The following is a 768,895-nucleotide window of genomic DNA, read 5'->3' on the forward strand; positions in this document are numbered from 1 at the left end:
TGCGCCGCGAAGACATGATCTCACATCTGTGTGAGAAAAATTGCGGGGCGCACAAGCTTTACGGCTTTTAAATTGCTTGTACAGCATAAGGTAAAACACAAAGGTGCGGTGCTCTCGCATCACTCAACGTCCGCACCCTCGTGTCCGGTGCGCCTTGCGGAGACAGATCGAAATCATCATGTTGATGAAGATTGCCAAAGATCGCGTTCGCAAGGGAATGTTCATCGAAAGCGTCGCCTGTCCCTCACAGGAATTCCCCAGACGCCGCTTCGTATTGAAAACCGATCGGGACATCACGGCGATCCTCGCCTCTTCGGCAACCGAGGTGCAAATCAATCTCAGCCTCGGTGTGGATCTGGACGGACGCAAACCCGCAGCCCTCCCTGCACCGCCGAAATCCGCCACAGGCGATCGCGCCCGGAAACTAGCCGTGCGCGGGACTGTCCTACAACAGGCAAAAGTGCTGCGCTCCAGTCTCTGCGATATCGTGTCCGGCCGCTCCCTCGACATGTCCGAGCTGTCACGCGCTGCCGATGACAATGGCGAACTCTGGTCAGACAGCACCGCAATCGCGCTGGAAGTAACCAGGCTCAAGAGCAAGGACGTGACCACCTACGTCCATTCGCTTGCCGTCAGCGGCTTGATGACGCTTCTGGCGCGCTCGCTGCAGATGGACGATGAAGAGGTGCGCATCTTGGGTGTCGCCGGCATGATGCACGATATCGGCAAGCTGCTGATCCCGAACGAAATCCTCAACAAGCCCGGCAATCTGACGGACCGCGAGCGCGTCGTCATCCGCAGCCACCCGGAGGCGGGCTACCAGCTGCTCAAGACCCATCCAGAGATACCGCAAGTGGTGCTCGACATCTGTCGCCTGCATCACGAGGTTCTCGATGGATCGGGCTACCCGCTCGGTCTGAAGCAGAAGGACTTGACCCTGCCCGTACAACTGAGTGCGGTCTGCGATGTCTTTGAGGCCCTGACATCCGTGCGTCCCTACAAACGGGCCTGGACGACAGCGCAGGCGCTGGACTGGATGTTCGCCCGTCCGCATCATTTCGATCGCAAGATGGTCATCCGGCTGGGTAGCGTTCTGAGCGACGAGTAGATCGGCTGAGATCCGTTCAGCGCCCGATGAACGGCAGGCATTCCGCATCGGCGAGAAACGCTTTGGCATCGGCCTCATAGCTTGCCTGCGGCGCCAGCACCCTCAGCACCACATAACCTTCCATGCCCGGATGTTCGACCAGGATCGTTTCGGCGAGTGCTGCGATCGGTGTCTTTCTGAGTTGCGCCACCTGGACCGGGGTTGCGACCAGGACGTCGAGATCGCCGGCGACCGAAGTGCGGTCGTTCATCGAAAAGATTTCGTTGGCATCCCGGTCGTAGATTGCGACCGACCAGAAATCGACACCGCCGCCAAGGGCAATGAGGGATAGCGGCTGCCGGGTAATGTCGAAATGACAGACCGCGACCCGCAGATCGGGGTCGAGGTTCGACAGGCCCGCAGCATCGGGCGCAGCCGACAGCGGGTGAAAGACGAAGGGGGCGCCCTCGGCGGTCACGCGCGTATAGGCATCGCGCCCGGTGAAATGCGGCACGCCGAGAATGATGATGATGTGCAGGAGCACCGCACCGAAGAAACCGGTTAGGATGGCATAGAGAAGCTTGCTCATTGGCCACATCCGATCTGCTCGATGACCGGCATGGCAAGACCGGAGAGGCCCGTCGAGGCCGCTGCCGGCGTGTCGAGCAGCGTCAGCACCAACTGGAAGGATCCCGTATCGGGGATGGCGAGCCAGTTGCCGGATTTTGCCGTGCGCGAGATCGTGATGTCGAATGTCCCGTCACTGCGCCTGAGAACCGTCTGGGAATTCTTCGATGTCGGAAGGTCGGCCCCCGCATCCAGGGGATTGCCGGCGGGATCGGCGACATAAAGCGTCCACAGCCGCGCCGTGGGCGTGCGACCGCTCATCCGGTAGGAACAGGTGCCCGTCAGCGTCAACCCGTCCTTGTCGCGAGAGGCGGTGAACTGCAGCCCTTCGGCAGATCCATAAAGCAGCCGCCCGCCCTTGGCCCGGTGCGCCTTGGCATAAGGATCGGCGGACGCCGTCTGCGCGGCGGGAAACGCCCGCCATCCCGCCACCTCGATTGCCCCGAACCCGACCGAGGCATTCAGCATCGAAAGCGCCGACAGGATCCCGCCTCCGAAGGCGATGATCAGCGCAATGGCGACGATGAGGGGAACACGAAACACGGGCGGGTCGAGACCTTCGGCAATGCAGGCGCATTCGCGCCGGGCGGCAGTGCCCGAGGGGTATCACTGATTCGGGGGTGAGGGAAGTTTGAGGGGGGGGATGGCGCGGCACAGATTCGCCCGCAGGCCTTATCCCATGCTGATGATTGACTGCAGTTAGCTAAAGCGGTGTATAGTCAGAAAGTGTTCCTTATGGTTGCTTTGTGTGGAAGACTTCCTCTTTCCATTCGACTTTTTCATTGCGGCCACTCCGGTCTCTCTCCAGGGGCGGGCGGGCTCGGTTGCTCGATGGAAGGCTGCCGTGGCGCAAGCCGCGCAGGCGAGGATATCTGAGCGCGATTTACAGACCTATCTTGTGTCATCACCGCTCGCGATCACAATCTATTACTTTCCGACCGCGCCCATGGTCGGTGATATCGACAACATCATAAAGCCGATCATGGACGCACTTATTGGAGTGGCCTACATTGACGATCAAATGGTTGAGATGGTGACGGTGCAGAAATTTGAACCCGAGGTCGGTTGGGAAATCACCAGTCGAAGTGAGCAACTGGTTTTGGCTTTGGATCGCATAAACGCTTCGGAAGCCCCTACGCCCGTGGTATATGTGCACATCGCCGACGATTTGAGTTGGAGAAGGCGTTGATGGCCGTAAACCTGCAGACAACAGTTGATGCCGATGAATTTCCAATGGGTCGGCTGCGCGAGCGCTATCAAGAGCAGGGGTTTGACTTCATTCCAAATCCCCGTCGCGAGGAATTGCCTGATTTTTTTGGTGCCTACCGTCCAGACGCTATTGCCCTTAAACCCGGCCTGAATGTTGCAATCCAGTTCTTGCGGCCCAGAATGGCGAGCCTAGCTCTTTCATTGGATGAGATTAGGCGGTTGTTTATAGATCACCCGGATTGGCAACTTGTTGTCAGCCACGGCGAGGTAGATCCTCTGATGTCCGATGTCCTGCCTGCGGCATCTGAGGCATCGATCCGAATTCAACTGAAAGAGATGGAGGACCTGGGACGTACAGGGCAAAGTCGAGCCGCATTCGTAATGGGTTGGTCATTGCTGGAGGCCGTGTTGCACCGTCTGGATGACGAAGGAAATCGCCGTCCGCGCAAACCAGGAACTGTTCTTGAGTCATTGGCTCGGTTGGGATACCTCTCCCCCGAACTTGAGGTGCGGCTAAGGCCTTTAGTGCTTCTGCGCAACAGGATCGTCCATGGTGACATCAGCGCCGAACCTTCTGCAGATGACCTTCAAGCCATCTTCAGCGCAATCGATGAGGCACTGGCTTAGTCGTAAAGAATTGCTCTTTCCGTTCATCGGCCTTCCCAAAGGGCAACTTGCCTTCCTTCACCGCAACACCCCCGCAGCCAATGCCCGCTGTATCCCCCTGACATCCGTGCCCTTCTTCAGCGTCTTCGTCACCGGCGTGTCGGCGCCCGACACCCAGATCTTCAGCTCGCTGTCGAGGTCGAAGGTGCCGGCGGTTTCGACGGAAAAGCGGGTGATCGCACGGTAGGGGACGGACATGTAATCGACCTTCGAGCCGGTAATGCCCTGCACGTCGATCAGGATCAGCCGCTTGTCGGTGAAGACGAAGACGTCGCGGATGACGCGGAAAGCGAGCGAAACCTGCTCGCCGTCGATCAATACGCCATCCAGCCGCTTGGCGAGATCGGAAGGATCGACGCTCGATCCGTGGCCCAGCAATCCGTCGAACAGTCCCATCGTGATCCTCCTGCGGTGTTCTAATGGGAGATGGGGAGGGTGCCGCAGAGCGTCAAGCGCTGCCTCCGCCTTTCGTGCGACTACCCAACCCGTTCGTAAAACGCCTCCAGCGTCGCCACCTCCACGCCAAGTTTGGTCAGCGAGGCATGCACGCTCATGTGGCGTTCGTCATGCAGGATGAACCAGTCGTCGAAACCGAACCGGGTCTTAGAACCATCGGCATCCGGCACGTCGCGGGCATATTGCCAGCGGAAGGCGCAGCCGGCTTGTTCGCCCGCTGCCGTGCCGTCGATCAGCGTTTCGCGGCCCTCATAGCGGTTTTCGCCACGCTTCAGGATCGTCCAGTTGAGCGTGTCGGAATGACCGTCGTCGAAGAAATAGTCTTCCGTCAGCGACAGCACATTGGCGCTTGCGTCGAAGCGTCCGCGGGCGTCGATCGTGAACCGGTTCTGGAAGCCGCCGAGGCGACCGATGGTCATTCCATAGCCGCGCAGCGTGCCGGAGAAAAACTCCTCCAGAATGAATCTGGGCTCTCTGTCTGCAAAATCCTCGAGTTTCAAGGCGTCTCTCCTGGTTTGCCGATTGGTCCGGTGAAACACGGGGGAGGCGGCTCCGGTTCCCTTGGGGTCCAAAGACGCGCTTTGGCCCCTTACGCTTTTGCCTCCGCCGCGCTATCTGGTCGTCAGACAACCCATTCTCGAGGAGGATCACCATGGGCAAGCGGATCGTATTCACCGGCGGCAGCGGCAAGGCGGGGCGCCATGTCGTGCCTTATCTCTTGGATAAGGGACACAAGGTGCTGAATGTCGACCGCGCCGTGCTCGACGTTCCAGGCGTGCACACCCTGTTGACCGACGTCACCGATGCCGGCGAGGTCTTCAACGCGCTCTCCTGCCATTTCGGCTATGAGGGCTATGAAGAAGCGGGCGGCCCCAAGCCTGCAGATGCGGTTGTGCATTTCGCAGCCGTTCCCCGCATCCTGATGCATCCTGACAACAAGACCTTCGCGGAAAACACCGTCTCGACCTACAACGTCATCGAGTCTGCCGCAAAGCTCGGCATCAAGAAGGTAATCATCGCCTCGTCCGAGACCACCTTTGGCGTCTGCTTTGCCGAAGGTGACAAGGATTACAAGGAGTTCCCGCTGACCGAAGAGTATGACGTCGATCCGATGGACTCTTACGGCCTCTCCAAGGTCGTCAACGAAAAGACCGCCCGCGCCTTTGCCATGCGGTTCGGCATCGACGTTTACGCGCTGCGCATCGGCAACGTGATTTCGCCAGAGGACTATGCAAACTTCCCTGGCTATCTCGCCGATCCGCCATGCCGCAAGCGCAATGCCTGGGCCTATATCGATGCCCGTGATCTCGGCCAGATCGTTGACCTCTGCGTGGCGAAGGATGGCCTCGGCTTTCAGGTTTTCAACGCCGTCAACGATACGATCACGGCGACGGTCCCGACCCGCGAATTCCTCGCCAAATGGGCGCCGAACACGCCGATCACGGGTGAGATTGACGGTTTCGATGCGCCGCTGTCGAACCGCAAGATCCGCGAACTCCTTGGGTTCAAGGAAGAGCACGACTGGCGCAAATACGTGAAGGTCTGAGACCGCGCATCAAATCTCGCTCACTCGAATGTCAGCCGCCCCGGTCGCCCGGGGTGGAACACCAGCCGATATCTGCCGTTCAACCCCTTGTAATTACAGCAAAGCACAAGGGAGACGGCTATGGCCCAGGCACGCAGAACGGAACTGAGACTGTTCGACGACAGCGAGAAGGAACTGGTGGAGGCCTCGCGCCACCCCTTGCTGGCCGAGCGCGGCGACGAGGAACTGGCAACCCTGCGCAAGACCCTGCGCGAAAGACGGGATCGGGCTCGTGACATCGCCAGCCGCCAGCGCCGGGAAATGCGCGGCAAGGCGGCACCGTCAGGGGCAAAGCCTGCGTCCGACAATGCCGGCAGCCGCGAGAAGTTCGCCGCCCTCTCCGCTGCCCTGCAGCGTGTCAACGGCGAGATCGCCCGGCGCAAGCGCTTCTCATCCCGGAAAGAACTGAAGCGCAATGCCGAAAAGGCGCTCGAGATGCGCCGCGCCGCGAGCCGTCCCAACCGCCCGACCTCGCGCCGTGCCAAGAAGGGCATGCGCTCGGTGCCCAATGAGCGCGGTCCGGACCTCGTCAATCCGATGGAAGTCGGGCGGGTGTCTCAGTTCGTCAAGAATGGCCAGGCACGCCGCGACAGCCGCTGACACCAGGACCCGTTCCCCCGTCGGCGCGTACGGTGGGGGAACTCTCATTGCCTGCAAATTTTTACGGGTAAAATCCTAAATTGGTGGATGAAACGCGCGGGTTTTTCACATATGAGGAATATAGGAAAACCCTTCATTTCTAGGGTTTATTGACGACCCGAAGAACAGTCATGCACGAAAAGCGCATGGAAATCGCCAATTGCGCGCAGATCGAAGTGCGCGGCCAGAGCTTCGTCACCTTCGATGTGGCGATGCAGGGGCATGTGATCTCGACGATTGATGCGCCGTTGCTGTCAGGGCGGATCCTCTGGTCCCACGCGGCGATCCATGGCTATTGCGATTTCGATCCGCGCGAACGCACCGAACTGGAAGCCGAGCTCGGCCGCATCTTGCTTGGCGACAATGCCGCAGACAACGGCGAGCGGGACGAGCGCCCCGGCAGCCGGCACTGATCGTCAACCCGGCGCAAACCAGCGCGGCAGTTGCAGCGCCACACCGATCGCGACGCCAAGAGCAGCCACGGTTGCGATGACAAAGGCGAGGAGGAAGAGCCCCGTCGCCTTGGCATTGCCGATCCCCAGATCACGCCGGAACCAGCGGATCTCCGCCTGCCCATACCAGACGACCGCACCGACAAAGACGGCCGCCGCATAGGCATCGGCTTGCCCCCCAGGTATGGCCAGAAAATCAACCGAAAGACCGATCAGGAAGACGAAGGGAGCGGCCACATAACACTGGCTGAAGAAGGGCGGCCGCAGCGTCGACCGCTTCAGGATCAACCCTTTGTACCGGATCAGCGTCACGGCCATGACCATCGGAAACATCCCGAAGACAACCCCGCGCACGATGAGCAGGTTGGAGAAGGAATGGGTGAGCGCCAGCGCGTCCGCCGAGGTTGCCACGCTCGGAAACGCCGTCGACAGAGCCTGCGAAAGCAATAGCGTGATCAAGAGAAACAACGGCGGGCTGATCGTATCGTCATACTGGTCTTCCGGCCGGTCCTCCAGCTCGTCATCGGCATAACGCATCATGCTGAGCGGACGGATGAAGGCGCGCCAGAAGGTCATCGGATAGAAGACCAGCCAGGAGACGAGCTCGTAGAGCAGCTCCTCGAGCGATTTCAACAGCCTCATGAAATCCATGCATAATCCTTAAGTGCCCTGTCGCGACCGAACGCCCTTGGCTGGCCGCACGCGACGATGCCAGCCGCAAAGAGCTGGCGCAAGACCGGCGCGACAAACCCGCCGTACCCGGTCCACCTGCAGCCCAGGCTCGAAGCTTGCGTTGCTAACCCCATTTCCACGCCCGCCCGCGATCAAGCCCTCATCCTGAGGCGGGAGCGTAGCGACCCTCGAAGGACGAGGGCGGGGGCAAAGCTGAGGCCTCGATCCCTCGGGGGCCCTCACCTTGCGAGGGAGCCTCAGGGTGAGGGGTGAGATCGCCGCGAAGCGGCGGGTGGAGGTGATCACGTCTCAGGCATGCTCAAGCGCCCACCCACCCCGGAACTTTGCTCCAGCGCTTCCCCGCAAGGGCAGGGTCCGCCCTTGAGAATCGCCCCACCACCTGCCAGTGTCGCGCGGTTCGAAACCTGCCGGAGACTGAATGCTCGCCCTTTTCCGCAAGACGCCGATCCTCGGCGCGCTTCTCGCCCAGGTCGTCGCCCTGCCGGTGGTGGCGGTCGTCACCGCGCCGCTATCGACCTCGGTCGAGCGCCTGCCGCTGATCATGATCGCGCTTGTCCTGCAGGGAGCGCTTGCGGCACTGATCTGTGCACTTCTGCGCCTTCCGCGCTGGTGGCTGTTGATCGCCTTCCTCTTTCCGCTCGCCATGGGCTCGGTCATGCTGCTCGGCAATCTGCCCGCCTGGCCCTTCGGCATCGCCTTCCTCATCCTGGCGCTCGTGTTTTCCAACACCACCCGCGGCCGCGTGCCGCTCTATCTCACCAACCCCGAAACGGCTTCGGTCTTGAAGGACATGATGCGCGATCGCAAGGCCGCGCGCATGCTCGACCTTGGCTGCGGCCTCGGCGGCGTTGTCCGCGCGCTCGACGGCGAGGGCAGGCGGGCGCGGGGCGTGGAGAATGCCCCCGCCGTCTATCTGGCAGCTCGCCTCATGTCGCTCATCTCGGGCAAGGGCGAGATCCGCCGCGGCGATCTCTGGAAGACGGATGTCGCGCAGGAAGACTTGGTCTACGCCTTCCTCTCGCCCGCCCCAATGGCCGCCCTCTGGCAGAAACTGTCGAGCGAAATGAAGCCCGGTAGCCTCTTCGTCTCCAACAGCTTTGCCGTGCCGGATGTCGATCCCGACGAGATCTGGGAGCTGTCGGACGCTCGCAAGACACGGCTCTTCCTCTATCCGATCGGCAAGGCGGAGGAGGGATGAGCTGAGCTCTTCTCCCCGAAGGCGGGGAGAAGCGGACCAAAGGCCGGATGAGGGGGCAGGGGACGCCAAGCTCGGCCTAATGCAGCACCGTTCGCGCCTCAGGTCTGAGGCCTCCGGCACCGCAGCGAGGATCAACTTGCCCCGAAGCCGGCCGCCTCCAGCATGGCGCGAAGCTCTGTGTCGCTGGCCTGTTCCAGGGTCAGCAGGCCGAGATAGGCATCGCCCTCCTGGCCCAGCGCCGACCAGAAGGCCGGTTCGGTCTTCAGGCCCTGTCGTCGCAGCGCCAGAATGGCGCGTTTGAACCCGTCACCGCCGAGCCCCAGCAAGCGCCGTTCCATCTCGAAATGGCGCCAGCCGAACTGCTCGGCCACAGGCAGGGGGCTGGCGAAGATTTCGAAATCCCACCCGCATGCCCGAAACGTCGCAATCACCGGCCGATCCTTCGACACCCACTGCCAGATGCGAAAGCCGCTCATCGCGCCATAGAACCGCTGCACATCGGCAACAAAGGCCTCCGCATCCGGCGCACAGCAGAGAATGTCGATATCGCTGGTCAGGGTGTCGACCCCGAGCGGCGGGGTGCCCGCGATATGCGGATCATAGGCCGCAAGCGCCTCCAGGATGCCGATTTGATCCACGGCAGTCTGATAGTCGGTCCGCGACACTGGCTCGCCCCGTGAGATGATTGGGTTGCGTACCTAACGCCCGAGGGGGAGCGCATCAAGGGGGGGTGGAGCGGGGAGATTGTAGCGATGCGCCGGGAGCGGTCATGAGTGGGGTGAAGCTAGGCCGCAATTCTAATTGAAGTTGCCGCCCCGCGAAGTGGCACCTATCCTCGGCAGTATGTGGACAGAATTCCTACTCACGACCATTTTGGCCATAGGGCTGTTAGTCCCGGAATTGCGACGACTTGCCAGCACTTACGGGTCCATTTTTGCTGTCGCGGCAGGAGGTGCGGCGGTGGTGGCCGTTGCTGTCTGGCTGCTCGTATTACTCTCAGTCGGTTCGCAACTCACAGGCGCATTCAAAACCTTTGATTTCTGGCACCTTCTCGCTACTTTCGTTCTTCCTCTATCCACGTTTCTGTACGCACGCCGCCGCTTCTCGGTTACTCCGAGCCTACTGCCGGCTGGGCTTGTGTTCGCGTTCGTGAGCTTTGTGTTTCTTAACATCGCAATCGGATTGGCTTACTCATCTTGAGTCGCAGCTAGTATTTGCCAAACACTTAGTGACCTGATGACCGCTTCGGGCCGGTTGCCGCCATGACACTGAAGCGCCAATAGCGGTCATACGCTACAGAGCATTCAACTTCAGGAATGTGTACCAGCAAGACCTGTTGACTTGGGCCTCGACTTCGATCTGCCCCAGTGGCTTAGCCTCGCTGGCGGCGTCTCCTTGACCACTTCGATATTGAGCTTTGTCTCTAGGTCGGCCTTGAATTTCGCTGTGTTGCGTGCGCCCCAGATACCAAAAAAGCACATCCCAGTTTCATCGTTCTTGTATATAGCCGCACCACCGAACGCATCCGAAAGTCCGCCTTCGCCAGTAAGGCCGCCGGAGCCGTAGACTGAAACGACTGCCTCCATTGGTGCTACAGCCACAACAGTGTCAGGCGACCGGGAGAATTCGTCGCTTCGGAACTGATAAACACGGATTATAGCTTTGGACATGATCGGACTATACTTGCGGCAACCGAGGCAGCAAGGTCGCTCTGGGCCGGTTGCCGCCACGGCGCGATAGCGCCATTTGCGGTCATGGCTGTCTTGTTATGAAGTCAATGGCCGGTCGTCGCCGGATACGCTCGCCTCAGCGCTCTTGATGACCGATCCGGGTCCCAAAATCCTGCCCAGAACATTGCCGCTCAGCACAAGATTTCCCTCGTTGTGAATGTTGCGGCCCACCTCACCGGATACAACTGCATTCGCGCCCGCTTCAATCTTGAGCCCGCCTGACAGCCCGCCCGAAGCTATAAGGTTTCCACCCGGTTTGACATGAGTAAGGCCAGTGACATGACGACTGACTATGGTCACGTCCGTTACGATCAGATCGCCAATATGCTGGTCCATTAAAATGGCTCCTTCATATGTTTGAGTTTGTACGCCATGAGATAGTAGCAAGCCAGCGTCTTCACGCAACCCTAGGCGGTCTCTATGGAGGCCGATTCTATGACCGGTTTGGGTCGTCCTCAGCCATGCCCGGCACGCGCCAACACCGCGCCTTGGCTCCGAATACCTGATTTTTCGCCGTCAGAAGTGGATCCCGCTCTTAACGGCATCAAAAGCTTTCTCCGCTATCGCAAAGTCTATGATTTCCAACGGTTTCTTTAAGGTCTTAGTGATATGTGTGCTTCTGGTAGTCGTGGCAAAATGGGGTGCCGACACCGCCTACGCGAGCGATTCCGCCGGCATTCGCCCATCCTGCTGGGCTGAAGCCACGCTTTCGGACGATCCCGTTGCGGTGGCGCGCGATGAACAAAGATGGTCCTGCTCCGCTGCGGGCCAGGATTTCTCGATCGCTGCCGAGCGCGTGCTGCTTCGCTTCGATATCAAACCCGATCAGACACCGCTGCGATATCTACTCTCGAGGCGAAGCGCGCTCGAAGCCGTGCATCTGCTGGCGATCGACAAGGATGGTGGAATTCGCCAGACGTCCTATCCTTCCGCCTCCTTGCGCAGCTCGATGGCTGGTGGCTACTTCAATGCAGCTCTGCCTGATGTCACCGAGATGACCCGGCACGTCGTCGCGGTCGTTGATCTGCCCTCCCACCAGATGACATTGGAGCAAGCCTATCTTTCACCTGCGGACGCAGGCGCTGGCCGTGACGATCTGCGGTTTCTGCTGTTGATGGCCGGGCTCGCTGGCATGCTCGTCATGCCCCTCATTTTCAATGCAGCATTCTACCGAGCCCTCCGGCAACCCTTCGTTCTCTGGCACTCGGCGCTGACATTGTCGCTGCTGATGACGCTTGTCGTCACATCAGGTCTGGCGGTCGTGTTCTTCGATCCCCCGGCCATGACGCTAAGCTGGATGACGACGCTGATCTTCGGTCTGACGATCGCTTCAGGCGCGATGTTCACCTACAGCTTTATCGAGCAAGGAATGCTGCATCCGCTCCTGCGGCGCATCCTTCCCTATTGTGCCGCATGGGCGATCTTCCTCAGTGTCTTCCACGCGAGCTTCCCCTTCGTGGCCCGTCCGGTGCAATCGACCGTCTACACGGCAGCATTTACCCCGGTTCTTGCCGTCTTTCTCTTCTCGATGATCGATTCATTGCGCCGCGGAAGCCGCGCCGCAAGGTTCCAGGCCATTGGCTACGCGCCGTTGATACTGGTCGGACTGATACGATTGGTAACGGGCATAACACCCGGGCTCCCCAGCCAGGATGCCATGCTGCTGTTCTATTTCGGCTGCATGTTTGAGGTCCTGCTCACCACGCTTGGCGTGGCGGATCGCTTTGTGCTCATCAGGCGAGAGCGAGATCGTGCGCTGAACGAGGCGGACCTGCTCGAGCGTCTGGCGGAAACCGATCCATTGACGGGTTTGCTCAACAGACGCGCGATCGAGCGCCACTTCGAGCAGCTACGCGCCGAGCGCTTTACAGCACTCGCCGTCATCGACGTCGATCATTTCAAGGCGATCAACGATGGCTACGGGCATGGCGTGGGCGACGAGGTGCTGAAGGCCGTCGCCGCCGCACTCAAGGCCGGGCCGGACGTCCGCGCTTATCGCCTGGGTGGCGAAGAGTTCCTTCTGGTGCTGCGCGGGCATGACGTCGATGGAGAGGCCGAGCTTCGCCGCCAGGCGATCCCGACCACCGTCGCCAGCGCCGTTCCTGCACTTGCCCGGGCCGTGACTGCGAGCATGGGCATCACCCTGATCTCCGGCGATGAAGGCTTTCCCGCTTTGTATGAACGGGCCGACAAGCTGCTTTACGAAGCCAAGAGGGCCGGACGCAACAGAACCCGCGGCGGCAACAGGGGAGAGGCAGTCGGCGAAAGCCCCGCACTCACGCTCACGCCACCACCCGTGCCTCGTCCTCATCGAGGCTGACGCGCCAGGTGTTGCGGCCGTCGGCCTTGGCGGCGTAGAGCGCGCGGTCGGCCATGTCGAGCAGGCGCTCGAAGTCGCCCTCGGACTGGATCGTCCCCGAGACCGCGCCGACGCTGATCGTCACATAGGTGTTCCGGTCGCCGGTAAAACCATGGGCGATGCCGAGCTGGCGCACGGCGCGGCGCAGGCTCTCGGCCAGCGTCGGTGCCATGTTTCTGTCGGCGTTGGAGAAGATGGCGAGGAATTCCTCGCCGCCATGGCGGGCGAGATGCGCCTCCATCGGCAGGGCCCGGCGCATGGCGCGGGCCACCCGCTTCAGACATTCATCGCCGGCGCCATGGCCATAGGCGTCGTTATAGGCCTTGAAGTGATCGACATCGGCAACCAGCAGCACCACGCGCCGCGCCTCGTCCGACACGTCCGTCGCAAGCCGCATCAGCTCCATCTCGGTGCCGCGGCGGTTGGCAAGCCTGGTCAGCGGGTCGGTGACGGAGAGCCGGGCGAGATCCTTGTTCTGCCGCGACAACTCCCGCTTCAGCGCTTCGTTTTCCTGCATCTGCAGATGGCTGGTGAGCGCCTCCACCTCGAGCTGATAGGAGACCAGCAGCGTCATCAGCACCGTCGGCATGTAGACCGCCAGATGCTGGATGACATAGGAGGGGCTCGCCCCCTCCAGGAACCAGATGACGGAATAGTTGAGGCAGAAGGTGAAGATGCTGGCGCGCAGCGCCGGACGGAACGGCGAAGCGGCGGCAATCGTGATGGCCATCTGGAAGGTCGCGGCCGCATAGAAATAAGTGAGCACGCCCGGGCTCGAACTGGAGACGAGGATCGCGCACCAGCAGACATTGGCGAGAAGTGCCACCAGGATCGCAGCGATCTCCTTCTTCTCGATCGGATGATTGCCCGCAATGTAGACGAGAAGGCCAATCGCGATCGGCAGCATCACGCCAAAGCGCAGAACCGCCGACAGCATGGTGACATCGCCGAGCAACCACAGATCGAAGAGAAAGCAGGCGAGATAGAAGATGAGAACGCAGACAACGGCCGCCTTCAGCATCCGGCTGCGCAAAGCTGCGCGATCTTCGAGGAATGCCGCATACTGCTCCACCGTCAATCGGGGCCTAGCGGGAAGTCCGAGCCATCTCATCATGGATGTCCAATCACCGATTGAAATATATGAACCGTCGAAACAGCGGAAATGTATGTTTGGCCCCCTTAATTTGGGGTGAAGGCGATGTGCCAATACGAGAAATCATGGATGAACACAAGCGGTATGGTTAACCGTTGGTGAACGCCGAAAGACCTGGAACGCCTAGGGAGTTGCAACCTGTTTCAATTCAGGATGGTAGGCGAGGGCAGGCGGAGACCTGTGCCTCTATGAGACGGAAAGGCGGTCGTGAGCCGCCACATCGCCGTCGCGATTCGCAGCCGCCATGCTTGAGACGAAGTAAACTTGTGATTGTCTTAACGGCTGGTCGAGCCGGTCGTTTCGGGCTCTATCGCAGCCTGTGCCGTACCCGCCGGTGCCGAAAGCGCGTCGGCGGATTTCAGGCGTGTTGCGAGCTCCCGGATCAGGCGGGTCGATTGCGATGACAGCGAGCGAGGACGCACCATCGGCGGCAGAGCATCCGGATTGGCGGCATCCGCCACCTGGGGCTTGGCTTCCTTCTCCGGCATCGGCTGGTCAACGCCGGGGATCGGCTTGATGTCGATGCCCTGATGGGCATAGTCCATCAGCTTCTTGAAGGTCATGGCCGGCAGCGAGCCGCCCGTCATATTGTTGGTCGAGGTGTAGTCGTCGTTTCCGAACCAGACGGCGGCGGTGTAATTGCCGGTATAACCGACGAACCACGCATCGCGGTAAGCCTGGGTCGTGCCGGTCTTGCCGGCCGTCAGGATCCCGTCGACGGCGGCGCGTCGGGCCGTACCGATATAGGGGATCTTGGTCATCATCTGGTTCATCGAGCGGGCGGCCTGTTCGGACAGGATGCGCTCGGGCGCGGGCGCGTCGCGCTCGAAATCGTAAAGCACCTCGCCGGCGTAATTGACGATCTGCGCAATGCCGTGACGGCGCGAAGCATAACCGTCGGCCGGCAGTACGGCATAGGCCGTCGCCTGGTCCATGACGGTGACTTCCGACGTGCCGAGTGGGATCGTCACATCCTTCTTGATCGGCGTCTCCACGCCCATCGCCTTGGTGGTCTGGATGATCGCGTCGATGCCGAATTTTTCCTTGGCGAGCCGGACCGGGATCGTGTTGATCGATTTCGCCAGCGCCGTTTCCATGGTCACCCGGCCGGCAAAGCTGCGACCGTAGTTCTGCGGGCTCCAGTTGCCCCAGGCGACCGGCGCATCGACCACCACCGTATCCGGCGTATAGCCGTTCTCCATGGCCAGCGCGTAAGTATACATCTTGAACGAGGAGCCCGGCTGGCGCAGCGCTCGCGTCGCGCGGTTGAACTGGCTCTCGCCATAGTCGCGTCCGCCGACCATGGCGCGCACCGCCCCGCCGTTCTCGACCATCACCAGAGCGCCCTGCTTGACGTTGTAGCTCTCGCCATACTCGCGCAGCGACGACGCGACTGCCTCGTCGGCTGCCTGCTGCAGCCCGAGATCGATCGTCGTGCGCACGACCAGCGTATGATCCTTGAAGCGGGCCGCGATCCGCTGCACCTCCTCGAAGGCCCAGTCGAGGAAGAAGTCGGGCGCTTCCTTTTCGTCGCGGTCGATGACGGAGGCCGGATTGCGCCTCGCTGCCACGACCTGGCCCTCGGTCATCAGTCCGCTCTGCACCATGTTGGTCAAAACATCGTTGGCGCGCGCACGCGCCGCTGGCAGGTTGACATGCGGCGCATATTTCGCCGGCGCCTTGAACAGGCCGGCCAGCATCGCCGCTTCCGCAAGTGTCACTTCGGTGATGTTCTTGCCGAAATAGAATTGCGAGGCGGCTGCCGCTCCGAAGGTGCCGCCGCCCATATATGCGCGGTCCAGATAGAGCGACAGGATTTCCGTCTTCGACAGGTTCGCCTCGAGCCAGAGCGCCAGATAGGCTTCCTTGATCTTGCGCTCGATCGACCGCTCATTGGTCAGGAACAGGTTCTTTGCCAGCTGCTGCGTCAGCGTCGAGCCGCCCTGGACCACTTCGCCGGCCTTGGCGTTTTCCGACATGGCGCGCGCAAGACCGATGAAGTCGATGCCGAAGTGATCGAAGAAGCGCCGGTCTTCCGTCGCCAGAACCGCCTTGACCAGATGGTCCGGCAATTCGTCGACCGGCACGGAATTTTCATGGATGATGCCGCGATGGCCGATTGTGTTGCCGTAGCGATCGAGGAAGGTGACGGCGAAATTGTCGTGGTTGCGCCAGTCTTTCTTGGTTTCCTCGAAGGCAGGCTGCGCAAGCGCGAGCAAGAGCACCATGCCGGCGGTGCCAAGCGTCATGGCTTCGCCGGCGATCTCGAAGCCGAGCTTCTTGAGGCCCCGCACACGGAAGCGGCGGAAGAAGATGGTGATTTCTTCCCAGGCCTCGGCGAGGTCATAGCCGGCATTCCACAGCGTCGAGTCGAGCCAGCTGTCGATCTTGAGAAAGATGTGGCGCTTCAGCTTCCGTGGTTTTTCGCTGCTTGTCGCGGCGGCGCCAGACGCTGGCCGATCGCCGCCATCGGCGCCGCCGAGGCGTTCCGCAGGCTGAAGATCGTCAGGCTTGTCGTTGTCGGCCACCGTGGCATTTTCCCGAAAACTTGTTGTCGGCTCCCTTGACGCGCCCGCCGATTGGGATCAGGACCCGAAGAGACTAAGTGCGGGTCGTCATTATGTGAGTGATGGTCGATTTGCCGAAAAAGAACAAGCGGTTTCGCTGGCCATGGTGAACCCGGCGCGGAACCGGACCCGCTTTTGGTGGCAGGCGTTGCACCCCGGCCACCGACTGGCACAGGATGGCGGCCCGCGCCGCAGCGAGTTGCCCCGCAGCCTGATGCCGCAGCAAGACCGAAAGATCACAGTCAGTTGAACGAGACGATGACCGAACAGCCCTTCTGGAAGACCAAGACGCTCGCCGAAATGAGCAACGCGGAATGGGAAAGCCTCTGCGATGGCTGTGGCCTCTGTTGTCTCAACAAGCTCGAGGATTGGGACACCGGCGAGGTGGTCTTCACCTCGGTTGCCTGCAAGCTGCTCGACGGCGACAGCTGTCGCTGCTCCGATTACGAGAACCGCCAGGAAACCGTGCCTGACTGCATCCAGCTGACACTCAAGGGCCTGCGCGAAATCCAGTGGCTGCCACCGACCTGCGGTTACCGCCTGATCGACGAGGGCCTCGACCTCTACTGGTGGCACCCGCTGGTCTCTGGCAGTTCGGAAACCGTGCACCAGGCCGGGATTTCCGCCCGCGGCCGGACGATCTCGGAGGAGGGGCTCGATGTCGAGGATCTCGAGGATTACGTGGTCGACTGGCCGATGCGAGTTGGCGCGGAGCGGGATTGAGGGGCTCGCGAGGCGGGGGGCCAGGCTTTATCATGCTGATGACGGAGACCATGGTCATGCTGGCTACTTCGCGGCCCGAAGACCTCCAAGCCTTTTAGCTCCACAATTCCGCGCGCATCCAGGCGTTCGGCAGCAGTAGCCGCCCGGCGAGATCGTCCTCGCCGCCATCAAGCCTCAGCCATTGCCAAGCCGCCATCCATTCGGCAAGCAGTGGATAAGGCGGCTTCACCCGGCTTGCCGGCCTGAAACCGGAAAGGCCGTAATAGGCGGGGTCCCCGAGCACCAGCACCTCAGTCACACCCTTGGCCTTGAGGCGGCTCAGACCGTCGGCGATCAAGGCCTTGCCGATCCCCTGGCGCTGGTGATCGGGATGAACGGCGAGCGGCCCGAGAAGGGCGACGGTCTCGGACCGGTTTTCGAGCTTTCCGTGGGTGAAAAGAACGTGCCCGATCAGCCTGTCGTCGAGATGGGCCGAGAGCGAGAGGACGGCCGGATCGGCGAGCAGGGCCTCGACCAGCGGCACAAGATCCTCCTGCGGAAAGGCGGCGGCATAGAGGGTGGGGATGGATGCCCTGTCCGCAGGCAGCGTTTCGCCCAGGGTGAAGCTCTGCGTCATGGGCTTTTCTCCGGTGAATGGTTCATGCCTCGGTCCTCAGACGCGTCGCGACAAGCCCATGGACTGACAAGGCGGATGGTGGTCTACGCACCTCCCCCTCAAGCGCAGGGTGGCTTAAGCTTCGATCGACCGGCTCGCCCTCAGGCCGCTTCGCCAATCTGAAGGTCGATGGAGAGGCCCGCCGCGACCGCCATGGTCACCAGCCCGTCGAGGGCAAAGAGGTCGATCTTGCCACGCTTCAGGTCCGAAATCCTCGGTTGGGTAACGCCCAGCTGGCGAGCGGCCTCGGCCTGTGTCCACCCCTTGGTGAGGATATGGCGTTCCAAAGCCATCATCAGCTTGGCCCGAAGCTTCATGTTCTGGGCTTCCGCAGGGCTGTCCTCGATGGCATCCCAAACGCTGGCGTAGCTTTCCTTGGTCATGCCTTGAGATCCTTCATCAATTGATCATATCGCTTCGAAGCGAGTTCGAGATCCAGTTTTGCTGTTTTCTGGCTCTTCTTCTGGAAGCAGTGCAGCACGTAGACAGCGTTGCCCAACTTCGCGACGTGAAGGACCCTGAATGCACCGCCGGTGTCCTTGATCCTGATTTCCTGCACACCGGCACCAACACTCGACATCGGCTTCCAGTCGCTTGGCTCGAAACCATGCTGTACCCTGTCGAGTTGATATCCCGCGTCGCGTTTTGCCCCCACGGGAAACCGCCTCAGGTCATTCAGCGCGCTGCCAATAAAGTACAGAGACTTCATGGCACAGAAGTATACAATATTTTGTATGGTCGGCAATCCTGCTTAGCAAAAGGCGAGATTCTTGTTGTGCCCCCTTGACCCTCCCATGATGGGAAGGTCCATCTATGGTGGCGGAGGTGACCGCTATGAACATGCAGTCCAGGCCACATCTGGCCAAGAACAAGAACGAAGCCATCCTTTTGCCTGTCGAGGGCATGACCTGCGCATCCTGTGTGCGGCGGGTGGAAAAGGCCGTGGCATCCGTGCCGGGGGTTGAGGCGAGCGCGGTGAATTTTGCGACCGAGACGTTGTCGGTGACTCCGGGAAAGGGCTTCTCGGCAGGCGCCCTGCTCGAAGCGATCGACAAGGCCGGCTATGAGGCCAAGGCCGAGACGCTGGTGCTGGAGGTCGAGGACATGACCTGCGCATCCTGCGTGTCGCGGGTCGAGAAGGCCTTGAAATCCGTGGCCGCTGTCGAGAGCGCAAGCGTCAATCTGGCGACCGGCGAGGCGGTGGTGAAGGTCCTGGGCGGGGCCGATGCCTTGCCGGCGCTCACCGCAGCCGTGGCCAAAGCGGGTTATGCGGTCAGGCTCGTCGGTTCTTCGACGGATGGAGCAGCGGCCGAAGAAGGGCAGGGGGGCGTTGGCCAGGCCACACCCGATGCGGTTCCGGGCTCGGCGCATCCGGGGGGCTCGGCAGGCCGGGCCGACGATAGTCGCGAGGCGCGCCGGGAGAAGGAGATATCGGGGCTGAAGCGCGATTTTCTGATCGCGTTTGTGCTTACACTGCCGCTCTTCGTCATGGAAATGGGCGCGCATCTCTATCCGCCGCTGCATCATGTGCTGATGCAGATTTTCCCCGGCAACACGCTGTATCTTCTGCAGTTTGCGCTTGCGACGGCGGTTCTCGCCGGTCCCGGGCGACGCTTCTATCTGAAGGGCATTCCGGCGCTCTTGCGGCTGGCGCCCGATATGAACGCACTCGTCGCGATCGGCACGGGGGCGGCCTATCTCTATTCCGTCGTGACCACCTTTGCGCCTGAAGCCCTGCCTGTCGATGCCCGGCATGTCTATTACGAAGCGGCGACCGTCATCGTCTCGCTGATCCTGCTCGGCCGGCTGTTGGAAGCGCGTGCCAAGGGTCGGACGGGGGCTGCGATCCGCAAGCTCGCGGGTCTGCAGGCAAAGACTGCGCGGGTCGAGCGTGAGGGTGAGACGCAGGATGTGTCGCTCTCCGAAGTCAGGCTCGGTGACACCGTCGTGGTCCGTCCGGGTGAGCGTATTCCGGTCGATGGCCGGGTGATCGACGGGGCAAGTGCCGTTGACGAGGCGATGATCTCGGGCGAGCCGATCCCGGTCGAAAAGGGGCCGGGCGCCACCGTCATCGGCGGTACGGTCAACGGTTCGGGGAGCTTCCGCTTCGAGGCGACAGGCATTGGCGCCGACATGATGCTGTCGCGCATCATCCGCATGGTCCAGGAAGCGCAAGGGGCGAAACTGCCGATCCAGAAACTGGTCGATGAGGTCACGGCCTGGTTCGTGCCCGCAGTCATCGGTATCGCGGTTGTGACTTTTTTCCTATGGCTGATCTTCGGGCCGGAGCCCGCCTATACGCACGGGCTCGTGGCGGCGGTGGCCGTGCTGATCATCGCCTGCCCCTGCGCCATGGGGCTTGCCACGCCCACCTCGATCATGGTCGGCACCGGCCGCGCGGCCGAACTCGGCGTGCTCTTCCGCAAGGGCGAGGCGCTGCAAAGTCTCTCCGCCATCGACTGGGTGGTGATGGACAAGACCGGCACGATCACGGCCGGAAAGCCCGAAGTGAGCGAGATCGTGACATCAGAGGGGTTCGACGAGGCCGAGGTGTTGCGCCTGACCGCAAGCCTCGAGGCGCGCTCCGAGCATCCCCTGGCGGATGCCATCGTGCGGGCGGCGGAGGCGCGGGGGATCGCCCTGTCTGCCGTGGAGAATATCGAGGCGGTGGCCGGGTTTGGCGTGACCGGGGTCGTTGACGGGCGGAAGATTGCAGCGGGGGCTGACCGGTTCATGGTGAAGCTCGGGGTGATGGCAGGGGGCGAGACATCGGATCTCACCGCCGCCGTCACTTGTCTTGCCGATGAAGGCGCAAGCCCGCTTTACGTTGCCATCGACGGCAAGCTGGCTGCGGCGATTGCGGTCGCCGATCCGATCAAGGAGACGAGTGCGCAGGCGATTGCAGCCCTGAAGGCCAGGGGTCTGAAGCTGATGATGGTGACCGGCGACAACAGGCGGACGGCAGAGGCCGTGGCGAGAAGGGCCGGCATCAATGCGGTGGTGGCGGAAGTGCTGCCGGAGGGAAAGGTGAGCGCGATCAAAGCGCTGCAGGCAAAAGGTGAGAAGGTCGCCTTTGTCGGCGATGGCATCAATGATGCGCCGGCGCTTGCCACCGCCGATGCCGGGATTGCCATCGGCACCGGCACCGACGTGGCGATCGAAAGCGCCGATGTCGTGCTGGTCGGCGGCGACCTGATGGGCGCGCTGCATGCGATCGAGCTCTCGGACAAGGTCATGGCCAATATCCGCCAGAACCTATTCTGGGCTTTCGGCTACAATGTCGCGCTGATCCCGGTCGCGGCGGGGCTGCTCTATCCGCTCTTCGGCGTGACCTTTTCGCCGATGCTGGGGGCGGCAGCCATGGGGTTGTCGAGCGTGTTCGTGCTGACCAATGCGTTGAGGTTGCGGACGGCGAGGGTGACGGCGGTCTTGACCTCCCCTTGAGGGGGAGGTCGCGCGGAACGCGCGGGTGGGGTGATGCTGGTGCGCGCCGCTTGTTCACCCCACCCCGGAGCTTCGCTCCGACCCTCCCCCTCAAGGGGAGGGTGGCGTGCGCGGGGGCCGGCAATTTCCGCCTCTCCCCCTGTGGGAGAGGAACTGAAGGAGAAACGACCATGACGATGAATATCGGCGAAGCCTCTCATGCCTCGGGCGTTTCGGCCAAGATGATCCGCTACTATGAGGAGATCGGGCTGGTTGCGCCGGCGGGGCGAACGGCCTCGAATTACCGGGTTTATGATGCCGACAGCGTCAACCGGCTGCGTTTCGTGCGGCGATCGCGCAATCTCGGCTTTTCGCTTGAAGAGACCGAGCGGCTGTTGAAGCTCTGGGACGACAAGGAACGGGCAAGTGCCGAGGTGAAGGCCTTGGCACTCGCCCATGTTGACGAACTGGAACAGAAGATCGCCGAAATGCAGGCGATGCGCGACACGCTGGCCCATCTCGCCGAGCGCTGCCTCGGCAATGACCGACCCAACTGCCCGATCCTCGCCGATCTCGAAGGCAAGCCGCTGCGGCAAAAGACCGCCGGAAAGGACAAGGCCGGGGACTGCTGCGGGGATTGACCTTGCCCCCATGGGAAGGTGCAGAAAGGGACTGGAAGCGACGGCTTGAAGCTGTCGGCAAATGGAAAGGACAAAACCATGATCGGACAGACGGTTTTCAAGATCGAGGACATGACCTGCGGGCATTGCGAGAAGACCGTGGTCAAGGCCTTGGCGGCGGTGTTGCCGGGAAGCGCGGTGACCATCGATCTCGCAGCCCGCAAGGCCTTCGTCGAGGGTGATGCGGTCCTTGCCGAACAGGCGATCCGTGAGGCGGGCTATACGCCGGTGCGGGAAGCGTGAGGGTGGAGGCAGTAGGGAGTAGCCAATAGCCAATAGGATGTAGGAGTTGGTCCGCAGCGAAGAGCGATGAATGCACAGGATTGCCACGCTGCTGGAGAACCAATCCAATCTCACTGCCTACTGCCTACTGCCTACTGCCTACTGCCTACTGCCCACCTCTCCCTTGCAATCTCCTCGAACCTAAATATATATGCATTATCGTATGTTTTTAGGGGACGCCGCCATGAGCAAGGACTACATCGCCATCACCCGGGATATCTCAAGTGGGATCAAGACCCTGCGCAAGGACATTCCCGATGTGATGCAGGGCTTTTCGGCCATGGCGGGCGCGGCGACCAAGGATGGCGCGCTGTCGAAAAAGGTGAAGGAATTGCCGGCGCTCGGCATTGCGATTTCCACCCGCTGCGACGGCTGCATCGGCTTTCACACCGAAGCGCTGATCAAGCTCGGCACCACCAAGGCGGAATTCGAGGAGGCGCTGGGGCTCGCGGTCTATATGGGTGGAGGTCCCTCGCTGATGTATGCCGGCGACGCCATGGCCGCCTGGGAGCAGTTCGGCGGGCCGGAGGCCTGAAGGCAGGCACAACCCGGTGCTAAGCCTGGTGCGACGCCGCCGGGTCGCGGCCCAAAAAAATGCCGGGCTTGCTTCATTTTGTGCGCTCTAAATTAGCGAAAAATTCGTAGCCCTGCGCCATGCTGATGGCCATCGCGGCGCCGCTCGAGCGCCGCCAGGGAGCAATGGCCAGGGCATGCAGACGGAGACGGGCGCAAGAGGGCGGTTGAACTGGCTGTTGCGCATGGCGCCCGAGGTGGAACGGGCCGAGGAACGGGATTTCGGCGCCGAACGCATCCGGCATCTGCGCCATGCGATCATCGTCGGCCTGATCGTCTACAACATCTACAATCTCACCAGCCTGCACCTGATGGCCGACATCCAGCCCTTCACGGTCGCCATGCGCCTGTTGGTGCTGGTACCGGGCTCGCTGGTGATCTTCTATCTCGTGCCCCGCGTGCCGCCGGCGATCCGCGAATTGCTCTTGCTCGGCGGCATGTTCGTCGCGAGCCTGCTGCCGCTCTATTTGCTCTACATCTCGCAATCGAGCTATGCGACCTACACGCTGGGCGAACTGCCGCTCGTGCTGCTCTTCGGCAACATGTTGCTGGTGCTGCGGTTTCGCCTCGCGCTGATCTTCACCGCCGTCACCTGCCTGGCGGCGCTTTTTGTCATCCACGCCAAGCCGGGGCTGGACGAGAACCTGATCTTTCCCCTGACCGTGCAGGTGGTGACCGGCCTGTTCTTCACGCTCTACGGCAACTGGCATGTCGAGAGACAGCGCTGTCTCACCTATCTCGCCCGCTACGATGCGCAGAACCGCGCAGACCTTGCGGAACGACGCGGTGATGAACTGCGCGACCTGACGCTGACCGACATGCTGACCGGCATCGCCAACCGAAGGCACCTCGACGAAACGCTCAGTGACTGGCTTGCGACACGCGGCGAGGTGCTGCTGCTGATGGTCGATGTCGACCACTTCAAGACCTTCAACGACCGCTTCGGCCATGTCGAGGGCGACGACTGCCTGCGCCGCATTGCCACGGCCCTCGCCACCTTCGCCGCCCGACATGACGGCTTTGCCGCCCGCTATGGCGGCGAGGAGTTCACCTTGCTGTTTGCCGTCGATGCCGAGACCGGTGGCACGTTTCTGGCCGACCGGCTGGTCCGCACGGTGCGCGAGCTTTCGATCCCGCATCCGGCCCGCGCCGACGGACTTACGACCGTCACCGTCTCCGTCGGTTACGCTGGCACGGGTGAGGGCGGCGTGCGGGAAGCGCGCGATCTCATCACCCGGGCGGATCTGGCGCTCTATGAGGCGAAGAGTGCTGGGCGCAACAGGTCGAAGGCGGGCTGAGGGGGGCGGTTAAGCAGATGCAACGGAATGCCCCTCTCCTGGAAAATCTGAAGTTTAGGCAGCTTGCGCTCGCCTAAGCCTTCGATTTTCCGTCCTCCCCCGCAAGGGGGGAGGTGGGCTGGGACCAAAATAGGAAAATAATCCTTGACACCGTGACGGTCGTCGGATAGGGTTTTGACATGATCGGAAAGCTGTGGCCTTGAGGGCCAAGGTGATCCGGAGAGGTTTGGAAAGGGTCCGCTTGGCGGGCCCTTCTTTCGTTTCGGAGGGGGCCATGCTGGGCGAGGATCGACGGGGGGATCTGGACGAGGCGTTGCCTGATGTCATCGAGGTGAAGGCGGCGGGCGCTGGCGACCTGGTGACCCTGCTCCAGGAATTCACCACCGAGATGCGTGCCCAGTTCGAGCTGTTTCGCCGTCTGCGGGCCGGGGCCGAGAGCCTGATCGACGGGGCCGACGAGGCGCTGGCGAAACTGGCGCGCGCCGACATCAAGGCAGCGACCGATGCGATTGCGCTGATCGTGCGCACCCTGGAGAAGATCGATGCGCTTTTGCGCCAGATGGAGCGCGACCGGCTGGATGCCGAGGAACGGCTGATCGAGGCGCGCGATCCGGAGGTTTTGCGCGGCGAGGTGGAGGCGCTGATTGCGGGACGGGTCGAGGCGGAGGTGGCTGCCCGGCTGGAGGCGGCGGTGGCGGTCCGGATGGCGGAGGGTTGTAGGATTGGCTGAGGGTAGGGGGCCGCCGTGAGGGGTGAATGAGCCAAGCTTTCGAGGTCTGATGCTGAAGAAGGCTTGCCAACTGAACCGGTCCCCTCACTTGCGAAATCTGAAGTTTAGGCGGCTTGCGCTCGCCTAAGCCTTCGATTTCGCTTTCTCCCCCACAAGGGGGGAGAGGGAGCGCGGGGCTGGCGGCACCGTCGCCTCTCCCCTTTGTGGGAGAGGTTACAAAATCGAGGGCTTAGCCCGATCAGGGCTAAACCTCAGATTTTGTTGGTGAGGGGATCGGTTACACAGGCACGGGATCAAACGGATGCTTCGTAACTAGCTGTTGCGAACACCTCGGCATGATGGGCGCCTGAGGGCTGACGCTGTTTTGCATAATCGCCCAAGGAGACTGCCGATGACGCCGAAATCCCTGGGGCGGCGGATGAGGGACCGGGGGGCGAAGAATGAGCGCGCCGCGTCTGTGGTGATCGGCAAAATGGCGGGGGACATTGAGGCGCTCGCCGTGAATGCTAGCAGGGTCAAGGCCGGCGCGGAGACGCTTTGCACGAAAATACAGCCCGAGACCTGGGCGGCGGCGGGGCTTGATGCTCCGGAGGCTGTGGCAAGGCTTCGGATGCGGGACGTGCGGGTGGCGGTAGGGGCGGTGAGGGATGGCGAAGGTGTCGCCATCCGTCCTGAGGGACCACTCAACCTCTCACAGCTCTCACCTTCCGATCTCGCCTTTCTCTCCCGTGATTGGCCACTTCTGGCCCGGCCCGAACAATTGCCGCCTGAGGGAGACTGGCGCAGCTGGCTGATTTTGGGCGGGCGAGGATCGGGCAAGACGCGGGCAGGTGCCGAATGGGTTCAGGCTGAGGTGCTGGCGGCGGGTAAGCGGACGGATTTGCGCATTGCGCTGGTGGCGGAAACGCTCGGCGATGCGCGTGAGGTGATGATCGATGGTGCCTCGGGGCTGGCAAGGATCGCAAGGCGGATGCGGCCGGAGGTGGAGATTTCGCGAAGACGGCTTGTCTGGCCGAACGGGGCGATCGCCCAGATCTTTTCATCCGAAGATCCCGAAAGCCTGCGCGGGCCGCAGTTTCACCTCGCCTGGTGCGACGAGCTCGCCAAATGGAAACATGCCGACGAGACCTTCGACATGCTGCAGTTTGCGCTCAGGTTGGGTGATGATCCGCGCCAGGTGGTGACGACGACGCCGAGGCCCGTGCCGCTGCTGAAGCGGCTGATGGCGGATGAGGCGACGGTTTTGACAAGGATGGCAACAGCGGCCAATGCGCGGCATCTGGCGCCGGGGTTCCTGAGCGCGCTCAGCGCCCGTTATGGCGGGACAAGGCTCGGGCGGCAGGAGCTCGATGGCGAGCTGATCGAGGACCGGGCGGACGGTTTGTGGAAGCGCGCGCGGCTCGACGAGATCGTGGTGAAGTTGGCTGAGCCCTTGCGCCGCATCGTGGTTGCAGTCGATCCACCGGCGGGCGGGGCGACGGCCTGCTGCGGCATTGTCGTCGCGGGTCTGAAGGAAAACGGCCAGGCGGTGGTGCTGTCCGATTGTTCTGTGGAGGGGCAGGGCCCGGCGGGCTGGGCGCGGGCGGTGGTCTCTGCCTACAGGCGCTTCGAGGCCGACCGGGTGGTGGCCGAGGTGAACCAGGGCGGCGACATGGTGCGTGCGGTGCTCGAGGGCATCGAGGCGCGGCTGCCGGTGGCGACGGTCCGGGCAACGCGCGGCAAGTTTCTCCGCGCAGAGCCAGTGGCGGCGCTCTATGAGCAGGGCCGGGTTCTGCATGCGGGGCGGTTTACCGAGCTCGAGGACCAGATGTGTGATTTCGGGCCGGAGGGACTGTCGAACGGACGCTCGCCTGACCGGCTGGATGCGCTGGTCTGGGCGCTGACGGCGCTGATGCTGGAGGGCGGTGGCGAGCCGCGGATCAGGGGGGTGTGAAGTCCCTCATGCTGAGGTTTTCTGCACGTAGTGCGGACCTCGAAGCATCCGGCCTGAGTGTGAATTGCTTCGACCCTTCGAGGCCCTCGCAGAGCGAGGGTACTTCAGGGTGAGGGGAGATGATGTGCGAGGCTCGTGGGTCCTATCTCCCCCCTTGCGGGGGAGAAAGCGAAATCGAGGAATTGGCCCGATCAGGGCCAAACCTCAGATTTCGCAAGAGGGGGGCTCGGTGTGGTTCTCGCCCAGGGAACTGAGCCCCTCTCTAGGAAAATCTGAAGTTTAGGCGGCTTGCGCTCGCCTAAGCCTTCGATTTTCCGTTCTCCCCCGCAAGGGGGGAGATATGAACGTCGAATGCCATCACCCCCAAACGAAAAAACCGGCACCCTTTTGGATGCCGGTTGATCAGGCAATGCGGTGGATCAGTTTACTTCGCAGCCGTTGCGGGGGCTGCCGGCTGGCGGACCTGGCGCCATTCGTTTTCGAGGCGCTGCAGGACATGGGCAGGGATCGTTGCCGGGGCGGCGGTCTTGGTCGAAGTGTTCGTTTGCATGTCTTCCCTCCTCGGGTTTGGAAGTCTGGCCTCCAAACGTGTCTGTGGGCTGAAAGTTCCACAGCGTTAAACCTTTGTAAATATGAACGGAACGAGCTCTAAACGATTGAAATTTCTTCAATCGTTTTAATTCCGAACTTTTTTCGCAGTGCCGCAGGGCCCGATACGGCGTAGCCGGCAGCTTTCTTCCCGACATCGAGGATTTCATCATGCGGATCGACCGGCGAATCGTCTTCGCGGGGCTGCGCAATGCCGTGTTCGGCGGGCGGCTTTCTCAAGGGCAGGTGGACGGCGTGGAGGCGGTGCTGACGCGGTTTTCAACGCGCGGCTGGGGCGATCCGCGCTGGCTCGCCTATATGCTGGCGACCGCGCATCACGAGACCGGCGGCACCATGCAGGCGGTGCGCGAGACCTTTGCGCCTGACGATGCGGAGGCGGTCAACCGGCTGGAACGGGCCTGGCGGGCGGGCAGGCTGCCGACGGTGGCGACACCCTATTGGCGCCGCGATGTGGCGGGGCGGAGCTATTATGGGCGGGGTCTTGTGCAGATCACCCATCGCGAGAACTATGCGAAGATGAGCCGGGTGACCGGGCTCGACCTCGTGGCCGAGCCGGATCTGGCGCTGAGGCTCGACGTGTCCGCCACCATCCTGGTGGTCGGCATGACCGAGGGGCTGTTTTCGGGGCTAAGGTTGTCCGACTTCTTCTCAGGCACCAAGGCCGACTGGACGGGGGCGCGAAAGATCGTCAACGGCACCGACCGGGCGAAGAAGATCGCGGTGACGGCGAGGATATTCGACGCGGCTGTCAGGGCGGGGCTCATGGTGTGAGGCGGCTAAGCGGCGCATTGAGCGGAGGCCCGCGCGATGCTATCGGCTTTTGCGCTGCAACAGCTCTTTGAGGTGCCTCATGATCCGCCACATCGTCTTCTTCACCGTCAGCCCCGAACATCTCGAGGCGGTGCGTGCGGGGTTGTCGATCCTGACGGAGATCCCGAGTGCAACTCGGCTGGAGATCGGCACGAATGTGAAGACCGACGGTTTTCACCGCAGCATCGATCTGGTCGTCTATGGCGAATTCGAGGATGAGGCGGCACTCGCTGCCTACAAGGCGCATCCGCTTTATGAGGAGAGCATTCGCCGGGTGAAGCCGCTGCGCGAGGAGCGTTATGCGGCGGACTATGTGGTGGAAGAGGCGGTGACGGCGCGGGTGTGAATTGGTTCACATCGGATATCCCGGACCGCAGGGCGCGCCAGCGCCCTGCGAGGGAGACCAAGTTACGCAGACTTGTGATTGACCCGCGCCAAATCGCCAGCGCCGGCGGCAAGGGCCGAAACGGCAGTCGGCCAACTCTCAGCGTCGATGTCGAGCGCAGTGCGGAGCCAGGCGAGCGTCAAGCGCTGGGTAACAGCGAGGCGATCAGGGTCTTCGTCGTCGGTTTCCTTGGCGTCGTAGCCGGCAATGCCGCCGAGGCCGTGTTTTCCGCCAAAGAGGGTGAGCAGCGCTTCCGCACCCGGGGCATGGCGATAGGGATCCACATGCCAGTCGGCGCCGCGCGGCGTTAGATGCGGATTGTCGTCGGCGTCACCCGCAACGACCAGGGTGCGGGTGGTGAGCGTCGAGAAATCCGGATTGAGCGTTGTGTAGTTCTGGCGAGCGTAGTCGCTGAGACTGTCGCCGCCGAGGCCGGGCGCGGCGAGCAGCACGCCGGCCTTGATGCGCGGCTCTGGACGGCGGACGCGGGTGATGGCCGGGTCGGCGGTGTCCGTGAGGCCGGCGCCGAGCAGCATGCCGACGGTCTGGCCGCCGAGCGAATGGCCGACGGCGGCGATCCGTGTGTGATCGAGGCGGCCTGATAGCAGCGGTACGGCCTGTTCGATGGTGGGGAGATTGTCGAGGATAAGGGTCATGTCGTCGAGGCGTGACTGCCAGAAGAAGGGATAGCCAGATGCATCAGGTCCAAGGCCTGCAACCTTGGAATTGGCATGGGTCGGCTGGATGACGACGAAACCATGGGCGGCGTAGAAATCGACGAGCGGGCCATAGCCGTCCTTGGAGGGGATATAGAGCGAGGGGCCGTGGCCATGGGAGAGAAGGATGATCGGCAGGCTGTCGCCGGAGAGCGGTGCGGTGATGCGCAGTTCGAGCGGACGGCCGCGACCGGGCGCCGGAAGGGTGACGGGATTGATGGTCAATGTGGCTTGCGGGGCCGGCGTCGAGATGGCGCGGGCTTTTGTGACGAGATCATTCATGGAAAGTAGCTCCGGGTTATGGAATTTGCGGGGTGAAGGGGTTAGGAACTAAACGGAACGGCGTTCCGAATGCCGACGTCATATACGGAACGATGTTCCGTTTAGCAAGGGCCGCGCGGGATTTCTCCGGGCTGCTGGAAACTGCGCATGGATAAAGAGGCCGAAATGGACGGGGATCACGGACAGGAAGCAGGCGGACCGCGGGTGCGCGCCGATGCGCGGCGCAACGAGGATGCGCTGCTGGAGGCGGCCAAGGCGATCTTTGCAGCAAGCGGTGTCGATGCACCGGCCCGCGAGATAGCGACCCGCGCCGGCGTGGGTGTGGGCACGCTCTACCGGCGTTTTCCGAGCCGCGCGGATCTGGTGATCGCAGTCTTCAAGCGCGAGGTGGACGCCTGTACGGCGGAGGCCGCAACGCTGGCCGCAAGCCACCCGCCGGCGGAAGCACTGGCGCTCTGGCTTCGCCGGTTCACGAAGTTCATTGCCGCCAAGCGTGGGCTGGCTCAGGCGCTGCATTCCGGCGATCCGGCCTTTCAGGCTCTGCCGGATTATTTTCGTGAGAATTTCGAGCCGGCTTTGGCCGGGCTCCTGGACGCAGCTGTCGATGTCGGGGCCGTTCGTTCAGGTATTGAGCCCTACGAACTGCTGCGCGCCATCGGCAATCTCGCGGCGATCAAGGGGGCTGAGCCGGAGGGCGAGACATCAGTGATGGTCGAACTGCTGATCGACGGACTGCGCTTTGGTGCGGGCAAGGCTGCACCTGGCTGAAGCGGCCAGATCAATCTGAGAGTGTGCGCAGACGAGGCCCGGGCCGACCGTTGATGGCCGCCCGATCCGTTTTCATTCCTGTCGAGGAACAGATCCCATGAAATTTCCCTTTCGTCTGCCCTGGGCTGAAGCCCGGGATCGAACCCCCTTGCGCGAAGAAAAGGCGCTGCATCCTCGGCCCGGAACGGCGCTGGCGCTGATTGCGGGCGAGGGCGAGGCGCGCTGGACGGGGCGGAATTATGCGGCCCTTTCGCGAGAAGGGTTCATGAAGAACCCGGTGGCGCATCGCTGCGTGCGGCTGGTGTCTGAGGCTGCGGCCAGTATCGGCTTTCTCGCCTATCAGGCGGCGGTCGAGCGAGAGGGGCATCCCGCACTTGCTCTGCTGTCTCGGCCGAACGGGGCGATGACGGGGGCGGATTTTCTCGAAACGCTCTATGGCCAGCTGCTGCTCTCGGGCAATGCCTATGTCGAGGCGGTGGCCACGGGCGTGCGCAGTGCGGAAAGGGCGGCTGAGCTGCACCTTTTGCGGCCCGATCGGGTGAGCGTGGTGACCGGGGCGGATGGCTGGCCGTCTGCCTATGATTATCGTGCCGGCACCAAGGCGAGGCGGATCACGCTCGATGGTCTCCTGCATCTGAAGCTGTTTCACCCGCTCGATGACCACGAGGGTTTTGCGCCGCTGGCGGCAGCGCAAGTGGCGCTTGATCTGCACAATGCGGCGGGGCGCTGGAACAAGGCGCTGCTCGACAATTCGGCCAGGCCCTCCGGCGCGCTGGTCTATCAGCCGAAGGAGGGTGGTAATCTCTCCGCCGACCAGTATCAGCGGCTGAAGGTGGAGCTCGATGAGGGTTATTCCGGCCCGATGCGTGCCGGGCGGCCGCTGCTGCTTGAGGGCGGGCTCGACTGGAAATCGATGGGGCTCTCGCCCAAGGACATGGATTTCGTCGAGGCGAAGAACGGGGCAGCGCGCGACATCGCGCTCGCCTTCGGCGTGCCGCCGATGCTGCTCGGCATTCCCGGCGACAACACCTATGCCAATTACCAGGAGGCGAACCGCGCCTTCTATCGGCTGACCGTTCTGCCGCTGGCGACGCGCACCGGGGCGTCGCTTTCGGTGTTTCTGGGCGAGTTGACGGGCGAGGCGGTTAGACTGGTGCCGGATCTCGACACGGTGGCGGGGCTTTCGGCCGAGCGCGATGCGCTTTGGGCGCGGGTCGGGGCTGCAGGGTTTTTGACGGATGAGGAGAAGCGCGAGGCGGTGGGGTATTGATTGGTGCCGACTGGACCGATCCCCTCACCAACAAAATCTGAGGTTTAGCCCTGATCGGGCTAAGTCCTCGATTTTGTAACCTCTCCCACAAGGGGAGAGGTGTAGATGCGGCTGGCGGCGCGTTCCCTCTCCCCCCTCTGTGGGGGAGAAAGCGAAATCGAAGGCTTAGGCAAGCGCAAGCCGCCTAAACTTCAGATTTCGCCAGTGACGGGATCAGTTCCACTGGCAATACCCCAGCATCATACGGATGCCGGCCACAAAAGACCGCGCTAGGATGCTCGCTCTACCGATACGGACACCCACCCATGGAGACCCAGCCCCACCTCCCACCCGGTGCCAGCCTCACCCCCGACTGGATCACCCCTCAGCAGGAAGTAGCGCTTGCCGCCTTCCTCGATGCGGGTGACTGGAGCGGCGGGCTGAAGCGGCGGGTGCGGCATTTCGGCTATCGTTATGACTACCGGGCGAGGAGCGCCACGGTGGAGAGCCGCATCGGTCCGCTGCCGGACATGCTCAAGGGGCTGGCGGAGCGGCTGGTGGCGGACGGGTTTTTCTCAGACGTGCCGGACCAGGTGATCGCCAACGAATATCTGCCCGGGCAGGGGATCAGTGCGCATGTCGATTGCGAGCCGTGTTTCGGCGAGGTGATTGCTTAGCTCAGTCTGCTGTCGGTCTGCGAGATGCGGTTTGCATCCCTTTCAAGCGGGGAGACACGGGCGGTCATCTTGCCGCCGCGTTCGCTGCTGGTGTTCAGTGGGCCGGCGCGGCGTGACTGGACGCATGCGATCGCGGCCCGGCGGTCTGATGTGATTGACGGTCTGCGGCTTGCTCGACAGCGGCGAGTGTCGCTGACCTTTCGGACGATGCGGTTTTGACCGCAGGCCGTGCACGAGGGTGCGGCGGCTTCAACCGTCGTCTCAACCACCGGAATCGATCCATGAGCTTTTGCAGCCAAGCGATTCCAGGGACTCGGCAAATCGCCTTCACTTCACCTGACGGATGAAGCGCTGGACGGCAGCGGACGGGGAAAGCGGCGCCGGCCGCAGCCTGTCGGCGGGATCGTTCCGGCCGGCGCTCATCGAAAAAGCTAACCGCGAAAGATGAACAAATGACTGACTTCGGCCATGATGGCGGGGTGACCTCCGCGCGTCTGATCGGTGCCGTCGCGGGCTCCGCGATCTCGCTCGTCTACCTGCTTCCCAAACATCGCCGCGAGGCGGCTGTGCGCTTCCTGACCGGGCTTGCCTGTGGGCTGATCTTCGGCGGGCCGACGGGGCTTTGGGGCGCCGGACAGCTGGGGCTTGAGGGCAGGTTGTCTCCCGCCGAGATCATGCTGGCAGGGGCGACGCTTGCCTCCTTCACCGCCTGGTGGGGGCTGGGTATGCTGGTGCGACTGACGGGGCGGGCGGGGGACAAGGTTGGCGGGTGAACTCCCTCATCCTGAGGCGCCCCTGCGCAAGCGGGGGCCTCGAAGGATCGCGCTTCGTTGTAATGGGTGGCCCTGACCCTTCGAGGCCCGCGCGGTGCGCGGGCACCTCAGGGTGAGGGGTTAAGGGCGGAGCGGCTATCCACCCACCCCTTGAGGGGGAGGGTCGGAGCGCAGCTCCGGGGTGGGGTGACGGGTTCGGCGCTTCACTCTGAGTTCAGCATTCCACTCGCGGCCAGGATCACCCCCACCCGCCGCGTTGCGGCGACCTCCCCCCTCAAGGGGGAGGTGGGTGCCAGCACAATCAACATCACGAGGAGACGAGCCATGCAGGCTTTGGAAACGGCGGGTGCGCCGCGGTTTTGGTATGCCGGGCTGACGCTGAAGGGCGTGGCCGGCGACGGGCGGTTTTCGGGTTATGCGAGCCTGTTCGGCGAGGTGGATCTCGGCCGCGACGCAATCGAGCCCGGCGCCTTTGCAGCCTCGCTGACAAAGCGCGGGGCGGGTGGCGTGCGCATGCTCTTTCAGCACGATCCGGCCGAGGTGATTGGCCGCTGGACAGAGATCCGCGAGGATGAGCGGGGGCTTTATGTCGAGGGCAGGCTCGCCACCGATGTGAGCCGTGCCCGCGAGGTGCATGCGCTGATGAAGGCGGGGGCTCTCGATGGTCTGTCGATCGGCTTTCGCGCGGTCAAGACGAGGGCGGACCGCAAGACGGGCGTGCGGCGCATTCTCGAGGCAGATCTCTGGGAGATCTCGGTGGTGACCTTTCCCATGCTGCCGACGGCGAGAGTGTCCAATGTCAAGCACAGGCGGTTCTACCGCGACAGGGAAACCGAGCTTGTCCGGCTGATGCGCCGGGCGGCTCGGTCGATGGCGAACAATCACTTCACGAAAGGATGAGCGACATGGAAGACGCGATGATGGCAGGTGAGAACAGGATGGTTGAGGCGGGGCTTGCAGCCTCCGCTGCAGGCGGGCGAGGCAGCAAGCGGGCCAAGGGGGCGCCCGCCAGGTTGGCACCGGAGGTGAAGGCGGCACCCGATACGGTGACCTCGGCCTTTGCTGAATTCATGAGTGCCTTCGAGGCCTTCAAGGAGGCGAATGACGAGCGGCTGGGCGAGATCGAGGAGAAGCTTTCGAGCGATGTCGTGACCCGCGACAAGGTCGAGCGGATCAACAAGGCGATCGACGAGCAGAGCCGGCTTTTGGACGAACTCGTGCTGAAGAAGCGCCGTCCGGCGCTCGACCGGCCCGGTCGTGAGGAGGCGGGGCTGGCCGAACACAAGGCGGCCTTCGAGGCCTATGTGCGGCGCGGCGACGACCAGGCGCTCCGCGATCTCGACCAGAAGGCGCTGTCGGCGGGTGTTTCCGGCGATGGCGGTTATCTCGTGCCGCCGCAGGTGGACGAGGAGATCGGCCGCAGGCTGAGGGTCATCTCGCCGATCCGGTCGCTGGCGACCGTGCGGCAGGTCTCGGGCGCGGTGTTGAAGAAGCCGTTTGCTGCCTCGGGTTTTGCCTCGGGCTGGGTGGCGGAGACGGCGGCGCGCACGCAAACCGGCACGCCGGAACTCTCCGAACTCGCCTTCCCGACCATGGAGCTCTATGCCATGCCGGCGGCAACCCAAGGTCTGCTCGACGATGCCGCCGTCGACATCGAGGCCTGGATTGCGGCCGAAGTCGACATCGCCTTTGCCGAACAGGAGGGCGAGGCGTTTGTGTCGGGCGATGGCGTGCTGAAGCCGAAGGGCTTTCTGAGCTATGATCAGGTGGCCGACGGCGCCTGGGAATGGGGCAAGATCGGCACGGTTGTCACCGGTGCGGCCGGGGCCTTTGCGGCAAGCGGGGCGTCGGACGTGCTGATCAACGTGGTCTATGCGCTGAAGGCGGGGCATCGCCAGAACGGCACCTTCGTGATGAGCCGTCGCAGCCAGGGCGCGGTGCGCAAGCTGAAGGATGCCGACGGCAACTATCTCTGGGCGCCGCCGGCGCGGGCGGGTGATCCCGCTTCGCTGATGGGCTTCCCGGTGGCCGAATCCGAGGACATGCCGGAGATTGCGGCCAATGCGACGGCAATCGCCTTCGGTGATTTCCGCGCGGGTTATCTCGTGGTGGATCGCGTCGGTGTGCGGGTGCTGCGCGATCCTTATTCGGCGAAACCCTATGTGCTGTTCTACACGACGAAGCGCGTCGGCGGCGGCGTGCAGGACTTCGAGGCGATCAAGCTGGTGAAGTTCGGGGCGTGACCCTCCCCCTCTCCCCTTTGTGGGAGAGGATACAAAATCGAGGGCTTAGCCCGATGAGGGCTAAACCTCAGATTTTGTTGGTGAGGGGATCGGTAATGGTAGCACTGAGAACGGACCCTTCGGTGGAGGGCCGCCAGGGGGCTGTTATCTCGTGCCAACGGAACCGATCCCCTCACCTGGAAAATCTGAAGTTTAGGCGGCTTGCGCTCGCCTAAGCCTTCGATTTTCCGCCCTCCCCACATGGGGGGAGGTGGCCCCCGCCAGCACTTCGGCTCCCTCATGCTGAGCTGCCCTCGTAAGGAAAGGGCCTCGAATCATCCACCTCTCAACTCTTCAGGGTGGCCTCGCCCTTCGAGGCCGGGCGTGGCCCGGCGCCTCAGGGTGAGGGGCTACCTACAATTCGTTTTCAAGGAACCTCCCATGACCATTATCGAACTCACTCCACCCGCTGTGGAGCCGCTGACGCCTGTCGAGATCAGGGCGCATCTGAGGCTCGATACGGAGGAGGAAGATGCGCTGCTTTCAGCGCTTGCCGTCGTCGCCCGCGAGCATCTGGAGCGGGAGACGGGGCTGGTGCTGGCGACCGGGGATTTCAGGTTTTGTCTCGACGACTGGCCGGCGGATGGGATTGTGACCATTCCGCGTGGGCCTATCAGGGTGGTGACGGCGGTGACCGTCTATGACGGCGATGGTGAACCGCAGGCTGTCGATCTCGAAGGGCATTTGCTCGACGGTCAGGCGCGTCCAGCGCGGCTCTGGCTGCGGGACGTGCCGCAGCCGGGGCGGGCGATGAACGGGATCGAGGTGGAGTTTTCCGCCGGCTTCGGCGAGAGCGGCGCGGATGTGCCGGAGACGCTGAAGCGGGCGATGCTTTTGCATGTGGCGGCGATGTTTGCCTGCCGGGGCGTGGTCGCGGTCGATGCCCAGCCGGCGGTGGTGCCGCCGGGATACGACCGGCTGATCGCACCCTTTTGCCGGCGGGGGCTCTGATCATGGCGATGATGGATATCGATGCCGGGCGGCTGACGGTGCGGTTGGTGCTGGAGCGGCCTGATATGGTCGACGATGATCAGGGCGGGGCGGTGACGGGGTTGGTGGAAGTCGCCCGCGTCTGGGCGCTGGTCGAGCCGCGCAGCTTTGCCGAAGAGGAAAAGGGGCCGGGGCTTGTGGCGACCGTCACGCATCATGTGACGGTTCGCGCGCGTGGCGATCTCGTGGCCGGGCAGCGCTTTCGCAAAGGCGCGCGGGTGTTCGAGATCCTGGCGGTGCGCGATCCCGACGAGACGGGCCGGTTTCAGCTGGCTCTGTGTCGCGAGGTGACGGGATGAGCGGCGGCGCCAGACAAGGGCGCGGATCCGGGCGGCGGGGCGTGGGTTTGGAGGAGACGGGCAGGCAGCTCGCCGTGATCTTGCGGCGGGCACTGGCGGTCCGTGTGGCGAAGCGCAGCGATCGGGCATCGAAAGACGGGGGCTCGATGGAGCCGGATGGGTCGGCGACCCAAGGACTGGGCGCCGACGGACGCGATAACCGGGTAACCGGTGAGGCGCAGACGGGCCGCTAGGCAAATGGAAGCTTCGCGGCCACCGGCTGCGCGCGAGGGTCACGAAAGAGCCGGCCGGTGTCGCACGGTAGAGCCACGGGAGAGTGGAATATGACGAATGCGGTCAATGCCTTGCTGGTGGGCCTTCAACAGGCGGTAAAGGCCAATGTGGACCTGATGGCGGTGCTCGGACCCCAGGGACTGTCCGACCGGACGATCCGGCCGCAACGCTTTCCGGCGCTTGTCGTCGGCGCGGTCGAAGCGCGGGATTTTTCGACAGGTGAGGCCGAGGGGGCTGAGATCCTGTTGACGCTCGAGGCCTGGAGTGCGGTCTCGCGACGCGAGGCCGAAGGGCTGGTGGCGGAGGTGAGGCGGCTGGCCGATGGCTTGCCGGAGATGCTGGGCGAGTTTCGGCTCGTCAACTTTCGGCACCGCCGGACGACAAGCCGGCGCGAGGTGAAGGCGGGGTTGTTCGTGGCCGAGGCGGGGTTTCGGGCGGTGGTGGAGTGAGGCAAGTTCATCTCCCCCCTTGCGGCGGAGAAAGCGAAATCGAGGAATTGGCCCGGTCAGGGCCATACCTCAGATTTTGCAAGTGGGGGGCTTCGTGAGGTTTTCGCCCCGGCAACCTAAGCCCCTCTCTTGGAAAATCTGAAGTTTAGGCGGCTTGCGCTCGCCTAATCCTTCGATTTTCCGTTCTCCCCCGCAAGGGGGGAGAGAGGACTACCAACCTGTCCCCGCTTCGCAATCACCGCCAGCGCCAGGATGGCCGCAAAACCCGTTGCGGCGAAGAGGGTGGCAAGTACGAGGCCGGCATCGATGCCGGCGCGGTCGATGACGGCTGTCATCAGGACGGGGGCGGTCGCATTGGCGAGGTTTTGCGGCAGAGCGAGGCGCGCCGACTGGCGGGCGAAGCGGCTGGCGGAGAAGAAGGCGAGCGGCAGGGTGGCGCGCGCAAGCGTCGTGACGCCGGAGCCGAAGCCGTAGAGCGCGGTGAACATCAGTAGGCTCGACGGCGTGCCGGATGAGAAGATCAAGAGCAGGGTGGAACCCGTGAGCATGGCCATGCCGGCAAGCCCGGTGGTCACAGGCGAGGAGCGCTTGCCGAGCACCAGATCGAAGGCGCGGGCGGCAATGCCGAAGACGGCGCGCAGCGAGCCGAGCTGCAGCGCCAGCGCCGGCGTGGCGCCGGAGAGTTCGAGGATATGCAGGAGCTGCGGCGACAACCCGAAGGTCATCAGGCTGGCGAGCGAGGTCGAGAGCGCAATCAGCAGGAAGGCGAGCGTCGCCATGCGGCGGCTCATCTCCAGGGGTTCCCGGGCGTCCGCGGCGAGGTCCTCGGCCGAGCGGGTGATCGCGATGCGGCCGAGCGACAGATGGATCGGCAGCGCCAGCACGAGCTGGGCGGCAGCGGCGGCGAAAAGCGCCCCGCGCCAGCCGAAGGCCTCACCGGCCAGCGTCAGAAGCGGCCAGCAGACCGCCGAGGAAAGCCCGGTGAAGATCATCAGGATACCAATGGCGCGGCGGGAATTGTGGCCCTCGCGCTCGACGACGGCAGCAAAGGCCGGGACCGTCAGGGCAAACGATCCGCCGGCGCCGAGGATCAGCCAGGCGATCGCATAGGTGACGATGCCCGAGGAGAGCGCCAGCATGGCAAGGCCTGTTGCCATCAGGACCGAGCCCATGGCGAGCACCTTCGAGGCACCGTGGCGGGCGATCATCCGGCCGGTCCAGGGACCGAGAAAGGCCATGACGAGCATCATCACGGTGAGCCCGGCAAAGGCGGTCTCGTTGGCAAGTCCGAGATCGGACGCAATGGCTCGGCCGAAGACGGCCGGCATTTCATAGGTCGTGCCCCAGCCGAGGATCTGCGAGACCGCAAGCGCGGCAACGAGGAGGGTGCGGGGCATGTTCATGCGAGACTCGGGGGATGATAGTTCGGGGCGGGGTCTTCTTCTAGGCCGGTTGTAGGGCGGGCGATAGGGTGAAATCTTGGGATGTGTGCGTGTTGGGGGATGCTACACCCTCCCCTTGAGGGGGAGGGTCGGACCGCAGGTCCGGGGTGGGGTGATCCAGTTTTCCGGGTGTGCCCTTTCTGAGGGTGGTCACCCCCACCCGCCGCTCTGCGGCGACCTCCCCCCTCAAGGGGGAGGTGTAAAGCGCCGCTTGTGGCCTCGGCCCTTCGAGGCTTGCCATTGCCGGGCACCTCAGGGTGAGAGGACGTTCGAGTGTGCCGTCTCCACCCTCCCCTTGAGGGGGAGGGTCGGACCGAAGGTCCGGGGTGGGGTGATGCCGATTCTGGCTGTGCCCTTTCTGGCGAAGATCACCCCCACCCGCCGCTTTGCGGCGACCTGCCCCCTCAAGGGGGAGGTGGGAGAGCCGTCGGCACCTCGCCCGAAAACAATCACAGACATCATCAAAGGAGAGACGCCATGGGCGCGCAGAAGGGCAAGGACCTGTTGCTGAAGGTCGAGGACGGGGCGGGGTTCGTGACGGTGGCGGGCTTGAGGGCCAGGCGTCTCGCCTTCAATGCGCAATCGGTCGACGTGACCGATAGTGAAAGCGCCGGGCGCTGGCGGGAGCTCCTGGAGGGGGCGGGGGTCAGGCGCGCGGGGTTGACGGGCTCCGGCCTGTTCAAGGATGCCGCTTCCGATGCGCTGATAAGGGCGGCCTTTTTTGCCGGCTCCATCCTGACCTATCAGGTGGTGATCCCGGATTTCGGCACGGTGACGGCGCCGTTTCAGGTGACGGCGCTGGATTATGCCGGCAATCACGACGGCGAGGTGACCTTCGAGATCGCGCTGGAATCGGCCGGTGCCGTTTCCTTCGCGGCGCTGTGAGGCGGTCATGCGGGGCTATGAACGAGACATGCGCGAACCGGTGACGGTCAACCGCGCCAACCGCCATCGCGGCGAGGTCGAAGGCATCATCGACGGCGAACGGCGTATTCTATGTCTGACGCTCGGCGCGCTTGCCGAGCTCGAGACCGCTTTCGGAGCTGATAGTCTTACGGATCTCGCGACACGCTTTGCCGGCGGACGGCTGAAGAGCGCCGATCTGACCCGTATCCTCGCCTGCGGATTGCGTGGCGGGGGCAACCGGGTTGCCGATACCGATGTCGCCGAGATGGCGGTCGAGGGCGGCGTGGCGGGTGCAGCGAAACTGGTGGGCGAGTTGCTGGCGGTGACCTTTGGGGCTGAACCAGACGCGCAGGATCTAAGATCACGCGAGGGCGGCAGCTCCCCTTGAGGGCCGCAGGCGGGCGAGAGGCGCGGCCGTTTCCCTGGGGATCGGTGATGACGCTCGGTCTCTCCCGCCTGCGGCTTTCTCCTGATGTGTTCTGGGGCCTGAGTCTGCCGGAGCTGGCGGCAATGGCAGGGGCTTTCGGTGAGCCCGCCGGGCTGTCGCGGGGCGAGGTGGAGGCCCTGATGCAGAGATTTCCGGATTGAGCGTCGGCGTGACCGCCTCTCACCTCGGGGAGGAGGTCGGGTGACGCTGGCGCCGAAGCCACCCTCCCCTTGAAGGGGAGGGTCGGACCGCAGGTCCGGGGTGGGGTGAAGGCCAGCAGGATTTGCTGCCGAGAGCAGGTTCACCCCTACCCGCCGCTTCGCGGCGACCTCCCCCCTCAAGGGTGAGGTGGGTGGCGAGCTACCGTGGCTTCATACTGAGGAACCCTGCGCGCCCCGGGGCCTCTAAAAATCCATTCAGCAACTGGATCGATGGCCTCGCCCTTCGAGGCCCTCGCAGGGCGAGGGCCTCGAAGGGCGAGGGGAAAGTGCTGCCAGGCATCACGGATGTCTCTTGCCTGTCCGTCAGACCCTTTCACGAAAGGACGTTTCCATGACCGATGACGACACACTGGCGGTCGCAGTCGACCTCGATGCGGCGGCAGCGCTCTCCGTGCTCGACGATCTCGAAAGCCGCTCGGCGAGTTTCGGCCGGGCGCTGACCTCGGCGCTGAAGGGCGCGACGACAGGCGGCAAGGGGCTGGAGGAAGTGTTGCGCGGGGTCGGATTGCGGCTCACCGATATCGCGCTCGCCTCGGGCCTGAAGCCGCTCGAGACAATGCTCGGCAATGCGGCGGGCAGCCTGATCGGCAGCCTCTCCGCCGGGCTTGGATCGGCGCTTTCCGGCGGGGTCACGGCCTTTGCCCAGGGCGGTGTCCCTGGACGGGTCACCCCTTTTGCCGAAGGTGGCGTCGTGGCGGCACCGACTTACTTTCCGATGGACGGTGGGACCGGGCTGATGGGCGAGGCCGGGGCGGAGGCGATTTTGCCACTGAAACGCGGTGCGGACGGCGCGCTCGGTGTGGCAGCCGAGGGCGGCGGGGCGACCACGGTCATTCATTTCCAGGTGACGGCAAGCGATGCGGCGAGTTTTGCCAAAAGTGAGGGGCAGATCACGGCCATGCTGGCGCGCTCCGTGGGGCGCGGACGGCGGGGGATGTGAGTCGGGTAGTGAGTAGGGAGTAGGGAATAGGGAATAGGGAATGGCTTGCCCCTTATCCGGCCCTGCGGGCCACCTTCTCCCCGCAGGCGGGGAGAAGGAAAGGGCGGCCGGCGCCCGGCCTGTGCTCAGGCAACGACCTCCAGATCCGTGGCGCGAAACTCGTCGGCGGTGGCAAGGATCGGGACGCCGTGGAATTTGGCGCAGGCATAATGCAGGCAGTCGCCGAGGTTCAGACCGTGGCGGCCCTGGCGGAAGCGATGGGCGGCCTCCGAGGAGAGCCGCACCGTCTCTGCAGCTGGCGGCAGATCGCGGATGTCGATGCCGCGGGCTTCGAGAAATTCCGTGACCAGGGCCTGAGCTGCAGGCACCGGAAGATCAAGCTTGTCCGGGCGGGCGAGACCGAGAACCGTTTCGAGGACCGCGACCGGGGAGGTGAACGGCCGCGTGGCGGATGCGAGCGCATCGGACACGCGCTGTGCTTCCGGCTCGTCCGAGAGAAGGGCGATGATCGCGCAGGCGTCGACGAACATCAGTTGTCGTCCCACAGGTCATTGAAGACCTCGCGGGGAAGGGGACTCCGGGCCCTTTCCGCCAGCACGACCTGGTGTTTTGTCCTGAGGCGCGCGGCCGTCTCAAGCGCTGTTTCTGCGCGGTTGCGCCGTTCGATCGCTTCCTTCATGGCAATCACGATCGCATCGGTGATGCCGACGCCCGCCATCTCGGCAAACTGCCGCGTCAGCGCATCGGCTTCCGGATTGTTGACGTTGATCGCCATGGCGGCTCCATGTAGATGTTTTCCGCTTTCAATGTAGATGATCGGGTCCGGTTTTCCAAGGGGCACCAGGCGCGCTGCCGTCCGGACTATCCGCATGCGCAGCCGCCAAAGACGGATGTCGCCAGCCCTGCAGATCACCGCTCAGGCGCCCGTCTGACATTTCTCTTACTTGCAGTTATATCGAACGGAGACCGTCATGGCCTTTCACGAACAGCGTTTTCCGCTGCGTCTGTCGCTGTCCACGAGCGGCGGGCCGGGGCGGCAGACGGATATCATTTCGCTCTCCAATGGTCGCGAGGCGCGCAATCGGCGCTGGCGGTTTTCCAGGCGCCGCTATGATGTCGGCACCGCAGTGCGCTCGGTCGCGGATCTCTATGCCGTGCTGGAGTTCTTCGAGGCGCGCGGCGGGCAGCTGCATGGCTTTCGCTTTCGCGATCCAGTCGATGGTTCGTCGGCCCGACCCGGGATGGCGGTGACGCCGCTCGACCAGTGGATCGGGGCAGGTGACGGCGAGACGGCGGCTTTCCAGCTGGTGAAGGCCTATGGCGATGGCGCGGCGGTGGAGCGGCGGCCGGTGGTGAAGCCCGTGGCGGGATCGGTTCGCGTCGCGCGTGACGGGGTGGAGCAGACGGGTGGGTTTTCCGTCGATGCGGCCACCGGGATCGTCACCTTTGCGCCCGGTCATGTGCCGGACGAGGGCACGGAGATCCGGGCGGGTTTCGACTATGACGTACCCGTGCGGTTCGACACCGACCGGATCGAGATCGATCTCGAAGCCTTTCGGGCCGGGCGCATTCCCTCCATTCCGCTGATCGAGGTGATCCCATGAAAAGGCTTCCTGAAGCGCTTGCCGCCCATATCGCGGCCGGCGAGACGACGCTCTGCCGCGCCTGGCGCGTCACCTGCCGGGACGGTTTTCGGCTCGGGTTCACCGAACACGACCAGCGGCTCGACTTCGCCGGCACGGTGTTCGAGCCGGGCACCGGCTTTGCAGCGACCGAGGCCAGTAGTGCCAGCAGCCTCGCGGCGCCGGGAGCTGAGGTGCGCGGCGGATTTTCGAGCGAGGCGATCACCGAAGCCGATCTCGCTGCCGGGCGTTTTGACGGGGCGCGGGTCGAGTGTTTTCTGATCAACTGGCAGGCGCCGGAAGAGCAGCACGCGCTTGTTACGGTGCAGGAAATCGGCGACGTCAGCCGCGCAGGTCCGGGGTTTTCGGCGGAGCTTCGCAGCTTTGCCCATCGTCTGCAGCAGGCGGAGGGGCGGATCTATAACAGGCGCTGCGATGCCGATCTCGGCGATAACAGATGCCGGGTGGATATGAGCCTGGCGAACCGCAGGGTCTCCGGCGTGATCGCAGATGTGCTCGCGGCCGACCGGCTGACGGTCTCAGGCCTGCCGGGTCTGGGCGAGGGGCATTTCCGGCTCGGGCATGTCAGGTTCGACGACGGCCCTCTTGCCGGCAAGCGGCTGGCGATCGAGGAGAGCAGTGCTGTGGTGGGTGGTCTGATGACGCTGAGGCTGTGGCTGCCGCTTGAGGCGCGGCCGGCCGAAGGGGATGCCGTGACGCTGACGGTCGGCTGTGACAAGAGTTTTGCAACCTGTCGAGCTGTCTTCGGCAACTCGCTGAATTTCCGCGGTTTTCCGCACGTGCCAGGCAGCGACTTCGCCTATTCCTACGTCACCGGAGACAGCACCCATGACGGCGGGGTGTTGTATCGGTGAGGGCTCAAAGACCCTCGCCTTGAAGGTGGGTGGCGGACCGAAGGTCCGGGGTGGGGTGAGCGCCACTTGCTCCCTAGGTCTCACCCCCACCCGCCGCTTTGCGGCGACTTCCCCCCTCAAGGGGGCGGTGGGTAGCCGCTGGGTGCCTGGCACAACATTCCCCCAAGCATGAAAGGACTGTCCCGATGAAGATCATTTGCCCCGACGGAAACGGTTATGCCTATTACGTTCAGGCGATCGACGAGAGCCGCTATACCAGGGCGAGAGGTGTGGAGACCTTCATCGTCAAGACCGGCGATTACTGGAACGGCCCCGAGGGCAGCGATGCCGAGAATTTCCGCGAGCGCTGCGAGGCGCGGGTGACGACGGAAGATGCGATCGGCTCCACCTGGCGTTACCAGTTTCACCTGCAGATCCCGCAGGACTATCCCGAATACAGCCCGAAGCAGACGCTTGGCCAATGGCATAACGGGTCCTATGACAGTGTCTTCAATCGCTATGAAGAGGGTGTCTTCACCATCTGCCTCAACAATAAGGAAGCTGGCAGTTTCGTCGAATATCAGACGCCGTTGAACAAGGGCGCATGGAATACCTTCGTCTACACCTTCACCTGGCATGCGAGCCGCGGTGCGATTGCGGCCTCGGTCAATGGCCGGACTGTGGTGAAGGAGACGGGCATCCCGCTCGTGCCGGCAGCCACTCAGTCGATGTACTTCAAGTATGGGCTTTATCGCAACATGCGTGAGGGCCTGGTCGGCCCGGTCCAGCAGGCGAGCTATCGGCTGGTCAGTCGGGCCGCGGGGTGAGGGCCAAGAGGCCGACGCTTGCGCCCCCTCTCCCCGCTTGCGGGGAGAGGGCACCTCAGGGTGAGGGGAAATGCTGGGGTATGCCGGACGATGAGCTTCCGCGCTTCAATCCTCGAAGTCCGCATCAAACGGCAGATCCGGCGGACGCATGCGTCCGTGACGGATCGTGACGATGACGATGCGGTCGGCTTCGATAACGTAGTCGAGCAGATAGTCGCCGATGACCAAGGTTCTACCGCCCGGAACGGGCAGGCTTCTGCCAACCGGGCCGGCTTCAGGATGCGCGCCAAGCACGAGCCTCGCGTCCGAGATCCGTGCGATGAAGGTTTTCGCCGCCGCCGGGCTTCTGTGCTGGAGGTACCGGATTTCCGTTCGAAGCCAGCTTGCTGCCGATTTCGAAAGGACGACGCGCATCAGGCGACCTTATCGGATGCGATGCGCTGGAGGTCTTCGAGGACCTGGTCGATGTCCTCAACTTGGCCGGCGGCCACCTCTTCGAGGCCCTGTCGATAAGCAAGGATCTCCGCCCCCTCCTGCTGGAGGTAGGTTCTGAGCGCACGCACGATGACCCAGCTGCGCGAGCGCTCGGTCGCCTCCGCGATCGTCTCGATATCGGCGAGGACATCCTCGGGGATCCGGAGCGTAATCGGATCGGAAAGAGGTGGTTTGGTCATCGTGATCCTCCAGTAAAAGCGTAATACCTTGTAATACGGATTTGGTGATGATTGAAGGGGCCTCTCGGGAGGAGGCGGGCCTTATCCTGAGGAGCCCCTGCAGAGCAGGGGCCTCGGAGGATCCTGCAGCAGATATGGCCTCGCCCTTCGAGACCCTCGCGGGGCGAGGGCACTTCAGGGTGAGGGGAAATGCTGTTGCTCGCTCTTCGCCTCCATGGCGTCGATGCCTTTCGCACGATCCCACCGCTTCCCAATCCAACCGCCCAAACGGAGCCTCCCCATGTCCGTCAATACATCCGTCCTGGCGATTGCCGGGACCTGGATCGGCACGCCCTATCGGCATCAGGGGTCGGTGAAGGGGGTGGGCTGCGACTGCCTGGGGCTTGTTCGCGGGATCTGGCGGGAACTCTACGGCAAAGAGCCCGAGGTGGTGCCGGCCTATGCGCCAGACTGGGCGGAACGGGCGGGCGAGGAGCGGTTGCTGGCGGCGGCCGGGCGGCATTTTCAAGCCGTGGCCTCCTTTGTAGAGAGCCGGCCGGGCGATCTCGTGCTGTTTCGCTTTCGGCCGCATCTGGCGGCGAAACATGCGGGCATTCTGGCCTGTATGGCTTCGCAAGGGGGCGGCTGTGAGATGGACGCCGACGGGGCGCGATTTTCGGCGGAATACGCTCTCAGTCAACCGCCGCCCGATGCTTTCATCCATGCCTATGAACAATCGGCGGTAACGCTGTCGGCGCTCGTGCCGGCCTGGCGGCGCAGGATTGCCGGCATCTACCGTTTCCCCGAAAGGATCTGAAGATGGCGACCATTCTTCTGCAGGCGGCGGGTGCTGCCCTCGGCTCCGTCTTCGGGCCAGTTGGAGCGGCGATCGGCCAAGCGGCCGGCGCGCTTGCCGGCAGCATGATCGATCGGAGCCTGCTGTCGGGCACCCGCGAAGTGAACGGAGCACGGCTGTCTTCGGCGCGCATTTCAGGCGCCAGCGAAGGCACAGTCATTCCGCGGCTTTATGGCACTGCGCGGCTGGGCGGCACGCTGATCTGGGCGACGCGCTTCGAAGAGGAGACGGTGACCGAGCGGACAGGGGGCAAGTCCTCCGGCGGCACGCGCACCACGACCTATCGCTACTATGCCAATCTGGCGCTTGGGCTTTGCGAGGGGCCGATAGCGGGCGTGCGCCGCGTCTGGGCGGACGGGCGCGAACTCGACACGACCGAAATTGAGATGCGCGTCTATCGCGGGACGGAAAGCCAGCCGGCCGATCCGCTGATTGCGGCCAAGCAAGGGGCGGACAATGCGCCGGCCTATCGGGGGCTAGCCTATGTCGTCTTCGAGCGGCTGCCGCTCGATGATTTCGGCAACCGCATTCCGCTGATCCAGTTCGAGGTGATCCGACCGGTCGGCGCGCTGGAGGAGAAGATCCGGGCGGTGACGATGATTCCGGGCGCGACCGAACACGGGTATGCGACGGTGAGGATCTCGGATGCGCCGAGCGAGGGCGCGAAACGCTGGCTGAACCGCAACACGCTTGTTGGCGCGACGGACTGGCAGGCCTCGCTCGACGAATTGCAGGCGCTTTGCCCTGATCTCGAAAGCGTGGCCCTGGTGGTGGCCTGGTTCGGCACGGATTTGCGCGCCGGTGATTGCCGGGTGCTGCCGGGGGTGGAGGTCGGCTACCGCAACGAGGAGAGCCGGCCCTGGAGTGTCGCCGGCCTGGCACGGGGCGATGCCTATGTGGTGTCGCGCCACAGCGGTGGTCCGGCCTATGGCGGCTCGCCGAGCGACGAAAGCGTGATTGAGGCGATCAGGGACATCAAGGCGCGCGGGCTGAAGGTGACGCTCTATCCCTTCGTGCTGATGGACATTCCCTCCGGTAACGGCCTGCCCGACCCCTATGGCGGGGCAGAGCAGGCGGCCTATCCCTGGCGTGGGCGGATCACGGCCTATCCTCCCGGAAGCGACAAGACGGCCTCGGCGCGGGCGCAGGTCTCCAGCTTCGTCTACCGCGGTGACGGTTATCGCCGTCTCGTCTTGCATTATGCGGCGCTTGCCGCCGCTGCCGGTGGTGTCGACGCCTTCCTGCTGGGCTCGGAACTGCGCGGGCTGACCGCCCTGCGCGACGCGGCGAACGCCTTTCCTTTCGTCGAGGCGCTGGTGGCGCTTGCCGGTGAGGTGCGGGGGCTGCTCGGCGGCGGGACGGCGATTTCCTATGGCGCCGACTGGACCGAGTATTTCGGCCATCAGCCGGCGGATGGCTCGGGCGACGTCTTCTTCCATCTCGATCCGCTGTGGGCGAGCCCTCACGTCACCGCCGTCGGCATCGACAACTATATGCCGCTCGCCGACTGGCGCGACGAGGATCTCGAGGCGGAAAGCCCGGATGGTTTCACCGGAGCCGACGATGCGGAGGGATTTGCGCGGACGCTGACATCGGGCGAGGGCTTCGACTGGTTTTATGCCAGCGAAGCGGACCGCCGCGCACGGGTCAGGACGCCGATCACCGATGGCGCCTATGGCAAGCCCTGGGTCTTCAGGTTCAAGGACCTGAAATCCTGGTGGGAGAACCCCCATTTCAACCGGATCGGCGGCGTCGAGCAGGCGAGCCCGACGGCCTGGGTACCCCGTATGAAGCCCTTCTGGATGACCGAAGTCGGTTGCGGCGCGGTCGACAAGGGGTCGAACCAGCCGAACATCTTCGTTGATGCCAAATCGGCCGAGAGCGGAAGGCCGTACTTCTCGGCGGGTGCGCGCAGCGACAGCCAGCAGCGTCGGTTTCTGGAGGCGCATCTCGACCACTGGGCTGGCAGTCTTCTGCCGCCTGATATGGTCGATCCATCGCATGTCTATGCCTGGACCTGGGACGCGCGGCCCTATCCGGCCTTTCCGCAGAATACGGCGCTCTGGGCAGACGGATCGAACTGGCGAACGGGACACTGGCTGAACGGCCGCCTGGGTACGGCGACACTGGCCGACACGATTGCGGCGATCCTCAGGGATCATGGCTTTTCCGATTTCGACGTGTCGGAAGTCGCGGGCGATCTCGGCGGCTATGTGAAGGGGGATCTGACCTCGGCGCGCGACCTGATCGAGCCCTTGCTCGACCTCTTCCAGATCGACGTGATCGAGGACGCCGGACGGTTGAAATTCCGCACCCGGCCGACGGCGAGCCTGGCTGCCCGCGAGATCATGGTTCTTGCCGACATCGCCGATCGTCCGCTGTGGAGCGAGACGCGCGGCCATGACAGCGATTTTGCCTCCGAGGCGCTGGTGACCTTTTACGATCCAGCGGCGGAGTATGTCGAGGCAAGCGTGCGCTCGCGCAAGGTGGAGGCCGCGACCGATCGGCAGCTGGCACGGGACTTGCCGGCGGCGATGCCGGAAGAGACTGCACTTGCGGCCGCCGAAGGCTGGCTGCGTGACAACCGGCTGGCGCGGCGCACGGTTCAGCTGGCGCTCGGGCCGCAGGAGATTGCGGTCGAGCCGGGTGACGTGCTGCGCTTTCCCGAAGGACCGGACGGGCGATTTCTGGTGCAGGGCATCGAGGAGGGCTTCGAGCGTCGCCTGACGCTGAGGGCCTTTGCCGGCAAGGTCTCCGCACCCGTTCCGGTGGTCGAACCCGGACGGGTGGTCGACGGTGGCGGTGCGGCCGGCTTTGCGCCGGTCGTGCAGTTTCTCGATCTGCCAAGGCTGGAGGGTGCAAGCCATGCCGGTGACGCGAGCGTTTCGGCATATGGCCGTCCCTGGCGGCGGCTTGCGGTGTCGAGCTCACCTGAAGTGGAGGGCTATCGGCTGCGGCTGACGCTGGATCGGCCAGCGACCCTGGGACGGCTTGTGGAGCCGCTTGCCCCGGGGCCTGTCGGACGCTTCGACTGGGCGAATGCCCTTGTGGTCGAGGTGCTCGCCGGGGCCTTTGCATCCGCGAGCCGCATGGCTGTTCTCTCCGGCGCAAACCGGCTCGCGGTCCGGGCAAATACAGGCGGCTGGGAGGTCATCGGCTTTGTCGAGGCCGAGGAGGTTGCGGTCGGACGCTTCCGGCTGACGGGCCTTTTGCGCGGGCTGGGGGGCACGGAGGACGCAGTCGTGGCCGGTGCCGCAGCCGGGGCCGAGGTAGTGGTTCTCGACGAAGCGGTCCGGTCGCTGGGGCTCGGAAATGCCGAACGCGGGGCCGCACAGAACTGGATCCTCGAGCCGATGGGGCTCGTGACGGAGCTTTCGGGGCCACATGTCTTTGCCGGCGGATTGCGGGCGGAGACGCCGCTCTCGCCAGTGCATGCGAAGGTGCTGCGGCAGGCCGCGGGCGATCTCGCGATCACCTGGATCCGGCGCAGCCGTATCGAGGCCGATGCCTGGACAGACGGGGAGGTGCCGCTCGACGAGGCGCAGGAGTGCTACCGGCTGGAGATCCTTGATGGCGGCATGGTGCTTCGAGTGGTCGAGGTGACCGAGCCCGCCTGGACCTATGCCGTCGCCGATGAACTGACAGATTTCGGCGCGCCGCAGACGGCGCTTGGCCTCCGCATCCGCCAACTCGGACGGCTGGCCGCCGGCCTGCCGCTGGAGGCTGTGGTTCCCGTCGATTGAAAACCATTCAACAGGAGGATGACATGCTGGAGATGAAACCCTGGTATCAGTCGAAGACCGTCTGGGGCGCCCTGATCGCGATCGCTGCCCCACTTCTCGGCAGGGCCGGACTGGAACTCGGCGGCAATGAGCAGGCTGAAATTGCCGAGGCATTGACGACGCTTGCCGGCACGGTCGGAGGATTGCTCGCCCTCTACGGTCGGCTGACGGCGACGAAGGGCGTGGGTGGGTGAGGGTATCCTGTGCCGATCTTTGCGAAGTAAGGAATTTACATTACTTTGTGACGGCAAATAGGGCCGGCACGATGAACAAGATTTTACGCAAGGTGAGCACGATCACCGACAAGGGACAGACCACCATCCCAAAGCCGATTCGAGAGGCGCTTGGGGTCGGTTACGGCGGACGCATCGCCTTCAGCCTGGACGAAAAGAACAGGGTCTATGTCGAGCGGGACGATGACGAGCAGGACGATCCGGCCTTGGAGGGTTTTCTTGATCTCCTTGTCCAGGACATGACCGCTCGTCCCCACGATGCTTTTGTCGAGCTTCCTGTCGGACTTCGCGATCGCATCGCGGCACTCACGCACGGCGCCGATGTCGACCTCGACGCTCCCATCGACGGCGATGTCGAGCTTTGAGACATGAACACGGTCAAGGGCTGGATCATTCGTGCACATCCCCTGTTTCTCGACCAGCTCGAACGACTGACCCTGGCTGTCGAGAAAGAGGCACTGAAGAAGCCTGATGCGTTCAAAAGTGGTGCCAATTTCAAGCTTTTGGCCGCGTTGGAAAAACTCGTATTCGAGAGCATTCCGGCTGATCCAACCTTGCCTGTCTTTCGGCAGGGCGGGACCCTGGGATCCAAGCGCAAACACTGGTTTCGAGCGAAATTTGGCAATGGGCGCTTTCGGTTGTTTTTTCGATACAATTCGACTGCGCGCGTTCTGGTATTTGCCTGGGTCAACGATGCAGACACGTTGCGCAGCGATGCATACGCAGTGTTTCGAGCGATGCTCGACGACGGCAATCCGCCTGACAGCTGGCAGCAACTTCTCGAAGCTGCGTCCAGTGCCACGGCTGAGAAGCGTCTGGGCGAACTGACGGGACGATCGCAGACACTGATACATGGGGAGAAATGACGGTAGATCGGGCATGATCTCTACCCTCTCGCCACGCATTCATTTGCCATTCAGACGCCTTGCGGTACATAATTTGTCAAAGTGGACGTCATCCAAGAAGAAGCAGCAATGGCATCTTTCATGAAATACGCGGGCCTGGCATTGGCCGTGACCGTGGCGGCTCTGCCGGCGACGGTGGGCGATGCCGTGGCGGCGGATTGCAGACAAGCCGCGGAACGCGTGGTCGCCGAAGTCGGCGGGCAGTTGCTTTCCGTGCACGAATCGGGCGGTGAATGCGTGATCGTCGTGCTTGTTCCGGGCAACGGCAACGAACGGCCGCGTAAGGTCACCATGCGGGTCGCCGAGTGACCGGCCTCCGGGATTGAAGAGCTTTCCGCACCGAGGGGTGAACGCATGCGCATTCTCGTCGTCGAAGACGATGTCAATCTGAACCGCCAGCTCGTCGAGGCCCTGCAGGAAGCGGGTTATGTCGTGGACAAGGCTTTCGACGGCGAGGAAGGTCATTTCCTCGGCGAAACCGAACCCTATGACGCCGTCATCCTCGACATCGGCCTTCCCGAGATGGACGGCATCACGGTGCTTGAGAAATGGCGCGCGGCAAGCCGGCTGATGCCGGTGCTGATCCTGACGGCGCGTGACCGCTGGTCGGACAAGGTGGCCGGCATCGACGCAGGCGCCGACGACTATGTCACCAAGCCTTTTCATGTCGAGGAAGTGCTCGCCCGTATTCGCGCCCTGATCCGCCGAGCGGCCGGGCATGCCTCGTCGGAGATCGTCTGTGGTCCTGTCAGGCTCGATACGAAGAGCTCCAAAGCGAGCGTCGACGGCGTGACGCTGAAGCTCACCTCGCATGAGTATCGTCTGCTGTCCTATCTGATGCACCACATGGGCGAGGTCGTGTCGCGCACGGAACTGGTCGAGCACCTCTACGACCAGGATTTCGACCGCGATTCCAACACGATCGAGGTCTTTGTCGGCCGTCTGCGCAAGAAGCTCGGCGTCGACATGATCGAGACCGTGCGCGGGCTTGGGTATCGTATCCAAGCGCCGGCGAAATGAAGATCCGCTCGCTCACCGCGCGCGTCCTGCTGCTCGCCACCCTCTGGTCGGCGCTCGGTCTGGTCACGATCGCGGTGGCCATTTCCACCCTATACCGCCAGGGTGTCGAACGCGGTTTCAACAACCTCCTGCGCGCCCAGCTCTACAATGTCGTCAATTCTGTCTCCATCGGCGATGGAGACAGCCTGACCGGTTCGCCGGCGCTGGGTGACCTCAGGTTCTCCCAGCCGTCGACCGGCTGGTACTGGCTGGTCGAGCCGCTCGGCAACTATGCTACGGCACCGCTCGCCTCCGCCTCGCTCGGGGTGGCGAACCTTGCCGTCCCCGACGTGGAAGTGACGCCCTTCGACCAGAATTACGAACGCTATTACGAAATGACGGATGATGTCGGCAACCAGATAAGGGTTGCTGAAACTGAAGTGGTGCTCGACGACCAGGGACGGGCGGCGCGCTTCCGCGTTTCGGGCAATCTTCAGGTGGTCGAGGACGAGATCGCCTTTTTCACAAGCCGTCTCTACGCCGCTCTCGCCGTGGTTGGCATTGGCGGGCTGATCGTCAACGGTCTTGCGATTCTCTATGGCCTGAAACCGCTCGACCGCGCGCGCCGGGCGCTGGAGCGCATCCGGCGCGGTGAGGCCGAGCGGATCGAGGGCGATTTCCCGAGCGAGGTCCAGCCGCTGGCCAACGAAATCAACGCGCTGATCGACAGCAACCGCCGCATTGTCGAGCGCGCCCGCATGCAGGTCGGCAATCTCGCCCATTCCCTGAAAACGCCGATCGCCGTTTTGCTGAACGAGGCGCGGACGCTGGAGAAGAACCCCGCCGACGTGATCGCGACCCAGGCCGAGGCCATGCAGGCGCAGGTAAGCTCCTATCTGAACAGGGCGCGGATCGCAGCCCAGCGCGACAGCGTGCTGGCCCGCACCGAGGCGCAGCCGGTGCTCGAGCGGCTGGTCCGCGTGATGCGCAAGCTGAACGCCGATATTCTCTTCGAACTCGATGTAGCACCAGACCTCACCTTTGCGATGGAGCAGCAGGATGTCGAGGAGGTTGTCGGCAACCTGCTCGAAAACGCCTCGCGCTTCGCCCGAACCAAGGTCGTCACCCGTGCCGTGATGACGGCCCGCGATGGTGAGCCGACCGACGGCCGGCGCGGCTGGATCGAGGTGGTGGTCGAGGATGACGGGCCGGGGCTCGCCCCCGACCAGATCGGCGAGGCGCTGAAGCGGGGCCGAAGGCTCGACGAGAGCAAGCCCGGCACGGGGCTCGGACTGTCCATCGTCAAGGAGATTTCGGGGGAATATCAGGGCTCTTTCGGCCTCTCGCGCGCCGGCATCGGTGGGCTTCGCGCACAGTTGATCCTACCAGCTGTGACCAAGGACACTGCGTGATTGATTTTCCTGTGAAATTACATAGGTGTATAAGATGGCCTTGAGCCGGTTGAAGGCCGTCATCCGCATCGCGCGAACCGGTTGGCCTCGACCACAGAAATCGACGGGACTTGGAACGGTCTGATGGGTGTGAAGCACTTCGGGATATTGGCAGCCACTGGCCTCGTGTCGCTCGCGCTTGCGAGCTGCACCACATCGAGCGGTGGACGCAGCGCAGCCGCAAATTCCGCCGTCTATATTGCGGCGCTTCAGGGCGGCATTGTCTCGCGCACGGGCGTCGAGCTGTCGCGCAGCCAGACGCAGCGGGCGCTCGAAGCCGAGTATCGCGCGCTGGAGGCGGCCCCCGGTGGTCAGCCTGTAGCCTGGGCAGGCGGCGAGGTGCGTGGGGAAGTCGTTGCAGCCGCCCCTTACCAGGTCGGACAGCAGAACTGCCGGCAGTTCGCCCACAAAGTGTTCAGCGACGGCCGTGAGCGTCAGGCCCGCGGGGCGGCCTGCCGCAACCCGAACGGCACCTGGACGCCGTTGAGCTGAGGTGAACCCGGGGCTGCTGATCCGAGGAATTCAATCATTTGAACGCGCCGCCCACTTGACTTGGGTCAAGGCTGGGCGGGTTATGGCGACTTAGAGAATTCTTGCGGCCAAACGCCTCAACTTTGCGTCAGGAGAGGTTTGGCTGTTGGAAAGCACCTGTCCTTGACGTAATTGAGTTTCATGTTGTTCTGGATCATCTCCGCGCTTCTGACGGTCCTTGTTGCCGTCGTCCTGTTGTCCCCCTTGCTGCGGGCCTCGGCCCGAGCGACGCGTTATGACGAAGGCGAGGCGGCGGTCTATCGCGATCAGCTGCGCGAGCTGGAGCGGGACAAGGCGCAAGGCCTGATCTCGGCAGACGATGCCGATTATGCCCGTGCCGAAATCGGCCGTCGTCTCCTGGCGATTGCCGCCCGCGAAAAGGCGGGCAAAGATGGCGAGCGAAGCGAACTGGCTGAGGTCGTGGCGAAGCCGTCCGCCCGCCGTCGCTACACCTGGTCGCAAGCCTTCATCCTGCTCTGTCTTCCCGTAATCGGGCTTGCGGGCTATCTGGAAATCGGCAGCCCCGGTACGCCCGATTCACCGCTCGCAGCACGCATGGAAAATCCCGGCGACGACGTCGATCTGCTCGTCGCCAAGGTCGAGCAGCATCTGGCGGGCAATCCTGCCGACGGCAATGGCTGGAACGTTCTGGCGCCCGTCTATTTTCGTATTGGCCGCTTTGACGACGCCGAGCTTGCCTATCGCAATGCGATCCGCATTCTCGGGCCCGATGCCGAGCGTATGAACGGGCTCGGCGAAACCGTTGTCATGCGCAGTGACGGGATCGTCACTGATGACGCCCAGATGGCCTTTCAGGCGGCGCTGAAGCTCGACCCCAACAATCCGCGTGCCGACTTCTATCTGGCGCTCGCGCTCGAGCAGTCCGGTCGCCGCGCAGAGGCGCTCACGGCCTTCCAGAATATCGCCAAGGCCTCGCCGCCGACGGCGCCCTGGATGCCGCTGGTCAACCAGCACATTGCAGCCAACAGTGCCGGCGTTCCGCTTGTCGATCCGCCGGCACAAACGGCGACGGAAGGCGGAGCACAGGCTCAGAACCCCGCAGCCCCGGGCAACCCGACGGCAGAAGACGTTGCCAATGCCGGAGCGATGTCGGAGGCTGATCGCGGCGAGATGATCCGCGGCATGGTGGCGAGCCTCGATGCACGGCTGAAGGAAGATCCCAACAATTTCGAAGGCTGGATGCGGCTCGTCCGCTCTTATGCGATGCTGAAAGACAAGGAACGGGCGGAAGCCGCGCTGGAGGAGGGCCTGAAGACCTTCCCGGCTGCAGGCGCCGAGGGCCAGCAGTTGCTCGCCATGGCGAGGGAACTTGGCCTGTCCGTTGAGGAGGTGAGCCAATGACCCGCAAACAGAAACGCCTGGCCGTGATTGGCGGTGGCATGGGGTTCATTCTGACCGCCGTGCTCTTGGTGATGTTCGCCTTTGGCCAGTCGATCGCCTATTTCTATGTGCCCAACGATCTTGCCGAATCCGATGTCCAGCCGGGCACGCGGATCCGTCTTGGTGGGCTTGTCGAGACGGGTTCGCTGGTGCGCGGAGAAGGCTCAACGGTAACCTTCACCGTGACCGACACGCTGAGCCAGCTGCCCGTGACCTATACCGGCATCCTCCCCGATCTCTTCCGCGAGGGGCAGGGGGTCGTCGCCGAAGGTCGCTTCGAGGGCATGGGCAAGGTCTTCGTCGCCGATACCGTTCTCGCCAAGCATGACGAGAACTATATGCCGAAGGACGTAGCGGACCGTCTGGAAGCGCAAGGGGTTGAACTGAGCGGCAAGGAAAAGATCCAATGATCATCGAGCTCGGCCATTATGCTCTCGTTCTGGCGCTCGCCACCTGTCTCGTCGTCTCCATCCTGCCGGTGATTGGCGCGCGCCGCGGCGATGCGGCGATGATGGCGGTGGCGACCACCGGCACCTATGCGCTCTTCCTGCTCGTGGGCTTTTCTTTTGCGGTGCTCACCTACGGCTACGTCGTGTCCGACTTCTCGGTGCAGAACGTCTACGAGAACTCCCATTCGCTGAAGCCGATGATCTACAAGATCTCCGGCGTCTGGGGGAACCACGAAGGCTCAATGCTGCTCTGGGTGCTGATTCTCGCCTTCTTTAGCACCATGGTCGCCTTTTTCGGCACCAACCTGCCGGACCGTCTAAGGGCGAATGTGCTGGCCGTGCAGGCCTGGATCACCGCGGCCTTCACGCTCTTCATCCTGTTGACCTCGAACCCCTTCATGCGCCTTTCGCCCATTCCGGCGGAGGGGCAGGACCTCAATCCGGTCCTGCAGGACATCGGTCTCGCGATCCATCCGCCGCTGCTCTATCTCGGCTATGTCGGCTTCTCGGTCTGTTTCTCTTTCGCGATCGCTGCGCTGATGGACGGTCGCATCGATGCCGCCTGGGCGCGCTGGGTGCGGCCCTGGACGCTGGCCGCCTGGGTCTTCCTGACCGCCGGCATCTCGATGGGCTCCTACTGGGCCTATTACGAACTTGGCTGGGGCGGCTGGTGGTTCTGGGATCCGGTTGAAAATGCCTCGTTGCTGCCTTGGCTTGCCGGCACGGCGCTCCTGCATTCGGCGCTTGTCATGGAAAAGCGTGACGCGTTGAAAATCTGGACGGTGCTGCTCGCCATCATCGCCTTCTCGCTGTCGCTGCTCGGCACCTTCCTGGTGCGCTCGGGCGTGCTGACCTCGGTGCATGCCTTTGCCACCGACCCGACGCGCGGCGTCTTCATTCTCGGCATTCTCGTCATCTTCATCGGCGGCGCCTTCACGCTCTTTGCGCTGCGTGCGCCGCTACTGAAGGCCGGCGGATTGTTCCAGCCGATTTCGCGTGAGGGCGCGCTTGTCCTCAACAACCTGATCCTGACGGTGTCCACCGCCTCGGTTCTGATCGGCACGCTCTATCCGCTGCTGCTCGAGACGCTGACGGGCGAGAAGATCTCGGTCGGTCCGCCCTTCTTCAACATTACCTTCGGGCTTCTGATGATCCCGCTTCTGCTGGCGGTGCCGTTCGGGCCGTTTCTGGCCTGGAAGCGTGGGGATCTGCTCGGCGCCTTGCAGCGTCTCTATGTGGCGGCGGCACTCTCGCTCGTTCTCGGCCTTGGCCTCTGGTACGCCCAGAATGGCGGGCCTGTGATGGCGGTGGGCGGTCTCGCACTTGCGTTCTTCGTCATGGGCGGTGCGGTCTCCGATCTCTGGTATCGCGCCGGTTTCGGAAAACACCCGATCGCCACGGCCTGGGCGCGGTTGAAGGGCCTGCCGCGCTCCGCCTTCGGCACGGCGCTCGGCCATTTCGGCGTCGGCGTCACAATGCTCGGCGTTGTGGCCGTGACCACGTTTGAAACGGAAGCGGTGGTCGAGATGAAGCCTGGCATGACAGTGGAAGCCGGTGGCTATGTCATCACCTTCGATGGCCTGCGCGCTGCCAACGGTCCGAACTACACCGAAGACCAGGGGCATTTCACCATCCGCGAGGGGGGTGTCGAAGTGGCCGATGTCTGGTCGGCGAAGCGGCTCTACACGGCCCGCCAGATGCCGACGACGGAAGCCGGCATCGTCACGTTCGGCTTCAGCCAACTTTATGTCTCGCTGGGTGACCCGATGGCCGATGGCGGCATTGTCGTGCGTGTCTGGTGGAAGCCCTGGATCCTCTGCATCTGGTACGGCACGATCGTCATGATGGTCGGTGGTGTCGTGTCGCTGTCCGACCGCAGACTGCGGGTCGGTGCGCCGAAACGGGCCAAGGTGGCTGCAAAGCCGGTGCTGGAGGCTGCGGAGTGAGTGCGGTGAACAACCCCTCCCCAACCCCTCCCCACAGGGGGGAGGGGCTTTTGCGCCGCGTGTTGCCTCTGACGACGAAGCAAGCAGCGTCCGCACGTATTCTCCCCCCTTGTGGGGGAGATGGCCGACAGGCCAGAGGGGGACTTCGGACCGCATTCCTGATGCTGGTCCTTCTGTTCACCCCCATGCACGCCTTGGCCGTTAACCCGGATGAAGTGCTCGCCGATCCTGCTCTTGAGCAGCGGGCTCGGGCGCTCTCTGCTGAGCTGCGCTGCATGGTTTGTCAGAACCAGTCGATCGATGATTCCAATGCCGAACTCGCACGGGACCTGCGCGTCGTGGTGCGTGAGCGGTTGGTGGGTGGCGATAGCGACGAGCAGGTGCTCGACTATGTCGTGTCGCGCTACGGGGAATTTGTACTGTTGAAGCCGCGGCTCAGCATCCGCACGATCGGGCTTTGGGGCGCACCGGCGGCACTCGCGATCATCGGGCTGATCGTGGCTGTGGTCTACACGCGCCGGCGCGCCGTGCAGCCGGTGGCAAAGCTTTCTCCGGAAGAGGAAGCGCGGCTGGGGAAGTTGCTGGATCGGGAGTGATCACGCAGTCGGCTGCGGGACGAAATGCCAAGGCTTGTGTGCTATAGAGGCACGATGAACGTATCCAGGCTCACAAGGAACTCGGCTTCGGCTTCGTCTCGCTGAATGACTTTCGTGATCTGCTCCGCGATTAATTCGTTCGCCTCTGCCGACGGAAGCACGATGTCGTGTCCATCGATGTTCAGGAACATGATGCCGGACAGCCATGCTGTTCGCTTGTTGCCCTGTATGAAAGCATGAGCAAGGCTGAGCGCTCACTTGGCCAAAAGATCCATCAGCCGCTTGTGACGTTCATGTTCGAGCCGCACGACATCGTCGGTATCCGGCCTTGGCTTCTCGCCGCGCTTAGCCCTTCGCGTCGGACGTTTTTCCGGCGCTGGCGTGACAGGTTCGATAGGCTTTTTGTCGACGCTGGCCTTATCCATCGGCTCACCTCGTCAGTAACATAACCTTGAGGCGGGCATTTTTCTATATTCGTTCGCAAATCACTGGAAACCCGAGAGCTTTTCGTGGTCTGTGAGGTTTGCGACGACCTTCGCTGCGCCGTGATGGGGCGACTATCCTGTTCTGCCCCAAAGATTACGAAGAATTCATCTGCCGTACAGTTCGCCGTAACGTGACGCCCCCTATATCTCACTTCATCCACCGCTTCCCACCGCCGGGTTGTCCGGCGGCTCCAGTCAGAAGAACAGATGAAGGTAGATCAAATGTCCGAGAACAAAGGTCGCTCCCTCAAGACGATCCTCAAGACCTCCACCGCCGCGAGCCTTGCCGCTATGATGCTGGCGACCGCTGCTCCCTTCGCCGCGGTTCCGGCGCTCGCCGCACCGGTCGAAGTGAACGCGCCGCAGGTCCCGAGCTTCGGCGATGTCGTGCAGGCCGTCTTGCCGGCCGTCGTCTCCGTCCGCGTCCAGTCGAACGTTCAGCCGGCATCATCAGACGAAAGCAACTTCTCCTTCAATTTCGGTGGCCGGAGCTTCGAAGATCTGCCGGATGATCACCCGCTGAAGCGCTTCTTCCGCGAATTCGGTGGCCCCGGCATGGAAGGTGGTCCGCGTGAGCGCGGCCCGCGTGCTGAGCGTGGCGAAGGCCGCCTGCGCCCGACCTCGCAGGGCTCCGGCTTCTTCATCTCCGAGGACGGCTATATCGTCACCAACAACCACGTCATCGACGATGGCGCCGCTTTCACCATCGTGATGAACGACGGCAAGGAATATGACGCCAAGCTCGTCGGCAAGGACAGCCGTACGGACCTTGCGCTGCTGAAGATCGACGCGCCGGACACCAAGTTCACCTACGTAAAGTTTGCCGACGACGAGAAGGTCCGCGTTGGTGACTGGGTCGTCGCTGTCGGCAACCCCTTCGGTCTCGGTGGCACGGTCACCGCCGGCATCATCTCCGCCCGTGGCCGCAACATCGGCTCAGGCCCCTATGACGACTACCTGCAGATCGACGCAGCGGTAAACCGCGGCAACTCGGGTGGTCCCGGCTTCAACCTGAACGGCGAAGTCGTCGGTATCAACACCGCGATCTTCTCGCCCTCGGGCGGCAATGTCGGTATCGCCTTCGCGATCCCGGCCTCGGTGGCAACCGATGTTATCGCCAAGCTGAAGGAGACCGGTACGGTGTCGCGCGGCTGGCTCGGCGTACAGATCCAACCGGTGACACAGGACATTGCTGACAGCCTCGGTCTTGCCGAAGACTCCGGCGCGCTCGTCGTGGCGCCGCAGGCAGGGTCTCCGGGCGAAGCAGCCGGTATCAAGCAGGGCGACGTCGTGACTGCCGTCAATGGCGACCCGGTCAAGGACCCGCGTGAACTTGCCCGCCGCATCGCAGCCTTTGCCCCAGATACCACAGTTGATGTGACGTTGTGGCGCGACGGCAAGGCGACCGAAGTCGAGGTCAAGCTCGGCGAGTTGCCGGCAGACCAGGCCGCGAGCGCAGGGACCGAAAATGACGCCGCACCCGCTCCGGACGTCGAGCAGGAACTGTCGGGCCTCGGCCTCTCAGTTCGCCCTGCCGACGGCGGCACGGGTCTCGCCATCATCGATGTCGATCCTTCGAGTGACGCCGCCGACAAGGGCCTGAAGGCCGGCGAGACGATTACCTCGGTGAACAACCAGGAGGTTTCTTCGGCAGCCGAGGTCCAGAAGGTTCTGGAGCAGGCGAAGAAGGACGGCCGGACCCGGGCGCTCTTCCAGGTCGAATCGGAAAGCGGCAGCCGCTTCGTGGCGCTCCCGATCAACCAGGGCTGATTGTAATGTGACGAAGGGCGCCGGCGGTCGAGGACCGGCGGCGCCCTTTGTCGTCTCCGGCGGTTGCGACCGTCGTGTGTCAGGAAAGGACAAAGCATGGGGATCGCGGAACAAGGACAGCCGAAGTCCGGCGAAACCGGCTATACGCTGGCGGATGCCGCGGCTAATGTCGTGCGCATGAAGATACTTGTCATCGAAGACGATCTGGAAGCTGCAGCCTATATGACCAAGGCCTTTCGCGAGGCAGGCATCGTCGCCGATCATGCGAGTGACGGCGAAAGCGGGCTCTTTATGGGCACCGAAAACGCCTATGACGTGATGGTGGTCGACCGCATGCTGCCGCGCCGTGATGGACTTTCCGTCATCAGCGAGTTGCGCAAACGCGGCATCGACACACCCGTCCTGATCCTCTCCGCACTCGGCCAGGTCGATGACCGGGTCACGGGCCTGCGCGCCGGTGGCGACGACTACCTGCCCAAGCCTTACGCATTTTCAGAGTTGCTCGCCCGCGTCGAGGTGCTTGGCCGCCGCAAGGGCAAGCCCGAGCAGGACATGGCCTACCGGGTGGGCGATCTCGAGCTCGATCGGCTCTCTCATGAGGTGAAGCGCGCCGGCAAGGAGATCCTGCTGCAGCCGCGCGAATTCCGCCTGCTGGAATATCTGATGAAGAATGCCGGCCAGGTGGTGACCCGCACCATGCTGCTCGAAAACGTCTGGGACTATCACTTCGACCCGCAGACCAATGTCATTGATGTGCATGTCTCGCGGCTGCGTTCGAAGATCGAGAAGGATTTCGACCGGCCACTCCTGAAAACCGTGCGCGGCGCAGGTTACATGATCAAGGACGAAGGCTGACATGCGGCTGAAGTCCCGTCTCGGGGTGCTGGTCAAGTCCACGGCAGTCCGCCTGTCTGCGCTCTACATCATACTCTTCGCGCTCTGCGCCGCTTTCCTCGTCTTTTACGTAACGGGGCTCGCCGAGCGCATCCTCAACAACCAGACCCGTGATGCGCTCCGCCAGGAAGTGACCGAAATCCAGGGCGCCTTTGAGCGCGGCGGCATCAACCAGCTCTTGCGCACCATGGAACGCCGCGCCCGCCAGCCGGGGGCGAACCTCTATGTGATCGCAAGCCCCAGCGGCGAGATCCTCGCCGGCAATGTCGCCTCGCTGCAGCCTGGTGTCTTCGACGAGGAGGGCTGGACCGATTTTCCCTTCCGCTACCAGCGATACACCGACAGCGGCGGGGTGAAACGCCACCTGGCGACGGGCCATGTCTTCATGCTCGACAATGGCATCCGGGTGCTTGTCGGTCGCGATCTCGGCGAACCCGGCAAGCTCAGACTTCTCGTGCGCCAGGCGCTGATGGTGGCGCTGTTGATCATGGGTATCGGCGCCGTCGTCATCTGGTTCGCCATCGGCCGCAATGCGCTGAAACGCATCGACCGTGTTTCGGAAGCGAGCCAGAAGATCATGGCCGGCGACCTGTCCCAGCGACTGCCCGTATCGGGCTCCGGCGACGAGTTCGATCGGTTGTCGTCGTCGCTGAACGGCATGCTCGGGCGTATCGAACAGCTGAACGAGGGGCTGAAGCAGGTTTCCGACAACATCGCCCACGACCTGAAGACGCCCCTGACGCGCCTGCGCAACAAGGCGGCCGATGCGCTGAACGAGGATGATGCGAATGCCCGAAGGGCAGCGCTCGAGACGATCATCGGCGAATCTGACCAACTCATCCGCACCTTCAACGCGCTGCTGATGATCTCGAGGGTGGAAGCAGGCTCGATTGCGGCCGAACTCTCCGACATCGACATCTCCGCGATTGCCGCCGACAGTGCCGAGCTCTACGAGCCGGTGGCGGAGGAGGCGGGGCAGACGATGATCTGCGAGATTTCGCCGGGCCTGTCCGTGCGCGGCAACCGCGAACTGGTGGGACAGGCGATCTCCAACCTGATCGACAATGCCATCAAATATGGCGGTCAGGGAGAGGCAGGCTCGGAAATCCGTGTGCGCGTTTCGCGGGGGGCGGATGGTGTCGAGATTTCCGTCTCCGACCAGGGGCCAGGGGTGCCGGCCGACAAACGTGCCGAGGTGGTGAAGCGTTTCGTTCGACTGGACAAGAGCCGGTCGAAGCCGGGGACAGGCCTCGGGCTGTCGCTCGTCGAGGCGATCATGGCGCTTCATGGCGGCCGGCTGCAGCTGACGGATACCCGCAGCCATGCCGATTATCCCGGCTTGACCGCGACCATGGTTTTTCCCGGGATGAGGTCGTAACCTTACCCGGCTGGAGATTCGCTAGAAATCTTGGCCGGGAGAGGAGACGCTGATGGGGAACGGCAGGACGAGCAGATTGTCCGATGTGGCAGAGGGCGTGATCCGTCCGCTGAACCAGACGGAGCTCAAGGCGGCCACCGGTTTGCTCAAGGATCTGACGAAACAGGAGCCGGCGCTCGCCGAGCATCTTGCGGCCGAAGGGCCGCTGCGCAGCTTCATCCTCGCGGCTTTCACACTGTCTCCCTACCTGCGCGATATCGCCAACCTGAAACCGTCTCTGCTGCTCGAAGCTGTCTCGGCGCCGATCGAGCCGCAAATCCTCGACGCGGTCGAAGAGGCGCGCTCTGCCTGGAGGCCTGATGCATCCGGTGCCGTGCCCGGCGAGCCGGAGGTCATGGCGGGGCTGCGGCGCGCCAAGCGCAAGGTGGCCTTTCTGACGGCGCTTGCCGATCTTGCCCGGGTCTTCACCGCCCGCGACACCACGGCCTGGCTGAGTGCCGTGGCAGACGCGGCTGTTGCCGCGACCATCGACCACCTGCTGTTGTTGGGCCATGAGGCCGGCAAGCTCACCCTCAAGAACCGCGATAACCCGGCTGAAGGCAGCGGGCTGATCGTGCTCGGCATGGGCAAGCACGGTGCCCGAGAGCTCAACTATTCCTCCGACATCGACCTAGTGATCTTCTACGACCCGGACGCCGGGATCCTGAAAGACCCTGACGATGCCATGGAGACCTATGGTCGGATGATGCGTCGTCTGGTGCGCATCCTGCAGGAACGCACGGCCGACGGTTACGTCTTCCGCACCGATCTTCGCCTCAGACCCGATCCGGGCTCGACGCCGCTTGCCGTGCCTGTCGAAGCGGCGCTCATCTATTACGAGGGCAGGGGACAGAACTGGGAGCGCGCCGCCTTCATCAAGGCGCGGCCGGTGGCCGGCGACCTGAAGGCAGGCGAGGGTTTCCTCAGGGAACTCGTGCCCTTCGTTTTCCGCAAATATCTCGACTACGCGGCCATCGCCGACATCCACTCGATCAAGCGCCAGATCCATGTGCATAAGGGCCACGGCGCAATCGCGGTCAAAGGCCACAACGTCAAGCTCGGCCGCGGCGGCATCCGCGAGATCGAGTTCTTCGCCCAGACGCAGCAGCTGATCGCCGGCGGCCGCATGCCGGATCTGCGCTGCCGCCCGACCGAAGAAGCGTTGAAGGCGCTGGCCTCGGCGCGATGGATCGATGAGCAGACGGCGGAAGAACTGACCGACTGCTACTGGTTCCTGCGCGATGTCGAGCACCGCATCCAGATGGTGCATGACGAGCAGATGCATGTCCTGCCGGAGACCGAGGCCGAACTGAAGCGCATTGCCTTCATGCTGGGCTTCATCGATACGACGGCATTCTCTCGGGCATTGGAAACGACGCTGAAGACCGTCGAGAAGCGTTACGCACGCCTGTTCGAAAAGGAAGAGGGCCTGTCGAGCGCGACCGGCAATCTCGTCTTCACCGGCCAGCAGGATGATCCGGACACGCTGAAGACGTTAAAGGGTCTCGGCTTTGAGAGGCCCGAAGCGATCTCCGGTGTGATCCGCACCTGGCACTATGGACGCTACCGGGCGACGCAATCGGTCGAGGCCCGTGAGCGGCTGACCGAGATGACGCCGGATCTTTTGAAGGCCTTCGGCGAGAGCCGGCGGGCAGACGAGGCACTTCTGCGCTTCGACAATTTCCTCTCAGGGCTCCCCGCCGGCATCCAGCTCTTCTCGCTGCTCGGCAACAATCCCGCCCTTCTCGACCTGATGGTCAACATCATGGCAGCCGCCCCCAGGCTTGCCGAGATCATCGCAGAGCGGCCCCATGTCTTCGACGGCATGCTGGATCCGGGGCTTCTGGTCGAGCTTCCCACCCGCGACTATCTCGGCAAACGGCTGAAGAGTTTCCTCTCCAGCGCGCGCCACTACGAGGAAATCCTCGACCGGCTGCGCATCTTTGCCGCCGAACAGCGCTTCCTGATCGGCATCCGTCTGCTCACTGGCTCGATCGGCGGGGCTCAGGCCGGCCACGCTTTCACCGACCTTGCTGACCTCGTCATCGACGAGGCGTTGAAGGCGGTCATTGCGGAGATGGAGGCGGCGCATGGCAAGATCCCCGGTGGCCGCGTGGCGCTGGCCGGCATGGGCAAGCTCGGCTCCTTCGAACTGACGGCAGGATCCGACGTCGATCTAATCCTGCTCTACGAGCATGACGACGATGCCTCGGAATCCGATGGTGCAAAGCCGCTCGATCCGGTGCGCTACTATACCCGGCTCACCCAGCGACTAATCGCAGCGCTCTCCGCCCCCACGGCAGAAGGCGTGCTCTACGAGGTCGACATGCGGCTTCGCCCCTCCGGCAACAAGGGCCCGGTGGCAACCAGGCTCCGCGCCTTTGCCCGCTACCAGCGCGAGGAGGCCTGGACGTGGGAGCACATGGCGCTTTCGCGCGCCCGGATGATGTCCGGCGACGCGGGACTGGTGGCGGAGGCAGAGCGCATCATCGAAGAGGTGTTGTCAGCCCCGCGCGATGGCGCAAAGACCGTCAAGGACGTCCTGGAAATGCGAGCCCTGATCGAACAGGAGAAGCCTGCCAAGGGCATCTGGGATCTGAAGCTCATTCCCGGTGGCCTTGTTGATATCGAATTCATCGCGCAATATCTGGCGCTGGTGGCTCCCTCCAAAGGCCACCGCGTGCGCACCAACGAATTGTCCACGGCGGACGCGCTGAAAGCACTCGGCACGCTCATTGACGCCAACGATCTCGATATCTGCCTTTCGGCGCTCAAGCTCTACACGGACCTGTCGCAGGTCATTCGCCTCTGCATCGACGGCCCCTTCGATCCCGCCAATGTCCCGGCCGGCCTGACCGACCGCGTGGCACGCGCGGCGGAAAGCCCCGACATGAAAACGGCCGAGGCGGAAGTGAAGCGGCTGTCCAAGTCGGTGAGGAAGGTGTTCTCGCGGGTGGTGGCGTAGCGATCAGGTTCGTGATCGCAAGGTCGCGCAAAACAGATCCGGCCCATACAAGGGCCGGAAACCAGGTCTCGTATTCAGTGTGTGCCGGCGTTCACGCGCGCCGCTTGAAGCTCTGGGCGATGCTTACATCCGGGATGCGCATCGAGACCACCGTACCCTGGCCCTCGCGGGAGCGGATCTTCAGCGAGCCGCCATGCAGGGCGACGAGCGAGCGGGAGATGGCAAGGCCGAGGCCCGAGCCGCCCTTCGACTTGGCATATTGGCTTTGCACCTGTTCGAAGGGATTGCCGATCTTGTCGAGTGCGCTCTTCGGGATGCCGATGCCGGTGTCGACGATCGAGACGAGCACGGCGCCTTCGACCTTGCGGGCACGAAGCGAGATCTTGCCACCTTCATCGGTGAATTTCACGGCGTTGGAGAGGATGTTGAGCAGGATCTGCTTGATGGCGCGTCGGTCGGCGACGAGCGAGAGGCTGGCTTCGACGCGCTGTTCGACGGTGATGTTCTTTTCTACCGCCGGGACGGCGGTGAGCCGCATGCTCTCTTCGATCAGCGGGCAAAGATCGATCGTCTCGCAACGGATCTTCATCTGGCCGGCCTCGATCTTCGACATGTCGAGAATGTCGTTGATGACGTTGAGGAGATGCTTGCCGCTTTCGTGGATGTCTTTCGCATATTCCTCGTATTTCGGCGAACCGACCGGACCGAACATGCGGGCCAGCAGGATTTCCGAGAAGCCGAGGATGGCGTTGAGCGGGGTCCTGAGCTCATGGCTCATATTGGCGAGGAATTCCGACTTTGCCTTGTTTGCGGCTTCCGCGCGCTGCTTTTCGGCGAGATATTTCTCGTTGGCGTCGGAGAGCTCGGTCTTCTGGCGCTCGAGGATCTTCTGCGAGGCGGAGAGGTCGCCGATGGTCGCCATCAGCCGGCGTTCCTGGTCGCGCAGGCGCTCCTGATGACGCTTCAGAAGCGTGATGTCGGTGCCGACGGAGACGAGGCCGCCGTCACGGGTGCGGCGTTCGTTGATCTGCAGCCAGCGTTCGTCGGCGAGCTGTACTTCCGAGGTCCGCGAATTGGTGCCGTCATCGGCGTCTGCAATGCGGCGCTGGATGATCGGCTTGCCGGCCGCAGCGAGCACCAGCGAACGCTCCTTGCCGGGGACCAGCACGTCGTCAGGCAGGCCGTAGACCTTCTGGAAATGGCCGTTCCAGGCAACCAGCTTGTCGTTCTTGTCCCAGAGCACGAAGGCTTCCGAGGTGCATTCGATGGCGTCTGCGAGGCGCTGGTCGGCTTCGGCGTAACGCTGGGCGAGGCGATGCTGCTCGGTCACGTCCATCGCAATGCCGATGACATGCAGATCGCCGGTGTTGGAGCAGATGATCTGGGCGCGGGCGCGCATCCAGACATAGTGGCCCTGGGCGTGGCGCATGCGGAAGATCTGGTCGATGTGACGCGAGCTGCCGCGGCCGACCGAGCGGGCGAGCGCATAGAGATTGCCATCGTCGGGATGCATCAGGCGGGCGGCATCGGCGAATGCCAGCGGCTGGGTCGAGGGCGTGAGGCCAAGCATGTCGTACATCGAGCGCGACCAGACCAGCTTGCGGCTTTCCAGATCGAAATCCCACAGGCCACAGCGACCGCGGGCGAGCGCCGTTTCCACCCGTAGGTTCGATTCGAGGAAGGTGTCATCCGCCTCGCGGGCCCGCTTCACCTGGTAGAAATAGGCATAGAGGATGACGAAGAGGATGACGGTGATGCAGGTGAACAGCGTGACGTTGAGCGACAGCTCGCGGCGCCAGAAGTCTTCGACCGCCTGCAGCGAATGAGCAGCGACGATCATCGCGCCATCGGTGCCAACAGGTGTGAAGATCGCGTGATGCGGCACGCCGTTGAGATCCGTTTCGATCGCGCCGGTGCGGCTGCCGGATTTGCGGATGGTCATCACTTCCGGCAGCAGGCTGACAAGCGTCGAGCCGACTTGGCCGACTGCTTCCGGTGACGCGCCGAAGACGCGGCCGGTGGGATCGACGAGCAGGACAAAGGCGCCGTTGGCAAAATGCTCGCGGTCGAGATAGGTGGCGAGGCGTTTCTCCGCCTCTGTGCGATTGCGGGTTTCGAACAGTGTCGGCTGCGCGCCGAGCGCGGCATTGACCGTGGCTGAGATCAGAGCTGTCGATTGCCGAGCGGCTGCGGTCATACGCTGGTGTTCGTTGACGATGCCAATGGTGCGGGCGAGCGCTACCACGGCCAAAAAGGCGAGAATGAGAATCGGGATTGCCCGGCGCAAGATCGTCTCGATCCGCCTTGAGCGGACGGATACCCTGTCCTGTTCCGCAACGGCCGAAGACGAACCGAAAGACCGTCGTGCGAGCCGCGCGAAGAATCCAACCATGTCCGAAAATTTGATGCGCAGCCGCTCATCGGCTGCGGTGACCCGCCGCGCGTCCAACATCGTCCCTGCCTCTGTCCCTCGTGTGATTCGAGCGCCGCTTGCTCGAATCTGACGCCAAGGAATCATGACCGATTCGCCTTGTCCAGAGCCGGTGCGTAAACAAAATATTAACCCATTGCTCCGACTCCGCTTTTTTATCAGCGGAAGTGCAAGAGGCTGAATCTGATGGAAAATTGGCCGCCGTTCGGCGGCCCGAAAACGCCCGGGGACGAAAAAAAGGCGCCGGTTTTCGCGGCGCCTTTTGCATCGGATCGGTTGTATCGATCAGCCCTTGAGGATGCGGTCGACGATGTCGCGCACGTCGGTCGAGAGCGTGGTCGAGCCTTCGATGCTCGCAAGCGCCGCACGGGCCTTGTCGCCACGGCCGGGTTCGAGCAGTCGCCAGGACCGCATGGCAGTCAGAAGGCGGGCCGCAAGCTGCGGATTGCGCGGGTCGATCGCGAGGATCTGCTCGGCGAAGAAAGCATAGGCTGCGCCGTCCGCACGGTTGAAGCCGGTCGCATTGCTGAAGGCGAAGGTGCCGATGAGCGATCGCACGCGGTTCGGATTGGTCGGCTGGAAATGCGGGCTGGCCATCAGCGCCTTCACCCGGTCGAGGCTGCCCGCACCCGGGATCGTCGCCTGGATGGTGAACCACTTGTCGAGCACGAGTGCGTTTGAGGCGAAGCGGGTCTCGAAAGCAGTGAGCGCCTGTTTCGTCTCCCCCGCATCCGGGAAGCGATGGGCGAGGATGGTGAGCGCCTGCGACAGGTCCGTCATGTTGTCGGCGCGCCCGAACGCTTCCGCCGCCAGTGCCGGGGAATTCTCGGCGAGCGTCAGGAAGGAGAGGGCGATGTTCTTCAACGCTCGTTTGCCTGCACCTGTAGCGTCCGGCGAGAAGGGCTCGGAGGCGGAGTGTGCGGCGTAGAGCGTGCGGAAGACGTCCGTACCAGACGTCGCGATCGCCAAAAGCACAGCCTGGCGGCCGGCATGGATGGCATCGGGATCATTGTTGCCGCCGATTTCGCGGGCGATGTCGGCTTCGCTCGGCAAGGTGAGGGCCTGGGCGCGGAAGGCTGGCTCCAGCGTTTCGTCCGCAGCAACGGCAAGCAGCACGCCGACGAAAGCGTCGCTGGTGGTCACAGAACCGCCGTCACGGGCCTTTTTCGCCGCATCCGTCAGAGCCGGCAGCGCAAGGTCGGTGATTGCCTGCCAACGGGCGAAGAGGTCACTGTCGTGGCGGGCGATATGGCCGCGATCTTCGGCGCTCTGCGAGAAGTGCAGGGTGACCGGGGCCGAGAAGCCACGGTTGAGCGAAACGACCGGGCGGCTGGTGATGCCGGAGAAGGTGAAGGTCTGGGCGCGCTCGGTCAGATGCAGCACGTCGCCCGTAACATCGCCACCGGCGATCGACGAAGCTGTGGCCTCCGAGCCGTTTTCCGCGATCAGCGCGAAGCGAAGCGGGATGTGCATCGGCTCCTTGCTGCTCTGGCCAGGCGTTGCCGGGATCATCTGCTCGAGCGACAGCGTAAGCGTCTTGGCACCGGCGTCATAGGCAGAGGAGACGGTGATCTGCGGCGTGCCGGCCTGGTGATACCAGAGCGAGAATTGTGTGAGGTCGCGGCCGCTCGCATCTTCGAAGCATTTGACGAAGTCTTCGACAGTCGCGGCATCGCCGTCATGACGCTCGAAGTAGAGGTCCATGCCCTTCTTGAAATCGTCGCGGCCGAGAATGGTCGCGATCATCCGGGTCACTTCGGAGCCCTTCTCATAGACCGTCGTTGTGTAGAAGTTGTTGATTTCGCGATATTTGGTCGGGCGCACCGGATGGGCGAGCGGACCGGCATCTTCCGGGAATTGCTCGGACCGCAGGTGGCGGACTTCGGCGATGCGCTTGACCGAACGTGAGCGCATGTCGGCCGAGAATTCGTGGTCGCGATAGACGGTGAGGCCTTCCTTCAGGCAGAGCTGGAACCAGTCGCGGCAGGTGATGCGGTTGCCGGTCCAGTTGTGGAAGTATTCATGCGCGATGATCGCCTCGATATTCGCGTAGTCCTGATCGGTCGCGGTCTCGGGGTCGGCGAGCACGTACTTGTCGTTGAAGATGTTGAGGCCCTTGTTCTCCATGGCCCCCATGTTGAAGTCGGAGACGGCAACGATCATGAAGATATCGAGATCGTATTCGCGGCCGAAGACCTCTTCGTCCCACTTCATCGAGCGCTTTAGCGCATCCATGGCATAGGCCGCGCGCGGCTCCTTGCCGTGCTCGACATAGATCTTCAGCGCGACTTCACGGCCGGACATGGTGGTGAACGTGTCTTCGACAATGCCGAGGTCGCCGGCGACCAGCGCGAAGAGATAGGACGGCTTCGGATGCGGATCGAACCAGGCGGCGAAATGCTTGTCCGGGCCGAAGCCGGCGCCGCCCAGGAAGTTGCCGTTCGACAGCAGGAGCGGGTTGGCTGCCTTATCGGCGATGATGTTGATCGTGTAGACGGCGAGCACATCCGGACGGTCAGGGAAATAGGTGATGCGGCGGAAGCCCTCGGCCTCGCACTGGGTGCAGTAGATGCCGTTCGACCGATAAAGGCCCATCAACTGGGTATTGGCCTCCGGATTGATCATCGTCACAACGGTGATCTCGAAGGGCGTGGATTCCGGCAGGTCGCGGATGGTGAGGCTCTCTGGCGTCGCCGTGTAGCGTGACGGGTCCATCTCGATCTGGTCGAAGAGCAGGCTCGTCATGGTGAGGTCGTTACCATCGAGCACCAGGGGGGCTGCCGCATCGACACCTTCGCGCCGATGGAAGATCAACCGGGCTTCCACCTTGGTTTCCGTCGGGTCCAGTTCGAAGGTCAGATCAACCCGTTCCAGAACGAAGTCGGTGGGGCGGTAGTCTGCCAGATGAACGATCCGGCCCGTGTCTGTGCGCATAATGTGTCCTGGTCGCTACGGGGTTCGCCACCAAGGCACGGCACGAGCGATTGGGCTCGCGACCGCCTGGGGTCGAGTTGTCGCGATGATTGCAGCAATTTCTGAACGATTGTTAAAACACGAGTTATTTTTACGATGCTCTTGATCGTGGAGCCGATTTTCTTGGGTTTCACGGCCGCAGTGGCGCTTCAAATCCAAGAATAGTCACCAGAATATCTTTGATAATACCGGCCGGAATACGGGCTCCATCATCGTAACCGGAGTTGCTGGCGCAGCGTTTCGTCGCCGTCCATCGTCTGGATAATGACACCGGACCAGCCGAGGCCGTCATAGTCCTCATAGCCGAGGGTCTTTGCGAAGGCGACGATGGCACCGCTCTGATCGTAATAGCTGCCTTTGGCGAGCTGTTCGGGATTGTTGAGCGCGAAATGAGTGTAGATCCGCTCTGGACGCGATGAGGCGATCACCATGTTGTTGCCGTCGAGCAGCAGGACCTCGGTCTTTTCGGCGACCTGCGGCGCCAGGTTCGCCTCCTTCTCGACGATGGCCTGGCCCTGGGCCTTCCAGTCGAAGAAGACGCCGAGCGTGCCGAGAAGTGCGCCATCGCTGCGGCCGCCTTCCCGGATGCCGGTTGCGTAGACGAGAACGTCGCGATTGTCGTGCACCAGGCTGCGCTTGACGGTGTCGACGATATAGTCGTCACCGTTCTGGCAGCTGCGGGCTGCCCGAAACCAGGCTTCGTTGGAGAGATCGCGGTCCTTGAGGCTGCGGTGATGCCGGGGATTGGCTGCGGCGATGACCTTGCCGGCGGCATCGGTCATGACGAGATCGAGATAGACCGTGTAGAACCGGTTGATGACGCCGAGCCGCGCGGCTGCATGCTGGGCTCGTTCGGGCGAGGGCTGTTCGACTGCTTCCCACAGGGCGCTGTCGGTTGCCCACCAGCGCACATCCGCCGTGCGCTCGAAGAGATTGCGAACGATGAACTGCACGAGCGTCTGGGCAAGGTCGATCAATCTCGCGCCTTCCATCTGGTCGACGAGATCATCCGCCATGGTCCGGCTTTGCCGGATGCGTCCAAGCACGTTCTCCTGGAAGCGCTCTGCGGTTTCTCCCGCACCCTGGGCGAGACGCTGAACCTCGTTGGCGACGACGGCGAAACCTTTGCCGGCCTCACCGGCACGCGCCGCCTCGATCAGGGCATTGATGGCAAGAAGGCGGATCTGGCGGACGATATGGGCGTTGTCGGCGCTGAACTGCTCGAGATCGGTGCCGATACTCTCGGTGACGAGGCGCATGGACCGGGGCGTGGCGCGGATCTCTGAAATGGAATTGGTCTGATATTCGGCCTGCGGCATGACGCCAAACCCCGGTTTGAAAAAAGCGACCAGAAAAGACGGCACGGCGCCGCAATAATATGACTTATTGACAGGAAAGATAATTTCCTCGTTTGAACGGTCGGTTAACGTTGGATGGCCAGAAACCCGGTGTTTCCAGGCCATATCTGGGTCTAACCTCCCGATATCTGCACCAGCGCCGCACTTGCGCGGAGCGGGCGGGCATGCATGCTAGACGGCAGCCCGAGTCCACGGCGACGTCGTCGCTTGCTCAAAATCCCTGTGCGATTGCGCATAGCCTGCCCGCAAGAATCTGATCGCCATGGCCTTCGCCGATCCCAATCCTCTCCGCGGCATCGTGCTGAAAGTCTGCTCGGTGACCGTCTTCGTCGCCATGCAGACCTGCATCAAGCTTGCAGGCAGCGGCATTCCACCGGGCCAGATCAGCTTTCACCGGTCGGCTTTCGCCATCGTGCCGATCCTCGTCTATCTCGCCTGGCGCGGCGAGTTGCGGCAGGCGTTCCAGACAGACAACCCGGTCGGCCATGTGAAGCGCGGTTTGCTCGGCGTTTGCGCCATGGGGGCAGGCTTCTATGGGCTCGTCCATCTTCCGCTGCCGGATGCGATCGCCATTGGCTATGCCATGCCGCTGATTGCCGTCGTCTTTGCAGCCATCTTCTTGAAGGAGACCGTTCGGCTTTATCGCTGGACGGCGGTCGTGATCGGGCTTGTCGGTGTCCTGATCATTTCCCTGCCGAAGCTTTCGCTGTTCGGCGAAGAGGGCTTTGGCTCCGAAGCCGCCGTGGGCGCGCTCGCCGTGCTGGTATCGGCCATCCTCGGGGCAGGGGCCATGCTGCAGGTCCGCCAGCTGGTCCGCGAGGAGAAGACCTCGACGATCGTTCTCTTCTTTTCGCTGACCGCAGCCCTTCTCTCGGCGATTACCTGGTTCTTCGGCTGGGCCGATCTCTCCTGGCAGGGGCTCGGTCTCCTTGCCCTTGCTGGCTTCTTCGGCGGGCTGGGGCAGATCTTCCTGACCGAGAGTTATCGTTTCGCCGATGTCTCGACGATCGCGCCCTTCGAATACTGTTCGATCATCCTCGGCTCGATTGCCGCCTATATGCTGTTTTCCGAAGTCCCGACGATGACCACTCTGATCGGCGCGACCATTGTCGTGGCGGCCGGTATCTTCATCATCTACCGCGAACACCAGCTCGGTCTTGAACGGCGGGCGGCCCGCAAGGCATCCACCCCGCAGGGTTGAGGATCAGGGCCCTGTCTCGGTGATCGGAGAGGCATTGTCGGCGCCCTGCATTGGCAGGATCGTCGCCTGGAAATCGGCCTTTTCTTCCGGCGTCACGTCGTCCGGGCGCCGGGTGATGCGGTAGGCCGCGTAGCCGGCATAAAGCGCAAAGGCCGTTCCGAGGAAGCCGATAAGCGCGGTCGGCCCCAACCATTGCATCAGTGTGCCCGCCATGATCGGACCGGTAACCGTACCCATGCCGTAGAGGATCATGATGGCGCTCGAGAGCGTTACGTATTCATCCGGCTCGGCAAGGTCGTTGGCATGGGCGACGTTGAGCGAATAGACCGGATAGAGCACCGTGCCGACGAAGAAGCCGGCGACATAGAGCGCGGTTGGGTCATCCGCGCCGAAAGCGATCATCATCCCGCAGGCGCCGACGCCGAACAATCCCGAGGCGATCATCACGAAGCGGCGATCCATGCGGTCCGATATGCGCCCGATCGGCACCTGCGAGATGGCGCCTCCGGCCAGGAAGGCAGCCAGCAGTGTGGCGCCTTGCGCCGTGGTCATGCCGATGGTCTGGGAATAGACGCCGCCGAGACTGCCCCAAGTGCCCGACAGTGCGCCTGAAAGCAGGGAGCCGAAGAATGCAATCGGCGACCGGCGGTATAGCCGCTTCAGATCGAAGCGCGCCTCGGCAATCGGGCTGGGGGATTTGGCTGTCGACAGGGCGACGGGAAACAGGGCCAGCGAGAAGATCAGCGCGCAGATGATGAAGAGGTTGGGCCCGTTCACATCGCCGAGCGGCACGATGTATTGGCCGCCGATCGAGCCGACGAGGCAGGTTACCATGTAGACGGAAAACAGGGCGCCGCGATTGTCGTTCGTCACCCGCTCATTGAGCCAGCTTTCGATCAGGAGATAGGCGCCAGCAATGGCAAAGCCGGAAAGACCGCGGAAGATCATCCAGGCCCACCATTCGACAACGAGCGCGCAAAGCAGGATGGAGACGGTCAGGAGCGTGATCAGAGCGCCGAAGACCCGCACATGCCCGACGCGGCGCACGAAGATCGGCGTGACGATGCAGGACACCGTGAAGCCGAAGGTGTAGCCGGTGGCGATCACGGAGATGATGAAGGTCGACCACCCTTCGTTGAGCGATCGGATCGGTAGCATGTAGCCCATCAATCCGAAGCCTGCCATCATCAGCAGCGTCGACAGCATCAGGGTGGCGATGGACGCGAGACTGGACAGCATTGGGCCTCCGTGGGGCGCATTCGGAACGGGAATACTGCCAGTATCGCCGGGCAAGTGAAATGACGAATACGACGCAAGGCGGCGCATTCGCGGACGCCATATCATTCTTCCCTCACGCTTTGGCAATAAGGGATTGAAACGTCGTCAGGAATTCGTTTACCTTCAATTTATCAGAGACAGAGAGACGTGGGACCCAGTGTCCACGTCCGCCAAAGGGATCGAATGGAGACGACGGCGGCGAAAAGAGGAATGGACCGGCACGCAATGCGGTGTCTGATTGCGTCGATTTCCTCCATTGCCGGACAGCTCGGATCGAGGAGGCCGACATGACGCTCTCCTCCAGCGACATCGCCAGTCATCCTCAATTTGCCCACGAATTGGGTGTCTATGCCGGAAAGTTGCGCGGCCAGTTCGATCAGAGCCCGCGGCTCTCGCGCATGCTGGCGTCGCATCAACGCTGGCTGCTCAGCCAGGCGGCCTTTGCGCTGCAGCTTGAATATGATCCCACCCAGCCCGGAAGCGGACTGACGACGACCAATCTCCGCGAAATCATCACCTCGAACAATGCAGCGAGCCGCAACACGGTTTTGAATTTCCTCGACCAGTTGTTGAGCTACAAGTTCGTCCGCATCGTCGGCGATCCGAACCGTCGGCCGAAGCGCTACGAGTCGACGGAATTGCCGACACGCGCGATGTATCAATGGCTGGTGACCAATCTCGAGCTCCTCGACCACCTCGATGGTGGCAATCGGGCCGCTACCCTTGCGGCCGAGCCTGATCTGTTCCGCCTGATCCAGCCCCAGATCGCCCGCCATGCCTGTCTCAATCCCAGTTGGCTGGAGCCTCCGCCGCGCGTGGCGCTGTTCCTGTGGACCGAGGCGGGCGGTCTCGTCATGGATGAGCTGGTGCGCCGCGCGATGGAGCATGCCCCCGGTGACGACGGGTACAATATCGGTCGGATCGATGCCCGTGTCATGGCCGAGCACTTCATGATCTCGCGCACGCATCTGCAGCGGCTTTTCCGCCGCGCGGTGGAAACGGGCTGCCTCTATTGGCCAGATGGCGATCGCAACCACTGCATCCTCAAGCGCGACTTCCTTGAGGAGTATTGCAGCTGGCAGGCGATCAAGTTTGCGATCGTCGACTTTGCATATGAGCGGATCTGCGGGCCTGTTCGCCTGGGAAAGCCTGATCCCCGCCTCGGGGCGGTCGGCGGCTTCTAGACATGGTTCCAGGCTCTGAGCGCAAAAAGGCCCGCGCAAGGCGGACCTGACTAAGCCGTATGTCGTGTAGACCGGATCAGAATCCGAGCGGCTGCAAGGCGCGCTCGATACCACGATCCTGGGCCTGTTGCCGCTTGCGCGCGGCGGTGGACAACTCTTCCGAAGCGCTGACCGCGTGGCCGATCGTGTGCATGGCCTGACGCAGACTGCGGACGGGGTGGAACGAGATGTTCATGGTCTTATCCTCTGCTCTACATGCATATCGATGTGTATGGGTATATCTGTTCATGAATGAACCGATGCCGCAATGCACAATGCGGAAGCTCTGATATGCGTTCCCCGCAAGCCGCCGACTTTTTGTCGATTCGGTTGCCGGGTGGTCAGGTCCGGAATTCGTAAAAGATGCTGGCGGGGCGCGCAATGCGACCGGCGTGACCGGTGAAGCGCGCGCTCAGCTGTTCTGCGGAAACCGCCGCGCTGCTGCGGTTGTAGGGGCTTGCGCTGCGGCCGTGTTCGCCGGCGAGACGTAAGGTCTCGAACTTGCAGTGAATGGGGCGGGTACGAAGGCTCACGATGGTCTTCCTTTAAAAGTGTCCCTCCCACTTTCAGACTCATATATCGCAATGCAGCATAGATTCGGCAACAAACATGGCTGCGATCCTGCCCTGCGCCAAATGCATGGCTGTCTTCATAATTTGTTCATGCTGATGAAAATTTAGCCGTTTTGGCTAGGATTCACGCGTTCGGAGAAGGCGAGCAGATCCACCCAGGCGAGAGACTTGCTGGCGGGGGCGGCGAGCAGTTCCTGCGGATGCAGCGTCGCCATGGCCTGGACGCTATGGCCCCCGGCGCCGATATCACGCCACTTGCCACGCAGGGCGTGGATCGTCCCGGTTTCGCCGAAGAAGAAGCGGGCGGCAAAATTGCCGAGCACAAGGACCAGGCGGGGTTCGGCAAGCGCGATCTGTCGTTCGATGAAGGGCCGGCAGATGGCGGTTTCCGGGCCGGAGGGCATGCGGTCGCCAGGCGGCCGCCAAGGGATGATGGTTGTGATGGTGGCGCTTTCGCGGCTCTGGCCGATGGCAGACAGCATGCGGTCGAGCAGCAGGCCTGCGCGCCCTGAAAAGGCCTGACCCTCGCGGTCGTCATCGGCATTCGGCATGGGGCCGATCACCATGATGCCGGCAGTGCCGGTACCTTCGGCCGTGATGGTCGAGCGCGCCGAGGTTTTCAGATTGCAACTGGTGAAGGCTTCGATGGCAGTTTTCAATTCGGCAAGCGACCGTGCGCTTTCGGCGGCAAAGCGCGCCTCGGCAATCGCATTCTCGTCCGGGATCGCCGGCAATGCAGATCCCTGGGCGGGTTGCGCCCGCGCCGGTTGGCGTTCGGAGGGGGGAGTTGCGCCACGTCCTGGCAGGCTGCGCGCCGGGGCATTAGTGGTTTGTGTGTCTGCGGCTGGGCGTGCCACCTGCCGCGCCGCCTTTTCGGCTGCAAAAGCCGCGATACGGTCGATCGGATCGTCTTCCACCAGCCACTCGACACCGGCCTCTGCATGAAATGCGAGAAGCGCAGCGAGCTCGGCGGAGGACATGTCGCGGGCCTGGATCATGAGGCTGTTCTAGTGCGTTTGGCCGGCGGAAGGCAAATGGAAAGCGTGGGACAAACTTTGGCGACGAGACCTCATCCTGAGGCGGGAGCGCATGCGACCCTCGAAGGACGAGGGCCGGTGATTTTCTGTATGGCCTTGATCCTTTGAGGCCTGCTTCGCAGGCTCCTCAGGATGAGGGAAGATCCAGCATGCGCCGGCAGGGGGGGCGAGCCAGACCGGTTCACGCCACCCACTGTTCGATATCGTCCCGCTCGCCGATTAGAGCCAAGCCATGGGCGATCGACACAAGTTCGCCGCCTGTTTCGATGCGGCTTGCGTCGAAGCGGCGGTGAAAAATGTCACGCACGGCGGGCACGAAGGATGTGCCGCCGGTTAGGAATATCTTGTCGATCGTGCCTGCCTCGGTGTTGCTCCTGGCCAGTACATCGTCGAGCGCCTCTTCCATGCGGACGAGGTCGTCTGCGATCCAGCTTTCGAAATCGCGGCGGGTCACGCGCTTCTCGCCGGCCTTGCCCAGCGGCGCGAAGCTGAAATCGGCTTCCTCCGCTGAAGACAGGGCCATCTTTGTGGCCGAGACGGCCTGATAGAGTGGATAGCCTTCGTCGTGATCGATCAGATCGATGAAAAGTTCGAGTTTCTCCGGCTCTTCCGCCTGACGCACCAGCGACTTGAGGTCGGTGAATTCCTTCAGGGTCTTGAAGACCGAGAGCTGGTTCCAGCGCGAAAAGGCGAGGTAGTAATTGCTGGGAACGTCAAGCAGCTTCCCGAAGCTCTTGAACTGGCTGCCCTTGCCGATTTCGGGCGCCACCAGCTGGTCGATAATGCGGGCATCGAACTGGTCGCCGGCAATGCCGACACCGGACTGGCCGATCGGCGTGGCGCTGAGTTTGCCCGCTTCGGTCGAGAAGCGGATCAGCGAAAAGTCGGTCGTGCCGCCGCCGAAGTCGGCGACCAGAACCGTCGCGTCACGCTTGAGCGTCCGGGCAAAGTAGAAGGCGGCAGCCACCGGCTCATAGACATAGTGGATCTCGGGAAAGCCGAGCCGCGTCAGCGCTTCGTTGTAGCGGGTGACGGCAAGCGCCGGATCGGGGCTGGCACCGGCGAAATGGACGGGACGACCGGCGACAAGACGCTTGGCCTCGCCCGGCCAGCCATCGCCCGCATAGGCCTGCAGGCGCTTCAGGAACACCTCCATCAGGTCTTCGAACTGGAAGCGCCTCGCATGCACCAGCGTACCCTGGAAGAGGGCGGACGCTGCAAATGTCTTGATCGACTGCAGGAAACGACAGTCGCCGGGATTGTCGATAAAGGCACGGATGGCGGCCTGGCCGGCCTCGACCTTCAGCGCGCCTGCTCCGAGCTGTCGATCCTTGAGGAAGGAGAGCGCAGTGCGCATGCTGTCGGATGTGCCGGCCGGCGAGGTGTAGGCGACCGAATGCGTCGCGTCGCTGCTTTCCGCAACGGCGATCACGGTATTGGTCGTGCCGAAATCGAGCCCAAGCGCTTCAGCCATGGCGATCGCTCCCTTGTTGCGTGTGTCGGATGTCTATGAGAGCCGGCGGGCCGACTGTGGTCGGCTATGCCGAGGCATGAAAGAGGGCGCCTGATGCCACATGGGGCGGGTAAGGGCAAGCGACCTTTTTGTGACGTCTGTGATCGGAGCGCAAGTGGCCGCCCAAGTGGGTGCGCTAACACGATCTATCGCATCGGCGGCCACGAATCGGATGGCTCTGGCCGTTGTTGGCGTCTGGGTCTATGGTTGGCGTCGTCCTGGAGATCGACAGATGTCACCCATGCGCATCGCCCTGCATTGCTTCGCTGCTCTCGCCATCCTGATAGGCTTCGTGTGGATCGGGCAGGGCTCGGGTCACTTTCCCTATCCGGCGTCGAGCTTCATGATCGATCAGAGCCCCTGGATCATGTACGGGGCCGTCCTCGCTCTTGCAGGCGTCGCAGGTCTGGTGATGTTGCGTCGGCGATGAAGCCCGCCAGAAACGGCAAGGGCCCACCGGCGGGTGGGCCCTTGAGATCTTCGTGTGGCCGCAGTCAGGCCTGTCGATAGGCCCGGATCGCTTCGGCGACGTCGACAGGCTGGCGCTCGGCACCTGCAGCAAGAGCAGAGGTCGCTGGCGGTTCCGAGGTCTCTGCACCCGAAAGCAGTCCGGCGATGATGCGGGCCTGCGAGACTTCCAGCGCCCGCTCGCGCGCCCTGTTCAGGTTCTGCTCGATCAGCGTGGTCAACTGCTGTGCGAAGTTGCTGCCTTCGGTTTCCCGGGCAACCTGCGGACCGCGATACTCAGCCAGTGCTGCGGCCTCGATCGCATCCTCTTCCGAGATGCGCTCGCTCGCCGGTGCCGTCGTGACCGGGCGGTCGCTTGCAACGGGAGAGGGCGTGGTGGCGGGAGCGCTTGCTTCGGGCGCGGTGTCTGCTTCAGGGCCTGCTTCTGCCTCGTTGGCCGGCGGTGCCGGATCGACAGCATCCGCGTCAGGTTCTTCGGAGCCAGCCGCTGCGTCTTCTGCGACTGTCGCCTCATCGGCAAGGGCCGCGTCGTTGGAAACGGGAGTGTCTTCAGGCGCAGCCTGCGGTTCTGTCTCGGAAGAGACCGGCTCTTCCGCAACCGGTGTGGCTTCCGTCTGAGCCGGTGGCGGCTCTGCGGTCACCTCTTCAGGAGCGCCGCTGTCGTCATCAGCCGCAGGTGATGGTTCTCCGGACGGAGCTGGTTGATAGGTGCCGTCGTCGACATCACCTGGCGCTGCCGCTTCCGGCTCCTGGTGGGACGGCTGAGTGGTTTCGGACGGCGGCGGCGAAGACGTCGAGCCCGTCGTCGTGCCAGACGATGGGCGGGTTGTGGTTCCGGATGAGCCAGAACCGAAAAGAATGGGGGCGAGCATGATGGTCCGCAAGGTTGGAGTGTATGGTCGGCACCCCTAATACAAGCAACGTCTTGAGCGACCGTCGCTTTCGTTCATGCAGTTTATGTCAAATGCCCTTGATAATCAGGGGCGTGTCAGACGTCCTGATAGAGACGTGCTGCCATCGGCGCGATCTCCAGGCCATCGAGCTCATCGTCGAAAATTTCAAGCTTGGTAAGGAAGTGGTCGATGATCCGGCCATAGCTGGCATTGCGAGAGCGCGGGACACGCGCGCGCTCTTCGACGGCTGGCTCGGGTTCGGTCACGAGTGCTGCCGGGTCGAGCGCCAGCAGCATCCGGTCTTCATGTCCGGCATCGGTCATCACGGGAACTCTCATCTCCCAGGTTTCTCACGTTTGAGTAAACCCAAGAGCTTTCCAACCCGTTCAGGCGATCGCTCTCATTTTAGCGAATGCGAATTTGATGCGGGTCGCGGGTCGCTCAGATCGATTTCGCCGCCCCGCCATCGACGCGCAGCATCGTGCCGGTGATGTAGCTCGCTGGACCAGAGCAGAGGAAGGCAGCGGCGGCGGCGAACTCTTCGACGCGGCCGAGCCTTTGGGCCGGGATCGACTTGACCGATGCCGCACGCACTTCGTCCAGCGACTTGCCCTGCTTCTTGGCGTTGGCGCCATCCAGCTCGTCGATGCGGTCCGTGTGGATGCGGCCGGGCAGGATCATGTTGGCCGTCACACCGTAAGAGGCGAGTTCCGCCGAGAGTGTCTTGTTCCAGCCAACCAGCGCACCGCGCAGCGTGTTGGAGAGGGCGAGGTTCGGGATCGGTTCGAAGACGCCGGACGAGGCGACGGTGAGGATGCGGCCGAAGCCTTGCGTCTTCATCAAGGGGGCCAGCGCATTGGTGAGCGTGATAACGCGGACCACCATGGACTGGAAGAAGTTGTAGAGCTTTTCCGCATCCATGTCCTCGACGGTGCCGGGCGTCGGCCCACCGGTATTGTTGACGAGGATGTCGATACCGCCGAGCGTGTGATGGACCGCGTGCAGCATCTGGTCGACGAAATGCGCATCGGCGAGGTCCGCGACCACATAGTCTGCCTTGCCGCCGTCAGCCCTGATGGCCTCGACATTGGCCTTGAGCTTGTCTTCCGTGCGCCCGCAGATGAGGACATGGCAACCCTCCGCCGCAAGCGCCTTGGCGATGCCGAGGCCAAGACCGCGCGAAGCGGCGAGCACGAGGGCGCGTTTGCCGGAAATGCCGAGATCCATGGATGTATCCTTCCCTGTAATGCGATGTGTTTTGCGGCAGTCTATCGGCCCGGGGTCGCGATCGAAACCCCGACGATCTGCGGATCAACCGGTTTCAGAACGGCACCTTGCCCGGGTTGAAAATGTTGCGCGGGTCGAGCATGGTCTTGATCTGGCGCGCAAGCGCCTGTTTCACCGGATCGACGTGGGCGAGATAGGCGGCACGCTTTTCGAGGCCAACACCGTGTTCTGCGGAGAAGCTGCCGCCCGAGGCGCGGATGCCATCATAGACCGCCGCCTCGACGGCCGCCTTCAGATCAAGGGGCAGGGGCCCGGCAGCCGCGATTGCGATATGCAGGTTGCCGTCGGCGATGTGCCCGTAAACATAGGCCTCGAAACCGTCGCCGATCCCTTTAAGACGCTCAGTCAGTCTGGCGACATAGTCGTCCAGGGCGGAAGGCGGCATCGAGACGTCGAAGGACGGCGCATTCGGGAATTCAGCGAAGTAGAAGCCCGAATCTTCGCGCAGGTCCCAGAAGCGGCGCGCCTGATCGGAGGACTGGGCGATGATCCCGCCCTGAAGCTCGGCCTCCTCCCAGATCTCGGCGAGTTCTGCCTCGAGAAGCGCTGTTGCGGCCTCTGCCGTCTCGCCGGAGACTTCCAGCAGCAGCATCGGCGCCTCGTTCTCCAGCCAGGACAGATCCAAGCGCTTCAGCGCTGCGTGATCGCGCACATAACGCGGCCACATCATCTCGGCGGCTTCCAGCTGGAGCGCCGGATGGCGCCGCAGACGCGCGGCGACCCGCAACCCGCGGCTTGCATCGGGCACGCCGAGGAGCGCCACGGCCCGATGCGGGCGGATTGTCTCGACTTTCAGCACGAGCCGCGTGACGAAACCGAAGGCACCTTCGCTGCCGATCAGCAACTGCTTGAGATCCGGCCCCGCCGAGACCTTTACCACCCGCGTCAGGTCTGAGAAGATCTCGCCCGAGGGCAGGACGGCTTCCAGGCCCAGGATTTGATGGCGCATCACGCCATTGCGGAAGGCGAGGATGCCGCCGGCATTGGTGGCAGCCATTCCTCCGATCGTCGCCGAACCACGCGAGCCGAGATCGATGCCTGTGGTCAGCCCATGCGGGTCCAGTGCCGTCTGCAGGGCCTCCAAGGTGACGCCTGCCTCCACTTCGACCGTTTCCTCGTCCGGATGAATTGCCAGCACCCGGTTAAGCCGGGCGCTGGACAGAATGATTTCACCCGCATGGGAAACGCCGCCGCCGACGAGCCCGCTGACCCCGCCTTGCGGCACGATGGCAACGCGGTTTGCCCTGCACCAGGATACCAGCGCCGCGACCGCTTCCGTCGATGCCGGCTGCGCCATCACGCCAGCATTTAGGTTCGCCTGGTCTTCTCCGGGATGGCGACCAGCAAGCGCCTCGGGACCGAGGATTCGGAGGTCCGGATGGAGGCCGTCAAGTGCCGAGGTGAGGTCGAGGGGCGAGAAGGTCGAATGCAAAGACATGGGGCAACCTGAACTGTTCGCGGCTTCTTCGCCTGAAAATCCGGTCGCCGCAAGGCGCACGATGGCTCTTTGCGCCCTCACCAGTCCCTTAGAGTTCTGCCGGAAATCCGGGTGCCCGCAGATCGGTGCCGGTTGCATCTTCGAGAAGTTTCACGACCTGCGACGACCATGCGTCGCCGCCATAGGTCGAGCGGGCTCGAATGAAGGTCTGCAGCGCATGGGAGGCAAGGTCGAGAGGCACGCCGAATTCGCGACCGAAGCCGAGCGCGAAGCCGAGATCCTTCACGGCGAGATCCATGGTGAAGTTGATGTTGTAGCTGCCGTTCAGGATAACCTGGCCCTCGGTCTCGTGCACGAAACTGTTGCCGGAGGAGGCCTTGATGATGTTGAAGGCGTCGGTGAGGTCGATGCCGCCCTTCTTCGCCAGCATCAGGGCTTCGCCTGTCGCGATCAGGTGGATGAAGGCGAGCATGTTGGTGATGACCTTGATCACGGCAGCCTTGCCGAGCGGGCCTGCGCGAAAAATCTGCTTTCCCATCGCCTGGAAGGCCGGCAGGTGCAGATCGTAGAGGTCGGCATCTCCGCCGATGATGACGGTGATTTCGCCCGAGGCTGCCAGATGCACGCCGCCGGTGACGGGCGCTTCGAGCATGCGCACGCCGGCATCGGCCGCGATCTTGCCGAGACGCAGGACCTCCTGTTCGTCGAGCGTACTCATTTCGATCCATGTAGCACCCGGCTTCAGGCCTTTCAGAATGCCGCGCTCGCCGGTCAGAACGCGTTCGCTGACCTTGGGCGAGGGCAGACACGTGATCACCGCATCGGCGACCTCGGCCACACTTTGAGGATCCGCGGCAAACTTGGCGCCGGCAGCCACCAGCTCCTTGGCATTGTCGGGATCGAGATCATTGACCACGACGGAAAAGCCCGCCCGGACCAGACTGCCGGCGAGATGGCGGCCAAGATGACCGAGCCCGATGAAACCATATGTGAGTGCCATGTCGTCGTTCCCCTGCTGGCGTTTTGGCAGAGACTGCGACAAAGCGGTAAAGGGTTCAAAGGTAGATTTAGGCCTGCGACAGGATTTGACGCAGGCGGAACAGGGCGCCGCACTTTTCGTCGGGAGGGAGAAGCAAAGTCCGGATGGCGGTGGATGCGCCACAGCAGCGAAATCGCCGCATTGACCCTTACGTACACGTAAGATATTCTCACGCTTCACACCGCCCTGCCGGAATTTGCGCCTTGGCGCGTCGCGCTTCGGCTCGACAATCCGGTTGGGTTTTGTCAAGGAGGAAGGCGGAAAGCACCGCCTGGCGAGGAATGACGAATGAGCACCGAGATGGAACTGCCTGAACGCGAAAGCATGGAATTCGACGTTGTGATCGTGGGCGCAGGCCCGGCTGGTCTCTCGGCTGCGATCCGGCTGAAGCAGGTCAATCCGGATCTGACCGTCGTCGTGCTGGAAAAGGGTGCGGAAGTCGGCGCGCATATTCTCTCGGGTGCCGTGGTCGATCCCATCGGCGTCGACAAGTTGATCCCCGGCTGGCGCGATGAAGCCGACCATCCGTTCAAGACGGAAGTCACAGACGACCAGTTCCTCTTCCTCGGTCCGGCCGGCTCAATTCGTCTTCCCAACATGCTGATGCCGCCGCTGATGAACAACCACGGCAATTACATCGTCTCGCTCGGCAATGTCTGTCGCTGGCTCGGCGCCCATGCGGAAGCGCTCGGCGTCGAGATCTATCCGGGCTTTGCAGCTTCCGAAGTGCTCTACAATGATCAGGGCGCGGTGATCGGCGTCGCTACCGGCGACATGGGCATCGAGAAGAACGGCGAGCCGGGGCCGGCCTATACGCGTGGCATGGAGCTGCTCGGCAAATATGTGCTGATTTCGGAAGGCGTGCGCGGCTCGCTCGCCAAGCAGCTGATCGCCAAGTTCGATCTCGCGCGCGAGAGCGATGTGCAGAAGTACGGTATCGGCCTCAAGGAACTCTGGCAGGTCAAGCCCGAGCACCACAAGCCGGGTCTGGTCCAGCATTCGTTCGGCTGGCCGCTCGGCATGAAGACCGGTGGCGGCTCCTTCCTCTACCACCTCGAAGACAACATGGTCGCCGTAGGCTTCGTCGTGCACCTGAACTACAAGAATCCCTATCTCTCGCCCTTCGAGGAATTCCAGCGTTTCAAGACGCATCCGGCGATCGCCAAGACCTTTGAAGGCGGCAAGCGCCTGTCCTACGGCGCCCGCGCCATTACCGAGGGCGGCTACCAGTCGGTGCCGAAGCTCTCCTTCCCCGGTGGCGCGCTGATCGGCTGTTCCGCTGGTCTCGTCAATGTGCCGCGCATCAAGGGCAGCCACAACGCCGTGCTGTCCGGCATGCTGGCGGCGGAGAAGATCGCGGACGCGATCGCCGCCGGTCGCGCCAATGACGAGCCGATCGAGATCGAGAACGAATGGCGTTCGACCGATATCGGCAAGGACTTGAAGCGCGTGCGCAACGTCAAGCCGCTCTGGTCAAAACTCGGCACGGCACTTGGCGTCGGCCTTGGTGGCATCGACATGTGGATGAACCAGCTTCTTGGTTTCTCCTTCTTCGGCACGCTGAAGCACGGCAAAACGGATGCGCAATCCCTGGAGCCTGCCGCCCAACACAAGCCGATCGCCTATCCGAAGCCGGATGGTGTCCTCACTTTTGACCGCCTCTCCTCGGTCTTCCTCTCCAACACCAACCACGAGGAAGACCAGCCGGTCCATCTCAAGGTCAAGGACATGGACCTGCAGAAGCGGTCCGAACTCGACGTCTATGCCGGTCCGTCGACCCGTTACTGTCCGGCGGGCGTCTATGAATGGGTGGAAAAGGAGGGCGAGCAGACCTTCGTCATCAACGCCCAGAACTGCGTCCACTGCAAGACTTGCGATATCAAGGACCCGAACCAGAATATCAACTGGGTGCCGCCGCAGGGCGGCGAGGGGCCTGTCTATCCGAACATGTGAGGTTTCTTCAAAGGGCGGTCGAGAGGCCGCCCTTTTTACATTGCGGAGCGGTCTCCCCACCAGCCGCCGCCCCATCTTCGCCATCGATCTTAACGAGCACCGTCAGATTTAACCCGTCATTAACCATAAATTCCTAGGCTTCTCGGCAACGAATCGTAATCCCGAGGACGCCTGAAACATGACCATTTCCCGCCGCGGTCTCCTGTTTGGCCTGCCGCTCTTTATCGCCGGCTGCCAGTCCGTACCCAACCAGCAGGCCTTGTATGGCGACGTGCCGGACGAGCCGTATCCGCTGAAGAAGGTGCCGATCGAGAAGATCAAGCCGGAACTGCGTCGTCAGGAAGTGGCATACGAGACGCCACACGCTCCGGGCACAATCGTGGTCAATACGCCAGAGCGCCGGCTCTACCACGTGATGGGCAACGGTCGGGCCATGCGCTACGGCATCGGCGTCGGGCGCGCGGGCCTTGCCCTTTCCGGCAACGCTTATGTCGGTCGCAAGGCTGAATGGCCGACCTGGACACCGACGCCAAACATGATCCGCCGTGATCCCGAGCGGAACCTGAAATATGCCGGCGGTGTGCCCGGCGGCCCGAACAATCCGCTCGGCGCCCGCGCCATGTATCTCTATCGTGGCGGCAACGACACCATGTTCCGCATTCATGGCACCAACCAGCCGTGGTCAATCGGCCAGGCCATGTCCTCGGGCTGCGTGCGCATGATGAACCACGACGTGATCGATCTCTATGCGCGCGTCGATGTCGGCAGCAAGGTCGTGGTGATTCAGGCCTGACCGGCACAGCGACTTTCCCGTCTTTATTGTGGCGCTGGTTCCCGGACCGGCGCCACTTTGCTGTGATCAATTGGCACTGTCTTGTCACACCCAGTCACGACTGTGCCATCACTCTTGCAGCTCCAAGCCTTTGCCCCAATCTCCCCGCAATGAAACTTTCTGGCGCTCTTATGCGTCCAATGTCTGGTTGACGCTGTGTTGACCAATTCCGATCGGCCGGAGGCTTTTTCTGCCGACCGATCGGGACTAAGTGGGAACAGATGCGCCGGTGACCGGCTGCGTCGAAGATTTGAGAAGGGATTTTGAATGGCTCGCGATACAAACGCCGGCTTGTCCGACCTCGGTGGTTGCCAGATCGAGGCGACCCTGCAGCTGCTCGACGGCAAATGGAAGGCCGTGATCCTCCACCATCTCCTCAAGGACGAAGTGCTGCGCTTCAACGAACTGGTGAAGCGCTTGCCATCGATTACCCATCGCATGTTGTCCAAGCAGTTGCGCGACATGGAGGTCGCAGGTCTCGTCGCCCGCACCGTCTATCCGGTCGTGCCGCCGCGCGTTGATTATTCGCTGACCCCGCTCGGTCGTAGCCTCGAGCCGGTGCTTCAGGCGATCGGCCGTTGGGGCCAGGAGAACCTCGTGGCGGTCGAGTATGCGGCACTAAAGCCGAGCGAGAGCCCGACCGGTAGTGCGGCGATCATGCGTTCAGCTGCGTGATGCCGGACGTCAGCCTGCGGGCGGACGCCGGGACAAAAGACCGGTCGACAAGAGGACGCCGAGCCCCGTGACAAGCGCAGCAACCATAACCGAGATGCCGAGCGGCTCCGCAAGCAGCACGGCACCGCCAATGGCGGCCGCCACGGGCGTGATCGCCGTATAGGCGGCAGCCTGTGTTCCGCCGAGCGCGCGAACGGCCGTCCCATAGAGCAAGGTCGCAACCAAGCCCGAAAGCAGGCCCTGCGTCACGGATTGCAGCGCGATTTCACTCAAAGGGGCCGTCAGGAACTGCGTGCCGACAAAGGGCAGGGCCGCAAGATTGAGGAGGGTCGACCAGACGCAGATCAAGGCCGCACCTTCGAAGGCATCGAGTCCGCTGCGGCGGAAGGCATGGGTATAGACGGCCCAGAGCGTCGCGCCGATTGGCAGGATGGTAAAGCTGATCCAGCCCAGCCCGTCGCTCCCCAGATTGCCCGCGAGCAGGATGCCGCCGCCTGCGAGGATCGCAACCATGCCTGCCTTGCGCCATCTGTCGGGTCGTTCGCCGAGGAATGCCATCCCGATGACTGCGACCGCCATCGGCATCAGCCCCGGCAGCAAGACGCCGGCCGCCGAGGCAGGTGTATGGCGCATGCCGAAGGCAACGATCTGAAAGAAGGGTGCGCCGGAGCCGAGAATCATCAGGCAGAGTGGTCCCATGGCGCCCTTGGGAAACAACCCGGTACGCCACCAGACCGGCGCCAGCACGAGCGCCGGAATACCGTAACGCAGAAGACTGAGGTCGAGGGGGCCAAGCCCCGCGCCGACACTATGACGTGTAGAAACCAGCCACGACGCCCAGATGAGCACGACGGACAGCGCCGACAATGCACCTAGCGCTGAGCGGCCGGAGCCGGGAAGGGGAGTGGTGCCGACGGCGGACATGTCTTTGCTCCGGATTGCCAAGGCTGCGCATTATTCTACGCATCCCGCCCCGACGTGTCCTTGCGAAATGCACTGGTGCTGAATAGATAATTGGCAGATCCTGCTTCTTATCGCGCCGGAGAACGAGATTTATGCCAAAACTCGATAAATTCGACCATGCGATCCTTGATCTGCTTCAAGCCGACGCCCGAACCACCAATGTCGAGATTGCCGAGAAGGTTGGGCTCTCGCAATCACCTTGCCTCAGACGTATCAGGCTGATGGAGGAAAGCGGCATCATCCGCGGCTATCGTGCCGATCTCGACCGTCGCATGCTGGGGCTCGAACTCACGGTCTTCGTGGCTTTCAAGGTGGCGCGCCACACGCGCGAGAACGCCGATGCGCTGCACGAGGCCTTGCTCGACATCCCCGAAGTGGTTGCCTGCTACATGATTTCGGGCGAGTCCGATTTCCTGGCAGAAGTCGTGGTCGAAAATCTCTCGGCTTACGAGACCTTGCTGACGGAAAAGCTGCTCGTCCTGCCCAACGTGACCGACATCCGGTCGAATTTTGCCATTAGGAGCGTCAAGACAGGCGCGCCGCTGAAGCTCCCGGTTCGCACCTGATCGCGGAAGAGGTGGCCGCCGCAGAGACGGCGGCCGATAAGAACTGGCTCAGGCCGGAAAACCTTCCAGCACGATCTTGCCGCGCGTGCGGTTGCTCTCGATCAGGCGATGCGCCTCGCGCAGGTTTTCTGCTGTGATCGGCCCGAGCACGGTATCGAGCGTCGTGCGCATTTTGCCCGCGTCGATGAGTTCGGCAACATGCGTCAAGAGCTTGTGCTGCTCGATCATGTCAGGCGTCTGGAAGACCGGCCGGGAGAACATGAACTCCCAGTGCAGCGACACGACCTTCTGCTTGAAGGCCAGGATGTCGAAGCCTTCGGGGAAATCGTCGATCAGGCAGATGCGGCCCATCGGTGCGATGATCTCGGCCATCGCCAGCCGATGCTGGCCGCTATGGGTCACCGAGAAGATGAAACCCGGCGGGTCGATGCCGAGCGCGGCAAATTCCTGGGCGAGCGGCTTGCTGTGGTCGATGACATGATCGGCACCGAGGGACCTCGCCCAGTCCGCCGTCTCCGGCCGAGAGGCAGTGGCGATGACGGTGAGGTCGGTCAACTCCTTGGCAAGCTGGATGGCAATCGAGCCGACGCCGCCGGCACCGCCTGTGATCAGGATCGACCGTCCGGCGCCGAGGACGGGCTCGCTCACCTTCAGTCTGTCGAACAGCGCCTCGTAAGCGGTGATGGCTGTCAGCGGCAGGGCGGCCGCTTGCGCGAAGGAGAGCGTCTTCGGCTTCAGGCCGACAATGCGTTCGTCGACGAGGTGATATTCGGCATTGGTGCCCGGACGATTGATCGCGCCGGCGTAGTAGACCTCATCTCCTGGCTTGAAGAGGCTGACATCCGGGCCGACCGCCTTGACCACACCCGCCGCATCATAGCCGAGGATCCGGGCTTCGCCGGCCGGCGGCGTCTGGTTGCGGCGAACCTTGGTATCGACGGGATTGACCGAGACGGCCTTGATTTCGACAAGGAGATCGTGGCCTGCCGCCTCCGGCACGGGCAGTTCAAGATCGACAAGTGCCGTTTCCGAGGTGATGGGCTGGGGCGTATGGAAGCCGATGGCGCGCATGGAAAACTCCTGTCTGGCGTTTGAACGCTACTCATTAAGGACATCGATTGGAGTTCTGCAAGCATGCACATTTTCTGTCTGTAGGCACAGACATGAACCTCGGTTCACTTGAGGATGCCGACCATGTCACGCACTCGCGAAAGGATGGCCAGCAATTTTCCTAGCTTTCCCCTCGAGTGGACCCTGCAGACCGCCTCAGCCGCGTGACGGCCTCTTTTCCAAAGCAATGGAGATCAGGAAAATGATCAGGCCGAACGCGGACAACACCGAGCCGACATAGCCGGTGGCGGCGTAGCCGTAGCCGGCGGCGATCACCATGCCACCGAGCCAGGCGCCGAGCGCATTGGCAATGTTGAAGGCGGAGTGATTGGTGGCGGCCGCGAGCGTCTGCGCGTCGGCTGCCACATCCATGAGACGGGTCTGCACGGCCGGGCAGGCGGCAAAGCCGCAGCCGGTGAGGAAGACGCAGATGCAGAGCATGATCGGATTGTGCGCGGTGAGCGAAAAGACCGCCATCAGCACGATATTGAAGGCGAGCATGCCACCGATCGTCCCCTTCAGCGAATAGTCGGCCATCCGGCTGCCGACCACATTGCCGACATTCATGCCGATACCGAAGAGGGCAAGCACAACCGCCACCATGCTGGCCGGGAGGCCGGCAGTGTCGGTCACGGTCTTCGCGATATAGCTGAAGATCGCAAACATGCCGCCGAAGCCGACGGCAGCGACACCGAAGGACAGCCAGACCTGCAGTCGCCCGAAGGCCGACAGCTCGCGGCGGATGCTGGCGCCCTCGGCCACTTCGTCCTTCGGCAGATAGAGCGCGATCAACACAACGGTGATGGCCGCGATCGCAGCCACCAGAAAGAAGGCGGCCCGCCAGCTCATCAACTGGCCGAGGAAGGTCGCGATCGGCGTGCCGATCAGAGTGGCGATCGTCAGCCCCAGCATCACGCGCCCCACAGCCCGCACCCTCCGGTTCGGCGGCGCCATGGAGGCGGCGACCAGGGCGGCCACGCCGAAATAGGCGCCATGCGGCAGACCGGTGACGAAGCGCAGCAGGGTGAAGGTGGAGAATTCAGTGGCGAGTGCACTGGCGAAGTTGCCGACGGCAAAAAGGCCCATGAGCAACAGGAGCAGCGTCTTGCGCGGAAGTTTCGCGGCAAGTGCTGCGATGATCGGCGCGCCGATGACCACCCCCAGCGCATAGGCGCTGATCACATGGCCTGCCTGCGGCACCGTTACCCCGTAGGTCTCTGCGACCTCCGGCAGCAGCCCCATGATAACGAATTCGCCGGTGCCGATCCCGAAGCCGCCGGCCGCGAGCGCCAGTTCAATCAGCAGGACGGTGGTTGGCGTCAGCGTTTGCGGCGCACGCCCATCTGAATCGAGCGGGCGGGCCAGGGTCGAACAATCGGTCATGCAAACACCTTGCGCGCCGGCGCGGGACACGTGGCGCAAAAGCTTCTTCAGGAAGCGGCGATGGAAGAAAGGCCCGGAGGCCAGCTGAAATGGGAATTGCTATTTATCATATCGGTGTGCGCTGCGGCAAAGGCTTTCCGCGCGGACCTTGAAAATGGCTCAAACGCTGTCGATCTGTGCTCCAAGGAAACTTTTCACAGGCCGGAGCGTTCTGAGCTTCGGCCCTTTCTAGGCCGCGAAAGGGCGAGATGAAGATCAAGGCAGTACTCAATCGCGACGGTGGTACGTTCAAGACCACCGACATGCAGACCTATTGCGAAAGCGCGAACCGCGCCTTTGCCGCAAGGGGCCATGAGCTGGACTGCACCATTGTCGGGGGCGATGAGATCGTCGAAGCGCTGGAAAAAGCCGCCGAAGCGCCGGGGATCGATGCAGTGATCGCCGGCGGCGGTGATGGTACCATCTCGACGGCAGCTGGCATCGCATGGAAGTCGGGGCTGCCGCTCGGCGTCATCCCGGCTGGCACGATGAACCTTTTCGCACGCTCGCTGAAACTGCCGCTCGACATCTGGAAGGTTCTGGATGTGCTCGCCAATGCCGAGATTGCCGATGTTGACATCGCAACTGCCAATGGCCGCCCCTTCGTCCACCAGTTTTCCGCAGGCCTGCACGCCCGCATGGTGCGCATGCGCAACCAGATGAACTTCGCCTCGCGCCTCGGCAAGATGCGGGCCAGCACCAGTGCTGCCTTCGGCGTCATGCTTGATCCGCCACGTTTCGATGTCGTCTTTGATATGAACGGCGATGGCAAGAGCGATGAGCGACCCGTCTCGGCGATCTCCGTCTCCAACAATCCGCTGGGCAACAATTCGCTGTTCTTTGCCGATCGGGTCGACACCGGCAAGCTGGGTGTCTATCTCGCAGCACCGCTCGAGCCGACCGGCGTCGGTCTTCTCGCCTTCGACATTATCAGGGGCAAGTTCAAGGACAACGAGGCGGTAACGGCGTCGACCGCCGACATGGTGCGGCTGCATTTCCCAAGGCATCGCAAGGGTGCGGCCTGCGTTCTGGACGGCGAACTGCTGCGCATGCCGGCCGACGTCGAAATCAAGATCCATGCCGGCGAGTTGAAGGTCCTCGTCCCCCAACCGCAGCCGGTAGCGTAAGGGAAGGGCGCCCGGAATAGCCCGGGCGCCGTCGTCTCAGTGGCTGAAGGCCGCCGCGATCAGGTCGCGGGTGTAGTCTTCCTGCGGATGATCGAAGATCGCCTCGGTCGCACCTTGTTCGACGATCTTGCCGTTCTTCATCACGATGACATGGTCCGACATCGCGCGGATGACCGAAAGGTCGTGGCTGATGAAGACGTAAGACAGGCCATGCTTGTCCTGCAGGTCGCGCAGCAGTTCGATCACCTGACGCTGGACCGAACGGTCGAGCGCAGAGGTCGGTTCGTCGAGGATGACGACCTTGGGCTTCAGGATCATCGAGCGGGCGATCGCGATACGCTGACGCTGGCCGCCCGAGAACTCGTGCGGATAGCGGTTGCGGGCTGCCGGATCGAGGCCGACTTCCTTCAGGGCCGCAATCGCCCGGGCATCCCGCTCGGCCCGGCTGAGCTGCGGCTCGTGCACGTAGAGACCTTCGGTGATGATCTCGCCGACCGTCTGGCGCGGCGATAGCGAGCCGTAGGGGTCCTGGAACACCAGCTGCAGCTGTTTGCGGAAAGGGCGCATGCCGGCCCGGTCGAGGTTCGAGATATCCGCCGTCTCGAAGCGGAACGCGCCGTCGGCTGCGAGCAGCTTCAGCAAAGCGCGGCCGAGCGTCGATTTGCCAGATCCCGACTCCCCGACGATGCCGATGGTCTGGCCCTGGCGGAGCCGGACGCTGACCTGATCGACTGCCCGGAAGGTGCGGTTCGGGCGCAGGAAGCCGCCGCTCCCGATGTCGAAATCGACGGTGACATTGCGGCCTTCCAGAACGACCGGGGCATCGTCAGCCGGCGGTGGCTTTGTGCCAGTTGGTTCGGCGGCGAGCAGCATCTTCGTGTAGTCGTGCTGCGCATTGCCGAAGATCGCGTCGCGGCTTCCCGTTTCGACGATCTCGCCCTTGCGCATGACAGCGACACGGTTGGCCACGTGCTTGACCACGCCGAGGTCGTGGGTGATCAGCACGATCGCCATGCCGAAGCGCTTCTGCAGGTCGGCGAGCAGATCGAGGATCTGCGCCTGGATCGTGACGTCGAGCGCGGTCGTCGGTTCATCCGCGATCAGCACGTCCGGCTCGTTGGCCAGGGCCATCGCGATCATCACGCGCTGGCGCTGGCCGCCGGACATTTCGTGCGGATAGCTGTCGATGCGCCGCTCCGGGTCGGGGATGCCGACGAGTTTCAAGAGTTCCAGCACGCGGGCGCGCGCTTCCGTCTTGCTTAATCCCCGGTGATGGATCAGCGGTTCGGCGATCTGCTTGCCGATCCGGTAGAGTGGGTCGAGCGAGGTCATCGGCTCCTGGAAGATCATGGTGATCTTCGCACCGCGCACCATGTTCAACTCGCTGATCGGCAGGCCGACGATGTTGCGTCCGCCATAGACGGCCTCTCCAGTGACATCGCCGTTCTTGGCGAGCAAGCCCATGATGCCCATCATGGTCTGGCTCTTGCCGGAGCCGCTTTCGCCGACGATGGCAAGCGTTTCGCCCTTCTTCACCGAAAAGCTGATGCCCTTGACCGCCTCGACCGTGCCGTCGGGTGTCGCGAACGTTACCTTTAGGTCGGAAACGTCGAGCACGGTTTCGTTGTTTGTCTTGTCGTCCATGCTCATCGGTCCTTCGGATCCAGCGCATCCCGCAGGCCGTCACCCACGAAATTCAGCGAAAACAGCGTCACCACGAAGAAGATCGCCGGGAAGATCAAAAGCCACGGCGCATTCTGCATGCTGGCGGCCCCTTCCGAGATCAGCGTGCCCCAGCTGGCAAGCGGTGCCTGAACGCCAAGGCCGAGGAACGAGAGGAAGCTCTCGAGCAAGATGACCTTCGGCACGATGACCGTGACGAAGACGATGACTGGGCCGATCGTGTTCGGGATGATGTGACGGCGGATGATCTGCCAGTCGGTCAGCCCCAGTGCTTCCGCAGCACCGACGAATTCGCGGCGCTTGAGCGACAGTGTCTGGCCGCGCACGATGCGGGCCATTTCCAGCCACTCCACCGCCCCGATCACCAGGAAGATCAGGATCACCGATCGCCCGAAGAAGACGACGAGCACGACAACAAGGAAGACAAAGGGCAGCGAGTAGAGGATCTCGACGATACGCATCATCACATTGTCGACGCGACCACCGAGATAGCCCGAGGTCGCGCCATAGACGACACCGATGCCGAGCGAGACGAGGCTGGCCGCGAGGCCCACGGCGAGCGAGATCTGCCCGCCGAGCATGACGCGGACGAGCAGATCACGGCCGTTGGAATCGGTGCCGAAGGGGAAGGTGATCTGGTCCACATTGCCGGATACGGTAAGGCTTCGACCGTCCGCTGCCTGTTCCACGACTTCCGAATTCTTGAATTCGTTGTTGCGATCGAAATAGCGGATCGTGCGGGGATCGATTTCCCCATCCGAGCTGATCACGGCAGTGAAGCGGTCATCCTCAACCGTAAAGCTGTCGAGTGTCACTCTTGCCCGCTGGGCCACGCTTTCGGCCACGTCCTGCAGCGTCTCGGGATCGGGCCGTGGTGTCAGGCTCGGTGGGACGTTGACGTAGGAGGAGAAGACCTGATCGTAGCTGTGCGGTACGAAAAGAGGCCCGGCGAAGGAGAACAGGGTCACGAAAGCCAAAAGCACGCAGCCCGAGATGGCGGCCTTGTTGCGCCGGAAGCGCATCATGGCGAGCTGGGCCAGGCTCCGTCCGGTGATCTCCGGCTGGGGGGAAGCGGTAATATCAGTCATTGCGAACCCTCGGATCGAGCAGGCCATAGGCGATGTCGACCAACAGGTTGAAGACGATCACGAACACGGCGACGAGGATGACGGTGCCCATGACGAGGGGATAGTCGCGGTTGAGCGCACCGAGCACGAAGTAGCGGCCGACACCGGGGATCGTGAAGATTGTCTCGACGACGGCGGAACCGGTCAAAAGTGCGGCGGCACAGGGTGCGAGATAGGAAACGATCGGCAGCATCGCGCCGCGCATCGCATGCGTGACGACGACCACACGCGAGGGCAGGCCGTAAGCTTTGGCCGTGCGGATATGGTCGGTATGCAGCGCCTCGATCATCGCACCACGAGTGAGGCGTGCAAAGACGGCAAGCTGCGGCAGGGCGAGCGCCGTGACCGGCAAGATCAGGTAACGCAGCGAGCCGTCGCCCCAGCTGCCGGCCGGTAGCCAGTTGAGGATGACGGCAAACAAGAGCGTCAGCACCGGACCGACGACGAAATTGGGAATCGTCACGCCGACAGTCGCAAAGGACATGACGGCAAAGTCCAGCGCGCTGTTTTGCCGAAGTGCGGCAACGGTCCCGAGTAGCACACCACCGATCAGGGCGACGAGGATCGCGATCCCACCGAGCTGGATCGAATAGGGCAGGGCCTTTCCGATCAGTTCGGAAACGGTGTTGTCCTTGTAGATGAAGCTCGGACCGAGATCGCCGGTGACGGCATTGCCGATATAGCTCAGATACTGGCTGATCAGCGGCTGGTCGAGTTTGTAGGTGGCCATGATATTGGCCATCGTCTGAGGCGGTAGCGGGCGCTCGAGATTGAAGGGGCCGCCGGGCGCAAACCGCATCAGAAAGAATGAAATAGTGACGACGATGAAGATCGTCGGAACGGCGCTCATGAGCCGCCGGAGAACGAAGGATGTCATGTCCTGCTCCTGAAAGGACGACGCGCGGCGGAGCCGTGCGTCGTCCGGTCACGTGACGAGATTATTCAGCGACGCGGAGGAAGCGGCTGAGATGCTCGTTGGCGGCGTTGTCCTGCCAGCCGCTGACGCGGTCGGAAACCAGCCACAGATTGGCCGTGCTCATCAGCGGAGCGATCGGCTGGTCGCGCATCAGGATGACTTCGGCATCATGCAGGATCTTCTTGCGGGCTTCGGCATCGCCTTCGGTGTAGGACTTGGCCATCAGCGCGTCGAACTCCGGGTTGTTGTACTTGCCGTAGTTGAACGAGGTGTTGGTGGAGACGTTGAGGCCGAGGAAGTTTTCCGCATCCGCATAGTCGGCGACCCAGCCGGCACGAGCCACGTTGAAGGCGCCGCCTTCCTGCAGGTAGGCATAGTGCGAGGCCACGTCGAGGTTGGTCATCGTCACCGTTGCGCCGAACGTGTTCTTCCACATGTCGGCGACAGCGGTTGCCACGCGCTCGTGGTTCGGGTTGGTGTTGTAGCGGATCTCGATGTTGAGCGGCTTGCCGCCTTCACCGTAGCCGGCTTCCTTCATCAGTTCGATCGCCTTGTCTTCGCGGTCGAGCTGCGACATTTCGGCGAAGTCGGCCTTGGCTGCCTCGTAACCGCCGAGACCGTCGGGAACCAACGAATAGGTCGGCAGCTGCGCGCCGGAATAGATTTCCTCGGCCAGGAAGTCGCGGTCGACGGCCATGGAGAGGGCCTGACGGACGCGCACGTCGCTATAGGGCTCCTGGCGGGTGTCGAAGACGTAGTAATAGGTCGAAGCCGACGGCGAAACGCGGACCTGCTCGCCATAGCTTTCCTTCAGGCGGTCGATCTGGTCGGCCGAGAAGTTGTAGACGAGGTCCATTTCCTTGGCTTCGAAACGACGGACCGAAGCGGCCTGGTCATCGATCGGGTAGAAGACGACCTTGTCGATCTGGGTATTGGCGGCATCCCAGTGGTTTTCGTTCTTCACGACCACGAGGTTGTCGTTCGGCACGTGGCTCTCAAGCTTGTAGGCACCGTTGGACACCATGACGCCCGGCTTGACGAAATCCTTGCCGTTCTTTTCGAGGCTTGCCTTGGAGACGGGCAGGGCTGTCTGGTGTGCCAGAAGTTCGAGGAAGAACGGCGTTGCGCGCTCGAGGGTCACTTCGAGGGTCTTTGCGTCGACGGCCTTGACGCCGATGTCTTCCAGCTTCGCTTCACCCTTGTTGGCCTTTTCGGCATTCTTGATCGGGTATAGGATGTTGGCGTATTTCGCAGCGGTTTCCGGGTTCTGGACGCGCTGGATCGAGTAGACGAAGTCTTCAGCCGTTACCGGCGAGCCATCAGACCACTTGGCGTTTTCGCGGATCTTGAAGGTGTAGACGGTGCCGTCATCGGAGATGGTCCAGCTTTCAGCGGCGCCAGGCACGATTTCACCCTTAGCGTCGTAGATCGTCAGTCCCTCATAGAGATCCTTCAAAATGAAGGCTTCGATGTCGATCGAGGTATTGGCCTGATCGAGCGTCTGCGGCTCGCCGGAATTGCCGCGATGAAGCACGACTTCGGCCAGCGCCTGGCTTGCGCCAAACATCAAGGAGGTGAGGAGAAGAGAGGTGCCGAGCAGCCGGCGCGTCTGGATAGACATCGTTTGGAACTCCCAGTTCACGTTAACGGAAAGGGAGAGAAGAATATTCGTGCGAAGGTGGCAAGCCGCATTTTTTGTGGCCACCCTAATTTTAGGGAGGAAATTGGAAGGCTGGCCTGTGACTTGGCACGAAGATTTCGTGTGACCGTTTTGTGGCGAAATAAAATTATAGCGCCAAATCCTGCCTGAAATGCGACAACGCGGCCCGAGGGCCGCGTCTGCAAGGTTTCCGGTGGCTGGGGAAGGAGTCAGATGCGCGGCAGATAGGTCTGGTAGTCGAAGCTCGACACGGTCCTGAGATATGCCATCGCTTCCTTGCGCTTGGTGTCGCCATAGATGCGCTGGTATTCGGCGCCGAAGATTTGCCTGATGAAGGCCGAGGCGCGAAAACGCTCGACGGCGGTCAGGAAATCATAGGTCAGCATATCAGGGTTTTCAGGCGCGCTGTCCGGCGTCGTCACCTGGCCGGGATCGAGATCCTCGTCGAGGCCGAGCAGGATGCCGCCGAGGATGGCGGCAAGAAGCAGATGCGGGTTGGCGTCCGCACCGGCGACACGGTGCTCGATGCGGGCGGCAGGGCCTTGGCTGTCCGGAATGCGGATCGCGGTGCCGCGATTGCCAAAACCCCAGTCGATCTTGTCTGGCGCAAACGAGCCCGGCTGGAAGCGGCGATAGGAATTGGCAAAGGGCGCGAAGATCAGCTGCGCATCCTGCATGCTCCTCAGCATGCCAGCGGTGATCGACTTCAACTTCAACGGATCGCCGCCCTTGGCATCGAGGACGTTTCGACCATCCTTGTCGATGATCGAGGCATGCACATGCAGGCCGGACCCCGCATGATCGCCATAGGGCTTCGCCATGCAGGTGGCCTTGAAGCCGTGGCGGCGGGCGGCGAAATCGACGACGCGCTTCAGGTAGATGCAGTCGTCGGCAGCGGCCATCGCATCCGGCTTGTGCAACAGGTTGACCTCGAACTGGCCGGGGCCGAATTCGGCCGTCGTCGCATCGGCCGGCAGGCCCATGTGGTCGCAATATTCGCGCACGGTCTCGAGGAAGTCTCCCATCGCAGCCGTCGCGCGCATGTCATAGAGCTGGTAGCCCTCGACCTCGCCGTTCATGACAAGCGCCTTCGGTGGCATTGGCACGCCGGTCTCGCGGAAATCCGGCTCCATAACGTAGAATTCGAGTTCGGTGGCAACAACAGGCGTCAGGCCCTTTTCCTCGAAGCGTTTCATCACATTGGCAAGGATCGCGCGCGGGCAGACGTAATGCGGCTCACCATCAAGCGTGTGCATGGTGGCGAGCACCTGCTTGGATCCGGCAGGCCCCCAGGGCAGCGTCGTCAGCGAATTCCGGTCTGGCGTACAGATGCCATCGGGATCGCCCAGCGTCAGCGAGATCTTCGTAATGTCGTCATTATCGTCACCCCAGATGTCGAGCGATTGCGTCGAGGCCGGCAGCCGCACGGTATTCTTCCAGACCTTGTCCTCGGCCTTCAGCGGAATCATCTTGCCGCGCAGGTCGCCATTCATGCCGACGAGCAGCACTTCGATGCGCGCGGAAGGGTCGGCTGCGGGGAAATCGGCGGCCTCGGTCGGTGCTGTCATGAGAAACTCTCGTTGGCTTTCGGGGCGGATTTGGCCGGAGGAACGCGGCAATCGGTGCCTTGCCAAACGCGTTTTGGACGGTCATGTTCGTAGCCGATAATGTTCCGCCTTTCAATGCGAGGCAAGGCAGCCGCACGGACCATGTTTGGCCGTGAAAGCAAGAGCTTCTGCCCCGATCGAGGATCCGACCGATGAACAAGCCAGTAACCGCCGTCTCCAACCTCGGTGCCATCGACGCTGCCCATCATCTTCATCCCTTCTCGGACATGAAGAAGCTGAATGCGGCCGGCACCAAGATCATCACCCGGGCGGAAGGCGTGCATATCTGGGATTCGACCGGCAAGCAGTATCTCGACGCCTTTGCCGGCCTCTGGTGCGTCAATGTCGGCTATGGCCGCAAGTCGATCGCCGATGTGGTCCACGCGCAGATGCTGGAACTGCCCTATTACAACACCTTCTTCGGCACCACGACGCCGCCGACCACGCTGCTCGCCCAGAAGATCGCCGAAAAGACCGGGCCGAAAATCAACCGGGTGTTCTTCTCCAATTCCGGCTCGGAAGCCTCCGATACCTGGTTCCGCATGGCGCGCGTCTACTGGAAGGCGCTCGGCCACGAGACCAAGACGCAGGTGATTGCCCGCAAGAACGCCTATCACGGCTCGACCGTCGCCGGCGCCTCGCTCGGCGGCATGAAGTGGATGCACGAGCAGGGCAACCTGCCGATCGAAGGCATTCACCACATCAACCAGCCCTACTGGTATGCCGAGGGCGGGGATCTGACACCTGAGGATTTCGGCCTGAAGGTCGCCCGCGAGCTGGAAGAGAAGATCATCGAACTCGGCGAGGAAAATGTCGCCGCCTTCGTTGCCGAACCGATCCAGGGGGCAGGTGGCGTCATCGTTCCGCCTTCGACCTACTGGCCGGAAATCAAGCGTATCTGCGCCAAGTATCAGATCCTGCTCGTGGCCGACGAAGTGATCTCCGGCTTTGGCCGCCTCGGCTCGTGGTTCGGACACCAGCATTATGACTTCGAGCCGGACCTCGCGCCGATCGCCAAGGGCCTATCCTCTGGCTACCTGCCGATTGGCGGCGTGCTCGTCTCCGACCGCGTGGCGGAGGTCATGGTCAACGAACTCGGCGATTTCTACCACGGCTACACCTATTCAGGTCACCCGGTGGCCGCTGCCGCAGCGCTCGAAAACATCCGCATCATCGAGGAAGAAGGCCTGGTCGATCGCGTCCGCGACGACACCGGGCCATATCTTGCTCAGGCATTGGCCTCGCTCACCGACCACGAACTCGTCGGCGAGGCCGTCAGTGTCGGCCTGATGGGCGCCGTCCAGATCGCCGCCGACAAGTCCACCCGTCGTCGCTTCAAGAAACCTGACGACACCGGCACCGCCGTCCGCAACCAATGTGTCAACGCCGGCGTCGTGCTGCGCGCCACCGGCGACCGCATGCTCTTCTCCCCGCCGCTGATCATCTCGCGTTCCGAGATCGACCAGGCAGTCGACACTCTGCGCAACGGTCTGGACTGGCTCAAGGACAATCGCGGCGAGGGGTAAGGGGCGCGGCGTCGCCACGTCAATGAGCGAGGAACTGCCCGATGGCGGAAGAGGCAACGAGGAAAAGAGCTACAACTTCTAAGCCAAAGCAGGAGGACGGCGGATCGACAAGGCTCCCGTCATCTAAGGTTGCCCCCGGCACGGTATTGCTTTCCGGCGGGAATCCACAGATCGCCAAGGGCTATGGAGACGCGCCTGTGCAGGCCTACATAGCCGCCATGCCGGGATGGAAAAGTGAACTCGGTCGTCGCCTGGATGCGCTTGTCGAACAGGCGGTTCCAAACGTCAGCAAGGCGGTGAAGTGGAACACGCCATTTTATGGGGTCGAAAGTGGCCGTTGGTTTCTCGCCTTTCACTGCTTTACGAAATACGTGAAGCTCACCTTCTTTGATGGTGCGTCTTTGGATCCTGTGCCGCCGGGAAAGTCCAAGCAGGAGAGAGTGCGCTATCTCGATATCCGCGAGGGTGATGCGCTCGACGAGCAGCAATTTCTCGATTGGGTGCAACAGGCCAGCCGTTTGCCGGGGGAACGCCTGTAGGGCTGCCGTTCGCTCGGTCGAGCACCAAGCCGTCACGGCATGAATTGCCCGCCATTCACGTCGATTGTCTGGCCGGTGATGTAGCCGGACAGCATCTCTGACGCCAGAAAGAGATAGGCGCCGACGCAGTCATCCGGTGTGCCGGTGCGCTTCAAGGGCACGCTGCCGGCCACCTGATCGAGCTGACCTGGCAGCGCGTATTTGTCCTGGAAGGGCGTGGTGATGACGCCCGGCGCCACTGCATTGACCCGCACATTATATTTGCCGAATTCCAGCGCCATGCCCTTGGTGACGGCCGCGACGAAGGCCTTCGACGAGCCATAGACGCCGGAGCCGGCCGTACCGCCGGTGCGGGCGGCGACTGATGTTGTGTTGATGACGAAGCCGCCCTGGACCTTCAAATGCGCGATGGCCGCTTGCGTAGTGGAGAGCACCGAGCGGGCGTTCACATCCATGACCTTGTCATATTGCGCGTCCGTCATCTCTTCATAAAGCACGCGGGCGATCATGCTGCCGGCATTGTTGATGACGCCATCGAGCCGACCGAAGGTCTTGGCGACGTGCGCGACGGCCTCCGCCATGGCTTCCGATGACGCCGCATCGGCTTTCACCAGTACGACGCTGCCACCCGCGGCTTCGATGTCGCGGGCGATGGCATGCGCCGCTTCCGCATTCGAATTGTAGTGCAGACCGACCAGTGCGCCTTGTGCGGCAAAAGCCCGGGCCAGGGCCTCACCGATGCCGCTGGATGCGCCGGTGATCAGTACGGCCTTGCCAGAAAGATCGGGAATGGTGAGTGCGGTCATGGGCGTGTCCTCCTGTTGTCAGACAAGCTTAGAGCGGCCCCGATGTGATTTGGCAAGGCCGCTCTTGTCCATCCAGTTGCAACATGACCTAGGGTATTTCAGGTGAACCCAGGCGTGCTCAGTGCTCTACCGTCCGCGGGTCACGCTGCAGGCTGGGCCGTCTGTTTGCGGACATACCTGGAATAGGCCCAGATGATCGCGACCACGCCCACGATCAGCCCGATCGACAGCAGCGGCCTGACGGCGAACCAGCCGATCGCAATGACCGTCACGCCGACCACAATCGCCAGGACGAACGAGATCAGACCGGTCCCGAAGCCGATCAGGGTGCCGACGAACGGAATGACGTCACCGATCACGCTGTAGATCCGCAGGATGAGGGCAAAGCCGAGGAACAAAGCCAGGATCCCCGCTGCGCGAATGACCCAGCTCAGAATGACGTTGCCGGTCTGGCTGTCGGCGAACATCTTGTCCGAAGTTTCGCGGCCAGCGGCGAGCAGGAAGAGCGTATAGCCGTTTTCCGTGGTATATTCGGCCAGGCGATCACCGCGCTGCATGGCCACGACGCTGACTTCGGGCAGCACGATCTTCTCGAAACGGATCCGGGTGTCCCCGACCTGCGGCGCCTTCTCATCGGCGCCGAAGTAAAGCGCCTGCGTGACGGCCCGGCCCTCGCCGGGATAGCCGAGCGCTTCGGAAGCCTCGGCTGCTGTTTCAGCGGTGATCGGCAAGGCTTGCCGCGTGCCAGCCGAGGCGATCTGCGAGCCCTCCACGCTGAAGGCTCCCAATTGCGCCGATTCCACAACAGTCTCCGAGGACGGCAGCCAGAATTCCGGGTTCTCGTGTCCTGTCGTTTCCTGGAACTCCGAGGAATCCTGGGCTTTTTCGCTCCATTCCTCGGAATAGGTGTAGGTAGTCACGGTTTCTTCGCCGCCGCCCAGCTTCTTCTCGGTCGTGCTGCTCTTTTCCTCGACCCACTGATACATTTCGACTTTGCGCGCCAGACCAATCACGCCGCTTGCGCTGATCCCCGTATCCGCATCGACGACGTCTGCCTGCGGAACCACGGCGCTTTCGATATGCACCAGCTTGCCATCGAGCGCAGGATCGATCCGCGATGCATCGGTGCTGACGACGATCGATTGGCCTTCCACCAGCGATTCATAAGTCGCGACCGATCGTCCTTCGTTCCAGAACAGCGCGACGATTGCCACGATGACGAGAATGAAGCCGAATATGGCCCCTGTCAGCGCCCCACCCAGACGAGAAAACCAAGATGTCGATGTCCTTGTTACCACAGTCACAGCAATCCCCCATTTGCCCAGCGCCCTTGCCGAGTTGCGAGTTTCTAGCAAGTTTCGTTGCTAGGGAAAGTTCTTATCTTGGGGGGATCGAAGGCGGGGCAGGCCGTATTGGCACATCCTCCGCCAGAGGGATCAGCCTCACTGAGGAGACTGATCCGAAAAGCAAGCTTTTCTGCTTGGCGGACCCGTGACGTCGGGAATGAGTTAAGCCGCTTTCCAGTCGAAGGGCAGGGGGGCCTCGCGGAAGGCGAAGCGGTCGAGGTGGCTGGCCACCACGCCCTGATAGGTTTCGAGCTTGTCGGGGTCATCCGTCTCGATCAAGACCGAGAGGCTCGACGCGTCAGACTGCATGGATGCTTTTGCTTCGGGAAACTTCACCACGGCCTTGTGGTTTTCCTCGTCGAGCTCGACGTCGAGCTTGTGCGCCCAGTGCTTGCAGAGTTGTTGCAGATACTTCCAGCCGTTTTCAGTCGGAACGGTTGTCGTGGATTGTGCCATAGTCAGAGCCTTTCGATCTTGCCGACCGCCTCGTCCAGTATGCGGGCGACTTCCAATTGCGTCTCGCGCGTGGTCGTCTCGCGCGACAGACAGTCGTGCAGGGCCTGCTTCAGGTTGTGCATGGCGCGACGCACCGGGGCTGCATCGGTTCTTTCGCTGACTTTTGCAAGGGCTGTCAGCCGCCCCATCGCGGTCGCGACCTCGTCGGCCCGCTCTGCGAGATGTGTTCGGCCGGCTTCGGTGATGGTCATCACCTTGCGTGGCCCGTCGCTCTCATGCTCTTCCGCGAGCCCCATGTCGAGAAGCAGCGTCATGGTCGGATAGACGACGCCGGGCGAGGGGGCATAAGCGCCGCCGGACAGGCTCTCTATTTCGCGGATCAGGTCATAGCCGTGACGAGGCTGGTCCTCGACCAGTTTCAAGAGGACGAGGCGCAGCTCGCCGCCGTCGAACATGCGGCGGCGTTCGCCACGCCCTCTGGGGCTGCCGAAAGGCCCGCCCTGGGGGCCGCCATGGCGCATGGCATGCATCGCCTGGCGAAAGGCGTGGAAGGGATTGCCGCATTCGCCGCGGCCGCTCTGGGAATGTCTCATAATTGTCTCTCGTTCTGTTTGAATTGCATCTAAGATATATCTTAGATCGGACGATGCAAGGCCCGGTCCTAAAAATCTCTCCGGGGTCATGCTGGTCCGGCTCGGGCGCGAGGACTAAGATCGAAGGACGAAACGCAGAGGAGAGCACCGATGAGCGAGAAGCGACACGAATACCAGGTGACCGTGACGTGGCAGGGCAATGCCGGTACAGGAACCTCCGGCTACCGCGACTATGGACGTGATCATCTGATCTCAGCCGCAGGCAAGCCGGATATTCTCGGCTCCGCTGATCCGGCCTTTCGCGGCGATCCCAAGCGCTGGAACCCGGAAGATCTCTTCCTCGCCTCGCTGTCGGCCTGTCACAAGCTTTGGTATCTGCACTTCTGCGCCGTCTCCGGCGTCATTGTCATTGCTTATGAAGACCATGCCGAAGGTGTCATGGAAATGGATGCCAATGGTACGGGGCGCTTTACCGATGTCGTGCTCCGCCCCACCGTTACCATCAAGCGTGGCACCTTTCCGGAGCTTGCGCTGGACCTTCATGGCGACGCTCACGAGAAGTGTTTCATTGCTAATTCGGTGAATTTCCCCGTGCGCTGCGAGGCGAAGATCGTCGAGGCGTGAAAGATGAGGGCGGGGCCGGTCGTGCTCGACGGAAGCTCTCCCTGCGAGGAGACCTGATGGTGCAATTGCAGACGGCGAACCTGACGCTCGCTCCTTGTCGCTCGAGTGACGCTGCCGATTTCATCGCGCTGGAACGCGACCCGGACGTGATGCGCTTTCTGAACGGCGGCGCGGTCGATCACCAGAAGATCGACCCGGAGCAAGCGCCGTTCCTGATGCCGAGAGGCACGGAACCCTATGTGTGGACTGCACGCAGGACGACCGATGGCGCGTTTGTCGGATGGTTCTGTCTGTTTCCGGAAACGGAGATGATCGCCGAGATCGGCTATCGCCTGCGCCGAGCGTGCTGGGGCCAGGGACTGGCGTCGGAAGGAGCCGCGGCGCTTGTCACATGGGGCTTCACCAGCGGTGGCTACGAAAGGATCGTGGCAACCACGATGGCCGTGAACCAGGGTTCGCGACGGGTGATGGAAAAAATCGGCATGAAAGACATGCGCACGGAGTTTGCCGATTTTCCTGATCCCATCCCGGGTTCCGAACACGGCGATGTCTGGTACGCGTTAACGCGCGGCGAATTCCTTGGGCGCTGAGTTTCAGGCTCCCATCAGTTAATTCCCGGCAGGAAGGAAATTCCTGCCGGACGCCATTCTGCCGTTTCTGCCGGCCGCTGCGCTTGCTGCCTTACTGGAATGCCGTCTCGAAGAAGCTTCTGAGCTTGCGCGAATGCAGTGCTTCGGTCGGCATGGCGCCGAGCTTTTCCAGTGCCCGGATGCCAATCTGCAGATGCTGGCTGACCTGCGTCTTGTAGAAGGCCGTTGCCATGCCCGGCAGCTTCAGTTCGCCATGCAGCGGCTTGTCGGAGACGCAGAGCAGCGTGCCGTAGGGCACGCGGAAGCGGAAGCCGTTGGCGGCGATTGTCGCCGATTCCATGTCGAGCGCAATGGCACGTGCCTGGGAAAGCCGCTTCACCGGGCCACGCTGGTCGCGCAGTTCCCAGTTGCGGTTGTCGATCGTGGCAACCGTGCCGGTGCGCATGATGCGCTTCAGCTCGAAGCCCTCATAGCCGGTGATCTCCTCGACCGCGTCTTCGAGCGCCAGCTGCACTTCCGACAGCGCCGGGATCGGTACCCAGACCGGGAGATCGTCGTCGAGAACGTGATCCTCGCGCATATAGGCATGGGCCAGAACATAATCGCCGAGGCGCTGGCTGTTGCGGAGCCCGGCGCAATGGCCGAGCATCAGCCAGGCATGCGGCCGGAGCACCGCGATATGGTCCGTGATCGTCTTGGCATTGGAAGGACCGACGCCGATGTTGACGACCGTGATGCCGCCGTGCCCCTTCTTTTTCAGATGATAGGCCGGCATCTGCGGCAGGCGTCCAAGTGCGACACCCTCGATCGGTTCGGAGTGGCCCGAAGGGGTGAGAATATTGCCGGGCTCGACGAAGGCCGTGTAGTCGCTGTTTCCGTCCGCCATTAGCTTGCGGGCATAGGCGCAGAACTCGTCCACATAGAACTGGTAGTTCGTGAACAGCACGAAGTTCTGGAAATGCGATGCACTCGTCGCGGTATAATGCGACAGGCGCGCCAGCGAATAATCGATGCGCTGTGCCGTAAACGGGGCCAGCGGATGCGGCTCGCCGGGCAAGGGCTCGTATTCGCCATTGGCGATCTCGTCATCTGTGACGGTGAGATCCGGCGTATCGAAGATGTCGCGCAGCTGCATGTCGACCAGGCCACCGGCTGACGCCTCGACATGGGCGCCTTCCGCGAAAGCGAAATGCAGCGGAATGGGGGTTGCCGATTCAGACACCGTAACCGGCACCTGATGATTGCGCATCAGAAGCGCCAGCTGCTCTTTCAGATAATGGCGGAAGAGCTGCGGCCGGGTGATCGTCGTCGTGTAGATGCCGGGCGAGGTCACATGGCCGTATGAGAGGCGGCTGTCGACATGGCCGAAGCTCGTCGTCTCGATGCTGACCTGAGGGTAGAAGGCGCGGTAGCGGCCTTCGATCGGCCCACCCTTGGCGAGCGCCGAAAAGGCGTCGATCAGGAAGGTGGTATTGCGTTCGTAAAGGACGGTCAGCGCATCCACGGCCGCCGTCGCATCTGTGAAGACCTGAGGCGCAAAGGGCTCAGGGCTGATGGAGTTCTGGGGTGCTGGGGACAGGATTCGTGTGTTCATGGCGCATTATAGGAGACGAAATCTGACAAGCAAACGACGTCATGAGGGATGCGTCAAGATTTCTTCGGAGCCGCTTGCGCGCCTGGCTTCGATCAGAAGGTCGGGCGGCAGCTGTTGAGGCCGGTCGGCGCGCAGCTTGCGACGAGACCCGAAGACAGATGCCGCACGGACGGCTGAGTGTTGACGACGAGCTGCGCGAACATGAAGGCGAAAAGCGCCATGCTCAAAGAGATGATGGTGAGACGCCGTGTCAGCTTGGCCATGTCCTTGCTCCTTTCCGATCTGTTGAGAACGGTATAGCGGAGCGGGTCTGAATGCTGGCTGAGATGCGGGTTCATCTGGCATTCAGAAGGGTTAATTGAAATGCGGGGCGTCTGGAAATACCTCTTCCCTCGGTCTGGCTTCCGGTCATAATGGAAACCGACGGGCACCGTCCCGTCCAGCTCTCCTTACCGAATGGCCTCGCCTTTGGTGCACCGTCACCATGCGCCCCGCCGTCCGGCAACAGGGTTTCACCCATGACTGAAAAACACGAAGTCACCCTCCGGTTCGGGCGCATTGCCGCGACCTTGCCCGTCAAAGACATGGAGCGGGCCCAAGCCTTCTATGTCGACCTGCTTGGATTTCAAAAGGTCTTCGAGAACGGTAGCCCCGTCGGCTTCATGATCCTGCAGCGCGACGACGCCGAACTGCATCTCACCCTTCAAAGGAACCACAAGGCTGCTGACTTCAACATCGCCCACATGATGGTCGAGAATATCGACCATCTGCACGACCTCGTGCAGCAACGAGGTCTAAGGGTGGTGAAGCGTCTTCAGGACAAGGATTACGGCCTGCGGGCCTTCGTCTTCGAAGATCCGGATGGCAATCGCATCGACGTGGGCCAGCCCCTGTGATCAATCCTTGAATGCCAAAGGGCGCCGGTTGTAGCCGGCGCCCCTTTGCGGTTTTCAAACGGCGATCGCCTCAGAGACGCGACCAGGTCTGCGTCTTGCAGAGCACGGCCATGACACAGCCCCGCATCTTCAGCGAATTGCCGGAGACGGAACCGGAGCCCGCATAGGTCTTGTCGGTTTCCGGATCGGTGATCTCGCCCTTGTAGCTGTCGCCGCTGCCGGACATCTTGCCGATCTGCTTGCCGTTGTGCTTGCCGCTCTTCAGCGTCACGCAATAGGCGCCGCCGCACGGTGCGATCTGGGCCGTGGCGCCGGATGCCGTTTTCCAGTTGCCTTCGATGGGCTCGGCGGCCTGGGCTGTGAAGGCCGAAAGCGCGAGGGCTGCCGCAATGATGATGGAACGCATGGTCTGATCTCTCCTCCCGAGATGATGGTCCTCTCCCGTGGTCGGAGACGGTCCTCTCCGCAGCCGTCCAACGGTTAAGAATTATCTTACGCACACGTAAAGGTAAAAGCAATCCGCCGCGAAAAGCGAGCGGTGGAAAGCCTCAGATCGCAGCAAATCCTGTACTTCTGCGAATTGCCTTCCGGAAACATGGTGAAAAATCGGTTGATTTGTCAGCGTGAAGCTTTCGTAAATTTTGAGCGGAAATCCTTGGGTTGCAGGGGAAGCGATGCTTAACGGAATCCGAAGTTTACGAAGCTTTTGTACTTTGTTTTCAGCAAATTAAGGATGCATTTTAAGCGAGTTTTGAAGACCGTTTGGCATAGTGGACCCATCAAACGAGCAGGGAAAAACCCCGCCAAACCCGACCAAAGCGAGAATGACCGGACAAAGATCCGGCGCCGTTTCGGAAGGGCCCGCAAGGGAAAACAGGGACGACCGAGAAACTAGGCAAACAGGGACAAAACCAATGGCACGCTTTGAAATGCACAATTCCGAAAATGCCACGATGGGTGGCGAAACCCGGGCTGATGTCTTCCGCGACATGGGTCTGATGTATGCAACCGGCCGCGGTTGCCCTGTTGATCTGGTGTCGGCACACAAGTGGCTGAACATTGCCGCGATCAAGGGCTGCGACCGCGCTGCAGAATTGCGCGCCGATCTCGCCCAGACCATGAGCAAGATCCAACTCGCCGAGGCGCTTCGTGCCGCCCGCGAATGGATGACCATGCACTGACGATTTCCGGCCGCGACCGCGGCAGGAGAATGACAAGAATAACCCTAAGTGGGGAACGTGGCGGGGACCTTTGGACGGGGCCAGGGCCAACACTTTTCAAAGACCGCGACCGGCAGGAACAAGGCCGGCGCGGTCTTTTTCATTGTGGCGAGGTCAGTTGAGCGCCTTCAAGACCTTTGGCAGTGCCGCTTCGAAAAGGTCGAGATCTTCAGGCAGGCCTGCCGAGACCCGGATGCAACGGTTGAGCGGAGCGACGCCGGGCATGCGGATGAAGACGCCGTGCTCCATCAGGCCGTCGACGATGGCCCGGGCATAGACCCCGTCGCGGCCGCAATCGATCGCCACGAAATTGGTGGCAGAGGGCAGGGGGCTGAGACCGTTCGCGCTCGCGATGCTGGCGATCCTGTCCCGTGCCGCCTTGATCCGCCCGACGACGTCGTCGAGATAGCCCTGGTCAGCGAGCGCCGCCAGAGCCGCCTCGGTCGACAGGCGCGGCATGCCGAAATGATTGCGGATCTTGTCGAAGGCCGAGACTGTGCCAGGCGTGCCGATGCCATAGCCGACACGGGCACCCGCCAGGCCATAGGCCTTGGAAAAGGTGCGGGTTCGGATCACGTTCGGCAGGTCGATCAGCGCATCTGCGGATGGGATCGACCCTTCGGGTGCCGTCTCGCTATAGGCTTCATCGAGGATGAGAAGCGTGGTCGAAGGCAGGGCACGGGCAAACGCGACAATGCTGTCTGAATCCCACCAACTGCCCATCGGATTGTCGGGGTTTGCGAAATAAACGAGCGGCGCATCTTCCGTTTTGACCAAGGCCAGGAGAGCGTCGAGATCTTCCCGGTCGTCCCGGTAGGGAGCCGTGACCAGGCGCCCGCCAAACCCGTTCACATGAAAATTGAAAGTCGGATAGGCACCGAGCGATGTGACGACAGGCATGCCGGGCTCGATCACCAGCCGCACGATCAGCCCGAGCAGGTCGTCGATGCCTTCGCCGATCACGAAGTTCTCAGGCTTCAGCCCGAGATGCGCGGCGAGCGCTACCTTGAGGGCATTGTTTTCCGGATCATTGTATTTCCAGATCTCGCCCGATTTCTCGGCGATCCTGGCAAGTACGGAAGGTGCCGGGCCGAAGCCGCTCTCGTTTGCGCCGATGCGGGCGCGAACCGCAAGGCCCCGTTGCCGTTCAATGGCTTCGGGACCGACAAAGGGCACGGTTGCGGGGAGCGAGGCGGAAAGGGGCGTGAAGCGTGAAAAGGCGGTCATTGCGAAGCGGCATCCGGAGGTCGAGAGCGATCCGCTCACCATAAGTGCCGCCGCAGCCGAAGCAAGCCGGATCCGCGGCGATCAGACCTCATCTGCCAGGAGAGATTTTCTCAGCGACCGAGGCGTGCGCCGTTGCCGTTCTGGAAAGGCTTGAGCGGCGTATTGACGGCGTCGCCAAGCATGAAGTCGGCGCGGACGATCCGGTGCAACATGTGCTCGGAGATCGGTGCGATGAACTTCACGCCGACCCTGTTGCCGTTGCGATAGGCCTCGGCGCATCCGATCCGGTCGGCAAGGCCGACGATCTGCAGATAATAATGAGAGGAGAGGCCAATCGCAGTCGTGAGTTCGATCGCTGCACCGCCTTGCGAAATGTCGACCACTTCGCAGCTGCGGATCGTGATACCAGTGAGGCCGGGGCGAACCGACATCACCTTGGCCGGCCGGCGAACATAAAAGCGCTCCCATTTGCGCTCGTACATTTCCGAGCGTACCCCAGCCAGATGCGTCGCATTTTCCATCGCCATGACCGGCTCCCCAAACTCTTCTGGCTCACACTGTGAGCACTAATATTTGCAGTAGCATCAATAAGATCGCTCAAATTTTACCAATGCTGAATATTCAGTTTCAACGGACGTCCCGGCAAGCGCAGGCCGCGCTGGCGCCCGCAAGAGGGCGCAAGCGGTGATCAGCCGGCGCGAGATCTCAGTGGCTTGTTTCGAAGGAAAGCCTGACGACACGGTGCAGGAATTCGGGGTCGATCAACATGTTGAAGCCGACCGTGAGCTTTTCGGCTTCGCGGCGGATCAGCGTGCAGCCGATGTCATCGTGAATGCCGAGGATCTCCAGAAAGAAGTTCGGCGGCACCTGGACATGCGGCGAGACGTCGAGATCGGCGCCATAAAGCGAAATCGTCCGGATGAGGCAGCGCTGCGACCGCGCCATGCTGAGATGGTGGCCGACAAACACGATCTTGCCGGGGCGATCGATCTTGAATTTCTCGAAGATCTGATCCCGAGGGATGTCCGATTTTGCGTCCGGTATCCTCTGCAAGGGCATGCTACCCTCCCACGGTGTCAAGTTAGAATGACATGCTAGCCCATGTCCGTTACCAGATCCTGCATGCAAACCGTAAAATCCAGACGAGCTCTCAAATTGGCAAGATTTGCCAGCGACTTCGTCGGTTGGCGGTCTGTGCCGTTTTTGGTCGGGGATGCCGTCGGTAGCAATCAGCGAGGATGTGCACGCCGTTTACAATGAACGGTTTCGACCGGCGAGCCCTAGGCCAACTTGACCGCAAACCGCCACAAAGCTAGGCCTTGCTGCATCGCGTCGTGGCCACTCTTCTGGCCGCGATTCTGATTTGGACGGCATACGGCAGGGAGTGCATCACGTGGCGGAGCGACTGGTGATTATCGGGGCAGGGCAGGCGGGTTTCGCTCTGGCCGCGAAACTGAGGGCGCTGAAGGACGAGCGGCCGATCACCATCGTCGGCAACGAGCCGGTCCTGCCCTATCAGCGGCCTCCACTTTCCAAAAAATATCTGCTCGGCGATATGGACTTCGATCGACTGCTGTTCCGGCCCGAAGCCTGGTATGGCGAGAACGGGGTCGAGATCTGCCTGTCGACGCCGGTCGAAGCGATCGATCGTGACAAGCGCGTGGTCAAGCTGTTTGACGGCAGCGAGATCCCTTACGAGACCCTCGCCATCGCCACCGGTGCGACGCCGCGCCGTCTGCCGGCCGCGATCGGCGGTGATCTCGAGGGCGTCTACACGATGCGCGACAAGGCCGATGCCGATCGTCTGGCCGATGAGATGAAACCGGGCCATCGACTTCTCATCATCGGCGGCGGTTATATCGGTCTTGAGGCCGCAGCCGTCGCCCGCAAACTGGGTCTCGACGTCACGCTGATCGAAATGGCCGACCGCATTCTTTCCCGTGTCGCCGCTTCGCAGACGGCGGATGCGATCAGGACGATCCACGAATCCGAGGGCGTGCACATCCACGAAAAGACGGGTCTGACCCGGTTGATCGGCGATGAGGGCAGGGTAAAGGCCGCCGAGCTCTCGGACGGGCGCGTCATCGACGTCGACCTTGTCATCGTCGGGATCGGTGTGACCCCAAACGATCGGCTTGCCGGTGATGCGGGGCTTGAGGTTCAAAACGGCATCGTCGTCGACAGCTTTGGTCGCACGAGCGACCCTGCCATCTTCGCCATGGGCGACTGCGCCGTCCAAGCGTGGAATGGCGAGCAGGTGCGGCTCGAATCCGTACAGAATGCGGTGGATCAGGCCGAAGCGGTTGCAGCCGTAGTCGCGGGGGGATCCGAGCCCTATCGCCCGAAGCCCTGGTTCTGGTCTGACCAGTATGATGTCAAACTGCAGATCGCTGGCTTCAATCTGGGCTATGATCAGACAGTGCTTCGCCCCGGTACCCGCGAGGGTAGCCTCTCGATCTGGTATTTCCGCAAGGGTGTCTTTATTGCCGTTGATGCGATCAACGATGCCAAGGCCTATGTGACCGGCAAGAAGCTCCTGGATCTCGGTCGGCCGGTCGATCCTGTCTCGATTGCCGATCCCGCGCTCGACCTGAAGAGCCTGATGGCCTGAGGCCATGAGCCCGCCTTTGGGGCAGGGCAGGGAATGACACACTATAAAGAGCAAGGGCCGGACAAAGCCGGCCCTTTTGCAATTTACATTACGATATGACTCACGACGCCGCCGCCCGCTCCAGGATCGGAACGCACATGTCCAGATCATGCGAAGCCAAGTGAGCATAGCGCATGGTCATGGTGAGCGTCTGGTGGCCGAGCCACATCTGCACACGACGGATATCGATCCCGCCCTGAACCAGGCGCGATGCGCAGGTATGGCGCAGCACGTGCGGCACCACGTCCTTGTCGTCAGCAAAGCCCACCGCATCCTTGGCGTTGTGCCACGCGATGCGGAAGCGCTGCTGATCGATCTCGGCAAACGGGCCCGAATATCGACGATCCGACGCTTCAATGGCAGCCAGCGCACGCTGGGTGAGTGGAACCGAGCGCGAGCGCCCCGATTTTGTCACCCAGAAGGTCACGCGGTCTTTATGTATGTCGCCCCAGCGCAGGTTCAGACCCTCGCTCAGGCGGGCGCCGGTATCGACCAGGAAGAGGCAGAACCGGTAATAGAGTTCGGAATGCGCCCGGATTTCGGAAAACAGCAGGTTTTCTTCATCTGTGTCGAGAAAACGAATGCGACCCGCTTTCTCTTTCTGGCGCTTGAATTCAGGCAGACTGTGAACGTCGCCCATCTTGTTCGCCTTTCGCAGCAGTTTGCTTAAGGCCGCCATCTTTCTGTTGATGGTGGCATTGCTATTACCGCGTTTGCGCAATTTGCCGATCAATTGGTCGAGCATCTCGTCCGAAAAAGCCGAAAAGCTCGGAAAATCAAGGAGATCGTGAAGCTCTCCGATAAAATTGGTTACGTTATATTTGTGGCTGCCATTCATCCACAACAGGTCGCCATATTTGCCGAACAGTTCGCGCAAATTGGTTTCGCGCACCTCGTGCAGGATCGTTCCCTGTCTGTATTGATAATGTACCGAATAATCGGGCACGCCCACGAAGACGTCAAAACCCTTGCCGGTTGGCATTTCCACCTGCATGTATCCCCCAAATTTCCCTTTGGCGAGCACGCGAACGGGCTCACCGCCCGTCCCCACGGGCGCAGATATCGTTATAACTTATAAAAAGTATAGTGCAAAACAGCACAAACTTTCGTGTTAAGCCCCTATAGGACTGCCATGGTGGATCGTTCGCGCTCCCTTCTGCTGTAACGCAATGCCAACTTGGACCAGCCCAAGCCTCTGGCAGAAAAAGTATTCAAGCCAATTCTGAAATGCGCGAAGGGTCCGGCTCATGATGAAGCCGGACCCAACGCTTTTTTTTCGCTAATCGCTGTGGATTAGAACGAGCGGGTCAGGCGAACGAAGCCGTTCCAGTTGTCGTCAACGCCGTCCTGGTCACGATAGCCGAGGTCAGCCGAAGCCTTCAGGCCCTGAGCGAGCTGGTATTCGACGTAGATGTCGGCAGCCCAGGCGTCAGCAGCGGTGAAGTCGACGGAGTCGTAGTACATGACCTGCGGGGTGATCGAGAGCTTCTCGGTCGCCTTGAAGGTGTATGCAGCGCCGACGGTCCACTCGGAAGCGAAGTCGTAACCAACCGACTGACCAGAAGCCCAGCCAGCAGCGATGCCGAGCGTGCCCGGGCCGATGTCTGCAGACAGAACGCCAGCGATACCGCCTTCTTCGCTGCCGAAGTCGTAGACAGCGTAGGCTGCGAGCGAAGCGGGGCCGAATGCTGCCGACAGTGTGCCCTGAACGCCAACTTCGTTGCCGACGAATTCGTCGGAAAGATCGTCAACGCCGAGACCAACGGTGAAAGCGTCAGACGTATAGGTGTAGGAAATCGTGTTGAAGTAGGCATTGCCGAAGAAGCCGTCCGATTCACCAGCCAGACCCCAGTCGTCAACCCAGGTCAGATCGCGACCAACGAGGAAGCCGCCGACAGTGATATAGGCCTGCTCTACTTCTACGCTATCGAGGTCATCGTTGATGTCAGCTTCAGCGCCCTGAACGGCCTGCAAGCGGATGTAGGAACCAACGGTGCCGAGTTCCGAGTCGTTCTTGGCTTCGAACGAAAGACGAGCACGGACATTGCTATCCCAGTCTTCAGCCGAAGACTCGTCGAAGCTTACAGTCGCACGAACTTCGCCGCCGATCTTGAGGCAGGTTTCGGTGCCGGGGATGTAGAAGTAGCCGGTGCCGAAGGCGTCGCAAACGCGAACGTATTCCATGGGCTCGGGCTCAGCAGCGACGATTGCGTCAGCAGCCTGGGCGCCGGAAACTACAGCGAGAGCTGCAGCGGAGCCGAGAAGAAGGCTCTTGATGTTCATTATTGACCTCCAGTCAAGTTTCGTATGGGTCTGGGTTATTTGGCTGAAGGACAGCGTTCCCTGCCCCATCCCCGTCGGTTTCAGAAGACGGACGATCCACCGCCTCGCTTCCGAGGTTGAAAATACAAAACCCCGTCGGTCATGCAATCACCAAAGAGTGGAATGGACAGAATGTGGCCACCCTTCCACCCGGCCTGTTGCTGAAAGGCCACAAAGTCCGCTGTACGGCCCCATATCCATTTAGGGTTTGTTAAGAAAATCCAAAAAAAACCGGCGCTTACACAGGCTCTTGGGTACGCGGTGCAGGTGTTCGCAGGCGGGTGTTCTTCTCATTTTGGCACAGGATTCCGCAAAAAGTTGCATTCAGAACCATATCGGCTCGCCTCGAAGCTGCATCTTCGACACTGGCAGTTTTCGAACTTAAGCCTGAAAATCGGCAGCAGATGGCCGGCCGAGTGACAGAATCATGTCGTGAGACGGGAACGATTCGGCTTTTCATAGGAGTGATGGGATCAACCCTGGCACTGGCGACCGCTCGCTAAAATGTTGAGAGCGGAGAAAAGGCCTTGCAATCACTGATTCAAGCAAATAATCAGGCGTCACCGGAGAGGTGGCCGAGTGGTCGAAGGCGCTCCCCTGCTAAGGGAGTATACGTCAAAAGCGTATCGAGGGTTCGAATCCCTTCCTCTCCGCCATTATTACCCCCTTCACATCACCATCACACTTGGCAAATCGCGCTCACGGTATGGAGCGTTTGCGCAAGTTCGTGCGCCTGGCATCTGCCACAGCTCCGTCAGAAATCATGGTTGCTGAGACGTGCAACGCGTCTCCGCGTTGCCGATCAGAGTCGCTCGAAATCTCTAAGTAATTGAAAATAATAATCAAAGACTGAAATCAACTGGTGCGACCTCTATAATTGACTGGAGGTCAATAATGAACATCAAGAGCCTTCTTCTCGGCTCCGCTGCAGCTCTCGCTGTAGTTTCCGGCGCCCAGGCTGCTGACGCAATCGTCGCTGCTGAGCCCGAGCCCATGGAATACGTTCGCGTTTGCGACGCCTTCGGCACCGGCTACTTCTACATCCCCGGCACCGAAACCTGCCTCAAGATCGGCGGCGAAATCCGCGCCGGCGTAAGCTTCGGCGAAGATCTGTCCGGCGGTTCGAGCTGGCAGTCGAACGTCCGTGCGCGTCTTGCTTTCGAAACCAAGAGCGACTCGGAAATCGGCACCATTGGCACCTACATCCGTATCCAGTCGACGAACACTGGTGAAGTTTCTGGTGACTCGACGGTTGGTCTCGATCAGGCCTACATCAGCGTCGGCGGCTTCCGCGTTGGTAAGATCACGACTTGGCTCGATGACGTAGGCACCGCTTCTGAAGGCGACGCATTCATCAACGACGCTAACTTCAACACTGTCACGTATGCCTACGCTTCTGACGCGTTCGCAATCGGCCTCGGCGTCGACGACCTGAGCGCTTACTACGTCGGTTCGAAGATCGGTGTTCAGGGCTACGCCTCTGCAACGCTCGGCGTTGCAACCATGACCCTCTGGGGCGCATATGACTTCGAAGGCGAAGAAGGCCTCGTCGTTGGCGAAATCGCAGCTGACCTGGGTCCGGGCGCTTTCGAACTCTACGGTGCATATTCGACCGGTGCTAACGCTTACGTAGCTTCTGCTCGTACGATCGGTGCAATCGAGTGGACCGTTGGTGCAGCTTACGCTCTGAAGGCAACTGAAAAGCTGACGATCACTCCTTCGGTTAACTACTGGGAAGGTCAGACTGGCATCGACGCTTGGGGCGCTGGCCTCCTCGCCGAATACCAGCTCGCTTCTGGTCTGAAGGCTTCGGCAACGGTTGACTACTACGATCCGGACACTGCAAACGACAGCTGGTCTGGCTTCGTTCGCCTGACACGTTCGTTCTAATTCGATCTCCAGATCGAATAAGGGAAGCCCGGCCTCGTGCCGGGCTTTTCGTTTGTGAAGAGACCTTTTGACGATCGATGCTGCGGCCTGCAGCAGAGGTCAACCGCCGAGAAACGCGCCGATCGCCTCCGCAAGGCCGTCAAGATGCAGCAGGGGCGCATGCCCCTGGCCTTTCGCTTCAACCATCGTGCATCCGGAATGTCGCCGCGCCATTTCATCCGTAGTCGCAGGTGACAAAAGCCTTGAGTGCTCACCCCGGATCACCATCACCTCCCTGTCTGCAAACAGCGCAAACTGCGCCCAAAGATCGGGGAAGGGCTGGCTCAGGTCTGCGGCGCGAAACTGTACTGCAATTTCAGGGTCAAAATCTGCGGTCAGTTTTCCATCGATCTCGCGGTAAAGCGCCTTAGCCATGCGGGCCCAATCGTCCGGCCTCAACGCCGGAAACTCTGCGCCATGGGTCGCCTTGAGGACATCAGCTGCTTCGGCATAACTTGCAGGCATCGGCCGATTGCCGAGATAGCCCTGGATCTGTCTTAGGCCCTCCGTTTCCAGCACCGGCCCGATATCGTTGAGCACCAGCCGCTCGATGCGATTGAGATGCGTCATGGCCAGCACATGCAGGATCAGGCCGCCGCGCGATGTGCCGATGAAGGCGGCGTCGTCGATGCCCAAGGCGTCGAGAACGCTGATCACGTCACCCGCTTCGACCGGGATCGTGTAGCGCTCCGGTTTCGGATCGCGATCGGACAGGCCACGGCCGCGCGAGGAGATCGCGAGGACGCGTCGGCCATAGGGCGGGCCTGAGAGCATCCGCGCAAGATCTTCGAAATCGAGCACATTGCGCGTCAGCCCAGGCAGGCAGACGACGGGCGTGCCGCCATTCTCTGCGCCATGAATACGCACATGCAGGTTCAGCCCATCGGGAACTTTGATGAAGCGGTCGTTGCTCTCGGCCATGCGCCTCTCCTTCGCTGTGTCGGAAGCGAGCCTAGCGGAGCCTTCGCCCACGGTCATCAGGCAAAGGATGGGGCAGGGCGCTTAGCGGCCGAAGCGCAGGTCGTGCACGATATCGGTCTTCTGCCCGAGCCGGCTCTTGTAGACCTGGTAATTCTCCATCACCCGCATGACGTAGTTGCGCGTCTCGGGGAAGGGGATGCGCTCGATCCAGTCGACGACTTCGTCGATCGACTTGCCGCGCGGATCGCCGTAGCGCTCGATCCATTCAGGGACTTTGCGCGGGCCGGCATTATAGGCGATGAAGGTCATGATATAGGAGCCGCCGAAGGCGTCGATCTGCTCGCCGAGATAATGGGCACCAAGGGTCGCGTTGAAACCTGGATCGCGCGTCAGCTTCTCCGGTTGATAGGCAATGCCGTGGCGCGCCGCGACCCCTCGGGCCGTCGAGGGTAGGAGCTGCAGGAGGCCGCGCGCATCCGCCGGCGAGATGGCGGCCGGGTTGAAGGCGCTTTCCTGCCGCGCGATCGCGTAAGCCAGCGCCTTGCCGGAGCCGGCGATATTTGCGCTTGCGGGAATGACACCGACGGGGAAGGCGAGCGCCGGCACGTCGATGCCGCGCGCGTACGCCGTCTTGCCGATCTGCAGCGACAATTGATGCCCGCCGGACGAGTTTTCTGCCCGCGCACTGAGCAGCGCCAGCTCACCCGGACTGTCGAGCTGGTCGGCCAGCGCCCGGTAAAGGCTCTGCGCCCGCCAGCCATGACCGGCCGCCTCGTAGCGGGCGATCGCCTGGACGGATTCGCGCTGGGTGAAGCGTGCCCGCTCATCTGCCGAGGGCTTCGGATAGGGAATCTGAATGCCCGGCCGATCGATGCGGGCGGCCGCAAGTTGCCCGTAAAAGGTACTGGAATGCTGGGCTGCACGGGCGAAGTGCTCGCGCGCCTTGCCGTCCTTGGATGCTTCCGAGGCGCGACCCAGCCAGTACCAGGCACGGCTTGCCGATAGCGGCCGGTTCGAGACCTCGAGAATGCGGGCGAAATGCCGGCCCGCAGTCTTCGGATCGTTGAGCGCGCGCAACGCATACCAGCCGGCATGGAACTCGGCGTCCGCGATATCCGTCGCTTCGGTTGCCACATGGCGGGAGACGATACGGTAGGCCTCGCGATACTGGCCGAGATCGGCAAGCCCGCGCGCAATGATCCGCTGCTCGTTCCACCAGGCGCGGCCACTGACCAGCTTGTCCCGCTCGCGCGGCATCTGTTCGAGAAGCTTTGCCGCTTCCTCGTAGCGCAGTTGCCGGCGCAGGTTTTCAATGCGGATATAGAGGAGGGCCGGGTCCTTGGCCCAGGATTTGTCGACGGCGGCAATCAGCGCATCGACATTTTTGGCGCGCGAATTCAGCCCCGCCCACGCGCGGTAGAGCGACTGCGCTTCACCCAGCGAGGCAAAACGCTTCGCCTGCGAGGCGCGGTCGCGATACATCAGATAGTCCATGCGCGCCCGGTGATCGGTGGGGCGCAGCAGGGCGGAAAACTCCTTGATGATCCGGTCTTCCGCCGCCTCGTCCAGCGCATCGGTGCGCCAGAGCGTGCGGATCAGGCTCGCGGCCTTGGCCGTGTCACCGGAGGCTAGATGGGCGCGTGCGAGCAGCATCGTGCCTTCGGTGGTCTCCGGGGCCGTATCGCCAAAGGCGGAGAGAACGGCGGATGGCGCCGGATTTTCGCGGAAGAGCGCCTTTTCCGAATTGGCGCGGAAGGATTTGAGCCCCGGCCAGCCGGTAAGCTGCCGCTGGGCAGCGGCAATTTCGGCCGCCGGCACGTCGCGCAAGCCGGACATGGCGATCGACCAGGTCAACATCTGCCGGTCGAGCCCGGCGGGCATGCGGTCGCGGATCGCGATCGCCTGGGCGCCCTTGCGATCAGACAGAGCATCGAGGCCGGATTTCAGCTGCGGATTGGCCGCGGCCAGACGGTCGCCGCGCGGAATGGCGCCGGTGGTCTCGAGCGAGGGCGGCAAAGCCTTGCTCGGCGCAAAGCCTAGTGGCTTCATCGCCGGCACGGGCACGTCAGAAAGCGCTTGCGCACTCGTCGACGACAAGACCAGCGCAAGACCGAGACCGAGGACAGAACGATAAGGCAAAGACATCTTCATCCACACACCAGAACCCATGGCATCACACGAGAGAGTAGGCCGAGCACGCGGTTAACAAAAGCCTAAAGCCAGCGATCACATTCTCTCGAACGAAGCCTCGGAAAACTGTCACAAATCTCCTGCAGATGCGCTTGTCGCACCTGATGGTGCGAAGTAATGTGCCCCCGATTTAATCTGAGAATGCGGCCGAAGCGTGGATGTCGGCCCCCGAGGAGTTCATTGCATGTATCAGGGATCCATTCCCGCGCTTGTCACGCCCTTCACCGATCAGGGCGCCGTCGATGAGCAAGCCTTTGCCGCCCATGTCGAATGGCAGATTTCCGAAGGCTCCTCCGGTCTCGTGCCTGTCGGCACCACGGGTGAATCTCCGACACTCTCCCATGCCGAACACAAGCGCGTCGTCGAGCTCTGCGTCGAAGTCGCCGCCAAGCGCGTGCCCGTGATCGCTGGTGCAGGCTCCAACAACACATTGGAAGCCATCGAGCTTGCCCAGCATGCCGAAGCCGTCGGCGCCGATGCGCTGCTCGTGGTCACCCCCTATTACAACAAGCCGACCCAGAAGGGCCTGATCGCCCATTACAAGGCGATCGCCGAGGCCGTGTCGCTGCCGATCATCATCTACAACATCCCCGGCCGCTCGGTGATCGACATGTCGCCGGAGACGATGGGCGCGCTTGCGAAAGCCCACAAGAACATCGTCGGCGTCAAGGATGCGACCGGCAAGATCGAGCGCGTCTCCGAACAGCGCATCACCTGCGGTCCAGATTTCGTCCAGCTCTCGGGTGAAGACGCAACGGCGCTCGGCTTCAACGCCCATGGCGGCGTGGGCTGCATTTCCGTCACCGCCAATGTCGCGCCGCGCCTCTGTGCCGAATTCCAGGCCGCGACCCTGGCCGGCGACTATGCCAAGGCGCTGGAATATCAGGACCGCCTGATGCCGCTGCACAAGGCGATCTTCCTGGAGCCCGGCCTCTGCGGCGCGAAATATGCGCTGAACCGCACCCGCGGCATGAACCGCACCGTCCGCCTGCCGCTCATGGCGACGCTGGAGGCTTCGACAGAATCCGCGATCGACGCGGCGTTGAAGCATGCGGGACTGGTGAATTGAGGGAATGACAAAGGCCGGCGGAAACGCCGGCTTTTTTGGTTGGGGTGCTTACGGCCCAGAGGGAGATGTTGAGCTTCTATGAGCCTTCGGTGGCATGGTTGCCGCATACAGCTCGCAATGCGGGGCCACGGTAAAAGCGTCTCGGGAAAATTATACGCAGATGGTAAGACACGATCATCAGCGCCTACCCGTGGCACCTAGTCGTAGAGCGGGGCTGTCGGACGACAATGCGGACCAGCGCCGATTTGCTATAGACGTTCGCTTATTCACACGAAATGTCTTTGCTGCCATTATCTCCCATTACGATGGGCTTATTCTAAAGCCGATGCGGTTAGGGAGTTGAGAAGCCGACTCGCCCGATGTAGGATGCTAGGATAAGGGGCAACCATGTCACGATCAGGATCAAAATCATCCGCGGAGTCAGAAAAGGCTTCTGCCCTTAAGCCGCTTTTGGGTTCCAAATCTCGTTTCACCAGCGGTGAAACCCTCCCTCGACAGGCGTTTTCGCCGACAGGAAATATCTCTGGGCGTGCAGCTGAGTTCGTGGAATTCGTCGATCCGCAGCGCGACGTTCGTGAATTGGTGCTCTCCACCGAGGTTTCGCGGACGCTTTACGATGTTGCAGATGAATATCGTCACAGCGATGCTATTCGAAGCCATGGCTTGCCATTGCGTTCGCGGTTGCTGTTTTGTGGTCCACCCGGCTGTGGCAAGTCGCTCACCGCCGAGGTGCTCGCCAAGGAACTCGAGCTTCCATTCATGGTAGCCAAGCTCGATGCATTGATTGGGTCAATGCTTGGGGAGACAGCATCGAACCTGCGCCGCCTGTTTGATGCCGCTGAACGTCAAACCTCTATTCTGTTCCTCGACGAATTTGACGCCTTGGCCAGAACCAGGTCCGATCCAACCGAGCATAATGAAATGCGTAGGGTCGTTAATAATCTCCTGCTGATGATCGAGCGATTTAAAGGCCGTGGCTTTATAGTTGCGGCAACCAACCTTGAGTCGACAATTGATCCCGCGATTATCCGTCGATTTGATGAAGTTGTTCTATTTGGGCGTCCGAGCGCGTCAGACATCCGCCGGCTGATCAAGTTCAAGACACGAAATTTTGGCCTAGAATTTGATATCGCTACTGATGCAAAGCAACTGGTCGGAAGAAGTCACTCCGATGTTGAGCGCATCTGCTATACCGCAATGCGTCACGCCATCATGCAGCGTCGCAAGAAGATATCGCGACTAGACTTCGATTACGCGATAAATTCCGATCGACGTCGGAAAGACATTCAGAGTAAGGTGAGCTCCTCTATTTGATAGGGGGTATTCTTGGTACGCCGACCTCACCTGACACTTCGCCGCCTTGAGGGCCAACTCGAACGACGCAAGAAACCTGGCTTCGGAAGCGCGCCACCAAGAAATCATGTGTTGCACGGTGGCCAACTGGGTCTTCAGCTCGCTCAGATCGTTCAGCGGAACGCTGCGCGCGATGCCGAGCGCGTCGATGAGCCCGTTTCCGATCCCACGGTCATTCTGAAAATTACTACGGCTGGTTATATCGGCGAAGATGCGCTGGCCGGGGTTGGGCTGCAAATCCTTGAGCAGCGCTCGGACGACGTCACCGTGGCTCTATCAGTCGATCCAAACCTCACGGTTCTACAGGAGAGATCACAGCAATATGCAGGCCCCATTCCCGTAACCCAGACCGGTGCTAGGCATGCTGGCCTCTTCGGCGTCATCGACAGCTTTGACGAGCTATCTGCTAACGACAAAATTGGCAGTGCACTGGCTAGGCATGGTTTTGCAACGACAGAGATGATTCCGGACGGTGATGTCGTTCTGATCGATGTCGAGCTTTGGGACGTAAACGAAGATCTGCTGCGTGAGCTTTATGTTAATCGCGTCGCCCGAAAGGCCGAGGAGTTTGGCGGCGAGCTCCTCAGCCGTTATCGTGGTGCAGGGCTCTTTGTCGCCCGTGTGCGAGTTCCCGGCGCCGGGTTGAAAGAACTACTGGCAATGGCTGAAGTTGCCTGGATCGACCTACCCCCAGTGCCAGACTTTGCCCCCGAACCGGCAGCAAATCTGACGGTGACTGAACTTCCACCGATAAACCCGCCATCAGCGAATGCTGTTTGTATTGGGATTGTCGATTCCGGAATTACAGCGGCCCATCCAATGCTCGACGGCGTCATCGCCGGGACATTTGGTGTCCCTAATCAGCTCGGGAGCGATGATGAAAAACGTCATGGCACCTCCGTTGCGGCTCTTGCGACCTACGGATCGATTGCCGAGCAGATTTCTCAGAATGTTTTGGCACCCCGGTTTCGAATTGCCAGCGCCAAGGTTGTAGATGCGAATGGCCATTTTGACGAAGAGCGTACAGTCGCCGACATTGTCGAGGAGGCAATTCGACGGCTCAACGCAGAATATGGTTGTCGGGTGATCAACATATCTCTCGCTGATCGCGAACACATCGTTGGAGGGCGCCCATCGAACTGGGCGATGATGCTTGATAATCTGGTCCGTGAGCTCGGCATCGTCGTTACCGTTTCAGCGGGCAATATCCTGGATATAAGCCAGCGCATCGAGGATCAGGGCGTCGGCATTTATCCTGAGTATTTGCTTGAAGACGAGCACAGGCTCTATGAACCGGCCAGTTCGATGAACTCGCTTGTTGTGGGATCACTAGCTCATTCCAATGGCCTCATGCCGGGAGAAGAGGGTGAAGCCGACATCGTGGCTTTGACAGCCACACATCATCCATCGCCCTTCAGCCGATGCGGACCTGGTTTTGCCAAGAGTATCAAACCCGACTTAGTCGAATATGGTGGTACTGCCGTGTGGCGGGGATTCTCATCCAGGCTGTCGGCTGATCGCGACAGCTGCGGCGTTCTAACGCTCAACCCGAATTATCTGCAAAGTCTAATGGTTTATCGTCATGGAACCTCTTTTGCGGCTCCCGTTGCCGCCTATAAGGCAGCTGCGCTCTTGGAGGAATTTCCTGATTCCAGCGCAAATTTTATCAGGGCCTTGATGGGGTTGAGTGCGGATCACCCAGCCGAATTGAAAGAACGGGTTACCTCTCATGGCGGCCGCGAGCATTTCAGATACGCGGGTTACGGCGTGGCAGATGTCAGTCTTGCCGAAGCTTCGGAAGACAATCGTGTGGTTATGGCCATCGAGGACAGCCTCCCGATCAATCGATTTGCTGTCTACGAAGTGCCTATTCCAACCGATTTCCAAACAGTCAACGGCGTTCGGCATATCAAGGTATCGCTAGCCTTTGACCCGCCGGTGCGGAACAGCCGGAAGGAATATTTGGGCGTCAAAATGGGTTATCACTTGGTGCGGGGGAAGTCGGCCGAAGAGGTTTTTGCCAGGTTCCGAAAATGGGAGGCTGAAGAAAAAGAAGAAAATGGCGGCGCCGCAGTTTTCGAAAACGGTTCAGCGATTTGCAAAATGAACCCTTTGGCCACCATGCAGGAGGCTGGAAGCCTTCAGGTTGGGACATTTGTCGCCAAGCGCAACATCTCAAGTTACGGTGACAGCTACTATCTTGTCGTCCGGTGTGAAGGAAAATGGGCTGCCAACCTATTAGAGGAGCAGACATTTTCTGTGGCTGTCGAGTTATGGCACGAGGCCGAGCTTGCGCTCTATCAGCAGGTCGCCGTCGTTCTAAGCGCGTAAGGATAGCGCCTTTATTCCTCCCCATCCTCTATTTCACACGCATGACAACCGCCACGCCCCGCCCGGGCGCAGGCGATCGACGCCAAAATCCCGGGCGAAACGGAAGATTTGACCATGGCCCCCAGAGGCTCGCATCTCACCCTCGTGCCCAAAAGATAACGGCAGGTCACCAAAGGTAACCTGCCGCTTCAAAACGCACTGGCGAGAAACCGCTCAGAACTCGAGCTCAAGACCGTTTTCACAGAAGTCGAACTGAGCAGGTTCCGATTCACTGCCGTCTGCATACGTGGCCTTGACCCACTGCGCGCAGCTTTCGCCATTTGTGCTCTGATCCCAGACGAGATCTGCAGTCGATCCCGGCTTGATGCCGCTTCCAACGTTGAAAGCACCCCAGGTGCTCTTGTCTTCGGACACCAGGATCCCGGTGATGGCCGAACTGGTCGTGTTCGTCGCCTTGAAAGAGAACTCATCCGCATGGGCAGCAACAACGGTCATCCCGCTTGCCGCCGCCCCAAGGGCGATTGCCAGTAGACCGTTTCGAACGTGTTGGAGATTCATGGTCTGTCCTCAGATCGGTGGGAATGTAACATCAGACTTTCTGGCACTGTCAGTCCTGAAAGTCGACGGAATAAACGCGGCTTTCAGGCGCCACCTGCCGGGCGGTTCATGTGCTCGATCCACCCCCACCTTTATTTCCCCCCCATCCTCCATTACATATCCCTGACAACAGCCACGCCCCGCCCGGGCGCAGGCGACACACGACAAAATCCCGGGCGAAACGGAAGATTTGACCATGGCCCCCAGAGGCTCGCAGCGCACCATCAACAAGATCGTCGCGGAAAACCGCAAGGCGCGCTTCAATTATGAGATCATCGACACCTACGAGGCCGGTCTGGTTTTGACCGGCACGGAGGTCAAGTCGCTGCGCGAGGGCAAGGCCAATATCGCCGAATCCTATGCCTCGGATGAGGGCGAGGAGATCTGGCTGATCAATTCGCATCTGCCGGAATATCTGCAGGCGAACCGCTTCAATCACGAGCCGCGCCGCCGTCGCAAGCTCTTGTTGTCCAAGCGCGAGATCAACCGCCTGCGCGTCTCGATCAATCGTGAGGGCATGACGCTGGTGCCCTTGAAGATCTATTTCAACGAGAAGGGCAGGGCGAAGCTGGAGCTGGCGCTCGCCAAGGGCAAGAAGCTGCATGACAAGCGCGAGACCGAGAAGGAACGCGACTGGAACCGCCAGAAGCAGCGCATTCTGAAGACGGGTTGATCATGGCGCTCTCACATCTGAAACTCACCGTCGGCCCCTTCGTCTTCGAGGCCCGTTTCGAGCGCGAAAAGGCGCCCGAGACCTGCCGCATTTTTGAGACCTTCCTGCCGTTCCGCAACCAGGCGATCCATTCACGCTGGTCGGGCGAGGCGGTCTGGGTGCCCTTGGGCGATTTCCAGTTCGGGGCAGGCTTTGAGAACCACACCGCGCATCCCTCGCGCGGCGACATCCTGCTGTATCCCGGCGGCTTCAGCGAGACGGAGCTGCTCTTCGCCTATGGCTCCTCGCAATTTGCCAGCAAGATGGGTGTTCTCGCCGGCAATCACTTCCTGACGGTGACGAAGGGGGCTGAGCAGCTTGAGGCCATAGGAAAAATGGTTCTCTGGCAGGGCGCGCAGGATATTGCCTTCGAGGCGATGTGAGGTAGAGAAGTCCCCTCCCAAACCCTCCCCACAAGGGGGAGGGCAAACCCTGCCGCGCGCTCCCCACCTCCCCCTTGAGGGGGGAGGTCGCCGCAAAGCGGCGGGTGGGGGTGAACCCTGCTTCGAGTTCGACGTTTTCACGATCTCTGTAAACTTCGGGCCGTCACCCCACCCAGGAGCTTCGCTCCGACCCTCCCCCTCAGGGGAGGGTGGGTCCGCGTCCCAGCCGCGAGTCCTTTCCCCTTGTCGGTGAGATGGCCGCCCTTCGACAAGCTCAACAGGCCAGAGGGGGTGTTTTTGGATTCGCAGCGGCTTTAGAGCATCAGGGGCAGGTGCCCCAGACCCCTTAGTGTTCGTCTTCGCTCGCCGTTGCCGGTTCCGGCGCGCGCGGGGTGCCGCGTTCGGACGGGTCGCGGCCGATTTCGGCCTTCAGCGTCATCAGGTCGATGAAGTGATCTGACTGGCGGCGCAGGTCGTCGGCGATCATCGGCGGCTGGGTCGCCATGGTCGAGACGACAGACACCTTGCGGCCCTTGCGCTGCAGCGCTTCGACCAGCGTGGTGAAATCGCCGTCGCCGGAGAAGAGCACGAGATGGTCGACCGTTTCGGACTGTTCCATCGCGTCGATGGCAAGCTCGATATCCATGTTGCCCTTGACCTTGCGGCGGCCCATGGAGTCGGTGAATTCCTTCGCCGGCTTGGTGATCACCTTGTAGCCGTTATAGTCCAGCCAGTCGATCAGCGGGCGGATCGAGGAATATTCCTGGTCCTCGATGAGGGCGGTGTAATAATAGGCGCGAAGGAGATAGCCGCGCTTCTGGAAAGCTTTCAAGAGCTTGCGGTAATCGATATCGAAGCCGAGGCTTTTGGACGCGGCATAAAGATTGGCGCCATCGATGAAGAGTGCAATTTTTTCGCGGGGGTCGAACATTTCGATATCCTTACGTCAAATATGAACAGTCTCGGCAATCGGCAATCAAAACAATACCTTGCCCCTCCAGTTATGATCATAGATTTACATTATGAAATGATCATATAAAAATCTATCTAGGGCATCGTCTGGTGCAATCCAAGCAGCCTGTGGTTGAATTGTGGTGTATTGAGGGCCTTTTCCGGCTTCCATTTTTGGGCTTGGAGGGGTGCCAGCACGAAAAACTTGAATTTGCCTGCCATTGCCTGTATCGCAGCCGTCAATCCCACGCATTCAAGATCGCAAAGGACAGGCAATGGCCCGTGTCACCGTTGAAGATTGCATCGACAAAGTCGAGAACCGCTTCGAGCTCGTTCTGCTCGCAAGCCACCGCGCCCGCCAGATCTCCCAGGGCGCACCGATCACCATCGATCGCGACAAGGACAAGAACCCGGTCGTCGCTCTGCGCGAAATCGCCGACGAGACGCTCTCGCCGGACGACCTGAAGGAAGATCTGATCCACTCGCTGCAGAAGCATGTCGAAGTCGACGAGCCGGAGCAGGAGCCGAGCTCGATGCTCGCCAACACCGGCACCGCCGGCAAGGGCGACGAAGAGGACGAACTGCCGGAAACGCTGACCTTCGACCAGATGTCGGAAGAAGATCTGCTGGCCGGTATCGAAGGTCTTGTTCCGCCGGAAAAGAGCGACGATTACTAATCGTCAACAGATCAGACTTAAGTCTTGATCTGACTGTAGGATGAATGTGCGCCAGTCGTCTCGACTGGCGCGCTTTTTCGTTTGTGGAGACGATCGGAATGATGCGGCAATACGAGCTCGTGGAGCGGGTGCAGAAATACAAGCCCGATGCCAATGAAGCTCTGCTGAACAAGGCCTACGTCTATGCCATGCAGAAGCATGGCAAGCAGACACGCGCCAGCGGCGACCCCTATATCTCCCACCCGCTCGAAGTCGCCGCCATCCTGACCGACATGCATCTGGACGAATCGACGATCGCGGTCGCCCTTCTTCACGACACGATCGAGGACACGTCCGCGACCCGTGCCGAGATCGACGAACTCTTCGGTGAGGATATCGGCCGCCTGGTCGAGGGCCTGACCAAGATCAAGAAGCTCGACCTCGTCACCAAGAAGGCCAAGCAGGCGGAAAACCTGCGCAAGCTCCTGCTCGCCATTTCCGACGATGTGCGCGTTCTCCTGGTCAAGCTCGCCGACCGCCTGCACAACATGCGTACGCTCGAGCACATGCGCGACGACAAGCGCGCCCGCATTTCCGAAGAGACGATGGAAATCTATGCGCCGCTCGCCGGCCGCATGGGTATGCAGGACATGCGCGACGAGCTGGAGGACCTGTCCTTCCGCTACATGAACCCGGAAGCCTATGAGACGGTCACCAATCGCCTGGCGGAGCTGTCGACCCGCAACGAAGGCCTGATCACCAAGATCGAGGACGAGCTTCGCGAACTCCTGGTGGCGAACGGCCTTTTGACCCCCTCGGTCAAGGGCCGGCAAAAGAAGCCTTACTCCGTGTTCCGCAAGATGCAGTCGAAATCGCTCTCCTTCGAGCAGCTCTCCGACGTCTATGGCTTCCGCATTCTCGTTGACGACATTCCAGGCTGCTACCGCGCGCTTGGCATCGTGCATACCCGCTGGCGTGTCGTGCCCGGCCGCTTCAAGGACTACATCTCGACGCCGAAGCAGAACGACTACCGCTCGATCCACACCACCATCGTCGGACCGTCGCGCCAGCGCATCGAGCTGCAGATCCGCACGCGGCGCATGCATGACATCGCCGAATACGGCATCGCCGCCCACAGCCTCTACAAGGATGGCGAGAACGGTGATCCGAGCGAGCCGCTGCAGCGCGAGAGCAATGCTTATTCCTGGCTCCGCCATACCATTGAGGCGCTGGCCGAAGGCGACAACCCGGAAGAGTTCCTCGAGCACACCAAGCTCGAACTCTTCCAGGACCAGGTCTTCTGCTTCACGCCTAAGGGCAAGCTGATCGCGCTGCCGCGTGGCGCGACCCCGATCGACTTTGCCTATGCCGTGCATACCAATGTCGGCGATACCTGTGTCGGCGCCAAGATCAACGGCTCGATCATGCCGCTGGTCACGCGCCTGTCGAATGGTGACGAGGTCGAGATCATCCGCTCCGGCGTGCAGGTGCCACCCGCCGCCTGGGAAGAGATCGTCGTCACCGGCAAGGCACGCGCCGCCATCCGCCGCGCCACCCGCATGGCGATTCGCAAGCAATATGCAGGCCTTGGCCAGCGCATTCTGGAGCGCACCTTCGAGCGCGCCGGCAAGGTTTTCTCCAAGGACACGCTGAGACCCGCGCTGCACCGCCTCGGCCAGCGCGACGTGGAAGACGCAATCGCCTCGGTCGGTCGCGGCGAGACCTCCTCGCTCGACGTTCTCCGGGCCGTCTTCCCCGACTACCAGGACGAACGTGTGACCGTGAGGCCCTCCTCGGACGAGGGCTGGTTCGCGATGAACAGCGCCAATGGCATGGTCTTCAAGATCCCCGGTCCCGCCCATCCGAAGGGTGATGTGCCGACAGCGGGCGATGGTCCGGATCCGCTGCCGATCCGCGGCCTTTCCGGCAATGCCGAGGTGCATTTTGCGCCTGCAGGTGCCGTGCCCGGAGACCGAATCGTCGGCATCATGGAAGACGGCAAGGGCATCACCATCTACCCGATCCAGGCTTCCGCCCTGCAGCGCTTCGAAAACGAGCCGGAGCGCTGGATCGATGTGCGCTGGGATCTCGACGAGGCGAACAAGTCGCGTTTCGTTGCACGCATTCTGATCAATGCGCTCAATGAGCCTGGGACGCTGGCGACCGTTGCGCAATGCGTTGCGCGTCTGGATATCAACATCCGGGTTCTCAACATGATCCGGATCGCCACCGATTTCACGGAAATGGGGATCGATCTCGAGGTCTGGGACCTTCGTCAGCTGAGCCAGCTGCTAGGCGAACTCAAGGAACTCGACTGTATCTCGACGGTGAAACGCGTTTACGACTGAGGCAATCTGCCGTCTCACAGACAGGACCGGTGCGGATAATGTCCGCCCGGTCGCCTCGCAGCCGCCCTCGCTGCCTCACTTTTCATCACAATCCTGCCTAATTCGTAAACCTCGACCCCCTTGCTATGCGCTTTGCGCATGGCTGACGTCAGTTCTTGTCTCTGGTTGATTGTGCGTCGCACCATTATATCTCGTTCAACAGATGAAGACGAAAAACCGAGGATAAAACGATGTTTACTCCGATCCGCAAATTCGCCCGCGCCCTTCGCGTCCCGACCGTTGCAGAGCGTGAAATGAACTACCTGAACGGCGCTCGCGACCTGGTTGACCTGGAATACCGCCAGCGCGAAATCGACCGTGGCATGTTCCGCCGCGCCTGATCCGTCGACAGACCATATCTGGTCCATGCTGTGACGCCGGTTCTTGCCGGCGTCTTTGCTTTTTTGGCCACCTTGATGGCCGCTTTTCCTTGCCCAACCCGTCCGGCATCCACTACATATCCCGCATGCTGTTTCGACGCAGGCAACCGATTTCCAGACTGACGAAGCTACGCGAGCTTTTTTGGCCGCGCCGGGGCTTCATTCGGTCGTTTCAATATCTGAGCAAACGAATCTTGCGCTTGTCGGCCACCCCGCACGCGATTGCCGCTGGCGTTGTAGCAGGTGTCGTCTCCTCCTGGACCCCATTCATCGGATTGCATTTTCTGCTCGCCTTCGCGATTGCCTATCTCATTGCCGGCAACATGGTTGCTGCGGCCATCGGAACAGCCTTTGGCAATCCTCTGACCTTTCCGCTCATCTGGGCCTCGACCTGGGAGGTCGGCCATCGTCTGATCGGCAAGGGGGTTCCGGTCACAGATAGCGTCGATCTCGAGAAGAAGTTTTCCCTTTCGGCTTTCGAAAGCATGTGGCATCCGATCTTGAAGCCGATGCTTGTTGGGGCTATCCCGCTCGCCGTCGTCAGTGGTGCAATCATCTATTGCACCATCTATTTCACCGTGGCGAAGTTCCAGGCCCGTCGCCGCGAACGGCTTGCCGAGCGCGCCCGTGCCCGCCTCGCCGAAGCTCTCCAGGGATCGAGCGTCTGACATGATCATCGGTATCGGCAGCGACTTGGTCGACATCAGAAGAATCGAGAAATCGATCACCCGTTTCGGCGAGAAATTCACCGTCCGCTGCTTCACGGACGAGGAGCAGGCGCGCTCGAATGGCCGCAAGGACAGCGCTGCCTCCTATGCCAAACGTTTCGCGGCCAAGGAGGCGATGGCGAAAGCGCTGGGGACCGGAATTGCCGAAGGTGTCTTCTGGAAGGAGATGGGCGTTGTGAACCTGCCGAACGGCAAGCCTGGACTTGAGCTGACCGGTGGTGCCGCCCGATGCCTGGAACGCCTCCTGCCGGCAGGCCATCGTCCTGTCATCCATCTCACCATCACCGACGAATTTCCCTATGCCCAGGCATTCGTCATCGTCGAGGCCCTGCCGGAAAGCAGCTGATACCAAGTGCCGATCCTGTGGGTTCCTATCATCGACACTTGGTATGAGTTGACTGGTCGCGCTGGTCGAAGCGCCTGTGCGGTTGCCGCGCGGACGCGAACCGACTAGAGAGAGCAGGATTTTCGCAAGAAGGAACCGATCCGCGTGAGCGAAGAAAAGAAGCAAAGTGCCCTCTGGGAAAACGTCAAGGTCATCATCCAGGCCCTGCTGTTGGCGATGGTGATCAGGACCGTCTTCTTTCAGCCCTTCACAATTCCGTCCGGCTCGATGATGCCGACGCTGCTGGTTGGCGACTACATCTTCGTCAACAAGTTCTCGTATGGCTATTCGAAGTACTCGTTGCCCTTCTCGCCGGATCTCTTCGAGGGCCGGATCTTCGAAAGCGAACCGGAGCGCGGCGACATCGCTGTCTTCCGCTTCCCGCCGAACCCGAGCATCGACTATATCAAGCGCATCGTTGGGCTGCCGGGTGACCGGATCCAGATGATCGGCGGCGTGCTGCAGGTCAACGGTCAGCCCGTGCCGAAGGTGCAGGACGGCGTCTTCACCTCCGATTACCGCATGGATCCGGGCACCGACGTTCCCGTCTTCCGCGAAACGCTCGACAACGGCGTAAGCTACAACACGCTCGACCAGGCGCAGGGCACCCGTGGCGACGACACTCGCGAATTCATCGTGCCGGAAGGCCATTACTTCGCGATGGGCGACAACCGCGACAACTCGCTCGACAGCCGCTTCGACGTCGGCTTCGTGCCGGCCGAGAACCTGATCGGCAAGGCCTCGCTGATCTTCTTCTCGCTTGGTAATGACACTTCCTTCCGCGAAGTCTGGAAGTGGCCGGCCAACATGCGCTGGGATCGCCTGTTCAAGGTGGTCGAATGACGAACAAGAGCGTGGTCGGCGAAAAGGATTGGGAGCAGCTTGAAGCTGCGATCGGCCACAAGTTCGCCGACCGCGACCGCCTGAAGCGGGCGCTGACGCATGCCAGCGCCCAGGTCTCACGGGGCAAGAAGGGCGACTACGAACGGCTGGAATTCCTCGGCGACCGCGTGCTTGGCCTCTGCGTCGCCGAAATGCTGTTCAAGACCTTCCGCGACGCAACCGAGGGCGAGCTCTCGGTTCGCTTCAATCAGCTGGTCAGCGCCGAGGCCTGTGCCTCCGTCGCCGACGAGATCGAGCTTTACCGCTTCATCCGTACGGGCGCGGACGTGAAGAAGATCACGGCGAAGAACATGCTGAACGTCCGCGCCGACGTCGTTGAAAGCCTGATCGCCGCCATTTATCTTGAGGCAGGATTGGAGGCTGCGCGCGGCTTCATCCTGAAATACTGGGAGGGTCGTGCTGCCCGCGCCGATGGCGCCCGCCGCGATGCCAAGACCGAATTGCAGGAATGGACGCATGCCAGATTTGGCAAGCCGCCCACATACAAGGTTGCCGATCGCTCCGGACCGGATCATGATCCCAGCTTCACGGTGATCGTAGAGATCCCGGGCTTAAAGCCGGAGATCGGCATCGAACGTTCCAAGCGTGCCGCCGAACAGGTGGCCGCGACCAAGATACTCGAACGCGAAGGCGTCTGGGCCAAGGCCTCCGACGCGAATTGAATGGATGATATGACCGATACCGAAATCCATGACGGCGGCGAAGCCACCGTCAACACCCCGACCCGATCCGGCTTCGTCGCCTTGATCGGCCCGACCAATGCCGGCAAGTCGACGCTGGTCAACCGCTTCGTCGGCGCCAAGGTGTCGATCGTCAGCCACAAGGTCCAGACGACCCGCGCCGTCATGCGCGGCATCGCGATTCACAAGAACGCCCAGATCGTCTTCATGGACACGCCCGGCATCTTCAAGCCGCGCCGCAAGCTCGACCGCGCGATGGTGACGTCCGCCTGGGGCGGCGCCAAGGATGCCGATATCATCCTGCTCCTGATCGACAGCGAACGGGGCCTGCGCGGCGATGCCGAGGCGATCCTGGAAGCTCTGAAGGATGTGCCGCAACCGAAGATCCTGGTCCTGAACAAGATCGACCGGGTCCGTCATGAGGACCTGTTCACGCTGGCCGAGAAGGCCAACGAGTTCGTCAAATTTGACCGCACCTTCATGATCTCGGCAACGACCGGCTCCGGCTGTGACGACATCATGGACTATCTGGCTGAGACTTTCCCGGAAGGTCCCTGGTATTATCCGGAAGACCAGATTTCGGACCTGCCGATGCGCCAGCTCGCAGCCGAAATCACCCGCGAGAAACTCTTCCTGCGCCTGCACCAGGAGCTTCCCTATTCCTCGCATGTAGAAACCGAGAGCTGGGAAGAGCGCAAGGACGGCTCGGTTCGTATCGAGCAGGTTATCTATGTCGAGCGCGACAGTCAGAAGAAGATCGTGCTGGGCAAGAACGGCGACGCGATCAAGGCGATCTCCACGGCTTCCCGCAAGGAGATGTCCGAGATCCTTGAACAGCCGGTCCACCTCTTCCTCTTTGTGAAGGTGCGCGAGAACTGGGGCAACGACCCCGAGCGCTTCCGCGAGATGGGCCTCGAATTCCCGCGCGACTGAACAGGACAAAGCGAAGGGCGCTCAGCCCTTCGCCACGCGCCTTGCCACGAAGTCTGAGATCGTCGGTCCGATCAGGATGATCAGGATTAGCCGCATGGTCTGCAGCGCCATGATGAAGGACATGTCGACCGGCGTGGTCGCGGCAATGATCGCGATCGAGTCGAGCCCGCCGGGGCTCGTCGCGAGATAGGCCGTCAGCGGGTCGATGCCATGCAGCGACCAGAGCAGGAAGGCAAGCCCGCCGCTGAACGCCATGAGCACGAGGATCGAGCCGACGATTTGGGGCAGGGCGCTTGCCGCATGCCTCAGGATCCGCCGCGTGAAGGACAGGCCGATCCGCCAACCGATCACGCCATAACCGAGCGCCAGCAGCCATTCGGGCAGTTGCAGGGTGATATAGCCCATGACATGCAGAACCGTCGTCGCAACCAGTGGCAGGAGCATGGTGCCCGCCGGTATCCTTAACCTTGCGCCGACCATCGCCGCCGCAAGGGCAGCAGCCAGCGTCAAGGACAGATCGAGCCAGTCCGTCTCCGGAAACCAGAGGACGGCCTGTGCAGCGCCGCCTTCGATGTTGAACACGAAGGCCGCCATCAACGAGGCCCCGGTCGCGACAAAGGCGACGCGCAGATACTGCATGAAGGCGACCAGCCTCGCATCCCCGCCATGCGCTTCGGCCATCAGCACCATGGCCGAGGCGGCTCCCGCAGATGTGCCCCAGATTGCCGTGGTGCCCGGAAGGATCTCGGCTTTTGCCATGAAATAGCCGAGCAGGCTGCTCGCCGCGATGATCGCAAGCACGATGGACAGAAAGACCGGCCAGTCGTCTGCCACCGTCGACAGCGTTCCCAGATCGATCGAGCGGGCAATGATGCAGCCGATCAGCGAGTGGGCGAAGATGTAGGGGTAGCGGTGAACGGAAAGCCGTGCGCCGTTGGTGGCCACCAGAATGGCCGCGACCATGGGCCCGAGCAGCAGCGCGCCCGGGATATGCGCGAGGAAAAGCCCGCCGGAGATCGCAACGGACAGGGCAAGCAGCATAAGCCAGCGAAGGACCACCGGAAGCGGTGTCAGCAGGCCGGGTTGGGCAGGCGTCCCATGCTCTTTATCCAAGGACATGACTGTCTCCGTCCTTCGTCTGAGACACCTTTGCCGGAAAGGGCTGGACGAAAGCGCGTTTTCATCAAATAAATGAGGTAGACCTCACAAACGAGTTTTATGAGCATGGCCTCGCAAAAGTCAAGTTCGGCCACGACGCCGCAGGCGACTCGCGCGCCGACCGCCAAGGAGCCCAAACGCAAGCGCGGCATTGCCCGGGTCGCAAAGCTTCTCGATGCCGGCGCCGCCGTCTTCGCCGAACAGGGCTACAGGGCCGCGACCATGACCGAGATCGCCGCCCGGGCCGAGGCACCGATCGGCTCACTCTACCAGTTCTTTCCCAACAAGGATGTGCTCGCCGACGCACTCGTTGCCCGCTATGCCGAGCATGTCGAGGCAGCACTCGACCGAATCAGGGCGCAGGTCGCAGACCTCGATGGTAGCCAGCTCGCCGACCGCCTGCTCGACGTGCTTGTCGCCCATGCTGCCGAGCGCAGCCTGGCGCTCAGCCTGCTCGATGCCCGCTGGGAGCAGCCGGGTGTGCGCCCGGGCGTGCTTCGCGAAAGCCTGCGCAAGCGCATCACCGAGATCCTCACGCTCTGGCGCCCGCAATTGCCCGAGGAACAGGCCGAGGTCATGTCGGTCGTGCTCTTCCAGGCGATGAAGTCGCTCGTGCAATTGCATGAAGAAAAACGCTATCCGGGAAAGGCCGAAGCGATCGCCCATTGGCGCGGCTGGGTCCAGCGCTATCTCGCGGACGCCTGACCGCGCGCGAAATTCCTCGCGCTTGCCCGACCTCTGCGGTAAAACCTGATCATGCAATGGACAGACGAGGCAATCCTTCTCGGGGTGCGGCGGCATGGCGAAACAAGCGTCATCGCCGAGGTGATGACGGCCAGCCGCGGCCGGCATCTGGGCATGGTGCGCTCCGGGCGCTCGCGCACGATGCAGCCGGTTCTGCAGCCTGGCAATCGTCTGGAAGTCACCTGGCGTGCCCGGCTCGACGAGCATCTGGGCGAGTTTCGCATAGAACCTGTGATGCTCCGTGCGGGTCGGCTGATGGAAACTGCAACCGCCGTCTACGGTGTGCAGGCGCTCGCGGCCCTGCTGCGGCTTTTGCCGGAGCGTGATCCCCATCCGCATCTCTTCCAGGCACTGGATGTCATTCTCGATCATCTGGAAGATCCTGCGACGGCAGGCGAACTCTTTGTCCGCTTCGAGCTTGGGCTGCTGAATGATCTCGGCTTCGGGCTGGATCTGAGCGAATGTGCCGCGACGGGCACGCACTATGATCTGGCTTATGTCTCGCCGAAGTCGGGCAGGGCGGTCAGCCGCGAGGCGGGCGCGCCCTGGGCGGACAAGATGCTGGCGCTGCCGGATTTCCTAACCCCCGGCACGAACCGGGCGGCTGATCCGGACAGCCTCGCTGCCGCCTTCCGGCTGACATCCTATTTTCTGGATCGGCATGTCTACGGGCCGCGGGGGCTGGAGCCCGGCGCGGCACGCGAGGGGTTCTGTCAGGCGGCGTTGAAAACCTTGCGTTCGCTGGAAGCGCCCGGCGCATTGGCAGCGCCCAGGAATACGGCCTGATCTTCCGGCGCCGATTTCGCCATGTGATCGTGAATGGCGGCCTGTAGTTCGCTGATGTTGCGATAGCTACCGCCGTCGAGGTCGATGACCGGATACTTGACGGCGATGAACTTGACCCTGTCGCCGTCGGGTATGGTGATGCCAACCGGGATTCCGGCATATTCGATAACTTGCTTCTTCATAACGAATGTCCTCGCTCGTGCACGCTGGCACGGCGCTGTTTCAATAGTCGTTTGTGGATGTCAGGCTTTGTGCTGCGTCACATTCGACAGGAGCAGGCGTAATGGCGTTTCACCATCACGAGGCGCAGGGTCGTTGGCCAGGATCGGATGACATCAAGAAATACAACTTGCATTTCGCTGACCTCCTTCTTTGGCTGCGGCCTCCAATAGCGAGGCCGTTCATGGTTCGTCGTCAGGATCCGAACCAGCTCGCAGAAGGTAGGTCTTGGGTCGGAATCCGTCAACGGGGGAGCTGAGAAAAATAAAATAATTTTCTGTGACAGCTCTCACCGGGCAAAAACATGGGAAATTTGATCCGGCATAGGTGAAATGCCGAAATATGATCTCACTTTTGGCAAAATCACGCTATGCCGATGGCAGGCCGCTCGACCGCTTTCTCGCTGATCGGCCAATGCACCACGGCCGCGAAGATCCCGAGCGCTACACCCAACCACCAGACCTGGTCATAGGTTCCGAACAGGTCGTAGAGATAGCCGCCCATCCACACGCCGAGGAAGGACCCGATCTGGTGGGAAAGGAAGACCAAGCCGCCGAGCAGGCCGAGATGGCGCGTGCCGAACATGATGGCCACAAGCCCGTTGGTCGGCGGCACGGTGGAGAGCCACAACAGGCCCATCACAGCGGCAAATACAACGACCGAGAATGGCGTCTGCGGTAGGAGCAGGAAGAGCGTCACCGTGATCGAACGACCAATATAGATGAAGGCGAGGAAGTAGGGCTTGGAATAGCGCTGCCCGATCCAGCCGGCGGCGAGTGAGCCGATGATGTTGAAGAAGCCTATCAGCGCCATCGCGATCACCGCATAGCTCGCCTCGATGCCGATATCGCCGAGATAGGCGGGGAAGTGCGCGGTGATGAAGGCCACCTGGAAACCGCAGACGAAGAAGCCGGTCGTCAGCAGAAGATAGCTCTTGTGCGCAAAAGCCTCTTTGAGCGCCTCGGCGATCGTCTGCTGATACTGGTTGCCGGACTGCGTGCCCGACTGCGCATTGCCGCGCAACGGAAAGGCAAGCAGCGGCACGACCAGCATCATGACAGCGATGATGACGAGACTGTCCGACCAGCCGAAGGCCGAGATGAAACCCTGGCTCAAGGGCGCGAACAGGAACATGCCGGCAGAACCGGCCGCCGTCCCGATGCCGAACGCCATCGACCGCTGTTCCGGCGTCACGTTGCGGGCAAAGGCCGAAAGGATAACGCTGAAAGAGCCGGCGCCGATCGCAAGCCCGATGAGCACGCCACCGCCCATATGCAGCCAGATGGGTGCCGAGGCATTGGCCATCATTACGAGGCCTGCGGCATAGAGCACACCCGACATGACGAGCACGCGACCCGTACCGTATTTGTCGGCGAGCGCCCCGAAGAACGGCTGGCTCAAGCCCCAGAACAGGTTCTGGAATGCCATGGCAAGCCCGAAGGTGGAGCGGTCCCAGCCCCGGTCAGCGAGCATCGGCAACTGGAAGAAGCCCATCGCCGAACGTGGCCCGAAGGTCATCACCGCAATCAGCGATCCCGCGAGAATAATGAGCCAGGGCATGGCGGGACGGCTGATCGTGTTCATCGCGGATTCTCCTCTGTCAATCACACACTAGTGCAGTCGATCGATGAGCAGAAACGCCTTTTGATGAACTGGCCATCAGGGGATTTGATGGATGTTAGATGGTGGGGGGATTTGACGGCGGGATCCTTCGAGGCCCCTGCTGCGCAGGGGCACCTCAGGACGAGGGCGGGTGGGGTGGCTACTCAAACGCTTGACCGGCCCCCGATGCGACAAATTAGGAAGGACCTCGTAGGCATAGGCGATCAGCGCCTCCTTCTTTTGCCGGTTCCATCCCTTGATCTGTCGCTCGCGGCCGATGGCGTCGATGATGCGATCATAGCTTTCGGTAAACACCAGTTCCACTGGCCGGCGTTTGGCTGTGTAGCCATCATAGGTGCCCGCATTGTGCTCCCAGAGCCGCGCCTCGATGTTCTGTTTCGTCAGTCCTGTGTAGTAGGAGCCATCGCTGCAGCGAAGGATGTAGACGGTGACCTCCATCTGCGTGACCTCCAAAAGCCAGGATTCATGGTCGCGCGACTTTGCCTTCTGCACAACTCCGCAATCTATGGGGTTCTTCCGTAGTCCGATGTCTTTATGTGCGAGTTTATGGCGAGGCGGTTGCAGATTTGTGCAGGATCCTTCGAGGCCCTTGCTAAAGCAAGGGCACCTCAGGATGAGGGGCGCCACTGGGTACCGTAACACCTCGAATGTCATCAGCACTCAGAAAAAACTTAGGCCAACGAGGCGCAAAACGATCAGCTCTCATCCTGAGGTGGGAGCGGAGCGACCCTCGAAGGACGAGGGCGGGTGGACTCCCAACCCAATCTCACCGCTGCTTGATCGCCCAACCCTCGCGACTGCCCAGCACCTTGACCTCGTCCCCGACCCGCACCAGACCCTCTCCCCGCGGCACCGCATTCCAGCCAAACAGCACGCCCGGCACGCGGCGGTCGGCAGACATGCGGATGCGGCCCATGGCCGGCATCGGGTTGGCGCCCTCGCGCGATCCGGTCTGCTGGTCCTGGGTGGTCATGATGCAGCGTGGGCAGGGTTTGACGAAATCGAAGCGGATGCCGCCGATCTCTAGGCCGGTCCAGGCGTCCTCGGCCCAGGGATCGTCACAATCGACGACGATGTTGGGGCGGAACCGATCCATACCAACTTCACCTTCGCCATGCCGCGCCATGTCTTCGTTCAGGGCGCGCAGCGAACCCGTCGTCGTGACCAGGATCTGGTAGCCGTCGGCAAAGCCCATGGGCGAATTCTCGCCGGCCCATTCCGCGCTCGCCTCGCGGCGGCTATCGCCATCGATGAAGACGAGCTTGACCGGCCGGCCGAACCACTCGGACAGCTTGTCGTTGATGCTGTCATGGGCGACGGCGGCGCTGACGATCGAGCGCCAGATCGCGACATCCATGCGATGGTCCGGCTGCGGTGGCGCGACCATCATCTCGCGCCCATCATCCAGCCGAAGCGTCAGATAGGCGGCCGCCGGCAGCGCTGTGAGGCGGGCGAGCTCCGGCAGTTCCCGCTGGGTGATGAAGTGGCCGGAGGGATCGACCAGCATCATCCGCCGGTCACCACCCAGGCCCATGGCATCGATCCGCGCCTGGGGTAGCGCAATGCCGCGTGCGCTTTTGAACGGATAGATGAAGAGATCAGTGATCTGCATGCCGCACCTTCAGATTTCGTCGCGGAAAAGGGAGAGGAAAAGTGTGAGCCGTTCGTGCCGTTCTTTTGCCAGCTTGGAACCCGTTTCGGTCTGGAAACCGTCGGAAAGTTTGAGCAGCTTGGCCGGAAAGTGGTCGATTGCATAGGACCGGTCGTCGAGCGGGCGATGCTCGGCGCCGGGATCACCCGGGTGATAGAGGCCGGAACCCATGCGGCCGGCGATGTAGAAGCAGCGGGCGACGCCGACCATGCCGATCGCATCGAGCCGGTCGGCATCCTGCAACATCTTTGCTTCGAGTGTCTCCGGAGGGATGTTGGCGGAAAAGCTGTGGGTCAGGATCGCATGGGCGACCGCCGCAATCTTCTGCTCAGGCCAGCCGAGCCCATCCAAGATGCCGCTAGCCTTTTCTGCTGCCAGCCGCGAGGCCTGCGACCGGAGCGGCGAGCTCTTCTCGACCGCGACGCAGTCATGCAGCAGGACGGCAGCCGCGAGGATTTGCGGATCGCCACCTTCGCCGGCCTGGATCTTCAACGCATTCTTGAAGACGCGGTGGATATGGGCAAGGTCGTGCGAGCCGTCGTCGCCCTCTGTCGCGTGATCGAGGAGATCGGCGGCGAGCGCATCGTGGGGGGCGAAGTCAGAGGCGGTGAGAAGGGCGGTCAAACGTTGGTTCCCCGTTTCGGCTGGCCGCATCTAGCCTTGCGAGCGCCCACTGTTCAACTGCCCTTGATCAGATCCCCGTCGGCGCCTCGTCCTCGTCCACGGCTGGTGATCGGCCGGACTTGCCGCTCAGGATCCTCTGATAGAAGAGGCCGATGCCGATCAGCACGAAGCCGAGGCCGATGAAGGACAGAGCACGCAGCACGCCTTCGAGATTGGCCATGTCGATCAGGAAGACCTTGGCGACCGTCAGCATCACGATGACGGCAGACGCGATGCGCAGGCTTCTCGCATCGAAGCGCGAACCGAGCGCTAAAAGCCCGACGCCGATTGCCAGCCAGGCCACCGAATAGCTGTAGGTCTCCGCCTGCTCGAAACCCTTCCAGTAGGCAATGAACTCGCCCTGCCAGAAGCGCCTGACGCTCAACGTTACCCAGGCAAAACCGAGCACGGCGCCGGAAAGCGCCAACAGAATGACATAGGGAAGGGGGCGCTTGTCGCGGGCGTAGAAGGCGAGACCCGCATAGGCGAGGCCAGGTAGCAGATAGCCGATCAGCAGCAGGTTGATCAGCGGCCAGGAGCCGGTGCTCTCGCCGGTGAAATAGGGATTAAGCGCGCCGAGATGCAAGCTGACGGTCTGCGCGATGGCAAGGCCGCCTGCTACCATCGAGCCGTAGCGGAAGACGGGGCTTGGCGACTTGAGATCGAGCGTCATCAGGATGCCGGAGAGACCGACCACCAGCAATGTATAGATCGACTGTTCACCGAGCGTCGGAGCGGACGCATCGAGCACACCACCAGTCATCGCGTGGCGCACCAGGATGGCGATGGCGAGAAGGCCGAGAAGGCTGGCCAGGCCCTGAAGCGCGTTGCGAACCCTGAGACCTGGCCAGTTCCGCATCTCGAAGGCCGAGAGCAGGGCCAGCAGCGCGGGAATGCCATAGCCGGGAAGCAATTGGTTGAAGAGCGGCGTGCGCGACAGGTCATCAGGACCAACCAGCGTCGGATCCCAGGCGATGCGGAAGAGCACGCCGACCAGTGCGATGACCATCATCCAGGGCAGACCGCTCCAGGCCCGCATGCGGGTCGCCATCAGATAGGCAAAGCCGAGAAGGGCGAGCAGGATGGTCGTGACAATGCCGTCAGTCAGGGTATGCAGCGCCAGCGCGAAGGTAGCGAAACTGCCGGCGAGCAGTGTGTCGATGCCGCGCCGGAAGCCGGGAAGCGCGCCTCTGCGATCGAGGAATTCGCAAGCCGCGAGCAACACGGCACCAAGACCGATGGCGAAGAGACCATGCGTCCAGTCGCGAGCGTAGACACCGTAGAAGACGAAGCTGATCGTGGCGAGCAGCACAGGAAGCACGGCTGCAATCGCGGCCCATATGGTCGAGAACAGTGGATCGGCTTCAAAGCGGCGCCGGATGTGAGCGAGCCCGAGCAGTACGAATACCGCGGCAAGGCCAAGGAAGATGAAGATCACGGGGCCGCCGAGGCTGAATATGGCGTCCTCGTCCCAGCCAAAGCCCAGCAGTGCGACCTGGGCTTGGGCAAGCAGCCCAGTCTTCACCACGGCGCCCAGCAGGGCGGCAACGCCAGCGATCGCGGTCGGCCAGAAGGCACCACTCCGGGCGCTGCCGGCCGCCGCGAGCGCCGCGATCAAAGCGGCGAAGGCAAAGAGCGGAAACTGGTCCGTCGGCCCGCGATCGACCAGCACGAGCGCCGGCAGGACGACAGCGAGCGACAGCGTGATGTCCAGGCCGAGCGGACCGGACGCCATGCGCCGGCCGAGTGCTTCCAGGGAAAATGGCGCTCCGTGTTCTTCGCCGTGGTCATTCGTCGTGCCGGGCCAGATCAGCATCCACGCCGCGATCATGGCGATCAGGGAGAGAGCGATTGGGGTCATGTCAGCCGAATCGATGAGGGCCACGAGCGCCCATAGCCCGAGAAGCACCTGGGCAATCGCCGGCACGATCAGCCAGCCTTTAAGCCGCGAAGCGAGCGACGTCGCAACCTGGGCGACCGTCAGGTAGATAAAAAGGGTCCACAAACTCGGCGCCGTGGTCGAGATCAGAAGCGGCGTCAGCATCGAGCCGACAAGCCCGAGCCCGGCCAGAGCCTGGCCATGCAGCAGCGAAAGGCCGAGCACACCGAAGGCAGTCAGCCCGAGGAGCAGGAAGGCGAGCGTGGGGCCGATGAATTCATAGATGCCGTGGGCGGCATAGATCGCCCCGAACAGCGAGACTGCGCCCGCTGCCGTCAGGATGCCGGGCACCATGGCATTGGCATAGAGGGCTTCGGCCTTCGGCAGTGCTTTGCGGCGGACCAGTTCGCCGGCGGCGATCAGGAGGAGGCCGAACAGGGCGGCAAGCGTCAGTCGCACGCCAGGGCCGAGAAGGCCGCTTTCGATCGAATAACGGACGAGGAAGACACCGCCGAGCGCCAGAGCCAGTCCGCCGGCCCAGACGGCCCAGCGCGCGCCGAGCAGATTCTCCAGGCTTTCGGCGGGTGCGGCGGTGGCTCTGCTGCTGGCCGCCGTGGTGAGGGCGGCAGCGTTTTCTTCCGGCAACGAGGCTGGTGCGCTTTGATACGGCGCTCCATCGAGCGGTGCCTCCTCCGCAACCAAGGTCTCTGCGGACGTTTCCCGAAGGACAGTCTCAACCGGCTCTTCCTGGCCCGCGGGCATGGCAGAAGGCGTTGCTGTCGCTCCGCTCACCATGAGCAGCCGCTCGCGGACCTCTCCGAGTTCCTTCTCGAGGCGGTCGATACGCTTGGCGGCACCCCGGTTGATGACAAAGAGAACGCCGATCAGGATCAGCGGCAACAGTTCAAACATTTGGCCTCGCAGAGCCTTGTCTCAAGGAGCCGCCAAACTAACGGTTTTATCGATCGGGGAAAGCGCTTCTCATCACGCGACGGTCATTGCCGATCTCACGGCGCGCGAAGACAGGGTTAAAACCTCCCTTGCAATCGAGGGCGAAACTTTCTACATCCGCACTACCGGCGATCGCCGGTTTTCTTTGGCGCTTATTATGCTCAGATTGAGCATAAATAATGGAGGAGATGGCCATGGAAGCGCAGCACCCGGTGCAAACGACCCGCACGTCCCGCACGGCAGCCGAACGTTTCGGCGTCTGGGAACGCCCGGATCTCACCTATACGCCCGCCTTAGCCAGGGAGACCGAGCACCTCTATGAGCGTGTCCGCGATTTCATCCCTGCGATCGAGTGGCCAATTTTTGCGCCTTACATCCATGCGATCAACCGGCTGAAAAAGGAACGTGGCGCGGTCATCCTGGCGCACAACTACCAGACGCCGGAGATCTTCCACTGCGTCGCCGACATCAAGGGCGATTCGCTACAACTCGCCCGCGATGCCGTCAGCGTCGATGCCGAGATCATCGTCCAGTGCGGCGTGCATTTTATGGCCGAGACCTCCAAGCTGCTCAACCCGCAGAAGACGGTGCTGATCCCCGACGGCCGCGCCGGTTGCTCGCTGTCCGAATCGATCACCGGTGCCGATGTCCGCCTGCTGCGTGAGCGCTATCCCGGCGTGCCCGTCGTCACCTATGTGAACACCTCCGCCGACGTGAAGGCCGAGACGGACATCTGCTGCACCTCGGCCAATGCCGTCGACGTGGTCAACAGCTTCGACAGCGACACCGTGCTCTGCATCCCCGACGAATATCTGGCGATGAATGTCGCCAACCAGACGAGCAAGAAGATCCTCACCTGGAAGGGCCACTGCGAGGTGCATGAGCGCTTCACGGCCGACGAACTCCTGGAATACAAGAAGGCCGATCCGCGCATCGAGATCGTCGCCCATCCGGAATGCCACCCGAGCGTGCTGGCCGTCTCGGACTATGCCGGCTCGACCAAGGGCATGATCGACTATGTCAAGACAAAGCGCCCCGCCCGTGTTCTCCTGGTCACCGAATGCTCGATGGCCTCGAACATTCAGGTCGAGGTGCCCGAAGTCGACTTCGTCAAACCCTGCAACCTCTGTCCGCACATGAAGCGCATCACCCTGCCGAAGATCCTCGACAGCCTGCTTTTCATGACCGAGGAAGTGACGGTTGATCCGGCGATTGCCGGCCGCGCAAGGCTTGCGGTCGAGCGGATGATCAATCTGAAGAATTGAATACCGGCCGGCCGGGGAGGGCTGAATGGCGACCAATCTTGAATCCATGCGGCCGCAATCCTGGCAGGGCATCGACGACATCGTCATCGTCGGTGGCGGTCTCGCCGGCCTTTTCTGCGCGCTGAAACTCGCACCGCGTCCCGTCACGGTGCTGGCCGCTGCCCCAATCGGACAGGGCGCGTCCTCGGCCTGGGCGCAAGGCGGTATCGCAGCGGCCATGAGCCCCGGCGACAGTTTCGACAAGCATCTCGCCGATACGGTCTCAGCCGGTGCCGGTCTGGTCGAGGAGAAGATGGCGCGGCTGATGATCTCGGAGGGGCCGGACCGCGTGCATGACCTGCTTGCCTATGGCGTGCCCTTCGACCGCGATCTGGAAGGCCATCTTCTTCTATCCCGGGAAGCAGCCCATTCCGAGCGACGCATCGTCCGCGTGGCCGGTGACAGGGCGGGTGGCGCGATCATGGAGGCGCTGATCTCGGCCGTTCGCCGCACGCCGTCGATCCGCGTGATGGAAGGTTATGTGGTCGAGGAACTGATTGCCGAAGGCCGCTTCGTCTCCGGCGTCATCGCAAGGCCTGATGCCGGCCAGTCCAAGACGCGCGTCGCCTTTCCGGCGCGTGCGGTGGTGCTCTGCTCCGGTGGTGTCGGTCATCTCTATTCTGTGACCACCAACCCGGCCGAAGCGCGCGGCACGGGCGTCGGCATGGCGGCGAAGGCTGGCGCCATGATCGCCGATCCGGAATTTGTCCAGTTCCACCCGACGGCCATCGATATCGGCCAGGACCCGGCGCCGCTAGCGACCGAAGCCCTGCGCGGCGATGGCGCTGTGCTCGTTAATGCGGCCGGCCACCGTTTCATGGCCGATCTGCATGCGGATGCGGAGCTTGCACCGCGTGACATCGTGGCCCGCGGCGTCTTTGCCGAGGTGGCGGCCGGCCGAGGCGCCTTTCTCGATTGCACTCAGGCGATCGGCAAGGATTTTGCCAAACGCTTTCCGACCGTCTACTCGTCCTGCATCGCCGCCGGCATCGATCCGGTGAGCCAGCCCATTCCGGTGGTCCCGGCCGTGCATTACCACATGGGTGGCGTGCTCGTGGATGCCGATGGCCGCACCTCGCTGGATGGCCTCTGGGCAGCGGGAGAGGTGACCTCCAGTGGCGTGCATGGCGCCAACCGTCTCGCCTCCAATTCGCTTCTCGAAGCCGTCGTCTTTGCCGGGCGAATCGCCGACTCGATCAAGGGCATGCTGCCGGAATCGGCCCTTTATGAATGGGGCACGAGCGCCGGCGAAAACGACGACCTCGTCACGGTCGAGGACAGTCCCGAGCTCAAGGAACTGCGCGGTCTGATGAGCCGCCATGTGGGCGTCATCAGAGACGAGGCGGGGCTGAAGGTGCTGATCCGTGAACTGGTGCACTTGGAGCGAAAGCGCCCGCGCGTGCGCTTCTCCAACATCACGGCGACCGCCAAGCTGATTGCCGTTGGCGCCTATCTGCGCCAGGAAAGCCGCGGCGCCCATATGCGCGCCGACCATCCCAATCCACAGGAAGCGCTGCGCCACCGCACCTATCTGACGCTGAAAGATGCCGACCGCATTGCCGCCGAACTGGCCGGCTGAGGAGACCACGCTGATGACCACGAGCCTTCGCCCGCAGCTTTCGCCCCTGATGATCGAGGACCTCGTCCGCAACGCACTCCTCGAAGATCTGGGCCGTGCCGGGGATATCACTACCTATGCGACGATCGGGCCGGAGAAGACGGCGGTCGCCGATCTGAACAGTCGCGAAGACGGCGTCGTCGCCGGACTGCCCCTGGCCGACTCGGCATTTCGTCTGATCGACCCGTCCTTGCGCTTCGAAGCCTTCGTTGCCGATGGTGACACGGTAGCGCCGGGGCAGGCGATCGCCCGCGTGTCCGGCAATGCCCGGTCGGTCCTGTCGGCCGAGCGCGTCGCGCTGAACTTCCTCATGCATCTCTCGGGGGTGGCCAGCTACACGGCACGCTTTGCAGCCGAGATCTCCCATACCAAGGCGCGGGTGACCTGCACGCGCAAGACACTGCCGGGGCTAAGGGCTGTGGAGAAGTACGCAGTGCGGCTGGGTGGCGGATCGAACCACCGCTTCGGCCTCGACGATGCGATCCTGATCAAGGACAACCACATTGCTGTCGCCGGTGGCGTCGCCTCCGCGATCCATGCCGCGCGCGCCTATGCCGGCCACCTCGTGAAGATCGAGGTTGAGGTTGATGGTCTGGACCAGATGCGCGAAGCGCTTGGCGCACGGCCGGATGTGATCCTGCTCGACAATATGGGGCCGGATCTGTTGCGAGAGGCTGTGACGGTCAATCGCGAGCATCATGGCCTGAGCCCTGCCGACTACGCCTCGGATGTCCGGCGTGTCGTCCTCGAAGCCTCGGGGAACGTCAACCTGCAGACAATTCGCGCGATCGGCGAGACGGGTGTCGACTATATCTCGACCTCGAAGATCACCATGGCAGCCCCGACACTCGACATCGGCCTCGACATCTCGCTCCGCTGAACTCACGACAAAGTTTGCGGATTGTTTTGCGGTGCAACATGCACGGGCATCCGGCGCGCATCGGAAAACCCATGTGTGCCAAGGCCTTGCTGGTATATCAGCATTTGCTTCGCTAGTTATTACCCGTGATTCCTGGTTTTTGACCGGCAAAACCGAATCCCCTAGCCCTTTGTCATGCATACAGTTTGTATCGCATCGGGGTAATGCAGACGGAACGACGACTGTGTAAGGGGCAAGTATGACGACGACACTTTTGAAGCCGGACAGTGCACCCCAGGGCAGGGATGCCCGCCATGATGCTTCGATACCTGCATCTTTTACTAAAAATGATCTCGCAATCGCTTGTGACGAACGTCACTCCGACACGACATCTGCTTGCGACGACATTTCAGCTGTGCGGTCAACGCTTACGACGCAAAAGTCCGCGTCCGGCTCGGAACAGGTGCAGGCGGACCGTGAAGCCGAGACCACTGCGTGCATGACCGAGGACGACAATGTCAGCGTGCTGGAAGTGCTCGCCGAAATGCAGCGCATCATCGACAGGCACCTCGAAAAGACTGCAGGGCAGCAGAGCGAAAGCTGACCCCCGCTGCCTCTCATTTCAAAACCTGGGTTGCACCTGTGGCGGCAGGTGAAGCTCAGGCTTCCTTCGCCCGAGCGTCGACGAAGCGTTCGGGTAGGGCGACCATTTGCGGCGAGCCGTGATAGGTCACCTGCGGGAACGGGATGGAAATCCCGTTCTCGTCGAAGGACTTCTTCACCTTCTTGATCATCTCGCGTGAGGTCGGCCAGAAGTTGGAAGCCGCCGTCCAGTACCACAGCGTAATGACCACCGCGCTGTCGCCCAGCTGGTCGACATGGGTGGAGATTGCCGGATCCTTCAGCACCCGTGCATCGGCCTCCGCGTGATCGCGCAGGATCTTTTCGGCCAGATCGATGTCGTCATTGTAATCGATGCCCACCTTCAGTTCGAAACGGCGGGTTGGAAGGCGGCTGAAATTGGTGATCGGCACATTCCACAGCGTCGAATTGGGAGCGAGCCGGTACAGGCCATCAGGCGTCTTCAGCTCCGTGGCGAACAGTCCGATCTCCACGATGGTCCCAGATATTGAGCCCGTGTCGATGTATTCGCCGACGCGAAACGGGCGCAGCACCAAAAGCATGATGCCGGCGGCAATGTTCTGCAGCGTGCCCTGCAACGCCAGACCGATCGCGAGGCCCGCTGCACCGAGCGCTGCGATGATCGAGGCGGTCTGAACGCCGAACTGGCCGAGCACGGTGACGAAGACGAGAATGAGGGCGCCGTAGCGTACGACATTGGCAAAGAAGCGCGCCAGCGTCTCGTCGATGCCGCGCACACGCATGAGACCGGCATGGGTCCAGCGGCTGAGAAGGGCCGCAAGCCACCAGCCGATGCAGAGGAGAAGAAGCGCTCCGACGATAGAGAAGGAATACTGGACGGCAAGCTGGCTTGCCTGTGCCAGTGCTGCTTGTGTCGCGAGGATCGCTTCGTTCGTGTCCAAATCCATGCCGTTCTGCTCCTTGGGCTATTGGTGTCCAAGGCCTAGATGGGGCAGGGGGAGGCGAGGTCAACCGCTGGTCCGGCCTCCGACCTTGAGGCCCGGAGCCGGCCGCTCTTCAAGCACCTGGCGACGGAAGCGGAAGAGTGCCGCCGGTCGGCCACCTGTGGCGGCCTGTGTCGACCCCGTCGCTTCGACCAGTTCGGCGCCTTCGACCAGGCGCCGGAAATTCTGCTTGTGCACGTGGTGCCCGGCAATCGCCTCGACCGTACCTTGCAGCTCGGTAAGGGTAAACTCCGGCGGCATCAGTTCGAAGATGACGGGCCGATACTTGATCTTGCTGCGCAACCGGGCAAGTGCCGTCGCTGCAATGCGCCGGTGGTCATGGCGCATCGGCCGCCCCAGGGTGACGCCTGTGCGGCATCGCTCGACCCGCCCGTCCTGTACGGCTTCCTCGACCAGCCCTGCCTCGTAGAGAAGCTCGTAGCGCTCAAGCACATGTTCTTCGTCGAAGGGGAAGTCATCGAGACCAAAAGCGAGTCGCAGCCGTGAGCGGCGCGAGGCGGCCGACGTCTCTTCTGCCCATGCAATCAGCGCCGGCAGGATGACACGGTCCAACAGAGCCGGGCGGCCCTGCCGCCAGTCCTCCCAGGGAAGATATCCGTACCAGTCACGCCACCGGGCCCCGGACAGTTCGAGCCGTGCATCGCCGTCGGTGTCGAGCCTCGTTAGCGCGAGATAGCCGACGGAGACGACATGGGGTCCCTGGTCGCCGGGCATCTTGTGGCGGCCGCGATCCCCGAAGGTATAGAGCTGCTCGATGTAACCCAGTTCGAGTGCCGTTTGCGCCTCGACGGTATGCCGAAGCGACATCTCCATCGTCCGGTGCCGGTTTGGATCGAAGGGTCCGAAGGGCAGCGCATCGAGTGCGTTGCCGTCCTCTCCGACCACGAGCAGGCGTGGGGTGCGGGCGTTGATGGCGACGATCGCGGCATTGAGCCCGATCTCGATCTCCGCCGGTGCCATCATGACTTGACAGGTTCACGCGCGGGAAGCGGCAAGACGAATGGCGTGTTGCCGTCGGCATCGGCGCCCCGCCCGAGCGCCTTCACCGCCTTCGCGAAGCGTCCGCCGCGACCGAGCATCTCGTCGCCAATTTCCACCAGCCGCATGTTCGGCGTTGCAAAGGGCGAGGCATCGCGCAAACGCTTCGCCAGCGCGTCGTCGTCATCGTCGGGAGCAACCGCAAGGCTTGCGATCATCGCAGCCGCCGGAGATCGCGAAACGCCCATCCAGCAGTGGACGACAAGCGGCTGAGCCTGATCCCAGGCCTTTGCAAAGCCGATGATCTCGGCGACATGTGCCTCCTGCGGCGCGATCAGATCGCCGGTTCCGGCAAAGCTGATGTCGTTCATCGAAAGCTTCAAATGCCGCTCGGCCTGGATGACCGCCGGCCGGTGAAAATCCTGATTGGCAGCGAGCAGGCTGATCATTTCCCGCGCCTTGTGACGCACAGCCATCTCGGCAATTCGGGCGAGCGGTGAAACGACGATGACGCTCATGCGCTGGCCCAGGTCGTTGACTGCCTGTCCGCCTCGATCTCCTCGAAGCGTTCGAGGAATTTTGCCTGTGCCTGATAGGCGGGCAGCGGTTCGATCAGGATCGTGTCGCGGGTGAAGCCCTTGGGCTGGCCGAACAGCTTGCGGGCTTCCGCCTCGGCGAAGCCGGCAAGCACGGTTGCCTCGAAATAGGCAGAGATCATGTCGGCCTTCTTGATCAGGTCCTTCAATGCCGCTTTCGGATGGGCGGGCAGGCCGAAGCGCAAATGAATGGCCGCCTCCAGTCGCTTTTCCACGACCTTGTAGCCGCCACCGACGACGGCCTTGAACGGAGAGATCATGTCGCCGATGACATATTCCGGCCCGTCATGCAGCAGCGCCACCATCAACTCGTCGGCCGTGGCCTTGGGATTGGAGCGGCGGAAGATGTCCTCGACGATCAGGCTGTGCTGGGCGACGGAGAAGGCATGATCGCCGGAGGTTTGCCCGTTCCAACGTGCGACGCGGGCAAGCCCATGGGCGATATCGGTGATTTCGACATCGAGCGGCGAGGGGTCGAGCAGGTCGAGACGCCGACCGGAGAGCATGCGTTGCCAGGCGCGGGCGGAGGGCAGAGCGGCAGCCGAACCCATGTCAGGTCTCCTCGGCCGCTGTGGGGAACGTCAGTCCCGTCCAGCCGGGAAGGGCAACCGATACCGGCACGTCACCGGCAAGGATGGGCTCGCCGGCCGCCATGGCTTCGCCGGCCTTGTCGATGCGGACAATCGCAAGCGCGCGCTCGCCTGCGACCGTGCCGAGCGCGCCGATCGTCTTGCCGCCGATGGTGATCTCCGAGCCGGACGCTGGAAGCGGCGCTTCGCTAGAGACGATTACCACGCGGCGCCGTGCGGTCGAGCGATGCTGCATGCGCGACACCACTTCCTGACCGACATAACACCCCTTGCGGAAGGAGACGCCGCCCGACTTGTCGAAGAGGATATCGTGAGGAAAGGCATCCTGAAGAGCGTAGTCCTGCCCCGATTCCGGCACGCCGTGGAGAATGCGAAGCGCATCGTAAGCGCCCCGGTCGCCAGCACCATCGATCCGGCCAGGTTGGCGGCGAACCTCGGTTCCGGCGAGCGCGAATCGATGGTCGGCGGCGCCGCCGCTGGCCTCGCCCCAGATGACCGTCGCACCCGTTTCCGGCAGCGTCTCGATCGCCACGGCAGCGCGCAGCTTGTACATCGTCATGCGCTTGACGAAGGCTTCCAGCTGATCGGCGCGGATATCGATCAGGAAGCCGTCATCGCTGCGGGAGATCAGGAAATCATAGAAGATCTTGCCCTGTGGCGTCAGAAGCGCCCCCGGACGCAACTCATCGACCGCAAGTGCCCCGAGATCGGTGGTAATCAAATTCTGCAGAAAGTGCTCGGCATCCGCACCCGTTATTCGGACAAAGGCGCGATCGGGCAGGAAGGCTGAGGGCATGGGGTCCACCGGGCTGTTTTGATGCCGACTGAGTTAGGCGCTGCCAGTCTAGACGACAAGCAGTTCCGATCACAGCCCACAGATTGACCCACAAACTGGATCGTGGTCAGTCGCCGACGGAGAGGAACTTCCAGCGGCCGTCGGGTGTGATGCCGATGCGGAAGAAGTTGTAATTGCCGTATTCCTGCATCTCGGCGACGTCACCGGCGGTCACGATGCGCAGCAGTTCCACCTTCTCCTGCGGTGTCAGCAGGCCAAGCGATTTTCCGACGAAATAGGGCCAGACATAGGCCTCGTCCGCCGTGCCCTTGTCGAGCTGCACGAATCCGGTGGAGAAAATGTCGAGCAGGATCGCCAGGATCTCGACGCCGTCGCTATCGCCGGAGATCGCCTTCAGCGCCTCGATCGGGTCCTGGTCCGGCGCTTGAAGCGGCACCACAGTCTGGTCCGGGCCGGGGTTCATCAGCGGCTTCAGCTTTGAGATGTCGCCGGTCTTTGCGGCCTCAATGATCAGCTCGCGCATCCGTCGCACGGGTTCCGGCGCTTTCTCGATGTCATAGATGACTTCGGCCGGCGGACCGGCGGGCTCGATGTTTTCGACATCGCCGGCCTCTTCCGGCTCAGGCGAACGGATCAGCGGATCCGGATCGGGGATTACCGGGATCGAATCCTCGATGACATCAGGTTCCTCGTTCGACGGCGGCTCTGACGATTCGGCGGCAGGCGGCGTGATATCCTTGATGTCGGAGAGGGCGAAGGCAGGGAAAGCCATCACCGTGGAGGCAAGCATGAGCGTCAGCGCGCTCGTCAAGCGGAGGAGCCTGACCCGCGACGAGATCATCATTGTGTCCCTCGATTGCTGTCTTACTGAAGCTGGCGTTCGGGCGAGAATTCGCCGGCGAGCAGCCGGGCCTTGAGCGCGTCGAGAACAGCCTCGGCGCCATGTTCGCCATGAATGCGGATGGTCTCGCGCATCGCGAGCGCAAAGGACGCCTCGGCGATGATCTCGGGCTCGATCCCATCGGCCATGCCGTCGGCCCAGGCTTCGTTCTGGTATTCCAGCGCAGCCTGCATCTTCTCGTGAACGATCATCTCGTCGATTTCGTTGCGGCGCGGTTCCATGGGCATTCCTCGAAGCACTTACTCAGTCCTTAACGACCCTATCAGCCTTTTGCCAAAACGACACGGGGGCAGACCAAAAGAGGTGAATTAATCGTTAATTTCCGAAACGTGCGGTAATTTCTGTGGCAAGTGTTGCCCCTTCGATACGGTAATTCTGCTCTGCACGAACTGCGGCCGGCGTGCAAGAGGTATAGACGGAGGCGAAAGAACGGTAGCCTCGGTTGTAGGCAGCCGTCATCCGTGCACGGCGCTTCGGCTCGGTGCGGGTCTCGGCGTCCAGCAGTCCCTGCAACGACTGCCGCCATTCCGGTTCTCCATCCGCCTTGCACAGATTGCGCAGGTAGTGAACGGCTCCGATGATCTCCGAAAGCCGCGTGAGGCGGTCATCATAGGGCGTCGGCTTCTCGGTGTCTGCCACGGGCGGAACGATAGCCTCATTGCTGCCCTGCGCGGCCACCGGGCCGGTGATTGCGAGAAGAACCGCTGTGAGCAGGAGGGGCTTTGTGATTTTACTCATGCTGCACCCTCGCGCGGGGTCGCTGACGATAGGCGCAGGATGCAGTCGCGCACGCTTTCGGGGATGGGAAGCTCAAGCACTTCCTCGGGAAGAAACCATCCTGCCTCGAGCGCGTCGCTTCTAGCTATCGCTTCGCCAGTCGCGTCGGCTTCCACCTGGAACACAGAGAGCAGAAAATGGCTGCCCGCGACGCCAACCTCGGGCAGAAGCTCGACCGTCTCAAACAGGCGCGGATCGCGCCCGACGATCCCGGTTTCTTCGAACAGCTCCCTGAGCGCTGTTTCTTCCGGCATCTCGCCTGGCTCGGCGCGCCCCCCGGGAAAGGCAAAGAGGTCCGCCGCCGGCGGATTGCCGCGCCGGACGAGGAGATAACGCCCGGCCCGCTCGACGATGGCGGAAGAGGCGAGGCGTGGCATGCTCATGAACTGGAAACTCCGGTCGAAAGATCGCGCCGCGGCGACGAAGCAGTATGCTCCGATTATCGCGGGCTTTGCCGCCCCCTGCAAGCATCGCGTCACGCCTTGACCCTGCCGGACTGGACTGCCATCTACCATGCATGTGTGGACGTTTTGCCCTGACAGCCAGCCCGGAAGAAGTGGCGGAGATCCTCGGCGTGATGGAGCTTGAGGGCTTTCCGCCGCGTTACAACATCGCGCCAACGCAGCCGATCCTGGTCGCCGTGGCGTCGCCGCCCGCCGAGCCAGGCTCGAACAGGCCGGATCGCATGGCGGTGCTGGTGCGCTGGGGCCTCATCCCGTCCTGGGTCAAGGACCCCAAGGAATTCACGCTGCTGATCAATGCCCGTTCCGAAACGGCAAACGAGAAGGCGTCGTTTCGCGCGGCGATGCGGCACCGTCGCATTCTGGTTCCAGCCTCCGGCTTCTACGAATGGCACCGGCCGCCAAAGGAGAGCGGCGAAAAGCTGCAGGCCTACTGGATCCGCCCGAGGAACGGCGGGATCGTCTGCTTCGGAGGGCTGATGGAAACCTATATGTCGAAGGACGGCTCCGAGCTCGATACGGGCTGTATCCTGACGGTCGGGGCAAACAAGGCCATCGGCGAGATTCATGACCGTATGCCTGTGGTAATCCAGCCGCAGGATTTCAGCCGCTGGCTCGATTGCCGCCATGGCGAGCCGCGCGATGTGGCCGATCTTCTGCAGCCCGCAGCGGAGGACTATTTCGAGGCGATCCCAGTGTCCGACCTCGTCAACAAGGTCGCCAATGTCGGTCCGGAACTCCAGACCCCAGTTGCGCTCCAGCCGAAAAAACAAAAGCCCACCGCGGACAAGTCCGGCGACGGGCAGATGAGCCTGTTCTAGGCAATTCCCGGAACGGGAAGCGAGCTTCCCATGCACAGAATTGCGGTCTTCCTGAAAGCCTTCAGGCGATCTTCGGTGCCACCTTGGGCTTCAGCATGAGAGCTGCGGCGAGAACGGCCTTGAGGCCGACGGGGCGGTACTTCGAGGCGAGATTCTCGTTTGCCGGCTTCTGCTGCTCGGCTTGATTCTCAGTCGTCATCATCATGTTCCTTGGAGTGTTTCCTGACCGGTGTTTTTTGTTTGCGGCTCTCTCTGCGGAGATCATGACAAAAGCGTGGCCGTTGCTGTGACACAAATCAAATTTGAAGAAAAAGAGTAGATAAGGAGAGCCCCGCGCAAGCTTTTCGGCTTGGCGGGGCTCAAAAATACTTCAAGCTTGAACGAAAATGCCGGTCAGACGCCCCGATCGATCTCCGAAAGCCCCTTTTCCGCTGATTCTTCGCCGATGGTCAGCGTGCCGTAGCGGCGATGCCAGTTTCGGGCGCCGAACGGCAGCGAGCAGAGATAGAGAAGCACGCTGACAACCAGCACCTCCCAGGTGAAGCTCATCAGAAGCGCCACATAGAGCACGACGCCGAGAATCATCGGCAGGACGAGGTCGCGGCGGATGTGGCTCGTCTCCGACTTGCCCGACCAGACCGGCAGGCGGCTGACGAGGAGATAGCCGATCACGACGGTATAGGCCGTACTGGCATAGGCGAAGACGCCAACCGGCGCCACGCCGAGAAAGCCGAGATAGATCGGTAGCATGACAAGTGCCGCACCTGCGGGTGCCGGCACGCCAACGAAGAACTCCGACTGCCAGGGTGCCTTGGTCTCGCGCTCGTCCATCACGTTGAACCGAGCGAGACGCAGGCCGGCGGCGATCGCGTATATCAGAGCGGCGATCCAGCCGAGCGAACGGGCTTGGTCGAGAACGAAGACATAGAGAACGAGAGCAGGCGCCACGCCGAAATTGATGATGTCGGCGAGCGAATCCATCTGTGCGCCGAATTTCGACGTCGCCTTCATCATCCGCGCGACGCGGCCGTCGATGCCGTCGAGAAAGGCGGCGGCCAGAACCATGGCGACCGCCAACTCATAGCGGTTTTCGAAGGCAAGCCGGATCCCAGTCAGACCCGCGCAGATCGCGAGCACCGTGATCAGGTTGGGAATGATCAGCCGGAGAGGAATTTCGCGGAGCCTCGGGCCGCGCGCACCCCTGTCACCTTGGGTGTTGCCGCGTAGTTCGGTCGAGGGTGTCTGATCGTCCATCTAAGTCTCCTCAGCTGCGGCGGCTGATGACCGGCCCCTTGGCCGAGCCGAACTCGGCAATCACGGTCTCGCCGGCAATCGCGGTCTGGCCGAGCGAAACGCGTGGCTCGGCACCCGCCGGCAGGAAAACATCGAGGCGTGATCCGAAGCGGATGAGGCCGAAGCGTTCACCGGCATCCAGCGGCTCGTTCATGTTCGTCCAGCAGACGATCCGGCGGGCAACGAGGCCCGCGATCTGAACGACGCCGATTGCGCCATGCTTGCTGTCGATGACGAGGCCGTTGCGCTCGTTGTCGATGGAAGCCTTGTCCAGTTCGGCATTCAGAAACTGGCCTTCCTTATAGGCGATTGTCGTCACCCGCCCGCGCATCGGGGCCCGGTTCACATGGCAATTGAACACATTCATGAACACCGTGATGCGCAGCATCGGCTCGGTGCCGAGATTGAGTTCCTGCGGCGGAACGACCATCTGGACCGAGGAAACGCGGCCGTCGGCCGGGCTGATGACCAGATCATCGTCCTGCGGTGTGACACGCTCGGGATCGCGGAAGAAATAGGCACACCAAAGGGTAAGGATCAGGCCGACCCAGAAAAGCGGATCCCAGATCCAGCCGAGCACCAGCGATGCAACGAAGAAGGCAGCGACGAAAGGATAGCCTTCCTTGTGCACGGGCACGATCGTCTTGCGGATGGTTTCGAACAGATCCATGTGGGTCCTCGGTCTTTGAATTGTGTCGCCCGTGACTACTCTGAAAGCCGCACATGGGCAATGCCGCCAGTCAAATCAAGGCGCGCTAAAGCACATGTGACAATCCACACCTGGCCCAAAAAAAGATCAATTGCTCATGAGCCTGGCGAGACTTTGTAAATAACTGCACCCTAAAAAAGGGGTGTTGGATTTAAGCAGGATCCGGAATGCGGTGCCATATTCGGAGCCGTCCGGGCAAGGGATGACTGTTGCAGCTCGCCAGGCAAATTGAACCGGATACGGACACGGTAACGCTCGCCACGATATCCTGGCATTCCTCTCGTGGACTGCCGCCGCCAGCGTGGATCGCGTCGCTGTCGCCGTCTCGAATCTCGGCTCCGGAGGCACTGCGAGCCTCGTCGCTTTGCTTCCTTGATTGCGCTGACAAAACCCCAATCGCCCAGGTTGTTCGGCTTCGTGCGATCTGCGGCGATGGACTTTATCTGGTCGCGGTGACGGGACCCGCGACATCGGAATTTCAGGCTGAACTCTTCGATGCCGGGGTGGACGACCTTCTGATGGAGGAGGGCACCCCACAACTGCTGCGCTGCCTTTTGCGCGCCAAGCGTCACCTCACCCTTCTGCAGACGCATGAAAAGACGCTCGCCGCGCTGCAGGACAAGCTCGATGCCTGGCAGGACGGCTTGGACCATCTGCCGACACCGATCTACCTGAAAGACGTCGGCGGCCACTATCTTGGCTGCAACACGGCATTCAGCCATTTCGTCGGCACGGAAAGCAACCGCGTTATCGGCCAGACGCTCGCCGATTTTCTCCCGCCGGATGTTGCCGAGGCGCATCGGGAATCGGATCTCGAAGTGATGCGCAGCGGTGGCGTCATCAGGGTGGAGACAGATGTCTGCGTTCCCGACACGGGCGTGCGTCACATCATGCTGCACAAGGCCTGTGTCGCCTCGCCCGAAGGCGGCCTGCGCGGCATTGCAGGTGTGCTGATCGACATCACTGAACGCAAGGAACTGGAAGCGCGCCTGACCGCAGCTGCCGAGCGCGATCCGCTGACCAATGCCTACAACCGTCGCAAATTCTTCCAAGTGGCGGGTTCTGCAATTGAGACGGCGAATGAAGGTGAGCGGAGCTTCGCCGTGGCCGTCATCGACATCGACCACTTCAAGTCGATCAACGACGAGCTGGGGCACGGCGAGGGAGACGTAACCCTCTGTTCGATTGTCGACACCCTGCGGGCCCATGAGGAGGAGGGGGTTTTGATCGCACGTGCCGGAGGGGAAGAGTTCTTTGCCTTCTTCACTGGCGACAATGCGTCTCAGGCCGCGGCCATCCTCGAGCGGATGCGGGCCGATATCGCTCGCTACTGCGCGGTCGTGACCGGCATCGGCACGGTCGGCACCATCAGCATCGGCCTTGCCGATTTCGATCCGCTGCAGGAGACGATCGACCACGCGCTGCGGCGGGCCGATCTCGCCCTGTACCGAGCCAAACGCGACGGGCGCAATCGGCTATGCCGGGCGGACTGATCGTCCTCTGTCGCTGACCAGCCGCGTCAGACGGCTGGCGGGCGCCGGACAACGATGCCCAGTTCGTCGCTTTCACGCACCTGCCGCAGCATTTCTTCGGCCTGAGTCGCCTCCCGCTGACGGTTCCACATCGAGGCATATAGACCGTTCTGCTCGAGGAGGTCAGAATGGCTGCCTCGCTCCGCGATCTCCCCGCCCTTGAGAACGATGATCTCGTCTGCTGCAACGACCGTCGACAGGCGGTGAGCGATGACCAGCGTCGTGCGGTTCTTCGAGACAATGTCGAGGGCAGACTGGATCTCGTGCTCGGTGGTTGTGTCGAGCGCCGAGGTCGCCTCATCGAGGATCAGGATCGGCGGCGCCTTGAGCACGGTGCGGGCAATTGCAACGCGCTGTTTCTCGCCGCCCGACAGCTTCAGACCACGTTCACCGACCTTGGTGTCGAAGCCATCGGGCAGATCTTTGATGAAGTGCGAGATCTGCGCGATTTCCGCCGCCTGGACGATGTCATCTTCCGCAGCGCCGGGTCGGCCATAGCGGATGTTGTAGGCGATGGTATCGTTGAACAGCACGGTATCCTGCGGGACCATGCCGATGGCCGCGCGCAGCGATTTCTGCGTGATGTCCCTCACGTCCTGTCCATCGATGGTGATCGAGCCCTGCTGCACATCGTAGAAGCGATACAGCAGGCGGGAGATGGTGGACTTCCCGGCACCCGACGGCCCGACCACGGCCACCGTCTTGCCGGCTGGCACTTCGAAGGAGACGCCCTTCAGGATCGGACGCTCAGGGTCGTAGTGGAAATGCACGTCCTTGAAGGCGATGGCGCCCTGCGCAATGACCAGTGGCTTGGCAGCGGGGCTGTCCACCACTTCGGCCTGGACCTCAAGGAGATCGAACATCTGTTCGATATCGGTCAGGCCCTGGCGGATTTCGCGATAGACGAAGCCGATGAAGTTGAGCGGGATCGACAGCTGCATCAGCATGGCGTTGACGAAGACGAAGTCGCCGATCGTCTGTTCGCCGCGCTGTACCGCGAGCGCCGACATCACCATGATGATCGCGGTGCCCACACCGAAGATCAGGCCCTGGCCGAAGTTCAGCCAGCCGAGCGAGGTCCAGACCTGTGTCGCCGACTTCTCGTATTTCGCCATCGAGGCATCGAAGCGCTTGGCCTCCATCTCCTCGTTGCCGAAATACTTGACCGTCTCGAAATTCAGAAGCGAGTCGATCGCCTTGGTATTAGCGTCGGTGTCGCTGTCGTTCATTGCGCGGCGAATGCCAATGCGCCAGTCGGAGGCACGGATGGTGAACCAGATATAGGCCCAGACCGTGAAGGCGGTGACGCCAAGATAGGAGAAGCCGTAGGTCCACCAGAAGATGGCGGCCGTCAGGATGAATTCGATCAGCGTCGGGATCGAATTGAGGATCGTGAAGCGGACGATCGTCTCGATGCCCTTCGTGCCGCGCTCGATGATGCGCGAAAGCCCGCCCGTCTTGCGCTCAAGGTGGAAGCGCAGCGACAGCTGATGCATATGCACGAAAGTCTTGTAGGCGAGTTGGCGCACCGCATGCTGACCGACGCTGGCAAACAGCGCGTCGCGCAGCTGGTTGAGGCCGACCTGCAGGATCCGGGTGAGATTGTAGAAGATGACGAGCGCGACGGCCCCGAGAAGGAAAGTCGGGAGCAATCCCGCCATGTCCAGCCGCCCGTCGAGCGCATCGGTTGCCCATTTGAAGAAATAGGGGACGAGGATCAGGACGAATTTCGAGATGATCAGGAAAACGGTTGCCCATACGACCCGCATCTTGAGGTCGAGGCGGTCGGCCGGCCACATATAGGGCCAGAGGTTGACGAGGGTCTGCATCGGGTTGCCGTCGTCGGCCGATACCGTCTTCTTCTTCGTCTCAGCCATCCCCGGACCCTCTCACATGCATCTAGATCAAAAAGCGGCGATCCCTTTCGAGGATCGCCGCCTGCACTCATTTATGTTTTCGGCTTGGCGAATACAACAACGGAACTGTGAAAGCTCAGTTCACCGCCTCGCCGCGCAGACGTTTGCGATGAATTTCTTCCGCATTGGGAAGCGCATCGCGCGGCACCATGAAGATCTGGCCGGGCTCGATCAGGTCCGGATTGTTGATCTGGTTCTCATTGGCGAGATAGATGGTGGTGTAGCGGACACCCTGACCGTAGACCCGTCGCGAAATCTGCCAGAGCGTGTCGCCGCGGCGAATGATGACGCTGCTGTCACTCTGTTCGAGCGGCGCCTGCTGGATCGTTTTCGGCTCGCCGGAGGCAGCCGCCGTTACCGGGGCAGGCGAGTTTGCCGCAACACCGGCCTCCGGCTGTGCGGTTGGTGCTTGTGCCGCAGGAGCAGGTGCCGGATCGTTCAGGAGATCACGGATCAGCGAAACGAGCTGCGGCAGGGCGGCGCCCAATGCGTCGACATTGCCGTTCGGCACCGACTGCAAGAGCGCGAGCGCCTCCCGTGCCTTGGCGGCGTGGCTGCTGAAGGCGGCTGCCAGTTCAGGACCAACATTTGGAGACGGACGGAAGCCGATGATCGACTGCAATCCGATTTCCGTTGCAGACCGCGCCGCTGCCGCCTGCTCCAGCGCCGGCTTCTGACCGTTGGCGAACAGGTTTTCCAGGATCGTTACAGCCTTGCTCAACGAGATCCTGAGACGCTCGAATTCCGCCTGTTCGGGGCTTGTCGGCGAAGACGCAGCGTCCGCTCCCGTCTGCGCGACGACGGAGACCTGCTCGCCGGCGGGGCGCTCGAACGGCACCGAGGCGCGCACCACGACCTTGCCGGCGGAATCCAGCAGTTCCACTTCGATGATGTGGTTGCCGACGTCGAGTTTCATTTCGCCTTCAATGACGAAATTACCATTCCCGTCACTCACAGCCTCACCAATGGCGGCCTTGTTTGCGAAGCCGCGAACCGTGGCACCGGCCCGAGCCTTTCCGGCGACGAAAATCCGATCGCCTTCGATCTCCACCGCAGTGACTTGGACCTCGGTTGCGCCGGGAAGGGCGGCGGGTTCTTCGGCCACCGGTTCCGATGCGGATGCTGCAGCCGTGTCGGTCATGCCGGGCATGGCCGGTGCCGAGCCGGCAAGCTCGGCCGCCGCAGCGGGAAGGTCGGGCAGGGTGACGCCATCAGCCTGTGCGGCAGGTGCTGCAGCCGGCGTGGCGGTCTCAGTTGCTGCTGCCGGCTGGCTCGCCATTGCCGCAGCATTCTCGGTGCCGGGAAGCGTGATCAGACGGCTCGCCTCGCCAGGCTTCGACACCATGGCCAGGAGCTCACCCCTGCCGCCTTCCGGTACGGAAATCGTGGCGACTTCTTCCGAGGTGACGACCTTTCCGTCGGGAGCCGTGGCGCGGATCTGCAGCGCGTGGTCGCCGGGCGGCAGCGGTTGATCAAGCACGGCGGCGAAATCGCCGGTGCCGTCGACCGTCTGCGAGGAAATGACTTGGTCGCCATTGAGGATCTCGACGGTGGCGCCGGGCACGGCATTGCCGGCAATGACCGTGGAGCCATCGGGCTCGACGCGAAGGACGTCGAAGCGCGGAGCGACGTCCGCCAGCATCTCGGCGACCGGAGCGGGGGTGGTGACCGGCTTGCCGAGCAATGCATCCTTGATCGAGGCGACGAGGCCGGCGGCCTTGGCCGGATCGGCCGGCAGCTGCTGAACCAGTGCCAGAGCCCGCGCAGCATCGGCCTGTACCGTCTTGATCCCATCCATGATCGTCGAATCGAGGCCTTCTGGGATCTCGATCGAAGAGAGAGCCTGCAGGGCACCCTGAGCCAGTGTCTTGGCGGCGGTATAGGCTTCGATGCCCGGCGTGCGGCCATCGGCAAACAGCGCCGAGATGCCATCGACGGCCTTTTCCGCCTCGGCCTTCAGGCGATCCATCTTCTGGCTCGCGGTCGCAGCGGCATCGGCGACTGCAGTCTCGGCGGTGGCCTTAGCCTCATCCGCTGCCGATTTCACGGCATCAGCGGCAGCATTCACGGTCGGCAGATCCCCCACCGGTGAGTTGAGCCGCGGCATGATGACGAAGACCATCAGCAGGCTGACGATGGCAAGGACGATCAGGACCACCCAGAGGGCACGGTTCTTCATTTCTCAAGTCTCCCGGCGGAACAGCCGCCATTCCCTTGGAATTGCTAGCGTCAACCTGATGAATCGACAAGCGGCGATGGATCAATCCACCCGGCTGGACAAGGGTTTTCAGCCAATTTTGTTGACCTTGGTCAGCGCAGACTGTTTTTTGCTTCGCATGAGCGAACAGAAAACCCCGATTCGATCCGTTTGCGTCTATTGTGGCTCCCAGCCCGGACGCGATCCCGCCTTCATGGAAGCCGGCCGCAATTTCGGCCGCGCCCTGGCAGAGCACAACCTTCGCCTGGTCTATGGCGGCGGCACCAAGGGCATCATGGGAGCGGTCGCCTCCGGCGTGCTCTCGGCCGGCGGTCATGTCACCGGCATCATACCCGAATTTCTCGTCGACATGGAAGCGACGCGCCATTCGCTCGGCCAGCTGAACGAATTGATCATCACCAAGGACATGCACGAGCGCAAGCACGCCATGTTCGAACGCTCGGATGCCTTCGTGACACTGCCCGGCGGTATCGGGACCCTGGAGGAGATCGTCGAGATCATGACCTGGGGCCAGCTCGGCCGCCACGCCAAGCCGATGGTCTTTGCCAATGTGAACGACTTCTGGAAGCCCATGCTGGAGCTCATGGACCACATGTCGGCCTCGGGCTTCATCCACACGGCCCATCTCGTGCGGCCGCTTGTCATCGACCGAATCGAGGATATCGTGCCGGCGATCGAAACGCGCTGGGCCGAGACCGGAGCGCCCGAAGGCGACCCGGAGACGATTTCCAAACTTTGAACTCGAGTGCCAATCAGCGCTGCCGAAGCATCGGCAGCGTATAGATCACGAGAGCTGCCCAGATCAGCGGGAAGGCGACGGCCTTGGCGGCGCTGAAGGGTTCGTTGAAGACAAAGACGGCGGTGATGAAGATCATCGATGGCGCGATATACTGCATGATGCCGATGGTCGAGAGGCGCAACAGCTTGGCGCCGTTGGCATAAAGGATCAGCGGCACTGCCGTCACCAGCCCCGCCGAGGCGAGCAGGACCGTATCGGTCGTGTTGCCCATCAGGAAATGTCCGCCGCCCTCAAGGTTGAGATAGACGAGATAGCCGAGCGCGATCGGCGACAGCAGCAGCACTTCCAGCAGGAAGCCCTGGTTCGGCCCGATCGGCAGCGTCTTGCGGAAGAAGGCATAGAAGCCCCAGGAGAATGTGAGCGCCAGCGCGACGATCGGCAGCCGGCCCGCTTCGACTGTCAGGATCACCACGGCGAGCACGACGAGCGCCAAGGCCGCAATCTGCGTGCGCTTCAGCTTTTCCTTCAGGATGACCGCGCCCATCAGGATCGAGAAAAGCGGGTTTATGAAATAGCCAAGCGCGGTGTCCAGTGCATGGCCGGCCCCGATCGCCCAGACATAGATGCCCCAGTTGACGCTGATCAGGGTTGCGGTGACGGCGGCCATGCCGAGCATCTTCGGGTTCCTGATCGCCTTCTTCAAATCGTCGGTGCGCTTGAGGATGATCAAGAGCAGGCCGGCGACCGGGATCGACCAGAGGATACGATGCGCGATCACCTCTGCCGGCGAGATATGCGCGAGCGCCTTCATGTAGAGCGGCAGGAAGCCCCACAGCAGATAGGCCGAGAGCGCAAAGAGAAAGCCGTTCAGGCTGTCCCGGTTCTCGGCAGGAGCGGAGACGTCGGCCATGGTGTTTCCTGACTTTTGTTGTGCTTGGAAACGGGATTACGCCTGCAAGGTTGCAGGCGCCAATTCATTTCTGTGAAGCATCGTTCAGGCAGACCGATCGTTTGGGCGCGGCCGATCTCACTCCGCCGCGATCTGCCCCGCCAGTTCGCGGTTTTTCATCAGCTTGTAGACAATACTGTCCATCAGCGCCTGGAAGGAGGCGTCTATGATGTTCTCGGACACGCCGACCGTCCACCAGCGCGCGCCGGTGGCATCGGTGGACTCGATCAAGACGCGGGTGATGGCCTCGGTGCCGCCGTTGAGGATACGGACCTTGTAGTCCGCCAGCTCGAGGTCGAGAATTTCCGCCTGGTACTTGCCGAGATCCTTGCGCAGCGCGATGTCGAGTGCATTGACCGGACCATCGCCTTCCGCAACCGACATCACCATTTCGCCATCGACCAGCACCTTCACGACGGCTTCAGACACTGTCTTAAGCTTGCCGTGGCTATCGAAGCGCCGCTCGACCATGACGCGGAAACTTTCGACCGCAAAGAAGTCCGGCACGGTACCGAGCGTCTTCAGCGCCAGAAGCTCGAAGCTCGCATCCGCGCCCTCATAGGCATAGCCCGAGGCCTCGCGTTCCTTGACGACGGAAATCAGCGTGTCGAGCTTCGGATCATCCTTGGCAACGGTGATGCCGCGACGCTTGAGTTCGTTGAGGAAGTTCGCCTTGCCGCCCTGATCCGACACCATCACCTTGCGGAAATTGCCGACGCTTTCGGGCTCGACATGCTCATAGGTCTTCGGGTCCTTGAGCAGCGCCGAGGCATGGATGCCGGCCTTGGTGGCAAAGGCAGAGCCGCCGACGTAAGGCGACTGGTGATTGGGTGAACGGTTGAGCAATTCGTCGAAAGCGCGCGACAGACGGGTGAGGCCGACGAGCTTCTCCCGGTCGATCGACGTCTCGAAGCGCGACGCATAAGTTTCCTTGAGACAGAGCGTCGGGATGATCGTGACGAGATCCGCATTGCCGCAGCGCTCGCCGATGCCGTTCAGCGTGCCCTGGATCTGGCGCACGCCGGCTTCGACGGCGGCGAGCGAATTGGCGACCGCCTGGCCGGTGTCGTTATGCGCATGGATGCCGAGCGAGGAACCCGGAATGCCTGACGCGATGACGGCGGAGACGATCTCGCGGATCTCAGGCGGCTGTGTGCCGCCATTGGTATCGCAGAGCACGACCCAGCGCGCGCCGGCCTGATAGGCCTCCTTGGCGCAGGCGATGGCATAGGCGGGATTGGCCTTGTAGCCGTCGAAGAAGTGTTCGCAATCAACCATGGAAAGCTTGCCCGCGTCGACCACGGCCTTGACGCTGTCACGGATGCTTTCGAGGTTTTCTTCGTTGGTGCAGCCGAGCGCGACCTTCACATGATAGTCCCAGCTCTTGGCCACGAGACAGACCGCATCCGCCTTCGACTGGATGAGTTGGCTGAGGCCCGGATCGTTCGAGGCGGAGATGCCGGCACGCTTGGTCATGCCGAAAGCGACGAAGCCGGCCTTCTGCGTGCGCTTCCTAGAAAAGAACGTCGTGTCGGTCGGGTTGGCACCGGGATAACCGCCCTCGATGAAGTCGAAGCCGAAATCATCCAGCATGGCCGCGATCGCGATCTTGTCCTCGACGGAAAAATCGATCCCCGGCGTCTGCTGGCCGTCGCGGAGAGTCGTGTCGAACAGAGTGATCTTTTCAAGCGTCATGCTGTTGTCCTCAGGCAACTCGGTGATCTCACTTCCTCTCCCCGCTTGCGGGGAGAGGGTAGGGTGAGGGGCAATCTTTACTTCAATTCTTCCCCGCAAACCGATCCGTCGCGCGGATCAGCTGGTCGAGGATGCCAGGCTCGAGATAGGCGTGGCCCGCCCCCTCGATCAGGTGGAAATCCGCTTTCGGCCAGGCCTTGTGCAATTGCCATGCATACTTCGCCGGGCAGGGCATGTCGTAGCGGCCGTGGATGATCACGCCCGGAATGTCCTTCAGCTTGTACGCATCGCGCAAGAGCTGGCCTTCTTCCAGCCAGCCGGCATGCACGAAGTAGTGGTTTTCGATGCGGGCAAAGGCGAGCGCGAATTCGGGTTCGTAAAAGCGGTTCGCATAATCCGGGTTCGGCAGAAGCGTGATCGTCTCGCCCTCCCAGGAACTCCACGCCAATGCGCAACGCAACTGTTCCTCGCGATCTGTTCCCGTCAGCCGGCGGCGATACGCAGCCATCATCTCGTGACGTTCATTCTCCGGAATGGGTGCACAGAAGCGCTCCCACTTGTCGGGAAACATCTCGGAGACGCCGTGTTGATAGTACCAATTCAGCTCGGCCTGGGTCAGCGTGTAGATCCCGCGCAGAACGAGTTCGGACACGCGTTCGGGATGGGTTTCGGCATAGGCGAGCGCCAAGGTCGAGCCCCATGAGCCGCCGAAGACGAGCCATGTCTCGACACCCATCAGTTCACGCAGACGCTCGATGTCGGCGACGAGATGCCAGGTGGTATTCGCTTCGATCGATGCGTGCGGGACTGACTTGCCACAGCCGCGCTGGTCGAACATCAGCACGTCGTAGAGAGCCGGGTCGAACAGTCGGCGGTTGCCGGGGCCTGTCGCACCGCCCGGGCCGCCATGGACGAAAACCGCAGGCTTTGCGCCCCGGGTGCCGAAACGCTCCCAATAGATCTGGTGACCGTCGCCGACATCGAGCATGCCGGTCTCAAAGGGTTCGATTTCGGGATAAAAGCCGCGCAATTCAGTCGTCATGTCATGTCCTCTTCGGTGGCCAGGCCACCGTATCGTGATCGGGATGCTGCCGAGAGGTGGCGGCGATCCCTGCATTGCCGGCCGGAAGATCCGAGCGGTCGGTCTGCTTTTCCGGCAGGCCGAAGAGCTTGTCGAAATAGCTGATGCGGCTTTCGACGCCATCCTGCGAGATGGGCTCTGCCATTTCAGGCTTGTCGAGGCTGCCGATTGTCACGCTTATATAGGGCGAACCCTTGGTGCGGAAGAAAAGCGGCGTGCCGCAGTCCTTGCAGAAGCCGCGCCCGCACGGATCAGACGACTGGAACCAGCTTGGCTCGCCGCGCATCAGCAAAAAATCTTCCTGGCGCGAGCCGGCCAGCGCCATGAAGAAATTTCCGCTGGCCTTCTGGCACATGCGGCAGTGACAGATATGCGGGTAACCGAGCTCGCCTGATATCTTGTAGCGGATCGCGCCGCATTGGCAGCCACCGGAATGCACCTGACGGGTCATTGATCATCCTCCGGCGGCCATTGGGCCGTGTCGTGGTCCGGGTGCTGGAAGCTCTCGATCGAGGCGAAAAAGGCCTCGTATTCGGGGCTCGTATAGACAGGCTTCTCGAACATTTGATCGATCCAGGGCAGCCGCTGGTGATGGTTGACCTGGATCTGCGGCTCGAAACGCTCCGGATGATCGAAAGCGCCGATGGCAAGTTCAACCCCGCCCGGATGCTGATAGGTGAGCGGCGTACCGCATTTGCCGCAAAACCCCCGCTTCACTTGGGCGGACGAGCGGTAGAGCATTGGCTGGCCGCGCGTCCAGGTCAGATGCGCCTGGTCGGCGGTGACGAAGGCACCGAAGAAAGAGCCGAACTGCTTCTGGCACATGCGGCAATGACAGATCGACGGCCGCCCAAGCTTCGACGCCTGGAACCGGATCGCACCGCATTGGCAACCGCCGCTTTCTATTTCGCTCATCTCGACGTCCTCATTTGATCGTCACATAGACGGTGACGCCGATGATCACAGCAGCCACCAGAACGCCCTTGGCGATCAGCCCGTAAAGCAGCCATTTCGGCATCCTGGTGTTGGGGTTGGGCTGCGTCATGGGTTCGACCTGACCCAGTTTTCTACCTTGAGGCCTGATACTTGGCCGAATTCTCGGACGTTGGCCGTCACCAGGGTCACGTCCAGAGATCTTGCATGCGCGGCTATGAAGAGATCCGTCGAACCGATCGGCGTTCCATTCCGTTCAAGGTCGAGGCGAATCTCGGCGAAATGGGAAGCTTCCTTGTCTTCGTAGGGCAGGATTGAAACCCGATCGAGAAGGTTTTCGACGAGGAACGTCAGACGCTTGGAGTTGCGTTTCAGAATGCCGAAACGCAGTTCGGACGCAACGATCGAACTGATCGCCACCTGCGCGTCGCCGACGCTCTCAATCATCGTAGCGGCGGATCCATGCGGGTTGCGGATCACGTCCGAAACAATATTCGTGTCGAGCATGTAGCGAGGCGTATTCACAGCTCGATGTCCCGCGTTGGCGGTTCATGAAGGTCGAAGTCGAAGTCCTCTTCGATTGGCTCCTGGCGGCGCAGCCATTCGATCATGCTTTCCTTCTTTGCCTGGACGGGTTCTAGGGTGATCTTGTCCCCCTCCTTGCGCATGATCGCCTCGTCACCGGGGAAGTCGAACTCCACGGGAATGCGAACGGCGCGGTTACGACCGTTCTTGAAGATCCGGACATGTCTTTCCAGTTCCATTCGCATCTCCTGAGTTGGCATATGCCAAGCATATGTCAACGGTTTCCCCCAAGCAACTACCGCTTCACCTCCCAGGTCGTCACCCGTTCACCGGTCTCCTTGTCCTTGCCGTCCTTGAGCTGGATGCCCTTGGCGGCAAGGTCGTCCCGGATTTTGTCGGCTTCGGCAAAATTCTTCGACTTCAGCATTTCAAGCCGCATGTCGACCAGGGCCTGCACGGCAGCTGAGAGGTCGTCGCTCATCGCTTCAGTTCCCACGTGGTGGTGCGTTCTCCGGTTTCGGGGTCTTTGCCGTCCTTGAGTTGGATGCCCTTGACTGCCAGTTCGTCGCGAATCTGATCTGCCTGTGCAAAGCTTTTCGCTTTTAGTAGTCCAATACGTTCCGCAATGGCGCTTTCGACTTGCGCAACGTCAATTCCGCGTTGTTCTGCGGCCATTTCATTGAATGCGTAGTCTATTGCTTCAATTCGACCGGCTCTGTGCTTTTCCGCGAGTCTGGCGTTCGTTGTTGCGAGTTGCTGGTTCTGCAGACCTAGAAAGTAGATGCTGGCAGCAAGGCTGCTTTTTGCCGCGGTGCTCTTCTGAATTGCCTGTATTGCCATAGGCGTGTTTAGATCATCGCGAAGTGCGTCAATGACCTCAGGGATGACATCTGCGTTGTCACTGATATGTCCCACTGCGCAATTATAAAAGTAATCTGCAATGGATGCCGCCTCCTCCAGCCTCTTCACCGAGAAATCAATCGGCTCGCGGTAATGCGTCATCAGCATCGCCAGCCTCAGCACTTCGCCCGGCCACTGGCGACCGCCGAACTTCTCCGTCGCCAAAAGCTCGTTGATCGTGACGAAATTGCCATCCGACTTCGACATCTTGCGGCTTTCGACTTGCAGGAAGCCGTTATGCATCCACACGGTCGCCATCAGGTCGTTGTCGAATGCGCAGCAGGACTGGGCGATCTCGTTCTCGTGGTGCGGGAAGATCAGGTCCAGCCCGCCGCCATGGATGTCGAACTGGTGCGGCTTGGCTTTCGCCTTGGGGGACAAGCGATCCTTGATCTCTTCCCAGAGATAGCGGTCGGACATGGCAGAGCATTCGATATGCCAGCCGGGGCGGCCATAGATCGGCGTGGCTGTCTTCTCAAAGGTGAAGCTCGCCGGCCAGCCGGGTTCGGTGTCTTCAGACTGCTTCCACAACACGAAATCGGCCGGGTTCATTTTGTGGCTTTCGACCGCGACGCGGGCACCCGCCTGCTGTTCCTCCAGCTTGCGCTTCGACAGCATGCCGTAATCAGCCATGGAGGCGGTCGAAAACAGCACCTCGTGCCCTTCAGAGCCGGTTGCGACATAGGCATGCCCCATGTCGAGCAGCCGCTGGATGATCGTGATCATCTGGGCAATGTTGTCGGTGGCGCGTGGTTCATGGGTCGGCTCCAAGCAGCCAAGAGCCTTCGCATCCGCCTTGAACTGGCTCTCGGTCGGTCCAGTAACGGCCCGGATCGCCTCGTTGAGGCTCATCGAACCGTCGGCGATCTGCCCGCCGAAATCGCGCAACGCCCGCGCATTGATCTTGTCGTCGACGTCGGTGATGTTGCGAACGTATGTGACATTGTCCGCGCCATAGGTGTGGCGCAGCAGCCGGTAGAGCACGTCGAAGACGATCACGGGCCGCGCATTGCCGATATGGGCAAAGTCATAGACCGTCGGGCCGCAGACATACATGCGCACATTGTCGGGGTCGATCGGCTCGAAGTCGACCTTCTCGCGTGTGAGCGTGTTGTAAAGCTTGAGGCCGCCGGCCATGTGAAACTCCCAGAATGATTGACCCGGCTGGACCGGGTCGTTTGTCATCTGGGGCTATGCAGGAGACGAAAACGGCCAGGCCAGCGAATGCGCTAGCGAATAATGATCCCGCAAATGGTGCAGAGGCTCGTTTTCATGCTGGGTGTTATGGCGCGGGTCGTGATTTTGGTCAAGGGCGCTTGCGGCGTCCCGAAACAGGCCACCCGCCAGCTGCCAACTGTGGATAGTCACTCTTCGGGTTAAGTCTTTTTCAAGGTAACTCCCCCAATTCTAGCGTGGTATTCCCCCGCCCTCGGAGATGATCTTCGGTATGGACCACAGCCTGCATCTGCCAACAGTGATGATCGTCCATGCGTTGATCACACTGATATCGACGGTCGTGACGATTTACATGTGGCTGCGAAACCGGGACAGCCGCATCCTGCCTCTCCTGGTCGCGGCGGGGCTCGCAGGTTGCACGGCGATGTTTCTGCATTCGGCGCGCAGTTCGTTGCCGCTGTTCTTGTCGTCGGGCGTCGGTCTCGGGCTCGGCGTATTTGCCGTCGGACTCTACTGGCAGGCGGTCGTTGTGTTCGAAGGCGGCAAGGCTTCCCTAACCAAGGCCTCCATCGGGCTCATTGTCTGGACGGCGCTCTGGCTGATGCCCGTCGTCTATCAATCGGTGGAGCTGAGAACCACGATTCTCGGTCTCCTGATTGCCGGCTACTGCTTTCTTACGGCGGGAGATATCTTGCGCAAGGCAAAGCGAGAACCGTTGCCGTCCAGGTCGATTGCTGCGGTGGCAAACCTCATTCGAGGCGCGGTTTGGCTGGCGCCGGTGCCGCTGTCGCTCTTTGTCGGGCCGGCCTATGCGGCCGATGGCACGACGGCACCTTGGTTCGCCTATGTGGTGCTCGCAAACTCCATGATGATCGTGCTGACGCTCGTCGCTCTCCTGATGCTGGCGAAGGAGCGCGACGAACTCCGTTATCGACTGGCATCCGAGCGCGATCCCCTGACCAATCTTGCCAATCGTCGCACCTTCGTGGCGAGTGCCTGCAAAATGCTTCAGGAGCACGAGGGCGCCAGCCTGCTCCTGCTCGATATCGACCACTTCAAGGTCGTCAACGATACGCACGGCCATGCTGCAGGAGACCAGGTTCTGCTTGCCTTCTCCCGCACCATCGAGCAGCGGATGCCCAAGGGCTGGCTTTTTGCGCGCATCGGCGGCGAGGAATTTGCTTGTCTGATGCCCCGGATGAGCGCCCAGAAGGCTGTCGCGGTGGCGGAGAACCTGCGTCTTGCCGTGGCCGACATGCTTTTGCCGGCCACTTCTACGCTGCGGGTGACGGTCAGCATCGGCGTCAGTGAAGCGAATGAGCGGGGTACCGATCTGGACGCTCTTCTCGCCACCGCGGATGCCGCGCTCTACCGAGCAAAGGCCGATGGTCGAAACTGTGTCCGTCTCTATGAACCGGTGGCCTTACTGGCTGAGACCGGCAACACGCTGGCACTGGATGTCGAGCAGCCTCGCCGGCGTTTGGCCCGCATGCGCCGCCGGGCGGGCTGATCAGGCCACCGGGCGCGGCGTCCTCACGATCCCGAGCACCAGCGCGCATCCGACGATGATCACCGCGCCACCCACCAGCTGTAGCACCGTCAGCGGTTCGTCGAGTATCAGAGCCCCGACCAGCACGGCAACGACTGTCACGACGAATTCGACACTGATCGCAGCCGTTGCGCCGATGCTTTTGACCAGACCGAAATAGAGCACATAGGTCAGCGCGCTCATCAGGGCTGCAAGCGCCACGAGATAGAGGTAGTCGATAGCCGCAGGCGTCGCGGGAACCGGGACGAACCACAATAGCGGCAGCGTGAGTACCCCGCCTGCGATGAAAGACCCTGTGGTCACTTCCCACGGTCCGGTGTCGGAGAGATGCCGGCTCGCATAGTTGCTTCCAAAGGCCGCAGAGAATGTCGAACCGATCATGGCGAAGCAGCCGAGCAGGAAGGCGCCGGTGACAGGTACGGCCGGAAAGCCGACCAGCATCATGATGCCGATCGTTCCGAGCACAAGACCGACCACGCGCGCATGCGTGATCCGTTCCAGACCCCAGACCTGTGCGATGACCATGGAGAAGAGGGGGATGGACGCGACGAAGATCGCGGCCATCGCCGTGCCGATCAGCGGCGTCGCATAGGATAGTCCCACCAACTGCCCCGCGACGGTCGTTGCGCCGACGATCGTGAAAGGCAGCCAACCGGCGCTAAAGTCCAGCCTGCGCCGCATCAGCCGTGCAATCGCATAGAGCAGGGCGCCTGCGATGAAGCATCGAAAGGTCACGGCACCAATCCAGCCGAAGGCATCCACGACATGCAGGAGCAGCAGGAACGACAGTCCCCAGGCCAGGGACAGGTAGGCATAAGCGGCAAAATCTCTGGGCGACATGGGTGATCCTGCTACGGGACGGCCGCCGCTAGGGTGGGAGGTCCTACTCCGGCATCCGGTAGTCGACCATCTTGCCTTCGCGAACGATGAACAGCTTGCCCGTTTCCGTCTGGTCCGGGCCGACGAGCGGCAAGAGCTTGGCGGCAACTTCGGACGGATGCGGCAGAGTGGCTGGATCTTCGCCCGGCATGGCTTGTGCGCGCATGGCGGTGCGGGTTGCACCGGGATCGACCGACAGGACGCGCAGAGGCAGGCGCTGGGTCTCGGCCGCCCAGGTGCGGGCGAGGGCCTCGACGGCGGCCTTGGAGGCGGAGTAGGGGCCCCAGAACGGGCGGCACTTGTGCGCAGCGCCCGACGACAGGATCAGCGCACGGCCCTGATCTGACTTGACGAGCAGCGGCTCCAGCGAACGGATAAGGCGCCAGGTGGCAGTCACGTTGATTGTCATGACCTTGTCGAAGACCTTCGCCTCGACATGGCCGATCGGCGAGATGACACCGAGCACACCGGCATTAAGGACGGCGATGTCGAGCTTGCCCCAGCGCTCGAAGATATGTCCGCCGAGCTGGTCGATGGCGGCCATGTCCGCGAGGTCGAAGGGGACCAGCGTCGCCGTACCGCCAACCGCCTTGATCGCATCGTCAAGCTCTTCCAGCCCGCCGACGGTGCGTGCGCAAGCAATCACATGCGCGCCGGCCTTGGCGAGTTCGATCGCGGTGAAATAGCCGATGCCGCGCGAGGCGCCGGTGACGAGCGCAAGCCGTCCCTTGAGGTCGATGGTCATGGTCTGTCCTGTATCCCTAGAGCATGGCCGGCGTGAGCCGGTTCACATGCTCTATCTCCTTGTTTTAACGCAGTCCGGACGCAAAACCGCTGGCGCACTTTTGCTGGACCTGCTCTGGAGCTCAGCCGTTGGCGGCGAGCATGCTTTCCTTGCGGCCCGGCTTCTCGCTTTCCTTGTCGACGAGGCGCGTCGGATAGTCGCCGGTGAAATAGTGGTCGGTGAATTGCGGGTTCGCGGGATCACGCGGAGCGCCGCCGACAGCGGTGTAGAGGCCGTCGATCGATAGGAAGGCAAGCGAGTCCGCGCCGATATACTTCGCCATCGCCTCGTCGCCGGCATACTGGTTGGCAAGCAGCTTGTCCCGATCCGGCGTGTCGATGCCGTAGAAATCAGGATGGAAGATCATCGGGGAGGCGACGCGGATATGCACCTCCTTTGCGCCGGCATCGCGGATCATCTGGACGATCTTCAGCGAGGTCGTGCCGCGCACGATGGAATCATCCACCAGTACGACGCGCTTGCCCTCGATCATCGCCCGGTTGGCCGAATGCTTGAGCTTGACGCCGAAAGCGCGGATCTGCTGCGTGGGCTCGATGAAGGTCCGGCCGACATAGTGGTTGCGGATGATGCCGTATTCGAAGGGGATGCCGCTTTGCTGTGCGTAGCCGAGGGCAGCCGGCGTGCCGCCATCCGGCACGGGCACTACGACATCGGCTTCGACCGGCGCTTCCTTGGCCAGGTTCATCCCGGCATTCTTGCGGGTGGTGTAGACGTTGCGGCCGGCAACGACCGAGTCAGGCCGCGCGAAATAGACATATTCGAACAGGCAGACGCGTTCCGGCAGGGGACGGGCCGGCATTCGGGACTCGATCGTCACGGAGCCGTCGGCCTGCGTTTCGCAGATCACCACTTCGCCGTTCTTCACGTCGCGGACGAACTTCGCGCCGATGATGTCGAGCGCACAGGTCTCCGAGCAGAAGATCGGCTTGCCGTCGAGTTCGCCCATGACGAGCGGACGGATGCCGATCGGATCGCGGGCGGCAATCAGCTTGGTGCGGGTGAGCGCGATCATCGCATAGCCGCCTTCCATCTGGCGGATCGCATCGATGAACCGGTCGGTGGTCGAAGCATGGCGCGAGCGGGCGATCAGATGCAGCACCACTTCGGTATCCGAAGTCGACTGGCAGATCGCGCCGGTGGCGATGATCTGGCGGCGGAGCGTCAGACCGTTGGTGAAGTTGCCGTTATGGGCGATTGCAATGCCGCCTTCTTCCAACTCGGCAAACAGCGGCTGGACGTTGCGCAGTGCAACTTCCCCAGTTGTCGAATAGCGCGTGTGCCCGATCGCCTGTGGGCCGGGCAGCTTCGCGAGCGTCGCCGGATTGGTATAGTGGTCACCGACGAGGCCCATGTGCTTTTCGGTATAGAACTGGCGTCCGTCGAAGGAGACGATGCCGGCTGCTTCCTGGCCTCGATGCTGCAGGGCGTGCAGGCCAAGCGCTGTCAGGGTTGCAGCATCCGGATGACCGAGAATGCCGAACACGCCGCATTCCTCGTGGAACTTGTCGTCCTGGCTGCCATAGACGACGTAAGAAGGGCTGATCTGCTTCATGGCGAGGGCCTTTGCTCCGGGGACAGACGCGGGATGCTGCGCTTTGAACAGGGAAGCCGCCGGTCTGTCCCGATCCGGCGGCATCTGTGTCTTGTCTCATGTCGCGCGGCCGAAGCCGCGAGAGGATCAGTTGTTCTGGGCCGGAGCCTGTTCGGGCGCCTGCTCGGCGGGAGCCGTTTCGCCAGCAGCGCCGGCTTCCGGCTCGTCGCGGCCGAGGATGCGCTCGCGGATCTGCGGCTCGATGTCTTCCGGCAGGACGGCCTCGAGTTTCTGCACGAGCGAGTCGAGGAAAGGCTTTGACTTGGAGTTGTTGACCCAGTCCGGTCGCTGCGGCTCGTTGATCAACCAGTTCCAGAAGGCCACTGCAACGACGAGCAACAGCAAGCCGCGGGCTGCGCCGAAGAGAAAGCCGAGCGTGCGGTCGAGCGCACCGATGCGGCTGTCGATGATGAAGTCGGCAATGCGCGAGGTGATGAAGGAAATGATGATCAGCGCAATCAGGAAGATGATGCCGGCAGAGCCTGCCATGGCGATCCGCGGATCATCGGTATAGCTCATCAGATAGGGAACGAGCAGGGGATAGAGATAGTAGGCGGCAGCAACCGAGCCCGCCCAGCTCGCGATGGACAGCACTTCACGCGAGAAGCCGCGTACCATCGCCAGCACCGCTGAAAACAGAACGACACCGATGACGATACCGTCGAAAATTGTGATGGGCATAAATACCAACTCCAAGGCTGCCGGAAAAGACCGGCATTGATGTCACCGCGATTCCGCCGGAACGCGTGATACCACGCGTCGGACCGGATCAACCGTCCTCCTGACCCGTGGGGGCTTTCAGCCGGGAACCGGCGATCCGCGCCACGAGATCGGGAAGGCTGTCCACTTCCCTCCATTTGCCAGCCGAACCCTTTGGAAGGTCCGGGGAGGCAGCCGGCAAGACCGCAGCGGAGAAACCGAGCTTTTCCGCCTCTTTCAGCCTTTGGGCCGTGTGGGCCACCGGCCGCACCGCCCCCGACAGGCTGACTTCGCCGAAATAGACGCAATCGGCCGGAAGGGCAATACCGGCCAGCGACGAAACCAGTGCCGAAGCAATTGCCATGTCGGCTGCCGGTTCACTGATCCGGTAGCCGCCGGCAACGTTCAGGTAAACGTCATGTTGACCGAGCCTGATCCCGCAATGCGCCTCCAATACCGCCAAAATCATGGCGAGGCGGGACGAATCCCAACCGACGACCGCTCGGCGCGGCGTACCGAGCGAGGTAGCAGCCACCAGCGCCTGCACCTCGACCAGAACGGGCCGCGTGCCTTCCATGCCGGCAAAGACAGCGGCACCTGGCGCCTTCTCATTGCGTTCGCCGAGGAAGAGTTCGGATGGATTGGCGACTTCGCGCAGACCCTTGTCCGACATTTCGAAGACGCCGATCTCGTCGGTCGGTCCGAAGCGGTTCTTCACCGTGCGCAGGATGCGGTAGTGATGGCCGCGATCGCCCTCGAAATAGAGGACGGCATCGACCATGTGCTCGACGACACGGGGACCGGCAATCTGGCCTTCCTTGGTGACATGACCGACCAGCACCATGGTGGCCCCGGTCTGCTTGGCATAGCGGATCATCGCCTGAACCCCGGTGCGCACCTGGGTCACGGTCCCCGGCGCGCTGTCGGCGGTGTCACTCCACAGCGTCTGGATCGAATCAATGATCACGAGGTCCGGCCGTTTGCCTTCGGAGATGGTGGCGAGGATGTCCTCGACATTGGTTTCGGCGGCGAGCAGCACGTCCGTATCGGCAGCACCCAGGCGCTGCGCGCGTAGCCGGACCTGCGCGACCGCCTCTTCGCCTGAGACATAGATCACCCGATGACCACGCCGCGCCAGCGCCGCCGCCGCCTGCATCAGGAGCGTCGACTTGCCGATGCCAGGGTCCCCGCCAATGAGGACCGCCGAACCGCGCACAAAACCGCCACCGGTTGCCCGGTCGAGTTCACCCATGCCTGTCGGAATGCGCGGCGCTTCCTCGATTTCGCCAGACAGCGAGGTGAGGGTGACGGGCCGACCCTTTTTCGGCGCCTTGCCGGGACCGGAGCCGATCCCGCCCATCGGATCTTCCTCGACGATGGTGTTCCACTCGCCGCAGCCATCGCATTTGCCCGCCCAGCGGGAATGCACAGTGCCGCAGTTCTGGCAGATGAATTGGGTCTTGGCTTTGGCCATGAATTACAGGTCGCTTTCGGGGAAATCGTCGGGGGAGATGTTTTGACGGCCGTGCGTGATGCGCAGCACGGTAATCGCCTCATCAGAGATCGTGAAATAGATGCATCGGCTCTTGAATGGAAACGCTCTCAGTCCGGGGATGAATGAGCGAGGAGCACCGGTGATACCCAGCTCGGCGATCCACTCCATCTTTCTGTTGATTTCGTGCAGAAGACGTTTAGCGGCGATGGGGTCGAATGCGAGGATGTAGTCATAATGGGCGCGAAGATCGCTGAGTGCCCTTTTGGTCAGCACCAGTCGACGTGGTCCCATCCTCCCGTTCCTCCGCCATCCCCATGATGTAGGCCGTCAGTTCCTCTGCGCTGTCGAAGCTCATGACACGTCCCGCCTCAACGTCATCAATTCCCTCCTGGATGAGTTCGCGAAGGATTGCTTCCTCCTGCTCTCGCAACAGGGCAAGGCCTGCCGTGACGACGGCGTCGACACTTTCGTAAAGCCCGGAATTCATCTGTTCCTCTACGAATTCAGCATCCTGCTTGCTCAACTGAATGTTCCGCACGACGGACTCCGTTCGGTGAAGAGACTTGCAATTTTCGGAACAATAGCAGAACAAATCCGCCCGCGCCAGACCTCAGTCTTCCCCCTCGAGATAGATCCGCTCATAGCGCAGCCCAAGTCCGGTGAGCATTTCGTAGCCGATCGTACCGGCGGCGCGGGCCACCTCGTCGAGCGGCATGGAGGGGCCGAGGAGTTCGACATAGTCGCCGCTGCGCACCGCATTGTCTGGGAGATCGGTGATGTCGAAGATGGTGATATCCATGGTCACCCGGCCGACGACCGGCACACGCCGGCCGGCGATTACCCCCTCTGCACCAGCGATTCCTGTCCCGCGCAAAGCAATCCCGGAGCCGGAGAGATTGCGCAGATAGCCATCCGCATAACCGACGCTGGCGACCGCAAGCCGGCTGTCGCGGGCCAGCACATGCGTTGCGCCGTAAGAGACGCTTTCGCCAGCCTTGGCCTCGCGGATCTGCAGGATGCGGGCCTCGGCTTTGATCACCGGCTGCATCGGGTTCCTGGCGCCGTTGACTGCCTCACCGCCATAGAGCGCGATTCCGGGTCGGGTGAGATCGAAGTGGTAATCGGACCCGAGGAAGATGCCGGCTGATGCCGACAGACTGGAATCGACACCTTCGAAAGCGACGCTAACGGCCTGAAATCTCTCGAGCTGCTGCCGGTTCATCGGTGATGACGTGTCGTCGCCGCAGGCGAGGTGGCTCATGACAAGCACAGGATCGAGGCTTGCCGGACGCGAGACATCGTCGGTCAGCGCCAGCGCGTCGGCCATCGGTAGTCCCAGCCGGTTGAAGCCGGTATCGACATGCAGGGCGCAAGGGTAGGGGCCACGCTCGGTGAGCACGGCCATCCAGAAGGCAAGCTGTTCCTCGGATGCGATAACGGGCACGAGATCGTTCTGGAAGAAGATCTCTTCCTGGCCCGGCCAGATGCCTGACAGCACGAAGATGCGAGCCTCAGGCGCATAGGGGCGGAGTGTGGCTCCCTCCGCCGGCACCGCGACGAAGAAGTCGCGGGCGCCCGCGTGATACAGAACCTGACCGACATCCTCGATGCCGAGACCATAGGCATCCGCCTTGACGACGGCGGCCGTCCGGGCCTTGCCGGAACGTCTCGCCATCTCCCGCCAGTTAGCGGCGATCGCGGAGAGATCGACGGTCAGGCGCAGGGGTGCCGAAAGAAACTCCTCCGGCGCATCGAGGATGGTGAAACGGTCTGTCATGAAGGCTTCGGGTCAGTTGATCGATGCGCCGACCCTAGCACTTTTCTTCAAGACGAAAATGCGGCGGCCCGATATTATGCTGCTATGCACAGTGTTTCGCAGCAGGAGGCCGCCGAGGCCAATCCGGTCTCACGCAAGGAGCGAACCCGCTTCTGGCGGGACGGGCGCTTCCGCGACATGGAGTGCCTCACCGCTTCCTTCATCACCCATGAATTTTCGCCGCATTCGCACGACACCTTCTCGATCGGCGCCATTGAGGTCGGCTGCCAGGTGGCAAGCATTCGCGGCACGCGCGAGCATACCGGCCCTGGCGCTCTTTACCTGATCAATCCGGGCGAGATCCATGACGGCCAGCCCGGCGCGCCGGACGGGTATCGCTACCGGATGATCTATCCCGAGGTCGCGCTGTTGATCGACATCATCGAGGACGTGACGGGCCGCGCCTTCCATGGCATGCCGAGCTTCGGTCGACAGCTTCTGACCGACCCAGAACTCGCCAAGGCCTTCAACCTCGCGCACCGCCGGATCGAGAGCGGTGAGGTTGCGGCACTGGAAGGTGAGGAGAGCATGTATTGTGTTCTCGCCACCATGTTCGCCCGCCACGGCAGTGAGATCATCCGCGCCCCTGACCATAGCGAACCGCGCGCCATGCGCCGGGTCCGCGATCATATCGCTGCCCACTTCGATGAGGAGATCGGCCTCGAGACGCTGGCGAAAGTGGCGAACCTCAGCCGTGCCCACATGATCCGCGCCTTCCGCAAGCAGTATTTCATCACGCCGCATGCCTTCCAGACAGACATGCGCATCCGCCACGCCCGCCATCTGCTGAGATCGGGCGCCACCCCGTCGGACACGGCAGCGGCCTGTGGCTTCGCGGATCAGGCGCATATGACCCGCCAGTTCAAGGCCCGCACTGGCCTCACCCCTGCCGTTTTCCGCGCTGGCTGATCACTTTCCTTCAAGACCTCGAAGAAAGGCGGGCTTATCCCGGCGAGACACTCGCGTGAGGGAGTATGCATGCCGCCCAAGGTTACCGCCGAAATCCGCCAGGGTTTCCGATCCACACTGCCGCTCACCGTCGCCGTTGTGCCGATCGGGCTCGTCTTCGGCGCGGTCGCTGCCACCAAGGGGCTCTCGGCGCTCGAGGCAATGCTGATGAGCGCGCTGGTCTTTGCCGGCGGCTCGCAGTTTGTCGCCATGAATCTCTGGAGCCACCCCGCGAGCATCGCAGCACTCGGCATGGCGGCCCTGCTCGTCAATGTGAGGCATGTCCTGATGGGCGCCTCGATCGCGCGTCGCATGGTGGCTTTCTCGCTCCGGCAGAAGATCATTTCCATGCTCTTCCTCGCCGATGAGATCTGGGCCGTGGCCGAATTCCATGCCCGAGAGCATCGCCTCACATCGGCCTGGTTCTTCGGTGCCGCCTTGCCCTTTTATGCTGCCTGGGTGCTGTCAGGGCTGTTTGGCGCCTTGCTCGGAGGCCTCGTCGGCGATCCCGCCGTGATCGCCATGGACTTCGTCTTTCCCGCGGTCTTCGTCATCCTCATCGCCGGCTTCTGGCGCGGATCGCGCACGGGTCTAATTCTCGTGGGCAGCGGTTTCAGTGCACTGGTCGTCCACCAGTTCGTGCCCGGTGTCTGGTACATTCTCGCCGGCGCGCTCGGTGGTGTCGCCGTCGCAGCTTTCAGTTCGCGGGGCGGGGAGGCAGGGGCATGACGATCGACATGAACACACTGTTTGCGATCCTCGCCATGACGGTCGCAACGATTGCGACGCGGCAGGCGGGATTGCTGGTCGGTCAGCTCCTGCAACTGTCGCCGCAAGCCGAAGAGATCCTGGGAGCGATCCCGCCCTCGGTGCTGATGGCTGTGGTGACGCCGACGGCCTTTGCTACCGGCTGGGCGGAGACCGCAGGCTGTGCGGTGGTGGCCTTTGCGGCAACCCGCCTGCCGCTTCTGCCCGCCGCTGCCGCCGGTGTGGTCACCGTTGCAGTCTTGAGGGCTGCAGGTCTCTAGCGCCGAAAGGAAAGGGCGCCTCCGGGGCGCCCTCCGATCTCACGGTTCTTCGTATTGGATGAAGCTCGGTTCGGCCAGATCCGCAAAGCGGGTGAACTCCGACTGGAAGGCGAGCTTGACGGTGCCGGTCGGTCCGTGACGCTGCTTGGCGATGATGACGTCGGCCGTACCCTTTACCTTTTCCATATGCGCTTCCCATTCCGGATACTTCGGATCGGCGATATCGCGAGGCTCGAGGTTCTTCACATAGTATTCCTCGCGGAACACGAAGAGCACGACGTCGGCGTCCTGCTCGATCGAACCCGATTCGCGAAGGTCGGAGAGCTGCGGGCGCTTGTCTTCGCGATTTTCAACCTGACGGGAGAGCTGGGAAAGTGCAACGATCGGCACGTTCAGTTCCTTGCCCAGCGATTTGAGGCCGGTGGTGATCTGGGTGATTTCCTGAACGCGGTTTTCGCCCGACTTGCCGGAGCCGGTCATCAGCTGAATATAGTCGATGACAAGGAAGTCGAGACCGCGCTGACGCTTCAGACGACGGGCACGGGCAGCGAGCTGAGCAATCGAGATGCCACCGGTCTGGTCGATGAACAGCGGCACCTTCTGCATGGTCTGGGAAAAGCCGACAAGCTTTTCGAATTCGTGCTCGGTGATGTCACCGCGACGGATCTTCGAGGAGGAGACTTCCGTCTGTTCGGACATGATACGCGTAGCCAGCTGTTCAGCCGACATTTCGAGCGAGTAGAAGCCGACGACGCCGCCGTTCTTCGCCTTGAAGGAGCCGTCGGGCAGGACTTCCGGCTCGTAAGCCGCCGCGATGTTCCAGGCGATGTTGGTGGCAAGCGAGGTCTTGCCCATACCCGGACGACCCGCGAGCACGATCAAGTCGGAGCGCTGCAGACCGCCCATCTTGGCATCGAGCGACATGATGCCGGTGGAGACGCCCGAGAGGTTGCCGTCACGCTCGAAAGCAGCCCCTGCCATGTCGACGGCCTGGGCGACCGCATCCGAGAAGGACTGGAAGCCGCCGTCGTACCGGCCGTTTTCGGCCAGCGCGAAGAGGCGGCGTTCGGTGTCTTCGATCTGCGCCTGCGGCGGCATGTCGAGCGGTGCATCATAGGCGATGTTGACGACATCCTCACCGATCTGGATCAGCGAGCGGCGCAGCGCCAGATCGTAGATAGCGCGACCATAGTCCTCCGCATTGATGATGGTGACCGCTTCGGAGGCCAGACGAGCGAGATATTGCGCCACCGTCAGGTCACCGACCTTCTGGTCGGCCGGCAGGAAGGTCTTGATCGTGACCGGGTTTGCCGTCTTGCCCATGCGGATGATCTCGGAGGCTACCTCGAAGATTTTCCGGTGCAGCGGCTCATAGAGATGTTCGGGCTTCAGGAAGTCCGAAACGCGGTAGAAGGCATCGTTGTTGACGAGAATGGCACCGAGCAGGGCCTGTTCGGCTTCGATATTGTTCGGAGCCTCCCGATAGAGCGGCTCAGCCGCTTGGACCGGGCTCAGTTTGCGCGCAGCATCATTCATTCGTTCGTATCCGTTCAGTGGGTCGGCGGTGGCTGCACCATAGCGAGAACTCGGGCCAGCGGAATGGCCAGCGCAGCAACCCACATTGATTCACAGGCGCCCCAACGCAACTTTAGAAAAAGCCGAGCAATCCGATCTTTTCGGTTGACTGTGACATCAGGCGAATCGGCCTCGCGAGCTTTCATTGTATCAGAGCGGCACGTTGGATTGATCGCGAAAATGCATCACCGGGCGGATCGGCGCGTGGCCAGATCGGATCTCGTGCGTTCGCCTACACTTCCTGGGCTGCAAACCTGCTCCATGCGCAAGCTGCATGGCTGCCATCTCATGCACACGCTTGTTTTCCGACGCACGACGATTAATTAGGGTCAATATAGATAGCAACCTAATTAGTAGGAGGCGTTGCAGATGTCGCGGCAGTCCCAAAACGAGCAGCTCTTTGACGAAATGTCGGCCTTCAACCGCAAGCTCCGGGCCTTCTTCGACGCCGCCGTGCGGGAGGAGGGGCTGACGCTCGCTCGGGCCCGCGCGCTTTTTGCCATCGCCCGCCGCGGTCCGATGACGCAAAAGGAACTGGCCGAGGAACTCGAAATCGAGACGCCGACGCTCGTGCGCGTGCTCGACGGCATGGCGCGCCAGGATCTGATCGTCCGGACAGAGGACGCACACGATCGTCGCGCCAAGCGCATCGCCATGACCGAAGCTGGCAATTTGGCCTTTGACAGGATGCATGTTCTGGCCGCCGGCTTGCGTGAAGAGATCGCCGATGAAATCTCCGAAGACGACATCGAAATTGCCCTGTCCGTCGTCCGGCGGCTGACCCGCAATCTCCAGCACCTCGACCAGAAAAAGGTGCGGCCATGAGCACGGTTGTCCAAACCGCCAAGCCGGTCCTGGCGGATGAAACCAGAGCGCCTGCGTCCGCAACACCTGCCGAGCCGACCGCACCCGCCATGCCTGCGACCAAGCCTCTCTGGCTCGGCGCGATCTATGTGGCTTCCGGCCTCTTGCTGTTCATCACCCAGGGATTGGGAATGAACATCGTCAATGCCAATCTCTTCCAGTTGCAGGGCGAATTCTCTGCGACTGCAGTCGAGGCGGCCTGGCTTTCCGCTGCCTACATGGCGCCCTATGCGACACTCTCGATCGCGCTCTTCAAGGTGCGGACCCAATATGGTCTTCGACCATTTGCGGAGTGGAGCATCCTGCTCTTCGTGCTGGCCTCTGCGCTCAATCTGTTCGTCGACGACCTGCATTCCGCCCTTGTCGTGCGCTTCATCAGCGGCTGTGCCGCGGCTCCGATCTCGACACTGGGCTTCATGTATGTGCTGGAGGCTTTTCCACTGCAGCGGAAGCTCACTCATGGGCTCACCATTGCCTTGACGGGCACATTGCTCGCTGCGCCGCTGGCGCGGATGATCTCGCCCGGCCTGCTTCAGGTCGAAGGCTGGCAGGCGCTCTATTCCCTGGAGGTCGGTCTGGCGCTGATTTCCATGGCCATCATCTTCGCATTGCCACTCACCCCACCCCCACGGGCGAAGGTGATCGAGCGTATCGACATCCTTTCCTACCTGTTGCTGGCAGCTGGCATCGGCTGTCTCGCCGTCTTCCTGACGCTCGGTCGCCTGTACTGGTGGTTCGAAACCTGGTGGCTTGGGGCGCTGCTTGCTGCATCGATCCTGTTCGTTGCCGCAACGGCATTGATCGAGGCACACCGTGCAAATCCGATGCTCGACTTCCGTTGGATCTTCTCGCGCGACAACCTGCATATGGCTGCCGTACTTCTGATCTTTCGCGCTGTGTCTTCGGAGCAGTCATCGACCGCCGTCAGCTTCTTCCAGCAGATCGGACTGCTCAACGACCAGCAATTCGCGCTCTGGGGCTTCGTCCTGATCACCTTGGTCGCCGGCGGGCTCTTCTGCATGGTCCTGATGTCGTCGAGATTCGTTGCGGCGGCGCATGTGATCGCTCTCGTTCTGATCGCCGGCGGCGCCTATCTCGACAGTCAGGCTACCAGCCTGACCCGTCCCGAGCAGTTCTATCTCAGCCAGAGCATGATCGCCTTCGGCGCCGCCATGTTCCTGCCACCCGTCATGGCCAAGGGCTTCATGGGAGCCCTGCAAAAGGGACCGACCTACATCATCAACTTCATCGTGATCTTCCTCTTCACACAGATCACCGGCGCCCTTTTGACGACGTCGCTGCTTGGCACCTTCGTCACCATTCGCGAGAAGTTCCATTCGGCCCATCTGGTCGAGAACATTCTCCTCACCCGGCCCGAAGTCGCCCAGCGTGTCAGCCAATTGGCTGGTGCTTATGGCAAGGTCATCGCCGACCCGACCATTCTCAAGGCAGAAGGGCTCGTCCTCCTGTCGCAGCAGGTAACACGCGAGGCTTACGTCCTCGCCTACACCGACACCTTCCTCCTGATCTCACTCGTGACGACCGCAGCGCTTGCCGTGCTCGTCATCCATCTCGCCTGGAATGGTTTGCGCAACATGCGAGCCGCGCCGGTCGAGCAAGCCACCCAATCCTGATATTTCGAAAAAGAGTCCGCCACCATGTTGAAGAAAATGTTCACCCCCGTCACCATCCTGATCATCATCGGAGCGTTGCTCGGCACGTCGCTGGTGCTCTACGCCTGGCGCCTGCCGCCCTTCACGAGCTCGGTCGAAATGACCGATAACGCTTATGTTCGGGGTTATGTCACCACTTTGAGCCCGCAGGTCAGCGGTTATGTCGTCGACGTGCCGGTGCAGGATTACCAGCCCGTCGAGAAGGGCCAGATCCTCGCGCGCATCGACGATCGCATCTATCGCCAAAAGCTCGCACAGGCAGAGGCTGCCCTTGCCACGCAGAAAGCCGCACTCGACAATTCGCACCAGCAGGAGCTTGCGGCCCAGGCGAGGATCGCCTCCAGCGAAGCTGCCGTGGATTCGGCTAATGCCGACCTTGAACAGGCACAAAGTCAGTCGGACCGTCAGGACAGCCTGATCCGCAGTGGCGTCGCGACCACCAGCGCCCAGGAACAGGCTCATGCCACACTCGATCGCGCCCGGGCCGGCATGGCACAGGCAAAGGCCGCCGTCGAAGTTTCGCGCCAGGACCTGCAGACCATCATCGTCAACCGTGGCTCGCTCGAAGCGGCTGTCGCCAATGCGCAGGCCGCAGTGGAACTGGCCAAGATCGATCTGTCCAACACCGAAATTCGCGCTCCCCGCGAAGGCAGGCTTGGCGAGGTTGGCGTGCGCATCGGTCAATATGTTTCCGCAGGCACTCAATTGATGGCGGTTGTGCCGCAGGATGTCTGGATTATCGCCAATTTCAAGGAGACCCAGCTTGCCGGCATGGCTGTCGGTCAGCCCGTCGACATCCAGGTGGACGCACTCAATCGCAAGGCTTTGCGGGGCCGCATCGAGCGCTTCTCGCCTGCCACGGGCTCAGAATTCTCGGTGATCAAGGCTGACAATGCCAGTGGCAACTTCGTCAAGATCGCGCAGCGCATGGGGGTTAGGATTGCAATCGAGAACCCACAGGATGCCAATTCGATCCTGACACCAGGCATGTCAGTCGTTGTGCGTATCGACAAGAGTGCCGAACCCGCCTGAGGGAGGCGTCCGACGACAAAAAAGCCCGGCCTTGCAAATGCAGGGCCGAGCCTTTTTGTAACGCTACACCCGAAGGTGGGAGCGATTAGTCGTCTTCGCCGTCCATGTCGGCGTCCGGATCGAAGAAGTCTTCCGGACGAAGAGCGTCTTCGTCAACGCCGTAGATGGCGTCGGCCGAGGTCAGGCTTTCGCCCTTGGACTGGCGCTCGGCTTCTTCGGCCGAACGGGCCACGTTGAGCTCGACGGACAGCTCGACTTCCGCATGCAGGTGCAGCGTAACCTGATGCAGGCCGATGGCCTTGATCGGGGTGTTCAGCTCGACCTGGTTGCGGCCGATGTTGAAGCCTTCGGCGCCCAAGATTTCGACGACGTCACGAGCAGCGACCGAACCGTAGAGCTGGCCGGTTTCGCCAGCCGAACGGACGACGATGAAGGACTTGCCGGCGAGAGCGTCGGCAACCGTCTGGGCCTCCGACTTGCGCTCGAGGTTGCGGGCTTCGAGCGTGGCGCGCTCTGAATCGAAGCGCTTCTTGTTGGCTTCGTTGGCGCGCAGCGCCTTGCCCTGCGGCAGAAGGTAGTTACGAGCGAAGCCGTCGCGAACCTTTACGGTTTCGCCCATCTGGCCGAGCTTTGCGATGCGTTCGAGGAGAATGACCTGCATGATCCTGTTCCTTTCAGTTGTCAGTGTCGGAGTTTGAAGTGTCGGCCTTGCCGGCCGGCGTCAGGGCAACGGTCCTTCGTGTGTCCGAAAGGCCGATGATGAAGGGGATCATGAGCGGAAGCAGCATGATCGAAGAGAGATAGGCGAGCACGAGGGCCGGCAGGCGCCAGTCCTTGCCCCGCGTCTTGAGATGCATGGAGGCAAAGCCAGCCATCAGGAAGCCTGCGCCGAAGGTACCACAGACAACGGCGCCGATCATGGCGGGCACCCCGCCCAGGAAACAGCCGATGATGCCGGCGAGGAAGATGAAGACCGTGTTGCGGTTCATCCGGAGCGCCGACGGAAAATCTTCGCGCGGACGCTTGTTGCGGCCGGAAGCCGTGACGATCCGCATGGCGATGTAGTACATCATCGTCAGCAGCAGAACCCAAGTGCCGCCCTGGATGATCGGCAGCAGGATGACCATGGTCCGCTTCAACTGCTCGAGCGCCACCGCATCGGGCAGCATGGCCGGATCCTGCGTGCTCATGGCCTGCGTCATCGCATCAACAAGCTGGCCCGTGAATTCGGGGCCAAAGCCAATGATCACGCCGAGCACGACGACGGCGATCGACACGAAAGCACAGAGCTGGAGTAGGATATCGGAAAGCGGATACCAGGCCATCAGGTGGTCAGGGCCACCGATTTCAGACGCGGGGCGCGCCAGGCTCGACAGATGTGCCAGCCAGCCAGCCGGCCCGAGCGTGAAGATTGCCATGCCGAAGGCAAATGTCGGCGATACGCTGACCATGCCGAGAAGGGCGGCCGTGATGATCGCGGTGATGGCGGCGGCATTGCCCCAGCCGAGGCCGACGATCAGAACGGGAAGGGCGGAAGCAGCATAGAGGATGGAGGCAAGCGTGGGCTGTGCCGCAGCACCCAGCACGAGCAGGGCGGCGGTAATGCCGGCAACAAAGCCGGTCGTCAGCGATTTCGCATCCAGGTTCTTCAATGTCGCTGTCCTGCTGTTCTAGCAGTTAGGGGAAGGGCTAACGCGATCTCGCAAGAGCCATCCCCAACATGGGTTTTCACCTGACGTCGCGGCAATCGCGCCATCTGGCAGTCGGTTCCGATCCGCGCCCAACGCGGAAGGGATGAAGCCCGCCGACAAAGGTCGGCAGGCTTCGGATCAGATTACGCTACGACGTAAGGCAGCAGGCCGAGGAAACGGGCGCGCTTGATGGCCTGGGCCAGTTCGCGCTGCTTCTTCTGGGAAACTGCGGTGATACGCGAAGGAACGATCTTGCCGCGCTCAGAAATGTAGCGCTGCAGGAGACGGACGTCCTTGTAGTCGATCTTCGGAGCATTTGCGCCCGAGAAGGGGCAGGTCTTGCGACGACGATGGAAAGGACGACGTGCCTGAGAAGAGGATGCATCAGCCATTGTGTGTTCTCCTATTGCTCAGATTACGCGCGGTCTTCGCGCGGACGACGCTCGAAGCCACCTTCACGCGGGCCACGGTCCGGACGCGGACCACGATCGCCACGGTCACCGAAGTCGCGGCGCGGGCCACGATCGTCGCCATCACGACGCGGACGGTCGTCACGGTCGCGCTTCTGCATCATGGCAGACGGGCCTTCTTCGTGGGCTTCAACAGCGATGGTCATGTAACGAAGAACGTCTTCGTTGATGCGCATCTGGCGCTCCATTTCATGGACGGCCGGTGCCGGAGCGTCGATGTCCATGAGGGCGTAGTGAGCCTTGCGGTTCTTCTTGATGCGGTAGGTCAGGGACTTGAGGCCCCAATTTTCTACGCGCCCGACCTTGCCGCCGTTAGCTTCGATAACACCCTTGTACTGTTCGACGAGGGCATCAACCTGCTGAGCGGACATATCCTGCCGGGCAAGGAATACGTGTTCGTAAAGAGCCATGTAAGCTTTGCCTTTTCTTGCGGTTGTCGTCACCCGGATCCGGCGCTAAGCCTCACAGACTGCTCCTGTGCGGCGTGTGCCGCGGCAAGAAAAGTGTTGTGTTCGAGACGGTCGAGAGCGGAGACACGGGAGACCGGAAACCTTATGGTTCCTGCTGCAAGCCTCATCGACCTGCCAGCCCTCCGTTCAGCCACCAGCCAGAGACCGGGTGTTGTGAACGGCGCGCTTATACGCGCATTGGCCACAAAAGCAAGGGCCGCACGGCATTTTCTGCCGGCGGCCCTCTGGCTTCACATCCGTAGGAGCAGGTTCAGACCTGCACGAGTGCAATCGTATATCCGATGTACGCAACGATCATCGCGCCCGCTGTCAGCCTGCGGACCCCGAGATGGGCGAGAAGCAGGAAGGCAAAGCCAAGGGTGACGCCCAGCATGACCGGAATGTCGAAGCTCGCAAAGCGCGGTGCGATGACGATCGGCTGAATGACGGAGGTGACGCCGAGGATGAACAGGATGTTGAAGATGTTCGAGCCGACGATGTTGCCGATCATGATGTCGGAATGCTTGCGCAGCGCCGACATGATGCCGGTCGCAAGCTCCGGCAGCGAGGTGCCGACGGCAACGACCGTCAGGCCGATGACGGCTTCCGAGACGCCGAAGTCGCGGGCGAGGTTGGTCGCGCCGCGGACAAGGAGTTCCGCGCCGACAAACAGGGTGGCCAGACCACCGAGGATGAGAAGGGTCATGAAGCCCGTGCCGAGTATCTCGTGCTTGACGTCTTCATTCGCCACTTCTTCGATCGCACCCTTACCCTGAACATAGGCGTAGACGATGTAGGCGATCAGACCCGCGACCATGAGGAGGCCTGCGATTCGCCCGATGGCCTCGAACTGGACGAGACCCAGCAACAGAACGGCAGCGCCGATCATCACATAGGTGTCGCGTTTCACACCCTTGTCCCAATGCGTGATCGGGAAGATCATCGCACAGGCTCCGACGATCAGGAGGATGTTGGCCGTGTTAGAGCCGACGACGTTCCCAAGCGCGATGTCGGAGGAACCGGTGAGGGCGGCACGGACTGAGACCAGTAGCTCCGGCATGGATGTGCCGAAGCCGACGATGACGAGCGAGACGATCAGCGTCGGTATGGCGAGCTTCTGCGCCACGGCGATAGCGCCCCGCAAGAGCCATTCGGCCCCGAAATAAAGGCCGACCAGGCCCCCGGCCACGAACAGGTAATCCAAGACAAACCCCCATAAAACTAGGCCCAAACGGCCGATATGTGATCGTCGCCGCAGGTGGTGATGCACTGCGGCGATGTTTAGGTCACGTCCGTTCACGTTTTTGTTGGTCGGACGGCTTCCCGGTATCCGTGTCGTCAGATCGGCATCGGATAGAGGCGATGGATCTTGGCGATCTCCTGCATCACTTCGTCGGACAGACTTAGCTCTGCAGCGTCGATATTGGTCTTCAGCTGCTCCATCGTCGTTGCGCCAATGATCACGGAGGCCATGAACGGGCGCGTCAGGCAGAAGGCGAGCGCCATGGCCGAGGGATCAATGTCATGCTTGGCCGCAAGCTCGACATAGGCGCGCGTTGCCGCTTCCTGATGCGGCACGAGACGGCCGCCGATGTCACCATTGATCGAGCCACGCGAGCCCGCCGGCTTCTTTCCGTCGAGATATTTGCCCGAGAGAATACCACCCGCAAGCGGTGAATAGGCGAGCAGGCCAACGTCTTCGTGGTGAGAGAGTTCAGCCAGATCGAGATCGTAGTGGCGATAGAGCAGATTATACTCGTTCTGGATCGTCGCGACACGCGGAAGCCCCTTGGCTTCGGCAAGCGTCAGGTATTTCTGTGTGCCCCAGGTGGTCTCGTTGGACAGTCCGACCGCCCGAAGCTTGCCGGCCTTCACACACTCGCCCAAGGCATCCAGGATTTCCGCGATGTCGGCGGAGGCCGTTGTCTTGTCCTGTTTGTAAGGATTGTAGCTCCAGGCGCCGCGGAAGTGGAAATGCCCGCGGTTTGGCCAGTGGATCTGATAGAGGTCGACATAGTCGGTCTTCAATCGCTTCAGACTGGCGTCGAGCGCTTGCCTGACTACGGCGCCGGTGATCGGCTTGCCCTCGCGGATATAGGGGCGGCCAGGGCCGACGACTTTGGTTGCCAGAACCACTTTGTCGCGATTGCCGGTCTTTTCAAACCAGTCGCCCATCAGGCGTTCGGTGTCCGCATAGGTCTCCGCCGAAAGTGGCGTCGTAGGATAAAGTTCGGCCGTGTCGAAGAAGTTGACGCCGTGGTCGAGCGCATAATCCATCTGCGCATAGGCTTCCTCAGCGCTGTTCTGCGAGCCCCAGGTCATCGTGCCCAGGCAGATTTCGGAAACAAGGATATCAGTTCGGCCGAGCCGGTTCATCTTCATGGGGGGAAGCCTCTGATGTGGAGGGATTGCCTTGGGAGGCGGGATCAGTTCCGGAGCAATCTAGTCAGAAATTGATGCATCGCAAGATGTCGATAGCTGTGGAACAGCCCTCTATTTGCGGTGTTTCGGCCGGTCGAGGAATGGTGCCAAGGCTTGACTCGCAAGGGCCAACTGTGAATTGACAGGAAAAAACCAAGGGAGACACGCCCATGTCAGTCGCATTCACCTTTCCCGGTCAGGGCAGCCAGGCCGTCGGAATGGGCAAGGACCTTGCCGACAATTTTGCCGAAGCCCGTGCCGTCTTCCAAGAGGTCGACGAAGCGCTCGGCCAGAAGCTGTCCGACATCATGTGGAATGGTCCGGAAGAGACACTGACGCTGACCGCCAACGCCCAGCCGGCGCTGATGGCCGTCTCGATGGCCGTCATCCGCGTGCTGGAAGCCAAGGGCCTGGATCTCAAGTCCAAGGTTGCCTACGTCGCCGGCCATTCGCTCGGCGAGTATTCCGCACTCTGTGCTGCCAGCACCTTCTCGATCGCAGACACCGCGCGTCTCCTGCGCATTCGCGGCAATGCCATGCAGGCCGCCGTCCCCGTGGGTGAAGGCGCTATGGCCGCCATCATCGGCCTCGAGCACGGCGATGTGCAGGCGATCTGCACGGAAGCCTCCGCAATCGGTCCCTGCCAGATCGCCAATGACAATGGCGGCGGACAGCTTGTCATCTCCGGCGGTAAGGCCGCCGTCGAGAAGGCCGCAGCACTCGCCACCGAAAAGGGCGCCAAGCGCGCCATCATGCTGCCGGTCTCCGCACCCTTCCATTCGGCCCTGATGGGCCCGGCAGCCGACGCCATGCGCGAGGCGCTGGCCAAGGTCGAGAAGCGTGATCCCATCGTGCCGCTAGTCGCCAATGTGCGTGCCGCTCCTGTGACATCCCCGTCCGAAATCGCTGATCTGCTCGTTGAGCAGGTCACCGGCCAGGTGCGCTGGCGCGAGACGGTCGAGTGGTTCGGCACTAATGGCGTGACCACGCTTTATGAAGTGGGTGCCGGCAAGGTCCTGACAGGCCTTGCCCGCCGCATCGACAAGAACATCAACGGTGTGGCCGTCAACGGCCCAGCCGACATTGACGCTGCGATCGCCGCCCTCAACGGCTGATCGCTCCAACGAACAACAAGGAACCCGACCATGTTTGATCTGACCGGCCGCAAGGCCCTCGTGACTGGCGCCACCGGAGGCATCGGCGAAGAAATCGCCCGCCAGCTGCATGCCCGGGGCGCAATTGTCGGCCTGCACGGCACGCGCGTCGAAAAACTGGAAGCGCTGGCCGCCGAGCTCGGCGACCGCGTCAAGATCTTCCCGGCGAACCTTTCCGATCGCGACGAAGTCAAGGCGCTCGGCGAAAAGGCCGAAGCCGAACTCGAAGGCGTCGACATCCTCGTCAACAATGCTGGCATCACCAAGGACGGCCTGTTCGTCCGCATGTCGGATGCCGACTGGGATGCGGTGCTCGAAGTCAACCTGACGGCTGTCTTCCGCCTGACGCGCGAGCTGACCCATCCGATGATGCGCCGCCGCTTCGGCCGCATCATCAACATCACCTCGATCGTCGGCGTGACCGGCAATCCGGGCCAGGCCAATTACTGCGCCTCCAAGGCCGGCATGATCGGCTTTTCCAAGTCGCTCGCCCAGGAAATTGCCACGCGCAACGTGACGGTCAATTGCGTGGCGCCGGGCTTCATCGAAAGCGCCATGACAGGCAAGCTGAACGACAAGCAGAAGGATGCGATCATGGGCGCCATCCCGATGAAGCGCATGGGCACGGGCGCAGAAGTCGCTTCCGCAGTCGTTTACCTCGCCTCCAACGAGGCAGCCTACATGACCGGGCAGACGTTGCACGTGAATGGCGGCATGGCGATGATCTGATCTCATCGCCGGAAGCAGCCCCTGCGCAATAGGATGTTCACCAAGGCAAGGGGGCGAATTTCAGGCTTTGCGGCGCGCTTAAACCGTGTTAAGCGGGCCATGACTGTGAGCAGTTGCTCCGTCTCATGAGCCGAAGTTTATGCTTTTGTTTGCATAAACCGCTCTGGGTCAGGGCCGAACAGGTTTGCTGGTGGGACGAAAGCGTCACTGGCTGAATGCAGGGTAGGGACGCCATTAAGGCTCCCTCTGAATTTTAGAAGGTCGAGGATACCGACATGAGCGATATCGCAGAACGCGTGAAGAAAATTGTAGTTGATCATCTCGGCGTTGACGCTGAAAAGGTCGTCGAAGGCGCGAGCTTCATCGACGATCTGGGCGCTGACTCGCTCGACACCGTCGAACTCGTCATGGCCTTCGAAGAAGAATTCGGCGTCGAGATCCCGGACGATGCAGCTGACTCGATCCTGACGGTCGGCGACGCCGTCAAGTTCATCGAGAAGGCCCAGGCCTGATCGATCACACTGCTGCGGAAGGCGGGCGCGAGCCCGTCCTATCCGCTTGGGCCCGCGATGAGCGGGCCTTGTTGTATCTGGACCTTTGTTTACAGTGACTTCGGTCAACCAATTTAGGGTGGGCTTCGCACGATGAGACGTGTCGTCATCACCGGTACCGGCATGGTATCGCCTCTGGGATGTGGAACGGAACTGACCTGGCAGCGGCTACTGGCCGGCCAGAGCGGTGCCCGCCTGGTCACGGAATTTGAGGTTGAGGATCTGCCGGCCAAGATCGCCTGCCGCATCCCGACCGAAGGCGAGGGCGCCTGGAACCCCGACGACTGGATGGAGCCCAAGGACCAGCGCAAGGTTGACGCCTTCATCATCTATGCCCTTGCTGCAGCCGATATGGCGTTGAAGGATGCCGGCTGGGCACCAAAGAACTACGAAGAAGAGTGTGCCACGGGCGTCCTGATCGGCTCCGGCATCGGCGGCCTCGAAGGCATTGTCGAAGCCGGCCACATCCTGCGCGACAAGGGCCCGCGTCGCCTCTCGCCCTTCTTCATTCCGGGCCGCCTGATCAACCTCGCCTCCGGCCAGGTTTCGATCCGCCACAAGCTGCGTGGCCCGAACCATTCCGTCGTGACAGCCTGCTCGACCGGTGCCCATGCGATCGGTGATGCTGCCCGTCTGGTCGCGCTCGGCGATGCCGACGTCATGGTCGCCGGCGGTACCGAATCGCCGATCAGCCGCATCTCGCTCGCCGGCTTTGCCGCCTGCAAGGCGCTGTCGACCGCCCGCAACGACAACCCGACCGCCGCCTCGCGTCCATATGACAAGGATCGTGATGGCTTCGTCATGGGCGAAGGCGCTGGCATCGTCGTTCTGGAAGAGCTGGAACACGCCAAGGCCCGCGGCGCCAAGATCTATGCCGAAGTTGTCGGCTACGGTCTCTCGGGCGACGCCTTCCACATCACGGCTCCCTCCGAAGATGGTGACGGTGCGTTCCGCTGCATGACCATGGCGCTGAAACGTGCCGGTCTGACGCCGTCCGATATCGACTACATCAACGCCCACGGCACCTCGACCATGGCCGATACGATCGAGCTGGGTGCCGTCGAGCGCCTGCTCGGCGATCACGCCGAAAATGTCTCGATGTCGTCGACCAAGTCGGCCATCGGTCACCTGCTTGGTGCGGCCGGTGCGGTGGAAGCAATCTTCTCGGCGCTGGCGATCCGCGACAACATCGCGCCGCCGACGCTCAACCTCGACACTCCCGATGTCGAGACCAAGATCGACCTCGTCCCGCACAAGGCGAGACCGCGCGAGATCAACGTCGCCTTGTCGAATTCCTTCGGCTTTGGCGGAACCAATGCCTCGCTGGTGCTGAAGCGCTACGAGGCCTGATCGCACCCGGGCGGCCGGTCGCTGATCTGCCGCCCGCGATTGCACTGGATGAAGACCGGGCGCTCTTGCCCGCCACCACTTTTAGCGGGTAGAAATCATGCCAACGCCCGGCGCATCTGTGCCGGACGATGACCCGGATTTTTGCCGCATTGCTGGATAAAACAGCCGCGAGTGCGAAACAAAGAAGGATTGCCGGTGACCGACAACAGCCAGAACGGCGGTAGCCAGAACAACGGTGTCTCCTTCGGCCGCGATGCCGAGACCCAGCCGGGCAAGGGACCCTTCATTCCGAAGTCGCCGAACGAGGCCCTGCGCCCCGAGCGCGTGCCGCAGCCGCCGCGCCGCTCGCGCAAGGCGCGCAGCCAGCTGGTGATCTTCCTGAACTTCCTGATGACCATGGTGGTCTTCGTCAGCGTCGTGGCCGTTGCCGGCTTCTTCTATGTCATGGACAGCTACCAAAAGCCCGGTCCGCTCGTCGCCAACACCAATTTCGTTGTGCGCAGCGGTGCTGGCCTCGCCGAGATAGCCAACAACCTGGAACGCAACGGCATCGTCTCTGACGCCCGGATCTATCGGTATGTGACGACGACCTATCTCACGGACGGCCAGACGCTGAAGGCCGGCGAATATGAGATTAAGGCCGGCTCTTCGATGAAGGAGATCACGGCGCTGCTCGAATCCGGCAAGTCCATCCTGTATTCGGTGTCCTTCCCGGAAGGCCTGACCGTCAAACAGATGTTCCTGCGGCTTGCCGCCGATCCGGTGCTTGAAGGTGACCTGCCTGCGGAGCTTCCGCCGGAAGGCAGCCTGCGTCCGGATACCTACAAGTTCACACGCGGCACCAACCGTGCCGAGATCGTTGCTCAGATGCGCGCCGCCCAGGAGCGCCTGATCGATCAGATCTGGGAAAAGCGCGATCCGGATCTGCCGGTCACCACGAAGGAAGAATTCGTCACGCTGGCTTCGATCGTCGAAAAGGAAACTGGCAAGGACGACGAGCGTGCCCATGTCGCCTCGGTCTTCATCAACCGGTTGAACAAGCGCATGCGCCTGCAATCGGACCCGACGATCATCTATGGCCTTTTTGGCGGTGACGGCAAACCCGCAGATCGCCCGATCTATCAGTCTGATATCCGCAAGGAAACGCCCTACAACACCTATGTGATCAGGGGGCTGCCGCCGGGCCCGATCGCCAATCCGGGCCGTGCTGCCCTCGAGGCGGTCGCCCATCCGTGGAAGACGGAAGATCTCTATTTCGTCGCCGACGGAACCGGTGGTCACGCCTTTGCCAAGACGCTCGACGAGCACAATGCGAATGTCCGTCGCTGGCGCAAGATCGAGGCCGAGCGGGCTCAAACGCCGCCAGCGACCCTCGATGTCGATCCGGAAGTCGATCCGTCGGCCAATAACTGAGACCGACGGTAAGGGGCGGGGACATGACACTGCAATCCATGACGGGCTTCGCCCGGGTCGAGGGCTCGTCCGGCAGGTACCGCTGGGCCTGGGAACTGCGCTCGGTGAACGGCAAGGGGCTCGACCTGCGCACGCGCCTGCCGCAGGGGCACGAAGCGCTGGAGACGGATATCCGTCGCCTTGCCAGCGAGCGTCTGACGCGCGGCAATCTGCAGATCGGCCTCAGCGTGACTGTCAGTGAAAACCGCGTCGAAGCGGTGCTCAATCACGATGCGTTGGCGGCCGTTCTCGCCTTGCGCAACGAGCTCGGACCCGATGTACTGGACCCGGCTCCGCTCAGGCTGGACACACTCCTGTCGATCCGGGGGCTTGTCGATATGCGCGAGGCAACCGATGACGCCGAGGCGATTGCCGAGCGTGACGCGGACATTCTCGCCGGCCTCGGACGCGCCATCTCCGCACTGGTCGACATGCGGACAACCGAGGGGGCGGCGCTGCGCCGCATCCTCGAAGAGCATATCGCCAGGATCGAAGAGCTTGCCCTGCAGATCGAGGCGGATCCGTCGCGTTCGCCCGATGAGATCGCACGCCGGCTTGAAGCCCAGCTTGCCAGTCTGATGGATACGACCAGCGGCCTCGACCGCGACCGCCTGCATCAGGAAATCGCCCTGATCGCCACCAAGGCGGATCTGCGGGAGGAAATCGATCGCCTCAAGGCCCATGTGACGGCGGCCCGCGAACTGTTGTCCGTGGGTGGTCCCGTCGGCCGCAAGCTCGATTTCCTGGCGCAGGAATTTAACCGAGAATCAAATACTATCTGTTCCAAGTCCAATGCCGTCGCAGTCACTGCCGCCGGCATTGAATTGAAGGTCGTCATCGACCAGTTCCGCGAACAGGTTCAGAATCTGGAGTAGTCCATGGCCGCTGCCGCCCCCACCTCCATCAAGATCGCAAGGCGTGGCCTGATGCTCGTCATCTCCTCGCCCTCGGGCGCCGGAAAGTCGACGATCGCCCGCACCCTGATGGATCGCGACCAGCAGATCAGCCTCTCGGTCAGCGTCACCACGCGCCAGCGCCGTCAGAGCGAGATCGAGGGCGTGCATTACCACTTCGTTTCGCAGCGCGAATTCGAACGCCTGCGCGACAGCGACTCGCTGCTCGAATGGGCGCAGGTACACGGCAACTACTACGGCACGCCGCGCGAAGCCGTGGAGACGGCCATGGGCGAGGGCCGGGACATGCTCTTCGACATCGATTGGCAGGGCGCGCAGCAGCTGCAGGAAAAGATGTCGGCCGATGTCGTCTCGATCTTCATCCTGCCGCCGACCATGGCCGAACTGCAGTCGCGCCTTCATCGCCGTGCAGAGGATACGGAGGAGGTCATCCAGACCCGCCTTAATAATTCCCGCTCAGAGATCAAGCACTGGCGCGAATATGACTATGTCATCGTCAATGACGACCTGAACTCCGCCTTCGACGCCGTCCAGTCGATCGTCAAGGCCGAGCGCCTGCGCCGCGATCGTCGCCATGGCCTCTTCGATTTCGTCGAAGGCCTGATCGCCTGAGATTGTCTCTGATCCATTGAAAAGGGCGGCCCGATTATCTCGGCCGCCCTTTTTGCTTGGATCATTCACCTCTTGGGAAGCGCTGACTTTCTTCGAGAATGTTGAGGTCCATATGGTTGCGCATATAGCGCTCCGAGGCCTTCTGCAGCGGCTGGTAGTCCCAAGGGAAATAGGCGCCGTTGCGGAGCGCCGTATAGACGATGTGGCGTCGAGCCTGGCTTTCGCGGACCGCGGCATCGAAGCGTGACAAGTCCCAACGCTTTGCTGCTTCGTCGCTCAGTGCGTTGAACACGCCAGCCACCGCCAGATCGTCAGCGAGATTGGTCATCTCATAGGGATCGGCCTCCAGATCGGTCAAGATCGGTGGATCTGAGGCACAGAGCGTCAGTTTGTAACGCTCGTTTCGAAGCCCGACCATGGGGCTCACCGTGCCCTCCGCCGCATACTCCATCGGCACGATGCCACGGCTGCCGGTGCCCGTCGCAAGCGGCATCAGGTCCTCGCCATCGGTCCAGTCGGAAATCGTCGAGATGTCTATGCCCGCGAGGGCGGCCAGGGTTGGCGTGACGTCGAGTGTCGAGACCGGCGTGGTCACCAGCTTTCCCTCGATCCCCGGGACCGCCATCATCATCGGTACCCGCGCCGAGCCCTCGAAGAAGTTCATCTTGAACCAGAGGCCTCGCTCACCAAGCATGTCGCCATGGTCGGAGACGAAGAGAATGATCGTGTTCTCCGCCATCCGGGTGCGCTCGAGCACGTCAAGGATCTCGCCGATCTTGTCGTCGACATAGGAGATATTGGCGAAGTAGCCCTGACGCGCCCGCGCGACGTTGTCGTCGGTGATGTCGAAGGCGAGGTGGTCACAGGCATCCATGAGGCGCTGCGAATGCGGATCCTGTTCGTCGTAGGGGATCGCAGGCACACTTGGCTGCAGGGCCTCGCAGCCCTCGTAGAGATCCCAATACTTTCGCCGCGCGACATATGGATCGTGCGGATGGGTAAAGCTCACCGTCAGACACCACGGCCGCTCGTCGTGTCCGCGCGACAGGTCGTAGAGCCGGCGCGTGGCGTTGTAGGCCACCTCGTCGTCATACTCCATCTGGTTGGTGATCTCGGCAACGCCGGCGCCCGTGACGGAACCCAGATTATGATACCACCAGTCGATGCGTTCGCCCGGCTTGCGATAGTCGGGCGTCCAGCCGAAATCGGCGGGATAGATATCGGTCGTCAGCCGCTCCTCGAAACCGTGCAACTGATCCGGCCCGACGAAATGCATCTTGCCGGAAAGGCTAGTCTGGTAGCCGGCCGCCCTGAGGTGATGCGCATAGGTCGGGATATCGGAGGCGAATTCCGCTGCATTGTCGTAGACGCGCGTGCGGCTCGGCAATTGCCCGGACATGAAGGAGGCCCGCGCCGGTGCGCAGAGCGGGCTTGCCGTATAGGTGTTGGCAAAGCGCACGGAGCGCTTCGCCAGGGACTTGAGATGCGGAGCATGCAGGAAGTCGGCGGGACCGTCGGGGAAGAAGGTCCCGTTGGCCTGATCCACCATCAGGATCAGGATATTGGGGCGCGATGTCACTGGATTCGACCTCAGAGACCGAGAGCCGATTTGACCGCGGCGTCACCCGGCTGGCCGTCAAAGGTCGTCACGCCCTTCAGCCAGGCATCCATGACGGCAGGATTGGCCTTCAACCATTCCGTTGCGGCTTCCTTGGAATCTGTGCCGCCAAGGATCTCGCCCATCAGCACGTTTTCCATCGAGACGTCGAAGGTCATCTGCTTGAAGAGGGTGGCAGCGTTCGGGCAGCTGCCGGTCCAGCCAGTGCGGGCCAGCGTATAGACTTCGGCACCGCCGTAATTTGCGCCGAAATAGGCGTCGCCGCCTGAAAGATAGGTGAGGTCGAAACGTTCGTTCATCGGATGCGGCGCCCAGGCGAGGAAGACCACGCCCTTGCCTTCCTTCGTGGCGCGCTCGACCTGGGCCAGCATCGCCTGCTCGCCGGACTCGACAAGTTCCCAGCCCTTCAATCCGAACTCGCCGGCATCGATCATCTTCTGAATGTTCGCATTGGCCGGCGCGCCAGGCTCGATACCGTAGATCTTGCTTTCGAACTCGTCGGGGTTTTTGCCGAGATCAGCGAAATCCTTTATGCCCTTGTCTGCAACCGCGGTCGGGACAGCGAGGGTGAACTTTGCACCTTCCAGGTTCTTCGCCAAGACTTCGATCGCCTGGGCGCCATTCAGATCGTCGATGAAGGCCTGCTGAGCGGGCATCCAGTTGCCGAGAAACACGTCGATCTCGCCGTTTTTCATCGACTGATAGCCGATCGGCACGGAGAGCGTCTTCACGTCGGGCTCATAGCCGAGCGCTTCAAGAACGACCGTCGCGACACCATTGGTCGCCGTGATGTCGGTCCAGCCCGGATCGGACAACCGGACGACCTTGCAGCTCTCGGCGTCCGCAGCGGCCGCCGAGGTCGTGATCAACAGCATTGCCAGAGCGGCGAGCCCGCCAAGGCGTGTGCCGGACGTAAGTGTCTTGCGCATGATGGTTCCCTCTTGTTGTGATATTGGTTACCCTTATTCAAGAGCCGCACCATTCAGCTGTGAAGCGGGAGAATTTTGATGTTTCACATAGAAAATTCTTATGTCTGAAGCGCTGATCGATCTCGCCTGGATGCGACTGCTGGTCGAGATCGACCGGAAAGGCTCCCTGTCGGGGGCAGCCGGAGCGCTCGGCCTGACGCAGCCGGCCGTGAGCTATCAGATCCGCCTTCTGGAGCAGCGATTTGGTCAGCCCTTGCTGCATCGCCTGCACAGGGGCGTGAGGTACACCGATGAAGGACGGCGGCTGCTCGCGATTGCGGAACGCACGGTGTCGGAGGTGGATGCCCTGCAACGCAGCGTGCGTGCAGCCCGCAGAAGACCCACCGTGCGACTTGCCACGGATTACGCCTTCTCCAGCCTTTGGCTCATTCCGCGCATGCATGCCTTTCGCCAGCGCCATCCGGAAATCGATTTGCAAATCGTCGCAACCCAGCGCCTCGGGCACCATTGGCGCGAGGATGCTGATCTCGCCGTCGCCTTCGGGGCGGGCAGCGAGTTCGGGGCCGATGCCCGATTGCTGATGCCCGAACGGGTCGTGCCCGTCTGCACGCCCACACTGGCGCGCAGCCTCACGGAAGGTCCCGGCCTGCCGATCCGGCAACGTCCCTTGATCCATCTCGAAGCCGAGCAAGTCTCTCCCTGGCTCGATTGGCCTGCCTACCTGTCGCGTTTGCAACTGGGCGAAAGTCTGCAAGACAGTCCGGGCGATCTCCGCTTCAACACCTATGCCCTCGTGGTTCAAGCTGCCATGGCCGGGCAGGGTGTCGCGCTCGGCTGGCTGGGGATCGTGGATCATCTGCTCGACGCGAACCTGCTGGTTATGGCGGGTGACATGGTGTCTGTTGAAGGGCGTGGCTATTGGCTCGTGCCGGGCAGCGGCGGTGAAGCCGTCACATTGCTCGCCGCTTGGTTGGCCGACGAGGCAGCCGATTCAGTTGCCTGACGGACCCCGAACCGACGGGCCAAAGAAGTCGCGTCATCGAGGTATGACTGACAGGATGTTCAGAGACTTGGCGCCCCGCAGTGGCGCTTGCCATACCGCTCGTGGCTCTGGCCGGCATGACCTATGTCGAAATCAACACGGCGTTCACTGCGTACCAGCACGCTCGCCGACGCCGTACAACCTGCTCCTCAGAGCAGATTGGCGATCCGGCAAAATTCCTCGACGCTGAGCGTTTCCGCCCGGCGTTGAGGATCGATCTCGGCGCGGGCGAGCAATGCTTCGCCGCCGATCGGCTTGAGGCTTTGCCGGAGCATCTTGCGACGCTGGCCGAAAGCAGCCTGTGTCGCCTTTTCCAGCTTGTCCGGATCACAGGGCAGGGGCTTTTCGATCGGGACCAGATGGACCACGGTCGAGGTCACCTTGGGCGGCGGCGTGAAGGCTTGCGGCGGGATGTCGAAGGCCATGTGCGCCTCCGTCCGCCAGCCACAGAGCACGCCGAGCCTGCCATAATGGTTGTCGTCCTCACGTGCTACGATCCGCTGCCCGACTTCCTTCTGGAACATCAGCGTCAGGGACTGCCAGAAGGGCGGCCATTGGCCTGGCAACAGCCAGTTGACCAGCAACTGCGTGCCGACATTGTAGGGCAGGTTGGCGATGATCTTGACCGGCTCGCCAGGGGCCAGGCTCTCGAAATCGGTTTTCAGCGCATCACCTTCGATCACCTCGAGGCGACCGGGATAATGGTCGGCAATCTCCTGCAGAGCCGGCAGGCAACGCGGATCACGCTCGATGGCAATGACCTTCTTCGCGCCTAGAGCCAGGATTGCCCGCGTAAGGCCCCCCGGACCCGGCCCAACCTCGATCACCGTCACACCTTCGAGCGAACCGGCATTGCGGGCCACCTTCTGGGTCAGGTTCAGATCGAGCAGGAAGTTCTGCCCGAGCGCTTTCTTGGCATCCAGGCCATGGCGCGCGATCACGTCGCGCAGCGGCGGCAGTCCATCGAGCGCGGCCATCAGAGAGATGCATCCCGGTCATGCGCCATTCGATCCGCCATCCGCAAGGCTGCAACGAGGCTGGTTTCCTTGGCAAAACCGCTGCCGGCGAGACCGAAAGCCGTCCCGTGGTCCGGCGAAGTGCGGATGAAGGGAAGCCCAAGCGTCACGTTGACGCTGTCGTCGAAGCCGAGTGCCTTGGCCGGGATCAGTGCCTGATCGTGATACATGCAGATCGCCACGTCATAGCGGGTGCGCGCATCGTCGTGGAACATGGTGTCGGCAGGCAGGGGGCCGAAGGCATCGATGCCCTCGTCGCGCAGCTTTCGGATCGCCGGATGGATGATGTCGTCGTCCTCATGGCCGATCGCGCCATTCTCCCCCGCATGCGGGTTGAGACCGGCAACCGCAAGCCGCGGGGAGGTGATCCCGAACCGGTCAGTGAGATCCTTCGCGACGATCCGGCAGGTGTCAACGATCAGGTCTTCCGTCAGCGCGCCGGGAACATCTTTCAACGGGATGTGTATGGTCACGGGCACCGCCTTGAGCTTCGGACCTGCGAGCATCATGACCGGCATGACGGCGCTGCCCTTTGCCCGCGCCGCGAGATCGGCGAGAAACTCGGTATGTCCTGGAAAACCGAAGCCGGCTTCGTACAGCACGGATTTCGCAATCGGATTGGTGACGACCGCGCGTACCGCAGCTGCGAGGCAAAGCGCAACTGATGTTTCGATGGCTGTGATCGTGCCACGGGCATTCGCCACATGCGGTTTGCCGGCCAAGACGTCGACGCCGGTTGAAATGGGGAGAACTGGAAGCGCCCGGACGAAGACGTCGCTCGCATGCGCCGCATCCGTCTCCTCGACGGCAACATCGAGTTCCAACTGGCGCGCCCGAACCTTCAGGACCTCGGGATCGCCGACATAGATAAACGGCGGAAGCGCCAGCTCATCACGTTTCAGCCACGCCTGAAGAGCGATATCCGGCCCGATGCCGGCCGGATCGCCCTGGCTGAGCGCCAGCGGAAGGACGCCATTGGTCATGGATCGGCCTTTCGCGGCTTATTGCACTACGATCTGGGCCTTCGAGCGCAGTTCTTCCAGATATTTGTCGGAGTCCGGGTTCTCGCCCTGCTGTTCCTTGCCGATATCCTCGGCGCGGAAGACGACCTCAGCCGCAACATCGTCAGAAACCTGACGCTGGTTGCAGATTGCGAGATACTCGACGCCGCGATCGGTCACGCGGGTTGCCGTCGTGCCACCCTTTGCCTTCTCCACCAGCGGCTTCCACTCCGGCGGCATTTCAGGCTCGAGAACGCGGCCGAGATTGCGGATCGATACGTCGAGATAGTTCTTCGCGAAGTCCATGGCCTGGTCGCAGCCGGGGAAAGAGGCGCGCGACTTTTCGGCTTCCGCCTTGCGCTTGCCGACGATGCCCTTCTTAGAAGCGGGCACCACGAAGATCACCTGCTTGAGGAAGTACTCCGTCGTCACCGGCTTCTGTTTGTTTTCGAGAAGACGGGTCACGAGATCCTGGTTGGACAAACGGCCACGCGCCCCCGCCCCATAACGCGCGTTCACGAGGCGCGGCCAGCTCATGGAGACGGCGATAAAGGACTTGAAGTGCGCGGCACCAACGCCGGCCTGATCGAGCACGGAATTGAGCTGCGACACCGACATCTTGTTCGAGGATGCAAAGCGTTCGAACGAGGCGTCAACTTCCGCCGTGCTGACGGACATGCCAACACGCGCGATCTCCTCGCGCTTCAGCGTCTCGTTCACGAGTTCGTCCCGGGCGATCTTCTGGAGATTGCCGGTACGACGCTGCAGCCTGAGAAAGGCCACTCGGCGAGCGACGTCAGCACTCGTGATTGCGGTCTTGTTGACAACGGCCGCCACCGATGTTGCCGCCTGGGCCGGCGCGAAGATTGGCGTCGGGCTGACGCTCAAGGACAGCGCGATGACGCCGGCAAGCAGCAGACCGGTGCCTTTTTTTGCATGAGCCATCTGTTATCCTTTCTCCGAACTGCAGAAGCCTGCTCCGGACTTAGATCATGGAACGGATTTTAGAACCGCCGCACGGATTGCACAATCCATGCGGCGAAACAATGACCTGCATCGCAGCGGTGTGGCCTCACTCGAACGAGGTGTCGCTGAGATTGATCTCTCCGAGGGTGCGGAACACCAGCTTTCCACCGATCGTCCAGTCGTTCGCGGTCTCCGCATTCGGATCATACTTGTCCGAATAGGCGATCGAGAAGATCGTGCATTCATCGGCATAAGAGATGCCAACGCTGCGGCGATTGAACTTGTCGGCATCGATATCGTAGTTCACCGAGCCAAACACCGACCAGTTTTCGGTGACCTTCACGGTCGTGGAGCTGGTGACGGTCTGGTTGTCGTTGTTGAACGAGTAAGCCGGGCGCGCGTCGACCTGGGTGAAGGTCAGGCTCGTTTCGAACCTGTCCTGAGAGTAGGTCGCATTGATGTCGGTGCGGCGAACATCGAGTGATTTCTCATCCAGCCGCACGCCGGCGCTGAGCGAGAGCCCGATCGGCAGTTCGAAACCAGCCGATGCCACGTAGTCGGAAACATCCGTCTCAAGGCCGGAATCGGAGCCGACGGCCAGGAGGTCTTGCGTCGCATAGGAATTCAGGCCCGCCAGATGGTAGGACTGACCGATGACGGCGCGCACACCGATCCCGTTGTCGAAGCTGCCGGTGTAGCGCATTCCGACATTGGCGCGTGTTCCGCCTTCGACACGGTCAAACCCGGAGAACTTGTTGCGCGAGAAGAGGTTGCTGGCGTCAAACACCAGGCTCTGAGCGTCTTCGTTCGGCAACTGACCAGCATAGCCCTCGTTGTTGCGAGCATAGATCTGCGCGATCGGCTCGATGATATGCGAGCTGTTCGCAGTCGTGATCAGCCAGGGGTAGCGGGCTTCGATGCCGGCGGTCAGCATGTAGCGGGCAGGTGCGTCATTGCTGGTGTAGCCGCCGGTGTAGTTGCCAGGTGCGTCCATGGCCAGGCCATAGACATCGCCACGGGCAGCGAGAAGCGGCGTTATCTGCAATCCGCCCGGACCGTCGTAGGTGCGTTCCCATTCGAGCTCGCCCGTCAGGCGGTTCATGTTGCCCTTCAGCCCGCGATAGACATCGAATGTGCCGTCCCTGTTCGTGTCGGCGAACTCACTTGAGAAGCGCGACAGGGAGGTGAAGTTCAAGGTGCCTGACAACTGGCCACCGGCGACCAGTTCGGGTGCGTAATAGCTGTAGTCGATGACCGGCAGAACGGTCGCCTGCTTCTTTTCTGACGTGTTGTTCAGATCCGCGTCCTGAACGTCGAAATAGTAGCCGCGCATGTCGAAGAAATTGCGTTCGCCGATGCCGGTCAGGTAGACGACATTGGTGTTCGTCGACGCATTCAGGCCATCGATGCCATAGGTGCGCGCGAAGTTGTTGTCGCTCTGCAACATGACATCCCAGCCGAATGCCCAGCGCGGATTGATCTTGAACTCGCCCTTCGACGCGATGAGGCCACGCGTATCACGCGCGGCGTCGCTCGTACCGGCGGTGAAATCGTCCGTGTTCATCTGGCTGATGCCGGCGATCCGGATGTTGGCCTGACCCTTCTCGAATCTCTGGCGGACCTCCGCTTCCAGCAGGACGCCCTGGGCGCTGAAGCCGGTCGCGGTGACCGTCGCGTCGCGGTCCGGAGCGATGGCGATGTAGTAGGGGACCGCGATACCGAAGCCGACATTTTCGCCGGAACGGAACTGCGGGAACAGGAAGCCCGACTTCCGTTTTACGGTATTATCCGGCACCTCGATGAATGGCAGCGTCACAAGCGACTTGCCGAACAGTTCGAAACGCGCCCTTTCGAGGCGCACGGTCTTCTTGGTGCCGTCCTGAACCACACGTTCGGCCTTCACCTGCCAAAGCGGCGGACGCGAGGGGTTTTCCGCGCAAGGAAGACATGCCGTGTATACACCCTTGTGCAGAATCATCTGCGTGCCACCGACGCGCTGGGCGCTTTCGGCAACAAGGCGGGTGTTGTCAGTGCTCTCTACGCGCAAAGCACGCAGGAAGCCGTCGGAGAAATTGTCGGTGACATCGAGCGAATCCGCATAAATGCGGTTTCCGGTCGGCTCGACCAGTTCGATATTGCCCGCCGCTGTGACGCGGCCCGTTTTCTGGTCGTAAACGACCTGACGGGCCACCATCTGGTAGCCGGCATAATTGATCTGTACCGCACCGTTCGCGACAACGCGCTCGGCATCACGGTCATAAACGAGTTCATTGGCTGCCAGAAGCAGCTTCGCGTCATCAGGGACGTTACCTGCCATCGACGCTGAGTCGGACAGGCTCTGCGCATGCACGAGAGGCGCTGTGGGTGCCATAGCGCACACAGCGACACTGGTCAGCAGGGCTACTGAGAGCCTCCTGATATTCCCGCGGTCTTTTACCGCCACTAACCATCCTCCTTGTGAAGCAGAATCGTTGCCCCCAGTGCCATGGCTACGACAACTGGGACCCAGGCCGCAACATATGGCGGCATGACGCCGCTGCTTCCGAATGCCCTGACGAGCACAGAGACAACATAAAGCACGAAGCCTGACAATATTCCACCGAGAATCACCGTTCTCGATTGGTTGATACGGCTGAATTTCAGCGAAACGGTTGCAGCAATCAGCGTCATTGCAATCATCAGGAACGGCAGTGAAAGCAGCGAATGAAACTGCGTTTCCAGCGCATGGGGTGCGATCCCAAAGGATCGAGCAACTTCAATTTTCTGAAAAAGATCATAAAAAGCAACGCTTTCCGGACGGGCTAGGCGCTGCTGTACGAATTCCTCGTTGAGATTGGTCGCAACGCGCGCGTCGGCGAGTCGCGTCTGGATTTCTCCCGGACGCGTCTCGAGAACGTCGGTAAGCATCCAGTAACCATCTTTCAAAGTCGCTGTGCGCGCATCCTGACGCAGCACGATGCGTCCGTCCTGGTCGAAATGCAGCAGAACGGCATCGACAAGCAGGGTTCCATCTTCGAGAACGGAACGCGCGCCGAGCACGACGTCATTGTCGCCGCTCGACTGGCGCAGCCACGGAATCGGCGCCGGTTTCGCACTGCCCGCCGTTTCACGCCACTTCGTTTCGATTTCGGTGCCCTGGCGTTCACCCCAGGCGGCAAGGGGATTGATCACCAGCGTCGTCGCCAGACCGATCAGGGTTGCGCCGATCAGGAACGGCGCCATGAACTGCCAGACGGAAATGCCGGCCGCCCGCGCGACAACCAGTTCAGATTTGCGGTTGAGCGCAATCAGCGTCGCCATGCCGACGAAGAGGCCGATGAACGGCACAGTCTGTTGCAGGATCAGCGGCAGCCGCAAGGCTGTGAGATAGAGCACGCCGGTCACGGAATAGCCCGGCAGATTATCGTAGCGCCCGGAGGTTTCCGTGAAATCGATGAGATAGGTGATCGAAATGACGCCGAGGAAGAACCATAGCGTCGTCATCATGTAGCGTCGGAAGAAGTAAAGCCCGAGAGTCCAGATCATGCTGCTCCCCCGGCGCTTGCGCCCAGCCGCTTCTGGGTGAGCGTGATCGCTTTGCTTACGAGATTGGAGACCGAACGCGGCAATCGTGGGGTGCGATTCGTCGCCAGCATGAAGGCGGCGGCAGCGCCGCTGGCCAGGGGCACGAAATACTGCAGAGGCACGTAGGCCGCGGATGTCTCCACGAGCGAGGTGACGTAGTTCGAAGCCCAGAAGAGGGTCAGCGACATCAGCAGGGTCGACGCCATCGGATGCAGCCGGGCTTCGCGGTGGGACCGGGCATCACCGCACATCATCAGACTGATCACGGCAAAGACCAGCGGGAAAAAGGCCGCGCTGATGCGGCGGTGGAGCTCGGCCGTGAAGTCGTTGGGATAGCTGACATAGCGCTCGTCGAGCGGATCGGGATCCATCAGATAGAACAGATCACGATCCTTGGCGCCGAAGCGGGCCTGGCCGCGTTCCTCGGAGAGATCCGAAAGATCGAAGGCGTAGCGGTCGAAGCGGATGACGGTCACATCGCCGTTCGGCGCTTTGCGCTGTACTTCGCCATCCTGCATCACGAGTGCCTTGCCGGTTTCTTCGACCGCGCCCTCGCGGGCATAATAGATGAGTTCGGAAGCGGGATCACGGGAATCAGCGACCAGCAGCCCCTTCATCTGGCGGCCTGCCTGTCGCTCGGAAATCTGCACGTAGAGGCCGGGCTCGATCTGACGAAAGGTCTTTTCCTCGATAACCGAAGAGAGCAGATCGGCATAGGCAGTGGCGATCATGCTCCGCACATTGACGCGCATCGCCGGCTCAACGAAGCCGAGCATGACCAGTGAAAAGATGCTGAGACCGCCCGCCAGCATCAGCAGCGGACGCTGGATCGTTCGTCTCGGTGCTCCAGCGGCATCGATGACCGCGAGTTCCGAATCGTTGTTCATCGTGGTCAGCGTATGGGTGATGCCGATGACAAGCGCAAAGGGCAGGACGGTCGCGATGATGGTCGGCAGGATCATCGTCGCCAGCAGCATGAAGGACCCGACCGACTGGCCACTGTCGGTGACGAGGTTGATACGTCGCAACACCTGCGTCGTCCAGATGATCGCCAGCACCGGTAAAAGCGCTGTCGTGAACATCAGGACGACCCGCCGCAGGATGTATTGTTCGAGTATCTTCATAGGGTTCCCTTGCAGGCGCGACACGCAGACGTCGCGCCGAGGATTGGCGTTCTCTACAATGCTTGCGGCATTTTGGCGACCGATGGATGGCAATTTCCCCGGCTCAGTGATCCTGTTTTTTTCTCCACCGCGATAAATCGGACACGCTGACGCGACCTTGGCCGCAATCGGGGGATTGAAGGAGGAATGCCCGGTCAAACTCTTGCCATCGTTCGCGAAAAGACCATGATCTTCGAAAGACCTTCTTTTCACGTACTCAGGATGCCCCCATGTCGTTGAAACTCGCCGTCTCCTTCGCAAAGTCGCATGCTGCCGCGGAAGGGCTCGCCATTCTCCTGACGACGTCAGGCGCCGATATGCCAGCCGGGGCTACTGAAGCGGATCCGGCCGGCGTCTATGCCCGCGCCGCCAAGTCCGGCAAGTTCACTGGCAAGTCGCTTTCAACCCTCGACATCGTTGCTCCGCATGGCACGCCCCTCGACCGGCTGGTTATTCTCGGGCTCGGCAAGGGCGATAGCTTGTCCGCGCATGATTGGTTGAAGGCAGGGGGTGTTGCCACGGCGGCGGTGAAGGGGGCGGACACCGTAACCGTGTACGTCGATGTCCCCGGGCTTCAGGTCTCGCCGAAGGCCGTCGCCGATTTTGCGCTGGGAATGCTGCTTCGCGCCTACAAGTTCGACACCTACAAGACCAAGAAGAAGCCGGAAGACGAGGAAGACAAGGCTGAAAAGACGGTGAAGGTGACGATCGTCACCGCTGAGGCCTCAGCCGCCAAGAAGGCCTTCGCCGAAACGGAAGCGGTTGCCGACGGCGTGATCCTCGCCCGCAACCTCGTCAATGAGCCTGCCAACGTGCTGGGTCCGCTCGAATTCGCTGCCAAGGCGAAGGAGCTCGAAAAGCTCGGCGTCGAGGTCGAAACGCTGACGGAAAAAGAGATGAAGAAGCTCGGCATGGGTGCGCTTCTCGGCGTCGCCCAGGGCTCGGTGCGTCCGCCGCGCCTCGTCGTGATGCAGTGGAAGGGCGGCAAGTCGAAGGACAAGCCGATTGCGTTCGTTGGCAAGGGCGTGGTTTTCGACACCGGCGGCATCTCGATCAAGCCGGCAGGTGGCATGGAGGACATGAAGGGTGACATGGGCGGTGCTGCTGCCGTCGCGGGCTTGATGCATGTGCTCGCTGCCCGCAAGGCGAAGGTCAATGCCATCGGCATCCTCGGCCTCGTGGAAAACATGCCCGACGGCAATGCCCAGCGTCCCGGCGACATCGTGACATCGATGTCCGGTCAGACGATCGAGGTGATCAACACCGACGCCGAAGGCCGCCTCGTGCTCTGCGATGCCCTCTGGTATTGCAACGATCGTTTCCAGCCGACCTTCATGATCAACCTTGCCACGCTTACGGGGGCGATCGGCGTAGCCCTCGGCAGCGTGCATGCCGGACTGTTCTCCAACGACGATGAGCTTTCGGAAAGGCTGCTGGCCGCCGGCCTCTCGACCAATGAGCGGCTGTGGCGCATGCCGCTCGGCAAGGACTATGACAAGCTGATCGACTCCAAGTTCGCCGATATGAAGAACACCGGCGGCCGCCAGGCAGGCTCAATTACGGCAGCCCAGTTTCTCAAGCGCTTCGTCAAGGACACACCCTGGGCGCATCTCGACATTGCCAGCACGGCGATGGGTTCGCCCAACGACGAGATCAACCAGTCCTGGGGCTCGGGCTACGGCGTGCGCCTGCTCGATGAACTCGTTCGCGCCCATTACGAATCCTGATGGCGGTGACTGCCGCCGTGGCCGATGTTCTCTTCTACCATCTGACGGAATCGAAGCTGGAAGACGCGCTCCCGCCGCTCCTCGAAAAGAGCGTGGAGCGCGGCTGGCGTGTGGCTGTCCAGACGCGTGATCCCGAAAGGCGGGATGCGCTCGATGCGCATCTCTGGACCTATCGGGACGAGAGTTTTCTGCCCCATGGCACGGAGGACGGCGCCTCTCCGGATCGCCAACCGGTGCTGCTGACCACGGGTACCGAAAACATCAACCAGGCGAGCGTGCGCTTTCTGGTCGATGGCGCCGAGCCGCCGGATGAGCTCCCCTACGACCGCGTCGTCTTCGTCTTCGACGGATACGACACGGAACAGCTCGAGGGGGCCCGCTCGCAATGGAAACGGCTGAAGAGCCAGGGCCACACTCTGACCTACTGGCAACAGAGCCCCGAGGGGCGCTGGGAGAAGAAGGCCTGATTGGGGCGCCGGTTCAGCGGCGCCCTTTCTCGATGTCAGGCTTTCATGATCGTCTGGCGCAAGAAGCTGTAGCCCATGGCGGTCCGTCGCGCCATTTCCGCCGAATTGCCGGCCCCGCCATGACCGCCGGAGCCATATTCGTGGAAGAGGGGCAGGTGTCCGGCCTCTTCCAGCCGCATCGCAAAGCGCCGCGCATGCGAAGGATGCACCCGGTCGTCATTGCTGGAGCTTTCGATATAGACGGGCGGATAGGCTTGGTCCGATGCCGGCTTAACCTGATGCAGCGGCGAGTAGCCGAGCAGATAGGCGCGGTCTTCCTCGTCGTCGGGGTTGCCGTATTCGTCCATCCAAGCCCGCCCGGCCGGGAAAAGATGGAAGCGGGTCATGTCGAGCACCGGAACCCGGCACCAGACGGCGCCGAAATCATCAGGATAACGTGTCAGCATGACCCCGGTGAGCAGGCCGCCATTGCTGCCGCCTGTGCAGGCGATCCGCGATGGATTGGTATAGCCACGCTTCACCAGATCACGGGCGATCGCGACAAAGTCTTCGTAAGCCTTGTGGCGGCCGTGACGCTTCACGGGTTTGTGCCACTCCGGCCCCAGTTCGGATCCGCCGCGGATATAGGCCTGCACGTAAGCGCCACCCTGGTCCAGAAACCGGCCCGTGGTCCCGGAATAATGTGGCGCAAGCGGAACGGCGAAGCCGCCATAGCCATAGATCAGAATCGGAAGCTCGCCCTTCGTCCACGCCTTCGGCAGCACCAGATGGTAAGGCACCTTGGTGCCATCCTCCGATGTGGCTTCCAGAAGTTCGCTGGTCATTCCCTCAGCATCGAAAAAGGCGGGCGACGTTTCCTGCGGCACCAGGACAAGCGGTCTCTTGGTGGGATTTCGGTCCTGATCGGAAAGGGCGAGCGTGTAGCGGGTCGGCGGCACCAGGAAGCCGGAGCCGATCACATGAAGCGTGTCGTCTCCCAAATGCAGGTCGGCATGGAGCGGAGAGAAATAGAGGGCCTCGATGCCGGTTGGCAGCTCGATGCGCTGAGGCACGGCGTCCTCTTTCGTCAAATCGAGTGCATAGAGTTCAGGCGAGAGGCGATCATCGACGGTGTAGACCGCCCAGTGGCGGAGCAGGGTGAAGTGATGCACGGCGCGACCCGGCATCGGCTCTACCAGAACGCGTCGCTTCGGCGCGAGAGGTTCAGAACCGAACGGTGTCAGCGCCTGCAGGACGAGGCTGCCGGACGCCACCTGCTCGTCGCTCTTCGCGAGCCATAGGATGTGGCTGTGGTTGATGTCAAAGCCGATTTCCCGTGGCAGCGGCAGCCGGCGGGCAACGCCATCGGCGTCCTCGACGTGAAGGCTAAGCTTGCCGATCTCGTGGTTCGCCATGAACACCCGGATCTGTCGCGTGTCGGGCCCCGTGTGCCCGCCGAGTTCGGGATCGATGATAAAGCCATAGCCGGTGACGTCGGTTGGTGCGGCCTCGAACAGGATCTCCGCCTCTGCCGGGGCTTCGCCCCGGCGCAATCGCCGTCCGACCCTTGGCCAGCCGGATTGCGTGGCGGAAAAGGCGTCGATCGATCCGAAATAGGCGATCTCGTCGGCGCTGAGCCATGACGCCTGCGCCCGGACTGCCGGCGTGTCGAAGCCGCCGTCCACCACGCGTTTGGTTTTGAGATCAAACTCGAGAAAACGCGTCAGGTCAGAGCCACCGTCAGACAGTCGCAGCAGAACGCGCGTCGGTTCGAAGGGGCAAGTGACGCAACCGCCAAAAATCCAGCGTTTTCCCTCTAGCGCACAGAAAGCATCGACATCGAAGACCGTTTCCCACGCGGCATCGGCCCGCGGCCCATCCGTCGCCGGCAGTCGGCGCAGCACGCCGAGTGGATTGTCGCGGGACCGGTTGAAATCGAACAGCCAGTCGCCGCGCCGCGTTGGCACGATCAGCCTGTCCTGGCGCTCCATCATGGACTGAAGCGCCTCGGCGTCGGCCTCCATTTCAGGTGTCGCGAGTGCCTCGTCAGAACGCGCGTTCCGTGCGGAAACGAAGGCCAGCGTCTGCGGATCGTCATCCTTTTCGAGAAAGAGATCCATGGCGCTGCTCCTTTGCATTTTTGTCATTTCATTCGATCAGGCGAGATCGGTGCGACGGAAGTCCTCGCCCACATAGAAAAGGGGTGCACCGGATGCCTTGGCGCTTGCGTAGGAAAAGCAGTCGCCGAAATTGAGGCGGGCCGGATGGCGCCCTCTGCCGTAACGCGAAAAGGCGTCGATGGCAGCAAGCGCTGTCTCGCGGGTGGCCGGCAAGATTTCGGCGTCAAGCTCGGCGAGAAATTCCTCGACGAAATCGAGGCTTTCTTCCACCGTCTTGTGCGTCCGGGAAGAGATCACCACGGTTGTTTCGTAAATGACGGTCGCTGACGTCTAAAAAGGGGTTTGCGAGATTGCCAGGCGATCGAGAAGTTCCTCACGGCGGGGTGCGTCCGTCAGGATTTCCACCAGCGCCGAGCTATCTATGAACATCGTTGTCGCCCCACATCTCATCGAGGAAAGCCTTCTCGTCGAATGGCTCCAGGCTCTCGTAAGCGGGCATGTTGTATTTCGCCCGGATCTTCTCCAGCCGCTCGGCGAGCGGCGGCCGCTGCTCTTCCGCCTCGACCACGCGCTCGAGCGCCTGGCGGATGGCATCCGTCTTGGTCGGTGCTTTCAGGATTTTCTGCGCCTGTTCGGCGAGCTGGTTCACGCGTTCATCACGCACGTAGAGTGGCATGGCTTCACCTCGTGAATATACACTCTCAAGATAGTGTATATTCAAAGGTTCAACAAGGAAGGCAGGGCTTCAGCCGGCCATGCCCTCTTCGTATTCTGCGGACAGCTCCAGCCACTGCTCTTCCGCAGCGGAAAGCTTGGCAGCTGCTTCCCCCCGCTGCTTGGCCTTTTCAGCTGCCTTGGCTGGCGCTTTCTCGTAAAGAGCCGGATCGGCCAACTCCTTGTCGAGCGCCTGAATCAAAGTCTCCAGCTTCTTCGTCAACGCCTCGACTTCGTTGATCTTTTTCTTCAGCGGCGCAAGGCTCGCGCGCCTGTCGGCAGCCGCCTTGCGCTGTTCCGCCTTGTTGACGGTATCAGCGCCGCCGTCGCCCTTGTCCTTCTCCACCGGCTTCTTGCCCGACGCGATGATCAGCGAGCGATATTCTTCCATGTCGCCGTCGAAGCTGGTGACCGTGCCGTTGTTGACCAGCCAGAGCCGGTCGACGGTCGCCTCGATCAAATGGCGATCATGGCTGATCAGGATAACGGCGCCCTCATAGTCGTTGAGCGCCTCGATCAGCGCCTTGCGGCTGTCGATGTCGAGGTGGTTCGTCGGCTCGTCGAGGATGAGCAGGTTCGGAGCGTGGAAGGCGGCAAGCCCCATCAGCAGGCGGGCCTTCTCGCCGCCCGAGAGATCCTTGGCAGCCGTCTCCATCTTTTCCGTCGCAAGCCCCATCTGCGCGACGCGGGCACGCACCTTGGCTTCCGGCTCCAGCGGCATCAGCCGGCGCACATGGGCAACCGGGCTCTCATTCGGGATGAGGTCATCAAGCTGGTGCTGGGCGAAGAAACCGATCTTCAGGCTCGATGCCGTCTTGAGCTGGCCACCCTGGGCTTCCAGTCGGCCGGAGATGAATTTGGCGAAGGTCGACTTGCCGTTACCGTTCGAACCGAGCAGCGCGATGCGGTCATCGTTGTCGATCCGAAGATTGAGGTTCTTCAGGATCGCTTTGCCCGGCTCGTAGCCGACCACGCCGCCCGAGATTGCAACGATCGGGGAGGCCGGCTGCTTTTCAGGCTTCGGGAAGGTGATCGGATGAACGTGGTCCTCGATGACGGCGGCGACCGTGCCCATGCGCTCCAGCGCCTTGATGCGGCTCTGCGCCTGCTTGGCCTTGGTTGCCTTGGCTCGGAACCGGTCGATGAAACTCTGCAGATGTTTGCGCGCGGCGTCGTTCTTCGCCTTCGCCTTCATCTGCAATTCGTCGTTCTCGGCCTTCTGTCGCTCGAAGCTGTCATAGCCGCCGCGATAGAGCGTGAGCTTCTGCTGGTCGAGGTGGATGATCGAGTTGACGGCGGTGTTCAGGAGATCCCGGTCGTGGCTGATGATGATGACCGTGTGCGGATAGCGCCGCACATAGTCCTCCAGCCAGAGTGTGCCTTCAAGGTCGAGATAGTTGGTCGGTTCGTCGAGCAACAGCAGATCCGGCTCGGCAAACAGCACCGAGGCGAGCGCCACGCGCATGCGCCAGCCGCCAGAGAAGGACGAGGCCGGGCGCAACTGCGCCTCATGGTCGAAGCCGAGGCCCGACAGGATCGTCGCCGCGCGCGCTTCTGCCGAATGTGCGCCGATATCGGCAAGCCGCGTCTGGATTTCGGCAATGCGATGCGGATCCGTCGCCGTCTCGGCCTCTGCGAGCAGGGCTGCGCGCTCCTTGTCTGCGGCAAGCACGATGGAGATCAGGCTCTCTTCCGTCCCCGGCGCTTCCTGCGCCACCTGGCCGATGCGCGCGTTCTTCGGGATGGAGATATTGCCGCTTTCGGAGGCCAGATCGCCCGTGATGATGCGGAACAGGGTGGATTTGCCCGCACCATTCTTGCCGACAAGGCCAGCCTTGGTGCCGGCCGGCAGCGCGACGCTGGCGTGGTCGATGAGCAGGCGGCCTGCGATGCGGGCGGAGATATCGTTGATCGTGATCATGGCTCTTGCTTTTGGCCGATGTCACGGCCAAAGGCAAGCGGGCGAGGGGGCACGGTCGGGCCGCCGGGCGATCTCGTCAGGCGACCTGGCGCTGTCCGGGCTTGTAGCCGATGATCGGCTGGCGCGGGTTTTGGCGCGCCAGTATCGTGGCGGTCTTAGCAGTGGCGAGCCAGCTTGTCGGATCGGCGGCTTCGTGTGCCATGGCGTGACCGATCGCCAGCGGCAGCCCGCTGGAACCCGGCGAGGTCTCGGACGCGAAGACGAGATTGTTGTCCGCCGTCGTGAACAGCCGTTCGGCGATGATGTGTGCCTCGTCGGCATTGATGCCCTGGAAGACGAAGGCAAAGGTGTCGGCCTCGATGCGGGCGATGAAGTCGTGCTTCTTGATCGCCTTGCGGAAGATCGTCGCCAGACCACGGATGAGCTTGCTGACCGCTTCGTCGCCATACTGGTGCTGCAGTCCGGGAAGATCGAGAATTTCGATCAGCACAAGCGCGCTCGGCTTGGCCGCCGAGGCGGCCGAATGGGCGTCCTCCAGTGTCTGGAAGAGGCTGATGCGGTTCGCAAGTCCGGTCAGATGATCCCGCTTCATCGCAGCCTGCGCTGCGCGAATGGCCCGGTCTGCAGCATTCAGGCTGTCCAGTCCCTCGGCAACATCGGACGATAGCGCGGTTTCCGCCTTGATCATGTCTCTGGCAATCGAGGAGAGCAGATCCAGTTCGCCGAGCAACTGTTCGATACCGACAGTGACATCCTCGCGGATCGAGCGGACGACGCCTTGCACCGAGTTCGTGAAAGCCCGCTTCTGCGTCAGTCCGAGCGACAGTTGGTCGCTGAGCCGCGTCAGCGTTTTCAGCGTTTCGTCCTGCAAGCGTTCGGCCGAGACGCCGCAATGGGCGGAAAGCCTGTGCTTGAGGCCGAGTTGGTCGAGCGCCGATTGCGTCGGACGGGATCCAAGGGCTGCAAGCTCACGCGCAAGATCCGATTTGCCGCCTGCAAAGGCTTCATGGACAAGTTCGAAGTTGCGGGGAAGCCCTGCGATCTGATGCTTCAGCATGAAGACCGTGATCTTCTGGAGATCTTCTGGAAGTCCGCTCATCAATTCGTCCTGATCATCCGATGAGTTGCGCTTTATCTGTGGGAGGCCGGAACTATTCCCGCAGAGTTGTGATCTCGTAACACGGCATCACATACGAAACGGTTAAGGCAAGGCGTGCTTCAGGGCTTCCGTTTGCCTTTTGCTAAATCTGAATTACCCTGAAAAATTAGGGGCTTCCGCACTTCGGTTAATTATATTTTAGAGATGTATGTGGTTTGCTGATGCTCTGAAAACCTGCTCGGGAATAACCTCCCCAGCCCTCGACCGGCGAACATCCGTAGGCACCATGAAGTCCCTCATTCCCGCTGTCTACTTCTCGCTGTCGGTCGCCGTTGTCGCTGTCATCGCGGCAAGGCCGTCCGGCCCCTTTGTCCTCGTCGTAACCTCACCGGCTGCACATGCGGCGGGTTCGATGGCCGTTATCGACCAGGCAGACGGCGCTTTCGTCTGGGCTGGAAGCGTTCCCTGGATGTCGGTCGCTTATTCGCAGGCTCCGGATTTTCCGGAGCGGCTACTTGATGCGGGCGCTTTGCTCGTCATCAACCATGATCTGGCGCTTGGTTGCCTGCAAGGAATGAACACATGAATGAATTGAATAAGCTCAGAGACAGGATCTCCTACGGCATCGTCGGACTGCTCTGGATCAACTTTGCCCTGATCGTCATGCGCAATCTCGTCCGCGAGCAAGGTGTCGACTGGACGATGATCCTGGCGACTCTTGTCCTGTTGGTGCCGGCCACACTCTTGTGGACAAGGGATCGCACCGGCGCGACCACCCGAATGGTCACCTCCATGGCGAACGCGGCGACGGTCGCTATTCTCGTGTTCGCCTTCCAGGGCTCGCCGCTCCAAGTCGACATCCACATGTATTTCTTCGCGAGCCTGGCGATTTGTGCCGCTTGGATCGATTGGAGGGCCATCATCGGCTACGCCGCGCTCGTCGCGGTCCACCATCTGCTGCTGTATGTCGCGATGCCGCTGGCGGTCTTCCCGGGTGATTCCGACTTCTCGCGCGTCGTCCTGCATGCGGTGGTGCTGATCGTTCAAAGCATCGTTCTGATCACCCTGACCTCGGCCGTCGTCAAGGCATTCGATGTGTCCGACAAGGCTGTTGCCGAAGCAGTCGCTGCCGAGCGCGAGGCCGTAGAGATGGCCGATCACGTCAAGCGAACCGATGCCGCGGCCGAAGCCGACCGCCGCAAGCGGGAAGCGGAAAAGGCGCGGGAAGCCGAAGCGGTGGACTACGCCGTTTCCGAACTGGCCAAATCGCTGCAAAAGCTGGCGGAGGGGGACCTCTCCTGCCGTATCGAGAGCGCCTTCTCAGGCCCGCTCGATGAGCTGCGTACCTCTTTCAATACCTCCGTCCAGAAGCTCGAAGTCGTCGTTTCTCAGGTCGGTCAGGTGGCTTCAGTCCTCCGCAACGGTACGGGCCAGATCGGCCAGGCCAACAACGATCTCTCCGCCCGCAGCGAGCGCCAGGCAGCTTCGGTCGAGGAAACCGCAAGCGCGCTGTCTAGCGTGATGGCCACCGTAAAGGAAACCGCGTCTGTCGCGGATTCGGTCGGCAAGTTGGTCAACAAGGCAAGGATGGGTGCGGAAAAATCCGGCACGATCGTAACCGACGCGGTCTCTGCCATGAGCCGTATCGAGCAATCGTCGCAGTCCATTTCAAACATCATCGGCGTCATCGACGAGATTGCCTTCCAGACCAATCTTCTGGCGCTGAACGCCGGCGTCGAAGCCGCACGTGCCGGTGAGGCCGGAAAGGGCTTTGCCGTCGTCGCACAGGAGGTCCGCGAACTTGCTCAGCGCTCCGCCAATGCAGCGAAGGAGATAAAGACCCTCATCAACGCGTCCGGGGAAGAAGTGCGCAACGGCGTGTCGCTGGTCGATCAGGCTGGCGAGGCTTTGAGCACGATCGCGACCGAGGTTCAGTCGATCAGCCGCGAGATCTGCAAGATCATCGATGGTGCCAAAAGCCAGGCACAGGGCCTTGCCGAGATCGATTTGGCCGTCGGGCACATCGACAAGAACACCCAGCGGAATGCTGCAATGGTGGAGGAGTCAAGCGCTGCGATCCAGCAACTCGTCCAGGAGGCCACCACGCTGGATCACCTGATGGCGCAGTTCAAGACCGGATCGAAGACGGGTTCCGGAACCCGTCGCGCCGCTTGACCGCAGGCAAGCCCATATGCGCACGAAAGACTTGGGGCCACGATCGTCGTGGCCCCATTTCCGTTTCGGGGCTCCCTCAGGCCTCTGTCGCGTCTCACAGCCACTGCTGGCCCTCGCTGCGGACGAAATAGATCAGATCGAGGCTGAGGCTCGGTTTGCCCAGTCCCGTCAATCCGGCATGCACCTGCCCACGGTGATGGGTCTGGTGGTTGAAGACATGGGTGAGGGCCGGCCAGAGCTTCTGCGTCACGATATCGGGTGAACTGACCGGCGAATAGGTGAACGGCCGCTCGATTTTCTCCGCAGTCAGGCTCTGCGCATAACGGATGATCCGCGTGTCTTCTTCCAGTCGAGCCGCCCGCAGATCCTCGAAGTGTTCGTAGGGGCGCTCATCCAGGGAGCGGGGCATCGGGCCTTCGCCCGTGAACCGGTTCAGCCAGATCCGGTCTGCGGTCAGGATGTGGCTGAGGGTGGAAAAGACCGATCCGAAGAAGGCGCCGGTGTCGCGGTGGAGTTCTTCGGCCGATAGGTCTGCGACTGCAGAATAAAGCAGCCTGTTGGCCCAAGCATTGTAGTGGGCGAGCATCTGATAGTTCCGCATGGTGCACTCCTGAATTTGGTCCTGCACCCAGTCTAGCGGGCTTCGACCGAAATGGGCGTGATGGGTTCCATGAAAAATGCTGATTTGCATCCGGCCCCGTGATCGGCTTGTCTGACGCAAAACTAGGAGAACCCGATGACGATGACGCTCTATTCGCTGTGCGGCGCCGATGCCGCGCGCCCCTTCTCGCCCCATTGCTGGAAGGTCGTGATGGCGCTCCACCACAAGGGACTGGTCTTCGAGGAGCGGCCGCTCGCCTTCACAGCGATCCCGACGGTCGAGGGCGGGTTCTCCAGAACGGTGCCGATCCTCCGGGACGGTCAGGAACTGATCTCTGACAGCTTTCGGATCGCGCTCTATCTGGAGGAGGCCTATCCCGAGCAGCCGAGCCTGTTTGGTGGACAGGGCGGTGTCGCCGCGGCACGTCTGGTGGAGGGCTATTCCCAGCATGTCGTCCATACCGCGATCACGAAGATCGCTCTCATCGACATCCACGACATGCTCGCCCCGGCTGACCAGGCCTATTTCCGCAAGAGCCGTGAGGAACGGCTCGGACGGGCCTTGGAGGACTTGGCCGCCGGTCGCGACGCCGCCATTGCAGCCCTTCCGGCAGCGCTCCAGCCACTCCGTCACATGCTGGCCTTCCAGCCTTTCGTCGGCGGCGCAACCCCGCTCTTCGGCGACTACATCCTGTTCGGTGCTCTGCAATGGCTGAGGGTCACCACGGGCGCAATTCACCTGCCGGCGGATGATCCTGTGAGCCTCTGGGTTGACCGTTGCCTCGAACTCCATGACGGCGTCGCCCGTGCGGTCGCCTGACAGGGCAAAAACCGGCCGATTGTGACGTCGCCGTGAAATTGTCGAACCCCTCTTGTCTTCGTGATTCGGGGCGGGTAGATACCGCCCACTTTCCCTGACAGACAAAAGGATGAGACAGATGGCGATTGAACGCACCTTCTCGATGATCAAGCCCGACGCCACCAAGCGCAACCTGACCGGCGCCATCACCAAGGTCTTCGAAGACAACGGCCTGCGCGTCGTCGCTTCCAAGCGCGTTTGGATGAGCCAGCGCGAAGCCGAAGGCTTCTACGCCGTTCACAAGGAACGCCCCTTCTTCGGCGAACTGGTTGAAGGCATGACCTCTGGCCCGACCGTCGTTCAGGTTCTCGAAGGCGAAAACGCCATCCTGAAGAACCGCGAAATCATGGGCGCGACCAACCCGGCCAATGCCGACGAAGGCACGATCCGCAAGATGTTCGCCCTGTCGATCGGCGAAAACTCGGTTCACGGTTCGGACGCTCCGGAAACCGCTGCGCAGGAAATCAGCTACTGGTTCGCCGACACTGAAATCGTCGGCTGAATCAAGTCCTGAGGCAGAAGCCTCAAGACATTGTAGGAATAGAGAAACCGGGGCCGTAAGGCTCCGGTTTTTTCATGCTTCCATAAGATTGAGACAAGGGAAGGCAGACGTCTGCTCGGACAACGCGTTAGCAATCCTGCCAAGTCGAGATTGATTGGCCGTGGTGGCAGTTCATGCGAGGCTGCTCGCTTATCCGTTCCAGCGATCCCGTGCCGTATCGTCGGCGTCCTTCGCCGCGACCCAGTCGCCGCTGGTGCCATCTTGCGCGTGTTCCTTCTTCCAGAACGGCGCCGAAGTCTTCAGGAAATCCATGACGAAATTTGCGCCGTCGAAGGCAGCCTGACGATGGGGGGCGGCGGCAAGGACGAGAACGATCTGCTCTCCGGCTTCGATCCGCCCGAAGCGGTGGATGGCAGTGAGCCCCAGCAGCGAGAAGCGCTCGATCGCAAGTTCCGCGATCCGGGTCATCTCTGTTTCCGCCATGCCCGGATAATGTTCGAGTTCGAGTGCCGAAAGCATGCCCGCCTCGTCGCGGCAAAGGCCGACAAAGGAGACGAGCGCTCCAATGTCCTTGCGCCCGGCTACGAGAGCCTGCGTTTCCGCTGCCGGATCGAAATCCTCGCGCTGCACGCGGATGGTGGGGGCGGGCCTGGCCGTCACGACTTGTCCTCCAGCGGGATGCCTCTCAGCCGCCGGTCATCGGCGGAAAGATCCCGATCTCACGGGCGCCAGCAATCAGATCGTTATGCTCGACATGTTCCTGGTTGACGGCGACCCGGATCGCCTTGGGAAAGCGCAGCGCCTCCTCATAGCCTTCGCCGAGGGTCGCAAGCCAGGATACCAGCTCGCCGGCCGTCTTGACCTCAGCGGGAATCTCCAGCTCTTCCTCGCCCTTGCCGATCCGCTCGCGAACCCAGGCGAAGTAGACGATCTTCACCATCTCAGTCCACCATGTGCTTCGCGCCGGCGCGGAAATAGTCGTAGCCGGTATAGATGGTCAGGATGGCGGCGATCCAGAGAAGCGCGATACCGATATGGGTGGCGAGGCCAAACTCGACATAGGGTAGAACTTTATCCCCCGCCGGGCCGGCCAGCAGGAAGGCGAGTGCGAACATCTGCGCGGTCGTCTTCCACTTGGCGATCTGGGTGACCGGCACGGACACCTTGAGCGCCGCCAGATATTCACGCAGGCCGGAGACCAGGATCTCGCGGCAGAGAATGGTGATGGCAGCCCAGAGCGACCAGCCAGCAATCGTGCCATCCGCCGCCATCAGGAGCAGCACCGAAGCGATCAGAAGCTTGTCGGCGATCGGGTCCAGCATCTTGCCGATATTCGACGTCTGGTTCCAGATGCGTGCCAGATAGCCGTCGAGATAGTCGGTGATCGAGGCGACGACAAAGATCGTCAGCGCCGTCCAGCGCGCGAAGTCGGAGCTCTGAAGCCGGCCTTCCAGGAAGAAGCACACGACAATGAGCGGCACGGCGAGAATGCGGGCGTAGGTCAGAAGATTCGGAATGTTGTATGCGCGCGAAGCCATGATGCCCTGTCTTTAAACTCTGGTGCTCTAGGTGATGTGATGGATTTCCGGCTGGGCCGTCAACTCAAGAATTCTGAACCGTCTGTATCATCATCTCGACCCCGGATGCGTCGTTTCCGTGTCAATCGCCGCTGCTTTCGTGAAAATGGTTGTAGATGAGGCGCGCAACGGCTTCCGAAATGCCCTCGACAGCCATGAGATCGCTGACGGCGGCCCGTGACACGGCCTTCGCCGTGCCGAAATGCTGCAGCAGTGCCCGCTTGCGCGTCGGGCCGATGCCGGAGATCTCGTCCAGCGGGTTCTTGACCATTTCCTTCTTGCGCCGCGCCCGGTGCGAGCCGATCGCGAAACGGTGCGCCTCGTCGCGCATGCGCTGGATGAAGTAGAGCACCGGATCGCGCGGCGGCAGCGTAAAGTCCGGCTTGCCCTCGACGAAGAAGCGTTCGCGTCCCGCATCGCGATCCACACCCTTGGCAACGCCGATGGCGATCACGCTCTCGGTGATGTCGAGATCGGCAAGGATCTTGCGCACGGCACTCATCTGGCCCTGGCCACCGTCGATCAGAATGATATCAGGCCAGGCGGGGAAGGGGCTGTCCCCAGAGTCTTCCGGGGCCGCGCTGCGGTCCGGCTTGCCTTCTTCCTTCAGCAGGCGCGAGAAGCGCCGTGTCATGACTTCGCGCATCATGCCGAAGTCGTCGCCCGGCGTGATGTCGGTCGATTTGATGTTGAACTTGCGGTACTGCCCCTTCACGAAGCCTTCCGGCCCTGCGACGACCATTCCACCCACCGCATTGGTGCCCATGATGTGGGAGTTGTCGTAGATCTCGATGCGGCGCGGCACGTAAGGCAGCTGGAAGGTTTCGGCGAGGCCGGCCAGGAGCCGCGACTGCGATGCCGTTTCGGCAAGCTTCCGCCCGTGCGCCTCGCGGGCATTGGCATTCACATGATCGACGAGATCCTTCTTTTCCCCACGCTGCGGCACGCTGATTGAAACCTTGTGTCCGGCCTTTTCGGAAAGCGCGGTCGCGAGCAGATCCTGCTCCTCGACCTCTTCGGACAAGAGGATCAGCCGCGGTACGGGTTTGTCGTCGTAGAACTGCGCCAGGAACGAGTTGAGCACTTCGGCTGCGCTCAGTTGCGGATCGGCCTTCGGGAAATAGGCCTGGTTGCCCCAGTTCTGGCTGGCGCGAAAGAAGAAGACCTGAATGCAGGACAGCCCGCCTTCGTGATGGATGGCGAAGACGTCGGCCTCGTCCACGCCGGCCGGATTGATGCCCTGGTGGCTCTGCACATGCGATAGGCCCGCGAGACGATCGCGGAACACGGCGGCGCGCTCGAAATCGAGATCCTCGGCCGCCTCGTTCATCGCGCGCGCCATGGCTTCCTTGACGTTCTGGCTCTTGCCGGACAGGAAGTCCTTCGCCTCGCGCACCAGGCCCGCATAATCCTGATCGCTGATCTCATGCGTGCAGGGGCCAGAGCAGCGCTTGATTTGATAGAGCAGGCAGGGCCGGGTGCGGCTTTCGAAGACACTGTCAGTGCAGGTGCGCAGCAGGAAGGCCCTCTGCAGCGAGTTGATCGTACGACCGACAGCACTCGCCGAAGCAAAGGGGCCGAAATAGTCGCCCTTACGGGCACGTGCACCGCGATGCTTGTAAATGGCGGGCGAGCGGCTGTCGCCGGTGATCAGGATATAGGGAAAGCTCTTGTCGTCGCGCAACAGCACGTTGAAGCGCGGGCGCAGGCGCTTGATCAGGTTGGCTTCGAGAAGTAGCGCCTCGACCTCGGTGCGGGTCGTGACGAATTCCATGTGTACGGTATCGCGCACCATCCGTGACAGACGGTTCGAATGCACACGGCCCTGCGCATAATTGCTGACGCGCTTCTTCAGGCTGCGCGCCTTGCCGACATACATGACCTCGCCGGCCTTGTTCAGCATGCGGTAGACGCCCGGCGCATTGGGAAGCCGTTTGACGAATTCGCCGATCAGGTCTGAACCGGTCAGCCCGGTCTCGTCGAGCCCGTCGACATGCCAGTCGATCTCGATGCCGGGGCGGGTGGCATCCACCTCCACCACGACGTCTTCGTCATCCTCTTCCGAACCGTCATAGAGTATGCCGCCATCGGGCAGCTTTCCTCCATTCATTCATTGATCTCCGTGCCGTGCCAAATCAGATGCTGGCCCCCATCCAAGGCGATCATTTGGCCGGTGATCGACGGCGTGTCAAAAAGAAAGCGGATCGTGCGGCCGAATTCATCGAGCGAGGGGCCGCGCTTGAGGGGCAGGCTGTCAATCTGCGCCTGAAAATCCTCCGGCCGCTGCCGTTCCGAGATCAAGCTGGGCCCCGGGCCGATCGCATTGACCCGAACGCGAGGCGAAAAGGCCTGCGCGAGCGTTTGGGTGGCTGTCCAGAGCGTGGCTTTGGACAGCGTATAGGAAAAGAAGGTCGGTTTCAGCGCCAGGACGCGCTGGTCGATGATGTTGACGATCAGGCCTGCGCTGTCCTCGGGCAGCGCCTTGACGAGCGCGCCACTGAGGATCGCTGGTGCCCGGACATGTACGTTGAAGTGACGGTCGAAGATTTCAGGATCGAAATCGACGGCGGAATCATCCTCGAAGACCGAGGCATTGTTGACGAGCAGCCCGACAGTCCCGAATTCGGCTTCCGTCTGCGCAATCAGTGATCCGGTCTCGGAAATGTTACCAAGGTCCGCCTTCAGCGCGATGGCTCGTTTTCCCTCGGACCGCAATGTGTGGGCCACGGCCTGTGCCTCATCCAGCGAACCATTGGCATGCAATGCCACGGCAAAGCCATGGGCCGCCAAGTCTTCGGCGATGGCGCGGCCAAGTCGTTTTGCGGATCCGGTGACCAAAGCCACCTTCGGGATGCCGTTTTGCATGTGTCTTACCTTGTGCTGTCAGTGGCGTTGCGCTGCATATATGGCGCCGAGACGATATTTAAACGGGGCATTCCTGAAACTTTGCCCGGGGTTTGCTTTGTGGGGTCTGCGTATAACGTAAGTATAATTTTATAAAATCTTAAGTAAATCTCGTAAACCATTTGTTATGGTTAACGAATCGTTTGTGTCTTTTAAGCAACGTCCCGATTTGGTCATGGCGATGCCACAATGAATTCACATTTCCGCTCTTTCATTTCCTCAATTTCTATTCATTTAGACAGTCGGAACGGACAGATTACCCACTAACGTTCAGGCCGCCGTTGGTTCTTAGTGAAGAGCGGCCGGGAACCGAAAGGAGACTAACATGCGTACCCTCAAGATCATGCTTCTGGCATCCGCCACTTCCGTCGCAGCTTTCGCCGCCCAGGCAGCCGACGCCATCTACCAGGCACCGGAAGCCCCTGCAGCAACCGAATCGTACTCTGCACCGGCCGGCAACTGGTCGGGTGCCTATGTCGGTGGTGGTCTGACCTACGACTTCGGCAAGTTCACCGGCTCCAACGACGGCCGTGACGCCAAGGATCTCGGCGGCACCCTCTACGGTGGTTACAACATGCAGAGCGGCTCGATCGTATACGGTGCTGAAGCAGACATCAGCTACGCTGGTGAAGACGGTTCGGCCGGCAGCCAGGCTCCGGTCGGTTCGCTCAAGGGCACCCAGGGCGTCAACGGCTCGGTCCGTGGCCGCGTTGGTTATGACCTGAACCCCTTCCTGGTCTACGGTACGGCTGGTCTGGCTGTTGCCAACCACGAACTGGAAGGCGGCGGCACCAACGACGAGAAGCTGGCAGCCGGTTACACGGTTGGTGCCGGTGTCGAGACCTTCGTCACCGACAACATCACCGCGCGCGTCGAATATCGCTACAGCGATTACCAGAAGCGCGACTTCAACCTCGGTGGTTCGACCATTTCCCGCGGTTTCGACGACCACTCTGTCAAGGTCGGCATGGGCGTGAAGTTCTGATCCACGCGATCCAGAAATAAAGAAAAGCCGGGCATCGTCCCGGCTTTTCTGTTTCTGGTTGGGAGCTTCGGGCGATCAGGCCTTGGGCCGCAGGGCCGGGTAGGGCTCGAAAGCCTTCGCGAACTTGGCCGGCCATTCCGTGAGCGCGGCCCGACCATTTTCCCATTCGCCGGGGAAGCGCAACATCAGGTAGCCGAGGGTGGACGCCAGCGCAAAGTGGCCGCCATGCAGCTTCTTTCCAATCTTTGGCAGGTGCTTGTCGAGATGATCGAGGCCACGATTGATCTTCGCCCATTGCCGGTCGATCGCATCCTGGCTGACGAGTTCCGGCGGCCGGAAGCGCTTTTCGTAGACGATGGCCAGTAGGCTGTCGCAGATACCGTCGGACAGGGCCTCGAGCACATCCGCTTCGGTCCGCTTCTCGTCCTTCTTCGGATAGAGACGTTTGTCGGACAGGCGGTGCAGATACTGCATGATCGCCCGGCTGTCGAAGATGGCCGTTCCGTCGTCGGTGATCAGCGTCGGGATCTTGCCGAGCGGATTGGCGTCGACGAGTTCTGACGGGTTCTCCGCCGTGTTGACCCTGACCTCTTCCAGTTCGATGCCGAGATGGCGGGCCGCCATGCGAACCTTGGACGAATAGGGCGAGGCGGGCGCGAAGAGCAGCTTCATGATGGTTTCCTGTGGCTCTCGTGGCGAACTTAGCGCGTTGGCGGGACGATGATCTCGGAGCGCCGGCAGGACCGGCTGTCGACCTCAGGACAGGCGCGGAAGCCGAGCGACCGGTCGAGGCAGATCCTGACTTCGTCGACTCTCTCCCTATCACAGGTCACGGCGACTGCCGAGCGGGTGAGCCCCGGATTGCTTCGGATGAAGGCTGCCTCCATGGCCTGAGGCGATGTCCGGCTTTCGATATCCACATTGGAAAGCTCGGTCGGAATGCGAATGGTATCATGCGCTTGGCGCACCAGTTTGAAGTACTCGGTCATGCCGAGCCCCGAACACGAGCCGTGTTTGCGCCACTGGTGGCCGATCAACCCCATGCTCGGCATAATGTCGATGACGGTTCGCCCGATCCGCTCGGGGACGCGGCTGCCTTCCGGTGTCGGGCAATTCTCCGGCCAGCCCGTTTCATTCTGCGGCCAAAGCCCGTGCACCACCCATCCGAAGTCCTTGCCCGCGCCGCATTGATCGCGGTTGCGGCCGGCAGCTTCGCCGTCACAGAAGGTCGGCGACCAGGAAAGCGCCAGCACGTAGAAGTCGAACCCACTGCCTTGCGGCGCCTCCGGGGTATCCGTCCTCGTCGTCGGCTGACGCTGTTCGGGAAAGCGAGGCTGCGGGGCGGATTCTGTTGATGGCGCAATTGGCGTGGACCGTTCGGCGGGACCGTCGGCCGGCAGCAGACTGTAGACGACCGAGGCCGCAAGCAGCAGGCCGAAGGCGTAAAGACCGGTATAGCGTCCCATGCGCTGCTCGGCTCCCGCTCAGTCTTCGCCGCGCAGCCAGAAGCAGCGATGTGAGGCGTATCGATCCTGCGCCATCAGCCGCTTCAGTTCCGGCAGGACCAGATGCATTTCGTCCTTCAGCGTGAAGGGCGGGTTGACGATGACGAGGCCGGTTCCGGAAAGGCCCGTCTGCTCGCGGTCGCTTTTCACATGCAACTCGGCGCAGAGCATCTTGGGGATGCCAAGCGCCTGTAGGGCCTCATGGAATTCCTTGATCGGCGCGCCTTTCTTGATCGGATACCAGAGGCAGTAGACACCAGTGCCGAAACGCCGATGCGCCTTGGCAAGCCCGTCCACCAGCCGCTCATATTCGCCCTCGATCTCGAAGGGCGGATCGACCAGCACGATGCCGCGCTTTTCCTTCGGCGGCAGATGCGCATTCAGCGTCAGCCAGCCGTCGAGCTCGGTCACGCGAACCTGGAAGTCACCCTCGAACTGCCGGGCGAGCGCCCGCGCGTCCTCGGGATGCAGTTCCATCGCAGACAGCCTGTCCTGCGGGCGGAAGAGATCGCGCGCGAGTTTCGGCGATCCGGGATAGCGTGTCAGCGGTCCGCCGGCCTGGCGATCCGGGTTGAGCGCCTTCACCGCATCGAGATAGGGCGCCATGATCTCGGCCACCTTCTCCGGCAGCTCGGCATCGATCACCTTGCCGATCCCCTCCAGCCATTCGCCAGTCTTCTGCGCTTCGCCCGACGAGAGGTCGTAGAGCCCGATTCCGGCATGGGTATCGAGCACGCGGAATGCCTTGTCCTTCTGCTGCAGATAGACGATCAGCCGCGAAAGGACGAGGTGCTTCAAGACATCGGCAAAATTGCCCGCGTGATAGATGTGGCGATAATTCATGAAGGCTTCCGATGGCAGTGATGAATTGTTCGAATGGGGCTTTTGAGCGTTCAGGCCTTAGCCTATAACCGGCTCATGAACATCCAGAGCCCCATTCGAAACCGGTCGCTCGGTCATACGGCCTGTCCGCATGACTGTCCATCCACCTGTGCGCTTGACGTCGAGTTGACCGAGGACGGTCGTATCGGTCGTATGCGCGGGGCAACCGAAAACAGCTATACGGCCGGCGTCATCTGCGCCAAGGTCGCGCGATATGCCGAGCGGCTCTACCACCCCGACAGGCTGATCAAGCCGGTTCGGCGGGCTGGCGCCAAGGGTGCAGGCCAGTGGCAGGACGTCACCTGGGAAGCCGCCCTTGACGAAATCGCCGACGCCTTCGTCAAGGCCGAGCAACGCCACGGTTCCGAAGCGGTTTGGCCTTACTTCTACGCCGGCACCATGGGTCTGGTGCAGCGCGATTCCATTGAGCGCTTGCGCCACGCCAAGAGGTATTCCGGCTTCTTCGGCACAATCTGCACCAACATGGCCTGGACCGGCTATGTCATGGGCACAGGCACGCTGCGCGGTCCCGACCCGCGTGAGATGGCCGTCTCCGATTGTGTCGTGATCTGGGGCACCAATGCGGTCGCCACCCAGGTCAATGTGATGACCCATGCGATCAAGGCGCGGAAAGATCGTGGCGCGAAGATCGTCGTTGTCGACATCTACGACAATCCGACGATGAAACAGGCCGACATGGCCTTGATCCTGAAGCCCGGTACGGATGCGGCCCTCGCCTGTGCTGCCATGCATGTCGCCTTCCGCGATGGCTATGCCGACCGCGAATACATGGCGAAGTTTTCAGATGATCCGGCTGGGCTTGAAGAGCATCTGAAGGACAAGACGCCTCAATGGGCCTCGGCCATCACCGGCCTCTCTGTCGACGAGATCGAGGCCTTCGCCCGCCTCGTCGGCCAGACGAGGAAGACCTATTTCCGCCTCGGCTATGGTTTTACCCGCAGCCGCAATGGTGCGGTTTCCATGCACGCGGCCTTGTCGCTCGCAACAGTGCTCGGTTCCTGGCAATACGAAGGCGGCGGTGCCTTCCATTCGAACAGCGACATCTTCCAGCTGAACAAGGCGGAGCTGATGGGCACGGGCATGGTCGATCCAGACATCCGCATGCTCGACCAGTCGCAGATCGGTCGCGTGCTGACTGGGGACGCGGAAGCTCTGCGCCATCGTGGTCCGGTCGACGCACTGATCATCCAGAACACCAATCCGGTGAATGTCGCCCCCGAACAGCGGCTCGTGAAGCAGGGCTTCCTGCGCAACGACCTCTTCGTTGCCGTGCACGAGCAGTTCATGACCGAGACGGCAGAGCTTGCCGACATCGTCCTGCCCGCCACCATGTTCGTCGAGCATGACGACATCTATCGTGGCGGCGGCCAGAGCCATATCCTGCTCGGACCGAAGCTCGTCGATGCGCCGCCTCTGGTACGCACCAATCTCTTTGTAATCGAGGAACTGGCCAAACGTCTCGGAGTGGCTAATCGACCGGGCTTCGGCAAGACCGAGCGCGAGCACATCGAGCGCATGCTCTACATCAGCGGCAAACCCGATTTCGACACGCTGATCGAGGACAAGTGGCTCGACTGCCAGCCGGCCTTCGAGGACGCGCATTACCTGAACGGCTTTGCCCATCCCGACGGCAAGTTCCGCTTCAAGCCGGACTGGGAAAATACGCCAGCCCCGAACAAGCCGCCGGCGAAGCTGGGTTCACTCGGCCCGGTCAAGGCGCTGCCAGTCTATCCCGATCAGGTCGACCTAATCGAAGTGGCCGATGCGGAGCACCCCTTCCGCCTTGCGACCTCGCCGGCGCGCAACTTCCTGAACTCCACCTTCGCTGAGACCAAAACCTCGCGTGACAAGGAAGGCCGCCCCGAGGTCATGGTCAATCCGGCGGATGCCCTGAGCCTCGGCCTTGCCGATGGCGATGTCGTGCGCCTTGGCAATGCCCGAGGAGAACTCCGCATCCATGCCAAGGTGACCGAAGCCGTGAAGCCGGGCGTACTCGTTGCCGAGGGCCTTTGGCCGAACAAGTCCCATCTCGACGGCGAGGGCATCAATGTCCTGACCGGTGCGGATCCGGCCGCCCCCCATGGCGGTGCCGCCTTCCACGACAACAAGGTCTGGATGAGAAAAGCATAAAGATGAGCATTTTCGACAAGGCCCGGATCGCGATCCTGGAAGACAAGACGCTGTGGAAAGGCTGGAGCCATCTGCGCGGCATCACCTTCGATTTCTTCCGCGAGGGCAGGGCGCCGCATCGCCTCTCCTGGGAGGTCTTCGAGCGTCGCAATGCGTCAGCCATTCTCCTGCACAATGTCGACCGCGACACGGTCACTCTGGTCCGCCAGCTGCGCATCGCAGCTCACTTGAGCGGCGAATATCCCTATCTGCTCGAAGCCCCGGCCGGCTTCATCGACGACGGCGAAACGGCGTTGCAGGCAGCGCTCCGCGAAGCGCTGGAAGAAACCGGCTTCAAGATCAGAACGGCCACCCCGGCCTTTGCCGCCTTCATGTCGCCGGGCTCCGTCACCGAAAAGCTGCACGGCTTCTACGCCGCCGTAACCGATGCCGACCGCATCGCTGCAGGTGGTGGGCTCGAGGACGAGCAGGAAGACCTCGAAGTGATCGAGTTATCCTTCTCCGAGGCATTGGAGATGGTGGAGGCCGGCGAGATCATCGACGCGAAGACGATCATGCTCTTGCAATGGGCGGCGTTGCGGAGGAGTGCCGGGGGCGCTTAATCGTCCAGCGACGCGATGTAGCCACCCGTCTGGCGCGCCCAAAGACGGCTGGAAAGACCACCTGCACTCAGCAGATCGTCGGGTCTTCCTTCCTCGACGATCCGCCCCTTGTCGAGCACGACAATGCGGTCCATGCGGGCAATGGTCGACAGCCGATGCGCAATCGCGATCACAGTTTTACCCTCCATCAGCAGGTCGAGCTTCTCCTGGATCGTCGCTTCCGCCTCGCTGTCGAGCGCCGACGTTGCCTCGTCCAACACCAGGATCGGCGCATCCTTGAGCAGCACGCGGGCAATGGCGACCCGCTGGCGCTGACCGCCTGAGAGCTTGACGCCACGATCCCCGACATAGGCCGCATAACCGGTGCGTCCCTCGCTGTCCTTCAGGTCGGCGATGAAGGCATCGGCCTGAGCAAGGCGTGCCGCGGCTTCCAGCTCTGCCTGCGCAGCACCCGGCCGGCCATAAAGGATGTTGTCGCCGACCGAGCGATGCAGCAATGATACATCCTGGGCAATGAAGCCGATCTGCGCGCGCAGGCTCGCCTGGGTCACTTCGGCGATATCCTGCCCGTCGATGATAATGCGTCCGCCGTCTAGGTCGTAGAGGCGCAGAAGCAGGCTCACCAGCGTGGTCTTGCCAGCGCCCGACAAGCCCACGAGCCCAACCTTCTCGCCGGCTGAAACCGACAGCGAGAGGCCGTGAATGATCTGCTGGCTCTCGTGATACTCGAAATTCACTTGGTCGAAGCGGATCTCGCCGCGCTTGACTGAGAGCGCCTTCGCCCCCGGCACATCAACCACCGTCGGCGGCGTGGTCATGACCGGCATGGCGTCGCGAATTGTGCCGATCGCCTCGGATATCTGTTGGCCGAGACTGAGGAAGCCGCGGGAATTGGATGCCAGCCGCTGGGTGATCGTTATCGCTGCGACGAATTCGCCGAGCGTGACAAAGCCATCGGCAATCCCCCAGAGGCTGACTGCAAAGATGGCGATGAACAACAAGGTGTTGGAGGAGATGACCAGGAGATCTGCGGTAAGGCCGATGCGGCGCTCGCGAAACTGTGCGGTCATCGACCGCTCCATCACACGCCGCAGCGCACCGGCCTCGCTGTCCTCGGCGGCGAACAGCTTGACCGTCTGGATGTTGCTGTAGAGGTCGGTCATCTCCCCGACCACGCGGCTGCGCGCCCGCGCCGCCGTCTTGGCCGTTGCGCTAAACTGCGGCACGGCCTGTTTTGCGATCACGCCATTTATGGCGATCCACACGAGGACCGGGAGCGTCAACGGCCAGGACAGCGCAGTCAAAAGCACGACCGATCCGACCATCTGCACAAAGAAGAGTGGCAGCGTCCAGACTGCCGCCGCCATCTGTTGCTTGACGGCCCCTGCCACCTGGGCAATGCGGCTGGCCACCTGGCCCGAGAACTGGTTATGGAAGAAACCAAGATCCTGACTCTCTACCGCCTTGTGGCCATGCCACTGAATGAGTGTGGGAAGGCTGACGCTGAGCACGTGGGCGCCCAGTGCATTGCAGAGAAAGATCAGCAGCGGCAGCACCGGAAAAAACAGCGCGACGAAACCAGCGAGTGGCCACCGATGGGCATCGAGATAGGGAAGCAGACCTTGGCTGGAGATGCCGTCGATCAGGTGCGAGACACCCCAGAGAACAGTCAGATTGACGATCTCGACGCTGGCAGACAGGCCAAGCACGACCAAAAACGACTTCGGTGCGTATGCGACGAAATGCAGGACCAGTCGCAGAGGGCCATCACTCGGAATCCTACGATACGGCACTTCGAGCGGTCGGAGTAGCCTTTCAAAAGGGGTGAAAATCCGATCGGACAACGTCATGGAAGGTCCCTGGCAACAGCACTGCGTGATCAAAATGAGAACACGAATAGAGCTGAGTCCAGCGGAGAGAGGAACCCTTAGATTTGGGTGGGCTGCTATCCTCGGAGCGGACCGCGTGCCGCCCTGACTGCGGTTGTCTTTGGAAAGACAAGAAAGAATCGAAGTCGTAGAGCTCTCTTTCTCAGACTCTCTCGGGATGATGGAGGCTGGCGAGATCATCGACGCCAAGGCGTTTATGCTCTTGCATTGGGCGGCGTTGAAGCGCAGCGACCAGCTAGGCTAGAAGCTCCCCTTCACGCCTGCTGATAGAGTGATCGACTGAAAATCAGCCGCTGCACCATCCTCAAAACTACCGCTCGCACCGGTTACGGTGTGGCGGACATGGGCGTCGCCCCGTGTCTTGAAGATCTTCTGGAAGTCGCCCCCGACATAAATCGATGCCGATTGCAGGATCTTGTAGTCGGCCGTGACTGTCGCTCCAACCATTGGCGCCGGGTCAAGCGTGTCGGTAAAGCGCAGATTTCTGAGCCAGTGGTCATCGACGCCTTTGTAGCTGATGGCTGCACCACCGCGCAGAACGCCCGAGAGCGTCATGGCGCCGATCTTCTGTTCGGCATTGGCGCTCAGGAACACAGTTGGAATGCGCTGTTCGTAGGTAATGCCCTTCAACCCGTCGGCGAAACTGCCGACCATGTCATGTAGTGTCGTATCGGTATAAATGTAGCTGCCGCCGCGGGCCGTCCATTTGACATTGGTGTAACCGATGCCGCCACCGAGGCCGAGGCGGGTGGCACCCGTGTCAACGAGCGCCCGTTCGGCTTCGAGGAGCACGTTTATGTAGCGGTCAAGCTCGGTATCCGGATGCAAGGACTGGTGCGTCCAGCCGGAATAGGAGGTACTCAGCCAGTCGCGATCTTCCATGTAACCGTTGCCGCCGAGACCGACATCGAGCCGTCCCTTTAGCTTCCAGGCGTAGCCGATGTCGACTTCGCCGCCTAGCGTGCCGGTAACGACGCCCTTGCTCTCCCAGTCGAGCTGACTGATCTTGCGTCCGCCGCTATAGACATATTCGCCGGCCTTGATGTTAGCCATTCCGACGCCGGAATAGTAGAGCACCGAGCCGGCGGATGCCCCCCTATACGCATCCTGGCCGAATGCCGGTGTGGCGAGCAAAAGCGCGCCTCCGAGAAGGAGAGCGTGATTGATCTGGGACTGGAACATGAGCTGACCGTATCGATTGAATAATCGTCACGGTTGCATGGTTATGGTTAAGGGATTGCTACCTTGCGTCGGCTTCTACGCCGGCAGCGGGTGTCAGGCGCTGATCAGCTTCGCGGCTGCAACCGTCTCCGAAGCCAGCCGTTCGACGCTGCCATCGGCACGCATGGAGACGCTGCCGGAGGCAACCAGCTTCAGAGCAGCCGCATATGTCTGGTGCTCCACTGTCAAAACGCGCGCAGCCAACGTGTCGGCTGTATCATCGATCAGAACGGGCACGACCGCCTGTGCAACAACAGGGCCTTCATCCATGCCTTCGGTAACGAAATGCACGGTGCAGCCGGCAACCTTCATGCCGGCATCGATCGCCCGCTGATGGGTTTGCAGACCCGGAAAGAGCGGCAGCAGGGAAGGGTGGATATTGAGGATCCGGCCGGTATGCGGACGGATGAAATCGCCGGAGAGCAGGCGCATATAGCCCGCAAGGCAGATCAGGTCGGGGCCGATCTTCGCAAGTGCGGCAAGGATCGCCGCCTCATGCTCGGCCTTGGAGCCATAGGCCTTGCGCGGAAATACGCGTGTCGGAATACCGAGCGCTTCCGCCTTGGCAAGGCCGCCGGCCTCCGGTTTGTCGGAAAAGACCGCGACGATTTCGGCCGGATAATCCGCCGCTTCGCAGGCTTTCGCCAGTGCCAGCATGTTCGATCCGCCGCCGGAAATGAAGGCGACGACGCGTTTGCGGCTGGCGCTCATAGGGCGAGCGTGCCCTTGTAGGTTACGCCATGAGCACCTTCTTCGCGGGCGATCATGCGGCCAAGACGGGCAACGGTTTCACCTTCGGCCTCAAGCGCCTTCGTCACGTCTTCCACCTTGTCGGCGGAGACAACGACGATCATGCCGATGCCGCAGTTGAAGGTGCGCAGCATTTCGTTCTGGGCAACGCCGCCGGTCTTGGCGAGCCAGGAGAAGACGGCCGGAACCTGGAACGAGGAGAGATCGATCTCGGCAGCCAGATGCTTCGGCAGCACGCGCGGAATGTTTTCCGGGAAGCCGCCGCCGGTGATATGGGCGAGCGCCTTCAGCGCCTTGGTTTCCTTGATCGCCTTCAGAAGCGGCTTCACATAGATGCGGGTCGGGGTGAGCAGTGCTGCACCGAGCGACTGTCCTTCCGCGAAGGGCGCCGGCGCATCCCAGGCAAGGCCTGAGACTTCAACGATCTTGCGCACCAGCGAAAAGCCGTTGGAATGCACGCCCGAGGACGATAGGCCGAGGATCACGTCGCCTTCGGCGATGTCTCCAGCCGGCAGCAGCTCGCCGCGCTCGGCAGCACCTACGGCAAAGCCCGCGAGGTCGTAGTCGCCCTTGGAATACATGCCCGGCATTTCAGCGGTCTCACCGCCGATCAGCGCACAGCCTGCTTCGCGGCAGCCGGCAGCGATGCCCTGCACGATCGCTGCACCCTGGTCCGGGTCCAGCTTGCCGGTGGCGAAATAGTCGAGGAACAGAAGCGGCTCCGCACCCTGGACTACGAGGTCGTTGACGCACATGGCGACGAGGTCGATACCGACGGTGTCGTGGATATTGGCGTCGATGGCGATCTTCAGCTTGGTGCCGACGCCGTCGTTGGCTGCGACCAGGATCGGATCCTTGAAGCCCGCGGCTTTGAGGTCGAACAAGCCGCCGAAGCCGCCGATCTCTCCATCCGCTCCCGGACGACGCGTCGACTTCACAGCCGGCTTGATCTTCTCGACCATCAGGTTGCCCGCGTCGATGTCGACGCCTGCATCGCTATAGGTCAACCCGTTCTTGCCAGCCTGGCTCATGCCTGCCTCCGATCCTGCGAGAATTTGGGCTGGCCATGGCATGAAGAGCCCTCGGATGCAAGCTGCGAGCCGCAGAAGCCCACGATTTCCCGGGCATTCTCGGTCAGGATGGTCTCATGTGATGACCGAAAACGCCGGAGTTCTTGACCAAGGCTTTGCCGGTAACCTATCTCCTAGTGCGGCACCGCAGCATGGCGGCCACGATTGGGCGCGGCGAAAACACGACACGGAGACGAACATGGCTCAATACATCAGTGCGATCGGCCTGCGCCGTCAGCTCTTTTTCTGGCTGGTGGCGCTCGCGATCTTCGTCGTATTCCTGATGCTGTTCTCGTCCGTCTTGCTGCCCTTCATTGCCGGCATGGCGCTTGCCTATTTCCTCGATCCCGTTGCCGACCGGCTGGAGCGTATCGGCCTGAGCCGACTGATGGCGACGGTGGTCATCCTCGTCTCCTTCGTCGTCGTCTTCGTGCTCTCCCTGATGATCATCATTCCAGTGCTCGCCAGCCAGCTCAATGAATTCATCCAGCGCGTGCCGAGCTACATCACGCAGCTGCAGACCTTCATCGCGACCTCGAATGCGTCCTGGCTGCCGGATTGGGTCGATGGCCAGATGGGCACGATCCAGGAGAACTTCTCCCGTTATCTGAGCGAGGGGGTCGGCTTCCTTGGCACCCTCGTCGAGCAGATCTGGAATTCCGGCAAGGCGCTGCTCGACATCGCTTCGCTTCTGGTCGTCACGCCGGTGGTTGCCTTCTACCTTCTGCTCGACTGGGACCGCATGATCGAGAAGGTCGATAGCTGGGTGCCGCGCAACCAGCTCGGCACGGTGCGCCATCTCGCGACCGAACTCGACAACACGATTGCGGGCTTCGTGCGCGGCCAGGGTTCGCTGTGCCTCATCCTCGGCATTTTTTACGCGATTGCGCTTTCGGCCGCCGGCCTGAATTTCGGCCTCCTGATCGGCTTCTTCACCGGCATGATCAGCTTCATCCCCTATGTCGGATCGACAGTCGGTCTGCTCCTGTCGCTCGGCGTGGCACTCGTGCAGTTCTGGCCAGATTTCATCTGGGTCGGCGTGATCGCCGGCATCTTCTTCCTCGGCCAGTTCATCGAGGGCAATATCCTGCAGCCCAAGCTGGTTGGCAAAAGCGTCGGGCTGCACCCGGTCTGGCTGATGTTCGCCCTCTTCGCCTTCGGCGCGCTCTTCGGCTTTGTCGGTGTTCTCGTGGCCGTGCCCGCGGCCGCAGCCGTCGGTGTGCTTGTCCGTTTCGCGATCTCGCGTTATCTTGACAGCGATCTCTATTACGGAAACTCGGTCGTCATCGCACCGCCTTCCCAGCCCGTTGGCGAGATCGCATCCCCAAGCTCCAGAGACGTGCCCGAGGCATGAATGACTGACGCCAAGATGGCTCCCGAAAAGCGTGGAGCAGCCGAACAATTGCCGCTCGCCTTCGAGCATGGTTCGGCGACTGGCCGTGACGACCTCCTGGTTTCCGAACGTATGGCCGCCGCCGTGTCGATCGTTGATGCCTGGCCGAACTGGCCGTCGCCGGTGGTGATTCTGACCGGGCCGGAAGGTTCGGGAAAATCCCACCTTGCCCAGATTTTTCGCGACACCAGCGGCGCGACGGATATCGTGTTGCAAGCCGGGCAGGGCGCGTCCCAGGTCGCAGCCGCAGGTCCGGTGCTCTTCGAGGATGCCGACCGCGCCGGCTTCGACGAGGTCGAGCTCTTCCATGTCATCAATGCCGTGCGCCAGCACGGTACGACGCTGCTGATCACCTCGCGCAGCTTTCCGCCGTACTGGAACGTCGCGCTGCCGGATCTGAATTCGCGCCTGAAGGCGGCTACGGTCGTGGAAATCGGAGCGCCGGATGAGGACCTGCTCGGGCAACTGATCACCAAGCTGTTCGCCGACCGACAGCTTTACATCGATGACAAGATCGTCAGCTATATCGTCAGCCGCATGGAGCGTTCCTTTTCAGTTGCCCAGGTGATCGTCGATCGCATGGATAAGCTGGCACTCGCGCGCCGCGCAAAGATCAGCCGTAGTCTCGCCGCGGAGGTTCTCGAAACGCTGGAGGCGGCTGACACCTGCGAGTAGTCGTCACAGATCTGTCGTCAAACTGTTATAATCGGCACCAACGATAACCAAGGGGCGAATCATGGACAGCGCAGTACACGGCACGGATGGCGAAACCGGTGCGGAGGTGGCGCCGGCCGAGGACCTGCTGACCAGCCCGCTGCGCTTCATCAACCGCGAATTCTCCTGGCTACAGTTTAACCGGCGTGTTCTCGAGGAAACCCTCAACACCGCCCATCCACTGCTTGAACGTATTCGCTTCCTGTCGATCTCTGCGGCAAACCTCGACGAGTTCTTCATGGTCCGCGTCGCCGGTCTCGAAGGGCAGGTGCGTCAGGGCATCGTCATAAAGAGCCCCGACGGCAAGACGCCGGCCGAGCAGCTCGATGACATCCTGAAGGAAATCGACAATCTGCAAATGGAGCAGCAAGCCTCGCTTGCCGTCCTGCAGCAGTACCTGGCCCAGGAAGAAATCCTGGTCGTCCGCCCTGCGGCCCTGTCTGAAGCGGATCGGAGCTGGCTCGAGACCACTTTCGAGGAATCGATCTTCCCCGTCCTGACGCCCCTGTCCATCGATCCGGCGCATCCGTTCCCTTTCATCCCCAATCTCGGCTTCTCCATGGGCCTGCAGCTCTGCTCGAGCCGCACCGGCGAGCCGATGACGGCATTGCTGCGTCTGCCGCCGACGCTCGACCGCTTCATCCGTCTGCCGGACGAGGGCGTCACCATCCGCTACATCACGCTCGAGGACATGGTCGGGCTGTTCATCAACCGGCTCTACCCGGGTTATGAAGTCAAGGGTTTCGGCACCTTCCGCATTATCCGCGACAGCGATATCGAGGTTGAGGAAGAGGCGGAGGATCTTGTCCGGTTCTTCGAGACGGCGCTGAAGCGTCGCCGTCGCGGCTCCGTAATCCGTATCGAGATCGACTCGGAGATGCCTGTCGCGCTGCGGCAGTTCGTCGTTCACGAACTCGGTGTTGCCGACAATCGCGTTGCCGTTCTCCCCGGCCTGCTCGCGCTCAACACGATCTCTGAAATCACCAAGGCACCGCGCGACGACCTGCGTTTTGAGCAGTACAACGCCCGTTTCCCCGAGCGAGTCCGCGAACATGCCGGAGACTGTCTGGCGGCGATCCGCGAGAAGGACATGATCGTCCATCATCCCTATGAGAGCTTCGATGTCGTGGTGCAGTTCCTGCTGCAGGCCGCACGCGACCCGGATGTTCTCGCGATCAAGCAGACGCTCTACCGCACCTCGAATGACAGTCCGATCGTGCGAGCCTTGATCGATGCCGCCGATGCGGGCAAGTCGGTGACGGCGCTCGTCGAGCTGAAGGCCCGCTTCGATGAGGAAGCCAATATCCGTTGGGCGCGAGATCTGGAGCGTGCCGGCGTGCAGGTCGTCTTCGGCTTCATCGAACTTAAGACCCATGCCAAGATGTCGATGGTCGTGCGTCGCGAAGACGGCAAGCTCCGGACATACTGCCATCTGGGCACGGGCAATTATCACCCGATCACGGCGAAGATCTACACCGACCTGTCCTTCTTCACCTGCAATCCGAAGATTGCCCATGACATGGCAAATGTCTTCAACTTCATCACCGGCTACGGCGAACCGGAAGAAGGCATGAAGCTTGCCGTCTCGCCCTACACGTTGCGTCCACGGATTCTCAAGCACATCCACGAGGAGATCGCGCACGCTAAGGCGGGTCGGCCGGCCCAGATCTGGATGAAGATGAACTCGCTGGTCGACCCCGAGATCATCGACGCGCTTTATGCAGCAAGCGGCGCAGGCGTCGAGATCGATCTGGTTATCCGTGGCATCTGCTGCCTGCGGCCTCGCGTGCCTGGTCTCTCAGACAACATCCGGGTCAAGTCGATCATAGGCCGCTTCCTCGAGCACAGCCGCATCTTCTGCTTCGGCAATGGTCATCGGCTGCCGTCGGAAAAGGCGCTGGTCTATATCGGCTCCGCCGACATGATGCCGCGCAATCTCGATCGCCGTGTCGAGACCCTGGTGCCGCTCATCAACCCCACTGTGCATGAGCAGGTCCTGTCCCAGATCATGCTGGGCAACCTGATTGACAACCAGCAGAGCTACGAGATATTGGCCGATGGAACGTCACGCCGCATCGAGGTGCGACAGGGTGAGGAACCTTTCAACGCCCAGCACTATTTCATGACCAATCCGAGCCTGTCTGGCCGCGGAGAAGCTTTGAAGTCGAGTGCACCGAAACTGATCGCCGGCCTGATTTCCGGCAGGAAACGATAACACTGGTACCTCATGACAAGATCTGAAGCGCAGGGGCGCCTTCCCGGTATCGCCCCTGTCTCCGTTGTCGATATCGGCTCCAACTCGATCCGTCTGGTGATCTATGAGGGGCTGGCGCGCGCGCCGACGGTTCTCTTCAACGAGAAGGTTCTCTGCGGCCTCGGCAAGGGCGTCGCCACGACCGGCCGCATGGACGAGGGTGGTGTGGAGCGGGCGCTGTCGGCACTCTGCCGCTTCCGTGCGCTGTCCAACCAGGCCCAGGCAACGCGGATGTATGTGCTCGCCACCGCTGCCGCGCGTGAAGCCTCCAACGGTCCTGATTTTATCGCGCGCGCAGAAGAGATCCTCGGGCACGAGATCCTGGTGCTGACGGGCGAAGAGGAAGCGAAATACTCCGCTCTCGGCGTTGTCAGCGGCTTCCACGACGTGGACGGAATTGCAGGTGACCTCGGCGGCGGTTCGCTTGAACTCATCGATATCCACGGCAAGGAATTCGGCAAGGGCATCACCCTGCCGCTGGGCGGCTTGCGCCTGTCTGAGTCGGTCGAAGGATCCCTGCCGAAGGCCCGTGCGCTCGCCAAAAAGCTCGTCGGCGACGTCTCGTTCCTCAAAAAGGGACAGGGGCGAACTTTCTATGCGGTCGGTGGCACCTGGCGCAACATCGCCAAGCTGCACATGGAAATCCGCAAATATCCGCTGCACATGATGCAGGGTTATGAACTGCCCTATGACGAGATCGCCTTCTTCCTGGAGGAAGTCATCTCCGGCGCCAACAGTCGCGATCCCGCCTGGTCGACGATTTCCAAGAGCCGCCGCAACCTGATCCCCTTTGGTGCTGCCGCCATGCGCGAAGTGATCGAGGTGATGAAGCCGAAGAGTATCTGCTTCTCGGCGCAAGGGGTGCGCGAAGGATATCTCTATTCGCTACTCCTCGATGAAGAACAGGCGCTCGATCCGCTGATCGAGGCCGCCGACGAACTCGCCATCCTGCGCGCCCGCTCGCCAGAACATGCCCGTGAGCTCGCCGACTGGACGGGCCGGATGATGCCCTTCTTCGACATCCAGGAAACAGAAGAGGAAAGCCGCTATCGCCAGGCCGCCTGCCTGCTCGCTGATATCAGTTGGCGCGCCCATCCCGATTATCGCGGGCTGCAGGCGCTGAACGTGATTGCCCACTCCTCCTTCGTCGGCATCACCCATCCGGGCCGCGCCTTCATTGCGCTCACCAACTACTACCGCTTCGAAGGCCTGCATGACGACGGCCAGACCGGGCCGCTCGCGGCCATCGCCACCGAGCGTCTGCTGGATAGGGCAAAGCTCGTCGGCGGCATGCTGCGCGTCGTCTATCTCTTCTCGGCCTCGATGCCCGGCGTCGTCAACAACCTGACCTTCCGGCGTTCGGGCAGCCCTGAGCTCGACCTCGAATTCGTTGTCCCGAAGTCCTACCAGGACTTTGCCGGCGAGCGGCTCGACGGGCGCCTGATGCAGCTGTCGAAGCTGACCGGCAAACGGCTGGCATTCGTGTTCGAATAGGGGCGCTAGCTCACTCCTATCCACCCATCTCTCGCTTGGGCACTGGCATCGTGATGGCGATTGCCCGCGTCTGAGGGACGGGCTACAAATCTCCTCGATCTGCAGCCTTGATTGGAGAGGGTGTCATGGCGTCCAGCAGCAATTCCAAACAAAGACTACTGCCCGCAGCGATCCGTAGACCGATGCTCGCCTTGGCGCTGGCCACATCGCCGTCGATCTTTCTTGTGGCTTACGTCAACGCCGAAGAGGCGCGTCGATGGATGGGAGAGGCTCAGGAGGGTGGCGCCGTGCTGCTTTACGGCCTGCCGCAGACCGACGATGTGCCGGTGAGCTTCCGCTGTGAACTGCCGGCACGCGAGTTCATCATGACGCTCTCGCTGGATCCGAATTTCGAACCGAAGACCGGCGCGGTGAAGCTGACGGTGAACGCGCCGCCTGCCGCCGATCAATTGGTCGTCGATGCAGAGATCCAGTTTCTGGAAGAGATGGAGCTGACATTCCTCGAAGCGCGCCCGGCCTTCGATGCCGCCATTGCCCGGATGCTGAAGCAGGGAACAGAACTGAAGTTCACCATAAACGAGAAGACCTTTGCCTATCCGCTGACCGGGGCGGCTGAAGCCATGGGACCAATCGAGGCGGCCTGCGCCAAGCCGACCTGACGATCACGCGGTCTTAGAGTCGATAAAAGGCGCAGGATCCTAAGACCCTGCGCCTTTCTCTTTGATGGTCCCGGCCAAATACCTTTCGGTGCCCGAGCCGGAGATCTTGAGGTCGCTTATTTCGCGCCGAGGAAATCGCCTACTTCGAGCAGAACGAACTCGTTGTCGTCGGCCTTGTCGAGGGCACGACCGGCCGAGAAGGGCAGGTTGTTGTCATTGCCGACAATGATGTGGGTCGGATCGACCACATCGACATTTTCGATGGTGACGAAAGGCATGTCGTAGAAGCCTTCGCCGCCGCCCTGGCGCTTCTTGTTGTCGGGGTCTTCGATCTTCATCAGGTCGATGTAACCGATCTTGCGCACGGCCTTGCCGGCATTCTCGTCCGTCATCTCGATCTTGTAGATGCGCTTGTGCTTGGCCGGAACGGCAAAGCAGTCGGCAGCCGGCGCCTTCGGATCGGCACAGGCCTTTTCAACCACACCCGCACCGTTGTCGCGCTCGATCACCAGGGCCGTGGTCTCGTCGATCATGTTGAAATCGCCGATCGCCTCGCCACCTTCGGACAGCGGATAGAGCCAGGTCTTGCCCGTCCAGGACTTGGAGGCGGCGTCGAGCTCGATGATGCGCAGCGCCGTCAGGCCGTCGGCCTTTTCAACGGAACCGTCTTCCATGTAGAGCGGGCCTTCAAGCATGCCATAGAGCTTCGTGCCGTCCTTCGACATGGCCAAGCCCTCGTAGCCGCCGGAGCGCTTCAGGTTGAAGACGGGCATCTTGGCCGTCGGATTTGCCGGAACGACCAGCGTCGGATTATCAGGCGATTTCACTTCGATCTCGCCGGCCTTTGTGGCGATGACGTCGGACAGCACTCCCTCGGACGAGAACTTCAGCATGTAGGGGCCGAGCTCTTCGCCAACCCAGAAACCGTCAGCCACCGGCTGGATGGATTCGACGTCGAAGTCGGCGCCGGTGAGGTAACGCTTCGCCGAGCCTTCCATGGCGATCGGGAAGGGGGTCTTCTTGTCGGGATCGGTCAGAAACAGGGTCTTTTCAACCTTAACCGCGCCGGCATCCCAATCGAAAGTCAGGTGATGCAGCATCAGCATCGCGTCTGTCGAGTTGCTCTTGGAGCCGAAGCCGTTGTCGGACAGGCTCCAGAACGTACCGTCTTCCATGGCCTTGATACCGGAGAAACCCTGCAGCGGCTGGCCGTCGAAGGGCAGCGAAAGGCCTGTCAGGCGCACGCCGTCCTTGCCGGGTACGCTGCCGAGCGCATCCGCACGCTTGCGGTCTGCGGTCGAGAACTTGCCGGAGGTCTTGAGATAGTCGGGCGCATCGGCAGGTGCGGCGATGATCGTGTTCGCCGGCAGGATCGCGTGATTGACGAGCTTGGCCGGGAAGGCCTTCTCCTCGGCCGAGGCCTGGGAGACGAAGAGGATGAAGAGGGCGGCAGACGTCAAAAGGGATTTGGTCATAGCGTCACCTTGTTGGAAGGGAGGAAACGCCGCTGTCCTTAAGGAGCCTTCATGTCGCACCGATTGCCGTTGGGTGAAGTTTCAGTGACGCCACCCGTTACCCACAGGCTAGCCGAGCCAAGGGGGCAGGTTGCCGCGATCTTCACCGGTCACGGCGGCTTCCACACAGGCAGCGAGGCTGCCGAAGCGCATGGTCCGTCCGGTGAGGCCCGGGCCGTAATGGGCATATTTGCCGGAATTGGTCATGATGGTCCGGGCATCGACGGGGATGATGGGCTCGGTCACCATGCACCAGCAGGTGTCGTTGACGAGGGTCACGCCGAATTCGGTGAGCAAAGCCACATCGCCTGCCGCTTCCGCCTTTGCCATCTCGGCGCGTCCGCATGTGATGACGAGGGGCACATGAGGATGGCGCCTCTTCCCGCGACAGAGGGCGGCGAGGGCGGCAAGCTCGGTGGCAGAGAAATGCGGATTGCCGAGCGAGACCAGCTGCACTGGACCCGCATCCGCACCGTTCAGCTCGCGCCATGCCCGCTGGAGGTCGTCGTGGGTGAGCAAAGTCATCGGAAGGTCTAGGGCTGCAAAGGTCTTGGGGCTCTGCGCTTCCGGCGTGACGCCAGCGATATGGAACATCGGCGCCGCCGAGGTGGTGGCAAACGCTGCCCCGAAGGCCTTGAGTGCGTCCGTGTCAGGACTGTGCGCGGATACGCCCTCGACGAGCGGAATGGCATCGGGCGAAATCGTTCCGATCAGATAGCCGAGCAATGGCCAGAGGCTGTCATCCACGCCCGCAATTGGCGGCACAGTGACCCGGATCTGCGGCGCGCGCTCCTCCGGCAAATGGCAGCCCGCCTTGGGTGCCCGGCCCGTCAGCGCGATCGCGATATCGAGATAGTCGGGATACTTCATCGTGCGCGCGCCGAGCACGCTGTTGGCATAGACGACGGCATTCGATTCCGCCCAGACGATCTGTTCGTCGCGAACAGGTCTGTCGTCGAGCAGATAGGGGGCGCAGGTGAAGGTGGCTTGTGCGCCCATCGCCACATAGGCATCAGCCACTGCGGAGGCCGGGCGTCCGAGCGCTTCCGGAACACCCTGCGCCTGCCAGCGCCGATGATCGACCGAAATCGCATTCAGCGTCGTCGGCACCACGACGCGACCGCCGAGATCACGCAGCTTTTCAGCAAAGGCGAGGCCGCCAGGACCTGTATAGATGCAGCCGTCGATATGGGCACGGGTGATGTCTATCAGCTCTGTCGCGCCTTCGAGCGCCGCCATCCGCAGCACCATCCGCATGGCGACCGCGGCTGCCTCGCCACGCTCTCCAGAGAGGATGGCCTGGTCCTTATCCGTGAGCGCGATGTCGGAGCCAATCCCTGCGACGGCATTGCTGATCCGGACGCGCTTGGCTGTCTTCAGTCCGGCAAACACCTCTTTGCCTACCGCGATTACCGGAATCGAGCGCCCGAACACCTCCTCCGCGACGATGACGCCGAGCGTGATGATCGCTTCTGGATGTTCGAGCACGATCGCGGCGGGACCTTGTCCATTGAGGATCAGTTCGAGGATCACGCCGCTGCCGGTGCAGGAGCCGCGGCTGGTCGGGAGTGCCAGCACGCGTCCGGTCAGCCGCTCGCCGCTCAACGGGTGATGCCGGTCGATGATCTCGCCGGTCACGGCATCTGCGCCACCCCAGAAGCTGAGCGCCGTATCGGTGAACAGCACCTCGCCCTCGGCGGAGCCTGAAACGAGTACGCGGCCCGTGATGTCGACGGTGTCATTGAAGCTGCTCATCATTCCGTCTCCGTCAGGGCCAAAACGGCAAAACTCACCAGCCAGTGTTCACCCATATAGTCGCCAGCCACATGCGCAATACCGGCTTCGAGATGCCCATGCGCGGCCTCGATCATGACAGCTCGGCGCGGGTCCGTGTCCGGCAGGGTGCCCGCCAGAGAGGACCAGCACCAGGCGCGACTGAGGCTCAGGCCATCGAGATGGGCGATCTTGCCATCCGAGCGGTCGGAAACGGAGGCGGGGGCAAACAGCGTGCGCGGCTGACTGGCCGCGATCTCAGGCAGGAAACCCTCGAACCAGCGGCCGAACTCGGACGCGGGCAGAAGCCGGCGCAAACATTCCGCCTCGATCAGCGCTGGCGAGAGGAAGTCGTCGCCCGAGGGCTCGCCCCAGGCGGGGCAGGCGGTGTCAGTGCCATACCAGCGCAGAGCCGTTGCCCGCAGCAGATCGAAGAGGCTGTCGTCTCCGACGGTGTCGGCATAGTCGGCGGCGAGCCTCAGCGCAAAGGCGGTGTTGTAATGCGTGCCCACGCGCACAGGATAGGTGGCAAGCGGCAGGAAGTCCCGGAAGCGCTGGACGATCCGCTCCGTCAGCGGCGACAGGGCCTCGGCCCAGGCCGGATCCTCGTGGCCGTGCAATTCGGCGGCAAGCTTTAGCAACCAGCCCCAGCCATAGGGCCGCTCGTAACCCCGCGCCATGGGCCGGTCGAAATAGGCGCATTCGCCGGCGACCCTCTCGGGCACCAGCATCGTTGAGAAGAGATCACGGATCGTCGGCCCCTCCGGCATCTCGGGATGGAGGCGCAAAAGCCGCGCCAGCATCCAGTGGCCATGCACGCAGGAATGCCAGTCGTAACTGCCGTAGAAAACCGGATGCAGTTCGGATGGCGTTTTCGCATCCTCAGGCCCTTCGAGCCCGTGCAGGATATGATTGGGATATTCGCGGGTGACATGGCCGAGCGCGATCGTCGCGAAGCGCGAGGCAAGTTCGGATGTCAGCCGCGTGGTCATCCCTTATCTCCCAAGTCCAGCCTATCGCCCCAGTCAGCCCGGCGGACCTCCTTGAAGGCCTCGCCATCGCGTTTGCTGAGCGTCAGCTCTGTGGTCGATCCATCGGTCCGACAGAGTTTGACCCGCCCGACACCGCCGTTGACGCGCGGCGGAGACAGCACCCGGCCACCGACGAGGGAAATAGGTTCGCGAGAGGCGGCGATGAAGATGTATTTCTCGTCTTCCCACGGCACTTCGGCGCCCTTGGCCATCCGGTGCACCCGCGAGCGCGCCACACGGCGGGAGAAGTGGCACCAGTCCGGTGCCACGATCGGACAGTTTTCCGCATGCATGCAGGGCGCCACGAGATGCGCCCCAAGGGATCGGAGCTTGTCACGAACGGCGAGAATGCGCTGCCAGCCAGCCGGCGTGCCCGGCTCGATGACGACGAGCATGCCTTTGGTCAGCGTCCACAGTTTTTCCGTGACGGTTCCGATGGTTGCCGGTGGAAGCTCGTCCAGGACATAGGCGAGTGTCACGAGATCGGATGGCCCAAGCGCCGGGATCTTGGCTGTGACGTCACCCGCCTGCCAGCGGCTCTTGACGCTGCCAGAAGCGGCGAGCTTTTCGCCAACGCTGCGGATTGCGCCGCTCGCTTCCACCATCTCGGCGGATGTCAGGCTGCCCCAGGTATCGGCCGCCGCCCAGAGTGCCGTGCCGGGGCCGCAGCCGAGATCGATCAGGGTCTCCGGCTGGAAATCCGGTGCCGCATCCTCGACCATGGCAAGCGCTGCCCGGACCGCCGCAAAGGTGGCGGGCAGGCGGGTCGCGAGATAGGCCTTGGCGGCCAGCGCATCGTCGATATGAAACCGCCCGTCACGAACCTCGCGCCGGTAGCGATCCGAGAGGATAGCGCTCGCCTTGGCGAGCCGTTCCAGCGGTTCGCCCTGGAGCATCTGGTCGACGGCGGAGCGGAGCGGGGCGGGAAGTTCCATGGGTGTCCTCAGCCGCGCCGCGCCGCCCATTCGGGGCGGAGAATGGACATCAGGAGGAAATCTGAGCGGCTGCCATCGGGCAGAAGAGCTGCCTGGCGCAACACGCCTTCCTGGATGAAGCCGATCTTGCGGTAGACCGCCTGCGCACGCAGATTGCCGCTCACCACGTCGAGCCAGAGGCGATGGGCATTGGTTTCGAGAAAGGCAAAGTCGACGGCACCGGCGAGCAGTTGCGTACCCACGCCCTTTTCCGGGCTCGAAACCGCGATGCGCTTAACGCAGGCATTGCCGTCGCGTCGGTTGACATCCATCAGGATGACGAAGCCGAGCGATTGGCCATCGTCACCTTCGCCAATCAGATGCGCAAACGAGTAGCTCGCAAGCTGCGCCCTGTGCTCGTCAACGCTATAGCGGCCGATGAACTGGTCATAGCCCGGCTTGCGCTCGGTCTCCATGATGAACGGGATATCGGCCTCCGTTGCACGGCGCAGGGATAGCGCCGTCACGGATCAGAACTCCACCGCTTCGACGCGCTTATCGACGAAGCGCAGGCCGACGCCGCCGGAGATCAACTTGAGCGCGAGATCGCCGAACAGCTCCTTGCGCCAGCCCTGGAGAGCGGCCACTTCGGCCTTCTCGCCCTCGGCTGCGATCTTTTCCAGGTCTTCGCTGTTGGCAATCACCTTGGAGGCGACGCCATGTTTTTCCGAGGTGAGGCGCAGCAGAACCTTCAAGAGTTCGACCGCCGACTGCGTGCCTTCGGGTGCATGCGCGTGACGTTGTAAATGCGGCATTTCAGACTTTGGAAGTGCAAGGGCCGTATTCACCTGTTCGATGATGGCGGCGCCTGAAGATGAGCGTTCCCAGCCCTTGGGGATGGTGCGCAGGCGTCCGAGCGCCTCCACGTCCTTCGGCTGCTGCTGGGCGATCTCGTAGATCGCATCGTCCTTCAAGACGCGCGAGCGCGGCACGTTGCGGGCACGCGCCTCGCGTTCGCGCCATGCGGCGACATATTGCATGACGGCGAGTTCCGTCGGCTTGCGCAGCCGCATCTTCAGCCGCTGCCAGGCCTGTTCCGGCGGCAGGTCATAGGTCTCGCGGGATTCGAGGATCGCCATTTCCTCGGTCAGCCATTCCGCACGGCCTTCCGCTTCCAGCTGACCTTTCAGCTTCAGATAGACATCGCGCAGATGGGTGACATCGGCCAGCGCATAATCGAGCTGCTTTTCGGACAGCGGACGGCGGCTCCAATCGGTGAAGCGCGAGGTCTTGTCGATATGGACGTTCTTCACCTTCTGCACGAGCTGGTCATAGGAGACCGAGTCGCCGAAGCCGCAGACCATGGCCGCAACCTGCGTATCGAAGATCGGATGCGGGATCAGGTCGCCGAGATGGAAGATGATTTCGATGTCCTGGCGGGCCGCATGGAAGACCTTCACGACGGCGGAATTGGCCATCAGCTCGAAGAAGGGCTTGAGGTCCAGGCCCTTGGCCATCGGGTCGACGATGTATTCGTGTTCCGGGCTCGCCATCTGGATGAGGCAGAGTTCCGGCCAGAAGGTCGTTTCGCGGAGAAATTCCGTGTCGATCGTGATGAAATCGGATTGAGCGAGGAGGCGGCAGGCCTCTTCGAGCGCAGCAGTTGTATCGATCATTTCGGCTCGGTCATGGAAACTAAAGGATCAACCTTAGTTTCCCTTCTGGCCTTCCTTGTCAATATGAACGACCGGGAAACGGGCCCTGTAAGCCCTCTTCAAAGGGTCAAGTCCCTTAATCGTCGGCTGAAACACCCTTCAGCGCCGCAATGTTCTGGCTGTGGACCGCCTCGTAGGGTGCGAAATAAGTAAGCGTTCCCGCAGCAAGTTCCGGTGCGATGAAGCTTTGAAGGCTCTCGGTCTCGAGCTCCGGATCATCCATACGGGCCAGCAGTCGGGTAAGATAGTCGCGCGTGGCCGTCACCAGCGACGGCGGATAGCCGCCGGATGCGATCACCTGCTCGTCGCCATGATTGGGCAGGATGCGGCTGAAATCGAGCTTCGCCAGTCGGTCGAGTTCGGCGATGTGCCGCGCCGTGTTGTCGGGCTCCGAGATGTAGGTGACACTGTCTTCCAGCGTGTCGCCGGCCAGCAGTACACCGAGATGCGGCAACAGCAGAATAGTCCCATCGGCACTGTGAATATCGAACTGCATCAGCGTCACCGTGATGTCGCCGACCTCAAGCGTCATCTTGCCCTCGAAGGTCTCTGTCGGCATGACGACCGGATTGATCGGCGGGTCCTTGGCAACCAGCACCTTGCGTTTCTCGATCAGCGTGTTGCGCGTCAGCTTGTTCGAGATGATCGGGCAGTCGATGAAGCCGGCATTGCCGGCAACATGATCGGTATGCCAGTGACTGAGCACGACCCGGATTCTGGTGACGCCGAGGCTGGAGAGGTGGCTGCGAATGGCACGCGCATGGTCGAAGGAGATATGCGTGTCATAGACCAGCGCCTCGCGCCCCGAGACGATTGCATAGCTTGCGACGCCGAGGCTATAGGCACCGTCGTCGAGCCAGTTCGGCTTGTCGGAATGCAGACGTTTGCCGAGGGTGCGTCCGTCGTAATAGGTATACAGCCCCGGATAGGGCTCGTGGATACGCATCGTCTCGGCAAGGCTCATGTCATGTTACTCGGAAATAGCCGGTCATCCCGGTCTTCTGGTGTTCGATGATGTGGCAGTGAAACACCCAGTCGCCCGGGTTGTCGGCCACCAGCGCAAGCTGGACCTTTTCATCCGGCAGCACAAGGTAGGTATCCGAGACCAACGGCTGCACCTGGCGTTTGTTGGACGCGACGGCCTTGAAGTTCATGCCATGCAGATGGATGGGATGCGCATGCGGCGTGACGTTCTCGACATTGAACAGGTAAGTGCGGCCTAACTTCAGCTCCGCGATCGGTGCGGTCGGATCAGGCGTGTCGCCGGGATAGGGCACCTTGTTGATCGCCCAGAAGGAATAGCCGAGCGTCCCGCAGATCGAATCGCGGGAAGCACTTTCGGCGGTGGCGCTGAGAAGCAGCGGGATTTCGGTAGCGTTGGAAAGATCGGCGTCCATGCCCGCGTTTTCCGCAAGCAGCCCGAGATCCCCGAGATCGCGCTTGAGCGATGAACCGACCGCCCTGAACCGCGCCACCACCTTCGCCGTCGAGGGCCTCACATCCTCCAGCGCCATCTCCGCACCCTCGCGGTCGGCGACACGAATGGCGAGATCCAGTCGCTGCCCCGGCGAGACGACGGCCATGTCGAGCGCCATGCGCTCGGGCACCGGATGCCCGTCGATCGCGATGATCTGGGCCTCGGCGCCTGCGAGCTTGAGATTATAGATGCGCGTCACATCGGCCGCGAGGATACGGACACGGACGAGGCCGCCGGTCGGAACGTCATAAACGGGCTCTTGCCGCCAGTTGGCGGTGCGCAGCGTCCCGAAGGTGCCGGTCTTCGCCGCATCGCGCGGCTTGAACGGTGCGATGAACTGACTGTCGCGGCCGAGGCGGAAATCCCTGAGGTTCAGCACCACCTCGCCATCGAAGACGGGATCGCGATCGTCTTCGACCACCAGCACGCCGGCAAGCCCGCGGCCCATCTGCGTTAGCGTGTTGCAATGCGGGTGATACCAGAAGGTGCCGGCATCCGGCGGCGAGAAGGCATAGTCGAAGCGGTCGCCGGTATAGACGTAAGGCTGGGTGACGAAGGGCACGCCGTCCTGATCGTTCGGCAGGCGGATGCCGTGCCAGTGGATGGTCGTCGGCTCGTCCAGCCGGTTAATGAGCCGCGCCTTGAAGGCGTCCCCGCGCTTGGCGCGCAGGATGGGCGGGGAGGGATCTGCAGACGGCTGCCCGGTCAGTGCATAACGCATCACGCCCCGCGTCGGCTGCTTTCCGTCGAGAGACACATCGCCGGTCAGCGCCTCGATCTCGATCGGGTCGCTGGCAGCCAACGCCTGGCTGAGACGCGGCATCACCGCAAGGCCTGTGCCGTATGCGCCAAGCACGGCTGCGGATTTGAGAAGGGTGCGTCTGGAAACAAAGGTCACGGTCGGAACTCTCGCTGAACGTCCCGTTTTTAAAGTTGAGCCGGGCGATCAGCAATAGCATCAGCCGTCCATGCTGTCGCAGGCCTGACGATGATCAGCTCAGCCGCCGTCCTTTTCGTTCGGCGGCGTCGCGAGCTTGCTGAAGAATGTCGAGGTGCGCAGCAGGCTGCGGAAACGCATGCGCCGCTTTTCGGTCGGCACTGCGTCGCGCACGCGAATGCGGGCGAGCGTATATGCCGCGAAAAACGTCAACACGACGATGACGTAAGCGAAGAGCGCATGCGGCCCAAAGGCCTCCATCAGGAAGGAGGCAATCAGCGGGCCGACGACAGCGCCGATCGACCAGAAGAACAGCGTGCCGGCGGAGACCAGCGCATGTTGGCCGGGTGCGGCATGGTCATTGGCATGCGCCGAGCACAGCGAATAGAGCGGCAGGGCAAAGGCGCCGAAGGCGAAGATGCCGATGAAATTGGCGATTTCGCTCTCACCCGCCAGGAAGGCGAGGAAGACTGAGGCGAGCAGGGCGCCGATCGTCGAGACGAGGATGATGACGCGGCGGTCGAGCTTGTCGGAGTAGTGGCCGAGCGGATATTGCAGCACGATTCCGGCAAAGATGCCGATGCTCATGAAGGTGGCGATCGCGGTTACCGACAGGCCGATGCCATCGGCATAGATCGGCCCCAGCGACCGGAAGCTCGAATTGGTGAGCCCGATGACGATGCAGCCAACGGTGGCGAGCGGCGAGACCGACCAGAGTACTTTGATGTCGAACTTCACATCCTTGGGCGGGGCAGGGCTCGACTTGTCGGCAAACGAGATCGGCACGAGCGAAAGCGACAGCGCCATGGCGATGATCGCGAAGAGATCGATGCCGCTGACCCCGAAGAGCGGGATCATATACTGCGCCGCCGTCACCGAGCCGAGATCGACGAAGCGATAGACGGAGAGCGTGCGCGCTCGCGTGGCATTGGTGACGCGGGCGTTCAGCCAGCTTTCGACGACGGCGAAGAGGCCGGCAAAACACACACCCTGCACGAGGCGCATCAGGAACCAGGAGATCGGATCGATCACCAGCACCATCATGATCGAGGCGGCCGAAGCGATGGCGGCGAGCGCCGAAAAGGCGCGGATATGCCCGATCGCCCGCATGATCTTGGTGATGTAAACGCAGCCGATGACGAAGCCGATGAAATAGCCGGCACCCACCATGCCAATGACCGAGGTGCTGAAACCCTCCTCGATGCCGCGCAGGGCGATGAACGTGCCCTGCAATCCGTTGCCGCCGATCAAGATGCCGGCGGTGATGAGAAGCGGGATGAGAGGGCGAATGTCGTGCATGTGAGGGCCTGCAGGCCGCGGCGAGGGCGAGTGATCGTTGAGTCGGCGCCGTGGCAGGTCCGAATTCCTAGACCTGTTTGGCGAGCGGCGACAGGCCAAAATCGCGGCCCGTCGCCATCCACCCGGATTTGACCGTCAAAGGAATGGTCGCCCCTGGACGGCCTGCACGAACGTGCCGCCGACCACGGCGATGGAGAGCACGGCGCCGAGTGCGATGCCCGGTCTGGCGAAGCGCGGCGCAAATCGATCCACGGCCAGTCCCAGGATCGGCAAGGCCTGCATGATGTGGGTGGCGAAGAAATGCGGCACCCGCAGATCGCCGCCAGTGCGCGACCAGCCGAACAGCGGCAGGCCGCCGAGGTCTGTCTTTGCCCCACCGACCCAATGACCGGGACCGCCGATCTCGCCGCTTCCGAGCGCGAAGGCGGTAAACAGGGTCGCCACGCTGCCGAGCACGAGACCCCAGCCGCCTCCGAGCCTGAGGCCGGCCGTCGCGGTTGGGCTTGGACGCAGCAGGATATAGATCCCGATCACTAGGCTCGACAGCACAAGCAGCGCCGCCCCTGCACCCATCACGCTATAGGCCATCGCCTCAAAGGGTGTGCTGTCGTTGAAATGCGAGGCGCGGCCACGTGCAGCCTGCAGCGTGATGTAGAGAATTTCGCCGCTCGCGGTGATGACGGCGACGAGGCTTGCCAGCCAGACGCCTCTGCCGGCCCGTGTTCTCGGCTCGATCAGCGGCAGGAGCAAAAGCAGGGTGCCGAGCATCATGGCCAGCGAAGCCTGGAATTTCAGCGGCTTGCTCCAGACGCTGATGTCTTTGATCAGCCTGTCGTCGAGACCGAGTGCAATGAGGCTCGGGATGGCGAGCGCCAGCTGCAAGCCGATGCCGACGATCAGCGCGCGGCGGGTTCTTTGTTCTGCAGCAGCGAGGTCCGGCGATGGCGCGAGCATGACGCTGTCGTTGAAGAGCATGGTCATCGGTCAGACCTTTCGGGGGATGAGCGCGGCTTCGGTCGCGCGGGTGAAATAAAAGAGCAGGAGGCCCAGCGGCCCGAACATGAAGGTCGCCACCAGCATCGGCGCCTGCAGCAGGCGATGGTAGCCACGCTTGTCGGCCTCGACGGCAATCCAGGTGCCGATGAAGAGGTCGAAGGCGAGGTAATGCACCCAGCCGGCGACAAGCACGGGATCGCTCATGAAGAGGGCCCGCACCTCCGCGATCGACCCGAAACCGCCGCCCTCGACGCGGAAGAAATAGACGAGGATCAGCACCGCATAGGTGAGCGACAGCGCCCCGATCAGGCCGAAACGGATGAATCCGATGAGGGCTGCCCAGCGCGGCGCGAGGATGAGCAGCAACCAGCCGGCCATGGCGGTGCTGCTGGTAATCGAAAACACGGTGTCGGGCGACATGGGGGGCCTCATCTTGACGGTGACAAGATAAGCATGAGGCATAACTTGGCAATGTCAAGATTGATTTTGACGGCGTGGATTCGAGCGGTTATGAAGGGGCATGGCAAGACAGAAATCCTATCACCATGGCGACCTGCGCCAGGCGCTGATCGGCACCGGGCTCGACATGCTCGAAGAGCAGGGCCTGGAGGGCCTGACGCTCCGCAAGCTCGCCGCCCGGGTCGGCGTGTCCCATGCAGCCCCCGAACATCATTTCCCGACCCTGCGCCACCTGATGACCGCCTTTGCCGTCGAAGGCTTCCGGCTGTTTGCCGCCTCGATGCGGCAGGCCATGGCGGCAGCCCCTGATGATCCGGCAGAGCAGCTACGCGCTGCCTCCCGCGGCTATCTGAACTTTGCCCGGGCCCGCCCGCATCTCTTCCGCCTGATGTTCACCGCAAACCGCCTCGACTGGGACGACCCGGCCATCGGCCCGCCCGCGAACGCCGCCCATGCCGTGCTCGAGGAGGTCTCGGCTCCTGTGGCGAAGCGCATGAAGCTGGATACGCCGGAGGGTAGGGCGGCTGTCGAGCAACTCGTCTGGTCACAGATCCACGGCCATGCGCATCTGATGATCGACGGCAAGCTGCCACCGGAGGGCGACGGCGGCACCGGCTGCGAGCCGTTCGTGGCGCCGCTCGATCTGGCGAGTGTGTTGTTGCCGGAGTGAGGGGGAAGAGGGCCGCTTTGCCCCAATTGCGGACATTCTTGGAGGCGTCGATGAAGGTACGCTTCGAAAGCTGTCATTCAATCAATTGCGCTGGTAACAGGATGAAATGGTGGGGTGAAAGCCCCCGGGCGTTTGGGCGGAAACAACAGAGACGAATAAGTGGTATTGCCCGACGGCACAAATGCCCAGTGAGACACCCAAGGGGAGAGGCATGACATCGAGGATCGTATCGGCGCTGCTGGGCACGGCGCTGCTGAGTTTGGCTGCGGCAGGTACTGCCCCAGCCGTGATCATTCTCGACAGCACTTGGGCCGATCAGGGCGGGGCGGCTGGTGCGGAAGGCGACGGATTTGGCGCCGCCAAGGCGCTGGCCATGGCGCCGCAATTTTGTGCCATCATGAGCTTTTTCGACGGCGAGCAGATTGGCGCCTCCGGCACCTGGATCGGCAATGACCAGGATGGTACGGCTTATGTGTTGACAGCGGCGCATAACTTCGGCGACGGCTATGACCCTGACACGTGGACCTATTACACCCGCGCTGGTGCCGAATTGACCGGCAAGGCCGTGCATATCCATCCCAATTACGACCCCAGCAGCGACGAAACGGCGGGCTACGACTTGGCCATCGTTGAATTGAACGGACCGGTAAAGGATTGCGATAGGCCGCCGCTCCTTTATGGCGGAGACGATGAACTGGGGCAACGCGCCACCATGGTCGGCTTTGGCTCGAGGGGCATCGGCTCGGTCGGCCAGGATGACAAATACTATACTAGCGAAGATGCCGCTGCGGCGCGCAACATCATCGACGTGGTCGAGGACCCGGCCCCTGACGGCAAAGGCGGCAATCAGTTGCTGATCGACTTCGACAGCGAGGACGGTTCCACCAATGTCTTCGAGGACGGAAGTTCCCTGCCGGTTGATCGATATGAAGGCGTGCTGGGCTCAGGTGACAGCGGCGGCTCGCTCTGGATCGAGACCGACAAGGGCTGGGCTATTGTCGGGGTCAACGGCTGGGGCGACGATGCGGTTTATGGTTCTACGGGCGGTTTTGGACGGATCAGCACGCAATCAGGCTGGGTAAAGTCCATCTTCGATGCGAATTTCACCAACGAGAAGACCCCGATGCGGCGAACGCCGCCTTCGGGCAGATAACGGCCATCGGCGGATCCAGCCGCTCGCGGCAATCCAGTCTTTTGGGTTCAAATTGCAGTCAATCGGCTGAAGTCCCTTCTACCAAACGCGTCCTTTGCCTCCCGTCAAATCCCGATGAAGCCTCGCCCCAACGCTACGCAGCCTTGACAAATCAGGCGCACCATGCGCTTTTCCGCCCGATTTTCTATCGGCTGGCCGTGTGCCGAAATCCGTGTCCGCCAGCCGTCTATCAGTCCAGGAAAGCACTTGATCATGCATCGTTACCGCAGCCACACCTGTGCCGCTCTTCGCAAGTCCGACGTCGGTCAGACCGTCCGCCTCTCGGGCTGGGTCCATCGTGTTCGTGACCATGGCGGCGTGCTCTTCATCGATCTGCGCGACCATTACGGCATTACCCAGGTCGTGGCCGATCCGGATAGCCCGGCTTTCAAGCTGGCTGAAACCGTGCGCGGCGAATGGGTCATCCGCATCGATGGCCTCGTCAAGGCCCGTTCGGAAGAGACCACCAACAAGGCCATGGCAACCGGTGAGATCGAACTCTACGCTCAGGAAATCGAAGTTCTCTCGGCTGCCAAGGAATTGCCGCTGCCGGTCTTCGGCGAGCCCGACTATCCGGAAGACGTGCGCCTGAAGTACCGCTTCCTCGATCTGCGCCGCGACACGCTGCACAAGAACATCGTCAAGCGCACGCAGATCATCTCGTCGATGCGCGCAGGCATGGCAGCCGCCGGCTTTGCCGAATATTCGACCCCGATCCTGACGGCCTCGTCGCCGGAAGGTGCGCGCGACTTCCTCGTGCCGAGCCGCATCCACGAAGGGAAGTTCTTCGCGCTGCCCCAGGCGCCGCAGCAGTACAAGCAGTTGCTGATGGTTGCCGGTTTCGACCGCTATTTCCAGATCGCGCCCTGCTTCCGCGACGAAGACCCGCGCGCCGACCGTCTGCCGGGCGAATTCTACCAGCTCGACGTCGAGATGAGCTTCGTCACCCAGGAGGATGTCTGGTCGACGATGGAGCCGATGATGACCTCGGTCTTCGAGCAGTTCGCCGAAGGCAAGCCGGTCACCAAGGAATGGCCGCGCATCCCTTACGACGTCGCGATCCGCAAATATGGCTCCGACAAGCCGGACCTGCGCAACCCGATCGTCATGGAAGGCGTCACCGACCACTTCCGTGATTCCGGCTTCAAGGTCTTCGCCGGCATGATCGCGTCCAATCCGAAGGTTGAGATCTGGGCGATCCCCGCCAAGACCGGTGGTTCGCGCGCATTCTGCGATCGCATGAACGCATGGGCGCAATCGACCGGTCAGCCGGGCCTCGGCTATATCTTCTGGAAGGAAGAGGACGGCAAGATCGCCGGCTCCGGCCCGCTCGCCAAGAACATCGGCGAAGAGCGCACCGAAGCCATCCGTCAGCAGCTTTGCCTCGAGCCGGGTGACGCGGCCTTCTTCGTCGCCGGCGACCCGGCCAGGTTCTACAAGTTTGCCGGTGAAGCACGCACCCGCGCTGGCGAGGAACTGAACCTCGTCGATCGCGACCGTTTCGAAATGTGCTGGATCGTCGACTTCCCGTTCTACGAATACAACGAGGAAGAAAAGAAGATCGACTTCGCCCACAACCCCTTCTCGATGCCGCAGGGCGGTCTTGAAGCGCTGGAAAGCCAGGATCCCCTGTCGCTCAAGGCCTATCAGTATGACGCGGTCTGCAACGGCTTTGAAATCGCTTCGGGCTCGATCCGTAACCAGTCGCCGGAACTGATGGTCAAGGCCTTCGAGAAGGTTGGCCTGTCCAAGGACGATGTCGAAGAACGCTTCGGCGGCATGTACCGCGCCTTCCAGTATGGCGCCCCTCCGCATGGCGGCTGCGCCTTCGGCATCGACCGCGTTGTCATGCTGCTCGTCGGCGCGAAGAACCTGCGCGAAATCTCGATCTTCCCGATGAACCAGCAGGCCCAGGACCTTCTGATGAACGCCCCGTCGCCGGCAACGCCAGCCCAGCTGCGCGATCTGGCCCTGCGCGTCGTGCCGCAGCCGAAGAAGGACTGATACGCCTAAGGGATCTGGATATGACGAAGGCCGGGAGCGATCCCGGCCTTTTTCGTTGATCTCACTGCCACGAAAAAGCCCGGCCGCTTTCGCGGGCCGGGCTTCTGTTTAGTTCGATAACGATCAGTCGTTGGCGGTGACCTTCAGGCCGATCAGGCCCGGAATGGTTTCCGGCGCGCCCATGGCGGCACCCATGATCATCGGGAAGGCGACAGGGTTGGCAGGGGCCGCAGCGATCGTCAGCGCCTTCGGATCGTCGATGTAGGTGTTGACGGCGGCGGAGATTTCGTTCTGGATCGCGCCGAGCTTGGCCTGGGCGAGCAGGATCGGAACCATGCCCTTGACCATCTGCGCCATCTGGGCGCCGTCTGCGCCGTTGCTCTTGCCGGCATAGTCGAGGCCGCGCTTGGTAATGCCGGCATCCTCGAAGCGGATCTGGGCGTCGACCAGCGTCATCTGCTGCACGAGGCCGAGCATGGCCAAGCCCGCGGCCTGCTGGGCCTGCTCGTTCTGCGGCTGCGCCTGCATCATGCGGGCCTGTTCCTGCATCTGCTTGACGAGATCGAGCGTGTAGCCTGACATCGAGAAGGCGAGGGAGAGCTTGCCGACATTGGCGAAATCGATCGAGTAGTCCTCGATGTCGATCGTGCCGCTTTCGACTTCCCAGCTGCCGGACATGTTCATGCTGCCGTCGAGCGTGGTGAGGCCGAGCGCTTCGATCTGTGCCTTGGTTTGCGGGTCCTCGACGGTGCTGAGGTCGGCCTTCACGCCGGTGACGTTGCCTTCGAAGGTGATGGTGCTCTCGTCGTCCGACAGGCCCATCGTGCCGACCGCTTCCGCCATCGAGAACACCTGCTTCCCGTCAACGGTCACTTCGACCGGGCCGCTATGGGCTTCTTCGTAGAACATCAGCGAATCAATGCCCTCGGCATTGGCGTCGCCGGGCACATAGACGCCGGCCAGATAGAGATCCTGAACCTTGAAAGTCGACGTCTCCTCGGTGACATTCACCTCGGGGAATTCGACGCGTTCGATGAAATAGGCGCCGCCTTCTTCCTCGGTCACGCCTTGCAGCGTCAGTTCTTCAAGCATCAGGGGCTTTTCAGCCGTCGCGCCTTCCACCCCAAGCTTCAGACCCTTGAAGACAACGTTCGATCCATCGACCTCGACGTTCTCAGCTGTGATGTTGCTGCCACCCGTCGCGAAGGCAGCATTGATCTTCTTCAACAAATCCTGCCCGTCCAGCGCAAAGGCAGGACCGGCGAAGACTGTGAGCGCAGCGCTCGCGAGCAGAAGTCGGGTGGAGCGGTACAGGGTCATGAGAAGGTCCTTCGTGCTGGTTCCGCGGGAGGTGCGGACAAAATTGGTCGGCGATATTTATAAGTGGGATTGAAAAAACGTCCACCGGTTTTCGCCATAGCCTGATGCAGCAAGATTGCGGCGTGATGGCGATCACATCGCCTTAATCCACAGGCAGAATCCCCGGATTCCTTGCTGTTGCGGGTCTTCTCCGATAGGGGAAACCCATGGGGACAAATCAGCTTCCGCCCGATGAGGGTGGCGATCACATTCTTCCGGTCGACCTGAAGGCGGCGCTCGAAGAGCGCTATCTCGCCTATGCCTTGTCGACGATCATGCACCGCGCGCTGCCGGACGTCCGCGACGGCCTGAAACCCGTGCATCGCCGCATCATCCACGCGATGAGCGAGATGGGCATTCGCCCGAACTCGGCCTTCAAGAAATGCGCCCGTATCGTCGGCGACGTCATTGGTAAGTTCCACCCGCATGGCGACCAGTCGGTCTATGACGCCTTGGTGCGCCTCGCGCAGGATTTCTCACAGCGCTATCCGGTCGTGGACGGGCAGGGGAACTTCGGCAATATCGACGGCGACAGTGCCGCTGCCTATCGTTACACCGAAGCACGCATGACCGATGTCGCGGCGCTTCTGCTCGAAGGCATCGACCAGGATGCGGTCGATTTTCGTCCAACCTATAACGAGGAAGACGACGAGCCGACGGTTCTGCCGGGTGCCTTCCCGAACCTGCTCGCCAACGGCGCCTCGGGCATCGCGGTCGGCATGGCGACGTCCATTCCTCCGCACAACGCCCATGAGCTCTGCGACGCGGCCCTCTACCTGATCAAGAACCCCGGCGCGCCCGTCGAGGAACTCCTGGCAGATCCCGCCCATCCGGAACGCGGCGGCATCGAAGGTCCCGACTTCCCGACTGGTGGCGTGATCGTCGAAAGCCGCGCCTCGATGCTCGAAACCTATCGCACCGGTCGCGGTGGTTTCCGCGTCCGTGCCAAATGGGAAACCGAAGACCTCGGCCGCGGCGGCTACCAGATCATCGTCACGCAGATCCCGTTCCAGGTGCAGAAGTCGCGCCTGATCGAAAAGATCGCCGAACTGCTGATCGCCCGCCGCCTGCCGCTCTTGGAAGACGTGCGCGACGAAAGCGCGGAAGACGTTCGCCTCGTGCTCGTGCCGAAGAGCCGCACGGTGGATGCGACGCTCTTGATGGAATCGCTCTTCAAGCTCACCGAGCTCGAAAGCCGTATTCCGCTCAACATGAACGTGCTGTCCCAGGGCAAGGTACCCAAGGTCATGGCCCTCAATGAGGTGCTGACCGAGTGGCTCGCCCACCGCAAGGACGTACTCATCCGCCGTTCGAAGTTCCGTCTGGCCGCCATCGACCGGCGCCTGGAAATCCTCGGCGGGTTGCTGATCGCCTATCTCAACCTCGACGAGGTGATCCGGATCATCCGAGAGGAAGACGAGCCGAAGCCTGTCCTGATCGCCAAGTGGGATCTGACCGACAATCAGGCCGAAGCCATCCTTAACATGCGGCTCCGCAACCTTCGCAAGCTCGAAGAGTTCGAGATCCGCAAGGAGCATGAGGCGCTCTCGGCCGAGAAGGCGGAAATCGAATCCCTACTCGCCTCCGATGACAAGCAGTGGCAGACCGTCGCCTGGGAAATCGGCGAGGTGAAGAAGAAATACGCCAAGGCGACCGAGCTCGGCCGCCGCCGCACCGTCTTCTCCGACGCTCCGAGTGCGGATGTCGAAGCGATCCAGCAGGCGATGATCGAAAAGGAACCGATCACCGTCGTCATCTCCGAAAAGGGCTGGATCCGCGCGCTCAAGGGCCACATCTCCGAGACCTCGTCGCTGACCTTCAAGGAAGGCGACGGATTGAAGGTGGCCTTCCCGGCCCAGACGACGGACAAGATCCTGCTCGTGACCACGGGCGGCAAGGTCTACACGCTCGGCGGTGACAAGCTGCCCGGTGGCCGTGGCCACGGCGAGCCACTGCGCATCATGGTCGACATGGAAAACGATCAGGACGTGCTGACCGCCTTTGTTCATGATGCGAGCCGCAAGCTGATCTTCGTCTCTACCGCTGGCAACGGCTTTATCGTGCCGGAAGGCGAGGTTGTCGCCAACACCCGCAAGGGCAAGCAGGTGATGAATGTCGGCATGCCTGATGAGGCAAAGCTCGTGGTCCCCGTCAGCGGCGATCATCTGGCGGTCGTTGGCGAAAACCGCAAGCTCGTGGTCTTCCCGCTGACCCAGATCCCGGAAATGACCCGCGGCAAGGGCGTGCGCCTGCAGCGCTACAAGGATGGCGGCATTTCCGACGTCAAGTTCTTCGCGATCGCAGACGGTCTGACCTGGGCCGACAGTGCCGGACGCACTTTCACCAAGACGAAGGATGAACTCGTCGAATGGCAGGGTGATCGCGCCTCGGCCGGCCGCCTTGTCCCGAAGGGTTTCCCGCGCAGCGGCAAATTCTCGGGCTGATCCCAAGGCCTTCACACAATGACAGCCGGTCGCCTCGCGGCCGGCTTTTGTCTGTCAGCCGCGTTCCCAGATTGACCAGACCCCCATCAACGTCGCTGCATTGCCGAGAATGAAGTGCGAGACGATGGGGCCGGCGAGGTTGCGATACTTCAGGTGCAACCAGCCCCAGACGATGCCGGAGACGAGGGCGACCACGGCGAGCGACTGGGAATAGTGCAGATGCAGGGTGGAGAAGATCAGCGAGGTGATCACGATCGCCGACATCGGGCGGGTCTTGCCCGGCATCAGATCGGCAATTGCCGTCAGCAGCACCCCGCGGCAGATCCACTCCTGGAGCGGTACGACGATGATGTAGGTGTAGACGGTGATCGTCACCAGCTTCGGGTCGATCACAGGCGTTCCCTGAAGCTCGGGATAGAGAAGGGTGCGGAAATAGGCCATGGCGGCCAGAGCGACGGCGCTGATGGTCAGTCCCATGCCAATCGACTTCCAGATATTCTCCATCCGGATGCCCATGTCGTGTCGCGTCAGACCGCAGCGCACGGTCAGTCCCCAGATGACGAAGGCGCCCCAGACTTCCATGACGCGTGAGGTCCAGAACATCACCTGTGACTGATGGGTTAGCTTCAGGTTGGTCAGGATGAGGCTGTTCACGAGGGCGTAGATGTTGATCATCAGAACCATGGTGACGAAGAGGAAGGCCAGCGCGTGATAGCGCCGGTCAGCCTCTTCGAGCGCTACGAACTGCTGTCTGAGCTTGCCATAGCTTGCTGACAACTGGGCATAGATCTTGCGGAAGAAGAGGGTGCCAAGTTCGGGTCGATCGCTGAGAAACTCGCGATACTGCGAACGGTCGATTGTCCAGCCACGCACCGGTGTCAGCGTTCTGGCCGAAGCGCTGCGCGGATCGCCGCTGATCAGCCCCAATTCGCCGATCAAGGAGCCTTCACCGGCGATCGCCAGAATGCTGCCGCTCTCCTCGTCATAGACCTCGATCTCGCCTTCAGCGATCAGGATGGCGAAGCTGCTATCGTCTCCCTTGCAGAAGAGGATCGTACCGGCTTCATGGTGCACCACATCGACATGGCTGCGGAAGGCATCGAGATAGCTATCGCTCACCTTGATGGAGGTGTCTTTCAGCAGCTTCTCGGCAAAATCAGGCTGTCCGGCCGATTGCGTTGCGTCGACCGTGCTCATGCGTGTATCCGTCCAGATTGGAATTTGGCCGGATACTACTGATTTCGTTCAGGAAACGCAGAGGTGCCGATCGTCCAATTCTGGGGTCAATCAGCACGCGCCCTCAAAGACCGGACACGCTCGCCAGTCGCGGAAAGGACTTGATCTTGACTTCGTCGATTGGCACGGGGCGGCCAAGATAATAGCCCTGTCCGAGTTCGATCCCGAGTTCGTGCATAAGCTCGACATGGTCGGCCGTCTCCAGGCCCTCGATCAGGATCTTCAGGCCGCGATTGCGGATGAGACGGATGATGTCCTCGAGCATGGCGCGCCCTGCTGGACGGCGGGCGTCCTGCAGGAAGGACCGGTCGATCTTGACGGTGTCGAAGGGGAACAGGCGCAGCCAGGAGAGGCCGGCAAAGCCCGTGCCGAAGTCGTCGAGCCAGATGCGGATCCCGAGCGCCTGCAGATCGGTGATGCAGCGGATGACATCCGACTGCCCCTCCATGTCGATGCCTTCGGTGATTTCGAAGGCAAGCTGTGAACCGGAGACACCGGTCTCTTCGAGGATCGTCGAGACGGCCAGCGCAAAGCCACGGGACTTGAGCTGGATCGCCGAGACGTTGACGCTCGCCATCGGCGCGATCCCGGTCGCCAGCACTTCCGTGCAGGCCCGGCGGATCGCCCAGAGGCCGAGATCGAGGATGGCGCCCGTCCGCTCGGCGACGGGAATGAACTGGGCCGGCGACAGTGGCGTGCCGTCGACCATCTTCATGCGCATCAGCGACTCGACCGCTTCGATGCGTCCTGTGCGCAGGTTCTGGATCGGCTGATAGACCAGATGCACGAGGTCGTTCTTGACCGCCATCCTGAGCGTCGCCGCTATATTCTCATTGTCGTCGCCGGTCAGCGGATCGTTCGGATTGAACAGCCGGATGCAGTTTCTGCCATTTGCCTTGGCAGAATAGAGCGCCCGGTCCGCCTCGTTGATGATGCGTTCGAGCTTGGGGCCGCTCTGAGGGCGCGTGTACGAGGCGCCGACACTCACCGTCACTACCGCCTGGCCATCACGCCGCTGGTCGTGGACGAGATGCAGTCCCTCGACGGCACTGCGGATGATCTCGCAGAGCGCCATGACCTGATCGCGGCCCGTGACGCGTGACAGCACGATAAACTCTTCGCCGCCGTAACGGCCGACCGATGCATTAAGCGGCTTCAGCGTGTCGTTGAGCACGCTTGCGACCAGGATCAGGCAGCGGTCACCGGCCTGATGGCCATAGAAGTCGTTGTATTTCTTGAAGAAGTCGACATCGACCAGGATCGCCGCAAAGGCCTTGCCTTCGTTCTGCCAGTCGTTCCAATAGTCGCGAAGACGCTTGTCGACAGCGCGGCGGTTTTCCATCCCGGTGAGGTAATCGGTGTTGGACAGGCGCTCCAGAGCTACCCCACGTTTCTCAGCCTCACTGTGCTGGTGGGCGGCTTCCACCGCATTGAGAAAGACGTTGTAGCGTTCCTCATTAAGTTTCCAGTTCACATAGGACGTGAAGAGGAAGCAGGATGTGTAGAACAGGATGACCACCACGGTCTGTTCCAGCGTCAACGCCGGTGCATGCAGCATGCTGTAGAGGAAGATGACGAGGATGGTCGCCGACGTCAGAACCGAGAGGCGGAAGACGAGGTTGAAGAACAGGTTGGCACTCATCATGAAGATTGTGCCGAACAGCATGTAATAACGGAATGCATCTTCAGACGTGGTGTAGGTCGCCGGAATAAGCCAGGCAACGTATCCGACGACGACAGTTGCGGCGCAACTGAGATCGACCCAATGCAGGCCGACCCGCCGCGCCACGCAGACTTCCATGACCGAGATGGCGAGGATCGCCGCGATCAGTCGCGCCGTAACCGTCTCGAAGGCCACATCCGGCAACAGGAAGGCATCCGTGACGCCGAAGAGAAGGTAGACGAGCGCGGCAAGCCACAGACCCTGGCGTGTCTGGCGCAGTAGGGTCATGCCTCGGTGCGTCTGATACAGCGCATTGAGAGCAGGGGTGGTGAGCGTTTTGACGTCGATTGCAGGCGGGCTGTAGCTGGAGCCGTCTGTCCACACGGCGTCAGCTGTAGACCCGCTGTGCATGCGCGAGTTTGTTTCGCGATTCCCGCGCACTGGGTTCTTGATGACCCGATCCATCACGACTCCATCGTCACCGCGCATGTCACGCGCCCGTCTACACTAGCTCGCTCACGTGTTAACTATGTTTTAAAGTCTGATTAAAATCGGAGTGCACTTATTGCCGTCCGCGATTATGGTTTACAAAGAATTAATGTGAGTTTTGACTAAATAAGGAGCGAAGTGTGAGTGATCTAAAGATTGCATTCGACGGACAGAGCCTCATCACGCCGGACTCTATTGCGGCGACGGTGTTTTCGACTTCGGTCGATGCCACTGATAAGGATCTTGCGCTGGCACGTGCCGAAATGGCACTTCACCTGCGTGTCGCAGAACAGCAGTTCGATCAAAAGACCGCGGTTGGCCAGATCATGCTGCGCTTGCTGACCGGCCTCCACGAGATCCGCAACAAATTTTCTCCGAAGGTCTGGGAACAGCTCATCCCGGTGGCCCAGAACCACGCCATTGCCCGGCATTTCCACGAAGATCCGTTCACCCGCTGGTCTTTCGAAAAGCCGCGCGGCTATTCAGGCGACGCTGGTCTCCTTGATTTCATCTACGGCCATCCGTCCGTCCAGTCGATGCTCGATGCCGCAAGCCCGATGGGCAAGGAAGTCCATGCCTTCACCAGCCAGTCGCCGGCATGCGTGGCCGTCCGTGAACGCCGCGATCTGCTCGCTCAGTTCGTTGACGACGTCGCGTCTTCCCGCGGCGGAGAGGCTGAAATCCTGACGATCGCGGCCGGTCATTTGCGTGAAGGCAGCATGTCGCAGGCCCTGAAGGACAAGGCGATCAAGCGGTGGATTGCGCTGGATCAGGATCCGATGAGCGTTGGCGCCGTCGCCAGCGAATTCGCCGGGACTGCGGTTGAAGCGGTCAATGGCTCGGTGCGTACGGTGCTGACCCGCGCACAGACGCTCGGAACCTTTGACTTCGTCTATGCCGCCGGTCTCTACGACTACCTCGCCGACGAAGTTGCCATCAAGCTCTCGCAGCGCTGCCTGCAGATGCTGAAGCCGAACGGCACCTTCCTGTTTGCGAACTTCTCGCAGGAAGTGCCGGATGACGGCTACATGGAAACCTTCATGAACTGGGCCTTGTTGCTGCGTTCGGAAGAAGACATGTGGCGCATCATGCGTGCGACGACAGAAGGCCTCGACGTCGAGTGCTCGCTGCGCTTCGGCCAGAACAAGAACATCGTCTACGGTATCATCCGCAAACTGTCCTGATATGAGACAGCCCTTCGCAGCGTTTCAGCTGCGAAGGGCTGACCTGTCCCGAAACGGGACCGTGCGTCCCACGACTTTTTCTGGCTTCAGCCCTCGGAATCGAGGGGGAAACGTGTCCAGCCCTGGTTCATCAGGTGTTCCTGCGGCTGGAAGCGCGTCTTGTAGCCCATCTTCTTCGAGCCCTGCACCCAGTAGCCGAGATAGACATGCGGTAGGCCGAGCGCCTTGGCCCGGCGAATGTGGTCTAGTACCATCATCGTGCCGAGTGACCGCTTTTCCATTTCCGGATTGTAGAACGAATAGACCATCGAAAGCCCGTCGCTCATCAGATCCGACAGCGCAACCGCGATCAGTTCTCCGCGCGGCTGGGCCGAAATGCCATCGCCGGGTGCGCGCAGCCGGTATTCGATGACCCGCGTCTGCACATGGCTGTCCTCGACCATGATCGCATAGTCGAGCGCCGACATGTCCGACATGCCGCCGTTCTGATGCCGATGATCCAGATAATGGCGGAAGAGAGAGAATTGCTCCGTCGAAGGCTGGGCCGGAAAGACGGTGGACACCAGGTCCGCATTGGCGGCCTCGACGCGTTTGAAGCCACGGCTCAGTTCGAACTCATTGACCAGCACCCGGACCGACACACAGGCGCGGCAGGATTCGCAGGCCGGGCGATAGGCGATATTTTGAGAGCGACGGAAACCGCCTTGCGTCAGAAGATCGTTCATCTCCGTCGCACGCTGCCCCACCAGATGGGTGAACACCTTCCGCTCCATCTCTCCCGAAAGATACGGGCACGGCGCAGGCGCCGTCAGATAGAATTGCGGGGAGGGGCTGGTCTGCGTGTTCATATGCGGATGAAGAGAATCCTTTGGCGTGACCTGTCAGGAGTAGGATGGCGCAAGAATGAAAAAGGTCAACACTCCGGCGAGACGCCGGAGTGCATTGTCTCGGATGACGCGCCGAGCGTGATCAGTAGGTTCGTACCGCAGCCGTGCCGAGCAGCAGGTCGTGCACCAGGCGCGAACGCTCGATGAACAGGCCGGCGAGAAGCACGAGCGGCGTCAGCACGGAGTTGAGGATCCAGAACAGCGCGAGGTGGGCGATCGCCGTGACGAAGTCGATCTTGCGACCATCGAGGCGGACCATGGCGATGCCCATCATCCGCATGCCTGGTGTCGCCTGCGACACGCCGCCCACAGACATGCCGAAATAGAGACCGGCCACGACGAAGAACAGGATCGGATAGAGCAGCCAGCCGAGGCCGAGCGTCAGGATGCCCAAAAAGAACACGACCACGGCCGCCGGAATCCACAGGAGGCCGATGAACAGGTAGTCGACAAGGAAGGCAAAGACGCGCCGCGAAAGCACGCCGCTATAGGCGCGCCAGTCTTCGGGGGCGGCATAGGACGAGTTGCTGTCGAGGCTCATGGCGGGCTCCTTTGAGGTTGTGCCTCAGATATGGGGAGCCCGATGCCGAATACAATAATCCGTGAACCTCAGCGCTGTTTCGCCAGAAGACGTGCCACTTCGGGCGCGAAGTAGGTGAGGATCCCATCGCAGCCGGCCCGCTTGAAGCAGAGCAGCGTTTCCAGCATGGCGCGCTCGCCGTCAATCCAGCCGTTGGCGGCGGCAGCCTTGATCTGGCTGTATTCGCCGGAGACCTGATAGGCGAAGACCGGAAGCCCGAAGCTTTCCTTGAGGCGCCAGCAAACGTCGAGATAGGGAAGGCCAGGCTTGACCATCAGCATGTCGGCGCCTTCCTCGACATCGAGCGCTGCATCGCGAACCGCTTCGGTGCCGTTGGCCGGATCGATGTAATAGGTCTTCTTGTCACCCTTCAAAAGCCCGCTGGTCGAGATCGCCTCGCGATAGGGGCCGTAGTAGCAGGAGGCGAACTTGGTGGCATAGGACATGATGCCGACGCTCTGGTGACCGGCGGCATCCAGCCCACGGCGGATCGCACCGATACGGCCATCCATCATGTCGGAGGGGGCAATGATGTCAGACCCGGCATCGGCCTGGGCAACAGCGGCGCGCACCAGCTGGTCGACCGTCTCGTCATTGACAATCTCGCCGTCGCGCAGGATGCCGTCATGGCCGTGGCTGGTAAAGGGATCGAGCGCCACATCGGTGATCACGCCGATATTGGGAACCGCCTTCTTGATCGCAGCTGTCACCTGATTGAGGAGGTTGTTGCTCCTCAACACTTCCGAGCCAGTCTGATCGCGCAACGCCATTTCCACATTCGGGAAAGTCGCGAGTGCCGGGATGCCGAGGTCGGCCGCTTCCCTTGCCGCCTCAACCGCCTTGTCGACGCTCATCCGGAAAACGCCGGGCATTGCCGCGATCGGATCCAGGATGTTCGATCCCGGCACGATGAAGATCGGCCAGATCAGGTCATCGACCGTCAGGCGGTTTTCCAAAACCATGCGGCGCTGCCAGTCGGCCTTGCGCAGGCGGCGCATGCGCCGGTGGCCGGTGACGTCGTCTACCTGATGTGTCTTGTCCGTCATGATCGCGATCCTTCGTCTCTGTCCGGCTGCTGATTAGCACGCCGACCGGGGCTTGCAAAACGGAAGCCTGACGGCGGGTGATCTACGTCTTTCGAGAATGGCTCGGCAGGGGCGATGACATCAGCAGGGGAGGGCGCCGCAGCCGCGCTGGCGGAGGCATTGTCGCCAGCCTATCCTCTTATCCATGGAAGCTGATTCGTCGCAGACACCCATTCGCAGTCTCACCGAGACCATCTTCGTGCTCTTTCTGCGCGTGGTGGCGCTCTCCTGCCTGTGGTTCGGTCTGCAGTACTGGGCGCTCCTCGTCGGCTATAGCCAGAACGGGCTGGGGCGTTTCGATCTCCTTTCCGCTCCGTGGCGGGTAGCGGCCACAGGGCTTGCGGTCGTATTTCCGGTCGCGGCCCTCGGGCTTTGGGTCGCGGGCTCCTGGGGCCCGGTCATGTGGCTGCTTGCGGCAGGGGGGCAAATGCTGATGTTCACCGTCTGGCCGGAGATCTTCGGCCGCAACACGCTCGCCGTCACCATGCATTCCGCGGTCTTCGTCGTCTTCGTTCTTTTCCGCCTGGCGTTGTGGCTCGAAGGGAGACACAAGCAGGAGCGTATAACGGTTGATTTACCCTGATCGCAGGCTGGGCTTTAGTAAGCCTCTGTTAAGCCTGCGTTTTAAATAGAATTTTATGCGCATTGGATACGGTCCTCACCAAGGCGGGAGAAAAAACCAACACCGCCAAACAAAACAGTGAGGCAGACCGATATGAACACCAAGCTCAAGCCGCAGCCAGCCACTCTCGACCCGCAGGAAGAAGCGATCCGTTCGCTCTACCTCGAATCCCTCCACCTCGTCGAGCGTCTTCACCGCCGCCTTCTCGACGTCATCAAGGACGAGTTCGACCGCAAGGGTCGCTCCGACATCAACGCCGTCCAGGCGCTCCTGCTCTTCAACATCGGCAATTCGGAACTGACCGCCGGTGAACTGCGCTCGCGTGGTTACTACCTGGGCTCGAACGTCTCCTACAACGTCAAGAAGCTCGTCGATCTCGGCTTCATCAACCACCAGCGCTCGCGCGTCGACCGTCGCTCGGTCCGCATCAGCCTGACGGATGCCGGCCAGGAGATCGCAGAGACTGTTGCCAAGCTTTACGAGCGCCACATCGGCTCGATCCAGAAGGTCGGCGGCATCGGCACCGACGAGTTCACGCAGATGAACAAGCTTCTGCAGCGCCTCGACCGCTTCTGGAACGACAGCATCATGTACCGCCTCTGATCCACCAGAGGCTACGCGACATCCACGCATTTCCTCCAGTCATGCGGTGGCATTGAGAAGGCGCTAGGTCGCGGGTTTCAACCTGCACCGTAGCGCCTTGTCTCGTTTTGGGTTAGTCCCCCGTTTCTCGACCTCAGTTCCGTAATCAGAAACGCTGTAGGCGCCACCGTGTAGCCGCGCTCAGCAAAGAACCGTTTTACCCGGATTATGTACTTGGGTTTGGGAACCGTATTGTATCGCCCCGCGACCTCTGTGACCTCACGGCCCACAATCAAAATGTTGGCTCTCGGTTCGTTGAGCGAGTTGCGGAGGGAATAGATGGTGTGCGGCCCGTCGTAAAACATTCCGACGCAATTACCCATCAAACCGCCTTCGCGTTGATAGTCGAATTTGGTCAGTAGTTCGACGATGCGCCACCCATCCTCAAAGCTGAACACCACCACACTGTCATCGACCTCATCCATAAAAGCCTCCCGCAAATCACCGCTCATATCCGAGGGAATCAGCAAATCCGCGCGCGAGCAAGCGGCCTGAACGATGTCTCGACGACGATCTTTGGACGGGGCTTCCTGTCGCCGACAGCCGCGGATTCGATCTACACACTCCCGTGACGCAACCCTTGGTGACACGAATTGGCCATATTGATATGGGACCGCCGAGACTAGGTACGGAGGTGCGTCGATAGCCTCCGATCGACCCCGAAATGGATGTCCCTGCCTCTCTGGCTGCGCTTTGTTAACCATGGCGCGGTATGCGTTTGGGACAGGTTCAGGATGAAACGGTAGGAAATATGTCCAAGACGTCTGGAATTGTTGCTCTCTCGCGCCGCTCTCTGCTGCGTGGTGCCGCCGCTGCTGGTGCTGCTGCATTCACCGGGCAGGCGCTGGCGCAGGATGCGGTCAATGACTTGATCAATGCACCGCGTCGCGGCAACTGGGACGACCAGTTCGATGCCCAGGCGTCGCGCACGGTGGCAGCCGTCTCGTCGAACACGCCGATGCTGAGTGCCGGCAATCTCGTCAACATGCAGCAGGCGATCGGCCAGTATCAGATGATCGTCTCGAACGGTGGCTGGCCTATGGTCAACGCACCTTCGGCGCTGCGTATCGGCGCCACGGACTCCTCCGTCCAGAGCCTGCGCCAGCGTCTGATGATCGCAGGCGACCTGCCGCAGGAAGCCGGCATGTCCAACTCCTACGATTCCTACGTCGAAGGCGCGGTCAAGCGCTTCCAGGCCCGTCACGGTCTGCCGGAAGATGGTGTTCTCGGCGAATTCACGGTGAAGGCGCTGAATGTCGGCGCCGATGTCCGCCTGAACCAGCTCAACACCAATCTGGTGCGCCTGCAGTCGATGTCCGGCGATCTCGGCCGTCGTTACGTCACGGTCAACGTTCCCGGGGCCTCCGTCGAAGCTGTCGAGGACGACCGCGTCGCGCTGCGCAACACCGCCGTCGTCGGCCGCATCGACCGCCCGACCCACATGATCAATTCGAAGATCTACCAGGTCATCCTCAACCCCTATTGGACGGCGCCGCGCTCGATCATCGAGAAGGACATCGTCCCGCTGATGCGCAAGGATCCGACCTATCTGACGCGCAACGCCATCCGCCTGCTCGACGGCAACGGCAACGAAGTGCCGCCGGAAACCGTCGATTGGAATGCAGCGAAGGCGCCGAACCTGATGTTCCGTCAGGACCCCGGCAAGATCAACGCCATGGCCTCGACCAAGATCGACTTCCACAATCCGCACAACGAATACATGCATGACACGCCCCAGCAGGGCCTGTTCAACAAGCTGATGCGGTTTGAATCCTCGGGCTGCATCCGCGTGCAGAACGTGCGCGACCTCGTCACCTGGCTGCTGCGCGACACGCCCGGCTGGTCACGTCAGGAGATCGAGCGCGTTATCACGACCCGCCAGAACAACCCGATCAAACTGGCGGAAGAAGTGCCAGTTTACATCGTCTACATCAGCGCCTGGTCGACCCGCGACAACATCGTCCAGTTCCGCGACGACATCTATCAGAAGGACGGCGATGCGCAGCTGGCCCTCCAGGCCAATATCGGCGTCGAGCAGTTCGCAGGCTCCGTGGACGAAGACTTCGTTCCGCTGCAATAAGGGCCTGTGCCGCACTGGACGAATCCCAAGCCGCGCCTCGTGCGCGGCTTTTCTTTTTCGGGGGCTGCGGCCATTCGCCTCCGCGCGTCAATTGATCTGCAAATGTCGCTCTCCGTATTGCTCTCGTGACTGCGGAAGTTTAAGACCCCACAGCATCAAACGCTTTTGAGGAGCCAGCGATCATGTCGAACAACGATGCCTTCTTTTCTCGTTCTCTCGCCGATAGCGACCCGGATATTTTCGGCGCGATCGAGAAGGAGCTTGGTCGCCAACGGCACGAGATCGAACTGATCGCCTCTGAAAACATCGTCTCGCGCGCCGTGCTCGAAGCCCAGGGCTCGATCATGACCAACAAGTATGCAGAAGGGTATCCGGGCAAGCGCTATTACGGCGGCTGCCAGTTCGTCGATATCGCGGAAGAACTCGCGATCGATCGCGCCAAGAAGCTCTTCGGCGTCAACTTCGCCAACGTCCAGCCGAACTCCGGCAGCCAGATGAACCAGGCCGTCTTCCTGGCGCTGCTGCAGCCGGGCGACACCTTCATGGGCCTCGACCTGAACTCGGGCGGTCACCTGACCCATGGTTCGCCGGTCAACATGTCCGGCAAGTGGTTCAACGTCGTCTCCTACGGTGTGCGTGAAGACGACCACCAGCTCGACATGGAAGATGTGGCCAAGAAGGCCGAGCAGCACAAGCCTAAGCTGATCATTGCCGGCGGTACCGCTTACTCCCGCACCTGGGACTGGAAGCGTTTCCGCGAGATCGCAGACTCGGTCGGCGCCTATCTCATGGTCGACATGGCCCACATCGCCGGTCTCGTTGCCGGCGGCCAGCATCCGTCGCCGTTCCCGCATTGCCATGTTGCGACCTCGACGACCCACAAGTCGCTCCGTGGTCCGCGCGGCGGCATGATCCTCACGAACGACGAGGATCTGGCGAAGAAGTTCAACTCGGCCGTCTTCCCGGGTCTCCAGGGTGGTCCGCTGATGCATGTCATCGCCGCCAAGGCGGTCGCCTTCGGCGAAGCGCTGAAGCCGGAATTCAAGGACTACGCCGCCCAGGTCGTGAAGAACGCCAAGGTTCTGGCCGACACGCTTATCAAGCACAATCTCGACATCGTCTCGGGCGGTACCGACAACCACCTGATGCTGGTCGACCTTCGCAAGAAGAACGCCACCGGCAAGCGTGCGGAAGCCGGCCTCGGCCGCGCCTTCATCACCTGCAACAAGAACGGCATTCCCTTTGACCCGGAAAAGCCATTCGTCACCTCCGGTATCCGTCTCGGCACGCCGGCCGGCACCACACGCGGTTTCAAGGAAGCTGAGTTCACCGAAATCGGCAACCTGATCGTCGAAGTGCTCGACGGCCTGAAGGTCGCCAACTCAGATGAAGGCAATGCCGCCGTCGAAGGTGCCGTTCGCGAGAAGGTCGTGGCTCTCACCGACCGTTTCCCGATGTACCCCTACATGTAAGGCATAAGGCTGATGCGCTGCCCCTTCTGCGGATCGGATGAAACCCAAGTCAAGGACTCGCGACCGGCGGAGGATAACACCTCCATCCGCCGGCGCCGCATATGTCCGGATTGCGGGGGGCGCTTCACCACATTCGAACGGGTGCAGCTGCGCGAGCTGATGGTCTTAAAGAAGACCGGTCGCAAGGCACCCTTCGCACGCGACAAGCTGGTGCGGTCCTTCCAGATCGCACTACGCAAGCGGCCTGTTGATGCTGACCGCATCGAACGAGCCGTTTCGGGCATCGTGCGTCGTCTCGAAAGCTCGGGCGAGACGGAAATTTCATCGGAAGAAATTGGTCTGCAGGTGCTCGAAGCCCTGAAGACCCTCGATGACGTGGCCTTCGTGCGCTACGCCTCGGTCTATCGCGACTTCAGCCATGCCGAGGATTTCGAGAATGTGATTGCCGAGATCAACGCCAAGATCTCCAGAGACAGCACGGCGGATTGACGAAGTGTCCATCACCGCCCGCGACGAACGGCATATGCGGGAGGCAATCGAGCTCTCTCTGAAGCATGTCGGTCGCACCGGCCCCAACCCCTCCGTAGGATGCGTGATCGTCAAAGATGGCGAGGTAGTCGGTCGTGGCGTCACGGCGCTCGGTGGGCGCCCCCATGCCGAACCACAGGCGCTTGCCGAAGCCGGCGAGAAGGCGAGGGGGGCGACCGCCTATGTCACGCTCGAACCTTGCTCGCACCATGGCAAGACCCCGCCCTGTGCCAATGCCATCGTCGCCGCCGGCATTGCCCGCGTCGTGGTCGCGGTGGCAGATCCTGATCCGCGTGTCTCAGGGCAGGGGCTCAAGATCCTCGCGGATGCCGATATCGAGGTGACCATCGGCATCCTGCAGAAAGAGGCGCGCCGGGCGATGGCAGGCTATCTCACCCGGCAGACGAAGGGACGTCCACAAGTGATTCTGAAGCTTGCCGTTTCTTCTGATGGCATGCTGGGTCGCGTTGGCGCAGGCCAGGTGGCAATTACGGGGCATGAGGCACGCGAAGCCGTGCATCGTCTGCGGGCGCAGTGCGATGCAATCCTGGTCGGCATCGGTACCGCGCTTGCCGACGATCCCGAATTGACGGTCCGGCTGCCGGGTCTCGAAAGCGCCTCGCCGCTCAGGATCGTGCTGGATCGCAAGGCGGAACTGCCGGTGACATCCAAGCTTGCCAAGACGGCCCAGGACGTCCCCGTTCTCCTCGCCGTGGCACCCAGTGCAACAGGCAATCGTGCAGCACTGGTCAGCATGGGTGTCGAAGTGTCGGAGGTTCCGGATGTCGAGGGACTGCTGGCGCTGCTTGCGCGGCGGGGTATCTCGTCACTGATGGTGGAAGGTGGCGCGCGTGTCGCGACCGACATGCTGGCGCGCGGAGTGGTTGACCGGATCGAACTCTACGATTCCGCGGTGACGATCGGGGAAGGCGGTATCCCTTCGCCGATTTCAGCCGGCCGCCTGCCTGCCGGTTTCGTCAAGATCGACGAGAGACAGGTCGGGAGCGACCGGCTGCAGTTCTTTGAGAGACTGCCAGCCTCTGCCTGGATTTAACGGAAGAACAGCAGGAACAGAATGATCAGGGGGATCGGTACGCCGATCAGCCAGAGAAGAATGCCGCGACCCATGGGGTGCCTCCATCTTTCGTGTTGTGAGGCGACCTCCTCCGGGCGCCTTTCATGACCGGAAACACGTGGGCGTTGCCAAAGGTTCCATTGCGCCCAAAAAGCCCCGTGTCCGATGACACGGGGTTCAAGGTGGGGCATGGAGGGGAGGCGCAGGGTGATCAGCGGACGTAGAAGGTCATGCCGCCATCGGCAGCCTGCTCTGCGCCAACGATATTTGTGAGTTCGACCTTCTGACCTTCGAGCTTCTGGGCAAGCGAGCGATTGGCGATGACCGCCGCTTGGACCTGTCGCGCTACCGGCGAGGTGGCCGAGACCCCGGCGAAGCGTTCATGGGCCGTGTCATCGGTTTTCAACGAGTCAAGGCGGATAACGTTGAAGTCCTTGGGCGACATGGTCTGGATGGTGTTTTCGATCCTGCTGTCGGGCATGCCGGCTGCAGAAGGCATGGCGGCATAGCTCTCGGCGCCGAAGGCGATGGCCGACAGTGCAGAGGCACTCAGAACGGTTGCAAAGCGATTCATTGTCCTGTTCCTTTCAAGGATGTTTGCGATGGCGGGGAATTCCGTCGCTCGCTTGCAGGACTGAAGGTGGTGTCGGTTTGTGGCGAAATCCTGGCTCTAAGTCACTGAATTCCATTAAACATTTGTCACGCTGGGTGCCCGATTTCCGCCTGCATTAGCGAGAGTGGAACAATCGATGCAAAGCCGTGATCGGCCTGACATGATGAGCCGTGCCGGGAGCGCAGGTCCGGCCACCAGCAAAAACACTTGCCTTCCGGGAAACGGCGTGGTTTGACCGCGTCTCTGTTCGGCCAGGGGCCGCAATCACATTCAAGATCGGATCAGACCCATGGGAAACAAGACGGCATCGCCGCATTTGCTGATCGTCGAGGCACGCTTCTATGACGACATGTCGGACGCTCTCCTGGATGGCGCCAAGCACGCGCTGAACGAGGCCGGCGCAACATTCGATGTCATCACCGTGCCGGGTGCCCTGGAAATCCCGCCAGCGATCGCCATGGCGCTGGATGCCATGGACGACGAGGGGACGCAGTATGACGGCTTTGTCGCGCTCGGCATGGTCATCCGCGGCGAGACCTACCATTTCGACATCGTTGCCAACGAATCCTCACGGGCGCTGATGGATCTCGCTGTTTCGGAATCGCTGCCGATCGGCAACGGCATCATGACCGTCGAGAACGACGAGCAGGCCTGGGCACGCGTCAAGCGCAGCGAAAAGGACAAGGGCGGCTTTGCCGCGCGCGCAGCCCTGTCCATGATCGACCTGAAGAAGAAGCTGGGTGGCTGAGTGATGACGGGCGAAGGCAAGCATCCGGTAAAGCCGGCAAACCAGCGCGGTGCAGCTCGTTTGGCAGCTGTGCAGGCGCTCTATCAGATGGACATCGCCGGCTCCGGCGTGCTTGAGGTTGTGGCCGAATATGAAGCCCATCGCCTCGGCCAGGAAGTCGACGGTGAGACCTATCTGAAGGCGGACGCCTCCTGGTTCCGCTCGATCGTCGCCGGTGTCGTACGCGACCAGACGAAGATCGACCCGATGATCCGTGGCGCCTTGCAGGACGACTGGTCACTGTCGCGCATGGATAGCACCGTGCGCGCCATTCTGCGTTGCGGCACATTCGAATTGATCGAGCGCAAGGATGTGCCGATCGCTGTTATTGTAACTGAATATGTCGAGATCGCGCAGGCCTTCTTCACTGAAGACGAGCCGAAGCTGGTGAACGCCGTTCTCGACCGGATTGCAAAGCAGGTTCGCGCTCCAGCGCAAAAGTAGGAACAGACGGATGAGCATCGCGACTGAGGCAGGGCTGGACGGACAACTCTCGACAGCCAAGCGTAACGTCGGGCTGCTCGCCGTGGCTCAGGCAATCCTCGGTTCCGCACCGCCGCTCGCCTTTGCCGTGGGCGGACTCGCCGGTTTCCAGATGCTCGGCGCCGACAAGTCGCTCTCGACCGCTCCGCTGACGGGTTTCAACATCGGCGTAGCCGTCGGCGCGATTGTGGTGGCAGCGGCCTCCCGCGTTCTAGGCCGCCGCGAGAGCTTCATGGTCGGCGCGCTGATGGGCGCGCTCGGCAGCGCACTGGCCGCCTTCTCGCTCATCCAGTCGAACTTCTGGCTCTTTGCCTTCTCGTTGTTGCTCATGGGCATATCCGGGGGCTTCACCCAGAAGATCCGCTTCGCCGCCGCCGATGCATCGCCGAGCTTCTACAAGGGCAAGGCAATCTCCTGGATCCTCGCCGCCGGTATCATCTCCGCCATTGCCGGACCGCAGATCGCCATCTGGTTCAAGGATGCGCTGGCACCTGTGACCTTCGCCGGCGCCTTCCTCGGCTTGGTCCCTCTGCTGCTCTCCGCAATCGGTGTCCTGTTCTTCCTGAAGCTGCCGAGCCTTGCCGACAAGAAGGCGGAAGCCTCAGGCCCGGTGCGCCCGCTGCGCGAAATCGTCATGACCCAACGCTTCATGACCGGCATGGTCTGCGGCATCAGTTCCTATGCCCTGATGACCTTCATGATGACCGGTGCGCCGCTCGCGATGGTCATCGGCTGCGGCTTCTCATCGGACCTCGCGACGCTCGGCATTCAATGGCACGTCATCGCCATGTTCGCGCCGAGCTTCTTTACCGGCATGTTGATCACCCGCTTCGGTGCCGAAAAGGTGGTTGCGGGCGGCCTGCTGATCCTCATGGCCTGCGCCGTTGTCGCCCACATGGGCATTGCGCTCTGGAACTTCTGGGGCGCGCTCGTTCTCCTGGGCATCGGCTGGAACTTCGGCTTCATCGGCGCCACTGCGATCGTCGCCTCGAGCTATCGTCCGGCCGAGGCCGACAAGGTGCAGGGTTTCCACGACATCATCCTGTTCTCCACCGTCGCGCTCTCGTCCTTCTCCTCGGGCAAGGTGTTTACCGCTTTCGGATGGTCTGTCATGAATCTGGTGATCTGGCCGGTGACGATCGCCTGCCTCCTGCTGGTCGTTCTCCAGCTTCGCGCGGCCGCCCGCAAACCCGCCTAAGTTCCCTTGAAACGGCAAAATATGCGTACTTGACGTCGCTAAAAGCGCGACGCAATCTCGCCACGCGTCGACGAGGTCTCGGAGGAGGGGGCCTGAGTCTGCGAGTCATGGCCCGCGATGAGTGAGGCGCGGGCAATACGGGAGGGTATTGCGAATGACTGTTCTTCTAGGCGTAATTTTGTGCGGGTTGTTGTCGATAGTCTACGCGGTCTGGGCGACGCGCTCGGTTCTGGCCGTTGATCAGGGCAATGCCCGAATGCAGGAAATTGCAGGCTATATTCGCGAGGGTGCTCAGGCTTACCTCACTCGGCAATACCTGACCATCGCGATCGTCGGCGCCGTCGTATTCGTTGCTACCTGGCTTCTTCTGTCCGGCACCGCTGCCATTGGTTTTCTGATCGGTGCTGTCTTGTCCGGTGCTGCTGGCTTCATCGGCATGCATGTCTCGGTCCGTGCCAATGTGCGCACCGCTCAGGCCGCATCCCATAGTCTTGCAGCTGGCCTCGATATTGCTTTCAAGTCCGGCGCCATCACCGGCATGCTGGTCGCGGGCCTCGCTCTGCTCGGCGTCTCTATCTACTTCTACATCCTGACCGCGATCCTTGGTCATGAGAGCGGCTCGCGTGATGTCATCGACGCGCTCGTCGCGCTCGGCTTTGGCGCCTCGCTGATCTCGATCTTTGCCCGCCTCGGTGGCGGTATCTTCACCAAGGGTGCTGACGTCGGTGGGGACCTCGTCGGCAAGGTGGAAGCCGGCATTCCGGAAGACGATCCGCGCAACCCGGCCACCATCGCTGACAATGTCGGTGACAATGTCGGCGACTGCGCCGGCATGGCGGCAGACCTGTTCGAGACCTATGCGGTCTCCGTCGTTGCCACCATGGTGCTCGCTGCGATCTTTTTTGCCGGTTCTGCCGTGCTCGATATTGCGATGATCTATCCGCTCGCCATCTGCGGCGCCTGCATCATCACCTCGATCATCGGCACCTTTTTCGTCAAGCTGGGCACCAGCGGCTCGATCATGGGCGCGCTCTACAAGGGGCTGATCGTAACCGGGCTCTTGTCTGTGGCCGGTCTCGCCATTGCCACGTCACTAACCATTGGCTGGGGCTCTATCGGCACTGTCGCCGGGATGGACATTACCGGTATGAACCTGTTCATCTGCGGCATTCTTGGCCTCGTGGTAACCGCGCTGATCGTCGTCATCACCGAATACTACACGGGCACCAACAAGCGGCCGGTGAACTCGATCGCCCAGGCGTCGGTCACCGGTCACGGCACCAATGTCATCCAGGGTCTGGCGGTCTCGCTGGAATCGACGGCCCTTCCGGCCATCGTCATCGTCGGCGGCATCATCTCGACCTACCAGCTCGCCGGCCTGTTCGGCACGGCGATCGCTGTTACCACCATGCTTGGTCTCGCCGGCATGATCGTCGCCCTCGATGCCTTCGGTCCGGTGACCGACAATGCCGGCGGTATCGCCGAAATGTCGCATCTGCCGCCTGAAGTCCGCAAGTCGACCGACGCGCTCGACGCCGTCGGCAACACCACCAAGGCCGTCACCAAGGGGTATGCCATCGGCTCTGCCGGGCTCGGCGCGCTCGTGCTCTTTGCGGCCTATTCCAATGACCTGGCCTACTTTGCCGCAAACAGCGCCAAGTACCCGTATTTCGCGGACATGGGACCGATCTCCTTTGATCTTTCCAACCCCTACGTTGTCGCCGGCCTCATCTTCGGCGGTCTGATCCCCTACCTCTTCGGCGGCATCGCCATGACCGCCGTCGGCCGTGCCGCAGGCTCGATCGTTGAGGAAGTTCGCCGGCAGTTCCGCGAGAAGCCGGGCATCATGCAGGGAACTGAAAAGCCGGATTATGGCCGTGCGGTCGACATCCTGACCCGCGCCGCGATCAAGGAAATGATCATCCCCTCGCTGTTGCCGGTTCTGGCGCCGCTCGTCGTCTATTTCGGCGTGCTCCTGATTTCCGGCTCCAAGGCGTCCGCCTTTGCCGCCCTCGGCGCTTCGCTGCTTGGCGTCATCGTCAACGGCCTCTTCGTCGCGATCTCCATGACCTCGGGCGGGGGCGCCTGGGACAATGCCAAGAAGAGCTTCGAGGACGGCTTCATCGACAAGGATGGTGTCAAACACCTGAAAGGCTCAGACGCGCACAAGGCCTCCGTCACCGGTGATACCGTCGGCGATCCCTACAAGGATACCGCTGGCCCAGCGGTCAATCCGGCGATCAAGATTACCAACATTGTCGCGCTTCTGCTTCTGGCTGTCCTCGCCGGCTGAGGCGTCACCCAAAGAAAAAGACCGCGGAAGGCAACTTCCGCGGTCTTTTCATGTCTGCATTCCGATGGACGGCGAAGTCTCTTCGGTGAGGCGGCCTTACTGGCCGCCGAGAATATTGCGGACGCTGTTGGCTGCACCACCACCACCGGCCAGCAGCTGCTGCAGGAAGGTGAGATCGCGACCGCCGGTCGGGGTGGTCCGAGAAATCGTGTCGAATACTTTGCCGTCCTGCAGGGTGTAATTGGCCCGCTGCGCGACAACGCCGTCCTTGTCGAAGTAGATCGCGAGGATCTGCTGATCGACGAGGCGCTGCTTCATGAATGCGACGGACCGGGTACGCTTCTGGGAGATGTAATAGAACACCTCGCCATCGAAGGTTGCCGTGGTCGATGGCGTGCCGAGCGAAAGAAGGACCTGTTCGCGGCTGGAGCCAACCGGCACCAGATCGAGCGCGGCCTGGTCAACGACGTAACCGTTGTGGAACACCTCGGAGGTCTGGCAGGCGGAGAGGCCGATGGTGACGGCAAGAGCAAGTGCGGTCGTGCTCAGGAGCTTCCTGTCCGACTTGAAAATCCTGATATCCACGCAAACGTCTCCCATGACTGTCGATGGCACCTGGCGGAGCCTGATCGCTTCTGCGCATAGCATTGTGGCCTTTCCGGGGAAAGACTCCGCAACGCTTGCGCTGCCGATTTACCGGTCAATCTGCCGCGAGATGCGGCATCAGTTCCGGATATCGGCATTGCAATTCACGCCTGCTTCGGTAAACCAGCTTTCGCAATCATGCAACACGGCCACGTTCTGGCTCACCACTCCGGTTGGCTCTTTTTGGTGGAATTGGATGGTATTCGGCTTCTTTCGGCAGAAAAGAAACAATCAGGTGATCGTCGAGCGCCAGTATGGTGCGCTGACGGCGGCTGCCCGCACGCCCGCCTTCTATAGCGACATGCATGTACCCGACACCGTGATCGGCCGGTTCGAGATGTTGACGATCATGCTGATTCTCTATTTTCGCCGCACGGCGAAATCTCCACGCAGTGGCCAGGAGATCGCCCAGAACATCATCGACGCCTTCTTCGAGGATGTCGATCACTCCATCCGCGAGCTGGGCGTCGGCGACCCTGGCGTGCCGAAGCGGATGAAGAAACTTGCCAGCATGTATTACGGACGGCTTGAATCCTACGCCGGGGCTCTGAACCAAAACGACCGCGAAGCGCTTGCGGCCGCGCTGAAGCGCAACATTCATCCCGAAGAAGGCGAGGCGGCACCCTCGATGCAGGCGCTGGCCGAATGGATGTTTGCAGCCGAGCAGGCGCTTGCAGCGCTGGATGAAAACGAAATCGAGACGGGCATGGCCCGCTTGGCCGTCCCGGGCGCCTGATCGGCGTCGCTCGCATTCGCGCGTGCACGCCACCGGCCCCACGGGGAACGAGGAAAATGAAATGACAGATAAAGAAACCAAGGACAGCCGCGAGTTCAGCTACCTCGTGAAGGTTGGCCACATCTCGGCCAATCCAGTGCGGGTGCGTGTGGAGGCCGACGAGCGTGAGCGCGCGGGCCTTGCCGACCTGTGGCGGGTGGAAGCCGTTAACAAGCTCTCTGCAGATCTGCAGATCGCTCGCTGGAAAAAAGACGGCGTCCGCATAACGGGACGTGTGTCCGGTGAACTGGTTCAGGCTTGCGTCGTCACGCTGGAGCCGGTGATCTCGACGATCGACCAGGAGATCGACCAGATCTTCGTGCCCGAAGGCTCGAAACTGGCGCGCATCGTGCTCGACGGCGCCGGCGAGATGGTGCTCGATCCTGATGGTCCCGACCTTCCCGAACAGTTTACCGGTGACACGATCGACGCCGGCGCGCTGGTCGCCGAATTCGCCGCTCTCGACATCGATCCCTATCCGAAGAAAGAAGGCGTTGCCTTCTCCGGACACACCGAAAGCAAGGCTGAAGAAGACAAGAAGCCATCGCCCTTTGCTGTCCTCAAAGACTGGAAAAAGGATTGACTATCCCCCATCTGCACCAGCGGGTGGGTTGTGTGCCGAATGAAAAGCGCTATTTTGGCCGAAAATATCGCTGGCCAGCGATGAAGAAGGGTCAGGTCTAAGTGATCAGAATTTCTGTCGACGTCATGGGTGGAGACTTCGGTCCCGAGGTCGTCATCCCCGGAGCCGCCAAGGCACTTGAGCGTCATCCCGATGTCACCTTCCTTCTTTTCGGTCAGCAGGAGCGCTGCCTGCCGATCCTTGCGCAGTTTCCGAAGCTCAAGGAAAAGTCGACCTTCCATCACTGCGAAATCTCCGTCACCATGGACGAGAAGCCGAGCCAGGCACTGCGCCGTGGCCGCTATGTCTCCAGCATGTGGCGCTCGATCGAGGCGGTGAAGACCGGCCAGGCGGATGTTGTCGTGTCTGCCGGCAATACCGGCGCCCTGATGGCGATGTCCAAGTTCTGCCTGCGCACCATGGCGACCATCGAACGCCCGGCGATCGCCGCCATCTGGCCGACGCTGTCGGGCGAGAGCATCGTGCTCGACGTCGGTGCCGGCATCGGTGCCGACGCACAGCAATTGCTCGACTTCGCCGTGATGGGTGGCGCCATGGCGCGTGCGCTGTTCGAAATCGAGAAGCCCATGGTCGGCCTTCTCAATGTCGGCGTGGAAGAGATCAAAGGCCAGGAAGAGGTGAAGGAAGCCGGGCGCCTCATTCGTGAGGCCGGCCTCGACACGATCGACTACTACGGCTTTGTCGAAGGCGATGACCTCGGCAAGGGCACGGTCGATGTCGTGGTGACCGAAGGCTTCACCGGCAACATCGCGCTCAAGACCGCAGAAGGCACAGCCAAGCAGATCGCCGAATATCTGCGTTCGGCCATGTCACGCACCTGGATGGCGAAGCTCGGCTATATTCTCGCCAAGGGCGCCTTCGATCGCCTGCGCGAGAAGATGGACCCGCGCAAGGTCAATGGCGGTGTCTTCCTCGGCTTGAACGGCATCGTCATCAAAAGCCACGGCGGCACGGATGCCGAAGGCTTTGCGGCAGCTCTTGATGTGGGCTATGACATGGCCCGGAACGGTCTCACCCAGAAGATCGAAAACGACTTGAAAAAATATCACGCGCGGCACCCGTCTCCGGCCGGCCCCGAAGCGGCGTGAAAGGTAGGAAACTCCAATGATCCGTTCTGTAGTTCGCGGTTTCGGAGCAGCGCTCCCGAAACGGGTTATGACCAATGCTGATCTCGAAAGCCTGGTCGAAACCTCCGACGAGTGGATTGTTCAGCGTACCGGCATCAAGCAGCGCTACATCGCCGGCGAAGGCGAGACGACGGCTTCACTTGGCGCCGAGGCAGCTCAGGAAGCGCTTGATCGTGCTGGCCTGACGGCTGCCGACATCGACCTGATCATTTGCGCCACCTCCACGCCCGACAACACCTTCCCGGCGACGGCCGTCAACATCCAGAACCGTCTCGGCATGCATCACGGGTTTGGTTTCGACGTCCAGGCCGTCTGCTCCGGCTTCGTTTACGCCATGGCGACTGCCGATCTCTACATTCGCGGCGGCATGGCCAAGCGCGTGCTGGTTATCGGTGCCGAGACCTTCTCCCGCATCCTCGACTGGACCGACCGCACGACCTGCGTTCTGTTCGGCGACGGCGCTGGTGCGCTGGTGCTGGAGGCGGGCGAAGGCGAGGGGACGGTTGCAGACCGGGGCGTTCTCACCTCGAACCTGCGCTCGGACGGCGTCCACCGCGAAAAGCTCTATGTTGACGGCGGTCCATCGACCACCGGCACGGTTGGTCATCTGCGCATGGAGGGCCGCGAAGTCTTCAAGCATGCTGTCGGCATGATCACCGACGTCATCGAGGCGGCCTTCACGGCGACCGGCACGACCGCTGACGACGTCGACTGGCTTGTCCCGCATCAGGCGAACAAGCGCATCATCGACGCCTCCGCCAAAAAGCTCGGTATCCCCGACGAAAAGGTCGTGATCACCGTCGACAAACATGGAAATACGTCTGCGGCATCCATTCCGCTGGCGCTTGCGACGGCAGCCGGCGACGGCCGGATCAAGCAGGGCGATCTGGTGATGCTCGAGGCCATGGGCGGCGGCTTCACCTGGGGCGCCGTGCTCGTGCGCTGGTAGCATTTGAAACCTAAAAATTGCGCATCGACAAGCACTTGACCGTCGCGGCCAAGGGCAATAGTGTCTGCCCAATGCAACAAGATCATTGATTTAGGCGGGCGAGAACAATGGCCGGAAAGACAGTGACGCGTGCGGATTTGGCAGAATCAGTCTTTCGCAAGGTCGGTCTTTCCCGCACGGAATCCGCCGAGCTCGTGGAAACGGTCATTGACGAGATTTGCAACGCCATCGTGCGCGGTGAATCCGTGAAGCTTTCGTCTTTCGCCACCTTCCAGGTGCGCAGCAAGAACGAGCGAATCGGCCGCAATCCGAAGACCGGCGAGGAAGTGCCGATCTCTCCGCGTCGTGTCATGACCTTCAAGGCGTCGAATGTGCTGAAGCAGCGTATCCTGCGGGCCCATATCGCCCGCAAGGCCAAGCAGAAGCCGGCCAATCCTGCCGCCTGAGAAAGACCAAAATCGGTGGAGCATTTTGCCGCCGATCATCGAGCGCTTGAAAACCAGCCCTCACCCCGTTGAAATGTGATCCGAGTCGTGCGTCCGTGCGATCTTCGAGGAGCGCTGTGATGCAGTTGGACAAGAGCCCTGATGCTTTCCGCACGATCAGTGAAGTGGCCGACGATCTCGACCTGCCACAGCACGTCCTGCGCTTCTGGGAAACCCGCTTCCCCCAGATCAAGCCGCTGAAGCGCGGCGGTGGGCGCCGCTATTACCGCCCTGATGATGTCGAACTGCTGAAGGGCATCCGCCATCTGCTTTACGATCAAGGTTATACGATCAAGGGCGTGCAGAAGCTCCTGAAGACCAATGGCAACAAGTTCGTCATGGCGGTTGCCACAGGCGATGTCGCCACCATGGAAGCGCTTGTCGCTGCCAATGCCGCGAAAGGCGACGAGCCCAAAGTCAATCTCGATGAGGACCAGGTCGTTGGCCGCCCCAAGGTGCGCACCAGCGGTCGCTTCTTTGGCTTCGGTGGCAACGCCAATGACGACGCACCGGAAATCTCGGTTGGCAAGGGCTCCGTCGGCAAGGAAGACCGTGCGCTGCTGCAGGAGGCACTCTTCGACCTGCTCGAATGCAAGCGGCTGCTCGATCAGGTGCGCTGAATGACACTTCGTTCCCTTGAACGGAACACCGCTAGACCTTGAGACGTTGAAGGACCGACACGCAACCCGCGCGAGGCTCCATGAAACGGCTCTTTATCACACTCCCAGTTCTCACCCTGCTTGCTGGCCCGGCGCTGGCACAGCAGGCGGCTCCGTCGTCTGACACCGTCGAGCCCCGGCCGACCACCGTCCAGGATGCCTGCATCTTCGTGGCGAAAAACATGCTGATGGTCAAAGATCTGAAGGTCGGGGTGGTCCAGGCCTTTCCGGAGCTTGATCCACCAGGGGCAAGGCTCACCTATTCCACCCGCATGGACAGCGAACCTCAGGACATTTCCGATGAGATCGAGTGCCAGTTCGAACCGGGTACCGAAGCGCTGCAGGTGACCCGCTTCTGCATGGACCGCACCTGCTACGCCGCCAATAGCGACGAGCCCGAGCAGCGCCGGCGCTTCGACGAGGTGAGGGCGCTCATGCAGCGGCTGGATTGATCATCCGCTCATTTTTTCGTCCGCGCTGGAGTTTCCCCTTGCGCAGAAATGGCTGACTGTCTAAAGGGAACTTGCTGTCGAGCGGGTCACGCGTGACCCAAAATGCACGACTGGCAGATGACGGAATGTAGCGCAGCCCGGTAGCGCACTTGACTGGGGGTCAAGGGGTCGTGGGTTCGAATCCCGCCATTCCGACCATTTTATGTTTGCGGATCAAACAGTTGATTTCGTGACATGGTTAGAGAAACCGGGTACCGCAAGGTGCCCGGTTTTTTCGTTTCTGGGTGACAGGTCGTCGCAAAACTCCCGAGCGTGAATCCCGCTCGGCTTCTTTTGGTTTCTGTCCTATGCTTGCTGCAATGCAGCATTATATGGGAAAGAGGTTCGAAGGGAGCCGAAATCCGATGCGCTTCAAGTTCTCCATGTCTCCGCTCTCTGCACTGCTCCGCAGCCAGAAGCGTCTGCAGCGCAGCCTGGAGAAGGCGATGCCGAAGCTCAGGATGTACGAGCCGCCGAAGGTCTCAAAACCTCGTGCGCCGCGCTCCGGCCTCGTGCAGGTGCATGCCTTCGGCAGCAATCCTGGAAGACTGCGGATGTTTGAATATGTGCCCTCCAACCGCCGGGACCCTGCGACGCTCGTGGTGGTGCTGCATGGTTGTCTGCAGACAGCAAAACAGTTTGATCGTGGCAGTGGCTGGAGCCGCATGGCGAGGGAAAAGGGCTTCGTGCTGCTCTATCCGGAGCAAACCAAGGAGAACAACCACAATCTCTGCTTCAATTGGTTCCGTCCGAGCATGGTAGCGCGCGATCGCGGTGAGCTTATGTCGATCCGTCAGATGATCGACTATGCGATCGAGCGTCACGGGATCGCGGACAGCAGGGTCTTCATCCAGGGGTTATCGGCGGGCGGTGCCATGGCCAATGCGCTTCTCGTCACCTATCCGCATCTCTTCGCCGCCGGCCAGGTTGTGGGTGGGCTTGCCTTTGGTGCAGCCCGCGATGCCATGTCGGCGCTATCGGTAATGAAGTCCGGTCCTCGCCGCAGCAGACGGGAATGGGGTGACCTGGCACGGAGTGCGGCAGGAGACGTGTCCAGTCGTAAACCGGCCGTGGCGATCTGGCAGGGCAGGGCGGATCGGGTGGTGTCGCCCGGCAATGGCGAGGCGCTGCTCGCCCAATGGCTCGATTTCCACGGGCTAGACGAACTCTCGGGACAGAGTGAGGTCCGGCCCGAAGGCTCGATGATCGTCTGGAAGGATGACAATGGCAGACGGTTGGTGGAGTATCGCCTGCTTGATGCCCTGGACCATGGCCTGCCCGTCATCGCGCGGCGCGCCGGCTCTAAGCGCCAGGCCTACATGCTTGAGGGCGCCATCGGCGCCCCCCAGCAGTTCTACGAAACCTTCATTCGGCCAGGCCGAACTTGAGCGGCTGAAACGGCGGCTCAGTTTTCCTCGATCGATACACCGCTTTCGCCGATCCGGAGTTCGACGCCATCAGGCTTCTGTTCTTCCTGATAGACATAAATGCCAAGGCCGATGACGGCGACCACGAGAGCGCCGATGATGAGGTAGAGGCCATTGTTCCGGCTCATGAAATTCTCCTGTCTAGTGATGTCGGACAGGGAAAGTCTGGGCGCCGGTTATTGTTCCATCGCCATATTGGAAAAACTCAATCATCGTTGGCGGCGGTCAGTTCCTCGGGGCGCATCCCATCTTGACTCCCGCGCCCGGCAAGACGAAGCCCTTCCGCACCCTGGCCGCCTTCACCCGCATCCAGAAAGACGACGCCCATATCCGTAAGCGCCGCCTTCAGCGCCGTGTAATTCTGCGGTGTGGCGTCATAACCTTTGCCGGCCTCGATCTGCAGAATCAGCAGCGCGGGCACGCCGCTTTCCTGGGACAGTCGGTCGATGGTGACGTCAAGCATGGCGCGAGCGGCGCGTATCTGAGCAGGTGTAATCATTAGTAAAGTATGGGGTGCGCGGGCAATAAATCAATGCAGCCGCCGCAATCGGCCATTTCTGCGTCAGTTCCGCAAGGCCCTCTGGTGGCGCCATTCGGCAGCCCCGCAGCCCCAGACGATGCCAAGCACGAGATAGAAATGCCGCCAGTGGTCGGTATCGATCACGGTGCCGACCAGGATATGCCCGACCAGAACGATCCAGGCGACCACCAGATAGGGTTGCCACGGTCGCTCGCGCAGCAAGTAGCGGAAGCCCATCGACACGGTCCAGATCATCAGCGTCACGTAAGAGACAAAGCCGATCCAGCCATAGGCCATCAGGGATTTCAGCCAGATATTGTGCTCGTCTTCCGGGAAGATCCGACCGAACATCATAGGCCCGATCCCGAGCGGCCTCTCCATGGCCAGTTCGAAACCAAGACGGTGGCGGGCGAAGCGCCCGAGGTGGCCGCCGTCATACTCTTGCACCAGCTGCGTTCTGGTCTCGAACAGCGCGCGCACCTTCTCGAATTGCAGAGCGACCGACAGGGCCAAGACCATGGCGACCACGGCCGCCAGAGACAAGACCAGGATCTTCAGGCGGAAAGCGTTGGTTCGCTCTTTCAAGAGCATGACGAAGACCAGGGCGACGGTGCAGAAGAGAAACAGTCCCCAGGCGGCGCGCGAGAAGGAGAGAAACACCGCCAAGGAAAGGATCAGGATGCCGACGATCCGCAGCGGTGATTCCAGGAGCCGCCCTTTCAGCATGCCGTGCATGAGGTAGAGCGTCGGCGCGACGAGGAATGGACCGAAAACGTTGGGGTCCTGGAAAGCCCCCATGGCGCGGTCATAGCGGGTGAACATCTCCGCCCCGGGAAAGGCGTGGAAGTAGCCGAGGATCCCGAGCATGCCCGTGATGATGGCGGCGGCTACCCAGGCCTGGAAGATCAGTTTCAGCCGCTGCGGCCTGTCCTCGATGACCGCAGCATAGAAAACGGCCGTGAGCGCCAGGAAGATCGACACTGCCACGTAGAGAACCTGCTCCGTCAGGATGGTCCGTAGCATGGTCAGCGCCAGAAGCCCTCCGACGTTGAAGATCAGCAACAGAGCGAGCAGGGGCGCGACGACGCGCGAGATCTTCAGGCCGAAGAGGAACCAGAGGGCGACCTGGCCGACCATCAGAAGTTCATAAGGGGCAGGCTCGGATATGACGAAGCCCGACAGGAAGACGCCAAACGCCATGATCCAGGAGATCATCAGCTGGACGGCAGCTGCCTGCGGGTTGAAGGGCCTCGCTTGGTTGACGACGGCACTCAATAGGCGTTCTCGGTATTGAGAAGCCTGAGCGGGGTCAGGAACAGGATCTTCAGATCGAACCAGAGAGACCAGTTTTCGATGTAATAGAGGTCATAGGCCGTGCGGAACTTGATCTTGTCGTCGGTGTCGATTTCGCCGCGCCAGCCATTGATCTGCGCCCAACCGGTGACGCCGGGCTTGACCCGGTGCCGGGCAAAGTAACCCTCGACGATTTCGCCGAAGGTCTTGTCGCGGGTCTGGCCGAGGATGGCATGGGGGCGGGGGCCGACCAGCGAGAGATCGCCGCGCAGCACGTTGAAGATCTGCGGCAATTCATCGATCGACGTCTTGCGGATGAAGCGGCCGACCGGCGTCACGCGAGGGTCGTTCTTGGTGACGGCATTCTTGGCCGTCGGATCGCTCATCTCCGTATACATCGACCGGAATTTCAGGACGTTGATCACCTCATTGTTGAAGCCGTGACGCTTCTGCACGAAGAAGACCGGTCCCTTGGATGTCATCTTGACCGCAATCGCCGTGGCAATGAACACCGGCCACAGCAGGATGAGAGCGAGAACGCTGAAGAAGATGTCGAAGGCGCGCTTGGCGACCGAGTCCCAGTCACGGATCGGCTTGTCGAGAATGTCGAGAAGCGGCACCGCGCCGACATGCGAATAGGCACGCGGACGGAAGCGCAGATTGTTGGAATGGGCGGCCAGGCGGATATCGACCGGCAGAACCCAGAGCATCTTCAGGAGCTGCATGATGCGGGCTTCTGCGCTGAGCGGCAGCGAGATGATCAGCATGTCGATATGGGCAAGCCGCGCAAATTCGACGAGTTCGGCCACGGTCCCGAGCTTCGGGTAACCGGCGACCACGTCCGGGGAGCGTGCAGAGTTACGATCGTCGAAGATACCGCAGATCCGGATATCGTTTTCCGGCTGCTGTTCCAAAGCGCGAATGAGATCCTTGGCAGGCTTGCCGCCGCCGACGATCACCGCGCGGCGCTCCATCACGCCGTTGCGTCCCCAGCGGCGAAAGCCAAAGCCGATCAGATTGCGCTCGATAAGGAGATAAATCGCACCGAGCACGAACCATGCGGCGAGTATGCTGCGGTAGTTGGGGTCATGGTCGATAAACAGGAAGTTCGTCAGAGCGACAAGACCGAGGGAAGCCATCCAGCTTCCGAGCACCCGCGCCATGGATCCCATCGGCGAGCGCAGAATCGAGACGTGATAGCAATCGCTGGCCTGCATGAAGAGCAATGCGAGCAGCGAGCCGACAAAAGCACTGATGCTCGTGTCGAGGAAGTGGGCGCCGGGATCGACGGCGACGAAGAAGTTCGCGCCGAGCGCAATCCCGAACAGGCTGAAGAACTCGAGAAAACGCAGCTGGCCGATCACGATCGACGGCGAGTAGTTGGCGACCGCATATTGTGACGCGATCTGGCGTGCCAATGCGCTGATTTCGGCCTTGCGCTCCCCTTCCACCTTGTGCAGAGGATCGTCGCCGGTCGTCTGACCGCGACGCAATGCGTCAAGATCGAATGCCTCGGGTTTGTCGACCTTGTTCATGTCTGGATCTCGCACGTGTGTGCGGGAAGACTACGGCGAAGGTCCTAAGAAACGCTTTAGGATCCCCTCAGAAATGGTCTGATCTGTGCCGTTTCAGTGCAAGCCGCAGTCAAATACGCGCGAGTTGTGCCCGATAAAGCGCTTCGATGTCCCGGGCCATCACTGTTGCGGAAAAACGGGAGCGGAAGCTCTGAGGACTTGGCATGGTTCGCCTCGACCAGTCCGGATCGGTCAGCGCCTTTGCCATCACCGCACCGAAGAGATCGGCGCGGCCGGCCTCGACGAGGGCCTCGCTGTCATTGCCGAGGATCTCGGGAATGCCGCCGACCCGTGAGGCGATGACGGTCTTTTGTGCGGCCAGCGCCTCCAGAACGATATAGGGCATGGCCTCGGCGCGCGAGGGAACGACAATGATGTCAGAGAGCGCAAAGGCCTCGGAGATGGGCATGGCGGGTCTGAAACCGATCCGGCGGCTGAGGCCCTTCTGTTCGACCATTCGACGATAGCGATCGAGATCGGGGCCGTCTCCGACGATTACCCCGCTCAACGGTCGACCGACCAGTCGTTCAGCTTCGGCGAAGGCATTGATGAAGACGTCGGGCCCCTTGAGATCGCGCAGCATGCCGATATAGGCGAAATCCACGCCCTCGGCTTCGACCGGGATACGCCCGAAGTCCCTCTCGCTGATGCCATTATAGACCCGCGTCGCCTGGCAATGGGGTATGCCGATCTTCGTCTCGTAGGTCTGGCGCTCGTAGTCACAGACGAAGGAGATCGATTCCGTCATCCGCTCCAGGATGCGCTCCGCCATGAAGACCGCCTGTCCCGACGGCTTTGTCCGCGAGAAATGCAGGCTGCCGCCGTGCGGTGAGTAGAGGCGGGCGACGCGATACCTTCGAACCCGCAGCAGTGAGCCGATCAACCGCGCGATCACGCCGCCCTTGGCGCCATGACCATGCAGGATATCCGGCTGCAATTCCTTGATGAGTTTGTAAGCTTCGGCAAGTGCTGCCATGTCCTTCAATCCGACCGAACGCCGGATCGGGAAGCGTGTGACGCCGAGCGAAAGATGCGGCATGATCTGATCGAAGAGCCGGTCTTCATGCGCGCCGCCCGTCGAGCTGTCGCAGAGGATGCCGACTTTGTGTCCGGCCGCGCTGTGCAATTCTGCCAGATCGCGGACATGGCGGAAGATCCCGCCGATCGGCGACCGAAAGCAATGCACGATGCGCAGCGACTGGACTTCTGCCATCGATCAGAACAGCCGTTCGCGCACGTAGACGGTATCTCCGGCAAGGATTGGGTCGGTGATCGGCACGCGACCGGTAATGATCTGTCCGTTGATCTTGCGGGTCACGTCGACATCCCGCTGATTGGCCCGGCTGTTGAAGCCGCCGGAGACAGCGATGGCGTTGAGGATCGTCATGCCCGGTACATAGGCGTATTGCCCCGGCTGCCCGACCTGGCCCATAACGAAGATGGACCGATAGCGATCGACTTCGATCGAGACGTCGGGATCACGCAGGTACCCTTGCTTGAGCTTCTGGGCGATCGCGCCTTCGAGCTGGGTGAGGGTCGCACCGCGAGCGGCGACCTGACCGACAAGCGGGAAGGCGATGTAGCCGGCCTGGTCAACGGTATAGGTGTTGGTGAGGCTCGGTTGTTCGAAGACGGTGACGCGCAGACGGTCGCCGCTGTCGAGCCGATACGGCTGGATGGTTGCCTCGTGAAAGACCTTCGGGGCAGGGCGATAACTCGCGCAGCCCGAAACGCCGATCGACAGGACCACGCTTGCGATCAGAACCATCGCCTGTTTGCCGACCATCGCCATGCGCTGCTGCGCTCCCACTGAACCCACATTCGTTGGCCTGTTATCGAATGGTTAGGGTTAATGCCGGGTAAACGACCGATGGCTGGTTGCATCATTCGGACGCCAAAACTGGGAGCATCACGGTTAACCCTTGAGTTACCATGATCCTTTACTTTCGCCGACAAGATGTTCCGGGAGTCTGTGATGCCGAGTGTGGACCGTGATCAACATGATGTCGATATCGACCTCGCCCAGCTCTTTCGCGCCGTGTGGCAGCGGAAGGGGAGGATCTTGGGCGCTACGGCTCTTGTCGGAGTTCTGGCCTTCGTCGGCGCCAATGCGATCTCGCCGACTTACAAAAGCGATGCCAAACTCCTGATCGAGCCGCGCGAGCCAACTTTTTCCGCATCCGGAGCCAACTCCGCGACCGTCGAAACCATGCCCGACGAACTCAATGTGGCAAGCCAGGTGCAGCTGCTGCAGTCCGTCGATCTGATCAAGCAGGTGGCACGCGAGCTCAATCTCAACGAGCGTACCGAATTCGATCCGGATTCCAGCCCGTCCGTCATCACCGATTTCCTCGTGCTCTTCGGCCTGAAGAGCAACCCGCTCGAACTTCCACCCGAAGAGCGCGTCATCAACGCCTTCAAGGAAAAGCTCGCCGTCTATCAGGTCGACAAGTCGCGGGTGATCGGGATCGAGTTCACATCGCAGGATCCGAAGCTTGCGGCAGCCGTCCCGAACACGATGATAGACGTCTATCGGTCCTTGCAAAGCGGTGCCAAGCTCGACAGCAATTCCGACGCCGTGCGCTGGCTGGAGACGGAGATTGCCAACCTGCGCGAAAAGGTTCGCGAGGCCGAGCAGACGGTCGCCGAATATCGCTCGTCGGCGGGATTGATGTCGCTTGGCTCCGATCAGAGCTCGTTCAGCAGCAAGCAGCTCTCGGATATCTCGACTGAGCTTGCCCGGGTCCGTGGCGAACGCGCAAATGCCGAGGCAACCGCGGAGAACCTGCGTGCCAGCATCAGGGCTGGAAGGTCGACCGAGACGCTGGATGCGGTTGCCCGCTCGGAATCGATCCAGCGCCTGAGGGCAACGGAATCGCAGTTGAGCGCCCAGATTTCCGATCTCTCCACGCGCCTCCTCGACGGTCATCCCCAGATGAAGGCATTGCGCGCCCAGCTTGCTGGTATCCGCGAGCAGGTACAGGCCGAATCCCTGAAGGTCGCGGCCGGCCTCGAAAATGAAGCAGCCGTTGCCCGTGAACGCGAAACACAGCTGTTGGCCCAGCTCAATACCTTGAAGGCCGACACGGCCCGTGCCGGCGAAGACGAAGTCGGGTTGAAGTCGCTGGAGCGCGAGGCGACGGCCCAGCGTCAGCTGCTCGAAACCTATCTGGCGCGCTACCGCGAGGCGTCGTCACGCCTCGACAAGGATTCGAGCCCTGCCGACGCGCGTGTGATTTCCACCGCGATCGAGCCACAGGAGCCGAATTTCCCCAAGGTTCTGCCGATTACGATCGTCGCCACGCTGTCGACCATGATCCTCGCGGCCGTTGCGGTGATGCTGGCCGAACTTTTCAGCGGTCGCGCATTGCGTCCCACGGGGGCAGTGGTTCCCGTTGCCGTGCGCCGGGAAGAAGAGGCGCTGCCGCAGCAGGAAGCCGCCCCCGATCAGGACAGGCCGGAGCGCTCGACCGATACGCCTGCGAGCCTGCTGAACGTTGCCCCGGACGAAGATCTGGTTGAGGAGATGGAGCAGGCTGTCACCGCCGAGCTTCCGGCAACGGAGACTGCCGAGGAGCATGACGAATTCTCGATCGCGTCTGTGGCCAACTTTCTCGTCGAGCAGGAGACGCGGATCGCTTTTGCGATTTCGCCGTCGGGCGACGATGGCTCGCTTGGCACGGTCGCTCTCGCTCGCGAGCTGGCCGAACGCGGCAAGCGCATGGTCCTCGTCGACATGACGGGCTCGGCCTGCCCGACGCGTTTGATGGCATCCTGGCGCGACCTTCCCGGGATCACAGATCTGTTGACCGGTGAGGCCGCCTTTGCCGATTGCATCCATCCGGACCGCTCCTCGACAGCCGATATCGTACCTCAGGGCAATGCGGATATCCGTCAGGCCATGCGTGGTGCCGACCGTCTCTCCATGATCGTCGACGCGCTCGCCGACGTCTACGATCTGGTGCTGGTCGAATGCGGCCCTGCGAATGCACAAGGCGTTGCGCGTCTCAGCCGCAACGGCCGCCACGAGATCATCCTCTCAGCTCCCGAGCCGAGGGCGGACGAGCTGGCCGAGATCATGGTCACCTTCGAGGATGTCGGCTACTCGGATCTCGTTCTGCTTTCGGTGAAGACTCCGCCAAGCCGCCACGCCCGGGACGCAGCCTGATATCAGGCGTTTCCGGGTTCGGAACGATCAATCCTCTGATTTCGGCGCCGGTGTCGCCGTGCTCTGGGCCCTGAACCTCTGGATCAGGGTGTAGAGATGCGGATTACCCTTGATGAAGGTTTTCGTCCGGGTGAGGCTACGATGCGTCATGGCGGCGAAATGACCGGCAGGGCGCAGAGGCAGCAAGACGTCATGGTGCACCGTTTGCACAGTGCACCAGCGACGCTTGTAGTCCTGATCGCCAATGCCGAAGTCGAATAGGGCAGCACCGCTCAGGGCGCTGCGCTCGATGACCAACCAGAACAGGAGTTCGCCTGGACTGGCCTCCGTCATAAGACCGTCGTCGATCGAGCCAAACTGACAGATGACATGGTCGCCCTTGCGGGAAAGGCCGGTGATGGCGGCGATCTTGCCGTCATGCTCACCCGTCAGGCGGATGGCATGCAGTTCGAGTGGAACGTCGCTTCCGCCGCGATTGAATTCAAGAAGCATGCGAAAGAAGGCCTGTGTCTCCGCTGGCTGGAAGACGTTCGGCAAGCCGCCTGCGGCGAACCGGGCAGCCTTCTGCTGAAAGAAGCGTTCGAGGAGGGCTTGCTGCTCGGCAAGCTTTGTCGGGCGGATATGCTCGAATCCGCCTGCGGCTTCCAGCTTGCGGATCTGTGCGCGATACTTCTTGCGGCGGCTTTTGGCATTGAGCGCAGCAATCGTCTCTTCCATGGTCGCACACAGCGGCAGTTGGAAGGATGCGTTCTGGTTGCGGATATGCGGCAGAGCCGAAAGCGGATGCCGCTCGCCGCGCCAGTCGAAGGGGATGTTCGTCAAGCTGAGCAGGTCGGCGTGATCACGCAACGCGTTGACCAGCAGTGTTTCGAGCGCGGGGCCGGGAAGCGTCGACGCGATCGATCGGAAGCCGGCGCTGAACAGGCCGCTGTTGAAGTTCGTGAAGGCGGATCCGATGAAGCGGACATTGCGCACGAGATAGTGCCGTTCGATTTCGAGCGGCAGCAGGAAGGCGATCTCGTCGTTCAGGCGTCCTTCGACGATGGCAAGCGGATGGCCATGGGTCTCGACCCAGGCGCGGCACCAGTCATAGCCATGATGCAGGGAGTTCCATGGATCGGCCTCAAGCTGCCGCCAGACCTTTTCCAGCGGCTTCATGCGCTGGTGCACGGTCAGCGAGAGCCGTCCGGCCGGAGTGTTGACGGTCGCTCGATTGCGTTCGACGGTGGCGCCGTCATCTGGCAGATCTTCGGCAAATGCCATCGCATCATGGCGTATCTGGGCCCGCATGTACCCTATCCCGTCCGGTTTCACTGACGCGCAGGAGCTTAGGCGGACACTGCCAACAAACGGTTATCGGTCTCGGAGATGGGCAGCCTGACACCTTGCCAAGGTAAAGGCGGAGTTAATCCGCATCCTTCTTCTTGAACGGGCCGGCCATCCACTTGATCACGAGCATGGCGGGAATGACCCAGAGCAGGCCGGTCAGGAGGAAATAGAGCAGATGAGCCCACCAGGGGGCGGTCGCGAGGGTTGCCGTCGCGATCGTCGTCGCGAGAAGGGCATAGACCGACACGATCAGGATGATCAGGATCGTGCCGATGAAGGATCTCAGTTTCGGGCGCCTTGTCATGCCTTATTCCTACTCGACGTCGCCGTCCTCAGCGACGCGACCGCTTGCCGCAAACCGGCGGGCTTGTTTTGCACGGCTGACTGATGCAAATCAACGGGCGAAAAGAGGATTGACGAATGACAGCAGTATTGACCGGAACCGAGTTGCAGGTGCGCAAGGAAATCGCTCGCGTGGATGCTGACCGAAAGGCGGTCCGCATCTGGCTCGGCGTGGTGATTTTTGCGCTTTTCTGTCTCGTGCTGGTCGGCGGCGCAACGCGCCTGACCGACTCAGGCCTGTCTATCACCCAATGGAAACCGATCCATGGCGTTATCCCGCCGCTGACCGCCGCAGAGTGGGAAGAAGAGCTCGAACTTTATCGTCAGATCCCGGAATACCAGCAGATCAACAAGGGCATGAGCCTCGACGAGTTCAAGTTCATCTTCTGGTGGGAATGGGCACATCGTCTGCTCGCCCGCCTGATCGGCGTGCTGTTTGCCGTGCCGCTCGCCTATTTCTGGCTGCGCGGCAAGATCGAGCCGAGCCTGCGCACGCCGCTGGTCGGGCTTCTGGCGCTCGGAGGCCTGCAAGGCTTCATCGGCTGGTGGATGGTTTCCTCGGGTCTCAGCGAGCGGACTGATGTCAGCCAGTATCGTCTGGCCGTCCACCTGATGATGGCCTGCTTCATTTTCGCCAGTTGCGTCTGGATCTATCGCAGCCTTTACCCGCATACGGACGATGCTGTCCCGACGGAAAAGAGCCGTTTCTTCGCAGGCGTTCTGCTCATCATGACCTTCGTTCAGATCTATCTTGGTGCGCTTGTCGCGGGTCTCGATGCCGGGTTCACTTACAACACCTGGCCGCTGATGGACGGCGCCTGGGTGCCGCAAGGGCTCTTCATCCAGTCTCCCGCCTGGATCAACATCTTCGAAAACCCCAAGACGGTGCAATATATCCATCGCATCGGCGCCTATGTTCTCTGGGCGGCAGCACTCGCCTACATGATCCAGTCTCTGCGGGCGGCTCCCGAGACCACCCATGCCCGCCGCAGCGTGGTGCTTTTCGTCCTCATCAGCATCCAGGCGGTGATCGGCATCGCGACGCTCGTGATGCAGGTGCCGCTGGCTGCCGGTGTCATTCATCAGGGCATGGCGCTGGTGGTTCTCGCCTTTGCCGTCGCTCATCTGCGTGCCTTCTACGGCGAGCGCCCGAAGCCGGTTGTGGTTGAAGTCCGCGACTGAGCCTGATCAGCCGAAGCGATAGGCGGAGTAAGGTTTTCCGAGGAACTCACCCCGGAAGACCTGCCGCCCAGCATCCGAACCTGCGGCACCCGAGGCTACGAACAGCGGCACGAGGTGATCGTGGTCTGGCACATGGCAGGCCAGGGCATCCGGGTTCTGCTCCCAGGTCGCGAGCACTTCTGAACGCCGCGCGCTGTCGGGTGATGAGACCGCTTGCGTCAGCCAATCGTCAAACCGGATCGCTTGCTGAACATGATTGGGTTCGGCCTGCCGGAACATCCGCATGTTGTGATAGCTCATGCCCGAAGCAATAATCAGCACGTCTTCGTCACGCAATGGCGCCAACGCCTTGCCGATCGCCACATGGCTTTCAACATCCAGCGTATTCTTGAGAGAGATCATCGTCAGCGGCACATCCGCATCCGGATAGAGCAGCATGAACGGGATGAAGACGCCATGATCGAAGCCGCGCGTGGCATCCTCGGCGCTCTCGATCCCGGCCTCTGCCAGTAGTGCCCGCGCGCGGGCCGCAAGGTCCGGCGACCCCGGGGCAGGGTAGGAGAGTTCGTAGGTGTGCGGCGGGAAATTGTAATAGTCGAAGAGCATGCCAGGCTTCGCAGCCGTGCTCAACGTCGGCACCGGTTCCTTCTCCCAATGGCCTGAAACCACGAGTACAGCCTTCGGCCGCCGCCCGATTTCCGCATCGAGGCCTTCGAGGAAGGCCCGCAGATCGTCCCAGGGCGTCTTGCCTTCGGCATCCCGGGGGAATTCCATGAACGGCCACGGGCCGCCACCATGAGGAATGAAGTAGACGGGGAAACGATGGCGATGTGGGATTTCGCTGCTCATGACGACCTCGCTGGTACGCTTCCGTCCTACCAAAGGGTGATGAGGCCGGCGATCCGTCATTCAGTCGACAAAGTGTTCGACAAGCAGCGATCTTGCAATCCGGGCAAAGGCCAGGCGCTCCACAAGCCTTGCATCGCCTGCCAGCGACGACCCGTCTTCCAGCATCCAGGCGACAGAGAGCATCGCGTGAACCGCCGCATAACTTAGGATCTTCCTGCCGCTGCAGCCGAAATGAACCCCGAAGCACTCCGTTAGGCGCATGATGCGCAGCCGATCCAGGACGAGCGTCCCATTTCCCTGCGGGTTTCCGAAGACATTGGCCACATCATAGACCGGGTCGCCATAAAGTCCCTGCGGATCGATCGCCCGCCACTCGCCGGACGCATCCTGGACTATGTTCTCGTGATGGAGGTCACCATGAAGCGGTCTTTGGCCCATGCTCGCTGAGCAAGCCGCGTGCGATATGCGCGGCCCAGCTTGCGACCGTGCCGAGTTCGGACGATCCTGATGTTTCCGCAAGCAAGAACAGAGACCTGAAATGTCGATCGAGGGGCACGAGCGCGTCTGGAACCGTTCGTCCGCTTGGAGCTTGCAGCTTGCCCAGCACACGGAGCACGACGTCCGTTGCTTCCGCGTCGCCCCAGCGATCAAGGTGTTCCCGCAGCGTCCGCGCGCCCCCATCTTCGAGCAGAGATGAGTGGCCGACACGGTCAATGAGGCGAACGGCACCGAGACCCTGCCTCCACTCGAGAAAGTCGAGGCCAGGCAGTTCGCCGTGTCCCGCAGGCTTGAGGCTCTTTACAATGTTTGTCGAGCCACGCCGCCAAACTCGAAAAATAAGACTCGACGGCGTGTCAGCGACGAGCTCCGCCTTGTCGATGCTCCAGGCTTCTGTGAGAGCGACGGGTAGCTCGGACAACGCGGCCACGGCATCACGCCGACAGCATCAGGTCCATGTTCTGCACAGCCGCTCCTGACGCGCCCTTGCCAAGATTGTCGAGCAGGGCGACCAGATTGACATGCGCGCCACCGGGCGTGCCGAAGACGAAGAGCTTCATCGTGTCCTGTCCGACCAGTTCTTCTGCATCGACGCGCGGCAGCTTGGCACTTTCGCCGAGCGAAACGACGCTGACGATCTCCTGGCCCGCATAGTGGGCGACGAGTGCAGCATGGATGCTCTCCAACGTCGTGCCGGCGGCGAGATCTTCGAGGAAGAGCGGCACCTGGACGATCATGCCCTGGGCGAAGCGGCCGACGGAAGGCGCGAACAGCGGTGCGCGGTCGAGCAGGCCATGGGTCTGCATTTCCGGCACATGCTTGTGCTTCATCGTCAGGCCGTAGAGGAAGTTGTTTGCGACCAGATGCTCGGGATGGGTCTTGTCTTCCATCTGCGCAATCAGCTGCTTGCCACCGCCGGTGTAGCCGGAGACGGCATTGACCGACACGGGATAGCCGTCCGGCAGGATGCCGGCGGCGCGCAGCGGACGGATGAGGCCGATCGCACCGGTCGGATAGCAGCCGGGATTGGAAACATAGCGTGCCGATTGGATCTTCGCCTTCTGCGCCTTGTCCATTTCGGCAAAGCCATACGCCCAGTCCGGATGCACCCGGAATGCCGTGGAGGCATCCAGCAAACGGACATTGTTATTCGCTGCCGTCATCTCATAGGCCTGCTTCGACGCGTCGTCAGGCAGGCAAAGGATGGCGATGTCGGCACTGTTCAGCATGTCCTCGCGCATCTTCTCGTTCCGCCGCTCCGCTTCGGGGATCGACAGCAGCTCCAGATCGCGGCGGTCGGCCAGGCGCGTGCGGATCTGCAGACCCGTTGTGCCGTGTTCGCCGTCGATGAAGATCTTCGCTGCCATTTGTCTAATCCTGTCAGAGGTTTGGATGAGAATGCGGAATCTGATTGTCAGTGTGTTGAATCAATGTGTCAGGTGCGTGTCGCGAGTTTCTCGGCGCGCAGGCCCAGCATATACATCGCAACCGTCGCACCGGCAATTGCGGTGATGTCGGCATGGTCATAGGCCGGCGCCACCTCGACGATGTCAGAGCCCCGGATGTCGAGGGCCCCGAGCTTGCGCAGCACCGACAGCATTTTGGCGGAGGAGGGGCCGCCTGCGACCGGCGTGCCGGTGCCTGGAGCATAGGCCGGGTCGAGGCAGTCGATGTCGAAGGTCATGTAAGTCGGCGCCGTGCCGACATGCGAGAGGATCGCGTCGGCGATGGCCTGCGCGCCCATGTCCTCGACTTCGTAGCCGGGAATGATCCGGATGCCGAAATGCTCGGGCGCTTCGGTGCGGATGCCGATCTGGATCGACTTCTTGGGGTCGATGACGCCTTCGCGGACCGCCCGGCAGACGAAGGAACCGTGGTCGATGCGCTGGCCGTCATCGTCCCAGGTGTCCTGATGCGCGTCGAAATGTACCAGTGCTAGCGGGCCGTGCTTGGCGGCATGGGCTTTCAGGAGTGGCCAAGTGACGAAGTGGTCGCCGCCAAGGCCGAGCAGATAGGCGCCGGAGGCAATGATCTTCGCGGCCTCCTGCTCGATCAGGCCCGGTGTGTGCTGATGATTGCCGTAGTCGAGCAGCACGTCGCCATAGTCGATGACGGCCATCTGCTCGAAGAGGTCACGGGCGAAAGGGTATTGCGGATCATTGTCGAAGATCGCAGAGGCGCGCCGGATTGCCTGTGGTCCGAAACGCGCGCCGGGGCGGTTGGAGACGGCGGCATCGAATGGAATGCCGAGTACGACCGCGTCGACGTCGGTGAGGTCCTTCGAATACTTCCGCCGCATGAAGGACAGCACGCCCGCATAGGTCGGGTCGGTCGCAGCACCGCGCAGGGTCTTCGCGGTAAACGCGTTGTCGATCGTCTTGCTGGCCATGCTGCTGCTCCGGATTTCGAATTTGATCAAATTATAAGGTCACCATCGGCGGTCAAGCCCATCGCGTTCAAGCATTGAACGCAGACTGCAAAACGAAAAAAGGCGGAGCCGAAGCCCCGCCTTGATTTCCGTTTCCGGTTGTCCAGCAATTAACGCTTGGAGAACTGGAACGAACGACGGGCCTTCGCCTTGCCGTACTTCTTACGCTCGACGACGCGGCTGTCGCGGGTCAGGAAGCCACCCTTCTTCAGGACCGGACGCAGGCCCGGTTCGAAGTAGGTGAGGGCCTTCGAGAGACCGTGACGAACTGCACCGGCCTGGCCGGAGAGACCGCCGCCAGCGACAGTCGCGATGATGTCGAACTGGCCGTCACGGGCCACTGCGACGATCGGCTGCTGCAGAATCATCTGCAGGACCGGGCGTGCGAAGTACGCGGAGAACTCGCGGCCGTTGATGGTGATCTTGCCGGTGCCCGGCTTGACCCATACGCGGGCAACGGCATTCTTGCGCTTGCCGGTGGCGTAGGAGCGACCCAGCGAGTCGACCTTGCGGACGTGAGCCGGAGCTGCGTCCTGTGCCGGAGCAAGGTCCTTCAGGGAAGAAAGATCGGCCATACTTAGGCGCTCCTTGTGTTCTTGCTGTTCAGCGAGGCGACGTCGAGAGCGACGGGCTGCTGAGCTTCATGCGGGTGGTTCGTGCCAGGATAGACGCGCAGATTCTTCATCTGGCGACGACCGAGCGGACCACGCGGGATCATGCGCTCGACGGCCTTTTCGAGAACGCGCTCCGGGAAGCGGCCTTCGATGATCTGGCGAGCCGTACGCTCCTTGATGCCGCCCGGATAACCGGTGTGCCAGTAGTACTTCTTGTCGGCATACTTCTTGCCGGTGAAGACGACCTTTTCGGCATTGATGACGATGACGTTGTCGCCGTCGTCAACATGGGGGGTGTAGGTGGCCTTGTGCTTGCCACGCAGGTGCATGGCGATGATGGTGGCGAGGCGGCCGACAACGAGCCCTTCGGCGTCGATGAGGATCCACTTCTTCTCCACCTCTGCAGGCTTCTGAACGAAGGTAGACATTGAGGTCTCTTTCAGTGTGATCCTGTGTTTCCCGAGTGAGGGAGCGACAGGCGTTTCTTGTTGCTTGTTTCGCGCCGTTTTCGACACAAAAAAGAAAGAGGTCCCTAAGGACCGCATTCCGAGGAGCGGTATAGAGGGTGCGCTGTCGGAGGTCAAGATCGCAGCATCGGTAGGGTGTTGGAGAAAAACTATTGAAAACAGTGGCTTAAATGTAGGGTGTTATTTTACCACACGTCAGTTGCTTCCGCAGTCATGCTGCGTGACCGCGGGAACCAACCAGCAAGGACGCAATTCTACATTCCAGCGCAGCAGGCAAATGGAACCGATGCGTCGGAATTATTCGATGCAACCTATGATGTCGCTAATATTCTCATGAACATAATGAAAACATAAACCGAACATAGCGACTGACGTCGTCAACGGAGATCGCCATGTCGCTCGAACGCCGAATTTCGCTCATCACGCTCGGCGTCGCCGACGTCGCTCGCAGCACCGAGTTCTATGCGCGGTTGGGCTGGACAAAATCCTCCGCGTCCAACGACCAGGTGACCTTCATCCAGCTGAAGGGCACGGCTCTTGGTTTGTTTTCGCGCGCCAGCCTGGCGGAAGATGCGCATGTCGAAGACACGCCCCCGGGCTTTTCCGGCGTCACGCTCGCTTACAATGTCTCGAGCGAGATCGGCGTCGATGCCGTCGTGAAGTTTGCCGTGTCCTGCGGGGCAAGGCTGGTCAAGTCGCCGGAGAAGGTCTTCTGGGGTGGTTACTCCGGCTACGTGGCCGATCCCGATGGCCATTTGTGGGAAATCGCCTTCAACCCCTTCTTCCCGCAGGACGAACACGGACATGTCGTTCTTCCGGAATGATATCCGGCATTCGACGGATATCCGTGGCAGCTCGTTAAGCGGTCGGCGCTAAGCTGTCGTCGGGACAAGATGGACGGGTAAACCAAAGGCCTTCGCGGGCCGGGAGGAACGTCCATGAACCATGACACCTACCTCAACAGCTATCTCGCCGATATCCTTGCGACGGCCAAGAACGTGGCCGTCGTCGGCGCCTCGCCGGACGACAAGCGCCCCAGTCACTGGATCTCCGGCTTTCTGCTCGGCAAGGGCTATCACGTTTTCCCCGTCAATCCGCTGCATCGCGGCGAGCGCATCCTCGGGCAGCAGGTCTACGGATCGCTGGCGGAGATCCGGGAACCGGTTCATCTCGTCGATGTCTTCCGCCGCACGGAATGCCTGGCGGGCATCGTCAACGAGGTCCTGGCAATGTCGCCCCGGCCCTTCGCGATCTGGTGTCAGCTCGGCATCCGGGATGATGCGGCGGCCGAAAAGGCAGAGGCAGCAGGCATCAGCATGGTCATGAACCGCGCGCTGGTCTCTGAATACCCACTTGTCTATGAGCGGCTGCATCCGGGCTCGGCGCAAGGTCATGCAGCCTGATACGCTCCGGCGCTTCAGAAGCGGATGATCGGTTTTCCGAACCCGAATCGACGCGTCTCGGGATCGTAGTCCTGGCAGTTGAGCACTGGGCACCGGGCGGCATCGCGTGTCGGCACATAGGCACGCTCGGCATATTCATGCGGATCGCACATGGCGCTGCGCGTGACGTAGCGGTCGTAGAGCGTCATGCCTTTCACGCGCGTCGACGGGTAGCGCAGAATAACCGCGCCTTCGTTCAGGACGCGCTGCCGGACCTGGTCGCAGGTAAGCGCAGTGGAGTTGTAGCGCGAAATCGCGAGTGCTGGCTGAGCAAGCAGCAGGGCTGCGATGGTCGTGATGGCAAGCTGTGTCGGGCGCATGGCGGTCCTCCTTGAGACGGCAGATCAACGTGTGGCCGGGCAGGGCGGTTCCGCCTTGTTGTCGACGACGGCCACACCATTTAATCCTGATCTACCGAAATGAGGAGACTGAGATGGCCGATCACGATCACTACACTGCAGAGGACCTGCGGGACATCCTCGGAAACGTTCGAACGATCGCGTTGCTCGGCGCGTCTCCAAAGCCGGATCGCCCGAGTTTCGGCGTCATGCGTTTTCTGCTGTCGAAGGGCTACACTGTGTATCCGGTCAATCCAGGCCAGGCCGGCAAGGAAATCCTCGGCCAGCATGTCTACGCCACAATGGCTGATATTCCAGAGGCGATCGACATGGTCGACGTCTTCCGCGCTCCGGAATATCTCGGCGAGGTGGTGACGGAGGCACTTGCTCTGCCCAGCCGCCCCAGGGTGATCTGGGGCCAGCTCTCCGTGCGTGACGACAAAGCCGTCAAGCCGGCCGAAGAGGCTGGCATCCGCGTGGTCATGGACCGTTGCCCTGCGATCGAAATCCCCAGGCTCGGCCTATAGGACTCAAGCCCCGACCAGCAGGTCCGGATTGGCGCGCAGCGCGTTCAGCGTATCGGCATTGCCGCAATACTCAACAAAGGTCCGCTCGGCCTGGCCCTGATGCAGATGTGCCCGGCAGGTATCCTTGGACGAACACTGCGCACAGGTCACCTGCATGTCGCGAAAGAGGCGACGCATGCGGCACTCCACCTCTGCGGGATCTATGTTCAGGGCCCGCATCATGGCCGGCATTTCATCGGCGGCATGCGGGCCTGCCTTAACGAGCGCCAGCAACTGATGGGTGCTGATGCCGCAGTCGTCTGCGAGCGCATCGACTTCGGCATCGGATAAGGCGGCCAGCATGTTGCCTTCATTGGCGGTTTTAAAGCCCTGGGCGAACCAGGAAAGAAGCTGCTGCACGGTTTGGCGGACCGGATCGGTGATCGTCAGTGTCATGGGGGCTCTCCTTCGACTGGAAAGCAGCATGCCAGTGCGGCACGTGCCCGCATTGACCTCGATCAAGTATGAATTTCCCGATCACTGCCGCACTTTGGAATAATCCGGGCTGACATCGGGCGGCGACCGATTATGATCCGGCCCGAAGTCACATAGGGAGGACCAAATAATGTCGGAGAACAATCCGGGTTTCGCCACGCTCGCCATCCATGCCGGTGCCCAGCCGGACCCCACCACGGGCGCCCGCATCACGCCGATCTACCAGACGACGGCTTACGTCTTCAACGACTCGGACCACGCCGCAAATCTCTTTGCCCTCAAAGAATTTGGCAATATCTACTCCCGCATCATGAACCCCACCCAGGGCGTTCTGGAAGAGCGGATTGCGGCGCTGGAAGGCGGCACGGCAGCACTTGCGGTTGCTTCCGGTCATGCAGCCCAGCTCCTGATCTTCCACTCGCTGATGCAGCCCGGCGACAACTTCGTTGCGGCGAAGAAGCTCTATGGTGGCTCGATCAACCAGTTTGGCCATGCCTTCAAGAATTTCGGCTGGCAGGTCCGCTGGGCCGATCCCGCCGATCCGGAAAGTTTCGCTGCTCAGATCGATGACAAGACCAAGGCCGTCTACATCGAAAGCCTGGCAAACCCTGGCGGCACCTTCGTCGATATCGAAGCCATTGCCGAAGTCGCCCATCGACACGGTCTGCCGCTGATCGTCGACAACACCATGGCGAGCCCCTACCTCATCCGCCCGCTGGAGCATGGCGCCGACATCATCGTGCATTCCGTCACCAAGTTCCTTGGCGGCCACGGCAATTCCATGGGCGGCGTCATCGTCGATGGCGGCACTTTCGACTGGTCGGCCAAGCCGGGCAAATACCCGATGCTGTCGGAGCCGCGCCCCGAATACAACGGGGTCGTCCTGCACCAGGCCTTCGGTAATTTCGCCTTCGCGATCGCGTGCCGCGTCCTCGGCCTGCGTGACCTTGGGCCGGCCATTGCGCCCATGAACGCCTTCCTCCTGTTGACCGGCATCGAAACCCTGCCGCTGCGCATGCAGCGCCACTGCGACAATGCCATGAAGGTCGCGACGTGGCTGAAGAGCCATCCGAAGGTTGAATGGGTGAACTATTCGGGCCTGTCCGACGACCCGAACAATGCGCTCCAGAAGCGTTACTCGCCGAAGGGCGCAGGATCCGTCTTCACCTTCGGCATCAAGGGCGGACTTGAAGCCGGCAAAGCGCTGGTCGGCGGCCTGAAGCTCTTCTCGCACCTGGCCAACATCGGTGACACCCGTTCGCTGATCATCCATCCGGCGTCGACCACCCATGCGCAGCTCTCGGAAGCCCAGCAGATCGCAGCCGGTGCCGGACCTGACGTCGTGCGCCTGTCGATCGGCATCGAAGACGCCGAAGACATCATCGCTGATCTCGAGCAGGCGCTGGCCTCGGCCTGATCTGTCCTTAGAGCGGCGGTGCAAAACACCGCCGCTCGTTTACCTGGAGACCATGATGAGCCTGTCCCTGCCATTCGATCCCTCCACCGTCACGCCGGAAGAGGGCGCTCCCGCCGCCGATCGGCTGATTTCGGGCGACCCGCGTTTCACCACCTGGAACATCGAGGAAGCGGACGGTGGCATCTATGCCGGTATCTGGCAGTCGACGCCGGGCAAGTGGCGGATCGTCTACGATGAATGGGAATACTTCCACATTCTCGAAGGGCACTCTGTCGTGACCGAGGACGGCGGCGAGCCGATCCATCTGAGGGCCGGCGACCGCCTCATCCTCAGACCCGGGTTCAAGGGAACCTGGGAAGTCCTTGAAACGACTCGCAAGGATTATGTCATCCGGCTCTGAAGGGGATGGTGTTCCTGGCGTCTGATGTGCGGCAGGTCACTGACGGTCGATCAACGGTCGAGCTAGGAGGCTGCCATCATCTTGCAGCGCCGGGTCCCAGCATGAACATGTTTCGCATCGCCCTCATCGTCATTGTCGGGCTTTTTATCATCGTTGGTGGCCGCTGGTATGTCTATGTCAGCAACACCAGCAGCCCCTACGATGAAGTCGGAATCGAGATCAACAGCCGCCTTCCGCACGTTCTTCGCAAATGGGGATGCGATCGGCTGCAGCAGTCCTTCCCGAACAGTGTCCCGCCCTACGGTTGCGGCGCGCCGGATAGCCGGAGCTGGATCTGACCGACTGCGCGCGGACTATTAGGTCATCAGCCCGCTTTCAGACGAACCGCTGCCGACTCGTGCTCGGCGGCCATGGCGGCATCGTCGGCGGACACCTTCTGAACACTAGCTCTACCGTCGATGCGGGCCATATAGGCCTGAAACGCCGGGCGTGCCTCGACAAGGCCGAACATCGTCGTCCAGCGCAGCGCGATCCCCCAGAGCAGGTCCGCTGCCGTGAAGCGCTCGCCGAGCAGGTAAGGGCCTGTCTTGAGCGCTTGCTCCAGCATGTCGATCAGCGACTCGTAGCTGGAATAGGGCGTCTCGTTCATCGACCCCGGCTCGCGTTTCATGAAGCGATCGACCACTGCCGGTTCGAAGCAACTGCCATAGATGAAGAGCCAGCGGAGATAAGCGCCGCGATCCGGATCCGTGAGGGCAGGGGCGAGGCCCGCTTCGGGGAAGAGATCTGCGAGATAAAGGTAGATGGCGCCCTGTTCGGTGACGAGCGTGTCGCCGACGGTCACAGCCGGCACCTTGCCGAGCGGGTTGATCGCCAGATAGGCCGGCTGCCGCTGCTCTCCCGCCTTCATGTTCAAAACATGCATGGCGTACGGCACCTTCAGTTCCTCGAGCAGAACGCGTACGCCCGTGGCACGGGTCTGGGGCGAGTAGAAGAGGGTGATCGGCTGGTTCTTGGTCATCGTGTGTCTCCCTTTGAAATGCACCACGCCATGAAGGCGTTGAAAGGAGAATGCGCCGGCATACCTGTCAGATTATGTCAGGTTGGTTTAGCATAATCGTCGAAACGAGGATTTTTCGATGCGGGCGAGCCGGCTCATCAACATACTGACGACGCTGCAAGCCAAGGGATTGGTCACTGCCGAGGCGCTGGCAGAGGAAAACGACGTCTCGGTGCGCACCATCTACCGCGACATCGATGCCCTCTCGCTGTCAGGTATTCCCGTTTATAGCGAACGCGGCTCCGACGGTGGCTACCGCCTGCTGGACGGGTACCGCGTCCGTCTGAATGGCCTCACGCCTGCCGAGGCGGAAGCCATGTTTCTGTCCGGTATTCCGGGTGCCGCTGCCGATCTTGGCCTCGGCTCCCTGATGGCCGGCGCCCAGAAAAAGCTCACCGCCGCCTTGCCGGAGGATCTGCGTGAAAGCGCGCGGCGCATGCAGTCGAAGTTTCATCTCGATGCACCCGCCTGGCTCGCCGAGGGTGAGCAGCCCGTCTATCTCCAGGCCATTGCGGACGCGGTCTGGAATTCCAAGCGCATCCGCATGCGCTATCGCTCCTGGAACGCGGAGAAGAACCGCGTCGCCGAACCGCTCGGCATCGTGATGAAAGGCGGCGCCTGGTATCTCGTGGCGCGAGTCGACGACACACTGCGGACCTATCGCATCTCACGAGTCTTGGACCTGATCGTCACCGAAGAGCGCTTCGACTGGCCGAGGGACTTCGATCTCGCTGAATACTGGAACGAAAACACGCGTCGGCTTGAACTGGAACTCTACCCAAACTGGGCGACCATCCGTCTATCACCCTGGGGCCTGAAGGAAATCGAGCACATGGCGCCGCCTTACGTCCGGGCCAACCTCGAATTCGTCGGCGAACCCGACGAGAGCGGCTGGCGCACGGTCCGGCTACCCGTGGCACATGAACGCATGGCCGTGTCGGAAATGCTGAAGCTGGGAACGGAAGCCGAGGTCCTCGACCCGCCAGATCTGCGTCTCGCCATGCGTCAGGCCGTTGAAGCCCTGACGGCCCGCTATGCCGACGCAGCCGACCTCACCAGGTAAGGTCGAGGCGCTCCAGCCCGTGGAAATGATAGACGTCCTTGACGGTAGGTGTCTCTGCAATCTTCAGCCCTGGCAGCCGCTTGAAGAGCAGCGGCAGCACGATGTTGAGCTCGAGCCTGGCGAGCGGCGCGCCGATGCAGAAATGGATGCCGGCCCCGAAGGAGAGGTTGGCGCCTTCGTCACGCGATGGCTTGAAGGTCAGCGGCTCCGGGAATTTCTGCGGATCGAGATTGGCAGCCGCCAGGATCAGGCTCACCTTGTCGCCGCGCTTGAAAGACACGCCATCGATTTCGCAGGGCTCCAGGCACCAGCGCTGGAAGATATGCACCGGCGCGCAGATCCGAAGCGTCTCTTCGACGGTCCGTTCGGTTGTCTTCTGGTCAGAAAACAGGGTCGACGGATCGGTGCCGCTGTCGAGGATCACGCGAACCGAATTGCCGATCTGATGCACGGTCGCCTCGTGGCCGGCATTCAAGAGCACGATGGTCGTCGAGATCAGCTCGTCCTCGGTGAGGAATTGCCCCTTGTGCTCGGTGTGGATCATGTGGCTCAGGAGATCGTCGCGCGGATCGGCGCGGCGCTCTGCGATCACTTCGCGTACATAGTCCGCGAATTCCTTGGCCGAGCGATCCGCGGCCTCTTCGTCGGCCCGGGTCCGCTTGAACATGTACATGCCGACATAGTCGTGGCTCCATTTGAGGAGCTGCGGGCCCATTTCTTCGGGAATGCCGATCATCCGAGCGATCATCGTGACCGGGATGATGTCGGCAAAGGTCGACAGCAGCTCTGTCTTGCCATCCTTCTCGAAGCCGTCGATCAACCGGTTCGCAAGCTCTTCGATCTCCGGCGTCATCTTCTCGACGTGGCGCGAAACGAAGGCACGGTTGACGAGCGTGCGAAGCCGTGTGTGCTCCGGCGGCTCGAGCTCGAGCAGCGAACGCTCCTCAGCCTTGTCGAAGTGCCGTGTGTGCTCCGCCGGTTCCGGCATGCCGAGCTCCTCGCGCGTCGCGATATGCAGGATCTGACGGCCAAACCGGCGGTCGCGCAAAAGCGCGTTTACAGGATCATAGCCGGTGAAGAACCATTGCTTCTGTTCCTCCCAATAGAAGGTGGGACAGCTGGCGTGCAGCGCCGCATAGGTCCTGTTCGGATCGCTGTAGAAGGCGGGGTCGCGAGCATTGAGGGAGACCCGGCGGGTAGCGGGGTCGATGGAAAGGAAGGGTGTCTGTGTCATGTGTTCTGTTTATCCTTTGCGTTCCCGCACGCAAGGGGAGGCGGATGTGCTCAGTCATCCAGCTTGTGGGCAACGGCGGAGATGCGTTTCAGGATGGCGACCTGACGATCCGCCTGGCGGTCGACTTCTTCTTGAGGGCTGTCTTCGCGCACCGGCGGTACGGTCACCGTCCTGTCGCCCGAGCGCAGCGAGGTCCGGTTTCGCCCTTGCGCCTTTGCCGTGTAGAGCGCGATATCGGCTTCCGACAGGAGTTGTTCGAGATCGGCCCTGTGTCGAGGGCTGACCGAGATGCCGACACTCGTCGTCACCGAGATCATCTCCTGGCCTGTCGGAATGGTGCGGTCCGCAAGCGCAAGGCGTACGGTCTCGGCAAACAGCGCCGCATCCCTCGGCTCCGATATCGCCAGAACGGCGGCGAATTCCTCTCCGCCGGTGCGGGCGAAGACCGCCCTTTGCGGCAGAAGCGATCGGCAGACATCTGCGAATTCCTGCAGGACCCGGTCGCCGATCGAATGCCCGTGCCGGTCGTTGATCTGCTTGAAATGGTCGAGATCGAATATTAGCACCCCGAGTGCGTCGAGCGGCGAACTCTCGACCAGCCCCTGATAGGCCTCGGCAAAACCGCGCCGGTTGAGCGCCCCCGTCAGGGGATCGGTCCTGACAAGCGTCTGCAACTGCTCCTGTGAGCGATCCATGGTGATTTTGGCCAGAATGATGACCGAGGTAATGAAGCCGATGACGGCGATGGTGCCCATCCACACGCCGAAGATATTGTCGGCAAAGCTCAGCGGGCGCTGCAAGAGAACAAAAATGGCATAGGCCAATCCGGCGCAGGCCTGGCTGCCCCAGGTGGCGATCAGGAAGATGCGGTAGCGGCCAGAGCTGAAGCGCGCGCGCGCCGCGATCATCGCAAGCATGGCAAAGCCGATCGACGCTCCGACGTGATAGAGCGAGACCCGTAGGGCGAACTCGTCACGGACGACCGGAACCAGAATGCCGACGATCCACACCAGCGGCGGTAACCACACCAGACGAGGAGCCGGACGGTGGTCCAGCGCTGCGAGTCCCTTTGCCCACAGGCTGAAGCCCAAAAGCGAGACGGCGTTTGCCACCTGGATCGAAATGGCGTCGGGGATCTGATCGCGCAGCGCGACAAGGCCGAGCCCGCTTGCATGCAGGAGAAACCCGAGCCCGAACCAAAGGAAATGTTTCTGCTCGCGGCCATGCAGCCAGATGGCCAGGAGCAGAATCGCCAGCGTGTTGGCCTGGATGACCCACAGCAAAAACGCAGTCTTCACGTCGATCACGATACAATTCCTGAAATGAATTCGGCAGATTATCGATCAAGAATGGCGCAAGCAGGTTAAGCAGTCACTATAAAAACCCGCGGGATCTGAGGGTCTTTCCGGCGCGACCGGTTACGAGACTTACCGAAATTTCACCATGTTAGCTATTTCTTGTGCATCGCTGTGACATGGTTGCTCTCTAACAGGAGGGCATGCACCGGAAACGCAGGATCTCCAGTGCTGAGCGCAATCCGACCATTAAGGATATCCCGTCCTCGTGTCTTGAATGTCTGGGTGCGGACACTCTATGTAGGGATTGACAAAGATTACGTGATTCCCGCCACGGCATGTGCCGGGGAGAGGCTGAAAAGGACCGACATGAGAAATCCCGTTGATACCGCTCTCGCTCTGGTGCCGATGGTCGTCGAACAGACCAATCGTGGCGAGCGCTCCTACGACATCTTCTCCCGCCTGCTGAAGGAACGGATCATTTTCCTGACGGGCCCGGTCGAAGACACCATGGCCTCGCTCGTCTGCGCCCAGCTTCTCTTCCTCGAAGCCGAGAACCCGAAGAAGGAAATCGCCATCTACATCAATTCGCCGGGCGGTGTCGTCACCTCCGGCATGGCGATCTACGACACGATGCAGTTCATCCGTCCGGCCGTGTCGACGCTTTGCATCGGCCAGGCCGCGTCGATGGGCTCGCTGCTGCTCGCGGCTGGCGAAAAGGGCATGCGCTTTGCCACCCCGAACTCGCGGATCATGGTTCACCAGCCTTCCGGCGGCTTCCAGGGGCAGGCCTCCGACATCGAGCGCCATGCTCGTGACATCATTAAGATGAAGCGTCGCCTGAACGAGGTCTATGTCAAGCACACCGGCAAGACATATGACGAAGTCGAGAATACGCTTGATCGTGACCACTTCATGGAATCGAGCGAAGCCAAGGACTGGGGTATCATCGACCGCATCCTGACCTCGCGTGCCGAAATGGAAGGCGTTGCGCCGTCGGCCTGATCCACGCAAGCCATATGCCGGCATCGGGTCGATGCCGGCAGACGTGATGGCAGGCGGGGTTTAAAGTCGGCGCAAAAGCGCTAATAGTAAGATTAAGGCTATGTTGAATCTTTGTGACATAGTCTGCCGAGACTGAGAGTTTTCGTTGCCGCCGCTCCGACACGGTCGGATCGGCTAGTAGCTCCGGATCGGAAGAGGTTTCCACCAAAGGCGGCGGTGGAAGCTGAACAGTGTGAGTGACCGCCCTGCCGTGACTGCGGTGGCGCGGCGTGCTGGAAGGATAAAGACATGAGCAAAGTCAGCGGAAGCAACGGCGGTGACTCCAAGAATACCCTTTATTGTTCCTTCTGCGGCAAGAGCCAGCACGAGGTCCGCAAGCTGATTGCCGGACCGACGGTGTTCATCTGTGATGAATGCGTCGAACTCTGCATGGATATCATCCGCGAAGAGAACAAGTCTTCGATGGTCAAGTCTCGTGACGGCGTTCCCACGCCGCAGGACATCATCAAGATCCTCGACGAATACGTGATCGGTCAAAAGCAGGCGAAGAAGATCCTCGCTGTGGCCGTGCACAACCACTACAAGCGCCTCTCGCACGCCTCCAAGGGCGGTGACGTTGAACTGGCGAAGTCGAACATCATGCTCGTCGGCCCGACGGGCTGCGGCAAGACCTATCTTGCCCAGACGCTCGCCCGCATCATCGACGTGCCCTTCACCATGGCGGATGCCACGACGCTGACCGAAGCCGGTTATGTCGGTGAAGACGTCGAAAACATCATCCTGAAGCTCCTGCAGTCGGCAGATTACAACGTCGAGCGCGCCCAGCGCGGCATCGTTTACATCGACGAAGTCGACAAGATCTCCCGCAAGTCGGACAATCCTTCGATCACCCGCGACGTATCGGGCGAGGGCGTCCAGCAGGCGCTTCTGAAGATCATGGAAGGCACGGTTGCCTCCGTTCCTCCGCAGGGTGGCCGCAAGCATCCGCAGCAGGAGTTCCTGCAGGTGGATACGACGAACATCCTGTTCATCTGCGGCGGCGCCTTTGCCGGCCTCGACAAGATCATCTCCGCCCGCGGCGAAAAGACCTCGATCGGTTTTGGCGCAACGGTGAAGGCGGAAGACGATCGCCGCGTCGGAGAAGTGCTGCGTGAACTCGAGCCGGAAGACCTCGTCAAGTTCGGCCTCATCCCGGAATTCATCGGTCGTCTGCCAGTCCTGGCGACGCTTGAAGATCTGGACGAAGACGCCCTGATCCAGATCCTGTCGGAGCCGAAGAACGCGCTTGTGAAGCAGTATCAGCGCCTGTTCGAGATGGAAGACGTCGAATTGTCCTTCCACGAGGACGCGCTTCGCGAGATTGCCCGCAAGGCGATCACCCGCAAGACCGGTGCCCGTGGTCTTCGGTCGATCATGGAAAAGATCCTGCTCGACACGATGTTCGAACTGCCGGAACTGGAAGGCGTTCGCGAAGTCGTCATCTCCGACGACGTCGTCAACGGCAACTCCCGCCCGCTCTACATCTATGCCGATCGCCAGGAAGAGAAGGCCAACGCCTCCGCCTGATCGGTTCGGATCGATTGCAGCGAAAAGCCCGCCCTTGTGGCGGGCTTTTCCGTTTCAGGCGATCTTTTTTGGTGCTGCCTGTGGTTATCTCCGGGGCCCTTGTCCATTTACGGTATTCCGCTGTTGTCAGGCCCGTCGATTGGGCTAGAACAGGGGCGAGTGAACGCTTGAGTTCTGCGTCGCCGTTACCGCGTATCCGCGTCCCCGATCATCCATGCGACGACCGGCTGCCTTTCTGGCGACGAAGTGACGCGCATGGTTCGCATCAGGTCCGCAATGTAGTGTGAAAGTGGGCAGGTTCTGTCATGCTGATGTCACAGATTCGGCGCGGGCACAGGCGGCAGGCTTGAATTGGCGGGAGCGCCACTCCACTTGTTGGAGGATCGAAAAATATGCCTGATGCCTCTTTTGGGTCGGCATGGAGTCCCGGTTTCCCCGGGACGTTTGAAAGGAAGTGAAATGACGAATACGTCAGCTGCAAACGAGGTGAACACCTATCCGGTGCTGCCTCTGCGCGACATCGTGGTGTTTCCTCACATGATCGTTCCGCTGTTCGTCGGTCGTGAAAAGTCCATTCGCGCTCTGGAAGAGGTGATGGGCTCCGACAAGCAGATCATGCTGGCCACCCAGATCAACGCAAGCGACGATGATCCGGCCCCGGACGCCATTTACGAAGTCGGTACTGTCGCCAACGTCCTGCAGCTCCTGAAGCTGCCCGACGGCACCGTGAAGGTGCTGATCGAAGGCCGTGCACGCGCCAAGGTCGAAAGCTATACCGGCCGCGAAGATTACTACGAAGCCAAGGCCAGCATCCTCGCCGAGCCGGCAGAAGATGCGGTCGAGATCGAGGCCCTGTCCCGCTCCGTGGTTTCCGAGTTTGAAAACTACGTCAAGTTGAACAAGAAGATCTCGCCTGAGGTCGTCGGCGCCGCCAGCCAGATCGAGGATTACTCGAAGCTCGCCGATACGGTCGCGTCGCATCTCTCCATCAAGATCACCGAAAAGCAGGAAATGCTGGAAACGGTGAGCGTGAAGACGCGTCTGGAAAAGGCGCTCGGCTTCATGGAAGGCGAGATCTCCGTCCTGCAGGTCGAGAAGCGCATCCGCTCGCGCGTCAAGCGCCAGATGGAGAAGACGCAGCGCGAATACTACCTCAACGAACAGATGAAGGCGATCCAGAAGGAACTCGGTGACGGCGAAGACGGCCGTGACGAGATGGCCGAACTGGAAGAGCGCATCGCCAAGACCAAGCTTTCCAAGGAAGCCAAGGAAAAGGCCGATGCCGAGCTGAAGAAGCTGCGTCACATGAGCCCGATGTCGGCGGAAGCCACCGTCGTGCGCAACTATCTCGACTGGCTGCTGGGTCTGCCCTGGGGCAAGAAGTCCAAGGTCAAGATCGACCTCAACGCGGCTGAAAAGACTCTCGATGAGGACCATTTCGGTCTCGACAAGGTCAAGGAACGCATCGTCGAATATCTGGCCGTTCAGGCGCGTGCGACGAAGCTCAAAGGCCCGATCCTCTGCCTCGTCGGTCCTCCGGGCGTCGGCAAGACATCGCTTGCCAAGTCGATCGCCAAGGCGACCGGCCGCGAATATGTGCGCATGGCACTTGGTGGCGTCCGTGACGAAGCCGAGATCCGTGGTCACCGTCGTACATATATCGGCTCTATGCCCGGCAAGATCGTGCAGTCGATGAAGAAGGCCAAGAAGTCCAACCCGCTCTTCCTGCTCGACGAGATCGACAAGATGGGCATGGACTTCCGTGGCGACCCGTCTTCGGCTCTGCTCGAGGTGCTGGATCCGGAACAGAACTCGACCTTCATGGACCACTATCTCGAAGTGGAATATGACCTGTCGAACGTCATGTTCGTGACGACCGCCAACACGCTGAACATCCCAGGTCCGCTGATGGACCGTATGGAGATCATCCGCATTGCCGGTTACACCGAGGATGAGAAGCTTGAGATCGCCAAGCGGCACCTGCTGCCGAAGGCGATCAAGGAACATGCCCTGCGGCCGGAAGAATTCTCCGTTGCAGACTCGGCGATCCTGGCGATAATCCAGCAATACACCCGCGAAGCTGGCGTTCGCTCTTTCGAACGCGAACTGATGAAGCTCGCCCGAAAGGCCGTGACCGAAATCATCAAGGGCAAGGTGACCTCGGTTGCCGTGACCGGTGAGAACATCAACGAATATCTGGGCGTCCCGCGCTTCCGCCACGGCGAAGCCGAGGGCGAAGACCAGGTGGGCGTTGTCACGGGTCTGGCCTGGACGGAAGTGGGCGGCGAACTGCTGACCATCGAAGGCGTCATGATGCCTGGCAAGGGCCGCATGACGGTCACGGGCAACCTGAAGGAAGTGATGAAAGAATCGATTTCCGCTGCGGCATCCTATGTCCGTGCACGCGCCGTCGATTTCGGCATCGAGCCTCCGCGCTTCGACAAGTCTGACATCCACGTCCACGTGCCGGAAGGCGCAACGCCGAAGGACGGTCCGTCCGCCGGTATCGCCATGGCAACCGCCATCGTCTCGATCATGACAGGCATCCCGGTTTCCAAGGATGTTGCGATGACTGGCGAAGTGACGCTTCGCGGTCGCGTTCTGCCGATTGGCGGTCTGAAGGAAAAGCTGCTCGCAGCGCTTCGTGGCGGCATCAAGAAGGTTCTGATCCCGGAAGAGAATGCCAAGGACCTGGCTGACATTCCGGACAACGTGAAGAACAACATGGAGATCATCCCCGTGTCCCGCATGGGCGAAGTGATCCGTCATGCGCTGGTTCGTGTGCCTGAACCGATTGAATGGGACGGAACCGTTGAAACGCCGGCGATTGCGGTGGCCGATGGGACCGACGAAACCGGTGCAACAGTCGCTCACTGAGGCAAATCTGCCATAAGTGAGCCACAAAGCTCCAAAACCGACAAAAAGGCTGGCATTTTTGCCAGCCTTTTTTGTGAAAAGCCGCTTAAAAGGCTTGTTTTCCGGGGCTTTCGGGTGCTTTTGAGTTGCGAAGGGCAGAAGCTTTCGTATTCTCCGCCCGACTTAATCATTTGAGTCGTTTCATACCAATCAGAAAGGGTGGAAACATGAACAAGAACGAACTCGTATCCGCGGTCGCCGAGAAGGCTGGCCTCACTAAGGCTGACGCTGCCTCTGCCGTAGATGCCGTTTTTGAAACGGTCCAGGCTGAACTGAAGAACGGCGGCGACATTCGTCTCGCTGGCTTCGGCGCCTTCACCGTCGCCCGTCGCGAAGCCTCCAAGGGCCGCAATCCGTCCACCGGCGCTGAAGTCGATATCCCGGCTCGCAACGTGCCGAAGTTCACGGCCGGCAAGGGCCTGAAGGACGCTGTCAACAGCTGATCCGTCGTGACCGTCGCCACCCTTCGGTGCCGATGGTCAGCTGACACCCTGGTTAGCCCGGCCTCTGTGCCGGGCTTTCTTTTTGCGCTCTTGCGCTGCAGCATGGGCTGTCATATTTCTGTTGTGCCGGATTGTCCGGCATTCGTTCTCAGGGCGGGGTGAAACTCCCCACCGGCGGTAAGGGGGAAACTCCAAGCCCGCGAGCGCCTGGTCTTCCGAAGGGAAGGGCAGGGTCAGCAGATCCGGTGTAACTCCGGAGCCGACGGTTAAAGTCCGGATGAAAGAGAATGAGGTCAGGCTGTGCCCTGCATCCGCGTCACGCGGATCTGTTGGGCGTCGCTGCGCAGGTCCGTGCCCGTCCGGGCGCGGTTTTTCATCGTCCTCATCTGTCCTGATTTGTGTTGGTCCTTTGGATAAGGAAAAATGACATGAATCAGAGCTCGGTTTCTGTTCTGCGCTCCCGCGCCGTTGTCGGTGCAGGTTTTATGGTTTTGGCAGGCGTTGCCTTTGCCATTATCAACGTCGTCACCCAGTGGCTCTCGATGACGCTTGGCTTTCCGCCGGCTTCAACGGCATTCTGGCAATATGGCTTCGCGCTTGTTCTCTCCCTCCCGCTGCTGTTCCGACTCGGTTTGAAGGCGATGAAGACCGCCTATCCCGTCCGCCACATCCTGCGCGTCCTGCTCGCGGCCTTCGGCGTCCAGGCCTGGGTGACAGGCCTTGCCACGGTGCCGATCTGGCAGGCGATTGCGCTCGTCATGACCTCGCCCTTCTTCATCATCATTGGTGCGCGGCTCTTTCTCGGCGAAACCGTCGGCCGTGATCGCTGGCTGGCGACCCTCACAGGCTTCGTTGGCGCGATGATCATCCTGCAGCCCTGGTCGGACAGCTTCACGCTCGCCGCCCTGCTGCCGGTTCTCTCTGCGCTGCTGTGGGGCGGTTCGTCGCTGATCATGAAAAACCTCACGCACTACGAGGCGCCGGAGACGGTGACCGTTTGGCTTCTCGTGCTGCTGACGCCGATCAACTTCGGCCTTGCTGCAGCATCCGGCTTTGCCATTCCTGAAGGTTCGGCGCTCTGGCTGCTTCTCGCCGCAGGTCTTCTGACGGCTATCGGCCAGTATCTGCTGACGCTGGCCTACAATGCGGCAGACGCAGCCTATGTTCAGCCTTTCGACGACCTGAAACTGCCGCTCAATGTTTTTGCCGGCTGGCTCGTCTTCGGCTACGCGCCGAGCGGCTATCTCTGGCTGGGCGCTCTGCTCATCCTCGGCGCATCGCTCTTCCTGATGCTGCGCGAGGCTGGCAAGGAAGTATCGCCTAAACCCTGAACCGGTGAAAAGTGGGTTCATTCCCGCCTTGTCATCCGACTGTCATCGGAGTGGCTCAGAAACCTCCTGTTCCATTTCTGGATACTGGAGGTTTCCCGATGACCCATGGTCTCTCCCGCGTCGCCCTGACGGCGGCGCTTTTCGCATCCGTGGCCCTGCCGGCCGCAGCTGAGCAGGTTTTCAACCGTATTGCCACGTTCCCGGTCGCCGCCAACCTGCCGACCGACAAGGAAAAGCTTTCCACCACCTCGGCCGAGATCATCACGGCCTCGGAAGACGGCAATACCCTGATCTATTCCGACAGCCCGCTCGGCGGCATCGGCTTCATCGACATCACCGACGCCAAGGCACCGAAGGCTGCCGGTGCGCTGATGATGGACGGCGAACCGACTTCTGTTTCCGTCGCTGGAGCTAAGGTTCTGGTCGGCGTCAACACGTCCGAGAGCTTCACCAACCCGTCGGGCAAGCTCGCCATCGTCGACATCGCCGGCAAGACTGTCGAGGGCACCTGCGACATCGGCGGTCAGCCGGACTCGGTCGCCGTTTCACCCGACAAGAGCTTTGTTGCCATCGCCATCGAGAACGAGCGCGATGAAGAGGTCAACGACGGTGCTCTGCCGCAGATGCCGGCCGGTGATCTGGTTATCTTCTCCCTCACCGACGGCGTTGCCGATTGCGGCACCATGAAGCGCGTCACGCTGACTGGTCTGGCCGAGATCGCTCCTGAGGATCCGGAGCCGGAGTTCGTTTCGATCAACAGCCTCGGCGAAATCGCCGTCACGCTGCAGGAAAACAACCACATTGCCATCGTTGACGGCAAGACCGGCGAAGTGAAGAGCCACTTCTCGGCCGGTACGGTCGATCTGACGGGCATCGACACCAAGTCCGATGGCGCGCTGAAGTTCACCGGCACCAAGGAAGGCGTTCCGCGCGAGCCTGACGCCGTGAAGTGGCTCGACGACGACCGCCTCGTCATCGCCAATGAAGGCGACTGGAACGGCGGTTCACGCGGTTTCACCATTTTCGACAAGACCGGCAAGGTTGCTTACGAATCGGGTGCTTCGCTGGAAATGGCGATCGCCCAGATCGGTCACTTCCCCGACAAGCGCGCCCGCTCCAAGGGCGTCGAGCCGGAAGGCCTGGAAGCTGCAACCTTCGGCGACCAGAACTATTTCTTCGTTCTCGCCGAGCGTTCCTCGATCGCCGCCGTCTACAAGGATACTGGCGCCGAGCCTGAACTCACCCAGCTTCTGCCGTCGGGTGTCTCGCCGGAAGGCGCCGTCGCCATTCCCTCGCGCAACCTGTTCGTCACGGCGAACGAGGTTGATCTCGGGGAAGACGGCGGGGCGCGGTCGCATGTCATGCTCTATGAGCTGGCTGAAGGTACGCCCGCCTATCCGATGATCCAGTCGGCCATGGTTGATGGCGCACCGATCGGTTGGGGCGCTCTCTCTGGCCTCGTCGGCGATGCCGAGAAGGCCGGCACGCTCTATGCCGTCAATGACAGCTTCTACGCGATGCAGCCGACGATCTTCACGATCGATGCAACGCAGAAGCCCGCCGTCATCACCTCAGCTTTACCGATCATCCGCGGTGGCGCAGCTGCCCAGAAGCTCGACATCGAGGGCATCACCCTCGACGGCAAGGGGGGCTTCTGGCTGGCCTCCGAAGGCGATGCCGCCAAGCTGGTCGGCCACGGCCTCTACAATGTCGACGACAAGGGTGAAATCAAGGCCGAGATCGGCTTGCCGGTCGAACTCCTGGCCGGCCAGACCCGCTTCGGTCTCGAAGGCATCACTTCGGTCGGCACCGGCGACGACATGACGCTCTGGATGGCCGTGCAGCGCGAATGGGGTGACGATGAGAAGGGCTCGGTCAAGCTCCTCTCCTACAACCCGAAGTCCAAGGAATGGGGCGCCGTTCGCTATCCGCTGGAAGCGGCTGGTGAAGGCTGGGTCGGCCTGTCGGAAATCACCGCCCATGGCGACCATGTCTACATCGTCGAGCGTGACAACCAGATTGGCGACAACGCCAAGCTCAAGAAGCTGTACCGCGTTGCCATTGCCGACCTGAAGCCTGGCAAGATTGGCGAAGAGATGCCGACCGTCGTCAAGGAAGAAGTCCACGACTTCATCCCCGATCTGAAGGCTGCCACGAACGGCTATGTCGTCGACAAGCTCGAAGGCTTCGCCTTCGACGCCTCGGGCAAGGCCTTCGCCGTGACCGACAACGACGGCGTGGATGACTCCTTGGGCGAGACCCTGTTCTGGGAAGTGAACCTTCAGGGCACCAACTGATCGAAAGATCAGAGCAAGTAAAACAAAAGAGGCCGGGTGATCGCTCACCCGGCCTCTTTTCTTTTCTATGTCAGTGACTTACCAGCGATTGTGCACGTGCGGCGCGATCAGCCGCTCGTAAACCTCGCGGGACGCCGCCATGACATCGGCAGACAGGGCTTCGAGATCAGACGCCGCCGCATTCGCCTTGGCCTGCTCGCCATTGCGGGCGCCGGGAATGACGACCGTGACTGCCTCGTGCATCAGGATCCAGCGCAGCGCGAACTGGGCCATGGAGGCACCTTCCGGCACCAGCTTGCGAACTTCCTCGACAGCGGCAAGACCGGTCTCGAAGGGCACGCCGGCAAAGGTCTCGCCAACGTCGAAGGCTTCGCCATTGCGGTTGAAGTTGCGGTGATCTTCCGCGGCAAACTGGGTATTGGCGTTGATCTTGCCCGAAAGCAGTCCGCTTGCCAGCGGCACGCGCGCGATGACAGCTACATTGCGCCGCTTGGCCTCCTGGAAGAACAGGGCAGCCGGGCGCTGGCGGAACATGTTGAAGATGATCTGCACCGAAACGACGCCCGGATATTCGATCGCCTTCAGCGCTTCCTCGACCTTTTCGACCGACACGCCGTAATGCTTGATCTTGCCGGCCTTGCGGATCTCTTCCAGCCCCTCGAACATCTCCTGACGGTAGTAGACGTCGGTCGGCGGGCAGTGCAGCTGCACGAGGTCGAGGCTGTCGATTTCAAGGTTCTTCAGGGAGCGGTCGATGAAAGCTTCGATATTCGCCTTGGTGTAACCATCGGCCACATGCGGGTTGAGCCTCCGCCCGGCCTTGGACGCCACCATCGGCCGAGTGCCGCCGCGCGCCTTGAGGACCTCGGCAATGATCTTCTCCGAGCGACCGTCGCCATAGACGTCTGCCGTGTCGATAAAGGTCATGCCGGCATCAAGCGCCGCATTCAGCGCTGCCCGGCCGTCGGCTTCCGATACTTCGCCCCAGGATCCGCCGATCTGCCAGGCGCCGAAGCCGATATCGCTGACGGTGAATTCCGTCCGGCCAAATTTATGTTCTCGCATCGTGATGTCTCTCCCGTGATTGCGGTTTCGAGCTAGCAAGTGGGGCAGGGGGTGGCAAGCTTCAACCGCTCGGATGTCTTGAAGTGATCCGCTCCGGCCCCGGATGCGAATTGCATCGCAGGAAGTGAGAGACACGAATGCCCAAGATGATCCGCAAGGGCGATCTGCCCCAGAAGACCTGTCCCGTCTGCCGCAAGCCCTTTGCCTGGCGCAAAAAGTGGGAGCGGGACTGGGACAATGTCATCTACTGTTCGGAGCGCTGCCGTGGGACAGGCAAAACCGTTCCCGCCGACAAGCCGTAGACCTTTCCAGAGAGTTCAGTGATCGGATCCCCATGACAGACCAGGCCCCGTCGTCGAAGCGCCTTGCGTTCTACGCGCTTCCCGCAATACCGATGGCCGCCATTGCGCTGCCCTTCTACATCGTGGTGCCGACCTTCTACGCCGATCACTTCGCCCTGTCGCTCGCGACCATCGGCACGCTGCTGCTTGCCATCCGGCTGGTCGATGCGATCACCGATCCCTTGTTCGGCTGGCTGTCCGACCGTGTTCGCTCCCGCTATGGTCGCCGCCGCTTCTTCTTCGTCATCTCCACGCCGCTGACGGCGCTCGCCGCCTTCATGCTCTTCTGGCCGCCTGAGGACGCAGGCGTCGGTTATCTCACCTTCTGGGGCGTGGCGCTCTCCATCGGCGCCACCTGGTCGCTCTTGCCCTACACCGCCTGGGGGGCAGAACTCGCGACCGGTTACCAGGCGCGGGTGAAGCTGTCGGCCTGGCGCGAGGGCGCCACCCTGATCGGCTCGCTGATCGCCATCACCCTGCCATTTGTCGGCGGCTTGGACACGGCAGCCGGCTTTCACGGCCTCGCCTGGGTCGCCGTCTTCATTGCCGTCGCGCTACCCTTGGCGGGACTGCTGGCGGTGGCCGTGGTGCCGGAACCGGTCGATCTTTCCCAACGGAAGCTTTCGTTGCGGGAAGGCTTCCGGCATCTGCGCGCCAACGGTCCCTTCCTGCGACTGGTCAGCGCCTTCCTCTTGAACAGCTTTGCGAATGCGATCCCAGCTTCGCTCTTCATCTATTTCGTCGGCCAGCGTCTCGACGCGCCTGCCATGCAGGGGCCGCTGCTCTTCACCTATTTCCTCTGTGCCATCGCCGGCGTGCCGCTGGCGGTCGCCACCGCCAAGCGCCTCGGCAAGCATCGCGCCTGGTGCTACGCCATGATGCTCGCCTGCGCCGTCTTCTCGGCTGCGGGTTTCCTGGGCGACGGCGATGTGTTCGCCTTCACCGTTGTCTGCGTGATTACCGGCCTGTTGCTCGGCTTCGATCTCACACTCCCACCCGCGATTCAGGCCGACGTGATCGACAACGATACGGTTTCGTCAGGCGAGCAGCGCTCCGGCCTTTACTTCGCCGCCTGGAGCTTCACCACCAAGCTTGCCGTGGCACTCTCTGCAGGCGTCGTCTTCCCGCTGCTCGACCTTGCGGGTTTCATCGGCAGCCAGGCGGCCACCCAAACGCCCGGGGCACTCACCGCACTGACGGCCCTCTACGCCTTCCTGCCGATCCTCCCCAAGCTCGCGGCCATCGCCCTGATGTGGAATTTCTCCCTCGACGAGGCGGCCCATCAGAAATTGCGCGCAAGCCTCGGCGCCTGAAACAAGACGATTCGCTACCCGACCACGCGTCGCTGCGACCTGGCGAGCGGCTGTCATCCAGTCGTCGTGTCTTTCGGTCAAATGTGACGGCGTGAAGTTCAAGCTCGATTCTCTTCGGGAAGGGTGACGGATGCGCATTGTGATGATCGGTTCGGGATATGTGGGGCTTGTCTCCGGAGCCTGCCTGGCGGCGCTGGGTCATGACGTGGTCTGTGTCGACAAGAGCCGGGACAAGATCGAGGCGCTGCAGGCTGGCAAAGTGCCGATTTATGAGCCCGGTCTGGAAATTGTAATCGCCGACAATTGTGCGGCCGGTCGCCTGAGCTTCTCTGGCGATCTCGTTGGGCCCGTGGCGGCAGCCGATGCGGTCTTCATCGCGGTCGGCACACCGTCGCGTCTCGTCGATGGTCACGCTGATCTCAGCCATGTCTATGCCGCTGCCCGCGAGATTGCTGCCGCTGCCACCGGTTTCACCGTCGTGGTCACCAAGTCCACCGTGCCCGTCGGCACAGGTGACGAGATCGAGCGCATCTTCCGGGAAGAATTCCCGCAAAAGGACATCGCCGTCGTCTCCAATCCCGAATTCCTGCGGGAAGGTGCGGCCATTTCCGATTTCCGCCGCCCTGATAGGATCGTGGTCGGCTCGGATGACGAACGCTCCACCGAGCTCATGCGCGACATCTATGAGGCCCTCGATCTCAAGGAGATGCCGCTCTATTTCTGCGAGCGCCGTACAGCCGAACTGATCAAATACGCCTCCAACGCCTTTCTCGCGATGAAGATCACCTTCATCAACGAAATGGCCGATCTATGCGAGGAGCTCGGCGCTGACGTGCAGAAGGTCGCCAAGGGCATGGGCATGGATCGCCGCATCGGCGACAAGTTCCTCCAGGCCGGTCCTGGCTTCGGCGGATCCTGCTTCCCGAAGGACACACTGGCGCTGGTGAAGACGGCCCAGGATTACGACCGGCCCTTGAAGCTGATCGAGACAACGGTCGCGATCAACGAAAACCGTAAGCGGGCCATGGGCCGCCGGGTGATTGCCGCCTGTGACGGTAGCGTGCGCGGCAAGCGAATCGGTGTGCTCGGCCTGACCTTCAAGCCCAACACCGACGACATGCGCGAGGCGCCCTCGATCGCCATCATCAGAACCCTGCTCGATGGCGGCGCGGATGTGCATGTCTACGACCCCGCAGGCATGGAGGCGGCGAGGGCAGTTCTTGGCGCGGTCAAATACCGGCGCAACGCCTACGAGGTCGCAGAGGGTGCGGACGCCGTCGTTCTCGTGACCGAATGGGATCAGTTCAAGTCGCTGGATCTGCCGCGTCTGAAAGATCTGATGAAATCGCCTGTCGTGGTCGATCTGCGCAATGTCTTCGACGAAGACGAGATGATCGGCCATGGCTTCCAGCTCGTGCCTCTCGGCAAGCGTCCACGCTCTGCCTATCCGGCGCGCACCCTTTTTCATGCCGTTCCGCCCGAACTGGCCTGGAACCCGCTGCTTTGGGGCGACGAGACGCCGACAGGTCAGCTCGCCTGATCGCCTGACTGACGCGCCATCCTCCTCGGCGCTTGACTTTAAGCGCCGTTCGTCGCTGTGCTGGCTTCAAACCGAGGCAGCACACAGGTCGATGGATGGGCATGAACGAGACGGGCGGCACGGATGCCGACACTGGCAAGGGTGAGGGGGCACGCACCCGCGGCTCCGGTTCCGAATCGGTCTACAAGGCGCTGCGCCACGAAATCCTGACCATGGAGCGCCCGCCCGGCAGTCCGCTGGATGAAACGCGGCTCTCCGAACATTTCGGTATGTCGCGCACGCCGATTCGCGAGGCGCTGTTGCGGCTGACCTCGGAGGGCTTGGTCACCAGTCTGCCAAACCGCAACACGATCGTCGCAGTCATCGATTTCTCCAGCCTCCCCACCTATTTCGAGGCGCTCTGCCTGATGTATCGCGTGACGACCCGTGGCGCCGCAAAGCGTTCCGGCGATGCCTGGATGGCCGAGATCATAAGGCAGCAGCAGGCCTTTTCCCGCGCCGTCGAGGCCCAGGACGCCTTCGCCATGATCGAGGCTAACAGGGAATTCCACGTCGCGATCGCCGAGCGCGCCGGCAATCCCTATTACACCACCTTCTTCGCCCGGCTCCTCGACGAGGGGCGGCGCATTCTCCGGCTCTACTATCAGACCTTCGACGACCGCCTGCCGCGCCGCTATGTCGAGGAACACGAGAAGATCATTGAGGCGATCCGTGCAGGCGATGTCGAGGAGGCCGACCGGCTGTCCGTCGCCCATGCCGACCAGATTGTCCGCCAGATCCAGGATTACGTGGCCCGCAACATCACTGCTGCAGCCGAACTTCCCGACATCTGACCCCAGCGATCCCCGTTTCAGCGGTCGCTGAAACACGCGTCTTGATTTTGTCGACAAACTGTATACTGTGGTTTCATCACTTCAACAGGAGCATCCCATGACCACCGGCTGGCACGGCGTTTTCCCCGCCGCAACGACTCAATTCCATGAAGATCTCTCGGTCGATATCGACGCCACCCAGCGCGTGCTTGACGCCCTCGTCAACGACGGCGTCAATGGCCTGATCGTCATGGGCACCTGCGGCGAGAACAACTCGCTCGATCCAGAAGAAAAGCGCACCATCCTGAAGGCCGCCGTCGAGGTGGTGAACGGTCGCGTGCCGATTGTCACCGGCGTCTCGGAATTCGACACCCGCCGCGCCTCGGCCTATGCTCGTGATGCCGAAAAGATCGGTGCCGACGGCCTGATGCTCCTGCCGGCCATGGTCTATGTGCCGAAGCCGCATGAACTTGTCGCCCATTTCAAGACCGTTGCCGAAGCGACCGGCCTGCCGATCATGCTCTACAACAACCCGCCGGCCTACCGCGTCAACATCGGCGCGGAAGTGCTGGAAGCGCTCGACGGCGTGAAGAACATCAAGGCCGTCAAGGAAAGCGCGCCCGATCCGCGCCGCTTCACCGACCTGATCAACGCCTTCGGTGACCGCTACGACATCTTCGCCGGCCTCGACGACGTGGCGCTCGAAGGCCTTATGCTCGGCGCCAAGGGCTGGGTCTCCGGCCTCACCAGCGCCTTCCCGGCCGAATCGGTGGCCCTGGTCGCCGCCGCCGACCGTGGCGACTGGATGGAGGCCCGCCGTATCTACCGTTGGTTCATGCCGCTTCTGCATCTCGACGCCGAACACGACCTCGTCCAGTCGATCAAGCTCGCCGAGCAGATCATGGGCCGCGGCTCCGAACGCGTCCGCATGCCGCGCATGCCGCTCGAAGGCGCCCGCCGTGCGGAAGTGACGGCGATGGTCGAGAAGGCGGCGGCGACCCGGCCGGTTGGCGGTAAGTAAGAAGCTCGTCTCAAGCTGGATTTTGGGCTCGCGACCTCAGGTCGCGAGCCTTTTCGTCTGTCGTAACCGGCAACTTTGGCCGATATGGGGATGCAGTCCAGCCATCTGCGACTTTTATAGGGTTAAGCCGGTTTGCCCGCTTGCAAGCGGATTGAATGTTAACGGAAGCCTTGCCATTGCGAGGCACTGTTTTCCTTCCTGCGACCATTCGAAAGCATCCCGATGAAGACCAAAACCACCTGGCGCGCGCGGCTGCGCTACGAGTTCGACAAGAGCATGGCGGGCGGCGCGATCGCCCTGATCGGGTGGCTGAGCCTCATCTCGCTCATCGTGATTGTCATTGCTGCTCTGTTCCTTGCCACCACCGGAATCGCGCCCGAAGGCGGCGAACGGGTTGGCTTCATTGAGGGCGTCTGGGGATCGCTGATGCGCACCATGGACGCCGGCACAATGGGCGGCGACGTGGGCTGGTCGTTCCGCATCGTGTCCCTCGTTGTCACCATAGCCGGCATCTTCGTCTTTTCCGCCTTGATCGGTGTCATCAGCTCGGGCCTGGAAAACAAGCTCGACGAGCTGCGCAAGGGCCGCTCCCGCGTACTCGAAAGTGACCACACCATCATCCTGAACTGGTCTTCCTCAATCTTTGACGTGATTTCCGAGCTGGTCATCGCTAATCAGAGCCGACACCGTCCGCGGATCGTCATTATGGCGAATAGAGACAAGGTCGAGATGGAAGGGGAGATTGCCGACAAGGTGGGCGATCTCAAAAACACCCGGATCATCTGCCGCAGCGGCGATCCGACCGACCTCTTCGATCTGTCGATCGTCAACCCTCACTCCTCCCGCTCGATTATCGTGCTCTCGCCCGAGGGCGAGGATCCGGATTCCCAGGTCATCAAGTCGGTCCTCGCTCTGGTGAACGACCCTGACCGCCGTCCCGAGCCCTACATGATCGCCGCCGAAATCCGCGATGCGCAGAACACCGAAGTGGTGCGAATCGTCGGCGGCGGCGAGCTCCAGCTGGTCCTGGCGGATGATCTCATCTCGCGCATCGTCGTGCATACCAGTCGCCAATCTGGTCTCTCGGCGGTTTATACGGAACTGCTCGATTTCGACGGCTGCGAGATATACACGCTTCCCCAGCCTGCGCTCGAAGGCAAGCCTTTCGGAGCGGCGGTGATGTCCTACGAGACCAGCACCCTCATCGGTATCTGCGACGCCGAGGGCAAAATCCATCTCAACCCATCGCCGAACCGTCTCATCGCGGCAGGCGAGCGCTTGGTGATCATTGCCGAGGACGACGCCTCGATACAAACCTTGGCTGGCGCGCCGCGGATTACCCAAAGTGCGATCCTTCAGGCGAAGCCACAGACGGCAACTGCCGAACGCACGCTGATTCTCGGCTGGAATCGCCGTGGGCCCGTCATCGCCACCGAGCTCGGCCGTTACGTCGCGCCCGGCTCCGTTTTGACCGTTGCGGCGAACACGCCGGAATTCGAAGCCGACATCGCCGGCTTGGTCCTGCCCAATGACAATATGAGCGTTTCGCATGTCGTCATCGACACGAGCAGCAGGGCAGCGCTCAAGGCGCTCGACATCCCCTCCTACGACCATGTTCTTGTCCTCGGCTATAGCGACCACATGTCCATGCAGTCCGCCGATACGCGCACGTTGATCACTCTGCTACACTTGCGCAAAATCGCTGAGACTGCGGGCGTGCACATCAATGTGGTGAGCGAGATGACGGATGTCCGCAACCGCGAACTTGCCGAAGTCACCCGCGCCGATGATTTCGTCGTCAGCAACAAGCTGGTCAGCTTGATGCTGGCCCAGGCCTCCGAGAACGAGTTCATGGCGGCGATCTTCGATGAGTTGCTGGATGTCGAAGGCTCCGAGATCTACATGCGCCCCATGAGCGACTATGTGGATATCTCGCAGCCGGTGAATTTCTTCACCGTGGCACTCTCAGCCCTCCGTCGCGGCGAAATCGCCATCGGCCACCGCCGCCAGCGGGCAGGGGATGCGGATGAGCGAAATCTCGGCGGTGTCGTCGTGAACCCGAACCGCTCGGAGCTGCGCGCTTATACAGAGAAGGACATGGTGATCGTCTTGGCGCAGGACTGAGTGCGGCCTTTTCACCAGCGCCTCCACGGCAGAATCGGTGGCCCTGGTCGCCGCCGCCGACCGTGGTGACTGGATGGAAGCCCGCCGCATCTACCCCTGGTTCATGCCGCTTCTGCATCTCGACGCCGAACACGACCTCGTCCAGTCGATCAAGCTCACAGAGCGGATTGTGGGCCGCGGCTCCGATCGCGTCCGCATGCAGCCCATGCCGCTCGACGGAGCGCGTCGCGTCGAAGTGACTGATATGGTCGAGAAGGCAGCGGCGACCCGGCCGGTTGGCGGCAAGAGAAACCCGTTATTTAGGCCCGTCGGAGAAATCCGGCGGGTTTACTGTCGGAGAATGCTAACATTACCGCCAGCGTGGAGGCGGCCCCTTGCTCCGTCATATTAGATCACCCATGGTGATCCTGCAGCTTTAAGTTATAGATCTCGTAAAATGCAATGTTGCTTTTCAGGCCAACGACGATGCTTGTGGCTGTCGCCATGCCATTCTCCGACTTAGGAGAAAATCAGAGAAGGGAGCTATTGTGCACTACGCTTCAATGTCGACCCTGCCTCTGCAGATGATGCGCCGATCTGACGATGGCTCGATTGTTGCCAAAGCTCACGGCACTGGCTTCCTGTGGCGACACAAAGGCAAGTTATTCCTTCTTACGAACTGGCATAACGTAACGGGCCTAAATGCTGATACCGGTCTTTTGAACGGATCATTCATCCCCAACTGTCTGCAGCTTTCTGCTAAAGTTGAGGTTGAAAAGAACGGTGCTTCGCGGCTCATTCGAAACGTTCCACTCGACATGGATCTTTACGACTCATCCGGCCCCATCTGGATCGAACATTCGCAACGTCGAAAAGTTGACTGTGTCGCAATCGAAGTGGAATTTGCTTTCTCGAATCTGGCGAATGTGCCCATAAACGAGCACGATTTTGAGCCGAAGCTCGAAGCCGCAGTGGGTATGGATTGCTTCATTTTAGGCTATCCAGAGCTCATAGAAGGTGTTGCGCAAACTCCAATATGGAAACGTGGTTCGATCGCAACCGAGCCTGAGCTCGATCATGAGGGAAAGCCACTCATCCTAGTAGACACAGCCTCTAAACGAGGAATGTCCGGATCCCCCGTCCTCATCAGGCACAACGGAATTCTGATGCCTGGGGGCAAAGTCACACGGGATACTCAGATCGGACAGATGGAGAACTTTTTGGGTATCTATTCGGGAAGAGTCGGCAGCGACAACTTAGGTGGGCAGCTGGGGAGAGTTTGGAAGGCGAAAGTCATTCAAGAGATAATCGATCATGGGCAACCGGGCATCGACCCCGTTCACGCGGAATGACTTGATCAAGTCACGGTTGCACGCCCAAAATTCACAGCCATGGAAGGAACGCCAAGGGAAATGGTGGGCGATGAGAGACTCGAACTCCCGACATCTTCGGTGTAAACGAAGCGCTCTACCAACTGAGCTAATCGCCCGTGCGCCTTGCGGATCATGTCCGCCGCGTCGGTGGCCGTGATCTATGCGGATCGCGGAAAATCCGCAAGAGTATTTGTGCAGATTTTTTGTTTTTTTGTCATGCGGCCGATCGGGCCTTGTGGAAAACTGAGCAGAATCCTTGTTTTGCGCCTGCGGCGCGTTGTCGCGAGCAGCGAGCTTCCGATGACCCCGGGGGAGGGGCGGGGGAAAAAATCGGGCCGTCACGGTTTTGTCTCAGATGCTGCTTGACACCTCCAGATGAACGCCGTAGAGAGCCGCTCATCGAACGGCAAGCCGCTCGACGGGGATCGCCTTGAACCCCGATTTGGAAATGCGCGGGTGTAGCTCAGTTGGTTAGAGTGCCGGCCTGTCACGCCGGAGGTCGCGGGTTCGAGCCCCGTCACTCGCGCCATTCCAAAGCCTTCAGGGCATGCTGCTTAAGGCAGCGAAGACATGGGGCCAACCCCATGAAATGCGCGGGTGTAGCTCAGTCGGTTAGAGTGCCGGCCTGTCACGCCGGAGGTCGCGGGTTCGAGCCCCGTCACTCGCGCCACTTCTTTTCTCAGATCGTTATGTGATGTGTCGAGCCTGCTTGCAGGCTTGGTGTGTTGCGTCTTTTTGCACTGCACGCGCGATTGCGCGAGACATGCATTTTACCCGCTGGTAAGGTGCGGTCCGGTATCGGGTGAAAAGGCTTTGGTTGGACTTGCGCTGGGTGGCTGCCTGCGCTAACCACGGCGCGTTGCAACTCTCTTTACGGCTTGTCGCCTCCGCCCTAAATGCCATCAGGCATGCGAGACAAGCAGGGTGATATGATGACTGATCTGCTCAGTTCTTACCTTCCGATCGCCATCTTTATCGGCATATCCTTGATCATCGGTATTGCGCTCCTGGTGGCGCCGTTTGCCGTTGCCTACAAGGCGCCCGATTCGGAGAAGCTGTCGGCCTATGAGTGCGGCTTCAACGCGTTCGATGATGCCCGCATGAAGTTCGACATCCGATTCTACCTGGTGTCGATCCTCTTCATCATCTTCGACCTCGAGGTCGCCTTCCTGTTCCCATGGGCAGTATCTTTCGGTGAGATCGGCTGGTTCGGGTTCTGGTCGATGATGGTTTTCCTCGGTGTTCTCACCGTCGGCTTTATCTATGAATGGAAGAAGGGGGCGCTCGAATGGGAGTGATCCAGTCCGATACGACGATGATCGCGCCGCAGGCGAAGGGTATCATCGATCCCAACACCGGTAAGCCGATCGGCGCCGATGACCGCTTCTTCGGCGAGATCAACAACGAGCTCGCCGACAAGGGCTTCCTGGTCACCTCGACCGACGAGCTGATCAACTGGGCCCGTACCGGCTCGCTGATGTGGATGACCTTCGGTCTCGCCTGCTGCGCCGTCGAAATGATGCAGCTGTCCATGCCGCGTTACGACGCCGAGCGCTTCGGCTTTGCCCCGCGCGCGTCACCGCGTCAGTCCGACGTGATGATCGTCGCCGGCACGCTGACCAACAAGATGGCGCCCGCACTCCGCAAGGTCTATGACCAGATGCCGGAACCGCGTTACGTGATTTCGATGGGCTCCTGCGCCAATGGCGGCGGCTATTACCATTATTCCTATTCCGTCGTGCGCGGCTGCGATCGCGTCGTGCCGGTCGATATCTACGTGCCGGGCTGTCCCCCCACGGCAGAAGCTCTGCTTTACGGTGTGATGCTCCTGCAGAAGAAGATCCGGCGCACGGGCACGATCGAGCGGTAAGGCGAAGGGACTGAAAACATGAGTGAAGCCCTGAACGAGCTCGCTTCCTACCTCGCGGAGGTCCGCGGTGCGCTGATCTCGTCGAGCGACATCAGCTTCGGCGAACTGACGCTGACGGCGAAGTCGGAAAACCTGATTGCGCTCCTGACCTTCCTGCGTGATGACGTCCAGTGCGGCTTCGTCAACCTGATCGACATCTGCGGCGTCGACTACCCGAAGCGCGAAGACCGCTTCGACGTGGTTTACCACCTGCTATCGCCGCGTCAGAACCTGCGCATCCGCATCAAGGTCGCAACCGGCGAGTTCAAGCCGGTCCCGTCGGCCTGTCCGGTCTTTGCCGGCGCCGACTGGTTTGAACGCGAAGCCTGGGACATGTACGGCATCCTGTTCACCGATCACCCGGACTTGCGCCGTATCCTGACAGACTATGGTTTCGAGGGGCATCCGCTGCGCAAGGACTTCCCCACGACCGGTTTCGTCGAGGTTCGCTACGACGATAGCGCCAAGCGCGTCGTCTACGAGCCCGTCGAGCTCAAGCAGGAATTCCGCAATTTCGACTTCCTCTCGCCCTGGGAAGGCACGGATTACGTGCTGCCCGGCGATGAAAAAGCGGCCAAGTGAGCGGAAGGGCAGGGACCATGAACGAACACAACGTCCGCAACTTCAACATCAACTTCGGCCCGCAGCACCCGGCGGCGCACGGCGTTCTGCGTCTGGTGCTGGAGCTCGACGGTGAAATCGTCGAGCGCGTCGACCCGCATATCGGCCTGCTGCATCGTGGCACCGAGAAGCTGATCGAGACCAAGACCTATCTGCAGGCGCTGCCCTATTTCGATCGTCTCGACTATGTCGCGCCGATGAACCAGGAACATGCCTATTCTCTGGCCGTCGAAAAGCTTCTCGACATCCAGATCCCGATCCGTGGTCAGTTGATCCGCGTTCTCTATTCGGAAATCGGTCGTATCCTCTCGCACCTCCTCAACGTCACCACACAGGCCATGGACGTCGGCGCGCTGACGCCGCCGCTCTGGGGCTTTGAAGAGCGCGAAAAGCTCATGGTGTTCTATGAGCGCGCCTCCGGCGCTCGCATGCACGCAGCTTATGTCCGCCCCGGTGGTGTGCACCAGGATCTGCCGCATCAGCTCGTCGAGGATATCGGCAAGTGGTGCGACCAGTTCCCGGAAAAGCTCGATGACATCGACGACCTTCTGACCGGCAACCGCATCTTCAAGCAGCGAAACGTCGATATCGGCGTCGTCAGCCTCGATGATTGCTGGGCCTGGGGCTTCTCGGGCGTCATGGTCCGCGGTTCGGGCGCTGCCTGGGACCTGCGCAAGTCGCAGCCTTACGAGTGCTACTCCGATCTCGACTTCGACATCATGGTCGGCAAGAACGGCGACTGCTACGACCGTTACCTGATCCGCATGTTCGAAATGCGCGAGTCGGTGAAGATCATGAAGCAGTGCGTCAATCGCCTGTTGGGCGATGCCAAGACCGGGCCGGTCTCCTCGCTCGACGGCAAGGTCGTTCCGCCGAAGCGTGGCGAGATGAAGCGCTCGATGGAAGGCCTGATCCACCACTTCAAGCTCTACACCGAAGGCTATCACGTACCGGCCGGTGAGGTATATGCCGCTGTAGAAGCCCCCAAGGGCGAGTTCGGTGTCTTCCTCGTCTCCGACGGCACCAACAAGCCCTATCGCTGCAAGATCCGCGCCCCGGGTTATGCGCATCTGCAGGCCATGGATTTCTTGTGCCGCGGCCACCAGTTGGCCGACGTCTCGGCGATCCTCGGCTCGCTCGACATCGTGTTCGGGGAAGTAGACCGCTGATGCTGAGAACCCTCGCAACCGTGCTGATCTGTCTCGGCGCCGCCCAGGCGGTGGCCCAGGAGAACGGTGCTGTGTCGTCGAGGGATTCAGTGTCAATGGCCAAGCTGATCCAGGATGGATACGAGATTAAGAGCTCCAGCTGGACCGGCTCGAAGCTCTTCGTATTCCTTCAGAAAGACAATTCGGCCTATGCCTGCGAATTCGCCAATGTGACGAATACGCGGTGTGGTTCCATAAACTGAGACAAGGCGTGAGGAAGTATGTCCGTTCGTCGACTAGCCGAAGAGCAATTCCAGCCCGCAGAATTCGCATTCAATGCGGAAAACGCGACCTGGGCTGAGGCCACCATTCGCAAATATCCGGCGGGGCGCCAGCAATCGGCTGTCATCCCGCTTCTGATGCGCGCACAGGAACAGGAAGGCTGGGTCACCAAGGCTGCGATCGAGTATGTCGCTGAGAAGCTCGACATGGCCTATATCCGTGTCCTGGAAGTCGCGACCTTCTACACCCAGTTCCAGCTGAAGCCGGTCGGTACCCGCGCCCATATCCAGGTCTGCGGCACGACGCCCTGCATGCTGCGCGGTGCGGAAGACCTCATTCACGTCTGCAAGTCGAAGATCCATCCGGAGCCCTTCGAGCGCAACGAAGACGGCACCTTGTCCTGGGAAGAAGTCGAGTGTCAGGGCGCCTGCGTCAATGCGCCGATGGTGATGATCTTCAAGGATGCTTATGAAGACCTGACCGTGACCCAGCTCGAGCACATCATCGATCGCTTCGCCGCCGGCAAGGGTTCCGACGTCAAGCCTGGCCCGCAGGTCGATCGTATTTTCTCGGCGCCTGTCGGTGGTCCGACCACCCTGACCGGCGACATCCAGCCGATCCGCTTTAACGACACGACCCCGGCCAAGACCGAGGAAGCGTCGGTACCGCCGGCAAACGCTGCAAAGCCGGTCACCGATGCACCGGAAACGGACAAGACACTGAAGACACCGGCAACAGCGAAGAAGGCTGCTGCCGAGAACGTCAAGCAGAAGGGCGATTCTGCCGATACGGCCCGCCCGGTCGAAAAGGAAGTCGCGCCGGCTCCCGCTGCTGTCATGGACGAGAAGAACCGTCCTGCTGGCATCGAGCGCCCGGAAACGCCAGACGACCTCAAGATGATCTCGGGCGTCGGTCCGAAGATCGAAGCGACACTGAACGGCCTTGGCGTCTACACGTTCGATCAGGTTGCCAAGTGGAAGAAGGCGGAACGCGAGTGGGTCGACACCTATCTCAAGTTCTCCGGCCGCATCGAGCGGGACGACTGGGTCAAGCAGGCCAAGGCGCTCGCCAAGGGCGGCGAAGCGGAATACATCAAGGTCTTCGGCAAGAAGCCGCGCTGAGAGGTTAGGGTATGTTGAGAGATCAGGATCGCATCTTTACCAATATCTACGGCCTCAAGGACAAGTCCCTGAAGGGCGCGATGTCCCGCGGCCATTGGGACGGCACCAAGCAAATCCTTGAAAAGGGCCGTGACTGGATCATCAACGAGATGAAGGCCTCAGGTCTTCGCGGTCGTGGCGGCGCTGGCTTCCCGACCGGTCTCAAGTGGTCCTTCATGCCGAAGGAAAGCGACGGTCGTCCGCACTATCTCGTCGTCAATGCGGACGAGTCGGAGCCCGGCACCTGCAAGGACCGCGAGATCATGCGCCATGATCCGCACACCCTGATCGAAGGCTGCGTCATCGCCTCCTTTGCCATGAACGCGCATCATGCCTTCATCTATGTTCGCGGCGAGTTCATGCGCGAGCGCGAAGCGCTGCAGGCTGCGATCGACGAGTGCTACGACTACGGCCTGCTCGGCAAGAACAACAAGCTCGGCTACGACATCGACATCGTCGTCCACCACGGCGCCGGCGCCTATATCTGCGGCGAAGAAACCGCACTTCTGGAAAGCCTTGAGGGCAAGAAGGGCCAGCCGCGCCTCAAGCCGCCGTTCCCGGCGAACATGGGCCTCTACGGCTGCCCGACCACGGTCAACAACGTCGAATCGATCGCCGTTGCCCCGACCATCCTGCGTCGCGGTGCGGCCTGGTATTCGAGCTTCGGCCGTCCGAACAATGCCGGCACCAAGCTGTTCTCGATCTCTGGTCACGTCAACAAGCCGTGCACGGTCGAAGAAGCCATGTCGATCACCTTCCAGGAGCTGATCGAGAAGCACTGTGGCGGCATCCGCGGCGGCTGGGACAACCTGCTCGCCGTCATCCCGGGCGGCTCCTCGGTACCTTGCGTACCGGGCGCCCAGATGAAGGACGCGATCATGGACTATGACGGTCTGCGCGAGCTGGGCTCCGGCCTCGGCACCGCCGCCGTCATAGTGATGGACAAGTCGACCGACATCGTGAAGGCCATCTGGCGCCTCTCGGCCTTCTACAAGCACGAGAGCTGCGGCCAGTGCACGCCGTGCCGCGAAGGCACCGGCTGGATGATGCGCGTCATGGAACGCATGGTGAAGGGCAATGCCCAGAAGCGTGAAATCGACATGCTCTTCCAGGTGACGAAGCAGGTCGAAGGCCACACGATCTGTGCGCTGGGTGACGCCGCCGCCTGGCCGATCCAGGGCCTGATCAAGCATTTCCGTCCGGAGATGGAAAAGCGCATCGACCAGTACACCCGCAACGCGATCGCCCATGGCGTGGTCATGGAAGCGGCAGAGTAAGGGACAAAGGGGATGACAGGCTCTTCGGACAAGGACGGGAAAAAGGGGCCGGACGAACCGGCATCCGACGCTCGCGCCTCCGAAGGCCTAGAGGACCTGATGACCAACCCGGCGGCCGCCATGGCCGCCGCAACCGCCTTCGGCTTCGGCATGGCGGCGCAGATGGGCAAGCTCTTCCTCGGCTCCATTCAGGGTGCCATGGAAGTGACCGGCCAGATCGCGCGGCAGCTGGAAGAAGAGCGCAAGGCGGCGGAGGCGAAGCCGGCAGCTGAGGCTGAGACGAAGGTCGAGGCCTCGGTCGAGAAGGTTGAACCTGCGCCGGCCCCGACGACGGTGACGGCGGAAAAGCCGGTTGCGGCGAAGGCGAAGGCCAAGGTCGCAGCCCCGGTGAAAGCCAAGGCTGAAAAGCCGGCACCTGTACCGAAGGTCAAGCAGGCTGCAAGGCCGGCCGTTGGAACCAAGGCAAAGGCCGCGGGACAAGCGAAGGCTCCGCCGGCTGCAAAGGTCGAGCCCGCCGCGCCGGTGGCGAAGCCGAGAAAGGCCAGCGGCAAGGCCGACGATCTGAAGAAGATCGATGGCATCGGGCCGAAGGTCGAGCAGGTCCTGAAGGGCAGGGGGATAACCCGCTTGAAGGACCTCGCTGAGATGGATGAGAAGGCGCTTGTCGCGCTGGACAAGGAATTGGGTCTCGATGGCCGTGTGCTGCGAGACGACTGGGCAGGCCAGGCGCGCCGGTTGGCGGGTGGCAAGGCTCGGTGAGGCAGTTAGGATTAAGGTTCGGCCGCGCGGGGGCGATGCGCCGGACTTGAGGGATAAAACCGGCAGTTTTCATCCGGTGCGGACGAAGACTGTCAGTCGCGGCAGGAATGCCCCGGCAGGATGCGCGGAAGCGTGAGGCAGGAAGGCGAATATGACTAAGCTGAAGATCGACGGAAAAGAGATCGAGGTTCCGGATCATTTCACGCTGTTGCAGGCGTGCGAGGAAGCTGGCGCCGAGGTTCCGCGCTTTTGTTTCCATGAACGGCTGTCGGTTGCCGGCAACTGCCGCATGTGCCTCGTCGAGGTGAAGGGTGGCCCGCCGAAGCCGGCAGCCTCCTGCGCCATGGGCGTGCGCGACATCCGTGGCGGCCCGAACGGCGAATTGCCGGAAGTCTTCACCAACACGCCGATGGTCAAAAAGGCCCGCGAAGGCGTGATGGAATTCCTGCTGATCAACCATCCGCTGGATTGCCCGATCTGCGACCAGGGTGGCGAATGCGACCTGCAGGACCAGGCCATGGCCTTCGGTATCGATAGCTCGCGCTACACCGAAAACAAGCGCGCCGTCGACGACAAGTATATCGGACCGCTGGTCAAGACCGTGATGAACCGCTGCATTCACTGCACGCGCTGCGTCCGCTTCACCACCGAAGTCGCCGGCATCGCCGAACTCGGCCTGATCGGCCGTGGCGAGGATGCCGAGATCACCACCTATCTCGAGCAGGCGATGACGTCGGAGCTCCAGGGCAATGTCGTCGACCTCTGCCCGGTCGGCGCCCTGACCTCCAAGCCCTTCGCCTTCACGGCCCGTCCGTGGGAACTGAACAAGACCGAATCGGTCGACGTCATGGACGCGCTCGGCTCCGCCATCCGCGTCGATACGCGTGGTCGCGAAGTCATGCGCATCATGCCGCGCGTCAACGAGCAGATCAACGAAGAGTGGATCTCCGACAAGACCCGCTTCATCTGGGATGGCCTGAAGACCCAGCGTCTCGACCGCCCTTATGTGAAGAAGGATGGCCGCCTGCAGCCCGCCAGCTGGGCCGAAGCCTTTGCCGCGATCAAGTCGGCCGTTGCCTCGACCTCCGCTGACAAGATCGGTGCTGTCGCCGGTGACCTCGCTTCCGTCGAGGAAATCTTCGCGCTGAAGTCGCTCGTCAACGCACTCGGCTCGTCGAACACCGACTGTCGCCAGGATGGGACGGCACTTGATCCGTCGCTCGGCCGCTCGACCTATCTCTTCAACGCTGGCATCGAAGGCATTGAAGCCGCAGACGCAATCCTGATCGTCGGCGCCAACCCGCGCTACGAAGCAGCTGTCTTGAACGCCCGCATCCGCAAGCGCTGGCGTCGCGGTGGTCTGCCGATTGGCGTGATCGGCGAAGGCGGCGAGTTGCGTTACCCTTACGAATATCTCGGTGCTGGCACCGAGACGCTGTCTGACCTCGTTTCTGGCAAGAACAACTTCGCCGAAGCTCTGAAGGCAGCGAAGAACCCGCTTGTTATCATCGGCCAGGGCGCACTTTCGGGTGCCGACGGCAACGCCGTTCTGGCGAACGCCGCCAAGCTCGCAGCCGATGTCGGCGCCATCACCGATGAGTGGAACGGCTTCTGCGTGCTGCACACCGCAGCCTCGCGCGTCGGCGCTCTCGACCTCGGCTTCGTGCCGGGCGAAGGTGCGGTCGCCGCCGGCGAGATGCTGTCCTCACTCGACGTCGTCTTCCTGCTCGGCGCCGATGAACTGGACTTCTCCGCCAAGACCGCCAAGTGCGTCGTCTATATCGGCAGCCACGGCGACAACGGCGCGCACTATGCCGACGTTATCCTGCCGGGCGCGACCTACACCGAGAAGTCGGGGACCTGGGTCAATACCGAAGGCCGCGTCCAGATGGGCAACCGCGCCGGCTTCGCGCCGGGCGAGGCCCGCGAAGACTGGGCGATCCTGCGTGCACTCTCCGACGTGCTCGGCAAGAAGCTGCCCTTTGATTCGCTGTCGCAGCTGCGCGTGAAGCTTTATGAAGCCTATCCGCATTTCGCCGAGATCGACGAGATCGCGCCGGGCTCTTCGGCCGATATTGCTGCACTGGCGAAAAAACCCGGGAAGATGGGCAAGTCTCTGTTTGCGTCGCCGGTCAAAGACTTCTATTTGACGAACCCGATCGCACGCGCTTCGGCCGTCATGGCAGAGTGCTCGGCATTGGCCCGCAACAATTTCAAGGCCGCGGCAGAATAAGGGCAGGGGACCATGGATAATTTCGTTTCCACCTATGTGTGGCCGGCGGCCATCATGATCGGGCAGTCGCTTCTTCTGCTCGTCTGCCTTCTGGTCTTCATCGCTTATATCCTGCTCGCAGACCGCAAGATCTGGGCAGCCGTTCAGCTGCGTCGCGGCCCTAACGTCGTCGGCCCCTGGGGTCTCTTCCAGTCCTTCGCCGACCTTCTGAAGTTTGTCTTCAAGGAGCCGGTCATTCCGGCCGGCGCCAACAAGGGCGTCTTCCTGCTCGCCCCGCTGGTCGCTGTGACTTTGGCGCTCGCGACCTGGGCCGTCATTCCGGTCAACGCCGGATGGGTGATCGCCAACATCAATGTCGGCATCCTCTTCGTTTTTGCGGTCTCCTCGCTCGAAGTCTACGGCATCATCATGGGTGGCTGGGCTTCGAACTCGAAGTATCCGTTCCTCGGCGCGCTCCGCTCGGCAGCGCAGATGGTCTCCTATGAAGTCTCGATGGGCTTCGTCATCGTCACCGTTCTGCTCTGCGTCGGTTCGCTGAACCTGACTGACATCGTGCTTGCTCAGAATACCGGCCTCGGCACGATGATGGGGCTTCCGGCCTCCTTCCTCGACTGGCACTGGCTGGCGCTCTTCCCGATGTTCGTGATCTTCTTCATCTCGGCATTGGCAGAAACCAACCGTCCGCCCTTCGACCTTCCGGAAGCCGAATCCGAACTCGTCGCCGGCTTCATGGTCGAATACGGCTCGACCCCGTACATGATGTTCATGCTCGGCGAATATGCGGCCATCGTGCTGATGTGCTCGCTGACCACGATCCTCTTCCTCGGGGGCTGGCTGCCGCCGGTCGACGTCTGGTTCCTGAACTGGGTCCCGGGTATCGTCTGGTTCGTGCTGAAGGCGTCAATGGTCTTCTTCATGTTCGCCATGGTGAAGGCATTCGTTCCGCGCTACCGCTATGACCAGCTGATGCGTCTTGGCTGGAAGGTCTTCCTTCCGATCTCGCTCGCCATGGTCATCATCACGGCATTCGTGCTCAAGCTGATGGGTTGGGCGTGATGACGCCCGGCCGCAACCTCAGCTGCATTGGAGAATAAGATGGCAATTGCACAGGCTATCAATTCGGTCTTCCTGAAGGAATTCGTCGGCGCTTTCTTTCTGTCGATGCGCTACTTCTTCAAGCAGAAGGCAACGATCAACTACCCGTTCGAGAAGGGCCCGGTCTCGGCGCGCTTCCGCGGCGAGCATGCGCTGCGTCGCTATCCGAACGGCGAAGAGCGCTGCATCGCCTGTAAGCTCTGCGAGGCAATCTGTCCTGCCCAGGCCATCACCATCGAGGCAGGGCCGCGCCGCAATGACGGCACCCGCCGCACGGTGCGTTACGACATCGACATGGTGAAGTGCATCTATTGCGGTTTCTGCCAGGAAGCCTGCCCGGTCGACGCGATCGTCGAGGGACCGAACTTCGAGTTCGCCACCGAGACCCGCGAAGAACTTTACTTCGACAAGGCGCGCCTGCTCGACAATGGCGACCGCTGGGAACGGGAAATCGCGCGTAACATCGCGATCGACTCGCCTTACCGCTGATCCCTTGGGATCGATCGCCTTAGGCGGAGCGCGGGGCTTCGCCGGGGCACATGATGAATTTTGTAACGGGCGTGCCGATGGGGATATCGGTCACGCCTTATCGGGCGGCGGGGCAGGGCCCTCGTCCGGGGGAAGATGAAAAGGCACCAACATGGGTCTTCAGGCTCTCTTTTTCTATCTCTTCGCCTTTGTCGCTGTGGCTTCGGCCTTCATGGTGATATCGGCTCGGAACCCGGTCCATTCGGTCCTGTTCCTCATTCTGACCTTCATCAACGCAGCGGGTCTTCTGCTCCTCACGGGAGCTGAATTCCTGGCGATGATCCTGCTGGTCGTCTATGTCGGCGCGGTCGCGGTTCTCTTCCTCTTCGTCGTGATGATGCTCGACATCGACTTCACCGAACTGAGGGCAGGGGCTGCGAAATACGCACCGGTTGGCGCGCTTATCGGCCTCATCGTTGCGGTCGAACTTGTCGTCGTCATCGGTGGAACCACGATCAGCCCGGAAGCCCTGAACGCGATCACCCAGCCTATTCCCGCTGTGGCAGACCGCCAGAATACCCAGGCGCTTGGCGACGTGCTCTACACGGACTACGTCTTCTTCTTCCAGATCGCCGGTCTCGTCCTGTTCGTCGCCATGATCGGCGCGATCGTGCTGACGCTGCGCCACCGCACCAACATTAAGCGCCAGGACATCGCCGCCCAGGTCGCCCGCACGCCGGAAACCGCCGTCAAGGTTGTCAAGGTCAAGCCGGGCCAGGGCGTCTGAGCCGAGCACGAGGTCAAGGAACAAGAATTATGGAAATCGGTCTTTCCCACTACCTGACAGTCAGTGCCCTACTGTTCACCCTGGGCGTCTTCGGCATCTTCCTGAACCGCAAGAACATCATCGTCATCCTGATGTCGATCGAACTGATCCTGCTCGCTGTGAACATCAACATGGTGGCCTTCTCGAGTTTCCTCGGCGACCTCGTCGGCCAGGTGTTCGCGCTGTTTATCCTGACGGTTGCGGCTGCCGAAGCGGCCATCGGTCTGGCGATCCTCGTGGTCTTCTACCGTAATCGCGGCTCCATCGCCGTCGAAGACGTCAACATGATGAAGGGCTGATCGGGTCATGATCTACAAGGCTATCGTCTTTCTCCCCCTGATCGGCTTCCTGATCGCCGGCTTGCTTGGCCGCCAGATCGGCGCCAAGGCGTCGGAATACATCACCACGGGTCTGATGATCATCGTGGCGATCCTCTCCTGGATCGTGTTCTTCAACGTTGCCATGAGCCATGAGGCCCACGAGGTCATCAAGGTGCCCGTGATGCGCTGGATCCAGTCCGGCGGCATCGACGTTGAATGGGCCTTCCGCGTCGATACGCTGACGGCTGTGATGTTCGTGGTGGTCAACTCGGTGTCGTGCCTCGTGCACCTGTACTCGATCGGCTACATGCACCACGATCCGCATCGGCCGCGCTTCTTTGCCTATCTGTCGCTTTTCACCTTCGCGATGCTGATGCTCATCACGTCGGACAACCTGCTGCAGATGTTCTTCGGCTGGGAAGGCGTGGGCCTTGCGTCTTATCTGCTGATCGGCTTCTGGTACAAGAAGCCGTCCGCGTCCGCCGCTGCCATGAAGGCCTTCATCGTCAACCGCGTCGGCGACTTCGGCTTCATCCTCGGCATCTCGGCGCTCTTCGTGATGTTCGGCTCGATCAATTTCGAAACGATCTTCGCTTCCGCCCAGTCCTATTTGCCGGCCGATCCCGCGGCCTCGCCTGAGGTCGTACTCAACCTCTTCGGCATGCAGCTTGACCGCAGCCATGCGCTGACCGGCGCCTGCCTGCTGCTCTTCATGGGCGCGATGGGTAAGTCGGCGCAGTTCCTGCTGCACACCTGGCTGCCGGACGCGATGGAAGGCCCGACCCCGGTTTCGGCACTCATTCACGCCGCAACCATGGTCACCGCCGGCGTCTTCCTCGTCGCCCGCATGTCCCCGGTCTTCGAACTGTCACCGGATGCCCTGACCGTCGTCACCATCGTCGGCGCAATCACCGCCTTCTTCGCGGCGACCGTCGGCCTTGTGCAGAACGACATCAAGCGCGTTATCGCCTATTCGACCTGCTCGCAGCTCGGCTATATGTTCGTGGCGCTTGGCGTCGGTGCCTATGGCGCAGCCGTCTTCCACCTCTTCACGCACGCCTTCTTCAAGGCACTGCTGTTCTTGGGCGCAGGCTCCGTCATCCACGCCGTCGATGGCGAGCAGGACATGCGTTACATGGGTGGTCTGCGCAAGCATATCCCCGTGACGTTCTGGGCCATGACGATCGGAACGATCGCCCTGACCGGCGTCGGCATCCCGGGAACCCTGATCGGTACCGCTGGCTTCTTCTCGAAGGACTACATCATCGAGTCTGCCTTCGCCTCGAGCTCGGCCGTCGGTGGTTTTGCCTTCACAATGCTGGTGATTGCGGCTCTGTTCACGAGCTTCTATTCTTGGCGCCTGGCGTTCCTGACCTTCTTCGGCAAGCCGCGTGCCTCTGCTGACGTCATGCACCATGTGCATGAAAGCCCGCAGGTGATGCTGATCCCGTTCTACCTGCTCGGTTTCGGCGCACTGTTTGCCGGCTTCATCTTCCACGACTACTTCTTCGGCCATCACTATGCCGAGTTCTGGAAGGGCGCGCTCTTCACGCTTCCGACCAACACGGTACTGGAAGAGTTCCATGACGTTCCGAAGTGGGTGAAGTGGAGCCCGTTCATTGCCATGACGCTCGGCTTCGTCACCGCCTGGTACATGTATATCAAGAACCCGTCGGCACCGAAGAAGCTCGCTGAACAGCAGTGGATGCTCTACCAGTTCCTGCTCAACAAGTGGTACTTCGACGAGCTCTATGACTTCCTCTTCGTTCGGTCCTCCAAGGCGCTCGGCCGCTTCCTCTGGAAGAAGGGTGACGTCGCCACCATCGACGCCTATGGCCCGAACGGCGTTGCCTCGGCCGTCGGCGGCCTGACCCAGAAGGTCGTCCGCCTGCAGTCGGGTTACCTCTATCACTATGCCTTCGCGATGCTCATCGGCATTGCGGCACTTGTTACCTGGATGATGCTCGGGAGCTCCCTCTGATGACCGATTGGCCCATTCTCTCGACGGTCACCTTCCTTCCTCTGGTCGGCGTGGCTCTGCTTCTGCTGACCCGTGGTGACACCTCTCTCGGCCGCCGCAACATCCTGAACGTCTCGCTGCTGACGACGGTCTTCACCTTCGTCGTGTCTCTCTTCATCTGGATCAACTTCGACAATTCGAACACCGGCTTCCAGATGGTGGAGAAGCATGCCTGGCTCGGTACCGGCATCTCCTACCATGTCGGCGTCGACGGCATCTCGATGCTGTTCGTCATCCTGACGACGCTGCTCATGCCCTTCTGCGTGCTCGCAAGCTGGACCTCGGTCGAGAAGCGCCTGAAGGAATACATGATCGCCTTCCTGGTGCTCGAGACCCTGATGATCGGCGTCTTCGTCTCGCTCGACATCGTGCTCTTCTACGTCTTCTTCGAAGCCGGCCTCATCCCGATGTTCATCATCATCGGCGTCTGGGGTGGCAAGGATCGCGTCTACGCATCCTACAAGTTCTTTCTCTACACGCTGCTCGGCTCGGTGCTGATGCTGCTCGCCATCATGGCAATGTACTGGGATGCCGGCACGACCGACATCGCAGCCCTCTTGCAGCACGACTTCCCGCCGCAGATGCAGACCTGGCTATGGCTTGCTTTCTTCGCTTCCTTCGCGGTGAAGATGCCGATGTGGCCGGTTCATACCTGGCTGCCCGACGCCCACGTTCAGGCGCCGACGGCCGGCTCCGTAATCCTGGCGGGCATCCTCTTGAAGCTTGGCGGCTACGGCTTCCTGCGCTTCTCGCTGCCGATGTTCCCGCTGGCGTCGGACTTCTTTGCGCCCTTCGTCTTCACGCTGTCGGTTATCGCCATCATCTACACCTCGCTGGTCGCGATGATGCAGGAAGACATGAAGAAGCTGATCGCCTATTCGTCTGTCGCCCACATGGGCTACGTCACCATGGGTATCTTTGCTGCCAACCAGCAGGGCGTTCAGGGTGCGATCTTCCAGATGATCAGCCACGGCTTCGTCTCCGGCGCGCTCTTCCTCTGCGTCGGCGTGATCTACGACCGTCTCCATACCCGCGAGATCGCGGCCTATGGTGGCCTGGTCAACAACATGCCGAAATATGCGCTCGCCTTCATGGTCTTCACCATGGCCAATGTTGGCCTGCCGGGCACCTCGGGCTTCGTTGGTGAATTCCTGACCCTGATCGGTGTCTTCCGCGTCAACACCTGGGTCGCGCTCTTTGCCGCCACCGGCGTCATCCTTTCGGCAGCCTATGCGCTCTGGCTCTATCGCCGGGTCGTCTTCGGTGCGCTCGAAAAGGAGAGCCTGAAGAGCATGCTCGACCTTTCCACACGCGAAAAGCTGACCCTTTATCCGCTGATCGCCCTCACCATCTTCTTCGGCGTCTATCCGGCTCCCATCCTCGATGCGACCGCCGCCTCCGTCGACAATCTGGTGAACAACTACTCCGCAGCCTTGCAAGCAGCCCAGTCCCTGGCGCTGATTGCGAACTGACGACAGGATCCTTTGGACATGACCGTTGAAACTCTCATTGCTAGCCTGCATCTGGTCACGCCGGAATTGATCCTGGCCGTGGGCGCCATGGTGCTGCTCATGATCGGCGTGTTTTCGGGCGAGAAGTCGAACAGTGTCGTCACGGGACTGGCGATCGCTCTGCTGATCTTCTCGGGTGCTTGGCTGGTGTTTTCCGGCGCGGAAGGAGAGGCCTTCAATGGCGCCTACCTCGCGGACGGCTACGCCAAGTTCATGAAGATCCTTGCCCTGATCGGTTCGGTCACGGCGATGATCATGGCTGTCGGCCATGCCCGCTACGATCATCTCGACAAGTTCGAGTTCCCGGTTCTGCTGGTTCTCGCCACGCTTGGCGTCATGCTGCTGATCTCGGCCAATGACCTGATCGCTTTGTATCTCGGCCTCGAACTGATGTCGCTCGCGCTCTATGTCGTCGCTGCCATCAACCGTGACAGCCTGCGTTCGACGGAAGCGGGTCTGAAGTACTTTGTCCTCGGTGCGCTCTCGTCGGGCATGCTGCTCTACGGCATGTCGCTGGTCTATGGCTTCACCGGCAATACCGGCTTCGACGAGATCGCCACTGTTCTGTCGCAGGGCGAACCGTCGCTCGGTGTGATATTCGGCCTGGTCTTCGTCCTCGCCGGCCTTGCCTTCAAGATCTCCGCCGTTCCGTTCCACATGTGGACGCCCGACGTCTATGAAGGCGCTCCGACCCCGGTCACCGCCTTCCTGGCGGCCGCTCCTAAGATCGGTGCTATGGCGATTTTCGTGCGCATCGTCATCGACGCCTTCCTGCCGATCTTTGCCGAATGGCAGCAGATTGTCGTCTTCATCGCGATTGCCTCGATGGTCCTGGGGTCTGTCGCCGCGATCGGCCAGAAGAATATCAAGCGGCTGATGGCCTATTCTTCCATCGGTCACATGGGTTATGCGCTGGTCGGTCTCGCCGCCGGCAATGACACCGGCGTCGCCGGCGTCCTGCTCTACATGATGATCTATCTGGTGATGACGCTCGGCACCTTCGCCTGCATCATGGCGATGCGCCAGAAGGAAGGCGGCAACGTCGAGAACATCGACGATCTCGCTGGGCTCTCGACGACACGTCCGTTCATGGCCTTCGTGCTGACCGCGCTGATGTTCTCGCTCGCCGGTATCCCGCCGCTCGCAGGCTTCTTCGCCAAATACTTCGTCTTCGTGGCGGCCATCGAAGCCAAGCTCTATGCGCTTGCCATCATCGGTGTTCTGGCCTCGGTCATCGGCGCCTACTACTACCTGCGCATCATCAAGGTTATGTGGTTCGACGAAGCTAAGGGTGAATTCGCCCGCACGTCGATCGAGCTGCGCCTCGTCTTCGGTCTCTCCGGCTTCTTCGTGGTCGGTTACGTCCTCTTCGGCGGTCCGCTCGGGACCGCGGCGGAAGCAGCTGCGAAGACGTTGTTTAATTGACCAGCCTCGGTATACCGCGCCGGATTTCGCTCGACGTTTTCCGGCACGAAGCCCTCGACGAAGTCTCGTCCACCAATACGGAAGCATTCGCCCGCGCTCGCGCGGGCGATTCCGGTTTTATGTGGTTGACGGCCGAGCGCCAGACCGGTGGCCGCGGCCGCCGCGGCCGGCCATGGGTGTCCGAGCGTGGCAATCTGTATTCGACCCTTCTGCTGTTGGATCCCGCACCGGCCGAACAGCTGGGATCGCTGCCGCTTGCCGTGGCGCTGGCGGTTCATGCAGCTGTGCAATCGGTAATGCCGCCGGGCGGCGAGCCTGTCGAGATAAAATGGCCGAACGACGTACTCATCGGCCGGAAGAAGACGTCAGGGATTTTGCTCGAAGCGGAACGCATTGCCGATGGCCGCATGGCACTTGCCATCGGGATCGGCATCAATATCGCCCACCGGCCGGATCTGACGCTCTACCCGGTCACGTCGCTGGCCGATCAGGGCGTGTCGATCTCGCCGCCGGAGTTCTTCGCCCATCTGTTCGCCGAGATGGCCGAAGTGCTTGGGGTCTGGGACGAGGGCAGGGGGATCGCCGAGATCGTGCGGCGCTGGCGATGCGTCGCCTGTGGCATCGGCGAGAAAATAACTGTGAACCTCCCTGACCGCTCGATTTCCGGTATCTTTTCCGGAATCGATGATAAGGGAATTTTGTTGCTCGACCGGGGCTCCGACGGAATGATGTCGGTTGCCGCCGGAGATGTGTTTTTCGGGTAGACTGGATCGGAACTGAGAATGGCCAATAACGACGAACTGGTTTTCCTGCCGCTGGGCGGCGTGGGTGAAATCGGCATGAACCTCGCATTGTACGGCTATGGTCCGCCGTCCAATCGCCAGTGGATCATGGTCGACTGCGGCGTGACATTCGCCGGTCCGGACCTGCCGGGCGTGGACCTAGTGCTGCCGGATATCGGCTTCATCAAGAAGCAGAAAAAGAACCTCAAGGGCATCATCATCACCCATGCCCATGAAGACCACTACGGTGCGTTGAACGACCTTTGGCCAGGCCTTAATGTGCCGGTCTATGCCTCGCGTTTCACCGCAGGCATGCTGGAAGCAAAGCGGGACTACGAAGGTTCGCGCGCCGAGATCCCGATCACGCCGTTCAAGCAGGGCGACCGCATCAATGTCGGTCCCTTCGAGATCGAGGCGATTGGCGTCAACCACTCGATCCCCGAGCCGATGTCGCTCGTCATCCGCACGCCGCTCGGCAATGTCGTGCACACCGGCGACTGGAAGATCGATCACAATCCGTCGCTCGGCCCGCTGACCGACGAAGAGCGCTTCCGTGCCGTAGGCGACGAGGGCGTGCTGGCGATGTTCTGCGACTCGACCAATGCCATGCGTGATGGTGTCTCGCCTTCCGAAGAGGAAGTCTCGGCAGGCTTGCAGAAAATCATCGAGGCGGCGGAAGGCCGTGTTGCGATCACCACCTTCTCGTCCAACGTGGGTCGTATCCGCTCGATTGCCCAGGCAGCGGAAGCTGCCGGCCGCGAAGTTTTGTTGCTCGGCAGCTCGCTGAAGCGCGTCACGAATGTCGCGCAGGACATTGGCATCATGGAGGGGATCCGCCCCTTCCTCGCCGAGGACGAATTCGGCTTCATACCGCGTGACAAGGTCGTTATCATCCTGACCGGTAGCCAGGGCGAAGCGCGCGCAGCACTCGCCAAGCTCTCGCGCGACGAGATGCGCAACGTGGCGCTGACGAAGGGCGACACGGTCGTCTTCTCCTCGCGCGCCATCCCGGGCAACGAGAAGGCGATCCTCGAGATCAAGAACGGTCTGATCGAGCAGGGCGTCCACATCGTCACCGACAGTGACGCGCTTGTGCACGTTTCAGGCCATCCGCGCCGCAACGAACTGCTCAAGATGTACGAGTGGGTTCGTCCGCAGATCCTCGTGCCCGTTCATGGTGAGGCCGCCCATCTGGTCGCCCAGAAGGAACTGGCACTTCAGGCCGGCATCCCGACCGTTCCGCGGGTCCGCAATGGCGACATGCTGCGCATCGCGCCGGGTCCCGCCGAAGTCATCGATCAGGCACCCTTCGGCCGCGTCTACAAGGACGGCAAGCTCGTCGGCGACATCGAGGAAATGGGTATCGCCGATCGCAAGAAGCTCTCCTATGTCGGCCATGTCGCCGTCAGCGTGCTTCTCGACAGTCGCTTCGATTTCCTCGGGGATCCCGATGTTGTCGCCTTCGGCCTTCCGGAAGTCGACCATGAGGGAGAACTGATGGAGGATACGCTCTACGACGCCGTTCTCGGAGCGGTGGAAAGCATTCCGCGCAGCCGTCGCAAGGATCTCGATACTGTTCGCGAGTCCATCCGCCGCGCGGTGCGCTCGACTGCCAACGAAGTCTGGGGCAAGAAGCCGATCGTCACGGTGTTCCTGACCAAAGTCTGAGGGACGAGGCGGGCAGGGATGACCTAATCTTTGCCCGCAACGACTGGAGGAAGACATGCTCGGCCGCGTCAATCACATCGCCATCGCCGTTCCGGATCTCAATGCCGCGACCGCGAGCTATCGTGATACGCTTGGCGCCAAGGTGTCCCAGGCGCAGGCGCTTCCTGAACATGGGGTGACCGTCGTCTTCGTTGAACTCGAAAACACCAAGGTCGAACTCCTGGAACCGCTTGGCGAGAACTCGCCGATTGCCGCCTTCCTTGAAAAGAATCCCTCGGGCGGCATGCATCACATCTGCTACGAGGTCGCCGATATACCCGACGCCCGCGACCAGTTGTCGGCCTCGGGTGCTCGTGTTCTCGGCAGTGGTGAGCCGAAGATCGGTGCGCATGGCAAGCCGGTCCTGTTTCTGCATCCGAAGGACTTCTTCGGCACGCTGATCGAGCTCGAACAGGTCTGAAGCCCATTCACGAATTGATGAAGTCTTGTTGATTGCAGCTATGGCCGGCCTGCGACGCTTTTGTCTTTGTGCCCGGCCGCGTCCGTGATTATAGGAAGGCGAGCGGCGCAGGCGGGATGTCTGGGCGCCGGCTGAAGTCTGGAGCGAAACATCATGGCGATCCTGTCGGGACTGGCGGTCTATTTCGTGATCTGGTGGCTGGTGCTGTTTGCCGTCTTGCCGATCGGCCTGCGCACGCAGGACGAAGATCAGAATGTCGTGCCGGGGACGGTGGCCAGCGCTCCGACCCGCTTCCGTGCGGCGCGCATCTTTCTCACCACCTCGATCGTCTCTGCAATGATCTATGGCGCCTGGTATGTCGCCGGCACCTATTTCGACATCAGCTTCAACGATCTGCCCGTCATCATGCCAGGAGTTGAGCCGCAGGGCTGACAGGCGCCTCTCAGCACGCTCACTCCGTCGACAAGGCAAAAAAAAACAAGGTCAAAAGACCTTGTTCTAAGCTTCGCGTGATCCTTCACCAATTAAGGGGCTGCGAACGGGCGCGCCTAGATCTGATCCTCCCAAGACTTGACCGCGAGTGTGGCAAAGATTTGTACTCCCTGCCTCTTTTATGGGCTGAACCTAGCCCAATCATTGGTCCTTGTCACCCCTGAATCTTGCAGATTTGTAACACTCTTCCAAAAAAAATTTAATCATGCTGCCTTGTTGCACAAAGGTCATTTAATGACCTGATTTGCAGGTTTCGACGGAACATTCACTCATCCCCTGCGCGTCTCAACGAAGCCGCTTGAGTGCCGCCTGTGGGCGAGGGGAGCGAACGGCGCTTGCGGGTTTTCTTCTCCAGTCCAACCGGCTATGAACGCTTCCTGACATCCCGTTTCAATTGCTGATTCCGCCTGATCTGGCGGCATCGATAACCATCTGGAATTCGTTATGCGTCTGTCGCGCTACTTCATGCCGATCCTGAAGGAAAACCCCAAGGAAGCCGAGATCGTTTCCCACCGCCTGATGCTGCGGACGGGCATGATCCGCCAGCAGAGCCAGGGGATCTATTCCTGGCTGCCGCTCGGCAAGCGCGTGCTCGACAAGGTCAACGCCATCATCCGCGAAGAGCAGAACCGCGCCGGTGCCATCGAGCTCTCCATGCCGACCCTGCAGTCGGCCGAGCTCTGGCAGGAAAGTGGTCGTTACGAGGATTACGGCAAGGAAATGCTGCGCATCAGGGACCGGCAGGACCGTCCGATGCTCTATGGTCCGACCAATGAGGAGATGATCACCGACATCTTCCGCTCGTCGGTCAAGTCCTACAAGAGCCTGCCGCTCAACCTCTACCACATCCAGCTGAAGTTCCGTGATGAGATCCGTCCGCGCTTCGGCACCATGCGCTCGCGCGAATTCCTGATGAAGGATGCCTATTCCTTCGACCTGAACCAGGCCGACGCGATCCATTCCTACAACAAGATGTTCGTGGCCTATCTGCGCACCTTCGATCGCCTCGGTCTGCGCGCCATTCCGATGCGCGCCGATACCGGCCCGATCGGCGGCAATCACAGCCACGAATTCATCATTCTGGCCGACACCGGCGAATCTGAAGTCTATTGCCATAAGAGCTTCGTCGATTTCGACATTCCGGCTGCTGACACCGATTTTGACAGCGTCGACGGCCTGCAGTCCGTTTTCGACAAGTGGACTTCTGTCTATGCAGCGACCTCTGAAATGCATGACGAAGCCGCCTTCGACGCCATCGGCGAGAATGATCGCCTCTCGGCGCGCGGCATCGAGGTTGGCCACATCTTCTATTTCGGCACCAAATATTCCGAGCCGATGGGCGCCAAGGTGCAGGGTCCCGATGGCAAGGAGCACCTTGTCCACATGGGTTCCTATGGTATCGGCCCGACCCGCCTTGTTCCGGCCATCATCGAAGCCTCGCATGACGAGAACGGAATCATCTGGCCGGCTTCGGTCGCGCCCTTCGATGCCGTTGTCATCAACATGAAGCCGGGTGACGAGGGCTGCGACACGACCTGCGATCGCCTCTATGTCGCGCTGCAGAATGCTGGCAAGGACGTGCTCTACGACGATACCGACGATCGTGCCGGTACCAAGTTCGCCACCGCCGATCTGATCGGCGTACCGGTCCAGGTCATTGCCGGTCCCCGTGGTGTGGCCGCCGGCGAAGTCGAGCTCAAGGACCGCAAGACCGGCGCCCGTGAGACGCTGACGATCGAAGCGGCGATCAACAAGCTGACGGCCTAAGGCAAAAGCCTTACGCCGAACCAAGGTCGGGTCTTGAGACTTGATCCCGAGGCAAGGAGAAACCATGGCGACGACGGCCGTTGGCAAAGAGACGGTGGACACGGACAAGGCCGCATCTGCGCGCGCCTTCTCCGGCTTTGAACGCATGGTGGCCTGGCGCTATCTGCGTGCCCGGCGCAAGGAAGCGTTCATTTCCGTCATTGCCGGCTTCTCCTTCATCGGCATCATGCTCGGCGTGGCGACGCTGATCATCGTCATGGCCGTGATGAACGGCTTCCGCACCGAGCTCGTCTCGCGCATTCTCGGCATCAATGGCCACATGATCGTTCAGGCTGTCGACCAGCCGCTGAGCGACTATGCCGGATTGGCCGAGCGGTTCGCAGCGGTTCCGGGCGTGACCATGGCACTGCCGCTGGTCGAGGGGCAGACTCTGGCTTCGGGTCGTGAGGGTGCTGGCACAGGCGCCCTGGTCCGCGGCATCCGCCCCGATGATCTGACGAAGTTATCCGTCGTTTCCTCCAATATCCGCTCCGGCGATCTGGTCGGTTTTGCCACCGGGGAGGGCGTTCTCATTGGCTCGCGCATGGCGGCCCAGCTGGGGCTTTCAGCGGGAGACACGATCACCCTGGTCTCTCCCGAAGGCGACGTGACACCGCTTGGCGTCAATCCGCGGGTGAAGTCCTATCCGATCTCGGCCATCTTCGAAATCGGCATGTCTGAATATGATGCGTCGATCATCTACATGCCGCTCGAGGAATCGCAGATCTATTTCAACGTCGAAGGCATCGTACAGTCGATCGAGCTCTTCATTTCGGATCCTGACGCCGTCGACGAACTGCGCCCCCAGATCGAGGAGGCCGCCGGCCGCCAGATCTTCCTCACCGACTGGCGCCAGCGCAACCAGACCTTCTTCTCGGCGCTCCAGGTAGAGCGCAACGTCATGTTCATGATCCTGACGCTGATCGTTCTCGTGGCGGCGCTCAACATCATCTCCGGCCTCATCATGCTGGTGAAGGACAAGGCGAGCGACATCGCCATACTGCGCACCATGGGGGCGACCTCAGGCGCCATCATGCGCATCTTTTTCATGACCGGGGCGGCCATCGGTACGGCCGGCACCTTGGCGGGCGTCGTGATGGGTGTGGTCGTCTGTCTCAACATCGAGAGCATCCGCCAGTTCTTCTCCTGGGTGTCCGGAACGATGCTCTTCGATCCCGAGCTGTATTTCCTGAGCCAGCTGCCGGCGGACATGAATGCGAGTGAGACCATCTCGGTGGTCATCATGGCGCTCAGCCTGTCCTTCATGGCGACAATCTTCCCGGCTTGGCGGGCCTCGCGCCTGGATCCCGTCCAGGCCCTGCGTTACGAATGAGGATGCCGAAATCAATGGCAAAAGACGTGGTTCTCTCGCTTGCCGGCATCGATCGCCATTATGGCCAGGGCGAAACCGTACTCTCGATCCTGAAAGGCGCGGACTTCACCTTGCGCACTGGCGAGACCGTGGCGCTGGTCGCCCCTTCGGGTACGGGCAAGTCGACGCTTCTGCATGTTGCCGGGCTTCTTGAGCACCCCGATGGCGGCGACGTGACCGTTGGCGGCGTTGCCTGCCAGGAGCTGGGTGACGAGCAGCGCACCGCAATTCGCCGAAAGTCGATCGGCTTCGTCTATCAGTTCCACCATCTGCTGCCCGAATTCACCGCGCTGGAAAACGTGATGATGCCGCAGCTGATCGCCGGGCTCACCAAGCCTGAGGCCGCCGAACGCGCCAAGCAGCTTCTCGACTACATGCGTGTCGGCAATCGCGCCGATCACCGTCCGGCCGAACTCTCCGGCGGCGAACAGCAGCGCGTGGCGATTGCCCGCGCAGTCGCCAACGCCCCGCTCGTGCTTCTTGCCGACGAACCGACCGGCAACCTCGATCCCGAGACGGCAAGCTATGTCTTCTCGGCGCTCGAAGCGCTGGTCCGCCAGTCTGGTTTGTCAGCGATGATCGCGACCCACAATCACGACATCGCCCGCCGGATGGACCGCTGCGTGACCCTTGTCGACGGCAAGGTCGTCGAACTACAGGTCTGACCTCTCCCAGTTTCTGTCTTTTTGCCTAATGGCCGTGCGCCTCGGTGGAATTTGTTCCACCGAGGCTGCGGTTTTTTTAGGTTGACATTGGAACAAGAGCGGAACAAAATAAAAACATAAAGGGACAAGGAGACAGAAATGACCGAAATTCTTCGTGACGTTGCTGCATTTGCCTCGATGGCCGTTTTCGTATCCAGCATGGCGCTGCTGATGATGGCGCTCTGATACTGCGGGCGGCAAAGCTGGTGAGGAAGGCTTTGCCGCCCGACTTCCTTCTGGACTTCGTGAGCCTGAAAGCCGAAAATCTCGACCGATTCAGAAATCAGGGAATGAAGCGGTATGGGCGAGGACAGCGTCGACAGGCAGGCGTCCGGTGGACTGGGTGATGGCCCGGGTTTCGTACACTTGCGGGTGCATTCCGCCTATTCGCTGCTTGAGGGCGCCTTGCCGCTCAAGAAGATCCTCGGCAAGGCAGTCGCCGACGACCAGCCGGCGATCGCGATCACGGACACCAACAATCTCTTCGTTGCGCTTGAGTTCTCCCAAAAGGCGCTCGGTGATGGCATTCAGCCGATCATAGGCTGCCAGCTGTCGATCGACATGGGGGATTCGACCGGCGAGAAGCGCGGCGGCAATGGCCATATGCCGGATCTGCCGGCCGTCGTCGTCCTGGCATCGGATGCCGATGGCTATGAGCGGCTCGTCGATCTCGTCAGCCGTGCCTATCTCGGCGGCGACGCGGGGCAGCCGACCCATGTAAAGCTTTCCTGGCTCGAAGAGAGCGGTACCGAAGGCCTGATCCTGTTGACCGGCGCCGGAGGTGGTCCAGTCGATCGTATCCTGAAAGATGGTCACAAGGCCCAGGCCGAAAGCCGTCTGCGTGCCTTGAAGCATCTGTTTGGTGATCGCCTCTATGTCGAACTGCAGCGCCATGGCGACTATGATCGCACGCATGAGCGGCGCATGGTCCAGCTCGCCTATGAGCATGATCTGCCGCTGGTCGCGACCAACGAGGCCTTCTTCCCGGCCCGCGACGATTATGATGCCCATGACGCCCTGATGGCCGTGGCCCACAATGCCATCGTCTCGAACGATGACCGCTTCCGCCTGACCCCGGACCACTATCTGAAAAGCCGGGCAGACATGATGAAGCTCTTCGCCGACCTACCGGAGGCGCTGGAGAATTCCGTCGAGATCGCCCGTCGTTGCTGCTTCGTGCTCGATACCCGAAAGCCCATCCTGCCGCGCTTCACCGGTGGCAGCGACGATCCGGAAGAAGCCGAACGAGAAGAAGCACTCGAACTCCGCCGGCAGGCGGAGGAGGGGCTCGACCAGCGTCTGGCTGCCCTCGGTATGGCGCCGGGCTACGAAGAAAAGGAATATCGCGACCGGCTGGAGTTCGAGCTCTCGGTCATCGAGCGCATGAAGTTTCCCGGTTACTTCCTGATCGTTGCCGACTTCATCAAATGGGCGAAGCAGCATGATATCCCCGTCGGTCCGGGCCGTGGTTCGGGTGCGGGCTCGCTCGTCGCCTATGCCCTGACCATCACAGACGTCGATCCCTTGCGCTTTTCGCTACTCTTCGAACGCTTCCTCAACCCGGAACGCGTCTCGATGCCCGACTTCGACATCGACTTCTGCCAGGAGCGCCGCGAAGAAGTCATTCGCTACGTGCAGAAGAAATATGGCCGCGAGCAGGTCGGCCAGATCATCACCTTCGGATCGCTGCAGGCGCGTGCGGCGCTCCGCGACGTCGGTCGCGTGCTCGAAATGTCCTATGGTCAGGTCGACAAGATCTGCAAGCTCGTGCCGAACAACCCGGCCAATCCGACGCCGCTTTCCAAGGCGATCGAGGAGGAGCCGAAGCTGCAGGAAGCGGCCGCCGAAGAGCCGGTCGTCGCGCGTCTCCTCGAAATCGCCCAGAAGATCGAAGGCCTCTACCGCCACGCCTCGACCCACGCCGCCGGCATCGTCATCGGCGATCGCCCGCTGTCGAAGCTGGTGCCGATGTATCGCGATCCACGTTCCGACATGCCGGTCACCCAGTTCAACATGAAATGGGTCGAACAGGCCGGTCTCGTAAAGTTCGACTTCCTCGGGCTGAAAACGCTGACGGTCTTGAAGACGGCCGTCGACTTTGTCGAGGAGCAGCGCGGCATCAAGGTCGATCTCGCGGCCATTCCGCTCGACGACACCTTGACCTACGAAATGCTCTCGCGTGGTGAAACAGTTGGCGTCTTCCAGGTGGAAAGTGCCGGCATGCGCAAGGCCCTCATCGGCATGCGCCCCGACTGCATCGAGGACATCATCGCCCTCGTGGCGCTTTATCGTCCGGGCCCGATGGAAAACATCCCGGTCTACAATGCCCGCAAGCATGGCGAGGAGGAAATCGCCTCGATCCATCCGAAGATCGACTACCTGCTCAAGGAAACCCAGGGCGTTATCGTCTACCAGGAACAGGTCATGCAGATCGCGCAGGTCCTGTCGGGCTACTCACTCGGCGAAGCCGACCTTTTGCGCCGCGCCATGGGTAAGAAGATCAAGGCGGAGATGGACCAGCAGTCGGTCCGTTTCGTTGACGGCGCGATGAAGAATGGCGTGTCGAAGCCGCAGGCGAACAACATTTTCGAGCTGCTGGCCAAATTCGCCAACTACGGCTTCAACAAGTCACACGCAGCAGCCTACGCCATCGTCTCCTATCAGACGGCCTATATGAAGGCGCATTATCCGGTCGAGTTCCTCGCCGCATCGATGACGCTCGACATGTCGAACACCGAAAAGCTGGTCGACTTTCGCCAGGATGCCGGCCGCCTCGGCATCGAAGTCGTGCCGCCTTCTGTCCAAACCTCCTATCGCCACTTCCAGACCGGGCCGAACCGCATCTATTACGCGCTCGCCGCCCTCAAAGGTGTCGGTGAAGGTGCCGTCGATCACATCGTCGAGGTGCGCGGCGACAAGCCCTTCGACAGCATCGAGGATTTCTGCCTCAGGATCGACCCGAAGCAGATCAACCGACGGGTGTTCGAGAGCCTGATCGCCGCCGGCGCCTTCGACTGCTTCGGTCGCGACCGCGCCGAACTCGTCGGCAGCATCGATCGCATCATGGGTTATGCCCAGCGTGCCCAGGAAAATGCCGTCAGCGGTCAGTCCGACATGTTCGGCTCCGGCGGCGCAAGCGGCCCCGAGCGGATCGCCTTTGCACCTTATACGCCCTGGCTTTCCTCGGAAAAGCTGATGCGCGAATTCCAGGTGCTCGGCTTCTACCTCTCTGCCCACCCGCTCGACGCTTACAGAGACCTGCTCGACAAGCTGCGTGTCCAGAATTTCGCGGATTTCTCGGTGGCCGTAAAGCAGGGCGCCTCCGCCGGCCGTCTCGCCGGTACCGTCATCTCGCGCCAGGAGCGCAAGACCCGCACCGGCAACAAGATGGGCATCGTCACCTTCTCGGATGCCTCCGGCCAGTATGAAGCGGTTCTCTTCTCGGAAGGTCTCAACCAGTATCGCGATCTGTTGGAAGCCGGCAAGTCGCTGGTGCTGACCGTTCAGGCGGAAGAGCGCCCCGAAGGCATCGGGTTGCGGATCCAGACGGCGCAGTCGCTCGAAGAACAGTCGATCCGCATGCAGAAGGCAATGCGCGTCTTCGTGCGGGATTCCGGTCCCCTGCGGGCTGTCGCTGCGCGTCTGAACGCAAGGGGCGACGGGCTTGTCTCCTTCATCGTCATCAAGGACGAAGGTCAGCGTGAAATCGAGGTGGAACTAACGGAGCGCTTCCGAATCTCACCCGAGATCGCCGCCGCCATGCGCTCCACCCCCGGTGTCCTCGACGTCGAACTGGTTTAACTGAAGGACAAGGTCGCGCTCACTCGAGTTTTAGCTGTGCCATTAATCCAATAGAAAGTGGGATGCAGCTATAGATTGAACCTCAAGCTGGAGGTTGCTGCATGTCAATTGGGTCGCGGATGCTCGAAGGCTTCAAGAGTCAGGCAGTCCGCGCCATTCTATGGGCTGCGGTATTCGCTTGGGCGGTGACGTCGATCATCGATGTCAGCGTTGAACTGATGCCTTCTTGGCGCCCCATGCTGTTTACCGCGATCTTCTTGTTTCTGTATGTCTTCTCGAAGGTATATCCCGAGAAGCAACGTGTAACACTGCGTTGGACTTATGCTGCGACGCTGCTTCTCGCTGTCTGGTACATATTGTACTCGCTTTTCGGCGCCGTCGACGTGCAGGCCATTCTGTTTCACCTGAACTACGACGTCGGGTCGGAAGCCGTTCAAGATCAGGCTTTCGAGCAGTCTATGGTCGCAATTATTCCCTTCGTCCTGGTCATGATCAGCTGGTGGCAACTCGCCGGCATGTCGCGCGGAATGGCGTTTCTAAACCGCTGTCTTCCGGCTACCCTCCTGGTGCTGAACCCGCTCACTTGGGCAGGTGCTGCCGGTGCCCTAGCCTCCGCTGGGCCGCCGCCCATGGATTTGAGTTTGGCCTTCAAGGACCCGATCGGTGTTGGCGCCTCGGGCCCGACAAAAAACCTGGTCCACATATTCGTCGAAAGCGCGGAACTGACCTTGTGGGACGAAGAGCGTTTTGGAGATGTCGCTCGCCCGTTGAAGAATCTTTCAACCAGGGCTTGGTCCGCCGAGAATGTAAAGCAGGTTGAACTCACAGGCTGGACGCTGGCTGGACATGTGGCATCGACCTGCGGCGTGCCCCTGCTGTCGTTGGGAGTCATTCACCGCAATTCATTCGACCTCGTGGATGAGATACTGCCGGGAGCAGAGTGCCTGGGCGATATTCTCAAACGGAACGGTTACACGAATGTCTTCTTAAAAGGAGCGAGCCTCGATTTCGCCGGCACGCGCGGTTTTGCGGCCAACCACGGCTATGAACGCCTGCTTGGGTTCGATGAACTTCACCATCGTTTCCCCGGGCGCGTGAACCTTTGGGGACTGCACGATGAGGATATGCTTCAGGTTGCATACGAGCAGGTCTCGGAACTCGACAAGCAAAGTGCGCCGTACAGTCTGATGCTGACGACGCTGGGAGGCCATGCGCCGACAGGTCTCATTTCTCCATCCTGCGAGGCACTTCCGTTCGTGTCCCGGCAACCCAATGATACACTCAAGGCCTTTGCCTGCACCAATTGGCTCGTTGAACGCTTTGTCGATCGCTTGGAGCGTGATGGCCTGCTGAAAAACACGATCGTGGTCATTCAGAGTGACCATCTCGCCATGCGAAACGAGGTCTATGGAGACCTGCAAGCTTCCGATCGCCGCAACATGTTCATGGTTCTGGGCACCGAACACCGCGACACAGTCAGCAAGCCTGCAAGCACAATCGATCTTTTTCCGACCATTCTTGCATCAATGGGCATCCCGGTTCCCGATGGCCTGGCAGGCCTAGGGGTGGACCTGCGCGGAGAAATGTCCACGTTGCTCGAGAAGCTGGGAACGGACGAGTTCAACCGGGCGATTGCGCAGGCGGATGAATTGCGGGACCGGATTTGGGGACTTGATCCCCAGCTTCACTAGCGGACCTTCATCCCCTCGGCTTGGACCGTGTGACGGTGATGAAGTCCGTCCCGTCGCCGGTCTCCGGGCCGATGCCGGTATCCGAGATGGTGATCGAGGATCCCTCGCTCAGCATTGTTTCGATGCGGGCGCGTATGTCATCCGGGATGTCGATGCGCGACAGCGCCGCCTCGGCCGAGAAGATGGACTTGTCGTCCGCGGGGGTGACGATGCCAAGACGCTTCTGCGTCGATGCAGGAAGGTGGTCATCGAGCGTCACGCCACGCCATTCGGCCTTGCGCTTGTAGCGATCGATGGCGGTCGCCTCGAGGAAATGGGTGCCAAGCGCCTTCTCGGGCTCCCGGATGTCGACGGAGGCTGAAAAGAGGGGCGCGAATTTCTGCCGGATCATCAACTGGCCCATCGGCGGGTGGTCCTCACCGGCTTCCATATAGAGAGCGTTCAGAAATACCTCGGACAGGATCTGCGGGTCCTTTTCGATACCATTCTTGTCCTTGAACGCCTTTATCGCCGCAATCGTCCTGCTGCCGAGCAAGCCGTCGGAAATGCCGGCATCGAAGCCGAGGGCGCCGAGAAGACGCTGGACGTCGGACACCACATCGCGCTGGGTGCGTCGTGTAATCAGAATACGCAGCGGAGGCGGTTCCTCGATCGTCACCTTTGTCTCGGCGCCGCTTCGCGGTGGAACCGCGTTCATTGCCACTTCGACCGGGCTCAGCCCCGCCTCGACGCGACCGGGCCTGAGCTCCACGTCCGAGAGGAGCCCACCATCGCCGACCGGCAGGCGCGGCATGAACAGATTGGCGTGGGTGATCGGCTTCGGCGCGATGGGATCGTCGGAGATGATCACATGCGCGCCACGCTCGGTCATGGAAAAGAGCGTCTTGGCAAAGCCGTTCGGCAGGCGCACGCAACCATGCGAGGCCGGATAGCCGGGCAGCTTGCCCTCGTGCAAGGCAATTCCCGACCAGGTCAGGCGCTGCATGAAGGGCATGGGCGCGTTCGAATAGAGGTTGGACTCGTGATACTTGCGCTTCTCCAGGATCGAGAAGATCCCCGATGGCGTGGTATGTCCGGGCTTGCCGGTCGAGACCTTCGTCGTCGCCACGACCTCGTCACCGTCATAGACGGTCAGCGTCTGTTCCGCCTTCGAGATATAGATCTGCAGGGGCCCATCGGCGGCGAGCGCCGTGCTGGAGAGCAATGACAGGCTGACGGCGAGGGCGAAACGCTGAAACATGATCGACCATTTGAAACGCAATACACAAGCAACCGCAGTCTAAGCGACGATGTTTAAGAAAAGTTTCGCGAAGAGCCGTTGCGCCGTTCCTCACGCGGCTTTGATCGTCTCTCCACAGATGCTGTCTGCGCTGGAGGTGGCGGATTCACGGCTTGGCTGTCTGCCGCGGTCGCAGTTGCGGCGAGACGACCACGAGCAGCAGGGCTGCAAGGGGCAGGGAAAAGGCATGGCCGATATGCTTGAAGCCGAGCGCACCGACGAGCCCGCCGACGAAGAACATTCCGACGATGGGCAGCAGGATGCTGAGCTTGCGGCTGTCCGCTGCAAGCGGTGGATGATCGAGGAACCGCACGATCCGGCCATAGACGAGCTTGCCGAATTCTATGCCGACATCGGTAATCATGCCGGTCAGGTGGGTGGTACGGATGCGGGCGCCGGAGATCTTGGTGATCGTCGCGTTCTGGAGGCCCATCACGAAGCAGAGGAGAAGGGCGGTCACCGCTGCGGCTGAAGCCGCCGGCACGACGGCGCCGATCCCGGCAAAGGCGATCAGCAGACCGGATTCGAGCGCCAGCGGATAGGCATATTGCTGTCGGCGCGCATGGCGCCGGGCCCAGTTGATCAGGACTGCCGAGCACGCAGCGCCGAGCGTAAAGCTGATGAGAAGTGCGATGCCAGCGCCGACCAGCCCGAAAAGCCCGAGTGCCAGATTGTCGGCAATCGCGGAGACGATGCCGGTCATGTGCGATGTGTAGTGACCGATGGCAAGGAAGCCGCCGGCATTCATCGCGCCCGCGACAAAAGCCAGGATGGTGCCGAGCAGCAGGTCGTTAGGCCGCGTGCGGCGATGGGCGGCGGCAAACCGCAAGAGCCGCATGTATCCGCCCTGGTGCCCTGGGAGCCGGCTGTGATCCGTGATGATGGAGGGTGCCTGCGCCACGTGGTCGCCTATCGTTTGGACGGGAAAGTGTAACCCGTCTGAACCGTACCCTTACCGAACTTGTCGCGCAATTTGTCCATCGCTGCCTCTGCCGCTGCCCGCCTTGCTGCCTGGGCGTCGACGAGGTCAGGCGGGTCGGCAAGCATCGGATCCTGCAGATCGCTGACGCCGATGCCGATCAGCCGGAACCGCGTTCCATCCGTTTCCTTTTCCAGCAGCGACATGCCTGTGCGAAAGATCCGATCGGCCAGTTGGGTGGGGTCGTCGAGCCGTCGGTTGCGCGTCCTGAGCTTGAAGTCGGCCGTCTTGAGCTTCAGGACGACGGTCTGCCCGGCGATCTCGTGTCGCTTCAGCCGCCAAGCGACCTTTTCCGACAAGGCCCGCAGATGCACCACGAGATCGTCGAGCCGGTGGATGTCGTCGAAGAAGGTCGTCTCGGCCGAGACGCTTTTGGCCGGGTCGTTCGGATGCACCGTCCGCTCGTCGATGCCGCGGGACAGGCGCGCCAGACGCTGCCCCATCGAGCCATAGCGGCGCATGAGATCGCTCTCGTCCATCACCTGCAACTGGCCGATGGTCCGGATGCCGTCGGCCTGTAGCGTCGTGGCAAGGGCCTTTCCGACACCCCAGATCATCGTCACCGGCTTGTCGGCAAGAAAGGAGAGCGCCTCGGCCTCGCCGATGACGGAGAAACCGCGCGGCTTCTGCAGGTCGGAAGCGACCTTGGCGAGGAACTTGCAGTAGGACAGCCCGACCGAAACGGTAATGCCGATCTCCTGCTCGATGCGTCGGGCAAGCCGGGCCAGCACCCGGGCCGGCGGATCGTGATGCAGCAGTTCGGTGCCTCGCAGATCAAGAAAGGCCTCGTCGATCGAAATCGGCTGCACGAGCGGTGTCAGCTCCTCCATCATCGCCCGGATTTCGCGGCCGACACGGGAATACTTCTCCATGTCGGGCTTGATGACCACAGCCTGCGGACAGGCCTCCAGCGCCTTGAACATCGGCATGGCAGACCGCACCCCATGGATGCGTGCGACGTAGCAGGCGGTGGAGACGACCCCGCGCTTGCCGCCGCCGATGATCACGGGCTTGTCGATCAGCTCTGGATTGTCGCGCTTCTCCACCGAGGCGTAGAAAGCATCACAATCGATATGGGCGATCGACAGGTCGTAGAGTTCGGAATGGTAGACGAGCCTCGGGCTGCCGCAGGAACGACAACGCCGTGCACCATCGGCCTGCCCGGTCAGGCAGTCACGGCAAAAGCCAGGGTGATCAGGAGCAGCGTGCGTCATGGCCAGAACAAAGGTTGAACATTTGCACCATAGGCCGCGCTGCGAATGCAGGCAAGAGCGGCAAGGCCGGGACGAACGGCTGCCGCTCGGTTAGCCCGCGAAATGCGATCGGATGAGCTCGGATGCCTCTGGCCACGTGCCGACCCGCCGGACCGTTTCGGGTGGCTCGGGGGCGAAGCGGAAGATTTCGAGCGGTGGCGGAAGATAGATCAACAGGCAGTCTGGCACGTGCTGGCCGACCGAGTGGAGATTGTGCACCATGTCGTCGACGAAGGCGACGGGCAGGGGTCTTTCCCCTTGCAACGCCGCGACCATCGGTCCCTTGGCCTCTTCCGTTGCAATCATGGGAAAGGTCAGTGTCAGCTGGTCGAGCAGGCGTCGCCGCACTTCGGCGTGGCGAGGCGGCATGGCAGTGAGGAAAACGAGATCCGCATCCTGGCCGAGCGCATGAAGGCTGTCGACCGCATCGGCAAACGGCGTCTGCCAGCGCTCCTGCTCAACGAAGAAATCATCGATCAGAGCCTTGACAGCTGGCGCTTCGATCACGCTTTCGTCAGCGCCGGTGACGATGTTGCCGGTCAGCTTGAAGGAGCGCGGCAAAAGCCTGTGGCCGCGGCTCTGCAGGAAGGCCTCGAACGGCGCGGCGAACTGCAAGACGACATCATCGACATCGCAGACGATCAAAGGCCTGTCCGTCAGGCGGATATGCTCAAGATCCGTGAGCATCAGAAATCGGCCGAATCGAAGCTCGGACCGGCATAGCGGTGATAGGCCTCGACCACCGTTTCAGGCTTGGTGTCCGTCGCGGTGCAGAATTCCATCAGCGTCGGTTCGTGCTGCATCAGAAACTCCAGCATACCGGCGAGAAAGGCCGGGTCGCCGACCGCCTGGCGAAGCTGTGTCGGCTGTACGCCGGACAATGCGAGGAAACGCGACAGCATCTCCGGTTCATTTGCCAGCCAGCCAAGCACGGCAACCGCAGTGGCTTCGGCATCGGCAGGTATATCTCTGTTTTTCATAAAGTCTTTTCCTCTTGCCGTGGCAAATTACCGATTTCGAAACCAAATAGCACTAGCATGCTCGATGACGGAAGACGCAACTCGCGCAGGATCCGGTGTTCCGGACTGACTGAATGCGCGAGACAAAGGACCGGGTGAATGCCGAAAAAAGTGATGATTGTCGAAGACAACGAGCTCAACATGAAGCTCTTCCGCGATCTGATCGAGGCATCCGGCTATGAGACAGTGCAGACCCGCAACGGCATGGAAGCCATGGATCTCGCCCGGCGACATCGCCCGGATCTGATCCTCATGGACATCCAGCTGCCGGAGGTCTCAGGTCTTGAAGTGACCAAGTGGCTGAAGGACGATCCCGAGCTCCACGTCATCCCGGTGATTGCCGTAACGGCCTTCGCCATGAAGGGCGATGAGGAACGGATCCGGCAGGGTGGCTGTGAAGCCTATGTCTCCAAACCCATCTCGGTCCCCAAGTTTATCGAGACGATCAAGACCTATCTCGGAGATGCGTGAGGACTGACAGCCATGACTGCCCGTATTCTGGTCGTCGATGATATTCCTGCGAACGTCAAGCTGCTCGAAGCGCGGCTGATGGCGGAGTATTTCGACGTGCTGACGGCAAGCAATGGCCGTGACGCGCTGGATATCTGCGATCGCACCCAGGTCGACGTTATTCTCCTCGACATCATGATGCCGGAAATGGACGGCTTCGAGGTTTGTGAGCGGCTGAAGTCCAACCCGCGTACGGCGCATATACCGGTCGTCATGGTCACCGCCCTCGACCAGCCCTCCGATCGTGTCCGCGGCCTGCAGGCCGGTGCCGACGATTTCCTGACGAAGCCGGTCAACGACCTGCAGCTCATCTCCCGGGTGAAGAGCCTGGTGCGCTTGAAGACGCTGACGGACGAACTGCGCATCCGCCACGACACGACCCGTGAGGCCGGCATCGGTGATGTCTGCAGGCTCCACGAGGGGCGCCTCGAAGAGCAGGCGCAGGTTCTCCTCGTTGACAGCCGCGGGGCCTCACAGGAGCGCATCATCAAGGCGCTGAAGCCGATTGCCGAAGTCAGCGCCATGTCTGACCCTCAGGCGGCGGTGTTCGAGGCGGCTGAGAACGCTTTCGATCTGGTCATCGTCAACAGCAATCTCGAAGACTACGATCCCTTGCGCCTCTGCTCGCAGATCCGTTCGCTGGAACGCACCCGCTTCATCCCGATTCTCCTGATCACGGAGCAGGGGGATGAGCAGATGATAATCCGGGCGCTTGATCTCGGCGTGAACGACTACATCGTGCGCCCGCTCGATCCCAACGAAATGATCGCCCGCACGCTGACCCAGGTTCGCCGCAAGCGCTTCAACGACCGCCTGCGCAACAGCGTGCGTCAGACGATCGAGCTTGCCGTCACCGATGGGCTCACGGGCCTCCACAATCGCCGCTATCTCGATACGCATCTGCGCACACTGTTCGCCCGCGCCAAGGTGCGTGGTCGGCCGCTGACGCTGTGCATCACAGACATCGACCGCTTCAAGCAGGTGAACGATGTCTACGGGCACGATGCCGGCGACGAAGTGCTGAAGGAGTTTGCCGGTCGGATTCGCTCGACCGTGCGGGGGGCCGATCTTGCCTGCCGTTTTGGCGGCGAGGAATTCGTCGTCGTGATGCCCGACACACCGGCGGAAGTCGCCGCAACCGTTGCCGAGAGGCTGCGTGGCATGATCGAGGCACGGCCCTTCCAGCTTCGTTCGGGTGAGACCCCGCTGATGTTGACGGCATCCATGGGTATTGCCACGATAGGTCCTGGTATCGAAACGCCCGAGCAGCTTCTCAAGCAGGCCGACCGCGCCCTCTATGAAGCGAAGAACTCCGGTCGTAACCGCGTTGTGGCCGCTGCCGCCTGACGACAGAGCCTAGGGGCGGAGCCAGAGCCTCACGTTTTGACCGTGGCCCGGAAAGATTTTCACAGCTTTTTCAATTGCCGCCATCCTTGGCATGCCGGGTAAATCTTGCTGACTTTTTGAGCAGTTACAAAACGACATATTTTTAGCAGCCCGAATAGTATTGGTGCTGATCATGCCAACCGCGCCCGACGGGATCGAGAATGTGCTTACTCGGTTTTGTATTTAATTGAATATTAGGTTCCGCTGCGGCTGACTGATCTCATCAGCTCAAGTCAGTCGTCGCAATCTGTCCAAACTAAGCTTGAGAAGATCTGGAAAGTGTGTGCGGTATTCTCAAGTCTCAATGTGTGTAGAACTGACTATCACCCGAGAATCGTAAGTTCATCTGAGCCTAATTTAACCATAAAGCAGCGAAGCCCGGGTAAGCAGTTAATAATCTGTTGATTTTTGTCTCTACTTGAGAGAACTTGCAGCCATCGGACAAGACCCCTTCGGAGGTCATCAATACCCCATGATGCTCAGGTCCGCCGCATCTCCTGGGTCGTGGGGTCGGTCGGTTGGTATGCAACGTCAAAAACGGTTCCTCGTGCCGTGTTGTGTGCCGGCCGACCCCCTAATAGTGCACCGGTTTCCGCAAGGAAGCCGGTGTTTTTTGTTTGGCGATATGCCTGGAGCAGGTGGCATCACTGCAAAAGAAAAAGGCGTGTCGCAGGAAGCGACACGCCTTTTTGATAAGCCCAGAATCAAGTCTTACTTGATCTTGGTTTCCTTGAACTCGACATGCTTCTTAGCAACCGGGTCGTACTTGGTCTTCGTCATCTTTTCCGTCATCGTGCGGCTGTTCTTCGTGGTCACGTAGAAGAAACCCGTGTCAGCCGTCGACAGAAGCTTGATCTTGATGGTTGTAGCCTTGGCCATGGTCGTCCTGCCTCTAATAAACGAAGCCGTGGACGACCGAACGAGGCCCACGGCAAATCTGGCGCGAAACTACAAATCGCGCCCGAAAAGTCAAGTGCGTTTCGGCTTAAAAAGCAGGCGTCCCAGGGAAAGCACTACGTAGAGTGCGAAGAAGCCGGCAATTGCCCAGGCAAATCCGTCATTGCCGGTAATATCGATGGCCGCTCCGATGGCCTGGGGACCGGCGACGGTGCCCACCGCATAGCAGAAAATGAAGGCGGCATTGGCCGCTGCAAGGTCGGCGCCGGTGAGTCGCGAGCCGAGATGGCTAAGGCCCACGGTGTAGAGCCCGGCAACGCATCCGCCCCAGAATAGCAGAACGATGGCCATCAGGTGCCAGTGGCCGGACAGCCAGGGCAATGTCAGGGATCCGGCAAGCCCGACAATGGCGAGAATCGACAGAAGCAGTCGCCGGTCACGCATACGGTCAGAGAGCAGCCCCAGCGGGATCTGGAAGATCATGTTGCCGACACCCATGACGGTCAGGAGAAGCGCTGCCTGCGTCTCTGTGAAGCCGCTGCGGGTGGCATAGATCGGAAAGAGGGAAAGGCCGCCGGCTTCCACCGCCCCGAAGACGAAAACGGCCACTGTCGCTGTCGGCACCAGGAAGATGTAGCGGAAGAAATGCATCTCCGGCTTTTCGCTCAGCACTGGGCTTTCGTTGCGGGCGATGTAGATCGGGATGGCGGCCGCGAGGATCGCGATTGCGCCCACCCCAAAGGGCAGGAGCCCGTCGCTCCCGAGCACGGAAAAGAGCAGGGGACCGCAGGCAAACCCGACGGCGAGCATAGTGGCGTAGATGCCCATCACCAGGCCGCGTTTGCGCGAAGGCGCTGCCGCATTGATCCAGAACTCGGAGAGGATGAAAAGTGTCGTGGTCGCACCGTGGAACACGATGCGCAGCGGAAACCACATCCAGAACTGTTCGGCATAATAGAAGCCGATCGCGCTCACTGCCGACAGGACTACGGCCCAGAGCATGGTCGGCACGACGCCGAGCTTGTGAGCGAGTTTGGTGGTCACGGGAGCAGCCGCCATGGCGGCGATCCCGGCCATCGCCGAGTTGAGACCGATCAGCGTCGAGGAGATGCCGCGCTTTTCGAGAATGATGCTGAGCAGCGGCAGGCCGAGGCCAATTGCGATGCCCACAGCCGAAATGGCTGAAATCGCTGCGAAGAGCGAGGGCCAGTGAATGTCCTCGCGGTCGCCGTTCAGGCCGCCATTGGTCTCAGACATCGGACACCCGGTCGTTCAAGTCGCATCCTTGCCTGAGGCATGACCGCAGGCGCGCAGGTGTCGAAATATGTGATGGCATCGGCGCGTACCAGCTCCCGGGCATAGTCGATCGGCGCGGCATGTTCAGACTGGAAACCGCGCGCCTGTCAAGCGCTTCTGATCTCACGATGCGAATCAAGACTGCGCCTCTGCGCGACGTTTAACGACAAACCGCCACAGCCGCGTGACGGATCGATGACTTAGTCACGGCCGTCTCTGAAGGATTCTGGCTCGTCATCATGCCCACCGAATCCGTGCATGCGCAGCGCCCATTGCAGCCCGACAACGCCGCCCTTGATCGGCTGCAGGCAGAGCAGGGACGTGACGACGCCGATCGGTGCCCAGATGGCAAAATGCACCCAGGCCGGCAAGACGAAGACCAGATCGGTGGCCATGAAGCCGCCGACCAGGACGTGGCCGAGAATGAGAATGACGAGATAGGCCGGCAGATCGTCCGCGCGATGATGGTGATAGTCCTCGCCGCAGGCCTCGCAATTGTCGACGACCTTTAGATAGTTGCGAAACAGCTTGCCCGAGCCACAGGCGGGGCACTGGTTCAACATGCCGCGCTTGATCGACCGGCCGAGCGGGCGTTCGATCTTCTCCTCTGCGCCGTATTGGATCGTCACATGGGTATGGTTGGCGGTCATGTTTGCCTCCGGGGCGAAAGTGTCAACGTCGCGAGCGCGGCGGGCGTGTGCCTGGCTGTTTCTGGCCACGTCGTCCCGCCTTGTGGAAGGACCGCGTACCCGCTGGCATCTTGCGCCCCTCGCTCAGCATTTCAAAGCGCAGCGCGCCAGCAAGAGGCACGGCCTCCACCAGCTTGACCTCGACGATATCGCCGAGCTGATAACCGAGCCCGGACTTCTCGCCCGTCAAGGCCTGATGCGCTTCGTCGTAGATATAGTAGTCCCGGCCCAGCGTGGAAACCGGGATGAAGCCATCTGCGCCAAATTGCGGCAGGGCGACGAATAGACCGGACTTGGTCACGCCCCGGATCTGTCCCTCGAACTCATCGCCGATACGTCCGGCAAGATGGTGCGCGATCAAGCGGTTGACCGTGTCCCGCTCGGCCGCCATAGCACGGCGCTCGAAGGTCGAGATCTCAGCCGCGATATCCTCGAGGCTTGCTTCCTCGTCCGGCGTGATCCCGCCTTCGCCCAGGCCCAGCGAACCCACCAGCGCCCTGTGAACGATGAGGTCGGCATAACGGCGGATCGGCGATGTGAAATGGGCGTATTTCATCAGGTTGAGGCCGAAATGGCCGATATTGTCGGGGCTATAGATCGCCTGGCTCTGGCTGCGCAGCACCATCTCGTTGACGATGACCTGATGCGGCGTGTCCTCGGCTTTCGCCAGAATGCCGTTGAACGAGTTGGAGCGCATGTTGCCGCCCTTGACCAGCGACATGCCAAGCGTGGCGAGAAACTCTCGCAGCACTTCCTGCTTGGCGAGTGTCGGTGCGTCATGGATGCGGTAGATCAGCGGCTGGCGCTTCGTCTCCAGCGTCTCGGCAGCCGCGACGTTCGCCTGGATCATCATCTCCTCGATCAGCTTGTGCGCATCAAGCCTCTCGGGCACATGCACGCGATCGACCGTACCGTCCTCCTTGAGGATGATCTTGCGCTCCGGCATGTCGAGTTCGAGCGGCTGGCGGCGGTCACGGCCGCGCTTCATCACGGCATAGGCATGCCACAGGGGTTTAAGGATCGGCTCCAGCAGCGGGCCGGTCTTGTCATCGGTCTTGCCGTCGATCGCCGCCTGAGCCTGCTGGTAGGAGAGCTTGGCCGCGCTCTTCATCATGATGCGGTGGAAGGTGTGGCTCGCCTTACGGCCTTCATGCGAGAAGACCATGCGCACGGCAAGTGCCGGCCGGTCGACACCCTCGCGCAGCGAGCAGAGATCGTTCGAGATCCGCTCGGGCAGCATCGGTACGACCCGATCGGGGAAATAGACGGAATTGCCGCGTTTCAGAGCTTCGCGATCCAGCGCCGATTTCGGCCGGATGTAATAGGAGACGTCGGCAATCGCCACCGTGACGATCACGCCGTCCGGATTGTCCGGCGAGGTGTCGAGCTCGGCATAGACGGCGTCGTCATGGTCCTTGGCATCATGCGGGTCGATGGTGATGAGCGGCAGGTCGCGCCAGTCCTCGCGATGCGACATGGACGCGGGCTTCGCGTCCTCGGCTTCCGATGTTACCGATTGCGGGAAGATATGCGGAATGCCATGGGCGTGGATCGCGATCATCGAGATCGCCTTTTCCGAGGCGACAGAGCCGACCACAGTCAGCACCTTGGCCCGCGCCAGGCCGAAACGGGCTGAACGACCGACCTCCACCTCAACGAGGTCGCCATCCTTGGCCTCGCCGATGTCGCTGGCGTCGATCTGCATTTCCTCGCCGCGCCGTTCGATCGGCATCAGGCGTGCCCCACCATCCGGCATCATCCGCACAACGCCCATGACCGCACCGACCTGACGGTCGAGGATCTTGATCACACGGGCCGTATAGGCAGGACCAGAACGGTCCTTGTTGGCGAAGATCTTGGCAAGCACCCGGTCGCCAAGGCCGCCGACGGGCGTCTTGCCCTTCGAGCGGTCGGAACTTGATTGGCGGATAAGCACGGCGGGTGCTGCGCCGGCCTCGTCGGGCCATTCCGCCGGGCGGCCGATCAGCTCGCCGTCCTTGTCGCGGGTGGTGATGTCGAGCACGGTAACCGGGGGCAAGGCGCCGGGTCTCGTCAGAGACTTGCGGCTGTTTTGGACGAGCCCATCGTTTTCCAGATCCTTGAGTGCTTGCTTGAGCTCCACCCGCTGCTCGCCCTTGAGCCCGAAGGCCTTGGCGATCTCCCGCTTCGAAGCGCGCTCCGGATTGTCCGTGATGAACTGCATCAGGACTTCACGCGGCGGCACCTCACCGTGGATCAAGGCGGTGGGGTTTTCGCTCCTAGCCTTGGCCGCGCCTTCCGCACGCCGGCTCTTGCGGTTGCCGGAGCCGGGTATCTCGGAGGGGTCGCGGAATCTCTTGCTCAAGTCGCACTCTTCTTTGTTGTTTTGGCCTTCGAAGCGGCCTTGGCCGGAGCCTTCTTGGCAGCCGCAGCCTTCGGTTTCGCGGCAGCCTTCTTCGGCTTTGCCGCTGCACCGTCTTCCGACTTTGCCTTGGCAGCCTTGGCCGGAGCCTTCTTTGCCTTGGCCTTGCCGCCGCCATCCTTGGCGGCGCGTTCGGCGATCAGCACAAGCGCCTCCTCGACGGTAATGGCCTGCGGATCCTTGCCCTTCGGCAGCGTCGCGTTGACCTTACCCCAATTGACGTATGGTCCGAAACGGCCGTCACGAACGGTCATCGCGCCACCGTCGGGATGGTCGCCGAGCTCCTTCAGCGCAACCGCTGCCGTGCGGCCACGGCCGCCCGGATTGGCCTTCTTTTCGGCAAGCACGGTCACGGCGCGGTTGAGGCCGATCGACAGCACATCCTCGATACCTTCGAGATTGGCATAGGTGCCGTCATGCAGCACGAAGGGTCCGTAGCGGCCGAGACCGGCCGAAATCATCTTGCCGGTTTCTGGATGCGCACCCACGTCGCGCGGCAGCGACAGAAGCGACAGCGCCTTCTCGAAATCGATATCGGCGGGCGCCCAGCCCTTCGGCAGCGAGGAGCGCTTGGCCTCCTTGCCATCGCCCCGCTGAACATATGGCCCGAAACGACCAGAGCGCAGCGTTATCTCTTCCTCGGTGACCGGATCCCTGCCCAGCGCCCGTGGTTCGTTGTTGCCGTTTGCATCGGCTTCAGCACCGCCCTCGGAGGAAAGCTGGCGGGTAAAGTTGCATTCCGGATAGTTCGAGCAGCCGACAAAGGCGCCGTACTTGCCAAGCTTCAGCGACAGATTGCCCGTGCCGCAGACCTGACAGATACGCGGATCGGACCCGTCCTCGCGCTTCGGGAAGACCAACGGAGCAAGCGCCTCGTTCAGTGCGTCGAGCACGTTGGTGACGCGCAGTTCCTTGGTGTCTTCGATCTGGGCGAAGAAGTCCTGCCAGAAGGCGCGCAAAACGTCCTTCCAGTTCAGTTCACCGGCCGAGATCTTGTCGAGCTTCTCTTCGAGATCAGCGGTGAAGTCGTATTCGACATATTTGGTGAAGAAGTTCTCGAGGAAGGCCGTGACCAGCCGTCCCTTGGAATGCGGGATCAGCTTGCGCTTGTCCATCACCACATATTCGCGGTCGCTGAGCGTCTTCAGCGTCGCGGCATAGGTCGACGGACGGCCGATGCCGAGCTCTTCCATCTTCTTGATCAGCGACGCTTCCGAATAACGCGGCGGCGGCTCGGTGAAATGCTGGCTGGCATTGATCTTGTTCTTGGCCAATGCCTCGCGGGCATTGATCTCCGGCAGGCGGCCATCCTCGTCGTCGCCGTCCTCGGCCGGTTCGCCTTCTTCGCGCTGGTCGGTATAGGCGGCAATGAAGCCGTCGAAGCGGATGACGGATCCGACGGCGCGAAGGCCGGCCTTGTCGCCCTTGTTGTCGGCGAGGATCTCGACCGTCGTACGCTCGATTTCGGCCGACGCCATCTGGCTGGCGATCCCGCGCTTCCAGATCAGGTCGTACAGCCGCAGCTGGTCGGCATCGAGGAAGCGTCGTACCTTGTCCGGCGAGCGGTTGAAGTCGGTCGGACGGATCGCTTCGTGGGCTTCCTGTGCGTTTTTCGCCTTGGTCGAATAGATACGCGCCTTTTCCGGCACGTAGCGCGGACCGAATTGATCGTGAACAGCCGAACGCGCGGCATCGATCGCCTCCGGCGCCATCTGCACGCCATCGGTACGCATGTAAGTGATCAGACCGACGGTCTCACCGCCTATGTCGATACCTTCATACAGCTTCTGCGCCACCTGCATGGTGCGCGAGGCCGAGAAGCCGAGCTTCGAGGATGCGGCCTGCTGTAGGGTTGAAGTGGTGAAGGGCGGACCCGGATTGCGCTTGACCGGCTTTGCCTCAACGCTGTCGACAGCAAAGGCTGCCCCCTCGAGCAGGGACTTGATGCCAGCTGCCTGATCACCATTGGTGACCGAGTTGCGCTGCATGCGCTTGCCCTGATGCGAAACGAGCTTCGCCTCGAACTCGTCGCCGCGCGGTGTCTTCAGGAGCGCGGAGATGTTCCAGTATTCTTCTGCAACGAAGCGTTCAATCTCGGTTTCACGGTCGCAAACGAGGCGTAGCGCCACCGACTGCACGCGGCCGGCTGAGCGGGCACCCGGCAGCTTGCGCCAGAGAACCGGCGACAGATTGAAGCCGACGAGATAGTCGAGCGCGCGGCGGGCGAGATAGGCATCGACCAGCGGTGTGTCGATATCGCGCGGATTGGCCATGGCATCGAGCACGGCCTTCTTGGTGATCGCGTTGAACACGACGCGCTTTACCGGCTTGTCGCCGATCACCTTCTTCTTTTTCAGAAGGTCGAGCACGTGCCAGGAAATCGCTTCCCCTTCGCGGTCAGGGTCGGTCGCGAGAAACAGGCCGTCGGAGGACTTCACCGCATCGGCAATGTCCTTCATGCGTTTTTGCGAGGCCGTGTCGACCTCCCAGAACATCTCGAAATCCTGGTCCGGCAGAACGGAGCCATCCTTGGCCGGCAGATCGCGCACATGGCCGAATGAGGCGAGCACAGTGTATCCGGGACCCAGATACTTGTTGATCGTCTTGGCCTTGGCCGGGGATTCTACGACTACGACGTTCATTGGACAGCTATACCTTCAACGCATCCGATCAGCGGCACCGCACCACAGTCTTCGGAACACGGTTTTCCGACATGGAGGGCGAAACGGCTGCGGTCAAGAGGCGGGGCCTATTTTCCGACCTATGAATATATACAACCGGAGGGAGATCATAGGTAGATTGCAATCCTAGATAAATGATCTATTGTATTTTGCAGGGGATGGCGAGGCTGGGTTGTAATGGCCTCCGGTGAAGACGGACAAAAGCGATGGCACGAGACACAGCCGACATGAACGGTCGCGGAACCCGCACGATGGAAAACATCGCCTACATCCGCCAGATGCTCGCCGAGTTGCGGCTTGTCGCCGAAAATGAAGGCGCCGAGATGCTCTGTTATCTGATCGAGATGGCCTATGTCGAAGCTGGCGATGTCCAGTCCGGCCGTCGTGCGCTTTCAATCCATCATGCTCAGCGAGACAAACCCTCCCGCATGCCGCTCTAACCGTCCGGCAATATCGAGCTCAAGCAAGACCAGATAGACAGAAGACGCCGGCAAGGCTGTATGGCGGATGATATCGTCGATCTCGACAGGCGTCGGGCCAAGCGCCTGCACGATCACGAGGCGTTCGTTGTCATTCGGCGGAGGTGCAAGCGGTCTCTCGCCGGACTCGTCAGCCGGCTCGTCTGCTTCGTTCGGACTGAAGAGGTCGAGCTCGGAGACCGGCGCCAGCGCCTGCAGCACATCCTGTGGTCTGGTGGTGACGGTCGCCCCATCCTTGAGCAAGCCGTTTGTGCCCTCGCAGCGCGGATCGAGCGGTGAGCCCGGAACCGCAAAGACCTGTCGACCGAATTCTCCCGCGAGCCTTGCAGTGATCAGCGAACCCGAGCGCGCGGCCGCTTCGATCACCACCACACCCAGAGCCACGCCGGCGATCAGCCGGTTGCGTCGGGGAAAATCCCGTGCCCGCGGTTCCCAGCCGAAGGGCATTTCGGAAATTGCGAGGCCGCGACCGCTGCAGATCTGGTCCAGCAGATCGATATTCTCCGGAGGATAGGGCTGGTCGAGCCCGCCCGCCATGGCCGCGATCGTGCCGGTGTCGAGGCTTGCCCGATGCGCTGACGCGTCGATGCCGCGTGCAAGGCCCGATACGATGCAATAGCCGGCACGCCCGATCTCCCCCGCCATCATGGCTGCAAACTTGGCGCCGCTGATCGAGGCATTGCGCGACCCGACGATGCCGACTGCCGGGAGGGTCGCGACGTCTAGGTCGCCCTTGACGGCAAGCAGGGGAGGGGCTGCGTCGATCTGTCTGAGCGCTGCCGGATAGTCGGGCTCGCCGATCCCGATGAAGCGGGCCCCGAAACGAGAGGCCGTCTCGATTTCACGCTCGGCCTCACCGACGGTTGCGATGCGAATACTGCGGGTCGATCCGCCACGCCTCGAGAGTTCTGGAAGGGCTTCGAGCGCCATCTCCGCCGAGCCGAAGTGGTTGATCAGGTCCCGGAAGGTGGCAGGGCCCACATTGTCGCTGCGGATCAGCCGCAGCCAGGCGACCCTCTGGCGGTCCGTCAGCGCAATCCCTTTTCGTCTTGCGCTTCCTGACCCCATGGCTTTCCTCTAGCCCTTTTTGCCGATCTTGCTTTCCGTTCCCGCGATCAGCCGCCCGATATTCTCTTTGTGACGCCAGTAAGTGATGACGGTCATGACTGCCGTCACGACCGCAGCCTCTTCAACCCCAAGTATCCACAATACAACCGGGATGACAAGTGTGGCGACGAGCGCGGACAACGAAGAGTAGCGGGTGATGAAGGCGACCGCGAGCCAGACGATGGCGAAGACCAGCACCATCCGAGGCTCAACCCCGAGCAAGGTGCCGATATAGGTCGCGACACCCTTGCCGCCCTTGAAGCCGAGCCAGACCGGGAAGAGGTGACCAATGAAGGCTGCGAAGCCACCGAAGAGAGCAGCATTGTGGCCGAAGACCGCATGCGCAATCAGCGCCGCAGCCGTGGCCTTCAGCGCATCGAGGAGGAGGGTGGCGGCCGCCAGCTTCTTATTGCCGGTGCGCAGCACGTTGGTCGCGCCGATATTGCCCGAACCGATGGAACGCAGATCGCCAAGGCCCGCCATCTTGGTCAGCACGAGGCCGAAGGGGATGGAGCCGAGCAGGTAACCGAACACGAGGACGATGGCGAGGTTGCCCCAGCCGAGGGCGGAAAGGTCGATCATGGGTATCCCTGTCCCCTTTAGTCTAGAGCGAGTGGACGCACTGGCCTGCAACATAGGTTGCAACGGCCCGGCCCGAGAAACGCGCATCTTCGAAAGGCGTGTTCTTCGAGCGCGCAAGAAGACTGTCGCGCGACACGAGCCACGGCTCGTCGAGATCGACAAGCGCGATGTCGCCGTGAGCACCCGGCTTCAGCGTGCCACCCGGCAGCCCGAAGATTTCGGCTGGCCGCGTCGACATTGCGTCGATGAGCCGCATCAGCGGCACGTGGCCCGCGTGATGCAGGCGAAGCGCTGCCGAGAGCATGGTTTCCAGCCCTATGGCGCCATCGGCGGCCTCGCCGAAGGGCAGGCGCTTGGTATCGACGTCCTGCGGGTCGTGCGATGAAGCGATGATATCGATCTGCCCCTTGGCCAGTGCATCGACCATTGCCATGCGATCGTCTTCCGAGCGCAGCGGCGGATAGAGCTTGAAGAAGGTCCGGTACTCGCCGATGTCGTTTTCGTTGAGGCTCAGATGATTGATCGAGATGCCGCAGGTGACCTTGGCGCCACGCTTGCGTGCCACCTGGATCGCCTCGACCGATTCCGGCACCGAGATCTGCGAGGCGTGATACTTGGCCCGCGTCAGCGCCGCGATCCTGAGGTCGCGCTCCAACGGAATAAGTTCGGTTTCGCGCGGGATGCCGCCAAGCCCGAGCCAGCTTGCGAGCAGCCCTTCGTTCATCACGCCATTGGCCGCGAGATACTTCTCCCGCGTTTCCAGCGCAATCACGGCGCCGAATTCGCGCGCATAGGTCATCGCGCGCCGCAGAACTTGGCTGTCGTTCAACCCGTAGCGGCCATTGGTGAAGGCGACCGCACCGGCCTGCTGCAGGAGACCCATCTCGGTCATCTCGGCGCTGGTCATGCCCTTGGTCAGAGCCGCTGCCGGATAGACACGGACATCAGCCGTATCGCGGGCCGTCTTCTTGACGAACTCAACGAGCGCGATGTCGTCGATAACAGGGTCCGTTTCCGGCATCATGATGAAGGAGGTAATGCCGCCGGCCGCTGCCGCCCGGCTTGCCGATGCAATCGTCTCGCGATGTTCAGAACCCGGCTCGCCGACGAAGACGCGAGCATCGACGAGACCCGGAACGGCGGTGAGGCCTCCGGCATCGCGGATCTCGGCACCTTCGGGTGCGCCCTGGTTCTGTGCATCGGCGCCGGAGGCGACGATCAGCCCGTCATGGCCGACAATGATGGTGCCGACTTCATCGAGCGTGCGCGAGGGATCGACGATCCGGACATTCTTGAGAACAAGAGGCTTTCTCATGCGCCCATTCCCTCTGAACGCTGTCCCTGGTTCTGCGAGACGAGCAGCGTTTCCATGACGGCCATGCGAACAGCGACCCCCATCTCGACCTGGCTCTCGATCACGCTCTGCGGACCGTCGGCAACTTCGGATGCGATCTCGACGCCGCGGTTCATCGGGCCTGGATGCATCACGAGCGCATCCTCCTTGGCGACTTTCAGCTTTTCAGCGTCGAGGCCGTAGAAGTGGAAGTATTCGCGCACCGACGGCACGAAGGAGCCGGACATGCGTTCGCGCTGCAGGCGCAGCATCATGACAACGTCCGCATCCTTGAGCCCTTCCTTCATGTCGTGGAAGACCTCGCAGCCCATGTCGGCGATGCCTGCCGGCAGAAGTGTCGCCGGAGCCACGACGCGGACGCGGGCACCCATGGCATTGAGGAGCAGGATGTTGGAGCGCGCCACGCGCGAATGCAGCACGTCGCCGCAGATCGCGACGATGATGCGCGACAGCTTGCCCTTGGCGCGGCGGATGGTGAGCGCGTCGAGCAGCGCCTGGGTCGGATGCTCGTGTTGCCCGTCCCCGGCATTGACCACCGAGCAGGCGACCTTCTGCGCGAGAAGGGCGGCCGCGCCCGCCGACGAGTGCCGCACCACCAGCACGTCCGGCCGCATGGCGTTCAGCGTCATGGCCGTGTCGATCAGTGTCTCACCCTTTTTGACGGATGAATTGCCGACCGACATGTTCATCACGTCGGCGCCGAGGCGTTTGCCGGCGAGCTCGAACGAGGCTTGCGTCCGCGTCGACGCTTCGAAGAAGAGGTTGATCTGGGTGAGGCCCCGCAGGGTGGACGTCTTCTTCTCACGCTGGCGGCTGATTTTGACGGCTTCGTCTGCCTTGTCCAACAGGAACGTGATGTCCTGCTCGGTAAGGCCCTTGATGCCGATGAGATGGCGATGGGGAAAGAAGACCATGGACGTCCTCCTGAGATGTCACGCGGTCTATAATGTGTGGGATCGGACCCGGCAAGCACATGCTAGGTGGATTGACGCACGGTCCCCATGTAATAGGAGCGAATGGACGGTAGGGAACACCGGCAGTTTTCGCCCTGGATGCTCCGACCGCAATGGAATGACGAAGGCGAAGCGTTGGCGGGCCAACGCGTGTCTCCCCTTAGGATCGGCAGGATTGATGAACCGGACTGAAGAAAAAATCGCAGCGCTCAACCAGCCCAAGCCCTGGTCCGGCATAAATGCCTACCGATCTGATCCGCTGCTCGTCGATCTGACCTCCTCGCTGTCGCGCCCGCTGCGCGAGGAATACGACGTCATCGGCAAATATGTGACCTCGCCTGAAGCGCAGGAATTGGCGCGCATGGCGAATGCCAGCCCGCCGCATCTCCGGACCCATGGCGTGCGCGGCGAACGCCTCGACGTTGTCGAATTCCATCCCGCCTGGCACGCCCTGATGCGCCGCTCGATGGCGTCAGGCCTGCATTCCTCCGTCTGGGAGAATGCGCCGGAAGCCCGCGGCCACGAGCACAAGGCGCGCGCCGTCCGCTTTTTCCTGACGGCCCAACTCGAATCGGGCCATCTCTGCCCGCTCACCATGACCAGCGCTTCTGTTGCAGCCCTCGTCGCCTCTCCGGCTGTCCAGAAGGAATGGACGCCGCGCATCCTGTCGCGCAAATACGACAGCAGCAACAAGCCGCCGATGCAGAAGAGCGCCGTCACCATCGGCATGGGCATGACTGAAAAGCAGGGCGGCACGGATGTCCGCGCCAACACCACCATGGGCGAGCGGGTAGGCGAGGGGATCTATCGCCTCGCTGGCCACAAGTGGTTTATGTCCGCTCCAATGAGTGACGCCTTCGTCATGCTCGCCCAGACCAAGGATGGCATGGGCTGCTTCCTCGTGCCGCGCCTTCTGGAGGATGGTTCCGCCAACGGGCTGGAGTTCCAGCGCCTGAAGGACAAGCTCGGCAACCGTTCGAATGCCTCGTCCGAGGTCGAATTCTCCGAAACCTTCGGCTTCCTGCTCGGCACGCCCGGCGATGGCGTGCGCACCATCCTCGACATGGTGACGCTGACGCGCCTAGACTGCGCGCTCTCCTCTGCCGGCATGATGCGCGCCTCGATGGCCGAGGCCGTGCATCATGTGCGCGGCCGCATGGTTTTCGGCAAGAACCTCATTGACCAGCCGATGATGACCCGCGTGCTCGCCGACATGGCGCTCGACGTCGCGGCTGCCACGGCCCTTGCCTTCCGTCTCGCCGACAGCTTCGATAAGGCGCGCGAAAGCCCCGTCGATGCAGCCTATGCTCGTGTGATGACGCCGGTTGCCAAATACTGGATCTGCAAGATCGCTCCATCCCTCATCTATGAGGCGATGGAATGCATCGGCGGCAACGGTTACGTCGAGGAACGCCCGATAGCCCGGCACTACCGTGAGGCACCGGTCAATGCGATCTGGGAAGGCTCCGGCAATGTCATGGCGCTCGATGTTCTGCGCGTGCTGAGCCGTGGCAAGGATCTCTTCGAAACGCTGTTTGCCGGGCTGGAACGCGATCTCGGTCCCTCCGGCAAGAAGACGGTCGAGGTCCTGCGCGCTGCAACAGCGCTCGCCGAACGTGACGAAGCCGCCGGTCGCCTGCTCATCGAGCAGCTGGCGCTCGCGGCCGGTGCCGCCGAGCTCTATCGTCTGGGTGCCGGCAAGATCGCCGATGCCTTCCTCGAATCACGCCTCGCGGGTGGCTGGCGCCATACCTATGGCGTGCTCGATGCGCGATTCGATTCGCGCTACGTGCTCGATCTCCTCTATCCGCCGGCAGCCTGACCGGCGAGATAAAGCACGACGGGGATCGTGAAGAAGGCAGCGACCGTCTGCACGGTGGCCGCTGCCGCATAGAGATCGGCATCGCCGCCCATCTGCTTGGCCAAAACGTAACCGTTCATGGCGGTCGGAACCGCGGCACCCAGCGCGATCATCACGACGATTTCGCCTGAGAGACCGAAGGCAAGGGCGAGCAGCACCGCGACAGCCGGGAAGACCAGGAGCTTCAGCACAACGGTCATCAGCACGCTCGGCTGCGGTTTCAGCGCATCCGCGACCCGAAGCCCCGCGCCGACGGTCACGAGACCCAGCCCAAGCGAGGCGCTGGCGATCAGGTCGACCGCGGTCATGACGGGTGCATAGATCGAAATCCCGGCAAAGTTCACGAGCACACCCAGCAACGCGCCGATGATGATCGGGTTGGTGACGATCCTGACGACGAAGGTCTTCAAGCCCCGACTCTCGCCGGAGAACCAGACCATCACGCCGACATTGATGAGATTGAGCGGTATGATGATCGACGCCATGATGATGGCGATGACCGAAAGACCCGTCTGCCCCGTCAACTTCTCCGCGATGGCGAGTGCCATGAAGCCGTTCCAGCGCGTCGATGTCTGGAACACGGAGGTATAGGAGGGCCCACCCATGCCGCGCGCCTTCAGCAGCGGCCAGATCGCAAGAACGAGTGCGGTCATGACCCCGACCGCGAGCAGCGACACCAGTCCGACGCTTCCACTGTCGAGTGCCGAGAAGTCGGTGGTCGAGAGCGTTTGAAAAAGCAGGGCCGGAAACAAAACGAAATAGCCGAACTGCTCAAGCCCACTCCAGAAGCTCTCATTGATGAGCCTGGTGCGTTTCAGCACGACACCGAGAATCACGAGCAGGAAGATCGGCAGAATGCTTTCGAAGATGATGAGCATGGCAGGTCCAGGATGGCGGGCGGGGGAGGGGTAGACCCGAGAACCCCTGCTTTCAATCGAAAATCGTGTCCCGGCGACATTTTCGGCCAAGTGGCTGAAACTGCTCATCCACAGGCGGTGTTAACCTTAACAAAGGGTTTACGTTGCGTGTTCGTGTCGAACAGGCCACCTTTTGCACGGGACAGACGTTAAAGGGTAGAGTGGTGACGGACGCTGGTTCACGGCCGGTAGCGACCATCATGATGATGGTATTTTTCTCGGGGTTGGCGCTCGATATCGCCGTCCCGGCTGCCGTGCTGTCCGTCATGGCTTCCCTGAAATGGCTGGTGGAAAACTGGCCGGCGACAAATGATTTGTCGTTTGATCAAAAGGCGGAAACGGCATGAAGACACTTCTGCTCTTGTGGGCTCTGCCCATCACGATCCTGGGCGCCTGGTACGGTCTGTCCTACTACAATATGAGCTTCGGCATCTTCATGCTGACGCGCGATGCCCATGATCTGGTGTTCCAGGTTTATGGCAACGTGCTCGGCATTGCGCCGGAGACAATTCCGCCGCTGGTTCTGCGCGCCATCATCGTCGATAGCCTCATCCTGTTCGCGATCATCGGCTTCCGCCGACGCAAGCAGATCAGGGCCTGGTGGGCCGCCCGTCAGGCGAAGTCGGCGGAGTTGTCCGAAGTGCGGGCAAGCCCTGAGAGCCTGTGGAGCGCCCCCTGAAGGATGAAGCTCGCAGCGGCGGAATCGATCCGCTCGCTGCGCTTTGCCCTGGAGACATCCATTTCCAGAAGCGCTCTTTCGGCGGCGACCGTCGACAGCCGCTCGTCCCAGTAGACGAAGGGGATGTCGGTCTTTTCCGACATCGAGCGCACGAAGGCCCGTGTCGCCTGGACGCGCGGGCCCGACGAGCCGTCCATGTTGACCGGCAGACCGATGACAAAGGCGACAATCTTCTCCTTCGCCGCAAAGGCGAGCAGAACCTCCGCGTCCTGCGTGAATTTCACCCGTTTGATAACAGGGCGAGGGGTGGCAAAGCGCCGGCCGAGATCGGAAGCCGAAAGCCCGATCGTCTTCGTGCCCAGGTCGAGCCCGGCAATGGCCTCGCCAGGTCTCAACCGTTCAGCCAGTTCCTCGATCGTCAGCGTGGCCATCTTGTCTCGCCGATCAACGCTTGCGTACGAATTCGGTTCTGAGCACCAGGCCCTTGATCCCGTCAAAGCGGCAGTCGATTTCCTCGGGATCATCCGTCAGTCTGATTGAGCGGATAACAGTGCCCTGCTTCAGCGTCTGGCCGGCACCCTTCACTTTGAGATCCTTGATGAGCACCACCGAATCGCCATCGGCAAGTTCGGTCCCGGAGGCGTCACGGGCGACGGGCTTGGCCGCGGCTGCCGCTGCAACTTCGGACGCCGGACGCCATTCGCCGGTCGCCTCGTCATACACGTAGTCGTCATCGGCCATGGTGGTTCCTTTCTTGCACTCAGCGCTACGGCTGTCATGCTGGTCGCTTAGACCAGCATAGGCATAGAAGCAACTCGGCGCGACCGTTGCCGACGGAGCGGCTCGCCATATATTGCAGACCATATTCAAGGACCGGAGACTCAACGCATGAAAATCACCTGGCTCGGCCACGCCGCCTTCCGTCTCGATTCAGCCAAGGCATCGATCCTCATCGATCCCTTTCTGACCCACAATCCGGGCTTCGCCGGTCTCGACCGGAAGGAAATGACCAAGGGGGTCACGCATATTCTGCTCACCCACGGTCACGGCGACCATGTCGGCGATACGGTGCAGCTCGCGCAGGAAACCGGCGCGACCGTGCTCGCCAATGCCGATCTCGCCGCCTGGCTCGGCACCAAGGGTGTCGACAAGCTGGAAATGGGCAATACCGGCGGCACCATTCATTTCGAAGGCTTCTCGGTGACCTTCACCAACGCCCTGCATTCCTCCGCTCAGATCACCGAAGACGGCGTGTCGCACGCGCTTGGCAATGCCAACGGCCTGATGCTGCATTTCGACGACGAAGCTTCGGTGCTGCATATGGGCGACACCGATATCTTCTCCGACATGAAGCTGATCCACGAATTGCATCAGCCCGATGTCGGCATCGTCCCGATCGGCGACCGTTTCACCATGGGCGGGGCAGTGGCGGCCCTGGCCTGCCAGCGCTTCTTCGACTTCAAGACGGCGATACCCTGCCACTACGGCTCCTTCCCGATCATCGACCAGACGCCGGAGAAATTCGTCGCCGGCATGGATGGAACGCGCACCCGTGTGGCCACCCCGCAGGCCGGAACGGCCATCGAGGTCTGACAAACCCCGTTGCTTCGGCGCTTGACGGCCATTATAGCGAAGAAAACAGCTTATCCGGAGAATGCCATGTCTGTTGACCTCGCCACCGTCAAGCGCGTCGCGCGCCTTGCCCGCATCGCTGTCAGCGAGGAGGATGCCGCACGCATGACCGGGGAATTGAATGGCATTCTCGGTTTCGTCGAGCAGCTGAACGAAGTGGATGTGACCGGTGTCGAGCCGATGACCTCGGTCACCCCCATGGCCATGAAGAAGCGCGAAGACGTCGTCACCGACGGCAACAAGGCCGACGACATCGTCGCCAATGCGCCGGCCACCGATCGCAATTTCTTCCAGGTTCCGAAGGTCGTCGAATAAGACGCCGTCCGCATCCTGAGAGCGCCTCCCGTTTCTTGAGGGCCTGCCGGCCCGCCGACAGTTTGAAGTGAACCTGCTATGAGCGAATTGATCAGCCTCACCATCGCCGAAGCCCGCGCGAAACTCGCCGCCAAGGAGATCAAGGCCGTCGAACTGACGGACGCCTATCTCGCCGCGATCGAGGGTGCGAACAACGATCTGAACGCCTATGTCGCCGTGACCCCGGATGTTGCCCGCGACATGGCGAAGGCATCTGACGCCCGCATCGCGGATGGCAAGGCCGGTGTGCTCGAAGGCATTCCGCTCGGCGTCAAGGATCTCTACGCTACCCGCGATGTGCATACTCAGGCCTGCAGCCACATCCTCGACGGCTTCAAGCCGAAGTATGAATCGACCGTGACCCAGAACCTCTGGGATGCCGGCGCCGTTATGCTCGGCAAGCTCAACATGGACGAATTCGCCATGGGCTCGTCGAACGAGAGCTCCTATTACGGTCCTGCCGTTAACCCGTGGAAGGCCAAGGGGTCGGAGGAGAAGCTGGTTCCCGGCGGCTCCTCCGGTGGCTCTGCCGCGGCCGTTGCTGCGCATCTCTGCGCCGGTGCCACGGCAACCGACACCGGCGGCTCGATCCGCCAGCCGGCTGCTCTCACCGGCACCGTCGGCATCAAGCCGACTTACGGCCGCTGCTCGCGTTTCGGCATCGTCGCCTTTGCCTCGTCGCTCGATCAGGCCGGTCCCATCGCCCGCGACGTCCGCGATGCTGCGATCCTTCTGAAATCCATGGCCAGCGTTGACCCGAAAGACACGACGTCTGTCGACCTGCCGGTTCCGGACTACGAAAAGGCCATCGGCGGCTCGGTGAAGGGCATGAAGATCGGCATTCCCAAGGAATACCATATCGAAGGCATGTCGGAAGAGGTCCTGGCCCTCTGGCAGCAGGGCATTGCCTGGCTCAAGGAGGCCGGCGCCGAGATCGTCGACATTTCCCTGCCGCACACGAAATACGCGCTGCCGGCCTATTACATCGTCGCACCTGCCGAAGCCTCGTCGAACCTCGCCCGCTATGACGGCGTCCGTTACGGTCTGCGCGTCGACGGCAAGGACATTGTCGACATGTATGAAAAGACCCGTGCTGCAGGCTTCGGCAAGGAAGTCCAGCGCCGCATCATGATCGGCACCTACGTGCTCTCGGCCGGCTACTATGACGCCTACTACCTGAAGGCCCAGAAGGTCCGCACGCTGATCAAGCGCGACTTCGAACTCGCCTTCGAAGCCGGCGTCGATGCGATCCTGACGCCGATCACGCCGTCGTCTGCCTTTGCGATCGGCGACAAGGAACTCGCGGCCGATCCGGTCAAAATGTACCAGCAGGACGTCTTCAGCATCACGCTCAACATGGCCGGTCTGCCGGGCATCTCGGTTCCCGCCGGCCTCGATGCCAAGGGCCTGCCACTCGGTCTTCAGGTCATCGGCAAGCCCTTCGAGGAGGAAACCCTCTTCAAGACGGCCCATGTTATCGAACAGGCTGCCGGCAAGTTCACGCCGGCCAAATGGTGGTAAAGGACTTCGTCATCCGTGACATGACAGCGGCCGATGCGGATAGCGTCGGCCGTGTCGGTTTCGACGCCTGGGCCGCCAACCCCGTGCTGAATGCCTTCGGTGTCGACATGATGGTTCGCATTCGCCTGAGCTTCCGCCGTTTTGCCCAGGAGCACTACAGCCTGATCACCATCGGCGAACTCGGCGACGAAATTGCGGGCTGGATCGCCCGCGACGGTGCCCGCGACTACATCTCCGATCTCTGGGTGAGCCCCGCCCATCAGGGGCTTGGCATCGGCTCGGCGCTCGTCTCGAGGCTGCTGCGCGAGATGCGCGCCGAAGGCTTGAAACGCGCACGGATCGACACGCACGCCGCCAACGAAGCTGCGATCCGGCTCTACAAGGATCTGGGCTTCACCATCGTCTGGCGCGGCATGCTGCACTCGCCGTCCATGGGCATGGCGGTCGACAAGGTGAAGATGCAGCTGGTGTTTTAGCGCGAGCGCCGACGCTGGCTTTCCATATAGGCCTTCAATACCGCATTCATCCGCGTCTGATACCCCTTGCCCTGCTGTCGAAACCAGTCAAGCACGTCGTTATCGAGCCGGACCGTGATCTGCGTTTTGGCGGATGGTGTCACGAGGATGGCCGTCTCGAAGAACGCGTCATCGAGTTCCGGGATGTCGCTGTAATCAATCTCTGCGTCCGGACGGGACTGAAGCTCCTTAAGACGAGCGGCCGAGATGGTCATGATACTTTTGCCTTTCGCTGCGGTTCGCGAGACGGGCTGAGATGATGCGGGAGGTGCCGTCGCGGTCTGTATGTATGACGGCGATCACGATCAATCCCTGGATTGCGCCGATGCTCATGTAGCGGGTTTCACCATAATCGCGACGCCCATCGACGCCGGTCAGAACATCGCCCTCGAAGATCAGCCGGGCTTCCTCAAAGGAGATGCCGTGCTTGATCTGGTTGGTGATATTCTTCGCGGCGTCCCACTCGTATTTCATGTTTAAGTGTAACTACGAATGTAGTGGCGGGCAAGAGTCTCGCGTCCAGCTCACCGGTTATCCAGCTCAGCCCTTACAAGCCTCAAGCCCCGTTCGGTGATCCGATAAGGCTTGCCCTGTTTCGAGCTGATCGCCTTCAGGCGTTTCAGCCTGCGAAAGAGCTCGAGGTCGAAGCCGGGATAGAGCCAGCCGTCGCGGGAGAAGCACAAGGCCTTATCGATCTTGCGTCGGTCGTCGCGGTGAAGTTCGATCCAGCCGCCCTGGGCCATGAGATGAAGGATACGCTGATCCGTGCGTGAAATATCCATGGTGTGATGTCCGGAGAAGCGCGCGGCGTAGCGCGCATGAAAACGGGTCCGGCGCCAGAAGGCGTCGGGGCTTCGTTTTCTGGCCCTGGCCGATCGCTCCCTCGATGGGGCGCGGGCAGGGCCTTTATCGGGTCTCGGACAAACCGAACATCAAAACTCCTGTACACAGCGTTTTGATATCACGATGCGCTTTGTGGCGTCCATGACAGCAATGTCACACGCTCTGGTCAAGAATCATCACCAATGTTTTACTATCGACAAAGAAGAGGTGAGGATGGTCACGATCCGCAAGGCACGACAGGATGACGCAAGGCTGCTGACGGACATCGGCATGCGTGCGTGGCGCAAGGCCATGGCGTCCGTCGGCGAGGCGGAGGAAATGGCGGCCAATGCACGGGACGCTTTTGCGCGCTTCGCGGAAGATGGCTGGATCACCATTACCGTCGTCGAAGTCTCCAGCGTTCCCGCCGGCTGGGCCGCGCGCGAAGACATGGATGAGAACATCACCGATTTCTGGATCGAGCCAGATTTGGAGGGGCAGGGGCTCGGCAGCAGATTGCTGCAGGCGGTCGAGGATGAACTCAGGGCACAAGGCATCCCGCTCGCCCGCCTTCAGACCCATGCGATGAACAGCGATGCACTGAAGTTCTTCGAAAGAAAGGGCTATCAGGTGAACTGGCTGACCGTCAGCTACAATCCCAAGCTTGATCGCGATGTGCAGTCCGTTGGCCTGTCCAAGTCGCTATCGGAAGCCGGCGGCAGCGGCTATGGCCAGGAATTCTAGATGAGCCGTTCCAGAAGAAGAGCAGCCTCGTCCGCCGCATGAAGGACCGCTTCTGGAATGAGTGCAATCAGTAGGATGATAACAATGTGCAGCCCCGCCATGAGCGGCAGCAGGACAGGAAAGGGCGCTTTCCGCGTCTTGTGACGCAAAAGCCGCTGGCAGGCAAAGGCGCCCAGGCCGCCACCGAAAACCGCAAGCAGGATAAGGGTATCCTCGCGCACGCGCCACGCCCCTTGCGTGGCCGCCATCTTGTCGAAGGCATAGACGCAAAACACGATCCCGTTCCACAGGGCAAAGATCGCAAGCAGGGTGAGGATGGTGTCAGTTTGCATGGCGACCGAAGTCTAGCCAGTGATTGTGCCTTTTCCGTCAACGGAGGCGCGCGTTGCCAACATCCCACAAGTCTTGCACCTTCGGCCCAATTGCTCTACCTCACGAGACAACACGTCCACGCATGACATGAGCATCCGATGACCCTGGTAGACACTCGCACGCCCGATCCGAAACGCTTCATCCCCGGTGCCACCGGTGACTGGGAAGTCATCATCGGCATGGAAGTCCATGCCCAGGTGATGTCGAATTCCAAGCTGTTTTCCGGCGCCTCGACCGTCTTCGGCAATGCGCCGAATTCCAACGTCTCGCTCGTCGATGCCGCCATGCCCGGGATGCTGCCCGTCATCAACGGGGAATGCGTGGCCCAGGCTGTCCGCACCGGTCTTGGCCTGAAGGCCCAGATCAACAAGCGCTCGATCTTCGACCGCAAGAACTACTTCTATCCGGACCTGCCGCAGGGCTATCAGATCTCGCAGTTCAAGGACCCGATCGTCGGCGAAGGCAAGATCATCATCTCGCTCGGCCCCGACCGTCAGGGCAATTTCGAGGATATCGAGATCGGCATCGAGCGCCTACATCTGGAACAGGATGCCGGCAAGTCAATGCACGACCAGCATCCGACCATGTCCTACGTGGATCTCAACCGCTCCGGCGTCGCCCTGATGGAAATCGTGTCGAAGCCCGACATGCGTTCGTCTGACGAAGCCAAGGCCTATATGACCAAGCTGCGCTCGATCGTGCGTTATCTCGGCACCTGCGACGGCAACATGGACGAAGGCTCGATGCGCGCCGACGTCAACGTCTCCGTGCGCAAACCAGGCGGCGAATTCGGCACGCGCTGCGAAATCAAGAACGTCAACTCGATCCGCTTCATCGGCCAGGCCATCGAATACGAAGCCCGTCGCCAGATCGCGATCATCGAGGATGGCGGCACGATCGACCAGGAAACCCGTCTCTTCGATCCGGGCAAGGGCGAGACCCGTTCCATGCGCTCGAAGGAAGATGCGCATGACTATCGCTACTTCCCCGATCCGGACTTGCTGCCGCTCGAATTCGACGACGCCTTCGTCGAGGAGCTGAAGAAGTCGCTTCCCGAGCTGCCCGACGACAAGAAGGCACGTTTTGTGTCGGAACTCGGCCTCTCCGTCTATGACGCTTCCGTGCTCGTGTCGGAAAAGGCGATCGCCGACTATTTCGAAGCCGTGGCCGAAGGCCGCGATGGCAAGACGGCCGCCAACTGGGTCATCAACGACCTACTGGGCGCCTTGAACAAAGCCGGCAAAGCCATTGAAGAGACTCCGGTTTCGCCCGCCCAGCTTGGCGGAATCATCGACCTCATCAAGGCCGAAACCATCTCGGGCAAGATCGCCAAGGATCTCTTCGAGATCGTCTTCAACGAGGGTGGTGATCCGGCCGAAATCGTCGAGAGCCGCGGCATGCGCCAAGTGACCGACACCGGCGCCATCGAAAAGGCCGTCGATGAGATCATGGCAGCAAACCCCGACCAGGTGGCCAAGGTGCTTGCCAAGCCGACGCTTGCCGGCTGGTTTGTCGGCCAGGTGATGAAGGCGACCGGCGGCAAGGCCAACCCGCAGGCCGTTCAGGCCCTGGTCAAGGCCAAGCTCGGCATCGTCGAGGAGTAAGGCATTGTTCTTCGTCCGCACGGCCACCGACCGGGATGTGGAACCGCTCCGCGCCCTGCTGACGCAGAGTTTCCACGCGACCTATGACCGGTTCTATGGTCCGGCCAAGGTTGCCGAATTGATCGCGGCCTGGCACTCGCCGGCCGAGATCAAGCGGCGCATCCACGTCAAAGGCGGCGAGTATCTTGTCGCCGACGACGGCAAGCGGATCGGCGGCATGGCCTTTGCTGCCATCTCCGAGAAGCTGACCAAGACAGCGATCCTGCATCAGCTCTATGTCCACCCGGACCATCAGCGCCAGGGCATCGGTCGCGATCTCTTCGCCGAGATCGAGACCTGCTTCCCCGATGCCGAAATCCTGAGGCTGGAAGTCGAGCCGCAGAATGCCGGCGCCATCGCCTTTTACGAGGCACATGATTTCGTCGAGGTCGACCGCACGAAGAATTGCGGCGGTCCCGACAGCGGGATCGAGGCTGTGATCATGGAAAAGCCGCTCAAGTGAGCGGCTTTTTTGTACTCGGGCCCTGGTTCAGGTGAACGGTGCTTCCGTCACCGTGCCGTCTTCGTCGATGAGTTGCACGGCGGTGCATTCGATGAGGCCATCCTCTTTGGCATTGCTGCAGGCAAGCTCGGCGGCCTTCAGGGCCAGTTCGCGGGTCTGCCAGCCACAGGAAAACTGGTGCCAGTGCGGCCCGCCATCGGCCATCATGAAGATGTCGACGCTCCAGTTGCCCGGGGAACAGACAGCATTCACCTCGCAGGCCTCGACCGTTCCGCCGCCCTCGATGCACTGCTTGACGGCGCAGTCGATGGCGCTTGCCGCATCCTTCTCTGCGCAGAGCCCCGAGCTCATCTCCGGCGCCTGCACATAGGCGATTGCCTTGCGCCCGCCATCCTGGGCTCCGGCCGAAACGGCCGAGAGAGTTACGCACAGAATTGTCACCAGCCGTCGCATGCCTGTCATCAAGAAGTCCCCCGAGGTCGTTATGGAGCACTAGACTAGTGCAACAGCGGGGGCGGCATGCAAGTCCAATCAGTACAGATCAGAGAAGCCACCGAGAATGATCTGGAGGCGATCGTCTCCCTCTTTGCCGATGATCCCCTCGGCGGCCATGGCGACACGACCGATCCTGAGGCCTTGCCCGAGTATCGCGCCGCATTTCGGAAGATTGCCGCCTCATCAAACGAGATGCTCTATGTCGCAGAACTCGAAGGCGAGGTGGTCGGCACCTTCCAGACCATGGTCACCACCACCATGACCGCGCGTGGTGCATCCTCTCTGATCGTTGAGGCCGTGCAGACAAGGGCCGACATGCGGGGCAGGGGCATTGGGGCGGTTATGATCAATTTCGCCATCGACAAGGCCCGCGCCGACGGCATGCGCCTCGTCCAGCTGACTTCGAACGCCGTGCGCTCGGACGCTCACCGCTTCTATGAGCGGCTCGGCTTCACGCCCTCCCATATCGGCTTCAAGCTAAAGCTGAAATGACGGGGGTGCGACGGGGAATCACTGGACAAGCGCAAGGCGAGGCGGCATAAGCGAGACAGGTTCGACAAGGCCGTCCTGCGGCCTGCGGTAATTGCCCAAGGATAAGACATGAAGCAGTTTCTCTTGCAGATCTTCACCTGGTGGAACGGTCAGACCATGGGGACCCGCTTCTTCACCTGGCGTCACGGCAAGCGTGTCGGCGAAGACGAGTTCGGCAATGTCTATTACGAAGGCCCGATGACGAGCTGGGGCCAGCCGAAGCGCTGGGTAATCTATAGCGGTTACGCCGAAGCCTCGAAGATCGCCTCCGGCTGGCACGGCTGGATGCATTACCGCACCGATACCCCGCCGTCGAAGGAAGACTACAAGCCGCGCGAATGGGAAAAGGCGCATCGCCCGAACCAGACTGGCACGGCTGCCGCCTATCGCCCGCAGGGCTCGATTTCCGCCACCGGCGAGCGTCCGCGCGTCACCGGCGACTACGATGCCTGGACGCCGGGCAGCTGATACCCGATTTGGCCATAATCCGGCATTAGGGCCTCTATCGTGAGGCCCTTCTTGTATCTGGCATCCGGTCGAGATGGGCAAGAGGATCGATGAAAGCGAGCGGGACGATGAAGTTGAGTGCATGGGCATGGGCCATTCCGGTTGTCGGGCTTGCCGCCGTGGCGTCGCTTGGTCTTGCCGGCAGGGCTGATGCCGCCCGCCTCGAAAATCCCGTCGCTGAGTTTTCTGGTATCGACAAGATCACCGGCCGCATCACCACCTTCGACGTCTATGTCAACGAAACGGTCCAGTTCGGCGCCCTCCAGGTGACGCCCAAGGTCTGCTATTCGCGTGACGAGACAGAAGCGCAGAAGATCGACGCCTTCATCGAGGTCGACGAAATCACGCTCGACCGCAAGATCCGCCGCATCTTCTCCGGCTGGATGTTTGCCGACAGCCCGGCGCTGAACGCCGTCGAACACCCGATCTATGACGTCTGGCTGACCGGCTGCAAGGTCGAGTCGGAAGTCCCGCCACCACCGGGTGTCGAGGCTGTCGCCAAGCCCGCGCCGGAACCCGCAAGGCCTGCCGATGCCGCTACGCCGGCACCGACCGCAGCCTCCACACAGCCGGGCGCTGCAGTCACGGATCCGTCTCAGGCCACCGTGCCGGGTGCAGATCCCAACCAGACCGCCGTGCCGCCGCTCGATGCGCCGGTGGAAGTCCCCAATGAGGTCTTCGGAGGCGCGCTGCCGGAGCAGGACGGTCTGCAGCAGGACGATCTCATTCCGGATGGCCAGCCGCTGCCGCCACCGACCCAGGTGACACCACCTCCGGGCGTCGGTCTCTTCTGAGGCGATTAAGGTCGGTCAAATCAGACACGATAGCTGTGCTTCCAGACCACCGGGCGCCGCGCTTGCTTTTCCCGCAATGCGGTCTCCCGCTGCTTAGGCGATGCCCGACTTCGAAAAAAGTGTGACCCGAGAACAGGGGGCACCGTGAAACGACAGCGCCTCCCTGCAGGCGCCTCGACGGCCAGACGCTTCGCGGTTGACATCCTCACCAATAGGGAGAACAAGAGGCGAACGAACAGGAGTTCACCCATGTCTCTCTCCGAAAAATTCATCGTCCTGCCGTTCAAGAAGAACCGGGGCAACATCGTGCCCGGCGAGATGCGGCAGGCCTCCAGCGCCGCCTCGGCTGAAAAAATCGCCACCGCCATGTCCGCCCGCCACCTCGGCGTCGCCGCCTACTCCATCCAGGTCGACGAGGAGAGCGGCGATATGACCAGTCCCAAGCTGATCATCGCCTTCGGCGAAACGGCAGACCTGACCGTGAACTGACGGAGCCTTCGTGCGGCCCGGAATGACGTTTCTGGGTTGCCACCTGTCGTTTTTGATAGCAAGGATTCAGCCGGATATTTTCTTTTTCAATTGGGCCGATATTTGAAATGACTGACCCTGTGATGCAGTCCACAACGATGGCTGGTGCCGTTGACAGCATGGTAGGCGAACTCACGGCGGCTGATCCGCTATTGGTCGGCAACGATGCGTTTCTCGCGGCGGTCCTGAGTGGCTGCGGCGACTGCATCAAGGTGCTCGATCTGCAGGGCCGCCTGCAGTTCATGAGCGAAGGCGGCAAGCGGGTCATGGAAGTCGACGATTTTGCCCCGCTCAAGGGCTGCCCCTGGCCGGATTTCTGGAGTGGAGACGGCAACACCGCCGCCAGACAGGCCGTGGAAGCGGCCATTGCCGGAAAACCATCCCGCTTCGTGGGTGAAGCGAACACCGTGAAGGGCAATAGCCGCTTCTGGGATGTTCAGGTGGCACCGATTTTCAACGTCGATGGCAGCCCCTCCCATATCCTGTCGATATCCAAGGACATCTCGGACGTCACCGACGCCCGGCAGCGGTTGGAGCTTTTGAACGGTGAACTGCAACACCGCATCAAGAATACGCTCGCCGTGGTTAGCGCTATCGCTCGTCAGACGCTGAAAGGCGACGATATCCGCGATCGCCGCGATGCCTTTACCGGCCGCTTGCAGGCTCTCGCCGAGGCCAATGACATGATTTCGACGAAGGCCCTGCAGGATGCGCCGATCCGTGCCGTGGTCGAAAACGCGCTGCGCCCGCATGTGCAGAGCGAGCAGCGTTTCTCGATTTCCGGTCATGATCTCGACCTGACCGCCAAACACGCCCTGACGGTGGCGCTCACTATCCACGAACTTGCCACCAACGCGACGAAATATGGCGCGCTCTCGGATGGAAATGGCAAGATTGACATTCGCTGGCAGGTCGATCGCAAGGCTGACAATCCCAACGAAGCTTTCCACTTCGTCTGGCAGGAAAGTGGTGGGCCGCATGTGCATGAGCCGAAGACGCAAGGCTTTGGATCGAAGCTCATCTCGCGCATCTTCGCCGCCGATTTCGCCGGACAGGTCAGCGTCGAATACCATCCGACCGGCCTTGTCTGCACGATGAGGGCGCCGATCCCGCAATAAGCGAGATCACGGCGACCTTAAAGTAGCCGGCCGCCGGCGACGGCGAAGGGGGCGTTTGAAGTGATGATGAAGGTGGCCAAGATCGACGTGGCCAAAATCGATGCGGTGAGCGAGGGTGATCGCTAACCTCAACACAGAGTAAGCCACATCACCCCGCCATAGGTGATCAGCGTCGCCACAAGGGCGGCCGCCTGCAGCATTCCGGCGATCTTGTGCAGCAGCCGTACCTCATCGGTTTGCGGCTCTGTGAGTGCCCTGGTCGCAAACCAGTGTAGACCGCCGATCAGTGCCAGAACAATGACGAGCATCACCGCCAGCAAAAGCCGCAGCGCCGAGGTCGGGCCAACATCGATCTGGTGCCAACCGAGATGGCATCCTGTCGCCTGGGCGCCGTAGAGCAGCAGGAAGGCACCTGACCAGATCACAAAGCCGGTGAGCAGCAGGACGAAGGGGGACACTTTCATCTCACCGCCCTCCGATCCCGGTCAGGCTCTGCAGCACGAAGGGGAAAGCGAGCCCGATCAGACCGGCAACGGCCGTGTAATCGTGCCAGAGCTGTCCGATCCGCAGATCGAGCACGCGCGACGGGCCGATATACCCAGTATTCCAGCGCCACAGCCCGTAGATCGCCAGCACCGCGCCGATCGTCGCATGCAGCCCGACATAAACGGCGACGGCAAAGGCTGCCGCCGAGGCCGCATGCCCCGTCGGCGCCGGGATCGACATCAGCAGTACCGCGACCGCGCCGACGCTGATCATATGTGCGACAAGCGTCACCGCGAGGCTCGTGACCGTCCGACCGGCCTGACCATTGGCGAACCGTCCGGCGATCGCCGCCGTGACGAGCGCGCCAGCACCGACCAGCGACGGCAGAACGAAGGTGAAGTCGAGATTCGGCGGCGGCCAGTTGGGGGCGGATAGCCAGAGGAAGAAGGCGCCGAACACCAGGGACGTATAGAGCGTCGCATTGGCGGCGAGCGCAAAGACCACGGCCCACCACGAGGGCGGTTGCGCCACTTCCTGGTGATGCAGTGCGCGTTCGCCGCGCCCGACTTCCAGCGGGCCGATCTCCTGCTTCAAGCCCGTCGCCGGTGTCCAGAGGAAGAAGAGGATAACAACCGCCACGAAGGCGACCGGTGTGAACCAGTAGATCTTGGCGAGCAGGCTGGCGAAGAAGGCCGCCGTCGCGATCGCCGTCCAGAGCGGCAGATAGGTCGGGCGGGGCAGGACGACCACATGGTCGAGGCGTCCGCTCACCATGTCGACGGTCAGCGTTTCCATCCAACCATTGCGCATGAAGCCGAGGTAACCGCGACCGGCGGCAAGCTCCGGGCCAAGGCTGCGCGGCTCAAGCGCATCGGCGCGGGTGTCGATATGTGGCAACGATCCGAAATTATAGGACGGCGGCGGCGTGGGCGTCGCCCATTCCAGCGTGCCGGCTTCCCAAGGGTCGCGACGGAATGGCCGGCCATGGCGAATGAGCATGATCAGGTCGAGGGCCACCAGCGCAAAACCGATCGTCATCACGAAGCTGCCGACCGAGGAGATGAAGTTCAAGACCTCCCAGCCGGCGGCCTGCGGGTATTCGAAGACCCGTCGCGGCATGCCGCGCAGGCCTGTCAGGTGCATGATGAAGAAGGTGACGTTGAAGCCGATGAAGATCAGCCAGAAGGCGGGCTTCGACAGGTGCTGCACGGGCTGGCGCCCGGTGATGTGTGGCAGCCAGTAATAGGCCGCCGCCATCATCGGAAAGACGAAGCCACCGACCAGCACGTAGTGCAGATGCGCCACGACGAAGTGTGTGTCATGCGCCTGCCAGTCGAAGGGCACCATGGCCAGCATGACCCCGGTCAGGCCGCCGGCCACGAAGACAAAGAAGAAGCCGAAGACATGCAGCATGGGGATGGAATAGCGGGGCCTGCCATGCGCCATGGTCGCGAGCCAGGCGAAGATCTGGATGCCGGTGGGGATGGCGACGAGCGCACTGGCCGCCGAGAAGAAGGAGAGCGCCACATGCGGAATGCCCACCGTATACATGTGGTGGACCCACAGCCCGAAGGACAGAAACGCCATGGCGACGATGGCGGCGACGATCAGCCCGTAACCTTCCAGTCGCGTACGACACAGGACCGGAATGATGGTCGACAGCGCACCGGCGGCGGGCAGGAAGATGATGTAGACCTCCGGGTGGCCGAACAGCCAGAACAGGTGCTGCCAGAGCAGCGGATCGCCACCGCGTGTCGGGTCGAAGAAGGGCAGGTCGAAGGCCCGCTCCACCTCCAGCAGAATGGAGCCGAGGATCAGGGGCGGGAAGCCGATGATCATCATCGCGGCGACCACCAGCATGTACCAGGCGAAGATCGGCATCCGCGTCAGCGACATGCCCGGTGACCGGAGCTTGAGGATCGTCACCATGATCTCGATCGCCGCCGACAGCGCCGAGATCTCGACGAAGGTGATGCCGAGCAGCCAGACATCGGCATTGATGCCGGGGGAATAGGGACGCGAAGAGAGCGGCGTATACATGAACCAGCCGCCATCGGGGGCAATGCCGAAGAGGAGGGCTGCGACTAGGAAGGAACCGCCAAACAGGTAGCACCAGTAGCCATAGGCAGACATGCGCGGGAAGGCGAGATCGCGGGCACCGAGCATCTTCGGCAGGAGATAGATCGCAAGCCCTTCGAAGAAGGGGATGGCGAACAGGAACATCATGATGACGCCATGCATCGTGAAGACCTGGGCATATTGGGCGGCATCGAGGAAGGCGCTGTTGGTCGAGGCGAGCTGTGCCCGGATCAGCATGGCAAGCACGCCGCCAATCGCGAAGAACACGAGTGCCGTCACCATGAAGCGCTTGCCGACAACGGTGTGGTTGACCGCCGACAGCCGCTCCAAGCCATGGCCCGAGCCCCAGACGGCGTCGAGCTCATGGTGCAGCCGGATCGCCGTTTCCGGTGTCTGATAGCCCGTCTCGGGTCTGGCATCGTTCATGGTGCGGACACTCCTGCGGACAGTGCTGTGAGACGTTGGCGATAGATTTCAGGCGGATGGGCCTCTACAGTGAAGCGCATGCCGGCATGGCCGGTGCCGCAATATTCGGCGCAGATGCCGCCATAGCGTCCCGGCACATCGGCCCGGATGCGCACGATCGTCTCATGCCCGGGCACGGCATCGATCTTGCCGGCGAGCCTCGGTATCCAGAAACTGTGCACGACATCGGCACTGGTGACACGCACCTCCACCACGCCGCCGGCCGGAATATGCAAGGTCCCGTCGGTGCTGAAACCATCGCCGAGATCCGGATAGCGGAAGCCCCAATGCCACATGGCGCCATGCGCCTCGACACGGGCGACCACCGGCTCGTTCTGCCAGGCGCCGATCAGATATTCCCCCTGCGCCATGCCATAGGTCATCAACGCGATCAGCACGGGAACAGGCAGGAACAGTCCGCCGGCGATCATCCAGCCCTTGGGCGAAAGACCGCGTCCAAAACCGGGCTTGAAGAAAACGAGGCCGAGCAGCGCAAGCACAAGCCCCAGGATGAGACCGGAGCCGATGAGCATGATCCACCAGAGATTGGCGATCGCCCCGGCATAGGGGCCGGCCGGATCCAGCGTCGACAGATCGCCCGAACAGGCGGTCAGTGGTAGGCCGATCACGCCGAGGGAAATGATGCGTTGGAACATTCGAGCCCGCATCGGCCTTTCCCCCGCAAAAGGAGAACTCCTATGGCCAATATGTCTGAGACCGAAGAAGCGAACCCCGTCATTGAGCAGCTTGAGGAGAAGGACAAGACGTCCGCCGTGGCTGTTGCCGGCCACCCGCTGCATGCCATGAGCGTGCATTTCCCCATCGCCCTGGTCTTCGGCACGCTGGCCGTCGACGTCTTCTACTGGTTCAGCGCCGATCCCTTCTGGCTGCGCGTCGGCCTGTGGACCTCCGGCACGGCCTTCCTCGCCGGTGTGGCGGCCGGGCTTGTCGGAACGGCCGAGCTCTTGCTCGTGCCCGGCATTCGCGCGCGAGCCGCAAGCTGGGCCCATGCGATCGCGGCTATTACCCTGATCTCGGTTGCCGGCGCCAACTGGGGCTTGCGGCTCATCGATCCCAATGTGGTTCTGCCGCATGGTATGCTGCTCTCGGTTCTGGCGGCCGTCCTGACCGGTGTTGCTGGCTGGCACGGTGGTAAGCTGATCTTCGATCACGGAATCGGCCTCATGGTGTCGCCCAAGGATTGAATGGCTCAAGGAGGCGCTTCAGCCCGCCCGGCTCGGACATGACCGGAGGCAGGGTGAACTGGGGCGCCTCCTTGGCGAGCACGAGAATGAGGATCGCCAGCACCACGATGCCGCAGCTCACCGTCGCCACGACAAAGCGCCAGGCCGGATAGACTTCCCCCTTCTTGAACAGCCGGATGACGACCAGGCCGGAAAAGACGTGGAAGATGGCCAGCAGCCCGACAAAGGCGAGCTTCCATGAAAACCAGAGCGCGAACACCTCTCTCATGAAACTCAGCGCTATCCCGCTTGCGACCGCAATGAAGGCCGCCGGCGAGATCAGCACGACAAAGGCGAAGCGCGTCATCCGCTGCATGCGGTAGAGCGCATCGTCGTTCTCGACATGTGCTCGCTGTACGTAGAGGCTCGGCAGGCTGATAAGCCCGGCGGTCCATATGGCAATGGCCGCGATATGGACGAATTTGAGCAAGGCGATCATCAGCGCGGCGCCTCGCTGTCGAAGCTTCGTCCGGCAAACAGGCTTCGGAGCTTGAGAAGAGCGGCAAACAGATAGGGCAAGGCCGCCGGCACCCACATCAGCAGCCCTGAAAGCTGCTGGTCGGCCAGCGGTGAGAGGCCGAAGGGATGCGTCGTGTCCATATGCGCGGCAAACAGTGGCTCGCGCGAGAATGTCAGCAGAGCCCCCAGCATGCCCATCTGGATCGTCGTGCCGAGCAGGAGCGCCACCGAAGGCCCGACCGTGCGCTGTGGCGAGAGAATGTCATACCAGAGCCAGACCGCAGACCCGATCAGCGTCAGCTCCATCAGCCAGTAGGCGGCCGGCGATGAGAGGGCGAACAGATAGGGCTCCGGGGCGTGCCAGGTCCACATCAGGATCGTGTGCACGAGAAAGGAGAGCTGCGCCGGCAGGGGCTGGCGCTCGCGCGCCTTGGGCGGGATCGCAAGAATGATGAAAGGTGCAAGAAACGTGACGAGCAGGATGTGATGCAGCACACGGGCCGAAAACAGCGCGGATGCCAGCGCACAGAGGGGTGAGACGAAGGCAATCAACATCACCAGAAGGGCGGCACCGGCCGCCATTCGCTGGCGCGGATTGCTGGCCGTGGTCATCAGAAGCACGAAGACCGCACCGATCGCGGCAAGCAGGGGCGGGTCGAAATTCCAGTCACGCCAGAGCATCTCCGGTGTCGGCGCCGGGCCGCAATAGATATCGAGGTTCATGATGTCAGTCCCGAATTGCCGTCAAAGTCGGTCATTGCCCCGCGCACGCGCACCCTCCGTTCGGCCGCTGCCCTGCGAGGGCAACACGCGTGACGCCACATTGTTCCATGCCAATTGTTCCATCGGCTCGGGAGATCGGAAAAGCCGGATGGAACGACCTCAGGCGCCCCGTTCGATCCGGACCGGCACGGACTTGTAAGCCGGGGTTTTCGAGGCGCGGTCGTGATGCGCCAAGGGCACCAGCGGATTGAGCTCCGGGTAATAGCCGCCGACGCAGCCATCCGGCAGGTCGAAGGGCAGGACCTCGAGCCCGCCGACGCGACGGTCGACCCCATCTTCGGCATCGCTGACCAGCGTCACGCGCTCGCCGACGGTAAGCCCATGTCGCTCGATCTCGGCGGGGCTGATCAACAGCACATCGCGCTTGCCCTCAATGCCCCGCAGGCGGTCGCTATAGCCATAGACCGTCGTGTTGAACTGGTCGTTGCTGCGCAAGGTCACCAGGCTCATTCTGCCCGGTGCCGGCTGAAAGCCGGTGGCCGAGAGCATCTCGGGCGTGACGAACTCGGCTTTGCCGCTCTCCGTCTTCCACTGCCGCTCGCGGGCGGAGTTGCCGCGATAGAAGCCGCCGGGCGTGAAGATCCGGGCATTGAAATCGCGGAATTCCTCGGGATAAGTCCTCTCGATCAGATCGCGGACGGACGCCGTGTCGCGCGCCCAGTGGCTCCACAGCATCTTCGTGTTCTGCGGCAGGGTCGCCTCGGCGAGCCGGCTGACGATCTCGATCTCGGATTTCAGGTGTTCGCTCGCCGGCGTGCGCTTGCCGACAGACCCGTGAACGCAGCTCAGGCTGTCTTCCATCGACACGACTTGCGGATGGCCGGTCAATGGATCCATTTCGCTGCGTCCGAGACAGGGCAGGAGATAGGCGATCTCGCCGTTGAACAGGTGGCCGCGATTGAGCTTGGTGGCGATCTGGACCGTGAGCCGCTGCCGCGGCCAAGCCTCCTCCATCGCCTGCTGTTCGGGGATCGCGCGCAGAAAATTGCCGCCGAGCGCGACAAAGGCCGAGACCTCGCCCTTGAGAATGGCCTCGCAGGCCTCGACCGTGTTCATGCCCTTCTCGCGCGGCGGCGAGAAATCGAACAGCTCCGCGAGCCGGTCGAGCGGCACGAGTTCCGGCTTTTCCGCAATGCCCACGGTGCGCTGACCCTGGACATTGGAATGGCCACGCACCGGCGAAATCCCGGCGCCCTGTCGGCCGATATTCCCCTTCATCAGCAGCAGGTTGGTGTAAGTCGAAATGTTCTCGAAGCCATGCACATGCTGGGTGAGCCCCATGCCATAGATGCCGATGGTGTTTTCGGCTTCCACATAGACGGCCCCCGCCGCCTCGATCGCCGCACGCGTGAGCCCGGAGACCTCCTCGATCTCGGCCCAGTCGAGCGCTCTCACCCGCGCCTCGAAATCTTCGAAGCCGACGGTATCCTCGGCGATGAAGGCGCGGTCGATGACCTGACGATTGTCGGCTTGCGCCGCATCGTCGGCGGCCAGCACATGTTTGCAGAGCCCGAGCAGCACGGCGATATCGCCGCCCGGTTTTACCTGGTGATACTGGCAGGACAGCGCCGTTTCGCTGCCGGTCACCATTGCCGTCGGCTCCTGTGGATTGATCATCTTCTCCAGCCCCCGCTCGCGAACGGGGTTGAAGGTCACGATCCGACAGCCACGCCTGACCGCCGCCTGCAGCACATGCAGGAAGCGCGGGCTGTTGGAGCCGGTATTCTGGCCGAAAAAGAAGAGCGCATCGCAATGTTTGAAATCGTCGAGCACGACGGTGCCAACCGGCGAGCCGATCACCTTCTTCAGGGTGACCGACGTCGTCTCATGACACATGTTGGAACTGTCGGGCAGATTGTTGTGCCCATAGGCCCGGGCAAATAGCGCCCAGCAATAGGACGTCTCAAGGCTGGCGCGGCCGGAGGTGTAAAAGACCGTCTTCTTCGGATCCATGGCCTTCAACTCACGCCCGATCTCGGCGAATGCCTCGTCCCAGGAGCAGGGCACGTAATGGTCGCTCGCCCTGTCGTAACGCATCGGATGGGTCAGCCGTCCCAACTGCTCCAGATCGTAATCGCTGAAGGTCTTCAGCTCGGTCAGGCTGTGACGGGCAAAGACGTCCGGAGTGGCCGTTCGGCTGGTCAGCTCCCAGAGCGTCGCCTTGGCGCCGTTTTCGCAGAATTCGACGGGATGGTGATCGGCGGGTTTTGTCCAGGCGCAGGAGACACAGGCGAAACCACCCGGCTTGTTCTGCTCCAGAAGTGTCGCGATCGCCCCGGCGCTGATGCCTTCGTCGCCAGCGATCCGGGCAATGGCTCGAAGCGAACCCCAGCCGCCTGCCGGCCCGTCATACGTCACCGTCGCATCATCCTTCGCCATTATCCGCTCCCTTCAAATCTGTTTCGAAGGGAGAACGGCCGGAGGCGCGATTGGTTGCGCGGGGCGGGGAACAACAGCCTGCGCGTTGCACACAAACGGGTGAGGCCCCCATATTGAGTGCGAGATGCACCGGGCATTCTTCACCTCCGCCGCTTGCAAGCCGGACAGCGGCCACTACCCTTAAGGCTGGACCTGACGCGCCGGTTACGCTAGCCGAGTGTTGCGACCCCGTGTCTGGAGTGAATGATGGCGCCTCCCACCCTTTTTTCGCCTTCCCGAAATTGCTGGCGCGTCGAGAAAGCCGACGACTTCTCGATTCTGATCGATGCCAATGACTATTTCGCCTCGATCCGTGCCTCGATGATGGCGGCTAAGCGGGTGATCTACTTCGTCGGCTGGGACTTCGATGCCACGATCACCCTTGGTCACCCCAAGGTCGATGATGGCGCGCCCCGCCGGGTTGGCGACTTCCTTCTCTGGCTGGCCCGCCGAACGCCCGGCCTCGAAATCAAGATCCTGCTGTGGAGCCCGGCTCCGCTTGCCAGCTGGGCAAGGCCTTCGAACCTGCCCTATCTCTTGCGCTGGAAATGGAACAGGCAGATTTCCGTCCGCCTCGACGGCAAGCATCCCCTGGGCAGTTCGCACCATCAGAAGATGCTGGTGATCGATGATGCCGTTGCCTATTGCGGTGGCATCGACGTGACGCTTGATCGCTGGGACACGCGCGAGCATCTCGACGAAAACCCCGACAGGCGCCGCCCCAATGGCAAGCCCTACGGCCCCTGGCACGACATCTCGAGCCGTTTCACCGGTCCTGCCGCACAGGCGCTCGGCGAACTCTGCCGTCATCGCTGGACCCGTGCCGGCGGAAAGGATGTGGCCCCGGTGACCTCAGAGCCGGCTCAGGCGGAGGTTGCGCCGAACTTCTCCTTCGGCAGCGTCAACCTCGCGATCGCCCGCACCAGCCCCGCCTATCAGAACGAGACCGCCGTCACCGAGATCGAGCAGCTCTATCTCGACATGATCAACACGGCCCGGCACACTGTCTATGCCGAAAGCCAGTACTTCGCCTCGCGCGCCATCGCACAAGCCATCGCGCGCAGACTCGCGGAGCCGGACGGGCCGGAATTCGTGCTGATCAATCCAACGGTCTCGGACAACTGGCTCGGCACGATCGCCATGGACACGGCCCGCGCCCGGCTCGCCGAATCCTTGCGCCGACACGACGACCACGGACGCTTCAAAATCTATCACCCGGTCACCGCCGGAGGGCAGGCGATCTACGTGCATGCCAAGCTGATGATCGTCGACGACCAGTATCTCCGCGTCGGCTCCTCCAACATCAACAACCGCTCGATGCGCTTCGACCAGGAATGCGACGTGGCGCTTGAGGCGGGCGGTTCGGAAGACCTCTCGGCGAAGATCACAAGCTTCCGCAACGACCTGCTGGCCGAGCACCTGGGGGTGACACCCGACGCAATCGAAGGGGCCATCGCTCATTGCGGCTCGCTGATTGCAGCCATCGAGCAGCTGAGGGCAGAAAACGAGGCCACGGGGGGCGAAACGCTGAAGTTCTACGAGACGCCGGCGATTTCAGACCTCGAAGAATGGCTCGCCGACCACGAAATCCTCGACCCGGAGGGTTCGGACGCAGTGTTCGAGCCGATCGAGAAGCGGGGGCTGTTTAGAGGGATGCTGAAGCGGCCGAGGCGGCGGAAGGCGGGCGGCTAGAAGCCGGGGCGTTATTGGCGGCTTGACGCAAGCAGCTGCGACTACTGTGTTTCCCGATGGCATGGTCAAATTCGTCCACTGCGCCCCGAGTGATTATTACTCCGGCAAGGCCGGCGATGTGCTCACCGTCGACTTCACTGTCGCCGACATTCCCTGCGTGGGCCAGAACGGCGGACCCGCCTTCAAACACTCGGAAGCTTTCTCCTTCCAGATATCAATCGAAGACCAGGAAGAAACCGACGGCTACTGGAACGCCACAGTCGGCAATGGTGGACAGGCAAGCGCCTGCGGCTGGTGCTGAGGCCTAGCGCGTTCGAGGCGATGATGGAGATGGGGAAGATTGATGCGCGAAGATTGAGGCGGCTAGAGGGGGTGAGAGCGGCCGCCTCCTCGCTAGAGCCGGATGCCACACAGTCTGCGGCTCTCTTCTTTCAAGATATCTATGGACGAAAAATTTACGTTTGATCGACTTCGAGTGAAGGTTTGTGCGTCGAATATCTTTGCCTTCGAGTGAGATGTTGGTCGAACCTGTGGTGGGTGCAGACGTAGGAATGAATGTCGCCGTATATTGAAATTGCTAATTTGGCCGAGTTGATGTGAGATTCGGTGAGTGTAAAACTCTGAGGAACGTGGTCGGTATGTCAGGTGTATCTATCATTGCTGTATTCCACCAAATTAGGAATTGGGGCGCGCGCTATTTTCCTGATTATCTCGAGTCCACGCATTTAAAACGCAGTCGAGAGATTTACAAGAAAAAGGATATAGAAGCCGTGCCTGCTAGCATACCTGCGGAAACCCAGCGTGTTGCTTTGAAGCAGGTTTTCGCCGCTGAATTCTATACGCCCGCCCATGCCGCACGGCTTTTCGGGGCATTCGAAAAATTGGGCTGGAGTTCGCCCGACACGTCACCGTTCCGCATGGACGCTGCCGAGCGGGTTACGAGATCACGCAGGCGCTTCGACGCCATGTGGCTTAACCTCGGCACTATTGTTCCCCCTGGCACCAAGCGAGTCTTCCGGGACGCTACTGTGTGTGATCTTCCCAAAGGTTTTGTAGCTGCCCACGCCAATTTTTTTTCTATAAGCCCTTCACTGAGTTGCATAGTCGTAGCCTTCGATGCCAATACCGAGACCGAAGAACGATTTGACAATATTGCCCGCTCTCCACTGGGGACGAAGCTGACGCGCATCAAGCGAGGCTTTTCGATAGCTCGTCCACGCAATGTGAAGCAGCAAGCCATTGGTGATGCCCGTCAAAGCAATCGGAACGACATACTTAGCTGGTTCAAGACATATCTTCCCGGGGCATTTTCGACTAGCGAGAGTTTGGAATTATTACCCACATGTGAACTAATGTTTACGGATGGCCTCCGTGCCTGCGACGATAGAACAAGCAATGGTCTTTGGAGAGAATATCTCGGCCTAGACTATGGCTTGGGAGGTTGGGATAGTTCCGACATGAACGGACTTACATTTGTCCATCCGGTTTCGAGTCAGGATAGGGATCAAGGCCATTCTCTGCTCTATATTGAGCGTAGCGCACTAAAGAGAATTGAGAATTCAACATATGGTGGTGACAGTGATCAGGCTTATATCAATAGGCTTTCGACCGACCTGCCTGGGTTTATCGGATATTGGGGCATTGGTGCGCTCCTGAGGCTGTACCAAGAAGAGATAAGCGTGGTCCGAGATGCCGGGTCGTCATCGGTGCAGTCAGGGGATGCCTCGGGGGCTGTTAAACGACTTCAGCGGGTTACTTCTAACAGCATTGATATTTCATTACTTGCGTCTGAGTTGCCGGACGCTCTCCGGAACGTACACTGGACAGGATGCGACTTCTTCCGGAAATCGGGCGATGAGCCGCCAACGAGCTTAGTTGCTGCCTCGAGTCAGTGGTCAACAGAATTGTTGGAACGTTTAGGTACATCAGACCGCGCAATCAGGGACTTGTTGGTGCAACAAGGCAATCTGATAAATAGTCTCGAAGCAATCGCGTCGCAGCGAACAATGTCGCGTTTAACGTTCGCAATGACCCTCTTAACTGTAGCTATTTTCATTTTGACGGCTGTAATGGCCGTTCCCGTAGTGTATCCTTAACCGTCCGAAGCCGAAATCGCGTGGGACTGATTAGCGCATGCCTATGTCGCTGAATCCTCCAAACTGCTGTCTGCCCTCACCACGGCTGATTTAATATGTTCGAAGGATCGGAAGCCGAGCTTGGTTCGGCGCCGAAGTAAGCAAGCCAGTTAGTCCCACCCCCTCTAAAACCGAACCGTATCCCCCTCCATCGCCTTATCCAGCAACACCCCATACTCCGCCTTTGGAATATCCACCGCCCCGAACGTCTTCAGATGTTCGGTGGTGAACTGCGTGTCCAGAAGCGTGAAACCACGCTCCCGCAACCGCTCCACCAGATGCACCAGGCAGATCTTCGAGGCATTGGTGCGCCTTGAGAACATGCTCTCGCCGAAATAGGCGGAGCCGAGCGTGACGCCGTAGAGGCCGCCGACGAGTTCGTCGCCTTCCCAGGCCTCGACGCTATGGGCATGGCCGAGGCGGTGCAGCGCGCTGTAGAGGTCGCGGATGGTCTGGTTGATCCAGGTGCTCGGCCGGTCGTCTGCCGCTTCCGCGCATTTGGCCACCACCTGGTCGAAGGCAGTGTCGAAGCGGATGTCGAAGGGGGCTTTGCGGATCGCCTTCTGCAGGCTTTTCGAGACGTGGAAATCGTCGAGCGGGATAATTCCGCGGATGTCTGGCTCGACCCAGAAGAGTTCGGGGTCATCGGCCGATTCCGACATCGGGAACATGCCGATGGAATAGGCGCGCAGCAGGAGCTCCGGCGTGATGCTTCGGTCCCTGCTGCGTCGCCCAGCCATTTTTTACTTGGCCGAGGTTTCGGCCAGATATTTCTCCAGCCAGTGGATGTCGTAGTCGCCGTTGGCAATGTCCTGATTGGCCACGAGATCCTGGAACAGCGGCAGCGTCGTCTTGATGCCGTCGACGACGAATTCGTCGAGCACGCGGCGCAGACGCATCATGCATTCGACGCGGGTGCGTCCATGCACGATCAGCTTGCCGATCAGGCTGTCATAGTAAGGCGGGATCTTGTAGCCGGCATAGACGCCCGAATCGACGCGAACGCCGAGGCCACCCGGTGCATGGAAATGCGTGATCGTGCCGGGCGACGGCACGAAGGTGCGCGGATCCTCGGCATTGATGCGGCATTCGATGGCATGGCCCGAGAACACCACCTGATCCTGCGTGACGGAGAGGCCGGCGCCGGAGGCGACGCGGATCTGCTCATGCACGAGGTCGATGCCGGTGATCGCTTCGGTGATCGGATGCTCCACCTGCAGGCGGGTGTTCATTTCGATGAAATAGAACTCGCCGTTTTCGTAGAGGAATTCGATCGTGCCGGCGCCCCGGTACTTCATCTTCTTCATGGCTTCGGCGCAGATCGAACCGATCTTCATCCGCTGCTCGACATTGAGGGCCGGGGAGTTCGCCTCTTCCCAGACCTTCTGGTGGCGGCGCTGCAGAGAGCAGTCGCGTTCACCGAGATGGATGGCGTTGCCTTCGCCGTCACCGACAACCTGCACCTCGATATGGCGCGGCTTGCCGAGATACTTTTCCATGTAGACGGCGTCGTTGCCGAAGGCTGCAAGCGCTTCGGAGCGAGCGGTCGAGACGGCCTCTTCCAGCTCTTCTTCGGTCTTTGCCACCTTCATGCCGCGGCCACCGCCGCCGGCGGTCGCCTTGATCAGCACGGGGAAGCCGATTTCGCGGGCGATTTCCAGCGCATTCTCAGGCTTCACTTCGCCGGCCGAGCCCGGAACAACGGGTATGCCGAGTTCGACCGCGGTCTTCTTCGCCGTGATCTTGTCGCCCATCAGACGGATATGCTCCGCCGTCGGTCCGATGAAGGTGATGCCATGGGCGTCGAGGATATCGGCGAACTTGGCGTTCTCAGACAGGAAGCCGTAGCCCGGATGGACCGCGTCAGCGCCAGTGATCTCGCAGGCAGCCACGATCTGGTGGATGTTGAGATAGCTGTCGCGCGACGGCGGCGGGCCGATGCACACGCTCTCGTCGGCAAGGCGCACATGCATGGCGTTTGCGTCGGCGGTCGAATGGACCGCCACGGTCGCAATGCCGAGCTCCTTGCAGGCGCGCAGCACGCGAAGGGCGATTTCGCCGCGGTTGGCGATGAGAATCTTCGAGATGGCTGTCATCGGCTTACTCGATGATCACAAGAGGCTCGCCGTATTCGACCGGGCTTGCATCATCGATAACGATCTCGACGACCTTGCCGGACTTGGGCGAGGGGATCTGGTTCATGGTCTTCATGGCTTCGATGATGAGAAGCGTCTGGCCTTCCTTGACCATCTGGCCGACTTCAACGAAAGCGCGCGCGCCCGGGGCCGGCGACAGGTAAACGGTTCCGACCATCGGTGCGGTTACAGCGTTGGAAAGGTCACGGGCGGCAGGGGCAGCCGGCGCTGCAGCAGCAGGAGCGGCAGCCGGTGCGGCCGGTGCCTGGTAGGCATAGCCCTGCATCTGCTGCGGCATCATCATCGGGGTGCCGTTGCGCGAAACGCGGATGCGCAGGTCGTCCTGCTCCACTTCGATCTCGGTCAGATCGGTGTCGTTGAGGATGTTTGCGAGATCGCGGATCAGCTTCTGATCAATGCCCGATTTCTTTTCAGCCATGGGTGGGTGTCCTGTATTCTTGTTATTGCGTGATGGTTTTCAGCGCCTGAAGCGCCAGGATGTAGCTTTGAGGTCCGAAACCGCAGATGACGCCTTTGCACGCGGGCGCTATCACCGATTTGTGGCGGAATTCCTCGCGCGCATGCACGTTGGAAATATGCACCTCGATCACCGGAAGCGGGGATACGGCCTTGATCGCGTCATGCAGGGCAATCGACGTATGCGTATAGGCTCCGGCATTGATTACAACGCCGACCGACTTCTCCCCTGCCTCGTGCAGCCAGCCCACGAGGTCGCCCTCGTGATTGGACTGACGGAAGTCGATGGTCAGGCCGAGCTCGGCACCGGCAACCTTGCAGTCTGCCTCGATGTCGGCGAGCGTCTTGCCGCCATAAATCCCGGGTTCCCGCTTTCCCAGCATGTTGAGATTGGGGCCGTTCAGCACGAAAATGGTTTTGCTCATCTACGCTTCCGTCGACTTTCAACCGCCTCCTATAGACCGAGAGGCCCTGTAGGGAAAGCCCTTTGCCGTGATCGTGCCAAACCGTCCCCGAAAATCCGGGGAAGGGTTAAGATCGCAGCGTGAAGGCGGGAGGGATCTGTCTCAGCAGGTGGCTTTCCCGCAGGCGCGAATATTGGCGACCTTGGCAACGATCGCCTCTTTCCCGACGGCGCCCGGAACGGTCTCGTTGCCGATCACGTAAGAAGGCGTGCCGGTGATCCCGAGGCTGGTCGCCAACTGATAGGCTTCCTGCACCTGTTCGGTGTTCGGGCTCTCTTCCATCTTGGCCCGGATCGTGTCTTCGGCAATGCCGAGCTCGCCGGCAATGGCGATCGCGCTTTCTTCTGAGGCGCGGCCGTCCTGGGTCATCATGGCGCGGAAGAAGGCGCCATAATTGTCGGGCGACAGCTTGCGCACGGCATCCGAGACCTTGTGAGCGGCTTCACTGTCCGGCCCCAGGATCGGAAACTCCTTCAAGACGTAGCGGACATTCTTGTCCTCTTCCATCACCGCTTCCATATCGGCATGGGCGCGGCGGCAATAACCGCAATTGTAGTCGAAGAACTCGACCACCGTGACATCGCCTTGAGGATTGCCGATGGCCAGATCATAAGCCGACTTGAAGATCGCATCCTGATTGGTCGAGAGGGCCTCGGCCGAGCGCTGTGAGCGAATCTCTTCCTGCTTCTTCTGCAGGGCATCCTGCACTTCGAGCATGATCTCGGGGTTCTCGATCAGGTATTCACGGATGAACTCGCCGAATTCTTTCTTCTGCGCCTCGTCAAGCGCGCTGGCCGTAAGCGGCAGCAGGGCAGGGAGAAGCGCGATACCCGCGCTGGCGATCATCTTGAATTTCATGCCCATGTCGTTCCTCGTCCTTGCCGTCTTCATTCTTGATGCCCGGCGATGTCGGGTCGTCCTCACCGGCTGATATCGAGCCTAAAGGCTCACGCTTTCAAGCGAAATGGCTTTTTTGCACTGCCTTGTCCAGCCTCTCCATTGTGATGCCACGCGCTTTGCGGCAAATGTCGGGCGTCTGACCGAGGAGCGATCCGTTGATTTCCATTTCCAAGCGCAGTGCCGTCGAACCCTTCCACGCCATGGACATCCTGGCCGAGGCCACCCGCCGGCGGCAGGAAGGCCGCCCGGTCATCTCCATGGCCGTCGGCCAGCCAGGCCATCCGGCACCGCAGGCAGCGCTTGAAGCCGCCGGCAAGGCCCTGGAAGGCGGCCGCATCGGTTATACGGATGCGCTGGGAATGACCGGTCTGCGCCAGGCGCTCGCCGAGGAATACCGCCGCCGCCACAATGTCTCCGTCGATTGGAACCGCATCGTCGTCACCACCGGCTCGTCTGCCGGCTTCAATCTCGCATTCTTGACGCTCTTCGACGTAGGCGACGCCGTGGCGATCGCGCGCCCCGGCTACCCGGCTTACCGCAGCATCCTTTCGGCACTCGGCCTGAAGGTGATTGAAGTCGCGGTCGGCCCAGACACCGGCTTTACGCTGACACCGGAAAGTCTTGAGAAGGCGCAAGCCGAGGCGGGTGTCCGCCTCAAGGGCGTGCTGCTCGCAAGCCCCGCCAATCCGACCGGCACCGTGACCACGAAAGCCCAGCTTAAGGCCGTCTATGACTACTGCCAGGGGCAGGGGATCACGCTGATCTCCGACGAGATCTATCACGGCCTGACCTATGGCTCGGAAGAGGCGACCGCGCTGGAGATCGGCGACGATGCCGTCATCATCAATTCCTTCTCCAAATACTACTGCATGACCGGCTGGCGCATCGGCTGGATGGTGCTGCCCGAGGAGATGGTCCGACCCGTCGAATGCGTCGCCCAGAGCCTCTACATCTCAGCCCCGGAGCTCTCGCAGATCGCAGCGCTTGCCGCCTTGAGTGCCACGGATGAGCTGGAGCACTACAAGGACGCCTGCCAGGCTAACCGCGATTTCCTGATGGCCCGCCTGCCGGCGCTTGGCCTGCCGCTGCTGTCGCCGATGGACGGCGCCTTCTACGCCTATGTCGATGCGAGCAGCTTTACGAATGACAGCATGGGCTTTGCGAAGCGCATTCTCGCCGAGACCGATGTGGCCGTCACGCCCGGCCGTGATTTCGATCCGATCGATGGCCATCTGGCACTGCGACTGTCCTATGCCGGCACCATGGCCGACATGGTCGAGGCGACCGATCGGCTGGAGAAGTGGCTGCCGAAGAGCGCATAGGCATTGAGCGAAATGGATTCGCGATCAAGGGCTTCGGGAATTTTGCTGACTCGGATTGAGAGCCTGCTGAATCAGTTTCTGAAGTCGCAGATTGAAGGCATGGGGAGGTGGGGTCATAACACCGCAACGGATCAGCGCGCTGGTCAACGCGCCTGACATTCTCACCGAGCGGACGCGGATGCGCGCCCACCGGCTCGAGGATTTCGCGGCGATGCTGGCCATGTGGCAGGACGAGGTCATCGTCCGCCACATCACCGGTCGGCCCTCGACCTCAAACGAAACGTGGTCCCGGCTCCTGCGCTACATCGGCCACTGGCATGCCCTTGGCTTCGGCTACTGGGTGATCGAGGACCGTGAGACGGGGCTTTATCTCGGAGAAGCAGGCTTCGCCGATTTTCACCGCGACATGGATCCACCGCTCGGCTCCGCGCCGGAAGCCGGCTGGGCGATCGTCTCGGCAAGCCACGGGCGCGGTCTTGCAACCGAAGTCATGCAGGCCGCCCATGTCTGGATGGACGCACACAATCCCCATGACCACACGCTCTGTATCCTGGCGCCAGAACACGCTGCATCGATCCGCGTGGCAGAGAAATGCGGCTATGCCCGCGCCTACGACACCACCTTCGCCGGTGGTCTGACATCAGTGATGAAACGCGCACGTCCCAGCGCCTGAACGGCCAGATCCTTGAGACAAAAAAAAAGGGCCCCGTGAAGGGCCCTTCTTGTATTTGATCACAACCGCGCGGGTCTTAGAAGAAACCACCGCGCTTCTGCCACCAGCCGCCCTTCTTGGGCTTGGCATCGGTGCTGTCTTCCGTGGCCTTGACCGAAGTCACGACCGGTTCGGAAGACGCCACGTTGGATTCGCGATTGGCGCGGGCGGGCTTTGCCTCTTCGGCTGCCGGGGCAGGGGCCGGCGCAGCGACCGGAGCCGGTGCGGCAACCGGTGCTTCTTCGACGACGGTCTCGGCGACAGGTGCCACCGGCACGGCGACAACGGCGGCAGGTGCCACCTCAGCCACAGCTTCGGGCTCTGCGGTAGACTTGGCCTTGCGAGTGCGGCGCGGCTTCGGCTTGTCGGCTGCCGGAGCATCGGCGACGACTTCGGTTTCAACCGCTTCGACAACCTCGGCGACATCAGCGGTTACGGTATCGACCGACACCTCGTCCGCCTCATCGCCGTCACCATTGTCGTCGTTCTCGTCGGACGCTTCCATCGAGCCTTCTTCGCCCGGACGGTTACGACGGCCACCGCGCTTGCCGCGACGGCGACGCTTGCGCTTCTGGGCGTCGTCGCCATTGCCGTCACCATCGACTTCGGTTGCGCGGATTTCGCCATTGCTCTCGCCGGCATCGTCCTCGCCCTCGTCACCATCCTCATCATCGAGGTCGGCGCCGTTGTCACCGTTCTGGGCGTCGGCATGGGTGCCATTGCCGTTCTGGCCATTCTTGCCCCGGCGACGACGACGACGCTTGCGCTTGCGATTACCTTCTTCGCTGTCGGCGCGAGCCGGCTGCGGCACGGTCTCGGCCTTGGCGGCGACGACGACTTCTTCCTCGTCTTCCTCCTCCGGCTCCGGAACGTAGTCGTCCTCTTCCTCGATCTCTGGCAGAAGCGACATCAGGCTTTCGATCTTCACCGGGTTCTCGACGGCTTCGCCGCGCTCGATGGTGAAGTGCTGCGAGCCGCCATGCTGGGCGGGCATGCCGCCGTCGATGACGATCGACACGCCGAAGCGGCCTTCATAGTCGACGATCGTGTCGCGCTTCTGGTTGAGGAGGTAGAGTGCCGTCTCCGGCGTCGTGTGCACGATGATGTCGTGCGTCGTCGCCTTCAGCAGGAATTCCTCGATGCCGCGCAGAACATGCAGGGCAACTGAAGACTGCGAGCGGATGAGGCCGGTGCCTGCGCAATGCGGGCAGACCTGCGTTGTCGATTCCAGCACCGAGGCGCGAATGCGCTGACGCGACATTTCGAGCAGGCCGAAATGCGAGATGCGGCCGACCTGGATGCGGGCGCGGTCGTTCTTCAGGCAATCCTTGAGCTTCTTCTCGACGGCGCGGTTATTGCGCTTTTCTTCCATGTCGATGAAGTCGATGACGATCAGGCCGGCCAAGTCGCGCAGACGCAGCTGGCGGGCGACTTCTTCAGCCGCTTCGAGGTTGGTCTGAAGAGCCGTGTCTTCAATCGAATATTCGCGGGTCGAACGACCGGAGTTGACGTCGATCGCTACCAGCGCTTCGGTCTGGTTGATGATGATGTAACCGCCCGACTTGAGCGTCACCTGCGGCTGCAGCATCTTGTCGAGCTGGCCTTCGATGCCGGAACGCGCAAAGATCGGATGCAGGTCGCGATACGGCTGAACCACCTTGGCATGGCTCGGCATCAGCATCTTCATGAAGTCTTTCGCTTCACGATAGCCTTCTTCGCCCGAGACGATAATCTCGGAAATGTCCTTGTTGTAGAGGTCGCGGATCGAGCGCTTGATCAGCGAACCCTCTTCGTAGACCAGGCACGGCGAAGTGGACGCGAGCGTCAGCGTGCGCACGTTCTCCCACAGGCGCATCAGATATTCGAAGTCGCGCTTTATCTCGACCTTGGTGCGGTTGGCACCGGCGGTGCGCAGGATCACGCCCATGCCCTGCGGCACTTCGAGACCACGTGCGATTTCCTTCAGGCGCTTGCGGTCTGTCGGCTGGGTGATCTTGCGGGAGATACCGCCGCCACGTGCGGTGTTCGGCATCAGAACCGAGTAACGGCCGGCGAGCGACAGATAAGTGGTGAGAGCCGCACCCTTGTTGCCGCGCTCTTCCTTTGCGACCTGTACCAGCAGGATCTGCCGGCGCTTGATCACTTCCTGGATGCGATACTGCTTGCGCGGCTTGCGCACGACGCGATCCGGAACCTCTTCCATGGCGTCTTCAGCGCCAACGGATTCGATTTCTTCCTTTTCCTCGATGTGATCGTCGTCATCATCGTCGCCGTCATCATCGTCGCGACGGCCGCCGCGGCGTCCGCCGGCTTCTTCGGAAATCTCGTCCATGTCGACCATGGCAGCGATAGTGCCGCCTTCGACGTCGTCAGAGCCTTCGCTACCTTCTTCGGCTGTGGTCTCCTCAGCGGCGGCCTTCTTGGCACGCGGCTTGCGGACACGCTTCGGCTTGGCCTTGGCCGCAGGCTCTTCGGCCGCAACTTCGCTGTCGCCTTCGACCACTGCCGCCGCGGCGACATCAGCATCGGCTTCAGCCGCCAGCTCGGCCGCTACATCGTCGACAATCGCCGAGGTGACGGAGTTGGTGGTGTTGATACCGATGTCGGGCTGATCTTGCTGAGCAGGGTCGTTGAAGACCTCATCGCCTTCGACGTCGTTTTCCTTGCGATGCTCTTCGGCTTCCGCGCGAAGCAACGCCTGACGGTCGGCGAGCGGGATCTGGTAGTAGTCTGGGTGGATTTCGGCAAATGCCAGAAAGCCGTGGCGGTTGCCACCGTAGTCGACGAAAGCGGCCTGCAGCGAGGGTTCGACCCTCGTTACCTTCGCCAGATAGATATTGCCTCGAATCTGCTTCTTGTGCTGGGATTCGAAGTCGAATTCTTCAATGCGGTTACCACGAACGACGACAACGCGCGTCTCTTCCTCGTGAGACGCGTCGATAAGCATTTTGTCTGCCATTTAAGCTGTGCTCCTCGGCGCCCTCGGTCGGTGGTCCACCCGCGCGCTGAACTTTAAAGCGGCTGGAACCAAGCGGACTGTGCGCCGGATATAGATGTGGACGCACGGAGGACCGGGTTTGCAACATACGGACGGACAGCGGGACGCTTTCTGATCCCGATCCGTTCCTGGCTATGTAAACCTGTTGCAAAGACATCAAAAACCGTACGTCAACGACAATGATATGAACCCCTCAGGGCCCGATGAATGCTCGGTAAAGAGCTGATGGTGGAGAGCCACCGATGATGTGCCGACCTTGTCGGCGTGTTGAACCAGTTTCAGGAAAAAATGCGGCGACGGCAGATGAATGTCCGGTTGAACAGGCGCCAATTCCATTGTCTGAGGTTGGCAGCCGTGGGCGGAATTCTATCCCGTTTGCACTTTTATCCCTCGTTTGCCTTGTATGTTTTCTACGTCACAATAGCAAGAGCAAACGGATTTATGCCATAATGGCAGTGAATTAGAGACGCTGCCTCTGTGTGCGTGATTCCGAGGGTGAAAGCGGTTCCGAACCGCAATTTTGACGCTCATCGGGCCGGCAAGGCGAGGCAAGCGGCGGACGATTGCAGAAAATGGCGGAGCGTGCGGCTTGTGATTTGTGTCACAGTTGTGACTCTGCCGCGACGGGAGCGGGATTTGACAAGAGCATTGGCGGTATCGGCTGGGCGAAAACCTGCGCTTTGGGGCCGAATCGTTCTGGCGGCGCTCGTCTGGCTGGCGCCGATTCCGGCTGTTGTCGACGCAGCCCGTGCCGTGACTGCCGAGGCGCCTGCCGAGCGTCTCGTAGCCTATGGTGCGCGCATCGCCGGAGACGAGGCGCGGACCCGAATTGTTCTTGATTTCGATCGCGCGCCGACGATCGCCACGCGCTACATTGCCAATCCCGACCGGATTGTCGTCGACCTTCCAGCCACGGCATTTGCCTTCGCGGAAGACGACCTGAAGGCGACTGGCCTGTTCAGCGACATTCGTTACGGGTCCATGGATGCCGCCTCCGCGCGTCTGGTTCTGACGGCGGCACGTCCCGCGCGGCTCGCAACCGCCACCGTGATGCCGAACGAGGCCGAGGGTGGCTATCGGCTGGTTCTCGATGCCGAGCTAGTTCCCGCTCAGGATTTTGCCGCACTCGTATCGGGGCAGGGGTGGAGCGAAATCCATGAGGCAGCGTCGCCCACAAGCGAGCTGCCCGTTGCGGCACCGGCGACCGACGAATTCGTCATTGCGATCGACGCTGGCCATGGCGGGATCGATGCCGGCGCCACAGGGGCGTCCACCAAGATGGCAGAAAAGGACATCACGCTCGCCTTTGCCAAGATCCTGAACGACAAGCTGAAAGGGCAGCCCGGCATCCGCGCCGTGATGACGCGCGACGCCGACAAATTCCTGTCGCTCTCCGAGCGGGTGCTGATTGCACGGCAGAAGGGCGCCGATCTGCTGATCTCTCTGCACGCCGACACGCTGCGCCAGGCCGACATCCGGGGTGCCACCGTCTATACAATCTCGGACAAGGCCTCTGACCACATGGCGGCCCAGCTGGCTGAGCGTGAGAACTTTTCCGACACCATCGGCGGGGTGCAGCTGCCGACCGAAACCGAGCCGGAGGTCGGCGACATCTTGCTCGATCTGACCCGTCGCGAGACGCAGGCCTTCTCGATCGCCATGGCCCAGGCCGTGGTCGGATCCTTCGAAGGGCAGATCTCGCTGATCAACAATCCGCATCGCCATGCCGGCTTCCGCGTGCTGCAAGCGCCCGATGTACCCTCCATTCTTCTGGAACTCGGATTTCTGTCGAACAAGGAAGATGAAAAGCTCCTGCTCGATCCAGTCTGGCGCGACAGGGTGGCCGATCTTCTGGTCGAGGCGATCAAGCGCTATCGCGAGCCGCAGTTCGCCAATGGCGGTTAGGCAACATCCGCCAAGGGAACCTGTGGTCGAGGCGGATTTCTGCCGCTAACGGCCCTATTTTCCTCACATTGTCTCCGTTACTCCGGTGTAGGTTACGCCAAGGTGAGCGATCTCGAATCGCGGGGCCTTACACGTGAAGTCCGCATGTCTTGCCATCCACCGCATGACGTGCAAAACGCCACAGGGTATGCGAAGCTCTAAAAAAGAGCGCGCGAACCTGAAGCAGAGCCGGTAGCGGAAACATGATCAGACTGATTGGATATCTCTTCGGATTGGCGTCCGTGCTTGCGCTCGGCGTTGCGGCGGTGGTCGCCGTCTATCTGATAGGTGTGACCAAGGACCTGCCGGACTACGAGGTTCTCGCCAGCTATTCGCCGCCGGTGACGACCCGCATCCATGCCGGCAACGGCGCGCTGGTGGCCGAATATGCCCGCGAGCGCCGGTTGTTCCTGCCGATCCAGGCGATCCCGGATCGCGTCAAGGCAGCCTTCCTTTCGGCTGAAGACAAAAATTTCTACAACCATCCCGGCGTCGACATCACCGGCCTCGGCCGCGCGATCCTGGTGAACGTCCAGAACCTCGGCTCTGGCCGTCGCCCGGTGGGTGCTTCGACGATCACCCAGCAGGTGGCCAAGAACTTCCTCCTGTCGTCCGACCAGACCATGGACCGCAAGATCAAGGAAGCGATCCTCTCCTTCCGCATCGAGCAGGCCTATTCGAAGGACAAGATCCTCGAACTCTATCTGAACGAGATCTTCTTCGGATTGAATGCCTATGGCATCGCCGGGGCCGCGCTCACCTATTTCGACAAGTCGGTGACGGAACTCACCATCGCCGAGACGGCTTATCTCGCAGCCCTACCAAAGGGACCGAACAACTACCATCCTTTCCGCCGCACCGAGGCGGCGATTGAGCGCCGCAACTGGGTCATTGACCGCATGGTCGAAAATGGCTTCGTTGTCCGTGAAGAGGCCGAAGAGGCCAAGAAGGAGCCGCTCGGCGTCAACCTGCGTCGCACCGGTTCTTCGCTCTTCGCATCGGATTATTTCGCGGAGGAAGTCCGCCGCCAGATCATCGAGAAATATGGCGACCAGTCGCTCTATGAAGGTGGCCTTTCGGTTCGCACCTCGCTTGACCCGAAGATGCAGATCGCAGCCCGCAAGGCGTTGCAGTCGGCCCTCCTGACCTATGACCAGCGTCGCGGCTTCCGCGAGCCGATCAAGACCATTCCGCTGGAAGGTGATTGGGGCATTCCGCTCGCCGAAATCCCCGCGCTTGCCGATGTGCCGGAATGGAAGGTCGCCGTTGTGCTCGATGTCGCCGCCGATGGTGTCGATATCGGCCTGCAACCCGCCAAGGAAGGCGGTGGCAAGGTCGTTGCCGAGCGCGTGCGCGGTCGCATTGCACCCGGTGACATGGAATGGGCCTTCCGCTCCGCGAGCGCCGAGCGCAAGTCGAGCAAGTCGCCCGTCGGTGTCCTCAATCCGGGTGACGTGGTTTATGTCGAGGCCAAGGAAGAGGGCTCAAGCGCCTACCGTCTCCGCCAGTTGCCGAAGGTGCAGGGCGGTCTCGTCGCCATGGATCCGCATACGGGCCGCGTTCTGGCACTTGCCGGTGGCTTCTCCTACGCCCAGTCCGAATTCAACCGTGCGACCCAGGCGATGCGTCAGCCCGGTTCGTCCTTCAAGCCCTTTGTATATGCGGCCGCTCTCGACACCGGTTACACCCCGGCGTCGGTCATCATGGATGCACCCGTCGAATTCGTCTCCGGTGGCCAGGTCTGGCGTCCGCAGAACTACGGCGGCGGTTCGGCTGGCCCGCAGACCCTGCGTCTCGGTATCGAGAAGTCGCGTAACCTGATGACGGTGCGCCTCGCCAACGACATGGGCATGAACCTCGTCGCGGAATATGCCGAACGCTTCGGCATCTACAACAAGATGAACCCGGTGCTCGCCATGTCGCTCGGCTCGGGTGAAACCACCGTGATGCGCATGGTCTCCGCCTACGCCGTCTTCGCCAATGGCGGAAAGCAGATCAAGCCCACGCTGATCGACCGTATCCAGGACCGTCACGGCAAAACCATCTTCCGTCACGAAGACCGCATCTGCGAGGCCTGCAATGCCGAGCGCTTTACCGGCCAGGAAGAGCCGGTCGTCGTCGACAACCGCGAACAGGTTCTCGATCCGATGACGGCCTACCAGATCACCTCGATGATGGAAGGTGTCGTGACGCGTGGCACGGCTGCCGGTAAGATCGAGCTCGGCCGCCCTGTCGCTGGCAAGACCGGCACGTCGAATGACGAAAAGGACGCCTGGTTCGTCGGTTACACACCCGACCTGGTCGCCGGCGTCTATATCGGCTTCGACCAGCCGGCGCCCATGGGACGCGGCTCGACCGGCGGTTCGCTTGCAGCCCCCGTCTTCAACGACTTCATGCAGATGGCAACCGCCGATACGCCTCCCGGCCAATTCTTCGTACCGCCCGGCATGAGCTTCATTCCGGTCAACCGAACCACCGGCATGTTCGCCTATGAGGGCGAGCAGGATACGATCATCGAGGCCTTCAAGCCTGGCACGGGTCCTGCCGATACGCTGTCGATCATCGGCATGGACGGCTACGCGCCGCCGGAAGAAATTCTGCGCGACTCGCCGCAGGCCAATCAGGCCGTCACCTCCGGTTCCGGCGGTCTCTTCTAAGCCAATCCTTAGCATCAGTCGCAGCCCGGCCCTTTACATCAGGGCCGGGCGCAACTATGCGAAAGACCAGATTTTCACCAGTTTCAGAGGTTGAGAACCGAACGCATGCGTAATGAAATCGAGAATGTCGTCGACGAAATCAAGCAGGCCATAAGCCTGCTGAGGAGGCATCTTTGACTGGGATCAGGCGATAAGACGACTGGACTGGTTGAACAACAAGGCCGAGGATCCGAACCTCTGGAACGATGCCCAGGAAGCCCAGAAGCTGATGCGCGAGCGCCAGCAGCTGGATGACAGCATTGCTGGCGTGAAGCGCCTCGAACAGGCGATGAACGACAACATCGAGCTGATCGAGATGGGCGAGGAAGAGGGCGACGAGAGCGTCGTCAAGGACGCCGAAGACCAGCTGAAGGCCCTGAAGACTGAAGCGGCCCGCCGCCAGGTCGAGGCCATGCTGTCTGGCGAAGCTGACGGCAACGACACCTATATAGAAGTCCATTCCGGCGCCGGCGGTACGGAAAGCCAGGACTGGGCGAACATGCTCCTGCGCATGTATACCCGCTGGGCCGAGCGCTCGGGCTTCAAGGTGGAAGTGCTGGAAGTGCATGACGGCGAAGAAGCCGGCATCAAGTCCGCGACCATTCTGGTCAAGGGCCACAATGCCTATGGCTGGATGAAAACCGAATCGGGCGTGCACCGTCTGGTCCGCATCTCGCCCTATGATTCGAACGCCCGTCGCCACACCTCGTTTTCGTCCATCTGGGTTTATCCCGTGGTCGATGACTCGATCCAGATCGATATCAACGAGAGTGATTGCCGCATCGATACCTTCCGCTCCTCAGGCGCTGGCGGTCAGCACGTCAACACGACCGACTCGGCCGTGCGTATCACGCATATTCCGACCGGCATCGCGGTTGCCTGCCAGCAGGAACGGTCGCAGCATAAGAACAAGGCCAAGGCCTGGGATATGCTGCGCGCCCGCCTCTACGAGGTCGAACTGAAGAAGCGCGAAGAACTGGCCAATGCCGAAGCCGCCTCCAAGACGGATATCGGCTGGGGTCACCAGATCCGCTCCTACGTTCTGCAGCCCTACCAGTTGGTCAAGGACCTGCGCACAGGCGTCGAAAGCACCGATCCGGATAGCGTCCTGAACGGCGAAATCAACGAGTTCATGGAAGCCGCCTTGGCCCACCGCATCAGCGGCAAGGCATCCGAAGTGTCGGACATCGACTGATCGCATCGATCAGCGGATATGAATTTAGAAGGCGGGGCACCGGGTGCTCCGCTTTTTTCATGCCGACGCCATGCTCCTCACCCGCGGCGGATCCGCAACAGTCGCATCCGCCACGGTGTGGCGTATCGCGGTGAAGGATTTCGCAAATCCGAGGAACGTCTCCGTGCAGATCGAGGCGTCCGGGAACAGGTGCTGCATCTGGCGACGGTCGAGCAGGCTCGCATCCTCCAACGCGCCCATGGCCTCGTCGAGGTTGGCGGCCTTCGGATAAAACCCCGTGCGCATCAGCAAATGCGTCCGATACCGCATCGGGTTGGGTAGCCAGTGAATGAAGGGCAGCCTCGCATGCGGCTCGATCGGGAAGGAGAAGCTCGGTGTCTGGATCGCATAGGATGGCGCAAGTCGTCTGACTTCAGCTGCGAAGGCCCGCTTCCTGGCCCAGGTTCCCACATGCTCGATCACCGAGTTGGAGAAGACGATATCGAAGGCATTGTCTTCGAACAGCGGAAGTGAGCAGGCATCGCCGATCGTGGTTTTCACGCTTGGCGGATAGTCGCCCTGGTTCTCGGACTGGTCCGCAAGGTTGATACATTCGACCGATGTATGCGCCAGATCGAGCTGGTATTGCCATGTCTGCCAGAACTCGGCAGTCCCTCCGAGATCGATGATGCGGCAGGTGCCCTTCATCCGAACGACATCGTCGATCATCCGCCCAAGTTGTTCGATGCGCCTGCGACGGAACCGATTGCCCGAAGATGTCGGGGAGATGTTGAGCATGAAGGGTTCCTGGCGCTGGCAGAGAAGGAAACCCATAGGCAATTCATGATGTGCTTGTAAATCTGATGCTTAATGCTTGGTTAACGCAGCATCAGTTGCTCGCCCGTTCCACCTTGATGTCGCCGAGCTCGTCGATCAGTACCGTCCATTCCTCGACACGATCGGTCTCCGGCGAAGTCTTCAGATAAACGGTGGCAAAGAATCCGGGCGTTCCAGCAACCCCGGTCATGCTTTCGGGACGAATGCCCGTGACATAGGGCTTGATGGCCGTGAACTCTTCGAGCTCGACACTCTCGACAAGCCTGAGCCCGCCTTCGCCCGAAGCGATCATCTGCAGATGGATGCGAGCGGTCCGGTCGGCCTGGCGGATGGCGACCAGCTTGTAGTAGCCGCGTGCGCCCCCTCCAACCGGCGTCTCGACACCGGCAACGCCTTCCGGCGCCGATTCCCAATAGCCGCCGCTGATCACGAAGGTGGCGGTCACCGGCAGCGCATTGATCTCGTCCGCGATGACGGGAGCGGAAAACAGGAGAGGGGCCAATAGGGCGGAGACGGCGAGAACCTTCATCGGAAACCTCAATCGGAAAACTGTTCGGCGAGGATTCGATCGGACCAGGAGCGGTCGGGATCCGACAGGATACGCGCCGTCGTGTCCTCCGACTGCGCAATCTCCACCCGGAGAACCGATTTGACCTCCGTATGATCGGCCACTGCGTTGACCGGCCGCTTCTCCGGCTCCAGCACCTCGAGCACCACGGTCACCTTGTCGGGCAGCAACGCTCCACGCCAGCGCCGTGGCCTGAAGGCACTGACGGGTGTGAGCGCCAGCAACGGTGCCTCGAGCGGCAGAATCGGCCCATGGGCCGAGAGATTATAGGCGGTCGAACCAACCGGCGTCGCCACCATCAGGCCGTCACAGATCAGTTCCTCGAGACGGACCTGTCCGTCGATAATCACCCTGAGCTTGGCTGCCTGGTAGGACTGCCTGAGAACCGAGACTTCGTTGATCGCCAATGCGAAGGAGACCGACCCGTCTGTATTGCTTGTCGTCATCTTCAGTGGATGAAATTCATTCTCGACCGACGCCGAAATACGCTCGGGAAGATTGTCGGTCGAATAGTCGTTCATCAGGAAGCCGACGGAGCCGCGATTCATACCATAGATCAGCTTGCCGGTGTTCATCGTGTCGTGCAGCGTCTGTAGCATGAAGCCATCGCCGCCGAGGGCCACGATGACGTCGGCCTCGGCCGGCTCGGTATGGCCGTAGCGACGAATCAGCTCATTGCGCGAAGCCTGGGCTTCGTCTGTGTTGGAGGCGATGAAGGCGAGCGACCGGAACGTGCGAGACATGGCGAGCCCTGATGAAATGTCGCCAAGTGGTACATGACAACTAGCTGGAACCACAAGCCGTTTCGGCCCGGAATCGGTTCGGCGTGCGCACGGCCGAAGCATCTGGCCTCTGCGCACTTATTCACCATTTCTGCTAACCTTGGCCCGATTTTTTGCTTTACCGCAAACCGATTTCCGCCTAAACACCCCGCATTGCCCTTGTAGCTCAGTTGGTAGAGCACCTGATTTGTAATCAGGGGGTCCCGGGTTCGAACCCTGGCGGGGGCACCACTTCTCACCACAGATTTTCGTTTTTCCCATTGTCCTGACAGGCACTTCTTTGGCATGGTCTCGGCCGACAGCCGATGGAGACCCGATGCGCGAGACGTTTCATGCCGGCCTGGCTTTGGCCGCGACTGCCCTGTTTCTGCTGCCGGCCGAGAGCCGGGCTGCCGACATCAAGTATGCGTGTGACGACAGCACGACCCTGACCGTCGTTTTCAGCGAGGCGCAGGCCGAGGTGACGATCCCCGACGGGTCCAAGATTTCCCTGCCGCAGCAACAGGCCGCGAGCGGTTTCTGGTATTCGAATGGCCGCTACGAATTGCGTGGCAAGGGCGAGGAATTGCAGTTTGCCATCGGCCGCATGGCGCCGGTCACCTGCCGCAATGCCGGCGAGGTGACGGGTCAGTTCGATCGCGCCACGCGCGCCGAGGTCGAACTCGCCGAAAAGGACACCGGCTTCGACATGAAGGGCAAGCTCACCTGCCTGCGTTATCCCAATTTTGCCTTGAAAGAACTCGATCTCGGCGAGAAGGGCGCAGCAGGGATCTACATCGCTTCGTCCGAGGGCCCCTGCCAGCTCAATCCGACCCTCGACCGCAAGATTGAGGACGACACGGCCGGCTATCTCTGGGGTGCTGTCGGTCCTTACGCCTTCTTCCGCGGTGCCGACGGCTTGAATGGCGGCCTGCCATTCGTGGTCTACGACGCCCGCACTGGTGCGCGACTGATGCAGGATCTGATTGCCGGCGAGTTTAGCGCTCTCTCCCTGGTCGGAGAGGAACTTACCCTGCGCTATCGCCGCACCCACGCGGCTTCCTGTTCCTTGCTGGCGGCTCCGGAGAGCTGTGCTGCGACCATCCGTCAGGAACTCGGCCTTGCCGCCGATCGTGCGATGCCCGATTGCCGTGCCGCCTATCAGCCGGCAATCGATGCCGATCCCGACGCTGCCAAGGCGATCGAAGCCTGGCCAAGCGTCATCGATTATCCGGTCGAGCGCACGCTGTCGGTGTCCGGCACGTCCTTCGTTGCCGTCGATGGCGACCTGGCCTGCCGTCCTTCCATGTGAAGGCGCGCACCGGCAGATCCCCGTTCAGTCGTCGGCATCGAGGCGCGCGGCATCCTGTATGTCGCGCAAAAGGTCGGGCAGGGCGGCCTGCACACGGTTCCAGCTCGGCATGAAGGGCGTGGCATTCGGATTGTCGAGATAGACCTGGCCCGCCTCGATCAGGTTCGCCGCAAACAGCTCGACTGCCTGTTCCTCGCGATGCCGATCGGTGGTGAGCCCGTTCATCCGGGCATCGTGGTAATAGGTTTCCACCAGATCGAGAGCCGTCCTGTAATAGGTGGCCTTCAGCGTCCGGAAGGCGTCATTGCCGAACACGACCCCGTCGGTGGCGAGCTTGCGGTAGAGCGCCTTGGTGATGTCGATCGACATGCGTGACAGGCCCTTGGCCGCATCCTCAGGGGAGAGCGGCTGGTGCTTGTGGTCATAGGCGTCGGCAATGTCGACCTGGCAGATCGACTGGGTCGAGTAGTTGCGCCACATCTCCGAGAGGACCCCGATCTCCAGCCCCCAGTCCGAGGGAATGCGGATATCGGAGAGGATCTGGGTCTGCATGGCGAATTCGCCGGCGAGCGGATAGCGGAAGGCCTTGAGGAAGTCGATATAAGGGTGATGCCCGATCACCTTCTCGAGGCTCAGCAGCAGCGGCGTCACGAGCAGCCGCGTCACGCGACCGTTGAGCGAGCGGTCCGCAATGCGCGGATAATAGCCCTTGGAGAAGACGTATGGGAAACGCGGATTGGCGACGGGGTAGACGAGCCGCGCCAGCATGTCGCGCGAATAGGTGACAATATCGCAGTCATGCAGGGCAACCACGCCGGCCTGCCGGGCGGCCAACACATAACCCATGCAGAACCAGACATTGCGCCCCTTGCCGGGTTGGTCGGGCGAAAGGGCCTCTGCCTTCAGTTTCTCGTCGACGGCACGCAGCCGGGGCCCATCATGCCAGAGAATCGTATGCTTTTGCGGCAGTCGCGAGAAGTATTGCTTCGCATGCCGGAACTGCTGTTGATCGGCCTGGTCGAGCCCAATGACGATCTCGGAGATGTAGGGCGCCTGGGAAAGTTCGGAAACGATGTTTTCGAGGGCAGGGGCCTCGAGTTCGGAATAGAGCGACGGCAGGATCAGCGTGATCGGTCGCGAGGCGGAAAAGACGGTAAGCTCTTTCTCCATCCGCTCCAGCGATCGCTCCCTGAGATTGTGCAGGGTGGCAACCACGCCGTTCTGGTGAAAATCCGCCATATCTAATCCTTTCGTGATGAAGTCGGTTGCGGCCGACTCAGAGAAACCCCGTGGCAACGAGTTGGTGGATCATGATGTTCCAGCCCTCAGGGCCGGATTGTTCCGAGCGCAAAATGGCGCCCTCTGTCTCCCGCTCCGTGACTGGCAGGGCCTTGTGTGCGGGATTGGCGATGATGATGCCGCAATCGGCGGCTTGCAGCATTGCGAGATCGTTCGGCGCATCGCCAAGCGCGACCGTGCGGATCATCTCGCCGGCGCTGAGGCGCTGGTAATATACGACGACCTCGGCCATGCGCTCGGCCTTGGAGGTCTTGGGCATAAGAGTGAAGAAGCGTCCGCCCTGGACGGCGGTGAAGCCTTGCGCGTCAAGCAGCGCCATAAATGCCTGCCTCTGCACCTCGGTGCCGGTGAAGCGACCCGGCTCGGAAAAGAGCCGTTGGCGAGCAAGTTCGGCTGCGGGGAGTGGCAGCCCTGTCTCGGCCGCGACCCGCGCTGCGCTCCAGTCACCAAAGCCTTCGAAGCAGGTGGCGAGCTCTTTAGGTAATTCCCTAAGAAAAGAACGTAGGTCGTTGTAAGGACTCTGCAAATCCTCCCTGGAAAAGGCTGATTCCGTATCAAGTCCGACGACGCCCGCGCCGTTTTCGACGATCATCGGATGGGCAATACCGATCGCTTCCGCGATCGGCCGCATCTCTGCTTCTGTCTTGCTGCTGGCGAGAATGACGGGAATGCCGCGTGACGCCAGAAGATCAAGCGCCGGCCGCGCCGCCTCGAAGGAATAGCTGTCGTGGTCGAGCAGCGTTCCGTCGAGATCGGTGAAGACGAGCTTCATCAGCCCTTGGTCGCCAGATGCTGGCGTGAGGCGTAGAGCGCAATCGCCGCCGCATTGGAGACGTTGAGCGACTTGATGGCGCCGGGCATATCCAGGCGTGCCAGCGCCGACACCGTTTCACGCGTCTTCTGCCGCAAGCCCTTGCCTTCGGAACCGAGCACCAGCGCGATGCGGTCCCCGCTGAGCGCCTTTTCCATGGGGGCGGGGCCTTCCGAATCGAGACCGACCGAGAAGAAACCGAGCTTGTGCAACTCTCCCAGTGCATCCGAAAGGTTTGTGACCTGGATATAGGGGATGAGTTCCAGCGCGCCGGAAGCCGACTTCGCCATAACGCCCGATTCTGTTGGGCTGTGTCGCTGGGTGGTGATGACGGCACCCGCATCGAAGGCGACGGCCGAGCGCATGATCGCGCCGACATTGTGCGGGTCGGTCACCTGGTCGAGCACGAGGATCAGGGGGCTGTCTTTCAACGCTTCCAGTCGGCGCGGGGGAAGCGGACGGGTTTCCAGCATGACGCCCTGATGGATGGCTTCGGGACCAAGGATCTTGTCCAGATCCTGCGGCGTCACCGTCTCGAAGGGAATGCCGAGGTTTTCCACAGACGAGATCTCGAGCCTGACGAGCGCATTCTGTGTAGCCGAAAGCTTGATCAGCTTGCGCTTGGGATTGTCGAGCGCGGCGCGCACGGTGTGCAGTCCGTAGAGCAGGACCTGCTCGGGTGCGAGCTTTGGCGGCGTCCAGTCGGCATTGCTCTTGCGCGGCTTCTGCGGTCCGGGAGTGGGGATTTCGCCCCGCTCACGCTTGGCATCGCGCACCTGTCGGCGCAGCGTTGCATAATGGGTGTCGCGGGCGGTTTTTTCGGTTTTCGGATCTTTGGCCATGCGCCCTTATAGCGGCGAGCAGGGGACGGGCATAGACCCAGGCAGAAAATCCCCTGTGCGTCCGGGTATGTGTCTGGCCTATGAAACTTTTCGGAATTTTTCGTCAAACTTCGTGTTGACATGAGCCGGTTGGGCCGTCATATACCCGCCGCAGATCAGGGGGCGACGCACTCTGGTCTGGACTAGAAAGCTTGGTCGCCAGATCCGGACGAAAGAATGGAGAGATGCCCGAGTGGTTAAAGGGGACGGACTGTAAATCCGTTGGCTCAGCCTACGTTGGTTCAAATCCAACTCTCTCCACCATTCGTCCTCGGATCTGAAAATGCGGGTATAGCTCAATGGTAGAGCAGCAGCCTTCCAAGCTGAATACACGGGTTCGATTCCCGTTACCCGCTCCAGACACCTTCCGACCCTAACGTCTGAATTTCAAACGGTTTTCCAACTCTGCTTCGCCTTGCGTGAAGTGCATTGAACGCCTGCCGGATTCGGCTGTGGAAACCGTGCGTTTCGGCCTCCGGAAGGCTTGTCATTTAACGCTTGCGCATTGCGCATGAAAGCCTTAAACGGCGGGACCAAACCGGTTCGCCGGGGCAACCCCGTTTCGTTCACAGGAAGCATTCAAATGGCAAAGAGTAAGTTTGAGCGCAACAAGCCGCACGTCAACATCGGCACGATCGGCCACGTCGACCACGGCAAGACGTCTCTGACGGCAGCGATCACCAAGTATTTCGGTGAGTTCAAGGCCTATGACCAGATCGACGCCGCTCCGGAAGAAAAGGCGCGCGGCATCACCATCTCGACGGCACACGTCGAGTATGAGACGCCTGCCCGTCACTACGCGCACGTCGACTGCCCCGGCCACGCCGACTACGTTAAGAACATGATCACTGGTGCTGCGCAGATGGACGGCGCGATCCTGGTTTGCTCGGCCGCCGACGGCCCGATGCCGCAGACCCGCGAGCACATCCTGCTCGCCCGTCAGGTTGGCGTTCCCGCGATCGTTGTCTTCCTCAACAAGGTTGACCAGGTCGACGACGCCGAACTGCTCGAGCTCGTTGAACTCGAAGTTCGCGAACTTCTGTCGTCCTACGACTTCCCGGGCGACGACATCCCGGTCGTCAAGGGTTCGGCTCTGGCCGCTCTTGAAGATTCGAACAAGACGATCGGTGAAGACGCGATCCGCGAGCTGATGGCTCAGGTTGACGCCTACATCCCGACGCCTGAGCGTCCGATCGACCAGCCGTTCCTGATGCCGATCGAAGACGTGTTCTCGATCTCTGGCCGTGGTACGGTTGTGACGGGTCGCGTTGAGCGCGGTATCGTCAAGGTCGGCGAAGAAATCGAAATCGTCGGTATTCGTCCGACGACGAAGACGACCTGCACGGGCGTTGAAATGTTCCGCAAGCTGCTCGATCAGGGCCAGGCTGGCGACAACATCGGCGCACTTCTGCGTGGCGTTACCCGCGATGCGGTTGAGCGTGGCCAGATCCTGTGCAAGCCCGGCTCTGTCAAGCCGCACAAGAAGTTCATGGCAGAAGCCTACATCCTGACGAAGGAAGAAGGCGGTCGTCATACGCCGTTCTTCACCAACTATCGTCCGCAGTTCTACTTCCGCACGACGGACGTGACCGGCATCGTGTCGCTTCCGGAAGGCACGGAAATGGTTATGCCGGGCGACAACGTCACGGTTGAAGTCGAGCTGATCGTTCCGATCGCGATGGAAGAAAAGCTGCGCTTCGCTATCCGCGAAGGCGGCCGTACCGTCGGCGCCGGCATCGTCGCTTCGATCATCGAGTAATCGCTGATCTGATCGATCGATAGGAATAAAGAGGCCTCGCTGGAAACAGCGGGGCCTTTTTTTAATGCGTGGATGGAAACCGCGAGACCCGGAGGCAGTTCGTGCGATCAAGCCCGCTGCAGCAACTGGTCTTCGGCAAGTTGAAGAAGATCCGTCACCAGGTAGCCGTTGATCGTCAGGCCGGTCAGATCGCATTCGGCGATCGACGTGCCGGCGAGGCTGGCGAATCGGATTGTGCTGCCGTTCAGGTCGACATGCGTGAGGCTCGCTGCATGCATCACCACATTTTCCATGACCGCAGCATTCATCGCCACATTGCGGATCACCATCTGCTCGGCATTGGCATCGGTGATCAGGCTCCGGCCGAGGTCCACATTGCTGAACACGGCTTCCTTGAGCGAGACGTCGCTGAAGCGGGCTTCCGACAGGTCGGCATCGTCGAACTCGGAACCGGGCAGGGCGGCATTGCTGATACGGATCATGGATGTCCTCCGCGAAGGCAAGGGGTAAGTATCAGCCAAAGCCGAGAACATGGCAAGCGCCCGCCCGGCGCCACTCCCGGGCCCGCAACGTCAGGAAACTCCTGACATTCTCTCTGCATGGCTTCCATGCGCGTCTGCTACTTCTCGTCTGATTCGCGCTCAGTTACTTTTGAAACCATCCTGATTCGCCCAGGCCTGCCTTTGGCTGCGCCCTACATACCGGACGTATTGCCGATGGCCCGCAATCCTCTCGCTACCTGGTTGCTGATTTCGCTGCTCCTCTGGTCCTCGACGGCTGCGGCCGAGGAAGGCGCCTTTGTGTGGAATGCCACGGGGTCTGCCGACGATCTCGGCATCCGCACCGGTGTCGCCCTCGACATGCCCGGGCGCCCTCGGCTCGGGGCCGAATCGAATCTGCGCCGCGCGACCCCCACGAATTCCGGCACGTCTCACCCACCCATGCGCCTCTGGGGTGAGGTTGATCTGCGCAAGACTGCGGCAAACCCGGCCTCCGTCGGCCTCACGGTCGATCTCGTGAGCGGTGCAGCCCGCGCAGCTCTCCGCCAATCCCGCGCCCTCATGGACGAGGGCCCGGCGACGCTCTCGCTCGACCGCGCACTTGAAGCGGGACGCCGCCATGATGGTGACGCTGTGTTCGCCGCCCGCCAGAACCTCAAGCTTTTCTTCGGCGGGCTAGACACCACGGTGACCGGTGGTGTGGTGATGGACAGTGCGGCGCCATTTCATGCCGAACTGGCCGTCGAGAAACGCCTGCGGCCCGGTATCAAGCTGCGCGCGGTCATTTCCGATATCGCACACCAGCCTGCCGCGCGGGTTAATGCGCGCTTTGAGCGGCAGTGGTGAGCGATGCCTTTGACCGCTCTGGTGAAAAGCAGAAAAAAGACACTTGCCAATCCGGCGCGCCCGCCTTAAAGGGTGCTCCATGCCTCGGACGGGAGCGTTCCGGTTCGATGTAAGGCTTAGGGGTATAGCTCAGTTGGTAGAGCGGCGGTCTCCAAAACCGCAGGTCGTCGGTTCAAGCCCGGCTGCCCCTGCCAAGTCGCACGGCGCGCGTTATGCTGCGACGAGCAAGAAGATCTGGCAAAGCCGAAAGAGTGCTGGAGACGATTTCCCCTTGTGAAAAGGGGAATGGGTCTCTATGTAGGGTTCAAACAGACACGCGGTGCGTGGGGCTGACCAAGGTCGGCTTTACGCGCCGTAAATGCGTGGGCATTAAATGGCATCCAAGGGTAATCCATTCGCGTTTCTGCAGCAGGTACGCTCCGAGACGTCCAAGGTGACGTGGCCCTCGCGTCGCGAGACCACGATTTCGACGCTCATGGTCCTGGCGATGGTGTTTTTCGCTGCGCTGTTTTTCTTCGGCGCGGACCAGCTGATCAGCTGGTTGCTCGGCCTTGTGCTGAGCGTCGGCAATTAATCGGGCGGAGACGAACATGGCGGCACGTTGGTACATCGTCCACGCGTATTCAAATTTTGAGAAGAAGGTCGCGGAAGACATCGAGAACAAGGCGCGTCAGAAGGGCCTTGATCATCTCTTTGAAAAGATCCTCGTGCCGACCGAAAAGGTGGTCGAGGTTCGCCGCGGCCGCAAGGTGGATAGCGAGCGCAAGTTCTTCCCAGGCTACGTCATGGTGCGGGCGAACCTGACAGACGAAGCCTACCACCTGATCAAGAATACCCCGAAGGTCACGGGCTTCCTCGGTTCCGACAACAAGCCGGTTCCGATCCCGGATTTCGAGGCTGAGCGCATCCTGGGCCAGGTCCAGGAAGGCGTCGAGCGTCCGAAGTCCTCCGTTTCCTTCGAAATCGGCGAACAGGTTCGCGTGTCCGACGGTCCTTTCGCCTCCTTCAACGGGATCGTCCAGGACGTGGACGAAGAGCGCTCGCGCCTCAAGGTCGAGGTCTCGATCTTCGGTCGTGCGACCCCCGTCGAACTTGAATACGGTCAGGTCGAAAAGGTCTGATCGGAGAAGGGGAGGTAACTCCCCGACCCGCGTGGGAGGATGGCGGTCTCTTAAGCCGGACCGTCCAGACGCACCACGCAACCGCAGCCGCCAACTTTAAGTTGGCATACTGGATCGGGAAACCGGTCTGAAATGAAAGGCAGAGAGTAATGGCTAAGAAAGTTGCAGGCCAGCTCAAGCTCCAGGTCAAGGCAGGATCGGCAAACCCGTCCCCGCCAATCGGCCCGGCACTTGGTCAGCGTGGCATTAACATCATGGAATTCTGCAAGGCGTTCAATGCCGCCACGCAGGAAATGGAAAAGGGTATGCCGATCCCGGTCGTCATCACCTATTACCAGGACAAGTCCTTCACCTTCGCAATGAAGCAGCCGCCGGTTACCTACTGGCTGAAGAAGGAAGCAAAGATCACCTCCGGCTCGAAGACTCCGGGCAAGGGTGCGAAGGTCGGTACGATCACGAAGGCTCAGGTCCGCGCAATTGCCGAAGGCAAGATGAAGGATCTGAACGCTGCCGACATCGAAGGCGCAATGCTGATGGTTGAGGGCTCTGCCCGCTCCATGGGCCTGGAAGTGGTGGCTTGATCATGGCTAAGGTTGCAAAGCGTATCCAGAAGAGCCGCGAAGGCATCGATCCTACCAAGCTGATTGCCCTTTCGGATGCAATCGCTCTGGTCAAGGAGCGCGCCACCGCGAAGTTCGACGAAACCGTTGAAATCGCCATGAACCTCGGCGTCGATCCGCGTCACGCAGACCAGATGGTCCGCGGCGTGGTCAACCTGCCGAACGGCACCGGCCGCGACGTTCGCGTCGCCGTCTTCGCACGCGGCGCAAAGGCTGACGAAGCCAAGGCCGCCGGTGCAGACATCGTCGGCGCCGAAGACCTGCTGGAAATCGTCCAGGGCGGCAAGATCGATTTCGATCGCTGCATCGCCACCCCCGACATGATGCCGCTCGTCGGTCGCCTCGGTAAGGTTCTCGGCCCGCGCGGCATGATGCCGAACCCGAAGGTCGGCACCGTCACCATGGACGTCGCCGGTGCTGTCAAGGCATCCAAGGGCGGTGCCGTCGAGTTCCGCGTCGAGAAGGCTGGTATCATCCATGCCGGCATCGGCAAGGCATCTTTCGACGCCAAGGCTCTGGAAGAAAACATCAAGGCCTTCGCTGACGCCGTCATCAAGGCAAAGCCGGCTGGCGCCAAGGGTAACTACCTGAAGCGCGTTGCTCTCTCCTCGACCATGGGTCCGGGCGTTCGCATCGAGCCGTCGACGGTTACCGTCGGTTGAAATTCGACTGAAGCGTGAAGCTTCGGTCAAAACAGTTTCCGGCCTTTCGGGGCCGGAAATGTCTGGTGTCAAAACCAGGCACTCCTGTCCGAGATTGTGGGCGGCCTCAGGGCCTTAATATCTGCCTGCATGAGACGGGTAAGATCCGGTATTTAAACGTCTGATGACGTCTTGAAGTTCGGTTCGAGCCTTATTCGCCTTGTGGCTGGACGAATAGTCCATCCAGAGGGGACAGGATCCTCAAGCGTCGCTCGGGATCTGTGAAATGGATTCCTTGAGGCAAAGGCAAACCCGGTGGGGCCTGCAGGATTGCGGTCCCATTAACTGGAGACAGACAGTGGAAAGAGCGGAAAAACGCGAATTCGTCACAGAACTGAACGAAGTCTTCAAGGCTTCCGGTTCGGTTGTTGTGGCCCACTATGCTGGTGTCACGGTTGCGCAGATGAACGATTTTCGTTCGAAGATGCGCGCTGCTGGCGGCACCGTCAAAGTCGCGAAGAACCGCCTGGCCAAGATCGCTCTTCAGGGCACGGAAGCCGAAGGGATCACCGATCTCTTCAAGGGCCAGACGCTGATTGCATTCAGCGCTGATCCGATTGTGGCTCCGAAGGTCGTCATGGATTTCGCCAAGACCAACGACAAGATCGTTGTCCTCGGTGGCGCCATGGGAACAACCACCTTGTCCGCAGATGCAGTCAAGTCGCTTGCGACCCTGCCTTCGCTGGACGAACTGCGTGCAAAGCTGCTGGGTATGATTCAGACCCCGGCAACCCGCATCGCAGGCGTTGTGGCAGCACCGGCAGCTCAGCTTGCTCGCGTGTTTGCGGCCTATGCAAAGAAGGACGAAGCCGCGTAAGGCGGTTTTTCGCTGTTCATACCCTAACCCGTTCGTGTCGAACCGAACATCTATAAGGAAATAGTAACATGGCTGATCTCGCAAAGATCGTTGAAGACCTCTCCTCTCTCACCGTTCTGGAAGCCGCTGAGCTTTCCAAGCTGCTCGAAGAAAAGTGGGGCGTTTCGGCTGCTGCTCCTGTAGCCGTTGCTGCTGCTGGCGGTGGCGCTGCTGCTGCTCCGGCTGAAGAAGAAAAGACCGAATTCGACGTCATCCTGACGGATGCCGGCGCCAACAAGATCAACGTCATCAAGGAAGTCCGCGCCATCACCGGCCTGGGCCTCAAGGAAGCCAAGGATCTCGTCGAAGGCGCTCCGAAGGCTGTCAAGGAAGCCGTTTCCAAGGCTGAAGCTGCCGACCTCAAGAAGAAGCTTGAAGACGCCGGCGCTAAGGTCGACGTTAAGTAATATCGGAATGCGGCGGGAGAAGTTCCTTCTCCCGCCCGTTTCCTCCGAACATATTACCCAGGAACCGTATGAAAACGGTTCCTGGGTAATGGGTTCTCAAGAGGATGGTCTTGACCCGCGCGCCCGGCAAACCGGCCGGCCGTCCGGATCTCGAGACGAGATTGAGTGATCCATTTTTTGACGGAGCCGCCTGGCCAGCGGTCACCGTCTGTTGCAGGCCCGGGTGCAAACTGACAAGGAGCGACGATGGCTCAGACCCTTACCTTTAACGGTCGCAGGCGCGTACGCAAGTTTTTCGGAAAAATTCCAGAAGTCGCAGAAATGCCGAACCTCATCGAGGTTCAGAAGGCATCTTATGACCAGTTCCTCATGGTTGACGAGCCCAAGGGTGGCCGTCCCGACGAGGGGCTTAATGCCGTTTTCAAGTCCGTCTTCCCGATCACCGATTTCTCCGGTGCATCGATGCTGGAATTCGTCTCCTACGAATTCGAGCCGCCGAAGTTCGACGTCGACGAATGCCGCCAGCGCGACCTGACCTATGCCGCACCGCTCAAGGTCACGCTTCGCCTGATCGTGTTCGATATTGACGAGGATACGGGCGCACGCTCGATCAAGGACATCAAGGAACAGTCCGTCTACATGGGCGACATGCCCCTGATGACCAACAACGGTACCTTCATCGTCAACGGTACCGAACGCGTCATCGTATCCCAGATGCACCGTTCTCCGGGCGTCTTCTTCGACCATGACAAGGGCAAGTCCCACTCGTCGGGCAAGCTTCTGTTCGCTGCCCGCGTCATCCCCTATCGCGGTTCCTGGCTCGACATCGAGTTCGACGCCAAGGACATCGTGCATGCCCGTATCGACCGTCGCCGCAAGATCCCCGTGACCTCGCTGCTGATGGCGCTTGGCATGGACGGCGAAGAGATCCTGTCGACCTTCTACTCGAAGTCCGTCTATGAGCGTGACGGCAAGGGTTGGCGCTTCCCGTTCAACCCTGAGACCCTCAAGGGTGCGAAGGCCATCTCCGACCTCGTCGACGCCGACAGCGGCGAAGTTGTTGTCGAAGGCGGCAAGAAGCTGACCCCGCGTCTGCTGCGCCAGTTGACCGACAAGGGCCTGAAGTTCCTGAAGGCATCGGACGAAGACCTGTTTGGCAACTACCTTGCCGAAGACTTGGTCAACATGTCGACCGGTGAAATCTACATGGAAGCCGGCGCGGAGATCGATGAGAAGACGCTCCCGCAGATCCTCGATTCGGGCTTTGAAGAAATCCCGGTTCTCGGCATCGACCACATCAATGTCGGCGCCTACATCCGCAACACGCTCTCGGCCGACAAGAACGAGAACCGTCAGGATGCTCTGTTTGACATCTACCGCGTCATGCGTCCGGGTGAGCCGCCGACCATGGACTCGGCCGAGGCCATGTTCCAGTCGCTGTTCTTCGATGCAGAGCGTTACGACCTGTCGGCCGTCGGTCGCGTCAAGATGAACATGCGTCTCGACCTCGATTGCCCCGATACCGTCCGCGTTCTGCGCAAGGACGACATCCTGGCCGTGGTCAAGATGCTGGTCGAGCTGCGTGACGGCAAGGGCGAGATCGACGACATCGACAACCTCGGCAACCGTCGCGTTCGCTCCGTCGGCGAACTGATGGAAAACCAGTACCGTCTCGGCCTGCTCCGCATGGAGCGCGCGATCAAGGAACGCATGTCGTCGATCGAAATCGACACCGTCATGCCGCAGGACCTGATCAACGCCAAGCCGGCTGCTGCTGCCGTCCGCGAATTCTTCGGCTCCTCGCAGCTGTCGCAGTTCATGGACCAGGTGAACCCGCTTTCGGAAATCACCCACAAGCGCCGTCTTTCGGCTCTTGGACCGGGTGGTCTGACCCGCGAGCGCGCCGGCTTCGAAGTCCGCGACGTTCACCCGACCCACTACGGCCGTATCTGCCCGATTGAGACGCCGGAAGGCCCGAACATCGGTCTGATCAACTCGCTCGCAACCTTTGCCCGCGTCAACAAGTACGGCTTCATCGAAAGCCCGTACCGCAAGATCATCGACGGCAAGGTGACGAAGGACGTCGTCTATCTCTCCGCTATGGAAGAAGCGAAGTACTACGTCGCTCAGGCCAACTCTGAACTGACGGCCGATGGCCAGTTCGTCGAAGAGTTCGTCGTCTGCCGTCATGCTGGCGAAGTCATGCTGTCCCCGCGCGACACCATCAACCTGATGGACGTCTCGCCGAAGCAGCTGGTTTCGGTTGCTGCCGCTCTCATTCCGTTCCTCGAAAACGACGACGCCAACCGCGCTCTCATGGGCTCGAACATGCAGCGTCAGGCCGTGCCGCTTCTGCGTGCCGAAGCCCCGTTCGTCGGAACCGGCATGGAGCCGATCGTTGCTCGTGACTCCGGCGCTGCCATCGGTGCCCGTCGCGGTGGCGTGGTCGACCAGGTCGACGCGACCCGTATCGTTATCCGTGCCACGGAAGATCTCGATCCGTCCAAGTCGGGCGTCGACATTTACCGTCTGCAGAAGTTCCAGCGCTCCAACCAGAACACTTGCGTCAACCAGCGTCCGCTGGTCACCGTCGGTGACATTCTGAACAAGGGCGACATCATCGCGGACGGTCCGTCGACCGACCTCGGCGATCTGGCGCTCGGCCGCAACGCGCTCGTCGCGTTCATGCCCTGGAACGGCTACAACTATGAGGACTCGATCCTCATGTCGGAGCGCATCGTCTCGGAAGACGTCTTCACCTCGATCCACATCGAGGAATTCGAAGTCATGGCCCGCGACACCAAGCTTGGTCCGGAAGAAATCACGCGCGACATTCCGAACGTCTCGGAAGAAGCGCTGAAGAACCTCGACGAAGCCGGTATCGTCTACATCGGTGCGGAAGTTGCTCCTGGCGATATCCTGGTCGGCAAGATCACGCCCAAGGGCGAAAGCCCGATGACGCCGGAAGAAAAGCTTCTGCGCGCCATCTTCGGTGAAAAGGCTTCCGACGTTCGCGACACCTCCATGCGCATGCCGCCCGGCACGTTTGGTACCGTTGTCGAAGTTCGCGTCTTCAATCGCCACGGCGTTGAGAAGGACGAGCGCGCGATGGCCATCGAGCGCGAGGAAATCGAACGCCTCGCCAAGGACCGTGACGACGAGCAGGCGATCCTTGACCGTAACGTCTACGGCCGTCTGATCGATATGCTGCGTGGCCAGGTCTCGATTGCAGGTCCGAAGGGCTTCAAGAAGGGCGTCGAACTCACGAACGCCGTCGTCTCCGAATACCCCCGCTCGCAGTGGTGGATGTTTGCAGTCGAGGACGAAAAAGTGCAGGGCGAACTGGAAGCGCTCCGCGGCCAGTACGACGAATCCAAGTCGCGCCTTGAACAGCGCTTCATGGACAAGGTCGAAAAGGTCCAGCGCGGCGACGAAATGCCTCCGGGCGTCATGAAGATGGTCAAGGTCTTTGTCGCTGTGAAGCGCAAGATCCAGCCAGGCGACAAGATGGCCGGCCGTCACGGCAACAAGGGCGTCGTGTCGCGCATCGTACCGGTCGAGGACATGCCGTTCCTCGAAGACGGCACGCATGTCGACATCGTCTTGAACCCGCTCGGCGTTCCCTCGCGTATGAACGTCGGTCAGATCCTTGAAACCCACCTTGCCTGGGCTTGCGCCGGCATGGGCAAGAAGATCGGCCAGATGCTCGAGGACTATCGCAAGCACCTCGACATCACCGATCTGCGCAAGGAACTCACGGAGATCTACGAGTCGGAAGCGCATGACGAAGTGAAGCACTTCGACGACGACGCACTCGTCAAGCTCGCCGAAGAAGCCAAGCGCGGCGTATCCATCGCCACGCCGGTCTTCGACGGTGCGCATGAAAGCGACGTCTCCGAGATGCTGGTGCGTGCAGGTCTCAACCCGTCGGGTCAGTCGACCCTGTACGATGGTCGTACCGGTGAAGCTTTCGACCGTCAGGTCACCGTTGGCTACATGTACATGATCAAGCTGAACCACCTGGTCGACGACAAGATCCACGCTCGTTCGATCGGCCCGTACTCGCTCGTCACCCAGCAGCCGCTCGGTGGTAAGGCGCAGTTCGGCGGTCAGCGCTTCGGGGAAATGGAAGTCTGGGCGCTCGAAGCCTACGGTGCCGCATACACCCTGCAGGAAATGCTGACGGTGAAGTCGGACGACGTGGCCGGCCGTACCAAGGTCTATGAGGCGATCGTCCGTGGCGACGACACCTTCGAGGCCGGTATTCCGGAAAGCTTCAACGTTCTCGTCAAGGAAATGCGCTCTCTCGGCCTTTCCGTCGAACTCGAGAACTCGAAGCTCCTGACGGAAGACGGTCAGCTGCCGGACGCCGCCGAATAACGGTTTGACAAAGGCGTGCGAGGCTTCGGCCGCGCACGCCATTCCCTGATCGCCCCGAAGGCCAATATCGGGACGGGAAGGGGAGTTTCGCCGCATTTCGCGGTTATTGTCATTTCAGGGTCCGGAGCGGCATCCCGGGAATTCGCCGCCACCGCGACCCAATCGAGGGCTTTTTAGCCCCATCAAGGAGACAGGCATGAACCAAGAGGTCATGAACCTTTTCAACCCGACAGTGCCGGCCCAGCACTTCGACTCCATCCGGATCTCGATCGCGAGCCCGGAAAAGATTCTTTCCTGGTCTTACGGCGAGATCAAGAAGCCGGAAACCATCAACTACCGTACGTTCAAGCCCGAGCGTGACGGCCTTTTCTGTGCGCGTATCTTCGGACCGATCAAGGACTACGAGTGCCTGTGCGGCAAGTACAAGCGCATGAAGTACAAGGGCATCATCTGCGAAAAGTGCGGCGTCGAAGTCACGCTGTCGCGCGTTCGCCGCGAGCGCATGGGCCACATCGAGCTCGCAGCCCCGGTTGCCCACATCTGGTTCCTGAAGTCGCTGCCGTCGCGCATCTCCACGCTGCTGGACATGACGCTGAAGGATGTCGAGCGCGTTCTGTACTTCGAGAACTACATCGTGACTGAGCCGGGTCTGACCTCGCTCAAGGAAAACCAGCTGCTCTCTGAAGAAGAGTACATGATGGCCGTCGACGAGTTCGGCGAAGACCAGTTCACCGCCATGATCGGCGCTGAAGCCATCTACGAAATGCTGGCCTCGATGAATCTTGAGAAGATCGCTGGCGATCTGCGTGCTGATCTGGCTGAGACCACCTCGGATCTCAAGCAGAAGAAGCTGATGAAGCGCCTGAAGATCGTCGAGAACTTCATGGAGTCTGGCAACCGTCCTGAATGGATGATCATGAAGGTCGTTCCGGTGATCCCGCCGGACCTGCGCCCGCTCGTTCCGCTCGATGGCGGTCGTTTCGCGACGTCTGACCTTAACGACCTCTATCGTCGTGTCATCAACCGTAACAACCGTCTGAAGCGCCTGATCGAACTGCGCGCTCCGGGCATCATCATCCGCAACGAAAAGCGCATGCTGCAGGAATCTGTGGACGCGCTGTTCGACAACGGCCGTCGTGGCCGCGTCATCACCGGCGCCAACAAGCGTCCGCTGAAGTCGCTCTCCGACATGCTCAAGGGCAAGCAGGGTCGCTTCCGCCAGAACCTGCTCGGCAAGCGCGTCGACTATTCCGGTCGTTCCGTTATCGTGACGGGTCCGGAACTGAAGCTGCACCAGTGCGGTCTGCCGAAGAAGATGGCGCTCGAACTGTTCAAGCCGTTCATCTACGCGCGCCTCGACGCAAAGGGTTACTCCTCGACCGTCAAGCAGGCCAAGAAGCTGGTTGAAAAGGAAAAGCCGGAAGTCTGGGATATCCTCGACGAGGTCATCCGCGAGCATCCGGTTCTCTTGAACCGCGCACCGACGCTGCACCGCCTGGGCATCCAGGCCTTCGAACCGATCCTGGTCGAAGGCAAGGCCATCCAGCTGCACCCGCTCGTTTGCACGGCCTTCAACGCCGACTTCGATGGCGACCAGATGGCCGTTCACGTGCCGCTGTCGCTCGAAGCCCAGCTCGAAGCCCGCGTCCTGATGATGTCGACGAACAACATCCTGCACCCGGCCAACGGTCAGCCGATCATCGTGCCGTCGCAGGACATGGTTCTCGGCCTGTACTATCTGTCGATCCAGAACCAGAACGAGCCGGGCGAAGGCATGGCCTTCTCCGACATGGGCGAACTGCACCACGCTCTGGAAAACAAGGTCGTCACGCTGCACGCCAAGATCCGTGGCCGCTTCAAGACCGTCGACGCCGAGGGCAACCCGGTTTCGAAGATCTATGAAACCACGCCTGGCCGCATGATCATCGGCGAACTTCTGCCGAAGAACGTCAACGTACCCTTCGAGACCTGCAACCAGGAAATGACCAAGAAGAACATCTCTAAGATGATCGACACGGTCTACCGCCATTGCGGCCAGAAGGACACGGTCATCTTCTGCGACCGCATCATGCAGCTCGGCTTCACCCACGCCTGCAAGGCTGGCATCTCGTTCGGCAAGGACGACATGATCATCCCGGAAACCAAGGCGAAGATCGTTGGCGACACCGAAACGCTGGTCAAGGAATACGAGCAGCAGTACAACGACGGCCTGATCACCCAGGGCGAGAAGTACAACAAGGTCGTCGACGCCTGGGGCAAGGCCACTGAAAAGGTCGCCGAAGACATGATGGCCCGCATTAAGGCTGTCGAGTTCGATCCGGAAACCAACCGCCAGAAGCCGATGAACGCCATCTACATGATGTCGCACTCGGGTGCTCGTGGTTCACCGAACCAGATGCGTCAGCTGGGCGGCATGCGCGGCCTCATGGCCAAGCCGTCGGGTGAAATCATCGAGACACCGATCATCTCGAACTTCAAGGAAGGCCTGACCGTTAACGAGTACTTCAACTCGACCCACGGTGCCCGTAAGGGCCTCGCAGACACCGCTCTGAAGACCGCGAACTCCGGTTACCTGACCCGTCGTCTCGTCGACGTGGCCCAGGACTGCATCGTCAACCTCGTGGATTGCGGCACTGACAAGGGCCTCACCATGACGGCGATCGTTGACGCCGGTCAGGTCGTTGCCTCCATCGGTGCACGAGTTCTCGGCCGTACCGCCCTTGACGACATCGATCATCCGGTCACGGGTGAGCGTATCGTCAATGCTGGTCAGATGATCCTTGAGCCTGACGTCATCGAGATCGAAAAGGCTGGTATCCAGTCGATCCGCATTCGTTCGGCACTGACCTGCGAAGTTCAGACCGGCGTTTGCTCGATTTGCTACGGCCGCGACCTTGCACGTGGTACGCCCGTCAACATGGGCGAAGCCGTCGGCGTCATCGCTGCACAGTCGATCGGTGAGCCGGGTACCCAGCTGACCATGCGTACCTTCCACTTGGGCGGTACCGCGACCGTGGTCGACCAGTCGTTCCTGGAAGCCTCGTACGAAGGTACGGTGCAGATCAAGAACCGCAACATGCTGCGCAACTCCGATGGTACTCTTATCGCCATGGGCCGCAGCATGGCCGTCATGCTCCTCGACGAGCGTGGTGTCGAACGGTCTTCGCAGCGTGTGGCCTATGGTTCGAAGGTCTTCGTCGACGATGGCGACAAGGTGAAGCGCGGCCAGCGTCTGGCCGAGTGGGATCCGTACACACGCCCGATCATGACGGAAGTCGAGGGTATCGTGCATTTCGAGGACGTCGTCGACGGTATCTCGGTGCTCGAAGCCACCGACGAGTCGACCGGCATCACCAAGCGTCAGGTCATCGACTGGCGTTCGACGCCGCGCGGTACGGACCTCAAGCCGGCAATCGTCATCAAGGATGCCAGCGGCAATGTTCTGAAGGTGGCCCGTGGCGGAGAAGCCCGGTTCCAGCTCTCGGTCGAGGCGATCCTCTCGGTCGAGCCCGGTCAGAAGGTCTCCCAGGGTGACGTGCTTGCACGTTCGCCGCTGGAAAGTGCCAAGACCAAGGACATCACCGGTGGTCTACCGCGCGTTGCTGAACTGTTCGAAGCCCGTCGTCCGAAGGACCATGCCGTGATCGCTGAGATCGATGGTACGATCCGCCTCGGCCGCGACTACAAGAACAAGCGTCGCGTAATCATCGAGCCGGCTGAAGACGGTGTCGAGCCTGTCGAATACCTGATCCCGAAGGGCAAGCCCTTCCACCTTCAGGAAGGCGACTATATCGAAAAGGGTGACTACATCCTCGACGGTAACCCGGCTCCGCACGACATCCTGGCGATCAAGGGCGTCGAGGCACTTGCCTCGTACCTGGTCAACGAAATCCAGGAAGTCTATCGTCTGCAGGGCGTTGTGATCAACGACAAGCACATCGAGGTGATCGTTCGCCAGATGCTGCAGAAGGTCGAGATCACCGACGCGGGCGACAGCCACTACATCGTCGGTGACAACGTCGACCGCATTGAGCTCGATGACAACAACGACCGCCTGGTCGAAGAGGGCAAGAAGCCGGCATACGGCGATCCGGTCCTTCTCGGTATCACCAAGGCCTCGCTGCAGACGCCGTCGTTCATCTCGGCCGCATCCTTCCAGGAAACCACCAAGGTTCTCACGGAAGCTGCGATCGCCGGCAAGACCGACACGCTGCAGGGTCTGAAGGAAAACGTCATTGTCGGCCGTCTGATCCCGGCCGGTACCGGTGGTACCATGACGCAGATCCGCCGCATCGCCTCTTCGCGCGACGACCTCATCCTCGAGGAACGCAAGAAGGGCACGGGTGCAGACGTCGCAACGCCGATGCTGCAGAACCTCGCTGGCGAAAGCGCACCTGCCGCCGAGTAATCGGAAGCTGGTCCGTACTGAAACTAGGAAGACCGCCCGGAGCCATCTCCGGGCGGTCTTTTCATTCCGGCTCTTGGCCGGAGGATGGGCGTCAGCCGCGATTGGGCTGCCGTCGTCACGAGCATGCGTCCTGAAGCACGCAACGAAAAAGGCCGGTCAATGGACCGGCCTCTGGCTCTACGGCTGTGTGGACGTAATCTCAGGCGAAGCGGATGATCGCGACTTCGCCCTCAAGCGCGCCCTGATAGGCGGAGGCATGCGGCTCTTCGTCCGGCGCACCCGTGATCATGCCGATCTGGTCGAGATCGGCTTCCAGGAAGCCTTCTTCCGAGAGCGCGTTCAGCGTCAGTCGCACGGCCGTGTCATCGTCCGGGGCAGTCAGCATGACGTGCAGATCGATCGGCTGGCCGCCTTCGGTCTCATAAGCCTTGGCGATGACGATGAACACCATGGGCTCGTCGCGGTTGTTGTCATTGTCGGGGCTGGTGATCATGGCGCCTGGTCTTCCTGTTGTGGCGGAACGATTCTCTCGCCTCGGCCGATTCGACCAGACGGTAAGGGCGGTTGACCCTCTGTCTCTACCTATCTAGAAGTTTCGCGGCGCAAGCCAAGCCAAATCGTCTTCGCATCTCCGTTTTCCCGTGCGGAAACGCCCGGACTCCGGGCAAGACTCCCGGCCGGGCAGGGGGCTCAGGCCATTAATTGCGAGATGTGACTTGACGTTAAGGGGGGAAAACAGTAGTACCCCGGCCATCGGAGCCCATGTGAGACCGGGTTTTTCGGGACGACGCGTCCTGAAGTTCGTCTCAAACAGGTCTCCAAACGCACGTTGACGACACAAATGCTGCTCGCACGACGCACTCTTGCAGTGCGTCCTCTGTCTTTTGTGGTCCATCCGCGAAAACGGGTCGGGCCACATTTTGCGCATGAAGAAAACTGTGCGGCCGCCGCCGGAAACGGCAACCACCAGGGCCTGAGAGGGCTTGAGACTAGATTTTGCAAGGGATGGGTATATGCCTACCGTAAACCAGCTGATCCGCAAGCCGCGTCAGGCGCAGGTAAAGCGCAATAAGGTTCCTGCTCTGCAGGAAAACCCGCAGAAGCGCGGCGTTTGCACCCGCGTCTACACAACGACCCCGAAGAAGCCGAACTCGGCTCTCCGTAAGGTTGCCAAGATCCGCCTGACCAATGGCTTCGAAGTCATCGGCTACATTCCGGGTGAAGGTCACAACCTGCAGGAACACTCTGTCGTCATGATCCGTGGCGGCCGCGTCAAGGACTTGCCGGGTGTTCGTTACCACATCATCCGCGGCGTTCTCGACACCCAGGGCGTCAAGAACCGTAAGCAGCGCCGTTCGAAGTACGGTGCGAAGCGTCCGAAGTAAGCTTCGGTCCTTCATTCACAAGATACCGGCGCTGCGCGAGGTTCTCCGCGTGATGAAGCGTCCCTAACCGTTGAGAGACAAATAGTATGTCCCGTCGCCACAGTGCAGAAAAGCGCGAAATCAATCCGGACCCGAAGTTCGGTGATCTCGTCGTCACCAAGTTCATGAACGCCATCATGCTTCACGGCAAGAAGTCCGTCGCTGAAAGCATTGTCTACGGTGCCTTCGACGTCGTTCAGAACAAGGCCAAGGCTGAGCCGATCGCGATCTTCCATCAGGCGCTCGACAATGTCGCGCCGCATGTTGAAGTCCGTTCGCGCCGCGTTGGTGGTGCAACCTACCAGGTCCCGGTTGATGTTCGTCCGGAGCGCCGCCAGGCCCTCGCAATCCGTTGGCTGATCACTGCTGCTCGCAAGCGCAACGAGACCACCATGGTCGATCGTCTGTCTGGCGAACTCATGGACGCCGCCAACAACCGCGGTAGCGCCGTAAAGAAGCGTGAAGACACCCACAAGATGGCCGATGCAAACCGCGCCTTCTCGCATTACCGCTGGTAATCAACCGATCGAATATCGAAAGGCAGTCCGTTATGGCTCGCGAATATAAAATCGAAGACTACCGCAACTTCGGCATCATGGCGCACATTGACGCCGGCAAGACCACGACCACCGAGCGTATCCTTTACTACACCGGTAAGTCGCACAAGATCGGCGAAGTTCATGACGGCGCAGCCACCATGGACTGGATGGAGCAGGAGCAGGAGCGTGGCATCACGATCACCTCCGCTGCCACCACGACGTTCTGGAAGGGTCGCGACGGCAAGATGCGCCGCTTCAACATCATCGACACCCCCGGCCACGTTGACTTCACCATTGAAGTCGAGCGTTCGCTGCGCGTGCTCGACGGTGCCATCGCCCTTCTCGACGCCAATGCCGGTGTTGAGCCTCAGACCGAAACCGTCTGGCGTCAGGCTGAAAAGTACAACGTCCCGCGGATGATCTTCTGCAACAAGATGGACAAGACCGGTGCTGACTTCTACCGCTCGGTCGAGATGATCAAGACCCGTCTCGGTGCCACCGCAGTTGTCATGCAGCTCCCGATCGGCGCTGAGACCGAGTTCAAGGGCGTCGTGGATCTGATCGAGATGAACGCGCTCGTATGGCGCGACGAGTCGCTCGGTGCCGCCTGGGACGTTGTCGAGATCCCGGACGACCTGAAGGAAAAGGCTGAAGAATACCGCGAAAAGCTGATCGAGACGGTTGTCGAAATCGACGAGCAGGCGATGGAAGACTACTTGAACGGCATCATGCCGGACAATGAGAAGATCCGTTCGCTCGTTCGTCGCGGCACTATCGACGTCAAGTTCCACCCGATGTTCTGCGGCACTGCCTTCAAGAACAAGGGCGTTCAGCCGCTGCTCGACGCCGTCGTCGAGTATCTGCCGTCGCCGTTGGACATTCCCGCGATCAAGGGCATCGACTTCAAGACCGAAGCCGAAATCGAACGTCACGCTGACGACTCCGAGCCTTTGGCAATGCTGGCGTTCAAGATCATGAACGACCCCTTCGTCGGCTCGCTGACCTTCGCACGTATCTATTCGGGCAAGCTCGAAAAGGGCGTGTCGGTTATGAACACGGTCAAGGACAAGCGCGAGCGCGTCGGCCGCATGCTGCAGATGCACTCGAACAGCCGCGAAGACATCGAAGAAGCCTTCTCTGGCGACATCGTTGCACTGGCCGGCCTCAAGGAAACCACGACAGGCGACACGCTCTGCGATCCCCTGAAGCCGGTTATCCTCGAGCGCATGGAATTCCCCGAGCCGGTCATTCAGATTGCGATCGAGCCGAAGACCAAGGGCGACCAGGAAAAGATGGGCCTCGCGCTCAACCGTCTGGCTGCTGAAGATCCGTCGTTCCGCGTCAAGACTGACCAGGAGTCGGGCCAGACCATCATTGCCGGCATGGGTGAGCTTCACCTCGACATTCTCGTTGACCGCATGCGTCGCGAGTTCAAGGTTGAAGCAACCGTTGGTGCTCCGCAGGTTGCTTACCGCGAAACCATTACGCGTCAGCACGAAGAGGACTACACGCACAAGAAGCAGTCCGGTGGTACCGGTCAGTTCGCGCGCGTCAAGCTCGTCTTCGAACCGAACCCGGATGGCGAAGACTTCAAGTTCGAGTCCAAGATCGTCGGTGGTTCTGTTCCGAAGGAATACATCCCGGGCGTTCAGAAGGGTATCGAGAGCGTTCTGTCGTCTGGTCCGCTCGCAGGGTTCCCGATGCTTGGCGTCAAGGCCACCCTCATCGACGGTGCCTTCCACGATGTCGACTCCTCGGTTCTCGCCTTCGAAATCGCATCGCGTGCCTGCTTCCGTGAAGCTGCCAAGAAGGCTGGTGCACAGCTGCTCGAGCCGATGATGAAGGTCGAAGTGGTAACGCCTGAAGATTACGTCGGTGACGTGATCGGTGACCTGAACTCGCGTCGCGGTCAGATCCAGGGCCAGGAACAGCGTGGCATCGCGATCGTGATCAATGCTCACGTCCCGCTCGCCAACATGTTCAAGTACGTCGACAACCTGCGCTCCATGTCGCAGGGCCGCGCCCAGTACTCGATGACCTTCGATCACTACGCACCGGTCCCGTCGAACGTTGCTGCTGAAATCCAGGCAAAGTATTCCGGTCAGAAGTGACCGGGATACCCCGCCCGTCCAATTGAATTTGTGAATTTCCCCTGACGGGGACCAGAAAATGGAGAGCCGAAAATGGCAAAGAGTAAGTTTGAGCGCAACAAGCCGCACGTCAACATCGGCACGATCGGCCACGTCGACCACGGCAAGACGTCTCTGACGGCAGCGATCACCAAGTATTTCGGTGAGTTCAAGGCCTATGACCAGATCGACGCCGCTCCGGAAGAAAAGGCGCGCGGCATCACCATCTCGACGGCACACGTCGAGTATGAGACGCCTGCCCGTCACTACGCGCACGTCGACTGCCCCGGCCACGCCGACTACGTTAAGAACATGATCACTGGTGCTGCGCAGATGGACGGCGCGATCCTGGTTTGCTCGGCCGCCGACGGCCCGATGCCGCAGACCCGCGAGCACATCCTGCTCGCCCGTCAGGTTGGCGTTCCCGCGATCGTTGTCTTCCTCAACAAGGTTGACCAGGTCGACGACGCCGAACTGCTCGAGCTCGTTGAACTCGAAGTTCGCGAACTTCTGTCGTCCTACGACTTCCCGGGCGACGACATCCCGGTCGTCAAGGGTTCGGCTCTGGCCGCTCTTGAAGATTCGAACAAGACGATCGGTGAAGACGCGATCCGCGAGCTGATGGCTCAGGTTGACGCCTACATCCCGACGCCTGAGCGTCCGATCGACCAGCCGTTCCTGATGCCGATCGAAGACGTGTTCTCGATCTCTGGCCGTGGTACGGTTGTGACGGGTCGCGTTGAGCGCGGTATCGTCAAGGTCGGCGAAGAAATCGAAATCGTCGGTATTCGTCCGACGACGAAGACGACCTGCACGGGCGTTGAAATGTTCCGCAAGCTGCTCGATCAGGGCCAGGCTGGCGACAACATCGGCGCACTTCTGCGTGGCGTTACCCGCGATGCGGTTGAGCGTGGCCAGATCCTGTGCAAGCCCGGCTCTGTCAAGCCGCACAAGAAGTTCATGGCAGAAGCCTACATCCTGACGAAGGAAGAAGGCGGTCGTCATACGCCGTTCTTCACCAACTATCGTCCGCAGTTCTACTTCCGCACGACGGACGTGACCGGCATCGTGTCGCTTCCGGAAGGCACGGAAATGGTTATGCCGGGCGACAACGTCACGGTTGAAGTCGAGCTGATCGTTCCGATCGCGATGGAAGAAAAGCTGCGCTTCGCTATCCGCGAAGGCGGCCGTACCGTCGGCGCCGGCATCGTCGCTTCGATCATCGAGTAATCGATTGAGATGGCGGCCTCGGGCCTTGTGTCCGAGGCCGCTTTTCGTTTTCGTCTGCATCTTGGTGCAAGCCAGTCATGCAGACAGCGCGCATGTCGCCAATTCGTCCGGTTGGGCGCATTGACGAAGGGCCGATTGCGGTGTATGTCGCCGGCCACGATCAGAATCGTACGGTGATTTGCTCCGTATGGTTTTTAGCGCTGCAGATTCTAAGGCCTGGTGACGGGTCGAGTTCGGCAGGGCTCCTTATGACTAGAAAGAGTGACAGGGACACCCCGTGGTGTTGCTGTGATTTTGGAAAATTTGGGGCCGGCCAGTCATGGTAATTCACTGTCTCTGCGTATGCGGGACGCAAGAAAAGAAACAAGGACAAGTCGAATGAACGGCCAGAATATCCGCATCCGCCTCAAGGCGTTTGATCACCGGGTTCTCGATGCCTCCACGCGCGAGATCGTGCAGACGGCAAAGCGCACCGGTGCGAGCGTTCGCGGCCCGGTACCGCTCCCGACACGCATTGAAAAATTTACCGTCAACCGTTCGCCGCACGTCGACAAGAAGAGCCGCGAACAGTTCGAAATGCGCACGCATAAGCGCCTGCTCGACATCGTAGACCCGACCCCGCAGACCGTGGACGCGCTGATGAAGCTCGACCTGGCTGCCGGCGTTGACGTCGAGATCAAGCTCTAAGAAGAAATTCCGGCGAGAGCCGTAATAACAAGGAAGGTACGTGGCAAGACCTGCCAACGACTTCTCGAAACGGGAAACCCGATGGTTCGGAAGGGCCTGAGTGGAATCCTTAAACAAAGAGGAAAGGCCTGGATCACTTTTTCCCGGCCGCGACTCTCAAGAGGAATGAACCAATGCGTTCAGGTGTGATTGCACAGAAAGTGGGAATGACCCGCGTCTATAACGACGCCGGCGAACATATCCCGGTAACAGTTCTGCGTATGGATAACGTACAGGTCGTCGCTCAGCGCACGGCCGACAAGAACGGCTATGTAGCGCTTCAGCTCGGTGCCGGTACGTCGAAAGTCAAGAACACGACGAAGGGCCTTCGTGGTCACTTCGCAGCTGCGAGCGTTGAGCCCAAGGCCAAGCTCGTTGAATTCCGCGTTTCCGAAGACAACCTCATCGATGTCGGCGCACAGCTGACCGCGAGCCACTTTGAAGCCGGCCAGCTGGTCGACGTCACGGGCACGACGATCGGTAAGGGTTTCGCCGGTGCCATGAAGCGTCACAACTTCGGTGGTCTTCGTGCGACCCACGGTGTTTCCGTTTCGCACCGCTCGCATGGTTCGACCGGTTCGAACCAGGATCCGGGCAAGGTCTGGAAGGGCAAGCGCATGGCTGGTCACATGGGCCAGACGCGCGTCACCACCCAGAACCTCGAAGTCGTTTCGACCGATGAAGATCGTGGTCTTATCCTTGTGAAGGGCGCCGTTCCCGGTTCCAAGGGTTCCTGGATCATCGTCCGCGACGCCGTGAAGTCGGCGAAGTAAGGGAGCCAAGGACATGGAATTTAACGTCAAGACCCTCGAGGGCAAAGACGCCGGCAAGCTTTCTCTGTCGGACGAAATCTTTGGTCTGGATCCCCGCGAAGATCTGATCGCGCGCATGATCCGCTACCAGCTGGCCAAGAAGCGCCAGGGTACGCACAAGACCAAGGGCCGTTCGGAAGTTTCCCGCACCGGCTCCAAGATGTACAAGCAGAAGGGCACCGGTCGTGCTCGTCACCATTCGGCCCGCGCTCCGCAGTTCCGCGGCGGTGGTAAGGCACATGGTCCGGTTGTTCGCAGCCACGCCCATGACCTGCCGAAGAAGGTTCGTGCGCTCGCTCTGCGTCACGCCCTGTCTGCAAAGTTCAAGTCGGATGACGTGATCATCGTCGACAACCTGGTTGCGGCTGAAGCCAAGACCAAGCTGCTCGTCGGTAGCTTCGCCTCCCTCGGCCTCACTAATGCTCTCGTCATCGGCGGCGCCGAAATCGACAGCAACTTCAAGCTCGCCGCTTCGAACATCCCGAACATCGATGTTCTGCCGGTTCAGGGCATCAACGTTTATGACATCCTGCGCCGTGGCAAGCTCGTGCTTTCCAAGGCTGCTGTGGAAGCTCTGGAGGAGCGGTTCAAATGACGGATCTTCGCCATTATGACGTGATCGTATCTCCGTCGATCACGGAAAAGTCGACCATGGTGTCTGAGTTCAACCAGGTCGTCTTCAACGTCGCCAAGGGCGCCAGCAAGCCTGAAATCAAGGCTGCTGTCGAGGCTCTCTTCGGCGTCAAGGTTACTGCCGTCAATACGCTCGTCCGCAAGGGCAAGACCAAGCGTTTCCGCGGCTTCGCCGGCAAGCAGAAGGACGTCAAGAAGGCCGTCGTGACGCTCGCCGAAGGTCAGTCCATCGACGTGTCGACGGGCGTCTGAGGTAGGGAACAAGAACAATGGCATTGAAAAGCTACAATCCGACGACCCCCAGCCAGCGTCAGCTGGTCATCGTCGACCGCTCGGGCCTCTGGAAGGGCAAGCCGGTCAAGGCGCTGACGGAAGGTCTTTCGAAGAGCGGTGGCCGTAACAACTACGGTCGCATCACCGCTCGCTTCATCGGTGGTGGTCACAAGCGCACCTATCGTCTGGTTGACTTCAAGCGTCGCAAGTTCGACGTCGAAGGCACCGTCGAGCGGCTGGAATACGACCCGAACCGTTCGGCCTTCATCGCACTCATCAACTATGCTGATGGCGAGCAGGCCTACATCCTGGCACCGCAGCGCATCGCTGCCGGCGACAAGGTCATCGCGTCTGAAAAGGCCGTCGACGTAAAGCCCGGCAACACTATGCCGCTGCAGTACATCCCGGTCGGTTCGATCGTCCACAACGTCGAAATGAAGCCTGGTAAGGGCGGTCAGATTGCACGTTCGGCTGGCACCTACGTCCAGCTGGTCGGCCGCGACGCCGGCATGGCAATCCTGCGCCTGAACTCGGGTGAGCAGCGTCTGGTCCCGGGCTCCTGCCTGGCAACCATTGGCGCCGTTTCCAACCCGGACCACGGCAACACCAACGACGGCAAGGCCGGTCGTACCCGTTGGCGCGGCAAGACCCCGCACAACCGCGGTGTCGTCATGAACCCGGTCGACCACCCGCACGGTGGTGGTGAAGGCCGTACATCCGGTGGTCGTCACCCGGTTTCCCCGTGGGGCAAGCCGACCAAGGGCAAGCGGACTCGCTCGAACAAGTCGACCGACAAGTTCATCATGCGTTCGCGCCACCTGAAGAAGAAGTAAGAGAGGTAGTCTGAAATGGCTCGTTCAGTATGGAAAGGTCCGTTCGTTGACGGCTATCTTCTCAAGAAGGCTGAGAAGGTTCGTGAAGGCGGTCGTAGCGAAGTGATCAAGATGTGGAGCCGTCGCTCCACGATCCTGCCGCAGTTCGTCGGTCTCACCTTCGGCGTCTACAACGGCTCAAAGCATGTGCCCGTCTCGGTCAACGAAGACATGGTCGGTCACAAGTTCGGTGAATTCTCTCCGACCCGGACCTATTACGGTCACGGTGCGGACAAGAAGGCGAAGAGGAAGTAACGATGGGCAAGGCAAAAACCGAACGCCGGCTCAAGGACAACGAAGCGCAGGCAGTCGCCCGCACGATCCGTGTCAGCCCCCAGAAGCTCAACTTGGTTGCCGCGCTCATCCGCGGCAAGAAGGTCGAGCGCGCTCTCGCTGAGCTGGAATTCTCCCGAAAGCGTATCGCCGGAACCGTTCGCAAGACTCTCGAGTCTGCGATCGCCAACGCCGAGAACAACCATGATCTCGACGTCGACCAGCTGGTCGTCGCCGAGGCCTATGTTGGCAAGTCGATCACCATGAAGCGTTTCCACGCTCGTGGCCGCGGCCGCGCATCGCGCATCGAAAAGCCGTTCTCGCACCTCACCATCGTGGTGCGTGAAGTCGAAGCCAAAGGGGAGGCCGCATAATGGGTCAGAAAATCAATCCGATTGGCTTCCGCCTCGGGATCAATCGCACCTGGGATAGCCGTTGGTTCGCCGACAACGCCGAATACGGCAAGCTGCTCCACGAAGACCTGAAGATCCGCAAGTATCTGATGGACGAGCTGAAGCAGGCCGGCATTGCCAAGGTTGTCATCGAGCGTCCGCACAAGAAGTGCCGCGTCACGATCCACTCGGCTCGTCCGGGTCTGATCATCGGCAAGAAGGGTGCAGACATCGAGAAGCTTCGCAAGAAGATCTCGTCGATGACCAACTCGGAAACCCACCTCAACATCGTTGAAGTGCGCAAGCCGGAAGTCGACGCAACGCTCGTTGCTCAGTCGATCACCCAGCAGCTCGAGCGTCGTATTGCGTTCCGTCGCGCCATGAAGCGCGCCGTTCAGTCGGCCATGCGTCTCGGTGCCGAAGGCATCAAGATCACCTGCGCCGGCCGTCTCGGTGGTGCCGAAATCGCTCGTACCGAATGGTACCGCGAAGGTCGCGTTCCGCTCCACACCCTGCGTGCAGACATCGATTACGGTACGGCTGAAGCCGAAACCGCATACGGCATCTGCGGCGTGAAGGTCTGGATCTTCAAGGGCGAAATCCTCGAGCACGATCCGATGGCATCGGAACGCCGTGCGATGGAGGGCGATGCTCAGGGTCCCGCAAGCCGTGAACGCGGCGATCGTGGCGACCGTCGCCGCGAGAACGCTTGATTGAACGCTGGCGAAAGATAAGCTCGGAGAAGTAAGAAAATGTTGCAGCCAAAGCGTACAAAGTACCGCAAGCAGTTCAAGGGCCGCATCAAGGGCGTCGCCAAGGGCGGTTTTGATCTGGCATTCGGTGAATTCGGCCTTAAGGCTCTGGAACCGAACCGCGTGAACGCTCGCGAAATTGAAGCAGCCCGTCGTGCGATCACCCGCTACATGAAGCGTGCTGGTCGCGTGTGGATCCGCGTATTCCCTGACGTTCCGGTCACTGCCAAGCCGACCGAAGTTCGTATGGGTAAGGGTAAGGGTTCGGTCGAATACTGGGCATGCAAGGTCAAGCCCGGCCGTATCATGTTCGAGATCGACGGCGTATCGGAAGAGATCGCGCGCGAGGCTCTCCGCCTCGGTTCCGCCAAGCTCTCTGTCACGACGCGCTTCGTACAGCGCATTGCAGAGTGAGGATCAAGTCGATGAAAGCCGTAGACGTACGCGCCATGAGCGCCGACCAGCTGAACGACGAGCTTGCAAAGCTGAAGAAGGAGCAGTTCAACCTGCGCTTCCAGAAGGCCACCGGCCAGCTCGAGAAGTCTTCCCGTATTCAGGAAGTCCGTCGTGACATCGCACGCGTGAAAACCATTGCCCGCCAGAAGGCGGCAGAAGCCAAGGCCTAAGGACCGAGAAATATGCCGAAACGCATTCTGCAGGGCGTAGTTGTCAGCGATAAGAACGACAAGACTGTCGTTGTTCGCGTTGAGCGTCGATTCGCCCACCCGCTGCTTCAGAAGACCGTTCGCCGGTCCAAGAAGTACAAGGCACATGACGAAGCCAACCAGTACAAGACCGGTGACGTCGTTTCCATCCAGGAATGTGCACCGATCTCCAAGGACAAGCGCTGGACGGTAATTGCCGCCCAGGCTTAATTTACGGACTTACTGCGCAAGGGCTTGCACCTTGCGCAGAAATCTGTATGAAGCAGGCCACTGGCTGAGAACGCTCGGAATCGGGCGTTCTTTTGCTTTGAGCGCACGGAAGGTCCCGTATGGGAAACCACCCTGTATAGACCTTCCCGCGCACACCAGAAATTTATCATAAGCCGGAATAGGGGGCCTCGGCCCAACCGTTCGGGTTACAACAAGAAGGCGACCTGACATGATTCAGATGCAGACTAACCTCGACGTGGCGGATAATTCCGGCGCACGTCGTGTCATGTGCATCAAGGTGCTGGGCGGCTCCAAGCGCAAGTACGCTTCCATCGGCGACATCATCGTCGTTTCGATCAAGGAAGCGATCCCGCGCGGCCGCGTGAAGAAGGGTGACGTGATGAAGGCGGTTGTGGTTCGCACTGCCAAGGACATCCGTCGCGCCGACGGCAGCGTCATTCGATTCGATAACAACGCAGCCGTTCTTATCGACAACAAGAAAGAGCCGATCGGCACCCGTATCTTCGGACCGGTTCCGCGCGAACTTCGCGCCAAGAACCATATGAAGATCATCTCGCTGGCTCCAGAAGTACTGTAAGGAGCGGGAAGCGATGAACAAGATCCGCAAAGGCGACAGCGTTGTCGTACTCGCCGGCAAGGACAAGGGCCGTACTGGCGAAGTCCTGCAGGTTATGCCGAAGGAAGATCGCGCACTCGTGCGTGGTATCAACATGGTGAAGCGCCACCAGCGTCAGTCTCAGACGCAGGAAGCCGGCATCATCAACAAGGAAGCCTCCATTCACCTGTCCAACATTGCCATCGTCGGCAAGGACGGCAAGCCGACGCGCGTTGGTTTCTCCGTCGTCGACGGCAAGAAGGTGCGTGTAGCCAAGCGTTCGGGGGATGTGATCGATGGCTGAGTCCAAGTACGAGCCGCGGCTCAAGGCTGAATACGTTTCCCGCATTCGCGCAGCGATGCAGGAGCAGTTCTCCTACACCAATGACATGATGATCCCCAAGCTGGACAAGATCGTCATCAACATGGGTGTTGGCGAAGCCACTGCCGATTCGAAGAAGCCCTCCGTTGCAGCTGCCGACCTTGCCGCGATTGCTGGTCAGAAGCCGGTCATCACCAAGGCGCGCAACTCGATCGCGGGCTTCAAGGTTCGCGAATTCATGCCGATCGGTGCGAAGGTTACTCTTCGTGGCGCCCGCATGTATGAATTCCTGGACCGCCTGGTCAACATCGCGCTTCCGCGCGTTCGCGACTTCCGGGGCCTGAACCCGAAGAGCTTTGACGGCCGTGGCAACTTCGCCATGGGCATCAAGGAACACATTGTGTTCCCGGAGATCAACTACGACAAGGTTGATCAGATGTGGGGCATGGACATCATCGTTTGCACGACGGCGCCGACGGACGACGAAGCACGGGCTCTTTTGAAAGAGTTCAACTTCCCGTTCCGTACATAACCGTAACGACGAGCGTAGAAGAGGAACTTCCATATGGCGAAGACAAGCGCAGTTGAAAAGAACAAGCGCCGCCGCAAGATCGTCGCAAGCCAGGCCAACAAGCGGGCCGGTCTGAAGGCGATCATCATGAACCAGTCTCTTTCGATTGAAGAGCGGTTCAAGGCCACCCTGAGGCTGGCAGAACTGCCGCGCGATGGCTCCAAGACCCGAGTTCGTAACCGTTGCGAAGTCACCGGTCGTCCGCGTGCGTTCTATCGCAAGCTTGGAATGTCGCGTATCGCGCTTCGCGAGCTTGGCAACACCGGCAAGGTGCCGGGCGTTGTAAAGTCGAGCTGGTAAGGAGACGCCAATATGACGATGACTGATCCGTTGGGCGATATGCTCACCCGTATCCGGAATGGTGCCGCTCGCCGCAAGAGCTCTGTCACCACCCCGGCCTCCAAGCTCCGTGCCCGCGTTCTCGACGTTTTGCAGGCCGAAGGCTACATCCGTGGCTACAGCCAGGTCGATTACGACAATGGCAAGTCCGAGATCACGATCGAACTGAAGTACTACGAAGGTTCTTCGGTCATTCGCGAAATCGGTCGCGTATCCAAGCCGGGCCGCCGAGTTTATGTCTCGGTTAAGTCCATCCCGCAGGTCGCGAACGGCCTCGGCATCACCATCCTTTCGACTCCGAAGGGTGTGATGGCCGATCACCAGGCTCGCGAACAGAACGTTGGTGGTGAGGTACTCTGCTCCGTCTTCTAAGACGGGCAGGGGATCTCCATAGCGAACAGACAGGATAAAAACTATGTCTCGTATCGGTAAGAAGCCCGTTCCGGTTCCGGCTGGTGTGACCGCCTCTGTCGAAGGCCAGAAGGTCTCCGTCAAGGGCCCGAAGGGTGAACTTTTCTTCGTCGCAAACGACGAAATCTCCGTGAAGCTCGAAGACAACGCTGTTGTCGTTCAGCCGAACAACGACTCCAAGGATGCTCGTTCGAAGTGGGGCATGTCCCGCACGATGATCGAAAACATCCTGAAGGGTGTTAAGGACGGTTACGAGCGTAAGCTCGAAATCAACGGCGTTGGTTACCGTGCGACGCTTCAGGGCAAGAACCTGCAGCTGGCACTCGGCTTTAGCCATGATGTCGTCTATGAGCCGCCGGTTGGCATCTCGATTGCTGTTCCGAAGCCGACCGAAATCATCGTGTCCGGCATCAACAAGCAGCAGGTCGGCCAGGTTGCCGCCGAGATCCGCGAATATCGCGGTCCGGAGCCCTACAAGGGCAAGGGCGTCAAGTATGCCGAAGAGCGGATCGTCCGCAAAGAAGGCAAGAAGAAGTAAGGATCGCGCGAAATGGCAAGCAGAAAAGAAGCACTTGTTCGCCGTGCGAACCGCGTACGGCGTCAGATCAAGGCGGTGGCAAATGGCCGTCCGCGTCTGTCGGTACATCGCTCTTCGAAGAACATCTACGCTCAGATCATCGACGACGTCGCTGGCAAGACCCTTGCCGCTGCTTCGACCCTCGATGGCGGCTTGAAGGCCGAGCTCAAGACTGGCGCCGACATCGCAGCAGCTGCTGCCGTTGGCAAGCTGGTTGCAGAGCGGGCCGTCAAGGCTGGCGTGAACGAAGTTGTCTTCGACCGTGGCGCCTTCATCTATCACGGCCGCATCAAGGCTCTCGCCGAAGCGGCTCGTGAAGGTGGTCTGACCTTCTAAGACTGAATTTCCACCCGGGCTTACGTCCGGGTGGATTTCCGGCTTCATGCCGGTCACACCGGATTCCACCTTGCACCCAAGCGGGCAGGGGGAACTATGCGTAATCTGCCGATTGCACCCGGAAAAGAAAAAGGAAAAGGACAATGGCACAAGAAAAGCGTGGTTCGCGCGATGATCGCCAGAACCGTGAAGAGCGCGATAGCGAGTTTGTCGACAAGCTGGTCGCCATCAACCGCGTCGCCAAGGTAGTTAAGGGCGGCCGTCGCTTCGGCTTCGCAGCCCTCGTCGTCGTTGGCGACCAGAAGGGCCGTGTAGGTTTCGGTCATGGCAAGGCACGTGAAGTGCCGGAAGCCATCCGCAAAGCGACTGAAGCTGCCAAGCGCGACTTGATCTTCGTTCCCCTGCGTGACGGCCGTACGCTGCATCACGACGTCAATGGCCGCCACGGCGCCGGCAAGGTTCTGCTGCGCTCCGCTAAGGCTGGTACCGGCATCATCGCCGGTGGTCCGATGCGCGCCGTGTTCGAAACGCTCGGCATGTCGGACGTCGTCGCCAAGTCGACCGGTTCGTCGAACCCCTACAACATGGTTCGTGCAACGTTTGACGCCCTGAAGGCTCAGGTGCATCCGAAGGATGTGGCAGCTCAGCGTGGCCTCAAGTATGCTACGCTCCAGGCTCGCCGCGCTGCCTCCGGCAACGCAGCTGAAGAATAAGAGGAGTCTGATCCATGGCCAAGGCTACGAAGAAGACTGAAGCAAAGACGATCACGGTCGAGCAGATCGGTTCGCCTATTCGCCGTCCGGCTGTCCAGCGCGCAACGCTGGTTGGTCTGGGCCTCAACAAGATGCACCGGGTCCGCACCCTGGAAGATACGCCTTCCGTTCGTGGCATGATCCGTGCTGTCCAGCATCTCGTTCGCGTCGTCGACGAGAAGTGAGACGGGGGAAGTCATCATGAAACTGAATGAAATCAAAGACAACGAAGGCTCTTCCAAGGAGCGTATCCGCGTAGGTCGCGGTATCGGTTCCGGCAAAGGCAAGACCGGTGGTCGCGGCGTCAAGGGTCAGAAGGCTCGTTCGGGCGTTGCCATCAACGGCTTCGAAGGCGGTCAGATGCCCATCTACCGCCGCCTGCCGAAGCGCGGCTTCAACAACATCTTCGCATCGGAATACGTTACCGTTTCTCTCGGCCGTATTCAGACCGCGATCGATGCTGGCAAGCTCGACGCCAAGGCAACGGTTGATGCCGCTTCGCTCAAGGCAGCCGGTGTGATCCGCCGCGTCAAGGACGGCGTTCGCGTCCTGTCCGACGGCGAGTTGAAGGCAAAGATCACGATCGAAGCCGCCGGCGCCTCCAAGGCCGCTGTCGAGAAGATCGAAAAGGCTGGCGCTTCCATCAAGCTGCTCGAAGCAGCCAAGGAAGCCGCTGAATAAGTGACAGACAATCGCCCGGGGTGCTTCACACCGGGCGATTTTGCTCCCATATGTGAGCCTCACGATCCCAGGACGGAATCGACGTCGTTTCGTCTTCCGGGTTATCTGGAAAACAAGTGTGTGAGGCATGCGGTTGTTCGCAACTTCTCCCGCGCCCTGTTTTCTGAAAAACAGTTTGAACGAATAGCCTCCGGCTTCGACGGAATACCGTCTCCGGTTTAGGTTTGCGGAGAATTCTATGGCTTCTGCAGCGGAACAACTGGCCTCGAACCTCAACTTCTCGACTTTCGCCAAGGCGGAAGATCTCAAGAAGCGTCTGTGGTTCACCCTGGCCGCATTGCTGGTTTATCGCCTCGGCACGCATATTCCGCTGCCCGGCCTCAACCCGGAGGCATATGCCGCGGCCTTCCAGGGCCAGTCCGGTGGTATCCTCGGTCTCTTTAACATGTTTGCCGGTGGCGCCGTCGAGCGCATGGCGATCTTCGCGCTGGGCATCATGCCCTACATCTCCGCGTCGATCATCGTGCAGCTGATGACGTCGGTTGTGCCCTCCCTTGAGCAGCTCAAGAAAGAGGGCGAGCAGGGCCGCAAGATCATCAACCAGTATACTCGCTACGGCACCGTGCTTCTCGGTACCCTTCAGGCCTACGGTATCGCCGTTGGCCTCGAGACAGGGCAGGGCATTGTCGCCGATCCGGGCTGGTTCTTCCGTGTTTCGACGGTTTTGACGCTGCTTGGCGGCACCATGTTCCTGATGTGGCTCGGTGAGCAGATCACCTCGCGCGGCATCGGCAACGGTATCTCGCTGATCATCTTCGCCGGCATCGCTGCCGGACTGCCTGCCGCTGTCGCCCAAACGCTTGAACTCGGTCGCACGGGCGCGCTGTCCACCCTGATGATTCTCACTGTCATCGTCGTGGCCATCGCCGTCATCGCGCTGATCGTCTTCGTCGAGCGTGCCCAGCGCCGTCTTCTGATCCAGTATCCGAAGCGCCAGGTCGGCAACCGCATGTTCCAGGGCGACACCTCGCACCTGCCGCTGAAGCTGAACACCGCAGGCGTCATTCCGGCGATTTTTGCCTCGTCGCTGCTGCTCCTGCCGGCCACCGCCGCTGGCTTCTCCGGCAACAGCCAGCTTCCGGGCTGGGCGACGACGGTGATCGCGGCTCTGCAGCACGGTCATCCGGTCTATATGATGCTCTACGGAGCTCTGATCGCTTTCTTCGCCTTCTTCTACACGGCCATCGTCTTCAACCCGAAGGATACGGCTGACAATCTGAAGAAGCATGGCGGCTTCATCCCGGGTATCCGCCCGGGTGAGCGCACCGCAGAGTACATCGACTACGTGCTGACCCGTATTACGGTCGTTGGCGCCGCCTACCTCGTCTTCGTCTGTGTCCTGCCCGAAATCCTCATCGCACGCACCGGGATCCCATTAGCCCTTGGTGGTACTTCGCTTTTGATTGTTGTCAGCGTGACCCTTGATACTGTAGCACAGGTTCAGGGACATCTGATCGCCCAGCAATATGAGGGCCTGATCAAGAAGTCGAAGTTGCGTGGAGGAAAGAGGGGACGATGAGACTGATTCTGTTAGGACCGCCGGGCGCGGGTAAGGGGACCCAAGCCCAGCGGATCGTGGAGAAGCACGGCATTCCGCAGCTTTCCACCGGTGACATGCTTCGTGCCGCGGTTTCCGCCGGTACGGAGGTCGGGAAACGCGCCAAGGCTGTCATGGACGCCGGCAAGCTTGTTTCCGACGATATCGTCATCGCCATCGTCTCCGAGCGCATTGATGCGCCCGACTGTGCCAATGGCTTCATTCTCGATGGCTTTCCCCGGACGCTCGTCCAGGCGGATGCCACCGAGGCGATGCTCAAGGGCAAGGACCTCGATCTCTCGGCAGTCGTTGAGATTCGCGTCGATGACGAGATCCTCGCGGATCGAATCGCCGGTCGCTACACCTGTGCCAACTGTGGCGCCGGTTATCACGACGAGAACCTGAAGCCGAAGGTGGATGGCGTCTGCGACAAGTGTGGTTCGACTCATTTCAAGCGTCGTCCTGACGACAACCGTGATACGGTCCGCACCCGCTTGCAGGCCTATTACAAGGAGACATCGCCGCTGATCGGCTATTACCACGCTAAGGGTAAGCTGCATTCGGTCGACGGCATGGGTGAGATCGATGCCGTCACCGGCGAGATCGAGGCCATTCTCGCCAAGCTCTAGAGGCTGGCAGTCCTAAGAATCTTCGCGGGGCCGGTTGCTTTCGGCAACCGATTCCGCTAAAGACCGCGCCAACTCGCGACATGACTGCGATCGGCGCGTTCTTCCAAAACGCTGGGAGACCGGGTTCGATCGTTTTGGTTTGTCGAGAACCCGAATTGTAATTGCGGTCCCTTTGGGCCGTGTAACGAGACACCACTTGCCGGATGGCAACTGGAAGCAAGGAGAATAGGCGTGGCACGTATCGCTGGCGTCAACATCCCGACTGCGAAGCGCGTTGTTATCGCGCTGACCTATATTCACGGGATTGGACCGAAGTTCGCATCGGAAATCATGGAGAAGGTCGGTCTTCCGGCCGACAAGCGCGTTCATCAGCTGACCGACGCTGAAGTTCTTCAGATCCGCGAAACCATCGACCGCGACTACCAGGTCGAAGGCGACCTGCGTCGCGATACCGCGATGAACATCAAGCGTCTGATGGACCTTGGCTGCTACCGTGGCCTGCGCCATCGTCGTGGTCTCCCGGTTCGCGGTCAGCGCACGCACACCAACGCCCGCACCCGCAAGGGTCCGGCGAAGGCGATCGCTGGTAAGAAGAAGTAATTTTTCGCGGCATTCGGAAAAGGGCAGTGGGCGTCGGGGTGACCTGATGCCCACTGCCTTCATCCTGTTGCCGCGATTGGTGTAGCCGCTGGCATTACGGCGGTGCTTAGATCAACTGAAAGGAAGACCATGGCCAAGGAAGCCACACGCGTTCGCCGTCGCGAACGCAAAAACATCTCGTCGGGCGTTGCTCACGTCAACTCGACCTTCAACAACACGATGATCACCATCACCGACGCACAGGGCAACGCGATTGCCTGGTCGTCTGCTGGTGCCAAGGGCTTCAAGGGTTCGCGTAAGTCGACTCCGTTTGCTGCCCAGATCGCTGCTGAAGACTGCGCCAAGAAGGCTCAGGAACACGGCATGAAGACGCTGGAAGTTGAAGTTTGCGGTCCGGGCTCCGGTCGTGAATCCGCTCTGCGCGCCCTCCAGGCTGCCGGCTTCATGATCACGTCCATCCGCGACGTGACCCCGATCCCGCACAATGGCTGCCGTCCGCGCAAGAAGCGTCGCGTCTAATCATTCTTCGTTTTGCCGGGCAGGCGTATTCGCCTTCCCGGTGCTTCTCATATTCGGCCGTCACGATTGAATGGTGATGGCGAACGGAAGGTAAAATCATGATTCAGAAGAATTGGCAGGAACTGATCAAGCCGAACAAGGTGGAATTCTCCTCCTCCGGCCGCACCAAGGCGACGCTCGTCGCCGAGCCGCTTGAGCGTGGCTTCGGCCTGACGCTCGGCAACGCTCTGCGTCGCGTTCTCCTGTCGTCGCTTCGTGGTGCAGCCGTCACGGCTGTCCAGATCGACGGCGTTCTGCACGAGTTCTCGTCTATCCCGGGCGTTCGCGAAGATGTCACCGACATCGTCCTGAACATCAAGGAAATCGCCATCAAGATGGACGGCGACGATGCCAAGCGCATGGTTGTCCGTAAGCAGGGTCCGGGCGTTGTAACCGCCGGTGACATCCAGACGGTCGGCGACATTGAGATCCTGAACCCCAACCACGTGATCTGCACCCTCGACGAGGGCGCTGAAATCCGCATGGAGTTCACGGTCAACAACGGCAAGGGCTACGTGCCTGCCGAGCGCAACCGCGCAGAAGATGCACCGATCGGTCTTATCCCGGTCGACAGCCTCTACTCGCCGGTCAAGAAGGTGTCCTACAAGGTCGAAAACACCCGTGAGGGCCAGGTTCTCGACTATGACAAGCTGCTGATGACCATCGAAACCGATGGCTCCGTCACCGGTGAGGACGCTGTCGCTTTCGCGGCCCGCATTCTTCAGGACCAGCTCGGCGTATTCGTCAACTTCGACGAACCGCAGAAGGAAGCCGAAGAGGAAGCCGTCACCGAGCTCGCCTTCAACCCGGCTCTGCTCAAGAAGGTTGATGAACTCGAATTGTCTGTCCGCTCGGCGAACTGCCTGAAGAACGACAACATCGTGTACATCGGCGATCTGATCCAGAAGACCGAAGCAGAGATGCTGCGCACGCCGAACTTTGGTCGCAAGTCGCTGAACGAAATCAAGGAAGTTCTCGCTTCCATGGGTCTGCACCTCGGTATGGAAGTACCGGCATGGCCGCCCGAGAACATCGAAGATCTCGCAAAGCGTTACGAAGACCAATATTAATAACAGTGAAGGCAGCCTCTAAGCCTGCCTTTCCCCGTCAAACTGCGGGCGAATGCCCGTATGTGTCAGGAAACGGCAGCCTCTGAGACAGAGCCTGCACTCAAAGGAGAATAGCAATGCGCCACCAGAAAGCCGGCCGCAAGCTGAACCGTACCGCCAGCCACCGTAAGGCGATGTTCGCCAACATGGCTGCTTCGCTCATCACCCATGAGCAGATCGTCACCACGCTCCCGAAGGCGAAGGAAATTCGCCCGATCGTCGAGAAGCTGGTCACCCTCGGCAAGCGCGGCGACCTGCACGCTCGTCGTCAGGCCATCTCGCAGATCAAGGACGTTGATGCCGTCCGGAAGCTGTTCGACGCCATCGCAACGCGTTACGCCACCCGCAACGGCGGCTACCTGCGTATCATGAAGGCCGGTTTCCGCCAGGGCGACAATGCCGCCATGGCTGTGATCGAATTCGTCGAACGCGACGTTGATGCCAAGGGCGCAGCCGACAAGGCCCGCGTCGCCGCCGAAGCCGAAGCTGAAGCAGCGTAAGTTTCCTCCCGTAAGGGAAGGATGAAAAAGCCGGGTGAGCGATCACCCGGCTTTTTGCGTTGAGGTGGCACGTCGTCCCATCTACCAGACCTGACGCACGCTTGGGGTTCCGTCGATGTCCGTGTCCACGCGCACGATGCCCCCATCCAGTCCCGGAAGGTGCAGGCTGCAAGCGGACGGGTAGAATGCTGAGGACGTATAGACGAAGCTCACCGTGCCATTGCTGACGTCGATGTTTCTGAGCTGGTAATCGCTGTTTGTCAGAAATTCATGGACCTTCGCAAGAGATCCACCGTGCGTTTTGCCATAGGCGCTGATGGCCTCCTTGCTCGCGATCTCATTGCGGGCCTCGGCGCAGCTCATCTTATCCGCGCCGGCTGGACCAATCGAAGGGGCGATAACGAGATAGGCGATGGCACAGTTCATTAGGATGGAGAGAGTCAGCACGGCATTCTTGAACATCGAGCTTCCACCTTCCATTGCAGATCGGCAATCATTGCCCGTCTTTCAGCTCTCTAGCCAGTCGCCTGATGATTTTGCCTGTCGGTGCTCGGATCGTTCGCAAGCTGCGCGCGCCGCAGGAGAAAGGCGCGCTCCGTGGCATTGATGCTGAGACCCCCGGCCTTCTCAAACTCCAGGCGCGCCTCCGACATCCGTCCCAGTCGCATCAGAAAGTCGCCCTTCGCCGCATAGAGCGCCGCGTAACCGGCCAGCTGCGGCTCTGCCTCGATCTCCGCCAGCAGCGCCAGTCCCGTCTTTGGTCCAAACGCCATCGCATGCGCCACCGCCCGATTCAGCGCCACGACGGGCGAGGGGAACCGCTCCAACAGCCGGTCATAGAGCGCGGCGCTCCGACCCCAGTCGGTATCCTCAAACCGCGGCGCCCGCGCATGCACGGCTGCGAGCGCTGCCTGCAGCGCATAAACCCCTTCATCACCGCCGAGCCGCTTTGCGGTCGCCAACCCATCAAGCCCGCGCTGGATGAGCAACCTGTCCCAGAGGCGCCGGTTTTGCGTTTCCAGCGTATTAGCACTGCCATCCGGTCCGATCCGCGCCTTGAAGCGCGAGGCCTGCAGCTCCATGAGGGCCAGCAGCCCATGCGCTTCAGGCTCTTCTGGCGCGAGCCCCACCAGAATGCGCCCCAGTCGCATGGCCTCATTACACAGCTGCGGCCGTATCAGATCCTCGCCTGAGCTTGACGCATAACCCTCGTTGAAGATCAGGTAGATGACTTCCAGCACCGAGGCGAGACGAGCATCGCGCTCTTCGCCGATAGGCACCTCGAAGGCGACTTCACTCTCCCGCAGCACCTTTTTCGCCCGAACGATCCGCTGCGCCACTGTCGTTTCCTGCGTAAGAAAGGCCCGGGCGATCTCCTCCGTCGCCAGCCCGGCGATGACCTTCAGCGTCAGCGCCGTGCGCTGGTCGCGGGAGAGCTGCGGATGGCAGGCGGTGAAGATCAGCGACAACCGCTCGTCGCCTATCTCGTCATCAAGTGCGGCCTCGATGGCAGCCTGTTCGTCCGCCCTGCCGGTCTCGATGTCATGGGCAAGCGACGCTTCGTGCCGGGCCATCATTCGGCGCCGCCGCCACAGGTCAACGGCCCGTCGCTTGGCAGTCGTCATCAGCCATCCACCCGGGTTGGGCGGCGTACCGGATGCGGGCCAGGTCGCGAGTGCCGCCACAAGCGCTTCCTGCGCCAGATCCTCGGCGAGGCTCAGATCGCGGACATGTCTTGCGAGCCCGGCGACCAGCCGGACCCGCTCCATACGATAGATCCTCTCGATGTCCGGGGGCGCCAGCGCCTGGCTGTCTGCATCCACCGCCCCCGACTGTCCGTCTCGTGTCATGATCCCGAGTATGGACGCGGCTTCAGTCCGGTCAACCGCGGTCATCGTGTCAGGCGTCGACACCAGTCGTGTCGCCACCGGCAGCCGCCGGGTCCATCCAGAAGATCTCCCAGACATGCCCGTCCGGATCCTCCACTGAGCGGCTCCACATGAAGCCGTGATCCTGCGGCGGGTTCGGATCGGCCCGTCCACCGGCAGCACTCGCTGCCCCCACAACCCGGTCGACATCCGCATGCGCCTCGACAGTCAGCGCCAGAAGCGTCTGGCTGGTCGTCTTGGCGTCTGCAATCGGACGGCTGGTGAAGGTCCGGTAGAAGTCATGCGTCAGGATCATCACGCCGATCGTCTCGGTCAGCATCATGCAGACAGCATTGTCGTTCGAGAATTGCGGGTTCTTCGTCGCCCCCAGCGCCTCGTAGAAACCGGTCGAGGCAGCAAGGTCCGTCACCGGCAGGTTGATGAAGATCATCTTGTTCATGATGGCTCAGCCCTTCGACTTCTGCTGAGCCGCAAGTCCTTCCGCCGCGCGGTCATGGCTCGCCTGTCCCTCGGGGGAGGCGACATCGGCGAAATCTTCCATCTCGTAGAACGGCCGGATCTCGATCTCGCTCGGTGTCATCATCGGATTCGGGCAACGTTTGACCCAGGCAACGGCCTCGTCCATGTCCTTGACCTCCCAGATCCAGTAGCCGGCAACCAGCTCCCGGGTCTCGGCAAAGGGCCCGTCAATCACCCGGCGGTCCGGCCCGTCGAAGGCAATCCGCTTGCCCGTCTTTGAGGGCTTCAAGCCGTCGCCCGAGAGCATGATGCCGGCCTGCACCAGTTCCTCGTTGAACTTGCCCATGGCCTCGAACAATTCGGGCGGCGGCATGATGCCTTCTTCGCTGTCTTCAGTCGCCTTCACCATCACCATGACACGCATGTCTTCACTCCTCTCGTTGTCAAGACCGCCCTTGCGATCCTGCTCCCCCAAACGAATGAGCTAAACCCATTTCGACACGACATGCGAAAAAAATCTGTCGCGGTCTGTGTCGGTCACTTTGGAATGTGGATCGTCGCGCGAATATGCTTGAGCGAGGCAACGATCGTAAACGTCATCATCACCAGCAGCGTCCAGGAACTCCACTTGCCCAGATGCACCGTCGACCAGGCGCCCAGCTGGTTCGGATAGTGCCAGATCGCAAAGAAGGTCGAGATGTTCTCGGCCACCCAGATGAAGAAGCCGATCAGGATGAAGGCAAGCAGCATCGGCATCTGCCGGTCGCGGTCGAAGGGCCGGTAGATGACGGTGGTGCGCGCATAGAGCCCGATGGCAAGCGCTGCCAGATACCAGCGATAATCGCCGATATAATGATGGGTGAAGAAGTTGAGGTAGATCGCGACAGCCACGCCGATTGCCATCCAGTAGGGCGGGTGATGGCGGATGCGCACATCAAGCAGGCGCCAGGCCTGGATGATGTAGCTGCCGACGGCGGCATACATGAAGCCGGAGAACAAGGGCACGCCGAGCAGCTTCGTATAGGCGAAGTCCTGATAGGTCCAAGACGGATTGGCACCGGCGGTCTTGAAGGCTTCGAGCGCGAAACCAACCACGTGGAAGAGGCAGATCGCCTTCAGCTCGTCCATCGTCTCGAGTTTGGTCCAGACCATCCAGATCTGGATGGCAAGCGCGATGATCAGCAGGACGTCATAGCGCGGAATACCGAAGAGACCGGCGCGCGGTACAGCAAAGATCGAGATGAAGAACAGGCCGGCAAACAGACAGGCCCGCGCCTCCTTGATGCCGAACATGACGAACTCGACGGCGAATCGCCGGATGCCGGTCAATTGCGGATGCGGAGCATTGTCGATCAGTCGCCGATCCAGCGCGCTCAGCAGATCCTTGCGCCCCTCTGCCACCAGTGTCATTTGCCAGCCCCGCTGTTGCATTCCGTTGCAACCTCAGTACTAAGCGCTGATGGACGAAATCAAGGCAAGGATGTCACAACGCATGCGCCGGCTGGGGATAGCGCTTGCCATCATCGCGTGTGGCGTGGCTTTGAGGCTCGGCGGCTATGAGATCGGCCTGCCGTATTTTCTGGTGAAATACGGTGGTTCGACGCTCTGGGGCGGCATGGTCTTCTTCCTCTTCGCCACCCTGTTGCCCCGCCAGCCCCTCGGTCGCCTGGCGATCCTGTCCGTCGTGGCGGCGACCCTCATCGAATTCACCCGGCTCTATCACACACCCTGGCTCGATGAATTCCGCCTGACATTGGCGGGCGCTCTCCTGCTCGGGCGCATCTTCTCCTGGTGGAACATTGTCGCCTATGCCGTCGGCATTGTGATCGCTGGCCTGCTCGAGAACCGCCATTTGGCCCGCGTCAGCAGGCTGCCTGGCTAACGCGCGGCTCTAGATGCGTGTGGTCAGGTCGATCAGCCACTCCGGCGAGTTTTCCAACATCCAGATCTCGATTGTCTTGTCGAAGCCCGAAACCACGAGTGCGCCTGTGATGATCAGCAGCCCGCCCATCAGGCTCTTCCCCGCCTGACCCAGCGTCAGCAGACGTTGACGCGACCGCGCAAGCGCCTCGCGAGACAACACGCCGATCAGGAGCAGCGGCAGAGCCGCACCGAGACCGAAGGCGACCATGGTCGTCGTCACCTGCAGCAGGTTCTCGCCACGGGACGCCATCAAAGAGGCAGCCCCCAGAGTAGGCCCGACACAGGGGCTCCAGACGGCGCCAAGAAGCAGGCCGACCAGAAACTGCCCCTTGAGACCCTTGTCGTCGACCTGGCCGAAGCGTGACTGCGACCAGGCCGCGACCGGTCCGGCGGCGGCAGCCACCCGGTGCTGAGCGATCGGCACGATGAGAACCGCGCCGAACAGGATCATGATGATGCCGGCCACCATCCGGAAGACAGTGAAGTCGAGGCCGACCGAGAAGCCGACCAGCGCGACGAAGAGGCCGATCGTCACGAAGGAAAGCGTCAGCCCCGCCGCAAGCGCGACGGGTCCGTAGCGATGACGGTTGATCGCTGTTCCCAGAACAATCGGAATGAGCGGCAGTGTGCAGGGATTGAGAAGGGACAGCACGCCCGCGAGAAAGGCAAGCAGAGCGCTGCCCAGCATGGCATCATTGTCCCAGGGTCGAGGCGAAGAGCTGTTCGACCGAGGCCGGGTTCGTATCCGCGACACTGCGGCCCGTCTCGTCTGCACCCTTGAACGCAATCAGCGTCGAGCGGTTCTGTGCCCCAAGACTGCGCATCTCGTCCTTTTGCTTGTCGTAGTCGAGCTTCAGGACGAGGACGTCCTTGAATTCCGGCTTGGCCGCCAGCGTGTCGATGATCTTGGTCTGGGCCCGGCAGGTGCTGCACCAACTGGCTGTGACGTCGACGACCACCGATTTACCCTCCGCTTTGGCAGCTTCGAGGGCCGAAGCTTGGAAGGGCGCGATCTCGAGGGCACTGGCAACACCAGCCGTGGCGAGCATCACGGCACCCGCAAGCGCCGCACTCCATGTCTTTCGAAGGCTTCTCATCGGACTCACCCCTTGTTTGTCGATTGTCGAAAAAGCTGTCAGGCCCGCGTCGCCGCCATGCGCTTGGCCCGCCGCCGCTCCATGATCTTCGGCCGCACCAGCCGGTAACCGAGCAGTAGGATCGTGACCGTGATATAGAAGGCCGCCTCTGGATCGATCACCTTCAGCGACAGTGCATAATGCAGGATCGCCACGAGCAGGATCGGATAGGTCAGCTTGTGCAGTCTGTTCCAACGCGGACCGAGCCTTCGGATCGACCACTGGTTGGAGGTCAGCGCCAGCGGAATCAGCATCAAAAGTCCCGCCATGCCGAGCATGATGTAGGGACGCTTCAGGATGTCGCCGGCGATCGACGACAGGATGAGCCCCCGGTCGAGCGTCAGGTACACGGCAAAATGCGCCAGCACGTAATAGAACGCCAATAGCCCAAGCGCGCGCCGATAGGCGATCAGATTGATCCCGAACAGATCCCGCAATGGCGTGACCGCAAGCCCGAGGCAGAGGAAACGGAAGGCCCAGAGCCCCAGCAGATGCTCGAAGGCGCGCACGGGATCGGCGCCCAGGCCGCCATAGATCCCGAGATAGAAGGCATAGAGCCCCGGCATCAGCCCTATGGCATAGAGCGCCCAGATGGCCGCCGGCTTGTAGCGGGCGGGCAGGGCCGGGAGTGCGAGCGTGGCCATCAGTAGAACTTTGTCAGGTCCATGCCGTCATAGAGACTTGCGACCTCGTCGGCATAGCCGTTGAACGGCAGGGTATCGATGCGCGCTCCGCCGAACAGGCCGTCGGCCTCGCCGATCCGCCGCTCGGTCGCCTGGCTCCAGCGCGGATGATCGACGGCCGGATTGACGTTGGCGTAGAAGCCGTATTCCGACGGCTGAAGCAGGTTCCAGGTCGACGCCGGCTCCTCTTCCGTCAGCGTGATCTTGACGATCGACTTGATGCCCTTGAAGCCGTATTTCCACGGCACGACGAGCCTGATTGGCGCACCGTTCTGGTTTGGCAGCGTCTCGCCGTAAAGACCGGTCGCAAGGATCGCCAGCGGATGGCGAGCCTCATCGAGGCGAAGGCCCTCGCGATAGGGCCATTCCAGCGCCTGGAAGATGCCGGCCTGGCCCTGCATCTCCTCAGGCCTCACAAGCGTCTCGAACGCCACATATTTCGCCGAACCCAGAGGCTCGACCCGGTCGAGCAAGGCCGAGATCGGGAAGCCGATCCACGGAATCACCATCGACCAGGCTTCTACGCAGCGCATCCGGTAGACGCGCTCTTCCATTGGAATCTCGCTCATGATCGTTTCGATGTCGATCACCTGTGGCTTGGCGACCAGTCCGCCCACTTCGATCGTCCAGGGCCGCGTCGTCAGAGACCCTGCATTGCGCGCCGGATCTTCCTTGCCCGTGCCGAACTCATAGAAGTTGTTGTAGGTAGTCACGTCCTCTTTCGAGGTCAGCTTCTCGTCGAGCTTGTAGATGCTGGGTTTGGCGGCCAGTGGCGCCGCCAGGGCTGGTGCCCCGAGCCCGGCCGCGGCGAGCCCGCCGGCCGCCACACCCATGAAATGTCGTCGCTTGAGATAGAGCGACTTTGGCGTGATCTCGGAACTTGCAATCTTCGGCGGATGGTAGACCGGCATGGCAGACCTCTTGAGGCTTTCTCTGTCACTCTAAAATAGAAGACGGGAGCATAGAGACCAGAGTTTCATCATCTGGAAAAGAAGTCCGACAGGAACAATTTCGTGTAGGTCCGCGCAGGCAGGCGCGTGTAAGGATCGGCGTCGTTCGCCGACACGCGTCAGCCGCACCAGTTCTGCTTGTGCCCTTCCCATCGATGGGCGATGCCGCGTGCAATCATATTGTCGCCGACGGAGCGTCCGTCCTGCAGGACCACCCGAAGCTTTCGGCCATACCGATCGGTGTCGCGACGCTCCCGGCGCTCCATAACGAGATCGCCGCCATTGAGGGCATCAAGCAGCGCGACCTGTGCCTCGAGCCCGAGCGCGCGTTCCCGCTCGCAGGCAGGGCGCCCGATCTCCGGCGTGTTGATATCCGAGATCCGGTATTTCACCGCCCGGTACCAGAAGGTGTCGCCGTCGACGACGCAGTTGATCCGCTGCGCCCCAGCGCAGGTGACGAAGCGGCCCTCGATTGGCTCCGAATGGGGGGCGACTGCGCCGGTTATGGCGTAGTCGATCAGCTTGTTCGATGCCGGGACGACAAGATAGGAATAGGGAAGCTTTTCGAAATGAATGGCGGCCAGCACCGCAAGGCAGGCCATCATCAGGATGCGGCGCATCCGATAGAGTGCCTTGAACGGGTTCCAGCGCGGCGCAGGCTCGGGATTGAGCTTCTGGCGAGCATCTTTCAGCAGAATCACGCGGGCAGGTTTCCGGGTCATCATGACTCCCCTTTCCGCGGTAAACTCTAATAAACACATCTTGCCGCAGGCTTAAGCCGATCACTCAAATGCGAACGAAGTCGCACGCTCCGTGAGCCCAAGGCGTACCGATTTGCCCTTGGATGCTAGTGACAGGTGAGGGGACATGGCTTAGACCAGTTCCAAAATGGCCGCCTTGCCTTGGCGCCGAGGGTGCAGGCATGGCGGCGAACAAGCCATCGAGGTGACACCCATGCCCGTCTATCGTTCGAGAACCACCACCCACGGCCGCAACATGGCCGGTGCCCGCGGCCTCTGGCGCGCGACCGGCATGAAGGACGGCGATTTCGGCAAGCCGATCATCGCGGTCGTCAACTCCTTTACCCAGTTCGTGCCCGGCCACGTCCACCTGAAGGACCTCGGCCAGCTCGTCGCCCGTGAAATCGAAGCCGCCGGCGGCGTTGCCAAGGAATTCAACACCATCGCCGTCGATGACGGCATCGCCATGGGCCATGACGGCATGCTCTATTCGCTGCCGTCGCGCGAGATCATCTCCGACTCGGTCGAATACATGGTCAACGCCCACTGCGCCGACGCCATGGTCTGCATCTCCAACTGCGACAAGATCACGCCCGGCATGCTGTCGGCCGCCATGCGCCTCAACATTCCCGCCGTCTTCGTCTCCGGTGGCCCGATGGAGGCCGGCAAGGCGATCCTGCAGGGCCGCAAGGTCGCACTTGATCTTGTCGATGCCATGGTTGCCGCGGCCGACGACAGCATCTCCGATGCCGATGTCGATGAGATCGAAAAGGCCGCCTGTCCGACCTGCGGCTCCTGCTCCGGCATGTTCACCGCCAATTCGATGAACTGCTTGACCGAAGCCCTTGGCCTGTCGCTGCCCGGTAACGGCTCGACGCTCGCAACCCATGCCGACCGCAAGCGCCTCTTCGTCGAAGCCGGCCACCTGATCGTCGACATCACCCGCCGCTATTATGAACAGAACGACGAAAGCGTTCTGCCGCGCAACGTTGCCTCAAAGCAGGCTTTTGAAAACGCCATGGCGCTCGACATTGCCATGGGCGGCTCGACCAATACGGTCCTGCACATCCTGGCGGCTGCCCATGAAGGCGGAATCGATTTCACCATGGACGACATCGATCGCCTGTCGCGCAAGGTGCCCTGCCTGTCGAAGGTTGCCCCTGCCAAGCAGGACGTGCACATGGAAGACGTCCACCGCGCCGGCGGCATCATGCGCATCCTCGGCGAACTCGATCGCGGCGGCCTGATCAACCGCGATTGCCCGACCGTGCATGCCGAAACCCTCGGCCATGCCATCGACCGCTGGGACATCACCCGCACCAATTCCGAAACCGTGCGCGAATTCTTCAAGGCCGCCCCCGGTGGCGTGCGCACCACCCAGGCCTTCTCGCAGGCCTCGCGCTGGGACGATCTCGACACCGACGGCGAAAAGGGCGTCATCCGTTCCGTCGAACATCCCTTCTCAAAGGATGGCGGTCTCGCCGTTCTCAAGGGCAACATCGCGCTCGACGGCTGCATCGTAAAGACCGCCGGCGTCGATGAATCGATCCTGAAATTCTCTGGTCCCGCCCGCGTCTTCGAAAGCCAGGATGCCTCGGTGAAGGCGATCCTGTCGAACGAGGTCAAGGCCGGCGACGTCGTCGTCATCCGTTATGAAGGCCCCAAGGGCGGCCCCGGCATGCAGGAAATGCTCTATCCGACGAGCTATCTGAAGTCGAAGGGCCTCGGCAAGGTTTGCGCCCTGATTACCGACGGCCGCTTCTCTGGCGGTACCTCCGGCCTCTCGATCGGTCACGCATCGCCGGAAGCAGCTCAGGGCGGCGCGATCGGTCTCGTCCGCGAGGGCGACATCATCGACATCGACATCCCCAACCGCACGATCAACCTCGTCGTCGACCCGGCAGAGCTTGAACGTCGCCGCGCCGAACAGGACGCCAAGGGCTGGTTCCCCGAAGAAAAGCGCAAGCGCAACGTCACGACCGCGCTGAAGGCCTACGCCGCCTTCGCCTCGTCCGCCGACAAGGGCGCCGTGCGTCAGTTGCCGGAATAAGCTTCAACGGCCCTGCTACCTGCAAAATCAAAGACCCGCCGGATCGCTCCGGCGGGTCTTTTTCATTCCTGTTTGTCTGTGAACTCTAATCCCGCCAGGACGCATCTTCCTTATCCAGGCACGATTTCAGATAGGCGAAATGCTTCTCCGCCATGCCGCGATAGGGGATCCAGCCGTCTGACGTACCTTGCGCTATCTCGTCCGACAGCACCGCGAGCGGCTTGCCGGTCGAGAGCGCCAGCACCATCGTCTGGGCTGCCTTCTCGAAGAAATAGAGATCCTCAAACGCATCCGCCACCGTCTCGCCGGCAACCGACACGCCGTGATTGCCCATGACCAGAACCGACTTGCCGCGTATCATCTCGACAAGCCGCTCGCCTTCTTCCGCCGCATCGGCGATCCCGCCGAAGTCGAGGTCGTAGCCGATCCGACCGAAAAAACGTGCCGTGTTGTTGTCGAGCGGCAGAAGCGTCGGGTCCTTGAGGCAGGAAAGCGCCACCGCATAGGGCGAATGGCAATGCAGGATCACGCGTGCCTCCGGCAGCATCCGGTGCAGCGTGCCATGTACGGTCCAGGCTGAAGGGTCGGGGGCATTCGGTCGGTTCATCACATCGGGATCGTCGGCATCGAGCAGCAGCAGATCGCTCGCCTTGATCGTCGCAAAATGCTGCCAGCGCGCATTGAGAAGGAACTTGCGCCCATTCGCCGAGACCGCCGCGCTGAAATGATTGCCGACCGACTCGCTCCAGCCAAAGCGATGGCAGAGCCGGAAGGCAGCGGCGAGATCCTGACGCAGCGTGGTCAGCGCCGCATCGTCGAGCATATCGTTTCCGGAAGCTGCGATATTCATGTCTTGAACCGTCCTTCCGTCGTCAGCGCGCGGTAGGTCGAGCGCATTTCCTCGCGATCGGCATAACAGCCGCGCAGATAGCGATCGCCGCTGGTCGCCGAATAGGCCATGCGGCCATGCACGATGCGGTGGTTGTCGAACACCATGCAGTCACCCGCCTTCATCAGGAAGCGCATCATGAACTTGTCGTCCTGCAGCATCTTCCCGAAGCGACAGAAGGCCGGGTAATAATCGTCGAGCACGGTCTGCGGCAGATCGAACATGTCGGCCATGTGCTGGCTGATCGTCAGCCCCGAGACCTCGCCATGTTTGTCGAGCTCGATCACCCGCTGCCGCGAGCGCATGTCGTAGGTGTCGTGCTCGCAGAAGAACGGAATGTCGATTTCCGACAAGAGCTTGAACCCCTCGGGATCAATCTCTCTGTAAGCATTCGCCACCGCCACACCGTCCGAATAGATGCTCATGCCGCCTTCGACGGTATTGGCCCGGCAGTGCAGGAACTGGATGCCCGGCGCATGCTCCTCGGCCGGCGTGTCGGTATGCAGCTCCAGCGCCTTTGCCGTATAGGCCGTGTTCGTCGGGTTGATATGCGTCTTCACGTCGAAATATTCGCCGAAGAAGGTCGGTCGCACATGGCCCATGAGCTTGACCGTCTCGGTCAGCCCCTCGTGGCTGTCAGGCATGTCCGTCACGATCGTCAGCCCCTCGACGATCATCGCCTCCAGCCATTCCGCCACCTTCTTCGGATCGCGCATCAGCTCCGGCTGCGAGAAGCGGGGGATCTCGGGATAGTGGTCGCTGAACCAGGCCTTGCGCGGCAGGTCGGCCGGGTCGGGCCGATGTTTGCCCTCGGTATAGAGCGCCAGCAGCGACAGCGGAAAGCGCGACACATGGTTCTCGCCCGCCCAGCGGATCACCAGCATCCCGTCCTCGATCCCGGCGCTATCGGCACGGGGTGCCGCTGACAGGTGGAAGATGTCGAAGCTGCGCTCGCGCGTTGCGCTGTCGAAGGAGGAGGGGCAATTGTCTCGCAGCCAGTAGTAATTGAAATAGGCCTGCCCACCCTCGGAAAGCGGCAGGTGAAGCCCCTTATCAGCCAGCGTGACGGCCCCGGTCGCTACATGCATGTTCACAGCGGTTTTCCTTAAGTCTGGATGGCGGAGATGGGGATCTGATTTGACGATCATCATCCGTCTTTGCATGCGAGACCAGAGCGATTATGCTTATGCTGAGTTAAGCTGGAGGTTAAGTTGAGCCGTCTGCCACCCTTGCGCCTTCTGACCACGTTCGAGGCCGTCGCCCGGCTCGGCTCCATGCGCGAGGCAGCAAGCGCCTTGAACGTCACCCAGCCCGCCGTGACACAGGCCCTGAAAGCGCTGGAAGATCATGTCGGCGCCATCCTGATCGATCGCTCTACCCGCCCGGCCAGGCTCACCGAACCCGGCCAGCAACTCGCCCGCGCCACCCGCGATGGCCTCGACCTGATTGCCGATACGATCGAGGAGATCCGCACCAGCACCGGCCTCGAGGATCAGCGCCTCACCGTTGCCTGCACCATGGGTTTTGCCACCCACTGGCTGATGCCGCGCTTGAGCGATTTCTACGCCGGCCATCCCGGCTTCTTCGTCAACGTCCAGGTCCCGCCCACCGACTTGCCGCAGATGTGGCCCGGCACCGACCTCGTCCTACGTTACGGTCGCGGCACCTGGACCGACGGTGAGACGCTGCGCCTGTTCGACGAGACCGTATGCCCCGTCGGCCGCCCGGCTCTGGTCGAAAGCCTTCTCGCAAACGGCGAGGGGCTGGACGCTGCCCCGCTGATCCATGTCCGCACAGTGGAAGCGCGCCACTGGGAAGGTTGGACCGACTATCTCGCCCGCCGCGACCTGCCCAAACCGCGCGGCCCGTCCCACATCTTCGACAACTACGTCCAGGCCGTCCAGGCAGCCCTCGACGGCCGCGGCCTGATGCTCGGCTGGCGCTCGATCACCGATACCCTCGTCGCTGACGGCAGTCTGAAACCCTGGCCCGATGGCGCCCTCGACCTCGGCACCGCCTATTTCGCCACGGTCGCACCGGCGGCTACGAAACGCCCGGCGGTCAGGGCTTTCGTGGCATGGTTGGGGGAGGGGTCGGAGGGCGGTGCGACGAGAGGTGAAGAGGATAGGGAGTTAGGCAAATAGAAAAATAGCCGATCGACAGGTTCCGGAGGTATGCGTCACGGAGCCGGCTGCGTTTCCCGAAAACTGTCCAGCGCCGTTATCCTTTGCCACCAATCACCGAGGTTGCGGTGTTCCGCAAACATCTCGCGAAATTCCTTGACCTCGAGCGCATAGTCGATCATCGGCGCCAGATAGAGATCCGCCAGCGTCAGCCTGTCTCCACACATCCACCGTTGATCGGCAAGCAGACCGGCGAGTACGGCGAGCGATACCAATGCAACGTCGCGAGCTTTCTCTACGCGACCTGCATCCGGGGTTTCGCCGCGCTTCGGCTTTTCGATGCATTCCACATAAAGCCCCCAGACCAACTGCTGATAAAGATAGCCGTCCGCAATGCTAATGATCTGGTTCATCCGGGCGCGCATTTTCGCATCGGCAGGCTGAAGCGCCGGCCCGTCGAAGGCCTCGTCGATATAGCGGGTTATGGCGCCGGTCTCATAGAGGTGAAAATCGCCGTGTTCTAAGGCCGGGATCTTGCCGAAGGGATGGCGGGCCAAGTGGGCGTCGCGCCTCTCGTCTTTCGCAAAGATGTCGAGCGGCACCAGGCCATGCGACACGCCTTTTTCCAGAAGAGCAAGGCGGGCGATACGGACGTAAACGCTGTAATCGGCGCCGTAGAGCTGAGGTCGTTTTCTGCTGGTAGGCTCCGTCACCTTCGCTCCTCATACAGCCAATTCGGATGTGTGTGAACCAATCAAAACACCCGAAGCGCGGACCTCTCGATATCGGCCCTGAGCATGGGGTGCAGGCTATGTCGTGAGATCGATCGCGATCGAAGTTCCTGCTTCAGAAACTGCTGGATGCCGATGAGTTCGATCAGGGAAAATTTCTGGGCTGGATGATGATGAATGAGCAGGTCCAGATCACTTTCTGGTGTCGCCCGCCGTCGAACCGAAGATAAAGAGCGAGGCCGCCCGGTACAGTGGGGGCAAGCGACTTGTGCCGCGTGATGGCTTCAACCTGTTTCATGCGTGGATGTTAGCATAAGGCATTTTGCCCGTCACTTTGGCCGCTGCACATCCTGATACACCGTCGCCAGTTGCGCCATCCGCGCCGTATAAGCAGCCGTCAGGCAGGCGACGTCGCCCTTGCATTCGCCGCGCTTGGTCAGCCACTCGATCTGCTGGTCCTGCAATTCGCCCCGCGCGCCCATGGCAAGCAAGCCAGAAAGAAGCTCGAAGGTGGTGACCATCTTCACATCCATGTCGTTCAGCGACAGCGTCTCGCAGATGGCCGTCTCGTCCTCGGCAAGGTCGGGCTTCTGGCAGTCGAAACTTGCCGCGTGGGCGGGAAGTCCGCCCACCAGAACGGGGCCGGCTAGAAGTGCAAAAAGGATGGAGCGCACGGCTGCGGTTGTATCGGACATGGTCACCTCGCTCGGTTTTAACGTGCCGAAGCAACGCCCGCAGCCGGCCCATCGTTCCATGCAATCCGTGCATGTCAGCCTCTCACTATCCGGTGAAAATCCGCAAAAGGTCCTGTCATTGCCAGCCGCAATCCCTACCTTTACCACCATGAACAGAAGAACCCTCCTAGCCGCCGCAGCCACCGCGCCCTTTCTTTCCGTATCTCGCGCCTTTGCCCAATCGGCAGAGCCCGCCGTGACGGTGCCTGCCGATGAGACGCCGCCGCCCGCCAATCTCGATGTTATCCGCCCCCGCATCGCGACGCTGCTCGAAGAAGCGCGCAGGCTGGATACACTGGAAACCGTCATTGTCACCCGCAATGGGGAGACGCTGGGCGAGCGCGCCTATGGCAACAACTCGCTGACCGGCTCCACCAACATCAAGTCCGCCTCGAAATGCGTCGTCTCGGCGCTGGTCGGCATTGCCATCGACAAGGGCCTGCTGGAAGGCGTCGACCAGCGCATCGAAACGGTCTTGCGCTCGGAATTTCCTGCCGATCCCGATCCCCGCCTGTCGCAGATCACGATCGGCCACCTGCTTTCGATGCGCGCTGGCCTTGATCGTATGTCCGGCCCCAATTACGGCCGCTGGGTTGCGAGCCGGAACTGGACCCGTTTCGCGCTTGCCGCCGATTTCGTCGGGGAGCCCGGCAGCGGCATGCTCTATTCGACCGCTTCCACCCACCTGCTTTCGGTCATCCTGACCAAGGTGTCGGGCAAGCCGACGCTGGCGCTTGCTCGTGAATGGCTGGAGCCGCTCGACGGTTTCCGCATCGGCTCCTGGGACCGCGACCCCCAGGGCTACTATCTCGGCGGCAACCAGATGGCCATGACGCCGCGCTCGCTGCATGCCTTTGGAGAGCTCTATCGACGGGGTGGCGTCACCGAGGACGGCACCCGGTTGATCTCCGAAGCCTGGATCCGCGAAAGCTGGATCCGCCGCACCAACTCTGTCTTTAACGGCGATGGCTACGGTTACGCCTGGTTCCTCAAGGAAATGGCCGGCGAGCAGGTCAATTATGCCTGGGGTTACGGCGGCCAGATGCTCTACATCGTTCCCAACCTCGGCTTGACCGTCACCATGACCTCGAATGAAAGCGCTCCATCGGCACGCACCGGCTACCGGGACGAGCTTCACGGCCTGATGACACGCATCATCGAAACCGTCAGCACTTGAGGCCGACGCGCGTTATCCCCATCTGCGATACACCTTCCTTGGTTCTGCCTATTTGACGGCGCACGAACCGGGTCTAGAACGTCCATATCGCATGAAGGATCTTCGCATGCCGCGCTTCGACTGCCTCAAACCTGTAGCTGTCATCATCGCCCTGATCGCGCCGGTCGCATCGCCGGCGCTTGCCCAGGACAAGGCGGTGCCGAAGAGCCAGATCGAGATGCAGCTCTCCTTTGCGCCGCTGGTCAAGCAGGCGCGGGGCGCCGTCGTCAACGTCTATGCCGAGCGTCTGGTGCAGACCCGCTCCAGCCTGTTTGCCGGCGACCCCTTCTTCGAACAGTTCTTCGGCCAGCGCATGCCGAACCGGACCGAAAAGCAGTCTTCGCTCGGCTCCGGCGTCATCGTAGAGGCGGATGGCGTTGTGGTCACCAACAACCACGTCATTGATGGCGCCGACGACATCAAGGTGGCGCTCGCCGATGGTCGCGAGTTTCCGGTCAAGGTCGTGCTGAAGGACGACCGGCTCGATCTCGCGGTTCTGAAATTCGAGACTAACGAGGTCATGCCGACGCTACCGATCGGCAATTCCGATGCGACCGAGGTCGGCGATCTTGTGCTGGCCATCGGCAACCCCTTCGGTGTTGGCCAGACGGTGACCTCGGGCATCGTCTCGGCGCTCGCCAGAAACCAGGTGACGGAAGGCGATTTCGGCTTCTTCATCCAGACCGATGCCGCGATCAATCCCGGCAATTCGGGCGGTGCCCTCGTCAACATGAATGGCGAGCTGATCGGCATCAACACCGCAATCTTCTCGCGCGGCGGGGGCTCCAACGGTGTCGGCTTCGCCATCCCTGCCAATCTCGTGCGCGTCTTCCTCGATGCAGCCGATCGCGGTGAAGCGAGCTTCGAACGTCCTTACGTCGGCGCAAGCTTCGAGCCTGTGACCTCCGATGTCGCTGAAGCGCTTGGTCTCCAGACCGTACGTGGCGCGCTTGTCGTTAGCGTCGTCGAGGGTGGCCCGGCAGAGAAGGCAGGTCTTAAGCCGGGGCAGGTCGTGACCGCAGTCAACGGCGTCCCGGTCGAACATCCCGATGCACTCGGCTATCGCCTCACAACGGCTGGCCTCGGCAAGGTAGCCGAACTCACCATCCAGCAGGATGGCAAGCAGGAGGCAATTCCCCTGCAGCTGGCATCGGCGCCCGAAACCCGGCCGCGCGACATCCAGCTGATCGAGGGCCGCAGCCCCTTCGCAGGCCTCCGCGCCGGCAACCTCTCGCCGCGCCTTGCCTATGAGCTGAAAATGCCCTCTGAAGTGACGGGCGTCGTCGTGACCGAAGTCATTCGCGGCTCACCGGCTGCCCGGCTCGGCTTTGCCCCGCGCGACATCGTCGTGGCCGTGAATGGCGAGCCGATCACATCCGTTGATGATCTGCAGACCATGTCCGAGAGCGACCCGGGCTTCTGGCGGGTCGAGATCGAGCGTGGCGGACAGCGAATCCGGCAGATCTTCCGATGAGTGACCTCTTCGCGCCGCAGATGTCAAAGGAAATGGCCGAGCGTCGCCCGCTCGCCGATCGCCTGCGGCCGAAAAGCCTGAGTGAAGTCACCGGCCAGGAACACCTGACCGGCGAGGATGGCGTGCTCGCCCGGATGATCGCCTCCGGCTCGCTCGGTTCGATGATCTTCTGGGGCCCGCCAGGTACCGGCAAGACCACTGTCGCTCGGCTCCTGTCCGGCGAGGCGGGGCTTGCCTTCGAGCAGATCTCGGCGATCTTCTCCGGCGTCGCCGACCTGAAGAAAGTCTTCGAGAGCGCCCGCCTGCGCCGCATGGAAGGCCGCCAGACCCTGCTTTTCGTCGATGAGATCCATCGCTTCAACCGCGCCCAGCAGGACAGTTTCTTGCCTGTCATGGAAGACGGCACCGTCATCCTCGTCGGTGCGACCACCGAGAACCCCAGCTTCGAACTGAATGCTGCTCTCTTGTCCCGCGCCCGGGTCCTCACCTTCAAGAGCCATGATGCCGAAAGCATCGAGACGCTTTTGAAGCGCGCCGAGGAAACCGAAGCCAAGCCGCTGCCGCTGGATGCCGATGCCCGTGCAACTCTGATCCGCATGGCCGATGGCGATGGCCGCGCCTCGCTGACGCTCGCCGAAGAAGTTTGGCGTGCCGCCCGCCCGGGCGAGGTCTTCGACACCGAGGGCTTAGGCAAAATCGTCCAGCGTCGCGCGCCGGTTTACGACAAGGGCCAGGACGGCCACTACAACCTGATCTCGGCCCTCCACAAGGCGGTGCGCGGCTCGGATCCGGATGCGGCGCTCTACTATCTCTGCCGCATGTTCGATGCCGGCGAAGATCCGCTTTATCTCGGCCGCCGTTTGGTGCGCATGGCGGTCGAAGACATCGGGCTTGCCGACCCCCAGGCGCTAGTCGTCTGCAATGCCGCCAAGGACGCCTATGATTATCTGGGCTCCCCGGAAGGCGAGCTGGCGCTGGCGCAGGCTTGCGTCTATCTCGCCACCGCGCCGAAGTCGAACGGCGTCTATGTCGCCTACAAGGCCGCCATGCGCGCCGCCAAGGAGCACGGCTCACTTTTGCCGCCCAAGCACATCCTGAACGCCCCGACCAAGCTGATGAAGGCGGAAGGCTACAACGAAGGCTATCTCTACGACCATGACCAGCCGGACGCTTTTTCCGGCCAGGACTATTTCCCGGAGAAAATGGGCCGCAAGACCTTCTACGATCCGCCGGAGCGTGGCTTCGAACGGGAGATCAAGAAGCGCCTCGACTGGTGGGCGAAGCTTCGCCGTGAGCGCGGCGGCTGATAGCGACTTGCCTATCGTCATTTCAGCTTAAGCTGCTTTTAAGCGCTGTGCTCTAGGCTCCCGGCCGAACAGGGGATCGTGCATGGCGAAAGAGATGGATGGATGGCACATGCCAGGCGCGAACGCCGCGCGGCGTCTTGGCCTGCCGGCCATGGTAAAGCTGTCCTCCATAGTGCTGATCACGCTTTCGGCCTTGTCGCTGCTCTTCATCGGCTACATCGCCTCGCGCAAGGCCGATGATATCGCCGCCGAAAAGCAGACCATGCTGCTGGAGAATGTGCTGCGAGATCGCCAGAGCCTGCTGGCCCGCGACCAGCTGGGTCTGGCCCGCTGGGATCGCTCGGTGAAATACATCACCCTCAAGTTTCACGCCTCCTACGTCATTGAGGAATTCGTCTCTTCGCTCTGGTACGATTTCGGCCATGAGCGCAGTTTCCTGATCGGCCCCGGTGGTCGCGTCTTGATGTCGGCCTGGCAAGACGAGGTGGATCTGACCGCCCGCGATCTGAAACCCGGCGATGATCTGAGGGCACTCGCCGAACTGGCGCTGACCCGCCACCACGCGCATCGCACCACGATCGACGGTGGTTTCGGCCAGCGGCCGGTGCCGACATCGCAAGTGCATGCCATCGCGGCCTTCGGCTTTGCCGAAGTCGACGGAGAGGTCATGCTGGCGACCGCCATGGCGATCGTGCCCGACGACGGCGAGGTGGCGCTGCCGCAAGGCGACCCAGTCATCCTGGTCTCTGCCCGGCCAATCGATGCCGATCTGGTGGCCGATCTCAACTCGCAACTCGAATATGAAAACCTGCAGTTCAACCGCAATGGCGACGGGTTGCTGACGGTGAAAAGCGCCGATGGTCAGGCACTCGGCAGTTTCGACTTCACGCTGTTCAAGCCGGGTGCCGATATCTGGACCATCGTCGTTCCCGCCGTCGTCTTGCTCTGCGGCCTCATGTTCGCCGCAAGCTTCGTGCTCGGCCGCTATATCGGCAGGCTGTCGGAGCGTCTGGAGGAGAGCGAGTGGCGCAACCGCGAGCTCGCCCATCGGGATGCGCTCTCGGGCCTTGCCAACCGCCTCTGCTTCGACAAGGCGCTGCACGAGGCCGCCGATCGGCTGGCCCATGCGCCGTTTGCGGTGATCGCCTGTGATCTCGATCGTTTCAAGGCCGTCAACGATCTGCATGGCCACGGCGCCGGCGACGAGGTCATCCGCGTGGTGGCCGAGCGGCTCCGCGAGGCCGTTGGTGAAAACGGTCTGGTCGGCCGGGTCGGCGGCGACGAATTCGTCATCCTCGTGCATGCCTTCCGCGACCGGCCGCGCTTGTCGATGCTCGCCCAGTCGATCATCGCCTCGGTCTCCCGGCCGATTACGCTCTCGACCGGACCGGAGGTCGATGTCGGCATCAGCCTCGGCTTGGCTATAGCGCCCGAAAACGGTGCAGCCGCGCGGCCGATCATGGCGATCGCCGACCGGGCGCTCTATGCATCCAAGCAAGGTGGCCGGGGACGCTCCTTTTTCGCCGAGGATCTGGTCCCGGAGGACGGGGCGCGGGCGGAAGCCGCAACTCGGGTCGACGCGGCCTGATGATCCCTGCGCGAGCGGCGAAGCGCTCTGTCGCCTTCAGGCGGGCGGTCTCACCGCTGCCGGGCGCATCAGGGGCCGCCGGTCTGATCTTGCTGGTAGAAGAACATGGCCGCGCCGGAACACTCCGCCCGTCTTCGAGCAGAGAGCGGGAGGTTCCACGCCGGGTCGGGAGGCGACGCCAAGACGCAGAGCCGTTTCAGGAGGCCTTTTGTTTTGGCTGGACGGCCGGGGCGGCGATCATCTTGACCTTGGATTCGGCCAGTCCGTGATGGCCTTCCATGTCGACGATCAGATGCCAGTGGCCGCTTTCCGGAATGGCGATCTTCAGCGGCGACTTCTTCGCTACGCCACCCTGGAATTTGTAATCGAGCGTTTCCTTGAAGCGCTGAAAATTGGCCGGCGTCATCAGCCGCACATTGTTCACCGCCGACAGCGTCACTTCGATGATCGTGCCGGCACGCTGTTCCTTCAGGTCGTAATGGGTGAAGCGGAAGGTCGGTTTGGACATTTCGCTTGGGTCTCCGTCCGTCTTTTAATCTATCGTAATGTACCGCAAGGCCGTTAAGGAAGCGTTCGGCGGGCGGGCTCGATAGGTGGGGCAGGGCGGACTTTTTTGGGACGCGGCGTTTATCGGAATGAAAGAGGGTAGGGCTGTCTGTCCTCTCCCCCTTTGTGGGAGAGGTTACAAAATCGAGGGCTTAGCCGATCAGGGCTAAACCTCAGATTTTGTTGGTGAGGGGATCGGTGCTGCGGGCACGGCGAACGGCCCCCCTCACTTGCGATTTCAGATGTTTAGGCGGCTTGCGCTCGCCTAATTCATCGAAATCGCTTTCTCCCCCACCAGGGGGGAGATGGGTTCCGCGGAGGCGTCTCGACGCCCTCATGCTGAGGTGCCCGCGTGAAGCGCGGGCCTCGAAGCATCCTGCGAAGGTGGCCTCGCCCCTTCGAGGCCCTGATGTGTCGGGCACCTCAGGGTGAGGGGAAAACTCATGCCCAAGCTTCGCCGCCGGTCGAGATCAACTCCCTCCGGGTGGGGCATGCTCGCCCTCGGGTTAAACCCGAGGGATCGGACGAGGCGCCAGAAGCAACCTGTCTAAGTAATGTATGTGGCTCCTTCCGGCGCCTCGTTCGGCGTTTTTTCCCGCTGCATGCATCTCTCTGGCAAGGCGGCGACGGTCCTTGGAACTTGCGTTCCAGGGATGACCGGGCGCGGGTCCGGCTGCGGCGTCACCGCGAGATGACGCTTCAGCCTGGCCGGTGGCCCGGGAGGTTCCCGCCGGATGGTGCACCATTCCGACCGGGACCCTCGCCCGGGGGATGGGGCTTTGGCCATTTGCGACCTCACCATCATCCCCGCCGTTTTATCCGCCCCGCCGTCTGGATGTTCGCGACAGCGCTGGCGCCTTGTCTGTGTGCCTCTGAGGCACGTCCTTCCGATCGGGGTATCCAGCTCCGGGGCATCCGACCCAGTCACCTTCGTATCCAGCCCCACGTCCGGAGGGAGACCGTTGCAGCGGGCCGGGGATTTGTGCCTGCGAGAGCACGCCACCCCGGCGCCGGCCCCGCCTCGCCTGACATCGCATCGTCAGGTGTATCCGAGGGCGGGACGGGGATTAGGGTAAAGCAGGGGAAATGGTGGGGGATGAAAAAACATGTCGGGATTTGATTTTGCTCGGAATTTTCTCAAACGCATCCCCCTCGCACTGTGGGAATTGAGAGGTTTTGGGCGGCTTGCGCGGGGCCATCTCCCCCCTTGCGGGGGAGAAAGCGATTTCGATGAATTAGTCGTGGCGCAAGCCACGGCTAAACATCTGAAATCGCAAGAGGGGGGCTTGGTCAGGCTCTTGCCCACGGAACCGTGCCCCTCTCCAGGAAAATCTGAAGTGTAGGCGGCTTGCGCTCGCCTAAGTCTTCGATTTTCCGTCCTCTCCCGCTTGGGGGGAGGTGGGCGGCTCACTTCGGGGTGCAGGTCATTCCATTGCGTTGTGCGTTGCTGATGCAATCGCTCTTGTTAATGTAGCTCTCTGCCGAAGCGCCCACTATCCTGCCGTTGGGTGCCGTCCGTCGCCACCGCCACCCATCGCTTTTGTAGATCTCCCAGGTATCGCCATTCTTGTCCTTACAGCTTTCCATTATGTCCTCCCTCCGAAAGCAGCCTTGATGCCTACCGGATGCCTCTTTCCTTTGCCACGAACCGAGTGCAATCTCTGGTGGTTTTCGAGGGGCTCGAATGACGCATCGCGAGGTTCCGCACCATCACCGCCACTTTGCTCGCACCACGCGGGCAGATGCCACCTGGGCTGAGAACCGGCTCTGGCAGGTGCTGCGGGCGAAACAATTCGGTGGCTTCAAGTTTCGCCGGCAGGTGCCGGTCGACGGCTATATCCTCGATTTCGTCTGCTTCGAGGCGCGGCTGATCGTTGAGGTGGATGGGCATCAGCATGCCGATAGCGAGCACGATGCGCGGCGGGATGCCTGGTTTCGCGCCCAGGGTTTTCGGGTGCTGAGGGTCTGGAATGGCGAGATCGAGGACAATCTCGATGGCGTCTGCAGTTTCATCGTGGATGAGTTGAGGAACACTGGCGAGTGAGGCCCCATCTCCCCCCTTGCGGGGGAGAAAGCGAAATCGAGGAATTGGCCCGATCAGGGCCAAACCTCAGATTTCGCAAGAGAGGGGCACGGTAAGTTGTTTGCCCACGGAACCGTGCCCCTCTCCAGGAAAATCTGAAGTTTAGGCGGCTTACGCTCGCCTAAGCCTTCGATTTTCCGTCCTCCCCCGCATGGGGGGAGGTGGGACCATCCTGCCTACAATATCAGACTTCTGGTGACGGCTGATCTGGCGGTACAGTAGGCTTCCCGCCGCCGCGCTCCTCGATTGAAGCTAGACAAAGCCGTTCCAGATGGGCCATCAGGTCGTTCGCTAAACCTTGATAGGTTTTGGGATCATCGGACCACCGATAAAGCTTCATGTCCTGAAGTGACAGCACTGCAAAGTCGTCTGCCGCATCAGTATTCCGAGGCCAGTTCCGTTGGACCAGTGTTAAAGCTGCAAGAACCAGATGTCGGGAAAGCTTGGTACCTTTTGTGTTCCAGACATGAATGGCCACACGTTTTTGATCAAGCTTGACTACACAATCCGCGTCAAAGCGAACCTTGAATAGTGAGGCTGGGCTTTCGACGATGACGGAGTCACAGTTTGAGAGTGTTCCGGGATTCAGTCTCCGCCATTTAAGGTAACGGATAACCCCGCGCTTGGCAGAATGCCGTTCCGGTACCTTTTTGATCGAGCTTAAAGCCGATAGAAGTTCAGGTGCTGTCTGACTGCCACTATTGAGGTTTTGGAGGGCGAGGCGAAGGCTTCGATGGAAATCATATCCATTCCGTTTCGAAGGTTTGTAGCGCTCACGAATTGCCGATTTTTGGGGTGATTCGTTTAGCGAAATCAGCCGCAAGAATGCGGAGAAACCAAATGTCGGTGTCTTGGACAAGGTGTGTTCCTTTGTTGAAAGTCAGTGCCTGTGCTCGACTCTCAATCCGACTCCTCGTAAGGTAACCTTGTCACAGGGTGAGGAGAGATCTTCGCCTCGCATAAGCACTTAGCTTGTTGCGATTTCGAAACCGGCATCATTGCAGTGATGCCGGTTTCGTCGTTTTGGGGCGAAGCTGCAGTCAGGAGTTCATTCCTGTTTCGTTCCGCCTTGCACTTCGGCCCGAGGTTTCCCCCGGGCCGAAATCTCACTCAATTCTCAGCCCTCAGCTGCACCCGCTCGTCGCGCCACACGTGTCGCACTTCTCGCAAGTGCCGTTCCGCACCATCGTGAAGTTCTGGCATTCCGAGCACATGTTGCCCGTATACCCTTGCGCAATCGAGCGCATGCGGCGCGAGGCCTCGAGCTTCTTGGCGTCGGCCTTGGCGGCTGCTGCCTCATCCGCCGCAGCGTCGGTGAAGACGCTTTCGGAGGCGATCTCCTCGGCCAGTTCCACGGCGCGTTCCTCGTAGTCGCGCTTGAAGGACACGACCTCAGAGGTGGCGATCGCGGTCGTCACTTCCAGCTTGCGGGCAGTGGCGCCCGAAGAGGAGAAGGCGGTGACGGTGGCGGATGCCTTGGCGGGGGCGGCTGTTGCTGCACCCTTGGGCTCGCTGCCCGCCGCAGCCGGCATGTGGCTGGAGACGAGCGTCGGCTTGTAACCGCGGGTCAGGCCCTTGGAGACGACATCCGCCTTGCCTTCCTTCACGCCACGGCCGAGTGCGGTCGTGGAGAAGTCGGAGGTGTCGACATGCGCGAGATCGTTGCGACCGAGATAGGAGATCGCCAGTTCCCGGAAGACGTAGTCGAGGATCGACGTCGCATTCTTGATCGCATCGTTGCCGGTGACCATGCCGGCCGGCTCGAACTTGGTGAAGGTGAAGGCGTCGACATATTCCTCGAGCGGCACGCCATACTGCAGGCCGAGCGAGACGGAGATGGCGAAGTTGTTGATGAAGGCGCGAAGGGCCGAGCCTTCCTTGTTCATGTCAAGGAAGATTTCGCCGAGACGGCCGTCGTCATATTCGCCGGTGCGCAGGAAGATGGTGTGACCACCGATCTTGGCCTTCTGGGTATAACCCTTGCGGCGCGTCGGCAGCTTTTCCTGTTCGCGCACGACACGATCGACGATGCGCTCGACGATGCGTTCCGTGATGGTGACCGCCTGGGCCGCCATCGGCTGCTGGAGCAGTTCGTCTACGCCGTCCTCGTCATCCTCGTCCTCGATCAGCGAGGCGTTGAGCGGCTGGGAGAGCTTCGAGCCGTCGCGGTACAGCGCGTTGGCCTTGAGGGCCAGCTTCCAGGACAGCATGTAGGCGGAGCCGCAATCCTCGACTGTGGCTTCGTTCGGCATGTTGATCGTCTTGGAGATCGCGCCCGAGATGAACGGCTGGGCCGCTGCCATCATCCGGATGTGGCTCTCGACCGAGAGGTAACGCTTGCCGATCTTGCCGCACGGATTGGCGCAATCGAAGACGGGCAGGTGCTCCTTCTTGAGGAAGGGGGCGCCTTCGAGCGTCATCGCACCGCAAACGTGGATGTTGGCGGCCTCGATGTCCTTCTTCGAGAAGCCCATGTGGTCGAGCAGGTTGAAGCTCATGTCGGCGAGCTGCTCGTCGGAAACTTTAAGGGTTTCCTTGAGGAAGTCGGCGCCGAGCGTCCACTGGTTGAAGACGAACTTGATGTCGAAGGCAGCCTTCAGCGCACCGTTGACGGCTTCGATCTTCTCGTCGGTGAAGCCCTTGGCACGCAGCGTCGAGGGGTTGATGCCCGGCGCCTGGTTCAAGTTGCCATGGCCGACGGCATAGGCGTCGATTTCGGCGATCTGGCTTTCCGAATAGCCGAGCGAGCGCAGCGCTTCCGGAACGGCAGCGTTGATGATCTTGAAGTAGCCGCCACCGGCGAGCTTCTTGAACTTGACCAGCGCGAAGTCGGGCTCGATGCCGGTCGTGTCGCAGTCCATGACGAGACCGATCGTGCCGGTCGGGGCGATGACCGAGACCTGGGCATTGCGGTAGCCATGCTTTTCGCCGAGCGCCAAAGCCTTGTCCCAGGCGGCCGTGGCATGGGCGATCAGGGCCGGATCCGTGCATTCGGCATGAACCAGCGGCACAGGATTGACGGAGAGGCCTTCATAGCCGTCCGACAGGCCGAGCGCTGCGCGGCGATGGTTGCGGATGACGCGCAGCATGTTGTCGCGGTTCGGCGCAAAGCCCGGGAAGGGGCCGAGTTCCGAAGCCATCTCGGCTGACGTCGCATAGGAGACGCCGGTCATGATGGCGGTGAGCGCACCGGCGATGGCACGGCCCTCGGCGCTATCATACGGGATTCCCGAGGACATCAGCAGGCCGCCGATATTGGCATAGCCGAGGCCGAGCGTGCGGTATTCATAGGAGCGTTCGGCAATCTGGCGCGACGGGAACTGCGCCATCATCACGGAGACTTCGAGAACGACGGTCCACAGGCGAACGGCATGTTCGTAGTCGGCGATGTCGATGTTCTTGGTCTTCTGGTCCTTGAAGCGGAGCAGGTTCAGCGAAGCCAGGTTGCAGGCCGTGTCGTCGAGGAACATGTATTCCGAGCACGGGTTCGACGCGCGGATCGGGCCGGCTGCCGGGGAAGTGTGCCAGTCGTTCATCGTCGTGTTGAAGTGCAGGCCCGGATCTGCCGATGCCCAGGCGGCATAGGAGATCTTGTCCCAGAGGTCGCGGGCCTTCAGCGTCTTCATCACCTTGCCGTCCTTGCGGGCGGTCAGGTTCCAGTCGCCATCATTCTCGACGGCGCGCAGGAAGTCGTCCTTCAGCGAGACCGAGTTGTTGGAGTTCTGGCCGGAGACGGTGAGATAGGCTTCCGAATCCCAGTCGGTGTCATAGGTCTTGAAGTCGAGATCCTTGTAGCCCTGCTGGGCAAACTGGATGACGCGCTTGATGTAGTTTTCCGGAACCTGGTCCTTCTTCGCGGCCTTGATTTCGCGCTTGAGGGCAGGGTTCTCGTTCGGGTCAAAGCAGGCGCCGTTGTCAGCCTCGCAGTTGACGCAGGCCTTCATGATCGCCTTCAGATGCTTGGCGACGACCTTGGAACCGGTGACGAGGGCTGCAACCTTCTGCTCTTCCTTCACCTTCCAGTCGATATAGGCTTCGATATCCGGATGGTCGATGTCGACGACGACCATCTTGGCCGCGCGACGCGTGGTGCCGCCCGACTTGATGGCGCCAGCTGCGCGGTCGCCGATCTTCAGGAAGGACATGAGGCCGCTTGAGCGACCGCCGCCGGACAGCTTTTCGCCTTCGCCGCGCAGGTAGGAGAAGTTGGAGCCGGTGCCGGAGCCATACTTGAAGAGGCGGGCTTCGCGAACCCAGAGGTCCATGATGCCGCCTTCGTTGACCAGATCGTCTTCGACGGACTGGATGAAGCAGGCATGCGGCTGCGGATGCTCGTAGGACGACTTCGACTTGACGAGCTTGCCGGTGAAGGGGTCGACATAGAAATGGCCCTGGCCGGGGCCGTCAATGCCATAGGCCCAGTGCAGGCCGGTGTTAAACCACTGCGGCGAATTCGGTGCGACGCGCTGGGTGGCGAGCATGTAGGAGAGCTCGTCCTTGAAGGCGGCCGCGTCTTCTTCCGACGTGAAATACTTGCCCTTCCAGCCCCAATAGGTCCAGGTACCGGCCAGGCGATCGAAGACCTGTCGGGCATCGGTTTCCGAGCCGTAGCGTTCGTTTTCGGGGAGAGCCGCCATCGCCTTCTCGTCGGCGACAGAGCGCCACAGGAAGGAAGGAACGTCGTTCTCCTCGACCTTCTTCAGCACCTTTGGCACGCCGGCCTTGCGGAAATACTTCTGGGCGAGAATGTCGGCGGCCACCTGGCTGAACTGGGCGGGCACGTCGATGTCGGCAAGACGAAATACGATTGAGCCGTCGGGATTCTTGATCTCGCTGATGGCCTTGCGGAACTCGATCTCCGCATAAGCGGACTGCCCCGGTTTGGTGAAGCGACGTTCAATGCGCATCTGCCTGTGTCCCTCGATCTGGTGCGCCGGAAATCGGCGCGATAAATTTCGTTCGGTCGCACGGTGGGCCGTGCAGCCGTTCACTGGTTCGTCCGTCAGGTGATTCATCCGGAGATGAGAGCACCCTCTATCTTGTGGTGATGTTGGCTGCAAATACTAAATATAGTTTTACCACACAATTGCCGCCAGACCCAGACCCCCTGTGCGGCGGTCAAAAATCGCACAGATTTCCTATCGCGGAGGGCGTCGTCAGAACGCCGTTCCACCTCAAAGAAAGCCGCTACAATGTTTGATGAAACCCGGCCTCGTTCATGCCCGGTCCAGTCGCCGCCGCAACTGGGCCCATTAACATCGTCTCGACTGATTCCGTCAAGGGGTGGTCTGTGAAGGAAATGTTAACGCTATATGTTGTGGTGCCACGCTGTGGATAACGGGCAAAAGAGCGAAGTCACGGGAATGAAAGAGCTTTCTCGGCTCGTGTGACGCAAGCCGCCACGCATGTCTCTCCGTCAGACAGATGTCACGGGGTAAAATTCGTCCCGAAATGACCCGCCTGAGCCATCGGCGCCCGCATTTGGTGGCTTTCGCGAAAGGCCGCGCCTGTTGCTCAAAAACCTGGGGATGACCCGCGCCAAGAATCAGTGCCTTGACATCCGAAATTGGCGACCGTGTCACGCCTCCGGCGCCCACCTAAAAATCATATGCATACTTCCTGTATTTCGTAGCAACGAAATCGCAACATGTCCCGCGTATTGAGAGAGGCATACGTATGGAATGAGTTCCATGCCCGGCCGGTCGTGGCCGCCTGCCAGGATGGCGGGTTCGCACGGAGTAAGATTTCCATGAGTATTGCCAATCTTTCCATTCTGAAGAAGGTCAGCCTCGTCGTTGTCCTGATGGGCGTGGCGGCTGCCGCCATCGCAGCCGTGGGCGCAAGCGGTTTGTCTTCGCTGGGCTCCGCCCTGAAGGATACCGGCGCCCGCGAGGAAGTCGCCCGTGAGGCGATGGACCTGCGCGTCGACATCATTGCCATTTCGCGCATGACCTACCAGCTGGCGCTCGCGCCGGAAAATGCGGCCGATTTTGCGGCTGAAACCGACAAGCGTGCCGCCGAAATGCTGGCACGTCTGCCGAAGATCGCGACCACCGCGAGCCCGGCCGAAGCCCAGATCCTCGACCGCACCAAGATCGCGCTCGATGCCTACTTCAACCAGATCCGCGCCATGGTGGCCGTGGCCGCAACGCCTGCCGGTCAGGACCTCGCCGTGATGAAGGCCGAGCTTGCCAAGGCGCTCGAGGCGCAGAAGACGGTAACTGCTGTCGTCAAGGAATACTCGACCTCGTCGGCCGAGAGCCTGAAGGGTTCGCGTGAAAACGCGCTTGCCGCCTCCGGCTTCACCATGCTGCTCCAGGTCGTGACCGCCGCTGTCTGCATTCTCGCCGGCGTCGCAATCAGCTTCCTCCTCGCCCGCCGCGGCATCGTCAATCCGATCCGCAGCCTGACCGCCGTTATGACGGACATGGCCTCCGGCAAGCTCGGCAATGCGATTGCCGGTACCGAGCGCAAGGATGAGATCGGCGAGATGGCGCGTGCGCTCGAAGTCTTCCGGACCAATGAAGCGCAGATGCGCGCCATGGAAGCGCAGGAAGCGGCCCTCCACGCCCAGAGCCGCGACCTGCAGACCTCGATCAGCGACATCGTCGCCGCCGCCGCTGCCGGTGACTTCTCGAAGCGCATCTCCAAGACCTATGAGGATGCGGACCTGCAGCGCTTCGCAGCCTCGGTCAACGAACTGGTCGAAAGCGTCGATCGCGGCGTGACCGAAGTGCGCCGCGTCATTGCAGCGCTCGCCGATGCCGACCTTACACACGATATGCAGGGCCAGTTCCAGGGCGCGTTTGCCGAACTCCAGGGCAACGTCAACCAGACCATGGCCGTTCTGCGCCAGACCATGCAGAACATCCTGAATGCCGCCGGCACGATCACCGACAATTCCGGTGAGCTCTCGTCGGCTGCCAACCAGCTCGCCCGCCGCACCGAGCAGCAGGCCGCTTCGCTGGAAGAGACAGCCGCAGCGCTTGAGGAAATCACCACCACGGTCAAGACCTCGACCCAGCGCGCCAAGGAAGCCTCCCATATGGTCGAAGAGACCAGGGGCAGCGCCGGCAAGTCGGGTGACATCGTCCGCAATGCGATCGACGCCATGGGCCGCATCGAGCAGTCCTCGCAGAAGATCAGCCAGATCATCTCCGTCATCGACGAGATCGCCTTCCAGACCAACCTCTTGGCGCTGAATGCCGGCGTCGAAGCTGCGCGCGCCGGTGAAGCCGGCCGTGGTTTCGCCGTCGTCGCCCAGGAAGTCCGCGAACTGGCCCAGCGCTCGGCCAATGCCGCGAAGGAGATCAAGACCCTGATCAACACCTCGGCCGAGGAAGTGAAGGGCGGCGTGTCGCTCGTGCTGTCCACCGGTGAGGCGTTGAAGGAGATCGAATCGCTGGTCAACCGCGTCAACGATCACGTCGTGACGATTGCCCGTGCCGCCGAAGAACAGTCGGCAGCGCTCGGCGAGATCAACACTTCGGTCAACCACATGGACCAGATGACCCAGCAGAACGCCGCCATGGTCGAAGAGACAACGGCCGCCAGCCAGGTTCTCGCCGGCGAAGCCCGTCAGCTGCAGGCGCAGCTTGCCCGCTTCAGGCTGGAAGGTGGCGCATCCGCTGGCTCGGCAGGCTATCGTGCGGCCGCCTGAGAAAATTCGGAAAATCGCTAACTAGTGAAATAGAGAAGCGCCGCAGCGATGCGGCGCTTCTTTCGTTTGTGTGATGGAACGGGCAGTCTTTGCACGCATTGAGGCCTGCATTGCGCCTTGGCACTGGCCTTGAGGCGAGACATCGGAATGAGGGAGACGGGATCATGCATCTGTTGCTGTTGGGCGCCACCGGACTTGTCGGCAGTCATGTCCTCAACCTCGCGCTTGCCGACCCACGCGTGTCGGCCGTCACTGCCCCGACCCGCCGACCGCTGCCGGAACGCGCTGGCCTTTCGGCGCCGGTGGTGGATTTCGACAATCTTCCGCAGGATCCGTCGATCTGGGCCGTCGATGCGGTGATCTGTGCTCTCGGCACCACGCTGAAGACGGCCGGATCACGCGAGCGCTTCCGTCAGGTCGACCACGACTATCCTCTGGAGATTGCAAGGCTTGCAAAAGCTCACGGCGCAGGGACCTTCGTTCTCAACTCGGCGAAGGGGGCCGACGTGAAATCGCTCTTTTTCTACAGTCGTGTGAAGGGTGAGACGGAGCGTGATATCCTGCAGCTCGGCTTCGAGAGTACGGTGGTAGTCCGTCCCGGGCTCATCGATGGCCCGCGCCAAGAGCCACGGCCGATGGAGCAGTGGGCGGGCAGGGTACTTTCGATCCTGGATCCGATCCTGCCGCCCTCCATCAAGCCGAACCCGCCACACGCGATCGCCCGCGCCATGCTGGATGCCGCCGTGTCGGCGACACCGGGGGTGACCATCGTGCCGTCACAGGCTCTGCTGTAACGGGACGCAAGACACCTTCTCAAAGGTCAGTTCGTGCCACGGATCGGTAGATGACGGCGCAGGTCGCCGGCCTCCGGCGCATTGATGTGCCGGTAACGGGCCTCCACGAAGTTGTAGACGCCGAAGGCGGCGAGGCCGACTGCAACCACGGCATAGATGATGCCGCCGAAGGGCAGGCTCTGCACCCAGGCCAGAGCGTCGGCCATGCCACCAGCCTGGTCAGGATCGACGGTGAAAGCGGCATAGAGGAAGAAGACCCCAATGATGCCGAAAACCAGACCGCGCGCGACCAGGCCGTAGATCGAAATCAGCACGGCCGGCGAGTTCTTCTTTGCGTCGAGGTCGAGATAGCGGCCGAACTTGCGCTTGATGCCCTTCATCGCCGTGACGATGCCGCCGATGACAAAGCCGATCCCGATGATGCCTGCGAGATAGCGACCGAAGGGCTGGGCCATCACCCAGGCGGCCAGACCTTCCTCGCCGCCCGAGCCACCACCACCGGACATCTGGAGCGCCATCAGCATGCTTGTCATCGCAAGACCCGCATAGGTGATCGCGCTGCCGAAAAGTGCGGCGCGGATCGCATAGCCCTTCATGTCGTCGTCCTGTCCGTCGGCATTGGCAAGCGACTGGGCGAGACGCCAGACGACGAAGCCCGCAAGGCCGAGGCCGATGAGGCCGATCCAGATCCGTCCGAACGGCTGCTGCAGGATCGTCTCCAGCGCCGAATTGGTGTCCGGCTTCGATCCGGCAAAGCTAGAAAACAGAGCGATAGCGGCAATCATCAGAAAAACGATTCCGCGCGCACTATAACCGGCCCGTGCCATCAGCTGAAATTTCGATCGCGTGTTCATGGAAATCCTCTCCTGCTGTGAGCAAGAAACGGAGGAGGGCAGGCACGGTTCCTTCCTTTCGCACGTCAGCCCATCGGACAGTCATCGGAACCAAGCGATAATCGACGGGTTACCTGCTGAGGTAACGACACGGGAGACACTGATGGCGACGGAGCCAAGCGAAAACGGCAAAGGCACGGAGGTGCGACGGTCCACCGAATATTCCGCGCAGTCAGACAGTGGCGCAAAACCCGGATTTGCGCTCTCCGCCTGGTCGCTCATCGTCGGCGGTTGCTTTCTCCTCTTGGTTCTCGGCTGGCTATTTCTCCTCTGAGAAAAATGGGCGCAGATCGTCGTTAAACCAAATGGTTGACAATTGATCTGTAGGTGTAGATATTCAACCACATGGTTGAGATTACGCAAAACCCCTTGGACATGATCTTTCACGCGCTGGGCGATGAGACGCGTCGGCGCATGCTGGCGTCCCTTTCGCAAGGGGAAAGGAGCGTCGGCGAACTGGCCGAGCCTTTTTCCATGTCGCTCGCCGCTGCCTCCAAACACATCAAGGTCCTCGAAGCCGCAGGCCTTATCCGCCGCGAGATCCGAGGCCGTACCCATCTCTGCCGACTGGATCCGGGACCGCTTGCCGGTGCCCACCAGTGGCTGAGCGCCTACGAGCACTTCTGGACCGGCCGGCTGGATGTCCTCGAACGGCTCCTTCACGCGGAGGATGCCGCATTTCCCCGACAGAAACCTGATGGAGAATGACGATGACGGAAAGACTGGACGTAAATCCCAATGGTCGACTGAGCGAGCCCGCAACGCTGGTGATCGAACGGCTGTTGCCAGGACCGGCTTCACGGATCTGGTCATATCTGACCGATGGCGAGATGCGGCGCAAATGGCTCGCCGCAGGCAGCATGGAGGAAAAGGCGGGTTCGACCTTTGAGCTCGTGTGGCGCAATGACGAACTCACCGATCCCCCCGGTCACAGGCCGGATGGTTTTAGCGAGGAGATGCGGATGAAGAGCCGCGTTCTCGAAGTGCAGAAGGACAAGCGTCTCGTCTTCACCTGGGGCGAGAGCGGTGAGGTCGCCTTCGATCTCAAGGCTGAAGGCGACGAGGTGTTGTTGACGGTGACGCACATGCGGATTTCGGACCGCGCCAATCTGCTGATGGTCGGTGCCGGCTGGCACATGCATCTCGACATTCTCTGCGCTCATCTTGACGGCCGGCGGTCGGAGCCGTTCTGGGATGGCTGGCTCAAGCTCAAGGACGAATATGATCGGCGTTTGCCGGCCTGACCACAGAAGCGAGCCTGATCAAATCGAAAGCCCTCCGCCATATCCGGCAGAGGGCTTTCTGGTCTTTCGAAGCTGCAAAAGGTCAGGGCTGTGCAGGCGCCGGCGTTGCAGGCGTCGCGTCCTGGACCGCACCTTCCGGACCCGTCGCCGGGACATCCGTCTGTGGCGGTGTCGGAGGTGCGAGCGTGCCGTCGCCAGTATTGGCCGGCGCATCCGGGGTTGGGGCTACCGCCGGATCTTCAGAGGTCGGCGGCGTGGATGACGGCGTTGTAGTGTCCGGGGCAGGGCTCGTAGGCGCAGGTGTTTCCGCTGTGGGTGTGCCCTCGGCCGGTGCAGTCGCCGGCGGCGTGCCTTCCACGGCTTCCGCCGCGGCAGCCTGTTCCGCCGCAACCGGGGAGCCCGGCGGCATTTCGTCCGTGCCGAGCGGTTCGGCAAGTGCCGTCGCATTCTGCGCTGCGACACGCCAGACCGTATTGCCGGCATCGTCGGCGACAAGCAGAGCACCGGTGCCGTCGAAGCCGAGGCCGACGGGGCGGCCGCGTGCCTGTTCCTCGCCATTGAGGAAGCCGGTCACGACATCACGGGCCTCGCCTGCGGGTGCGCCATTCTCGAAGGGCACGTAAAGCACCTTGTAGCCATTGAACTGGTCGCGGTTCCAGCTGCCGCGATTGCCGACAAAGGCGCCGTTGGTAAAATCCTCAGGCATGGCCATGCCCATGGAGAAGGCGAGACCGAGGGCGGCGACATGGCTTGACAGCGCATAGTCCGGCTTGATCGCCTGCTCGACCATGTCGGGACGCGGCGGATGCAGGCGCGGATCGACATGCTGGCCGAAATAGCTCCATGGCCAGCCGTAGAAGCCCCGGTCCTGCACCGAGGTCATATAGTCGGGCACCAGATTGGGGCCGAGTTCGTCGCGCTCGTTGACGACTGTCCAGAGTGCGCCGCTCTCCGGGTTGATCGTCAAGCCGTTCGGATTGCGCAGGCCCGATGCATAGACGCGCGAGGCACCGGTTTCCCGGTCGATCTGCCAGATCGCGGCGCGGCCTTTCTCGGCCTCCAGACCGCGTTCGCCGGCATTCGAGTTGGAGCCGACCGAGGCATAGAGGAAGCGACCGTCGGGGCTGAGCGCCAGATCCTTGGTCCAATGGTGATTGATCGGGCCACCCGGCAAGGGGGTGAGGACGCGCGGCGGTGTGGTGATCTCGTTCTGCCCGAGCTGGTAGTCATAGGCGAGTACCGCGTCGGCAGCTGCGACATAAAGCGTGTCGTCGGCGAAGGCGAGGCCGAAGGGGGAGTTGAGATCGGTGAGCAGATCGTGGCGCTCGTCGACGGTGCCGTTGCGATCGGTATCGCGCAGTAGCGTGATCAGATTGGTGGGCTTGTCGTCACCCCCACTGCCGGCCGCAAACGCCATGATGAAGTCGCGGATGACGTCCTTCGGCCGCTCCACCGGTTTGCCGGGCGGCGCCTTGCTTTGCACCACGAGCACGTCGCCGTTGGGTAGCGTGTGCACGGTGCGCGGATTGGCAAGGTCGCGGGCATAGGCCGTGATGGTGAAGCCGTCCAACACGTCGGGGGTTTCGTTTTCTCCCCATCCGACGACCTCTGCGACCTTTAGGTCGGGCAGCAGCGACTGGCTCGGTTCGGGCAGGACGGGGTCGGCACCGATCTGGCTGGTGACGTCGAAATTGCCGTTGTCGTCGCTGCAGCCGGCAAGTGCCAGCACAAGAACGGCGGTCGATGCGAGGGCGGCGTGACGGAGCGTGAAGGGAGTGCGGGTCATGGAGTTCTCCAGGCATCGGCGCTGCGTTGCTCGGCGGTGAGGTAGACACAGGCGATCATCGCGATCACGGTGATCAGGGATGTGGCAAGGCCATAGGGCACGATCGCCGTCCAGCCGTCGCCGGCATGGATGAAGCTGTTGATGAAGGCGAGCACCAGAACAGCGAGATAGGCAAGCACTGCCGGCCAGCTCGGGCGCAGCGCCCGAGTTGCAGGACGGGCGAGATCGACGAGGCCGGCAATGATCGACAGGGCGCCGAAGATCAGGCCGAAGAACAAGAGCCAGTCGGAGAAGTTGCTCCACATCAGATGTGACGTCCGCCAGTAGAGGATGTCGGTGATCAGCGTCAGCGTGAAGCAGACGAAGGGGAAGGGGACGAACAGCGCCGAAGCCGGATAGGCGTTCGAGGCTGTCGGCGGCGAGTGGAGGGTGGCCATCAGTTGCTCTCTACCGTTGGAAGTGGAACACGAGAGCCATACGGCCGGGCGGCCGAATTGTTCCGTCCCATCACCAGGCGTGTGCAACAAGCGGGGCGGCCGGCCGAGATATCGGAGGGTGGGAGGGCTTTTGCCGGCCAAGAAAAAACCCGCCTGCGGGTGACAGGCGGGTTTGATTATGGCGGCGGGACTTGGATCAGCCCTTCGAGCCCTTGGCGATCGGCTCCTGATAGGTAAAGCCCATGTCCCAGGGGAAATAGATCCAGGTATCCTGGGATACCTCGGTCACGAAGGTGTCGATGGTCGGCACGCCCTTCGGCTTGGCATAGACGCAGGCGAAATGCGCCTTCGGCATCATTTCGCGCACTTCAAGCGCCGTCTTGCCGGTGTCGGTCAGATCGTCGACGACGAGCACGCCTTCGCCGCCATTGACCATCAGCTCGGCGGTGATGCCCTTCAGGAGGTTCATTTCGCCCTGGTTGACGTAGTCATGGTAGGAGGCGATGCAGACCGTCTCGATCAGGCGGATGTTGAGTTCGCGCGAGATGATTGCCGCGGGTACCAGACCGCCGCGGGTGATGCAGACGATGGCGCGGAATTCCTGGCCGAGGCCGGCGAGGCGCCAGGCGAGCGCACGGGCGTCGCGGTGGAACTGATCCCAGGAAACGGGAAAGGCTTTATCGGGGAGAGACATGCACGGGGCTCCGCTGGCTGGATGATATCGTCCGCGCCGGATTGCGGCGCCGTCGACCGGATCCTTTCAGGCGGGCCGCCTTGCGCGGTCCCGAAACGCGTTTCGCGCGGCAGATACCGCGCGAACCTCGTCCCCTCAAAGGGTTCCAGTCTTTGGCCGTTGCTATTAGCGGGAATCCGAAGCCTCTGGCAAGGCCTCGCGTTCCCGCCCCATCAACCGATCAATCAGCGCGACAGGAGCGTCAGCGCCGTCATTGAATCGAGCAGCGTGCGGGTGACGCCGCCGAACAGCATTTCCCACCAGCGCTTGTTGCCATAGGCGCCCATGACCAGGAGATCGATGGAGCTGTCCGACAGCCGGTTCTCGATGGCGATCGCCGGGTCGAGGCCGGTCTTTTCCGATGCCGTGACGGTCACCTTGATCCCGTGGCGGGCGAGCGAAGCGGAGATCTCGGCGCCGGCGATTGCGCCGGTCTGGGTGGAGGTGTCGGAGGCGTCGACGGTGAAGATCTCGACCTCTTCGGCTGCCATCAGGAAGGGCAGGGCGTCGAAGGTGGCGCGGGCCGCCTCGCGCGAGCCGTTCCAGGCAACGAGCACCCGGCGGATCGGCTTCGGCGCCTTCAGGATATGCGGGATGAGCAGCACCGGCCGCCCGCTTTCGAACAGGAAGCTTTCGAGTTCGGAACGGGTCTCCGACAGCATGCCCGCTTCACCCTGGGCGGCGATGACGAGATCGACGCTGCGGGCGCTGTCGATCAGGGCGGCTGAATTGAAGCCGGAGGATGTGACGAAGCTGCGCCATTCATGCGACAGGCCTTCGCGGTTACCGATTTCGCGAAAGATCCGCTCCACGCTTTCTGTCTCCTGATGCGCCATGTCCTGCAGCGCCTGCACGGTGGCAGGGTCCGGGATTTCCATCGGCGCAACCAGCGGCACCATGGCCACGGCCTCTGCATGGGCGCCAATCACATGCGATTGAAACTGGTTGGCAATGGCGACGGCAAAATCCGTCACCTGTTGCGTGGTTTTGGGTGTGTCCAATATGGCAAGAAGTGTGCGGTAACCCATGGTCGTCTCCTCTTGCGGCCCTTACTTATTGTCCGCATGAGATAACTATGGGTTCCATTACCAGGTTCCGCCTTGACTGAGGTCAAGTGGGGAGCGGCTTGAGGCGCGAAGCAAAGCCGGCTCAGGCGACCTCGCCGGTGCCGAGATCGCGCGTGGCGGCCGCGTCCTTCTCGTTCCGGATCGCATCGATCATCGCCTCGACATCGGCCGCTGCCGCATCGACGATCGACTGATCGCGCGCCCTGACGATAAGTTCGGTCGAGAAGCGCCGACCGTCGAAATGTGGATAGGAACCGATCGAGGTTTCCGGATGCGCTTTCTGGATCGCGCCGAGAGCCGTGCCGATATCCCCTTCACCGAAGGGGCAGGCGATCGAGCGCGACAGCACCCGCTGGCCGGCCGGCAGTGTTTCGATCACATGCGCCATCATTGCCTGGAAGACCTGCGGCACGCCCGCCATCACATGCACATTGCCGATGATGAAGCCGGGCGCGGTCGAGACCGGGTTCGGGATATGGCGGCTGCCTTCCGGCATGCGCGCCATGCGCTGGCGGGCCTCGGTGAATTCCAGCCCGCGGCCGGCATACATGTCGCCGAGCAGCTTCATGGCGTCAGGGTCATGCAGGCACGGCACGGCGAAAGCCTTCGACACGGCATCCGCCGTGATGTCGTCATGCGTCGGGCCGATGCCGCCCGAGGTGAAGACATAGGTGTATTTCGACCTGAGCGCATTCAGCGCCTCGACGATCGCATCCTCCTCGTCGGAGACGATGCGGACCTCTTTCAGATCGATGCCGGCTACCGTCAGCAGGTCGGCGAGATGGCCGATATTCTTGTCCTTGGTGCGGCCGGACAGGAGTTCGTCACCGATGGCGAGCATGGCGGCGGTCTTGATCGTCGAGGTCATGGATGAAGTCCTATGGGAATGGGGCAGGCGGGGAGCGAGAGGTTACCGTTTTATGTCCGTGAAGAGAAGTAAAGGCACTCATTGATTGAACACTGCGTTCCCGCAGCCGCGACTGGTTCCCGGCGTGGAATGCGCTACATGTCGCACATCCACAGCGCGGCAGGGCCGCATGTTCAAAGGGAGATACGACATGGCCAAGGTACTGGTTCTCTATTATTCCGCTTACGGTCACATCGAAACCATGGCCTATGCCGTTGCCGAAGGCGCAAAGTCGGCCGGTGCTGACGTCACCGTCAAGCGCGTTCCGGAACTCGTGCCGGAAGATGTCGCCAAGGCTTCCTATTACAAGATGGACCAGCAGGCCCCGATTGCCGACCCGGCCGAACTCGACCAGTATGACGCCATCATCGTCGGCGCCGGCACCCGTTACGGCACGGTCGCCTCGCAGATGCGCAATTTCTGGGATCAGACCGGCGGTCTCTGGGCCCAGGGCAAGCTGACCGGCAAGCTCGGCTCGATGTTCACCTCGACCGCGACACAGCATGGCGGCCAGGAAACCACCATCATGGGCTTCATACCGACCTTCCTGCATCACGGCATGCTTTATGCCGGTCTGCCCTACGCCTTCCAGGGTCAGATGGGTGTCAGCGAAGTCATGGGCAACTCGCCCTACGGCGCCTCCACGATCACGGCCGGCGACGGTTCGCGCCAGCCCTCCGAGATCGAACTCGAAGGTGCCCGCTACCAGGGCGCCCATGTGGCGAAGCTCGCAGCCAAGCTGGCCTGAGCGTAGAATTGACTATCGTCAAAAGGCGGGGCGCAAGCTCCGCCTTTTCACGTCTTTGGGACACCTTGGCGCGCTATCGTTAAAATGCGACCGGACGTTCCAAGGGTCTCTTGAGCGCTTAGGCGCATGCTTCGGGTTGTAAGACCTGAAAGGACGCATGCCATGGAACAGCCAGATCGTCGTCGCCAGCCCCGCCTGCGGGCGCTCAAAGCCGGCCGCGCCATCCTCCCCGGCGGCCATTCCACCTTCGACTGCATGATTCGCAATCTGTCGCCGCTCGGCGCCAAGATGAGCTTCGAATCGACCGCCGACATTCCGCCTCAGTTCCGCCTGCGCCTGGAGGACGGCACCGTCCATGACTGCGCCGTCAAATGGCGCAGCCCCCGCGAGATCGGCGTCGAATTCCTGGATGCACTGGCAAGCTGAGTGATCGATGACACGGGGCGGGCCACAGCTTTGGCCCGCCACCCTTGACGCGTCCGCCGATCTGATCGAAACAGGGCCCGCACGCGGACGTGGCGAAACTGGTAGACGCAAGAGACTTAAAATCTCTCGGCCTTAGGTCATGCGGGTTCGATCCCCGCCGTCCGCACCAAATCTTCTTGTTCTTTTGACTGTTAGCGCTGGCCTGTTCCCATCGGGACAGGTCCTTGATGTCGTACATCTCTTTGCACTCAATGCGCCAAATTTGTGCAAATCCATTGTTGGCGAAAGTTTGAGCATTTTTCCGCTTTGCGGGCTCGGCGTTTCCTGCTTTGATGCGCCCACCAAAAACAAGGGGAACTCAAATCTATGATCACAAGACGTCTCTTTTCGGCTGCCGTTGTGGCGGCGGGTCTGCTTGCTGGCGTGACGCTGCCGGTCGGTCAGGCGCATGCCGAGACGGCCATCAAGTTCACGCTCGACTGGAAGTTCGAGGGCCCGGCCGCCGGCTTCCTGCTGGCGCAGGACAAGGGATATTTCGCAGCGGAAGGCCTGGATGTGACGATCGATTCGGGCAATGGCTCGGTCGAGGCGATCCCGCGTGTCGCGACCGGCGCCTATCAGATGGGCTTCGGCGACATCAACTCGGTGATCAAGTTCCTCGATGAGGATCCGTCGCAGAAGGTCAAGGCCGTGATGATGGTCTATGACAAGCCGGTCTTCTCGGTGGTCGGCCGCAAGTCGCTCGGCGTGACGGAAGATCCGGAGTCGCTGGAAGGCAAGAAGCTTGGGGCCCCGCCGCCGGATGGCGCGTTTGCCCAGTGGCCGGCCTTCAAACAGGCCGCCGGCATCGACGACAGCGGCATCACCATCGAATCGATCGGCTTTCCCGTGCGCGAGCCGATGCTCGCCAAGGGCGACGTTGACGCCGTCTTCGGTTTCGCCTTCTCGGTCATCCTGAACCTCAAGGCGCAAGGGATCCCGGCAGACGACATCGCGACCATCCTGATGGCCGATAACGGCCTGAACCTCTATGGCAACAGCGTTCTGGTGAACTCTGACTTCGCCGCCGAAAACCCCGAGGCTGTGAAAGGCTTCCTGAAGGCGCTGGCCAAGGGCTTTGCCGATGCCGTTGCCAATCCGGAAGAGGGTGCCGCCGCTGTCCTGAAGCGCAACGAGACGCTGAATGTCGACATCGAGAAGGAACGTCTGGAAATGGCCAATGCCATGAACATCAAGACGCCGTATGTTGTCGAAAACGGCATGGGCAGCGTCGACATGGCACGCCTTTCCGCCTCGATCGAGACGCTCAAGGTCTCCATGGGCCTGAAGGGCAATGTCACGGCCGAGCAGGTCTTCGACGGAAGCTTCCTGCCGGCCAAGGAAGAGCGGATGTTGCCGTAATCTCTCCTTCTCCCCAGCGGGGAGAAAGTGGCGCGTAGCGCCGGATGAGGGGGGCGAAGCAACGACGCTTGCAAGCCTTGTACCGTGTCGCCCCCTCATCGCCTCGCATGCGCTCGGCACTTCTCCCCGCTGGGGAGAAGAGGAAGCTTAAAGGAGCCCCGATGTCCCACCTCGTTTCCATCGACAATGTCGACATGCGCTATGGCGGCGCGGACGGCACGCTTGCCGTATCCGGCCTCACCATGCGCGTCGACAAGGGCGAATTCTCCGCCGTGGTCGGCCCGTCCGGCTGTGGCAAGTCCACCCTGATGAAGCTCGTGACCGGGCTGCACATCCCGCAATCCGGTGTCGTCATTGTCGCCGGCCAGCAGGTGACCAAGCCGGTGTCGATCGTCGGCATGGCCTTCCAGAACCCGACCATGCTGCCCTGGCGCACGACGCTCGAAAACATCCTCCTGCCGCTTGAGATCGTGGAAAGGCATCGCCATCGGCTTCGAGCGAACAAGAAGGAGTATGTCGAGAAGGCCGAGAACCTCCTGGAGATCGTCGGCCTGAAGGGCGTGGGCTCGAAATTCCCCTGGCAGCTGTCGGGCGGCATGCAGCAGCGCGCCAATCTCTGCCGCGCCCTGATCCACGAACCCGAACTGCTGATGCTCGACGAGCCCTTCGGCGCCCTCGATGCCTTCACCCGCGAGGAGCTGTGGTGCGTCATCCGCGACCTGCATGCGGCGCAGGGCGTGACCATCGTGCTCGTCACGCATGACCTGCGCGAGGCGGTCTTCCTCGCCGACCGGATTTTCGTGATGAGTGCCAGACCCGGCAAGGTGGTCAAGGAACACACGGTGCCCTTCGCGCGACCAAGGGATCTGGAATTGATGTACCAGACCGAATTCAACGACATGGTGCATGTGCTGCACGGCGAGATCGCAAAGGCGAGGGTGGCGGCATGACGATGACGATCGAAACAGCGCCGACCCGGCCGGTCGTAAAGCCGCTGATGCAGCGCATCAACTGGGTGCGGGCCGCACCCTTCCTCTACACGCTGGCGCTTTTCGCCATCTGGGAGTTGACCGTCCTTGCGCTCGACATGCCGCCGACCATCCTGCCGGCACCATCACGGGTATTCGAGGCGGTGGTGCAATACTGGTCGCCGATCTGGAAGAACTCGCTGCAGACGCTCTACACGACGACGCTCGGCTTCATGATAGCCGTTGTCGCCGGACTGGGGCTCGGTCTTTTCATCGGCTGGTCGAAGTCCATCTATGCCGGGCTCTATCCCCTGATGATCGGCTTCAATGCGATCCCCAAGGTGGCGCTCGTGCCGATCCTCGTCATCTGGTTCGGCATTGGCACCGTGCCGGCGGTGCTGACCGCCTTCCTGATTTCCTTCTTCCCGATCGTCGTCAATGTCGCAACGGGCCTCGCCACCATCGAGCCGGAGACGGAGGATGTGTTGCGGGCGCTGGGCGCGAAGAAGCTCGACATCATGCTGAAGGTCGGCATTCCCCGCTCGATGCCGTATTTCTTCGGCTCGCTGAAGATTGCGATCACGCTCGCCTTCGTCGGCTCTGTTGTCTCGGAGACGGTGGCCTCAAATTACGGTCTCGGCAACATGATGAGCTCGGCGCAGAGCCAGTTCAACGTGCCCCTGGTCTTTGCCGGGCTCCTGGCGCTCGCGGTCGAGGGCATCGCCATGTATGCGCTGATGGCCTGGCTCGAAAAGCGCATGACCGGCTGGGCGCACCGCTCGACCATGGCGAATTGATCCGACACACTGAACGCCCGATGTGGGCGTTCAGCTTTTGTCCTTCAGCGTGAAGGGTAGTTCGAAAGGCGTCGAGCGTTCGGCGATCACATCGTTTACCGTATAGCGCAGCACGTAGGCGCCGGGCTTGGCGCCATCCACGTCGAGCGTGAGATGGGTATAGACCTCGATCGCATCCGAATGGCCGGTGAAGGTGAAGTTGCCGAATTCCTTTTGCAGCGCGAGCGTCTTGCCTTCGTCGTCGGTCAGTTCGAGATCGACGGTGAAATGCGATTGCCGCTGGTTATTAGGCGCTGCCTGCCATTTGAGCCCGGCCACCTCGACATAGGTGATGAGCTTCTCGCCGGTAGCGAAGACCGGCTCCCCTTTTGCGGTATAGGCCCTGTAGGCCTTGGGGACTTCCGTGATGAAGACGGCGCGGGGAACCGTGAGCGGCAAGCTCTGGCTGAAGGCTGCAAGCCCCGAACGCATCACCTCGAAGGCGCCCTTCGCATCGTTTTGTGCCGCCAGTTTCTCTGCCTCGATCGCCGCATCGAGAAGCGGGCCGGCCGCAACCGGTGCCGCAGAAAGGAATGCGCCGATGAGGGCAGCGGCAAGGGCGCGGGCAGGGACTGAGTATATCAGGGACACGTGATTCTCCCGCATTGATCTTGCGGGAGTGTGGGAAGAACGAAGCCCGTGCGTCAAGCGCCGCGCGGTTCTGTGCGATCACGTTGGCCTGATGCTCACGAGCGCCAGAACATCGGCACGAGCAGCACCAGTACCGTCAGCACTTCGAGACGGCCGAGCAGCATGGCGAGCGACAGGATGTAGAGTTCCGGATCGTTCATCATTGCGAAATTGCCGACCGGGCCGATCAGCGGGCCGATGCCGGGGCCGACATTCGACAGTGCTGTGATGACCGAGGAGGTCGCTGTGGCAAAGTCATAGCCCGCAAGCGCCATGGCCATGGAGCCGATCGCCCAGATGAAGACATAGGCGCTGACGAATAGGAACACGGCGCGCTGGGTTTCCGCATCAACGATCTGGTTGCCGTAGCGCACGGAATAGACGGCGTTCGGATAGATAAGCTTCTTCAGGCCCGTGACGATGATGTTGAACAGGATGACGAAGCGATAGGCCTTGATGCCGCCGGCCGTCGATCCGGAGCAGCCGCCCATGAAGGTGGCGAAGAAGGCGGCGGCGACCGCAAACGGTCCCCAGAGCGTGTAATCCTGGCTGGCATAGCCCGTCGTCGACAGGATCGAGGCGAAGTTGAAGAAGGAATGGGTGAGGGCCACCGGCAGTTCGATGCCGTTTCGCAAGTGATTGTAGAGCCCGCCGGCAATGGCGAAGGCACCGAGATAGCCGAGGAAGACGAAAATCTGCGGGTCGCGCAGGGCATCCAGACGTCCACGCACCAGAAGCACGATCAGGATCGAGAAGGGCAGGCTGCAGAGCGTCATGAAGAAGGTCGAGACCCAGAGCAGCGCATGGCTGTCAAAGGCCGCAAACGAATTGTCATAATTGCCGAAGCCAGCGGTCGCGACAGTCGTGAAGGCATGCACGATGGCATCGAAATGGCCCATGGCGGTCACGTCATAAGCAATGATGCAGGCCAGCGTGATCCCGACATAGACCGCCATGAAGGCGCGCGTGAAGGTGGCGATTCGCGCAAACGGCTTGTCACCGATGTCGGACGATTCCATCTTGAAGAAGGAGACGCCCCCGACACGCAGGAAGGGCAGGACAAAGAGGCCGAGCGCCACGATCCCGATACCGCCGAGCCAGGCCAGCAGTGCACGCCATATCAGGATTCCGGGCGAGACCTGATGCAGATTGGAGATGACGGTTGATCCGGTGGTGGTGATGCCGGAGATCGCCTCGAACAGGGACTGGGCGAAAGTCAGGTCGAGATCGGAGAAATAGAGCGGGATGGCGCCGACCAGCGAAAAGACGGCCCACAGCACGTTGACGAGCAGGAAGCCCATCCGTTTGGTGAAGGACGGCGGTGGGCCGCGCGTCGCCATGGCGGCCGTCAGCGACAGTCCGCCGACCATGGCCGCTGAAACGGTAAAGACCGACCAGGCGTCGTCACCGTAATAAAGGCTGACCATCGCCGGGATCAGCATGGCGGTGGACAGATAGAGCCCGCACAGGGCTGCGATATAAACGACGGCGCGGAGCAGATTGGTATTCAAGGAATGACTTCCGTCTGTTGCAACGCAAAGAGGCTTTGTCTCTGCCCGATGTGTATGCCATAGCGGGGCTCTGTCCAAAATTCAACGGAGGCTGACGTGACCCCCAGTCAAGTCGACGAAGCGCTGGAGGCGATGCGCGGCCTCTTTCCCGAAACGCCGCTGCAGCTCAACGAACATTTGAGCGCCCGTTACGGTGCCAATGTCTACCTGAAGCGCGAGGACCTGACGCCGGTTCGCTCCTACAAGATCCGGGGCGCCTTCAATTTTTTCCGCAAGATCGTCGAAGACAGCCCTTCCGGCACCACCTTCGTTTGCGCTTCCGCCGGCAATCACGCTCAGGGCTTTGCCTATGTCTGCCGTCATTTCGGTGTTCAGGGCGTGGTCTTCATGCCGGTGACGACGCCACAACAGAAGATCGACAAGACGCGCATCTTCGGCGGCGAATTCATCACCATCCGCCTGATCGGCGACATTTTCGACCAGTGCTATCAGGCTGCCCGCGAACATGTCGAGGCGATCGGCGGCTATATGGTGCCGCCTTTCGACCATCCCGATATCATCGAGGGCCAGGCGACGGTCGCGGCTGAAATGATGCAGCAGTTGCCGGAAGGCGTGACGCCGGATCTCGTCATCATGCCGGTCGGTGGCGGTGGGCTGTCCTCCGGCATGACCGGCTATCTTGCCGGCAAGGTTTCGCCCGAGGCGATGATCTTCTGCGAGCCGCAGGGAGCGCCGAGCCTGAAGACGAGCCTTGAGGCCGGCAAGGTCGTGACGCTGCCCAAGGTCGACAATTTCGTCGATGGTGCAGCCGTCGCCCGTATCGGTGACCATAATTTCGAGGCGCTGAAGGCTTTCCGCCCCGATCAGGTGCTGATCGTGCCGGAAAACGCGATCTGCGTGACCATGACCGACATGCTGAATGTCGAGGGTGTGGTTCTGGAGCCGGCAGGCGCGCTGGCACTTGCCGCACTCGATCTTCTGCCGCGCGTTGCCTTGAGTGGGCGGACAATCGTCGCCGTCGTCTCCGGCGGCAATTTCGATTTCGAGCGGCTGCCCGACGTCAAGGAACGCGCCATGCGCTACGCCGGCTTGAAGAAATACTTCATCCTGCGATTGCCGCAGCGTCCAGGCGCCCTGCGCGACTTCCTTAATCTTCTCGGGCCCGAAGACGATATCGCCCGCTTCGAGTACCTCAAGAAGTCGGCGCGCAACTTCGGTTCGATCCTGATCGGCATCGAGACGGGCAAGCGCGAGAACTTCGCAGAACTTTTCGGCCGTTTCGATCAGGCGGGGCTTGGCTTCGAGGACATCACCGAAAACGAGATCCTCGCCAACCTGATCATCTGATGCCTTGACCGGCGAGCCAGTCCACGATGATCGTCGCAATCGGCTCGGTGGTCTCGGGCGAATAGGTGTCGCCGGCAATCACATGATTGTTGGCGTCGCCGGTTGGCCCCGGATCGACGAGCGCGTAACCGGCGCCCCAGCGCGCTGCAACCGCCGCCGTCCGATCCGGCCTGACAACCTTGTCCTCGGTTGATTGAAGAAAGAGGGCGGGAACGCGGATCTCTTGCACCCGTGTGTGGTTGGCCAGCCGGACCGATTGCGCCATGGGAATGAGCGCGGCCACCGGGTAGCTTGTCGTCCAGTTGTGTGCGTTGAGCGGGCTGATCGGTTCAAATCCGGCGCGCTCGCCGATGATCAGGCGGGCCAGAGAGCCGCCCAACGGACCGGTCAGCAGGAAGCTTCCGGATGCCTGCACGCCATAATTGGGTGAGAGGAACACGGAAGCCGCGATCTTGTCCGCAAGGGTAGGGCGACCGAGCGCCCAGGTGATGAGCGAGGCGCCGGTCGAAGTCGAGATGATGACGACCCGGTCACCCAGATGTTTACCGATCGCCAGCGCTTCACCCACATCCGCCGCCCAGTCATCGATCGTCGCGAGGCCCAAGGCGTCGGGATCGTTGAGGCCATGACCGGTGAGACGGGTGAGAAAGAGATTGGCGCCGAGCGCGTGTGCCACGAGGTCGGGCAGGGGGCGAACCTCGGCGGACGAGGCGGAAAAGCCGTGCACATAGACCACGGAGACCGGCGTCTTCTCTTTCCGTGCGGGGTCCGCCCAGACGATCTGCTTGGCAAGCCCTTCCCGGATGTTGCCGGCCACTGTCTCGCCATCTGCGATCAGGGCGTCAAGCGAATCGAGCGGCAGGTCCGCGCCGGTCTTTGCCTCTCGTTCCAGCGCGAGCACCGGTGGTCTCAGATAGAGAAAGACGATAGCAGCGATGCTGAGAAAAACGAGTGTTAGCAACAACCCCATGACGATCCGCATCCTCAAGCCTCCTACGGTCCCTCCCGACCGGTGCCGACTGTATCACGCCATCATGATGCGGGAAGCCGCCCCACCTGCTCTTCCTCGGCAGGCCCGGTTGTGCTAGGTCAGGCCATGTCTATTCTGTCCAGCATCCTCTCCATTTTCACCGGTGGTTCCTCTTCCGAGACCGCTGCCAAGCCCTTGGCCGAGCCGCAGACCTACAAGGACTGCGTCATCCATGCCGAACCCATGCGTGAGGGCAGTCAGTACCGGCTTGCCGGGCGGATCGTCCAGACCGTGGATGGCCGGGTGCTCGAGCGCAAGTTCATCCGCGCAGACGTCTTCACCTCGCTCGATGATGCCCTCGACTGCACCTTCCGCAAGGCGCAGCAGATCATCGATCAGAACGGCCCTGCGCTGTTCGGTGATGGCGAGGAAACGCGCATCGTCTGATGATGCACTTTGATATCGCGAAGAAATGTTTCTTCGCGATCACAGAATGTTAATGATGCACCGCAACACTGCCCCCTGAGATATTGTCCGGGTTTTCCAGTGATCATTGCGTTTCGCTCCGTTTCATTCCTCGCTTTTCACGGCTTGGCAGCGACCCTCGTGTTGGGCGCAGCTTTCCCTGTTCATGCCGCTGATGCAGTGTCCGTTCAGGCGGCCAAGGCGTCCGCCGATCTCGCCTGGCTGATGGCCGCCGCCGGCATGGTGATGATGATGCAGGTGGGATTCCTGCTTCTTGAAGCCGGCATGGTGCGCTCGAAGAATTCCATCAATGTCGCCCAAAAGAACCTCCTGGATTTTGTCTTCGGCGTCGTCGGCTTCGCAGTCGTAGGTTTCATGCTCGCCTTCGGCCGCTCCGGCTTCCTGCCGGTCGGGCTCGATCCTGACTATTTCCTGCTGCAGGGCCTCGATAGCTGGCTCGCCGGGTTCTTCGTCTTCCAGGTGATGTTCTGCGGCACGGCGGCGACCATCGTCTCCGGTGCCGTCGCCGAGCGCATGACACTCTCGGCCTATGTTCTCGGGTCGATCATTCTGTCGACGCTGATCTATCCGATTTTCGTGCACTGGGTCTGGGGAACGGCGATCGGGCCGAACTCCGGGGCCTTTCTCGCCAATCTCGGCTTTGTCGATTTCGCCGGCTCCACGGTGGTGCATGCCACGGGTGGCTGGGTCGCACTTGCTGCCTGCCTGGTGATCGGCGCGAGACGCGGCCGTTTTGATGCCGAGGGGCGCCCGGTGCGTCTTGCCGGCAACAATCCGGTTCTGGCGACCACTGGGGGCCTCATCCTGTTTTTCGGCTGGATTGGCTTTAATGGCGGTTCCACCCTGGCAGCCAATGCGGATGTGGCGCCGATCATTCTCAACACCGTGCTGGCTGGCGGCATGGGCACCTGCGTCGGCTATGTGATCGGTGCGAGGCAAGATGGCGTTGTGCTGCCGGAAAAGGCGCTGTGTGGCATGCTGGGTGCGCTGGTCGCCGTCACGGCGGGCTGCCACCTGCTTGAGCCGGGTGGCGCCCTCCTCACGGGCGCGCTCGGCGCGATCGTCGCCATCGTCGGCAATCAATATCTCGAAGAGAAGCTCAAGGTCGACGATGCCGTCGGCGCCGTCGGCGTGCACACCTTTGCCGGTGTCGCCGGAACCGTGGCACTTGCGCTTCTGGCGCCGGTCGAACGGCTGCCGCTCGGTGGACGATTCGATCAGCTCTACATCCAGATCTTTGGCTCCGCGCTGAACTTCTACTGGGCCTTCGGCCTCGGCTATGCCTTCTTCTGGACGCTCGACAAACTCGTGCCGGTTCGCGTCACGGCCGAGGCCGAAGACATCGGCCTGAACGTCGCCGAACATGGGACGCGGCTCGGTGTCGGCCATGTCGAGGACGCTCTTTCAAAGCTCGTTTCCGGCAAAGCCGATCTGGGCGACCGGTTGCAGGTCGATCCGGGCGACGAGGCCGAGAAACTGACCCTGCTGTTCAACCACCTGATGGACAATATCCAGCAACAGGAACGCAATCGAAGTGCGCTCGAATCCCAGGTTCGCGACCAGGAAGAGGCGGAACGGGTGACGGCACTCGCCAACGCCACCTTTGAAGCGATCGTCATGCACGAAGGCGGCGTGATCATTGACGGCAATGAGCAGTTCGAGGTGCTGACGGGTCGCAAGATTGCAGATCTCATTGGCACGTCGATCCTCGATCTTGTCGATCAGACCGGGCGACGCATGCTGATCGAGGATCCCAATCCGGCGCCCGACGTGTCGCGAGAGTTCCAGATCGTCCGCGCCGACGGCTCAAGCATCCCGATCGAGGCTCGGGGGAGGAACATCGAATATCGCGGCCGACATATCCGGATCAGCTGCCTCGTCGATCTTCGCGAGCGCAAGGCCGTCGAGAGCCGCATGCGCCATCTGGCGCAGCACGATCCGCTGACGGGGCTTGCGAACCGTGCGCTGTTTACCGAAACGCTCGCCACCCATGTCAAACAGGCGAATGACGGGTGGGGTTGCGGGGTTCTTCTGGTCGATCTCGACCATTTCAAGGACGTCAACGATCTCTACGGGCACCCTGCTGGCGACGAGGTGATCAGAGAGACGGCGCGGCGTCTGTCCGAAGCACTCGGTCCCGCCGACATGGCGGCTCGCCTCGGCGGTGACGAGTTCGCGATCATCCTCGGCAATTGCCATTTCGAAGCGCAATGCGAAGATTTCGGCCGCCGCCTGGTCGAAGCCTTCCGGCAACCCTTCGATACCGGCCAGGGCGAACGCATCAAATGCGGTGTCAGCATCGGCGGTGCGCTTTGCCCGGAGCATGCGGGCGAGCTCGACGAGCTGATTGGCCGTGCGGATATTGCACTCTATCACGCCAAGAAATCCGGCCGGAACACGTTCCGTTCCTACCGCAAGGGCATGGACGAACTGATCGAGAAGCGACGTGCGCTCGAAGCCGATATCGAGCGCGGACTGGAGCGTGGCGAGTTCGAGCTCTATCTCCAGCCTCGGGTCTCGGCATCGGATGCTTTGATCGTCGGATATGAGGCGCTGGTGCGCTGGAAACATCCGGAGCGGGGAATGGTGCAGCCGGGTGATTTCATCCCCGTCGCCGAGGTGTCCGGCAAGATCATCGAACTGGGAGAATGGGTGCTGATCGAGGCCTGCCGTCTGGCAACTGCTTTTCCCGAGCATCTGCATATCAGCGTCAACGTCTCGCCGGTGCAGTTCCGTCATCCGCAGTTTCTGGAACGGATCGAAGCGATCCTGGATGCGTCCGGGGTTTCGCCGCATCAGCTGGAGCTTGAGATCACGGAGAGCGTGCTGATCGACGACGATCAACGGGCGCGCCTCATTCTCGGCCATCTGAAGACGCTTGGCTTGAGGATTGCGCTCGACGATTTTGGCACCGGCTATTCGTCGCTCAGCTATCTGAGCCGCTATCCCTTCGACGTGATCAAGATCGATCGCAGCTTCGTGTCTTCCCTCGGGACAGAGGAGACGGCCGATGCCATCGTCCGCACGATCATCGATCTGGGCAGCGGGCTCGGCATGCGGGTCGTGGCGGAAGGTGTGGAGACGGTGGATCAGGCTCGTTACCTGAGCGTCGCGGGCTGTGACGAGCTCCAGGGCTATCTGCTGGGCCGGCCGCAGCCGCTCGACAGCATCGCATCCGAGGTGAGCGCGGAGATTGTCTCCGAGCTGACCAGTGTCGCGCGGCTGGCAGCGCATCGCCACAAGCGCCTGTCCCGGACGGGGAGCGAGACAGGGCTTGCTCTGGCGGCAAACGGCAACTGAAGGTACTTGCCGTTTGCAGAAGTGGGGCGGCAGCGAGGCCGCCGCATTGGATCGTCAACGGATCAGGCGGCGCGCGCCAGTTCCTCGACCTTGGCCTTGGCAGAAGCCACAGCCTTTTCGGCAGCTTCCGGACCATAGGCGAGGCCTTCGACATAGACAGTCTCGACCAGCTCGATGCCGAGGAAACCGAGAACCGTCTTGAGGTAGGGTTCGGCATGGTTCATCGGGGCGCCGGGGCCGGACGAGTAGATGCCGCCGGCGGCGAGAACCAGATAGGCCTTCTTGCCCTTGGCGAGGCCGACCGGGCCGTTTTCCGTGTAGCTGAAGGTGAGGCCGGCACGCGCGATGTGGTCGATCCAGCTCTTCAGCGACGAGTAGATGTTGAAGTTGATGAGGCCGGTGCCGATGACGATCGTGTCGGCTGCCATCAGTTCGGCGACGAGCGCGTCGGAGATGGCAACAGAAGCGGTTTCTTCAGCTGTGCGTGCATCGGCCGACTTGCGGATCGCAGTGGTGAAAGCGCCGTCGACGTGGTCGAGCTGGGTTTCGACAAGGTCACGACGGACCAGCGTGCCGGTCTCGCCGGCGAACTTCTCGGCGAGCTCGGTGGCGATCGCGTTCGAGAGGGATTCCGAGCCGCGCGGGCTGGAGGTGACGAGAAGGATGGAAGACATGTGCAATTCCTCGAATGGTGGTGGGCCCTTGGGAGCAGGCCTGCCATGCATCTATGTCCGAGCACGCATCAATGAAACTGTGATAATCTAGATCGGTCATATCGAATAACTGGATGGATGCCCGATCGCATGGATGCCAATCCCACTCTCGACCAGTTGCAGGTCTTTCTCACCGTGGCTGACACCGGAAGTTTTTCCGCGGCCGCCCGCCAGCTCAATCGCGCCCAATCCGTGGTGAGCTATACGATCGGCAATCTGGAAAGCCAGCTTGGCGTGACGCTGTTCGAGCGGACCGGCACGCGGCAACCCAAGCTGACCGAAGAGGGCAGGGCCATGCTGACCGATGCCCGCCGCATCGTCGGCGATCTGCAGGTGATGCGCGCCAAGGTGCGCAGCCTGCATCAGGGGCTTGAGGCGGAGCTTTCGGTTGCCATCAGCGTGCTCGTCCCGACCGGCGCCATGCTGGCGGTGCTCCGCGAATTTCAGCGGCAGTTTCCGTCCGTTTCGCTGCGGCTGGAAGTGGGCGAACTCGGGCGGCTGGTCGAGCTGGTGATGAGCGGCAGGGCGACCATCGGCATCGGCGGTGCGCCGACCCGGCAGGACGACACGCTGATCGTCACCCGCATCGGCCACAATTTCCTGCTGCCGGCGGCGGCGGCCGACCATCCGCTGGCTCAGCGCAAGGCCACGCTGTCCCTGCAGGACGTGCGCGAGGAGACGCAGATCGTCGTCAGCGACGCCTCGGATCTGACATCGGGGCGTGATTTCAACGTCTTGTCGTTCAAGACCTGGCGCGTCAGCGACATGGCAACGAAACATCAACTGATCCGTGGCGGTCTCGGCTGGGGCGGGCTGCCGGCCTCGATCATCCGTGAAGACATGGCAAGCGGCCGGATCGTGCATCTCGATCTGCCGGCCTATGAGCAGGGGTCTTACAATCTCTACGCTATCAGGCGGACCGACAATCCGCCGGGGCCCGCCGGAAGCTGGCTGATCCGGGCCTTCGAGGAGCAGCTTTCAAATTGCCCCATGGATCTGGCATCCCCACCGCCACTTGCAACGGCAGTTTAAGGAATCGATTCAAAGTCTTGAATCGATTCCGTTCTCGGTGGGCCAATGTCATGGCTGTCTTGCTCAGAGCATCAGGCGGAACTTCGCAAATCCTTCCCCCGCTTCGCCGGCATCCTCGATCTGACCGCCCTTGAAATCGGCGAGGAATTCGCGTGCCTTCGGGCCGGTCTCGAAGGTCACGCTGGTCTCGCCGATCGGTGCAAAGGACCAGTTGCCGTCGGCTGACGGATTGATCATGCCCTGTTCGACGATGTAGCGAACGATGATGTCGCGGTTGGTATCCGGGCCGACGAAGATCACCTTGTCGGAGGCAATCTCCGGGAACTTGCCGCCGCCGCCGGCGCGGTAGTTGTTCGTCGCAACCGCAAAGGTCTGGCCCGGATCAATCGGCTTGCCGTCGAATTGCAGGTTGACGATGCGGCTTGATTCCGGATGGACGACAACGCCGTCCTTGTCGTAGCGGGCGGGCTTGGTGAGATCGATCTGATAGGTCACGCCGTCTATGACGTCGTAATTGTAGGACGGGAAATCCGGATTGATCAGGGCCGCGTCCTTCGCGCCCTTCTCGATCTGGTTGAAGATGCCGGCCGACATTTCCAGCCAGTTTTTCACCTGTTCGCCGGTGATCGCGACCGCCTGGATGGTGTTAGGATAGAGATAGAGATCGGCGACATTCTTGATCGCGATGTCGCCGGCCGGCACATCGGTGAAGTAATCGGCGCCGCCACGACCGCCGGCCTTGAACGGGGCCGCCGCCGACAGCACCGGCAGATCCTTGTGCGGGCCGTCCTTCAGCATTTCTCGGATGTACCAGGACTGCGCGATCGAGACGATCTGGATCGAGGGATCGTCGGCCACCAGCGCAAAATAGGAATAGAGCGGCGCAGACGACTTGCCGACGGGGGTGCGCACATAGTCAAGCGTCGCTTGGTGTTCGGCGGCAACCGAAGCGATGAGTTCCGGCTTGTCCTTGACATCGGCAACGACCTTGCGGTTGTCGTCGCGATGATAGATCGGGCGCGCTTCGCAGGTGAAGTCGACGATCTTCCAGCTCGCGCCGTCCTTTTCGAGAAGCAGGTCGATCAGCCCCATATGCGAGCCCCAGAAACCGGCCATGACGGCGGGCTTGCCGAGCAGCGTGCCCTTGACGGCGTCAGCACCCGGCACGTCGTCGAAGTCTTTGGGGCCGGGGAAGACAAGATGCTGGTGGCCGGTGAAGATCGCATCGATGCCTTCGACGCCTGCGAGATACAGCGAGGCGTTTTCCATGCCTTCTGTTTCGCCATTCCCGTCGATACCGGAATGGGAAAGCGCAATCACGATGTCGGCGCCGTCCTCCTTCATCTGCGGCACCCAGGCGCGGGCCGCCTGCAGGATGTCGCGGCTCATCGCCTTGCCCTCAAGGTTCTTCGCATCCCAGAGCATGATCTGCGGCGGCACGAAGCCGATGAAGCCGACCTTGATCGGGCTGGTGGCCCCGGATCCGTCGCGGATCTGCTTTTCGATGATGTGGTAGGGCTTGAAATAAAGCGGATCCTGCTTGGGATCCGCAGCAAGCTGCCCCTTGGTCAGGTTGGCGCAGACGAATGGGAATGTCGCGCCCGCCAGCGTGTTGAACATGAAGTCGAGGCCGTAATTGAACTCGTGATTGCCGAGCGTGCCGCAATCATAGCCGAGCACGTTCATCGCCTTGATCACCGGATGCAGGTCGCCGGGCTTCATGCCTTTCTGATAGGCCATGTAATCGCCCATCGGATTGCCCTGCAGGAAGTCGCCATTGTCGATCAGCATGGAATTGCCGGCCTCGGCGCGGATGGAATCGATCAGACTTGCGGTACGCGAAAGCCCCATCGTGTCGTTCGGCTTGTCGGCATAGTAGTCGTAAGGCATCACGTTGACGTGGATGTCGGTGGTCTCCATCAGCCTGAGATGCGCCTGATTGCCATTGGCGCGCGCCGCAAAGGGATGAAGCGTGATGAGCGCCGCGGAGGCCGCGACGCCGCTGAGGAAAGACCGGCGGGAAATCGGATGAAGATCGAGCAAAGACGGCATGAGGGCCTCGCGAAGAACGGGTTCTGAAAGCGACAGAGGTTAAGTCGCTTTCAAGATGCTTGCACCTGTAAAATGACAGGGGTGAGACGTTGCCGTGGCCGTGTCTAGCTCGGCACTAGGTTGCGGGGATCCCGATGAAAATTGCGAAAGTATGCGGTGACCTGCGCGACCGCATTGGTGGTCTGCTCGAATTCGAGCCCCATCTTGCCGGCGCGGTACCAGCGGACGGTGCATTCGATGTGACCGAGTTCGGCGCTGCTGACGGTAACAGTCGCGCCGCGCTTGGCTTCGATCCAGCCCTCCAGATGCAGGGCCATGCCGGTTCGGGAAATATCGAGAATACGTACGTTGAACTTCTGGCCGATGAATTCCAGCGTGCCCCTGATGTGACAGCGGATACGGTGGCTTCGGCGGCCGTCCGGATTGAGTTTGGCAGCAAGCATAAAATTGCGCTTCGTCAAATTGATGAAAGAAACGCAGAAAACCTCGGTCAGGCGCCTTAACGGCATCTGGCCAAGGTCATTAGAATGCGAGCGATCTCCTCAGGAGATTTTGGGTGTTTTGCCAGTTATGCGGGGTGTTTACCGTTAACTTCCGCTCGGCAGGGTCAGCCGCGCAGGACCGGCCGGACTTCCTGGTGGTAGTTGCGGAAATAGGCCGCGACCTTGGCGATCGAGTTGCTGTTCGGGCGGAACATGATGCCGATGCGGCCACCATAATTCCAGCGGACGACGCCTTCGAGATGGCCGATATCCTCGTTCTCGATGGTCACCTGGCTGCCGGCGGCGGCGGTCAGCTTGGTGGCGAGTTCCAGGGCGAGGCCGGTGCGAGAAATATTGATCACGCGCGCATCCGCCTGCTGCTGAAAATAGCGGATCTTGCTGTCGATCCGGCAGCGGTTGCGGGGTGATTTGCGAACATCCATACCGAGATTATTGCTCATGATGCCGTCCTGAAAGAAAAAGGAATGGCACGAGCCTACGACCGATCTGTGAGAATGGCCTAAATCAATTCATTAGGATTTTCAGGATCCTCGATCAAAGACCCACATTAGGGCGTTCGATCACTTCGCGCAGCGCAAAGCTCGAATTGATCTTCACCACATGCGGCAGCGCCGAGAGCCAGTCGCGGTGGATGCGCTCGTAATCCTCGAGATCCTTGGCGGCCACACGCAGAATGTAATCGTATTCGCCCGACATCAGATAGCACACAAGCACGTTCGGACAGCGCTTCACGGCGGCCTCGAATTCGGTCAGCGTCTTGGCGAACTGACCGGACAGCGAGATGTGCACGATCACCATCATCTTGTAGTCGATTGCCTTGTGGGACAGGCGCGCATGGTAGCCGCTGATCACGCCCGATTTTTCCAGCATGTCATGGCGCCGCGAGCAGGCGGATGGCGAGAGGCCCACCGTTTCGGCGAGCTCGGCATTGGTCATCCGTCCATTCTCCTGAAGCGCCTTCAGAATGGCACGATCGATGGCATCCAATTCCGCCATTCGTAGATTTCTCCGTTTTGCAGCTGTCTGACGCAAGAAGCTGCGAATTGTCTGATGTCCCAGGCTTCACTTTGCAAGGACATTTTGCGCGGAGAATGTTTGAATTTCCGTATCTGAAACAAAGCAGCTTCGGCTGCTGATAAAGGAGAGGAACGCTTCATGCGTGTCGGTTGCCCGAAGGAAATCAAAAACCATGAATACCGTGTCGGTCTGACCCCCGGTGCCGTCAGAGAATATGTGGCTCATGGCCATGATGTCCTGATCGAAACGGGAGCAGGCGCCGGGATCGGCGCAGACGACCACGCCTATATCGCCGCTGGCGCGAAGATCGCAGCCTCGGCCAAGGACGTGTTCGAAAAGTCCGACATGATCGTCAAGGTCAAGGAGCCGCAGCCCTCCGAATGGGTGCAGCTGCGCGACGGCCAGATCCTTTATACCTATCTCCATTTGGCGCCGGATCCCGAGCAGACCAAGGGCCTGCTCGAATCGGGCGTTACCGCCGTTGCCTATGAGACCGTGACCGACGAGCGTGGCGGCCTGCCGCTTTTGGCGCCGATGTCGGAAGTCGCCGGACGCCTGGCGATCCAGGCGGGAGCGACGGCCCTGCAGAAGGCCCATGGCGGCCGAGGCATCCTGCTTGGCGGCGTGCCGGGCGTGTTGCCGGCCAAGGTTACCGTCATCGGTGGCGGCGTTGTCGGCCTGCATGCGGCCAAGATGGCCGTCGGTCTCGGCGCCGACGTCACAATCCTCGATCGCTCGCTGCCGCGTCTACGCCAGCTTGACGACATCTTCGGCGGTCGCGTCCACACCGTCTACTCCACCATCGATGCCCTTGAGCAGGAAACCTTCTCCGCTGATCTCGTCATCGGCGCAGTCCTGATCCCCGGTGCTGCTGCCCCGAAGCTGGTTACCCGCGAGATGCTGTCCGGCATGAAGAAGGGCGCTGTCATCGTCGACGTTGCCATCGACCAGGGCGGTTGTTTCGAGACCTCGCATGCCACGACCCATTCCGACCCGACCTATGTCGTCGATGGCATCGTGCATTACTGCGTCGCCAACATGCCGGGCGCGGTTCCGATCACCTCGGCGCATGCCCTCAACAATGCAACGCTGGTCCATGGGCTGGCGCTTGCCGATCGGGGTCTGCGCGCGATTGCCGAGGATCGGCACCTGCGCAACGGTCTCAACGTTCACAAGGGCCGGATCACCAACAAGCCGGTCGCAGAAGCGCTTGGTTATCCGGCGCATGCGCCGGAATCCGTACTCAACGTTGCGTAAGGCTGCACTCTCCGGTCGCCTCACGCGGCGTCAGGTCCGCGAATGTAACGTGTAAAGCGGCCGATCCGGGCCGGCCTTCCCATCGGCCGGCCCGTTTTTTATGCCTAGATCAAGGCAGATCGGGCCGGCTCTTCGGCTCATGCATCGGGCAGCCGATCAAGGCGCTGCGCTTTGCCGCCGCCACCGGATAGACCTCCCTGCGGGCGCGCATGACATTGCCGAGAGGCCGATGCTGCTCGATGCCGCGCCAGGGACGGAAGGTCAGTCCGTCATCGACGGCACGCGAACGACCTTCCGACCAGCCCGTCTGCGGCGCAACACTGATGGTCGCGATCTCCAGATAGGGGCTGTCTTCTTCGGGCCAGACGACGGAGGCATCCTCGATCGGCTGGGTCTCGAGATTGCGACAGAGCTGCGCGCGCAGGGTCCATTCTCCGCCATCGCGCGCCATCACCTCGGCGACCGCTTCGCGCAGGACGTCAGGACCTTCGGATAGATCGATCCTGTCGTCGATCAGGCGCTTGAAGCTTTCGGACCGCGGCACGATGTCGAGCTTTGCCACATAGTCGCCGAAGCGTAAGGGAACCTGGGTGTAGTAGTGCTCGCCGAGTGGATGGGTCTCAGGATAGCCGCCCATTGCTTTCAGCGCCCCGGCATCCGCGCCCATGGCTTCAAGGCCCCGGACGATCGGTCTCAGGATCCAACTGAGCGCACTCTTGGCCCATTCGACCCGGTCGGTGGTGCGGGAAATCAACTTGAGGTTTTTGGCAAAACCTGCGGCATCCGGTGCAGCGAAAGCCGGCGCCGAGGCAAACAGGAAATCCTGCGTGAGATCGTCTTCGCTGCCCGGCAACCGCGTGCCCTCGACGTCGAAGAGCTTGATGGCGAAACCGCGCGGCAGTGAAACGCTGTCGCGCAAGGGATCGCCGGGAATGGTCGATATGCGGATGATCGCCGGATAGGTCCGCCCCGGTTCGGCGAAGATCCCCTGACGCAGTTCGGCCGAAAGATCCGAATGGACGGTGACGGAGGCTTCGAGCAGGGCATGGCTCTTGGCGTGCACGCTGCGTTGCGCATGCCCGAGATCTTCATGCGTCTTGCCGATGATGTAGAGCATGCTGTCCTTGATATCCTCGATCGCCTGCGTCTCGTCGGCGGAAGGGGTTTCAAGATCGGCATTGTAGCGAATGGGGGATTGATGTGGCATCGAGTGCTCCGTGGGGACGTGTTCCCGGGAGGGAACGCGGGACAAAGCCGCGTGTTCCTGCTGGAAATCGTCAATAGAGGCCGGAAGGTGCTTCGGTGGTCTGTGCGCGGTCGAACAGCATCCCTGGGCGATGCCTCTCCCGTCTTTCGGCCGATGCTTCCTGTCCAAAAATAGTGGTTCTACGCCCACCGCAGTTCGCGCTAGATATCTGGATAGTCAGAATCTCGGTTGCGGGGGGTAACATGGAATCGTTGAAGTCCGCCGTTGCGGCGGCACTGCTCATGACGTCGGCAATTCTGTTTGCTTCTCCTTCATCGCTGACGGCAGAGGAGTTGACTGCCGAACAGGTCGAGGAAGGCCAGCGTTTCGTCGTTAACAACGCCATCTTCATCCTGTTCCACGAGGCCGGCCATATGCTTGTTTCCGAGTTCAATCTGCCGGTTCTCGGCCGCGAGGAGGACGCTGTCGATGCGCTCTCCTCCGTGCTGCTGCTCGGTGCCGAGGACGAGGATCTGTATACGACCATGCAGGATGCCGCGGATGGCTGGTTCCTGCTCGACGAGGCGAAGGAGGATGGTCCGCAGGAAGATGATTTCATGGGGACCCATGGCCTCGATCGCCAGCGCGCCTATTCGATCGTCTGCATGATGACCGGGGCGAATGCGGAGTTCTTCGATGAGTTTGCCGACTCGCTCGAATTTCCCGAGGATCGTCGCGAAGAGTGCCTCTTCGAATATGCAAAAGCGCGCGACAGCTGGATGAGCCTGCTCGCCGACAACATGAAGGACGGCGCGAAGACGAAGTTCGAGGTCACTTACGAGCCTGCCGGCAATGAAGACCTGCAAGGCTTTGCCGACCTGCTGAAGGGCGCCGGTGCACTTGAGGCTGTCGCTACGGTCTTCGAAGATGGCTACAATCTGAAGGATGGCATCAAGATCACCGGCAAGACCTGTGGCACGGAAAACGCCTTCTGGTATGAAGGCGACCGCGAGATCACCTATTGCTACGAGATGGCGGCCTTCCATGCCACCCTGATCGCCAACTGGTTCGAGAACCAGACCGCTGGCGAAGAGCAGCCCGCCGGGGAGGACGTCGCCGACGAGACCTCCGAGGAAGAAACAGAAGCCACCAGTGTCAAACTGAAGCGGAAGGAATGAGCGACGGCATCAGCCGTCGCGCTTGATCAGGGCGAGCAGCTCCTGATCGGTCAGGGGATCGACCAGGGCGTCATAGGTGCCGACGGGCGAAAAGCCGAACTGCTGGTAGAGCTGCAGCGCGCGCGGATGGTCGAGCGAATTGGTGGTGACGGTGACTGTCTTCGGATTGCTCGCCCAGGCGGCATAGAGACACTGCAGCAGGAACCACTTGCCGATGCCGAGCCCCAGCGCATGTTCGAAGAGGCCGAAATAGGAGAGCTCGACGAGATCGTCGCTTTCCTGCGAGAGCTCGTAGAAGCCGGCCGGCGCGCCGTTCACATAGAGAACCGAAATCGACACCTTCTGTGCGTGGATGATCGCCTTCAGCTGCTCGTCGGGGAGACGTAGGCGCTCGTACCAGTGCCAGCGCGCGCCGACCTGGCGGTGCAGGAAACGGTAGAAGGAAAGCGGGATTTCATGCGTGCGCATGATTGCCGTCTGGATGTTGACCGGCACCGGAAGGCTGGATTTCGGCGGCGCCGTCATTTCGAGCCGTGTGACATGGGCGGTCAGCGGACCCGACGTCTTCGAGCCGAGCGATTCTGCGTCACCTGTAACGACAGGCGTATCGGTCTTCGAGCCCCATTCCGACCAGGAGCCGTCATAGAGCGAATTGTCGGTATGCCCCAGGCTTTCCAGCGCCAGCGTCACGACGGCTGCCGTCACACCTGAGCCGCAAGACGTCACCACCGGATTGTTGAGATCGATACCGGCACTGGTGAAGATCGAGCGCAGCGTGGCGAGATCCTTCAGGCGACCGTTTTCCGACAGCGATGATGCAGGCACGCTGCGTGCCCCGGGGATATGGCCGGATCGCATACCCTCGCGGGGTTCGGGTTCTTCGCCCGTGAAGCGCCCGGCCGGTCGGGCGTCGGCAATCTGCTTGTCGCCCTCGTCTGAAATCGCCGACATCTGGTCGAAGGAGGTAAGTCTCGAGCGATCGAACTGCGCCTCGAAGGTAACAGGTGCCGGTTCCGGCAGGTCGGTTTCGAGCTTTCGCCCTTCCGCCTTCCAGCCATCGATGCCGCCTTCAAGCACGTAGACGCGCCGTGCGCCCATGACGCGGAACATCCACCAGACACGCGGTGCCGAAAAGAAGCCCGGACCATCATAAACGACGATCGTGTCCTCGGCGGAAATACCGAGCTGGCCGACGGCCTGGGCAAAGAAGGAGGGTGAGGGGAGCGAATGGGGCAGGCCGGTGGTCGTGTCGGCGATCACGTCCTGATCGAAAAAGACCGCACCTGGAATGTGGCCGGAGGCATATTCGACGGCGCCGTTGCGGTTATGCGCCGGCAGATACCAGGAAGCATCGACGAGCTTGAAGCCGGGAGACCCGAGGTTCTTTTCGACCCAATCCGCCGAAACGACGAAACGGCTTCTTTCACCGGACATGCACTTCTCCCGTACGTTCCTATGGCTTAGGTCTCCGGGGCTCCAAAGCGAATGCGGAACCGGCGGTTCTCCTTGCCCTTCTTTTCGATCTTGGCGATATGAATCGCACCGACTTCCTGGGTCTCGGAAACATGTGTGCCCCCGCAGGGCTGACTGTCAACGGCGGAATGCTCGCCGATACAGACCAAAGACACCCGACCAAGGCCGACGGGCGGGCGGACATTCTTCGACTTGACGATGCCGGGATTGGCCGCGAGCTCCTCGTCGGTGATCCACTGGAGATAAACGGGGTGATTTTCGCCGACGAGCTTCATCAGGTCTGCCGTCACCTGATCCTTGTCGATCGTCTCTGACATGTCGAAATCCACGCGGCTTTCCTCCTCGCCGACGGCAGCCCCCGTGATCGGATAGGAGCAGACGACCGAGAGCAGATGGCAGGCGGTGTGCATGCGCATCAGCTTGTAGCGGCGCGCCCAGTCAACATGCAGAACGAGCTTTTCGCCTACGGAGGGAAGTGGCTCGCCGTCCAAAGGGCGGTGCAGGATGATGTCCTTGGTGGTGCCCTGGCGCGTTTCGGAAAGCTGAATGCGGCTGCCGTCTTCGCGCTCCAGAAAGCCGGTATCGCCCGGCTGGCCGCCGGATGCCGCATAGAAACAGGTCTGGTCGAGTTCGACCGCGCCGTCTTCATGCACTGATGTCACCACCGCCTCCGCCGTCGAGAGATAGAAATCGTCGCGGTAGAGGGCGATGGTGGTCATGGCTATGCTTTCAATAACAATCAGGCAGTTTCGAAAGGAAGATCGAAGGCGGGGCGCTTTTCCAGCCAGGCCGGGACCGGCAGACCCTTCGAGCGCAGGAAATCCGGGTTGTAGAGCTTCGACTGATAGCGGTTGCCGTAGTCGCAGAGGATCGTCACGATCGTGTGGCCGGGGCCGAGATCCTTGGCCAGACGCATGGCACCAGCAATGTTGATGCCCGAGGAGCCGCCGAGGCAGATGCCCTCGTTCTCGACGATGTCGAAGACGATATCGAGCGCTTCGGAATCGGGGATCTGATAGGCAAAATCGGGCTTGAAGCCTTCGAGGTTTGCCGTGATGCGACCCTGGCCGATGCCTTCGGTGATCGAGGAGCCCGAGGATTTGAGTTCGCCGTTCTTGTAGTACTCGAAGAGGGCTGCCCCTTCCGGATCGGCAAGACCGATCTTAACGGATGGCTTCATGTTGCGAAGGCCGATGCCGGTTCCAGCCAGCGTGCCGCCCGAGCCGACCGCGCAGATAAAGCCATCGACGGCGCCACCGGTCTGCTCGAAGATTTCTTTCGCCGTCGTTTCGATATGGGCGTCGCGGTTGACCGTGTTGTCGAACTGGTTGGCCCAGATCGCGCCATTGGGCTCGCTTTTGGCAAGCTCGGCTGCCAGTCGGCCGGAGATCTTCACGTAGTTGTTCGGGTTCTTGTAAGGCACCGCCGGCACTTCGACGAGCTCGGCACCGAGCAGCTTCAGCGCGTCCTTCTTCTCCTGGCTCTGGGTTTCCGGGATCACGATCACGGTGCGATAGCCAAGCGCCTTGGCAACGAGCGTCAGGCCAATGCCGGTATTGCCGGCCGTGCCCTCGACGATCACACCGCCGGGGCGCAACAGCCCGCGCCGCTCGGCGTCACGGATGATGAACAGCGCCGCGCGATCCTTCACCGACTGGCCGGGATTGAGGAATTCGGCCTTGCCGAGAATGGTGCAGCCGGTCGCCTGCGAGGCGCTCTTCAGCCGGATAAGGGGCGTATTGCCGATCGCCTCGAGCACGGAGGGGTGAAATGCCATGATGCCTGCCTTTTTTGTCTGACGCGGACACTAGAACCAAATGCGCGGGGAAGAAAACCGGGGGGGCACGCAATTTTGTCCTTCTGGACAAGATTATGCGGGCGGCGGTCAGCGCGAAACGTGAACCGGTCTTTTCCGCCTGGGGGCAGGCAAAGGCAAGGAATGGCTTTTCGCGTGGCGGCGGGGAGAAGGAAAATGCGTTCGGGACTAGGATCTGAGGGCTTCCGGAAAATCACAGGCCACGCCAAGAGGCATGAAGTGCTTCAGATTGGCGGTAATCACTGTCAGCCCGTAAGCCTTTGCTGTGGCGGCAATCAGGATGTCGGCGAACCCGGGATGTGCGCCGCTTGCGGTAGCGACATCGTCTAGCCCGCCGGCGATCCGGGCAACGATGGGGTCGACGGGCAAGATTCGGTCGCCGAAGGTTTCAGTGATGGTATCGAGCCAGTCGCTTAAGCGCTGTGACCGCTCGAAGCCGCCGCGACGATGCAATCTGCGCAGGCCTTTCTCGATCTTGGCCAGGGTGATGGCCGACACATAGAGTACTTCGCTCTGTTCCCGGAACCAAACTTTCACGGCTTCGGATGGCGCTTGCTTCCGGTCGGGCGAAAGGAGCGAGATGATGTTGGTGTCGATCAGGAAGCCGCTACTCAAGCTCGACGTCCCGCATGGGGGACGGGTTTCGGTCGAGATCGGCGGGCCCGGGATAAGACATCAGGAACTCGCCGAAGTTTGGCCTGGGCTTTGCCATCACCCTTTTCGCCGCCTCTCCCGCTTCGACGCTGACCAGCATGGCGGCCGGCTTGCCGTGGCGGGTGATCGTCACGAACTCGCCGTTGGCGGCTTCATCCACAAGGCTCGCGAAACCGGCCTTGGCATCGGCAACACTCTTGGTCGACACGTGGAGCTCCAAAAATGACTATTTATAGTCAATGTAGCTTTTCGTGGAGGTTTGAGCAAGCGGGAGCTTGGCAGGTGTCGGGGCCACACGCGACGAGAGCAGCAGCTACGGCTAGACCATCCAGTCAGACTCGAAACTTTGCCACATAATGCTCGGCAAGGTAACTTGAGATATGCCTACGCGTCGGAGTTTGCGACTTTGGACGGCGCCTGATCCGGCGCCTACGCCGCAGGTCGGCGCTCCTACTCATCGAACTCCGCTCTACTCCGCAGAGCACCAGCGGTAATGATCGGTCATTTCGAGATTTTCATTCTCGCGCTTCAGCACGAATTCGCGTTTGTTCAGCACTTCCAGCCGGCTCCTGTACTCCGTGACCGTTGTCGGCAGGATGCTCCAGGAGCGGTGATAATAGGAGCAGCTTTCGTCGAATTGAGAGAGGTTGCCGGAGTGGGTCACGTTGCTCAGCTTGCAAGTGGCCTTGGCGCTCTTCACGCCCTCTCCGTCATAGATGAACAGCATCGAACCCTTCGGATCACTGCACTCATGCTGGGACTGCACGTAGCGCCCGTGATCGATCGGCAGCAGGTCCTTTGCGAAGACGGGCGTGGCAAAGGCGGTTGCCAGCGACGCCAGGGCGAGGGGCGCGATCAGATTGGTGAAATGCATGCTTCTCAGTCTCGTGAGCTCGTATAAGTCGATGGGAACGCCTGGAGACCTACCGCAGTTTTTTAGCCGGGTCGATACAAGACAGGCGATATCAACCGGTTAGCGGTTGCGCCGGATTGTAGTGATTTCTTGGGCGGCCAAGCCAAGCTGTCGTCAACTGCTGCCGGTTGATGCTCCAGCTGGCCGGGTCAGGTCCGCCAGCCCAAGTGTGAATTGAGTGCAGGCAAGTGGGTTTACTCCGCCCTCAACCCCTGAAACGCCGACATCGCCGCGTCCCGTGCCTTGCCGTGGTCGACGATCGGCAGCGGATAGGTCTTGCCCAAACTGACCCCTGCTTCCTTCAGCATTGCGAAGGGCGCCTCTGATGGCTTGTGGATGAATTTGTTCGGCATGTCCTTCAGCTCCGGCACGAAGCGGCGGATATACGCGCCTTCGGGATCGAATTTCTCGCCTTGGCTGGTTGGGTTGAAGATCCGGAAGAAGGGCGCCGCGTCGGCGCCGGAGCCGGCCACCCATTGCCAGCTGGCGGCATTCGACGCCGGGTCGGCATCGACAAGCGTGTCGCGGAACCAGCGCTCACCCTCGCGCCAGTCCATCAGAAGGTCCTTGATCAGGAAGGAGGCGACGATCATGCGCACGCGGTTGTGCATGAAGCCCGTCTGCCAGAGCTGGCGCATGCCGGCATCGACGATCGGGTAGCCGGTCTGACCCTTTTGCCACTTTTCGAGCAGGTCCGGTTCGTCGCGCCAGGGGAAGGCGTCGAACTTGGCATTCCAGTTTTTCGTCGCGAGATCCGGGAAATGGAAAAGCAGATGATAGGAGAAATCGCGCCAGACAAGCTCCTTGCGGAAATGGATATAGTCCTCACTCGAATAGGCGTCCGGTAGCCCGCGCGTCGCGTGCCAGACGGAGGCGGGCGAAATTTCGCCCAGCGCTAAGTGCGGCGAGATCATCGAGACATGCGCTTCGCCGGGAAAGTCGCGGCGGGTGCGATAGCCCTTGAGTCCGGATGCTATGAACTTGGCGAGACGTTTGCTGGCGCCGTCTTCGCCGGGCTGCCATTCGCTTTCAAAGCCTTTCGCCCAGTTCGGCTTGGTGGGCAGCAGGTTCCAGTCGGAAAGCGGCTCGCTTTTCGGCCAATGGTCAGGCGCGGTGAGCGACTTTGGGGCGGGGATCGGCTCGGGCGGCTCGCCGGACCCGTCCAGCGCCTTCCAGAACGGCGTGTAAACGCGAAAATGGCCGCCGGCGCCGGTCTTGAGCTTGGTCGGCTCGTGCAGGATCTGGCCGGCAAAGGTGCGCACGTCAATGCCATCAGCGATCAGTTTCGCCTTCAACGCCTTGTCGACCGCAATGCCCGAGGGATCATAACGACGATTCCAGAAGACGGCCGAAGCGCCTGTTTCGGTAATCAGGTCAGAGAGCACGGCGTCGGCGGCGCCGCTGCGCAGGATCAGATTGGAGCCGAGCCTTGCCAGCGATTCCCTGAAGGCTTCGAGCGAATGGTGTAGCCACCAGGCTTGCGCCGCGCCGAGCGGTCCGGTGCCGGCGTGCTCCGGCTCCCTTATATAAAGAGGGACGATGCGAAACCCCTCGTCCACTGCTGTTGCGAGCGCGGCGTGGTCGGAGATCCGGAGATCCTTGCGGAACCAGAGGATGAGCGTCTTGGCGGATTGCGGCATGCGATGTTCTTCTTCATTTGCTTTCAAAGCCATACGAAGGGTTACCGCGACAAGATCACGCCGCTGGCACGAATCTCACACTCTGGCATGCGCCTGCATGCCGGTCTGTCAGGCGGCGGAGCGTGCAGGGATGCGCCGGGCCTGTTCGGCCCGAAGCATGGCCATGATTTCTAGGGCGTTTTCGCGGACATAGAGGCGATGCAGCTTTTCGGCGACCGGGGCAGTGGTCAGCAGGCAGGTATAGCCTTCCCGCTCGTACCAGCGGAAATCCACCACATTGTCCATGTTGACGTAGAAGGGAAAGCCGTCCCCATCGTGAAGCTCAAGCCACATCGGCCGTCCTCCTTGCATTCTTCTTCGATCAGAGGAGGGAAATAGCAGCCAAAGGTGAAGAGGGAGTTTCGGAACCATTCTCGGAAAGACCACCTCAGATCTTGTAGGCGGGCGAGATCTGGTCGGCCGGCAAGGAGCCTTGAATCAAAAAGCCCGCTGCCTTTGTGAGGCGCGGGCTTTCGAATTAGATGGCTCCCCGGGCCGGATTCGAACCGGCGACCTGTCGATTAACAGTCGAATGCTCTACCGCTGAGCTACCAGGGAACAGCCGCTTGGCGCGGTGTGAGCGGGGTAATACTGATGCTCGCTCCGTTTGCCAAGCGGTTTTTCAAAAAAAATGGCATCGTCTTGTTTTTATTTGTGGGCTCACCATCTGGAGGGCCGTGGGAAAGGGGCCCAAAACCGCTGAAACGCAGGGAGTTTCGTGTATGCCAGAACGTCGGTATCGGCTCGACCAACAGCGAGGGCGCCTTGTGCTCGGCAAACTCGAGATCCCCGTTCCGCGCTCCAAGGCCGGTCGAATCGTGACGGGAACGGCACTTGTCGGCGGTGGCTTTCTGGGTTTTCTGCCGATCCTCGGCTTCTGGATGGTGCCGCTTGGCCTGATCGTTCTCTCGCATGACCTGCCGGCCGTTCGCCGCCGTCGCCGTCGCATGACAGTCTGGTGGAGCCGCCGCAAGCAGGCGCCGCGCCCCGGCCGCGAAGACTGACGCGCGCCATGGAGCACATGTCATAGTGAAATGACCTGATGGTTCCAACCCGATACGCTGGGTGGACTCAAACGGGATACCGAACACGGCAGTCGCCGTCTGGTTCCCGGAAAGGTCAAACGACATGAGCATATTGATTCAGGCGGAGAGTTCCTTGATTCTGACGCCGAGAGATTTTCACATCATCGATCACGCGATGCGGGCAGCCGAACCGGCCAAGCCCGCTTATTCCGATGACGGCCATCGCGAAGCGGTGGGCAAGGCGGTTATCCGGCTCTATACATCCGGCATGACCGATCCCGGTCGCCTGGCGGAGGCCGCCAGCACCATGGCTGCAACACGCATGCTCGATCGTCGTCGCTGGCGTGACGACTCTTAAGGAAAATCGGGTAGGGAAGGGGGCTTCCGGGCATCCACAGGAGCGCCGCGAGATTTGATGAATTTCCCCTTGCGCTCACTCTCGATCCGTTCTAAATCCCGCCCACCACACGCACTTTTCTAATCGGATGGCCTCGTGGCGGAGTGGTGACGCAGAGGACTGCAAATCCTTGTACCCCGGTTCAATTCCGGGCGAGGCCTCCATCCGAACTCTCCCCATAGATACAATAGACTTTATCCTGGCGGCATCGACGATGCCGTCTTCGCGCGTTCCGCAAGAGCGACCACTTCACTTGGCTGTGGCGATATTCTCGTGTGCGATGAGAAGACCGGCTTGAAAGCGCCTCGCCCTGCAATTAAAGACACGGGTGGAATAAGCCGCTATGGCCGGTCGACACGGGGCGCGAATGAAATGATGGATTACGTAGCAGCACGCACCAAGATGGTGGACAACCAGATCAGGACGACGGACGTGACGTCCCACTCCGTGCTGACCGCCTTCCTTACGGTGCCGCGTGAAGCCTTCGTTGCAGCCGAGCTGAAGCCGCTCGCCTATATCGACGAGGATATGCAGGTGGCGCCTGCCGCCAATGGTAATCCGGCTCGTTACATCATGGAGCCGTCGCCGCTCGCCAAGCTTCTGCAGCTGGCCGCCATCACCAAGGATGACCTCGTGCTCGAGATCGGCTGTGGCGCCGGTTATGCGGCAGCGCTCCTGTCGCTGCTCGCCGGTTCCGTCGTTGCGACCGAGAGTGACGAGGCGCTCGTGGCCAAGTCCACCGATACGCTCTCCGAACTCGGTTATGACAATGTCGCTGTCGTCTCCGCCAAGCTGGAAGATGGCTATGCCGCCGAAGCACCCTATGACGTGATCTTCGTCAATGGCGCCGTCGAGGAGCTGTCGGAAACCCTGCTGTCGCAGCTGCGCGAGGGCGGTCGTCTCGTGGCCGTCGTCGGTTATGGCAATGCGGCTCGCGCCCGCCTCTATGTCAAGAACGGCGGCATAACCTCCCACACCGAGTATTTCAATGCCGCCGTGAAGCCGCTTCCCGGTTTCCGTAAGGCGGCCGAATTCGTCTTCTGAGACGCAGCGTTTATCGAGAGCATGCAAGGCCCGCCACGTGCGGGCCTTTTCGTTGCTGCGCAACAAAGCTGTGCATCACGGCAATTCATTCGGCGCACGTGATTTTTTTCGAGAGGCGCGTATCCTAGGGTGAGCGCGAATCGGTGTGGGTTTATGTCCCGATCGAGCATTTCTGAGGACAACGGGGATTAGTATGGCTCAGCCAAGCGTAGCGCGTGAACCGTCCATGGAAGAGATCCTGGCATCCATCCGCCGGATCATCGAAAGCAATGATCCCGTGAACGGTGGAAGCCTGACGCAGGATGCCGCATCCCTGTCCGACGACCAGGGCGAGGGCGAAGAGGACATGGGCTATGACGGCGGCGAATTCGTCCCGGCCAACGATGCCGGTTCCGCCTTCCCCCTGTTTCCGCAGCGTGACATGGAGCGCGCCGAAGTCGAACCGCGTCGCGAGCCAGTCCTCGAACAGGCTCCGGAATCGCCCAAAAGTGTTTCGCTTGCCGATCTCGCCGCCCGCGTGCGGTCGGCCTCCGAGCGCACGGAGCGTCCGAGCCCGCCGCAGTTGTCCAATACGACCGCCCATGTGACGGTCTCGCAGCCGCATCGCGACAGCGAGTTTTTGGCAGATGATGCGCAGCATCGGGCTCCGGCACCGATGATGGCGACGCGTCTCTCCGAGATGCGCGACCAGCAACTGCGCCCCGTGATGGCCGCAGAGCCGGCAGAGGCACCGGCTCCGAGCGTCGAACGACAGGCCGAGCGTCCTTCGGAGCCGTCGCCGATCGCGCGCATGGCCCATGTTGAGGTTCGCGTCGAGCGCAGGGAGCCGACCTTCCTGGAACCCGCCGTGGAGCAGGCAGAGCCATCGTTCGAGGTGGACATCCAGGCGACGTCTGCCTCTACCGATATGCATCAGAAGACAGAAAACGAGGGACGGGATCTGACCGCCCTTGTTTCCGCCGCAACTGTCGAGCAGGTTTCGCGCTCCTTCTCCGAACTCGCCGCCGCCTTTGACGGCAGCGAGCGCCGTTCGCTCGATGAGGTCGCCGAGGAGATGCTGCGTCCGATGCTGAAGGACTGGCTCGATGACAATCTGCCAACGCTGGTGGAGCGCCTCGTGCGGGAGGAAATCGAACGCGTTGCCCGCGGCCCGCGACGCTGATCGAACTGCCTTTGGGGATCATGGGCCGCTCGTAAGAGCGGCCTTTTTTATTGACTTGGTTTGGTCAGTCCTATTTACCAAGCCACATCCAGAACTCGAAAATCCGGTCGGAAAATGCTCGAAAAGACCTATGATTCAGCCGCCGTCGAACCGAAAATCGCGAAAGCCTGGGAAGACGCCGATGCGTTTCGTGCCGGCGCCAATGCGAAGCCGGGCGAGGACACCTTCACAATCGTGATCCCGCCGCCGAACGTCACCGGTTCGCTGCACATGGGCCATGCGCTGAACAACACGCTGCAGGACATCATGGTCCGCTTCGAGCGGATGCGCGGCAAGGACGTGCTGTGGCAGCCGGGCATGGACCATGCCGGCATTGCGACCCAGATGGTTGTCGAGCGCAAGTTGGCCGAAAGCGGCCAGAACCTTTCGCGCCGCGACATGGGCCGCGAGGCCTTCATCGAAAAGGTCTGGGAGTGGAAGGAAGAATCGGGCGGCCTGATCTTCAACCAACTGAAGCGCCTCGGCGCCTCCTGTGACTGGTCGCGCGAGCGCTTCACTATGGACGAGGGCCTGTCGGCCGCCGTTCTCGAGGTCTTCGTTTCGCTCTATAAAGAGGGACTGATCTATCGCGGCAAGCGGCTGGTCAACTGGGACCCGAAATTCGAGACCGCAATTTCCGATCTGGAGGTGGAGAACAAGGAAGTTGAAGGCCATATGTGGCACTTCAAATATCCGCTCGCAGGTGGTGCGACCTACACCTATGTCGAGAAGGATGAGGATGGCAACGTCACCTTCCAGGAGGAGCGGAACTACATCTCGATCGCCACGACGCGGCCTGAGACCATGCTCGGCGACGGTGCCGTCGCCGTTCATCCGTCGGATGAGCGTTACGCCGCAATCGTCGGCAAACTCTGCGAGATCCCGGTCGGGCCGAAGGAGCATCGCCGCCTGATCCCGATCATCACCGACGAATATCCGGATCCGAAGTTTGGTTCGGGTGCGGTGAAGATTACCGGCGCGCATGACTTCAACGACTATCAGGTCGCCCGCCGCAACAAGATCCCGCTCTATCGCCTGATGGACACACAGGCGAAAATGCGCGCCGATGGCGAGGATTATGCCGTCTACGCCGCGCGTGCCCTCGACATCGCCAAATCCGGCGAACTGCCGAACGAGGCCGAGGTTGACGATATCAATCTGGTCCCGGAAGAGTATCGCGGTCTCGACCGCTATGAGGCCCGCAAGCGCATCGTCGATGCGATCAATGCGGAAGGCCTCGCCGTCACCACCAAGGACGCCGAAGGCAACGACTTTCCGTTCGTCGAGAACAAGAAGATCATGCAGCCCTTCGGCGACCGTTCCGGCGTCGTCATCGAGCCGATGCTCACCGACCAGTGGTTTGCCGATGCCAAGACCTTGGCCGAGCCGGCGATTGCCTCCGTGCGCGAGGGCCGCACCAACTTTGTCCCGAAGAACTGGGAAAAGACCTACTTCGAGTGGATGGAAAACATCGAGCCCTGGTGCATTTCCCGCCAGCTCTGGTGGGGTCACCAGATCCCGGCCTGGTATGGTCCCGACGGTCAGGTCTTCGTTGAGAAGACCGAGGAAGAGGCGCTGCATTCGGCGATCCAGCACTACATCGCCCATGAAGGCCCGTGGAAGGCTTGGGTTGAGGAGAAGCTTGAGAATTTCCAGCCCGGCGAGATCCTGACCCGCGACGAGGACGTTCTCGACACCTGGTTCTCCTCGGCACTCTGGCCCTTCTCGACACTCGGCTGGCCGGACGAGACGCCGGAACTGGCGAAATACTACCAGACCGACGTTCTCGTCACCGGCTTCGACATCATCTTCTTCTGGGTCGCCCGGATGATGATGATGGGCCTGCACTTCATGAAGGATGAGGACGGCAAGCCTGTCGAGCCCTTCCATACGGTCTATGTGCATGCGCTGGTTCGCGACAAGAACGGTCAGAAGATGTCGAAGTCGAAGGGCAACGTCATCGACCCGTTGGAGCTGATCGACGAATACGGTGCCGACGCGCTGCGCTTTACCCTGGCGATCATGGCAGCCCAGGGCCGCGACGTGAAGCTCGACCCAGCCCGCATCGCCGGCTATCGCAACTTTGGTACCAAGCTCTGGAACGCCACGCGTTTCGCAGAGATGAACGGGGTGAAGGCCGATCCGGCATTCCTGCCGGAGACGACATCGCTTGCCATCAACCGCTGGATTCTCACCGAGCTTGCCCGCACGGAAGCCGAGGTAACCGAGGCGATCGAGAACTATCGTTTCAACGATGCCGCCGGCAGCCTCTATCGCTTCGTCTGGAATCAGTTCTGTGACTGGTATCTGGAATTGCTCAAGCCTGTCTTCATGGGCGAGGACGAGCAGGCCAAGACGGAAGCGCAGGCTTGCGCGGCCTTTGTGCTCGAGCAGATCTACAAGCTGCTGCATCCCTTCATGCCCTTCATGACGGAAGAGCTCTGGGCCCATACGGCAGGCGAGGGCGTGTCCCGCGATACCCTGCTCTGCCACGCCGACTGGCCGGCACCGGAGTTTCTGGACGACAACGCGGCAGCCGATATCAACTGGCTGATCGATCTGGTCACCGGTATCCGCTCGGCCCGTTCGGAAATGAACGTGCCACCGGGCGCGACGGCTCCGCTCGTGGTCGTCGGCGCCAATGGTGTGACCCAGGAGCGGTTGATCCGTCATGATGCGGCGATCAAGCGTCTCGCCCGAGTCGAGGCGATTACCGTTGCCGACGTCGCACCGAAGGGTGCTGCCCAGATCGTCGTCGGCGAGGCGACCGCCTGCCTGCCGCTGGGGGCCTTGATCGATCTCTCTGCCGAAAAGGCCCGAATCGAAAAGGCCATCGCCAAGGTCGATCAGGAACTGGGCCGTATCGCCGGAAAGCTGGGCAACGCGAAGTTCGTCGCCAATGCCAATCCGGAGGTGGTGGCTGCCGAGCGCGAACGCCAGCAGGAGCTTGAAGTGCAGAAGGCGAGCCTCCTGACCGCGCTTTCGCGGGTTATCGAAGCAGGTTGATCTGCGAAAGCTTCAGGAATGAAATTCTAAAGGCCGGATCTTGCATCCGGCCTTTTCTTTTTGCGCTGCAGCATGCGAAAAAGGAGTGCTTTGCTGTATTTCATATTGATTCTGAGCGTTATCTTGTTGCGAAGGCCCTATTTGCCTGCCTGCGCGGGGCAAGATGCATAAAATTCGCTCAAGGTGATGAGCGACAATACTGTGGCGTGAGCGCAACGCTTGGTGTTGAGTGTAAAATTCTGTTCTCAAAAATGAGGGTGTTTGGATAATAATTGAGAATTTTCGTCCACAGCTTCGGTGTTTTGACGTGTGCGTAAGGATCGTTACGTAAAAATTTGAGTGAGGGAACAACCCTGTGATGGCCGTCACCGGATTGCCATCCTCTCGCACATGTCTAGTATGCCAATCACAGTTTTGCCTGAATTGGGGAGAGACATGGCGAACCATTTGATGAAGACAACGGCCCTCGGCCTGATCGCAGCAAGCGCATTCGTGGGAGGCGCGCAGGCAGGCGGTCTTGAACGTGGCGGTTACAACATCGACCTTCTGTTCGATCCGGGCCAGTATGTGTTCGAAAGCGGCGTGACGTATGTTGCGCCTGACCGTACGCTCAAGAATGTGCGCGATACCGATACTACAAATCCAAATCCGACAACCGGCGCGCCGAACGGCGGCGGCAACCTGAATGCCCGCTCAAACTCTGTGGATGAGACAGAGAGCTACTTCGTTCCTCGACTTGGCTTCAAGGCAAACCTTAACGAAGGTGTAGCCTGCATGGCAGACTACTCGCAGCCCTGGGGTGCGCACACCAAGCCTGGTACCGATTGGGCAGGCGCAAACCAGAATGTTGAGACAAAGGTCAACAGCCATAACTATGCGCTGACATGTTCCTACAAGTTTGACGTGGGTCCTGGACAGTTGCGGATTATCGGCGGCGGCTTCTATCAGGAAGTCGATGGCTTCAAGGAGCGTATCGTCGTCGCTCCTGCTGTGCTGTCTGCTCTTGGTTTGACCGGGCGAACGGGTATCGGTCGCCTCGATCTTGAAGGTGATGGCTATGGCTGGCGCATCGGCGCAGCCTACGAGATTCCGGAATACGCCCTCCGTGCAAGCCTTGTGTATAACAGCCAGGTGAAGCTGGATGACATTACGGGCACTCTGGACCTGCGGCAGGTAACATCCACCACAGTCGAAAACGTCTATGGTTCGGCAGCCATGCCCGACTCACTCGAAATGAAGCTTCAGTCCGGTATCGCGCCTGACTGGCTGGCGTTCGGCTCCGTGAAGTGGACCGATTGGAGCCAATTGCAGCGGATTCGCTTCTATAACTCGACAACGAATGCAGAGCGTACTTCGCTCGATCTGGCCTACCGTGACGGCTGGACGGTCAGTGGCGGTATCGGTCACAAGCTGAACGACCAGTGGAGCGTTGCAGGTTCCGTGACTTGGGATCGTGGCACGTCTCAGGGCTTTGGTGCTCAGAGCGACACCTGGATCTTCGGTACCGGTGTTTCCTATACGCCGACTGAGAATGTTGAGTTCCGTCTCGCAGGTGCCGTAAGCCTGCTCACGTCGGGTAGCTCGGGAGCTGTGACGATTGACGGTGAGTCTTATGGCAGCGACGTCTCCTACGACTTCGGCACCGACCTCGCAGCCGCCGTATCGACCTCGCTCAAGGTTCGCTTCTGATCTCTGCGATATCAAATCGATCGAAGCCCGGCTTGTCCGGGCTTCTTTCGTTTGGGGCCACGCTGCAGTCTTTCAGCTTTCCGGAATGTGATGATTCTGCAACATCGCGTCTATCGTTCTTGCGAGGCGGCGCATGGGCCGAATTTGTCCATTTCCCGCCACAAACGAAGAGCACCGGTGTTGCGTGAAACGGCGGGGGCTGTTTCCGCACGTGGTGTAAAGAGTTTCACATGAGCCTCTGGGGCGAAAATTCGGTGCTGATAGCAATGACTTCTGCGGCTTTTGGGGAGCGGCCAGACTGTCTCGAAGGGAAATTGGTTAGGGCGCGATCGATCGCCCCGGTCTTGCCGGAAATCGGGTCTAGTCTCTTTCCCATGCAGACGAAGATAACAGGGAGCAGTGACGGAAGCTCCGACCGGGCAATCGGTCATGAACCGTCTATTCACCGGTTGGATGTATTCTTCAAATCGGGCGCAGGTGAACTCGCCGCACAAGCGGGGCGAGGGTTCTGATGTCCATCATGACTTGGAAATTGTGCGGACCCATGCGTCTCGGTGACTTGAAGACTTCGGCAATGCTTCTGACGGCGGCTCTTCTGCTGTCCTCGAGCCCGTCCGCTCGCGCGTTCGACATTAACGCCGGCGTGAACAAGGAATCCGGTCCCTTCGATCTCTTCAAGTTCGGCTTCAACGCCTACAAGAAGGGCCAGAAGGAAGAGGCCGTCGAGGCCTACCGCTATGCAGCGGAAAAGGGTCATACCGGCTCGCGCTGGGCGCTCGCCAACATGTATGCGGCCGGCGACGGCGTCGTCGAAAACGACTTCGAGGCCTTCAAGATCTATGCGGAGATCGCCAATCAGGGTGTCGAGCCGGGTTCGGCTGATACCGGTTTCTTCGTCAATGCCCTCCTTTCGCTCGCCCGCTATTACCGGCAGGGGATCCCGGACAGTCCCGTCAAGGCGGACCTCGCCCAGGCCCGGCAGATCTATTTCCAGGTGGCATCGACCTTTGGTGTTCCCGAAGCACAGTTCCAGCTGGCGCGCATGATCCTTGCCGGCGAAGGCGGCAGGGTGAATGTCCAGCAGGCCAAGAAATGGCTGAACCTGGCGCGCAAGAGCGGCCATGCCGGCGCCATGTCGATCTTCGGCAATGTACTGTTCGAAGAAGGCCAGACGGTGCGCGGTCTCGCTTTCCTCACAGCAGCGCTGGAGCGTTGTAGCGCCAAGGATTGTCCCTGGATGCAGGATCTGCAGGAGCGGGCTTTCTCCCTGGCCAACGAAGAGGATCGCCGTGTCGCGGTGGCCTTGGCGCCAGAAGTGTTCGAGCAGGCCGACTGAGCCATTCAAGCCTAACATGGATATGAAAATGGGCGCCTCGGCGCCCATTTCTGTGTTTGCGATTTGCCGTGGTCTCAGAAGGCGAAATGACCGACGACCGGCACGTGGTCGGACGGCTTTTCCCAAGCCCGGACATGTTTTTCGATCGCCGTCGAACGCAGCCGGTCGGACGCCTCGGGCGAAAGCATCAGGTGGTCGATGCGGATGCCATTGTTCTTCTGCCAAGCACCTGCCTGATAGTCCCAGAAGGAAAAGAGCGGCGTCTCGTCACTCGTCGCGCGCACGGCATCGACGAAACCGAGATTTTCCAGGCGGCGAAAGGCGGCCCGTGTCTGCGGCAGGAAGAGCGCGTCGGTCACCCATTGGCTCGGGTCTTTTGCATCGTGCGGCTCGGCGATGACATTGTAGTCGCCGGCCAGGATCAGCGGTTCTTCGAGCGCCATGCGATCGCGCGCGAAGGCCTCAAGACGGGCCATCCAGGCGAGCTTGTAAGGGTATTTGACCGGGTCGTCGGAGGGATTGCCGTTCGGCAGATAAAGCGAGACGACGCGCACGACGCCGCCATCGACGGAAAACACACCTTCGATGAAGCGCGCCTGCTCGTCGGTCTCGTCGCCGGGCAGGCCGCGGTTGACTTCGTCCGGCTTGATCTTGGAGAGCAGCGCGACGCCGTTGAAGCCCTTTTGGCCGTGCGTCTCGACGTGATAGCCGAGCGCCTCGATCTCTCCACGCGGAAACCCTTCGTCGACCGATTTGATCTCCTGCAGGCAGGCGATATCCGGATCGCTATCCTTCAGCCACTGGCACAGGTTCTCGATGCGCGCCTTGACGCCGTTGATGTTCCAGGTGGCAATTTTCATGCGTCACTCACACGGAGAAGCTGGTGCCGCAGCCGCAGCTCGCCACCGCATTGGGGTTCTTGATCTGGAAGGACTGGCCGAGGAGGTTGTCGACGAAGTCGATCTCTGAGCCGGCCATGTAGATGATCGAAATTGGATCGATCAGCACAGTGGCGCCGTCACGGCTGATCACGATGTCATCGCCAGCAGGCTGGCCGTCCAGGTCAAACTTATAGGAAAAGCCCGAACAACCGCCGCCTTCGACGGACACGCGCAGCGCCTGCTTCTCGGCATCGGCTGCGACGATTGCGGCGATTCGCTTCGCTGCGGCTTCGGAAAGGGTAACGGTTTCGGTGCTCATTCTGCCTCCTGCCGGGTTCAAGGCCCGGTGAAAACGGTTCTATTCGGCGCAAATCACCACAATGTCACGCAATTGCGCGACTTTTGATCCGGCGAGACGGCCCGAAGACCCTTCGGAACCTGCATCGCCTTGCGGCTTTGTCCGCTATAGGTATGAAGGCACAAGAGTTGCGTCAATGGGGAGCAGGCGGCACGCGCATGACGATCGATCAAGCAGCATTGGGTTTCGGGACCGGAGAGCGGGCAGTCTACGCGACCAATCCCTGGGCGAGCCGCGGCCGTCTCTTCGAAGAGGGCGGCAGCCTCACCCGCTCCGAGTTCCAGCGCGACCGTGACCGCATTGTGCATACGACCGCTTTTCGCCGCCTGAAGCACAAGACCCAGGTGTTTATTGGCCCGGATGGTGACCACTATCGCACGCGTCTGACGCATACGATCGAGGTGGCGCAGATCGCACGCGCCTTGGCCCGCGCCCTGAAGCTCGATGAGGACCTGGCGGAAGGGGTAGCGCTCGTTCACGACTTCGGCCACACGCCCTTTGGTCATACGGGCGAGGATGCTCTGCACGAGGTACTGAAGCCCTATGGCGGCTTCGACCACAATGCCCAGTCGCTGCGCATCGTCACCAAGCTGGAACGCCGCTACGCCGATTTCGACGGCCTGAACCTGACATGGGAAGCGCTCGAAGGCCTGGTCAAGCATAACGGACCGCTGCTGACGAACGACGGGCAGGGCACGCGCGGCCCGGTTCCGCAGCCGATCCTTGATTATTGCGAAATCCACGATCTGGAACTGGCGAGCTTTGCAGGGCTTGAAGCCCAGGTCGCGGCGATTGCCGACGACATCGCCTATAACACCCATGACATCGATGATGGCCTGCGCTCTGGCTATTTGACCTTCGATATGCTTGAGGATGTGCCCTTTCTCGCCGGCCTGATGAAGGAGGTCCGCGACCGCTATCCGCATCTCGATCCCGACCGCTTCACCCATGAGATCATGCGCCGACAGATCACCCGCATGGTGGAAGACGTGATCAGCGTGGCTCAGGAGCGGTTGAAAAAGGTCGAGCCGCAGAGCGTCGAGGATATCAGAGCCGCCCCTATGACCATCGCGACCTTCTCCGATCAGATGGCCGAGACCGACAAGGCGATCAAGAAGCTGCTGTTCAGCCGCATCTATCGCCACCCCGACATCATGCGAATCCGGGCGGCGGCCGCCGAGATCGTCACCGACCTCTTCAACGCCTATATGGCCGACCCGAAGCTGATGAAGAGCCACTTCTGGGTCAACCATATTTCCGGTCTGAATGATGGCCAAAAGGCTCGCCATGTCGGAGACTATCTGGCCGGTATGACCGACACCTATGCGGTGCGAACGCATCGCGAGCTGTTTGACCGGACTCCCGAATTGCGATAGGCACCCGACAAAATTCTGAACGGACGCGGGCGCCTATCGCCTGCGCGCAGGGATACGCCATGAACTTATTCGCCGATTTCGAAATCCGCATCAAAGCAGCGCTCGACGATATCGAGGCGGTGCGCGAGAAGCGCGACAGCCTCGACTTCAGCCGCATCGTTGTCGAGCCGCCGCGCGATCCGAGCCATGGTGATGCCGCGACCAATGCCGCGATGGTGCTCGCCAAGGGCATGGGCATGAACCCGCGCGCGCTCGCCGACCTGATCGGCGAGAAGCTGAAGCAGGATCCCGACATCGCAGACGTCGGTGTCGCTGGTCCTGGCTTCATCAACATTCGTCTTTCGGTGCCCTATTGGCAGCGTCTGCTGGCGACCATGATCCGTCAGGGGACCGATTTCGGCCGCTCGACGGTCGGCGCCGGCCACAAGGTCAATGTCGAATATGTCTCCGCCAACCCGACAGGCCCGATGCATGTCGGCCATTGCCGTGGCGCCGTCGTCGGTGACACGCTCGCCAACCTGCTTGGCTTTGCCGGCTATGAGGTGACCAAGGAATACTACATCAACGACGCCGGCGCACAGATCGACGTGCTCGCCCGTTCGGCCTTCCTGCGCTATCGCGAGGCGCTCGGTGAGGATATCGGCGAGATTCCCGCGGGTCTTTATCCGGGCGATTATCTCGTGCCGGTCGGCAAGGCGCTCGCCGACGAATACGGCACCAAGCTTTACGGCATGCCGGAAGAGGACATGCTGGCCATCGTCAAGGAAAAGGCCATCGATGCGATGATGGTGATGATCCGCGATGATCTCGCAACGCTCAACGTGCATCATGAAATATTCTTCTCCGAGCGGACGCTGCATGCCAATGGTGCTGCCAAGATCCGCACCGCAATCAACGACCTGACCTTCAAGGGCCATGTCTATCGCGGCACGCTGCCGCCGCCGAAGGGGCAATTGCCGGAAGATTGGGAAGACCGGGAGCAGACGCTGTTCCGCTCGACCGAGGTTGGTGACGACATCGACCGTCCTTTGATGAAGTCCGACGGCTCTTACACTTACTTTGCCGCCGACGTCGCCTACTTCAAGGACAAGTTCGACCGCGGCTTCTCCGAGATGATCTACGTGCTCGGTGCCGACCACGGCGGCTATGTGAAGCGGCTCGAGGCCGTCAACCGCGCCGTATCGGAAGGCAAGTCGAAGCTGACCGTGCTGCTCTGCCAGCTGGTCAAGCTCTACCGTGACGGCGAGCCGGTGAAGATGTCGAAGCGCTCAGGCGACTTCGTGACGCTGCGGGAAGTGGTCGAGGAGGTCGGCCGCGATTCGGTGCGCTTCATGATGCTCTACCGGAAGAACTCCGAACCGCTCGATTTCGACTTCGCCAAGGTGACCGAGCAGTCGAAGGACAATCCCGTCTTCTACGTGCAGTATGCCCATGCCCGTTGCATGTCGATTCTGCGCCAGGCGAAGGAAGCCTTGCCCGATCTCGACATCGAGCAGCTTGACCTCGCCAGTGCCGTAATGGGGCACATCGAAGATCCGACGGAACTCGCGCTGATTGGCAAGCTTGCCGAATATCCCCGGATCATCGAGGCGGCAGCACTGTCGCAGGAGCCGCATCGACTTGCATTTTACCTGCATGATCTGGCAAGCTCTCTTCATACTCACTGGAACAAGGGCAAGGATTCGCCCGAATTACGCTTTGTTAACGATAAACATAGAGAATTAACCATCGCCAGGCTTGGGCTGGTGCATGCTGTCGCCTCCGTGTTGAAGTCGGGACTTGCCATTACTGGCACCGAAGCTCCGGTAGAAATGCGATAGTATCGTCACCAATTCCCCACATTGCGCTGGCAGGCGTTGAGTCGCGTGAGTGAGTGGAACAGGTAATGGTACAGAAGCAGGCTGCAAACAGCATTCGATCGCAGGGCGACGGTTTCGCGGATGATGATCCGTTGGCGGAACTCGCCCGCATCGTTGGGTTCGATCAGCCGCTGAAGCGTGAGCCGGTTGTCTCGCTTCCGCAGGCGCCCGACATGGGATCGGCCGAATTCAATCTCGAAGACGAATTGATGCGCGAGTTCGAGGGCTATGAGGCCTCGCCTGCGCTGTCGTCCTATGCGCCGCCGCTGTCTGTGCCCGAGCCCATCGTCGCGCGTCCGACGCCAGCCATTGTCGAGAGCGTCCCGGCGGCCCAATATCGCGAGGAGCCCCGGTTCGAGCCGGAGCCCATGGTTTCCTATCCTGCGCAACAGGCGGCCTACGAGCCCGATCCGGTCGAATACCCGGCGCCGGTCTCTTACGTTGAAGACCCCTATGTGTCCGATATGGATCTGTCGGTGACTGATGTCCCGGAGTTGGGCCGTGTGGATGAGGTGCCTGTCGATGCGCGGGTCGAGCCGGAGATCGGCTTCGATCTCGCCGACGAACTCGAATTCGCTGTCGCCGATGCGGATGTGCGTTCGGTCGCGCCCGTTGCGTCTCAGCAGCCGGCTCAGGTCGAGACGCCGCGGCTGCGGCTGCCGCTCGCGAATTTTTCCGCCCAGCCAGTTCGTCGCCCAGAGCCTCAGCTTGCTGTCGAGCCGCCGCGCGAAACCCCTGCATTCGATCTGTCGGACTTCGAAGCGCCCAGCGCGTCGTCGATTTCCGTCGCGCAGGAGCCGGTGGCGCTCGATTTTGGCAAGGCAAGTTTCGACTGGGCCGCTGGTCCGGTCGAGCCGATTCCGGCAAGCGCTCCAGCCCAGGAGCGGATCGATGCCGTTGTTGCTCCGGTCGTTTCGGCTGATTTCGAAGGCTTTGCCGTGGAGGCGGAGCCACGTGCCACCTCGACGGATACGGTACCTGCGCCCATTCCGGCAGCGCCTGTAGCGAACCGCGACGACGTTGATTTCAGCTTCGATTTTCTCGATGAACTGGCGATCGACGAGGATGTCGTCGTTCAGCCCCAGGCCGCAGAGCCGGTCGTTCAGCGCGCGGCCCCTGTGATTGCCGACGAGGAATTCGATCCCTTCCAGGACCAGGAATTCGATCTGCAGCTTGACGAGATCGAGCTCGATCTTTCCGAACTCGACGTCGCACCTCAGAAGTCTGTGCCGCAGCCCGCGCCGGCCGTCAGTGCCGCTGCTTTCGCGGCTGCCGCTGCCCCGGCTGCCGCACCGGCCCCCGTCGAGCCTGCGGTTGCGGCACCGTCCTACGCTGCTGCGCCTCCGGTGCCTGCCTATGTTGCCGCGCCAACCGTATCGGCTTCCGCCTTCGCGGCGGCCGTCGCTCGCCCGGCGGTGGAAAACCCTGTTGTCGCGCCAGTCCCTTCAAGCGCGCCCATTCGCCCGGCAATGCCGGTCGATGACAGCTTTGCTTTCGACCCGTCCGAGATCTCCGAGCAGGACGACTTGCTGGAAACGCTGAGCGGCATGGACGTGCCGGATGTTCCGGTGGCTGACGCACGCCCCGCCCCGGCGACCCAGCCGGACTACGACATCGATATCGATGCGGAGCTTGCGACCTTGTTCGAGGAGCCCGTGGTACCGGCAGCACGCCAGCCGAACCCGGCCGCAGTCAGCCGTGTTGCCGCAGCGGTCGCACCTGCAGCCGCAGCGGGTGTCCGCGCACCTGCCGCACCGCTCGACGAATTCGACGCTTTCGAGAAGGCGCTGGAGGAAGATTTCCGCACCTCGATGAACTCTTCGGGCGCCTTGGAACCCGAAAGCCGCGGCCACATCACCATATCGGGTGAGGGGCAGGGCTTCCGGTTCCGTCACATCAAGCCCTATCTGATGGCAGGCACGGCCGTGATCGTGTTGCTCGCCGGCGCTGGCGGCCTCTATGCCTGGCTCGGAAGCGGTGCCATCGGCACGCTCAGCAGCGGTGAGCCGCAGGTGATTGCCGCCGACAAGTCGCCGGTGAAGATCGTTCCAGACGATCCGGGCGGCAAGTCCGTTCCGAACCAGGACAAGGCCGTTTATGATCGGGTGGCCGGCAATGGGGTCGAGGATCCCACGCAGCCCAGCCTTATTTCCTCGCAAGAGCAGCCAATCGATGTCGTCCAGCGCACCCTGATCCCGGAAACGCTACCGATGGATGGTGGAAGCGAAGCCCTGGCGACACCGGTCGGAGAAACCGAGGATCCGCGTCTGCTCCCCGATGGCCAGCCACAGCAGGCCGCGGCGGAAGACCCGGCGACGATCACGCCGCGCAAGGTGCGCACGATGATCGTTCGCCCCGACGGCACTCTGGTCGCTCAGGAAGTTCCGGCCGAACCGACACCGGCTGAGCTCCAGACAGCGTCTGCGCCTTCGTCGCAATCAGCTGCCGACGCTCCGGTACTCGCACCGCCGAGCGTCCCGAACACCAATGCCGCCGATACCGTGAGGACCGTCGATACCCGCGTCGTGACGCCGGGTGGTACGACCGACGCTGCGGCGACTGCGCCTGCCGCCACGACGACCGCTGCAGCTGAACTGGCCGCCGCAACCCCGGTCACGGCAGAGACGGTAGCGGCTCCCGCAGATGCAACCGCATCGCGTGCACCGGTCCCGACAACCCGCCCGGCCGACCAGCCGGTCAACGTCGTCGGCACAGTGACGGATCAGGGCAATCTTCGTCCGTCTGCTCCGGCTGCCACGGCACCGGCGCAGCCGGCCGCCCAGGCCGAGGTTGCTTCCGCATCACCGGCCGCGGCAACGCCTGCTGCTGCCACTGCTGCACCGGCGGGCAGCTTCGGCGTTCAGATCGCATCCCTGCCATCCGAGGCCGACGCCCAGAAGAGCTACAGCAGCCTGTCCTCCAAGTTTGGAAGCGTGTTGGGTGGCAAGCCCTGGGAAATCCGCCAGGCGGACATCCCCGGCAAGGGCACCTTCTACCGCGTGCGCATCGTTGCTGGCTCCAAGGATGACGCCGTGGCACTGTGCGAGCAGTATCGCGCCGCCGGCGGAAGCTGCCTCGTCTCTCGCTGAGGCTGGACCCGATTTTCAAATCTTCGAGAGGCGGAACCGCGTGTTCCGCCTCTTTTTTTGTGTATGAGGCCTTGGCACTTGCTCCCGGGCCCTTCGTTTTCTTCTCCCTCTCGATATGGTCTTGCCATGACATCACAGTCCCGCCCCGCCAAAGCCATGATCCTCGGTTGCCTCGGCCAGCGCTTAAGCGCCGACGAGAAGGCCTTCTATCGTGATGAACAGCCCTGGGGTTTCATCCTCTTTGGCCGCAACATCGGCGAGGCCGAGCAGGTCAAGGATCTGGTTGCCCAAATGCGCGAGACCGTCGGTGGCGGTGCCGAAGTTCCGGTCCTGATCGACCAGGAAGGCGGGCGCGTGCAGCGCATCCGCGAGCCGATCGCACCGCGTTATCCCTCCGGTGCGGATCTCGGCGCGCTCTATGACCGGGACGCCGAAAAGGGATTGCGGGCCGCCTGGCTGATGTCGCGCCTTCACGCCTTCGACCTCTATCGCCTCGGCATCAACGTCGACTGCCTCCCGGTGCTGGATGTACCGATCGTTGGTGCCTCCAACGTCATCGGCGACAGAGCCTATTCCAACGATCCGCATGTCGTTGCAAAGATGGGGCAGGCGGCGGCGGATGGCCTGAAGGCCGGCGCCGTGCTGCCGGTCATGAAGCACATGCCGGGACACGGGCGCGGCATGGCCGACAGCCATCACGAATTGCCTGTCGTCACCGTCCCGCGGTCCGAGCTCGAAGCCCATGATTTCGTGCCGTTCAAGGCGTTGGCCCACGAGCTGATGGGAATGAGCTGCCATGTCGTGTATACCGACATCGACCCCGATCATCCTGCCTCGACCTCTCGGATTGTCACCGAGGAAATCGTGCGCAAGGCGATCGGCTTCGAGGGGCTGCTGATGTCCGACGATATCTCGATGAATGCACTGAAGGGCACGATCGGCGAGCGGGCGGTGCGCATCGCCGCCACGCTCGACGTTGTTCTGCATTGCCATGGTCATATGGACGAGATGAAAGCTGTCGCGGCAGCTGTGTCCGAGCTCTCCGGCAAGGCACGGGAGCGGGCAGATGCCGTCGAGGCGGCATTTGCCGTCCCGGAAGCTGCCGACGAGCAGGCCCTTCGCGACGAATTCGCCAACCTGATGGCGGTGGCCTGATGGTGCGTGGCCCCGTCCAGCCGACGGTTTTGAACCGGCCCTCCCAGGGAGAGACGCCTGTTCCGACGCCGATGGACAGCCTCTGGCAGGATACGGCCGAGGAGAGGGCCGCAAGCGACCCCGCTTTGCTGATCGATGTCGCCGGCTTCGAAGGGCCGCTGGATCTCCTGCTCTTTCTTGCCCGCAACCAGAAGGTCGATCTCGCCCGGATTTCAGTGCTGGCATTGGCGGAGCAATATTTGCTTTTCATTGAAAGTGCCCGGCGCATCCGCATCGAGCTTGCCGCCGACTATCTCGTGATGGCCGCCTGGCTCGCCTATCTGAAGTCCCGTCTGCTGATCCCCCAGCAGCCGAAGGACGATGGCCCTTCGGGCGAGGAAATGGCCCAGACGCTTGCCTTCCGCCTGAAACGGCTGGAAGCGATGCGCGAGGCCGCATCAAGGCTGATCAACCGCAACCGGCTCGGCCGGGACGTGCACCCGCGCGGTGCACCGGAGCACGTGCCGTCGCGGGCGGTGAGCGCCTATGAGGCCTCGCTCTACGACTTGCTGACGGCCTACGCGTCGCTCCGTCAGCGCCAGGCGATCACCCAGGTGACGATCGAAAGGCGGCGGGTCTGGTCGCTGTCTGATGCGCGCGGCATCCTGACCCGCATGATCGGCGAGATTTCCGACTGGACGGCGCTCGACCATTTCCTGCTGCGTTACCTGTCGAGCCCGGAGGAGCGGGTGACCGCAATTGCCAGTGCCTTTGCAGCATCCCTTGAACTGGTGCGCGAGGGGCGGCTCGAAATTCGCCAGGAGGGCGCCTTCCAACCGATCTACATGCGCAGCGGCCCAAAGGCCGAGGCGCTCAAGGCGGTGGAGTAAGCCGTGGCCGATGTGGACGATCTCGAGCCGGAGGAGGGCATGGAACCAGAGGAGGGCGGTCATTCCGCAGCCCTGCGCGCCGAGCTTGATCGCCGCGAGGCGCTGAGGATCGCTGAAGCCCTCGTCTTCGCCTCGGCCCAGCCCGTCTCGACAAGCTTTATCGAGGAGCGCCTGCCACGCGGTGTCTCAGCGCCCGAAATCCTCCAACAGCTGAAGCAGGACTATGCTGCGCGCGGGGTGAACGTCGTGCAGGTCGACGATCACTGGGCCTTTCGCACGGCGGCAGACCTGTCCTTTGCCATCCGCAACGACGAGGCAGACGTCAAGAAGCTCTCGCGTGCCGCCCTCGAAGTGCTGGCGATCATTGCCTATCACCAGCCGGTGACGCGGGCCGAGATCGAGGACATCAGAGGCGTCCAGACCTCGAAGGGCACGCTTGACGTGCTGATGGAGGCAGGCTGGGTGCGGTTTCGCGGGCGCCGTCGTTCGCCGGGCCGCCCGGTGACACTCGGCACGACCCGTGATTTCCTCGACCATTTCGGATTGGAAGAGCTGCGTGACTTGCCCGGTCTCGAAGAATTGAAGGGGGCAGGGCTGCTCTCGGGCCGTATCCCCGCCAACTTCAACATACCGCTTCCCATGGCCCATGACGATCTGACCGACGACGAAGATCCGATTACCCAGCTCGACCTTGAAGAACTCGGCCTCTTGACTCCGGGCGGTGAAGCAGAGGAATAGGGTCAGCTTTTTCAATGGTGACCGGTGATACCGGGTCTTGCGGCTGCAGAAATCCGCAACGATCCGGAATGAGCCGCGTGGACGGCAGAATGAACCCAGCGAAGATCCAGCACGGAGACGGCCAGCGCACGGCGGGCGTAACCTTTGCCGCGCGCCTGACCTTCGAGGATATTCATCACCGTTACCACGGCAAGGAGACGATCCGTGGCGTCTCGCTGACCGCCGAACCGGGCGAAGTGCTTTGCCTGCTGGGTCCCTCAGGATCTGGCAAGACGACACTGCTCAGGATCGCCGCCGGCATCGAGGCGCAGACGTCCGGTCGCGTTGTCATCAACGACCGCGAGGTGGCAGGTCCGACAAGCTTCCTGCCGCCGGAGAAGCGTGGCATCGGATTGATGTTCCAGGACTTTGCGCTCTTTCCCCATATGTGCGTGCTCGACAATGTTCGCTTCGGCCTGACAGCACTGCCGCGCAAAGAGGCCGTGGCTGAAGCCATGGCCGCATTGGAGCGCGTCGGGCTTGCGCATTATGCAGAGAAGTTCCCGCATGCCCTGTCGGGCGGCGAGCAGCAGCGCGTGGCACTGGCGAGAGCGCTCGCACCCCGCCCGAGCGTGCTTCTGATGGACGAGCCGTTTTCCGGCCTCGATTCGCGCCTGAAGGACACCGTGCGGGCCGACACGCTCGCAATTCTTCGTGAGACCCGCGCGACTGCTGTCGTCGTCACCCATGACGCCGAAGAGGCCATGCGCATGGCCGACAGGATTGCATTGCTGAAGAATGGTCGGCTTGTGCAGGTTGGGACCTCGGACGACCTCTACCGCCGGCCCAACGACATTTTCGCCGCTGCCTTCTTCTCGGAGATCAACGAATTCTCCGGGAGAGTGCGTGGCGGTCGTGTTGAGACGCCCTTGGGGGCTGCCGATTCCGGCGACATCGCCGAGGGCGCCGAGGTTGAAGTTGCAGTGCGGCTGTCCGGTCTGTCGGTTCGCGACAGCGGCGGTCCCATTCCGGCCCGCATCATCGCGCGGCGTTTCCTTGGCGTCGTCGAGCTGCTCGACCTTGCCGTTCCCGGCACCGAGCGGCCGGTGCGAGCGCGGATCAGGGCTGACATGTTGTCAGCGCGTGTGCGCGACGTGACGATTGCGGTTGAGCCCAAGGACATTTTGGTGTTTGAAAAGACACCGCAAAGCCCCTACATCGGGGAAACGAAAATCTAAGGAGTGGCAGGCATGGGTTCGTTTAGCATTTGGCACTGGATCATCGTTCTGGCGATCGTCCTGCTTCTCTTCGGTCGCGGCAAGATCCCGGAACTGATGGGCGACGTTGCTAAGGGCATCAAGAGCTTCAAGAAGGGCATCAGCGAAGAGGACGAGAGCGAGAAGCAGACCGCCTCCAACGCACAGCCCACCGTGACGAAGACAGTCGACCATAAGGCCGACGAGGTTAAGTGATTGGCTTCAGCCGATCGGACGGGCGGCTCCTCGGGCTGCCCGTTCTTCGTTGAAACCTTGGAAGACCGGCGCCCGTCTTGAGGCGCCATGGCGTGGCATCAGGAGCCCGTTTGCATGCTGGATATAGGCTGGACCGAGCTTTTGGTGATTGCGGTCATCCTGATCGTCGTGGTGGGTCCGAAGGATCTGCCGCCGATGATCCGGGCCTTTGGCAAGATGACCAAGCGCTTGCGTCAGACTGCAGGCGAATTCCGCGCCCAGTTCGACGAGGCCCTGCGCGAGGCAGAGCTCGATGACCTGAAGAATTCGGTCAACGACATCCGCTCGCTCAATCCGGCAAACACGATCCGCGAGACGCTCAATCCGCTCCGCCAGATGGGGCAGGAGATCAAATCGGATCTGGAGCGTTCCACGCGCCCCAACGGCAAGCCGGCGCCGCTTGACGATGGCTATGAGGAGAACTCCATTCTCCCCGATGTGCCGCTTGGCCTCGGTGAGCCACCGGAAGAATTGAAGCCCCTGGCTCAGCAGCCGATAGCTCCGGCAGCAACCGCTCCGACCGCGACCACACCGGCGGCTGCTCCAGTCGCCGCATCCGTATTGCCAACCGCGCCGGCCACCTCAGCCCCGGCAGCGATCACGCCACCTGTCGTCGAGACAAAAGTGGTCAAGCGCAAGCCGGCGGCCAAGGCCGCTGCCAAGCCCGACACCCCGGTGAAGGCGTCTGCGAAATCAGCGAAGCCGGCGCCTGTGGCTGCCACTGCGCCGATCGTGGCAGCACCGAAAAAATCGAAGCCTGCTGTGGCGAAGACGGCAGCCGCCAAGCCGGCCGCGGCCGAGACCGCCGTTGCCAAGCCAGCGCCCAAGGCACGCAAGCCCAAGAGTGAGGACCGCGCATGAGCGGCGATATGGACGACAAGCCCCAGCCGTTGATTGAGCATCTGATCGAATTGCGTTCGCGCCTGATCTGGGCGCTCGGCGCCTTCTTCGTCGCTTTCCTCGTCTGCTTCTACTTCGCCAAGCAGCTCTTCAACCTGCTGGTCGTCCCCTACAAATGGGCAGTGGACTGGGCGGGGCTCGACGTAACGAAGACCGAACTCATCTATACGGCGCCGCAGGAATTCTTCTTTACCCAGGTAAAGGTTGCAGCCTTCTGCGCCATGGTCATCGCCTTTCCGGTCATCGCCTCGCAGGTCTACAAGTTCGTGGCGCCGGGCCTCTACAAGAACGAACGCGCCGCCTTCCTGCCGTTCCTTGTCGCATCCCCGATCCTCTTCCTGCTCGGCGCCTCGCTCGTCTATTTCGTCTTTACGCCCATGGTCATGTGGTTCTTCCTGGCCATGCAGCAGGCGCCTGAAGAGGGCGGGGTTGCGATTTCGCTTCTGCCGCGCGTCTCGGAATATCTGGGGCTGATCATGACCCTGATCTTCTCCTTCGGCCTCGTGTTCCAGTTGCCGGTCGTCACCAGTCTCCTGGTGCGTGTCGGCATTCTGGAAAGTCAGTGGTTGGCCGACAAGCGCAAGTATTTCATCGTCGTCGCCTTCGTCATTGCAGCCATCGTGACGCCGCCAGATCCGCTTTCCCAGATCGGTCTTGCACTGCCGACGATCCTTCTCTACGAGGTGGCCATCTATGTGGCGCGACTCATCGAGAAGAAGCGCGCTGCCACGGAACTCGCCGAGGCTGGCTCTGAAGAGCGGGCCTAAGGCAGGCCGGGCGGTCTCGCCGCAATTAACCCATGCCGACATGGGGCCGGACGTGGCCGCCGGCCAGCTCCGATCCCGGTCGAAAACCAAGACCTGGAACGACGATGCTCGATATCAAGTGGATCCGTGAAAACCCCGAGGCCTTCGATGCCGCACTCGCCAAGCGCGGTGCCGAGCCGCTGTCTGCCTCGCTGATCGCGCTCGACCAGAAACGCCGGTCTGTCGCCCAGGCGATGCAGGACATGCAGTCGCGTCGTAACAGCGCGTCCAAGGAAATCGGCGCCGCCATGGCGCAGAAGGACATGGAGCTCGCCGAGAAGCTGAAGGCGGAAGTCGCTTCGCTCAAGGACACGCTGCCGGCGGCCGAAGAGGAAGAACGCCAGCTTACCGCTGAGCTCAACGACGCCCTGTCGCGCATCCCGAACGTTCCCCATGACGACGTGCCCGTGGGCAAGGACGAGCACGACAACGTCGTCGCCCGCGTCGTCGGCGAAAAGCCGACCTGGAACCACAAGCCCTTCGAGCACTTCGAAATCGGCGAAAATCTCGGCTACATGGATTTCGAGCGCGCAGCCAAGCTGTCCGGCTCGCGCTTCACGGTCCTGACGAGCCAGCTCGCGAGACTTGAGCGCGCCCTTGGCCAGTTCATGCTGGATCTGCACACATCAGAACACGGCTATACCGAAGTGTCATCGCCGCTGATGGTGCGCGACGACGCCATGTATGGCACCGGCCAGCTGCCGAAATTTGCGGAAGACCTGTTCAAGACGACCGACGGTCGCTGGCTGATCCCGACGGCCGAGGTCACGCTTACCAACCTCGTCTCGGGCGAAATTCTCGACCAGGAAAAGCTGCCGCTGCGCTTTACTGCCCTTACCCCATCCTTCCGTTCGGAGGCAGGTTCCGCCGGTCGCGACACCCGCGGCATGCTGCGCCAGCACCAGTTCTGGAAATGTGAACTCGTTTCGATCACCGATGCCGAAAGCTCGATGGCCGAGCATGAGCGCATGACGGCCTGCGCCGAAGAAGTCTTGAAGCGTCTCGGCCTGCATTTCCGCACCATGACGCTCTGCACCGGCGACATGGGCTTCGGCGCCCGCAAGACCTATGACCTTGAGGTCTGGCTGCCGGGCCAGAACACCTATCGCGAAATCTCCTCCTGCTCGGTCTGTGGCGATTTCCAGGGCCGACGCATGAATGCGCGTTACCGCAACAAGGACGGCAAGGGCACGACCTTCGTGCACACGCTGAACGGTTCGGGCACGGCTGTCGGCCGCTGCCTGATCGCGGTGATGGAAAACTACCTGAACGAGGACGGTTCTATCACCGTGCCTGACGTTCTGCTGCCCTATATGGGCGGCATCAAGAAAATCGAGAAGGCGGCCTGAACACGCCGCAACCGGAGTGGCCATGCGCATCCTGCTGACGAATGACGACGGTATCCACGCTCCGGGCCTTGCCTCCCTGGAGCGCATCGCCCGCAGCCTGTCCGACGATGTCTGGATCGTCGCCCCGGAGACCGACCAGAGCGGGCTTGCCCATTCGCTGACGCTGTCCGAGCCCTTGCGTCTGCGGGAGCTCGGAGATCAGAAGTTTGCCCTGCGTGGCACGCCGACCGATTGCGTCATCATGGCGATCCGCAAGGTTCTCGACCGCAAGCCCGATCTCGTCCTGTCCGGCGTCAATGCCGGCGCCAACATGGCCGACGACGTCACTTATTCGGGCACGGTTGCCGGTGCGATCGAAGGAACGGTGCACGGTGTCAGGTCCTTTGCGCTGAGCCAGGCCTATAGCTATGAGGCGGGTGCGCCGATCCCGTGGCATGTTGCAGAAGCGCTGGCGCCCGATCTTTTGAAGAAGCTTTCGACGATCGATTTGCCGCCCGGCACATTTCTCAATCTCAACTTCCCGAATTGTGAACCGGAAGAGGTGCAGGGCATCGATGTGACGTCGCAGGGAAAGCTGGACTTCGGCCTCTCGGTGGAAGAGCGACAGGATGGGCGCGGCCTTCCTTATTTCTGGCTGCGATTCGGCGACCGCAAGGGCAACTTCCGCGCCGGAACCGACATTCATGCGCTGCGCGAGAAGAAGATTTCCGTGACGCCGCTGAAGCTCGACATGACCGACTATGCAGTGCAGGACATGGTTGCGGCTGCACTCGCCGATGGGGATGCAGTGTGAGATCTGCCCTGGTCGAGCGCGAGGGCTTTGCGGCTCTGGTCTTGCGGCTCAGGGCCGAAGGCATCACCGATCTCGACCTGCTGACGGCCGTCGAGCAAACGCATCGCTCGAGCTTCGTTCCGCCCGAATATGCCCAGAGCGCCTATTCCAGCCGCTCCATCCCGATCGAATGCGGGCAGTTTATGGAGGGCGCGGATCTCGCCGTTCGACTGCTTTCCATGCTCCAGGTGAAGCCAGGCCATCGCGTGCTCGAGATCGGCACCGGCAGTGGCTTCGCGACCGCCGTTCTCGGGCGGCTTGCCGAACGGGTGATCTCGATCGAGCGTTACAAGACCCTGATAGCGAGTGCCCAGGGTCGATTAGAGCGGCTTGCGCTTCGCAACGTCATCCTCCGTCAGGTCGACGGCTCGAACGGGCTGCCGGGCGAGGGGACCTTCGACCGAATCCTATCCACGGCGGCCTATCCCGTCATGCCGCGTTTCTTTGCCGAACAACTCGTCTCCGGCGGAATGCTGCTTGCGCCGATCATGCTGGACGAGGAGCGCTGCGTGATGGTCCGCCTGACCAAGACCGGGAGCCGCTTCGAACGAGAGGATCTGTTCGAGGTGCCCTTCCTGCCGCTGCAGCCGAAGATTGCCCAGCACCTCTGAATTCGTATTTTTTGAACTTTCCAGATCCCTTTGAGCGCAGGCGCAAGCGCGCCTCTCTTTGCATAATTTATATGCGCTTCGCCGAATTCGTTCATAACGAATCCACGGGGTTAACTGACCGGTAATACTAACGCGCTTTAATGAACCCACATCAAGTTGTGTCATATGTGGGTCGAGTCATGCGTAAAAGTGTATCGCCGAAAGCTGGATTGTCTGTCGCTCGTTTGTGCGGCGCGTTCCTCCTGGCCGGTACGGCAGCCGGGTGTAGTTCAGACGCCTCGCGCTTCAGCTCGGTCTTTTCCACCGACAGTCTGACCACCGCGTCCATCCCTCGTCAGCAGCGCAATCAACCGCCAGTGCCCGCCGAGAACATCGGTGGTGGCGGCATGTACGGTCAGTCTCAGGCCATGGCGCAGCCGATGCCGGCAAGCCCGGCTTATGAAACGCCCGCATCTGCCCGTGCTGCAAGCACGCCGGCCTCGGTGCAGCGCGCCGAACTCGCCGCGCCGTCTGCGTCTGGCAACAATTCCGAGCGTGCTGCAGCGCTTGCGCAGCCCTTCCCGTCTGCGCCTCAGCCGCAAGCCGGTCAGGTGGCTGCGGTCAACCCAGGCCAGGTTCTGGCCGAACCGACATCGACCGGTTCGACGCCCCGTCAGGGCGGTTGGTCGACGGCCGGTGCTGCCCGCGTGACCTTGCGGCCCGGCGAGACCATCGCCACGCTCGCCGATCGCTACGGCGTGCCGCAGAAGGAACTCCTCAAGGCCAACGGTCTGACCCATGTCAGCGATGCGGCTCCCGGTCAGCTCGTGATCATCCCGACCTTCGGCGGTCCCAATGCGGCCCGCGCTGCGGCCGATGCGTCCGGCCTGCCGACCGATGGCAGGAAGCCTGTGCTGCCGGGCGACCAGCAGCAGAATGTCGCCGTCCTGCCGAATTCCCAGAATTCCCGCGAAAAGCAGCAGGTTTCGGCATCGGCCGCCACCGGCAAGTCGGATGCAGGCGCTGGCACCGGTGCAGGGTCATACATCGTGAAGCCGGGTGATTCCCTGGCCCGCATTGCCAAGGCCAGCGGCGTTTCAGTCGATGATCTCAAGAACGCCAACGGTCTGACGACCGGCAATATCCGCATCGGACAGGCGCTCGTGGTCCCGGCAAAGAGGACCTCGGTGCCGGCACCTGCCATTGCCCAGGCTCCGGCGGCACCCGCCGCCGATCCGGTCCAGACCGCTTCCGTGCCGGCTGCCGGTCAGCCTGCCGAGTACAAGGCACCGGCCGCCAACAAGTCGGTGACGGAAGTCGCCGCCGCCAATCCGGAAACAGCCGCGCCGGAATTGACCGGCATCGGCAAGTATCGTTGGCCGGCTCGTGGTGCTGTCATCGCCAATTTTGGCGCCAATATCGATGGCAAGCGCAGCGACGGTATCGCGATTTCCGTGCCGCAGGGCACGCCGATCAAGGCCGCCGAAAATGGTGTTGTCATCTATGCCGGCAACGGTCTGAAGGAACTCGGCAACACGGTTCTCGTCCGTCACGACGATGGCAAGGTCACCGTCTACGGCCATGCGGATGCGCTCTCGGTGCAGCGTGGCCAGAAGGTCCAGCGCGGCCAGACGATCGCCACATCCGGCATGACCGGTAACGTCAAGCGGCCGATGCTGCACTTCGAAGTCCGCAAGGATGCAGCTCCGGTCAACCCGATCACTTTCCTGGAATAGTGTATTGCGTACCAGGTGAGTGAAAAGGCCCGGAACTCTCGTTCCGGGCCTTTTCCATGTCTGGCAAAGGTCAGATCAACGACGCTCGGTGGATATGCGCAGCCGTCCGGCGAGATCCTGGATATACTGCCAGGCGACGCGCCCCGAGCGGCCGCCGCGGGTGGTTGCCCATTCCAGCGCTTCGTGATGCAACTGCTCGCGAGGCAGTGGCAGCGCAAAATGCGTGGCATAGCCGTCGATCATCGTGAGGTAATCGTCCTGGCTGCACTTGTGGAAGCCGAGCCAGAGGCCAAACCGGTCCGAGAGCGAGACCTTCTCCTCGACGGCTTCCGATGGGTTGATCGCCGTCGGCTGCTCGTTCTCCATCATGTGGCGTGGCAGAAGATGGCGCCGATTGGATGTTGCATAGAAGAGCACGTTGTCCGGCCGTCCCTCGACGCCGCCGTCCAGCGCCGCCTTCAGCGACTTGTACGCCGTGTCGTCATGGTCGAAGGAGAGGTCGTCGCAGAAGACGACGATCCTGTGTGGTGCATCCTTGATGATCTCCAGCAGGCCCGGCAGCGTCGAGATATCCTCCCGATGCACTTCGACGAGCTTCAGTGCGATGCCGTTCGTCTTGATGATGTCGGCATGGACGGCCTTGACCAGCGACGACTTGCCCATGCCGCGCGCGCCCCAGAGCAGCACGTTGTTCGCCGGAAAGCCTTCGGCGAAGCGCAATGTGTTTTCGTGCAGGATGTCGCGCACATGGTCGACACCGCGGATCAGGCCCAGTTCCACACGGTTCGGACGTTTGACGGGCTGGAGGTGAAGCCGTGCCGGAGACCAGATGAAACAGTCTGCCGCCTGCCAGTCGTTGACGGCGGGTGCTGGCCCTGCCAGCCGTTCCACGGCCTCTGTGAGACGCTTCACTTCGGCCAGAAGTGCGCTCACGGTCTGATCATCCATCGTCCTGCTCCTCGTCGTCCGGTCCGGCTGTTCAAGCCTTGGCTCGGGCGGTATCACGCAGAATTGCGGGCAGAAAGGGTGAGGGGCCTGAAAATGGTACGCTCCTGCGCTGTTTCTGTTGCATTCATGGGCTCTCTCACTATATTCCGGCGACCTGACGAGGGGGCCGCGCGGCTCCCCAATACGCTTCAATAGGGAGTCTTTCATGTTTATCACCGAGGCCTTTGCCCAGGACGCAGTTGCCGCCCCGAGCGCGATGGGATCCGGACTGGAAATGCTGCTGCTCTTCGCACCGCTGATGGTGGTCTGGTATTTCTTCCTGATCCGTCCGCAGCGGACGCAGATGAAGAAGCGTGAAGAGACGCTTTCCGCCATTCGTCGTGGCGACCAGGTGATCATGGGTGGCGGCATCGTCGCCAAGGTCACCAAGGTGATCGACGACAAGGAACTCGAACTGGAAATCGCCGATGGCGTGAAGGTTCGTGCGATGCGCCAGTATGTGGCGGAAGTCCGCGTCAAGGGCGAGCCGGTAAAGACCGAAACCGCCGCCTGATCCCGCTGGGCCGGCCTCGCGCCGGCCTTTGCCATTTTCCGATGCCCTGATTCGAGAGTTCCATGCTTTACATTTCCCGCTGGAAGACATTGTTCATCTGGTTGACCGTTGCGCTCGGCGTCCTTGTCGCCCTGCCCAACGCCTTCACGGACGAGGAACTGGAAGCATTCCCCTCCTGGTTCCCCACGAGCAAGGTGACGCTCGGCCTCGACCTGCAGGGCGGCTCGCACATCATGCTGAGGCTCGAGCGCCAGGACATCGTCAAGGAACGCCTTGAGACGGTCGTCGGCGACGTCCGGACCCAGCTTCGCGAAGCCGGCATCCGCTACACGGGCCTTTCCGGCGTAGGGCAGCAGATCCAGGTTCGCATTACTGACGCGGACAAGGTGCCGGAAGCCATCGAGGCGTTGCGCTCGCTGACCGACCCCGTCAGCGTCGGCGGCCTAACTGGCGGCAGCGTGACGGAAGTCGCTCTCGAGCAGGCCGAAGGCGGCGTGCTGCGCCTGACGCTGACAGACGCGGGCATTGACTACCGTGTGTCGTCCGCCCTGACCCAGTCGATGGAAGTCGTTCGCCGCCGTGTCGACGAACTCGGTACGACCGAACCGCTCATTCAGCGCCAGGGTGATGACCGCATCATCGTGCAGGTCCCGGGTCTCACCGATCCGCAGCGCCTGAAAGCGCTTCTGAACCAGACGGCCAAACTGTCCTTCCACATGGTCGACACGACAATGCCGGTCACGGAGGCGATCAACACGCGTCCGCCTGCACAGTCGGAAATACTTTATTCGACTGACGACCCGGCTGTTCCCTATCTCATCGAGCGTCGCGCGCTGATTTCGGGTGAAAACCTTGTTGATGCCCAGGCAGCCTTTGACCAGCGCAGCAATGAGCCGGTGGTCAGCTTCCGTTTCGACAGCCGCGGCGCCCAGCGTTTTGCCCAGGCGACGCAGGAGAATGTCGGCAATCCCTTTGCCATCGTCCTCGACCAACAGGTCATTTCCGCACCCGTGATTCGCGAGCCGATCCTCGGCGGTTCCGGCCAGATTTCCGGCAATTTCTCGGTCGAAGGCGCGAACGACCTTGCTGTCCTCCTGCGCGCCGGTGCTCTGCCGGCGACCCTGACGGTCGTCGAGGAACGCACCGTTGGCCCCGGCCTCGGCCAGGACTCGATCAATGCCGGCGTGACCGCCAGCATCATCGGCGGCATCGCGGTCGTTCTCTTTATGCTCGCCTTCTACGGCACCTTCGGCGTGATGGCGAATATCGCGCTCGCGGCCAACATTGCGCTGATCCTCGCGGGGCTATCGATGATCGGGTCGACGCTCACCCTGCCGGGCATCGCGGGTATCGTGCTCACCATGGGTATGGCCGTCGACTCGAACGTACTGATCTATGAGCGCATTCGAGAGGAAGCTCGAAACGGTCGACCCTTGGTGCAGGCGATCGACGTCGGTTTCAAGAAGGCCTTTGCGACCATTGTCGACGCCAACCTCACGACGTTGATTGCGGCCGTCGTTCTATTCTTCCTCGGGTCCGGCCCTGTGCGCGGCTTCGCCGTCACACTGTCGATCGGTATCGTGACGACCGTCTTTACCGCCTTCACCCTGACCTTCTGGTTGATGGCTTTCTGGTACCGTTGGAAGCGCCCGAAGCAGATTCCGAAAAGCGTACGCACCGGTTTCTTCGACAGCCGCAACATTCGCTTCATGGCGGCCCGCAAGTTCAATTTTGGACTGGCAATGCTCATCTCGGTAGCCTCGCTGGTCGGCTTTGCAACTGTTGGCATGAACCTCGGGATCGACTTCAAGGGCGGCTCCATCATCGAGGTGCAGGCGCGTGACGGCACCGCGGATCTCTCCGATATCCGAGACCGTCTGAGCCAGCTGAACCTCGGCGAGGTGCAGGCGCAGGGCTTTGGCGACGATGCCAGCGCGCTGATTCGCCTTCAGGCGCAGGATGGCGGCGAGAATGCCGAACAGTCGGCTCTGACCAAGGTGCGCGGCGAACTGGAAGCCGAATACGATTTTCGCCGTGTCGAAGTGGTCGGACCGTCGGTATCAAGCGACCTGACCTATTCCGCCACGATCGGCGTTGTGGCAGCCTTGTTCGGGATCCTGATCTACATCTGGTTCCGCTTCGAGTGGCAGTTCGCGCTGGGCGCGATCATTGCAACCTTGCATGACGTGGTCTTCACGCTCGGCCTGTTCGTCCTGACCGGTATCGAGTTCAACCTGACGAGTATCGCCGCGATCCTGACGATCATCGGTTACTCGCTGAACGATACGGTCGTCGTTTATGACCGCATGCGAGAAAACCTCAGGCGCTATAAGAAGATGCCGCTTGAGGTGCTGATCGATGAATCGATCAACCAGACGCTGTCGCGCACGGTGCTGACGGCCGGTAGTACGATCCTCGCGCTGGGTGCGCTCTACCTGTTCGGCGGTGAAGTCATTGCCTCCTTCACCTTTGCCATGCTTGCAGGTGTTCTGATTGGCACCTTCTCGTCGATCTACATCGCAGGCCCGATTTTGATCGCCTTCAAGCTGCGTCCTGAATCGTTCCAGCAGGACGAAAGCGAAGGCGAGAAAATGCCGGCCAAGGCCGGAGCCTGATTCGATGGTTTTCGGCTTCGGCGACAAGGGCGTCACCATCCGTGACGCCCACTTCCCGGGGCGGCCCGGTATAGACAGTTACGGCAATGGCGGCTTCCGCTTCGCCGACATGTCGCATCGCGGCTCGCTTCTCCTGCTTCCCTCAGGCGTCTATGGCTGGGAGCAGACCGAGGAGGAGCCGATCACGCAAGCCTCGCTCGCACGCGTGTTTGGCGAAACCGGCATCGAATTCCTGCTCTTGGGCACCGGCCGGCAGTTGCGCCTTGTCGACCCCGATTTGCGGGTCGCATTGAAGGCGAGGGGCATCGCGACCGATCCCATGGGAACCGGTGCTGCAATCCGCACGTATAACATCATGCTGGCCGAGCAGCGTCCGGTCGCGGCCGCGTTGATCGCAGTCTGAACCCGTCCCTCGAAAGGTGCATTGTGAGCGAGACCCCGTCGGCGAATGAGGCACTTTGCCTGCGGGCACTGCAGGAGTCGGACCGAGACCGCTATCTCGCGAGCCTGCTGACGCCGGCCGATCGGCGGGCCGCCATCGTCGCCCTCTACGCATACAACGCCGAGCTTGCCCGCGTTCGTGACGTGGTGCGCGAACCTCTCCCCGGCGAGGTGCGCCTGCAATACTGGCGCGACTTGCTTGAAGGCTCCGCCCACGGCGAGACGGCGGCCAACCCTGTCGCCGCAGAACTGCTACGCGCCGTACAGACCTGGCGACTGCCCGTAGCGCCACTCGTCGCCATGGCCGACGCGCGCATCTTCGACCTCTACGACGATCCGATGGAAACGCCTGCGATGTTCGAAGGCTATGCCGGCGAGACGGCGGCGGCGCTGATCCAGCTTTCATCTCTGGTTCTCGATGCAGAGGCTGCCGAAGCTGTATCCGAGATCGCAGGGCATGCGGGTGTGGCGCTTGCGGTTGCCGGTGCGATCTTGCTGATGCCGATCCACCGGGCCCGAGGGCAGGTTTACCTGCCGACACAGATCCTTGCCTGCGTCGGACTGGACCGGGACGCATTTCTGGCCGGAGGCAACGACGAGCGGATGACCGCCGGCATTCAGGCCTTCGCCGGTTTCGGTCTCGATCACTTGCGCAAGGCGCGTGCGGCCGGTGCGATACCGAAGAGCCTGCTCGCCGCCTTCCTACCTGCGACGCTGGCAGAGCCGGTGCTCAAGCGGGCGATGAAGATTGGCCACGCGTCTCTCTCGACCGATATTCGCCCGCCGCAATGGCGACGGCAGATGGCAATGATGCGCATGTTGCTGACCGGTCGGCTCTGAAGCAGCGGACACGTCAAGGATACACCACGTTCACGCAAGGCTCGCCTGTTAGCAGCCATTGCGATAGTGTGTGTGGATGGAAGCGAGAGCAAATCATGGTGACCTGGGGTATCGTCTTTGCGCTCATCCTGGCGCTGGCCTATCTTTCCTCGCGTATGGTGCGCCAGGAGGATGAGGGGTTTCAGGATGCTGGCCTCGCCATCCTCGAATTCGGCCGCGCCTTTCCGCAGGAGGCAATCCGCAGCCTGCACGCCACGATCGACGGCAAGGCCGTCTTCGTCCGTTTGCATGACAACAAGGCAGGCTTTATGCGCAGCATGCGCAACCATTTCGCCTGTCATCTGATCCAGCCCGGCACCGTGCGTGTCAGCGCCTTGCCGAACGGCAAGGGGATCGCCGTCGAGTTTCTCGATGCATCCTTGCACAACGGCGAGTTCACCTTTGCCAATCCGGCGATTGCGGCAGAAGTTTCCCTCTGGCTACTCGGCAACTATGTCGGCCATGCTGACCGGGAGCCGGACGCTGCCTCGGGCGCGACCGGCTGAAGCTGGACGCCGCCGTTAGGCAGCACCCAGCCAGGTTTTGCAGTGTTCGAGCGCGCGGGCCGCGATCAACTGTCGCTTCATGATCGTCTTGTCCTTGCCACGGAAGCGCTTGACGCCCTCCGGCTTGACGATCGAGCCGGGCTCAAGCTCCGGGAATAGCCCGAAATTGATGTTCATCGGCTGGAACGAGCGCTTGCCCGGCTCTTCGTCGGAGACGATATGGCCGCCGGTGATGTGGTTGAGCAGTGCGCCGAGGGCCGTTGTTGCCGGGGGCACGCTGATCGTCTCGCCCTTGCGCTGGGCCGCGGCGAAGCGACCGGCGAGCAGGCCGATCGAGGCGCTTTCGACGTAACCTTCGCAGCCTGTGATCTGGCCGGCAAAACGAAGGCCGGGACGGGCCTTCAACTGCAGGCTCTGATCGAGCAGCGTCGGTGAATGGATATAGGTATTGCGGTGCAAGCCGCCGAGGCGGGCGAACTCGGCATTTTCCAGCCCCGGGATCATCCGGAAGATCTCGGCCTGGGCGCCGTATTTCAGCTTCGTCTGGAAGCCGACCATGTTGTAGAGCGTGCCGAGCGCATTGTCCTGGCGCAGTTGCACGACGGCGTAAGCCTTGACGGTCGGGTTATGGGCATTGGTGAGGCCCATCGGCTTCATCGGTCCGTGGCGCAGCGTCTCGCGGCCGCGCTCGGCCATCACCTCGATCGGCAGGCAGCCGTCGAAATAGGGCGTGCCTTCCCACTCCTTGAAGCCGACGGCATCGCCCTCGATCAGGGCGTCGATGAAGGCATTGTACTGGGTCTCGTCGAGCGGGCAGTTGATATAGTCTTTGCCCGTGCCGCCGGGGCCGACCTTGTCGTAGCGCGACTGGTACCAGCAGATATCCATATTAATCGAGTCGGTATGCACGATCGGCGCAATCGCATCGAAGAAGGCAAGCGCATCCTTGCCAGTCCGCTCGCGGATAGCCTCGGCCAGTGAGGGCGAGGTGAGGGGACCCGTCGCTATGATGGCGAGATCCCAATCCTCCGGCGGGAGACCTGTGACTTCCTCACGGACCACTGTGATCAGCGGATGCTGATGCAGGGCGGCGGTCACGGCTTCTGAAAAGCCATCACGGTCGACGGCAAGCGCGCCACCGGCCGGCACCTGATGCCTGTCAGCGCAGGCCATGATCAAAGAGCCGGCAAGCCGCATCTCGGCATGGATGACGCCGACGGCGTTCGACGTCGCGTCATCAGAGCGGAAGGAGTTGGAGCAGACCAGCTCGGCAAGGCCGTCGGTCTTGTGCGCATCGGTTCCACGCACGCCGCGCATCTCGTGCAGGATGACCGGAACGCCGGCCTGGGCCACCTGCCAGGCGGCTTCAGAGCCTGCAAGACCGCCGCCGATGATATGAATGGGGGAGAAGGAGCTGTTTGTCATGGGCGGCTCCATATCACGGCTCGCGGCGAGAGGTCCATCATGTCTGGAGCCATGCAGCGCGCCGGGCGTTCACATTCGCGACGTCGGAATCAAAAACGGCACCAGGCGGTGCCGTTTGACAGGCTGCTTTGCGCAGGTCCGATTAACGGAAGGAGCGCGAAGCGATGTTGCGGATTTCGTAGCGGGTGATGCCGATGTCGTTCAGGGTCTGCGAAGACAGGTTGCCCAGTTCGTTCATCGTGCGGCGGTAGCTGATCCAGTTCTTTGCAATGCGGATCGGGTTCATGGTCGTTTCCTCGTCGAATGTTCGCTGATCCTGCGGTCTTTCCCGCATCGGCGACTGACGTTCTTATACGCCCGTAAAACAATATTGTGCAGTGCAAATAATGTGCGACTGCTATGCATTTGTGCATGAGGTTGCCGTGATATGTGGCAGGCCGGGTTGCATGGCGAAAAATGCGCCATGCGTTAACGCCCGTTTACCGATGTAGAAAAGCCCGCGATTGCGGGCTTTTCAAAAGCGTTCCGGGGGCTTGGTCGTTGATCAGACCGGCTTGATCAGAATGTGCTTCTTCTTGCCGAGCGAAAGCTTGATCACACCATCCGCCGTGACCTCTGCAGTGCCTACAGACATGCGCTCGTCGGAGACGCCGGCATCGTTGATCTTCACCGCGCCGCCCTGGACATGACGGCGGGCTTCGCCGTTCGAGGCGGCGAGGCCCGCCTTGACGATCAGTCCGAGCAGGCCGATCCCGGCTTCGAGTTCCGCCGAGGCGACTTCGACGGTCGGCAGCGTATCGGCGAGCGCACCTTCCTCGAAGGTCTTGCGCGCCGTTTCGGCAGCCTGTTCGGCGGCGTCGAGTCCGTGCAGCAGGGCCGTTACCTCGGTGGCGAGGATCTTCTTCGCCTCGTTGATCTCCGAACCACCCAGCGCTGCGAGACGCGCGATCTCGTCCATCGGCAGGATGGTGAACAGCTTGAGGAAGCGCACCACATCGGCATCCTCGGTGTTGCGCCAGTACTGCCAGAAGTCATAGACCGGCAAGAGGTCGGCGTTGAGCCAGACGGCCCCCGAAGCCGACTTGCCCATCTTGGCACCGGAGGAGGTGGTGAGCAGCGGTGCCGTCAGCGCATAGAGCTGCGGCGTGCCCATGCGGTGGCCGAGATCGATGCCGTTGATGATGTTGCCCCACTGATCCGAGCCGCCCATCTGCAGCCGGCAGCCGTAGCGCTGGTTGAGTTCGACAAAGTCGTAGGCCTGGAGGATCATGTAGTTGAATTCCAGGAAGGACAGCGACTGTTCGCGATCAAGGCGCGTCTTGACGCTGTCGAAGGAGAGCATGCGGTTGACAGAGAAATGCCGGCCGACATCCCGCAGGAATTCGAGATAGTTCAGCGGACGCAGCCACTCGGCATTGTTGATCATCAGGGCGCCGCCCTTCGGACCCTTGTCGTAGTCGAGGTAATGCGAGAAGCAACGCTTGATCGAGGCGATGTTCTCCTCGATCGTCTCGATGGTCATGAGTTTGCGGGCTTCCTCCTTGAAGGAGGGGTCGCCGACCATGCCCGTGCCGCCGCCCATCAGCGAGATCGGCTGGTGGCCGGTTTGTTGGAACCAGCGTAGCATCATGATCTGCATCAGGTGGCCGACATGCAGGCTCGATGCGGTCGGGTCATAGCCGATATAGGCCGTCACGCTTTCCTTGGCGAGCAGGTCGTCGAGCCCGGTTTCATCGGACATCTGATGAATGAAGCCGCGCTCTGACAGGATGCGGAGGAAATCGGACTTGAACTTCGTCATGACGCTTGCGCTTTCGGTTTCTCTGGTCTTTCGGTGGTAATCTTGGAAATCCGCGCGGGCTTTAGCATTGTTTTTTGAATTGTGCACCCGTCTCGGTCATGAATGTCCGGCGTGAACGGCAGTCGAATCGGGTGGCAAATGGCGGAAATCAGGACGGCGATCGGGTTGATGAGCGGCACCTCGATGGACGGCATCGATGTGGCTCTGCTACGTACCGATGGCGACGCGGTGGTCGAGCGTGGCAGCTTCCTCTCCGTGCCCTATGAGCCAGCCTTCCGCGAGCGGCTGAAGCAGGCACTGGATGATGCCAAGGCGATCAAGCAACGCAACGAACGGCCTGGTGATCTCTCCCGCTTGGAGAGAGATCTGACGTTACGGCATGCGGAAGCGATCGGCCTTCTCTTGCAGCAACAGAAGCTGAAGCCTGGGGATGTGGACCTCATCGGCTTTCATGGTCAGACCGTCCTGCATCGGCCCGATGAAGCGCTGACGGTGCAGATCGGCGACGGTCAGCTCCTGGCCACTGAAAGCGGCATCGACGTTGTCTACGACATGCGCGCCAATGACATGCTGCATGGCGGGCAGGGTGCACCGCTGGTGCCGGTCTATCACCAGGCGCTGGCGCTGCGGATGCCGGGGGATCAATGGCCGGTCTGCTTCGTCAATATCGGCGGCATTTCCAACCTGACCTTCCTCGATCGTGACGGCACGATCATCGGCTTCGACAGCGGACCGGGCAACACGCTGATCGATCAATGGGTCGAGGCCCATGCCGGCATTCCCTATGACGACGGCGGCCGCATCGCCTCTGAAGGTTCGGTCATCATGGCGCTCGCCGAGCGCTATCTGGATAATCCATTTTTCACAGCGAAGACGCGCCGCTCGCTAGACCGCAACGATTTTCGTCCGCCTGAAGGCCACGAGGCCGAGCTCTCGGATGGCGCCCGCACGCTCGCTTTTGTCTCGGCGGCTGCGATCCTCAGATCCGTAGGCCATCTGCCGACCCCGCCGAAGACCTATGTCATCTGTGGTGGCGGTCGCCTGAACCGAACGATCATGGCGGATCTGGTGCGCCTCGCCGGCGAACAGGGAGCAAGGGTGGTGAGCGCCGAGCAGGCGGGCTTTGATGGTGATGCCATGGAGGCGGAGGCCTGGGCCTATCTTGCGGTGCGCGCGGCGCGAGGTCTTCCGCTGACTTTTCCGGGTACGACGGGTGTCTGGCAGCCGGTGAGCGGTGGCGTGCTGGTGGCTGCGCGCCGAGATACTAAGACCTGACGTTCACTTGGCCGGTTCCGCAGCTAAGCCCTTCCGGGCAAATGCCAGCCCATCCCGCAAGCCCACTTCATAGGCGTGCCGGATCCCGGCCGCGTCGCCGACGGAAAACTTGCTGACCGGTAGATCCTCGCTCGGACCAACCACCACGCGATTGGGGGCGGAGGGCGGCATTCGGCCAAAACGGGTGGTCAGAAGCAGTGTCTTCCAGCCCTTAGCTTCGACTTCCGTGAGCTTCATCAGCGGCGGATTGTCGACGAGCCCGCCATCAAGATAGGCGCGCCCCCTGACACGACCGACGGGCATGAAGGGTGGGACGGACGAGGTGGCCATCAGAGCATCGACGAGTTCGCCGGGATAATCGAGATTGTGCGTCGAGATCCAGGTGGGGCGCAATTTCATCCGCAGACCCGCCTTGGAATGGGTGCCGTCGGTCAGAAGCTTTTCGATCTGGTAGGCGCCGATCGAGCCCAGTGCACCGAGCGCACCGGGCATCCAGTCCGGCAGGCCGGAGAGCTGGATCAACATTGGCGGCGCCGCCTTGAGCGTGGCGAGTTCTTCTTCCCCGAACGCGTCTGCGAGCAGTTGCCGGAAGAGTGCGCCGACCACGAGCGGCGATTCCCGCCGCCGGAGCGCGCCCCAGTCAACGCCGCGATGGCCCTTTTCGGCAAAGGCGAAGGCGGAAGCCCGCACCCGGTCACCGACGCCGGCAAGATGCATCGCGCCGTGATAGGCGCTGGCCGAAACGGCGACATAGAAGCGCGGATTGAGCGTCTGATGCTCGCTATAGGACTTGAGAAATCCGCTCTGCCAGTAGCAGCGGTTACCGCCCCCTGCCAGGCCGACGGCGTCGAATTTGAGGGGTGAGGTCATTGAAAATCACGAGTTGAAAACATTGCGCAAGCTATTCTCGTCGAAGCATCGCTAGAACCGCATCGACTTTGTCTTTGCCGATTTCTGCGCGCTGCGTGAAACGCTTGCGCACCTCATTCTGTTCGATGATGTCTTTGGTCACCTCGACGAAGAAATCGTTGAGTGTCAGGCCATTCTCCTGGGCAACACTTTCGATTTGCGCATCCAGCGGCTCGGGCAGCGTGATAGTGATTGATTTCACAGCGAGAGCTCCCTGAACAGTCGTGCCGGCTCGATGACCTCGACACGATCAAATCTCAAATCGCCACCAGAAAAATCCCTGGTGTTGCTGGTCACAAGATAGCGCGCATTCGCCGCAATCGCCAGTTCGACCAGGTGATTGTCGCCCTCGTCGCGGAGATTCGGACGTCAACGGTAGTGAATGTCGACAAGTGTACAGCGTGAGAAAAATGCATCCAGCAGATCATTGCGCTGGTGGAGGTCGAAACGCGCACGCTGAAAGGGTGCTGCGCGGTTCATGACGTCTTCGTATTCAAGGTAGAGCGCCAAGCTGAGCATCGGCATCAACCGGCCAATTAGACACGCCTCGATAACCTTCGAAGCGGGACCCTGGCCGATACACGCGCTGACCAGCACATTTGTATCGGCCACGATCCGGATCATCTTACCGGATCCGCTTGGCGGCCGGTTCCGGGACCAGTTCGCCGTCGAGGCGGCGGTCGAGATAGTCTTCGCATTCGCCCATCAGCGTTTCCACCTGGCCGTTGAAGAAGTGGTTCGCACCCGGCACAGTCTTGTGGGTGATCAGGATACCCTTCTGCGTTTTCAGCTTGTCGACGAGGCCAAGCACATCCTTTTCCGGTGCCACCTTGTCACCGTCGCCATTGATGATCAGGCCTGATGACGGACAGGGAGCGAGGAAGGAGAAGTCGTAGATGTTCGGCTGCGGCGCGATCGACATGAAGCCTTCGATCTCGGGGCGACGCATCAGGAGCTGCATGCCGATCCAGGAGCCGAAGGAATAGCCGGCAACCCAGCAGCTCTTCGAATCCGGATGCAGGCTTTGCACCCAGTCGAGCGCGGAAGCCGCATCCGACAACTCGCCGGCGCCATGGTCGAATTCGCCCTGGCTGCGGCCGATGCCGCGGAAGTTGAAGCGGAGCGTCGTGAAGCCGCGCTTCTGGAACATGTAGAAAAGCTGGTAGACGATCTGGTTATTCATCGTCCCGCCGAATTGCGGATGCGGATGAAGGATGATCGCGATCGGTGCGCTCTTTTCCTTGGAGGGTTGATAACGGCCTTCGAGACGACCCGCTGGGCCGTTGAAAATCACTTCGGGCATTAGGTTCCGGTCCCTGACATTTTTGCGGTTCGTCAACACCAAATTAGAAAGCTGACTTGACGACGCCAGTCAGCTTTTCTAAAACGAAGTTTAGAACCGTTCGAAACTGGATGGCATCGCATCCGGGGTGAAGGTGTCATAAGGCAAGCCCGGCGGAAATTTCAAGGAAAATGCGCCGCCGAACGCATGGGAGTCCGAAGCCAGGATGGCTGTTGAGCGCATCTATCTCGACTGGAACGCCACCGCACCCCTTCTGGGCGCGGCGCGCGACGCCATGCTCGATACGCTTGCCATGCCCGGCAACCCGTCTTCCGTGCATGCCGAAGGGCGCGCGGCGCGTGCTGTCATAGAAAAGGCGCGCCGCGAGGTGGCGACTCTCGTTGGTGCCGAGCCGGCGCATGTGACCTTTACCGCCAGCGCCACGGAAGCCGCAAACCACGTGCTTTCGCCCGTATACCGGATGGGCAAGTCCCGGGTGGCGGTCGGTCGGCTCTATGTCTCGGCGATCGAACATCCGGCCATTCGCGCCGGCGGGCGTTTCCCGGCCGATCGGGTGAGCGAGATCGCGGTCACCCGACATGGTGTGATCGATCTCGACGCTCTCTCGGCAACGCTGGCCGCGCACGATCCGGCCGAAGGGCTGCCCCTGGTCGCCATCATGCTGGTCAATAACGAGACGGGCATCATTCAACCGATCCGGGACATCTCAGCCGTCGTAAAGAAGTTTGGCGGGCTGCTGGTCGTGGATGCCGTGCAGGCGGCAGGTCGCATGCAGCTGTCGATCACCAATTTGGGTGCGGACTTCCTGATCCTCTCGGCTCACAAACTCGGCGGCCCCAAGGGTGTCGGCGCACTGGTATCCCGGGGTGAAACACTGATGCCGGAACCGCTTGTGCGTGGTGGTGGCCAGGAAAAGGGCCATCGGGCCGGCACGGAAAATCTGGCTGCGATCGCCGCATTCGGTGCAGCTGCGCGGGTGATGGTGGCGGATCTGTTGGAGCGCAATGCAACGATTGCTGCGTTGCGTGACCGCGCTGAAGCCGGAATGAGTTCGGCCGCTCCGGATACCGTCATCTACGGCGACGGCTGCGAGCGGGTTGGCAATACGAGTTTCTTCCATCTGCCGGGGCTGAAGGCGGAAACCGGACAGATCGCCTTCGATCTCGAAGGCATTGCACTGTCGGCCGGCGCCGCGTGCTCGTCGGGCAAGGTGGGCGCGAGCCATGTGCTGACCGCCATGGGTGAGGATGCCGCGACCGGAGCCTTGCGCCTGTCGATCGGTCCCTCCACGACGGAGGCTGATATAGACCGCTTCATCTTGATCTTTGCCAAGATCGCGGCGCGACGAAAACTGGCGGGAAAAGCCGCCTGAGGCGGCAAAAATCCGCGTCGACCATCGTTTTTCCCTTGCCAAGAGGGGTGAAAAGATGGCTCGGGAACCTTAAGTAAGGCGGGTCACCGCCCAACGTTAACAAGCTGCCGGAATTTGGCCCGGCAAGATTGGAGAACGACCATGGCTGCTGTGCAGGAAACGATCGATCAGGTCCGCCAGATCGATGTGGATCAGTACAAGTATGGTTTTGAAACCACCATCGAAGTAGACAAGGCCCCGAAGGGCCTCTCGGAAGACATCGTCCGTTTCATTTCGGCAAAAAAGAACGAACCGGAATGGATGCTTGAATGGCGCCTCGACGCCTACAGGCGCTGGCTGACGATGGTCGAGCCTACCTGGGCGCGCGTCGATTATCCGAAGATCGACTTCAACGACATCTATTACTACGCCGCGCCGAAGAGCACAGCCGGCCCGACCACGATCGACGACGTCGATCCGGAACTTTTGAAGGTCTATGAGAAGCTCGGTATTCCCCTGCGCGAGCAGGAAATGCTGGCCGGCGTCCAGACCTCGAAGATCGCCGTCGATGCCGTTTTCGATTCGGTGTCGGTCGTCACGACCTTCAAGGCCGAATTGATGAAGGCCGGCGTGATCTTCATGTCGATCTCGGAGGCCATCCGCGAATATCCGGATCTGGTGAAGAAATATCTCGGCTCGGTCGTTCCGGTCACGGACAATTATTATGCGACGCTGAACTGCGCCGTCTTCACCGACGGCTCCTTCGTCTACATTCCGAAGGGCGTTCGCTGCCCGATGGAGCTGTCAACCTATTTCCGCATCAACGAGAAGAACACCGGCCAGTTCGAGCGCACGCTGATCATCGCGGAAGAAGGCGCCTACGTCTCCTATCTCGAAGGCTGCACGGCGCCCCAGCGCGACGAAAACCAGCTGCACGCAGCCGTCGTCGAACTCGTTGCCATGGATGACGCCGAGATCAAGTATTCGACCGTCCAGAACTGGTATCCGGGCGACAAGGACGGCAAGGGTGGTATCTACAACTTCGTCACCAAGCGTGGCGACTGCCGGGGCGACCGCTCCAAGATCTCCTGGACCCAGGTCGAAACCGGCTCGGCCATCACCTGGAAATACCCGTCCTGCATTCTGCGCGGCGATGACAGCCAGGGCGAGTTCTACTCGATCGCCGTCTCCAACGGCCATCAGCAGGTCGACAGTGGCACCAAGATGATCCATCTCGGCAAGAACACCAAGAGCCGGATCATCTCCAAGGGCATCTCGGCCGGTGTGTCGCAGAACACCTATCGCGGCCAGGTCTCGATGCACCGCAAGGCGGAAAACGCCCGCAACTTCACCAATTGCGATTCGCTCCTGATCGGTGACACCTGCGGCGCGCATACCGTGCCCTACATTGAGGTGAAGAACTCGACAGCCAAGGTAGAACACGAGGCGACCACCTCGAAGATCTCCGAGGACCAGAAGTTCTACGCCATGCAGCGTGGCATCCCGGAAGAAGAAGCGATCGCCCTGATCGTCAACGGCTTCGTCCGCGACGTTATCCAGCAGCTGCCGATGGAATTCGCGGTTGAAGCGCAGAAGCTGATCAACATCTCGCTTGAGGGTTCTGTCGGCTAAGGTCGACCACCCGCTCACTCATTTCTCTGCGCTTCGCGCGTTACCCATTCGTCCGAAAGGATTTGTCCATGCTTGAAATTCGCAATCTCCATGCCCGCATTGCCGAAGACGGCACTGAAATCATCAAGGGCCTGAACCTCACCGTGAAGGCCGGCGAAGTGGCTGCCATCATGGGCCCGAACGGTTCCGGCAAGTCGACGCTGTCCTACATCCTGTCGGGTCGTGAAGACTATGAAGTCACCGAAGGCGACATCCTGTATAACGGAGAGAGCATTCTCGAACTCGACCCGGCCGAGCGCGCTGCCAAGGGCATCTTCCTGGCCTTCCAGTATCCGGTCGAAATCCCGGGTGTTGCCACCATGCAGTTCCTCAAGGTCGCGATGAATTCGCAGCGCAAGGCGCGTGGCGAAGACGAGCTGACAACGCCGGAATTCATCCGCCGCGTCAAGGAAGCTGCTGGCGAGTTGAAGATCAATCCAGACATGCTGAAGCGTCCGCTCAATGTCGGATTCTCCGGCGGTGAGAAGAAGCGCGCCGAGATCCTGCAGATGGCGCTGCTCGAGCCGAAGCTCTGCATTCTAGACGAAACCGATTCTGGCCTCGACATCGATGCGCTGAAGATCGTCGCTGATGGCGTCAACGCGCTGAAGCGCCCGGATCGTGCAACCGTCGTGATCACCCACTACCAGCGCCTGCTCGACTACATCGTGCCGGATAGCGTGCACGTCCTCTACAAGGGCCAGATCATCAAGTCGGGCGACAAGAGCCTGGCGCTTGAACTCGAAGCCAACGGTTATGCCGACATCACCGGTCAGGCAGCCTAAGCGGTTTCAAGTTTTAAAGGAGTTGCAACGATGACATTGCAAGCGGCCAACCGGCTCACCGTAGCCGAGACCCAGCTCATCGACGCCTATACCAACCAGATCGGCAGTCTGCCCGGCGATGGCGCCGTGCTTTTGAAGCGCGATGGCCTGTTCGACGCCCTGAAGCGTCAGGGCCTGCCAACCCGCCGCGTCGAGACCTTCCACTATACGGACCTCAAGGCGCTGCTGCGCGCGCTGCCGGCTGAAGAGCCACAGGCGGTCGCCAAGGCGATCAGTTCACTGGTTTCGGGCGCAACCGTGCTCAACGTCCTCCAGGGCGTGGCTGAGGTGCCGGCATCGCTGCCGGAAGGTCTTGCGGTTTCGCTCTATCGCGATGCGCTGACGAATGGTGATGCAGCCGAAGGCCTGACGGCCTTCAACGCCGACGACACGATCGGGCGCCTGAACGGCGCCTTCGTGCGCGACGGCTTCACGCTCGACGTGGCCGAGGACGCTGAAATAGAAGCCCCGATCGAACTGCAGTCGGTGCATGCCGCCGGCCAGCTGCATCTGCGTTTCCCTGCCACCTTCGGCAAGGGGTCCAAGGCGACCGTCATCGAGCGCCATGTCGGCCAGAGCGGTTCGGCGGCACTCGCCTCAGTTATCGCCGATCTGAAGCTGGGTGAGGGCGCCGAGATCACCTGGATCATCCTGCAGGGCGAAGGCGATGCCGATACGCATCTTGCCCAGATCCGCGCAGAGCTCGGCACCGACGCCAAGTTCCGGCTGTTCATCATCAATGCCGGCGGCAAGCTGGTGCGCCAGGAAGTGCATGTGAAGACGGCTGGCGAAGGCTCCGACTTCATGATGCGCGCGGTCAATCTGCTTGGCGGTGACACCCATACCGACGTCACCATGACGCTCGGCCACGACGTGCCGAATACCACCTCGACGGAAATCATCCGCAACGTTGTCTTCGATCGCGCCCGCGGCGTTTTCCAGGGCATGATCCGGGTTGCCCCGGACGCCCAGAAGACCGATGCCCGCATGGCCTGCAACACGCTGCTGATGTCTGATGATTGCGAGTTTTCGGTCAAACCTGAACTCGAAATCTTCGCCGACGACGTACAGTGCGCCCATGGCGCGACGGTTGCCGACATCGAGAAGAGCCATCTCTACTACCTGATGTCGCGCGGCATTCCGGAAAAGAAGGCGCGTGCGCTGCTGATCAACGGCTTCGTCGCCGAAATCGTCGAGGAGCTCGAAAACGAGCCGCTCGTCGAGGCCCTGGAAGAGATCATCACCGACTGGCTGGAGCATCATGGCTGACACGATCGCGGCACGGACAGGATACGACGTTGAGGCCGTGCGCCGGGATTTCCCGATCCTGTCGCGCGAGGTCTATGGCAAGCCGCTGGTGTATCTCGACAACGCGGCCTCCTCGCAGAAGCCGCAAAGCGTCATCGATGCGGTCAGCCACGCCTATTCACATGAATATGCGAACGTGCATCGTGGCCTGCATTTCCTGTCCAACGCCGCGACGGACGCCTATGAAGCGGCGCGCGAAAAGGTGCGCCGTTTTCTCAATGCCCCTTCGATCGACGAGGTGATCTTCACCAAGTCCTCGACGGAAGCGATCAACACGGTCGCCTATGGCTGGGGCATGAAGCATATCGGCGAGGGCGACGAGATCGTGCTCTCGATCATGGAGCATCACTCTAATATCGTGCCCTGGCATTTCCTGCGGGAACGCAAGGGCGCCAAGCTTGTCTGGGCCCCGGTGACCGATGACGGCGCCTTCGACATGGAAGCCTTCGTCGGCTGCTTGACCGAGCGTACCAAGCTGATCGCCATCACCCATATGTCGAATGCTCTCGGCACGGTCGTGCCGATCAAGGAGGTCTGCCGCATCGCCCATGAGCGTGGCATCGCCGTCATGGTCGATGGCAGCCAAGGTGCTGTCCACATGCCCCTCGATGTCCAGGATCTCGGCTGCGACTGGTATGCGGTGACAGGCCACAAGCTCTACGGTCCCTCGGGCATCGGCGTGCTCTGGGGCAAGATGGACCGCTTGAAGGATATGGACCCCTTCATGGGCGGCGGTGAGATGATCATCGAAGTCGCCGAAGACCGCGTCACCTATAACGAGCCGCCGCATCGTTTCGAGGCCGGCACGCCGCCGATCGTTCAGGCGATTGGTCTCGGCTATGCGCTCGATTACATGGAAAGCCTTGGGCGCTCAGCGATTGCAGCCCATGAGGAAAGCCTGCGCGCCTATGCACATGAGCGTCTCTCGGCGATCAATTCGCTGCGCATCATCGGCAATGCACCGGGCAAGGGGGCGATCTTCTCCTTTGAACTCGCCGGTATTCATGCCCATGATGTCTCCACCATGATCGACCGTCGCGGCGTTGCCGTTCGCGCCGGAACCCATTGCGCCCAGCCGCTGCTCGCCCGTTTCGGCGTGACTTCCACTTGCCGGGCGTCGTTCGGTCTCTATAACACAAGGGAAGAAGTCGATGCGCTGGCGGACGCGCTGGATTACGCCCGCAGCTTCTTCGCCTGAGGAATGAACACCATGAGTGACACCGAAACCAAGCCCGATGTCCGTGACGGCATCATCCACACCGCGATCCCGGCGGACGAAGTCGCCCGCCTGTCGGACGATATCGTCGCCGCGCTGAAGACGGTTTATGACCCGGAAATTCCCTCCGACATCTTCGAACTCGGCCTGATCTACAAGATCGACATTGAAGACGATCGCACGGTGAAGATCGTCATGACGCTCACGGCACCCGGTTGCCCGGTTGCTGGCGAAATGCCGGGCTGGGTGGAAAATGCCGTCGGGTCGGTCGAGGGCGTATCCGGTGTCGAGGTCGAGATGAGCTTCGATCCGCCATGGACGCCGGACCGCATGTCCGAAGAGGCGCAGGTCGCCGTCGGCTGGTACTGAGAGAATTAGGAAATCAACGAAACGGCCCGCCTCACGCGGGCCGTTTTGCGTTTAGGCACAGCTGTTTAGACGGTGCGATAGCCGCGGTCGAAATAGACGAGAGCCTGACCCTCTTCGCGAGTAGTGACGTCGAGGACTTCGCAGAACAGAACGTCATGCGTCTTTCCGTCATGCACTTCGGAGATCCGGCATTCAAAGGAGACGAGGGCGTCAGCGAGACGCGGCGTGCCGGTCTCTGTCGTCTCCCAGCTGGCGGCGGCAAAGCGTTCATCGACCGGCGTCTTCCCGCCAAAGAGGCGGCTGACGGGTTCATGCTCGGCGGCAAGCACATTGACCGAAACCAAGCCGTTGGCCCTGACAGCGGGATAGGCGGACGAGCCCTTGTTGAGGCAGACGAGCAGCGTCGGGGGATTGTCCGAAACGCTGGTGACGGCAGTCGCGGCAAAGCCCGCACGTCCGGCGGGGCCATCCGTGGTGACGATGGTGACGGCTGCGGCGAGGCGGGCCATGCCGTTGCGATAAGCCGCACTCACTTCCGGCGAGCTGCCTTCGGCTGCGACAGGGGCGATGGTCTTCGTGGCCAGCATGGGTGTTTCCTTCAGGCGTGTTCGAGGGTCAACAGAAAGTCGATCACCGCGCTGTTGAATGTTTGCGGATAGGTGACGTTGACGGCGTGTCCACCGGCGACGGTGAGTACGAGATTTGCGTTTGGCAGGCCTTCGGCAAGGCGCAGCGACCGCGAATAGGGGACGAGCAGGTCGTCACGGGTGGCGATGACCAGAGTCGGCGTGCCGATCTCGCCGAGGCGGTCATCGACGTCGAAGGCGCGCAGCGCCGCGATGCGGCGCAGAATGTTGTCGCGTCCCTGGAAATGGGCGAGCGCATGGGCCTCTTCCGCCGCCATCTTTTCCGGGTTTTCCGCCATGTAGATGGCCGGATAGAGGAAGAGCGGCTGTGCCTTGACGAAGGCTTCGACACCGGCGTTTTCCAGGAGCGAAATGCGCACGTCAAAGCAGCGCCCGGAATGCGGATCGGCCTTGCTCCAGGCATTGATCAGCACGAGGCTTTCGATCAGCTCCGGTTGGCGCATGGCCAGATCCAGCCCGATCAGGCCACCCAGCGCATGACCCATAAAGTGGAATTTTTCAAGCTTCAGCGTGTCGACGATCTCCAGCACGTCATCGGCCATGGCGGAGATGCCGCCGTCCTCGGGCACCGTGCCACCGGTCTTGCCGCAGCCGCGATGGTCATAGGTGATGACGCGGAACCGCTCGGAGAGGGCAGGGATCTGCGGTGCCCAATAGCCGCCAGAGCCGCCGAGGCCTGACGAAAGCAGGATGGTCGGTGCATCGGGGGAGGTCAGGCCGTGAATATCGTAATGCATGCGTTTGTGCTCTGGCTTTGCCCCTCACCCTGACCCTCTCCCCGCAGGCGGGGAGAGGGGATGGCCACCCTTTGCGTAGGAAGGCCTTCGGTGATGCAGGCGGTTTGCGGTCTGGTCCCTTCTCCCCGCGCTTGGGGAGAAGGTGGCGCCCTTCGACAGGCTCAGGAGGCGGATGAGGGGCGATCCTTACCGATCACTTCTTCCCGATATGCGCGACCGTCGCGATCTCGACCAGTGCATCTGGCTTCACCAGCCCGCATTGCACGCAGTAGCGCGCCGGCTCGTTGCTCGGGAAATATTCCGCATAGACCTTGTTCACCGCCTGGTAGTTGGCCCAGTCGGTGACGAAGATATGGTTCATGGTCACGTCTTGCATGGTACCGCCGGCTGTCTCGATGACGGACTTGATCGTCTCCAGCACATGGCGTGTTTGTGCGCTCGCATCGCCGACATGCACGACGTTGTTGTCCTTGTCGAAGGGAAGGGTCCCCGAGACGTAGAGGATGCCATCGGCTAGCGTGCCGGGCGAATAGGGGGCAAGCGGCTTGGATGTGCCTTCGGGAACGACGATGGTCTTGGGCATTCTCACTCTCTCCGTTTGTTGAATGGTGATGGGTTCAAGCGGCATCGGCAGGGGCTACCTGTCCGATCGCACCACAGAAGTCGTTGACGGTGGCGACCCAGCCGAAGAATTGCTCGACATTGTAGACGGTCGCCTGCTGGATGAAGTCGGGGCCGAGATGATGGGTCGCGTCCTCGAGCATCACGCCGAAATATTCGAGGTGAAAGGCATCGCGCAGCGAGCTTTCCACGCAGACATTGGTGGCAATGCCGACAAAGACCAGGTTGCGGATACCGCGAGCCCGCAGAACCGAGTCCATGTTGGTGTTGAAGAAGCCGGAATAGCGGCTCTTCGGCACCAGAATGTCGCCCGGCTTCGGCTGCAATTCGTCGACGATCGCATAGTCCCAGGTACCCTTGGCGAGCAGTTGCCCCTGCAGTTCCGGCCGCTTGCGCATGGTTTTCAGCGCATTCGACTTGTGCCAGTTGGGCGAGCCGGGGCCACCGGCCTCGACGTAGTCAGGATCCCAGCCATTCTGGAAATAGACGACGAGAACGCCGGCTTCACGCGCCGCATCGAGCGTCTTCTTGATGTTGGCGATCGTCCCCTTGGCGCCCGAAATGTCGAAGCCGGCGAGATCGACATAACCGCCTTCAGTCGAATAGGCGTTCTGCATGTCGACCACGACGACGGCGGTTTCCGACGGCTTCAGCGTGATCGGTTCGGGGCGTGCGGGAAGCGTGACGCTCTTCGTCAGCGCCGGGCGTGGCTGATAGCCAGCAACAACGGCCTCGCTCATTCGGCTGCCTCCAGCATCTGGTTCACATGGGCGCGGCTCTTCATCAGCGGCTGCACGTATTTGCCGAACTTCTCGATGCCTTCGAGGAAGTCGTCGAAGGTCAGCATGACGCCTCCGGTGCCGGGAACTTCGCTCATCTCGTCGAGCATAGCGGCAACCTCGGAGTAAGAGCCGATCAGCGTGCCCATGTTGATGTTGACGGCGGAAACCGGGTTTGCCATGTGGCGGACATTGGTGTCGGAGCCCGACTTGGTGTCGACGGCACTCTGCAGGCCGAGCCACTTGATGGCTTCCTCGTCGGCGCCCGCCTTGTAGTGCTCCCACTTGGCGAAGGCTTCCTCGGTGGTTTCCTCGGCCAGAACCATGGTCAGTACGAAGGAGCGCACGTCGCGACCGGTCTTTGCGGTAGCGGCGAGCAGCCGCTCATTGGTCGGCGCGAAAGCCTTGGGCGTGTTGACGCCGACGCCGAAGCAGAACGAATAGTCTGCGAACTGAGCCGAGAAGGCCATGCCAGAGTTGGAAGATCCAGCGCAGATTAGCTTCACATCGCCTTCCGGGATCGGCTTCATCCGGCAATCATCCATCTGGAAGTGCTTGCCCTTGAGGTCGGACTGGCCGGTGGTGAGTAGGTCCTTCAAGACGGTCGTGTATTCGGTAAGATATTCGTAGCGGTCGGAGAAGTAGTCGTCGCCGGGCCACAGGCCCATCTGGCTGTATTCCGGACGCTGCCAGCCGGTGATCAGATTGACGCCGAAGCGACCGTTCGAGATCGAATCGATCGTCGTTGCCATGCGCGCGATAATGGCCGGCGGCATGATCAATGTCGCGGCCGTGCCGAACAGCTTGATCTTCGAGGTCACGGCAGCAAGGCCCGCCATCAGCGTGAAGCTCTCAAGATTGTAGTCCCAGAACTCCGTCTTCCCGCCGAAGCCGCGCAGCTTGATCATCGAAAGCGCGAAGTCGAAGCCGTATTCTTCGGCTTTCAGCGTGATCGCCTTGTTGAGTTCGAAGCTCGGCTTGTACTGAGGGGCATTCTCCGACAAGAGCCAGCCATTGTTGCCGATCGGGATAAAGACGCCGATTTCCATATCTGTTCTCCGCTTCTGGAGGCGCGCCGGGCGCCTTTTTTGTTTCGCAGGGAACGAAGCAATCGCTATGCCAGTCTGAAAAAAACAATGCGAACAGTCACTTATGCTTCGCCTGCAAAAATAATTTACCGAATGGTCAAAATTTCTATCGATTTTGGGAGCTTCTGCACGAGTTTGCATCCGTTCCCGCTGTGCGCTGCAATATTTTTGATCGCAGTCGAGAGGAACGTGATGCAAAGGCGCGTTTCAAGCTTCTGATAAAGATCAAGTTTTTCGGGTGATCCTATCGTGCTCAAGGATTGATCATCATCAGGCGACGAGCAGGGTCGCAATGCGCAGCCTGCGGTGCACTCGGCAGCCTAAGCTATTGAATCGACGAGGCGCCTCCCTTACATTGCGGAGAGAAACGCCGGACCTTGAACCCGGTTGTTGATGGAGACTGTGCCGATGGGCTTTCAGGTAATGACCATGAGCGATGCGGCTGCCGCACGCGTCAGGGCGATCGTCGAGAATTCCGGTCCCGATGCCAAGGGCATCCGTGTGGGCATCAAGAAGGGTGGCTGCGCCGGGATGGAATACACCATCGACATGGTGACCGAACCAAATCCGAGGGATGACCGCATCGAGAAAGATGGCGCGTCGGTCTGGATTGATCCGGCCGCAGTTCTCTATCTGCTCGGTACGGAAATGGGCTTCGAGACCACCACGCTGCGGTCGGGATTCACCTTCCACAACCCGAATCAGACCTCTGCCTGTGGTTGCGGCGAGTCTGTGGAGTTGAAGGCGGCCGATTTGTCGGAGCTCGCGAAACAGCGACAGGCAGCACCTGCCTGAATTTGACCGGCGCTCAGGGATAGGGGATCGGCGCGGCTCTCATGCCGCGTGAATTCTCTTTTTCGCCGCAATTCGAAAAAATATCTTGCGAAATATTGATTCTCGCAAATAAACTGCGGTCATGGATATCAGTGACCGCAAAATTATCGACCTCTTGGCCGAGGATGCTCGCCGTTCGCTCGCCAGTATCGGGGATGTGGTAGGGCTTTCTCCCTCCGCCGTCAATGAACGCATCCGTCGGCTGGTCGCGTCGGGGGCCATCAGACGCTTCACCCTGGAGGTGGATCCTGCGGCGCTTGGCCTGCCGATCACCGCCTTCATGCTGGTGACCCTGCCGCAGGACACCGAACAGGCAGCCTTTCGCGATTATGCCGAAGCCCACCCGGCCGTGCTTGAATGTCATCATGTGAGCGGTAGTTGGTCCTATATGCTGAAGATCCGGACGGCCGACCTCACGGGCATCGAGACATTCCTCGCCGACTTGAAGGGCGAGCGCCTGATTGCGCGCAGCGAGACGATGATCGCGCTGTCGACGGCGAGTGAACGCAGCTACGTGATCGGCACGGAGTGACATGGACGCGCTCCTTTTCGGGAAAGGGCTCGTGCTGGGCGTCGCGATCGCCGCACCACTCGGACCCATAGGGGCGCTCTGCATCAATCGTACGCTGGAGCGTGGCTTCTGGGCCGGCGTTGCCGGAGGGCTGGGCACCGCAATCGCCGACGGCGTCTATGCCACCCTCGCTGCGGCGGGCTTCACCGCACTTGGATCCCATCTCGGCTGGATCGTGTATCCCTTGCAGGTCGCAGGCGGCTTGTTCCTGATCTATCTCGGCATTGCGGGACTGAAGCCGCGCTCGGAGGTCTCCGCAGCCACTGTCCAGGCTCGAGGCCTGCTGTCGACAATTGCCGCGACCTTCATACTCACCATCGCCAATCCCGCGACCATCCTTACCTTCGCAGCGATTTTTGCCGGACTAGGGCTGGCGACGGGCGAGGGCGGTTCGGAAGGCGTGCTGTTGGTGGCGGGTGTCTTCCTAGGGTCGCTTGCCTGGTGGTTCTTCTTGAGCGGCGCCGTGACCGTGGTGCGCAAGCGGCTCTCCGAGGGGTTTGCTGCCCAGGTCAGCCGGGTCTCCGCGTTCATTCTGATTGCCTTTGGCATGCTTGCGCTGCTGCATGCCGTGTTGAACGCTATCTGAACGCGGTCAAGGCGTGTCGGCGAACACAGCCGACCTGCTCGCAAATCCCGCGGAGCTCCCATCAATACCCTTGGAAATCCAATGTTTATCGGATCGACTGGTCGCCTGCTGTGCTAGAAGTCACAAATGTGATGACTGGCTATCTTGAGGGTGCGGATGTCAGACAGGCAGGCGACAGCCAATGCGATGTTCGATTTTATCACCGAATCGTCGCGCGCGCGCGACAATGACGAAGTGCTCGCCTGCCTTGGCAATGTGGCGAGAGCCTTTGGTATGGACTGTTATGCGGTCTCCGGTATCCCGCTGCCTGGTGAGCGGATCGATCCCTATTTCATGCTGAATGCCTGGCCGGAGGGCTGGTTCGAGCGCTATGTTCAGGAAAACTACGTACACATCGATCCGGTGATCCACCGAACCAAGATGTCGAACGAGGCCTTCGTCTGGTCGGAAGCGCTGGCCGACAAGCCGCTCAGTCGTTCCGCCAAGCGCGTCATGAACGAGGCTACCGAGTTCGGAATGCTGGATGGTTACAGTGTACCGCTCCATTCCGTCGGCGGCTTCCAGGCGATCGTCACCTTCGGTGCGCGCAAGGTCGAGCTGTCCAGCGAGCAGCGCGGCGCGCTGCACATCGTTTCAATCTATGCGCACAACCGGTTGCGTGCCTTCCTCGTCGACAGCAGCGAGCGCAACGCGGCTGCTGCGGCAAAGGTTACGCCGCGGGAACGCGAGGTCATTCTCTGGTGCTCGGCCGGCAAGACCAATTGGGAGATTGGCCAAATCCTTGGAATCTCGGAGAAAACCGTTCAGCACGAAATTGCGGCAGCGAGCCGCAAGTTGAATTCCGTGAACCGCGCGCAACTGATCGCCGAATCGATCCGGCTTGGAATAATCCGATAAATAGGCAGAACGGCCTATATTGAATTCGGGCCGCTTGTCGCAATCTGGCCCCTGGATTTTCCGGGGATCTGCATGATTGCGACAATTCTGGGCAGCAACACGCATGACCATGCCGACGTCATGGAGCAGGTCTGGGCGTTTCGCCATCGTCAGTTCGTCGACCGATTGGGATGGGAGGCCTGCCGTCGTGCCGACGAGCGGGAGATCGACCAGTTCGACGGTGACGAGGCCATCCATCTACCGCTCATCGTCGGCGGTGATGTGGTGGGATATAGCCGCCTCCTGCCGACCCTGAAGCCGCATCTCCTGTCGGATGTCTATCCGCATCTGATGGACGGTGCCGACTGGCCGCGTGGGCCTCGCGTCTATGAATGGACCCGGTGCATTGCCGAAGTGTCTGAGAGGTCAATCGCCGGCGTCCCGATCTCCAACATCCTGATGACCGGGGTCATGGAGTATTGCCTCGTTGCGGGCATCGGCACGCTGGTCGTCGAGACGCATCCCAAGCTCGTCAACCTGCTTCTGACGACCGGTTGGGAGGTGATGCCGCTTGCGGCTCCGAGCATGCTCGACGGATCGCTCATCGTTCCGATCACAGCCAAACCCTCCATGGCAGGGCTGCTGCGGCATCACGAACTCTATGGGATTACCGGCAGCGTCCTCGATCTCGAGCGCGCACCGGGCAATCCCTTCGCCGCAGCGGCCCTTCAACGTCTGGCCTTCGCCGAAGAACTTCACGGACATATAGAATATGCAAGAATTGCAGGAGAATGACATGCCGGATGGCCAACTTCCATCCTCTGAAATCTACGTTCGCTCGATCGTCGAGGAGCAGGTTCGTAGCCTTCGGGAGATCATCAAGGGCGTTTCGCAGAAAGCCCCGCTGAGCGATGACGCGCTCTTCCTCGATCACCTCCTGGAGATGGTGTCGCTTGCTGCCGCCGACGGTCTCGATCGCCGCCGCGCCGGTGGAGGCCGCAAGCGCAGTGCCTCAGAAACCGACAGCGGACTGACGGACATCCGGCTCGATGTCGCAAAGATGGAGTTCGTCTCGCAACGCCTCGATCGCGCCCAATAAGTAATTGCGAAGCTTCACCGGGTCCGTTGACCCGGTGTCAAGCTGTTCGAGCGCCTCGGTGATCTGAAACAGACAGTCCTCGACATAATCATTCGTATGGACGGATGTGAGCGCTTGGTCGAGACGCTGTTCGACCAGACTGCGAAAACCGAGGACGTCCTCGACCTTGGCGCAAAGGATCTGGGTCTTCAGGTAGTTCAGTGCGTCGTTATACATGCCATCCTCGATGCAACCGTATGCAACTCCCGACTGTGTCTGGATGTGCTGTTCTTTGCAATCGGAGAATTCAGTCGGTCGGGCGCTTTTGCCTGGAGGAGTGGCCGTTTGCCTAAAATAGTCAGTGCTATCCGAGCCTTGAGGTCGCCGGCTGTGACGATGCACGTCATCACGTCACCGTTTTTCGACAGTGGACGCGCTTTGATGGCGTCTCGAAGAATCAGTCACGCTTGATGCTGAGCAGCACGTCCCAGATGTCTGCGCCTGTCTCCCAGGCCGCGGCATTCGCACTGAATCCGATCTCGGCTTCGACGAGTGAGAGCATTTCCGAAGCAAGGTCAACATTGGACGTGTCATCGAGGACCGTTCCATCGGACGGGGCAACCGTGGCGGACACGCCGCCCTGGGCGCGACTGACAAAGCTGGTTTCGAGACGATGATAGCCGGGTGTCATGGCATTCGCGACGTTGTTGGCGGTCGCAGCAAGGCGCGTTTGCTGCGCCTGCATGCCCGAAAGCGAGATGCCCATGATCGCTGAGATGCTCATCGTCTTTCCTGCCGTCGCGATGGTCGTCACTGCAGGATAGGGGGCAGGGGTTAGAATTTCCCCAACGTTCACGGTTTTCAGATGATGACGGCTGCGGGAGGAATTGCGTGATAATGGGACGGGGACAGTTGATCAGCGTCTTACACCAAAAGAACCCGGCCTGAGCCGGGTTCCGGTGGCTTGACCAGTCATGGGTCACTCGATGATCTGGATGATCTCGCGTGTCTGCGGATTGACGATCACGCGCCGCTCGTTGACGATCGTGTAGGAATAGTCCTCATATCCATCAACGGGATAGAGCTCGACCGGATCCTCGATGACACGACCGATTAGCACGTCGCCTTCATAAGGCACCGAGCGCACTTCGCGCTGCAAGACATAAGTTTCGACCGGAGCCGGCACGATGATAGTCGATTGCGAGGTGACCGGCGGGGCCTGCTGGATGATGACAGTTTCCTGCGCATGGGCCGACGCCGAGAGCGTCATGAGTGCCGCTGCACCAGCGAGGATGATTGTGTTGCGCATGTCTGTTCTCCTGTGTTGAACAGCGGGAAGAACGGGCAGGGCCGCATTCCGTTCCATCACAGGGGATGTCTGCCTGTCACCACAAATGAAGAACGCCGCCTCAAGGGCGGAGTTCTCATGACGACTTTCGGGCTGTTACTCGGCCGCCTCGGCGTAGGCTTCCATCGGCGGGCAGGTGCACACCAGGTTGCGGTCGCCGTAGACATTGTCGACGCGGTTGACCGAGGACCAGTACTTGTCGACCCGGAAGGCGCCCGGCGGGTAGCAGGCCTGTTCGCGGCTATAGGGGCGGGTCCACTCACCGACCAAATCTTCCACCGTGTGCGGGGCGTTCTTCAGCGGATTGTTGGACTTGTCCATCCGGCCTTCTTCGATGTCGCGGGCTTCCTCGCGGATCGCCAGCATGGCGTCGCAGAAACGATCGATCTCGGCCTTGGTCTCCGATTCCGTCGGCTCGATCATCAGCGTGCCCGCAACCGGCCAGCTCATGGTCGGCGCATGGAAGCCGCAGTCGATCAGGCGCTTGGCCACATCATCGACGGTGACGCCGGCAGAAGCCTGCAGCGGACGAGTGTCGATGATGCATTCATGCGCCACGCGACCTGAAGCCGAGGTATAGAGCACGTCATAGGCCCCCTTGAGGCGCGCCGCGATGTAGTTGGCGTTGAGGATCGCGACCTTCGTCGCCTGGGTCAGACCCTCGCCACCCATCATCAGGCAGTAGGACCAGCTGATCGGCAGGATCGACGGCGAGCCATAGGGGCCGGCCGAAACCGCGCCCGGACGACCATCGGTCACGACATGGCCGGGCAGGAAAGGTGCGAGATGCGCCTTGACGCCGATCGGCCCCATGCCCGGACCACCGCCGCCATGCGGGATGCAGAAGGTCTTGTGCAGGTTGAGGTGGGAGACGTCGGAGCCGATGTCGCCGGGACGGGATACGCCGACCATGGCGTTCATGTTGGCACCGTCAAGATAGACCTGACCGCCGAACTGGTGGGTGATCTCGCAGATCTCGCGCACCGTTTCCTCGAACACGCCATGTGTCGAAGGATAGGTGATCATGCAGCAGGAGAGGTTATCTGCATGTTCTTCCGCCTTGGCGCGGAAGTCGTCGAGGTCGACGTCGCCGTTTTCCTTCGACCTGACCGGCACGACCGTCATGCCGACCATCTGGGCGGATGCCGGGTTGGTGCCATGCGCAGACGTCGGGATCAGGCACACGGTGCGATGCTTATCACCACGAGCGAGGTGATAGGCGCGGATCGTCAGAAGTCCCGCATATTCCCCTTGAGCCCCCGAATTCGGCTGCATCGAGATCGCGTCATAACCGGTGACCGCGCAGAGCTTTTCCGAGAGGTCATCGATCATCTCCTTGTAACCCAGCGCCTGATCGGCCGGAACGAAGGGATGGATGTCGGAAAATTCCGGCCAGGTGATCGGCAGCATTTCCGCTGTGGCGTTCAGCTTCATTGTGCATGATCCGAGCGGGATCATCGCCCGGTCGAGCGCGAGGTCGCGGTCCGAGAGCCGGCGGATGTAGCGGGTCATCTCGCTTTCCGCGCGGTTCATGTGGAAGATCGGATGCGTCAGATACGCGCTGGTCCGCAGCAGATCCGTCGGCAGGCGGTAGTCTGCCGAGAAGTCCTCGACCTTGAAGCTGCCGCCGAAGGCGCGCCAGACAGCTTCAAGAACGGCTGGGCGTGTGCGCTCGTCGAGCGCGAGGCCGACCTTGGTCTCGCCGACCTTGCGCAGGTTCACCCCTTCCGCGACAGCCGCGCGCATGACGAGGCCCTGCATGTGGCCGACTTCGACGGTGATCGTATCGAAGAAGCTCTCCGGCTCGATCGTATAGCCGAGCTTTTCGAGACCCTTCGCCAGGATGACCGTCTTCTGGTGAACCTGCTGGGCGATTGCCTTCAGGCCCTGAGGCCCGTGGAAGACGGCATACATCGAGGCCATGACGGCGAGCAGAACCTGCGCGGTACAGATGTTCGACGTCGCCTTCTCGCGGCGGATATGCTGTTCGCGGGTCTGCAGCGACAGACGATAGGCACGGTTGCCGCGGGCATCGACGGAGACGCCGACCAGACGGCCAGGCATGGAGCGCTTGATCGCATCCTTGACAGCCATATAGGCCGCATGCGGCCCGCCGTAACCCATGGGAACGCCGAAGCGCTGGGTCGAACCGATGGCGATATCGGCGCCCATTTCGCCTGGCGACTTCAAGAGCAGCAGCGCCATGATGTCTGCGGCGACGGCGGCGAGCGCGCCGGTCTGGTGCAGACGGGCAATCAGGCCGGAGAAGTCACGGACATGTCCGTGCGTGCCCGGATACTGGAAGATCGCGCCGAAGACTTCGGTCGGGTCGAGATCAGTGAAGGGATCGCCGACCGTGACGGTCCAGCCGAGCGGCTCGGCACGGGTCTGGATGACGGCGATGGTCTGCGGATGGCAGTCCTTGTCGACGAAAAAGCCGGTGGCCTTGGTCTTGGCGCTGCGCTGGCAGAGCGCCATGGCTTCTGCAGCAGCCGTTGCCTCGTCGAGCAGCGACGCATTCGCGACGTCGAGACCGGTGAGATCCGTCACCATGGTCTGGAAGTTGAGGAGTGCTTCCAAGCGGCCCTGGCTGATTTCAGGCTGGTAGGGCGTATAGGCCGTATACCAGGCCGGGTTTTCCAGGATGTTGCGCTGGATCACCGGCGGCGTGATCGTGCCATAATAGCCCTGGCCGAGAAGCGAGGTCAGGACCTTGTTCTTGTTCGCCGTCTCGCGCAGCTTGTCGAGCGCCTCGCGCTCGGTCATCGCCGCACCCCAGGTGAGCGGCACCTTCTGGCGGATCGAACCGGGGACGGTCGCGTCGATCATCTCGTCGAGCGAGTGATAGCCGATCACCTTCAGCATCTCGGTCATTTCGGCCGGTGAAGGACCGATATGGCGCCGATTGGCGAAGTCGTAAGGATCGTAATCCGTGAACTGGAATTCGGTCGTCATCAGGCGATCAACTCCTTGTATGCGGCTTCGTCGAGCAGGGCGTCGGCGTCGGATGGGTTGGCGAGCTTCAGCTTGAAGAACCAGGCGGCACCTTCCGGATCAGAATTGACCAGCGACGGATCGTCGACGATCGCCTGATTGATCTCGACCACTTCGCCATCGAGCGGGCAGTAGACGTCGGAGGCTGCCTTGACGCTCTCGACGGTCGCGGCGGTGCCATCCTTCTTGAAGCTTGCCCCTTCGTCCGGCAGTTCGACGAAGACGAGATCGCCGAGCTGGCCGGCGGCATGCGTGGTGATACCGACGGTGGCAACGCCGTCTTCAATCTTCAGCCATTCGTGTTCAGCGGTGAATTTCAACATGGGTTCTCTCCGGAGATTTTTTCAGCGTCTATAGGTGGGGGTGACGAAAGGAAGTGCGGTGACGGTGAGGGGCATCAGCTTGCCACGGACCTCCGCAAAAACCTGGGTGCCAGGGGCGGCCATTGTGGTCGGCACGTAGCCCATGGCGATCGGGCCTTCCGCGCTGGGGCCGAAGCCACCCGACGAGACATGGCCAATCTCGGTCTTGCCCTCAGAATCTGCGAAGAGCTTGGCCGGCGGACGCACCGGCGCTTTGCCCTCTGGCTTTAACCCGACGCGGCGGCGCGAAACGCCTTTGTCGAGTTCAGTGAGAATCCGTTCTGCGCCGGGGAAGCCGCCCTGGCGGGCGCCACCGTTCCGGCGGACCTTCTGGATGCCCCATTCGATCGAGGCTTCGACCGGCGAGGTGGTGGTGTCGATGTCGTTGCCGTAGAGGCAGAGGCCTGCTTCAAGCCGCAGCGAATCGCGGGCGCCGAGGCCAATGGGCTGACAGTCCGGCTGGTCGAGCAGCGCCATGGCGAGATCGGTGGCGCGGTTCGCGGGCACCGAGATCTCGAATCCGTCTTCGCCCGAATAGCCGGTACGAGAGACCAGGGCAGGGATGTCGCCCAGAGACAGTTCACGCACATCCATGAACTTCATGGCTGCGACATCGGAATTGAGTGCAGCCAGGACGGATTCGGCCTTTGGCCCCTGCAGGGCGAGCAACGCACGGTCGTCATGCACGAGAACCTGAACGCCGTCAGGAAGATTTGCCCGCATGTGAGCAATGTCGGCATCTTTGCAGCCGGCATTGACCACGACCAGCAGGCGCTGGCCGAGGCGGCTGATCATCAGATCATCGAGGATGCCGCCGTTCTCGTCCGTGAAGAAGCCATAGCGCTGGCGCCCGTCCTTCAATCCGAGGATGTCGACGGGAACGAGGGTTTCGAGCGCCTTTGCAGCATCGTCATAAGCGCCAGAGGCTGCGACCAGTTCAACCTGGCCCATGTGGGAAACGTCGAACAGGCCAGCGGCAGCGCGGGTGTGCAGATGCTCCTTCAGCACGCCGGCGAGATACTGCACCGGCATGTCGTAACCGGCAAAGGGCACCATCTTGGCGCCAAGCGACACATGGAAATCATAAAGGGGGGTGCGTTTGAGTTGGGTCTGATCGTCCAAGACGTCGCCTCCGGGTTCGCGCTCGCGCGCTTGCTCACATCAGGGCACGGTTGTGCCGGTTCATGAGCCCCCTCTGTCCTTGTGCCTGAGATTGTTATCCCTTCGGCGCGGCCCGCTTTGGAAACGGGCCTCTCTCCAGAGTGCAGTCGACGCCTTGTGGTCCTTTTGCCTGAGAGTTTCCGGGGCGGTTGCTCCTTCGGCTCCGGATCAAACCGGTATCTCCCAACAAGGTCATCAAGGCATTATCTGGCAGTGTGGCGGCTTGGCAAGAGGCTGCGTCGCTCCCGAACAAATAATTGTCGCTGCGGCCTCGTATTTGCGGGGGCGCAAACATCTTGGTGTTTGCTCCGCAGGCGCGGCATCTCGCCACTTGGCTTGTCCCCGGCATCGCGATAAAGGATTTGGCGAAACGGGGGCAACGATGAAACCGAAGGTCAGGCCAGCGACGATCCTATTGCGCATCTTCTGCGCGATGGTCTTCCTGTCTGTCGGTTTTGGCCACCGGGCACCCGCCGCGCTTGCCAACGACATTCAGTCGGTCGCCTACGTGCTGCCCGACGGCTCTTTTGCCGATCTCTGCATCGCCGATATTGGCCAGAAGCATGCGCGCCCTGCCGTGGATTGCGAGGCTTGCCGTCTCGCCGGCGCCATTCTGCTGCCGGAGCCTTCCGACCAGTCCTGGCTGCTCAGCCGGTTCACAAGTCTGGGCGAGATTGCACCTGTTGCAACAACCGTCCGCTGCGGCCATCTCCTCGATCGTCCGCGCCTTCGTGGGCCGCCGCTCTCCGTCTGATTGCCATCATTCAATCGACGAAAACTGACGACTGCCGACGGCCAAGAAGGACCGCGGCAAGGAGAGACACCCATGAAGACCAATCTCATTCTCGCAACCGCGATTGCCACACTCGCATCGACCACATCCGTGTTCGCGCATGCGACCTTCGCCAACCAGCCTGCCAAGGTCGGCTCCTATGTCGCCGCCACGCTGCAGGTGCCGCATGGCTGCGAGGGCAAGGCGACCAACGAGGTCCAGATCAAGTTGCCGGAAGGCTTCATCTCCGCCAAGCCGATGCCGAAGGCCGGTTGGGACGTCGAGGTCATCACCGGCGACTACCAGAACAGCTACGACAACCACGGCAAGGCAGTGACATCAGGCCCGGTCGAAATCCGCTTCAAGAACGGTGACCTGCCGGACAATTTCTACGACACTTTTGTCGTCTACGGTAAGGTCGCTGCCGGCGATCCGGCGACGGGACTTGCCTTCCCGACGGTTCAGCTTTGCGGCGCTGACGCCAAGGTCGCCTGGGATCAGATCGCGGCCCCCGGCCAGGATCCGCACGACCTCGACGGTCCGGCACCGGTTCTCAAGCTCGCGGCCGCTGAAGGCGACGCACATGGTCATGCGGCACACGGTGCACACGGCGCGCATGCCGGTCACGGCGCTCCCGCCGAGCAGGCTGCAGCGGATGGCCACGGCGCGCATGGCGCCCATGGTGACCATTCCGGTCACGGCGATCACATGGCGGCAACCGATCCCGGTGGTTTTCAGGCCGTGACGGCCGGTGACCTCGAACTGACCGCCGGTTTCACAAGGGCGATGCTGCCAGGCCAGCCGGTCGGCGGCGGTTTCATCACCATCGTCAACAAGGGCGGTGAGGACGACAAGCTCGTTTCCGCCACCTCAGCCCAGGCCGGCGAGGTCCAGCTGCACGAGATGGCGATGGAAGGCGAGGTGATGAAGATGCGTCAGCTGACCGACGGCATCGCCATCCCGGCCGGTGAGACCGTCGAGCTGAAGCCGGGCGGCCTGCATCTGATGTTCTACAAGGTGGCCGAGCCCTTCCAGGAAGGCGCGACCGTCAACGTCACGCTGACCTTCGAGAAGGCCGGTGCTGTGGATGTGGCGCTGCCAGTCGGTCCGGCCCGGGGCAAGTGACCCTGATCGCTATGCCCTGAAAATACGAAACCGCGAGCGTCACCGGTCGCGGTTTTTCTTTGCCCGGATGGGGTCCTGGGAGATCAGGCGACCGAGCTCTTGTAGGCCTCGATCGTTTCCTTCAGCGTCGCCTGCTCGAATTGTTGCTGCGAAGAGGTGAGGAAGTAGAGGGCGAGCGCCGGAGGCTGCACGACGTTGACGAGCGCCCTGAGCCGCAGATCTTCGCTCTGTGCTGCCTGCTGTGCCAGCACACGCGTATGCTCTTCCACGTAGGACGCACGGGAGACGCGTTGCGGCGGCTTCACCGGTTCCATCGCGTAGGCCGCGGTATGCGCAGAGACTGTGACAACCTGTGTCATGGGCGTTTCCCAGATAATACATAACGACATTAGCATAAACTACGGTTATCTATGCATCTTTAAGTCGAATGAGCGGTTTTGAATAAAAATGTATTGGTTGCGTAGGCGTCCTCGGATGTGCCGCTTTGCGCCAGATCAAAGCGCCGTCCATGTCCTTGCAGCACTCTGAGTTCGTCATCAGCAGAGGACCAGAGCCATGATTATTCTTGTCGGCTACGCGACGGTTGAGGGGCAGACACGCAAGATCGCGGAAGCGGTCGCGTCGGCGGTCGAGGCCGCAGGCGACCGGGCACTTCTGTTCGACATATCCTCGGGTGGCGAATATGCGGTTGCCCATCCCGAGGCAGCCATCCTTTGTGCGCCGGTTCACGCGGCCCGCTATCCGGCTGCCTTCGCCCGGTTCGTTCGGCAGGAAGCCGCTTGGCTGAATGCTGTGCCCTCGGCCTTCGTGTCCGTATCCCTGCTGATCCGTTCCGAATTCGAGGAGGAGCGGGAGGAAGCGACGCATTTCCCCGACCACCTGTTCGAGGAGAGCGGTTGGAAGCCCGGCATGCTCCATCACGCGGCCGGAGCGCTGAGATACACCGAATATGACTTCTTCAAGCGCTGGATCATCCGGCGCATGGCAGAGCACGAGAATGCTCCAACGGATGTGAGCCGGGACCACGAATTCACCGACTGGAAGGCGCTGTCGGCCTTCGTGGCGGAATTTCTGGCATCGGCCAAGGCTTGACGCGGCGGCCCGAACCGGCTTGAACGGCGCGCGCAAGAGCCGTTCAAGCCGGAGGCATTCATGTTCCACATCCTGCTCGTCGCGATCGGCGGTGCAACCGGATCGGTAGCCCGCTATCTCACCGGGATTGCCATGACCCGCTGGCTGGGGATGGGCTTCCCCTGGGGTACGATCACCGTCAACATCATCGGCTCGTTCATGATCGGTCTGTTGACCGAACTGCTGGCCCGTAGGTTCTCCGCACCTATGGAGATGCAGTTGCTTCTGGTGGTCGGCTTCCTGGGAGGGTTCACCACATTCTCCTCGTTTTCGCTCGACACGATGGCGCTCTTCGAACGTGGCGAAAGTCATCTGGCCCTGGCCTATGTCGGAGCAAGCCTTGTCCTGTCTCTATCGGCCGCTTTCGGTGGTCTCGCCCTAGGCCGTAGCCTGTTCTGACGCCCGAGCCTGCATTTCCGCTTTCCCTTTCCGCCCGAAATCTACTAAAGGCACGGGATAAGTGGGTGGAGAACCCGAGCGAGAAAGTATCCTGATGGCAGGCATCGAACATATCACCGTGGAAGCCGACGAGGCTGGCATGCGTCTCGACCGCTGGTTCAAGATCCATTATCCGGGTCTGGGCTTCGGCGCGCTGCAGAAGCTTCTGCGCTCCGGCCAGGTCCGTGTCGACGGCGGTCGCGTCAAGACCGACGCCCGCGTTCAGCCCGGTCAGGTGGTCCGTGTGCCGCCGATGGATGTCGACGCCAAGAAGACCGGTCCGATCGCAAGTCATGACCTGAAGCATGGCGACGACCACGAGCTGCTGTCGCGCATGCTGTTGCATGAAGACGAGAAGGTCTTCGTGCTCAACAAGCCCGCCGGCCTTGCCGTGCAGGGCGGTTCTGGTCTCAATCGCCATATCGACAAGATGCTCGAAGCCTGGACGAGCAGGAAGGGCGAAAAGCCGCGCCTCGTCCACCGCCTGGACCGCGACACCTCCGGCGTGCTTGTCGTGGCGCGTACCCGCGGTGCCGCCCAGAAGCTGACGGCCGCGTTTCGCGAGCGCGACACCAAGAAGATCTACTGGTCGCTGGTGAAGGGCGTCCCGCGCAAGCATGAGGACAAGATCTCGACCTGGCTCACCAAGGACCAGACCGACGAAGGCGACCGTATGCGGGTCTGCAGGCACGGCGAGGACGGCGCGGATCACGCCATCAGCTATTACCGCGTGATCGACACCGCAGCACAGAACCTCGCCTGGCTGGAGATGGAACCCTACACGGGCCGCACCCATCAGCTGCGTGTCCACGCGCTGCATATCGGCCATCCGATCATCGGCGACCCCAAATACTTCGTCGACGACCACAACTGGGACTTCCCCGGCGGCGTCCAGAAGCGGCTGCATCTGCATGCGCGCTCCATCGACCTGCCGCATCCGAATGGTGGTCGCCTGAAGGTCACCGCACCGCTGCCGCCGCATATGGTCCAGACCTGGAACTTGCTCGGCCTCGATCAGCGCGATGGTGACAGGGACGGCGAATGAAGCTTGTTCTCTTCGATTGCGACGGGACGCTGGTCGACAGCGCCGGCCTGATCCATGAGGTAATGCGCCACACCTTCATCGCCTTCGGCAAGCCGGAGCCCGCTATCGAGACGACCAAGTCGATCATTGGCCTAACGCTCGACATCGCGATCGCCCGGATGGACGGCAAACCGCATGCCGATGACGAGGCGGTCGCCATGGCTTCCCACTACAAAGCGATTTTCGCGGATATCCGCCGCGACTCCGGCTTCGGTGAAACCATGTTCGACGGGATCCGCGAAGTTCTGGACGCGCTCATTGCCCGCGAGGACGTCTGGCTCGGCGCCGTCACCGGCAAGTCGCGCCGTGGGCTCGAAACCATCCTTGAAGGCCATGGGCTGAAGCCCCATTTCCTCGTCTGCCGGACAGCCGACGACTGCCCGTCAAAGCCGCATCCGGCCATGGTGACGGAATGCTGTGACGAGGCGGGCATTGCGCCGCGCGAGACCATCGTCATCGGCGATGCGATCTACGACATGCAGATGGCCAAGGCCGCTGGTGCAACTGCGATCGGTGTCGCCTGGGGGTATGCCAAGGCCCACGATCTCTGGAAGGCTGGTGCCGATGCCGTGGTCGAGCGTCCGGCCGACCTTCTGGCCTATATCCACTGGGAGCTCTTGATGCGCGACGAACTCAGCCAGGACATTTTCGGGACCTTCATTCCGGAGCCGAGCCATGAGGATCCGGTGCGCCGGGCGCAGATCCAGATGAAGCGGCCGCTGCCGAAGCGCTTCTACGAGAGCGTCGGCATGGAGGAGCGTGAGGAAGGCTTCTCGATCACACTCGACGGCAAGTCTGTGAAGACGCCAGCCAAGAACCTGCTGACGCTGCCGAACCGTGAGGCCGCAGAACTCGTGGTCGCCGAATGGGCCGGGCAGGGCGAGTTCATCAACCCCGCGACAATGCCCATCACCAAGCTTGCAAATACCGCGATCGATGCCGTTTCGAACAGTCTGGACGACGTGTTCGACGAGATCGTCCGTTTCGCCGGGACCGATTTGCTCTGCTACCGCGCCGACGGACCGAAGGAACTGATCGACCGGCAGTCGGCCCGCTGGGACCCTTTGCTTGCTTGGGTGTCGACTGCGCACGGCGCGCGCTTCATCCTGGTCGAAGGCGTGATGCATCAGGAACAGCCACAGGAGGCGATCGGCGCCTACGCTCGGGCGCTGGAGCGCTACCGCGATCCCTTCCAGATCTCCTGCCTCAATGTGGTGACGACGCTGACGGGCTCGGCAGTGCTGACCCTTGCCTTTGCCGAAGGTGCCTTCGATCTCGATGAGGTCTGGTCACTCGCCCATCTCGATGAGGACTGGACGATCGAGCATTGGGGCTCGGATGCCGAGGCCGAATCGCGTCGTGAGGCCCGTTACAGCGAGTTCGCATCGGCAGCGTCACTCTTCGCGGCCCTTCAGGCGGCAAGTTAACTCTACACTAACCATAAATGGCGAATTCTCGGGCAGGTTCAGAATCACCTGTCCGGGGTCGTCATGTTCGCTCGCAGCCTTCGAATTGCCGTCGCCATGGGCTTCGCCCTGCTGCTCGCTTCCTGCTCCGTCTTCTTCGGGCGCAGCATCGACCGTCCATTGGTCTACTACGTCCGCAACGTGACGGTCATGGCCGATGCACGCATCCCGCTCGACCTTATCGAAAGCGTCGATCGCCGCGTCTCGGCCGCGATTGCGGCGACGCGGCCGCCCGCGGGTGCCGAGCGTGTCGTGCTTCTGGTCAAAATCGATCGCCTCGGTTTCGGCGAAGGTGCCCGTCGCCGTCTTGCTCAGGCTGACTTCACCGTGACTGCTGTTTCAGTCGAAACCGGCGAGCCGGTCGCCAAGGGCAGCTTCCGGGTGAACGGCCCGACCGACGACCCGCGCTGGGCGCGTCAGGCGCTTGCCGAAGAGGTCGCGGCCCGTATCCGTTTTGCCTTCTCGCTGACCACGCCGCGTGTCCGCAAGACCCTGCCACAGCGAACCATATCAACGCGACTTGCTTCGGAGCCACCCCCGGTGATCGTGCCGAATGCACGGGCGGAAACGCCGCGCGCCGCCCCGGTGGTGCAGCAGGCGGCGCCGCAAAACTCGTCCGTCGGGACCATGCCGGAGACGGCTGTTCCTCCGCCACCGCGCGAAATGGCAGCGCCGCCAGTCGCCGACGTGCAGACACCCCGGCCCGCAGCCCCGGCACAGCCTGCGCGTCGCGCTGCCGACATCGGCCACGGCACGCCGGTCGAGCAGGGAGCCGTCGGCACCATTCGCCTGCGGCCGGATTGCGATCCAACCGTCACGCCGGACTGCTCCGCGAGCCCTTGATCCGTGCCCCAGGCGCAATGACGCAGCTCTCCGCCGCAGCTGTGATTGACTTGGCTTCGACCTCGGCCTAATTCTCGTCGTGGATGGTTTCCGAACGGCAGAGATGTTGTCCGGAGAGCAAAAGGGAATGCGAAGGCGTGGACCCCATCCGGGCACGCCGAACGCAGCCGACCCCGCGACTGTATTGCAGCGAGGGTTCTCCATTCGCCTTGTCGTTGAACGAGTGACGGGTCGCAGGGTGCGACCGGCTCGCCAGAACGGCAGGACGGAAAAGCCACTGGGGTGGCAACACGATCAGCCGGGGCAGGACGCCTCTTTCTCTACGAATCGTCCGCTCTTTCGTGTTGCCGTGAACCCTGGGAAGGCGAGGAGAACCCGACGGTCCTTTAAAGACCACGACCTGCGAGCCAGGAGACCTGCCATCCACGGGCATGGTGCCCACACTGGGGAGGTCTCCCCGTTGCCAGCACGGAGGTTGTCGTGGCGACGTCTTGCATCCGCGGGCCCTTTGCGCCCCGCCGGTGCCGGTCCGTATTTGCGGGCCTGGCACCGATTGATTATTCGTACATGCTGAATGCATGCGCCACAGACCGCCTGTGCGCGGTCGAAGGTCATGGCGCGCCATGACAGCATTCCATTCCCGATCCATCCTGGTTCTCGGTGGCGCCCGCTCGGGCAAGTCGCGCTTTGCCGAGGGGTTGGCGCGCAATTCGGCGCTTGAGAAGTTCTACCTAGCCACGGGACGCGCCTGGGACGACGAGATGCGTGCCCGCATCGAGACCCACAAGGCCGACCGCGCCCATGACGGCTGGACAACGCATGAGGAGCCCGTCGATGTCGTCGGGGCACTGAAGGCGCTGGACAAGCCCGAGCGGGTGATCCTCGTCGACTGCCTGACGCTCTGGGTCACCAACCTTATGATGGAAGAAGGCCGTGACGTCGACGCAGACGGCGCGGAACTCGCCGCCAGTCTTGGGGAACTCCAGGCCACCGTCATCTTCGTTTCCAATGAAGTCGGCCTCGGCATCGTGCCCGAAAACAAAATGGCCCGCGCCTTCCGCGACCATGCCGGCCGTCTCCACCAAGCCATCGCCGCCGAGGCGGCTGAAGTCTATTTTATCGCGGCAGGTTTGCCGTTGAAAATGAAGGGTTGAACCATGTTGCAGCAAAAGATCCCAGCCACCGTCATCACCGGCTTTCTGGGGGCCGGCAAGACCACGATCATCCGTAACATGCTGATGAATGCTGGCGGCAAGAAGATCGCGCTGATCATCAATGAATTCGGCGATCTCGGCGTCGATGGCGATGTGCTGAAGGGCTGCGGCGCCGAAAATTGCACCGAAGACGACATCATCGAACTCACCAATGGCTGCATCTGCTGCACGGTCGCCGACGATTTCGTGCCGACCATGCTGAAGCTGCTCGAGCGTGACGTGAAGCCCGACCACATCGTCATCGAGACTTCGGGTCTGGCCCTGCCGCAGCCGCTGGTCGCCGCCTTCAACTGGCCCGATATCCGCACCCGCGTCACCGTTGATGGTGTCGTGACTGTGGTCGATAGCGTGGCCGTCGCCGCTGGCCGTTTTGCCGACGACCATGATGCGGTCGCCGCCCAGCGCGCCGAGGATGACAATCTCGACCACGAAAGCCCGATCGAGGAACTCTTCGAGGACCAGCTAACCTGCGCTGACCTCATCGTCCTCAACAAGACAGATCTGCTCGATGCTGCGGGGATTGCCGCCGTTCGCGCTGAGGTGAACAGCCGCACCAGCCGCAAGCCTTCGATGATCGAGGCGAAGAACGGCGAAGTTCCCTCACTCGTCCTACTCGGCATCGGCGCCAGCACCGAAGACGACATCGAGAACCGCAAGTCGCATCACGAGATGGAGCACGAGGCGCTGCATGCCTCGGGCGAAGACCACGACCATCATCACGATCACGACGAGTTCGAGAGCTTCGTCGTGAAGCTCGGCGCGATCAAGGATCCCCAAGACTTCATCGACCGCCTGAAGCCGGTCATCGAGAAGCACGACATCCTGCGCCTGAAGGGCTTTATCGACGTGCCCGGCAAGCCGATGCGTCTCGTTATCCAGGCCGTCGGCACCCGCATCGACACCTATTTCGACCGCCCCTGGACATCAAGCGAGAAGCGCGAGACGCGCATTGTCGTCATCGGCCTGCATGAATGGGATTTCGGCGCCGTCGTCGAGGACGTCCAGGCAGCGGCCGGCTGATCCATGCATCTGCTTCTCGCCCAGAAGGGATCGATCAGCGACGGCGACGAGGCGATCGATCTTGGCCAGACGCCGGGGGACGTGCTGTTCCTCTCGGCCGCCGACACGGAGCTTGCGGCAATTGCCGCAGCCGTTGAGGTGAGGAGCGAGCAGGCGGTGCGCTGGCGGCTCGCCAGCCTGATGACGCTCAAGCATCCCATGTCGGTCGACACCTACATCGAGCGCACGGCACGCCATGCGCGGCTGATCGTGGTGAGAGCGCTAGGCGGGGCAAGTTACTTTCACTATGCGCTGGAGGCGCTGCATGCTTGCGCTCGACGCAGCGGCGCGGCAATCGTCGTGCTGCCCGGTGACGACAAGCCGGATGAAGGCCTTTCGCCGTTTCAGAACGGCTCAGACGAGGACCGCAACGCGCTGTGGACCTATCTCACCGAAGGCGGGGCGGGGAATGCCTCCGCTTTTGTGTCCTATGCCGAGGCTATTCTCGATGGCACCGACCGACCGGAACCGGCGCGCCCCCTGCTGAAGGCCGGTATCTGGTGGCCGGGCAAGGGCGTGATCGGGGTCGAAGAGTGGGAGAGGCTGGCGTTTACGGCACCCCCCTCTGACCTGCAGGCCATTACTCCCCTCTGCTTCTACCGTGCCCTCGTCCAGAGCGGCGAAACGTCACCCGTCGAGGCCATGGTAGAAGCCTTGCAGGTCGAGGGCCTCACTCCTCTGCCGGTCTTCGTCTCGAGCCTCAAGGACCAGGTTTCCGTCGACACGCTGCGCGCCATCTTCGCCCGCTTCCCGCCATCGGTGGTCATCAATACGACTGGCTTCGCCGTCTCGACCCCTGGCGCGGAAAAGCCGTCCACTGTGCTCGACGAGACCGGCGCCGTTGTCCTGCAAGCGATCTTCTCGTCCTCGCCGCGTACCACCTGGGAGAATTCGAGCCAGGGTCTCAGCGCCCGCGATCTGGCGATGAGCGTCGCTTTGCCGGAAGTCGATGGGCGAGTGCTGACCCGTGCCGTCTCCTTCAAGTCGAAAGCGCGCTTCGACGAGCGGGTCGAGGCCAATCTCGTCAGCCACGAGCCGAATGCCGGCCGCATGCGCTTCGTCGCCGAAATGGCCGCGAACTGGGCGACACTTCGCGCGACCGAGCCTGCAGACCGGCGCGTGGCATTGGTCATGGCCAACTACCCGAACCGTGACGGACGACTTGGCAATGGCGTCGGTCTTGATACGCCGGCAGGCACGATCGAAGTCATGCGCGCCATGCGCGACGCCGGCTACGACGTCGCTGATCTGCCCGCTGACGGCGATACCCTGATACAGGCCTTGATGGCCGGCCCGACCAATGCGGCGCACAACGGACGGGTCATTCGTGAACGCCTTTCCGTAAGTGATTACATAAAGTTCTTTGGCGATCTTCCTAAAGCAGTTCAAGATCGCGTCACCGCGCGCTGGGGGGCGCCGGAAACCGACCCCTTCCATCTCGACGGAGCCTTCGCGCTGCCGTTGATGCGCTTTGGCAAGCTCATGATCGGCATCCAGCCGGCCCGTGGTTACAACATCGATCCCAAGGAAACCTATCATTCGCCGGACCTCGTGCCGCCGCATGGCTACCTCGCCTTCTACGCCTTCCTGAGGCGGGAATTCGGCGCGCAGGCCGTCATCCACATGGGCAAGCACGGCAATCTCGAATGGCTGCCGGGCAAGGCTTTGGCGCTGTCGGAAACCTGTTTCCCCGAAGCCGTCTTAGGCCCTTTGCCGCATCTCTATCCCTTCATCGTCAACGATCCCGGCGAGGGCACCCAGGCCAAGCGCCGAACCTCCGCTGTCATCATCGACCACCTGACACCTCCGCTGACGCGGGCCGAGAGCTACGGGCCGCTCAAGGACCTGGAGGCGCTGGTTGACGAGTATTACGAAGCCTCGGGCGGCGACCCGCGCCGGCTTGTTTTGTTGAAAAAGCAGATCCTCGAGCTGATCGCCGATATCGGTCTCGACCAGGATGCCGGCATCGCCAAGGGTGAGGCGGAGGATCAGGCGCTGGAAAAGCTCGACGCCTATCTCTGTGACCTCAAGGAAATGCAGATCCACGACGGGCTGCACATCTTCGGGCTCGCGCCGGAGGGACGGTTGTTGACCGATCTCGTCGTTGCGCTGGCGCGGGTGCCGCGGGGGCAAGGTGAGGGCGGGGATGCGAGTTTGCAGCGGGCGATCGCTGGAGATTTGCTCAAGACGAAAGGCTTCGATCCCCTCGACTGCGTCATGTCCGATCCGTGGAGCGGCCCGACGCCCGAGATCCTCGCCGATGTCATCGATGCCCCGTGGCGCACCCACGGCGACACCGTGGAACGCATCGAACTCCTCTCTGCACAGCTGGTCGCGGGTGAGATCGCCTGCCCGGATGACTGGCCGCGCACCCAAGCCGTGCTCGCTGAAATCGAAACCCGCCTCAAACCCGCGGTCGTCTCTTCCGGCCCTGCTGAAATTCAGGGCCTGCTGAAGGGGCTCGCCGGCCAATTCGTTCCCCCCGGCCCCTCCGGCGCGCCGACGCGCGGACGACCTGATGTCCTGCCCACGGGACGTAACTTCTACTCTGTCGACAGCCGTGCTGTTCCCACACCGGCAGCCTATGAACTCGGCAAGAAATCCGCCGAGCTTTTGATCCAGCGTTACGTGCAGGATCACGGCGAATGGCCGACATCCTTCGGTATTACCGCCTGGGGCACGTCGAACATGCGCACCGGCGGCGATGATATCGCCCAGGCCCTGGCGCTGATCGGTATCAAGCCGCTCTGGGACATGGCCTCGCGCCGCGTCACCGGCTTCGAGGTGATCCCGATCGCGATCCTTGGACGGCCGCGTGTCGATGTGACACTGCGCATCTCCGGTTTCTTCCGCGATGCCTTCCCCGAACAGATCGCGCTCTTCGACAAGGCGGTGCGCGCGGTGGCGGCACTCGACGAGGACGAGGAAGATAATCCGATCGCCGCACGTGTACGGGCCGAAACCGACAAGCTTAAGTCTGAAGGGCTTGACGAAAAACAGGCCGCGCGCCGCGCCGGTTACCGCGTCTTCGGCTCCAAGCCCGGCGCCTATGGGGCTGGCCTGCAGGCATTGATCGACGAGAAGGGCTGGAATGACCGCGCCGATCTCGCCGAAAGCTATCTCGTCTGGGGCGGTTATGCCTATGGTGCTGGCGAAGAGGGCAAGGCGGAACGGGGGCTGTTCGAGGAGCGGCTGCGCTCGGTTCAGGCCGTGGTGCAGAACCAGGACAATCGCGAACACGATCTGCTCGACAGCGACGACTACTATCAGTTCGAAGGTGGTATGACGGCGGCGATCGAGCATGTCGCTGGCACCAGGCCCAAGGTCTATCACAACGACCATTCACGGCCGGAAAAGCCCGTAATCCGCAGCCTGGAGGAAGAGATCGGCCGCGTGGTGCGCGCCCGTGTCGTCAATCCGAAATGGATCGAAGGCGTCATGCGCCACGGATACAAGGGCGCATTCGAAATCACCGCGACGGTCGACTACATGTTTGCCTTTGCGGCGACGACGGGCGCCGTGCGCGACCACCATTTCGAGGCTGTCTACCAGGCGTTCATCCTCGATGAGCGGGTCCGCGATTTCATGGCCGAGAAGAATGCACCGGCCCAGAAGGAGCTCTCCGAGCGCCTGATCGAAGCGATCGATCGCGGCCTGTGGACGCCGAAGAGCAACTCAGCCAAATTCACATTGAGCGAAATGGTCGAAGGAGGCGTGCATGCCTGACGTTCAGGATGGAAAGCCGTTGGTTTTGAGCGGCCATTGCCTGTGTGGCGACGTACGCTTTCGTGCCACTGGACTCGTCCGCACCTCCGGCCATTGTCACTGTGAAAGCTGCCGCCGCACCGCATCGTCGCCGGTCACCACCTTTTTCACGGTCCCGCGAGAGGGAACGGAGCTCTCTGGTGAAAGCCTCCGCTACTATGCGTCTTCGCCGGGCGTGCGCCGCGGCTTTTGCGGCAATTGCGGATCGCCGATGTCCTTCGAGACGGAGCGTCGACCTGACGATATCGATCTGTATGTGGCGAGTCTTGATGACGGCCTTTCCGTACCGATCCGTGAGCACTGGCACTGGGACGAACGCGTCGACTGGTTGCATGTCGCCGACGACCTGCCGAAGAGCGAGGGCGGCGTGTGACAAAGTCAGTGCATATTGAACTGGTGGAGGGTGAGAACGCTCTCTTGACCGGAGCCGTCGATGCCATTCTCGATGAGGCAGCCAAAGAGCAGGGACGCCCGTTCGAAGGGCGAAAGGTTCAGCTACGTGCCGTGGACGCTGACGGCAAGATGGTGGGCGGGCTGACCGGCGCTCATCTGCAGCGCTGGTTCTTCGTCAAGCTTCTCGCTGTTTCGCCCGAGGCGCGCGGCGGCGGCATCGGTGCGCAGCTTCTTGCACGAGCCGAAGCCATGGCGCGCGAGGATGGCCTCGTCGGGATTTATCTCGACACCTTCGAGTTCCAGGCGCCACGCTTCTACCTCCGCGAGGGATATCGCGAGATCGGCCGCTTGCCCAAGATCGGCGATGCGCCGCAGCGGATCTGGTTTGCAAAAGAATTCAACGATACTGGGAGTACGACATGACCGATGAAACCCCTTCGACCGGCGAGACCGATCTCGCCCGCCATGCGGAAAAGATGGCCAAGAAGAAGGTCGCGCGCGACAAGATCATGGCGACCAAGACGGGCGAGAAAGGCCTGATCATCGTTCATACCGGCAAGGGCAAGGGCAAGTCGTCTGCTGCCTTCGGCATGATTTTCCGGCACATCGCACACGGCAAGAAATGCGCCGTGGTCCAGTTCATCAAGGGCGCCATGTCGACCGGTGAACGGGACATGATCCTCAAGCATTTCTCGGATCTGTGCGACTTCCACACCATGGGCGAAGGCTTCACCTGGGAAACCCAGGACAAGGCGCGCGATATCGAGATGGCGCAGGCTGCCTGGGAGAAGGCCAAGGAACTGATCCGCGATCCCGCCAATTCCATGGTGCTGCTCGATGAGGTGAACATCGCCATCCGCTACGACTATATCGATCTGGCAGACGTGCTGGAATTCCTCGCGACCGAGAAGCCTCCGATGACTCATGTCGTGCTGACCGGCCGCAATGCCAAGGACGAGTTGATCGAACTCGCCGATCTGGTGACGGAGATGGAACTGGTGAAGCACCCATTCCGCTCGGGCATCAAGGCCCAGATCGGCGTGGAGTACTAGGGGGCGAACGGCCCAGGGCTGAGTACTCAGCGCCGAAGAAAATCTGGGAGCGATCCATTATGGATCACTGACAGAATTTCGATGTCGGGAGACCTGATAGCGTAGAAAATCAGGTGCTCGCCCTGGGTATAGGAATAGCAGTTATCACGGAGTTCGGGTCGCGCCCGACCGAGGAGGGGCTGCTCGGCAAGCCATCTGAACCGGTGCCTGAGTTCGCCAAGGTATTTCCGGCGTTGCTCATGGCCCCATTGCCGAGCGGTATAGTCATTGATCGCCTTGAGATCATCAGCCGCTTTCGGCGTAAGGCGATAGCGGCCGCTCAACGGTGATCAACCTCGACATCCGCCTCGATCAGACGGTCGAGAAAATCGTCGTCGACAAACACTCCCGCCTTCGCCTGTTGCCGGCCTTCATCGATTTGTAAAAGAACGTCTGCAAGCTTGCGGTCCTGATCCTCCAGGCCTTTCAGCGCATCGCGCACGACCTCGTCCGCCGACGCATAGCGACCGCTCTTGACCTTTTCATCGATGAAGTTCAGCCAATGAGTTCCAAGATCGAGAGCTGTCTTTGCCATAGTTCCTCTCTGCAGGCCACGGATTGCCGAGAATGAATATAGCGCTACGCTCTCGCTCTGCAAAGAACGGAGTCTTCAGACCCCGATCCACACCCGGATCGGATTGGTCGGGTCAGCGAGAAGCCGGATGGCTAGCGCCACGCAGGTGACGACCAGCAGCGGCTTGATGATCTTGGCGCCCTTGCGCATGGCGAAGCGCGAGCCGGTCTGGGCGCCGAGGAACTGGCCGACGCCCATCAGGAGGCCGACTTTCCAGAGCACCACGCCGCTCGCGACGAAAATCAGGAAGGCGCCGAGATTAGAGCCGAGGTTCAGAAGCTTCGTATGCGCGGTCGCCTTCAACATGCCAAACCCGGCAAGCGAGACGAAGGCGAGCATGAAGAACGAGCCGGTGCCGGGGCCGAAGACGCCGTCGTAGAGGCCGATCAGCGGCACAAGCGTCACGCCGAAGACGAAGGGTGTCATGCGCTGATGGCGGTCTTCGTCGGAAATGTTCGGCTTCAGCGCAAAATAGAGCGCGATGGCAACGAGCAGGAAGGGCATCAGCACCCGCAGCACGTCTCCCGGCACCACGGTAGCGATCAGGGCGCCGATGGCGCCACCGATAACCGCCATGACAGCCATCGGCAGCTGCTTCTTCAGATCCACATGACCTTTGCGCGCATAGGCAAGCGTCGCCGAACCCGCGCCGAACATCGATTGCAGCTTGTTGGTGCCGAGCGTTTCCAGCGGCGGAATGCCGGCAATCAGCATGGCCGGGATGGTGATCAGCCCGCCGCCACCCGCAATCGAATCGATGAAACCGGCGATGAAGGCGGCAATGAACAGCAGCAGCAAAGCTTGGAAAGCGAGATCGGCCACGGGGAGACTCGTGAAGGGTGAGGGAAGGTGGCGCCGTTGTGGACCAAACGCCGCGGCTGCGCAACCTTGCAAGGCCGTGTCGTGCGGGTCGCAGCGGGGACATTCTGTGAACTGCCGCTTCCGCCACATAAAGCGCCGCAATCCGGTTTGACCGTTGGATAAGGCTTCGATAAAGCTCATGGCAATGTGCGACGGCGCCTGTTCGACAGGCTGGAAATAGTCCGGTGCGGCCGACCCAATCAGGGGGCCAATTCCGGAGCTGTCCCAAAGGCCATGGACCACTCCTTTCGAGGTGGATGGTTCGGCGCTTCGTACAGGCAGAAAAAACGAAGCAGGGAGGCCTCAACCTATGGCGGAAAAACTCGGAATCATGGTCTGCGGCCACGGCAGCCGCAATCAGAACGCGGCGAAGGAATTCGCTGTGATTGCAGAGGCGTTGCGCGCCCGCAATCCCGACATGCCGGTCGAATATGGCTATCTCGAATTCTGCAATCCGGTGATTTCGGCCGGTCTCGACAGCCTGCGCGAACAGGGCGTGACCCGCGTACTCGCGGTTCCGGGCATGCTCTTTGCCGCAGGTCACGCCAAGAACGATATTCCCTCGGTGCTCAACACCTATCAGGCACAGAACCCGGGCATGGTGGTCAATTACGGCCGCGAGCTTGGCATCGACCTGAAGATGATCCGCGCCGCCGGCGACCGCATTCAGGCTGCCGTCGATGAGGCAAATGAGACGCTCGGCTTCGTCGAGAAGCACGACACGCTGCTGATGGTCGTCGGTCGCGGCTCGTCGGATCCGGATGCCAATTCGAATGCCACCAAGGTCATGCGTATGCTCTGGGAAGGCATGGGCTTCGGTTGGGGCGAAACCTGCTACTCGGGTGTCACATTCCCGCTTGTCGAGCCGGGCCTGACCCATGCCGCCAAGCTCGGCTACAAGCGCATCGTCGTCTTCCCCTATTTCCTGTTCACCGGCGTGCTGGTGAAGCGCATCTACAGCTATACCGATGAGGTGGCAGCGCGTTACCCGGAGATCCAGTTCGTCAAGGCGAGCTATCTCAACGACCACCCGCTGGTGCTCGATGCCTTCCAGGATCGGGTCAAGGAGATACTTGAAGGCGCGGCCGTGATGAACTGCCAGATGTGCAAGTACCGCGAACAGGTGCTCGGCTTCGAAGCTGACGTCGGCCAGCCGCAGGAGAGCCATCATCACCATGTCGAGGGCATTGGCGGCGGCTTGGAAAACTGTCCCTGCAAGGGGGATTGCGACGCCTCCTGCCGCGATCCCGATTTCTGTCGCGAGCATGGCCTGCCGTGGACGCCGCTGCACAGCCATGCCGATCCGGCACCTTTGAAGCCAGTGCCCGTCGAGCCGAGCTTCGACTACGCGCCGTCCTTCACGCTCGGTGGCAAGTATGCCGGCCTCAAGGACAAGACACCTGATGCCGATCTGCAGGCCGTGATGGACGCACCGTCCTCCGGCAAGGCTGCCCAGCACGAGCATGGTCCCAACTGCGGCTGTGGCCATCATGACCACGATCATGGTCACGGTCATCACCACGACCATGATCATCAACATGGCCACGATCACGGACACAACCATGGACATGCGCACGGTCATTCCCATGGTCACGGTCACGACCATCATCACGCACCTTACCCCCATGCCGACCATCCGCTGGGGCCGAAGTCGATGCAGAAGAAAAAGTAATGCCGCTCTTCGATCGCATCCTGATCGTCGACTGGTCCGCTGCCGGACAACCGGTGACGGGCAAGAACTCGCTCTGGGCGTGCCTCGCCCGGCGCGAGGGCGATAGGGTTGTGATCGACTGGAACGAGAATTTTGCGACCCGTCATGCCTTCATGCAGCGACTTGATGTCGTGGTCGGCGCAGCGATTGCGGAAGGCCAACGCCTGCTTTGCGGCTTCGACTTTGCCTTCGGCTATCCGGCGGGCACCGCAGAGCGCCTGACGGGAAGGGCGGACTGGCGGGCCCTCTGGTGCAAGATTGCTGACGAAATCGAGGATGCGCCTGATAACCGCAACAACCGCTTCGATCTCGCATCGCGCTGGAATGCCACCCATTTTGCCGGCGAGCCGCGCTTCTGGGGGCGGCCGCATCAGCATGCCTATGACCATCTCTCCGACAAGAAGCCGGCAGCCCCCCAATCGCCGCCGCTTGCCTTCCGCCGCTCGGAGTATTTTGCCAAGGGGGCGAAGTCTGTCTGGCAGCTGACCTACAACGGCTCCGTCGGCAGCCAGACGCTGCTCGGCATTAACAGGCTGTCGCGGTTCCTGGATGAGAGTGGACACGGTGATCACGTTGCCGTCTGGCCCTTCGAGACAGGTTTTGCCGGCACCTTCGAAAAACCTGTGGTCTTCGCCGAAATCTACCCGTCGCTCTTTGCGCTGCCAGAAGGCGACGAGGTCAAGGATGCCCTTCAGGTGCGGACCGTTGCGGAGGCCTTTGCGCGGTTCGATGGGGATGGTCGGCTTGGCACCCTGCTCGATCGTCCGGCAGTGCTGACGGATGACGAGGTCGCCGTTTCGGTTGCGGAAGAGGGCTGGGTGCTCGGCATCGGGCACCTCGAGCTTCCGCGGGAGATGGCAGCATGACATCGCCCCTCGACTACATCCGCGACCCCGCTGAAATCTATCGCCAGTCCTTCGCCACCATTCGCGAAGAAGCCGCTCTCGGCCGTTTCCCCACGGTCCTCCAGCCACTGGTCATCCGCCTCATCCATGCCTGCGGCATGGTCGAACTCGCCGAAGATGTCAGATGGTCGGACGGTGCCTTCGAGGCCGGAGTCGCAGCGCTTGAAAAGGGCGCTCCCGTTCTCGTTGATGTCGAGATGGTCCGCCACGGCGTGATCCGCCGCCTGCTGCCGGCCGAAAACCAGATCCTCTGCCTGTTGAATGACGAGCGTGTGCGCCCGAAGGCCGCTGAGATCGGCAATACCCGCTCGGCCGCCCAGGTCGACCTCTGGGACGAACATCTCGGTGGCGCCGTGGTCGCCATCGGTAATGCGCCGACAGCACTCTTCCGTTTGCTGGAGCGCATCGACGCCGGCGCGCCGAAGCCGGCGATCATCCTCGGCTTTCCCGTCGGATTCGTGGGTGCCGCCGAGAGCAAGGAAGAACTGATCGCCAATTCCAGAGGCGTTCCCTATATCGCGGTGCGCGGTCGCCGGGGCGGCTCGGCCATGGCCTCGGCAGCGGTGAATGCCTTGGCAGGAGGGCTCGGCACCAATGTCTGAGCACGCGCACGGCCCCTGGCTCACCATCATCGGCATCGGCGACAACGGACTGGAAAGCCTGACGCCCGAAGCGCAGGCCGTCGTCTGGCAGGCGGAGACGCTCGTCATCGGAGAGCGGCTGGATGCAGTCATCGATGGCGCGAGCCTGCCCGGGTTGAAACGTATACTCACCTGGGGTGCTGGTTTCCGCGAGACGCTGGCGCAGATCTTGAAACTGCGCGGTACGCCGGTCACGGTTCTCGCCACCGGTGATCCCATGCATTTCGGCATTGGTGCCACGCTCCGGCGCTATGTGGCGGCTGAGGAGATGATGGTGCTCCCGAGCCCGTCCGCCTTCTCTCTGGCTGCTGCCCGTCTTGGCTGGCCGCTGCAGTCGGTCACGCAGATCTCCCTGCATGGCCGACCGCTCGCCTTCCTCAATCGCCACGTCATGCCGCGGGTCCGCATTCTGGCGCTGACCTCGGATGCCTCCACCGTACAGGCGGCCGCCGTGCTGCTCGCCGAGCGTGGCTTCGGCGCCTCGGTCCTGCATGTTCTCGAGCACATGGGCAGCCATCGCGAGCGCATTCTGCGCATGACCGCGCTGGAAATGGCCGAGACCTGCCCGGCCATGTCGGACTTCAATACGCTGGCCATCGATTGCGCTGAAGACGGACCGCTTCTGGCACCGGTACCCGGTCTGCCGGACGAGGCTTTCCGCCACGACGGGCAGTTGACCAAGCGGGAGATCCGCGCCGCGACGCTGGCGCAACTGGCACCCTTTCCCAATGCGCTGCTCTGGGACGTCGGCGCCGGCTGCGGCTCGATCGCCATCGAATGGATGCGCGCTGGCATGGGCACGAAGGCGATTGCCATCGAGCCGAAACCAGAGCGGGTGGCGATGATCCGCGCCAATGCCGAGACCCTGGGCGTACCGGATCTGGAGATCATCGAGGGCCATGCGCCGGAAGCACTGACCAGTCTGAAACGCCCGGATGTCATCTTCATCGGTGGCGGCATTACCGGGGAGGGGCTGTTCGACACCTGCTGGGCAGCGCTCGGAGTAGGCGGTCTCTTGGTCGCCAATGCGGTGACCATCGAGGGTGAAGCGCGACTGGCGGAACTGCGCGGCCAGCACGGCGGTGAACTCGTGCGTATCCAGGTTTCGCGAGCGGCCCCGGTCGGGCGCTTTTGCGGCTGGAAGTCGCTGATGCCGGTCACGATGTGGACGGTTGTAAAGGGAGAGGCTGAATGACCGGCAAACTCTACGGCCTCGGCCTCGGCCCCGGCGATCCGGAACTGCTGACGCTGAAGGCCCATCGCATCCTGACAAGCTGCTCCGTCGTCGCCTATCCGGCGCCCGATACCGGCCCGAGCTTCGCCCGCCAGATTGCGGCCCCGTATCTGACAGCTGCGCAGCTGGAGGTGCCGATCATCGTGCCGATGCGCGTTGAGCGTTTTCCAGCGCAGGATATCTACACGCGGGCCGCCGAGACCCTGTCGCATCATCTCGACGCTGGCTCCGATGTCGCCGTCCTCTGCGAGGGCGATCCCTTCTTCTACGGCTCGTTCATGTATCTCTTCGAGCGGCTTGCCGATCGATATCCGACAGAGGTCGTGCCGGGCGTCTCCTCGATGATGGCCGCAGCCGCCGGCCTCGGTCGTCCTCTTGCCGCCCGCAACGATGTGCTGACCGTACTCCCCGGTCCTCTGACGGATGATGAACTCGCCGCCCGCATCGAGGCCTCTGGCGCCGTTGCGATCATCAAGCTCGGCCGGCATTTCGCCCGTATCCGCGCGCTGATCGAAAGCCTCGGGTTGACCGCACAGGCGGGATATGCAGAGCGCGTGAGCCTTGCCGAACAGAAGCTCACCCCGCTGGCTGAGGTGTCCGAGGACACCGCGCCCTATTTCTCGATGATCCTGATCTACAAGGGCGACGAACGCTGGCATCCTGCACTCGCGAAAACGCTGGGAAGCTTGGTGTGATGACTGACATCTCCGCATGCCCGGGCAAACCTGCCGTCGTCATCCTGAGTGCATCAACCGCTTTGCTGGGTCGCCGCATTGCAGCGGACATCGGCGGTGAACTGCATGGTGCTGCCGCCCGCGTCGAGGAGGCAGATCTGCGCTTTGCATCTGCCAAGGATCATGTCCAGGCGCTGTTTGCCGCCGGCCGACCGATCGTTGCGGTGATGGCGTCTGGCGCGCTTATTCGTCTCCTCGCACCGATGCTCTCCGACAAACACTCCGAACCGCCCGTGCTCGCCGTCTCTGAGGATGGTTCCTCCGTCGTGCCGCTGCTCGGCGGCCATCACGGCGCCAATGAACTCGCAAGCCAGATTGCCTCCGCCCTCGATACCCATGCCGCGATCACGACGGCCGGCGACCTGAAATTTGGTGTAGCACTTGATCAGCCGCCGGAAGGCTATGTGCTTGCCAATCCCCAGTGCGCCAAGGCCGTCATGGCGGAGCTTGTCGCGGGTGCGGGCGTGAGGCTCGAGGGTGCATCTGCGAACTGGCTAACCCAATCAAGACTTCCATTCCAACAAGAGGCCCGCGTGACGCTGACCGTGACCGACCAACAGAAGACATCAGGCGAGCTGGAACTCGTCTATCATCCGAAGACGCTGGTGCTCGGTATGGGCTGCGAGCGGCATGCGAAGCCGGAAGAAGCCATCGCGCTCGCCGAGGAAGCACTCGTAAAGAGTGGTTTCGCGAAGGAAAGCCTTGCTGCCATCTGCTCGATCGACCTAAAGTCCGACGAGACGGCAATTCATGCGGTAGCGGCGCATTTCGGCGTACCAGCCCGGTTCTTCAGCGCAGCTACGCTCGAAGCCGAAGCGCCGCGCCTGAAGAACCCGTCGGATGTCGTCTTCGCCGAAGTCGGCTGCCATGGCGTGGCGGAAGGGGCAGCGCTTGCGGCCGTTGGCGCGTCCGGCGAACTCGTTGTCGAGAAGATCAAGTCCAAGGGTGCTACAGCCGCGATTGCGAGGGCCGCTGATATCATCGACCCGAAGACGACAGGCCGTGCCCGCGGTACCCTCTTCGTCGTCGGTATCGGTCCAGGCTCGGAGGGCTGGCGCTCGCCCGAGGTCTCGCGCATGGTCCAGGCCTCCACGGATCTCGTCGGCTACTCGCTCTATCTCGACCTGCTCGGCCCACTCGCCGACGGCAAGACGCGCCACGATTTCGATCTCGGCAAAGAAGAGGCCCGGGTCGTGCATGCCATGGAACTGGCGGGTGAGGGCAACACGGTAGCCCTGGTCTGCTCCGGCGATGCGGGCATCTATGCCATGGCGACGCTGGTCTTCGAACTCTTCGACAAGGGCGGCATCACCAATGGCGCGAGCCGCATCGAGGTCCAGGTCTCGCCCGGCATTTCCGCGCTTCAGGCTGCCGCTGCCCGCATTGGTGCGCCGCTCGGCCATGATTTCTGCACCATCTCGCTCTCTGATCTTCTGACCCCCTGGGAGCATATCCAGCGTCGGGTGAAAGCGGCAGGCGAGGGCGATTTTGTCATTGCCTTCTACAATCCCGTCTCGATGAAGCGCCGCACGCAGCTCGCCTATGCCCGAGACGAACTCCTCAAATACCGCCCGTCCTCCACACCCGTGATTCTCGCCACCAATCTGGGCCGCGAAGGTGAAACCGTGCGTACCGTGCCGCTCGGACAACTGAACGTCGACGACGTCGACATGCTGACCGTCGTGGTGGTCGGCTCGTCCGAGAGCCGGACGGTGACGACCGGCGACGGCAAGACCTGGGTCTACACGCCGCGTGGTTATTCAGGCAAGGCAGACAGTGGCATGAAGGGAAGTGAACCATGACCGTCTATTTCATCGGCGCCGGGCCCGGAGCCCCCGATCTCATCACCGTGCGCGGCCTGCGGCTCATCGAGCGCTGCCCGGTCTGCCTCTATGCAGGCTCGCTGGTGCCGGAGGAGATTGTCGCGGCGGCACCCGAGGATGCACTCGTCAAGGATACGGCACCCATGCATCTCGACGAGATCGTCGCGGATATGGTGGCAGCCCACGAACGCGGTCAGGATGTTGCGCGCGTGCATTCCGGCGACCCCTCGATCTATGGTGCCATTGCCGAACAGATGCGCCGGCTCGATGCGGCAGGCATTCCCTATGATGTCGTCCCCGGCGTCCCGGCGTTTGCCGCGACCGCCGCACGGCTGAAGACCGAGCTGACACTTCCCGAGATCGCACAGACAGTTATCGTCACCCGCACCGAGATGAAGGCATCCTCGATGCCGGAATTCGAGACTCTGGAGATCCTGGGTAAGTCGCGGGCGACGCTTGCGATTCACCTGTCGATTCGCAACCTCACACATATCCGCGATACTCTGACACCCTACTACGGCGAGGATTGCCCCGTGGTGATCGCCTATCGTTCCACCTGGCCGGATGAGCTGTTCATCCGCACGACCCTGAAGGACATGGCGGAAGAGGTGCGCAAGGCGAAGATCACGCGGACCGCACTGGTGCTGGTCGGCAAAGTCTTCGGTCATGTCGAGTTCCGCGACAGCGATCTCTACAATTCCGATTTTAGCCATGTGCTGCGCAATGTCGGGAAGAAGAAGGCTCGTGGCTGAAGCAGTGCGTGGGCGTCACGTAAGTTCGCCCATCGGCCGATATGCCGTCTTTCTCGCCGCATTCCTCGCCGGCTGTGTTGTCACAGTGGCCACGGCATTCGTCTATCTCTTGGTCTACATGTCGCAAGGGCCGCTCAGGGAGTTCAGGAGCTATCTCGGCTACAACGTGATCGACAGCGGCACCGCCTGGCAGTGGACCTTCAATATCATGATGTGGGCGCTACCGGCGCTTCCGCTCTGCCGCTTGATCCTGGGGGTAATGAGCGGCGTGCGACCGGCATGGTGGCGGATCGGTGTTGGCTACATGGCCCTCGGGCTTGTCACTTACGGCTTTGGCCAGCTTGCCTATGCCACCAACATCGATCGCCTCCTGCTGCGCATAGCCGGTTTGCTGGTCATCCTCACAGCTGGCTATTGGTTCACCTGCCGTTGGGTCGTCAGGCCGTGACGTCCGAAAGCTCGGCGGGCAAGTCTGATGGGCAATTTCGCTGAAGAGCCGCCTTCTACGCTTTCTTGTTCCCTGGGATTGCGGTATCAAACACGCATATCAGACAGGACGTCACATTCATGCATAAAGTCATCTTCGATACGGATCCGGGCGTCGACGACGCCATGGCGCTTCTTTTCCTGCACCATCATCCGGAGATCGACCTCCTCGGTATCACGACCGTGTTCGGAAATGCCGAGATCGAAATCACGACCCGCAACGCGCTGTACCTGAAGCGTGAATGGAAGATCGATTCGCCCGTTTCACGCGGCGCCGGCGAGACCTTCATTCCGCATCGCGTCAGCCACGAGCCGCCGAAATTCATCCATGGCGATGATGGTCTCGGCAATATCGGCGTGCCCGAGGTGACGGATGTCCATCCCGATCCGCGTCCAGCCCACCGCTTCATCGTCGAAACGGTCCGTGCCAATCCGGGCGAGGTGACAATCGTTGCCGTTGGCCGCATGACGAACCTTGCCAATGCGCTGAAAGAAGACCCCGAGATTGTCGATCTGGTGAAAGAGATCGTCATCATGGGCGGCGCCTTCGACGTCAACGGCAATGTGACGCCGGCGGCCGAAGCCAATATCCATGGCGACCCGGAAGCGGCAGACGTGGTGATGACGGCAAAGTGGCCTGTGGTGGTTGTCGGCCTCGACGTTACCATGCAGACGGTAATGACGCGTTCGCAGCTCGCCGACATTCGAGATGCCGCCGGCACCAGCCGCGCGCGCCTGCTCTTCGACCTCTCCCAGTTCTACATCGATTTCTACGAGGGCCTCGTCGACGATGGCATGGTCGTGCATGACAGCTGCGCCTGCGTCTATGTCGTGGCACCGGAACTGTTCAAGACCCGCAGCGGCGTGATCCGTGTAGTCTGCGGCGGCATTGCCGACGGCCAGACGATCCAGAAGCCGGATGGTCGTGGATTCGGTCCCTCCGATTGGGACGGTGATCTGCCGAGCCAGAAGATCTGCACCGAGATCGACGCACCGGCTGTATTGAAGCTGATCCACGATGTGATCGTGGCCGTACGCGAAGACTGAGCGGCAGCGCCGAGCAGACAAAGATAAACCCCGGATCTGGGAGGAGATCCGGGGTCTTTTTATTCTGGATCCGACCGAAGTCGGGACCAATCAGCCGTTAACGGCGTGACGGGCAACGCGACGGATGTCTTCGCGGCCAATGCCGAGGTCACGCAGTTCGCGGTCCGACATGCGGCCGAGTTCGGTGATGGTCTGACGATACTTGCGCCAATTGTTGAGCGAGCGGGCGATGTTCATGGGGTCTACCTCTTTGGTGGTTTGGACCCGTCTGTGGGCCCCTTCGAATTTGTTGATCCGAATATATGCTGCGATGCGAAATCATTGAAGACATAATGCGGCAGAGCACCCATGCACGCTGCGCATATCAATCGATTTAACCCGTTGTTAACTGATGATTTTTTGTGCGTTTGCCTCAGCTCCCATCGCGCACTGCATTCGGGCAGGTCATACGGCTGGCCGCAGCATGAGGCCGTCAGAGTTGGGGAGAAGACAAAAAAATAACGCTCACCGGGGGAGGAGGTCCGGTGAGCGTCATTTATACAGACCAACGACTGGGAGGAGGAGTGTCGTTGGTCAATCGATCCCGCTCTGGGAGGAGGAGTGAGCGGATCGAAGAAGAAGCGCCAGAAGTTCCGTCGCTCTGTTGAGGATGAATATAGGCGACACGTACGACTTTGTGCAGTGCAAAAAAAGCATGGAAGGCATGCGGTCTTTGCATGGGCGGCAGACCTCGTTGCTCCCTGTGCCTTGCGGCTTGTTTTTCTGCCTGTGTCGTTTCAGATTGCCTTCGAATTCAAGGGGGCAGGCAGATGTACAGAGGCAGGTTGAAACGCGACCTCGACGACTGGGTCAAGCGGGGGCTGATCGACGCCGCCACGGCCTCAAGGCTGCTCGATGACGTGGATCGCCGCGGCTCGGGCTTCAGCATCGGGTCGATCCTGTCGATGTTCGCAGCAGTCCTGATCGCGGCCTCTCTGCTCATGTTGATCGCCGCCAACTGGGAGCTGATTCCCCGACTGATCAAGGTCACCGGCATCATCGGTCTGATCTGGATCTTTCATCTGGCGGCACTGCTTGCCAGGAACCGCGGCGCCGACCGCATTGCGGCGGCCTCCCTTGTTCTGGGGTCTGCTGCCTTCGGTGGGGCGATCGCGCTGATCGGCCAGCTCTATCACCTTTCGGGCGATACCTTCTCGGCGATGTTCCTGTGGTTTTCGGTGACCGCCGTTTCGGCAGCCCTCTTTCGGTCGGGCGCGCTCTCCGTGGTGACCGGAGCGCTCGCGCTCGTCACTTTCGGCGGCGGGTTCGACAGTTTCGGTTGGGATGTTGGCAGCCATGGCCTCTGGGCCTGGTGGCCGCCATTCGGGGCGGCCTTGGTCTTTGGCCTGTCGCGCTGGACGGCCGCGGACCGGGTCAAGCATTTTGGCTACATGCTTCTCCTCGCCTGGATCTGGTGGATGGTCATACTTGAGCGGGGCGAACTCTATGCCCTCGTTGTGGCCGTTGTCGCGACGCTTCTCTTCCTGTCACTGACGCTGCCGCGTTCGCCTCTGGCGGACCTGCATCGCAGGCTCGGCGCGTCTGCCAGCTTCTACACACTGATCATAGCGATGAGCGGCTTCGCCTATGTGCAGGGAAGTGCTGTGGATGAGGTGTCTATCGCCGTGCTCGGCATCATCATTTTGGGGCTCTCGATCGCCGCTATCGCCCTGGATGGTCGTGACAATGGCGCGGTGCGTTTGCTTGTCTACGGGGCATTCGCGGCGGAAATTCTCTACCTGTCCTACGAGACGATCGACAGCATTCTCGGCACATCCGCCTTCTTCCTCCTCTCCGGTCTCGTGGTCGCGGTGCTTGCCTTCGTGGTCATCCGCCTCGAGAAGCGCTTCTCCCGTCCTGCCGCAGAGGTGAAGTCATGATCGCTGCCAAACCCTTTGCCGCCGCTGCACTCTTCGTCGCTCTTCTGCAGACGGCGATCCTCGGCTACATGATCGAGGGGCGCGCGGGCATCCTGAGATCGGGAACAGAGGTGCTGTTGAAGACGGCGCCTGTCGACCCGCGTGATCTGCTGCGCGGCGATTATGTGGTGCTCACTTATGATATTTCGTTGGTGTCCATAGACTCGATCACCGGGCCGAAGCCTCAAGCCGGGGAGGTTGCCCGTCTCCATGTCCGCTTGAAGCCGCAAACGGACGGCTTCTGGAGTGTTTCCGAGGCGTCCTTCGATCCGCTTGCGTCGCAGGAGGGTAGTGTGGTTCTGGTCTCCCAGCCCGTCACGATCTATGAGTGGGTGTGGCAGACCGGAAACCTGACGGTCTCCTATGGCCTAGAGCGCTATTACGTGCCTGAAGGCGAAGGCAAGCCGATCGAGGATGGCCGGAACCAAGGCCGCGTTTCGGTTGCGGTTCGTATCTCCGATACCGGGCAAGGGCAGATTCGCGCCCTGATGCTCGACGGCGAGCCACTCTACGAGGAGCCGCTTTACTGAACCGTGCCAGTCCCTTGCTGAAATGCCTGTGAAGCGGGTCGCGAGCGCCCTGTGATACTGTCATTTTTCCTTTGCGTGCGGGAAAACGGGTGTTATAGAGACGCGCGCTCCGGAGGGGCCATGCGCGAATGCGACATGCGCTTTTGGACGCGGGTATGGTGAAATTGGTAGACACGCCAGATTTAGGTTCTGGTGCCGCAAGGCGTGGGAGTTCAAGTCTCTCTACCCGCACCAGCTAAGCCGCGCGGGATCGACGAGAGAACACCGAGGTGTGGCTCCCGTCAGTCCGGCGCCGTTTTGCTTGGCAGATTGTTGACGAATTGCGACGCAGCCACGTCCGGGAAAATCAATTCCGGCGTCGTGCTCAGGGAAAACACCGGCTGTCCGAGCACGGCCGCCACGACATGAAGGTAAGAACATGCAGGTTATCGAAACGCTCGCTGAAGGGCTGAAGCGCGAAATCAAGGTCATCATTCCGGCCAAGGACATGGAACAGCGCATGAACGAGCGCCTGGCCGATGTGAAGGACAAGGTCCGCATCAACGGCTTCCGTCCGGGCAAGGTGCCGACCTCCCATGTCAAGAAAATGTACGGCAAGTCGATCATGGCTGAACTCGTCAACGAGATCATCCGCGACAAGCCGTCGGCGATCCTGTCGGAGCGCGGCGAAAAGTCGGCGACCCAGCCGGAAATCGTCATGACCGAGGACGAGAAGGAAGCGGAAAAGATCCTGTCGGCCCAGGCTGACCTGGAGTTCACGCTGTCTTACGAAATCATCCCGGCGATCGAACTGAAGTCGGTCGATGGCATCAAGGTGACCCGCGAAGTCGTTGAAGTCTCCGAAGACGAAATCAACGAGCAGATCGAAAAGATCGCCGAGAGCGCCCGCACGTTTGAGGCCAAGAAGGGCAAGGCCGCTGATGGCGACCGCGTCACCATGGACTACCTTGGCAAGGTTGATGGCGAAGCCTTCGACGGCGGCAAGGACGAAGACGCAGAGCTGGTCATCGGCTCGAACCGCTTCATCCCGGGCTTCGAAGAGCAGCTGGTTGGCCTGAAGGCTGGCGACGAAAAGGTCATCACCGTAAACTTCCCCGCCGACTACCCGGCTGCAAACCTTGCTGGCAAGGAAGCCACCTTCGACATCACCGTCAAGGAAGTCGCAAGCCCGGCCAAGACCGAAATCAATGACGAACTGGCCACCAAGCTCGGCGTCGAATCGGTCGAGAAGCTGAAGGAAATCGTCCGCGGCCAGATCGAGAGCCAGTACGGCAACGTCACTCGCCAGAAGGTCAAGCGTCAGATCCTCGACCAGCTGGACGAACTCTACAAGTTCGAGTCGCCCTCGAAGCTCGTCGATGCCGAGTTCGAGAACATCTGGCGCCAGATCAACACCGATCTCGCCCAGTCCGGCAAGACCTTCGCTGATGAAGACACGACGGAAGAAGCAGCCCGCGAAGAATACCGCGCGCTCGCCGAGCGTCGCGTTCGCCTCGGCCTCGTTCTCTCCGAAATCGGCGAAAAGGCCGGCATCGAAGTGACCGAAGAAGAAATGCAGCGTTCGCTCTTTGCCCAGCTGCAGCAGTTCCCGGGCCAGGAAAAGCAGATCCTGGACTTCTTCCGCAACACGCCGGGCGCTGCCGCTTCGCTGCGCGCGCCGATCTTCGAAGAGAAGGTCATCGACAAGCTGCTGGCTGAAGTCTCCGTCACCGACAAGACCGTGAGCAAGGACGAGCTCCTCGCCGACGACGCCGAGGAAGGCGACAAGCCGGCGAAGAAGGCTGCTCCGAAGAAGAAGGCTGCTGCCAAGGCTGAAGACGCTGCAGAAGGCGAAGAAGCCGCTCCGAAGAAGAAGGCCGCTCCGAAGAAGAAGGCCGCCGAAGGCGACGCCGAGTAATCTTCGAGCCTATCTGAACTTGAGAGAAAGCCGTCCTTCGGGGCGGCTTTTTCGTATCTGGAGGCATGTGTTGGTTCCCTCTTCATAGAAACCGGTGCGACTTGCCGGGTCCTCCCGATGTCAGGGGATGGTCATTGCAGAAACGGAAGCCGATGATCGGCAACGCCCTTGCATCGGCAGGCGCGCGCTCCAGATGAGCGGCATACGCAACCGGAATGATGACCATGACTGACGTCGACCAGCCGCCCAAGATCAATCGATCGGTTCTGCAGCAGGTAATTGCGGGTTTGAGCGACGGTCTGATTTTGGTCGAGACCGATGGTCGGATCGCCTGGGCGAACCAGTCCGCGCTCGACATGCATCGGATCGAGGCGATCGAGGATCTTGGCGGTGACGTTGCAGGATACCGCCGTCTGTTCACGCTGCGCTATCGCAACAAACATCGGCTGGACGAAGGCCAATACCCGCTGGAACGGCTTCTGGCAGGCGAGACCGTTGATGACGTGACGGTCGAAGTCTCGCCCGTGGACAACGAGGATGCGATCTGGATTCACACCGTGCGGAGCCTCGTGATCGAGGATGCGGGCGCTCGGCCTGACGTGCTGGTGTTGGTGTTTCGCGACGAAACCCCGCGCTACGAGGCAGAGAAACGCTTCGAGAGCGCCTTCAACGCCAATCCTGCACCCGGCCTTATCTGCCGGCTGGACGACCAGCGCTTCATACGGGTGAACCAGGGCTTCATGGAAATGACCGGTCTCGCCCGCGAAGATGTCATCGGCCGGACGGTCGAGGAGATCGGCCTCTTTTCCAATTGTGAAACCGGCGAGGACGCGACCGAGAAGCTCGCCGAGGGGCGACTCATCCGGCAGCGCGAAGCCCTCATACCCATTCCGGGAGGTGACCGTCTTGTCATCGTCGCCGGTGAGCCGATTCCGGTGGGCGAAGAAGCCTGCATGCTCTTCACCTTTGCCGATCTCGACGGTCGACGCCGGGCGCAGAATGCGCTGAGGCAGAGTGAGGAGCGTTTCTCCAAATCTTTCCGCCTGTCGCCGGCTCCAACCGCTATCTCCCGCCTTCACGATTTCGTCTTCACCGAAGTCAACGAAGCCTTCCTGCAACTCTGTGGCCGAAAGGCCGAGGAAGTGATCGGAAAGACGGCGGCGGAGCTCGGTCTTTGGGAGGATGCCAAGCTCCGGCGTACGCTCGAGCAGAAACTCAAGGACAACACGCCGGTGCGCGACGAGGCGCTGACCATGCGCGTCAAGCAGGGCGGCATGGCGGAATGTCTGGTGGCAGCCGAGAGGGTCGAGATCGCCGACCAGCAATGCGTGGTCTGGGCGCTACAGGACGTGACCGAGCGACGCCGAACCGAAGACGAATTGATCCAGGCAATTGAAAGTGTGATGGCTGACACCTCCTGGTTCAGCCGGACTGTTGTCGACCGGCTGGCAATGCTGCGCCAGTCCTCCCGGGGCAAGCCATCAATGGCACAGCTTCAGGATCTTTCCGAACGCGAGACGGAAATCCTCTCGCTGATCTGTCAGGGGCTGAGCGATGCCGAAATGGGGGATGTCCTTCATTTGTCGAAACACACCATTCGCAACCATGTCGCCTCGCTCTATGCCAAGATCGGCGTCAATCGGCGTGCCGCTGCGGTGATCTGGGCTCGCGAGCGCGGTTTCCTGGGGGAGCAGCCGAAAAGACGCTGAAGACGCGAATTTAGGTCAGAACCTACTAGTTGCACTAGTATTTTGCGCTCTGCAAACCGGGGCTCCCTGAATCTATTTCTCCCTCATCGCCAATGATGGCGATGTCTACTGATCTAGAGAATAGGAGAAAGACAATGGACAAGAACCGTATCGAAGGTGCCGTTCGTCAGGTCAAGGGATCCGTCAAGGAGGCCGCTGGCAAGATCTCCGGCAACCGCCAGCTCGAAGTCGAAGGCAAGAGCGACAAGCTCGCCGGTGAAGCGCAGAGCGCCCTCGGCAAGGCCAAGGATAGCGTCAAAGACGCCCTGCGCTAAGTCGCACCCCGCATTAGACCTCGGAGTTGTTCCCATTATGGATCTGGTACGTGTACCTGCCGGCTCGCTGGCCGGCAGGTGGGCTCACCTCGACTTGCCGAAGGCGGTCGAGGCGCTGATCGCGCCTGCCGGGGAATGGTCCCGGCCTAAACTGCAGGTCGCCAGCGATGGTGGCGCGCTGCGCATCATCGGCGATGTTGGGAGCCTGGATGCGTTCGAGACCGTCGTCGCCCTCGCCGAGGTCTATTCCGGACAGCGCGTGGTCACCGAACTCACCATTCGCCCGCGCCTGCGGGTCCAGCCATCCCTATGCATGGCAGGCGACCCATTGATTGAATTCGAAAGGAAGAACCCATGAAGAAACTCGTGACCTTCACTCTGGCTGCAAGCGTGCTGTCCAGTTCCGTCGTTCTGGCAGCGGACAACCGCCGCCAGGCATCGGCCGCTCAAGGCGCCAAACCGCAGCGTGTTGGAACCCTGAGCTGCGAAATCGAGGGCGGCGTCGGCCTGTTGATCACGTCGAGCCGTGCCGTTGATTGCCAGTTCCGCAACGCCGATGGTGACGTCGAGCGCTATACGGGTTCGATCGGCCGGCTCGGTCTTGATGTCGGCGTCACCGGCAAGACCTATATGAGCTGGATTGTCGTCAACGCAGCCGCCAACCGGCTGGGCGAAGGCGCTCTCGCCGGAAGCTATGTCGGTGCTTCGGCCAATGCAGCCTTGGGGGTCGGCCTCGGCGCGAATGCACTGATCGGCGGCAATGCGAAGAATTTCGGCCTGCAGCCACTGAGCGCCCAGGCCGGCACCGGTCTCAATCTGGCAGCAGGGGTCACACGCCTGCAGTTGCAGAAGGCAGGTTGATTTTAAAGGGGCGGCGAAAGTCGCCCCTTTTTTACGTCAGGTGCGTTTACGAGGAGCGGTATTTTCGACAAGCAGAAGCCCGGCCACGCCTGTGAGGGCAAGTGCCAGACCCAGCCAGGCAGTTCCGGAATATCCGAGAAAATGCGATCCGACCGCGAATGTACCGGCGCTGACCGCGTTGCCGAGGAAGGAATTGATCGGCATGAAGGCTGTCCCGAGACCAGGACGGGTGGGGAAGAGATCCTGGAAATAGGTGATCGGCAGGGAAAGCAGCCCTGCGGCTGCGGCCGCCCCCGGCACGGCCAGCGCATAGAAGTGCCACGGCGCCGTCGCAAAGGCGAAACCCACCATGTGCAGGCCGTAGAGAAGGGCCGAGACGATGATGATCGCCAGCAGGCTGAACCGTTTCAACAGGATCGCCGCGATCAGCATGAACGGGATTTCAATCAGGGCGATCAGTGCTGCAATGAAGCCGACATCACGGGTCGAGCCGCCAAGCTCCAGCGTCAGGATCAACGGCCAGATCATCATGGCAAGCCGCGTCGTGCCAGTCACGGCGGCCATCGCGATCATCCGCACCAGCATTTCTAGTCGCACGAGCTCACGCAGTGCGTCGAAAAAAGCGGTGCCACTGGTGCCGGCCGGCGCTGCCTTTTCCCTTGCAGGTGCAAGCAACAGCAGGGAGCCGACCGCGACCAGGAGCGTACAGATCGCCGCAGCGCCCCAGGCCCCGATCATGTTCGTCGACTGCGCCAGGACCAGACCGAGGATCGCCGGCATCACCACCCAGGACGCCGACATGAAGGAGCGCACGATCGTGTTGACTGCCGCCGCATCTTGAGTGGTAAGCGCGCTGGTCTCGATCCGCGCCGAGGCGAAGAGCAGGGAATGCACGGCCTGGGCAAAGGGAATGATCAGCGCCGTGGCGACGACGAAGACGGGGATCGTCGCGAAGAGAAAGATCGCGCCGTAGCCGATCGTGCCGGCGAGTGCCAGCAGTGCAATCATCCGGCGCCGATCCCCCATGCCGTCAGAGAGAATACCGAGCGAAACGCTGATCGCGACCGTCATGATCGAGGCGACGACTGTCAGCGCCGAATAGGCCTGGTCGCTCATTCCGAGCGCGCCGATGGCCGTGACGCCGAGATAGGGCAGGGTGGCGCCATAGGCGCAGCCCTGCACGAAGATCATGATGGAAAGGATGACCAGCTGCGGGCGCGCCGCAATCTGGCTGAAGGACGATGACATGGGCGACTCGGGGAACGGCTGAGAAGGAGCCTGCTTAGCAGGTGATCCGCAGGCCGTCTCCAGTTCGAATTGGCAGGTCCGCTTTAAAGCTTGATCACTCCGCCGCCCTGCGCTCGATCTTCTCGATTTTCAACTCGCCCATTCGGTTCCAGGCGTCGAGGCCGGCGATCTTGTAGGCTTCGGCCAGCGTCGGATAGTTGAAGGTGTTCTCGACGAAGTATTCGACCGTACCTTTGAGGTTGAGAACTGCCTGACCGATATGCACGAGTTCGGTCGCACCTTCGCCGACGATGTGCACGCCGAGAAGGCGGCGGGTCTTCAGAGAGAAGATCATCTTCAGCATGCCGCTGTCGAGGCCCATGATGTGGCCGCGCGAGGTCTCGCGGAAATGCGCGATGCCGGTTTCATAGGGAATGCTGCGCTGAATGACCTCTTCCTCTGTGAGCCCGCAGGTCGAGATCTCGGGAACCGCATATATGCCATAGGGGAAGAACTGTGGCGGTTCATGAGACGGCGCGCCGACGGCATGGCGAGCCGCGATCCGGCCCTGCTCCATCGAAGTCGAGGCAAGCGACGGGAAGCCCACCACGTCACCGGCCGCATAGATGGTGGGGACGGCGGTCTGGAATGTCTCGGGATTGACCTTCAGCCGACCACGATTGTCGGCTTCGAGCCCTGCGGCTTCCAGGTTCAGCGAATCGACTGCGCCGACGCGGCCGGCAGCGAAAAGGACCATTTCGGCGGTCAGGACGCGCCCGTTCTTCAGCGTCACGCGGCACTTGCCGTCGACCTTCTCTACGCCCTCCACCGTCTGACCGAAGATCAGCTTCATGTTGCGGTCGCGCAGTTGGTAGGTGAAGTCCTCGACGATCTCCTTGTCGATGAAATCGAGCATGGTGTCGCGCGGTTCGACGACGGTCACGACCGTATCGAGTGCCGAGAAGATCGTCGCATATTCGATGCCGATGACACCTGCACCGATGACGATCATCGAACGCGGCAGTTCCTTGATCTCGAGGATCTCGTCGCTGTCGATGATGCTTACGCCGTCGAAGGGGATATGCGAGGGCTTGAAGGGGCGCGTGCCCACGGCGAGCAGGACAGAGGCAGCCTGCACCTGCAGCACTTCGCCATCTTCCTTCGTCACCTCGATCGTATGTGCGTCGATGAATCGCGCCGTGCCGCGCATCTGCTGCACTCGGTTGCGGGAGAACTGATGCTCGAGCACCTCGACCTCGTGGTCGAGCGTGATGAGCAGGCGGCGGCGCAGGTCGTCGGCGTTGATTTCCTGCTTCACACGGTAGCTGCGGCCATAAAAGCCGCGCTCGCGCCAGCCGGTGAGGTTCAAGGCCGTCTCGCGCAGGGTCTTCGACGGAATGGTGCCGGTATGCACCGAGACGCCGCCGACGCGCGTGCCCTTTTCGATGACGAGAACCTTCTTTTCCAGTTTGGCCGCCTGGATCGCCGCTCGACGTCCGGCTGGTCCGCTGCCAATCACGACAAAGTCATACTGGTTCATGAGATGCCTCTGATTCGCCTGCCGCCATGCTGCAGTGCACATTATCAAGAAGCAGTATGACAGGGCAACGTCACCGTTTCGTTATCGCCGACCCACAGATGCGGCTTTCGGTCACCCAAGATGTGGGGAACTACCATGCTCAGATCAGCCGCAGGCCCTTGAGGCTGGCATGGCCATCCTTGCCGATGATGATGTGGTCATGCACGGTGATACCCAATGGCTTGGCGGTCTCGACAATGGTCCGGGTCATGTCGATATCCGCCCGCGAGGGTGTCGGATCGCCACTCGGATGGTTATGGACCAGGATAATGGCGGTCGCCGACAGTTCGAGCGCCCGTTTGACCACCTCGCGCGGATAGACCGGCGTGTGATCGACCGTTCCGCGGCCCTGGATCTCGTCGGCAATCAGCACGTTGCGCTTGTCGAGGAAGAGAATGCGGAACTGCTCCGTCGTCTCATAGGCCATCGCGGCATGGCAGTAGTCGATGACCGAGGACCATGAAGACAGGACCTGCTTTTCGCGAAGCTCGCTCTTCAGCATGCGCTGCGCGACATTGGCGATCAGCTTCAGATCGAGCGCCACGGTCTCGCCGACGCCCTTGACCTCCTGCAACAGCGCGGGCGGCGCACCGAGCACGCCGGCGAGCGTTTGAAAACGGGCGAGAAGTGCTTTCGCGATCGGCTTGGTGTCGCGGCGCGGGATCAGCCGGAAAAGCAGCAGTTCGAGGATCTCGTAGTCTGCTAACGCCGTCTCGCCTCCCTCGCGAAAACGGCTGCGCAATCTTTCCCTGTGCCCCAGATAATGCGCCTCTGGCGGCATTGCGGCGCGCGTCGATGCGGCTTTGGCAATGCTGTTTTCTCTTGCTGGCTGCTCTGCGAAGAAGCTGCGCTCGTCGGCTTCATCATGGGGCAGCTGTCGGCCGGAGCCGAAGAGGTCGCTGACCTGTTGCGCGGCTGCGCTTTCATGGCGCAGGGATTCACCTGAGAACGGAAACTTGCTCGTCATGCCACCCAATCCTGACCCTCATGGTCGAGCGGCTGATCCGCCGCAGGGATATAGTGACACGACTGCCGCCGTGCGCAAGTTCAAGTTGCGGCAGGTCGTATTGACGCGCGTCTGTCAGCCGAGGCCCGGACGGTCGAGGCCGGCAGGCGAGAGGGTGAAGATCTCGCAGCCATTTGCGGTCACGCCGACTGTGTGTTCATACTGTGCCGTCAGCGACCGGTCGCGGGTGACGGCGGTCCAGCCGTCCGAGAGTACCTTCACATGCGGCTTGCCGAGGTTGATCATCGGCTCGATAGTGAAGATCATGCCCTCGCGCAGTTCCGGACCCTCGTTTGCCTTGCCGTAATGCAGGATGTTCGGGCTGTCGTGGAAGAGACGCCCGACGCCGTGGCCGCAGAAGTCGCGCACCACGGAACAGCGTTCCGCCTCGGCATATATCTGGATCGCTTCGCCGATGGCACCGGTACGGGCACCGGGACGCACGGCGGCGATGCCGCGCATCAGGGATTCATAGGTGACTTCCATTAGCCGCTCGGCAGCACGCTTGACCTGCCCAACCGGATACATGCGGCTTGAATCGCCGTGCCAGCCATCGAGCAGGTAAGTCACGTCGATATTGACGATATCGCCGTCACGCAGCGGCTTGTCGTCGGGCATGCCGTGACAGACGACGTGGTTGATCGAGGTGCAGACCGAATACTTGTAACCGCGATAGTTCAGTGTCGCGGGCAGTGCGCCGTGATCGGCACCGAACTCGAAGACGAACTTGTCGATGGCGGCTGTCGTCACGCCAGGCTTGACCATCGGCACGAGCGCATCGAGGCAGCGGGCGGTTAACTGGCAGGCGCGGCGCATGCCTTCGAAGTCGTCTGCACCGTAGAGGCGGATCGCGCCGGTGTTCTTGAGCGGTGCCGTCGCCGCGTCGATATAGGTGACCATGGGGTGGCTTTCGCAAGTTCTAATCTAGGAGCTTTGCCCGTTCATAAACGACCAAACCCGTCTTCGTCTATCCGGATGAGGCTTTCAGGCACGATTTTGCCCGGTTCAAGGTGGCAGCGCAGAGCATAGGCCTCCACACCGCGAGCGATCGCACGGGCGAAGGCGCGGCCATAACCAGGGTCGAGATCGGAGCAGATTCTCAAGCGGTCGCAATCGGCGCGCTGGATGACGAAAAGCATGGCCGCCCGCCGGCCGGCTTCGACAAGGTCGCCCATCTCGTCGAGGTGCTTGGCGCCGCGGGTCGTTACGCTGTCGGGAAACTCTGCAAGCCCTGCCTCTCGGATGAAATGCACGTTCTTCACCTCGACATGCACGCTGCCCTTGGTCGTGTCCTCCAGCAGGATGTCGATCCGCGAATTGCGGCCGTAACGCTGCTCGCGCTTCAGGGAGGAAAAGCCTGAAAGTTCCGGCACAAGTCCGGCCAGGATCGCCTCCTCCGCAAGCCGGTTCGGCATGGCGGTGTTGACCCCGACCACAGTCCCGTCCGCCTCGACAAGTTCGAGGGCGTGAGCATATTTGCGCGTCGCGGCTTCGTGCTGCGAAAGCCAGATCCGCGATCCTGGCTCGGTCAGCCCGCGCATCGAGCCCGTGTTCGGACAGAACCCGGTGATTTCAGTGCCATTTTCCAACAGCGCATCGAAGAGGAAGCGCTTGTAGCGACGCACGAGCCGGGCAGGGATGAGGGGCGGAGAAAAGATCATGACTGTCTTTGCAGAGGTTCAGGCAGCCGGATCGTCATCGGGCTTGTTGATCGCCCAGGTCAGCAGCGCATCAAGGGCAGGGCAGAGCGCCTGTCCCCAGTCCGTCAGGCAATACTCCACCTTGGGTGGCACCTGATGATGAACGATGCGCCGGACAATGCCATCGCTTTCCATCTGGCGAAGCTGCTGGATCAACATCTTCTGCGAAATCCCCGGGATGGATCGCTCCAGCTCCGAGAAGCGCAGCGCCGCGCCGCCGAAGAGATGAAACAGGATCACCAGCTTCCAGCGACCTTCCAGCATCCGCAAAGCGTTTTCCACGCCTTCGGCCCCGTCGGCGGGCGTCAGGAAGGCATCCTTACTTTTTAGTGGGTACCTTACTTTTTCGTCTGTTCTTGTCATTTTTGAAGCGTATCGCCATCTTCGTCTTCGAGCAAGCGCGCCGCTCTTTCGCAACTGAGAACGAAAGATCTGATCCTATGTCGAACACAATGACCGGGCCTGTCGAGGCCTATTTCGAAGGCAGAAATGTGCGCGACCTCGCACGAGCACTTTCCGGATTTTCCGAGACTGCCGTGGTCCACGACGAAAGCCGCATACATCGCGGCCCGCACGAAATCCGCGCCTGGATGACGGAGACCGTCGCGGCCTACGATGACCATTCCGAACTTCTCAATGTTGAGACTGACGGTGACACCATCATTGCCACGGCCAGAGTCTCCGGAAACTTTCCGGGCAGCCCTATCACCCTGCGCTACCGCTTTGCGACCGAGCGCGGCCTGATCTCCCGCCTGGAGATCGCGCCATGAGCATGCATTTCAGGGTCGATCCGACGGAATTCGCGAATAAACGCGTCGTTGTCACCGGCGGCACGATGGGGGCAGGCGAGGCGATCGTGAAGCGCTTCATTCGCGGCGGAGCGCAGGTTGCGACAGCCGCGCGAAACTTGCCCGAAGCACCGGAGAAGGGCGTGGCATTCGTCAAGGCCGACCTGTCAACGTCCGAGGGCGTGGTTACGTTGGCAAACCATGCGCTCTCTGAATTCGGCGGGGTGGACATTCTTGTCCATTCACTCGGCGGCTCGTCCACCCCCGGCGGCGGCTTCAGAGCGGCGACGGAAGAGTTCTGGCAGCAGGAGTTGTCGCTCAATCTTCTGGCGGCCGTTCGCCTCGATCGCCTGCTGGTGCCTCAGATGATGGAGCGCCGGAAGGGTGCGGTGATCCATATCGCATCAATCCAGCATCGATTGCCGCTGCATGATTCAACGATGGCCTACGCGGCAGCCAAGGCGGCACTCGCAAGCTATAGCAAGTCGCTGTCGAAGGAGGTGGGGCCATCAGGTGTGCGCGTCAACGCGGTGTCGCCGGGCTGGATCCGCACATCGGCGGCCGACCGCATGGTGCAACGCCTGGCTGAAAGTGGCGGGTTTGGTGAGGATCAGGCGCGCCAGGGCATCATGGACGCGTTGGGCGGCATCCCGATCGGCCGACCGGCTTGGCCAGACGAGGTCGCCGAACTCGTGGCTTTCCTTTCGTCCGAACGCGCAGCATCAATTCACGGTGCGGATTATGTGATCGATGGCGGCACGGTACCGACACTGTGAAGCGGTGGAGCAGGTGGAGCTTTTAAAGCTCCATCGGCTTTACACTCGCGCCAAAACATAACGTCCGGGCGCGTCCACAATCGCATTCAAGGCATCACCACCCGGCTTGCGCGCCGGAACGCGTTCATCGGCAAGCTTTTCGATCCAGACCTGCCAGTGAGGCCACCAGGAACCGGATGTCTCCTTGGCATTCGCCATCCAGTCTTCGTAGGTTCCCGCAACCTTCCCATTGGTCCAGTACTGGTACTTCTGCTTGTCCGGCGGATTGACGACGCCGGCGATATGGCCCGAGCCTGAGACGACGAAATCGACCGGACCACCGAACAGGCTGCTTCCCACGAAGACTGACTTGGCAGGCGCGATATGGTCTTCCTTGGTAGCCAGATTGTAGATCGGGATCTTCACGTCCTTCAGCGACAGCGTCTTGCCTGCAAGCTGCATCTTGCCCTGGCTCAGCGTGTTGTTGAGGTAGCAGTTGCGCAGATAAAAGGAGTGGTTTGCCGCCGCCATCCGCGTCGAATCGGAGTTCCAGTAGAGGAGATCGAAGGGCATCGGATCCTGACCCTTCAGGTAGTTGTTGACGAAATAGGGCCAGATCAGCTCGGAGGAGCGCAGCATGTTGAAGGCCGCTGCCATTTTCGAACCGTCGAGATAGCCCGTGGACTTCATTTTCTCTTCGAGGCCCGACAGTTGCTCCTCGTCGACGAAGACCTTGAGGTCACCGGCATAGGTGAAGTCGACCTGGGTGGTGAACAGCGTGGCACTGGCGATCCGCTTGTTCTTCTCCTGGGCGTGAAGAGCCAGAGCCGCCGCAAGCAGCGTCCCGCCGACGCAGTAGCCGATGGCGTTGACTTCTTTTTCCCCGGTCGCCTTCTCCACCGTGTCGAGCGCAAAATCGACGCCCTCGCGGATATAGGCTTCCCAGTCCTTGGCCGCATGGCGCTCGTCCGGATTGACCCAGGAGATCACGAAAACTGTGTGGCCCTGGTCGACGCACCACTTGATGAAGCTCTTCTGCGGATTGAGATCGAGAATGTAGAACTTGTTGATCCACGGTGGGCAGATGAGGAGAGGGCGCTTCAGCACCGTCTCTGTGGTCGCGTCATACTGGATGACCTCGCAGACGTCGCTCTGGGCGATGACCTTGCCCGGCGTGATCGCCATATTTTCGCCGACGGCGAACTTGCTGGTATCGGTCTGGCGGATACAGAGATCTCCGCCGCCGGCGGCAATGTCCTCGGCGAGCATCTGCATACCCTTGACGAGGTTTGCGCCGCTGCTCTGCACCGTCTCCTTGTAGAGTTGCGGATTGGTCGCGACGAAATTGGCGGGAGAGAGTGCGGCCGTGATCTGCCGCATGTAGAAATTGGCCTTGTGCCGTGTATGCTCGTCGAGCCCGCCAGCGTCATTGACCATCTTTTCTGCCCACTGGGTCAAGACGACATAGGTCTGGCGGAGGAAATCGAAAAACGGATTGCGCTCCCAATCCTCGTCGGAGAAGCGTTTGTCTTTGGGCAGAGCATCGGCGACGGCCTGTTCCGGTGCGGCGAATCGCGCCAGCGACCGGCTCCAGACGACGAAGACTGCGTTGAGCAGGTGGGTCTGCGCTTCGAGCGTCCGTTTCGGGTCGGACATCCAGTATTCCGCCACCTTGCCCATGATCTTCACAAGCTCGGCCATCGGCTCGGAAACGGGATCAACGAAGTCTACTGCTTCTCGGGGCTTGAGCCAGACAGAGGCGGCCTTGCCGAGGTTTTCCAGTGCCTTGGCGGCGTTGATGGTGAGCGCCTGCGGATCCTTGATGATGTAGGGCTCGATCAGCTTCGGATCGAACGCGGCACTTGCTTCGGCTTCTTCCCGCGTCCTGTCCATGCCGTCCTCCCCAGGATTGTTCTGGCGTCTTTTGTATTTGCGTATCCTGCATGAAAACGACTACAAGTTCCAGCTGTTGGCGCATAGTCTTTCGATGAGGATCGACGGTTGCGCCCTTGAGGAATGTCAGTTTTCCGCGCAGATGCGGGCGGTCGGGGCCATGGTGCACAAGAAGTTCAGTCTCTCGGGTCATTCTCTGCAGGCGCTCGTCCTGGCCTTCGTCGCGCTCATGGCGGGCACGGGCTGCCAGTCTTCTGCGCCAGCGACGACGCAAGTCGCGGCGGTGCCGACAGCGCTGGAAGTCAATGTCGAGGATCCGGACAATCCGGACGCGCCACAAGCCCGCCCGACCTATGCCGACGGCTATCCGAATTTTGCCGGCTCGCTGAATGCCGCGAATGTCCAGTTGAGCAATGAAGAGGCGACCGCGCTGCAGGCCCAGTTGAGCTCGTTGGGTGCAGCCCGTCAGGCCGGCACGATCACCGAAGCGGCATATCAGGCAAGACTGGCTGAACTGCGCAATCTCGCAGCCCAGCACGGGCCCGAAACGCAGGCTCAGATCGCCAATTAAGGCTTGCGCTGGCGGCGTTTTTTTCGCAAAGCAACCGAAGCGTTTTTGACATAAAATTTCGTCGGCGATTCAGGCTTCGCGCCGGATTTGCGACAAAATTTCCTGCGAGCGCTCTGATTGGGATATCATCACGTGCATTCGGTTCTGCGGTTCGTTGCGGAGCGCGTGGTCACTGGGAAAACGAGCGCGCCTGCCGCGGTTATGATCCGCGCGGTTTCAGGGGTTGAAGATGGAAGAGTTTCACAAAGTCCGGCGGCTGCCGCCCTATGTTTTCGAACAGGTCAACCGTTTGAAGGCGAGCGCGCGAGCCGGTGGCGCCGACATCATCGATCTCGGCATGGGCAATCCCGATCTTCCGACCCCGCAGGCGATCGTCGACAAGCTTTGCGAAGTGGTCCAGGACCCGCGCACTCATCGTTATTCCTCCTCCAAGGGCATACCAGGCCTGCGCCGCGCCCAGGCGGCATACTACGCCCGTCGCTTCAATGTGAAGCTTAATCCCGATACGCAGGTCGTCGCGACGCTCGGCTCGAAGGAAGGCTTCGCCAATATGGCGCAGGCGATCACCGCGCCGGGTGATGTCATCCTCTGCCCGAACCCGACCTATCCGATCCATGCCTTCGGGTTCCTGATGACCGGCGGCGTCATCCGCTCGATCTCGATCGAGCCGGACGAGACCTTCTTCCCGCCGCTCGAGCGCGCCGTGAAGCACTCGATCCCGAAGCCGCTGGCGCTGATCATCAACTATCCGTCGAACCCGACGGCCCGAGTCGCGAGCCTCGACTTCTACAAGGACGTCATCGCTTTCGCGAAGAAGCATGACATCATCGTGCTCTCTGACCTTGCCTATTCGGAAATCTACTTCGACGGCAATCCGCCTCCATCAGTGCTTGAAGTGCCGGGCGCCATGGACTGCACCGTCGAATTCACCTCGATGTCGAAGACCTTCTCCATGCCTGGCTGGCGCATGGGCTTTGCGGTCGGCAACGAACGCCTGATCTCGGCGCTGACGCGCGTCAAGTCCTACCTGGACTACGGCGCGTTTACGCCGATCCAGGTGGCCGCGACCCACGCCCTGAATGGCGACGGCTCCGACATTGCGGAAGTCCGCAGCGTCTACCATCGCCGCCGCGACGTGATGGTCGAGAGCTTCGGCAAGGCTGGCTTCGAAGTGCCGCCGCCGGCAGCGACGATGTTTGCCTGGGCCAAGATCCCGGAAAAATTCCGTCATCTCGGTTCGCTGGAATTCTCCAAGCTGCTGGTGGAGAAGGCCGATGTGGCCGTTGCCCCTGGCATCGGCTTCGGTGAAATGGGCGACGAGTATGTCCGTCTCGCGCTCGTCGAGAACGAACACCGCATCCGCCAGGCCGCCCGCAACATCAAGAAGTTCCTGTCGACGGCCGACGAGACGATGCACAACGTGATTTCGCTCAACGCTCACCGTTGAGCCCCGCGTTGATCCAAAGGCGGTCCCGTCAGGACCGCCTCACTTCCTTTTCGATGACGTCAGGAATGCCTCATGGCGAATGCCCTTAAAATCGGCGTGGCGGGTCTCGGCACCGTCGGTGCCTCGCTTGTCCGTATCCTTCAGACCCGCGCCGATGCGCTTGCCGTTGCCTGCGGGCGCCCGATTACCGTGACGGCCGTCTCTGCCCGTGACGCATCGAAGGATCGCGGCATCCAGATGGACGGCATTGCCTGGTATACCGATCCGGTTGAGATGGCGAAGGAAGCCGATATCGAGGTCTTCGTGGAACTCGTTGGTGGCTCCGAAGGGGCAGCCGAAGACTCGGTCCGTGCAGCGCTTGGACGCGGTCTGCATGTCGTGACGGCCAACAAGGCGCTCCTGTCGCGTCACGGTGTGGAGCTGGCCAAGCTCGCCGAGGAAAAGGGTCGTCTTCTGAACTACGAGGCGGCGGTCGCCGGCGGCATTCCGGTCATCAAGACGCTTCGCGAATCGCTCACCGGCAACAGCTTTTCCCGCATCTACGGGATCATGAACGGTACCTGCAATTACATCCTGACGCGGATGGAACGCGAGGGCCTGTCCTTCGCCGACTGCTTGAAGGAAGCCCAGCGCCTCGGTTATGCCGAAGCTGATCCAAGCTTCGACATCGAGGGCAATGACACGGCTCACAAGCTGTCGATCCTGACGACGCTTGCCTTCGGCTGCGAAATCTCGGCCGACCAGATCTACCTCGAAGGCATCACCAATATCTCGATCGAGGATATCCATGCGGCTGCCGATCTCGGCTATCGCATCAAGCTTCTCGGTGTTGCCCAGAAGACCGAAAGCGGCATCGAGCAGCGCGTCCACCCGACGATGGTTCCGCTCGATTCGGTCATTGCTCAGGTCGACGGCGTTACCAATGCGGTGGCACTTGAATCGGACATTCTCGGCGAATTGCTGATGGTCGGCCCGGGCGCCGGTGGCAATGCGACGGCATCCGCCGTGCTCGGCGACATCACCGACATCGCAAAAAGCCGCCCCGGTGCCCAGGAAGTGCCCGTTCTCGGTCGCCCGGCCCATTTGCTTGAACCCTATCGCCAGGCCGAGATGCAGAGCCACGAAGGCGGATACTTCATCCGCCTGACCGTGCAGGACCGCACCGGTGTCTTCGCCAGCATTGCAACGAAGATGGCGGAGAACGCCATTTCGCTCGAATCGATCGTCCAGCATTCGAAGCAACCGGTAACGCCGGACCGTCCCCAGACGATCATCCTCGTGACCCACGCGACGATGGAAAGCGCCGTCCGCAAGGCCGTCGACGCAATCAAGCGCGAGGGCTACCTGATCGGCGAGCCGCAGGTGATTCGCATCGAGCGCCCCAAGACCTGAGTTCAAGAGTTGCCGTTCGAAGGCCAAGCCGGCCTCCGAACGGCATGGCATTGTCTGAAATGCCACTAATCTGATGATTTCGGCCCTGTCAAAACTTCCACTCTCGCCAAAAGTCTAATGCGGGCGTAGTCTGCGTCCACTGTCGAGATCTTGGGGAGGAGTTCGGCGATGGCACTGGGCGAGGGGCGTGCGCTTTGGGACGACGTGGGCAATGCCCCGCCGGCGCCGAGCCGAAACGATGAGTCTGCCATATATCAGGGCCAGGTTGAGCACGCAGGTTTGCGGGCCGCGCAGACGAAGTCCGGCTTGGGGCCGCTCTTGGCCTTCGCTGCTGTCATGGCAGTGCCATTCGCCCTGGTCGCCTGGCTGATGGCGTGATCCGGCTGCGACCGGGTTGAATGAGGCTTCCTGCCTCTGGTGATTTTTTTCGATCGGTATAGAACGGGGAAGGGCGGTTCCGCCGTCTAAGGTCCTGTTGCGCAGCCACACCCTCGGCCGCGCCCCGTAAAGAGCAAGAATGTCGACCGAACCGGTAGATCCCGTCATCCGCGCCTTTCTCGGCGTTGAGCAGTCAGCAAGTGGCCAGCGCTGGATGTCGCGCACGGACCAGGCCGGACAGAACAGGGCGCTGGCCATCAGCCAGCTCCACGGTATCCCCGAACTCGTCGCGCGCGTTCTGGCAGGCCGCGGCGTGGGCGTGGACGAGGCGCCGGCATTTCTCGACCCGACCATCCGCAGTCTGATGCCGGATCCCTCAAAGCTGACCGAGTGCGATGCGGCGGCGGCACGCATCTTCGGCGCGATCGACCGAAAGGAACGCGTCGCCATTTTCGGCGACTATGACGTCGACGGGGCTGCTTCTTCGGCCCTCATGGCGCGCTTCCTGCACCATTTCGGTGTAGAGGCCGAGATCTACATCCCGGACCGCATTTTTGAAGGCTATGGCCCCAATGCCGCCGCCATCGACCAACTGATCGAGCGCGGCGCCAATCTCCTGATTACCGTCGACTGCGGTTCGACCAGCATCGAAGCCCTGGGGGCTGCCGAGCGGCGCGGCGTCGATGTCGTCGTCATCGACCACCACCAGATGGGCCACGAGATGCCGGTCTGCCATGCTCTGGTTAATCCGAATCGCGAGGACGACCTTTCAGGGCAGGGCCATCTCTGTGCTGCCGGCGTCGTCTTCATGGTGCTGGTCGCGACCCTCCGCGTCCTGCGCGAGGCAGGCCATCCGCATGCGCGCTCGCTCGATCTGCTCGCCTGGCTCGACCTTGTGGCGCTGGCGACCGTCTGCGATGTCGTGCCGCTCAAGGGCCTCAATCGCGCCTATGTGACGAAGGGGCTGATCGCGGCTCGCCATCAGAACAATGCCGGGCTCGCGGCCCTGCTGCGGGTGGCGGGCATCGGTGGGCCTGTGACGCCCTATCATTTCGGATTTCTTCTCGGCCCCAGAATCAATGCAGGCGGCCGAATCGGCGATGCGGCACTCGGCAGCCGGCTGCTGACGCTGGACGATGCGAGTGAAGCAGACCAGATCGCCGCCAAGCTTGACGAGCTGAATCGCGAGCGCCAGGCGATGGAAGCGGTGATGCTCGCTGAGGCGGAAGCCGAGGCCATGGCCGAATATGGGACGGGTGAAAAAGCTTCTGTCATCGTGACCGCCAAGGAGCAGTGGCATCCGGGCATCGTCGGGCTGCTGGCGGCCCGCCTGAAGGAGAAGTTCAAACGCCCCGCGTTCGCGATTGCCTTCGATCCGCTCGGTAAGGGCACCGGTTCGGGCCGCTCCATCAATGGCTTCGACATGGGACGAATGGTGCGTGCAGCCGTGGACGAAGGGCTTCTGGTCAAGGGCGGTGGTCATGCCATGGCGGCCGGTCTGACGGTCGATCGCGCTAATCTCGGCCGGCTGCGCAGCTTCTTCGAGGAGCAGGCCTCCGCGCAGGTCTCGGCGCTGGCGGCAAACCAGACGCTGAAGATCGATGGCGCAATCGGCGCGTCTGGCGCGACGCTGGCGCTGGTTGACCAGCTGGAGGCCGCCGGTCCCTATGGCTCCGGTCATCCGCAGCCGATCTTTGCCGTGCCGTTGCACCGCCTGAGGGACGCCCGTCCCGTCGGCACCACCCATATCAAGATCACGCTCGAAGGCATGGACGGCAGTCGACTGGAGGGAATAGCATTCCGCGCCGCCGAAACCGATCTCGGCCATTTTCTGATGAACAATCGTGGCAACCAGGTGCATGTCGCAGGCACGTTAAGTGCTGACCATTGGCAGGGCAACAGGCGGGTGCAGTTCCGAGTCATGGACGCCGCCAAGGCGCCGTGAACGGGCTGATAGGCTAATCATGTAGGGGATCGAAGTGGCACGCCCTAGGGGAGTCGAACCCCTCTTCCCAGAATGAAAATCTGGTGTCCTAACCGATAGACGAAGGGCGCGTGCGCTTCGGTGGCGCCCTTATGACCGGAACTCGGCCGAAGCGCAAGCGCTCTTTCAGCCCGTGTGACGATTTTATCCACAGGCTTGGCGAGGGACGGTAACGTAAGGACAAACAAGCACTTGCGCATTTCTTGTCCACAGGTTCTGCAATGTCGGTGAGAGATCGAAGTGGCACGCCCTAGGGGAGTCGAACCCCTCTTCCCAGAATGAAAATCTGGTGTCCTAACCGATAGACGAAGGGCGCGTGCGCTTCGGTGGCGCCCTTATAGTCAGGCCTCCTGACGACCGCAAGCGGAAATTTGACGATCCGAAGTGGAAAAATTCTGAGCGGGTGAAACTGCGCAACGGCGGCGCAACTACGTGCGGTGATACACCGATCAAGAAGTTCACAATGTCTGGAAAAGAGAAACGAAGTGGCACGCCCTAGGGGAGTCGAACCCCTCTTCCCAGAATGAAAATCTGGTGTCCTAACCGATAGACGAAGGGCGCGTCTGCTTCGTGGCGCCCTTATAGTCAGGCTGTTTGAAGACCGCAAGCGGCATTTTCACCTTTCATGCAAAAAATGTGACAGGGGCCGCGAACGCCCCTGGAAATGCAGATAATCCCTGTCTTTGGAAGGACTTGGCGCCCGCGCCGCTTGCCGGCGAAATCAAGGCTCGACTGTCGTCGGCGGTGATTTCTTACCGCCCTTCAAGAGATCCGAAAAGGATGGCATCCATCCCTTCTTCTTCTTTGCGGCCTCGGCATCCGCCACCAGTTCCTCGGCAGAGAGCGGCTCGGCCGGATCGGCTTCCTCGACGGCACCCATGGCCTGCAACTGGTCTGGCGTCAGCTGAACTCGATCCGGCACCGAGCCGACGGGTTCGCGAAGTGCAAGCATCTTCCGTTTTGGACGGGGATCTGAGAGTTTCGTCAGGACCGGTTCTTCGCTGCCGACTGCTGCAGGCTCGGCGAGCGGAGCCTGAACTGCGGCTTCCGCGCGCGCCTGTTCCTCCAGTGCCCGCTGTTGCATCAGCATCTGCTGTTCGGCAGACGGGCTGAACAGGCTCTTGCTGACCGCATTGACACCAAGCGTCGGCATTTCGTTCGGCACGAGGCTGCCGCTCGGCACAGGTTCGCCGGCCGCCGCCTGGGCGTTAGCTGGCTCCATGGCCTGCACGGCTGCCGCCTGCTGCCTCTGGCCGGCAGAGAACAGGCTGTTGCTCCTGGGCGAGGCATTGGTCGGCTGCATGGTAAGGTCGCCGAGATCGGCGGCGGCCTGGGTGGCGGCCTGTCGGGGATCGCCTTGTGTCGCCTGTTGCTGCAGGGCGAGAACTTCCGGCGGCGGTTCGGCAATGTCGCTATAGGCGGCGGCCATCGGCACCGGCTTGCGCTTCAGGCGCGCAGGGTCCGTCTCGTTCTGGGACGGCATAGAGGCCGATGCGTCGGCAACCTGTCCCGAAACGGCACTCACATAGGGATCGCGGAACGCCTTCTTGCCGACAGACTTGCCGGACGCTTCTTCCGCGGGCGTGGCTTCTCCGAGCGAGAGCACTTCGTCCGCGCTCGTCTGGCAAGAGGCGAGCATCAGGCCGCTGGCGACGGCAAGAATGCCGAGGCTGGGTCTGCGAGCATGGGAATTGTTGGTCATGGCAGGTCTCCGTCATCGCTCCCATCGGGGAAGCAGGGAGGGCCGCCGTGGCGGCCCTCGTCTGATGCGGAGATTAGGTGCGCAAACTTGCGCGAGGCGGTGGTCTTACCAGGCGCCGGTGTTCGGCATCGAGGCCCAGGGCTCGGCTGGCGCCAGGTTTTCCCCCTTCTGCAGGATCTCGATCGAGATGCCATCCGGCGAGCGGACAAAGGCCATGTGGCCATCGCGCGGCGGACGGTTGATGGTGACGCCATTGTCCATCAGCTTCTGGCAGATCGCATAGATATCGTCGACCTCGTAGGCGAGGTGGCCGAAATTGCGGCCGCCCGTATAGTCTTCGGTATCCCAATTATAGGTGAGCTCCAGGCAGGGCGACATGTCGGCCTTCGCCTTGTCGAGATCCTTCTCGGCGGTCAAAAAGACCAGGGTGAAGCGGCCTTTCTCGTTTTCATAGCGGCGGATTTCGGTCAGGCCGAAAAGCTCGCAATAGAAGTGCAGGGAAGCCTCGAGATCCTTCACTCGGACCATGGTGTGTAGGTAGCGCATGGGTGTTCTCCTTTGACCCGGACGATATGGAACAGCCGTCAGCTTCGAGCAAGGCTGTGGTGCAAAAGCAATTGGTGAAATGTAAAACTAGGGCTTGCGCAGATCCGTTGACCAAATGTTAATCTGAATCTCAAGAATCAGTTAACTGAGCAATGTGACGCGTTTTCGAGGGGCTTGGGGAAATGACGGACAGGATGCCATCGAAAGGGCTCGGCGAGTTCGAAGAACTGTCCGGCGAAGCCGTAGATCTCATGGAGATCACCGGTATCGTGAAGTGGTTCGACGTCGCCAAGGGGTTCGGCTTCATCGTTCCGGACAACGGCATGCAGGATGTCCTCCTGCACGTGACCTGCCTGCGTCGCGACGGATACCAGACCATTCTCGAAGGCACGCGCATCGTGGCGCTCATCCAGAAGCGTGATCGCGGCTACCAGGCCTTCCGCATTCTGTCGATGGACCAGTCGACCGCGATCCATCCCTCGCAGATGCCGCCGGTCCGCACCCATGTCCAGGTCACGCCGACCAGCGGGCTTGAGCGCGCTCTGGTCAAGTGGTTCAACCGCACCAAGGGTTTCGGCTTCCTGACGCGCGGCGAGGGCACGGAAGACATCTTCGTCCACATGGAAACCCTGCGGCGGTTCGGTCTGACGGAACTGCGTCCGGGTCAGACGGTCCTCGTGCGCTTCGGACCTGGGGACAAGGGGCTGATGGCCGCCGAAATCCATCCGGATAATCCCGGCCCCGCAGCACGGGCGCATTGAGCCTATGGCCGGCATGTCAATTCTCCTGAGAAGCGCCCTTGCGGCGCTTTTCGTGTTTTTCGGTCCTGTCGCTTCGGCTTTGGGCGAGGTGACCTTCGAACGCGGTCAGCTCGCCTTTGAAACGAGCGCAGGCGAAACCATCACGATCGACGTGGAATGGGCCCTGACGGCCGAACAGCGGGCGAGGGGACTGATGGAACGGCCGCCGCTTCCCGATCGAACCGGCATGTTGTTCGATTTCGGTGATACCCGGATGGTCACCATGTGGATGGCCAGCACGCCATCCTCGCTGGACATGATCTTCATCGACGAGACCGGCCGCATCGTTCGCATCGCAGAGCGCACCACGCCCCTGTCCGAATCGATCGTGTCCTCCGGAGAACCGGTCCGCTACGCGCTGGAGATTCGCGGCGGTCATGCGGCCGAACTCGGGCTCGATACATCCGCGCGCCTGGTCTTGCCGCTCGATCTGCCGAAATGACGAAGCCGCCGCTCTCTCTCGCCTGAAAAATCAGTGTCGGTAAAACCGCTTTTTTACTGTTGCGGGGGCAGGGTGAACCGTGTATTCCGGCAACATTGCTGGAACGGAGTGTAGCGCAGCCTGGTAGCGCATCTGGTTTGGGACCAGAGGGTCGGGAGTTCGAATCTCTCCACTCCGACCAGCAATCAAAGACCGCCGGCTAAGGCGGTCGGGAAGTGTACGGCAGGCCTTGCCGTGAAGTCTTGGAGATGGATGAGACCCATGTCTGCAAAGATCTACCGTCCCGCGAAAACCGCCATGCAGTCCGGCAAGGCAAAGACCCATCTCTGGGTCCTGGAATTCGACCAGTCCGCGCCGCGCAAGATCGATCCGATGATGGGCTACACGACCTCCGGAGACACCCGGCAGCAGGTCAAGCTGACCTTCGAAACGCTTGAGCAGGCCGAGGCCTATGCCACGCGCGAGGGCATCGAGTATCGCGTGCTTCTGCCGAAGGAAGCCAAGCGCCAGGTCGTGTCCTACACCGACAACTTCCGCTACAATCGTCTGCAGCCCTGGACGCACTGAACCGGCTTCAACCGCTTTCTGCGGTCCTCAGACGGTCCCTTAGCTCAGCTGGATAGAGCAAGTGCCTTCTAAGCACTAGGTCGTAGGTTCGAGCCCTACAGGGATCGCCAACTATTTGAGAAACGTCCAGTAGGTAACAGGAGCATCCGTGGCTAACCACTGCCGGATGCCTTTGATATTTAAGAAATTTGGTCGGCCCTGAGGCCAAACCGGCTAGCGACAGCTCTAAATATCCCCCTCATCGTAGGGCTGTTGCTCGGGCTCGTAGTGGTGTCCCGATATGATCAAGCGAATTTCTTGGAGCTGGGATGTATTTCCCCACGCGGTGATCATACGTTGACTGCCTCCCCAGAAGTGAGCCCTTACGCCTGTCAAGTTGATGATGGCGAGTGCTTGCTCAGGATCAGCCGGTAGCGTCGTGTCCTGCAAATCGATCTGCATAGATTCAAGCATTTGTGGCCGGGAGCGCAGAGGGAAGGGCTTAAAAGAGTTGTTCGGGCGGCGGTTCTTTTTTTATGACCCCAAGCACTTTGATAATGGTCTCCGACTTTTCTATCAGCTCGCCCGCCTCGTCGTACTTGTGATCGTGGCGAACCCGCACTCGGAGGGCGTCACCTGGGCTTAGTGGGTGATGTCCCCGATAGAACTCGTCGAGCCATTCCTGGTCCTTTATGGCTGAGCTGAAATTCTTCTTGCCATGCCGGAACTGCCACTGACTTTTTCCCAGCATGTCTGGCTTTCGGATGACCAGTACTATGTCGACGGTATTCGAGAGTTCCTGGGCGGTTCGCAGGTCTCCCATTCGTTCGGAAGGCAGCCACGTTTCCTGCAGGTTGACAACGTACTGCGTCTTGTCGAGGGTGATCGTTAGGCCTTCTCCCGGCAGAAATTTTCCCTTTGCACGTTGAACTGCATCCAGACTCTGCGCCAAGCGGACCGGATTAATAGGTGCATATCCGGGGACGTGGCGGAAATCTGCTTGCTTGGCCAAAGCTTCAATCTGCGCAGTCAGGTCCTCGATCCCTGCAGGCTGATCTTCAGCTAGTTCCCGATCGAGCCACCGCAGTGTGATGTACTTGGCTTTAACCAGATATTGCCCGACCAAGGGCTTCCAGTCGAGATCCTTAAGGGCCTGGTCATCGAGCTGCTTGAGCACGTTCTTTAAGAAGATTTTCAGGCTAGACTTTTGTACGTCCTCAAGGATCAAACTCGTGGATATCTCCGAATCCACGGTGGCTACCAAAACGTTGTCAATATCTTCCAGTGCGCGGATAAGCTCGGCTGCGATTTCGAAAACTCTCGCGGACGAACTCTCGTTTTCTCTGAAGTCAATCTTCAGCTCGATATCACTGTCTGGCGCCGGCATCGCCCCCCCTAGCCCAATCTCCATACCCTGCATATTTTCAATCCTAGGCTGAAGCGGTTAACGGCACGTGCATCATACCGATACGCTACCATAGAGGCAGCCATGGGGCGACGGGGGTGATGCCTCGCGAGACCCGTACAGTCAAGGGTCACACCTCAACAGGCTTGCAGGTGCAACCAGGCCTAGAATTTCCTTCAATGTTTTTATAGGGCATGAGGATGCGACCAACGACCAAGGCCAAGTATTTGAGATAGCTCGACAGTTCGAGCCCTACAGGGATCGCCATCCTCTGCCACGATGCATGACGACTAGCCGGACCGCCGAGCTTCCTTCTTCCTGCGCTTAAACGACCTGTGCAGAATCAAAACAGCGCGACGTTTTTTCATCCTTGCCAACCTTTCGGAAACCCTTGAACGTCATGATGCGCTCACGAGAGGTTAACCATGTCCAGTCGCACCGCTTCTTCCCGCCGCGCGCCCGCCAAACGTCGCAAGTCGAGCCGTTCTTCCGCAGGTCAGGGCATGACATCCTGGCTCGCCATCCTAGCGGTGGTTGCCGGCGGTATCGCGCTCTATGACAACAGGGCCACCGTCCTCAAGGAACTGTCACCTTGGCTGTCGAAGGAGCGATCCGTGGCGGCCAGCCCGGCGCCGAAACCGGACGCGACCCGGGAAAAGCAGTCACAGCCCAAGACGCAATCGACTGCCGCGAAGGGGCCTGTACCACCAGCCTCAGTCGGTGTGACAAAGGCGGCGGTGCCTGCGTCACGGCCTGCCGTGGCTTCGACCGAGACGGCGGCACTGACGGGTGAGAACTTCTCTGGAAAGTTCTATTTCTGCGGCACCTCCGGGCTCGACAACTGCGTCATGAGTGGCGACACCTTCTGGTATCGCAAGACGAAGATCGTGCTGGCGGATATTGCCGCCCCGCGCACCGATGGCGCCGCCTGCCAGCAGGAACGCGACCGGGGCTTCGCCGCCAAGGTGCGGCTCAAGGATCTCTTGAGTTCCGGCCGATTCGATCTCGAAACGCTCAAGGTGCAAGCAACAGGCGCCGCAGCCGGGGTCTTGCGCGTGGCGACCCGCGACGGACGCTCACTGGGCTCCATACTCGTCTCGGAAGGTTTGGCCAAGCCGCGCATGGCGCGTCAGCAGAGCTGGTGCCCCTGACGGCAGCTGATGTCTTGCCCTCAATGCAGAAGAGCCCGCCGCGGTGTCGCGGCGGGCTCTTCTGTTTTGTGCCTGACAGGCAGATCAGTGCAGGATCTGGCTGAGGAACAGCCTGGTGCGCTCATGCTGCGGATTGTCGAAGAACTCGGCCGGCGAATTCTGCTCAACGATCTGACCCTGGTCCATGAAGATCACGCGGTCGGCAACCTGACGAGCGAAGCCCATTTCATGGGTGACGCAGATCATCGTCATGCCTTCTTCGGCAAGACCGACCATGGTGTCGAGCACTTCCTTGACCATCTCAGGGTCGAGCGCCGAGGTCGGCTCGTCGAACAGCATGATCTTCGGCTTCATGCAGAGCGCACGAGCGATTGCCACGCGCTGCTGCTGACCACCGGAGAGCTGACCGGGATATTTGTTGGCCTGTTCCGGGATCTTGACGCGCTTCAGGAAGTGCATCGCAATTTCCTCGGCATCCTTCTTCGGCATCTTGCGCACCCAGATCGGGGCCAGCGTGCAGTTTTCGAGGATGGTCAAGTGCGGGAACAGGTTGAAGTGCTGGAACACCATCCCGACTTCACGCCGAACTTCGTCGATCTTCTTCAGGTCGTTGGTCAGTTCGATGTTGTCGACCAGGATATTGCCCGTCTGGTGTTCCTCGAGTCGATTGATGCAGCGGATCATCGTCGATTTGCCGGATCCGGATGGTCCGGCCACGACGATGCGTTCGCCCTTCATCACCTTGAGGTTGATGTCTCGCAGCACGTGGAAATCCCCGTACCACTTGTTCATGTTGATCAGTTCGACCGCCACATCGGTGCCCGACACGGTCTTTTTAGCGGAATTGGCTTCAGCCATTGTTTTTTCCCCTTGTCCTTATCGCTTGTGGCCGGTGTCGAGGTGCCGCTCCATGAAGGCGGAGTAGCGCGACATGCCGAAGCAGAAGATCCAGAATACGAAGCCAGCGAAGATCAGACCCGTGAGCGGTGTCACAGGTGTGGCCCAGGTGGCATCGGTGAAGTTGAGACGGACGATGCCCAGGAGGTCGAACATGCCGATGATCGACACGAGCGAGGTATCCTTGAACAGACCGATGAAGGTATTGACGATGCCCGGGATCACCAGCTTGATCGCCTGCGGCAGGATGATCAGGCGTGTCTTCTGCCAGTAGGAGAGGCCGAGCGAGTCTGCGCCCTCATACTGACCCTTCGGGATCGCCTGCAGGCCGCCGCGCACCACTTCCGCCATGTAGGCAGAGGCAAACAACGACACGCCGACCAGCGCACGTAGGAAGTTGTCGATCGTCCAGCCCGTCGGCATGAAGAGCGGCAGCATCACATTGGCCATGAAGAGCACGGTGATCAGCGGCACGCCGCGCACCACTTCAATGAAGACGACGCAGATCATCTTGATGACAGGCATGTCCGAACGGCGGCCAAGTGCCAGCAGGATGCCGAGTGGCAACGAGACGGCGATGCCCACGAAGGACAGGATCAGCGTTACCATCAGGCCGCCCCAGAGCGGGGTTTCGACTTCTGTGAGGCCGAACCCGCCATGCAGCAGGAAGAAGGCGACGACCGGGAAGACGATGAACAGCAGAGCGGCGTTAAGGCCCTTGCGCGGCGCCTTGGGGATCAGCATCGGCACCAGAAGTGCGATGAACGCCACGCCGACGAGAATGACGCGCCAGCGTTCCTCAAGCGGGTATCGCCCGAAGATGAACTGCGAGAAGCGGCTCTCGACGAAGGCCCAGCAAGCGCCTTTCCAACCGTCAGGCTGGGTGCCGCCCTGGGCGATTGTCGCGCAGACAGAGCGATCGGCACCGAACCACGCAGCGTCAAGGAACAGGAAATTGATGGCCCCGGGCAGGATCATAGCCAGTACGGCGAGCCCGATGATGGTCAGAATGACATCCTTCGGGGTTGCCAGAAGATTCTTTCGAATCCAGCCGACGATGCTCGCTTCCGAGGTCGGCGGGGGCAGCGGAGCCAGCATTTCCTGGCGGACATAAGTGACTTCATATGCCATGATCAACGCTCCACCAGGGCCATTCTTGCATTGAACCAGTTCATGAAGAGCGAGGTCACAATGCTGATGGAGAGATAGACCACGAGCCAGATCGACACGATCTCGATCGCCTGTCCGGTCTGGTTGAGAGTGGTCCCGCCCGTCGAGACCAGCTCTGGGAAGCCGACGGCGACGCCCAGAGACGAGTTCTTCGTCAGGTTAAGGTACTGGCTGGTGAGTGGCGGAATGATGATGCGCATCGCCTGCGGTACGATCACGAGACGCGTTGTGGTCGAGGGCTGCAGACCAAGAGCTGAGGCGGCTTCCGTCTGGCCTTTCGACACGCCCTTGATGCCGGCGCGGATGATTTCCGCGATGAAGGCAGCCGTGTAGAATGACAGCGCGAGATAAAGCGCGACGAATTCCGGAGCGATGACGGCGCCGCCGGACATGTTGAAGCGGCTTGCGACGGGATAGTCGAACGTCAATGGCGAGCCGGCCGCCAGGAAGGCGAGAACCGGCAGGCCGACGATCAGGCCAAGGCCAACCCAGCCGGTCGGGAAGATCTGCCCGGTCCGCATCTGCCGCGCCTTGGCAAAGCGCGCGATGACGATGGTCAGGATGATGCCGACGAGCAAGGCGATCGGGATCATGCTGGCCCCATCACCCCAGATCGGCTTCGGGAAGGCGAGACCACGATTGTTGAGGAAGGTTGAGAACGGCAGCTCGAGCGAGTCACGCGGCTGCGGCAGGGTCGAAAGCACGCCCGAATACCAGAAGAAGATGACGAGCAGCGGCGGCAGGTTGCGGAAGGCCTCCACATAGACGGTGCAGAGCTTGGCAATCAGCCAGTTCCGCGACAGGCGGCCGACACCAATGAGAAAGCCGATTACGGTCGCGGTAATGATACCGGTTGCGGCGATCAACAGGGTGTTGAGCAGACCAACGAGAATTGCTCTGCCATACGTCGAATCTGACGAGTAGTCGATCAGGCTCTGCCCGATATCGAAACCGGCGCGGCCGTTCAGGAAGTCATAGCCCGTAGCCGTGTTGCTGCGGGCCAGGTTTGCGATGGTGTTGTTTGCAATGGTCCAGACGATAAACGTCATGACGGCGATCGTAGCGACCTGAAAGAAGATCGATCTTACTTTCGGATCGTAGATCAGCGAGCCAAAGCTCCGCCCTTCGGCGGGCAAACTGGTGGCGTGATCTGTCATGCTGTGCCAAATCCCCGAGGCTTCTGTGAGCCTTAAATGTTATTGTTTTTCGAGACAGCCGGCATTCTCTGATGTCGCCGCTGACCGCAGCGCTCGTACCGGTCTGAACACGTAGTCCCGATAAGCGCGAGGCGGCTTTCGCCGCCTCGCAAAGTCCAGCCTGATCTTAGCGGATCGGCGGTGCGTACTGCAGACCACCGTTGGTCCACAGGGCGTTCACGCCGCGCTCGATCTTGAGCGGGGTGCTGGCGCCGATGTTGCGCTCAAAGACTTCGCCGTAGTTACCGACGCCCTTGATGATGTTGTAGGCCCAGTCATTGGTGAGGCCGAGGTCAGTACCGATCTTGGTGTCGGCTTCGGCACCGAGGAAGCGCATGATGTCAGGGTTGGTAGAAGTCGACTTGATTTCGTCGACATTGGCCTGGGTGATGCCGAATTCTTCAGCCTGTACCAGGGCGTAGTGGGTCCACGAAACGATATCGAACCACTGGTCGTCACCCTGACGAACGGCCGGGCCAAGCGGCTCCTTCGAGATGATTTCCGGCAGAATGACGTGATCGTCCGGGTTGGTGAGCGTCAGACGCAGCGAGTACAGGCCCGACTGGTCGGTCGTGTAGACGTCGCAACGGCCGGCCTGGTAGGCAGCGTTGACTTCTTCCAGCTTTTCGAAAACGACCGGCTTGTACTCGAGGTTGTTGGCCTTGAAGTAGTCGGCGAGGTTGAGTTCGGTCGTGGTGCCGGACTGAACGCAGACGGCAGCGCCCGAGAGTTCGAGAGCAGACTTGACGTTCAGGCCCTTGGTGACCATGAAGCCCTGGCCGTCATAGTAGTTGACGGTGCGGAAGTTGAAGCCGAGCGCGGTGTCGCGGCTGATAGTCCAGGTGGTGTTGCGTGCGAGCATGTCGACTTCGCCAGACTGTAGCGCCGTGAAGCGGCTCTGGGCGGTGGTCGGCGTGTACTTGACCTTGGTGGCGTCACCAAAGACGGCAGCAGCAACGGCCTTGCAGTAATCGACGTCGAAGCCGGTCCAGTTGCCAGCAGCATCCGGCGAAGCAAAGCCGGCAAGACCCGTGTTCACGCCGCACTGGACGAAACCCTTGGCCTTCACGTCATCAAGCGTCGCGGCAGAAGCTGCAGACGCGCCAAAACCCAGGACCGCAGCGCCAATGGCAGCTGACAGGAACTTGTTGTTCATTTTTCCCAACCTTTTTTCTCTTGTTGTATGCCAGCGACGGCCACCAGCCGAATTCAGCAGCGTACGTCGGCCCGCAGCCTCCCGGTGCGAGCCTTCATATTCCATTCGTAAATTCATGCAGGGTCAAGTCTTTATGCCGCAGAACGGCCACAAAAGCGCGAATTTACCAAATTCGCCCTCCAAATAGGCAAAAATGTGTGGTTTTTAGCCTGAAGTGATGAAAATCTCGCCTTTTTGACTGTTCTGATATGCTCGAACTGCAAGACTTGCGCCGCGGATCACAGAATTGTGCAACTTGACCACTCTTCAATGAGGCGCGAAAACCACCGGAACCGAGCCTGAGGAATCGTCAATCCATGAGCAAATCCAAAGACTGGCTGGCGTCTGCCGGCACCGACACGAGACTGTGCCATATCGGCTATGATCCGGCCGACTACCACGGCTTCGTCAATCCACCGGTCGTGCATGCCTCGACAGTCCTCTTTCCCAATGCGCGGGCCATGGAAACGCGCACGCAACCCTACACATACGGCACGCGAGGCACGCCGACGACGGATGCTCTGTGTCGTGCGATTGACGAGCTGGAGGGATCGGCCGGAACGATCCTGGTGCCGTCGGGTCTTGCCGCGATCACGGTGCCATTTCTCGCATTTCTGTCGGCCGGCGACCATGCGCTGATCGTTGATTCCGTCTATTCGCCCTGCCGCCATTTCTGCGACACGATGCTGACACGCCTCGGTGTCGAGGTGGAGTATTACGATCCCGAGATCGGATCGGAAATCGAACGTCTTATCCGACCGAACACCAAGCTCGTGCACACCGAAGCGCCGGGCTCCAACACCATGGAAATGCAGGATATCAGGGCGATTTCCGACGCGGCGCACAAGCATGGTTGCGTGGTTACGATCGACAACACCTGGGCGACGCCGCTCTATTTCCGCGCCCTGGATTTCGGCGCCGACATCTCCATCCACGCCGCCACCAAATATCCATCGGGCCATTCCGATATCCTGATGGGGACCGTTTCCGCCAATGCCAAGCACTGGCCGGTGCTGAAAGAGGCGAACATCACGCTCGGCATCTGCGGCGCCCCTGATGACAGCTATCAGATCCTGCGCGGCCTGCGTACGATGGGTCTGCGTCTGGAGCACCACTACAAGAGTGCTTTTTCGGTCGCGCGCTGGCTGGAAGGTCGAGACGACGCCGGGCAGGTCCTGCATCCGGCGCTCGAAAGCTTTCCCGGTCACGCCATCTGGAAGCGCGATTTCAAGGGCGCGAGCGGCGTCTTCTCCTTCGTTCTTCCGGCAGCCTCCAAAGACAAGATCAAGCCGAAGGCGCATGCCTTCCTCGATGCCCTGCAGCTTTTCGGCCTGGGCTGGTCCTGGGGCGGCTACGAGAGTCTCGCGGTTCTCGTCAATCTCGAAGACCGCAAGATCCGCAAGGGTCCGACCGACGGCGCCGTGATCAGGCTCCAGATCGGCCTCGAGAATGTCGAGGACATCTGCGCTGATCTCGAGCGTGGATTTGCAGCGGCAGCGTCTGTCTGACGCCTAAACCGTTCAGCCGTCGATCCGATGGCCGTAGAGCCAGTCCAGGTCGGCGGCGAGCGTCTCGGGAGAGCGCAGCGACAAAACGATGTCGCGTCCGAGGCGGAATGGTCCGCGTGCATGGTAGGCGAAGCGGTTGAAGTCGCCGCGTGCCTTGACCCGGGCAGTGCGCGCCTTGCGTTCGCTCGTAAAGGCGGCAAGAGCCGAGGGCAGGGGTGACCGCGCGACATGGGCTGCCAGCGCAAAGGCATCTTCTATGGCCATGGCCGCTCCTTGCGCGGAAAAAGGCATCATTGCATGCGCCGCATCCCCGATCAGGATCGTATCGCGCCCATTGTGCCAGTTGCCGTCGGAAGCCTGATACAGCGGCCAGAAGGTTGGTCGCTCCGCGCCGGCCAGAATGGTTCTGATGTCGCGATGCCAGCCTGAAAACTGTTCGAGCAGCATTGCGCGTCGCGCCGCATCCGCATCGATGGCCCAGCTTTCGTCGCTCCTCGTGCCTGCTGCAATGGCAACCAGATTGAAGCCCTCGATCTCGTTCAGTGGATAGCTGACGAGATGCGCCTTGGCGCCGAGGTAGGCAGTCACACCCGTCCGGGACAGAAAGCCCGGCGCCGCAGCCCGGCTGATGGTGAAGCGCCAGGCGATGTTGCCGGAAAAGCTGACGCTCGGCGCGCCGACGATCGCATCGCGGGCGACCGACCAAGCGCCGTCGGCGCCGATGACCAGATCGGGTTTGCGATGGGTGATCGAGGCGAGGGCATCGCCCCCAACGCCCTGTACCCGATGGCCGAGATGCAGCCGGCAGAGCGGTTGGTTGAGTACCGCGCGCAGAAGGCCTTGCTGAAGGGTCGAACGGTGCAGAACGCCGTAAGGATGACCCCAGCGCTTCCTGGCGAATTGACCGGCGGGTACAGATGCCAGCGGGCGCAGGTCCCTGCCTGAAACCAGGCTGATCGCCGTTGGCTCCAACCAGTGACGTTCGAGTTCTCCGAGCACGCCAAGCGCGTCGAGGACGCGGGTCGCATTGGGCGATAGCTGGAGCCCGGCGCCGACTTCTCCGAGTTGCGGTGCCTGCTCGATGATATCAGACGAAATGCCCTTCGCGGCAAGCGACAGGGCAGTAGTCAGCCCCGCCACCCCGGCTCCGACGATGGCGGCGTGCTTGATGGACATGAAATCTATGCCGATCGTGACGCCGCGGTCACGCCGCCTTGATGTGGAAGACGCAGCCCGGCGGGTTGGTCTGCTCGGCCTTCAGGCTCGGATTGTAGCGGTAGAGCGTCGAGCAGTAGGAGCATACCTTTTCGTTGTCATGTCCCATGTCGATGAAGATATGCGGATGGTCGTAAGGCACGGAGGCGCCGGTGCACATGAATTCCTTCACGCCGACTTCGATCACGCGGTGACCGCCGTCGTTCTGAAAATGGGGAATGGTGTGGCCGGCCATGACTTGCTCCGAATGCTGTGCGAATTTGCGCGGACATTAGCGCCGTCATCGCCAAATGTGTAGAGCCGGGGGGATGCAAAAGTCACAGAAAATCTGCCTGCGGCAATTGATGTCACCGTATCCATGGCTATGGTTGCCGGCCCGTGCTCACAAGGACTGATCGATGAATCTCGACGCGCCGCCGTTTTCCAGCTTCCGCAATGATGGCCTAGACCTCGCCTATTTCGACGATGGCGATCCGGCAGGCGATCCGGTGCTGCTGATTCACGGCTTTGCCTCCTCGGCAAGCGTCAATTGGGTCTATCCCGGCTGGCTGCGGACGCTGGGCGATGCCGGCTACCGGGTGATCGCCATCGACAATCGCGGCCACGGCGCAAGCGCCAAGCCGCATGAGCCGGAAGCCTACCACCCGACCTCCATGGCCGCTGATGCCGCAGCGTTGCTCAACCATCTCGGGATCGCCGATGCCCATGTGATGGGCTATTCCATGGGCGCCCGGATTTCCGCCTTCCTTGCCATCGAACACCCCGACCGGGTTCGTTCGCTGGTCTTCGGCGGGCTCGGTATCGGCATGTGCGACGGTGTGGGCGACTGGGATCCGATCGCTGACGCACTGCTTGCACCTTCGCTCGATGACGTCTCCCACGAGCGGGGCCGTATGTTCCGCGCCTTTGCGGACCAGACGAAGTCAGACCGTCTGGCGCTTGCCGCCTGCATTCGCACCTCGCGCGACCTGGTGCGCCGGGAGGATATCGCCAGGGTCGAGATCCCGACCCTGATCGGCGTGGGTACCAAAGATGACATTGCCGGATCCCCGCATGAACTGGCCGAACTCATGCCGCGGGCCGTGGCGCTCGATATCCCCAATCGCGACCATATGCTGGCAGTCGGTGATCGGGTGTTCAAGAAGGCGGCTCTCGACTTCTATTCGGAATTGGCCGGAAACTGACGCTCAGCGGCCGGTGAAAACAGGCCGCCGGCGTTCGGCAAAGGCTAAGCGGCCCTCGCGATAGTCCGCGCTTTCGAAGGTCGAGGCGCCGATGATCTCGGCTTCTCGCAGCATGTCATCGTCGGCCTGTTCGACGGCGCGCAGGGCGAGTTTCGACGCGCGCAGCGACAAGGGCGCATTCGCGGCAATCGTGTCGGCCAGCATTTTTACGCGCTGCTCCAGTTCGTCGGGCTCGGTGACTTCAGACAGGAAACCGCAGCCGAGAAGGTCTGGCGCCTTCATGGCGGCGCCGGTGTAAAGCGCGCGCCGTGCCATCTGGCTTCCGAGGCCACGCACGAAATCCTGGACGGCATCGGCCGGATAGGCAAGGCCGAGACGCGCGGCAGGGACCGCAAACACCGCATCGGATGCCGCAATCCTCAAGTCGGCCGCCGCCGCCAGACCGAAGCCGCCGCCATAGCAGACACCCCTGATCGCCGCGATTATGGGAACCGGCGCTTCCCGGATGGCTGCAAAGGCGCGGCTGTTCGAGGCCTCATAGACGCGCGCGGTCTGAGCATCCTTGCGTAATTCGGTAAATTCCGAAATGTCTGCTCCGGCGCTGAAGTCTGCGGTGCCGGCCCCGGAAATCACGATCACGCGTGCCTCCGCCTCGACATGCAGCCAATGAATGGCCTCGGGGATGGCCCGCCACATGGCCGCCGTCACGGCATTCTTGCGTTGCGGATTGTCGAGGACCAACAGCCCCGTTCCGGCCTCACGGGAAGCTTTGATAAAGCCATTGGCGAAGCTGATCGACTGTTTCATGCGGCCCCCATTTGAGTTCATCAGGTCTTGGACTATATAATGCGTCTCTACGACGAATGAGGAGACCGGCAATGGTCGCACACAACGACGTCCTCAAGACCGAGACTGTCAAGTCCATGGATCCGATCTGGGACAGCCTGCGGCATGAAGCCCGTGTGGCGGCCGATCGCGATCCGATGCTGGCGGCCTTCTTCCACTCGACGGTGCTCAGCCACCGCTCGCTGGAGGATTGTGTGATCTACCGGATCTGCGAACGGCTCGATCACTCCGACGTACCTGCGATCGTGTTGCGCCAGGCCTTCGAGGCGATGATGGCCGACTGGCCGGAATGGACCGGTATTCTCCGCGTCGACATCCAGGCCGTCTACGACCGCGATCCGGCCTGCACGAGGTTCCTCGAGCCGGTGCTCTATTTCAAGGGCTTCCATGCGATCCAGACCCATCGTCTGGCCCATTGGCTGTGGAACAATGGCCGCAAGGACTTTGCGCTATATCTGCAGAGCCGCTCGTCCAACATGTTCCAGACCGACATCAACCCGGCCGCACGGATCGGCAAGGGCATCTTCCTCGACCATGCCACTGGTCTCGTCGTTGGCGAAACCGCACGCATCGGAGACAATGTTTCCATCCTCCACGGCGTTACCCTCGGCGGTACCGGCAAGGAAGGTGCGGATCGCCATCCCAAGATCGGTGACGGCGTGATGATCGGGGCGGGTGCCAAGGTTCTCGGCAATATCGAGGTTGGCAGTTGCTCGCGCATCGCTGCAGGATCCGTCGTTCTAAAGCCCGTGCCGAAATGCACAACAGTCGCCGGCGTACCCGCACGCGTGGTCGGGGAGGCGGGTTGTGCCGAGCCGGCGCGCTCAATGGACCAGATGATCGCCTCGGACGACTGACCGCACGAGAACGTGAACGGCAAGGTTTGCCCGGGTTCCCTGGGGCAAACTTCACTTCGCGTCTTTACAGGTCCGGAATGCCCGTGCGACAAGCGCGCACCCAAGAAACAGTCCACGGAGACGCAGTGTGAAACCCGAAGAACTGAAGAAGCTCGACGCCTATTTCAAGCGCACCTTCAACCCGACGATGAGTGTGAAGGCCCGTCCGCGCAAGGACGATTCCGCTGAGGTGTATGTCGGTGACGAGTTTCTCGGCGTTGTCTTCAAGGACGACGAAGACGGTGATCTCTCCTACAATTTCTCCATGGCGATCCTCGACGTCGATTTGACGTAACTCGCTTCTGTCGCCACAATAGGCGGCGAGGTTTGATCGCATGATCGCAAAGCAGGGGGCTGTACCAAGGCGTACAGGCCCCTTTTTCTTATCCGGCTTACAATTGACGATTGTTGTGCGGTGCACAAATTCACTTGACCGTTTTTGTGCGGATGCTATCTTCGGGCTATCTGATATGCCGACAGAAGGAGGATGCTCGCATGTTCAACATCGATGACGCCAGCAAGAAGAGCAGGGAAGCCATGGAAACCATGATGAAGAACTATTCGGAGGTGACCAAGAGTTTTCAAGCGATTGCGACCGAAGCGACCGACTATTCCAAGAAGTCGTTCCAGGACATGGCATCCTACATGGAAGCCTTGACATCGGTGAAGAGCGTTGAGGCAGCTTTCGAGCTCCAGACCTCCTTCATGAAGTCCTCCTATGAGAGCTTCGTTGCCGAAGCGACCAAGATGGGCGAAATGTATGCCGACCTCGCCAAGATCGCTTACAAGCCCTACGAGGGTGTTGTCGGCAAGGCCATGGCGCCCATGTCCACCGCCGCCTGATCGAAGCTTGCGCGTAACATTCGAGACCGGCCGTGCCCCGCACGGCCGGTCTTGTCATTTGTGGCTGCTGGTATAACCTAATTCTTCAATTTCCTCGCATTTCCGGGCTTCGTGACAAATTGTCGTCATGGCAGCCTGGGGGGCTTAAAATCACCGCATAATGAACTACCTTACTGTGCTGAGTGTTCGTCCGCACCGATGTGTAACGGCAAACCGGCCGGACAACGGAGAATGAACTGAAATGACTGCCAAGCCGGTCTTCATGCAGAGCCAGGGTGACGGGGATAATGCCAATCGCGGCACCTCGGTGATCACTCGCACCAAGCCGAAGACGAAGAAGCCGAATCTGTATCGCGTCCTGCTTCTGAATGACGACTACACCCCGATGGAATTCGTGATCCACATCCTGGAGCGCTTTTTCCAAAAGGACAGGGAAGCCGCCACCCGCATCATGCTGCACGTCCACAATCATGGTGTCGGGGAATGTGGTGTCTTCACCTACGAAGTCGCCGAAACCAAAGTCTCACAGGTTATGGATTTCGCCAGGCAACATGAACATCCGCTTCAATGCGTCATGGAAAAGAAGTGAGGATCAGACGTGCCAACATTTTCACCCAGCCTCGAAAAAGCGCTGCATCAGGCCCTGACCTACGCCAACGAGCGTCACCATGAATATGCGACGCTGGAGCACCTGCTGCTCGCTCTGATCGACGACGCCGATGCCGCCGCCGTCATGGGGGCCTGCAACGTCAACCTCGATGCCTTGCGCAAGACCGTCGCCGATTTCGTCGACAACGATCTCGCCAATCTCATTACCGGCTATGACGAGGATTCGAAGCCGACTTCGAGCTTTCAACGCGTCATCCAGCGGGCCGTGATCCATGTCCAGTCCTCGGGTCGCGAGGAAGTGACCGGCGCCAATGTGCTCGTTGCGATCTTCGCCGAGCGCGAGAGCAATGCTGCGTATTTCCTGCAGGAACAGGAAATGACCCGCTACGATGCGGTCAACTACATCTCCCATGGGATCGGCAAGCGTCCGGGCGCATCGCAGGTGCGCAGCCCGCGCGGTTCGGATGATGGTGAGCCCGAGGCCAAGCCGGGCCGCGAGCCGGATGAAGCCTCCGCCAAGGGCAAGCAGGAGGCCCTGAAGGCCTACTGCGTCAACCTCAACGAAAAGGCCAAGACGGGCCGCATCGATCCGCTGATCGGTCGCCATGACGAGGTCAACCGGACGATCCAGGTCCTGTGCCGTCGTTCGAAGAATAACCCGCTTTACGTGGGTGATCCAGGCGTCGGCAAGACCGCGATCGCCGAAGGCCTCGCCAAGCGCATCGTCGAGGGCAAGGTGCCGGAAGCGCTTGCAGACGCAACCATTTTCTCGCTCGACATGGGCACGCTGCTTGCTGGCACCCGCTATCGCGGTGACTTCGAGGAGCGTTTGAAGCAGGTGGTCAAGGAACTCGAGGACTATCCGGGTGCCGTGTTGTTCATCGACGAGATCCATACGGTGATCGGCGCTGGCGCGACCTCTGGCGGCGCAATGGACGCGTCGAACCTCTTGAAGCCGGCGCTCTCGTCCGGTGCGATCCGCTGCATCGGTTCGACCACTTACAAGGAGTATCGCCAGTTCTTCGAAAAGGACCGGGCGCTGGTCCGCCGCTTCCAGAAAATCGATGTTAATGAACCGTCGATCGATGATGCGATCGAAATCATGAAGGGCCTGAAGCCCTATTTCGAGGAGTATCACAAGCTTCGTTATACCAACGAGGCGATCAAGTCGGCTGTCGAGCTTTCGGCCCGCTACATCTCCGACCGCAAGCTGCCCGACAAGGCGATCGACGTGATCGACGAGACGGGTGCGGCCCAGATGCTGTTGCCGGCCTCGCGTCGCCGCAAGCTGATCACCGAGAGGGAGATCGAAGCGACAATCGCGACCATGGCACGCATTCCCCCCAAAACGGTGTCCAAGGACGACGAGATGGTGCTCGCCAATCTCGAAAAGGAACTGCGGTCCGTCGTCTACGGTCAGGACAAGGCAATCGAAGCCCTTTCCACCTCGATCAAGCTTGCCCGTGCCGGCCTGCGCGAACCGAACAAGCCGATCGGCTCCTACGTCTTCTCCGGGCCGACGGGCGTCGGCAAGACGGAAGTGGCAAAGCAGCTGGCGTCGTCGCTGGGTGTCGAACTCCTGCGCTTCGACATGTCGGAATACATGGAGCGGCACACGGTTTCGCGTCTGCTCGGTGCGCCTCCCGGCTATGTCGGCTTCGACCAGGGCGGTCTGCTGACCGATGGCGTCGACCAGCATCCGCATTCGGTCGTTCTGCTCGATGAAATCGAAAAGGCGCATCCGGATATCTACAATATCCTGCTGCAGGTCATGGACCATGGCCAGCTGACCGATCACAACGGCAAGAAGATCGACTTCCGCAACGTCATCCTGATCATGACGACCAATGCGGGCGCGTCGGAAATGGCGAAGTCGGCGATCGGCTTCGGCTCTTCGAAGCGTACCGGCGAAGACGAGGAGGCGCTCAACCGCCTGTTCACGCCGGAATTCCGCAACCGTCTCGATGCGACGATCCCGTTTGCACCGCTGCCGACGGAAGTCATCCATCAGGTGGTGCAGAAGTTCGTCATGCAGCTGGAAGCCCAGTTGTCCGAGCGCAACGTGACCTTCGATCTGTCCGAATCCGCGATCGCCTGGCTGGCGAAGAGCGGTTACGACGAGAAGATGGGTGCCCGTCCGCTGGGGCGTGTCATCCAGGAGCATATCAAGAAGCCGCTCGCCAACGAGATCCTCTTCGGCAAGCTGAAGAAGGGTGGCGTCGTCAAGGTCGGCACCAAGACCGACGACACCGGCGCCGAAGTGCTCGATCTGGAGTCGATTGCAGAGGTCCCCGCCGTGAAGCCGAAGCCGGAGGCCGAAGTTGCATCGGCAAAGCCTGTCAAGGCGAAGCGCAAGCCGGCGGCAAAGGCGACGGCGATTGTCGATGAGGGCGATGTCGCCGTCATCGATGAGGCACCGAAGCAGCCGAAACGCTCCGCCGTGCCGAAGGTGCCGAAGAAGAAGTAAGCACCCCAAGCTTGAGAGACCCGTGCCGGGCGTTCTGCCCGGCACTTTCTTTTTGCCGATCCGGATTTTCAGATGTCTTCGGCCACCTCCGATATTTCTCAAACACGGTGGTTTTTCACCGGCATGCGCGGGCTCTACAGCCTGCCTGCGATCATCCTTATGATTTCCTTCGTCGGCTTTTCTGCCTTCGCGCTTGAATCGGGCGTCAGCCGCGCGGAAGCGATGTTCATGACAGCGGCCGTTTGGGCGCTGCCGGCCAAGATGATTCTGATCGGCACGATGACCAGCGGCGCCAATCTGCTGGCGATCTTCCTCGCCGTTTCGCTCTCCTCCATCCGCATGATGCCCATGGTTGCCTCGCTCGTGCCGGAAATGCGCACCGAACGCACGCCGACCTGGCTTTTGCTCGTCCTGTCGCATTTCATCGCAATCACTGCCTGGGTCTTTGCGATGGGCAGCTTCAAGACTGTGCCGAGGGAAGGGCGGGTCGCCTATTTCGCCGGCTTCGGCATCACCCTGGTGACGGTGAACACAATCCTCGTCGGCGTCTGCTATGGGCTGGTGGCGAAGTTCCCGCCCGTGGTTGCGGGCCTTCTCTTCTTCCTGACCCCGGTCTATTTCATCGCGTCCATCTGGGCGACGGGCCGACAGTCTGTCGTCAAGGTGGGCTTCATCGTCGGCGCTGTCTCGGGCCCGCTCCTGGCGCTGGTCATGCCCGGTTTCGACATCCTGATTGCCGGCCTCGGCGGCGGCACGCTGGCTTACCTGTTCGACCGCTATGTGATCCGGTCAGGGCAGAAGCAGGCGACCGCCGCTGACATCGATCCGACCACCCAGGCAGACGAGGTGGTTTGATGCAGGAATATTGGCCGTACATCGTCATCATCATCGCCGGCTGGCTTGCAACGGATATTTGGCGCTGGCTCGGTGTCCTGGCCGGAAATCGGCTGCAGGAGGGATCCGAAGCGCTGAACTGGGTGAGGGCGGTCGCGACGGCTTTGGTGATGGCAGTGACGGCAAAACTCATCGTCTTCCCGACCGGCACACTCGAAACCTCGCCGCTTTGGCTGAGGCTCGCGGCGGCCGGAATCGGCTTTGCGGCCTTCCTCCTGTCCGGCCAGCGCGTCATCGTCGGTGTTCTGGTGCCCCTGGCGATCCTGGGTGCGGGCCTGCTCTGGCTCTGACATCATGTCCGTTCACAGACACGTGTGATCGCTGGAATTGCCACATTTCGCTTCCCAAATCGGGTGTCCGATCAACCGGAGGATAGCGAAATGTCAAAGGTAGTACGCTTCCGAAAGCTGAAGCACGGGGACCCGCCCCGTTTCAAGGTCTTGCCGGATGACCTGCGCAAGACGTCGTACCGCGGTGGCGGCTGGAGCTCGACGGGCTCATTTCCGTTGATGGTCCTCGCGCTGGTCGGTGTTGCCGCCGTTCTGGTGATCGGCGGCTTCATTGGCTGATGGCGCGTCGAGATCGGGCTGGCGCTCGTTTCAGAGCGCCGCCTTGATCTTTTCAGCATGGGCCTTCAACACGTCGACATCGGCCATGCCGCCAGCATGCGGCTTGAGCGGCACGCCCTCGTGGCGCGGGATGACATGGAAGTGCAGATGGAAGACGGTCTGCCCGGCTGCCGGTTCGTTGAACTGCGCGACATAGACGCCGTCGGCGTCAAAGGCGTCCTTTGCGGCGTTGGCAAGCTTCTGCACAACTTGGATCAGCTTCGCCAGCACCGTCGGATCGGCATCAAGCAGATTGCGCGATCCAGTCTTCGGGATGACCAGCAGATGCCCCGGCGCCTGCGGCATGACATCCATGAACGCCAGTGTGTTTTCATCCTCGTAGAGTTTCACCGACGGAATGTCGCCGGCCAGGATCTTGGCGAAGATGTTGTTGGGATCATAGGCGGTCATGCTGGTCTCCTTCAGTGGCCGTGTCACTTAATGACAGCGGCCGGTAGGCTTCAAGCCGGATAAGTAGCTCTCAACCGTCGAATTCCTCGCCTTGGCGCGGTTGGCGCTCGCCCTTGCGGAAGGGCGTATGTTCCCCGAGATACTCGCCGACCTGCGCGACTTCACGCCGCTCTTGTTCGAGATAGTCGGCGACTGCTCGGCGCAGCCCGGGATGGGCAATGAAATGAGCGGAATGCGTGGTCACGGGTTCGTAGCCGCGCGCGAGCTTGTGTTCGCCCTGGGCGCCGGCTTCGACACGGGCAAGGCCTTTGTGAAGCGCGAAGTCGATTGCCTGATGGTAGCAGACTTCGAAATGCAGGAAGGGGTGATCCTCGATGCAGCCCCAGTGGCGGCCATAAAGCGCATCGACGCCGATGAAGTTGATCGCACCCGCCACATAGCGACCGTCACGCTTTGCCATGACGAGCAGGACGTCGTCCGGCATGCGTTCGCCGACCAGCGAGTAGAACTGGCGTGTCAGGTAAGGCCGTCCCCATTTGCGACTACCGGTGTCTATGTAAAATCGGAAAAACTGATCCCAGATCTCCTCGGTCAAATCGCTTCCCGTCAACCAGTCGATGCTGATCCCGTTTTCCAGCGCGTTGCGCCGTTCCTTGCGCAGATTTTTGCGCTTCGAGGAGGAGAGTTCGGCGAGAAACGCCTCGTGGTTCGTATAGCCGCGATTGATGAAATGGAACTGTTGGTCCGTGCGCTGCAGAAAGCCGGCTTCCGTAAGGGCAAGGAGCTCACTTTCGGGCACAAAGGTCACATGTGCCGACGATGTTCCGAGTTCCTGGGACACCTGCTGCAGTCCTTGGGCAAGTAGCGCCTGGACGCGAGATACGTCCTCACCCTGTCGGACGAGCAACCGGGGCCCTGTGGCCGGAGTGAAGGGGATGGAAGCCTGAAGCTTGGGATAGTAGCGCCCGCCGGCCCTGTGGAAGGCATCGGCCCAGGCGTGGTCGAAGACATATTCACCCTGGCTGTGGCTCTTCAGGTAACAGGGAATGGCGCCGATGAGGCGGCCTTCCTCTTCAAGCAGCAGATGGTGGCCCATCCAGCCTGTCTCGGCAGTTGCTGAACCCGACTCCTCGACGGATGAGAGAAAGGCATGCGAGGTGAAGGGGTTGTAGCCAGGGGCGGAGCGGGACGCTCCAGTCAGCTCTCCCCATTCGGCCGAAGCGATCTCCTTGAAGGAGCGCACTACGCGGATCGTCACCTCGTCTGCCATGGGTCTCCCGTCAGGCAATCGCCGGCGACTGGCGCGGGTCGAAGCCTTCGAATGTCATCTGATCTGCATATTTATAGGTCTGAGACCGCATGATTTCATCCCTGACTGTCCAGGTAATCACGGGCGCGCCATTTTCACGCAGGTCGGAGACGAAATCATTCGGCAGATGCGCCACGCAATACGACGTGAAATCAAGCCCGAGATCCATGGCTTCGCGGTGCGCCGCAAAGTTTTCCGGCTTCACGCCTTCCGCAGTCAGACCGACAGGCCAGGGGCATTCCGTGACCTTCAATGCCCGCAGCAGGTGATAGTCGAAGCTCATCAAAGCGACTTTGCCCTCATAACCCTCAAGCACTTCGAGAACGGCTTCGGCGAAGCCATCGTCGTGCTCCGCATCGATGCCCTTCAGTTCGATCACCAGCGGCACCTGGCCCTTGACGAGGTCGAGCATCTGACGAAGCGTCGGGATCTTGTCCTTGGTGCCGCCGATCGACAGCATCCGCAATTCGCCAGCCGTGCGCTCACGCACCTCACCGTTCATGTTGCAGAGACGCTGCAGGTCATGGTCATGGAAGACCATCGGCACGCTGTCGGAGGAAAGCTGGATGTCGCATTCGATCGCAAAGCCCGCCTCGATGGCCCGGCTGAAGGCCGAGAGCGTGTTTTCCCAGACTTCTCTGTTCATATCGTGATAGCCGCGATGGGCCACGGGGACGTCCTTGATCCAGTCGATATGGCTCACAGCGCAATCTCCAGGATGGCGTCGATTTCGACGGCGGCATTCAGCGGCAGCTGCGCAACGCCCACGGCCGCGCGTGCATGTTTGCCGGCGTCACCCAGCACGTTTGCGATCAAGTTCGAGGCACCGTTGATGACGAGGTGCTGTTCGACGAAGCCAGGTGCTGTGGCGACGAAGCCGTTGAGCTTCACGACGCGGGTGATCCGCGAGAGTTCGCCGCCGAGAGCTGCCTTGGCCTGCGCCAGGATGTTGATCGCGCAGAGTTCGGCCGCCCGCTGCGCTTCAGCCAAAGCGACATCGCCGCCGACCAGACCGATCACCGCCACTTTTCCGCCTTCAATCGGCAACTGTCCCGAGAGGAACAGCAGGTTTCCGCTGATCACATAGGGCACGTAATTGGCGGCGGGGGCTGCGGCTTCCGGCAGGCTGATGCCCAGCGCTGCAAGGCGGCCGTCGATTGTGTCGGACATGGTCGATTCCCGGTCTGTTGATAAAAGTTGAGAAACTTGTGGCGACGAAAAGCATGTCTCGCTTTTGCCGGATGTGTTCTTATAACATCGATGACGAGTCCAACAGGAGGGTGTCGATGTTTCCTTTGCGAATGGCGGTCCGTGCGACGCTTTCCCTGGCTGCCTTTAGTGCGACGGGGCAGGCGGCATCTGCTGCGACCGTCGGCCTGGTGCCGCATCGCGCTGTCTACGAGATCGGGTTGAAGGAAGCGTCCGACCGCTCCGGCATCGAATCCGTACGCGGCCGCATGGTCTATGAGTTCAGCGGCTCGGCCTGCAAGGGCTTCAACACCCAGTTCCGCTTTGTCACCCGCATCGATGTCGGCGAGGGGGTGCGCGTCACCGATCAGCGATCCACGACCTTCGAAGATGTCGCCGCTGGCACGTTCAGGTTCGAGAACAAGTCCTTCACCGATGATCAGCTCGACAAGGATGTCAGCGGCGCCGCAGCCGAAGCCGGTGGCAAGGTCAAGATCGAGCTGACCGGTCCCGACAAGCGGGCGCTCGAGCTTGCAGATAGCCGGTTTCCGGCCGAGCACATGCTCGAAGTGATCGCCCGTGCGCGAAAGGGAGATCAGGTCTTCGAATCGCGGATCTTCGATGGCTCCGAAGATGGCGACCAGACCTTTCTCACCACGACCATTGTCGGTGGACCGACGAAGTCGAGCGACACGGACCCCGAAGCAAAAGCTCTGGAATCGCTCGGAGCCCAGGATTACTGGCCTGTATCCATCGCCTATTTCGACGAGAAGACCAGGGGCGACCAGGAGCCAATTTACAGCCAGTCCTTTAAACTTTACGAGAACGGCGTCACGCGCGACCTGACGCTCGACTATGGCGATTTCGTCCTGGCCGGCAAGCTGACCAAGCTCGAAGTTCTCGGCAAGCCGGACGTCGGCTGCCCGTAAAGCCGCCCGAACACCGGCAAGTCGCTTGTTTTGCCCTTGATTTTTACCCAGCGCCCCTGTATGGCCGGCGTCATTCCACACGCGAAGCTTGGGATCGACAGGGAGAAATCCTGCCGCTTCCGCCCGGTGGCTGTCCGAAAGGACTGCTGTTTGCTTCGCGGGGGTTCAACCGGAAAAGGAGAAAAAGGCATGGCATTGCCTGATTTTAGCATGCGTCAGCTTCTTGAAGCTGGCGTTCACTTCGGTCACCAGACGCATCGCTGGAACCCGAAGATGAAGCCGTACATCTTCGGCGATCGTAGCAACATCCACATCATCGACCTGGCTCAGACCGTTCCGATGCTGTCGCGCGCCCTTCAGGTCGTGTCCGACACCGTCGCTCGTGGCGGCCGCGTTCTGTTCGTTGGCACCAAGCGCCAGGCTTCGGAAATCATCGCTGATTCCGCCAAGCGTTCGGCCCAGTACTACGTCAACTCCCGCTGGCTCGGCGGCATGATGACCAACTGGAAGACCATCTCGAACTCGATCGCCCGTCTGCGCAAGCTCGACGAGATCCTGGCATCGGAAGCGTCTGGCTACTCCAAGAAGGAGCGCCTGAACCTCGAGCGCGAACGCGAGAAGCTTGAAAAGGCTCTCGGCGGTATCCGTGACATGGGCGGCACCCCGGACCTGATGTTCATCATCGACACCAACAAGGAAAAGATCGCGATCGACGAAGCTAAGCGCCTCGGCATCCCGGTTGTTGCTGTCATCGACTCGAACTGCGATCCGGACCTCATCGACTATCCGATCCCGGGCAATGACGACGCTTCGCGCGCCATCGCTCTCTACTGCGATCTGATCTCGCGCGCTGCCATCGACGGTATTGCTCGCCAGCAGGGCTCTTCCGGTCGTGACATCGGCGCCTCTGCCGAAGCTCCGATCGAGCCGGCTCTCGCAACCGAAGCCGAAGCATAATCGCGTACAGCGGCGGGCTCCCGCCGCTCTTCCCGTCGAGGGAATGGCCGCCTGTGTGCTCTTCGAGCAGCGGGCGGCCTCCGTTCTTCCGGATGCCGCTCGCCATCAGCGAGTGGGCGTCGAAGACGGCCGATTGTTTCCGTGGTGACCTGCTTCATCACGTTGTCATACATCCGGGTACATTTCGTCCCCAACACAGCGGCCCTCCGTTCGCCCAAAGCCACGGATCGGTCCGCCTGAACAGACAAGAGGCACACAATGGCTGAAATCACTGCAGCACTGGTAAAAGAACTGCGCGAAAAGTCCGGCGCAGGCATGATGGATTGCAAGAAGGCTCTGACCGAGAACAACGGTGACATCGAAGCCGCCATCGACTGGCTGCGCGCCAAGGGTATCGCCAAGGCCGACAAGAAGTCGGGCCGCACGGCTGCTGAAGGCCTGATCGGCATCAACGGCGCCGGCACTTCGGCCGTTGTCGTCGAAGTCAACTCCGAAACCGACTTCGTTGCACGCAACGACGCGTTCCAGGATCTCGTCCGCGGCGTGGCTTCGGTTGCCATCGGCACCGACGGTTCGGTTGAAGCGATCGGCGCTGCAAGCTACCCGGCCACTGGCAAGACCGTCACTGACACCATCAAGGACGCGATCGCCCATATCGGCGAGAACATGACGCTGCGCCGCGCCGTCAAGCTTTCGGTCGAAGATGGTGTCGTCGCCACCTACATCCACAATGCAGCCTCTGAAGGTCTCGGCAAGCTCGGCGTTCTCGTTGCGCTCAAGTCGACCGGCAACAAGGACGTGCTCGCTGCCATCGGCCGTCAGGTCGCCATGCACATCGCTGCGACCAACCCGCTCGCAATCCGTTCGGAAGAAGTTGACGCCGCTGTTGCTGAGCGCGAGCGCAACGTCTTCATCGAACAGTCGCGCGCTTCGGGCAAGCCGGACGCCATCATCGAAAAGATGGTTGAAGGCCGCATGCGCAAGTTCTTCGAGGAAGTCGCCCTTCTCTCGCAGGCTTTTGTCATCAATCCTGAGGTGACCGTCGGCGACGCGATCAAGGCTGCCGAAAAGGATGCTGGCGCCCCGATCGAAGTCACCGGTATGGCACGCCTGCTGCTCGGTGAAGGCATCGAGAAGGAAGAGAGCGACTTCGCCGCTGAAGTCGCTGCAGTCGCCAAGGGCTGATTTCAGTTACCCTTCTTCGAGGGAAAACATCGGGCATCGCGTGACAACGCGGTGCCCTTCGTGTATCCGGCACAGAATTGATCTCGGGAGCATTCATGTCAGCCAAGCCATTGTTCAAGCGCGTCCTCCTCAAGGCTTCGGGCGAAGCCCTCATGGGTAGCCAGGGATTCGGGATTGATGTGGCAGTGGCCGACCGGATCGCCGGAGACATTGCCGAAGCCCGCCGCATGGGTGTGGAAGTCGGCGTCGTTGTCGGTGGTGGCAACATCTTCCGCGGCGTGGCCGTCGCGTCGAAGGGTGGCGATCGCGTCACCGGCGACCACATGGGCATGCTGGCAACGGTGATCAACGCGCTTGCTCTCGCCACATCGCTGCGCAAGCTCGACATCGACACCGTCGTCCTCTCTGCCATCGCCATGCCCGAGATCTGCGAAAGCTTCTCGCAGCGCGCAGCTCTTCACCATCTGGCCCAAGGCAGGGTGGTGATCTTCGCCGGCGGCACAGGCAATCCGTTCTTCACGACCGATTCTGCCGCCGCCTTGCGCGCAGCAGAAATCGGCGCACAGGCCATATTCAAGGGCACTCAGGTCGATGGCATCTATTCGGCCGACCCCAAGAAGGACCCGACCGCAACCCGTTTCGACAGCCTGACCCACGACGAAGTCCTGCAGAAGGGCCTCGCCGTCATGGATGTCGCCGCTGTTGCCCTGGCACGCGAAAATCATATTCCGATCATCGTCTTCTCGATCCACGAGAAGGGCGGTTTCGGCGATATCCTGTCCGGCGCCGGCCGCATGACGATCGTTACCGACAACTGATTTCACATGAATGGCGGCGATCTGATGCCGCCGACTGATAGAGCAATGGGAGAACCATGATGACCGCAGGGGTTGATCTCAACGACATCAAGCGCCGTATGGACGGCGCGATCAACGCGTTCAAGAACGACATCGCATCGCTGCGCACCGGCCGGGCCTCCGCCAACGTGCTGGATCCGGTCGTGGTCGAAGCCTATGGTTCGCGCGTGCCGCTGAACCAGGTCGCCAACGTGACTGTGCCGGAGCCGCGCATGCTCGGCGTGTCGATCTGGGACAAGTCCATGGTGGGCGCCGTCGACCGTGCGATCCGCGAAGCCAATCTTGGCCTCAACCCGATCGTTGACGGTCAGAACCTGCGTATTCCGCTGCCTGAACTCAACGAAGAGCGCCGCAAGTCGCTGGTCAAGGTGGCACATGACTATGCCGAAAAGGCCAAGGTCGCGATCCGCCACGTCCGCCGCGACGGCATGGATGGCCTGAAGAAGGCGGAAAAGGACGGCACGATCGGCCAGGATGATAGCCGCAGCCAGTCGGAGCGGGTCCAGAAGATGACCGACGAGACGATTGTCGAAGTCGACCGCTTGCTCGCGGACAAGGAAAAGGAAATCATGCAGGTTTAAGGCAGAGTCGTTTCTTTCGAGCACTCTCAACGCCGCCTGGATCCTCGCCAATGTCGACAGTTCAACATCGCATCGTTCCACAGCATGTTGCGATCATCATGGATGGCAACGGCCGCTGGGCAAATGCACGGGGGCTTCCCCGGACGTTCGGCCACCGCAAGGGGGTTGAGACTGTCCGCGAGACCGTGAAGGCTGCCGGTGAGGCAGGTGTCGGTTTTTTGACGCTTTTTGCCTTCTCCTCGGAGAACTGGCGGCGCCCGGAGTCTGAGATCAACGAGCTGTTCGGTCTGCTCAAGGCGTTCATTCGCCGCGATCTTGCTGATTTGCATAGGGCCGGGATCCGCATCCGGATCATCGGCGATCGCGTCAATCTGCGTGACGATATCCGTTCGCTGCTCCTCGAAGCTGAGGAAACCACGGCCAAGAATACTGGCATGACGCTGGTCATCGCTTTCAATTACGGTTCACGCGACGAAATTGCCCGTGCTGCAGCACGTCTGGCGGCTGACGTACAGGCTGGCCGGCTTGATCCGTCGCAGATCGATGCAAGCAAGCTCAATGATTGCCTGGATACCGCCGGCATCCCCGATCCCGATCTGGTGATCCGCACCAGCGGAGAGGAGCGTCTGTCGAATTTCCTTCTCTGGCAGGCGGCTTATGCCGAATTGATGTTCGTGCCTGACTTCTGGCCCGACTTCACGCCGGCACTTTTTGACTCCGTGCTCGAAAAATATGCTGCCCGCGACCGCCGCTTCGGCGGCCTCTCGGCCAAAGCTGTGGCCGTCGGCTCATGACGCTCACAATGTCGCGAGAACTTCAGCTCAGAATCGTCTCCGCTATCGTCATGATCGCGGTGGTTCTCGCGGCAACCTGGTTCGGCGGACTATCCTTCAAGCTCGTGGCTGCCGGCATTGGCCTGTTGATCTATTACGAATGGTCGACGATCACGCGGCTCGCGGACGACAATATTCGGTCGAATGCCTTTGGCTGGTTCTCGATGGCGGTGATCAGCCTCAACATGTTGTTCGGGCAGGCAGAATTGACCGTGCCGCTGTTTGCAGGCCTGGTTGTCACGGCTGCAATCCCGGCCATGCTCCGCCGTGTGAGCTGGTGGCAGCCAGGCGGATTGTTTTACGCGGGGCTGAGCACGATCTCGCTGTCGGCCATCCGCGGCGAGGATTGGCTCGGTTTCGTTGCGATGCTCTTCGTGTTCATTGTCGTCTGGTCGACCGATATCCTAGCCTATTTTGTCGGAAGGGCGATCGGCGGGCCGAAGCTTGCGCCGAAGATCTCCCCCGGCAAGACCTGGTCCGGGGCAATCGGGGGCACGGTGGCCGGCGTCATCGGCGGCGTTCTGATTGCGATGGCACATTTCCAGGATGTCGGGCTTTGGGTCGCGGTCGTCGCCTTCGCCTTGTCGGTGTCGAGCCAGATCGGCGACCTCTTCGAATCGTTCATCAAGCGCCGTTTCGGCGTCAAGGATTCGAGCCGCCTCATACCTGGGCATGGCGGTGTCATGGACCGGGTCGATGGCCTTGTATTTGCCTGTTTTGCCGCGTTCTTCTTGGCGATCGGCAGTTCTGCCGGCGGTGTCGGTACCGTCGTCTCGATGGGCGCCTTCCTCTTTGGTCTCTGAGGCGTAGGGCTTGCTCCAGGTGACGGGTTTAAATTCTCGCTGAAGCGAGTGCAGGAAACGGACAGATGGATCACATCAGCGCAGTCTTCGGCTTTCTCGGCGGATACATCCTGCCTTACATTCTCATTCTGTCTCTGCTCGTTTTCATTCATGAGATGGGTCATTATCTGGCCGGGCGATGGTCGGGCATTCGCATTCTTGCGTTTTCCGTCGGGTTCGGCCCTGAGCTGGTCGGTTATACCGACAAGCACGGGACACGCTGGAAACTGTCCGCGGTTCCCTTGGGTGGCTATGTGCGGTTCTTCGGGGACGCGGACGCTGCGAGCCGTCCGGACGGCTCCCTTGCAGACGAGTTGACCGAGGAAGAGCGAGCCCAGACACTAAACGGCGCCAAGCTCTGGAAAAGAGCCGTCACTGTCGCCGCGGGTCCCTTTGCAAATTTCCTGTTGGCCATCGTCATCTTCGCCGGCATGTTCGCCTTTATGGGTAAGCCTGTTTCGGATCCCGTCGTGGCTGACATCAAGGCCGGCAGTGCTGCAGAGGAGGCGGGCATCCAGCGTGGCGACGTTCTGCTGGCGCTGGACGGCCGCATGATCGAGACCTTCGACGATGTCGTCCGCTACATCACCATGCGCCCGGAGATCCCGGTCGAAGTGACGGTGAGGCGCGAGGGCCAGGAGATCGATTTTGCCCTGACCCCAAAGCGTGCCGTAACCAGCGACCGATTCGGCAATGAAATGGAAGTCGGCCAAATCGGTATCATCACCGACCAGCAGGCGGGCAATTTCCGGATCGTGGAACTGTCCCCGCTTGAGGCCGTCTGGGAAGGCGTGCGCCAGACCGGGCACATCGTCACCGGGACCTTCGACTATATCGGCAACATGATCGCCGGCCGCATGAATGCCGATCAGCTCGGCGGCCCGGTTCGCGTCGTTCAGGCCTCCGGTCAGATGGCGACGCTCGGCGTTATCGCTCTGTTAAATCTGGCAGCGGTTCTCTCCGTTTCATTGGGGCTTTTGAACTTGTTCCCTGTTCCGGTCCTTGACGGCGGCCATCTCGTTCTCTACGCGATTGAGGCAGTGCGGGGGAGGCCGATGGGGCAGGGCGCACAGGAAATCGCGTTCCGTATCGGTATGGCGATGATCCTGTCTCTGATGGTCTTCGCCACTTGGAATGATATCAGCCGGTTGATTGGCTAGGCGGGAGCACGCAGGTCGCGAAAGGATTTGTTTACGCTGTTTCAAATTGATAGTGGCGATTGGGCCACGCGTTGAAATGAAGTAAACAGAAATTAACGCGCGCACTTGCTTGTAGGGTAAAACCCGTTAAAACCACACACGGGCCGGAGTCGGGTGCCGACTACGGGGCAATGGAAGAAGGTATAGTATACACATGAAGGCTGGTTCAAAGTTTTTGAACGCAGTATCGGCGGTCGCGCTGTCTGCTGGTGTCGTGTCTTCGGGCGCAGGTATTGCCGTTCTTGCATCGGCAATTGCTGCCGAAGCCGCAGTGGTTCAGCGTATCGACGTACGCGGTGCTCAGCGTGTCGGTCCGGAAGCTGTGCGCTCCAACCTTTCGATCCAGCCGGGTCGGACTTTCTCCAATGCCGACATCGATGAATCGGTCAAGCGTCTCTACGCGACCGGCTTCTTCTCTGATGTTCAGATTTCCGTTTCCGGCGGGACGCTGGTGGTGACGGTTGCTGAAAACCAGCTGATCAATCAGGTGGTCTTCAACGGCAACCGCAAGATCAAGGACGACAAGCTTCAGGGCATCGTCCAGACGCAGTCCCAGGGTCCTTACAGCGACAGCCTGATCAGTGCCGACATTCAGCGTATCCGCGAAGCCTATTCCGCCATCGGTCGTTCCGATGTCGAGGTGACGACGCAGGTCGTTCCTGTCGCCGAAGGTCGCGTAAACCTCGCCTTCGTCATCAACGAAGGCGAGCGCACCAAGATCAGCTCGATCAACTTCGTTGGCAACAATGCCTATTCCGACGGCCGTCTGGCCGCCGTCCTGCAGACCAAGGAATCGGGCATCCTGTCCTTCTTGACCCGCAAGGATGTCTACAACGAGGACAAGCTGCGCGCTGACGAAGAAGCGCTCCGCCAGTTCTACTACAACCACGGTTACGCCGATTTCCGTGTGATCTCGTCCGAGGCTGTCCTCAACGAGACCGGCAACGAATACACGATCAACATCACCGTCGACGAAGGTCAACGCTACCGCTTCGGCGCTGTGTCGGTTGAATCGACCGTTGACGGTATCGACGGTACGGAACTGGAAGGTCTTCTCGAGACCCGCGAAGGTCAGACCTACAGCGCCCGTGATATTCAGAAGTCGATGGAAGCCATTTCCCGTCGTGTGTCGTCGGCGGGTTATCCCTTCGCTCGCGTGGTTCCGCGCGGTGACCGCAACTTCGAAACCAACACGATCGGCGTGACCTATCTGGTCGATCAGGGTGAGCGCGCTTACGTCGAGCGCATCGAAGTGCGGGGCAATACCCGTACTCGCGATTACGTCATCCGCCGCGAATTCGATATCTCCGAAGGCGATGCCTTCAACCAGGAGACCATTTCTCGCGCCAAGCGTCGCCTGGAAGCTCTCGGCTTCTTCTCGGCGGTCAACATCACGACCCAGGCCGGCAGCTCGCAGGACCGCGTCGTCGTGATCGTCGACGTTCAGGATCAGCCGACCGGTTCGTTCGGTATCGGCGCCGGCTACTCCGTCGGTGACGGTGGTCTGGTTCTCGAAGCGTCTGTTGAAGAAAAGAACTTCCTCGGTCGTGGTCAGTTCATTCGTCTCGCTGCCGGTGGTGGCTTCGACGAGACGCAGACCTATAACTTCTCGTTCACCGAGCCCTATTTCCTCGGTTACCGCCTGGCTGCTGGCTTTGACGTGTTCAAGAGCTCGACCAGCGCGAACTCCTACTATGACTACGAAGAGCAGGGCGGTACCGTTCGCGTCACCGCGCCGATCACGGAAGATCTGGCGACGACGCTGCGCTACACCTACAAGGAACTCGACTACATCAACGACGGTGCATTTGGTCCGGACGGCCTTGCTACTGGCACCGATAATCGGGTGGCAGCCCCCTACATCGATGCGATCACGGGCAGCACCTGGAAGCAGTCGATCCTAGGTCACTCGGTCGTCTACAATACTGTTGACGATCGCCAGAACCCGCACGAAGGCATCTATGCGAGCTTTACGCATGAATATGCCGGTCTCGGCGGCGACTCCGAATACTACAAGGCTTTCGTCCGTGCTCGTGCCTTCTACACGTTGTCTGATGAGTTCGACATCGTGGGCTCGATCGCTGGTTCGGCTGGTCATGTCGTTGCCCTCGGTGACAACCTGAACGTCTTCGATCAGTTCAAGATTGGTGGCAAGGAAATCCGCGGCTTCGACAACAGCGGTATCGGCCCGCGCATCGGCGACGATTCGATCGGCGGCACGACCTATTTCACCGCATCGGCTGAAGCGACTTTCCCGCTTCCGCTCGTGCCCCAGGACCTCGGTTTCCGTGGTGCGGTCTTCGCAGATGCCGGTACGCTCTACGGCAGCGACCTTCGCAATCAGCCGGGCGTCGTCGGTACTGACATGTCGCTTCGTGCATCGGTTGGTGCAGGCGTGGTCTGGAATTCGCCCTTCGGTGCTCTTCGTGTCGACTACGCGGTTCCGGTCGCCAAGGAAGACTTCGACGAAACCCAGGAATTCCGTTTCAGCATGGCGAACCAGTTTTAAGACTGGCTGTCCAGAACTGCTGACGGGTTGACGTTCTGGAGCGTTTGCTGATGGACCATAATCATTTCTTTCCGCCCCATTCCGGGGTGACCTTGGCTGCGCTTGCAGCCCAGACGGGGGCGGAATTACAGGACGAGAGCCAAGGCGAACGGATCGTTCGGTCCGTATCACCGGTCTCAAGAGCGAAGGAAGGGGATGTCTGCTACATCCTCTCCCGTCGCAACAAGGAAGAGTTGGCGACCTGCCAAGCGGCGGCAATCTTCTGCGAAAAGCCTCTTCTCTCACTTGTTCCCGCCCATATTCCCGTTCTTCTCGTCAAGAGCGCACAGACTGCGTTCGCTCTTGCAGGCGCATTACTGCATCCGACGGCCTTGAAGCCCGTTCGGATGACGACCGAGCCGGCCAAGATCTCACCGGCAGCCTATGTCGATCCAACAGCGAAGCTGGAGGATGGCGTAGAGGTCGAGCCCATGGCCGTGATCGGCGCCGATGTCGAGATCGGCAGCGGTACCCGGATAGGCCCAGGTGCGGTGATCGGTCCGGGTGTCCGCATCGGTCGCGACTGCGTCATTGCCGGTGGCGCGACGATCCAGGTCGCTCTCGTTGGCAACAATGTCATCATTCACAACGGTGCGCGGATTGGGCAGGACGGTTTCGGCTATGCACCGGGTCCTCGTGGCATGCTGAAGATCGTCCAGATTGGCCGGGTGATCATCCAGGACCATGTCGAGATCGGCGCCAACACCACGATCGATCGCGGCACGATGGACGACACCGTGATCGGTGAGGGGACGAAAATCGACAACCTCGTTCAGGTCGGCCACAACGTTCGCATCGGCCGCCACTGCGGTATTGTCAGTCAGGTCGGCATTGCCGGCAGCACGGTGATCGGTGATGGCGTGATGATTGGCGGGGCTGCTGGCATCAACGGCCATATCAAGATTGGCGATGGTGCTCAGATTGCAGCCATGAGCGGCGTCCTGGCCGAGGTGCCGGCCGGTGAGAAATACGGCGGCGTTCCGGCCCGCCCGTTGAAGGATTATCTGCGCGAGGTGGCCGATACGCTCAGCCGCTACGACAGCCGCGCCAAGGAAAAAGGAACCAGCAATGACTGAACTCGCGAAGAGCGAATTGGGATCGGCTGATATCCTCGAGATCATGAAGCTTCTGCCCCACCGCTATCCCTTTCTGCTGGTGGACAAGATCATCGAGATTGACGGCGACAATTCCGCCATTGGCATCAAGAATGTCACGGCGAACGAACCGCATTTCACCGGACATTTCCCGGAAAGCCCGATCATGCCGGGTGTACTTCTGATCGAAGGCATGGCCCAGACCGCCGGTGCCATCTGTGCTCGGCTTCAGGGCGAGGGCGGAAATCTCGTCTATTTCATGACGATCGATAACGCGCGGTTCCGGAAGCCCGTTGTACCGGGTGATCGCGTCGAATTCCACGTCGTCAAGCAGAAGCAGCGCGGCAACATCTGGAAGTTCCATTGTGACGCCAAGGTCGACGGCGCATTGGTCGCCGAGGCCGACATTGGTGCCATGATCATGCGCAAGGATCAGAAATGAGCCAGATCGCCGCAAGCGCCGTCATCCATCCGATGGCCGTGGTCGAAGACGGCGCGGTGATCGGCGAGAATGTGAAGATCGGTCCGTTCTGCCGGGTCGGCTCGCGCGTGACGCTGAAGGACGGCGTAGAGCTCATTTCGAACGCTGTTGTCACCGGTCTCACCGAAATTGGCGCGGGCACAAAGATCCACCCGATGGCCGTGATCGGCGGTGTCTCGCAAAGCCTGCACGAGGCGGGCGAAGATTCAACGCTGGTCGTCGGTGCAAATTGCACCATGCGTGAGGGCGTGACGATGAACTGCGGCACGGTCGGCGGTGGCGGTATCACCCGCGTCGGCGACAACTGCCTGTTCCTGGCCAATTCGCATGTCGCCCACGACTGCATTCTCGGCAATGACATCATCCTGTCGAACAACGTCATGCTGGCCGGCCATGTTCACGTCGGTGACAAGGCCATTCTGAGCGGTGGCTGCGCCGTGCACCAGTTCACTCGTATCGGCCGTCAGGCATTCATCGGTGGTCTATCCGCCGTTGCCTACGATGTCATTCCCTATGGCATGCTGAACGGCAATCCCGGCATCCTCGGCGGCCTGAATGTGGTCGGCATGAGCCGGGCCGGTATCGAGCGCTCGGTGATCCACCAGGTTCGTCGCGCTTTCAAGCAGATCTTCGAAAGCGAAGGATCGGCGCGTACGAATGCGGCCGCCATTCGTGACGAGTATCTGGACTGCGCGCCGGTGATCGAGATCCTCGACTTCATCGCCGCCGAAAGCGATCGGGCACTGTCCTCGCCCAATCGCGGCAAGAACTGAGTGATGGCGGCGGCCGCTCAATCGGACGGCCTGCCCCGAACCGGTCGCCTGGCCATTATCGCCGGCAGCGGAAAGCTGCCGCTTTTCCTTGCCGAAGCAGCACGGGCAGCCGGCGAGGATCCCGTTGTTCTCAGGCTGAAGAACGAGGCGGACGATATCTGGCAGGGCTTTGAAAACGCCATCATCGGCGTTGGCGACATGGCCGGCCTATCAGCTCTGTTTCGCCAGCACGACATTCGCCGGGTGGTCATGTCGGGGGCGGTCAAGCGCCGGCCGGCTTTCGGCGAAATCCGGGTCAATCTGAAATCACTGCTGAAGCTGCCGATGGCGCTGAAAACACTGATGGCCGGGGGCGACGATGCCGTGCTGCGCATGGTCATCTCGCTGATCGAGGCGCAAGGCTGCGAAGTGCTGGGTGCCCACGAGATCTTGCCGGGTTTGCTGGCGACGGTCGGACCGCTCGGTGCGGTCTCTCCGGATGGCGATGACGAGCGTGACATCGAAAAGGCGGCAGATGCTGCGGAAGCCCTGGGCCGGCTGGATGTGGGGCAGGGTGCTGTCGCTGTCGGCGGCCGCATCGTAGCGCTGGAGGGCGTTGAGGGCACCGACGCAATGCTCTCACGTGTCCAGGGTCTGCGCGCAGAGGGGCGGATTTCCAGGCGCCGCAAGGGTGTTCTGGTCAAACTCTGCAAGCCGCAGCAGGATCTGCGCGCCGATCTGCCGACCATTGGCGTCTCGACCATCGAGAATGCCAAGGCCGCAGGGCTTGCCGGCATTGCCGTTGAAGCCGGCCGCGCGCTGGTCGTCGAGCGTGAGGCGATGATTGCGGCGGCCAATGCAGCCGGTCTGTTCGTCGTCGGTCTGGATCGTTCGCGCAAGGAGTAGGCAGCATGTCCGACAAACCCTTGAAGATTGCCGTCATCGCCGGTGAGGTCTCTGGCGATCTCCTGGGTGCAGATCTGATAGCGCATCTGAAGACGATGCATTCTGGGCCGGTCGAACTGGTGGGCGTCGGCGGTGAGGCACTTGAGGCTCAAGGATTGGAGTCACTCTTCGACTTCTCCGAGCTCTCGATCATGGGCATTACCCAGGTGCTGTCGAAGCTGCCTCGGCTGATCAAGCTGATCTCCTGGACAGCCGATGCCATTGTAGCGGCCAAGCCGGACTTGCTACTGATCGTCGACAGTCCCGATTTCACCCACCGCGTGGCCAAGAAGGTTCGGCAGAAGCTGCCGGACTTGCCGGTCGTGAACTATGTCTGCCCCAGCGTCTGGGCGTGGAAGGAATATCGTGCGAAGGCGATGCTCGCCTATGTCGATGCCGTTCTCGCCGTCCTGCCCTTCGAGCCAGCGGTGATGCAGCGTCTCGGCGGTCCGGAGACCCATTTCGTCGGTCATCGGCTCGCAAGCAATGCCGACATTCTGCGGATACGGGAAACACGCAATGCGAGGGGAGTGAGAGCTGCGGGCGACAAGCGGACCATCCTTCTCCTGCCCGGTTCGCGCGGTGCGGAAATCACGCAGCTTTTGCCGGTGTTCGGTAAAGCCATGCAGGAGTTCGTCGCCCGCAATGGCGAGACGCGCTTCGTGCTCCCCACTGTGCCGCGTCAGGAAGCACGCGTCCGGGAAATCACGAAGAGCTGGGCATTGAGACCCGAGATCGTGCTCGGCGACGAAGCGAAGTGGCGCGCCTTCGAAGAGGCGGATGCCGCGATCGCCGCATCCGGCACAGTGATCCTGGAACTGGCACTTGCGCATGTGCCTGTCGTCTCGACCTACAAGGGCGACTGGATCATTCGCATGCTCAGCCACCGCATCAAGATCTGGACCGGTGCGTTGCCGAACCTGATCGCCGACTACGCGGTCATTCCGGAATACTTCAACGATGTCTTGCGCCCCGCAAGCCTCGTCCGCTGGGCCGAGCGGCTGTCGACGCACACGCCGCAGCGCGCCTCGATGCTCGCGGGTTATGACGACGTCTGGCAGAGACTGCAAACCGAAAAGCCGGCCGGTGAAGCCGGCGCGGCCGTGGTTCTGTCTGTGCTTCAAAAGCGCGCCAGGCTCTGACTCAAGCCCAACGTGCGAAGGGATCGGGAAGGCTTTCCCATGCAGAAGGCGTGAAGGTCTCTGCCGCCACAAGGCACGAATCGAGCTCCGCTTCGATCCTGCGCTGATCCATGGGGTCGGCTCCGATGAAGACAAGTTCCTGTCGCCGGTCGCCCCATTCCTTGTCCAGATAGGGCGCCATCGCGTCGAGGAAGCCGGGATCGTCGGGCCAGCGTGACTTCGGCACGGATGCCCACCAAAGCCCCATTTTTGTCGTCCGGACGAGCGGTCCTGCCTGGCTCATCTCACCGACATGATGCGGACGGGTGGCGAGCCAGAAGAAGCCCTTGGCGCGAATGACGCCCGGCCAGGGACGATCGAGGAAGGCCCGGAAGCGTGTCGGATCGAACGGTGCTCGTGCCCGGTAGACGAAGGAACGGATGCCATACTCCTCGGTTTCCGGCACATGATCCCGAAAGCCGTGCAGTTCCTGGAACCACAGCGGATGCATCTCCGCCTTGGCGAGATCAAACAGCCCGGTTCCGAGGATGTCCTTTGCAGCCACTTCGGCGAAATCGGTTTCGATCACTCGCGCATCGGCATTGAGACCTGCAATAATCTTGCGTGCGGCGTCGAGCTGATCCGGCGTCGCTGTGCCAACCTTGTTGAGGATGATGACGTCGGCGAACTCGATCTGCTCGACAAGCAGATCGACGAGCGTTCGGTTGTCGTTTTCACCGGCCGTCTCGCCACGATCGGCAAGGAAGTCGCTGGACGAATAGTCTCCGATCAGATTGGCGGCATCGACCACCGTCACCATTGTGTCGAGCTGCGCGATATCAGAGAGACTGCGGCCCTCCTCATCGCGGAAGTCGAAGGTGGTGGCGATCGGCAAGGGCTCTGCAATGCCCGTCGCCTCGATCAGCAGATAGTCGAAGCGACCCTGCTCGGCGAGGCCGCGGACTTCGTTCAACAGGTCATCACGCAGCGTGCAACAGATGCAGCCATTGCTCATTTCGACCAGTTGTTCCTGCGTACGTGACAGGGCTGCATCACCGCCGCGCACGAGTGCTGCGTCGATGTTGACCTCACTCATGTCATTGACGATGACGGCAACGCGCAACCCGTCACGGTTTGCGAGTACGTGATTGAGCAGCGTCGTTTTTCCGGCGCCGAGAAACCCGGAGAGAACAGTGACAGGTAGCTTTTTCATGCGGCATCCATTTTATGTAATAACATAACCGTTGAAGATCTGAAAAAGGCGGAACCGAAGTCCCGCCTTTTTCGCCCGGGGGAGGGATGGGATTACTGAGACAGGCAGGTGCTGATCGACGTCGCCAGATTGCGCATCAGCTGGCCATACAGGGCAGGGCCCGCCTCCAGCGCGCCACCTTCGGGATCGAGAACGCCGGACTTGGCTTCGGTGCCCTCCGTCACGACGCCGATCAGCTTCGGTTCAAACTGCGGCTCGGCGAAGACGCAGGCCGCTCCGAGCTCCTCGATCTTGGCGTGGATGGTGGACAGGCGTTCTGCACCCGGCATGGTCTCCGGGCTCACCGTCACCGAACCGGCAACGCGCACGCCGTAGTGCTTCTCAAAATACTGATAGGCGTCGTGGAAGACGATGAAGGGCTTCTCGAGTACTGGCTTCAGCTGCGCGGCAATCTCGGTGTCGAGAGCGTCGATCTCTGAATTGACGGCCGTCAGATTGGCCTCGTAGGTCGCCTTGTTCGATGGGTCGACGTCTACAAGGCTCTTGGTGATCTCAGTGGCCATGGCTTTGGCGTTGGTCGGATCGAGCCAGAGATGCATGTCCATGCCGCCATGCGCGTGGTCGTCGTGCTCATGTTCGTGACCAGCCTCGGCGGCTTCCTGTTCGTGTCCGTGATCATGCCCGTGACCGTGGTCATGCTCATGGCCGGCCTCGGCGGCGGTTTCCTCATGGCCATGGTCATCATGCCCGTGGGCATGGCCTTCTTCCTCATTCGCGTCATGGTCATGGCCCTCGAATGCCCCGCCTTCACGGAACGGAAGCTTGGTGAGCCCGGGCGCATCTTCCAGTTCGACGACCTTGGCATTCTTTGGCAGCGCCTCGAGCGGCTTTTCAAGGAAGGCTTCGAGCCCGGGGCCAACCCAGAAGACCAAGTCTGCGTTTTCGAGTGCACGCGCATTGGAAGGTTTCAGCGAATAGGTATGCGGCGAAGCCGCACCCTCGACGATCAGCGACGGTTCGCCGACACCCTTCATGATCGAGGCAACAAGCGAATGCACCGGCTTGATCGAGACGACGACATCCGGCGCTGCCGAGGCAAGCGTCGGAGACAGAAAGAGAAACGCCGTCGAGGCAGCCAGTCCGAGGCGATAGCGGGTCATGCACAGCTCCTGAGGATAGTTATGTAATAATATTACCCAAGTTGCGTTATGCTATAACGTGTGGCATAGGGGGAGGCAACATCAAAATCTTGAGATCTCCATGAATGCGATGAAATCACGGGAGGCCGCACCGCTGGTGTCCCTCACCGGCGCCGGTGTCTACCGAAACGGACGCTGGCTGGTCCGCGGGGTCGACTTTTCCGTCCGTCCCGGCGAGATCGTGACCCTGATCGGCCCAAATGGATCGGGTAAGTCGACAAGTGCCAAGATGGCGATCGGCGTGATCAAGGCAGACGAGGGCAGGGTGGAGCGCAAGCCCGGCCTGCGCGTCGGATACGTGCCGCAGCGCCTGAGCGTTGACTGGACCATGCCGCTAACGGTTCGCCGTCTGATGACGCTGACCTCCGCTCTGTCGAATACGGAGGTGGAGGCGGCTCTCGAGGCTGTGGGCATCGGCCATCTCGCGGGTGCCGAGGTGCAGCACCTCTCTGGCGGCGAATTCCAGCGTGCGCTGCTGGCGCGTGCCATGGCCCGCAAGCCCGATATCCTGGTGCTCGACGAGCCTGTGCAAGGCGTCGATTTCTCCGGAGAGATCGCTCTTTATGACCTGATTACTTCGATCCGCAACTCGACGGGCTGTGGCATCCTGCTGATATCGCATGACCTGCATGTCGTCATGGCTGAAACCGATACGGTGATCTGTCTCAACGGCCATGTCTGCTGTCGCGGGACGCCGGCGGCCGTCAGCCAGAGCCCGGAATATATGCAGCTCTTCGGTGCCAAGGCAGCACGGACGCTCGCCGTCTATAGCCACGACCATGACCATACCCATCTGCCGGACGGGCGCGTGCTGCATGCCGATGGCAGCGTCACCGACCACTGCCACCCAGATGATGGCCATCACGACCACCATGGCCACGATCACGATCATCACGGTCATGATCACCATCATGACGGCCATGATCATCACGATGGCCCCCCCGCCGCAACGCCGGTGAAGGACCGGGAGCACGGCCATGCTTGATGATTTCTTCGTGCGCGCCATCCTCGCCGGCATCGGCCTCGCCCTGACGACGGGTCCACTCGGCTGCTTCGTGATCTGGCGGCGCATGGCCTATTTCGGCGACACCATGGCTCACTCCGCTCTGCTCGGCGTGGCTCTCTCGCTGTTTTTCTCGCTCAATTTGATGGTCAGCGTCTTCGTCGTCGCCTCGATGGTGTCGCTGATCCTGATCGTCCTGCAGAAGCGTCAGGGACTGTCGGCCGATGCCCTGCTCGGCATCCTCAGCCATGCAACGCTTGCCATCGGCCTCGTGATGGTCGCCTTCATGACCTGGGTGCGTTTCGACCTCATCGCCTTCCTGTTCGGTGACATTCTCGCGGTCACGCCGAACGATGTCGCCATCGTCTGGATCGGCGGCCTGTTTGTCGTCTGCGTCATTGCCTGGCTTTGGCGACCGCTGCTTGCCGGCACCGTCAATGCCGAATTGGCCGAGGCCGAGGGCATGCAGCCCGAACGTGCCCGCCTGATCTTCATGTTGCTGATGGCGCTCGTCATTGCGATTGCCATGAAGATCGTCGGCATTCTGTTGATCACATCCTTGCTGATCATTCCGGCCGCCGCCGCACGGCGCTTCGCCTCGACACCGGAAATCATGGCGGTACTCGCCTCGCTGATCGGCGCCATTGCTGTGGTCATGGGGCTCTTTGGCTCACTGACCTACGACACGCCGTCGGGACCGTCGATCGTCGTTGCAGCGCTTCTTCTCTTCCTCGTCAGTCTTCTGCCTCGTCCTGGCAGCAAGGCTCGCGACATCAGCACGAGGGCATGACATGACCAAGACCGATCTCACCCGCAATCAGTCGCTCGTCTTCGATGCGCTCATGCAGTCCGAAGGCCCGCTTTCGGCCTATACCTTGCTCGACAAGTTGCGCGAGCATGGGTTCCGTGCGCCGCTTCAGGTCTACCGTGCGCTCGACAAGTTGGTCGAGTTCGGCATGGTCCATCGCCTCGAAAGCCTGAACGCCTTCGTCGCCTGCGCCCATCCCCATGACGGCTGCACCGGCCATGGCACCGTCGCCTTCATGATCTGCAACAAGTGCGGTCATGTGACGGAATTCCACGACCACGAGATCGATCACCGTCTCGAAACGATCACCCGTGGGCGCAGTTTCAAGCCTGAAAAGACGACGATTGAAATCAGAGGGTTTTGTGCTGAATGCACGGAGATCGCGGCCTAGGTCGGCAGTCTCAAAGCGGATGCAGGTCCCGCGCAAAGCGGCGCCAGTTGCGCACGTAGTTTTCGGCTGACAGCCGAAGCCCCGCAATGGCGGCGGCGTCGAGTTCTTTGATCACCCGTGCTGGGGAGCCGACAATCAGGGAATTGTCCGGGAAGATCTTGCCCTCGGTGATCAGGGCGTTTGCCCCGACGAGGCAGTTATCGCCGATGCGCGCGCCATTGAGGACGGTCGACCCCATGCCAACAAGAGAGTTGTTACCGATCGTGCATCCGTGGATGATCGCATGGTGGCCGATCGTGCAGCCTTCGCCAATCGTGACGCCCTTGCCGGGGTCGGTATGCACCATGACACCATCCTGGATATTGGTGCCTGCACCGATCACGATGGGATCATTGTCGCCGCGAAGAACCGCCCCGAACCAGATGCCGACATCCTCTCCCAGACGCACGTCACCGATGACCTGGGCATTGGGTGCCAACCAGAACCTGTCAGCTGTGGGAAGTACGGGAGCCCTGTCCCCGAGGCGATAGAGCGGCATCTGAGGTGCCTTCCCGTCAACGCAGTCGCAGAATAACGGGGAACCGGCCGGCCTGTGCCGAGATATGCAGATGGATATCGGCCTCCGGCTGCGAATAGCGCCAGGCGCGCGCGCCGTGGCTGAGCAGCAAACCGATCAGATCCTTGGTCTTCGAGCGCTTTTCGCGCAAGCTGAGATCGGCCAGACGGTAGGCCGCCTCGTGGAGAGGATGCAGGACGCTGCTGGTCGGCGCTAAGCCGCCATTGTCCTGATCCTCGATCAAGCCGTAGTGGAAGTCTTTCGATGCCATTTCGTGATCCTCGTAAACAATACAAATCGAGGGTTTCGGGCGATCGACTTACTGGGCGGCGGCCCAGCAACCGATCCCTTTCTTCTTGAGCGCCTTGCAGGCGTTGACTGCGTCCTTCTGCTCGTCAAAGCCACCAAAGCGTGCCCGGAAGATCTGCTTGGAACCGTCACCATATGCGACGGTGAAGGGGGTGGCGGAACGCAATACCTGTCCGCCTTTCGCCTGCGCGTCACGCAGGAGATCCATGGCCAGCTCCTGATCCGGCGATGTACCAATCTGCACGACCCAACCGCTGGATGGAGCCGTCGAGGCTGTTGTCATGACGTCGACGTCAGGAGGTGTTGTAGCAGCCGCTGCGACCGACGACGGGGCCGATGTTGCCGGTGCGACTGACGCACCTTCGTTTGGCAGGTAAGCAGGCGCGGGCTGAGGTACCGGAACGGGTGGCACCGACGCGGACGGCGCAACGGCTGGCATGGTGTTGAGTGCGGCACTCGCGGCATTTCGCGCCGGCGCCGCTGCATAGGCCTGGGCTACGCCGGTGTAGCGGACGTCGGGCATGGGGCCAGTCTGCGGCAGCTGCGGCAGGCCGCCTGCCGCAGCAGTGGCAGAGCCTGCGGGCGCAACCGAGGTGTTGTTCTTGGCGATCAGGTTGTTGCCGCCGCGCGTGCTCGTCGCTGCCGGCAGGTAGCGCTGAACCAGGTTCGTCATCTGCGCATTGCGTCGTGCACCGGATGTTGCACCCAGCACGACTGCGACGATGGAGCGACCACCGACTTCAGCCGAAGTCGCGAGATTGTAACCGGCCGCCCGAGTGAAGCCGGTCTTGATGCCGTCGACGCCGCGGACCTGGCCAAGCAGCCGATTGTGATTGCCGATCGTCTGCTTGCCGAACTTGAAGCTGCGCGTGGAGAAGTAGCCGTAATACTGAGGGAAGTGCTGGCGCAGCGCGACGCTGAGCCGGGCCTGGTCGCGCGCCGTGGTCATCTGTGCCGTGTTCGGCAGACCATGGGCGTTGCGGTAGGTGGTCTTGGTCATGCCGAGGCTGCGGGCCTTGGCGGTCATCATCTGGGCAAAGCGCTGCTCCGACCCACCAATATATTCCGCAAGGGCAGTCGCAACGTCATTGGCCGAACGCGTAACGAGCGAGAGAATCGCCTGCTCGACAGTGATGCTGCGGCCGGTGCCAACGCCAAGCTTTGACGGCGGCTCCTTGGCGGCATTGGCAGAGAACGGCACCTTGCTGTTCAGCGAAATGCGCCCGGCTTCCAGCGCCTCGAAAACCATGTAGAGCGTCATCATTTTCGTCAGCGATGCCGGATAGCGTAAGCTGTCGGCGTTTTCGCTGTAGAGAACCTTGCCCGTCTTGGCGTCGATGACGATGCCGGCATATTTGGGATTTGCCTGGACAGTGCTGACGGCAGCGACACTCGCCACGAAGACCGCAAACGCCGCGAGGAAAAGCCGACGCACTGCGGCTGCGAAGTTGGAGCTTCCGAAAACTTTATGCACCACGATACTCTTTGATTCACACCATTGACGACCGGACGCCATTCCCCCAATCGCGACCATCTCCCTTGGACCCTACGGAATTAGCCTTACCAAGAGGTTTATGATGAACGGTCGGTTGACGCTTTGGATTGATTTTTAAGCGACGTGGTTGCTGTGGCTGGTCCCGAACGACCTTCGACATAAGCGCGGACGGCCTCGTCGATCGCTTGCCAGTCATCTAACAATCGGCTCGAAAACCGATAGAGAACTGTGAGATCCTCGCCGACATGGATGTCGCGCTGGCAATCGCTGCTGGTGGCCTTTTCGGCGACTGAAGGAAGGACGCAGCGGATTGCATAGGTCTCTCCATCCGGCGCTGTGGCCGTCAGCAGGCTTTCTCCCTCGTAGCCCGTTCCAGCCTTGAAGGCCTGACGTCGCAGTCCGCCAGGGCCCTGGATGGTCTGAGGTTCGAGGAGGCTCCTGTAGATCGGCTCAACGCGTCCGGACATGTCTCTCGACATCGTGCTTTGCGATATCTGCAGGAAGACAAGAGATTGGGATAGCGCAACGTCGTCGAAACGGCGTCGTTCTGCGCTCGAATAGCCGGTCATTTCCGGCCAGAGCAGATAGAGGTCGACCCGTTCGGCTGCGCCGCTTCGACGCTGATGCTCGAAGCGGATGGCGTTCGCGGGAAAGGCGAGCCGGTCTCGGCCGATCGTGATGTCGAAGACCTCGCTGCTTTCGCTGTGGCCTGCAAGTGATAGTCGCGCACCGTAAGCACGGCCATACCAGCTGATGGCGATCGAAGCGGCGGCCAGGAGCAGGATTGTGATCGTCGAGATGACGAGGAAGCGCGTCGAAATGAGCGGTGAACGCTCTTCGTCCGCCTGGAGACCTTTGTCGTCGCCTCGCATCTCGCTCTGATCCTCTCGGTGCGGCTCGTCGAATGCGCCCGCGAGATCAGACTTCGGTGAACGTGGTTAAATTCCGGTTAAGGCCGGATGTGGGCTGCGAGGCAAAAAGAGAGCCGGTCCCGGTTGGACGGGACCGGCTCATTGGCTCCGGTCGGGGGACGGGTAGGCGGGGACAGACCGGGCCATAAGGGGGAGGCAACGCGGTTATTGTGATACGCTGCCCACGTAGCTTGCGCGACCGTCCTGAATCTTCACCCAGCGGGCCGGGTGGCTCGAAGACTGACGCTTCAGATAGGTGTATTCGGTCTCGGACCACACCAGCACCTTGTTGCGCATGTTGTCGAGAATGAAGTCGCCGTGGTCGGTCCGGACGGTGAGCACGGCATGCCCTTCGCCATTCGGCTGCAGGACCACGGTCATCAGGAGGTCGGCAGGATCAAGGCCGCGATCGACCAGCATCTTGCGCTTGAGCAGCGCGAAGTCTTCGCAGTCGCCGACGCTGCGGGGATAGGTCCAGCGTTCTTCTACACCATAGATCTCGAGGTCAGTCAGCGGCGTGATCGAGCTATTCACGGTGTAGTTGACGTCGAGAATGGTTTTCCAGAGCTGCTCTGTCAGTATCATCGGTCCGCTATCCGTCTGGCTACCCGAACATTCGCCCTGATAGGTCTGACAGAATTCGTAATGCCCGATCGGCGGATTGGCTTTGCCGACGACCTGCATGTTGGCCGGCATGGCCGAGACTTGAAAGGCCAGTGCGCCAGCGATGGCGGCGGCCAGAGTTCCAATACCCAGATTTTTCTTTGTTGTCATTGGTTGTCTCCCGGTAATGGAGATAGCAATGACAGAGAAATTTTGATGGCCCGCGAATATTGGTGGTAATATACAAGCTTAAGTCTACGAAAAAGAGAATCTATATTGAGACTATTTTGAATTGTATTTGAATAAACTTCATGGAAAATTTGATGAAAATTTGATCTTTATTCTTCCGTTTGAACGAAAGCGAAGGCCCTGCAATGGTGAAAAACGTAGGGAATACAGAACACTAGAATGGACCGTGATTTCAGGTCGCAAGCTCCAATCCGGGCCGTTCGGCCGACGTGTTCGGCGCTGTCGACAGCTCCGGGGTGGAAGTGTTTGCTTTTATCGTCGCCCTGGGCGCCGTCTACGGCCGATTTCTAGCCCGAAATTTTCTGAAAAAAACTGTGCCGGTCTGGGACGATTGCCGTCTCGGCATAGAAAAAGGCGCCTTGCGGGGTCCGCAGGCGCCTTATCGTGGGAGCGTTTGTTAGAGCCTCAGAGGAATTCGGTCAGTGCTTCCTTGGACTGAAGCGTCAGGAACTCGATGGCGACGCCTTCCATGAAGTGGCGAACCACGCGCCCGCGCATGTTGCCCAGGCGTACGGCCATGCCGATCGGCGGACGAATGTCGATATCGACGGCCGCACCCGACAGGGACAGGTCCATCAGACGGCAAGGATATTTCTTACCGTCCTCGAGCGTCAGCTCTGTTCTTGTCTGGCGCGGCGTCAAGCGATCGTGGCGACGGTCTTCCGGCAGCCCGAGCTCATGTTTGTTGGCGATCCACGTCAGCTGCGCCGCAAGCTTCTCACGCTTTCGAACGGTGGCGTTGATGGAGATGACGAAACCGTCATCAGTCAACTTGACCACGGTGCCTTCGATACGTCCGAGGTGGTCGATATAGGCAATCACACGTTCACCCGGACGCGGCATGCCGGCACAGGCGAAGCGCACGTCGCCTGGCGACATGTCGATGACCTTGCAGACATACTCCTCATAGCTGGCAAGCATGAGACGACCCTGCAGGCTGACGGCGACGCGCTGAAAGGCGCGTTGCTGTCCCGGCGAAGCGATCGTGCTCGTATGGCTTGCCTGCGTTGAGTACATCTCGGAGATTCTGTCTGTTTCTCTATGGCTCGACATTAGGGCGTGAGCCGTTAATATAGTGTTTGCTTTTGGGTGCGCTTTTTCCAGACGGAACGATATCGCCGCAGGATTAAGGTTAAGGAGGGCTTTCGGTTGTGGGCGTCGCTTGCTCATGGCATCAAGGTTCTACCAAACGCGAAGGGCTTCCTTCGGCACCAACTCCAGTCGGCGCGACGATCCGCCCAGCGCCAGCAAGGCCACTCGGTTTCCGGGCGGCCTTTTTTTTATCCGCGGCCTGCATTACCTGATGGCTTCGAAACAGAAGGAATTGCAGATGCAGGATGAGACAGGATCTCGAGGCGAGGAGCGCCGGGACAACGACGGGCTCGTGAACGAGATCGGCGCGCGATCCGCAGAGAACCCGCCCATCTTCAACCTGCCGACCGGCATCCTTGTGGCGCTTGCCCTGATCTGCGGGATCTATACGGTACAGGAATTCCTTCTGTCGCCGGCACTCAATCAGTGGGTCGCCGTCGAATTCGGTTTCTCGCCAATCCGCTATCTCTATCCACTTGACGAACAGTCTCTGGCTTGGCTGTGGACGCCGGTGAGTTATTCGCTGCTGCATGGCAGCTTCGAGCATCTCGCCTTCAACAGTCTTTGGCTTGCCGCATTCGGGACACCCGTCTGTCGCCGCATCGGCGAGGTCAGATTTCTATTGTTTTGGGTGGTGTCTTCAGTGGCTGCGGCCGCTTTGCATGCATTCGTCAACTGGGGAGAGCCATCCTTGATGGTTGGCGCTTCCGGGGTGATCTCCGCTCTGATGGGGGCCGCCTGCCGATTCGCTTTCGGCGAAAGGCAGCGCAGCCTGGCTCGATTGTCCGGATGGCAGCCACCCTTGCTATCGGTGGGGCAGGCCCTGGCTGACCGTACCGTCCGTGTCTTCATCATCGTCTGGTTTCTCGGCAATATTGCCATCGCCTTTGGCGTTCCGATGCTCGGGGGTGGTTCCGCTTCGATTGCCTGGGATGCGCATATCGGCGGCTTCCTGCTCGGCTTCTTCGGATTTGCAGCCTTTGATCCCCATACAGGCCGCCACACTAGGGCGTGATGCCGGCCTTGTTGCATTCTCTCTGAATAAAGGGCACCCTTCTGCATGGCGGCCAAGGAGGGTTGAGCCGCCACGCGAGTGTTCTATGCGAGGAGGAACTCATGCCTGCATCAGCCAGAAGCATACTCGAACAGAAGGGCCGCGATGTTATCACCGTCAGCCCCAGCGTGAGCTTGGGGGAAGCGGCCCGGGTGCTGGAAGAACACAAGATCGGTGCCGTGGTCGTCGTCGGTATGGAAAGCCGCATCGTCGGCATCTTCACCGAACGTGACGTGGTTCGTGCTATCGGGACAGGCGGTAAAGATGCTTTCGACCAGCCCGTCTCGGCCTTCATGACCGCAAATGTCTATCGTTGCCGCGAAGAGACCGGTGTCAACGAGCTGATGGAAATGATGTCCAGCCGGCGTTTCCGCCACGTGCCCGTCGAGGATAACGGCAAGCTTTCAGGAATCATCTCGATCGGTGACGTTGTGAAGTCACGCATCCGCGAGATCGAGCAGGAAGCAGAACACATCAAGGCCTATATCGCCGGCTGATTCCAAGATTGTGCGAAGGCCCGTCAGAGGGGTGCGGCCGACACCGCGCCTAGCGGAGAACTGCTTCCTGCATGCGGCGGATTTCCGTGACGCGGGCCTTTGCTTCCTCATAGCCGCGATCGATCGCCTCGCCGGCCCGATGAAATTCGGAAAGGCCGATGTCGTTCAGGCGCGGATGCAGGGCGAGGTCCGGCGGGTCTCCAGCCAGTCGCGCCCGGGAAATGCGGTCCTGAATGATGTTGAAGGCCTGCACCATCACGCCGGTCAGGCCGACCTTGTTTGGTGCCCTGGCTGTTTCTGCGCTCGCCTTGTCCGGCGTTGAAGCCTTGTGCTTGACGACGGCGGACCGTCCGAACACGTCGTAATGCAGATTGACCGCCATCACCAGCGGCTGCTCATAGGCGCGGCAGACGGATACCGGCACCGGATTGACAAGCGCGCCGTCGATCAGCGTTCGATTGTTGCAGTGAATGGGTTCGAAAATGCCGGGCAGGGCGTAAGATGCCCGAAGCGCCGTGATCAGGCTGCCGCCGTCGATCCAAACTTCGTGACCGCTGTTGAGTTCCGATGCGACCGCAACGAAGGGCTTCGGCAAGTCCTCGACATTCAAGCCCTCGAGGTGCTCCTGCATCCGCTTGGTCAGGCGCATGCCGCCGAGAAGCCCGCCGCCTCCGATGGTCAGGTCGAGCAGCGAGGCAATCCGGCGCATGGTCAGCGACCGGGCAAAGGCTTCCAGTTCGTCGAGTTTGCCAGCGAGATAGCAGCCGCCGACCAGGGCGCCGATCGAGGTGCCCGCGATCATGCCGACTTCGATGCCTTCCTCGTCGAGCGCTCTCAAGACGCCGATATGCGCCCAGCCGCGAGCCGCGCCGCCGCCAAGGGCAAGCGCCACTTTAGCCTTTGCGTGTTGCTCGGGAACAATTGGACCGGCCGGCGAAGTGCCGACGTCCTTGGCAGGTTGCGAAACACTCGCGCCGCCGTTCGAAATCATGCTCCAGTTCAGCATCTCCGCTACCCCATAAGCTGAACACTCTGGGCTCCATTAGGACATCGTATGCTTACGATTTCGTTATGCAGGCGCCAGAGGTCAATGGCCGTAGACGTGATCCGGATCGAAGTGCCGGTGGTCGTCGGCAATCTTGAGAGACGGCTCGCTGTCAACGAGCTGGGCGGTCCGATAAAAGCAGGAGCGGCGTCCGGTGTGGCAGGTCGCATCATGACCCGCGACCTCGACCTTCAGCCAGATCGCATCCTGATCGCAGTCGACCTTGATTTCCTTGACCGTCTGAAGGTTGCCGGAGCTTTCGCCCTTCTTCCAGATCTTGGCCCTGGAGCGGCTGTAATAGTGACCGATCCCGGTTTCGAGCGTCAGCGCGATGGCTTCGGCGTTCATATGCGCCACCATCAACAGCTCTCCGTCCCGCGCATCGGTGACGACGGCGGTCACAAGCCCATGGTCATCGAACTTGGGGGTGAAGGCGAGACCCTCCTCGAGGATCTTCTTGTCTGCCGAGGGAGCGTCGAACACAAAAGTGGACATGGGCACTCGCAGTCTTAGCGGCTCCGAACCATGGACATGAAGCGGGCCTGTTCGGCCGCATTGTCCTTGAAGGCGCCGGTGAAGGTTGTGGTGAGCGTCGTGGAACCCGTCTTCTGGATCCCGCGCATGGCCATGCACATATGCTCGGCCTCGAGGAAAACCGCAACCCCGCGTGGCAGCAGGGTCTCGTCGATTGCTTGGGCAATCTGTGCGGTCATGTTCTCCTGCGTCTGCAGACGCTTGGCGAAGACATCGACGACGCGGGCAATCTTCGACAGGCCGAGTACGCGGCCCTTCGGGAGATAGGCGACATGCGCCTTGCCGATGACAGGCAGCATGTGGTGTTCGCAATGCGAGAAGAACGATATATCCCGGACGAGCACCATGTCGTTATACCCGCCGACCTCCTCGAAGGTCCGGCCGAGTACGTCCTCGATATCGGCGCTATAGCCGGAAAACAGCTCTTCATAGGCCTTGGCCACGCGTGTCGGCGTATCGAGCAGACCTTCACGTTCCGGGTCGTCACCGGCCCAGAGCAAAAGCGTGCGCACGGCCTGTTCGGCCTCTTCGCGCGTCGGTCGCGGGGCTTCGACGGACAGTGTCTTGACGATGGCATCCATGGCCTTGGTCTCCCGGTCCCGCGTGAGGCGAGCCGCTGGTTTGGCTTTGCCGGATTGTAAAGGCGTAATGCGGCTCATAATGCAAGTCCGTTATCGGTGTTTCAGCCGAGAAGATCGTTTCGTCCGTGGCCGGCCTGCGTTTGTCCTGTGCCTCGCGCTTCGATAAAGTGTCCCGCGAGAACGACAAAAAGACGGCCGCTGCGACATGATGAAGGCTGCATTGTCGCAACCACTGCCTATATACGGGAGAGGCGCTAAACCGGATTGACCATGGACGACATCTATAACACCAAGATCCTCGAATTTGCCGGAAACATCGGTCGCATTGGCGTGCTTGCCGGCGCGGATGCCGTTTCGGAGAAGCATTCCAAGCTTTGTGGCTCCAAGGTCCGGGTCTATCTCAAGCTTCGCGACGGCGTGGTGACCGACTTCGCCCATGAGGTGAAGGCCTGCGCACTGGGTCAGGCCTCATCGGGAATCATGGCCCGCCATGTGGTCGGGGCGACATCGGCAGAACTGCGGCAGGCACGACTGGACATGCTGGCCATGTTGAAGGAAGACGAAGAGGGACCCTCGGGTCGCTTCGAGGACATGCGCTTCCTGAAGCCGGTTAAGGACTACAAGGCACGCCACGCCTCCACGATGCTCACTTTCGACGCAGTCGTCGACTGTCTGGACCGTATCGAATCCCCGGCTGCGGCCGCCGAGGCCAGATAACATGTGCAACAGCCCCGATTGCGGTCACCAGCCGGCGGGCGGTGGACTGAAGAGCCGCAATTGGCAGGGGCCGTTCCGCAAGACCCCGGGCCGGCTGCTCGGCATGGGCCTGATCCGCTTTTACCAGCTGACCTTGTCCAGCATTGTCGGCAGCTCCTGCCGCCACATGCCAACCTGTTCCGAATATGGCTACGAGGCTGTCGCGCGCCACGGCCTGTGGCGAGGTGGATGGCTGACCTTGTTTCGCGTTGTCCGCTGCGGTCCCGGCGGAACCTGGGGGCAGGATCCCGTGCCCGAGACTTTGGCGCAGCGTTTCACCTGGTACGCGCCTTGGCGACTTTGGACCTTCGGTCGCAAGCGGGCGACCTGATACCAGTTCAAGGGCAGCCCGAATTCGCCTTAGGATCCATATGCCGAATCGCTCGGGAGATAACGCATGCCCATGCCGCTCGAATATCGCCAGGCCTCCGCCGACTTCGATGCCTTCATGAAGGATCTGGTCGGGACATCGATGCTCACATCGTCGCATCAGGCTTATACGATGTTGCAGGCTGTGCTGCAGGTCTTCCGGCGGCGGCTGACCTTTGCCGAGGCAGTTTCTTTCGCAAATGTGCTGCCGCCCGTCTTGCGCGCCATCTTCGTCAGCGATTGGGATACCGAATCACCAAAGGTGCCCTTTGCTGAAAGGGACGCGTTGATGAAGGAAGTCCGCGCCTTCCGCCACGACCACAATCTGTCGACCGAAACCGCGATCGAAGATGTAACTTCAACGATCAGGCGACATGTCGATCCTGCTGCCTTCGACCGTGTCATGAAGACCTTGTCCGCCGAAGCCCGCGGCTTCTGGTCGATGGGATCGGCCTAGCAAGAACCTTTACTCATCAGCACTTTCAGCCTATCAAGCGCCGGTTCGTGGCGGGGTTTTCAACCCCGCAATTTTTACCACCCGCATTCGTTGGCGGGACTGGATCAGGAGACATTTATGTCCGCTTCCGTATCTCTCACTTTCCCCGATGGCTCTATCCGCGAATACGCAGCCGGCACGACCGGTGCTGAGGTCGCTGAATCCATTTCCAAGTCGCTTGCCAAGAAGGCAGTCGCCATTGCGCTCGATGGCACCTTGCGCGACCTCTCGGACCCGATCGTTGATGGCAAGATCGAGATCGTCACCCGCACGGATCCGCGGGCACTGGAACTCATTCGCCATGACGCTGCCCATGTGATGGCCGAGGCCGTGCAGGAGCTCTGGCCCGGCACGCAGGTAACCATCGGTCCGGTGATCGAGAACGGCTTCTATTACGACTTCGCCAAGGCTGAGCCCTTCACGCCCGAGGATCTGCCCAAGATCGAAAAGCGCATGAAGGAGATCATTCAGCGCAACAAGCCCTTCACCAAGGAAATCTGGACGCGCAACAAGGCCAAGGAAGTCTTTGCCTCCAAGGGCGAAAACTACAAGGTCGAGCTGGTCGAAGCGATCCCGGAAGACCAGGATCTGAAGATCTACTATCAGGGCGACTGGTTCGATCTCTGCCGTGGGCCGCATATGGCGTCCACCGGGCAGATCGGTATGGCCTTCAAGTTGATGAAGGTCGCCGGCGCCTATTGGCGCGGTGACAGCAACAACACCATGCTGAGCCGCATCTATGGCACGGCCTTTGCCGAACAGGAGCAGCTGGACAACTATCTGCACATTCTGGCCGAAGCCGAAAAGCGCGACCACCGCAAGCTCGGCCGTGAAATGGATCTCTTCCATTTCCAGGAAGAAGGCCCCGGCGTCGTTTTCTGGCACGGCAAGGGCTGGCGCATGTTCCAGACGCTGACCTCCTACATGCGCCGCCGGCTCGATGGCACCTATCAGGAAGTCAACGCCCCGCAGATCCTCGACAAGTCGCTCTGGGAAACCTCAGGTCACTGGGGCTGGTACCAAGAGAACATGTTCGCCGTGAAATCGGCGCATGCCTTCATGAACCCCGATGACGAGGAAGCCGACCAGAAGGTCTTCGCCCTGAAGCCGATGAACTGCCCGGGTCACGTCCAGATCTTTAAGCATGGCCTCAAATCTTATCGCGAGCTTCCCGTTCGCCTCGCCGAATTCGGTACGGTCCATCGCTACGAAGCCTCAGGCGCCCTGCATGGCCTGATGCGTGTCCGCGGCTTCACCCAGGACGATGCCCATGTGTTCTGCACGGAAGAGCAGATGGCGGCCGAATGCCTGCGCATCAACGATCTTATCCTGTCGGTCTACGAGGACTTCGGGTTCAACGAGATCGTCGTGAAGCTTTCGACCCGCCCGGAAAAGCGCGTCGGTTCGGACGACCTCTGGGATCGCGCCGAAAGCGTGATGATGGACGTGCTGAAGCAGATCGAGGAACAATCGGGCGGACGCATCAAGACCGGCATTCTGCCGGGCGAGGGCGCCTTCTACGGTCCGAAGTTTGAATACACCCTGCGGGACGCCATTGGCCGTGAATGGCAGTGCGGCACGACCCAGGTCGACTTCAACCTGCCGGAACGTTTCGGTGCTTTCTACATCGACCAGAACTCGGAAAAGGTTCAGCCGGTTATGATCCACCGCGCCATCTGCGGCTCGATGGAACGTTTCCTCGGCATCCTGATCGAGAACTTTGCCGGCCACATGCCGCTCTGGTTCGCGCCGCTGCAGGTCGTCGTGGCCACGATCACCTCGGATGCCGACGACTACGGTCGTGAAGTGGCAGAACAGCTCCGCGATGCAGGCCTGCAGGTCGAGACGGACTTCCGCAACGAGAAGATCAACTACAAGGTCCGCGAGCACTCCGTGACCAAGGTTCCGGTGATCATCGTCTGCGGCAAGCGCGAGGCGGAAGAAAAGACCGTCAACATTCGCCGCCTAGGTTCGCAGGACCAGGTGTCGATGCCGCTGACTGAGGCTGTAGCTGTGCTGGCAGGCGAAGCGACCCCGCCGGACGTCAGGCGCAAGCTGGCGAAGCGTAAGGCCTAACCAAAATCGACCGTCTGACAGTGTGTTGCCGCACTGTCAGACGGCTGTCATCGAAACGGCATATGACGGTCCGATGACTTTCCGTATCACCGGAGCCTTCCCGTGAAGTTCAAAGAACTCTCTTATGCCAATGAGCGTGACCCGAAGCTCAAGCGCTGGTTCATTCGATCGATCGAAGGGCTTTCCGGTCGCGACCGTTTCACCCGCCTCTACGAGATCTGGCGCAACGACATCGTCGGCAAGACCGATCGCGTCTTTGGCAAGATGCTGGACCTGATCAATGTCGACCTGAAGATCGAAGGCACCTGGCCGCCGGCGAACATTCCCGACGGGCCGATCGTCATAGTTGCCAACCATCCCTTCGGCATCGGAGATGGCATCGCTGTGCTCGCGCTGGCTGAACAACTCGGCCGTCCGTTCCGTGTGCTGATCAACAACGAACTCCTGAAGGTGCCGGAAATGGCGCCTTACTCGTTGCCCGTCTCCTTCGAGGAAACAAAGGAAGCGCTTGCCATCAACATGCAGACCCGGCACGAGGCGCTGCGTCTGTTGAAGGAAGGCGTGACGGTCGTGATTTTCCCGGCAGGCGGCGTCGCGACCGCCAAGAAGGGCTTCGGTCGCGCCGAGGATCTTCCCTGGAAGATGTTTCCGGCCAAGCTCATCCAGGCAGCGAAAGCCAATGTCGTGCCGGTTTTCTTCGAAGGCCAGAACGGCCGCCTCTTTCATCTCGCCAGCAAGATCTCACTGACCTTGCGCTTATCGCTCCTGATCCGCGAGTTCCGCCGTCTGTCCGGTTCGACGATCCGGGCGCGTGTCGGGGTGATGATTCCGTGGGAAGAGCTGAGCACGCATGCGGACCGCAAGGATCTCTTGGCACGGCTTTTCGGCGCGGTTTTCAGCATGGCGCCGGTCGAACGCAGCAAGTTTCGCCGCGTCGCTTGAGGCGTCAGGGCTGGTCGAGCATCAGCTCGACATCCAGGTTCACCCCGGCCTTCACCTCGAAATCCCGCTGGAAGAGCTTGTCCTTGTTGCGGGCAACCGCCGTGTACTGGCCCTCCGCCAGCACCATCACCGGGAAGGCGCTGACGCTTTCCGCCACAATGTCGCCGCCTGACGTCAGGACGGACCAGGCGGTATCGGCAATCGCTTCCCCGCCTTCTTCAGAGACCAGCTTGAAACCCACCTGAGAAGCGCGATGCTGGATCGTCGCTTCCGTGAGTTCGCCGGCTTCGACACTGATGTCGGCGCGCACCACCGCGTTGATCGAGCCGTATTCCGACACGACATGATAGGTTCCGGCGTTCAGGCGCACGATGGTGTTCGGCTTGACATCCGCTAGCACCAGGCCGCGCTCTCCGTCCTCGCGAACCTCGGAGGCGTAGATGTCGAAACTCAACTGCTTGTCCGGAATATGGGTGTCGGCACCGGAGATGGCACTCAGCGACATGCCGCCGGCATCAAGCACCAGAACCTGATTGGCAACCTCACCTTCGACAGGCACTTTGAGCTTCTTGGTGGCACCTGCACGCCCAAAGGATACATTGACGAAATAGTCACCGGGCGCGAGCTGAAACGCGGCCGATCCACCCTCGGCGCTGGCAAGCAAAGGAAGCTTGCCGTCTGCCCCAGGAATAGGGCTGAACACGCGCCAGGACAGCCCATGCTGCATCGGTTCGCCGGCGTCGGTCAGCTTGGCATCGAGCTTGACGCTGCGCCCTTGGGTCACATTGGCGATCGCAGCTGCACCCGGAGCCGAAAACGCCTTCAGCTTCGGCATCTTGGTCGAGCCGTTCAGCTGTTTGAAGGTCTCGAAGGCTTCCTGAGCAAACGACGGTGACGCTGCCGCCGAGGCCACGAGAAGCCAGAACAGCAGTTGGACAAGACCAGATTGGCGGGACATGCGATGCACTGTGTGTTGACTTCCTTCCAAATGCCGGCAACTTCAAACCGAACCGCATGGCAATTTCAAGACCTGCTGCGACCGCAAAGGCCTATGAAGGTATCAAGAAAATGAAAAAAGACTTCAAGCTGCTCGATTATCTCGCGGTTCGCCGCTCCGTGCCCGCCTTTCAGATGTGCGAGCCGGGTCCGGACAAGGCCGAAATCGAGTCGATTTTGACGCTGGCGGTCCGCGTTCCCGATCACGGCAAGATCGCCCCTTGGCGCTTTATCGTCTACCGTGGCGAGGAACGAGTCCGGATTGGCGAAGAACTGCTGAAGATGGCGCTGCAGAAGAATCCTGGTCTTTCTGAGGAGATGATCCAGGTCGAACGCGCACGCTTCACCCGGGCGCCAGTGGTGATCGCGGTGATCTCGACGGCTGCCCCGCATGCGAAGATCCCGGAATGGGAGCAGGTCATGTCCGCCGGTGCCCTTTGCCTCAATCTGCTGATGGCGGCCAATGCCCATGGCTATGTCTCGAACTGGCTGAGTGAATGGTTCGCCTTCGACGAGCGCGCCCATCCGCTTCTCGGCGTCAAGGCCGGTGAAAAGGTGGCGGGCTTCATCCATATCGGCTCGACCGAGTTTCCGATCGTCGAGCGTCCGCGTCCGGCGCTGGAAGACCTCGTGTCCTGGCAGGGTGGCGAAGATTGATGTTCTATGACACCGAGACGAATGCCCATGGCATGGCACATGATCCCTTCAAGGCGATCGTGGCGCCAAGGCCCATCGGCTGGATCGGCACGAAGGGCAGGGATGGCATCCGCAACCTGTCCCCCTATTCCTTCTTCAACGCCGTCGGCGACCGACCGAAAATGGTCATGTTCTCGTCGAGCGGCCGCAAGGACAGCCTTAGAAACGTCGAGGAAACCGGCGTCTTCACGGCAAGCTTCGTCAGCCGGACGTTAATGGACCGGATGAACGAATCGTCGGCCGCCGTTGCCTATGAGACGGATGAATTCGAGTTGGCGGGTCTGACCCCCGCACCCGGGAGAATCGTCGACGCTCCCTTTGTCGGGGAAGCTGTCGCGGCGCTCGAATGCCGGGTGACCAGGGTTCTGACCTTGCCCGACATGCACGGGAACGACACCGACAGCCATGCAGTCTTCGGGCAGGTCGTCGGCATCCATATTGCGGACGCGGTGATCCGGAACGGACGATTCGATCTGGCTGTTGCCGATCCGATCATGCGCCTGGGCTATATGGACTATGCCGGCATGGGGCCGGTCTTCGAGTTGAAGCGGCCGAGCCAGAGGACCTGAGGCCTCGGCCCGGTGCGCTTGCTGAACCGGGTCGAGTGTTGTGGTTAATGAACGTGGTGAACGTTTCTTAAACACTTTGATCCTACTGTCGAAACACCGAATGCTTCGGGTTTGTACAGGTGGCGAGTGGGTTCGACTTTGATCGTTGCAGCTTTTCTCAGATGGGTCGAAACGGCAAAGACGCAGGAGCGGGCGCGTGCTGCAAATGCGCTGGCTCGCGCCTATCTGAAGTCCGATATGGCGCCCGAAGAACGGCAAGCTGCCCAAATGGCTATGACCTATCTGCTCGATGACCCGGCACCACAGGTGCGGCTCGCTCTCGCCGATATTTTGGCCCCGGAAGAGCGAGCTCCACGCGCCTTGATGGTGTCCCTGGCCGAGGATCAGCCGGAAATCGCTTCGGTCGTCATTTTGTGCTCGCCCGTTTTGTCAGATGCCGATCTGGTCGATATCGCTGGACGAGGCACCGTCGAAACTCGTGCTCTGATCGCTGCCCGCAAGGAGGTCAGCGTTGGCGTGGCCGCAGCACTTGCCGAAATTGGGGATGCTGCCGAGCTTGAGGTCCTCCTGGAAAATCCCGGCGCCCGCATCACTGCCTTTACGCTCCGCCGCATTGCCGAGCGTCACGGCCACAGCGAACGCATTCGCGCCCTTCTTCTGGATCGTGACGATCTGACAAGCGATGTACGGCAGCTCCTCGTTCAGTTCGTCACTGAAGCGCTCGCCGGCTCGGATCTCGTGATCGGCGCCATCGGCAGCCGTCGCATCGAGCGAATCGCCCGCGAAGCCGGCGACAGCGCCACCATCGCCCTGCTTGCAGACGTCCATGGCGACGAACTCACGCGCCTGACAGACCAGCTTCGGGTCGCCGGGCGCCTGACGCCCGCCTTCCTCATGCATGCGCTGTGCGCTGGCCGTACCGACTTCTTCTCCAGTGCCATCGTGGCGATTTCCGGTCTCGACGAGCGTCGCGTGCGCTCTATTCTGGCGACTGGACGCTTCCATGCCGTGCGCGCACTCTTGGAATCCGCCGGACTTGGTCGGGATGTCAGCCCGCTCTTCGTTGATGCCATCATGCTGTGGCGGGGGCTCATCCAGTCGGCGAGCGGCTTCGATCTCGATCATATCGCCGATCGTCTGGTGCAGCGTTACCGCGGGGACAGCAGTCTCAGCGAACCCGCAACAGCGCTCGTCGACATGATCGAGCGGCTTGCTATCGCGGAAGAACGTCGCTTGGCGCGGGATTATGCTTCCGGCTTCGCGCTCGCCGCCGCCTGATCCGTCACGGCACGATTTTCTTGGCGACCCATGAATAGCTTTCCGAGACAACGTGGATCGGCTTCTCGAAGATCATCTTGATCGCAGCCTTGCCGGGCAGGACTTCGCGGACCGCGTCGACCGCACGATCCTTCAGTGTCCGCTCCTGTTCTGCCGTCGGCACCACAATGGCCGCACTGCTGTCCGTCTGCGGCGACTGTGCCGCCAGTGCCTCCATGATCTCTGGTGGAGGGGACTGGCAGACGGCTACGGCCGTCGGATAGCCGATATTGGTATAGCGCCCCAGGACCTGTTCCGATGCCGCGTTGCACAGCTCGATGGAGACGAATCGCTCGACCGGTGTCTCGACGAACTCGCAATGGCTGACGCTGTCGTCGCAGCCAAGGATCGTCATCATGATCAGTGCAGTCTTCATCGCAGGGGCTCCCGTCAGGGTCGTTGGCGGTCAGACGAAACAGAATGATTGGAGCCGAAGCAAGGCAGTATGCCGATACGTCTCGACGAAGGCTGCAGGCGGGTGCGCGCGCAGAACTCGTGGACCCGCAGATCGCGCTAGACGATCGAGGCCTGCTTGGCTTCGCGCTCCGATTCGGTGAAAAGATCGAGCTCCGCTTGCTCGTCCAAGGGCAGGACGTCGTCCGAGCGTTCGACCTCGCGGATCCACTCGCGCCAGATGGAGACGAGGAGCGCCATCAGGACCGGGCCGATGAACAGGCCGAGAAAGCCCATGGTTTTCACACCGCCCACCAGACCGAAGAAAGTCGGCAGGAACGGAAGCTTGATGGGACCGCCGACGAGACGCGGACGGACCGTCTTGTCGACAATAAAGAGCTCGACCGAGCCCCAGACGAAGAGGGCAACGCCTTCAAATGTGGAGCCGCTGGCGACGAGATAGATCGAGACCAGAGTGAACGACAGCGGCGCGCCACCCGGAATGAGTGCCATGACGCCGGTGATCACGCCGAGGGTGACCGGTGAGGGCACGCCAGCGAGCCAATAGGCGATGCCGAGAATGATACCTTCGGCGATTGCGATCAGCGTCATGCCTGTGACAGTGGAACTGATCGTCGCGGGAACCACGCGTGAGATCCGTTCCCAGCGGCTGGGCAGAATGCGCTCGCCGAGCAGGTCAAGCTGGCGCGAGAAGTTTGCGCCATCGCGATAGACGAAGAAGAGGGCGATCAGCATGAACAGAAGCGTCAACACCAGATGGAAAAGACCATCTCCAGCGGCGATCACTGCCCGATAGATGTTGCCGATATTGGCACCACTCACCAGTTGGATGAGTTCGCCAATCGCACCTGGCTGCCCGATATGCTCGTTCCATTGCGCAACGAGCCAGTCACCGATGCGCGGCAGGGCCGCAATCCAGGCCGGAGGCGGGGCGCCGGTCTCGTTTGCCTGCACCGCCCAGCTGATCCACTGGCGTATCTCTTCAACCGCATAAGAAATTGCGATTCCGATCGGGATGATAAGGAAGGCCAAGATGGCGATAAGCGCGATGGTTGCGCCGAGCGTGGTGTTGCCGCCGATCTGATCAAGAAGCCGGCGGTAAAGCGGCCAACTGGCGAAAGCGATGACGAGCGCGGCCAATACAGGCACGACGAAACCGTGGAAAAAGTAGATCGCGGCAATGCCGATCAGCACCAGCAGCCAACGCGCCACGGAGATTGGTGTGATCAGGGCGATGCGATTGGCCGTTGCCTGGCCAAGCCAACGTGGCCCTTTCGACGAGGTCTGAATATCAGCCTGGCTCACAATCTGAAGTGTCCCGTTAAAACTGCCCTGCATATGGAGCATTCTGGATCGGGAAACAAGCGGGCGGCGGCGGGCGCATGACGCCCGCGGCTCAGATGTCGAGGTTCTCGGCGAAGGCGGCGCGCTCCTGGATGAAGCGGAAGCGTGCCTCAGGCTTCGTCCCCATCAAAGCATCGACCGCGTCCCGCGTGCCCTCGAAATCCACGTCATCGATGCCGACCCGGAGCAGTGTCCGCTTGCTCGGATCCATCGTGGTTTCCTTGAGCTGCGCCGGCATCATTTCGCCAAGGCCTTTGAAGCGTCCAATCTCGACCTTCTTGCCCTTGAAGACGGTCTCCATCAACTCGGCCCGGTGGGCGTCGTCGCGGGCATAAACGGTCTTGGCGCCCTGCCGAATGACGTAAAGCGGCGGCACCGCGAGATAGAGATGGTTGCCCCGGATGAGTTCGGGCATTTCCTGATAGAAGAAGGTGATTAGCAGCGATGCGATATGCGCCCCGTCGACGTCGGCATCGGTCATCACGATGATGCGTTCGTAACGCAGGTCTTCGTCGCGATACTTTGTCCGTGTGCCGCAGCCGAGTGCCTGGATGAGATCGGCAATCTGCTGGTTCGCCATCAGTTTCTCGCGGCTCGCTGAGCCAACGTTGAGGATCTTGCCGCGTAGCGGCAGGATCGCCTGATTGGAGCGGTTGCGCGCTTGCTTGGCCGAGCCACCAGCCGAGTCACCCTCGACGATGAAGAGTTCGGCGCCTTCGGCCGTGTTTTGTGAGCAGTCGGCAAGCTTGCCCGGCAGACGCAGTTTGCGCACGGCCGTTTTGCGGTTGACTTCCTTTTCCTTGCGGCGGCGCAGCCGTTCCTCGCAGCGCTCGATCACCCAGTCGAGCAGCTTGGCCGCCTCGTTCGGATTGTCGGCGAGATAGTGGTCGAAGGGGTCGCGCAGCACGTTTTCGACAAGACGCTGGGCCTCGACGGTCGCGAGCTTGTCCTTGGTCTGGCCGACAAATTCAGGCTCACGGATGAAGACCGAAAGCATGCCGACAGCAGAAATCATCACGTCGTCGGTGGTGATTTCCTTGGCGCGCTTGTTCTGCGTCAGTTCGGCATAGTTCTTCAGGCCCTTGGTGAGCGCAATGCGCAGACCCGCCTCATGCGTGCCGCCTTCCGGCGTCGGGATCGTGTTGCAGTAGGAATGCAGCGCCGGATCACCACCATACCAGGTGACGGCCCATTCCATCGCGCCATGGCCGCCGGTCTTCTCGGTCTTTCCGGCAAAGATCTCGCGGGTGACGGTGAAGTCCTTGCCGAGCGTCGCGGCGAGATAGTCCTTTAAGCCGCCTGGGAAGTGGAAGACGGCCTTCTCAGGGATGTCGCCACCCTCGGGCACCATGCCCGGATCGCAGGACCAGCGGATTTCGACCCCACCGAACAGATAGGCTTTGGACCGCGCCATGCGGAAAATCCGGCCCGGATCGAACTTCGCATGATCGCCGAAGATCTGCGGGTCCGGGTGAAAGCGCACGCGGGTTCCACGGCGGTTGTGCACTTCGCCCAGTTCTTCGAGCCCGCCCTGCGGCACACCGCGCGAGAAGGTCTGGCGATAGAGCTTGCGATTGCGGGCGACTTCAACCTCGAGCAGGTCGGACAGCGCGTTGACAACGGAGACACCAACGCCGTGCAGACCACCTGAGGTCTCATAGGCCTTGCCATCGAATTTGCCGCCGGCATGCAGCTTGGTCATGATCACTTCAAGAGTCGACTTGCCCGGCACCTGCGGATGCAGTTCGACCGGGATACCACGTCCATTGTCGGTGACCGTCAGGAATCCCTGGCTGTCGAGATGCACGTCGATAAAGTTGGCGTGGCCGGCCACCGCTTCGTCCATCGAGTTGTCGATGACTTCGGCAAACAGGTGATGCAGCGCCTTTTCGTCCGTACCGCCGATATACATGCCTGGACGCATGCGCACCGGTTCGAGGCCTTCGAGAACACGAATGGAGGACGCGCCATATTCCTCGGCACCCGCCGTCGAAGCAGGGGCCGCCGTTCGCGCGGCAGGCGCAGGCGCGGGGGAAGGCGTCGTCACGGTTTCCGCCTCGACCTTCTGGGCGAGCGGCATGCCGGAAAAGAGATCGTTGTCGTCCATGGCGTCGTTCGATACTCTGTTGCTGTTCGATGCCGGCTTCGCGGCACCTTCATATAGCCGCCGCATCAGGCCAGTCGCATCTGCGAATCGGTCGGATTGTGCCAGATAGGCAGGGCAGGCGCGAAGGGCCATAGAGCCGGCGCATGTTGAATTCGGGCCAGCTTTGCGTGGCGCATTTCGCGAAGGCAAGCGTGAGCCGAGAGGAAACCCATCTTCCATGCAGATGTCCACAGCTCATTTCCGCACTGCGGCGATTTCCTGCGTTCTCTTTCCGTTTCTGTTCCTGGCGAGTGCCAGAGCCGAGACCATCGCACCATTCAAGGATGAGCTGTTTTCGAGCCAGACGGTGCTGGAAACTGGAGACGGCGGCGATTTTACCCGCATAGATTATGACGAGATGCGCGACATCAACGGGCGCGATAGCATCCCCGAACGGCGGGTCAAGGATCGCTATGTTTCGCTGAAGGTGCGCCGGGTTCAGGAAAACCAGACCCTGCAGCTCCCAACCGGGCCGATGGAGGTCGGACGGGTCGGTCGTGATCAGGGCCAGGCCTTCACCGTGATCTTCATTCACGGCAGGGGCGGGGACAGACGCCTTGGGCTGAACGACATCAGCTTCGGCGGCAATTTCAATCGCCTGAAGAACCTCGCCGCCGAAAACGGCGGCACCTATTACGCGCCGTCTGTCAGAAGCTTCGACGACAAGGGTGTGGCTGAGGTGTCAGCCCTTGTCGCTCACGCCTCGGCCCAATCCGGCGGCAAGCCCGTGGTGCTCGCCTGCGCCTCCATGGGCAGCTTCATCTGCTGGGGCATTTCGCGCGATGCTGGGACTGTCGCCAAGCTCTCGGGCATGGCGATCCTCGGCGGTGCGCCGGATCCGGCCTTGCCGAAGAGCGCTGCGGCCAAGGCCAGGCTGCCGATCTGGTTCACCCATGGCAGCCGTGACAGCGTTTACGGGGCTGAGGATCAGATCAGCATCTACCGCAAGCTGAAGGCAGCAGGCCAGCCGGCGCGTTTCACGCTGTTCGAAACCGGTTCGCATGGTACGCCGGTGCGGATGTCCAACTGGCGCGCCATCCTCAATTGGTTGATCCGCTGACGTAGACCCTCGCCGCATCCGACGTTATGTGCGGCTGCCAAACCGCGTGGCTCGATTGAGTGATGATCCCTTGCATCTTCACCATAAGCTTCGATAGTGCGCCAATTTGGTACCGTAATCTTTCCTTCCGGGCCCAGATTTGCTACTTCGCAGGAGCGAAATAGGGGTAGAGACGATATGACACCGGATGTTCGCCCGCTTGTTGCGGGCAATTGGAAGATGAACGGCACGCGGGCCTCGCTCGATCAGATCAAGGCGATCGCCGAGGGTGTCCAGGGACCGCTGTCCGACAAGGTCGAAACCCTGATCTGCCCGCCGGCAACGCTGCTTTATGTCGCGACCGCGCTTTGCACCGACAGCCCCCTCCAGATCGGCGCTCAGGATTGCCATCAGAATGCGTCGGGCGCCCATACGGGCGATCTCTCGGCCGAGATGATCGCCGACTGCTTCGGCACGCATGTCATTGTCGGCCACTCCGAGCGCCGCACCGACCACGCCGAAACCGATCATCTTGTGCGCGCCAAGGCTGAAGCTGCCTATGCGGCGGACCTGACAGCCGTGATCTGCATTGGCGAGACGGCAGACGAGCGCAAGTCCGGTCAGACACTCGACATCCTCAAGCGTCAGCTTGCCGGCTCCGTCCCGGATGGCGCGGCGGCCGAGCGGACCGTCATCGCGTATGAGCCCGTTTGGGCGATCGGGACCGGCCTGACGCCGACCGTTGCGGACGTTGCAGAAGCGCATGCTTTCCTGCGTGCCGAACTGGTCAAGCGCTTCGGCGACGTGGGCAAGAAGATGCGCATCCTCTATGGCGGCTCGGTCAAGCCTTCGAATGCGAAGGAACTGATGGCGGTCGAAAATGTCGATGGTGCCCTGATCGGTGGTGCGAGCTTGAAGGCAGCCGATTTCCTCGCCATATATCAGGTCTATGAGGAACTCACCGCCTGAGGGGCAAAGCCCCGAAATGCGGAAGAGGGGCTTTCAATGCCCGTTCCTCTCATGTAAAGAGCCGCCAACCTCATTGATTTTGCCCTTATCGGGCAGGATGGACATTCCATGCAGACCGTATTGCTCGTTATCTATCTCATGGTCGTCGTCGCCCTGATCGGCGTCGTCCTTATCCAGCGCTCCGAAGGCGGTGGCCTCGGCGTCGGCGGCGGCTCGGGCTTCATGTCGGCACGCGGCACGGCCAATGCGCTGACCCGCACCACAGCAATCCTCGCGACGCTGTTCTTCGTGATCTCCCTGGCGCTGGGTATTCTGGCCCGCCATGAATCGCGTCCGACCGATATTCTCGACCGTATCCCGGCGGGCAACGGTACGACCCAGGGCGGCGGCAGCGTGCTCGACCAGCTTCCGGGCACGGCACCGGCCCAGTCGACGCCTGCGGCACCTGCAGCTCCTGCAGCAGATCCCAACGCCGTTCCGAACAACTGATCGGAACGACTTCCATCACTCCGGCGGGCTCCAGGGTCCGCCGGTTTTCTTTTGTCCATATTCCGCCATTTCCACGAAAAATGTGGGACAAACCCGATTAGGGCTGGCGGAATCGAATCTGAAACGGTATCCGGTGAAGCCCATGGCGCGATATGTATTCATCACTGGCGGCGTGGTTTCCTCTCTTGGCAAAGGAATTGCGGCCGCGGCACTCGGGGCATTGTTGCAGGCACGCGGTTACCGCGTGCGTTTGCGCAAGCTGGACCCTTATCTCAACGTTGACCCGGGCACCATGAGCCCGACTCAACACGGCGAAGTCTTCGTCACCGACGACGGCGCCGAGACCGACCTAGATCTCGGTCACTATGAACGCTTCACGGGGCGGTCGGCCACCAAGACCGACAACATCACCACCGGTCGCATCTACAAGAACATCATCGACAAGGAACGCCGCGGCGATTATCTCGGCGCAACCGTTCAGGTCATTCCGCACGTCACCAACGAGATCAAGGATTTCGTGGTCGAAGGCAATGACGACTATGATTTCGTCATCTGCGAGATCGGTGGCACCGTCGGCGACATCGAAGCCATGCCCTTCATGGAAGCGATCCGCCAGCTCGGCAACGACCTGCCGCGCGGCACCGCCGTCTATGTGCACCTGACCCTGATGCCCTACATTCCGGCGGCGGGTGAATTGAAGACCAAGCCGACCCAGCATTCCGTCAAGGAACTGCAGGCGCTGGGCATCCACCCAGACATTCTGTTGGTCCGTGCCGACCGCGAAATCCCGCAGGCTGAACGCCGCAAGCTCTCGCTGTTCTGCAACGTGCGCGAAAGCGCCGTGATCCAGGCGCTTGACGTTGCCAACATCTATGACGTGCCGATGGCCTACCACAAGGAAGGCCTCGACAACGAGGTTCTGGCTGCCTTCGGTATCGAGCCGGCTCCGAAGCCGCGTCTGGATGCCTGGGAAGAGGTCTGCAACCGCATCCGGACCCCGGAAGGCGAAGTCACGATCGCGATCGTCGGCAAGTACACCGGCCTCAAGGACGCGTATAAGTCGCTGATTGAAGCGCTTTATCACGGTGGCATCGCCAACCGGGTGAAGGTGAAGCTCGAATGGATCGAGTCGGAAATCTTCGAAAAGGAAGATCCGTCGCCGTGGCTTGAAAAGGTCAACGGTATCCTCGTGCCCGGCGGCTTCGGCGAGCGCGGTTCGGAAGGCAAAATCCTCGCGGCCCAATTCGCCCGCGAGCGCAAGGTGCCTTATTTCGGCATCTGCTTCGGCATGCAGATGGCCGTCGTTGAAGCGGCCCGTCATCTTGCCGGAATCGAGAACGCGTCTTCGACTGAATTCGGCAAGACCGAAGAGCCAGTCGTCGGCCTGATGACCGAATGGATGAAGGGCAACGAGCTCGAAAAACGTTCGGCTGTCGGCGATCTCGGTGGCACGATGCGTCTCGGCGCCTACAAGGCCTCGCTGAAGAAGGACACCAAGATCTCCGAGATCTATGGCTCGACCGACATCTCCGAGCGCCATCGCCACCGCTACGAAGTCAATGTCGACTACAAGGACCGGCTGGAAGCCTGCGGTCTGGTCTTCTCCGGTATGTCGCCGGACGGCCTGCTGCCGGAAACCGTCGAATATCCTGACCATCCCTGGTTCATCGGCGTTCAGTACCATCCGGAGCTGAAGTCGCGCCCGCTCGACCCGCACCCGCTGTTTGCGAGCTTCATCGGTGCGGCCCTCGAACAGAGCCGTCTCGTCTGACATTCGCCTTCGATATCGTTTAGGAGACCCGGCCCAGTGCCGGGTTTTCTCGTTCAAGGCCTGCGCAAGGAACAACGTCTACTTCAGGTGGAAAAGGAGTTCGCCATGCGCATTTCAGACACAGGCCTTTATGTGCCGACCTATGCCAGTCGTAGCAAGCCTGCTCAGGAACAGCTTCCGACCACAACGGCCGGGTCCCAAACAACTGCACAACGCATGTTGGAACGCGATCAGTCCGCCCCAGGTCTTGCCTCGAACCTCTGGCAATTGCAGACGGGTGTGTATTCCACCAAGGACGCAGCAGAGGCTGCCCTGAAGCGAAGTGATCTGCGTGCCGAATTCCTGGAAGAAAGCGCCAAGACGCCGACCGAACGCATCCGCGACCTCTATTTGGAGGAGCATGGCCTGACGGAAGAGACGCTTGCAGAGATGCCGGAAGAGGATCGCAACGCGGTCGAAGAAGAAATCGCGGCCTTGATCAAGCGCCAGCATGGCCTTGAGGAAAGCACGGCGAAGGAAGGCTCGACAACAGCCAATGTCGTTTGAACCCTGGGCTCACTCAGAGGCGTAGAAGCATCACCGGCACGATCTCTCCAGCCTCGGCCGCTGGCGCATGGGGCGGACGCACGATCAGGCAATCGGATTGCGAGAAGATCCGCATCATCGACGAATCCTGCTTGCCGAAGCTCTCGACCGAGGGGATCCCGTCGTCCTGCTCCGTCAACTTGGCACGTACGTAATCCTGCCGCTTGTCATTGGCGGGCAGGGCGGTCTGCAACCGAGCAGGCGCCATGCGTCGGCGAGGCTTCCGGTGACCAAGCTGGGAGAGCAGGGGCTCGAGGAAGAGAAGACCGCAGACGAGACTGGATACCGGGTTCCCCGGAAGTCCGAGCACGTGCATGTGATCAAGACGGCCGACCATCAGCGGTTTGCCGGGGCGCATGGCAATCCGCCAGAAGTCGAGTTCCATGCCGGCAGAAACCAGCGTCGACTGGACCAGGTCATGGTCGCCGACGGATGCGCCTCCGAGCGTGACGAGCACGTCGACGCCGAGTGCGCGTGCCTGCTCCACAGCTTGTCGCAACAGATCACGATCATCGGGCACGATGCCAAGGTCAATCACCTCTGCGCCATTGTCGCGCGCCAGTGCCGCGATCCCGAATGTATTCGAGCCTATGATCTGGCTGGGGCCAGGCTCGCCTCCGGGAGGCACCAGTTCATCACCGGTGGCGAGGATCGCGATCCTGGGGCGGCGATAAACGGGAAGTGCCGCATGGTTCATCGCAGCCGCCAGCGTGAGGTGGCTGAAGTCCATGGAAAGGCCTGCGGTCAGAGCGATATCGCCTTCGGCGAAATCCTGCCCGCGCGGGCGAATGTGTCGTCCGGCCGTCACGGCAAATGTCGTCCGGATACTGTTGTCCCCGAGCGATCCGGCATCCTCCTGCAGGAGGATGCTGTCGGCTCCATCAGGAACGGGCGCCCCGGTGAAGATCCGCACAGCCTCGCCGGATCCGACTTTCCCGGCAAAACCATGGCCGGCCGCGGATTCGCCGATTACCGTGAGTAGACTGCCAACCTCCGCCGCATCTACGACACGCAGAGCATAGCCATCCATGGCAGAGGCGTTGAAAGGCGGCTGGGTGAGGCGGGCGACCAGATCGGTGGCGAGGATGCGCCCGTTGGCCTCGTGAAGTGAAACCTCTTCGACATCAGTGACCGGATGGGCCGCGGCAAGCAGCCTTGCAAGGGCTTCCTCGACCGGCAGCAGTGACATCAGCCACGCTCCGGGTGGCGGAAATCGCCTGATTTGCCGCCGCTCTTCTCCATCACGCGGATCCCACCGATCTCCATGGTCTTGTCCACGGCCTTGGCCATGTCGTAGATCGTCAGGCAGGTCACGGATACAGCCGTCAGCGCCTCCATCTCGACGCCGGTCTTGCCGGTCAGCTTGACGGTCGCCGCGATGCGCAGGCCCGGCAGATCCGAGTCCTCCTCGATATCGACAGTCACCTTGGACAGCATCAGCGGGTGACACAGCGGAATGAGATTGCTCGTCTGTTTGGCCGCCATGATGCCGGCAATACGGGCGGTGCCGATCACATCGCCCTTCTTGGCGTTGCCCTCGCGTATCGTTAAAAGCGTCTCCGGCTTCATCTTCACGAAGCCTTCGGCGACCGCGATGCGAACCGTGTCGTCTTTGGCCGAGACATCCACCATATGCGCCTCGCCGGAAGCGCCGATATGGGTGAGACCACCGGCGTCGGTTGTCATTCTGCGGCCAGCGCGCCGGTCTTGCCGGTCAAAAGCATGCGTGTTGCCTCGGCAACGTCGTCCTTGCGCATCAGGCTCTCGCCGACGAGGAAGGTTGAGATGCCGGATTTCTCCAGCCGCTGACAATCTTCATAGGTGAAGATGCCGCTCTCGCCGACCAGGAGCCGATCGGGCGGCACCATGGCAGCGAGGTCTTCGCTGACGGTGAGGCTGACGTCGAAGGTCCGCAGATTGCGGTTGTTGATGCCGACGAGAGGCGACTTGAGTTTCAGCGCCCGTTCCATTTCCTCGGCATCGTGGACTTCAATTAGAACATCCATGCCGAGGTCGAAGGCCACGCTTTCCAGTTCCGCGGCCTCTGTATCAGACAGCGAGGCCATGATCAGCAGGATGCAGTCGCCACCCCAGGCGCGGGCCTCGTAGACCTGGTAGGCGTCGAACATGAAATCCTTGCGCAAGGCCGGCAGCGAACAGGCCTTGCGGGCAGCCGTCAGGTATTCGGGTGCCCCTTGAAAACTCGGCATATCCGTCAGCACCGAAAGGCAGGCGGCTCCACCGGCCTCATAGGCGGCCGCCAATGCAGGCGGATCGAAATCGGGGCGGATGAGACCCTTGGAGGGGCTCGCCTTCTTAACCTCGGCGATGAGGCCGAACCGGCCTTCGTCCCGGGCGCGCAGTAGCGACCGGTAAAAGCCGCGCGGCGCGTCTTGGCTCGCGATACGGTCCTTGAGTTCCGACAGCGAAACGGCAGCCTTCGCGGCCGCGATTTCTTCCCGCTTGTAGGTTTCGATGCGCTTGAGGATATCGGTCATGATCGGAAGTTTACCCTCAAGCGGCAGAGTTGGAAATGGCGATAAGTGTATCGAGCGCCCGTGCCGCACTGCCGGTGTCAAGCGACTGGCTGGCGAGATGCATGCCCTCGGTCACGTCCCTGGCCTTGCCCGCAACGATCAGCGAGGCAGCGGCGTTGCAGAGTGCCACGTCGCGATAGGCGGTCTTGGCACCACCCAGCACGTCGCGCAGCGCGGCTGCGTTGACGGTGCCATCGCCGCCCCTGATCGCATCCAGAGAAACGGTCTCCACCCCAAAATCAGCCGGTGTCAGCTCGAAGGTCCGGATTTCGCCGTCTTTCAGCTCGGCCACCTGGCTTGGTCCGGTGGTGGTAATTTCGTCGAGCCCACTGCCATGCACGACCCAGGCGCTGGTGAGGCCGAGATCGCGCAAGGCTTCCGCCCCGGGAACGAGCCATTCCGGTGAGTAGACGCCGAAGAGCTGCTTCTTGACCCGGGCAGGGCTCGAAAGCGGCCCGACGATGTTGAAGATGGTCCGTGCCCCGAGTTCGACGCGGGCAGGGCCCACATGCCGCATGGCCGGATGATGCAGCTGCGCAAACATGAAGCCGATCCCTGCTTCGCGAATGCAGCGGGAGATCATGTCCGGCTCGATATCAAGCTTGACGCCAAGCTGCGACAGCGCATCGGCCGTGCCCGACTTCGAGCTCAGTGCCCGATTGCCATGCTTCGCAACAGGGACACCGGCGCCTGCAACGATCAGGGCGGCAAGCGTCGAGATGTTGTAGGTGTTGGTGCCGTCACCGCCTGTTCCGACGATGTCAATGGCATCTTCGGGAGCATCCACCGGCACCATCTTCTGGCGCATGATCGAAACGGCACCGGCGATTTCGTCGACGGTCTCGCCTCGGACCCTGAGACCCATCAAGAAGCCGCCGACCTGCGCCATGCTGGCTTCGCCCGACATCAGGATTTCGAACGCGTCGCTCGCTTCCTGCCGCGTCAGCGGCTGGCGCGTAGCGATTTTGGCGATGAAGGGCTTCAACCCGGACATTCTCAACTCCCCCTCTGGCCGACGGTTATCGGACGATGGCCTGCTGGGCCAGCGCCTGATTGATCGTCACGCCATATTCCGACTGCAACTGACCGACCATCTGGTCGAGGATGTCGTCGCCTGCGGAGTTCGCGACCTGAGCGATCTGCTCGTCCTCATTGAGCGGCACGCCGCTGGTCGGCTGGTCGCGGACGGCCGTGACCGTCATCAGGATCTGGGTCGACGGATCGCCGCCGGAAGCAGTCGCGACCGTGCCCTGCGGGCCAGAGAAGGCGGCGGTGATTGCGGTTGCGCCGAGAACGGCGTCTTCGGTGCGGCGGGTGATGCCGGCCTTGCTTTCGACCGCAAGACCGAGCTCGGTCGCGACATCCTCCAGATTGCCGCCGTCCGCGACCCGCTGGCGCAGGCCCTCTGCTTTCGCGCCGAGCGCAATGCGCTGCTGTTCTGCGGTCCAGTCGGCGATGGCCCTTTCACGCACTTCGGCAAGTTCGCGGTCGCGCTCGGCCTTGATGTCGGTGACATCGAACCAGATGAAGCCGTTATTGCCCAGGGTAACCGGCAAAGCTTCGACACCGATTTCGGTCCGGAACACGTCTCTCAGCAGCTTGTCGCGTTCAGGTATGCCAGCGACTTCGGTCTCGCGATTGTCGAGGCCACGGCGGTCGATATCAGTGACAGTCACCGTCTGAAGCTGCAACTGGTCGGCTGCTTCCTTGAGCGTCGAGCCACCGGCCCGCAGATCCTCGAACTGGTCGTGGACAGCGGTGAGGTCGGCAATCGCGGCCTGTTCGGCCAAAGCTACGCGGATCTCTTCCTTGACCTCGTCGAGGCTCTGGGTGCGGCCTTCCTTGATGTTGGTGACACGCAGGATGACCGGGCCGAACGCACCGTCGACGACATCTGTCGTGCCGCCCTCGGCCGTGACGGCGAAGGCTGCCTCGGCAAGGGCCGGATCGGGCAAACGGTCGCGGGTGAAATCGCCGAGCAGCACATCGCCAGCGGTCTTGCCCTGGTCTGTGACGAGCTGGTCGAAGCTCGTACCCTTCTGCAGCTCTTCACGCGCGGCTTCCGCCATCTCACGGTTCTCGAAACTCAACTGCTCAATCGTGCGTGTTCCGGCGATCTCGTAGGAAGCCTTCCGGCGCTCGTAATCTTCGCGGATCTGTTCGTCGGTGATGGAGGCCGTGTCGGCAATGTCGGAGGGTTCCAGCTTCACATAGTTGAAGCTGCGGTATTCCGGTGCGCGGTAACCGGACTTCGTCGTCTCGAACCAGGCCGCCAGGGTCGCATCATCGGGTGCCTTGATGAGCTCGATGTTGGCGTTGGTCAGCAGGATGTAATTGATGTCGCGGTTTTCGTAGCGATAGGCCTTGATCGCGTCGATCAGGACCTTCGGCGCAACGAAGCCGTCAGCTGTCGCGTCGACGATCTGGCTGCGGATGGCGACCTTTGAACGCTCGTCGATATAGTCGTCTTCGCGAAGCCCTGCATTGCGCAGGCGCGAGGAGAAGAGCGCACGATCGAAATTCCCGCCGGAATTCTTGAAAGCTGGATCATCCGCAATCAGCTGTGCCAGACGATCCTGGGATAGCCCGAGGTTCATGTCAGTGGCCAACTGGTCCAGAGCAGCGCCTGCGGCGAGCTGTGAAAAGACCTGGGATTCAATCCCGAAGGCGCGCGCCTGTTCGGTCGTAAGCTGCATCCCGAACCGGTTGCTCATGTCCGTCACCTGCCGCTGGTAGGCGAAGGCGAAGTCGGCAGACGACACACTCTGGTCACCCACGGCGACGACGGTGTCAGACGTATTGCTGAACAGCGAGGCCGAAACACCCCAGACGCCGAAGGAGAGGACGAGCAGGAGAAGCAAGATCTTGGCAAACAGGGTTTGGGAAGCTTTTCTCAAGAAGACGAGCATCGGGACGCATAAACCTCATTGTAAATCTTCGTCCGGGACGAAGCAGGTTGACTTCCTTAGAACAAAGCTCCGGGGAATTGAAGGCATCCGACGGCGAAATGCGCGGCCATCACGGGGAGTTTGATCGCCGCTAGCGATACTGGGCGCATTCAGCCCTCGTCAAAACGAAAAGAAGGCCGGACAAAGCCGGCCTTCTCGACACTACAAGATGGAAGAATGCCTCAGCGCTCGGAAAGTGCCTTGTAATCGCGCTTCGGTTCACCGGTATACAGCTGACGCGGACGGCCGATGCGCTGCTGCGGATCCTCGATCATCTCGTTCCACTGCGCGATCCAGCCGACGGTGCGGGCGAGCGCGAAGAGAACGGTGAACATCGTCGTCGGGAAGCCGAGCGCACGCAGTGTGATGCCCGAATAGAAGTCGACGTTCGGGTAGAGCTTCTTGTCAATGAAGTAAGGGTCGCTGAGCGCGATCTTCTCGAGCTCGAGTGCCACCTTCATCAGCGGATCATCGGCATGGCCGGTGGCTTCAAGGACCTCGTACATGGTCTTCTGCATGATCTTGGCGCGCGGGTCGTAGTTCTTGTAGACCCGGTGGCCGAAGCCCATCAGACGGAACGGATCGTTCTTGTCCTTAGCCTTGGCGATATACTCTGGAATGCGGTCAACCGAGCCGATTTCCTGCAGCATGTTGAGGGCAGCCTCATTGGCGCCACCATGGGCAGGGCCCCAAAGGCACGCGATGCCGGCCGCAATGCAGGCGAACGGATTGGCGCCCGACGAGCCGGCAAGACGCACGGTCGAGGTCGAGGCGTTCTGCTCGTGATCGGCATGCAGGATGAAGATGCGATCCATGGCGCGCGCCAGAACCGGGTTCACCTGATACTCTTCACAAGGCACAGCAAAGCACATGCGCAGGAAGTTCGCCGCGTAGTCGAGATCGTTCTTCGGGTAAACGAAGGGCTGGCCGACGTGATACTTGTAGGCCATGGCAGCGATCGTCGGCATTTTGGCGATCATGCGCAGCGAAGCGACCATGCGCTGATGCGGATCGGTGATGTCGGTCGAGTCGTGATAGAAGGCGGAGAGCGCGCCGACCGTGCCGACCATGACGGCCATCGGGTGGGCGTCACGCCGATAGCCGGAGAAGAACTTGCTCATCTGCTCATGCACCATGGTGTGGTGCGTGACGCGATAGTCGAAGTCCTTCTTCTGAGCTGCCGTCGGCAATTCGCCGTAGAGAAGCAGGTAGCAGACTTCCAGGAAGTCGCCCTTTTCAGCAAGCTGTTCGATCGGGTAGCCGCGATGCAGCAGCGTGCCTTCGTCGCCGTCGATATAGGTTATCTTGGATTCGCAGGATGCCGTGGACGTAAAGCCCGGATCGTAGGTGAACGTACCCGTGTGCTTGTAAAGGGCGCCGATGTCGATGACATCTGGGCCGATCGTGCCGGCCTTGACGCTCAGGTCGACCGTCTTGTCACCGAGTTTCAAAGAAGCGCTTTTGTCCGTCATGCTGATCCTCCGGAATTGGCGGGAAGGCGTCTTGAAAAAGCCGCCATCGGTTAAGCGTGTGATGTAGCTATATGATACCGAAGTTAATGCCAAGCTATCCAAAGGGCAAATTGTGCGTCGCGAAAACAGCAACAATCGAACCGAACGGTTCTAATCGTTTGAAGCCCGGATAGGCGGCAAAAACCTGATTCGTTGCACGCATTGATTGCTGACGGTTTTCGCTTATTCTGTCTGCAGATGGGGTAGATCCGGCCGGGTGTGGCTGATGGGGGAAGCTGCGGAAATACAGGGACAAGGGCGCCTCCGGTCCGGTGATATACCGGTCCGGCGAGACTTGCCTCGACCACTCGAAAAACGCGCAATGCCCGGTTTGACGACGATCGGCCGTGCTGTCGCCGCTCGCACTGTTTTGCATCGCATCCTCAGGCAGGTTCGGCATTACGTCTCAGACGAAAGTCGGCACGGGCATTTTTTCCTCTTCGTGCCTGTCTGGCTCGGCGCGGGTGCGGCAATCTGGTTTTCCATTGGGCAACCACCGCCGGCCATGGTCCTCGGACTGCTCCTTGCTTGCCTGGCTTTTGCGCTTTTGCGGGCGATGCGCGACACCGTGGCGCATGTGGTCCTGTGGAGCTTGTGCCTGATCCTTCTCGGCATGCTGATGGCCGATTGGGAGACACGGCGAGCGTCCACCGTGATCCTCGATCAGCCGCTCGTCACCACGGTCACCGGGATCGTCGAGCGACGGGAGCAGGGGGCGGGCGGTGAATGGCGCTACGTGTTACGCGTGATCCAGACCGCAGAGCCGAGCATCCGCCGGTCGCCGGGACGCGTGTCCCTCCTTGCCCGAAGCAGACATGTGCCAGCTGCCATCGGCGAGGAACTGAGCGGTCGCGCCCGTCTGTCACCACCGTCAGGTCCGGCTTTGCCCGGATTGAACGACTTTAGCTTCCAAAGCTACTTCGCCGGCGTCGGCGCTGTCGGCTTCTTCCTCGGTACGCCCCAGGCCAAAACCTCCGCGTCATTGGAGAAACAAGGTCTGTGGGCGCGCTTCGACGCGTCCCTGTTCTCGCTGCGGGATCGCATCTCGAACCGCATTCGCAGCGTGCTGCCGGGAGATCCCGGCGCCTTTGCGGCGGCAATCATCACCGGCGAACGCCGATCGATGTCGGAAGAGGCGACGGAGGCGCTGCGCGTCTCTGGCCTTGCCCATATTACCGCGATCTCGGGCCTGAACATGGCGCTTGCCGCAGGCATCTTTTTTGTCGGCTTGCGCGGGCTCCTCAGCCTCCTGCCAAATTTCGCCCACCGTTATCCGGTGAAGAAGATCGCGGCCGCCGGCGCGCTTCTGGCGACGACGGGCTATGTGCTCATCTCGGGCTACCAGGTCTCGGCGCTGCGCGCCTATCTGATGACGGCTGTCATGCTCGGAGCCGTCCTGTTCGACCGCCCGGCTGTCAGCCTCCACAATCTTGCGCTTGCGGCAACCGCGATCCTCGCCGTCCAGCCCTCGGCCGTCATGGGACCGAGTTTCCAGATGTCGTTTGCTGCGACTGCAGCCCTGATTGCCGGTTACGCCGGGTGGCGGGCGCGACCGCGCGCGATCCTGCCGCAGGCTCGCTCACTTCCCATGCGGATCGTGGCCGGGAGTGCCAAGTTCGTCGGCGGCACCCTAGCAACCTCGTTCATCGGTGGGGTCTCGACCGCCGTCTTTGCCATCAGCCATTTTCACCGGATGTCGACCCATGGACTGGAGGCGAACCTTGCCGCCATGCCGCTGATCTCGGTGGTCGTGATGCCTTCTGGCTTCATTGCCATGCTGCTCATGCCATTTGGCCTCGACGCCCCGTTCTTCTGGATCATGGGGCAGGGCCTAGAAATGGTGCTCATTGTCGCCCACACCGTTTCCGGCTGGGGTGGCGGTTACGTCTTCCCGCGTCTGCCGGCATGGTTCATGCCCGGCGCAATCGCCGGGATGCTCTTGCTGATGCTCCTCAAAACCCGGATCAGGCATGTCGGCACGGCTCTCATCGTCGCGACGCTCGCGGCTGCCTTCCTTGCTCCACGCCTCCCGGGGAGCGAGCTGATGATCAGCGAGGACGCACGGTTGGTTGCGATTCGGGTGGAAAGTGACGACACGTCCATCATTGCAATCAACCGGACCCGCCCAGCAGCCTTCATCTTCGATCAATGGCAACCCGTGCTCGGCATCGACGAACCAAGGCGCCCCGTCATGCTCGAGACCACACCCCTGCCGCCAGCGCCAGACTGGCGTACTGGCCAAACCCTGTCTGAGGAGCAGCGCAAGCTGGCAGAGGCTGTATTTGATAGACTGCTCGGAGCTGCAGGGAGAGAACATTTCGCCTGCATAAAGCAGGCCTGCGCCATCAGACTGGAGAACGGCAACGCACTGTTGACGTTGGAGCGTGCGGATCTCATCGGCGCAGCCTGCGACCGCGCTGATATCGTGGTTCTGTCGGCGCGCACGCGCGTCACCACCTGCCGCTCCGGCGCGCTCCTGATTTCCGAGGCGAGCCTGCGTGCAACCGGCGCCATTGAGATCGCGGGACTTGGCGGCAACTCGCAAGCCATGACGGTTAGGTCAGCGCTCGACGGACCCTCCAGACCCTGGACGGCGCACCGGCTCTACGACTGGCGCAGCGGCTCTTCCGAGACCACGCATGAATTCACGCGTACGGCCGGCGCCACCAGACAAGGGCCGGAGCCGGAGCCCGATGCTGATCAGTGATAGCGGCGAATGAGGCCCACCAGCTTGCCCTGGATCTTGACGCGATCCGGCGGGAAGATGCGGGTTTCGTAGGCTGGGTTGGCGGCTTCCAGTGCAATCGATGCACCACGGCGGCGGAACCGCTTGAGTGTCGCCTCCTCGTCGTCGACCAGCGCCACGATGATGTCACCGGGATTGGCGTTCGAGGCATTGCGGATGATCACCGTGTCGCCGTCGAGGATGCCGGCCTCGATCATCGAATCGCCCTTGACCTCAAGCGCGTAGTGATCGCCCGCCCCGATCATCTCCGCAGGTACCGTGATGTCGTGAGTGTTGTTCTGAATGGCTGAAATCGGCACACCGGCTGCGATTCGGCCCATGACCGGAACCGAGACGGACGAGCCGTTGTCCTCGACGGGCGGCTTGGTCAGTGCTGGCGCCGGCGGAGCCTTGCCGAGACTGCCCTCGATCACGCTTGGCGCAAAGCCTCGGCGCGGCTGGATGCTCGGCGAATAAGCTTCCGGAAGCTTGATGACCTCTAGAGCACGCGCCCGGTTCGGCAGGCGCCGGATGAAGCCGCGTTCCTCGAGTGCCGTGATCAGGCGATGGATCCCGGATTTCGATGCGAGGTCCAGCGCATCCTTCATCTCGTCGAAGGACGGCGGGACACCCGATTCCTTCATCCGTTCATGGATGAAAAGAAGCAGTTCCTGTTGCTTGCGCGTCAGCATATGTGGTGCCCCCGGAGTGAAACAAATACAGAACAGACACTATATGTTCCAGTTGTGTTCCGCAAGGGTATAAATTTCCGTGAACAGCCGGTGAGAAAATGCGATAGCCGGATGAAACGTGGCAACAAGACAGGATGGGCGCGCGGCGCCGACAAAAAGACGTCTCGCATTCCGTGAGACCCTTTCGGGAAGTGGAATATGCTGAAAGACATCGAAAAGATCGTATTGGGCAAGCAGACCTCCGACCTGACCTCGGCCGAGAAGAAGGTGCTGACCAAGGCGCGCGAGCGCCGGACGGTCTCGACCAATGCCGGCGAGGATTTTTTGGCCGGCGCCACCTTCGGTCAGCGTCTTGCGGATGCGATCGCCAGGGTTGGCGGATCCTGGGCCTTCATCATCGGTTTCATGCTCTTCCTCGTCGCCTGGGTGTTCCTCAACACGGTCCTCCTCGCGACGCGGGCGCTCGATCCCTATCCCTTCATCTTTTTGAACCTCATTCTGTCCATGCTGGCCGCCATCCAGGCGCCGATCATCATGATGAGCCAGAACCGACAGACCGAGCGCGACCGCTTCATGGCGGCCAAGGATTATGAGATCAACCTGAAGGCGGAGATCGAGGTGCTGGCGCTGCACCACAAGATCGATGAGCAGGTGTTAAAGGAGCTGCGCGAGACACGCGAGCAGATCGATGCCCTGCGCCAGGCGATCGAGGCCCTTTCAAGCCGGCCGAGCAATTCCTAATTCTAGCTTCTGAAACAGAGACACGTCATGTCCCATCCCATGTCTGCGCTGCGCGCCATCGATCATCTCGTCCTGCCCGTGGTTGACCTTCAGACCGGCCGCAACCGTTTGAACCAGCTCGGCTTCACTGTCGCTGATGATGCGCGCCATCCCTTCGGCACGGAGAACGCCTGCGTGTTCTTCGCCGACGACACCTATCTTGAGCCGCTGGCGGTCGGGAGTCGTGAGGATTGCCTGGAGGCGCAGCGCAACAACAATATCTTCGTGGCGCGCGACCAGGCTTTCCGCTTTCGCCGAGGTGAGGGGCTCTCTGCCTTCGTCGTCAAGACCGATGATGCGGCAGCCGACGATGCACGCTATCGTTCAGAGGGACAGAGCGCCGGTCAGTTGCTCGAATTCTCGCGTCAGTTTCGCTTCCCCGATGGTCGAACGGCGGAAGGATCCTTTCGTTTGGCCTTCGCCGCGGATCTGAGGGCGCCGGACTTCTTTGCCTTTGCGTGTGAGCGCGTGAATCCGCTTCCGGCCGACCGCGGGGCCTTGCTCTTGCACGCCAATGGTGCGGCCGGTCTTCGGCGCATCGTCTTAGTCGAAGAGAATCCAAGTGATTTCCAGTATCTTCTGGAGCTGGTGCTTGATCAGCGGGACATCACGGCCCATTCCTTCGGCATTTCCGTCCAGACCGCCAACGCCTCTGTGGATGTTCTGACGCCGGAGGGGTTTGCTGCCCAATACGGTTCGACGTTCGCTCTGTCCGAGCGCGGCCTTTTGGGGGCCGCGGTTGCCATCTCCGTCGCTGATCTCGGCGTGACAGAGGCCTGCCTCGCTGCTAAGGGCGTCCACTATCACCAAACGGGCGCGCGCCTCGTCGTCGCGCCGGAAAAGGGGCAAGGCGTAACCTTCGCCTTCGAGGAGTTGAAATGAGCGTTTCTCCCAATTCGGAAGTCGTGGTCGGCGAAGGTGCGGCCAAGGCCGTTTTCTCCCAGAAGGGCCGTTTTGCCTTGATTGCCGGCCCCTGCCAGATGGAAAGCCGCGACCATGCCTTCATGATCGCCGGTCAGCTCGTCGAGCTATGCCGCGAACTTGGCCTCGGTCTCGTCTACAAGTCCTCCTTCGACAAGGCGAACCGCACCTCGCTGTCTGCCGAACGCGGGATCGGCTTGGAAACGGCGATGGAAGTCTTTGCCGACATCAAGAAGGAGTTCGGCGTACCGGTCCTGACCGACATCCATACGGAAGAGCAGTGCGCCGCTGTTGCCCCGACCGTTGATGTCCTGCAGATCCCGGCCTTCCTCTGCCGCCAGACAGACCTTCTGGTGGCTGCGGCCAAGACCGGCCGCGCCATCAACGTCAAGAAGGGGCAGTTCCTGGCGCCTTGGGACATGAAGAATGTCCTGAACAAGATCACCGGTTCCGGCAATCCGGACGTCCTGCTCTGCGAACGCGGCGCTTCATTCGGCTACAACACGCTGGTGTCCGACATGCGCTCGCTGCCGATCATGGCGGCCATGGGCGCGCCCGTCGTCTTCGATGCCACCCACTCGGTGCAACAGCCGGGCGGGCAGGGCGGCTCCTCTGGTGGCCAGCGGGAATTCGTCGAAACGCTGGCTCGTGCAGCTGTTGCCGTCGGTGTCGGTGGTCTCTTCATCGAGACGCATCAGGATCCGGACAACGCACCGTCGGATGGCCCGAACATGGTCAAGATCACCGACATGCGCCGTCTGCTCGAAAAACTCATCGCCTTCGACGATATCGCCAAGACATCCTGATCCGTCTCTCGCGGCGCTTCAATCGGTTGAACCGGAAGCGCCGCAGTCAATTGCTTTTTAAATCGATTAGATTTCGTTCGTTTCGGCTCTGATCCGTCATTGTATTTTCCCGATCATCGGATAAGAGAGGATGACTCACAGGCGGGTCCGGTGGCGTTTGCCCAGTAATCTGCCTCAAGAGCCTTGTCCAATTTCCGTCTACAGGGAGCGAACATGACCGCCATCACCGACATCATCGGCCGCGAGATCCTCGACAGCCGTGGCAACCCGACCGTCGAGGTCGACGTCTATCTCGAAGATGGCAGCATGGGCCGCGCTGCGGTTCCCTCGGGCGCATCGACCGGCGCGCATGAAGCCGTGGAGCTGCGTGACGGTGGTTCGCGCTATCTCGGCAAGGGCGTCGAAAAGGCCGTCGAAGCCGTCAACGGCGAAATCTATGATGCGATCGGCGGTCACGATGCCGAGAACCAGATCCAGATCGACAATCTGATGATCCAGCTCGACGGCACGCCGAACAAGGCGCGCCTCGGCGCCAACGCCATCCTCGGCGTCTCGCTCGCCGTCGCCAAGGCTGCCGCCCAGTCTTCCGGCTTGCCGCTCTATCGTTACGTCGGTGGTCCGAACGCCCATGTCCTGCCGGTCCCGATGATGAACATCATCAATGGCGGCGCGCATGCCGATAACCCGATCGACTTCCAGGAATTCATGATTGTGCCGGTTGGCGCTGACAGCATCCGTGACGCGGTTCGCATGGGTTCGGAAGTCTTCCACACCCTGAAGAAGCAGCTCGCAGCCGACGGCCATAACACCAATGTCGGTGATGAGGGCGGCTTTGCCCCCGGTCTCGCGTCCGCGCCGGCCGCCCTCGACTTCATCATGAAGTCGATCGAAAAGGCCGGCTACCGTCCGGGTGAAGACATGCATATCGCGCTCGATTGCGCCTCGACCGAATTCTTCAAGGACGGCAAGTATGTCCTCGAAGGTGAAGGCCGCACGCTAGAGCCGGAAGCCATGGCCGAGTACCTCGCCGAGCTTGCTGCCAAGTACCCGATCTTCTCGATCGAAGACGGTATGGCCGAAGACGACTGGGACGGCTGGAAGGCGCTCACCGACAAGGTCGGCAAGAAGATCCAGCTCGTCGGCGACGACCTCTTCGTCACCAATTCGGCCCGTCTGCGCGACGGCATCAAGATGGGCGTAGCCAACTCCATCCTGGTCAAGGTCAACCAGATCGGTTCGCTGTCGGAGACCCTCGACGCTGTCTCGACCGCACACCGCGCCGCCTACACGGCTGTGATGTCGCACCGCTCGGGCGAAACCGAGGACTCGACGATCGCGGATCTCGCGGTTGCCACCAACTGCGGTCAGATCAAGACCGGCTCGCTGGCCCGCTCCGACCGCACCGCGAAGTACAACCAGCTGATCCGCATCGAGGAAGAACTCGGGCCGCAGGCCGTTTACGCAGGCTCGTCGATCCTGCGCGGCTGATCTCGGTCGAATTCCTTCGAAGCCCGTGCCGGTTCCCCGGTGCGGGCTTTTTCTTTTGCGCTGCGATTAGGGTCAACGGTCGGTTAAGATCTGCCGGTTACTCTTTCGACAAGTTTCGCGTTTCAGGGCATTGTCGGCATGTGGACCAGGCATCACAAGAAGAAGAAATACGGCCGTCTCATTCTTCCCGCTATCACCATCGCTTTCCTGTCCTATTTCGGCTACCATTCCATCCATGGTGACTACGGCCTCAGGGCAGGGCAGGAGTTCGAGCGCATCCGGCAGGAGCGTGCCTCGGAGCTTGAGGCGCTTGTGGCCCAGCGGACCGTCCTTGAAAAGGATGTCAGTCTCTTGAGTGATGGCTCTCTCGATCAGGATATCATCGACGAAAAGGCGCGCTATCAGCTCAATATGTCGCGTCCTGATGAAATCGTCATCTTCAACACCTATTTCTGATTAACCTGAATTCAGTTAATCGTAAATTTTTTAGTTATTACAGTTGCTTGCGGCGAATGTGAGCCATGCATTTATGGCATTGCCGCCGTCCTCTTTCTTCCCTATTCTGTGCCCAACTCTGGACCATAATAAACCCATGGGAGGGATGCATGGCGCCTCGCAAGCCAGCAGCTGCGAACGGTCGGAAGTCTTCGGCCAAGTCGGCCGGCAAGGAATTTACCGGAAAAAACGCACCAGAATTCGGAGCGGATGAAGAGCTTCACGCCTATCGTGAAATGCTTCTGATTCGCCGTTTCGAAGAGAAGGCCGGCCAGCTTTACGGCATGGGCTTCATCGGGGGCTTCTGTCACCTCTATATCGGCCAGGAAGCGGTCGTCGTCGGCATGCAGATGGCGCAGAAGGAAGGTGATCAGGTCATCACCGCCTATCGCGACCATGGGCACATGCTGGCAGCGGGCTTGAGCGCTCGCGGCGTCATGGCAGAGCTCACGGGTCGCCGTAGCGGCCTGTCGAAGGGCAAGGGCGGCTCCATGCACATGTTCTCGAAAGAGAAGCATTTCTATGGTGGCCACGGCATCGTTGGCGCGCAGGTTTCGCTCGGAACCGGTCTTGCCTTCGCCAACAAGTACCGCGGCAATGACAATGTTGCTGTTGCCTATTTCGGCGACGGCGCTGCGAACCAGGGCCAGGTCTACGAGAGCTTCAATATGGCTGCCCTTTGGCAGCTGCCGATCATCTACATCGTTGAGAACAACCGTTACGCCATGGGCACTTCGACGGCCCGCGCCACGGCTCAGTCGAACTATTCGCTGCGTGGCTCCGGCTTCGGCATCCCCGGCGTCCAGGTCGATGGCATGGATGTGCGCGCGGTGAAGGCTGCCGCCGACGAGGCGCTTGAACATTGCCGCTCCGGCAAGGGTCCGATCATTCTTGAAATGCTGACCTATCGCTATCGCGGCCACTCGATGTCCGACCCGGCGAAGTATCGCTCCAAGGAAGAAGTGCAGAAGATGCGGTCGGAGCAGGATCCGATCGAACAGGTCAAGGCTCGTCTCCTCGAGAATGGCTGGGCCTCAGAAGACCAGCTCAAGGCGATCGACAAGGATGTGCGTGACATTGTCGCGGACAGTGCCGATTTCGCCCAGGCCGATCCGGAGCCGGATGTTTCCGAGCTCTACACCGACATTCTTCTGTAATCGGGGAGGGAACCCATGCCGATCGAAATTTTGATGCCCGCCCTTTCTCCGACAATGGAAGAAGGCACGCTTTCCAAGTGGATCAAGCAGGAAGGCGACACCGTAAAGTCCGGCGATGTGATCGCCGAGATCGAGACCGACAAGGCGACCATGGAAGTGGAAGCCGTTGATGAAGGCGTGCTCGGCAAGTTGCTGATCGCGGCCGGCACCGAGAACGTCAAGGTCAATACGCCGATCGCCGTTCTGCTTCAGGATGGTGAAAGTGCCGATGCGGCACCTGCCCCGAAGGCGGCACCTGCTGCCGCCGAGCCGGTATCCGCACCGGCAGCCGAAGCGCCTGCTGCTGCCGCCGTTCCGGCTGCTCCGAAGGTTGAAGTCGCTGCCGATCCGGACGTTCCGGCCGGCACCGAAATGGTGACGATGACGGTGCGTGAAGCGCTGCGCGAAGCCATGGCCGAGGAAATGCGCGCCAATCCTGACGTCTTCATCATGGGTGAAGAAGTCGCCGAATATCAGGGCGCCTACAAGATTACCCAGGGGCTTCTGCAGGAATTCGGCGCCCAGCGCGTCGTCGACACCCCGATCACCGAACATGGCTTTGCCGGTCTCGGCGTCGGTGCGGCTATGGCCGGCCTGAAGCCGATCGTCGAGTTCATGACCTTCAACTTCGCCATGCAGGCAATCGACCACATTATCAACTCGGCTGCCAAGACGCTCTACATGTCCGGTGGCCAGATGGGTGCGCCGATCGTCTTCCGTGGCCCGAACGGGGCTGCTGCCCGCGTCGGCGCCCAGCACAGCCAGGACTACGCTGCCTGGTATAGCCAGATCCCGGGCCTCAAGGTCGTGATGCCCTACACGGCAGCCGACGCCAAGGGCCTGCTGAAGGCTGCGATCCGCGACCCGAACCCGGTCATCTTCCTCGAAAACGAAATCCTCTACGGTCACTCCTTTGAAGTGCCGAAGATGGATGACTTCGTCCTGCCGATTGGCAAGGCGCGCATCCACAAGACCGGCAAGGACGCGACCATCGTTTCCTTCGGTATCGGCATGACCTATTCGGTCAAGGCCGTCGAGGAACTGGCGAAGGAAGGCATCGATGTCGAGCTGATCGACCTCAGAACCATCCGTCCGATGGACCTGCCGACCATCATCGAATCGGTCAAGAAGACCGGTCGCCTCGTGACTGTCGAGGAAGGCTATCCGCAGTCCTCCGTCGGCACCGAAATTGCGACCCGCGTCATGCAGCAGGCCTTCGACTATCTGGATGCGCCGATCCTCACGATCGCCGGCAAGGATGTTCCGATGCCTTACGCGGCCAATCTCGAAAAGCTGGCACTGCCGAGCGTTGCCGAAGTCGTTCAGGCCGTCAAAACCGTCTGCTACAAGTAAGGGGGCAAGGTCATGCCGATCAATATCACCATGCCGGCCCTGTCTCCGACGATGGAAGAGGGCAATCTGGCCAAGTGGCTGGTCAAGGAAGGCGACAAGGTCAAGTCTGGCGACGTGATCGCCGAGATCGAGACCGACAAGGCGACCATGGAAGTGGAAGCCGTTGATGAAGGCATCGTCGCGAAGATCGTTGTTCCCGCCGGCACAGAGGCCGTGAAGGTCAATGCGCTGATCGCGATCCTTGCCGAGGAAGGCGAAGACGTTGCGGCCGCCGCTGCTGGTGACGGTTCGTCCGCACCGAAGGCTGAGGCGGCTCCTGCCCCTAAGGCTGAAGCAGCACCTGCGCCTGCCGCGACTGCAGCGGCGGTGCCGGCTCCCGCAGCCGCGTCGGCTGCTCCGGCAGCATCGAGCGGGGAGCGGGTCTTCGCCTCGCCGCTCGCCCGTCGCCTCGCCAAGGAAGCCGGTCTCGACTTGAAGGCTGTCGCGGGCTCCGGTCCGAAGGGCCGCGTCGTCAAGAGCGACGTCGAAAAGGCTGTGAGCACCGGTGGTGCAAAGGCTGCCTCGGCTCCGGCCGCAGCAGCGTCGACTGCCGCAGAGGCCCCGGTTTTGGCCAAGGGCGCCTCGGAAGAAGCTGTCCTCAAGAACTTCGCCGAAGGCTCTTACGAGCTCGTGCCGCATGACGGCATGCGCAAGACGATCGCTAAGCGCCTGCAGGAATCGAAGCAGACCATTCCGCACTTCTACGTCTCCGTGGATTGCGAACTGGATGCCCTGATGGCGCTGCGTGCACAGCTGAACGCCGCTGCCCCCGAAAAGGACGGCAAGCCGGCCTACAAGCTCTCGGTCAACGACATGGTGATCAAGGCCCTGGCTCTCGCACTGCGCGACGTGCCGGATGCCAACGTCTCCTGGACCGACACCAACATGGTCAAGCACAAGCATGCCGATGTTGGCGTGGCGGTCTCGATCCCCGGCGGCCTGATCACGCCGATCATCCGCAAGGCCGAGGAAAAGAGCCTGTCCACCATCTCCAACGAGATGAAGGATCTGGGCAAGCGCGCCAAGGACCGCAAGCTGAAGCCTGAGGAATATCAGGGCGGGACGACCGCCGTGTCCAATATGGGCATGATGGGCGTGAAAAGCTTCTCGGCCGTGGTCAACCCGCCGCATGCAACGATCCTCGCGGTCGGCGCCGGTGAAGAGCGGGTTGTCGTGAAGAACGGCGAGATGAAGGTGGCGACTGTCATGACCGTGACGCTCTCGACCGACCATCGTTGCGTCGATGGTGCGCTCGGTGCCGAACTGCTCGGTGCTTTCAAGCGCTACATCGAAAATCCGATGGGTATGCTGGTCTGAACCGGGGGCGGTTAAGATGAAGACCGTTCTAGCCTATGGCGACAGCCTGACATGGGGATACGACCCGGTGAACCTGGGTCGGCATGCCCACGAGGACCGCTGGACGAGCGTCTTGCAAAAGGCGCTCGGTCATGGGGTCCGGGTGATCGCCGAAGGCCTGAACGGCCGCACCACGGCCTATGACGACCATCTGGGTGACTGCGAGCGCAACGGAACCAAGCTGTTGCCGACGCTTCTCGCAACGCACAAGCCGATCGATCTTGTGATCATCATGCTGGGGACGAATGACCTCAAGCGTGGCATCCAGGGAACGGCGATCGGCGCGACCAGCGGTGTGAAGCGTCTGGTTAAGCAGGTTCAGAAGCACGACTGGGGTTTCGAGTTCGACGAGCCCGAAATCCTGATCGTCGCGCCGCCGGCGATCCGAGAGACGGCCAATTCGGTGTTCGGCGCCATGTTCAACCACTCGGTAGACGAAGGCGCCATGCTCGCCAGCATGTACCGCGATGCGGCGGACGAGGCCGGATGCGCCTTCTTCGATGCAGGATCCGTCGCAGAAACCACGCCGCTCGACGGCATCCATCTCGACGCTGAAAACACCCGTGCCATCGGACGCGGCCTCGAGCCGATTGTCCGCATGATGCTCGGACTTTGAAAAATGCCGTGGCCTGCATCCTCTGGCGGGCCGCGTTGATCAAAATCAAGGAGGTCTTGTGCGCTGCGTCTAACCTGTACCCATCAACCCCGACAAGAGGAGATGGGATCATGTCGAACACACCGCACGAACTGGCAGTGGAATTCCCGGAACACGTCACGCTGATGCGTCATCTGAAAGAAACAGATGGGCATTTTGCGAGATTGTCTGAAGCCTATCATGAGGTGAACCGGGCCATCCACCGCGCCGAAACCGATATCGAGCCTGCAGACGACTTCCACATCGTGGAAATGCGCAAGAAGCGGATGCAGCTCAAGGATGAAATCTACGGGATGCTGGTTCATCACGAACCGGAAGCCGAGACACCCGCAGCCTGAGGGGTTCGCTTCCAGTCCCGAAACGGGCCTCCGTGAGAACGGAGGCTCGCAGGAAACCGAGGAGTGGAAGCACCTATGTCGAACGCTTACGACGTCATCATCATCGGCTCCGGCCCCGGCGGCTACGTCACCGCCATCCGTGCCGCCCAGCTCGGACTGAAAACCGCGATCGTTGAGCGCGAGCATCTGGGCGGCATCTGCCTGAACTGGGGCTGCATCCCGACCAAGGCGCTGCTGCGCTCAGCCGAGATCCTCGATCACGCCAACCATGCGAAGTCCTACGGCCTGACGCTGAATGGCACGATGACCGCCGACGTCAAGGAAGTCGTCGCCCGCTCGCGTGGTGTCTCGGCCCGTCTCAATGGCGGCATCGGCTTCCTGATGAAGAAGAACAAGATCGACGTCATCTGGGGCGAAGCCAAGCTTTCCAAGCCCGGCGAAATCGTCGTCGGCAAGATGACCAAGCCTGTCGTTGAGCCGCAGCACCCGGTTCCGAAGGGCGTGCTGGGTGAGGGCACCTACACCGCCAAGCACATCATCGTCGCGACTGGTGCGCGTCCGCGCGCACTTCCGGGCATCGAGCCGGATGGCAAGCTGATCTGGACCTATTTCGAGGCGATGAAGCCCGACTTCATGCCGAAGTCCATGGTCGTCATGGGCTCGGGCGCGATCGGCATCGAATTCGCCTCCTTCTACCGCTCGATGGGCGTCGATGTGACCGTCGTCGAACTGATGGCCAACATCATGCCGGTCGAGGATGTGGAAATCTCCACCTTCGCCCGCAAGCAGTTGGAAAAGCGCGGCCTGAAGATCATTACCGAAGCCAAGGTCTCCAAGGTCGAGAAAGGTGCAAACTCCATCACTGCCCATGTCGAGACCAAGGACGGCAAGGTCCAGACGATCACCGCTGACCGCCTGATCTCCGCCGTCGGCGTCCAGGGCAATATCGAGAACCTCGGTCTCGAAACGCTCGGCGTAAAAACCGATCGCGGCTGCATCGTCATCGACGGCTATGGCAAGACCAACGTGCCGGGCCTTTATGCGATTGGTGACGTCGCGGGTCCGCCGATGCTCGCCCACAAGGCCGAGCACGAAGGCGTGATCTGCATCGAAAAGATCGCTGGGCTGCCGAACGTTCACCCGATGGACAAGGCCAAGATCCCGGGCTGCACCTATTGCAACCCGCAGGTTGCCTCGGTTGGTTTGACGGAAGCCAAAGCCAAGGCTGAGGGCCGCGAGATCCGTGTCGGCCGCTACAATTTCAACGCCAACGGCAAGGCCATCGCACTCGGCGAAGACCAGGGCATGATCAAGACGATCTTCGACAAGAAGACCGGCGAGCTTATCGGCGCCCATATGGTCGGGGCTGAGGTGACCGAGCTTATCCAGGGCTTTGTCGTCGCGATGAACCTCGAGACGACAGAGGAAGAGCTGATGCACACGATCTTCCCGCATCCGACACTGTCGGAAATGATGAAGGAAAGCGTGCTCGACGCCTATGGGCGGGTGCTGAACGCCTGAAGTCAGGTTGTGAAAAGGAACCTCGCCGCCTATATGGGCGGCAGGTTCTAAATTGACGATCCAAAGGGAGTTCGACGTGGCAGGGTTTGAAGTCGGCATTATCGCGACGATCTTCTTCGGCGGCCTCGCTGGCTGGCTTGCCGGCAAGCTGATGGACATGCGCTTCGGCGTCTTCATGAACATCGTGATCGGCATTGTCGGCGCGGCAATCGCAGCGGCGATCTTCCGTCGCCTCGGCATCTTTGTCGAAGGTGATTGGCTCGGATACCTTATCACCAGTTTCGTTGGCGCCAGCCTCCTTCTCTTCATTGCCCGGCTTGTCCGGCGGTAATCTCGATTAGCCGCACCAGCGGCGGGATAGGGTTTTGACCATGGTCACCATTCTCGACAGGACCAATCTTTCGAACGCGGCACCCCTGGCGCCAGCAGACGAAAAGCGTGTGCGCCATCCGGAAAAGGCCCACAAGCCCGACACCGAGGTATTGCGCAAGCCAGAATGGATCCGCGTCAAGGCGCCGACATCCAAGGGCTATCACGAGACCCGCGAGCTCGTGCGCTCCCACAAGTTGGTGACGGTCTGCGAAGAGGCCGGCTGCCCGAATATCGGCGAGTGCTGGGACAAAAAGCACGCGACCTTCATGATCATGGGCGAGATCTGTACCCGCGCCTGCGCCTTCTGCAATGTCGCGACCGGCAAGCCCAACCCGCTCGATCTCGACGAGCCCGCCAATGTGGCCAAAGCCGTCCGCCAGATGGGTCTGCAGCATGTTGTTATCACCTCCGTCGACCGTGACGACTTGGCTGATGGCGGCGCCGAACATTTCGAGAAGGTGATCTGGGCGATCCGCGAAGCATCGCCCGAGACGACGATCGAGATCCTCACCCCTGACTTCCTCAAGAAGCCTGGTGCCCTTGAGCGAGTCGTCGCGGCCAAGCCCGACGTCTTCAACCACAACATGGAAACCGTGCCGGGCAACTATCTGACGGTCCGTCCCGGCGCCCGCTATTTCCATTCCGTGCGCCTGCTTCAGCGGGTGAAGGAACTCGACCCGACCATGTTCACCAAGTCCGGAATCATGGTCGGCCTCGGCGAAGAGCGCAACGAAGTGCTGCAGTTGATGGACGACCTGCGTTCTGCCGACGTCGACTTCCTGACCATCGGCCAGTACCTCCAGCCGACCCGCAAGCACCACAAGGTCGAACGCTTCGTCACGCCAGAAGAGTTCAAGTCCTACGAGGACATCGCCTACACCAAGGGCTTCCTGATGGTGTCCTCGAGCCCGCTGACCCGCTCCTCGCACCATGCCGGCGATGACTTTGCCCGGCTGAAGGCGGCGCGGGAGAAGATGGTCGCTAAGGCCTGACCGGTTAATCGAGATTGTCTTGCCAATCCTCGCGTGCGTTCGGGACGGCTATAGAGAGGACGTCGCCGCTAGGCTTCACGCTGTAGACTACCAGATGCGATCCTGTGGGGTGAACGCGCACAGGCGGCGTGACTTCTAAGCGTTCCCGCGCCATGCGAGGTTCTCGGCAATCAGACTGAAGACGTGCTCGAGATGGATATGGTAGGCCTCGGCCTGCGCCTCGCCAAAAGTCTCCACATCGCGCCGATAGATCTTGCGGACATCCTCCGCTGCTTGACGCGTGAGCCGATAGCTCAAGCAGTTCTGCCCCGTCGGTGCTTCAGGGAGCGAAGAATATCCTGCATGCTCTCATCGCACTCGCCGCTTGCGATCCCCTCGTCAACGATTGCCTGGATGCGGGCAACCTCTCTCTGGCGCTCTTGGTCCTGGCTGATCAGGTCCTGGATATACGCTTCCTCGTTCGCGAACTGACCGCCTTGGGTCTGATCGTCGACGAACTGCTTCATCTTGTCGGTCAGCCTAATGCTGAGCTTGGCCATGCATCTATCTCCACTGGCCGGATGTTGCTCGCGTCCCACTAAAAAGTCAAAGCTTGGAACACTTAACAAGAGCGAGACGAATCGAGTGCGCAACCTTCCGATAGCTGAAGAAGCCGCCAACCATCTGCGCCAGGCCCGCCGGATCTGCGTGATTGGATCCTCCGGCAGCGGAAAAAGCACTCTGTCGCAGAAGCTCGCTAGCGCTCTCGATCTCCATTACGTCTCCCTGGACAGGGATGTGCGCTGGCTGCCCGGTTGGCAGGAGCGTGGCAGGGAGGAGCAGCGTGAGCGATTGGGCGTCTTTGTCGCCGGCAACGCGTGGGTCATCGACGGCAGTGGTTCGTCATCATTCGATATCAGGCTGCCGCGCACCGATCTTATCGTGTGGCTACGACTTCCGAGATGGAAATGTCTGCTGGGCGTTGCAAAGAGGGTCTATCGTTTCAGGGGTACGGTACGGCCGGATATGGCGGAAGGCTGTCCCGAACCCTTGCCCGATCGCGATTTCCTCTCTTACATCTGGAACTTCGAGCGTCGCTATGCCCCGTGGATCATCCAGGAAATCGAGCGTCACGGACCGAACGTGCCGGTCGTGACCCTGAAATCCCATGGCGAAATGGCGCACCTGCTTGATCTTGCCGGGCTTCCTCATTAAGTCGCTGGCATGCCACAGTTTGAAACCCGCCGCCTCGTCAAGCACTCGCCCGAACGTATGTACGCCCTCGTCGCCGACGTCGAGCGCTATCCGGAATTCTTGCCGCTCTGCGAAGCGCTGACCATTCGCTCGCGCCGCGAGCGTGACGGCAAGGAACTGCTGCTCGCTGACATGACGGTGGGCTACAAGGCGATCCGCGAGACCTTCACGACGCAGGTTCTGCTGACGGCTGCCGAACGCGCCATCGATGTCAAATACATCGAAGGTCCGTTCCGGTATCTCGACAATCGCTGGCGCTTCGAAGACGCAGGCGATGGCACCTGCTCGGTTCATTTCTACATCGACTACGAGTTCAAGAACCGCATCCTCGGGGCGCTGATGGGCTCGATGTTCGACCGCGCCTTCCGCATGTTTTCGGAGGCCTTCGAGGAGCGTGCGGACAAGATCTATGCTGGCGTTTGAGCCGCAAGAGCCAGCATCTCGAGTGCTGTTCTGACAGTGGCGAGCCGCACTTTATCGCGGCCGATATCTCTGTAGCGCATTTCCCGGTGGTCGATTTCCCCGCTGCGGCTCCGAAGCGCGAGATGCACCAGCCCGACAGGCTTTTCAGCCGATCCGCCACCCGGTCCAGCAATGCCTGTCACAGCGACCGCCACATGCGCGTCCGAACGGATCAGCGCGCCTTGCGCCATCTGCAATGCGGTCTCCTTCGAGACCGCTCCGAAAGCTGTAAGCGTTGCGCTCGAAACGCCAATAAGATCCATCTTTGCCTGGTTCGTATAGGTGACGAAACCGCGATCGACGACCGCTGAAGAGCCGGCAATCTCTGTCAGAGCCCCAGCGATCAGGCCACCGGTGCAGGATTCGGCCGTCGCAATCATCCAGCCAAGATCCCGATAGGCCGCGATGATCGTTGCGGCCTGCTGCTGGATATCTCCCGGATAGAGCCCCATCAGTCTGCTCCCCGGAACACGACGGTTGCCGTGGCGATGGCGGCGATGCCTTCACCACGACCGACAAAGCCGATCTTCTCATTGGTCGTCGCCTTCACCGAGCAGCGATCGAGCGAAATATCGAGGATCTCGGCGAGCTTCTCGCGCATGGCCTGACGATGCGGCCCGATCTTAGGCTCTTCGGCAATTAGCGAAATATCCGCATTCATGATCGTGCCGCCGGCACCGCGTACAACCCGCGCTGCGTGTTCGAGAAAGATACGCGACGGCGCGCCCTTCCACTGCATGTCCGACGGCGGAAAATGATCGCCGATATCACCGGCCCCGCAGGTGGCGAGCAATGCGTCTGTCAGGGCATGCAGCGCGACATCGGCATCGGAATGGCCTTTCAGCTTCTGATCATGCGGAATGAAGATGCCGCAGAGCGTGACGCCGTCGCCGGGCTCGAGCTGGTGCACGTCATAGCCGTTTCCAGTGCGAACGTCGGGGAGGGCGCTAGCCTTCAGTTTCTCGTCGGCCATGGCGATATCTCTCTTTACGGTCAGTTTGACATTGTCGATTGATCCCTCGACCAACTGGACGGGGATGCCAGCCCATTCCGCGATCGAGGCGTCGTCCGTGAAGTCTATGTCTTGCTCGGTCGCGGCGCGCTCGTGGGCGGCGAGAATGGTTTCGTAGTGAAAGCTCTGCGGTGTCTGCGCAGCGTACAGATCCTTGCGCGGCACCGTACCAGTGACGAGGCCTGCGGAGTCGCCGCGCTTGATTGTGTCCGACACGGGGATGGCGGGCAACACGGCCGGTTTTCCCGCATCGAGTTCGACGGCGATCCGGTCGAGAAGAGCCTCGTCGACAAAGGGACGCACGCCGTCCTGGATCATCACGTGTCGAATGCCGCGATCGTGCAAGGCCTGCAACCCGTTGAGCACTGAAGCCTGGCGGGTGGCGCCGCCCTCGACCACGATCAAAGAATCCCGGGGGGGCAGATCGACAATGGCGGCTTGCAGCAGCCCATGATCTTCCGGGTGAATGACGAGGACGATGGGGCCACTTTTGGGCCAGTCAAGAAAGCGTTTCAGCGTGTGCCAGATGACGGGCTTGCCGCCAATGCGTCTGTATTGCTTCGGCCCTTCGACGGAGGCTCCGGCGCGTTCGCCGCGGCCGGCGGCAACCACGACAACACCGATTGTATCGCTCAGCTCTTGCTCCATCGTCCCGCCTGGTCCATGACACATTTCCTTCGCAACCGTGCTCTATCGGCTCGGTATCGGCTTTTCCAGCATTTGCACGAATTTTTGTCGAACGGTGAGCTTTGCCTCTTGGCAAGCCGGAGAACGCTGGCTAAAAATAGTGCAAATTCGCCCTTTGCCTGAAAGATAATCATTTGATTTCCGTCGCGTTGGACACGCCCTTCAGCATTGGCCCGGTTCCTGTTCGGAACCGTGTTGTGCTTGCGCCGATGTCGGGCGTCACGGATCTGCCGTTCCGCCAACTCGCCTTCCGTTTCGGCGCCGGCCTTGTGGTCACCGAAATGGTGGCAAGCCGCGAGCTGGTCTTCAATGCAGCCGAAAGCTGGTCACGGCTGAAGGGGGCGGGGCTCACCCCGCATATGGTGCAGCTTGCAGGGCGCGAAGCAAAATGGCTGGCCGAAGCCGCAGTTATCGCTGAGGCCAACGGCGCCGATGTCATTGATATCAACATGGGCTGCCCGGCCAAAAAGGTCATCGGCGGTTATGCCGGTTCGGCCCTGATGCGCGAACCTGATCACGCCCTGTCTCTGATCGAGGCGACCGTCAAGGCGGTAAAGATCCCGGTGACAGTTAAGATGCGCCTCGGTTGGGACGAAACCTCGATCAATGCGCCCGACATCGCTGCCCGCGCCGAAGCCGCCGGTGTTCAGCTGATTACCGTGCATGGCCGCACCCGAATGCAGTTCTACGAAGGCAAGGCGAATTGGGACGCGATCGCCGCCGTCCGTGACGCCATTCGGATTCCGCTGATCGCCAATGGCGACGTCGAGACTGTCGAGGATGCCCATGAGATCCTGCGCCGCTCCGGCGCCGACGCCGTCATGATCGGTCGCGGCTGCCAGGGCCGCCCATGGCATGCCGGCGTTCTCGCAGGTCATGCGGGCCCCGCTGCATCTGAGATATCGGATGTCGTCGTGGACCACTATCGGGCGATGCTGGATCACTATGGTGCCGAAGTTGGCGTGCGCCACGCTCGCAAGCACCTCGGCTGGTATCTCGATCGCCACGCGCTGGATCTCGCGCCGGAGGCGAAGGCATCCATCTTGACATCGAAAGATCAGGGCTTCGTTGTCGGGGCCTTGCAGCAAGCGCTCTCGGAAAACGATGGCGCGCGCGCCAGACAGGAGGCCGCATGACGGCGAATGATAAGAGCGGTGGCCTTGCAATGGCCGTGCTCAACGCCATCCAGAACCCGGTGGTGATGGTGGATGCCAACGGGCACATCGCTTTCGCCAATTGGGAGGCCGAAGCCTTTTTTGGCGCAAGCGCCACCCATTTGGCCCGCTATCGCATTTCGACCTTCATCCCCTTCGGCAGCCCGCTTCTGTCGCTGATCGAACAGGTGCGCGAACGCCGCGCGCCGGTCAACGAATACCGCGTGGACCTGAGCTCGCCGCGCCTCGGCCAGGAAAAGCTGGTCGATCTCTATGTGGCACCGGTTCTGAGCCAGCCCGGCAATGTCGTGGTCGTTTTCCAGGAACGGTCGATGGCGGACAAGATCGACCGGCAGCTGACCCATCGCGCAGCGGCCCGATCCGTCACCGGCCTTGCCTCCATGCTGGCGCATGAGATCAAGAACCCGCTCTCCGGCATCCGCGGTGCCGCGCAATTGCTGGAGACAGCCGTCACCGATGAAGATCGGGCGCTGACCCGCCTGATCTGCGACGAGACGGATCGTATTGTCTCGCTGGTCGATCGCATGGAGGTCTTTTCCGACGAGCGGCCGGTCGATCGTCAGTCGATCAACATCCACTCTGTCCTCGATCAGGTGAAGGCTGTGGCGAAAGCAGGCTTTGCCCGCAACATCAGGATCTCCGAGAATTACGACCCGTCGCTGCCGCCGGTCTATGCCAACCGGGATCAGCTGGTGCAGGTCTTTCTGAACCTGGTGAAGAACGCATCCGAGGCCATCGGCGAGCGCTCCGACGGCGAAATCCAGCTGACCACGGCCTATCGGCCCGGCATTCGCCTCTCGGTCGCTGGCTCGCGCGAAAAGATCTCCCTGCCGCTCGAATTCTGCGTCCATGACAATGGTCCCGGCGTGCCGTCCGACCTTCTGCCCCACCTCTTCGATCCTTTCATCACGACGAAGACGAACGGCTCGGGGCTCGGTCTGGCGCTCGTCGCCAAGATCATCGGCGCCCACGGTGGCATCGTCGAGTGTGACAGCCAGGCGAGCCGCACCACATTCCGGGTCTTGATGCCCATGTCTAAAGAGACGGCGCTCGAAGATGCGCCCCTGCCAAAATCCACGGGAACGAACTGATGACAGCGACGATCCTTGTTGCAGATGACGATGCTGCGATCCGCACGGTCCTGAACCAGGCGCTGAGCCGCGCGGGTTACGATGTCAGGATCACCTCCAACGCGGCGACCCTCTGGCGCTGGATTTCCGCGGGCGAGGGCGACCTCGTCGTCACCGATGTCATCATGCCCGACGAAAACGCCTTCGATCTTTTGCCGCGCATCAAAAAGGCGCGGCCGGATCTGCCGGTGCTGGTCATGAGCGCCCAGAACACCTTCATGACCGCCATCAAGGCGTCCGAGAAGGGTGCCTATGACTACCTGCCCAAGCCCTTCGACCTCACCGAACTGATCGCCATCATCGGTCGCGCGCTCTCGGAGCCGAAAAAGCGACCCGCCCGTCTCGACGACGACATGCAGGATGGCATGCCGCTCGTCGGCCGCTCTGCCGCCATGCAGGAAATCTACCGTGTGCTGGCGCGCCTGATGCAGACCGACCTGACGCTGATGATCACCGGCGAATCCGGCACCGGCAAGGAACTGGTCGCCAAGGCGCTGCACGACTACGGCAAGCGTCGGAACGGTCCTTTCGTCGCCATCAACATGGCGGCGATACCGCGGGACCTGATCGAATCGGAGCTCTTCGGCCACGAGAAGGGTGCCTTCACCGGCGCACAGAACCGTTCCACCGGCCGGTTCGAACAGGCCGAAGGCGGCACGCTCTTCCTCGATGAAATCGGCGATATGCCGATGGATGCCCAGACCCGTCTGCTCCGCGTGCTGCAGCAAGGCGAATACACGACCGTTGGCGGTCGCACCCCGATACGCACTGATGTCCGTATCGTCGCGGCGACCAACAAGGATCTGAAGCAGTCGATCAATCAGGGGCTTTTCCGCGAAGACCTCTATTACCGACTGAATGTCGTGCCGCTGCGCCTTCCGCCGCTTCGCGACCGCGCCGAAGATATCCCCGATCTTGTCCGACATTTCATTCAGCAGGGCGAAAAAGAAGGCCTTGATTCCAAGCGCTTCGACCATGAAGCGCTTGAGGTGATGAAGGCCTATGCCTGGCCCGGCAACGTGCGCGAGCTGGAGAACGTGGTACGCCGCCTGATGGCGCTCTACCCACAGGACGTGATTGCCCGTGAAATCGTCGAGCAGGAACTGCGCGCCGATGTCGCCGACAGCCCGATCTCCAAGGTCGGCATGCCCTCGGGCACGATGACGATTTCCCAGGCTGTCGAAGAAAACATGCGGACCTATTTCTCATCCTTCGGTGATGCGCTTCCGCCGTCAGGTCTCTACGACCGCGTTCTGACCGAGATGGAGTATCCGTTGATCCTCGCCGCCCTGACTGCCACCCGTGGCAACCAGATCAAGGCGGCCGACCTGCTCGGTCTGAACCGCAATACGCTGCGCAAGAAGATCCGCGAGCTCGGCGTGTCCGTTTACCGCAGTTCCCGCTCGGCTTGACAAGCCCTAAGCCGCCGTTGCAATTTCGCCACAATGCGTTGCTCAAAAGCCACGTTGCTTCGGGGCCTGACACGCTGTTGGCGTGAGGCAGGCCCGTCGGAGTTTTGCAGCAAACAGAGTTGCCGCGATCGAGAGGTCGCCGCATCAACGAGATCCGGTTTCGCGGATCCGGGGGAAGATGATGGCACGCGTGAGGACTGCCTCCGCAGCAGACGTCGACAGCGCATTGGCGCAGGATCGGCGCGCATCCTTCGCACTGCCGGGCCTTCTCTTGGCTGGCGGCGCGCTCCTGTGTGCATCACTGACGCTACCGATCTTGCTGGGGCTAACGGCAATCGAGCCGACGTCCGAAGTCCTCATTGCGTCTGCGGTCATCAATTCGCTGTTCATCGTCGGCCTGATGTTCCTGATCGGCCGCGAGGTGATGCGTCTCTTCAAGGCGCGCAACCGAGGGCGCGCTGCCGCCCGTCTGCACGTTCGAATCGTCGCCTTGTTCTCCATCATCGCGATCACGCCGGCGATCCTGGTGGCAATTTTCGCGTCAATCACCCTTAATGTCGGCCTCGACCGTTGGTTTTCGATCAGAACGCAGTCGATCGTCTCCTCGTCGATGAATGTCGCCCAGGCCTACATGCTGGAAAGCGCAAGCTATCTGCAGGGTCAGACGATCTCGATGGCCAATGACCTGGAGCGCAATCGCGCCCTCTTTTATCTCGACCGCCAAGGCTTCGTGGATCTGATGACGCGCCAGGCCCGGGGTCGCGGCATGCTGGGAGCCTTTCTGGTACGCGAGGACGGATCGGCGATCACCCAGGCCGATATTGATACGGACAAACCGCTTCCGGCCATTCCGCGCGATGCCCTTGGCAGCGCCGCTTCCGGCCAGCCGACGCTGATCCCGCCGGGCGTCACCAACCTCGTCGGCGCCATAATCAAGCTGGAGAGCATTTCCGGCACATTCCTCTATACGATCCGCGCTGTCGATCCGAAGGTCATGCAGGCCATGCGCCTGATGGAGGAGAACACCGCTGAATACCAGTCGATGGAAGATGGCCGTACGACGCTGCAGATCGCCTTTGCGATCCTCTATCTCGGCTTTGCGCTCATCGTTCTGCTCGCGGCGATATGGACGGCGATTGCGGTTGCCGACCGGATCGTAAGGCCGATTCGCCTGTTGATCGGGGCGGCCGACAGCATCGCATCGGGGAACCTCAACGTTATCGTGCCGGTTCGCGCCGCCGATGGCGACGTCGGGAGCCTGTCGCGGACTTTCAACAAGATGGTTTCGCAGATCCGCTCTCAGCGTGATGAGATTCTTGAGGCCAAGGATGAGGTCGATGACCGTCGCCGCTTCATCGAGGCCGTGCTATCTGGCGTCACAGCCGCCGTTATCGGCGTTGAGGACGACGGTATCATCACCATCGTCAATCCATCAGCCGAGTATTTCCTGGCACTCCCCACCGAACAGTTGATCGGCCAGAAGCTCGCTCTGGTGGCGCCGGAAGTCGATCGCGTTCTCGCAGAGGCAGCCGTGCGTCATCGCGGTGGTTATCGCGAGCAGATCAACATGATCCGCGGCGGCAAGGAGCGGACGCTCAACGTGCAGGTCACACGCGAGGAGACACGGGGCTCCGTCGATTCCTACGTCATTACCCTCGATGAGATCACCGACCTGGTTGTGGCCCAGCGCTCGACGGCCTGGGCCGACGTCGCACGGCGTATCGCGCATGAAATCAAGAACCCGCTGACGCCGATCCAGTTGTCGGCCGAACGCCTCAAGCGTCGCTTTGGCAAGCAGATTGCCGAGGATGATAAGGCGGTTTTCAATCAGTGTACCGATACCATCGTCCGCCAGGTCGAGGACATCGGCCGCATGGTCGACGAGTTCTCGGCCTTTGCCCGCATGCCGAAACCGACCAAGCAACGCTCCGACCTGCGCGAGATCCTGACAGACGCCGTCTTCCTGCGCGAAATCGGCAGTGCTGAAATCGAGTTCCAGCGGGAATTCGGCACGGAGCCGCTTGAAGGCAACTTCGATGCACGCATGCTGGCGCAGGCCGTCGGCAATATCGTCAAGAATGCCGTCGAAGCGATCGAAGCCGTGCCGAAGGACGAACTCGGCGAGGGCGGGAAGATCCTTGTGCGGTCGGCATTCGACCGCGAGCAAGACCGGTTCATTGTTGATGTCATCGACAACGGCCGCGGGCTGCCGAGCGAGAACCGCCATCGGATTCTCGAGCCCTACATGACGATGCGCGAGAAGGGCACCGGCCTTGGACTCGCGATCGTGAAGAAAATTATTGAAGAGCATGGCGGGCAGCTCGAGCTGCATGACGCGCCGGCCGATTTCGACCGGGGCAGGGGCGCGATGATCCGCATCATCCTGCCGCGTGCGGACGCTGCCGCCATCGAGACTGAAAGCGACAAGGAAAAGGTCCATGGCCTCTGATATTCTCGTAGTCGACGACGAAGAAGACATTCGCGAGATCGTCTCCGGCATCCTGAGCGACGAAGGGCATGAAACCCGTACCGCCCATGACGCCGATAGCGCACTGGCCGCCATTTCGGATCGGGTGCCGCGTCTGGTCTTCCTCGATATCTGGATGCAGGGCAGCCGCCTCGACGGCCTGTCGCTGCTCGACGAGATCAAGCTGCGCCATCCCGACTTGCCTGTGGTGATGATCTCAGGGCATGGCAATGTCGAGACAGCAGTCTCGGCGATCAAGCGGGGCGCCTTCGACTTCATCGAGAAGCCCTTCAAGGCGGATCGGCTGATCCTGATTGCCGAGCGCGCGCTGGAGAATTCCAAGCTGAAACGCGAGGTCTCCGAATTGAAGCGCCGCACCGGTGACGCGATCGAACTGATCGGCACTTCGGTCGCCGTCTCGCAATTGCGCCAGACGATCGAAAAGATTGCGCCGACCAACAGCCGCATCATGATCTTCGGGCCCTCAGGTTCGGGCAAGGAACTCGTCGCACGCATGATCCACAAGCGATCGGCCCGCTCGGGCGGACCGTTCGTCTCTCTGAACGCGGCAGCGATTACGCCTGATCGCATGGAAATGGCATTGTTCGGCACCGAGGGCACACCTGGCCAACCGCGCCGGATCGGTGCGCTCGAAGAGGCCCATCGCGGTATTCTCTATCTTGATGAAATCGGCGAAATGCCGCGCGAGACGCAGAACAAGATCCTACGCGTGCTCGTCGAACAGCAGTTCGAGCGTATCGGCGGGTCGAAGCGCGTCAAGGTCGATGTGCGCATCATCTCGTCGAGCGCCTACAATCTGGAAAGCCTGATCGCCGAAGGCCGTTTCCGCGAAGACCTGTTCCATCGCCTGGCCGTGGTCCCGGTCAAGGTGCCGGCACTCGCCGAGCGCCGCGAGGACATCCCCTTCCTGGTCGACATGTTCATGCGTCAGGTTTCCGAGCAGGCCGGCATCCGCCAGCGCAAGATCGGTGATGACGCGATGGCGGTTCTGCAGGCCAATGACTGGCCGGGCAATATCCGCCAGCTGCGCAACAACATCGAGCGGTTGATGATTCTGGCTCAGGGCGACAGTCCCGACTCGCCGATCAGCGCCGAAATGCTGCCGCAGGATCTCTCCGACATGCTGCCGAAGGTGTCCGCTCGCAACGACACACACATCATGACCCTGCCGCTGCGCGAAGCACGCGAGATGTTCGAACGTGACTATCTGATTGCCCAGATCAACCGCTTCGGCGGCAATATTTCGCGGACCGCGGAATTCGTCGGCATGGAACGCTCGGCCCTCCATCGCAAACTGAAATCGCTTGGCGTATAAGCGGGCGAAACGAATCCGGTAGACGCGAACCTGGGGCAGGAAGCTTGCCATGAAAGTCATCATCTGCGGCGCGGGCCAGGTCGGTTACGGTATCGCCGAACGCCTCTCCCAGGAAGGCAACGACGTCTCGGTGATCGACACCTCAGCGTCGCTCGTCTCGCACATCACTGAGACCCTCGATGTCAGCGGTTATGTCGGTCACGGCGCCCATCCGGACGTGCTTGCGCGCGCCGGCGCAGACCAGGCCGAAATGCTGATCGCCGTCACGCTTTATGACGAGATCAACATGACGGCCTGCCAGGTCGCGCATTCGCTCTTCAACGTGCCGACCAAGATTGCCCGTATTCGCTCGCAAAACTATCTTCGTCCCGAATATTCGGATCTCTTCAGTCGCGATAACCTGCCGATAGACGTCACGATCTCGCCTGAGATCGAGGTCGGCAAGATGGTGCTGCGCCGGATTTCCTTCCCTGGCGCCACCGATATCGTCCGTTTCGCCGACGACCATATTGCGATGCTTGCCATCGAGTGCATGGAAGATTGCCCGGTCGTCGACACGCCGCTCAATCAGCTCAGCGAACTCTTCCCTGATCTCATGGCCACCGTCTGCGCCATCTGGCGCAACGGTCGTCTGCATGTCGTTCGCTCGCAGGACCACCTGCAGGTCGGCGACTTGGCCTATGTCATCTGCCAGCGGGACCATGCCCGTCGAACCCTTGGCCTCTTTGGTCATGAAGAACAGGAAGCCGCCCGTATCGTCATCGCCGGCGGCGGCAATATCGGCTACTACGTCGCCAAGTCCATCGAGCAGATGCAGCCAAAGACGCGTCTGAAGATCATCGAGAACGACCGCGAGCGCGCGCTGTCCGTATCGGATCAACTGCAGGACGGCATCGTGCTGCATGGCTCGGCGCTCGATCAGAACATCCTCCAGCAGGCCGACATTCAGGACGCCGATCTGATCGTGACGCTCACCAACAATGACCAGACGAACATCCTGAGTGCCGCCATGGCCAAGCGCCTCGGCTGCAAGTCGGGTATGGCGCTGATCAACAGCCCGTCCTTCCATGATCTGGCGACGTCGATCGGCATCGATGCTCACATCAATCCTCGCGCTGTGACGATTTCACGTGTGCTGCAACACGTCCGCAAGGGGCGTATCCGCGCTGTCTATGCCGTCCAGAAGGGCAAGGCCGAGGTCATCGAGGCCGAGGCGCTTGAGACCTCGCCGCTTGTCGGCAAGCCCTTCCGTGATCTCGAACTGCCGCCCGGCCTGCGCGTGGGCGCGATCCTGCGCGACAAGACGGTGATCCGCCCGAATGGTGAAACCAAGATCAAGGCCAAGGATCGCGTCGTTCTTTTCGCCGCAGCCGACGCCGTGCGCCATGTCGAGCAACTCTTCCGCGTTTCGATCCAGTATTTCTGAAGGTCCCAACCCCATGCCACGCATCGCCTATGTCAATGGCCGTTACCTGCCTCATGCCGACGCGGCGGTGCATATCGAGGATCGCGGCTACCAATTCGCCGATGGCGTCTACGAGGTCTGCGAAATCCGCCATGGTATGATCGTCGATCTCACTCGGCATCTTGATCGCCTTGACCGTTCGCTGTCCGAACTGCAGATGAAGTCCCCGATGAGCCGCGGGGCCCTGACCCAGGTCATCCGTGAAGTGGCGCGCCGCAATCGTGTGAAGAATGGTCTCTTCTATCTCCAGGTGACGCGTGGTGTGGCCCGGCGCGACCATGTCTATCCCTCAGCCGACACGCCGCCGAGCCTGGTGATCACAGCTAAGATCACCGATCCCTCTGTGATCGCGAAGAAGAACGAGACAGGACTGAAGGCAATCACTCTACCGGACAACCGTTGGGACCGCGTCGACATCAAGACTGTCGGCCTTTTGCCAAATGCCATGGCCCGTCAGGCGGCCAAGGAGAAGGGTGCGCAGGAAGCGATCTACATCGATTCTCGCGGCATGGTGACGGAAGGGGCGGCGACCAATGTATGGATCGTCGATAAGGATGGCGTGCTCGTCACCCGTCCCGCCGAACACGGCATCCTACGCGGTATCACGCGCACAGGCCTGATGGACGTCACGGACAGGTTGGGGATCAACGTGCAGGAGCGAGAGTTTTCCCGCGAGGAAATGCTCACCGCGCGCGAGGTCTTCATCACTGCCGCCACCAGCATCTGTTTTCCGATCGTCGAAATCGACGGCCAGCCGATCGGAAACGGTCATCCCGGCGCCATGGCAGAGCGCATCCGTTCGACCTTTTTCGACGTTGCGGAGAAGACGGTGATTTGATACCACGTTTTTTCGGCGAAGGGACGAGGGGCATTTTCCCTGCGCTGATCAGTTACCAAACAATAATCACACCGGTCGACAAAGGACCGGCAAGAAAGAAAGAAGCGGCGCCATGGCGGAACGTTCTCAGAACCTGCAGGATCTCTTCCTCAACACCGTACGAAAGCAGAAGATTTCGCTGACGATCTTCTTGATCAACGGCGTGAAGCTGACTGGTGTTGTGACATCCTTTGACAATTTCTGTGTTCTCCTGCGTCGCGATGGCCATTCCCAGCTGGTCTATAAGCACGCCATCTCGACCATCATGCCCGGCCAGCCGATGACGATGTTCGAGAACGACGAAGCCTCTTCCGGACAGGACTGAGATCATCACAAGCCGAGATACAAAGAACGAATCGATCATCCCGGAGGACGAAAAGCGCCGGGATGACATGCGGGCGCTCGTGCTCGTGCCCGTCCTGAAGCAGGTGAAGGCGCAAGTGCTGCCTGAAGGGGCTCCGCCGGCACCGAGCCGCTCCAACGAAGCACGTCTCGAAGAGGCGATCGGCCTTGCTCGTGCCATCGACCTCACCATCGTTCAGGGTCTGATTGTTCAGGTCAACCAGCCGCGCCCGGCAACGCTGATGGGATCTGGCAAGATCGCCGAAGTGAAGGCACTGCTCGACGAGTTCGACGCGGGCCTGGTCATCGTCGATCACCCGCTCACGCCTGTTCAGCAACGCAATCTCGAAAAGGAATGGGGCGCCAAGGTCATCGACCGTACGGGCCTGATCCTCGAGATCTTCGGCCGCCGCGCCTCCACCAAGGAAGGCACGCTGCAAGTCGAGCTCGCCCATCTGAATTACCAGAAGGGCCGTCTGGTCCGTTCCTGGACCCACCTTGAACGCCAGCGCGGTGGTGCTGGCTTCATGGGTGGTCCGGGTGAAACCCAGATCGAAGCCGACCGCCGCCAGCTGCAGGACAAGATCATCAAGCTCGAGCGCGAGCTCGAACAGGTGGTCCGGACCCGCCAGCTGCACCGCGCCAAGCGCCGCAAGGTGCCGCATCCGATCGTGGCACTTGTCGGCTACACCAATGCCGGCAAGTCGACGCTGTTCAACCGCATCACCGGTGCGGGCGTGCTCGCCGAAGACATGCTCTTTGCCACGCTCGATCCGACGCTGCGCCGGATGAAGCTGCCGCATGGTCGAACCGTGATCATGTCCGACACCGTCGGCTTCATCTCCGACCTGCCTACGCATCTGGTCGCCGCCTTCCGCGCGACGCTGGAAGAAGTGCTGGAAGCCGATCTGGTCCTGCATGTCCGCGACATGTCGGACCCTGACAACGGCGCCCAGTCGGCAGATGTTCTTCGCATCCTCGATGATCTCGGCATCGACGAGAAGGAACGCGCCGAGCGCATCCTTGAAGTCTGGAACAAGATCGATCGCCTCGATCCCGAGAACCACGACGGCATCCTTCAGAAGGCGGCCGGCCGCGAAAACGTGCTGCCCGTCTCCGCCATCAGCGGGGAGGGCGTCGACACCCTTCTCGACGTGATCTCGCAGCGCCTCTCCGGAGTCCTGACCGAGGCGACGATCACCATTCCCGCCGACAAGCACGCCGTGATCTCCTGGCTCTATGAAAACGCCGTCGTCAGCGACCGGGAGGACCATGAAGACGGCTCCGTCAGCCTCGATGTGCGCCTGACCGACCGCCAGGCCCAGGAACTCGAACGCAAGCTCGGCGGCCTGCGTCCCGCGCAGAAGGAAGACTGGGAGCGTTAAGCTCCCCTTCAACCCATTGATCCAGGTCAACTGATCGCCTGACAAGATGTGTCAACTTTTGTTTACACATTTGGGAGGTGGTCATGCGCGTGGTCTTCATTCATCCGAACTATCATTCCGGCGGCGCCGAGATTGCCGGCAACTGGCCACCCGCCTGGGTCGCCTATCTCGGCGGGGCGTTGAAGTCCGCAGGCTTCACCGACATCCACTTTCTCGATGCCATGACCAACGACATGACCGAGGACCGGTTGCGCGACGAATTGCGCCGCCTGCAGCCCGATCTCATCGGCTGCACCGCGATCACCCCGTCGATCTACATGGCCGAGCGCTGCCTGGAGATCGCGCGGGAAGTCTGCCCCCAGGCGCTCCGGGTTCTCGGCGGCATCCATGCCACCTTCATGTACCAGCAGGTGTTGACCGAGGCGCCCTATATCGACGTCATCGTCCGTGGCGAGGGCGAGGAGATCATTGTCGAACTTGCACGCGCCTTTGCCGCCGGCAACTGGAAAGAGGCGAGGGCAGGGATCAAGGGCCTCGCCTATGTCACCGACGACGGCAAGATCATCGCGACGCCAGCGGCGCCCACCGTCAAGAACTTCGACGCCGTCGATCCGGACTGGACGCTGCTCGAGTGGGAGAAATACATTTATGTGCCGCTCGGCGTGCGGGTCGCGATCCCCAACATGGCGCGGGGCTGCCCCTTCACCTGCTCGTTTTGCTCGCAGTGGAAGTTCTGGCGCGACTACCGCATCCGCGACCCGAAGAAGGTGGTCGACGAGATCGAGAAGCTGGTCAACGACCACCAGGTCGGCTTCTTCATCCTCGCCGACGAGGAACCCACCATCAACCGCAAGAAGTTCATTGCCTTCTGCGAGGAGCTGATCGCGCGCGGCCTGCCGGACAAGGTCAAATGGGGCATCAACACCCGCGTCACCGACATCATCCGCGACGAGGAATATCTGGCGCTCTACCGCAAGGCCGGCCTCGTGCATGTCTCGCTCGGCACGGAAGCCGCCGCCCAGCTGAAGCTCGACCGCTTCAACAAGGAAACCAAGGTCGCTGAGAACAAGAAGGCGATCCGCCTGCTGCGCGAAGCCGACATCTTCACCGAGGCGCAGTTCATCGTCGGGCTGGAAAACGAGACGGCAGAGACGCTGGAGGAAACCTATCGCATGGCGCGCGACTGGAACCCGGATCTCGCAAACTGGGCCATGTACACACCCTGGCCGTTCTCGCCGCTGTTTCAGGAGCTCGGCGACAAGGTCGAGATCTTTGACTTCTCGAAATACAATTTTGTAACACCGATCATGAAGCCAGATGCCATGGACCGCGCAGAGCTGCTCGACCGCGTCATGAACAACTACCGCCGCTTCTACATGATCAAGGCGCTCTTTCATTACCCCTGGCGCGGCAAGGGCTTTCGGCGGCGCTATCTTCTCGGCTGCCTCAAGGCCTTCATGAAAGCCGGCTTCGAACGAAAATTCTACGATCTCGGCAAGCACAATTACTGGGGGCCGCAATCCAAGGATAAGGTCGATTTCGGCTTCGACATGACCCGCAAGATCGCACCGGCCCAGATCGACGACTGGCAGGCTGCTTCCGACCGTGCAAGCCAGCTGCGCGCACGCAAGGCTGGGGCGGCGGAAGAGGCGCGCACCCCGGTCTTGGCCTGCGGCGGAGGGCCGGAGAGCCACGATGCCCACGTCTGACAGCAGCTTGGCGCGACTGTACGACGACGATGTCGCGGATGATGTCCCAGAAGCCAGGACGCCAGCGCGAATCGGGCCGAACAGCCTCATCCAGACAGGACAGGCGCTATCGGCGCTGTTTGGCGACGAGACGGCCCGCCGGATCTTTGATCGCGCGGGCATCGGCCATCGTTACGTCGATCCACCCGGCACGATGCTGGATGAACGAGAGCCGCAGCGGCTCTTCACCGTGCTCTGCAACACCTTGTCGGATCAGGACGCCGCCCGCGTTTTGGCGGAAGCCGGACACCGCACCGGCCACTATCTGCTGGCCCATCGCATCCCGAAACCGGCCCGCCGCCTGTTGCCGCACTTGCCGGCCGCCGTCTCGGCTCGCGTGCTTGTCCGTGCTATCTCGGCCCATGCCTGGACGTTTGCCGGGAGCGGCCGGTTCTCAGGTGAGGTCCGTGGCTGGCGCCAACCGGTCGTGCAGCTAGCAATCCAGGAAAACCCGCTGGCGACGCCTGGCTGCCCCTGGCATGGCGCCGTATTCGAACGCCTCTTCGCCACCTTGACCGCAACCCAAGTCTCGGTCCTGCATACTCGCTGCCAAGCCAAGGGCAACGACTGCTGCAGATGGACGATTACGGGTGCGACCGGGCCTCTGCGTCGCGCCCGAATGTCTCGGAGAGCCGCAGCCGACCGACGGGGTCGAGAAGATCGCCCGTCACAAGCGTCGAGATGATGGATCGCACGCCCGGCAAAGTCGTCACTGGCGCGATCAGATGATCCCGCAAGGCAGGCAGCAGGCGGCTGTCCGATTGGTAGAAGGGCGTCAGCACTCGACTGAGGAACTGGTAACTGCGCACATGCATCTGCCTTTGCCGCAGATGCCGCGCGATTGCCGCTTCGACGTCCTCTGCATCAACCAGTGCGGAGGCGAGCGATGCAGCGTCGAGCAGCGCCATATTCGCGCCCTGGCCGAGCTGTGGGCTTGTCGCATGCCAGGCATCACCGATTCTCACGACATGCCGCCCGATCACCGGCTGGCGGGTCTGGTGCCGATAGCGGGCATGAACAGGTTCCGCGACGGCAGCGAGTGGAAGCGCAGCGGGCCAGAGCTTGCCCACCGCTTCCAGCCAAGCGTCGCGGCCAGCCTTGACCCATTCAGGATGATCAGCCGTTCGCAGGCTCCAGAAGAAGGTCGCCATGGCGGGCGCCCCTTCGCAGGCGGTCCCGACCGGCAGCACACCGGCCATCCGTGAGGCACGGTCATAGCGTTGTTCGAGCAGGTTCTCCTGGAATGGCCCGCCATCGGGGAAGGGGACCGTTGCCCAGAGCGCGCCATAACTGAGTTCGCTATCCGGCCGACTGCCGATTGGGGATTTGGCCCCCATGGCATCGATCACGAGGTCTGCCGGCAATGAACGCGCACCGTCCTGGAAGACGAGACGAGCACGAGGCCCCGGCTCTATGTCACTGATCCGCGCCGAAGCCTCGAAATTCACCCCCGCTGCGCGCGCCGCCTCGAACAAGGTGTCGAACAGCGCTACCCGCTGGACAGCGATCCCAAATTCGCCGAACCGGTACCGCACGTCGAGCACCGGCTTGCCACCGTCCTTCAGCCGTCCGACCATGCGATCGATGCGTCGCCCGCGCGCGGCGACGATATCGAGAAGCCCCATGGCCGCAAGAACCTGAGCCCCCGTCGGCTGTAGCACGAAACCGGAGCCCACCGGTCGTGGCGCATCCATCTGGTCGTAAAGTGTCACGGAGGCGCCGAACCGGGCGAGCATGGTGCCGAGCGCCAGTCCCCCGACGCCAGCACCTGCGATGGCCACATCAAGTCCCGTGAGTTTCATGCTGGTTCAGCCAATGTGTCGCGTGAGGCTCTTAGCAGCCTGCCAGAGTTCTTCCATCCGTTCTAACGACGCCGCTTGCAACGTCTCACCTGATGCCTGAAGAGACGTTTCTATATGACTGAAACGATTACGGAACTTCGTGTTCGTCCCGCGCAGCGCCTGTTCCGGCTCCGCCCCCACATGTCGGCCGATATTGACCAGCGCAAAGATCAGGTCGCCGAGTTCGTCCTTGACCTTGTCCGGCTTGTTTTCGGCCAGCGCCTCGCGCAACTCGCCGATCTCTTCCTCGATCTTGTCAAGGATGGGCGCAGCTTCCGACCAGTCGAACCCGACCTTGGCCGCACGCTCCTGCAGCTTCAACGCTTCGGTGAGTGCCGGGAAGGAGCGCTGTACCGAGCCGAGATAGCCGGTGTCCGGATCGGCTGCCGATCCACGGGCTGCGCGGCGTGCGAGCCGTTCCGCCTTCTCCTGCTGCTTGATCGTGTCCCACTGCGCCTTCACGGCTTCTGGCGTACAGGCATCCGAGCGGGCAAAGACATGCGGATGGCGGCGGATCATCTTGCGGGTGATGGCTTCGACCACGTCGCCGAAAGAGAAAAGGCCTTCCTCCTCGGCGATGCGGGCATGAAAGACCACCTGCAGCAAGAGATCGCCCAGCTCCTCGCAGAGATCGTCCGGATCCTTGCGCTCGATCGCGTCGGCCACTTCATAGGCTTCCTCGATCGTATAGGGCTTGATCGTCTCGAATGTCTGGTCGATGTCCCAGGGGCAACCCGTCTCGGGCTGGCGCAACGCCGCCATGATCTCGAGCAGGCGGTTGATGTCGGTGGAGGCTTCCATTCTAATCCCGTGTAGCTCGCTCAGTTGAGCGGAATGTCATTGTCGCCCTTGGACGACTGGTAGGTTTCTGACAACAGGTCATATTCCGCTTTGATGCGGCTGACCTGTTCGAAGAGTGCCGGGCGATCGGCATCGCTGGCGGAGGCCACCATCTCGATCATCGCATGGCTTAGCCAGAAGGCGTTGTGCCGCCGATAGCCACCGGGTTCGAGGCCGAAAACCTCCTTCAGGATCTTCAGGTCATGCGGAATGGCAAAGGCGTCGCGGCTGTCTTCGTGGCTGAAGAAATAGTAGAAATTGTCGAAGCCGGCCCAGGTGATCGCCGACATGCACATCGTGCAGGGTTCATGGGTCGAGAGAAAGATAAGATCCTTGGTATCAGGACGCTCGCCCTGTTCGTAGAAGCGTTTGAGCGTATGCACCTCGCCGTGCCAGAGCGGGTTCTCGAGCTCATTGTTGGTTTCGGCGAGAACGAGAGACAGGTCCGACTTCCGGAGGATCGCGGCGCCGAAAACCTTGTTGCCGGCTGCGACACCTTTGGCCGTCAGCGGCAGGATGTCATGTTCGATCACGTCGAGAAGGCGACGGGTGAGCTCCGGTGTGGTCAAGGTGATACGCTCCGCAATGTTGTGCAATGCGATCCTAGCGCTTGCTAAGCGCCAGCCGAAAGGGAAATGATGCGCTGCGTTCGGGTTTTCCCGCCATTTGCTAGGGGTCGAAGGGATCGCGATGGAGTGTGTGCAAGCCGGTGCATTTTGCTCGCAAGGGCTGGGGGACTAGGACAGAAATACCGCAGAGTGGGGGCGAAGGGATTCCTGTTTCTTCAATTCTTAAGGCCAAAACGCGATGATGCGCTCTACGTTGAACGGATGATTCATGGTGCAGCAGGACAAACAGCTTTCGGTCTTTCCGGCCTTCTTCAAGGTCGAGAATGAGGTCACCGCCGTTTTTGGAAACGGTGACGAGGCCTATGCGAAGGTGCGCTTGCTGAAGAACACCGAAGCCCGCATCATCGCCTATGCCGATGCCCCGGAAGATGACTACGCTGCTTTCCTCGCCGCCAACGGCATCGAGCAGATCGCCAAGCCGTTTGAACCCTCGCAGGTTGACGATGCGCGTCTGGTGTTTGCCGCAACGGGTGAGGGCGCTCTCGACCGCGAGATTGTGGCCGCCGCCCGCGCTGCCCGCATTCCCGCCAATGCCGTCGACCAGCCCGACTATTGCGATTTCTACACGCCGGCCCTCGTCAACCGCGCCCCGATTGCGGTCGCGATCGGCACCGAAGGCGTAGGCCCGGTTCTCGCGCAAATGATCCGCGCCGATATCGACCGTCTCCTGCCGCGTTCGCTTGGCAAGCTCGGTCGCCTCGCCAATTCTTATCGCCGCGCCGTCGACCGCCTCGTGCCGCGCGGTGCGCCGCGCCGCCTGTTCTGGCGTGATTTTTTCAAGGGCAAGGTCGCCGACCACGTCGAATCCGACGAGATCAGCCTCGCCCGCCGCGAGGCGACCCGACTTCTGAAGGGTGTCGCTGCAGATCGCGTTGAAGGCCGCGTGTTTCTCGTCGGTGCAGGCCCGGGTGCCGAAGATCTGCTGACGCTGCGCGCCCATCGCCTGATGATGGAATGCGACGTCATCGTCTATGATGCGCTCGTCCCGCGTGAAGTGGTCGACATGGGCCGCCGCGATGCCGAGCGCATTCCCGTTGGAAAACGCAAGGGCTGCCATTCGAAATCTCAGAGCGAGATCAACGCGCTCCTCGTCGAACTCGGCCATGCCGGCAAGCGCGTGGTGCGGCTCAAGTCGGGCGATCCGCTTGTCTTCGGTCGTGCCGGCGAGGAAATGGCTGCCCTTCGTGACGCAGGCATTCCTTACGAGATCGTCCCCGGCGTGACATCGGCGCTCGCCGCCGCCGCCGATTTCGAGCTACCGCTGACGCTGCGCGGCGTCTCTTCGTCGCTGGTCTTCACGACGGGCCACGATCTTCAGGGCAATGTACTGCCGGATTGGGCGCGTCTCGCGCTGTCGGGTGCCACCGTCGCCGTCTATATGGGCCGTACGGTAGCCGCCTCCGTCGCCGAACGTTTGATGGTAGGCGGACTTGCCGAGGACACGACCGTTGCCGTCGTCGAAAATGCCGGGCGCCGCGACAGCCGCCTGCTGCACGGCACGCTCAAGGAATTGCCAGGCCTGGAGGCTCGCACCGAGCTCACGGGTCCGGTCATGGTCATCATCGGCGACGCCGTCGCCGGCGCCGATTTCAGCCGCTCCGAACCTTTGGGCGCGCGCGTGACGGCTGAACTGGAAACGCAGAGGAATTGAGATGGTAGACAAGGTTCTGACCGCAAACCGCCTGACCGACGGCATCGCCGTCTGGCTCGACGCAAATGGCCAGTGGACCGAGCGTCTGCAGGAAGCCTTCGTTGCCCGCCATGCCGAGGCTGTCGAAGCGCTGGAAACCGCCGGCAAGCAGGCCTTTGCCAGCAATCTCGTCGTCGATGTGAACGTCATCGAGATCGAGGAAAAGGACGGCAAGCTGCGCCCCTTGCGCCTGCGGGAACGTATCCGGGCGGAAGGCCCGACCATTGCTTATGCCGAGGGTCACGGTTATGCCGACCCGGCATTCATCGCGGCTTGAGGCCTGAGGTAAGACATGTATCGTTATGACGAATTCGACCACGCTTTTGTGTCGGCCCGCGTAGAACAGTTCCGCGACCAGGTGGCCCGCCGCCTGTCGGGTGAGCTTGCCGAAGACGCATTCAAGCCGCTGCGCCTCATGAATGGCGTCTATCTTCAGCTCCATGCCTACATGCTGCGCGTCGCCATTCCCTATGGCACGCTGAATTCGAAGCAGATGCGCATGCTGGCCCATGTCGCCCGCAAGTATGACCGCGGCTATGGCCATTTCACCACACGCCAGAACATCCAGTACAACTGGCCGAAGCTATCCGACACGCCGGCCATCCTGGAGGATCTCGCAAGCGTCGAGATGCACGCCATCCAGACCTCCGGCAACTGTATCCGCAACGTGACCGCCGACCATTTCGCCGGTGCCGCCGCCGACGAAGTCGCCGATCCGCGCCCCTATGCCGAGATTCTCCGCCAGTGGTCCTCGCTGCATCCGGAATTCTCCTTCCTGCCGCGCAAGTTCAAGATCGCCGTGACGGGTGCTGAGAAAGACCGCGCCGCCATCCAGGTGCATGACATCGGCCTGCAGTTGAAGAAGAACGAAGCGGGCGAACTCGGCTTTGCCGTCTATGTTGGCGGTGGCCAGGGCCGTACTCCGCTGATCGCCAAGAAGATCAACGATTTCCTACCGGAAGCCGATCTTCTGACCTACATCACCGCGATCGTGCGCGTGTACAATCTGCACGGCCGTCGCGACAACAAGTACAAGGCGCGCATCAAAATCCTCGTGCATGAAACCGGTGTCGAGGAACTGACCCGTCAGGTTGAAGCTGAATTCGCCGAGATCCGCGACAGCGAGCTGAAGCTGCCGGAAGGCGATATCCGCGCCATCGAAACCTATTTCGCCCCGCCGGCGCTGACAGATCGTCCGGACGGCTGGGAAGCGCTCGCCCGCGCCCAGAAGGCCGATCCGGCCTTTGCCGCCTGGGTCAAGCAGAACGTTCAGGCGCATCGCCATCCCGACTACGGCATGGTGACGATCTCGTTGAAGCCGATCGGCGGCACGCCGGGTGATGCCTCCGACTCCCAGATGGATCTCGTCGCCGACCTCGCCGAGCGTTACGCCTTCGATGAGATCCGCGTCAGCCACGAGCAGAACCTGATACTGCCGCATGTCGCCAGAGGCGATCTCTATCCTCTCTACCAGGCGCTCGAAAAGGCAGGCCTCGCCACGGCCAACTCCAACCTGATCACGGATATGATCGCCTGTCCCGGCTTGGACTATTGCGCGCTGGCCAATGCACGCTCCATTCCGGTGGCGCAGGAAATCTCGACCCGCTTTGGCTCGCTGGAGCGCCAGCAGGAAATCGGTGAACTCAAGATCAAGATCTCCGGCTGCATCAATGCCTGCGGTCACCACCATGTCGGCCATATCGGCTTGCTTGGTGTCGAGAAAAAGGGTGCCGAACTCTATCAGATCACGCTTGGCGGCTCCGGCGACGAGAACTCCTCGATCGGCGAAATCATCGGCCGCGGCTTCGAGCCGGAAAAGGTGACGGACGCGGTCGAGACCATCGTCAACACCTATCTCGGCCTGCGCCTCGAGCCGAAGGAGACCTTCCTCGAAGCCTATCGCCGCGTGGGTCCGAAGCCGTTCAAGGACGCGCTTTATGGCGCAGCCCCAGTTGAAGCCGCGTGAGACGGAACGAGACATGACCAAGATCTGGAAAGAAACCGGTTTCGTCGATCGCGATATCTGGGTGACAGAAACCGAAGAGCGCACGGCAGGCGAGGGGGAGAAGGCCCTCCTGCCGCTGGACGCCTTCCTCGAAGCCGTTGGTGAGACCAACGACGTCGGTCTCGGCGTATACATTGCACCGGCCGATGACGTGAAGAAGCTCGAACCGCATCTCGATCGCATCGCGCTGATCGCCGTTGCCTTCCCGGCCTTCAACGACGGTAGAGGCTTCAGCCATGCAACGCTGCTGCGCGAACGTCTGGGTTATACCGGCGAGCTCCGTGCCGTCGGCGATGTTCTGATCGACCAGGTGCCGCTGATGCTGCGCACTGGCTTCGACAGCTTCGCCGTCACCAATCCGGTCGCCCAGCGCCGTCTGGCCGAAAACTGTCTTACGGGCGTTGCCCAGCGTTACCAGCCGACGGCTCGGGATTCCGAGGAAGTCGGTGGTTTCAGCTGGCGTCGTCTTGGCTCCACCGGCGCCTGAGACTTATAAAAATCGCTATGTAAGGGCGGCGAATTGACCTCGGTCAAGGATGCCGCCTTCGCTTTATTGGATATCTCGGCTGCGAAATCTGCATGCCGGCTGAATTGTGGAATGGGACGGTCTGGATTATAGGCTCTTCCCAATCGACCGAACGATAGGACCGACAGCCTATGAATGCTCCTGTGAAGACCGACAACGCCGAACTGATCGTGCCCGAGGGCGTCTATGCCGAAACGGTTCTGAGCGTCACGCATTACACCGACCATCTTTTCCGCTTCCGCATGACGCGTCCGGCCGGCTTCCGCTTCCGCTCCGGCGAGTTTGCGATGATCGGCCTGATGGTCGAGGGTAAGCCGATCTACCGCGCCTATTCGATCGCAAGCCCCTCCTGGGACGAGGAACTCGAATTCTTCTCGATCAAGGTGCCGAACGGCCCGCTGACCCAGCACCTGCAGCGCATCCAGCCGGGTGACAAGGTGCTCATGCGCAAGAAACCGACCGGAACGCTGGTGCTCGATGCGCTCACCCCCGGCAAGCGCCTCTACATGTTCTCGACCGGCACCGGCATCGCACCCTTCGCGAGCCTGATCCGCGATCCCGAGACCTACGAGAAGTTCGAGGAAGTCATCCTCACCCATACCTGCCGCGATGTCGCGGAGTTGAAATACGGCTTCGATCTCGTGGAAGAGATCAAGAACCACGAATTCCTCGCCGAAGTCGTTGGCGACAAGCTGAAGCATTATGCGACGGTCACCCGCGAAGACTACCCCTTCAAGGGCCGCATCACCGACCTGATCGAGAACGGCAAGATGTTCACCGACCTGGGCGTGCCCGCACTCGACCCTGTAATCGATCGCGGCATGATCTGCGGCTCGACGGCCATGCTGAAGGATACAAAGGCGCTGCTTGAACAGGCAGGCCTAACGGAAGGCGCCAACAACAAGCCGGCGGAATTCGTCATCGAACGCGCATTTGTCGGCTGAACGTCGATCGAATGCTGAAATCAGAAAGGGCGCCACGCGGCGCCCTTTTTCGTTGATCCTGTCTTGGCTGTCTCAGTTGCCGCGACGACGGGGCCGACGGCTGCTTTCCTGTGCGCCGCTTTCGTCTGCGGTCTTGTTGCGCAGCGGTCCAATACGATCGACGATGACCTCCAGCGTCGGACGCGGGCCTGGAGTGTAGTTGTCGAGTGCGTGGCGCATCGCAGCCAAGTGGTCACAGGACGTCCCGCAGCAGCCGCCGATGATCTTGGCGCCGGCATCGCGGGCGAGGCGGGCGTAGTCGGCCATCAGTGGCGGTGTGCCTGAATAGAAGATCTCGGCTCCGCGGAATTCCGGGATGCCGCAATTGCCCTTGACGATGACGGTTGCTTCCGGATTGGCGCCCGTCATGTCGAGCAGGCTCTGCAGGATGTCGGATGCGCCGACGCCACAATTTGCACCAACCGCCAGCGGCCCGGTACCGATGTCGGGTGCAACGCCATGGATGTCCTTCGGGTGAAGACCCATCATTGTCTTGCCGGCCGTGTCGAATGATCCGGTGAAGGTATAGGGCATGCCGACCTTGACGGCGGCCTCGGCAGCCGCGCGGATTTCGTCCGCCGAGGACATGGTCTCGATCCAGGCAACATCGGCACCGCCGGCCTTGAGGCCTTCCATCTGCTCGACAAAAGCGGCGACCGCTTCCTCGTAGGACATCGCACCGAGCGGAATCAGCAATTCTCCCGTCGGACCCACCGAGCCGGCCACGATTACCTTGCGCGGCGCCTTGTCGGCGACCGAACGGGCGATCTCGGCGGCCTTCTTGTTCAGCTCGTGCACGCGGTCCTGTGCATGGTGAAGCTTCAGGCGGTGGCGGGTGCCGCCAAAGGAATTGGTCAGGATGATGTCGGCACCGGCATCGACGAAATCCTGATGCAGCTTGACGATCTTTTCCGGCTGCGCCTCGTTCCAGAGTTCCGGCGCCTCACCTGCCTCGAGGCCCTGGGCGAAGAGGTTGGTGCCGGTCGCGCCGTCGGCGAGCAACACGCCCTTTTCGGCCAGAAGTTCGGAGAGCGGATTGGAAGGGGTTGCCATGGCGGATCCTCTAATGGTCATGCCAATCATATAAAGAAGTCTTTATATGGTTTCAATCTTGAAAAATAGAGCGGCCCCGCGAGAGACGGGGCCGCATCGTCAAGTCATCGGGCGATATCGTCGCTATTCGGCGGCGATCTGGTTGTCTTCGTGGCTCTTCGGCGTGACCATGGCGGCAATGATCTGCTGCAGATCGACACGCCCGATGGGCGTGCCGCCGTCGTTGGTGACGACTGCGCTCGATTGCCGCGCATCCGTCATGGTGCGGGCTGCAGCCTCAAGGACGGTTCCGCCGGGCATGGCGAGCCCTTCCGCGGTCCCGGTCAACGGGCCCATGATCGTGTCGAGCCGGATGACACGGCCTCGGTTCACTTCCTTGACGAAGGCCGAGATGTAGTCGTCAGCTGGCTGCAGCACGATGTCCTGGCCGGAACCCTGCTGAATGACCTCGCCATCCCGAAGAATCGCGATCCTGTCACCGAGGCGCAGTGCCTCGTCGAGATCGTGGGTGATGAAGACGACGGTCTTTTTCAGTTCCTGCTGAATATCAAGCAGCACCGTCTGCATGTCGACGCGGATCAGCGGGTCGAGCGCCGAATAGGCCTCGTCCATCAGCAGGATGTCGGCATCGTTCGAGAGCGCCCGAGCAAGCCCCACGCGCTGCTGCATGCCGCCTGAGAGCTGGTTAGGATAATGCCCCTCGAAGCCCGAGAGCCCGACGCGGTCAATCCACCGGCGACCGATCTCCTCGCTCTTCGAACGCGGAATTCCCTGGATGTCGAGGCCGTAGACGGTGTTTTCGAGCACGGTGCGATGTGGTAGCAACGCGAATTTCTGGAACACCATCGCCGTCTTGTGGCGGCGGAATTCCCGAAGCTCCAGTGGGCTCATCTGACAGACGTCGACGCCGTCGTAGAGGACTTCGCCCGAGGTCGGCTCGATCAGCCGGTTGATATGGCGGATCAGCGTCGACTTTCCGGAGCCCGACAGGCCCATGACGACGGTGATGCCGCCGCCCGGCATCTCGATGTTGATATCCTTGAGTCCAAGCACATGGCCGTGGGTCTCGTTGAGCTCCGACTTCGACATGCCGGCCTTCACCTGGTCGATGAAGGCGCCGCCATTGGGGCCGAAGATCTTGTAAAGATTGCGGATTTCGATGTCGTGACTAGCCATGGACCACCTCCGTGTGGCGCTGAAGGCGCTTGCCATAAGCCTGGCTGGCGCGGTCGAAGATGATGGCGATGGCAACGAGCGCAAAACCGTTGAGGAACCCGATCGTCAGGAACTGGTTGGAGATCGCTTGCAGCACGTTCTTGCCGAGACCTCCGACACCGATCATCGAGGCGACGACGACCATGGCAAGCGACATCATGATGGTCTGGTTGATGCCGGCCATCACGGTTGGAAGAGCGAGCGGGATCTGCACGTTCATCAGTTTCTGCCGCGGTGAGGATCCGAAGGCGTCTGCCGCTTCCAGGACTTCGCGGTCGACCAGTCGGATGCCGAGATTGGTCAGGCGGATCATTGGCGGAACGGCATAGATGACAACCGCGATGACGCCCGGAACCTTGCCGATGCCGAAAACCATGACGACCGGAATGAGGTAGACGAAACTCGGCATCGTCTGCATGACGTCAAGGATCGGATTGATGATGGATTGGGCTCTGTCCGATCGCGCCATCAGGATACCAAGCGGGATGCCGATGACGATGGCCAGCAGGGTCGACACAGTCACGATGGCCAGCGTGATCATCGTGTCTTCCCAGAGACCGACGAAGCCAATGAACAACATGCCGATGATCGTCAAACCTACGATTCGCATGTTGCGGCTGGCATAGTAGACAATCAGGACCATGACCGCCAGAAACACGAACCAGGGTGTGCTGACGAACAGCGCCTCAAGCCAGTTCAGGAAAAGCTGTAGGGGATGCGTCACCGCGTCGATGACATTGCCATAGGCACGGACGAAGCCCTTGAAGCTGTCGTCGATGCTCTTGCGCGCGACACGCATTGTGGTGTCGTCAATTTCCGGAAACCTGCACAGCAGCTCCGGCAGGTAGTTGCATAAAGTCGAAGCCATCTCGTTCCCCTTGTCGACCCCCGCTCTTATGGCGTCCGAGACGCTGCGATGGGCCTTTGCGGCGATGCCATGTTCCCGAGGCAAGAGGCTAGTCGAGTTCCGGAAGGGAATTCATGCCGTCTGCGACGTCGGGAGTCGTTTGAATGGCGTGATGCGGCATGCCGCTTCGCAGAAAGCGCGGCGGGCACCAGGGCCCGCCGCAGTTAGCTATCGATCAGGCTCAGAGAGCAGCCTTGACCTTCTCGGCGACCTCAGGAGCGACCCAGGTGGTCCACATGTCCGGATAGGTTTCCAGGAAGTGCTTCGCGCCATCTTCGTTGGTGCCCTGGTTTTCTTCCATCCAGGCGAGAACCTTGCCGACGGTCGCATTGTCCCACTTGCGGGTCTGCACGTAGTCCATGGCAACGCCTGCCTTCTCGGCAAAGCCCTTGGTGACGACGGTGTAGACGTCGGAAACCGGATAGGCATTGACCTTCGGATCAGCGCAGTCTGGAACGGCGGTGCACGCATCCCAGGTTGCCTTGTCATGTTCGACGCCGAAGGAGAGCTTGACCATTTCGTACTTGCCGAGGATGGCGGTGGGCGCCCAGTAATAGCCGAGCCAGCCCTTCTTGTTTTCAAAGGCATTGGCGATCGAGCCGTCGAGGCCGGCAGCCGAACCTGTATCAACCAGCTCGAAACCCTTCTCCTTGGCGCCGAGTGCGCGATAGAGATTGGCAGTCGATACCTGGCAGTTCCAGCCCGAAGGGCAGTTGGTTACGGCAGCCTTTGTTGCGTCTTCCGGCGCCGGGAAAAGCTCCGGACGGGCAAGCGCGTCTTCGACCGTCTTGATGTCCGGGTTGGCATCGGCGATGAACTTCGGGATCCACCAGCCTTCCACGCCGCCGTCGGAGAGCAGCGGAGCGGCCTGGATCAGACGACCTTCGGCAATGGCTTCGTCGAGCGCGGTACGCACGGCATTAACCCAAAACTCGGGCGCCATGTCCGGCTGGCCTTTTTCATTCATCGAGGCGAAGGTCGGCATCGTGTCGCCGGTGACGACCGTCACCGCGCAGCCATAGCCGCTTTCAAGGATGATCTTGTCGACATAGGCAGCGACACCCGCCGACGCCCAGTTCATTTCGGCAATCGAAACATCACCGCATTCGGCAGCCTGGGCAGAACCGGCAGCTGCGTAGAGACCCGCGGCGAGAATGGTGGAAGCAAACAGCTTCTTCATGGAGTTAAGACCTCCCAGTCTTATCTTGCAGCGTTCATCGGGAAGGGCAGGGGCGGCTACTGCGGACCGCGCTGCCAATATTGTCTTCATGCGAATAATCGCCCGGACGCGACTGGCCGGTGCGTCATTCAGTGGACCAGGCCTTGTCTTAAGGGGCGTTGTGCCCGTCGACCTCGTGTCACGACACTAAGCCTACGTCTTTGGTTCCGAAAATCAACCTCTCGCGGCCCCCGCCATGTCGGACTGTGGCCGACCCAAGCTATTGTTGCGACTGATTTTGCCGCATTTCGGCTTCCGTGCGAGGGCAATGCGCTCAACGGACGAGCAGTTGTGTAAGGCGGAACAGAAGCTTGGTTTGGCTGCAATTCAACGTGAGACCTAACCTGTCCCAACTGCGTCAATATGACAGGCGCGAAAGCGCACTCGTGCAAGCACAAAAAAAATTGAAAAAATGTCGGCCGAACCGGCGGACTAACGATCCGGTAACATCTACAGCGGTAGATGAGAGGGCCGACGCGTGACTGTCGGTTGCGCCCCGGATCCAGTATTGCGTCCCGGGGCGTTTTGTTTTTCAGGCTCGATTGATCGTCACAATGACTTCGCAAGAGATGCAGTCAGCGATCAGCCGAACGCTGTGAATCAACCCTTGCGAAACGAGAGCGGGTTGCGCACTTCCCAGCGTGCAATGGTCTTGTGCTGCGGCGCACGGCCGTTCCAGGCAATCGCCAGGCTATTGCGGTTCTGCAGGATGTAGAGCATGGGTGTTTCCTAGATTGCCGCGCTCTTGAGGGCGCTGGTTTCGAGCCGCAGATAATCACTGCGAAGTCTCCGCACCAGCGCGTAAACCGTCATTGAATGTCGCAAATGATCAACTACTGAGCGATAGGCCGCGACAGGCTGCCGCAGTGTCGCATTTGCATCAACTTTGGCGGCGAAATCGCAGCAAGATCATGAAAATTAGGCAGACAATGCAGCGGCGGAAACGGGACAGGATACGATGACACGAGCGATCATGTTGCAGGGGACAGGATCGGATGTCGGAAAGACGATACTCGTGGCCGGACTGTGCCGTCTGGCGGCTAACAGGGGGCTCAAGGTGGCGCCCTTCAAGCCGCAAAACATGTCCAACAACGCGGCCGTCTCCGATGACGGGGGTGAGATTGGTCGCGCGCAGTGGCTCCAGGCGCTTGCCGCCCGCACGCCGTCATCCGTTCACATGAATCCGGTTCTGCTCAAGCCCCAGAGCGAAACGGGCAGCCAGATCATCGTTCAGGGCAAGGTCTTTGGTCAGGCCAAGGGGCGCGACTACCAGCGGCTGAAACCGCAGCTGCTGGGCGCCGTCCTTGAGAGTTTTGAGACCGTCTGTGCGGATAAGGACCTTGTCATCGTCGAAGGGGCCGGTTCACCCGCCGAGATCAACCTCAGGGCGGGCGATATAGCCAATATGGGCTTTGCCACCCGCGCCGGCGTGCCAGTTGTCCTCGTCGGAGACATCGATCGGGGAGGGGTGATCGCCTCCCTCGTTGGCACGCATACGATCCTGCCGGACGAGGATCGCGCCCAGATTATCGGCTACATCATCAACAAGTTCCGCGGCGACATCAGCCTGTTTGACGATGGCCTTTCCGCGATCGGCGCCTTTACCGGCTGGCCCTGCTTCGGCGTCATCCCCTGGCTGAAGTCCGCCGCGCGCCTGCCGGCAGAGGATTCCGTTGTCCTGGAACGCCTGGTCAAGGGCACCGGCGGCGCCTTGAAGGTTGCCGTACCCGTCCTCTCACGCATTGCAAACTTCGACGACCTGGATCCGCTTGCTGCCGAACCGGAGGTCGATCTCGTTTATGTCCGTGTAGGCGAACCTTTGCCCGTCGATGCTGGCCTGGTGGTCCTGCCTGGCTCCAAGTCCACGATCGCGGATCTGGAGGAACTACGGAGCCACGGCTGGGACCGCGATCTTGTAATGCATGTGAGACGCGGAGGGCGGGTGATCGGCATCTGTGGCGGCTATCAGATCTTGGGTCGCCAGATTTCCGACCCCCTCGGTCTGGAAGGCGCGCCACGCACAGTCGACGGACTTGGCCTGCTCGATGTCGAAACGGTGATGGCGCCGGAAAAAACGGTCCGCAACAGCGAAGCCCATTCTCTTGAACACGACGTTGCTCTGTCGGGTTACGAGATCCATCTCGGGGTCACCGAAGGACCGGACACGCTGCGAGCTCCGATCCGCATCGACGGGCGCTCTGACGGCGCGGGCTCGGCAGATCGACGGGTCATCGGAACCTATCTGCATGGGCTTTTCGCGAGCGACGCCTACAGACGCAAGCTTCTGGAGAGTTTCGGCATCGCAGGCGGCGGAACGAACTACCGGGAAAGCGTGGACGCTGCCCTGGACGATCTGGCGATGGAGCTGGAAACGCGCCTGTCGCGCGACTGGCTGGATGGGCTTCTGGGCTGAGGGAGCAATAGTATGCAGCGGGGGTGAATGGTTGCGCGGTCAGGTTTCCTGCGACACATCCATCGGCGATGCCATAAGTTCTCCGCCGCCAAGCGAATTGTTCGAATATTTGAAGGCGAGTATGCTGAGCACCGAGGCGATCAGCAGGATGAAAATGTATCTCATGGTCTTTGCTCCTGCCTGGTGATCCTCAACGAGATTGCGGCAAAACCGGTTCCTCTGAGGCCGCTTTCTAGCTGGAAACACATCGGAAGGTGGCAGGCTGTGGTCGAAAAGCCACAACCCCGGTGGTCTCTGACGATCAACCCGAGGCAACATCGCTTGCAGACGCCGTCAGCCGACCGCTGCCGAGGGAGTTCTCGGAGTGTTTGATCGCCAGGATGCTGAACACCGCCGCGATCATCAGGGCCACCGTCACACGCATGAACAATCCCGCCAACCAGAATTGGCCCAGAATAGAACACGGGACTTGGTGATCGACTAAATCGGTCATTACAATTTAATCGATCTTGGCAAAAACCGAGCACCGCCCCGTCGCAACCGACGCAGCTCCTTCTTTGGGCGATGACTTCTGGAGCTTCATGAAATCCGTCCGACGGCCCGACTTGCAGCAGAGCTTCTGGTAACCGTTTCCAAAGCTGACGTCACGAATGCCAAATATCTGATCTGTCTGACCCGTCCGGGATGGTTCGCTGCGCGGATGGCGGCCTTGATCAGATTGCGCTGCGCCTCATTGATCAGGTTCTGGCTGAAACCGGCGCTGGCCGCCACATCCGTTATGCCAACCATCGACAGCACCTGCGTGGTCAGGCCCGCCGTCACCATGGCGGTCGCGAGGCTGCGCAGGGTGTCCGCCGAGCCGAGCTCCTTCAGCGTGGCACCGAGATCGCCCTGGTTGTTGACCAGCGAGACGGCGGTCTTGTTGATCAGGGTCTGCAACCCCGCCTGAAGCGCGGTCTGCATGGCGGCATTCTGGATGCCGAGCGAGGTGGCAAGCTTGGTCGACAGCGAGGCGGTAAAGCCGCCGGTTCCGGCTGTGAGCGCCGTGGCGACCAGCGTCACCAGGGCCGCACCGGCCTCGGTCAGGCCCTGGCTCTTGTAGTCCCATTCGCGGAATTCGGCATTGACGGCCTGCCAGTCGACCTTGCCGGCAAGGGCAGGGTCGTTGCGCAAGTCATTCACCCAGGAGAGGCCGGGCGAGGCGGAGAGCTGGTCGAGCGAGGCGGCAAGATCGCCGCCGGTCGCCTTGTATTCGATGACCACGCCGTTTCCGGC

762 protein-coding genes, 18 tRNA genes, 10 pseudogenes and 3 riboswitches are annotated in these 768,895 nt (G+C 61.4%); of the genes and pseudogenes, 452 read left to right on the forward strand and 338 right to left on the reverse strand.

Annotated elements, in window-relative coordinates; all coding sequences use genetic code 11:
- Positions 1-178 precede the first annotated feature (178 nt).
- Entirely contained in the window at positions 179-1,108 is a 930-nt protein-coding gene (locus BW978_RS11375; RefSeq protein WP_076395204.1) for an HD-GYP domain-containing protein, read from the forward strand.
- A 16-nt stretch (positions 1,109-1,124) separates the two neighbouring features.
- On the opposite strand, the gene BW978_RS11380 is transcribed toward BW978_RS11375, so the two are convergent.
- Together BW978_RS11380 and BW978_RS11385 are read right to left on the reverse strand one after the other, a co-directional pair.
- Positions 1,125-1,676, reverse strand: coding sequence for a DUF1254 domain-containing protein (locus BW978_RS11380; RefSeq protein WP_076395206.1), 552 nt, complete (start codon positions 1,674-1,676; stop codon positions 1,125-1,127).
- Positions 1,673-2,257: a DUF1214 domain-containing protein gene (locus tag BW978_RS11385; RefSeq protein ID WP_076395208.1), complete on the reverse strand. Its 585-nt coding sequence runs from the start codon at positions 2,255-2,257 to the stop codon at positions 1,673-1,675. Before BW978_RS11385 ends, BW978_RS11380 begins: the two co-directional genes overlap by 4 nt.
- 205 nt (positions 2,258-2,462) lie before the next feature.
- On the opposite strand from BW978_RS11385, the gene BW978_RS11390 reads away from it, so the two are divergent.
- Both BW978_RS11390 and BW978_RS11395 read left to right on the forward strand, forming a co-directional pair.
- The gene (locus tag BW978_RS11390) at positions 2,463-2,903 is read left to right on the forward strand and encodes a RusA family crossover junction endodeoxyribonuclease (RefSeq protein WP_076395210.1); all 441 of its coding nucleotides are present in this window, start codon (positions 2,463-2,465) and stop codon (positions 2,901-2,903) included.
- Complete coding sequence (locus BW978_RS11395; protein WP_076395212.1) at positions 2,903-3,550, forward strand: HepT-like ribonuclease domain-containing protein; 648 nt, start codon at positions 2,903-2,905, stop codon at positions 3,548-3,550. The genes BW978_RS11390 and BW978_RS11395 overlap by 1 nt, the downstream gene beginning before the upstream one ends.
- A gap of 57 nt (positions 3,551-3,607) precedes the next feature.
- Here BW978_RS11395 and BW978_RS11400 read toward each other — a convergent pair whose 3' ends face one another.
- Entirely contained in the window at positions 3,608-3,985 is a 378-nt protein-coding gene (locus tag BW978_RS11400) for a PH domain-containing protein (protein WP_076395214.1), read from the reverse strand.
- 80 nt (positions 3,986-4,065) lie between these two features.
- Positions 4,066-4,545, reverse strand: coding sequence for a DUF3833 family protein (locus BW978_RS11405; RefSeq protein ID WP_076395217.1), 480 nt, complete (start codon positions 4,543-4,545; stop codon positions 4,066-4,068).
- Positions 4,546-4,697: 152 nt separating this feature from the next.
- Here BW978_RS11405 and BW978_RS11410 point away from each other — a divergent pair, with 152 nt between their 5' ends.
- The 3 genes from BW978_RS11410 (at position 4,698) to BW978_RS11420 (ending at position 6,682) form a co-directional block, all read left to right on the forward strand.
- Positions 4,698-5,591 (forward strand): NAD-dependent epimerase/dehydratase family protein, encoded by an 894-nt coding sequence (locus tag BW978_RS11410; protein ID WP_076395218.1) that lies wholly within the window; start codon positions 4,698-4,700, stop codon positions 5,589-5,591.
- Between the two features lie 120 nt (positions 5,592-5,711).
- Positions 5,712-6,230 (forward strand): hypothetical protein, encoded by a 519-nt coding sequence (locus tag BW978_RS11415; protein WP_076395220.1) that lies wholly within the window; start codon positions 5,712-5,714, stop codon positions 6,228-6,230.
- Between the two features lie 170 nt (positions 6,231-6,400).
- Entirely contained in the window at positions 6,401-6,682 is a 282-nt protein-coding gene (locus tag BW978_RS11420; RefSeq protein ID WP_076395222.1) for a hypothetical protein, read from the forward strand.
- A gap of 3 nt (positions 6,683-6,685) precedes the next feature.
- On the opposite strand, the gene BW978_RS11425 is transcribed toward BW978_RS11420, so the two are convergent.
- A complete protein-coding gene (locus tag BW978_RS11425; RefSeq protein ID WP_076395224.1) occupies positions 6,686-7,372 on the reverse strand; it encodes a permease in 687 nt (228 codons plus the stop codon).
- Positions 7,373-7,832: 460 nt separating this feature from the next.
- Between BW978_RS11425 and BW978_RS11430 the strand changes: the two genes are divergently transcribed.
- A complete protein-coding gene (locus BW978_RS11430) occupies positions 7,833-8,612 on the forward strand; it encodes a class I SAM-dependent methyltransferase (RefSeq protein WP_076395226.1) in 780 nt (259 codons plus the stop codon).
- Positions 8,613-8,743: 131 nt separating this feature from the next.
- On the opposite strand, the gene BW978_RS11435 is transcribed toward BW978_RS11430, so the two are convergent.
- Positions 8,744-9,277, reverse strand: a complete 534-nt coding sequence (locus BW978_RS11435) for a DUF4269 domain-containing protein (protein ID WP_076395227.1) — start codon at positions 9,275-9,277, stop codon at positions 8,744-8,746.
- 1,101 nt (positions 9,278-10,378) lie between these two features.
- Positions 10,379-10,678 carry a hypothetical protein gene (locus BW978_RS11445; protein WP_076395231.1) on the reverse strand — a complete coding sequence of 100 codons (300 nt, stop codon included), beginning with the start codon at positions 10,676-10,678 and terminating at the stop codon, positions 10,379-10,381.
- Between the two features lie 277 nt (positions 10,679-10,955).
- On the opposite strand from BW978_RS11445, the gene BW978_RS11450 reads away from it, so the two are divergent.
- The gene (locus BW978_RS11450; RefSeq protein ID WP_244551945.1) at positions 10,956-12,662 is read left to right on the forward strand and encodes a sensor domain-containing diguanylate cyclase; all 1,707 of its coding nucleotides are present in this window, start codon (positions 10,956-10,958) and stop codon (positions 12,660-12,662) included.
- Here BW978_RS11450 and BW978_RS11455 read toward each other — a convergent pair.
- Both BW978_RS11455 and BW978_RS11460 read right to left on the reverse strand, forming a co-directional pair.
- The gene (locus BW978_RS11455; protein ID WP_244551946.1) at positions 12,625-13,812 is read right to left on the reverse strand and encodes a GGDEF domain-containing protein; all 1,188 of its coding nucleotides are present in this window, start codon (positions 13,810-13,812) and stop codon (positions 12,625-12,627) included. The genes BW978_RS11450 and BW978_RS11455 overlap by 38 nt on opposite strands.
- Positions 13,813-14,129: 317 nt before the next feature.
- A complete protein-coding gene (locus BW978_RS11460; protein ID WP_244551967.1) occupies positions 14,130-16,265 on the reverse strand; it encodes a transglycosylase domain-containing protein in 2,136 nt (711 codons plus the stop codon).
- 106 nt (positions 16,266-16,371) lie between these two features.
- On the opposite strand from BW978_RS11460, the gene BW978_RS23325 reads away from it, so the two are divergent.
- Both BW978_RS23325 and BW978_RS11465 read left to right on the forward strand, forming a co-directional pair.
- Positions 16,372-16,671, forward strand: coding sequence for a hypothetical protein (locus tag BW978_RS23325; RefSeq protein ID WP_175616875.1), 300 nt, complete (start codon positions 16,372-16,374; stop codon positions 16,669-16,671).
- 8 nt (positions 16,672-16,679) lie between these two features.
- A complete protein-coding gene (locus BW978_RS11465) occupies positions 16,680-17,144 on the forward strand; it encodes a YcgN family cysteine cluster protein (protein WP_076396468.1) in 465 nt (154 codons plus the stop codon).
- Positions 17,145-17,238: 94 nt separating this feature from the next.
- On the opposite strand, the gene BW978_RS11470 is transcribed toward BW978_RS11465, so the two are convergent.
- The 3 genes from BW978_RS11470 to BW978_RS11480 all read right to left on the reverse strand — a co-directional run bounded on the left by BW978_RS11470 (position 17,239) and on the right by BW978_RS11480 (position 18,508).
- Positions 17,239-17,760: a GNAT family N-acetyltransferase gene (locus BW978_RS11470; RefSeq protein ID WP_076395238.1), complete on the reverse strand. Its 522-nt coding sequence runs from the start codon at positions 17,758-17,760 to the stop codon at positions 17,239-17,241.
- 140 nt (positions 17,761-17,900) lie between these two features.
- A complete protein-coding gene (locus BW978_RS11475) occupies positions 17,901-18,182 on the reverse strand; it encodes a helix-turn-helix domain-containing protein (protein ID WP_076395240.1) in 282 nt (93 codons plus the stop codon).
- Positions 18,179-18,508 (reverse strand): type II toxin-antitoxin system RelE/ParE family toxin, encoded by a 330-nt coding sequence (locus BW978_RS11480; RefSeq protein WP_076396470.1) that lies wholly within the window; start codon positions 18,506-18,508, stop codon positions 18,179-18,181. The genes BW978_RS11475 and BW978_RS11480 overlap by 4 nt, the downstream gene beginning before the upstream one ends.
- A 125-nt stretch (positions 18,509-18,633) precedes the next feature.
- Between BW978_RS11480 and BW978_RS11485 the strand changes: the two genes are divergently transcribed.
- The 7 genes from BW978_RS11485 to BW978_RS11515 all read left to right on the forward strand — a co-directional run bounded on the left by BW978_RS11485 (position 18,634) and on the right by BW978_RS11515 (position 26,718).
- The gene (locus BW978_RS11485) at positions 18,634-21,243 is read left to right on the forward strand and encodes a heavy metal translocating P-type ATPase (protein WP_076395242.1); all 2,610 of its coding nucleotides are present in this window, start codon (positions 18,634-18,636) and stop codon (positions 21,241-21,243) included.
- A gap of 176 nt (positions 21,244-21,419) precedes the next feature.
- Positions 21,420-21,863, forward strand: a complete 444-nt coding sequence (cueR, locus tag BW978_RS11490; RefSeq protein ID WP_076396472.1) for a Cu(I)-responsive transcriptional regulator — start codon at positions 21,420-21,422, stop codon at positions 21,861-21,863.
- An 81-nt stretch (positions 21,864-21,944) separates the two neighbouring features.
- Complete coding sequence (locus tag BW978_RS11495; RefSeq protein ID WP_139330554.1) at positions 21,945-22,145, forward strand: heavy-metal-associated domain-containing protein; 201 nt, start codon at positions 21,945-21,947, stop codon at positions 22,143-22,145.
- A gap of 223 nt (positions 22,146-22,368) precedes the next feature.
- Positions 22,369-22,719: a carboxymuconolactone decarboxylase family protein gene (locus tag BW978_RS11500; protein ID WP_076395244.1), complete on the forward strand. Its 351-nt coding sequence runs from the start codon at positions 22,369-22,371 to the stop codon at positions 22,717-22,719.
- A 175-nt stretch (positions 22,720-22,894) separates the two neighbouring features.
- Positions 22,895-24,055, forward strand: coding sequence for a GGDEF domain-containing protein (locus tag BW978_RS11505; RefSeq protein ID WP_076395246.1), 1,161 nt, complete (start codon positions 22,895-22,897; stop codon positions 24,053-24,055).
- Between the two features lie 274 nt (positions 24,056-24,329).
- Complete coding sequence (locus BW978_RS11510; RefSeq protein WP_076395248.1) at positions 24,330-24,785, forward strand: hypothetical protein; 456 nt, start codon at positions 24,330-24,332, stop codon at positions 24,783-24,785.
- Between the two features lie 391 nt (positions 24,786-25,176).
- The gene (locus tag BW978_RS11515; protein WP_244551947.1) at positions 25,177-26,718 is read left to right on the forward strand and encodes a DNA-packaging protein; all 1,542 of its coding nucleotides are present in this window, start codon (positions 25,177-25,179) and stop codon (positions 26,716-26,718) included.
- 424 nt (positions 26,719-27,142) lie between these two features.
- On the opposite strand, the gene BW978_RS23890 is transcribed toward BW978_RS11515, so the two are convergent.
- The gene (locus BW978_RS23890; RefSeq protein ID WP_256367279.1) at positions 27,143-27,268 is read right to left on the reverse strand and encodes a hypothetical protein; all 126 of its coding nucleotides are present in this window, start codon (positions 27,266-27,268) and stop codon (positions 27,143-27,145) included.
- A 209-nt stretch (positions 27,269-27,477) separates the two neighbouring features.
- Here BW978_RS23890 and BW978_RS11520 point away from each other — a divergent pair, with 209 nt between their 5' ends.
- Positions 27,478-28,098 (forward strand): glycoside hydrolase family 19 protein, encoded by a 621-nt coding sequence (locus tag BW978_RS11520; protein ID WP_076395250.1) that lies wholly within the window; start codon positions 27,478-27,480, stop codon positions 28,096-28,098.
- A gap of 79 nt (positions 28,099-28,177) precedes the next feature.
- Positions 28,178-28,483 (forward strand): Dabb family protein, encoded by a 306-nt coding sequence (locus BW978_RS11525; protein WP_076395251.1) that lies wholly within the window; start codon positions 28,178-28,180, stop codon positions 28,481-28,483.
- A 62-nt stretch (positions 28,484-28,545) separates the two neighbouring features.
- On the opposite strand, the gene BW978_RS11530 is transcribed toward BW978_RS11525, so the two are convergent.
- Complete coding sequence (locus BW978_RS11530; RefSeq protein WP_076395253.1) at positions 28,546-29,520, reverse strand: alpha/beta hydrolase family protein; 975 nt, start codon at positions 29,518-29,520, stop codon at positions 28,546-28,548.
- A gap of 147 nt (positions 29,521-29,667) precedes the next feature.
- On the opposite strand from BW978_RS11530, the gene BW978_RS11535 reads away from it, so the two are divergent.
- The 10 genes from BW978_RS11535 (at position 29,668) to BW978_RS11580 (ending at position 37,280) form a co-directional block, all read left to right on the forward strand.
- On the forward strand, positions 29,668-30,288 hold the full coding sequence (locus BW978_RS11535; RefSeq protein ID WP_076395255.1) for a TetR/AcrR family transcriptional regulator: 621 nt from the start codon (positions 29,668-29,670) through the stop codon (positions 30,286-30,288).
- A gap of 97 nt (positions 30,289-30,385) precedes the next feature.
- The gene (locus BW978_RS11540) at positions 30,386-31,558 is read left to right on the forward strand and encodes a phage portal protein (protein WP_076395257.1); all 1,173 of its coding nucleotides are present in this window, start codon (positions 30,386-30,388) and stop codon (positions 31,556-31,558) included.
- Positions 31,559-31,863: 305 nt separating this feature from the next.
- Positions 31,864-32,214: a 2OG-Fe(II) oxygenase family protein gene (locus tag BW978_RS23765; protein WP_244551948.1), complete on the forward strand. Its 351-nt coding sequence runs from the start codon at positions 31,864-31,866 to the stop codon at positions 32,212-32,214.
- Between the two features lie 9 nt (positions 32,215-32,223).
- Positions 32,224-32,433: an alpha-ketoglutarate-dependent dioxygenase AlkB gene (locus BW978_RS23770; RefSeq protein ID WP_280173596.1), complete on the forward strand. Its 210-nt coding sequence runs from the start codon at positions 32,224-32,226 to the stop codon at positions 32,431-32,433.
- Positions 32,434-32,666: 233 nt separating this feature from the next.
- Entirely contained in the window at positions 32,667-32,987 is a 321-nt protein-coding gene (locus tag BW978_RS11550) for a DUF6107 family protein (RefSeq protein WP_076395259.1), read from the forward strand.
- 324 nt (positions 32,988-33,311) lie between these two features.
- Entirely contained in the window at positions 33,312-33,887 is a 576-nt protein-coding gene (locus tag BW978_RS11555; protein WP_076395261.1) for an HK97 family phage prohead protease, read from the forward strand.
- A 5-nt stretch (positions 33,888-33,892) separates the two neighbouring features.
- A complete protein-coding gene (locus BW978_RS11560; RefSeq protein WP_139330483.1) occupies positions 33,893-35,230 on the forward strand; it encodes a phage major capsid protein in 1,338 nt (445 codons plus the stop codon).
- Between the two features lie 420 nt (positions 35,231-35,650).
- A complete protein-coding gene (locus BW978_RS11565) occupies positions 35,651-36,220 on the forward strand; it encodes a head-tail connector protein (protein ID WP_076395263.1) in 570 nt (189 codons plus the stop codon).
- A 2-nt stretch (positions 36,221-36,222) separates the two neighbouring features.
- Positions 36,223-36,558, forward strand: a complete 336-nt coding sequence (locus BW978_RS11570; RefSeq protein WP_076395265.1) for a phage head closure protein — start codon at positions 36,223-36,225, stop codon at positions 36,556-36,558.
- Between the two features lie 323 nt (positions 36,559-36,881).
- A complete protein-coding gene (locus BW978_RS11580) occupies positions 36,882-37,280 on the forward strand; it encodes a DUF3168 domain-containing protein (protein WP_076395269.1) in 399 nt (132 codons plus the stop codon).
- Positions 37,281-37,444: 164 nt separating this feature from the next.
- Here BW978_RS11580 and BW978_RS11585 read toward each other — a convergent pair whose 3' ends face one another.
- Entirely contained in the window at positions 37,445-38,683 is a 1,239-nt protein-coding gene (locus BW978_RS11585) for an MFS transporter (RefSeq protein ID WP_076395271.1), read from the reverse strand.
- Positions 38,684-39,199: 516 nt separating this feature from the next.
- On the opposite strand from BW978_RS11585, the gene BW978_RS11590 reads away from it, so the two are divergent.
- From BW978_RS11590 to BW978_RS11605, 4 genes are all read left to right on the forward strand, one after another.
- Complete coding sequence (locus BW978_RS11590) at positions 39,200-39,607, forward strand: phage major tail protein, TP901-1 family (RefSeq protein WP_076395273.1); 408 nt, start codon at positions 39,200-39,202, stop codon at positions 39,605-39,607.
- A gap of 7 nt (positions 39,608-39,614) precedes the next feature.
- A complete protein-coding gene (locus BW978_RS11595) occupies positions 39,615-40,016 on the forward strand; it encodes a gene transfer agent family protein (protein WP_139330485.1) in 402 nt (133 codons plus the stop codon).
- Positions 40,013-40,216: a rcc01693 family protein gene (locus BW978_RS11600; protein WP_076395277.1), complete on the forward strand. Its 204-nt coding sequence runs from the start codon at positions 40,013-40,015 to the stop codon at positions 40,214-40,216. Before BW978_RS11595 ends, BW978_RS11600 begins: the two co-directional genes overlap by 4 nt.
- Positions 40,217-40,607: 391 nt before the next feature.
- Positions 40,608-41,216 carry a phage tail tape measure protein gene (locus tag BW978_RS11605; protein WP_076395279.1) on the forward strand — a complete coding sequence of 203 codons (609 nt, stop codon included), beginning with the start codon at positions 40,608-40,610 and terminating at the stop codon, positions 41,214-41,216.
- A gap of 125 nt (positions 41,217-41,341) precedes the next feature.
- On the opposite strand, the gene BW978_RS11610 is transcribed toward BW978_RS11605, so the two are convergent.
- Positions 41,342-41,746 carry a type II toxin-antitoxin system VapC family toxin gene (locus BW978_RS11610; RefSeq protein WP_076395280.1) on the reverse strand — a complete coding sequence of 135 codons (405 nt, stop codon included), beginning with the start codon at positions 41,744-41,746 and terminating at the stop codon, positions 41,342-41,344.
- The gene (locus BW978_RS11615; protein ID WP_076395282.1) at positions 41,746-41,991 is read right to left on the reverse strand and encodes a type II toxin-antitoxin system VapB family antitoxin; all 246 of its coding nucleotides are present in this window, start codon (positions 41,989-41,991) and stop codon (positions 41,746-41,748) included. Before BW978_RS11615 ends, BW978_RS11610 begins: the two co-directional genes overlap by 1 nt.
- A gap of 196 nt (positions 41,992-42,187) precedes the next feature.
- On the opposite strand from BW978_RS11615, the gene BW978_RS11620 reads away from it, so the two are divergent.
- The 3 genes from BW978_RS11620 to BW978_RS11630 all read left to right on the forward strand — a co-directional run bounded on the left by BW978_RS11620 (position 42,188) and on the right by BW978_RS11630 (position 44,519).
- Complete coding sequence (locus tag BW978_RS11620) at positions 42,188-42,820, forward strand: DUF2460 domain-containing protein (RefSeq protein WP_076395283.1); 633 nt, start codon at positions 42,188-42,190, stop codon at positions 42,818-42,820.
- Positions 42,817-43,713: a DUF2163 domain-containing protein gene (locus BW978_RS11625; protein ID WP_076395284.1), complete on the forward strand. Its 897-nt coding sequence runs from the start codon at positions 42,817-42,819 to the stop codon at positions 43,711-43,713. Before BW978_RS11620 ends, BW978_RS11625 begins: the two co-directional genes overlap by 4 nt.
- A 185-nt stretch (positions 43,714-43,898) precedes the next feature.
- Positions 43,899-44,519 (forward strand): heparin lyase I family protein, encoded by a 621-nt coding sequence (locus tag BW978_RS11630; protein WP_076395286.1) that lies wholly within the window; start codon positions 43,899-43,901, stop codon positions 44,517-44,519.
- Positions 44,520-44,624: 105 nt separating this feature from the next.
- On the opposite strand, the gene BW978_RS11635 is transcribed toward BW978_RS11630, so the two are convergent.
- A complete protein-coding gene (locus BW978_RS11635) occupies positions 44,625-44,933 on the reverse strand; it encodes a type II toxin-antitoxin system RelE/ParE family toxin (RefSeq protein ID WP_076395288.1) in 309 nt (102 codons plus the stop codon).
- Entirely contained in the window at positions 44,933-45,193 is a 261-nt protein-coding gene (locus tag BW978_RS11640) for a CopG family ribbon-helix-helix protein (protein ID WP_076395290.1), read from the reverse strand. Before BW978_RS11640 ends, BW978_RS11635 begins: the two co-directional genes overlap by 1 nt.
- Before the next feature lie 280 nt (positions 45,194-45,473).
- Between BW978_RS11640 and BW978_RS11645 the strand changes: the two genes are divergently transcribed.
- The 13 genes from BW978_RS11645 (at position 45,474) to BW978_RS11705 (ending at position 58,321) form a co-directional block, all read left to right on the forward strand.
- Positions 45,474-45,989, forward strand: a complete 516-nt coding sequence (locus BW978_RS11645) for an NlpC/P60 family protein (RefSeq protein WP_076395292.1) — start codon at positions 45,474-45,476, stop codon at positions 45,987-45,989.
- 2 nt (positions 45,990-45,991) lie between these two features.
- Positions 45,992-49,771: a baseplate multidomain protein megatron gene (locus BW978_RS11650; RefSeq protein WP_076395294.1), complete on the forward strand. Its 3,780-nt coding sequence runs from the start codon at positions 45,992-45,994 to the stop codon at positions 49,769-49,771.
- 23 nt (positions 49,772-49,794) lie between these two features.
- Positions 49,795-50,004, forward strand: a complete 210-nt coding sequence (locus BW978_RS11655; protein ID WP_076395296.1) for a hypothetical protein — start codon at positions 49,795-49,797, stop codon at positions 50,002-50,004.
- A gap of 71 nt (positions 50,005-50,075) precedes the next feature.
- Positions 50,076-50,408 (forward strand): type II toxin-antitoxin system PrlF family antitoxin, encoded by a 333-nt coding sequence (locus BW978_RS11660; RefSeq protein ID WP_076396480.1) that lies wholly within the window; start codon positions 50,076-50,078, stop codon positions 50,406-50,408.
- Positions 50,409-50,411: 3 nt separating this feature from the next.
- Complete coding sequence (locus BW978_RS11665; protein WP_076395297.1) at positions 50,412-50,909, forward strand: type II toxin-antitoxin system YhaV family toxin; 498 nt, start codon at positions 50,412-50,414, stop codon at positions 50,907-50,909.
- Positions 50,910-51,017: 108 nt separating this feature from the next.
- Positions 51,018-51,257 carry a hypothetical protein gene (locus tag BW978_RS11670; protein WP_069041794.1) on the forward strand — a complete coding sequence of 80 codons (240 nt, stop codon included), beginning with the start codon at positions 51,018-51,020 and terminating at the stop codon, positions 51,255-51,257.
- A 45-nt stretch (positions 51,258-51,302) separates the two neighbouring features.
- Positions 51,303-51,968, forward strand: a complete 666-nt coding sequence (locus BW978_RS11675; RefSeq protein WP_076395299.1) for a response regulator transcription factor — start codon at positions 51,303-51,305, stop codon at positions 51,966-51,968.
- A complete protein-coding gene (locus BW978_RS11680; RefSeq protein WP_076395300.1) occupies positions 51,965-53,359 on the forward strand; it encodes a sensor histidine kinase in 1,395 nt (464 codons plus the stop codon). Before BW978_RS11675 ends, BW978_RS11680 begins: the two co-directional genes overlap by 4 nt.
- A 123-nt stretch (positions 53,360-53,482) precedes the next feature.
- A complete protein-coding gene (locus BW978_RS11685; protein ID WP_076395302.1) occupies positions 53,483-53,890 on the forward strand; it encodes a hypothetical protein in 408 nt (135 codons plus the stop codon).
- 180 nt (positions 53,891-54,070) lie between these two features.
- Positions 54,071-55,291: a c-type cytochrome biogenesis protein CcmI gene (gene ccmI / locus BW978_RS11690; protein WP_076395304.1), complete on the forward strand. Its 1,221-nt coding sequence runs from the start codon at positions 54,071-54,073 to the stop codon at positions 55,289-55,291.
- Positions 55,288-55,740, forward strand: coding sequence for a cytochrome c maturation protein CcmE (ccmE, locus tag BW978_RS11695; RefSeq protein ID WP_076395306.1), 453 nt, complete (start codon positions 55,288-55,290; stop codon positions 55,738-55,740). The genes ccmI and ccmE overlap by 4 nt, the downstream gene beginning before the upstream one ends.
- A complete protein-coding gene (locus BW978_RS11700; RefSeq protein ID WP_076395308.1) occupies positions 55,737-57,725 on the forward strand; it encodes a heme lyase CcmF/NrfE family subunit in 1,989 nt (662 codons plus the stop codon). Before ccmE ends, BW978_RS11700 begins: the two co-directional genes overlap by 4 nt.
- 161 nt (positions 57,726-57,886) lie before the next feature.
- The gene (locus BW978_RS11705) at positions 57,887-58,321 is read left to right on the forward strand and encodes a cytochrome c-type biogenesis protein (protein WP_076395310.1); all 435 of its coding nucleotides are present in this window, start codon (positions 57,887-57,889) and stop codon (positions 58,319-58,321) included.
- 254 nt (positions 58,322-58,575) lie between these two features.
- Here BW978_RS11705 and BW978_RS23540 read toward each other — a convergent pair whose 3' ends face one another.
- The gene (locus tag BW978_RS23540; protein ID WP_175616876.1) at positions 58,576-58,746 is read right to left on the reverse strand and encodes a hypothetical protein; all 171 of its coding nucleotides are present in this window, start codon (positions 58,744-58,746) and stop codon (positions 58,576-58,578) included.
- 282 nt (positions 58,747-59,028) lie between these two features.
- Here BW978_RS23540 and BW978_RS11710 point away from each other — a divergent pair, with 282 nt between their 5' ends.
- From BW978_RS11710 to BW978_RS11725, 4 genes are all read left to right on the forward strand, one after another.
- Positions 59,029-60,576, forward strand: a complete 1,548-nt coding sequence (locus tag BW978_RS11710) for a Do family serine endopeptidase (RefSeq protein ID WP_244551951.1) — start codon at positions 59,029-59,031, stop codon at positions 60,574-60,576.
- 96 nt (positions 60,577-60,672) lie between these two features.
- Positions 60,673-61,431: a response regulator transcription factor gene (locus BW978_RS11715; protein ID WP_076395314.1), complete on the forward strand. Its 759-nt coding sequence runs from the start codon at positions 60,673-60,675 to the stop codon at positions 61,429-61,431.
- 1 nt (position 61,432) lies between these two features.
- Positions 61,433-62,848, forward strand: a complete 1,416-nt coding sequence (locus BW978_RS11720) for a sensor histidine kinase (RefSeq protein WP_076395316.1) — start codon at positions 61,433-61,435, stop codon at positions 62,846-62,848.
- Positions 62,849-62,900: 52 nt separating this feature from the next.
- Positions 62,901-65,852 (forward strand): bifunctional [glutamine synthetase] adenylyltransferase/[glutamine synthetase]-adenylyl-L-tyrosine phosphorylase, encoded by a 2,952-nt coding sequence (locus BW978_RS11725; RefSeq protein ID WP_076395318.1) that lies wholly within the window; start codon positions 62,901-62,903, stop codon positions 65,850-65,852.
- Positions 65,853-65,943: 91 nt separating this feature from the next.
- Here BW978_RS11725 and BW978_RS11730 read toward each other — a convergent pair whose 3' ends face one another.
- From BW978_RS11730 to BW978_RS11740, 3 genes are all read right to left on the reverse strand, one after another.
- On the reverse strand, positions 65,944-68,304 hold the full coding sequence (locus BW978_RS11730) for a PAS domain-containing sensor histidine kinase (RefSeq protein WP_076395320.1): 2,361 nt from the start codon (positions 68,302-68,304) through the stop codon (positions 65,944-65,946).
- A 264-nt stretch (positions 68,305-68,568) separates the two neighbouring features.
- Complete coding sequence (gene pepN, locus BW978_RS11735) at positions 68,569-71,217, reverse strand: aminopeptidase N (RefSeq protein ID WP_076395322.1); 2,649 nt, start codon at positions 71,215-71,217, stop codon at positions 68,569-68,571.
- A gap of 248 nt (positions 71,218-71,465) precedes the next feature.
- Positions 71,466-72,575: a methyl-accepting chemotaxis protein gene (locus tag BW978_RS11740; RefSeq protein WP_076396482.1), complete on the reverse strand. Its 1,110-nt coding sequence runs from the start codon at positions 72,573-72,575 to the stop codon at positions 71,466-71,468.
- 301 nt (positions 72,576-72,876) lie between these two features.
- Here BW978_RS11740 and BW978_RS11745 point away from each other — a divergent pair, with 301 nt between their 5' ends.
- Complete coding sequence (locus tag BW978_RS11745) at positions 72,877-73,815, forward strand: DMT family transporter (RefSeq protein WP_076395324.1); 939 nt, start codon at positions 72,877-72,879, stop codon at positions 73,813-73,815.
- A 3-nt stretch (positions 73,816-73,818) separates the two neighbouring features.
- On the opposite strand, the gene BW978_RS11750 is transcribed toward BW978_RS11745, so the two are convergent.
- A complete protein-coding gene (locus BW978_RS11750; RefSeq protein WP_076395326.1) occupies positions 73,819-75,054 on the reverse strand; it encodes an MFS transporter in 1,236 nt (411 codons plus the stop codon).
- Positions 75,055-75,380: 326 nt separating this feature from the next.
- Here BW978_RS11750 and BW978_RS11755 point away from each other — a divergent pair, with 326 nt between their 5' ends.
- Positions 75,381-76,277: a hypothetical protein gene (locus BW978_RS11755; protein WP_076395328.1), complete on the forward strand. Its 897-nt coding sequence runs from the start codon at positions 75,381-75,383 to the stop codon at positions 76,275-76,277.
- A 76-nt stretch (positions 76,278-76,353) separates the two neighbouring features.
- On the opposite strand, the gene BW978_RS23545 is transcribed toward BW978_RS11755, so the two are convergent.
- The 4 genes from BW978_RS23545 to BW978_RS11770 form a co-directional block, all read right to left on the reverse strand.
- A complete protein-coding gene (locus BW978_RS23545; RefSeq protein WP_175616877.1) occupies positions 76,354-76,512 on the reverse strand; it encodes a hypothetical protein in 159 nt (52 codons plus the stop codon).
- 145 nt (positions 76,513-76,657) lie between these two features.
- Complete coding sequence (locus BW978_RS11760) at positions 76,658-76,849, reverse strand: hypothetical protein (RefSeq protein ID WP_076395330.1); 192 nt, start codon at positions 76,847-76,849, stop codon at positions 76,658-76,660.
- Between the two features lie 143 nt (positions 76,850-76,992).
- Positions 76,993-77,886 carry a uracil-DNA glycosylase gene (locus BW978_RS11765; RefSeq protein ID WP_076395332.1) on the reverse strand — a complete coding sequence of 298 codons (894 nt, stop codon included), beginning with the start codon at positions 77,884-77,886 and terminating at the stop codon, positions 76,993-76,995.
- A 220-nt stretch (positions 77,887-78,106) separates the two neighbouring features.
- Positions 78,107-79,399, reverse strand: coding sequence for an Hsp70 family protein (locus tag BW978_RS11770; protein ID WP_076395334.1), 1,293 nt, complete (start codon positions 79,397-79,399; stop codon positions 78,107-78,109).
- A 280-nt stretch (positions 79,400-79,679) separates the two neighbouring features.
- On the opposite strand from BW978_RS11770, the gene BW978_RS11775 reads away from it, so the two are divergent.
- Complete coding sequence (locus tag BW978_RS11775) at positions 79,680-79,868, forward strand: hypothetical protein (protein WP_076395336.1); 189 nt, start codon at positions 79,680-79,682, stop codon at positions 79,866-79,868.
- Between the two features lie 64 nt (positions 79,869-79,932).
- On the opposite strand, the gene BW978_RS11780 is transcribed toward BW978_RS11775, so the two are convergent.
- From BW978_RS11780 to BW978_RS11800, 5 genes are all read right to left on the reverse strand, one after another.
- Positions 79,933-80,778 carry a hypothetical protein gene (locus BW978_RS11780; protein ID WP_139330487.1) on the reverse strand — a complete coding sequence of 282 codons (846 nt, stop codon included), beginning with the start codon at positions 80,776-80,778 and terminating at the stop codon, positions 79,933-79,935.
- A gap of 116 nt (positions 80,779-80,894) precedes the next feature.
- On the reverse strand, positions 80,895-81,122 hold the full coding sequence (locus BW978_RS11785; protein ID WP_076395340.1) for a hypothetical protein: 228 nt from the start codon (positions 81,120-81,122) through the stop codon (positions 80,895-80,897).
- A 118-nt stretch (positions 81,123-81,240) separates the two neighbouring features.
- Positions 81,241-82,026 (reverse strand): SDR family oxidoreductase, encoded by a 786-nt coding sequence (locus BW978_RS11790; RefSeq protein ID WP_076395342.1) that lies wholly within the window; start codon positions 82,024-82,026, stop codon positions 81,241-81,243.
- A gap of 94 nt (positions 82,027-82,120) precedes the next feature.
- A complete protein-coding gene (locus BW978_RS11795; RefSeq protein ID WP_076395344.1) occupies positions 82,121-83,524 on the reverse strand; it encodes an FAD-binding oxidoreductase in 1,404 nt (467 codons plus the stop codon).
- 88 nt (positions 83,525-83,612) lie between these two features.
- Positions 83,613-84,743: an NAD(P)-dependent oxidoreductase gene (locus BW978_RS11800; protein ID WP_280173594.1), complete on the reverse strand. Its 1,131-nt coding sequence runs from the start codon at positions 84,741-84,743 to the stop codon at positions 83,613-83,615.
- Positions 84,744-84,851: 108 nt separating this feature from the next.
- On the opposite strand from BW978_RS11800, the gene BW978_RS11805 reads away from it, so the two are divergent.
- The 3 genes from BW978_RS11805 (at position 84,852) to BW978_RS11815 (ending at position 88,023) form a co-directional block, all read left to right on the forward strand.
- The gene (locus BW978_RS11805) at positions 84,852-86,516 is read left to right on the forward strand and encodes an electron transfer flavoprotein-ubiquinone oxidoreductase (RefSeq protein ID WP_076395348.1); all 1,665 of its coding nucleotides are present in this window, start codon (positions 84,852-84,854) and stop codon (positions 86,514-86,516) included.
- Positions 86,517-86,694: 178 nt separating this feature from the next.
- A complete protein-coding gene (locus BW978_RS11810; protein WP_076395350.1) occupies positions 86,695-87,309 on the forward strand; it encodes a L,D-transpeptidase in 615 nt (204 codons plus the stop codon).
- 306 nt (positions 87,310-87,615) lie between these two features.
- Positions 87,616-88,023 carry a winged helix-turn-helix transcriptional regulator gene (locus BW978_RS11815; protein WP_076395352.1) on the forward strand — a complete coding sequence of 136 codons (408 nt, stop codon included), beginning with the start codon at positions 87,616-87,618 and terminating at the stop codon, positions 88,021-88,023.
- A 9-nt stretch (positions 88,024-88,032) separates the two neighbouring features.
- Here BW978_RS11815 and BW978_RS11820 read toward each other — a convergent pair whose 3' ends face one another.
- Entirely contained in the window at positions 88,033-88,947 is a 915-nt protein-coding gene (locus BW978_RS11820; RefSeq protein WP_076395354.1) for a DMT family transporter, read from the reverse strand.
- 131 nt (positions 88,948-89,078) lie between these two features.
- Between BW978_RS11820 and BW978_RS11825 the strand changes: the two genes are divergently transcribed.
- The gene (locus BW978_RS11825; RefSeq protein ID WP_076395356.1) at positions 89,079-89,552 is read left to right on the forward strand and encodes an Lrp/AsnC family transcriptional regulator; all 474 of its coding nucleotides are present in this window, start codon (positions 89,079-89,081) and stop codon (positions 89,550-89,552) included.
- Positions 89,553-89,600: 48 nt separating this feature from the next.
- Here BW978_RS11825 and BW978_RS11830 read toward each other — a convergent pair whose 3' ends face one another.
- Together BW978_RS11830 and BW978_RS11835 are read right to left on the reverse strand one after the other, a co-directional pair.
- Positions 89,601-90,623 carry a zinc-binding alcohol dehydrogenase family protein gene (locus tag BW978_RS11830; protein ID WP_076395358.1) on the reverse strand — a complete coding sequence of 341 codons (1,023 nt, stop codon included), beginning with the start codon at positions 90,621-90,623 and terminating at the stop codon, positions 89,601-89,603.
- 195 nt (positions 90,624-90,818) lie between these two features.
- Positions 90,819-92,045 (reverse strand): MFS transporter, encoded by a 1,227-nt coding sequence (locus tag BW978_RS11835; protein WP_076395360.1) that lies wholly within the window; start codon positions 92,043-92,045, stop codon positions 90,819-90,821.
- A gap of 248 nt (positions 92,046-92,293) precedes the next feature.
- On the opposite strand from BW978_RS11835, the gene BW978_RS11845 reads away from it, so the two are divergent.
- Positions 92,294-93,211 (forward strand): diacylglycerol/lipid kinase family protein, encoded by a 918-nt coding sequence (locus tag BW978_RS11845; protein WP_076395364.1) that lies wholly within the window; start codon positions 92,294-92,296, stop codon positions 93,209-93,211.
- A 36-nt stretch (positions 93,212-93,247) separates the two neighbouring features.
- On the opposite strand, the gene BW978_RS11850 is transcribed toward BW978_RS11845, so the two are convergent.
- The 5 genes from BW978_RS11850 to BW978_RS11870 all read right to left on the reverse strand — a co-directional run bounded on the left by BW978_RS11850 (position 93,248) and on the right by BW978_RS11870 (position 100,165).
- A complete protein-coding gene (locus BW978_RS11850; RefSeq protein WP_076395366.1) occupies positions 93,248-94,855 on the reverse strand; it encodes an ABC transporter ATP-binding protein in 1,608 nt (535 codons plus the stop codon).
- A 2-nt stretch (positions 94,856-94,857) separates the two neighbouring features.
- Positions 94,858-95,982, reverse strand: coding sequence for an ABC transporter permease (locus BW978_RS11855; RefSeq protein WP_076395368.1), 1,125 nt, complete (start codon positions 95,980-95,982; stop codon positions 94,858-94,860).
- Positions 95,975-96,898: an oligopeptide ABC transporter permease OppB gene (gene oppB, locus BW978_RS11860; RefSeq protein WP_076395370.1), complete on the reverse strand. Its 924-nt coding sequence runs from the start codon at positions 96,896-96,898 to the stop codon at positions 95,975-95,977. The genes BW978_RS11855 and oppB overlap by 8 nt, the downstream gene beginning before the upstream one ends.
- Before the next feature lie 61 nt (positions 96,899-96,959).
- The gene (locus tag BW978_RS11865; protein WP_076395372.1) at positions 96,960-98,558 is read right to left on the reverse strand and encodes a peptide ABC transporter substrate-binding protein; all 1,599 of its coding nucleotides are present in this window, start codon (positions 98,556-98,558) and stop codon (positions 96,960-96,962) included.
- 248 nt (positions 98,559-98,806) lie between these two features.
- Complete coding sequence (locus BW978_RS11870; protein ID WP_076395374.1) at positions 98,807-100,165, reverse strand: glutamine synthetase family protein; 1,359 nt, start codon at positions 100,163-100,165, stop codon at positions 98,807-98,809.
- Between the two features lie 191 nt (positions 100,166-100,356).
- On the opposite strand from BW978_RS11870, the gene BW978_RS11875 reads away from it, so the two are divergent.
- Positions 100,357-101,730 carry an aspartate aminotransferase family protein gene (locus tag BW978_RS11875; RefSeq protein ID WP_076395376.1) on the forward strand — a complete coding sequence of 458 codons (1,374 nt, stop codon included), beginning with the start codon at positions 100,357-100,359 and terminating at the stop codon, positions 101,728-101,730.
- Positions 101,731-101,771: 41 nt separating this feature from the next.
- Positions 101,772-102,269, forward strand: coding sequence for a DUF1801 domain-containing protein (locus BW978_RS11880; RefSeq protein WP_076395377.1), 498 nt, complete (start codon positions 101,772-101,774; stop codon positions 102,267-102,269).
- 32 nt (positions 102,270-102,301) lie between these two features.
- On the opposite strand, the gene BW978_RS11885 is transcribed toward BW978_RS11880, so the two are convergent.
- The 4 genes from BW978_RS11885 to BW978_RS11900 all read right to left on the reverse strand — a co-directional run bounded on the left by BW978_RS11885 (position 102,302) and on the right by BW978_RS11900 (position 105,470).
- Positions 102,302-103,075, reverse strand: coding sequence for an SDR family NAD(P)-dependent oxidoreductase (locus tag BW978_RS11885; protein ID WP_076395379.1), 774 nt, complete (start codon positions 103,073-103,075; stop codon positions 102,302-102,304).
- A 140-nt stretch (positions 103,076-103,215) separates the two neighbouring features.
- Positions 103,216-104,379: a TMEM43 family protein gene (locus BW978_RS11890; RefSeq protein WP_139330489.1), complete on the reverse strand. Its 1,164-nt coding sequence runs from the start codon at positions 104,377-104,379 to the stop codon at positions 103,216-103,218.
- Positions 104,380-104,583: 204 nt separating this feature from the next.
- Positions 104,584-104,877 carry a DUF2218 domain-containing protein gene (locus tag BW978_RS11895; protein ID WP_076395381.1) on the reverse strand — a complete coding sequence of 98 codons (294 nt, stop codon included), beginning with the start codon at positions 104,875-104,877 and terminating at the stop codon, positions 104,584-104,586.
- Positions 104,878-104,879: 2 nt separating this feature from the next.
- Positions 104,880-105,470, reverse strand: coding sequence for a PadR family transcriptional regulator (locus BW978_RS11900; protein ID WP_076395383.1), 591 nt, complete (start codon positions 105,468-105,470; stop codon positions 104,880-104,882).
- 150 nt (positions 105,471-105,620) lie between these two features.
- Here BW978_RS11900 and BW978_RS11905 point away from each other — a divergent pair, with 150 nt between their 5' ends.
- Both BW978_RS11905 and BW978_RS11910 read left to right on the forward strand, forming a co-directional pair.
- Entirely contained in the window at positions 105,621-106,094 is a 474-nt protein-coding gene (locus BW978_RS11905) for an OsmC family protein (protein ID WP_076395385.1), read from the forward strand.
- 56 nt (positions 106,095-106,150) lie between these two features.
- Positions 106,151-106,684 (forward strand): GNAT family N-acetyltransferase, encoded by a 534-nt coding sequence (locus tag BW978_RS11910; protein ID WP_083697573.1) that lies wholly within the window; start codon positions 106,151-106,153, stop codon positions 106,682-106,684.
- 91 nt (positions 106,685-106,775) lie between these two features.
- On the opposite strand, the gene BW978_RS11915 is transcribed toward BW978_RS11910, so the two are convergent.
- Positions 106,776-108,278, reverse strand: coding sequence for an AMP nucleosidase (locus tag BW978_RS11915; RefSeq protein WP_076395386.1), 1,503 nt, complete (start codon positions 108,276-108,278; stop codon positions 106,776-106,778).
- 92 nt (positions 108,279-108,370) lie between these two features.
- A complete protein-coding gene (locus tag BW978_RS23550; protein ID WP_175616878.1) occupies positions 108,371-108,541 on the reverse strand; it encodes a hypothetical protein in 171 nt (56 codons plus the stop codon).
- A gap of 255 nt (positions 108,542-108,796) precedes the next feature.
- Here BW978_RS23550 and BW978_RS11920 point away from each other — a divergent pair, with 255 nt between their 5' ends.
- Complete coding sequence (locus BW978_RS11920) at positions 108,797-109,174, forward strand: glyoxalase superfamily protein (RefSeq protein ID WP_076395388.1); 378 nt, start codon at positions 108,797-108,799, stop codon at positions 109,172-109,174.
- A 70-nt stretch (positions 109,175-109,244) separates the two neighbouring features.
- Here the strand turns inward: BW978_RS11920 and BW978_RS11925 are convergent, their stop codons facing one another.
- Complete coding sequence (locus tag BW978_RS11925) at positions 109,245-109,580, reverse strand: DUF2147 domain-containing protein (RefSeq protein WP_076395390.1); 336 nt, start codon at positions 109,578-109,580, stop codon at positions 109,245-109,247.
- 508 nt (positions 109,581-110,088) lie between these two features.
- Between BW978_RS11925 and BW978_RS11930 the strand changes: the two genes are divergently transcribed.
- Positions 110,089-110,355: an SEL1-like repeat protein gene (locus BW978_RS11930; RefSeq protein WP_006727350.1), complete on the forward strand. Its 267-nt coding sequence runs from the start codon at positions 110,089-110,091 to the stop codon at positions 110,353-110,355.
- A 153-nt stretch (positions 110,356-110,508) separates the two neighbouring features.
- On the opposite strand, the gene BW978_RS11935 is transcribed toward BW978_RS11930, so the two are convergent.
- The 3 genes from BW978_RS11935 to BW978_RS11945 all read right to left on the reverse strand — a co-directional run bounded on the left by BW978_RS11935 (position 110,509) and on the right by BW978_RS11945 (position 112,680).
- Positions 110,509-111,621 (reverse strand): pyridoxal phosphate-dependent aminotransferase, encoded by a 1,113-nt coding sequence (locus BW978_RS11935; RefSeq protein WP_076396488.1) that lies wholly within the window; start codon positions 111,619-111,621, stop codon positions 110,509-110,511.
- 110 nt (positions 111,622-111,731) lie between these two features.
- The gene (locus BW978_RS11940) at positions 111,732-112,142 is read right to left on the reverse strand and encodes a PilZ domain-containing protein (protein WP_240532579.1); all 411 of its coding nucleotides are present in this window, start codon (positions 112,140-112,142) and stop codon (positions 111,732-111,734) included.
- Between the two features lie 184 nt (positions 112,143-112,326).
- Positions 112,327-112,680, reverse strand: coding sequence for a hypothetical protein (locus tag BW978_RS11945; protein WP_006727353.1), 354 nt, complete (start codon positions 112,678-112,680; stop codon positions 112,327-112,329).
- Positions 112,681-113,014: 334 nt separating this feature from the next.
- On the opposite strand from BW978_RS11945, the gene BW978_RS11950 reads away from it, so the two are divergent.
- Positions 113,015-114,232, forward strand: a complete 1,218-nt coding sequence (locus BW978_RS11950) for an NAD(P)/FAD-dependent oxidoreductase (RefSeq protein ID WP_076395392.1) — start codon at positions 113,015-113,017, stop codon at positions 114,230-114,232.
- A gap of 100 nt (positions 114,233-114,332) precedes the next feature.
- On the opposite strand, the gene BW978_RS11955 is transcribed toward BW978_RS11950, so the two are convergent.
- Together BW978_RS11955 and BW978_RS11960 are read right to left on the reverse strand one after the other, a co-directional pair.
- Positions 114,333-115,265, reverse strand: coding sequence for a tyrosine-type recombinase/integrase (locus tag BW978_RS11955; RefSeq protein WP_083697574.1), 933 nt, complete (start codon positions 115,263-115,265; stop codon positions 114,333-114,335).
- A gap of 299 nt (positions 115,266-115,564) precedes the next feature.
- Positions 115,565-116,554, reverse strand: a complete 990-nt coding sequence (locus BW978_RS11960) for a porin (RefSeq protein WP_076395394.1) — start codon at positions 116,552-116,554, stop codon at positions 115,565-115,567.
- 604 nt (positions 116,555-117,158) lie between these two features.
- On the opposite strand from BW978_RS11960, the gene BW978_RS11965 reads away from it, so the two are divergent.
- Positions 117,159-117,249: transfer RNA gene (locus BW978_RS11965), tRNA-Ser, on the forward strand.
- A gap of 238 nt (positions 117,250-117,487) precedes the next feature.
- Positions 117,488-118,483: a porin gene (locus tag BW978_RS11970; RefSeq protein WP_076395396.1), complete on the forward strand. Its 996-nt coding sequence runs from the start codon at positions 117,488-117,490 to the stop codon at positions 118,481-118,483.
- Between the two features lie 99 nt (positions 118,484-118,582).
- Here the strand turns inward: BW978_RS11970 and BW978_RS11975 are convergent, their stop codons facing one another.
- Complete coding sequence (locus BW978_RS11975; protein ID WP_076395398.1) at positions 118,583-119,443, reverse strand: alpha/beta fold hydrolase; 861 nt, start codon at positions 119,441-119,443, stop codon at positions 118,583-118,585.
- Positions 119,444-119,524: 81 nt separating this feature from the next.
- Complete coding sequence (locus BW978_RS11980) at positions 119,525-121,492, reverse strand: lytic transglycosylase domain-containing protein (protein WP_244551968.1); 1,968 nt, start codon at positions 121,490-121,492, stop codon at positions 119,525-119,527.
- A 325-nt stretch (positions 121,493-121,817) separates the two neighbouring features.
- On the opposite strand from BW978_RS11980, the gene dapA reads away from it, so the two are divergent.
- The 3 genes from dapA (at position 121,818) to BW978_RS11995 (ending at position 126,386) form a co-directional block, all read left to right on the forward strand.
- A complete protein-coding gene (gene dapA / locus BW978_RS11985; protein ID WP_076395402.1) occupies positions 121,818-122,702 on the forward strand; it encodes a 4-hydroxy-tetrahydrodipicolinate synthase in 885 nt (294 codons plus the stop codon).
- 387 nt (positions 122,703-123,089) lie between these two features.
- Positions 123,090-124,016 (forward strand): AAA family ATPase, encoded by a 927-nt coding sequence (locus BW978_RS11990; RefSeq protein WP_076395404.1) that lies wholly within the window; start codon positions 123,090-123,092, stop codon positions 124,014-124,016.
- A 12-nt stretch (positions 124,017-124,028) separates the two neighbouring features.
- Positions 124,029-126,386 carry a S8 family peptidase gene (locus BW978_RS11995; protein WP_139330493.1) on the forward strand — a complete coding sequence of 786 codons (2,358 nt, stop codon included), beginning with the start codon at positions 124,029-124,031 and terminating at the stop codon, positions 126,384-126,386.
- A 213-nt stretch (positions 126,387-126,599) separates the two neighbouring features.
- On the opposite strand, the gene BW978_RS12000 is transcribed toward BW978_RS11995, so the two are convergent.
- The gene (locus tag BW978_RS12000) at positions 126,600-126,944 is read right to left on the reverse strand and encodes a hypothetical protein (RefSeq protein WP_083697576.1); all 345 of its coding nucleotides are present in this window, start codon (positions 126,942-126,944) and stop codon (positions 126,600-126,602) included.
- A gap of 235 nt (positions 126,945-127,179) precedes the next feature.
- Between BW978_RS12000 and smpB the strand changes: the two genes are divergently transcribed.
- Positions 127,180-127,656: an SsrA-binding protein SmpB gene (smpB, locus tag BW978_RS12005; RefSeq protein ID WP_076395406.1), complete on the forward strand. Its 477-nt coding sequence runs from the start codon at positions 127,180-127,182 to the stop codon at positions 127,654-127,656.
- Positions 127,657-127,658: 2 nt separating this feature from the next.
- On the forward strand, positions 127,659-128,078 hold the full coding sequence (locus BW978_RS12010) for a DUF3830 family protein (protein WP_076395408.1): 420 nt from the start codon (positions 127,659-127,661) through the stop codon (positions 128,076-128,078).
- Positions 128,079-128,424: 346 nt separating this feature from the next.
- On the opposite strand, the gene BW978_RS12015 is transcribed toward BW978_RS12010, so the two are convergent.
- Positions 128,425-129,009, reverse strand: coding sequence for a LabA-like NYN domain-containing protein (locus BW978_RS12015; RefSeq protein WP_054150452.1), 585 nt, complete (start codon positions 129,007-129,009; stop codon positions 128,425-128,427).
- Between the two features lie 295 nt (positions 129,010-129,304).
- Here BW978_RS12015 and rpoZ point away from each other — a divergent pair, with 295 nt between their 5' ends.
- From rpoZ to era, 8 genes are all read left to right on the forward strand, one after another.
- A complete protein-coding gene (rpoZ, locus tag BW978_RS12020) occupies positions 129,305-129,706 on the forward strand; it encodes a DNA-directed RNA polymerase subunit omega (protein ID WP_054159779.1) in 402 nt (133 codons plus the stop codon).
- Positions 129,707-129,804: 98 nt separating this feature from the next.
- On the forward strand, positions 129,805-132,033 hold the full coding sequence (locus BW978_RS12025) for a RelA/SpoT family protein (RefSeq protein WP_076396496.1): 2,229 nt from the start codon (positions 129,805-129,807) through the stop codon (positions 132,031-132,033).
- Between the two features lie 230 nt (positions 132,034-132,263).
- A complete protein-coding gene (locus BW978_RS12030) occupies positions 132,264-132,413 on the forward strand; it encodes a DUF3563 family protein (protein ID WP_076395410.1) in 150 nt (49 codons plus the stop codon).
- Positions 132,414-132,538: 125 nt separating this feature from the next.
- Complete coding sequence (locus BW978_RS12035) at positions 132,539-133,120, forward strand: DUF2062 domain-containing protein (RefSeq protein WP_076395412.1); 582 nt, start codon at positions 132,539-132,541, stop codon at positions 133,118-133,120.
- A gap of 1 nt (position 133,121) precedes the next feature.
- Positions 133,122-133,526, forward strand: a complete 405-nt coding sequence (acpS, locus tag BW978_RS12040; RefSeq protein WP_076395414.1) for a holo-ACP synthase — start codon at positions 133,122-133,124, stop codon at positions 133,524-133,526.
- Positions 133,527-133,670: 144 nt separating this feature from the next.
- Positions 133,671-134,408: a signal peptidase I gene (lepB, locus tag BW978_RS12045; RefSeq protein ID WP_054150455.1), complete on the forward strand. Its 738-nt coding sequence runs from the start codon at positions 133,671-133,673 to the stop codon at positions 134,406-134,408.
- Positions 134,405-135,130 carry a ribonuclease III gene (gene rnc, locus BW978_RS12050; protein WP_069041757.1) on the forward strand — a complete coding sequence of 242 codons (726 nt, stop codon included), beginning with the start codon at positions 134,405-134,407 and terminating at the stop codon, positions 135,128-135,130. The genes lepB and rnc overlap by 4 nt, the downstream gene beginning before the upstream one ends.
- Positions 135,131-135,139: 9 nt before the next feature.
- A complete protein-coding gene (gene era / locus BW978_RS12055) occupies positions 135,140-136,081 on the forward strand; it encodes a GTPase Era (protein WP_139330495.1) in 942 nt (313 codons plus the stop codon).
- A gap of 21 nt (positions 136,082-136,102) precedes the next feature.
- On the opposite strand, the gene BW978_RS12060 is transcribed toward era, so the two are convergent.
- A complete protein-coding gene (locus BW978_RS12060; protein ID WP_076395418.1) occupies positions 136,103-137,200 on the reverse strand; it encodes an AbrB family transcriptional regulator in 1,098 nt (365 codons plus the stop codon).
- A 99-nt stretch (positions 137,201-137,299) separates the two neighbouring features.
- On the opposite strand from BW978_RS12060, the gene BW978_RS12065 reads away from it, so the two are divergent.
- On the forward strand, positions 137,300-137,944 hold the full coding sequence (locus tag BW978_RS12065) for a TetR family transcriptional regulator (protein WP_083697577.1): 645 nt from the start codon (positions 137,300-137,302) through the stop codon (positions 137,942-137,944).
- 51 nt (positions 137,945-137,995) lie between these two features.
- Complete coding sequence (recO, locus tag BW978_RS12070) at positions 137,996-138,769, forward strand: DNA repair protein RecO (RefSeq protein ID WP_076395420.1); 774 nt, start codon at positions 137,996-137,998, stop codon at positions 138,767-138,769.
- A 2-nt stretch (positions 138,770-138,771) separates the two neighbouring features.
- Here recO and BW978_RS12075 read toward each other — a convergent pair.
- The 6 genes and pseudogenes from BW978_RS12075 to BW978_RS12105 all read right to left on the reverse strand — a co-directional run.
- Positions 138,772-138,951, reverse strand: a pseudogene (locus BW978_RS12075) (hypothetical protein); the annotation flags it as partial.
- 400 nt (positions 138,952-139,351) lie between these two features.
- Complete coding sequence (locus tag BW978_RS12085) at positions 139,352-140,572, reverse strand: MFS transporter (protein ID WP_076395426.1); 1,221 nt, start codon at positions 140,570-140,572, stop codon at positions 139,352-139,354.
- Positions 140,573-140,761: 189 nt separating this feature from the next.
- Positions 140,762-141,049: pseudogene (locus tag BW978_RS12090) on the reverse strand (GIY-YIG nuclease family protein); the annotation flags it as partial.
- A gap of 328 nt (positions 141,050-141,377) precedes the next feature.
- Positions 141,378-142,223, reverse strand: a complete 846-nt coding sequence (locus BW978_RS12095; protein ID WP_076395428.1) for an MOSC domain-containing protein — start codon at positions 142,221-142,223, stop codon at positions 141,378-141,380.
- A gap of 9 nt (positions 142,224-142,232) precedes the next feature.
- Entirely contained in the window at positions 142,233-142,886 is a 654-nt protein-coding gene (locus BW978_RS12100; RefSeq protein ID WP_244551952.1) for an HD domain-containing protein, read from the reverse strand.
- A gap of 67 nt (positions 142,887-142,953) precedes the next feature.
- Positions 142,954-145,716, reverse strand: coding sequence for a DUF2339 domain-containing protein (locus BW978_RS12105; RefSeq protein WP_076395432.1), 2,763 nt, complete (start codon positions 145,714-145,716; stop codon positions 142,954-142,956).
- Positions 145,717-145,949: 233 nt separating this feature from the next.
- Here BW978_RS12105 and nadA point away from each other — a divergent pair, with 233 nt between their 5' ends.
- The 4 genes from nadA to BW978_RS23330 all read left to right on the forward strand — a co-directional run bounded on the left by nadA (position 145,950) and on the right by BW978_RS23330 (position 150,140).
- A complete protein-coding gene (nadA, locus tag BW978_RS12110) occupies positions 145,950-147,020 on the forward strand; it encodes a quinolinate synthase NadA (RefSeq protein WP_076395434.1) in 1,071 nt (356 codons plus the stop codon).
- Between the two features lie 25 nt (positions 147,021-147,045).
- Positions 147,046-148,638, forward strand: coding sequence for an L-aspartate oxidase (locus BW978_RS12115; protein ID WP_076395436.1), 1,593 nt, complete (start codon positions 147,046-147,048; stop codon positions 148,636-148,638).
- A gap of 13 nt (positions 148,639-148,651) precedes the next feature.
- On the forward strand, positions 148,652-149,557 hold the full coding sequence (nadC, locus tag BW978_RS12120; RefSeq protein ID WP_076396500.1) for a carboxylating nicotinate-nucleotide diphosphorylase: 906 nt from the start codon (positions 148,652-148,654) through the stop codon (positions 149,555-149,557).
- Between the two features lie 238 nt (positions 149,558-149,795).
- Entirely contained in the window at positions 149,796-150,140 is a 345-nt protein-coding gene (locus tag BW978_RS23330; RefSeq protein ID WP_139330501.1) for a hypothetical protein, read from the forward strand.
- A 55-nt stretch (positions 150,141-150,195) separates the two neighbouring features.
- Here BW978_RS23330 and BW978_RS12125 read toward each other — a convergent pair whose 3' ends face one another.
- The 9 genes from BW978_RS12125 to BW978_RS12165 all read right to left on the reverse strand — a co-directional run bounded on the left by BW978_RS12125 (position 150,196) and on the right by BW978_RS12165 (position 156,164).
- Positions 150,196-151,086, reverse strand: coding sequence for a mechanosensitive ion channel family protein (locus BW978_RS12125; RefSeq protein WP_076395438.1), 891 nt, complete (start codon positions 151,084-151,086; stop codon positions 150,196-150,198).
- 60 nt (positions 151,087-151,146) lie between these two features.
- On the reverse strand, positions 151,147-152,106 hold the full coding sequence (locus BW978_RS12130) for an NUDIX hydrolase (protein ID WP_139330503.1): 960 nt from the start codon (positions 152,104-152,106) through the stop codon (positions 151,147-151,149).
- A complete protein-coding gene (locus BW978_RS12135) occupies positions 152,103-152,639 on the reverse strand; it encodes a tyrosine phosphatase family protein (RefSeq protein WP_076395440.1) in 537 nt (178 codons plus the stop codon). The genes BW978_RS12130 and BW978_RS12135 overlap by 4 nt, the downstream gene beginning before the upstream one ends.
- A complete protein-coding gene (locus BW978_RS12140; RefSeq protein WP_076395442.1) occupies positions 152,636-153,268 on the reverse strand; it encodes an HD domain-containing protein in 633 nt (210 codons plus the stop codon). The genes BW978_RS12135 and BW978_RS12140 overlap by 4 nt, the downstream gene beginning before the upstream one ends.
- A 1-nt stretch (position 153,269) precedes the next feature.
- Positions 153,270-154,103, reverse strand: coding sequence for a CAF17-like 4Fe-4S cluster assembly/insertion protein YgfZ (locus BW978_RS12145; protein WP_076395444.1), 834 nt, complete (start codon positions 154,101-154,103; stop codon positions 153,270-153,272).
- Between the two features lie 106 nt (positions 154,104-154,209).
- Entirely contained in the window at positions 154,210-154,944 is a 735-nt protein-coding gene (locus tag BW978_RS12150) for a hypothetical protein (protein ID WP_348529164.1), read from the reverse strand.
- Between the two features lie 23 nt (positions 154,945-154,967).
- Entirely contained in the window at positions 154,968-155,225 is a 258-nt protein-coding gene (locus tag BW978_RS12155; RefSeq protein WP_054150473.1) for a hypothetical protein, read from the reverse strand.
- 94 nt (positions 155,226-155,319) lie between these two features.
- Positions 155,320-155,742, reverse strand: a complete 423-nt coding sequence (locus tag BW978_RS12160; RefSeq protein WP_076395448.1) for a TIGR02301 family protein — start codon at positions 155,740-155,742, stop codon at positions 155,320-155,322.
- Positions 155,739-156,164, reverse strand: coding sequence for an NUDIX hydrolase (locus BW978_RS12165; RefSeq protein ID WP_076395450.1), 426 nt, complete (start codon positions 156,162-156,164; stop codon positions 155,739-155,741). Before BW978_RS12165 ends, BW978_RS12160 begins: the two co-directional genes overlap by 4 nt.
- A 134-nt stretch (positions 156,165-156,298) precedes the next feature.
- On the opposite strand from BW978_RS12165, the gene BW978_RS12170 reads away from it, so the two are divergent.
- On the forward strand, positions 156,299-157,063 hold the full coding sequence (locus BW978_RS12170) for an SOS response-associated peptidase (protein ID WP_076395452.1): 765 nt from the start codon (positions 156,299-156,301) through the stop codon (positions 157,061-157,063).
- A gap of 61 nt (positions 157,064-157,124) precedes the next feature.
- Here the strand turns inward: BW978_RS12170 and BW978_RS23555 are convergent, their stop codons facing one another.
- From BW978_RS23555 to BW978_RS12180, 3 genes are all read right to left on the reverse strand, one after another.
- Positions 157,125-157,262 carry a hypothetical protein gene (locus BW978_RS23555; protein WP_175616879.1) on the reverse strand — a complete coding sequence of 46 codons (138 nt, stop codon included), beginning with the start codon at positions 157,260-157,262 and terminating at the stop codon, positions 157,125-157,127.
- Between the two features lie 194 nt (positions 157,263-157,456).
- Complete coding sequence (locus BW978_RS12175) at positions 157,457-158,317, reverse strand: CDP-alcohol phosphatidyltransferase family protein (RefSeq protein ID WP_076395454.1); 861 nt, start codon at positions 158,315-158,317, stop codon at positions 157,457-157,459.
- A gap of 10 nt (positions 158,318-158,327) precedes the next feature.
- A complete protein-coding gene (locus tag BW978_RS12180; RefSeq protein WP_076395455.1) occupies positions 158,328-159,026 on the reverse strand; it encodes a phosphatidylserine decarboxylase in 699 nt (232 codons plus the stop codon).
- A 248-nt stretch (positions 159,027-159,274) separates the two neighbouring features.
- Here BW978_RS12180 and BW978_RS12185 point away from each other — a divergent pair, with 248 nt between their 5' ends.
- Positions 159,275-160,558, forward strand: coding sequence for a GGDEF domain-containing protein (locus BW978_RS12185; RefSeq protein ID WP_076395457.1), 1,284 nt, complete (start codon positions 159,275-159,277; stop codon positions 160,556-160,558).
- A gap of 26 nt (positions 160,559-160,584) precedes the next feature.
- Here BW978_RS12185 and BW978_RS12190 read toward each other — a convergent pair whose 3' ends face one another.
- On the reverse strand, positions 160,585-162,474 hold the full coding sequence (locus tag BW978_RS12190; protein ID WP_076395459.1) for an ABCB family ABC transporter ATP-binding protein/permease: 1,890 nt from the start codon (positions 162,472-162,474) through the stop codon (positions 160,585-160,587).
- Between the two features lie 115 nt (positions 162,475-162,589).
- Complete coding sequence (locus BW978_RS12195; protein ID WP_076395461.1) at positions 162,590-164,692, reverse strand: LysM peptidoglycan-binding domain-containing protein; 2,103 nt, start codon at positions 164,690-164,692, stop codon at positions 162,590-162,592.
- 157 nt (positions 164,693-164,849) lie between these two features.
- Between BW978_RS12195 and BW978_RS12200 the strand changes: the two genes are divergently transcribed.
- Positions 164,850-165,470, forward strand: a complete 621-nt coding sequence (locus BW978_RS12200; protein ID WP_076396504.1) for an LOG family protein — start codon at positions 164,850-164,852, stop codon at positions 165,468-165,470.
- Between the two features lie 13 nt (positions 165,471-165,483).
- Here BW978_RS12200 and rarD read toward each other — a convergent pair whose 3' ends face one another.
- The 9 genes from rarD to cysS form a co-directional block, all read right to left on the reverse strand.
- A complete protein-coding gene (rarD, locus tag BW978_RS12205; RefSeq protein ID WP_076395463.1) occupies positions 165,484-166,380 on the reverse strand; it encodes an EamA family transporter RarD in 897 nt (298 codons plus the stop codon).
- Between the two features lie 117 nt (positions 166,381-166,497).
- Entirely contained in the window at positions 166,498-168,114 is a 1,617-nt protein-coding gene (cimA, locus tag BW978_RS12210) for a citramalate synthase (RefSeq protein WP_076395465.1), read from the reverse strand.
- 82 nt (positions 168,115-168,196) lie between these two features.
- The gene (gene pip / locus BW978_RS12215) at positions 168,197-169,156 is read right to left on the reverse strand and encodes a prolyl aminopeptidase (RefSeq protein WP_076395467.1); all 960 of its coding nucleotides are present in this window, start codon (positions 169,154-169,156) and stop codon (positions 168,197-168,199) included.
- Position 169,157: 1 nt separating this feature from the next.
- A complete protein-coding gene (locus BW978_RS12220; protein WP_076395469.1) occupies positions 169,158-169,646 on the reverse strand; it encodes a GFA family protein in 489 nt (162 codons plus the stop codon).
- Positions 169,643-170,110 carry a GFA family protein gene (locus BW978_RS12225; RefSeq protein ID WP_076395471.1) on the reverse strand — a complete coding sequence of 156 codons (468 nt, stop codon included), beginning with the start codon at positions 170,108-170,110 and terminating at the stop codon, positions 169,643-169,645. Before BW978_RS12225 ends, BW978_RS12220 begins: the two co-directional genes overlap by 4 nt.
- 126 nt (positions 170,111-170,236) lie before the next feature.
- Positions 170,237-170,635: a type II toxin-antitoxin system VapC family toxin gene (locus tag BW978_RS12230; protein WP_076395473.1), complete on the reverse strand. Its 399-nt coding sequence runs from the start codon at positions 170,633-170,635 to the stop codon at positions 170,237-170,239.
- A 14-nt stretch (positions 170,636-170,649) separates the two neighbouring features.
- Complete coding sequence (locus BW978_RS12235) at positions 170,650-170,892, reverse strand: antitoxin (RefSeq protein ID WP_076395475.1); 243 nt, start codon at positions 170,890-170,892, stop codon at positions 170,650-170,652.
- A 56-nt stretch (positions 170,893-170,948) separates the two neighbouring features.
- Positions 170,949-171,134 carry a CysS/YqeB C-terminal domain-containing protein gene (locus tag BW978_RS12240; protein WP_076395477.1) on the reverse strand — a complete coding sequence of 62 codons (186 nt, stop codon included), beginning with the start codon at positions 171,132-171,134 and terminating at the stop codon, positions 170,949-170,951.
- Complete coding sequence (gene cysS / locus BW978_RS12245) at positions 171,131-172,690, reverse strand: cysteine--tRNA ligase (RefSeq protein ID WP_076395479.1); 1,560 nt, start codon at positions 172,688-172,690, stop codon at positions 171,131-171,133. The genes BW978_RS12240 and cysS overlap by 4 nt, the downstream gene beginning before the upstream one ends.
- Positions 172,691-173,000: 310 nt before the next feature.
- Here cysS and BW978_RS12250 point away from each other — a divergent pair, with 310 nt between their 5' ends.
- On the forward strand, positions 173,001-174,239 hold the full coding sequence (locus BW978_RS12250; RefSeq protein WP_076395481.1) for a GGDEF domain-containing protein: 1,239 nt from the start codon (positions 173,001-173,003) through the stop codon (positions 174,237-174,239).
- Here the strand turns inward: BW978_RS12250 and BW978_RS12255 are convergent, their stop codons facing one another.
- From BW978_RS12255 to alr, 8 genes are all read right to left on the reverse strand, one after another.
- Positions 174,240-175,118 carry a DMT family transporter gene (locus BW978_RS12255; protein WP_076395483.1) on the reverse strand — a complete coding sequence of 293 codons (879 nt, stop codon included), beginning with the start codon at positions 175,116-175,118 and terminating at the stop codon, positions 174,240-174,242.
- A gap of 43 nt (positions 175,119-175,161) precedes the next feature.
- Positions 175,162-175,902, reverse strand: a complete 741-nt coding sequence (locus tag BW978_RS12260; RefSeq protein WP_076395485.1) for an SDR family NAD(P)-dependent oxidoreductase — start codon at positions 175,900-175,902, stop codon at positions 175,162-175,164.
- A gap of 121 nt (positions 175,903-176,023) precedes the next feature.
- Positions 176,024-177,514 (reverse strand): amidophosphoribosyltransferase, encoded by a 1,491-nt coding sequence (gene purF / locus BW978_RS12265; protein WP_054150707.1) that lies wholly within the window; start codon positions 177,512-177,514, stop codon positions 176,024-176,026.
- Positions 177,515-177,640: 126 nt separating this feature from the next.
- Positions 177,641-178,234: a CvpA family protein gene (locus BW978_RS12270; protein ID WP_076395487.1), complete on the reverse strand. Its 594-nt coding sequence runs from the start codon at positions 178,232-178,234 to the stop codon at positions 177,641-177,643.
- A gap of 88 nt (positions 178,235-178,322) precedes the next feature.
- A complete protein-coding gene (gene radA / locus BW978_RS12275; RefSeq protein ID WP_076395489.1) occupies positions 178,323-179,726 on the reverse strand; it encodes a DNA repair protein RadA in 1,404 nt (467 codons plus the stop codon).
- 3 nt (positions 179,727-179,729) lie between these two features.
- Positions 179,730-180,020, reverse strand: a complete 291-nt coding sequence (locus BW978_RS12280; RefSeq protein ID WP_076395491.1) for a type II toxin-antitoxin system RelE/ParE family toxin — start codon at positions 180,018-180,020, stop codon at positions 179,730-179,732.
- Positions 179,977-180,270 (reverse strand): type II toxin-antitoxin system ParD family antitoxin, encoded by a 294-nt coding sequence (locus BW978_RS12285; protein ID WP_244551953.1) that lies wholly within the window; start codon positions 180,268-180,270, stop codon positions 179,977-179,979. Before BW978_RS12285 ends, BW978_RS12280 begins: the two co-directional genes overlap by 44 nt.
- An 87-nt stretch (positions 180,271-180,357) precedes the next feature.
- The gene (gene alr, locus BW978_RS12290) at positions 180,358-181,524 is read right to left on the reverse strand and encodes an alanine racemase (RefSeq protein ID WP_076395495.1); all 1,167 of its coding nucleotides are present in this window, start codon (positions 181,522-181,524) and stop codon (positions 180,358-180,360) included.
- An 84-nt stretch (positions 181,525-181,608) separates the two neighbouring features.
- On the opposite strand from alr, the gene BW978_RS12295 reads away from it, so the two are divergent.
- From BW978_RS12295 to BW978_RS12305, 3 genes are all read left to right on the forward strand, one after another.
- Complete coding sequence (locus tag BW978_RS12295) at positions 181,609-182,472, forward strand: AraC family transcriptional regulator (protein WP_076395497.1); 864 nt, start codon at positions 181,609-181,611, stop codon at positions 182,470-182,472.
- 69 nt (positions 182,473-182,541) lie between these two features.
- Positions 182,542-183,240, forward strand: coding sequence for an AzlC family ABC transporter permease (locus BW978_RS12300; protein ID WP_076395498.1), 699 nt, complete (start codon positions 182,542-182,544; stop codon positions 183,238-183,240).
- Positions 183,237-183,539, forward strand: coding sequence for an AzlD family protein (locus tag BW978_RS12305; RefSeq protein ID WP_076395500.1), 303 nt, complete (start codon positions 183,237-183,239; stop codon positions 183,537-183,539). The genes BW978_RS12300 and BW978_RS12305 overlap by 4 nt, the downstream gene beginning before the upstream one ends.
- Before the next feature lie 39 nt (positions 183,540-183,578).
- Here BW978_RS12305 and BW978_RS12310 read toward each other — a convergent pair whose 3' ends face one another.
- Complete coding sequence (locus BW978_RS12310; RefSeq protein WP_076395502.1) at positions 183,579-185,075, reverse strand: replicative DNA helicase; 1,497 nt, start codon at positions 185,073-185,075, stop codon at positions 183,579-183,581.
- Positions 185,076-185,483: 408 nt separating this feature from the next.
- Here BW978_RS12310 and BW978_RS12315 point away from each other — a divergent pair, with 408 nt between their 5' ends.
- From BW978_RS12315 to BW978_RS12325, 3 genes are read left to right on the forward strand one after another with little or no spacing between them, the layout of a single operon-like run.
- The gene (locus BW978_RS12315; RefSeq protein WP_076395504.1) at positions 185,484-185,939 is read left to right on the forward strand and encodes a MarR family winged helix-turn-helix transcriptional regulator; all 456 of its coding nucleotides are present in this window, start codon (positions 185,484-185,486) and stop codon (positions 185,937-185,939) included.
- The gene (locus BW978_RS12320; RefSeq protein WP_076395506.1) at positions 185,936-187,612 is read left to right on the forward strand and encodes an MFS transporter; all 1,677 of its coding nucleotides are present in this window, start codon (positions 185,936-185,938) and stop codon (positions 187,610-187,612) included. Before BW978_RS12315 ends, BW978_RS12320 begins: the two co-directional genes overlap by 4 nt.
- Positions 187,613-187,636: 24 nt before the next feature.
- The gene (locus tag BW978_RS12325) at positions 187,637-188,683 is read left to right on the forward strand and encodes an HlyD family secretion protein (RefSeq protein WP_076395508.1); all 1,047 of its coding nucleotides are present in this window, start codon (positions 187,637-187,639) and stop codon (positions 188,681-188,683) included.
- Between the two features lie 85 nt (positions 188,684-188,768).
- On the opposite strand, the gene rplI is transcribed toward BW978_RS12325, so the two are convergent.
- The 6 genes from rplI to BW978_RS12355 all read right to left on the reverse strand — a co-directional run bounded on the left by rplI (position 188,769) and on the right by BW978_RS12355 (position 193,675).
- On the reverse strand, positions 188,769-189,344 hold the full coding sequence (gene rplI, locus BW978_RS12330) for a 50S ribosomal protein L9 (protein ID WP_076395510.1): 576 nt from the start codon (positions 189,342-189,344) through the stop codon (positions 188,769-188,771).
- A 13-nt stretch (positions 189,345-189,357) separates the two neighbouring features.
- On the reverse strand, positions 189,358-190,335 hold the full coding sequence (locus tag BW978_RS12335; protein WP_076395512.1) for a DUF2232 domain-containing protein: 978 nt from the start codon (positions 190,333-190,335) through the stop codon (positions 189,358-189,360).
- Positions 190,336-190,517: 182 nt separating this feature from the next.
- Positions 190,518-190,766: a 30S ribosomal protein S18 gene (rpsR, locus tag BW978_RS12340; RefSeq protein ID WP_003502063.1), complete on the reverse strand. Its 249-nt coding sequence runs from the start codon at positions 190,764-190,766 to the stop codon at positions 190,518-190,520.
- Between the two features lie 23 nt (positions 190,767-190,789).
- Positions 190,790-191,254: a 30S ribosomal protein S6 gene (rpsF, locus tag BW978_RS12345; protein ID WP_076395514.1), complete on the reverse strand. Its 465-nt coding sequence runs from the start codon at positions 191,252-191,254 to the stop codon at positions 190,790-190,792.
- A gap of 310 nt (positions 191,255-191,564) precedes the next feature.
- Positions 191,565-192,497: a calcium/sodium antiporter gene (locus BW978_RS12350; RefSeq protein ID WP_076395516.1), complete on the reverse strand. Its 933-nt coding sequence runs from the start codon at positions 192,495-192,497 to the stop codon at positions 191,565-191,567.
- Positions 192,498-192,631: 134 nt separating this feature from the next.
- Positions 192,632-193,675 carry an aldo/keto reductase gene (locus tag BW978_RS12355; protein ID WP_076395518.1) on the reverse strand — a complete coding sequence of 348 codons (1,044 nt, stop codon included), beginning with the start codon at positions 193,673-193,675 and terminating at the stop codon, positions 192,632-192,634.
- A 209-nt stretch (positions 193,676-193,884) separates the two neighbouring features.
- Here BW978_RS12355 and fabD point away from each other — a divergent pair, with 209 nt between their 5' ends.
- The 7 genes from fabD (at position 193,885) to gmk (ending at position 200,476) form a co-directional block, all read left to right on the forward strand.
- Positions 193,885-194,829: an ACP S-malonyltransferase gene (fabD, locus tag BW978_RS12360; protein WP_076395520.1), complete on the forward strand. Its 945-nt coding sequence runs from the start codon at positions 193,885-193,887 to the stop codon at positions 194,827-194,829.
- Between the two features lie 30 nt (positions 194,830-194,859).
- A complete protein-coding gene (gene fabG / locus BW978_RS12365) occupies positions 194,860-195,597 on the forward strand; it encodes a 3-oxoacyl-[acyl-carrier-protein] reductase (protein ID WP_076395522.1) in 738 nt (245 codons plus the stop codon).
- Positions 195,598-195,872: 275 nt separating this feature from the next.
- Positions 195,873-196,109, forward strand: coding sequence for an acyl carrier protein (locus tag BW978_RS12370; protein ID WP_006727438.1), 237 nt, complete (start codon positions 195,873-195,875; stop codon positions 196,107-196,109).
- A 132-nt stretch (positions 196,110-196,241) separates the two neighbouring features.
- Positions 196,242-197,498: a beta-ketoacyl-ACP synthase II gene (gene fabF, locus BW978_RS12375; RefSeq protein WP_076395524.1), complete on the forward strand. Its 1,257-nt coding sequence runs from the start codon at positions 196,242-196,244 to the stop codon at positions 197,496-197,498.
- A gap of 195 nt (positions 197,499-197,693) precedes the next feature.
- Entirely contained in the window at positions 197,694-198,911 is a 1,218-nt protein-coding gene (gene mltG, locus BW978_RS12380; protein ID WP_076395526.1) for an endolytic transglycosylase MltG, read from the forward strand.
- A gap of 23 nt (positions 198,912-198,934) precedes the next feature.
- Positions 198,935-199,825 (forward strand): YicC/YloC family endoribonuclease, encoded by an 891-nt coding sequence (locus tag BW978_RS12385; protein ID WP_076395528.1) that lies wholly within the window; start codon positions 198,935-198,937, stop codon positions 199,823-199,825.
- 3 nt (positions 199,826-199,828) lie between these two features.
- Positions 199,829-200,476, forward strand: coding sequence for a guanylate kinase (gene gmk / locus BW978_RS12390; protein WP_076395530.1), 648 nt, complete (start codon positions 199,829-199,831; stop codon positions 200,474-200,476).
- Between the two features lie 61 nt (positions 200,477-200,537).
- Here the strand turns inward: gmk and betC are convergent, their stop codons facing one another.
- Together betC and BW978_RS12400 are read right to left on the reverse strand one after the other, a co-directional pair.
- A complete protein-coding gene (gene betC, locus BW978_RS12395; protein ID WP_076395532.1) occupies positions 200,538-202,055 on the reverse strand; it encodes a choline-sulfatase in 1,518 nt (505 codons plus the stop codon).
- Positions 202,056-202,066: 11 nt separating this feature from the next.
- Entirely contained in the window at positions 202,067-202,969 is a 903-nt protein-coding gene (locus BW978_RS12400) for a choline ABC transporter substrate-binding protein (protein WP_244551970.1), read from the reverse strand.
- A gap of 154 nt (positions 202,970-203,123) precedes the next feature.
- Here BW978_RS12400 and BW978_RS12405 point away from each other — a divergent pair, with 154 nt between their 5' ends.
- Positions 203,124-204,026: a LysR family transcriptional regulator gene (locus BW978_RS12405; RefSeq protein ID WP_076395537.1), complete on the forward strand. Its 903-nt coding sequence runs from the start codon at positions 203,124-203,126 to the stop codon at positions 204,024-204,026.
- Between the two features lie 188 nt (positions 204,027-204,214).
- Here the strand turns inward: BW978_RS12405 and rsmA are convergent, their stop codons facing one another.
- The 6 genes from rsmA to BW978_RS12435 all read right to left on the reverse strand — a co-directional run bounded on the left by rsmA (position 204,215) and on the right by BW978_RS12435 (position 211,736).
- Positions 204,215-205,042, reverse strand: a complete 828-nt coding sequence (gene rsmA / locus BW978_RS12410; RefSeq protein WP_076395539.1) for a 16S rRNA (adenine(1518)-N(6)/adenine(1519)-N(6))-dimethyltransferase RsmA — start codon at positions 205,040-205,042, stop codon at positions 204,215-204,217.
- On the reverse strand, positions 205,042-206,064 hold the full coding sequence (pdxA, locus tag BW978_RS12415; RefSeq protein ID WP_076395541.1) for a 4-hydroxythreonine-4-phosphate dehydrogenase PdxA: 1,023 nt from the start codon (positions 206,062-206,064) through the stop codon (positions 205,042-205,044). The genes rsmA and pdxA overlap by 1 nt, the downstream gene beginning before the upstream one ends.
- An 18-nt stretch (positions 206,065-206,082) precedes the next feature.
- Positions 206,083-207,027, reverse strand: coding sequence for a SurA N-terminal domain-containing protein (locus tag BW978_RS12420; protein ID WP_076395543.1), 945 nt, complete (start codon positions 207,025-207,027; stop codon positions 206,083-206,085).
- Positions 207,028-207,154: 127 nt separating this feature from the next.
- Entirely contained in the window at positions 207,155-209,419 is a 2,265-nt protein-coding gene (locus BW978_RS12425; RefSeq protein WP_244551954.1) for an LPS-assembly protein LptD, read from the reverse strand.
- Between the two features lie 71 nt (positions 209,420-209,490).
- Positions 209,491-210,573 carry an LPS export ABC transporter permease LptG gene (lptG, locus tag BW978_RS12430; protein WP_076395547.1) on the reverse strand — a complete coding sequence of 361 codons (1,083 nt, stop codon included), beginning with the start codon at positions 210,571-210,573 and terminating at the stop codon, positions 209,491-209,493.
- Positions 210,570-211,736, reverse strand: a complete 1,167-nt coding sequence (locus tag BW978_RS12435) for an LptF/LptG family permease (RefSeq protein ID WP_076395549.1) — start codon at positions 211,734-211,736, stop codon at positions 210,570-210,572. The genes lptG and BW978_RS12435 overlap by 4 nt, the downstream gene beginning before the upstream one ends.
- Positions 211,737-212,005: 269 nt before the next feature.
- Here BW978_RS12435 and BW978_RS12440 point away from each other — a divergent pair, with 269 nt between their 5' ends.
- Positions 212,006-213,502, forward strand: coding sequence for a leucyl aminopeptidase (locus BW978_RS12440; protein WP_076395551.1), 1,497 nt, complete (start codon positions 212,006-212,008; stop codon positions 213,500-213,502).
- Positions 213,503-213,519: 17 nt separating this feature from the next.
- Complete coding sequence (locus BW978_RS12445; RefSeq protein ID WP_006727454.1) at positions 213,520-213,969, forward strand: DNA polymerase III subunit chi; 450 nt, start codon at positions 213,520-213,522, stop codon at positions 213,967-213,969.
- Positions 213,970-214,004: 35 nt separating this feature from the next.
- Here the strand turns inward: BW978_RS12445 and BW978_RS12450 are convergent, their stop codons facing one another.
- The 5 genes and pseudogenes from BW978_RS12450 to BW978_RS12470 form a co-directional block, all read right to left on the reverse strand.
- Positions 214,005-216,068 carry a prolyl oligopeptidase family serine peptidase gene (locus BW978_RS12450; RefSeq protein WP_076395553.1) on the reverse strand — a complete coding sequence of 688 codons (2,064 nt, stop codon included), beginning with the start codon at positions 216,066-216,068 and terminating at the stop codon, positions 214,005-214,007.
- Positions 216,069-216,104: 36 nt separating this feature from the next.
- Positions 216,105-216,386: pseudogene (locus BW978_RS12455) on the reverse strand (type II toxin-antitoxin system VapC family toxin); the annotation flags it as partial.
- Between the two features lie 97 nt (positions 216,387-216,483).
- Positions 216,484-216,744: a type II toxin-antitoxin system VapB family antitoxin gene (locus BW978_RS12460; RefSeq protein WP_076395555.1), complete on the reverse strand. Its 261-nt coding sequence runs from the start codon at positions 216,742-216,744 to the stop codon at positions 216,484-216,486.
- Between the two features lie 69 nt (positions 216,745-216,813).
- Positions 216,814-218,703 carry an ABC-F family ATP-binding cassette domain-containing protein gene (locus BW978_RS12465; RefSeq protein WP_076395557.1) on the reverse strand — a complete coding sequence of 630 codons (1,890 nt, stop codon included), beginning with the start codon at positions 218,701-218,703 and terminating at the stop codon, positions 216,814-216,816.
- Positions 218,704-218,779: 76 nt separating this feature from the next.
- Positions 218,780-219,802 carry a diguanylate cyclase domain-containing protein gene (locus tag BW978_RS12470; protein ID WP_083697580.1) on the reverse strand — a complete coding sequence of 341 codons (1,023 nt, stop codon included), beginning with the start codon at positions 219,800-219,802 and terminating at the stop codon, positions 218,780-218,782.
- Between the two features lie 286 nt (positions 219,803-220,088).
- Between BW978_RS12470 and BW978_RS12475 the strand changes: the two genes are divergently transcribed.
- Positions 220,089-220,388 carry a hypothetical protein gene (locus tag BW978_RS12475; RefSeq protein WP_076395561.1) on the forward strand — a complete coding sequence of 100 codons (300 nt, stop codon included), beginning with the start codon at positions 220,089-220,091 and terminating at the stop codon, positions 220,386-220,388.
- Positions 220,385-221,977 (forward strand): methyl-accepting chemotaxis protein, encoded by a 1,593-nt coding sequence (locus BW978_RS12480; protein ID WP_076395563.1) that lies wholly within the window; start codon positions 220,385-220,387, stop codon positions 221,975-221,977. The genes BW978_RS12475 and BW978_RS12480 overlap by 4 nt, the downstream gene beginning before the upstream one ends.
- A gap of 94 nt (positions 221,978-222,071) precedes the next feature.
- On the opposite strand, the gene BW978_RS12485 is transcribed toward BW978_RS12480, so the two are convergent.
- A complete protein-coding gene (locus BW978_RS12485; protein WP_076395565.1) occupies positions 222,072-222,578 on the reverse strand; it encodes a DinB family protein in 507 nt (168 codons plus the stop codon).
- Positions 222,579-222,713: 135 nt separating this feature from the next.
- Here BW978_RS12485 and BW978_RS12490 point away from each other — a divergent pair, with 135 nt between their 5' ends.
- Together BW978_RS12490 and ndk are read left to right on the forward strand one after the other, a co-directional pair.
- Entirely contained in the window at positions 222,714-223,397 is a 684-nt protein-coding gene (locus BW978_RS12490) for a glutathione S-transferase family protein (RefSeq protein WP_076395567.1), read from the forward strand.
- Between the two features lie 118 nt (positions 223,398-223,515).
- Complete coding sequence (gene ndk, locus BW978_RS12495) at positions 223,516-223,938, forward strand: nucleoside-diphosphate kinase (protein WP_076395569.1); 423 nt, start codon at positions 223,516-223,518, stop codon at positions 223,936-223,938.
- A 189-nt stretch (positions 223,939-224,127) separates the two neighbouring features.
- Here the strand turns inward: ndk and BW978_RS12500 are convergent, their stop codons facing one another.
- The 5 genes from BW978_RS12500 to BW978_RS12520 all read right to left on the reverse strand — a co-directional run bounded on the left by BW978_RS12500 (position 224,128) and on the right by BW978_RS12520 (position 228,380).
- Positions 224,128-224,598, reverse strand: coding sequence for a molybdenum cofactor biosynthesis protein MoaE (locus tag BW978_RS12500; protein WP_076395571.1), 471 nt, complete (start codon positions 224,596-224,598; stop codon positions 224,128-224,130).
- Between the two features lie 25 nt (positions 224,599-224,623).
- Positions 224,624-224,878 carry a molybdopterin converting factor subunit 1 gene (moaD, locus tag BW978_RS12505; RefSeq protein ID WP_076395573.1) on the reverse strand — a complete coding sequence of 85 codons (255 nt, stop codon included), beginning with the start codon at positions 224,876-224,878 and terminating at the stop codon, positions 224,624-224,626.
- A gap of 1 nt (position 224,879) precedes the next feature.
- Positions 224,880-225,476, reverse strand: coding sequence for a CDP-diacylglycerol--glycerol-3-phosphate 3-phosphatidyltransferase (gene pgsA, locus BW978_RS12510; RefSeq protein ID WP_054150530.1), 597 nt, complete (start codon positions 225,474-225,476; stop codon positions 224,880-224,882).
- A 121-nt stretch (positions 225,477-225,597) separates the two neighbouring features.
- Positions 225,598-227,625, reverse strand: coding sequence for an excinuclease ABC subunit UvrC (gene uvrC, locus BW978_RS12515; RefSeq protein WP_076395575.1), 2,028 nt, complete (start codon positions 227,623-227,625; stop codon positions 225,598-225,600).
- On the reverse strand, positions 227,622-228,380 hold the full coding sequence (locus tag BW978_RS12520) for an SDR family oxidoreductase (RefSeq protein WP_076395577.1): 759 nt from the start codon (positions 228,378-228,380) through the stop codon (positions 227,622-227,624). The genes uvrC and BW978_RS12520 overlap by 4 nt, the downstream gene beginning before the upstream one ends.
- A 364-nt stretch (positions 228,381-228,744) precedes the next feature.
- On the opposite strand from BW978_RS12520, the gene BW978_RS12525 reads away from it, so the two are divergent.
- Positions 228,745-229,404, forward strand: a complete 660-nt coding sequence (locus tag BW978_RS12525; RefSeq protein WP_076395579.1) for an outer membrane protein — start codon at positions 228,745-228,747, stop codon at positions 229,402-229,404.
- A 75-nt stretch (positions 229,405-229,479) separates the two neighbouring features.
- On the opposite strand, the gene BW978_RS12530 is transcribed toward BW978_RS12525, so the two are convergent.
- From BW978_RS12530 to BW978_RS12540, 3 genes are read right to left on the reverse strand one after another with little or no spacing between them, the layout of a single operon-like run.
- Positions 229,480-230,076 (reverse strand): glutathione S-transferase family protein, encoded by a 597-nt coding sequence (locus BW978_RS12530; RefSeq protein WP_076395581.1) that lies wholly within the window; start codon positions 230,074-230,076, stop codon positions 229,480-229,482.
- A gap of 29 nt (positions 230,077-230,105) precedes the next feature.
- A complete protein-coding gene (locus tag BW978_RS12535) occupies positions 230,106-230,870 on the reverse strand; it encodes a ribonuclease T2 family protein (RefSeq protein WP_076395583.1) in 765 nt (254 codons plus the stop codon).
- Between the two features lie 18 nt (positions 230,871-230,888).
- Positions 230,889-231,752, reverse strand: coding sequence for a 23S rRNA (adenine(2030)-N(6))-methyltransferase RlmJ (locus tag BW978_RS12540; protein WP_076395585.1), 864 nt, complete (start codon positions 231,750-231,752; stop codon positions 230,889-230,891).
- 33 nt (positions 231,753-231,785) lie between these two features.
- On the opposite strand from BW978_RS12540, the gene BW978_RS12545 reads away from it, so the two are divergent.
- Together BW978_RS12545 and BW978_RS12550 are read left to right on the forward strand one after the other, a co-directional pair.
- Positions 231,786-233,942 (forward strand): molybdopterin-containing oxidoreductase family protein, encoded by a 2,157-nt coding sequence (locus BW978_RS12545; protein WP_076395587.1) that lies wholly within the window; start codon positions 231,786-231,788, stop codon positions 233,940-233,942.
- Between the two features lie 2 nt (positions 233,943-233,944).
- Positions 233,945-234,544 (forward strand): NUDIX domain-containing protein, encoded by a 600-nt coding sequence (locus BW978_RS12550; protein ID WP_076395589.1) that lies wholly within the window; start codon positions 233,945-233,947, stop codon positions 234,542-234,544.
- Here the strand turns inward: BW978_RS12550 and BW978_RS12555 are convergent.
- From BW978_RS12555 to purM, 4 genes are all read right to left on the reverse strand, one after another.
- Entirely contained in the window at positions 234,541-236,394 is a 1,854-nt protein-coding gene (locus BW978_RS12555) for an ABC transporter ATP-binding protein (protein ID WP_076395591.1), read from the reverse strand. The genes BW978_RS12550 and BW978_RS12555 overlap by 4 nt on opposite strands.
- Positions 236,395-236,673: 279 nt before the next feature.
- The gene (locus tag BW978_RS12560; protein ID WP_076395593.1) at positions 236,674-237,615 is read right to left on the reverse strand and encodes an omptin family outer membrane protease; all 942 of its coding nucleotides are present in this window, start codon (positions 237,613-237,615) and stop codon (positions 236,674-236,676) included.
- Positions 237,616-237,708: 93 nt separating this feature from the next.
- On the reverse strand, positions 237,709-238,365 hold the full coding sequence (gene purN, locus BW978_RS12565; RefSeq protein ID WP_076395595.1) for a phosphoribosylglycinamide formyltransferase: 657 nt from the start codon (positions 238,363-238,365) through the stop codon (positions 237,709-237,711).
- Entirely contained in the window at positions 238,362-239,435 is a 1,074-nt protein-coding gene (gene purM, locus BW978_RS12570; protein ID WP_076395597.1) for a phosphoribosylformylglycinamidine cyclo-ligase, read from the reverse strand. Before purM ends, purN begins: the two co-directional genes overlap by 4 nt.
- Before the next feature lie 238 nt (positions 239,436-239,673).
- On the opposite strand from purM, the gene BW978_RS12575 reads away from it, so the two are divergent.
- The 5 genes from BW978_RS12575 to BW978_RS12595 all read left to right on the forward strand — a co-directional run bounded on the left by BW978_RS12575 (position 239,674) and on the right by BW978_RS12595 (position 245,988).
- A complete protein-coding gene (locus BW978_RS12575) occupies positions 239,674-240,828 on the forward strand; it encodes an AI-2E family transporter (protein ID WP_076395599.1) in 1,155 nt (384 codons plus the stop codon).
- Positions 240,829-241,542 carry a DnaA regulatory inactivator HdaA gene (gene hdaA / locus BW978_RS12580; RefSeq protein WP_076395601.1) on the forward strand — a complete coding sequence of 238 codons (714 nt, stop codon included), beginning with the start codon at positions 240,829-240,831 and terminating at the stop codon, positions 241,540-241,542.
- 61 nt (positions 241,543-241,603) lie between these two features.
- The gene (locus BW978_RS12585) at positions 241,604-243,796 is read left to right on the forward strand and encodes an RNA degradosome polyphosphate kinase (RefSeq protein WP_076395603.1); all 2,193 of its coding nucleotides are present in this window, start codon (positions 241,604-241,606) and stop codon (positions 243,794-243,796) included.
- 12 nt (positions 243,797-243,808) lie between these two features.
- A complete protein-coding gene (gene ppx, locus BW978_RS12590) occupies positions 243,809-245,329 on the forward strand; it encodes an exopolyphosphatase (protein WP_076395605.1) in 1,521 nt (506 codons plus the stop codon).
- Positions 245,330-245,454: 125 nt separating this feature from the next.
- Positions 245,455-245,988, forward strand: a complete 534-nt coding sequence (locus tag BW978_RS12595) for a hypothetical protein (RefSeq protein ID WP_139330507.1) — start codon at positions 245,455-245,457, stop codon at positions 245,986-245,988.
- 116 nt (positions 245,989-246,104) lie between these two features.
- Here the strand turns inward: BW978_RS12595 and BW978_RS12600 are convergent, their stop codons facing one another.
- From BW978_RS12600 to BW978_RS12650, 11 genes are all read right to left on the reverse strand, one after another.
- Positions 246,105-247,463: an esterase-like activity of phytase family protein gene (locus BW978_RS12600; protein WP_076395609.1), complete on the reverse strand. Its 1,359-nt coding sequence runs from the start codon at positions 247,461-247,463 to the stop codon at positions 246,105-246,107.
- 108 nt (positions 247,464-247,571) lie between these two features.
- Positions 247,572-249,257: a cis-3-hydroxy-L-proline dehydratase gene (locus BW978_RS12605; RefSeq protein ID WP_076396506.1), complete on the reverse strand. Its 1,686-nt coding sequence runs from the start codon at positions 249,255-249,257 to the stop codon at positions 247,572-247,574.
- Positions 249,257-250,267: a DUF2891 domain-containing protein gene (locus BW978_RS12610; protein ID WP_076395611.1), complete on the reverse strand. Its 1,011-nt coding sequence runs from the start codon at positions 250,265-250,267 to the stop codon at positions 249,257-249,259. Before BW978_RS12610 ends, BW978_RS12605 begins: the two co-directional genes overlap by 1 nt.
- Entirely contained in the window at positions 250,264-251,241 is a 978-nt protein-coding gene (locus BW978_RS12615) for a small ribosomal subunit Rsm22 family protein (protein WP_076395613.1), read from the reverse strand. The genes BW978_RS12610 and BW978_RS12615 overlap by 4 nt, the downstream gene beginning before the upstream one ends.
- Before the next feature lie 8 nt (positions 251,242-251,249).
- Positions 251,250-251,747: a GNAT family N-acetyltransferase gene (locus BW978_RS12620; protein ID WP_083697581.1), complete on the reverse strand. Its 498-nt coding sequence runs from the start codon at positions 251,745-251,747 to the stop codon at positions 251,250-251,252.
- 3 nt (positions 251,748-251,750) lie between these two features.
- Positions 251,751-252,896 (reverse strand): ribonuclease D, encoded by a 1,146-nt coding sequence (gene rnd, locus BW978_RS12625; RefSeq protein WP_076395615.1) that lies wholly within the window; start codon positions 252,894-252,896, stop codon positions 251,751-251,753.
- A gap of 115 nt (positions 252,897-253,011) precedes the next feature.
- Positions 253,012-253,899 (reverse strand): MBL fold metallo-hydrolase, encoded by an 888-nt coding sequence (locus tag BW978_RS12630; protein WP_076395617.1) that lies wholly within the window; start codon positions 253,897-253,899, stop codon positions 253,012-253,014.
- 1 nt (position 253,900) lies between these two features.
- Positions 253,901-255,310, reverse strand: a complete 1,410-nt coding sequence (locus BW978_RS12635; RefSeq protein WP_076395619.1) for a multicopper oxidase family protein — start codon at positions 255,308-255,310, stop codon at positions 253,901-253,903.
- A gap of 99 nt (positions 255,311-255,409) precedes the next feature.
- Positions 255,410-256,648, reverse strand: coding sequence for an MFS transporter (locus tag BW978_RS12640; protein WP_076395621.1), 1,239 nt, complete (start codon positions 256,646-256,648; stop codon positions 255,410-255,412).
- Between the two features lie 135 nt (positions 256,649-256,783).
- Positions 256,784-257,629 (reverse strand): hypothetical protein, encoded by an 846-nt coding sequence (locus BW978_RS12645; protein WP_076395623.1) that lies wholly within the window; start codon positions 257,627-257,629, stop codon positions 256,784-256,786.
- A gap of 3 nt (positions 257,630-257,632) precedes the next feature.
- Positions 257,633-258,064, reverse strand: coding sequence for an ABA4-like family protein (locus tag BW978_RS12650; protein ID WP_076395625.1), 432 nt, complete (start codon positions 258,062-258,064; stop codon positions 257,633-257,635).
- Positions 258,065-258,164: 100 nt separating this feature from the next.
- Here BW978_RS12650 and BW978_RS12655 point away from each other — a divergent pair, with 100 nt between their 5' ends.
- From BW978_RS12655 to aspS, 3 genes are all read left to right on the forward strand, one after another.
- On the forward strand, positions 258,165-258,773 hold the full coding sequence (locus BW978_RS12655; protein ID WP_076395627.1) for a TetR/AcrR family transcriptional regulator: 609 nt from the start codon (positions 258,165-258,167) through the stop codon (positions 258,771-258,773).
- 211 nt (positions 258,774-258,984) lie between these two features.
- A complete protein-coding gene (locus BW978_RS12660) occupies positions 258,985-259,926 on the forward strand; it encodes a trypsin-like serine protease (protein WP_175616881.1) in 942 nt (313 codons plus the stop codon).
- A gap of 252 nt (positions 259,927-260,178) precedes the next feature.
- Entirely contained in the window at positions 260,179-261,969 is a 1,791-nt protein-coding gene (gene aspS / locus BW978_RS12665) for an aspartate--tRNA ligase (RefSeq protein WP_076396509.1), read from the forward strand.
- Between the two features lie 123 nt (positions 261,970-262,092).
- Here the strand turns inward: aspS and BW978_RS12670 are convergent, their stop codons facing one another.
- On the reverse strand, positions 262,093-263,289 hold the full coding sequence (locus BW978_RS12670) for a hypothetical protein (protein WP_076395631.1): 1,197 nt from the start codon (positions 263,287-263,289) through the stop codon (positions 262,093-262,095).
- Positions 263,290-263,495: 206 nt separating this feature from the next.
- Here BW978_RS12670 and parC point away from each other — a divergent pair, with 206 nt between their 5' ends.
- The gene (parC, locus tag BW978_RS12675; RefSeq protein WP_069041681.1) at positions 263,496-265,772 is read left to right on the forward strand and encodes a DNA topoisomerase IV subunit A; all 2,277 of its coding nucleotides are present in this window, start codon (positions 263,496-263,498) and stop codon (positions 265,770-265,772) included.
- 54 nt (positions 265,773-265,826) lie between these two features.
- Here parC and BW978_RS12680 read toward each other — a convergent pair whose 3' ends face one another.
- Positions 265,827-266,969, reverse strand: a complete 1,143-nt coding sequence (locus BW978_RS12680; RefSeq protein WP_076395633.1) for a cyclic nucleotide-binding domain-containing protein — start codon at positions 266,967-266,969, stop codon at positions 265,827-265,829.
- A gap of 103 nt (positions 266,970-267,072) precedes the next feature.
- Positions 267,073-268,959, reverse strand: coding sequence for a putative bifunctional diguanylate cyclase/phosphodiesterase (locus BW978_RS12685; protein WP_244551955.1), 1,887 nt, complete (start codon positions 268,957-268,959; stop codon positions 267,073-267,075).
- Between the two features lie 341 nt (positions 268,960-269,300).
- Between BW978_RS12685 and BW978_RS12690 the strand changes: the two genes are divergently transcribed.
- Positions 269,301-270,344 carry a class I SAM-dependent methyltransferase gene (locus BW978_RS12690; protein ID WP_076395637.1) on the forward strand — a complete coding sequence of 348 codons (1,044 nt, stop codon included), beginning with the start codon at positions 269,301-269,303 and terminating at the stop codon, positions 270,342-270,344.
- Positions 270,345-270,430: 86 nt separating this feature from the next.
- Here the strand turns inward: BW978_RS12690 and BW978_RS12695 are convergent, their stop codons facing one another.
- The 3 genes from BW978_RS12695 to hemB all read right to left on the reverse strand — a co-directional run bounded on the left by BW978_RS12695 (position 270,431) and on the right by hemB (position 272,857).
- Positions 270,431-271,192, reverse strand: coding sequence for an arginyltransferase (locus BW978_RS12695; RefSeq protein ID WP_076395639.1), 762 nt, complete (start codon positions 271,190-271,192; stop codon positions 270,431-270,433).
- Between the two features lie 121 nt (positions 271,193-271,313).
- Positions 271,314-271,772 (reverse strand): RDD family protein, encoded by a 459-nt coding sequence (locus tag BW978_RS12700; protein WP_076395641.1) that lies wholly within the window; start codon positions 271,770-271,772, stop codon positions 271,314-271,316.
- 68 nt (positions 271,773-271,840) lie between these two features.
- On the reverse strand, positions 271,841-272,857 hold the full coding sequence (gene hemB, locus BW978_RS12705; RefSeq protein WP_076395643.1) for a porphobilinogen synthase: 1,017 nt from the start codon (positions 272,855-272,857) through the stop codon (positions 271,841-271,843).
- Between the two features lie 184 nt (positions 272,858-273,041).
- Between hemB and BW978_RS12710 the strand changes: the two genes are divergently transcribed.
- Both BW978_RS12710 and BW978_RS12715 read left to right on the forward strand, forming a co-directional pair.
- On the forward strand, positions 273,042-273,479 hold the full coding sequence (locus BW978_RS12710; RefSeq protein ID WP_076395645.1) for a DUF6163 family protein: 438 nt from the start codon (positions 273,042-273,044) through the stop codon (positions 273,477-273,479).
- 132 nt (positions 273,480-273,611) lie between these two features.
- On the forward strand, positions 273,612-274,121 hold the full coding sequence (locus tag BW978_RS12715; RefSeq protein ID WP_054150565.1) for a transcriptional regulator LdtR: 510 nt from the start codon (positions 273,612-273,614) through the stop codon (positions 274,119-274,121).
- A 77-nt stretch (positions 274,122-274,198) separates the two neighbouring features.
- Here the strand turns inward: BW978_RS12715 and BW978_RS12720 are convergent, their stop codons facing one another.
- The gene (locus BW978_RS12720) at positions 274,199-274,585 is read right to left on the reverse strand and encodes a hypothetical protein (RefSeq protein ID WP_076395647.1); all 387 of its coding nucleotides are present in this window, start codon (positions 274,583-274,585) and stop codon (positions 274,199-274,201) included.
- Positions 274,586-274,911: 326 nt separating this feature from the next.
- Between BW978_RS12720 and BW978_RS12725 the strand changes: the two genes are divergently transcribed.
- From BW978_RS12725 to ribD, 4 genes are all read left to right on the forward strand, one after another.
- The gene (locus BW978_RS12725) at positions 274,912-276,240 is read left to right on the forward strand and encodes a L,D-transpeptidase family protein (RefSeq protein ID WP_076395649.1); all 1,329 of its coding nucleotides are present in this window, start codon (positions 274,912-274,914) and stop codon (positions 276,238-276,240) included.
- A 182-nt stretch (positions 276,241-276,422) separates the two neighbouring features.
- Positions 276,423-277,712, forward strand: a complete 1,290-nt coding sequence (gene glyA / locus BW978_RS12730; protein WP_076395651.1) for a serine hydroxymethyltransferase — start codon at positions 276,423-276,425, stop codon at positions 277,710-277,712.
- Between the two features lie 12 nt (positions 277,713-277,724).
- Complete coding sequence (nrdR, locus tag BW978_RS12735; protein WP_006727509.1) at positions 277,725-278,201, forward strand: transcriptional regulator NrdR; 477 nt, start codon at positions 277,725-277,727, stop codon at positions 278,199-278,201.
- 4 nt (positions 278,202-278,205) lie between these two features.
- Positions 278,206-279,294 (forward strand): bifunctional diaminohydroxyphosphoribosylaminopyrimidine deaminase/5-amino-6-(5-phosphoribosylamino)uracil reductase RibD, encoded by a 1,089-nt coding sequence (gene ribD, locus BW978_RS12740; protein ID WP_076395653.1) that lies wholly within the window; start codon positions 278,206-278,208, stop codon positions 279,292-279,294.
- A gap of 232 nt (positions 279,295-279,526) precedes the next feature.
- Here the strand turns inward: ribD and BW978_RS12745 are convergent, their stop codons facing one another.
- Positions 279,527-279,889 carry a hypothetical protein gene (locus BW978_RS12745; RefSeq protein ID WP_076395655.1) on the reverse strand — a complete coding sequence of 121 codons (363 nt, stop codon included), beginning with the start codon at positions 279,887-279,889 and terminating at the stop codon, positions 279,527-279,529.
- 328 nt (positions 279,890-280,217) lie between these two features.
- On the opposite strand from BW978_RS12745, the gene ribH reads away from it, so the two are divergent.
- The 4 genes from ribH to BW978_RS12765 all read left to right on the forward strand — a co-directional run bounded on the left by ribH (position 280,218) and on the right by BW978_RS12765 (position 284,689).
- Positions 280,218-280,676: a 6,7-dimethyl-8-ribityllumazine synthase gene (ribH, locus tag BW978_RS12750; protein ID WP_076395657.1), complete on the forward strand. Its 459-nt coding sequence runs from the start codon at positions 280,218-280,220 to the stop codon at positions 280,674-280,676.
- 3 nt (positions 280,677-280,679) lie between these two features.
- Entirely contained in the window at positions 280,680-281,159 is a 480-nt protein-coding gene (gene nusB / locus BW978_RS12755; RefSeq protein WP_076395659.1) for a transcription antitermination factor NusB, read from the forward strand.
- A gap of 10 nt (positions 281,160-281,169) precedes the next feature.
- Positions 281,170-282,396 (forward strand): MFS transporter, encoded by a 1,227-nt coding sequence (locus tag BW978_RS12760; RefSeq protein WP_076395661.1) that lies wholly within the window; start codon positions 281,170-281,172, stop codon positions 282,394-282,396.
- Positions 282,397-282,550: 154 nt separating this feature from the next.
- A complete protein-coding gene (locus tag BW978_RS12765; protein ID WP_076395663.1) occupies positions 282,551-284,689 on the forward strand; it encodes a sodium-translocating pyrophosphatase in 2,139 nt (712 codons plus the stop codon).
- Between the two features lie 96 nt (positions 284,690-284,785).
- Here BW978_RS12765 and BW978_RS12770 read toward each other — a convergent pair whose 3' ends face one another.
- Positions 284,786-285,289 carry an outer membrane protein assembly factor BamE gene (locus BW978_RS12770; RefSeq protein WP_076396511.1) on the reverse strand — a complete coding sequence of 168 codons (504 nt, stop codon included), beginning with the start codon at positions 285,287-285,289 and terminating at the stop codon, positions 284,786-284,788.
- Positions 285,290-285,530: 241 nt separating this feature from the next.
- Here BW978_RS12770 and BW978_RS12775 point away from each other — a divergent pair, with 241 nt between their 5' ends.
- The 9 genes from BW978_RS12775 to BW978_RS12815 all read left to right on the forward strand — a co-directional run bounded on the left by BW978_RS12775 (position 285,531) and on the right by BW978_RS12815 (position 291,851).
- Positions 285,531-286,070, forward strand: coding sequence for a ubiquinol-cytochrome C chaperone family protein (locus BW978_RS12775; RefSeq protein WP_076395665.1), 540 nt, complete (start codon positions 285,531-285,533; stop codon positions 286,068-286,070).
- Positions 286,071-286,131: 61 nt separating this feature from the next.
- Complete coding sequence (locus BW978_RS12780) at positions 286,132-286,692, forward strand: YceD family protein (RefSeq protein WP_076395667.1); 561 nt, start codon at positions 286,132-286,134, stop codon at positions 286,690-286,692.
- Positions 286,693-286,793: 101 nt separating this feature from the next.
- Positions 286,794-287,840, forward strand: a complete 1,047-nt coding sequence (gene plsX / locus BW978_RS12785) for a phosphate acyltransferase PlsX (RefSeq protein WP_076395669.1) — start codon at positions 286,794-286,796, stop codon at positions 287,838-287,840.
- A gap of 16 nt (positions 287,841-287,856) precedes the next feature.
- Positions 287,857-288,828 (forward strand): beta-ketoacyl-ACP synthase III, encoded by a 972-nt coding sequence (locus BW978_RS12790; RefSeq protein ID WP_076395671.1) that lies wholly within the window; start codon positions 287,857-287,859, stop codon positions 288,826-288,828.
- A 107-nt stretch (positions 288,829-288,935) separates the two neighbouring features.
- Positions 288,936-289,274: an integration host factor subunit alpha gene (locus BW978_RS12795; RefSeq protein ID WP_006727522.1), complete on the forward strand. Its 339-nt coding sequence runs from the start codon at positions 288,936-288,938 to the stop codon at positions 289,272-289,274.
- A 125-nt stretch (positions 289,275-289,399) separates the two neighbouring features.
- Positions 289,400-289,933, forward strand: coding sequence for a MerR family transcriptional regulator (locus tag BW978_RS12800; protein ID WP_076396513.1), 534 nt, complete (start codon positions 289,400-289,402; stop codon positions 289,931-289,933).
- Between the two features lie 80 nt (positions 289,934-290,013).
- A complete protein-coding gene (locus BW978_RS12805) occupies positions 290,014-290,424 on the forward strand; it encodes a hypothetical protein (protein WP_076395673.1) in 411 nt (136 codons plus the stop codon).
- A gap of 121 nt (positions 290,425-290,545) precedes the next feature.
- A tRNA-Pro gene (locus BW978_RS12810) sits at positions 290,546-290,622 on the forward strand.
- 206 nt (positions 290,623-290,828) lie between these two features.
- Entirely contained in the window at positions 290,829-291,851 is a 1,023-nt protein-coding gene (locus tag BW978_RS12815; protein WP_076395675.1) for an extracellular catalytic domain type 1 short-chain-length polyhydroxyalkanoate depolymerase, read from the forward strand.
- 17 nt (positions 291,852-291,868) lie between these two features.
- On the opposite strand, the gene BW978_RS23560 is transcribed toward BW978_RS12815, so the two are convergent.
- From BW978_RS23560 to BW978_RS12840, 6 genes are all read right to left on the reverse strand, one after another.
- Positions 291,869-292,018 (reverse strand): hypothetical protein, encoded by a 150-nt coding sequence (locus tag BW978_RS23560; RefSeq protein WP_006727526.1) that lies wholly within the window; start codon positions 292,016-292,018, stop codon positions 291,869-291,871.
- Positions 292,019-292,095: 77 nt separating this feature from the next.
- Complete coding sequence (locus BW978_RS12820; protein WP_244551956.1) at positions 292,096-292,353, reverse strand: hypothetical protein; 258 nt, start codon at positions 292,351-292,353, stop codon at positions 292,096-292,098.
- A gap of 99 nt (positions 292,354-292,452) precedes the next feature.
- Positions 292,453-293,685, reverse strand: coding sequence for an O-antigen ligase family protein (locus BW978_RS12825; protein WP_076395678.1), 1,233 nt, complete (start codon positions 293,683-293,685; stop codon positions 292,453-292,455).
- Complete coding sequence (locus tag BW978_RS12830) at positions 293,682-295,238, reverse strand: undecaprenyl-phosphate glucose phosphotransferase (RefSeq protein WP_076395680.1); 1,557 nt, start codon at positions 295,236-295,238, stop codon at positions 293,682-293,684. The genes BW978_RS12825 and BW978_RS12830 overlap by 4 nt, the downstream gene beginning before the upstream one ends.
- A gap of 109 nt (positions 295,239-295,347) precedes the next feature.
- Positions 295,348-296,490, reverse strand: a complete 1,143-nt coding sequence (locus BW978_RS12835; protein ID WP_076395682.1) for a glycosyltransferase family 4 protein — start codon at positions 296,488-296,490, stop codon at positions 295,348-295,350.
- Between the two features lie 3 nt (positions 296,491-296,493).
- Positions 296,494-297,069, reverse strand: a complete 576-nt coding sequence (locus BW978_RS12840; RefSeq protein ID WP_069041663.1) for a polysaccharide biosynthesis/export family protein — start codon at positions 297,067-297,069, stop codon at positions 296,494-296,496.
- A 183-nt stretch (positions 297,070-297,252) separates the two neighbouring features.
- Here BW978_RS12840 and BW978_RS12845 point away from each other — a divergent pair, with 183 nt between their 5' ends.
- Entirely contained in the window at positions 297,253-299,445 is a 2,193-nt protein-coding gene (locus tag BW978_RS12845; protein WP_076395684.1) for a GumC family protein, read from the forward strand.
- Positions 299,446-299,472: 27 nt separating this feature from the next.
- Here the strand turns inward: BW978_RS12845 and BW978_RS12850 are convergent, their stop codons facing one another.
- Positions 299,473-300,735, reverse strand: a complete 1,263-nt coding sequence (locus tag BW978_RS12850) for a GNAT family N-acetyltransferase (protein ID WP_083697582.1) — start codon at positions 300,733-300,735, stop codon at positions 299,473-299,475.
- A 115-nt stretch (positions 300,736-300,850) separates the two neighbouring features.
- Positions 300,851-301,078 (reverse strand): DUF2842 domain-containing protein, encoded by a 228-nt coding sequence (locus BW978_RS12855; RefSeq protein ID WP_069041660.1) that lies wholly within the window; start codon positions 301,076-301,078, stop codon positions 300,851-300,853.
- Between the two features lie 116 nt (positions 301,079-301,194).
- Between BW978_RS12855 and BW978_RS12860 the strand changes: the two genes are divergently transcribed.
- Entirely contained in the window at positions 301,195-302,298 is a 1,104-nt protein-coding gene (locus BW978_RS12860) for a COX15/CtaA family protein (protein ID WP_076395686.1), read from the forward strand.
- A gap of 6 nt (positions 302,299-302,304) precedes the next feature.
- Here BW978_RS12860 and BW978_RS12865 read toward each other — a convergent pair whose 3' ends face one another.
- From BW978_RS12865 to rplM, 6 genes are all read right to left on the reverse strand, one after another.
- Positions 302,305-303,147, reverse strand: coding sequence for a DODA-type extradiol aromatic ring-opening family dioxygenase (locus BW978_RS12865; protein WP_076395688.1), 843 nt, complete (start codon positions 303,145-303,147; stop codon positions 302,305-302,307).
- Positions 303,148-303,207: 60 nt separating this feature from the next.
- Positions 303,208-303,585 (reverse strand): aminoglycoside phosphotransferase family protein, encoded by a 378-nt coding sequence (locus tag BW978_RS23565; RefSeq protein ID WP_076395690.1) that lies wholly within the window; start codon positions 303,583-303,585, stop codon positions 303,208-303,210.
- 494 nt (positions 303,586-304,079) lie between these two features.
- On the reverse strand, positions 304,080-305,012 hold the full coding sequence (gene argC, locus BW978_RS12880; RefSeq protein WP_076395694.1) for an N-acetyl-gamma-glutamyl-phosphate reductase: 933 nt from the start codon (positions 305,010-305,012) through the stop codon (positions 304,080-304,082).
- A 68-nt stretch (positions 305,013-305,080) separates the two neighbouring features.
- Positions 305,081-306,034 (reverse strand): agmatinase, encoded by a 954-nt coding sequence (gene speB / locus BW978_RS12885; protein WP_076395696.1) that lies wholly within the window; start codon positions 306,032-306,034, stop codon positions 305,081-305,083.
- Between the two features lie 149 nt (positions 306,035-306,183).
- Entirely contained in the window at positions 306,184-306,648 is a 465-nt protein-coding gene (gene rpsI, locus BW978_RS12890; RefSeq protein WP_076395698.1) for a 30S ribosomal protein S9, read from the reverse strand.
- 2 nt (positions 306,649-306,650) lie between these two features.
- A complete protein-coding gene (gene rplM / locus BW978_RS12895) occupies positions 306,651-307,115 on the reverse strand; it encodes a 50S ribosomal protein L13 (protein WP_076395700.1) in 465 nt (154 codons plus the stop codon).
- Positions 307,116-307,546: 431 nt separating this feature from the next.
- Here rplM and BW978_RS12900 point away from each other — a divergent pair, with 431 nt between their 5' ends.
- Together BW978_RS12900 and BW978_RS12905 are read left to right on the forward strand one after the other, a co-directional pair.
- Positions 307,547-307,978 (forward strand): VOC family protein, encoded by a 432-nt coding sequence (locus BW978_RS12900; RefSeq protein ID WP_076395702.1) that lies wholly within the window; start codon positions 307,547-307,549, stop codon positions 307,976-307,978.
- A gap of 114 nt (positions 307,979-308,092) precedes the next feature.
- Complete coding sequence (locus BW978_RS12905; protein WP_076395704.1) at positions 308,093-308,557, forward strand: CoA-binding protein; 465 nt, start codon at positions 308,093-308,095, stop codon at positions 308,555-308,557.
- Positions 308,558-308,571: 14 nt separating this feature from the next.
- On the opposite strand, the gene BW978_RS12910 is transcribed toward BW978_RS12905, so the two are convergent.
- Complete coding sequence (locus tag BW978_RS12910; RefSeq protein ID WP_054150599.1) at positions 308,572-308,916, reverse strand: hypothetical protein; 345 nt, start codon at positions 308,914-308,916, stop codon at positions 308,572-308,574.
- Between the two features lie 113 nt (positions 308,917-309,029).
- Between BW978_RS12910 and BW978_RS12915 the strand changes: the two genes are divergently transcribed.
- Entirely contained in the window at positions 309,030-309,461 is a 432-nt protein-coding gene (locus BW978_RS12915) for a CoA-binding protein (protein WP_076395706.1), read from the forward strand.
- 3 nt (positions 309,462-309,464) lie between these two features.
- Here BW978_RS12915 and BW978_RS12920 read toward each other — a convergent pair whose 3' ends face one another.
- Positions 309,465-309,896 (reverse strand): DUF6455 family protein, encoded by a 432-nt coding sequence (locus tag BW978_RS12920; RefSeq protein WP_076395708.1) that lies wholly within the window; start codon positions 309,894-309,896, stop codon positions 309,465-309,467.
- A 169-nt stretch (positions 309,897-310,065) separates the two neighbouring features.
- Between BW978_RS12920 and BW978_RS12925 the strand changes: the two genes are divergently transcribed.
- The 3 genes from BW978_RS12925 (at position 310,066) to BW978_RS12935 (ending at position 312,090) form a co-directional block, all read left to right on the forward strand.
- Positions 310,066-311,352: an O-acetylhomoserine aminocarboxypropyltransferase gene (locus tag BW978_RS12925; RefSeq protein WP_076395710.1), complete on the forward strand. Its 1,287-nt coding sequence runs from the start codon at positions 310,066-310,068 to the stop codon at positions 311,350-311,352.
- Positions 311,353-311,407: 55 nt separating this feature from the next.
- On the forward strand, positions 311,408-311,752 hold the full coding sequence (locus BW978_RS12930; protein ID WP_076395713.1) for a cupin domain-containing protein: 345 nt from the start codon (positions 311,408-311,410) through the stop codon (positions 311,750-311,752).
- Between the two features lie 101 nt (positions 311,753-311,853).
- Positions 311,854-312,090 (forward strand): hypothetical protein, encoded by a 237-nt coding sequence (locus BW978_RS12935; protein WP_348529165.1) that lies wholly within the window; start codon positions 311,854-311,856, stop codon positions 312,088-312,090.
- A 26-nt stretch (positions 312,091-312,116) separates the two neighbouring features.
- On the opposite strand, the gene BW978_RS12940 is transcribed toward BW978_RS12935, so the two are convergent.
- Positions 312,117-312,773 carry a glutathione S-transferase family protein gene (locus BW978_RS12940; RefSeq protein WP_076395715.1) on the reverse strand — a complete coding sequence of 219 codons (657 nt, stop codon included), beginning with the start codon at positions 312,771-312,773 and terminating at the stop codon, positions 312,117-312,119.
- A 118-nt stretch (positions 312,774-312,891) separates the two neighbouring features.
- Between BW978_RS12940 and BW978_RS12945 the strand changes: the two genes are divergently transcribed.
- Positions 312,892-313,875: a helix-turn-helix transcriptional regulator gene (locus BW978_RS12945; protein WP_076395717.1), complete on the forward strand. Its 984-nt coding sequence runs from the start codon at positions 312,892-312,894 to the stop codon at positions 313,873-313,875.
- On the opposite strand, the gene BW978_RS12950 is transcribed toward BW978_RS12945, so the two are convergent.
- Together BW978_RS12950 and BW978_RS12955 are read right to left on the reverse strand one after the other, a co-directional pair.
- The gene (locus BW978_RS12950; RefSeq protein WP_076395719.1) at positions 313,865-315,109 is read right to left on the reverse strand and encodes a cytochrome P450; all 1,245 of its coding nucleotides are present in this window, start codon (positions 315,107-315,109) and stop codon (positions 313,865-313,867) included. The genes BW978_RS12945 and BW978_RS12950 overlap by 11 nt on opposite strands.
- Positions 315,110-315,159: 50 nt before the next feature.
- Positions 315,160-316,416 (reverse strand): GGDEF domain-containing protein, encoded by a 1,257-nt coding sequence (locus tag BW978_RS12955; RefSeq protein ID WP_076395721.1) that lies wholly within the window; start codon positions 316,414-316,416, stop codon positions 315,160-315,162.
- 357 nt (positions 316,417-316,773) lie between these two features.
- On the opposite strand from BW978_RS12955, the gene BW978_RS12960 reads away from it, so the two are divergent.
- The 6 genes from BW978_RS12960 (at position 316,774) to BW978_RS12985 (ending at position 325,962) form a co-directional block, all read left to right on the forward strand.
- Positions 316,774-317,409: an ATP-dependent Clp protease proteolytic subunit gene (locus BW978_RS12960; RefSeq protein WP_076395723.1), complete on the forward strand. Its 636-nt coding sequence runs from the start codon at positions 316,774-316,776 to the stop codon at positions 317,407-317,409.
- Positions 317,410-317,697: 288 nt separating this feature from the next.
- Positions 317,698-318,975, forward strand: coding sequence for an ATP-dependent Clp protease ATP-binding subunit ClpX (gene clpX, locus BW978_RS12965; protein ID WP_054150608.1), 1,278 nt, complete (start codon positions 317,698-317,700; stop codon positions 318,973-318,975).
- 459 nt (positions 318,976-319,434) lie between these two features.
- Positions 319,435-321,852, forward strand: a complete 2,418-nt coding sequence (lon, locus tag BW978_RS12970) for an endopeptidase La (RefSeq protein WP_076395725.1) — start codon at positions 319,435-319,437, stop codon at positions 321,850-321,852.
- Positions 321,853-322,058: 206 nt separating this feature from the next.
- Complete coding sequence (gene hupB, locus BW978_RS12975) at positions 322,059-322,334, forward strand: DNA-binding protein HupB (RefSeq protein ID WP_006727558.1); 276 nt, start codon at positions 322,059-322,061, stop codon at positions 322,332-322,334.
- Between the two features lie 140 nt (positions 322,335-322,474).
- A riboswitch (FMN riboswitch) is annotated at positions 322,475-322,627 on the forward strand.
- Positions 322,628-322,762: 135 nt separating this feature from the next.
- Complete coding sequence (locus BW978_RS12980) at positions 322,763-323,665, forward strand: DMT family transporter (protein WP_076395727.1); 903 nt, start codon at positions 322,763-322,765, stop codon at positions 323,663-323,665.
- Positions 323,666-323,763: 98 nt separating this feature from the next.
- Positions 323,764-325,962 (forward strand): esterase-like activity of phytase family protein, encoded by a 2,199-nt coding sequence (locus tag BW978_RS12985; protein ID WP_076395729.1) that lies wholly within the window; start codon positions 323,764-323,766, stop codon positions 325,960-325,962.
- 78 nt (positions 325,963-326,040) lie between these two features.
- On the opposite strand, the gene BW978_RS12990 is transcribed toward BW978_RS12985, so the two are convergent.
- The gene (locus BW978_RS12990) at positions 326,041-327,027 is read right to left on the reverse strand and encodes an aldo/keto reductase (RefSeq protein ID WP_076395730.1); all 987 of its coding nucleotides are present in this window, start codon (positions 327,025-327,027) and stop codon (positions 326,041-326,043) included.
- Between the two features lie 137 nt (positions 327,028-327,164).
- Here BW978_RS12990 and BW978_RS12995 point away from each other — a divergent pair, with 137 nt between their 5' ends.
- The 8 genes and pseudogenes from BW978_RS12995 to BW978_RS13030 all read left to right on the forward strand — a co-directional run bounded on the left by BW978_RS12995 (position 327,165) and on the right by BW978_RS13030 (position 335,509).
- A complete protein-coding gene (locus BW978_RS12995) occupies positions 327,165-327,329 on the forward strand; it encodes a DUF2256 domain-containing protein (protein WP_076395732.1) in 165 nt (54 codons plus the stop codon).
- A 32-nt stretch (positions 327,330-327,361) separates the two neighbouring features.
- Positions 327,362-328,681 (forward strand): MFS transporter, encoded by a 1,320-nt coding sequence (locus tag BW978_RS13000; RefSeq protein ID WP_076395734.1) that lies wholly within the window; start codon positions 327,362-327,364, stop codon positions 328,679-328,681.
- A 130-nt stretch (positions 328,682-328,811) separates the two neighbouring features.
- The gene (locus tag BW978_RS13005) at positions 328,812-330,221 is read left to right on the forward strand and encodes a UDP-glucose dehydrogenase family protein (RefSeq protein ID WP_076395736.1); all 1,410 of its coding nucleotides are present in this window, start codon (positions 328,812-328,814) and stop codon (positions 330,219-330,221) included.
- 95 nt (positions 330,222-330,316) lie between these two features.
- Positions 330,317-331,054: a GntR family transcriptional regulator gene (locus BW978_RS13010; protein ID WP_083697584.1), complete on the forward strand. Its 738-nt coding sequence runs from the start codon at positions 330,317-330,319 to the stop codon at positions 331,052-331,054.
- A gap of 97 nt (positions 331,055-331,151) precedes the next feature.
- A complete protein-coding gene (locus BW978_RS13015) occupies positions 331,152-332,054 on the forward strand; it encodes a dihydrodipicolinate synthase family protein (protein WP_076395740.1) in 903 nt (300 codons plus the stop codon).
- A gap of 222 nt (positions 332,055-332,276) precedes the next feature.
- On the forward strand, positions 332,277-334,178 hold the full coding sequence (locus BW978_RS13020; protein ID WP_076395742.1) for a CASTOR/POLLUX-related putative ion channel: 1,902 nt from the start codon (positions 332,277-332,279) through the stop codon (positions 334,176-334,178).
- Between the two features lie 31 nt (positions 334,179-334,209).
- Positions 334,210-334,452 (forward strand): annotated as a pseudogene (locus tag BW978_RS23775) (dihydrodipicolinate synthase family protein); the annotation flags it as partial.
- 253 nt (positions 334,453-334,705) lie between these two features.
- Entirely contained in the window at positions 334,706-335,509 is an 804-nt protein-coding gene (locus BW978_RS13030; RefSeq protein ID WP_139330513.1) for a S1 family peptidase, read from the forward strand.
- 61 nt (positions 335,510-335,570) lie between these two features.
- Here BW978_RS13030 and BW978_RS13035 read toward each other — a convergent pair.
- A tRNA-Val gene (locus BW978_RS13035) sits at positions 335,571-335,646 on the reverse strand.
- 336 nt (positions 335,647-335,982) lie between these two features.
- On the opposite strand from BW978_RS13035, the gene BW978_RS13040 reads away from it, so the two are divergent.
- The 27 genes from BW978_RS13040 to BW978_RS13170 all read left to right on the forward strand — a co-directional run bounded on the left by BW978_RS13040 (position 335,983) and on the right by BW978_RS13170 (position 365,360).
- A tRNA-Asp gene (locus BW978_RS13040) sits at positions 335,983-336,059 on the forward strand.
- Between the two features lie 64 nt (positions 336,060-336,123).
- A tRNA-Asp gene (locus tag BW978_RS13045) sits at positions 336,124-336,200 on the forward strand.
- 262 nt (positions 336,201-336,462) lie between these two features.
- Complete coding sequence (locus BW978_RS13050) at positions 336,463-336,828, forward strand: NADH-quinone oxidoreductase subunit A (protein ID WP_069043838.1); 366 nt, start codon at positions 336,463-336,465, stop codon at positions 336,826-336,828.
- On the forward strand, positions 336,819-337,400 hold the full coding sequence (locus BW978_RS13055; RefSeq protein WP_054150616.1) for a NuoB/complex I 20 kDa subunit family protein: 582 nt from the start codon (positions 336,819-336,821) through the stop codon (positions 337,398-337,400). Before BW978_RS13050 ends, BW978_RS13055 begins: the two co-directional genes overlap by 10 nt.
- A gap of 18 nt (positions 337,401-337,418) precedes the next feature.
- Entirely contained in the window at positions 337,419-338,021 is a 603-nt protein-coding gene (locus BW978_RS13060) for an NADH-quinone oxidoreductase subunit C (protein ID WP_054150617.1), read from the forward strand.
- Between the two features lie 17 nt (positions 338,022-338,038).
- Entirely contained in the window at positions 338,039-339,229 is a 1,191-nt protein-coding gene (locus BW978_RS13065; RefSeq protein WP_054150618.1) for an NADH-quinone oxidoreductase subunit D, read from the forward strand.
- Complete coding sequence (locus BW978_RS13070; RefSeq protein WP_076395746.1) at positions 339,229-339,471, forward strand: hypothetical protein; 243 nt, start codon at positions 339,229-339,231, stop codon at positions 339,469-339,471. Before BW978_RS13065 ends, BW978_RS13070 begins: the two co-directional genes overlap by 1 nt.
- An 18-nt stretch (positions 339,472-339,489) precedes the next feature.
- The gene (locus BW978_RS13075; RefSeq protein WP_076395748.1) at positions 339,490-340,611 is read left to right on the forward strand and encodes an NADH-quinone oxidoreductase subunit E; all 1,122 of its coding nucleotides are present in this window, start codon (positions 339,490-339,492) and stop codon (positions 340,609-340,611) included.
- Between the two features lie 11 nt (positions 340,612-340,622).
- Positions 340,623-341,927: an NADH-quinone oxidoreductase subunit NuoF gene (nuoF, locus tag BW978_RS13080; RefSeq protein WP_076395750.1), complete on the forward strand. Its 1,305-nt coding sequence runs from the start codon at positions 340,623-340,625 to the stop codon at positions 341,925-341,927.
- 12 nt (positions 341,928-341,939) lie between these two features.
- Positions 341,940-342,686, forward strand: coding sequence for a hypothetical protein (locus BW978_RS23570; protein ID WP_076395752.1), 747 nt, complete (start codon positions 341,940-341,942; stop codon positions 342,684-342,686).
- Positions 342,687-342,837: 151 nt separating this feature from the next.
- The gene (gene nuoG / locus BW978_RS13090; protein WP_076395754.1) at positions 342,838-344,919 is read left to right on the forward strand and encodes an NADH-quinone oxidoreductase subunit NuoG; all 2,082 of its coding nucleotides are present in this window, start codon (positions 342,838-342,840) and stop codon (positions 344,917-344,919) included.
- Positions 344,920-344,931: 12 nt separating this feature from the next.
- Positions 344,932-345,975 carry an NADH-quinone oxidoreductase subunit NuoH gene (gene nuoH / locus BW978_RS13095; RefSeq protein WP_054150624.1) on the forward strand — a complete coding sequence of 348 codons (1,044 nt, stop codon included), beginning with the start codon at positions 344,932-344,934 and terminating at the stop codon, positions 345,973-345,975.
- Positions 345,976-346,014: 39 nt separating this feature from the next.
- Entirely contained in the window at positions 346,015-346,503 is a 489-nt protein-coding gene (gene nuoI / locus BW978_RS13100; protein WP_054150625.1) for an NADH-quinone oxidoreductase subunit NuoI, read from the forward strand.
- Between the two features lie 151 nt (positions 346,504-346,654).
- On the forward strand, positions 346,655-347,269 hold the full coding sequence (locus tag BW978_RS13105; protein WP_076395756.1) for an NADH-quinone oxidoreductase subunit J: 615 nt from the start codon (positions 346,655-346,657) through the stop codon (positions 347,267-347,269).
- A 29-nt stretch (positions 347,270-347,298) separates the two neighbouring features.
- Positions 347,299-347,607 carry an NADH-quinone oxidoreductase subunit NuoK gene (gene nuoK / locus BW978_RS13110; RefSeq protein WP_054150627.1) on the forward strand — a complete coding sequence of 103 codons (309 nt, stop codon included), beginning with the start codon at positions 347,299-347,301 and terminating at the stop codon, positions 347,605-347,607.
- A gap of 7 nt (positions 347,608-347,614) precedes the next feature.
- The gene (gene nuoL / locus BW978_RS13115; protein WP_076395758.1) at positions 347,615-349,609 is read left to right on the forward strand and encodes an NADH-quinone oxidoreductase subunit L; all 1,995 of its coding nucleotides are present in this window, start codon (positions 347,615-347,617) and stop codon (positions 349,607-349,609) included.
- Entirely contained in the window at positions 349,609-351,120 is a 1,512-nt protein-coding gene (locus BW978_RS13120; RefSeq protein WP_076395760.1) for an NADH-quinone oxidoreductase subunit M, read from the forward strand. Before nuoL ends, BW978_RS13120 begins: the two co-directional genes overlap by 1 nt.
- A gap of 18 nt (positions 351,121-351,138) precedes the next feature.
- On the forward strand, positions 351,139-352,584 hold the full coding sequence (gene nuoN / locus BW978_RS13125; protein ID WP_076395762.1) for an NADH-quinone oxidoreductase subunit NuoN: 1,446 nt from the start codon (positions 351,139-351,141) through the stop codon (positions 352,582-352,584).
- Positions 352,581-353,348: a biotin--[acetyl-CoA-carboxylase] ligase gene (locus BW978_RS13130; protein ID WP_076395763.1), complete on the forward strand. Its 768-nt coding sequence runs from the start codon at positions 352,581-352,583 to the stop codon at positions 353,346-353,348. The genes nuoN and BW978_RS13130 overlap by 4 nt, the downstream gene beginning before the upstream one ends.
- An 18-nt stretch (positions 353,349-353,366) precedes the next feature.
- Positions 353,367-355,034, forward strand: a complete 1,668-nt coding sequence (locus BW978_RS13135) for a ribonuclease J (protein ID WP_076395765.1) — start codon at positions 353,367-353,369, stop codon at positions 355,032-355,034.
- 55 nt (positions 355,035-355,089) lie between these two features.
- On the forward strand, positions 355,090-355,494 hold the full coding sequence (gene mce / locus BW978_RS13140; RefSeq protein WP_076395767.1) for a methylmalonyl-CoA epimerase: 405 nt from the start codon (positions 355,090-355,092) through the stop codon (positions 355,492-355,494).
- Between the two features lie 153 nt (positions 355,495-355,647).
- Positions 355,648-355,926 (forward strand): DUF1467 family protein, encoded by a 279-nt coding sequence (locus tag BW978_RS13145; RefSeq protein ID WP_076395769.1) that lies wholly within the window; start codon positions 355,648-355,650, stop codon positions 355,924-355,926.
- A 504-nt stretch (positions 355,927-356,430) separates the two neighbouring features.
- Positions 356,431-357,753 carry a proline--tRNA ligase gene (gene proS, locus BW978_RS13150; protein WP_076395771.1) on the forward strand — a complete coding sequence of 441 codons (1,323 nt, stop codon included), beginning with the start codon at positions 356,431-356,433 and terminating at the stop codon, positions 357,751-357,753.
- Between the two features lie 64 nt (positions 357,754-357,817).
- Positions 357,818-359,125, forward strand: a complete 1,308-nt coding sequence (locus tag BW978_RS13155; protein WP_076395773.1) for a lipoprotein-releasing ABC transporter permease subunit — start codon at positions 357,818-357,820, stop codon at positions 359,123-359,125.
- Between the two features lie 14 nt (positions 359,126-359,139).
- Positions 359,140-359,829 carry an ABC transporter ATP-binding protein gene (locus BW978_RS13160; RefSeq protein ID WP_054150637.1) on the forward strand — a complete coding sequence of 230 codons (690 nt, stop codon included), beginning with the start codon at positions 359,140-359,142 and terminating at the stop codon, positions 359,827-359,829.
- 339 nt (positions 359,830-360,168) lie between these two features.
- Positions 360,169-363,669, forward strand: coding sequence for a DNA polymerase III subunit alpha (gene dnaE, locus BW978_RS13165; RefSeq protein WP_076395775.1), 3,501 nt, complete (start codon positions 360,169-360,171; stop codon positions 363,667-363,669).
- A 101-nt stretch (positions 363,670-363,770) separates the two neighbouring features.
- A complete protein-coding gene (locus BW978_RS13170) occupies positions 363,771-365,360 on the forward strand; it encodes a sulfatase-like hydrolase/transferase (RefSeq protein WP_083697585.1) in 1,590 nt (529 codons plus the stop codon).
- 7 nt (positions 365,361-365,367) lie between these two features.
- Here BW978_RS13170 and BW978_RS13175 read toward each other — a convergent pair whose 3' ends face one another.
- The 5 genes from BW978_RS13175 to BW978_RS13195 all read right to left on the reverse strand — a co-directional run bounded on the left by BW978_RS13175 (position 365,368) and on the right by BW978_RS13195 (position 369,851).
- Positions 365,368-366,600 (reverse strand): L,D-transpeptidase family protein, encoded by a 1,233-nt coding sequence (locus BW978_RS13175; protein WP_076395779.1) that lies wholly within the window; start codon positions 366,598-366,600, stop codon positions 365,368-365,370.
- A gap of 145 nt (positions 366,601-366,745) precedes the next feature.
- A complete protein-coding gene (locus BW978_RS13180; RefSeq protein WP_244551957.1) occupies positions 366,746-367,477 on the reverse strand; it encodes a YoaK family protein in 732 nt (243 codons plus the stop codon).
- 71 nt (positions 367,478-367,548) lie between these two features.
- Positions 367,549-368,832 (reverse strand): DNA polymerase IV, encoded by a 1,284-nt coding sequence (locus tag BW978_RS13185; RefSeq protein WP_076395783.1) that lies wholly within the window; start codon positions 368,830-368,832, stop codon positions 367,549-367,551.
- Positions 368,833-368,922: 90 nt separating this feature from the next.
- Positions 368,923-369,558, reverse strand: a complete 636-nt coding sequence (locus BW978_RS13190) for a hypothetical protein (protein WP_076395785.1) — start codon at positions 369,556-369,558, stop codon at positions 368,923-368,925.
- A complete protein-coding gene (locus BW978_RS13195) occupies positions 369,558-369,851 on the reverse strand; it encodes a DUF3572 domain-containing protein (RefSeq protein ID WP_054150643.1) in 294 nt (97 codons plus the stop codon). Before BW978_RS13195 ends, BW978_RS13190 begins: the two co-directional genes overlap by 1 nt.
- A gap of 138 nt (positions 369,852-369,989) precedes the next feature.
- Between BW978_RS13195 and BW978_RS13200 the strand changes: the two genes are divergently transcribed.
- Together BW978_RS13200 and BW978_RS13205 are read left to right on the forward strand one after the other, a co-directional pair.
- Entirely contained in the window at positions 369,990-370,361 is a 372-nt protein-coding gene (locus BW978_RS13200) for a response regulator (RefSeq protein ID WP_054150644.1), read from the forward strand.
- Positions 370,362-370,373: 12 nt separating this feature from the next.
- Positions 370,374-371,747 (forward strand): PleD family two-component system response regulator, encoded by a 1,374-nt coding sequence (locus BW978_RS13205; protein WP_076395787.1) that lies wholly within the window; start codon positions 370,374-370,376, stop codon positions 371,745-371,747.
- Between the two features lie 750 nt (positions 371,748-372,497).
- On the opposite strand, the gene rpmG is transcribed toward BW978_RS13205, so the two are convergent.
- From rpmG to topA, 5 genes are all read right to left on the reverse strand, one after another.
- Positions 372,498-372,665 (reverse strand): 50S ribosomal protein L33, encoded by a 168-nt coding sequence (gene rpmG / locus BW978_RS13210; protein ID WP_006727600.1) that lies wholly within the window; start codon positions 372,663-372,665, stop codon positions 372,498-372,500.
- A gap of 90 nt (positions 372,666-372,755) precedes the next feature.
- A complete protein-coding gene (locus BW978_RS13215; RefSeq protein ID WP_076395789.1) occupies positions 372,756-373,940 on the reverse strand; it encodes an MFS transporter in 1,185 nt (394 codons plus the stop codon).
- A gap of 239 nt (positions 373,941-374,179) precedes the next feature.
- Positions 374,180-374,629: a DUF983 domain-containing protein gene (locus tag BW978_RS13220; protein WP_076395791.1), complete on the reverse strand. Its 450-nt coding sequence runs from the start codon at positions 374,627-374,629 to the stop codon at positions 374,180-374,182.
- A 22-nt stretch (positions 374,630-374,651) separates the two neighbouring features.
- Positions 374,652-377,012, reverse strand: a complete 2,361-nt coding sequence (gene rnr, locus BW978_RS13225) for a ribonuclease R (RefSeq protein ID WP_139330519.1) — start codon at positions 377,010-377,012, stop codon at positions 374,652-374,654.
- Entirely contained in the window at positions 377,009-379,711 is a 2,703-nt protein-coding gene (gene topA, locus BW978_RS13230; protein ID WP_076395793.1) for a type I DNA topoisomerase, read from the reverse strand. The genes rnr and topA overlap by 4 nt, the downstream gene beginning before the upstream one ends.
- 245 nt (positions 379,712-379,956) lie before the next feature.
- Between topA and BW978_RS13235 the strand changes: the two genes are divergently transcribed.
- The gene (locus tag BW978_RS13235; protein WP_076395795.1) at positions 379,957-380,190 is read left to right on the forward strand and encodes a hypothetical protein; all 234 of its coding nucleotides are present in this window, start codon (positions 379,957-379,959) and stop codon (positions 380,188-380,190) included.
- Here the strand turns inward: BW978_RS13235 and dprA are convergent.
- Genes dprA through BW978_RS13255 form a run of 4 tightly spaced genes read right to left on the reverse strand, consistent with a single transcriptional unit; the run spans position 380,143 to position 384,186 of the window.
- The gene (gene dprA / locus BW978_RS13240; RefSeq protein ID WP_076395797.1) at positions 380,143-381,297 is read right to left on the reverse strand and encodes a DNA-processing protein DprA; all 1,155 of its coding nucleotides are present in this window, start codon (positions 381,295-381,297) and stop codon (positions 380,143-380,145) included. The genes BW978_RS13235 and dprA overlap by 48 nt on opposite strands.
- A gap of 9 nt (positions 381,298-381,306) precedes the next feature.
- The gene (plsY, locus tag BW978_RS13245) at positions 381,307-381,918 is read right to left on the reverse strand and encodes a glycerol-3-phosphate 1-O-acyltransferase PlsY (protein ID WP_076395799.1); all 612 of its coding nucleotides are present in this window, start codon (positions 381,916-381,918) and stop codon (positions 381,307-381,309) included.
- 22 nt (positions 381,919-381,940) lie between these two features.
- The gene (locus BW978_RS13250; protein WP_076395801.1) at positions 381,941-383,233 is read right to left on the reverse strand and encodes a dihydroorotase; all 1,293 of its coding nucleotides are present in this window, start codon (positions 383,231-383,233) and stop codon (positions 381,941-381,943) included.
- The gene (locus BW978_RS13255) at positions 383,230-384,186 is read right to left on the reverse strand and encodes an aspartate carbamoyltransferase catalytic subunit (RefSeq protein WP_076395803.1); all 957 of its coding nucleotides are present in this window, start codon (positions 384,184-384,186) and stop codon (positions 383,230-383,232) included. Before BW978_RS13255 ends, BW978_RS13250 begins: the two co-directional genes overlap by 4 nt.
- Before the next feature lie 217 nt (positions 384,187-384,403).
- Here BW978_RS13255 and BW978_RS13260 point away from each other — a divergent pair, with 217 nt between their 5' ends.
- Positions 384,404-386,047: an acyl-CoA dehydrogenase family protein gene (locus tag BW978_RS13260; protein ID WP_076395805.1), complete on the forward strand. Its 1,644-nt coding sequence runs from the start codon at positions 384,404-384,406 to the stop codon at positions 386,045-386,047.
- Here the strand turns inward: BW978_RS13260 and BW978_RS13265 are convergent.
- Positions 386,029-386,964, reverse strand: coding sequence for an AEC family transporter (locus BW978_RS13265; RefSeq protein ID WP_076395807.1), 936 nt, complete (start codon positions 386,962-386,964; stop codon positions 386,029-386,031). The genes BW978_RS13260 and BW978_RS13265 overlap by 19 nt on opposite strands.
- Before the next feature lie 203 nt (positions 386,965-387,167).
- Between BW978_RS13265 and BW978_RS13270 the strand changes: the two genes are divergently transcribed.
- Both BW978_RS13270 and BW978_RS13275 read left to right on the forward strand, forming a co-directional pair.
- A complete protein-coding gene (locus BW978_RS13270) occupies positions 387,168-387,350 on the forward strand; it encodes a hypothetical protein (RefSeq protein ID WP_244551958.1) in 183 nt (60 codons plus the stop codon).
- Positions 387,347-387,682, forward strand: a complete 336-nt coding sequence (locus BW978_RS13275) for a DUF6105 family protein (protein WP_076395811.1) — start codon at positions 387,347-387,349, stop codon at positions 387,680-387,682. The genes BW978_RS13270 and BW978_RS13275 overlap by 4 nt, the downstream gene beginning before the upstream one ends.
- Here the strand turns inward: BW978_RS13275 and ruvX are convergent.
- Positions 387,616-388,113 carry a Holliday junction resolvase RuvX gene (gene ruvX, locus BW978_RS13280; RefSeq protein ID WP_076395813.1) on the reverse strand — a complete coding sequence of 166 codons (498 nt, stop codon included), beginning with the start codon at positions 388,111-388,113 and terminating at the stop codon, positions 387,616-387,618. The genes BW978_RS13275 and ruvX overlap by 67 nt on opposite strands.
- Positions 388,114-388,126: 13 nt before the next feature.
- Positions 388,127-388,423, reverse strand: coding sequence for an alkylphosphonate utilization protein (locus tag BW978_RS13285; protein WP_054150659.1), 297 nt, complete (start codon positions 388,421-388,423; stop codon positions 388,127-388,129).
- Positions 388,424-388,570: 147 nt separating this feature from the next.
- On the opposite strand from BW978_RS13285, the gene BW978_RS13290 reads away from it, so the two are divergent.
- The 4 genes from BW978_RS13290 (at position 388,571) to BW978_RS13305 (ending at position 391,665) form a co-directional block, all read left to right on the forward strand.
- Positions 388,571-389,275 (forward strand): metal-dependent hydrolase, encoded by a 705-nt coding sequence (locus tag BW978_RS13290; RefSeq protein WP_076395815.1) that lies wholly within the window; start codon positions 388,571-388,573, stop codon positions 389,273-389,275.
- Between the two features lie 66 nt (positions 389,276-389,341).
- Entirely contained in the window at positions 389,342-389,629 is a 288-nt protein-coding gene (gene gatC, locus BW978_RS13295; protein ID WP_076395817.1) for an Asp-tRNA(Asn)/Glu-tRNA(Gln) amidotransferase subunit GatC, read from the forward strand.
- A gap of 78 nt (positions 389,630-389,707) precedes the next feature.
- Positions 389,708-391,189 (forward strand): Asp-tRNA(Asn)/Glu-tRNA(Gln) amidotransferase subunit GatA, encoded by a 1,482-nt coding sequence (gene gatA / locus BW978_RS13300; RefSeq protein ID WP_076395819.1) that lies wholly within the window; start codon positions 389,708-389,710, stop codon positions 391,187-391,189.
- Entirely contained in the window at positions 391,180-391,665 is a 486-nt protein-coding gene (locus BW978_RS13305) for a GNAT family N-acetyltransferase (RefSeq protein WP_083697586.1), read from the forward strand. Before gatA ends, BW978_RS13305 begins: the two co-directional genes overlap by 10 nt.
- Here BW978_RS13305 and BW978_RS13310 read toward each other — a convergent pair.
- Genes BW978_RS13310 through BW978_RS13320 form a run of 3 tightly spaced genes read right to left on the reverse strand, consistent with a single transcriptional unit; the run spans position 391,662 to position 392,486 of the window.
- The gene (locus BW978_RS13310; RefSeq protein WP_076395821.1) at positions 391,662-391,919 is read right to left on the reverse strand and encodes a BrnA antitoxin family protein; all 258 of its coding nucleotides are present in this window, start codon (positions 391,917-391,919) and stop codon (positions 391,662-391,664) included. The genes BW978_RS13305 and BW978_RS13310 overlap by 4 nt on opposite strands.
- Positions 391,894-392,178, reverse strand: a complete 285-nt coding sequence (locus tag BW978_RS13315; RefSeq protein ID WP_076395824.1) for a BrnT family toxin — start codon at positions 392,176-392,178, stop codon at positions 391,894-391,896. The genes BW978_RS13310 and BW978_RS13315 overlap by 26 nt, the downstream gene beginning before the upstream one ends.
- 50 nt (positions 392,179-392,228) lie before the next feature.
- Entirely contained in the window at positions 392,229-392,486 is a 258-nt protein-coding gene (locus BW978_RS13320) for a YjhX family toxin (protein ID WP_076395826.1), read from the reverse strand.
- Between the two features lie 274 nt (positions 392,487-392,760).
- Here BW978_RS13320 and BW978_RS13325 point away from each other — a divergent pair, with 274 nt between their 5' ends.
- Positions 392,761-393,270: a GNAT family N-acetyltransferase gene (locus tag BW978_RS13325; RefSeq protein WP_076395828.1), complete on the forward strand. Its 510-nt coding sequence runs from the start codon at positions 392,761-392,763 to the stop codon at positions 393,268-393,270.
- On the opposite strand, the gene BW978_RS13330 is transcribed toward BW978_RS13325, so the two are convergent.
- Positions 393,267-393,602, reverse strand: a complete 336-nt coding sequence (locus BW978_RS13330) for a DUF1294 domain-containing protein (RefSeq protein WP_076395830.1) — start codon at positions 393,600-393,602, stop codon at positions 393,267-393,269. The genes BW978_RS13325 and BW978_RS13330 overlap by 4 nt on opposite strands.
- 138 nt (positions 393,603-393,740) lie before the next feature.
- Here BW978_RS13330 and gatB point away from each other — a divergent pair, with 138 nt between their 5' ends.
- Both gatB and BW978_RS13340 read left to right on the forward strand, forming a co-directional pair.
- The gene (gene gatB, locus BW978_RS13335) at positions 393,741-395,246 is read left to right on the forward strand and encodes an Asp-tRNA(Asn)/Glu-tRNA(Gln) amidotransferase subunit GatB (protein WP_076395832.1); all 1,506 of its coding nucleotides are present in this window, start codon (positions 393,741-393,743) and stop codon (positions 395,244-395,246) included.
- A 4-nt stretch (positions 395,247-395,250) separates the two neighbouring features.
- Positions 395,251-395,748 carry a GNAT family N-acetyltransferase gene (locus BW978_RS13340; RefSeq protein WP_076395834.1) on the forward strand — a complete coding sequence of 166 codons (498 nt, stop codon included), beginning with the start codon at positions 395,251-395,253 and terminating at the stop codon, positions 395,746-395,748.
- Between the two features lie 27 nt (positions 395,749-395,775).
- Here BW978_RS13340 and BW978_RS13345 read toward each other — a convergent pair whose 3' ends face one another.
- Entirely contained in the window at positions 395,776-396,210 is a 435-nt protein-coding gene (locus tag BW978_RS13345) for a hypothetical protein (RefSeq protein WP_076395836.1), read from the reverse strand.
- A gap of 57 nt (positions 396,211-396,267) precedes the next feature.
- Between BW978_RS13345 and BW978_RS13350 the strand changes: the two genes are divergently transcribed.
- The 5 genes and pseudogenes from BW978_RS13350 to BW978_RS13370 all read left to right on the forward strand — a co-directional run bounded on the left by BW978_RS13350 (position 396,268) and on the right by BW978_RS13370 (position 399,721).
- A complete protein-coding gene (locus BW978_RS13350; protein ID WP_076395838.1) occupies positions 396,268-396,735 on the forward strand; it encodes a GNAT family N-acetyltransferase in 468 nt (155 codons plus the stop codon).
- A 108-nt stretch (positions 396,736-396,843) separates the two neighbouring features.
- Positions 396,844-397,242: an NADH:ubiquinone oxidoreductase subunit NDUFA12 gene (locus BW978_RS13355; protein ID WP_054150672.1), complete on the forward strand. Its 399-nt coding sequence runs from the start codon at positions 396,844-396,846 to the stop codon at positions 397,240-397,242.
- A 107-nt stretch (positions 397,243-397,349) separates the two neighbouring features.
- Positions 397,350-397,760, forward strand: a pseudogene (locus BW978_RS23780) (DUF2155 domain-containing protein); the annotation flags it as partial.
- A gap of 564 nt (positions 397,761-398,324) precedes the next feature.
- A complete protein-coding gene (locus BW978_RS13365; protein WP_076395840.1) occupies positions 398,325-398,564 on the forward strand; it encodes a hypothetical protein in 240 nt (79 codons plus the stop codon).
- Positions 398,565-398,671: 107 nt separating this feature from the next.
- Positions 398,672-399,721, forward strand: a complete 1,050-nt coding sequence (locus BW978_RS13370) for a sensor histidine kinase (RefSeq protein ID WP_083697587.1) — start codon at positions 398,672-398,674, stop codon at positions 399,719-399,721.
- Between the two features lie 128 nt (positions 399,722-399,849).
- On the opposite strand, the gene BW978_RS13375 is transcribed toward BW978_RS13370, so the two are convergent.
- Genes BW978_RS13375 through coxB form a run of 3 tightly spaced genes read right to left on the reverse strand, consistent with a single transcriptional unit; the run spans position 399,850 to position 403,407 of the window.
- The gene (locus BW978_RS13375) at positions 399,850-400,185 is read right to left on the reverse strand and encodes a hypothetical protein (protein ID WP_076395843.1); all 336 of its coding nucleotides are present in this window, start codon (positions 400,183-400,185) and stop codon (positions 399,850-399,852) included.
- Between the two features lies 1 nt (position 400,186).
- Entirely contained in the window at positions 400,187-402,712 is a 2,526-nt protein-coding gene (gene ctaD / locus BW978_RS13380) for a cytochrome c oxidase subunit I (protein ID WP_076395844.1), read from the reverse strand.
- Positions 402,709-403,407: a cytochrome c oxidase subunit II gene (coxB, locus tag BW978_RS13385; RefSeq protein ID WP_076395846.1), complete on the reverse strand. Its 699-nt coding sequence runs from the start codon at positions 403,405-403,407 to the stop codon at positions 402,709-402,711. Before coxB ends, ctaD begins: the two co-directional genes overlap by 4 nt.
- A gap of 42 nt (positions 403,408-403,449) precedes the next feature.
- Between coxB and BW978_RS13390 the strand changes: the two genes are divergently transcribed.
- Positions 403,450-403,956: a DUF2231 domain-containing protein gene (locus BW978_RS13390; protein WP_076395848.1), complete on the forward strand. Its 507-nt coding sequence runs from the start codon at positions 403,450-403,452 to the stop codon at positions 403,954-403,956.
- Here the strand turns inward: BW978_RS13390 and BW978_RS13395 are convergent.
- The 3 genes from BW978_RS13395 to BW978_RS13405 form a co-directional block, all read right to left on the reverse strand.
- Positions 403,934-404,434 (reverse strand): CopD family protein, encoded by a 501-nt coding sequence (locus BW978_RS13395; RefSeq protein ID WP_076395850.1) that lies wholly within the window; start codon positions 404,432-404,434, stop codon positions 403,934-403,936. The genes BW978_RS13390 and BW978_RS13395 overlap by 23 nt on opposite strands.
- A complete protein-coding gene (locus BW978_RS13400) occupies positions 404,434-405,177 on the reverse strand; it encodes a cytochrome c oxidase assembly protein (RefSeq protein ID WP_076395851.1) in 744 nt (247 codons plus the stop codon). Before BW978_RS13400 ends, BW978_RS13395 begins: the two co-directional genes overlap by 1 nt.
- A 159-nt stretch (positions 405,178-405,336) precedes the next feature.
- Positions 405,337-407,616, reverse strand: coding sequence for an FdhF/YdeP family oxidoreductase (locus tag BW978_RS13405; RefSeq protein ID WP_076395853.1), 2,280 nt, complete (start codon positions 407,614-407,616; stop codon positions 405,337-405,339).
- Positions 407,617-407,862: 246 nt separating this feature from the next.
- Between BW978_RS13405 and BW978_RS13410 the strand changes: the two genes are divergently transcribed.
- The 3 genes and pseudogenes from BW978_RS13410 to BW978_RS13420 all read left to right on the forward strand — a co-directional run bounded on the left by BW978_RS13410 (position 407,863) and on the right by BW978_RS13420 (position 411,443).
- Positions 407,863-409,347: a phospholipase D-like domain-containing protein gene (locus BW978_RS13410; RefSeq protein ID WP_076395855.1), complete on the forward strand. Its 1,485-nt coding sequence runs from the start codon at positions 407,863-407,865 to the stop codon at positions 409,345-409,347.
- 13 nt (positions 409,348-409,360) lie between these two features.
- Positions 409,361-409,826 (forward strand): annotated as a pseudogene (locus BW978_RS23785) (VOC family protein).
- 159 nt (positions 409,827-409,985) lie between these two features.
- The gene (locus tag BW978_RS13420; RefSeq protein ID WP_076395858.1) at positions 409,986-411,443 is read left to right on the forward strand and encodes a hypothetical protein; all 1,458 of its coding nucleotides are present in this window, start codon (positions 409,986-409,988) and stop codon (positions 411,441-411,443) included.
- Positions 411,444-411,607: 164 nt separating this feature from the next.
- Here BW978_RS13420 and aat read toward each other — a convergent pair whose 3' ends face one another.
- The 5 genes from aat to BW978_RS13445 all read right to left on the reverse strand — a co-directional run bounded on the left by aat (position 411,608) and on the right by BW978_RS13445 (position 415,422).
- Positions 411,608-412,222, reverse strand: coding sequence for a leucyl/phenylalanyl-tRNA--protein transferase (gene aat, locus BW978_RS13425; RefSeq protein ID WP_076395860.1), 615 nt, complete (start codon positions 412,220-412,222; stop codon positions 411,608-411,610).
- Positions 412,223-412,225: 3 nt separating this feature from the next.
- Positions 412,226-413,578 (reverse strand): acetyl-CoA carboxylase biotin carboxylase subunit, encoded by a 1,353-nt coding sequence (accC, locus tag BW978_RS13430; protein WP_076395862.1) that lies wholly within the window; start codon positions 413,576-413,578, stop codon positions 412,226-412,228.
- 4 nt (positions 413,579-413,582) lie between these two features.
- Positions 413,583-414,056 (reverse strand): acetyl-CoA carboxylase biotin carboxyl carrier protein, encoded by a 474-nt coding sequence (gene accB / locus BW978_RS13435; protein ID WP_076395864.1) that lies wholly within the window; start codon positions 414,054-414,056, stop codon positions 413,583-413,585.
- A gap of 22 nt (positions 414,057-414,078) precedes the next feature.
- Positions 414,079-414,519, reverse strand: a complete 441-nt coding sequence (aroQ, locus tag BW978_RS13440) for a type II 3-dehydroquinate dehydratase (RefSeq protein WP_076395865.1) — start codon at positions 414,517-414,519, stop codon at positions 414,079-414,081.
- A 141-nt stretch (positions 414,520-414,660) separates the two neighbouring features.
- Positions 414,661-415,422: a DsbA family protein gene (locus BW978_RS13445; protein WP_076395867.1), complete on the reverse strand. Its 762-nt coding sequence runs from the start codon at positions 415,420-415,422 to the stop codon at positions 414,661-414,663.
- 191 nt (positions 415,423-415,613) lie between these two features.
- On the opposite strand from BW978_RS13445, the gene BW978_RS13450 reads away from it, so the two are divergent.
- Both BW978_RS13450 and BW978_RS13455 read left to right on the forward strand, forming a co-directional pair.
- Positions 415,614-416,780: a pyridoxal phosphate-dependent aminotransferase gene (locus BW978_RS13450; RefSeq protein ID WP_076395869.1), complete on the forward strand. Its 1,167-nt coding sequence runs from the start codon at positions 415,614-415,616 to the stop codon at positions 416,778-416,780.
- A 91-nt stretch (positions 416,781-416,871) separates the two neighbouring features.
- Positions 416,872-417,453, forward strand: coding sequence for a GNAT family N-acetyltransferase (locus tag BW978_RS13455; RefSeq protein ID WP_244551959.1), 582 nt, complete (start codon positions 416,872-416,874; stop codon positions 417,451-417,453).
- A 76-nt stretch (positions 417,454-417,529) separates the two neighbouring features.
- Here BW978_RS13455 and BW978_RS13460 read toward each other — a convergent pair whose 3' ends face one another.
- A complete protein-coding gene (locus tag BW978_RS13460) occupies positions 417,530-420,451 on the reverse strand; it encodes an Rne/Rng family ribonuclease (RefSeq protein WP_076395873.1) in 2,922 nt (973 codons plus the stop codon).
- 675 nt (positions 420,452-421,126) lie between these two features.
- Between BW978_RS13460 and BW978_RS13465 the strand changes: the two genes are divergently transcribed.
- The 3 genes from BW978_RS13465 to prfB all read left to right on the forward strand — a co-directional run bounded on the left by BW978_RS13465 (position 421,127) and on the right by prfB (position 426,325).
- A complete protein-coding gene (locus BW978_RS13465) occupies positions 421,127-422,395 on the forward strand; it encodes an N-acetylmuramoyl-L-alanine amidase (RefSeq protein WP_244551960.1) in 1,269 nt (422 codons plus the stop codon).
- Positions 422,396-422,637: 242 nt separating this feature from the next.
- Positions 422,638-425,091 (forward strand): penicillin-binding protein 1A, encoded by a 2,454-nt coding sequence (locus tag BW978_RS13470; protein WP_076395877.1) that lies wholly within the window; start codon positions 422,638-422,640, stop codon positions 425,089-425,091.
- A 105-nt stretch (positions 425,092-425,196) separates the two neighbouring features.
- Positions 425,197-426,325, forward strand: a protein-coding gene (gene prfB / locus BW978_RS13475) for a peptide chain release factor 2 (RefSeq protein ID WP_175616882.1) whose coding sequence is annotated in 2 segments (ribosomal slippage) — positions 425,197-425,265 and positions 425,267-426,325 — 1,128 coding nt in all. Because the reading frame shifts where the segments join, the coding sequence is not laid out codon by codon here.
- A gap of 57 nt (positions 426,326-426,382) precedes the next feature.
- Here prfB and BW978_RS13480 read toward each other — a convergent pair.
- The 3 genes from BW978_RS13480 to BW978_RS13490 form a co-directional block, all read right to left on the reverse strand.
- Entirely contained in the window at positions 426,383-427,102 is a 720-nt protein-coding gene (locus BW978_RS13480; protein WP_244551961.1) for a class I SAM-dependent methyltransferase, read from the reverse strand.
- Positions 427,103-427,193: 91 nt separating this feature from the next.
- Positions 427,194-427,670, reverse strand: a complete 477-nt coding sequence (locus BW978_RS13485) for a hypothetical protein (protein WP_076395881.1) — start codon at positions 427,668-427,670, stop codon at positions 427,194-427,196.
- A gap of 8 nt (positions 427,671-427,678) precedes the next feature.
- Positions 427,679-428,452 (reverse strand): NAD kinase, encoded by a 774-nt coding sequence (locus tag BW978_RS13490; RefSeq protein ID WP_076395883.1) that lies wholly within the window; start codon positions 428,450-428,452, stop codon positions 427,679-427,681.
- A gap of 194 nt (positions 428,453-428,646) precedes the next feature.
- On the opposite strand from BW978_RS13490, the gene BW978_RS13495 reads away from it, so the two are divergent.
- A tRNA-Thr gene (locus BW978_RS13495) sits at positions 428,647-428,722 on the forward strand.
- Positions 428,723-428,807: 85 nt separating this feature from the next.
- Entirely contained in the window at positions 428,808-429,782 is a 975-nt protein-coding gene (locus BW978_RS13500; RefSeq protein ID WP_083697589.1) for an MliC family protein, read from the forward strand.
- Between the two features lie 24 nt (positions 429,783-429,806).
- On the opposite strand, the gene BW978_RS13505 is transcribed toward BW978_RS13500, so the two are convergent.
- The 3 genes from BW978_RS13505 to rlmB are packed head-to-tail and all read right to left on the reverse strand — an operon-like array spanning position 429,807 to position 432,734.
- Positions 429,807-431,021, reverse strand: coding sequence for a glycosyltransferase family protein (locus BW978_RS13505; RefSeq protein ID WP_076395885.1), 1,215 nt, complete (start codon positions 431,019-431,021; stop codon positions 429,807-429,809).
- Positions 431,022-431,058: 37 nt separating this feature from the next.
- Positions 431,059-431,853: an HAD-IIB family hydrolase gene (locus BW978_RS13510; RefSeq protein ID WP_076395887.1), complete on the reverse strand. Its 795-nt coding sequence runs from the start codon at positions 431,851-431,853 to the stop codon at positions 431,059-431,061.
- Positions 431,853-432,734 (reverse strand): 23S rRNA (guanosine(2251)-2'-O)-methyltransferase RlmB, encoded by an 882-nt coding sequence (gene rlmB, locus BW978_RS13515; RefSeq protein ID WP_076395889.1) that lies wholly within the window; start codon positions 432,732-432,734, stop codon positions 431,853-431,855. Before rlmB ends, BW978_RS13510 begins: the two co-directional genes overlap by 1 nt.
- Positions 432,735-432,952: 218 nt before the next feature.
- On the opposite strand from rlmB, the gene BW978_RS13520 reads away from it, so the two are divergent.
- From BW978_RS13520 to tuf (BW978_RS13530), 3 genes are all read left to right on the forward strand, one after another.
- A tRNA-Tyr gene (locus BW978_RS13520) sits at positions 432,953-433,037 on the forward strand.
- 21 nt (positions 433,038-433,058) lie between these two features.
- Positions 433,059-433,132, forward strand: a tRNA-Gly gene (locus BW978_RS13525).
- Between the two features lie 224 nt (positions 433,133-433,356).
- Positions 433,357-434,532, forward strand: a complete 1,176-nt coding sequence (tuf, locus tag BW978_RS13530) for an elongation factor Tu (RefSeq protein WP_069041580.1) — start codon at positions 433,357-433,359, stop codon at positions 434,530-434,532.
- Positions 434,533-434,639: 107 nt separating this feature from the next.
- On the opposite strand, the gene BW978_RS13535 is transcribed toward tuf (BW978_RS13530), so the two are convergent.
- Positions 434,640-435,014, reverse strand: a complete 375-nt coding sequence (locus tag BW978_RS13535) for a pentapeptide repeat-containing protein (protein ID WP_076395891.1) — start codon at positions 435,012-435,014, stop codon at positions 434,640-434,642.
- A gap of 234 nt (positions 435,015-435,248) precedes the next feature.
- On the opposite strand from BW978_RS13535, the gene BW978_RS13540 reads away from it, so the two are divergent.
- The 10 genes from BW978_RS13540 (at position 435,249) to rpoC (ending at position 448,371) form a co-directional block, all read left to right on the forward strand.
- Positions 435,249-435,878 (forward strand): hypothetical protein, encoded by a 630-nt coding sequence (locus tag BW978_RS13540; protein WP_139330525.1) that lies wholly within the window; start codon positions 435,249-435,251, stop codon positions 435,876-435,878.
- 118 nt (positions 435,879-435,996) lie between these two features.
- A tRNA-Trp gene (locus BW978_RS13545) sits at positions 435,997-436,072 on the forward strand.
- Positions 436,073-436,251: 179 nt separating this feature from the next.
- Entirely contained in the window at positions 436,252-436,452 is a 201-nt protein-coding gene (gene secE / locus BW978_RS13550; protein WP_054149598.1) for a preprotein translocase subunit SecE, read from the forward strand.
- 16 nt (positions 436,453-436,468) lie between these two features.
- On the forward strand, positions 436,469-436,999 hold the full coding sequence (nusG, locus tag BW978_RS13555; RefSeq protein WP_076395895.1) for a transcription termination/antitermination protein NusG: 531 nt from the start codon (positions 436,469-436,471) through the stop codon (positions 436,997-436,999).
- A 149-nt stretch (positions 437,000-437,148) separates the two neighbouring features.
- On the forward strand, positions 437,149-437,580 hold the full coding sequence (rplK, locus tag BW978_RS13560; protein WP_076395897.1) for a 50S ribosomal protein L11: 432 nt from the start codon (positions 437,149-437,151) through the stop codon (positions 437,578-437,580).
- A gap of 2 nt (positions 437,581-437,582) precedes the next feature.
- Positions 437,583-438,281: a 50S ribosomal protein L1 gene (gene rplA / locus BW978_RS13565; protein WP_076395899.1), complete on the forward strand. Its 699-nt coding sequence runs from the start codon at positions 437,583-437,585 to the stop codon at positions 438,279-438,281.
- A 337-nt stretch (positions 438,282-438,618) separates the two neighbouring features.
- Positions 438,619-439,137: a 50S ribosomal protein L10 gene (gene rplJ / locus BW978_RS13570; RefSeq protein ID WP_076395901.1), complete on the forward strand. Its 519-nt coding sequence runs from the start codon at positions 438,619-438,621 to the stop codon at positions 439,135-439,137.
- Positions 439,138-439,205: 68 nt separating this feature from the next.
- The gene (rplL, locus tag BW978_RS13575; protein WP_076395903.1) at positions 439,206-439,583 is read left to right on the forward strand and encodes a 50S ribosomal protein L7/L12; all 378 of its coding nucleotides are present in this window, start codon (positions 439,206-439,208) and stop codon (positions 439,581-439,583) included.
- Positions 439,584-439,829: 246 nt separating this feature from the next.
- Complete coding sequence (gene rpoB / locus BW978_RS13580) at positions 439,830-443,963, forward strand: DNA-directed RNA polymerase subunit beta (RefSeq protein ID WP_076395905.1); 4,134 nt, start codon at positions 439,830-439,832, stop codon at positions 443,961-443,963.
- A 196-nt stretch (positions 443,964-444,159) separates the two neighbouring features.
- Entirely contained in the window at positions 444,160-448,371 is a 4,212-nt protein-coding gene (gene rpoC, locus BW978_RS13585) for a DNA-directed RNA polymerase subunit beta' (RefSeq protein ID WP_076395907.1), read from the forward strand.
- 199 nt (positions 448,372-448,570) lie between these two features.
- On the opposite strand, the gene BW978_RS13590 is transcribed toward rpoC, so the two are convergent.
- Positions 448,571-448,864 (reverse strand): hypothetical protein, encoded by a 294-nt coding sequence (locus BW978_RS13590; RefSeq protein WP_054149591.1) that lies wholly within the window; start codon positions 448,862-448,864, stop codon positions 448,571-448,573.
- Positions 448,865-449,384: 520 nt separating this feature from the next.
- Here BW978_RS13590 and rpsL point away from each other — a divergent pair.
- The 31 genes from rpsL to rplQ all read left to right on the forward strand — a co-directional run bounded on the left by rpsL (position 449,385) and on the right by rplQ (position 468,899).
- Positions 449,385-449,756 (forward strand): 30S ribosomal protein S12, encoded by a 372-nt coding sequence (gene rpsL / locus BW978_RS13595; protein WP_003507760.1) that lies wholly within the window; start codon positions 449,385-449,387, stop codon positions 449,754-449,756.
- Positions 449,757-449,842: 86 nt separating this feature from the next.
- A complete protein-coding gene (gene rpsG, locus BW978_RS13600; RefSeq protein WP_076395909.1) occupies positions 449,843-450,313 on the forward strand; it encodes a 30S ribosomal protein S7 in 471 nt (156 codons plus the stop codon).
- 32 nt (positions 450,314-450,345) lie between these two features.
- Entirely contained in the window at positions 450,346-452,445 is a 2,100-nt protein-coding gene (fusA, locus tag BW978_RS13605) for an elongation factor G (RefSeq protein WP_076395911.1), read from the forward strand.
- Between the two features lie 72 nt (positions 452,446-452,517).
- Positions 452,518-453,693, forward strand: a complete 1,176-nt coding sequence (gene tuf, locus BW978_RS13610) for an elongation factor Tu (protein ID WP_069041580.1) — start codon at positions 452,518-452,520, stop codon at positions 453,691-453,693.
- A gap of 378 nt (positions 453,694-454,071) precedes the next feature.
- A complete protein-coding gene (gene rpsJ / locus BW978_RS13615; RefSeq protein ID WP_009109911.1) occupies positions 454,072-454,380 on the forward strand; it encodes a 30S ribosomal protein S10 in 309 nt (102 codons plus the stop codon).
- A gap of 173 nt (positions 454,381-454,553) precedes the next feature.
- Positions 454,554-455,192 (forward strand): 50S ribosomal protein L3, encoded by a 639-nt coding sequence (rplC, locus tag BW978_RS13620; protein ID WP_076395913.1) that lies wholly within the window; start codon positions 454,554-454,556, stop codon positions 455,190-455,192.
- Between the two features lie 13 nt (positions 455,193-455,205).
- The gene (rplD, locus tag BW978_RS13625) at positions 455,206-455,826 is read left to right on the forward strand and encodes a 50S ribosomal protein L4 (RefSeq protein WP_076395916.1); all 621 of its coding nucleotides are present in this window, start codon (positions 455,206-455,208) and stop codon (positions 455,824-455,826) included.
- The gene (locus BW978_RS13630) at positions 455,823-456,116 is read left to right on the forward strand and encodes a 50S ribosomal protein L23 (protein WP_006728685.1); all 294 of its coding nucleotides are present in this window, start codon (positions 455,823-455,825) and stop codon (positions 456,114-456,116) included. The genes rplD and BW978_RS13630 overlap by 4 nt, the downstream gene beginning before the upstream one ends.
- A 17-nt stretch (positions 456,117-456,133) precedes the next feature.
- Positions 456,134-456,970: a 50S ribosomal protein L2 gene (rplB, locus tag BW978_RS13635; protein ID WP_076395918.1), complete on the forward strand. Its 837-nt coding sequence runs from the start codon at positions 456,134-456,136 to the stop codon at positions 456,968-456,970.
- 15 nt (positions 456,971-456,985) lie between these two features.
- Positions 456,986-457,264: a 30S ribosomal protein S19 gene (gene rpsS, locus BW978_RS13640; protein ID WP_076395920.1), complete on the forward strand. Its 279-nt coding sequence runs from the start codon at positions 456,986-456,988 to the stop codon at positions 457,262-457,264.
- 2 nt (positions 457,265-457,266) lie between these two features.
- Complete coding sequence (gene rplV / locus BW978_RS13645; protein WP_006728682.1) at positions 457,267-457,656, forward strand: 50S ribosomal protein L22; 390 nt, start codon at positions 457,267-457,269, stop codon at positions 457,654-457,656.
- Complete coding sequence (rpsC, locus tag BW978_RS13650) at positions 457,656-458,387, forward strand: 30S ribosomal protein S3 (RefSeq protein ID WP_054150967.1); 732 nt, start codon at positions 457,656-457,658, stop codon at positions 458,385-458,387. Before rplV ends, rpsC begins: the two co-directional genes overlap by 1 nt.
- A 39-nt stretch (positions 458,388-458,426) precedes the next feature.
- Entirely contained in the window at positions 458,427-458,840 is a 414-nt protein-coding gene (gene rplP / locus BW978_RS13655) for a 50S ribosomal protein L16 (RefSeq protein ID WP_006728680.1), read from the forward strand.
- Between the two features lie 11 nt (positions 458,841-458,851).
- On the forward strand, positions 458,852-459,052 hold the full coding sequence (gene rpmC / locus BW978_RS13660) for a 50S ribosomal protein L29 (protein ID WP_006728679.1): 201 nt from the start codon (positions 458,852-458,854) through the stop codon (positions 459,050-459,052).
- Positions 459,053-459,064: 12 nt separating this feature from the next.
- Positions 459,065-459,301 carry a 30S ribosomal protein S17 gene (gene rpsQ, locus BW978_RS13665; RefSeq protein WP_006728678.1) on the forward strand — a complete coding sequence of 79 codons (237 nt, stop codon included), beginning with the start codon at positions 459,065-459,067 and terminating at the stop codon, positions 459,299-459,301.
- Between the two features lie 229 nt (positions 459,302-459,530).
- Entirely contained in the window at positions 459,531-459,899 is a 369-nt protein-coding gene (rplN, locus tag BW978_RS13670) for a 50S ribosomal protein L14 (protein ID WP_006728677.1), read from the forward strand.
- A 13-nt stretch (positions 459,900-459,912) separates the two neighbouring features.
- A complete protein-coding gene (gene rplX, locus BW978_RS13675; protein WP_076395922.1) occupies positions 459,913-460,221 on the forward strand; it encodes a 50S ribosomal protein L24 in 309 nt (102 codons plus the stop codon).
- Complete coding sequence (gene rplE / locus BW978_RS13680; protein ID WP_076395924.1) at positions 460,214-460,771, forward strand: 50S ribosomal protein L5; 558 nt, start codon at positions 460,214-460,216, stop codon at positions 460,769-460,771. Before rplX ends, rplE begins: the two co-directional genes overlap by 8 nt.
- Positions 460,772-460,804: 33 nt before the next feature.
- Positions 460,805-461,110 carry a 30S ribosomal protein S14 gene (rpsN, locus tag BW978_RS13685; RefSeq protein WP_076395926.1) on the forward strand — a complete coding sequence of 102 codons (306 nt, stop codon included), beginning with the start codon at positions 460,805-460,807 and terminating at the stop codon, positions 461,108-461,110.
- Positions 461,111-461,122: 12 nt separating this feature from the next.
- A complete protein-coding gene (gene rpsH / locus BW978_RS13690; RefSeq protein ID WP_006728673.1) occupies positions 461,123-461,521 on the forward strand; it encodes a 30S ribosomal protein S8 in 399 nt (132 codons plus the stop codon).
- Positions 461,522-461,564: 43 nt separating this feature from the next.
- Positions 461,565-462,098 carry a 50S ribosomal protein L6 gene (gene rplF, locus BW978_RS13695; RefSeq protein ID WP_076395928.1) on the forward strand — a complete coding sequence of 178 codons (534 nt, stop codon included), beginning with the start codon at positions 461,565-461,567 and terminating at the stop codon, positions 462,096-462,098.
- 12 nt (positions 462,099-462,110) lie between these two features.
- Positions 462,111-462,473, forward strand: coding sequence for a 50S ribosomal protein L18 (rplR, locus tag BW978_RS13700; RefSeq protein ID WP_054150972.1), 363 nt, complete (start codon positions 462,111-462,113; stop codon positions 462,471-462,473).
- A gap of 143 nt (positions 462,474-462,616) precedes the next feature.
- Positions 462,617-463,186: a 30S ribosomal protein S5 gene (gene rpsE / locus BW978_RS13705; protein WP_006728670.1), complete on the forward strand. Its 570-nt coding sequence runs from the start codon at positions 462,617-462,619 to the stop codon at positions 463,184-463,186.
- 14 nt (positions 463,187-463,200) lie between these two features.
- Positions 463,201-463,410: a 50S ribosomal protein L30 gene (gene rpmD, locus BW978_RS13710; protein ID WP_006728669.1), complete on the forward strand. Its 210-nt coding sequence runs from the start codon at positions 463,201-463,203 to the stop codon at positions 463,408-463,410.
- Positions 463,411-463,426: 16 nt separating this feature from the next.
- Positions 463,427-463,906, forward strand: a complete 480-nt coding sequence (gene rplO, locus BW978_RS13715; protein ID WP_076395930.1) for a 50S ribosomal protein L15 — start codon at positions 463,427-463,429, stop codon at positions 463,904-463,906.
- A gap of 238 nt (positions 463,907-464,144) precedes the next feature.
- Positions 464,145-465,485, forward strand: coding sequence for a preprotein translocase subunit SecY (secY, locus tag BW978_RS13720; protein ID WP_076395932.1), 1,341 nt, complete (start codon positions 464,145-464,147; stop codon positions 465,483-465,485).
- Positions 465,482-466,132, forward strand: coding sequence for an adenylate kinase (locus tag BW978_RS13725; protein WP_054150976.1), 651 nt, complete (start codon positions 465,482-465,484; stop codon positions 466,130-466,132). The genes secY and BW978_RS13725 overlap by 4 nt, the downstream gene beginning before the upstream one ends.
- A 231-nt stretch (positions 466,133-466,363) precedes the next feature.
- Positions 466,364-466,732 (forward strand): 30S ribosomal protein S13, encoded by a 369-nt coding sequence (gene rpsM / locus BW978_RS13730; protein ID WP_054150977.1) that lies wholly within the window; start codon positions 466,364-466,366, stop codon positions 466,730-466,732.
- A gap of 129 nt (positions 466,733-466,861) precedes the next feature.
- On the forward strand, positions 466,862-467,251 hold the full coding sequence (gene rpsK, locus BW978_RS13735) for a 30S ribosomal protein S11 (protein WP_006728663.1): 390 nt from the start codon (positions 466,862-466,864) through the stop codon (positions 467,249-467,251).
- 98 nt (positions 467,252-467,349) lie between these two features.
- Complete coding sequence (locus BW978_RS13740; protein WP_006728661.1) at positions 467,350-468,360, forward strand: DNA-directed RNA polymerase subunit alpha; 1,011 nt, start codon at positions 467,350-467,352, stop codon at positions 468,358-468,360.
- 116 nt (positions 468,361-468,476) lie between these two features.
- The gene (rplQ, locus tag BW978_RS13745; protein ID WP_076395934.1) at positions 468,477-468,899 is read left to right on the forward strand and encodes a 50S ribosomal protein L17; all 423 of its coding nucleotides are present in this window, start codon (positions 468,477-468,479) and stop codon (positions 468,897-468,899) included.
- 81 nt (positions 468,900-468,980) lie between these two features.
- Here the strand turns inward: rplQ and BW978_RS13750 are convergent, their stop codons facing one another.
- The 5 genes from BW978_RS13750 to BW978_RS13770 form a co-directional block, all read right to left on the reverse strand.
- Entirely contained in the window at positions 468,981-469,361 is a 381-nt protein-coding gene (locus BW978_RS13750; RefSeq protein ID WP_139330527.1) for a hypothetical protein, read from the reverse strand.
- Between the two features lie 53 nt (positions 469,362-469,414).
- Positions 469,415-470,827 carry an RNA polymerase sigma factor gene (locus BW978_RS13755; RefSeq protein ID WP_348529166.1) on the reverse strand — a complete coding sequence of 471 codons (1,413 nt, stop codon included), beginning with the start codon at positions 470,825-470,827 and terminating at the stop codon, positions 469,415-469,417.
- Positions 470,799-471,227 carry a VOC family protein gene (locus BW978_RS13760; protein ID WP_076395940.1) on the reverse strand — a complete coding sequence of 143 codons (429 nt, stop codon included), beginning with the start codon at positions 471,225-471,227 and terminating at the stop codon, positions 470,799-470,801. Before BW978_RS13760 ends, BW978_RS13755 begins: the two co-directional genes overlap by 29 nt.
- A gap of 6 nt (positions 471,228-471,233) precedes the next feature.
- Positions 471,234-471,671: a YciI family protein gene (locus BW978_RS13765; RefSeq protein ID WP_076395942.1), complete on the reverse strand. Its 438-nt coding sequence runs from the start codon at positions 471,669-471,671 to the stop codon at positions 471,234-471,236.
- 113 nt (positions 471,672-471,784) lie between these two features.
- Positions 471,785-472,657 (reverse strand): DUF817 domain-containing protein, encoded by an 873-nt coding sequence (locus BW978_RS13770; protein WP_076395944.1) that lies wholly within the window; start codon positions 472,655-472,657, stop codon positions 471,785-471,787.
- Between the two features lie 82 nt (positions 472,658-472,739).
- On the opposite strand from BW978_RS13770, the gene BW978_RS13775 reads away from it, so the two are divergent.
- A complete protein-coding gene (locus tag BW978_RS13775; RefSeq protein ID WP_244551962.1) occupies positions 472,740-473,129 on the forward strand; it encodes a ribosomal maturation YjgA family protein in 390 nt (129 codons plus the stop codon).
- A gap of 9 nt (positions 473,130-473,138) precedes the next feature.
- Here BW978_RS13775 and BW978_RS13780 read toward each other — a convergent pair whose 3' ends face one another.
- The 5 genes from BW978_RS13780 to BW978_RS13800 all read right to left on the reverse strand — a co-directional run bounded on the left by BW978_RS13780 (position 473,139) and on the right by BW978_RS13800 (position 476,661).
- Complete coding sequence (locus BW978_RS13780) at positions 473,139-473,858, reverse strand: cytochrome c biogenesis CcdA family protein (RefSeq protein ID WP_076395948.1); 720 nt, start codon at positions 473,856-473,858, stop codon at positions 473,139-473,141.
- A 4-nt stretch (positions 473,859-473,862) separates the two neighbouring features.
- Complete coding sequence (locus tag BW978_RS13785; protein WP_083697590.1) at positions 473,863-474,267, reverse strand: thioredoxin family protein; 405 nt, start codon at positions 474,265-474,267, stop codon at positions 473,863-473,865.
- A gap of 38 nt (positions 474,268-474,305) precedes the next feature.
- On the reverse strand, positions 474,306-474,950 hold the full coding sequence (gene msrQ / locus BW978_RS13790) for a protein-methionine-sulfoxide reductase heme-binding subunit MsrQ (protein WP_076395951.1): 645 nt from the start codon (positions 474,948-474,950) through the stop codon (positions 474,306-474,308).
- Positions 474,950-475,900: a protein-methionine-sulfoxide reductase catalytic subunit MsrP gene (msrP, locus tag BW978_RS13795; RefSeq protein WP_076395953.1), complete on the reverse strand. Its 951-nt coding sequence runs from the start codon at positions 475,898-475,900 to the stop codon at positions 474,950-474,952. Before msrP ends, msrQ begins: the two co-directional genes overlap by 1 nt.
- Before the next feature lie 158 nt (positions 475,901-476,058).
- Positions 476,059-476,661, reverse strand: coding sequence for a thermonuclease family protein (locus BW978_RS13800; RefSeq protein WP_175616883.1), 603 nt, complete (start codon positions 476,659-476,661; stop codon positions 476,059-476,061).
- Positions 476,662-476,893: 232 nt separating this feature from the next.
- Between BW978_RS13800 and ilvD the strand changes: the two genes are divergently transcribed.
- Positions 476,894-478,729: a dihydroxy-acid dehydratase gene (gene ilvD, locus BW978_RS13805; RefSeq protein ID WP_076395955.1), complete on the forward strand. Its 1,836-nt coding sequence runs from the start codon at positions 476,894-476,896 to the stop codon at positions 478,727-478,729.
- Between the two features lie 85 nt (positions 478,730-478,814).
- Here the strand turns inward: ilvD and BW978_RS13810 are convergent, their stop codons facing one another.
- Entirely contained in the window at positions 478,815-479,579 is a 765-nt protein-coding gene (locus tag BW978_RS13810; RefSeq protein WP_076395957.1) for a class II aldolase/adducin family protein, read from the reverse strand.
- Positions 479,576-480,706 carry a TauD/TfdA family dioxygenase gene (locus tag BW978_RS13815; RefSeq protein WP_076395959.1) on the reverse strand — a complete coding sequence of 377 codons (1,131 nt, stop codon included), beginning with the start codon at positions 480,704-480,706 and terminating at the stop codon, positions 479,576-479,578. Before BW978_RS13815 ends, BW978_RS13810 begins: the two co-directional genes overlap by 4 nt.
- A 123-nt stretch (positions 480,707-480,829) precedes the next feature.
- On the opposite strand from BW978_RS13815, the gene BW978_RS13820 reads away from it, so the two are divergent.
- Entirely contained in the window at positions 480,830-481,762 is a 933-nt protein-coding gene (locus tag BW978_RS13820; RefSeq protein WP_076395961.1) for a LysR substrate-binding domain-containing protein, read from the forward strand.
- A 35-nt stretch (positions 481,763-481,797) separates the two neighbouring features.
- Here the strand turns inward: BW978_RS13820 and BW978_RS13825 are convergent, their stop codons facing one another.
- Entirely contained in the window at positions 481,798-482,454 is a 657-nt protein-coding gene (locus tag BW978_RS13825; RefSeq protein ID WP_076395963.1) for a glutathione S-transferase family protein, read from the reverse strand.
- Between the two features lie 347 nt (positions 482,455-482,801).
- Positions 482,802-483,167 (reverse strand): lysozyme inhibitor LprI family protein, encoded by a 366-nt coding sequence (locus tag BW978_RS13835; protein ID WP_076395965.1) that lies wholly within the window; start codon positions 483,165-483,167, stop codon positions 482,802-482,804.
- A gap of 148 nt (positions 483,168-483,315) precedes the next feature.
- Here BW978_RS13835 and BW978_RS13840 point away from each other — a divergent pair, with 148 nt between their 5' ends.
- The 4 genes from BW978_RS13840 to BW978_RS13855 all read left to right on the forward strand — a co-directional run bounded on the left by BW978_RS13840 (position 483,316) and on the right by BW978_RS13855 (position 488,791).
- Entirely contained in the window at positions 483,316-484,383 is a 1,068-nt protein-coding gene (locus BW978_RS13840) for a serine hydrolase domain-containing protein (RefSeq protein ID WP_076396531.1), read from the forward strand.
- 106 nt (positions 484,384-484,489) lie between these two features.
- Entirely contained in the window at positions 484,490-485,896 is a 1,407-nt protein-coding gene (locus tag BW978_RS13845; RefSeq protein ID WP_076395967.1) for a DegQ family serine endoprotease, read from the forward strand.
- Positions 485,893-487,203 (forward strand): replication-associated recombination protein A, encoded by a 1,311-nt coding sequence (locus BW978_RS13850; protein WP_076395969.1) that lies wholly within the window; start codon positions 485,893-485,895, stop codon positions 487,201-487,203. Before BW978_RS13845 ends, BW978_RS13850 begins: the two co-directional genes overlap by 4 nt.
- 82 nt (positions 487,204-487,285) lie before the next feature.
- Positions 487,286-488,791: a diguanylate cyclase domain-containing protein gene (locus BW978_RS13855; protein WP_139330529.1), complete on the forward strand. Its 1,506-nt coding sequence runs from the start codon at positions 487,286-487,288 to the stop codon at positions 488,789-488,791.
- Between the two features lie 196 nt (positions 488,792-488,987).
- On the opposite strand, the gene BW978_RS13860 is transcribed toward BW978_RS13855, so the two are convergent.
- Complete coding sequence (locus BW978_RS13860; RefSeq protein ID WP_076395971.1) at positions 488,988-489,299, reverse strand: DUF1883 domain-containing protein; 312 nt, start codon at positions 489,297-489,299, stop codon at positions 488,988-488,990.
- A gap of 1,722 nt (positions 489,300-491,021) precedes the next feature.
- Here BW978_RS13860 and BW978_RS13870 point away from each other — a divergent pair.
- Positions 491,022-491,381: an endonuclease domain-containing protein gene (locus BW978_RS13870; RefSeq protein WP_076395975.1), complete on the forward strand. Its 360-nt coding sequence runs from the start codon at positions 491,022-491,024 to the stop codon at positions 491,379-491,381.
- Positions 491,382-491,604: 223 nt separating this feature from the next.
- On the opposite strand, the gene BW978_RS23355 is transcribed toward BW978_RS13870, so the two are convergent.
- Both BW978_RS23355 and BW978_RS13875 read right to left on the reverse strand, forming a co-directional pair.
- Positions 491,605-492,279 carry a hypothetical protein gene (locus BW978_RS23355; protein ID WP_139330531.1) on the reverse strand — a complete coding sequence of 225 codons (675 nt, stop codon included), beginning with the start codon at positions 492,277-492,279 and terminating at the stop codon, positions 491,605-491,607.
- 265 nt (positions 492,280-492,544) lie between these two features.
- Positions 492,545-496,327, reverse strand: a complete 3,783-nt coding sequence (locus BW978_RS13875) for a vitamin B12-dependent ribonucleotide reductase (protein WP_083697593.1) — start codon at positions 496,325-496,327, stop codon at positions 492,545-492,547.
- An 842-nt stretch (positions 496,328-497,169) separates the two neighbouring features.
- Between BW978_RS13875 and BW978_RS13880 the strand changes: the two genes are divergently transcribed.
- Both BW978_RS13880 and BW978_RS13885 read left to right on the forward strand, forming a co-directional pair.
- Positions 497,170-499,080 (forward strand): methyl-accepting chemotaxis protein, encoded by a 1,911-nt coding sequence (locus BW978_RS13880; RefSeq protein ID WP_076395977.1) that lies wholly within the window; start codon positions 497,170-497,172, stop codon positions 499,078-499,080.
- A gap of 164 nt (positions 499,081-499,244) precedes the next feature.
- Positions 499,245-499,874: an NAD(P)H-binding protein gene (locus BW978_RS13885; protein WP_076395979.1), complete on the forward strand. Its 630-nt coding sequence runs from the start codon at positions 499,245-499,247 to the stop codon at positions 499,872-499,874.
- A 26-nt stretch (positions 499,875-499,900) separates the two neighbouring features.
- Here BW978_RS13885 and BW978_RS13890 read toward each other — a convergent pair whose 3' ends face one another.
- Positions 499,901-500,728 carry a DUF1206 domain-containing protein gene (locus BW978_RS13890; protein ID WP_076395981.1) on the reverse strand — a complete coding sequence of 276 codons (828 nt, stop codon included), beginning with the start codon at positions 500,726-500,728 and terminating at the stop codon, positions 499,901-499,903.
- Between the two features lie 142 nt (positions 500,729-500,870).
- On the opposite strand from BW978_RS13890, the gene BW978_RS23575 reads away from it, so the two are divergent.
- The 3 genes from BW978_RS23575 (at position 500,871) to BW978_RS13900 (ending at position 502,011) form a co-directional block, all read left to right on the forward strand.
- On the forward strand, positions 500,871-501,041 hold the full coding sequence (locus BW978_RS23575) for a hypothetical protein (RefSeq protein WP_175616884.1): 171 nt from the start codon (positions 500,871-500,873) through the stop codon (positions 501,039-501,041).
- A 71-nt stretch (positions 501,042-501,112) separates the two neighbouring features.
- A complete protein-coding gene (locus tag BW978_RS13895; RefSeq protein ID WP_076395983.1) occupies positions 501,113-501,475 on the forward strand; it encodes an ArsR/SmtB family transcription factor in 363 nt (120 codons plus the stop codon).
- On the forward strand, positions 501,472-502,011 hold the full coding sequence (locus BW978_RS13900; protein WP_175616885.1) for an SRPBCC family protein: 540 nt from the start codon (positions 501,472-501,474) through the stop codon (positions 502,009-502,011). Before BW978_RS13895 ends, BW978_RS13900 begins: the two co-directional genes overlap by 4 nt.
- A gap of 82 nt (positions 502,012-502,093) precedes the next feature.
- On the opposite strand, the gene BW978_RS13905 is transcribed toward BW978_RS13900, so the two are convergent.
- From BW978_RS13905 to BW978_RS13925, 5 genes are all read right to left on the reverse strand, one after another.
- Positions 502,094-503,797: a PQQ-dependent sugar dehydrogenase gene (locus BW978_RS13905; RefSeq protein ID WP_076395985.1), complete on the reverse strand. Its 1,704-nt coding sequence runs from the start codon at positions 503,795-503,797 to the stop codon at positions 502,094-502,096.
- Positions 503,794-504,234 carry a DUF2231 domain-containing protein gene (locus BW978_RS13910; protein WP_076395987.1) on the reverse strand — a complete coding sequence of 147 codons (441 nt, stop codon included), beginning with the start codon at positions 504,232-504,234 and terminating at the stop codon, positions 503,794-503,796. Before BW978_RS13910 ends, BW978_RS13905 begins: the two co-directional genes overlap by 4 nt.
- Positions 504,235-504,430: 196 nt before the next feature.
- Positions 504,431-504,928 carry a xanthine phosphoribosyltransferase gene (gene gpt, locus BW978_RS13915; protein WP_076395989.1) on the reverse strand — a complete coding sequence of 166 codons (498 nt, stop codon included), beginning with the start codon at positions 504,926-504,928 and terminating at the stop codon, positions 504,431-504,433.
- Positions 504,929-505,152: 224 nt separating this feature from the next.
- On the reverse strand, positions 505,153-505,995 hold the full coding sequence (locus BW978_RS13920; RefSeq protein WP_076395991.1) for a universal stress protein: 843 nt from the start codon (positions 505,993-505,995) through the stop codon (positions 505,153-505,155).
- A gap of 121 nt (positions 505,996-506,116) precedes the next feature.
- Positions 506,117-506,902 (reverse strand): competence/damage-inducible protein A, encoded by a 786-nt coding sequence (locus tag BW978_RS13925; protein WP_076395993.1) that lies wholly within the window; start codon positions 506,900-506,902, stop codon positions 506,117-506,119.
- Positions 506,903-507,092: 190 nt separating this feature from the next.
- Here BW978_RS13925 and wrbA point away from each other — a divergent pair, with 190 nt between their 5' ends.
- The 6 genes from wrbA (at position 507,093) to BW978_RS13955 (ending at position 511,281) form a co-directional block, all read left to right on the forward strand.
- Entirely contained in the window at positions 507,093-507,689 is a 597-nt protein-coding gene (wrbA, locus tag BW978_RS13930; RefSeq protein WP_076395995.1) for an NAD(P)H:quinone oxidoreductase, read from the forward strand.
- 162 nt (positions 507,690-507,851) lie between these two features.
- Positions 507,852-508,115: a PilZ domain-containing protein gene (locus tag BW978_RS13935; RefSeq protein WP_076395998.1), complete on the forward strand. Its 264-nt coding sequence runs from the start codon at positions 507,852-507,854 to the stop codon at positions 508,113-508,115.
- 83 nt (positions 508,116-508,198) lie between these two features.
- Positions 508,199-508,284: transfer RNA gene (locus BW978_RS13940), tRNA-Leu, on the forward strand.
- A 197-nt stretch (positions 508,285-508,481) separates the two neighbouring features.
- A complete protein-coding gene (locus tag BW978_RS13945; RefSeq protein WP_076396000.1) occupies positions 508,482-509,516 on the forward strand; it encodes an ABC transporter substrate-binding protein in 1,035 nt (344 codons plus the stop codon).
- A 161-nt stretch (positions 509,517-509,677) separates the two neighbouring features.
- Positions 509,678-510,466 (forward strand): ABC transporter ATP-binding protein, encoded by a 789-nt coding sequence (locus BW978_RS13950; RefSeq protein WP_006728619.1) that lies wholly within the window; start codon positions 509,678-509,680, stop codon positions 510,464-510,466.
- Positions 510,463-511,281 (forward strand): ABC transporter permease, encoded by an 819-nt coding sequence (locus BW978_RS13955; RefSeq protein WP_076396002.1) that lies wholly within the window; start codon positions 510,463-510,465, stop codon positions 511,279-511,281. The genes BW978_RS13950 and BW978_RS13955 overlap by 4 nt, the downstream gene beginning before the upstream one ends.
- Before the next feature lie 30 nt (positions 511,282-511,311).
- Here the strand turns inward: BW978_RS13955 and BW978_RS13960 are convergent, their stop codons facing one another.
- Both BW978_RS13960 and BW978_RS13965 read right to left on the reverse strand, forming a co-directional pair.
- Positions 511,312-511,911, reverse strand: a complete 600-nt coding sequence (locus tag BW978_RS13960; RefSeq protein WP_083697609.1) for a hypothetical protein — start codon at positions 511,909-511,911, stop codon at positions 511,312-511,314.
- 95 nt (positions 511,912-512,006) lie between these two features.
- Positions 512,007-513,461, reverse strand: coding sequence for a TrkH family potassium uptake protein (locus BW978_RS13965; protein ID WP_076396006.1), 1,455 nt, complete (start codon positions 513,459-513,461; stop codon positions 512,007-512,009).
- Between the two features lie 96 nt (positions 513,462-513,557).
- Between BW978_RS13965 and ilvA the strand changes: the two genes are divergently transcribed.
- Positions 513,558-514,808: a threonine ammonia-lyase gene (ilvA, locus tag BW978_RS13970; protein ID WP_076396008.1), complete on the forward strand. Its 1,251-nt coding sequence runs from the start codon at positions 513,558-513,560 to the stop codon at positions 514,806-514,808.
- Here ilvA and BW978_RS13975 read toward each other — a convergent pair.
- The gene (locus BW978_RS13975; protein ID WP_083697594.1) at positions 514,801-515,790 is read right to left on the reverse strand and encodes an alpha/beta hydrolase; all 990 of its coding nucleotides are present in this window, start codon (positions 515,788-515,790) and stop codon (positions 514,801-514,803) included. The genes ilvA and BW978_RS13975 overlap by 8 nt on opposite strands.
- Positions 515,791-515,904: 114 nt before the next feature.
- Here BW978_RS13975 and BW978_RS13980 point away from each other — a divergent pair, with 114 nt between their 5' ends.
- Both BW978_RS13980 and amt read left to right on the forward strand, forming a co-directional pair.
- Positions 515,905-516,225: an HlyU family transcriptional regulator gene (locus tag BW978_RS13980; protein WP_076396010.1), complete on the forward strand. Its 321-nt coding sequence runs from the start codon at positions 515,905-515,907 to the stop codon at positions 516,223-516,225.
- A gap of 99 nt (positions 516,226-516,324) precedes the next feature.
- Positions 516,325-519,564 carry an ammonium transporter gene (amt, locus tag BW978_RS13985; protein WP_244551963.1) on the forward strand — a complete coding sequence of 1,080 codons (3,240 nt, stop codon included), beginning with the start codon at positions 516,325-516,327 and terminating at the stop codon, positions 519,562-519,564.
- 62 nt (positions 519,565-519,626) lie between these two features.
- Here the strand turns inward: amt and BW978_RS13990 are convergent, their stop codons facing one another.
- Entirely contained in the window at positions 519,627-520,238 is a 612-nt protein-coding gene (locus tag BW978_RS13990) for an FMN-dependent NADH-azoreductase (protein WP_076396012.1), read from the reverse strand.
- A 129-nt stretch (positions 520,239-520,367) separates the two neighbouring features.
- On the opposite strand from BW978_RS13990, the gene BW978_RS13995 reads away from it, so the two are divergent.
- Positions 520,368-521,309: a LysR family transcriptional regulator gene (locus BW978_RS13995; RefSeq protein ID WP_076396014.1), complete on the forward strand. Its 942-nt coding sequence runs from the start codon at positions 520,368-520,370 to the stop codon at positions 521,307-521,309.
- A gap of 63 nt (positions 521,310-521,372) precedes the next feature.
- On the opposite strand, the gene BW978_RS14000 is transcribed toward BW978_RS13995, so the two are convergent.
- The 4 genes from BW978_RS14000 to BW978_RS14015 form a co-directional block, all read right to left on the reverse strand.
- A complete protein-coding gene (locus BW978_RS14000; RefSeq protein WP_076396016.1) occupies positions 521,373-523,361 on the reverse strand; it encodes a bifunctional 2',3'-cyclic-nucleotide 2'-phosphodiesterase/3'-nucleotidase in 1,989 nt (662 codons plus the stop codon).
- A gap of 104 nt (positions 523,362-523,465) precedes the next feature.
- Entirely contained in the window at positions 523,466-523,804 is a 339-nt protein-coding gene (locus BW978_RS14005) for a PilZ domain-containing protein (RefSeq protein WP_076396543.1), read from the reverse strand.
- Between the two features lie 164 nt (positions 523,805-523,968).
- Complete coding sequence (locus BW978_RS14010) at positions 523,969-524,304, reverse strand: PilZ domain-containing protein (protein WP_076396018.1); 336 nt, start codon at positions 524,302-524,304, stop codon at positions 523,969-523,971.
- Between the two features lie 94 nt (positions 524,305-524,398).
- A complete protein-coding gene (locus tag BW978_RS14015; protein ID WP_054150114.1) occupies positions 524,399-524,860 on the reverse strand; it encodes an Lrp/AsnC family transcriptional regulator in 462 nt (153 codons plus the stop codon).
- A 159-nt stretch (positions 524,861-525,019) separates the two neighbouring features.
- Here BW978_RS14015 and ald point away from each other — a divergent pair, with 159 nt between their 5' ends.
- Positions 525,020-526,138: an alanine dehydrogenase gene (gene ald / locus BW978_RS14020; RefSeq protein ID WP_076396020.1), complete on the forward strand. Its 1,119-nt coding sequence runs from the start codon at positions 525,020-525,022 to the stop codon at positions 526,136-526,138.
- A 109-nt stretch (positions 526,139-526,247) separates the two neighbouring features.
- On the opposite strand, the gene BW978_RS14025 is transcribed toward ald, so the two are convergent.
- The gene (locus BW978_RS14025) at positions 526,248-527,345 is read right to left on the reverse strand and encodes a catalase family protein (RefSeq protein WP_076396022.1); all 1,098 of its coding nucleotides are present in this window, start codon (positions 527,343-527,345) and stop codon (positions 526,248-526,250) included.
- Positions 527,346-527,587: 242 nt separating this feature from the next.
- Between BW978_RS14025 and BW978_RS14030 the strand changes: the two genes are divergently transcribed.
- Positions 527,588-528,502, forward strand: coding sequence for a DUF4344 domain-containing metallopeptidase (locus BW978_RS14030; RefSeq protein WP_076396024.1), 915 nt, complete (start codon positions 527,588-527,590; stop codon positions 528,500-528,502).
- A 9-nt stretch (positions 528,503-528,511) separates the two neighbouring features.
- On the opposite strand, the gene sseA is transcribed toward BW978_RS14030, so the two are convergent.
- The 9 genes from sseA to BW978_RS14080 all read right to left on the reverse strand — a co-directional run bounded on the left by sseA (position 528,512) and on the right by BW978_RS14080 (position 535,595).
- A complete protein-coding gene (sseA, locus tag BW978_RS23935; RefSeq protein ID WP_076396026.1) occupies positions 528,512-529,936 on the reverse strand; it encodes a 3-mercaptopyruvate sulfurtransferase in 1,425 nt (474 codons plus the stop codon).
- Between the two features lie 26 nt (positions 529,937-529,962).
- Positions 529,963-530,694: an alanyl-tRNA editing protein gene (locus tag BW978_RS14040; protein WP_076396028.1), complete on the reverse strand. Its 732-nt coding sequence runs from the start codon at positions 530,692-530,694 to the stop codon at positions 529,963-529,965.
- Between the two features lie 20 nt (positions 530,695-530,714).
- Positions 530,715-531,752 carry a cysteine synthase A gene (locus BW978_RS14045; RefSeq protein WP_076396030.1) on the reverse strand — a complete coding sequence of 346 codons (1,038 nt, stop codon included), beginning with the start codon at positions 531,750-531,752 and terminating at the stop codon, positions 530,715-530,717.
- Positions 531,753-531,959: 207 nt separating this feature from the next.
- The gene (locus tag BW978_RS14055; protein WP_076396034.1) at positions 531,960-532,406 is read right to left on the reverse strand and encodes a type II toxin-antitoxin system VapC family toxin; all 447 of its coding nucleotides are present in this window, start codon (positions 532,404-532,406) and stop codon (positions 531,960-531,962) included.
- Positions 532,399-532,653 carry a type II toxin-antitoxin system Phd/YefM family antitoxin gene (locus BW978_RS14060; RefSeq protein ID WP_076396545.1) on the reverse strand — a complete coding sequence of 85 codons (255 nt, stop codon included), beginning with the start codon at positions 532,651-532,653 and terminating at the stop codon, positions 532,399-532,401. Before BW978_RS14060 ends, BW978_RS14055 begins: the two co-directional genes overlap by 8 nt.
- A gap of 261 nt (positions 532,654-532,914) precedes the next feature.
- Positions 532,915-533,319, reverse strand: coding sequence for a hypothetical protein (locus BW978_RS14065; protein ID WP_076396036.1), 405 nt, complete (start codon positions 533,317-533,319; stop codon positions 532,915-532,917).
- A gap of 233 nt (positions 533,320-533,552) precedes the next feature.
- Positions 533,553-534,998: a cryptochrome/photolyase family protein gene (locus tag BW978_RS14070; RefSeq protein WP_076396038.1), complete on the reverse strand. Its 1,446-nt coding sequence runs from the start codon at positions 534,996-534,998 to the stop codon at positions 533,553-533,555.
- Positions 534,999-535,106: 108 nt separating this feature from the next.
- Positions 535,107-535,331, reverse strand: coding sequence for a hypothetical protein (locus BW978_RS14075; RefSeq protein ID WP_076396040.1), 225 nt, complete (start codon positions 535,329-535,331; stop codon positions 535,107-535,109).
- A 189-nt stretch (positions 535,332-535,520) separates the two neighbouring features.
- Positions 535,521-535,595, reverse strand: a tRNA-Asn gene (locus tag BW978_RS14080).
- Between the two features lie 164 nt (positions 535,596-535,759).
- Between BW978_RS14080 and BW978_RS14085 the strand changes: the two genes are divergently transcribed.
- The 8 genes from BW978_RS14085 (at position 535,760) to exoR (ending at position 544,735) form a co-directional block, all read left to right on the forward strand.
- On the forward strand, positions 535,760-536,041 hold the full coding sequence (locus BW978_RS14085; protein ID WP_076396043.1) for a hypothetical protein: 282 nt from the start codon (positions 535,760-535,762) through the stop codon (positions 536,039-536,041).
- Positions 536,042-536,165: 124 nt separating this feature from the next.
- Positions 536,166-536,420, forward strand: a complete 255-nt coding sequence (locus BW978_RS14090; protein ID WP_076396046.1) for a hypothetical protein — start codon at positions 536,166-536,168, stop codon at positions 536,418-536,420.
- 129 nt (positions 536,421-536,549) lie between these two features.
- Positions 536,550-536,623 (forward strand) — tRNA-Cys (locus tag BW978_RS14095).
- 211 nt (positions 536,624-536,834) lie between these two features.
- Positions 536,835-537,503, forward strand: a complete 669-nt coding sequence (locus BW978_RS14100; RefSeq protein WP_076396048.1) for a protein-L-isoaspartate O-methyltransferase family protein — start codon at positions 536,835-536,837, stop codon at positions 537,501-537,503.
- Positions 537,504-537,696: 193 nt separating this feature from the next.
- Positions 537,697-538,665, forward strand: a complete 969-nt coding sequence (locus BW978_RS14105; protein ID WP_076396050.1) for a PopZ family protein — start codon at positions 537,697-537,699, stop codon at positions 538,663-538,665.
- Between the two features lie 114 nt (positions 538,666-538,779).
- Entirely contained in the window at positions 538,780-541,710 is a 2,931-nt protein-coding gene (locus BW978_RS14110) for a valine--tRNA ligase (protein WP_076396052.1), read from the forward strand.
- 450 nt (positions 541,711-542,160) lie between these two features.
- On the forward strand, positions 542,161-543,399 hold the full coding sequence (locus BW978_RS14115; RefSeq protein WP_244551971.1) for an OmpP1/FadL family transporter: 1,239 nt from the start codon (positions 542,161-542,163) through the stop codon (positions 543,397-543,399).
- Positions 543,400-543,973: 574 nt separating this feature from the next.
- A complete protein-coding gene (gene exoR / locus BW978_RS14125; protein WP_175616891.1) occupies positions 543,974-544,735 on the forward strand; it encodes an exopolysaccharide production regulator ExoR in 762 nt (253 codons plus the stop codon).
- 74 nt (positions 544,736-544,809) lie between these two features.
- On the opposite strand, the gene xth is transcribed toward exoR, so the two are convergent.
- A complete protein-coding gene (xth, locus tag BW978_RS14130; RefSeq protein ID WP_076396060.1) occupies positions 544,810-545,595 on the reverse strand; it encodes an exodeoxyribonuclease III in 786 nt (261 codons plus the stop codon).
- 7 nt (positions 545,596-545,602) lie between these two features.
- Complete coding sequence (erpA, locus tag BW978_RS14135; RefSeq protein ID WP_076396062.1) at positions 545,603-545,935, reverse strand: iron-sulfur cluster insertion protein ErpA; 333 nt, start codon at positions 545,933-545,935, stop codon at positions 545,603-545,605.
- Positions 545,936-546,132: 197 nt separating this feature from the next.
- Here erpA and BW978_RS14140 point away from each other — a divergent pair, with 197 nt between their 5' ends.
- The 14 genes from BW978_RS14140 to BW978_RS14205 all read left to right on the forward strand — a co-directional run bounded on the left by BW978_RS14140 (position 546,133) and on the right by BW978_RS14205 (position 562,763).
- Positions 546,133-547,350, forward strand: a complete 1,218-nt coding sequence (locus BW978_RS14140) for a deoxyguanosinetriphosphate triphosphohydrolase (protein ID WP_076396064.1) — start codon at positions 546,133-546,135, stop codon at positions 547,348-547,350.
- Between the two features lie 59 nt (positions 547,351-547,409).
- Complete coding sequence (gene argS / locus BW978_RS14145) at positions 547,410-549,170, forward strand: arginine--tRNA ligase (protein ID WP_076396066.1); 1,761 nt, start codon at positions 547,410-547,412, stop codon at positions 549,168-549,170.
- 65 nt (positions 549,171-549,235) lie between these two features.
- Positions 549,236-552,298: an SPOR domain-containing protein gene (locus BW978_RS14150; RefSeq protein ID WP_076396068.1), complete on the forward strand. Its 3,063-nt coding sequence runs from the start codon at positions 549,236-549,238 to the stop codon at positions 552,296-552,298.
- 126 nt (positions 552,299-552,424) lie between these two features.
- Positions 552,425-553,453 carry a beta-N-acetylhexosaminidase gene (gene nagZ, locus BW978_RS14155; protein ID WP_076396070.1) on the forward strand — a complete coding sequence of 343 codons (1,029 nt, stop codon included), beginning with the start codon at positions 552,425-552,427 and terminating at the stop codon, positions 553,451-553,453.
- A 71-nt stretch (positions 553,454-553,524) separates the two neighbouring features.
- On the forward strand, positions 553,525-554,322 hold the full coding sequence (locus BW978_RS14160; protein ID WP_076396072.1) for a segregation and condensation protein A: 798 nt from the start codon (positions 553,525-553,527) through the stop codon (positions 554,320-554,322).
- Between the two features lie 39 nt (positions 554,323-554,361).
- Positions 554,362-555,060: an SMC-Scp complex subunit ScpB gene (scpB, locus tag BW978_RS14165; protein WP_076396547.1), complete on the forward strand. Its 699-nt coding sequence runs from the start codon at positions 554,362-554,364 to the stop codon at positions 555,058-555,060.
- 89 nt (positions 555,061-555,149) lie between these two features.
- Positions 555,150-556,277: an ABC transporter ATP-binding protein gene (locus BW978_RS14170; RefSeq protein ID WP_076396549.1), complete on the forward strand. Its 1,128-nt coding sequence runs from the start codon at positions 555,150-555,152 to the stop codon at positions 556,275-556,277.
- A 12-nt stretch (positions 556,278-556,289) separates the two neighbouring features.
- Positions 556,290-556,511, forward strand: coding sequence for a twin-arginine translocase TatA/TatE family subunit (locus BW978_RS14175; protein ID WP_054150147.1), 222 nt, complete (start codon positions 556,290-556,292; stop codon positions 556,509-556,511).
- A gap of 114 nt (positions 556,512-556,625) precedes the next feature.
- Complete coding sequence (tatB, locus tag BW978_RS14180) at positions 556,626-557,411, forward strand: Sec-independent protein translocase protein TatB (protein WP_076396074.1); 786 nt, start codon at positions 556,626-556,628, stop codon at positions 557,409-557,411.
- Positions 557,408-558,217 (forward strand): twin-arginine translocase subunit TatC, encoded by an 810-nt coding sequence (gene tatC, locus BW978_RS14185; protein ID WP_076396076.1) that lies wholly within the window; start codon positions 557,408-557,410, stop codon positions 558,215-558,217. The genes tatB and tatC overlap by 4 nt, the downstream gene beginning before the upstream one ends.
- Positions 558,218-558,321: 104 nt before the next feature.
- Entirely contained in the window at positions 558,322-559,605 is a 1,284-nt protein-coding gene (serS, locus tag BW978_RS14190; protein WP_076396078.1) for a serine--tRNA ligase, read from the forward strand.
- A gap of 22 nt (positions 559,606-559,627) precedes the next feature.
- Positions 559,628-560,398, forward strand: coding sequence for a 5'/3'-nucleotidase SurE (surE, locus tag BW978_RS14195; protein WP_076396080.1), 771 nt, complete (start codon positions 559,628-559,630; stop codon positions 560,396-560,398).
- Positions 560,395-561,048: a protein-L-isoaspartate(D-aspartate) O-methyltransferase gene (locus tag BW978_RS14200; protein ID WP_076396082.1), complete on the forward strand. Its 654-nt coding sequence runs from the start codon at positions 560,395-560,397 to the stop codon at positions 561,046-561,048. Before surE ends, BW978_RS14200 begins: the two co-directional genes overlap by 4 nt.
- A 179-nt stretch (positions 561,049-561,227) precedes the next feature.
- Positions 561,228-562,763 carry a peptidoglycan DD-metalloendopeptidase family protein gene (locus BW978_RS14205; protein ID WP_076396084.1) on the forward strand — a complete coding sequence of 512 codons (1,536 nt, stop codon included), beginning with the start codon at positions 561,228-561,230 and terminating at the stop codon, positions 562,761-562,763.
- Positions 562,764-562,838: 75 nt separating this feature from the next.
- Here BW978_RS14205 and BW978_RS14210 read toward each other — a convergent pair whose 3' ends face one another.
- Positions 562,839-563,711, reverse strand: coding sequence for an ATP-binding protein (locus tag BW978_RS14210; protein WP_076396086.1), 873 nt, complete (start codon positions 563,709-563,711; stop codon positions 562,839-562,841).
- 205 nt (positions 563,712-563,916) lie between these two features.
- Here BW978_RS14210 and yajC point away from each other — a divergent pair, with 205 nt between their 5' ends.
- From yajC to BW978_RS14235, 5 genes are all read left to right on the forward strand, one after another.
- Positions 563,917-564,264, forward strand: coding sequence for a preprotein translocase subunit YajC (gene yajC, locus BW978_RS14215; RefSeq protein WP_076396088.1), 348 nt, complete (start codon positions 563,917-563,919; stop codon positions 564,262-564,264).
- A 62-nt stretch (positions 564,265-564,326) separates the two neighbouring features.
- Positions 564,327-566,879, forward strand: coding sequence for a protein translocase subunit SecDF (gene secDF / locus BW978_RS14220; protein ID WP_076396090.1), 2,553 nt, complete (start codon positions 564,327-564,329; stop codon positions 566,877-566,879).
- A gap of 4 nt (positions 566,880-566,883) precedes the next feature.
- A complete protein-coding gene (locus BW978_RS14225) occupies positions 566,884-567,282 on the forward strand; it encodes an Mth938-like domain-containing protein (RefSeq protein ID WP_076396092.1) in 399 nt (132 codons plus the stop codon).
- A 23-nt stretch (positions 567,283-567,305) separates the two neighbouring features.
- Positions 567,306-568,160 carry a phytoene/squalene synthase family protein gene (locus BW978_RS14230; RefSeq protein WP_175616886.1) on the forward strand — a complete coding sequence of 285 codons (855 nt, stop codon included), beginning with the start codon at positions 567,306-567,308 and terminating at the stop codon, positions 568,158-568,160.
- Positions 568,161-568,255: 95 nt separating this feature from the next.
- On the forward strand, positions 568,256-568,705 hold the full coding sequence (locus BW978_RS14235; RefSeq protein ID WP_076396096.1) for a hypothetical protein: 450 nt from the start codon (positions 568,256-568,258) through the stop codon (positions 568,703-568,705).
- Positions 568,706-568,720: 15 nt separating this feature from the next.
- On the opposite strand, the gene trmFO is transcribed toward BW978_RS14235, so the two are convergent.
- The 3 genes from trmFO to tyrS all read right to left on the reverse strand — a co-directional run bounded on the left by trmFO (position 568,721) and on the right by tyrS (position 571,931).
- Positions 568,721-570,130, reverse strand: coding sequence for a methylenetetrahydrofolate--tRNA-(uracil(54)-C(5))-methyltransferase (FADH(2)-oxidizing) TrmFO (gene trmFO / locus BW978_RS14240; RefSeq protein ID WP_076396098.1), 1,410 nt, complete (start codon positions 570,128-570,130; stop codon positions 568,721-568,723).
- A 142-nt stretch (positions 570,131-570,272) separates the two neighbouring features.
- On the reverse strand, positions 570,273-570,416 hold the full coding sequence (locus BW978_RS14245) for a DUF1127 domain-containing protein (protein WP_006728564.1): 144 nt from the start codon (positions 570,414-570,416) through the stop codon (positions 570,273-570,275).
- A gap of 258 nt (positions 570,417-570,674) precedes the next feature.
- Positions 570,675-571,931, reverse strand: a complete 1,257-nt coding sequence (gene tyrS, locus BW978_RS14250; protein WP_076396099.1) for a tyrosine--tRNA ligase — start codon at positions 571,929-571,931, stop codon at positions 570,675-570,677.
- A gap of 138 nt (positions 571,932-572,069) precedes the next feature.
- Here tyrS and BW978_RS14255 point away from each other — a divergent pair, with 138 nt between their 5' ends.
- Positions 572,070-573,206: an anhydro-N-acetylmuramic acid kinase gene (locus tag BW978_RS14255; RefSeq protein ID WP_076396101.1), complete on the forward strand. Its 1,137-nt coding sequence runs from the start codon at positions 572,070-572,072 to the stop codon at positions 573,204-573,206.
- A 3-nt stretch (positions 573,207-573,209) separates the two neighbouring features.
- Here the strand turns inward: BW978_RS14255 and BW978_RS14260 are convergent, their stop codons facing one another.
- The 4 genes and pseudogenes from BW978_RS14260 to BW978_RS14275 all read right to left on the reverse strand — a co-directional run bounded on the left by BW978_RS14260 (position 573,210) and on the right by BW978_RS14275 (position 575,418).
- Complete coding sequence (locus BW978_RS14260; RefSeq protein ID WP_076396103.1) at positions 573,210-574,076, reverse strand: patatin-like phospholipase family protein; 867 nt, start codon at positions 574,074-574,076, stop codon at positions 573,210-573,212.
- 31 nt (positions 574,077-574,107) lie between these two features.
- On the reverse strand, positions 574,108-574,317 hold the full coding sequence (locus BW978_RS14265) for a hypothetical protein (protein WP_076396105.1): 210 nt from the start codon (positions 574,315-574,317) through the stop codon (positions 574,108-574,110).
- Positions 574,314-574,739, reverse strand: a pseudogene (locus tag BW978_RS23940) (putative toxin-antitoxin system toxin component, PIN family). Before BW978_RS23940 ends, BW978_RS14265 begins: the two are co-directional and overlap by 4 nt.
- 1 nt (position 574,740) lies before the next feature.
- On the reverse strand, positions 574,741-575,418 hold the full coding sequence (locus BW978_RS14275; protein ID WP_076396107.1) for an alpha/beta hydrolase: 678 nt from the start codon (positions 575,416-575,418) through the stop codon (positions 574,741-574,743).
- A 205-nt stretch (positions 575,419-575,623) separates the two neighbouring features.
- Between BW978_RS14275 and BW978_RS14280 the strand changes: the two genes are divergently transcribed.
- From BW978_RS14280 to BW978_RS14305, 6 genes are all read left to right on the forward strand, one after another.
- Positions 575,624-576,790 (forward strand): cysteine desulfurase family protein, encoded by a 1,167-nt coding sequence (locus BW978_RS14280; RefSeq protein ID WP_076396109.1) that lies wholly within the window; start codon positions 575,624-575,626, stop codon positions 576,788-576,790.
- 141 nt (positions 576,791-576,931) lie between these two features.
- Positions 576,932-578,401, forward strand: coding sequence for a Fe-S cluster assembly protein SufB (sufB, locus tag BW978_RS14285; RefSeq protein ID WP_076396111.1), 1,470 nt, complete (start codon positions 576,932-576,934; stop codon positions 578,399-578,401).
- Positions 578,402-578,469: 68 nt separating this feature from the next.
- Positions 578,470-579,225 carry a Fe-S cluster assembly ATPase SufC gene (gene sufC, locus BW978_RS14290; RefSeq protein ID WP_054150226.1) on the forward strand — a complete coding sequence of 252 codons (756 nt, stop codon included), beginning with the start codon at positions 578,470-578,472 and terminating at the stop codon, positions 579,223-579,225.
- A gap of 30 nt (positions 579,226-579,255) precedes the next feature.
- The gene (sufD, locus tag BW978_RS14295; RefSeq protein ID WP_076396113.1) at positions 579,256-580,533 is read left to right on the forward strand and encodes a Fe-S cluster assembly protein SufD; all 1,278 of its coding nucleotides are present in this window, start codon (positions 579,256-579,258) and stop codon (positions 580,531-580,533) included.
- Positions 580,526-581,770 (forward strand): cysteine desulfurase, encoded by a 1,245-nt coding sequence (locus BW978_RS14300; protein ID WP_076396115.1) that lies wholly within the window; start codon positions 580,526-580,528, stop codon positions 581,768-581,770. The genes sufD and BW978_RS14300 overlap by 8 nt, the downstream gene beginning before the upstream one ends.
- 3 nt (positions 581,771-581,773) lie before the next feature.
- Positions 581,774-582,157 carry an SUF system Fe-S cluster assembly protein gene (locus BW978_RS14305; RefSeq protein WP_076396117.1) on the forward strand — a complete coding sequence of 128 codons (384 nt, stop codon included), beginning with the start codon at positions 581,774-581,776 and terminating at the stop codon, positions 582,155-582,157.
- Positions 582,158-582,222: 65 nt separating this feature from the next.
- Here BW978_RS14305 and BW978_RS14310 read toward each other — a convergent pair whose 3' ends face one another.
- The 5 genes from BW978_RS14310 to rutA all read right to left on the reverse strand — a co-directional run bounded on the left by BW978_RS14310 (position 582,223) and on the right by rutA (position 585,990).
- Entirely contained in the window at positions 582,223-582,744 is a 522-nt protein-coding gene (locus BW978_RS14310; protein ID WP_076396119.1) for a flavin reductase, read from the reverse strand.
- An 11-nt stretch (positions 582,745-582,755) separates the two neighbouring features.
- The gene (gene rutD / locus BW978_RS14315) at positions 582,756-583,541 is read right to left on the reverse strand and encodes a pyrimidine utilization protein D (RefSeq protein WP_076396121.1); all 786 of its coding nucleotides are present in this window, start codon (positions 583,539-583,541) and stop codon (positions 582,756-582,758) included.
- A 193-nt stretch (positions 583,542-583,734) separates the two neighbouring features.
- The gene (gene rutC, locus BW978_RS14320) at positions 583,735-584,124 is read right to left on the reverse strand and encodes a pyrimidine utilization protein C (protein WP_076396123.1); all 390 of its coding nucleotides are present in this window, start codon (positions 584,122-584,124) and stop codon (positions 583,735-583,737) included.
- 34 nt (positions 584,125-584,158) lie between these two features.
- Positions 584,159-584,902, reverse strand: a complete 744-nt coding sequence (gene rutB / locus BW978_RS14325) for a pyrimidine utilization protein B (RefSeq protein WP_076396125.1) — start codon at positions 584,900-584,902, stop codon at positions 584,159-584,161.
- Positions 584,899-585,990: a pyrimidine utilization protein A gene (rutA, locus tag BW978_RS14330; RefSeq protein WP_076396127.1), complete on the reverse strand. Its 1,092-nt coding sequence runs from the start codon at positions 585,988-585,990 to the stop codon at positions 584,899-584,901. The genes rutB and rutA overlap by 4 nt, the downstream gene beginning before the upstream one ends.
- A gap of 447 nt (positions 585,991-586,437) precedes the next feature.
- Between rutA and sufA the strand changes: the two genes are divergently transcribed.
- From sufA to BW978_RS14360, 6 genes are all read left to right on the forward strand, one after another.
- Positions 586,438-586,824, forward strand: coding sequence for a Fe-S cluster assembly scaffold SufA (sufA, locus tag BW978_RS14335; protein WP_069041504.1), 387 nt, complete (start codon positions 586,438-586,440; stop codon positions 586,822-586,824).
- A 121-nt stretch (positions 586,825-586,945) separates the two neighbouring features.
- Positions 586,946-587,395, forward strand: a complete 450-nt coding sequence (locus BW978_RS14340) for an Lrp/AsnC family transcriptional regulator (RefSeq protein ID WP_076396129.1) — start codon at positions 586,946-586,948, stop codon at positions 587,393-587,395.
- Position 587,396: 1 nt separating this feature from the next.
- Positions 587,397-588,020: a LysE family transporter gene (locus BW978_RS14345; protein ID WP_076396131.1), complete on the forward strand. Its 624-nt coding sequence runs from the start codon at positions 587,397-587,399 to the stop codon at positions 588,018-588,020.
- 156 nt (positions 588,021-588,176) lie between these two features.
- On the forward strand, positions 588,177-588,917 hold the full coding sequence (locus tag BW978_RS14350) for a helix-turn-helix transcriptional regulator (RefSeq protein WP_076396133.1): 741 nt from the start codon (positions 588,177-588,179) through the stop codon (positions 588,915-588,917).
- A 72-nt stretch (positions 588,918-588,989) separates the two neighbouring features.
- On the forward strand, positions 588,990-589,691 hold the full coding sequence (locus tag BW978_RS14355; protein WP_076396135.1) for an acyl-homoserine-lactone synthase: 702 nt from the start codon (positions 588,990-588,992) through the stop codon (positions 589,689-589,691).
- A gap of 1 nt (position 589,692) precedes the next feature.
- Positions 589,693-589,995 (forward strand): hypothetical protein, encoded by a 303-nt coding sequence (locus tag BW978_RS14360; RefSeq protein ID WP_076396137.1) that lies wholly within the window; start codon positions 589,693-589,695, stop codon positions 589,993-589,995.
- A gap of 436 nt (positions 589,996-590,431) precedes the next feature.
- Here the strand turns inward: BW978_RS14360 and BW978_RS14370 are convergent, their stop codons facing one another.
- The 5 genes from BW978_RS14370 to gcvT all read right to left on the reverse strand — a co-directional run bounded on the left by BW978_RS14370 (position 590,432) and on the right by gcvT (position 595,800).
- Complete coding sequence (locus tag BW978_RS14370; RefSeq protein WP_076396141.1) at positions 590,432-590,758, reverse strand: flagellar basal body protein; 327 nt, start codon at positions 590,756-590,758, stop codon at positions 590,432-590,434.
- A 195-nt stretch (positions 590,759-590,953) separates the two neighbouring features.
- Complete coding sequence (locus tag BW978_RS14375) at positions 590,954-591,283, reverse strand: DUF1236 domain-containing protein (RefSeq protein ID WP_076396143.1); 330 nt, start codon at positions 591,281-591,283, stop codon at positions 590,954-590,956.
- A 135-nt stretch (positions 591,284-591,418) separates the two neighbouring features.
- Positions 591,419-594,277 (reverse strand): aminomethyl-transferring glycine dehydrogenase, encoded by a 2,859-nt coding sequence (gene gcvP, locus BW978_RS14380; RefSeq protein ID WP_076396145.1) that lies wholly within the window; start codon positions 594,275-594,277, stop codon positions 591,419-591,421.
- On the reverse strand, positions 594,277-594,639 hold the full coding sequence (gcvH, locus tag BW978_RS14385) for a glycine cleavage system protein GcvH (protein ID WP_076396147.1): 363 nt from the start codon (positions 594,637-594,639) through the stop codon (positions 594,277-594,279). Before gcvH ends, gcvP begins: the two co-directional genes overlap by 1 nt.
- Positions 594,640-594,660: 21 nt before the next feature.
- Entirely contained in the window at positions 594,661-595,800 is a 1,140-nt protein-coding gene (gene gcvT, locus BW978_RS14390) for a glycine cleavage system aminomethyltransferase GcvT (protein ID WP_076396148.1), read from the reverse strand.
- A gap of 147 nt (positions 595,801-595,947) precedes the next feature.
- Positions 595,948-596,035: riboswitch (glycine riboswitch) on the reverse strand.
- A gap of 186 nt (positions 596,036-596,221) precedes the next feature.
- Between gcvT and BW978_RS14395 the strand changes: the two genes are divergently transcribed.
- Positions 596,222-596,593 carry a hypothetical protein gene (locus BW978_RS14395; protein ID WP_076396150.1) on the forward strand — a complete coding sequence of 124 codons (372 nt, stop codon included), beginning with the start codon at positions 596,222-596,224 and terminating at the stop codon, positions 596,591-596,593.
- Between the two features lie 72 nt (positions 596,594-596,665).
- Entirely contained in the window at positions 596,666-597,736 is a 1,071-nt protein-coding gene (locus BW978_RS14400) for a copper chaperone PCu(A)C domain-containing protein (protein ID WP_076396152.1), read from the forward strand.
- Positions 597,737-597,819: 83 nt separating this feature from the next.
- Here the strand turns inward: BW978_RS14400 and BW978_RS14405 are convergent, their stop codons facing one another.
- Positions 597,820-598,095 carry a hypothetical protein gene (locus BW978_RS14405; protein WP_054150189.1) on the reverse strand — a complete coding sequence of 92 codons (276 nt, stop codon included), beginning with the start codon at positions 598,093-598,095 and terminating at the stop codon, positions 597,820-597,822.
- 196 nt (positions 598,096-598,291) lie between these two features.
- Between BW978_RS14405 and BW978_RS14410 the strand changes: the two genes are divergently transcribed.
- The 12 genes and pseudogenes from BW978_RS14410 (at position 598,292) to cobO (ending at position 610,181) form a co-directional block, all read left to right on the forward strand.
- Entirely contained in the window at positions 598,292-598,828 is a 537-nt protein-coding gene (locus BW978_RS14410) for a flavodoxin domain-containing protein (protein WP_076396155.1), read from the forward strand.
- 60 nt (positions 598,829-598,888) lie between these two features.
- Positions 598,889-599,266, forward strand: coding sequence for a fluoride efflux transporter CrcB (crcB, locus tag BW978_RS14415; RefSeq protein ID WP_076396157.1), 378 nt, complete (start codon positions 598,889-598,891; stop codon positions 599,264-599,266).
- A gap of 94 nt (positions 599,267-599,360) precedes the next feature.
- Positions 599,361-600,350 (forward strand): RluA family pseudouridine synthase, encoded by a 990-nt coding sequence (locus BW978_RS14420; RefSeq protein ID WP_076396159.1) that lies wholly within the window; start codon positions 599,361-599,363, stop codon positions 600,348-600,350.
- A pseudogene (locus BW978_RS14425) lies at positions 600,347-600,991 on the forward strand (HAD-IA family hydrolase); the annotation flags it as partial. The gene BW978_RS14420 and the pseudogene BW978_RS14425, both read left to right, overlap by 4 nt.
- 18 nt (positions 600,992-601,009) lie before the next feature.
- Positions 601,010-601,816, forward strand: coding sequence for an ATP12 family chaperone protein (locus BW978_RS14430; protein ID WP_076396551.1), 807 nt, complete (start codon positions 601,010-601,012; stop codon positions 601,814-601,816).
- Between the two features lie 63 nt (positions 601,817-601,879).
- On the forward strand, positions 601,880-602,698 hold the full coding sequence (locus BW978_RS14435; RefSeq protein WP_076396161.1) for a hypothetical protein: 819 nt from the start codon (positions 601,880-601,882) through the stop codon (positions 602,696-602,698).
- A gap of 67 nt (positions 602,699-602,765) precedes the next feature.
- A riboswitch (cobalamin riboswitch) is annotated at positions 602,766-603,137 on the forward strand.
- Between the two features lie 184 nt (positions 603,138-603,321).
- Positions 603,322-603,852, forward strand: a complete 531-nt coding sequence (cobU, locus tag BW978_RS14440; RefSeq protein ID WP_076396163.1) for a bifunctional adenosylcobinamide kinase/adenosylcobinamide-phosphate guanylyltransferase — start codon at positions 603,322-603,324, stop codon at positions 603,850-603,852.
- A gap of 3 nt (positions 603,853-603,855) precedes the next feature.
- Positions 603,856-604,932, forward strand: coding sequence for a cobalamin biosynthesis protein CobW (cobW, locus tag BW978_RS14445; RefSeq protein WP_076396165.1), 1,077 nt, complete (start codon positions 603,856-603,858; stop codon positions 604,930-604,932).
- Between the two features lie 3 nt (positions 604,933-604,935).
- Entirely contained in the window at positions 604,936-608,697 is a 3,762-nt protein-coding gene (gene cobN / locus BW978_RS14450) for a cobaltochelatase subunit CobN (protein ID WP_076396167.1), read from the forward strand.
- Positions 608,690-609,109: a GFA family protein gene (locus BW978_RS14455; protein WP_076396169.1), complete on the forward strand. Its 420-nt coding sequence runs from the start codon at positions 608,690-608,692 to the stop codon at positions 609,107-609,109. The genes cobN and BW978_RS14455 overlap by 8 nt, the downstream gene beginning before the upstream one ends.
- Positions 609,106-609,552, forward strand: a complete 447-nt coding sequence (locus BW978_RS14460) for a GNAT family N-acetyltransferase (RefSeq protein ID WP_076396171.1) — start codon at positions 609,106-609,108, stop codon at positions 609,550-609,552. Before BW978_RS14455 ends, BW978_RS14460 begins: the two co-directional genes overlap by 4 nt.
- The gene (gene cobO, locus BW978_RS14465) at positions 609,549-610,181 is read left to right on the forward strand and encodes a cob(I)yrinic acid a,c-diamide adenosyltransferase (protein WP_076396173.1); all 633 of its coding nucleotides are present in this window, start codon (positions 609,549-609,551) and stop codon (positions 610,179-610,181) included. The genes BW978_RS14460 and cobO overlap by 4 nt, the downstream gene beginning before the upstream one ends.
- Before the next feature lie 26 nt (positions 610,182-610,207).
- On the opposite strand, the gene BW978_RS14470 is transcribed toward cobO, so the two are convergent.
- From BW978_RS14470 to BW978_RS14480, 3 genes are all read right to left on the reverse strand, one after another.
- Positions 610,208-610,504: a type II toxin-antitoxin system RelE/ParE family toxin gene (locus BW978_RS14470; RefSeq protein ID WP_076396175.1), complete on the reverse strand. Its 297-nt coding sequence runs from the start codon at positions 610,502-610,504 to the stop codon at positions 610,208-610,210.
- Entirely contained in the window at positions 610,501-610,755 is a 255-nt protein-coding gene (locus tag BW978_RS14475) for a type II toxin-antitoxin system ParD family antitoxin (protein WP_076396177.1), read from the reverse strand. The genes BW978_RS14470 and BW978_RS14475 overlap by 4 nt, the downstream gene beginning before the upstream one ends.
- A 75-nt stretch (positions 610,756-610,830) precedes the next feature.
- The gene (locus tag BW978_RS14480; protein ID WP_076396179.1) at positions 610,831-611,616 is read right to left on the reverse strand and encodes a TSUP family transporter; all 786 of its coding nucleotides are present in this window, start codon (positions 611,614-611,616) and stop codon (positions 610,831-610,833) included.
- A 349-nt stretch (positions 611,617-611,965) separates the two neighbouring features.
- Here BW978_RS14480 and BW978_RS14485 point away from each other — a divergent pair, with 349 nt between their 5' ends.
- The 9 genes from BW978_RS14485 (at position 611,966) to BW978_RS14525 (ending at position 620,988) form a co-directional block, all read left to right on the forward strand.
- Positions 611,966-613,327 carry a sirohydrochlorin chelatase gene (locus tag BW978_RS14485; RefSeq protein WP_076396181.1) on the forward strand — a complete coding sequence of 454 codons (1,362 nt, stop codon included), beginning with the start codon at positions 611,966-611,968 and terminating at the stop codon, positions 613,325-613,327.
- Positions 613,327-614,232 (forward strand): hypothetical protein, encoded by a 906-nt coding sequence (locus BW978_RS23580; RefSeq protein ID WP_076396183.1) that lies wholly within the window; start codon positions 613,327-613,329, stop codon positions 614,230-614,232. Before BW978_RS14485 ends, BW978_RS23580 begins: the two co-directional genes overlap by 1 nt.
- Positions 614,229-614,873, forward strand: a complete 645-nt coding sequence (locus BW978_RS23585) for a precorrin-8X methylmutase (RefSeq protein WP_076396185.1) — start codon at positions 614,229-614,231, stop codon at positions 614,871-614,873. The genes BW978_RS23580 and BW978_RS23585 overlap by 4 nt, the downstream gene beginning before the upstream one ends.
- Positions 614,866-616,107: a precorrin-6y C5,15-methyltransferase (decarboxylating) subunit CbiE gene (cbiE, locus tag BW978_RS14500; RefSeq protein ID WP_076396187.1), complete on the forward strand. Its 1,242-nt coding sequence runs from the start codon at positions 614,866-614,868 to the stop codon at positions 616,105-616,107. Before BW978_RS23585 ends, cbiE begins: the two co-directional genes overlap by 8 nt.
- Positions 616,104-616,841: a precorrin-2 C(20)-methyltransferase gene (gene cobI, locus BW978_RS14505; protein WP_076396189.1), complete on the forward strand. Its 738-nt coding sequence runs from the start codon at positions 616,104-616,106 to the stop codon at positions 616,839-616,841. The genes cbiE and cobI overlap by 4 nt, the downstream gene beginning before the upstream one ends.
- Complete coding sequence (gene cobJ, locus BW978_RS14510; RefSeq protein ID WP_076396191.1) at positions 616,841-618,682, forward strand: precorrin-3B C(17)-methyltransferase; 1,842 nt, start codon at positions 616,841-616,843, stop codon at positions 618,680-618,682. Before cobI ends, cobJ begins: the two co-directional genes overlap by 1 nt.
- Complete coding sequence (gene cobM / locus BW978_RS14515; protein ID WP_076396193.1) at positions 618,679-619,455, forward strand: precorrin-4 C(11)-methyltransferase; 777 nt, start codon at positions 618,679-618,681, stop codon at positions 619,453-619,455. Before cobJ ends, cobM begins: the two co-directional genes overlap by 4 nt.
- Entirely contained in the window at positions 619,448-619,903 is a 456-nt protein-coding gene (locus BW978_RS14520; RefSeq protein ID WP_076396195.1) for a hypothetical protein, read from the forward strand. Before cobM ends, BW978_RS14520 begins: the two co-directional genes overlap by 8 nt.
- Before the next feature lie 119 nt (positions 619,904-620,022).
- On the forward strand, positions 620,023-620,988 hold the full coding sequence (locus tag BW978_RS14525; RefSeq protein WP_076396197.1) for a nucleoside hydrolase: 966 nt from the start codon (positions 620,023-620,025) through the stop codon (positions 620,986-620,988).
- 90 nt (positions 620,989-621,078) lie between these two features.
- Here BW978_RS14525 and BW978_RS14530 read toward each other — a convergent pair whose 3' ends face one another.
- A complete protein-coding gene (locus BW978_RS14530; protein WP_006728511.1) occupies positions 621,079-621,225 on the reverse strand; it encodes a DUF1127 domain-containing protein in 147 nt (48 codons plus the stop codon).
- A 572-nt stretch (positions 621,226-621,797) separates the two neighbouring features.
- On the opposite strand from BW978_RS14530, the gene BW978_RS14535 reads away from it, so the two are divergent.
- From BW978_RS14535 to BW978_RS14570, 8 genes are all read left to right on the forward strand, one after another.
- On the forward strand, positions 621,798-622,907 hold the full coding sequence (locus BW978_RS14535) for a DUF2157 domain-containing protein (protein WP_076396199.1): 1,110 nt from the start codon (positions 621,798-621,800) through the stop codon (positions 622,905-622,907).
- The gene (locus BW978_RS14540) at positions 622,904-623,476 is read left to right on the forward strand and encodes a GDYXXLXY domain-containing protein (protein WP_076396201.1); all 573 of its coding nucleotides are present in this window, start codon (positions 622,904-622,906) and stop codon (positions 623,474-623,476) included. Before BW978_RS14535 ends, BW978_RS14540 begins: the two co-directional genes overlap by 4 nt.
- Positions 623,477-623,625: 149 nt before the next feature.
- Positions 623,626-623,710 (forward strand) — tRNA-Leu (locus BW978_RS14545).
- Positions 623,711-623,894: 184 nt separating this feature from the next.
- Positions 623,895-625,373: a trigger factor gene (gene tig, locus BW978_RS14550; protein WP_076396203.1), complete on the forward strand. Its 1,479-nt coding sequence runs from the start codon at positions 623,895-623,897 to the stop codon at positions 625,371-625,373.
- 224 nt (positions 625,374-625,597) lie between these two features.
- On the forward strand, positions 625,598-627,082 hold the full coding sequence (locus BW978_RS14555; protein WP_076396553.1) for a PAS domain S-box protein: 1,485 nt from the start codon (positions 625,598-625,600) through the stop codon (positions 627,080-627,082).
- 134 nt (positions 627,083-627,216) lie between these two features.
- On the forward strand, positions 627,217-627,396 hold the full coding sequence (locus BW978_RS14560) for a CsbD family protein (protein WP_076396205.1): 180 nt from the start codon (positions 627,217-627,219) through the stop codon (positions 627,394-627,396).
- Between the two features lie 37 nt (positions 627,397-627,433).
- Positions 627,434-627,754 (forward strand): hypothetical protein, encoded by a 321-nt coding sequence (locus BW978_RS14565; protein ID WP_076396207.1) that lies wholly within the window; start codon positions 627,434-627,436, stop codon positions 627,752-627,754.
- Positions 627,751-628,257, forward strand: coding sequence for a DUF992 domain-containing protein (locus BW978_RS14570; protein ID WP_076396209.1), 507 nt, complete (start codon positions 627,751-627,753; stop codon positions 628,255-628,257). Before BW978_RS14565 ends, BW978_RS14570 begins: the two co-directional genes overlap by 4 nt.
- Before the next feature lie 36 nt (positions 628,258-628,293).
- Here BW978_RS14570 and BW978_RS14575 read toward each other — a convergent pair whose 3' ends face one another.
- The 6 genes from BW978_RS14575 to BW978_RS14600 form a co-directional block, all read right to left on the reverse strand.
- Positions 628,294-629,505: an MFS transporter gene (locus tag BW978_RS14575; RefSeq protein ID WP_076396211.1), complete on the reverse strand. Its 1,212-nt coding sequence runs from the start codon at positions 629,503-629,505 to the stop codon at positions 628,294-628,296.
- Positions 629,506-629,599: 94 nt separating this feature from the next.
- Positions 629,600-631,024, reverse strand: coding sequence for a Si-specific NAD(P)(+) transhydrogenase (gene sthA, locus BW978_RS14580; protein ID WP_076396213.1), 1,425 nt, complete (start codon positions 631,022-631,024; stop codon positions 629,600-629,602).
- A gap of 139 nt (positions 631,025-631,163) precedes the next feature.
- Positions 631,164-632,030 (reverse strand): RadC family protein, encoded by an 867-nt coding sequence (gene radC, locus BW978_RS14585; protein WP_083697597.1) that lies wholly within the window; start codon positions 632,028-632,030, stop codon positions 631,164-631,166.
- Between the two features lie 114 nt (positions 632,031-632,144).
- Complete coding sequence (map, locus tag BW978_RS14590) at positions 632,145-632,969, reverse strand: type I methionyl aminopeptidase (protein ID WP_076396215.1); 825 nt, start codon at positions 632,967-632,969, stop codon at positions 632,145-632,147.
- A gap of 41 nt (positions 632,970-633,010) precedes the next feature.
- The gene (gene sfsA, locus BW978_RS14595; protein ID WP_076396217.1) at positions 633,011-633,730 is read right to left on the reverse strand and encodes a DNA/RNA nuclease SfsA; all 720 of its coding nucleotides are present in this window, start codon (positions 633,728-633,730) and stop codon (positions 633,011-633,013) included.
- 18 nt (positions 633,731-633,748) lie between these two features.
- Complete coding sequence (locus BW978_RS14600; protein ID WP_139330539.1) at positions 633,749-634,132, reverse strand: winged helix-turn-helix transcriptional regulator; 384 nt, start codon at positions 634,130-634,132, stop codon at positions 633,749-633,751.
- Between the two features lie 77 nt (positions 634,133-634,209).
- On the opposite strand from BW978_RS14600, the gene BW978_RS14605 reads away from it, so the two are divergent.
- Together BW978_RS14605 and BW978_RS14610 are read left to right on the forward strand one after the other, a co-directional pair.
- A complete protein-coding gene (locus BW978_RS14605; RefSeq protein ID WP_076396219.1) occupies positions 634,210-634,539 on the forward strand; it encodes a nuclear transport factor 2 family protein in 330 nt (109 codons plus the stop codon).
- Between the two features lie 2 nt (positions 634,540-634,541).
- Positions 634,542-635,333: an SDR family oxidoreductase gene (locus tag BW978_RS14610; protein ID WP_076396559.1), complete on the forward strand. Its 792-nt coding sequence runs from the start codon at positions 634,542-634,544 to the stop codon at positions 635,331-635,333.
- Positions 635,334-635,372: 39 nt separating this feature from the next.
- On the opposite strand, the gene phaC is transcribed toward BW978_RS14610, so the two are convergent.
- Positions 635,373-637,205, reverse strand: a complete 1,833-nt coding sequence (gene phaC / locus BW978_RS14615; RefSeq protein WP_076396221.1) for a PHA/PHB synthase family protein — start codon at positions 637,203-637,205, stop codon at positions 635,373-635,375.
- A gap of 31 nt (positions 637,206-637,236) precedes the next feature.
- On the opposite strand from phaC, the gene BW978_RS14620 reads away from it, so the two are divergent.
- The 5 genes from BW978_RS14620 to recJ all read left to right on the forward strand — a co-directional run bounded on the left by BW978_RS14620 (position 637,237) and on the right by recJ (position 642,938).
- Positions 637,237-637,776, forward strand: a complete 540-nt coding sequence (locus tag BW978_RS14620; protein WP_244551964.1) for an SHOCT domain-containing protein — start codon at positions 637,237-637,239, stop codon at positions 637,774-637,776.
- Between the two features lie 229 nt (positions 637,777-638,005).
- Complete coding sequence (locus BW978_RS14625; RefSeq protein WP_054150219.1) at positions 638,006-639,223, forward strand: LL-diaminopimelate aminotransferase; 1,218 nt, start codon at positions 638,006-638,008, stop codon at positions 639,221-639,223.
- Positions 639,224-639,295: 72 nt separating this feature from the next.
- Positions 639,296-640,615 carry a homoserine dehydrogenase gene (locus BW978_RS14630; RefSeq protein ID WP_076396223.1) on the forward strand — a complete coding sequence of 440 codons (1,320 nt, stop codon included), beginning with the start codon at positions 639,296-639,298 and terminating at the stop codon, positions 640,613-640,615.
- Positions 640,616-640,783: 168 nt separating this feature from the next.
- A complete protein-coding gene (locus BW978_RS14635) occupies positions 640,784-640,993 on the forward strand; it encodes a hypothetical protein (RefSeq protein ID WP_076396225.1) in 210 nt (69 codons plus the stop codon).
- A 139-nt stretch (positions 640,994-641,132) separates the two neighbouring features.
- Positions 641,133-642,938, forward strand: coding sequence for a single-stranded-DNA-specific exonuclease RecJ (recJ, locus tag BW978_RS14640; protein WP_076396227.1), 1,806 nt, complete (start codon positions 641,133-641,135; stop codon positions 642,936-642,938).
- 35 nt (positions 642,939-642,973) lie between these two features.
- Here recJ and BW978_RS14645 read toward each other — a convergent pair.
- From BW978_RS14645 to gloA, 5 genes are all read right to left on the reverse strand, one after another.
- Positions 642,974-643,048 (reverse strand) — tRNA-Glu (locus tag BW978_RS14645).
- Between the two features lie 170 nt (positions 643,049-643,218).
- Positions 643,219-643,293: transfer RNA gene (locus tag BW978_RS14650), tRNA-Glu, on the reverse strand.
- Positions 643,294-643,463: 170 nt separating this feature from the next.
- A tRNA-Glu gene (locus BW978_RS14655) sits at positions 643,464-643,538 on the reverse strand.
- Positions 643,539-643,698: 160 nt separating this feature from the next.
- Complete coding sequence (locus BW978_RS14660) at positions 643,699-644,679, reverse strand: hypothetical protein (RefSeq protein WP_076396229.1); 981 nt, start codon at positions 644,677-644,679, stop codon at positions 643,699-643,701.
- A gap of 105 nt (positions 644,680-644,784) precedes the next feature.
- Positions 644,785-645,225: a lactoylglutathione lyase gene (gloA, locus tag BW978_RS14665; protein ID WP_076396231.1), complete on the reverse strand. Its 441-nt coding sequence runs from the start codon at positions 645,223-645,225 to the stop codon at positions 644,785-644,787.
- Between the two features lie 182 nt (positions 645,226-645,407).
- Here gloA and BW978_RS14670 point away from each other — a divergent pair, with 182 nt between their 5' ends.
- From BW978_RS14670 to BW978_RS14690, 5 genes are all read left to right on the forward strand, one after another.
- Positions 645,408-645,986, forward strand: a complete 579-nt coding sequence (locus BW978_RS14670) for a cold-shock protein (protein ID WP_076396234.1) — start codon at positions 645,408-645,410, stop codon at positions 645,984-645,986.
- A gap of 4 nt (positions 645,987-645,990) precedes the next feature.
- A complete protein-coding gene (locus tag BW978_RS14675) occupies positions 645,991-646,467 on the forward strand; it encodes a DUF192 domain-containing protein (RefSeq protein ID WP_076396236.1) in 477 nt (158 codons plus the stop codon).
- A 104-nt stretch (positions 646,468-646,571) separates the two neighbouring features.
- Positions 646,572-646,648, forward strand: a tRNA-Pro gene (locus BW978_RS14680).
- Positions 646,649-646,728: 80 nt separating this feature from the next.
- On the forward strand, positions 646,729-647,034 hold the full coding sequence (locus BW978_RS14685) for an ETC complex I subunit (RefSeq protein WP_076396238.1): 306 nt from the start codon (positions 646,729-646,731) through the stop codon (positions 647,032-647,034).
- A 33-nt stretch (positions 647,035-647,067) separates the two neighbouring features.
- Positions 647,068-647,144: transfer RNA gene (locus BW978_RS14690), tRNA-Arg, on the forward strand.
- A gap of 371 nt (positions 647,145-647,515) precedes the next feature.
- On the opposite strand, the gene BW978_RS14700 is transcribed toward BW978_RS14690, so the two are convergent.
- Positions 647,516-648,433, reverse strand: a complete 918-nt coding sequence (locus BW978_RS14700; RefSeq protein WP_076396242.1) for an LAPAL motif-containing putative phage structural protein — start codon at positions 648,431-648,433, stop codon at positions 647,516-647,518.
- 410 nt (positions 648,434-648,843) lie between these two features.
- On the opposite strand from BW978_RS14700, the gene BW978_RS14705 reads away from it, so the two are divergent.
- Positions 648,844-649,569: a nuclease gene (locus BW978_RS14705; RefSeq protein ID WP_083697599.1), complete on the forward strand. Its 726-nt coding sequence runs from the start codon at positions 648,844-648,846 to the stop codon at positions 649,567-649,569.
- Between the two features lie 84 nt (positions 649,570-649,653).
- Here the strand turns inward: BW978_RS14705 and BW978_RS14710 are convergent, their stop codons facing one another.
- From BW978_RS14710 to BW978_RS14725, 4 genes are all read right to left on the reverse strand, one after another.
- Positions 649,654-650,427 carry an amino acid ABC transporter ATP-binding protein gene (locus BW978_RS14710; protein ID WP_076396244.1) on the reverse strand — a complete coding sequence of 258 codons (774 nt, stop codon included), beginning with the start codon at positions 650,425-650,427 and terminating at the stop codon, positions 649,654-649,656.
- 18 nt (positions 650,428-650,445) lie between these two features.
- Positions 650,446-651,564, reverse strand: a complete 1,119-nt coding sequence (locus BW978_RS14715; RefSeq protein WP_244551972.1) for an amino acid ABC transporter permease — start codon at positions 651,562-651,564, stop codon at positions 650,446-650,448.
- 35 nt (positions 651,565-651,599) lie between these two features.
- Positions 651,600-652,793 carry an amino acid ABC transporter permease gene (locus BW978_RS14720; RefSeq protein WP_076396248.1) on the reverse strand — a complete coding sequence of 398 codons (1,194 nt, stop codon included), beginning with the start codon at positions 652,791-652,793 and terminating at the stop codon, positions 651,600-651,602.
- A gap of 166 nt (positions 652,794-652,959) precedes the next feature.
- Complete coding sequence (locus BW978_RS14725) at positions 652,960-653,988, reverse strand: amino acid ABC transporter substrate-binding protein (protein ID WP_076396250.1); 1,029 nt, start codon at positions 653,986-653,988, stop codon at positions 652,960-652,962.
- Positions 653,989-654,344: 356 nt separating this feature from the next.
- Here BW978_RS14725 and BW978_RS14730 point away from each other — a divergent pair, with 356 nt between their 5' ends.
- Complete coding sequence (locus BW978_RS14730; protein ID WP_076396252.1) at positions 654,345-655,535, forward strand: cystathionine beta-lyase; 1,191 nt, start codon at positions 654,345-654,347, stop codon at positions 655,533-655,535.
- A 12-nt stretch (positions 655,536-655,547) separates the two neighbouring features.
- Here the strand turns inward: BW978_RS14730 and BW978_RS14735 are convergent, their stop codons facing one another.
- Together BW978_RS14735 and BW978_RS14740 are read right to left on the reverse strand one after the other, a co-directional pair.
- On the reverse strand, positions 655,548-656,711 hold the full coding sequence (locus tag BW978_RS14735) for an FAD-dependent monooxygenase (protein WP_076396254.1): 1,164 nt from the start codon (positions 656,709-656,711) through the stop codon (positions 655,548-655,550).
- Positions 656,712-656,739: 28 nt separating this feature from the next.
- Entirely contained in the window at positions 656,740-656,985 is a 246-nt protein-coding gene (locus BW978_RS14740) for a zinc-finger domain-containing protein (RefSeq protein ID WP_076396256.1), read from the reverse strand.
- Positions 656,986-657,148: 163 nt separating this feature from the next.
- Between BW978_RS14740 and BW978_RS14745 the strand changes: the two genes are divergently transcribed.
- A complete protein-coding gene (locus BW978_RS14745; RefSeq protein WP_076396258.1) occupies positions 657,149-657,934 on the forward strand; it encodes an alpha/beta fold hydrolase in 786 nt (261 codons plus the stop codon).
- A gap of 3 nt (positions 657,935-657,937) precedes the next feature.
- Here BW978_RS14745 and BW978_RS14750 read toward each other — a convergent pair whose 3' ends face one another.
- Entirely contained in the window at positions 657,938-658,741 is an 804-nt protein-coding gene (locus BW978_RS14750; RefSeq protein ID WP_076396260.1) for an enoyl-CoA hydratase-related protein, read from the reverse strand.
- A gap of 71 nt (positions 658,742-658,812) precedes the next feature.
- Here BW978_RS14750 and cysE point away from each other — a divergent pair, with 71 nt between their 5' ends.
- From cysE to BW978_RS14790, 8 genes are all read left to right on the forward strand, one after another.
- On the forward strand, positions 658,813-659,637 hold the full coding sequence (gene cysE, locus BW978_RS14755) for a serine O-acetyltransferase (protein WP_069041459.1): 825 nt from the start codon (positions 658,813-658,815) through the stop codon (positions 659,635-659,637).
- Between the two features lie 127 nt (positions 659,638-659,764).
- Positions 659,765-659,971 (forward strand): DUF3126 family protein, encoded by a 207-nt coding sequence (locus BW978_RS14760; RefSeq protein ID WP_076396262.1) that lies wholly within the window; start codon positions 659,765-659,767, stop codon positions 659,969-659,971.
- Between the two features lie 200 nt (positions 659,972-660,171).
- Positions 660,172-660,519, forward strand: coding sequence for a phasin family protein (locus BW978_RS14765; RefSeq protein WP_076396264.1), 348 nt, complete (start codon positions 660,172-660,174; stop codon positions 660,517-660,519).
- 241 nt (positions 660,520-660,760) lie between these two features.
- Entirely contained in the window at positions 660,761-661,108 is a 348-nt protein-coding gene (gene clpS, locus BW978_RS14770) for an ATP-dependent Clp protease adapter ClpS (RefSeq protein ID WP_054151297.1), read from the forward strand.
- A gap of 9 nt (positions 661,109-661,117) precedes the next feature.
- Positions 661,118-663,595, forward strand: coding sequence for an ATP-dependent Clp protease ATP-binding subunit ClpA (clpA, locus tag BW978_RS14775; protein WP_076396266.1), 2,478 nt, complete (start codon positions 661,118-661,120; stop codon positions 663,593-663,595).
- A 72-nt stretch (positions 663,596-663,667) separates the two neighbouring features.
- Positions 663,668-664,450 carry an AzlC family ABC transporter permease gene (locus BW978_RS14780; protein ID WP_076396268.1) on the forward strand — a complete coding sequence of 261 codons (783 nt, stop codon included), beginning with the start codon at positions 663,668-663,670 and terminating at the stop codon, positions 664,448-664,450.
- Positions 664,447-664,779, forward strand: coding sequence for an AzlD domain-containing protein (locus tag BW978_RS14785; RefSeq protein WP_076396270.1), 333 nt, complete (start codon positions 664,447-664,449; stop codon positions 664,777-664,779). The genes BW978_RS14780 and BW978_RS14785 overlap by 4 nt, the downstream gene beginning before the upstream one ends.
- Positions 664,780-664,869: 90 nt before the next feature.
- The gene (locus BW978_RS14790) at positions 664,870-665,058 is read left to right on the forward strand and encodes a hypothetical protein (RefSeq protein ID WP_076396271.1); all 189 of its coding nucleotides are present in this window, start codon (positions 664,870-664,872) and stop codon (positions 665,056-665,058) included.
- 30 nt (positions 665,059-665,088) lie between these two features.
- On the opposite strand, the gene BW978_RS14795 is transcribed toward BW978_RS14790, so the two are convergent.
- The 4 genes from BW978_RS14795 to BW978_RS14810 all read right to left on the reverse strand — a co-directional run bounded on the left by BW978_RS14795 (position 665,089) and on the right by BW978_RS14810 (position 667,987).
- A complete protein-coding gene (locus BW978_RS14795; protein WP_076396273.1) occupies positions 665,089-665,508 on the reverse strand; it encodes an HIT family protein in 420 nt (139 codons plus the stop codon).
- 70 nt (positions 665,509-665,578) lie between these two features.
- A complete protein-coding gene (locus BW978_RS14800; protein WP_076396275.1) occupies positions 665,579-666,778 on the reverse strand; it encodes a GNAT family N-acetyltransferase in 1,200 nt (399 codons plus the stop codon).
- A 10-nt stretch (positions 666,779-666,788) separates the two neighbouring features.
- Positions 666,789-667,520 (reverse strand): glycerophosphodiester phosphodiesterase, encoded by a 732-nt coding sequence (locus BW978_RS14805; protein ID WP_076396277.1) that lies wholly within the window; start codon positions 667,518-667,520, stop codon positions 666,789-666,791.
- Positions 667,517-667,987, reverse strand: a complete 471-nt coding sequence (locus BW978_RS14810; RefSeq protein ID WP_076396279.1) for a RidA family protein — start codon at positions 667,985-667,987, stop codon at positions 667,517-667,519. The genes BW978_RS14805 and BW978_RS14810 overlap by 4 nt, the downstream gene beginning before the upstream one ends.
- Before the next feature lie 116 nt (positions 667,988-668,103).
- Here BW978_RS14810 and BW978_RS14815 point away from each other — a divergent pair, with 116 nt between their 5' ends.
- The 14 genes from BW978_RS14815 (at position 668,104) to lpxB (ending at position 682,350) form a co-directional block, all read left to right on the forward strand.
- A complete protein-coding gene (locus tag BW978_RS14815; RefSeq protein WP_076396281.1) occupies positions 668,104-668,934 on the forward strand; it encodes a cell envelope integrity EipB family protein in 831 nt (276 codons plus the stop codon).
- A 189-nt stretch (positions 668,935-669,123) separates the two neighbouring features.
- Positions 669,124-669,891 carry a 30S ribosomal protein S2 gene (rpsB, locus tag BW978_RS14820; RefSeq protein WP_076396283.1) on the forward strand — a complete coding sequence of 256 codons (768 nt, stop codon included), beginning with the start codon at positions 669,124-669,126 and terminating at the stop codon, positions 669,889-669,891.
- 258 nt (positions 669,892-670,149) lie between these two features.
- Complete coding sequence (tsf, locus tag BW978_RS14825; RefSeq protein WP_076396285.1) at positions 670,150-671,076, forward strand: translation elongation factor Ts; 927 nt, start codon at positions 670,150-670,152, stop codon at positions 671,074-671,076.
- A 95-nt stretch (positions 671,077-671,171) separates the two neighbouring features.
- Positions 671,172-671,894, forward strand: a complete 723-nt coding sequence (gene pyrH, locus BW978_RS14830; protein WP_076396287.1) for a UMP kinase — start codon at positions 671,172-671,174, stop codon at positions 671,892-671,894.
- A 59-nt stretch (positions 671,895-671,953) separates the two neighbouring features.
- Positions 671,954-672,514: a ribosome recycling factor gene (gene frr / locus BW978_RS14835; protein WP_076396563.1), complete on the forward strand. Its 561-nt coding sequence runs from the start codon at positions 671,954-671,956 to the stop codon at positions 672,512-672,514.
- Between the two features lie 50 nt (positions 672,515-672,564).
- Positions 672,565-673,308 carry an isoprenyl transferase gene (locus BW978_RS14840; RefSeq protein ID WP_076396289.1) on the forward strand — a complete coding sequence of 248 codons (744 nt, stop codon included), beginning with the start codon at positions 672,565-672,567 and terminating at the stop codon, positions 673,306-673,308.
- A gap of 8 nt (positions 673,309-673,316) precedes the next feature.
- Entirely contained in the window at positions 673,317-674,150 is an 834-nt protein-coding gene (locus BW978_RS14845) for a phosphatidate cytidylyltransferase (RefSeq protein ID WP_076396291.1), read from the forward strand.
- Between the two features lie 65 nt (positions 674,151-674,215).
- Complete coding sequence (gene rseP / locus BW978_RS14850) at positions 674,216-675,349, forward strand: RIP metalloprotease RseP (RefSeq protein WP_076396293.1); 1,134 nt, start codon at positions 674,216-674,218, stop codon at positions 675,347-675,349.
- Between the two features lie 193 nt (positions 675,350-675,542).
- On the forward strand, positions 675,543-677,897 hold the full coding sequence (gene bamA / locus BW978_RS14855) for an outer membrane protein assembly factor BamA (RefSeq protein ID WP_076396295.1): 2,355 nt from the start codon (positions 675,543-675,545) through the stop codon (positions 677,895-677,897).
- A gap of 50 nt (positions 677,898-677,947) precedes the next feature.
- The gene (gene lpxD / locus BW978_RS14860) at positions 677,948-679,012 is read left to right on the forward strand and encodes a UDP-3-O-(3-hydroxymyristoyl)glucosamine N-acyltransferase (protein ID WP_076396297.1); all 1,065 of its coding nucleotides are present in this window, start codon (positions 677,948-677,950) and stop codon (positions 679,010-679,012) included.
- A complete protein-coding gene (gene fabZ, locus BW978_RS14865; protein ID WP_006728455.1) occupies positions 679,005-679,472 on the forward strand; it encodes a 3-hydroxyacyl-ACP dehydratase FabZ in 468 nt (155 codons plus the stop codon). Before lpxD ends, fabZ begins: the two co-directional genes overlap by 8 nt.
- Positions 679,469-680,284, forward strand: a complete 816-nt coding sequence (gene lpxA, locus BW978_RS14870) for an acyl-ACP--UDP-N-acetylglucosamine O-acyltransferase (protein WP_076396299.1) — start codon at positions 679,469-679,471, stop codon at positions 680,282-680,284. Before fabZ ends, lpxA begins: the two co-directional genes overlap by 4 nt.
- A 3-nt stretch (positions 680,285-680,287) precedes the next feature.
- Entirely contained in the window at positions 680,288-681,169 is an 882-nt protein-coding gene (locus BW978_RS14875) for an LpxI family protein (RefSeq protein WP_076396301.1), read from the forward strand.
- Between the two features lie 5 nt (positions 681,170-681,174).
- On the forward strand, positions 681,175-682,350 hold the full coding sequence (gene lpxB, locus BW978_RS14880) for a lipid-A-disaccharide synthase (RefSeq protein WP_076396303.1): 1,176 nt from the start codon (positions 681,175-681,177) through the stop codon (positions 682,348-682,350).
- A gap of 1 nt (position 682,351) precedes the next feature.
- Here lpxB and BW978_RS14885 read toward each other — a convergent pair whose 3' ends face one another.
- Both BW978_RS14885 and BW978_RS14890 read right to left on the reverse strand, forming a co-directional pair.
- On the reverse strand, positions 682,352-683,542 hold the full coding sequence (locus BW978_RS14885; protein ID WP_076396305.1) for a GTP-binding protein: 1,191 nt from the start codon (positions 683,540-683,542) through the stop codon (positions 682,352-682,354).
- Between the two features lie 92 nt (positions 683,543-683,634).
- Positions 683,635-684,702 carry a zinc ABC transporter substrate-binding protein ZnuA gene (locus BW978_RS14890; RefSeq protein WP_083697600.1) on the reverse strand — a complete coding sequence of 356 codons (1,068 nt, stop codon included), beginning with the start codon at positions 684,700-684,702 and terminating at the stop codon, positions 683,635-683,637.
- A 100-nt stretch (positions 684,703-684,802) separates the two neighbouring features.
- Here BW978_RS14890 and znuC point away from each other — a divergent pair, with 100 nt between their 5' ends.
- From znuC to BW978_RS14905, 3 genes are read left to right on the forward strand one after another with little or no spacing between them, the layout of a single operon-like run.
- On the forward strand, positions 684,803-685,726 hold the full coding sequence (znuC, locus tag BW978_RS14895) for a zinc ABC transporter ATP-binding protein ZnuC (protein ID WP_076396307.1): 924 nt from the start codon (positions 684,803-684,805) through the stop codon (positions 685,724-685,726).
- Entirely contained in the window at positions 685,719-686,534 is an 816-nt protein-coding gene (znuB, locus tag BW978_RS14900; protein WP_076396309.1) for a zinc ABC transporter permease subunit ZnuB, read from the forward strand. Before znuC ends, znuB begins: the two co-directional genes overlap by 8 nt.
- A gap of 1 nt (position 686,535) precedes the next feature.
- Positions 686,536-686,943 carry a Fur family transcriptional regulator gene (locus tag BW978_RS14905; protein WP_076396311.1) on the forward strand — a complete coding sequence of 136 codons (408 nt, stop codon included), beginning with the start codon at positions 686,536-686,538 and terminating at the stop codon, positions 686,941-686,943.
- Between the two features lie 10 nt (positions 686,944-686,953).
- Here BW978_RS14905 and BW978_RS14910 read toward each other — a convergent pair whose 3' ends face one another.
- From BW978_RS14910 to BW978_RS14935, 6 genes are all read right to left on the reverse strand, one after another.
- On the reverse strand, positions 686,954-687,481 hold the full coding sequence (locus BW978_RS14910; RefSeq protein WP_076396313.1) for a gamma carbonic anhydrase family protein: 528 nt from the start codon (positions 687,479-687,481) through the stop codon (positions 686,954-686,956).
- 16 nt (positions 687,482-687,497) lie between these two features.
- The gene (locus BW978_RS14915; protein WP_076396315.1) at positions 687,498-687,770 is read right to left on the reverse strand and encodes a hypothetical protein; all 273 of its coding nucleotides are present in this window, start codon (positions 687,768-687,770) and stop codon (positions 687,498-687,500) included.
- Between the two features lie 48 nt (positions 687,771-687,818).
- Entirely contained in the window at positions 687,819-689,207 is a 1,389-nt protein-coding gene (locus BW978_RS14920) for a D-alanyl-D-alanine carboxypeptidase (protein ID WP_244551973.1), read from the reverse strand.
- Between the two features lie 173 nt (positions 689,208-689,380).
- A complete protein-coding gene (locus BW978_RS14925; protein WP_076396317.1) occupies positions 689,381-690,175 on the reverse strand; it encodes a hypothetical protein in 795 nt (264 codons plus the stop codon).
- A 204-nt stretch (positions 690,176-690,379) separates the two neighbouring features.
- Complete coding sequence (locus BW978_RS14930) at positions 690,380-690,988, reverse strand: transglutaminase-like cysteine peptidase (protein WP_076396319.1); 609 nt, start codon at positions 690,986-690,988, stop codon at positions 690,380-690,382.
- Between the two features lie 483 nt (positions 690,989-691,471).
- Positions 691,472-692,083, reverse strand: a complete 612-nt coding sequence (locus tag BW978_RS14935) for a PilZ domain-containing protein (protein WP_076396321.1) — start codon at positions 692,081-692,083, stop codon at positions 691,472-691,474.
- A gap of 313 nt (positions 692,084-692,396) precedes the next feature.
- On the opposite strand from BW978_RS14935, the gene BW978_RS14940 reads away from it, so the two are divergent.
- A complete protein-coding gene (locus tag BW978_RS14940; RefSeq protein ID WP_076396569.1) occupies positions 692,397-693,173 on the forward strand; it encodes a rhomboid family intramembrane serine protease in 777 nt (258 codons plus the stop codon).
- Between the two features lie 101 nt (positions 693,174-693,274).
- Complete coding sequence (locus BW978_RS14945) at positions 693,275-693,709, forward strand: CBS domain-containing protein (protein WP_076396323.1); 435 nt, start codon at positions 693,275-693,277, stop codon at positions 693,707-693,709.
- A gap of 49 nt (positions 693,710-693,758) precedes the next feature.
- On the opposite strand, the gene BW978_RS14950 is transcribed toward BW978_RS14945, so the two are convergent.
- The 3 genes from BW978_RS14950 to folE form a co-directional block, all read right to left on the reverse strand.
- Positions 693,759-694,715 carry a patatin-like phospholipase family protein gene (locus BW978_RS14950; RefSeq protein WP_076396325.1) on the reverse strand — a complete coding sequence of 319 codons (957 nt, stop codon included), beginning with the start codon at positions 694,713-694,715 and terminating at the stop codon, positions 693,759-693,761.
- Positions 694,716-694,796: 81 nt separating this feature from the next.
- On the reverse strand, positions 694,797-695,249 hold the full coding sequence (gene hisI / locus BW978_RS14955; protein WP_076396327.1) for a phosphoribosyl-AMP cyclohydrolase: 453 nt from the start codon (positions 695,247-695,249) through the stop codon (positions 694,797-694,799).
- A gap of 14 nt (positions 695,250-695,263) precedes the next feature.
- Positions 695,264-695,869, reverse strand: coding sequence for a GTP cyclohydrolase I FolE (gene folE / locus BW978_RS14960; protein WP_076396329.1), 606 nt, complete (start codon positions 695,867-695,869; stop codon positions 695,264-695,266).
- 270 nt (positions 695,870-696,139) lie between these two features.
- Here folE and BW978_RS14965 point away from each other — a divergent pair, with 270 nt between their 5' ends.
- The 5 genes from BW978_RS14965 (at position 696,140) to BW978_RS14985 (ending at position 700,508) form a co-directional block, all read left to right on the forward strand.
- Entirely contained in the window at positions 696,140-696,586 is a 447-nt protein-coding gene (locus BW978_RS14965; protein WP_076396331.1) for an iron-sulfur cluster assembly scaffold protein, read from the forward strand.
- Position 696,587: 1 nt separating this feature from the next.
- A complete protein-coding gene (gene yidD, locus BW978_RS14970; RefSeq protein ID WP_076396333.1) occupies positions 696,588-696,956 on the forward strand; it encodes a membrane protein insertion efficiency factor YidD in 369 nt (122 codons plus the stop codon).
- A gap of 66 nt (positions 696,957-697,022) precedes the next feature.
- A complete protein-coding gene (locus BW978_RS14975) occupies positions 697,023-697,451 on the forward strand; it encodes a DUF2267 domain-containing protein (protein ID WP_076396335.1) in 429 nt (142 codons plus the stop codon).
- A gap of 117 nt (positions 697,452-697,568) precedes the next feature.
- The gene (gene thrS / locus BW978_RS14980) at positions 697,569-699,566 is read left to right on the forward strand and encodes a threonine--tRNA ligase (protein ID WP_076396337.1); all 1,998 of its coding nucleotides are present in this window, start codon (positions 697,569-697,571) and stop codon (positions 699,564-699,566) included.
- 102 nt (positions 699,567-699,668) lie between these two features.
- On the forward strand, positions 699,669-700,508 hold the full coding sequence (locus BW978_RS14985) for a lysophospholipid acyltransferase family protein (protein ID WP_076396339.1): 840 nt from the start codon (positions 699,669-699,671) through the stop codon (positions 700,506-700,508).
- A 4-nt stretch (positions 700,509-700,512) separates the two neighbouring features.
- Here the strand turns inward: BW978_RS14985 and BW978_RS14990 are convergent, their stop codons facing one another.
- Positions 700,513-701,466 carry a hypothetical protein gene (locus BW978_RS14990; protein ID WP_139330541.1) on the reverse strand — a complete coding sequence of 318 codons (954 nt, stop codon included), beginning with the start codon at positions 701,464-701,466 and terminating at the stop codon, positions 700,513-700,515.
- A 110-nt stretch (positions 701,467-701,576) separates the two neighbouring features.
- Here BW978_RS14990 and BW978_RS14995 point away from each other — a divergent pair, with 110 nt between their 5' ends.
- The 3 genes from BW978_RS14995 to BW978_RS15005 all read left to right on the forward strand — a co-directional run bounded on the left by BW978_RS14995 (position 701,577) and on the right by BW978_RS15005 (position 704,047).
- The gene (locus BW978_RS14995) at positions 701,577-702,161 is read left to right on the forward strand and encodes a nitroreductase family protein (protein WP_076396573.1); all 585 of its coding nucleotides are present in this window, start codon (positions 701,577-701,579) and stop codon (positions 702,159-702,161) included.
- Positions 702,161-702,769: a flavin reductase family protein gene (locus BW978_RS15000; RefSeq protein ID WP_076396341.1), complete on the forward strand. Its 609-nt coding sequence runs from the start codon at positions 702,161-702,163 to the stop codon at positions 702,767-702,769. Before BW978_RS14995 ends, BW978_RS15000 begins: the two co-directional genes overlap by 1 nt.
- Positions 702,770-702,907: 138 nt before the next feature.
- A complete protein-coding gene (locus BW978_RS15005) occupies positions 702,908-704,047 on the forward strand; it encodes a DUF2336 domain-containing protein (RefSeq protein WP_076396343.1) in 1,140 nt (379 codons plus the stop codon).
- A gap of 4 nt (positions 704,048-704,051) precedes the next feature.
- Here the strand turns inward: BW978_RS15005 and BW978_RS15010 are convergent, their stop codons facing one another.
- The 3 genes from BW978_RS15010 to parE form a co-directional block, all read right to left on the reverse strand.
- Complete coding sequence (locus BW978_RS15010) at positions 704,052-704,462, reverse strand: hypothetical protein (RefSeq protein ID WP_076396345.1); 411 nt, start codon at positions 704,460-704,462, stop codon at positions 704,052-704,054.
- 137 nt (positions 704,463-704,599) lie between these two features.
- Positions 704,600-705,805, reverse strand: a complete 1,206-nt coding sequence (locus tag BW978_RS15015; RefSeq protein WP_076396575.1) for an AI-2E family transporter — start codon at positions 705,803-705,805, stop codon at positions 704,600-704,602.
- 91 nt (positions 705,806-705,896) lie between these two features.
- Positions 705,897-707,951: a DNA topoisomerase IV subunit B gene (gene parE / locus BW978_RS15020; RefSeq protein WP_076396577.1), complete on the reverse strand. Its 2,055-nt coding sequence runs from the start codon at positions 707,949-707,951 to the stop codon at positions 705,897-705,899.
- A 223-nt stretch (positions 707,952-708,174) separates the two neighbouring features.
- Here parE and BW978_RS15025 point away from each other — a divergent pair, with 223 nt between their 5' ends.
- The 5 genes from BW978_RS15025 (at position 708,175) to BW978_RS15045 (ending at position 712,804) form a co-directional block, all read left to right on the forward strand.
- Entirely contained in the window at positions 708,175-709,050 is an 876-nt protein-coding gene (locus BW978_RS15025) for an alpha/beta hydrolase (protein ID WP_076396579.1), read from the forward strand.
- 177 nt (positions 709,051-709,227) lie between these two features.
- Entirely contained in the window at positions 709,228-709,998 is a 771-nt protein-coding gene (gene tpiA, locus BW978_RS15030) for a triose-phosphate isomerase (RefSeq protein WP_076396347.1), read from the forward strand.
- Positions 709,999-710,106: 108 nt separating this feature from the next.
- Complete coding sequence (secG, locus tag BW978_RS15035; protein WP_076396349.1) at positions 710,107-710,487, forward strand: preprotein translocase subunit SecG; 381 nt, start codon at positions 710,107-710,109, stop codon at positions 710,485-710,487.
- Between the two features lie 133 nt (positions 710,488-710,620).
- A complete protein-coding gene (locus tag BW978_RS15040; protein ID WP_076396351.1) occupies positions 710,621-712,258 on the forward strand; it encodes a CTP synthase in 1,638 nt (545 codons plus the stop codon).
- Between the two features lie 105 nt (positions 712,259-712,363).
- Positions 712,364-712,804 carry a hypothetical protein gene (locus tag BW978_RS15045; RefSeq protein WP_076396352.1) on the forward strand — a complete coding sequence of 147 codons (441 nt, stop codon included), beginning with the start codon at positions 712,364-712,366 and terminating at the stop codon, positions 712,802-712,804.
- A gap of 13 nt (positions 712,805-712,817) precedes the next feature.
- On the opposite strand, the gene glp is transcribed toward BW978_RS15045, so the two are convergent.
- The 6 genes from glp to gltA form a co-directional block, all read right to left on the reverse strand.
- A complete protein-coding gene (gene glp, locus BW978_RS15050; protein WP_076396354.1) occupies positions 712,818-714,032 on the reverse strand; it encodes a molybdopterin molybdotransferase MoeA in 1,215 nt (404 codons plus the stop codon).
- Positions 714,032-714,529 carry a cyclic pyranopterin monophosphate synthase MoaC gene (moaC, locus tag BW978_RS15055; RefSeq protein ID WP_076396356.1) on the reverse strand — a complete coding sequence of 166 codons (498 nt, stop codon included), beginning with the start codon at positions 714,527-714,529 and terminating at the stop codon, positions 714,032-714,034. Before moaC ends, glp begins: the two co-directional genes overlap by 1 nt.
- Positions 714,526-715,341: an indole-3-glycerol phosphate synthase TrpC gene (gene trpC / locus BW978_RS15060; RefSeq protein WP_076396357.1), complete on the reverse strand. Its 816-nt coding sequence runs from the start codon at positions 715,339-715,341 to the stop codon at positions 714,526-714,528. The genes moaC and trpC overlap by 4 nt, the downstream gene beginning before the upstream one ends.
- A gap of 16 nt (positions 715,342-715,357) precedes the next feature.
- Positions 715,358-716,374, reverse strand: a complete 1,017-nt coding sequence (trpD, locus tag BW978_RS15065; RefSeq protein WP_076396358.1) for an anthranilate phosphoribosyltransferase — start codon at positions 716,372-716,374, stop codon at positions 715,358-715,360.
- A 25-nt stretch (positions 716,375-716,399) separates the two neighbouring features.
- Positions 716,400-718,289 carry a peptidylprolyl isomerase gene (locus tag BW978_RS15070; protein ID WP_076396360.1) on the reverse strand — a complete coding sequence of 630 codons (1,890 nt, stop codon included), beginning with the start codon at positions 718,287-718,289 and terminating at the stop codon, positions 716,400-716,402.
- Between the two features lie 221 nt (positions 718,290-718,510).
- Positions 718,511-719,800, reverse strand: coding sequence for a citrate synthase (gltA, locus tag BW978_RS15075; RefSeq protein ID WP_076396362.1), 1,290 nt, complete (start codon positions 719,798-719,800; stop codon positions 718,511-718,513).
- Positions 719,801-720,161: 361 nt separating this feature from the next.
- Here gltA and BW978_RS15080 point away from each other — a divergent pair, with 361 nt between their 5' ends.
- Complete coding sequence (locus BW978_RS15080) at positions 720,162-722,546, forward strand: ComEC/Rec2 family competence protein (RefSeq protein ID WP_076396364.1); 2,385 nt, start codon at positions 720,162-720,164, stop codon at positions 722,544-722,546.
- Here BW978_RS15080 and lexA read toward each other — a convergent pair.
- Positions 722,540-723,256 carry a transcriptional repressor LexA gene (gene lexA / locus BW978_RS15085; RefSeq protein ID WP_076396366.1) on the reverse strand — a complete coding sequence of 239 codons (717 nt, stop codon included), beginning with the start codon at positions 723,254-723,256 and terminating at the stop codon, positions 722,540-722,542. The genes BW978_RS15080 and lexA overlap by 7 nt on opposite strands.
- Positions 723,257-723,454: 198 nt before the next feature.
- Here lexA and BW978_RS15090 point away from each other — a divergent pair, with 198 nt between their 5' ends.
- The 13 genes from BW978_RS15090 (at position 723,455) to lipA (ending at position 735,568) form a co-directional block, all read left to right on the forward strand.
- Positions 723,455-723,997: a DUF1003 domain-containing protein gene (locus BW978_RS15090; RefSeq protein ID WP_076396368.1), complete on the forward strand. Its 543-nt coding sequence runs from the start codon at positions 723,455-723,457 to the stop codon at positions 723,995-723,997.
- Between the two features lie 27 nt (positions 723,998-724,024).
- Positions 724,025-724,918, forward strand: a complete 894-nt coding sequence (locus tag BW978_RS15095; protein ID WP_076396370.1) for a VOC family protein — start codon at positions 724,025-724,027, stop codon at positions 724,916-724,918.
- Positions 724,915-725,763 carry a 3-deoxy-8-phosphooctulonate synthase gene (gene kdsA / locus BW978_RS15100; protein ID WP_076396372.1) on the forward strand — a complete coding sequence of 283 codons (849 nt, stop codon included), beginning with the start codon at positions 724,915-724,917 and terminating at the stop codon, positions 725,761-725,763. The genes BW978_RS15095 and kdsA overlap by 4 nt, the downstream gene beginning before the upstream one ends.
- 213 nt (positions 725,764-725,976) lie before the next feature.
- Positions 725,977-727,251, forward strand: coding sequence for a phosphopyruvate hydratase (gene eno / locus BW978_RS15105; protein ID WP_054148062.1), 1,275 nt, complete (start codon positions 725,977-725,979; stop codon positions 727,249-727,251).
- A gap of 138 nt (positions 727,252-727,389) precedes the next feature.
- The gene (locus tag BW978_RS15110; protein WP_076396374.1) at positions 727,390-727,707 is read left to right on the forward strand and encodes an FtsB family cell division protein; all 318 of its coding nucleotides are present in this window, start codon (positions 727,390-727,392) and stop codon (positions 727,705-727,707) included.
- Between the two features lie 149 nt (positions 727,708-727,856).
- Positions 727,857-728,903: a pyruvate dehydrogenase (acetyl-transferring) E1 component subunit alpha gene (pdhA, locus tag BW978_RS15115; RefSeq protein ID WP_054148064.1), complete on the forward strand. Its 1,047-nt coding sequence runs from the start codon at positions 727,857-727,859 to the stop codon at positions 728,901-728,903.
- Positions 728,904-728,918: 15 nt separating this feature from the next.
- Entirely contained in the window at positions 728,919-730,295 is a 1,377-nt protein-coding gene (locus BW978_RS15120) for a pyruvate dehydrogenase complex E1 component subunit beta (protein WP_076396376.1), read from the forward strand.
- A gap of 12 nt (positions 730,296-730,307) precedes the next feature.
- Positions 730,308-731,651 carry a pyruvate dehydrogenase complex dihydrolipoamide acetyltransferase gene (locus BW978_RS15125; protein ID WP_076396378.1) on the forward strand — a complete coding sequence of 448 codons (1,344 nt, stop codon included), beginning with the start codon at positions 730,308-730,310 and terminating at the stop codon, positions 731,649-731,651.
- A 16-nt stretch (positions 731,652-731,667) separates the two neighbouring features.
- Entirely contained in the window at positions 731,668-732,306 is a 639-nt protein-coding gene (locus BW978_RS15130; protein WP_076396380.1) for an SGNH/GDSL hydrolase family protein, read from the forward strand.
- A 110-nt stretch (positions 732,307-732,416) separates the two neighbouring features.
- On the forward strand, positions 732,417-732,683 hold the full coding sequence (locus BW978_RS15135) for an HP1242/YdcH family protein (protein ID WP_076396382.1): 267 nt from the start codon (positions 732,417-732,419) through the stop codon (positions 732,681-732,683).
- Positions 732,684-732,758: 75 nt separating this feature from the next.
- Positions 732,759-734,204, forward strand: coding sequence for a dihydrolipoyl dehydrogenase (gene lpdA / locus BW978_RS15140; RefSeq protein WP_076396384.1), 1,446 nt, complete (start codon positions 732,759-732,761; stop codon positions 734,202-734,204).
- A 76-nt stretch (positions 734,205-734,280) separates the two neighbouring features.
- Positions 734,281-734,535, forward strand: a complete 255-nt coding sequence (locus tag BW978_RS15145; protein ID WP_054148070.1) for a GlsB/YeaQ/YmgE family stress response membrane protein — start codon at positions 734,281-734,283, stop codon at positions 734,533-734,535.
- Positions 734,536-734,575: 40 nt separating this feature from the next.
- A complete protein-coding gene (gene lipA, locus BW978_RS15150; protein WP_076396581.1) occupies positions 734,576-735,568 on the forward strand; it encodes a lipoyl synthase in 993 nt (330 codons plus the stop codon).
- 135 nt (positions 735,569-735,703) lie between these two features.
- On the opposite strand, the gene BW978_RS23795 is transcribed toward lipA, so the two are convergent.
- Together BW978_RS23795 and BW978_RS15160 are read right to left on the reverse strand one after the other, a co-directional pair.
- The gene (locus BW978_RS23795) at positions 735,704-735,865 is read right to left on the reverse strand and encodes a type II toxin-antitoxin system RelE/ParE family toxin (protein ID WP_244551965.1); all 162 of its coding nucleotides are present in this window, start codon (positions 735,863-735,865) and stop codon (positions 735,704-735,706) included.
- Positions 735,862-736,107, reverse strand: coding sequence for a type II toxin-antitoxin system ParD family antitoxin (locus tag BW978_RS15160; protein ID WP_076396386.1), 246 nt, complete (start codon positions 736,105-736,107; stop codon positions 735,862-735,864). Before BW978_RS15160 ends, BW978_RS23795 begins: the two co-directional genes overlap by 4 nt.
- A gap of 85 nt (positions 736,108-736,192) precedes the next feature.
- Here BW978_RS15160 and BW978_RS15165 point away from each other — a divergent pair, with 85 nt between their 5' ends.
- Both BW978_RS15165 and BW978_RS15170 read left to right on the forward strand, forming a co-directional pair.
- Complete coding sequence (locus BW978_RS15165) at positions 736,193-736,762, forward strand: P-loop NTPase family protein (RefSeq protein WP_076396388.1); 570 nt, start codon at positions 736,193-736,195, stop codon at positions 736,760-736,762.
- Positions 736,763-736,771: 9 nt separating this feature from the next.
- Entirely contained in the window at positions 736,772-737,224 is a 453-nt protein-coding gene (locus BW978_RS15170; RefSeq protein WP_076396389.1) for a type II toxin-antitoxin system RatA family toxin, read from the forward strand.
- Here BW978_RS15170 and BW978_RS15175 read toward each other — a convergent pair.
- Positions 737,209-737,715: a CinA family protein gene (locus BW978_RS15175; RefSeq protein ID WP_076396391.1), complete on the reverse strand. Its 507-nt coding sequence runs from the start codon at positions 737,713-737,715 to the stop codon at positions 737,209-737,211. The two genes, BW978_RS15170 and BW978_RS15175, sit on opposite strands and share 16 nt — an antisense overlap.
- Complete coding sequence (locus BW978_RS15180; protein ID WP_076396393.1) at positions 737,715-738,923, reverse strand: bifunctional 2-C-methyl-D-erythritol 4-phosphate cytidylyltransferase/2-C-methyl-D-erythritol 2,4-cyclodiphosphate synthase; 1,209 nt, start codon at positions 738,921-738,923, stop codon at positions 737,715-737,717. Before BW978_RS15180 ends, BW978_RS15175 begins: the two co-directional genes overlap by 1 nt.
- Positions 738,924-739,096: 173 nt before the next feature.
- Here BW978_RS15180 and dusB point away from each other — a divergent pair, with 173 nt between their 5' ends.
- The 11 genes from dusB (at position 739,097) to bchJ (ending at position 752,984) form a co-directional block, all read left to right on the forward strand.
- Positions 739,097-740,098 (forward strand): tRNA dihydrouridine synthase DusB, encoded by a 1,002-nt coding sequence (gene dusB / locus BW978_RS15185; protein ID WP_076396395.1) that lies wholly within the window; start codon positions 739,097-739,099, stop codon positions 740,096-740,098.
- The gene (locus BW978_RS15190) at positions 740,095-741,228 is read left to right on the forward strand and encodes a two-component system sensor histidine kinase NtrB (protein ID WP_076396397.1); all 1,134 of its coding nucleotides are present in this window, start codon (positions 740,095-740,097) and stop codon (positions 741,226-741,228) included. Before dusB ends, BW978_RS15190 begins: the two co-directional genes overlap by 4 nt.
- Positions 741,228-742,679, forward strand: coding sequence for a nitrogen regulation protein NR(I) (ntrC, locus tag BW978_RS15195; RefSeq protein ID WP_076396399.1), 1,452 nt, complete (start codon positions 741,228-741,230; stop codon positions 742,677-742,679). The genes BW978_RS15190 and ntrC overlap by 1 nt, the downstream gene beginning before the upstream one ends.
- Before the next feature lie 181 nt (positions 742,680-742,860).
- Positions 742,861-745,128, forward strand: a complete 2,268-nt coding sequence (locus tag BW978_RS15200; RefSeq protein WP_076396401.1) for a sensor histidine kinase NtrY-like — start codon at positions 742,861-742,863, stop codon at positions 745,126-745,128.
- Positions 745,118-746,482, forward strand: a complete 1,365-nt coding sequence (locus BW978_RS15205) for a nitrogen assimilation response regulator NtrX (RefSeq protein ID WP_054148079.1) — start codon at positions 745,118-745,120, stop codon at positions 746,480-746,482. Before BW978_RS15200 ends, BW978_RS15205 begins: the two co-directional genes overlap by 11 nt.
- Before the next feature lie 49 nt (positions 746,483-746,531).
- Complete coding sequence (trkA, locus tag BW978_RS15210; RefSeq protein WP_076396403.1) at positions 746,532-747,908, forward strand: Trk system potassium transporter TrkA; 1,377 nt, start codon at positions 746,532-746,534, stop codon at positions 747,906-747,908.
- 13 nt (positions 747,909-747,921) lie between these two features.
- Positions 747,922-748,785, forward strand: coding sequence for a D-amino-acid transaminase (locus tag BW978_RS15215; protein WP_076396405.1), 864 nt, complete (start codon positions 747,922-747,924; stop codon positions 748,783-748,785).
- Positions 748,786-748,897: 112 nt separating this feature from the next.
- The gene (gene hfq / locus BW978_RS15220; RefSeq protein ID WP_006728386.1) at positions 748,898-749,149 is read left to right on the forward strand and encodes an RNA chaperone Hfq; all 252 of its coding nucleotides are present in this window, start codon (positions 748,898-748,900) and stop codon (positions 749,147-749,149) included.
- Between the two features lie 67 nt (positions 749,150-749,216).
- Complete coding sequence (hflX, locus tag BW978_RS15225; RefSeq protein ID WP_076396407.1) at positions 749,217-750,551, forward strand: GTPase HflX; 1,335 nt, start codon at positions 749,217-749,219, stop codon at positions 750,549-750,551.
- An 83-nt stretch (positions 750,552-750,634) separates the two neighbouring features.
- Complete coding sequence (bchE, locus tag BW978_RS15230) at positions 750,635-752,260, forward strand: magnesium-protoporphyrin IX monomethyl ester anaerobic oxidative cyclase (protein WP_076396409.1); 1,626 nt, start codon at positions 750,635-750,637, stop codon at positions 752,258-752,260.
- Positions 752,247-752,984 carry a bacteriochlorophyll 4-vinyl reductase gene (gene bchJ / locus BW978_RS15235; RefSeq protein ID WP_076396411.1) on the forward strand — a complete coding sequence of 246 codons (738 nt, stop codon included), beginning with the start codon at positions 752,247-752,249 and terminating at the stop codon, positions 752,982-752,984. Before bchE ends, bchJ begins: the two co-directional genes overlap by 14 nt.
- On the opposite strand, the gene BW978_RS15240 is transcribed toward bchJ, so the two are convergent.
- The 3 genes from BW978_RS15240 to BW978_RS15250 are packed head-to-tail and all read right to left on the reverse strand — an operon-like array spanning position 752,884 to position 755,549.
- Entirely contained in the window at positions 752,884-754,101 is a 1,218-nt protein-coding gene (locus BW978_RS15240) for an FAD-dependent oxidoreductase (RefSeq protein ID WP_076396413.1), read from the reverse strand. The genes bchJ and BW978_RS15240 overlap by 101 nt on opposite strands.
- A 6-nt stretch (positions 754,102-754,107) precedes the next feature.
- Positions 754,108-754,941 carry a nucleoside triphosphate pyrophosphohydrolase gene (gene mazG, locus BW978_RS15245; protein ID WP_076396415.1) on the reverse strand — a complete coding sequence of 278 codons (834 nt, stop codon included), beginning with the start codon at positions 754,939-754,941 and terminating at the stop codon, positions 754,108-754,110.
- Between the two features lie 20 nt (positions 754,942-754,961).
- Entirely contained in the window at positions 754,962-755,549 is a 588-nt protein-coding gene (locus BW978_RS15250) for a deaminase (protein WP_076396583.1), read from the reverse strand.
- A 268-nt stretch (positions 755,550-755,817) separates the two neighbouring features.
- Between BW978_RS15250 and cysG the strand changes: the two genes are divergently transcribed.
- The 5 genes from cysG to BW978_RS15275 all read left to right on the forward strand — a co-directional run bounded on the left by cysG (position 755,818) and on the right by BW978_RS15275 (position 760,774).
- The gene (cysG, locus tag BW978_RS15255) at positions 755,818-757,260 is read left to right on the forward strand and encodes a siroheme synthase CysG (protein WP_076396417.1); all 1,443 of its coding nucleotides are present in this window, start codon (positions 755,818-755,820) and stop codon (positions 757,258-757,260) included.
- Position 757,261: 1 nt separating this feature from the next.
- The gene (locus BW978_RS15260) at positions 757,262-757,576 is read left to right on the forward strand and encodes a DUF2849 domain-containing protein (protein WP_054158624.1); all 315 of its coding nucleotides are present in this window, start codon (positions 757,262-757,264) and stop codon (positions 757,574-757,576) included.
- A 15-nt stretch (positions 757,577-757,591) separates the two neighbouring features.
- A complete protein-coding gene (locus BW978_RS15265) occupies positions 757,592-759,265 on the forward strand; it encodes a nitrite/sulfite reductase (RefSeq protein ID WP_076396419.1) in 1,674 nt (557 codons plus the stop codon).
- A 13-nt stretch (positions 759,266-759,278) separates the two neighbouring features.
- On the forward strand, positions 759,279-759,791 hold the full coding sequence (locus BW978_RS15270; RefSeq protein ID WP_076396585.1) for a DUF934 domain-containing protein: 513 nt from the start codon (positions 759,279-759,281) through the stop codon (positions 759,789-759,791).
- 170 nt (positions 759,792-759,961) lie between these two features.
- The gene (locus tag BW978_RS15275; protein WP_076396421.1) at positions 759,962-760,774 is read left to right on the forward strand and encodes a ferredoxin--NADP reductase; all 813 of its coding nucleotides are present in this window, start codon (positions 759,962-759,964) and stop codon (positions 760,772-760,774) included.
- 72 nt (positions 760,775-760,846) lie between these two features.
- On the opposite strand, the gene bmt is transcribed toward BW978_RS15275, so the two are convergent.
- The 4 genes from bmt to BW978_RS15295 all read right to left on the reverse strand — a co-directional run bounded on the left by bmt (position 760,847) and on the right by BW978_RS15295 (position 765,168).
- The gene (gene bmt, locus BW978_RS15280) at positions 760,847-761,866 is read right to left on the reverse strand and encodes a betaine--homocysteine S-methyltransferase (RefSeq protein ID WP_076396423.1); all 1,020 of its coding nucleotides are present in this window, start codon (positions 761,864-761,866) and stop codon (positions 760,847-760,849) included.
- 123 nt (positions 761,867-761,989) lie between these two features.
- On the reverse strand, positions 761,990-763,042 hold the full coding sequence (locus tag BW978_RS15285) for a quaternary amine ABC transporter ATP-binding protein (RefSeq protein WP_076396425.1): 1,053 nt from the start codon (positions 763,040-763,042) through the stop codon (positions 761,990-761,992).
- Positions 763,035-763,949 (reverse strand): ABC transporter permease, encoded by a 915-nt coding sequence (locus BW978_RS15290; RefSeq protein ID WP_076396427.1) that lies wholly within the window; start codon positions 763,947-763,949, stop codon positions 763,035-763,037. Before BW978_RS15290 ends, BW978_RS15285 begins: the two co-directional genes overlap by 8 nt.
- 220 nt (positions 763,950-764,169) lie before the next feature.
- Complete coding sequence (locus tag BW978_RS15295; protein WP_076396429.1) at positions 764,170-765,168, reverse strand: ABC transporter substrate-binding protein; 999 nt, start codon at positions 765,166-765,168, stop codon at positions 764,170-764,172.
- Between the two features lie 997 nt (positions 765,169-766,165).
- Here BW978_RS15295 and BW978_RS15300 point away from each other — a divergent pair.
- Positions 766,166-767,620 carry a cobyric acid synthase gene (locus tag BW978_RS15300; RefSeq protein ID WP_076396431.1) on the forward strand — a complete coding sequence of 485 codons (1,455 nt, stop codon included), beginning with the start codon at positions 766,166-766,168 and terminating at the stop codon, positions 767,618-767,620.
- 39 nt (positions 767,621-767,659) lie between these two features.
- Here BW978_RS15300 and BW978_RS23895 read toward each other — a convergent pair whose 3' ends face one another.
- From BW978_RS23895 to BW978_RS23805, 4 genes and pseudogenes are all read right to left on the reverse strand, one after another.
- Positions 767,660-767,785: a hypothetical protein gene (locus BW978_RS23895; RefSeq protein ID WP_276307007.1), complete on the reverse strand. Its 126-nt coding sequence runs from the start codon at positions 767,783-767,785 to the stop codon at positions 767,660-767,662.
- Between the two features lie 136 nt (positions 767,786-767,921).
- Positions 767,922-768,044: a hypothetical protein gene (locus tag BW978_RS23900; protein WP_280173595.1), complete on the reverse strand. Its 123-nt coding sequence runs from the start codon at positions 768,042-768,044 to the stop codon at positions 767,922-767,924.
- A gap of 75 nt (positions 768,045-768,119) precedes the next feature.
- Positions 768,120-768,308, reverse strand: a pseudogene (locus BW978_RS23800) (hypothetical protein); the annotation flags it as partial.
- A gap of 62 nt (positions 768,309-768,370) precedes the next feature.
- A pseudogene (locus tag BW978_RS23805) lies at positions 768,371-768,583 on the reverse strand (DUF637 domain-containing protein); the annotation flags it as partial.
- Between the last annotated feature and the right edge of the window lie 312 nt (positions 768,584-768,895).

The sequence above is a fragment of the Rhizobium sp. RU33A genome (assembly GCF_900156055.1).
GTDB lineage: Bacteria > Pseudomonadota > Alphaproteobacteria > Rhizobiales > Rhizobiaceae > Allorhizobium.

Excerpts from the sequence above, each read along its gene's own strand:
- BW978_RS11375 (WP_076395204.1), top strand. The coding sequence starts at position 179 with ATGTTGATGAAGATTGCCAAAGATCGCGTTCGCAAGGGAATGTTCATC.
- BW978_RS11380 (WP_076395206.1), bottom strand. The coding sequence starts at position 1,676 with ATGAGCAAGCTTCTCTATGCCATCCTAACCGGTTTCTTCGGTGCGGTG.
- BW978_RS11395 (WP_076395212.1), top strand. The coding sequence starts at position 2,903 with ATGGCCGTAAACCTGCAGACAACAGTTGATGCCGATGAATTTCCAATG.
- BW978_RS11400 (WP_076395214.1), bottom strand. The coding sequence starts at position 3,985 with ATGGGACTGTTCGACGGATTGCTGGGCCACGGATCGAGCGTCGATCCT.
- BW978_RS11410 (WP_076395218.1), top strand. The coding sequence starts at position 4,698 with ATGGGCAAGCGGATCGTATTCACCGGCGGCAGCGGCAAGGCGGGGCGC.
- BW978_RS11415 (WP_076395220.1), top strand. The coding sequence starts at position 5,712 with ATGGCCCAGGCACGCAGAACGGAACTGAGACTGTTCGACGACAGCGAG.
- BW978_RS11420 (WP_076395222.1), top strand. The coding sequence starts at position 6,401 with ATGCACGAAAAGCGCATGGAAATCGCCAATTGCGCGCAGATCGAAGTG.
- BW978_RS11425 (WP_076395224.1), bottom strand. The coding sequence starts at position 7,372 with ATGGATTTCATGAGGCTGTTGAAATCGCTCGAGGAGCTGCTCTACGAG.
- BW978_RS11430 (WP_076395226.1), top strand. The coding sequence starts at position 7,833 with ATGCTCGCCCTTTTCCGCAAGACGCCGATCCTCGGCGCGCTTCTCGCC.
- BW978_RS11445 (WP_076395231.1), bottom strand. The coding sequence starts at position 10,678 with ATGGACCAGCATATTGGCGATCTGATCGTAACGGACGTGACCATAGTC.
- BW978_RS11455 (WP_244551946.1), bottom strand. The coding sequence starts at position 13,812 with ATGAGATGGCTCGGACTTCCCGCTAGGCCCCGATTGACGGTGGAGCAG.
- BW978_RS11465 (WP_076396468.1), top strand. The coding sequence starts at position 16,680 with ATGACCGAACAGCCCTTCTGGAAGACCAAGACGCTCGCCGAAATGAGC.
- BW978_RS11470 (WP_076395238.1), bottom strand. The coding sequence starts at position 17,760 with ATGACGCAGAGCTTCACCCTGGGCGAAACGCTGCCTGCGGACAGGGCA.
- BW978_RS11475 (WP_076395240.1), bottom strand. The coding sequence starts at position 18,182 with ATGACCAAGGAAAGCTACGCCAGCGTTTGGGATGCCATCGAGGACAGC.
- BW978_RS11480 (WP_076396470.1), bottom strand. The coding sequence starts at position 18,508 with ATGAAGTCTCTGTACTTTATTGGCAGCGCGCTGAATGACCTGAGGCGG.
- BW978_RS11485 (WP_076395242.1), top strand. The coding sequence starts at position 18,634 with ATGAACATGCAGTCCAGGCCACATCTGGCCAAGAACAAGAACGAAGCC.
- cueR (WP_076396472.1), top strand. The coding sequence starts at position 21,420 with ATGAATATCGGCGAAGCCTCTCATGCCTCGGGCGTTTCGGCCAAGATG.
- BW978_RS11500 (WP_076395244.1), top strand. The coding sequence starts at position 22,369 with ATGAGCAAGGACTACATCGCCATCACCCGGGATATCTCAAGTGGGATC.
- BW978_RS11505 (WP_076395246.1), top strand. The coding sequence starts at position 22,895 with ATGCAGACGGAGACGGGCGCAAGAGGGCGGTTGAACTGGCTGTTGCGC.
- BW978_RS11510 (WP_076395248.1), top strand. The coding sequence starts at position 24,330 with ATGCTGGGCGAGGATCGACGGGGGGATCTGGACGAGGCGTTGCCTGAT.
- BW978_RS11515 (WP_244551947.1), top strand. The coding sequence starts at position 25,177 with ATGACGCCGAAATCCCTGGGGCGGCGGATGAGGGACCGGGGGGCGAAG.
- BW978_RS23890 (WP_256367279.1), bottom strand. The coding sequence starts at position 27,268 with ATGCAAACGAACACTTCGACCAAGACCGCCGCCCCGGCAACGATCCCT.
- BW978_RS11520 (WP_076395250.1), top strand. The coding sequence starts at position 27,478 with ATGCGGATCGACCGGCGAATCGTCTTCGCGGGGCTGCGCAATGCCGTG.
- BW978_RS11525 (WP_076395251.1), top strand. The coding sequence starts at position 28,178 with ATGATCCGCCACATCGTCTTCTTCACCGTCAGCCCCGAACATCTCGAG.
- BW978_RS11530 (WP_076395253.1), bottom strand. The coding sequence starts at position 29,520 with ATGAATGATCTCGTCACAAAAGCCCGCGCCATCTCGACGCCGGCCCCG.
- BW978_RS11535 (WP_076395255.1), top strand. The coding sequence starts at position 29,668 with ATGGATAAAGAGGCCGAAATGGACGGGGATCACGGACAGGAAGCAGGC.
- BW978_RS11540 (WP_076395257.1), top strand. The coding sequence starts at position 30,386 with ATGAAATTTCCCTTTCGTCTGCCCTGGGCTGAAGCCCGGGATCGAACC.
- BW978_RS23765 (WP_244551948.1), top strand. The coding sequence starts at position 31,864 with ATGGAGACCCAGCCCCACCTCCCACCCGGTGCCAGCCTCACCCCCGAC.
- BW978_RS11550 (WP_076395259.1), top strand. The coding sequence starts at position 32,667 with ATGACTGACTTCGGCCATGATGGCGGGGTGACCTCCGCGCGTCTGATC.
- BW978_RS11555 (WP_076395261.1), top strand. The coding sequence starts at position 33,312 with ATGCAGGCTTTGGAAACGGCGGGTGCGCCGCGGTTTTGGTATGCCGGG.
- BW978_RS11560 (WP_139330483.1), top strand. The coding sequence starts at position 33,893 with ATGGAAGACGCGATGATGGCAGGTGAGAACAGGATGGTTGAGGCGGGG.
- BW978_RS11565 (WP_076395263.1), top strand. The coding sequence starts at position 35,651 with ATGACCATTATCGAACTCACTCCACCCGCTGTGGAGCCGCTGACGCCT.
- BW978_RS11570 (WP_076395265.1), top strand. The coding sequence starts at position 36,223 with ATGGCGATGATGGATATCGATGCCGGGCGGCTGACGGTGCGGTTGGTG.
- BW978_RS11580 (WP_076395269.1), top strand. The coding sequence starts at position 36,882 with ATGACGAATGCGGTCAATGCCTTGCTGGTGGGCCTTCAACAGGCGGTA.
- BW978_RS11585 (WP_076395271.1), bottom strand. The coding sequence starts at position 38,683 with ATGAACATGCCCCGCACCCTCCTCGTTGCCGCGCTTGCGGTCTCGCAG.
- BW978_RS11590 (WP_076395273.1), top strand. The coding sequence starts at position 39,200 with ATGGGCGCGCAGAAGGGCAAGGACCTGTTGCTGAAGGTCGAGGACGGG.
- BW978_RS11595 (WP_139330485.1), top strand. The coding sequence starts at position 39,615 with ATGCGGGGCTATGAACGAGACATGCGCGAACCGGTGACGGTCAACCGC.
- BW978_RS11605 (WP_076395279.1), top strand. The coding sequence starts at position 40,608 with ATGACCGATGACGACACACTGGCGGTCGCAGTCGACCTCGATGCGGCG.
- BW978_RS11610 (WP_076395280.1), bottom strand. The coding sequence starts at position 41,746 with ATGTTCGTCGACGCCTGCGCGATCATCGCCCTTCTCTCGGACGAGCCG.
- BW978_RS11615 (WP_076395282.1), bottom strand. The coding sequence starts at position 41,991 with ATGGCGATCAACGTCAACAATCCGGAAGCCGATGCGCTGACGCGGCAG.
- BW978_RS11620 (WP_076395283.1), top strand. The coding sequence starts at position 42,188 with ATGGCCTTTCACGAACAGCGTTTTCCGCTGCGTCTGTCGCTGTCCACG.
- BW978_RS11625 (WP_076395284.1), top strand. The coding sequence starts at position 42,817 with ATGAAAAGGCTTCCTGAAGCGCTTGCCGCCCATATCGCGGCCGGCGAG.
- BW978_RS11630 (WP_076395286.1), top strand. The coding sequence starts at position 43,899 with ATGAAGATCATTTGCCCCGACGGAAACGGTTATGCCTATTACGTTCAG.
- BW978_RS11635 (WP_076395288.1), bottom strand. The coding sequence starts at position 44,933 with ATGCGCGTCGTCCTTTCGAAATCGGCAGCAAGCTGGCTTCGAACGGAA.
- BW978_RS11640 (WP_076395290.1), bottom strand. The coding sequence starts at position 45,193 with ATGACCAAACCACCTCTTTCCGATCCGATTACGCTCCGGATCCCCGAG.
- BW978_RS11645 (WP_076395292.1), top strand. The coding sequence starts at position 45,474 with ATGTCCGTCAATACATCCGTCCTGGCGATTGCCGGGACCTGGATCGGC.
- BW978_RS11650 (WP_076395294.1), top strand. The coding sequence starts at position 45,992 with ATGGCGACCATTCTTCTGCAGGCGGCGGGTGCTGCCCTCGGCTCCGTC.
- BW978_RS11655 (WP_076395296.1), top strand. The coding sequence starts at position 49,795 with ATGCTGGAGATGAAACCCTGGTATCAGTCGAAGACCGTCTGGGGCGCC.
- BW978_RS11660 (WP_076396480.1), top strand. The coding sequence starts at position 50,076 with ATGAACAAGATTTTACGCAAGGTGAGCACGATCACCGACAAGGGACAG.
- BW978_RS11665 (WP_076395297.1), top strand. The coding sequence starts at position 50,412 with ATGAACACGGTCAAGGGCTGGATCATTCGTGCACATCCCCTGTTTCTC.
- BW978_RS11670 (WP_069041794.1), top strand. The coding sequence starts at position 51,018 with ATGGCATCTTTCATGAAATACGCGGGCCTGGCATTGGCCGTGACCGTG.
- BW978_RS11675 (WP_076395299.1), top strand. The coding sequence starts at position 51,303 with ATGCGCATTCTCGTCGTCGAAGACGATGTCAATCTGAACCGCCAGCTC.
- BW978_RS11680 (WP_076395300.1), top strand. The coding sequence starts at position 51,965 with ATGAAGATCCGCTCGCTCACCGCGCGCGTCCTGCTGCTCGCCACCCTC.
- BW978_RS11685 (WP_076395302.1), top strand. The coding sequence starts at position 53,483 with ATGGGTGTGAAGCACTTCGGGATATTGGCAGCCACTGGCCTCGTGTCG.
- ccmI (WP_076395304.1), top strand. The coding sequence starts at position 54,071 with ATGTTGTTCTGGATCATCTCCGCGCTTCTGACGGTCCTTGTTGCCGTC.
- ccmE (WP_076395306.1), top strand. The coding sequence starts at position 55,288 with ATGACCCGCAAACAGAAACGCCTGGCCGTGATTGGCGGTGGCATGGGG.
- BW978_RS11700 (WP_076395308.1), top strand. The coding sequence starts at position 55,737 with ATGATCATCGAGCTCGGCCATTATGCTCTCGTTCTGGCGCTCGCCACC.
- BW978_RS11705 (WP_076395310.1), top strand. The coding sequence starts at position 57,887 with ATGCTGGTCCTTCTGTTCACCCCCATGCACGCCTTGGCCGTTAACCCG.
- BW978_RS23540 (WP_175616876.1), bottom strand. The coding sequence starts at position 58,746 with ATGGATAAGGCCAGCGTCGACAAAAAGCCTATCGAACCTGTCACGCCA.
- BW978_RS11710 (WP_244551951.1), top strand. The coding sequence starts at position 59,029 with ATGTCCGAGAACAAAGGTCGCTCCCTCAAGACGATCCTCAAGACCTCC.
- BW978_RS11715 (WP_076395314.1), top strand. The coding sequence starts at position 60,673 with ATGGGGATCGCGGAACAAGGACAGCCGAAGTCCGGCGAAACCGGCTAT.
- BW978_RS11720 (WP_076395316.1), top strand. The coding sequence starts at position 61,433 with ATGCGGCTGAAGTCCCGTCTCGGGGTGCTGGTCAAGTCCACGGCAGTC.
- BW978_RS11725 (WP_076395318.1), top strand. The coding sequence starts at position 62,901 with ATGGGGAACGGCAGGACGAGCAGATTGTCCGATGTGGCAGAGGGCGTG.
- BW978_RS11730 (WP_076395320.1), bottom strand. The coding sequence starts at position 68,304 with ATGTTGGACGCGCGGCGGGTCACCGCAGCCGATGAGCGGCTGCGCATC.
- pepN (WP_076395322.1), bottom strand. The coding sequence starts at position 71,217 with ATGCGCACAGACACGGGCCGGATCGTTCATCTGGCAGACTACCGCCCC.
- BW978_RS11740 (WP_076396482.1), bottom strand. The coding sequence starts at position 72,575 with ATGCCGCAGGCCGAATATCAGACCAATTCCATTTCAGAGATCCGCGCC.
- BW978_RS11745 (WP_076395324.1), top strand. The coding sequence starts at position 72,877 with ATGGCCTTCGCCGATCCCAATCCTCTCCGCGGCATCGTGCTGAAAGTC.
- BW978_RS11750 (WP_076395326.1), bottom strand. The coding sequence starts at position 75,054 with ATGCTGTCCAGTCTCGCGTCCATCGCCACCCTGATGCTGTCGACGCTG.
- BW978_RS11755 (WP_076395328.1), top strand. The coding sequence starts at position 75,381 with ATGACGCTCTCCTCCAGCGACATCGCCAGTCATCCTCAATTTGCCCAC.
- BW978_RS23545 (WP_175616877.1), bottom strand. The coding sequence starts at position 76,512 with ATGAACATCTCGTTCCACCCCGTCCGCAGTCTGCGTCAGGCCATGCAC.
- BW978_RS11765 (WP_076395332.1), bottom strand. The coding sequence starts at position 77,886 with ATGATCCAGGCCCGCGACATGTCCTCCGCCGAGCTCGCTGCGCTTCTC.
- BW978_RS11770 (WP_076395334.1), bottom strand. The coding sequence starts at position 79,399 with ATGGCTGAAGCGCTTGGGCTCGATTTCGGCACGACCAATACCGTGATC.
- BW978_RS11775 (WP_076395336.1), top strand. The coding sequence starts at position 79,680 with ATGCGCATCGCCCTGCATTGCTTCGCTGCTCTCGCCATCCTGATAGGC.
- BW978_RS11780 (WP_139330487.1), bottom strand. The coding sequence starts at position 80,778 with ATGCTCGCCCCCATTCTTTTCGGTTCTGGCTCATCCGGAACCACAACC.
- BW978_RS11785 (WP_076395340.1), bottom strand. The coding sequence starts at position 81,122 with ATGACCGATGCCGGACATGAAGACCGGATGCTGCTGGCGCTCGACCCG.
- BW978_RS11790 (WP_076395342.1), bottom strand. The coding sequence starts at position 82,026 with ATGGATCTCGGCATTTCCGGCAAACGCGCCCTCGTGCTCGCCGCTTCG.
- BW978_RS11795 (WP_076395344.1), bottom strand. The coding sequence starts at position 83,524 with ATGTCTTTGCATTCGACCTTCTCGCCCCTCGACCTCACCTCGGCACTT.
- BW978_RS11805 (WP_076395348.1), top strand. The coding sequence starts at position 84,852 with ATGAGCACCGAGATGGAACTGCCTGAACGCGAAAGCATGGAATTCGAC.
- BW978_RS11810 (WP_076395350.1), top strand. The coding sequence starts at position 86,695 with ATGACCATTTCCCGCCGCGGTCTCCTGTTTGGCCTGCCGCTCTTTATC.
- BW978_RS11815 (WP_076395352.1), top strand. The coding sequence starts at position 87,616 with ATGGCTCGCGATACAAACGCCGGCTTGTCCGACCTCGGTGGTTGCCAG.
- BW978_RS11820 (WP_076395354.1), bottom strand. The coding sequence starts at position 88,947 with ATGTCCGCCGTCGGCACCACTCCCCTTCCCGGCTCCGGCCGCTCAGCG.
- BW978_RS11825 (WP_076395356.1), top strand. The coding sequence starts at position 89,079 with ATGCCAAAACTCGATAAATTCGACCATGCGATCCTTGATCTGCTTCAA.
- BW978_RS11830 (WP_076395358.1), bottom strand. The coding sequence starts at position 90,623 with ATGCGCGCCATCGGCTTCCATACGCCCCAGCCCATCACCTCGGAAACG.
- BW978_RS11835 (WP_076395360.1), bottom strand. The coding sequence starts at position 92,045 with ATGACCGATTGTTCGACCCTGGCCCGCCCGCTCGATTCAGATGGGCGT.
- BW978_RS11845 (WP_076395364.1), top strand. The coding sequence starts at position 92,294 with ATGAAGATCAAGGCAGTACTCAATCGCGACGGTGGTACGTTCAAGACC.
- BW978_RS11850 (WP_076395366.1), bottom strand. The coding sequence starts at position 94,855 with ATGGACGACAAGACAAACAACGAAACCGTGCTCGACGTTTCCGACCTA.
- BW978_RS11855 (WP_076395368.1), bottom strand. The coding sequence starts at position 95,982 with ATGACTGATATTACCGCTTCCCCCCAGCCGGAGATCACCGGACGGAGC.
- oppB (WP_076395370.1), bottom strand. The coding sequence starts at position 96,898 with ATGACATCCTTCGTTCTCCGGCGGCTCATGAGCGCCGTTCCGACGATC.
- BW978_RS11865 (WP_076395372.1), bottom strand. The coding sequence starts at position 98,558 with ATGTCTATCCAGACGCGCCGGCTGCTCGGCACCTCTCTTCTCCTCACC.
- BW978_RS11870 (WP_076395374.1), bottom strand. The coding sequence starts at position 100,165 with ATGACAGCACCGACCGAGGCCGCCGATTTCCCCGCAGCCGACCCTTCC.
- BW978_RS11875 (WP_076395376.1), top strand. The coding sequence starts at position 100,357 with ATGAACAAGCCAGTAACCGCCGTCTCCAACCTCGGTGCCATCGACGCT.
- BW978_RS11880 (WP_076395377.1), top strand. The coding sequence starts at position 101,772 with ATGGCGGAAGAGGCAACGAGGAAAAGAGCTACAACTTCTAAGCCAAAG.
- BW978_RS11885 (WP_076395379.1), bottom strand. The coding sequence starts at position 103,075 with ATGACCGCACTCACCATTCCCGATCTTTCTGGCAAGGCCGTACTGATC.
- BW978_RS11895 (WP_076395381.1), bottom strand. The coding sequence starts at position 104,877 with ATGGCACAATCCACGACAACCGTTCCGACTGAAAACGGCTGGAAGTAT.
- BW978_RS11900 (WP_076395383.1), bottom strand. The coding sequence starts at position 105,470 with ATGAGACATTCCCAGAGCGGCCGCGGCGAATGCGGCAATCCCTTCCAC.
- BW978_RS11905 (WP_076395385.1), top strand. The coding sequence starts at position 105,621 with ATGAGCGAGAAGCGACACGAATACCAGGTGACCGTGACGTGGCAGGGC.
- BW978_RS11910 (WP_083697573.1), top strand. The coding sequence starts at position 106,151 with ATGGTGCAATTGCAGACGGCGAACCTGACGCTCGCTCCTTGTCGCTCG.
- BW978_RS11915 (WP_076395386.1), bottom strand. The coding sequence starts at position 108,278 with ATGAACACACGAATCCTGTCCCCAGCACCCCAGAACTCCATCAGCCCT.
- BW978_RS23550 (WP_175616878.1), bottom strand. The coding sequence starts at position 108,541 with ATGGCCAAGCTGACACGGCGTCTCACCATCATCTCTTTGAGCATGGCG.
- BW978_RS11920 (WP_076395388.1), top strand. The coding sequence starts at position 108,797 with ATGACTGAAAAACACGAAGTCACCCTCCGGTTCGGGCGCATTGCCGCG.
- BW978_RS11925 (WP_076395390.1), bottom strand. The coding sequence starts at position 109,580 with ATGCGTTCCATCATCATTGCGGCAGCCCTCGCGCTTTCGGCCTTCACA.
- BW978_RS11930 (WP_006727350.1), top strand. The coding sequence starts at position 110,089 with ATGGCACGCTTTGAAATGCACAATTCCGAAAATGCCACGATGGGTGGC.
- BW978_RS11935 (WP_076396488.1), bottom strand. The coding sequence starts at position 111,621 with ATGACCGCCTTTTCACGCTTCACGCCCCTTTCCGCCTCGCTCCCCGCA.
- BW978_RS11940 (WP_240532579.1), bottom strand. The coding sequence starts at position 112,142 with ATGGAAAATGCGACGCATCTGGCTGGGGTACGCTCGGAAATGTACGAG.
- BW978_RS11945 (WP_006727353.1), bottom strand. The coding sequence starts at position 112,680 with ATGCCCTTGCAGAGGATACCGGACGCAAAATCGGACATCCCTCGGGAT.
- BW978_RS11955 (WP_083697574.1), bottom strand. The coding sequence starts at position 115,265 with ATGCAGGTGGAAATGCCAACCGGCAAGGGTTTTGACGTCTTCGTGGGC.
- BW978_RS11960 (WP_076395394.1), bottom strand. The coding sequence starts at position 116,554 with ATGAACATCAAGAGCCTTCTTCTCGGCTCCGCTGCAGCTCTCGCTGTA.
- BW978_RS11970 (WP_076395396.1), top strand. The coding sequence starts at position 117,488 with ATGAACATCAAGAGCCTTCTTCTCGGCTCCGCTGCAGCTCTCGCTGTA.
- BW978_RS11975 (WP_076395398.1), bottom strand. The coding sequence starts at position 119,443 with ATGGCCGAGAGCAACGACCGCTTCATCAAAGTTCCCGATGGGCTGAAC.
- BW978_RS11980 (WP_244551968.1), bottom strand. The coding sequence starts at position 121,492 with ATGAAGCCACTAGGCTTTGCGCCGAGCAAGGCTTTGCCGCCCTCGCTC.
- dapA (WP_076395402.1), top strand. The coding sequence starts at position 121,818 with ATGTATCAGGGATCCATTCCCGCGCTTGTCACGCCCTTCACCGATCAG.
- BW978_RS11990 (WP_076395404.1), top strand. The coding sequence starts at position 123,090 with ATGTCACGATCAGGATCAAAATCATCCGCGGAGTCAGAAAAGGCTTCT.
- BW978_RS12000 (WP_083697576.1), bottom strand. The coding sequence starts at position 126,944 with ATGAATCTCCAACACGTTCGAAACGGTCTACTGGCAATCGCCCTTGGG.
- smpB (WP_076395406.1), top strand. The coding sequence starts at position 127,180 with ATGGCCCCCAGAGGCTCGCAGCGCACCATCAACAAGATCGTCGCGGAA.
- BW978_RS12010 (WP_076395408.1), top strand. The coding sequence starts at position 127,659 with ATGGCGCTCTCACATCTGAAACTCACCGTCGGCCCCTTCGTCTTCGAG.
- BW978_RS12015 (WP_054150452.1), bottom strand. The coding sequence starts at position 129,009 with ATGTTCGACCCCCGCGAAAAAATTGCACTCTTCATCGATGGCGCCAAT.
- rpoZ (WP_054159779.1), top strand. The coding sequence starts at position 129,305 with ATGGCCCGTGTCACCGTTGAAGATTGCATCGACAAAGTCGAGAACCGC.
- BW978_RS12025 (WP_076396496.1), top strand. The coding sequence starts at position 129,805 with ATGATGCGGCAATACGAGCTCGTGGAGCGGGTGCAGAAATACAAGCCC.
- BW978_RS12030 (WP_076395410.1), top strand. The coding sequence starts at position 132,264 with ATGTTTACTCCGATCCGCAAATTCGCCCGCGCCCTTCGCGTCCCGACC.
- BW978_RS12035 (WP_076395412.1), top strand. The coding sequence starts at position 132,539 with ATGCTGTTTCGACGCAGGCAACCGATTTCCAGACTGACGAAGCTACGC.
- acpS (WP_076395414.1), top strand. The coding sequence starts at position 133,122 with ATGATCATCGGTATCGGCAGCGACTTGGTCGACATCAGAAGAATCGAG.
- rnc (WP_069041757.1), top strand. The coding sequence starts at position 134,405 with ATGACGAACAAGAGCGTGGTCGGCGAAAAGGATTGGGAGCAGCTTGAA.
- era (WP_139330495.1), top strand. The coding sequence starts at position 135,140 with ATGACCGATACCGAAATCCATGACGGCGGCGAAGCCACCGTCAACACC.
- BW978_RS12060 (WP_076395418.1), bottom strand. The coding sequence starts at position 137,200 with ATGTCCTTGGATAAAGAGCATGGGACGCCTGCCCAACCCGGCCTGCTG.
- BW978_RS12065 (WP_083697577.1), top strand. The coding sequence starts at position 137,300 with ATGAGCATGGCCTCGCAAAAGTCAAGTTCGGCCACGACGCCGCAGGCG.
- recO (WP_076395420.1), top strand. The coding sequence starts at position 137,996 with ATGCAATGGACAGACGAGGCAATCCTTCTCGGGGTGCGGCGGCATGGC.
- BW978_RS12085 (WP_076395426.1), bottom strand. The coding sequence starts at position 140,572 with ATGAACACGATCAGCCGTCCCGCCATGCCCTGGCTCATTATTCTCGCG.
- BW978_RS12095 (WP_076395428.1), bottom strand. The coding sequence starts at position 142,223 with ATGCAGATCACTGATCTCTTCATCTATCCGTTCAAAAGCGCACGCGGC.
- BW978_RS12105 (WP_076395432.1), bottom strand. The coding sequence starts at position 145,716 with ATGTTTGAACTGTTGCCGCTGATCCTGATCGGCGTTCTCTTTGTCATC.
- nadA (WP_076395434.1), top strand. The coding sequence starts at position 145,950 with ATGGAAGCGCAGCACCCGGTGCAAACGACCCGCACGTCCCGCACGGCA.
- BW978_RS12115 (WP_076395436.1), top strand. The coding sequence starts at position 147,046 with ATGGCGACCAATCTTGAATCCATGCGGCCGCAATCCTGGCAGGGCATC.
- nadC (WP_076396500.1), top strand. The coding sequence starts at position 148,652 with ATGACCACGAGCCTTCGCCCGCAGCTTTCGCCCCTGATGATCGAGGAC.
- BW978_RS23330 (WP_139330501.1), top strand. The coding sequence starts at position 149,796 with ATGACGACGACACTTTTGAAGCCGGACAGTGCACCCCAGGGCAGGGAT.
- BW978_RS12125 (WP_076395438.1), bottom strand. The coding sequence starts at position 151,086 with ATGGATTTGGACACGAACGAAGCGATCCTCGCGACACAAGCAGCACTG.
- BW978_RS12130 (WP_139330503.1), bottom strand. The coding sequence starts at position 152,106 with ATGATGGCACCGGCGGAGATCGAGATCGGGCTCAATGCCGCGATCGTC.
- BW978_RS12135 (WP_076395440.1), bottom strand. The coding sequence starts at position 152,639 with ATGAGCGTCATCGTCGTTTCACCGCTCGCCCGAATTGCCGAGATGGCT.
- BW978_RS12140 (WP_076395442.1), bottom strand. The coding sequence starts at position 153,268 with ATGGGTTCGGCTGCCGCTCTGCCCTCCGCCCGCGCCTGGCAACGCATG.
- BW978_RS12145 (WP_076395444.1), bottom strand. The coding sequence starts at position 154,103 with ATGCCCTCAGCCTTCCTGCCCGATCGCGCCTTTGTCCGAATAACGGGT.
- BW978_RS12150 (WP_348529164.1), bottom strand. The coding sequence starts at position 154,944 with ATGATCTCGTCGCGGGTCAGGCTCCTCCGCTTGACGAGCGCGCTGACG.
- BW978_RS12155 (WP_054150473.1), bottom strand. The coding sequence starts at position 155,225 with ATGGAACCGCGCCGCAACGAAATCGACGAGATGATCGTTCACGAGAAG.
- BW978_RS12160 (WP_076395448.1), bottom strand. The coding sequence starts at position 155,742 with ATGAGTAAAATCACAAAGCCCCTCCTGCTCACAGCGGTTCTTCTCGCA.
- BW978_RS12165 (WP_076395450.1), bottom strand. The coding sequence starts at position 156,164 with ATGAGCATGCCACGCCTCGCCTCTTCCGCCATCGTCGAGCGGGCCGGG.
- BW978_RS12170 (WP_076395452.1), top strand. The coding sequence starts at position 156,299 with ATGTGTGGACGTTTTGCCCTGACAGCCAGCCCGGAAGAAGTGGCGGAG.
- BW978_RS23555 (WP_175616879.1), bottom strand. The coding sequence starts at position 157,262 with ATGACGACTGAGAATCAAGCCGAGCAGCAGAAGCCGGCAAACGAGAAT.
- BW978_RS12175 (WP_076395454.1), bottom strand. The coding sequence starts at position 158,317 with ATGGACGATCAGACACCCTCGACCGAACTACGCGGCAACACCCAAGGT.
- BW978_RS12180 (WP_076395455.1), bottom strand. The coding sequence starts at position 159,026 with ATGGATCTGTTCGAAACCATCCGCAAGACGATCGTGCCCGTGCACAAG.
- BW978_RS12190 (WP_076395459.1), bottom strand. The coding sequence starts at position 162,474 with ATGGCTGAGACGAAGAAGAAGACGGTATCGGCCGACGACGGCAACCCG.
- BW978_RS12195 (WP_076395461.1), bottom strand. The coding sequence starts at position 164,692 with ATGAAGAACCGTGCCCTCTGGGTGGTCCTGATCGTCCTTGCCATCGTC.
- BW978_RS12200 (WP_076396504.1), top strand. The coding sequence starts at position 164,850 with ATGAGCGAACAGAAAACCCCGATTCGATCCGTTTGCGTCTATTGTGGC.
- rarD (WP_076395463.1), bottom strand. The coding sequence starts at position 166,380 with ATGGCCGACGTCTCCGCTCCTGCCGAGAACCGGGACAGCCTGAACGGC.
- cimA (WP_076395465.1), bottom strand. The coding sequence starts at position 168,114 with ATGACGCTTGAAAAGATCACTCTGTTCGACACGACTCTCCGCGACGGC.
- pip (WP_076395467.1), bottom strand. The coding sequence starts at position 169,156 with ATGACGACTGAATTGCGCGGCTTTTATCCCGAAATCGAACCCTTTGAG.
- BW978_RS12220 (WP_076395469.1), bottom strand. The coding sequence starts at position 169,646 with ATGACCCGTCAGGTGCATTCCGGTGGCTGCCAATGCGGCGCGATCCGC.
- BW978_RS12225 (WP_076395471.1), bottom strand. The coding sequence starts at position 170,110 with ATGAGCGAAATAGAAAGCGGCGGTTGCCAATGCGGTGCGATCCGGTTC.
- BW978_RS12230 (WP_076395473.1), bottom strand. The coding sequence starts at position 170,635 with ATGCTCGACACGAATATTGTTTCGGACGTGATCCGCAACCCGCATGGA.
- BW978_RS12235 (WP_076395475.1), bottom strand. The coding sequence starts at position 170,892 with ATGGAACTGGAAAGACATGTCCGGATCTTCAAGAACGGTCGTAACCGC.
- BW978_RS12240 (WP_076395477.1), bottom strand. The coding sequence starts at position 171,134 with ATGAGCGACGACCTCTCAGCTGCCGTGCAGGCCCTGGTCGACATGCGG.
- cysS (WP_076395479.1), bottom strand. The coding sequence starts at position 172,690 with ATGGCCGGCGGCCTCAAGCTTTACAACACGCTCACACGCGAGAAGGTC.
- BW978_RS12250 (WP_076395481.1), top strand. The coding sequence starts at position 173,001 with ATGGACCACAGCCTGCATCTGCCAACAGTGATGATCGTCCATGCGTTG.
- BW978_RS12255 (WP_076395483.1), bottom strand. The coding sequence starts at position 175,118 with ATGTCGCCCAGAGATTTTGCCGCTTATGCCTACCTGTCCCTGGCCTGG.
- BW978_RS12260 (WP_076395485.1), bottom strand. The coding sequence starts at position 175,902 with ATGACCATCGACCTCAAGGGACGGCTTGCGCTCGTCACCGGCGCCTCG.
- purF (WP_054150707.1), bottom strand. The coding sequence starts at position 177,514 with ATGAAGCAGATCAGCCCTTCTTACGTCGTCTATGGCAGCCAGGACGAC.
- BW978_RS12270 (WP_076395487.1), bottom strand. The coding sequence starts at position 178,234 with ATGCCCATCACAATTTTCGACGGTATCGTCATCGGTGTCGTTCTGTTT.
- radA (WP_076395489.1), bottom strand. The coding sequence starts at position 179,726 with ATGGCCAAAGCCAAGACCCAATTCATCTGCCAGAACTGCGGCACTGTG.
- alr (WP_076395495.1), bottom strand. The coding sequence starts at position 181,524 with ATGACAGACCGTTTCACCATCCTCGATGCGCCGGAGGAGTTTCTTTCG.
- BW978_RS12295 (WP_076395497.1), top strand. The coding sequence starts at position 181,609 with ATGCACAGTGTTTCGCAGCAGGAGGCCGCCGAGGCCAATCCGGTCTCA.
- BW978_RS12300 (WP_076395498.1), top strand. The coding sequence starts at position 182,542 with ATGCCGCCCAAGGTTACCGCCGAAATCCGCCAGGGTTTCCGATCCACA.
- BW978_RS12305 (WP_076395500.1), top strand. The coding sequence starts at position 183,237 with ATGACGATCGACATGAACACACTGTTTGCGATCCTCGCCATGACGGTC.
- BW978_RS12310 (WP_076395502.1), bottom strand. The coding sequence starts at position 185,075 with ATGAATGATGCTGCGCGCAAACTGAGCCCGGTCCAAGCGGCTGAGCCG.
- BW978_RS12315 (WP_076395504.1), top strand. The coding sequence starts at position 185,484 with ATGTCGCGGCAGTCCCAAAACGAGCAGCTCTTTGACGAAATGTCGGCC.
- BW978_RS12320 (WP_076395506.1), top strand. The coding sequence starts at position 185,936 with ATGAGCACGGTTGTCCAAACCGCCAAGCCGGTCCTGGCGGATGAAACC.
- BW978_RS12325 (WP_076395508.1), top strand. The coding sequence starts at position 187,637 with ATGTTGAAGAAAATGTTCACCCCCGTCACCATCCTGATCATCATCGGA.
- rplI (WP_076395510.1), bottom strand. The coding sequence starts at position 189,344 with ATGCAGGTCATTCTCCTCGAACGCATCGCAAAGCTCGGCCAGATGGGC.
- rpsR (WP_003502063.1), bottom strand. The coding sequence starts at position 190,766 with ATGGCTGATGCATCCTCTTCTCAGGCACGTCGTCCTTTCCATCGTCGT.
- rpsF (WP_076395514.1), bottom strand. The coding sequence starts at position 191,254 with ATGGCTCTTTACGAACACGTATTCCTTGCCCGGCAGGATATGTCCGCT.
- BW978_RS12355 (WP_076395518.1), bottom strand. The coding sequence starts at position 193,675 with ATGAAGATGAACCGGCTCGGCCGAACTGATATCCTTGTTTCCGAAATC.
- fabD (WP_076395520.1), top strand. The coding sequence starts at position 193,885 with ATGTCAGTCGCATTCACCTTTCCCGGTCAGGGCAGCCAGGCCGTCGGA.
- fabG (WP_076395522.1), top strand. The coding sequence starts at position 194,860 with ATGTTTGATCTGACCGGCCGCAAGGCCCTCGTGACTGGCGCCACCGGA.
- BW978_RS12370 (WP_006727438.1), top strand. The coding sequence starts at position 195,873 with ATGAGCGATATCGCAGAACGCGTGAAGAAAATTGTAGTTGATCATCTC.
- fabF (WP_076395524.1), top strand. The coding sequence starts at position 196,242 with ATGAGACGTGTCGTCATCACCGGTACCGGCATGGTATCGCCTCTGGGA.
- BW978_RS12385 (WP_076395528.1), top strand. The coding sequence starts at position 198,935 with ATGACACTGCAATCCATGACGGGCTTCGCCCGGGTCGAGGGCTCGTCC.
- gmk (WP_076395530.1), top strand. The coding sequence starts at position 199,829 with ATGGCCGCTGCCGCCCCCACCTCCATCAAGATCGCAAGGCGTGGCCTG.
- BW978_RS12400 (WP_244551970.1), bottom strand. The coding sequence starts at position 202,969 with ATGCTGTTGATCACGACCTCGGCGGCCGCTGCGGACGCCGAGAGCTGC.
- BW978_RS12405 (WP_076395537.1), top strand. The coding sequence starts at position 203,124 with ATGTCTGAAGCGCTGATCGATCTCGCCTGGATGCGACTGCTGGTCGAG.
- rsmA (WP_076395539.1), bottom strand. The coding sequence starts at position 205,042 with ATGGCCGCGCTCGATGGACTGCCGCCGCTGCGCGACGTGATCGCGCGC.
- pdxA (WP_076395541.1), bottom strand. The coding sequence starts at position 206,064 with ATGACCAATGGCGTCCTTCCGCTGGCGCTCAGCCAGGGCGATCCGGCC.
- BW978_RS12420 (WP_076395543.1), bottom strand. The coding sequence starts at position 207,027 with ATGGCTCATGCAAAAAAAGGCACCGGTCTGCTGCTTGCCGGCGTCATC.
- BW978_RS12425 (WP_244551954.1), bottom strand. The coding sequence starts at position 209,419 with ATGGCACCCACAGCGCCTCTCGTGCATGCGCAGAGCCTGTCCGACTCA.
- lptG (WP_076395547.1), bottom strand. The coding sequence starts at position 210,573 with ATGATCTGGACTCTCGGGCTTTACTTCTTCCGACGCTACATGATGACG.
- BW978_RS12435 (WP_076395549.1), bottom strand. The coding sequence starts at position 211,736 with ATGAAGATACTCGAACAATACATCCTGCGGCGGGTCGTCCTGATGTTC.
- BW978_RS12440 (WP_076395551.1), top strand. The coding sequence starts at position 212,006 with ATGTCGTTGAAACTCGCCGTCTCCTTCGCAAAGTCGCATGCTGCCGCG.
- BW978_RS12450 (WP_076395553.1), bottom strand. The coding sequence starts at position 216,068 with ATGGATCTCTTTCTCGAAAAGGATGACGATCCGCAGACGCTGGCCTTC.
- BW978_RS12460 (WP_076395555.1), bottom strand. The coding sequence starts at position 216,744 with ATGCCACTCTACGTGCGTGATGAACGCGTGAACCAGCTCGCCGAACAG.
- BW978_RS12465 (WP_076395557.1), bottom strand. The coding sequence starts at position 218,703 with ATGATCACGATCAACGATATCTCCGCCCGCATCGCAGGCCGCCTGCTC.
- BW978_RS12470 (WP_083697580.1), bottom strand. The coding sequence starts at position 219,802 with ATGAGCGGACTTCCAGAAGATCTCCAGAAGATCACGGTCTTCATGCTG.
- BW978_RS12475 (WP_076395561.1), top strand. The coding sequence starts at position 220,089 with ATGAAGTCCCTCATTCCCGCTGTCTACTTCTCGCTGTCGGTCGCCGTT.
- BW978_RS12480 (WP_076395563.1), top strand. The coding sequence starts at position 220,385 with ATGAATGAATTGAATAAGCTCAGAGACAGGATCTCCTACGGCATCGTC.
- BW978_RS12485 (WP_076395565.1), bottom strand. The coding sequence starts at position 222,578 with ATGCGGAACTATCAGATGCTCGCCCACTACAATGCTTGGGCCAACAGG.
- BW978_RS12490 (WP_076395567.1), top strand. The coding sequence starts at position 222,714 with ATGACGATGACGCTCTATTCGCTGTGCGGCGCCGATGCCGCGCGCCCC.
- ndk (WP_076395569.1), top strand. The coding sequence starts at position 223,516 with ATGGCGATTGAACGCACCTTCTCGATGATCAAGCCCGACGCCACCAAG.
- moaD (WP_076395573.1), bottom strand. The coding sequence starts at position 224,878 with ATGGTGAAGATCGTCTACTTCGCCTGGGTTCGCGAGCGGATCGGCAAG.
- pgsA (WP_054150530.1), bottom strand. The coding sequence starts at position 225,476 with ATGGCTTCGCGCGCATACAACATTCCGAATCTTCTGACCTACGCCCGC.
- uvrC (WP_076395575.1), bottom strand. The coding sequence starts at position 227,625 with ATGAATGGAGGAAAGCTGCCCGATGGCGGCATACTCTATGACGGTTCG.
- BW978_RS12520 (WP_076395577.1), bottom strand. The coding sequence starts at position 228,380 with ATGCAAAACGGCATCCCGAAGGTGGCTTTGGTCACCGGATCCGCAAAA.
- BW978_RS12525 (WP_076395579.1), top strand. The coding sequence starts at position 228,745 with ATGCGTACCCTCAAGATCATGCTTCTGGCATCCGCCACTTCCGTCGCA.
- BW978_RS12530 (WP_076395581.1), bottom strand. The coding sequence starts at position 230,076 with ATGAAGCTGCTCTTCGCGCCCGCCTCGCCCTATTCGTCCAAGGTTCGC.
- BW978_RS12535 (WP_076395583.1), bottom strand. The coding sequence starts at position 230,870 with ATGGGACGCTATACCGGTCTTTACGCCTTCGGCCTGCTGCTTGCGGCC.
- BW978_RS12540 (WP_076395585.1), bottom strand. The coding sequence starts at position 231,752 with ATGAATTATCGCCACATCTATCACGCGGGCAATTTTGCCGATGTCTTG.
- BW978_RS12545 (WP_076395587.1), top strand. The coding sequence starts at position 231,786 with ATGGGGCTTTTGAGCGTTCAGGCCTTAGCCTATAACCGGCTCATGAAC.
- BW978_RS12550 (WP_076395589.1), top strand. The coding sequence starts at position 233,945 with ATGAGCATTTTCGACAAGGCCCGGATCGCGATCCTGGAAGACAAGACG.
- BW978_RS12555 (WP_076395591.1), bottom strand. The coding sequence starts at position 236,394 with ATGACGTTGTCCGATCGGATTTTCACCCCTTTTGAAAGGCTACTCCGA.
- BW978_RS12560 (WP_076395593.1), bottom strand. The coding sequence starts at position 237,615 with ATGTTCCAGTCCCAGATCAATCACGCTCTCCTTCTCGGAGGCGCGCTT.
- purN (WP_076395595.1), bottom strand. The coding sequence starts at position 238,365 with ATGAGCGCCAGCCGCAAACGCGTCGTCGCCTTCATTTCCGGCGGCGGA.
- purM (WP_076395597.1), bottom strand. The coding sequence starts at position 239,435 with ATGAGCCAGGCTGGCAAGAACGGGTTGACCTATAGCGATGCAGGCGTC.
- BW978_RS12575 (WP_076395599.1), top strand. The coding sequence starts at position 239,674 with ATGGCTCAATACATCAGTGCGATCGGCCTGCGCCGTCAGCTCTTTTTC.
- hdaA (WP_076395601.1), top strand. The coding sequence starts at position 240,829 with ATGACTGACGCCAAGATGGCTCCCGAAAAGCGTGGAGCAGCCGAACAA.
- BW978_RS12585 (WP_076395603.1), top strand. The coding sequence starts at position 241,604 with ATGGACAGCGCAGTACACGGCACGGATGGCGAAACCGGTGCGGAGGTG.
- ppx (WP_076395605.1), top strand. The coding sequence starts at position 243,809 with ATGACAAGATCTGAAGCGCAGGGGCGCCTTCCCGGTATCGCCCCTGTC.
- BW978_RS12595 (WP_139330507.1), top strand. The coding sequence starts at position 245,455 with ATGGCGTCCAGCAGCAATTCCAAACAAAGACTACTGCCCGCAGCGATC.
- BW978_RS12600 (WP_076395609.1), bottom strand. The coding sequence starts at position 247,463 with ATGACCAAATCCCTTTTGACGTCTGCCGCCCTCTTCATCCTCTTCGTC.
- BW978_RS12605 (WP_076396506.1), bottom strand. The coding sequence starts at position 249,257 with ATGAGCAGCTTCAATGACACCGTCGACATCACGGGCCGCGTACTCGTT.
- BW978_RS12610 (WP_076395611.1), bottom strand. The coding sequence starts at position 250,267 with ATGACCACGCGGCTGACATCCGAACTTGCCTCGCGCTTCGCGACGATC.
- BW978_RS12615 (WP_076395613.1), bottom strand. The coding sequence starts at position 251,241 with ATGGAACTTCCCGCCCCGCTCCGCTCCGCCGTCGACCAGATGCTCCAG.
- rnd (WP_076395615.1), bottom strand. The coding sequence starts at position 252,896 with ATGATCGATACAACTGCTGCGCTCGAAGAGGCCTGCCGCCTCCTCGCT.
- BW978_RS12630 (WP_076395617.1), bottom strand. The coding sequence starts at position 253,899 with ATGAGCCTTGCCGAGACGATGCGTATCCACGAGCCCTATCCGGGGCTG.
- BW978_RS12640 (WP_076395621.1), bottom strand. The coding sequence starts at position 256,648 with ATGCACGACATTCGCCCTCTCATCCCGCTTCTCATCACCGCCGGCATC.
- BW978_RS12645 (WP_076395623.1), bottom strand. The coding sequence starts at position 257,629 with ATGACCATGCTCTTCAACGACAGCGTCATGCTCGCGCCATCGCCGGAC.
- BW978_RS12650 (WP_076395625.1), bottom strand. The coding sequence starts at position 258,064 with ATGTCGCCCGACACCGTGTTTTCGATTACCAGCAGCACCGCCATGGCC.
- BW978_RS12655 (WP_076395627.1), top strand. The coding sequence starts at position 258,165 with ATGGCAAGACAGAAATCCTATCACCATGGCGACCTGCGCCAGGCGCTG.
- BW978_RS12660 (WP_175616881.1), top strand. The coding sequence starts at position 258,985 with ATGACATCGAGGATCGTATCGGCGCTGCTGGGCACGGCGCTGCTGAGT.
- aspS (WP_076396509.1), top strand. The coding sequence starts at position 260,179 with ATGCATCGTTACCGCAGCCACACCTGTGCCGCTCTTCGCAAGTCCGAC.
- BW978_RS12670 (WP_076395631.1), bottom strand. The coding sequence starts at position 263,289 with ATGACCCTGTACCGCTCCACCCGACTTCTGCTCGCGAGCGCTGCGCTC.
- parC (WP_069041681.1), top strand. The coding sequence starts at position 263,496 with ATGGGGACAAATCAGCTTCCGCCCGATGAGGGTGGCGATCACATTCTT.
- BW978_RS12680 (WP_076395633.1), bottom strand. The coding sequence starts at position 266,969 with ATGAGCACGGTCGACGCAACGCAATCGGCCGGACAGCCTGATTTTGCC.
- BW978_RS12685 (WP_244551955.1), bottom strand. The coding sequence starts at position 268,959 with ATGACCCTACTGCGCCAGACACGCCAGGGTCTGTGGCTTGCCGCGCTC.
- BW978_RS12695 (WP_076395639.1), bottom strand. The coding sequence starts at position 271,192 with ATGAACACGCAGACCAGCCCCTCCCCGCAATTCTATCTGACGGCGCCT.
- BW978_RS12700 (WP_076395641.1), bottom strand. The coding sequence starts at position 271,772 with ATGAGCCTCGACAGCAACTCGTCCTATGCCGCCCCCGAAGACTGGCGC.
- hemB (WP_076395643.1), bottom strand. The coding sequence starts at position 272,857 with ATGACGGACAAGACACATCAGGTAGACGACGTCACCGGCCACCGGCGC.
- BW978_RS12710 (WP_076395645.1), top strand. The coding sequence starts at position 273,042 with ATGGAAGCTGATTCGTCGCAGACACCCATTCGCAGTCTCACCGAGACC.
- BW978_RS12715 (WP_054150565.1), top strand. The coding sequence starts at position 273,612 with ATGAACACCAAGCTCAAGCCGCAGCCAGCCACTCTCGACCCGCAGGAA.
- BW978_RS12720 (WP_076395647.1), bottom strand. The coding sequence starts at position 274,585 with ATGGATGAGGTCGATGACAGTGTGGTGGTGTTCAGCTTTGAGGATGGG.
- BW978_RS12725 (WP_076395649.1), top strand. The coding sequence starts at position 274,912 with ATGTCCAAGACGTCTGGAATTGTTGCTCTCTCGCGCCGCTCTCTGCTG.
- glyA (WP_076395651.1), top strand. The coding sequence starts at position 276,423 with ATGTCGAACAACGATGCCTTCTTTTCTCGTTCTCTCGCCGATAGCGAC.
- nrdR (WP_006727509.1), top strand. The coding sequence starts at position 277,725 with ATGCGCTGCCCCTTCTGCGGATCGGATGAAACCCAAGTCAAGGACTCG.
- BW978_RS12745 (WP_076395655.1), bottom strand. The coding sequence starts at position 279,889 with ATGAATCGCTTTGCAACCGTTCTGAGTGCCTCTGCACTGTCGGCCATC.
- ribH (WP_076395657.1), top strand. The coding sequence starts at position 280,218 with ATGGGAAACAAGACGGCATCGCCGCATTTGCTGATCGTCGAGGCACGC.
- nusB (WP_076395659.1), top strand. The coding sequence starts at position 280,680 with ATGACGGGCGAAGGCAAGCATCCGGTAAAGCCGGCAAACCAGCGCGGT.
- BW978_RS12760 (WP_076395661.1), top strand. The coding sequence starts at position 281,170 with ATGAGCATCGCGACTGAGGCAGGGCTGGACGGACAACTCTCGACAGCC.
- BW978_RS12765 (WP_076395663.1), top strand. The coding sequence starts at position 282,551 with ATGACTGTTCTTCTAGGCGTAATTTTGTGCGGGTTGTTGTCGATAGTC.
- BW978_RS12770 (WP_076396511.1), bottom strand. The coding sequence starts at position 285,289 with ATGGGAGACGTTTGCGTGGATATCAGGATTTTCAAGTCGGACAGGAAG.
- BW978_RS12775 (WP_076395665.1), top strand. The coding sequence starts at position 285,531 with ATGGTATTCGGCTTCTTTCGGCAGAAAAGAAACAATCAGGTGATCGTC.
- BW978_RS12780 (WP_076395667.1), top strand. The coding sequence starts at position 286,132 with ATGACAGATAAAGAAACCAAGGACAGCCGCGAGTTCAGCTACCTCGTG.
- BW978_RS12790 (WP_076395671.1), top strand. The coding sequence starts at position 287,857 with ATGATCCGTTCTGTAGTTCGCGGTTTCGGAGCAGCGCTCCCGAAACGG.
- BW978_RS12795 (WP_006727522.1), top strand. The coding sequence starts at position 288,936 with ATGGCCGGAAAGACAGTGACGCGTGCGGATTTGGCAGAATCAGTCTTT.
- BW978_RS12805 (WP_076395673.1), top strand. The coding sequence starts at position 290,014 with ATGAAACGGCTCTTTATCACACTCCCAGTTCTCACCCTGCTTGCTGGC.
- BW978_RS12815 (WP_076395675.1), top strand. The coding sequence starts at position 290,829 with ATGCGCTTCAAGTTCTCCATGTCTCCGCTCTCTGCACTGCTCCGCAGC.
- BW978_RS23560 (WP_006727526.1), bottom strand. The coding sequence starts at position 292,018 with ATGAGCCGGAACAATGGCCTCTACCTCATCATCGGCGCTCTCGTGGTC.
- BW978_RS12820 (WP_244551956.1), bottom strand. The coding sequence starts at position 292,353 with ATGCTTGACGTCACCATCGACCGACTGTCCCAGGAAAGCGGCGTGCCC.
- BW978_RS12830 (WP_076395680.1), bottom strand. The coding sequence starts at position 295,238 with ATGAACAAGGTCGACAAACCCGAGGCATTCGATCTTGACGCATTGCGT.
- BW978_RS12835 (WP_076395682.1), bottom strand. The coding sequence starts at position 296,490 with ATGGCAGAAGTCCAGTCGCTGCGCATCGTGCATTGCTTTCGGTCGCCG.
- BW978_RS12840 (WP_069041663.1), bottom strand. The coding sequence starts at position 297,069 with ATGGCGATGGTCGGCAAACAGGCGATGGTTCTGATCGCAAGCGTGGTC.
- BW978_RS12845 (WP_076395684.1), top strand. The coding sequence starts at position 297,253 with ATGCCGAGTGTGGACCGTGATCAACATGATGTCGATATCGACCTCGCC.
- BW978_RS12850 (WP_083697582.1), bottom strand. The coding sequence starts at position 300,735 with ATGCGGGCCCAGATACGCCATGATGCGATGGCATTTGCCGAAGATCTG.
- BW978_RS12855 (WP_069041660.1), bottom strand. The coding sequence starts at position 301,078 with ATGACAAGGCGCCCGAAACTGAGATCCTTCATCGGCACGATCCTGATC.
- BW978_RS12860 (WP_076395686.1), top strand. The coding sequence starts at position 301,195 with ATGACAGCAGTATTGACCGGAACCGAGTTGCAGGTGCGCAAGGAAATC.
- BW978_RS12865 (WP_076395688.1), bottom strand. The coding sequence starts at position 303,147 with ATGAGCAGCGAAATCCCACATCGCCATCGTTTCCCCGTCTACTTCATT.
- BW978_RS23565 (WP_076395690.1), bottom strand. The coding sequence starts at position 303,585 with ATGGGCCAAAGACCGCTTCATGGTGACCTCCATCACGAGAACATAGTC.
- argC (WP_076395694.1), bottom strand. The coding sequence starts at position 305,012 with ATGGCAGCGAAGATCTTCATCGACGGCGAACACGGCACAACGGGTCTG.
- speB (WP_076395696.1), bottom strand. The coding sequence starts at position 306,034 with ATGGCCAGCAAGACGATCGACAACGCGTTTACCGCGAAGACCCTGCGC.
- rpsI (WP_076395698.1), bottom strand. The coding sequence starts at position 306,648 with ATGGCCGATCTTTCTTCCCTGAAGGACCTTGCTCCGGCACAGGACGCA.
- rplM (WP_076395700.1), bottom strand. The coding sequence starts at position 307,115 with ATGTCTACCTTCGTTCAGAAGCCTGCAGAGGTGGAGAAGAAGTGGATC.
- BW978_RS12900 (WP_076395702.1), top strand. The coding sequence starts at position 307,547 with ATGTCGCTCGAACGCCGAATTTCGCTCATCACGCTCGGCGTCGCCGAC.
- BW978_RS12905 (WP_076395704.1), top strand. The coding sequence starts at position 308,093 with ATGAACCATGACACCTACCTCAACAGCTATCTCGCCGATATCCTTGCG.
- BW978_RS12910 (WP_054150599.1), bottom strand. The coding sequence starts at position 308,916 with ATGCGCCCGACACAGCTTGCCATCACGACCATCGCAGCCCTGCTGCTT.
- BW978_RS12915 (WP_076395706.1), top strand. The coding sequence starts at position 309,030 with ATGGCCGATCACGATCACTACACTGCAGAGGACCTGCGGGACATCCTC.
- BW978_RS12920 (WP_076395708.1), bottom strand. The coding sequence starts at position 309,896 with ATGACACTGACGATCACCGATCCGGTCCGCCAAACCGTGCAGCAGCTT.
- BW978_RS12925 (WP_076395710.1), top strand. The coding sequence starts at position 310,066 with ATGTCGGAGAACAATCCGGGTTTCGCCACGCTCGCCATCCATGCCGGT.
- BW978_RS12930 (WP_076395713.1), top strand. The coding sequence starts at position 311,408 with ATGAGCCTGTCCCTGCCATTCGATCCCTCCACCGTCACGCCGGAAGAG.
- BW978_RS12935 (WP_348529165.1), top strand. The coding sequence starts at position 311,854 with ATGAACATGTTTCGCATCGCCCTCATCGTCATTGTCGGGCTTTTTATC.
- BW978_RS12940 (WP_076395715.1), bottom strand. The coding sequence starts at position 312,773 with ATGACCAAGAACCAGCCGATCACCCTCTTCTACTCGCCCCAGACCCGT.
- BW978_RS12945 (WP_076395717.1), top strand. The coding sequence starts at position 312,892 with ATGCGGGCGAGCCGGCTCATCAACATACTGACGACGCTGCAAGCCAAG.
- BW978_RS12950 (WP_076395719.1), bottom strand. The coding sequence starts at position 315,109 with ATGACACAGACACCCTTCCTTTCCATCGACCCCGCTACCCGCCGGGTC.
- BW978_RS12960 (WP_076395723.1), top strand. The coding sequence starts at position 316,774 with ATGAGAAATCCCGTTGATACCGCTCTCGCTCTGGTGCCGATGGTCGTC.
- clpX (WP_054150608.1), top strand. The coding sequence starts at position 317,698 with ATGAGCAAAGTCAGCGGAAGCAACGGCGGTGACTCCAAGAATACCCTT.
- lon (WP_076395725.1), top strand. The coding sequence starts at position 319,435 with ATGACGAATACGTCAGCTGCAAACGAGGTGAACACCTATCCGGTGCTG.
- hupB (WP_006727558.1), top strand. The coding sequence starts at position 322,059 with ATGAACAAGAACGAACTCGTATCCGCGGTCGCCGAGAAGGCTGGCCTC.
- BW978_RS12980 (WP_076395727.1), top strand. The coding sequence starts at position 322,763 with ATGAATCAGAGCTCGGTTTCTGTTCTGCGCTCCCGCGCCGTTGTCGGT.
- BW978_RS12985 (WP_076395729.1), top strand. The coding sequence starts at position 323,764 with ATGACCCATGGTCTCTCCCGCGTCGCCCTGACGGCGGCGCTTTTCGCA.
- BW978_RS12990 (WP_076395730.1), bottom strand. The coding sequence starts at position 327,027 with ATGCGAGAACATAAATTTGGCCGGACGGAATTCACCGTCAGCGATATC.
- BW978_RS12995 (WP_076395732.1), top strand. The coding sequence starts at position 327,165 with ATGCCCAAGATGATCCGCAAGGGCGATCTGCCCCAGAAGACCTGTCCC.
- BW978_RS13000 (WP_076395734.1), top strand. The coding sequence starts at position 327,362 with ATGACAGACCAGGCCCCGTCGTCGAAGCGCCTTGCGTTCTACGCGCTT.
- BW978_RS13005 (WP_076395736.1), top strand. The coding sequence starts at position 328,812 with ATGCGCATTGTGATGATCGGTTCGGGATATGTGGGGCTTGTCTCCGGA.
- BW978_RS13010 (WP_083697584.1), top strand. The coding sequence starts at position 330,317 with ATGGGCATGAACGAGACGGGCGGCACGGATGCCGACACTGGCAAGGGT.
- BW978_RS13015 (WP_076395740.1), top strand. The coding sequence starts at position 331,152 with ATGACCACCGGCTGGCACGGCGTTTTCCCCGCCGCAACGACTCAATTC.
- BW978_RS13020 (WP_076395742.1), top strand. The coding sequence starts at position 332,277 with ATGAAGACCAAAACCACCTGGCGCGCGCGGCTGCGCTACGAGTTCGAC.
- BW978_RS13050 (WP_069043838.1), top strand. The coding sequence starts at position 336,463 with ATGACTGATCTGCTCAGTTCTTACCTTCCGATCGCCATCTTTATCGGC.
- BW978_RS13055 (WP_054150616.1), top strand. The coding sequence starts at position 336,819 with ATGGGAGTGATCCAGTCCGATACGACGATGATCGCGCCGCAGGCGAAG.
- BW978_RS13060 (WP_054150617.1), top strand. The coding sequence starts at position 337,419 with ATGAGTGAAGCCCTGAACGAGCTCGCTTCCTACCTCGCGGAGGTCCGC.
- BW978_RS13065 (WP_054150618.1), top strand. The coding sequence starts at position 338,039 with ATGAACGAACACAACGTCCGCAACTTCAACATCAACTTCGGCCCGCAG.
- BW978_RS13070 (WP_076395746.1), top strand. The coding sequence starts at position 339,229 with ATGCTGAGAACCCTCGCAACCGTGCTGATCTGTCTCGGCGCCGCCCAG.
- BW978_RS13075 (WP_076395748.1), top strand. The coding sequence starts at position 339,490 with ATGTCCGTTCGTCGACTAGCCGAAGAGCAATTCCAGCCCGCAGAATTC.
- nuoF (WP_076395750.1), top strand. The coding sequence starts at position 340,623 with ATGTTGAGAGATCAGGATCGCATCTTTACCAATATCTACGGCCTCAAG.
- BW978_RS23570 (WP_076395752.1), top strand. The coding sequence starts at position 341,940 with ATGACAGGCTCTTCGGACAAGGACGGGAAAAAGGGGCCGGACGAACCG.
- nuoG (WP_076395754.1), top strand. The coding sequence starts at position 342,838 with ATGACTAAGCTGAAGATCGACGGAAAAGAGATCGAGGTTCCGGATCAT.
- nuoH (WP_054150624.1), top strand. The coding sequence starts at position 344,932 with ATGGATAATTTCGTTTCCACCTATGTGTGGCCGGCGGCCATCATGATC.
- nuoI (WP_054150625.1), top strand. The coding sequence starts at position 346,015 with ATGGCAATTGCACAGGCTATCAATTCGGTCTTCCTGAAGGAATTCGTC.
- BW978_RS13105 (WP_076395756.1), top strand. The coding sequence starts at position 346,655 with ATGGGTCTTCAGGCTCTCTTTTTCTATCTCTTCGCCTTTGTCGCTGTG.
- nuoK (WP_054150627.1), top strand. The coding sequence starts at position 347,299 with ATGGAAATCGGTCTTTCCCACTACCTGACAGTCAGTGCCCTACTGTTC.
- nuoL (WP_076395758.1), top strand. The coding sequence starts at position 347,615 with ATGATCTACAAGGCTATCGTCTTTCTCCCCCTGATCGGCTTCCTGATC.
- BW978_RS13120 (WP_076395760.1), top strand. The coding sequence starts at position 349,609 with ATGACCGATTGGCCCATTCTCTCGACGGTCACCTTCCTTCCTCTGGTC.
- nuoN (WP_076395762.1), top strand. The coding sequence starts at position 351,139 with ATGACCGTTGAAACTCTCATTGCTAGCCTGCATCTGGTCACGCCGGAA.
- BW978_RS13135 (WP_076395765.1), top strand. The coding sequence starts at position 353,367 with ATGGCCAATAACGACGAACTGGTTTTCCTGCCGCTGGGCGGCGTGGGT.
- mce (WP_076395767.1), top strand. The coding sequence starts at position 355,090 with ATGCTCGGCCGCGTCAATCACATCGCCATCGCCGTTCCGGATCTCAAT.
- BW978_RS13145 (WP_076395769.1), top strand. The coding sequence starts at position 355,648 with ATGGCGATCCTGTCGGGACTGGCGGTCTATTTCGTGATCTGGTGGCTG.
- proS (WP_076395771.1), top strand. The coding sequence starts at position 356,431 with ATGCGTCTGTCGCGCTACTTCATGCCGATCCTGAAGGAAAACCCCAAG.
- BW978_RS13155 (WP_076395773.1), top strand. The coding sequence starts at position 357,818 with ATGGCGACGACGGCCGTTGGCAAAGAGACGGTGGACACGGACAAGGCC.
- BW978_RS13160 (WP_054150637.1), top strand. The coding sequence starts at position 359,140 with ATGGCAAAAGACGTGGTTCTCTCGCTTGCCGGCATCGATCGCCATTAT.
- dnaE (WP_076395775.1), top strand. The coding sequence starts at position 360,169 with ATGGGCGAGGACAGCGTCGACAGGCAGGCGTCCGGTGGACTGGGTGAT.
- BW978_RS13170 (WP_083697585.1), top strand. The coding sequence starts at position 363,771 with ATGTCAATTGGGTCGCGGATGCTCGAAGGCTTCAAGAGTCAGGCAGTC.
- BW978_RS13175 (WP_076395779.1), bottom strand. The coding sequence starts at position 366,600 with ATGTTTCAGCGTTTCGCCCTCGCCGTCAGCCTGTCATTGCTCTCCAGC.
- BW978_RS13180 (WP_244551957.1), bottom strand. The coding sequence starts at position 367,477 with ATGCGGCTCTTGCGGTTTGCCGCCGCCCATCGCCGCACGCGGCCTAAC.
- BW978_RS13185 (WP_076395783.1), bottom strand. The coding sequence starts at position 368,832 with ATGACGCACGCTGCTCCTGATCACCCTGGCTTTTGCCGTGACTGCCTG.
- BW978_RS13190 (WP_076395785.1), bottom strand. The coding sequence starts at position 369,558 with ATGCTCACGGATCTTGAGCATATCCGCCTGACGGACAGGCCTTTGATC.
- BW978_RS13195 (WP_054150643.1), bottom strand. The coding sequence starts at position 369,851 with ATGAAAAACAGAGATATACCTGCCGATGCCGAAGCCACTGCGGTTGCC.
- BW978_RS13200 (WP_054150644.1), top strand. The coding sequence starts at position 369,990 with ATGCCGAAAAAAGTGATGATTGTCGAAGACAACGAGCTCAACATGAAG.
- BW978_RS13205 (WP_076395787.1), top strand. The coding sequence starts at position 370,374 with ATGACTGCCCGTATTCTGGTCGTCGATGATATTCCTGCGAACGTCAAG.
- rpmG (WP_006727600.1), bottom strand. The coding sequence starts at position 372,665 with ATGGCCAAGGCTACAACCATCAAGATCAAGCTTCTGTCGACGGCTGAC.
- BW978_RS13215 (WP_076395789.1), bottom strand. The coding sequence starts at position 373,940 with ATGTCTGAGACCAATGGCGGCCTGAACGGCGACCGCGAGGACATTCAC.
- BW978_RS13220 (WP_076395791.1), bottom strand. The coding sequence starts at position 374,629 with ATGACCGCCAACCATACCCATGTGACGATCCAATACGGCGCAGAGGAG.
- topA (WP_076395793.1), bottom strand. The coding sequence starts at position 379,711 with ATGAACGTCGTAGTCGTAGAATCCCCGGCCAAGGCCAAGACGATCAAC.
- BW978_RS13235 (WP_076395795.1), top strand. The coding sequence starts at position 379,957 with ATGGCACGAGACACAGCCGACATGAACGGTCGCGGAACCCGCACGATG.
- dprA (WP_076395797.1), bottom strand. The coding sequence starts at position 381,297 with ATGGGGTCAGGAAGCGCAAGACGAAAAGGGATTGCGCTGACGGACCGC.
- plsY (WP_076395799.1), bottom strand. The coding sequence starts at position 381,918 with ATGATCGACCTTTCCGCCCTCGGCTGGGGCAACCTCGCCATCGTCCTC.
- BW978_RS13250 (WP_076395801.1), bottom strand. The coding sequence starts at position 383,233 with ATGAGAAAGCCTCTTGTTCTCAAGAATGTCCGGATCGTCGATCCCTCG.
- BW978_RS13255 (WP_076395803.1), bottom strand. The coding sequence starts at position 384,186 with ATGGTCTTCTTTCCCCATCGCCATCTCATCGGCATCAAGGGCCTTACC.
- BW978_RS13260 (WP_076395805.1), top strand. The coding sequence starts at position 384,404 with ATGAACCGGACTGAAGAAAAAATCGCAGCGCTCAACCAGCCCAAGCCC.
- BW978_RS13265 (WP_076395807.1), bottom strand. The coding sequence starts at position 386,964 with ATGCTCATCATCTTCGAAAGCATTCTGCCGATCTTCCTGCTCGTGATT.
- BW978_RS13275 (WP_076395811.1), top strand. The coding sequence starts at position 387,347 with ATGAAGACACTTCTGCTCTTGTGGGCTCTGCCCATCACGATCCTGGGC.
- ruvX (WP_076395813.1), bottom strand. The coding sequence starts at position 388,113 with ATGGCCACGCTGACGATCGAGGAACTGGCTGAACGGTTGAGACCTGGC.
- BW978_RS13285 (WP_054150659.1), bottom strand. The coding sequence starts at position 388,423 with ATGGCCGATGACGACTACGTGTATGACGAGGCGACCGGCGAATGGCGT.
- BW978_RS13290 (WP_076395815.1), top strand. The coding sequence starts at position 388,571 with ATGAAAATCACCTGGCTCGGCCACGCCGCCTTCCGTCTCGATTCAGCC.
- gatC (WP_076395817.1), top strand. The coding sequence starts at position 389,342 with ATGTCTGTTGACCTCGCCACCGTCAAGCGCGTCGCGCGCCTTGCCCGC.
- gatA (WP_076395819.1), top strand. The coding sequence starts at position 389,708 with ATGAGCGAATTGATCAGCCTCACCATCGCCGAAGCCCGCGCGAAACTC.
- BW978_RS13305 (WP_083697586.1), top strand. The coding sequence starts at position 391,180 with ATGGTGGTAAAGGACTTCGTCATCCGTGACATGACAGCGGCCGATGCG.
- BW978_RS13310 (WP_076395821.1), bottom strand. The coding sequence starts at position 391,919 with ATGACCATCTCGGCCGCTCGTCTTAAGGAGCTTCAGTCCCGTCCGGAC.
- BW978_RS13315 (WP_076395824.1), bottom strand. The coding sequence starts at position 392,178 with ATGAAATACGAGTGGGACGCCGCGAAGAATATCACCAACCAGATCAAG.
- BW978_RS13320 (WP_076395826.1), bottom strand. The coding sequence starts at position 392,486 with ATGGATATTTCACGCACGGATCAGCGTATCCTTCATCTCATGGCCCAG.
- BW978_RS13325 (WP_076395828.1), top strand. The coding sequence starts at position 392,761 with ATGGTCACGATCCGCAAGGCACGACAGGATGACGCAAGGCTGCTGACG.
- BW978_RS13330 (WP_076395830.1), bottom strand. The coding sequence starts at position 393,602 with ATGCAAACTGACACCATCCTCACCCTGCTTGCGATCTTTGCCCTGTGG.
- gatB (WP_076395832.1), top strand. The coding sequence starts at position 393,741 with ATGACCCTGGTAGACACTCGCACGCCCGATCCGAAACGCTTCATCCCC.
- BW978_RS13345 (WP_076395836.1), bottom strand. The coding sequence starts at position 396,210 with ATGACAGGCATGCGACGGCTGGTGACAATTCTGTGCGTAACTCTCTCG.
- BW978_RS13350 (WP_076395838.1), top strand. The coding sequence starts at position 396,268 with ATGCAAGTCCAATCAGTACAGATCAGAGAAGCCACCGAGAATGATCTG.
- BW978_RS13355 (WP_054150672.1), top strand. The coding sequence starts at position 396,844 with ATGAAGCAGTTTCTCTTGCAGATCTTCACCTGGTGGAACGGTCAGACC.
- BW978_RS13365 (WP_076395840.1), top strand. The coding sequence starts at position 398,325 with ATGTCTCTCTCCGAAAAATTCATCGTCCTGCCGTTCAAGAAGAACCGG.
- BW978_RS13370 (WP_083697587.1), top strand. The coding sequence starts at position 398,672 with ATGACTGACCCTGTGATGCAGTCCACAACGATGGCTGGTGCCGTTGAC.
- BW978_RS13375 (WP_076395843.1), bottom strand. The coding sequence starts at position 400,185 with ATGAAAGTGTCCCCCTTCGTCCTGCTGCTCACCGGCTTTGTGATCTGG.
- ctaD (WP_076395844.1), bottom strand. The coding sequence starts at position 402,712 with ATGAACGATGCCAGACCCGAGACGGGCTATCAGACACCGGAAACGGCG.
- coxB (WP_076395846.1), bottom strand. The coding sequence starts at position 403,407 with ATGTTCCAACGCATCATTTCCCTCGGCGTGATCGGCCTACCACTGACC.
- BW978_RS13390 (WP_076395848.1), top strand. The coding sequence starts at position 403,450 with ATGGCCAATATGTCTGAGACCGAAGAAGCGAACCCCGTCATTGAGCAG.
- BW978_RS13395 (WP_076395850.1), bottom strand. The coding sequence starts at position 404,434 with ATGATCGCCTTGCTCAAATTCGTCCATATCGCGGCCATTGCCATATGG.
- BW978_RS13400 (WP_076395851.1), bottom strand. The coding sequence starts at position 405,177 with ATGAACCTCGATATCTATTGCGGCCCGGCGCCGACACCGGAGATGCTC.
- BW978_RS13405 (WP_076395853.1), bottom strand. The coding sequence starts at position 407,616 with ATGGCGAAGGATGATGCGACGGTGACGTATGACGGGCCGGCAGGCGGC.
- BW978_RS13410 (WP_076395855.1), top strand. The coding sequence starts at position 407,863 with ATGGCGCCTCCCACCCTTTTTTCGCCTTCCCGAAATTGCTGGCGCGTC.
- BW978_RS13420 (WP_076395858.1), top strand. The coding sequence starts at position 409,986 with ATGTCAGGTGTATCTATCATTGCTGTATTCCACCAAATTAGGAATTGG.
- aat (WP_076395860.1), bottom strand. The coding sequence starts at position 412,222 with ATGGCTGGGCGACGCAGCAGGGACCGAAGCATCACGCCGGAGCTCCTG.
- accC (WP_076395862.1), bottom strand. The coding sequence starts at position 413,578 with ATGACAGCCATCTCGAAGATTCTCATCGCCAACCGCGGCGAAATCGCC.
- accB (WP_076395864.1), bottom strand. The coding sequence starts at position 414,056 with ATGGCTGAAAAGAAATCGGGCATTGATCAGAAGCTGATCCGCGATCTC.
- aroQ (WP_076395865.1), bottom strand. The coding sequence starts at position 414,519 with ATGAGCAAAACCATTTTCGTGCTGAACGGCCCCAATCTCAACATGCTG.
- BW978_RS13445 (WP_076395867.1), bottom strand. The coding sequence starts at position 415,422 with ATGGGCATGAAATTCAAGATGATCGCCAGCGCGGGTATCGCGCTTCTC.
- BW978_RS13460 (WP_076395873.1), bottom strand. The coding sequence starts at position 420,451 with ATGGCAGACAAAATGCTTATCGACGCGTCTCACGAGGAAGAGACGCGC.
- BW978_RS13470 (WP_076395877.1), top strand. The coding sequence starts at position 422,638 with ATGATCAGACTGATTGGATATCTCTTCGGATTGGCGTCCGTGCTTGCG.
- BW978_RS13480 (WP_244551961.1), bottom strand. The coding sequence starts at position 427,102 with ATGCTCAACATCTCCCCGACATCTTCGGGCAATCGGTTCCGTCGCAGG.
- BW978_RS13485 (WP_076395881.1), bottom strand. The coding sequence starts at position 427,670 with ATGAAGGTTCTCGCCGTCTCCGCCCTATTGGCCCCTCTCCTGTTTTCC.
- BW978_RS13490 (WP_076395883.1), bottom strand. The coding sequence starts at position 428,452 with ATGTCTCGCACGTTCCGGTCGCTCGCCTTCATCGCCTCCAACACAGAC.
- BW978_RS13500 (WP_083697589.1), top strand. The coding sequence starts at position 428,808 with ATGCGCGAGACGTTTCATGCCGGCCTGGCTTTGGCCGCGACTGCCCTG.
- BW978_RS13505 (WP_076395885.1), bottom strand. The coding sequence starts at position 431,021 with ATGGCGGATTTTCACCAGAACGGCGTGGTTGCCACCCTGCACAATCTC.
- BW978_RS13510 (WP_076395887.1), bottom strand. The coding sequence starts at position 431,853 with ATGAAGCTCGTCTTCACCGATCTCGACGGAACGCTGCTCGACCACGAC.
- rlmB (WP_076395889.1), bottom strand. The coding sequence starts at position 432,734 with ATGGCCAAAGATCCGAAAACCGAAAAAACCGCCCGCGACACCCATTAT.
- tuf (WP_069041580.1), top strand. The coding sequence starts at position 433,357 with ATGGCAAAGAGTAAGTTTGAGCGCAACAAGCCGCACGTCAACATCGGC.
- BW978_RS13535 (WP_076395891.1), bottom strand. The coding sequence starts at position 435,014 with ATGATCCGTATCAGCAATGCCGCCCTGCCCGGTTCCGAGTTCGACGAT.
- BW978_RS13540 (WP_139330525.1), top strand. The coding sequence starts at position 435,249 with ATGGCCCGCAATCCTCTCGCTACCTGGTTGCTGATTTCGCTGCTCCTC.
- secE (WP_054149598.1), top strand. The coding sequence starts at position 436,252 with ATGGCATCCAAGGGTAATCCATTCGCGTTTCTGCAGCAGGTACGCTCC.
- nusG (WP_076395895.1), top strand. The coding sequence starts at position 436,469 with ATGGCGGCACGTTGGTACATCGTCCACGCGTATTCAAATTTTGAGAAG.
- rplK (WP_076395897.1), top strand. The coding sequence starts at position 437,149 with ATGGCTAAGAAAGTTGCAGGCCAGCTCAAGCTCCAGGTCAAGGCAGGA.
- rplA (WP_076395899.1), top strand. The coding sequence starts at position 437,583 with ATGGCTAAGGTTGCAAAGCGTATCCAGAAGAGCCGCGAAGGCATCGAT.
- rplL (WP_076395903.1), top strand. The coding sequence starts at position 439,206 with ATGGCTGATCTCGCAAAGATCGTTGAAGACCTCTCCTCTCTCACCGTT.
- rpoB (WP_076395905.1), top strand. The coding sequence starts at position 439,830 with ATGGCTCAGACCCTTACCTTTAACGGTCGCAGGCGCGTACGCAAGTTT.
- rpoC (WP_076395907.1), top strand. The coding sequence starts at position 444,160 with ATGAACCAAGAGGTCATGAACCTTTTCAACCCGACAGTGCCGGCCCAG.
- BW978_RS13590 (WP_054149591.1), bottom strand. The coding sequence starts at position 448,864 with ATGATCACCAGCCCCGACAATGACAACAACCGCGACGAGCCCATGGTG.
- rpsL (WP_003507760.1), top strand. The coding sequence starts at position 449,385 with ATGCCTACCGTAAACCAGCTGATCCGCAAGCCGCGTCAGGCGCAGGTA.
- rpsG (WP_076395909.1), top strand. The coding sequence starts at position 449,843 with ATGTCCCGTCGCCACAGTGCAGAAAAGCGCGAAATCAATCCGGACCCG.
- fusA (WP_076395911.1), top strand. The coding sequence starts at position 450,346 with ATGGCTCGCGAATATAAAATCGAAGACTACCGCAACTTCGGCATCATG.
- tuf (WP_069041580.1), top strand. The coding sequence starts at position 452,518 with ATGGCAAAGAGTAAGTTTGAGCGCAACAAGCCGCACGTCAACATCGGC.
- rpsJ (WP_009109911.1), top strand. The coding sequence starts at position 454,072 with ATGAACGGCCAGAATATCCGCATCCGCCTCAAGGCGTTTGATCACCGG.
- rplC (WP_076395913.1), top strand. The coding sequence starts at position 454,554 with ATGCGTTCAGGTGTGATTGCACAGAAAGTGGGAATGACCCGCGTCTAT.
- rplD (WP_076395916.1), top strand. The coding sequence starts at position 455,206 with ATGGAATTTAACGTCAAGACCCTCGAGGGCAAAGACGCCGGCAAGCTT.
- BW978_RS13630 (WP_006728685.1), top strand. The coding sequence starts at position 455,823 with ATGACGGATCTTCGCCATTATGACGTGATCGTATCTCCGTCGATCACG.
- rplB (WP_076395918.1), top strand. The coding sequence starts at position 456,134 with ATGGCATTGAAAAGCTACAATCCGACGACCCCCAGCCAGCGTCAGCTG.
- rpsS (WP_076395920.1), top strand. The coding sequence starts at position 456,986 with ATGGCTCGTTCAGTATGGAAAGGTCCGTTCGTTGACGGCTATCTTCTC.
- rplV (WP_006728682.1), top strand. The coding sequence starts at position 457,267 with ATGGGCAAGGCAAAAACCGAACGCCGGCTCAAGGACAACGAAGCGCAG.
- rpsC (WP_054150967.1), top strand. The coding sequence starts at position 457,656 with ATGGGTCAGAAAATCAATCCGATTGGCTTCCGCCTCGGGATCAATCGC.
- rplP (WP_006728680.1), top strand. The coding sequence starts at position 458,427 with ATGTTGCAGCCAAAGCGTACAAAGTACCGCAAGCAGTTCAAGGGCCGC.
- rpmC (WP_006728679.1), top strand. The coding sequence starts at position 458,852 with ATGAAAGCCGTAGACGTACGCGCCATGAGCGCCGACCAGCTGAACGAC.
- rpsQ (WP_006728678.1), top strand. The coding sequence starts at position 459,065 with ATGCCGAAACGCATTCTGCAGGGCGTAGTTGTCAGCGATAAGAACGAC.
- rplN (WP_006728677.1), top strand. The coding sequence starts at position 459,531 with ATGATTCAGATGCAGACTAACCTCGACGTGGCGGATAATTCCGGCGCA.
- rplX (WP_076395922.1), top strand. The coding sequence starts at position 459,913 with ATGAACAAGATCCGCAAAGGCGACAGCGTTGTCGTACTCGCCGGCAAG.
- rplE (WP_076395924.1), top strand. The coding sequence starts at position 460,214 with ATGGCTGAGTCCAAGTACGAGCCGCGGCTCAAGGCTGAATACGTTTCC.
- rpsN (WP_076395926.1), top strand. The coding sequence starts at position 460,805 with ATGGCGAAGACAAGCGCAGTTGAAAAGAACAAGCGCCGCCGCAAGATC.
- rpsH (WP_006728673.1), top strand. The coding sequence starts at position 461,123 with ATGACGATGACTGATCCGTTGGGCGATATGCTCACCCGTATCCGGAAT.
- rplF (WP_076395928.1), top strand. The coding sequence starts at position 461,565 with ATGTCTCGTATCGGTAAGAAGCCCGTTCCGGTTCCGGCTGGTGTGACC.
- rplR (WP_054150972.1), top strand. The coding sequence starts at position 462,111 with ATGGCAAGCAGAAAAGAAGCACTTGTTCGCCGTGCGAACCGCGTACGG.
- rpsE (WP_006728670.1), top strand. The coding sequence starts at position 462,617 with ATGGCACAAGAAAAGCGTGGTTCGCGCGATGATCGCCAGAACCGTGAA.
- rpmD (WP_006728669.1), top strand. The coding sequence starts at position 463,201 with ATGGCCAAGGCTACGAAGAAGACTGAAGCAAAGACGATCACGGTCGAG.
- rplO (WP_076395930.1), top strand. The coding sequence starts at position 463,427 with ATGAAACTGAATGAAATCAAAGACAACGAAGGCTCTTCCAAGGAGCGT.
- secY (WP_076395932.1), top strand. The coding sequence starts at position 464,145 with ATGGCTTCTGCAGCGGAACAACTGGCCTCGAACCTCAACTTCTCGACT.
- BW978_RS13725 (WP_054150976.1), top strand. The coding sequence starts at position 465,482 with ATGAGACTGATTCTGTTAGGACCGCCGGGCGCGGGTAAGGGGACCCAA.
- rpsK (WP_006728663.1), top strand. The coding sequence starts at position 466,862 with ATGGCCAAGGAAGCCACACGCGTTCGCCGTCGCGAACGCAAAAACATC.
- BW978_RS13740 (WP_006728661.1), top strand. The coding sequence starts at position 467,350 with ATGATTCAGAAGAATTGGCAGGAACTGATCAAGCCGAACAAGGTGGAA.
- rplQ (WP_076395934.1), top strand. The coding sequence starts at position 468,477 with ATGCGCCACCAGAAAGCCGGCCGCAAGCTGAACCGTACCGCCAGCCAC.
- BW978_RS13750 (WP_139330527.1), bottom strand. The coding sequence starts at position 469,361 with ATGTTCAAGAATGCCGTGCTGACTCTCTCCATCCTAATGAACTGTGCC.
- BW978_RS13760 (WP_076395940.1), bottom strand. The coding sequence starts at position 471,227 with ATGAACAAGATGATCTTCATCAACCTGCCGGTGACGGACCTTGCTGCC.
- BW978_RS13765 (WP_076395942.1), bottom strand. The coding sequence starts at position 471,671 with ATGCGTGTCATGGTGATGGTGAAGGCGACTGAAGACAGCGAAGAAGGC.
- BW978_RS13770 (WP_076395944.1), bottom strand. The coding sequence starts at position 472,657 with ATGACACTGGTGGCAGAGGGGCGCAAGGATCTGCTGAGCGCGCTGGAT.
- BW978_RS13775 (WP_244551962.1), top strand. The coding sequence starts at position 472,740 with ATGCGCCGGCTGGGGATAGCGCTTGCCATCATCGCGTGTGGCGTGGCT.
- BW978_RS13780 (WP_076395948.1), bottom strand. The coding sequence starts at position 473,858 with ATGCTGGGCAGCGCTCTGCTTGCCTTTCTCGCGGGCGTGCTGTCCCTT.
- BW978_RS13785 (WP_083697590.1), bottom strand. The coding sequence starts at position 474,267 with ATGAGAAGCCTTCGAAAGACATGGAGTGCGGCGCTTGCGGGTGCCGTG.
- msrQ (WP_076395951.1), bottom strand. The coding sequence starts at position 474,950 with ATGGCCACGCTCGCACTCCCGGCCCTGCCCGCCCGCTACAAGCCGGCG.
- msrP (WP_076395953.1), bottom strand. The coding sequence starts at position 475,900 with ATGCCGGTCTACCATCCGCCGAAGATTGCAAGTTCCGAGATCACGCCA.
- BW978_RS13800 (WP_175616883.1), bottom strand. The coding sequence starts at position 476,661 with ATGACCCGGAAACCTGCCCGCGTGATTCTGCTGAAAGATGCTCGCCAG.
- ilvD (WP_076395955.1), top strand. The coding sequence starts at position 476,894 with ATGCCCGTCTATCGTTCGAGAACCACCACCCACGGCCGCAACATGGCC.
- BW978_RS13810 (WP_076395957.1), bottom strand. The coding sequence starts at position 479,579 with ATGAATATCGCAGCTTCCGGAAACGATATGCTCGACGATGCGGCGCTG.
- BW978_RS13815 (WP_076395959.1), bottom strand. The coding sequence starts at position 480,706 with ATGCATGTAGCGACCGGGGCCGTCACGCTGGCTGATAAGGGGCTTCAC.
- BW978_RS13835 (WP_076395965.1), bottom strand. The coding sequence starts at position 483,167 with ATGTCCGATACAACCGCAGCCGTGCGCTCCATCCTTTTTGCACTTCTA.
- BW978_RS13840 (WP_076396531.1), top strand. The coding sequence starts at position 483,316 with ATGAACAGAAGAACCCTCCTAGCCGCCGCAGCCACCGCGCCCTTTCTT.
- BW978_RS13845 (WP_076395967.1), top strand. The coding sequence starts at position 484,490 with ATGCCGCGCTTCGACTGCCTCAAACCTGTAGCTGTCATCATCGCCCTG.
- BW978_RS13850 (WP_076395969.1), top strand. The coding sequence starts at position 485,893 with ATGAGTGACCTCTTCGCGCCGCAGATGTCAAAGGAAATGGCCGAGCGT.
- BW978_RS13855 (WP_139330529.1), top strand. The coding sequence starts at position 487,286 with ATGGCGAAAGAGATGGATGGATGGCACATGCCAGGCGCGAACGCCGCG.
- BW978_RS13860 (WP_076395971.1), bottom strand. The coding sequence starts at position 489,299 with ATGTCCAAACCGACCTTCCGCTTCACCCATTACGACCTGAAGGAACAG.
- BW978_RS13870 (WP_076395975.1), top strand. The coding sequence starts at position 491,022 with ATGACGCATCGCGAGGTTCCGCACCATCACCGCCACTTTGCTCGCACC.
- BW978_RS13875 (WP_083697593.1), bottom strand. The coding sequence starts at position 496,327 with ATGCGCATTGAACGTCGCTTCACCAAACCGGGGCAGTCCGCTTATGCG.
- BW978_RS13880 (WP_076395977.1), top strand. The coding sequence starts at position 497,170 with ATGAGTATTGCCAATCTTTCCATTCTGAAGAAGGTCAGCCTCGTCGTT.
- BW978_RS13885 (WP_076395979.1), top strand. The coding sequence starts at position 499,245 with ATGCATCTGTTGCTGTTGGGCGCCACCGGACTTGTCGGCAGTCATGTC.
- BW978_RS13890 (WP_076395981.1), bottom strand. The coding sequence starts at position 500,728 with ATGAACACGCGATCGAAATTTCAGCTGATGGCACGGGCCGGTTATAGT.
- BW978_RS23575 (WP_175616884.1), top strand. The coding sequence starts at position 500,871 with ATGGCGACGGAGCCAAGCGAAAACGGCAAAGGCACGGAGGTGCGACGG.
- BW978_RS13895 (WP_076395983.1), top strand. The coding sequence starts at position 501,113 with ATGGTTGAGATTACGCAAAACCCCTTGGACATGATCTTTCACGCGCTG.
- BW978_RS13900 (WP_175616885.1), top strand. The coding sequence starts at position 501,472 with ATGACGATGACGGAAAGACTGGACGTAAATCCCAATGGTCGACTGAGC.
- BW978_RS13905 (WP_076395985.1), bottom strand. The coding sequence starts at position 503,797 with ATGACCCGCACTCCCTTCACGCTCCGTCACGCCGCCCTCGCATCGACC.
- BW978_RS13910 (WP_076395987.1), bottom strand. The coding sequence starts at position 504,234 with ATGGCCACCCTCCACTCGCCGCCGACAGCCTCGAACGCCTATCCGGCT.
- gpt (WP_076395989.1), bottom strand. The coding sequence starts at position 504,928 with ATGTCTCTCCCCGATAAAGCCTTTCCCGTTTCCTGGGATCAGTTCCAC.
- BW978_RS13920 (WP_076395991.1), bottom strand. The coding sequence starts at position 505,995 with ATGGGTTACCGCACACTTCTTGCCATATTGGACACACCCAAAACCACG.
- BW978_RS13925 (WP_076395993.1), bottom strand. The coding sequence starts at position 506,902 with ATGACCTCGACGATCAAGACCGCCGCCATGCTCGCCATCGGTGACGAA.
- wrbA (WP_076395995.1), top strand. The coding sequence starts at position 507,093 with ATGGCCAAGGTACTGGTTCTCTATTATTCCGCTTACGGTCACATCGAA.
- BW978_RS13935 (WP_076395998.1), top strand. The coding sequence starts at position 507,852 with ATGGAACAGCCAGATCGTCGTCGCCAGCCCCGCCTGCGGGCGCTCAAA.
- BW978_RS13945 (WP_076396000.1), top strand. The coding sequence starts at position 508,482 with ATGATCACAAGACGTCTCTTTTCGGCTGCCGTTGTGGCGGCGGGTCTG.
- BW978_RS13950 (WP_006728619.1), top strand. The coding sequence starts at position 509,678 with ATGTCCCACCTCGTTTCCATCGACAATGTCGACATGCGCTATGGCGGC.
- BW978_RS13955 (WP_076396002.1), top strand. The coding sequence starts at position 510,463 with ATGACGATGACGATCGAAACAGCGCCGACCCGGCCGGTCGTAAAGCCG.
- BW978_RS13975 (WP_083697594.1), bottom strand. The coding sequence starts at position 515,790 with ATGCGGATCGTCATGGGGTTGTTGCTAACACTCGTTTTTCTCAGCATC.
- BW978_RS13980 (WP_076396010.1), top strand. The coding sequence starts at position 515,905 with ATGTCTATTCTGTCCAGCATCCTCTCCATTTTCACCGGTGGTTCCTCT.
- BW978_RS13990 (WP_076396012.1), bottom strand. The coding sequence starts at position 520,238 with ATGTCTTCCATCCTTCTCGTCACCTCCAGCCCGCGCGGCTCGGAATCC.
- BW978_RS13995 (WP_076396014.1), top strand. The coding sequence starts at position 520,368 with ATGGATGCCAATCCCACTCTCGACCAGTTGCAGGTCTTTCTCACCGTG.
- BW978_RS14000 (WP_076396016.1), bottom strand. The coding sequence starts at position 523,361 with ATGCCGTCTTTGCTCGATCTTCATCCGATTTCCCGCCGGTCTTTCCTC.
- BW978_RS14005 (WP_076396543.1), bottom strand. The coding sequence starts at position 523,804 with ATGCTTGCTGCCAAACTCAATCCGGACGGCCGCCGAAGCCACCGTATC.
- BW978_RS14010 (WP_076396018.1), bottom strand. The coding sequence starts at position 524,304 with ATGAGCAATAATCTCGGTATGGATGTTCGCAAATCACCCCGCAACCGC.
- BW978_RS14015 (WP_054150114.1), bottom strand. The coding sequence starts at position 524,860 with ATGGCGGAATTGGATGCCATCGATCGTGCCATTCTGAAGGCGCTTCAG.
- ald (WP_076396020.1), top strand. The coding sequence starts at position 525,020 with ATGCGTGTCGGTTGCCCGAAGGAAATCAAAAACCATGAATACCGTGTC.
- BW978_RS14025 (WP_076396022.1), bottom strand. The coding sequence starts at position 527,345 with ATGCCACATCAATCCCCCATTCGCTACAATGCCGATCTTGAAACCCCT.
- BW978_RS14030 (WP_076396024.1), top strand. The coding sequence starts at position 527,588 with ATGGAATCGTTGAAGTCCGCCGTTGCGGCGGCACTGCTCATGACGTCG.
- sseA (WP_076396026.1), bottom strand. The coding sequence starts at position 529,936 with ATGTCCGGTGAAAGAAGCCGTTTCGTCGTTTCGGCGGATTGGGTCGAA.
- BW978_RS14040 (WP_076396028.1), bottom strand. The coding sequence starts at position 530,694 with ATGACCACCATCGCCCTCTACCGCGACGATTTCTATCTCTCGACGGCG.
- BW978_RS14045 (WP_076396030.1), bottom strand. The coding sequence starts at position 531,752 with ATGGCATTTCACCCCTCCGTGCTCGAGGCGATCGGCAATACGCCCCTT.
- BW978_RS14065 (WP_076396036.1), bottom strand. The coding sequence starts at position 533,319 with ATGCATTTCACCAATCTGATCGCGCCCCTCGCCCTGGCGTCGCTGGCA.
- BW978_RS14070 (WP_076396038.1), bottom strand. The coding sequence starts at position 534,998 with ATGCCGCAATCCGCCAAGACGCTCATCCTCTGGTTCCGCAAGGATCTC.
- BW978_RS14075 (WP_076396040.1), bottom strand. The coding sequence starts at position 535,331 with ATGTGGCTTGAGCTTCACGATGGGGACGGCTTTCCCTTCTACGTCAAC.
- BW978_RS14085 (WP_076396043.1), top strand. The coding sequence starts at position 535,760 with ATGCCAGAACGTCGGTATCGGCTCGACCAACAGCGAGGGCGCCTTGTG.
- BW978_RS14090 (WP_076396046.1), top strand. The coding sequence starts at position 536,166 with ATGAGCATATTGATTCAGGCGGAGAGTTCCTTGATTCTGACGCCGAGA.
- BW978_RS14100 (WP_076396048.1), top strand. The coding sequence starts at position 536,835 with ATGGATTACGTAGCAGCACGCACCAAGATGGTGGACAACCAGATCAGG.
- BW978_RS14105 (WP_076396050.1), top strand. The coding sequence starts at position 537,697 with ATGGCTCAGCCAAGCGTAGCGCGTGAACCGTCCATGGAAGAGATCCTG.
- BW978_RS14110 (WP_076396052.1), top strand. The coding sequence starts at position 538,780 with ATGCTCGAAAAGACCTATGATTCAGCCGCCGTCGAACCGAAAATCGCG.
- BW978_RS14115 (WP_244551971.1), top strand. The coding sequence starts at position 542,161 with ATGAAGACAACGGCCCTCGGCCTGATCGCAGCAAGCGCATTCGTGGGA.
- exoR (WP_175616891.1), top strand. The coding sequence starts at position 543,974 with ATGCTTCTGACGGCGGCTCTTCTGCTGTCCTCGAGCCCGTCCGCTCGC.
- xth (WP_076396060.1), bottom strand. The coding sequence starts at position 545,595 with ATGAAAATTGCCACCTGGAACATCAACGGCGTCAAGGCGCGCATCGAG.
- erpA (WP_076396062.1), bottom strand. The coding sequence starts at position 545,935 with ATGAGCACCGAAACCGTTACCCTTTCCGAAGCCGCAGCGAAGCGAATC.
- BW978_RS14140 (WP_076396064.1), top strand. The coding sequence starts at position 546,133 with ATGACGATCGATCAAGCAGCATTGGGTTTCGGGACCGGAGAGCGGGCA.
- argS (WP_076396066.1), top strand. The coding sequence starts at position 547,410 with ATGAACTTATTCGCCGATTTCGAAATCCGCATCAAAGCAGCGCTCGAC.
- BW978_RS14150 (WP_076396068.1), top strand. The coding sequence starts at position 549,236 with ATGGTACAGAAGCAGGCTGCAAACAGCATTCGATCGCAGGGCGACGGT.
- nagZ (WP_076396070.1), top strand. The coding sequence starts at position 552,425 with ATGACATCACAGTCCCGCCCCGCCAAAGCCATGATCCTCGGTTGCCTC.
- BW978_RS14160 (WP_076396072.1), top strand. The coding sequence starts at position 553,525 with ATGGACAGCCTCTGGCAGGATACGGCCGAGGAGAGGGCCGCAAGCGAC.
- scpB (WP_076396547.1), top strand. The coding sequence starts at position 554,362 with ATGGAACCAGAGGAGGGCGGTCATTCCGCAGCCCTGCGCGCCGAGCTT.
- BW978_RS14170 (WP_076396549.1), top strand. The coding sequence starts at position 555,150 with ATGAACCCAGCGAAGATCCAGCACGGAGACGGCCAGCGCACGGCGGGC.
- BW978_RS14175 (WP_054150147.1), top strand. The coding sequence starts at position 556,290 with ATGGGTTCGTTTAGCATTTGGCACTGGATCATCGTTCTGGCGATCGTC.
- tatB (WP_076396074.1), top strand. The coding sequence starts at position 556,626 with ATGCTGGATATAGGCTGGACCGAGCTTTTGGTGATTGCGGTCATCCTG.
- tatC (WP_076396076.1), top strand. The coding sequence starts at position 557,408 with ATGAGCGGCGATATGGACGACAAGCCCCAGCCGTTGATTGAGCATCTG.
- serS (WP_076396078.1), top strand. The coding sequence starts at position 558,322 with ATGCTCGATATCAAGTGGATCCGTGAAAACCCCGAGGCCTTCGATGCC.
- surE (WP_076396080.1), top strand. The coding sequence starts at position 559,628 with ATGCGCATCCTGCTGACGAATGACGACGGTATCCACGCTCCGGGCCTT.
- BW978_RS14205 (WP_076396084.1), top strand. The coding sequence starts at position 561,228 with ATGCGTAAAAGTGTATCGCCGAAAGCTGGATTGTCTGTCGCTCGTTTG.
- BW978_RS14210 (WP_076396086.1), bottom strand. The coding sequence starts at position 563,711 with ATGGATGATCAGACCGTGAGCGCACTTCTGGCCGAAGTGAAGCGTCTC.
- yajC (WP_076396088.1), top strand. The coding sequence starts at position 563,917 with ATGTTTATCACCGAGGCCTTTGCCCAGGACGCAGTTGCCGCCCCGAGC.
- secDF (WP_076396090.1), top strand. The coding sequence starts at position 564,327 with ATGCTTTACATTTCCCGCTGGAAGACATTGTTCATCTGGTTGACCGTT.
- BW978_RS14225 (WP_076396092.1), top strand. The coding sequence starts at position 566,884 with ATGGTTTTCGGCTTCGGCGACAAGGGCGTCACCATCCGTGACGCCCAC.
- BW978_RS14235 (WP_076396096.1), top strand. The coding sequence starts at position 568,256 with ATGGTGACCTGGGGTATCGTCTTTGCGCTCATCCTGGCGCTGGCCTAT.
- trmFO (WP_076396098.1), bottom strand. The coding sequence starts at position 570,130 with ATGACAAACAGCTCCTTCTCCCCCATTCATATCATCGGCGGCGGTCTT.
- BW978_RS14245 (WP_006728564.1), bottom strand. The coding sequence starts at position 570,416 with ATGAACCCGATCCGCATTGCAAAGAACTGGATCAGCTACCGCCGCACG.
- tyrS (WP_076396099.1), bottom strand. The coding sequence starts at position 571,931 with ATGACGAAGTTCAAGTCCGATTTCCTCCGCATCCTGTCAGAGCGCGGC.
- BW978_RS14255 (WP_076396101.1), top strand. The coding sequence starts at position 572,070 with ATGGCGGAAATCAGGACGGCGATCGGGTTGATGAGCGGCACCTCGATG.
- BW978_RS14260 (WP_076396103.1), bottom strand. The coding sequence starts at position 574,076 with ATGACCTCACCCCTCAAATTCGACGCCGTCGGCCTGGCAGGGGGCGGT.
- BW978_RS14275 (WP_076396107.1), bottom strand. The coding sequence starts at position 575,418 with ATGCCCGAAGTGATTTTCAACGGCCCAGCGGGTCGTCTCGAAGGCCGT.
- BW978_RS14280 (WP_076396109.1), top strand. The coding sequence starts at position 575,624 with ATGGCTGTTGAGCGCATCTATCTCGACTGGAACGCCACCGCACCCCTT.
- sufB (WP_076396111.1), top strand. The coding sequence starts at position 576,932 with ATGGCTGCTGTGCAGGAAACGATCGATCAGGTCCGCCAGATCGATGTG.
- sufC (WP_054150226.1), top strand. The coding sequence starts at position 578,470 with ATGCTTGAAATTCGCAATCTCCATGCCCGCATTGCCGAAGACGGCACT.
- sufD (WP_076396113.1), top strand. The coding sequence starts at position 579,256 with ATGACATTGCAAGCGGCCAACCGGCTCACCGTAGCCGAGACCCAGCTC.
- BW978_RS14300 (WP_076396115.1), top strand. The coding sequence starts at position 580,526 with ATGGCTGACACGATCGCGGCACGGACAGGATACGACGTTGAGGCCGTG.
- BW978_RS14305 (WP_076396117.1), top strand. The coding sequence starts at position 581,774 with ATGAACACCATGAGTGACACCGAAACCAAGCCCGATGTCCGTGACGGC.
- BW978_RS14310 (WP_076396119.1), bottom strand. The coding sequence starts at position 582,744 with ATGCTGGCCACGAAGACCATCGCCCCTGTCGCAGCCGAAGGCAGCTCG.
- rutD (WP_076396121.1), bottom strand. The coding sequence starts at position 583,541 with ATGCATTACGATATTCACGGCCTGACCTCCCCCGATGCACCGACCATC.
- rutC (WP_076396123.1), bottom strand. The coding sequence starts at position 584,124 with ATGCCCAAGACCATCGTCGTTCCCGAAGGCACATCCAAGCCGCTTGCC.
- rutB (WP_076396125.1), bottom strand. The coding sequence starts at position 584,902 with ATGAGCGAGGCCGTTGTTGCTGGCTATCAGCCACGCCCGGCGCTGACG.
- rutA (WP_076396127.1), bottom strand. The coding sequence starts at position 585,990 with ATGGAAATCGGCGTCTTTATCCCGATCGGCAACAATGGCTGGCTCTTG.
- sufA (WP_069041504.1), top strand. The coding sequence starts at position 586,438 with ATGGGCTTTCAGGTAATGACCATGAGCGATGCGGCTGCCGCACGCGTC.
- BW978_RS14340 (WP_076396129.1), top strand. The coding sequence starts at position 586,946 with ATGGATATCAGTGACCGCAAAATTATCGACCTCTTGGCCGAGGATGCT.
- BW978_RS14345 (WP_076396131.1), top strand. The coding sequence starts at position 587,397 with ATGGACGCGCTCCTTTTCGGGAAAGGGCTCGTGCTGGGCGTCGCGATC.
- BW978_RS14350 (WP_076396133.1), top strand. The coding sequence starts at position 588,177 with ATGTCAGACAGGCAGGCGACAGCCAATGCGATGTTCGATTTTATCACC.
- BW978_RS14355 (WP_076396135.1), top strand. The coding sequence starts at position 588,990 with ATGATTGCGACAATTCTGGGCAGCAACACGCATGACCATGCCGACGTC.
- BW978_RS14360 (WP_076396137.1), top strand. The coding sequence starts at position 589,693 with ATGCCGGATGGCCAACTTCCATCCTCTGAAATCTACGTTCGCTCGATC.
- BW978_RS14370 (WP_076396141.1), bottom strand. The coding sequence starts at position 590,758 with ATGAGCATCTCAGCGATCATGGGCATCTCGCTTTCGGGCATGCAGGCG.
- BW978_RS14375 (WP_076396143.1), bottom strand. The coding sequence starts at position 591,283 with ATGCGCAACACAATCATCCTCGCTGGTGCAGCGGCACTCATGACGCTC.
- gcvP (WP_076396145.1), bottom strand. The coding sequence starts at position 594,277 with ATGACGACCGAATTCCAGTTCACGGATTACGATCCTTACGACTTCGCC.
- gcvH (WP_076396147.1), bottom strand. The coding sequence starts at position 594,639 with ATGTTGAAATTCACCGCTGAACACGAATGGCTGAAGATTGAAGACGGC.
- BW978_RS14395 (WP_076396150.1), top strand. The coding sequence starts at position 596,222 with ATGAAACCGAAGGTCAGGCCAGCGACGATCCTATTGCGCATCTTCTGC.
- BW978_RS14400 (WP_076396152.1), top strand. The coding sequence starts at position 596,666 with ATGAAGACCAATCTCATTCTCGCAACCGCGATTGCCACACTCGCATCG.
- BW978_RS14405 (WP_054150189.1), bottom strand. The coding sequence starts at position 598,095 with ATGACACAGGTTGTCACAGTCTCTGCGCATACCGCGGCCTACGCGATG.
- BW978_RS14410 (WP_076396155.1), top strand. The coding sequence starts at position 598,292 with ATGATTATTCTTGTCGGCTACGCGACGGTTGAGGGGCAGACACGCAAG.
- crcB (WP_076396157.1), top strand. The coding sequence starts at position 598,889 with ATGTTCCACATCCTGCTCGTCGCGATCGGCGGTGCAACCGGATCGGTA.
- BW978_RS14420 (WP_076396159.1), top strand. The coding sequence starts at position 599,361 with ATGGCAGGCATCGAACATATCACCGTGGAAGCCGACGAGGCTGGCATG.
- BW978_RS14430 (WP_076396551.1), top strand. The coding sequence starts at position 601,010 with ATGCGCGACGAACTCAGCCAGGACATTTTCGGGACCTTCATTCCGGAG.
- BW978_RS14435 (WP_076396161.1), top strand. The coding sequence starts at position 601,880 with ATGTTCGCTCGCAGCCTTCGAATTGCCGTCGCCATGGGCTTCGCCCTG.
- cobU (WP_076396163.1), top strand. The coding sequence starts at position 603,322 with ATGACAGCATTCCATTCCCGATCCATCCTGGTTCTCGGTGGCGCCCGC.
- cobW (WP_076396165.1), top strand. The coding sequence starts at position 603,856 with ATGTTGCAGCAAAAGATCCCAGCCACCGTCATCACCGGCTTTCTGGGG.
- cobN (WP_076396167.1), top strand. The coding sequence starts at position 604,936 with ATGCATCTGCTTCTCGCCCAGAAGGGATCGATCAGCGACGGCGACGAG.
- BW978_RS14455 (WP_076396169.1), top strand. The coding sequence starts at position 608,690 with ATGCCTGACGTTCAGGATGGAAAGCCGTTGGTTTTGAGCGGCCATTGC.
- cobO (WP_076396173.1), top strand. The coding sequence starts at position 609,549 with ATGACCGATGAAACCCCTTCGACCGGCGAGACCGATCTCGCCCGCCAT.
- BW978_RS14475 (WP_076396177.1), bottom strand. The coding sequence starts at position 610,755 with ATGGCAAAGACAGCTCTCGATCTTGGAACTCATTGGCTGAACTTCATC.
- BW978_RS14485 (WP_076396181.1), top strand. The coding sequence starts at position 611,966 with ATGGCGGAAAAACTCGGAATCATGGTCTGCGGCCACGGCAGCCGCAAT.
- BW978_RS23580 (WP_076396183.1), top strand. The coding sequence starts at position 613,327 with ATGCCGCTCTTCGATCGCATCCTGATCGTCGACTGGTCCGCTGCCGGA.
- BW978_RS23585 (WP_076396185.1), top strand. The coding sequence starts at position 614,229 with ATGACATCGCCCCTCGACTACATCCGCGACCCCGCTGAAATCTATCGC.
- cbiE (WP_076396187.1), top strand. The coding sequence starts at position 614,866 with ATGTCTGAGCACGCGCACGGCCCCTGGCTCACCATCATCGGCATCGGC.
- cobI (WP_076396189.1), top strand. The coding sequence starts at position 616,104 with ATGACCGGCAAACTCTACGGCCTCGGCCTCGGCCCCGGCGATCCGGAA.
- cobJ (WP_076396191.1), top strand. The coding sequence starts at position 616,841 with ATGACTGACATCTCCGCATGCCCGGGCAAACCTGCCGTCGTCATCCTG.
- cobM (WP_076396193.1), top strand. The coding sequence starts at position 618,679 with ATGACCGTCTATTTCATCGGCGCCGGGCCCGGAGCCCCCGATCTCATC.
- BW978_RS14525 (WP_076396197.1), top strand. The coding sequence starts at position 620,023 with ATGCATAAAGTCATCTTCGATACGGATCCGGGCGTCGACGACGCCATG.
- BW978_RS14530 (WP_006728511.1), bottom strand. The coding sequence starts at position 621,225 with ATGAACATCGCCCGCTCGCTCAACAATTGGCGCAAGTATCGTCAGACC.
- BW978_RS14535 (WP_076396199.1), top strand. The coding sequence starts at position 621,798 with ATGTACAGAGGCAGGTTGAAACGCGACCTCGACGACTGGGTCAAGCGG.
- BW978_RS14540 (WP_076396201.1), top strand. The coding sequence starts at position 622,904 with ATGATCGCTGCCAAACCCTTTGCCGCCGCTGCACTCTTCGTCGCTCTT.
- tig (WP_076396203.1), top strand. The coding sequence starts at position 623,895 with ATGCAGGTTATCGAAACGCTCGCTGAAGGGCTGAAGCGCGAAATCAAG.
- BW978_RS14555 (WP_076396553.1), top strand. The coding sequence starts at position 625,598 with ATGACTGACGTCGACCAGCCGCCCAAGATCAATCGATCGGTTCTGCAG.
- BW978_RS14560 (WP_076396205.1), top strand. The coding sequence starts at position 627,217 with ATGGACAAGAACCGTATCGAAGGTGCCGTTCGTCAGGTCAAGGGATCC.
- BW978_RS14565 (WP_076396207.1), top strand. The coding sequence starts at position 627,434 with ATGGATCTGGTACGTGTACCTGCCGGCTCGCTGGCCGGCAGGTGGGCT.
- BW978_RS14570 (WP_076396209.1), top strand. The coding sequence starts at position 627,751 with ATGAAGAAACTCGTGACCTTCACTCTGGCTGCAAGCGTGCTGTCCAGT.
- BW978_RS14575 (WP_076396211.1), bottom strand. The coding sequence starts at position 629,505 with ATGTCATCGTCCTTCAGCCAGATTGCGGCGCGCCCGCAGCTGGTCATC.
- sthA (WP_076396213.1), bottom strand. The coding sequence starts at position 631,024 with ATGAACCAGTATGACTTTGTCGTGATTGGCAGCGGACCAGCCGGACGT.
- radC (WP_083697597.1), bottom strand. The coding sequence starts at position 632,030 with ATGACGAGCAAGTTTCCGTTCTCAGGTGAATCCCTGCGCCATGAAAGC.
- map (WP_076396215.1), bottom strand. The coding sequence starts at position 632,969 with ATGGTCACCTATATCGACGCGGCGACGGCACCGCTCAAGAACACCGGC.
- sfsA (WP_076396217.1), bottom strand. The coding sequence starts at position 633,730 with ATGATCTTTTCTCCGCCCCTCATCCCTGCCCGGCTCGTGCGTCGCTAC.
- BW978_RS14600 (WP_139330539.1), bottom strand. The coding sequence starts at position 634,132 with ATGACAAGAACAGACGAAAAAGTAAGGTACCCACTAAAAAGTAAGGAT.
- BW978_RS14605 (WP_076396219.1), top strand. The coding sequence starts at position 634,210 with ATGTCGAACACAATGACCGGGCCTGTCGAGGCCTATTTCGAAGGCAGA.
- BW978_RS14610 (WP_076396559.1), top strand. The coding sequence starts at position 634,542 with ATGCATTTCAGGGTCGATCCGACGGAATTCGCGAATAAACGCGTCGTT.
- phaC (WP_076396221.1), bottom strand. The coding sequence starts at position 637,205 with ATGGACAGGACGCGGGAAGAAGCCGAAGCAAGTGCCGCGTTCGATCCG.
- BW978_RS14625 (WP_054150219.1), top strand. The coding sequence starts at position 638,006 with ATGGAAGAGTTTCACAAAGTCCGGCGGCTGCCGCCCTATGTTTTCGAA.
- BW978_RS14630 (WP_076396223.1), top strand. The coding sequence starts at position 639,296 with ATGGCGAATGCCCTTAAAATCGGCGTGGCGGGTCTCGGCACCGTCGGT.
- BW978_RS14635 (WP_076396225.1), top strand. The coding sequence starts at position 640,784 with ATGGCACTGGGCGAGGGGCGTGCGCTTTGGGACGACGTGGGCAATGCC.
- recJ (WP_076396227.1), top strand. The coding sequence starts at position 641,133 with ATGTCGACCGAACCGGTAGATCCCGTCATCCGCGCCTTTCTCGGCGTT.
- BW978_RS14660 (WP_076396229.1), bottom strand. The coding sequence starts at position 644,679 with ATGACCAACAATTCCCATGCTCGCAGACCCAGCCTCGGCATTCTTGCC.
- gloA (WP_076396231.1), bottom strand. The coding sequence starts at position 645,225 with ATGCGCTACCTACACACCATGGTCCGAGTGAAGGATCTCGAGGCTTCC.
- BW978_RS14670 (WP_076396234.1), top strand. The coding sequence starts at position 645,408 with ATGACGGACAGGATGCCATCGAAAGGGCTCGGCGAGTTCGAAGAACTG.
- BW978_RS14675 (WP_076396236.1), top strand. The coding sequence starts at position 645,991 with ATGGCCGGCATGTCAATTCTCCTGAGAAGCGCCCTTGCGGCGCTTTTC.
- BW978_RS14685 (WP_076396238.1), top strand. The coding sequence starts at position 646,729 with ATGTCTGCAAAGATCTACCGTCCCGCGAAAACCGCCATGCAGTCCGGC.
- BW978_RS14700 (WP_076396242.1), bottom strand. The coding sequence starts at position 648,433 with ATGCAGGGTATGGAGATTGGGCTAGGGGGGGCGATGCCGGCGCCAGAC.
- BW978_RS14705 (WP_083697599.1), top strand. The coding sequence starts at position 648,844 with ATGTCCAGTCGCACCGCTTCTTCCCGCCGCGCGCCCGCCAAACGTCGC.
- BW978_RS14710 (WP_076396244.1), bottom strand. The coding sequence starts at position 650,427 with ATGGCTGAAGCCAATTCCGCTAAAAAGACCGTGTCGGGCACCGATGTG.
- BW978_RS14715 (WP_244551972.1), bottom strand. The coding sequence starts at position 651,564 with ATGCTGGCTCCGCTGCCCCCGCCGACCTCGGAAGCGAGCATCGTCGGC.
- BW978_RS14720 (WP_076396248.1), bottom strand. The coding sequence starts at position 652,793 with ATGACAGATCACGCCACCAGTTTGCCCGCCGAAGGGCGGAGCTTTGGC.
- BW978_RS14725 (WP_076396250.1), bottom strand. The coding sequence starts at position 653,988 with ATGAACAACAAGTTCCTGTCAGCTGCCATTGGCGCTGCGGTCCTGGGT.
- BW978_RS14730 (WP_076396252.1), top strand. The coding sequence starts at position 654,345 with ATGAGCAAATCCAAAGACTGGCTGGCGTCTGCCGGCACCGACACGAGA.
- BW978_RS14735 (WP_076396254.1), bottom strand. The coding sequence starts at position 656,711 with ATGTCCATCAAGCACGCCGCCATCGTCGGAGCCGGGGTGGCGGGGCTG.
- BW978_RS14740 (WP_076396256.1), bottom strand. The coding sequence starts at position 656,985 with ATGGCCGGCCACACCATTCCCCATTTTCAGAACGACGGCGGTCACCGC.
- BW978_RS14745 (WP_076396258.1), top strand. The coding sequence starts at position 657,149 with ATGAATCTCGACGCGCCGCCGTTTTCCAGCTTCCGCAATGATGGCCTA.
- BW978_RS14750 (WP_076396260.1), bottom strand. The coding sequence starts at position 658,741 with ATGAAACAGTCGATCAGCTTCGCCAATGGCTTTATCAAAGCTTCCCGT.
- cysE (WP_069041459.1), top strand. The coding sequence starts at position 658,813 with ATGGTCGCACACAACGACGTCCTCAAGACCGAGACTGTCAAGTCCATG.
- BW978_RS14765 (WP_076396264.1), top strand. The coding sequence starts at position 660,172 with ATGTTCAACATCGATGACGCCAGCAAGAAGAGCAGGGAAGCCATGGAA.
- clpS (WP_054151297.1), top strand. The coding sequence starts at position 660,761 with ATGACTGCCAAGCCGGTCTTCATGCAGAGCCAGGGTGACGGGGATAAT.
- BW978_RS14780 (WP_076396268.1), top strand. The coding sequence starts at position 663,668 with ATGTCTTCGGCCACCTCCGATATTTCTCAAACACGGTGGTTTTTCACC.
- BW978_RS14790 (WP_076396271.1), top strand. The coding sequence starts at position 664,870 with ATGTCAAAGGTAGTACGCTTCCGAAAGCTGAAGCACGGGGACCCGCCC.
- BW978_RS14795 (WP_076396273.1), bottom strand. The coding sequence starts at position 665,508 with ATGACCGCCTATGATCCCAACAACATCTTCGCCAAGATCCTGGCCGGC.
- BW978_RS14800 (WP_076396275.1), bottom strand. The coding sequence starts at position 666,778 with ATGGCAGACGAGGTGACGATCCGCGTAGTGCGCTCCTTCAAGGAGATC.
- BW978_RS14810 (WP_076396279.1), bottom strand. The coding sequence starts at position 667,987 with ATGTCCGACACAATCGACGGCCGCCTTGCAGCGCTGGGCATCAGCCTG.
- BW978_RS14815 (WP_076396281.1), top strand. The coding sequence starts at position 668,104 with ATGTTTCCTTTGCGAATGGCGGTCCGTGCGACGCTTTCCCTGGCTGCC.
- rpsB (WP_076396283.1), top strand. The coding sequence starts at position 669,124 with ATGGCATTGCCTGATTTTAGCATGCGTCAGCTTCTTGAAGCTGGCGTT.
- tsf (WP_076396285.1), top strand. The coding sequence starts at position 670,150 with ATGGCTGAAATCACTGCAGCACTGGTAAAAGAACTGCGCGAAAAGTCC.
- pyrH (WP_076396287.1), top strand. The coding sequence starts at position 671,172 with ATGTCAGCCAAGCCATTGTTCAAGCGCGTCCTCCTCAAGGCTTCGGGC.
- frr (WP_076396563.1), top strand. The coding sequence starts at position 671,954 with ATGACCGCAGGGGTTGATCTCAACGACATCAAGCGCCGTATGGACGGC.
- BW978_RS14840 (WP_076396289.1), top strand. The coding sequence starts at position 672,565 with ATGTCGACAGTTCAACATCGCATCGTTCCACAGCATGTTGCGATCATC.
- BW978_RS14845 (WP_076396291.1), top strand. The coding sequence starts at position 673,317 with ATGTCGCGAGAACTTCAGCTCAGAATCGTCTCCGCTATCGTCATGATC.
- rseP (WP_076396293.1), top strand. The coding sequence starts at position 674,216 with ATGGATCACATCAGCGCAGTCTTCGGCTTTCTCGGCGGATACATCCTG.
- bamA (WP_076396295.1), top strand. The coding sequence starts at position 675,543 with ATGAAGGCTGGTTCAAAGTTTTTGAACGCAGTATCGGCGGTCGCGCTG.
- lpxD (WP_076396297.1), top strand. The coding sequence starts at position 677,948 with ATGGACCATAATCATTTCTTTCCGCCCCATTCCGGGGTGACCTTGGCT.
- fabZ (WP_006728455.1), top strand. The coding sequence starts at position 679,005 with ATGACTGAACTCGCGAAGAGCGAATTGGGATCGGCTGATATCCTCGAG.
- lpxA (WP_076396299.1), top strand. The coding sequence starts at position 679,469 with ATGAGCCAGATCGCCGCAAGCGCCGTCATCCATCCGATGGCCGTGGTC.
- BW978_RS14875 (WP_076396301.1), top strand. The coding sequence starts at position 680,288 with ATGGCGGCGGCCGCTCAATCGGACGGCCTGCCCCGAACCGGTCGCCTG.
- lpxB (WP_076396303.1), top strand. The coding sequence starts at position 681,175 with ATGTCCGACAAACCCTTGAAGATTGCCGTCATCGCCGGTGAGGTCTCT.
- BW978_RS14885 (WP_076396305.1), bottom strand. The coding sequence starts at position 683,542 with ATGAAAAAGCTACCTGTCACTGTTCTCTCCGGGTTTCTCGGCGCCGGA.
- BW978_RS14890 (WP_083697600.1), bottom strand. The coding sequence starts at position 684,702 with ATGACCCGCTATCGCCTCGGACTGGCTGCCTCGACGGCGTTTCTCTTT.
- znuC (WP_076396307.1), top strand. The coding sequence starts at position 684,803 with ATGAATGCGATGAAATCACGGGAGGCCGCACCGCTGGTGTCCCTCACC.
- znuB (WP_076396309.1), top strand. The coding sequence starts at position 685,719 with ATGCTTGATGATTTCTTCGTGCGCGCCATCCTCGCCGGCATCGGCCTC.
- BW978_RS14905 (WP_076396311.1), top strand. The coding sequence starts at position 686,536 with ATGACCAAGACCGATCTCACCCGCAATCAGTCGCTCGTCTTCGATGCG.
- BW978_RS14910 (WP_076396313.1), bottom strand. The coding sequence starts at position 687,481 with ATGCCGCTCTATCGCCTCGGGGACAGGGCTCCCGTACTTCCCACAGCT.
- BW978_RS14915 (WP_076396315.1), bottom strand. The coding sequence starts at position 687,770 with ATGGCATCGAAAGACTTCCACTACGGCTTGATCGAGGATCAGGACAAT.
- BW978_RS14925 (WP_076396317.1), bottom strand. The coding sequence starts at position 690,175 with ATGCGAGGCGACGACAAAGGTCTCCAGGCGGACGAAGAGCGTTCACCG.
- BW978_RS14930 (WP_076396319.1), bottom strand. The coding sequence starts at position 690,988 with ATGACAACAAAGAAAAATCTGGGTATTGGAACTCTGGCCGCCGCCATC.
- BW978_RS14935 (WP_076396321.1), bottom strand. The coding sequence starts at position 692,083 with ATGTACTCAACGCAGGCAAGCCATACGAGCACGATCGCTTCGCCGGGA.
- BW978_RS14940 (WP_076396569.1), top strand. The coding sequence starts at position 692,397 with ATGCAGGATGAGACAGGATCTCGAGGCGAGGAGCGCCGGGACAACGAC.
- BW978_RS14945 (WP_076396323.1), top strand. The coding sequence starts at position 693,275 with ATGCCTGCATCAGCCAGAAGCATACTCGAACAGAAGGGCCGCGATGTT.
- BW978_RS14950 (WP_076396325.1), bottom strand. The coding sequence starts at position 694,715 with ATGCTGAACTGGAGCATGATTTCGAACGGCGGCGCGAGTGTTTCGCAA.
- hisI (WP_076396327.1), bottom strand. The coding sequence starts at position 695,249 with ATGTCCACTTTTGTGTTCGACGCTCCCTCGGCAGACAAGAAGATCCTC.
- folE (WP_076396329.1), bottom strand. The coding sequence starts at position 695,869 with ATGGATGCCATCGTCAAGACACTGTCCGTCGAAGCCCCGCGACCGACG.
- BW978_RS14965 (WP_076396331.1), top strand. The coding sequence starts at position 696,140 with ATGGACGACATCTATAACACCAAGATCCTCGAATTTGCCGGAAACATC.
- yidD (WP_076396333.1), top strand. The coding sequence starts at position 696,588 with ATGTGCAACAGCCCCGATTGCGGTCACCAGCCGGCGGGCGGTGGACTG.
- BW978_RS14975 (WP_076396335.1), top strand. The coding sequence starts at position 697,023 with ATGCCCATGCCGCTCGAATATCGCCAGGCCTCCGCCGACTTCGATGCC.
- thrS (WP_076396337.1), top strand. The coding sequence starts at position 697,569 with ATGTCCGCTTCCGTATCTCTCACTTTCCCCGATGGCTCTATCCGCGAA.
- BW978_RS14990 (WP_139330541.1), bottom strand. The coding sequence starts at position 701,466 with ATGTCCCGCCAATCTGGTCTTGTCCAACTGCTGTTCTGGCTTCTCGTG.
- BW978_RS14995 (WP_076396573.1), top strand. The coding sequence starts at position 701,577 with ATGAAAAAAGACTTCAAGCTGCTCGATTATCTCGCGGTTCGCCGCTCC.
- BW978_RS15000 (WP_076396341.1), top strand. The coding sequence starts at position 702,161 with ATGTTCTATGACACCGAGACGAATGCCCATGGCATGGCACATGATCCC.
- BW978_RS15010 (WP_076396345.1), bottom strand. The coding sequence starts at position 704,462 with ATGAAGACTGCACTGATCATGATGACGATCCTTGGCTGCGACGACAGC.
- parE (WP_076396577.1), bottom strand. The coding sequence starts at position 707,951 with ATGGACGACAACGATCTCTTTTCCGGCATGCCGCTCGCCCAGAAGGTC.
- BW978_RS15025 (WP_076396579.1), top strand. The coding sequence starts at position 708,175 with ATGTCCACAGCTCATTTCCGCACTGCGGCGATTTCCTGCGTTCTCTTT.
- tpiA (WP_076396347.1), top strand. The coding sequence starts at position 709,228 with ATGACACCGGATGTTCGCCCGCTTGTTGCGGGCAATTGGAAGATGAAC.
- secG (WP_076396349.1), top strand. The coding sequence starts at position 710,107 with ATGCAGACCGTATTGCTCGTTATCTATCTCATGGTCGTCGTCGCCCTG.
- BW978_RS15045 (WP_076396352.1), top strand. The coding sequence starts at position 712,364 with ATGCGCATTTCAGACACAGGCCTTTATGTGCCGACCTATGCCAGTCGT.
- glp (WP_076396354.1), bottom strand. The coding sequence starts at position 714,032 with ATGTCACTGCTGCCGGTCGAGGAAGCCCTTGCAAGGCTGCTTGCCGCG.
- moaC (WP_076396356.1), bottom strand. The coding sequence starts at position 714,529 with ATGACAACCGACGCCGGTGGTCTCACCCATATCGGCGCTTCCGGCGAG.
- trpC (WP_076396357.1), bottom strand. The coding sequence starts at position 715,341 with ATGACCGATATCCTCAAGCGCATCGAAACCTACAAGCGGGAAGAAATC.
- trpD (WP_076396358.1), bottom strand. The coding sequence starts at position 716,374 with ATGTCCGGGTTGAAGCCCTTCATCGCCAAAATCGCTACGCGCCAGCCG.
- BW978_RS15070 (WP_076396360.1), bottom strand. The coding sequence starts at position 718,289 with ATGCTCGTCTTCTTGAGAAAAGCTTCCCAAACCCTGTTTGCCAAGATC.
- gltA (WP_076396362.1), bottom strand. The coding sequence starts at position 719,800 with ATGACGGACAAAAGCGCTTCTTTGAAACTCGGTGACAAGACGGTCGAC.
- BW978_RS15080 (WP_076396364.1), top strand. The coding sequence starts at position 720,162 with ATGCCCGGTTTGACGACGATCGGCCGTGCTGTCGCCGCTCGCACTGTT.
- lexA (WP_076396366.1), bottom strand. The coding sequence starts at position 723,256 with ATGCTGACGCGCAAGCAACAGGAACTGCTTCTTTTCATCCATGAACGG.
- BW978_RS15090 (WP_076396368.1), top strand. The coding sequence starts at position 723,455 with ATGCTGAAAGACATCGAAAAGATCGTATTGGGCAAGCAGACCTCCGAC.
- BW978_RS15095 (WP_076396370.1), top strand. The coding sequence starts at position 724,025 with ATGTCCCATCCCATGTCTGCGCTGCGCGCCATCGATCATCTCGTCCTG.
- kdsA (WP_076396372.1), top strand. The coding sequence starts at position 724,915 with ATGAGCGTTTCTCCCAATTCGGAAGTCGTGGTCGGCGAAGGTGCGGCC.
- eno (WP_054148062.1), top strand. The coding sequence starts at position 725,977 with ATGACCGCCATCACCGACATCATCGGCCGCGAGATCCTCGACAGCCGT.
- BW978_RS15110 (WP_076396374.1), top strand. The coding sequence starts at position 727,390 with ATGTGGACCAGGCATCACAAGAAGAAGAAATACGGCCGTCTCATTCTT.
- pdhA (WP_054148064.1), top strand. The coding sequence starts at position 727,857 with ATGGCGCCTCGCAAGCCAGCAGCTGCGAACGGTCGGAAGTCTTCGGCC.
- BW978_RS15120 (WP_076396376.1), top strand. The coding sequence starts at position 728,919 with ATGCCGATCGAAATTTTGATGCCCGCCCTTTCTCCGACAATGGAAGAA.
- BW978_RS15125 (WP_076396378.1), top strand. The coding sequence starts at position 730,308 with ATGCCGATCAATATCACCATGCCGGCCCTGTCTCCGACGATGGAAGAG.
- BW978_RS15130 (WP_076396380.1), top strand. The coding sequence starts at position 731,668 with ATGAAGACCGTTCTAGCCTATGGCGACAGCCTGACATGGGGATACGAC.
- BW978_RS15135 (WP_076396382.1), top strand. The coding sequence starts at position 732,417 with ATGTCGAACACACCGCACGAACTGGCAGTGGAATTCCCGGAACACGTC.
- lpdA (WP_076396384.1), top strand. The coding sequence starts at position 732,759 with ATGTCGAACGCTTACGACGTCATCATCATCGGCTCCGGCCCCGGCGGC.
- lipA (WP_076396581.1), top strand. The coding sequence starts at position 734,576 with ATGGTCACCATTCTCGACAGGACCAATCTTTCGAACGCGGCACCCCTG.
- BW978_RS15160 (WP_076396386.1), bottom strand. The coding sequence starts at position 736,107 with ATGGCCAAGCTCAGCATTAGGCTGACCGACAAGATGAAGCAGTTCGTC.
- BW978_RS15170 (WP_076396389.1), top strand. The coding sequence starts at position 736,772 with ATGCCACAGTTTGAAACCCGCCGCCTCGTCAAGCACTCGCCCGAACGT.
- BW978_RS15175 (WP_076396391.1), bottom strand. The coding sequence starts at position 737,715 with ATGGGGCTCTATCCGGGAGATATCCAGCAGCAGGCCGCAACGATCATC.
- BW978_RS15180 (WP_076396393.1), bottom strand. The coding sequence starts at position 738,923 with ATGGAGCAAGAGCTGAGCGATACAATCGGTGTTGTCGTGGTTGCCGCC.
- BW978_RS15190 (WP_076396397.1), top strand. The coding sequence starts at position 740,095 with ATGACGGCGAATGATAAGAGCGGTGGCCTTGCAATGGCCGTGCTCAAC.
- ntrC (WP_076396399.1), top strand. The coding sequence starts at position 741,228 with ATGACAGCGACGATCCTTGTTGCAGATGACGATGCTGCGATCCGCACG.
- BW978_RS15200 (WP_076396401.1), top strand. The coding sequence starts at position 742,861 with ATGGCACGCGTGAGGACTGCCTCCGCAGCAGACGTCGACAGCGCATTG.
- BW978_RS15205 (WP_054148079.1), top strand. The coding sequence starts at position 745,118 with ATGGCCTCTGATATTCTCGTAGTCGACGACGAAGAAGACATTCGCGAG.
- trkA (WP_076396403.1), top strand. The coding sequence starts at position 746,532 with ATGAAAGTCATCATCTGCGGCGCGGGCCAGGTCGGTTACGGTATCGCC.
- BW978_RS15215 (WP_076396405.1), top strand. The coding sequence starts at position 747,922 with ATGCCACGCATCGCCTATGTCAATGGCCGTTACCTGCCTCATGCCGAC.
- hfq (WP_006728386.1), top strand. The coding sequence starts at position 748,898 with ATGGCGGAACGTTCTCAGAACCTGCAGGATCTCTTCCTCAACACCGTA.
- hflX (WP_076396407.1), top strand. The coding sequence starts at position 749,217 with ATGCGGGCGCTCGTGCTCGTGCCCGTCCTGAAGCAGGTGAAGGCGCAA.
- bchE (WP_076396409.1), top strand. The coding sequence starts at position 750,635 with ATGCGCGTGGTCTTCATTCATCCGAACTATCATTCCGGCGGCGCCGAG.
- bchJ (WP_076396411.1), top strand. The coding sequence starts at position 752,247 with ATGCCCACGTCTGACAGCAGCTTGGCGCGACTGTACGACGACGATGTC.
- BW978_RS15240 (WP_076396413.1), bottom strand. The coding sequence starts at position 754,101 with ATGAAACTCACGGGACTTGATGTGGCCATCGCAGGTGCTGGCGTCGGG.
- mazG (WP_076396415.1), bottom strand. The coding sequence starts at position 754,941 with ATGGAAGCCTCCACCGACATCAACCGCCTGCTCGAGATCATGGCGGCG.
- cysG (WP_076396417.1), top strand. The coding sequence starts at position 755,818 with ATGGTGCAGCAGGACAAACAGCTTTCGGTCTTTCCGGCCTTCTTCAAG.
- BW978_RS15260 (WP_054158624.1), top strand. The coding sequence starts at position 757,262 with ATGGTAGACAAGGTTCTGACCGCAAACCGCCTGACCGACGGCATCGCC.
- BW978_RS15265 (WP_076396419.1), top strand. The coding sequence starts at position 757,592 with ATGTATCGTTATGACGAATTCGACCACGCTTTTGTGTCGGCCCGCGTA.
- BW978_RS15270 (WP_076396585.1), top strand. The coding sequence starts at position 759,279 with ATGACCAAGATCTGGAAAGAAACCGGTTTCGTCGATCGCGATATCTGG.
- BW978_RS15275 (WP_076396421.1), top strand. The coding sequence starts at position 759,962 with ATGAATGCTCCTGTGAAGACCGACAACGCCGAACTGATCGTGCCCGAG.
- bmt (WP_076396423.1), bottom strand. The coding sequence starts at position 761,866 with ATGGCAACCCCTTCCAATCCGCTCTCCGAACTTCTGGCCGAAAAGGGC.
- BW978_RS15285 (WP_076396425.1), bottom strand. The coding sequence starts at position 763,042 with ATGGCTAGTCACGACATCGAAATCCGCAATCTTTACAAGATCTTCGGC.
- BW978_RS15290 (WP_076396427.1), bottom strand. The coding sequence starts at position 763,949 with ATGGCTTCGACTTTATGCAACTACCTGCCGGAGCTGCTGTGCAGGTTT.
- BW978_RS15295 (WP_076396429.1), bottom strand. The coding sequence starts at position 765,168 with ATGAAGAAGCTGTTTGCTTCCACCATTCTCGCCGCGGGTCTCTACGCA.
- BW978_RS15300 (WP_076396431.1), top strand. The coding sequence starts at position 766,166 with ATGACACGAGCGATCATGTTGCAGGGGACAGGATCGGATGTCGGAAAG.
- BW978_RS23895 (WP_276307007.1), bottom strand. The coding sequence starts at position 767,785 with ATGAGATACATTTTCATCCTGCTGATCGCCTCGGTGCTCAGCATACTC.
- BW978_RS23900 (WP_280173595.1), bottom strand. The coding sequence starts at position 768,044 with ATGCGTGTGACGGTGGCCCTGATGATCGCGGCGGTGTTCAGCATCCTG.